Raw genomic sequence first — 890010 nt, 5'->3', positions numbered from 1 at the left:
CCAGGGCCGCCTCACCCTCCGCCAGACGAACACCCTCTCGGGAAAGACCCTTACCTGGCGCTTCACCTGGGACGCCGAAGACCGGCTCACCCACGCCGAGACCCCCACCGGCCGGTGGCGCTACCTCTACGACGCCCTCGGCCGCCGACTCGCCAAACAGCGACTGGACACCGATGGCCAATTCACCGAGGCCACCTCCTACTGCTGGGACGGCGCGCAGTTGGCCGAGCAGTACACCGACAGCACCACCCTGGTGTGGGACTACGCAGGGTTGCGCCCGCTCGCACAGCGTGAGATCAAGACCGACACCGCCCAGGAAGAGATCGATCGGCGGTTCTTCGCCATCGTCACCGACCTGTCCGGCAGTCCCAGTGAACTCGTCGACCCGGACGGAGCCCTCGCCTGGCGCGCCCGCTCTAACCGCCTGGGGCATCACCCAGTGGAACCGCGACAGTACCGCCTACACCCCGCTGCGCTATCCGGGCCAGTACTTCGACCCCGAAACCGGACTCCACTACAACGTCAACCGCTACTACGACCCCGACCTCGGCCGCTACATCACCCCCGATCCCCTCGGCCTTGCCCCGGCCATCAACCACTACGCCTACGTCCCCAACCCCTTCACCCTGGCCGACCCGCTGGGCCTGGCGGGCTGCGACGCCGACCCCACCTGGGGACGGCGGGTCACCTTCACCCGCGACGAGCACGGCCGCCCCTACGAGATGAATGCGATCATCACCCGGGACATGCTCGACGAAGGCACTCATGCCAGGAACTCGCTGGAGCCGCCAGGCTTCCTTGGCGGCGACTACAACCAAGCGCGCGGGCACATGCTGGCCAGAATGCTGGGCGGATCCGGCGACACGTTGGACAACCTGTTCACCATCACCCAGAACCCGACGAACAGCCCTGACATGCGGGACTGGGAGCAGGATATCTACAACGCCGTTGCGGACGGCGAGATCATCACCTACAACGTCTACCTCGAGTACACCGACGATGAAAAGGACTCCGTACCGAAGTACATTCAGCTCGAAGCCACCGGAAACCGCGGCTTCAGCCTGGACGTCCCGATGACCAACCCCGCCCACGAACAGCAACAGCGACACCGCCGAGGACTCCTGTGACCAGCTTCAACGACCTCACCCGGCTCAGCCCGCCCCCCGCCGGCCCGCCCCCGTGGACTGGGACACAGTCGAGAACACCCTCGGCATGCGACTGCCCGACGACTACAAGCAGATGGCGACCACCTACGGTCCGGGCGCCTTCTGCGGATTCATCAACATCTACCACCCGCACGGGGCGACTGAGTGGGTCAACCTCACCGGCCCGATGCCCGCCACCATCCGCGCCCAGCTCGAGCAGGGACACGACCGCGGCACCTACCCAGTCCCCTACGACCCGGCAGACCTCTTCGCCATTGGCGTGACCGACAACGGTGAATACCTGTTCTGGATCACCGACCCGGCAACGGAGCCTGACGCTTGGGGTATCGCCGTCAACGAAGCCCGCGGTCCCGGCTGGTACACCTTCGACGGCACTCTCACACACTTCCTCGCCTCAGTCCTCAGCGGCGAGACGAAAGTGCCCTTGTTCCCCAGTGACCTCCTCGACCAGGGAGCCTTCTTCACCCCCTCAACGGCAGCCCGCCGCGACCCCGAGCCCGCACCTCCCTCGGCAGGCCGGGCCATCGACGGCAAAGCCGTCCGGGCCTGGGCCCGCGCCAATGGCTACCAGGTACCCGACCGCGGACGCATCCCCGCCGACGTCCTCACCGCCTGGGAGCAGGCGACCAGCAGCGGCGCTTGATCACCGGTTGCTCGCCCTTCCGGGCCAGTGCTGACCGCAGCGAACCGCGGCTGCCGACCCCCTTGGGAGACAAGACGTGCGGAGTCCCAGGAGGCTTGAAGGCTCCGCCCGCTCGGGCGGGGCCATCGGTCGCTGACAGAGGCGAGACCGCGGAAACTCCGCCACCCCCGTGCCGATCCGCCCGCGCCATCCACCAGCGATCACGACACGCCTTGGCGGCACGAAGCCTCCAACGACGGCTCCCAACATTGACCTTCATCCCCGTCGCCGCGTCGTGGAAGTCGTCTCAATGGCGATACTGCGACGGGTGCTGCCAGCCAGCGGTGCTGCTCCATGATCCATTCGCCCATCGTGCCTGAGCCGACGCCCCATGTGGGTCATCGGGGGCCGTGTCGTTCACGGCCTGGCCCGGCCTACGGTGAGCTGGAGATCGAAGGGAAAACTCCGTGGAGTGGAAGCATCGCTCAACTGGGCGAAGGTTGCCGTCGCGACGCTGGGCGGCCCGGAGCGGCACGCATCGCTGCGCACGTGCGTGAGCTGCACACCTGCAACGGCCCCGTCCGAGGGGAGGCATCCGCGCCAACAGCCTGCCGCACTGCGGCAGCTTCCGCCTCTGCAGAGCGAGAGCTGGCATGGCAGTGACTTCCGTGTCGTTGTGGGCCGCCTCCGGCTGGGCGAAAGAACCCCTTCCCTGACGTGGAGTCCGTTAGGGCGCGTATCGAGTCGTGATCAATTGGTGGTCCGGGCGAGGTCCTTCACCCAGATCATTGAGGCGCGCAGGTGGAGGCCGGCGAGGTAGCTGTCCGGTGTCTTGTCGTATCGGGTGGCGATCCCTCGCCAGGCCTTGAGCTTGTTGATCAGGCGCTCGACGGTGTTCCTCTCCTTGTAGAGATCGGCGTCGTGGCTGACAGGCCGACCGCCCGCGGAGCCCTTCTTCTTCCGGTTGGCGGTCTGGTCCCTCTTCTCCGGGATCACTGCCTTGATACCGCGTCTGCGCAGGTGGGCCCGGTTGCCGCGGGAGGAGTAGGCCTTGTCCCCGGCGACCGCGTCCGGCCGGGTGCGGGGGCGGCCGACGGGGCCGCGGACCCGTATCTTCCCCAGCACGGGGATGAACTGTGGGCTGTCGGCAGCCTGGCCTGCGGTCAGCACGAACGCCAGCGGGCGGCACTTGCGGTCGGCGGCCAGGTGAACCTTGCTGGTCTGCCCGCCCGGGAGCGTCCCAGGAGGGCGGTCTTCAGCCGGAGTTTTCGCCGGCGCCGGATGCGTCGTCGCTCCTCCCGCTCGGGATCGATCTCGACCTCCTGTCCGTCTTGTTCTTCGAGACTGCCCCTTTTGACCTGGCCTTCTCCGCCTCGGCGGCAGCCTTCTCCAGTGCGCCGAGGACGTCCTCGCCCAGGTGCATCCCGGCCGCGTCGTGGTGAGCACGCGCGGTGGTGGAGTCGATGCTGACCAGGGACAGGTCCACCTCACCCCGCTTCGCCGCTTCCGCGATCAGACTCTCCAGCAGGGCCTCGAAGACGCCGGCGTCACGCCATTGCCGGAAGCGGTTGTGGACGGTCGACCAGGCACCAAACTCCTCCGGCATCTCCCGCCACTGTCCGCCGGTCCTGAACCGCCAGATCACACCCTCGAACTGCTGCCGTAACCGCTCGGGATACGGGCCGTACTCGCCGATCGGCAGGTACGGCCCGATGAACTCCCACTCCGCGTCCGTCAGTTGCACTCGCGTCACGGAAGAAGATCTACCGGTCCAGGCCTCACCACGAGGGCGAATCGACAGATTGATCACGACCCGATACGCGCCCTAGGGCCAACGGGTCCAACCGGAAGCGACCTGCCCAGTCAGCGCCGGATGCGCCAGGTGCCGTACAGCCCGGCGACTGCCCCGGTGATCACGGAGAAGCCGGCGTTCCCGACCGCGCGGTACACCCCCGCGCACACGCCCAGCAGGGCAACGAGGACCACCATGTCAAGTACCTGGTGCCGCGTCGGCTCAGGCGGCAGCGCCGGCTCCCGGGAGGCGGGGGGCAGTTCGGGCTCGGGCGTCTGGGAGGTTGTGTCGATGTCAGCCATGCCTCCAGCAGACCGCCGCACACCCCCGGGCACCTAGTGATCCGTACGGCCCCGCATAGACCTGGACGTCGCAGGTCACCGGGCTATGCGAACCGGCGCAACGCTGAACGGCCCAAGGCGTTCAGGAACGTTCGGCGGAATCCGTGGACGTTCAGACACTGGGCCCTCTAGTACTCCAGTTGTGCTTCTCCATTTGTCCTGGTCAGCGTGCCTGTTTCGAGTCTAGTGGGCTGACGCTGCATCAGAGCGGTGGTGGTTCGTGACCCACCCGATCGGGGGTGCGTTGAGCCTGCCATGGAGCCGGATATCGAAGCAGGGCTGACCACTGCTTGGCGTGGTGGCGGTGGCCGAGGCGGAGAGCCCGACGCGCAAGCGGCGCCTCGACCCGAACCTGCCCGGTGCGAGCGTCGGACACGTGAAGGTCTCGGCCGGACCCTCGGCTGCGTCGTCTTCGACAAGATGGACGGCACGCCCTACGTCCTGAGCAACTGGCATGTTCTGCACGGGCCCGACGGCGAGCTGGGCGACGACGTCGTGGAGCCCGGCCCGCATGACGACAACCGGATTGCGCAGAATCGCCTGGGCACCCTGAAGCGTTCCCACCTCGGCATGGCTGGTGATTGCTCACGGGCTCGCGTTCAGGTCTGACCTGGTTCTTGTCACGCAACATCAGCCACGATGGGGCCCATGAGTCAACCTGACACCTTCGGTGGACCACAGAAGGCGGCACTCGTGGCGGCCGGTTGGGTCATCGAAAGCACCTCGTACGGCATGGCACCCCACTTCTTCGGGCGCCCCGGCGATCTTCGTTGGGCTGCGGAGATAGTGGCGTATCGAGAAGACCCACAAGGTGGGGTCCATCGACGGTTGCGCCTCGTTGGATGGGCTGCCGACGGACCTGTCGCCCACGAGTACTGGGCAGTGGGCAGGGCGTCTGCGCCGATCACACCCGGGGGCGCCACAGCCGTGAAGCAGGCTCTCTTAGTCATGAACGATGGCCCCGGGCTGGCAGCCGAGGTGGATGTCCACATCGAGACGTCGCACGACGTGCGGATGGACGTGATGTCGCTGGTCCTGGGAAACCCCGTGGCCACGATCTCGGTGTTCACCCTCGCCGGTGCGTTCCTGTCGTCCATGGCGGGGAAGGCAGCCGAAGACGCCTATCAAATCTTGAAGCGCGCACTATCCCGGGCTACACCGGTAGTTCGTGATGGCTCCGCTCAAGACACAACCTGGGCGGTGATCCACGACGTTGAGAACAACTGTGTCATCGAATGTCCGAAGGAGATTCCCGCCGAAGCTGCGGCCCAGCTGGCGCAACTTGCTCGAGAGGGCCTGTCTCAACGCCACATTCGTTGGGACCCCGAGAACCGCAGGTGGCAAGCGGTCGGTTCGATCAGTGGAGAACCGCCTCAGCCCCCGCCAGACGAAAACCCGCCTTCTGAGCCGCCTCGGCCGCCCGACGAGTGACCTCGTGTCAGTTCTTCTGCCGCCAGCCGCGAGACCTGACGGGATTTCCAGGTCGCCCTTCCCCCCTACCAGAATCAGCGGCCAGACCTCAGCGGGGTGTGGGCGGTGCCAGCGTGACGTGTCAGCCGCACGCCGTAGTAAGTAGCCGGAGTCAGGCGTATCCATCACGCAAGCGCGGTCACAACCCACAGGCTGGCCAGATGGAGCGCCGGCTGAAACGCTCGGTCCCAGCACCGCTTTGAAAGGCCACCAGACAGCCGGGAATCTCCGCACTCAACACGGGACCCCCACACCAAGAACAGGGAGAAAGTCTCGACGAAGTTAGTCCGACTAGCGGTGGTTTGTTAGGCCGGGAGGTAGAGGTTAAGAGGTCTGCCGGTGCCGACAGCGTTGATCAGGGCCTGGAGCTCGGTGGGCGGGGGCTTGGCTGTCCACGCTCGCCAGTAGCGTTGCAGCGTGGCCCAGGGCGTCAGCCAGCCACGGACGGCCCGGAGGGCTTGGGGCCAGCAGGCCTGCTGGGTCTGGTGGGACGGCGCAATACCCCCTCTCTGGCCGGCTGGGCACCGGCTCCTCCTCATCCGTGGCAGGCGGGGGCGGGGCAAACCAGGTGTCCCAGCAGAAGCTGAACGCGCAGGTGACGAGGGTCTGGTGGCGGCGGATGGCGGTGTCGGAGCGGACCTGGAAGTCTGCCCAGCCGAGTTCGTCCTTGACCTGCTTGTAGCTCTGCTCGATCCAGTGCCGGATGCCGTAGATTCGCACAATTTCGGCCAGGTCGGCAGCTGGGGCCGGGCTGTCCGCCTCCCGTGGTCCGCCGGGCCGGGGCAGGTCGGTGGCCAGGTACCAGGTGGACTGCGCGGGCAGGGTGGCCGGGTCGGTGGTGGCCACCACCAGGCGCGTGGTGCCATCCGGTCCCCACCAGCCCAGCTGTGCGTCGGCGGCCCACCAGGTAGCGGTGTGCCCGTCACGGAAGGTTCGTGTGACCGTGGTCCAGTTCCCGGGGGCCTCAGGGCCGCCCCAGATAAGGTTGCGGGCGGCATCCACGGGCGTGTACGCCTCGTCACCGTATGACCAGGCTCCCCGGCGGGGCTTGAGTGCCATCACGAACGGCAGTCCTGCGGCGTCCAGTTGCCTGCGGAAGGCGTCCTGGTCGCCGTAAGCGCAGTCGGCGGCGACCGCCCGCAAGGACACCCCCGCCCGGGGGGCATCACGGGCCAGGGCGGCCCCGATCTGCAGTTTCGTGCGGAAGCCGGCGTCGTTCTTCCCTTTCGGGAAGTGGTGGGCGGGGGTGTAGGGGACGGCGTGCAGCGGGTAGTAGACGCGCTCGTCGGCCCAGCAGGTGGTCACCGCGACGACGCCGCGGTCGATCTTCCCGACCGAGCCCAGGTACTGCTTGCCCACGTGGGCGGTGGCAGTGCCGTCCTTGCGGTCTCCGGAATCGTCGATCACCAGCACCCCGCCCGCGTGCGGGGCCGTGGCCGGGTCCGCAAGCAGCAGTTCCACACGCCGGGCGTTGACCTTCTCCAGGTCCCACGTCGACTCGGACAGGAAGAACTGCAGCCGCTGCACCGCCGCATGCTGGGCACCGGCCACAGGCTCCGTCCCGGCCAGGCAGGTCAGCGTCTTGTTGCGGTCCCTCGGCAGCAGTAACCCGGCGAGATACTCGCGGAACCCCCGGCGCTGTGCCAGCGTGGAGAAGAGGTCATCGAAACGCGCGGCATAGGCTTCCAGTGGGCCCGGAGCGGGCGGACACGGCACACGCTTGGTCATCACAGCCCCCGAAGAGTGAGCAAAGCTCCCACTGTCCGGCCTAAAACCACCGCTAGGTCAGCGGTCTGCCAACGACTAACTTCGTTGAGACAGGACAGTCCTTCTTGCCCTCTGACACTGAACCTGGACCGTTTGCCACCGAAGTCGGACAGCCAGAGGGACAACGAGCGTGACGTAGAGTCGTCATACCGCTGGTAGCAGCTGGATTCGTGACAGCTGGACGTAACCCTGTCTGCCTCGCGTGACGTGCTGCACGGCCGATCGAAGGACACGGCCTGTAACCCTCTGACACACTCCCGGTACGGTGCCAGGAGGGGGACTTGCATGGTCATCGTGGGTTTGCTGATCATCGCAGTCGTCGTCTTCGTCGCCCTGGCCTTCGTCTTCCGGTCCCATGACCGGGACTCCGCGGCCACGCTCGTCCAGGGGATCGCCGCGGTCGTCGTTCCCGCCGCCAGCGGGGCGTTATTTCTGACGAACCGCAGGCCCCGGACGGCACACACCGAACTGGCACTGCGTGACTTCGCGGACGAGCTGGCTGAGCGAGTGAAGGCGCAGTGGAGCGCCGCGGCGAGCGAACGGCGGCTGATACATCCGAGCCCCGTGCCGGTGCGCTGGAGGTGGTCGAGTCTCCCCGTATCGGGTCCGGCGACCGATGCGGTGGGCATCGGGACCGGCTCATCGCGGTTTGGGCCCCTGCTGGGGCTGGACCCGATCACCCCGGCGGATCTGGAGTCGGGCGGCGTTCGGGACTTGTTCCGCCTCTATGGTGCGTTGGACTCCGGGCGGATGGTGATCGTCGGAGCAGGCGGTGCGGGCAAGAGCGGCGCCGTCATTAGGTTGCTGCTCGACGCCCTCGCGCATCGCGAGGCGCTCGAAGCCGGCGCGCGCGCGAGAGTTCCCGTACCAGTGCTGCTGACGCTGAGCGGATGGGACCCGCGGAAGCAGCGGCTGCATGACTGGCTCGCCACTCGACTGGCCACGGACTACATGTTCAGGAAGTCCGAAGAACACGCGGGCGGTGTTGTCTCCAGACTCATCGGCGCGGGTCGGGTCGCCGTCTTTCTGGACGGGCTGGACGAGATACCCGAAGCCGTACGCCCCGTGGCTCTGCGGGCGCTGGACGAGCAGGCGAACTTCCGCCTGGTCCTGTTGAGCCGGGTCGGGGAGCTTCTGACGGCCGTTGCCGCGGCGGGACCCCTGTCAGGCTCCGCCGGCCTCGAACTGCTTCCGGTCAGCGCCGAGGACGCGGCGGAGTACCTGACGCGCTGCCAGGCGCAGCCGCCCCCGGACGCCTGGCGCGGTCTGGTGCAGCACATCCGTATGAACCCTTTGGGCGCAGTGGCTCAGGCACTGGACACACCCCTGATGCTCACGCTGATGCGTGACACCTACCGCGCGGATCAGCGCTTCGACCTCGAGCGCTTCGCGGACCGGGCGGCGGTGGAGGACCACCTTCTCGATCGAGTCCTGCCCGCCGCCTATGACGACGACCGGCTGGGTCAGCCGCGCAGTCGCTACAGTCTCGGCCAGGCCGAGCGCTGGCTCGGCGTCATCGCGCACCGGATGAACAGCGAGGGAAGCCGCGACCTCGCCTGGTGGCAGGTCCCCCGGTGGCGGTCGGCCTGGCCGAGAACGGCGGCCAGTTGCCTCTGCCTGGGAGTTCTCGCCGGGGCGGCGGGCTTCTTCTGGGCGGGGCCGGCCGCCGGCCTGATAGCCGGTGCGGTGGTGGGACTTTCCGTGACGATGTCACTCACGTACGGGCGTGCCGGGGACTCCCCCCAGCTGCTGGGCCGTCTGCAGTGGAGGGACTTCGTCGTCCGCGAGAACTTCCTGTTCGGGATCGCCGGCGGTGGAGCGCTTGGACTGGCGTTAGGCGTCGCCCTGCTCCTCGCCCATGGCCGCGTCGTCATGCTTTTCGGCGGCCTGGTGTTCGGCCTCCTCGCCGGTGTGGTGGGCGGATTCGTCACGGGTCTCAGCAACCGCAGCGCCGACAGCCGGACTCCCATCGATCCCGTCTCGTGCTGGAGACAGGACCGCCAGTACACGCTGACGGCCGGAATCGCCGGCGGCCTCGCCGGCAGTCTCATCGGAGGATCATGCCTGGGTCTGCTCGCCGAACTGACGGACCATCGCATCTTCGGACTCATCGACGGATTCCTGTCCGGGATCGCACTGGTGACGGTGGGCGGCCTCCTGCTCAGCCTGGCGCTGAGCCTGGTCGGATCGGTGACCTGGCGCGCGTTCCTCGCGAGCCTCCAGCTGCGCCGGAGGAACGAGGCTCCGGTCCGCCTGGTCAAGTTTCTCTCGGATGCTCGCGAGCGTCACGTCCTGCGCACGGTGGGGCCCGTCTTCCAGTTCCGTCACGCCCGGCTGCAGGATCGTGTGGAGGAGGCGTTCACGGCCGGCAACCGGCCTGGAGCTGACGGTTAGCCCGTCCCGTCCGGGCCGGACGACAAGCGGGCAGCAACGGCCTCAGCGGCGCCAGTCCGTGAGCTTGTTCTTTATCTTCGAGACGCGTGGAGTTCGGCGAGGGTCTCGGCGCGTTTGACGGTCTTGCCGACGTCGTAGCGGGGTGCCCGGTGTTTGTTCTTGGCTCCGGGTGGCCGACCGGGGCCGGTGCCGTTGGGTTTGGGAACACGGGCCGGGCAGAGGATGTGAGCGCGGATGTTCCTGAACCCCCGGCGGACCCGGGCCGGGGTCAGCTGGTTGGGCAAGGCTGGTTTCTCCCAGGGGCGGCGGAGGTCCTGGGCGAGAGGGCGGGCTAGCCTCAGCTGGGCAAGAGCTGCGACAAGGATCCAGATCCAGCGGTCCGCTGCCTCGGGAATGCGGACCTTCGGGGTGGTCCAGCCGAGGGTCTGCTTTACGAAGCGAAATGTGTGCTCCAGATCGAAGCGGCGCAGGAACACCTGCCAGCAACGGTCGACGTCAGCGAGGCTGGCACCGGTCTTCGAGGACCACAGCCACACCGGCGGCGCCTCGCGCTCCTTCGAGAGGTGCTCGACCTTCAGTCGGATCAATGTGCCCTCGACCAGGGGTAGTTCGCCCTGGTGGTCGAGCCAGGCCGAGCGATGAGTCAGGCGCGGGTGGACCCGGTCCCAGGCCTGTGTCTGGGCCTTGCCGTAGTTCGTGGTGTCCGTGATCGTCGTGATCGTAGGCTCCGGCCAGGTGTCCGGCTTGGCGAAGCGGAACTCCTTGCCGTGCTTGGGCGGACGCCCGCCCTTGGGGTCGTAGACCCGCGGCGGCTTCGGCAGCCGCATGACCCGGTCGGAACGGATCGGGCCGACCACCTCGACGGGCAGGTCGCGAAGGACCCAGGCCAGGCGCGTGATGTCGTATCCGGCATCACCGACGATCACAATGTCCGGCTGGCCCGGCGTCCACTGGCCGGCAGCGACGAGCCGCTCGACCACGGCCCGCAGCTGGGCGGCGGTCACGGCGGTGGCGTCGTCGACGGGTCCGAGCCGGACGACGTCCAGGACGGTGGTCCAGGAGGTGCGGCCGGGCTCCAGCACGGCCACGAAGGAGTACGGCCAACCCGGGATGAACTGCGACGCGCTCTTCGCGCGGCCGTAGACGTGGCAGAACAGCCGATCCTTCGAGCATGGCGCATCCGAGCGCAACCATGGCGACACATCGACGGCCAGGACGAGCCGACCGTCCGGGAAACGCGGCAGCGGCAGTCCCGCGAGCACCGCCCGCAGCCGTCCGACATCGATCCGGCCGCGGTTGAGCCCGCCGTACAACGCCCCGTGCCCACGCCGGTGTTCGGGCAGGAGCGTCAGGTCGACGGGCGACTTCACCGGGCCGTCGGCACACAGCACCGCGTCGGTGAGCTCAAACAGTTCATCGCGCCGAGCGGTCAGACACGCATAGAACTTGCCCCTGAAGCGTGACGCTTGCGCGAACGCCTCCCGCCGGGGCCCGGATAAGAGCAGACTCATGTCCACGGCCTTCGTGCTGATCAGATGCCTTACTCAACACGGCACACGATCGCGCGAAGGCCGCTCACATAGCCGGTGAACTGCGAAAACCTGCCTCAAGTTCGAAGCCCGTTCGAGGCTCGAAGATAAAGAACAAGCTCAGCTTGTTCTTTATCCTCCGGCCCGGGAGCGTTCCTTGATGCCCTCGGGCCGTTTGACGGTTTTGCCGACGTCGTGACGGGGTGCCGGGTGCCGGTTCTTCGAGCCGGGAGGACGGCCAGGTCCCGGCCGGGATGGTTTCGGCGCTCGGGCGGGACAGGTCAAGTGTGGGCGGAGGTTCCTGAACCCGCGGCGGACTCTGGCGGGGGTGAGGCGGCCGGGCTCGGCGGGTCGCTCCCAGGGGCGGCGGAGGTCGGCGGCGGCCTCGCGGACGAGACGGAGTTGGGTGTGCGCCGCGATGATCAGCCAGGTCCAGCGGTCCGCGGCCTCGGGGGTGCGGAGCTTCGGGCGGGTCCAGCCGAGGGTCTGTTTGATCATGCGGAAGGTATGTTCCAGGTCGAAGCGTCGCAGGAACGCCTGCCAGCGGATCTCGACTTCGGCGGCGGTCAGGCCGGTGGCCGAAGACCACAGCCAGAGCGGCAGCGGGTCGTTGCCGCCGGGCAGGCGGTCGACCTGGAGGCGGATCAACGTGCCCTCGATGACGGGGAGTTCACCGGTGTGGTCGATCCACGCCGATCGGGTGGTCAGCCGGGGGTGGATGCGGTCCCAGGCCATCGCGCGGGCGGTGCCGTACCGGTCGGTGACCTGCGTGGTGGCCGCGTCCGGCTCGCCCCAGGTCTCCGGTTTGGCGAAGCGGAACTCCTTGCCGTGCTTGGGCGGACGGCCGCCCTGCGGTGGCGAGATCCACGGGACCGGGACCGGCCTGCGCATCACCCGGTCCGTGCGCATCCGCCCGAGGACCTCCACCGGCAGCCCGTGCAGGAGGTGGGCCATGCGCGGGGCGTCGTATCCAGCGTCGAAGACGATCAGGATGTCGCGGTCGCCGATGCGCCACCGGCCCATGTCGATGAGGTCCTCGACCACCCTGCGGACCTGCGTGGCAGTAGCCTCGGCGACGTCGTCGGCAGGGCCGGGACGGACGGCGTCCAGGAGCTGGCACCATGACGTCCGGCCCGATTCCAGGGCGGCGACGAAGGAGTAGGGCCAGCCGGGCACGAACTGGTCGGAGGACCGGCCGCTGCGGCCGTAGACGTGGCAGAACAAGCGATCCGGACTGGTGGGTGCGTCCGGGCGGAGCCAGTTCGTGACGTCCACGGCCAGCACCAGGCGCCCGTCGGCGGCCTCGGGTTGCGGCAAGCCGGCCAGCACCTGCCGCAACCGCGGCACGTCCACGCTCCCGCAGTTCAGCGCGTCGTACATCGCGCCGTGTCCACGCCGGTGCCCGGCCACCAGCGTCAGGTCTACCGGCGCGGTCACCGGCCCGTCCGCACACAGCAGCGCGCCCGCCAGTTCGAACAACTCGTCCCCGCGCCCGGTCAGGCAGTCGAAGAAATCGTCCCGGAAGCGTGACGCCACCGTGAACGGATCCCGCCCGACATCGTGATGCAGCAAACTCATCCCCCCACGGCCTTCGTTGCTGGTCAAGTGCCTCTTTGGTCGGAGCACAGGATCAGACGAAGGCCGTGTTCACGTCCCCGGAATCCTCGTACGAGCGATCACGTTCGGGACGTCGTTCGAGGTCAGACCATAAAGAACAAGCTTAGAAGCTGTGTCTGAACCTCTTTCTGCTGGTCATGGGCTTGCCGCTGTGAGGGATTGCCGGGTTTCCGTTCGGATGGGCGTCCAGGCGGCGGTGAAGCGATCGGCAGGGCAGGACCGGAGTGGCGGCGCGGGTGGTGCGGGCCGTGACACCGTGCGGCGGAGGCGCTGCTGTCCCGGACCGTCCGGGGCAACGCCGTCCTGGGCATCGGCCCGGTGCCGCTGCAGCGCCACCCCGGAAGCGGTGCGACCGCTCTATGAAAGTCACTTGAGGTGCCCTGCATGCGCTGGCAAGGTGGCCCCTTGTGCCTGCAACAGATGCGCCCGAAAATCGAGATCCTGAACCACCTGAAAGTGACGCATTACCGGTATCCAGTACCGGTCTCGCGTCCGGGCAGCCTCTCCGCTCCGCTGCCTTCCGGTGGTTCCTAGCCGGCCAGTCGATTTCCATGGCTGGCAGTGCCATGTCGCCTGTCGCCCTGGCCTTCGGCGTCTTGGAGGTCACTGACAGCGCGGCCTGGCTGTCCGCGGTCACCACTGCGGCCCTGGTCCCGATGGTCGCGACGCTCCTCCTCGGCGGCGGTATCGCCGACCGCTACCGGCGCGACACCGTGCTGCGCCTCACCAGCCTGGGCGCCGGCCTCACCCAGGTCGGCGTCGCGTTCCTCCTCCTGGCCCACCAGCACCCGGCGTTCCTGCTGCCGCTGGCTGCCCTCAACGGCATCTTCCAGGGACTGACCAAGCCCGCGTTGCGCGGCATCGTCTCGAATCTGGCGGCGGGACGCGGCCTCCAGCAGGCCAGTTCCCTGCTGGCGTCCGTCAGGAACGCCACTCGGATCCTTGGCCCGACCGCAGCCGGCCTGCTGACCGCTTCCGTCGGAGGCGGCTGGGCGATCGCCGCCGACGCCGCGTCCTTCCTCCTGGCGGCCGCGTTCTTCGCTCGGATGTCGCTGCCCGACCTGCCACCGCGCACCGAGGGCGGCCCGACGATGCTCGGCGAACTGCGGGAAGGCTGGAGCTACTTCAGCTCCAAACCGTGGATCTGGACGGTGACGTTGGCCTTCGCCGTCTTCAACGCCGTCAACATGGGTGTCTGGCAGATCCTGGGCCCGGTGATCGCGAACGACACGATCGGCGCCGAGGGCTGGGGACTGGTGCTGAGCGCCCGCGGCGTCGGGGCACTGCTGGCCAGCGTGGTGATGGTGAAGCTGACGGTGCGGCGGCCGATGGTGCCGGCGCTGTCCTCGATGACGCTGGCCGCCGTCCCGCTGATCCTGCTCGGCACCGGCGCGAACACGGTCTGGCTGGCCGCGGCGGCGTTCGTGTCGGGAGTGGCCTCCGAGTTCTTCACCGTCGTGTGGGAGACCGTTAATTACACCCACGTCCCGGAGCGGCTGCTCTCCCGGGTCGGCGCCCACGACGAATTCTGGTCCTTCGTGCCCATCCCCATTGGCCAGCTGTCCGCGCCGGTCCTCGCCGCGGCGTTCGGAACGGCGGCGGTCGCCGTCACCGGCGGCGGGGTGGCGGCGGTGGCGATGCTCGTGCCGTTGCTCGTGCCGTCGCTTCGGCGGATCGAGATCAACCGGGACGGCGACTGAACGGTCCGAGCCAAGTTCGGGTGTACTGCGTGATGACCGGCTCGGCCAGCGGGTAAAGCGGTGTCGTTGCTCCGAACGGCAGCGGCAACGCGCTGGTGTTCAGGCGGCTGCGAGGGTGTCCGACGACGCCTCGGTCTGGCGGCGGGGGCGGGCCATGCGGCGGGACATGAGGGTGATGAACGCCCACTGGATGTGGGCTTCGGCGTGGGACATGAGCCGTTCGTAGTCCCTTGCGTTGCGTCGGGCCCGCATCGTCCACGAGTTGCTCCGTTCCACCACCCACCTCTTGGGCAGCAGGACGAAGCCCTTGGTGTCCTTGGGGCGGGGGACGACCTTGATCGTGATGCCCAGGGTGTCCTGGGCCCAGGTGCTGAACTCCTCGCCTCCGTAGCCGTTGTCCGTCCAGACCAGGACGATTTCGGGGTGTTCGGCGTGGAGGCGGGTGAGCAGGATGCGGGCCGCGTCGCGGTCCTGGACGTCGGCGGGGGTGACGAGCAGGTCGACGAGCAGGCCGTCCTGATCAACCAGGAGATGCCGCTTCCGCCCATTTATATGCTTGTTTGCGTCTTATCCTCGCGTCGCGTTCGACACCGTCTCCGCACCTTTGACGGACTGGGAGTCCACGATCACCCGGACCGGCCAGGCACAGCGCCGACGGCGCAGCCGCAACCGTCGGCGGAGCTGGTCAAGGATCCTCTTGAGCACGTCGGCCTTTGCCCAGCGGGCGAAGTATCCGAACACGGTGCGCCACGGGATGCCGAAGTCGGCGGGCAGCGCCCTCCACTTCGCACCGTTGTCGGTGATGTACCTGATGGCGTCGACCACGCGGCGCCGGGGCCATTTCTCCGGGGCGCCGCCCTTGGGTTTCTGGCAGGCGGGAGTCGGGAGGAGTGCCTTGAGCAGAGCCCATTCGACGTCGCTGGTGTCGGAGGGGTAGCGGTAGCGGGGCAGCAGCATGACGGTGCCTGGCCGCGACCGGTGGATGGGGCCAACTGCGGGGCGGTCGCGGCCCGTTGCCTCTCGTGTTCCGGTTCACTCCAGGCTGGCCAGCAGCTGAAGGGTGGACTCGATCGCACCCATCTGCGCCATGACCGTGCGGATGTAGGGGTCGTTCGGGGTCTTCTTCTGGTGCGGGAGGAGGGTCCCGGCGATGAAGTTCTCCACCCGGTGGTGGACGGTCTCGAAGAACGCCCGTTCGTAGCCGATCCACACCTCCGGGGCATCGTCCAGCATGCGGTATCCCCATCGTTTGTCCCAGGTCACGGGCGGAAGACCCTTCGCCGCCGCGACCTTGCGCAGATGCGCGAGCCCGGTGTGGACCTGGGCGCGCGTGCGTTCGGTGGCGGCCATCAGCTGGACGATGGTCAGGCGGGACGGGCTTCCAGCAGGGCGCTGAGGACCGCTTCGGCGTGGACGTGAGCGGGGACTCCCCGCCCCATCGCCTACTCACCCGAACCCTTCAGCAGCTTCTCCAGCTGCTCGTCCAGGTCGACCTCGCCGCGGGTAACGGCATTCTCGATCCAGTCGGCCGCGGCGCGTACCCGCGAAAGCCCCCGCCCGATCGTCTCGCGCTCGCCGTCGTCGTAGTGCTCGCCGCGAAGATTCGGCACGATCCTTCCCGGCCGTCGCGACGAACTGCGCGCATGCCGCGACCAGGTCCATGAACTGGGCGCTGTGCTCCATGCGCTGCAACTGTGGGGCGGCTTCCTCGTGCCCGAACTGGGCCTGCTGGCGGAACCGGTCGAACTGCGCCTCATTAACGGCGTGCCGGGCGGTGTCATCGGCCATGGCCTTGTTGGCGACTGCCGGACGGCGCAGGAAGTCGGTGCACGGGCCCGGCGCGTGAAGCGGCCCTGCCATAACGGAGCGCGCGGTCTCACACCCCTCCCGGCTGCGTGCGCCGCCGGTGCCAAGACCGTTTGCGACAACGGGGAGAGCAGTACCGTGCCGAGGCGGGATGCTCCACCCCGACCGTCCAACTCGCGCCGCACTCCGGACAGTTCGCCGTCCGGGCGGCCTGGACCGCCTCGGTCCTCGCCCTCGTGCGCCGCAGCCGACGCCAGTGCCGCGAACGGCAGGCCGACGAACAGAACGCCGCCGTCGCCTTCACCGACGGCATCAACGGCCCACCGCACCCACGGCATAACCGTGGACCGGGGTCGTCGTCAGTGACCACGACCAGCCTCAGCCGGGGGACGCAGTCCCTGCCCATGCACTCACCGTACGACCGGCATCAGCTTCCGCCCAGTCGTCGCTTCGGGCGGATCCGCCCGAAGCGACAAGCCCCTGAGCTGCACTGAATTACGGCTCACCTTGTCATGCAGCCCTCAGACACAGTTCTTAGCCAGAGCACAACGACCGGTCATCGGGTGTAGAAGCGGTGGCGGCGGGCGCGGCTTCCCCAGGCGCTGATCCAGAAGGCGAGCGCGGCAATCACTCCCATTTTCAGCCACTCGAGACCGAAGTCTCCTGTGGAGGAGAAGCCTCCTGGAAGCAAGCGAGCGGGTCCGGAGGCGTCATTCCCGAAGAACGGTCCGGGGCCGAATCCCAGAACCCAAGGAATGTAGTTGAGGAAGTTGTTTACAGCCTTCTCGTGGCGGAATCCGATACAGAAACCGAAGGCGGCACCGAAGAGAGAGAATGTGACGAGCATGAGTGTTGCTGTGACTATGTGTGAGAACGTGTCGGGCCCACCCCATATGCCGATAAGAATGATAAATACGAGATAGGGAACCGCGCACTCGACTGCGGCGATCAGCAGGCGAGTGGGCCACATCATCGAGGGCTTCTGGAGATACCTTTCGCCGACGCCGGACAGTAGCTCCATCTCCCAGGAACCCACGGCTGCGGTCATGGCCAGCAGGGGGATGAAGTAGGTGTACTGCTGTGACAGCATCGCCAGGTCGAAGGAGCTGCCCGAGGCTGTGGTGAAGAGCGCGGACAGCAGCACGACATTGAGCAGGGCGAGTATGGTGATTCTGGAACAGAATTGGCCGGGGCCTTCACGGCGAATTTTGTTGCGCAGAACAAGTCGTGACATCAGCCATGCGTTTGACATCTTCTCGGCTGGGGCTGGGAGGCGACTTTCAGGGCTTGCGGTACCTTCCATCATGTCGCTTCCGCCCCATCGGTCATATTCTTCTCCACGACCTTCATGGACCGTGCACCGAAGGCCTTCCAGATGCCCCCGGTCCAGGTAAGGGTGACCAGCAGGAATGCTGCCAGGAAGAGCAGTGCTTGTTCAGTGCTTCCTGCCTCGGCGAATCGCAGCATCCAGCCGGTGGGCAGGAGCAGGGAGACGGCTTCCGATCCTTCGAACGGGATGACCGACAAACCGAGGAAGAGCAGCACCATTCTTATCCAGGGGACCATGGAGGCCGCGTTTCTGAACTGGCACAGAACGAGGGTCGCTTGGTAGCAGAGTGATCCCAGGAATATGTACACCATGGCGACCAGCAGGACGGTTCGCGGGGTGAGCATGTCGGGGAATCGGGCTACCGCTCCGATGAACGGCACAACGATGGCGGGTGAAGCGACGATCGCGGCCGAGGCGGAGCGTACGGCGAGGAGCCGGGAGAACGGCACCTTGCCCAGGAGTACGCGTTCTATGGTTCCGTAGCGGAATTCGTTCTGGATGTTGGACATGGCGGAGAGCAGGACGATCGATGTGCATGTCAGCAGTGATGCCCGGGTGGCGAACACCATGACGGTCTGCTGGTTTTCCGCGGCGTGATAGAGGGCCAGCGTGAGGAGGGCTGTCTGGACGGTGATGCCGATCAGGAATGAGGAGGTGGCGAGGCGGTCGATCCACTGGACCCTGATCAGGAAAATGAAGAATCGTGACACTTCAGCCCCCCTCCTTCGATCACGATCCGGCGGGTGGTCATTCTGTCGATGAAATCGGCATCGTGACTGACGATGATGCGTGTCTTGTTGGTCGATCTTGACAGGATGGACTCCAGCATCTCGACGCCTTCGGCGTCGAGGCCGGTGGTGGGCTCATCCAGAATCCACAGGCTGGCGGGCTCGATGAGGAGACAGGCTATGTGCAGGCGCTGGCGCATCCCGAGCGAGAACTTCGAGTAAACGGTGTCCGCGTTGTTCTTCAGCCCTACGGTTTCCAGCAAGACTTCGGCTTCTTCACGTGTGAACATACGGCCTTTCATGCCGGAGAAGAAGCGAAGGTTCTCGCCGCCGGTGAGCCGTGGATAGAATCCCTGGGGCGCGCCGGCGCAGTAGTTCAGGGATGCACGGAAAGCCTGGTCGTTCACCTTCAGCCGGCGCCCCTGGTAGAGAATCTCACCGGAGGTCGGCCGCAGGAGGTTGGCGAGCACTTTGAGCAGGGTGCTCTTGCCCGAGCCGTTGGGTCCGACAAGGCCCACGGCTTCCCCGTCGGGGATGTCGACGGTGGCCTCGCGGATCACGTAGTCGGACTTGCTGGCGCGCGGGTAGCGGTACGAGACGTCTTTGAGCTGCAGCCCTGGTGTCGTCACAGGATCCCCTGCTGTTCGAGCCAGGTGCTGCGCCGGCGCAGTGCCAGGGGTACGTGGTCCTGGTACCGGCCCTGGTGGGGATCCGTCTCGCCCGGGCGGGGCAGGAACAGGGGGACGTCTGCCGAAGGCAGTTTGATCATGTTGTTGGGGTGTTCGTAGTCCCGCATGAGGATCCGGCGGGTACGGGTGAGAGACGAGACCCATTCGGGATCGGACCGGACCCTGTCACTGGTGACGATCCACGAGGGGCCGTACTCGAAGAAGGCGTTGAGGCGCGTGATCTCGCTTCGGTTCTCGGCGACCCTGTGCTGCAAGCCGCCCCACATGAGCGTCATGGCCCCTGGCCGCACGTGGAGTTGCTGTTCATCCGGGTGCGGTTCATGCGTGTGGTACTGGTCCACGACCGCTCGGCGATGGCTGCCGGGTATGTACACGAGGTTGCCCATGTCCTCGTGTGTCAGGGCGGTCAGCCAGTAGCCCACCTTGATCCGCAGGGGGGCTGCGGATCCGAAGACGTCGAACGGCAGCACTCGCGGTCCGTCGAAGTGCCAGAGGTTACGGATCTCCTGACCGGGCTCTCGCTTGAAGAACTCGCTGCGCAGCAGCTTCAGCATGTCGCCGTAGACGTCGTACACGTAACCGATGTGGGCCGGAGCGTCGATCATCTCGGCAAGGCGCGGGTCGGATTCGACGATGTTCCAGCCGGTCGGCCGCGGCTGTTCCTCAAGGGCTTCGGTCAGGCTCTGGACCTGGTCGGGTTTGAGGGCGTCCTCGACGACGAGGATGCCGTCCCGAGCGAACCTGGCCCACGATTCCTGGTCGAATCCCTGGGGCGCGGGAATGAGGTCATCGTCAGGCATGTCAGGGCTCCTACTTGGTCAGGGCGACGGCGTAGATGCCGTCGTAGGGACTTTCGCCGAGTCCGAGGTAGTTGGCGGTCTCGAAGATCCCGATCGCGTCCATCGGCAGGCGCGCCCCGGCCTCGGCGACGAACAGGGCGGGCAGCACCTGCTTGCGTTCTGCCGCCCCGGGTTCGCCGGGCTTGCGGATGTGCTTGTGCGTGTGGATGAGGACGGGCATGAACCCTCCGCCCAGGAAGGCGCCCTGCTGCAGGACCGCGCCGCCGACGCAGTCGATCGTGCAGCCCTTGCCCAGCACGACGTCGCGTCCCATGTAGAAGTACGACGGGTTCGCGTCGGCGCCGTGCTCGACATAGAAGACTCCCGAGCCCAGCCCGACGATCGACCGTCCGCTGATCCGCAAAACGGAACGGTAGAAGGCGACGAGTACCGGCCGCACCGTCGTGTCGGGAAGCTTGAACTCGGGGGCGAGGAGCACGATGCGGAGCAGCTCCGCCAGCGTCAGTCCGTCGTCGGCGCCGCCGGCGGAAGCCAGGATCTGATCCCAGGGGACGAGATAGTCCGTGGCCGAGACCATGGACGTTCCGACGTCCTGGCGGATCAACTGCTCTGCCGTGTCCGACGCGTAGTTGCTCACACGCCCCGATTCCTCGGCCTGGCCGCTTTTGCCGCTGCGTTCCAGGACGCGAAGAGCGAGGAGTTTACGGCTCTCACGGCACTTGATGGCGCTGGCTTCCTTGAGCAGATCCAGGCGCCCCTCGATGTCAAGCGGTATATCGAACAGGTGGTCTATTCCATCGGTGCGGACGTCGAGCTTCATCTCCAGAGTGCGTTCGGGGATGCCGTCGGTGGGCGCCAGGACACGGCGCAGCGCGTCCTCGGTCTCACCAAGGCCGATCTCCACGAGGCGTTCCGCGGCGAGGGCCCGGTAGTCGTAGGGGATGGTGGTTGATGTGGACATGAGTACGTCCGCGAGAAGTGCGCGGTACTGGGTCGCGTCGAGGGCCTCGGCGGCCAGGTCGAGGGACAGGTAGGGGCTGTCCTTTCCGGCCTCGTGTACCCAGCTTTCACCGAACGGGGTTTCGAAGCAGCACGCGCGGTGAAAACTGTGCCGGGCGTCGGGGTCGGTCCGCAGGGCTTGGACCACCGTGTCGTGGAGTTCTTCAGTGGACGTGCTGTTGGCAGTGACGGCTGTCAGTAGGTCGGGAACGAGCCTGATGAGCTTCTCGAAGTCCTTGATGATGTTCTCGATCACGCGCTGACCTCACTTCGGAATCGTGCGAACTTTGCACCTTCTGGTGCGAAGGTGTGTTCTTCCCAGGCGATCTCAACCGCCACGGGCATACCTGCCGAGATGGCGTTTTGGATCCGCGTGTAGATCACCGGCCGACTGGACGGGGCGACGTCGTCCGCTAGTTCGATCCTGAGCAGGAATGACCGGGTGTCGCGCTGTGTGAGCTGGTACTCCCGGAGTTCAGGATGTTCCTTGAACAAGTCCATGTAGCGCGTCGGCGACAGGACATGACCCCCGCCTAGGTCGAAGACGAGCGTGGTGCGGCCCTGGAGCTCGTCGAGCACAGGGCCGGGGGCCCCGCACGCGCAGGTGTTACGCGACATCGTGGCGAGGTCACCGACCCTGTACCTCACCAGTGGCATGCACAGGTTGCTCAGGGAGGTGACGGCGAGCTCGCCCGAGTCGCCTGCGCTGGGTTCGGTGTCCGCCGCCCCTTCGGCCGGCAGGATCTCGAACCTCTCGTGCAGCGATTCGTCGAGGTGGATCTTCTGACGTTCACACTCCGACCCCAGGTAGCCGGCCTCGCTGATGGCGTAGGCGCTGATCACGGGGCAGCCGAAGTAGTCAGCCATCTGCTGCCTCAACGCATCAGGGAGCATGGCGCCGCCGGAGACGGCGAACCGCGGGCCGCACGGTGGTTCCGGGCTCTCGGTTTCCCAGTGGTCGAGGAGCATCTGGAGCAGGTTCGGCTTGGACGAGAGCACCTCCGGGTCGAACTCTCGGAGGAACGTCGTCAGGCGTGCGATCGACTGGGGATCACTGGGGTCCACGTACCAGATGAGCCGCAGGCCCACCAGGTCGAGGGGGTCAGGGATGATGACCCCTGCCCCGAGTGACGGGTTGTCGGTGATGGTGACCGCGAAGACCTGTCGCCCGCCGAGGTCTCGGATGCCAGCGCGGATCGCAACCTTGAACATGTTGAGATGCAGGTACTGAGACATGAACCGGGGGCTGTAGACGACCGTCAGAGGTGCTCCGGATGTCCCGGATGTCTGGTCCCCGTACGCGGTGGTGGTGCCGGATGCCTCGTAATCGAACGGTTCGCGCAGTTTGCGCAGTTCCGACCTGCTGAGGGTCGGGAGCGTTCCAAACTCGTCGACGGAGTATGCAGGGCGCCGATAGACCGGGTGCCGAGATACCTGTCTGCGCACGTCAGCCGTCCACGTGAAATTCCCTCCTTCCTTCCCGGATACGTACTCAGTGAAATGAAGAAGGCACGCCTCGAGATGCGGCGTATCTTTCTTGTCGTCTGCCGCCCGTGCGGTATCGAACGAGAGCTCCGGATGTCTCTCCATAAATTCGTCGAGCGACATCCTCCCACCCGGGCCAGGGCGCACGAAGAATGAATCATACATGTACAAACTCCCTCCTGTCGCTCGAGTTGGAAAGGGCGGCCGAAGTACGCACCCAGCGCGCCAGCATAGCCATGTAGAAATGCTCTGCTTCGCGTAGATCAGTTTGCGCACCTGCCCCCATCAACCTGTCTATCTGAGCGATCACCGCATGCTTGAAGTGGTTGGTGGACACTCGGATGTAGCGATGTTCGGGGAAGCCGCGGCCGCGTATCACATGGACATTCTTGTAGTCTTCGGAGTACTTGTACTCAGGCTCGAATACGAGCGTCTTTGAGGCTCCTGACCGCATCAGAACATGTACTATTCGATATCGCAGCTCGGATCCATACGGTATGTGGCCGGATTGGACGATCCGGCGGGCTTCCGGCGAGGAGAAAGTTGATCCCGCGATCTGCCCGAAGGCGATCTGTCCGCGAACGGACGCATAGAGGTCAATTTCCACCAGATTCTTGCCGTCGAGCACTACGCGGGTTCGTATCTCAGGCGTGACGACGCCCGGGGAGACCTTCAGGTAAGCCTCGAACTGTGGGCGGGGAAGAAGCCGCCCCAGGAGGCTGAGCATGTGAAACCACTCGTATCCTGCGTCCCCGTACTCGGTGTCCACGAAGCGCCCGTTGGCCACGTCCTGCTGACGGTTCTTCGTGAACTCAATAATTATCTTGGAAATAGGGTCGTTCGACTGGACGGGTTCCAGCTCGTCAATGAACGATCTGACCGCTGGGCTTAGCCCGTATACATCGTTGACAATCACACGAGACCCCGGATGCTGACGCAAGCAATCAGCAAGCTCGGAAAGATCTTCGTGATGACAGGCCGGCTTCTCAAGGAGAATGCGAGCCTCCGGCGCGACGGAGAGTATCTCGCGGACGACGCCGAGATGACTGGCGGTTGGTGTAGCTACAACCCAGGCATCAACACTCGCCGCTTCGCCTACATCGGAAACGCGCCCCCCGTCAGCCGCCCCACTGACATCCACAGTGAATACATCGTGCCCAGCATCTCGAAGGTGACGAGCGTGCTGCGAGCCAATCGACCCGACCCCGACGACTACATTTCTCACAATTCTCTCCACCAGAAAAGGTGAGCGGCGCTGCAACTGGACGGCGCGATAGGTGGGGCGGGGTGGAGTCTTTTTGAGTACTCCACCCCGGCATCTCACCTACGTCGCGTTCACGCGGGGAAGTCGCGGAGAATCTTCTTGATCTGCATGAGTGCCTCCCTTCGTTCTCGTTACCTGCGAGGACGAGGAAAACTTATTAATGGGATATCCGTGTGTCAACAGTCTCTCCAAATGGAGTGATCGGAACGCCACCCTCCGATCATGTGACTGTGCGGAGTAATCCCAGGCTGCGAAGCTGTGGATGGCCGATCCACGGGAGTTGCAGCAGTCACCTTTGAGCCACTCGGGGTCGTGGGACGGCGAAAAGTAATCTCCTTGTGTTCGTTGTGTTCGTTGAGTTCATTGCGGCCGTTTTATGTGACACATAGACCCCCCATAGGGAACAATTTCCGCAACTCAGCGTGGCGGACCAAAGCCTTTTGGGGCAATCGCTCCATTGTGGCCACTGAAAGCGCCGCACATTGGAATCCATCCCGGGCCTTCGGTAATGCAGGAGGCGGCCGCCTCGTAGAGGCAGGCCGCGGCCATGTCTCTGAGCCGCAGGTGCTGGCTCACGCGCTGGGCGATCAGGTGCAGCCGCTGCCACTGGCTGACCTCCGGCGCTGGCTGGCCGGCCCATGCCGGGAGACAGGACGAGCAGTCTCACAAGCATGGATGTGACACCGCAGGTCGACGGTCAGAGCGTGATCACGTTCCTGCAGGTCGCCCTGTGTCAGAAGCTGGTCCTACGTTTTAGGCGCGGGGCCCCGGAGAAGTGGCCTAGGCGCCGCGTGGTCGACGCCATCCGCTACATCACCGACAACGGTGCGAAGTGGAGGGCGCTGCCCGCCGACTTCGGCATCCCGTGGCGCACCGTGTTCGGATACTTCGCCCGCTGGGCAAAGGCCGACGTGCTCAAGAGGATCCTTGACCAGCTCCGCCGACGGTTGCGGCTGCGCCGTCGGCGCTGTCCCTGGCCGGTCCGGGTGATCGTGGACTCCCAGTCCGTCAAAGGTGCGGAGACCGTGTCGAACGCGACGCGAGGATAAGACGCAAACAAGCATATAAATGGGCGGAAGCGGCATCTCCTCGTTGACCAGGACGGCCTGCTCGTCGACCTGCTCGTCACCCCCGCCGACGTCCAGGACCGCGACGCGGCCCGCATCCTGCTCACCCGCCTCCACGCCGAACACCCCGAAATCGTCCTGGTCTGGACGGACAACGGCTACGGAGGCGAGGAGTTCAGCACCTGGGCCCAGGACACCCTGGGCATCACGATCAAGGTCGTCCCCCGCCCCAAGGACACCAAGGGCTTCGTCCTGCTGCCCAAGAGGTGGGTGGTGGAACGGAGCAACTCGTGGACGATGCGGGCCCGACGCAACGCAAGGGACTACGAACGGCTCATGTCCCACGCCGAAGCCCACATCCAGTGGGCGTTCATCACCCTCATGTCCCGCCCCCGCCGCCAGACCGAGGCGTCGTCGGACACCCTCGCAGCCGCCTGAACACCAGCGCGTTGCCGCTGCCGTTCGGAACAACGACCATCGACGCCCAACCGAACGGCAAACGGGATCACCACCGTCCTTCATACCGCCGTGACCTGCGGAAAGGAGATGTGACACAGCTTCTCATGGTGGTCGCTGCCGCTGGTGCGGCGGCGTCGGAGCAGTTGGTCATAGGGGGTCACCGACGGCAGCGGTCTGGTGTCCGGCGGGAGGTGCGCGAGGCGCCACTCGTGCAGCGAGGTGACGGTGGCCGGCGTCTCGCCGGTGAGCCCCGGGGCTGAGGCGGCGATGGTTGGCTCGTCCTCCGTCTGGGCGGCTTTGCGGGCTTCCAGCGCGACGGCGTCGGCAGTCAGGGCGCCGACCCGCAGTGCGGTGGCCAGGCCCGCGACCACGTGCTCGTGGGCGAGGTGCCGGTTCAGCAGCAGGACCTCGATCAACGCCCGGGTGCCGTCCCGCTCGCCGTGGACCTTGCGGGCCTGGGCCCACCAGGCGTCGTGGACCGGGGTGAACTTGCCTGCGGACCGGGCCTGTTCCAGGGCCGTGGCACCGGGGAAGGCGCCGGGCTTGCGGATGAGGGCTTCGAGATAGTGGTCCAGGTCCAGGCGGCAGCTGCCCTTCGCAATCAGCCTCTCGTGCCGGGCCACCTCGACGTTCCTGTCGTAAACCACCAGGTGAGAGGCGTGCAGGACAACCCGCACCCGCTTGCCGATCAGGCGGGTCGGGACGGAGTAGCGGTTGGTGCGGACGGCGATCTGGCTGTATCGGTCAACCCGCGGAGTGAACAGCCGGCCCGTCTCGAACGGCTCTTCCGGCAGCGGCATCAGCAGTGGCTGTTCGACGGCGAAGTACTCGTTGACGGTTCGCGGCCGTGAACCGATCCTCCGGTGCCCGTCGTGCAGGTCCCACTGGTCGACCCTCTCGTTCAGCTCGGCGAGGGAGTCGACTTCCGGGAGCGGGGTGAAGTGGTTGCGGCGGAAGTAGCCGATCATCCCTTCGACGCCGCCCTTCTCGTGGGCGCCTTCGATTCCGGGGCGGCAGTAGAAGCTCTCGATGTTGAAGTGCGAGCGGAAGGCGATCCACCGGTCGGTCTCCACCCGGGCCCTGTTCAGGCCCAGCACCTGGGCGACGGCCGACTTCAGGTTGTCGTAGCGGATCTTGCTTCGCGGGACACCGCCCAGCGTGCGGAGCGCGTGCACGTGCCCTTCGAAGAAGGCTTCCTGGCCGCAGGAGGCGAAGACGCTTCTCTGCACTAACGGCACGAGCCGACGGCGCTCGTTTCTATGCGGTGGATGTGGTCGTAGGTCGATGAACCTCAAGGACAACCGCCGCACCTGCCACGGATCGGTCCTCGTGCATAGTGATCACTTGGCCGGGCTGAAGGTGCTGCCACTGCGAGGGGTCAAGAGGAGCAAGTCGTACCGAGGCTTGCCCACCGGGCTCCAGCAAGGGCGTGAACTCCACCCAGAGTTGGGCGATGTTGAGGGCCGGTTCGCCGGTCGGGGTTCGGTTTCCGATGTTCCACATCGGTCGCAGGACGCCAGCACCGGAGATGGGCGTTTGCCGTTTTGCTTCGGTGGCCGGGCGGAGGGTGAGACCGGCTCGGATGATGCCGTTGCGAGTCTCGTAGCAGCGCCAATGGCACCAGGCCGCACTCTTGTCCAGTCGCATCTGTTTGGCTGCGGTGGCCAGGGTTTGCCAGAAGCTGAGTGGCAGCGGTTGGACGTCACCGAGTTCTTCCAGCAGCCCGAGGGCCACTTCCCACTCGTCCCGAGTGAGGTACTCCCAGACATCGTTCACCGTGATGTCGTTCTCGGTGGCGGTCTCCTCAGGAACCAGTAGGGAAGCGGCTTCCAGCAGCTTAGGGACGTCCATGCCCTGATTCTGGACCACGGTCTCCTGCCGACGGCAGGAGCTGCCCGATGACCCCATCGAGCAGTCGCGACGTTCGGCGCGGTGTATCAGACTTCGATACGAAGCCAGGAGTCGCCGGCGCGAAGCCAAAGAAAGCCATCACGTCCTTGACCGCAGCGCATGACAACCCGCCCGGGCACTCGTATCTTGCGCCGCTCGGTCACGTTCCAGCTTTCGCCGACCAGCTCAGCTCGGACCACTTCGGTTGCCCGCTGGTTGTGGACGCGCTTGGTCAGGACTGCTCGATGGCCGCGTACGGCGAATCCGTCCGGATCCCGTACCGGGCTGGGCCAGCTGGTCACCTCACCCGTGGAGGGGGTGATCCGCGTCAGGAACGTGCCGCCGCGCTGGCTGCCGGAGTACCAGATCAGCCATACCCGGTCGCCCTCGGTGGCGGCGGTGCAGCCCTCCAACGGCGCGTCAGGAAGGCGACCTTCTGGGGTCCAGGTTGCTTCCCCTTCGGCACTCCAGCCGGCAAGCCCGGCTGCCGACTGCGGATGCCCTCCGTAGATGCCTTCATCCCCGTAGGCCGTCCAGATCGATCCGCCGTGATCGGTCACCAACGCAGGGATGTCGTCGCCGATGCAGAAGGTGTCCTCCTGCTCGCCGCTCTTCAGGGAGAGCACCACGGCGTTCGGCTTCCACGAGCCCGTGTCCTCCTTGCGTGTACGACCGCTTGCTACGAGGAGTCGGGAGTCCGGGAGGAGGGCGATGTGGCTGGGCCGGAACTGTACGTCCTTGATCAGCCGGCGTTGAACTGATCCGTCAGCCTGGCGAATCACCAGCACCCCGTCGAACGGGACCGTCGGGCCCCATCCCACCCAGCCCTTGATGTAGCGGCTTCGGCGTAGGTACTTCCGATGGACGAGCAGAACAGCAAGTTCTCCTGTCGGGCCAACAGTCCACCACAGAGGGCGTTGCCCTGCCCAGAGATTCGTAGTAGGCGGCCTCCAGACCCTCTGTATCTCAACGACCGCCGACACCGAATCTCCTCGTTTATGACCGCAGCACCCGAACGTATGCGCTAATGAGAGGAGTGTATCGATGCCAGAACCGAGGGCCGGGACACCAAAGTCTCAGAGGAACACCCGGGCTGGAGCCTGGTGGAGGTAAGGGGAACCCACCCCGGACCGAGTCGCAGGATCGAAGGACTCCACGAAGATCTCCAGCCATAGATCCGATCGGGCAAGATGGCGGGATGCCTGTTGATGAATCATGGGAGCAACTGCGAAATCGACTACGGATCGGCGAATGCTTGACCGGGATTGTCGTACGCGTTCTCAAGCCCGGTGCCATCGGCATTTTCATTGATCTGGGGTTCTCTGCAGGCGGCTTCGTCGATGTACTCCTCCTCCCGCGTGACCCAGCCCGATGGCCGGCCGAGGGGACCGTGACCGACTTCGAGATTTGGTGGATGGACGAGCGCCCACAGATTCGGCTCAAGCCGGTCGAGTCGGCATACCTGCTGGAGGACTTCGACTGCTGGGTCGCCCAGCAGAACAGCGTCGCAACCCGGAAATGGCTGCAAAGGGCTGGCGAGAGGCACCGGGACGTGTAATCACCCGAGCGCATTCTCTCCAGCTTCCCCGTGGTCACTTTGCTCTCGTAGTCGTTCGACCTGCTGTTTCTTGGTGGCGATGTGCCGCAGGCTCTCCTGCAGTCCGGCGACTTCGCCGAGCCACTGCATCCGCTGGGCTTCCCCGAGACGTTTGCGGGTGTTGGTCTCGATCTCCAGAAGTCGGGGTTCCTGAGCCAGGTCAAGACGGAGCATGGGACATCTGACGCAGGCGTTTTCATGCTGGCAAGGGGTTCCGTAGGGGCGGTCGCAGGTGCCGAGGGCGACCTTGCGCAGGCTGAAGTGGTCGCGGAACTCCTGCCATTCGGTGTCACTCGGTTCGCGGTACTCCTCGCTGGGGCGGTGGGTCCGGCGCTGGTCGACGAACTGCCGATAGTGGCGAATGACCTCCTCGGGATAGACCGCGACGTATGCCTGGGTCGTGTTGAGATCGAGGTGGCCGAGTAGCTTCGCGGCGATGTGGATCGGCAGGCCGCCGTTGACGGTCTCCGTGGAGAAGATTCTGCGGAAGTCGTGGGGCGTGAATCTCAGCGGTGTCCCATCGACATCGACGATGCCAGCCCGCAGGGCGAGATCGGTGAGGAGTTCGCGAATGCGGTTGGCGGAGATGACCTGCAGCCGGTGCTGGGAGGGGCACTGGAACAGGTGCGGCAGCGGCGGGCCGAAGACCCGCTCGTAGCCGTCGTACCGGTTCAGCAGGGGGACCCGCTCGGCGGGGCCTTTGATGCGGCGGATGATTCTGGCGAGCACCGCGACCAGGTCCGGGTCGGCGGGGATGACGCGTTCGCGGTCGGTCTTGGACGGGCTGATCTGCAGCAGCGGCACCGTCTCGCCGGTGGGCGCCTGGTACTGGCGCAGGCTCAGGTGGGTGAGCTCAAGTAGTTCCTCGATCCTGGTGCCGGTGCGTCGCAGGACCTCGATGCCGGCCCAGGTCCAGAAGGCATTGTTCTCCTCGCATTCGGCGTCGAACCGCGGGCCGGGCTCGTCGGCCTGGGTAATGAACAGCGCGGTGGGCCGCCAATTGCTGCATTTTCGGCCGGTGCGTCGATACCGCCGGTCCTCGATGGTGAATTCCTCGCCCAGCTTCGCGGATCGGGCCGCGTCCAGGAGGAGGGTTGCGCGGTGCAGCCGGTCCTCGGCGGCGCGGACGAGCTGCGGGAGGACGGGGACCAGGGTGCGGGTGCGTTGCTGCATCCGCGCTTGTCGGTGCCGGGTCTCCTTGAGGTAGCCGCGGATGTCGGCTTCGCTGATCGGGCAGGGTGCGGCCCATTGGGCCCAGCGGGCCGGGTCTTCCATCGACCACTGCAGCAGGTCCAGGTAGAAGGAGCGCACGGCCAGGAACACGCCGTGGTAGGTGCGGCGCGGTCGTCCGTCGGGGAGCACGCGGACGCGTTGCTTCCATTCCTGGGCCACCGTGTCGGGCAGGTTCAGCGAGGCGATGCCGGGGTGGTGGCGTTCCAGGTCGCCCCAGAACAGGTCGGCCAGCATCTGGGCCTGGTTGACCAGGGAGCCGTAATCCAGGGCGCCGGACCTTTCGGCGATGTAGTGCACGAGAACGTCCCGGACCGCGCGGTCGGTGATGGGGTGGCGGTCGACCAGTTCGGCCGGGGTGAGCTGACCGCGGGCCTGGGCCTGCCGCAGTGTCGGTGGCGAGTCCTTCAAGCCGCCGACGGCGTGCAGGATCTCGTAGGCGAACGGCAGCGACGCCACCGTGCGGCCCGTCGCCCGACGGGCCTGGGCGTAGTCGGTGAGGTCCTCCAGCTCGAAGTCCAGCAGGTCCTTGCCGGTGACGATGCTCATGCGGGTCAGCAGGTTCAGGGCGTCGGTCGCGTGCTCGTCGCAACCCTCGCGTCCGTCGGCACGCTCCCGAAGCTCGGAAAACAGGGCTGCCTGGTTGTGGCGCCGGTAGGCGTCGTAGACACCCAGCAGCCGGCTGCCGAACAGCCACCCGTAGGAGGGCCGGACCACCTGAAGGACGATCAGGATGCCCAGGCCCGTGGTGAATCGCGAGCGCGTTCCGGCGCTCAGGCCCTGCGGCCCCCAGGCCGAGCCCTGGTCGTCGGAACCGCTCAGCAGCCAGCGGTCCTGCCAGGTGTCGGCGGGGAACTCCTCCAGCCAGTCGAGCACCCGGGTCAGCGACAGCTGCTGACGCCACAGATTGCGGTCGGTCGGCTCGCTGAGCAGGCATTTGGCCAGCAGTGCGAGCTCGTCCCGCGGCGTAGCCGCCCGCTCGTTGTTGATGCCGGTGGACGGTCTCGGCCCGGGTATCCGGGCGTCGGCGAGCAGGGCGGGGTCACGGGGGCTGACCGGTGTGCGCGTGGTGCGGCCGTGCCGGGCCATCAGTTGCTGCCGAACACGTCGGCGAGGTCGTCCGGGTCGTAGGTCCAGCCGGTCAGCGGCTGCGGTGGCGAGTTGGGGCGCGTGTAGTGCTCGTGGACTTTGGAAATGACCTCGTCGATCCTCGGCCGCAGGTAGGTACTGGTCGTGGTGATCCGCCGGTGACGCATCACCTGCTGGGCGTCGACCAGCGTGATGCCCGGGTCCTGGATCAGGCGCAGACACAGGGTGTGTCGCAGGTCGTGCAGCGTGATGTTCGCCCCGATCCGGGCGTTGATCCGGTTCAGCACGGCCCGCAGCGCGGTGTAAGTCAACGGACGCGTCGGGCCGCGCAGCGTCCACCACACCGGCTCGTCGGCGGCTGGCCGATGGCCATCCTGAGCCAGTTCGCCGAGGTAGAGCGCCAGCCACGCGAAGGCTTCCGGAGAGGCGGGGCACGCCTCCTTGGCTCCGCCCAGGCCCTTGGTCTGCACGTAGATACGGCCCTCGCCCGGGTGGACGTCGCTGATCGTCATACCCAGCATCTCGGCGGCCCGCGCGCCGCTGGACAAGAACATGGAGAACAGTGCCCGGTTCCGGTGGCAGCCCAGCGAGTGGAACAGGTCCTCGACGACATCGTCGGGGACCGCGCGGGGCTCACGGTCGGCCTGCTTTTGCCGGTAGGCGCCCCGGCGGTGCAGCCGGAATGGCTCCAGCGGGTTGTGATGCGCCTGCAGCCGGCGCCCGTCACGCGACTGCGGCGGCACTGGCGAGACCAGCGGCCCCTGCCCGGTCTGGAGATGATGGTCGTAGAACGCCGCCAGCACCGATACCGCGTGGTTGATCGTCGCCGGGGAATAGCCGGTTTTCAGGTACGGCTTGCCGGTGCGCGCGTTCAGCGATCCCGGCGCTGGCGCGTCCGGGCGCCGCCGGTCCCGCGCCGGGTTGTGGCACGTTCGAAGCCACAGGACGAAGTCGCGCACGTCCACGCGCTTGGCCCGGCTCCAGTCGATGTCCACCGCGGCCAGGAAACGGAACCAGCGCAGCAGGTCATAAGCATAGGAGCGGCAGGATGCCGCGGTGTTGCCGCAGGCCAGCAGTTCCCGAAGGAAGTCGCTGACAGGGGCGATCGGCCGCCCCGCACCATCGAGCACCACCCATGGCAACGTCGCGGCAGTGCTCGCCTCCACACTGCCGACCCGCGCCACCACCAGGCCGGACACGTCGACCTCGGATATTGGAGCATCGTGATCCATCGCATCTCCGTCTCATCGGGCACATCCCGAACGGAGACTCCTCGCCCTCACCACGCCAACACGCAGGACACGCCGATAGTGCGGTCAACGGGTCGGTGGACGGCTTTGCCTGAGTAGGACAGGCGGAGCGAGAACAAATAGCAGGTCACCAGCTCACCGGCCAAGCGCACGGTCACATCGCCGAAGTCGACCTCGGCCTCGTGACCGGGCAGGTGGGTCTGCGGCACGAACGCTTCCACCGGGGCCTTGCCCGAGGCCGCGAGGATCTCCGGCTTCCGCTCGGAGACGTAGCGCCGGACCATCTGGTACGAGATATCGGCGCCGTGCTCCTGGATGAGCCGGTGGAAGATCCGCGTGATCGTGTGCCGCTGCTTGCGCGGAGCGTCGAGGGCCGTCCGCAGCATCTCATCGATCACCGGCTTGTACAGATCCAGGGCAGTCGGCCGCAGCGGCAGCTTCTTCCGCGGCTCCGGCCAGACCGAGTCCACGGCCTTCTTCACGGTCCGCCACGAGACGTTGTACTTGCGCTCAAGCTCGCGCATCTTCGTGCCCGCACGGTGATCACGCCGGATCGCCGCGTACAGCTCGACCTTGGACATCTGCGGCATGACCAGGACCTTTCACCAGGAGCACCCCGATGCTGTCCTGGCAAGTACCCCAGCGCTGTCAAAACTCGGGTTCTGGCACAGCTTCCGTGCCGCGTAACGCTCCGTCATGGCTCGATGTCGAAGAGAGCGATGGAAGGTGGCGGCGGGGCAAGTACTGCGCGAAGGCAGTTGAGCATCACAGTCACGTCCACCGACAACACCGTGACGTCCGCGACCGACGGGAACAACAGCTCCTTCAGCCGGAGCACAACCTCTTCCACGGACCGGACTTTGAGCCCAACTGCCTCTACGACGGCTCATTTTCGGGCGCCTTCGGTGCCGCCCTGCGAGGCTCAACCGTCACTCAGAGTGGCCGCTACACGGAAGCTGTGCCAGAACCGCTACTCGTGAATAAAGCCACATCATGGAGAGCATGGGGAAGAAGAAGCCTCGGCCTCGCCGTTCGTTCACGCCGGAGTTCAAGGCCGAGATCGTCGAGCTGTGCCGTCGCGGTGACCGCTCGGTCGGCCAGATCGCCAAGGACTTCGACCTGACCGAGACCGCGGTACGGCTGTGGGTCAGCCAAGCCGAGGTCGACGCGGGCGAGCGCGACGGCCTGACCAGCAGTGAACGCGAGGAGCTGGCCGCGTTGCGGCGGGAGAACCGCCGACTGCGCGAGGACGTCGACATCCTCAAGCGGGCCACGGCTTTCTTCGCGAAGGAGATCCGGTGAACGTCTACCCGTTCATCGAGGCGGAAATGCATGGCAGTCACAACGTCAAGCGTGCGTGTGAACTGCTGCAGGTCTCCCGGACCGCCTTCTACGCCCGCCGCAGTGGCAAGCCCGGTCCGCGGGCGGTCCGCGATGCCGAGTTGACTGAGAAGATCGCCGAAGTCCACGAGCGGTCCCGCGGAACCTACGGGGCGCCGCGGGTCCACGCCGTCCTGCAACGACAGGGCGAGGACTGCGGCCGCCGCCGCATCGCCAGACTGATGCGCAACGCCGGACTGCAGGGCCGGCACCGCAGACGACGGCACCTGACGACAATCCCCGACCCACGGGCCGCCGCCCGACCCGACCTCGTCGTCCGGGACTTCGCCCCCCGACCAGGACGGCCTCACCCGCTGGTGCGGCGACATCACCTACGTCCCCACCGAAGAGGGCTGGCTCTATCTGGCCACTGTCATCGACATCGCCTCCCGCCGCGTGGTCGGCTGGTCCACCGCCGACCACCTGCGGACCGAACTGGTCGCCGACGCTCTCAGGTCCGCCTGCCGCCGGCGTCGCCCCACCCGACCGGTGATCTTTCACTCGGATCGCGGCTGTCAGTACACCCGTCAGCAATTCGCCACCCTGGCAACGGAGTCCGGCGTCCGCCTGTCCGTCGGTCGCACCGGGCAGTGCTGGGACAACGCGCTCGCCGAGTCGTTCTTCGCCACCATCAAACGGGAGTTGCTCGACACAAGCCCCTGGCCCAGCCGTGCCGCCGCCCGCACCGCGATCTTCGACTTCATCGAGGGCTGGTACAACTTGCACCGACTGCACAGCAGCCTCGGCTACCGCAGTCCCGCCGAATACGAGAACGCACTCGCAGCCTGACCACCACACCGATGGTGTCCGTCAAAGCGGAACAAGCTCAAGTGCGGACACATGCCGACTCCGCTGTGGGTGCGCTTCGGCACCGGCGGCATCGAGAAGGGCGACGGCACTCGCCCGGCTTCGCGGGCTTCGGCAGGGTCAGACCGAAGCCCCCGGAGGAGGCCGCCTGCGTCTCCTTCTTTGCGACGATCTACGCCACTCACAAGACCGAGGCGATCAAGAAATGGCTGCTGGCGCACCCACGGTTCCAACTGCACTTCACGCCCACCACCTCGTCCTGGCTCAACATGGTCGAGCGGTGGTTCGCCGAGCTGACAAACAAGAAGCTCCGCCGCAGCGACTAGCGGAACTGCCAGTCGCCCGCATGGAGCGTGTCGGGGCCGTCGTCGCCGACGTCGTACTGGACGATCTGGGCGCCATTCAGCAGGCTCTCCGAAGCGATGGTCAGGCCCTTGCCGCTGTGCCGGGCCACGATGAACGGGTAGCCGGACACTCCGCTCGGCAGATGGGTGAACTGCTGGTGATAGCCGCTGCCGCAGGGGTTCTGCTGGGCCTTGTAGCCGTTGGCCTGGCTCGCGCTCGCGATCTCCACGCACTTACCGCTGCTGGCGACGACGAGCTGAAAGTACCCGCCGCTGGTGGGGCGCTTGTTCCACTGCTGGGCGACCGTGCCGTTGCAGGAGTACTGCTGCACCCTGGCGCCGTTGGCCTGACTGCCCCCCGCCACCTCCAGGCACTTGCCGCTGTGGTAGTTGATCACCTGCTCGTAAATGATCGGCAGGGGCGGAGGGACAGCGGCGGCAGCCGGTGACCCTCCGGCCAGGCTCAGGCCGCACAGAGTGGCGGCAGCCGTCAGCCCTGAGAACGTCTTTCGCGTACGCATCGGCTTCATCGTCCCGATTCCCCCTCCGACGGAAGACTGTCAGTAGGCAGCGTGGCCCGCCGGGAGCGGTCTGTCGCGGCGATTTGCGGCCAATGAACGGGGCCAGTGGATCCACCGGTGGGCGTTGTTCCAAGGCCCGTTCTGGCCCCGCTCCGGGTGGAGTGGGGCCAGTCTTGTGTTCATGCAGGGTGAGTGGGCTGGGCTGGACGCAGTCTCGCCGTGACCGCGGGCAAGGTCCGCGGTCTGACCGTCGATGAGGACGTACGCGGCCAGGGCTGGGGAAGCGCCCTGCTGCGGCGCGGGATGCAGGTCTACGACCAGCTCGGCTTCGTGACGCTGTACAGCTGAACCTCGCTGATTACACCCGTCGTCGCAGTGGGTACGACGACAATCACCTCATGCGGTTGGATCGCCGCGATGAGGGTGGGGGAAGCAGTGACTGCACTTCAATGGTGTCTCTTCGTGGCCGGCTGCTTGCTGGCGACATGCGTGTTCTTCAGTGCCGTGACCGTGTTCCTAGTAGTAACCGAGCCCGAGGACGTAAAAACAGGGCTCTTGACCCGACTTATGTGGTTCGTAATTTTGGAGTTGTCAGTCGGCTCGGTGGGCTATGGAACCTACGCAGTTGTGACTGGGGGGCCTCTGAGCACCGTCGAGGCAACCCAGTTCGTAGTGGCAATGGTCTTTGCGGCAGCCACCCTAATGATTGGCGCTCCAGGCGGTGTCCTGGTACTTCTCTCGTACCGTGGCGGCATGACCGCCTCCGCCCCCGGTGTGGGTCAAGCTGCCGGACGGCCAGGAGTTCTCTGGGGCAACCAGGTGTGGCGCGAGGCGGAGTCGACGACTCGGTGCAGCTCAGCGCCAGTGCCGTTGACGATATCGGGTGCAACAGGTGTGGCGCCATCGCTGGATCGAGCGATGGCAGCGCAGGCCAGGGCGACAAGGTCCCCGAGCGCCTTCGGTGCGCTCTGGGGGCAGGGGCCAACAGCAGGGTCCGGAACCGGCCTTCTCATCCCACACCGCAAACGACGCAGCCAGACGCATCTCAGCCCTCAGCAGGAGGCGGAGAACACCGTCGGCTCGGGCCCGTGTGGAACACGCCCTGTCCCGGCTGAAGAACTTGAAGATCCTGCCGGACTGCCGTCTCAAGGGGCACGGCGTTCACCAGGCCATGCTCGGCATCGCCCGGCTATACAACCTGGCTCTCAACGGATAACCCACGCCCCCTACGGGACAACCTCTAGGATCGGAGGGCCCTATAGAGCACCTCGAAATGCGATCGCTCTTCGTTAAGTGTGGTAATGCGGGCTAGGATCGGGCGCCTGTCTTCTTGGAGTTCCCGGATGGCGGTCTTGCGCAAGACCCAGCGGGGGCCGCAAGACCCTGCGGCATTACCACTCCGGGTGGGTGTATCACGATGGGTGACCGGCCGGACTGAAGCTTGCTCTCCTGCCGGTTCATCCGGGCCAGGACCGCCCTACCAGTGTCGCCTTTCAGCTCGTCGTATCGCTCAAAATGAGTTTTCGCCTTCTCGGCCCATTTAGCCGCTGCCTGCATGCCGGCGTCGTGGTTGATGAGCGCAATGATGGCTGCAACAAGAGTCGCTTTGCGGTGCGCTTCAGCTCTTCGATCTGTGTGGGGGAGTAGCTTCTTCTCAAGTGCTGTTATCTCACTCTCGGCGGCCTGGAACACCACGCCAAGGTGCCCCTGCGCGAGCATGCGATGACGTTTCTTGCCCTTCTCGGTGGGTTCGTTGTTGGCGTCATCAAGCTCCACAGACGCAGCCCTGAGGCTCACATCGCCAAGCGTGCGGAGGGCGTCAGCGAGCGCGGTATCGAGCAGCTGCCCTACGAGGATATCGACGGCCGCTCCTGCTGCGTGCTTGCTCGCCACGAAGCTGATGTACTTAAGCGAGGCTGATGCCTTTGGCTGCTTGTCCTTGGCGTCGAGGATGCTGTAGAATCTGGCGAAGGCCGCACTGGTGGCAGTATTGACTCCCCTTTTGCCCGGCTTGGGCATAGCGAACAGAAATGCTCCAGAGCTCTGATCTCGATAGAGGCCGATCAGATGGCTTTCAGGATTGGAGAATGCGTTGCTATTTACCATGCATACCCCCCTCGTAATTACGACCGTTAGGGGGTAAATCGATCGCCTCGGGTCATCCCTCGCGCGCCAACCCCACAAGCGGTTCGTAAAGAAACAGCGTCGTGATCATGGACGGCACTCTGACGCCCACCCGCGATCACTCGATCGCCACCCAGTTCAACCAGTCACCCCGACGCTCAGCATGCCCCGAGAACATAAGGGACAACCCTTAAGGTCAGTGACAGGGGATGGGGCAGTAGGCGCTGGAGGCGCAGACAGTCAGGTCGTCGCAGCCTGCCTCGACGGTGGCGGCGACGCCAGTGCGGATGGTGGCCAGTTTCGGGATTTTCGCGTCGACCTCGGCCAGTTTGACGCGGCCCTCTCCTGGAGCTCTGGGACGGGGCGCCGCGCCGGTGGCGGCCGGCCTCCAGAAGTTCGGCGACCTCCGCCAGCGTGGACCCAGCCGTTGGGCGGCCTTGATCATCGTCGTGACCGCTTCCTCGCCGTAGAGGCGGGGTCGCCGGGGCTGCGCTCGGGTTCCGCGAGTAGGCCGCGCCGCTCGTAGTAGCGCCAGGGTCTGGATGTTCACCTTGGCCGCAGCTGCATCATGACAAGGAGGTCCTGCGCGTTAGTGGCCAGGGGCCACAAGGGCTGATTGCCGCCCTTCCGGGACGCCACCTTGTTCAAGGTCGCGTACGCCTATGGCCCTGGACGGTACTCATGCGTCGCGACGCAGTTTCCGGATCTGGCCTTGAATTTCAGTCGCACTCTCCTTGAAATGCGCCAATGATGCATCTGTCGGGGTTTTCGTGTGTAATTCGAAGACTGATGAGATATACGTGCCGATAGCGTTGGCTTCGGCGCGAAGCCTTTCCACGCTGTCGCCGACAATAATCCAGCGCTCGCCTCCCCGCTTCTTGGCCAGCTCTACGCCGATCTTAATAGCCGATCCTCGCGACGCCACATCGAACTGGTCGCACACAGCTACGAGCTCTTCGTCGACCTTCCGAAGTGCCGTCCGTCGACGACTTGAGGATGCTCCTTGGCAGAGAAGGAGTACTTCCAATGCGTCCGCAGCTCTGGTGCAACAGGCCGTACAGCCGCTCGCCCTGCCCGCTCCTCCCTTTCCCGCTCCTCCCGGTCTCGTGCTCTTCGCTCCTGCTCCTCCTGCTGCCGCTCCTCCGCTCACAGGCGGGGATGCCTGGTTACAACTGCCGCACGGCGCCCTCAGCGCTCATCAGCCTCTTACGCACCTCACTCTGCGGTAATTCATCCCGGGGTCGGTGTTCGTTGCCACGACCGCAGGGCCGTACTGATACTGGCAAGCTTCGTCCCACGACAGGGCCCCGTTGATTGTGATTGGTTCCGAGTTTCCGTCCTCGCGTACGCACGTCCAATCTCCTACGGTTCGAAGCCCTGGGTCTTGCTCTGGGCGTGAAGTGGCGAATCCCTTGTACCTGCAGTACGCGTAGACGTTGAGAGGGAGGCCAGCCTCTGCTGTCGATGGCTGTGTCGTTGGCCCTGGCGGTGTCGGTTCGTCGCTCGGTGGCTGTGTCGGTGACGACGTTGGTCCATCTCCCTCCCAAAACCTGAACTGGACACCGAGAGCGCCAAGATCAGCCACCATGCCGATGATCGCGGCCACCAGCAGTACCCCAGCGACCACTACGCCAAGTTTTGCCTTGCGGTTGTTCGGCTGCTGGGGACTTCCGTGTCCGGGTGAGTTCGCCAACTGCTGGGACCTTCCGTGTCCAGGAAGCGCGGTGGGGATCTGCACGCTAGCCACGCGGGAGCAAGGTAGGACGGTGGCGCGCCCGAGGAGACTTCGGGGTCGGCATCGGTCGCCGCTACATCGTCTCGGTGAGAATGTGGAGGGCGAACCATCCGGAGAATCCGAACCAGCCCACGGCGAAGATGGCTCTGCCGACTCTGCTGGTGCGGGTGCGGAACAGGCGGCGGACGTTCTCGGAGAGGGTGTCGTCGTCCTTCTTGTTCGCCAGGGCGATGCCCTCCGCGACGGCGAAAGCCAGGCTCCAAGCAACCCAGATCGTGGCCCACATGATGGTTACTCCTTCGGTTCGGGGACGGGTCGGAGACCTCTGCCGTCGTAAGGGGCGGCGTGGCCGGCTTCGAGGAGGTCGCTGTTCAGGCATGCGCCGTCGGCGGCCGTGATGGTGGCGAGCCAGCGGCCGTACTTCTCCTTGCGGTGGGTCTCCACCACCAGCTCGGGGGCGTGCTGGTTGAGCCAGTCGGTGGCCCAGGCGTTGGCGGCCTTGCCCGCGGGGGTGTTCTTCTCCGGGGTGTTCAAGCCCAGGAGGCGGACGCGCTCCCGAACGCGGATGCCAAAGCCCACGTCGATGTCGAGGTCGAGAGTGTCGGCGTCGACCAGGTGCTTGAGCGTGGCGGGGTAGGTGTTCACGTCAGCTCACCTCCTCGTCGGTGGCGTAGTGGAGGCGGCATCGGCAGTTGATCGTGAGGGCGATCGGCGCGAAGGGGTCGCCGGGGTACCGGAGTTGGAAGCTGTCGACCGTGAACGGGGTGCCGACCGGCAGGGTCGTGCCCTGCAGGGACTTGTGCGCGGGCCGTACGCGGGCGTCCTGGCGTGTGATCCAGGTCCGTACGACTCCGGGCCCGGTGTTCTCGGCCGCGGCGTCCGCGGCCCCGTTGATCGTCGAGACGGCGCACGTCTCGGCGACCTGGGCGACGAGGGCGGGCACGGCCGAGCGGTAGAAGCCGCCCACGGCGTGCACGAGGGCCTCGAGGTCGAGATTCGGCGTGTTGTCCTGGGCGTCCCGCAGCGCGTCGGCCAGTTCACTGAGGAACGCGGTGACGGCCTCGCCGGCGTACGCCGCGGTGACGAGCGCGGCGGCGGCCGCGGCCGGGGGCACGGTGTCGGTCCCGGTGAGGGCCTGGCCCAGCTTGCGGGCGGTGACGGTGGCGGCTTGCTGCAGGATGGGGGCGAGGGTGCTGGTGGTCTCCTCCGCCCAGCGGGCGGCACTGACGACGCGATCCTGATTGATGTTCGCGTCGCCGCTGCGGGTGTCGTTCTCGTTCTCTGGCTCCCAGAACCGCGTGTGCTTGCGGATCTTCGGGGCGCGGAGCCGGGCGACGATAACGCCTTCCTGACGTGCCAGAAGTGCGGCGAGAGCCGCCTCCACGGCCATGGAGAGGGCGTCGAAGTCGTCGTCGGTGACCTCGAATCCCTGCTCCGGAAGGGTCTTGGTCTCGAGCTGCCCATCACGGTCAGGTTGGCCTCGCTCACGTCCTCGGGCTGGTGGTTGAGGTGGGCGGTGGTCAGGACGACTTTCGTGCCGGTGCCGTACGCGGCCTGGCCGTGCCGGTTGGGGCAGCGGCCCTGATGGGTGCCGCGGCCGCACTGCCCCGTGCAGGCGCAGCGCCATTGCGCGGCTTGTTTCGCAGCCAGGGAGATCGCCGGCCAGTCGGCGGGGTATCGGTCCTTGTTCTCCGGCCGGATCGGCATGGTCATTCCTCCTTCGCGGCGACGGCGACCAGGCGGCCGATCCGGGCGGCGGTGTGGCCGGCGTATCCGGTCGGCCACTTCCTGCTGACGAGCTCGATGTGGTACTCGGGTGTCATCTCCCAGGTGGCGACCGGGAGATCGACCGAACCGGGCGGCGGGTTGATCCGCGTGTTGTGGCCGATGCGGACCAGGTCGACGGCCAGCCGCACGCGGTAGTCGGCCGCACTGTCGGCCTTGAGCTGCTCGTCCAGGGCGGCGGCCCACCGCATCAGCGGCCGCTTCTCGCTGGCCTGCGGCCCTTGACCCGTCCCGTACCGGTGAGCGGCTGGCCGCCTTCCGCGCCGACGGGTAAGACGGCCATCGGTTACCCGGCCTGGCGTTGGGCGGGGACGGTCACCGTTTTGCTGTTCCGGTTGTTCCAGGCGTCCATGACGTCCTTGGAGATGGAGCCGACCTGGGAGACGGCCATCCCCTGGGCGCGTGCCCAAGCCCGGATCTCATCACGCTGGCGCTTGTCGTCCATCGACTGGCCGCCTGCAGGGGTTGTGGCCGGCTTCGTTGCCTTGCCGCCGTTCTTCAGGTGCCGCAGTTTGGCCTGTGCCTTGGTCAGGGTCTGGGTCGCCGCGGCGACTTCCTGTTCGGCCGCCTCGATCGCGGAGGCGTCGCGCTGCAGCTGCTGCAGCTCGGTCAGGCCGGCGCGGGTGCGGGCCGCCAGATTGCGGATGCGGGCGGTGTGGCTGTTCTCGCCCCAGGCCAGGGCGGCCAGTGCGCGCGCCAGCTGTGGGTCGATGTCCGAGATCGGGGAGGCTCCGGCCTTGGTGTGGGCCTTGGTCAGTCCCTCGGTCTCGGCGATGGCGGCGATCTCGCCCACGGACACGTCGGGCAGTTCGGCGTGGATGCTGGCGGCGCTGCAGCCACGCTTGAGGCGGTCAACGATGGTGGCGCGGTCGGCGTCGTTCACTTCGGCTCCTCCGGGGCGGTGGTGGTGAATTCGCGGCGCAGTTTGAAGCACCGGTTGCGGGTGGTGGCGGCCCAGATGGCGTCGCCGGCGTCGGTCGGGTGGTCGATGGCCCAGGCCAGGCAGGCCTCGCGGTTCGGGCAGCGCAGGCAGGCCAGTTGGGCAGCGGCTCGGTCATTCGTGTCGTCGCTGGTCCACCAGTCGGGGTCGGTGTCCGGGGCCTGGCAGGGCTCGGCGCCGGTGAACTGCAGGAACGGGGCGAGGCGGGCGCTCACGACGTCGCTCCGCTCGGGCGGACCACGTGCATGTCGCCGTTGCGGTCGGCGTAGGTGTGGGCGTCGCCGCCGAGCTCGCCGGCGCTCTGGTCGGCGATGAGGGTGTTGTCGTGCCTGCTGGCGGAGAAGGTCTCCAGCACGGTGGCCGGGCGGCCGGCGCACCGGCGGCAGGAGGTGACGGCAGTACGGGGCGGTGCGGTGTTCACGACTTCCGCTCCCCCTCGTTGTCGAGGGCGCCGACAGTGGGCAGCAGGAACTCGAAGGGCTCCCAGTCCTCGAGCTCGTACAGCTCCAGCAGGTCCACGCCGAACTCGGCGCCTTCTGAGTGGTCGTTGAGCTCCAGGTCCTTGTCGGGGAGAGCGCAGGCGTAACCGTCGTCCTCGGAGTCGGCGGCTGCGTCGATGTCGACGTACGCGACGAAGACGCCGGTGTCGGTGCGCTCCAGGACGTACAGCCGCCGGACGGGGGCTTCTTCGGGGTCGACGTCCGCGCGGCGTACCCAGGTCTGGCGGGTGGCAGCAATGACGGCCGGGTCGCCGGCGTCGGCCAGCTCGGTGATCCGCTGGTAGGCCTCGGCGCGGGTGATCTGCTCGCGCTCGGTGAGGTCGTTGACGGCGGCGGTGAGGTGGTCACCCAGCGCCTGGCCACCGATCTGCTCTTCGAGGAAGGCGAGCATGCTCATGCTGCGGCCGCCTTCCGGTGGCCCGCGGAACGGACGGCGCCGGAGTCGACAACGGCCAGGAGCCGCTGGAGGGCGGAGCCGCGCCGGTTGCTGCGAAGGGTGGCGGGCATGCCGCAGTTCCAGCAGTCGGCTTCTTCGCCGGCCCATGCGACGAAGCACTCCTCGCGCTCGCAGACGGGCTCAGGGGTGGTGTGCAGGTGGGGGCTGCGGCGGGCGATGGCGCGCATGATGGCGGCGGCGGTGCGCTGCTGCGGCTTCGGCCGGGCGGTCAGGGCGTGCATGGGCGGCCGGCGGTTTCTCAGGCCTTGTGCGGCCGCCCCGGGGCGTAGTCAAAGGACGATCTGCTTCTTCTCGGCGCGGTCCCACAGCAGCTCCCAGTCGGGCCGCAGTCCGCGGGCGGACCAGTCGACGCGGCTGGTGCCGGCGGGGATCGGCTGGCCGGAGATGGCGTGCAGCTGGGCGATCTCGCAGGCGCGCACGGCGGCGGCGATGGCGTCGCTGCCGTTCTCGGCGAGGCCGGTGAAGACATGCACGCCCTGGCGGGCGGCGTCTTCGCGGTGCTTCATGGGGACGTCGATCTCCCACACGGTGAGGTACCGCATCACTCTTCGGCCTCCGGTTCGTACGCGGAGGTGACGGTGACGGGTACGACGACGTAGCCGGTGGCGTCCTCGTCGTCCTCGCCGGGTCCGAACACCGACAGCTCTTCAACCGAGAAGGGGTCGCCGTCGTCGGGGATCCAGCAGGGGGTGAGGCCGGCCTGCTTGTTGTCGTGCGCGGCCATGGCCTCGCCGTGGGCGCGGGCGGCGCCGCGGTTGGTGTAGAGGCCGAGGGGCTCCATGTCCTCGCTGTGCTCGGCGCGGTAGACGGTGACCTTCACCGGCTGGCCGGGGACCAGGTGCGTGATGCCGGGCAGCGCAGCCTCGGCGTACTCCAGGCGCTGCTGGAACTGGTCGATATGCGCGAGCAGGCGCGGCACGTCCCGGTCGCGGGCGTTCACCAGGCCGCGGATGTCGGAGCAGCGCTGGTCGTCCAGCGGGTCCTCGCCCGGGTCCCAGGTGTCCAGGCTGATCTCGATGACGTGGTCGGTGACCTTGTAGCTGGGCGGGGTGGACCAGCCGGTGATCTCGCCTTGGTCGTTGCGGATGACGTGGGTGAGGGCGGACTGGCGCCAGATGGACAGGTCGCCCTCGCAGTCGGTGACGTGGAGCGGGTCGTCGGTGGCGGTCTGGGCGCGGCCGCGGATGTCGGCGAGCCAGTCGGGCTCCGCCGGCGCGGCGGCCGCGTTGGTCGTCGTGGTGGTGGAAGAGGTCACGGATGACTCCGTCTCTCGTCGGGGTGGGGTGCCGGGCTGTCCGGTCCCCCGCGTCGTCCGGGCCGGTGGGCTGCGGACCGGACGTCACGGCCGGGTGGGCAGATCAGCGGTGGCCCTTTCCGCCTGTCAGGCGGGGAGGCGGGAGGCGAGGGATTCGGCGTGGCGCGCTTGGTCCTCGCGGCGCTCGATGAGGGCTTCGATCTGCCTGACCTCGCGGCGGCGCAGCTTGGCGACTCCGAACTCGTGCCGCATGTACGCGAGCTGCTGCTCGCGGGAGTCCGGGTCGCCGAGCTGGTGGCCATGGGTGAGCTCGTGGACAAGGACCTCGTTCACTTCCTTCATGGTGGCCGCCTTGGTGAGATTGACGACGACCAGGACGCCGGGCTCGGTCAACACGGTCACGCCGTACACGCCGCGGGCGTTGCGGCGGGCCTTGCGCATACCGAGCACCTTGGTGAGGGCCGGCACTCCGGGGACCAGGTCGAGCTCAGCCTGCGAGGCGACCTTCGCCAAGTGGTTGGAGTCGCCGGTCAACACGACCTCGACCGGGGGCAGGTGGCCGAAGCGGGAGCAGACCAGCCGCTCGGCGTCGGCCGCGACGGTGCGGGCGTGCTTGGCCAGGGCGCGCTGGCGCAATGCGCCGCGCTCTTCGGTGATGGTGACCACGGCGGACGTCCTTCCTGAACGGTGTCGGCGGTCAGCGGGCGGTGAGGGCGCGGGCCGCGGCGGCCAGGAGCACGTCGTGGACCTGGGCTTCGGTGCGGGCGAGCCGGTCGTTCCAGCGGGGCACCGAGCGGGCGCCGGTGACGGCGAGCAGGTGGCTGTTGGCTTCGGCGACGGTGGTGCGGGTGCCGATGCAGCAGCGGATGAGGGACAGCTGGGCGCCGAGCATGCACACGCCGCAGCGCTGGGACTCCATGACGTGCTGCGTCCAGCCGCGGGTCTTGATGTGGTCGGACGTGGCCTCAAGGAAGTCAGCGGGGTGACGGCCAGGCCGGTGCGGGCGCCGGCTGAGGGGCGGGCTCGGGACTGGTGGGTGTGCTGGGGGTGGCGGCGAAGTGCCAGAGGCGGATGAGCTCAGGCGGCCCGGAGGGTGAAGACCGAGGCCTTCGTGAGGAGTTGGTCGCCGCCCGAGGGCTCTCGGGGGTCGGGCGGGCAGGGACCGGTGGCGATGGCGGCCTGGCGGATGAGGGTCTCGGCGTCCGGCAGGACGATCGACGGCCGGTCAGGGGCAGGATCGGCGAGGGCGGCGGCCAGTTCTTCGGCGAAGGCTGCGTCGACCGCGGCGGCGAGGGCCGCTTCGGACCGGAAGGTCCGCGGGGCGGTCATGGTCGCGGATGCGGGCATGGCAGGGCCTACCTGTCTGCGATGTGGGCGAGTTGGAAGCCCCGGGGCGGCCGGCTGAGTGGTTGGCGACCTGGCGGCCGGCCCGGGGGTGGTGGAGGTCTAGCTGTGCTTCTTGACCTGCTTCAAGACGGCGTCGCGGGTGAGGCCGAGTGCCTCGGCGATGTCGGTCTTGGCGCCGTGGTAGGCGTTGCCGAGCTTGCCGATGGTCTGCCAGAGCTTCTTCTCGGCCGCGGCTACGGTCTCGTCGCGCTCCTTCTTCGCGGCGAGTACGGCGGCCTTGAGCTTGTCGACGGTCTCGGCGTCGGGTCGGGGGGTCATGTCGGGCTCCTCGCGGGGATGAGGGACGATGGTTCCGGGCCCCCTGCTCCGGTTGGAGCGGGTTGGGAGGCCCGGGGGCGGTGGCTGAGTTTGGCGACCTGGCGCCGCCCCCGGGGCGTAGCTACTGCGGGTGGGGACGGCAGGTGCCGCCGGCCTCCAGTGCGTCCAGCGCATTGTGGTAGCCGATGGTCTGGTCGGCGGTGCGGAGGTATTGCTCGGCCGTGCGCAGCTTCCAGCTCTCTTCCTGGTCGCCGCGTGCGGCGTATCGGTCGGTGAGGGCGCTGGTGGTGGCCGCGAGTTCGGGGATCAGACCGCTGGATCGGAGACTGTCCAGGACGTCGTCGATGTCGGCGCCTAGGTCGATGTCGGCGCGCAGTTGGGCGAGGTCCTTGGCCATCTCGTATGCCACGTCGCCGTCCCAGCGGTCCGGGTCAATCAGGTCGTTGGATGTTTCGGTGATGTTGTTGACGATGTGGTTGGCGCCGTACAGGAGGACTCCGTACGCCAGGAGGGTCCACTCGTTGGCGCTGGTGAGCCATCCGGGGCCGGTGCGGAAGGCCCACAGGATGGGCATGGCCAGGGCGGCCGCGCTGAAGGGGTAGTCGCTGAACTGCACGAGGCGGTCAGGACGCGGACGGTGGTGCGCCGGAGCGCGGCCGAGCGCCTGGTGCCGATGCCGGGAAGGTACTGCTCGGCCGGGGCGAGGATCTGGGCCACGTGGTGCTCCTCAACGTGTGGTGGGCGGTGCAGGGTTGGAAGGCCCGGGGCGGCCGGCTGAGTTGGTGACCTGGCGGCCACCCCGGGGCGGCTCAGGCCGGGCGGGGAAGGGCGCGGCAGCCTTCGGCGTGTCCCTGGGCCCACGTCTGCGCGGAGGTGAGGGCGCGGTGCGGCTCGTAGCCGGTGTGTCCTCGCCGGGGATCTGGAGGCGGTACGTCTGTTCCGCGGCGGGGCATCCGTTGCACGCGGGTCCCGTCGCGGTGAATGTTGATGGTGGCGCCAGCGAGGTTGGCGTATCGGGCGGTGACGCCTTCGGGCCAGGTGGTCGTGGTGTCGTTCTGCTGGTTTGTCATGACCTGTGTCACTGCTGCTCCTCTGGTGTCTCAGTGGGTGCAGGTGGGGCGTGCTCCTGCAACATTCCATAATGCGGAATTGAATTATGCATTTTAAGAGTATACATAAATGGAGTGCGGATTCTTTGTTGTCGCAGGTGAGGGTCAGTCACCTACCGTCCTGGGTTGGCACTGGCCCCGCGGCCCGGGTCTGGTGCGGCGCGCAGGCCGTGCCGCTGCGGGCACGTTCGGCCTTCCGTTCGGCTGCGGCCGACGCGGCCGCGGCGGGTCCAGCGCATTCGGTCCAGCGGATGCTGACGCCCGGTGCGGTAATGCGGCCCGAGTCCTCGCACACCAGGCAGCGCGGGCCGCGCTTCGGCGCCGGGATCCCGTGTACACCTGGCGGTACTTGGCGTACGAGGGGATCTCCATCCCCGGCCCGGCCTTCGCGCGCCTCCCCATGCCTTTCGCAGCCGCCTCGGGCACGCCGCCGGACTGAAGAACCCACGCCACCCGGATCACGGCCGCGACCGGCGTAAAGGCAATGCTCAGTGCCTTCCTCTTCGCCTTGCGGACCGGTGAGCGCACCGCCCGCTTGATCCGGGCCTTGGCCCTGCGTTTGGCGTACGTGGCGGTGTACTTGGCAGAGGGCCTGGACGGTGTCGTCGGCGGCCGGGTCACAGGCGAGGGTAAGCCGATGTCGGTGGCGCACATTGGGCAGGCGACGGGGAGTTTCTGCCAAACGATTCGAAGGGTGTGCGCGGGATCCTGCGCGAGGTAGATGAAGGGGCAGTTCGCCCGAGCGTCGGGCCGCCGCGCTCAAGGCGGCGATCAAGGCCGTGCTCGCCCCCGCCGACAATTCTTGGACGACCGACAACTACCTGCCGCGTCTACGACGAAGTGGGCCTGCCCGTCGGTCCGATGTGAGCTCTTCCGTGGAGACGGCGCCTGCACTACTGCGGGCTGAGGGTCCATCGCCCACATCGACGAAGCCCGCCGTGACGTGCGCCGTTTCGGCCTCAAATGGCGGGTGACGGACGTCCCGAGGGGCACTGCCCGCGCCGGACAGGACCGCGTCGGCGGCTGGAACAGGAGGGATGGAAGCTCACCAGCGAGAACATCGCCGACATGGGTTTCCGGTTCGAGCACCCGGACACCGGCGACATGCTGGACATGGACTGGTACGAGCCCACCGGCACCCTCGCCGTCAGCATCTACGCCCCGTGCGGGAAGCTGCCGGACACCTTCGACCCGTACGAGTGGCCGGCCTCCGCCTGGAGGGCGAAATGACCGCCCTAAAGCCGAAGCGGCACCTGCTCGCTGCTCCTGGGCGTGCCCGCCGTGGCCAGTGGCCAACAGGAGCGGTTCAGGTATGGGCTAGAGCCGGGTGATGGAAGCAGCGGGGTCCTCCGGTTCGCGCTTCATGCTCTTGACGGGCCGTGCTTGTTGACCGTGATGCCCTGATCCGCAGCCGCCGGGCCGTGCCAATGCAGGCTCACCTCCGCTCGCGCGGAGAGGACGCTTGAGGATGTAGTCGCGCGTCACGCCGAGGACGGTTCACCTCCGCTTGCGCGGAGAAGACAGCGTCGCGGTCCAGACCGGGGCGTACGCGTCCGGCTCACCTCCGCTCGCGGAGGAGACTGGCCGACGCGGGCACTGGGCTACTCGCTCTCTTCGCTGACGGACACAAGGCCCCCTCTCGCGCTGCGTGCGCGGGAGGGGGCTCCCAGCAGCAGCGAGCCGTCGGCCTGGCGGAGGCCGCGCTGCCTCCGCTCGCGCGGAGAGGACAGACTTGGCCGCCGCGGTGCGTTCCTACTGTGCGCTCGGGCGGAGAGGACCAGTCATTGGCCGCGGTGCTGCCGCCGTCGAGCGGTTCACCTCCGCTCGCGCGGAGAGGACTTCAGGCGGACCCCGGGCAGGATCCGGAACGACGGCTCACCTCCGCTCGCGCGGAGAGGACTCTTGCTGACCTGCGACGTCAGAGGGGGTTTTCTAGTCCTTTACATGCCACCGCAAGCAGAGTCGGCCCTCCCCGCTGTACTCCTCTACCGAGCTGAAGTGTATGACTCCCCCTCACGCTCCTGGACGCTGCTCGGCGTTCAGACCGGGTTGTCCCCGCAGGACGACACGCTGTTGCACCTTGCCGTCCTCGGCGTAGGTGCCCGTTTCCGAGCCTTTCGATCTGATCAAGCGGGTGGTCAGGGTCGTGGCTTTGCGATGATTTTCGGCAGCGGTTGAGGAGGGGCTGGCGTGAGCACTGGCGCAATTGGCGCCCTGTCGCGGGGAAAGAGCCATCTTTAGGCTCCTCTGTATGGCCAAGTCACGGGGCAGGAAGCAACGCAAGTCGCAACAGCGGGTCATTCGACGCACGCCGGAATCGGCGCCCCGCTCCTCATCGTTCACCGGTCCTCACGCTGGCCAGTACACGATGCGGGGGGTGCCCCTATGGGTTTGGTCAAGCTGATGGGGCGGGCTGGGGTTCGTAGAAGGTGCCGTCGCGGAGCATCGCGAAGAGCACGTCGGCTCTGCGACGTGCGAGGCAGAGGAGGGCTTGGGTGTGGTGCTTGCCCTGGCTGATCTTCTTGTCGTAGTAGGTCCTTGAGGTCGGGTCGGCCAGGGCCGCGAATGCGGACAGGAAGAAGGCGCGTTTGAGCTGCTTGTTTCCGCGGCGGGATGGTTGTTCACCGCGGATCGATGAACCCGAACTCCGGGTCGCCGGGGCGAGGCCCGCGTAGGCGGCGAGGTGGGCGGCGGAAGGGAAACTGCTGCCGTCGCCGACGTCGATGAGGATCCTCGCTCCGGTCCTGACGCCGATCCCCGGCATCGAGGTCAGAACCTTCGAAAGAGGGTGGGCCTCCAGTAGTTCCTCGATCCGTCCGGCCAGCACTTTGCGCTGGTCAAGGACGGCGGTCAGCGAACCAGCGAGGCTCGGGACGATCAACGCTGCTGCGTCCGTGCCGGGAACGACCACGGTCTGTTCGTCGAGCGCGGTGAAGATGTCTTCGACCAGGCGCTCGGCCATCCGCGGTGCCTTTGGCCGCATCAAGCTGATCAGTTGTCGCCGCCCGGCCTTGCGGATCTGGGCCGGCGAGCCGAACCGCTCCAGCAGCGTGAGCACGGCCGGGTGCTGGATGCGCGGGCCGAGGACACGCTCCAGGTGCGGATGGATCTGCGTGAGCAGGCCTCGCAGGCGGTTGGAGACGCGGGTGGCTTCACCGGCCAGGTCGTCGTCGAACCCGACGATCATCTCCAGCTCGGCGACGGTTTCGTCTTCGAGCTCGACCGAACGGAGCGTGTGAGGCATGACGCGGGCCGCGTCCGCGATGACGAAGGCGTCACGGGCATCGGTCTTGGCCTCACCGGGATAGAGATCGGCGATCCGCCGCATCGACAAGCCCGGCAGATACGCGACCGGGCAGCCCATGTCCCTTGCTACCGCCAGCGGCAGGGCCCCGATGGAGGCCGGCTGGTCGACCACGACGAGCACGGTCCCGTGCTTGGCCTGCAGCTTGCCGAAGACCTCACGGAGCTTGGGTTCGCTGTTGGGTAACCGCTTGTCGAACGCCTTCTTCCCGGCCGGAGTGATGGCGGTGGCGTGGTGTTCGCCCTTACCGACGTCCAAGCCGAGGAAGGCGCCGATATCGCTGACGTCGATCACGTGCGTCCTCTGATCGTTCCCGCCCGGCCATCCCATGGCACCGATCGCCACATCCACATTACGAAGAGCCTCCCGACCTGCGAAGAAGCCGGTGGTCATGCCCCTAATCAGCGGTCTGTCGATGCCTCCGGAGCCGGTGACACCACCCCCCAGGCCATACGTTCAACAGGGGGACAAAGTCATGCCAACTACGGAGGCCGGGCGCCCCATTGCAGGGCCACCAAGAAGGTAATGGGGACATGACGATGACCGCCCGCGTCATGGAACACGCATCCCCCGACGCTCTCGTGGAACTGCTGCTGCCGAACCTCTGGGCAGGGATAGCGGACGAGGTTGGAGCTCCGGCCAACATCTGCGTAGATAGTTGCCTTACCTTGAAGTACGCCTACGGGCAGTTCGGGATCCGCTCTGAACTCGCGCTGGCCGACTTGGTCGTCCGCGAAGCCAACGGCAACAGCGTGCTGCACGGCACTCCGGAACCGTCTTGGAACGACGACGGCACCGTCTTCGACGGCCACTGCATCCTGCTGCTGCCCGACTCCGGCCGCCACGTCGACGCCACGGTGGAGCAGTTCGAAAAGGTCCGTGAGCAGGGCGGGGGCCCGCTGGTCGGGCGCTCCGTCGCCTCCACCGAAGAATTCCGGCCAGGACAGCTCCTGCCGCCCGGGACTCGGCTGGCGGTGCAGCGCGGCGAGATCATGATGCTGTATACGCTCTCGCATCTCAGCGTGGCCGATGTCATCGACGGCCAGCCCTGGATCATCCAGAACGCTCACCGGCACTACCGCGCCGGCGTCAATCTCGCCTCGCTCATGCTCCAGGCGCTGCGCATACCCGAAGTCATTGGCCGTGCCCGCCAGGCACCCTATCCACGGCCGCGGGCATTGCTGCGGGCTGTCGGTGACGCACCGCAGGAAGTGGACGACGATCGCGATCTCCGCTTCCTCCTACCGACCTCGGACGGCCAGCAGCACCTCCGCCTGGACGAGATCCCGCTACCCGCGACCACTCCGGCCGCCTACCCGCGCCCCCTACCGACGGAAGTCACCGGCACCGCCAGTCCCTGAAGCCTCCACCGCCAATGTTCAAGAACACCGAGATCCGTCCATCGCCTCCGCTGCCCAGCAGGAGGACCTGACCTGTCTCGTACAGCCGGACGTTGGCGCATCCGGCGCTGACTGCGGAGGCGACCCACAACGGCGCGGAAGTCACCGCCAGCTCCCGCTCTGCAGGGCGGAGCTCCCGCAGTGCGGCAGACAGTTGGCGCGGGGCGAAACCGGGCACGTTCCCGGGGCCACGAGCTCGCGGCCGCGCCGCACGCCGCCCCGTAGGGGATCCTTGAGCTGCTTGCCCGCGCCGAGCCCGCGACCTGGCTGAACCAACGACATACCGAGGCGCTCTCCGCGGACGAGAAGACCTCCGTCCAGGCGCGCTGCCGCTGCCACCCGACCCGGCACCCGGGCGGGCTCCGGGCGATGCGCGTCAACCACGAATACAACCGCGGCGGCGCGTTGGCCTACCTGGCCGCCTACGACGTCCATCGCGCCCGTGTCTTCGGCCGCTGCGAACCCAAGACCGGCATCGTCCCCTTCATGAACTTGGTCACCCAGGACATGACCACCGAGCCCTACGCCAGTGCCAAATGCGTCTTCTGGATGTCGACAACGGCTCCTCCCACCGAGGGAAGAAGGCCATAGATCGCCTCACCAGGGCGTTTCCGAACGCTGCCATGGTCCACACCCCCGTGCACGTTCTCGATCGTCCAACACAAGGTCGTCTCGCCCAACGACTTCACGGACCTCAGCGAGGTCCGGGATCGGCCGAGCATTCGAAGACCGCTACAACGCCACGGCACAGCCGTTCAGTGGAAGGTCACCATCTCCGACCTGGACGATCTGCTGGCCAGACTCGACCGGCACACCACCGATCACCAGGAAGAATCCTCCGCCGCGCCAGCCAGATGATCAACCCTCGAAGAACTTCCAACCTCGACCACTTAGTCACACCGTTCGGCTGGTGGGCCGCGTGTAGTCGATCTTCACAGGCTCCCCCTATTTATAGTTTCTGCCCAGAGTTCATATGGTTTGGGTGTCGGGCGTTGTGGAGGTCTGCCATGGCGGAGGGCAAGGATGCCGAACGCCTGGTAGCGGGGCGGTACCGGCTGCTGCGCAGGCTCGGGGCCGGAGGGATGGGGCGGGTATGGCTCGCCTACGACCAGAAACTCGAGTGCGAAGTGGCGCTCAAGGAGCTCACTCTTCCCGTCGGGGTTCCAGAGGAGGAGTTGAGTGCCCGGATCGCCCGTGCTCGGGTCGAGGCCCGGCATGCTGCCCGACTGCGCAGCCATCCACACGTCGCCACTGTTCACGATGTTGTCGAGGAGAGTGGCCTGCCCTGGATCGTGATGGGGTTCGTGCCCGGGGCTAGGGATCTCGCCGAGGTGGTGCGCGAGCACGGGCCGCTGTCACCCGCGGAGACGGCGCGTACCGGTCTGGCCGTGCTTGACGCGTTGATGGCGGGCCATCGAGCCGGGATCCTGCACCGGGACGTCAAGCCGGCCAACATCCTCCTCACCGAGCCTGGCCCACAGATCTCAGGCGGCGGAGAGGGCGGGCAGGTGTTGCTCGCCGACTATGGCATCTCGCTGCAGCCGGAGTCCGGCGAGACACGGCTGACCGGGTCGTCCGGGATTGTCGGAACCCCGGGGTTTCTGGCGCCGGAGCGTGCCCGCGGGGTGCCGCCGAGTCCGGCTTCTGACCTGTTTTCGCTCGGAGCAACTTTGTACTACGCGGTGGAGGGGAGCGGGCCCTTCGACCGGCCCACGCCCTTTGAAACGCTGACGGCATTGCTCTTCGAGGAGCCCCCGCGGCCGACCCGGCCGGAGACCTGGAATCGATCCTGGCCGGCCTGATGGCCAAGGACCCCGCCCAGCGGATGGGCGGCGACGAGGCGATGCACCAGCTTGCCGAGCTCGCCGCCGGGCCACGTGCGGCGCGCCAGAGGGAAGGGTCAGCTGTCCCGGCAGGGGAGACAACGCCGTTGCAGCCGGAAGAGCCCTCGGCCTCGCGGCCGCCTCTCGCCGTATCGCCGCCCGGACAAGGTGCCCCAGCCGCGAAGACTGGGCCGCAACCGCGGCAACCCTGGCGATCCAAGATTCTTTCAGCCCGGGTTCTGGCAGTTATTGCCGCCGTGCTGGTGCTCATCGGCGGTGGCATCTGGGCGGGGGCCACACTGCTCAGCGGTCCGGACACCAGGGCTCCGAGGGCCAGCCCGGCCTTGCCGTACGGGGACGAGGTCGGGCTGATGCGCGAGCTCCGACCTGGCGACTGTGTCCATGCTTCCTGGCCTGCGGGAAGGTTCAAAGATCTGCCCACACTGAAAGTCGTGGACTGCAAGACGAACCCGGATGGCCAGGTCCTGGATGTGAACGCAACCACGTCTCTGGACGACGCGAGGACTAACGGCCAGGGCATCTGCAGGGGGCTGCTGCGGGACACGGTGCGCAAGATGGTCGACGTCCAGTCCTTCGCACTGGTCCCCAGCGCAGCCGGCTGGGACAACGGTGCGCGGAACACCGCCTGCCTGATCTTCGGCAAGACCGTCAGCTTCCGCGGCCCGGTAACTGACTACCGGAAGATCGGCGACCCGATCTCCGTCGAGACCAGCTCAATCGGCGACTGCGTCGACATTAAAAAACGGGCAGAGCACGACTATGCCTTCACGCTTGTGGACTGCAACAAACCGCATGAGCTGCAGGGCCTGGGCTACGTCAGGGCGCCCGACAGTGTGAAGTTCGATCCTGGGAATGCGGTTTATCACGACCTGTGTGCGAGGCGGTATGGGTCCTACAAGAGCTCTACTCGTGACCTATTTGCGTGGATCGATGCCGAGGAGACCTGGAACCAAGGGTTCCGATTTGTGATGTGCCTGCTCGCAATGCCCGAGGAAGGCCAGAAGCTACCGCCCGGCTCAGCTGTGCGCACACCGGGTGACTGAGCTAGTGCTGCTCCGCGCAAGTTCGTGGAGGGGCGTTGATCAGGCTGCCTTGAGCGGGGTGCCCTCGTAGGTCCAGCGGTAGGGCTTGGCTGTGTCGTTGTGCTTGATCACGTAGCTCTCCAGCTTGTTGATCAGGTCGTCGCGACTGGCGAAGTCGCCATGCCGCAGGACCCGGCGGGTCAGGGCGGAGAAGAACAGCTCGGCCTGGTTGAGCCAGGAGGCGTGCGGTGGGGTCCAGTGGACGTGCCAGCGCGGGTGCGCGGCCAGCCATGCCTTGGTGTGCTTGGCGGTGTGGGAGGAGCCGTTGTCGAACACCACGTGGATCTCCTTGTCGGGGGCGATGGTCCGGTCCAACTGGTCCAGGAACGCGGTGAAGGTCGCCGCGTCGTTGCGAGTGATCACCTCGGTGAGCACTTCGCCGGCGGTCACCTCCAGGGCGGCAACGAGGGAAGCGGTGCCGTGGCGCCGGTACTCGAACTCCTGGCGGGCGGACTTGCCAGGAGCGGCGGGTCGCCCGGGATACCGGCGCGAGCGAGGTGCCCGCAACCTGCGCGGCGATGGTCCGGTGCGACCAGGTCGCCTCCGGATGCGGCGGCGCGCTGGTGCCCGTGGCCACGATCGCCACCCGCACGTGAGGCCCGTAGATCCTGGGCCTCCCGACCGCTCGGCGTCCCGCAGCCCGTCCAGGCCGCCGGCGGCGAACCGGCCCCGCCACTTGCGCACCGTGTTCACACTGACCCCCAACTCCAGGGCTATCGCACCGTTGGCCCGCCTGTCCGCCGCCGCGAGCACGATCCGGGCCCGCAGCACCGATGGAGTGGTTGGGTGCGCTGCGTGCTCCGGTGGTGCTGCTGTCGGCGGTGCTCGGGCCGGAGGTCCGCGAGCGGCGCGCTGCTGCTGATCGACTCGCCCGGGACGGGCCAGCCGACCCGTCCGGCCGTGTTCGAGTGGGTCGGCGAGGTGTCGGAGGAGCTGCGCGTACGGGTGGGTGCGGCTGTCGGTCGCAGTCGGCGTAGCCCTTGGACCAATCGGTCACCGCCGAAATGTGCCGGGCCCAGCTCGACCTCAGCCGCGTGCTCGGTCGATGGAGGGCGGTGTCGTACGCATGCTCTAGTGTCCTCCTGACCTGGGGAGGGATGCTGGTGAAACAGCTTGGAAAGCGGCTGCTGTCCGTGATGGTGATCGGTGCGGTCGCATGGACGTCGGCGGGGTGCGGTGCACGAAGCGCACCGACAGTGGCCGCCTACGCCGGCCTGGAGGAGCTGCCCGAAAAGCTCGGCGTGGATGGCACCACCATCACAGTGGGAGATCCTGACGCGCCGATGACGGTGCGGCTTTACGAGGATCCGCGATGCCCGGCGTGCGAGGAGTTCGAGCTGACCGGTGCCGGTCCGGAAGTGCGCTCCATGACGGTGCGCCGCGAGGCGAAGACCGAGTATGTCTTGGCCTCCTTCCTCGACGACCGGCTGGGCGGCAGTGGCTCGAAGAAGGCCGTCAACGCTCTGCGGGCCGCGCTGGATGCGGGCATGTTCGCCGAGTTTCACGCGGTGCTGTACAAGAACCAGCCGGAAGAGGCGGTCGATGGCTACACGGATGCCTTCCTGCTGGAGCTGGCTGGCAAGGTGAATGGTCTTCGGAGCGCTTCATTCGACTCCGCTGTGAAGACCATGAAGTACCGCAGCTTTGTGGCGGCGTCCGAGGAGGCCTACGAGGGGGCCCGCGTGCCTGGCACACCTGCCGCGGTGATCAATGGAACGCAGGTGTCCGAGGAGTTTTACGGAGTCCTGTTCGACAGGTCGCTGTTCCGTATGCTGATCAAGGAGATCCGCCGCGATCCGTTGCGTTGGTCGCGAGCTTTCTGATTCTGTCTCCAGCCTTCACCGCAGCCGGGCCGCCCTTGCGATGCAGCTGGGAGACCGCGCGTTCGCCAACCACTTCATCGCTCTTCGTCAGGCTCACGAGGCGGATGGGCTAGGCGATCGCGTCGGGCTCGCGGACGGGCCGGTACGGGCGCATACGTCAGCCGGGGCGTGGGTTTCGGAATCAGTGGGCGTCTGCGAGGCGCTGGGTGTTGGAGAACTACTGCCAGTGGGGGCAGGGTCTTCCGAGGGTGTGGCCGTGGTCGGTGTGGACCAGGTCGTCGTGGACCAGTCGGGGGAGGGCCAGCCCGACCAAGACGGGCCGGGAAAGATCATCTGCGGTTCGTGGGCTACTGCCACCTGTTGCGTGCTCCCGCCGGGCTGGAGGGAGGCCTCAGGGATGACCGGCGCGGCAGTGTGAGCGCGGGTGGGCCGGCAGGAGCTGGAAAGCTGCCCGGTGATGGAATCCGCAGCCAGCGTGAGGGCCAGCCCCACCCCGGTGACCGCTACCACCGCGACCAGAGGGCGCCACGCTCGTCGAGGAGATATAGGGCCGACGCCCCACCGCGACGACGTCCTGTCAGTGTCTGTGCGGGCGGAGGCGCGCAGCTCCTCGGCGTCCTGCAGTGCCTGTAACTGCAGCTGCTCGGCCTCCGCCTGCGCACGCTGCAGCAGCTGATCGGCATCGTGCTGGGCCGTGGTGCGCAGGCGCTCGGCCTCTGCTTCCGCGCCGGCGCGCAGGCGGGCGGCTTGCTCGTGGGCAGTTGCGCGGACGTCCTCGGCTTCCCCAAGGGCCTGGTCGAGTGTGTCCTGCACGGTGGCGCGCAGGCGCTTCCACGGGGCGTGGGCCTGCCGCTGCAGGAACTTGACGTGCTGCCACCGGCTGCGCCATTGGTCCGCGAGCTCCGGGCGGGCCCGGGAGGTGGCCGGGGTATCCGGCAGGGGAGGCTGCGGGTTGCTGACCACCCGGACGAATTCAAGCAGCGCCTCCAGGGAGGGGAATCGCTTGCCGGACAGTACCTCGTTGAGGCCGGCCTTGGTCAGCCTCGGCCGCACGGATGCCTTGGCGAGGGTGGCGTAGGACGGCGCGCCGTACGCGATGTGGAGCCGGTTCAGCTCCATGGTGAACTCGCGCAGCGCTTCCTCGTACGCGGCAATGGCGGCAGCGTCCTCCGGCTCCACCTGGGGATTGCTGTATGTCACCGGATCACACTCCCTGTTGCGAAATGCCACGCTAGAGGACCCGGTCTCTGAACGTCCCCGGAATGCGCCGAACGTTCCTGAACTCCCTGCGCCGTTCAGCGATGCGCCGCTTCGTGTAGGCCGGTGACCTGCGGCGTCCGGGTCCATGCGGGGCCGTACAGATCACTAGGTGCCCGGCGGTGTGCGGCGGTCTGCTGGAGGCATGGCTGACATCGACACAACCTCCCCCAGGCCCGAGCCCGAACTGCCCCCCGCCTCCCGGGAGTCGGCGCTGCCGCCGGAACCGACGCGGCACCAGGTACTTGACGTGGTGGTCCTGGTTGCCCTGCTGGCCGTGTGCGCAGGCGTGTACCGCGCGGTCGGGGACGCCGGCTTCTCCGTGATCATCGGGGCAGTCGCCGGGCTCTACGGCACCTGGCGCATGCGGCGCTGACTGCGGAGGCGAACCACAACGGCGCGGAAGTCACCGCCAGCTCCCGCTCTGCAGGGGCGGAGGTCCCGCAGCGCGGCAGACAGTTGGCGCGGGCGCGAAACCGGGCACGTTCCCGGGGGACTCGAGCTCGCGGCCGCGCCGCACGCCGCCCCGTAGGGGAACCTTGAGCTGCTGGCCCGCGCCGTGCCTACGAACTGACTGAACCAACGGCACGCCGAGGCGCTCTCCTCGTACAGACATGTCTGTCGAACAGGGGAGAATCATGAATGCACTCATCCGGAGTACGTGCATCCTGGCTGTGGGAGCGCCCCTTTGGGCCGACTGCGCCGTCGTCGGAGAGGTCTCCCTCACCGCGAGTCACCGAGCCGACGCATGTGATCGCCTGCCGGGCCGGCTATGCGGCGGGCAAGGCCGTGTACGACACGTCCGGAAAGGGTGCCGCGGTGCGCGAGAGCGTGTGGGGCGGCTACACCCGCCGGGCGCTGGAGGCTGGTGCCAGAGCCGAGGCGGACCGCGGCGCCTGGGTGCAGGGATGCCTCGACGGCGTCGCAGCAAAACCCCAGGACCTCCCAACCGCCACGGTGACCCAGCGAGCAGAGAACAACGAACTTCTGCAGAGCTTCCGTGCATGGGCACGGAGCAACGGTGCGCAAGAGGAGGCCAAGCACGCGAGCCAGCGGCCCGACCAGGTGGCATCGCTACGGCATGGCCGGTCCGGGCCTGTTTGGCCAGCACGTTCGCTCTCGGCCACGTCCAGTGCCGGCGCGCGCGGCGGGGTACGTACCGCTGTGGTCAAGTCCTCACCAGCCAGGTGGCAAACTGCACGGGATGCCTGGCGGTGCCCGTCTCCACGAAGCCGATGCCGCTCTCGCGCATCCTTGAGTAGTTGGTGGTCCGGGGGTGAGCTGCTGCCTGCCGAACGGGTGAGGATGCGGCAAGCTCCACCCCGCCTGTGCCGACCATGAAGTCATGAGCGCCGACTACGTGCGCGGGCACGTCCAGGTTCAGGAGTCGCACGCCGTCCCCTCCCGAGGGAGCACGGAGGTGGCAGTCGACCGGGCCGTACGCACACGTAAGGCCGTCGCGGCCGCCGTGGCATGCCGCCTGTGTCCCCACATCGCCCCAGAGCGCGGCATTGAGCTGCTCACTGCGGAGTTCTCCTTCTCCGACTGGCGTTCCTGGTTTACCGGAACCGCCTCAGCCCAGGGGCGCGCGAGTCAGCTGGTGAGCGATCCCGCCTGGCGGGAGCCGGCGCTCGCGTGGGTGGACGCCTACAACCGCAACCACGGCCACGGTCCGACGTGGGGGGAGTTCCGCCGCGAGGAGTCCATCTGGACACCGCCGTGGGACGCGGTGACCACCACGGTGCGCCGCATCACCCTGCCGCTGATGAGCCGCGCCGGCCATCTGGACGGCATGAAGACACCATTCGGTATGCGCCGCGCCATCGCACCCGGCGAGAGCCGAGATGGCGGTGTCGCATGGGTGTGACGGCCTCCGCGACAAACACGTACACGAGCTGGACCGAGGTGAAGCCGAAGCACGGCGGCGCGTGGCAACGCTACGACCTGATCGTCCCCGACTCCGAATGTAGCGGCGAGATCACCATCTACGACTGGTTCGACACTCCTCTTGCCTTCGCCTCCGATCAGCTGCGCAACTACCTGCCGATCGTGCTCTGGATCGAAAAGTCGCGCAGGACGCTTATCCCGACGAGGGTGACCTTCCTGAACTTCTGGTTCGAGTACGGGTCTGGCCGGACGAGGACACCAGCGGCGACCCCGTTGCCCTGGTGCAGGCCAGTGAAGATGAGATGGAGCAGGCCAAACTGGCCAATGCCTGCTGGGCCATCTGCCGGGCCGAGTCCGCGGTCCAGTCCGCGGTCCAGTCCGCGCACCGAGACCTGCATGGGCAGATCCTGCGCTCCCAGGACGCCGGCCTCGGCCCGGATTCCATCGCGAACGCAGTCAGCGGGCGACTCGACGCCGATGCCGTTCAGCGGATGCTTGACGCCTATGCCTTGGTCAAGCGGGTGCGCAGCCGGCTGACGGGGCTGGGCGAAGGCCGCGCGCACGCGGTCATTTCCGATTTCGAGGCAGGCAAGGTGTGTGTCGTGCTCAATGGCTCAGAAGCCGAGGGGGATTGGGCCGACGACATGTTCATGAGCCAGGGGTACGTCGACGTGAAGGACTCCGAGGAGGCCGCAGCATTCCACGCTGCGGCGCTCCGGGACGCTCAGGTTCTGCTCCACGCACTCGCTCCCCGCTACGACGTCCTCGCCCCGGGAGGTGAGCCGACCACGTCGGCCTTCCTGGCGCCCGAGCCGCTCGCCTATATCTCGGCTGTGATCCACGACCGGATGCCCAGCCCATTCGGTGGCGCCCGCTCGCCTTCGTCCGAATCCGCCCCGTAGCTCGCGCCCCTTTCAGGCCGCCCTGACGCTTTCCAGTCATGCCCGCGTGTTGGCGCCCGGCGCGGCCCCGGTCCCTCCCGGCCTCCCCACGGGAGGCCGACACCTGCCCGGGTGCCGCGCCGGTGCCCCAACGTGCACGACTCGGCCTGGCTGTTCGCTTGTTGGAGCAGTTGCGCCGTCATCCCGGCTTGGATTCCGGTGTGCACTCGAGCGCCCTCACGTGCTGCCCGTAGACCACGGATGTACTGCTCACGGTGCACTGAGAGGGCTCCCCCGACGGCAAGGCGAGGAGTTCGGCCGCACCGGCCTCTCCCCATCCTTCCTGCGCGTGCTCCTGGGGCGGTGGTCCGAGCGCAGCCAGCGGCCAGGTCCGGTGAGCTCAGGATGGCTTTGTAGGTGAGTTTTGAGGCCAGCGGTGGGTGGGTTTTGACTCCAGTGGTGTCGGTTCAGCACTCCGGAATGGCCCCGGCGTGGAACGCCGCGTTGCCGTCTACGTACGCCCCGTACGTCCATCCGGTGACGAATAGTTCCTGCCCGGTGCTGGCGGTGTAACGCTCTGACAACGTGTGGTACCAGACGTTTCCGCGGCCGATGTTGTCGCCGCGGTCCCAGCAGTTGGCGACGATCGCGTCTCCGAGTCCCATGTCCGGGACTCCGACCTTGCCGCTGGCCGTGTGGGGGGCGTTGTAGACGCCCAACCCGGTGTTCGAGGTGACGTGGATCAACGCGGCCGCGGCGGATGCGCTGCCGGTGGCCACCACCAGCCCACCGACGCTCAGGGCCGCGACTGTTGCCACTATGACGCCACGTCGCCGTAACTTGCTTCTCATTTCATGCCTCCTGGTCGCTGCCGTCAGTGCATTGCTCTGCAGAGCCTGCAGGGGAGGGCCCGCCGTGTCATGCAGGGGTCCGCTCAGCGGAACGCCAACGCGGTCCTGTCATGGCGGGACGGACCCTGGCTACGCAACTGAGGTGTCCAGGCCGTGCGGGCAGGGAGGTAGCGCAGCATGCGGGGGTCCTCGAAGGCGCCGCGCCCGAGCCGCGCGCGGCGACCCGGATGCCAATTAGATCCTCGACAAGATCAAGCGTAAATAGACTTCAAGCACGCGACACTAGCGCCCTCAAGCCCCTGACCGGACACGGGCTCAACCGCCACAGCGGGGCCACCATGTGGAGTCATTTCTCACCAACAAAATCGGGTCCCCCACGCACCGGGTGGAGTCAGAACTGACCTACAAGTGGAGTCCACCGTCACCTACGAAGCCAGCTCAGGGGGTTCCCGACGCACGACGGGTCCGCTGGTCTACTTTCTCTGAGTAGATGTCAGATAGAACTGGACAGAGAGGAGTGCCATCCCCCATGCTCTACTTACATCTACTCGACATCAGTTCTCAGAGGCTGTGAATGCGGATCATCATCGAAGACCCCGACGAGGCGTTCCGGGACAAGCTGCTCGCACTGATCACCGCCCACAGCGACACCCTCACCCTGGTCACCGATACGGAGTGGACCGAGGAACGGGCCGCCACCCTGCTGCGGAATCTGCCGGCGCGCGCCGCCCGCGTCATCCGCGCCGCGGTCGACGGCGACGGCTACGTCGCGGCCGAGGAGCTGCGCGAGGAGGGCAAAGCGATGCGCGGTCACACCGGCCCCATCACTCAGGCCCTCAAACGCGGTGTGCGGAACGGCTGGTGGCCCGAGGGGATGCCCCGGCCTATCGAAGCTGAGTACAACGCCGACGTTGCCGGCTATCAGCGCGCGGTCGGCTTCCGCATGACGGAGGAGCTGCTGCTGGCGTTTCGGGAGGCCTCGGCTCGGGTCGACGACATGGAGTTCGGCACGACGCAGTTGAGCATCCTGACCAAGGCCGTCAGAAGCGGATGCGGCACCTGGGGCCCCGACCGGGCCGTGGCGGCGCTGGCGGCGGCCGGGATCGAGGTCAGTGTGAAGCGGGCCCGTGAGCTCCTGCGTCGGATCGCCGACACCGGGCTCCTCGTTAAGACCGACGCCGACCGTGCCGTGTACCGGACCGAACAGCCCGCGCCGAAGGGGTAGTTGATGGACGCCAAAGACTTCACCGAAGGCCTCGCTGAGCTCCGAAAGGTACGGGACGCGATCAAGCCGCTGGAGCGGCAGTTGGCGAAACTGCATGCCGAACGCGACAAGAAGGTCCGGACGCTGGGCGCGTACGAGAAGGCGAAGGCCGACCGGCTCGCGACGTCGGCCGGCGTTTCTGTGATCGACGTGGTCGCCCTGGTGCCCTCTCTGGGCCCCCAGGTGCCCGCCAGCGCGCCCGTGGAGCCGTCGACGACCGATTCCGCCGCCGAAGATCGTACAGAGGCGCAGTCGCGTGCAGAGGCGATCAAGGTACCGGCTGGTGCCCTGGCGCCGGACCTTCGTCCGTCTGGCCAGCCCGAGTCGACCGTTGGCGTGGTCGAGCCTCAGGCGGGCCGGGACGACGACGAGCGCCAAGAGCTGCGGGCCGACGACGAGGTCACCGCCGAGGCGGCGGCCCCCTCCCCCGCGCCGGTCGCCCCGGTTCCGGCGCCCGTTCCGGACGGGGCGCAGGAGCGGGAGCTGCCGTCGATCCCGGAGGGCGAGGCGGGCGACCGCTGGTTTAGGGCCGAGCCGAACCTGGCGTCGACCCGGCCCAACTTCAAGCAGGCCGCCCGGCAGATGGCGTTCCTGGATACCGCGACCGGCGTGCTGGTGTGGCAGGGCGGAGCGGTGACGCTGGACCTGGAGGGCGCGAGCGTCGCGGAGATCCTCACTGCGGTGTACGCGACGGTCCCGGCGGATGTGGAGCGTATCTACGTCACCGCCGGTGACCCGTGGCACCGGGAGGCCGAGCGGCACCAGTTCTTGAAGGATGCGGTCTCCGAGTGGCTGAACGGTCCGCTTCCGCAGGGCTGGACGGTGGAGTCCTCGCGCGGTAAGGACCGGCAGGCCGGGCACTTGGTCCACCCGCGCAACCCGGTGGGCCGCTGGCAGCGCGGCAAGGACCAGCACACCGAAATCCGCAGCGTGGGCGAGTGGTTCGATGCGGCCGGCGCCGACCCGGCCACTGTCCGCGAGGCGTTCGTGCTGCTGTGGAAGGCCCTGAAGCGGCACTGGGACGATGTGGTGCTGATGGGCTCCCCGTCGCAGACGGGCCGGGACCTGTGGTCTCGGACCATTCCCGCGAAGGCCGGCGCCCGTTGGGCGGACGGATTCCCCGTCATGAGCCAGGAGATCCGCGGCCTGCTGCACGCCACCGCCGGGCAGGGCCGCACCGAGCTGATCACCCCGCCGCGCGTGCCGGAGCGGGTGCCCGGCTGGTACGAGGTCGACCGGACGTTCGCCTACGCCAAGCACACCTGGTCCTCCGGTGTCGGTGTGCCGCAGCGGGTGACGGCGGCCGCGTTCGCCGCTATGAGCGAGAAGGAGCAGACCGACGCGCTGTTCGCCCCCTCGCACTGGCAGGTGCGGGTGACCATCCCGAAGGACTGGGACCATGTGGGCCTGTTGCCCGCGCCGGCACCTGGGGAGCGGGCCTGGCACTACCCGTACGAGGGCGGCCGGACTTTCGTGACGTGGGCGGGTGGCGCCGAGGTCAACCTGGCGCTGCGCAACCCGCTCCAGCCGTGGCGCATCGAGATCCTGGACGGTCTGGTCTGGGAGAAGGGTGACCCCCTCAAGGGCTGGGCGAACAAGCTGAAGGACGCGTGGCAGTCGCTGCGAGCGCAGGCCGAAGTCCATGGCGACGAGCGGCAGCGCCAGGCAGCGCGGCTCGCCTCGCGCGCGGTGCGGTCGATCCTGCTGTACGGCATCGGCACGTTCGCGCAGCGGCCCCGCATCACCACCGGTTCGCTCGAGCTGGGCGCGGGTGGCGCGGTTCCTGAGATCCCGGATGGTGCGCGGCTGACCGGCATCTCGGACACGCATGTCACCTGGGAGCGCAACGGGGGCTTCGCCCGGGACCCGTTCGCGCACCCGGAGTGGGCGGCCGGTGTCTGGTCGGCGGCCCGGGCCGCGCTGCTGTCGGCCAGCACCGGCACCAAGGACCCGGAGACGGGTAAGCCGGTGAAGGCCGGTGCGCTGCACCTGCCGGCCGGGGCGATCCTCGCCTTCCGGACCGACGCCATTTACAGCTCGGTCCGTCCCGACTGGCCGTACCGGGGCGAGCCCGGCGACTACCTCCTGAAGGGCGCCATGGCCTGGGAGCAGACCACCCCCACCACCGATGAGGAGTTCTACGTCCTTCAGGACCTCGGCAGGCAGGCCCTGGAGGCGGACGAGCTGTGAGCGCGGACGTGGCATGGGGCGGGACGTGGGAGCACGCGGCATGCGGCGCGTCCGGCGAAGCGCAGTGGGACGACGAGGACACCGCCTCCTCGGATCACGACTGCGGCCGCGAGGGCGACGTCACCTGGAGCGCCGAATGGCACTGCCACGACTGCGGCGCCTCGGGTGACGACCAGTTCGACGACGACACCAGGACGTACTCCGATCACGAGTGCGCCGACGACGAAGATCGGGAGGCAGCCGCATGACGCCGCGCAGAAGGCGGGCAACCGGCCGCGGTCGACGGGCCCAGCGGCGCAACGAGGCGGCCCGGCTGACCGAGCAGTTGATGGCGGAAGGGTTCTCGAAGAAGCAGGTCGGCGAGATCCTCGGCCGCAACCCCTCCCTGGTCAGCCAGTTCTTCACCAGGAACAAGGGCGCAAGCTTCGTGGAGGCGCTGCGGGCCGTGGTGCAGGAGGTCCAGGCCGGCGGCCCGCGCGGCATCGACAGCCTCAAGGCCCTGGCCGCAGCCCACATCCAGCCGCGGCTGACCAGAGAAGGCAAGAGGGCGCGCGTGCGGAGCAGGGATGTCGTGCGTGCCGAGAAGACGGTGGGAAGGGGCGCAGAGCGGCACAAGGAGTGGACTTCGTCCCTGGCGCGGGCCGGTCGGCAGCACATCGCTTCCGGAGCGTCCCGGCTGTACCCGGTGGTGGAGGACGCGGCCCGCTACGGCGGGCGGGTTGCCTTTACGGTACGGGCCAAGAAGAAGGCGTTCAAGCACGATGCCGGCCGTCTGGCCGACTCCCCCGGCGTGCGGCGCAATGTCGTCAAGCGGCCGGACAGCACCGAGGAACGCTCCTACGGTCAGAATGTCGGCGGTCCCGGCTCGGGCGAGGAAGGCTTCGATGGCGTCCAGTTCAAGGCCATGGTGGACGCCGCCGGCGGGGACCTCGCCGCCGCGGTACACACATGGCTCACCGCCACCGGCCGTCTCGACCCTGACGCAGTCATCGTGGGCCTGGAGATCCGCGCCTGGAAGCCCAGGGAGGACTGAACTCGTCGAGTCTGCGACCGCTTGAATAGCCGTTGGCGGGGTGTCGTTCGCGACTATCAGGGCGAAAGCAGTCCGGGCCGTTCCGGAGCTCAGGCCCCGGCCACCCACGACGATCGCGGTCGGTACGCTGAGGCCGTCGCGGTCCCCCACCACCTCACTCGTACGGTGAAGTTGTTCCGTCGGCGTCGGGTTGGATCACAGGGTCGATCGGGATCAAGGTTGGTGCGCACGTGCTGGTGGCGGATCGGTACCGGTTGGAGTCACCCATCGGCCGCGGCGGAATGGGCGAGGTCTGGCGGGCCACAGACGAAGTGCTCGGGCGGCCCGTGGCCGTCAAGCTGCTTCTCGGTGATGAGCCCGACTCCGAAGCGGCTGCTCGTTTCCGGCTGGAGGGGCAGACGGCGGCCCGTCTGAATCACCCCCATGTCGTGGGGGTGTTCGATTTCGGGGCGTGGGACGGTCGCTTTTACCTGGTGATGGAACTTGTAGAAGGCCGGAGCCTGGCCCAGGAGCTGGCCGCCGAGGGGGCACTTCCGTCGGGGCGAGTTGCCCTTGTCGCCGCCCAGACGGCCGCCGGGCTGGCCTCCGCGCACCGCCAGGGAATCGTCCACCGGGACATCAAACCCGGCAACTTGATGTCCGACGCCGACGGGACGGTCAAACTCGGGGACTTCGGGATTGCCAGGTTCGTCGACGATCCGGCCGCCGCACTGACCACCGCCGGGCAGATCCTCGGCACCAGTCTCTATCTGGCCCCCGAGCGCGCCCTGGGGCAGCCCGCGGGCCCGGCCTCCGACATGTACTCCCTCGGATGCGTGCTCTATCAACTGCTGACGGGCTGCCCGCCGTTCCAGGCCGACACAGCCACGGCCACTCTCTACCAGCACATCGATGCCGCTCCGGTTCCTCCCCTTCAGCGGGGCGCCGACCTTCCACCCGCATTCGAGAACTATCTGCTGGGGCTGCTCGCGAAACAGCCCGAGGACCGGCCCACCGCGCAGCAAGTAGCCAACTGGTTCGGTTCGGGTGCCTGGCAAGGCGCCCGGGAACCCCTGCCCGCGCCGGAGACGCCCCCGCCCGCACAGGTTTTGGGAGCCGGCCCGGCGCATGCGTCGGAGACGGGGCTCGCGACCACATACATGCTGCCGCCGACTGACGCGCAGCCGGGCCAAGGACGCCGGTCTGTCCCCACGCAGCGGCATGGCGCCCGCGAGTTCGTCAGGCGCCGGCCGAGGGTGGCGAGTGCCGTCGCCGGTGCCGCTGCCTTCCTCATCGCCGTGCTGATCGGCGTGGCTTGGTTCTCACCCGACAAAAGCTCGGCGAACACTCCCCGCGGCGAAACGTCCGCCCCAGCGCATCCAGACCTGGTGCCGACACCAACGCCCGATCCTGCTATGGCCCCCACCGTCTCGCCCGCACCCGACGACGCCTCCGTCAGCCGGCCGAGCGAGAACGAAGAGGAAGACGATCAGGAGAAAAAGCACAAGGGCGAGGACGCGGAGGGACGTCATGGCGAAGAGGACTAGACCGGCGCCGTCGCGCCGTAACACATTCAGCACCGGCATCGCCGATCCATCAGCCGTCTCGGCAAGGTAGTCGCGACTGCAGGCGTTGGCGGCCGAGGACAGCAGCCGCAGCCGTCGCCGACCACGCTCCTCGCCAAAGGTGACCAGGTTCGGCAGTGGCGCCCTCGCCACGACCGCGAAGTCGACGTACGGGGCGAGTGTGCCGCGGCACCGTCGAGCGATCGAGCAACGCAGTGCACCACGGGCACGATCCATCCTCGCAGCGCAACTGAGCCGCGCGGCCGCGAAGCCCCGTCCCTCCGAGGCTCCTAGCAGCCACAGACACCGCCGGGCCGCACCGCGTGCCGATGGACGTGGCCCGATCAGGGACACGGCGATCACCGGAGGGTCTGCTGCACGATCGGGTGACATCTGAACTGGCTTGCCCTGTGGGGCGGGTGGGAAGGATGTCGCTGTGCCCAAGCCTTATCCGGAAGAGTTCCGCGAGGATGTCGTACGGGTCGCGAGGAACCGCGGCCCGGGCGTGACGGTCGAGCAGGTGGCCGCCGACTTCGGAGTCCACGCGATGACCCTGTGGAAGTGGATGCGCCGGGCGGACATCGACGACGGGGCAAAGCCCGGAACGACCAGCCAGGAGAGCAGGGAACTACGGGAAGCACGTCGGCGGATCAAGCTGCTGGAGCAGGAGAATGAGGTCCTGCGCCGGGCCGCGGCCTACCTCTCGCAAGCGAACCTGCCGGGAAAAGGATCTACCCGCTCGTGAAAGAGCTCGCTGTGGACGGGGTTCCCGTCACGGTCACGTGCCGGGTCCTGAAGCTCGCCAGACAGCCCTACTATCGCTGGCTCGACGAGCCGGTGGCCGACGCCGCGTTAAAGGAGGCGTATCGCGCGAACGCGTTGTTCGACGCCCACCGTGAGGACCCGGAGTTCGGCTACCGCTTCCTGGCCGACGAAGCGCGAAGCGCGGGAGCTGGCATGGCTGACCGGACCGCGTGGCGGATCTGCCGGGACAACCGCTGGTGGAGCGTGTTCGGCAAGAATCGCAGCAGGACCAAGAAGGCCGGCCCGCCGGTGCACGACGACCTCGTCCGCCGCGACTTCACCGCGGATGGCCCGAACATGCTGTGGCTCACCGACATCACCGAACATCCCACAGCGGAAGGGAAGTTGTATCTGTGCGCGGTCAAGGACGTCTTCAGCAAAAGGATCGTGGGCTACTCGATCGACGCGCGAATGAAGTCCCGCCTGGCCGTCGCAGCGCTGGACAACGCTGTTGCCCGGCGTGAGAACGTCGCCGGGTGTGTCCTGCACAGCGATCGCGGGTCACAGTTTCGGTCCCGGAAGTTTGTCCGGGCGCTCGGCCGGCACCAGATCGCCGGCTCGATAGGCAGGGTCGGGGCGGCAGGCGACAACGCCGCCATGGAGTCCTTCTTCAGCCTGCTGCAGAAGAATGTCCTCGACCGCCGAAAGTGGGCCACCCGCCAGGAACTGCGGATCGCGATCGTGACCTGGATCGAGCGGACCTACCACCGACGCCGCAGACAACCCTCACTCGGCCGGCTGACTCCCGTCGAATACGAAACCGTCATGACCACTCCGGCCCTCCTGGCCGCGTGACCGAACCTGTCACCCAACCTTGCAGCAGACCCGGACTGTGGCTGTCGTTCGTGGGCAGCCGGCTGGCTTGGAGTCCACATTCGAGGCTTGATGAAGTTCTCTCTGGGGTGCGATGAGGCTTCTCCGCGGCTGGCCCTTGCACTCGTTCAGCGCGTCGGGCGAGCCAGATGCTGGAACGTGACGGGGCGGATCGCCACCTGGGGTCGGCGCTGGCACCGCGGCAGGGGTGCGGCCCCCTCGCGTGGTGATGATCGCACTCTGGCAGGATTGTGCGTCAGATCGAGGTTCCGGTCGCGCGGGCGAGCTGCCCCGGCCGGACAACGGGGAATTCAACGGGGAAAGTGAGATGAGATGCGTACGTGGACTCGTGCCATACCGGCGGCGGCGGGTGTACTCGCCCTGGGCTTGGCACTGACCGGCTGCAACGACTCAGGGTCGGGCAAGAGTCGGGCCGGCTCCGGCTCCCACGCGTCCGACTCCGGTTCGGACGCATCGGACGGTAAGAAGACCTTCCGTCTGGGTGAGGCCAGCCCGGAGAAGGAAAGCGACATGCAGGCGTCGTCGGGTGCCAAGTACACGGTCACACCGACCAAGGTGCAGACCGGCACGAAGGCTGACATGGACAACTCCGGGCTGAAGAAGGACAAGGAGGATGGCCCTCAGATTCCCGTCTACGTTTGGTCGACGCTCACTCACACGAGCGGCAAGGCCATGGAGGTCGGCGACATGGACGACGACCTTGTTGTCAAGACGGTCAACGGCCAGCGCACCCGTGCCCTCATCGTCCTGATGGGCGAGGCGAAGTGGCCCAACTGCCCAGCGCCGGACACTGACAAGCAGCTGAGCGTGGGCCAGTCGGAGAAGATCTGTACCGCCTTCCTCATCCCGGAGGGTCAGAAGGCTGCCGCTGTAGAGCTGACCCAGGGCTTCTACAAGGAACCGCTGGAGTGGCCGGTCACCAACTGACCGGCCCGCTTGTAGACGCGAGCGACAGCGCGGCCCCGCCACATGGGCGGGGCCGCGCTGTCGCTCGCTGCGTCAGGCCGGCCTGACGCAGCGAGCGCCTACCTCGCCGAGCGCGGCAACCTCCAAGTCCCGCAGAAGTTCGTCGATCGTGATGGCTACCGACTCGGCGCCTGGATCAACAATCAGCACCGGCGGCGCGCCCGCCTCAGCCCCGAGCGAATGAGAGCCCTCAACGCCATCCAAATGACCTCGTAACCCGCAAGGACGAGCGCCCTGCGAGGCGGCGGCGGGGATACCACCTCAGATAAACCGTCCATCTCGTGTCACCGTCAACGCATGGAGACCACCACCCAGCGGCTGTACCGCCGTTCCGAGCGCACCACCATCCCCTCGCGTCCCTGCCCGGACTGCAAAGAAGCCGGTGACACCCACCTGGACGGAGGCCCCCCTCGCCTTCGAGCTCGAAGTGGACCCTGAGGGCGTCGCTGGGTGGCGTTGCCGCAATGTCGCCTGCTGGCGGGCACTCAGCCACCGAGGGGCCGAGGCTCGCTGCCGCTGCCGCCCGTTCGGCTCGCAGGGTACCGGGGACGGAATGCGCTTCCTTATGGTCTGAATGCATCTCGACGACATGCGTGTCCAGGTTGTCGAGATAGGTCACCTGTGAGGCATTGTTGACGTTCTTTCTGTTCTTCTGTGTGAGTTGCGCAACGGCTTCAGCGTCGCGATGCCGAATGGGGGCTCCAACAGGACTTACGGGGAACCTCTCACCAGACAATAAAACTGCAGACCCAAGCGAGCATCACGCCAACTCCGCCCGCCCCGGGCCGATTCGGCAGTAGCCAAGTGATCGATTCACAGGTAAAGTGCACCTGTGCCCGGCGCCCAGAACAACAGGTGCCGAGTCGCCCTCCTTGACCACGAGGGCGCGACACAGTAATCGGGGGAATGAAGTCCGGGGGGACCTGTCGGTTTTCCACGCCTGTCCAGGTGGCCCACAAGGGCTTCCTCCCCCTTGCGACGACGCAAGGGAATTAAGTGAATCGCAACACTCTGCGTATGGCGGCCGTTTCGGCCGTCGCCGCCATCGCCCTCGGCGGAACTGCTGGCCTGGCCCAGGCCTCCCAGGCCCCGGCCGCTGCACCTCAGGCGGTTTCGGCCACACAGCAGACCGAGGCTCAGCAGGCCGCACGCACCCTGCTTTCGAGCCCGCTGGCGGCGAACCTCTCGGCCGCCGAGCGGACCGAGATGAACAAGATCGCCAGTGGCGAGCTCGCAGCCGCCAGCAAGTGGAGCGCCATCAGGGCTGCCTTCAGCAAGGTGGGCGGCTTCGCCAGGGCCATCGGCGGCAAGTTCAGCACCTTCAAGAAGTGGTACGACGAACTGTCCTGGTGGCAGAAGGCCCCGCTGAGGGCCATCACTCCCGGCCTGACGCTCCTGGACATCTATAACGCCCTCCACTGATGACGGCTCGGGGGCCGCAGTGCACGCGGCCCCCTGCCTGAGTGGTGTTGGCAGGGGCCGCCCGGGCGGCCCCAGCCAACACTCGGTGCCTTGAAGACATGCGACACGGAGCGTTCCGAATGACTGACACCAAGACCACCCGCACCGCGACCGAAGGCACTTGGGCCTTGCCGCTGGTGGTGCTGGCTCCACTGGCGCTTGTCAGACTGCTCACCGAGCCGTCCACACTGTGGCTTGCCCTGTCCTGGATCCTTTGGACGGTGTCCGCGCTACTCATCGCCGCCGGATGGACAACCGTGCTGCGGAACGGGACGCGAGGCAATGCCGCATGGGGGATGTGCGTTTTGGTTCACGCCGTGCTGGCCTGGCAGTTGATTGCCCTTGTGGGGGAATAGACACATGACCCGCGCATTTCACGCCGAAGGTCAGGAGAAGGTAATCGGGGGAAGAAGTCCGTGCGGCACCTTCGGTTTCCACGCCTGTTCAGGTGACCCCGAAGACTTCCTCCCCCTTGCGATAACGCAAGAGAACCCTACATGAATCAAAGCTATCCGAGTACGTCAGACGAAATGCTCACCGATAGGGCCGCCCAGCAACCCGGCGTCCCGCCCACTGCTGAACGGCGCCCTGTTGTGAACAAAGGCGACGTACTCGTCGAAGCCCGGGATCTGGCCCACTCCTTCGGCTCCAAGCGGGTCCTGGACAACGTCTCCCTCGAGTTGCGCGCCGGTGACGTGACCGGCTTCGTCGGAGCTAACGGCGCAGGCAAGACCACAACCATCCAGCTGTTGCTGGGCCTGCTGCGAGGAGAAGGCCAGACCCGCTTCCTCGGTCGGCCGCTACATGCCTGGGGCGCTCCCGGAACAGTGGTCGGCGCGGTACTGGGCGGCGTAGCAGGCCATCCCCAGCACCGCGTACGCGCCCATCTGCGCATGGTGGCGGCCGGATCCGCAGTAGCAGACAAACGGGTCGACGAACTCCTGGACACGGTCGGACTGGGCGAGGCCGCCCGGCTTCGACTGACCGAACTGTCGCTCGGCATGGCGCAGCGCGTCGGCATCGCGCAGGCGCTGCTGGGCGACCCGCCCGTGCTCATCCTGGATGAGCCCGCGAACGGACTGGATCCCCATTCCATACGCTGGCTGCGGCACTTCCTCCGAGCGCAGGCAGACCAGGGCCGAGCCGTCCTGGTGTCGAGCCATCTCCTGGGCGAGATGGAGCAACTCGCCGACCGTGTCATCGTGCTCACCCGCGGCCGCGTCGTCGCAGCGGCCCCCATGACGGAACTGCTGGAACGCGCCGCCGGCATTCGGGCTGTGAGGCTGGAGGCACCGGACCTGCCGACCCTGGCCCGCCTTGTTGCCGAACTTGGCGGACGCCTCACACCCGCCACCGGACAAGAGGCCACCGTCACAGGCCTGGACCGCGTACAGATCGGCACCCTCGCACTCAAGGCCTGCGTGCCGTTGTACGGGCTATGTGAGGAAGCACCCTCACTCGAGGACTTCTACCTGGGCATTGCGGAAGAGGAGTTCAAGATCTCGTGACATCTGCCGCGATGACGGCCCCGCGAGCCGTCGCACCCGCCGACGCATTTGGCCGGGCATGCCGCTATGAGTGGCGGCACCTGACCGCATTGCGCTCGACATGGATCCTCCTCGGCGTGGTCGCAGCCCTGAGCATGCTGACGGGCATTACCGTGCTCCTGGACGCCGACAAGCAACATGTGGTCAGCTCTGCGGTAGTGGCGGACGCGATCGCCTGGACCCCCCTGGCGACGCAGATCCCCGCCCTGTGCTTCTTCGTCCTGGTCCTGGGCACCGGTCCGGTCTCCACCGATCTGGTAGCCGGCGCCGCCCGGACGACCTGGCTTGCAGTAAATGGACGCGCCACTGCCTACGCAGCCAAGTGCGCCGTGGGCCTCCTCGTCGGAGCAGGCGTCGCCGCCACCAGCGCGCTGCTCGGCACCCTCTCGTGCGCCGTGATGCTGGGCGCAACCGGCAACCGACAGCCGGCCTGGGGAGAAGTCCTCGCTCCATCTGCACGCTTCACCGGGTGGATGGGCTGCTGGGCGCTGCTGTGCCTGGCCGTCGTTGCCCTGCTGCGCAGCCGTGTCCTCGCCGTCCTGCTCCTGGTCCTGTGGCCGCTGCTCGGCGAGCGCATCGCAGGCGCCCTGCTCGGCTACCTGCCGGGCCTGGACGGTGTGAATGACTGGCTGCCGTTCGCTGCGGGTCGGGCGATGCTCACCGATGTCACCGCCTATTCCGGCGAAGACCAGTCATTCGCCCAAGCGCTCGTCGGCTCCCATCTGTCCACGCCGATCGCGACAACGGTGTTCGTGCTCTGGACATCCCTCATCACCGCGGCAGGACTGTGGTCCTACTGCCGACGGGACTCTAAGAACTGCTAACGAAATGATCTTCGAGGTGGTTGGATCGCTCCGGGACTGTTGACCCGGAGACGGGTAAGCCGGTGCGCTGCACCTGCCGGCCGGGGCGATCCTCGCCTTCCGGACCGACGCCATTTACAGCTCGGTCCGTCCCGACTGGCCGTACCGGGGTGAGCCCGGCGACTACCTCCTGAAGGGCGCCATGGCCTGGGAGCAGACCACCCCCACCACCGATGAGGAGTTCTACGTCCTTCAGGACCTCGGCAGGCAGGCCCTGGAGGCGGACGAGCTGTGAGCGCAGAGGTGGCATGGGGCGGGACGTGGGAGCACGCGGCATGCGGCGCGTCCGGCGAAGCGCAGTGGGACGACGAGGACACCGCCTCCTCGGATCACGACTGCGGCCGCGAGGGCGACGTCACCTGGAGCGCCGAATGGCACTGCCACGACTGCGGCGCCTCGGGTGACGACCAGTTCGACGACGACACCACGACGTACTCGACTGCGCAGAGGGCGAAGATCGGGAGGTAGCCGCATGACGCCGCGCAGAAGGCGTGTGGCTTCGTTCACGTTCAGCAGCAGCGTTTGTCGACGAGTTTCAACAGCAGTTAGCGATCAGCGCGCTCGCAGATGTTCACGGGAAATGACGGCACTGCCGTCAGTGAGCGTTGTCCATCCTCAGTCTGAGCTGGCCAGCCGAGCACGGTGCTGCGCTCGGGGCGCGATATGGGCGGTCAGCGCGTGGTGCCGCTACTGGCGGTCGATCCTCTCCGCCTTCACCTCGATGGCTGTCGCTGGGAAGGTGCGGCGGACCTCCGCGAAGAGGTGGAAGCAGTCGGTGTCATGGGTGACCGCCGCGGCGAGGAGGGCGTCAAGCGCCGCCTTGAGGGGGTCGGGAGCGGCAGCATCGAAAAGAGCGGCGAAGGCGGCGGCCTGGGGCAAGCCGGGGGTTCCGTCGTGCGACCTTGGAACGCGTGCGTCGGACAACGCGGCGTCCCGCAACCGTCGCGAGTCGTCCAGCGGCGGCGAGAAGGGCTCACCCCGGTCGAGCTCCGCCAGGCCGCGCGCTACCCAGTTGATTTCGCTGAGCCCTGCTGCCGCACAGGCTCGGTGCGCTGCCCAGCGGGCGAGCGCGCGCTGATCATCGGGACCTGTGGCGTCGATCGCGTGCACGCGTGCGGCATCAAGGCCCACGAGTCCCTTCGGATAGCCCTTGAACCTCCGGAGTTTGTCCCGGACATCCCGCAACCGGTCGCTGGGCAGGCGCCCGCCCCACGCGTCCATCTCCTGTTGCAGCTCAGCGTGTTCCTTCCCCTCGCGGGCCTGGCGCTCGGCCTCGGCTTGCTCCTCGGGAGTGGGGCCGGGGGGCTGCTCCCGCGCGAACTCGTGCCAATAGGCGGCGGCTTGGCTGGTCTCCTTGACCACACAGTCCGGGGCCGGCGGGCTCGGCCAGAATCGCAGCAGATACTCATCCACCACGGGCTCACCCACGTCGCGTACGGCGTTGTGCGCCTCGTCCATGCCCTGGCAGTAGTACCGGACCCGGTACGAGATCTCGGAGAGAGGAAGCGGATACAAGCCGCCTCCCCACTCGGCGAGCACAACCTCGTCCGATACGGGCCGGAACGACACCTCCACGATGTCCTCCCAGACGTCGGCGTCCACGGACGGCTCCGTCTCGTGCAGCTCAACGGTGATCGGGACGCAGCCGGTGTGCATTCCAGTCAGAAGAAAGAGATGGCCGGGCACCGCCCCACCGCAAAGCCCGGTCCGCTGCCCGGCGAAGGAGTTTTCGAGGTAGTGGCTTTCGTCGCTGCAGACGTAGAGCTGACCGTAGCCCACATGCACTTCGCCGCTGAAGAGTGTTCGCATAGACCAAGCGTGGCGCGTGGGTCTGACAACGAGCGGTTTCCAACAACGGCCGCACCTACACCCAGCGCGCAGCCGGATTCAGCGTCCGGACCGCCACCGCCACCGCCCACCCCATCGACCGTATCGCCACCGCCCAGCCCTTCTACTCCGGCAAACACCAGAGACACGGCATGACCAGCACCTTTCACCAAGGGCATCCCGACGCTCCCCTGGCAAGAACGGCAGTGCTGTCAAAACTCGTGAACACCACCCGACCGTGGATCGGGGTGCCTCCCAAACCCATGAACAACCGCTGTCGTTACCCGTGAACAAAGCCAGGCGTGCGACCGGCCGCGGTCGACGGGTCCAGCGCAACGAGGCGGCGAGGCTCACCGACGAACTGCTGGCCGAGCGGCACAAGGAGTGGACTTCGTCCCTGGCCCGGGCGGGGAAGCAGCACATCGCTTCCGGAGCGTCCCGGCTGTATCCGGTGGTGGAAGACGCGGCCCGCTACGGCGGGCGGGTTGCCTTTACGGTACGGGCCAAGAAGAAGGCGTTCAAGCACGATGCCGGCCGTCTGGCCGACTCCCCCGGCGTGCGGCGCAATGTCGTCAAGCGGCCCGACAGCACCGAGGAACGCTCCTACGGTCAGAACGTCGGCGGTCCCGGCTCGGGCGAGGAAGGCTTCGACGGCGTCCAGTTCAAAGCCATGGTCGACGCCGCCGGCGGGGACGTCGCCGCCGCAGTACACACATGGCTCACCGCCACCGGACGTCTCGACGGACGCTGTCATCGTGGGCCTGGAGATCCGCGCCTGGAAGCCCCGAGAATACTGAAGATGGGCGGCCAAGTTCGCGGTCAGCTATCCGCCCAGTCGAGTGAGCGCCGCCGGGTGGACGACTGGGCGATGCCGTTAGGGGGCGCTGGTGCGGGGCACCCATGGGGTTCCAGGGGCTTGTCCGCTTCAGCGGCGTGGCCCGCACCCGTAGGTGTGGAAGAAGGAGTGCTGCCGGATGACGACCGCCCGAGAGATCATGACGGCGGGCGCCGAGTGCATCGGCGCCCAGGAGACGGTGCTTGAGGCCGCGAAGAAGATGACCGAGATGGGGGTGGGTGCGCTGCCGATCTGCGGCACGGACGAGAGGCTCAAGGGCATGCTCACCGACCGCGACATTGTGGTGAAGGTCTTGGGCGCGGGCAAGGACCCTGCCGAGGTGAAGGCCGGTGACCTCGCCCAGGGCGAGGCGGTCACCATCGGCGCCGACGATGATGCCGAGGAGATCCTGCGCACCATGAGTGAGCACAAGGTCCGGCGTCTGCCCGTCATCGACGGGCACATTCTGGTCGGCATGGTCGCCCAGGCCGACGTCGCCCGTGCCCTGCCGGACCCGAAGGTCGGTGATCTCCTCCAGGCGTTGTCCACCGACTGATCGGCCCCGTGTGCGCGAGAGGGGCGGGCGAGGCGCCTCGGTAGCACGGGATGCAGGGGGACTCCCTCCTGCGGATGGAGTGCCCTGCACCGGAGTTCGCTCCTGCTACATGTGCGGCTGGCCGTAGTAGCGGCCGAACTGCTCCAGGTAGGTGGGCTCGCCGGCGTACTTGGCCTCGTCGAATTCGGGAGCGTCTTTGATCTGGTCTTTGGTCCGGTTGACGTAGACCGTTTCTGCGGCCGTGTCGATGCGCTCGATAACGCCGGCGGGCAGCAGTACGCGTTTGCCGAAGATCCAGACTCCGGTGTCGACGACCAGGTGGGAGGAGCCGACGTCTTCGGAATGCTTGTCGATCTTGCCGATGTGGCCGTCGCTGGCTTCGACCCTGTAACCGACGAGGTCGATCCCCTGCTGATATCCCGCAGTCGGTCGATAGCCCCAGATGTCTTCGCTCACAGCAGTGCCTCTCGGTGCATGACAGATACGAGAATCCGCCGCTCGTCGCCGAACATATGTCCGCAGTACCGGATCTGCCACTCGGCCAGTGCGCAGCCGTCGGCCCTCCCGTGGGGAGGCCGGGAGGGACGGGCGCGGCCCCGCCCAGTGACAGCACACAGGCGGGGCCAGGGGTGGTGGTGGGGCCTCCGCCCGGGGGCTGGAGGATCACCGCCGTCACAGCATTGCACTGGATTCAGTCACACAACAGGGTCGTGACTTGAATTAGTCGCGGGGGTCCCGGGTTGATGCCTGGAGTGCAGCTGCCTGCTCAGAGGCCGATGAGCTTGTGCAGGACCGGCGCACTGACGCCCATGCCTGTCACGCCTGCGAGCAGGGCGCCGGAATTGTTGTCAGCGCTCAAATAGGAGATTCGACCGCTGCGCTCGTGTCCAAGGGCCGGAGTGATCACGCAGGCGCGGGCGGATCCGTGGCCAGTTCGTCCGCGTACTTGCCCGTGACCAGGTAGACCACGCGGCGGGCCACCGAGACGGCATGGTCGGCGAAACGCTCGTAATAGCGGCCGGCCAACGTGACGTCCACGGCCGTTTCCACACCATGCTGCCACCGGTCGTCCATCAGGTGCTCGAAGATCATGCGGTGCAGCTCGTCCATACGGTCGTCGTCCTTCTCCAGCTGCAGCGCAGCGTCGACGTCCGGGGTGATGAGCACTTCGGCGGCCTTCGCCATCAGACTCTGCGCAAGCTGGCCCATCTCCAAAATGGTGCGCCGCAGATCGCCTGGCACCGCATGTTCGGGGTGGCGAAGCCGGGCCAGCTTGGCCACGTGCTGGGCAAGATCACCACAGCGCTCCAGATCCGCGCTCATGCGCAGCGAGGTGACCACGAGGCGCAGATCGGTGGCGACCGGCTGCTGCCGCGCCAGCAGCGCGATCGCCCGGTGCTCCAGATCCCGCTGCAGAGCATCGACCGTGACATCGGCCGCGATCACGCTCTCCGCGAGCTGTAGATCCGCATCGAGTAGAGCGCTGGTGGCCCGGCCCATGGCCGAACCGGCCAGGTGTGCCATTTCCACCAGACTGTCTCTGATCGAGGCTAGCTCCTCGTGATAGGCCGCCCGCATAGGTTCCTCACCTTCCAGTCCCTGCTCCGCCAGTCTCCACCGGGTGCCAGACGCACACACTTCGCGCAGCCTTCACGGCCTTTCCCACCCCGGCAGACTGCTGCCCAAGTGACGTCAAACTCATCGATGTTGATCTAGTGAACGCCCCCACGCCTCCCGAAGAAACAGACACAGCCACCATTGGCGGACTGCCTACGGCTCGAGGTAGCTCTCGGCCACGCTGTCGTCGATCTGGTATCTGATGCCCCTGGTCTGGCCGACGGGTGCTTCGGGGTCGACCAAGTCGACGGCACACGCAGTTGACCCGGATGGCCTGGGTCGCGGTGAGATCGTCACGAACTGGCCGGTTTCCACGGCATGCCCACCGGCACCGAAGCGGAGGTAGTTGACCGGCGTCTGCGGGTTCATCACCGAGGACACTGCACAGCGCTGCCGCCCGTCGCCGCCGAACGGAGGCCGTCGTCGGCGGCGACGGGCGGAGCGGACCATGGCTCCCCTGCTGGCCGGTGTCAGCCTTGGTGCAGGGCGGTGCGCAGGGTGGCGGTGGCCTGGTTGATGGCGGCTTCGGCGGCGTGGGTGTCGCGCAGGGCGTTGAGCATGACGAAGTCGTGGATGATGCCCTGGTAGCGAACCGCCGTGACGGGGACGCCGGCTTGGCGAAGCTTGTTGGCGTAGGCCTCGCCCTCGTCACGCAGGACGTCGGCCTCTGCGGTTATGACCAAGGCCGGGGGAAGTCCGGTGAGCTGGTCGGTGGTGGCACGCAGCGGGCTGGCGGTGATCTGGGCGCGTTCGGCTTCGTCGGTGGTGTACTGGTCCCAGAACCACTGCATGGCGTCGCGGCGCAGGAAGTAGCCCTCGGCGAACTGGTGGTAGGAGCCGGTGTCGAAGGCGGCGTCGGTGACGGGGTAGAACAGCACCTGTTGGACCAGTGGTACGTCTCCGCGCTCCTTCGCCATCAGGGTCAGAGCCGCAGCCATGTTGCCGCCGACGGAGTCTCCGGCCACGGCGATCCGGGAGGCGTCCAGGCCCTTGCCGGCCCCGTCGGCCACGATCCACCGGGCGACCGCGTAGTTCTGCTCGACGGCCACCGGGTAGCGGGCCTCGGGCGACAGGTCGTACTCGGGAAAGACCACTGCCGCACAGGCACCGATGGCGAGTTCGCGCACCAGCCGGTCGTGAGTGTGGGCGTTGCCGAACACCCAGCCTGCGCCGTGGATGTAAATGATGACCGGCAGGTCTCCGGTGGCACCGGCGGGCCTGACGATACGGACCTCGACAGTGCCGGTCGGGCCGCCCTGGACAGTGACCCACTCCTCGGCCACCTCGGGCTTGGCGATCGGGCCGGCCTGTACTTCGTCGACGGCCTTGCGGCCATCGGCCGGAGCGAGGTCGAACAGGAAGGGCGGGTTGGCGGTGGCACCAGCGAACTCGGCGGCGGCCGGTTCGAGCACGGGCCGGTCAACTGCAGCGATCGAATGAGACATGAGACTTCTCCTCGCGTTTGTCATTGACTCTGATGGAAGTGGATCTGCGGACCAGGGGACCGGCCGTTGAAGGACGGGGCGTCGAACTTGCGGCCGCGGCCGTCGCCGCAATGGCCAGCGTCAAGTCGGCGATGAACAGGGGTTCGAACATGGGTGTGGCCTCCTGGTCACGTGCGCTGTGTGGGCGTTCCTGGCCGCATCCGGGTCAGAGCGCGCTGTCGGGAACCCAGGAGCCGTGGATGCCGGCCGGGACCCGGCGGGGGAGGTGCACGGTGGCGACCGGCGTGCGAGCGGGATCGGTGGCGTCCAGTACGAGCAACTGGGAGGCGTCGGCACCGAGGTCGCTGACCACGGTCAGCAGGTAGCCGTCGTCCTCGGCGGTGGCCCCGGCTGCGGGCACGAAGACTGCCTCGCTCAGCAGGCGTCCCTCGCCCATCGGAAGGATCTGCCGACCGCCGGTGTCCCAGTCGTACTTCACGACGCCGTGCGCACCGCCACCACGGTCGTCGGGGAAGGAGATCGCGTACTGGTAGCGGTGTTGCCGCCCCAAACGCTCGTCATTGATGGTGGGGAACTCCACGACGAGATCGTCGATTTCCTGCTCACTGGCTATCCCGGCCACCAGATCGACGGTCCAGCGCCGGGTGGTGGAACCCGAGGTGAGCTCGGCGCCCCGGTCGGGCGCGCCCACCCACCAGTTCCAGGACAGCCGCCATCCGTCGCGATCCACCGACGGGCCCTCGATGACGAGCCGCCCGCGCTCGTCCTCGTAGGCGTTGGCGTAGTGCAGCGCGTAGCCGGGATCGACGTCGAACCAGCGGATCTGCGCCCCGCCGCCCACGCCGCGCGGCATCACCCCGATGCGCGCCCGCTGCGTGTCGCTCCAGCTGTAGGGGATGCCGGAGGTCTCGGTGTGGTCGAAGGTGACGGACCCCTCCAGGAACACCACGTGGTTCTCGGTGATGGCGAAGTCGTGCTTCAGCGCGGCCGAGGCGTCCGCGACCTCCTCGCTGAACAGGATCTCGCCCCGCTCCGAGGCCAGGTGGTAGGTGAGGTACGGGGGAAAGGGCGAGGAGCCGAAGAAATGCAGCTCGCCGGTGTCCGGATCCTGCTTGGGGTGTGCGGTCATCATGGTCTTCAGCGCTCCGCCGAAGTCGTAGGCGCCGACGGTTTCCAGTTCCCGGGTCAGCTCGAAGGGATAGTTGGCCTCGCACAGCGCCAGCAGCCGCCCGGCATGCTCGATCACATGGGTGCCTGCGACGCTGGCGGTCAGATCGGGGCCGTGCTCGGTCATGTACGGCGCGCCGTCCAGGGCCGGGGTGCGCACCCAGCGGTTGCGGTACCACTCGGCCCGCCCTTCCCGCAGCCGGATGCCGTGGACCATGCCGCTGCCCTTGAACCAGTGTGTTGGCGTGACCCCTGGCTCGGGATTGTGGCTGTTGCGAATGAGCCGGCCGGTGAGCTCCGGGGGCAAGGCGCCCTCTACGGTGAGCTCACGGGAGGTGAGCTCGTCGACGACCGGGGTGAAATGCCCTGTCAGGTACGGCTTGTTCACGGCAGGATGCCTTTCATGAGGTGGTGGCCCGCTGCACGCGAGCGCTCGAGATGGCGGTGAGCCCTGCGGCGAGCACCGTGACGAATGCAGCCGCGAGGAAGGCGTAGCGGTAGCCGGTTTGCGAGGGCCCCTGGTGTGTCCCCTGCTGTGGCGAGGGCGGCGACGGCGGTGAACAGGGCCAGCCCCAGGGCGCCCCCGACCTGGCGGGTGGTGTTGATCAGCCCGCTGGCCACGCCTGCTCTTCCGACGGACACCCCGGTCACGCCGAGCGCGGTCAGCGGCACGAACGCCAGCCCCAGCCCGCTGCCGATGAGGAGCGAGGGGCCCAGCAGATCGCGCACGAACGTACCGTCGAGGGGGACGCGGGCCAGCCAGGTGAGTCCGGCCGCCAGCACGAGCAGCCCCGGAACGAGCGTGCCACCGACTCTGCCGGCCACCACGGGGGCGGCCATGAGGGCGAGCGCCAGCGGAAGTTGGGTGAGCCCTGCGGCCAGGGGGGAGTAACCCAGGACGCGCTGCTGGTACAGCGGCAGGAAGAAGAAGGTGCCGACCCACACCATGCCCAGCAGCAGCATGATGAGGTTGCCCTTGCCGACGGAGGCCGTACGCAGCAGGCCCGGCGGGACCAGAGGGTCGGCCACCTGCCGCTCGATCAGTACGAACGCGGCGAGCAGCGCCGCCCCCGCCAGGAGCGGCACGAGGGTCTGCGAGGAGGCCCATCCGTTCCTTCCCGCGCCGCTGAGGCCGTAGACGAGCGCGAGCAGGCCGAACGTGGCCGTGACCGTCCCCGGCAGGTCCAGCCTGCCGCCCCGCCCCAGCCCGTCGGCGGGGACCAGGAGCGGCGCGGCGACCAGGGCGAGCAGGCCGACGGGGACGCTCACCGCGAAGACCGACCACCAGCCCAGCGCCTCGGTGAGCGTCCCGCCCAGCAGGACACCGGCCGCGCCGCCGGCGGCCGACACCGCGCCCCAGACGCCCAGCGCCCTGGCCCTTTCCGGCCCGGACGGATAGAGGGCCAGCGTGATCGCCAGGGCCGCCGGTGAGAGCGTCGCGGCCCCCACTCCCTGGACGGCACGCGCCGCGATCAGCAGCCCGGCGCCGGAGGCGACGACGGCCAGCAAGGAACCGGTGGTGAACAGCACCAGCCCGGTGACGAGAGTGCGGCGGCGGCCGTAGAGGTCCGCCAGCCGGCCGCCGGCCAGCAGCAGCGCGCCGAACGCCACCAGGTAGGCGTTGACGATCCAAGCCGGCCCCGAGGACGAGAGAGCGAGATCGTCACTGATGGCGGGGAGCGCCACGTTGACGATCGAGGTGTTCAGCACGACGAGGAACTGCGAGGCCGCCAGGAGGCCGAGCGCGGCGCCGCGTGCTCCGTACCGGGGGGTGACGCCGTGGGTGCCGGGCACGTGATCCTCCTTGAGATAGCCGTTCGAACGGTTCTGAGCCTGAGGGGCCAAGTCCTGGCACCCGTTGGAGCGGACGCCAAGGCGACCCAGTGCCGGGGGCGCCTGGACATGCCGGCTCGGATGATGCCTGGTTCTCGGGGTGGGAGAAGCACAGCTTCTCGGTTACGGAGTAGCGTCGCGACTGCTCGGCCTCGGCCTTCCGAAATGGCTCGGCGAACTGTTCCTGTACGGGCGTAGGTCGCCGTTCCCGGCGGTTTCGTGCCGTACAAGCGCCCGGTGCTCCTCACCTGGCGGACCATGCGCCGAATCGGCGATTTCGGTTGGTGACTCTTGCGATGCGGAACGGATGACTACGCTACGAGCGCTGACTGGGCCCAATTGACCAGGAGTGCACAGCCAGTACGCTCGCAGTGCACTGTTCAGGTCTCCCGGCCGACGCCTTCCGACTCGTCCACCCGGAAGAGAGCGACTGTGCGGAGCGGTCAGTGCCCGAGCCTTTCCCCCGAGGCAGCACCGGCCCCGTGCACCGGGCCCGCTCCCTCTCGGCGGGCGTCCGGGAGACCGTGAAGATCCTCAGCGGTGGCGCGCACGCCTCGGCTGGGTCTGCCCTGGCTCCGATCAATTCCATCCACCGCATGCGGCTCACCGGTGCCGAGTATCCTGAGTCTCACTGAGATCGCGAGCCATCTCACCCACTTTCCAGACAAAGACGGGGGCAGCTGCTTCCGGGTTTCGGTGTACCTCTTGGATGCACGGTTCTCTGCAGCCCGGTTTCCTCTGCCAGTTCACGCTGCGCGCACGCGGCCAGCGACTCGTCCGATTCGGGATAGCCGCCGGGCAACACCCAATCACCGGCGGGCGCTTCGATGTCCCGGCTGCTGAGTGCCATCGACGGCCGGGAGTCACCGGTCCCCGGCATCCAACCCGGGCACGGAACTGGAAGCCGCCCGTCATGAGATGGCCATACTCAGATGCCTTGCCAATGACATTTGAGGTAATAGTATGAGCCTGATGATCAATGGTGTGGTATCGACTAACACACTGCCGGTGGATGAGCAGCTCGACTACTGGCATGACGTCGTCTGCGCCACTTTCGTCCGGCTGAACGTCTCAGCCCGCGCTACCGGCCCGTTCTCCGGATCCCTCGCGACTCACCAGTTGGGATGCTTGCGGTTTTCCGTCGTCGACGCGGATCCCCAGTGCGTGACGCGGACTACTCGTCTGATCGCCACCGGCGAGGAGTACGTACATGTCGGGCTGCAGTGCAAGGGCGAGGCCGTGGTGGAGCAGGACGGACGGCAGGCGCTGCTGCGACCTGGTGACCTCGCTTTTTACGACACGACCCGCCCCTACCTGCTCGGCTTCCGCGAGCGCTTCGAGATGAAGGTCTTCATGCTGCCGCGTCAACTGCTCGGCCTGCCGGAGGCCGACCTTCGGAACGTGAGCGCCGTGGCCGTACGGGGCGACGAGGGGCTGGGACGTCTGGTTGCCCCGTTCCTCGACCGTCTCGCCGGGCAGAGCGGATCATACGGAGAGGCGGATGGCTCACGGGTGGCCGCCAGCGCCGTGTGTCTTCTGGAGGCCGTGGCTGCGGAGCGGTGCGCGCCGGATGAGCGGCTCGCGGAGACCGCCCAGCGGTCGCTGCCCCTGCGCATCCGCGCCTTCATCAACCAGCACCTGCCCGATCCGGACCTCTCTCCGGAGTCGATCGCCCGCGCTCATCACATCTCGGTGCGGTACCTCCACAAGCTCTTCGAGTGCGAAGGGACGACCGTGCACCGGTGGATCCAGGTGCGCCGGCTGGAGGAGGCCCGGCACGAACTAGGCAGGCCGGGCCGGGCGGCCGCCACGATCGCGTCTATTGGGCACCGCTGGGGATTCGCCGACCCCGCCCACTTCAGCCGCTCGTTCCGCGCGGTGTATGGCATGACCCCGCGCGAATGGCGGGAACTCAGCAGAGCGGGACACGAGGGTGGAAATTCCGGCTGACCGTGACGCGTAGGCGCCGGGCGTGCATGTTTGCACCGCACCGGATGATCACGCCGTCGCAGCGGCACCCGCCGCCGTCGTCAGTCGTCGGCAGCCAGCGCCTCCGGCCGGGCAGGACCCGGACACGGAGGTGATGGCTCTCTGTATCGCGAGGTGCACAGTCCGGCAGGTGACATGCCGGTTCGTGATCCTCAATCTCGGCGATCTCCATGTCGCAGGCGCCATCGGCCACCCGACCGCACTGACCGCTCACCACAAGGTGCTGATCTTCCGTGCCCCGGCCGAGGCCGCCTTAACCGCGGCCCTGTCACCACCAGAGCCTTCCCGCCTGGAGCGCGGTGCACCGACACAGGCGGGCGGGGACGAGCTTGCTGTGGGAGCGCGCCGCATGACCACGCCGTACTTCGCCGACGACGCGGCCACGCTCTGCACCGGAGACGCAGTGGAGGTCCTCAGCGAACTCCCTGACGGCGGCGCCGACTTGGTGGTCATCTCGCCCCGTACTGGGGACTGCGCGACTACGGCACCGCCCGGTGGCGTGGTGGCGACCCCGCGTGCGTACATTCGACCGGGCGGGACACCGTCAGCCTCGCCGGGTCGAACCGCCGTCAGGAATCGGTCGTGTCGTCGGGGAGTGTGCTCTCAAGCGCTCGCAGTGTCTTCTCCAGGTGTCCGTTGGAGACACTGACCGCCAGTTCCGTGTCGCGCGCCTCGAAGGCTTCCAGGAGCTGGGTGTGCTCGGCGTTGCTCTCCGCCCTGCTGCGCGCTCCCTGTTTGAGTCCGAGCGCGATCTGAGCCGTCGCGGAATCGGCAAGGCTGCTGATGATGGAGAGAAGGCGGGGTGATCGGGCCGCGCGGTACAGCACCAGGTGGAACTCGCGGTTGAGACGGATCCAGTCGCCCACTTCCGGCGTCTCTTCCATGGATTGTGCCAACGACCGTGCCTGTCGCAGCTCTTCGGCGGTGATGCCGGGCACCGCCTTGCGGGTGGCGAGCGGATTCAGCGTGGAGAGCAGCTCGTACACCTCCCGGATCTCCTCCAGAGACGGAGCGAGAACCACCGCGCCGCGATAGGAGTCGAATCGGATCAGCCCCTCCGTCGCGAGTTGGCGCATCGCCTCACGTACGGGCGTGATGCTGACCCCGAGACGCGCAGCCAGATCGGTCTGGACGAGACGGGCTCCGCCCGCCAGGTCGCCGCTCAGAATGGCGCTGCGGAGAGCTTCCGCCACCGACTCATGGGCGGTCTTCTGGCCCACATTGCTCAAGGCTGCGTGCCGAAGAGCGTCAGCGGGGGCGTCGGAAGCAGTCATGCCCTGGATCCTACATTGTGCAGACTCTCGGAAAGCCGACGTCTCCCGCCTTCGCGCGATACGGGAATCCGCCGCCGTGGCCGACCCGGGCCACGGAAACGGCACCGCGCCGCAGTACATACTGCGGCGCGGTGCCGTGCCATTGGCAGAGGCAGGCGGTCTCAGACTGAGACGCGGGGAGCGGCCACCTCGGTGTCCGCGGGTGTGGCTTCCACAGCCCGGGGGCGCCGCAGGGTGAGGGCGATGCCGACGCCGAGCAGGGTGAGGGCCGCGGCGGCGAACCCGGCGACCCGGAGACCGGGGACGAGCGCCGGACCGGTGGAGACCTCGACGCCTGCGTTGGCTACGGCGACCAGGATGGCGAGGCCGACAGCTCCACCGATCTGCTGCGTCGTCGATGCCATGGCGGAGGCGATGCCCTGATGCGATGCGTCGACTCCGCTGGCGGCCGCGGCGAACATCGCGGTCCAGGCGATGCCCTGGCCGAGGCTGATCAGGACGACGCCGGGCAGCAGCACCGCGTAGCCGCCGGTGGGTGACATGGCGAGGGCCAGCAGAATCATGCCCCCGGTTCCGAGAAGCAGACCGGTCACGATCGTCGTGCGGACACCGGACCGGCCGAGCAGCTTCTCGCTCACCTTGGTGCCGACCATGCCCATGACGGCGGAGGGCAGGAAGGCCATGCCGGTGGGCATGGCGCTGTAGCCATGCACGTTCTGGAGGTAGACGGTGAAGAAGTAGTACTGGGCGCCGAAGGTGCCCATGAAGATGAAGGTGATGCCCATGGCGGCGACCAGGCTGCGGTTGCGGAACAACCTGAGCGGCATCAGCGGGTGGGCCGTGCGGGACTCGATGAGCAGGAAGATCCCGATGAGAAGCACACCGGCGATGAGCGCGATCAACGTCTGAGGAGTGCTCCATCCTGCCTCGGGGCCCTGGACGATGCCGAAGACCAGAGCGGTAAATCCCACGGTGGCGGTCAGCGCGCCGGCCAGGTCGAAGCTGCGGCCGCGCTCACGCTGGGCGTCCTTGGCGATGATGGCGAACGATGCGGCCGCGGCGCCGAGAGCCAGCGGAACGTTGACGTAGAAGACGGATTCCCAGCCGAGGTAGTTGGTCAGCACGCCGCCGAGAAGGGATCCGAGGGCCAGGCCAACGGCGCCGGCGCCGCCCCAGATCGCCAGGGCCTTGTTGCGCGAGGCGCCCTCTTCGAAGGTCGTGTTGATGAGGGAGAGCGTCGCGGGGAGCAGAAGGGCTCCGCCCAGGCCCTGGACGGCGCGGGCGGCCACGAGCAGACCGGGCTCGGTCGCGAGGCCGCCGACCAGTGAGGACGCCGCGTAAAGGGACAGGGCCGTGGCGAACATGCGGCGCTGGCCGAGCAGGTCGGCCGCTCGTCCGCCCAGCAGGAGGAAGCCGCCGAAGGCGACGGCGTAGGCGCTGATTACCCACTGGAGGCTGTGGGCATCGAAGCCGACCTCGCGACCGATCTCCGGGAGCGCGACGTAGACGATGTTGTAGTCGATGGCACTGATGAACTGCGCGAATGCGAGGAGGCCCAGCAGGAGCCCTGTTCCGCGTCGAGAAGTCATGGGAGCGACACTTTCTGAATGTAAGCGGTTGACCGCTTACTATGAGGTTGAAAGAAGGGGCCGCCAGAGCGGCCCGGGGGAACGACTTCGCTAGGAGCGCAGGGTGCGCGCCCAGGGAGCGTCGACGGTGTCGGCGCCGACGGCGAAGACGACGTTGCTGAGCAGCGCATCCGCGAAGTGGCGTCGCAGTTGTTCGTCAGAGGCGCCGGATGCCGCTCTGACGTATTCGATCTGCTTGGCGTAGCAGGTGCGAACGGCTTCACCGATGGCCGGCTCGCTCGCGCTGCAGTTGCCGTGCATGAGGATCATGAGAACGTCCCGGTCCGCGATGACGTCGTTGTACGCAGCCGCGAGAGCCTTGAGGATCACCTCGGGATCGGTGCTCTCGACCGATGCGACTGTGGTGGCGGCGGCCTCCCGCAGGCGCATCGAGCAGTAACCGATCAGGGCCGCGAACAGCGCTTCCTTGTCCGGGAACAAGCGGTACAGGTAACCCTGTGAGATGCCCGCGGCCTTGGCCACGTCCATCGTCGAGGTTCCGTAGTACCCGCGTTCCGCGAAAGCTCTGATCGCGGTACGCATCACCGTGTCCCGGCGTTCCTCGGCGGTTGAGCGCTGCCGTGTTCTCGTACTCATGGAAGTAATTAACCACTTTCATCTGAAGGTGTCAAGCGGTGGTGCCCACCCCCGCCGGAGAGCGAGTTCCAGCCCCCATGAGGGCGTACGAGGCCGTCCAGCCTCCATCGATCAGCAGACTCGTACCAGTGATGTAGCTGGCGGCGTCGGAGACCAGGAACACTGCGGCCGGGGTGATGTCTTCCACCACGCCGATGCGGCCCAGTGGCGTGCGGTCGATCATCTCCCGCTCGTAGCCGGGATCGGCGAGCACGTCCTCGTTCATCGCCGTGCGGATGTTCCCCGGAGCGATGGCGTTGACCCGGATACCGTGCGGGGCGGCATCCAGGGCCAGGGCGCGCACCGCGTTCTCCACGGCGCCCTTCGTCGTGCTGTACGCGCTCGCGCCGGCGAAGCCGACCACTCCTGCGATCGAGCTCATGAACAGTACAGCTCCGCCCGGGCGCGCGGCGGGCTCTGCCCCCCGCCCGGCCATGCCGGCTGCGTCCCCGTAGACCCGCTCCGCGCTGGCCAATCCGGGCGTGGGCCTCGCAGGTCTCCGTCGCCCGCGCGGACTGAGTTACGGCGATGGTGGCCAAATCCTGCGGGCCGATCCCGAGGTCGCGTAGAGCAGTGGAGATGAGTGGCGCCGACAGCGCCGGACCGGTTTCCACCAGACAGGGGCGTCCGCTCAGGATCAGGTAGGCGCCGGTGATGCCCTCGTAGCCGTACATCCGGGTGTCTATGAGGTGTACGTCGCCGCCCAGCGGGGTGCTGGTCAGCGAACTTCCCATACAGCGTGCGGCACCGGGCAGCGTACGAATGGGTGTCCGACTCGGTGCCCTCCCGCAGGGCATCCAGGATGCGTACGAGGTTATGGCCGGAGAGCATGATCTCCTGCATGCCGTCCTGCGTCTTCGTGATCCTGCCAACGGGGAGGTTGGGGTTCGGCCTGATCTTCTCGTACACGTACGGCCAGGGGCCGGGTGTACTGGAGTTCGCCGGCATCGTCTCGCTGGTGACCCAGTCCGCCTGCCAGAAGCCGAACGCGGCTACTGCGATGAACGTCCAAGCGTCTTCGTGGCACTCCAAGGTGAGGTAGGAGATGCCAGCGGCGGTGCGCATGACCTCGTTGTGCTCGTCCGTGGCGACTGAGTTGGCTTCCCGGGCCTTGACCTCGGCTGCCCGGTCTTCCTCCCGCCACTGCTTCTCCTGCTCCCACTGCTCAGCCTTGATCTTGCGCTTCAGTTCCCGGTCCGCCCGGAACTGCTCGCGCCAGGTGTCGAACATCGGCCTCTCCCCTCGGCTCGGCGACCAGCGTCTGATCACGTTCGGCGAAAGGAGTATCCCGCTGCGTGAACAGCCTGAGTAGCGCGCCTAGTTGGCGTCGCGCAGCGCGAACCCCTAACACTCGAATGTATTCCCTTACTGTGCATACTTAAATTATGCATAATGGAGACATGCGGAACGGTCCCGCATAGAACCTCGCAAAGGAGGGCCCGTGGCCATCAGCACCCGGACCGAGCTTGACGAGCTGGACCCGAACAAGCACGTGGTCCTTCCCGCCGCCGACGGCACCGACGTCCTCGGCGTCGTCTTCGACGAACAGGGCGCCATCCCCACCCGCGGCCGCTTCGCCGCCTGGTCGCCGAAGGCCGGCACCCGCAAGAACATCGTCGGCTTCTTCGACACCCTGACCGAGGCCACAGACGCGATCGGCGAGCTGTACGAAGCCCCGGCCGATCCGGCCGCGGAGACCGAGCCGGCCGCCGGGCCCAAGTGGCAGACACTCAAGGGCGTCACGGCTCCCTTCGAGGTCTACGTGGAGCAGCCCGACGGCCGTATCTGGCCCGCGGGGGACCGACGGACGCCGACCGGCGAGCCCGTCAAGGTCGTTCGGCTGGAGATGCGCTCCGGCCTCCGCTACGGCTACACGGCCGACGAGCGCGAGATCCGCTTCTCCGGTGCCGCCACCAAGTGCTGGGTCGTCGCCGAGTCCGCCACCTGATCTCTCTGGTGGGCGGCCCCCGCGGGCCGCCCACCCCGGAACCAGTGAGGAGATGCAGTCCCTTCGCTGGCAGCCCAGGCAGACCGCGGCCGCTGTGCCGCTGCTCGCCGACGAGGGATTCACCGATATCCGCACGGTGGGCGGCGACCGCCGCTGACCTGGCCGTCGCTCCCCGCCCCGTACGCGCCGCTGCACCCGAAGCCTTGGGGTGAGCTGGACGGCGGCCGCCCCCACCTGGAAGCCTCATCCAACGCTCAGAGAGTGAGAGACACAGATGCTGAAGCCCTTGCGGGAGCACCAGGCCGAGGCGGTCGTCGCCACGGTGCGCGAGCTCGAACTGCCGGCAGGCGCGCCGCTGCCGCCGGCGGGCCTGCGCACCCAGGTCATCATGGCAACCGGCAGCGGCAAGACTCTGGTGGCCGTGCACACGTCCGAAGAGCTCACCGCCGACCGGGTCCTGGTCCTGGTTCCCTCGCTCGATCTTCTGGAGCAGACCGCCCGGGCCTGGCGCGACGGCGGCCGCCCCGGCCCCTTCTTCGGTGTCTCCTCCCTCAGGTCGGACGAGGTCGGCTTCCCCAACACCACCGATGCCGACGAGCTGGTGCAGCTCACCCGCGGCCCGGGCCGCATCACCGTTTTCGCGACGTACGCCTCGCTCGGCCTGGGGTTCCTGGAGGCCGCCCATACCGCGGGCATGCAGCCATGGAACTTGATCATCGTGGACGAGGCGCACCGAGTTTCCGGCCGGATCGGTAAGCCCTGGGCCGTCGTCCACGACAACACCCGTATCCCCGCCGAACGCCGTCTCTACATGACTGCAACTCCGCGTGTGTGGCAGGCCGGAGAGGCCGACGAGGACGAGCCCGGGGGCCGCCGCGGGCCGGGCGAGCTGGTCGCCTCGATGCTGGACGATCCGGACGGACTCTTCGGCAGCGTCGCCTATCACCTCCCGCTGGAGGAGGCGATCGAGCGGGGCATCGTCGCCCCGTACCAGGTGCTGGTGGGTCGACGTGCAGGACCCGGCGCTGAACACGGCGCTGCGCACCGCTGGCGACGGCAGCGAAGAGGTCCGCGGCAAGCGGCTGGGTGCGCTGCAGGCCGCGACGCTGAAGGTGTCGGCGAAGGAAGAGCTCAAGCGGGTGCTCTCCTTCCACCAGCGGGTTGCCGAGGCCGAGGCCTTTGCCCTGGGCCTGCCCGGGAAGGCGGGCGAGCTGCACGCTGAGGACGCCGCCCTGTACCCCGCAGAGAGCGAGGTGTGGGCCGAGTGGCTGCACGGTGAGCACAAGCCGGCCCACCGGCGGCGCGTGCTCGGCCAGTTCGCCGCCTGCGCGACCGACATCGGCACGGAGGCCGCGCTGTCGCTGGTCGCCTCGGTGAAGGTGCTCGGCGAGGGAGTCGACACCCGCGAATGCGACGCCGTCGTCTTCGCTGATGTCCGCGGCTCGATGCCCGACCTGGTCCAGGCCGTCGGCCGGGCGCTGCGCATGCACCCGGGCGAAGGCAAGATCGCCACCCTGGTGGTGCCAGCCTTCCTCGCCCCCGGCGAGGCACCGGACGCCATGCTCACCTCCCCCGCGTACAACGGGCTGGCCAAGCTGCTGTCCGCGCTGCGCGCACACGACGCCCGCATCGAGAAGCTGACCGAGCCCAGCACCTCGCGCACCCGCGCTCCCGAGCCCCGCGACGAATCCCACGGCTGGGACGAGGACCTGGACCAGGAAGCCGACGGTGAGGAAGCGCGGACGGTCAGCCGGCCTGCGAAGGACCTGCTGCGGTTCTCCGCCCCGCGCGACGCGCGCCAGCTGGCCGCGTTCATCGAGCTGCGGGTCGTCCACCCCGAGCGGGTGCACTGGCGGCGCGGCATCCAGGCCGACCAGCGCTACACCAAGGAGCACCAGGACCTGCGCGTGCCGTACAGCTACCGCACCCCGACCGACTGGTCCCCCGCCGACTTCCCACTGGGTGTGTGGGTCACCGACTGCCGCCGGCACTACAACGCCGGCCGCCTGGACACCGAGCGCACCGCCCAGCTCCAGGCCCTCGGCATGGTCTGGTTGCACTTCGACGCCGGCTTCGAAGAGGGCCTGGCCGCGGCCGCCGCCTGGGCCGCCGAGCATCAAGTCGGCCTGGCCGCACCGGTGGACGCCGTCCACGGCGAGTACCCGGTGGGCCGCTGGCTGAAGAACCAGCGGGCAGCTGCACGACGGGCGGCCGAGCTCGAACGCTGCCGCGCCGAAGGCCTGCCCGAGCCGCAGGGCGGCACTGCTCCCCTGTCCGACGAGCGCAGGCAGGCGCTGGAGGACATCGACCCCGGCTGGTGCCCGACGTGGAGCATCGACTGGCAGCGCGCCTTCCGCCTCGCCTGGCTCCACACCAAGGCCGGCGGCACGCTGCCCGACAAGGCAGGTGTGGCCATCGCGGACGGAGAAGACCTCGGCAAGTGGGCCGCCGCCCAGCGCGCAGCCTACGCCAAGCTGACCTCGACCCAGCAGTGGATGCTCACCAGCATGCTCGGCATCACGGCCACGCCGGCCAAGCGCACCCGGGCTCAGATGTGGGCCCAGAACCTGGCCGCCGCCCGCCAGTACCACGAGCGCGAAGGGCACCTGGAGGTCCCGCGCAGCCACACCGAGCACTTCGGCGGAGAGACCGTGCGACTGGGCGCCTGGATCAGCCAGCAACGCGTCAAGGCCGCCAAGCTGTTGCCCGAGCGGGTGGCAGACCTGTCGGCCCTGGGGATGCGCTGGGCGTGAAGGCAAGGGCACCAACTCCCAGGGCGTCCGAGCTTTCTGCTTGCGCAGATCCCGCTACCGCGGCCTCGAATTGACCCAGGTACCTGCGGAAGCCTGAGCACGCTCGAATCCCAGCTGCGACACCGGAGGACCGGCGTGGTCCGTAGCCGGGTGTGCGTAGTTGAGGTAGAGGAAGTCCCGCTGAAGATAGATTGACCGTAGAAGATGCCTGGCGAGACGCCCAGCAGCCTCGCGATCGAGGTGAGCAGCCGGGTCGGGCCGGAGGTCGCGGGCATGCGCGGATGATCTCTTCGGTTGCGGCGGTGCGGCGCCCGTCGATCCTGCCGGGGCGCGGGCTGCGGCCAGGCCCTCGTTGGTGCCGATGACGATCAGCTCGCGGATGAACTCGGCCTGGGCGGCGATGATGTGGAAGACGACCCCCGGCCCGACAGCGGCCCCGGACAGGAGAATCAACCCATGACCGGCACCGACGAAACACAGGCCCGGCAGATCGCCGACACCTGGCAGCGCATCGAGACCTGGCTACGTGACCACGCCCCCGCCACCCACGCCGCACTCAGGCCCGGCGCAACCGAGAACGAGATCGCGGCCGTCCAGGACGCCACCGACGCCCGCATCCCCCACGAACTGAAGACGCTGTGGCGCCTAACCGCAGGCGACAACGGCATCAACGGAGCCGGATTCCTGCTGGGAAACCAGGCCCTGATGACCCTGGACGCCGTCACCGCCTTCCACCGCCAGCAGATGAATGCCCAACGGCACGAAGAAACCCTCAACGCCAACCGCCAGACACCAGGCGACGACCGGATCACGATATGGAAGACGTCTTGGATACCGGTGTGCTCCTTCGGCGTCACCGACCGCACCTCCGGCCTCTACCTCGACACCGAGACCGGCTACCTGGGCCACTGGAGCCGGTACAACGAAGACCGGGGCGACGAAGACGAACGCGACACACTGACCACCTACCTGGAAGAAATCGCCGACAGCCTCGAAACGCCCTCCCTGGCCACACGCGACAAGCCGGGACTGATCAACGGAGCCCTCGTATGGGGCAGCATGATCAACCCCGACCAGGAAGACCAGTGGGTCCCCTTCGAAGGATGAAACACGCGAAACGGGGGACCGGCCGCGGCCGGTCCCCCATCAGCGCATCGTCAGGAAGCCTCAGCCGACCTTGCGCCAGGCGCAGGTAGTGTTGGCGTTCGCGCAGTGCTCGAACCCGGGGTTGGAGACGAAGAATCCGTCATCGTCCAGCATGCGCCACGAAGGAGCCGGGAAGCTCTTGAAGGCTTGCTGGTTCTGCGTGCTCGCAATAGCCGCACGGCCGCACCGCTCCGTGCCGGCGGGCCCGTCCACAGCCTTTCGTGTGTCGGCGAGGAGACCGAAGTTGGCCGAGCCGTCGCCCATCTTGTCGGTGAAGAGCTGCGCACACTGGTCCCCGTTGGTGACCTGGTTGACGCCGCCGGGGAAGCCTCCGCTCTCGTGGGTGGAGGCCATGGCGTACTCGTCGCAGTCCACCGAGCCCACGGAAGCGTCGGAAGGATGCGCGGTCCAGTTGCCGCACACCTTGTTACGGCTGTTGTCCGAGGTCCACGGCTTGCCAGTGCTGGGGTTGGTGACCTTGGTGTCCGGGCCGAGGTAGTGCAGCAGAGAGTCCCACCTCACCGAGCCGGCGTGGTCGGGCATCTTCTCCTGCATCAGCCAGTAGTACGCACCGGCAGCGGGATAGAGGTTGGTGTCAACGGTGTAGGTCGGCTTGAAGAACGGCAGCACGCAACCGGGCGCGCTGCTCTTGAGGATGTCGTCGCAGCGGGGTGCGAGTTCGCGGACGCGCACATCACCGCTGGTGCCGAAGTTCGCTGATGCGGGGTTTCCGCCGGCGTTCACGGTGGCGGTGATGGACCATCCGAGGTCGATGGTCTCCTTGCCCCTGCCGGACCAGGTGGTCTGGATGGTGCCCCATCGGCCGCCGTACCGGCCGTCCATCTCGATGGGCCAGTATGCATCAACACCCGCGGGGTTGTTCTGGTCGTCCGCCCACCTGATGTTCGACGTCACACAGGACTTGCACGTCGACCCGACGTTCCACTTCATGTGGACGCCTTTGAGTTCGGGGTCGATGTGCGTCGGCACCAGCATGATCTGCTGGTCGAACTCGGCGAAGTCAGAGCCGCTTCCTCCCTTGCTCGGGTAGGTCTTGATGCGCTGCTCGATGTTGAAGGTGGCGGTGCCCAGTGCGGGCTTCTCAGGATCGGTGTCGGTGAAGATCAGTGTGCCGCTGCCGATGGTCTTCAGGCAGGCTTCGGTGCGGGACATGTAGTCCTTGCCGGACGGCTTGCCGTAGCACCAGTCGACCAGCTCGACGCCCGGGCTGGGTGCCCGGAGGGCGTTCTTGGCCTTCTTGGACGGCGGGTTCAGCTCGATACACAGCTTGTGCCCCTGTGCGTCCGGCTTGCCGCACGTGCGCTTCTGGGTGGGGGCCTTGAGGGTCGTGCCGTCCTTGCGCAGGGTCGGCAGCGCCAGGCCCGGGTCGGTGCGCGTGAACTCGGTGATCTTCTGCGCGACCGGGTCGATCGTCGAGGATGCCTGCGGCGCAGGGAACTTCACGTAGGGCTCGATGCGGAAGTTGGCCCAGGGGGACCAGGTTGTCTCGTACAGGCTGCCGTCAAAGGCGTTGGTGTGGAACGTGTAGGTCACCCCTGGCTTCAGCTTCCCGTACGGGACGGGGACGGACGCGGGCTTGCCCGACGCCACATAGCTCGATACCAGAACGCCGTACGGGTTGGCGTCTGTCAGCTTGACCTGGGTCTTGGGCTCGCCGTTGGCGTCAGTCGTCCACACCTCGAAGGTCAGGGTGCTCTTGTCGCCGTCTGCGTCGGTGACTGTGTTGCGTAACACGGTCTCGGGTGTGATGACGCGCCAGGTGCTGCCGCTCTTCTTGAACTGCGGCCCGGCTGAGGGGTTCTTGCCCGATACGGGGCGCGATCCTGCGGCTGCCGCGTCTTCCTGCCCGGCTGCTGGACGCGATGCCGGAGGAGCGGAAGGGTTGGGACTCGGCGTGAAGCCGGTGGCTGACGCCGTTCCCACTCCCGCGAGTGAGCGAGGACGGCGGCTGCGGTCACGTGCCGCAGGGCCGAGAGGGTGCGTGTGCGTCTCAACTTCGAATCCTCCTTGAGGGTACGTATGTTCGACGCAAGCTCATCAGACGCACCCTCGAGGCCATATGGCCAAGGACATGGTTTACCCCGCACCGAGAAAGTCCAGCCATTAGCAGGTGACGTCAACGAACGTGTCACCAGCCACAAGTGATGGCGGCCGATCACCCAGCCCACGTCAGCCGAGTCAGTGCTGGGGACGGCGATCGAGCCTGATTTCGTGAGCTCGCTATGGCCCGTCTTCAAAGCCGCCTATGATCTCGGTTTCTGCTCTGCCAAGCCGATGGGCCCGCTGTCACCTGCTGTCTCGCGCCTTCTCGAAAGTGGCCAGTTCCTCTGCAGTGCCGATGAAGGCCGGGCCGCAGTGTGGCGGCAGGCGATCGATGACCATCGCTACGGCGGCCTGTGCACTGTCCGTCTCGGCGATTCGCGGGCTGCTCCGGCTCGGTCCTTGGACGTAGTACCGGCGGTCTCTCAGCGTGCCGATGTAGGGGATGTCCCAGGTGTGGCGGATCTCCGTGCACCTGCTGAAGTGCAGCTCCCACATGCCGGTCCACGGGTAGAGCTGACGTAGCAGCGGCTCGGCATGCGCCACCCGTACCAGCTCGGCAAACGGTTCCAGGAGCGGTGATCCCTCCGGCCGGGAAGGTTCGCCGGCAGTGGTCAGGAGCTTGTGCCAGGCTGCTTCGACAGTGTTGGTCATTCCGTGATTGTGCGGGTCCTGCGGTCCTGCCAGCAAAGATCGCCCGCTGGCGGATCATGGTCGGATACACAGACATGAACTCACCGACCAGGAGTGGGATTTACTCGCTCCGCTCATACCCCGGGCCGTGACTGGACGGCCGAGGCGGACGACCGGCAGGTCGTCAAGGGATGATTTACAAGATCCGCACAGGCGTACCGGACGACGACCGTGGCGCGCCCGGCTGGAGTTCGCAGGGAAGTGGTCCCCGCGGAGGGGGCTGGGAGGCACCGAACGCCATGCTCACCTCCCCCGCGTACAACGGACTGGCCAAGCTGCTGTCCGCGCTGCGCGCACACGACGCCCGCATCGAGAAGCTGACCGAGCCCAGCACCTCGCGCACCCGCACTCCCGAGCCCCGCGACGAAAACCGCGACTGGGACGAGGACCGGGACAAGGACGCCGACCGCGAACAAACGCCGACGGTCAGCCGGCCCGCGAAGGACCTGCTGCGATTCTCCGCCCCGCGCGACGCGCGCCAGCTGGCCGCGTTCATCGAGCTGCGGTCCTCAACCCCGAGCGGGTGCACTGGCGGCGCGGCATCCAGGCCGCCCAGCGCTACGCCACGGAGCACCAGGACCTGCGCGTGCCGTACAGCTACCGCACCCCCGCCGACTGGTCCCCCCATTGCCTACGGCGCCGTCCAGTGATCACCTCTTGACGCGGCCGCGGATGGCGAGAGCGGCGAGGGCGAGCAGTACGGGTTCGGCCAGGCGGGAGGCCATCTCGGTGTAGGTACCGGTGGTAGTGAGGTCATGGCCGGAGGAACGGAAGACGACCGAGTTCACCACGATCCGCAAAGACTTCTCCCACCGCTCGGAGGTGAGCCGGGGTCGGAGCGGTCCGGACGGGTTCACCGGCTCGGGCTTGTCGGTGGTCAGCAAGATGTCCTGCCCGGCCAGTCGCCCCGTGGTGGCGAGCCTGGGATCGTCCTTGGGCAAACCCCACAGCATCATCACCAGCACGGTGACGGCCATGGCTCCGAGCAGCCAGCCCAGCGCGCGGGAGGCCCGGAGCCCGTAGCCGGAGACCGCCCAGTACAGGGCGAGCAGCGCGCGCTCGGCAGAGGGGTGCTGCCGGTCGTGACGGCGCATCTCCATCTCGCCGTAGTAGAAGTCCGCCGCGTCCGGTTCGTTTTTGCTGTCCTCGAATGATTTCCGCAGCTGCCGGTACACCGGCGCAAGCCCCGCTGGCCCTACCACTTCGCCTCTGACCGGTGGTGGCGTCCACCCTTTCCATCCTTGGGAAGCGCGCCAGTGATGCTCCTCGCTCAGTGTCCGCCGCGCGGTCCACCGCACCGGCAGCAGGCCGCGGCGTCTCAGACCCGTCGGGGGAATAGGCAAGGAGCATTCGCCCTCCAGGCGCAGCTGGTCGAGGTGCAGAGTGCCGGACAGCAGACAGGATGTGAGGGCGATGTTGTGGAGCACCAGGTGCGCAGCGTCCGCACCGCGTAGCGATGCCATGCGCACCCCCGGACGACGGCCCTCGAGTTCGGTCTCCGCCACGACATCTCCGGCCCGATCGGTGAAGGGAGTGGTCTGAGCGGTGATGCTCAGCGGATATTCGAAGACCGCATCGCTCACATCCACCGTGGCGTAGCGCAGCCGCAGGGCAGCGGTAGAAGCCCATCGGGTCCGCCGACATTTCAACCCACTCGATGCGGCCCTGATCGTGACCGGGCAAGCAAACACCGCCTCGGACAGATCAACATCTCCGGCGCACGTCAGCGGCCCCAGCTCTGTTGCCGTCTCGAACGTTACTCCCTCGAAGTGGGCGTCGCCGGAAAACCTCGCCCTCTCGAACTGGGCGTCGCCGGAGAACCTCGCTAACTGGAACCGAGCATCGGCGGTGAACGTTGCGCCCCAGAAGCGCGCGTGGCGGGCGAACAGCACGCCTTCGAACTGGGCGTGGCTGGCAAACCTCGCTTCCTCGAACCAAGCGCCGCCGGTGAACGTCGCCTCGTCGAATTGGGTGCTGCAGGTGAATGTGGCCATGCGGAACTGGGCGTGGCCGGCGAACTGCGCCTTCTCGAACCAAGCGTCGCCGGTGAACGTTGCCCCCCTGAAGCGTGCGTGGCCAGCGAACGTCGCGCTCTCGAACTGCGCAGTTTCGACGAATGTCACTTCCTCGAACTGCGCATCTCCGGAGAACGACGCCTTCTCGAACCAAGCGCTTCCCGTGAACATTGCCCTCCGGAAGCGTGCGTGGTCGGCGAACGTCGCGTTCTCGAACTGGGCAGTGCTGGTGAACGTCACTTCCTCGAACGGAGCGTCGGCGGTGAAAGCGGCACCCTTGAACAGCGCAGTGCCGAGGTGGGGTCGCTCGGTTGCCGGGTCGCGCAGCGCGTTGAGCAGCCCGCGCAGCAGATCTCTGGAGAATGCCGTGCCGCGGTGGTCGATGTCGCTACCTGCGGTCAGATGACTCAGGTACGTCGCACGGTCGGCGGGGGTGAGGTGGGCCAGGCACGCGTGGTAGCCGTCGACGGTGCGACCCCGGCAGCCGATCGGGTTGTCCGGGTTCGCGTCGCGGGCGCAGTGCGGCCAGGGCGGCGCTGCTGAGGACGGAAGAGTCGGGGGCGTCATGGTGGAAGGGACGGGGCGTGATCCAGCACGGTTGCCCGGCTGTCATATCACTCGGATATGAGGCCATGTCTAAGTAGCTGTTGTCGTTCCGATCTTGAGGGGTGCGCGTCGAACGGGAGTCTCGATCGGGTGGTTGCCGCCGGCTGCGGGCATGAAGGCAGGGCCTCTTGGTAGCTCGGGGTTGCGAAGCCAACCGAGATCCAGGAGACCCTGTTGCCGCAGTTGTACGTGCTCGCGCCGGTGGAGTTCAACTCGGTTGCACCGTCGTGTGATTGTGCCGCTCACCGGTTCGGGAATGCGGCCGATCACCCGGAACGTGTTCGGCGGTATCCCTCGGACATGACGGACGCGGAGTGGGCGGCGGTCCGGCCGCTGCTGCCGGTGCCGGGCTGGTTGCGCGGCCGGGGCGGGCAGCCGGAGGCGTACTGCCACCGGGCGATGCTGGACGCGATCCACTACCTGGTGGACAACGGCATCAAGTGGCGGGCGATGCCCGGGGACTTCCCGCCGTGGGACCGGGTTTATGCGTTCTTCCGTCGCTGGCGCGATCAGGTGCTGGTCAGGGAGTTCCACGACCGGCTGCGCGCGAGGATCCGCGAGAGGCTGGGGCGGGATGCGGAGCCGTCGGCCGGTGTGATCGACTCGCAGTCGGTCAAGGCGGACGCCGTCGTCGGCTCCGACAGCCGTGGCTTCGACGGCGGCAAGCTGATCAATGGCCGCAAGCGGCACGTCGTGGTCGACACCCTCGGTCTGCTGCTGGGCGTGATGGTCACCGCCGCGGATGTCGGCGACCGCACCGCCGCCCACGTGCTTCTGCGGCAAGTCGCCGACGCACACCACCAGTTGGAGCTGGTCTGGGCCGACGGCGGCTACACCGGCAGCCTCGTCGCCTACTGCCTCACCGTGCTCGCCCTGGTCCTGGCGATCGTCAAACGCAGCGACGACATGCGCGGCTTCGTGGTCCTGCCCAAGCGGTGGATCGTCGAGCGCCTCTTCGCCCACCTGATGCGCACCCGCCGCCTGGCACGCGACTACGAACGCCGCACCACCAGCGCCGAAGCGATGATCTACTGGTCGATGATCCTGCTCATGACCCGCCGCCTGGCCCGGCCACACCCTGCGCGAGCGTGAACCGGCCCGGCTGCTGCTCGGCCAGCCAGCCCCGCGCGACCAGGCGCTTCGCCTTCGACCGCAATGCCTCCACCCGCGCCGGCACCACGTCCAGGCCAAACAAGACGGCCATCTCCTGGCAGGTCAGCGGCCCTTGATGGAGCCGGAGACGGTCCGCGAGCGCCTGCACAATGCGCTGGTAATCCACCGACAGCACCGACCAGGCCAGCCCCTCACGCCACACCGGCACCTGCGACTTCGACTTCGCCGCGGTCGGCGCTGACGATGCCTCCTCGGCCTGTCCCATGGCCGGCGCTGTCCCATCGGCCTGGGCGTGGCCTTGCCCGGGCTCCTCCACGGGGGCCAGCACCTCGCCGACCCGCGAGCGGGCGATGGTCCACTCCCGCCATTCCAGCTCGGCCACGGCCAACTCGGCCTGGATGCGGTCGGCCTCCTCCCGCAGCCCATCCACGCGACGGCGGGCGGCGACCTCGCGCTGTTCCAGCAGCCCCACGACCGACGGCATCCACGACCTCCACCGGAGCGACGACACGACACGCCACCACTCCCACGGGAACGCCCGCCCCATGCCCGACCAGCGAAAACGCAGTCCTCAAGTTCGGAAAGACAACAGCTTCTAACTTTCGGGACGCGATCGCCTGACTTCGTACGCGCTCATGGGTATCTCGATGAGGCCCAACTCCCGCCGGACTGCTGTAAAGAATGCATGCTGGACCGACCACAGCTTTTCGAAGTCCTCCGGCGGAAGAGCTGCCTCGGAATGAGTTGCTCGCGCGGCAGCGATCTGGCGGACGCTCCGGACTACATCCCCGGTGGCACTAACGGTCTCGGCGGACTCCGACACGAGACGAACAGCCATCGAGGTTGCCTCCAGCCTTTCTTTGTAGGGCCGTCCGGTTTCGTCAAAGAACGGCATGAGGCTGCCAGGAATCCTGGGATGCGGGACGGCAGTGATGTTGGCGGTCGGCTCAAGCGTGTACGCCATGTACTCACGGTAGGCAGCCACGAAGTCTTTGCAGGCAGCGAGGCGGATGTCCCTCCATTGGCGCGCGTGGTCACGCTGCCACAACCGGTCTTGATTGCGAATGGACAACCACCCGCCCAGAACCACGCCAAGCAGTGCAACCACCGCCGTGATCGATGTGCCCACAACGTCCATCGGTTCTCCCCCCGGCCTTGGTGGACCAAGCCCAGTTTTCAGCCCTGCGTGTTCAAGACACGGCAACGACGGCGTCTCGCCTTCCACCCCGCTACCGCGTCGAGCCGTGACCCAAGTTAGTGCAGTCAACTGACCAAGTGCCGCCGTCTGCGGTGCCGGCCCTGCAGTCCGGCGGCCCTCATCAGCCGGGCGACGCGGCGACGGCCACATCCGGCGCCCTCCCGCTTGAGCACGGCATGCACTCGTGGGGCACCGTAGGTGCCGCGCGACCGCTCATGGACTGCAGTGATCTGTTCGCTCAGCTCGGCATCGCGGACCGCCCGCGGACCGGGCTTGCCGGTGCGACGGGCGTAGAAGGCGGTTCGGGAGACCTCCAGCAGTTCACATGCGCGCTTGACGTTGTGACCGTCTCGCTTCTCCGCCTCGATGAACGGGTGCACGTTCACCGGGTCTCCTTCGCGAAGAAAGCCGTAGCACGCTTGAGGACCTCCACGTCCTCGCGCAGACGGCGGTTCTCCCGCCGTAGCGCAGCCAGTTCCTCGCGTTCACTGCTGGTCAGGCCGTCGCGCTCGCCTGCGTCGACCTCGGCCTGGCTGACCCACAGCCGTACTGCGGTCTCGGCCAGATCGAAGTCCCTGGCGATCTGACCGACCGAGCGGTCACCCCGCCGGCACAGCTCGACGATCTCGGCCTTGAACTCCGGCGTGAACGAACGGCGAGGCCGAGCCTTCTTCTTCACCATGCTCTCCATGATGGATATCCTCCCGGGGCAGAACCCATGATCTCGGATGTCCGTCAAAGCGGATCAAGCCCAGTACCGTACGCGGCGTGCGGCCGGTGCTGACTCCTCTGACTTGGTCAGTCTCACGGTGGTGTCGTAAATGACATCCGTACGGCATCGGCCGTGAGATCACGACACGGGGCGTGAGATCCCACATCAGTCCGACGGAACGAAGGTCACGTGCGTCAGGCCACGCTGGTATCCGTGGTGTGCCTCAGTGACGAGCTGGACGTGGGTGAGCTGTCCGGTGCGAGGGTCCAGGAGAGGGCGGGGCATGTCGTTGACGTGGATGTCGCCGTGCTCACGAAGCCAGCGCGGCGCCTCCCGGTACGCCGCACGCAGCTCCGGCCGGTTGATGATCTCCAGCTCCAGGCAGCGTAGTTGTGGGTTCTCCGGGGATTGATGAAGGACGCCGGCGAAGTTGGCCAGGGCCGGCATCAGCCAGGCGGAATGAAATGCATCAGGGTCCCCGGCGCCCAGCAAGTCGGGCGCATCCGGGTGGAAGAGGATGTAGCGCAGTCCGTTGCGGAGCGGCGAGTCCGGCCCCCGTCCGGGAACGCGGCCGAATAGGTCGTTGTAGGCGGCGTTCATGATGACCACGTCCCACCTGGCGTCATACACCTGGGACGGATGGGGGATGCTGTCGATGACCTTCTGATACAGGTCCATCGCCGGTGTGTGCCGCATCTCGCTCGGTCTTCGTTGGCGGCAGGTGTCCCGCCAGTCGGTACATGCGGGCGCGATCAGCGTCGTCGATTCCCAGGACGCTCGCGAATTTGCCCAGCAAGTCGGCGTCCAGCTTGGTAGGTTCCACCATCCAGTAGCGCCAGATCCTGTCGCTGCGCAGCCCGACTTCTTTCGCCAGGTCCTTCTGGTTGAAGCCACGCGCCTTCCGCCACCCGTCCAGCAGCCTCCTCAACTGGTCATCCGCGTCATCGTCCTGCGCACCCTCGGCAACGGAGACCACGCCGTCGGGAAATTGGTTCTCACCCGGCCCAGCAGCTGGCGGCAAGAACATGCCAGACTCCGGCTCCCCGAAGGACTGAGCATGGATCAGCCCGTTCATCGGAACAGCGACAGCTGGGCGGCGGCAGCATCGTCACCGTCGTCAGAGGACGGGAAAACAAATACGGCCAGCTGGATCACCTGTGCCTGCCATCCCGGGTGTGCGGTCGTGATGCAGTGGACCTGCGTCTGCTTCCCGGACCGGGGATCGAGCATGGGGCGCGGGCTGGAGTTGACGTGCATGTCGCCGGTCTTCGCGAGCCAGCGCGGCGCGTCCCGGTAGGCGTTGCGGACGTCCCTGCGTGCGTTGATCTCCTTCTCGATGCTCCGCAACCGTGGGTCGTTCGGACGCTGACCCAGGACGGACGAGAAGTTGGCTACGCACGGCATGAGCCAGCCCGCATGGAAGGAGTCACGGTCGCCGCCAAGGATCTTGTAGGCGTCCGGATGGAAAAGGACGAATCGTTTCGTATTGACGAGCGGTGAATCCGTCGGATGCCAGCGGGCCACACCGAAAAGATCCCGGAAGGGCCGGTTTGTCAGCACCACATCCCAGGCGTAGCCGTACACGACGCAGGGGTGGTCGATGCCGTCGATCATTCGCTGATAGACGACCAGTTCTGCGGTGGGCACCTCGCTGGCGGGCTGAAGGGGGGCTAGGTATCCCGTCAGCTGGTACTGGTTGACGCGGTTGGGCTCGCTCAGCTCCAGGGCGTCGGCCAGCAGTTCGACCTGACTGGCGCTCAGCTCGGAGAGATTGGCCATCCAATTGCGAAAGGTCCGGTCACTCTTACCAAGCCTCTTGGACACTTGCTCCTGGTTGAGCCCTAGCTCCTCTTGCCGGTCCTCCACGATCTGCCTGGCCAGAGCATCCGCGTCGCGCGGGATGTCCTGCCCCTCGTAGTGAGTCAAGATCGCCCCTCCCCTCTCCGAACGGCGCGGGAACCTCCCGGAACGACCGGATGGCCCACTCGAACACATGTCGTGATCGTGTCTCCCCCCGTCTCAGTCCACCATTGGCCGGGGTTCGCCGCCGACGCGGTGGCGCCTGCCCCTTGATCGAGGCCCGCTCCTGTCCCCCGCCCTCGCACCTCGGAGTTTCCATGTCATCCATGCTCGGCGGCGCATCAGAGAAGCGGTCTCCGGCCGGCTCTTTGGCTGGCCCTGGCGGTAAGGACGACGCGATGGTCCTGGAGAAGACTCTGGGCGAACTGGGGCGGCGGACCGACGAGTACATCGGCCAGATCGGCGATGAGGTCATCGACTTCTTCGCCCCGGCAGGCCGCGGTGACCTCATGCTGCGGTTCGCGCGCGAGGTACCGTTCCTGGTCATGCAAGGGCTGCTCGGCATGGACGAGCGCTACGCCGCCGGCGTGGGGCAGACCGTCCCCGAAGTGCTCGGGCACACGCAGTACGCCGAGAAGGCCTCGAGAAGTCTGGACAAGCTCCTGCTGCAGCTGGCGGAGGAAAAGCAGCAGACATCGGGACCCGACGTCGTCTCGTGGATGGTTCACCACGGGCCCAACCTGTCACCTCACACCATCGCCCAGCAGACCCGCCCACTGCTGCTGATCGGCGTGGCCAGCAGCACGACTCTGCTCAGCCACAGCCTCTACACACAACTGTCCGGCCCGGGCCCTCGCGTTGCGATGGCAGATCCTGCTGATCAGCCGCAACTGCTCTGGGGCGCAGGCGAGTACCGTATCCTGCATCGGCTCGGCGCCTGACGGCGCTGATCGTCAAGACGTCCCTGGAACGGCTCTACTCACGCCTTCCGGATCTTCGTCTGGGAATGCCGTCGCGCGAGCTGCTGTGGGCTCCGTCCGCGGCATACGGTGTCCCGAATCGATACCGGTGCGGTTCACCCCGGCGAGGATGGACGCCGCGGCGGATGCGATCGAGGCTGACACCGGCGACGCGCGCTGGCCGCCGCAGCCCATCTTCACCGCCACTCCGCCGACAGCGCAGGCTGTCGAAACCGATGAATCCCGAGCCAGCCGCTGGCGCTCACTTCTGCCACCGCTGCGACGGAAGTAGCCCCCGCACGCCGGAATGCCGGCGAGCGCCCTGACACCAAGGACCATGGGACCGCATGCAGTCCGGCCGATCACCCTCGCCCATTGGAGGTGTCGGCCGGAAAGCGCCCGGCGGTAATTCGAACCGTGGGTCAGGCGTCCCGGGGCAGGACTTCCATGGGGACGTGGTCGGGGTGGGCCATCGATGCTGCCGATTCCCGGGGAGCCTTCTCGCCGGGCACGGGGCGCAGCTTCCAGCGCCCGAGGATGGTGGCAAGCGCGATGGTGGCCTCGGTCCAGGCGAAGGAGTCCCCGATGCACTTCCGGTTGCCCGCACCGAAGGGCATGACGGCCTCCCGCGGGAGGCTGGCGCGCCGCTCCGGCAGCCACCGGTCAGGATCGAAGCGGTCCGGCTCGGGGTAGAGCGTCGGATCGCGGTGCATGGCGTAGAGACTGAAGGCGACCTCGACGCCGGCGGGGATGTGGAATCCGCCGAGCTCGACCGGCTCGATGGTGCGGCGCATCAGCAGCACCACCCCGTGCAGACGGATGACCTCATCCAGCACGCGCTGGATACTGGCCAGTCGGGGCACATCGTCGAAGGCGATGGGGCGGTCGCCCACCACCTCGTCGATCTCGGCCATCAGTTGCTTTTCGACCTCAGGATGCTCGGCGAGATGGTGGAAGGCCCAGCTGAGCGTGGAGGCCGTGGTCTCCGTACCGGCGAACAGGATCGTGACCAGCTCGTCCCTGACCTCTGCGTCGGTGAGCGCCTCACCGGTGTCCGCGTCCCGCGCGGCGAGCAGTACGGACAGCAGGTCCGCCCGGTCGGTCTGCCCTGACTCGCGTGTGGTGGCGACCACCTGGTCGATGACCTGGCGCATGCTCGCGACGGCCCGGTCGAACGATCGCCAGATCGGCAGCCTGTCGAGAATCTTCGGCGATGCCGCCCGCACCAGCATGTTCTTCAGAATGATCGGCAGATCCCGGCGCACCGCCTCCACGGCCGGCCGCCCGATGTCCGCGGAGAAGAGGGTCGCCGCCAGCGTCTCGATGGCGAACTCGCCCATGACCTGGTCCACGGCGATGCGCTGCCCGGCCGTCCAGGAGTCGGCCAGCGCGCGGGCCCGCTCGCTCATCACCTCGGCGTATCCGGCGATGCGCACCTTGTGGAACATGGGCTGTATCAGGCGGCGATGGCGGCGGTGGACTTCGCCGCCGGCCGTCGCGAGTCCGTTGCCGACCAGCGGGCGGACGCGGTCGAAGAGCCGCCCCTTCTCGAAGTGCCGGCCTTGCGTCACCATGACGTCGTTGATCAGGGAGGCGCTGGTGGCCAGGTAGATCGGCATCGTGCCGATGTCGACCCGGACCAGCTCGCCCGTCTCCCGAAGGGAGCGGACGAAGGAGAGCGGGTCGCTCTGAAGCTTCAAGACGTGCCCGAGGAGCGGTATGCCGCCCGGGGCGCGGGGTATCGCCGCCAACTCAGCTGACACGGGAGTCCTTTCGCGAGGCGGTGCTCTGCGCCAGGCCCCGCGTGGAGGGGGATCCGGCCTGCATCGAGTGGTCTGCGAAGTGGTGCTGTGGTCGGGGAGGACTGCCCGACTGATCAACTACGGCGCATCGTACCCACGGCTCACCCGCGTTCCAATGAGCAACTGCCCAGCACGGCAGCGCGAAGGGCCGTCCGCACCTGGGAGAACCGGGTCTCCTCGGAGCGGACGGCCCTCTATCGGCCTCACCAGAAACGCCCCGGCGAAAACCGTGCCGGGTGACGCCGTTCTGTCACAGCTGGCTCGGAACCCGCAGCACCGCGCACAAGGACGCTTCCACGCGGGATGACGGCACCTGAGACGTCGACCTGCTACCGGGACTAATCGCAGTGCATAGCCCGGTGGTGAACCGATTCTGAGAACTGCTCTGACCCGCGCTTCAGAGCGGACGATTCTGCCGCTCGATGTACCGACGGACTATCGACAGCGGAGCCCCGCCGACCGAACCGGCGAAGTACGAGCCCGACCACAGACGCTGGGCGCTCCAGTAGTGCCGTACGAGGTCCGGGAACTCCTGGCGCATCCGGCGCGAAGAGACGCCCTTGAGGGAGTTGACCAGCTTGGACAGGGCCACCTTCGGTGGGAAGTTCACCAAGAGGTGCACGTGGTTCTTCTCCCCGTTGAACTCGACCAGCTCACACTCGAAGTCCTCGCAGACCGAGCGCATGATCTCCTCCATGCGCGTCAGGTGCGCGTCCTTGAAGACTTTGTGCCGGTACTTCGTCACGAAAACCAAATGCGCGTGAAGGACGAAAGCGCAGTGCCGGCCAGTGCGAATGTTCTGATGCTCAGCCATAAGCCAACTGCAGTACGGTGATCGACATGCAGTTGAGGTACAGCTTCCGCCTGTACCCGAACGGGCCTCAGCGTTCCGCGCTGGCAAGGGCGTTCGGGTGTGCGCGGGTGGTCTACAACGACGCGCTCCGCGCCCGTGAGACCGCACGCGCAGGCGGCGAGGCGTTCCCGAAGACCGGGGACCTGTCCAAGCTGCTGATCACCGAGGCGAAGAAGACCGAGGAACGCGCCTGGCTCGGCGAAGTGTCCGCTGTGGTGTTGCAGCAGTCTCTCCGGGACCTGGACACCGCCTACCGGAACTTCTTCGACGGACTCAAGGGCAAGCGCCCCCGCATGGGCGCACCCCGGTTCAAGAGCCGCAAGGACAACCGGCAGGCTGTACGGTTCACCGCCAACGCCCGCTGGAAGGTCACGACCGGTGCTGACCTGTCCCTGCCGAAGATCGGCAACGTACGGGTCAAGTGGTCCCGCAATCTCCCCTCGGCCCCGTCTACGGTGACCGTGATCAAGGACGCGGCCGGTAGGTACTTCGCCTCATTCGTCGTCGAGACCGACCCTGAGACGCTGCCGGAGACCGGACAGGTCGTCGGTATCGGCCTCGGCTTGGGGCACTTCGCGGTCCTCTCGGACGGTACGAAGATCGACGCTCCGCGCTTCCTGCGCCGGGCGGAGAAGAAGCTCAAGCGCACACAGCAAGCCCTCAGCCGCAAGGCCGAGGGATCGAGAAACAGGGGCACGGCCAGGGTCAAGGTCGCCTGTGCTCACGCACAGGTGGCCGACGCGCGGCGCGAGTTCCACCACCAGCTCTCCACCAAGCTGATCCGCGACAACCAAGCGGTCGCGGTGGAGGGCCTGGCGGTGAAGGGACTCGCCCGCACGCGCCTGGCCAAGTCCGTGCACGACGCCGGATGGTCAGCGTTCGTCGCGATGCTGGAATACAAGGCCGCCAAGTTCGGCCGCACCTTCCACCGCATCGGACGCTTCGAGCCGACCTCTCAGGTCTGCTCGGCCTGCGGCGTCAAGGACGGCCCCAAGCCCCTGCACGTCCGCATCTGGACGTGTGAGGCGTGCGGGGCCGTCCTCGACCGGGACATCAACGCGGCGGTCAACGTCGCCAAGGCCGCCGGACTGGCGGTGTCAGCCTGTCGAGCGCAGGTAAGACCGGTACTCGTACCGGCACAGCGCGTTGAAGCAGGAACCCACCGAGACGGTCAGCCGACCGTGGTAGGAATCCCTGCCCTCTAGGGCGGGGAGCGGGAGTCAACGCCAGAAAACCCACGAACTCCACCAGCGGCGGTCCGCTGCGGCGGGTAGCGGGGCAGGCTCCGCGATCGGGGTGGAAACGGGAGCTGTGTCAGGCAGCGGCTGCGACTTCGGCGGTGCGTCCGCTGCGACACGCTGCCCGGTGCCGCTCGACGACTGCGGCTTGAACCGCACGGGCAGGGAGTACACACGCTCGGACAGCCAGGCGGCGCTCGTCTTCAACTCGGAGGCTGGTACCGCGAGTTCGAGGCCGGGGAGCAGCGTCAGCAGAGTGTCGATGCCCGTGTCCGCAATGGCGCGGCCGATGTCCTGGCCGGGGCACTCGTGTGGGCCAGAGCTGAAGGAGAGGTGGGACCGGTTGCCGTGTACGGGGGCCGACAGGTCGGGCCGGATGTCGGGGTCGACGTTGCCGGCGGCCAATCCGAGGAGCAGCATGTCGCCGGCCCTGATCTGTTTACCAGCCAGCTTGGTGTCGCCCGTGGCCCACCGGCCCGGGATCACCGAGAGGGGCGGGGCGTCCCACAGCACCTGCTCCAGTGCGTCGGGCAGCGTCATCTGGCCGCCGGAAAGACTCGCTCGGAAGCGACGGTCGGTCAGCAAGAGGCGAAGGGTATTGGCGATCAGGTTGACCGTGGTCTCATTCGCGGCGACAAGGATCAGCCGCAGATGTTCGACGACCTCGTCCTCGTCGAGGTCGGACTCATGGCCTAGCAGCTGGGATGTCAGGTCGCGCCCGGGCTTCTTCGACTTGCGCTTCACGTGCTTGCGTAGCGTCTCGGTGACGTATTCGTTGCTGGCCAGGGCCGTTTCGGTGCCCTTCATCAGGTCCAGGGTGGCCTCGACCAGACGCGGGCCGCCCTCCTCAGGCATTCCCATGAGCTGGGTCATCACCAGCATCGGCAGCCGCTCGGCGTAGTCCCGGATCAGGTCGGCTTGCCCGGTCGCCTCGAAGGCCGCGACCAACTGCTTGGTGTAGCGGGTTACATAGCGGCGCACGCCCTGGCGATTGAACTGCCCAAGGCTTTCGGTGACCGCGGCGCGGAGACGGGCGTGCTCGTCACCGTCGGCGAAGACGCACAGCGGCTGCCATCCCACCATGGGGATCAACGGGGAGTCGGCCGCCACCTTCTCCTGCACAAACGGCGTCCAGCGGCGCGAGTCGCGGGAGAACAGCGACGGGGTCCGCATGACCTCGAGGTTCTCCCGGTGTCCGAGGACCAGCCACGCGGGGTGGTCACCATGCAGCAGTACCGGCGCGACGGCACCGTGCTGCTGACGCAGCTGCTCGTACAGCCCCCGGGGGTTGGCCTCCGCCTCGGGCCCGTACAGCCGGCGTATCCCCTCGGGACTCATGCCGTGCGCGGGACAGCCAGGGGGCGGTGCCACTGCGGAGTCGTCGGGAGAAACTGCTGGGCGCGGGGTGGTCACGAAGCCTCCGAAGCCGTGGTCAAGGAGGAGCGGCCACCGTCGTGGAGGAGACTCCCGGCAGGGCGCTCACAAACGTCTCTACTCGCGCCGGACCACGGGCCGCAGACCCTGCAGCGGTCACACAAGATCCGGAGCCGAACGCAGCATATCCCCGCCTCGCCTCCACCCGACAAGCCGTCAGGCCAGCAGCGGCGAGATGTGAACTCAGCGGTCTGCACGCCAAGTTGCGTCAGCCCACTCGTCACCGGGACCTCCCGTGGCCCTCGCCAAGGGCGTGCGCCAGAATCTGAGGGTCGTACGCGGGATCGGGCACGGGAAGCGGTGCCGCTCCTGGTGTACTGACAGAAGTCAGCGTTCTGCTCGAGACCCTGCGCTCATCGGAGGAGCATGATCCCCCTCATCATCGGCATCGCAGTCCTCGCCGTCCTAGTGCCGCATCACGCAACGTTTGCCCTGTCCGTCGTCTGGGACGATGGGCCACATGGACGAGGAAGTCATTCCAATTCTTCACGTCGAGGACGCTGCTGCGGCGGTCGCGTGGTACGGCCGTCTGGGCTTCACCCAGCAGTGGGAACATCGCTTTGAGCCGGGGCTTCCCGCGTTCGTGGAGGTGGCCCGTGGCAGGGTCAGGTTGTTCTTGTCAGAGCACAAAGGCGACGCCCGTCCCGACACGTTGATCTACCTCCGCGTCCGTGAAGTCGATGCCATCGCGGGGGAGTTCGGTGTCCGAGCGAAGGACGCTCCATGGGCACGCGAGATTGAGCTGCGTGATCCTGACGGCAACCGCCTACGGGTGGGCACTCCTGCGGAATAAGCACTGCCGGTAGTGCGAGGCAGAGAAACTGTGCTGGTGGCAGAACGAGTACGTGTCCGTGAGATCGATGATGACGAGGGCAGGCGGCTGCTGCGGATCATCCGCCGCGGTACCGGTTCGGTGGTGACCTGGCGGCGGGCGCAGATGGTGCTGCTGTCCGCGCAGGGCATGACCGTGGCGAAGATTGCCGAAGTGACGTTCACCAGCACCGACCGGGTCCGGGACGTCATCCATAACTTCAACACTGACGGCTTCGGCTCCCTCTACCCGAAGTACAAAGGCGGCCGGCCGAAGACCTTCAGCCTTACCGAACGCCGCGAGGTCAAGAAGATCGCCAAGTCCCAGCCGGCTGAACACGGCCTGCCGTTCTCGACCTGGAGCCTGACCAAGCTGGCGGACTTCCTGGTCGCAGAGGGGGTGGTCGACGACATCAGCCACGAGGGCCTGCGCATCCTGCTCCGCGAGGAAGGCGTCTCCTTTCAACGCGTGAAGACCTGGAAGACCTCCCGCGACCCGGACTACGCGGCCAAGAAGGCGCGCGTCGAACATCTCTACGCGATCGCCGACGGCGAGGTCATACCTGAAGAAGGCGAGCCGGAGGTGGTCTTATGCCTGGACGAGTTCGGGCCGCTGAACCTCCAGCCACATCCGGGCCGTCAGTGGGCCGAACGCGGCGGCAAACACAAGGACCGAGACCGTGAACCCCGGCCCCGCCGACGGGCGACCTACACCCGCCCGCACGGGGTGCGGCATCTGTTCGCCGCCTACGACCTCGCCAAGGACAAGCTCTACGGACACATCAAGAAGACCAAGACCCGGTCGAAGTTCCTGGAGTTCTGCCGCTACCTGCGGACCCTCTACCCGCCGACGGTCCGCCTGGCGATCGTGTGCGACAACTACTCCCCGCACCTGACCACCAAGCGGTGCCGCCGCGTGGCGGACTGGGCCCAGGCCAACAACGTCGAGATCGCCTACACCCCGACGAACTCCTCGTGGCTGAATCGCATCGAGGCCCAGTTCACCGCCCTGCGCTACTTCACCCTCGATGGCACCGACCACGCCAGTCACAAGGAGCAGGGCAGCATGATCCGCCGCTACCTCATCTGGCGAAACCGTCATGCTGACGATCAGCGGCTACGAGCCGTGGTCGACGGGGCGAACGTTGCCTGATGCGGCACTAGTCGTTGCCGTTAAGAAGGTCGTAGTGCCCCTGATGGTCCCCTGGGTACTGCTTCGGATGCAGACGCCCCGGCACAACCCGCCGACACGCTAGACGCAGTCCGACTGCGTCCGGGCGTATCGCCCAGCCGTCTTCAGTCCCGCGACCCCAACCAGCTGGGGTCGTTCTGGGCGTCTGTCCCCCAGCGTCCCTGCATCACGCGGTCGAACCGGTTTGGCCGGCCTAGGTGAGGTCCTGGACCTTTGCATCAGGTGGTGTCAGGTCGACCGGCTGGTTGTGCGTGGACATCTCGGTCGAGTTCGGGCTGCCGCCTTTCGTCAGCTTGAGCAGGTAGGGGGCGCCATCCGCGGCGATGTACCAGGTGTCGAGCCTGCCCTGGCGAGGGACGGTGACCGTCAGCACTTGCTGGTCGTTGAGCGTGGTCGGCTTGCCCTTGCGGGCCAGAGGGGTGCTGGTGAACCCGGCAAGGAGGTTCTTCATGTTGCACAGTCGTCCCATGCCCTCTGCGCTGGGGTCGCTCGTCCTGACCTTGGACCACCGGCCGGCGAGCTTCGCGACAACGGAGTCGCTTCCTTGGGAGGTAGGCCCTTTGCCCACTGACGTCGGACGAAGGCCTCATTGGGCTTGAAGAACATGAGGTCGGTGGTCCGGATGTGGCTGATGGTGCCGTCTGCCAGGCTCATGGAGCCTCGGCACTGCCCTTTCCTGTCGACGGTGATGTCTATGTCGACGCCGCCCTCGGCTTCGTGGACCCGCAACCGCAGCGAGGTTGCGTCGCGGGTCGCGGCCAGTGCCTTGTCCTGCAGCTGCCCACCGCTCAAGTCGGCTAGCGGCGTTGCCTCCTGCGTCGGCTGAGCGGAAGCCGTCGCTTGGCCATCGGCCTTTCCCCGCGCGGATTCGGCTCCCGCAGGCCCGGAGGCCGTCAGGAGGGTGAGCGAAAGGATGACGGTGGCCGAAGCCAAAGATGTGGTAGGCGTGGAACCCACAGAGCCCCCCGGGCATCGACGTGCAAAGTCCGCTGAGAGTAGCCGGTCGATCGGACAGTGATCGACTGGGGAGCCCGATGAGTGACCGGACGCGTTCCCGGTCTGGGCTTGATCCGCTTTGACGGACATCTGAGATCAGGGGTTCTGCCCCGGAAGGATGTCCATCATGGAGAGCATGGGGAAGAAGAAGCCTCGGCCTCGCCGTTCGTTCACGCCGGAGTTCAAGGCCGAGATCGTTGAACTGTGCCGGCGTGGTGACCGTTCGGTCGGTCAGATCGCCAAGGACTTCGACCTGACGGAGACCGCGGTGCGGCTGTGGGCCAGCCAGGCTGAGGTCGACGCGGGCGAGAAGGACGGCCTGACCAGCAGCGAGCGTGAGGAGTTGGCCGCGTTGCGGCGGGAGAACCGTCGCCTGCGCGAGGACGTCGACATCCTCAAGCGTGCAACGGCTTTCTTCGCGAAGGAGACCCGGTGAGCGTGCACCCGTTCATCGAGGCGGAGAAGCAGGACGGTCACAACGTCAAGCGCGCATGTGAACTGCTCAAGGTCTCCCGCACCGCCTTCTATGCCCGCCGCGGCGGCAAGCCCGGACCGCGGGCGGTCCGCGATGCCGAGCTGACCGGGAGGATCACCGAAGTCCACGAGTGGTCGCGGGGCACCTACGGCTCTCCGCGCATCCACGCTGCCCTGCAACAGGCAGGCCAGGATTGCGGCCGGCGCCGGATCGCCAGACTGATGCGCAATGCCGGGCTGCAGGGCCGTCATCGCAGACGCCGACAACTGACCACGATCCCAGACCCGCGAGCCGCCACCCGCCCCGACCTGGTCCTGCGTGATTTCGCTCCTGATCCCATGGCGATCGACACCCGCTGGTGCGGTGACATCACCTACGTTCCGACCGAGGAAGGCTGGCTCTATCTGGCGACTGTCATCGACATCGCATCGCGCCGGGTGGTCGGCTGGGCAACCGCTGATCACCTGCGGACCGAGCTGGTTGCTGATGCCCTGCGATCTGCCTGTCGACAGCGTCGCCCAAGCCGGTCGGTGATCTTTCACTCGGACCGCGGCTGCCAATACACCAGCACCGAATTCGCCGCCCTCAGCAGTGAGTTCGGCATCCGGCTCTCGGTCGGCCGCACCGGCCAATGCTGGGACAACGCGCTCGCCGAGTCGTTCTTCGCCACCATCAAGCGCGAGTTGCTCGGCACCACCGCCTGGCCCAGCCGGGCCGCCGCCCGCACCGCGATCTTCGACTTCATCGAAGGCTGGTACAACTTGCACCGATTGCACAGCAGCCTCGGCTACCGGAGTCCCGCCGACTACGAGACCGCACTCGCGGCCTGACCACCACACCGACGGTGTCCGTCAAAGCGGAACAAGCTCAGTCAAAGCACTTGCGCGCGACTGCCGGGACGAGGGGTGAGGCGGTGTCGAAGGTCCCGGCATGATGTGTCGTATGACCGTCAGCACCACACCCGTCACCCCCTCCCTGCCTGCCGGTACGAAGGACAAGCTCGAGGCATTGAGGCCGCTGTTCACAGCTGAGCGGAGGCGGGCCAAGTCACTGAGGAGCACACCCCGGTGGAGCGCTGATGGCCTCCCGAGCCGGGAGGCCGCCGTACGGCGGGCTCAGTGGCAGATGTACAAGGCGAGCCTGCAGGAGTGCGGGAATCTGGTCGACACTCGCGATGTGGTGGTCACGTACGGGGTGCGGCAGGAGTTGAAAAGGCGGGGATGGAGCCGGAAATGGCCGCCTCTGCCGCAGCAGGCGCTGATCGGCGGGCGCTGGCCCGGCTCACGGGACGTCGACTGCCCGGAACAGATCACGGTGCGGCTGCCCGCCGACCTGGTGCTGCAGGTGCGCTGCGCGTGCTGGCACTCGTCAGCGAAAGCAATCGGCCTCCTGAGGGACTGGCGTGACGAACACCCCGACGCCCTCCCATGCGAGGCGTACCGGTCCGCGGAGGAGGACCAGGCAATGCGGGAATACGAGGACCTGGCCTCTGAGGTGACCACGGCCGGGGAGATCAGGCGGGCGGGTCTCCTACTCGGGATGGCTCACGCCTCGGCCATGCCCGTTTTCGAATGACTGACGAGCTGGCCGAGTTGCGGCGGAACGAGGTTGGCGTACTGCCGCAGATCGAGCCGGGCGTGTTCTTCGAGGAGGGCAATGACCTGGCGCGCTGGGTGGAGCGGCAGGCGAACGAACCACCCCGCTGACTCGCGCAGCAACGCCCGGGGTGACGAGCTCGCCGCTGGAGGAAGGCGGTCGTACCGCACTTCGCCCACAGGCAGCCGAACATCCGGTGCAGCGTTAGGCGCTGTTCGCGGTAACGGCCGCGCGGAACTCCTGAGTCATCAAGGCGACCGAGCCGCGCTGGACAGGGGCCGCGGCCTGCTCGCCCCACCGCCTGTGCAGCGCGGCGCGGATCCGCTCGTTCATGGAGTCGTTGACCGCGGCCGCTTACTGCTTGGGCACCTCGCGTACGTCCTGGACCCCGACCTGGTTCCGTGCTGGGTTCCGTTCCCTGGGGGACCACGGCAGCGGCGATGGCTTCCCAGGCGCCATGGCCGGTATGAGGGATTCTGCCTGGCGGCGGGCGGGTGGGGCCGGGCGGGGTTGATCACAGCAGCCGGTGCAGACGTCTGCGACGCGGACCCCGGCTTCACGGTGGCGGTGACCGCAGGCCTGCGCCGCATGACCGAGGTCTGGCGCGGCGATCTGAGCTGGTCCGACGCTCTGCGCACGCGCGCGCTTGAGGTGCAAGGCCCCGAGGCGATGCGGCGGGCGGTGCCGAGATGGTTCACGCTACCTGCGTACGCAGCGGCGCCCCGTCCCCCTCAGTCCGCGGCCGGTCAGCCCGCGCCCCCTGGAGTGACCAAACCCGTCTCGTACGCCACCACCACGGCCTGCGCCCTGCTGCCCAGGTCCAGTTTGGTCATCGTGCGATTGAGGTGCGTCTTGACAGTCGCCTCGCTGATGAACAGCTCGCCGGCGATCTCCAGGTTGGACAGACCTCTGGCGGTCAGCCTCAGCACCTCCACCTCGCGCGCGGTCAACGCCCCCAGATCGGGCGGCGGTTCGTCCGTTCTCCCGGCGTTTCCGGCCCGTTGGGCGAACGCCTCGACCAGGCGGCGCGTGACGCTGGGCGCGAAGAGCGCGTCTCCCCCGCCGACCGCCGCCACCGCGGCGAGCAGCCGCTCGGGCCCCGAGTCCTTGAGCAGAAAGCCGCAGGCACCGGCACGCAAGGCACCGTAGACATACTCGTCCAGGTCGAAGGTGGTCAGGACGAGGACCCGGGGCAACGGGTCCGGCGCGTCGGCGAGGATCTTCTCGGTGGCCGCGACGCCGCTCATGCCGGGCATCCGGATGTCCATCAGGATCACGTCGGGACGGGTCTGTGCGGCCAGGGCGACGGCCTCCTCGCCGTCGCCCGCCTCGCCGACCACCTCGATGCCGGGTGCCGCGCGCAGCAGCCCCACCAGTCCGGCGCGGATCAGGAACTGGTCGTCGACGACGAGCACCCTGGTCATCCCGACGTGTCTTCTCCCTCGCGTACGGCCTGCGTGGAGGTGGGCAGAGTCAGACGCACCGCGAAACCCCCCTCGCTCCGCGGGCCGATGTCGACCCGCCCGCCGTAAAGCTTGGCCCGCTCACGCATGCCGATCAACCCATGCCCGCTGCCCGGCCGAACCTTGTCCGGAATCACCCCCTGTCCGTCGTCCGCGACGGTCACCTCCAACTGGCCTGGCTCATAGCGCAGTTCCACGCTCGCGATGGCTCCGGGCGCATGCTTCAGTACGTTGGTCAGCGCCTCCTGCACGACGCGGTACGCGCACAGGTCGACGCCGGGCGCGAGCGGGCGGGCCATGCCCTCGATCCGCAGGTCGACCCACACGCCCCCGGACCGTACGCGCTCGACCATCTCCCCCAGACGCGCGAGGCCCGGCATGGGCGTGGCCGGAACACCGTCCTCGTCCGAGGCCCGCAACACCCAAAGCATGCGGCGGAGTTCATCGAGGGCCTCCGCGCTGGTGCCGGAGATCGTGGAGAGCGCGGTACGCGCCGTGTCGCGGTCCGAGTCGAAGACGAATCCGGCCAGGCCCGCCTGCACCGATATAACCGACATGTGGTGAGCCACCACATCGTGCAGCTCGCGCGCGATCCTGCCGCGCTCCTCGGCCACTTCTCGGCGGGCCCGTTCGGCCTGCTCCTCACGGAGCCTGCGGGCAAGTTCGGCGGCACGGCGGGCGGTGACGCCAAAGCGCCACAGCACGGCGGGGAAGACGAGGGCCTGGCCGACGACGGACGGCATGGAGTCGCTGTGGCTGACCACTCCCGCGTAGATCCAGATCCCGGCCATCGCGGCGGCGCAGGTGACGGATGTGCGTACGGGACGCAGCGACGCCACCGTATAGACGGCGAGCATCGGGCCGAAGGTGTTCACGACGGGCCAGTAGCCGGCGGTGACGTAGCAGAACCACACGAGGTGGACGAAGGCGCAGACGGCGACCGGCGCCCTGCTGCGCAGCGCGAGCGGCAGATTGACCAGCCCGACGAGCGCGTACGCGGGCGCGTCGAGCGCGGACCAACCCTGGCTCGCGGCCTCCTGCCCGAGGAGCACGGCCACGCTGGTGAGCGCCGCGGCAATCAGCGCGTCGGCTGCCGGGCCAACACGGCCTGAGGGGCGGATCCGCATCGCCGCAGCGTAGCCGTGGTGCGGGCGGCGGGTAGTCAAACTGCGGCGGTACCGCGAAAGGTGCAGGAACCGTGTGCCTACTGCCGCGGGTCTGCCGGGAGTTCAACCCGTCGCCGGACGCGGCCCGGTACGGGCCGCCCGTAGCTTCTTGGACCAGCACGAGGCGCCGCGGCCGACCACCGGGCGCCACGCGGACACGGTCGACACGGGTGCCCAACGGGGGAACCCGGCCGGTGGTCCGGGAAAGGATTCGACACGATGACAGCACGAAAGAGCCTCGCCCTGGCGACGGCCACGGTGGCGCTGGGCACCGGGCTCGCGATAGCCGCTCCGGCCGCCCAGGCAGCGCCGGCGGCGCAGAGCGCACCGGGCACCGCCGCTTCGCGGACCGAAACTTCCGCCGCGAAGGCGGGCTGGCACCTGATCTGGGGCCCGAAGAGCCACAAGCCCACCAAGTACTGGGCCACGCCCGACTTCGTCCCGCGCAGCGGCACGCTCGGCGTCAACGCACGCTGCTGGAACGGCGGTGACGGCACCAAGTACAAGATCGACGTGGTGCGGACCCGCGACAAGAAGGTCGTCAAGAAGGGCGGCTGGGGCTACTGCAACGGCGGCTGGATGACGGTGAAGGCGAACGCGTCGTCCGGCACCTCGTACTACATGCGCATCTACCTGAAGGGCAAGGCGCACACGATCGAGGCGAAAGCCTACTACTACCGCTGAGACGGGGGAGGTCGTCGCCGACGAACCGCGTGGCGCGACCGCAGAGCGGCCCGGTCCTCCCTTAGCGGGAGGGCCGGGGCGCTTTAGAACGGCGCGCGCGTACGTGAGGAAATCTCACCTCCGCAGGCGACCCGGATGACGAGCGCCTGCGTTGCCTACGAAAAGGGGCCTGGCTGATCTCGAGAATCAGCCAGGCCCCTTCTCATGGCGGTCAGTTATGACCAGCGGATACCGAGCTCGTCGAGCGCGCTGACCCGGTCGGACGCGAGCCTGTCGCGTCGGGCCCGGGTATTGGCGACGAAGATCCCCAGCTTGACGACCTGGCCCTCAACGGTTTCGTTGTGCCTGCGAGGCACGTCCAAGTGCCCTTCACGCCGCCGGTACTGGAGGGCTGCCGTGAGATTGAGTGCCCACTTGTCGGCGTGGCTCTGGCGGGCCTTGGCTTCTGGCCGGTCGGTGGGGGCGGCGGGGCCGATGCCCAGGACCTTGCGCAGCAACCACTGCTGGCCGGTGCTGAGCGTGTCCCAGGTGGTCTGCTGAGTGGTGATCCAGCGGCCGATGTCCTCGCCGTGTGCACGACCAGGCGCCGGGGCGGGTGCCCGGTCAGGGTGTGCCCGGCCTGGGCGAGAGGCCGGGCGAGATGGAAGGCACGCTGCCAGTCCACCGGCCAGGCGGGACACCAGGACGCGTCGATCTCCTCCAGTGCTTCCCGACGGCGGTCGGCCTGGGCTGCGGCGTCGCGTTCCTTGTCGCTCGCGGTGACCGACAACCGCTGGGCTCATCCGCGGTGCGGACCGCGGCGCGCTGGTTCTTCAGCCACCGGCCGAGGGGGAAGCCGGTGTCAGGGTCTACGGCGTCGATGGGCGGGAGCAGATGTCCGTGGGCGGCGAACCAGTTCCTGCAGGCGGTCAGTCCTTCTTCGAAGGCCGCGTCGAACGGCGACCACACTATGCCGAGGGTGTCCAGCTTCGCGCTCCGCTCAGCGCTGAGCCTGCCGGCGCGGCGCTCTCGGCGCTGAAGGACGATCCATGTCCCCAGTGGGAAGCCGTCGTCCGGTGCGCTGTCAGGTGCCACGGGTGAGCGGTAGTCGTAGGGCACTCGAAGGTTGCCGTGGGCCCGGTGGTAGGCGAGGGCGGCTTCCAAGCCGCGGAGCCAGGCGTACCTCTCGGGCTGCAGGACCCGCAGGGAGATGAACCGGCTGAGCAGTCCGGGGAGGCGGGGCGTGCTGAACTGCAGCAGTTCCTCTCCCCCGCCCGTGTCATCGTTGCTGGCGTTCGCTTCGATGTCGTCGATGGTGTCCGGTACGGACGGCTCGCCCAGCACGTCCGTGGCGGTGGCCGCGGCGACGTCGATCGGCTGCGGACGGTGCTGGCCGGGCTGTCGCGGCCGCGTTTCGACGGCGGGCGCTTGGTCTTGGCGGTCGATGTGTCGCCGTGGCTTCGTTCGGACGCGCCGTGCTCAGCGGAGCGGCTGTTCTGCCACGTCTACGGCCGCGCGAAGACGGCGTCGCAGTTCATTCCGGGCTGGCCGTACTCCTTCGTCGCCGTGCTGGAGCCGGGCGCCACGTCATGGACCGCGATCCTGGACACGGTCCGGCTCGGCCCGGCGGACGACGCGACCGCGATCACCGCCGGCCAGCTCCGAGGAGTCGTTGAACGGCTCATCACCGCGGGCCAGTGGCGGGCCGGGGACCCGGACATCGTGATCGTCAGCGACGCCGGCTATGACGTCACCCGCCTGGCCTGGGTCCTGCGAGACCTGCCCGTCGAGATGGTCGGCCGTGTCCGCTCCGACCGCGTCATGCGGCTGCCGAAACCGCCGAGGATGCACGGTATCAATGGCCGCCCGCCCAAGCACGGACCGGAGTTCCGCTTCACCAAGCCGGAGACCTGGCCCGAGCCCGCGATCACCACGGTCACCGACACCGGCAATTACGGCAAGGCCGAAACCCAGGCATGGGACCGGGGCCACCCTCGTCTCACCCACCGCTCGGCCTGGCTCAACCACGAGGGTGAACTTCCCTTGGTAGAGGGAACATTGATCCGGCTGAAGGTCGAGCACCTGTCGAAGGAACGGGATGCTCCGCCGGTGTGGTTGTGGTTCTCGAAGACCGGTGCCGCCCCCGACGATGTGGACCGTTGCTGGCGGGCATTTCTCCGCCGCTTCGATCTGGAGCACACCTTCCGCTTCGCGAAGCAGACCCTCGGCTGGACCACCCCGAAACTCCGCACCCCCGAGGCCGCGGACCGCTGGACCTGGATCCTGATCGTCGCCCACACCCAGCTCCGACTCGCCCGGCCGCTCGCCGAGGACCTCCACCGACCCTGGGAGAAACCCACCGCCTCCGACCGCCTCACCCCGGCCCGGGTCCGCCGAGGGTTCAGGAACATCCGCGCTCATCTCGCCTGCCCGACCCGTGTTCCCAAACCCACAGGCACCGGACCCGGACGGCCACCCGGCGCCAAGAACAAACGCAGGGCACCCCGCTACGACGTCGGCAAGACCGTCAAACGCCCCGAGACCCTCAAGGCCATCGGCAAGCCTGGAAGATCCTGGTAGATAAAGAACAAGTTTCGAGCGTGTCTCTCAGACAGGGCTGCAGCGCAGGCGTGTGGAACCAAGTCGCACGGGCTAGGCAGGGAGGCGTGGTCCATGACAATTCGAAGGTGATTCTGCTGGACCGCTGGCGGACCACCGAGCCGCCATGGCGCGCGAGCGCGAATGAGATCATGGTCGGGTGTCCATAATCTTGCGTCGCACCGCCGCTGTCATCGTCCTGCTCGCCGGGATCGCCCTCGGTTTCTGGGTCGTGTTCGGTTCGCCCCACGACTGGTTGGGCGGCATGCGGCTGCTCAAGTTCGCCCTAGGGCTGACGTCCATGTGCATGATCACCGCCAGCGCCTGGCTGATGTTCCCCGGCTCCCCCGACGATGACGACGAGGACGACACGTCGGCCGCTCCGATGACGGGCCCGCTGGACGCCCTGTAGGCCGCGCGGGCGCTACGCCACCGGCAGCCTGGCGACCTCGCGCCGTGATCACCCGAGCCTTCGGCACCAGCCCCGCCGAGCAGCACGCCCGGCCCGGCGACGCCGAACGCGTGCCTGGGCCGGCCAGCTCGTGACCTGGGCGAAGGAGGAACTCCGGCTCACGCTGGAGATCGTCAGGCGCAGTGACGAGGCCACCGGCTTCGTCGTACTGCCCCGCCGTTGGGTGGGCCGGCAGCCACCGGTTCGGCGGCAGCTGTGCTGCTCGCCGGGGCGATGGATCCGACCGGCAGCACTCGGACCGTACGGACCGCTTCCGAGCCCGCCACATCGTTGGCCGCGCGGACGATCCGGGACGTGATCAGGCGCAGCTGCGTGGCGTACGCGGGCGAGTCCGGGCGCAGGTCCAGGCGTCCTTTCTCCGCGTGGAAGGCGACGGCCTGGGCGTGCTTGGGCAGTTGCGGCGAGACGGGGGCCGCGATGGCGGGCCACTGGTCCAGGACGCTTTCGAACGGGTGACGTTCGGGAAGGTCATCGGGGGCAGACCGGCGCGTTGGGGCCAGGACCCCGAGCTGTTCTTCCCCATCGGCAGCACCGGCCCGGCCCTGCTCCAGATCGAGGAAGCGAAGCCGTGTGCAGGCCTCTCTTGGTGTGAGGGTGTGACGCAAGGCGAGTGGCGACTTTGAGCATCGGTGGAGTGGTTGCCTTTCTCGTCCTGAGGCTTCTCTTGGGTGCGAACGGGGCAGACACCGGCCTGCGCTGCTGAACTTGGCGAGGGGGCTGACCTCTCCTGGGGTCAGGTGCGCTCGGGGCGGCCGAAGAGGAGGTCGTAGCCCGGGGGAAGCTGGAGCAGGACGCGGCGGGTGAGTTCCTCACCCGCCGCGTCGGCGGTCACGCTCAGCACGGCGCTGACGTCCCAGGTCGCGGTCTTTTCGGTGGCCCCCTCGATCCAGGCCGCGGTGGCCCGCACGAACCGGTCCGCAGCGAGGGGCTCGGCGGCCTGCAACGGGTTGAGGAGGATCATGGCGAAGGTGTCCGGGAGCCGGGCGGCCAGCTCGGCCCGGACCTCACCCACCAGATGTGCGCCCAGCAGCGCCACAACGGTGCGTGCTGCCCGTTCGGCTTCCTGGTGTGTGTCGTACTCGCCGCGTTCCTGCACCTGGTCGAGGAACGCTTCCCATCGCATGGCCACCACTGCCCCCTTCGGCTGGTGCTGGTACGCAGCGCGGAGGACGGGTCTGGAGAGGGAGATCACTTCCCGTCCGCCGCCGCTGGCTCGGGTGAGTGTGGCTCAGCCGCTGATCTGCTTGTGCGCGGACTCCCCGCCGATGGCGATCTTGCGGGGCTTGGCGCGCTCGGCGATCGGAATCCGCAGGGTCAGGACCCCGGCGTCATATTCGGCACTGATGCGCTCAGTGTCCAAGGTATCGGCCAGAACCAGCTGGCGGGAGAAGACGCCTAGGGGCCGCTCGGAGAGCTCCATCTGCACATCATCGGCCTTCGCAACCGGTCGGCGCTCGGCCTTGACGGTAAGCATGTTCCGCTCGACGTCGATATCGATCGCATCCTTCGCGACACCGGGCAGATCGAAGGCGATCACGTACTCCTCGCCCTCGCGGTAGGCGTCCATCGGCATCGCCGAGGGCCTGGACCACGTGCCGGTTGCCCCCGTCAGTTGCTGGGCGAGCCGGTCGAGTTCGCGGAACGGGTCGGTGCGCATCAACATCGCGAAACACCTCCAACGGTTCAGGCAGGAACTGCCAATGCGCTTCACCTAACACCGTTGTAACATGTCATCCAAACGATGACAAGCATGATGTCGTCAGGAGGGTGACACCTACGAAAGGGACTCCATGACCGCAGCCGACCAGCCCAGCAACCCCACGTCCTTCTTCGCCGCCGCGGCAGCGCTGAGCACGATCAACGAGGCCGTACGTACCGCGCAGAGGCCACAGACCGGACCGCATCCCGAACCCGGGCAGGCCAGCTCAGAGCAGGCCCTGGCTACTCTGGTTCTGCTGCGCGAGCTGCGCGAGCAGCTCGCCGGATGGGAGCCGGGGCTGATCGAAGCAGCCCGAACGGCGGGCGCCAGCTGGGCCGACCTCGCCCACCCCCTCGGGGTCGCCAGCAGGCAGGCCGCCGAACGCCGATACCTGCGTGTACGTCCCGGAACTCCCGGCACCACCGCCGAACAGCGCGTACAAGCGACCCGCGGCCGCCGCGCCGCCGACCGCAACGTCACCGCCTGGGCCCGCGACAACGCCGCCGACCTACGCCAGATCGCCGGCCAGATCACCGCCCTCACCAACCTCCCCACCGGTGCCCGCGCCTCCCTCGCCAGGCTCACCGAAGCCCTCGCCGACAACGACGCCGCCAACCTCGTCGGCCCACTGACCGACACCCACACCTACCTGAAGGCCCACCATCCAGATCTCGCGTCCCGGATAGACACCATCACCCGGCATACCGATCAGCTCCGCCAAGACGGCGGCGACCACCGCTGAAAGGCGTCGTACACCAACCACTACCGGCGCGGGCTGATCAAGCTGCTGGGCGTGCTGGAGTTCCGCTCTTCCAACCACGCGGGTCTGTACGCTCACCGGTGTAATTGATGATCATGGAAGAGACATCAAGTGACTGACACCGTGACCGGGTTCATGGACGCCGATGACCAGGCGGATCCCTCGCCGGAGGCCGCGACGGTCGAGCAGAAACTGATCGACCAGCTCGTCGAGCAGGCCCGCAGCAAGGGGCTGCAGCTGACCGGCGAGGGCGGGCTGCTGCAGCAGCTGACCAAGACGGTTCTGGAGTCCGCCCTGGAGGGCGAGATCACCGACCATCTCGGCTATGGCAAGCACGACCCGGCGGGCAAGGACGGCGGCAACTCCCGTAACGGCACCCGGTCCAAGACGGTGCTGACGGACATCGGGCCGGTCGAGATCGACGTGCCCCGCGACCGGGAGGGCTCCTTCGAGCCGGCCATCGTCAAGAAGCGGCAGCGCCGGCTGACCGGCGTGGACGAGATGGTGCTCTGGCTGTCCGCGAAGGGCCTCACGCACGGGGAGATCTCCGCGCACCTGGCCGAGGTCTACGGGGCGGAGGTGTCCAAGCAGACCATCTCCACGATCACTGACAGTGATAGTGGTATCCGGGTCCCCGGTGGTCGTGGCTCTATCACTGACTGACGCCCTGCTGGGCTGTCGTTACCTTGGTCTGTCCGGCTGCCGGGGTCCCTTTCCCGAGGCTCCGGCCGGGTGAATCATGACCTAATAGGAGCCTGGCCAGAGGCCCCCTCACTGTTCTGTCTGCCCCATCCGGCCGGAGTCACCTCCGGTGAGGAAGGCATCCCCAGCATGACAGGAACAGACACTGCGGACGCTGTTGAGGAGATAGTGGTCGGCGGGGTGGACTCGCACGCCGACACTATTCACGTCGGTGTGGTCACCGGCCGCGGCGGGCATCTCGCCGACGCCGAGTTTCCCACAACGGCCGCCGGCTACAAGGCTGCGATCGCTTTCCTGACCGCACACGGCACCGTTGCCGCAGTAGGGGTGGAGGGCACGCTGGTCTGACCGTGGTCGAGGTCAACCGGCCAGACAAGGCCGAGCGCCGCAGGATCGGCAAGTCCGACCCCATCGACGCCTACGCCGCTGCCCGCGCGGTCGTTTCCGGCCGGGCGGGCAGCGCCCCCAAGGGCGATGCCATCAACGGAATCCGGTCTCTGCACAACGCCGCACGATCTGCGATCAAGGCCCGTACGGCAACGCTGAACCAGATCGGGCACATCCTGATCAGCGCGCCCGACGACATCCGGGTGAAGTACGAGGTGCTGCAAGGCAACAAGCGCATCGAAGCGCTCACCCGCCTCCGTCTGGGCGACGACCCCGTCCGGGTCCCGATCCTGACCGCTCTGCGAACGCTCGCCCGACGCGTCAAGAACCTGACCGAGGAGCACGACACCCTCACCGCGGCGGTGGATGCCCTGGTCACCCATCTCAACCCGGGATTACGCGCCGCCTACGGAGTCGGTCCTGACACCGCGACACAACTGCTGATCACGGCCGGCGATAACCCCAACCGCCTGCGCACCGAGGCTTCTTTCGCGGCCTTGTGCGGCGCCGCCCCGGTCCCTGCCTCCAGCGGCAAGACCAACCGTCACCGGCTCTCCCGCGGTGGGGACCGCGCCGCCAACGGGGCCCTTTACCTGATCGCACTCGTCCGGATGGCCCGTGACCGGCACACCCGCGACTACGTCGAGCGGCAAACCAAGGCTGGGCGGACGAAGAAGGAGATCATTCGCCTCCTCAACGCGCCATCGCGCGGGAGATCTTCCGCTACCTCACCACGACGGTCGCGGTTCCCGAGATCGCTGACCTCAGGCCGGCCCGCCAAGCCAAGAACATCACGCTCACCGCCGCCGCGAACCACTTCGGGGTCTGGCCTGCCGTCATCTCCAACATCGAGCGAGGCCATCGCCGCGACGATGCCTTCGCCGCCTCCTACCGCGACTGGCTCACCGCCGCTTGACCAACGATAGGAGCATCAAGGTGATGGAGGGAATGGCCGAATGGCAGAACCGGCCGCTCGACCGCGTCTACCCGGTCGTCTTCATTGACGCTATCAACGTCAAAATTCGCGATGGCCAAGTAGCGAACAGGCCGATCTGCGTGGCCCTGGCGGTCACCGCCGAGGGACACCGCGACATCCTCGGCCTGTGGGCCGGCGACGGCGGCGAAGGCGCGAAACACTGGCTTCGAGTGCTCTCCGAGCTCAAGAACAGGGGCGTCGAAGACGTCCTCATGCTGGTCTGCGACGGGTTGAAGAGGCTGCCCGACGCGGTCGGCGAGGTCTGGCCCCGAACTGTGGTGCAAACGTGCGTGGTTCACCTGCTGCGGGCGTCATTTCGATACGCGGCCCGGCAGGACTGGGACAAGATCGCCAAGGCGCTCAAGCCCATCTACACCGCGCCGACCGAGGACGCGGCCACGACACGGTTCCTGGAATTCGCCGAGACCTGGGGCAAGAAGTACCCGGCGATCGTCCGCCTCTGGGAGTCTAGCTGGCCCGAGTTCACGCCTTTCCTCCAGTTTGATGCGGAAATACGCCGCATCGTATGCACAACGAACAGCATCGAGAGCGTCAACGCCCGTATCCGCAAGGCCGTCCACTCCCGCGGGCACTTCCCCACGGAACAGGCCGCCCTCAAGTGCGTCTACATGGCCGTCATGAGCCTCGACCCGACCGGTGCCGGCCACAAACGCTGGACCATGCGCTGGAAGGGCGCCATGAACGCCTTCGACCTGGCCTTCGACGGCCGCCTCACCGCAGGCCAACTCTAGCCACACCAACCCCAGTTACACCGCCCGCTTTACAGACCCGTCGGACCCGGGTGGATCAGCGGTTGGCGAGCAGTGCGAGTTTGCTCAGCCGGTGATGCGGCTCCCGTCGGGCGCGGCCCAAGTACTCCTCGACGCTGGCGGGGTGGTGACATGCTGTGCCGTTTGGTGGGACGCTCGAATGCCGACTTGCAGCGCGTGATCGACCGGATGGTGGGATTCGATGGCATCGTGCGGGCCTCGACGGCGATCGTGATGGAATCCGGTGCCGCTCCGGATCGTTCCACTGGTGCGCCAGGCGTCGCGGCAGGCGCCGTATGGACCGCTGACCGCTGGAGGACCGGCCTTGAGGGAGGGACCGAGAAGTGAGCTTCTGGGAGTACCTGGGCACCCGCTACCAGCAGCTGCTGGTGGACGCCTATCAGCACGCCAGCGCCGTCTTCCAGTGCATGGTCGTCGCCACGGTGCTCGGGGTCCTGATCGGCGTCCTCACCTACCGCACCGAGTGGGCGGGAAACCTCGCGATCACCACGACCGCAAGCATCCTCACCGTCCCCTCCCTGGCTCTCCTCGGCCTGCTCGTCCCGATCGTCGGCCTCGGCGTCGCGCCGACCGTCATCGCGCTGACGCTGTACGGACTGCTGCCCGTGGTCCGTAACGCGGTCGTCGGGTTGCGCGGAGTCGACCCTGCCCTCGTCGAGGCCGCCAAGGGCATGGGGATGTCACGGTTCGCCCAGCTGCTCAGGGTCGAACTGCCCCTCGCCTGGCCACCGATCCTCACAGGTGTCCGGGTGTCGACCCAGATGCTGATGGGCATCGCGGCGATCGCGGCCTTCGCCTCGGGGCCCGGGCTCGGCAACCAGATCTTCCGCGGGATCTCCAGCCTGGGCAGTGCGAACGCGCTCAACGAAGTACTGTCGGGGACGCTCGGAATCGTCGTCCTGGCCCTGCTGTTCGACGCCGGGTACGTGCTGATCGGACGGCTCACCATCTCACGGGGGATCCGTGGCTGACTCTGCCGAAATCGTCGAAGCAACCTCCCCGACGTCGGGCGTCGCAGGCCCCGGCGGATCCGCCCGATCCGCCCCATCCGCCGGGCCCGACCGGCCGGCCGCCGCCGGCGCGAGTATCCGGCTGGACAACCTCACCAAGCGCTATCCGGACAGCCAAGCCCCGGCCGTGGAGGACGTGACCCTGGACGTCGCGGCCGGCGAAACCGTGATCCTCGTGGGGCCCTCGGGCTGCGGCAAGAGCACCACCCTCAAGATGATCAACCGGCTGATCGAGCCGACCTCGGGGCGGATCACCATCGGCGGCGAAGACGTCACCGGCATCAACCCCGTGGCGCTCCGCCGCACCATCGGCTACGCCATCCAGGCCACGGGCCTCTTCCCGCACATGACCGTCGCCGAGAACATCGCGCTCGTACCGAAGATGGCCGGCTGGCCCCGCGCGAAGGTGCGGGACCGGGTCGAGGAGATGCTCGAACTGGTCGGGCTGGATCCCGGGGAGTTCCGCGGCCGCTATCCGCGCCGGCTCTCCGGCGGCCAGCAGCAGCGGGTCGGGGTGGCGCGGGCGCTGGCGGCCGACCCGCCCGTGCTGCTGATGGACGAGCCGTTCGGGGCCGTCGACCCCATCACCCGCGAGCGCCTGCAGGACCAACTCATCCGGTTGCAGCGCGAGTTGCGCAAGACGATCGTCTTCGTCACGCACGACTTCGACGAGGCCATCAAGGTCGGCGACCGGATCGCGGTGCTGCGCGACCGGTCGCACATCGCCCAGTTCGACACTCCGGAAACGATCCTGGCCAGTCCGGCGGACGACTTCGTCGCCGGTTTCGTGGGCGCGGGAGCCGGGGTGAAGCGGCTGCACCTCAAGCGCGTACGGGAGGTGGAGCTCGCCGACGTCCCGACCGCCACCGTCGACGACCCGCTCGAGACCGCCCTGCACCTGCTGGACGCGGGCTCCGCCTCCGCCGACCACCTGCTGCTACTGGACCGGGAGCGGCGCCCGCACTCCTGGCTGCGACGCGAGGACCTGACGCGCGCCCGGAGTGCGCAACCCGCCGGAGAGCCGCTGCCGTTGTCGGCGGGCACCCCCGTACGGAGCCGGATCGGGGTGGACATGACGCTGCGGGACGCGCTGGAGGCGCTGCTGGCCGACGGTGCGGGCCGCGTCGCGGTCACGGGACAGGACGGCGCGTACGCCGGCGTGGTGGACATGTCGACACTGCTGAACGCGATGCACGGGGCGCCGGGCGAGCGGGGAGCCAAGGAGGCTCGGCCGACCGGCCGGGGTGAGCCCGCGTGAGCCGGAGCGAGGTCGGTGTCGGGGCCGGTGGTGGAGCCGCTCCCGAGGCCGGTTACGGGTCCCCGGGGCCGGCTCCAGGGCCGGGGCATGACGAGCCCGTGACCCGGCTCGCCGCACTGGACCGGGTCCCGCCCCGTATCACCTGGCAGAAGCTGGTGACGCTGCCGGCCTTCGTCGCGGTCGTCCTCGGCGCCACCGCGCTGTATCTCCGCACCACCGAGCTGGACTCGATCGCCAGGAACGCCCTCGCAGACGGCGCCGTGCGCACCGCACTCCTCCAGCAGACCGAACTCGTCGCGATCTCCACCTTCTTCGTGCTCATCATCGCGATCCCGCTGGGCATCGCGCTGACGCGCGGGGTCCTGCGCCGGGCCGCACCGCCGTTCGTCGCGGCGGCCAACATCGGCCAGGCGACCCCGGCCCTGGGCCTGCTGGCGCTGCTGGTGATCTGGCTCGGCATCGGCCAACGAGCCGCCCTGGTCGGCATCGTGGCATTCGCGGTGCTGCCGGTGCTGAGCAACACCGTGGCCGGCCTGAGGGCCACCGACCCGGCACTCGTGGAGGCGGCGCGCGGCATCGGGATGTCGCCGCTGCTGGTGCTGTTCCGGGTCGAACTGCCCCTGGCCGTACCGCTGATCCTGGCGGGCGTACGGACCGCGCTCGTGCTGAACGTCGGCACCGCGACGCTGGCCACCTTCGGCGGCGGAGGAGGACTCGGGGACCTGATCTCCTCCGGCATCACCAACCAGCGCATGCCGGTGCTGGTGCTCGGCTCCGTACTGACGGTCGCCATGGCGCTGATCGTGGACTGGCTGGGGATGCTCGTCGAGTTGCTGCTGCGCCCACGCGGCCTGGAGGTGGACTGATGCGCCTGACCCGGGTACGGACGGCCGTCGCGGGCGCGGGCTCCCTGCTGCTCGCCGCCGCAGGGCTGAGCGGCTGCGGACTGACCAGCGGCAGCCCGCTGGCCGACTCGGTGCAGCCCGGCTCCATCGGGAAGGGGCGACCGCTGGAGGGCGCCCAACTGACCGTGACCTCCAAGGAGTTCACCGAGCAGATCATCCTGGGCCAGATCATGGGGCTGGTCTTCAAAGCGGCCGGCGCGGAAGTCCTGGACCGGACGAACATCCAGGGCTCGATCGGTGCCCGCGAGGCGGTCAAGTCCGGTGCGGCGGACGGGATGTACGAGTACACGGGCACGGCCTGGATCACCTACCTCGGTCACACCAAGCCGGTCGTCGACCCGTACGAGCAGTGGGAGGCCGTACGCGAGGAGGACCGCCGCAACGGCATCACCTGGCTGCCCGCCGCCCCGCTCAACAACACCTACGCGCTGGTCGCGAACCGGGCGAATGCGCAGAAGTACCGGCTGCGCACCCTCTCCGACGTGGCACGTCTGACGAAGAAGGACCCGGGCGCGGCGACGATCTGCGGCGGAAGCGAGTTCTCGGTGCGCGAGGACGGCCTGCCGGGCGTGGCGAAGACGTACGGATTCGCCCTCCGGCGCGGGAACTTCAAAAAGATGGACGACGGCGTCGTCTACACCCAGGTCGCCAAGGGCGCGGCCTGCACCCTCGGCGTGGCGGCCACCACCGACGGCCGCATTCCGGAACTCGAGCTGAAGGTGCTGGAGGACGACCGGCACTTCTTCCCCAACTACAACGCGGCACCCGAGATGAACAGCGCCACGATGAGGAAGTACCCCGCCATCGCCGACGTCCTCGCCCCGATCACCAAGCGGCTGACGGGGGCGGAGGCCCAGCGGCTTAACGCGCGGGTGGACGTGGCCGGGGAGGACCCGCACGAGGTGGCGAAGGACTGGCTGGTGCGGGAGGGCTTCATCCGGGAGGGCTGACAGACGGCTTCGCCCCAGGCTTGAGCTCCATCACAACCGGCTCACCGCCCCCGAAGAGATCACGGCACGACGGTGCACGTCGGCCGGTCGTCCGGCAGCCACTTGGTGACGATGCCGGTGAGCATCTGCCCAGTCCCGGGATACCGTCTCGGCCGACGAGGTCGCGCACGGCAAGCCCGCGCCGGACATCTTCCTGGAGGCGGCGCGCCGCCTGGGAGTGTCCGCGGCGCTCTGCCGCGGGGCGGAGAGCGCGCCCGCGGCGGCCAGCTTGGGCTCGATTCGCGGCAGTGTCACCATGCTCGAAGACCTCGCCGTCACCGGTGGTCCTCACACGCCGACGAGGTCCCTCCCCGCCTATTGCCCGCAGTGGCGCGCGGCCTTTCCCGGCCCAGGTGAGTTCGTAGACGCCGGGCGCGCAGCGGAGGCGCTTGATCGGTGACCCGGCCCGGAACTTGCAGCCGAATCTGTGCCCTACAACGGCCGGTCGAGAGTCTCAAACGTCTCTATTGGAACCGGCCCGAGAATCACGAACGACACGGTGACGTGTACCCCATACTCCGTCCCGCCGTCGAGCGCGCCGTCACGCACCGGCCCGAGCGGAGCAAGCCGCAGGGCGACGCCCTGAACCGCGGTGTCACTCACTCTGCCCGCCTGACGCAGCAAATCGTTGAGACGGATCTTGTCGCTGCCCTTCATCACGTGGTCCGCGAGCTTCCGTTCGTTCACGATGTTCATATGCGGGAGCAGCACCACTGCATACACATCGCCCGGTACGCACGAGTCCCACGTCATGGACTTGAGGACGTCGACCTTCACCAGCTTTTCTATCTGGTTCAGATGGCCCTGGGCGTGAGCTTCATAGGAGTGCACAGCCTTGAACTCGATTACACCTTGTGGCAGTTCCGCGTAGCGGCTGCGGCGCCTGGGACGCTCAACCACCGCCAGGTCAACCTTCCGCGCGGAAGGCTCGCCGCCGCTGCCTTCGGTGTACATCCCCGTCCACTCTCGGCCGACGTCCAGCCGCGTCCCCTCGAACCGCCGGTGAAGTGGTAGGCCACCCCGTCCCGGACTGGATTCTCTATCTGCGAGGTCAGCGCCAGATACGCCAACTCCCCCTCCTCTAAGGATTGGCCCGCACTCTGCAGGCAGGAGTCCAGCAGATCCGCCGTGAGCCTCGTCGGCAGCTGATCCGCACTCTTCCCACCAGAGCGCCGGCCACGAGCGCCGGTGATCTCCGCGTTGGTCACGGTCCCGAACTTACTTGTCCGGTACGACAATCCGGCCCAGGACGTACGACGCAACCCGTCGCTCGCAGGTCGAGGTACGGCTGCGACACCGAGATAGCCAGGACCCTCAACCCAGCACCGGCATGCCCATGGCGACATCGGGATACAGGAAGGCGCCGATCCCTGTTTGACTCACTTGAAACAGAGAACGGGCCGAAAGCAGCCGGTGATTCCTGGGGCGATGGCGACAGCCTGGGCCTGGATCCCCATCTGCCGGTCGAGTTCGGCGCGGCGTTCCTCCGAAGGAAGTCCCCAAGCCCAACCGCTCCCTGCTCAACGCGCTCGACTTCCTGGCCAAGCAGCAGGTCGAGCAGGGCCCCGAGCCTCTCCTATACGCGGCGACCAGCCCCAACGCCGTGGCCTGCGGCTGCTACGGGGCTGCCGGACGATTCGGCCTCGTCGGCCCCACCGGCGATGCCCGGATCACTCGTCGCGCCCTCGACGCGACCACCAACACCCACCTGTGTCGCGCGGCGACTGACTGGTCGAGCCGCAGGTCGTCCTTCTGACGTATTCATCATGGAGGCACGGTCATAGCCCTTCAGCTGGCCAGTGGAACCTGGAGCCGCCTCTGTGTCAGGGGCTTAGACTGAGCTTGTTCCGCTTTGACGGACACCGTCGGTGTGGTGGTCAGGCCGCGAGTGCGGTCTCGTAGTCGGCGGGACTCCGGTAGCCGAGGCTGCTGTGCAATCGGTGCAAGTTGTACCAGCCTTCGATGAAGTCGAAGATCGCGGTGCGGGCGGCGGCCCGGCTGGGCCAGGCGGTGGTGCCGAGCAACTCGCGCTTGATGGTGGCGAAGAACGACTCGGCGAGCGCGTTGTCCCAGCATTGGCCGGTGCGGCCGACCGAGAGCCGGATGCCGAACTCACTGCTGAGGGCGGCGAATTCGGTGCTGGTGTATTGGCAGCCGCGGTCCGAGTGAAAGATCACCGACCGGCTTGGGCGACGCTGTCGACAGGCAGATCGCAGGGCATCAGCAACCAGCTCGGTCCGCAGGTGATCAGCGGTTGCCCAGCCGACCACCCGGCGCGATGCGATGTCGATGACAGTCGCCAGATAGAGCCAGCCTTCCTCGGTCGGAACGTAGGTGATGTCACCGCACCAGCGGGTGTCGATCGCCATGGGATCAGGAGCGAAATCACGCAGGACCAGGTCGGGGCGGGTGGCGGCTCGCGGGTCTGGGATCGTGGTCAGTTGTCGGCGTCTGCGATGACGGCCCTGCAGCCCGGCATTGCGCATCAGTCTGGCGATCCGGCGCCGGCCGCAATCCTGGCCTGCCTGTTGCAGGGCAGCGTGGATGCGCGGAGAGCCGTAGGTGCCCCGCGACCACTCGTGGACTTCGGTGATCCTCCCGGTCAGCTCGGCATCGCGGACCGCCCGCGGTCCGGGCTTGCCGCCGCGGCGGGCATAGAAGGCGGTGCGGGAGACCTTGAGCAGTTCACATGCGCGCTTGACGTTGTGACCGTCCTGCTTCTCCGCCTCGATGAACGGGTGCACGCTCACCGGGTCTCCTTCGCGAAGAAAGCCGTTGCACGCTTGAGGATGTCGACGTCCTCGCGCAGGCGACGGTTCTCCCGCCGCAACGCGGCCAACTCCTCACGCTCGCTGCTGGTCAGGCCGTCCTTCTCGCCCGCGTCGACCTCAGCCTGGCTGGCCCACAGCCGCACCGCGGTCTCCGTCAGGTCGAAGTCCTTGGCGATCTGACCGACCGAACGGTCACCACGCCGGCACAGTTCAACGATCTCGGCCTTGAACTCCGGCGTGAACGAACGGCGAGGCCGAGGCTTCTTCTTCCCCATGCTCTCCATGATGGACATCCTTCCGGGGCAGAACCCCTGATCTCAGATGTCCGTCAAAGCGGATCAAGCCCAAGACATGATGCCAATGTGGTGAAGAGGCCTAAGACCGATCACGCCGGGGCCACAGCGGAACTCAACGAAGCCGGTTGCCAACCGCTGGAACCCTACCCGGGGCGCACATCGTTACCGTGGCTGGTCCAGTGCCTCAACAAGCGTTGCCCCGGCAACGAGACCCCGTTCAAGGTGTACCTCAGCTACATCCGTAACCCGGTGTACGGGGGTGCTGGGTGTGGGCATTGCCGCAAGAGGCGACGAGCGGAGGAACGCCGTGCGGAAATGATCACTCGTGGTCGCATCCTGCCAATGGAGATCGTCCACGACGTGAAGCAGTCCGTGCGTGCGTGGTGCCTCCGCTGCTGGAACGTCAGCTCCCCCCCGCCTGGACAACATCCGTTCGGGACAAGGTAGTTGCGAGAGCTGCGGTGGCAAGGCCCGGTTTCCCGACGAAAGGGCACGTCAGATAGCCCGCGCCTGGGGCTACGAGCCTGATCCTGGGGTGCCCTACAGGAACGATACGCAGAGGTGGCCGGGCCGATGTCTTGCCAAGGGTCACTTCTGCGACCCGTCCCTGAATGCTCGCTTCAGTGGTGGCCCATGTGCAGGGGTTTTGAAGTCGCGGAGCTTTTCCCGGTAGGCAGTGACTGCCCGTCGCCCGGCACCGACTGGCGTGTTCAGCTGCATGATGCGGACGTAGAGGTCCGACATGAGCTCGATCTCGCGGCGCTTGCGGAGCCCGCGGACGACTTGGAAGGCCGTGAAGATACAGATGTCCGTCTTGTCATCGGGCGTGATCGGGCGCCCCCAGGTCATGGCCGACGTCACGCGATGCAGCGCGCTCGAAGCTCTGCCCTCGACCCTCTGCAATACCTGCTCCATGCGCCCATCCGGCTCACCGTGAATGTTCTGGAACGTGTAGAAGTCCCGGATGGCCAGATCGGTTTCTTTGCGCAACCCAGGCGTGGGGGACCTACGGTCACGGACCCAGAGTTGGTTCTGGGAGTTGGCGAACCGGCGGAGATAGAAGGCGGGCACCGTGTGGTGCCGGGCTCCTACCTGTTGGCTCGGATCGGCGTTCTCCAGGTCCCACTCGTCCATGCCACGAGCCTTGCACGAGGCACTGACATTCGGCGAAGGAGCCAGGGGCGGCGGTAGATCCGTCAAGCCAGCGTGGCAGGGCGTGGAGCGCCGTGGAAGACCTGACTGGTGTGCCAGACGCGATGGGCTGCTGCGATACGGCGGGTGCCCGGCTGGGGGCCGATGAGGGGGCGTCCCGCGAGAGATATGACGTGTTCGCGTGCAGCGGTGCTGCTGCCCACGAAGCGCTGCGAGACCAAGATGCGGTGCCCGTCGCCGACGCCGAGGACACCCTTGTCGAAGAGCTTGTGGTGCAGCGAGCACAGGCACAGCCCGTTGTCGACGTCGTCCGGGCCGTCGAATGCCCACCAGCGTACGTGTGCGCCCTCCAGTCCGACCGGCACCCCGCCGATCCTGCCGTCGTAGCCGCAGAAGGCGCATTGATATTCGTAGGCCGTCAGTACCAGCTCTCGCATGTGCCGGTCCCGTTGCCTTCGTGCGGCCGAGAGCCGTTCGGTCTCGCCCGGTTGCGGCTCCAGGCCGACGGCTTCACACAGCTCGCCGTGGAGCGAGGGTGGAAAGTGCAGATCGAGCAGCAACCTGGCAATCCGACCGAGCAGTTGCGGTTCGCGTCGTAGCGCTGATCTCAGTTCTGGTGCAAGCCGCCCGGCGGCACCCCATTCCCGAAGTTCTCGTACTCCGCTTCCGGGGCTGCCGGGCCCGCGGTCGGTACGCACTTCCCATACGCCGTCGCTGACCAAGTGGTGGAACGGGTAAGCCGGCGTCGTTTTGTTGGGAGGGCCGTACTCAGTGAGCAGACGCTGCAGGTCCTCCTCCACTGCGCTGTACCGCAGCTCGGCCTCGGCGTCTTCCTGGAACCGACCGAGGGCATAGAGGAGCAGCAGCGGCTTGTGAGGAGCGCGCGTCCCGCTTCGGGTCCACTGCCTCAGCTTCGCGGTGCGCTCGAGCCAGTCCATGGCCAGTGATCGTAGTGGGGCCTCTCCGGTCGCGGGCGGGCTGGGCGACCGGGGCCGGAAACCGCTCGGGCAACGGAGCGTGAACCGAGCGGAGCTCACGGGCGGCGCGGACGGCGCGGGAGTGGGCCCGCTTTGGGCGTCGTGCTGCGGTGCGGGAGCACCGGCGGGATGGGTCAGCAGGGGAACTTGTCGGCCAGGAGTCGTGCGATGGCCCAGTCCTGCATGGCGACGCCCACCATCTTGAACACCGTGCGCTTGCCGTGGTCGGCGGGGGCGGAGGTCAGGGCGGTGCCCAGCTCGGTGAGGTCATCCTGGGTGTGGCGCCGGCCTGAAGGGCGTGAATGATCTCGCCGGATTCTTCGAGGATGGTCGTCCAGTTCGTCGATGATCACGGTGCGGCCAGCAGTTCGTCCGGCAGTTCGCGCATGGTGGGGCGGAAGGCGCCGATGGCGTTGACGTGCACCTGGGCGGGCTGGGCGGATTCGGGGAAGAGCGGGCTGGTCGCGGGCGTAGCGCAGCACACGATGTGGGCGTCGCTGACGGCGGAGGCCGGGTCGGTGGCGGTGCGCCGTCGAGGTAGAGCGCCCGTCAGCTGCCCGGACCGCTGCCTGGGTCACGCGGTCCGTCGGGGCCGAGCCGGATCCGCAGCGAGTGCTCCTCGTCCGGCGATAGCTCGGCGACAAACCGGCTCAGCACGGCCTGCCGGTCACTCTCCCCATCCAGCAGCCGGTGCATCCGCAGCGCGGCCAGTCCCGCCTCGTCGACGACGGCAACTCCACACCTACGAGCGGCCCAAGCGGTGACGGACCACGGCCCCCATCATCTTCTACGGCGTTGTAGATTCTTGACTCCGCCGTCACTGAACCAGGGGCCCGGGCAGGACACAGGCGCCAACATCTTCCGCAGATTCTCCTTCGGCCCCGGCTGCCGAGGCCGTGGTACCCGGACTGTGTGGACACACACCCGCGCCTACGACCGACCAGAGCCTGGCTCACGCGCGTCCCCGTGGCGGATGCGGGCGACAAGGGGGACGTAGTGGGTCAGACTTTCTGCAGAGGGAGCTTCCGTTTCCCGCCCCCGCCCGTGTGAGGGGTCTCCCGGTGCTCGATGTCCCGCTCTGGCTGTGGACGGCGTTCGCCGTCACCGTGCTCGTGTCACTGGCCGTGGACCTGCTGGCCCACCGGGAGGCGCATGTCATCGGGTTCAAGGAAGCCGCCGCCTGGAGCGGAGTGTGGGTCAGCCTCGCCCTCATCTTCGGCGCGGTCGTCTTCGTCGTCCTGGGCACGACACCGGGGGTTGAATATACAACCGCGTGGCTGCTGGAGAAGAGCCTCTCGGTCGACAACCTGTTCGTCTTCGCGCTGATCTTCGCCTACTTCAGAGTGCCGCGCGCCTACCAGCACCGCGTGCTGTTCTTCGGCGTCATGGGCGCTCTGGTATTCCGAGGGATCTTCCTTGCCGCCGGTGTCGCCGTGGTCAGCCGCTTCACCGCGGTGCTGTTCGCCTTCGCGGCGGTCCTGTTCTACAGCACCTACAAGATCCTCAAGGGGGAAGAGGAGAGCTTCGACCCGGGCAAGAGCTTCGCCGTGCGGCTGCTGCGCAAGGTCATGCCAGTCCGGGACGAATACGCCGGGATGAGGTTCTTCGTCAAGGAGGCCGGCAAACGGGTCGCCACCCCGCTGCTCGCCGTCGTCGCCGCGATCGAGGCAGCGGACCTCATCTTCGCCGTGGACAGCGTGCCGGCCGTGCTGGCGGTCAGCGACGACGCCTTCATTGTCTACACCAGCAACGCGTTCGCCATCCTCGGTCTGCGGGCGCTGTACTTCCTGCTCGCGGGCCTGCTGGACCGATTCCACTACCTGAGCAAGGGCATCGCACTGATCCTCGCCTTCATCGGCGTGAAGCTGATCCTCCAGGCAACCCACAAGACGATCAACAGCAGCATCCCGGAGATCCCGTCACCGGTTAGCCTGGCGATCATCGTCACAGTCCTGGCCGTGTCCGTCGCACTGAGCATCAGGCGCCCCATCCAGCCTGCCGCGGAAGGCACTGCCCCGGCCGGACGGAACGGGAACGGCGTCGCCCCCGTCTCGGCTGACGAGCACCTTCCGGCGGATGGACGGGAGTCGGGGGCCGGGGCGGACGAGAACCGGCGGCCGGGCGACCCGCCGCAGGGCAGCTGACCCAGTCACCTCCCCCTGCAGTCGCCCTTGACTCGGCTTGCCCGACGTTCTCCATTGCCATCACCGGATCAGCCGACACTCCGGGCAGTCGCGACTTCACCGCGCCCCACTCTCGGCGTCTGCGCCACAAAGCCACTACAAAATTTGTACCAATTTATTGCAATTTGCTTATCCTGGATATATGCGCAGCAACGAGCGTGACACCGGGCCGCAGGCAGGACACGTCTGCCCCGCCTGCAAACACCCCGTGACCACGGTGATCAAGCGACACAAGACGCTTGGGACCTTCGTCCCCCTCTGGGCTCCGGGCCCCTGCCACAACCCCGACTGTCCGGAGTTCGAGCCGGAGTGGGTGCGCAAGGAGCCGGAACGCGACGGACCGGAACGGCAGGAGCCCGGACAGCGGGAGACAGAGCCTTCGTGACGCGGCTCGGCCCGGCGGCTCTGTGGCCGTATGGGGCGCGGCGGCCGATCAGCCAGCCGCAGCAGTTGATGGGTTCCAGGCGATCAGTACGGTCGCGACAGGCGCCGGCACCGCCGCGACCGTACTGCCCGCGCCCACCAGGAACTGCTTGAGCCGGGCGCTGAGGACCGCTGAGCTCTGTGTCCACGTCCACCGCTCGCGATGCCGGAACGGGCGGTGAGTAGAACATTGAATTCGGTGCCGGTCCAGCCGCGTGCTTCTCCCGCTGGTGCTCGGGGGACAGAAACTGGCGGCGTTCCTCCGGCTGGCAGCGATCGGGCCGGTGATGGCAGGGAGCTGACTGGTGTCCACAGCCTCACCGCCGAGGCAGCGCACCGCGCGGGTCACCCAACCTTCCGCCAGTTACCGGCGGGCCGCCGGAGAGGCGGTCAGAGGTCGGAGCGCACCACAGTGACCGGGCAGTGGGCGTGATGGAGGGCGGCCCGGCTGACCGATCCCAGGAGCCGGCCGGTAAATCCGCCGTGCCCGCGTGCGCCAACCACCAGCAGTTGGGCGTCCGCGCTCGCTTCGATCAGTGCCGGGCGGGTGCGCCCGCGGACCAGACGGGGCTGTACGGTTACGCCCGGGTACAGGTCGCGGTGTCCTGAGAGGGCCTCGGCCAGCACTCGCTCTTCCTCCTGCCGGAGCCGGTCCACGTCGCCCACCAGCTCCGTCAGGTCCACCGGGTGGCCCAGGGCGTGCTCGCCGTGACCGGTCCAGGTGCTCCAGACGTGGAGCGCGACCAGGTCTGTGCCCCGCAGGACGGCCTCAAAGAAGGCGAAGGCAATGGCGGGCTGCCCTCGTGGGGAGCCGTCGACAGCCACCAGCACCGGACCGGCCGGGTCCGGGCGTCCTCGAACGACCATCACCGGGCAGCGGCCGTGCGCGCTCAGATGTACGGCGGTGGAACCCAGGAGCAGCTCGGCGAAGCCCTCGGAGCCTCGGTGGCCGACCACAATGAGCTGCGCCGTGCGCGACTGTGCTTGCAGGACCGTCGATGCCTCACCCGCGATCACGGCGTGGCTGACGTGCAGGCCCGCGGCCTGGCTCCGCGCGCGTTCCACGGCGTCGGCCACGATCCGTTCGACCGTTTCGTGCAGGGCGCCGGTGGCAGGTCCCAGCGGCGACGAACCGGGCGGTGCGTGCATGGCGGGCCACAGAAAGGCATGCACCACGCGCAGTCCCACACCTCGCAGCGACGCCTCTTGGGCTGCCGCGTCTACCGCTGCCAGGGCCGAGGGCGAACCATCCACTCCCACTACCACCGGCCCGTTCATTGCCTGCTTCTCCCCCACGAGGCGCCCGTAGTCAGGCGCACGCCACCCCGGGGCACCGTCGCACAGGAGCCCGGTGCACATGGGGCGCTCGCCTGCCGTGCTGTCTTCTTCCCCAGCTTCCCCCGGGCCCTGGCCCGGGGCCACAGGGCGCCCATTGGCCCGCGGTACGCCCCCGTGCGCCGCGGGCCTGTCCTGCCGGTGCGCCGCTCGGGGCGCACGAGGGAGAGGACCTTTCGGTAGGCAGCACGGACAAGGGGGGCCGGAAACTGCCGTGCCACCGTCACGCCGACACGTCGGTCAGTGGCACGCCCTCCGAGACCCCGGCACCGGGCGACGCCCAGGCTCAGAACGCCCGTGGGGACATCACCGTCTCCGCCCCGTCGATCACGGCGGTACAGCGGGGCGTGCCGGGCCGGGCGTGATGCGTACGCTCACGGGCAGCGGAGGATCGGTGGGCAGTTCGCCGGTGAGGATCAGGGGCCGGTTCCCATGGGCCTCGGCGCAACCGGTTTCCTTGCCGTCGACCAGCAGCTTGACCGCCCCACGATGGCCGCCATCGATGTTGACGGTCACCGAGTGCCCCCTGGCGTCAAGGTGAAAAATGGTGACTCCGCCCCATCACAAGTCTCCCTGAGGGATCCGCAGTCTCTACCCGAAGCATGCCCCCGCTCGCTCGTCCCCGACCCTCCAGAAGGGCGAGGCCGGTGGAGCCCGACTTGCTCCGCCCGCGTCCACGTGGCCCTGGTTGTCGCCCAGTGCAGTGAAATGCCGCAGACTCCCGTGCAGGGGCCCGCGTATCGGCGTGGGCCGCGGAGAAGGTGACCGGAGTGCTTGAGGTCCCGCTCTGGCTGTGGGGGCGTTCGCCGCGACGGTGGTGGTGTCGCTGGCGGTAGACCTGCTGGCCCACCGCACCGCGCATGTCATGGCTTCAAGGAGGCCGCCCTGGAACGCCCTGTGGGTGAGCCTCGCTCTGATCTTTGCCACCGCCAACTTCCTCGTCCTCGGCGCGACAGCCGGCACCGAATACACCACCGCGTGGCTGCTGGAGAAGAGCCTGTAGGTGTACAACCTGTTCGTCTTTGACGTGATCTTCGCCTACTTCAGGGTGCCCCGCGCCTACCAGCACCGGTTCCTGTTCTTCGGCGTGATCGGCGCCCTCGTCTTCCGCGGGATCTTCCTCTCCCTCGGCGTGACCGTCGTCAGCCGCTTCACCGCGGTGCTCTTCGCCTTCGCCGCCATTCTCTTCTACAGCACCTTCAAGCTCCTCAAGGACAAGGACTGGGAGCCACAGTGACAGAGCATCCGGTGATCGGCTACCTCGTCTGGACCCTGCTTTTCGGCGCCCTCTTCGCCTGGGAAGGCATCGGCCTGCTGCGGCCGCACGACGGCTTTCCCACCCTCAGCGACGCAACCAGGGCCGTCATGAGCTACCCCGTCGGCCGCTGGGCCCTGTTCGCCCTGTGGCTGTGGTTCGGCTGGCACACCTTCGTCCGCGGCTGGCACTTCCTTCTCCAAGACCCCTCCTGAAAGCGATCACGACCAGGAGCCGGCCATGCTGCCCGTGTCCCTCAACATCACGCTCATGCTGACCGGTTATCTCCTGGTCATGGGCTTTCTCGGCCTCGGCCTGCTCATCATGCGACGCCACCCGACCAGACCCTGGCCCCTTGCGCGACGGCTCGCGGCAGAACCGGCCGGGCGCGGCTGGCCCGCACTGGTCCGCCAAGTCGCGGGCACCGCGCTCGGCGGATACATGATGCTTGTGGCCGTGGCGGTCGGCTACTACCACGGCGTCGCTCACCTGGGAGGCCGATTCCTCTCGAGCGCGGTCACGGGCCCCGCGCTGCTGGTCGGCATCACCCTGCCCGCGTTCTTCCTCACCTCATGGGTCGCCACACGCCGGCGCAGATAAGACCCGGCCACCGGCGTGCAGTGGTAAATCCGCGGCCGCTGTCCCACGCCCCCTGCATCGATGACCTCATCGGCTCCGCTCCAGCGTCGGGCGTGAGCTTGTGGTGGGCTCGCCCCAGCGATCCAGAGCGCCGCGTGCGAGCGAGCCCGGCCGCGGCAGTCGGGGAAGGCGACTCACACCTTCTCGAAGACCATACGAACGACGGTGAAGCGGCCCTCGCGCATGAACCGGAGTGCGGTCTTCTGCTCCCTGATGATGTCGGACACCGCGCTCTCACCGATGAGTTCCGCGCCGCGTCTCCGGTTGGCCTCAGCCCGCTCCAACCAGCTCTCCACCGTGGACACGCCGTCGCTCGGATCGTTTCGCGTCTCCACCATGCGGAACAGGCCCCGGCCGGCTTCGGTCAGTTCGTCCCGGGTCGGCAGGAAGCACTCCGGGAACACCTTGCGCGACGCGTGAAGACCTTCGCGTACGTTCTTGACACCGCCGTAGACGCCCTTGAGGCCAAGGCGTTCCCTGGCGACATGACTCCCGCCGCGCGGGGCCAGTTGCTGGGGAGGAAGCACCAGGGAAGCAAGCCAGCCGCGGTCATTCCAGGCGTTGGCCTGCAACGACAGACGCCCGGCCGGCCGCAGCCAGGAATGGCAGCGCTGAAAGAACTCGCGGTATCGGGCGACACGCTTCGACCGCCACATGGTATTCCCGGCGAAATGCTCGATTGCCTCGATGGCGATGATGGCGTCATAGGACCCGCCTGGTTCATGATCGAACCAGTTCTCGAGCCGGACCTCACAGCCCGGCCAGTGCTGGTCACGGGCCCACGCGGCCTGGGCGGGACTCATCGTGATCCCTACCGCGCGCTTGACGTGGTGGGTCTCCACCAGTCGGTGCAGGAGGCTGCCGTAGCCGCAGCCGACGTCGAGCACCCGTTCCGCGCCCACGGCATGCGCCGCCTCGGCGTGGTAGTCGAGCTTGCGCAGCTGGGCCGATTCCAGTGTGTCGCCCTCCTCCCACATGCCGTAGGAGAAGACGAGCTCGGGGCCCAGCGTCAGCCGGTAGAAGTCGCCCAGGAAATCGTACTGATGAAGGATCGCCTTCGACGACGTCCCCTTATAAGAGGATCCCTTCTTGGCTCCGTGCGTCACGCTACCCACCAGTCCCTTTTCGGCGATGCAGGCCGGAAGGCCAGCGCAGGTCACCCGTTCCACATAACCGTGTTCCAGGACCAAACCGGGGTCACACACCCGGCCTCGGACCTCAACCCGCCCGATCGGACGCAAGTCTGACCAGGGGCGGCGGGACGGTGAACCGCTCCTTGCGGTCCCCGGGGTACTCAGGGCCCATGGGGATGGTCTCCCGGAATCGCACGGCTTCGTCCCCGGCCCCCGGGGCCTGTCCCATCGTCAGCGTGGCCTTGAACTTCCCCACCCAGCCTGTGCCCTCATACGAACGGCAGGAGCCAAGCGCCTGCTTGAGCTGTGCGAAGACCTGCTGGGCCTTCCCGTCCTCATAGGCGACAAGCGTCGAGCCGCCACCCCAGATGTCACCCTTCCAGTTGAAAACCTGCAAGACGACGGTGGATGCGCCCCTGGCGGTCGCGGAGGATCGCGTAGAGGACGTTCACCTTGCGCCGGGCCAGCGCGATGAGCGCATGGTGGGCCGACGACTTCCCTGACCCACCGGCCCACAGTGGTGCGGTGTATCCCGTTGCCGCCGGCCAGATCGCCCGGCCGCTGGTCACAGCGCAGCACCGCCAGCACGAGGTCGGCAATCTTCCCCGCGGGCAGGGCCCGCCACCGTGAGTCGATCTTCTTCAGGTGGCCGCGGATCAGGTCGGCGAGCCAGTTCAGGTGGCACTCGACAGCCGACTGGTTACGTCCTATCGGTGCCCGCCTCCGGCGCCGCTACTGGCGTACGGTGAACCGCCCGTCGAGGCGTTTGTGCAGCCAGCCGCGGTCGGCGAGTTTGGTCATCTTGGCGCGCAGCGGTTCCACCTTGCCGCGCACCGTCACCTCCGTGCCCAGCTGTTCGCCGACGCCCCTGACCTGGACCGGACCGTCGGCGGCCCGCACGATCGCCAGGATCTTGCGGTAGTCAGCGGGCATGGCGGCCTCGTCGGGAGTCTCGCTGCGGTGCGGGATCAGCAGTACCGCTCGCCCTGCCACCCGGGCGGGAGTTGGGGCAACGGTCGCGGCGGCCTCCTCCGCGGCCCGGTTCTGCTCAGCCAGCCGGTTCCGGACCCGCTCGGCGATCACCAACTCCTCCCGCTCGGCCTGGACCTCCTGCAGCTGCTTGACCAACTCCTCGGCGAGCGTGTCAAGTTCACTCCGGTGAGCTGGGATCCGCTCCAGCTCCTGCATCCCCACGCCCTCCCACGCTCTCCTGGCGTACCGGCCCGGTGGCGGGTCGTAAGAGCGTCACGCCAGTCGGCGCAGCAGAACCCGACAACGCCTCCGGCCGACGAGCCGGAAGATCTCCACCACGGGCAACGGCTGGCGACCAGCGTGAGTATCCCGCCCGCCCCTCACACCAGACCCGCGACCTGAAGACTTCATGTTGCACAGTGCCCGCGGTGCTGGCTTCAGCTGTCGTGCCCGGCGGTTCGGCGCCGCTTGGCGCGGTGGGCGAGCGCATCGACGATGCGTTGCCATGCCGGTGATGCCTCGGAGATCCGGGAAGAGACCAGCTTCAGGTAGCCTGCCCGGTTGCTGTCTCGTTCGTGTTTGATCTCCCATGCGTCCAGGTCGTCGATGAGCCGGTCCAGGCGTGGATCGTACGGATCCCAGTCGACTGATTGATCACAGGCGAGATACAGGCGTGTCGTCTCGGGGTCGTCGAAGCCGGCGTTCTTGTCCCGTATCCGCTGCGGCATGACGTGCGGGTCCAGTGCCTGCATCAGGATCCACGAGTCGCGCTCGAGTCGTACCCTCCGTTCGCTGACCCCGAGACTGCGCATCCGGTTCAGGATGGCGACCACCTCGGGCGGCAGGACAAGCCCTTCGCCGCTGTCCAGTTCGGCGATCCGGCGGCGATATTCGGTGAGCTGGTCGATCTTGCGCTGCAATTCCGCGTCGATGTCGGTGACGGCCGCGGCGAATTCGGTCGGCTGCGCGTGCAGCAGCGCGTCGATACGGGCCAGTGGCACCCCCGCATCGGCGAGGGTCCTGATCCGGATGAGATCCACCGCCGCTTGCGCGCCGTAGCGGCGGTAGCCGGAGGCATCGCGCGCGGGCTCGGGCAACAGGCCGACGTGGTGGTAGTGGCGAACGGTGCGCACGGTCACGCCGGCGGTTGCCGCGAGCTGGCTGATCGTGAGCACCGTCCGCCTCGGGTCTTCGTGCAACGTGGTCGTGCCGAGTCTAGGGGCGAGCTCGGTCGACGACGTCGCGGATCGCCTGGACCACGGCATCGGGGCGGTCGAAGCTGAGGCGGTGGTGGACGGTGTCGGAGAGGATGCGTTGTTCCCCGTGCGAGACCGCGCTCACCAGGGCCGCGTCCATTCTCGTGTGGCCGTCATGCATCTCTTGCAACGTCCGCTCCGACGTCAGCGCCTGCTGGGCGGGGTCGGTGCCGACCACGGTGAGAGCAACCACCGGGACGTCGGGAATGTTCGGCCCGGTCCGCAGTTCGGTGGCGAGTTCGGCCAACTTGGTGCGCTCGGCGATGCCGACGTGGGTCCATTCGTCACTCACCTTGGCATCGACCAGCGCCTGCCGCACGTGCTCCGGGTAGTCCGCGAGCAACTCGGCGTACATCTCGCGCCGGGCCGGGCGCATCTGTTCCAGCTGCTCCCAATCAGGTGCCATCTGCTCGACCGCGGCCAGACCCGCCGCGGGAGGCATGAAGTCGTCCCAGTCGCGATGGAAGGCGTCCAACCAGACCAGCCCGGCCACGTCCTGCGGGTACAGCTGCGCGAACCGATGCGCGTAGAAGCCGCCGAGGGAGTGCGGCACCAGAACGTATGGGGCGGCGATGTTCTGGGCGCGCAGCAGCTCGCGCAGTTCCGTGGCGACCGCGGCGGCGGTGCGCGGCAGCGGAAGGGGATCGCTGTAGCCCGTGCCGCCGCGGTCGTACACAACGGCGGTGGTGAACTGCGAAACCCCCTGCTGGACACCGAAATAGTCCAGGCCGACCGCGCTGGCGCCCGGCAGGAACACCACGGCCGGTCCGCCGCTGCCCGACCGATTCACGAAAATGCGGCGGCCTTCGATCTCCTGGAACCCTCCGATCGGCGGGGCGAGCCGAGCCGAGGAAGTGCTGTTGTTCGTCATGCGACCAGGCTCCGACCCTGACGCAGGGGCAGGGTCAACCCCTTCCACCGCCGCACCCGAAACATGCGCAGCCGTTCAACGCGCTGCCGTGCGGCTGATCGGAAGTTCATCGCGAGGCACGTTCATGCCGCTGACCGCGTGACATGGCGCGCTGCCCGGCTCACCCTCGTGGGTGGGCGCGGCCGCTGCGGTTTCAACGTCCCCGCTGCCAATGAGCGAGACTGATGCCGGTCCCGCCCCGGGCCGCACGGGGCCTCCAGCCAGCCGAATACCGGTCCAGCGTATGCGTCCTCGCTGGGTACGGGCGCTGACGCCGCCTTCCCGTGGGGAATGCGTGATGGCCGATGATCTTGTCATTGGCCTCCTGCCCATAACCAGGGAGCGTCTGCCGACACCCACGCACGCCAGACCCGTGACCTGCAACTTCAGGATGCACACTGCCCATTGCGCCGCGCGGCAGCATTCCACAAACGTCACTCGCCGAGCGATGGCGGCAGAGCATCGAAGCCTCAGGGCAGGAGGGGAGCTGACATGCCAATCTTCCGGAACCAGTACGCCAAAGTCTGGGTAGCTGCCATGATCTACGACCCCGAAGCGTGTGGTGGCGAAGGCAAGGACTTTCAAACCATGGGCTGGTACAGCCTGGTACCCAACGAAGCGAAGTACCTGCAGGCCGGCTACCGACAGCACTTCTACTGGTATGCCGAAGCCGACGACGGACGCACATGGCCTGGCCCTTTCGGTCCGGTATGCACCCTGATCACCGCATTCAGCGGATGCTTGGGCATGTCGGCCAGGCGCTGATCGTGCCGCAGCACAGCCAAGACGATCACCGCGATCCTCCCGGGCGGCAGCGCCCGCCACCTCGACCGTATCGCTTTGAGATGGCGTCGCAGCAGGTCGGTGAGGTAGTGCAGGGTGTGCGTGGACAGCGGCAGGCGGCACTGGTAGACCAGGGACACGGTGTCTCCGGCGTGCTCTTTGGTTTTCGTCAGCCACCCCCGGCCCACGGTCCGGGACCAGCCGCACCGCCCGACCTGCCACCTGGACCACCGGCGACCCGGCCTCCGTGCGCTCGTCGGCGAGCCGCTCGCTCATCCGCTGCCACACCCGCTCGGCCACGGCCAGCTCATCGCGCTCAGCTCGTACCTCCGACAGCTGTTTGACCAGCTGCTCTTCGAGTCCGTCCAGCTCCGCACGCCGCGCGGCGATCCGCTCCAACACCGCGGGATCCACCGTGGGCCCGGAGGGTAGGAGCGGCACCCGCGACGACGGACGGGAATCCACAAACCCACTCCTGCCAGACGATCTACACCCCAGACTGCCGCCCACGACCAGCACGAGCACCCCGAAACGACATCACACCCAGCACCCTGACCAGCCACTTCAAGATGGCGCAGCTTCACTGTGCCGCCCCGCGGCACCGGGGCGGTCGCCCTCCGGGGCGGCCGAGGATCACAACCCCCGGCCCCTGCTGCACCGTGAGAGGGTCCACAGTGGCGGTCACTTCCGGGTGCGACCGCTGAGGGTAAGCGGCCGGTGGATCGCCGTGTACCTGGACTGAGCCCGCGTCTACCACCACGTCAGGGGGTTGCCATTCGACCGCAGCCCATACCCTTGCTGCCGGTAGCTGCCCCCTCGGCTCAAGCGGCACGCCCAACGCGCAGCGCGGCCCGGGCTCGGGCAGCTCCCGCCGCGTACGGGTGCGGCTCCCAGTCGTTGTCGAAGGGCGCCGGTTCGACGGGCCGCGTGGCGAGCAGCGTTGCGATACGGGTGGCCAGCAGGTGCCTGGCGGTGCGCTGCCGGGCCTGCTCGGACGCCTCTTCAGCGGCCTTCTTCGCGGCGGCGCGGGTGACGTACCGGTGCCAGCTGCGCATCCTCGCTGGGACAGCCAACTGCCGGAGTCGCGTCTCGCCTGATAGCTACAGGGTGCTGGTACGTCAGAGGCCGGGCTGGTCATGGAGTGCAAGTACGACGCCCGCCACCAGCGGAGCGCCCAACACGCCCAGGCCCCACCATAGGCTCGGTCGAGTGCGAGGGTCCACGAAAGCAGCCACCAGCAGCATCACCGCCGCCGGGATGAACAGGAACATCCCCAGGATGAAACCCACTACCGCCCAGGTCAGCAGGCCGGTCCCGATGATGACGCAGGCCCGGACGAAGCGCTGTGGCTCACGCCGCAAGAAGAGCGGTATGGCCGTCGGCATGGCGGTCAGGAAGAAGAGCTCACCGAGCCCGCTGGGCAATCCGATGGCCAGCGCGGGTATCACCGCCACCACAGCAGTCACAGTGAGCGCCGACTGACCCGTACGGACCCGCGGACCTTCCATATTCGCCCCCAAGATTGAACGCGTTCAACTGAACGCGTTCAAGATAGCTGATACCTGCGGACATCTGCGCCAGGGGGATTGGCCCCCGCCCAAACCATGAGCCCGGCCTCGGCCCTATACGGCGGGCTGAGCTCATCCGCGAGTGCCACGCGCGAGATCCAGCTGGTAGCTCTCAGGCACCGATCGCTCAGTAGGCCCGGAGCGCGCGCTCGTTGAGCCGTTCTGGCAAGCTCCTTCTGTGACTGGAGATGGTGCACCTGCAGACGCGACCGAGGCTGAGTGGGAGACGCTGCCTGGCTCGCAAGGAGGGCAGCCGGAATACGCCGGAAACGTGCCTTAGCCCCAGCAGAACGGTGAGGCGGCCCTGGTCAGTTCGAACGCTGGGCGATGAGTAGGCCCAAGCCGTCCAGGATGCGTTGCAGGCCGAACTCCAGTGCCTGGTCCTGCCCGCCGTGCTGGGTCGCCGAGGCCAGCGCGGCGGTGAGGGCTGGGTAGTGCTCGCCGTGCGCCTGCATCAGCTCCCCGAGCGTGACGCTGAGCTGCGCTTCGGGGTTGCCCGCCGGACCCGCCGCGCGGGCCTGTTGGGCGATCCCGCGCACGTGGCCGGCCAGCAGGACGACCGCGTCCATCCGCTCGGCACCCGAGAAGCCGGTGCCGTCCAGTGCGGCGAGGGCCTGCTCCATCCAGGCAAGCTCCCTGGGCCCATGACCCTCGGGCCGACGGTTGCGTCCAGCAGCCATGGGTGCCGGTGGAAGACGGTGACCAGCTGGCGGGCCCAGTCGCCGAGTTGCTCCCGCCAGTCGCGGCGCGGCCCGTTAGGCAGTGAGGCCTCGCCGATTGTGGTCTCCACCATCAACGCGACCAGCTCGGCCTTTCCGGGCACGTACCGGTAGAGCGACGATGGCGGTGTAGCGGGTGGTGCGCTCGACGAGCGTGGCGACCGCCGAGGGCCGTGTGCCCATGACGAGGTCGCCCTCCCAGTGGCCGGGCACCTTACGGTCCTCGACCTCGGCGGGGCGGGTGCTGATGGACACCATGCCGCGGATGACGCCCCGCCCGATGGGCTGGATCAAGTCGAGGACGTCATCGTGGCGACCTTGGAGGCGCAGTCTTGGGGGGAGGGCTGCAGGAACGTATGTATGGTCGGGGCCATGGGCAGCGATGACGACGCTCTTCTAGCGGATCAGATGGCCTACTACAGGGCCGGCGCGGCCGAGTACGACCGGCCCTATGCAGAACGCGAGGACCTGCAGGAGTTGCTGTCTGCGGCCGACGGCCTCCCGATTGCCGGGGATGTGCTGGAGTTGGCCTGCGGAACCGGACAGTGGACCGCGATGCTCGCCGCGCGGGCGCATTCGGTGACGGCTATCGACGCGGCAGACGAAGTGTTGGCCATCGCTCGTGCGCGCACCGCATCCTCCAGCGTCCAGTTCATTCAGGCTGACCTGTTCGAGTGGCAGCCGCCGCGAAGGTACGACACTGTGTTCTTCGCCTTCTGGCTTTCCCATGTCCCGCCGGCGCGGTTGCCCGACTTTTGGAACACCGTCGCCGCCGCGGTCGCGCCGGGCGGCAGAGCGATCTTCATCGACGACGGCCCCTCCGTGGCCGCGGAGGAGGAGGTCCTCGCGGATCAGCCCGTCCCTGCGGCGCTGCGTCGGCTCGATGACGGCAGCCAGTACCGCATCGTGAAGGTGTTCCACGATGTCCAGACCCTCACGGACGACCTCACAGCTCTGGGGTGGTCGGTCCGTATCCGGCCCGTGGCCGGGAACTTCATCGGCATTGCAGAACCGCCGGCCACCATTGGCTAAGTGGGGTCGACGCTCGAAGTCCTTCGGGGGGTTGACATAAGAGTCCGAACCATGCCGTAAGGTGCTCAGCGATCTGGGGTCGTGCGGTTAGGGTCGGTGCTGCCGTGCTACGTCAGGGACGTCTGCTCTCCCCGTCAGTCGGCGCGTGTCTGGTCACGCCGACATGGCCTGCTCGCCGCCTTCGGCGTCTTCCGCGCAGGCGGCGGCCAGGTCATCGAGTGACAGGTGCAGGGCGTGGGCCAAGGCTGCCACGGTGAAGAAGGCCGGGGTCGGGGCTCGGCCGGTCTCGATCTTGCGGAGGGTTTCAGCGGACACCCCGGCGGCTGCTGCCACGTCGACCATGCTGCGGTCACCGCGGGCCTGGCGAAGCAGGATCCCGAAGCGCTCTCCGCGTTGCCGCTCTTGCGGACTCAAAGGAACTCTCACCATGCCCGTGATACTAATACCGGTATAAGTATTGGGTAGCGTCGCATCGCAGGGAGTCACGACACATGGTGGAGATCAAGACCGACACGGCACTGGAGACGATGCGAGAAGCTGGACGCGTCGTGGCCCACGCACTTGCGACTGCCCGCGCAGCGGCAGCTGTGGGAGTTCGCCTGCGGGAGCTCGACGAAGCCGCCCGCGCCGTTCTCACCAAGGCCGGAGCACGTTCTCCGTTCCTGGGCTACCAGCCCTCCTTCGCCCCCATCCCCTTCCCCGCCGTGATCTGCGCGTCCGTCAACGACGCCGTCGCGCACGGCATCCCCGACAACTACCGCCTGCGCGACGGTGACCTGGTCAGCATCGACTGCGGAGCCGAACTCGACGGCTGGACCGGCGACGCCGCGATCAGCTTCCGTCGGCACCCCTCGCCCCGCCGACCTCGAACTCATCGCCGCCACCCAGCAGGCCCTGGACGCCGGCATCGCCTCCGCCACCGTCGGCCACCGGATCGGAGACATCTCCCATGCCATCAGCACGGTCGCCCGCAAGGCCGACTGCGGCATGCCAGCCGACTTCGGCGGCCACGGCATCGGCCGCCAGATGCACGAAGACCCCCACGTCCCCAACCACGGACGACCCGGCCGCGGCTTCCCCCTGCGCCACGGCCTCGCCCTCGCCCTCGAACCCATGCTCATGGCCGGAGGACGCAACGACTACTACACCGACCCCGACGGATGGACCCTGCGCACGATCGACGGCAGCCGAGCCGCCCACATCGAACACACCATCGCCGTCACCGAGGACGGCCCCCGCATCCTCACCCTGCCCTGACCTCGGATCCGCTCACATCCGGCAGCCAGACGCATCGGCCACTCTCGGGAAGCACCGACCAGCGATCACGCTCTTACCGGCGCCGAGCTCTGGTTGGCAGTACAGGCAACCCTCGAACACGGAGCGGACGGCGCGTGGGCGCAGGGTGGTTAACCTCGCCGTTTCGGTAGCGACGGCCAGGGCCGCCTGCTGCTGTCCGGCCTGGTCCGCCCGGGCTGGATGCACGACCAGACCGCCGTGCGCACCGAGGGCATCGCCGAGCAGTTCCGCACCCGTTCCGGCGTGAAGGCGAAGGTCGATTCCGGCTACCTCGGGCTGGCCAAGGAGTTCCCCGGCCAGGTCAGCGCCCCGCCGAAGAAGCCCAAGGACGATGCGTGCGACGGTGACAAGCACGCCTGGCGCGAGACACGGCGGCGGCAGTCCTCGGCGAGGATCTGTGTGGAGCACACCAACGCCGAGCTCCGCCAGTGGGCACCCCTGCGGCGATTCACCGGACGCCGCGATACATACGCCGAGACCCATCTCGCGATCGCCTCACTCGTCTCCGACCGATCCGCGCAGCGGGCCACCCGCCGCCGGACGAGCACCGAACTCGTCCCCGTCCGCGACACCGCCCGCTGATCACCCACCAGCCGAGCCGCCAGGCCAGCACGCCCGAAGCTCAACTTCCCCCGAGACCGTAGTCGTCAGCTGTCAGGTGGGCGAGGTGATTTCGCTGCTTGGGCATGGCGGAGTCCCGGCGCGGTGGTCGGGTTCTCCAAGGCCTTTCGGGTCGTGGACGGTCAGGGGTTTGCTGGTCAGCCGGCGGGACGGGGCAGTGCGGCGAGGCGGTGGAAGGCCGTGGCCAGTTGGTGTCTCCAGGGCCAGGTCGCCGATATCCGCAGGCGCAGGCGTCGGCCGCCGCGGGTGAGGCGGGCGGCGACGTGCAGCAGCCGGTAGCGGAGCTTCTTCGGCTCGGCGGTGGCCAGCTCCCCGTCCAGGAGAAGAACGCGGGTCCAGGCCAGCAGATCGATCGCCGCGAGGCTGAGTTCGAGCCAGACGGCGTTGACGCCGAAGTCGCGGGAGGGGAAGCGGCCGAAGCCGGTGGTCTTGCCGCACCGGATGTGGTCCTCGACGGTGGCATGTCCGCGGTGACGGACTTCGAGGAACTGGGCGGAGCCGCCCCCGGAATACGGGGTGTCCGTGAGGAACACCTGATGGCGCAGGCCCTCGTCCTGGTCGAACAGGGATAGCTGGGCTCCGGGGTGCGGCCGCTCTCGGCGCACGATGATGCGGGTGCCGGCGGGATAGCCGGTCAGGTCGACCATGCCGGTCAGCTCGGCGACCTCGGCGCCATCACGCAGAGTCCCGTCCTGGTCCAGGGCGGGATGCCAGAGGCGGTCGGGCATGGCCCGGACAGCGCGGCGGACCGGCTCGGTGATGGCGTATCCGACCGAGAAGAATGCACGGATTCCTCGTTTCCGCACGTCGCGGACGTGTGCGAGGACGGCTTTCGCGGATCCGGCACTGTCGGTGCGGACGAGGATGTCGGTGCCGTGCCAGTGGGCGTCTGGGATCTGCGCGAGCGCCTGGTCGAGCACCGTGATGTGGTCGGTGGCGGTGTTGGCGCCGGCGTTCCCGGGCCGCAGCCGACCAGACAGTGCCTCGCCGGTGTTGGCGAGGAAGCACAGCAGCGGGTGGAAGCCGAAGCCGCCTTTTTAGGTGGGTGCGGCCTGCTCTTTCTCGGTGTGGCAGGTGACCAGCGTGGCGTCGAGGTCCAGGACCAGCCCGGGCAGAACGCGTCCCGCGGCCCGGGCTGCGGGAATGCCCTCGCCGTGCTCGGCGGCCTGCAGCCAGGCGACTTCCCGGGCCTGGGCACGGGCCGAGCGCAGAGAAGACAGTGCTCTCTCATCGGTGTCGGCGAGCAGCCGCCAGGCCGTCGGTGTCGAGGCGACCGAACCGAACACCCCTGCCTGGTCCCGCAGTACGGCCAGATCCGCAATGGCCTCGCCGCCGTCGGCGAGCATCACCGCCAGATCGGTGGCGATCCGTCCCGGATCATGTCCGGTCCCGCGCGGCCGAAGCGGCCCGAGCGCAGTGGAGTACGCGGCGGTCAGCCCGGTGGCGTCAGCGAGATCCGTCAGCAACCGTGCCCCGGCATGACCGACCACCCCTGAACCATCGGCACTGACCTGGACCTTGGGACGAAACCCGATAGCCTGCACCTGGAAAGTGCCCTCCGCCTGGACCGACAGAACCCCTCAGCAAGGTTCATCGTCCCAGGCCAGGAAGGCACTTTCGCGTTTTCGCCTCACCAGTCGCTGTACCCAAGCGAAACGGCGAGGCTAGTGCTTCCGGACTCCGGTGCGTACGAGGTGAAGGTGCGGCGGCGCGTCTCTGACGGACCGGAGCAGCACGACACCCGCGTGTGGCCGAACCCCCGGCCTGCCGAGCAGTCCGGCCGCGGACTGGATCACCAGGTCCAAGCTCCCCCACAATGACCTGGCAGTCACCGCACAGCACGTCACGAGAGGAAGCACCGTCGCATGGCCGGCAACACAGACATGGTGACCTTCATCGAGGCGCGGCTCACCGAGGAGGAGCAAGTCGCGTGGGACGCCGGCGGCGCGAGCTGGAGGTGCCCGGCCGATGTGCCTGGAGAGGTCCACGACAGAAGGTCCGGTATCGCGTTCACGGTGAGGGGAGCCGGCTACGACCGGCACATCGCGCTCCAGGACCCGGCTCGCACTCTGGCCCGCATCGAAACCAGCCGCGTCCTGCTCAGCGAGTACACCGAAGTAGCCGACCGCGACACCGACCGCCCGACCGACGACTACACCTCCGGCCGTGCCGTCGGACTCGGCTTCGCAGTACGCCAACTGGCCGCCGAATACGCCTGGCACCCCGACTACAAAGCGAAATGGCTCCCCCGATTCATCCGATAACGCCCACACAGGTATGAAGAGCCGAACGGTGATGATGCTCCACCAACATCCCCGCTCCTCGGAGCCTCACCGCCCTGCCAACTCATTCTGGACGCGTCGAGCACAGAGGGCCGGTTCTGCCACAGGCCGGTGAAGAGCTCATCGGGGCTCGCGGCGTCGGCGAGGCGTTTGACAGCGCGGTGGGTCATGCCCAGTTGGCGACCCGCGTCGGCTGTGGCCCGCCTCCAGCAGCGCATGGACAGTGGCGTGCAGGGCCCCGGGTCCGGTCGGCGAACCGGTGCCCGGTCGGAACACCGCGCGTTGCAGCCGGACTTCCGCTCGGTCGCCCTTGTCCGGTGACTGGTGAACACTTCCCCGAGGACGAGGGATACGGCGTGTATCGCACCCGACGGCCCGCGGTGCGTACCCGCGTGCGGCCCAGGGCACACGAAGAGTGTGATGACACCTGCCTCCGATAGCGAAGGAAAGCGAGCTCACCGCGCGGGCGGAGAAGAACACCACGTCCATGCTGGAGAGTCTGCTGCACTCCCTCGGATTCCGGCAGGTGACCGTCGTGTACGGATGACGGCGGGCGCCGTCCCAGCGGCCCGGTGCCCACTGGCCGCCCGGGGCTTGGCGTCACGAACGGTGGCCGCGACGGTGGTTGGACGCCTCATGGCCCTAAGCCGTCAAGAGGAGGCCGTGATGTCCCTGTAGCGTGGCTGGCTGTTCGATTACGGATACAAGGGGAGTTTCAGTGGACGTGGTGCGCGTCATGGAGTCGCTGGCCGAGCAGGGGGTCACGGTGCTGTTCAAGGCTGACGCCGAACGCATGCGCGAGGGCGTGAAGCCGTGGACATTCGTCGCGAGCGGAGCCCCGTTCCACGAGGACCTCCTGGTGCGCACGGACGCTGTCTCCGTGGAGGCCTGCCTGGACGTCTGCTTGCCCCGGTTGCGCGAGTTCGGCGTGGCCATACCGGAATGACTCTGGGGCTACCCCTGGCATCTATGCGTCCGTCGCCCAAGCGCTTCCGGCAGGGACGGGAAGGCCAGTGCCTCCTCGTAGCGATGGCCGTGCTGGAGGCAGTGGTAGAGCTGGCCGAGCATCCGATTGAAGAGATTGCGCAGGGCAGCCGCGTGCCAGCCTCCGTGCTGGTCGCGGCGTCGGCGGTAGTGGGCCCTGGCTCCCGGGGAGCCGTTCGGGCGGGCGAAGGCCCACAGGTAGCCAGCGTGGTTGATTCCGCTTGATCTGGCGGTCGCGACGGGCAGGCCCCCTGAGCCAGAAGGCCCGTAATGACCGTACAGATGACCACTCACGCAGCGCTGATCTTGGTAGTCGCCTGCATCGTGGGAGTTCTCGTTTGCCAGCACTCTTCCCGCACTCACGGCGGAATACGGATCCGGGGCGACCTCGGGTCCTTGATCACGGCAGCGGCTGCCGTGGCGGGGGACTCGGGTGCGTCATGCCTGAAGGACGTTCCGGCACGGCCGACAGTTGCCGCAACCGGCCTCTGTGGGCGCGTGCACTGAAATCTTCGGTGCCCCACTGACAGATGCACTGAAAAGGATCGTGCGCTACTGAAACCTGCCGTCCGTGCCGACAGCCATGCCGGCGACCTTATCCAACTGACGAGTCGATGCCTCTCCCGGCCGCCGAGCACCCTGCTCCTGGCCTTCGGCAGTGGATACGACAGGCCCGCCTGCCTCCTCCTCCCGGCAGGGTGCTGTGGGCCGGTTATCCGTGGCGGCGCAGGTCGTGGAAGAAGTCCTCGATGACGTGGAGCTGCCCGGAGCGTGCTGTCTCGTCGTAGACGTACTTACCGACGGCGAGGTCGAGTACTCCGAGGCCGAAGGGTGAGAACACCAGTGGCCGGTCCGTGGGGGGTGTCACTCGTCCGGTCATGACGTCGTCGAGTGTGCCGTTCAGGAAGTCGCGGTTGCCGGTGAGCTGTTCGGCCAGGTGCGGGGAGGTGTTGGCTTTAAGGCAGTGTTCGACGTCGTCGACGATGTTGGTCGAGACGAGGATGATCTCGGGTGCGAGGTCGCGCAGGGACACGTGCAGGACCAGAGGGTTGTGGTCGAACCATGCCGGGTCGCTGATGTGCGGCTCGCCGGCGATTGTGGCGAAGACGACGAGGTCGCTGGAGCGGATGAGTTCCTCGGGGCTGTCGTGCACGGTGATCTGTCCGGTGGTGCCTGTCTGTTGGAGGTAGTCGCGGAAGCCGGCGGCGCTGTGGGCGGACAGGTCGTGGACGCCGGTCTCGTCGAAGGTCCAGCCGGTGCCGGTCAGGAAGGCGTGGATGTAGCGGGCGATCAGGCCCGTGCCGAAGAACCCGATGCGGGTGGGGCGTTGCCGGTTGCGGGTGAGGTGGTCGGCGGCGAGGGCGGCCGATGCGGCGGTTCTGGTGGCGCTGATGATGGAGCTTTCCAGGCAGGCGAAGGGATAGCCGGTGTCGTGGTCGTTGAGGATGAGCACGGCCGAGGCGCGCGGGATGCCTGCTTCGACGTTGTCGGGGAAACTGGAGATCCATTTGAGGCCGTCGACGCGCACCTGGCCGCCGATCGAGGCGGGCAGCGCGATGATCCGGGAGGAGGGGCGGTCGGGGAAGCGCAGGAAGTAGGAGGGCGGGTTGACCGACTCACCGGCGGCGTGCAGCTGGTAGGTGGCCTCGATGAGATCCACGATCTGCCTTTCCCGGTCCCCCAGGGCCTGCTGGACCTGGGCGCCGGAGATCACGGCGAACGGGGGCACGGTGGGCGGCTGAGACATGGGGGGCTGCGTGGCGGGCGGGCGCTGGGCGGTCATCGGGGGCTCACCTCGGCGTTCGGCGTGCGGTCGGCCAGGCGCAGGGGCTCGGCCATGGCGACGAGTACCTCGCGTGGTCCCTCGTAGGCCTCTCTGCTGTGTGCGGTGCGCAGGTTGTCGACGAGCATCAGATCGCCGCTCTGCCACGGTTCGCGGATGGTGTGGGCGGTGTAGGTGTCGCCCAGGAGCTGGATGATGTCCTCGCCGATCGGGTCGCCGCTGCCGAAGCGGGTGTTGAATGGCAGTTGGTCGGCGCCGTAGACGTCGATGAGGTAGTCGCGGATTTCGGGTTCGATCGTCCATTCGTTGAGGAACGCGATCTGGTTGAACCAGCAGCGGCGGCCGGTGACGGGGTGGGCCGTCACGGCGGCGCGGTGCTGGCGGGTGCGCAGGCTGCCGTCGGGCTGCCAGGCGAAGTCGATGGCGTGGGTGCGGCAGTAGTTCTCAATGGCGGTGCGGTTGTCGGTGCCGAAGGCCTGGGCGTAGGGGGCGCCGATCTCGTCGTTGTAGGTGCGGGTGAGCAGCCAGCCTTCCTGTTCGAAGCGGTGGACCAGCTCGGTGGGCAGTGCCTTAAGGACGGTGGGGGCGTCGGCGATGGCGGTGGCTCCGCCGGTGGTGGGTGCGGTCAGGCAGGCGAACAGCATCAGGCCGGGGGGCCTGTGGGTGTAGCTGAGTTCGTGGTGCATGCACATCGGCTGGTTCGGCGGCCATGTCGAGGAGGAGTACACGCCCGGGGTGTAGGTCCGGCGGGGCGCGAAGGCTTCCTTGTCGGTCATCAGGGCCGGGGCGAGTTCGTGGAAGACGGCGCCGGCCTCGTCCGCGTCGCGCAGGTGCAGGCCGCGGATGAGGAGTGCGCCGTGTTCGGTGACGAGGGTGCGCAGTGCGTGGTGGTGTTCGGCCGCCCAGGCCGGCGCGTGGTCGGGGGTGTCGGTGTGCAGGATCGAGGGTTTGCCGGGGTGCAGGTCCGCCTCGAGCAGGGACGCCGGGATCGGGTTCGGCATGGTGCTTTTTCCTTTCGATGTGGTTGAGGAGGGGGTCAGTGGTTCGGTTGTGTGGCGTTGGGGTTTGTTGTCGACCAGGGCGGCGAGGTCGGTGAGGACCGGGTGTGCGGTGACGTCCTTGAGGGACACGGCGCGGTCCAGGGCGATGGCGAGCTTCACCGCCGAGAGGGAGGTGCCGCCGCGGTCGAAGAAATGGTCGCGGCGTCCGATCCGGTCCTGTGGGACGCCAAGGACCTGTCCCCAGGCGGCCGCCAGCCGCTGCTCGGTCGGTGTGGCCAGCGGCTCGTGGTCGTCCTCGGTGGTGCCGAGTTGTGCGGCGAGCGCCACCAGCGTCTTCTTGTCGATCTTGCTGTTGGCCGTCAGCGGCAGACTTTCCCGCCAGTGGAAGGCGGAAGGGACCATGTACTCGGGCAGCGAGGCACCCAGCCGGTCGGTAAGAGTCCCGGTATCGAGGGGCCCCGGGCCGGAGTAGAAGGCGACCAGGTGCTTGCTCTGGTCGGCGCGTTCGGCCACCACCACCGCGCCGTCGCGGACACCGGGTATCCGCAGCAGGGTGTTCTCGATCTCGCCGATCTCGATCCGGAACCCGCGGATCTTGACCTGGGTATCGCGGCGGCCGAGGAACTCCAGCTTGCCTTCAGGCTGCCAGCGGCCGTAGTCGCCGCCGAGGTAGAGCCGCATGCCTTCGCGGTGCGGATCCGCCAGGTAAGCCGCCTGGGTGCGTTCGGAGTCGTTGATGTAGCCGCGGCCGACACAGACCCCGGAGAAAGCGATCACACCCGGGGCACCCAGCGGCACCGGTGCTAGGTGTTCGTCGACGACGTAGACATGCACATTGTTGACCGCGCGGCCGAGCAGGATTCGGTCCGGCACCCGGTCCATGACCTCGTGGTTGGTGTCGTCCGAGGTCTCGGTCAGCCCGTAAGCGTTGACCAGCTTGATCTCCGGCTCGGCCGCGAACCAGCGCTCGGCGAGCTCCTTCTTCAGCGCCTCACCGGTCACCGACACGCAGCGCAGATCGGGCAGCGTGCGGGGGCGCTGTTCGAGCTCGGCCAGGACGGCTTCGAGGTAGGAGGGCACGACCTGCAGGACGGTGACCTTGCCGTCGGTGAGGGTGTCGAGGAAGCGGGGGACGTCGAGGATGACGTCCTGCTCGACCAGCAGGGTCCGCCCGCCGGCCAGCAGCGCGGAGAGAAGTTGCCACAGGGAGATGTCGAAGCACTGAGGTGCGGTCTGGGCCACCACCTGCCCCTCGCCGACCTTCAGGTCGTCGATCTTGGCGTAGAGGTGGTTGAGCATGCCCGCGTGCTCGCACATCGCACCCTTGGGCTCACCTGTGGAGCCGGAGGTGAAGTAGATGTAGGCAAGCTGGCCGGGCGTGACGTGGATGCCGAGATCATCGTCGGCATGGTCTTCTTCGTAGGCCGCCTCGACGAAGAGCCTCTGGACTCCGGGCAGGGAGTCGAGTGCCTGGTCGAGGGTGGTGGTGCTGCCGGATTCAGTCAGCACCAGGGTGCATTCGGCGCGGGAGAGGGTGGCAGCGATGCGTTCGGCCGGGAAGTGCGGCTCGATGGGCAGGTAGACGCCACCGGCCTTGAAGACAGCGAGGACGGCGGCCATCCAGTCCAGGTTGCGCTCGGTCACCACCGCGACGACACCTTCGCGGGCAAGCCCGCGGTCCACAAGGGCGCGGGCCAGCCGGTTTGCCCGGGCGTTGAGCTCCCCATAGGTCCACTGCCGGCCGGCGTGCACGGCTGCGAGCGCATCCGGATGCATCCGCACACGGTCCTCGAACAGCTCATGCACCCGCCTATCGGGCAACTCCCGGACCGGTCCGGCCAGTTCCTCGAGCTGGAACCGCAGCTCTTGGTCGGACAGCAGGCTCTGGCGTGCGTGTTCGGCATCGGGGTCGTCGGTGATCATCGCGAGCGCGGCCAGGTGATAGCCCGCGATACGGGCGGCACCATCGGCGTCGAGCATCTCGGTGCGGTAGCGCAGCCGCAGTACGAGCCGGCCGTCGTGGTGAGCGATGCCCACCCGCAGCACGGTGTCCCCGGTGAGGTCTTCATCGACCGCGGTGGGATCGAGAACGGTCTCGAACAACTGCCCGGTCAGGCCCAGTTCGCGCCTTTGAGCGTCAATGTCCTCGGCCGGGACGTGCTGGTGTGCCTGCAGTTCGGCTGCGACCTGATGGGTGTTGTGCAGCAGTTGGCGCCATGAAGCGGGTGCGGTGGTCAGCCGGCACGGCAGCAGGCTGCCGCCCTCGGCGACGTAGCCGGTGGTGATCTCCCGCTCGCCTGACAGTGCCGCGAGCACCTTGGCGTGCGCGGCCAGCAGGATGGAACTGAGGGGCACCGCCAGCTCGCCCGCCAGCCGGCGCAGCCCGGTCACAGTGTCGTCGGGGGCCGGTGTCTCGTACTGGCCCACGCCGGTCACCGGGTGGAGGGTCCAGCGCGGGGCCGGGGTGAAACCGCCGGCTGTCAGTACGCCGCGCCAGTACTCACGGCCGGTCTGGGTGCGACTCACATGCGTTGCCATTGGGTCTCTTCCTCTGCTTGTTGCCGGTGTCGCGGTGTCAGTGGCGGTCAGTTGCCACGTGCCGGGGCGGCATGGGTGACGGTCTGTTCTTGGCGGGCCTCGAGGTGGCTTTTGCTGTCCGGCATGTCCCGGGCCGGGTTACCTCCCCACTGGGCGTGCGAGGGGATTTCCTCGCCCTTCATGAGGAAGGAGTCGGGGGCGAGCATGGCGCCGTCGCCGATCGTCACTCCGTAGTGGACGAAGGCGGCGACCCCGAGGGTGCAGCCGCTGCCGAGGGCGCTGCGGCCGGACTTGAAGGCGCCGTCCTCCTGCGAATGGCACTGGATCACGGTCCGTGCGTTCAGCGTGCTGTCGTCGCCGACGGTGACGAGGGTGCGCTCCGGGAAGGAGCAGCCGTCGTCGAAGACCCGCTTGCCGATCCGGGCCCCCATCAGCCGCCAGATCATGCTCTTGAAGGGGGTGCCGTTGAAGACCTGGATGTAGTCGGTCGAGGCCATCTTCCAGAAGCGTTCATGGCGCCAGAAGGAGGGCTCGTAGATCGAGCAGTACAGCGGCTTCTGGGGCTTGAATCCCGTGGCGGCCCGTTCGATCAGCGCGAAGTAGACGACGGTGAACGCGAGGGTGAGGACGCTGGCCAGTGCGATCGCCGGTGCGCCGATCGAGGGGTAGAGGTGCACGGCGCCCATGGTGATGAGGGTGATCACGAAGAAGTGGATCCACCGCACCAGCAGATACAGGCCGGCGGTTGCGGCATTGTGCTTGTTCTTTGAGGCCAGGCGGCGGCGCAGCTCGTCGCCGGTCTGAAGGTGGTTGAACTTGTTGTCACGCATCACCGTGCGCGGGATCTCGAAGCTGGGTGAGCCCAGCAGGCCCATCCCCTCGCGCACCGGTCCGTCGATGGGGACCATGACCTTTGTCGCGAGCAGGCAGTTGTCGCCGGTCTTGCCCTGTGAGGGGTAGGCGATGCGGTTTCCGAGGAAGTTGCGGGGCCCGATCGACGTGCGGGACACACGGAAGGACGTGCTCGAGAAGTCGGCGTTCATGATGGACAGTCCGTCGGCGACCATGGTGCCGGTGCCGACAGAGCTCAGGTACGGGTTCTCGTGCCGCACTTGGGTGCCGAAGTTCGACCCGGTCTGCTCGATGCGGGACAGGTCGTATCCGAGGTAGCGCAGGTAGTGGACGATGCCGGAGCTGTCGCCGAAGAGCGTGGCGAAGAACTTCCTGTTGGTCATCAGCGCGATCGCCCGCTGGATGCCGTAGTGGAAGCCGTACAGCGGATAGACCTTGCCGGGCTTGATGGCCCGGTTGAGCACACGCGGCACGGTGCCCACGACAAGGAGGCCGGCGAGCATGGAGCCGAAGAAGACGACCAGGGAAGTGGTCAGGGCATCGGCGTAGAGGGCCGGGCTGGTGAAGGCCACCGGCTGCGGGTTCAGGAGCGCATGAAGCTGCGGGACTTCGGCGAGCAGGATGCTCACGCCGCCTATCGCCAGCGGCAGATACATCACCAGCAGATTCAGCAGCTGCACAACGCAGTAGACGGTCCTTTTGGCGGTGGGGCAGTCGGCGGGGCCGACCGTGCGGTAGTCCACCTCGGTCGGCTGCGCCGGCGAGCCGTGCCAGCGTTCGCCGTCGGGCACCCGCTGTCCGGTGTGCAGGCAGGAGGCGTGCCCCAGCTGGGCACCGTCGCCCATCGAGGTCTCGATGTCGAGGACCGTGTGCTCGCTGACGAGGACGTTGCTGCCGAGCGTCACCGGGCCGGTCTGGATCAGGCCGGCGTGGGCGCGGTAGCAGGACAGGAGCACGTCCTTGCGGATGACCGTGCCCTCCTTGATGGTGAGCAGGTCGGTGCAGACCGGGATCGCGTGGGAGAGGATCGTGACGCCTTTGCCGACCCGCGCGCCGAGCGCCCTCAGGTACAGCACGTAGAGCGGTGAACCGGCGAACAGGCGCAGGGGGCTGGTGCGGATCAGGGTCTTGACGACCCAGAAACGCAGATACGCCATGCCCCACAGGGGGAACTCGCCGGCTTTCCAGCGGCCGATGAGCGTCCACTTCGCCAGGACGGGGAGGGTGCACAGGCCCAGGAAGCCCGCGCCGGCGAACAGGACCGACCGCAGGTAGAGGTCGATCGGGCTGGAGCCGGCGGAGATCCACTCGTAGCCTTCGGCGGCGACGAGGGCGGCGAGGCAGGAATAGCCGAGGAAGATCAGGAGCTGCAGCATTCCGCAGACGATGTAGCGCCGCGTGCCGGCCGGTGCCGGTGCCGGCACCTCGACCGTGGCCGGCACCTGGGCCGTGGCCGGGTCCGTGCCGGGGGTGGGTGACGGAGCGGGCGTGGGTGACGGGGCGGGGGTGGGTGCGGCGTCGGTGAGCGCGGTGGCCAGGCTCCGGATGGTGGGGTGCCGGTAGATGTCCTTCATCGACACCGCCGGCAGGTCCGCCCGCTTCCTGACCCGGGCACAGAACTGCGCCATCACCAGGGAATCGGCGCCCCAGATCGTTGAAGAAGTGACTGTCGAGGGGCACCTGCTCGACGCGTACGACGCCGGCCAGCACCTCGGCCAGGAGCCCCTCGGTACCGGTCGCCGGGCGGGGGTCCCCGCCGTCCTGGAGGGTCGAGATGTCAGCCGGATCGGCCGTCAAGACCTCGACAGATTTCCCTGGCACGTGAGCTCCTTAAACGTTTCTATCAGCGTCGGTCGGTGGGGGGCGGATTCTTGATGCCCGCCTCTCCAGTAGGCCGGGTCAGGGAGTTCCTGTCCTGCCCCTGGATTTCGGGGCTTGACGCAACACCACCGGTCTTGATAGCCCGACCGCCCTGCCGGTCTTCGCCCGTGTTCCCTTGCCGCGTATCACAGGCAAACGCCCAATCCGCACGGAAGCCGCCCGGACATTTGCTGCTGACCGCCCCTGTGGCCCATCGATTTCCGAGCCCCAAGGCGGACGGGCAGGACAGGCCCCATTACGGGCCGGACACGGCTGTGGCCAGGGCAGGAAGCCGCGGATGACCCGGTGCCGGCGTTCAGCCCCGCCCCCCCGGGGCGGGCACGGACAGGGCCGCCTATTCGCGAACGGGGTGTATGTCAAGTCCCGAATTTCGGTGGCATGACAAGGCTGCTCCGATTCGGGCCTAGTGGAGGTGTTCCGGCGAGCCGCAATCCCGCGGCCGAATTTCTCCCCGAGCCGCGCCGAGACGGATGAGCGGCCGGGGCCCGCTCCGCCGCAGCTGAGGAGGCAACCATGCCCGTCATATCCGTTCCCCAGGCCTTCAACGAGGACGAGCTCTACGTCGACCTTGAGGGAATCTTCGGGCAGTCATTGTTCCTCAAATGCGAGGGCTTCAATTTCGCCGGCTCGATCAAACTCAAAGCCGCCACCGAAATGATCGAGGCCGCCGAACGCGACGGCCTGCTGACTGAAGACTCGGTCCTGGTCGAGTCGTCCTCGGGCAACCTGGGCGTGGCCCTGAGCATGATCGCAGCCAGCAAGGGCTACCGGTTCCTGTGCGTGACCGACTCCCGCTGCAACCTGTCGACCAGGATGATGATCGAGGCCCTGGGCAGCCAGGTCCACATCATCACCGAGCCCGACCCCGTCAGCGGCTTCCTCGGCGCGCGCATCGACCACGTCCGCGCTCTGTGCGCATCCGACGACCGCTATGTGTGGCTCAACCAGTACACCAACCCCAGCAACGGCATGGCCCACTACCGCAGGACCGCCCCGGCCATCGCCCGGCAGTTCCCGGACCTGGATGTGCTGTTCGTCGGGGCCGGCACCACCGGGACCCTCATGGGCTGCGCGCGCTACTTCCGCCAGTGGCACCGGCCGGTGCGCATCGTGGCCGTCGACAGCGTGGGCTCGGTGACCTTCGGGGGCGCGCCGGGCCGGCGGATGATTCCCGGCCTGGGCACCAGCAGGCGCCCGCCGCTGCTGGACGAGTCCTATGTCGACGATGTGGTGTGCGTGGCGGAGCCCGACACCATCCGGGCCTGTCACCGGCTGGCCAGGCGCGGGTTTGTGTTCGGGGGTTCCACCGGCACAGTGGTCAGCGGCGCGATGGACTGGCTGGCGCGGCAGGAGGGACGGGAACTGACCGCGGTGGCCATCGCCCCGGATCTGGGTGAGCGGTATCTGGAGACCATCTACCAGACCAACTGGGTGCAGGACCTGTACGGTGAGGACGTCCTCGGCTCCCAGGAGCTGACCACCGCATCCCAGGCAGCCTGACCCCGCACACGGTAAAGCCCCCGCACATCGCAAAGACCCAGCGGCACAGACCCATCTGACGACGCGCCGGTTGTCCCTCGCGCGGGACGTGAGGGTCCTGGTCCTCAGGCGAATCGGCCTTCCCAACGACGACCGCGGCCGCGGTGAAGGCCGCATAGACCTCAGTCCTGGGGAGATCGGGACTGCACACGGCGGCTGGGCTCCCCTGCACGAGCAGCGACCAACGTCCTCTCTCCGGCCGCTTCATAGGCCAGTTTCGGGAGCTGGAGCACGGCCGGCCTGACGACCCCTCGCTGCGTGCTGCCATACGTGACAGCGCACGCCAGGACGAGCGGACGTGGCCGTCGCAGTCACGCGCGATGTCCTGCGCCGTCCGGCATTCGCCGCCCGGCTGATGGATGACACCGCCACCCGGCAGGCGGTCACCGAGGCCCAGAAGCCCGAGCACCACGCGGAGACGCCTCCCCCCCCCCGTAGCGGGCCTTCGCTTCGGAGGGGCGCGGTCGGCATCAGCCGAAGCCCCGGGAAACGCAGCACTGACCACATGTGAGGACGCCCGGCCGGCTCGTACTCACTGGTCGATTCGGGCGGCCGACTCGGGATGGCGGCTTCGGTATCAGGCGCTGATGGATGCGCGCCGGATCGCGTCGAGCGCGCGCGCCACGTCGTCGTCGGTCGTCGACCAGTTGCTCACCGAGATCCGCATGACGCGCCGGCCGTGCCAGGTGGAGCCGCTGATCCACGCCGTGCCATCGTCGAGCAGCCGGGTGAGTACCTGTTCCGTGCGTTCGTCGTTGCCGAACTCGGCGCAGACCTGGGTGAATACCACTTCGTTGAGGACTGTCGCGCCGTCGATCTCGGCGATGCCGGTGGCGAACGCGGAGGCGTGTCGGCACAGCCGCTCGACGAGGTCGGCCACACCTGATCGGCCGAGGGACCTGAGTGCGGCCCACACGGTGAAGGCTCTGCCGCGCCGGGAGAGCTCGGGGACCTTGTCGATGGGGTCGCCATGTTCGTCCTGGATGAGGTAGTCGCCCTGCAGGCCCATCGCTGCCCGGACCGCGAACGGGTCGCGCACGATGGCGAGGCCGCAGTCGTAGGGGACGTTCAGGGTCTTGTGGGCATCCGTCGCCCAGGAGTCGGCGTATGTGCAGCCCGCCGTCAGGTGTGCGTAAATCGGGGAGGCGGCCGCCCACAGTCCGAAGGCGCCGTCGATGTGCACCCACGCGTCTGCCTCGCGAGCGGCACGGATCGTCTCGACGAAGGGATCGAAGGCGCCGGAGTGGATGTCTCCGGCCTGGAGGATCACGATCGTGGGGCTCTCCCTGCCGGCCGCCAGGGTGTGCCGCAGGGCCTCGGGCTCGATGCGTCCTTGATCGTCCGCCTTCACCAGTTCGGGTTTGCCGAGCCCTAGGTAGCGCAGAGCCAGGTCAATGGCCATGTGGCGGTCCTCGCCGACGATGACGTGTACAGCTGGCCCACCTGCGAGTCCGTCGCGGGCGACGTTCCAGCCGGTGCGCCGTAGCACCGCGTCGCGCCCGGCGGCGAGGCAGGTGAAGTTCGCCATCGTGGCACCTGTGGTGAAGCCGACGGCGCTGTCGCTCGGCAGGCCGAGCAGATTGAGCAACCACGCGCCGGCGATGTCTTCCGCCGCCGTGTACGCGGGCGAGACGGCGCGCATCACGCAGTTCTGGTCCCAGGCACTGACCAGCCAGTCCGCGGCCAGCGCGGCCGGTTCGGTGCCACCGACCACGAACCCGTAGAAGCGGCCACTGGGAAACGCGGTGAGCCCCGGCTCACAGGCCGTGGCCAGCAGGTCGACGACGTCGGCGGGCGTGCTCGGACCGTCGGGCAGTTCGACACCGAGCGCGCGCACGATCTCGTCGACCGAAGCGCGGGCGGGAACCCGGCGATCGGGCAGGCTCGCCAGCCAGCGGACGGCATGGCCGTATGCCTGTCGGAGCGCCGTCTCGCGCGCGTCCATACCTCGGACTATGAGACAGTCGCTGCAGCCACGCAAGCCACAACTCGCATGGTCACTCCCACGCCTTGATCACCGTGCAGCGGAAAGAATGAGTCACGGATCTAGCGTCGGCTCCTGCGTGGCTTCCGAACTCGTCGACACCGGATCCGCCGCGGTGAAGGCGATTCCCAAAGCCGTCGACAAATGACGCCGCAACGCAACTGCCGTATATAGCCAAGGGGCAGGCTCTCAGCGCTGTAGTTGGCGAAGCCCGCCAACTACAGCGCTCAGTCACAAAACCCCCGGACGGGCGAAGCCCGGGTAAGCGGTGTTGACGCAACCGGGCATCATTCCGCTGCCGGCTGGTCCGGGTCGACGGAGGGCCGTTCCGCGCCACAGCGGGACGTCATCGGGGGTGAGGTCGATACGGAGAGCTGGTACCGCGCATGCTTCGTTCCTGGCGGTATTCCCCGGTGGGCGGTCGCGGCGTGTCGGGCGCCGATAGTGGCTCGAGTCAGGCGGGTCGAGGCTGCGGAGCCTCGGGTAGCTCGGTGCTGGGGCGTGTGCGCGACGCCGCTTGGCGGGCGTCGATGAGTTCTTCCAGGTGCGTTTCTGCCCAGGCACGTGCAGCTACTAGGCCGACCTGCTGATGAGCTCGTCGGTGACCCACCGTGCGACGCCGGCGGGGTAGGGCGCCGACAGTCCAAGGACGATGTGCCGGAAGTCGGCGTCGATCGTGTCGCCGATCGCGTCCTGCGTGACGCTGGGCTGGTCGTAGGAGACGGGCAGGTGGATCGAGCGGGTGACCGAGGCGGGGTCGCGGCCCATCTCGGTGCAGTAGCGGTCCAGCAGTGCGCTGCGGCGGACGGCGTTGTCGATATCGCCGCCCGGGATGTTCCACAGGTCGGCGTGCTCGGCGACCACGCGCAGCGTCGCGGACGAGCGTCCGCCGATGAGGATCGGCGGGTGGGGCGCTGGACGGGTTTGGGGTTGCCGAACGCTCCGGTGAGGTGGAGGTAGGTGCCGTGGACGTCGAACGGTTCCTCCTCGGTCCACAACCGTCGGATCACCATGCAGGCTTCGGCGAGGCTTCCCACGGCGTGCGCGGAGTCGTTGCAGGGCAGGCCGTGTGCTTCGTATTCACGCCGGGCCAGGGGATTGCTGGGGCGTGAGCCGGCTCCGATGCCGAACTCGAGCCGTCCGCCGGAGACGATGTCGACGGTCGCGGCGATCTTGGCCAGCATCGCGGGCGGTCGGAACCGGTTACTGGTCACCAGCACTCCGAGCCGCAGTCGTCAGGTGTGGGCGGCAAGGCCGAGAGCAGCGTCCAGCTTTCGTAGGCCGGGCCGTCCGGGTCTCCGCCGATCGGCATGAGGTGATCGAACAACCACGCATGCTCGATCTCCGGGATCGTGTCCGCCTCGCGCCAGACCCGCAGGACGTCGTGGTAGTCAACCTGCGAGGGTGCGGTCATGATCCCGAAACGAGGCCGGGGTGTGTGGCATGGAGCCGTTGGTCCTTTCGACACCGGCAGCGCGCCGACTGGGGCGCGCGCTACCGAGGTTCAAGCGGAACGTGCTTCCGGAAGGATGCGGGACTTGATTCGCTTGGTCGATTGCAGCGAAGACGTAGCGTTCACCCGCGACGAGCTGCGGCACGTCCATCTCGGTGAACGCCGGCGAGCTGGAGGAAGAACAGCTTCCCGCCGGGCACATCCTCTCCCGCGGACTCGGGAACTGCGGGAGAGGATGTGGAGACTGTCCCTCGGACGATCAGCGGCGCCGTAGTGACGGGTCAAGCAGCGCGGGCGGAGTGTCGTACTTCTCGTGCGCGGCCAGGTCGGTGCCGGGGGCGACGATGGCGTCGATCGCGTCGAGCACGTCGGCGGAGAGCACAGTGTCAGCAACGGCGAGTTGCGAGTGCAGGTGGTCCAGCGTGCGGGGGCCGATGAGCGCGCTGGTCACGGCGGGATGCGCGGTCACGAATCCGAGCGCGAGCTGGATCATGGTCAGGCCGGCCTCGTCGGCGACCTTGGCCAGCTGCTCGACGGCGTCGAGCCTGGCCCGGTTGGAGGGGATGGTGGTGTCGAAGCGTTCCGGCATGAACGTTGAGCGGCTGGTGGTGATTTCCTGGCCCTCGCGGATCGCGCCCGACAGCCAGCCCGAAGCCAACGGGCTCCACACCAGCACACCGAGCCCGTACTGCTCGGTCACGGGCAGCACGTGGGTCTCGATCCCGCGCTGCAGGATCGAGTAGCTGGGCTGTTCGGTGACGTAACGGCTCAGGTGATACTCGCGGGCGGCCCACTGGGCTTGCACGATGCGGTATGCGGGGAAGGTCGAGGAGCCGAAGTAGCGAATCTTTCCCGCGCGCTGCAGGTCGGTCAACGCCGACAGGGTCTCCTCGTCGCTGGTGCTCGGGTCCCACCGGTGGATCTGGTAGAGATCAACGTGGTCGACACCGAGACGGCGCAGGCTGTTGTCCAGCTCGGAGACCAACCAGCGGCGCGAAGTGCCCTGATGGTTGCGCTCGTCGCCCATGGGCATGCTCGCCTTCGTGGCCAGCACGATGTCGTCGCGTCGGCCGGCGATGGCTTTGCCGACCATCTCTTCCGACTCGCCGCCGCTGTACATGTCGGCGGTGTCGATGACGTTGATCCCGGCCTCGAGAGCGGCATCGACGATAGCGGTGGCCTCGTCCTGGGTGGTGCGCCCGATCTCGCCGAAGTTCATCGCGCCGAGCGCGAGGGAGCTGACCTGGACACCGGTGCGGCCCAAGGTGCGGTACTGCATGACCGTGTTTCCTCCATTGCGGATGAAGCGTGGTGGCAATGCGTGGCTTGGCTGTCGGCACCCTGCTCTGACATCATGAGCAAACGGAACCTTGTCCCGTTTGACGATACGGAACATTGTCCCGTTTAGCAAACTCGGTAACGGAAGGAACAGCGCGGTGAACGACAGCGACCAGAGCGCAGGGCAGGCAGCCCGGCCCAAACGGGCGGACGCCCGGCGCAACAAGGAGACCCTGCTCGACGCGGCCGCCGCGATCTTCGTCACGTCAGGCGTGGAAGCGCCGATCCGCGACATCGCGGCCAAGGCCGGCGTCGGCACGGCCACGATCTACCGCCACTTCCCGACGCGAGCGGATCTCATCATCGCCGTCTACCGCCACCAGGTCGAAGCCTGCGCCGAGGCCGGTCCAGCCCTCCTGGCAACCAGCCCAACTCCTCACGCCGCACTAGGGCGATGGATCAACCTCTTCGTTGATTTCCTGGTCACCAAGCACGGACTCGCCGCCGTGCTGCAGTCCGACAACGCCGGCTTCGACACCCTGCACGCCTACTTCCTCGACCGCCTCGTGCCCGTGTGCACCCAACTGCTCGACGCCGCAGCCGCCTCCGGCGAGATCCGATCCGACCTGCAGGCCTACGAACTCATGCGGGGCGTCGGGAACCTCTGCATCGGCGCGGACAGCGATCCCCACTACGACCCACGCCGACTGGTCGAACTCCTCATCGCAGGACTACGCCGACCGCACTGACTACCGGCCAGACAGCTGGCGCAGGCCGACCACCCCGGCCGCGATCAGCGCGAAGCGCGGACCCTCGGCAGCGCCGCTAGAGCGCTCGGGTCTGCTGCAAGGTTGGGTGACAGGTTCGGTCACGCGGCCAGGAGGGCCGGAGTGGTCATGACGGTTTCGTATTCGACGGGAGTCAGCCGGCCGAGTGAGGGTTGTCTGCGGCGTCGGTGGTAGGTCCGCTCGATCCAGGTCACGATCGCGATCCGCAGTTCCTGGCGGGTGGCCCACTTTCGGCGGTCGAGGACATTCTTCTGCAGCAGGCTGAAGAAGGACTCCATGGCGGCGTTGTCGCCTGCCGCCCCGACCCTGCCTATCGAGCCGGCGATCTGGTGCCGGCCGAGCGCCCGGACAAACTTCCGGGACCGAAACTGTGACCCGCGATCGCTGTGCAGGACACACCCGGCGACGTTCTCACGCCGGGCAACAGCGTTGTCCAGCGCTGCGACGGCCAGGCGGGACTTCATTCGCGCGTCGATCGAGTAGCCCACGATCCTCTTGCTGAAGACGTCCTTGACCGCGCACAGATACAACTTCCCTTCCGCTGTGGGATGTTCGGTGATGTCGGTGAGCCACAGCATGTTCGGGCCATCCGCGGTGAAGTCGCGGCGGACGAGGTCGTCGTGCACCGGCGGGCCGGCCTTCTTGGTCCTGCTGCGATTCTTGCCGAACACGCTCCACCAGCGGTTGTCCCGGCAGATCCGCCACGCGGTCCGGTCAGCCATGCCAGCTCCCGCGCTTCGCGCTTCGTCGGCCAGGAAGCGGTAGCCGAACTCCGGGTCCTCACGGTGGGCGTCGAACAACGCGTTCGCGCGATACGCCTCCTTTAACGCGGCGTCGGCCACCGGCTCGTCGAACCAGCGATAGTAGGGCTGTCTGGCGAGCTTCAGGACCCGGCACGTGACCGTGACGGGAACCCCGTCCACAGCGAGCTCTTTCACGAGCGGGTAGATCCTTTTCCCGGCAGGTTCGCTTGCGAGAGGTAGGCCGCGGCCCGGCGCAGGACCTCATTCTCCTGCTCCAGCAGCTTGATCCGCCGACGTGCTTCCCGTAGTTCCCTGCTCTCCTGGCTGGTCGTTCCGGGCTTTGCCCCGTCGTCGATGTCCGCCCGGCGCATCCACTTCCACAGGGTCATCGCGTGGACTCCGAAGTCGGCGGCCACCTGCTCGACCGTCACGCCCGGGCCGCGGTTCCTCGCGACCCGTACGACATCCTCGCGGAACTCTTCCGGATAAGGCTTGGGCACAGCGACATCCTTCCCACCCGCCCCACAGGGCAAGCCAGTTCAGATGTCACCCGATCGTGCAGCAGACCCCTCTTTCGGATCACCGGATGGTGCTGACGTGCAACCCGCACAAGGCTCTGCCAGGGGGCACAGAGAGCACAGAGAGCACATCAAAGGCGCGCAGAGCTGGAGGCCGAGGGACCGGACGCTGCCGACGCGGCTCTGGCGTGGGCTCGGTCGGCAGGCTTCGGACACGCCACGGAGTGGGCCGCGGTCGAGGAGGTGCTGCGCTCCCGTGAGGTCTTCGTGGAGGACCTGTTCGATCTGCTGCTGGACAGGCTGGGCTTTCCCCGGCGGTCGAACCGGGTGGTGACGGCTGACCTTCGCCTCGCGACGCGAAGAGCCCGCCGCCCCGGGTCCGGTTCCGCGCCGCGACGACACCGAAGAGCCACTGCCCAACTTCTCCGACAGGGGTTCTCGGCTGCGGTGGACGTGTGCAGATGTGGTCGGACCGAGGGCGTGGCCTACGGCGCGAGCCACTCCGCCTGGAGCTGGGGAGCCACGTTGGTCTCTCCTGTGAACAGCCAGGTCGAGGTGGCGACACTTCCGGTGGTCTGGAAGGCCCTGAGGGAGATCACGTCACCGACATTCAGCTGAACAATCGTTGACACGTCCTGCGAGGTGCCCATGCCGACCGGGGCGTCCGCGGTGTCCTGCCCGTCAAAGGCGACGACACTGCCGTTGACGGAGATACGAAGTTGACGCTGCCCCTCGTCATTCGCAGTGAAGTCCCAGAGAATCCTTCCCTTGAGGAGGTAGCGCCCCGCGGTGTTGACCTCCAGCGTCGAGTTCGTCGAGTCGAACATCGTGTCCGTGTCGTAGGCGGCGCCACTGAAAGTGATCTGGGTCTCGGCGTTGGTCGGGATGGTCTGAGATTCGTCGGCGAAGATGCTCGCACCGACATTGACCGTGGGCCCGGCAGGCCCCGTAGCCCCGGTCGATCCCGTCGGGCCGGTCGGCCCCGTCGCACCCGGGTCACCCGGCCCGCCCTGCGCGCCCGTCGCACCCGGGTCACCCGGCCCGCCCTGCGCGCCCGTCGGCCCCGTCGCACCCGGCCCGCCCGTCGGCCCCATCGGCCCCATCGGCCCCGTCGGCCCCGTCGCACCCGTCGCACCCGTCGCACCCGTCGGCCCCGTCGCACCGGTTGCGCCCTTCGGGCCCCTCTTGCACTTGTCCTTGCCGCCGCGGTCCGACCCGTCCCTGCACTTGTCGTCTCCGCCGCCCGGACCGCTCGACACGCTCACGCGTTCGCCCATGCTCTGAGCCGCGACCCCGACCGGACTGACGAGCCCTGCCGCCAGGACCAGCGCGAGTGAGGCGATCGCGCCGCCCGCGGTCCAGTTGGCTCGACGAGACAGCGGTCCCAGTCGGGACCCTGTCCTGTTGGCTGGACTCATGCACGCGCTCCTCGACCGGTTCGGGACTCCACGTCCGATCCCAAGGGCGAGCTTGACCCGCGCGCAGCCGATCGATCGTCACACCCGGTCGGCACGCGCCGATAATCAATAACTCGGAGTAATCGGCAGATCCAGGTGGGGTGCCTATCCTCCGCTGACACGCACTCGGGGCGCGCGGCCGAGCGGGCACCGTTCCGGCAGGTCCGGATCGACGCTCACGCTCCGGCTCACGCCTTCGGGGTCACCAGAGCGCCGGCCGCGGCCGCGCCACGCCATGCGTCTGGTCGTGGCACGAAGTAGACAGCGACGCAGGCCTGTTGGCCCTCAGCCCCGGCAGGCCCTTCGGACAGCAGCGAGTCATGATGGTACGCGCAGGAGGGCGACACTGCCGCTCACCTCCTCCACATGGCACAGCACTGCCAGCCGGTGCTTGGCACGTCTTGAGAGCTCAAGTTCGGTCATGCAGGTCTCCTAATTACGAGAGACCCAACTGTCAATAACGCCCGTCAGTTTTAGAACTAGCGTACGCAGTTGGGCCATGACGCGGGCGCGGACCACGCCCGCAGGCTGCGGCCGGCTCATGACGGATCAGGCTGGCGGATGGTGCTGCGTCGCACGGGTGGCGGTGGCGGCGCTGCGCCTTCCGCAGCCCTTGCAGACTTGGGCGTTGGCGATCTGCACGTCGATCAGCTCGTTGGGGGTACATCCGAGGCTGTGGCGGGCGAGGCCCGGCTCGCCGTTCCCCTCAGTCTGGTCCACGCCTGGGAGTGGCAGCCACGGTCCCCGCAGCGGTCCCGGCACAGGAGAGCCAGCACAACTGGGTGCGGCGCATCCCAGGCGAGGCGGAGCACGCCGTCAGCGGCAGGTTACCCCGCACTGGCGCCGCTGAGCCCGCGGGATCCGATCACCAGCAACTCGGCCTGCTCGGCATGGACGTCCTCCCGGGGCAGAACCCCCCGATCTCGAATGTCCGTCAAAGCGGATCAAGCCCACATGGAGGGTGACACGCTTTGTGCATACTGGCCGCCCAGCAAGACGGCGGCGTAGTTGTTGCCGAGTTGGCCAGCGAGGCTGCCCATGTGGAGGCCCGGCTCGAACCGGTGCCCGGTCTCTGCTACAGCGGGATGTGGATGTCGAGGACGGGCCCTGTCGCGCGAGTGGGCGGCGCGTCCAGACTCTCCAGGACGTGGAGCATTGGTGTATTGACCGCGACGACCGACGCGGTCAGGGTGTGGTGGCCGGCCCGGCGGGCCACATCGGCCGCGTGTGAGGCCAGCGCAGTGCCCAGGCCCTTGGACTGCCAGGCGTCCTCGATCAGCACGGCAAGTTCGCCGACCCCTTGCTGATCGGTGCGCATGACGTTGGTCATGGCGATAATGCGGTCCGTGTTCCGGGCGGTGGTGGTGACCAAGGTGGTGCCGCGCTCCGGGTCGGACAGCATCTTCCATCCGGCCCGAGACAGCTCGGGTTTGCCCGCGTGATAGCGCAGGGCGCGACTGCCCGGCGAGCAACGGTGGTGCAGCGCCTGGATGGGTCCGAGGTCAGCGTGGGTCAGCTCCCGGGTCCGGGTGGCAGTGCCGTCGGTCAGCGTGATCGCGTGTGTAGTGCTGCGAGGCCCGGCGTCTGGCATCGGCGGTCTCCTCAGATTGCGAGCCTGACTGATGTGCGCGCCCCCCTTCGAGGCGCGTGGCCGTCTCTGGCACAGGAGAAGTCTTTTGCCGCTCGCCGGCCGACTCAAGGAGGGTTCAGGCCATATTGATCACGTTATGCGCATTACTGGTCACGGAACGGAGTCGAGTAGAGCCCTCCGCAGCAACTGGTACCGCCTCTCGACGGGGTTGGTGTCCTGGGCTTGGTCGAGGGGGAGGAGGTCGGCGTCAGTCTTCGGGTCGGTGTGGGACCAGTTCTTCAGGTAGTGGTCGTGGTCGAAGCGGGCCACGCCGTGGTCGGGGTGCTGGAGGTCGGCCCTCTGCTTTGCGGGCGAACGGCGGGACGACCTGGGTGAGTTGGGTGTGCAGGTCTTGGTCGTCGAGGTCGTGCAGGCGCGGGACGTGGCCTGGGGTGATGGTGCGGTCGGCGGTGTGGCAGGAGCGGGTCAGCGTGTTCTGCACGGCGTGGGACGGGGCGTTGTGGGTAACGTCGCGTTCGCCGATGCGGAAGCTCTTGGTGATGCCGAGGGCCATGCCGGTCGTCCGGTCGGCGGGTGCTGGGGGTGTGCACGGGCGCCGGATCGCGTTCGTGGCGGGTTTCCGCTCGGGTGGCCGGGCGTCACAGTCCCAGGGAGATGGCCAGTCGGGTGAGTTCGGCGGTGCTGTTGATGTTGAGCTTGGCCCGGATACGGCGGAGGTAGGCGTCGACCGTGTGCTTGGAGAGCCCCATGTGGCGGGCCGTCTGCAGGTAGGTGCGCCCTGCGGCGATATGCCGCAGTGTCTCCTGCTCACGCGGGGCCAGCGCAGGTGCGGGGGCCTGGGCGTACGGCGTGGTGAGGGTGAGGCTCATGGGATTTCCTCCGACGGATCGGCTCGGTCAGCGCTGCTCACACCCTCGGAAGCAGGGGACAAATGCCCGAATGCTGCAATTTGTCCTCTTTTGAAGAGCCTGCCCGGGCGACTTCATGACGGTGTCCGCCGACTGTCACAGGCCTGTCACAGGGCACGTTCCGCAGGCACGCCACAGCGCGACCACAGAGAAGCCGCATGGCTGCGGAGATGACCTGCCCCCCGGTCGACTTCTGGGGCGGGGCCCCTGGTGACAGCGCCGGGTTGGTGCTCCGTGCTCCTGAGGATCATGCTTGTCAGGAGGGCCCCGGCCGTGCAGGTTCCCGAACGGCGAGATGAGCGGCGATGGAGCGACTTCCCACCCCTGCCGGTGAGCGGCCGGACGAGTCGGACGCCTGTCCCGGGGCGGCATACACGGCCACGGCCACCGTCAATGAGCAGGGCATCGTGACGGGGTGGAGCGAGGGTGCCCGGCGGCTGCTCGGCTACCCGCCCTCGGAGGTCGTGGGACAGGCCGCCGCCCGGCTGCTCGCCGATGACGTCGACGAGACGGCCCGGCGGGAAGCCGCCCGGCGGGATACGGCCGGGCGGGAGAGGTGGAGCGGCACCGTGGCGCTGCTCCACCGGGACGGCCACCGGCTTCAGCGGCCACTGCTCGCACACCGCCGGACACCGGACAGCGGTATCGCCGAGTGGCTGGTGGTGTCCGCCGTGGCGGGCAGGCCCCGCACGCCCGGGAGCGAAGCGCTGAGGGAATGGACCTTCACCCAGTCCCCCGACATCCTGGCCATCTTCGATGCGGACCTGCGGCTGGTGCGGGCGAACACCGCCATGGAGCGTGCGCTGTCCCTCACCGAGGACCAGATGCGCGGGCTGCGCCTGCCGGAAATCGCCCCGTACCCGGTGAGCGAGGAGGCCCAGAGCAAGATGCGGCTGGCGCTGGAGAGCGGCGAGCCGCAGCAGGTGGAGGCCTACATCCGCCCCACAGGTGTCAGCCCGGAGCGCGGCTGGCCGACCTCGCTGGCCCCGCTGAAAGACCCCGACGGCCGGGTGCGCGCCGTGTGCCTGACGGCGCACTCCGGCTCCGGGGAGTACCTCGCCCCCCGCCCCTACACCCGGGAGCGCACCACGACCATGACACTGCAGCGCAGCCTGCTCCCGCATACGCTGCCCGATCAGGCGGCACTGGAGATCGCCTCCCGCTACCTGCCCGCCGGTACCCAGGCCGGGGTGGGCGGCGACTGGTTCGACGTGATCCCGCTGTCCGGCGCGCGCGTCGCCCTGGTCGTGGGCGATGTGGTCGGCCACGGCATCCGCGCCTCGGCCACCATGGGCCGGCTGCGCACCGCGGTACGCACCCTGGCCGACGTCGAACTGCCACCCGACGAACTGCTCACCCACCTCGACGACCTCGTCATCCACCTGTCCGCCGACGAGAGCGGCACCCAAGGCGCCGCCGAAACCGCCGGAGGCATCGGCACCACCTGCCTGTACGCGGTCTACGACCCCGTCTCCCGCCACTGCACCCTGGCCCGGGCCGGCCACCCCCCGCCCGCCGTGGTCACCCCCGACGGCGCCGTCTACTTCCTCGACGTCCCCGCCGGCCCACCCCTGGGCCTGGGCGGCCTGCCCTTCGAAACCATGGAAACCCAACTGCCCGAAGGCAGCCTCATCGCCCTCTACACCGACGGCCTGCTCGAACCCCGCCACCACGACATCGACGAAGCCCTGGACAAAATGTTCCAAGCCCTCGCCCACCCCGCCCCCACCCTGGACACCGTCTGCGACAGAGTCCTCACCACCCTGCTGACCCACCGCCCCGACGACGACATCGCCCTCCTCATCGCCCGCACCCGGGCCCTGCACGCCGACAAGGTCGCCACCTGGCACCTGCCCTGCGACCCCGCCATCGTCGCCCAAGCCCGCAAAAACGCCACCGACCAACTCACCGCCTGGGGACTGGACGACGCCACCTTCATCACCGAACTGACCGTCAGCGAACTGGTCACCAACGCCATCCGCTACGGCAAGCCACCCATCCAACTCCGCCTCATCCACGCCGACACCACCCTCATCTGCGAGGTCTACGACTCCAGCAACACCGCCCCCCACCAGCGCCGCGCCCGCACCTACGACGAAGGAGGACGCGGCCTCCTCCTCGTCGCCCAACTCGCCCACCGCTGGGGCACCCGCAACACCCCCATCGGCAAAACCATCTGGGCCGAACAAACCCTCACCACAGACTGAACAAGCACCCAGACCAAACCATCCAACGAACCATCGCCACACGGCCCACACCCCTCAGTGAGTGCTTGGCAACCTCGAAGGCCAAGATCAAAAGTGTCAGTGAACCGTTCCGGGTTCGGTAGGGACTCGATCGTTTGAGAGGATCGAGTCATGGCACGTCCTTCCCCTTACCCCCTTGAGCTGCGCAAGCGCGCGGTCCGCATGGTCGCCGAGGTGCGGCCGGAGTACGACACCGAGTGGTCCGCGATGAAGGCGGTCGCCGCCAAGCTGGGGATCGGGACGACCGAGACTTTGCGCAAGTGGGTCCGCCAGGACCAGATCGACAACGGGGCCCGGCCTGGCGTCACGACCGATGAGTCTGCCCAGGTCAAAGCGTTGAAGAAGGAAGTCGCCGAGCTCAAGCGGGCGAATGAGATCCTCAAGGCCGCTTCGGCTTTCTTCGCGGCCGAGCTCGACCGGCCACATCTGCGCTCGTGACCTTCGTCGACGAGAACCGGGACCGCTTCGGCGGCGTCGAGCCGATCTGCACCGTTCTCAACGAGCACGGTGTCGGTATCTCCCCCTCCACCTACTACGCAGCCAAGGCCCGGCCTCCGTCGCTTCGGGCGACCCGGGACGCGGAACTGAAGGCACTGATCCAGCAGGTGTTCGACGCCAACTACCGCGTCTACGGGGCCCGGAAGATCTGGCGCGAGCTGAACCGACAAGGTCATGCGGTGGCCCGGTGCACCGTCGAGCGCCTGATGCGCGAGCTCGGCCTCGCCGGCGCCGTCCGCGGCAAGAAGGTCATCACTACGGTCACCGACCCGGCCGCCGGCCGGGCCCCCGACCTGGTCGACCGGGACTTCGTCGCCCAGGCGCCGAACCGCTGCTGGGTCGCGGACTTCACCCACATCGCCACCTGGGCCGGGGTCGTCTACATCGCGTTCGTCGTGGACACCTTCTCCCGCCGCATCGTCGGCTGGTCGGCGGCCACGACCAAACACACCGAACTGGTCCTGGCCGCACTGGAGATGGGCCTATGGCAGCGCGATCGGGAAGGCAGTCCGCACCAACCCGGGCAGCTGATCCATCACAGCGACGCGGGCAGTCAGTACACCTCGTTCAAGCTGGCCACCCATCTCCAAGGCGAGGGCATAGCGGCGTCCATCGGATCAGTCGGCGACGCCTACGACAATGCCCTGATGGAGTCCACGATCGGTCTTTTCAAGACCGAGTTGATCAAGCCTCAGCGGCCCTGGAAGACGCTGTCCGAGGTCGAGTTGGCCACCGCCGAATGGATCGACTGGTACAACCACCGCCGACTTCACGGTGAGATCGGCCACGTCCCACCCGCCGAATACGAAGCCCACCACTACCTGACAGCCACAAAACACCAGGTCACAGTCACGCCATAGAGTCTCGATCAAACCCGGAACGGTTCAGACTGCCGCCTTGCGATCGACGTCGGGAGCTTCGTCACCTGTGGGGTTGAGACCGACCTCTGTCATCACGGCGTTCAGCTCGTCGGGAGTACTGCCGGTCCGGTCCGCCGGCCACTCGAAGGCGGTCCGCAACTCCCCGTTCTCATACCAGTGGAAGAAGTGCATAGGCTTCCCCCCGTTGCTCGAATGCGAGACAGCACGCGTCCCGGCGGAGAGGGCCTCCATGAAGCATGGCCGCGTCCCCAGATCGCCACCGAATTCCAAGGCGAGGGCCCAGTCCCCTCCCTCGCCCCGCACGGTGAACGCTCCCGCGAGGAAGGACACGGGCCAGTCGTCGTACCCATGCAAGAGCACCTCGTGCTGCTCGATCAGTTCGTTGAGCCCCTCACACGCACCACGCGGCTCGGCCCCCACCAGTCCGAGCAAGTCCGCAGGCGAGACACCCCGCACCAGCGTCAGGGTGTACCCGACCTCCAGCGCGTATCCGAACAGTGAGGACGAGGAACGTAACCAGCCGTAATCGGCTGCGGTGGATGAGGTCATGCAACGCATCCTGCCAGCGACCACTGACACACGGTGTCGTTTCTCCGGGCTGCTCAGGAGCGCTGTACTGGTAGCTGGAGCCGCTTGGATGAAGACGGGTCCCACCGTGATCATCGACCTATCGGCAGTCCCCCCATAGCGGTCCCCCCGAGCCGTCGCGGACTTCCGTCACCGTGACGCTTCCCCGACACGTCAACTCCCTTCGCACATGCGCCATAACACCTGTGACTTGCGATTTCTGGGGATCTCAAACACTCCCCCATCGCCACGGGAACGAGTCTTGCCCCGCCGCAGATGCGGCGGGGCAAGAACCCACAATCCTCACGAGCCTTCCAGCCAGGCGACGTCCGGCAACATCACCACACCCGCAACTGGGCGAGGAGACCGTCCCGGGGCCACGTCCGCAGGACGGCGCCATCCACCTTCGGCGTGTTCCCCCGCGCGGTCACTTGACGATGACGTCGTCGGCCGGAGCATGCGGCGCCGGCTCAGGAACAGAGGCGCTGCCGGTCTCCTCCTTGGGCGGAGCCTGCGGAGCCGGCTCCGGAACAGAGGCGCTGCCGGTCTCGTCCTTGGGGGGATCCTGCGGGGCCGGCGTGTCAGGAGTGGAGGGGCTGCCGGTGTCGTCCTTGGGCGGCGCGTGCGGGGCCGGTGTGTCAGGACAGGGGCCGCCGCCGTTGCCGTTGGTGCCCGTACCATTGCGGCCGTTGCCATCGCGGCCACCGCAGCTGCCCCTGCCGCCGCGGCCGGTGCCGCCCGTGCCGGTGCCCCCCGGAGCCTGGCAGACGGGGCCGTTGCTGCCCGTCCCGTTGCCGCCGGTGCCATCCCCGCCCGTGCCGCTGCGGCAGTAGTCCTCGTGACCGCCACGCTTCTTATGACTGCCGTGCTTTCCGTGGCCGCCACGCTTCTTGTGCTTGTGACTGTCGCTCTTCTTGTGACCGTCACGCTTCTCGTGGTCGCCGCTGGCTGCCGACACCGCCTGGCTCTGCTGCGTCGGTGCCGCAAACGCCGCGCTCGCCGGGATCAGTACACCGCCGGCAGCCAGGAGGACGGAGGCGGTGGCTACGGCCAGACTGCTCTTCCGGATACTACGCTTCATGAGAATTCTCGTTCCTCTTCCGCATGCTCTCGAGAAGGTGAGAACGAGCGAAAAATTCTTATTCTTTCGAGACGGGTCTTTACCCGATGCCGGGGTGGGCGCATTCGCCCCACGGTGCAGGGCCGCCTGAAGCAGCCGCACTTCCGCTTACCTGCGGACATTCGGCGGTCTGGCTGGGTGGCGTAGCCGCCGGCCTTTGCCACCCAGCCAGACCGCGAACTCACTCGACGCTGTCCGCGCCAGTCAGCTCCTAGCCCGTGGCGTCACCACCCTGAGCATTACCACCGGTATTGGTACCGACGCCAGAAGCGTCACCGCCCTGAGCATTACCACCAGTGTTAGTACCGACGCCGGAAGCATTACCGCCCTGAGCATTACCACCAGTGTTAGTACCGACGCCAGAAGCATTACCGCCCTGAGCATTACCACCAGTGTTAGTACCGACGCCAGAAGCATTACCGCCCTGAGCATTACCACCAGTGTTAGTGCCTACACCGGAAGCATTACCGCCCTGAGCATTACCACCGGTGTTGGTACCGACGCCGGAAGCGTCACCACCCTTGGCGTCACCACCCTTATTGGTGCCCACCCCCGAAGCATTACCACCCTGAGCATTACCACCGGTGTTAGTGCCAACGCCGGAAGCATTACCGCCCTGAGCATTACCACCGGTGTTGGTGCCAGTACCGGAAGCGTTACCGCCCTTGGCGTCACCGCCCTTATTGGTGCCAACCCCGGAAGCGTTACCACCCTTGGCGTCACCGCCCTTATTCTTGTTCTTGCCCTTTCCCTTACCCTTACTCTTGCTCTTTCCCTTGCCGTGATGCTTGTCGTGATGCTTGTCAGGGTGCTTGTGGGAGTCGGCGAGGCTCACGACCGACGAGGCGGGCATCGGGGCCGCCGTCGCGGCAGTTGCCGGAAGGATGACACCTCCGCCGATCACAGCGGCCGAGGCGACAACCGTCGCAAGGCGAAGGCCCCGACGCTTGGGACGGTCGTCATTGTGGGTGTGAACAGTGCGGTTCATGAGTTTCTCCTACTGATAAAGAGGGACTATTTGAAGGGAGAATCCTCGGCGAGGATTTCCGCCTTACCGTGCTGCCCCGTTCCCTTTCGGGTGGGGCCGCACTTCAAGTAGGCCCGACCGGCAGCACACGGTCACGTTCCGAGGACTCGGGACTTGACGCACCCAGACACATCGCGTAAAACCCCGCGGAAGCGCCGCCCGACAGCCCCCGACCGTCCCGGAACCAGACACCGCCGCCCAGGGGCGTCGTGGGTGAGGAAGTCTTCGAGGAAGGTGTGGCCGCTGCCGGCGACGTGGCGAGGAGCATGGCGGCAAGCGGGCCCCGGATAGCACCCCCGTGCACGTCGCAGGTGGCGGGACAGGCGGCGGCCAACACGTTCTCCCAGGCTGCGAGCTGTCATGGGCCGGGTGTGGCGACGACCTCGGTGCTGAAACCGTGGCGGTGGGCATCGAAGGACGTGCGGGGGCAGCTGCTTGCCACAGCCGAGCAGCTCGGCATCGCCGGCAGCGATCTGGCCGGTCTGGTCGAGGTGTACGACGGTGGGGACTGTGCGGCGGTGCAGGCCCGCATGGCCCAGCTGGTGACGGCGCGGCTGACCGCGGCCGAGTCCCGGATCGTTGAGCTGGTGGAGCAGGCCGCCCGGGTGCAGAGCCGCACACCCGGGGACCGGCCCGGTCCGCCCGAAGATGTGGCGCGGTACTGCTACCCCCACCGCTTCCGGTGCCGCGCGATGGACGAGATTGCATCCGGTACCTAGGTACAGGTTTACCGTCGAAGTCAAGCCGCTTCACCGGACGGGCGGCGATCACGAAAGCGGGGATGCGCGATGACGTCATGGGCCCCTGATGCCTGCACGCTGCCCACAGAGGAGCGGCCGCTGCGGGAGGCGGAGTTCGACGCGCTGTTCGCGGACGCCCTCCAGCGCGTGGAGCGGGTGGAGGACGGCCGGGTGCGGCTGGTGCTGGACGGGGCGGCGGAGGAGCAAGCGCGCGGTCTGGCTCAGCGGGAGACCGGCTGCTGCTGGTTCTTCACCTTCACCTTCTGGCACGAGGGCAACAACGCGCTGGTTATGGAGGTGGCGGCGCCGAGCGAGCACGCCGCAGTCGTCGAGGCCATGGCCGCGCAAGCCGAGACAGCAGGGAGCGCGTCATGAGCACCGATGTGCTTGCGTAGCGGCAGGTCGCCGGAGCGGCCGGGGTAGAACATCCAGACCCTGCGCTACTACGGGCGACGCGGCCTGCTCCCCGAGCCGGAACGCAGCGCTGGCGGCCACCGTCTCTAGGAGGTGAGGCGGTGATGGTCCTACGGGTGATCGCGGCGCAGCGGCTGGGGCTTCTCCCTGGATGAGGTCGCCGAGCTGCTGGCGACCGGCCGACACCGCCACGGCCGCCCGGTAACCGGGCTGCACGAGCGCGCGGCCGCGAAGCTCGCCGAGGTCGATGCGAAGATCGCGGACTTGACCACCATCCGCGCCGCCCTGATCGCGGCCGTGGGCGGGCTGCGACGACCTGACCGTGTGCGCCGAAAGTGCCTGCTGTCCCATCCCTTCACGAACCGCCGACGCGTCCGAACGCTCGGCTCGCGTCAGCCGCCGCCTCGGCTCAGGACCGCTCTGGCCGCGGCGTCGTGCAGGCTGTCCATGGTTGCCATCTGATTCGTGGCCCGGTCCATGAGTCCTTGGAGCCGTGATGTGTCCAAGTGGTCCGACTCCGAGGCTACGTGCATCAGTGCCCGCCACAGTTGGTGTTTGCCCTGGATGCCCAACCGCAGGGTTTCCAGCTCGATGAGAGTACTCAGTCCCGAGCGGCGGACGACGCGGCCGTTGGGCTTGAGCCGTGCGACTTTCTCCGCGGCCCAGCCCCCGTAGATCTTGTACCGACGAGGGGTGACCTCGAGCGAATCCATCACTTCGAGGAGGGTCTGGCGGTCCTGGGCGATGTCCTCGGCCACGCGCCGCATCTCTCCGGCGCGGGCCGACGAGTGGTGCGCCCGTGCGATCCGCCGGGAAAGTTCCACTCCTGACGTGGCGCCGGCAAGGTGGTCGTTCAGGTAGATGCTCAGAGCTTTGCGGTGCACGGGGGCCTTCTCTCGGGTGTCGCAGCGCAACCCAGGGCTTGCCTCAAGGTTTTCGCTTTGATCATTCCGTCAACCCGGGCCCAAATCACTTCGTACGCGGTCCGTCCCTCTTCCAGAGGAATAGGGCCAGGGTTGACTCCGAGCTGGAGACTGTGGGCCTGGACTGGCATCACTGATCGGCCGTACTCCCGTCCCGCTTCCGTCCGAGGAGCGGATGCCGGGCCGCCGGACCCGAGAACGTGCCGGTCCTCGGCCCGCCCGGGCGTCGGCGCACCGCCCTGCGGGAGACGCCACGCCGAGGTTCCGGGCCGCGCGTCCACCGGCAACCCGGCGCGTTCTTGCGACCGCGGGGTGCGCCCCGCGTCGCGGCACACCCCGCCCGGAAACGTGCTCCGCGATGGTTCTCCCGGGTGGTCATGGGAGCGGGATCGCCCGGGGTGGGTAGTCAGCACCTCTGTGCCGCGCGTCCTTTCCCGTGCTCGCCCCTCGCCCCTCCACGGAGCCGTCGTGAAATTCGGAGTCTCGACCTTCATCACCGACCAGGGCATCAGCCCGACATCGCTCGGAACCGCACTGGAGGATCGTGCGTTCGACTCGTTGTTCATCGCCGAGCACACCCACATCCCGGCAGACCGCCAGACGCCCTACCCGGGCGGTGGTGAGCTGCCGGAGATGTACTACCGCACCCTTGCCCCCTTCGTCGCCCTCACCGCGATCGGTGTGGTGACCGAGCGGATGCTGCTGGGCACCGGCATCGCGCTCATCCCGCAGCGCGACCCGATCATGACGGCGAAGGAGGTGGCCTCCCTCGATCTGATCTCGGGCGGCCGCGTGATCTTCGGCGTCGGTGTCGGCTGGAACCGTGAGGAGATGAGGAACCACGGCACCGACCCCTCCACCCGCGGCCGGCTCACCGACGAGCGGCTGCGCGCCATCAGAGAGCTGTGGACCGCGGAAAAGGCCGAGTTCCACGGCGAGTTCGTGAACTTCGATCCGGTCTACGCCTGGCCCAAGCCCGTGCAGCGCCCCATCCGCCGATCTACGTCGGCGGCGGCGAGGGCGCGTTCCACCGGGTGGCGCAGCTCGGAGACGCGTGGCTGGCCAACAGCCTGCCGCCGCAGGAGCTCGGTCCGAAGATCGAGCGGCTGCGCGCCCTTGCCGATCGAGAGGTGCCGGTGACGGTGTACGCGGTTCCCGACGATCCCGAGCAGATCGAGGGCTACAGCCGACTGAGGGTTGAGCGGCTGCTGTTCTACGTCCCGAGGATCCCCGAACGGGAGTCGCTGGAGTACCTGGACCGGCTGGCCCAAGTCGCTGCCCGGTACCGCTGAGACGCCGGAGACCGCTGCGCCCCGGAATGTGGGACCGATCCGAAAAATCCGTAACGGCCATAACCGCAGTGACTGCCGAAAGGAGTGCGATGCCCGCTCTGACGAGCGCTGAGGCACGGGAGCGGTTCGCCGCGGCGCGCATCGCCCGCCTCGCCACGGCGGACACGACGGCCCGCCCGCACCTGGTGCCGGTGGTGTTCGCCCTGGACGGCGACACGGTAATGCTGGCCGTGGACCACAAACCGAAGCGGACGACGCGACTCAAACGCCTCGCCAACATCGCCGCCAACCCGTCAGTCTGCCTGCTCACCGACCACTACGAGGAGGACTGGGACCGCCTGTGGTGGGCCCGGGCCGAAGGCGAAGCCCGAGTACTCCCGTCACCGGACCAGTCCCCCGAGGCCGCCCGCTGCATCCGGCTGCTCACGGCGAAATACCAGCAGTATGCCGACCGGCCACCCGGCGGACCGGTGGTCGAAGTCTCGGTCCTGCGCTGGAGCGGCTGGCGCGCGTCGTGAGCCGCGTGCAGGCCCGCGCCGGTTCATGAGCGCCGCCGGCGCGGTTGAAGCCGGGGCGAGGTGGGCTACCGTGCCGCGCCGCCGTCCTTCCCGGTGGTACCAGGCCCGCCTTCGTGCCGGCGCCGGATGCGGCCGGTACTACGCGCGCTCCAACTGCGTGTCGGACCCGAGGGGGAGGAACCGCACTGGATGATCTATTGCACGGGGTTTAGCGTTCGCCCATGGGCAGGAAGGCGAGCGCCTCCTGGATGTTGTGCTCGACGATTCCCCTCATGAAGTCGCGGTCGGGGAAGTCGCCGTCGAGGAGCCGCAGTGGTCCGGCGACGAGAGACAGGCGCATCGCCAGCGTGTAGAACGTCAGACGCTGTTCATCGAGGTCACTGTGGTCCAGCCACCGGTAGTGCTCGCCGAAGCGCAGTCGCAGGAACGCGTGCTCCCACTCGACATCGAAGAACATCAGTCCCTCGATGTCGATGAGGACCGGCTGCCCACGCCGGTCGACCAGCACGTGATCCGGCCCGAGCTCGCCGTGGATGAGCCCGTACTGCGAGCGTGGGCGCACAGCCGCAGCCAGTTTGCGAACTACAGTCTCCAGCTGGTCGCGGGAACGCGTGATCCCCGTGTCGCGAGACGCTGCTTCGGTGAGGTCGTCGAGCGCGCGGTCCAGGACGACCTGCTCACATGAGCTGCCCTCAGAGGCGCCATCCTTGTCGATCAGGGCGACTTTGCCGAAGCGTGGACCCTGGTGCCGCTGCATCGCACCGAGTGCCTCGGCGAGTCGCGCCATGGTCGGTCCCACGCTGCGCGGCTCCTGGCGGAGCAGTGCTTCCAAGTTGTCGCCGGGCACGTCCTCGACCACGGCGACGTCCGCCGGGTAGTGGCTCTTGCTTCGGTCTGTCAGCCGGATCCGGGGCGTGCGGATTCCGAGGGTGTCCAGATGCCGGTGGGCGGCCTCGAAGAGTTCGATGCCAGAGGCGGGCGAGAACGGATCCGCGTGGTTGTCGGCGTCGTCGGCCTGCATGGTGGGCCAATAGTTCTCGGCGTCGTCCCAGATGTAGACGATCGCGGTGGATTCATCGTCCAAAGTGAGGCGGTACACGCCCTTCTTACTTCCACCCCGGAGTCGCGATACGCCCACGAGGCGATGTTCGGTGCCCAGAGCTGCACGCGCGACGCCTTCCAGATCATCCCGTGTGACAACCCTGCGTACCGCGTCCACGACTTGCCTCCCCCATGCATCGACAGTGCGGTCCCCGCTGCTCGAGAAGGCGCTGTCGCTCAGGGACGCCACCGCATAAGCGACCGATCCTAAGTGATACCTGCGCGCATAGACCGGGCCACAGCCGAGCACATAAGGTCATTGCCGACCGTTCGCGCCTCCCACCTGCGGTTGCACTGGCAACAGTCGAGGGGCCCAGGGGGCCGACAGCAGTCCAAAACTGACAGGCCTTCACGACACGCTTTCCCCACGCTCGGCTGCCTCCAGGCGGTCCAATGCCGTCTTGGCCGATTCCCGACTGCGGATCAGCTTCCACGTCTCGACCCCGCACCCCACTACTGCCCCGATGCCGGCGAGGATGGCCATCACGCGCCATGGCAGCCACCACCGCTCACGAGCGAACGCGTATCCCGTCATGAGCACACCCGTTCATGAGCACACCCGTCAGCAGAAACCCACAGGCCTTACGCAGCCACAACTCGGCCCCGTCCCACATCACCCCACCCCCTTCCCCTGGCCCGGCGCCGATGCGGGGCCGGAGGGCGAGCATACGAGGCGCGGCAAGGCCGCGTTGCGCGGGTGAGCCTGCGTCTACGGTTGGCCGCGGAGGCTGCTCGCACTCGTCCGCTACATCGGCGCTCGGCGATGGCGGTCGCCATCGGCAGCCCCCGGTCGCCCAGTCCGATGAACCCGACGGTGGGCAAGGTGGTTCCGGCGCTCACGAGGTGATCCCGTTCAGCTCGGCCAGCTCCTTCTGGGGAAGGGGCAGCGCAGCAGCGGCAATGTTGTCGCGCAGGTGTGCCACCGAGGAGGTGCCGGGGATCAGCAGGATGTTCGGGGAACGCTGCAGCAGCCATGCCAGGGCGACGGCGGTCGGAGTGGTCTCCATACGGGTGGCGACCGAGTGCAGAGTGTCCGACTGCAGCGGGGAGAAGCCGCCGAGCGGGAAGTAGGGCACGTAGGCGATGCCCTGCTCGGCCAGGGAGTCGATCAGCTCGTCGTCGGCGCGGTGCGCGAGGTTGTAAAAGTTCTGCACGCACACGATCGGCGCGATGGACTGAGCCTCCTTGATCTGCTCGGCGGAGACAGTGCTGACACCGAGATGCTTGATCAGGCCCTCCTGCCGCATCTCCGCGAGCGCGGTGAACGGTTCGGCGATCGAACCCGGCTCGGGGGTGTCGAACCCACCGATCCGGAGGTTGACGACGTCGAGTGCGTCGAGGCCGAGGTTCTCAAGGTTGGCGTGGACGGCCTGGCGCAGCTCCTCGCGGGACAGCGCCTTGGGCCAGCCTCCCTCAGCGTCCCGCAGGGCTCCGACCTTGGTCACGATGCGCAGGTCGCCCGCGTAAGGGTGCAGGGCTTCCTTGATGATCTGATTGGTGATGTGCGGGCCGTAGAAGTCGGCGGTGTCGATGTGCGTGATCCCCCGCTCGATCGCCCCGCGCAGGACGGCCAGGGCGGCGTCGCGGTCGGCCGGCGGCCCGAACACGCGCGGGCCGGCCAGCTGCATCGCGCCGTATCCCATGCGGGAGACCGTCAGGTCCTCAGCCATGGTGAACGTTCCGCCGGGAAGTGACTGCACTGCCATGTCAATGCTCCTGATTCTTTGGCGGGTCGAGGGTTCTACGCCCAGCCCGTCGATGCCGGCGGGGTGGGCGTGGACCCTTGCATCTGATGGCGCCCGTTCGGATTACCAGGAAAGGGCGCCTTCGGTGTCGAAGTAGCCTCCGGTGGGGCCATCGGGGCCCACCTGCGCCATGGGCGCGATGATCTCGACGCCCTGCTCGACGGTCTGGACGCCGGTGTTGCCGTTGAGGTCGGTCTTGGTGAAGCCGGGTTCCACCGCGTTGATCCGCATGTTCGGGAACGCCTTCGCGTACTGCACGATGATCATGTTGACCGCGGTCTTCGACGCCGGGTAGGCGACACCCGGGTAGGCGTACGTCGGGGTGTCCGCGTCGCTGACCCGGGTCAGCGAGGCAAGGCCGCTGCTGAGATTGACCACAACCGGGGCGGCGGAGCGCTAAAGCATCGGGAGAAACGCGCGAGTGACGCGCACCGTGCCGAAGACGTTCGTCTCGAACGTGTGCCGCATCGTGTCGGCGATCACTTCCGCGGCGCCCATCAAGTTGTTGTCGGCGTCCCGTCCCTCGACGCCCGCGTTATTGATCAGTACGTCCAGCCCTCCCCCGGCCTCGATGGCCTTCGCCGCGGCCTCCGCCGAAACATCGTCGGTGACATCGAGCTGGACTGCCCGCGCGCCCAGCCGCACGGCGGCCCGGCGGCCGCGTTCGGCGTCCCGGCTTCCGACGTAGACGGTGTGGCCCGCGGCAATGAGTCGGCGAGCGGTCTCGAAGCCGAGCATCTAACCGGGCGGACGGCCAAAGACCGGCCGGGCCCAGACAGGCGGATCCGGGGCCGGCCCGGGGTGCCGCGCGGCTGCCACAACCCCGGGGTCCACCTGTGTCGCCGGATGCGAACCCTTGCCGACACCGCTCGCAGTGGCACGCAGAGCCGCCACGAACTCCAGGCAGGAGCCGTAACGGTCCGCGGGAACCTTCGCCAGGGCCTTTGCCAGAACGCCGTCCGCCGCCGCCGCGAGCCCCGGCCGTCTCTCGCTCAGGGCAGGCGGCTGATCGTACTGATGCGCCCACAGCAGCGCCATGTCCTCATCCCGCTCGAAAGGCGGCCCACCCGCGAGGGTTTCGTAGACGACGCAGGCAAGGCTGTACAGATCGCACCTGCCATCCACTGGGCGGCCCGAAATCTGCTCCGGTGCCACATAGTCGAGCGTGCCGACGAACTCGCCCACCTCAGTGAACCCGGTCAGCGACAGCGACTTCTTAGTCAGCCCGAAATCCGTGAGATAGACATGCTCAGGGTGATCACTGTCAGTGCCCCGGGCAACCAGAATATTGCCGGGCTTGACATCCCGGTGCACCAAGTCATGTTCATGGGCCGCATCAAGTGCCGACGCCACCTGAGCGGCGATACGCAGCGCAGTCGCAACCGGCAACGGACCGTCCCGGTCGAGCAAAGCCCGCAGATCCAGCCCCGAGACATAACGCATGGCGATATACAAGACACCATCCATCTCACCGGCCTCAAAGATCGGCACAATATGAGGATGGTCGATCGCAGCAGCCACACGCGACTCGTGTGTGAAACGGCGACGGAAGGTGTCATTGCGGGCCAGCTCCGGGGCAAGCAGCTTCAGCGCAACCGTACGGTCCAGACGCAAATCCCTTGCACAGTACACAACGGCCATACCCCCGCGACCGATCTCACGCTCCACCCGGTAACCCGCAATCTGCGCCCCGATCAGACCTGAAGCCCGACCCGAATACAGATCCATCCCATCCGACGCCGTACCCATCACACGCCACCATCACCCATCCGTGCGACAGCCACGCGACAGACACACGGCCCACCAACCGGGCCACCGAAGCAGACGACCCTCCCCGGCCCGACACCCCACACACCCACCCCGCGGTGTCCACTCGAACCCATCGCGACGCAACCCGAACCGGCCCCGAAGACACACCCCGGCGCAGCCGAACCGACAGGCCACTCACCCACACCCAAATTCTATCCACTGACCCACACAACTGCTTGATCAAAACCAACCCCGACCCCACAGCCGGCCACCCACCACTCACGTCCCGTCACCGTCCCCGGGCCGCAGCCGAGGCACCGGCACCGCGACTGCCTCCCTCCAGGAAGCCCACCGACACCGACACCAACCACCGACGCCCGGCGACGGGCGCTCGAGGTGAACGTCCTGGGCCGCCGACGGGTCCCCTACGAGCCGACCGGCCTCTGGGTACGCCTGCCTGAGGGGTAGCCGGAAATGGGCTGGATCCACCGCACCGGTGCCTCCCAGCCGTTCACCGAGACGACTAGCGGCACATCCCCGGCGTCGTCGAGCCACGCGGCAGCCGTGCCGAACATGGGAAGAACTTGCCCGCGCTCCCGACGCACTGCCGCAGCACAGCGCGACCGGCACCGGCAGCCCCCCGCGAGCAAACTCCGGCAGCAAGAGCTCGCGCCGCGGCCGACGTGGCCGGTCGACAACCCGGCGCTACAGATCTCCAGCCCCTCCCTGAGGAGGACAGTCGACGCCGTCGGCTCATACGTAGACGTAGTCGGAGCCGAGTTGCCGAGGAACTGCTCCAGCGCGGGCACGAAATCGCCGATGGCAGGCCGTGTCGCGGCTGGTGATAACCGTTGCGGACTACCAAACGGCGACCCAGCTCGTCCCGCTCGTCCGCCAACCCGGCGATGTAGGCGAACAGGCCGTGTGCGGGCAGATCGGCCCGTACATACCTCTGCAGCCGCTCTCCCGAGAATCCTGCGCGCCTCCAACGCCCTTGCGGTGGCGAGGAGGTGACGGTCCGGCAGGGCTTCCAGCCCCTGGGACAGAGCCGGGCAAAGTGGAACGCTGAGCAGGCCGCGCGAGCGCTGAAACGGCATGCCTGATCAACGTATCGGCGGTCCCGGGGGCCTCCCGGCAGTGCAACCACAAAAGCAGCCCAGTGCCGTTCTTGGGACGGACCTCGTACGAGACATCCGGCATCGCCAGGTATGGGACTCGGCATGCCGGCCGCCGGGCGCATTGCCGACCTGCGCAGCAGCGGCCTTTCCCCTGCGCAGCGCATCCTGGCCGCAACTGCGCCACTGCGACGGTGAGATGCGTACACGCTGCCCGCGCTGCGTGATCATCGCATTGACCGGCGTGAGCGGATCCGCGGCCATCGTCTTGGCCAGCAGTACGCCGGCCACCAGCGGGAGCAGGGCCGAGGCCAAGGCCCAGCCGGTGGTGGTGACGTGCTGCAAGCGGATCTTCCGCGGTGCCTCAGGAATCATGGTGCTCATTCGATCAGCAGCGGCGCGGGCGCGAATCGAACGATGTACTCAGCTTGCTCGTCCTGACGTACTCATATTCGGCCGAGCCTGATCGTCAGCAAGGTCCTGAGTCACCCCGAGCACACCGAGCCAGGGAAACCACTGGCTGTTCATACTCATGGTTCGGGGCCGCGGTACATCGGTCTGAAGGGCAACCCTGACGCCATTCGTTGTAGAGCGACGTGTGCAGGGTGATCTCGGCCTCCCGATTGGCAGGAAGCGGCAGGTCCAGGCGCGCCGCGCCGCTTCTTGGTAGCCAGAAGAGCGCCATCAACGAGCTGCGGAACGTCGGGATTCGTCAGCCGCAGCAGTCGCATCCAGATGGGCAGCCGCAGGTGTCGTGCTCCTGCTCCGTGCGCTGGGCGGGAACGCCTGCGGCCGGGGTCGCGCAGCAGCCCTTTCCCTGCCAGGCGTCGCGGCCTTCCTTGACCGCGATGGCGGCGATGACCAGAGCTGCGATCGGGTCGGCCCACGACCAGCCGAGCGCGGCGTTGACGACCAGGCCGACCAGCAGGACCGCTGATAGGTAGGTGCACAGCAGAGTCTGCTTGGAGTCAGCGACTGCGGAGGCAGAGCCAAGTTCACGGCCGGCCCGGCGCTGGGCAGCCGACAGGATCGGCATCACGGCTAGCGACAGGGCGGCGATGACGATGCCGGGGATCGAGCGTTCTGCTTCTCCGGTGACGGCCAGGGCGCGTATGGCATCGACGCTCACATACGTCGCCAGGGCGAAGAAGGAGACGGCGATGATCCGCAGCGTGGTCTTCTCCCTTGCCTCGCGTACGGCGTGGTCACGGGCGGAGAACTGCCAGGCGACCGCCGCAGCGGATGAGACCTCGATGACCGAATCCAGACCGAAGCCGATCAGCGCGGTGGAGGAAGCGATCGTGCCTGCCGTGATCGCGACGATCGCCTCAATGACGTTGTAGGTGATGGTCGCGGCAACCAGCAGCCGTACCCGGCGGGCCAGCACGTCGCGCCGGGCCGGGGCCCCGCCTATGGATATCTCGGCGGTCATCAGCAGCAGTCCTTGTCATCCGCGTCTGTGCAGGTGCGGTCCGCCTCGACGGCGACAATGGCGGTGCGCAGGTCGTCCAGCGCGTGTCCCAGCCGTTGGTCGGCCAGCTCATAGCGGGTACGGCGCCCGACTGGGACAGCGACGACGAGGCCGCAGTCCCGCAGACAGGCCAGGTGGTTCGACAGCCTGGTTCGGGAGATCCCCAGGGCATCGGCAAGGTCGGAGGGATGGGCCGGGGCCTCACCCAGGGCGAGCAGCAGCCGGCAGCGGATCGGGTCAGCGAGCGCGCGGCCGAATCGGGCCAGCACCTCGATGTCGGAGGCGAGAGTCAGCATACTCCGACAGTACAGAAGATCCTGAATTCAGGAAACTATGAACCGCATCGTGCTCTGAGAGTCAACTGTCGTAGTCAGTCGCCAACCGGGCGACCAGTCACACGAGAACCTTCACTGTCCACCCCGGCCACGTCACCGGGTTCCTCGGCCCCAACGGCCCGGAAAGAGCACCACAGCCCACCACCGAGTTGCGGGAGTGGTCAATCCCGTCTGTCACTCGATGAGGCGGCATCTGCGCCGACTTGTTCGCCGACTTCTTCGTCGAGTCGGTCAAGGAGGATCATCGCCACATCGTCCGCCAGCCACCCCTCGGTGTGGCGGATCAATCCCTGGTGCAGTTGCTCCAGGAACTCCAGCGGGTTGCGGGCGTACACCGCTTCCATGGCCTCAGGCAGGGCGAAGAAGTCGTTGTCGCGGTTGCGGGCTTCGATGACGCCGTCGGTGTGCAGCAACAGCCGGTCGCCGGGTACGAACGGATAGCTCTCCGGCTTGGCGGGAGGGCCGGTGATGAAGTCTTCCAGTCCGAGGGGCGGCAGTGGTGAGGTGGGTATCAGGGCCTGCACCTTGCCCTGGCGCAGCACGAGTGGAGGCGGATGGCCGCGGTTGACCAGCTGGACCACGGATCCGTCCGGCACCTGAGCCACAACCGCGGTGACGAAACATTCCGCCTGCTGATCGACCGCCCCCGGCACGGCGCACTCCCGTCGGAAGGCAGCCGCGCAGTGGTTCATCACCTCCGCCAGATCATCCTCATAGTGCACGGCCTCCCGGAAGGCGCCCAGCACGGCTGCGGCCGAGCGCACAGCAGGCAGCCCCTTGCCCCGGACGTCCCCCATGATCATCCGGACGCCGTACCGGGTCTGCACAGCCTCGTACAGGTCACCGCCGATCTGCGCCCCAGTCTCAGCTGCGAGGTACATGCTCGCCGCCCGCATCGGGCCCAGCCGGGCGGCCACAGGCCGTAGCAGGACCTCCTGTGCTGCCACGGCGATCCGGCGGACCTGGTCGAGCTCGCCCTGCCTGCGAGTACGTATGGCACTACTCGTCGTGACGCTGGCCGCGGATACCAGGAGGATGGCCAGGAAGTTGGTGTAGACCTGCTGATTGCCCCACGCCTGGTTGTAGGTCGCGGTGGTCACGCTCACGGCCAGAGCGAAAGCCGCTGCCCAGATGGTGCCTTTGGGTCCCATCGTCACCGCGGCCAGCGCGGGCGTCGCGGTGAGCAGGGGGCCGGTATACAGAAAGTGCGCCGGCGACAGCTCGATACCCACCACGAGCAGTGCGATGGCGAACGGCAGGCACTGCGCAAGTGTGAAGAGGACCCTGCTATGACCGCCCACTCCTGGTCGAGGAGCTGGGCGGAGGAGCGACCGCATGGGTACAGCCTGCCTCGCTGAAGCGCGGTGTTCCACTCATCACTCTCCTGGCCCTCCGCTGACATTCAGTGACCCGTACCACTGGGCATCCATGATCGCGGCTCCTGTAGATCCCGGTTCGGCCGTCCTCGCGAGGCTGTACCCCAGCAGTGCTGCCGGAACCTACTTCGCGGTCGGCGAGAAGAGCGTCTCGGCGAAGACCAGCCCGGCCAACGCCTGGGGGCCGTCCGCGCGTACCACCGAACAGTGCCCGAAGGGCTTCTTCCAGGTCGGTGCGCCCGAGCCGCTTCTGTCCTGTGCCAGCGAACAGTGAGTGCGTGACAACAGAGTTTGAGCGAGCGACGCCACGCCATCAGGCGCGATCAGCCTTGAGTCTCCTGCGGTTTCACCTCGACCTGGTGCAGGCTCTGGTCCTTCAGCTCGGTGCGTGCTTCTGTGCGATGGCCACGGGCGATGTAGTCACGCACCACCGCCGCGATGGCGTCCTGGCTGAGCCGACCTCGGCAACATTCAATGCGCCGAGAGCGGTGACTGCGCCACTGACGCTGTACTGGTCAGACGCTTCAGGGTGATCCTGCAGTTCCCGATGTGGTGGTTCTCCGTGCCCGCGATACTCAAGGGCTGGATCGACCGGGTGTTCACCAACGGGTTCGCTCACGGCCCGGCAGTCCCCCCGCCCTACAGCGAGGGCGCCCTGGCGGGTCGGCGTGCGCTGGTGTCGGTCACGATCGGCGCCCGGGAGTCGGCGTTCTCCGACCGGGGCATCCATGGGCGGCTGGCGGCCGTCCTCCACCCGGTGCAGCACGGCCTGTTCTGGTTCACCAGCATGACACCGCTCGAGCTGTTCGCGGTGTACGGCACAGTCGACCTGCCAAAGGAGCGATTCGCGGCGGCGAAGCGGGAGTACGGGGGCGGCTCGACGGGCTCTTCACGGACGAGCCGGTCCCGTTCCGGTCGCTCGTCGGCGGCGACTACGACCGCGACATGCGGCTGCTGCCGGGGGTGAGGCGGCGGGGACGAGCGGACTCGACATCCACGTCCGCCAGCGCGGCTGAGCTTGTTCTTTATCTTCGAGCCTCGAACGGGCTTCGAACTTGAGGCAGGTTTTCGCAGTTCACCGGCTATGTGAGCGGCCTTCGCGCGATCGTGTGCCGTGTTGAGTAAGGCATCTGATCAGCACGAAGGCCGTGGACATGAGTCTGCTCTTATCCGGGCCCCGGCGGGAGGCGTTCGCGCAAGCGTCACGCTTCAGGGGCAAGTTCTATGCGTGTCTGACCGCTCGGCGCGATGAACTGTTTGAGCTCACCGACGCGGTGCTGTGTGCCGACGGCCCGGTGAAGTCGCCCAACTCCTCTCCGCCGTAGCCGTTGTCTGCCCAGACCAGGACGATTTCGGGGTGTTCGGCGTGGAGGCGGGTGAGCAGGATGCGGGCCGCGTCGCGGTCCTGGACGTCGGCGGGGGTGACGAGCAGGTCGACGAGCAGGCCGTCCTGGTCAACGAGGAGATGCCGCTTCCGCCCATTTATATGCTTGTTCGCATCGTATCCGCGCGTCGCGTTCGACACGGTCTCCGCACCTTTGACGGACTGGGAGTCCACGATCACCCGGACCGGCCAGGCACAGCGCCGACGGCGCAGCCGCAGCCGGCGGCGGAGCTGGTCGAGGATCCGCTTGAGTGCGCCGGCCTTCGCCCAGCGGGCGAAGTATCCGAACACGGTGCGCCACGGGATGCCGAAGTCGGCGGGCAGCGCCCTCCACTTCGCCCCGTTGTCGGTGATGTACCTGATGGCGTCGACCACGCGGCGCCGGGGCCATTTCTCCGGGGCGCCGCCCTTGGGTTTCTGGCAGGCGGGAGTCGGGAGGAGTGCCTTGAGCAGAGCCCATTCGACGTCGCTGGTGTCGGAGGGGTAGCGGTAGCGGGGCAGCAGCATGACGGTGCCTGGCCGCGACCGGAGAATGAGGCCAACTGCGGGACGGTCGCGGCCGGTTACCTCTCGCGCTTCGGTTCACTCCAGGTTGGCCAGCAGCTGAAGGGTGGACTCGATCGCACCCATCTGCGCCATGACCGTGCGGATGTAGGGGTCGTTCGGGGTCTTCTTCTGGTGCGGGAGGAGGGTTCCCGCGATGAAGTTCTCCACCCGGAGGCGGACGGTCTCGAAGAACGCCCGTTCGTAGCCGATCCACACCTCCGGCGCGTCGTCCAGCATGCGGTATCCCCATCGTTTGTCCCAGGTCACGGGCGGCAGGCCCTTCGCGGCCGAGACCTTCCGGAGATGCGCGAGTCCGGTGTGGACCTGCGCGCGAGTGCGTTCGGTGGCGGACATCAGCTGGACGATGGCCAGGCCGGCGGGACGGGCTTCCAGCAAGGCGCTCAGGATCGCTTCGGCGTGGACGTGAGCGGGGACCCCCCGCCCCATCGCCTACTCACCCGAACCCTTCAGCAGCTTCTCCAGCTGCTCGTCCAGGTCGACCTCGCCGCGGGTCACAGCGTTCTCGATCCAGTCGGCCGCGGCGCGTACCCGCGAAAGTCCCCGCCCGATCGTCTCCCGCTCGCCGTCGTCGTAGTGCTCGCCGCGCAGGTTCGGCACGATCCGTCCCGCCGTCGCGACGAACTGCGCGCAGGCCGCGACCAGGTCCATGAACTGCGCGCTGTGCTCCGTTCGCTGCAGCTGCGGGGCGGCCTCCTGGTGCACGAACTGGGCCTGCTGGCGGAACCGGTCGAACTGGGCTTCGTTAACGGCGTGCCGGGCGGTGTCGTCGGCCATGGCCTTCGAGGCGACCGCCGGGCGGCGCAGGAAGTCGGTGGTCACCACCGAGGCGACCGCGTCGTCGGCGGCCAGGTCGTGAATCGCCTCCACCTTCTCCTGGACGCTCTCCGGGGAATCGACCTTCCAGCCCACCACCCGCTTCGCGCTGTCGTGCGTCCACCTCGCAGGCCCTCCGCGGGGGTTGGGCGGGGGGTGGTTGACCGCCTCGAAACGCTCTTGCTCATCGGGGATGCTGGCCAGGACTTTGTGGATGGTGTGCGAGACGTCCGCCCGCCGGCGTTCCTTCGGCCAGCGCGAGGACACCCACCGGTAGCTGCGGACCGTCGTATAGGCCAGTCCCACGTCCTCGGCGAACATCCGGATGGCCTCGCTGACGGTGAACAGGTCGTCCTTCCCGGACGGATTCGCACCCCCTACGAGCGCATCGGCTCGATCTCCACGGCCGCGTCCCCGAGACGCCACTGGACGCTGCTCATCGTGGCCACCCAGTCCCGCCCCAGCTTGACCAGCTCGTCGTACCGGTCCCGGGTCACACTGCCGACCATCGCGGACATCCAAACTCACCTCCGGCGGGCCCGGGTGCGGCACCCTTCCACGCCGTCAACTCGCCCTGGCAGACCGTCACTTCGCACCATCTGGCGGCCTAAGGCCGTCGGAAAGGGCGTGCGGCCCCGGCGCATGAAGCGGCCCCATGCCCGCCGGATGCGCGGGCTCACACCCCGCGCCATTCCGTGCGCCGCCTGTGCCAGGCCCGTTTGCGGCAGCGGGGAGAGCAGTACGTTGCCGAGGCAGGACGTTCGACCCCGACCGTCCACGATGTGCTGCACTCCGGGCAACTGGACGTCGCGCCGGCCTGGACCGCCTCGGTTCTCGCCCTCGCCCGCCGCATCCGGCGCCAGTGCCGTGACCGGCACGCGGACGAACAGAACACCGCCGTCGCCTTCGCCGAGGGCATCAGCCCGCCGCACCCACGGCACAGTCGCGGCCCGGTGTCGTCGTCCGTGACCACGACCAGCCTCAGCCGGGGCACTCCGTCCCTGCCCATACGGGCACCATACGAAGCGAAAATGGCCGTCGGCAGTCCCCCACCGCGAGGCTAGGAGCGAGGGTCAGTAATGGGCACCCCGCCTGCGGTTCGTGATCTTTCGTGCGGAATAATGTTGGTATGGATGGTGGGGATGGGCTGTTCGAGGTCGAGCTGGTAGAGAGCAAGCAGCCGCGGGGGCGTACGGCAGCGGTGGACAAGCGGTTCCGTACGTTCGATCCGCATCAGGTCCTGCTACTGCCACCATCGCTGGATGACTGGCTGCCCGAGGGACACCTGGCCCGGTTCGTCGCCGACCTGGTCGACGAGGTGCTGGACCTCGGGCCGATCCTGGCGGACTACACCGAAAAGCGCGGCTACCCGCCCTACGATCCCCGATTGATGGTGCGGCTGCTGATCTACGGCTACACCACCGGGTCCGCTCTTCGCGGGCGATCGAGCGCCGTTGCGCCGACGACGTCGCCTTCCGGTTCCTGTCCGCCGACCAGGCCCCCGGCTTCCGCTCGATCGCCCGGTTCCGCCGCCGCCACCTGGACGCGCTCGCCGGTCTATTCGTCCAGTCGCTGCACCTCGCGCAGAAGCTGGGCATGGTCAAGATGGGCCGGTCGCCCTGGACGGCACCAAGCTGGAAGCGAACGCGTCCAAGCACGAGGCGATGAGCTACGGACGGCTGGTCGACAAGGAAGAGCGGATCAAGGCCGAGGTCGCCGAACTGGAGGCGAGAACCGCTGCCCTGCTGGCCGACGCGGAGGCCACCGACGCCGCCGAGGACCAGCAGTACGGCGTGGACGGCAAGGATGCGGACCTGCCCGCCGAACTCGACCGGCGGGAGAAGCGCCTGGCCAAGCTGCAGGCCGCCCGCGCCCAGATCGAAGCCGTGGCCGCCGACAAGGCCCGCCGCCACGCACAGGACAAGGAACGCCGACGCCAGGAACGTGCGGGGACCAGCGACGAACAGGCCGACGCCGGGGAAGCGGCCGCCGCAAAGGCGCGTCCCAAGCCCAAGGCCCAGGCGAACTTCACCGATCCGGAATCACGGATCATGGAGAACAGCGATCGGCGCCTACATCCAGGGCGCCAACTGGCCTGCGGTACAGACACGTTCATGGCCACCGGTCGTCTCGCCCACGACGAACAGGTCCCGCCCGCACCACGCGGACGCATCCCCAAAAACGCCACACTCAAGGAGCGCATGGCCCGCACACTGCGGACCAAACCCGGCAAAGCCGCCTACGCCCGCCGCAAAGCCATCGTGGAACCCGTCTTCGGCCAGATCATGACCTGCCACAACGGCCGCCAGCTCCTCCTGCGTGGCCAGGAGGGAGCCCGCGGCGAGTGGCGCCTGCTCGCCGCCTGCCACAACCTCCGCAAGATCTTCCGACACGCGGGAACCGCCGGTCTTGCCGCGGCGATCGGCTGACAAGTCCGGCCCACCTGCCGCAGCGGGCCGAAATCCCGGCCCGACCGACCCGCACATCGGCCCCACACCGATCCCACCGATCACGACCTCCGGACCAGTTGCCGGTTACCGAGACACGCTCCTAGCTTCCAGCGCAGGGCATGGACGGCTCATCGCCGCCACTGTGTGTGGGCGACGGAATCGGGCACGTGGCATCCAGGCCGTGATCAGGCCGTCTCGTCGGGGTGCAGGCGTCCCAGCAGCTCGTAGAGGCTGCGGCGGCCCTCGTCGTCGAGGCGGGCGAAGGCCGCCGACGTGGCCCGCATATCGGCGCGGATCCGCCGGACGGCCTCCCTGCCCTCCTCCGTGGCGACCACGTTCTTGACCCGCCTGTCGGCCGGGTCGAGCTGCCGGGAGACCAGTCCATGGGCCTCCAGCCGGTCGACGAGCCCCGTGATGTTGGAGGCGTCACAGGAGAGCAGCCCGGCGAGGGCACGCATGGGCGTGGGTTGTCGCAGCTGGATGAGCATCTTGGCCTGCGTCATGGTGAGCCCCTGTACCGCGGCCGCCGCGGTGAGGTCCCGGTAGTAGCCGGCGGCGGCGCGTGCCAGGCGCTCCAGGAGCTCGACGTAGGTGGGGTCGCTGCCCTGCGGGGCTTGAGTCGCGGAAGCCGGGTGCGCGGCGGGGGTGCGGGACATGGCTCCAGTCTAGGTGAGAACTCAAAGTTTGACATCCTCAACCATTGACCTCTACGGTCGTTTCTCATTGCTTGGGTGCATCAAGCATCTACTTGTTCGAGCTGAGTCCCTCCACCGGTCCGGCCCCTCGCCCCGCCCCGAAGAGAGCGCCCGTGTCCCAAACCCTTGCCCCGCCGCCCGGCCGACGCCGACGTGAGATCGCAGTCGTCCTCGTCCTGAGCCTCGCCGCCATGGTCGTGTCGATGATGCAGACACTGGTGATTCCGATCCTCGGCCTGATCGGGAGCAGCCTCGACAGCAGTGCGGCCGAGGTCAGTTGGGTCACCACCGCGACCCTGCTCTCCGCAGCCGTCTTCACCCCCCTGCTCGGCCGCTTCGGCGACCAGCACGGGAAGAAGCCGACCCTGATCGGCGTCCTGGTGGTGATGATCGCCGGGTCGGTCCTGGCCGCCACCACCGACTCGCTCCTCTGGCTGATCGTCGGCCGCGTTCTCCAGGGCGCCGCCACAGCGATCTTCCCGCTCGCGCTGTCGGTACTCCGCGAGGAGGTCCCCGCCCACCGTCTGCCCGGAGCGATGTCACTGGTCAGCGGCACCCTGGCGTTCGGCAGCGGCTTCGCCCTGGTCGCCACCGGCCTGCTGACCCGCGGCGACAACGCCGACTACCACCCCGTCTTCTGGCTGGCCGCCGGGCTGGCCCTGGTCACGCTCCTCGCCGTCGTCCTCCTCGTACCGGCAAGCCGCACCAAGACCGGCGGGCGCACCGACCTCCTCGGCGCGTTCACCCTCGCGCTCTTCCTGGTCCTGCTTCTGCTGCCAATCTCCCAGGGCCACGAGTGGGGCTGGACGTCTGCCCGCACCCTGGGCAGCTTCACCGGAGCGGTCGTCATGGCCGGTGTCTGGGCCTTCACCGAGAGCCGCGTGCGCGAACCCATGGTCGACATGAAGATGTTCCTCCACCGCCCGGTCCTCTTCAGCAACCTCGCGGGCCTCTTCGTCGGATTCGGGATGTTCGCCCAGTTCCTCGGGATCTCCTACCTGGCGCAGGTACCACAGGACATCGCAGGCTACGGCTTCGGCGCCTCCGTGCTCCGCGCCTCCGTCGAGTACCTGCTGCCCAGTACGATCGCCTCCCTCGTCGCCGCCCAGTTCGGCGGCCTGCTGATCCGCAGGATCGGCCCCCGTCTCACTCTCGCCCTGAGCGCGGTGACCGGCATCGCCGGCTTCGCGTGGCTGGCCGCCGCACACTCCTCGACCCCCTCGGTCATCGGCGCCGGAATGGCTGTCGGAACGGCCATCAGCCTCGGCTACGCCGCGATGCCCGCACTGATCGTCGCGGGAGTGCCGCCGCACCAGACCGGCGTCGCCAACGGCATCAACTCCATCTCCCGCTCGGTCGGAAGCTCGATCGGCAGTGCGCTGATCACGACGCTGCTCGCCTCCCGGACCATCGAGCACCTTCCGGCCGGAGTGCCCCCGCTGCCCGCCGAGAGCCAGTTCACCCTGAGCTTCACCATCGCCGGTGTCGCCTTCGCCTTCGTCCTGGCCATCGCACTGGTCGGCCTGAAGCGGCAGCGGCAGGCGCCCCGTGCGAAACACCTGCCCGCCGCCGAGACGGCCCCCGAGCCGGCTGCCGCCACCGCGGCTGCCTGACGACCCACCCGATCTGCACCACTGCGATCTGCACGACCGCACCACCGCACCCACCGCACCCACCGCACCCACCGCACCAAGGAGCACCACCATGAAGGCCATCACCTACCACACCTACGGCGGCCCGGACGTCCTGGAATACGGCGACGTCCCCAACCCGAAGCTCGGCCCGGACACCGTACTGATCCGTGTGAAGGCCGCCTCCGTCAACCCGGTCGACTGGAAGATCCAGGCCGGATACCTGGACGGCGTCATGGACACCGTCTTCCCCGTCATCCCCGGCTGGGACGTGGCGGGCGTCGTCGAGGAGACCGGCGTCGGGGTCACCGAGTTCGCCCCGGGCGACGAAGTGATCGGCTACGTCCGTGAGGACTTCGTCTCCCGCGGCACCTTCGCCGAATACGTCGCCGCCCCGATCCGTACGCTCGCCCGCAAGCCCGCCAACCTCTCCTTCGAGGATGCCGCCGGCATCCCGCTGGCAGGTCTCACCGCCTACCAGTCGCTGACCCGCGCCCTGAACGTGGGCAGCGGCGACACCGTGCTGGTGCACGCCGCGGCGGGTGGTGTCGGCTCCCTGGCCGTACAGATCGCCCGAGCGCTCGGCGCCCGCGTCATCGGCACCGCCGGCCAGCACAACCACGACTACCTGCGCGGGCTCGGCGCCGAGCCGGTCGCCTACGGCGAGGGCCTCACCGACCGCGTCAACGCCCTGGCGCCGCAGGGTGTCGACGCCGTCCTCGACCTCATCGGCGGCGAAGCCCTGAAGATCTCCCCCGGGCTGCTCGCCGAGGGCGGCCGACTGGCCTCCGTCGCGGATGGCGCCGTCCTCGGCCTCGGAGGCCGGTACGTCTTCGTCCGCCCCGACAGCCAGGACCTCGAGGCGCTCACCGTCCTCGCGGAGCGCGGGCAGCTGAGCGTGGAAGTGGCCGCCACCTTCCCGCTCGAGCAGGCCGCCGACGCACAGCGGCTCAACCAGGAGGGCCACACCCGCGGAAAGGTGATCGTCACCGTCGCCTGAGCCACCCACCGCCCGCACGCCACCACCGGCACACCCCCTGCCGGACGAGAAGACACCCCCACCACCGCGCGACCCATACGCACCTTTTGAAGGAGACAGTTGTGACCACAGTTCTGTTCGTCGTCACCGGCGCCGACCACTGGACGCTCGCCGACGGCACCCTGCACCCCACCGGCTACTGGGCTGAGGAACTCGCCACACCACACCGGCTGTTCCGCAAAGCCGGGTTCGACGTCACCATCGCCACACCCGGCGGCGTGGCTCCGACCGTCGACGCCGTCAGCCTCGCCGCCGAGTCCACCGGCGGCAAGGAGCAGGCCGACACCATCGCCGCGTACCTGGCTTCCATCCGCGCCGACCTGGAGAACCCGGTCAGGCTCGAAGAGATCGACCTCGACGCGTACGCCGCCGTCCTCTACCCCGGTGGCCACGGCCCCATGGAGGACCTCGCCGCCGACGCCACCTCCGGCCGCCTCCTCACCGCGGCGCTGGACTCCGGCAAGCCGCTCGCGGTGCTGTGCCACTCCCCCGCAGCCCTGCTCGCCGCCCGGCGCGAGGACAGCAGCTGGCCGTTCGCCGGTTACCGCATGACCGGCTTCACCAACGCCGAGGAGACCGTGGCCGGCTTCGCCGACAAGGCCACGTGGCTGCTCCAGGACCGCCTGGTGGAACTCGGTGCCGACTTCGACGCCGCCGCCCCCTTCACCGCCCACGTCGTGGCGGACCGCAATCTGCACACCGGCCAGAACCCCGCCTCCTCCGAGCAGCTCGCCCGGAACATCATCGAGATCCTCAACCGCGGCTGATCCCCTTGCCCGACGCCGGCGCCCGGGCCTGCCCCGTGGCGCCGGCGACAGCGCCCCCCGTCCACGTATCGACCTGTGAGGGAACCATGAACAAGCCTGCGCCCGAGCAGCCCGCCGAGCTCGTCGCCCGGCTGCGCGCCACCTTCCGCACCGGCACCACCAAGCCCGTGGCCTGGCGTACCGGGCAACTGCACCGGATGCGTGCCCTGCTCACCGAGCACGGTGAGGAGCTCGCGGCGGCCCTCCGCGCCGACCTGGGGAAGAGCGCCACCGAGGCTTACCGCACGGAGATCGACTTCGTCATACGGGAGATCGACCACACCCTGGAGCATCTCGACGGCTGGCTGCGGCCCGAGCAGGCCCCCGTCCCCGCGTTCCTGGGGGAAGCGAGTGCCTGGACGCAGTACGACCCGCTGGGCGTCGTGCTGGTCATCGCCCCCTGGAACTACCCGGCGCAGCTGCTGCTGGCCCCTGTGGCCGGTGCCCTGGCCGCGGGCAATGCCGTGGTCGCCAAGCCCAGCGAACTGGCCCCGGCCACCTCCGCCGCCCTCGCCCGCCTCGTACCGCAGTACCTCGACACCGACGCGGTCGCCGTGGTCGAAGGCGGGGTCCCCGAGACCACCGCCCTGCTCGAGCAGCGCTTCGACCACATCCTCTACACCGGCAACGGCACGGTCGGGCGCATCGTGATGGCCGCGGCCGCCCGGCACCTCACTCCCGTCACCCTCGAACTAGGGGGCAAGTCCCCGGCGTTCGTGGACCGCGGCACCGACCTGGACACCGTCGCCGCCCGCCTCGCGGCCGGGAAGTTCCTCAACGCCGGACAGACCTGCGTCGCCCCCGACTACGTCCTCACCGACCGTGAGACCGCACGCGCCCTGGAGGGAGCGCTGGCCAAGGCCGTGGAGAAGCTGTACGGACCGGACGCGTCCGGCTCCCCGGAGTACGGCCGTATCGTCAACGAGCGCCACTTCGACCGGCTGACTGCCCTCCTCGATTCCGGCCGCCAGGTCACCGGCGGCGCGTACGACCGGGGCTCCAAGTACATCGCGCCGACCGTCCTGGCCGAGGTGTCACCGGACGCGCCCGTCATGCAGGAGGAGATCTTCGGCCCGATCCTCCCGATCGTCGAGGTGGCCGGGCTCGACGAGGCCATCGACTTCATCAACGACCGCGAAAAGCCGCTGGCCCTGTACGCGTTCACCGGCTCCGACACCACCCGGGAGCGGCTCGCCGCCGAAACCTCCTCGGGAGGCCTCGGGTTCGGCCTGCCGCTGGCCCATCTCACCATCTCCGACCTGCCGTTCGGGGGCGTCGGCGAAAGCGGCATGGGCAGCTACCACGGCCACTACTCCCTCGAGACCTTCAGCCACCGCAAAGCCGTCCTCGCCAAGCCCCTCAGCTGATCCCCCTTCAGCCGTGTGTGAGCACGGAGAAATGAGACATCCGCATCATGAACACCCTTCCCACCACCAGCCGTGAATGGCACCTGGTCGCCCGCCCGAACGGTGTGCCCCGGCCCCAGGACTTCGCCCTGCGCGAGGCGCCTCTCGCAGCGCCCGTCTCCGGTCAGATCCTCGTACGCAACCTGCACCTGTCGGTCGACCCGTACATGCGCGGCCGGATGAACGACGTGAAGTCCTACGTTCCTCCCTTCCGGTTGGACCAGCCGATGGACGGGGGTGCGGTCGGCGTCGTCGTCGCCGTGGGCGATGGCTCCCCCGCCGGGACCGTCGCAGTGGGTGATCACGTCCTGCATGGGCTCGGCTGGCGGGAGTACGCGCTCCTCGACGCGGCGGACGCCGTGAAGGTCGACGCCGGGAACGCTCCGCTGAGCACGTACCTCGGTGTCCTCGGCATGCCCGGACTGACCGCCTATGCGGGCCTGCTGCGCGTGGCGGAGTTCCACGAGGGCGACACCGTCTTCGTCTCCGGCGCGGCCGGCGCGGTCGGCAGCCAGGTCGGGCAGATCGCCCGGCTCAAGGGCGCCAAGCGGGTCATCGGCAGTGCGGGCTCGGACGAGAAGGTCGAACTGCTCCTCGAGAAGTACGGCTTCGACGCCGCCTTCAACTACAAGAAGGCGCCGGTCGCCGAGCAACTCGGGGCCGCGGCCCCGGACGGCATCGACGTCTACTTCGACAACGTCGGCGGCAACCACCTCGAGGCGGCGATCGGCGCCCTCAACGTGCACGGCCGCGCAGCGCTGTGCGGGGCCATCGCCCAGTACAACGCGACGGCGCCGACCCCCGGCCCGCGCAACCTCGCGCTCGCCATCGGCAAGCGCCTCACCCTGCGCGGCCTTCTCGTCTCGGACCACAACGACCTGCAACAGCAGTTCGTACAGGAGGTCGGCGGCTGGATCCGCGACGTGCAGCTCCACTACGAGGAGACCGTCGTGGAAGGCATCGAGAACATCGTCGAGGCATTCCTCGGCATGCTCCGCGGCGACAACACCGGCAAGATGATCGTCACCCTTCCGGCACAGGCCGCAGTCGGCAACTGACGATCGTGGGCGGACCACACGCCGCAGTCCGCACTCCGCTCAGCCCCGTGGGCCCGGCATCCTGCTGCCGGGCCCATGGTGACCTCTGCCCGGGGGTCACGAAACGGACGCCGAGCGCCTGATCCCGCCCGGATCCGACGGTGCACGCGAAGCCGTGCGCTTCATACTGCCCATCCCACACGGAGGGGTGCCCGCCTCCACTGCCGCGATCAACCAGGTATCGGGGCCCTGATTGTTACTCACCTACGCCACCGTACGACCGGCAGCAACCCCCGCCCAGCCCCGTCGCTTCTGACGGATCCGCCAGAAGCGACAAGCCCCCGAGCTGCACTGAGAACACCTTCACCTTGTCATGAAGGCCTCAGACACAGCTTCTGAGCTTGTTCTTTATCCTCCGGCCCGGGAGCGTTCCTTGATGCTCTCGGGCCGTTTGACGGTTTTGCCGACGTCGTGACGGGGTGCCGGGTGCCGGTTCTTCGAGCCGGGAGGACGGCCAGGTCCCGGCCGGGATGGTTTCGGCGCTCGGGCGGGACAGGTCAAGTGTGGGCGGAGGTTCCTGAACCCGCGGCGGACTCTGGCGGGGGTGAGGCGGCCGGGCTCGGCGGGTCGCTCCCAGGGGCGGCGGAGGTCGGCGGCGGCCTCGCGGACGAGACGGAGTTGGGTGTGCGCCGCGATGATCAGCCAGGTCCAGCGGTCCGCGGCCTCGGGGGTGCGGAGCTTCGGGCGGGTCCAGCCGAGGGTCTGTTTGATCATGCGGAAGGTATGTTCCAGGTCGAAGCGTCGCAGGAACGCCTGCCAGCGGATCTCGACTTCGGCGGCGGTCAGGCCGGTGGCCGAAGACCACAGCCAGAGCGGCAGCGGGTCGTTGCCGCCGGGCAGGCGGTCGACCTGGAGGCGGATCAACGTGCCCTCGATGACGGGGAGTTCACCGGTGTGGTCGATCCACGCCGATCGGGTGGTCAGCCGGGGGTGGATGCGGTCCCAGGCCATCGCGCGGGCGGTGCCGTACCGGTCGGTGACCTGCGTGGTGGCCGCGTCCGGCTCGCCCCAGGTCTCCGGTTTGGCGAAGCGGAACTCCTTGCCGTGCTTGGGCGGACGGCCGCCCTGCGGTGGCGAGATCCACGGGACCGGGACCGGCCTGCGCATCACCCGGTCCGTGCGCATCCGCCCGAGGACCTCCACCGGCAGCCCGTGCAGGAGGTGGGCCATGCGCGGGGCGTCGTATCCAGCGTCGAAGACGATCAGGATGTCGCGGTCGCCGATGCGCCACCGGCCCATGTCGATGAGGTCCTCGACCACCCTGCGGACCTGCGTGGCAGTAGCCTCGGCGACGTCGTCGGCAGGCCGAGACGGACGGCGTCCAGGAGCTGGCACCATGACGTCCGGCCCGATTCCAGGGCGGCGACGAAGGAGTAGGGCCAGCCGGGCACGAACTGGTCGGAGGACCGGCCGCTGCGGCCGTAGACGTGGCAGAACAAGCGATCCGGACTGGTGGGTGCGTCCGGGCGGAGCCAGTTCGTGACGTCCACGGCCAGCACCAGGCGCCCGTCGGCGGCCTCGGGTTGCGGCAAGCCGGCCAGCACCTGCCGCAACCGCGGCACGTCCACGCTCCCGCAGTTCAGCGCGTCGTGTCCACGCCGGTGCCCGGCCACCAGCGTCAGGTCTACCGGCGCGGTCACCGGCCCGTCCGCACACAGCAGCGCGCCCGCCAGTTCGAACAACTCGTCCCCGCGCCCGGTCAGGCAGTCGAAGAAATCGTCCCGGAAGCGTGACGCCACCGTGAACGGATCCCGCCCGACATCGTGATGCAGCAAACTCATCCCCCCACGGCCTTCGTTGCTGGTCAAGTGCCTCTTTGGTCGGAGCACAGGATCAGACGAAGGCCGTGTTCACGTCCCCGGAATCCTCGTACGAGCGATCACGTTCGGGACGTCGTTCGAGGTCAGACCATAAAGAACAAGCTGAGCGACCGGGCCACTTGCGCGACTCCGCCTTCTCCATCTCAGCGGCCAAATGCCGGAGCCTGGCAGACGGTCGAGCCGGCGGTCGACTACACCTCCATCGCTCTGCCGGCATTCGCCCTCACCGCCGACTGACGCCGACACCAGGCCGATGGCATGGCTTCACAGACCCCTCGGACAGAGCTGCACACAGGGTGCGCCACATGTTCATCGAATCTCTGGTGCCCGTGGACGGCGCGCTGCCCGGGGCGGTGCTCACCGAGATCACCGAGCTGTACCGCTCCAACCGGGACTTCCTCGCGCTCAGCGGCTACTTCCCCGACCCCGATGACGTACGCATCGAGCAGGTCGCCACGGAACTCGCCCGCAAACTGGCCACTCCGGACGCCGAGGTGCTGCTGGCCCGGGGCGGTGGGCGGCTCGTCGCACTCGCGGACACGCTGGCTCGCCACCCCGGACCCCACCGACCCCGACCCCTGGATCGGGCTGCTGATGGTGGACGGCCGCGAGCAACGCTCCGGATACGGACGCCAGTTGGCGCAACTCGTCGAGGAACGGTTCCGGGCCGCGGGCCGTACCGGCGCCAAGCTCGCCGTGTCGAGAACAACCCGCGGGCCCTCGCCTTCTGGACTGCGCTCGGCTACCTGGTGATCGGTCACCGCGAAGACCGCCAACTCGGCCGCCCCTGCGCGGTGTTGTACAAGTCTCTGAAATCCGCCGGATAACGGCAGCAGGTTCACCGCCCGAGGGTTCCCGCGCGACCTCTGTCCATGGCTCGCGATCATTCACGACCAAGATCCACTCTCGACTCGCTCACGAGAAGCCGAGGAAAGTGTCAGGCTCGTGTTCGTAGCGCCGACTCGTTCGACTCCTGCCTCTCCGTCGCAAATCCACGGCCGGGAGCGTCCGGGCACCCTGCCCCGGCGCCCGAGCGAGTGTGCCCGGCACTTGCGTTCGGGGCAAACAGCGGAGAGACTCCGACTTTCTCGGAAATCGAACCCGGGCCTTCGGGAAAGCAGAATACGCCGGTGGAGTTCGGGCGCACGTTATGCCGTTATCAGTGCTTCGAGCGCCGTGGCATCGACCGATCAGCAACTGCCCGTCAGGCCCTAAGGTAAGGACAGTCCTTACAGAGCGAAACTGTAGTCGGTTTTGTTCAGACTGTCGGCGGTCGGCAGGTACACCCGGCCTTCATCTCGCCGTGAAAAGGCGCCAGTTGTTCGAGCCGGGTCTCGGCTGCGAGCCGGGCCGCTCACCGGTGCGTCCGGCATTCCGGGTCCTGACCCGACCCAGTCCATGGCAGTGGTGTGGCGCTTCGCCATGCCGTCCAGCGTGCGGAGGTGTGACATGAGCGGTCGAGCTATGACAACTCGAGCAAGTGCGGGCGCGAGTGCGCGGGATGTCGTGGTTACCGGCATGGGGTTCTGCCTGCCGGGTGAGGGCCGGCCCGTTTTCACCGCGGAGGAAGTCTGGGACATCGCCTCGCACGGACGTTCATGTCTCTTACGTGACGGTGTCTATCACGGCCCGGTGCACCTTTCCGACGCCATGTTCGAGGAACGTCTGCCCGAATTCCCGGGGGTTTTCTCCGCTCACTTCACCGCCGCGCATCGGTTCGGCCTGGTCTCACTGGCAGAGGCGTGCATGGATGCCGAGTTGAACCCGTACGCGGGAGATCTGACAGCCGCGGCAATTCTGGCCGGGCGGGGCGGGGTGGATGCCCAAGTGGGCAGCTACCAGGCGGTCCTCCGGGCCGACCCTGAAACGATCAGCGCCCTGGAGGCGATGGATCTCTTCATCGGCACCGAACTGGCCGTTTCTCCATCCGATGTCGCCCTGGTGCAGGGAGCGGTGACCCGCTCCACCGGTCCTTGCTACACGGTGTCCTGCGGTTGTGCGTCGTCCGCCGTCCAGCTCGGAAATGCCCGCCACATGATTGCCGATGGCGTGGTGGACATTGCGGTGGTGACCGGCGTCGACGTTTTCAACGTCGGTCTGGTCCGCAACGCACAGCGCCTGTTACGTGTGGCTCAGCAAGCGAACACGTCCATCCGGTCGGCCGGCAAACCCGCGCTCCTTCCGTCGTTCGACCGCCTTATGCGGCCGTACGACCGGCGTGCGGACTGCGTGAACTACGGCGAGGGTTCAGTGACATTGGTCCTGGAAAGCCGGGACCACGCACATCGACGTGGCGCTCACGCGTACGGCCAGATTCTCGCACAGGCCACTACTCGCGACGGGCTCGCCAACCCGCTAGCGAGCGACGAGAGTGGAATGGGGCTCGTGGCCGCCGTCCGTGCATGCCTCGGGGACCGATGGTCCATCGAGCAGGTGCCCTACATTCACGGCGGCAGCGACGGTGACGCCGTCGTCACCGCCTTTGAAGTCAATGCGGTCAGACACCTGTACGGCTCGGCCGCGGCCGGGCTGCTCATGACGTCCCAGGAAGGCTGTTTCGGCCACAACGGAGCCCCGGCGGGATGCCTCGGAGTGGCGCTGACCCTCCTCATGATGGAGCGGGGCGAGGTATGTCCTACGGCGAATTGTGAGCAGCCGGCCGACGGTCTCGTATTCGATCCGGTCCCTGGTGTGCGCACCCGTTCTCTCGACTTCCATCATGCGCTGAATTTCACCTACCAGATCGGCGGTGTGAAGAGCGCGGTCCTGCTGGGAAGCCCGGACGCCGCTCAGCAGCGCTGAGAAAACCCGACCCGTGCACGGCCATTCCACAGTGTGTTTCGATCCGGACCCGTCTGACGGACGGGAGGGGGAGGTTTCCCATGGTCCAGCGTGATCACCCTGAGAGCGCAGAGCACAAGCGCATCGCCGTTGTCGGACTGGGGTGCCGGCTCCCCGGCGATGTCGATTCGCCAGCCGCACTGTGGCGACTGCTGGCCGACGGACGGGATGCGGTAGGGAACCCTCCTGCCGGTCGTACCGGGTCCGGGGCATCAGGCGCTCATCACGGCAGCGTCAGGTCCGGGAACGGGAATCCGATGGCGCGACAGGGCGGCTACCTGCGGGACGTGTCCGGCTTCGACGCGGACTTCTTCGGCGTCTCCGGTCGCGAGGCGGACGTGCTCGACCCGCAGCACCGGCTGCTTCTGGAGGTGGCCTGGGAGGCACTGGAACACGCGGGCCTGCCGCCCGACCGGCTGACCGGGAGTTCCACAGGGATGTACCTGGGCATCAGCTACAACGACTTCTACGAGGGTCTCGCCGGGCACCCGCTGGAGCTGGAGGGCTCGCTCCTGACGAACGGTCACTGCGTCGCCGCGGGACGGATCTCCTATCTCCTGGGGCTGCACGGTCCCTGTGTCGCGCTGGACACGGCATGCTCCTCATCGCTCGTGGCACTCCACCTGGCATGCCGGGCGCTGGGGTCCGGTGAGTGCGACCTCGCCCTGGCCGGCGGCGTCACGCTCATCCTCGGATCCAGGACGATGAGGTCCTTCGCGCGGATGGGAATGCTGTCGCCGACGGGACGCTGCCATACGTTCGACGCCGCCGCGGACGGCTTCGTGCGCGGTGAGGGGTGCGGTGTCGTCGTACTCAAACGCCTGGCCGACGCTCTGCGGGACGGTGACCGTGTACTCGCCGTGATACGCGGCTCGGCCGTGAACCAGGACGGCCGGTCCGACGGGCTGGCCGCCCCCTCGGCGGCCGCCCAGCAGGCCCTGTTCCGGGAAGCACTGGAACGTGCTGGGACCGACCAAAAGGACGTAGGGCTGATCGAGACGCACGGTACGGGCACGCCGATCGGGGATCCGATCGAGTTCTCGAGCCTGGCACAGGTCTACGGCGTGGGCCCGGACCGGTGCGCGCTCGGATCGGTCAAGACGAACCTCGGACATCTCGAACCCGCCTCCGGAATCACCGGCCTGATCAAGGCCGTGCTGTGCCTGCAGCGCGGACTCGTCCCGCCCAATCTGCACTTCACAAAGTGGAACCCGGCCATCGCGGCCGAAGGAACCCGCTTCTTCGTGCCCACCCGGCTGACCGAGTGGCCCACCCGCTCGAGCCCCCGGCTCGCGGCGGTCTCATCCTTCGGATATTCCGGCACCAATGCCCACGTCGTACTCGAGCAGGCACCGGCCGCCGCCTCCAGCCATCGGCCTGTCACACCTTCGGAGGGCACGACGCCCGAGGTCTTTCTCGTACCCGCGGGGTCCGCCAGGGTGCTCCCGTTGGCGGCGGAACGGCTCGCCGACTGGCTCGAGGGAGACGGATCGAGCGTGCCGCTGCGCGACGTCGCCCACACACTCGCGCTGAGGCGCTCGGCGGGCCGCGGCCGCCTCGGTGCGGTGGCAGCCTCCCGCCATGACCTCGTCCGCGCCCTGAGGTCCTTCGCGGCCGGACAGGCTCACCCGGGCCTGGTGTCCGGCGCAGTGGCCGCCGGAGTCTCCCGGCGCCCGGTGTGGGTGTTCTCCGGGCAGGGCTCGCAATGGGCCGGCATGGGACGCACTCTGCTGGAGTACGAACCGGTCTTCGCCGCGGCCCTGACCGAAGCCGACGCGCTGATCGGGGCCGAGGCCGGCTTCTCCGTACTCGACATGGTGTCCAGGGGAGATCCGGTGACCGAATGCTCACGGGTGCAGCCTCTGCTGTTCGCCGTACAGATCGCGCTGGCCGCCCTCTGGCGGGCGCATGGCGTCGAACCGGCTGCCGTCGTGGGCCACTCCATGGGTGAGGTCGCGGCCGCGGTCGTGGCCGGAGCGCTGACGCTCGCCGACGGCGTCCGGGTCATCTGCCGACGGTCCTCGCTGCTGACCCGGATCGCGGGTGCCGGCGCCATGGCGACCGTGAGCCTGGACCGGGCGGCGGTGGAAGCTGAACTCGACACCGCCTGCGCCTCCGGAGCTGTCTCGGTCGCAGTCCTCGCCGCCCCCGGCTCAACCGTCGTCGCCGGTGAGACCCGAGAGGTGGAACGGCTGGTTTCCGCCTGGGAGTCGCGGGCCATCCCCGCGCATCTGATCGCCGTGGACGTCGCCTCACACTCTCCCCAGGTGGATCCGCTGCTCTCCGATCTCCGCACGGCCCTGGCGGACTTGGCACCTGAGCAGCCCCGAGTGCCGTTCTACTCGACAGTTCTGAGTGACCCACGCCGGATTCCCGACTTCGACGCCGCCTACTGGTGCGCGAACCTGCGCCACCCCGTCCGGTTCGCCTCCGCGATCGCCGCAGCTGCCGCGGACCGGCACCACGTCTACGTCGAAGTCTCTCCCCACCCGGTCGTCACCCGCTCCGTCACGGACAGCCTGCCCCGTCTCGTCGAGAACGCGGTGGTTCTGCCCACACTGCGCCGCGAGGAGGAGGAACTGACCACGTTCCGCACCCAGTTGGCAGCTCTGCACTGCGCGGGCGTCGATGTCGACTGGTCCAAGCTCTACCTGGACGCGGAGCTCTCCGACGTACCATTCCTCACGTTCGACCGGCAACGTCACTGGGCGGATGTCGCCCCGTTCGCGGACGCTCCCGCGGGAACTGGCGGCGGCCTGCCCGGCACACACGCCGAGGTCCCTGGTGAACAGGTCCGTCACTACTGGCGGGGAGACGCGGGGACCGCGGCGGTGCCATGGCTGGCCGACCACCGGGTGCACGCGGATCCGGTGTTTCCCGGTGCCGGCTATTGCGCCGTCGCCCTGACAGTGGCCTGTGAGGTGTTCGGTGCGCCCGAACAGGAAATTGAGGTCACCGACGTCCGGTTCCTGGAGTTGCTGCAGTTGTCCGCACACACCGAGGTGGTCACCAGCGTGACCGTGACCGCGCCGGACCGCGCCGAGTGCGAGATCTTCGGCCGAGGTGAAGACGGAGGCTGGGTACGACAGGCGACCGCCGAGCTGCACCACGTCGGCGTACCGCCGCTGCCGCCGACGGCGAAGCTGACGGCGAAGCTGACGGCGCTGCCGGCGCAGCACCCGGTCGCCCTCGACCCGGCCTCGCTCTACGCGGGCATGCGCGCCCGCGGCATCGAACACGGCCCGGCCTTCACCGGCATCATGAGCCTGCGGGTCTCACGCGACGGGGAGAGTGTGTGGGCCCGCGTCGAGTTACCGGCGGCGGCCACACCGGCGCCGGACGTTCTGCGTATCCACCCGGTCCTTGTCGATTGCTGCGCGCAAGCGCTGGTGGCGGGGCTGATCCGGGAGCACGGCCAGGGCCTGGTCCTTCCGGTCGGGGTCAAGGCAGTACGCATCCTCGGCGACCCCACGACAGCCGTGTACTGTCACGCCCGCGTCGTGGAGGAGAAGACCGACGGCGTCACCGGACACGTCCGTCTGCTGGACGAGGCGGGCAAGCCCGTGCTCAGTATTGACAGCCTGCAGCTGGTACGCCATGGCGCGCCCGGTGCAGCCGGTGTCGACGGCTGGTTCCTCGAGACTCGCTGGCAACGTGCTGCGCTCCCGGAGACGAAAGGGACGACCCCGCAGGGAAGCTGGCTCGTCATCGGTGAGGCAGACGGTTCCGCCCAGGCGCTGGCCGTCATGCTGCACATGGCAGGGGCGACCACCGACGTGCTCGACACCCCCGTGGGCGACCACCCGCTCGGGCTGCTCAAAGACGCACTCGTCGACCGCTGGGCCGACCACCCCAGCCCCCCGGACGCCGTGGTGCTGCTCTGCGCGCCACCCGCCGACGGCGGGGATCCGGCAGCGCGCGCACTACGACGCACCCGACGGCTGCTCGACACCGTGCAAGCCGCCGTCTCCGGCTGCCCCGAACCTCCTCGTCTGTTCGTGGTCACCCGTGGCGCCCAGACCGTCGACCCCGCAGAGCCGGCCGACCCCGGCCAGAGCGCACTGCGCGGAGTGGTACGCGTCCTCGCCTACGAACACCCCGAAGTCCGCGCCACCCATCTGGACGCCGACCCGGCCGACGCGGCACTGCACGACGTGGCGGCCGAACTGCTGAATGCTGGTCCCGAGGACGAGGTCGCCCTGCGCGGCGGCATCCGCCACATCGCCCGGCTGGACTACGCCCCGCTGACGGAGACCGAGCGCCACACGGCCACCACACGTCCCGTGCGCTACGGCACGGACCGCTTCCGGCTCCGAGTCGGCCGCTTCGGCGATCTGGGCTCCCTCCAACTCGCCGTCACCGACAGGCCCGCCCCGGGGCCGGGGGAAGTCGAACTCCGCGTGCGTGCCGCAGCGGTGAACTTCCGGGACGTGCTGACAGCCATGGGCCTTCTCTCCGCAGACGAGGACGCGAGGTACCGCATCGGCTTCGAGTGCGCGGGGACGGTCACGGCGGTAGGGCCGGACGTCACGGCCGTCCGCGTGGGTGACCCGGTGCTGGCCGTCGACCTGCGGGGCGGGGCGTTCGGGTCGTTCGTCACCGTGCCCGTCCATGCCGTCGCGCCCGTACCGGCCGGAATCGACGCCACCGCAGCGGCAGGGCTCCCCGCCGCGTACGTCACCGCGTGGTACGCCTTGCGCCACGTGGCGCGACTCACCGCCCGTGAACGCGTTCTGATCCACTCCGCGACCGGCGGGACCGGGCTTGCCGCCATCGGCGTCGCCCGGATGCTGGGGGCCGAGGTACTGGCCACAGCCGGCAATGCGGAGAAGCGCGCCTACCTGCGCGGTATGGGAATCGAGCACGTCATGGATTCCCGGTCCTTGCACTTCACCGAGCAGACCCGCGCCGCCACCGGGGGCGAGGGCGTCGATGTCGTCCTCAACTCCTTGTCCGGCGCGGCGATCCGCTCCGGGCTCGAAACTCTGCGCCCCTTCGGCCGTTTCGTCGAACTGGGGGTGCGCGACATCCTCTCCGACACGTCCGTCGGGTTGTCGCCGTTCCGGCACAACATCACCCTCAGCACAGTCGACCTCATCGAGGTCCAGCACAAGCGGTCAGAGGTGTTCACCGCCGTGCTCCGCGAGGTGCTCAGCGCGGTCGCCTCGGGACGTCTGAAGCCGCTGCCCCACCGAAGTTTCCCACTGGCCGAGGTCACCGAGGCGTTCCGCTTCATGGCGGGTGCGAGTCACATCGGCAAACTGATCCTGACCGTCCCCGACCGGGGCGACACGACCGCCGTGATCCCTGAAGGACCCTCTGTCGTGCACCCGGACAGCGCCTACATCGTCACTGGCGGACTGCGGGGTGTCGGCCTCGCGACAGCCCGCTGGCTCGCCGAACAGGGCGCCGGTCACATCGTCCTCAATGGCCGCTCGCCCGGCTCGGAGTCCACCGAACGGACCCTGGAGGAGCTGCGCGCCCACGGGACCCGGATCACAGTCGCGCTCGGCGACATCGCCGAGCCGGGCACCGCCGAACGCCTCGTGACCGCCGCCACCGCGAACGGCCTGCCCCTGCGCGGCCTCATACACGCGGCCATGGTCCTCGACGACGCCGCGGTCACCAACATTTCCGAGGACCAGCTCCTACGAGTGTGGCATCCCAAGGCAACCGGCGCGTGGCGGCTGCACCAAGCCACCGCCACTCACGCCCCCGACTGGTTCGTCGTGTTCTCGTCCATGGCCTCCCTGCTGGGCAATCCCGGCCAAGGTGCCTACGCCGCCGCCAACTCCTGGCTCGATGGATTCGCCACCTGGCGGACGGGCCGCGGCATGCCGACACTCTCCGTGAACTGGGGCGCGTGGGGTGAGACAGGGGCCGCCGTCGACTTCGCCGAACGGGGGTACCAGACCATCCCCACGAAAAAGGGGCTCCAGGCGCTGAACGCCCTCCTCGTACACCAGCGCACACGCACCGCCGTGATCCCCGGGAAACCGGACACCTGGATCCTCCCGGCGGTCCGGCATTCGTCCCTGTTCAGCCTCCTCGCAGAGGAACCGTCCGGAAACACCGAGCAGGACGACAGCATCGACATTCGCACCGAGCTGAGCTCCATACCGGCGGGTCTTGCCCGACGCACCGCCCTCGAGGCCTACATCGCCGACCACATCCGCGCGGTGCTCCGGCTGGGAAACACCGCCCTCGAACCGCAGACTCCGCTGAAGTCACTGGGGTTCGACTCGCTGCTGTCCCTGGAACTGCGAACCCGCCTGGAAACCGGTCTCGGCATCAAAGTCGCCGCCAACTTCGTCTATCAGCACCCGACCCTGGCGGCACTCGCCACAGGTCTCGCCGACCACATGGGCCTCACGCTCCAGGACCCTGCCGGTTCATAAGCCCGCAGGCGAGCCGCGCTGACGGCTCGTCCGCCCGGCTCGCCCTTCAACGCTGATCCACTCCGTCTCGTCCCAGGCTGCTGGAGGCATGAGCCATGCACCAATCGAATCTAGTGCTTCTTCAAGGAGGCCCGGACGACCTTCCTCAAGTCTGGGTGTTGCCACCCGGAGGATGCGGAGAGCCGGTCAAGATATTGCGCCACAACGCCTACGAGCACTTCGAGTTCACGCACGAGTACCGCACTCTGCACGGTGAAACAATGCCTGTTTACCGTTGGACCTACCGCACCTACATCGCCGAGTGACGCGGATGCACCGAACGGTCCCAGACGGCCGCAGATGGTGACTTGGTGACTTGGTGACTTGGTGACTCACAGCGGGCACATCACCGCAGTTCAACGCACCCTTCCTCGCGGTTTCAGCGCCACCGGCGTATGTGAAATCACTCCTTTCCGATCCACTCGACGCCGGAAAGCAGGGTGACTTGCGGGACTCCGGTCAGAGGGTGCTCGGCCACCGCGGCGTCGACGCGGTAGACCTCGGCCAGCAGCGCGGGCGTGAGGACGTGCGCGGGAGTACCGGTGGCAACCACACGGCCGCCGTCCATCACGCAGATCCGGTCGCAGAAGGATGCAGCGAGGTTGAGGTCATGGAGGGTGACGACGGCGGTGACTCCCAGCCTGCGGACGAGCCGCAGCGCGTCGAGCTGGTGGCGCAGATCCAGATGGTTGGTCGGCTCGTCCAGCACCATCGTCCCCGTGCGCTGCGCAAGTGCGCGGGCGATCAGCACGCGCTGCTTCTCCCCGACCGAGAGCCGGTCGAACGGTGCCTTCGCCAGGGCGCCGACGTCAAACTCCTCCAGCGACCCCATGATGATGTCGCGGTCGTCGGCGTCGTCACCCGCGAAGGCCCGCTTGTGCGGGGTGCGTCCCATGGCCACCACGTCGTACACAGTGAGCTCGAACTCCCCGGCGGTCTCCTGCAGTACGGCGGCAAGCCGCCGCGCCAGGCGCTTGCCGGGCATCCGCCAGACGTCCTGGCCGTCCGGCAGCACCCTCCCTGATGTGGGTCGCAGCGCCCGGTAGAACGTGCGCAGCAAGGTGGACTTACCGGCGCCGTTGGGGCCGTCCTGTCCGTTCTGTTCCGGCGGGCCGCCCCCTTTTGCCGGGCTCGTTCCTGTTCGGCGGCGGCTTCCTCAAGGGCGTCCATGACCTCCTTGCCGATGCACATCCCGGCGGCGTCGTGGTGGGCGCGGGCGGTGGTGGAGTCCACGCTGACCAGGGACAGGTCCGTCTTCCCCTGGCGGGCTGCCTCGGCGATCACGCCTTCCAGCAGTGCGGTGAAGACCCCGGCGTCCCTCCAGACCCGGAAACGGCCGTAGACCGTCGGCCACGGGCCGAACTCGCCCGGCATTTCCCGCCACTGACTGCTGGTGCGGAACCGCCAGATCACCCCCTCGAACTGCTCACGCAGCCGCTCGGGGTACGGGCCGTACTCGCCTATCGGCAGAAACGGCTCGATCAACTTCCACTGCTTGTCGGTGAGTTACCTGCGCGTCACGATCGTCTTCCTACCGGATCCGCCTTCCAGGCGGATCCGGATCGGCAAGATTGATCACGACGTCACACAGGCCCTAGTGCTTCGCTGAGGCGGGCAGCGACGGATACCGCTTCGGCGTACCCGGAGTAGACCGGCGCTGCCAGCCAGCACGACACTTCAGTCGCCGCGCTCGGCCCGCGCCGCTCGTACGCTCTCCTCCAGGGCGGCCATCAGATCCACTGCCGGCATCGTCTGCGCTGGCGACTCGGCCAGCTCGCCACCGCTGACCTTTGCCGCGATCAGCTGCTCAAGCGCGTGTCCGTACTCGTCATGCAGCTCGCGCTTCTCGACACCCGTCAGCTCCCTGATCAGCACCTCGGCCAGCGCCAGCTCCCGGTCCGTGACCGGCGCCGACGGAGCCAGATCACCGGGTTCACGCAACTCGTCTTCCCAGAGCAGGGGCTGAACGACCAGCACGCCACGGCGCGGGCGCAGCAGTGCCAGGCGCTCCCGGCTTCTGATGGCGAGCTTGGCCACGCCAACCATTCCGGTGCGGGCGAGGGCCTCCACGGGTCTCTCGCCAGCGGCCCCGAAGACTCAAGACGTCTCGGGGCCGCTATGAAGGTCAGGCGCCCTGCCAACGAGCCGGTCCGCCAGCCGTAACGACGGGTGGGCTATTCATGTGAACGGCGCAAATGATGCCTGGCTACCTACTTCTCGGCAGTCCCGCCCCTGCGCAGAGTGAGAGCTCTGGCCAATGCCCCAAATAACCGCTGCAAACCGGTCGGTGGCTGCGCCAAGGCAGCTCGGCGCACCTTGGTGAAATACGATTCGCTTGACTCAGCACCGGCCATCCAGCGCGGTCCGAGTTCCGTGATCACGCTTTGTCGGTCAGGCATGCCAGCCCCCTAGGATCCGTTCACCGGCAGTGCTGCGCTCCGCGAGATTACTACCCATCGTCGGCGCCCGTTGCACTTGTCTCAGAATCGCTTGGGGGCGCGGGGTGCGGAACGATGCTCCCGGCTCCGCCCCCGTTGCGTGGCCGGATCACTTGTGAGACCCCGACTAAATGTGCGATGACCAGCAGAGAAGAAAGGTCATCTTCAGACAGGTCGCCGCAATCCGGGGCCTCCACAATCAGCAGTCCTTGCGTTATTTCGCCGGCCCGCGCTCGCATGATCCGGGCAGTCCGGAAGCCGTCTGACAAGGAGATGCGGTAGGCGTCCGGATCCTTGGCCAGATCATCGATATACCGATCACGCGAGCCCAGCGCCACGCCGAGGAGGAAGTCACTGCGCTCGTCCCCACTAGCGAAGGTCTGCGGAACGTGGCCGTTCGTTCCCGAGGACGCCCGCCGCACGAGGCGGCTCCGGTCTTGCAAGGCGTAGAAAGTGCTCCGAGCCCGCGGGTGGGCCAACTCAGAAGCGGTCTCAACCAGCCGGTCATTGATTGAGCCCAGTAGTTCCTGGTGCTCAGTGGGGCTAACAGACAGGCGCCCCATGTACTCAGCCACCGGACCCATGGCCGCCTCTAAAACAGCTGCCCGCTCGCGTTCCTTCTGGATTCGCTCAGTGTCACCTTGCACTTTCAACGCGGCGAAGCCTGCTGCCGCCGACAGCAGTGCGCCACCAGTGACGCACAAAGGCCCCCAGGCACCACTTGCACCTGTGGCAATACTTCCCAACGCCAACGAGCCACCAGAAAAGATGCCAACCGCTCCGGGCAGGGAATACCGGCGTAGTGCCGCCTTCCAGTTCATGTTCGCTGTGTCACCCCCTGACTCAATTTCTTCGAATGGTGACAATGACATCAGATGTCGACCGATGGTTCCCTCACATACGGTCACATCACTCATTGGTGGAGGGGGTGCACCGAAGTGAAGTGGGCGCGCTCATGCTACGAGCGCGCCCCAGCAATGAGACCAGCGCATCGCGGTCTACCGCACGCAGTCAGAGGAGTTTCGTTTTTTCAGAAGGACCATCGGGCTCTACGCGTGTGGCCAAGCCACGCGCCAGGATCGAGCGGCGCGCGACCCCCTGGCTCCGCACGAGCACCCCCGACGACCTTGTGCAGACGCAGAGCGACTGGATCCGCACGTACGAGGAGCTCGCCCGCCGCTCCCCCGCGGCCAGCACGACGGCGCTCCGACGCCGCCTGATCCATCTGTCGTGCCATCTGGCCGGTCACCCGTTCTGGACCGAGGCGGACCGATCGCCGACGGCCCGGGCGGAGCTGCGACACCACGCCCACGCGTCCGGCTGGACGGAGGTGGCATGAACGAGATCACCGAGACACAGCACCGGATCCTGATCTGCGTCCGTGAGTGGATCGCCGAGCACGGCGAGGGGCCGACGATCCGGGAGATCGGTCAGCAGGTCGGTCTGTCCAGCACGAGTTCGACGGCGTACCAGCTCGGGAAGCTGGAGCAGCACGAGATGATCAGCCGCAATGCCCGGAGCTGGCGCTCCATCCGCCTCTGCTAGCTGAGCTTGCGCCAGTGCAGCTTGACGCGGCCGGGCTCGATCTCCCGTACCCCGCGGTCCCTCGCTGAGAAGACCTCCACCTTCTCCAGCAGCAACATCGCGAGAGCGCGCTTGGACCCGAATGGCGCATGGTTCCACCACCGCACCAGATCCTTCACCCCACCGAGAGAGAAGGAAGCCATCTGCTCGGCGTACCGCAGGCGCGACCGTAGAGCCTTCACCTGCCCGGTGATCTCCTGATCGGCAGCCTTGAAAGCATCAAGACGGATCTCGCCCCTGGCATACGGGCCGGCGAGATCCGTCCGCCGCTTCTCCAACCCCTGGATCTCCTCCCGGAACTCCTCGGCCTGCTTGGCCACACGACGACCCGCACGCTCGATCTGGGCTCGAACGCCAGGCTTCGACAACTGCGGCACGACGTACTCGGCCACATGCGTCTCCAGCAACAGGGCATCGATACGGACCGTGCCACACCCGCCCCGCCCGTCCTTCTCCTTCGGACGGCACCGGTACCCGGGGTTGCCCGCGTTCGTGCGAGCCCCTGACAGCTCCTGCTCACAGTTGCCGCATTTGCTCAGGCCTCCAGAGAGCAGGTAGTCATAGGCGGGAGTCTTGTCTGCCGTCTTGCTCTCGGCCAGCGACTTCTGGAGTTCGACGAACTCTTCCCGTTCAATCGCGCCCGGATGCCCCGCGTCGACCAGATGGCCGCTGTCGTCGTACGCGCAGCCTGCGATGGCCGGGCGGCCGAACTCGACGCGCTCGATGCGGGCACTTTCGCCACGCATCGACCCGACCAGCACACCGAAGCACGAGTAGGGGAAGCCCGGCCTGATCGCTTCATAGACACGAACAGCGGCGTCGAGGAACGTGGAGCAAGGGGCACTCTCCAGGAAGACATGCACACTGTCCGCGTGTTCATTGGGACCACTACCGTTCATCACAATCAGCGCTCCCCACGTATGACAGGAACTGACGTGAAACCGCGTAGCCGCCCGAACCGCTGACAAGGGGGCTGTGCCGGCGCGAGATCCGGAAGACGGTGCCGTAGCCGCCGCAGCAGCATCGACATCTCCAGGTACACCAGTTCGGCGCCCAGGCAGTAGTGCGCACCTCCGCCGAAGCTCAGGTGACGTGAGCCGTCGCGCCCCGGCCTGAACTCATCCGGCTGTGAGAACACTCCGGGATCCCGGTTGGCGGCACCCAGCACCGGCCAGACCTGTGCCCCCGCCGGTATCGTCACTCCGCTGAGGACCACCGCTTTCGTGGGGATTCGGGGGGCGGGGGTGAACTGTACGGGCGCGTCGTAGCGGAGCACCTCGTCGACGAACAGCCGGGCGCGGACGGGGTCGTCCAGGAAGACCGCCCGGTCCGGGTGGCGCATCATCAGAACGACCCCGGTCTCGATCCCCGCAGCTATCTGCGGGTACCCGGCGACCATGAGTCCGGTGAGAACACTGATCAGTTCGTCATGAGGCAGAGCCTCAGGGCAGTCGGTGTGCGCACGGACGAGTTCGGACATCAGATCATCGCCAGGTGCGCGGCGCCGGCGAACCACTTCCCCCTGAAGGTAGTCGGTGAGCCGCCGCATCGCCGCAGCACCAGCACGGTCCTGGCCGGGCAAGGGCCCGGAAGTGGGAAAGATGTCGGCGACGAGCATCGACACGAGGTCTCGATCACCCGGGAACAACCCGAGCAAGTGCATGATCGTGTCGCGGGGAAATGCCTCGGCGAGTGCGGTCATGTCGGCCGCCCCGTTACGGAGGGTCTGGACCACAGGTTCGAGCAGTTGGTCGCAGAGCTTGCTGAGCCACGGCTGCTGACGTCGCACATGCTCGACAAATCGCCTGGCCACCGCGGTACGCATTCTGGTGTGCCGGGGTGGGTTCTGTGAGCTCATGACACGCGACAGAACAGGCGTCGGACGGTGCACTGTCCGGCCGGAGGGCCCGTCGCCGCCCGGCGCCCGAAAGCACTCCCGTTCGACCAGAACACGCTGACAGTCCGCGTAACGGGTCAGCAGGTAGGAGCCGGTCCGGGACAGGTACACCGGTTCCGTCTCACGCAGTCGTTCATAGACGGGATACGGGTCGCCGGCGTGAACATCTGCAAGGGCGTCTGTGGAGCCGATGGTTCCCATGGCATCAACCCCTCGCGGTGACGGTGGTTGTGGCCCGTCCAGTCCTTTCCTTGTCTCCTTTCCTTGTCCATGGGGCGGCGGTGGCCCTTGCGGGGTGGAACGGAGATCTCGCTTCAGCTCACCACCATTGACCACTCCGATCGGGTGATGTGCGACTTGGAGCACAACCGGATTGCTCCGAACGGGTGAGTCGTCTCTCTTCGGCAATGGACTGGCGCTCCACCGTGACGTCGTCGGCTCAGCGCACCCAGCCGCGCAGTTTCAGTGGCGTCGCGGGCATCGGCCGGACAGCGAAGCAGCGCATGGGCGATAATCCCAGGTCAACGTACTCGTCCCCGCGGTTTCAGGGGCACCGGCGGGAGTTCGAGAGCGGCAGCGGTGCGCCGTCGTACCCCTTCACCTGGCCGAGGCGGGAGCCGGTCATCCAGTCCGAGCGGGCCTGCTCGATCTCCTCATGCGAACGGCCCCTGAAATTCCACATGCGAACAGCCCACGAAATTCCATCACATCTCAGACAGTGTCCGTTATTCCGCAGATAAGACGCTTTGATCCGCCTTGGAGGTCACCATCGGCCCCTTAAGGTTCCCTCGGAACCTTAAGCGTCACAGCGCACCTCTGCCCACGTCCAGGAGCCTGTGGCGGCAGCAGCAAGGAGCGGGAAGTCGACCACCCGATGTATGCAGATGAATACCCCGGCCGTCTATTCGGTACCTGGGACTTTTTATGCCGAAGCAGGAACTCCAGCTTGCGGGCCGGTCCCTGCCGCGTGATGCTGGCAGCGCGGCCATGTCGCAGCCGCAGAACTCCACCATGCAACTGACTGACGATCACAGAGGGTCCTGGTCCGCGTTGAGCTGAGCCTGTTCCCGCGGTCGCGAGTCGGAGGGAGTCGGTCGTGGTCGATCCCGTACAGATCCTGTGGTCACCCGCCGGTGCCACGATGCCGTCGCTGGGCTCCCGCGCGCTGGCAGACGTGCACGACGGCGACACCCCGAACATTCGGATGCCGATCCGTATGCTCTCCGTCGACACCCCTGAGGTGACGGCGGGCTCGGCGGAACGGGCGGCGCTGATCGACGCGGAGTTCTCGCAACTCGCCGAGTGGATCCGCCAGGGCGACGCCCCGATCTCTCCTGGGCTCGCGGACTTTCTCCTCCCGAAGCTGGAAACGGGCCGCGCGGGCAGCCTGCACTTCCAGCAGGGCACGGAGGCGTCCGACTTCTCGAAGGAGAACATCGCCAGACGACTGGCCCGCCCCAACGGCCGCCCGCGGAACCTGTTCATCCACACGGCGGAGGCTCCGTTCGATGACAACCACCGTCTGCTGGCGTACATAGCCCCCAACTTCTCGGCGCAGGAACGCAAGACGATGCCGAGGGAGGAACGCTCGACCTTCAACCTCGACCTGATCGCGGCGGGTTGGGCGGCGCCCTTCATCATCTACCCGTCGATCCCTGGCGAGCTGGACCTTCCGCTGCTGCTGGCCGCGGGCGACAAGGCGGTGGCGGAGGGGCAGGGCATCTGGGCGTCGGACGAGACGCTGCTGGCGTACGAGTACCGCGCCGTCGAAAAGCTCCACGACATCACCAAGAAGAAGATCGAAGGACGGTCCTTGACTCCGCGCGAGCTGTTCGCGTGGCGGAGCCGGTACTGCGTGGACATGCGCGACCGGGTGCTGCACGGGCCGGAGAACTACTTCGAGGTGCCGCCGGTCTATCGGCTGTGGCTGTGGCCGCAGGATGTACAGGAGGCGGTGGCAAGGCTGAATCTGCGGCCATCTCCGAGGCTGGTGGGCGCCGACTAGAGTGCTTTGCGAGAGCGCTGGCCGCCGGCCGCTGGTCCGGCGCCGCGACTCTCGCGCCCACGAGCAGACCGTAGGAGGCTGGCGGTGCCGCCAGTACCGGTCAGCGCAGATCAGGAATGCATCGGCACTGAAGGCGGGGCCGCGGCGACCTCGGAATCGGGCTCCCTGCCGAAGCCGATCAGCTCGGCGGCGGCCTGCTCGCAGATCCTTTTCAGGTGGCCTGCGTCTTCAGCCAATGCAGAGCCCAGCCGCTCAGCCATCTCGTCCGGATCCATGGCATCCCCCTGCGTAGCGGCAACTCCCCGTTGCCATCACGGCCGAACAGCACGCGCCACGCCCAGCGCCGCCGTCCCCGGCCGGGCCGGGTGGGGCAGTAACTCGATCAGTGCGTTGGAGCTTCAGAAGGAGGATGCCCTCCTCGGCGAACTGCGGAGGCATGACAGGCCGTGCCCAGGTCGCCATGTCCTCCGAGCTCAAGACGTGCGGAGCACCCCGCCGTACTCGTAGACGCGTTGGTTCACCTTGGTGGCGCCGAGGTAGGGGGTCAGGGCCGGGTGCACCGGGGCAAGCGGCGGCTGGTCGGTGTCAGGGCGCCAGTCCGCCAAGTTCACCAATCCCGGCTCTATCGGCTCCAGCCCGTCCAGGAAGCCGTCGAGTTCGGCGGGGGTGCGAGTCTGCCAGGGGATGCCGCGCCCAGAGATGTGCGCGGTCATTTCCGAGCACGTGGCCGGGTCGTCGGAGACTACCTGCGACAGTCCCAAGTAGCTGCCCGGTGCTGCCTGGTCGATGATCGTCCGAAGGACCCGGCGGGGAGTGTCGGCATCGCTGAGGTGGTGCACCACCGATAGGAACAGCACAGCCACCGGCTCACTGAAGTCGATCAGCCGGTCCACGTCGGGATGGTCGAGGATGGCCTGCTGGTCGCGCATATCGCCGGTGATCACCGCGGTGGTGGCATCGTCGGCCAGCAGCGCCTGGCCGTGCGCCAGCACGATCGGGTCGATGTCGACATAGACGACGCGGGCGTCCGGCGCGAAGTGCTGGGCGACCTGGTGCACATTGTCGTCAGTGGGCAACCCGCACCCCATGTCGATGAATTGGCGTATCCCCGCCTCCCGCGCCAGGTAGCGCACTGCCCGGTACAGGAACTGGCGGTTCTGTCTGGCAATGTCCACACACTCGGGGAAGTCCGGCAGGGTGGAGAGGAGGAACTCCCGGTCGATGTCGTAGTTGTCCTTGCCCCCCAGCATCCAGCCATAAGCCCGCGCCGAGGTCGGCACGTCGAAGGGTATCGAGGTCGCCTCGGACCGATTGTCACTGACCACAGCGCGCACTCCGCTTCTCCCACAAGGGCACAAGGACCTGCCTCCGTCGTGGCGAGGCTACCCTCTGGTCCACAATCCCGATGGAGTGATTGCCGATCGACCAACGGGTAGGCGTGTAAGGGACGTTGGCGGGACGAAGGCCACCGCGGTTGGACGCCCGCCTGCCCGGCGTAGCCAGGAGCAGGCGGGCGAGCCGGGAAGAGACCAATGGTTCCAAGCCGGGAGTACTCGACTTGTTCGTCACATCCACGAGGAGCGACCTCTGATCCTGCTTCGCGGACTGGGGATGATCCGCTGCCGTCCTTCGATCGACTCACGCCCCCGCACGTGCCGCACGCCGCGCGGACCTTACCGAACAGGAACGGCTCAACATCGGTACACGGCAACGGATCCGGGCTTGATCGCAGGAGCCCGGCATCGGCCGGAACCCCCTGGGGTCGTCACTCCCCACGCAGGTACCGAGCTGCAGCACCACCCGCCGCGCCGACGGCCCCAATGCTCTCCCCCAGCATGCTTCCGAGCTGGATCGGCCTTGACTTCGAGCGCTCTCCAAGCCCTATCGTCCAATCGCAGCCAGCAACGGACTAATCACCAGGACGCCCTGCCCGCCGAACAAGCCGGAACAAGGAGTGCCCATGTCGGCCGAGACCAGGCAAGACCGCTTCGAGCACGGTATGAAGGTGCTTGCCGCTGTCGACGGCGAAGCGGGCCAACGTGTCATCGACTCGCTGGCCGATGTCTCGCCCGAACTGGGCCATCAGGTCGTCGCCTGGGCATTCGGCGACATCTACGACCGCCCGGGGCTCGCGCCCCGCGACCGCCAGCTGGTCACGCTCGGCATTCTCACCGCCCTCGGTGGCTGCGAGCCCCAGCTGGAGGTCCACGTCAACGCCGCACTCAACGTCGGCCTGACACCCAACGAGATCGTTGAGGCCCTGCTGCACTCCGCCGTCTACTGCGGCATGCCCAAGGTTCTCAACGCCACCTCCGTCGCCAAGAAGGTCTTTGCCGAACGCGGGTTGCTGCCGGTTACGGAGTGAGCTTGTTCTTTATCCTCCGGCCCGGGAGCGTTCCTTGATGCTCTCGGGCCGTTTGACGGTTTTGCCGACGTCGTGACGGGGTGCCGGGTGCCGGTTCTTCGAGCCGGGAGGACGGCCAGGTCCCGGCCGGGATGGTTTCGGCGCTCGGGCGGGACAGGTCAAGTGTGGGCGGAGGTTCCTGAACCCGCGGCGGACTCTGGCGGGGGTGAGGCGGCCGGGCTTGGCGGGTCGCTCCCAGGGGCGGCGGAGGTCGGCGGCGGCCTCGCGGACGAGACGGAGTTGGGTGTGCGCCGCGATGATCAGCCAGGTCCAGCGGTCCGCGGCCTCGGGGGTGCGGAGCTTCGGGCGGGTCCAGCCGAGGGTCTGTTTGATCATGCGGAAGGTGTGTTCCAGGTCGAAGCGTCGCAGGAACGCCTGCCAGCGGATGTCGACTTCGGCGGCGGTCAGGCCGGTGGCCGAAGACCACAGCCAGAGCGGCAGCGGGTCGTTGCCGCCGGGCAGGCGGTCGACCTGGAGGCGGATCAACGTGCCCTCGATGACGGGGAGTTCACCGGTGTGGTCGATCCACGCCGATCGGGTGGTCAGCCGGGGGTGGATGCGGTCCCAGGCCATCGCGCGGGCGGTGCCGTACCGGTCGGTGACCTGCGTGGTGGCCGCGTCCGGCTCGCCCCAGGTCTCCGGTTTGGCGAAGCGGAACTCCTTGCCGTGCTTGGGCGGACGGCCGCCCTGCGGTGGCGAGATCCACGGGACCGGGACCGGCCTGCGCATCACCCGGTCCGTGCGCATCCGCCCGAGGACCTCCACCGGCAGCCCGTGCAGGAGGTGGGCCATGCGCGGGGCGTCGTATCCAGCGTCGAAGACGATCAGGATGTCGCGGTCGCCGATGCGCCACCGGCCCATGTCGATGAGGTCCTCGACCACCCTGCGGACCTGCGTGGCAGTAGCCTCGGCGACGTCGTCGGCAGGCCGAGACGGACGGCGTCCAGGAGCTGGCACCATGACGTCCGGCCCGATTCCAGGGCGGCGACGAAGGAGTAGGGCCAGCCGGGCACGAACTGGTCGGAGGACCGGCCGCTGCGGCCGTAGACGTGGCAGAACAAGCGATCCGGACTGGTGGGTGCGTCCGGGCGGAGCCAGTTCGTGACGTCCACGGCCAGCACCAGGCGCCCGTCGGCGGCCTCGGGTTGCGGCAAGCCGGCCAGCACCTGCCGCAACCGCGGCACGTCCACGCTCCCGCAGTTCAGCGCGTCGTACATCGCGCCGTGTCCACGCCGGTGCCCGGCCACCAGCGTCAGGTCTACCGGCGCGGTCACCGGCCCGTCCGCACACAGCAGCGCGCCCGCCAGTTCGAACAACTCGTCCCCGCGCCCGGTCAGGCAGTCGAAGAAATCGTCCCGGAAGCGTGACGCCACCGTGAACGGATCCCGCCCGACATCGTGATGCAGCAAACTCATCCCCCCACGGCCTTCGTTGCTGGTCAAGTGCCTCTTTGGTCGGAGCACAGGATCAGACGAAGGCCGTGTTCACGTCCCCGGAATCCTCGTACGAGCGATCACGTTCGGGACGTCGTTCGAGGTCAGACCATAAAGAACAAGGTGAGAGCCTGTCTCTGAACCCCCGAAACAGCAGCTCAAGCCGCAGCCACCCGAAAAGTGAGGATTGGGAAAGCGTTCGCGGAACGGTCACAGTGACCGTTCCGCGAACGAAAACCGTCGGGGCGCCTCAGGCATGAGGGCCGGAAGTGGAAGTCACCGCAGTGGTTTGCCCTAGGGCCGGCCAAGTTGAGTGGAGCGCCGTAGTTCCTTGATCGATCTCAAGTTGGTGGCCGCCGTCTTGGCCCACGGGCCACCTGACACCAGGCAACCGAGCCCGCCCGCTCCGGGGGGCCAGAAACAGACACTCACCATCGCTTGTGCCAGTACAGGGCGTTCATGGTTGCTCGCAGGGGTGCGGCGCCGCGCACCTGGGATCCCCAGGCACCACCGTTGTTGGTGTACCGGAGTGGGTATACGCCTGCTGCCCTTTTCGTGCGCAGGTGGCTGTGGCCAAGGCCCGCTCGCTCCGAGTAGCGCACCAGATGCTGCGCCCCAACGTCAGTGGGGGCACCGTTCCCAGCGCTGACAGAGAAGTCAGCATTCGAGCTGATAAGGGTCCAGTCCGTTCCCCCCTGTGCCTGGTGGAGCTTCGGTCCAAGCCAGCGCCGGAAGGCGCCATTCGGGTAGTACATCTCCCGGCACTGAAGGTTGGGGAGGCAGGCAGCGCCCAGCCAAGCGGCCTTTTGTGGGGTGCCCAGATTGACGACATCTTCCACGAACAGCTCGTCCGGCCAGGTCGGGTCGCCCTGTGCGTATCCAGCCAGTGCAGCACGGACGATGAGCCCACCCATGGAATGGGCGACGACGTCGACGGTCTGCCCCTTGGACGAATACATGTCGTGGATCTTCCATGCCAGCCCGCGTCCCAGATCCTTCAGGGACGTGTCAACCGTGCCCTTCCCCTTGGGGTCAATCCGCACATCGCACCCCGGGTCGTCTGTTTCGAGGTAGCCGACACGGTGTAACTTCCCCTTCCACTTCTTGAACAGCTTGGCAGCGGAGTCCCACTTACTGCCGCATTCGTCACCGGGCGCGTATCCCTTGATGAAGAAGACGGGACGCTGTGTGCTGTCCTTCCGTGGAGGCGCTGAGGCCCCAAGCTCAATCTGGCCGGTCGTGGTCGCATGGGAGGGGGCGGAAGCGCTTGCTGTGGTGGTCGCCGTGAGCAGGAGAACGGCGCTCACCGTGAACGTCGCGAGGGACGAACGGAGTCTCATTTGAACTCCTGTTGATTGTGGACTCGGACAGCCGCCAACTGTTCCGCAGAGGCTGCGCCCAGACCAGGCTTTCCCTGTCCGGGACAGCTCAGATCTGTCCCGGACAGCCCAGAATGCAGAAGCAGTTCGCGGAACGGGCACTGTGACCGTTCCACTTTTCGGGTGGCTGTGGCTCGACCTGCTGTTTCGGGGTTCAGTGTCTGTTTCCGAACACTCCCCTTGGGAGGCCAGCTGGCCAGGCGTGGAAGGGTGACCGTCGTCCGCATGGGCGGCACTATCCAGTTCGGATTCGGTTGACGTCGAGGTTACTCAGTCAAGGACCGCGAGGTGGTCGGCGGCGCCGCCGTGCCACTCGATCATGAAGAGGGTGGCGTCGTCGCTGGTGCGCCCGCCCCGTTCGCTCTTCAGCGTGTGGGAGAGCCGGCGCAGATCCGCCCGCATCCCCTGTGACGGCTCCTGCCCCGGGCGGTTGACGCACTGGATGAGGCGTTCCTCGCCGAACGGCTCCCCGCCGACGACGTGCTCCTCGATGATGCCGTCGGTGTAGCACAGCACCCGGTCGCCTGGCTGGAGCATGTGCTGTCTGATCCGTGGCTCCTCACCGCCGAAGCCGACGGGCAGCGTCGTCGCGCTCTCCAGCTGCCGTACGACCCGGCCATGGCGGATCAGCAGCCGACGCCGGAGCTCGAACGCTCGGTACGGCAGGGGCTGGCGTCGGCGATCTCGCCCAACGAGCGGCTGCAGCGGATGTTCCATCCGTGGACCAGCTATGTGATCGTGCCGCTGTTCGCGCTGGCCAACACAGGCATCCCCATCGGCTCCCGTGTCGAAGGACGAGTTGTAGGTTCTCACTGATCTTGGCATCCGACGCAGCTCTCACCGGCGGTGTCTCACCACGGCCGTCTCCCGAAGGGCCGCCCAGTCTCACGCGGCTGACACTGCCTCGGGCACCCGCCGCCTCAGACCCACTGGGCACGATGACCGGGTCCAAACCGAGCGCGTGCCTGGCTCACACTTTGGTGCGTGAGGTGTTGTAGAGGTTGGCGGTCAGCTCCGCCAGCTCCGGCAGGGCCACGGCCGCAGCGACCACCGCCACACCGACCACGATCAAGCTCGTTCTCTTCTGCAGTGCCAACCATGAGATGGAATCCCCCTTGTGGCTGCCCATGTCGTATGAGGGCTGAGGGCGCTCGGGGGCGTTGCTGAGGACTGCCTGCGGCGGCTTGTTCTACGTCTGCTCCTTCGGTTCGTCGTCCGGCCCCGCGGTCGCGAGGACCTCGCGTCGGGCTGCACCGGCCGCATGGCTCCATCGAGGACGGTTACCGATCCCCTGCCCCGGCGACATGAGGTCGTGGGCAAGGAGAAGCAGGGGCGGCGGGGATGGCGTCACGGCGCCAATCGCTGCTCTTTGGCGACCGCCACCGCCCCCGCTCGGGTCTCCACCCCGAGCTTGCCGTAGATCCGTCCCAGGTGGGTCTTGACCGTGGCCTCGCTGATGAACAGGGCTCGGGCGATCTCCCGGTTGCCCAGGCCGCGCGCCAACTGCTGGAGGATGTCGCGCTCGCGCTCGGACAGGGCGCGTCGCGGACTGCGCATCTGGGCCAACACCCGGTCGGCGACTGGAGCCGACAGTGCGGTGCGGCCGGACGCCGCGTTGCGGATCGCCGCGAACAACTCCTCCGGCCCTTCGGCCTTGAGCAGGTAGCCGGCAGCGCCCGCTTCGATGGCGCGGGTGATGTCGGCTTGTCGGTCATGCACGCGACCATCAGAGGGGCGCTCCGCGTCTCGGGGGTTCTCGCCGCGCTGGCCGCTTTGGCGACCGGGTGCAGCAAGGGCTCCCACACCGACTCTGCCGGCAAGTCCTCGGCCAAGCCCACTTCCCCGTCTTCGTCACACCGCGGGCTGGGCGACATCCTCGTCGGGGGGAAGGCCGTCACGGGTTCGAAGCCCACGGGCGACACGAAGGTTCCCTACCAGCGCACCTATTCCGACGGCACCCTCTACGTGTCAGTCACGGGCTACCGGTCGATGATGTACGGCAACACAGGACTGGAAGCCCTGTACGACGATGTCCTGGCTGCCGGGGCGTCCGGCGCCGCGTCAGGTGACGTCGTGACGACGATCGACCCCCCGGCCCAGAAAGCCGCGTTCGATGCGCTGGGTGACCGGCAGGGCGCGGCAGTGGCACTCGACGCGGAGTCCGGGAAGCTCCTGGCCGTGGTCAGCACGCCCTCGTACGACCCAGCGGCATTCAGCGGCAGACGGCCCGAGGACGCGAAGGCGTGGAAGGCGGCCAACACCGACGCGCGTTCGCCCATGCTCAATCGGGCTCTGCGTCGGGCCGGCGCCCCGGGCGCGACATTCAGTGTCGTCGTTGCAGCCGCTGCCTCGGAGCAGGGGCTCTACACGACAGTGGACGGCGCCACCAGCAGCCCCCTCGCCTACGTGCTCCCCGCCACGCAGACGCGCGTGACCGGCGCGTCCCCACAGTGCGAGAACGCTTCAATCAGGCTGGCTCTGCGCTACTCCTGCGACAACGTGTTCACCAAGATGGCCGCCGAGCTCGGTCCGGCCCAACTCAGTTCAATGGCAGTGAAGTTCGGCTTCAACGACGGCACGTTGAGGGTGCCCCTACAGGTCTCTGAGAGCAGCTACCCCGGGGCTGGCCTGTCGCCTTCCCAGGCGGCTCTGACGGGGATCGGGGGCGGAGATGTCCGGGCAACTCCGCTGGAGATGGCAAGGGTCGCGGCGGCGATCGCCAACGAGGGACGGCTGGTGACCCCGCAGTTGGTGGAGCGAGTGACGAAGGCCGACGGGAGCACCCAACAGCCCAAGGCCTCTGGCGGTCGTGCCGAGCAAGTGATCTCCCGCCGCACGGCCGATGTGCTGCAGTCGGCACTCAAGACCGCGGCGAGCGACGTGGTGTCCCAGGGCTCAGGGAGACAGAGTCCAAGATCAGCGGAAAGACGGGATGGGTCACGGACACTCAGGGCGACTCTGCCACCTCGTGGTACACCGGGTACGCGGATCGGACCGACGGACGACGAATCGCCGTAGCTGTCTGTGTCGAGGGCATTCCATCGCCCGCAGGAGGCGCGAGGGGCAGCGAGCAAGCGGTCCAGGTCGCCCAAGAGATCCTCGCAAGCGTCTCCTGACAGCCGCGAACCTGAGGTATAAGGCTGCTGCGCTGCCGGTTCTGGGTCCTGGCGGGGATGCATGGGAATGCGGCTCAAGGGGTGTCCTGGGGGTGTACGTGAGTGGTTACTCGACGGCGGTTCTGGCGATGACGTGCACCTCCAGCGCACTGTCCGGCTCTAGTTTTCAAGATCAGAGGTCGGGCTCGCGGCGCGGCAGGAGCTGCCAGATGGCCGGCCGCCCCAAGGCCCCCGCGCTTGCGAGGGTGAGCGCGTCCCGCGAGTGGTGGGAGGTGCCAGGGCGCGGTTTGCACGCACCTCAACTGGCCTGGAGCAATCTTGCCGGTCTCCCGGGGCCGGCCGTCCGCCCATCAGGGGTTGAGCTCCGCCCAGCAGGTGGATCCGCCTGCGTGTGTGATCGTGCCGTACCGAACCGCCATGGCGGCAACGATGAGCATGCCGCGGCCGTGTTCCTCATGCTGGTCAGTTTTCGGCGGTGGATTGGGGTGCGGACCGCCGTCGGTGACTTCGATCCGCAGGACATGGTGCTGGATGCAGCGCACTCGCAGCGCGGCCGGCGGCAGGGCGTGAAGTACCGCGTTGGTGACGAGTTCGGAGATGATGAGCAGAGCATCGTCACGCGCCGTAGGCGACAATTTCAGTCCTGTTAGGAATTCCTTCGCAAGGCGCCGTATCCGGCTGACGTCTCTGGCATCGGCACTCACCAGGGCGAGGTGTCGGTCACGCGCATCGTCTGCTGCGGGCCCCCGGCTTTCGCGCGGGAGCTGGTCGGCCCTCGTGGCCCGGCGGCTTGTGTTCGGTGCGAGCAGTTCGACCGACGCAGCCGATCCAGGGGGTGCTTGAGCAGTCATCACAACCTCGGGTTTCCGCGGATGCGACGAGCGGTCGTCGCGGCCGCCGAGCGATAGCCCCTAAACTGGTCATTACCAGATACGTCCAGTTTGCGCACCGGGAGATGAGGTTGTCAATTTCGATATCGAGAAGATGCACTCGAAATCTTTGCGAATTCAGTGGTGAATCGGGCCCATCCACGCCGATCCAGTCGCCTCGGTCCAGCGGCGTGCAGAGGCGGCTCGAGTCGCACTTTTCTGCGAGAAGGCGACAGCATCATTGCCGTGATGCCTGACGGGAACACTCGGCGCTTCTCGACTACACAGGGTCACCGTGGCCGCTGACTCCTGGCTCGAAATGCCCGAGAGTGCCACTCCCGGACCTGTTCCAGTGGGTCGCCGTCCAGTTCCCAGGGCCAGGAGGTGGCGACCGCCGCGGTTGCCTCGAAGACCGGCCACGCGTCCTGCAGGCGTGCGGCTTTCGTCAGCACGTAGGCGAGGAGGTTCAGGTCGGCGAGTGCTGCTGCGTGCCCGAGGAAGCCAGGCTGGGCCCAGGTCGCGAGAGCGTTGTCGACGAGGGCGCGTTCGTGGGGCTGGTCCCAGTGCCGACGCGCGGTCAGCGCCGTGATTCCTCCGGCTGCCAGAGCCCTCCGGTACCGGTTGAGGCTGGCAGCAAGGCTCAGGGCCGCTACGGCGGAACCCGAGGGCTCGGAGACGACGACCGAGTCGGTGAACTGGACGGTCAGGACGTTGGACCCACATTCCTCCGGGGAGACGTAGTGCAGCATCTGCCAGTGGGCCTCGCGATTCCACGGATCACGCCTCTTCACGGCCGTCCATATGGGGTGTACTTGAGCCCAGGGTGCCCGCAGCAGTCGGTAGCAGCTCAGCAGCGCGACCCATGGGGCAGGGTCCGCCGGCGCCAGCTCAGCGGCATCCCGGCACAGGGAGACCGTTGCGCCTAGATCGCTGCCGACTTCGCCCGCTCGGGCCCGGGCGATGTCGGCAAAGGCCTGAAGAAGCATGGCATCGGCACTGACGGGATTCCAGGCACGCCAGTGGCCGGCCAGGACGTGCGCATCGGGAAGGGTGCTGAACACGAGCAGACGGTGCATCCGCCGGTCCCAGTCCTCTCCCGGATCGCGCAGTGCCTGCTCTATCGGATAGTTGAGGGCGCCGCGGTCGTTGCACTCGGCCAAGTTGTTGCCCTGGGCCGCGATCTGCGCTTCCAGATGCGTCAGGGCGCGGACCAGCGGCCCGTCATCGAGCTCGGGCTGCAGCCGCCGGGGAGGTCTCTGACTTCGTTTTCGGGGCCACACAGTGACCTGCTCCTTTCATACGCTGTCCACGTACCGGTGGCGCAAAGGCCGTCGCTGCCAGACAGAGGACGATTACCTCGGCGTGTACTGTCCCGGCGCGGTAGCTTCAGCGCGTCCATTGCAGGAGTGCGGGGGCACTGAGGCGTCTGTCGCCCGCAAGGCCGCTCCAAGGAGTCCCGCATCCGCGCCCAGTGGCGAAATGTTGACCTCGGGGGCACCACGCCAGGTGAGTCCGTCCTGCAGGGCGTGTCGGACGGGGTCGGTGAGCGCTTCTCCGGCAGCGGCCACGCCGCCGGCCAGGACGATGCGCTGCGGGTCCAGCAGGACAGTCGTGGTGACGAGCGCCCTCCCGAGGGCATCGGTTCCCTCGGCCCACAGGCGAGCGGCATCCGGGTCGGTGGCCAGCCGTGCGGTGACGTCGGCGGCGTTCTCCGCGATGCCTCCGGTGCGGCGGTAGCGGCGCACCAGGGCACTGCCTGACACGTAGGCTTCCAGGCACCCGCGCTGGCCGCAGGCGCAGAGCTCACCGTCGGCATGTACGGGGATGTGGCCGAACTCGCCGGCGAAGCCCTTGTCACCTCGCACGAGCCGGCCATGGCTGACGATCCCTGCAGCCACACCGGTGCCCAGCACGACGACGAACAGGTCCTCTACGCCGGCACCGAGTCCGAGCCGCTGCTCGGCCAGGCACGCGGCCCGGACGTCATGCTCGAGCGTGACGGGGAGGCAGAGCCTGTCTGCCACGGCCGCGGCGAGAGGTGTGTCGCGCAGTCCGAGATTCGAGGCGTACCGGACGACACCGGCGGCGTCGTCGATCAGTCCCGGGGCGCACAGGCCGACGGCTGCGATACCCGGCCGGACGAGGGCAGTGGCGGCCCGCACGACTTCAGCGACAACTGCTTCGGGCCCTTCGGACGAGGGGGTGGCCAGCCGCAGGGTCTCCTCGACCGCTCCCTGCGCGTTGAACCGCGCGGCCTTGACGGTGGTGCCGCCAAGGTCGACGGCAACGACATTGACAGGGCGGGCCATCAGTACCCCTGAGCAGCAGGCTTGTGCCTTGCGATGTCACGGTAGTAAGGCTTCTGTTCCAGTCGGGCTGCGGCGAGCTCGTCCACCACAACCGTGACATGCGGATGCAGTTGAAGAATGGAAGCGGGACACTGCGCGCTGACGGGTCCTTCGACGGCGGCGGCCATGGCGCGGGCCTTGTGCGGACCGGTGGCGATCAGTACGAGATGGGATGCCGCGCCGATCGTGGCCAGTCCTTGGGTAATGACATGCCGGGGCACCCCCTCGATCCCGCCGAAGAAGCGTGCGTTGTCGCGGCGGGTGTCGTCGGTGAGGGTTTTGAGCCGGGTGCGTGAAGCGAGGGACGAGCCCGGCTCGTTGAAGCCGATGTGGCCGTTGACGCCGATCCCGAGGATCTGCACGCCGACCGGTCCCGCCGCGGTGAGGGTGCGGTCGAAACGGCGAGCCTCTTGCTGGGGGTCGGACGCCGTGCCGTCGGGGGCGTGTACCCGGGCGGGGTCGAGATCGACATGGTCGACCAGCTCGCGGCGAATCACCTGGGCGTAGGACTGCAGATGGGAGGGTGGGAGCCCGACATATTCGTCGAGCAGGAAGGCGTCGACGCCGGCGAAACTGAGGCCCTCCTGCCGATGGCGGCGGACCAGGTCCGCGTAGACGCCCAGAGGCGAGGAGCCCGTGGCCAGCCCCAGAATCCTCGTACCTTCGACGATCGCCTGGTGGATGATGCCGGCGACGGTGCGGCCGGCGTCTTCGGCATCGGGGCGGATCACCACCTCCATGTCATGCCTCCTGCCGTTCGCTCGACGCGGCGAGGAAGGCGTCACTCTTCCGCTGTGCGGTGGTGCGTGCTGTGTGCGTTTCCCTGGCGTAGAGCGGGCTCGCGGCGAGGTGCCTGCACTGCTGCAAGGCGAGTTGGACAAGTGCGTCACGGACCGGGGCTCCTTCGCGCCTGGGATTGTCGCCGGGGGTTCCGTAGGGGTCGGTGATGGCCGGCGGCGTCATGCGGACCAGTGGTGCGCACGCCAACCCCGGGCTGACGCTGCAGCCGGTCATGGTGGTGGAGGAGGCGCTCATGCGTCGAGCTCCTTGCTCAGCAGGGTTGCCAGCTCTTCCAGGACGGCCTCCGCCCGGTCTCCCTCTGCGGTCAGGGTGACCTGGTCGCCGTAGCCGGCGCCGAGCGTCATGACGCCCAGCAGGCTGCCGGCGGGGACCGGGGACTTGCCGTCGACGGCGATGGTCACGGGGACCGGTGCCTGGGCGGCGGCCTGGACGAAGGTGGCGGCGGGGCGGGCGTGCAGGCCGCTGCGTGAGCCGATGGAGACGACGCGCTGCGCCATGGGCAGTTCCTTTCGACGGTTTATTCAGGGACGTGGCTGTTAGACCGCGGGTTCGGGCTGGCGTTCCTGGGCGGCATCCGGGTTCTCCTCCTCACGGCCGGGGGTGCGCAGGTTCCAGCGGCGGATGACGAAGCGGAACAGCACGTAGTAGAGGGCGGCGTAGCCCAGGCCGATGGGGATCAGCAGCAGGGGTTGGGTGGCCTTGCCCCAGTTGAGTACGTAGTCGATGAGGCCGGAGGAGAAGGTGAATCCGTGGTGGATGCCGAGGGCGTTGACCAGGGCGAGGGACGTGCCGGTCAGCACGGCGTGTATGAGGTACAGGGGCCAGGCGACGAAGAGGAAGGAGAACTCGATCGGCTCGGTGATGCCGGTGAGGAAGCTGGTGAGTCCGGCGGTGAGCATGATGCCCCCGACGGCCTTGCGGTGCTCGGGGCGGGCTTCGCGCCAAATGGCCAGAGCTGCGGCGGGGAGGGCGAACATCATGATCGGGTAGAAGCCGGTCATGAAGATGCCGGCTTCGGGGTCGCCTGCGAAGAACCGGTTCAGGTCGCCGTGGGCGCCGTTGTAGTCGCCGAGGATGAACCACACCACGGAGTTGAGAATGTGGTGCAGGCCGAGGGGGATCAGCAGCTTGTTCGCGGTTCCGTAGATTCCGCCGCCGACGACGCTGTTCGCGTCGACGGCCTCGCCGACCGAGGTGAGGCCGTTGTTGAACAGGGGGTAGACCAGGCTCATCAGGACCCCGAGGACAAGAGCGGCCACTGCCGTGAGGATGGGGACCAGTCGGCGTCCGCTGAAGAATCCCAGATAGGGCGGGAGCGTGGTGCGGTAGAAGCGCTGCCACAGCATCGCGGCCAGCAGTCCTATGACGATGCCGCCCAGGACCCCGAAGTTGACCACGGCCTGCGCCCCTTCAAGGTCCTTTTGGCCCTTGAGGACGATGGGCGACATAGCCGTGAAGACGCCGTCCAGGACGAGGTACCCCACCACGGCGGCGAGAGCGGTGGAACCGTCCGCCTTCTTCGCGAACCCGATGGCGATGCCGACAGCAAAGATCAGCGGCAGATGTGTGAACAGCGCCCCGCCGGCGGCCGAGATGACGTGTGCGGTGTCCTCGAGCCCGGAAAACCGGCCCAGGACATCATCCTGCCCCAGCCGCAGCAGGAGACCTGCAGCGGGGAGCGTGGCGATCGGCAGCATCAGACTGCGGCCGAGTTTCTGCAGGCCTGCCAGGCCCGGGCGGCGGCCGGCGGCCGGGGATGTACTGGTGCTCATGACGACCTCAAAAGTGTGCAGGAGGGGCGGGAGCGCAAAAGAAGCCGGGCGGGGATCCGGCCCGGGACGGCCTGAAACAGCCACTGGACGGTACAGGTAACACCTGGTCATGACCAGCGGCTTCAGAATGACCTCGCCGCCACACGGGTGTCAATGCTTACGGCCGTCCGACATAGGAGAAAACAACGGCCACCATCCGCGAGGCCTGTCGAAGCCTCCAGCCGGAGAGCGCAGGCTCACCGCCGACGACCGAGCGGTAAGGTAGATGCGTGATGCATACTGGTAATAACCAGTAGGGGAGGCATGGCGCCTCTCCGGGACCGAGAGTGGGGTCGCAATGGCTGCACAGCAGATTGTCGCCAAGGGCATGGTGCCCAAGCACGCACAGCTCCGCGCGATCCTGGTCGACATGTGCACCAATCAACTGTCACCCGGCGACGCACTGCCCAGTGAGCGCCAGCTGTGCCTCGACCACGGGGTCAGCCGCGTAACGGTGCGCGAAGCGCTCGGCCAGCTCGTGACTGACGGCCTGGCCGTCCGCGTTCACGGGCGCGGGACCTTCGTGGCCGAGCGGGCGTACCGTTCAGAACTGCGTCTGGCCTCGTTCCATGAGGACATGCGCCGCCTCGGCCTGGAGCCGGGCACTGTCGTCCTGTCCATCAGCCAGGACACCCCCTCCCCCGCCTCCGCCACGGCGCTACAGATGAGCGAGAAGCAGAAGGCATGGCACGTCCGCCGCCTCCGGCTGGCCGACGGGACGCCCATCTCCATCGACGACGCGTGGTACAGCGCCGATCTCTTGCCGGAGCTGGACCGCGTGGACTTCACGAGCTCGATCTACGAAACCCTGGCCACACGCTTCGGATTTCCCGTCGACCGCGCGGAGCAGACAGTCGGGGCCGGGCCGGCCTCATCAGAGACGGCCGCACTGCTGGGCATTCGCAAAGACGCTTCCGTCATGACCTTCGACCGGATCGCCTACAGCGGCGGCCAGCCCATTGAGCACGCGTACTCGTGGTTCCGCGCCGACCGGTACCAGCTGCACATGACGCTCACTGACCGATGATTTAGCAGTCTCGGGTACTCCCCCGAGGCGAGAGCACCCCTCACCCTCCCCACTTTGGCATGGCCATGACCTTCCTCTGCTCAATTTCCGGCATTGCGCGGGGACGCCACAGGGAGGTACCGTCTGGACAATACTGGTTACTACCAGTATTGATGAGCGCCATGAAGCGCTGCCTTCACACGTGATCCATTTGGAGGGGGACTTGTGTCCAAAGCGCGGCTGATCGTCGAGGGGCTCGGCGGGGCCGACAACATCGCCGACATCGAGGCCTGCATCCCCATGCTCCGCACCGAGGTGAACGAAACGGACGCCGTCGACGTCAATGCCCTCACAGGCGTTCTGGTGCACGCGGGCGTCGGCACCGTGCGACTGAACGGGGAAGGCTTTCGCACGCGTGCAGGGAACGGAGAGCAGGTCGAGGTCGGCCAGGCCGTGATCACCTTCGACCCTGCTGCGGTTCGAGCACACGGCCTGCCCGCGATACGCCCTGTCGTCGTGCTCGGCTCCCGGCCCGGACCCGCGCAACCGCCGGTTGTTACCGGCCTGATCCAGGCCGGAGCGCTCATGTTCAGCTGGGCCGCGTCGTGACGGCCGCCGACTTCGGCCTCGGACGGAGGTCCGGCCCGGCGTGCGAGGCGGTCCTCATGGACCTGGACGGCACCCTGGTGTTCAGCGAGGACGTGCACCGGCGTGCCTGGCAGGCATTCTTCGAAACGTGGGGGGTGGCCGTAACCGACGCCGACTACGAGCAGCACTACATGGGACGACGCCCCAGCGACGTCATCGCGGGCGTGCCGGGGCCCTGGACGGGGACAGACGCGGCCGCCGCTGTCGCCACCATGACCGCCTTCACACTGGAACATGCCGGCAGCGTGAAGGTCGTGCCCGGCGCCGCCGCTCTCATCCGACAGCTGCGTGTGAAGTACCCCATATCCGTCGTCACCAGCGCCGGAGCCCAGTGGGCCCAGTACCTGCTCAAAGACGTCCTCGACGTGCGCGACCTGGTCGATGTGGTCATCGCCTCGGAGGAGATCACCTGCGGCAAGCCGTCGCCCGAGGGCTACTTGAGAGCCTGCGCAGCGCTGCGGGCGCGGCCTGAACAGTGCCTCGCCTTCGAGGATTCGCCGTCGGGAATCCGCGCTCTCGTCGCTGCCGGTGTGCGGGACATCGTCGGCGTCACGACGACCACCACCGCAGCTGATCTCACCCGCGCCGGAGCGCGCTGGACGGTTCCCGATCTCACCCCCCGGCGCCTACAGCACATACGCACCTCCATCAGCGCGAAGACGGCGGCCCGGGGGAGCAACGACCAGGAGGTTGACGGATGAGAAGACTCGACGTGGCCATGATCGGTGCCGGTTTCATCGCGCGGACCCACTTGCCGGTTTGGATCGCCCTCGGGGCACGAGTGCGCGTCTTTTCGACCGATGGCCAGGCCGCGCGTATTGCCGCAGAGTTCGGGATCACCGAGGCCGCCACCCTCGAAGAGGCGCTGGAGTGGGCCACGGTCGTTGACATCTGCACACCCACCCCCACCCATCGCGACATCGCTCTGGCCGCCTTCGCGGCGGGGGCGGACGTGCTGTGCGAGAAACCGCTCGCGCTCACCCCGGCTGCTGCTCTGGAGATGACGTACGCCGCAGAGAAGGCAGGTCGTCAGCTGTACCCCGGACACGTCGTACGGTTCTTCCCCGCCTACGTCCGGCTCCGCGAGGCCATCAACTCCGGCGCGCTCGGCCGCGTTGCGGTGGCCCGCTTCACCCGCACCGGCCGCTATCCGACATGGAGTGCCTGGTTCGCGGACACCGCGCTCTCCGGCGGCATCGTGACCGACCAGATGCTCCACGACATGGACATCGCCAGGTGGCTCTTCGGGGAAGTCGTCACCATCCACGCCACCCAGCGCGGCCACCTCACCGCCCCCGCACCCGAGGGGGCCGTGGCCACCGGCAGCGCAACCCTCACCCACGCTTCCGGCGTCATCTCCCAGGTCCTGGGCGTCTGGGCGCCACCGGACACGCCGTTCCGCTACACCTTCCATGTCGCCGGCTCCAACGGCACCCTCACCCACGACTCCCTCGCCCACCCGTCGCTGCGCCTGATCGGCAAAGCCGGCGCCGAAGCCGACGGCGTTCCCAGCGGCGACTTCGGTGAGGACCCGTTCGCCACTCAGATCCGCGAGTTCGCGGCCGCGTTCCAGGGCGGCCCCGCCCCCCGTGTCAGCGCCTTGGATGGTGTGGCAGCCGTTCGTATCGCCGCTGCCGCTCGCCAGTCCGCAGCGACCGGCCGGGGCGTTGCGGTCGAAGAAACGTCTTGGCAGCAGCTCATGGAAGGAAACCACCGATGAAGGTCGCCGTCCTGTCCTTCGCCCATGTTCACGCAGCAACGTACATAGAGCTGCTGCGCGACCGTCGCGACATCGAGCTCATCACTACCGACCCCGACGCCCCGCCCGGCGACCCGACGCGAGGCAAGGCCCTTGCCGACCAACTCGGCATCACCTACATGGCCGGCTACGAGGAGGTCTTCGCCGAGCGCCCCCGAGCCGTCATCGTCACCACCGAAAACACCCGGCACCGGCAGCTCGTCGAACAAGCCGCCGCAGCAGGCGCACACATCCTGTGCGAGAAACCACTGGCCACCACCGAACACGACGCACGCGCCATGATCGAAGCCTGTGAGCAGGCAGGGGTCAGCCTCATGACCGCATACCCCGTTCGCTTCCACCCGGCATTCACGGCACTGCGCCACGCCCTCGCCGACGGCTCGCTCGGATCCCTCATCAGCGTCCACGGCGTCAACAACTCCCGTCCTCCCGGCCCGGCACGCCCCTGGTTCGCCGATCCCGCCCTCGCAGGAGGCGGCGCCATCATGGACCACACCCTGCACATCGCAGACCTTCTGGACGTCCTCCTCGACGGCGAGCAGCCCACACAGGTCTACGCCATCGCCAACACCCTTCTCACGCCGAACGACGAAGACGAACCGAAGGTGGAATCCGCCGGCCTCCTCACCCTCACCTACGCCCGCGGGCTCGTCGCCACCATCGACTGCAGCTGGAGCCACCCGTCCTCCCACCCCACCTGGGGCGGCCTCACTCTCACCTGCGTCGGACAGCGCGCCCTCGCCGAGTTCGACGCCTTCCCGCCACTCCTCGACGGCTACGACACCACCCAAGCCACCACCCGCTGGGAGCCCGCCGCCATCGACCTCGACGCCGCCATGCTCGACAGCTTCCTCACCGCCGCCCGCACCACCCAACGCGCCCACCCCGACGGCGAGACCGGACTGCGCACCCTCCAAACTGTCCTGGCCGCCTACGAATCCCTGGGTACGAGCCAGCCCGTGCTTGTGGCCGGTGCAGCCTGATGACCAGCCTTCCCCCCGGCCCTCCCAGTTCCCTGCCGCCATCGCCCCCGCCCCCGGACCACCCGCCCGTGTTCGGACCTCCGCCTCCGGCGGAGCCCCTGCGCGCCGTGGCCATGGCGCTTCTCAACCTCAGCGGCCTGGGCCTGGGGTACGTACTGCTGCGCAGATGGATTCCGGCCGTTCTGTGCTGGATCGCGACGGCCGTGCTGCTGCTGATCGCCCTGCCCGCGGACCCGGACGGCATCCCCGGCGGCCTGTTCGTCGGATACGTACTGTTCCTGCTCCTCGCCGCGGCCGACGGTGCACGCAGCGGTCTGCGCGGGCCCGCCGCAGCGGTGGCACCGGCGGCCGGTACGCCCGCCGGTCCAGCCCTGCTGCGCCCCTCGCTGATCATCGCCCTCGGCGTGGTGCTGCTGGCCGTTCCCGCCGGCGGCGCTGTCGCCTATGACGCGGCCGTCGAGCAGATGCTGCTCGACCGGCTGGCCGACGCCGACGAACTGGTCGAGAAGGCCTCCGCCAGCACCTTCACCACCTCGGCGGAACAGTACAAGGAGGCGCTGACCCGCTACCGCGAACTCGCCGAGGAACATGAGGGATCGAGGGCCGCGAAGCTCGTCCCCGACCGGCTGGAGAGCTATTACGAGACCGTCGCTGCCCCGTACGAGAAGGGTGACCACTGCAATGCCGTGCTGCCGTTGACGTATCTGCGGACCGTCCCCGACACGGTGGACGAGGATCTGCTGGGCGACGATCTCGCCAAGTGGCCGGACGAGCGGCTGGCCACCTCGCTCTACGAGTGCGGCGTCAGCAGACTGGGTCTGGTGGGAGCGGGATCGGACGGAGGCGAACTCGGCGAACTGATGCGTACGTTCCCCGACTCCCCGCAGGCGGAGAAGGTGGAGCCCGCCTTCCGCGCCAGGATCAAGGAGCTGGACGGACAGCTGTCCGACGGCTATCACGACCCGTGCGACGTCACCCAGGATCTGGAACGGCTCGGCGAAACGGCCTCCAGACTGCCGGGCGAGAGCGCCACCACGCTGGCCAGGGCGACCGACGGCCCGGTCGAGTCAGGAACCTACGCGTGCGGCGTCGACCAGTTCAAGGAGGGTGAGTTCGCCGAGGCGCGCGGCACACTCACCGACTTTGCCGACACCTACCCGAACAGCAAACGCCGGGGACAGGCCCAGAACATCGCCATAGCGGCCGAGATCGCGGAAGAGGACGCCGCGGCCGGCAAACGCGTACCGTCGGGCCGCAAGCCCGGCGGCTCCGGACTCGAACTCGTCATCAGCAACGACGCCCCGGACGACGTGGAGATCCTCTTCACGGGACCGGTCACCGGAAAAATCACCCTGAAGGGGTGCAGCGGCTGCACGACATACGCCAGCGAGTCGAGCGGCAGGTCCCTGGCCTGCCAGGACAGCAGCCGCAACTATCCGAAGAAGCGGCTGCTCCTGCCCACCGGCAACTACCACTTCCTCTACAAGCGGTCCGACACGACCGTGTCCAACGCCAAAGACACGTCCAAGACCAAGATCGAATCCGGTTACAGCTACACAGACTGCACCTATATAGTCAAGAGCGACAGCCTCTGGGACATTCCTCCGCCGAACCTCCCGGAAGTGAACGAGTTGTCCACCTCCGGCTGAGAGTTGTCCCGCACGAGCCTGCGAGCCGGGAAACCGGCCGCCGGCCGTGCCGGTCGTCGCCACAGGCCGGTCGGCATCTGCCCGTAGAAGCTTAGTGGCAGTCAAAGCGGTGTGCGTAGGGCAGGGCACTGCCGGCAGAGCAACATGTAGATGCCTTCTCCGTCGCACATGTCCATGTCCGGGCCGATGGCGTCCAGCACCGCGCTGTCCGCCGGCGACTGCCTCAAAGCCTGCATGGCGCCCGGGCGATGCTCGTCCAAAGAGAGCCAACGGCCGTAACCTGGCTCCCCGATGACGCTGAGGAGACGATCCATGCGGTGGCGGCGGGCGCAGCGTGTGGCGACGAGGGGTGCCGGTAAGGGCCGTGTCGCCAGCTGCAATGAGCCTTTTCCAACTTCAGCTTGAGGCGTGGTGAAGGGCGAGGACGGCCTTCACGATGTCGGTGATGCGGTTGGTGCTGCATCGGAGCTTTCGGAGCAGTCGCCAGCCCTTCAGGGTGGCCATGGCCTGCTCGCCGAGGCAACGGATCTTGGCGTGGCTGCTGTTGTGACGGCGCTTCCATCGCTTGAGACGGCGGCCCCGGAACGGTACCCGAACGGTCCCGCCGGCTCCTTGGTACGCCTTGTCCGCCCAGCACTTGAGCCCCGCATCAGCGAGGTTCTCGATGATCCCGTGCTGCCGGGCAGCGGTCAGATCGTGAGTCGAGCCGGGCAGCGCCGGGCAGGCCCACAGCAGGCGTCCGAAAGGATCGGCCAGGACCTGGACGTTCATGCCGTGTCGCTTGTGCTTCCTCGAGTAGTACGGGGTGTCGGCGGCGATGCGGTGGATCGGCAGCAGGGTGCCGTCGAGGATGACGAATGCCTTCGCCCGGATCGTCTTCATGACCTCGGCCAGGGTCGGGGCGAGGGCGGCCAGCACCTCGACGGCCTCGCGGATGTAGCGGTACACGGTCGCGACTCCGATGCCGAACCCGGCGGCGAGCTGGGCGTATGTGTCGCCGCACCGCAGGTGGGCCAAGGCCAGCAGGGCCTGACGCCCGGCCGACAAGCGCCGCCACCGCGTCCCGATCTCCCCTCGCCGGATGGCCAGTTGTCCGGTCAGGAATCGCAGGGTGCGGCTGGACAGATCAATCGAGGACGGGTAGACAAGCACGCGAAGCTCCTGGCAGGCACAGGTGATCTTGGTCGAGAACCCGTCTACCAGGAGCTTCGTCGTTGCGCAGAAGCGTCCAACTCGCGGTCAGCACCGCGAGGTTGGAAAAGGCTCACTGCCGAGCAGCCTATGCCTGAACCTAAAACAGCGGCATTGGGCTTAGGCGCCGCTGCAGCAAGGGCCCGCCGTGATACAGCGGGAGCTCACCGAGCCAGTCCGGGGCTCGCCCAGCACTGACTTGGGCCGACAGTGCCAGGGCTGACGGCATGACAAATGTCAGGGAAAGCAGGGACATTGCGCACTGCCGAGGGCCGGGTTCCCGGCTGACGCTGGGGCCATGAGGACAACCACAGCTCAGGGTACTTTCCCGGGGATCAGCCGGAGGGCGATGGTGCTGTTCGGGGCCACGCTCGTGCCGGTTCTGGCGGCCGGCCCGGCCACCGCCAAGGCCGCCCCCACCGCCGCTCCAGTGCGGCTCACGCTGCCCGGCCCGGGCGGGCCGTACCGGCGGCGGATCGGCACACGTTCGCTTCACCTGGTCGACCGGTCCCGGCCGGACCCCTGGGGGTCCGGCCGCCGCTACCGGGAGATCATGGTCCAACTCTGGTACCCGGCCCGGGACACCGAGGGGCGACCGAGGGCACCATGGATGTCGCCCGGGGCCGCCGCGCACTACCGGAAGGCCACCGGGATCCCCGAGGACGCGGTGCGGCTCCCGGTGACCCACGGACATCCGGGCGCCCCGCCAGACACCTGCCGCGGGCCCCTGCCGGTCGTGGTGTACTCGCCCGGCTTCGGGCAGGACCGCACCTCCAGCACCGCCCTGGTGGAGGAGCTGGCAAGCCACGGTTACGCGGTGGTCACCATCGACCACACCTATGACGCATCCGAGGTGGAGTTCCCGGACGGCCGAGTGGAGACCGGCAACATCCCCCTGGCCGGGAACGAGATTGACGACCCGGTGATCGTCAAGGCACTGGAGGTACGGGTGGCCGACACCCGGTTCGTACTGGACCGGCTGGCCGGGATCGGACGGGGAGCGTTCGATCTGTCGCGGGCCGGGATATTCGGGCATTCCCTGGGCGGGGCGACCGCCGTGGCACTGATGGGGCGCGACCGCCGCATCCGGGCGGGGGTCAACATGGACGGCTCGGTCACCGGATCCGTCAGCGCCGCCGGGGTGGACCTGCCCTTCCTGCTGATGGGCGCGGCCCAGGAGGACGACGGCACCTGGGAAGCGCTCTGGCCCCACCTCCGCGGCTGGCGGCGGGAGCTACGGCTGACCGGCTCCCGGCACGCCTCCTTCACCGACCTGTCGGTGCTGCTGCCGCAGGCGGCGCCCGCGCTGGGGATCAGCCCGGAGCAGGTCACCGCGGTGCTCGGGCCGCTCGACGGGCAGCGGGCCATTACCGTGGAGCGCGCCTATCTGCGGGCCTTCTTCGATCTGCACCTGCGCGACGCCCGGCCCGCCATCCTGACCGGACCCTGCGCCCGCTATCCGGAGATGCGGTTCATTCGCCCGTAGGACATGCGAAGCGTTCGGCGAATGCGTCGCGGTGGGCGTTGTTCTCGTTGCTCCTGCCGGATGCGGTAGCGCAGCTCCTGGCACGCGTTGGCGTACTTATCCAGGAGTCGGCGGCGGATGTCGCCGGCGATGGCAGTGAGCCTTTTCCAACCTCGCGGTGCTGACCGCGAGTTGGACGCTTCTGCGCAACGACGAAGCTCCTGGTAGACGGGTTCTCGACCAAGATCACCTGTGCCTGCCAGGAGCTTCGCGTGCTTGTCTACCCGTCCTCGATTGATCTGTCCAGCCGCACCCTGCGATTCCTGACCGGACAACTGGCCATCCGGCGAGGGGAGATCGGGACGCGGTGGCGGCGCTTGTCGGCCGGGCGTCAGGCCCTGCTGGCCTTGGCCCACCTGCGGTGCGGCGACACATACGCCCAGCTCGCCGCCGGGTTCGGCATCGGAGTCGCGACCGTGTACCGCTACATCCGCGAGGCCGTCGAGGTGCTGGCCGCCCTCGCCCCGACCCTGGCCGAGGTCATGAAGACGATCCGGGCGAAGGCATTCGTCATCCTCGACGGCACCCTGCTGCCGATCCACCGCATCGCCGCCGACACCCCGTACTACTCGAGGAAGCACAAGCGACACGGCATGAACGTCCAGGTCCTGGCCGATCCTTTCGGACGCCTGCTGTGGGCCTGCCCGGCGCTGCCCGGCTCGACTCACGATCTGACCGCTGCCCGGCAGCACGGGATCATCGAGAACCTCGCTGATGCGGGGCTCAAGTGCTGGGCGGACAAGGCGTACCAAGGAGCCGACGGGACCGTTCGGGTACCGTTCCGGGGCCGCCGTCTCAAGCGATGGAAGCGCCGTCACAACAGCAGCCACGCCAAGATCCGTTGCCTCGGCGAGCAGGCCATGGCCACCCTGAAGGGCTGGCGACTGCTCCGAAAGCTCCGATGCAGCACCAACCGCATCACCGACATCGTGAAGGCCGTCCTCGCCCTTCACCACGCCTCAAGCTGAAGTTGGAAAAGGCTCAGTTATTGCGGCGACGCACATACGATTAGCCGCCACGACATCGGCGTGTTGGTCATGCCCACCGGGTGCGTGTGGGGCGGTGATCCGCTGACGGCAGCTGCCTACCGAACGAGGCCGTTCGCTATGGGCGTCAACCCTGGTCGCTACAGAGTCATCGCCATCATGGCGGACAATGCTGTTCGTGGCCCATCGTGGCAGATGCCCGATGCACTTCAACTCGTGGTCTGTGACGAAGCGGTGGCTAGCTGGAAACCCGCGCAGTGGTCGGGCCTCAAGCCCCCTGGGATTGAGGAGGTGCTCAACGGCTACCCGGTCGAGAGTTGGTCAGGCGCTTTGCTGCGACGAACCGGAGGAGATGAGCCGAACAAGCTGCTCGTGGGTGACCTCGGCAGAGGTGCCCTGCCAGACGGTTCGTCCTTGCCGTAGGACGTGGAAGCGGTCGCCGAGCGCGTACAACTCTTCCAAGTCGTCCGAGACGACGAGGACGGCGGCGCCGGCGTCGGCGCGCTCCCGTAGCAGACGGTGGATCTGTGCCTTTGTGCCGATGTCGACGCCAGCGGTGGGCTGGTCGATGACGAGCACGTCGGGATGGGCGGCGAACGTCTTGCCGAGGACGACCTTCTGCTGGTTGCCGCCGCTGAGTGTCGCGGCGTGGGCGTCGATGTCGCCTGGGGAGATTTCCAGTTCCTCGACGAGGCGGGTGCTCAGGCGCCGGACCGTGCCGCGTGGTACGACGCCCCAGCGGCCCAGCCGGCGGTGCATGGCCATGAGGCACAGGTTCCATGTCAGGGGTGCGGACAGGCTCAGTCCTTGGTGTTTGCGGTCCTCCGGTATGAGTGCCACGCCGTGGGCGATGGCCTTGCGCGGAGTTGTGAAGGTCACCTCCTTGCCGCGGAGGCGAAGGCGTCCGCTGGTGGGCTTTTCGGCACCGCTGAGCAATCGGCAGAGCCTGGTCCGGCCGGAGCCGACGAGACCGGCCACGCCCATGATCTCGCCCGCCCGCAGGCTTATCGTGACGTTGCGAAGGCGGGGTCCGCAGCTGACCGAATCCGCTTCCAGGAGGACCGGCTGCTGGTCGTCGGCGTGGTGGGAGGCGACCTCCTCGTCCAAGGTCTGTTTGAACTTCTCCCCCAGCATCAGCTCGGCCATCTGGACCACCGACAGCGACTTTGTCGGCTCCGACGCGATGGCCTTGCCGTTGCGCATCACTGTGAGCCAGTCGGTCGCCTCCCGGACCTCCTCGAGGAAGTGGGAGATGAACACCAGCCCCACGCCGCGGTCGGCCAGTTCGCGTACGACGCGGAACAGGGACTGCCGTTCGGCCTCGGACAGGCGGGCGGTCGGCTCGTCCATGACGAGCACCTTCACATCGTCCGCGAGGGCTTTCACAATCTCGATGCGCTGCCGGATGGCCGGGCTGAGTGTGCCGACGCTCGCGTCGAGGCTCTCGCCGATTTCGATGCCGACCTTCTCGACCAGGGCCTCGGCCCGGCTGTGGACTGCCCGTCGGCTGTAGCGCCACCGTCCGGGCTCCTGGCCGAGGAGTATGTTTTCGGCGATGGTCATCTCGGACACCAGGCTGAACTCCTGGTGGATGACAGCGATTCCCTCCGCCCTGGACTGGCGCGGGCTGCCAAGCGTCGCGCGCTTGCCGTCGACGGTGATCACGCCTCCGTGGTCCGGGTACAGACCAGCCAGTGTCTTGACCAGGGTCGACTTTCCCGCACCGTTCTGTCCGATGAGTCCGTGGACCTGTCCGGCGCGCACCTGGAAGTCGACGTGATCGAGCACCATGACAGGTCCGAACCGTTTGGTTACGCCCGAGAGCTGAAGCCTGATGTCACTGGGCATGGTCACTCATTCCTCTGTATATGCGTGGGCACGTCTGAAGTGGCGGAGATACCGGGGGTGGGCCGGTGGAGAAGGGCGGCCCGCCCTGCGCGCCGGCGGTACGCGGTGTCAGGCGCGCAGGGCAATCAGGTCAGCCGCTCCACTCAGCGGGGTTGGTGTCCACGTTCTCCTTGGTGATCGGTGGCAGCGGGATGTAGTAGTTAGGCCGCTTGACCTTGTCCTTCTGGCCGGTCAGCCAGTAATTGGCGTACTGGGCACCGAGCTTGCCTTCCAGGACGGGGCTCTGGTTTACGGTGCCGTAGAGGACGCCGGACTTGATGGCGGCCTCTACCTGCTTGGAGTAGTCGCCGGCGATGAAGCGGATCTCGTTGCGTCCGATCTTGCGTGCGTACTGGGCTCCGACGTACATCTGGGGGCCTTGGGCGACGATCGCGTCCAGCTTGCCCTTGGGGTACTTCGAGAGGAGGTCCTGGGTCACGGAGAGGTTTTCGCTGTTCTTGAAGTTGTCGACCGGGGTGGCGACGATCTTGATGTTGGGGTGGCTCTTCAGGACGTCCTTGATGCCCTTGAGTCGCTCGACCTGCGGGGTGGAGCCGAGCGTTCCGAGCGTGATTGCGATCTTCCCGCCCTTGGGAAGCGCCTGGACGATGAGCTTGCCCTCACCTTGTCCAAACTGGCGGTCCGAGGCACCGATGTACGTCACCAGGTCGGCGCCGGGGCTGAGCTGGGCGTTGAGTGCCATCACCGGGATGCCGGCGCGGTTGGCCTGCTTGATGGCGGGGATGACGGCGGTCGGGCTGGAGGAGCAGACCAGGATCAGGTCCACCTTGCGGGCCACCAGGGTCTGCACGTTGGCGGCCTGCTTGGCGTTGTCGAGGCCGCCGTTGAGGGTGACCGTCTTCATGCCGAGCCGCTTCGCCTCGGCCTCGAAGGCGGAGTTCATGGAGGCGAGGAAGGGGATCGTGGTGTCGGCGTTGGCGAGACCGATGGTGAAGGTCTTGCCCTTGCCGTCGGCGGCGGTGCTACTGCTGCCGGTGTCGCCGCAGGCGGCCGTGAGCACGGTCAGCGACACGATGGCGGTCGCGGCGGCCAGGCCACGTCTGAATGTGCGGCGGGCGGGGATGGATGCGGACATGGTGCTCCCTTGGGGCGTTGTCGTGCGGAAGTCCGCGGAGGACTTGGTGGTGTGCGGATTTGTGCGTGTCCTCAGCGCGTGCGCCGCGCAGGGGACGTACCAGTCGGCGGTCAGGTCGAGGCCGACGGGGTCAGTGGGGTGGTGGTGGGCGCGCCGGGCGCGGCAGAGGTCGGGGAGTTCCTGCTGCCGCGCCCGGCGCCGTTGTGGAGCCTGCTGTAGCGGTCGATGACGACGGCCATGAGGATCACCAGTCCGGTGACGGCAGGCTTCCAGTAGGGCGAGACGTTGAGCTGGTTGAGGCCGTTGGAGATGACGCCGAGGAGGAGGGTCGCGGCGAGGACGTCCTCGATGCGCCCGACGCCGCCGGTCAAGGCGATGCCACCAACCACGCAGATGGCGATGGCCTCCAGGGGCCAGTCGGCCGCGGCCGAGGGCTGCCCGACCATCGTCTGGCCGAGGAGCAGCAGGCCCGCGCCTGCGGCCAGCAGGCCGCCCATGGCGAAGGCGAAGATCTGCACGCGCTGTACGGGGACGCCCGACAGGTGGCTGGCCTCGGCGTTGCCGCCGACGCTGTAGATGTAGTGCCCGTACTTGGTGCGGGTCAGCAGGAACCACACCGCAAGCAGGCAACACATGAAGACGGCGAAGATCACCGGGATGCCGGCGACCCGTGCGTTGGCGGCGCTTTCCAGCAGGGGTGTCACGCCCTGCTTGGACTCGGCGCCGGTGGCGACGAACAGCAGGCCGGAGACGATACTGGCCATGGCGAAGGTGGCGACGAAGGCGTTGATACGGATCTTCGCGATCAGGATGCCGTTGGCGACACCGACTGCGATGCCCGCGACGAGCCCGGCGCCGATGGTCACGAGGGCGCCGTGGCCGCGACTGGCGACGACTGCCCCTACGACCGACGTGGTGGCTCCGACGGCTCCGACGGACAGGTCAAAGCCGCCGGAGATCATCATGACAGCCATGCCGCAGGCGACGATGCCGATAACGGCGTTCTGCTCCAGGATGTTTTCCAGGTTGACCGAGGAGCGGAACGTCGGGGACACGGCCATCAGGACGCTGGTGACGAGTGCGAACACCAGCCAGAGACCGAAGCGCCTCAGGAGACCACTTCTGTTTGCACTGCTCTTCATGCCGACCTGTCCTCCTGGTCCGTAATGTCGACGACTGTTCCGTACTGGGCAGATGTCAGGGCGGCGAGCGCGACCTGGGTGGCCTTCCAGCCGTCGTCCATCGGGACGGGTGGTGCCGAGCCAAGCCGGATCGCGGTGAGCCAGTCGTCAAGAAGCTCTGCGTCCATGCTTCGGCCGTACGGCAGGTGGGTGACGGCGCCGTCCTCGTCGACGAGCGAGGCATGGCGTGCGAAGGCGTCGATCGAGAGCCGGCCGTTCTCGAACCACAGGGTCATCACCAGGTCGTTGGCCCCGGGCATGCCGACCGGACGTGACCAGCTCGGGTCGATGCTCGCCCAGGCGCCGTCAGTTGTTGTGACGACGACCTGCCCCGCGTCCTCCACGTCACCGACCCGGCTGAATCTGCCGGCCTCCGCATAGACGGTCCGGTACTCACACCCGGTCAGCCAGCGCAGAGCGTCGGCCAGATGCACCACGTGGTCGATGAGGGCGCCGCCGCCCGACTCGCTGCGGGTGCCGAAGAATCCACCGGGGAAGGCGGCGTGATTGGTTCCGCTCATGGCGACGAGGGCACCGAGCGATCCGTTCTCGATCGCCGCCTTCGCCTGCCGTACGGGCGGGGCGTAGCGCACCGGAAAAGCCACCGAAAGCCAGGCGCCCGAACTCAGGATGGCCTTGGCGGCCTCGGCCGAAGTGCCGAGGGGCTTCTCACAGAGCACGGGGACATCGGCGGTGGCGGCCACGGCCACGTATTCGGGGTAGGTCACATGCTCGCCGGTGATGATGACCGCGTCGACCATGGCGCACAGGCCCTCGGGGGTCGGGGCGACGGTCAGATCGTGGGCGGCGGCGAAGGCGTCCGCGCGGGCACGGTCGTGGTCGAAGACGGCGACGGGGCGTCCCTGTTGAGAAAGGCGCAGCTCTTGGCAGTAGGTGGCAGCATGCACATGCGCGCAGCCGAGGAATCCGATCTTGATCACGCCAGGGCTCCTTCCAGGGCGATGGGGCGACCGGTGTCGATGCTGCGCTGGGCAGCCTCGATGACCTCGACGGCGTCGCACGCGTCGGCGACGGTGGCGCGCGGCGGCGGCCCACCGCGGAACCAGTCGATCGCCGCCCGCAGTTCCATCACATAGGGATCGTCGCTCGCCGACGCCGGGGGGAGATACGTCCGCGCATCGCCGCGTGCGGACGCAAATCCTGCGCTTCCGGAACCGTCCGCGCGGTAGAGGCCTTGTGTGCCGGCCACCTCGAGGCGGGTGGTGAAGGATTCCTCCCGCCAGCTCGCGTCGATGTACGAGATGGTGCCAGCTGCATGACGGATGGTCAGGGCGATGACGGGGCCGTCCGGGCCACCTGCTGATACCGCGTACACACGGGCGGCCGGACCGAAAGTCCACAGGCACCAGTCGACGTCGTGGATCGCCATGTCGAGCAGGACACCGCCGCTCCTGGCCACGTCGCCGTACCACTTGCCGACACCTGCCGGAGCTGTGTTCAACCGGGCCAGACGGGCCACGGACGGGGTGCCCAACTCGCCATCCCGGACCAGGTCCCGAGCCACGGCGTACTCGGGGAAGTACCGCACGACGTGCCCTACAGCCAGCTTCACACCCTGGGCGGCGGCACGGTCGCGGACCATGCGCGCCTCGGCAGGCGTCCTCGCAAGCGGCTTCTCGACGAACACCGGCAGTCCGGCGTTGATCGCAAGGAGCGCGTAGTAGGCGTGCGTGTCCGTCGGCGTCGCGATGATGACCGCGTCGACATGCTCCGGGTCGAGGACTTCCTCAACACCCACTTCGTCGGCGCCTGTGGAGCGGACAGCATCCAGAGCGGCGGGCGAGACCTGCTCCGAAGCGACAGCCAGCAACCGGCAGTCCGGCACCGATGCAAGGTTCACCGCGTGGAGGGCGCCCAGAGCGCCCGCGCCGATGAGACCTACTCGCATTTCCAACACTCGTGCCTTTCTCAGATCTTCGGGGACTGCCCAGCGGCATTGAGCGGCGAGGCCGTTGCGGCAAGGGCCCCACCGCGCCGTCCCGAGCGGTATGGCCCGGTCGAGCTTTTCGCGGCTGGTAGTGTCTGGTCATGACCAGTTGAGAGAGAGCATGAGTCAAGGGGCAGGGGATGTCAACCGCCTGACCAAGAGAAAAAATCAAACAGCGCCGAGCCGATCACGTCACGCCAGAAGAGCCTCAAAAACTTGGGACGAGTTGGGGCAGAAGCCCGCAGTGACGGTGCCGAGCTCCGGGGAGCGCAGGCACTACAGGCCCGCTGACGCGAACCCCGAGCACGCGAACGCGCCGACTCGGCGTATTCGACTCAGCCGCGCTACGACCTCAGCAGCGCGGTCCGGTCATCCTCCTCTCGCACGGTCAGAGCTACTCGAACAACCTCTCCTCGCTGAACGGCTACGCCCCCCTCGCCAACTTCTGGGCGGCGCACGGCTTTGTCGTGATCCAGCCCACCCATCTGAGCTCGAGGACGCTGAGCCTGGATCCCGATACCCCCGGGGCGCCTCTGTACTGGCGATCACGGGCCGAGGACATGAAGCGCATCCTCGACCAGCTCGACGTGATCGAGGCCGCCGTCCCGCAGCTCCTCGGGCGCCTGGACCGAAGCAAGGTCGCCGTAGCCGGGCACTCGATGGGCGGGCACACCGCGAGCCTGCTGCTGGGCGCCCGGCTCATCGATCCGCTCGACGGAACGGAAGTGAACCTGGTCGAGTCCCGGATCAAGGCGGGTGTACTGCTTGCCGCGCCCGGCAGAGGCGGCGATGCCCTCAGCGAATTCGCGGCCGAGAATCTTTCTTTCTTCTTGACCACGGACTTCTCCGAGATGACGACGCCCGCGCTCGTGGTCGCCGGCGATAAGGACGACTCTGCCCACCTGACGGTTCGTGGCCCGGACTGGCACGCCGATCCGTACTTCCTCTCCCCGGGCCCCAAGTCCCTGTTCACCCTGTTTGACGCAGAGCACGGGCTCGGCGGGGTCTCTGGATATGACGTCGCCGAGACTACGGACGAGAACCCCGAGCGAGTGTCTGCGGTCCAGTGGCTCACCTGGGCCTACCTCCGCACCGAGCTCTACCCCGGGGATTCCGCTTGGCAGGCGGCGCGTGACGCGCTGACGGCCGGACCCAATCCGCTCGGACGGGTCGAATCCAAGTAAGCCCAAAGAGGCACCACCTCTGTAGCGGACCAACAGCACGAGATGGTCGCCCTCGACGATGAGATAGTCGCCGCACCGGCCCGCGCCTTTCTGGAACGAAAAGCGCTACGCCAGCGCGGACGACCACCTCATCGTCGAGCTGGATCGGCAGCTCCTCCGTAAAGGGCACGGCCGGCCCTCCGCGGACTTCTTCCAAGACCCGTAACCCGACTGCGGCCTCGCCCAGGGCCTGGGTCAGGTCGGCGACCCCCGCCTCGTGCTTCTGCTCCCTAGTCGAGGGACGCGAGCGGCCCGCAGCCAGCGCCGTCTTGCCCGCCTCAGGAAAGCTGGCCTTCCGGTGGCCGACGGACTGCCCTGCCAGGAAGCTTGAGGCGCGACACGCACACCCGCTCAGGTGCGGGTGTCGCCGAACGCCGTCTCCGGTCACATCGCGTTTTAATGTCGCAAAGGTTCCCTGACGCGGCACTAGTAGCCAATTCGCGGGCTGGGCTGGTCTGGTCTGGTCTGTCGGGGTGGATGAAACGTTCAGCAGCGGGCGAGGAGGTCTCGGATGGCCTTGACGACGTCGGCGGGGGCTTCCTCGGCCATGAAGTGGCCGCAGGCGACGGTGGTGTGCTGCAGGTCGGGTGCCCAGGCGTTCCACAGTGCGGTGGCGTCGAAGCCCAGGGCCGCGCCCCAGTCCTGCTGGAGAACGGTCACCGGCATCCGCAGCTGGTTCCCGGCGTCGCGGTCGGCCCGGTCGTGTTCGACGTCGATGCCGGCGGAGGCCCGGTAGTCGGCGACGATGGAGGGGACGGCGGCGCGAGACTCTGCCAGGTAGGTGGCGCGTAGCTCGGCCGGGATCGCCTGTGGGTTGTGCGTCCAGATGTCGAGGAAGTGGCCGAAGAAGGCGTCCGCTGTGGCGTGGATCATCTGCTCGGGCAGGCCGGGCGGCTGGGCCATCAGGTAGAGGTGGAAGCCGACGGCCGCGCCGGTGCCGCGCATGACGTCCCACATGTCGAGCGTGGGCAGCACGTCGAGGGAGGCGAGGTGGGTGATTGCTTCGGGGTGGTCGAGGCCGGCGCGGATAGCGACCAGGGCACCCCGGTCGTGCCCCGCCAGAGCGAAACGCTCGTGGCCCAGCGCATGGGCGAGCGCGATGATATCCGCGGCCATGGTGCGCTTGGAGTAGATGGTCCCGTCGGTGTCGGCCGTATCGGCGGGCTTGTCGCTGGCGCCGTAGCCTCGCAGGTCGGGGCAGATGACCGTATGGTCGGCCGCGAGGTCGACAGCCACGTGCCGCCACATCAGGTGGGTCTGCGGGAAACCGTGCAGCAGCACGATCGGGCTGCCGGATCCTGCGACGGCAACGTTGAGCGCGACATCGTCGGCGACGGGGACCCGCCGGTAGTCGAAGCCGGGGATGGTCGGTGTCATGGTTCGCCCTTTCGGACGGCGGAAGGTGACGGACACCTTGAGCCTGCCGGGCGCGAATCAGCAGGTAATCAGCGCGTACCGTGGCGGCAGGAGGTCCGGAGAGGTGGGTATGGAGCCGGTCGCATTCGGTGTGCTCGGGCCCGTGGTCGCCGAGAGCAGCGGTGGCACGCTCGCATTGAAGGGGCCGCGGCACCGGGCAGTGCTGGCGCGGCTGATCGTGGCCCGCCGACGTGTCGTCCCTGTCGCCCACCTGGTCGAGGACCTGTGGACAGTTCCCCCGCCGGGCGCCGTGGGCGCCGTACAGACCTTTGTCGCCGCGCTTCGCCGAGCCCTCGAACCGGACCGTCCGCCCCGGGCCCCTGCCCACCTGCTGGTCACCGAAGGACCGGGGTACGCGCTGCGCCCGGAGCCGGACGCCGTGGATGCCTGGCGCTTCGAGGCAGCCGTCGGCGCCGCCGCGAATCTGCCGGCCGCGGATGCGCTGCCGCGGCTGGAGGAAGCACTGGGGCTGTGGCGAGGTCCCGCCTACGCCGAGTTCACGCAGGAGGACTGGGCCCGCGGCGAGCGTTCCCGCCTCGCCGAGCTGCGGCTACAGGCGGTGGAGCGGCGAGCCGGGACGCAACTGGCCCTCGGCCGGGCCGCCGAGGTGGTGCCCGACCTGGACGTTCACCTTGCCGATCATCCCTGGCGCGAGGACGCCTGGCGGCTGCTGGCGCTGGCACTGTACCGGCAGGGCCGTCAGGGGGATGCTCTTGGCGTGCTGCGCAGGGCCCGGGCGGTCCTGGCCGACCAGCTGGGCGTGGACCCCGGCCCGCAGCTGCGCCGCTTGCAGGCGGACATCCTCAACCAGGAGCCGTGCCTTGATCTTCCGGCTGAGCCGACGGCGACGGCGGGCCGACTGTGGACGCGGGCGGCGGCAGCCTACGACCGCACGGTCGCCACCGGTGCCCGCGCCCGCCTCGAGACGACGGTGAGCCTGATCCGGAACCTCGCAGTGACCGGGGGCGGTGGCCTGGAGGCGGCCCGACAGCACCGCGTGGAGGCCATCACGGCAGCGGAGGAGTTCGGCGACCCGGAACTGACCGCCCGGGTGATCGGTGCCTACGACGTCCCCGCGATCTGGACCCGTAGCGACGATCCGGAGCTGGCCCAGCGGATTGTCGCGGCCGCCGAGAGCGCCCTCATCGCCCTGCCGGGCCACTCGCACGAGGCGGCGCGCTGCCGCCTGCTGGCCACGATCGCACTGGAGATGCGCGGCACCCGGACACAACGCGGCCCCCAAGCCGCCCACGAGGCGGAAGAGATCGCCCGTCGTCTCGACGATCCCGCGCTGCTGGCGTTCACCCTGAACGGGGCGTTCATGCAGTCCTTCATCCGGGCGGGCCTCGCCCCGCGACGGGATGAGATCGGCGCGGAGTTGATCGCGCTGGCCTCCCGGCACGGACTGGTGACCTACGAGGTACTCGGCCACCTCATCCGGCTTCAGGCACGCAGCGCGCTCGGCGACTTCCCGGCGGCGGACGGGCATGCCGCCGCCGCGGACCGCCTGGCCGGGCGCCACGAACTGCCGTTGGCGGGCGTGTTCACCCAGTGGTACGGGGCGCTGCGGCAGGCCGCGTCCGGGCGGCTGTCGCAGGCTGAGGCCGCCTACCGGAGTGCCGCCGCACGGCTGGACGGTGCTGGTATGCCGGGCCTGGAGCGCGGCATTCTGCCGTTCGCGCTGCTGTGCCTGCGACTGGCGCACAAGATGCCGTCCGGGCTGGAGTCGGTCGAGGTGGACCTACAGGCGGACTGGGGCCCTTTCCGTCCCTGGGCCGAGCCGTTCGCCATGGTGGCAGCCGGTCGCCATACCGAGGCGCGGGCGGCATTGCGCGCGCTGCCGGAGCCGCCACGGGACTTGCTGTACGAGGCGTGCTGCTGTCTGGAGGCCACTGTCGCACTGGAAATCGGTGACCAGGTCGTGCTGGAGCGGGTCTACACCCGCCTGCTGCCGGCCGCCGACGAGCTCGCGGGTGCGGGCAGCGGCCTGGTCACCCTCGGCCCTGTCGAGCACTACCTCGCCGACATCGCCACCGCGCTGCGTGCTCCGGTACGGCCGACCGACGGCGACTGACAGCTGCGTCCTGCGCGGCAGGTGCGCCGACCGAGCGACGCCAGCATCTGACTGTGAGGATGCCGATGGCGCCGCCCGAGGCGGCCTGACCCGCCATCTGACCGACGCATGCTGTCCTGTTGAGATTTGTCGGCCGTCGCGGGCGGTGCCGCTCTCCGGCGTGGCGAACAGACCCAGACGGTCTCCCGTGTCGCAGCCCCGTCGGGTCGCTGATGCGCACGGCCTGCCTATCGGTGCCGAGGTATACGCGCGCGCTCGCCTGGTGAAGGAGGGCGGGGCGACCAGCCCACGCGCACTCTGACCGGCTACTACAAGGAGCAGCTCTTTGCCCGCGTCCCCACGGCGGAGGAGGCGAAGCTCCTTCAACTGACCCCGCGAGAGTGGGTCGTCGAGCTGCACCGCACCACGTTCACGGCTGACGGCTGACGGCTGACGGCTGACGGCTGACGGCTGACGGCTGACGGCTGACGGCTGACGGCTGACGGCTGACGGCTGACGGCTGACGGCACGGTAGTTGAGTTCGCCATCGGACTCCACGCGGCCTCACGCTTCGCGTGGTAGTACGACTTCAAGGTGCCCGACTCGGCGCAAGACCAGAGGCGACGCGGCCGTGATCTCGGAGCAGTCGTGGGAGGACGCCCAACTCCTTTGGGATTACCACCAGATGCACCACGAATCGCGGCCGTGCGCAGTCGCGATCGGCCTCGGCAGCCATGATCTCGGCGTCGCGGACACCGCGGTGGATCTCCACAAGCGCGGCCTCGATCTCGATGATCCGGCCTCGGACACGATGAAGATCGTGACCGAGATGTGCATGGAGGCCGTGGCCCGGGACCGATGCGACTCCATCGTGCTCGGCTGCGCGGGCATGGCACCGCTGGGCCCAGCGCTCTCCCGGCAGGTCGGAGCGCAGGTGATCGATGGCGTTACTGCTGCCGTGAAGCACGTCGAGTCTCTGGTGTCCCTGGGCCCGCGGACCAACAAACAAGGGGAGTACGCCGCCCCGCACCCCAAGAAGTACTCCGGCCTGCTGAGCGAGTTCACGATCTGAGTCACGGCGGGGTTCGCCTGATCATGGATCCCCTCATCGCGCAGATCTGGAAGGCCGACATAGCTCTCGGGCTGCGTAGATAGCGGTGGGTGACCGTTCGAGATGCGCGGTCGTGGGGGCGCTGGTTCGCTGGTGTGGCCCGCTCTCCCCGTCACACTAAGGAGTGATCATGAGCGTTGCAGGCGAGTCTGGCGGTCGTGCCCAGCAGATGCGTCAGAAGGCGCAGGAGATGGAGCAGGCCGCGGAGCGTGTCACAGACCCGGAAGAGCGTCAGCGGCTGAAGGAGAAGGCCCGTCGTCTCAAGGAGCAAAGCGAGCAGGAACGCGGCATGGGCGCCGGCGACATCGACCCCATGCTGTAACAGCCCGGCGCATGACCGGCCGGTGGCTGCCCCCGCGACCCTCCAGGCGCGAGAGGCCACCGGCCGGTCATTTGCATCTGTAGCAAGGCCTGGTCGGCGCAGTTGGTGGACAATGCCTGCAGCAGGTCGCCGACCTGCGGGTTGGGCAGCGCGCGGGCGACGTCCGGCTGGGCCTCGCCCGCCTTCGTGGCGGCCGGCTCCTTGCCCGCGTGCCGTGCGCGACGGAAGAACACGAGCATGGCGATGCCGGCTCCAGTTGCCCTCCGAATGCCGTTGGAGTACCAGCTGTCCGGGCGACTTGGGCGGTGCGTTCAGTGACGGAAGCCGGCTCGCGGTGGCAAGGTTCAGGAGCCGTAGCCGCGACGGGCTACGGGGCACGGCCAAGGCCGTGCCGCGTCATGGGACAAGGGATTTGGACTGATGGCAACAGGCACTGTGAAGTGGTTCAACGCCGACAAGGGCTTCGGCTTCATCCAGCAGGACGACGGCGGCCCGGACGTGTTCGTCCACTTCTCCGCCATCCAGACCACCGGCTTCAAAGAGCTGCAGGAGGGTGACAAGGTCGAATACGACGTCACCCAGGGGCCCAAGGGACCACAGGCAGAGCAAGTCCACCGCAGGTAGGGCCGCGTTGGCTAGCCGGTCAGCTGGTCGCCGAGCGGACTGCGGCGGTACAGCACGCCCCGCCCGTCGCGGGCCCGGGCCACGAGACCCGTCGCGTAGAGCACTTGCAGATGCTGCGAGACGGCGCTCGGGGTCACTTTGAGGCGACGGGCGATCTCGACCGTGGACAGCGAGTCGCCGAGCATGCCGAGCAGCCTCGCCCGGGGCGCGCCGAGAAGCGACGTGAGAGCCGTCGCGTCAACCACCGGCGCCTCTGCCCAAAGAGTCGCAATTCCTCGGCTGGGGTAGGCCAGCATCGGCGGTTCCTCCGGGCTGAGCGGGGGGACGGGCTTGTAGGCAAACAGGGACGGGACCAGCAGCAGTCCCCGTCCGGACGCAGCCACACGGTGCCTGCCGATCATCTTGTCGATGTGCAGCACCCCGTCCTGCCATTGCAGATTCGGGTGCATGTCGGAGAAGAGCAGGCGTGCACCTCCCGTGGCCAACTGCCGTGCGCGGTAGGTGATGTCGGCTTCCAGCACGAGCCGCATCTGCGGCCACATCGACCTGAAGGCCAGGTCCCAGTAGCGCTGCAGAAGCTCACAGACCGCGTCCAGCAGCCTGCGGACAGGCGTGTCACCGGGAGCGGTGACCTCATGGAGGACCTCAGGAAGTTGGCCTCTTTGTGTATGCGTCGCCAGCATGTCGCGGCGTACGAGATCCAGGGGCGTTTCGCGTACGACGGCCAGCTGTTCTTCAACGGTCGGAGCGAAGGCCGTCGGCCGCGGTGTCAGGAAGTCGGGGAGCGCACGGCTCTCCCCCACCAGCGACAGCAGCAGGCTACTCGGCCTCACCGGGGTAGCACTGCTCGCCGCGAGCGCCGCACCGGCGCTTTCGCACCTCATCGGCGCGAGCGCCCTCGTCGGCGTGGCGGCTGTGGTCGCCCCCCTCATCAGCCCGACGGCGGTCGGCCTGGTGGCCCACAACCGCCGCCCGCCGCCGCGCCAGCCTGCGCCGTCACGCCCGCGACCGCCCGTTTCTCCACCGTTTCCAGCCGGACCGCTCTGATCGCGCAGTCGTAGGATTTACGCAGAGGTGCCGAGACGAGGCGCGCGGCTATGAGGGCAGTGGGCAGGCACACGGTCAGGGAAGGCCGCTTCTGGCATCGCCGGGCCGAGCTGGTCTACGACGACGCAGGTGAGGGTCCTGTCGCTGTGTACGCGCACGGCGGGTTCGTCAGTCAGGCCACCGAGGACAGGATGGGCCTGTTCGACTGGGCGCCGGTCCTGGACGCGGGGCAGCGCCTGGTCCGCTATGACGCCCGGGCGCACGGCCGATCCACCGGCGACCCCGTGGACACGGACTACACCTATCCCTCGCTCGCCGACGATCTGCTGGCCCTGCTCGATCGACTGGGCGCTGCCGAGCCCCTCGTCGCCGTGGGCGCGTCGATGGGATGCGGCACCGTGCTGCACGCCGCCATCCAGGCGCCCGACCGGTTCTCCCGACTGGCCCTGCTCATCCCACCCACGGCTTGGACGACGCGGAAAGCGCATTCGCGGGACAACCGGGAATCCGCCGACACCATCGAACGAGAGGGAGTGGACGCTTGGCTCGCCGCCAAGGGGAAACAGCCTCGCCCCGCAGTCGTAGCCGACGTTCCCGAGTTCCCGCCGACGCCCGCCGAGCGGGTACTGCCGTCCGTCCTGCGCGGCCTGGCGCTGTCCGACCTGCCCTCCCCCACGGCAATCGCCGCGCTGCGCCAGCCGAGCTTGATCCTGGCCTGGGTGGATGACCCGGGCCACCCCCTGTCGACCGCGGAAACGTTGGCCCAGCTGCTGCCGCACGCCGACCTGCATGTGTCCCGAACGCGCGCCGACATCCGTACATGGGGGGACCGCATTGCGGAGTACCTGACCCGGACCCGGCCATGATCGGCAGCAGGTCAGCACCCCTATGGCCTTGGGAACGATTGATCACGTTCAGCAGGACGGTGGCAACCGACGCGCCGCTACCCAGTCGCACAGGCGCCCTACACTCCGCTCCATGAAGATCGTAACTGCCGCCGTCACCAAGGATCTGGCGCCGAATGACGCGCTGCGGGCCTCAATCAATCTGGGTAATCCGGTACTGGCCCAGGGCACGCCGACGGCACCGACCGGCGTTACGGTCGACATTGCGCGTGAGGTCGGTGCGCGGCTGAACGTGCCCGTGGAACTCGTCTGCTTCGACGCGGCGCGAAAGTCGTACGAGGCGATGACGGCAGGCCAGGCCGACATGTGCTTCCTGGCCGTCGAACCCGTACGTGAGGCTGAGGTTGCCTTCACGGCACCGTACGTCGTGATCGAGGGTGTGTTCGTCGTACCCCACGACTCAGCCTTCACCACCGCCGCTGACGTCGACCATGCAGGCGTGCGTATTGGCGTGAAGCGTGGGTCTGCCTACGACCTTTTCCTCTCCCGCACCCTTCAGCACGCGCGCGTCGTGCGCGGAGAGGAAGGAGTCGACGAATTCCGCGCTCAGGGCCTGGAGGTTGCGGCCGGCATCAGGCAGCCCATGACCGAGTTCGCCGCGACGTATCCCGAAGTCCGGCTGATCGAGGGTCGGTTCATGCAGATACAGCAGGCGGTGGGCACGACCAAGACCCGGCGGCCCGAGACCGTCCAGTTCCTACGGGACCTCGTCGAGGAGCTCAAAGCCAGCGGATTCGTTGCCGACGCCCTTCGGCGCGCGAATCAATCCGACACCTTGGTCGCCCCACTCGGGTAGGCGCCCTCGGGTGCGGGTGGGCGGCGCGGGAGCGTGTATCCCGGACGTGTTCTGACCCAGCCGGGTGCAGCACGGCGGATGCGGGGCGCACCCACCACCGACGACGGCTCGCTGTAACCCCCCGTACACCGGCGTTCGCCGAGGTGTTGCTGTCCCGGTTCTGAGCCGGGCTGCTGGCCGTGGGCGTAGTGTGCGGCGCGGCTGGCTGCTACGCCGGGGTGCTGTTCTCGGTCATGGCCTGGGGGCCGATGACGTCGAGGAGCCTCAGCCGGTCGGAGGCGTCGCTGCCGGGGGCGGCGGTGTAGGCGACGATGCGTAGATCGCTGCCGGGAACCATGAGGACGTCACAGGTGAGGGTTAGTATTCCGACATCGGGGTGGTGGATGGTCTTGGTGTCCGTCTCGTGGACACCCACGATTCCCGTCTCCCACAGGCGTGCGAAGTCGGTGCTGACGCCCCGCAGGTCCTTGATCAGGGAGCGCAGCCCGGCATCGGTGGGGTAGCGGGCGGTCGCCGCTCTGAGATCTGCGACCACGGCCGCCTCGAACCGGGCCTCCTGCTCGGGGGTGTGGCTGACCCGGCTGGGCAGGCCGGCGAAGTGGCGCCACACGATGTTGCGCTCGCGTCCGCGCAGCGCAGACGCGTCCCCGAACAGGGCGGCCCACCGCGGGTTCCACAGGATCAGGTTCCAGGCCGCATCGTGCACGCTGAGCGGTGCGCCGTCCAACTGGTCGAGCAGCCTTCGAACCCCGGGCGGGATGTGAGCCAACAGCTGCCCGGGGCCCGGTGCCGCTTGGCCCGCGAGCAGATACAGGTGCTCGCGCTCGGCCGCCGACAGCCGCAGAGCGCGGGCCAGCGCGGACAGAACCTGCGGGGACGGGGAGGTGGCCCGGCCCTGTTCCAGGCGGACGATGTAGTCCACCGACAGGCCGGCGAGCTGGGCCAGTTCTTCGCGCCGCAGTCCGGCGGCGCGCCGTACTCCGCCGGCGGGCAGTCCGACCTCGGCGGGTGCCATGCGGTCGCGCCAGCCGCGCAGTGCCCTGCCCAGCTCCTTGGATTCGCTCACGCCCCCAGTATCCGGCCGTCGCGCCCGGACAGCCTGGTACTGCCAGTCCACAGGCAAGGGCGGGTACTGCCTGTTCGTCCGCGGTGCGACAAGGGTGGAGGCATCACCAACCCACCGATCACCGGAGTGAACGCATGACCACCACACTGATCACCGGAGCGAACAAGGGCCTCGGCTTCGAGACGGCCCGCCGCCTGATCGAGGCCGGACACACCGTCTACCTCGGGGCACGCGATGCCCGGCGCGGGCGGGAGGCGGCCGCCAAGCTCGGCACCCGCTTCGTCCAGATCGACGTCACCGACGAGGACTCCGTCAAAGCCGCCGCCGAATTCATCCGCGAGGACGCCGGCCACCTCGACGTCCTGGTCAACAACGCCGGGATCGTCGGCGCGGGCAAGCCGGTCGGCGAAGTCACCGGATCCGACATGCAGACCACCTACGACACCAATGTCTTCGGCGTCGTGCGCGTCACGCACGCCTTCCTGCCGCTCCTGCAGGCCAGCGACGCCCCGGTCGTCGTCAACGTCAGCAGCGGCCTGGGCTCGCTGGCGGCGACCGGCGACCCGGGCCGCGTTGAGTTCCATGTGGCGCTGCTGGACTACAACTCCTCCAAGACGGCGCTGGTCATGGTCACCTCGCAGTACGCCAAGGCGTACCCCGCCATCCGGTTCAACGCCGTCGACCCCGGCTACACCGCCACCGACCTCAACGGCCACCAGGGCACCAACAGCGTCGAAGAGGGCGCGGAGATCATCGTCCGCATGGCCGCCATCGGAGCCGACGGCCCGACCGGCGGCTTCTTCGACAAGGCCGGCCCGGTCGTCTGGTAACCCAGACCAACTCCACCCAGGAAGAAGGAAATCGTGGCGCGGATTGCGCGGTGGCCGCAGGCCAGATCATGGACCCTGCCCGTTGGCGGGCGATGTTCGACCAGGCCATGGCCCGGATCGCGGGCCGGTTCCGGCGGGTAGAGCCCCGGGCCACCGCCCGTGCGTATCTGCTCGGGCTGCTGTCCGGCGTCGAACGGAAGAACTGCTGGCAGCTGGCCGAACAGGCAGGACACGCTCGCCCCGGGCCGATGCACCGCCTGCTGCGCGGCTCCCACTGGGACGCGGACGCTGTCCGCGACGAGGCCCGCGCGTACATCCTCGACCACCTCGGCACCGCCAGGCGGATCGAGAACAGCCAGGTCGGGGTGTTCCTCGCCTACGCTTCCAGTAGAGCACCGGCGTTGATCGACCGTCGGCTCTACCTGCCCGAGCACTCCTGGTGCTCCGACGCCGAGCGCCGCAGCGCGGCAGGAATCCCCGACGACGTGGCGTTCGCGACCAAGCCTCGCCTGTCCTGGCAGACGATCGCCGCCGCACTGGACACCGGAGTCACCCTCCGCCTGGGTGACCGGCGCCGAAGCCTACGGCCAGGACCCGCAGCTTCGTACCGCTCTGGAGGCCCGCGGGACGGGCTACGTCCTGGCCGTCGGCTGCACCACCCGGGTGCTGATCAACCACGGCCGCACCCTCCGCCGGGCGGACGCTCTCGCAGGCCGCCTGCCCGACGCGGCCTGGCACCGGCAAAGCGCCGGAGCAGGGGCGCAGGGCCCGCGCTTTCTACGACTGGGCCTGGATCCAGTCCGGCACCGGCGACCACCGTCACCTGCTGATCCGCCGCAACCCCGCCACCGGCGAACTCACCTTCACCCGTTGGTGCGTCGAAAAATGCTTCCAGGCCGCCCAGGGCCAGGTCGGTCTGGACCAGGACTACTGGGCCTCCCCCGAGTCCTGGGCCTCGCCGATCTTACGAATGACCGGCTCAGGCTCACGCCAGAAACGTAGGACAAGTTCACTCGCCGACCGGCTGGTGGTGGCTGGTTACGCCATGGCGGCGACCATGGTGCGGGTGTCCGCGATGGTCTCGAAGGCGACCGGCACACCGTGCTCAAAGCGCCACACGTGGACGAAGCGTGCCGTCATCGCCTTACCGGTCTCACGGCGTCGCCCCTGATAGTTGCCGAGCGCGATCACCACGTCCTCAACGGCAAAGAGCTCAGCTGGAGCAACCGCGAAGTCCTCCCACTCGGTGTCGAACCGGGCGAAAACGTTGGCCAGCACCGCGTCACGGCCGCGGTAGGTTCCGCCGTACGGCAATCCCGCGGTGACGACCCACTCGATCAGCCAAATGATCGCCAAGGCTCGGTGTGGCGGCATCGGTCAACCGACCTATCAGCGAGACGGGACTCGATGCGCCGCGTCTGGCGTCGTGTCTCGGCGCCGTCCCTGGACACGCCGGAGAAACCAGCGGTGACGGTGCCCGATCGACGATCCTGGCATCATCATGCGGATCTTCCTGGCCGTCGCCGTTCTCGTAGTCGTCAACGCGCTTAACAACCGGCTCGCACCCGAGTTGTACGTCCCCGTCTGCCTCGCCGCGGCCGCGGTGCTGATTCTGATTGCTCGCTGGGACGGCATCACTTGGGGCGGCCTCGGACTCGGCGAGGCGACGCTCGGCCGCGGACTGCGGTGGGGGCTGATCCTGGCCGGGGCGGTGCTGTTCAGCTATCTGATGGCGTTGGCCGTTCCGATCACCCGCCCATTGTTCCTGGATGAGCGTGCCGACGACTTGTCCGTGGGCCAGCTGCTGTTCCGGGTGCTGATCCGCGTGCCGTTCGGCACCGTACTGCTCGAGGAAGTCGCGTTCCGGGGCGTCTTGTGGGCCATGGTCGAGCGGCGATGGGGCGTCACCTGGGCAACATCGGTCTCCTCGATCCTGTTCGGCTTCTGGCATGTGCTTCCCTCGCTGGGCATCACCAGAGCCAACAGTGCGGTCGGGGCCGTCTTCGGCCACAGCACGCTCGGCGTCGCGCTGTCTGTTGCCGCGGCCATCGTCGGCACAGCGGCCGCGGGCGTGGTCTTCTGCGAACTGCGTCGCAGATCCGGCAGCCTGCTGACATCCGCGGCGCTGCACTGGGCCCTGAACGGGGAGGGGTACATCCTCGCCTGGGGGGCAGACCGGTGGTGGGGCGCCAGTTGAAGCGCGCCACCCTTACCTTGAGACTTCAATGCAGCGGACGTGCAAAGCCCCGGCCGTGTGCCAGTGCATCACGGCGTAGCTGAGCGAGAGTGAGCGCTCGTACTCACCGCGCGTCATGAGAGTGGCCGTGTTCACTGCAGGCCGCGACAGTTGCTGCGGGTATCCACAATCCGGTGTCTGGACGAGTACCAGCCGTGAACCGCGGGGGGTCAACCGGAAGCGTGTCATCCGGAGGACGGCTGTGATCACTGACGGGTGGATGTTGGGTGGATCAGGGCAGCAGTCGATGCTCCATGGCGAACACCGCCACACCGGCCCGGCTGCGTCGGCCGGTCTTGTCGTAGATATGAACCAGGTGGTGCCCCACAGTCCGGTTCGAGATCGACAACCGTTCGCCGATCTGTCGGTTGCTCAGACCTCGGGCCGCCAGGCGGAGCACCTCCACCTCCCGCTCGGTCAGGCCCGCGGCAGCACTCGGCGGGGCCGCGGCAGACCCGCCGCCTCGATCACGACCGCGCACGGGTCCCGGTCCACTCCTCCGGTGTCGGCCTCACGCACCAGCAGATCGGCCGCAGCATCCACGGTGAACGCCTCGCGGTACGCCCGCGGCTCGGTGAGTGCGGCGAAAACGTCTGCCGCGGCCAGGATCCGGGCGGCGAAGGGGAGGCTCCTGGAGGGATCTCCACGGTGGTAACCACGCCGTCGACCCGCTCATGATGCGCGGACGCGGTCGGGGCCAGCGCCGCCAGCGCGGGCACCCGCTCCAGGATCCGCTGGGTCCAGTAGGTGTGCATCCGGACCCTTTCCACCTCGACCATCCCCAGCTGACCGGGCCGGTCCCAGACACTGGCCGAAACCCCGACCCGCCCCAGGTCGTGCAGGAGTGCGGCACAACGCAAGTCGGTGACCGCGGCCGGATCCAGGTCCGCGAGTGCACCGGCGTCTCGGCCAGTGTGGCGACATGCTCACTGTGCCCGAGCAGCCACCGGCTCTTCAGATCCACCACCTGGGCGAGTACCGCGCACAGCTGCGGCAGCGAAGCGAACGGAACGGTGACGTGCGGCACCGGCTCGAGATCGAGCACCGCGGCGAGAGCATTCGGCTGCTCCAGAGGCGCGATTGCGGCCGACGCGCCGGCGACGAAAGCCCGCGCCAGGTCGGGGTCGAGGTGGCCCCCGCAACGCCGACGAACCTCGGTCACCGCGGCCGGTGCACCGCCCAGGGCATGCGCGAGAACCGCCTGCTCCGCAACCTGCACGATCCGCGCGGCCAGCGACAGTTGCGACCCGCGGCGGCCATCGGGGATGCCGCGTCCGTCCCACCGCTCGTACACGTCATCCAGAGCCGCAACTGACTCCGGCAACAGACCCAACCCGGCACCAAGCGCGCGGCTGGTCTCGCAACCACTGCGCATCGCCTCCACCCCCATCGTGGGGAAGACGTCGACGAAAGTCTGAGCCAGGCGCGGACCCTCATCGCCGGCCCAGTCGCCGAAGGTACGCAACTGGGCTGCGAACACCGCCTCGTCGCCTTGGTCAAGTCGCTTCAAGCGGCCTGGAACGCAACATCGTTACCGAAGACCTCGGCCAGTTCCGGCGCGAAAGAGGTGCATCCGACCGAACGCAGCAAGGCCGTCTCAAAGACCACCCGGCGGGTCACCGAGTCCACACCGAGCACAGCATCGGCGAACGTCGTGGCGACCGCGCACATGCGCAGACCCTTCTCGAACGACATCCCCGCGGCGAGATCGGTAGTAAGGGACAGCGCCGCCAGGACCTCAGCCACTCGGATCTTCTGCACCACCGAATCGTAACGAGCGTCAGGCCTGGCCCCGTCTGGGCACCGGCCAAGTCCCCTTGACCAGGCGAGCTGCAAGCATGTCAACACCCGTGCAGCTGAGGCCCGTCGGTGTTCATGGCGTTCTCCGAGCGTCGTACTCGTAGTCAACGTGGGAGTGCACTACGAACGCCTCCTCGCCTGAAGGGCCAAGGTAGAGGCACCAGATGACGCAATCCTGCTGACCTCGGAGGAACCGGATAAGGAAGGCGCCAGGCTCAACCGGGCTGGGCAGCGGCTCCGAGATGTCGGTCCAGCAACCGGTCACCGAGACCTTGTCCAGCGAGAGGTACAGGTTCGCGCTGGTCTGGAACGTGAGGGTGGAACATCCGCGGTCGGCGCGGTACTGCTCGCCGCGCTGCCGCACCCGGGCAGGGCGGGCGAGGCAGGCGTCGCGGAACGGCGTCTCGGTGACGCCGTAGCCGAACGGCACCAAATCGGAGTATCAGGGGCACCGTGGCCATTCCGGATGGTGGTGTTCGGTGTCCTCCCGGGGCTGCCTGCCCCCCACCGGGTGTCTGGCGTTTCGCACGGCCGAAGGAAGATACCCGTTGATGCCTCAAGCGCTCCATTCGCGCTCTGCCGGGGCGTTCGGGTGCCCGTCACGCTGGCGGTGACCCGGGCCGGACTGGCGGCGATCGTCTTCGTGGCCACCACGGGCTGCACCTGGCGGCAACTGCCGTCGGTCTTCGGCCCATCCGGGCCGACCGCGTACCGCCGGTTCACCGAATGGAGCCACGCCCGGGTATGGGGCAAGCTCCATCGCCTGGTCCTGGACGAGCTCGGCACCCGTGGGGAGCTGGACTGGTCGCTGTGCGCGATCGGCTCAGTGAACATGTGGGCCCTGAAAGGGGGACCCGACAGGTCCGAATCTCCAGGCGCTTCGGCACCAAACGAGACGACCTCTTAGGTGAGTTCGGTGCCGCGGGTTTCGGGTAGGCCGAGGAGGGCGACGAGGGCGACGGCGTAGCCCATGACGCCGTAGATGAGAGCGCCGCCGACGCCCGCGCTGCCTGCCGCGAAGCCCACTGAGGTCGGGAAGAAGGCTCCGATGGCGCGTCCGACGTTGTAGGTGAAGCTCTGGCCCGTGCCCCGGACCGCGTTGGGGTAGAGCTCGGCCAGGTAGGAGCCGAATCCGGAGAAGATGGCGGAGGCGCAGAAGCCCAGGGGGAAGCCGAGGACCAGCAGGAGGCTGTTGGCGCCCTGGGGGATGTTGATGTAGGCCAGCAGCAGGCCTCCGCTGAGAACCGCGAACAAGGCGAAGGACTTCTTGCGTCCCAGGAGGTCGACGACGTAGCCGGCGGTGAGGTAGCCGCAGAAGGCGCCGGTGATGAGCACGGACAGGTAGCCCCCAGTGCCGACAACGGTCAGACCACGCTCGGTCTTGAGGTAGGTCGGCAGCCACGTGGCAATGGTGTAGTAGCCGCCCTGCACGCCGGTGGCCAGCAGAGTCGCGAAGAACGTCTTGCGCACCAGGGCGCCCCGGAAGATCGATGACAGCGGGACGCGCGCGTCCTTCTCCGCGAGCCGCTTGGTCACCTCCGGGGCATCCCGGACCTTGCGGCGCACGTAGACCACCAGCACTGCCGGCAGGGCGCCGGTCCAGAACATCACGCGCCAGGCGATGGCGGGGTCAAGATTGTCCATCACCACGGTGCTCACGATGACCGCCAGTCCCCAGCCGACGGCCCAGGAGCTCTGGATGAAGGCCAGCGCCCGGCCGCGGTAGCGGCTCCTGGCGTACTCGGCGACCAGGACGGCACCGGCCGCCCACTCACCACCGAAACCAATGCCCTGAAGAGCGCGGCTCACCAGCAGCATCGGAAAGCTCGTGGCGAAGCCGCACACCACGGTGAACAGGGCGTAGGTGCCCACGGTGATCATGAGGGTCTTGGCCCGGCCGACCCGGTCGATCAGTACCCCGGCGAGGATGCCGCCGATCGCGGACATCACCAGCGTGACCGTGGTCAGCAGCCCTGCCTGCGCCTGGGTGAGGCTGAAGTAGGCTGCGATGGCGACCATGCTCAGCGGCAGCACCTGGAAATCGTAGGAATCAAGAGCGAATCCGCCGAACGCCCCCTTGAAGGCCCGGCGCCCCTGCGGGGTGAACGACCGGTACCAGGAGAACGGGCCAGCCACCTCCTCGCCGACTGCCCGGGGGCCGGTTGGAGTAGATGCCACGGTGCACCTCACAACGAAGACGGGGAAGAAGCGTCGGGGAGTTTCCCGAACCGCCGGCGCGGACCTTGCCCGTGCATCCCGTGACTCCAGCCTCCACGAGAACCCCAGCGACACGCATCTCTGCGGCCCCGATGTCGCATCAACGTTTTGCCGCGGACGGCTCCCGTGATAACCACATCTCCTCGCCCACGCACTCCGGTACGGATCCTGCGGGCCGTGGCGAGGTACAGGGCCGGGGTCAGCCCAGCTGAGTCGCCGGGGACGCCGGAGCGACGACGTACTGGCGCAGGCAGAGGTCGCGGAAGGTGACGGGGCGGCGCGGACCCGGTGCCCGGTCGGCCAGCGCAGCGCCGGCTTTGCTTTCAACACCCCACCCATACAAGGGAAATGCATAGTTCACAGCCCGCTGCAACACGCTTCAGTGACGGCGGCGGTCCGGCACGAACCTGACCTGAAGGCCCGGCACCGCTTGGGCGGCCGTGGGCAGCCGGTTCTCGGGTACGACACCGATCACGGGATAGCCACCGGTTGTGGGGCAGTCAGCAAGGAAGACGACAGGTTTCCCATCGGGCGGCACCTGGACCGCCCCCACCACCATGCCTTCGCTTGGCATTTCACGGTGCACAGCCCGCTCGAGAGTGGGCCCGTCCATCCGCAGCGCGATGCGGTTGCTGTTGGGAGAGACACGGAAGCGGGCTGTGGCGAGCGTGTTGACCGCGGTGGTGGTGAACCAGTCGTCCCGCGGGCCCAGCAGTACAGGAAGCACCAGTTCCTGAGGGGGCCCTTGCCACACCACCGTATCGGCATGGAGCGGTGAACCCACTACCTCGCCCAGGGGCAAGGTCTCCCCGCCCCTGAGTGGGGCCGGGCCCAGGCCGGAGAGCAGGTCGGTGGAGCGGCTTCCGAGGACGGGAGGTACCGCGACGCCTCCGCTGATGGCGACATAGCTGCGCAAGCCGCTGGTGACTGTACCTACCTCGAGCACGGCGCCGGCCGGCAGGTGTACCGCACTTGCCCACGCCGCCGGCCGGCCGTTGACCCGCACCGGTGCGGGAGCCCCGGTCACCGCAACGATCGCGGCGTGGGTGGTGCGCACGGCCACCCCGGTCAGGGTGGTCTCCAGTGTTGCCGCATCGGCGGGGTTGCCCACCAGTCGGTTCGCCAGTCGGTGTGCCGGCTGGTCGAGTGCCCCGGAGCGCGGCACACCCAGACTGGCGTGACCGAACCGGCCCAGGTCCTGGATGGTGGTGAGCGCGCCGGCCCGTACGACTTCCAGCTTGCCGCCGCTCATGCGATGCGCCTTTCGGCATTCGTTCCCGCTGCAGATCCGTCAGTGCTCTCGAACCCGGGCTCCCGGGGGACGAACCGCACTCGCATGCCGGGGGTCAGCAACGCTGCGGGCTCGCGCTCCATGTCCCACAGGCGCACGTGGGTCGTTCCGATCAGTTGCCAGCCGCCGGGGGAGGCACGCGGATAGACGCCGGTGTAAGGGCCTGCAAGCGCTACCGAGCCGGCGGGTACCGAGGTGCGCGGTGCGGCACGGCGCGGCACGTGGTACTTCTCGCCGAGCCCGATCATGTACGCGAATCCTGGGGCGAATCCGCAGAAGGCCACTCGGTGTTCGATGCCGCTGTGGATCCGGACCACCTCGGCTTCGGCGACCCCCCACAGTTCGGCGACCGCACCGAGATCTGCCCCGTTGTAGTGCACGGGGATTTCCAGGAGGGGTCCGCTGTCGGCCGCAAGCGTGGGCACGGACCAGTGGCGCAACTCCGCCTCCAAGGCGTCGACATCGGACACCCCGTACAGGAGAACGGTCTTCTCTCCGGGCACGATTTCGCGCACCGGCGCCAGTGTTCCTGCGCTGCGGCGGCTCAGGAACTGGGCGTGCCAGGCCTGGGCCTCTTCAGGCGTGTCCAGGTCAACAAGGAGGGAGTCCTCTCCAACCGGCCTCAGTCTCATGCGAACGCCTCCACCCTGACTCCGGCCCCCTCCAGCGCCGTGCGTACCTGCTTGGCCAGTTCGACCGCTCCGGGGGTGTCCCCGTGCACGCACAGGGAGCGCGCTCGTATGGACACGGATTCGCCGTCCAGCGTAGTGACGCAGCGTTCTCGCGCGAAGGCGACGGCCCTGCGGGCAACCTGCCGGGGATCGGAGATCACCGCACCGGGGATGGACCGGGGGACAAGCGTCCCCGTCGCCGTGTAAGCACGGTCGACGAATGCCTCGTTGATCACGGGGAGGCCGGCACGCTGGGCCTGCACGTGCATGGCGGAGTCGGGCAGGCACAGCACTGGCAGTGTGGAGTCGGCGAGCCGGGTGCCCGCAGCCACGGCGGATGCCTGTTCGTGGTCGGACACCACGCGGTTGTACAACGCGCCATGTGGCTTGACGTAGGCCACCGGCGCTCCGGCGGCCCGGGCGAACACCTGGAGTGCGCCGATCTGGTAACTGACCTTGTCAGCCAGTTCGTTCGGGGGCACATCCATGGACCGGCGTCCGAAGCCGGCCAAGTCCTGGTAGGACACGTGTGCACCGATCTTCACACCGTGTTTGGCCGCGAGATCACAGACTCGGTGCATGATGCTGGGATCGCCCGCGTGGAAGCCACAGGCAATGTTGGCGCTGGTGACCACAGACAGCATGGCCTCGTCGTCGGTGAGGATCCACCGCCCGAAGCTCTCCCCGAGGTCTGCGTTGAGGTCGATCACGATGTCTGTCATCGCTGCCTGGTCTCCTTGGAACAGTCCGTTCGGCACGAGGTACCACCGCGCCGTCATGCGAGGCGGTAGTCGGTGTCTCGGGCGTCGGTGATCAGCATGTATCCGGGTGCCTGAGTGATCGCGAATGGCGGACGCGAGGCCATCAGAGCGGCCTGCGGCGTGACGCCGCACGCCCAGAACACGGGCACATCGCCCGGCTCGGCATCCACCGGGTCACCGAAGTCCGGACACGCAAGGTCCTCGATGCCCAGAGCGCCGGGTTCCCCGATGTGTACTGGACCTCCATGCACTGAGGGCATCAGCCCGCTCACGCGGGTCGCGGTGCCGACGAGGTCGACCGGGATCTGCCGCATGGACACCACCATGTGGCCGTGCAGCCGGCCGGCCGGGCGGCACTCGCGGGTCGTTTGGTACATCGCTACGTTGCGCCCCTGGTCGACGTGGCGCATCGGTACGCCTGCGTCGGTCAACGCGGCCTCGAAGGTGAAACTGCATCCAATGAGGAAGGTGACCAGGTCGGTACCCCAGGCATCGATGACGTCGGAGGGTTCGTCGACCACTCGGCCGTCCTCCCAGACGCGGTAGCGGGGGACGTCGGTGCGCAGGTCGGCGCCGGCGGCCAGTGTCGTGGACCAGGACCCCGGGTCGGTGACATCCAGGACGGGACAGGGCTTGGGGTTGCGCTGGCAGAACAGGAGGACGTCATACGCCCAGTCGGCGGGGACCGCGATGAGATTGACTTGGGTGTAAGTGGCGCACCACCCTGCGGTGGAAAAGCTCGCGCCGTCCCGGAACATCGCTCGCGCCTCGCCGGGGGTCAGGGCCTGCGGATCGGCGACTGTCGTCATCAGCTTTCCTCTCGTCGCACTGCCCACTGGAATTATTGCCGCGCCTGTGCAGTAGGGCGTTCGGCACCGGTGGCCCGTGAACGACGTTCTGCGTTTACCCGTGTCCTGACCTGTGATGTCTGTGGATCTTGGGGCGCGACTGTTCACGGCCACACAGGCAAATATAGAGGATCGTTGAACGATCCGACAAGGCCTCTGTTGTTTCGTCCGCGGGTTTCCGGTTGACTAGACAACACAGGGAACCGCCCCTGGGAGACCGTCGGACGCAGGACGCACCGTCGGCCGTGTGAGAAGGATGGAAGCCATGACAGCCGAGGTCGACCAAGCCGCGCTCGTCAATGACCGCGCGTTGCTCGGGCGCTCCAGCACCGCCGACCGGGTCGCTGACATTTTGCGTACGCGCATCGCCGAGGGCTACCTGCCCCCGGGGAGCAAGCTCTCCGAAGACACCATCGGCAACGCCCTGGGGATCTCCCGCAACACTCTCCGAGAGGCGTTTCGTCTACTCACCCACGAGAGGCTGCTGGTCCACCAACTCAACCGCGGCGTATTCGTCCGTATGCTCACCGTGCAGGATGTCACCGACATCTACCAGGTACGCAGACTCATCGAGTGCGCAGCCGTACGCAATCTCGGGGTGCCGCCCTACGACCTGAGCCCGGCCGAGGCGGCGGTAGCCGAAGGGGAAAAGGCCGCCAAGGAAGGCGCCTGGCGCGAGCTGGGCACCGCCAACATCCACTTCCACCACGCCGTCGTGGCCCTCGCCCACAGCAAACGTCTGGACGAGTTGATGCGCGGTGTCCTGGCCGAACTGCGCCTTGTCTTTCACGCCATGGACAATCCGCGCAGCTTCCATGAGCCGTACCTGGCGCGCAACCGGGAGATCCTCGCCGCCCTCAAGGCAGCGGACAGGGTCAAGGCCGAGCTGCTACTGGCCGCTTACCTCGACGACGCCGAGAAACAGCTCGTCCAGAAGTACTCCGAGCGCATCGCCGAAGGTGGCTCACACCTGTAGAACGGGCCTGCCCATCACGGCCCCCGCAACACGAGACCCGAGAGGTTCCTCTTATCGTCCGTCGGCGTCGGCCATGGGCCATTGCAGCTGTGCGTTGGCAACATCGAAGGGATAGACGAGGCGGTACCGCCCGTTCTGGATCTGCTCAACGATGCCCCGGGCTCCGATGTTCTGATGGTTGTCGTCGAACTTCACGCCGTCCCACGGCATGATCGTGTCCCGCCCTGGAACATCGATGTTCACCAGTGCTGAGCGGATATCGGCCGGCGTACGGGACCGGGCATCGTTGATCGCCTGTGCGAGGCTCATGACGGCTGTGAACGCACGGGCGGCGTCGTCGTTCATGGGGGCGTGGTAGGTCTGCTCGTAGAGATCTGCGACAGCCCTGGCCGTGGGGTTGTGCTGGGCCAGGTCGGCAGACCAGGCGAAGCGGCTGCAGACGCCCTCCGCGGCCCGCTTGTCCTTCTGGATGAAAGCCGGATCCGCATAGCCCCCTCCGAAGGCTATGAGCGCAGGTGGCCGGTAGGCGAGACGGTCGAAGGAGGCTCTCAGCGCCAGAGCCTGGGGTGTGTACAGCAGGGTCAGGACGACATCGGGATCCGATCCGCTCGCCGTTTGCGCGTGGGAGGACAGGTCGGTGGACTGGGCGCTGACCTTGATGTCGGCGACGACTTTGCCGTCGATGTGGGAGGCAAGGCGTTTGATCATGGCGGATCCGTCATTGCCGTATTGATCGTCGGTGTGGACGACCGTGATGCGTTTGACGGAAGTTCCCTTGCTCTGGCGCTCTTTGAGCAGGGAGAAGACCACGCGGCCGTAGCTCAGGTCGGAGGGGCCGGTGCGGAAGAACCAGTCCAGTCCCCGCTCGGTCAGCGATGACGCCGAGGAACCTCCGTTCACGAAGGGGATCTTCAGTCGCTCGGAGCGTGCGCTGGCGGCTTCGGTGACGGCTGATTCGTATCCCCCGGCCATGGCGACCACATGCTTGGTACCCACCAGCCGCGCCACTTGGGTGGCGCCACGCGAGGGAGGGCCTGCGGTGTCGGCGGCCTGAAGCTTGATCTTGGCGTTGTGCAGGCGGGGAAGACCTGCTCCTGGCCCAAGCGGCAGGGGGATCGAGGGGTGATGGCCGTTGATGATGTCCACAGCCAGTTCGGCGCCCCGCTTGGTCTCGGCGCCCGCTGAGGCTGCGGGACCGGACAGCGGCGCGAGGAAGCCGATGTTCACGGTGGCGTCGGATGGCGGTACGGCCGGCTCGCTTGTGCAGGCGGAGGTGAGGAAGAGGGCGGTGCACAGCAGTAGGGCGGTGCCGGTGGCCGGTCTTGACATCAGGTTTGCCCCTCTGCGGTCGGCAGGTTGCCGCGGGTGTCGCTGCTGGTGGGGCTGTGGTTGGGCTGGCTGGGGAGCGAGGCGGATGACGGCCTTCCACTGGCGTGCAGGCCTTCGGCGAAGCGGCGGTGGTCCAGCCATTCCTGTGGGGAGCCGAAGGCCGGTTCGGCGTCGGTGGTCCGGTGTCCGCCGTGGGCAGGAGCAGCTTCGCCCTCGAGGGGCAATGCGGGCACCGCCGGCGAAGCCGCCGCCGCGACTGGGCTGGGGTGGGCCGGGGCCTCGCCCGCCGCGGCGGAGTCGGCCAGGGACGGCCGGGTGGCATGTCCGTGACCGGGAGTGTGGTCAGGGCGGGGGCGGGCCAGCAGTTCCCGGGGAATCCGTACCAGAGCCGTGGTCCCCTGGCGCGGGGAGGGAATCAGGTGTACGCCGATGCCGTGCTTGGCCGCGAGGCGGCCGACGACGAACAGGCCCATGCTCTGCCCCGCTCCAGGGTCGAGGGACAAGGTTGAGGCCAGGCGGTGGTTCACCGTCGCCAGGTACTCGGCCGTCATTCCGCTGCCTTGGTCCTCGATGGAGATCACGAGGTCGGTGTGATGGCCGCGAGCCAGCCGGCACGTCACGGTGACGCGCGAGCCGGCGCCGGAGAAGACCGTGGCGTTCTCCATCAACTCGGCGAGCAGGTGCACCAGGTCGGTGACGGCGTCCGCCGCGATGGCGACTTCGCCCGCAGGCCGGCAGTCGATGCGGGTGTACTGCTCTACCTCGGCGCTGGCGGCCAGCAGAATCTCCGGCAGGGGCATCGGCTGCTGCCATCTGCGCCCGGTGTCGGAGCCGGCGAGCACCAGGAGGCTTTCGTCCGTGCGCAGCATCTGAGTGGCCAGGTGATCCAGCCGGAAGAGCCGGGCCAGGTGATCGGGGTTCGCCTCGTGTTGCTCCATGTCTCCGATCTCGGTGAGCAGTTTGCTCACCAGGTGCTGATTGCGGCTGGAGAGGTGGATGAACATGCCGTTGATGTGGGCGCGCAGTGCGGCCTGGTCCTTCACCAGAGCGACAGCGGCGTTCTGCACGGCGTCGAAGGCCTCGGCGACCTCCCCGATCTCGTCATTGGACGCCACGGCGGTCGGTGTGGCCCGGTAGTCGCCCAGGTCATCGATGTCGGCCTGCCGCAGCCGTGTGAGCGCCGCGGGCAGGTGCTGGTTGGCGACCTGAAGCGCCGAGATGCGCAGGGTCTTCAGCGGGCGGGTCATGGACCGTACGACGACGGTGACCACCCAGCCGGTCGCCAGGAATACGGCGAGCAAGCCTGCCGCTCCGGACAGCGCCGCGCTCTGCCGGGAAGCGTGCGCCTGGCCGCTGAGGGTGATGAGGTGGTCGAGGATCTGTGATTCCACCTCGCGCATAAGCGTGATTTTGTGGGTGGACACCTTCCTCCATGTCGCCGGGTCGACGTCGACGCCGGGGGCCTGTGCCTGCTCGGCGGCGCGTTCCTGGATGGCTTGAGTGGCACTGACCGATACGCCCTTGACGGTGTCGGCGTACAGGGTCTGCTGTGCCCCGTTGGCCGTGGCCAGGAAGTCGTCGACGGACTCCTGTTGGCGTGCGACCGCGCCCGCGAAGTCCGGGAACTGGCCGACGAGGAAGGTGCCGGTGGTCAGGACGCTGTTGAGGTCGGCTCGCAATCGGCTGGTGTGCTCCACCGCGCGAGAGAGAGCGTTGAGAGCCCGCGCCTGCCTGGCGGCCTTGCTGCCGCCGTTGTGTGCGGCCAGGGCCGGTCCGAGGTCCATGAGCCTGTTGATGGCGGTGGTGTAGTAGGCGAGGATCGAGCTCTGCGTCAAGTTGGCATCATCCACGGACGTGCGCAGCGCCGGAAGGCTGCGAAGTTCCTCCGCGGCGGCGCGAAGGGCTGCATACAGCTGGAGATCGTGGGAGGTGTCGATGTCGTCGGCGGCCTGGCGGTAGAGGGCGGCGGCGGTGTCGACTCCCGCGCGCTGCCGCCGGGGGTTGGCCTCGGCGCCCTTGCGCCGGCCGGCGATGAATCCGGCTGTGACGTCGCGTTCGTCTTGGAGGGCGTGGACCAGGCGGAGGGCCGGTTGCTGAAGACGGGCGAGGGCGGAGAACTGTCCATAGTCGTCTACGTCGTTGATGGTGCGGGAGAGGCTGACGGCCGCAAGGACGCCGGCCAGGAGCCCGGGGATCAGCACGACTGCTGTCAGCTTGTTCCGTACTCGCCAGTTCTTCGGCTGAGTGAGGTGGCGCACCGCTGTGAGGTCGGGCCGGAAACGGCGCCGGGGCCGTGCTCTTGGGGATCGGCGGGCTCTCGCGCGCAAGGGATGGAACCTTTCATGTGATGCTGCCGACCTGCCTGCCGGAGGCGCACGAGGAGCATGCGGGTCGTCGGATCGTCGCCGACGGGCCGCCTGTGCCGAACGTCGTGACCGCGCCTGTGCTGTCGCGCAGCACGGTGTCGGAATGGGGGACGCCGGCCATGTCGGTGGTGGCTGGTTGCTTCATCGCCAGCCACCACCGATCAGTTGGTGAGATGTGCGCCCCGGTAACAGGCGCTGATTCAGGTGAGCTCGGATCCGCGCGTCTCGGGCAGTCCCAGAAGGGCGATGAGGGCGAGTCCATAGCCGATGGCACCGTAGATCAGCGCACCGCCGACACCCGCGGAGGAGAAGCCCACAGCGGTCGGGAAGATCGCCCCGAGCGCGCGTCCGACGTTGTAGGTGAAGCTCTGGCCGGTGCCTCGCACCACGCTTGGGTAGAGCTCGGCCAGGTAGGAGCCGAATCCGGAGAAGATGGCGGAGGCGCTGAAGCCGAGGGGGAATCCGAGGTAGAGCAGCAGGGTGTTCGAGCCCGGAGGGATGTTGACGTACGCCACCAGAAGTCCTGCGCTGAGGAACGCGAAGAGCGCGAAGGCTACCTTGCGTCCCATGCGGTCGACGAGGTGACCGGCGGTGACGTAGCCGCAGAAGGCGCCGGTGATGAGTACGAAGAGGTAGCCGCCGGTGCCGACGACCGTCAGGCCGCGCTCGGTCTTGAGGTAGGCGGGCAGCCAGGTGGCGAAGGTGTAGTACCCGCCCATCACGCCGGTGGACAGCAGGGTGGCGAAGAACGTCTTGCGGGCGAGGCCGCCCTTGAAGATGGAGGACAGCGGAACGCGCGCGTCCTTCTTCGCGAGCCGCTCGGTCACCTCCGGGGCGTCCTCGACGTTGCGCCGCACGTACACCAGCAGCAGCGCCGGCAGGGCTCCCGTCCAGAACAGCACACGCCAGGCGAGGTCCGGGTCGACATTGTTCATGAGCGTGGTGCCCACAATGACCGCCAACGCCCAGCCGACCGCCCAGGAACTCTGGACCCAGGCCAGGACCCGGCCGCGGTAGCGCGGCTTGGCGTACTCGGCGACCAGGATGGCTCCGGCCGCCCATTCACCGCCGAAGCCGATTCCCTGGAATGTCCGGAAGCCCAGCAGCATCGGATAGCTCGTGGCGAAGCCGCACAGCACGGTGAACAGGGCGTAGGTGGCCACGGTGATCATGAGGGTCTTGACCCGGCCGACTCTGTCGATCAGGACACCGGCGAGGATGCCCCCGATCGCGGACGCCAGCAGGGTGACCGTGGTCAGGAGCCCGGTCTGTGCCGTGGTGAGGCCGAAGTAGGCCGTGATGGCGACCATGGCCATCGGGAGCACGAGGAAGTCGTAGGAGTCGAGGGCGTATCCGCCGAATGCGCCCTTGAAGGCTCGACGGCCCTGTGGGGACATCGACCGGAACCAGGCGAAGGGGCCGGTGGTCTCGCCCCCCACTGTTGTCGGAGGGCTGGTCGGAGTGGATGTCACGGTGACCTCACGGGGGGAGAAAGAAGGGGGAACTGGCGTCAAGACGTTCTTCAGCGCTGCCGTTCGTGCTTCTAGCCTCTTCACGAGATCCCGACTACAGGCACATGCGGCTCGACGTGGGACCAACGTAGAGATCGTTGAACGATCCTTCAAGAGGGACGGAAGTTTTTTCTACAACTCGGCTTCATCTCGGTGAACCCGAAGGACGAAGTCGTTCGCCGCCCGGGAGTCGACAAGCTCGGCATCAATCGGCAGCACGGCCCACACCACATGGCCGTGCGGCAGGCGCCAGGCACCCCAGCTCGAGGACAGGGCCTCGACCAGGTACAGACCCCGCCCATCGCAGTGGATGTCGTCGCCCGCCTCACGAGGAGCCGGAACACGACTCCACCCACGGCCGTAATCACCGACCTCGAGACGAACCGCTTCCCCGGCCGGGGTGCGGATTCGCCGCACGGTGTGCCAGACCGGATCATGCTCCGAGCCGTGGCAGATCGCATTGGTGAGGAGCTCAGAGACGATCAACTCCGCATCATCGACCAGATGCGGCAGGCCCCATGCCTGCAGCCGGTCCCCAATCTGCCGGCGGGCGGACTGAGCGGATGCGGCCATCGAAGGCAGGACCCAGGTCTCCCAGTCGGCAGTGTCGGCAGCGTCAGCAGTGTCGGCACCCGGGATGACCGGCTGCGCCTGAATGGAGGTGAAAGGAGGCATTGCGCGCTCACTGGGAATGTGCACGGACTACGCCGCGCGGCGGTCCGCCTGCGAGGAGGCTCGAAGCGGCTGGATGATGGTTGATGCCGCGGCATCGGCCGGATCGCGGGACGGGAAGCTGATCCCGATCGCGAGTCGCGACCTCCGCCTTTTCAGTGCGTAGGATCGTTCTACGATCCTTTTTCTGGATTATCAGTCAATCCGGCACCTGTCAACCCTTTTGCCAGCCGGCAACGGAGTTACGCAGTGCACCTCCACGGCTTCTCCGGTGGCTGCCGGGCTGTGGGCATGCCAACGACCGGGGACGGCCTCGCCACCCTCAACTCGCCGCTCCACCCCCGCCCACCTGCAACAATTCCACACAGAGGGGCCATCGCGACCAGCATGCCCCACTCCGGGATCGGGGCCGATGGCCGCTCACCCCGGCCCTCAAGGCCCACCTACATCCATTGCGCCCCCAAGCTGTTGAAGAATCGTTCAACGATTCTCTACTATGGTGGGCGGTGGCACGCCGCTGCCAGTTCTAGCGTCCACCGGCCGGCCTCGTGGGCCGGCTCAGCAGCCGGAGCGAGGCGTCGACAGGGCCCATCCCATGTTTTCACCACTACATGCAAGGACGGGGAGACTCCCGATGGCCGCAGTGGAGAGCGATAACCCCACCGCAGGACAGATCAACGCTCTGCTGCGACGGATCGACGAGGCCGTGCACGTCGTGGAAGGGCAGCACGCCAAAGACAGCGTGAGTGCCCGCGAGCGCGTGGAGGAGCTGCTCGACGAGAACTCCTTCGTCGAGCTGGACGAGATCGCCGGGCACCGCCTGAGCAACGCGCGGCTGGAGAGGATTCGCCCGTACGGGGACGGCGTGGTCACCGGCTACGGCACGGTCGGCGCCCGGCCGGTGGCCGTCTTCGCCCTGGACTGCTCGGTCTTCGGCGGCGTTCTTGGCGAAGCCGCGGGCCGGAAGATCGTCAAGGTGATGGACTTCGCGCTGAAGACGGGCTGCCCGCTCATCGGCATCAACGACGCCGGCCGGGCCCGCATCCAGGACGGCGGCAGCGCCCTGGGCGTCTACGGCGAGATCTTCCGCCGCCATGTGCACTCCTCCGGGGTGATCCCACAGATCTCGCTCATCATGGGATCGTGCGCGGGCGGTGCGGTCTACTCCCCTGCCCTGACCGACTTCACCGTGATGGCCGAACGGACCTCGCACATGGTCACCAGGCCGGATCTCATCAAAACCGTCACCGGCGAAGACGTCGACCGTCGGGAGCTGGGTGGCGCCCGCCGGCACACCACCACCACCGGCGTCGCGCACTACATGGCGGGCGACCAGCAGGACGCCATCGAGTACGTCAAGTCACTGCTGTCCTACCTGCCCTCCAACAACCTCGAGGAACCACCGGCCTACCCGGAGCAGGCCGAACTGGCAACCTGTGCCGAGGACTTGGAACTGGACGCTGTCATCCCGGACTCCCCCAACCAGCCCTACGACATACATCACGTCATTGGGAATGTCCTCGACGACCACGAATTCCTCGAGACACAGCCGCTGTTCGCGCCGAACATCGTCACCGGCTTCGGCCGCGTCGAGGGCCATCCGGTGGGCATCGTGGCCAGCCAGCCGATGCAGTTCGGCGGCTGCCTGGACATCGACGCCTGTGAGAAGGCCGCCCGCTTCGTGCGGACCTGCGACGCCTTCAACGTCCCTGTACTGACCTTCGTGGACGTCCCCGGCTTCCTGCCCGGCACCGACCAGGAGTACAACGGCATCATCCGGCGCGGCGCCAAGCTGATCTACGCATACGCCGAGGCGACCGTCCCGCTCATCACCGTCATCACCCGCAAGGCATACGGCGGCGCCTACGACGTCATGGGCTCCACGCACCTGGGCGCCGACCTCAACCTGGCCTGGCCCACCGCACAGATCGCGGTGATGGGCGGCCAGAGCGCCGTCGACGTCCTCCATCCCGAAGCGCAGATCGGGCCTGGAGCCCCGGACCCAGTCTCCCTGGAGGAGAAGCGCGCGGAGGCGATGGCCGAGTACGAGGAGGCGCTCCTCAACCCCTACATCGCCGCCGAGCGAGGCGACATCGACGCCGTGATCACGCCGTCGCAGACGCGGCAGCACATCATCCGCGGCCTGCGGGCGCTGCGAACCAAGCGAGAGACGCTGCCCCCGAAGAAGCACGGCAACATCCCGCTCTAGACCAACAGCCGTCGCCGGACGTTGCCTACGTCCCCGCCTTCTCCCATCCAGGAGCACACCATGCCCCCCATCAAGGTGCTGTACGGGCAGCCCACCCCCGAAGAACTGGCCGCCGTCATCGCTGTGGTCCAAGCCCGCGCCGCCACCGCGGCAGCCCCCGAACCACCCCGCAGCCCCCCGGTCTCCGCTTGGACCGATCGCGCCGCCGCCATCGCCCTACGTCGACGGACGCTCCCCCGCCTGATCAGTCTCACCACCCCAACACCCGCCGAACCGACCCGCTGAACCGCCGAGCACCATTCACCCGCGTCCTCGCGCTCTCACTGATGTACGTCCCGACCGCGGACCCATCCTGATCGAAAGCAGCACCCGTCCCGAAGGCTCACACGACCCGGCAGACGCCGACAGATGCTTGGCCGTCCCGCCGGTGTCACTTCGCGGCGCCGTCCGGGATCAACCGAAGTCCGAGCTCGTCGGCATGACTACGATGTCGCGCACGCAAATGCGCTGCGGTAGCTTCCAGCAGGACAAGATGATTTCGGCTAACTCGTCGGCGCCGATGAAGTCTGGATGGCCGAGCCGCTCGCAGTACTCCTCGAAGCTGATTCCCATCTCGGCATGGATGTTGGTCTTGACGAAGCCTGGTGCGACGTTCACGACACGGATGTTGTTCTCGGCCTGGCCCTTCTGCAGGGAGCCCGCCAGCGAATGCAGCGCGGCCTTGCAGGCGTGATAGACCTCGCCGCCCGAGCCCGGCACGCGGTCACCGATCGAGCTCACATTGATGATCGTGCCGCTGTTGCGCGCCTTCATGTTTCCAAGAACCACGCGGATCCCGTTGAGCACTCCCTTGAAAAGCACGTCGACCTCGTAGGACATATCTGTCGGGTCCCGGGTCTCCAGCGCGCCGATCTTGAGGAAGCCCGCACAGTTGACGAGGCATTCGGTCGGCCCATGCCGGGCTTCCGCCGTGTGGACTGCTGCTTCGAGCGCGGCGTAGTCGGAGACGTCGACCGCTGCCGACATGATCTGTTCAGAAGGCAGCCCGTCGAGCGGTACGGGGTGCCGCGACACCAGCAGCAAGGGATGCTGCTCCGCTGCGAAGGCCGCCGCCACAGCCCGACCGATGCCGTGGCTCGCCCCGGTTACCACGATGAGTGGTTTCGACATGAAGCCCTCCGAGCGATTCAGCGCCACTGCGCAGTCTCACACCACCCCGATACCGGCGCCGCGCCACACGCCGCGTCAGGCATCAGCTATGCCATGGCGTTGCCCAGGTACTCGAAAGACAGCAGCGCCTTACCGCCCGCCACGGTCATGCCGTCCGGGCGGCTGCTGATCCGGGCACTCCCCCGAAGGCGGCCCGTGGATCGACGGTTGCCTGAGCGGCGTCAGTCCACGGAGAAAATGCAGGTGCGTGTGACCTCTTGCACTGGCACGCTGCGCCGGTGAACCGTGAACAGATATCCAGGCTCGCCCATGCCGATCACCCGATAAAGTCCCCGCTCGACGACGACTCGGTGCGCCAACTGCTGGAACGTGCCCTCCCCAGCGGCCACGAGCGCGTGCTCGACCTTGGCTGCGGCGGTGGGGAATGGCTTCTGCGCGCCCTGGCCACGCGCCCGCGCCTGCACGCCGATGGCGTCGACATCTCTGAGGACGCCCTGGCGTACGCCCGTGAGGCCGCGAGCAACCTCGGAGTTCAAGAGCGCCTCGTTCTCCACCGCCAGGAGGCCGCCGACTTCGCCTCCTCGGACTCGTTCGACCTGGTACTCAGTGTCGGGGCCACACATGCGTTCGGCGGCCTGCTTCCCACCCTCGCGTCGGCACGCAAGCACCTGGCTCCCGGCGGACGCGTCCTTATCGGTGAGGGATTCTGGGACCGCGACCCCTCCCACGAGGCCGTCGAGATGCTCGGGGACTTCACCGACCTGGCGACCACCGTGGACCACGTCGTCGCCGACGGGTGGACACCCGTCTACGGGCACGTCAGCACGCGCCAAGAGCTGGACGACTACGAATGGACCCTGTGGGGGACGCTGGCCTCGTGGGCACTGGATCACCCTGCCGATCCGGACAGCTCCCAGGCGCTCGCGCTGGCCACGACCCGCCGCGCCGAATGGCTGCGCGTCTACCGCGACACCTGGGGCTTCGTCTGCATGGTCCTGCGTCAGACGTCCGACTGACCCTGGACAAGCCCCGCGACCGCAGCCGCGCCCCGGACACGCCGGGGCCGGGGAGGCCGTCCCGTGCTTCGGCCCTGGCGCTCAGGCCACCGCGCCGGATCGCTCGACGAGGCGTCCGGCCTCGAAGCGGGATCCGGCGCGGACGAAGGCGACCAGCGGCTGTCGCGCCGCTGAGAGTGCCGACACCGCCCGCGCGGGCGAGATCATCAGCGGAGCGGACACCCGGCGCGATGGCAATGGCGCAATCAGCCGACGCACAGGACAAGTACGCAGACCTGCCCCGGTGACGTGGCTGTCGGCGCAGGGCTCGCAGTCGACGTGTCCCCCGCGGAGTTGTCGTCGGAGGCAGCCGGGGGCTTGGTCGTGTGCGGGGCCGCCGGGTTGGCGTGGGGGCCGGACACTCCGCCGGCTGCGGCCGCCACGGGTGGGGTGTGGGGCTGCGGGCTCGTCGTCGCGGTGGGGTGGGCGGTGAGGGTGGTGTTCTGCGGCAGGCGCCTCGTCGGAGTAGTTGCCACGGTGCCCGTGGCATTCCGCGGTGGGCTGGTGGTCTTGGGCGGTTTGGTACTGGTGCCGTGATCCCGCGAAACACGGGCGTCAGGCTCCGCTGCCGACGAGCCGGTGGTGTGCGTCCGGGGTGTGGCCGAGGTTTCCGGCTCCGGCGCCGAGGCTGCCTGTGCGGGGTCGGTCGAAGGTCCGTCCGGCAGCCCAGCGACAGTCAGTCCCCCGCCGACGAGCGCGACCGCCGACACGACTGCGGCCCGACGCCGCTTCTTCTTCCAGATCGCCATTTGCCGACGCCGGGCCGCGCGGCCCTGCACCGCGGGGGCCGCGTGCTGGGAATCGCTGGAGGGCCCGGCGTCCGATGCGTCCGCCATCGCGTCCTCGGACGCTTCAGACACCTCGGTACCGATCGGTGCGGCATTGGAGAAGCGAGGGCCGTGGTAGGACTCCGAGGCCGGGAACTCCTCCGTGCGCCACGCCTCCCACGTCGTTGCGGTCTTTGCAGCCGCGTCACCGAGGTGAGGGACAGCCGGGGCGATGTCCGGGGCGTATGCGCCGCACCCGGGACAAACCAGGGCCCCATTGAGGGTCCGACGGCATGAGGAGCAGTAGTCCATCCGTGATCTTTCTGTGCTGACTGCGCCGCATGGACGCCGGCGACCTATTTCAAGTTCGCACGCGGGATCGAGCGGACAGTAACGCTAACGGCACCTGTCGAAGGCTGTGCGTAGCTCTTGTGGCGCTTTTGCGAAGGCTGCTTACTGGTGAGTTTGGGTTGCACGTTCGGCGGGTCGGCGCGCGGGCCGCAAGGGAGGCGAGGGCGGCGAGGGGCTCATCCCGCCCGCCGCCGCTGGTCATGCATGGCAGGGCTGAGCAACCGTTCGGCGGGGCCGACGCGCGACTCGGCCCTGTCCCGTCGAACGCAGCCGTGTGCTCTGCCCAACTGCCGCACTGCGCCCTACGCTTGTGAAGCAGGGCACGGCGAAATCGGTGAGGTGAGGCAGATGGGGTGGAGGGACGCTCTCAACGGTGCTCTCGATGTCCTCGCTCCCGGCTCACCCTCGGCAACCACGGAAGTCGAGGCGGACGGTGACTTCTTCACTCGCCTGGACCGGCACTGGCGCAACGCCTACGCGGAGCTGGGCACGCCTCCCAGAGATGTAGAGACCGGCTACACGAGCCGCGCTCACTCCCACGGTCTGGAACTCATCCGCAGGGGACGTGCTGTGGAGGCGGAGCGCGTGCTGCGCGCACTCAGTGACAGCGGAAACGCGGGAGCCCGTACGGATCTGGGCGTACTTCACTTCCGAGCGGGTGTGTTGAACCTTGCCGAACAGGAGTGGCAACAAGCTGCAGGCCAAGGCGACATACGGGCTGCGCACTATCTGGGCGTGCTCCTGGTGCAGCGGGGGCGGCGCACCGAAGCTGAGCAGTGGTTACGCCGGGCCTTTGAAGCAGGGAGGCCACAGGCTGCCGTCGATCTCGGACTGGTGTTGAAAAGGTCCGGGAGGCTGCAGACAGTCGAGACGTGGCTGAAGCGAGCAGCGGACAGCGGTGTCGCCGATGCGGGTGTTCTGCTGGGCCTCATCGATTACGACCGCGGGAATCTCAACGGCGCCGAAGCATCGTGGCGGCAAGCCGCCGAGCGGAGTAGCCCGGATGCCGCTCATAACCTCGGGCTGTTGCTGGCCACGAAGGGGCAGTACGCCGAGGCGCGGGAATGGATACATCGGGCCGAGGATGCAGGACATAGTTTGACGACCCGCGCCTGGTCGTTGATTCACGGTAGCGAGCGCCGCGCGGCTGGACCGGTTGTCGGGCCGGAAGCTCCATCTCACGGCCAGGACGAACCCGACGCCGTGAAGCATCGGGACCGCTGATGGCCGCCCGGCGCGAACAGCGCGATGAAGGCCCAGGCCCACGCTGGGACGCAAGCGTGGCCAAGGAGTGGGAGGCAGTCAAGCCAGGACTCGCAGCCGAGATCTGGGCGGAATTCCGTACGGATGAGCGCCACCGTCGACGGCTGGCGTGGGCAGCCGTGGGCCAGCGGGCTGTCGGCCAGCTGTTCGCACTCGTCTCCGTCGGCGGCATGCTGGTCTTCGCCAAATACAGCCTGGACGCGGGGGAACCTCTCGTCGCCGCATTCGCGGTCGGTGCCCCGTCCATATCTCTCGCCGTGATCTTCGGCCTGTCGCGTATGCCAGGACGGACCTTGGAGAACGCTCTGACCCGACCGGTCCGCCGCGTAACGGCAGTGACAGCCGGCGCCCAGCAACCCCCCGCCGAGCCCACAACTCCGACCGGCCCGCCACCGGGGACCCTCTAGGGCCTGCGGCAAGCCGCGATCCGCGGCATGTCGGCGAGGCGGTGTGCCTCTGGGGGCGCTGTGTCGCAACGGGTTGGCCGGCGCCTCGTGAGGCGCTCAGTCGAACAGTGAACGGGCCCGATCCCTCGTACGCTGACGGCAGGAACTGCCGTGCTGGCCAGCTGGGTTACCAGTCGCGGGAACGCCAACGCCGCACGGCTGCAGGCCGAGGCCGCAACCGAGTCACAGCGACTCGCCCGGCAGCGCCAAGCCAGGCGAGCCGCCTATGCGGCTGTCATCGACAAGGCCGTCGCCATCGGCGAGTTGTACTGGAAGATCCCCGAGGCCACCGCCGCCAGGATGCCGATCCGTACAGGTCTCAACCGGTATTTCACGCGGCAGCAACTCGACGTCCATGCCCCCACAACCCCGACAAGCGTCGGACCCGCGCTCTGTTCACCACCGGGCTGCTGGTGGCCGGTGAAGCGGACTCCACCTGGCCCGTCTGGCTCGTGTGCACCGCTGTGGTGGCGGCGGCAATTGTCTCGGGGACCAGCTCGGATACACCCTCGGTCGGGCAGCCGGCCCCGCCCTGTTTCGTCGCCCCGACTCCAGATTCTTCACCGCAGATACCTTGGACAGAGCCCGTGGGTTCTTGACGAAGTACGGCCCCGTCTCGATCGTGCTGGCCCGTTTCGTCGCCGTTGTGCGGACGTTCGTCCCTTTCGTTGCCGGGGCAAGCCGCATGGTTGACGGGGAGCAGGTAGCCAGCCAGATTCTTGGAGACGAAGCGGCCAAGATTCGTGTCGATCTCGGAGCTCTCCAGCAGTGCCTGGCCCAGCCCTCAGCACATGCCGCCGAGCATCTGACTGTTTCGCCGTCAGGGAGTTGATGACCTGGCCGACGCTGTAGACGCCCACCATGCGAGTCACTCTTGGGATGCAGAGGTCCTGGTCTTCCTTTTCGGTTCGGACATCGTCTGCCAAGTGGATCCTTTCGTCAGGGTCGTTGACGCCGGTGCGAAGCGGGAAAGAAAACGACAACGGCCGGTGAAAGTAATGGCAAGCTCAGCAAAGGCGGGGACAGGAAAAGACGACCGGAAAGGATCGCGCGCCCCCGCGGTCGAGATAAACCCCCCGGACCGTACGGCGATGGTGCCGCGCACCGTCGGCCCGGGGGCTATGCCGTCAGCTGCGCAGCGGGCCTTCGCAGGTGTAGTCGGCAGTGCCGGCGCGGCCGCTCGTCCAGAGGTCGACCCTGCCGAAGTGGCAGTTCATGTCGGTCAGATTGGTGGACGCGGGGCGAGCCCGGTCCAGGATGAAGTAGTCGACCGTCTCGGACATGTCCTTGAAGATGCGGTCAGGGCTCGATGAGTCGGTGAGGTTCGCGGTGATCCGGCCGGTGCAGATGAAACGGCGCATCCTCGGATCCGGGGCGGTCGCGCAGGTGGGACTGAGCTGGGTGGCGGTCGCGAAGGAGACGCGAACCGCTTCGGCCGAGGAGTCCCGCAGCCGGTCGTTCGGATTGAACGTGGTGTTCGGCACGAAGAGGTCGTCGACCCGGGCGATCTGTGCGTCCAGGAAGCTGTCGTACGCGCGCTGCAGCGCGGCGTCCCCGCCGAGGCGGTTGCGCCAGGCGTCGAAGGCGGCAGGGTCGTCGGCGCGCAGGTACCCGTACATCTCGCGGATCAGCGAGGGGCGCTCGGTCCAAAGGAACTCGAAGAAGGTGCCGGCATAGTCGTAGAAACGGAAGCCGTCGCCGTCGTAGGTGGCGTGCAGCAACTGGTTCACGCTCATGCGCGGCCCGCCGCCCGCCGTGTCATCGATGACGCCCTGCACCAGCGACTTGCGCACGGCGATGCCGTCGTCGCGGGTAGCGCCGTCGAAGAACTCGGCCGTGCCCTCGTCCATCGCGGTAGTGCGGTCCCCCTGGTACCACGGACCCTCACCGAAGTAACCGGGCACCGCCCAGCGGCCGTTGAGGTAGTGCGTGTACTCGTGGCGGAAGAGCTCCTCCAGGGTCAGCGAGGAGTCCTGCGGAACGCGCCGCTGGTAGGTGTAGAAGGTCGCGCCGCGTTCGATGTAGACGCCGCCGTTGTTGGTGTCCATCCCGGTGAGCAGCGGGTGGTACGTCTCGTAGTCGGCGCGCGAGGCGTAGAGCACGATGTTCAGCGAGGTGTTGGTGTCACCCGTCAGCGGCGCATCGGTGCCCAGGACGCGGTGGAACTGCGCCTTGACCTGCTTGCTCGCGTAGTAGAGCTGGTCGACGGTGGCCCGGTCCAGCCCGGTGCGGACCTTCATGGCGCCGTTGTCGTAGAGGTAGGTGTACGGGAAGATGCGGCGCTCGATGTCGTCCTTGCACACCCCGTACGGCTTGCATGCCTCGTAGAAGTTGAGCCAGCTCGCCACCTTGGCCCAAGGCTGGCTGCCTTCGCCGAAGTTGCGCGTGGTGATGGGCAGCAGCGCGCCCAGGCCGGAGACGGTCTCGGACTTCACTGCCTCGATCTGGCCGAAGCGGCCGTACTCGCCGAGCGCATCCCGTACCACCCACTCGTTCGCCGTGCCCTTGAGGTGGGTGTAAGCAGCGAACTTCCTGAAGACGTTGCGGTAGGTCGTGTTCCGGGCGGCCAGTGCGCGGAAGGAGGTGTCGTTGTTGCCCGGGTAGATCCCCAGGTAGTTGACGGAGAGCCCGGCAAGCGCGGCGCCGCCCCACGCGGGGTCCTTGTAGGTGGTGGGGTGGTACTGGTCCAGCATGGCCAGCACCTTCTGGATCAGTCCGAGCTGGGAGTGGCGCAGCCCCGGGCCGCTGCCGGCATAGAGGGCTTCGCGCAGGGAGTCGGCGTTGGTGCGTGTCACGGTGAAGGAGCGGGCCGCTGTCCCGAAGGCGTTGATGGCGCGGCGCATGGCCTCGGTGGTGGGTGCGTCGGTGACGTCGATCTCGCTGCGTGAGAAGTCGTGGTAGACCACGGCGTGGAGGTAGGTGAGCATCTCCAGCAGATGGTTGCCGTTCTTCCCGTCATGGGCCGGGGAGAGCGTGGATATCCGGCGGGAGACGGCCTGGACGTGGGCGTCGGACATGACGGGGGCCAGGCGGGCGTCCCAGGTCCAGATGACGTCGCGCAGACAACCGTCAGCGGTGACGGCCGGATCGGCGAGGAAGTCGGCGAACTGCTCCGGGCCCAGAGGGGTGATGCCGTCCAGCGTGCAGGGAACCGCGGGAGCGCCGGCTGCCGTCGTGGCCCTGCCTGCCGTATGGGCGCCGGGGGTACGGCCCTGCGGCAGCCCGCCGGGAGCGGGCGCGGTGCGGGCCGTGAACTTGGGTGCTGCGGCGAGGCGTTCCACTTCGTCGTGCGGGTTGTGGCGGTCGACGGGCCCGGCGGGAGCGGCGGCCGGCGTCGGCCCCCCGGGCGCCGCGGAGGCCTGGACGAGTGGTGCGAGGGAGGCCAGCAACGCTGCGGCCGCTGTCACTGCGGCCAGCAGAGGTCTGGGTGCGTATCCGTCTCGAGACACCGATGTCTCCTGAGTGGGGGTTCGGAGGATGAAGTGCCGTGGCCACAGACGGATGTTGGTGGCATGTCATCATCAGCTCCGCCATGTGATGCGTAACGTAGTAATGTGACATTGCACTGACAACCCCTGTGCACACCCCACTTCGCGGAACCCTGTTCGAAGGGGACGACTCCGGTGACCAAACCGGCGCCCGGCGAACTCCTCCTGCCCGCTGCCCCGTTCACCCTGTCCCGCCGCCCCGGCTCCCCCCCTCACGCCCGGCTGTTCGCCCGCCAGCTGATGTCCGGCGCGCTGTCGCGAACACCCCAACCCTGGATGGGCGAACTCCTCGACGGCTGACCGAGGGCGAGCACGGCTCCGTCAGGCCGCCTGCGCTCCACCCACCGACCGCCGGCGAACTGGGCCGCACGGACCTGGAGTTCCACTCCACGCCCCCACCGCACCCTCACCACCTGCGAAAGCAACGTGACATTGTACTCTGGTGAACCGCGGCGGCACGGAAGGAACACCATGGGGCACCTGAAGCAGCGCAACCTTGTCACCGCCCGGGAGCCGCTGCGCGACCAGGTGGCTCATGCTCTGCGCGCCGCGCTCATCTCCGGCGAACTCCGCCCGGGCGAGGTCTACTCGGCGCCAGGGCTCGCGGAGGACTTCGGCGTCTCCGCCACCCCCGTGCGTGAGGCGATGCTCGACCTGGCCCGCGAGGGTCTCGTTGAACCGGTGCGGAACAAGGGATTCAGAGTCACCGAAGTCAATGAACGCGATCTCGACCAGTACACCGAGATCCGCACCCTGATCGAGGTCCCGATGATCGGCCGGATCACCCTCAGCGCCTCCCCCGAAGACCTGGAGGCACTGCGGCCGGTGGCCGAGGAGATCGTCCGCGCCGCCCGCGAACACGACCTCATCGGCTATCTGGAGGCCGACCGCCAGTTCCATCTCACCCTGCTCGCCCTCACGGGCAACGAGCGTCTCGTCGAGACAGTCGGCGACCTGCGCAAGCGCTCCCGCCTCTATGGACTGACGGCACTGGACGAACGCAACCAGCTGCTGCCGTCCGCCGAGGAGCACCTGGAGCTCCTCGATCTGATGCTGGCCGGTGACGCACAGGCCGCCGAGGCCTGCATGACCCGGCACCTGGGCCATGTGCGCTCCCTGTGGGCGAAGGGCCTCAAGGACGCCGAGATCCCAGCAGCGCGCCGGCCCAGGCGGAAGCCCGCCACCACCGGCTGACAGTCGGCCCCGGCGCCCCCGCCATCTCACCGGCCGCATCGAGCTCGTGCAAGACGCGCTGCGCCATCCCGCTATCGGTTCAGACCCCCGAACAACGCCACACAGACGCCGACAGCCCGCCGCCTCGCCGAAGGGCCCGGCTCAGCCGCGGAGCCAGCGCGCGAAGGCCACCGTAAGGCCCGCGACGCCCGGGACCGGTCCGGAGGCCCGGGCGCCGCTGCCGAGACGATTCACCCAGCCCCGGACGTCACGCGGCGGACGCCGCGCAAACGGGATCAGTCCTCGACGACGCCCGACTTGGCGATCGTGACCTTCGCCTTGGGGGCACCGCTGCGCGAGCCCAGGCCCTCGATCTTCTTCACAAGGTCCATGCCCTCGACGACCTCGCCGAAGACGACGTGCTTGTTGTCCAGCCAGTCGGTGACGATGGTGGTGATGAAGAACTGCGAGCCGTTGGTGTTCGGGCCCGCGTTGGCCATGGAGAGCTGGCCCGGCTTGGTGTGCTTGAGCTGGAAGTTCTCGTCGGCGAACTTCTGGCCGTAGATGCTCTTGCCGCCCGTGCCGTTACCGGCGGTGAAGTCGCCGCCCTGGAGCATGAAATCGGGGATGACACGGTGGAAGGAAGAGCCCTCGTAGCCATAGCCGTGCACGCCCGTGGCAAGCTCGCGGAAGTTCCTGGCGGTCTTGGGGACTACGTCATCGAACAGCTGGAAGACGATCCGGCCGGCGGGCTCGTCGTTAATGGTGATATCGAAGAACACGTTACTCATGGCCCCATCCTGACACCCGAAGCCACCGGAACGCACACCAGACCCACCCTGACGCCGAAAAACACCCGCTCCGCCGCGCGGCCCGCGGGGGCCGGAGGCCATGAGCGACGCACTCAGCGCCGTTGAAAACGGGGCTTCTCCGCGGGGGCGTTGAACGGCATCGCGCAGGACTAGATCCTGAGGCTTAGCCCAGAGCAGAGGTTGCGCCTGGACGAGCCTGCAGTCGCGCTGGACGTCGAGACGGCGGAGATTCTCGGGGGCGGTTCGTAGCCGAGCGGGTCCGGGCACCCATCTGACGGCAGACGACAGGGGGCACCGTGGACGTGGACAGCGAGCAGAAGAACGCCGCGGCGTGGACCGCCTACGGAACGCACCCTCTGCAGCGCAGAACCCTCGTCCCGGATCCCGAACGGCTCGACTTTGGGTTCTGGGGTACAGGCCCGGACTTTGAGGTTCTTGGCGACACGGACCGGAGGGTGCTGGATCTGGGGTGCGGGATGGGGAAGTTCGGCGCTCGTCGCCCGCGAACGCGGTGCGCTGATCGATGCCGTGGACTCCTCCCCCACCCAGCATGAGCGGGCCGTCACACGCTACGGCGGCCAGCGCGGGGTGCGCTTCGTGCTGGCCGATGCCGTGACGCACCTGCGCCGCGCCAAGCCGTACGACCTGATCTACTCCGTCCACGGTCTTGGCTACATCGATCCCGACCGGCCCCTCCCCGCCCTCGCTCAGGCCCTCAAGCGGGCGGCCGCCTGCTGTTCTCCGTCCTGCACACCAACTCCGCCGGAACGCCGCCCTCCAGCCCGATTACGCCGCGCCCCGAGATCCTGCCGCTGGCCGGCGGCGGCCGACCCACAGTCCACATGTAGGTCCTCACCCCTGACCTCTGGGAGTCCCTTCCCTGCTCACATGCCACGGTCTCGTCGTTGAACGGATCGACGTCCTTGACGCTCCCGAGCCCGCCAACCCCGTCTCCCGCCGACTCTTCCACGTACGCCGCCCGGAGAGTCTGGGAAGCTGCTCTCGTGACGGATGATGAGGTTGTCGAGGCTGTCCGCTGTTGTGCCGGGGCTCGCAGCTTGCCGGCACCAGCGACGCCGGAGGCGGTCACGGAGGCGGAGAAGGTCATCGGTTTCCCTCTTCCGCCGCTGCTGCGGCGCCTCTATCTGGAGGTGGCGAACGGAGGCTTCGGCCCCGCCGAGGGCATACTGGGCGTTCGCGGAGGGGCTTCCCAGGGCGACTGGAGCGACCTCGCAGAGATCTATCAAGGGGGGCCGGATCCTTCCGGTCGGATCCCTGCCGGCCTGGTACCGGTCTACGACTGGGGCTGCACCATTTGGTCCCTGGTGGACTTCCGCGATCCGGCCGGGCCAATGTGGTGTACCCACGAGGGCGAGCACTGGCATCAGGGTATGAACTTGGCGGACTGGCTGAGTGCAACTATGGCGGGCGCACTGACCGTTGACAGCTTGCTCGACAGCCAATCTGCACATTGAGAGGGGACAATCGCGCATACGTCCGCTGACTTCTCGGGCGATTGGTCAAGTCGGGTTCTCTCCTCACGGCCGGTTACGGAGCGCCGGTGAGGCAGGCACGAGGCTGTCGCTCACCTCATGCTCAGCGGTGGTCAAGAGCGCGCTCTGGCCATGTGCCAAGCTCAGCCCTGGGCGTGCTGTTGCGAGAGGGGTCAGTGCAGGAGATAGAGGGCGAGGGCGCCGCCCGACTCAGCGATGCGGGCGACGCGGGCGTAGCCGCGGACAGTGGCGTACGCACCGGTGCCGCCGGTGACGGCGATGTCGAAGTCGCTGGGCGGGGTGCCAATGGGGCTGGTCTTCAGGTGTTGCCATGACACCTGCCCACGGGGAAGGCTGAAGGTGCCCGAGCAGTGGGTGGTTTCTGCTGCCACTCGAGTGCACACCGCCCCCTCGGTGCCATAGCCGGCACCGTTGCGGAAGAGATTCGCGGTGATGATGATCTGATCGCCGATCCCCGGTCCGGATGTACCGTTGTCGACCACTGTGGTTCCCGTGCTCGTCGACGTCAGTCGGATGACCTCTGTGCGCCCTCTGCCCATGCCCCTGTCCAGGGAGTACGGATCATGGGATGCAGAGGCAGAACCCGCGAGAGCTGCCAGCGAGACCGCCGTTGCCGCCACCACACCCCACTTTGAAACGGAAAGCATTCTTCCTCCCCTTATACAAGTGGCTTTTTGGGTGCGCTTCAGAATTGCCATTGTCTGATCTAGCGTCAATTACCAAACGCATCCAAAATGCCTGGTTCATCCATTCGGCCGCCTCTCGCCGCATCGCCAGGACGATGGCCTCGTTCGGCCGCTCCTAACCCGGCGGCAGCGGTGCGGTGAGGGGGCGGGGCAGGGCTCCCCGGGAACGTGGCCGCCGATGTGTCGGCGGCCACGTCGGCTTCGCCTCTACGGCGCCAACTCGTACGCCCCGGAAAGCGCCCGAGCTGTCGGCCGCGTCCTCGCGGATTCCTCCATCGTCTGGGAGGACTGCGGTAACTGAACGACGGACGGCCCGGCGGTGCTCATGAGAGCCCAGTGAGCCGCTGCCGCTCGGGGCGGGCAGGCCGCCCGCGCAGAGGTGGGAGCCCTGCGGGAGGCAGTCAATGCGGCCTGTCACGTGAGGAGGTGGCAGCTGCGCCGATCTGCTTGCCGACTTCTTGATCGGCCCGGTCAACGAGGATCATCGCCACATCGTCCGCCAAGGGACCCTCAGTGTGGCGGATCAATGCCTGGTGCGGTTCTTCCAGGGACTCCGGCGGGGTGGCGCGCCGGCGCGTATCCCCTCCATGGTCTCCGGCAGGGCGAAGAAGTCGTTGTCGCGATTGCGGGCTTCGATCACGCCGTCGGTGTACAGCAGCAGACGGTCGCCGGGTACGAACGGATAGCTCTCGGGCTTGGCGGGAGGGCCGTTGAAGAGGTCTTCCAGGCCGAGAGGCGGCAGTGGCGAGGCGGGCATCAGGGCCTGACCCCTGCCCTGGTGCAGCACCAGCGGAGGCGGATGGCCACGGTTGACCAGGCACCACGGGTTCGTCCGGCACCTGGGCCACGAGCGCGGTGGTGAACCCCTCCATCAGGACTTCCTGAGCGTACGCACCCGGGACGGCGATCTCCCGTCGCGGCGCGGCCGCGCAGGGTTCATGACCTCCACCAGGTCATCCTCGCAGTGCGCGGCCTCGCGAAACGCGCCCAGCGCCACCGCGACCGCGCGCATGACAGACAGCCCCTTGCCCCGGACATCCCCCACGATCATCCGGCCGCCGTACCGCGTCTCCACGGCCTCGTACAGATCACCGCCGACCTGTGCCCCCGTCCCAGCTGCGGGGCACAGGCTGGCCGCCCGGACCGGGCCCAGCCGCGCGGGTACAGCCCGCAGTACGACCCCCTGGGCCGCCACGGGGGATCCGGCGAACCTGGTCGAGCTCGCTCTGCCTCGCGTCTGCACGGCGCTGCTCATGATGTATCCGGCCACGGACACCAGGGCCAGAGCCAGGAAGTTGGTATAGACCTGAAGGATGCCCCAGGCCTGGTTGTAGGTGGCGGTGGTCACGCTGATCGCTAGTTCGCGGCGCTCGTCGCCCGCGAACGCAGTGCGCTGATCGATGCCGTGGACTCCCTCCCCCACCCAGCATAAGCGGGCCGTCACACGCTACGGCGGCCAGCGCGAGGTGCGCTTCGTGCTGGCCGATGCCGTGACGCACCTGCGCCGCGCCAAGCCGTACGGCCTGATCTACTCCGTCCACCGTCTTGGCTACATCGAACCCGACCTCCTCCCCGCCCTCGCTCAGGCCCTCAAGCGGGCGGCCGCCTGCTGTTCTCCGTCCTGCACACCAACTCCGCCGGAACGCCGCCCTCCAGCCCGATTACGCCGCGCCCCGAGATCCTGCCGCTGGCCGGCGGCGGCCGACCCACAGTCCACATGTGGGTCCTCACACCTGACCTCTGGGAGTCCCTTCCCTGCTCACATGCCACGGTCTCGTCGTTGAACGGATCGACGTCCTTGACGCTCCCGAGCCCGCCAACCCCGTCTCCCGCCGACTCTTCCACGTACGCCGCCCGGAGGGGTGAGGTGCGCCAACACCCGTCCTTGTAGGATCTGTTATGCCCGACCGAACCCGCCAGGGCAGAAGGCCTGGGACATCCGATGGACGTCCTGGAGTCGACACGCCGGCTCGGCGCCGGACTGCTGCCGCTCCCGGGCCGCGTCGCCGCCTGAATCTCCGCAGCGCGGCTGGACGCGGATACGTCGGGCAGCCGCACGTACGTCCCCTCTCCGGACCTTAGGCACTAATCGGCGTCGATTTGTGGGCCGTTCGGCGATCCCCGGCTCGGCTCAGCGCTCCGCCGGGCAATTGGCGCAGCTCGGCTGTGCTCCACCGGGGGGAAATTCTGGGGACTCGCCAGCAGGCTCACTCCGCTGGGCTCCCCTCCGCCTACGTTTCCGATGGCAGGTATGTTCCATTCCGACCAGGGAGAGCCGATGGCTGAACGCACTGTGCATCGACGCGGTTATCGAGAAGGCCTCGGCGGTGAGATGGTTGCCGAGTTCCTGGGAACGTTCGTCCTGCTTCTGCTGGGCATCGGGTCGGTGGCCGTCGCAGTCGTCGGTCTGCCCGGCTCAGGCCGACAAACCGCGGACTTCGGGGCCGACAACTGGCTCATCATCTCGTGGGGCTGGGGCCTCGCCGTGGTATTCGGCGTATACGTGGCCGGCGGCATCAGCGGCGCCCACCTCAACCCCGCGGTGACCCTCGCCTTCGCGGTTCGAAGGGATTTCCCCTGGCGGAAGGTCCTGCCCTACTGGCTGGCGCAGGTCGTGGGCGCCTTCGTCGCCGCCGCGCTCGTCTACGCGTCCTACAGGTGGGCGATCGACGCGGCCAACGCCAAGGCGGGAGTCCCGCGGGACAAATCTCTCGGCACATATTCGATCTTCGCCACATTCCCCGCCGAATACTTCGGAGCTTCATGGTGGGGACCCCTGCTCGACCAGATCGTGGGGACCGGAATCCTGCTTCTGCTGATCTGTGCACTCATCGACACCCGCAATACGGCTCCGATGTCCAATCTCGGCCCGTTCCTCATCGGCCTGGTGGTCGTCGCGATCGGTTTGACCTTCGGCACCAACGCCGGGTACGCGATCAATCCCGCACGGGACTTCGGCCCCCGATTGTTCACATTCTTCGAAGGCTGGGGATCTATTGCCCTCCCCGGGAGTTTCGAATGGTTCAGCGGCTACTGGTGGATTCCCATTGTCGGTCCACTCATCGGCGGAGTCATCGGTATCGTCGTGTACGACCTGCTCATCACTCCGCTGATCAAGGCCAGGAACGGCTTGACCGAAGAAGGACCCGCCACCGAAGAGCCCTAGATGTATTGCCCAGTAGGGGGCAACACGGAACCGCCGCGAGCGCGTTCCACCGGGGGAAAGCCACATCAGGCGCCGGTCTGCAGCGGCATGATCCAGTTCGTGAAGCCGGCGACACGCGGTGCGCCGTAGGTTCCACGCGATCCCATGTGGACGTTGGTGATCTGCTCCGTCAGCTCAGCGTCGCGGAGCGCGCGGGGACCAGGCTTGCCGGTGATGCGGGCGAGAAGGCGGTCCGGGAGACCTTCAGCAGCATCACGGTGCCGTGCATCGTGAACGCCTGATTGAACTGCTCGTTCGACAAAAACTGCATGCCCGAGCAGGCGCGCTGACAGGCATCGGCTGATCGCACGAGGGCCGACTTGCCCACCGCGCCGGACCCAACGCCGGTTTGCATATTTATGCGCCTTATGTCATAGTTTTGCCATGCATAGCCCTCTACCCGAGGAAAACGACCTGATGCCCACTGGAGCCCACCCCAACGCTCCCGCCCCCCGAGCGAACATCGCCCTAGCTCGCGACTGCGACGAGTGCCGCGGCTGGGGGAGCGTGGTGAACGATGGCCGCCACGAGATCTGCCCCGTCTGCCAGACCCCGAGTGCCTGACCGACGAGGTGTCCCGGTCCGGCGGCACGTGCTGCGCCCGGGCCAGGAGTCGGTGCCGATCTCGAGGCGCCAAGCCGCCACGGCGGCCACGCCGGACCGCCGCATACAGTTTCGCCTTCGACATGGCGTGGTGAGCACTTTCACCAAGCGCATCAGGTGCTGGGCCGACACGAGCCGGTTTCACGGCTCCTAACTGCGGTTTCCCGCTGACGGGCGCCCTAAAGGTCGGCTGACGGCTGTGGTCAGGGTTCGAACCGGAGATGCCGCTCGGCATCGCCCCGTGGGCTCCCCGCGCCGCTCTCTCCCTCCCCCGCGACGACGCGGGCGTCGGTCTCCGAGCCGGTCGAGTGCGGGACCACGCCGCCTCGCATGCGGCCGACTCTTGATCGTCATACGATGACGTCTTGGGGGACTCGGGCAAGCGACGGCCGGTCCTGAGCCGGCAGGAAGCGGGCTCCCATGGCTGAGCGTCTTAGAAGATCAGGGCTGGTCGGCGAGCTTTCAGCCGAATTCGCCGACACTCTGATTCTCATCCTCCCCGGGCGGCCTCGAAATCACGACAGCGTCGGGATCCGTGGGTGCTCCGCCGGCGGCCACTTGAGCCACCACACCGCAACCGAAGATGGTAGGCATCGGCATGGGCCGGGGCACCGACGCGGGATACGCAATCAACCCGGCTCGTGACTTCGGTCCCCGGCTGGCCAGCTTCTTCACCGGGTACGGCGGAGCGTGGCGAGATCAGTGCGGAAGCTTCTACTTCTGGGTGCCGATCATCGGTCCGCTGATCGGCGGCCCTGCTCGGAGCGTTCCTGTACAAGTTCCTCATCAGCCGGTTCCTGCCGACCGCGGAGCCGGAGCCCTCGGACGCGTCCCGACCCCCGAGGGCTGACCGGCCCTGCGTGAGGCCGCAACCAGTCCATCCCACAAGAGAGGCGGCATTGCCATGGCGGACTTCGTCGGCGCAGTGGACCAGGGAACCACCAGCACCCGTTTCATGATCTTCGACCATGACGGCAACGAAGTGGCGAAGCACCAGCTGGAGCACGCCCAGATACTCCCGCGCTCGGGGTGGGTCGAGCACGACCCGGTGGAGATCTGGGAACGCACCAATTCGGTGATCCAGAACGCCCTCCGGCACGGGAACCTGTCCCCGTCCGACCTGGCGGCGATCGGCATCACCAACCAGCGGGAGACAACCGTCGTCTGGGACCCCCGCAACGGCCGTCCCTACTACAACGCCATCGTCTGGCAAGACACCCGCACCGACTCCATTGCGGCCGCCCTGGAACGCTCGGGCCAGGGCGACGTCATCCGCCGCAAGGCGGGACTGCCGCCGGCCACCTACTTCTCCGGCGGCAAGATCAAGTGGATTCTGGAGAACGTCGACGGCGTCCGCGAGGCGGCCGAGCAGGGCCATGCCCTCTTCGGCAACACGGACTGCTGGGTGCTGTGGAACCTCACCGGGGGCCCCGACGGCGGAATCCACGCCACCGACGTGACCAACGCCAGCCGCACCATGCTGATGAACCTGGAAACCCTCGACTGGGACGACGAGTTGCTGGGCTTCTTCGACATCCCCCGGGCGATGCTGCCCACCATCAGCCCGTCCTCCCACCGGGAGGCGTTCGGGGAGACCCGCACCTCCCGGCCGCTGCGCGCCGCCATCCCCATCACCGGGGTGCTCGGCGACCAGCAGGCGGCCACCGTCGGGCAGGTCTGCTACGCGCCCGGCGAAGCCAAGAACACCTACGGCACCGGCAACTTCCTGGTGCTGAACACCGGCACCGAACTGGTCCGCTCGCAGCACGGTCTTCTCACCACCGTGGCGTACCAGTTCGGCGACAGCCCGGCGATCTACGCCCTGGAGGGGTCCATCGCGGTCACCGGGTCCGCGGTGCAGTGGCTGCGCGACCAGTTGAAGATCATCAAGACCGCCGCCGAGAGCGAGACGCTGGCCCGCACGGTCGAGGACAACGGCGGCATGTACTTCGTCCCCGCCTTTTCGGGCCTGTTCGCCCCGTACTGGCGCTCCGACGCCCGCGGCGCGATCGTCGGCCTCGCCCGGTACAACGACAACGGCCACCTGGCGCGCGCCGCCCTGGAAGCCATCTGCTATCAGAGCCGCGACGTGGTGGAGGCCATGGAGCAGGACTCCGGCGTCCATCTGGACGTGCTCAAGGTCGACGGCGGCGTGACGGCCAACGACCTGTGCATGCAGATCCAGGCCAATGTCCTCGGCGTACCGGTCAGCCGCCCGGTCGTCGCCGAGACCACCGCGCTCGGTGCCGCCTACGCGGCCGGTCTGGCCACCGGCTTCTGGGGGGACACCGACGAGCTGCGCACCCATTGGCAGGAGTCCAAGCGCTGGGAGCCCGAGTGGTCCGAGGAGCAGCGCGCGGAAGGATACGCGGGCTGGAAGAAGGCGGTGGAGCGCACGCTCGACTGGGCCAAGGTCGAATAGGCCCAGGCCCGCGGCGCCCGCGGGATGCCCCCGGCCACGGGCGCAGCGCACGAGGCAGCACGAGTAGGCGTCCGATAGGAGTCCGATAGGAGTCCGATGGTGAATCCGGTGGCTCTCTCGCCCGAGGCACGCGCGGACGCCCTCGTCAGGTTGGGGGAAGGTGAGCTGGACGTCCTGGTCGTCGGTGGCGGTGTCGTGGGCGCCGGAGCAGCCCTCGACGCCGCTACCCGGGGCCTGCGAGTCGGCCTCGTCGAAGCCCGGGACTGGGCCTCGGGCACTTCCAGCCGCTCCAGCAAGCTGATTCACGGCGGCCTGCGCTACCTCGAGATGCTGGACTTCCGGCTGGTCGCCGAAGCGCTCAAGGAGCGGGGGCTGCTGCTCCAGCTCCTGGCCCCGCATCTGGTGCGGCCGGTGCCCTTCCTCTACCCGCTTCAACACCGGGTCTGGGAGCGCCCTTACGTAGGCCTCGGCGTGCTGCTCTACGACACCATGGCCGCCGCCTCGGGCACCTCCAGCGGCCTGCCGCGCCACCGCCACCTGCTCAAGCGCCAGGCCCTGCGCGAGGCGCCCGCGCTGCGCTCCGACGCCCTGGCCGGCGCGATCCAGTACTGGGACGCCCAGGTCGACGATGCCCGGCACACCATGTTCCTCGCCCGTACGGCAGCCGCCTACGGGGCACTGGCCGCCAATCGCACACGCGTCAGCCGCTTCCTGCGCCAGGGCGAGCGGGTGGTGGGCGCCGCGGTCACGGACCTGGAGACGGGCAACGAGACCGAGGTGCTCGCCAAGCAGGTCATCAACGCGACCGGCGTGTGGACCGACGACACCCAGACCATGGCCGGCACCCGCGGCCAGTTCCACGTCCGCGCCTCCAAGGGCGTGCATCTGCTGGTCCCGCGTGACCGGATCATCTCCCACACCGGGCTGATCCTGCGCACCGAGAAGAGCGTGCTGTTCGTCATTCCCTGGGGGCGGCACTGGATCATCGGGACGACCGACACCGACTGGACACTGGACAAGGCCCATCCCGCGCTGAGTTCCAAGGACGTCAGCTACCTGCTGGAACACGTCAACCGCGTTCTGGTCACGCCGCTGGCCGCGGAGGACGTCGAGGGCGTGTACGCCGGTCTGCGCCCGCTCCTGTCCGGCGAGGCCGCGGAGACCAGCAAGCTCTCCCGGGAGCACCTGGTCGCGCATCCGGTCCCCGGGCTCGTCGTGGTGGCCGGCGGCAAGTACACGACTTACCGGGTGATGGCCAAGGACGCGGTCGACGAGGCGGCCCGCGGCCTGGACGAGAAAGTGGCCGACTGCGTCACACAGCGCGTTCCGCTGCTCGGCGCCGACGGCTATCCGGCCCTGTGGAACTCCCGGCACAGCCTCGCCGAACGCTCCGGGCTGCATGTCGCCCGCATCGAGCACCTGCTGAACCGCTATGGCTCCCTGGTGCACGAACTGCTCAACATGGTCGGGGCCGACCCCTCACTCGGCGAGCCGTTGCCGAGCTCCGACGATTATCTGCGCGTCGAGGCCGTGTACGCGGTGACCCATGAGGGAGCCCGCCATCTGGACGATGTGCTCGCCCGGCGTACCCGGATTTCCATCGAGTCCTGGGACCGCGGCGTGGACGCGGCGCGCACCGTCGCCGAACTGATGGCACCTCACCTCGGGTGGGACCGGGCGCAGCAGGACCGCGAAGTCGACCACTACCTGAAGCGGGTGGCGGCCGAACGCGAGGCCCAGCAACAGCCGGACGACCAGACCGCCGACGCGGTACGACTCGGCGCCCCCGACATCATCCCGGTGCGCTGAGCGGGGGCGAAAGCCAAGAGCGGACCTGCCAGGACCTGTCCGGCCGCTCACGAGCGGAGCCAAACGCTTCGGGGCAGTCGGGAGCCCTCCGCCGGACGCCTCGGGAAAACGCGCGCTGGTCGCACAACGCCGCAAAGCCGCTTCTTCTTGCCACGCCCTCGCCCATGCACTGTCGTCGGTGCGGTCCGTATTGCCCGTGCACGGATGATCTGCTGTCCCGAATGGGTTGCAGGACCTGTACGGCGCTGTTGGACAGAGAGGGAACAGACGTGGAGACGATGATGAAGGCGGCCGTTGTCGAGCGGCCGGGACCGCCCGAGGTGCTGAGGGTGCGGACCGTCCCGCGGCCCGCGGCGCGGCCCGGCTGGACGCTGGTGCAGGTCAAGGCGTTCGGGCTCAATCGTTCGGAGCTGATGACCCGGCAGGGCCACTCACCGAGCGTCCGCTTCCCCCGGGTGCTGGGCATCGAGTGTGTCGGCGTGGTCGCCGAGTCGTCCGACTCCGGGCTGCCGCCCGGGACCACGGTGGCCGCTGTAATGGGCGAGATGGGCCGCGCCTTCGACGGCGGCTATGCCGAGTACGCGCTGCTGCCCGACGAGTTGCTCATGCCGGTGTCCACCACGTTGGACTGGGCCACCTTCGGCGCGCTGCCCGAGACCTACCTCACCGCATACGGTTCGCTCGCCGCCCTGAACATCGTCGGCGGCGGCACACTGCTGGTGCGCGGCGGCACCTCGTCGGTCGGCATGGCCGCGCTGTCGCTGGCCGCCGACCAGGGGCTGGAGACCATTGCCACCACCCGCAGTCCGGCCAAGGCGGAGCTGCTGGCTGCCCGTGGCGCCGACCACGTCGTGGTGGACACCGGCGCGATCGCCGACCAGGTACGTGCCATCCGCCCGGGCGGCCCGGACTACGTCCTCGACCTCGTGGGCGCCCCCACCCTCGTGGACTCCCTCCACCTGGCAGCCCGCGGCGGCACGGTGTGCGTCACCGGCATGCTCAGCGGCGTATGGGCCATCCCCGACTTCGAACCTGTCGCCATGATCCCCTCCGGCACCAAGCTCACCGCCTTCCACAGCCAGGACCTCCAGGGCTCCGCCGGCACCGAGGCCCTCCAGCACATCGTCGACGCCGTGTCCGAGGGCACTTACCACGCCAACCTGGACCGCGTCTTCACGCTGGAGGAAATCGCCGCCGCGCACCAGTACATGGAGACCAATCAGGCCACCGGCAAGGTCGTCGTACGTATCCCGTAACGAACAGGCACGGGGCCACGGCAGCCGACCCAACTCGCGGGTCAGGGCCTTGGCCATGTAGTCGTAGAAGGTACTCGACCCGTCATTCTTCAGTGCCCCGTAAATGGTTGGCCCGCATCTTGATTTGGCGGGATGATCCGCGATGTCAGGCCGGGAGCGTCTTTGATCACGCCCGACCTGCCCAGAGAGGGAGCTGTGATGACCGTTGCCCCGTCCGAGTCGTCCGGGCCCCAGCCCGAAGTCCGCGCGGCAGCAGGGGCACTGCGCGGAAGCCGCGAGGCGGGCCTGGCGGTCTTCCGCGGCATCCCGTTCGCTGAGCCGCCGGTCGGCGCGCTCCGTTTCGCCGCACCGCGGCCGGTTCGGGGCTGGGACGGCGTGCGGGCGGCCGTGTCGTACGGCCCCCCGCCCCCGCAGGCCGGTGCGTTCGGCATGGACGCGCTGTCGCAGGACGCGGCGGGCGATGACTGGCTGACGGTCAACGTCTGGTCGCCCGAGCCGGACCCGGGTGCGGGGCTTCCGGTGATGGTGTGGATCTACGGCGGCGCCTACGTGATCGGCATGTCCAGCCTCCCCGAATACGACGGCGGCCGCCTGGCGCGGGACGGCGGCGTCGTCGTCGTGACTTTCAACTACCGTGTGGGCATCGAGGGCTTCGCGCAGATCGAGGGGGCGCCCGCCAACCGGGGCCTACTCGACCAGGTCGCCGCATTGGAGTGGGTGCGCGACAACATCCGGGCCTTCGGCGGCGACCCGGACCGGGTCACGGTCTTCGGCCAGTCGGCTGGCGCCGGATCGGTCGCCGGGCTGCTGGCGATGCCGCGTGCGGCCGGGCTCTTTCGTCGGGCCGTCGCGCAGAGCGTGCCGGGCACGTTCTTCTCAGCGGCACTCGCCGCCGACATCGCCGCCGCCTGCGCCTCCGAGCTGGGGCTGCGGCCCACGGTGGCTGACTTGTCCACCGTGGCCCCGGCCCTGCTGCCCGCCGCCGGTGATGCGGTCGCCGCCAAGATGGCCCAGTGGGTGGAGCGCTGGGGCCAGGTCGCGCACAGGTCGATCCCGTTCTCTCCCGTCGTCGACGGCGATGTTCTGCCGGTCACTCCTTGGCAGGCCCTGGCCGACGGCGCCGGCCGGGACGTCGAACTCGTCGTCGGCCACACTCGCGACGAGCACCGGCTGTTCACCGCGCTCGATGGCCTGCTCGGCCAGGTGACCCAGGAGCATGCGGCGACCGCCCTACGAGTCTTCGCCCCCGGCCCGGACGGCGCACGCAGGTACCGCGACGGCTTCCCGGCCGCAGAACCGGACGAGCTGTACGAACTGGTCAACTCGGACTGGCTGTTCCGCATGCCGACCCTCCACCTCGCCCAGGTGCAGACCGCCGTCGGCGGCCGTGCGCACGTCTACGAGCTGACCTGGCCCGCCCCAGGTATGGGTGGTGCCCTCGGCGCCTGCCACGGCCTCGACGTGCCGCTCGTTTTCGGCAACTTGAGCAGCGGGCAAGCCGCCATGCTGATCGGCGAAAACCCCTCCCCGGAGGCAGAGGCGCTGTCCGCGCACATCCGCGCCGCGTGGACGGCGTTCGCCGCCCACGGCGACCCCGGCTGGCCCGCGTACGACGCCGAGCAACGCCTCGTGCAGGTCTTCGACACCCGACCGGCACTCACCGCCTACCCGGAGGAGACCTCCCGTCTGCTCTGGCAGGACCACGCCTTTCCGGTGGTGCCGCTGATCGACCGGTAGCGGCCTGCCCCACACATAACGTGTGTCGGGCCCACTCGGCTGCTCCGGGGGCTGCGTCAGCGGGTGCGCCGTACGCAACCGGCTGCATCTGCCGACCACGGCCCGCGAGATGCTCGCCGAGCAGGACGCGGACAGACTGACCATGGACGCGCTCGCCGAACGGGCAGGCCTGGGCAAAGGGACGGTGTTCCGCCGCTTCGGCACCCGCGCGGGGATCTTCCAGGCACTGCTGGACGACGACGAGCGGGCCTTCCAGGAGCAGGTACTGTCCGGGCCGCCACCCCTGGGCCCCGGCGCCGCGCCGCTGGACCGCCTGATCGCTTACGGCCGGGCCCGGATCGGCTTCCTGATCGGGCACCGCGAGATCGCCCGCGCCGCCCTGGACGGCAGCCAGCCCATACCGGCCGGACCAGAAACAAGCCTCTCCCGGATCCACATCCGCATGCTGCTGGGCCGGATCGACCTCGGCGCCGCCGACCTCGACGTCCTGGCCGTCCAGCTCACCGCCGCCCTGGACGGCCCCCTCCTGCTCCACCTGTCGGCATCCGACCTCACCGAAACCGCCCACCAGACCGAGGAGCGGCTCTCACAGGGCTGGCAGGACCTCGTACAACGCGTCTGCCGACCTTGACCAACGAGAACCTCGCCCCGGTGCTCACGCAGGCGCGAGAACCAGGCCTACGACGTGCGCTTGTTCGACGGCGCCGGGGGTACGCCTGGGCCTTCTTGTGTTCCGCGAGCCGCCCGGTAGAGCTGGGAGGTGGATGATCAGGCGGCACGTGCCACGTCACCGGGTGCTGAGCACCATCCGGAAGCGGGCGGCGGGTACGAGAGCCCCCCAACCAGCAAACCAGCTCCGGCAGAGCGCCCAGTCACACGGCAAACATCTCAGGGCGACGCCGCCGACGATACGAGCGCTTCGAGTTTGTCGAGCCCCTGGGCCCAGCCTTCCTCGTGAAGAGCGCGGCGCCGCTCCGTAGCGAAGTCACCCTGAGTGAGCACCAGCTCCGACGACGTAGCGCCGAGTTCGCGAAGCGACAGGGTCACCACCGTCTCCTGGTCCTCAGGGTCTGGATCCTCCCACCGGAACGTGTAGGACAGACGTTCTGGAGGGGCGACCTCGCGGAATTCCCCTGCCAGATAGAACAGTTCACCCTCCGGAGGCTGCATCGCGATCCGATAGCCACCCCCTGGCCGGAGCTCGCTCTCCACACTCGGGATGGTGAACCCATCAGGGCCCCACCACTTCGACAGTTCCTGCGGTTCGGTCAACGCACGGAATACGACCGAGAGCGGTGCGCCGATGAGGACACGCCGCATACGCAGTCTCAGGCCGCCCTCCCGCGTCATCACGAACCTCCTGGACCAAGGTGTTGGCATACACATGGTAGGAGTGGCGGGGGCTTGGGGCCCGAAACCGCGCCGACGACCAGCGGCGGAGCCTGGGACGGGGGTCCGCCTGCCGCTGGTCGGTGCGCGGCGATCTGCCCGCGTCCCCGCTGCATGATCCGCCGTATCGGCCTACCGTCGGGACATGAGCGAGATCTTCGTGATGTATGAGCTCGATCAGCCGCCTGCAGCGCGATCCTCCACCGGCATTTCACCGGTTGAGGAGCGACCCGTTCGCCGCGTGCACGCGGCGAACGCCGCTCCCGGCTCCTCCACCACTCCAGGGCCGCGCACCCTGTGCGGTAAGGACACCTTCGCCATGGAAGCGGCATCCTGGAAGCCCTCGGAGCAACCCGGTTCATCGTGGTACACACCGAAGTACGCGCCGCTCGTCTGTGCCCAGTGCGATGCCGTGATGGAGGTCTGACAGGGCTTCAAATCGGCTGTGCTTCCACGGCTCCGGCGGCACGCCGATCCCACCCCTTCGCCGGCCTGCACAGGACCTGAGTGCGCATCACGCAGTGGCCCGCGCCATTTGGCGTGCATACGCGAGGAGTTCGTGTCCGCCGCCGTGTCCGAGACGCGCGGTCGCTGCCGCGTCCATGCAGAGGTCGTTTCCCGTATGGTCTGGGCAGCCGAGTGCACGTTGCTCAAGGTCTTCGTCCAGAGCGGCCGCTCCCCCGCCGTCGACGGTCGGCCCGGCGAGGTGACAGGGCCCTGGAGTGAGTAGATCGAGTCCCCGCCGTGCGCACGCCGGCGCCCAGCGGGCCGGGTGGCCCGCGGGCGGGATCGGGGCCGCTCTTCGCGACGTACACTCCACCCATGGGTTGCACACACGCGATGAGGGAGTGCCTGCGAGGGGCCCCGCGCGCGCTGTGCCCCACTACGCCCAGGACGACTCGCTGCCGCGCGCTGCACGGCCACGGCTAGCCACTTCCTGACCAACCGGGTCCGATCCTCTTCTCCCGCCCCGCCCGCGGAGCCTTCCGGCACCACTCGCGGCCGCCTTCTTGGTGATTTCCGATTTCTGCGGTTCTTCCGGTTTCCGGGGACACCCAGCCACTGCCTGTCCCCCGCCACCCCGCATCCCTGCACCATTCCCGCGGCTGCTCGACGTGCCGTCGCCACTACCGGCGACGGCAGACATCCAGCCCGTCCGCACCCCCCGAGAGGACCCCCTGTGAAGTTGAGCGAATTGCTGGCCGGGCACGACCACGAGGTCCTTCTGGGCGATCCGGAGACGCACATCACCGCGGGAACATGCTTCGACGCCCATCGCGTCTCGCCCGGGTCCCTGTTCATCGCGGTGCCCGGTCACCGCGAAGGCGGTCCCGAAGCCGTCGGCCCCGCCCTGGCGCGCGGCGCCGTGGCGGTACTCGTCGACGCCTCGGTGTCCGATCTCCCGGCGGCGGTGCAGGCCACGGGAGCCGGAGTGTGCGTCGTACGGGTCCCCGACACGCGTATGGCGGCCGCGGTCGTCACCTCCCGCTACTACGGCGAGCCCGGGCGCGAGATGGACATGGTCGCCGTCACCGGCACCAACGGGAAGACATCGGTGTCGTACATGGTCGAGTCCGTGCTGCGCATCGCCGAACGCGCGCGGGTGGGCGTGATCGGGACGGCCGGCAGCCGGATCGGCGATGAACTGATCCCCATGCCGAGATCTGTGCTGACCACACCGGAGTCACCTGACTTCCAGTACCTGCTGGGACACATGCGCGACCGTGAGGTGAGCACCGTAGTCCTGGAGGCCACGTCGATGGGTCTGCTGACCCACCGGGTGGACCACGCCTTCATCGACGTCGGCATCTTCACCAACCTCACCCAGGACCACCTGGACGACCACGGCACCATGGAGAACTACCGGGATGCCAAGCTGCGCCTGTTCCAAGGACTGTGCCGGCGCGCAGTAGTCAACGCGGACGACCCTGTGGGAGCGGGAATCGGCGCGATGATGCCGGGGGCGGTCACGACCTACGCCATCGACGCCGAGGCCGACTACCGGGCGAGCGACCTGACCATGGACGCCTTCGGCACGCGCTTCACCCTCCAGCACGCCGGATACAAGTACCCGGCGGCAATCCCCGTACCGGGACGGTTCTCGGTGGCGAACGCGCTGGCCACCGTGGCGGCCTGCCACCTTCTGGGACACGACCTGGCCGGACTGGTCGCCGCGCTCGACCGGATGCCACCGGTCCCTGGACGGTTCGAACGATTCCAGACCACCGGCGGCACGTCCGTCATCGTGGACTACGCCCACTCCCCCGACTCGCTGGAGAAAGTCCTCACCGCCATCCGGGAATTCGCTACCGGAGAGGTCATCACCGTCTTCGGCTGCGGCGGCGACAGGGACACCACCAAGCGCGCACGGATGGGTGAAATCGCCGGGACCCTCTCCGACCTTGTTGTCCTCACCTCCGACAACCCGCGCTACGAAGACCCCGAGGCGATCCTGGATCAGATCACGCCCGGCCTGCTGGCGACCGGCACCCGCTTCGAGCGGTGCGCGGACCGCCGCCAGGCCATCGACTTCGCCCTGTCCAGCGCCGGACCTGACGACATCGTCCTTGTCGCCGGGAAGGGGAGTGAGCCGTACCAGATCGTCGGCGAACAGCTGCTGTCGTTCAGCGACATGGCTACGGTGCGTGAACTCACCGCGCAGTAGCAGTAGTTACGTACCTCATGCCGCCGCCTCACGACAGCGGCAGGCTGGATTATTCGGCCGCCGGCTCTTCCGCGGCGACACCTGGACACCGAGCGCATCGACGCGGCTCGCGTGACCTGGCGGTACGCCCGCGGGGCGGCGGGCCCGCAGCCGGGAGCTCGTCGCGACGCGGTGGCCCCGGCTCCCCCTGAGCTGCGGCAGTGCGAAGCTATTTTCTCTCCTTGACCAGGAAAATCTGCCGTGTCAAAGGTAGAAATTACGCTCTCGCATGGTTAGAGTTTCTTCCGTAGCCTACGAAGTCAGCGATACGCGACAGAGACGAACTGGCGCGAGCAGTACACGGCACGGCAATGGAGTCCTGGGGTCAGGAAGTGCAAGAAGATCCCAGGTCTGATGGCCGGGCCGGGCGGCCCCCGGGGTCGCCGTGCAGCACCGCATGTCCAGAGCAGTTACGACCCGAAGAATCAGAGAGGAGCAGACGCCATCAGGATCGCCCGGGCGAGGATCCCGTTCGCCCGGGTACCGCAGGCCCCGATTGGAAGGTGGTCCCCGGTCACGCATCCGCGATCCCCGCGCTTCCGGCCTCAAGGACGGACCCGCGGAATACGAAAGCCAGCGCACAGCGCCGGCAGATGGTGTTGATACCCCTCGGGGCCCCGGTGCGTACGCACCGGGGCCCCTCGACGCGTTCCAGAAAGAGGTGCAAGTGCCCCCAGAGATCCCGCCGCACACCACCGATCGATTCGATGACGACGACTACCCCGCCTACACCATGGGTCGCGCCGCCGAAATGATCGGCGCCACACCCGGCTTCCTCCGGGCGATCGGCGAAGCCCGGCTGATCACCCCGCTGCGGTCCGAAGGCGGCCATCGCCGCTACTCCCGCTACCAACTGCGCATCGCCGCTCGCGCGCGCGAACTGGTCGACGGCGGCACGCCGATCGACGCAGCCTGCCGCATCGTCATTCTGGAAGACCAGCTCGAGGAAGCCCTGCGAATCAACGAGGAACTGCGCCGGCCCACGGCAGACTCGGGCGGAGCTGCCGGCTCCTGACTGACATCCGACTGACGCCCGACTGACGAGCATCGGCGAAGCCTCGCCCCGAGTCACGGGACACCGGACAGGCCTGGCGTCAGCCGGCCTGGCGAAGGGGTCGCGTTCGCATACCCGGCGCCGCGTCGGCAGCGCAGTCCGTTCCGCTCGGATGACCTGGTTGAGCTCCGCACACCCGAATATCTATTGCCGCAGGCGCAGATATTCGAGCGATGCCCGATGAGGGTTTATAGCGCAGCGGGCGGAGTGATATCACTCGCCGCGCCCATCCGCTTGCGTCGTGCTACCGTTGTTCTCAGTTGCAGTTGTGGTTCCCAGAGACTTCAAGTGCCCGTGCCGACGTTATTGTCGGAGCGTGCACTTCTGTATTTCCGGATTCTTTTTCCGGACGGGGCAATCATCGCGGCGACGCGGAGCTCGCACAGTGCGGGCTCCGGGCACTGCCCCGAAGGAGATATGACATGGCTACTGGCACCGTCAAGTGGTTCAACGCGGAAAAGGGTTTCGGCTTCATCGAGCAGGACGGCGGCGGCGCTGACGTCTTCGCCCACTACTCGAACATCGCCGCCCAGGGCTTCCGCGAGCTGCAGGAGGGCCAGAAGGTAAACTTCGACGTCACGCAGGGCCAGAAGGGCCCGCAGGCGGAGAACATCGTTCCCGCCTGACGCTGACGCGCACGACGTAGCTGGGGCCCGCACCTTGGGGTGCGGGCCCCAGCTCGTTGCATTCTCCGGGCCGGCCGGGCCGCAGCGACTTCACACACGGCGAGACGCAACACTTTTCCTCACCGTACGGCGGACGATTCGCTCACGACTCCTGCAGGACACAAGGTCCGCCCGTTCCCCATGATTTTGCATCCAGCCACTGCGGTGCATGTCAGTCATTTTGACGTGTCCGCCCCCCGCCTTTTTCCGTCGGCGGCGGCCGGACTTCGTCTTCGTTTTCACTTCGGCTCGTTCTTGCAATTCTCTATGCCGCTCATGCTGCCGAGAATTCCTGGATGCGTGCCGCATCGAGGAAGGTTTTGCATGAACCGCGCAGCTCGCACGAACGACCGCTACTCCCGCACCCGCAAGGGCGGCACCGCCGGCTCCGGCAGGGGCGGCGGCTTCCGTTCGCAGTCGCAGGGGCGCCAGGGCAATCCGGGCCGCTCGGGTGCCCCCAGCCGCTCCGGCGGCTACGGACGCCGTCCCGCCGCACTGCAGGGGGAGTTCGCGCTCCCGGTCACCATCACCCCGGCCCTGCCCGCTGTCGAGGCGTTCGCCGAACTGGATATGCCCGCGCCCCTGCTGGCGGCGCTCCGCACCGAGGGCGTGACCGTGCCGTTCCCGATCCAGGCTGCAACCCTGCCGAACACGCTGGCCGGCCGCGACGTTCTGGGCCGCGGCCGCACCGGCTCGGGCAAGACGCTCGCCTTCGGCCTGGCCCTGCTGGCTCGGACCGAGGGCAAACGCGCCGAGCCCCGGCAGCCGCTGGCGCTGGTCCTGGTTCCCACCCGGGAGCTGGCGCAACAGGTCACCGACGCGCTCACCCCGTACGCCCGTTCCCTGAAGCTGCGGCTGGCCACCGTCGTGGGCGGCATGTCGATCGGCCGCCAGGCCGGCGCGCTGCGCGGCGGGGCCGAGGTCGTTGTCGCGACCCCGGGACGGCTCAAGGACCTCATCGAGCGCGGTGACTGCCGCCTGGACCGTGTCGGTATCACCGTCCTGGACGAAGCCGACCAGATGGCCGACATGGGCTTCATGCCCCAAGTCACCGAACTGCTCGACCAGGTAGGCCCCGGGGGTCAGCGGATGCTGTTCTCCGCCACCCTGGACCGCAACGTCGACCTCCTGGTCCGCCGCTACCTGAACGACCCCGTGGTCCACTCCGTCGACCCCTCGGCAGCCACGGTCACCACGATGGAGCACCACGTACTGCACGTCCACGGCGCCGACAAGTACGCCACCACCACCGAGATCGCGGCCCGCGACGGCCGGGTGATCATGTTCCTGGACACCAAGCATGCCGTGGACCAGCTCACCAAGCACCTGCTGCACAGTGGCGTACGCGCCGCCGCGCTGCACGGCGGCAAGTCCCAGCCCCAGCGCACCCGCACCCTCGCCCAGTTCAAGACCGGCCACGTCACAGTGCTGGTGGCCACCAACGTCGCGGCCCGTGGCATTCACGTCGACAACCTCGACCTCGTCGTCAACGTCGACCCGCCCAGCGACCACAAGGACTACCTCCACCGCGGAGGGCGCACCGCCCGCGCCGGCGAGTCCGGCAGCGTCGTCACCCTGGTACTGCCCAACCAGCGCCGCGACATGACGCGCCTGATGGCCGCCGCCGGCATCACCCCGCAGACCGCGCAGGTCCGCTCCGGCGAGGCCGAACTGAGCCGCATCACCGGCGCCCAGGCCCCCTCCGGCGTCCCAGTCACCATTACCGCACCGGCTGTGGAGCGCCCCAAGCGCAGCGCCTCCTCCACCGGTGGCCGACGCAGCCGCAGCGCCCAGGCCCGCCGCTCCCCCGCTTCGTCCCAGGGGCGGGCAGGCACCTCGCAGCGCCCGGCCTCGTACACAAGCGCCGCATGAAATCGCAGCCCCGGCGGTCGCCGTGGTCCATTGATCCACCGAACACAGAAGGTGTCCATTGACGCTGATCCTCACGCAACCGCGGCAGACGGACCGGATCGGGCTGACCGCCGCCGACGCCATGACCTCACCGGGACCGCAAGTGAGCGATGACATGATCGTCGATGTCGCCCTGTCCGTCCTCATCGGCGCCGGCGTGGGGCACCTGATCGTTCGCGGTGAGGACGACCGCTGCGCCGGTCTGGTCTCCCGGGCCCAGCTCACCGCGTACCGCAGTGGCTCCTGGTACGCCGAGGACACGCGGTTGCGGGACATCGTCCACGACCGGGGGCCGTTCACCCTGTCCGAAACGTCGCTACTCGAAGCGGATTACGCCATGCGGGCCCGAAAGCTCGGTGCCTCGCCTGTGGTCGACGAGGACGGGTACATCCTCGGCGTCCTCACCCTCACACGCTGATCTCCCCCGGGCCGGCATTCCGTGTCCGCCCTTCCCTCCAACCCTGTTGAGGCACTATGCGCTGCGTCATCGCCCGCTTCCCCTTCGACCTGGTCAAGAGTGATGTTCAGCAATCGATGACGGGCATCAAGCCTGAACCCGTCACCGGTGACTCCGTGACCATCGGCCGCCGCACCTTCCCCGTCAAGCAGGTGGGCGAAGTGATCACCGGACAGGATCGCCGCGACTTCACCGCCGGCGAAGTGACCAGGGCGCTGACACGTCTCGGTTTCACCTGCCACACCGCCCCGGCGGTCGTCCGCGCACCGGTCCCCACCCCGCTCGAGACGGCGTCAGCACAGCTCGGAACAGCGGCGCGCATGTGACCGGGACCGGCGACGACTACTGACCTGGGCCGACGGCCGGCTGTGCCGCCCGCCCGCACAGTGGTGGACCCGGCAGCGACGTGACATTCGTCGTGCCGGGTCCCGGCGTCAACCGCACCTACGGCCGCTGTTGATGCAGCTCACTGCGTTCCTCATCAGCGACGAGGACATCACGTTGATGAAGTCGCCATGGTCCGTCACCGGCTTGTGCAACTGCTCGGGGAAGCTGTCGACGGCGAACACCGACCCGGGCGAAATCTTGTACGTGATCCGCTGGACCAGCTGCGGGATGGCCCGGAACCCCTTGGGGCACGAGCCGTTGGCCTGGGCGAAGGCCACATGCGTACGATGGTTCGCACTGTCAGTGTTCTGACCGTCCCAGCAGCTCTGGAACTTGAACGTACGCACCACATTGCTGCCCCGCGGGCACAGCGGGTACTTGTCCTTCAGCTGTCGGTTCTCGAAGCCGGTGCAGCTCCACGAGGCGTTCGCGTTGGCTGTTCCGTTGGTGAACGCCTTGGCGTCGCCGGTGATGATGCGCAGGAACGTGGGCATCGCCGTGACTTTGCCGACGGGGCTGCCGCGGAAGGTGAGTTGCACTGAAGCGGGCTGGAGAATGCGCCCGACGTTGCCGTCCTGTCCTCCGCCGGGGAGGTTTACGTCACCCTCGTTCTTTCCGTTGCGCAGTCGCAGGACCGGCCAGTAGTGGGTGGAGCGGTCTCCGTTGGTGCATGTCGTCCCGGCGGTGGCGAGGTCGTCATTGCTGGAGAAGGCGTCGGTCTCGAGATTGCCGACGTAGTCGTGCATGTGGTGGGCGCCGTTGCTGACGCCTGGGGCGACGATCACGTTGTCGGGGTTGAAGTGCTTGTTCTCGTTGCGCCCGCAGCGCGACTTGAACGTTCCGCGGGAGGCATTGGACTGTAGACGGGGGTTGGCGACATTGGGCCGTACCTTGCGGATGTCCACGAAATCCGACCTTCGGGGACCGGTCTGCGCCTGACCGCCTACGGCCGGAGCGGAGGCACCCGGAGCAGGAGCGCTCGTAGCAGGGGCGCTCGTAGCGGGGGCACCGGGAGCTGCAGCGTCGGACGCGGAAGCGGGGGCCACGTCGTCCCGCTTGACCGTGCAGGACGCCAGCGAGTCCAAGCCCTCCGGGCTGGTCGAGACCCGGTCGATTTCGGCCGCAATACGGTCCAGTGTGCTGCGGCGCTGGGACGACAGCGGATCCAACACCCGCGTGCGCACCCAATTCTGGTCGGCTTTCGCGCCACCCGCGGCGAGTTGCCCATAGGCATCCGCGACCTGGGTGTCCAGCTGCGCCAGTTCATTGTCCACAGTCGGCCGCGCCTCCTGCGGCACACTCGACAAACGGACTGCGACATCAGGGCAGTTGATGGTCATCGGCGCCTGCGCCGCTGCCAGCTTGCGCGCGGATTTCGCGGATTCCCGGCTGGCCGAGGCGTTGTTGTCGGTCATCAGGAGAGCTCCGCCCCCCACGGCCATTGCTGCCACTCCCGCGACTGTCATGCCGATCCATCTGGACCGCTTGTGTCTCTGTCTGTAGCTCACAAGTCCGCCCCTCCTTGGTTGCCTTCGCACACCGGGGACTTCATGCCCTCGGCCGAGTCGGACCGTGCCCTCACCCGCTCGGGCGGAGGCACAGCACAACACCGAGAGATACGGAGACGAGGACTGTTCTGCTCAGCAAGAACTGAAGGTTGTTGAAAATCCGTGCGCCGGGCGGGCGTCGAAGGGCCCCGCTGCCCCTCAGGCGCCATCTGCAGGGCCCTCAGCGGGAGGCAACAGCGGAAGAGGTACGCCGCCGGCGAGCAGACGGTCCAGCAAGTCGCCGAGCAGGTCGCGCTGGTGGGGGGTGAGCGGGGCGAAGGAGTCGGCGAGGATGCGGTCCACGATCTCGGCGCCCGCCTGGCGTACCTGGCGGCCGTGGCCGGTGAGGCGGTGGCGTACGGCGCGGCCGGGTCCCGGTACGCGTTCGATGAGGCCTCGCTCGATCATGCGCTTGGCCAGTGTGCCGAATGCCTGGTCGGTCTGGAAGGTCAGCTGTGCCAGGTCGTGCAGGGACGCTTCGGGGCTCTGGTCGAGGTGGCGCAGGGCGTCCCACGGCACCAGGCTCACCCCGATCGTCTGGAGGCCTGCGTTCAGGGCGTTGTGGTGGCGGTTCGCAGGCGCTTCACGGCCCGCCCGTTGATTTGGCGTCCCGGTATGAGTCCCCTGAGTGCTGCCACCCCGCCTGCCGCCGAGGCGCATACCGCCACCGTCCAAGACCTCCCCTTCGCGGACCTCGCCGCCCCTGGGACCGCCGACCCAACCGTCGGCACCGTTGGCGGCAGGACGAAGGCCGCCTCTACCTGCTGCTGCACGGAGGAGCCGGCCCCCAGTCCGTCGCCGCCTTCGCCGGGCTTATGGCAACCGACTTGCCCGGCCAGGTGATCACCCCGGCACACCCCGGTTTCGGCGGTACGCCACGTCCGGACCGGCTCGACAGCATCGCCAGACTCGCCGTCCTCTACCGCAATCTGCTCGACCGGCTCGGCCTTGACGACGTCACCGTCGTCGGCAACTCCATCGGCGGCTGGATCGCCGCCGAACTCGCACTGCTGCACAGCCCGCGCGTCAGCCGCATCATCCTGGTCAACGCCGTCGGCATCCACGTCGAGGACGCTCCCGTCACCGACATCTCCGGGCTGACACCGGACGAACTGTCCCGGCTCAGCTTCCACGACCCGGCCCCGTTCCGCGTCGACTCCGCCTCGCTCACCGAACAGCAACTGGCCGCCAACCGGAAGGCGCTGGCCGTCTACGGCGGACAGCCGCCCATGACCGACCCGTCACTGCGCGACCGGCTCGGCGGCATCACCACACCCGCCCTCGTCCTCTGGGGTGAGAGCGACGAGGTTGTGACCCCCGCCTACGGACGCGCCTAAGTTCCGCCTGCTCCCCGGCACCGGCCACGTCCCGCAGATCGAAACTCCTCAGCAACTGCTCACCCACATACCGTCCTTCCCGGAAACCCACCCGGTGCGGCGAGCCAACGGCCCGGCATAGCCACCGGGCACCCCACGCCCACCTCGGCTCCAAGAGCCGCCATCATCACGCGACGGGGGCCCGGAACAGCCCACTCAAGTCACGTTCGTAGCAGATCCCTGGGCGGCCGCCCAGCAGGGTCTCGCCGGTGGGTACGAATCCCGTACGGGCCAGCACGGCTCGCGAGCCGGCGTTGTCGAGCGTCGTCACGGCCCGCAGCGTGGTCAGACCGTACTCCGTAGCAGCCAGCGCGCATGTCTGGAGGACGGCGGTCGTGGCCAGGCCTTGACGGGCGGCCCGCTCGGCGATCCGGTACCCGAGTTCGGCGGAACCGTCCACCACATCGATCAGGTTGACCCGCCCCAGCACCTCACCACCGCCGCCCACCAGCACATGGAAGAAGTGCAGCCCGGCGGCCTGCTCGGCGAGCAGGTCACGGTGCCGTGCGTCGAAATGGGCGAAGTAGTCGTCGCCGCGGTCTGGAATCGACGCGGCGAAGTAGGCCCGGTTCTCCTGCTCGAACGCGAGCAGGGCCGGGGCATGGTCGAGGCGAAGGCGCTGGAGTTCGGGCATGGGAGGACGCTACGCATCCTCGCACTCGGGCGAGTGTGGAGGGGGCGGTGAGTCGGCCGGCCCGCTCCGTGGATCGACATAGGTGCGCCCGGCGCGCAGCCCAGGTCCATGACGGATATGTCCGGCCGTAGCCGGACCGTGATGCTCAAGTTCTGCTCAGATGTAATGACGCCGAGAGGATCGAGTCCTTACTGTCCTCCCTACGCAGCTCGCGCGCGACGCGACAACGGTGATCGTCGGCACGCACGAGATGGGCTTTGCACGGTCCGCCGTGAAGCGGGTCGTGCTCGTGGCCGACGGCAGGATCGTCGAAGAGGCCTCGCCGGATGAGTTCTGCAACAACCCGCGCAGCGACCGGGCCAAGGACTTATTGTCCAAGATCCTGCACCCTTGACGCGCGACGTCCTGCGGCGACGCCCTTGTCCCCAACCGCCGAGCCTGCCGCAGCTGTTGATACGAAGGATGTTTCACGATGAAGCCCTGCAAGTCCGCCGCACTCGCGACGATCGCCGTGCTTGCGGTCGCCCTCACGGCAACCGCCTGTGACAGCGAGTCCGGCAGTGCCGGTGACGGGCCCACCGGTAGCTCGGACAGCGGGAACCAGCCGACGCTGCCCACGTACGCGGTCGCCAAGGACGTCAAGATCGACTCTCCGATCCTGCGGAAGGCCCAGAAGGCCGGCAAGCTCGTCATCGGCGCCAAGAACGACCAGCCGTTCCTCGGCTTCGAGGACGCGGGCGGCAAGCGGTCCGGCTTCGACATCGAGATCGCCAAGATGATCGCCGCCGACCTCGGGTTCTCGCCGGACATGATCGAATTCAAAACGATCGACACCCGCAACCGCGAGGCCTCCATCTCCAAGGGCGAGGTCGACCTGTACGTCGGCACGTACACGATCAACGACGAGCGCAAGAAGACGGTGGGATTCGCCGGCCCGTACTACACGGCGGGCGCCGACCTCCTGGTCCGCAAGAACGACGGGACGATCAGCGGTCCGTACTCTCTGCAGGGCAAGACGGTCTGCTCGGTCAAGGGCTCAACCGCGATCAAGGAGATCAAGAAGCCCGACTACAACACCACGACCATCGAAACGTCCAAGTACAACGAGTGCGTTCAGAAATTGCTCAACGACGAGGTCGATGCCGTCACCACGGACGATGCCATCCTCATGGGCTACGCAGCCCAGCGCCCCGAGAAGCTGAAGGTCGTCGGGAGCCCGTTCACCGAGGAGCCCTACGGCATCGGCATGAACAAGGATGACAAGGCGCTGCGTGACGCGGTTTCGGACGCCATCGAGGCGCACGACAAGAGCGGCGATCACAAGAGGGCATACGACGCGACGCTTGGCCTTTCCGGCTCCAGATACGGCGGGGCATCGATGGTCGAGCGCTACTGACGGCGCCGACACTGCCCATCTCCACCTCGGCGGCGCGGCGCCCCTCCGAGGCGCGTGGGGCACGCGCAAGCCGTAGCCCCAGCGCGGCTTTGGCCCCCGGACCTCAGCTGTTCGCGCTCCGCGTTCCACTGCGCCGCTGAACCAGCAAGCCCCCCAGAGCAGTGCGCTGGTGCAGGACCACCCGTCCGGCGCGGGCCGTGGTGATCAGGCCCGCGCCGCGCAGCGCGGCGGTGTGGGCGAAAACAGTGGCATTTGCTGCACCCGCCGGCGGCAGCTCTCGGTACCTACGGCGGGCAGCTACGTACTCATGGCCGGGTTCTGGCCAACCGCCGACACCGGCCCCTCAAGTAGCCGGCCCCTGGTGGAGTTTGCCGGTATCTGGCGGGACATGCCCAAGATCGTGTTCTCCAGGACCCTGGAGCGGGCCGACTGGAACACCACCATCGTGCGGGACGTCGTCGTCGAGGAGATCATGGCGCTCAAGGCGCAGCCGGGCGGAGACATGGCGCTCGGGGGGGCCGACCTCACCGCGGCCTTCATGCAGCACGACTTGATCGACGAGTACCGCCTCTACATCCATCCGGTCCTCATTGGACGGGGCAAACCCCTGTTCCCGGCATCGGACGCCAAGACCGATCTCCGGCTCGCCGAGACCCGGACCTTCGGCAACGGGGTCGTCCTCCTCCGTTACCAGCGCACTGAGGCTTCCTCGCCGAAATGACCTTCGCGAAGCGGCGCCGCGTCCCTGCCGGTGTGTCAGGTACGCCTGAGCCACAATCGATCGCATCCGGCGCAAGGCGTACGTTTTGCACCGCAGTTGCCGCACGGCGGCTCACCTGCTCATGCGGCAAGGCGGGACTGAGGCGATGCCTCAGCCGAGTCCAAGGCGGGTGCTTCCATGGCATGGCAAGCAGCGGTGAGACTGTCCGCTGTGAACACTGACTGGAACGCTCTTGCCACCACGGGCAGTGCCGTGCTGACTACGTTGCTCGGCGTTGTCGCAGGCTCGTACGTCAGCAGCCGGACGCAGCGGGTGCAGCGGTCCTGGGATCAGCAGACGGACGCGTGTGCGCAGGTTCTGCGGGAGTCTGCCGCAATCCTCGTAGCTCTCGCCCGGGTTGCCAAAGAGAGGTCACGCTCGCCGGGGGCCGTCTCGGATGTCGACTGGCGTCCGTGGAACGACGCCTTGGCCATGGTGAGTCTGGTTGCGGAGCACGACATCGCCCAGGCGGCTCACGCGATCGACGAGCAGATCTGGCGGTCTCATATAGCCCTGGTACGGGAAGTATCAACACCGGATCGGTGGTTTGCGTTGCGTGATGCCGTGGACGATCGGCGCCAGGTGTTCACCGAAATCGCACGCCGTCGGCTGGCTGTTCCGGGGCCGGTGCCCCGTCGACTCCATGGCCGACCGGACACGGATGATCCAGTATGGGAGCGTCCGGAACCACCATCGCCCACGGGGTGACATCAGCCCGCTCGAGGGGCCGACGCGAGCAGGTCTGGCGAACGAGGTGAGCGGGGGTGGTGATTTCGGCGAACCCCAACACGGTGCGGTTATTGACGTGCCGCACCTGGCCGTATTTCTCGCAGACGGCCTCCTCATCCGTCACGACGACGTACTCGGGCTCTCCCCCGCCTCAGGCGGCAGAAAGGCGTGCAGCCATCTCTCCGTGTGAGCGACATGGGTCGCCGCCGCACTGGCGGCGGCGACAGGGTCCCGGTTGGCGATCGCGGTGGCAATCGCCCGGTGCTCCTCATCGCTTGCACGCTTGATCTCAGCGCTCTCGGGAAGCGTGAACACCTGGTAGGCGCGAGAACGCGCGCGGAACACGCCGAGCAGGGACTCCAAAGTCGGGTTGCCTCCGATCCGCGCGATCGCCGTGTGGAAGCGGTGGTCGATCTCGGAGATCTTGGATGGGTCCTCCATCGCCTCCATGGCCTCCATCGCCTCGATGTGCCCGAAGATCGTCTTCAGCGCTTCGGGCGTCACACGAGCAGCCGCCTGGGCAGCGACGTGGGATTCCAGAACGCGCCGGAGCTCGTACACCTCGAGCAGCCCGCTCAGCGGCAGGAGGTCGACTGTCAACGACAGGCTGCCGATGATGTCTTCCGGCCGCAGCTGGGACACGTAGGTCCCCGAGCCATGACGCGGCTCGACGATACGCAGCGCCACGAGCATCCGCACCGCTTCACGGAGGGGCCCCCGGGACACGCCAAGCTCCTCGCACAACTCGTTCTCGGGCGGAATACGCTCCCCCGCGCCGAGACGACCTGTGGCGATCATGTGCCTGAGGCCGTGAAATGCCTTGTCGACTGCGGACATCGCTTCCTCCCCGGATGGCCTGGCAGCATCGCCCGACCTCCGAACAGTCTACCGAGTCATCAGACAGCGCATGCGGGTCACCAGTAAGTCATTAGATGACTTGGTGGGCAGACCATGCGTGGATGACTTCGCGGCCCGATCGTGACCTGAGGCTGCGACGGCAGACGAACAGCCGCATACCCCGCATCCTGGCTGCCCTAGAGCGGGCATCAGGCTGGTGCATCACCCATAGTGAGCGCAAGGCTATTGCCCTCGCCCGGGCAGCGTGTCAGGATGCCGCCCCAAGTCGTCATATCTCTTTTGAGAATCATCTGATGTCACACGCGATCTGGAAGATCACGGGAGATCGGGAGTCACGTGAGCGAGAGCCACCTCACCCCAGCACCACGCCCGCTGCTCCTCCCTGACGGGCGGGCCGCCGCGGAAGCGTGGTCGCTGGACCCCGGGCACAAACATCTCAACCACGGATCGTTCGGGGCGGTTCCGGTCGTCGCGCAGGACGAACAGAACCGGTTGCGCAAGGAGATGGAACGGTCCCCACTGGTGTGGTTCCCGGAGCTCCCCAAGCGGGTCGCGACCGCCAGGGCTGACATCGCCGCGTTCCTGCGCGTCGCCGTGGAAGACCTCGCTCTCGTACCGAATGCGAGTGGCGGCGCGAGCGTCGTCTACGCGAACCTGCCGGTCAGACGCGGCGGCGAGATCATCGTGACGGACCATGGCTACGGAGCCGTCACCATGGGGGCCGAGCGCCTCGCGAGGCGCTGCGGCGGCACCGTCCGCACGGTGAGGGTTCCCCTCGGCGCCGACGAGAAGCACGCCTACGAAGCGATCGCCGCCGAGCTCAGCGACGCGACGGAACTGATCGTCGTGGACCACATCACCTCGGCCACCGCGCGCCGGATGCCCGTGGAGCGGATCGGTGCGGAGGCGCGGAGGCGCGGCATCCCGCTCCTCGTGGACGGGGCGCACGTTCCCGGTCTGATCGACGATCCTCTCTCCGGTCTGGAGTGCGACTTCTGGATCGGCAACCTTCACAAGTTCGGCTGCGCCCCCCGTGGCACATCGGCTCTGGTCGCCCGCGGCGCGCTGCGCGACGGCCTCTATCCGCTGATCGACTCCTGGGGCGCCGCCGATCCGTTCCCCGAGCGCTTCGACACCCAGGGAACGGTGGACGTCACCAGCTATCTGGCGGCGCCGACCTCTCTCGACTTCATCGAGCGCACCTGGGGCTGGAAGACGGCACGCAGCTACATGCAGGACCTGGCCGACTATGCGGAGCGGATCGTCGGCGACGCCTTCGCCGAACTCACCGGTACAAGCAGCGCAGTTGACGTCGGTATGCCGGTCAATGCCTTGCGGCTGGTGCGTCTCCCCGCAGGCCTGGCCACCAGCCATGCCGCCGCCGACGCGCTGCGCGATCGGGTGGCACAGGAGCTGGACGTCGCAGCGGCGTTCACCAGCTTCGACGGCGTCGGCTACATCCGCCTGTCCACGCACGTGTACAACACGGCCGCCGACTTCGAGTACTTCGCCGAGCGCTGCGTCCCGGTGCTCGGCGAGTGGGCCCGCACTGCGGACGCCGCACCGTAGAGACGCGAGGCACGTTCCCACCCGACGCTGCTTTGCGGAATCACACCTATGGAGGAGGACAGTTGAGAAGAAGGAAGGCAATAGCCGCCCTCGGCATCGCTGCCGCGATGGTACTGACGGGCTGCTCCACGAGTGCGAGTGACGGGACCGTCACCCTTCAGATGGTGGAGAGCCTGACGAACCCCGCCCGCACAGAGCTCCTGAAGAAACTCATCGCGGATTTCCAGAAGGAGAATCCGAAGATCAAGGTCAATCTGATCTCGCCGCCGACCGACCAGGCAGATCAGAAGATCCAGCAGATGCTCCAGTCCGGCAGCGGCGTCGACACCCTGGAAGTGCGGGACATCACCGCCGGCCCATGGTCGACCAACGGCTGGCTCTACGACATGGGCAAGGACCTTGAGGGGTGGGCCGGCTGGAAGGACATGACCGAGAACGCCACCAAGGCCTCCAAGAACGCCAAGGGCAACACGTACTTCGTCCCGTACGGCTTCTACGGGCTGAGCCTCTTCTACCGCACCGACCTGATCAAGGAAGCCGGATCCAGCAGTCCGCCCACGAACTGGGATGAGCTGCTGGAGCAGGCCACCGCGATCCAGGACAAGGGCAAGCGCCAGTACGGCTATGCGTTCCGGGGCGGAACCAACGCCAACGGCAATGTGACCGCGGCCATCGAGGCCTATGTCGCCGACAAGGTCGACCGCGAGAACGGATACAAGCTCACCGACGGCAGCACGATCTTCTCCGCGCCGGAAGCCCTCGACGCGCTGAACACCTACTTCAAGCTGTTCAAGCAGGCGTCGCCGCCGTCGTCGGTCGCGTGGGGATACCCGGAGATGGTCGAGGGCTTCTCGAACGGCTCCACTGCGTTCCTGCTGCAGGACCCCGAAGTGATCGCGACGGTGGGGCAGTCGAAGGCGATCAAGAAGGACCAGTGGACCACCGCTCCCCTGCTCGCCGGTCCCGGCGGTAAGGCCGTTCAGCCGCTGGCGACCGCCGGCTGGGGAATCGCCAAAGGCAGCAAGCACAAGGCGGAATCGATCAAGCTGATCAAGTTCCTCTCGCAGGGCGAGGCGTCGACCACCTTCAGCAAGGAGAACAGCCTGGTCCCGATCCTCAAAGCGGCGAGCGAGGACGAGTTCTACAAGACCGGTCCGTGGGCCAGCTACGTGACGATGACCCAGAACCCGGACAAGTACATCACCGTCACCCAGCCCCGTGACGCGCCCTGGTGGACCGAGTGGTCCCAGAAGGCCGACGCGGAGATCCAGAGGGTGCTGCTCGGCAAGATGACTCCGAAGCAGCTGCTCGACAGCTGGGACAAGTACTGGACCGAGAAGTGGAAGAGCAAGGGCTGAGGGGAAGGCGGGACGTGACCCGATCGACCTACGAGCAGGTGGAGCGCCCCTCCCTCAAGGGGGGCGCTCGGCCCGCACCGACAACGGCAAGTCAGCGTCCGCGCAGGCCGGCCTTCACCGCACGCCGCGGCCTGGTCATCGCCGCGTACATGGCCCCGGCCGTGCTCTTCGTAGCTGTCTTCATCTACTACCCCATGCTCCGGGGCAGTCAGATGGCCTTCCGCCACTGGAACCTGACGGACCTCACCGACACCTCGTGGGTGGGCTTCGAGAACTTCCAGGCGATCTTCACGGACCCGGCATGGAGCACCGTCCTCAGCAATACCGCGCTGTGGGTGTTCGCTTCCATCGTTCCCCAGTTCGTGATCGGTTTCGCCATCGCACTGTGGTTGCGCCGGCGTTTCCGCTTCCGCGGGCTGTATCAAGCACTGGTCTTCTTCCCCTGGGCCATATCCGGGTTCCTCATCGGCATCCTGTTCCGCTGGATGTTCAACAGCGAGTTCGGAGTCGTGAACGACCTCCTGGAGAAGGCAGGACTGATCGATGAGCCGATCGCCTGGCTTGCCGATCCCAAGACGGCGATGATCGCCGTCATCGTCGCCAATATCTGGTACGGCGTCACATTCTTCTCCATTATGATCCTCGCCGCCCTGCAGTCGATCCCCAACGACCTGTACGAGGCAGCCGAACTCGACGGCGCCGGCAAGGTCCGCACACTGTTCCAGGTCACCATTCCCTACATCCGGATGACACTGGCGCTGACCGTGCTGCTGCGGGTGATCTGGATCTTCAACTTCCCCGACATCATCTTCGGAATGACCGGCGGCGGCCCGAACAACGAGACGCACATCGTGACCACGTGGATGATCACGATCACGCAGCAGGGTGACTACGGGAAGGCGTCCGCGCTCGGTCTCATCGTCGTCGCGGTGCTGCTGGTCTTCTCGGTCTTCTACCTCATGGCCACGCGCGAGAAGAAGGGAGCAAGTTCGTGATCAACAAGGAGTCCCTTCCGGGACGCGTCACCAGAGTCACCTTCCTCGCGCTCTGGCTGGTCGTCACGGTCTTCCCGCTGTACTGGATCACCATCACGTCGCTGAAGAGCCCAGGCGACATCTTCACGTTCCCGATCGCCTACTGGCCGGAGCACTTCTCACTGGAGAACTACGCCGGGCTGTTCAGCAATGCGCAGTTCGGCGTCTATCTCACCAACAGCCTGATCGTCGCGACGGTCGCGGGGGCGGTGGCAACCGCGATCTCGATGCTGTCGGCTTATGTGCTGGCCCGCTTCGAGTTCCGGAGCAAGAGCGCGCTGCTGATGGCGGCTCTGATCACGCAGATGATCCCCACATTCATCGCGCTGGGCCCGCTGTACCTGATGATGACCGAACTGAAACTGGTCGACAACCGGCTCGGGCTCATCCTGGTATACGTCGGGGTTTGCATCCCCTTCTGCACGGTGATGCTCCGCGGATTCTTCGCGAACATCCCGGACGCACTGGAGGAAGCCGCCATGATCGACGGCCTCTCGCGGTTCGGGGCCCTCTTCCGGGTGCTCCTGCCGGTGATGAAGCCGGGCATCATCGCCGCGTTCATCTTCAACTTCGTGAACTGCTGGAACGAGCTGTTCCTTTCGGTCACGCTCATGAACAGCGACGACAACAAGACGATCCCCACGGCGCTGAACGGCTTCATCTCCAGCTTCAACATCGACTGGGGTTCGATGTCTGCGGCGGCCGTGCTCACGATTCTCCCGACCATGGTGCTCTTCGCCTTCGCCAGCCGCCATATCGTCCAGGGCCTCACCTCGGGTGCGGTCAAGGGCTAGTGGCCACGGCGCCACCCCCCGCCCCGCGGACCGGGTACGCGCAGTCGGGCCTGCCCATCGCCCGCTGGTGGTGGTCGCCTGGTGGTGACCCCTTCGCGGTGCGACTCTGGATGTACTGCCAACCGCGACGGGTGAGTACGAAGATCGGCGGGTGATGTCATGCCCGAGCTGCCCGATGTCGAGGGGTTCCGCGAGGTCCTCGCCTCCTGCGCACAGGGCAAGCGGATCAAGCGGGTCGAGGTGAACGACGCGGGCGTCCTGCACGGGGTGAGCGCCGGCCGGCTGAGCCGCGACCTGGAAGGCCGCCGGTTCGGCGAACCGGAGCGGCACGGCAAGTGGCTGCTCGCCCGCACCGACGGTCCCACTGTGATGCTGCATTTCGGGATGACCGGGCAGCTGGTCTGCTGTCGCGAGACGGACCCGCCCCATCCGCACGACCGCGTCGTGTTCACCGTGGGCCGGGACCACCTGAGCTACCGCGACCAGCGCAAGCTGCAGGGCCTCTGGCTCGCCGACGATGCCGATGTCGCGCGGATCCTGCACGACCAGGGGCCTGACGCGATGTCGGTGGACCGGGCCGAGTTCGACGAGCTGCTGTCCCGTCGGCGCAGCCGCATCAAGTCGGCCCTCACTGACCAGTCCGTGCTCGCCGGGCTCGGCAATCTGCTCGCCGACGAGATCCTGTGGCGCGCCCGCCTGCATTCGGAACGCCCGGCCGACGAGCTGACCGACGACGAGCGCCGCCGGCTGCATACAGAAATGCGCCGCACCCTGCGCTCGTCGGTGCGCGCCGGGCGCGTTCCCACACGGAAGTCCTGGCTGACCGGCCGCCGTGACGACCCCAACCCGACGTGCCCGCGCTGCGACGGGCCGCTGAACCGCAAGCGTGTCGGCGGGCGCGGCACTGTGTGGTGCCCCCGGTGCCAGCCGGCCAGGTCATGAGCTCGCACCCGACCTCCATCAGGGGTCCAGTGTCGAGAATGATCGATTTTGACCGGATGGAGGTTGCATCTTATCGGTCTGCGAGTTGATTCGGAAAACATTCATTCGCTTAAGGGGCTGGGCGGGACCCTGCGCGGATGAGCCGATACGCTCGCTCAACTCCAGGAGCCCTCGGGGGGAAAGGCCATTGATGAGCGTCACCAGAAAGTGCACCGGGTACAGCCGTTCCCGCGAACTGAAAAAGAGCGGACTTTACCCTTTCTACCTCAACTTCAGCGAGCGGGACCGGGGCGCGGCTCGGCTTCCAGACAGTCGTGAGATCATCATGTGCGGTTCCAACGACTACTTAGGACTGAGCACCGATCCACGGGTATGTTGCGCCGCCGCAGAAGCATCGCGCCGATATGGCGCAGGCTGCACGGGTTCTCGGCTCCTGAATGGCAACCTCGACCTCCACGACCACTTGGAGAGGAAGCTCGCCGAGTTCTTCGGCAAACCAGCCGCCTTATTGCTGACCACGGGCTATCAGACCAACCTGGCTGCTGTCACCGGTCTCTGCGGTCCGGGCGATCACATTCTCATCGACAAGCAGGCGCACGCTTCCCTCGTCGACGCCGCTCGGCTCAGTCGGGCCAGGGTCCAGTGGTTCGCGCACAACGACACACGGGATCTGACCCGCAAACTCGATCAGCTTCCCGAAAAGGCCGGCCGGATGGTTGTGGTGGACGGCGTCTACAGCATGGAGGGCGACCTTTGTCCGCTGCCTGAATTAGTACGGGTGTGCCGACAGTACGGAGCCACTCTCCTTGTCGACGACGCGCATGGTGCCGGCGTGTTGGCCGAGGGCAGGGGAACGTGCGCCCACTACGGCCTCATGGAGGAGGTACCACTCGTCACGCTCACCTTCTCCAAGGCTTTCGGATCAACTGGCGGAGCAATCCTCGGCGATGAGGAGGTAATTGACTACCTCCGCCACAACGCACGCAGCCTGTTGTTCTCCGCGAGCTTGAGCCCGGCCAACACGGCAGCAGCCCTGGAGTCGCTGCGCATACTTCAGGAGGAGCCGTGGCGCTCCAAAGAAGTGATTTCAAAGGCGGATTTCATGCGAAGGGAACTGACGGCGCTCGGCTATCCAACCGGCGCCGCCAGCCAAGCACCTATAGTCCCCATCGATATGGTGAACGAAAAACGCACTCTCATGGCGTGGAATCTCCTGATCGAGCAAGGTGTATATGTCAACGCGGTGCTCCCTCCCGCCGCGTCGCCCCGCCTGAGGAGCAGCTACATGACGGTACACACCGATGAGCAACTCGCGCGAGCACTAGAGGGATTCGCAGCAGTCCGCGACCAACTACTCCATGACGACCTTATCCACTGAAACTGGAACTGACACGGAGTCACAGCGTCACCCAACTTGGCTGCTGATTGCTGTGCGTCTGCGACCGATACATCTGAATGCGTCGCTTTCCTGCAGCCTTGGCGCCGTACATCGCCAGGTCGGCATTGCGCATCAATTCGTCGGGGGTGATTCCCGGGGTGGCCACCGCGAGCCCGATCGAAGCCGCGACCACGGCCTCGGTACCGGCGAGGCGGTAGGGCTGCGTCAAGGCGAACAGCAGCCGCTCCGCCACCTCCCGCGTCCGGGACTCGGACGCTCCGGCCTCCCCCTCCAGCAGTGCGCCGAACTCATCCCCGCCGAGGCGGGCAACGGTGTCTTCCGCTCGTACCGCTGCCTGCAGCCGCCGCCCAGCCTGGATGAGCAGTTCATCGCCCGCCGCATGCCCGGCCGAATCGTTGACCTGCTTGAAGCCGTCCAGGTCGAGGAAGAGCACTGCGGGCGGTGCACTGTCGGCCGACCGCTTGGCCAGGGCGTGCTTGATCCGATCGGTGAACAAAGCACGATTGGGCAGGCCGGTCAGCGCATCGTGGAACGCCAAATGCTCCAACTTTGCCTGTAGCGCGACCCGTTCGCTCACATCCCGGCTGTTGGCGATCAACCCGTCGTCGTGAAGGCTGATCGTTGACTCGATGTGGCGCCATTGCCCGTCGGCCGACCGCATCCGGCAGGAGACACGACGGCTCAGGCCGTGACTGCTGAGCTCGTCTTCCTCCCTCAGCTTCCCGATGGTCTGTTTCAACGGCGGCAAGTCGTCGGGGTGAATGAGCAGCGGCAAGCGGATGCCAAGAAGATCCTCGGGCCGGTACCCGAAAACCTGTTGCACAGCCGGACTGATGTAGAGCAGGACACAGTCCTCGCCGGCGATAGCGATCACGTCACTCGAACCCTGGACGAGCGTACGGAAGTGATCCTCGCGGGTGGCGACCTCTCTCGTGAGGCAGAGACTGTCAGCATGCACCACGCCTTGACGCACACTCAGTGCGAGCAACACGGTGCCTCCGACGACCAGCATGACCACATCGAGGCGGTAGCCGGACAAGGTGTGCACCACCACGGCCACCGCACAAACGACTACGGGGAGAAACGCCGCCACCACTCCCGCCACGGGCAACTCCCTCCGGTCCACGTCCAGGACGCTGTCGCCGCCGGGCAGCCACGGCGCTGCGGCGATGAGGAACATACCGGTCATCGAGCATGTCTCGGTGACCGGAATCGTGGTTGAGACGACCGGCTCTGCCGAAAAAATGCGGAGCATGTCGCTTACCGCGAAGACCGCGAGACCGAATGCCGCAACGGTGACGGACGCACGCTGCCCGCGTGGCATGGCGAAGCGCAGAACCAGCAGCAGTCCCAGGACGAGGATGTCCGCGACCACTCGGCCGAGATCGGACAGCGCTGCCAGGATGTCACCGCCCAGATCTGCCCGATGCAAGAGGAGTACCCAGCCAAGGGTGAACAACGATCCAGCAATCATCCACCCGTCCAAGAGCCGTCGCAGCCAGGTCAGCCGCGTGCCACTGTCGCCGGCCGCGACCACCAGCCCGGCCACGCCCAGACCGAGCGCGACGGCGATGCCGGCCACGGCAAGCAGTTCGACCGCCGAGTAGAGCATCCCGGTGGGCGACCGAAGCAATGCCGTCAACTGGCGCAGCACAAGCTCATGCATGCCGGCGGCACCCGTCGACAGGCCGAGCAACAGCAGGCGCAGTCGCACTCGCCCCGTGGCCGATCGCGCCCGCGCGAGGATGGAGAGGACGGCCACGCCGTGGGCAGCGGGCACTCCGACATCGGCCACCGGCAGCCCCAGCTGGGCGAACCGCCCGCCCACCCCTGCGGCGACCGCGGAGCCGATGCACACGGCCTGCCCCACCCCCGCCACGTACAGCCACCTGCTGCGCAGTTCGGCCTGTGGCGACCCTCCCCCGTCAGCACGCTCAAGCACCATACGCAACACGAACTCCCCGAGATTGTGCCCGGCTCAGAAGCCTCGCCCCAGAACTCCACGATGGAGTAGGGACGGCAGGAAGCTAGAGGAACCCTGTCTCTAATCGGGACGTATGATTCGGAGTTCACCTGAATTAACGACAGATCCAGGCATCGTCGAGGCTGATAAGACCACTGCGTGGTAAAAGGGGTCGCGGCGGTTACGACACCGCCAGTCAGGCTCGTGGCCGACGGTGGCTGGGATCGGGTTCGGCACCCGTGTCGACGGGCCCGCTGCGTGCGAGCGCGCAGTTCGGCGGCCTCTTGGTCCACGAATCCGGCCAGCAGCGGTACGGCAGCGTCATGGCGGAGGAGCGGGACAGTGGATTGGCGCGTCCACTCATGAGGATGTACATGCTCCACCGTTCTCTCGCTGACGGTTAGTCGGGAGATACGCTGGGTGAAGAGCGAGATCGCCGACGGGCATGCTCACCGTGCCGGGAGGAGAACGGTGGTCACGGACCGGTCGGACACGCAGCGAGCCGAAGGCCGAGCACCGGACGAGGAGCAGCGCGAGCGGGACGATCGTTCCCAGAACCCTTGAGCGAGACGCCGAACTGGTCGTCGTCAAAGCGGCGTCGGACGCCGTGAGCGGCCTTTCGACGACGGGTGCGGTGATCCCCTCCGCACGCCGCGGTGGGTTGCTGGCCTTGACCAGACCGGCCGGGGCAGGCAAGACGTCTTGGAAGTGATGCGTCGCCTTGCGGCCGAGCGGGACTGCACAGGGCTCTTCGCGAAGGGCGGCGAGCAGGAGCAGAGTCTGGCCTTCCATGTGGTGCGGCAGTTACTCCAGCCGCTGTTGGCCTCGTACTCCGAGAGCGAGCGCCGGGAGGTGCTGGGCGACTGGTTCGGCATCGTCGGTCCCCGTGTCGGCTTGAGTCCCGCCGCGGAGCGCGCTGTGCCGGATCCGCAGGGGGTGCGGGACGGTCTGGATTGGGTGACGAACGGGCCCGAGGGGATTGCTTTGTTGCAGCGTGCCGTCACCACGCTGGAGTTGTCGCCCTCCTCGTATCAACTCGCGGGCGCTCTGGTCGAGCTCGGCACCGCGCTGCGCCGTGCCGGACTCCTCTCGCAAGCGGCCAGCCCCTGCACCGTGGTGTGGACCTGGCCGGCCAGTGCGGGGCCGGGGGTGTTGCGGCGCGGGCGCGCGACGAGCTGGTCGCAGCGGGGCTGAGGTCGCGCAGCTTGGAGACGGTGCGGCACTAGCCGCTTAGCGGAGCACCAACCGCGTAGTCAACGGCGCACGGTAGGCCGTGCGCGCCGTGCCGTGCACCACATGGTGGGGAATGGTGCGCCAGGGACGGGAGCATGGTGGTTTCCCCCGCGGTGGAGAGGTGAAGCATCAAGGGCGAACGAACGGGGAGTACATGTCTCCGCACAGATTTACTCGCTCTTGCTTCCTCGTCTCGCTCCCTCGGAGGGGGCCATGCGCGTTGCCGTAGCAGGTGCGGGGGACCACACCATGATGGCCCTCAATGATGCCGTGCTGGACATGGTGGAGATCCGGCAAGCGGTCGACTCGGTGCTTGCGGAGTTTCTGGCAGCGAAGATCCGTTCAGCTCCTCCTCAACTCATGGAACCCATCGAGACGTTACGCAGATTCCTCTTCGTGGGCGGCAAACGAATACGACCAGTGATGTGCGTGTGCGGCTGGTGCGCCGCACATGGTCGCGGAGACCCGGAGCCAGTGCTGCGGGCGGCGGCGTCTTTGGAGCTGTTCCACACCTTCGCCCTCATTCATGACGACGTCATGGACGACAGCGACACGCGCAGAGGGCATCGAAGCGTCCACGCGTCCCTGGCCGACAGTCACCGCAGCCGCCAAGGCGCCGGGGACGCCGACCAGTTCGGTGCAAACGCCGCCATCCTGCTCGGCGACCTCGCACTGACCTGGTCCGACGAGTTGCTCCACTCGACGGGCCTCGCGCCCGTGCCCATGCGTGCGGCCCTTGGCGTGGTGAACGCCATGCGTACCGAGGTCATGTACGGCCAGTATCTCGACCTGCTCGGCACTGGCAGGCCGACCGGCAATATCGCTTATGCCCTGACGGTGAGCCGCTTCAAGACCGCCAAGTACACCGTGGAGCGACCGCTGCATCTCGGTGGCGCCCTGGCCGGATGCAGCACCGCCGTCATGGAAGCCTGCACCGCCTACGCCCTTCCCATCGGAGAGGCGTTCCAACTCCGGGACGACCTCCTGGGAGGATTCGGCGATCCCGCGGCGACCGGCAAACCCACCACTGACGACTTCCGCCACGGCAAGTGCACCGTGCTGATGGCCCTGGCCGTCGCAAGAGCCACTCCTGCGCAACTCCGCCTTCTGCGTGCTCTGGTGGGCCGCCCCGATCTGACCGAGGAGCAGGCCGACTCCGTGCGGGCCGTTCTGGAATCCACCGGTGCCCGCCTCGCGGTGGAGCGGATGATCGCCCGTCGCCGCCGACGAGCCATGAATGCCCTTGACCACGCCCCCTTCCCGGAGGCTGCCGTCGAAACCCTGCGCCAATTTGCCCACGCCGCTTCCGTGAGGACGTCATGACCGAATTTTTCCCGCCCGAGCTGCCTCGGCTGCTGCCGGTGGCCTACCATCCCAAGGCGGCGCAGATCGAGTTCCGGTCGACGCGCACCTACGACAAGGGCGGCCCGCTGTTCGACAAGGTCCGCCCCCTCGTGGGCAATGGCCTGTTCACCTCGGCCTGGGCGGAGCACCGGGAGCGCCGACTGGTGCAGCCCGCCTTTCACTCCAGCCGGACGGCGTCGTACGCCGCCGTGATGTGCGAAGAGATCGACGCCGTGCTCGGTTCGTGGCAGGAAGGCCGTGCCATCGACCTCGGCGCCACGCTGCATGCGCTGACGGTCCGGGTCACCACGCGAACATTGTTCTCCACCACGATCGGTGGTCGGGCCGTTGCCGACGTACAGCAGTGTCTCCCATCATCCTTCGGGGCATCTACCGGCGGATGACCGCGCCGGTCGGTCTCCTTGAGCGAGTGCCCACTCCGGAGAACAGGCGCTTCGAGCAAGCACGCACGAGGCTTCGCGCAGTCATCGACGAGACGGTCCAGGGCTGCCAGCTCTCGGGGGCGGACAACGGGGACCTGTTGTCGATCCTGGTCGGGGCCCAGGACGAGGAAAGCGGTGAGCGCTTCACCGATGAAGACATCCGCGACCAGGTCATGACCCTGCTGATCGCCGGCACCGAGACCACCGCGAGCGTCCTGGCGTGGACTTCCACCTCCTGAGCCGACACCCCGAGGACATCTTCGGCCTGGCCGAGGCGATCCTGGCTCTCGCCGCCGTCAGCACACGGTGTCAGTTGCGGCCCGTGCCCGGGACGACGATCCCGGCCGAAGCCGGAAGCGGCCCTGGGCACCGGTCCCCTCCGCATGCTCCCCGAGCCGCGTCGCTTCGGGGCAGGCTCGGGAGGTACGAATCCCTGACACCGGACCCACCGGTCTGCCGAGCGGCGACGCTCATCCGGCGGCCGGCTCAGTCGGTCACCGCTCGCCCTCGGGGGAGCGCTCGCCCCCGCCTGCCGCGCGGTCGTGTTCGAAGACCCAGACAGCCACCTGGGCACGGGAGGTGAAGCCGAGTTTGCTCAGTATGTGCTCGATATGGCCCTCCGCCGTGCGCTGGGCGATCACCAGCGTGGCCGCGATCTCCTTGTTGCTCAGCCCCTGCGCGACCAGGTGGGCGATCTCGGTCTCCCGGCGGGTGAGCGGGGAAGGCCGCTCGTCCTCTCCGCCCGGCTCCACCGCTGCCAGGTGCTCCTCAAGCGCGTAGCTGAGCGCCTCTTCGTAGGAGAGCCGGCAGCCCTTCTTGACGGCGGCACGGAAGGCCGTCGTGCCGAGGGCCCCGCTCGTGCGGGACTCGCATTCGTCGTGGTACTTGACGAGATGCCCGTACCCGGACAGCGGCGCGCCGATTGCCTGCCAGACGGTCTGCAGGATGCCCAGGAGCTGGGCGGCTCGCTCGTAGTTCTCCTCCGTGGCGGCGATCCAGGCCAGCGCCTCGAGGTTGACGCCGACCCCCAGCGGATCGTCGAGCGAACGGTTGAAGCCCAGGCTCGCCTTCTCGAGCTCGGCGGCGCGACGGGTGTCGCCCTGGCGCCAGACCTCGATTCCCAGCGCCATCATCGTGTAGGCCCGGTGCCAGCCCTCTCCGTAGGCGTCACACACCCTCAGGGACTCCTCGCCGATGGAGATGGCGCGCGGCGAGTCACCGAGGAACGAGTGGAGAAGGGAAAGCCGGATCAGTGACAGCGCGAGTCCCACGGGATCGTTGGTGGCCTGGTGCCGGGCCACCGCCTCCTCGTAGAGCCCGATCGCGGATTCGGCGTCCCCCCGGTACATGGCGATCATGCCGGAGTACAGCGCGGTGTAGGCGAGTACGGACTCGTCCGCGAGCCGTTCCCCGAGCCTCCGGCTCTCCTCGAGCATGGCCGCCGCGGCGGCGGTCTCGGACTGGATGACGGCCAGCCAGCTGTTGGTCCACAGCGCTCGGGCCCGGGCCTGGCTCGGTTCGGTACAGATGGCGAGCCCCTCGTCCAGCCAGCGCCGTCCCTCGCCGATGTAGTAACTGGTGATCCAGTGGTAGAGCAGGTCGGAGGCCATGCCCAGGCCGATCTCGGCCTCCCCGGGTTCGGCGAAGCTGTACTCCAGGGCTGTGCGCAGGTTGGTGTGCTCCAGATGGAGCCGGGTGAACCAGGCCACCTGGGACGGACCGAACAGCTCGGCTCGCGCTTCGCCCGCCAGCCGCCGGTAGTAGTCGCGGTGGCGCCGTTGCCAGGGCGCCGTCTGCCCGGCGGCGACGAGCTGCTCCCGGCCGTACTGGCGCAGTGTGTCCAGCAGCCGGTAGCGCACTGTCGAATGGGGCTCCTCTCTGAGGAGGACGGACTTGTCGACCAGTCCGGTCACCACGTCGAGGACCTCTTCGCGGGTGATGCCGTCGCCGGAGCAGACCTCCTCGGCCGCCTCCAGGTCGAAGCCGCCGGTGAATACCGAGGCGCGAGCCCAGAGCAGCTGCTCCTGGTCGGTGCACAGAACGTAACTCCAGTCGATCAGCGCGCGCAGTGTCTGGTGGCGCGGGAGCACCACCCGTGAACCGGCGGTGAGCAGCTGGAACCGGTCGTCCAGCCGCTCCAGCAGCTGTTGTACGGAAAGGGCCCGCAGCCGGACGACGGCAAGCTCGATTCCCAGGGGGATGCCGTCCAGCTGCCGGCAGATCCGTTCCACTGCTTCGCGGTTGGCCTCGGTGACGGAGAAGCCGGGCAGGACGGCGCCCGCCCTCTCGATGAACAGCCGTACGGCGTCGCACCGGGTCAGCGACTTGGTGGACAGCCGGGGGTTCTCGGTGCTCGGCAGGTCCAGCGTCGGCACGGCCAGGGTGTGTTCGTATGTCAGGCCCAGCACCTGCCGACTGGTGGCCAGGATCTTCAGGTCGGCGGTGGAGCGCAGCAGGGAATCGGCCAGCACCGCGCACTGCGGCAGCAGGTGCTCGCAGTTGTCCAGGATCACCAGCGTGCGCTTGTCCCGCAGGTGGTCGGTGAGGACGTCCAGTGGCGGCCGGGATGAGTGGTCCCGGATCTCCAGCGCTTCGGCGACGGTCTGGGCGAGCAGCTCGGAATTCTCCAGGCCCGCGAGTTCGACCAGCCACACGCCGTCCGGAAACGCCGACCGGACCTCGGCTGCGACACGTGACGCCAGCCGCGTCTTGCCGACTCCCCCCACGCCCGTGAGCGTCACCAGGCGCGATCCGGACAGCCCGCGGCGGACCTCGGCCACCTCGTTCCGACGTCCCACGAAGCTCGTCACCTCGGCAGGCAGCTTGCCCTCTTGCCGACGTGTCGAGACGCTTGATGCCACGACAGCCATCGATTCCTCGGATCGGTCCCGATCCATGGCCCACGTGCCGTTTGTGAACCGGGCCGACGCAAACCAGCCTATTCCTCCGCGGCTCCGGCCGTCCCCGCCCGGCGGGGGCCGAAGAGGAATCCAGCTCTGCCTCCCGCAGGGTGCAACCATGGTGTTATGTCCGCCCACGGTGCCAATGGCACTCGTCCCCATCTCCGGCGGGGCACTTCCTTCGGCGACGAGTCCTCGCTGATCGGCCGCCGAGGGCAGCTGGCCGAGGCCAAACGGATGCTGCGGCATTCTCGCCTGGTGACCCTCACCGGTGTGGGGGGCGTGGGCAAGACCAAGCTGGCAACGGGAGTTGCCGACGAGGCGCGAAGGGCGTTCCCGGACGGCGTATGGCTGGTCGAGCTCGGCTCGCTGGAGGACGAAGGGCTGCTCCCGCAGACCGTCGCGACCGCGCTCGGGCTGCGGGACCAGTCGGCCAGACACCCGACGGACCTGCTCTGCGACCATCTGCGTGACGCGCGGTCCCTGATGATCCTGGACAACTGCGAGCACATCCTGGACGGCTGCGCGGCGCTCACCGACCGGCTGCTGCGTGCGGCTCCCCGGCTGTGCGTGCTGGCCACCAGCCGCCAGCCCCTGGGGGTGTACGGCGAGTCAGTCCTCTCGGTGCCCGCACTTGCCGTGCCGGACCTGCATCGAACGCTCAGCCCCGCGGCGGCCGGCCACTACGCGTCGGTCAGGCTGTTCCAGCGGCGGGCGGCGGAGGCGTCGCCGGATTTCACCCTCGGCGCCGAGAACCTGGAGACGGTCGTCCGGCTCTGCCGGCGCCTGGACGGCATCCCGCTCGCCATCGAACTGGCGGCGGCGCAACTGAGGACGCTCACGCCCCAAGAACTCCTCCGACGGCTGGACGAGCGTCTCGATCTCTCCCCCGCGCAGACCACGGCGGACCTGCCCCGGCACGAGACCCTGCGCTCGTCGATCGACTGGAGCTTCGAGCTGTGCTCCCCCGGTGAGCAGCGGTTGTGGGCGCGCCTGTCGGTCTTCGCCGGGAGCTGCGGGCTCGAGGCGGTCGAAGCGGTCTGCTCGGGTGACGGCATACCCGAGGAGCGCATCTTCGACCTGGTGGCGGGGCTGGTCGACAAGTCGGTCCTGATCCGGGAGGAGCAGGGCACCCAGGTGCGCTACCACCTGCTGGAAACGATCCGGCAGTACGGCGCGGAGCGCTTGGCCGAGGCCGGGGAGAAGCCGGCCATGCAGCGCCGCCACCGGGACTGGTACCTCCAGCTGGTGGGCCGCGCGGAGGCGGAGTGGCTGAGCCCGCGCCAGGAGACCTGGCTCGCCCGGCTGCAGAGCGAGCACGCCAACTTCCGCACCGCTCTGGAGTTCTGCCTAAGCGAGCCCGGCCAGAGACAGGCGGGGCTGGAGATCGCCGCGTCGCTGTGGTTCCACTGGCTGTGCAGCGGACTGATCAGCGAGGGCCGCCACTGGCTCGGCAGGGCGCTGGCGCTCGCACCGCAGGACACGGTGGCCCGTGGCAAGGCACTGTGGGTGGACGGCTGGCTGTCGGTGCTCCGGGGCGACACGACCTCTGCGCTGCCGCGGCTGGAGGAGTGCCGGGCCCTCGGTCTTCGGCTTCACGATGCCTCGACCCTGGTCCACGCCACTCAGTACCTGGGCGGACGCGCGCTTTACGAAGGCGAATTCCGCCAGGCGATCGGCCTTCTGGGAGAAGCCGTGAAAGGCCACCGCGCGGCCGGCGACCGCAACGGCTTGATGACCGCCCTGTATCAGCTCACCTTGGCATGCGCCATGTCCGGCGATCCTCGTGCCTCGGATGTCGGGAAGGAGTGCCTGGACCTGTGCAACGAGGCGCACGCGCCCTGGTCCCGCTCCTACGCCCTGTGGGCGCTCGGCCTGCACCTCTGGCGCCAGGGCGAGCCGAGCCGTGCGGCAGAACTCCTCCGCGACGCCCTGAACGCCCGCCGGGTTGTAGGGGACGGGTGGGGAATCGCCCTGTGCATGGAGGCGCTGGCCTGGACTGCCGCCTCAGCCGGAGAGGCGGAACGCGGTGCCAGGCTGCTGGGCGCGGCGGAGGTCGTGTGGCGTTCCATAGGGATCTCGCAGTCCGGGTTCCGGCACCTGGCCGCCGGACACGAGGGGACTGAGATCCGACTCCGCACCGATCTCGGCGAGCGCAGATATGCCGCGGCAGTCCGGCGCGGAGCGAAGATGGGACTCGACCGGGCCGCGGACTGGGCCTTGTACGGCTCCTCGGCCTCGACTCCGTGGGCTCCTCGGGAGGCGGCGGCCGGCCAGTGACGGGGGCGGGAATGCGGGATTCCGCAGCGGTGCCGCACGCGGAGCGATGACGGCGTCACCCTGCGAAACACATCGCGGGCCCACTGCGGGTGGTTTCAGGTACTAATGCGGGTGGTTTCAGGTACTAAACCGGGGATTTATCCCCTCCCCGTCACTTTTGCTGTCGGCACATGATGGTCGCGTCATACGAGATCCACCCCAGCCGGGCGGAGAATCGAAGGTCCGACCAAAATGTGCCAGCACCAGCCATCCTGCCCCACCTCAACCGCGCCCGACCATGACGCCGCCCGCCTCGTGGCCTACCACCCCGAGCAGGGGTGGGGCCTCCTCTGCAACGGCGTGACGGTGTTCGAGGACATGGGTGAGCTCCTGCCCGACGGCACATCCGCTCCGACTGTTCAGGCCATGGAGGGCAGGGCGGCATGAAACCGTTCACCGCGCCCATGCGCGAGACTGCGGCTATTGCGCCGTGGCATGCCGGGCTCGGCGCTACCCCGGCCCAGCCCGCCCGTAGAAGGTCCTGGCTCCTGCCCAGCGACCCGTCCTCGGTGCGTGAAGCACGGCGACTCACCCGTGCCCAGCTGGCCGATTGGGCGCTCGACGACCAGATCGACGACACAGTGCTGCTCGTCAGCGAGCTGGTCACCAACGCCCTGCGCCACGCGTGGGGGCCGATCCGCCTCACCTTCTGTCTGCCCTCCCCGCACGGCGGGCTGCGTTGCGAGATCGAGGACGCGAATCCGGCCGGACCTTTGAGGCGCCATGTCGAAGAGCACGACGAGGAGGGGCGGGGGCCTGCACATGCTGAACCGGCTGTCCCGCCGCTGGGGCAGCCGCCGGACACACGCCGGGAAGGTGGTGTGGTTCGAGCTGCATGCCTGCGCCGGCCCCGTATAGAGGGCTGCGCCTGACGGCGGAAGGAGGAACTATCGACGGCACAGAGACACGCGAACAACATGACAGCCATCGAAATGGGCCCAGGGTCCGGGAGACGAGTTCCATCGAGCCTCCCGCCCCTGGGCCTCCCCATCACCCTCCACGCCTTGAAACAGCTCCCATGAGCCCATCGGGCACGGGATGCTCAGTTCGCCCTTGCCAGCGCCTCGGATAGGCTGATGTGTTAGCAAACGCGTCCGAAAAAGCTGCGCCCAAAGTCGCCGTACCCGAAGCCGCTGCATCGACTATGCGTCGGCAGGGCTCGCCGGGAAGATCGCCAGGGAGTGGTCGGCAAGCAGAGGCCCCCACACCCCGGGGTGAGGTCATTGCGTGGACACACACGAGTCGACGAGCGATGTGCCGGGTCACCCCCTGTCGGCGATCGGGTACGCGGGTGTGCTCCGCGACCTGCTTCCGATCGCGCTGTGGAGAGTCAATGCCCAGGGGCGCGTCGTGGAGTGGTCGCTCGCCGCCCAGGACCTGCTCGGCTACGTGCCGGAGGAACTGCTCGGCCGGTACGGGATCCCGATACTGGTCCCCGAGCCCAACTGGGAATCGGCCGAGCAGCTCGCGCAGAAGGTCATGGCAGGTGAGACGGTTGTCGGAACCCTCCCGCTGCGGCACCACGACGGGCACCTCGTGCCGATGGAGATGTGGCTCTGCCCGTCTGTGGACCCGCAGGGAAGAGCGGGCCTCCTGGCCATCGCCGTGGAGACCTCTGCGGTGCTGAGAATGCGGGATTCGCTGGCTGCCCTGGAAGGTCTGTTCACCCAGTCCCCGATCGGTCTGGCCACGCTCAGCCACGATCTGCGCTTTCTGCGGGTCAACGACGCGCTGGCGCGGATGAACGGCGTCTCCGCGGCCGAGCACCTCGACAAGCGGCTGACCGAGGTCGCGCCAGGGGTCAACGCCGCGGCGCTGGAAACGGTGATGCAGCAGGTCCTGGACAGCGGTAGAGCGGTGGTCGACGTGCGCCGCACCGGGCGCACCCCGGCCGATCCCGATCACGACCGGACCTGGTCCTGCTCCTACGCCCCGCTGCTCGGCAGCGCCGGCCGGCCACTGGGAGTGATCGCTTCCCTGATCGACATCACCGAGGGGCAGCGGGCTCAGGCCGAGGCCGAGCAGGCACGGCAGCGCTTCGTCCTGCTGGCCGAGGCCGGCGCGCGGATAGGGACTACTTTGGACCTGCGGCAGACCGCCGAAGAAGTGGTGCAGGTGCTGGTGCCCCAGCTGGCCGACTCAGCCGACGTACAACTGCTGGAACAGGTACTCGACCCCGATGAGGCGGCCGCATCCACCCACGGCGTGGTGCGTCGTATGGCGGCCGCCTTCACCGATCCGTTGGCCCCTGCCGAGAAGCTGGCAGCGGGCCTGACCTTCCAGGTTCCGCTCGGCTCGGTGTACGAGCAGGTCATCGCCGATGGCCACCCCATGAATCTCTACCTGTCCGACATCCCGGCGCTGATCAACGATCCGCGCGCCGAGGGACTGCGGACGTACCTGGCTGCCCGTGTGGGCTCCGCCCGACTGGTCCCGCTGGTCGCCCGCGGCAAGGTACTCGGCGCCGTGGTGGTGACGCGTAGCCGCAGCCGCGAGCCGCTCGGCGAGCAGGACTGCCTGCTCATCGACGAGCTGGTCGCCCGAGCTGCGCTGAACATCGACAACGCGCGCATGTACACGAGGCAGCGAAAGGCGGCCCTCACTCTGCAGCGCAGCCTGACGAACAGCACGCTGCCGGAAGTGACCGGCCTGGAACTGACCGGGCGCTACCTCCCCGCCAGCGACCACGAGGTCGGCGGCGACTGGTTCGACGTCATCGCTCTGCCTGACGGCAGGACCGGGCTGGTCATCGGGGACGTCATGGGGCACGGAATCCACGCGGCGGCCGTCATGGGACAGCTGCGCACAGCGGTGCGAACGCTGGCACGCCACGACATCTCCCCGGGGCAGATCCTCAGCTCCCTGGACGCCGCCGTGGCCGACCTGGGGGAGAACGAAATGGCGACGTGCGTCTACGCAGTCCACGACCCTGCTGCCGGCGGCTGCCTGATCGCCAGGGCCGGCCATCCACCTCCGGCCGTGGCCGACCCCCAGGGGACGATCGCGTTCCTCGACGGCCCCCCGGGTACGCCCTTGGGAGCGGGCGGACAGGACTTCCAGACCGAGCAGGTGCCGCTGCCCCCCGGCAGTCTGCTGGTGCTGTACACCGACGGACTCATCGAGGCTCGCGACAGAGATCTCGACCAGGGCATGCAACAGCTCGCCCAGGCGCTGCGACACCTAGACCATCCGTTGGAGGAGATCTGCGATGGCATCCTCGACCGCTTGCTGCCCTCCGCGGCCCAGGACGATGTGGCGGTGCTCCTCGCCAGAACGCTGCGTCCGCCAGACTCGGTGAGAAGTCACCCTGAGCGGCACGGCTTGGGCGGTCCCGCCCGGAAGGTGCAAGGGTGGTAGGGATGGACACTCCGGTGACAACGTTCAGCGAAGGCCCGGAAGACCCGTTTGCGGTGCGGCGCGCGGCCTTGGCGGTGCTGGACGACCGCGGGAGGGTCGTCGGCTGGAGCGAGCGGGCCGAGGCGCTGCTCGGCTACCCGCCCGAGAAGGCGCTGGGGCGGCCGACGGTCGACTTTCTGGTCGACCCGCGCGACCAGGACGTCGTCATGGACGCGGTGGCGGCATGCGTACGCGACCGGGGGTGGTTCGGGGTCGTGCCCGTCCGGCATCGCGACGGCCATCGTGTGGAGTTGGGGTGCCGGGCCCGGATGACCGTGAGAGGCGACTCCCCCCGCGAATGGGTCATCGTCGGTGCGCCCGCCGAGGAGGTTGTCCAGTGGGAGACGGACCGGTCGGTCCTGGACGGGCTGTTCCGCCGGTCCCCGATCGGCCTGTCCGTCCATGGCCCGGACCTGAGCATCCTGCGTGTGAACCGGGCGATCTCCAAGTTCACTCAGATACCGGTCGAGCAGCATCGCGGGCTCCGCACCAGCGACTTCCTGATCCAGCAGGACACCGACACGGTGGAGAGGCAGATACGGGAGGTACTTGAGACCGGCCGGTCCGCGATCTCCACCGAGCAGCCCTGCCGTCTGCGGCGGGATCTCGGCCGTGAACTGGTCGTATCGGTATCGGCCTTCCGGATGGAGGACCCCTCCGGACGGATCCTCGGGGTCACGCAGACAGTCGAGGACGTGACCGAACGCTATCGGGCCCGCCGTCGGCTGGCTCTGCTCAACGAGGCCAGCACACGCATCGGGACCACGCTGGACCTGGCGGAGACAGCGCGTGAGCTGGCCGAGGTGGCGGTCCCCGACCTCGCCGACTGCGTCTCCGTGGACCTGCTGGAGCCGGTGACCCGCGGTGAAGAGCCCACCCAGGAGACGTTCGGACCCGTGCGCCGAACGGCGATCCGCAGCATCCTGCCGAACACGGCGGAGGTGATGTATCCGGTGGGCCGCACTATTCAGATACCGCCGGGAACTGTGCAAGCGCGGTGCCTGGCCGAGCGTCGTCCGATCCTCCAAGCGCAGCTGGAAGGCCCTACCGGGTGGCTCCCCCTGGACCCCGAGCGGGCTGAGCGCGCCCTCAGTTTGGGCGTCCACTCGCTGATGGTGGTGCCGCTGGTCGCGCGGGGGCTCGTGCTCGGCCTGCTCAGTCTGTGGCGGTCGCGACGGGTCGAGCCATTCGAGGAGGACGACCTCACACTCGCCGAGGAGTTCGCCGCCCGCGCCGCCGTCTGCATCGACAACGCACGCCGCTACACACAGCAGCACGAGGCCGCCCTCACCCTGCAGCACAGCCTGCTCCCGCACGAGGTGCCCAGGCACCCGGCTGTCGAAGTCGCCCACCGCTACCTGCCGGCCGACGCGACGACCGGCGTCGGCGGTGACTGGTTCGATGTCATCCCGCTCTCCGGACTCCGCGTCGCCCTCGTCGTCGGCGACGTGGTCGGCCGCGGCATCCACGCGGCGGCCACCATGGGCCGGCTGCGCACCGCCGTACACACCCTTGCCAACCTCGACCTCACTCCTGACGAGGTCCTCTCCCACCTCGATGACCTCGTGGACCGTCTGGCGGCCGAGCAGGAGCCGACCGACGAACGTTCCCCTCAAGTCATTGGCGCAACCTGCCTGTACGCCGTCTACGACCCGGTCTCGCGGCACTGCGTTCTGGCCCGCGCCGGCCACCCGCCGCCCGCGGTGGTGACGCCTGCCGGACAGGTACACCTCCTCGAACTGCCTGCAGGCCCGCCGCTGGGCCTGGGCGGGCTGCCGTTCGAGGCCACCGAGCTGGAACTGGACGAAGGCAGCCTCCTTACCCTGTACACCGACGGCCTCGTCCAGGGCCTCAAGCGAGACGTCGACGAGAGTCTGGCCGATCTGTGCGGGGCACTGACCCCGCCGACCCGCTCGTTGGAAGAGACATGCCGGGCGGTGGAGGGCGCGTTGCTGCGCGACCGGCCCACCGACGACGTGGCCGATGACGTGGCTCTGCTCATCGCCCGTACCCGCGTCCTGGCAGCGGAGAAGGTGGCCACGTGGGAGCTGCCCGTGGAGGCAACCGCCGCTGCTCAGGCCCGGATGCTTACGGCATCCCAGCTGGCCGAGTGGGGGCTGGAGGAGATGGTCTTCACCACCGAACTGATCGTCAGCGAACTGGTCACCAACGCCTACCGGTACGGCAGCGGGCCGATCGCCCTACGGCTCATCCGTGACGACCACCTCATCTGCGAGGTGTCCGACACCGGCAGCACCTCACCGCACCTCCGCCGGGCCCGCACCACGGACGAGGGCGGCCGCGGACTCTTCCTGGTGGCCCAGCTCACCGAGCGGTGGGGCACCCGGTACACGCGCGACGGCAAGACGATCTGGACCGAACAGCCGCTTCTCAACGGCGCTCCAGCGAACCTCGAATGAAGGCTGCCTGGCCGGCGTGCTGCAGGTCGTCGGCCAGGACGCTGATCAGACGGACGCCCAGAGTGACCGGCGGGGACCAGGACTCGTCGACGACGCGGTCCAGCGCCGCGTCGTCGAGCCCCCGGACGAACCGCATGGTCTGCTCGTGGACGGCGTCGTAGTAGCCGAGCAGCAGCTCGGCCGACTGGACCTGTACCGCGGCGACCTGCCTGCTGGAGTGGCCGAACCCGGTCGCTCCCTTGGGAAAGGGCAGCTCGAAGCGGGCCGCCCAGTCCTGGGAGAACCACACCTGCTCCACTTCACTCGCATCAGCCACGTGATCGTCCTGGATACGCGACAGATGCCATACGAGCCAGGCGACCGAATTCGCGTCGGCGTCCAGCCGGGCGTTGAGGTCGTCCGGTGAAAGCCCCTCGACCGCGCCGTGTACTGCCTCCCGGACGCGCTCGAACGCATCTGCCAGCAAGTCTGCGCTGTTCATTCACTGATCCTTGGTCCTGGGCGGCCCCGGCGAGAAGTTGTGTCTCCGAAACCACCATGGACCGTCGCCGGCCCCAGCGATGTGGTCGACACGCGCACTTCGCCCGCGCCCCCGGCCACCGCCTATGCCGGGCCGGGCCGGGCTCAACGCTGCCCGCGGGGGACGGCCAGGTCTGTGAGCAGCGCGGCGCCCGGTGCGAGAGCGGACCACGTGCCACGCCAGGTCAGCACGGCGATGGCGGACGTCGGGAACTTCGTCTGTGCGCGCTGCATTGTGCCGCCGAGTGCCTCGCCGGCGAGCAGCAGGATCAGGTCCTGGAGGCCGGGGTTGTGTCCGATCAGCAGCAACGTCCCGACATCGGCGGGCACTTCGCGTACGACATCGAGAATGGTCTGGTCGTCCGCCGCGTAGAGGCTGGGCTCGTATCGCACCGGCGGGGTGCTGCCCAGCTCCGCGGCGGCCAGCTCCCAGGTCTGGCGGGTGCGGCGGGCGGTGGAGCACAGGACGAGGTCGGGCAGGCAGTCGGCCTCCGCCAGCCAGCGGCCGGCGGCGGGGGCGTCCCGCATCCCGCGAGGGGCGAGGGGGCGCTCATGGTCGGGAACGCCCTCGGGCCGTGCGGACTTGGCGTGCCGCAGGACGACCAGCCGCCGCAGCGGGCTCATGCCGACGCTCCGGCTGGGTGCGGGCGGCCGGTCTCTCGGGCGAGTTCCAGCCCGAGGACGCGGTCCAGATGGGCGAAGGTCTCGAACTTCGCTCCGGCCGGCACGTCCGTGGCCGTCTCCAGTTCCCGCAGCATGTCGAGTACGGCGGGGGTGCCCAGCGTGTCCTCCAGCGCGGCACGGGCCGGGCGCACGCGGTCGGCGGGCATCGGCTTCGACGGCTGCTCTGCCCAATCGGCTACGGCACGCCGCCATCGAGCCAACGTGCGGCGGGCCTCGTCGAAGCCTTCGGCACGGAGCGCGACCGGCTCATGATGGGCGTGGGAGAGCAGGAGCAGGCGTACGGCGAGCGGATCCTGCTCCTCAAGTCCCGCCAGGGACATGGACGTATGCGCCTCTGCCACCTGGAGGGAGGCGCCGCTTCCGCCCTCGTACGCGCGGTCGGTGAGGTGTACGCCGGGTGGGCCACCGAGCATGTCGGCGATGTGGTCCGGGGTCCCGTGGGCGTCGGCCGGCCGGATACCGACAGCGGCGGCCGACGGGACGCTCGGGCCCGTCCGCCCCAGCAGGACCTGTCTGCCGCGCAGCTCGACGACGCGCGCAAGCACATCCGCGACCAGCAGCACGCGCAGACCGGTCAGTCCGCCCGGCCCACCGGGCGGCGGCACGTGGGCGCAGATCCGCAGCGGCCCAGGGCCTGCCAGTTCGTCGACGATGCGCAGCACACAGCCGAGCCTAGGCGCCCGGGCCCCGACTCCGCACCAGGAACGACCGGTGGGAGTGACTGCGAGCCTGTCGCGGCGGGCCTTCCGTGACCCCAGACCTAGGTCGCCGTGTCCGACCAGCTGTACGGCGGCCCGGCGCGCCCGCTCGCCGTTCCGGCGCCCGCGGCCTCCAGTTCAGCGTCGGCCGCCCTCATCAGCTGCACCGCGAGGTCTCTCATCGCACGGCTCGCCGAGAGTTCGTCGCCGATCGTGGGGATGTCCACGTCCTGAGGGTTGCAGCGGGCGACCCCATGACCGGTGAGGGTAGCGGTACCGGTGTCCAGTACCGCGCGGGTTTTCGTCGTGCCGTCCTCCTCCGACAGATGGAGGCGGACGCTCCACTCCAGCGTCCGAGTCATCGCACACCTCCTCGCCCGCGTCCGGCCCGAGTGCGACACCACGACGCGGTCCTGACTCCAGGATCCACCCACGGCCGATATCGGTGCGATGACCCGCACGGGCCGAAGTCGCCAAGACGGTGCCGCACTTCGGCGTGGTTCACTCCGCAACGGGTTCCCTCTTCTGCCTGCTGGAGTAGGGTGACGATTGTAAGTCCATTTTTCAAACTCATTGAGGGACGGTGCGGCGGCATGAGCATGACGGCTGCGAGCACAACGGTCAGCGTCGGTCGTTCGTGGTGGTCGTGGGCCGGCGTTCACGGCGGCTATCTGGCGGCGCAGGGGTTGGCCGGAATGCGCGGCCTGCTCGGCGAGGCACCCGTCGTACGGACGCTCACCACGCACTTCCTGGCACCGGTCGACGACCATCCCCTCCGGATCGAGGCCGTGGTCGAGCGTGCCGGGCGCGGCACGTCGTTCGCGTCGTTCGTCGCCGAGCAGGGTGGCGCCGTAGTACTACGGGGCTCGGCGGTGTTCGGCACTGCGCACCCCGGCCCCGGCTACGACGGCAGCCAGGCACCCGCCGTGCCCGGAGCGGACGACTGCGAGGCGCTGGAGCTGCCGGAGCGTCTGGCCGCGTTCGCGCGGCACCTCGAGATACGTCCCGCGACCCCGGCACGGCCACTCGGCGGAGGCGACCGCGCCGAATTGACGGCCTGGGTGCGCTTCGCCGACGGGCGCGGACTGGATGCCGAGGCGGTTGTCATCCTGGCGGATGCCCTGCCCCCTGCGCTCTTTGCGCGCTGGACGGCACCGAGGCCCGTTCCCTCGGCCGAACTGACCGTCCACTACGGCGACGCCCTGGACCGTGGGCCCGTCGACGGCTGGGCGCTGGTCCGTATCCGCACCGAACACGCGGGAAGCGGCTGGGCGGTCGACGACAGCACGGTATGGACGGCGGACGGCCGACTGCTCGGCTCGGGACGGCAGGCCCGGCGCATCCTGGCCCCGCTGACTTGATCTCCGGTCGCCGTCTGCGCCCGGCAGGCGGTCAATACCCGTGCCGCGAAGAAGCCGGTCACTGCAACCCGCCCTCAACGCAGAGTGCGATGACCTTCGACGGTCAGTGCGGCCTCTGCTCTCGCGAGCGTCGCCGGGTGGCCGAAGAGGCCGGGCAGGCCGCCCGAGTGCAGGAAGACCGTGCGCTGCCCGGGGACGACGTCGCCGTCCTGGATCGCTGCGATCAGACCGGCCATCGCGCGGCCGGTGTAGATCGGGTCGAGCACGATGCCCTCGGTGCGGGCGGTCAGGGTCAGGGCTGCCATCACCTGCTCGGTCAGTACGCCATAGCCGTCGCCGACCTGGTCGAGTCGCAGCCTCAGCGTCTTCGGCTCGCAGTGCGTGCCGGACAGGCCGGAGATCAGCTCGGACACGGTCCCGGCCGGATCGGTGACTGCGCCGCAATGGACGCCGAGCACTCGCGCGGCGCCGAGCTCGCCGACGAGGCCCGCCATGGTGCCACCGGAGCCGAGGGCGACGACCACAGTCGCCAAGTCCGGGGCCTGGGTGAGGAGTTCGCGCCCACACTCGGCGTAACCGCGCGCGCCGATGACGCTGGTACCGCCGAAGGGGATCAGCGCCGGGACAGCGCCCCGCCCTCGGAGCTGTTCGGCCACCTGCTCGGCGGTGGAGGCGAGCGACCCGCGGTCGGCATCACCGGCCCATACGACCGTGGCGCCGAAGAGACCGTCGAGTGCGAGGTTCCCGGAGGCCGACGATCCGGGGCCGCCGGCGAGTACGAGTACGACGTCGAGCCCCAGCCGGGCGCCGGCGGCGGCGGTCAGACGTGCGTGGTTGCTCTGGGGCGCACCCGTGGTCACCAGGACAGTGGCGCCGTCGGCGAGCGCCGCGCCGCAGGTCCACTCGAGCTTGCGCACCTTGTTCCCACCGCCACCCAGGCCGGTGAGGTCGTCACGCTTGACCCACAGGTCGTCCGTGCCGAGCCCGAGCGCACGGGCCAGCCGTGGCACGGGCTCGAGCGGGGTCGGCCATGTGCCGAGCACTGCCCGTTGCGGAGTGTCGCTGTCCGGGGTCATCGTCACCACCCTTGTCTGCGGCGCCTTGGTCGAGGTTCGCGGATCATCATGCCCGTAGGACAGCCGGCCAGCCCGAATGCCGGTGAGGCCGCGGGTTCCGATCCGCTGCTGCGGGCGCAATTGCGCCACATGTAAGCAGCAGGGAATCCTAACGAGTTCTTGATGCCGCTCCCCCCGTCGGAGTCGCGCTGCTGAGCGGGTGGGGCGACATACGCTCGCGCCGTGCTGAACGTGACCGGGATACTCAAGCGGCTGGTGATCGGCCGGGCCATGCGAAGCGAGCAGCTGGGCGAGACGCTGCTGCCCAAGCGTGGCCGGACTGCTGCTGTGGGCGTTCAAGGCCAACGTCACCAACCTCATCCACCTCTACATCCTGGGCGTGTTCACCTCCTTCACGCTCTCCCAGACGGGCATGGTCCGGCACTGGAACCGCGAGCTACGCACCGAGACAAACCCGATCCTGCGCCGCCGCCACCAGATGGCGCGTGTCGTGAACGGGGTGGGCGCGGTCATCACGGGACTTGTCCTGGTCATCGTGCTGGCCACCAAGTTCACCCAGGGCGCCTGGCTGGCCGTGCTCGCCGCGATCGTGCTGTGGGTGATGATGCGCGGCATCCGCCGTCACTACGACGCCACCGCGGCCGAACTTTCGGTCACCGACCCGCGCAGCGAAATGGTGCCGCCCTCCCGCGTGCTGGCCATCGTGCTGGTCTCCACCATCCACAAACCGACCCTGCGGGCGCTGGCCTACGCCCGCGCCTTCCGGCCGGACCACCTGGAAGCCCTCACCGTCGCGGTCGACCGCGATGCGGCCAACGCGCTCCAGCGCCAGTGGGAGGACTACAGGATTCAGGTACCGCTCAAGGTCCTCGACTCCCCCTACCGCGAGATCACCGGCTCCGTTCTCGAGTACGTCCGCTCCATCAGGCGCGACAGCCCGCAGGACGTGGTCGCGGTCTTCATCCCCGAGTACGTCGTCGGCCACTGGTGGGAAAACCTGCTGCACAACCAGTCCGCGCTATGGCTCAAGAGCCGCCTGCTCTTCACCCCGGGCGTCATGGTGATCAGCGTCCCCTGGCAGCTCAGCTCCTCCGCCCACGCCGACCACCCGGCCGCCCGCGCCCCCGGCTCGGTCCGCCGCGGAGAACCCGTCACGACACACAAGAGCGACGACGTCAGCACGCACCGGTAAGGATCCTCGATGGAGTACCTCGCGGCCGGACCCGAGTGGGAGGACCCTGGAGACAGGACCACGCGGCGGTGCCCCGACTGCGGACACATGTGCGCGAGGAGGTAGGCCATGAAACGGACGCTGGAATGGAAGGTCGGACTGTACCTGTCCGAAGAGGACGGAACGACGAAGGCGCGGGCGGTGCTGGACACCGGCTCCTCGACGCTCACGGGGCAGGGGACCGCACGGTGCAGCGCAGAGGACGCGGACGTCCCCGAGATCGGTGACGAGCTCGCGGCGAGCCGCGCGCTCAAAGACCTCGCGGGTCATTTGATGCGGGTCGCCGACCGCGACATGGAGAGGGTGGGCGCCGGGGCGGAAGCGCCCCTCGGTCCGCCGTACAGCTGGACAGTGGGGGCGTAGGCCGGGCTCATGCCTGATGCCCGGCGGTTGTTGTGCCGTCCTGGCCCGTGGACTGCTCCTGGGGCAGGGTGAGAATGCACGATTCCCCGGGCGCCACGGAGACCGTGCGGTCCGGCAGGGCGATGTCGATCGGTGACCGGTCGGAGTCGGGCACGGTGATCTGCAGCTGTCCCGCGCTCATCCGGAGCCGTACACCCCAGTGCCCCTGGTAGCGGATCGCGAAACCGTACTCCGACAGCTCCGGCAGCGGCACGGGGTCGAGCCGCAGCGCGCCGCCCCGTGTCTCCAGGCCGGTCAGTCCTCGCTGCACGAGATCGAGGGTGCCGGCCATCGCGCCGAGGTGAATTCCCTCCCCCGTGGTGCCGCCCTGCAGATCGGCGATGTCCCCGGCCAGCGCCTCCTGGCAGAACGCCCAGGCCTCCGCGCGCCGCACCCTCGCCAGCACCCAGCCGTGCACGAGGCTGCTGAGCGTCGAGCCGTGGCTGGTGCGGCGCAGATAGTGGTCCACGGTGCGCTGCCAGGCGGTGTCGTCCAGCTCGTACCCGAGCCGGTGGAAGAGGCCCTGGAGTTCGGTCGGTGAGAAGAGGTAGCCGAGCATCAGCACGTCGGCCTGCTTGGACGCCTGATAGTTGTTGGCCGTGTCCCCTTCGGCCTCCAGGATCCGGTCGAGGCGCCGGATGTCGCCGTAGCGGTCCCGATAGGCGTCCCAGTCGAGTTCCGTAAGTTCGCCGTAGCCCTCGAACTGGCTGACCACACCGGCGTGGAAGGGCACATGCAGTTTGTGGGAGACCTCCTGCCACGCGTCGAGTTCGCCGTCGACGAGTCCGGTGCGTTCGACGAGGTCCCTGCGGCGTGGCTCCGGGAGACAGTGCAGTACGTCGAGGGCGCGGGCGAGCACCCAGGCAGCGGTGACGTTGGTGTACGCGTTGTCGTCGAGGCCCGCCTCCTTCGCGCCGGGGTAGGCGTCGTGGTACTCGTCGGGACCCACGACTCCACGGATCCGGTAGCGGCCGAGGGTCTTGTCGTACGTCGTCGCGTCCGCCCAGAACCGGGCGATCTGCAGCAGCATTTCGGCGCCCTTGGTGTGCAGGAACTCCATGTCGCCGCTCGCCTCGCAGTACTGCCACACGTTGTACGCGATCGCCGAGCCGACGTGGTGCTGAAGCCGGGAGTGGTCGGGCAGCCAGCGCCCCGAGAGCGGGTTGAGGTGCAGCTGCTGGGTCTCCTCGCGGCCGGTGCTGCCGCTCTGCCAGGGGTACATGGCCCCGGCTCGTCCGGCGTCGCGAGCGGCGGAGCAGGCCCGCTCCAGGCGCCGGTGGCGGTAGCTGAGCAGGGCCCGGGAGACCTCGGGGAACTGCAGGTTCAGACAGGGCAGGACGAACAGTTCGTCCCAGAAGACATGGCCGCGGTAGGCCTCGCCGTGCAGGCCGCGGGCGGGGACGCCGGCGTCGAGTTCGGCGGTGTGCGGGGAGAGCGTCTGCAAGACATGGAAGAGGTGGAGCCGCAGGATCGGGCCCGCGCTGTTCGGCACGTCGAGTTCGGCGGTGCGCCACAGCTGGCGCCAGGCCGTGCGGTGCGAGGCCAGCAGGGCGTCGAAGTCCGGGGCGCGGTTCACCCGGTCCACGGCGGCGTGCAGCGGGTCGCTGATCGCCGGGTCCCGGGAGGTGTGCAGGGCGATCGTCTTGTCGACGGTGACGGTCCGGCCCGGGGTGAGGGGAAGGCGCAGGAGCTGAGAGACCCGCAGGTTCTCACGGCGAGTGGTCGCCTCGGCCGAGGCCGGGACGTGGGCCACATCGGCCACGTGGGCCACGGTGCGGGCCGCCAGGCCGATCCTGATGTCGGAGGTACTGGTGCGGCAGCGCAGCCACATGGTGTCCGGGGCCGACGTCCCGGTGTGGACATGGGTGAGGTGACGGCCGGCCAGCTGCCGGTAGCGCTCAACGCCGCTGTTGGTGACCGTTCCGTCGAGCGCCGACTCGACCTCGATCTCCCCGGACCAGTCTTCGGCGGTGAACTCGGTGCGCAGCAAGGCCAGATGGGGGGAGGCCATGTGCACCAGGCGAAGCTGCCTCACCGCGAGGCGCCGGCCGCTCTCGTCCTCGTAGCCCAGGGTGCGCTCCAGCGTGCCGGCGCGCAGGTCCAGCGTCTGCTGGTGACCCAGGATCTTGTGGGTGTCCGGGGAGAGCCAGTTCCCGGAGTCGGTACGGAATCGCAGCGGCAGCCAGTTGGGGAGGTTGACCATGTCCTCGTTCTCGACCTGCCGTCCCGCCACGTCCGAGATCAGCCGGTTGTAGCAGCCCGCCGCGTACGTACCCGGATAGTGGACCCGGTCGGCCGTGCACTCGGGGGCCGCGCCGCGAGTCGCGAAGTAGCCGTTGCCGAGGGTGCACAGGGACTCGCGCAGCCGCTCCTGTTCCGGGTCGTAGCCTTCATACTCCCAGGTCCAGTCGCGCATCGTCAGTCCTCCGGGGCAAGAAGTTCCGCGAGGTCACGGACCACGATGTCCGCGCCGTGCTTCAGCAGTTCAGCACGGGTCTCGTCGGTACGGGCCCGGTCCACGCCGATGACCAGGCCGAAGCCGCCGCGCAGCCCGGCCTCCACTCCCGCCAGGGCGTCCTCGACGACGGCGGTGCGGGAGGCGGGGATGCCGAGCCGGCGGGCCGCCTCCAGGAACAGCGCGGGGTCGGGTTTGCCGGGCAGTTGCAGGCGTGCCGCCTCGCCGCCGTCCACCAGGGCGTCGAAGAGGTTCAGCACTCCCGCGTGCTCAAGGAGTTCACGGGCGTGCCGGGAGGCGGAGGCGGCGGCCAGGGGTACGCCGGCGGAGCGCAGGGTGTGCAGCAGTTGGACCGTGCCGGGGAAGGCATCCACGCCGTGCTCGCGCAGCCGCGCGGTGAACAGCCGTTCCTTGTCCGCGGCGACGGCCTGCACGTCCGCGTCGGTCAGCGGCAGCCCCCGGGACTCCAGGAAGGCCGCCGCCCCGTCGAGACGCGACTTGCCGTCCACGTACCGCAGATAGTCCTCCACTACGTGGAAGGGGCGCCGCTGGGCGGGATCGGCGGGAGGGTGGTCGCGCAGGAAGGCGTCGAAGGCCGTCTCCCAGGCGGCGGCGTGCACCCGCGCGGAGTCGGTGATCACTCCGTCGGTGTCGAGGACCATGGCCGCCGTGCCCCGTAGTACCCGGGGCAGGCCGGCCGTGCCGTTCTGCGTCGGGTTCACCTCATTTCGTCGATACGGGGACGGGTTTCAGCCGGTCCAGGTCCAGTCGGCGACCTCGGGCAGATCGGTGCCGTGTACGCGGATCCAGGCGTGGTGGCGGGTGCGGGCGTCGGCCATGTGCTGGCGTACGGCGGCGGCGCGCACGCCGAGGCCGGGGACGCGGTCGATGACGTCCATGACCAGCCGGAAGCGGTCCAGGTCGTTGCGTACGACCATGTCGAACGGCGTCGTGGTGGTGCCCATTTCCTTGTAGCCACGGACATGGACATTGACGTGGCCCGCGCGGCGGTAGGCGAGCCGGTGGATGAGCCAGGGGTAGCCGTGGTAGGCGAAGATCACCGGCTTGTCGCGGGTGAACAGTCCGTCGTACTCGAAGTCGGCCATCCCGTGCGGGTGTTCCTCACGCGGCATCAGCCGGGTCATGTCGACGACGTTGACGACCCGCACGGCGAGGTGGGGCAGGTGCCGGCGCAGCAGCTGCGCGGCGGCCAGCACCTCCTGAGTGGGGACGTCGCCCGCGCAGGCGAGCACGACGTCCGGCTCGCGCTCGCCGTGCGCCGTTCCGGCCCACTCCCAGATGCCGGCGCCGCGGGCGCAGTGGACGCGGGCCTGGTCCATCGACAGCCAGTCGAAGCAGGGCTGTTTGCCGGCGACAATCACATTGACGTAGTCGCGGCTGCGCAGGGCGTGGTCGGCCACGGAGAGCAGGGTGTTGGCATCCGGCGGCAGGTAGACGCGTACGACCTCGGGGCTCTTGTTGAGTACGTGATCGACGAAACCGGGATCCTGGTGCGAGAAGCCATTGTGGTCCTGCCGCCAGACATGAGAGGTCAGCAGGTAGTTGAGGGAGGCGACGGGGGCCCGCCAGGTCAGTGCGCGGGACGTCTTCAGCCACTTGATGTGCTGGTTGACCATCGAGTCGACGATGTGGACGAAGGCTTCGTAGCAGGAGAACAGTCCGTGCCGGCCGGTGAGGAGATAGCCCTCCAGCCAGCCCTGGCAGAGGTGTTCGGAGAGGACCTCCATGACCCGGCCCTGCCGGGAGAGGTGTTCGTCGGTCGGGGCGGTCTGCGCCTGCCAGGCCTTGCCGGTGGCGCCGAAGACGGCGCCCAGCCGGTTGGAGTCGGTCTCGTCGGGCCCTACGAGCCGGAAGTCCCGGCGCCCGGACGTGGCCTCCATGAGCTGTTCGAGGAGACCGCCGAGGACCCGGGTGGGCTCGTGCAGCGTCGATCCCGGCTTGTCGACGGGCACGGCGAAGCGGTCAAGATCGGGGATCGGCAGGTCGCGTAGGAGCAGGCCGCCGTTGGCGTGCCGGGTGGCGCCGAGGCGCCGGGCACCCTCGGGGACGCAGGCGAGGACGTCGGCGGTGGGGCGGCCCAGCGTGTCGAAGAGCTCCTCCGGCCGGTAGGAGCGCAGCCATGCCTCCAACTGCCGCAGGTGCTCCGGGTTTTCCCGTACACCGGACAGTGGGACCTGGTGCGAGCGCCAGGTGCCTTCGACCGGCACCCCGTCGACCTCGGCAGGTCCGGTCCAGCCCTTGGGCGTGCGCAGGACGATGACGGGCCAGTGCGGCCGCTCGGTGACGCCGTCCTCACGCGCGGTGCGCTGCAGGATGGCGATGCGCTGCAGGGCGCGGTCGAGGGCGGCGGCCATGGCACGGTGGACCTGGAGGGGGTCGTCGCCGGTGACGTGGATCGGATCGTGTCCGTATCCCCGCAGCAGGTCGTCGAGTTCGGGCTCGGGGATGCGGGACAGGACCGTCGGGTTGGCGATCTTGTAGCCGTTGAGGTGGAGGATGGGCAGCACCGCCCCGTCGTGGACGGGGTCGAGGAACTTGTTGGAGTGCCAGGAGGCGGCGAGCGGGCCTGTCTCAGCCTCGCCGTCTCCGATCACGCAGGCGACGAGCAGATCCGGGTTGTCGAGCGCGGCGCCGTACGCGTGGGCCAGTGCGTAGCCGAGTTCACCGCCCTCGTGGATCGAGCCGGGGGTCTCCGGGGCGACATGGCTGGGCACCCCGCCGGGGAAGGAGAACTGCCGGAACAGCCTCTCCATGCCGACCTCGTCCCGGCTGACGTTCGGGTAGATCTCGCTGTAACTGCCCTCGAGCCAGGAGTTGGCCAGGACCGACGGGCCGCCGTGTCCGGGGCCCCAGATACAAAGGGCGTCGAGTCCGCGGGCCTTGATGACGCGGTTGAGATGGGTGTGGACGAGGTTGAGCCCCGGGGACGTGCCCCAGTGGCCGAGCAGCCTCGGTTTGATGTGTACGGGTTCCAGAGGTTCCCTCAGCAGCGGGTTGGCCATCAGATAGATCTGCCCGGCGGCCAGATAGTTCGCGGCACGCCAGTGGGCGTCCAGAGTGCGCAGCTCCTCCTCGGTCAGTACGGTGCTGTCCTGGTGCTTGACCTTGGGCATGAGTGACTCCGTTACGTCATCGAGCGTGGGAGGCGGTATGGCCGACAAGAAGGCGCGGCCCGAAGCGCTGCCGCGTGCGCTGTACGAGCGGGAGCTCCTGAGGCTGCAGACGGAGCTGGTGAAGGTCCAGGAATGGGTGCGCGCGGAAGGCGCGCGACTCGTGGTGGTGTTCGAGGGGCGGGACGCGGCGGGCAAGGGCGGCACCATCAAGCGGGTCGCGGAGCATCTCAACCCCCGGGTCGCACGGATCGTGGCTCTGCCCACGCCCACCGAGCGTGAGCGCACGCAGTGGTACTTCCAGCGTTACATCGCGCACCTGCCCGCGGCGGGCGAAATCGCACTGTTTGACCGAAGTTGGTACAATCGGGCGGGCGTCGAGCATGTGATGGGCTTCTGCACGAAGGAGGAGCACCAGCGGTTCCTCCACCAGTGCCCGATCTTCGAGCGGATGCTCGTCGAGGACGGGGTCCTGCTGCGCAAGTACTGGTTCTCGGTGAGCGACGCCGTACAGGAGCAGCGGTTCAGGCGTCGGCTCGATGACCCCACGCGCCGGTGGAAGCTCTCGTCGATGGACCTGGAGTCCATCACCCACTGGGAGGCGTACTCCCGGGCCAAGGACGAGATGCTGGTGCACACGGACATCGCGGAGGCGCCGTGGTTCGTCGTGGAGAGCGACAACAAGCGCAGAGCACGCATCAACATGATCGCCCATCTGCTCGCGTCCCTCCCCTACCACGAAGTGCCCCCGCCGGCGCTCGAACTGCCGCCCCGGCCGCCGTCCACGGGCTATGTGCGCCCGCCGCGTGATCTGCAGACGTACGTCCCCGACCACGCGGCCGGTCTGACCGGCTGAGCCGCCCTTGGCGCTCACGGGCAATCACGCCCGCTGCGGTACGACTGCAACGGGGCAGGCGGAGTGGTGCAGCACCGTGTGCGCGACCCGGCCGAGCTGGAGCCCGAAGTGACCGTGCCGCCGCTGGGCGCCGACGATCAGCAGATCGGCCGCTGCCGACGCGTTCATGAGCACCTTGCGGGCGGGGCCTTCGGCCGTCGCCCGGTGCAGCTCGACGGCGGGGTGGTCCGCCGCGGCTTCTCGCAGCGCCTCTTCGAGGGTCTCCGCGGCCTGGCTCTCGTGGTAGTGGGCCGCGTCTGACGCGAGCAGAGGCTGATCGGCCGTCTGGTGCGCGGGACAGCGCCAGGCCCGGACGGCGTGCAGGGCAGCCCGGCGAGCCTGCGCCTCCTGGAACGCGAAGCGAACGGCGGCCAAGCCCTGTGGGGGTTTGTCGACACCAAGGACGATCCGCCGGTGCGTAATGCTCTGGGCGGCGTGGCTGCCGCGGATGACGAACACCGGGCAGTCGGCACGGGCGGCGACCGCCAGGCTGACCGAGCCGAGCAGCATCTCGGCGAGGCCGCTGCGGCCTCGCGAGCCGGTGACCAGGGCGGAGGCGTTGCGGCCCTCACTCAGCAGGGCGGTCACCGTGTCATCGGGCAGGATGTCCGTCAGGATCTTCAGCTCCGGGTCGCGGCGGCGAGCGCGCTCCGCGGCGGAGCCGACGATGTTCTCGGCCATCACCCGCTCCGAGGGGCGGTCCACTCCCTCGTCGACTGCGGCCCCTTCGTAGCGCTCCCACAACGACGCGTTCACCAGCCGCAGCGGCACCCCGTGCAGGGCTGCCTCGTCAGCCGCCCAGTCCACGGCCCGCAGGCTGGACTCGGATCCGTCCACGCCGACGACGAGGGGCAGCTCCATTGTCCCCACCTTCTTCCTTCCCCCTCAGACCGGACTTCTCTGAGAACTCGAAGGCGATGCGGGCGTCGAGCGAGACGCTTTCAACGGTAGTCGAATCCTGGTGTCAAGCCGAGATCGGAACCGGTCAGGCGCCGGAAGCGGCTGCCGCAGGCACGGCTCCCCGCGAACGCTCGCTCCTCACCTCAGCCCGAAGGCGTCCGCGAGCATGTCGAGTTGGGCATTCAGCAGGGTCATCCGGGCCTGGCTTCCCATGGCTGCGTACTGGCCGGACACCTCCAGGCCGACGGTGCCGTGCAGCTGTGACCAGGCCAGCACCGTCCCGGCGAGCGCGGTCCCGGCGCGTGCGTCGTCCGCGGTCAGGCCCGTGTACGCGTGCAGCCACTCGGCGGCCGCCGGGTCCGTGCGTACCCACCCCGCCATCTCGGCGACCACCGGCCGCACCGCCTCGGTGGCCTCGCCCTGGGCGAAGACCTTCGCGAACGGTCCCACGGCCGCCCTCGCCCGCTGCACGATGTCCGGCGGGGCCGCGTAACCGGGCACCGGACCGCCCTGGATCAGCAGGTAGCGGTGCGGCTGCGCCACCGCCCAGTCGAGATAGGCGCCACCGAGCGCGCGCAGAGCGAGCCTCGGGCCGGCCGGCGCGTCGGCGCCGACCCGGCCGACCGCCGCGGCGACGTCGTCGTAGGCGTCCCGGACCAGGTCGTTGAGCAAGTCGTCGCGGCCGGCGAAATACCTGTACAGGGCCGGGCCGGACAGCCCCACCTCGCTGGCGATGCGGGTGAGCGCCACCCCCTGCGCGCCGCCCTCGGCCAACTGCCGAAGGGCGATCTCCTTGATCTCGGCGCGGGTCTGCTCGCGGTAGCGGGCCCGCGGGCTCCGTGCCTCAGCGGCCATGGCGTCCTCCCACACATCGAATCGTCGTCACGGAACGTACGCCACATCTCGACTGCAATAATAAATCGTGTGAGTTATGCCCCCTAACGAAAGGGAGGCAATCACACTCATGCCCAGTACAGACATACTGGTGCCCTTCCGCACATTGAAGAGGAGAAGATCCTGGACGGCGACGAACGTCGGCGTGCCATTCTCACGGTCGCGCGACTCAACGGATCGGTGGACGTCGCTGCCCTCGCGGTGGAGTTGGCGGTGTCCCTGGAGACCGTGCGCCGAGATCTGCGGATGCTGGAGGAGAGCGGCCTGGTCCGGCGCAAGCACGGAGGGGCCTATCCCGTCGAGAGCGCCGGATTCGAGACGACACTCGCCGCCCGCACCACCCGGCACGTACCGCAGAAGGCCCGAATCGCCGCGGCAGCCGTCGAGTTGCTCGGGGAGGCGGAGACCGTCTTCATCGACGAGGGTTACACCCCACAACTGATCGCCGAGGCACTGCCCCAGGACCGGCGGCTGACCGTCGTCACCGCATCCATCACCACCGCGGGCGTGCTGGCCGGGCGGGACAACACACAAGTACTCCTGCTGGGCGGTCGGGTGCGGGGCAACACGATGGCCACTGTGGATCACTGGGTGACCGACATGCTGGCCGGCCTGGTCATCGATCTGGCGTACGTCGGGGCCAACGGCATCTCCTGTGAGTACGGGCTGACCACCCCCGATCCGGCCGTCGGCCATGTCAAGGCACAGGCAATGAAGTCGGCCAGGCGCCGGATCTTCTCGGGAATCCACACCAAATTCGGCGCCGTGAGTTTCTGCCGGTTCGCCGAGGTGGCGGAGTTCGAGGCCATCATCACCGATACCTCGCTCACCGCTGCGGAGGCCCAGCGCTATGCGCTGCTGGGCCCCCAGGTCCACCGGGTGTGAGCAGTCCCCTCAGCGAGCGGTACCCACCGGGCGGGGTGGCAGGTCCTGCGGCAGCAGCGTACTCGTACTGGGCGGCGGGCTCCTGCACCTCGGCGACCTGAGCCGGGAGATCGCCGAGGAGCTGCCGCCGGCGGCCGCGGCGGGATACCTGGCCCAGCCGTGGCTGGAGGGAACCCTGGCTTCCTGCCGGGTCGAGTCCCTGCTGCACGCGGCGGATCCCGAACTGCCGCTGGTGCACGGCCTGGTGGACGGGTCAGCGGCCCTCGCCTACTGGGAGGCCGTGGAACGTGCCGGGGTGACGGCGGGCCCGCTGCACATGCTGGGCCACACCGTCCGGGCCGGATGAGCTGGCGGGAGTGCGGACCGTTTCCTGAGGCGTGGTAGTGCGGGGCGGACTGTGTGTCGGTGCGCCCCGCCCCGAACGTGCGCCAGGAGGCGCGTGCGTCAGAGACACACGCGCCTCAGGTCGTACCGGCCTGCTGGATGCTGTCGCCGCTGTTGCCGATGGCGACATGGGTGGCGATGCGCCGGAAGTCGTTCATCACGCCGAACATGCTCTTGTTGGACGGCAGGAGGGCCTGAAGGGCCTGGAGCGCAGTGGCTCCCGCCAACTGGGCCTGGAACAAGTCTTTGTAGGCGTTGTAGACCCGCGCCGTGTAGTTGGGCTCCTTCGCCGCGTTCGTCCGGTGGTCGTTGGTGAGGGCGATTGAGGCCAGGTCCATCAGATAGCAGTCGATCAGGTCGGTGACGTCCTGAGCCTTGGCACCCTCCTCGCCGGCCTGCGCGTCCTCCGCCAGGATCTTGGCCATTCCCAGGACGATGTCGCGGTAGATCCGGTGCCTTGTGCTGCTGGGGAAGGCGGCCATGATGTGGTCGGCCTGACCAGCGCCCTCGGTGTTCATGGTGCGCGGTGTGCTGAGGTCGGCCAGCCCCGGCACGGTCAGCGGGACTCCCTGGAACATCTCCTCCTCGTCGGGGATGTTCGTGTTGCGGGAGGCGAGCGGGTGCAGGCCGATCTCGTGGGCCAGCATGCCCATGATGTAGCCGATGTCGTACTTCTCGAAGTAATAGCTGGCGAGGTTGATGTCCACGCCGTCATCGTCACGGTCCCTCACGTCGGCCGGGGGCTCCGTCGTCCGCAGGTGCAGGGTGATGCGGCAGGGGCGGGTGCCGATGTACTCCCTGATGGTGTCGTGCTTCCGCAGCAGATCGATGATGCGGATCGCCTTGTCGCGGTACCTCTCGTTCGTGTGCGCCAGGTTCGTGAACTCGAAGTTCCCCGACGAGAACGGCACGTATGCCCTTGCTGGGGCGGTGGGGGTCGCGTTCGGGTCCTGCGGCATACGGGCCGGGACCTCGGTGACTTCGGTGACTGCCGCGCCGCTGTCGGACGGTCGGGGCAGGGAGACCGGGTCCACCCAGACGGACTCGCGGAGGACCGGCTCGGTAGCGGTGCGGGCGGCGTCCCAGCTCTGCTCGGTGTGCCGCTCGGTGCCCTGCTCGCTGTCCTGCTTGCTCTGAGGTTGCGGGTCGACGTCACCGATCAGCGCACTGAGCAGCGCCAGGTGCCGACCACGCAGACCGGCGACGGCGAGCGAAGAGTCCTCGGGGCCCGCGTTCAGGTCGCCAAGGAGACTGCCCGGGATGTGCGGGCGGTGCGGGGAGTCGGCGTCACGGTATTCGTCCCGCAGACCGAGCTGGTGGGTCAACTCATGGACCATCTGCACCGGATCGGCGTCCGCCCACCACGTGCTTTGATCCATCGCGCGGTCCCGGCCCACCAGGTCCACAGTCAGGTGCGGAGAGTCAGAGGGGGCGACGTGCTCGACGGTGACGTGGAGGCGGTCGCCGTTCGGCAACCGGTAAGCGGGGTTGTTGAGGAACTCCCGCACACCTGAGTCGAGTTGATCGGCCACGAGCGTGGTCTGACCCTCCGGGCCCCGTATCGCGAGCCGGACGGTGAGGTCCGTGACCTGCTCGCCCTGGTAGGAGAAGCGGCGCGCGTCGAAGCCCGACCGCACCACGAAGCGGGGGCGGCTGTCGCGCGGACCCCTCAACTGCGGTGTTGCGGGCGGGGCTTGCTGGACGCTCTCCTCGGTCTGCTGACTGTTGTCGGTTGCTTGCGGGAGTCGGGGGCGGGCCTCGTCGGTCGGCGTGGGCGGCTGGATGCTGTCGCCGCGGTTGTTGGTGGCGACGCTCGCGGCCAGTGTGGTGAAGTCCCGCACCACGCCGAACATCCCCTTGTCGGCGGGCAGCAGAGCACGGGCGGGGCTGTCCTCGGCCATACGCGCAGCAAACAGCGCCTTGTACGCGTTGTAGACCTTCGCGGTGTTACCAGGCTCCTTGGCCGCGTTCACCCGATAGTCACTGGTGATCGCGATAGACGCCAGATCCATCAGATAGCAGTCGATCAGGTCCGTGACGTCCTGGAGCTTGGCTCCCGGCACATGCGCCTGCGCGAACTCGGCCAGCATCTCCGCCATCTTCAGCACGATGTCGCGGTAGATCCCGTGCCTGGTGCTGCTGGGGAATGCGGCCATGATGTGGTCGGCCTGACCCGCGTTGTCGGTGTTCATCGTGCGCGGCGTCTTCAGGTCGGCCAGCCCCGGAACCGGCAGCGGAATACCCTGGAACATCTCCTCCTCATCGGGGATGTCCCGGTTCCGGGAGGCAAGCGGGTGCAGGCCTATCTCGTGGGCCAGCATCCCCATGATGTAACCGATGTCGTACTTCTCGAAGTAGTAGCTCGCGAGGTTGATCTGGACCCCGTCGTCACCCAGGTCACGCACGTCGGCCGGGGTCTCGGTCGTGCGCACATGCAGAGTGATCCGGACAGGGCGGCCGCCGACGTACGCCTTGATAGTCGGGTGATCCCTGAGCACATCGACGATCCGCACCGCCTTCGCGCGGTACCGCTCATTCGAACGCTTCAGATTCGTGAACTCGAAGTTCTCCATCACGAAGGGACCCGAATCGGGCTCCGCAGCGGTAGCAGGCGTCGCGTTCGGACCCTGCGGCATACGGGCCGGGACCCCAGTGACTTCGGCGACTTCGGCGACTTCGGCGACTGCCGCGCGGTCGGAGGACAGCCGGGGCAGGGAGACCGGATCCACCCAGATCGCCTCGCGAAGGACCGGGTCGGTGCCGGTGCATACCGCGTCCCAGGTCTGCTCGGTGTCCTCCTTCGCGCTTTGCTGCGGCTGAGGAGTCACGTCCCCGATCAGCGCACTGAGCAGCGCCAGGTGCCGGCCACGCAGACCTGCGACGGCGAGCGAAGGGTCTTTGGGGTCCGCGTTCAGGTCACCGAGCAGGCTCCCCGGAATGTGTGGACGGTGCGGGGAGTTGGCGTCGCGGTACTCGTCCCGCAGGCCGAGCTGGTGCGTCAGCTCATGCACCATCTGCACCGGATCGGCATCCGCCCACCAGGTGTTCTGATCCATGGTCTGATCCCGGTTGGCCAGGTCCACGGTCAGGTGCGGCGAGCCCGAAGGCGTAACCAGCTCGACGGACACGTGCAGCAGGTCACCGTTCGGCAGCCGGTAACCAGGAACGTTGAGGAACTCGCTGACACCTGACTTGAGCTGGTCGAACACGCGCGAGGCCTGCCCGTCCGTGCCCCGTATCGCGATGCGGACGGTGAGGTCGGTGACCGGATCGCCGTCGTAGGTGAACCGCCGCGCGTCGAAGCCCGACCGGACCACGAAGCGGCGGCGGCTGTCACGCGGTCCCCTTGGCTGCGATGTGCCGGGGAGTTGCGTCTGGAGCGCGGTGTCGGTGCTCCCCTGCGGAAGCCGGGGACGGGCTTCGCCGGTGTCGCTGTCGGCCTGTGCCGAGGTGCCGGCCTGCACCGGAGAAGCGGTCTGGATGCTGTCGCCCTGGTTGTTGAAGGCGACGCTGCTACCCAGGCCCAGGAAGTTGCTCGTGACGTTGTACCAGCTCTTGTCGGCCGGCAGCAGGCTCCGTACGGGACTGTCCTGCGCCAACTGCGCTGCGAACTGCGCCTTGTAGGCGTTGTAGACCTTGGCCGTGTACCGCGGTTCCCACGCCGCGTCCTTACGCCGGTCGTTGGTGAGCGCGATCGTGGCCAGGTCCATGAGGTAGGTGTCGATCAGGTCCGTGACGTCCGCGGGCTTGGCGCCCTCTTCGCCGCCCTGCGCGTCCTCTGCCAGGTCCTTGGCCATGTCGAGCACGATGTCCCGGTAGATGCGGTGCCTGGTACTGCTGGGGAAGGCGGCCATGATGTGGTCGGCCTGGCCCGCGCCCTCGGTGTTCATCATCCGCGGTGTCTTCAGGTCGGCCAGCCCCGGAACGGTCAACGGCATCCCTGCGAACATGCCTTCCTCGTCAGGGATGTTCGTGTTGCGGGACGCGAGCGGGTGCAGGCCGATCTCATGGGCCAGCATCCCCATGATGTAACCGATGTCGTACTTCTCGAAGTAGTAGCTCGCGAGGTTGATGTCGACACCGGCATCACCACGGTCTGTCACGTCGGCCGGGGTCTCCGTCGTCCGCACGTGCAGGGTGATGCGGCAGGGGCGGGTGCCGATGTACTCGCGGATGGTGTCGTGCTTCCGCAGCAGATCGATGATCCGGACGGCCTTGTCCCGGTACTTCTCCTTCGTGTGCTTCAGGTTGGTGAACTCGAAGTTCCCCGACTTGAAGGGCGTAAGGGTCGGTTCAGCGGCGGCGTTGGCTGGTGTCGCGTTCGGGTCCTGGGGCATGCGAGCCAGGACCTCGATGACTGCCGTGCCGTCGTCAGCCGACCGCGGCAGAGAAACCGGGTCCACCCACACCGACTTCCGGAGGACCGGGTCGGTGGCTGTGCGAGCCGCATCCCAACTCTGCTCGCTGTCCTGTCCGCTTGGCTCAGGCTGCGGGGTCACGTCCCCGATCAGCGCACCCAGCAGGGCCAGATGCCGACCCCGAAGACCCGAGGAAACGAGCGAGAAGTCCTCGGGGTCCGCGTTCGGGTCGCCGAGGAGACTGCCCGGGATGTGCGGACGGTGCGGAGAGTCGGCGTCACGGTACTCGTCCCGTAGACCGAGCTGGTGCGTCAGCTCATGCACCATCTGCACCGGGTCGGCGTCCGCCCACCAGGTGTTCTGGTCCATGGTTCGGTCCCGGCCCGCCAGGTCCACGGTCAGGTGCGGGGAGTCCGAGGGATCGACGTGCTCGACAGTGATATGGAGGCGGTCGCCGTTCGGCAACCGGTAAGCAGGACTGTTGAGGAAATCCCGTACACCTGCGTCGAGTTGACCGGCCACATGCGTGGTCTGACCCTCGGGGCCGCGTATCGCGAGCCGGACGGTGAGGTCGGTGACCGGTTCGCCGTCGTGGGTGAACCGCCGCGCGTCGAAGCCCGACCGCACCACGAAACGAGGTCGGCTGTCGCGCGGACCCCTCAACTGGGGCGTGCCGAGCAGGGCTTGCTGGATACTCTCCTCGGTCCCCTGAACGCTGTCGGTTCCTTGCGGGAGCCGGGGGCGGGCCTCGTCCGTCGACATGGGCTGCTGGATGCTGTCGCCGCGGTTGTTGGTGGCGAGACTGGCGGCGAGTTGGGTGAAGTCCCGCACCACGCCGAACATCCCCTTGTCGGCGGGCAGCAGAGCACGGGCGGGGCTGTCCTCGGCCATACGCGCAGCAAACAGCGCCTTGTACGCGTTGTAGACCTTGCCGGTGTTACCGGGCTCCTTGGCCGCGTTCATCCGGTAGTCACTGGTGATCGCGATGGACGCGAGGTCCATCAAGTAGCAGTCGATGAGGTCGGTGACGTCCTTGGCGTTGGCTCCCTCCACGCCGGCCTGCGCGGCCTCGGCCAGCATGTCGGCCATCTTCAGGACGATGTCGCGGTAGATGCCGTGCCGGATGGTAGGGGGGTAGGCGGCCATGATGTGGTCGGCCTGGCCCGCCCCCTCGGTGTTCATGGTGCGCGGCGTCCTCAGGTCCGTCAGTCCCGGCACCGGCAGGGGCATACCCCGGTACGCCTCCTCCTGCTCCGGAATCTCCGTGTTGCGCGAGGCGAGGGGGTGCAGGCCGATCTCGTGGGCCAGCATCCCCATGATGTAGCCGATGTCGTACTTCTCGAAGTAGTAACTGGCGAGGTTGATGTCGACACCGGCATCCCCGCGGTCCCTCACGTCCGCCGGAGTCTCCGTCGTCCGCAGGTGCAGGGTGATGCGGCAAGGACGGTTGCCGATGTACTCGTTGATCGTCGGGTGATCCCGCAGCAGTTCGATGATGCGGACGGCCTTGTCCCGGTACCTCTGGTTCGTGTGCTTCAGATTGGTGAACTCGAAGTTCCCCGACTTGAAGGGAACGAGGCTCGGTTCGGCGGCAGCGGTGGGGGTCGCGTTCGGGTCCTGCGGCATACGGACCGGGACCTCGGTGACCGCCGTGCCGTCGGTGGACGGTCGGGGCAGGGAGACCGGGTCGACCCAGACAGATTCGCGGAGGACCGGGTCGGTGCCGGTACGCACCGCGTCCCAGGTCTGCTCGGTGTCCTCCTCCGCGCTTCCCTCCGGCTGCGGGGTTACGTCCCCGATCAGCGCACCCAGCAGAGCCAGGTGCCGCCCCCTCAGTCCGGCGACGGCGAGTGAGGAGTCCTCGGGGTCCGCGTTGAGGTCGCCGAGGAGACTGCCCGGGACGTGGGGTCGGTGCGGGGAGTCGGCGTCGCGGTACTCGTCCCGCAACCCGAGCTGGTGCGTCAGCTCATGCACCATCTGCACCGGATCGGCATCCGCCCACCAGGTGTTCTGATCCATGGTCTGATCCCGGTTGGCCAGGTCCACGGTCAGGTGCGGCGAGCCCGAAGGCGTAACCAGCTCGACGGACACGTGCAGCAGGTCACCGTTGGGCAGCCGGTAACCGGCAACGTTGAGGAACTCGCTGACACCTGACTTGAGCTGGTCGAACACCCGCGAGGCCTGTCCGTCCGTGCCGCGCATCGCAACACGGACGGTCAGGTCGGTGACCGGATCACCGTCGTAAGTGAACCGCCGCGCATCGAAGCCCGACCGGACCACGAACCGCGGCCGGCTGTCACGCGGCCCCCTCGGCCGCGATGTGTCGGACGGCCCGCTCTGAAGCCCGGTGTCGGTGCTGCCCTGCGGAAGCCGCGGGCGGGCCTCGCCTGTGTCGCTGCCGCTCGGCGTCGGCGTGCTGGTCTGGATGCTGTCGCCCTGGTTGTTGAACGCGACGCTGCTGCCCAGGCCCAGGAAGTTGCTCGTGACGTTGTACCAGCTCTTGTCGGCCGGCAGCAGGCTCCGTACGGGACTGCCCTGCGCCAACTGCGCTGCGAACTGCGCCTTGTAGGCGTTGTAGACCTTGGCCGTGTACCGCGGTTCCCACGCCGCGTCCTTACGCTTGTCGTTGGTGAGCGCGATCGTGGCCAGATCCATGAGGTAGGTGTCGATCAGGTCCGTGACGTCCTTGGCCTTGGCGCCCTCCTCCCCTGTTCGCGCATCCTCCGCCAGGACACCGGCCATTTTCAGCACGATGTCGCGGTAGATCCGGTGCCTGGTGCTGCTGGGGAAGGCGGCCATGATGTGGTCGGCCTGACCGGCACCCTCGGTGTTCATCGTGCGCGGGGTCTTCAGGTCCGTCAGCCCCGGAACCGTCAGCGGAACCCCCGCGAACATCCCCTCCTCGTCGGGGATGTTCGTGTCCCGCGAGGCCAAGGGGTGCAGGCCGATCTCATGGGCCAGCATCCCCATGATGTAACCGATGTCGTACTTCTCGAAGTAGTAACTGGCGAGGTTGATGTCCACACCGGCATCACCACGGTCCGTCACATCGGCCGGAGTCTCCGTCGTACGGAGGTGCAGGGTGATACGGACAGGGCGGTCGCCGACGTAGTCACGGATCGTGTCGTGCTTCCGGAGCAGCTCGATGATGCGGACCGCCTTGTCGCGGTACCCCTCGTTCGTGTGCTTCAGGTTGGTGAACTCGAAGTTCCCCGACTTGAAGGGCGTCAGGGTCGGTTCAGCGGCGGTGGGGGTCGCGTTCGGGTCCTGCGGCATACGGGCCGGGACGCCGGTGGTCGCCGTGCGGTCGGTGCCGGTGTCGGTGTCGGTCTGGGGCAGTCTGGGGCGTGCCTCGCCGGTGTTGCCGCCGGTCCGGTCCGGAGCAACGGGTTGCTGGATGCTGTCGCCGCGGTTGTTGGTTCCGACGCTGGTGGCGAGCTGGGCGAAGTCTCCGAGGACGCCGAACCTTCCCTTGTCGGCGGGCAGCAAGGGGCGGACGGGACTGTCCTGGGCGATGTGCTCGGCCAGCTGGGCTTTGTAGGTGTTGTAGACCCTTGCCGTGTAGTTGGGGTCCCTGATCGCCCTCGCCCGGTGGTCGTTGGTGACCGCGATGGAGGCGAGGTCCATCAGGTAGGTGTCGATCAGGTCGGTGACGTCCTTTGCCTTGGCGCCCGTCACGCCGACCCGTGCGTGCTGCGCGAGCACCCCGGCCATTTCCAGGACGATGTCGCGGTAGATGCCGTGCCGGATGGTGTGGGGGAAGGCGGCCATGACGTGGTCTTCCTGGCCGGCGCCTTCGGTGTTCATGAAGCGCGGCGTCTTCAGGGTCTCCAGTCCCGGTACCAGCAGGGGCATGCCCCGGTACAGCTCCTCCTCCTCGGGGATCTTCGTGTTGCGGGAGGCGAGGGGGTGCAGGCCGATCTCGTGGGCCAGCATCCCCATGATGTAGCCGATGTCGTACTTCTCGAAGTAATAGCTGGCGAGGTTGATCTGGACGCCGTCGTCGCCCAGGTCACGCACGTCGGCCGGGGTCTCGGTCGTGCGCACATGCAGGGTGATCCGGACAGGGCGGCCGCCGACGTAGTTCTTGATGGTGCTGTGCTCGTCGAGCAGCTCGACGATCCGGACCGCCTTGTCGACGTACCTCTCCGTCTGGTTCAGGTTGGTGAACTCGAAGTTCCCCAACTTGAAGGGAGGCAGGACCGGCTCCGGTGCGGCGGGCACCGTGTCCGAGTCCTGCTGCATGTGAGCCGGAACCTCGGTGACTGCCGGGCCGTCGGCGGGTCGGGGCAGGGAGACCGGGTCGACCCAGATGGACTCGCGGGTTTCCGCAGCGGCGGCGCTCCGGGCCGCCGCCCAGCTCTGGTCGGCCTGGTCGCCGTTCTGCTGAGGCACTGGGGTCACGTCGCCGATGAGCGCTCCGAGCAGGGCCATGTGCCGGTCGCGCAGGCCGGCGGGGGGGAGGGAGACGTCTTCGGTAGCTCCGTCGAGGTCGCCCAGCAGGCTGCCGAGGATGTGCGGGCGGTGCGGGGAGTCGGCGTCCCGGTACTCGTCGCGCAGGCCGAGCTGGTGGGTGAGCTCGTGCACCATCTGCACCGGGGCGGCGTCGGACCACCAGGTGGTCTGGTTCATCGCCTGGTCCCGGCCCGCCAGGTTCACGGTCAGGTGCGGCGCATCGGTGGGATCGACGTGCTCGACGGTCACGTGCAGCCGGTCGCCGTTGGGCAGGCGGTGGTCCGGGTCGTTCAGGAACTCGCTCACGCCCGCGTTGAGCTGGTCGAACACGCGCGAGGCCTGGCCGTCCGCGCCCCGTATCGCAATGCGGACGGTGAGGTCGGTGACCGGCTTGCCCTGGTACGAGAACCGCCGGGCGTCGAAGCCTGAACGCACCACGAACCGGGGTCGGCTGTCGCGCGGGCCGCGCGTCGGCGAGGTGGCGGACGGCGCGGTCTGCGGCGCGGGGCCGGTGCCCGCCTCGGGAAGTCTGGGGCGTGCCTCGCCGGTGTTGCCTCCGGCCTGGTCCGGAGCAACGGGCTGTTGGATGCTGTCGCCGCGGTTGTTGGTCGCGATGCTGGTGGCGAGCTGGGTGAAGGACCGTGCGACGCCGAACAGGCTCTTGTTCGACGGCAGGAGGTCCCGAAGAGCGGTGTTCTCCGCCAACTGGGCGCGGAGCATCTCCTTGTAGGCGTTGTAGACCCTTGCCGTGTAGTTGGGCTCCTTGACCGCGTTCATCCGGTAGTCGCTGGTGACCGCGATGGAGGCGAGGTCCATCAGGTAGGTGTCGAAGAGGTCGGTGACGTCCTGGGACTTGGCGCCCGTCACGCCGACCCGCGCGTGCTGCGCGAGCACCTTGGCCATCTCTATGACGATGTCGCGGTAGATGCCGTGCCGGATGGTACGGGGGTAGGCGGCCATGATGTGGTCGGCCTGGCCCGCCCCCTCGGTGTTCATGGTGCGCGGCGTCCTCAGGTCCGTCAGTCCCGGCACCGGCAGGGGCATACCCCGGTACGCCTCCTCCTGCTCCGGAATCTCCGTGTTGCGCGAGGCGAGGGGGTGCAGGCCGATCTCGTGGGCCAGCATCCCCATGATGTAGCCGATGTCGTACTTCTCGAAGTAGTAGCTGGCGAGGTTGATCTGGACGCCGTCGTCGCCCAGGTCGCGCACGTCGGCCGGGGTCTCGGTCGTGCGCACATGCAGGGTGATCCGGACAGGGCGGCCGCCGACGTAGTTCTTGATGGTGCTGTGCTCGTCGAGCAGCTCGATGATCCGGACCGCCTTGTCGACGTACCTCTCCGTCTGGTTCAGGTTGGTGAACTCGAAGTTCCCCAACTTGAAGGGACGGAGGACCGGCTCCGGTGCGGCGGGCACCGTGTCCGAGTCCGTGGGGGCGTCGGAGCCCGCGTCGGTGCCGGACAGCGTGCTCAGCTCGTACGCCTCCTCCTCCAGGAGACCCGGGAGGTCGCTGCCCGTCGGTGACGGGGGCAGCGGAAGGGTGGCCGCGTCCTGGAGGAGCGCGTCCTGCGGGGTCGGGTCTTGCAGGGTCGAGTCCTGCTGCAGGGCCGGGTCCCGCAAAGCCGGGTCCTGCGAGGCCGGGTCCTGCGAGGCCGGATCCGGCACGGGCGGGACCGGCGTAGCAGTGTCGACGGACGTCGTGACCTGTGCCTCGGGCCCCTTCAGCTCGGGCCCCTTCAGCTCGGAACCCTCCAGCTCGGAACCCTCCAGCACCGGGGCCTTCTGCTCCGGGCCCTTCGGCTCCGGCGCCTTCAAGCCCTTCGGTTCCGGTGCCTTCGACTCCGTGTCCTTGGGCGCGGGAGCCTTCGGCGTGGGTGCAGGCGTGTGCAGGCTCAAGGGGACGATGTCCCCGCCCCGGCGGCGGAGCCGAAGGTGCGGACCGCTGTCGCCGGACGGGCCGGGGTAGGTGTGGGCGGTTCCGTTCTCCTCGATCAGGGTGACGGTGGTGCCGGTCGCGGCGGCGGCCCACCGGGCCACCGCACGGTCGGCCCCGGGACCCCACGGGGCCTCGGCGAGGTGGCGGCGCAGATGCCCCTCGCGGGCGTCCTGGCTCGGCGCGGGCTCGCCGGGGTGGGTCCGCAGGGGTGGGGGTGTGAAGAGCGCGTCGCGTTCCGCCGGGTCGGCGGGCAGACCGTTCAGACGCATCAGCTGGGCGGGCGACGCCCCGGCGCGCATGCGCAGCCGTGCCGCCTCCTGGCGGTCCAGTCCGGGCTGCTCCGCTGCGTGTCGCAAGGCCGTGGAGAGCGCGCCGAAAAAGCCGTTGCCGCGGCCGGCGGGGGCGACCTGGGTGTAGGTGGCGCCGTCGGGTGCGGTGAGGACGCCGTCGCGGTCGAGGCGGTAGCGCGGGCCGCTGCTGTCGGCGGGCGGCAGCCAGGGCGGGGTGGCGTGGCTGCGGTGCGCGGGCGGCTGCGCGGACCGCTGCTCCGACCCGGGGCTCGTCGTGGTGTCGGTACCCGAGGTCCCCATGGCCGATGTCCCGGTGTTCGCACCGGTACCGGTCGCGGTCGTCGCGGTCGTCGCAGTTGCCGCGGTCGTACCGGTCGTCACCGTCGCCGGGGCCGGCAACGGGGTGGCGACCGGCGGCGAGGTCCCGGGCGGAAGCGCGGCGTGGAAGAAGCCGTCGGTGGTGAAGAGGACCGGATCGGTGGCCGGGTCGACGGCGGCCGGATCGGTGCCGTGCGGGAGGAAGAGCTGGTCGCGGCCCTCACCGGTCACCACGGTGAGCGGGGTGCCCAGGACGCGGGCGGCGAGGGCGGGCAGCAGGTCGGCTCCGCCGTGATCCCCGGCGCGGCGCTCGGGCCGGGCGGGTTCGCCGTCCGGGCGCTCCGTGCCGCCGTCCTGCAGCGGCTCGCTCGCGAACGGGCGGGACAGGGCCGCGGTGGCCAGCGCCACCCGCTGCGCGGGGGTCGGCCAGTAGGTCTGCGGGAGTCGGCCGAAGGCATCGAACTCGGTCTGCTGCGCCGGGGTCAACTGCACACCCGCGGCGTCGAGTTCGTCCTGCGTGAAGGTGTCCTCGGCGTCCAGGGCGAGGGCGTCGAGCAGGTCCTCGTTGCCGTCCTCGCCCAGCTCCCAGGCGAGGCGGTCGCGGGCGGTGCCGATGGCCTCCGCGGTGACCGCCGGGTCGCCGGAGGCGCCCGTGAACCGGTCGGCGAGGTCGGTGCCGAGCAGGTGGGGCAGGCGGCCTCGGGCCTCGGCGGCAGCGAGCAGCGCGTGGAAGAACGAGGCGCCGTCGTGCGGCATGTCGTGCACCTCGCGCACCGTGGCGCCGTCCGGCGAGGTGAGGGTGCGTGGGGCGGAGTCCGTCCCGTCGGTGATGACGTACGGCTCGGGTGCCTCGGAGCGCCAGCCCGGCTCGGCGTACTCCTGCGGCCGGTCCGGCACCGGGACGGAGGCCGAACCCTGGTGGTGCGCGGTGAGGCGGGAGGCGGCCAGGTGCAGCCGGTGGTGGTCCCGGGCGGTGGCGTCGGTGTGCTGCTCCCACCGGTGGACCTCCTGGCGGGCGGCCTGCCAGGCGACGACGGCTGGGGACCAGACCATGTCCTGCGGCAGATCGGTCGGCGGACCGGAGTTGTCGTCGCCGAGCGCGGCCTGTTCCGCCGGGCTCAGGTCGAGCCACGTCTCCCGGGCCCGCGCCCGTGCGTCGTAGTAACCCTTCTCGGCAGCGGCGAGGTCGCCCGCCGCCTTGGACAGGTCGTCCCAGGCCGCGAGGACCTCGTCGGGGAACGTGGTGTCGTCCAGGAGGCCGTAGTCGCGGGCGATGTCCTCGCGCAGCCAGACCAGGGCGGTGGTCTCGGCCTCGGCGGCGCGCGGCCCGCGCTTGGCCTTGCCGAGCGCGTGCAGCGGGCGGCTGTCGGTGATGCGGTGGTCCGCCTCGGCCACGGACAGCCAGCTCACCGGCAGCGCGAAGAGCATGCTCCGGTCGGTGACGACCTTGAGGTGGGTGCCGAGGGTGGTGTCCGCGGTGCCCTTGAGCACGGTGCCGTCGTTCGAGCCACCGATCGGGACCGTGGCGCCCGGGTTGGTCACACCCGCGTTGCTGTTGCCCGCCATCGGCGCGGTGCCCACGGCGCCCTCGACGTTGTCGGTGATGCCGGCCTCCAGCGCGTCGGAGGTCTTCGCCCGTTGCATGGCCTCCATGCGCGGCTTGTTCTCCACAGCGAGCAGGCGGGCGCCGCGGCGGTGCATCTTCGCGTAGAGGCGGGAGTCCGCGGTGTGGTACTGCCCGAAGAGGCGCGCGGAGGCCTGGGCGGGCAGCGGTGAGCCGTTCGCGCCGAGCGCCTCGCGGAAACCGGCGGTCAGACCGCCCTGCGCGGTGGCCTCCTGCTGGGCCTGGGCGGGGGCGGTGCCGAGGCCGGTGAGCGGGGTCTGGCGGGCCATGCGCACCCGTGAGTCGAGGACCTTGCCTGTGTGCCGTTTGCCGAGGTCGCTGTCGCCGAGGCCGTCGGCGCGCGCGGTGGCGAGGGTCAGGGCGTCCTGCACGTTGGCGGCGCCGCGGATGTCCACGGCGAGGATGCCGGAGCCGATCCGGTCGTCGAAGGGCAGGATGTCCGGGTCGGCGCCACCGGTGCCGTCCCCGGCGGCGGAGGTGCGCCAGGCGGCGATGCCCTCCGGGCGGGCCTGGGCGGCGGCCAGCATCTTCACCGCGCGTTCGGGTTCCGGCACGTCCTGCTCGGTGAGCGCGCCGTCGGCGCCGTCGCCGTCCGGGGTCAGCAGGTTCGCCGGGAGGATCTCATTGAGGCTTCCGACCGGGGTGTTGACGCCCGGGGTGAGCGGATCACCGGTCGCGTCCGTCATGGTGACGGTCAGGACGTAGCTGGTGACGATCTCGGCGTGCGCCTGGGTGGTGGCGATGTTCGGCATCGCGGTGGTGCCGGCGGTCCGGGTCCGGGTGCTCGACCGCTGCTTGGCCGCGGTGCCCTGGAGCGAGGGGTTGGCGACGAGAATGCCGCTCTCCGCCGCGCGCTGACCGGCGCTGAGCGTCACGTCGGCGCCCCGGTCCTGGGAGGTGCCGTCGGCGTCGTCGCGGGCGATGGTGCGGTAGTCCTCCAGCTCGTAGCCGGTACGCAGCCTGTCCACGGTGGTGGTGACCGGAGTCAGCTTGAATTGGACCTGTCCGGGGCTGCCGCCGACCGGCAGGTGATGCGGGCTGGACCAGGCGCGGTAGCGGACCGGCAGGTTCATCCCGTCGGTCGTCAGCTCGTGCAGGTGGCCGCGGAGGAAGTCCGGGGAGAGCCGCTGGAGGACCTGCTCCCGGTCGTGCGAGGGCACCCCGATCTTCTCCAGCTGCCCCATCAGCTGCTGTGCCGCAGGGCCGGCGTCGAGTTGGCCGCTGGGGTGGGTGGGGAAGCGGCGGTTGCGCAGGTAGGGAGGCACCCGGTAGCCGCCGCCGAGGTTGTGCGGGGTGGTGATGCCCAGGCCGTCCCGGGCGAGCCCGGCCTCGATGACGTCCTGCATCGGGAGGTGGAACATCACCGCGTCACGGATGCGCTGGAGCGCGGCGGCGGCCCGGCGTGGGGCGAGACTGTCGCCGAGGCGCTCGGAGAGCCGACCGGCCGCGGAGCTGATACGGGCGCCGGCGCGGGTGCCCACCGTGCCCATCGCGGCCGTCCAGCGGTCCCGTACCGCGACGGTCTCGGCGGCGTCGGCGACCACCAGGTACATGCGCCCGGCGAAGGCGAGGGTGGTGTTGCGTCCCCGGGTGAGGGTCTGCGAGACGCTGCGGCCCTTGCCCCAGGCGTACTGCAGGGCGGTCGAGTAGGAGCCGACCACCGCCGACTGGCCCGGGGCCTGCTGCAGCGGCATGTCGGCACCCTGGAGGCCGACGGTGGTACGGGAGACGGTGCTCGTGCTGCCGGCAACGCGGTGCTCGTTGCCGATGGTGGCCTCGAGGCTGGCCGGCTTCGGGTCGCTCTTGACCCGGAAGTTGCCCAGTTCGCCGCGGACCGCCGCCTTGAGGTAATGGGTACGGAACGGTCCGGCGCCGTTGAGTCCGGCGACGCGGGAACCGAACGGGCCCAGATACTGGCCGAGTTGCCCGGCCACGCTGAGGTTGGCCATCGCCCGGCGCAGCGCGGTGCGCACCGGGGCGCCGGGTGCGCTGACGTGCCAGGAAGTGCCCGAGGCACGGTCGGCGGTGTCCTGCATGAGCTGCTGGCGCTGCGGGCCGCCCTCGGTGCTCAGCACCACGTGCGGAACGCTCAGCAGCTTCTTGGTGAGCTGCCGGTCGGGCGAGTCCGTCCTGGGCAGCGGGCGGGTGCCGTCGAGGAGTTGGTCCGCCTCGGTGGAGGAGAGCTGCTGCGGTACGGCCGTGGTCGCCGGTGCCGGCCCGGTGGGCGGCGGGTCGGCGGGGGCGTGGCGGTCGGAGCCGTGCGCGGCGGGCACGGCCAGCTCCACCCGGCCCACGGTCTCGTTGCCCCGGGTGAACAGTGGCCGCTCCTCGACCTTGCTGACGAAGACGCCCGCGCCGAGCAGGCCGACCGAGGCGAGCCGGGCCCAGCCGCGCGGGCGGCGGTGGCCCTCGAAGGAGGCACCCAGCTCCACCTGGTAGCTGTAGAGGTCGGCGCCGGTCTGGAACGTCAGCTGGTCGTGGGCCACCGCGACCGTGTTCCTGGTGGCCTTCTGGTCGGTCTTGGCGTGACGGACCCCGACAGTCACGTTGCCGGCCTGACGGGGCAGCCCGACGTCGGGCACCTTGTTGTGGTCGCGGGGCGAGACGCCCAGCTCGACACCTCCGGAGAGGGTGAGGGACGCCTGCTGCCCCTGGCCCGAGACCTCGGTGCCGATCACCGCGTTGCGCAGCGAGCGCTCGCTCATGGTGGTCTCGAACTGCCGGTCGGTGAGGCGTGCCCGGAGGATGAGCGTGTGGTGGCCGCGGCGCACCTTGCCGTCCTCGGTGAGGGTGACCGGCACCCCGGTGGTGGTCAGGTCGTCCAGGCTCTGCGCCAGGCTGGGCCGGTTCAGCGCCTCGCGCACCTGGCGGTCGTTGTGCAGCGCGGTCCGCATCCGCCCGTCGCCGTACCAGAACTTGGCGAGCCGCGGGTGCCGCAGCATCAGCGGCGGGACGAACAGCGACGGGTAGGAGCGGTGCAGCGTGTCCAGGACGGCGTCCGCGAAGGCCCGCATGGGGTCCTGGGGGACGGGCTGCTGAGCCGGCGGCTGCTGCTGACTCTGGCTTTGCCCCTGCGGCTGGCTCTGAGTCTGGGGCTGGGTCTGAGTCTGGGGCTGGGTCTGTACCTGAGATTGGGTCTGGGGCTGGGTCTGCCCCAGGGGCTGCGGCTGTACCTGGACCTGTGTCTGCACCTGGGGCTGCGACTGCACCTGGGTCTGCGGGCGGACGGGGCGGAAGCCCTCGGCGCGGACCTGACCGCTCAGGTGGACCGGGTCCTCTCGGGTGAGGTACCACGGCACCGGCGGCTCGGCGTCCGGGTTGGGGCCCGCCTGGCCGGGCGTGCGGCTGTCCCAGCCCGCGAGGCGTCGGGCGTCCTGGGTGGAGATCCAGTCCAGGCTGACCACCCGGACCGGGCGGGCGGCCGACGGCGGTTCGCCGGGCTTGCGCACCATCAGGGTGCGCTCCACCCGGTACAGGGCGATCGGGTGGTTGCGGACCCGGCCGGTGGTCTTCCGGGCCGCGTCGACGCCGAGGTAGTGGCCGCGCCCGGCGCTGAGGTCCGCGCGGACCAACGGGCCGCCCTGGAGGCGCACATCGGTCTCCGCGCCGACGAGGGTGTAGTTCGGCCCCGCGGTGACCTGGATGCCCAGGCGGGTGTCACGGACGTGGCCGCGCTCGTTTTGGTAGGTGGTCTGGGTGAGGTCGCGCAACTCCGCCTTGACCGACTCGGTGACCAGCGTGGCCCGGTGCGGCACCGAGCGCTCCACGATCAGGTGCCCCAGCGGGTGCTGTCCGCTGCCCCGGGTCAGCTCGGGCCCGGTGACCGGCCCGGAGAACCGGCCGAACAGGGCGAGCAGCCGCCCCGGACGAACGTACGAGACCAGGGTGCGGTGCGCCGAACTCCCTGGCCGCGCCCCGGAGATGGCCAGCGCCATGTCCTCCGGCGCATCCGTCAGGTGCAGCCCGGTGGTGTCGGTGATCCGCGGCTCGATCCCGTCCGGGAAGGTGAGCGTCTTCGGTGCCCGCTGCGGTCCCTTGTAGGGCACGGTGAGGTCGTCCGGCAGCCGCCAGCTCAGCCCGTCGCGCATCGCGAACTCCGCGGAGTGCACTTGCGTACGCTGCCAATGGGGTTTCGGCAGCGGCGAGTTGGGCTGGTTGCCCGGGGTACTGCCCCGGCCGGACGAATTGTCGGGGCCGGTGGTCTTCGGTGCCTCGGTGACGCGGTCCACCCGCACCCGGTAGTGGACGTCGTCCAGGTGCAGGTGCGAGCCCTCGTGGGCGCGCCACTCGGACTGGTTGTACGCCTGGGTGCCCTGGGCGTAGTCGGTCCTGCGGGTCCAGCCCAGCGAAACACCGATCTTCAGCAGCCAGTTGAGCGGCGGGCCCATGCTCAGCCCTCCGGCGATCCGGCGCCCGAAGCCGACGCTGCGCCCGCCGCCCGTACCGGCCTGGCCGCGTCGCATGGTGTCCAGCCGGACGGTGCCGCCGTTCACGTCGGAGAAGCGCTCCCAGCGGTGGTACGGGATGGCCTCGACCGTCATCTCGTGGCCGACGCCGGACTTCTCCCGGCCCACGAAGCGCGCGCCGCGCGGGGCGGTGAAGGCGCCGGGCTGCTCGGTCAGCAGGCGCAGCAGCTCCGCCTCGTCGAACTGGGCGCGCAGCTTCTTCGGCAGCTTGCTCAGGATCTCCTCGGCCACCTGCTCGGGCGAGCGCAGGGTCGTCTTGCCGGGGCCGGTGAAGAGTCCGGTGGGGCGACCGCGCGGGGTGCCGTCCGGCCGACCGGCCGGGGTGCCGTCACCCGGGTCGGCGTCCGGATGGATCAGAATCGTGGGCAGCCGGCTGCCGTCCTCGAAGGTGACGGTGGTCGGTACCGGGCCCGGCGGCCGGGCGTCCTGGCCGGTCAGCAGCCGGGCCGGGCGATGCCGTTCGAGCTGGGTCTCCAGCGGTACCGGGTCACCCCGGTCGGGGGCCTCGGTGTCGGGCCCGCCGAGGTCGGTGACCCCGCCCATGCTGCGCAGCCACTCCCCGAAGGGGTCGGAGCCGTCCGGGTCCGGGGTGGCCGGGTCAGGAATGGCCGGGTCCTGAGTGGTGGCCGGATCCTGTGTGGTGGTCGTGTTCGGGTCCGGGGTGGTGTTCGGGTCCGGTACGGGGGTGAGCGGCGCCGAGGCCGGGACCAGGGCGTCGTAGTGGTCGGTGCCGTTGTAGGCCAGGTGCAGGGCGCCGCCCTGGCCGCCCGGGTTGAGGGTGTTGACGAAGGTGCTCCCCGGCGACCGCGGGTCGGGCTGGACGAGCCGCAGATCGAGGTCGAGGGTGTGTGCCAGTGCTTCCGGGAGCTGGTCGGCGAAGGGAGAAGCCCACAGTGCCGGGAGCTCGGCCGCCGCGCCGACGAGTTCCTTGGCGCCGAGCCGCCACGCGTCGGCGGGGGTGGGCGCCACGTCTGCGAGGTGCGGGTAGTCGCTCTCCCGGAGGATCCGCTGCCATTCGCCGGCGTCGCCGTCGGTGACGACATCCTGCGCGATCCGGTTCCAGAGCTGGGTGATCCGGCTCCGCTCGGCCGGGTCCTGCGCCCCGGCGACGGCACGCATCCGCAGGTCGTCCACCACGGAGAACACCGGGTCCGGGATCGCCAGGGCCACGGCGTCGCCCAGTTCGGACTCGGTGATCCGGTCGCTCAGCAGACGGCGCAGGCCGGCGACGTTCCGTGCGGCCCACGCGGGTGGTACGGCCTGGCTGCGCGCACTGTCGAGCGCCGCCCGGAAGAGGCAGTTTCCGCCGCCCGGGGTGTCCAGGCGCCGGAAGGACAGGCCGTCCGCGTTCACGGTGTCCGCCGTGCCGGGCGTGGCCTTGCTGAGGAGGGTCATGTCCTCGGCGAGGCTCTCCGGGCGGCTCGACGCGGGCGCCAGGTCGGGCCTGCGGCGGGCGAGTTCGGCGGTGTCCTCGGAGCTCAGGCCCAGTTCGGACAGTGGCAGCGGGGTGCTGGAGAGCGACCAGGTGATCTGCGCGGAGGGCGCGTAGGAGAGACCGCGCACGTCCTCCGGCGACACGAGGGTGCTTGGCGGGAGCACGGGCGGCGGCGGGGGCAGCAGGGCGTCGAGCGTGGTGTCGGGCCTTGCGGTGGAACGCAACTCGGCTGCGGCGCGCAGGAATTCGGTGTACTGCTCGACCGTGGGATCGGCGCCCGGATCGGTGGTGGTGCCGCTCTTCGCACCGCCCCGGTCGACGACCATCCGGCGCAGCAGGTCCGGGGTCATCCGGCCGTCGCCGTAGCGGGCCGCGGTGTCCGGGCTGAGCCAGCGCAGGTTGTCCACGAAGGCGAGTCCGGCGAGCAACTCCCTGTTCTCCGGCCGCTGTTCGGCATCCGGGCCGAGGGCCTCGCGCAGCGTGCGGATCTGCTGGAGGGTACGGGCCCGGGCGAAGGCGTCGGCCGGTTCGGGGCCCGCGTGCAGGCCGGCGTCGCGCGCCAGATCGTCCAGGTCAACACCGCTGGGCTCAGGGGTGAAGAGCCGCCACCCTCCCGGCCCGTCCGAGCCCTCGGTGAGCACCGCGCGTACGGTGCCGTCCCTGTCCCGGGCGGTGCCCACCTCGGTGGTCGGCGCGTACACCTGCCGCCCGGTCCGGTTCGCCACGTGCTGTGCCACCGGCAGGCCCGCCACCTGCGGCTGCCGCCCGGTCTCGCAGGAGAACAGCACCAGTGGCCGTTCCTGATCGCCGTCCTGCGCCCAGGACTTGAGCACCTCGCCGAGCTGTACGCCGCTGACCTTCACGGTGGGTCGCGCCGCGTCCTCGGTACCGAGAGTGACGGTACGGGAGGTGCCGTGCCCCGCGAAGTAGTCGGCGCCGCGCTCGGTGCCCGACCCGGGGAGCGCGGTCGGCGGACCGGTGAACACGGTACGGCGGGCGGGCGGGTCCGCGACGGTCCCCGGGGCCGATTGAGCGGAAGTGGTGCGCACGCCGCGGAAGGTGTCCTGGCCCAGCAGCGCGCGACGCCCCGCGCTGTGCGCCGTGCCGTCCTCGGCCGGGCCCTGCGAGATGGTCAACGTCTGTACGGCGCGCCCCGGTTCAGGCTTGGCGGTCGCGTTCGGCACCCAGCGCCGCAGCTGCGCGACGGGCACCGTGTGGCCGTCCAGGGTGGTGACGAGCGGCTCGCCCGAGGGCCGTGCAGGACCGTTTCCGTTGTCGGCGGTAGCGCCGCTGTTCGCGGGCCGCACGACGATCCGCCCCGTGGGCGGGGGCGCCACGGGGAGCGCCACAGGGGGTGGCGCCGGGGAGTTGTCCGACGTGGTGGGCGGCGGCGGGGGCGGGGTGCCGCCGTTCCCTCGCCCGCGACCGCCGCCGGGGCCGTGTCCGCCGACTCCGTTGTTGTTGCTGTCGCCGTTGCTGTTGCTGTTGCCCGACTCCAGGTACAGGTCGGTGGCCGTGTCGGTCCAAGGCCGGGACAGGGTGGCCAGCTTGGCCGCGGCGGGCAGGCTGGTGGCCGTGGAGTCCGGGCCGGCTCCATTGCCATCCACGAAAGACGTCGCGTCCGAGACCACCTTCGGGCGCGTAGCCGGGGCGATGACCGGGTCGCTGTCGGTGGTCGCGGTGCTCTGCGTGGCGGGGCCGGATGTGGTGGCAGGGGCCGGTCCGAGGGCGTCGGCGAGCGGCAGCAGCACGTCCGCGCCGGGGAACGCGGCGTCCGAGGTGTCGGGAGTGCCGTCCGGCATCACGGCAGTCGGGGGGCCGGTGAGCGGGCGGACCCGGACCGGGGCACCCGGGCCCTCGCGGGTCAGCTCGACGGCGGCGCGTACCGGACGCCCCGCTCCGTCCGGCGTGACCGACGGCCCGAGCACGACGGCCCGGTCGACCCCGGCCCCGTCCAACAGCTCGGCCGCTTCCGGCGTCCCCTCCCCCGGCGGCGGCACCTCCGAGACGACGATCGTCAACGGCGGTGACTGGCTGGGCGAGAGGCCCCCGGCCGGGGCAGGACCGGCCTTCACGTCGCTCAGGCCGCCGACGTCACGTGCATCGCCGACATCGCGTACGTCGCCCGTGTCGGCGTACGAGCCGGTGGTGCCCACCTTCGGCGGGGCGGTGGTGATGTCGGGGGCCGGGGTGGGGTCGCTTTCGGTGGAGCCCGAAGTGCTGTTGCTCTCGCCCGAGTTGACGGCCTCCGGCGAGGATGTGGTCGCCGGTGGCGTGCTGATCTCCGGCGGCGGGCTGATCTCCGAAGGAGAGGAGGTCTCCGAGGAGGAGGTCTCCGAAGAAGTACCAGTCTCCGGCGACTGCGAGATCTGCGAGGCGTCGTCGGTCGTGGTCCGGGAGCCGTCCGCCGGGGCCGTGCCGTCCGGGTCACGGGTGCCCTGCGTGCCCTGGGGCTGCGCGGCGGAAGGGGTCTGGGTGCCTCCGGCGGCGGGTACGCCACCCGGTCGGGCGCCCGTGCCTGAGCCGGTGTTCGAGCCCGTGCCTGAGCCGGTGCTCGTGCCCGTGCCTGAGCCGGTGCTCGTGCCCGTGCCCGGCGCGGCGGAGGTGGTGGGGCTGTTGGAGGCGACGGGACCGCCCCCCTGCCCCGGCACCGGAGCCGTACGGTCGTCCTGCGAGACCACCTCGTCCGGAGAGTTCTGGACGGTGCTCTCCGGGGAACCCACGACCGAGTTGTCCGGCGATGCCTCGGACGCGACACCGTCCCGGTCGCCGGTGACGACGGTGTTGTCGGCGCTGTTGGTGTTGTCGACCTGCACGTCCGTTTCGAGGTCCACCACCGGGTCGGCGTTGTTCCCGGCGGGACCGGGAGCGGAGTTGCCCGTGGAGCCGTTGCCGAACGTGCCCGTGGTGATCGGGGAGTCCACCGTGACCGGCGTGCCGAAGCTGTCGAGGGCGCGGCGGATCTCGTCAGTGTCGACCTGCGCGGCGGGGCTGTTCCCGGCGGGCACGACCCGGACCTCGGGCACCTGCGACAGGTTGCTGTGCAGGCTGCCGCGGACGCCGATCTCGGTGCTGCCGGGCGGCTGGGAGCCGCGCAGGGCGGCGAGGTCGCGCAGCGCCTGCTCGCGGACCTCGGCGGGACCGTTGTGGACCTGCTGCCACAGCTCGTTCTCGGCGGCGGTCACGGGCAGCGGGCCCGGGGAGTACGGCGGCGGGTCCAGGGTGGTGTACGGCTGCGGGGCCTCGGTGGAGTAGGGCGGAGGCGACTGGCTGCCGGTGAAGTCCCCCTGGCCGGTGTTCTGTTGCGTGACGCGCGGAGGCGAGTTGCGCGTGGAGCCGGCGCCGCCCGAGGAGTCCGTACGCGGGGGACCGTCGGTACCGCCGGTACGGTCGGAGCCGTCGCCGTCGCGAGAACGTGTGGACCCGTCGGAGTCCCGCGTGTCGGAGTCGCTGTTGCCTCCGGAGACGGTGGGCGGCGGCTGCATGCGCAACTTGTCAATGGCGTGGCGCAGTTCGGCGCCGCTGTTCAGGGCGGTGTCGGTGAGCGTGGCCTCCACCTGGCTGCTGATGCCCGCGCCGACGAAGGTGGACCAGCTGGTGGACCAGTCGCCGTCGAAGGCACCCTTGATCAGGATTTCGGCGAGCGCCTCGCCGGAGCCGGCGGCGAGGAAGTCGGCCGTCCCCTTGAGCCCGTAGTGCCCGGCCAGCGCGCCCGGCCGGTCGGCGTTGTTGCGCAGGATCTGGTTGTTGCGCCACAGGTTGGTGTTGTTCCGGAAGGAGAGCGGGTTGTTCCGGAAGGTGGTCGGCGTGTTGTTCGTGAGGTTGGGGCCGTTCCCGTACGGGCTGGGCTCCGGGCGGTCCTTCGGGGTGTTGTCGCGGGGGTTCGGGGTGGGGTCGGGGTTCGGCTTGGGGTTCGGGCCGTTGTTCTTGAAGTCGAGGTTCGGGGGGTTCTTGAGGTTGGGGTTGTTCTTGAAGTTGAGGTCCGGGCCGTTCTTGAGGAAGTTGTTGTCGTAGCTCTTGACGATGTTCTTCGCGAAGTCGTCGAAAATGCTGGTGAGGAAGCCTGCGGCGGCGCCGAACGCGGCCGACTTGAGGATGTCGTTCCAGTCGAAGCCGTCGGGGCGGCGGCCGTTGGGGGCGAAGTTCATCATCGCCAGCCGCACCGCGAAGGTGGTGAACGCCTCGGCGAACGCCTCGGTCAGCGAGGGCGCGATGTGCAGCCGCTGGAGCAGGTGGCTGAGGGTGGTGAGGATCATGAACCGGCTGCGCAGCTTGGCCATCATGATCTGGCTGGCCGAGGCGCCACCGGTGAAGAAGGACATCGCCAGGTAGATGGCGATCTCGATGAGCAGCCGGATGACCTCGGCGATGACCTGCCACTTGGACTCCATGATGTCCATGGAGGTCTTGCGCCGGCCTTCGGCGATCTTGTCGAGTTGCTCGGCGAAATCGCGCAGGTAGTTCTTGCCGCCGTCGTCGATGAGCATGCCCATCGCCTTGGCGTACGACTTGGAGAGGTCGTCGGGCATGACCTCGGCGATGTCGTGGATGGACTTCTCGATCAGCGACGACATCCTGTCGAGCTTGCGGCCCAGACCGGAGTACGGCCGGCGGCTCTCGTAGGCGAGGTCCTCGTCCGCGTCGATGAGCCTCTCCCCGGTGAGGATGAAGATCATCGCGTTGACCTCGGGCGATGCCATCATGCTCATCGAGGGCCGCCCCGCAGGCCGCTCGGGCGGGACGGAGCGGCCGCTCCCGGCATGGTGCGGGAGCGGCCGACGGCGCGGAGGTCAGCGGCGGCCATGCCCGCCCGGGCCGCCGTCGAGCCCATGGGTGTCGATCTCTCTGTTGTTCTGCTCGATGTCCTCGATGTTGGCGTCACGGGTGTTCTTCATCAGCCGGACCTGGCTGACCGTGGCGTCGGTGATCCCCACCAGCGCGTCACGGATGGACATCATGGTGTCCTTGGTGGTCTGCCGCTCCTTCTGCTCCTGCGGCTTGGCCTTCTCGGCGAACTCGCCCTCCGTACCGGGCCATCTGACCGTCGGAGCCAGCTCGTCGAGGAACTCCTCGGTCATGCTTCTGGCCAGGGTGCCGATCTCTTCCAGCTGTCCCGCCAGAGCCTCGATGCGCTGCGGGTCGACGTAGTACCGCTGTCCCATCGTCAGTCCTCCCCGTCCTCGCCGAGCGCGTCCCGCCAGGCGGGGGCGGCCTGGCCGCCGCGCTCCTTGTCCTCGTCGTCGTCGCGCAGGACCTCGGGGCCGAAGATCCGCTCCCAGTCCAGCTCGAAGCCTTTCAGCTCCGGCACGTTGCTGCTGGGCTCGGCGAAGGGCGCCATCGCCTTCATCACATGCCGGTTCATCTTCACGCGTGCCGCGTTCGCCGCCTCCAGGACGCTGGCGGCCAGCTCCTGGGGGGACATGTCGCGGTACTTGTTCTCCAGGAACTCGATCCCGGTCAGCTCACCCTGCGGGCCCACGCTGGCGCGGACCGCGCGGTCGGAGGAGAGCACCGCGAACGACGCCTGACGCAGCTCGCGCTCGGTGCGCGCGACCGCCTCCTGGGCCGCCTGGAGTTCGGCCATCGCCTTCTCCAGACGCTTCTCCAGCGGTTCCGTCACGCCCGCTCCGCCCTTCTCCGTCGGTCTCTCCGTAGATCCGTCAACTTCCCCGCTGATCTTGCCTGGTGAGCGCTCGGTTGGGGAAGCCGGGGCCGGGTGGGATTCGTCTCTCCCCGGTGGTCACGCCGGACCAGCACCCTGGTCACCGCCCGATGACGGCCGGGGTGCCGCCCTCCTCAGTGCCCCACACGTCCTCGTCCTCCTCCAGATAGTCGGCGGAACTGGTGGACCTGCGGCCCGGCTGCGCCTCCTCCTCGGGGGAGTCGCCGCCACCGGTGGTCGTCACCCGGGCGGCCGGGGTCAGGAAGGTGTCACTGTCCTCCTGACGGTTCCACGGACTGCGCCGACGGCGGTTGCGGCGCTCACTCTCCTCCGCCGCGTCGACCAGGACGGCACGCACCCGCTCGCCGTTGCCCTTGTCGCCGCCCGCGCCCATGCCGCCCATGCCGCCGCCCATCGGCATGCCGGGGCTGCCGGGCATTCCGGGGGCGCCAGGGGTGCCGGCCGCGGCGGCCGCGGTGGCGGCCGGACTGAGTGGGGTGGCCGTGCTGTCCGAGAGGGGTGCGACTCCCGCCGCGCTGAAACCGTCCGAGGACGACAGGGAGTCCGCCCCGGAGAGGCCGCCGCCGGATGCCCCGGTACTCACGCCGCCGCTGAGGCCCAGTTCGGAAAGGGGCACGTCGCGGGAGGTGGTGCCGTCGCCGCCGCCGATCCCGTTGAGGTCCCCGAGGCGGTCGAGGATGCTCGAACTGTCGTTGCCGCCCGAAGAGTTGAGGTCGTGCAGGTCGACCGTCTCGGTGTTGCCCTGCGCGTCGGTGATGGTGGCGATACCGGTGTCCGGGTCGATGACCTGGGTGCTGCCGTCCGGGAAGGTGGTAGTCAACTGGCCGTTGTCCAGGATGGTGCTGGAGCCGTCCGAGTTGGTCACCTTCGCCCCGTGGGTGAGGTCGGTGGTCGTGGTCGTGCCGTCCGCGTCGGTGGTGGTGAGCAACCCGCTGTCCGGATCGAACGTGGATTTGCTGCCGTCCGCGAACGTGGTGGTGAAGTCGCCGCTGTCGTCGAGCTCGGTGCTCCCGCCGGTTGGGGTCTCCAGGCCGGAACGGTCGCTGTTGAGGTCGCCCAGGTCGCCGATCGTCTCGGTGGTGATGTCGGAGTTGATGTCGCCCAGATCACCCAGATCGTTCAGGTCGTTCAGGTCACCGAGCCTGTTCTGGCCGTTGAGATTGCCCAGGTCGCCGAGGTTCTCGGTGGTGGTGGTGCCGTCCGGATCGGTGGTGATCGCCTGGCCGGTCGAGGGGTCGACGGTCTGGGTGGTGCCGTCCGGAAAGGTCGTGGTCAGCTTGCCGTCGTCACCGAGGGACGTCACCGAGCCGTCCGAGTTCGTCACCTTGAGGCCGTCGCCCAGGTCCTGCGTGGTGACGGTGCCGTCCGGCGAGGTGCTGGTGAGCAGCCCGCTGTCTGGGTCGAAGGACGTGCTGCTGCCGTCCAGGAAGTCGGTGGTCAGGTCACCCGCGTTGTTCAGCTGGGTGCTGGCACCGGTCGGGCCGTCGAGCACGCCGTCGCCGTTCAGGCTGCCGTTGAGATCGGTGAGGCTGCCCAGGTCGGTCGTCGTGGTGGTGCCGTCCGGGTTGGTGGTGATCGCCTGGCCGGTCGAGGGGTCGACGGTCTGGGTGGTGCCGTCCGGGAAGGTGGTGGTCAGCTTGCCGTCGTCACCGAGGGACGTCACCGAGCCGTCCGGGTTCGTCACCTGAAGGCCGTTGCCCAGGTCCTGCGTGGTGACGGTGCCGTCCGGGGAGGTCGTGGTGAGCAGCCCGCTGTCCGGATCGAAGGACGTGCTGCTGCCGTCCAGGAAGTCGGTGGTGAGCTTGCCGCCGTCGGCCTGGGTGGTCCCACCGGTCGGGGTCTTGAGCGGGCCGCCGCCCCCGGCGTTCAACCCGCCGAGGTTGCCAAGGGGCGTGGTGATCGGCGTGTCGGTCTGGACCCCCTGGCCGTCACCGAGCTGGCTGTTCACGTCGCCGATGTCGCCCGGGCTCTCGGTGACCGGGTTGTTCTGGTTCAGCAGGTCGTCGAGGCTGCCGAGGTTCTGTGTAGTGACCGCGTTGGGATCGTTGAGGCCGCCGAGGCTCTCCTGCATGGCCTTGGCCTGCTCCTCGGCCTCGCGCTTGGCCTCCTCCTGCTCGCGCTTCTGCTCCTCGCGCAGTTCGTCCTGGTACTTCTTGTCCTCGTCGCGCTGCTGGTTCTGCTCGTTCCGCAGGTCGTCCTGGAGGCGCTTGGCCTCCTCCTGCTCCTTCTCCTGCTCCGCGCGCAGTTCGTCCTGGTACTTCTTGTCCTCCTCGCGCTGCCGGTTCTGCTCATCGCGCAACTCGTCCTGATACTTCTTGTCCTCCTCCCGCTGCCGGTTCTGCTCCTCGCGGAGTTCCTCCTGGTACTTGCGGTTCTCCTCGTTCTGCCTGTTGATCTCCTCCTGCTCCTCCTTGAGCTTCTTCTCCTCGTACTCCTCAGAGGCCGTGCTGGTGGACTTCGGCTTGGGTACGTTCTCCGAGAAGTCCTTGCCGAGGTCGATGAAGTGGTTGTTCAGGTCCGACTGCACCTGGGCGGCGGGCTTGCCCAGGTACTCGTCGACGCCCTGGCTCCAGATCTTGACGGCCTTGTCGCCGACCTTCGCCCAGTTGGCGATGTCGGTCAGGTCGCCGTACTCCGGATGCACCTGCGAGAAGCCGCCCTGCGGACTGTGCCTGACGGTCGTGGTGTAGCGGGTGGTGGTCGACGTGATGTCCGTCTTGGCGACGTTGTTCGAGTCCACCCACTGGGCGAGGTCGTCCAGAACGTAGCGCAGCACCTGGTGCGGGTCGTAGTACGAGGACTTCGCCCAGGTCAGCCACGCGTCGAGCAGCTTCGTGGCGGAGTCCTCCAGGTACTTGCGGCCCAGCGAGAGGGCGCGTGAGTACACCGTGTTGCCGGTGCCCGTCTCGTCGCCGGTGCCGACCGAGGAGTCGAAGGTCTCGACGTAGTTGTCGTAGTTCTCGCGGATCTTCTTGATCAGGCTGCGGAAGACCTCCGCCGCTTCGCCCTTCCAGCTCGCGTCGTCCCGGCCGAAACGGTCCTCCCAGTCCTTCAGCACCGTCGCGTGGTCCCTGAAGAACTTGGCGGCGAAGTCGAAGGAGTCCCCGGTGGTGTTGAAGGAGTTCAGGTCCACCGAGTCGCCCCCAGCCACGCCCAGGTTGCTGAACCGGGCGTCCTGGCTGCTGCCTCGCAGCAGGGCGAGGAGCGCCGCCCGCGGCCCGTTCATGTACCGGGCGAGCGGGATGGTGCTCATCTTGTCCTTGTTGTAGTCCGTGAACTCGTTGCCCTCACGGACCTGGGCGTCGTGGACGTTGTCGGAACCCGGGCCGGCGAAGATGATCTCCTCGCCGGCCTTCACGCGGCCCTCGAAGACGATCCGGGCCTGCATGATCGACCGCTTCTTGCCGCTGTCGAAGAACCAGATGTCGTAGTCCTCGCCCTTGTTCGTCAGGAAGCCGGAGTCCTTGACGAGCAGGCTGAGGCTGCGCTCCTTGATGTCCATCCGGAAGAGCTTGCCGCCGTGATCGGATCGGAGCGTGTCGAAGACGGTGTTCCTGTCCGGCACCGGATAGCCGGTGATGTGGGTGACCAGGGTGGCCCAGGTGTCGCTCGACGGGTCGCCGGCGTTGTCGAACTTGTCGAGATTGGCGACGGAGTTGGGATCGTACCGATCGGCCACCGGGCGCCCTTTCTGGTCGGTTGTCGTCCGTGCCCGCGCACCGCGTCTTCGTACGGATGGGCAGGCGTGTGTCTCTCACAGGGGCGCGCCGAGCGGCCGTGGCCTCTGCCGGCGCGCGAGGCTCTGACTCAGTCGTCTTCCGGTTCGCCGGTGGTGCCGGCGGTGAGCGTGTCGACCTCTTCGAAGGTCTGCAGCAGCGTCTGCGCGTCGATCGCCCCGAGGTTCTTGTCCTTGGTCTTGTTCGCCTCCTCGATGGTGTCCGTGAGCGCCTCCTTCAGTTCCTTGAAGAGCTCCATCTGGTCACCGAGCAGCTTGTCGATGGACTCGGCCGCGGCGCGCACGCCCTCGATCAGCTTCGGTCCCGAGACCAGGGGCTCGGTGACCATCTTGCCGATGCGCAGGAGCTGTTTGTCCTGGTCGAGGTTCTCCGCGGTGGTGTGCCCGTCGACGAGCTGGCCGAGTGGGCGGATGGTGGACCCGTCGCCGTCCTCGCGGTGCTTCTTCGCGGCGGTGTAGACCGGCTGTACCTCGTTGTCCCGGAAGTTCTCCATCTGCTTGAGGTCGAAATGCTTGACGTCGGCCTTCTCACCGGCCATGGGACGATCTCCTGCTGCTTGGTTGCCGGACGGGGATACGGGATGACCCGGTGGGCATGTGGCGTACGGACGAGGGACGGATCGGCGGGCCTGCGTGCGGGGTCGGCCCACCGGGTCTCTGTCGGGAAACTCTCGCCTGCTCGGCGGCGTCCGGCACGTTCTTCCCGGAGTCCTGGAGCAGGGGCGCGGCCTGTTGCCTCAACTTGCCGCAACCGTCCGCATGGGGCTGCCATGCGGACGGTTCGGCGCCTTCGACCTCACGCACGCGACGCCGGGTCCCGCCCCTCGGGACGGACGAGGGGAAAGCCCCGGCCGGGCCCGGGGGCCCAGGCCCTAACGGGCCCGCACATTGCCCCAGTTGTCGGCGCTCTTGCGCTCGTCACGGGAGTGGTTGTCGTGGATGGTCCGGATCAGCTCGCCGTTGTCGCCGAGCAGTCGCGCCATGTTCTTGGTGGCGTTGTCCCACTCCGCCTGGACCTCACGGTACTTCTCCTGGTCCGCGCCCTCCCAGGAGGTGACGAGCGGCTTCAGCTCGTCCTCCAGGTTGTTGAGGGTCGTGATGATCCCCTGGGTCTGTTCCATCAACTCCTCGATGGCCTGCTGAACCTTGGGGTATTGCACGTCGATGATGCCGTCGGCCATGACGTCTCCTCTCGAAGGCCGGGCGCCGGGCCCGGGAAGCTCACGAAGTCCGGCCCTGTCGAAGAGGGCCGGTACCGCGGGTGGTTCAGCGCAGTGCTTCGAAGACGCCCTGGCTGGTCTTGCTGTTGAGGACCTCGGTCAGGTCCTGGTTCTCCTTCGCCAGGCGGTTGGCGGAGGTCACGTTCTCCTGGAGCGCGTCGATCATCGTGCTGATCTGGACGACGACCTTCTGTGCCTCGGTGTTCCAGCTACGGAAGAGCTTCAGCAGGGCCTGGCCCTCGTCGCCACCGACGCCCGAACGCGCGGCGATCTGGGCAACGTTGTCCTGGATCTTCTCGACCTGGTTCCGGGCCGACTCCAGAGAGGAGACGCCCCCCAAGCCCTTGGCATAATCCGCTTTCCTCGCGGCACTGTCCGCCATGTCACGCTCCCTTCGTTCAGGCGCGTCTCGTCGCACCGTTGCCCGCTGAGGCTAAAGAGAAAACAGGGTTCCGCGCAACGCGTGCAGGGAAGATGTGAGCAACGGCCGGTTCTGAAGAATTCGCCTGTATGGCAACGGAGTTGTGCGAACATTGCAGCAGGATGAACAGGTACGCCCGACCGACGGGCACACAGGACGTGACCGTCCGCAGGTCGACCCCCGAACGGGCGAGAAACGGGCACACGAAGAGACCGAACGGTCATCGGGAAGGACCGCACCCGGCAATGCGCGCGTACCCGCGGAGTTCCCCGGGTACCGCCGGGCCGAATTACTTGAGCTTCTCCTGAGGTTTCGCCTTCGTATGCGGCACCGCGACAACTCGACAACTCCTCCGACTCGGCGACTTCGCGCCATGTGCGCCGAGTTTGGCCTGACGTTTCCCTCCGCGCGTCCTTTTCTTTTCTTTCCCTCGGCGCCGCATGTGTTCCTTGCCGGAATCGGTGCGTGGTGTCAGCTCTGTGAAGCGGCGCCCGCTGCGTCCATCTTGCCTGCCTCGTCCGCCTCATCCACCTCGTCCGCCTTGTTCGCCTTGTCCGCTTCTTCGGTCTTCCCGGGCTGCTCCGACCGATCGGCGGCGCCGCACTCGGGAGCCGTCACCTTGGGTTCGGCGGCGCCGGCCGCGGCGGTCGCGTCGAGGTCCGCGCCGGTGGGGAAGGCCGCCAGCAGCGGTGCCGGGACCGAGCCGATGTCCGCGGCCTCGTACCCGAGTGCTGCCAGCGATTCCTTGGCGGAGACGCGGTACTTCACGCCGTTCTCCGCCACCAGATAGGTGGTTCCGGCGTGCGCGGCACCGCTCGCGTGCAGGGCCCGGACCAGAGCGCCGTGCCCCGGCCGTACCACCGTGGCGTCCGTCGGGACACAGGCCGGCTTCAGCGGCTGGGCCGTGCCCTCCGACACCGCGACCGGGGCGAGCTGGGTCAGCGGGACCAGCACCGACCTGATCCGCACGCCGCCGTTGTCGCCGTCCACCTGCGCGCAGAGCGCGGTGCCGCGCTCCGCGGACTGCGGGAGCGGCGGCGCGTCCGGCAGCTCCGCGGATCCGGCGGAGCCCGCATCCTTCGCCCGGTGCTCGCGCAGCGCGTCCGCGCCGACCGTGCGCACCTCGGGCGACTGCCCCTGGTAGGCGTCCTTCTGGGTGGCCGGGTCGCCCAGCACCAGGGCGGCGCCGAGCCGGGTCAGCGGCACCAGGCCGTCCTTGCGCAGCAGGTGGTAGGTACTGCCGCCGCCGGGCACGCTGACCTTGAACAGCTGGCCGATCCGGCTGGCCTCACCACCGAGTTCGGGGCCCTCCTCGCCGCGCCCCGCCACCGCGGGCGGCTTCAGGGCGGGGCCGGGTGCCAGCGCGTCGAGGAAGGCCGCCGAGACCCGCATCGGCTGCTGGGAGCCGTAACCGAGGGCGTTGCGGGCGTCGGAGGCACGGTCCAGCGGCAGCCTACTGCCCCGCCACACCAGGTACTCGGTGTCGTCCGGGCCGCGTACCAGCACACCGCGGTCGCGGCCGATGCCGCGGGAGTCCAGGGGCATCCCGGCCGCCACGGTGGTGGCGCCCGGCTTGTCCACCCCGCTGGTCGTCACGACGCCGGAGGTGTTGGGCAGCGCCCCGTCAGGACCGGTGACGCACATGTGCCAGGCGCCGTCGTCGAGTTGGCCGGCCCCGGGCACGACGTCCGGGGCGCCGGGGATACCGACCGGGGCGCCCACCGGGACGCCCTGCAGCGAGGGCGTACGGACGTCCGCGGTCGCCAGGTCGGAGCCGCCGATCAGCTTCGCCGAGGCGTAGTTGCGCACGGGGTGCAGTACGCCGTCGGTGCCGGTCCACAGATATCGGGCGCCGGTGTCACGGTTGACCACCAGGTGCTTGCCGTCGCGCCAGCCGTCGTTCCCGCCGGGGCGCAGCAGGCCGTAGACGGTGGCGCCCGCGCCGATCAGGACGGTGACCAGTACGCCGAAGACCACGCCCCGGGTGGTGCGCCCGAGCGGGCTCTCCGGGGCGTCCGGGTCGGCCATCAGCAGGCTCGAGCTGAGCCTGCCCATCATGAACGTGTGGGCGTGTACCTGGTCTCGTTTGGACTGCACGGCCTCTCCTCAACTCCTTCTCCATGCCGCGGCGTAGGGGTGTGCTCAGCCGAACAGGCCGCGCAGCCAGCCGAAGAGCCCCGCCGCCCAGAGGGCGAGCGGCAGCAGCGCCACCGCGAAGCCGGTGTGCGCCAGTTCCGCCGCGCGGCCCCAGTACGGCAGCACCCGGCGGCCGGGCACCGTCCAGGCGGCGATCACGAGTGCGGCCGCGGCGGCGAGCAGCACCGCGAAGACCAGTACGCGTCCGTCGCCGTGGTCGTCCACCGCCCAGGAGCGGGCGAGCAGCAGCAGCCCCCAGACGCCGGGTACGGCCAGGGTCAGCCGCTGCCCGATGTGCACCAGGCCGCGGCAGTGCAGGAGCAGCAGCAGGCTCAGCCCGACGGAGGTCAGCACCTCGGGCAGGTTCGGGTGGTCGGTGAGGACGACCAGGGCGGCCGCGGCGATGATGCCGGTGGCGGCGAAGAGCGCGGTGACCCAGCGCCCGGCCAGTTCGGTGCGCTCGGCGACCTCGTCGCCCGCGTAGGGCTCGATGCCCTCCTGGAGCTGGCTTGCGGAGGACGGCAGCGCGGGCAGGCGCATCCCGGCCAGTTTGAAGGCGAACGGTGCCACCGCTCCGGCGGCGAGGGCGACCACGGTCGCCACCAGCGCCACCGAGGCCGGTACGTCCAGGCCGGTGTAGCCCATCAGGGCCCCGGCGATCGCGGTCGCCACCGAGACCAGCGCGGTGGCGAAGAGGGCCGGGGCGCCGACCGCGGTGGCGGCGAGCGCCAGGACCGCGCCGCCCGCTCCGGCCGCGCCTGCCGCGAGGAGCCGTGCGCCCGCGACCTGTGCCGCGTCGGGGCCGGTCAGGTCTCCGCCCGGCAGCAGCCAGCCGGCCAGCGCCAGGCAGGGCGCGACGAGCAGGGCGAGCGCGGTCGCGGAGAGGCGGTCGCCGACCGCGCGGCTGGCCGAGCCCGCGCCCGCGAGCAGCAGCAGCCCGGTCACGGCCGCGAAGGCGACCTGAGTGGATTCGGAGCCGGTCGCCCCGGGCCAGAGCACCAGCGCGAGGGCGGCCGCCACGGTCGCCACCGCGGTGCCCACCAGGAGTCCGCGGGCCGCTTCGGGGTGCCAGGTGTGCAGCTTCCGGCCCGCGGTGTCGGCTATCCCGTCCACCAGGTCGTCAAGCCGGGCCTCGGGCAGCGCCTCGGTGTGCGGGCGCAGGTAGAGCACGGCGCCGTCGGCGAACCCGGCGTGGGCGAGGGTGGTCTCCTCGTCGAGCGGGGCGCCGCCGAGTTGCTGGAGCACCCAGCCGGCATGGTCGAGACCGGCCTCCTCGACTTCCTCGCCCACATAACGGAGCAGCGTCGGCAGGAGATCGGCGACCGGCACGTCGGCGGGCACGGCCAGATCGACGGAGACGCTCGGCGCACGTACGGTCAGGCGGCACAGCTCGGCCACCGCACTGTCGGTCATCAGCTGAACTCTCGTCTTCCGTGGGGGCTTTGACAGGAGGACTTCCCCCGGAGAGGGGACCTGCGAAGAGTACGGAAGGCCGGCGCGGCCAGGAACGGGGGTACCGGGCTGGGGAATTGTGTCCGCGCGGCCCGCGACCGCCTCTCCCACGTGGACAGGTCGCGTTCCGTGAATGCAGACTACTGCCTACGCCCGCCGGATCGTGCTGCGGACCGGACTCATTGTCCGGTATGGAGTTGTCCTTCACGGGAGTTGACCGTCCCCGCTGTCCGCTCGAAACATTCACCCCGGCGTTCACCGCGTCATGCGGCACCCGGAGAATCAGCTCGGTGCGGTCTTTCCCGCTACCGGGCGTGCCGGTATTCGGTGCGGGCCACAAAGGCAGTGAAACCGGAGGTTCTGTTCCTTGAGTGTGGTGCTGTTTCGCCGGCCGGCCCGCAGACGCGGACCGGAGATGCCCGAGGGTCAATTGACCCTTCAGGAGCCACCGGTCCTCGCCGAGACCGTGCCCGACACCTCGGCGATATGGACCTATTTGCCGATGGCGCTGATGTCGGTGTCCATGATGCTGATGTTCCTGCGCCCCGGCGGCGGGAACGGCGTCTTCATGTATCTGGCGATGGGCGTCATGGCGCTCTCCGCCGGTGCCATGCTGCTGGGGCAGCTGATGCGCCGCTCCAGCGAGCGCAAGCAGCGCCTGAAGGGCGAACGCCGCGACTACCTCCGCTATCTGGCGCAGACCCGCAAGCGGGTCCGTGCCACGATCGTAGAGCAGCAGCGTGCGCTCGCCTGGCGCCACCCGGACCCCGCCTCGCTGCGCTCGCTGGCCCGCACCTCGCGGCTGTGGGAGCGCCGTCCGACCGACGAGGACTTCGGCGAGGCCCGACTCGCGGTCGGCGAGCAGCAGCTCGCGCTCACCCTGCAACCGGTCTCCACCCGACCGGTGGAGGACCTCGAACCGCTCTGCGCCCACGCCCTGCGCCGCTTCATCCGCGCCTACTCCACCGTCCCCGAACAGCCCCTCGGCCTCTATCTGCGCTCCTCGGCCCGGATCCTGCTGCGCCCCGAGGAGACTCCGGGCCGGGCGACCGCCGAGCCGGTCGTCCCGCCGGCCGGGGAGCCCGGCGGGGCCCGGGCCGAGGGCGGCGCCCCGGTGGAGGACCCGACCGACGCCGTACGCGCTCTCGTGCGCGCCGCGCTCGGCCAGCTCGCGGTGTTCCACGCGCCCGAGGAGCTGTGGATCGCGGTCTGTGTCAGTGACGAGCGGCGGCCCGACTGGGAGTGGGTCAAGTGGCTGCCGCACGCGCTGCACCCGCACGAGGAGGACGGCGCGGGTCAGGTCCGCCGGATCACCGCCGACCTCACCGAGCTGGACGACCTGCTCGGCGCCGAGTTCGCCGAGCGTCCCGGCTTCGACGCGGATGCCCGCCCCGGTCGTGACGAGCCCTACACCGTCGTCGTCCTGGACGGCGTCACCGTCCCCGAGGGCCATCGCTGGGAGGGGCACGGCTACCGCAACGCCGTGGTCCTCGACGTCTCCGGGGCGCTGCGCTGGCGGCCCGGCCGCAACACGCTGCGGCTGACCGTCGGTCCCGACCGGGTGAGCCTGGTGCGCACCGACCGCAGCCGCAAGGAGCGTTCCGTGCCGCTCGGCCGCCCGGACCGGCTCGGCCCGCTCGCCGCGGAGTCGCTGGCCCGGCTGCTCACCTCCCGCCGGATCAGTCTGGGCACCGACATCGCGCAGCCGCTGGACAGCGACGTCGAACTGACCACCCTGCTCGGCATCCCCGACCTGCACCGGCACGACCCGGCCACGCTCTTCGCCCGGCACACCGGCGCCGCGCGGCTGCGGGTTCCGGTCGCGGTCGGTGTGGACGGCCGCCCGGTGGAACTCGACATCAAGGAGTCCGCGCAGGGCGGCATGGGCCCCCACGGCATGCTCATCGGCGCCACCGGTTCCGGCAAGAGCGAGCTCCTGCGCACCCTCGTCCTCGGCCTCGCGCTGACCAACTCCTCCGAGACCCTCAACTTCGTCCTGGTCGACTTCAAGGGCGGCGCCACCTTCCTGGGTCTGGAGGAACTCCCGCACACCTCCGCCGTCATCACCAACCTGGCCGACGAAGTGGCGCTGGTGGAGCGCATGCAGGATGCCCTGCACGGCGAACTCATGCGTCGCCAGGAGCTGTTGCGCTCGGCCGGCAACTACACCTCCGCCCTGGAGTACGAGCGGGCCCGCGCCGCGGGGGCCGACCTCATTCCGCTGCCGAGCCTGTTCGTGGTGGTCGACGAGTTCAGCGAGCTCCTCTCCACGCACCGGGAGTTCATGGACCTGTTCGTGATGATCGGCCGCCTCGGCCGCTCCCTCGGGGTGCACCTGCTGCTCGCCTCGCAGCGCCTGGACGAGGGCCGCATGCACCACTTGGAGAGCCACCTGTCGTACCGGGTCGGCCTGCGCACCTTCTCCGCCATGGAGAGCCGCGGCGTGCTCGGTGTGCCGGACGCCTATGAGCTCCCGGCCCAGCCCGGCAGCGGCTATCTGAAGTCCGGTGTGGAGTCACTGACCCGCTTCCGGGCGGCCTACTCCTCCGGCACCTACCGGCGTCGCACCGGCGCGGTGGTGCAGGCACGGGTGGCCAGCCAGGTGGTGCCGTGGACCAGCGGCTGGGTGGTGCCGCGCACGCTGGAGGCGGCGCCCGAACCGGAGCCGGAGACCGAGGAGAGCGAGGAGGACGAGGAGACGCTGCTCGCCGTGGCCCTCGACCGGCTGCGCGACTCGGGCCCCGCCGCCCACCAGGTGTGGCTGCCTCCGCTGGACGAGCCGTCCCCGCTGGACGCCCTGCTGCCCGGCATCGCTCCGGACCCCGAGCGCGGCCTCACCGCTACCGGCTGGTCCGGCACCGGCAAGTTGCGGGTTCCGGTCGGCCTGGTGGACAAGCCCTTCGAGCAGCGCCGCGACCCGCTGATCGTGGACCTGTCCGGGGCAGGCGGCCACGTCGCCATCGCGGGCGGTTCGCAGAGCGGCAAGTCCACGCTCACCCGCACCCTGATCGGCGCCCTCGCCCTCACCCACACCCCCGCCGAGATCCAGTTCTACTGCCTGGACTTCGGCGGCGGCGGCCTCTCGCAGCTCGCCGCGCTGCCGCACGTGGGCGGCGTCGCGGCGCGGCTCAACCCGGAGCGGGTGCACCGGGCGGTCGCCGAGGTGATGACGCTGCTCGCCCGGCGCGAGCAGTTCTTCGTGGACCACACCATCGACTCCATGCAGTCCTACCGCCGCCGCAGGGCAGCCGGGGAGTTCCCCGACGAGCCGTTCGGTGATGTGTTCATGGTGGTCGACGGCTGGTCGACGGTCCGCCAGGACTACGACGACCTGATCCCGAAGTTCAACGAACTGGCCGCCCGCGGCCTCAACTACGGCATCCACCTGCTCATCACCACGACCCGCTGGGTGGAGCTGTCCGCGCAGGTGCGCGACCAGTCCGCCACCCGCCTGGAACTGCGGATGGGTGACCCGATGGACTCCGAGATCGACACCCGCAAGGCCCGCTCGGTGCCGCGCAGCGGCGGTCGCGGCATCACCGCCGACAGCAAGATGCACTTCCTCGCCGGCCTGCCCCGGCTGGACGGCAGCGGTTCCCTCGAGGACCTCGGCGAGGGCGTCGCCCACCTGGTCACCGAGGTCGCCCGGCACTGGTCCGGCGCACCGGCCCCGCAGGTGCGGATGCTGCCGCACCGGCTCCCGCTCGCCGAACTCCCCGCGCCCGAGTCCACCGAGGGCGGCGGCATGCGCCTGCCTCTCGGTATCGACCAGGACGCCCTGGAACCGGTCTGGCACGACTTCAGCCGCACCCCGCACCTGATCGTGGTCGGCGACACCGAGAGCGGCAAGACCAACCTGCTGCGCGGCATCACCGCGGGCATCACCGCCCGCTACTCCCCCGCCGAGGCGAAGATCATCGTGGTGGACTACCGCCGCACCCTGGTGGACACCGTCCCCGAGGAGTACCGCATCGGGCACGTGATCTCCCTGGACAACCTCAAGGAGACCATCGAGGGCGCGGCCAGGGCGATGAAGACCCGCGTCCCCGGCGCCGACATCGCCCCCAGCCGCATGCGCAAGTGCGACTGGTGGACCGGCCCGCGTCTGTTCATCCTGATCGACGACTACGACATGGTCTCCGGCAGCTCGTTCCAGAGCCCCATGGAGCCGCTCTTCGAGTACCTGACGCTCGGCTTCGAGATGGGCCTGCACCTGGTGGTCGCCCGCAGTGCCATGGGCGCCGGCCGCGGCCTCAGCGACGGACTCATCCGCCGCCTCGACGAGGCCAACAACCCCGCCGTCCTCCTCTCCTGCCCGCCCACGGAGGGCCGTCTCTTCGGCAACGCGAAGCCCCGGAACCTCCCTCCGGGCCGAGCGCTGCACATCGCCCGTCGCCGGGCGAAGCTGATGCAGACGGCACTGGTGGAGGAGCCCCAGGGCCAGGCGGACTGAGGGACCACGAGCGCGAAGGGTACGTACGGAACCGGTAGCGGGGGCCACTTGAGGTGGCCCCCGCTACCGGTTCCGGCCGGTTGTACGGCCTGGTGGACGGCCGCGACCGATGGGTGACCGGCGAGTTCTCGAGCCGGCGTTTCGGCGTCGGCAACTGGTCGGGAACAACGTACGGCCGGCACCGGCGAGTTGCCGGGGCCGGCCGTACGGGCCTGCGGGTGGGGCGCCAAGGGGCACCCCACCCGCAGCTCCGTTCAGTCCTTGTCCGTGCCGCCCGCTCCCGCCGGACGCCAGCCCCGGGCGCGGGCCCTGGGGAGGGCGAAGGCCGCCCACAGGATGGCGAGGACGCCTGCGGTGCCGAGGAGGACGAAATGCGTGGCTCGGTCGGTGGCGCGGTCGGCGGCCGAGGTGTCGCGGACGGCCACGGGGTCCGCGGCGCGCTCGGCACCGGCAGCCGTACCCGAGTCGCCGAGGACCGTGGTGACGGCGGCGTACGGGTCCAGCTGGGGGATGTCGGCGGGGTAGGCGGTGGCGGTGAGACGGCGCGCGACGGCGTCGGGCGAGTCGTCGGGCCGGACGGCACGGACTGCCGCGGCGGCCCCTGCGGCGTAGGCGGTGGCCACCGAGGCTCCGGCGCCGAGGTAGTGGCCGTCGCCGCGCGGGCCGCCGGAGACCACCCCGGCGCCGGGGGCGGCCAGATCGATGCCGCTGGTGGCCAGGGAGTTGTCCGGGCGGACACCGCCGGGAAGCATGTCGGCGACCGAGAGGACCCCGGGTTCACCGGCCGGCCAGTAGGTGCGCGACGGGATTTCGTCGGTGCCGCCCCGGGGCGGGTCCGGGGTGGCCGCGGCGACCACCAGCGCGCCCTCACGGCGGGCGTCGGCGACCGCACGGGTCAGTTCCGCGTCACGACGCGGCAGGGCCGCCGCGACGGCGATGACGTCGGCTCCGGCCTCGGTCGCCTCGCGCAGCGCCTGCGTGACGAGGTCGGCGCTCGCCTGACCGCGCTGGTCGGTACCGCGCAGGGCCAGGATCTTCGCGCCCGGGGCGACACCGGTCAGAAGCGAGCCGCCGTCGCCGGTCCCGGCGATCAGCCCGGCCATGAAGGTTCCGTGACCGACGCAGTCGTCGGCGGCCGTGCCCTCGGCGGTGACCCTGCCGCTGAGCCCGGCGGCGCCCGGGACGACACCGGTGTCGATCAGGGCGACGGTCACGCCCGCGCCGGTGCTGTACTGGTGCAGCCGGTCCAGGTCGAGGCGCTGGCGCGACCAGTCCTGCTTCTTCGCCTTCTCGCGGGACGCGGGGGTGCAGGTGACCGCATCCGCGTCCGGATCGAGCGCGGAGGGCATGCCGGGCAGTTCCTGGCCCTTCTTCCCGTCGGCCGCCGGCAGGCGCGACGGGGGTGCCGCCTGGGCCGGGACGGCCGTGGGCAGCAGCAGCGCGGCGGCGAGTCCGGTGCCGGACAGCAGGCGGGCCACCCCGCGGGCGGGCATCGTCATCGGGGAGCCGCCTTCGGTGCCGCGGACACGACGTCCTCGGGGAGCAGGATGCGCAGGTCGTCCAGAGTGGGTGTGGCCAGTGAACTGAGCCGCCCCGCCTGGCGGGTGACCATCGACTCGACCACCTGACGGGCCAGGCGGGCGTTGCCGAAGGAGCGGTCCCGGGACAGCGAGTCGAAGTACTCCTTGAGCAGCGGGCCGGTGCCGGCTCCGCACTCGTAGCCCATGCTCGAGGCCTGGGCCCGCACGATGGTGACCAGTTCCTCTGAGGAGTAGTCCGCGAAGGAGATCCGGCGCGGGAAGCGGGAGGACAGGCCCGGGTTGGAGGCGAGGAAGCGCTCCATCTCGTCCGTGTAGCCGGCGACGATGACGACCACCTCGTCGCGGTGGTCCTCCATCAGCTTCAGCAGGGTGTCCACGGCCTCCTGGCCGAAGTCGGCGCCGCCGCCGCGCGGGGTGAGGGTGTACGCCTCGTCGATGAACAGCACGCCGCCGCGGGCCCGTTCGAAGACCTCGCGGGTCAGCTGGGCGGTGTGGCCGATGTAGCGGCCGACCAGGTCGGCGCGGGCCGCCTCGATCAGCTGGCCCCGGTCGAGGATGCCGAGCTGGGTCAGGATCTCCCCGTAGAGGCGGGCGACGGTGGTCTTGCCCGTACCGGGCGGGCCGGTGAAGACCAGGTGGTTGCTGAGGGAGGGCACCGGCAGCCCGGCGGCGGCACGGTGGCGGGCGGTGGTGATGAGGTTGACCAGGTCCGCGACCTCGCGCTTCACCTCGGCCAGGCCGATCATGTCGCCGAGGCGGGTCAGCGGGTCGTCGGCCGGGGCCGCGGTCTCGGCGGCCTTCGTGGCGGCGGTGGCGGAGACGTCCTCCGGCAGCAGCAGCCGCAGGTCGTGCTCACCGACCTGCTGCAGGGTGGCGAGCCGGACCGCCTGTCTGTCCACCATCTCCTCGAACACCCCGCGTGCGGCACGGCCGTTGCCGAAGCCGCTGTCCCGAGGCATCGCCTCGAAGTGCGCGGCCAGCGCCGCCGCGGTGCCCTCGCCCAGCTCGTACTGGTGCTGGGCGCACATGTTCTCCATGATCGCGACCAGTTCGGGCACCGAGTAGTTCTCGAACTCGACGGTCCGCGAAAAGCGGGAAGCCAAGCCGGGGTTGGAGCCGAGGAAGGACTCCATCTCGCGGGAGTAGCCGGCCGCGACCACCACCACGTCGTCGCGGTGGTCCTCCATCAGCTTCAGCAGGGTGTCCACCGCCTCACGGCCGAAGTCGGCGCCGCCATTGCCGCTGTCCGAGGCGAGCGTGTACGCCTCGTCGATGAACAGCACACCGCCGAGCGCCCGTTGGAAGGTCTCGGTGGTCTTGATCGCGGTACCGCCGACGACCTGCGCGACCAGGTCGGCTCGGGAGACCTCCACCAGGTGCCCGCTGCGCAGCGAACCCAGTTCGGCGAGGATCGCCCCGTACAGGCGGGCGACGGTGGTCTTACCGGTGCCGGGCGGACCGGCGAAGATCAGGTGCCGGCTCATCGGCGGGGCCGACATGCCGAGTTGTTCGCGGCGCTGGGCGAGCTGCGTCAGGTTGACCAGGGTGCGCACCTGCTGCTTGACGTTCTCCAGGCCGATCAGCGCGTTCAGGGCGCCGAGCGGGCCGTCCGCGCGGTCCGGCGGGGGCGCGTCCGCGGCGCCGGAGCCGGCCGGGTCGGTGTTCTCGGCGCTGCCGCTGCCCCACGCGTCCCGCTTGCCGTTGCCGGTGCTGTTCAGGCCCTCAACGGCCAGCCGGTCGCCGGGCTCGGTCTGCACCAGGCCGCCGCCCTCGTTCTCCCGGGCGAGGCAGTTCACGAGGGACACCGGCGCGGTGGACTCCACCCGAAAGCCGTCCTGGGCGCCGCCGGAGACCTCGCAGCCGCTGAGCGAGGCGAGCGCGCCCTCGCGGAGGAGGAAACCGTGGCCCTTGGGGGCGTGCACCGCGGTGCGGTTGGCGGTCAGCTCGCCGCCCGTGGCGACGACCACACCCTCCTCGCCGGATATCTCGACGCGGAAGTCGCGGACGGTGACGTTGCCGCCGTCCTCCACGACCAGACCGCTGGTGGCCGTGTCGGAGACCCCGCCACCGGCCAGGTAGAGGGTGCTGCCGGAGGCGACGCGTACACCCGCGCCCTTCGGCCGGACGATCTCGCAGTCCTCTACGCGGCCGCGGGCGTCCTTGGCGGTTGAGATGCCGTCACCGGAGGGTTCCACCAGCCGGGCCCGTCGCAGCAGCGGGTTGGCACCGCCGCGCACCGCGATCGCGGGCGAGCCGCCGATCACCTCGAGGTGGTCCAGCTCCGGCGCCGAGTCCTCCTCCAGGAGCAGCCCGGTCTGGTCGCAGTCGCGGACCGTCAGGCCGGTCAGGGCCGGGGAGGCGGCTCCCGCGACCCGCAGCGCCGCGCCCTGCGCGCCGTCCACCCAGCAGTCCTCGAAGGTGCCGCGCGCCCGGTCGGTGACGAGCACGCCGTGGCCGCGCGTACGCGAGACGCGGCAGCGGCGCAGTACCGGGTCGGTGCCCTGGGCCAGTGTGATGCCGTTCCCGGACGCTCCGGTGACGCGGACGTCCTCCAGCGTCGTACGGCCCCCGCTGCTCAGGTGCACGCCGGTGCTGGTGTCGTGCACCACGGTGCGGACCACCGAGAGGGAGCAGTTCTGCTCCAGGGCGATGGAGGGTTTGTCGGTGGAGGAGATGTCGCAGTCCTCGACGGTGCCGCGGGCCTCGCCGTTGGCGAGCAGGCCGTTGCCGCGGGCGTCGCGGACCGTGCAACCGCGGATGCGTGCCTCGCCCTGCTCCGCGATGACCAGGCCGCTGGTGCCCAGGTGTTCGAAGGTGCAGGACTCCACGGTGGTTGGCGTGGTCGAGGTGACCACGATGCCCGCGCCCTGCGGGTTGCTCACCCGGCACTCCCGCAGCGCGAGTGAACCCGTTCCGCCGGCCAGCATCGCGGTCCAGGCGGCGCCGACGACCTCACAGCCGTCGAGGGCGGCCTGCCCGCGCCGCACGTCCACGGCCGGCAGTTCGGCGTCGCCGCCGCGCAGAGTCAGTTCGGAGAGCATCACGGCGTCGGCGCGCAGCGCGATCACGCTGCCCGAGCGCGGGCGGATCTCCACCGTCCCCCGCCCTTCGGCGGCGGTGAGGGTGACCCTGGTGTTGATCACCAGGTTCTCCGCGTATGTCCCGGGCCGGACGCTGATGAGTGCGCCGGTACGGGCGGCCGCGAGTGCCTCACCGATCGTCCGGTAGCGGTCCCGGTCCCCCGGACCGACGGTCAGTACCTGGCGCGACACGCACCAACCTCCTTGCCACGGGGGCGTCTGCAGTGGGCGCCCCCTCGTCCGGGGGCGCGTGTCGGCTAGCCGACGGTGCCATCATGCCTCGCCCTGGGGGCGGGCGAGTGCCGAGAGCGGTGTTCTCGGTCTGCGGGCGTCCTGTCAGACGCTCCACTTCTGGTTGTCGGTCCCCGCGCAGCTCCACAGCTGCAGCCAGGCCCCGCTGCCCCGGTTGTTGTCCTTGATGTCGACGCACTTGCCGACAACGGTGTTGACCAGGTCGTGGCTGGCGTTCAGGACGAACTTCTGGGCGGCGTTGCCACTGCACCAGGCGATCTGGATGGGGGTGCCGTCGTTGTAGTTCGCGTTGGCCACGTCCAGGCACTTGCCGTTGATGCGGACGGTGCCGTCGGAGGCGAACTGCCACTTCTGTGCGGGGCCGTTGTTGCAGTCCCACACGAACAGCTGCTTGCCGTCGCTGAAGTCGCCGCCCGGTACGTCGATGCAACGGCCCGAGAGGTGACTGCGCAGGGAGACGGGGGCACTGAGAGTCACGCCCGAACCGGCCTTCGCGGGCTGGTCCTTGCGGCCGTCGGACTGCTTCCCGCCGCTCTGTTTCTCCGGCTGGTCCTTCTCACCGGCGTCCTTCGGCCGGTCCTCGCCCTTGTCCCCGCCCTTCACCGGGGCGGACGCGGAAGCCTCTTTCACCGGCTCCTTCTGCTTGCCCTGCTGGTCGGGGTCCTTCTTGCCGTCGCCGGAGGAACCGGTGTCGGGCGTGGTCGCAGCGAACTCGCCCGGTGCGTCCTGCGCGTTCCCGCCGAGCACTGTTCCCTCCGACGCCGGCCCCCTGCGGTCCTTGTCGTCGTTCCCGCCGAGCATCATGAACGGCACCGACACGAGCAGCGCCCCCGCGACCGCGGCCCCGGCCAGCACCGCCCTACCCGGCCGCCCCACCGGTCCGGCCTGCTGCTGCGGCCGGTCGATCGCGGTCACAGTCATGGTCCGTACGAACGCTGGCAGCCGGCTCTTGGCGGCCGCGGCGGCACCGGGGTCGCCTTCGGCTTCGGACTGACTGCCGGAGGCCGCCCCGCTCTCGGAGCTGGTGCCGGTCTCGGAGCCGGCTCGGCTCTCGGAGTTGGTGCCGGTCTCAGAGTTGGTGCCGGTCTCGGAGCTGGCGCCGGTCTCAGAGTTGGTGCCGGTCTCGGAGCTGGCGCCGCCTTCGGGCTCGGTGGTGCTGCCCTGTGCGGCCGTCTCCTCGGCCGCGGCAAGTTTCGTACCGGCCTCGGCTCCGCTCTTCGCCTCCGCGGGCTCAGAGTTGGGCTCGGTCTTGGGTGCGGGCTCGGCGACGGCTCCGGTCGCGGCCGTCTCCTCGCCGTCGGAACCGGGCTCGGCACTCGGGGATGTGGGGGGTTGTGGGGCCGATGGTGTCACGTGGTCCTCCCTGTGGTGTGGGGCCAGGGTTCAGGAGAGCTGTCGGTCCGGGCCGCGGCCGCAGGGCCGGTACGGTCCGCCGAGCCGGAGAGGCCGCCGGAGCTCTCCACCGTCACGGCCTCTGCTGCGGGCGCCCCCTCGGCACCCGGCACACGTACGGGATCGAGAAGACTGTCCGCCGGGACGAGCAAGGGGGCCGCGGCTCCGGCGTTCGCCAGCAACCGGGTGCCCGAATCACTCAGTGAACGGGCCAACTCGCGTGCGGGAAGCGTGTCATGTCGAAGTGCCGCGGACATGAACTCGTGTACCGGCGAGGTGAACAACAGCACCACCGGTGCCCCGTCCAGGCCGGTGGCCGTGAGCGGCCCGCCGTCCGGCCCGCGCACCACTGTGATCTCCGCCTCCGCGAGCGCCGCGAGCGCCTCGTCCACCGAGCCGTAACCGGTGGCGGCACGCTGCGCCGCCGCGTCCACCGGGTCGCTGGGCTCCGGCCAGCCGAGCACCCGGGCCGAGGGCCGGTACGCCGGGTTGGCGCGGTAGTCCCCCACGCCCCCGTCCTCGTCCGACTGCCACTCCCCCAGCACCGCCCACTCCGGCGGCGTCCGCTCCTCGGTCCACTCCGGGTCGACGACGCCGATCCAGTGCCCCGGCGCCCGGCGGGCGGCGGCCCGCACGGCCTCGGGTATCTCGGGCGTGTCCGCGAATTTGGTGGTCTCGGTGATGTCGGCAACGACTGGCTCGGAAGCGGCGGTCGGGCCGGAGCCGTCAGGCGCCACGGACAAGGCATCATGCCTGCCCTCTTGCCGTTCTCCGGGCCGCATTTTCACCTGAACTCTTCGGTCCGTACGAATTCTTGGGTGCCGCGCGCCATGCGCGCACCTCGACGTTGATCAGATCGGGGAGCCAACAGGATGCCACACGCGCCCCGCCCGTGGGCGACCGGGTCATGTCCGTATCAGGGGCCCGCGTGCCCGTTTGCTGCCCGGTGGTGAACTTTTGGGGACCAGTGAGGCGTGGGTGGACAAAGCGGTGGGTCGGTTGGGGCTGGGGGTGCTGCTGTCGCCCCTGTGACAGGCTAAGTTGGGTGTGCCATCGGACCCCGTCGACGTACACATGCCTTCCGCCCGGACGTCCAAGCCAGCTCTGTACGGGAGGACTTCGCGGCTCGGAAGGTTCGCAGCCCGGAAAGGCTCGGACCGGTCCGCGGCCGCCGCCGCGGAGGGTCACGCGGAACTCGACGACCAGGACCGAGAGCCGAACCGGCTCACTCGACGCGGCACTTGCCCAAAGCCCGCCGCGCCGACCGGCGTTCGTCCGGCCCGGCCGCTGTGCGGGCCCGTGCCCACCACCGACAGCTCCGCCACCGAGGAGGAGTACCGCATGTCCCCCCAGCACCACACCCCCGGCGCGAACGCGGAGGCGGCCGCCGCCCGCGCAGAGGAGGCCGGGTCGCCACCCCCGTCCTCGGCACCGGACGAGCAGGCCCCGAGCCCCGCCGCGGCCCCCAAGGCGGAGTCAGGCACTGCCCCGAGCGGGGAGACCGCTGCCGCGACCGCCACCGCCGCCGCCCCGCCCCCGGCCGCCGAGGAGCCCGAGGAGGGCGTCGCCGTGGCGGCGGCCGTCGGAACGGCGCCGCCGGACGTCAAGGCCGACACCGGTACCGACACAGGACGCCCCCGCAAGCCGATCCTGGCGGGGGCCGCGATCGCCGGCGCCGTCCTGGTCGCCATACCCCTGCTGCTGGCGGGGAGCGCGAACGACGAGCGACCCGACTCCGCCAAGGGGCTGGCCGTGGACTCCGACACCGTCCTGAACGCGAGCTCCGCCCCCGCCGTGCTCGACGACTACGTGGCCGAGAAGCCCAGTTCGTCCCCGAGCAAGGCGAAGCCGAAGAAGAGCGAGGCTCCGAAGGTCGCCGTCGTCCAGCCTGCCGCGCCCTCGCCGAGCCCCAAGGCGAGCAGCTCGCCCGAGAAGAAGGCCAAGGCGAAGCCCAAGCCCAAGGCGACCCCGAAGCCGAACTGGGGCACCAAGACTGTCTACGCGACCAGTGTCCTGCAGGTCGGACAGGCCTGGTCCACCAACCGCATCCGCATGGTCATGCAGAGCGACGGCAACCTCGTCGTCTACAACGAGAAGGGCAAGCCCATCTGGGCGGCCATGACGTTCGGAGCCAACCACCGGGCAATCTTCCAGCAGGACGGCAACCTCGTCATCCACAACGCCGACGACCGCCCCATCTGGGCCTCCAAGAGCCACGGCCACGAGAACGCCCAGCTGGTCCTGCGGGCGGACGGCAAGGTCGTCATTCTTCACAACGGCGGAGTCATCTGGTCCACCTGACACCGCGGCGGGTCGGAAAGGCCCGCCGGCTGTCGGACCTCGCCGCTATGTGACGGGCCGTGATCGCACAACGGCGCCACGGCCCGTCAACGCTGCCCATTCCGCCGCTCGCCGCGCGGACCTCAGCCGAGGAACGACAACCGAACCCGCCTGTCCGGGTTGTCGCGGTTCGTGTCCACCAAACTCCGTCACGGCGCCCCAGCCGGTCATGGTGACCGTGTCGAACCTGGTGACCAACGGCGCCGAGCACATGCGGGAGGACACCCGGCCTACCTCTCCACCCGAACCTTCGGGTTCTGCAGGAAGCACGGCTGCAAGCTGGACGGGACGGAGATGAGCAGCGGCTTCGTCGCCCGGGCGGTCTGCCGGGTGGTCGGCGACCGCACCACCAACGGCCAGGGCGGCAACGCGATCGACGACGGCAATCCGGGCCAGTAAGTGATGTATTTCCGAGGAGGAACGGGCGGCAACCGGGCACCGGACCGGGCGATCCGGGTCCTGGAGACGGGCGTCAATTTCCGGTCGGCGGGCGGCAGTCGGCTGCCGTCAGAGTGTCTCGGTCAACGAATCCGCCAGTCGGCGGCGCGCGGTCCTGGTCGCCGGTACCGCCGCGGCTGCGACAGCACCCAGCACTGCGCCGGCCACGACCGAAGCCAGCAACAGCGCGGGCGGGACATGGGCAATACCGGCGCCCATACCGCTGGAGCGGCCCTGTGTGTCCACCAGCCAGCTGCCGGACAGCACCCCCAGCCCCGTGCCGATCCCGGCGGCCAGGAGTGCCGTGAAGCCGGCGGCCGCCACGATCGCCGAGCTGATCTGGCGAGGTGTCAGTCCGATCGCCTTGAGCGCGAGCAGATCACGGCCGCGGTCGCGGACGCCGGTGCCGATGACGGTCAGCAGCTCGGTGAGCCCGATCAGGGCCAGCACTCCGACAAGGGCCGCGATCACGCCCCGCGCCGGTTCCAGCCGGTCCGCCGGGTTGGGTGTCTCTCGGATCTCCAGGGCGCCTCCGGCTGCCTCGGCGAGAGCGCTGCTCACCGCACGGGGTTCCGCGCCGGGCCGCAGGACGAGATGGTAGAAGTCCGGCCTCAGTGCCGGGTCGCGTTCTTCAAGCGTGTCGATCGTCGTCGAGATGACCCGGCCGCCGGCTTCCGGTTCGATGCTGCGTCCGACGATGTGCAGGATCTGCGGCCGCCCCTCAACCGTCATCCGGACCCAGTCTCCGACCCGTACGTCCAGCAGATCGAGCAGGCCTTGGCCGGCGACCGCCTCGTCAGGGCCGTCGGCGGGGCGCCCCTCGACAACGGTGAAGGGGTAGGGAGCGCGGGCGGTGCCGAGCCCTCGCAGTGTGATGGTGCCGGTCTGCCCCGGCACCAGCGCCGCGACCTCCACGCCCGGATGGACGGCGGCGACGTCCGGGGGGGCGGTCAGCGCGCGCTGGAGATCCTGGCCGGTGAGGCTGCCGGGCTGCTCGGCCCGTACGGTCAGCGCTGCGGGCACTCCCACGTCCGCGGGGCGGCTGCGGAACATGTCCAGCGTGGACCAGGTGACGAGCGCAACGGTGATCATGAGGAGCGGCAGCGCGAGCCGGGCCACGGTGATCAGGGTGCGCGGCCGCCGGGGGAACGCCGCCCGCCACCCCAGTACCAGCGCGGGCGGCACCCGCATGCCGAGCGCCCGGCGGCCCAGCCCGGTCATCGGTGCCACTGAGGGAAGTGCCGCCCGGGCGACCGGCACCGGCGGGACCCGGCCGGCTCGCCAGGCGGCGAGTGAGGTGGCTGTCGCGATCAGCAGCACCGCGCCGCTGGGGACGCCGATCATCAGGGCGGTGTGCCCGGGCAGGTCCTGCCACACCCCGGCCGCCTCCCCGATCGGGCCGGGTATCCGGGCACCCAGGAGGGCGATCGCCGCAGTGCCCAGGGTGACCCCGAGCAGCGCGAAGGCGAGGTGCTGGACAAGGAAGCCGCGTACCACCTGGCCCGGCGTGAACCCGATCGCCTTGAGGATCGAGATGTCCCTCAGCTGTCCGCGGATACGGGCGCTGATCGCCCCCGATGCGGCGAGCGCGGCTGCCAGCAGGGCGCCCAGCCCGAACACCGCGAAGAGCTGCCCGAGCAGCCGCTCGTCGCCTCCGGCCTCGGCGCGCGCCTGCTGCCATTTGGTCACCTGGGCGACGCGGTCGGCGCCGAGCAGAGTGACGGCCTGCTGGACGGTGAAGTCGGTGTCGTCCGGTTCGTCCAGCCGCAGTCCCACGCTGTGGCTGGTGCTGTGCGGTGCGATGCGGTCGAGTGTGCCGGGCAGCACCCATCCGATACCGGGCTCGCCGCCCGGCCGGTAGCGGGGTTCCGCGGCTTCGGCTACACCGGCCACCCGGAGGGTGCGCGCGGTGCCGTCCGATCCCGCGACGGTCAGGGTGTCACCCGGCTCCGCCCAGAGCACCCGCGCGAGGGAGCTCTCCAGCACGACGCCCTCTGCCTGCGTATCGAGCCAGCTCCCCTCGGTGACCAGTGGCCGGGCGATCTCCGGCGGCCGGGTGCCCGCCGCGCGCAGGGCCACGCTCGCTCTCACCCCACGGGATTCAAGGGTGGCCTGACCGGTGCGGTACGGCCCCGAGACACCGGCGACACCGTCCAGTTCGGACAGCGTCCCCATGTCCGCGGCGACCCGGGTGTGGAGCCAGACATGGGCGCCCTGGGACTGGGTGAAGATCCGCTGCCAGGGGTTGGCGGCATAGCTGAACAGGGCCACGGCCAGCAGCAGGGAAGCGATGATGCCGGCGCTGGCCAGGACGACGAACACGGATTGTCCGCGGTGTGCCCGGAGATCGGCGTGCGCCCAGCGCAGAGTGGCCCGCACGGTCACTCCTTCAGTTCGAGTACGCCGGAGACGCCGCGGCCCGTGGTGCGGTGCCCCGCACCGAGTGCCGCGTCGTCGGCTATTCGCCCGTCGAAGAAGCTGATGACCCGGTCGGCCGCGCTGGCCATCCGTGCGTCATGGGTGACCAGCAGGATCGTCTGGCCGCGTTGATGGAACCGGGAGAGCAGCCGGAGCACTTCCCGGGTGCCCTTGCTGTCCAGGCTGCCGGCCGGTTCGTCGGCGAGCAGCAGCGCGGGATGGTTCACCAGGGCCCTGGCCAGAGCGACGCGCTGCTGCTCGCCGCCGGAGAGTTCGCCCGGCATGGACCGTTCCCTGCCTTCGAGGCCGAGTTCGGCGAGCAGTTCCGCCCGGCTGTCCCTGGCTGCCTTGGGCGAGGCGCCCGCCAGCAGCGCGGGCAGTTCGACGTTGTCGGCGACGGTGAGGTCGGAGACCAGGTTGAAGAACTGGAAGACGATGCCAATGCTCCGGCGGCGCAGCACCGCCCAGCGGGCCTCGCGATACTCGTCCACCCGGCGGCCGTCGAGCCAGAGGCGGCCGCTGTCGGGTCGCTGGAGCCCGCCGATGAGGTGGAGCAGCGTGGACTTGCCGGCGCCGGAGGGGCCGGTGACAGCAACGAATTCCCCGGGCTGAACGGTCAGATCCACTCCGCGTACGGCGTGAACCGGTGCGCCTTCGCCGTGATGGGTCTTGGTCAGACCCTCGGCGCGTACGATCGGTACATTGTCCCCCTGACCAGGCGTGGCACCGGATGCGCCCAGCGCGGCAGGAGCGGTGTCCTCGCTCATTCCAGCTCCTCCTGACAGCGTTCCAGCCAGTCGAGGTCGGCTTGCAGATGCAGCATCGCGCCCTCGATCAGCAGCTGGGAGACCCTGTTGTCCCGGTCCTCGGCCGCGGCCAGCTTCGACAGGTCACGCATGGTGTTCAGGTACTGACGCCGCTGTTTGTTGATCAGCGTGATCGGGTCGGCAAGACCGGATTGGGGCGCGAGGGCGACCTTCATGAAGAACTCGTCCCTGACCCGCGGCTCGTCCGTGGTCTCTTCGAACCAGGCGAGTACGGCCTCCCGCCCGGCGTCGGTGAGCCGATACGTACGCTTGTTGGGCCTGCCGGACTGCTCGACGTCCTCGCCTGCGATCAGACCGGCCTTTTCCAGCCGCCCAAGAGTGACGTAGATTTGGCCGACATTCGGCTGAGGGTACGCGGCACCCAGGAGCTTCTCAAGGTCCTGCTTGAGCTCGTAACCGTGCGCCGGACCACGGGTGAGAAGTGCCAGGAGCGGCAGCCGCACGCGCTCCCTCCCTCCCGCTCCATAGTTTCCTGTTGGCTCGGATACGGGGTGTGGTTCGCGCCACCCGCCTTCTCCGCCTGGACGTCTAGTATCGCCCATGCCTAACAGGTATACATAGGCCACATGGGACGGCGGCGCGGCCGGATCGGTGCACTGGGAGGAACCTATGCGGTGGATGCATGCCGCGGGTAGGGGGCTCCTCGTTGTCGCCGTAATCCTCGCGGGTTACGCGGGCTTCGGCGCCCAGTCGGAGAGTGCGGCTCCCAAGGGCCGCGGACCCATGACGCTGGTGACGGCGGGCGATCTCACCGAGTATCTCGGGCCGCTGCTGGACGACTGGAACCGCAGCCACGCGAAGGAACAGGTCACGCTCGTCGAGCTGCCCGACTCCGCGGACGAGACCCGGGCCCAGATGATCAGCGAGCTGCGGTCCGGCAGTGACCGGTTCGACGTACTGAACATCGATGTGGCCTGGACCTCCGAGTTCGCGGCTGCAGGATGGATCTCCCCCTTGCAGCGGGACCGGTTCCCGCTGAACACCTTCCTGGCGCCCGTGGTGGACACAGCCACCTTCGACGGCCGCCTCTACGCCGTCCCCTATGTCACCAACGCCGGGCTGCTGTACTACCGCAAGGACATTCTGGAGCGGGCGGGCGAACGGCCACCGCGCACATGGGCGGAGCTGGCCCGGCAGGCCCGGGAACTGGCCCCCGAGTACGGCATGGACGGCTATGCCGGCCAGTTCCTGCCGTACGAGGGACTGACGGTCAACGCCACCGAGGCCGTTCATTCGGCGGGCGGCTCGATCCTTCGGGACGACGGCGCCCGGGTGACGGTGGACTCGGCCGCGGCCCGGGCCGGACTGGAGTTCCTGGCGGGCGGAGTACGGGACGGCTGGATCTCCTCCAAAGCCCGCGGCTACAAGGAGGAGGAGTCCCGGCAGGCCTTCCAGGACGGCCGGCTGCTCTTTCTGCGGAACTGGCCCTACGTGTACTCGGTGGCCAACGCGCCGGGTTCGAAGGTGGCCGGCGCATTCGGTGCGGTGCCGCTGCCCGGACCGTCGGGACCGGGCACGAGTGTGCTCGGCGGCTCCAATCTCGCGGTCAGCAGCCACTCCCGGCATCCGGAGTCGGCCGCCGACCTGATCGCCTATCTCACCAGCGAGCGCGTCCAGCGGCAGGTGCTCACCGAGGGCTCGCTGCCACCGGTACGCGCCGCGCTGTACGAGGATCCCGCTCTGATCCGGGCCTACCCGTATCTGCCCACGCTGCGGCAGAGCGTACTGGCGGCCGAGCCGCGCCCCAAGAGCCCTCGGTACGACCAGGTGAGCCTCGCCGTGCAGGCCGTCGTCCAGGACGTCATGGCGCTGCGGCAGACGCCGCAGCAGGCCGTCGCACGGCTGTCCCGCGAGCTGGGAACGATCTCCCGCAAGGGCTGAATCTGCCGGCCGCCCCCTCGGCTCATTATTTACTTGTTAAGTAGTAGCTCACTCTGGCATACCCACAAATATCCGGGCATACCTGGGCTGTTTCTCACAGCATCGTTGACACGCTGCCGTCACCCCTACTTAACATGCATGCATAACAGCGCACCCGCTCTGGGGCGCTCTCGCATCCTTCAGGAACGGGTCAACGCGAGATGCTCACAGCTCTTCCGGCCGTCCTCGGCCACTCCCCCCGCACGGCCACCTCCTGGTGGCGCGACGCGGTGATCTACCAGGTGTACGTACGCAGCTTCCTCGACAGCACGGGGGACGGCATCGGCGACCTGGCCGGCGTTCGGGCCGGGCTGCCGTACCTCAGGAAGCTCGGTGTCGACGGCATCTGGCTCAGCCCGTTCTATCCGTCGCCGCAGCACGACCACGGTTACGACGTCGCCGACTACTGCGACGTCGACCCGGTCTACGGCGACCTGGCCGAGTTCGACCTGCTGATGGCCGACGCCCGCCGGCTCGGACTCAAGCTGCTGCTCGACATCGTCCCCAACCACTGCTCCAGCGAGCACCCGTGGTTCCGCGAAGCGCTCGCCGCCGACCCCGGCAGCGCCGCCCGCGCCCGCTTCCACTTCGCCGACGGCCGCGGGCCGGACGGCGCGGAGCCCCCCAACAACTGGCGGGCCATGTTCGGCGGGCCCGCCTGGAGCCGGATCACGGAATCCGACGGCACCCCGGGACAGTGGTATCTCCACCTGTTCACCCCGGAGCAGCCCGACCTGAACTGGCGCAACCCCGAGATCGGCGACTCCTTCGAGCGCGTACTGCGCTTCTGGCTGGACCGGGGTGTCGACGGTTTCCGCATCGATGTCGCCGCCGGCCTCTTCAAGCACCCCGAGCTGCCCGACTCCGACGACCCCGCCGCCGACGAGCGGTCCCGGGACTCGGTGAACCCGCTGGCCTGGAACCAGCCCGAGGTCCACCAGGTGTGGCGCCGCTGGCGGTCCGTGTGCGAGGAGTACGCGGACCGGGACGGCCACGAGCGGCTGCTCGTCGGCGAGGTCTCCGTACCGACGGCGCGCGAACACGCCGAGTACGTACGGCCCGACGAGCTGCACCAGGCGTTCTTCTTCGACCTGCTCAGCGCCCCGTGGGACGCCGAAGCCTTCCGGACAACCATCACGGAGGCGATACGCGACATCGCAGGGACGGGATCCACCGTCACCTGGGTGCTCAACAACCACGACCAGGTACGCACGGTCACCCGCTACGCGGGCGAGCCCGGCGTGGAGGCCAGCGGGCTCGGTGCGGCACGTGCCCGCGCCGCCGCTCTGCTGATGCTGGCGCTGCCCGGCGCCGCCTACGTCTACCAGGGCGAGGAGCTCGGCCTCCCGGAAGTCCTCGACCTTCCCGACGAGGTGCTCACCGACCCGATCTTCCACCGCACCGGCAGCCGCGCGCGCATCCGGGACGGCTGCCGGGTGCCGCTGCCCTGGTCGGGTCACGCGTCACCGTTCGGCTTCAGCCAGGGTGCGGCCGGCGCGCGGCCCTGGCTGCCACAGCCCGAGTGGTTCGCCGAGCACGCCACCGACCGGGCGCTGGCCGACACCCGCTCCTTCTGGCACCTCTACCGCGAAGGACTTCAACTGCGGCGCAGCCTGCCGCAGTTGGGCGAGGGCAGCCTGCGCTGGCTGGAGGCGCCCCCGCAGGTCCTGGCCATGACCCGCGGTGACGGACTCATCTGCGCGATCAACTTCGGAACCGAGCCCGTGCCCGCGCCGGTAGCGGGCACTCCACTCCTCTCCAGCGGTCCCTGCCCGGACGGTGTGCTCCCCGGAGCGACCGCCGCGTGGTGGACGGGCGACTGCCCCACCCCCTGAACCACCCACCATTCCCACCCCTCGGAAGGACTGTCACCATGCGACGACTCACGACGACCCGGCGGACCACGGCGGCCGCATCGGCGGTACTCACCCTCGCCCTCGGCGCGACGGCCTGCGGCGGCTCACCGGGCCCGGCGAGCGGCGGTAAGGAACTCAACGGCCAGACCGTGACCGTGGCCGGAGTCTGGACCGGCAGCGAGCAGAAGAACTTCCGGAAGGTGCTGGACGCCTTCACCAAGGAGACCGGCGCCAAGACCGTCTTCGTGCCGACCGGTGACAACGTCTCCACCTTCGTAGGCAGCAAGATCGAGGGCGGCAACGCCCCGGACGTGGCGATGGTGCCTCAGGTCGGCGTACTCCAGCAGTTCGCCAAGGAGGGCTGGCTCGAGCCCCTCTCACAGAAGACCGCGACGACCGCCGGCGCGAACCTCGCCACGGTGTGGAAGAACTACGGCACCGTCGACAAGACGTACTACGGCCTCTACTTCAAGGCGGCCCACAAGTCGACCGTCTGGTACAGCCCGAGCGCGTTCGAGCAGGCCGGAGTGGCGGAGCCCAAGAGCTACACGGACATGCTCAAGGCGGGCCGCACGCTCGCCGACTCCGGACTGCCCGCCTTCGCCGTCGCCGGTGAGGACGGCTGGACCCTCACCGACTGGTTCGAGAACATCTACCTCTCCCAGGCGGGACCGGAGAAGTACGACCAGCTGGCCGCCCACACCCTGCCCTGGACCGACGCCAGCGTGGTCAAGGCGCTCACCACCCTGGGCGAGGTGTTCAAGGACAAGCAGCTCGTGGCCGGCGGCTCGGCCGGCGCGCTGCGCACCGACTTCCCGGGCTCGATCGAGCAGGTCTTCGGTCCCGAGCCGAAGGCCGGCATGGTCTACGAGGGCGACTTCGTGGGCGGTATGGCCAAGGACGACTTCGGCAAGAAGCTCGGCGAGGACGCCAAGTTCTTCCCGTTCCCCGGCGTCGACAGCGGCAAGGCACCGGTGGTGAGCGGCGGTGACGCGGCCGTGGTGCTCAAGGACGGCAAGAACAAGAAGGCGGCGCAACGGCTGCTGGAGTTCCTGGCCACCCCCGAAGCGGCTTCGGTATGGGCCGGCGCGGGAGGCTTCCTCTCCCCCAACAAGGACGTGGACCTCGCCTCGTACGCCGACGACACCACCCGGTCCACGGCCAAGTCACTGGTGGATGCCGGTGACTCGGTGCGCTTCGACATGTCCGACCAGGCCCCGGCCGCGTTCGGCGGAACCAAGGGCGCGGGCGAGTGGAAGCTCCTCCAGGACTTCCTGCGCGACCCCTCGGACCCGAAGGGCACCGCGGCCAAGCTCGAAGCCGCGGCCGCCAAGGCATACAAGAGCTGAGGCCTCGCACCATGGCTGCACTCACCACATCCGCCCCCGCCGCGAATCCGCGGCGGCGGGCGCACCGCAGGAGGCGGAACATCGCGGTGGTGTTCGTCCTGCCCGCCCTGCTGCTGCTCGGCGCGCTGGTCGTCTACCCCGTCCTGTTCTCCGCCGGACGAAGCCTCTTCGACGCGAGCGGCGACCGCTTCGTCGGCGGCGAGAACTACGCCGAGATATTCAGCGATCCCGCGACGCTCAAGGCGATCCGCAACAGCACCATCTGGGTTGTCGTCGCTCCGGTCCTGCTGACCGGTCTCGGCCTGGTGCTCGCCGTACTCACCGAGAAGGTGCGCTGGGCAACTGCCTTCAAGCTGGTGCTCTTCCTGCCCATGGCGGTGTCGTTCCTGGCCGCCGGCATCATCTTCCGGCTCGCGTACGAGGAGGACCCGAACCGGGGTGTGCTCAACGCCGTGGCCGTGGGCGTCCACGACGCCTTCGACGACCGTTCCGCGTACCCCACCGCCAGGGCCCGTCAGGGCCAGGGACTGACCGGGGATCCGGGCGGTGCCTACCGTACGACCGACGCGGTCAGCCCCGGAAAGTCCGTCAGCCTCGGCTTCGTCGGAGTGGCACCGGACAAGATGCCGTCCGACGCCCGGCCCGCACATGCCGCGTCCTCTGCCGCGCCCGCAGCGGACGAGGTGAGGGGCGTGGTCTACCTGGACTTCACTCCTGGCGGAGGCGGCAGGCCGGGCAAGGTCGACCCGGCCGAGAAGGGTCTGCCGGGGATGTCGGTCGAGGCGGTACGGGACGGAAAGGTGGCCGCGAAAGCCACCACCGCCGCGGACGGCTCGTTCAACTTCCCCGGCCTGGACGCCGGTTCGTACACCGTCCGGCTCCCGGCGGAGAACTTCGCAGCCCCCTACCAGGGCATTTCCTGGCTCGGCCCCGCTCTGGTCACCCCGGCGATCATCGGTGCCTATCTGTGGATCTGGACCGGCTTCTCGATGGTGCTGATCGGGGCAGGACTGGCTGCCATCCCCCGGGACGCGCTGGAGGCGGCCCGGATGGACGGCGCCAATGAGTGGCAGATCTTCCGGAAGATCACGGTGCCGCTGCTCGCTCCGGTGCTGACGGTGGTCTTCGTGACCCTGGTGATCAACGTGATGAAGGTCTTCGACCTCGTCTGGATCATCGCGCCAGGGCCGGTCCAGGAAGAGGCCAATGTCCTGGCGACCCGGATGTGGCTGGTGTCCTTCGGCGGCGGCAACAACCAGGGACTCGGCAGCGCCCTCAGCGTGCTGCTCCTGCTTCTGGTCGTACCCGCCATGATCTTCAACGTCCGGCGCTTCCGAAGGAGCGGAGCATGAGCGGTCACAGCACCATCGAGCGCAATCCGTCCCAGCCGGTCGCCAAGGCCTCCGCCCGCGTCCCTGTCCACTCACACCGGCCGCGCCCGCGGCCCCTGGGCGTACTGTCCAAGTGGCTCGGCAACGGACTGGTCCAGGCAGTCCTGCTCGTCGTCGCACTCATCTGGATCACCCCGCTGGCCGGGCTGTTCCTGTCCTCGATGCGCTCCGAGCAGGACAACGCGGCCGAGGGCTGGTGGACGGCGCTGACCGATCCCGGGCAGCTGTCCCTGGACAACTACACCGCCCTGTTCCAGGACTCCGGCATCACCCAGGCCTTCTGGAACACCGTCCTGATCTCGGTGCCCACCACGGCGCTCGTCGTCGGTATCGCGGCGCTGGCCGGATACGCCTTCGCCTGGCTGGAGTTCCCCGGCCGCAATGCGATCTTCCTGGTGGTCGTGGGTCTGCTCGTGGTGCCCGTACAGATCGGGCTGCTGCCCGTGGCCAAACTGTTCGGCGCCGTCGGGCTGTTCGGCACGATCCCCGGCGTGATCCTCTTCCATGTCGCCTACGGGCTGCCATTCGCGATTTTCCTGCTCCGCAACTACTTCGCCGAGATCCCGCGCGAAATGCTGGAGGCCGCCCGGATGGACGGCGGCGGGGAGTGGCGGATCTTCTCCCGGCTGATCCTGCCACTGGGCCGGCCGGCCCTGGCCAGCCTGGCCATCTTCCAGTTCCTCTGGGTATGGAACGACATGCTGGTCGCGCTGCTCTTCGCCGACAGCGAGTCCCAGCCGCTCACCGTCGCCCTCCAGTCCGAGATGCGGCAGTTCGGCAGCAACATCGGAGTACTGGCGCCGGGTGCCTTCCTCTCCCTGGTGGTGCCGCTGATCGTCTTCTTCGCCTTCCAACGGCACTTCGTCCAGGGGGTGATGGCGGGCTCCGTCAAATAGCCCGGCGCATGGTCGCGGCCGAAGCCGCAGCCGCGACCGGCACCGTCGCCGACGTCAAGCACGTGATCGCCCGGACCGCTGTGCGGTCCGGGCCTTCATCGTGGCGGGTGCGAGCTGCTGCGGGCGCGAGATTCAGCTTCCTCGCCCAGAATGAGGGTGTGGCCCCCCGAACCGGCAGTCGCCCGGTCCGCGGCGCATCGCCGCCCGGGCGAATTCACGATCCGAACACGGCCGCATCACCTGGATGACGGCTCGGCGCCGCCCTTTGGCCGGATGCTCCCTGACGGACCATCGGCATGTCCCCGACATTAAGGAAGCGCCAGTGAGACTGCACCGCTCCCCTCGACCGGCGGCAGCCGCCGCTCTCGGCGCCGCGCTTGTCGCCCTCCTCACCCCGGCCCCCGCGCAGGCCGGTTCCTCCGCTCTGCCCACGATCACCCCCACCGCGGAGACCCCGGCCCTCTACGACGACGAGGCGGGCGGCAACGCCAACGCCGACGACCCCGCGATCTGGCGTAACGCCGCCGATCCGGCCCGCAGTCTGGTCGTCGCCACGGCGAAGGAGGGCGGCCTGCGGGTCTACGACCTCGATGCCAGGCAGGTGCAGTCGATTCCCGCGCCCGCGCCGCCCGGTGAGGGGGACGCGCCCGGCCGGTTCAACAACGTCGACCTCGTCTCCGGACTGCGGACGTCGGTCGGCCGCGCAGACGTCGCGGTGGTGAGCGACCGCGGCAATGACCGGCTGCGCATCTACCGCATCGACCCGTCGCGGCCGGGACGCCCGCTGACCGACGTCACGGATCCGGCGGCCGCGCCGGTGTTCTCCGCGAGCCAGTCCGAGATCAACGAGCAGCGCACCGCCTACGGCCTGGCGACCTGGACGGACAAGAGCACCGGGCGAACGTACGCCCTGGTCAGCCGGCGCAACAGTACGGCAGTCGCGCTCCTGGAGCTGAAGCCGACGGCGGCAGGCACAGTCGGCTACCGCAAGATCCGTACGCTCGAACTGCCGTCGTCCTTCCGCCTTCCCACTGGCGCGAGTTGGAGCCCGTGCGCTGAGCCCGGTGAACTGCCGCAGGTCGAGGGCATGGTCGTGGACCCGGCCAACGGGATGCTCTACGCCGGTCAGGAGGACGTCGGCATCTGGCGGATGCGCGCCGACCTCACCGCTGAGCCCGTACTGGTCGACAAGGTCAGGGAGTACGGCGTCCCCGGCGTCTACGACGAAGAGACCGAGGAGTGCACGCTGGGCGCCGATCCCGGGTACGGCGGCAAGCGACTGGCGGCGGACGTCGAGGGCCTGACGCTGTTTCAGGAGCGTGACGGCGACGGCTACCTGATGGCCTCCAGCCAGGGTGATGACACGTTCGCGCTGTACGACCGGGAGATCTCCGAGCGCAACGAGTACGAGGGCGGCTTCCGGATCGGTGCCGCCTCGGACACACTCGACGGCAGCGAGGAGTGCGATGGCGCGGCTGTGCTCAACCAGCCGCTGGGCGCGCGCTATCCGCGCGGCCTTCTGGTCGTCCAGGACGGGCATGAGACGCCCGCGGTGCCGGACGGTGCGGGCGGCGACAGGGAAGCGACCGATTTCAAGTTCGTCGATCTCGGCGCGGTGGTCGACGCCGCCGACATGTGACGCACAGGACTTGAGGTGACGGCCCGCGGCAGCACGGGGGATGCCGGCTGCTGCGGGCCGGAACCTCCACCGGGCGGCTGGGCGCCGCCGTCTACTTGCCGTTGTCCGCGCGGGCGGCGAGGTAGCGCTCGGCGTCCAGAGCCGCGGCGCAGCCCGAGCCGGCGGCGGTGATCGCCTGACGGTAGGTGTGGTCCACGACGTCACCCGCGCCGAAGACGCCCGGGATGTTCGTACGGGTGGAGGGCGAGGCGACTTTGAGGTGGCCGTCCTCTTCCAACTCCAGCTGGCCCTTGACCAGTTCGGTGCGCGGGTCGTTGCCGATGGCCACGAACAGGCCGGTGGCCGCGAGTTCGGACGTCTCGCCGGTCACGGTGCTGCGCAGGGTGAGGCCGGCCAGCCTGCCGTCCCTCTCGTGGATCGCGGCGACTTCGCTGTCCCAGACGAACGAGATCTTCGGGTCGGCGAAGGCACGCTCCTGCATGGCCTTGGAGGCACGCAGCGTGTCGCGGCGGTGGACGACGGTGACGGAGCTGGCGAACCGGGAGAGGAAGGTCGCCTCCTCCATCGCTGTGTCGCCGCCGCCGACGACCACGATGTCGTGCTCTCGGAAGAAGAATCCGTCGCAGGTCGCGCAGTACGAGACACCGCGGCCCGAGAGCGCGTCCTCGCCCTCCAGGTTCAGCTTGCGGTGCTGCGAGCCGGTCGCGACGATCACGGCCTTGGCGCGGTGGGCTGTGCCTGCGGTGTCCGTGGCGGTCTTGGTCTCGCCGGTGAGGTCGAGGGTGACGATGTCGTCGGGGATCAGTTCGGCGCCGAACCGCTCGGCCTGGGCGCGCATGTTCTGCATGAGGTCCGGGCCCATGATGCCGTCGCGGAAGCCGGGGAAGTTCTCCACCTCGGTCGTCTGGGCCAGCGCACCGCCCGCGGTCACCGAGCCCTCGAACACCAGCGGCCCCAGGGAGGCGCGAGCCGTGTAGAGGGCAGCGGTGTAGCCGGCCGGCCCGGAGCCGACGACGATGACGTTGCGGATCTCGTTCCCGGTGGTCACTTCGCGGTCTCCGGCGCGGCTTCGGCGATGAGGCCCTCGACCAGAGTCCTGATCTCGTCCCGGATGGGCCGGACAGCCTCGACGCCCTGGCCCGCCGGGTCTTCCAGAGCCCAGTCGAGGTACTTCTTGCCGGGGAAGATCGGGCAGGCGTCCCCGCAGCCCATGGTGATGACGTAGTCCGACGCCTGAACGGCCTCGGTCGTCAGCACCTTCGGCCGCTGGCCGGAGATGTCGATGCCGACCTCCTTCATCGCCTCGACCGCGGCCGGGTTGACCTGGTCGGCGGGCAGCGAACCGGCGGAACGGACCTCGATCCGGTCGCCCGCGAGGTGGGTGAGGAATCCGGCGGCCATCTGCGAGCGCCCCGCATTGTGGACGCAGACGAAGAGCACGGAGGCGAGCGGGCTGGAGGACATCGGTTCTTCCTTTGCGGAGTATGCGGAGTTGTTCAGCGCGGGTGTACGGAAAGAGTGGTTCAGCTGGGCAAGGAGTCGAGCAGCGGCAGGGGCCCTTCACTCAGTCCGGACTGGTATCAGCTCCAGATGATGTGACAGTATCAGCCCATGATGACGTCAGTCGACACTGACCTGATCCGGGTGCTGGCCGACCCGCTCAGGCTCCGGATCGTGACCCTGCTCGCCCACGAGACCCTGTGCACCACCCACCTGGTCGAGGAGACCGGCGCCCGGCAGACCAACCTCTCCAACCATCTGCGCGTACTGCGCGAGGCCGGAGTGGTGGAGACCGAGCCGTGCGGGCGCTTCACCTACTACAAGCTGCGACCCGAGGTCATCGAGACGCTCGCCGGTTCGTTCGGGGATCTCGCCACCACCGCTCGTACGACCGTCGAGACCGACCGAAAGCGAGCCTGCTGATGACCGCGACCGAACCCGGCACCGCGTCGCCGCCACAGAGCGGCGAGGATGCCTCGATCGTCGCCAGGCTCTCCACACTCGACCGGTTCCTTGCGGTGTGGATCCTGATCGCGATGGGACTCGGCCTGGGCCTCGGCCGGCTGATCCCGGGCCTGAACGACGCGCTCGCCGAGGTCGAGATCGGCGGCATCTCGCTGCCCATCGCGGTCGGCCTGCTGATCATGATGTACCCGGTGCTGGCCAAGGTCCGCTACGACAAGCTCGACGCCGTCACCGGCGACCGCAGGCTCATGATCTCGTCGCTGGTCATCAACTGGATCGCCGGCCCGGCCGTGATGTTCGCGCTGGCCTGGATCTTCCTCGCCGACCTACCCGAGTACCGCACCGGCCTGATCATCGTCGGCCTCGCCCGCTGCATCGCGATGGTCATCATCTGGAACGACCTGGCCTGCGGCGACCGCGAGGCGGCAGCCGTCCTCGTCGCGCTGAACTCCGTCTTCCAGGTGCTGGCATTCGGCGTGCTGGGCTGGTTCTACCTCGACCTGTTGCCCGGCTGGCTCGGCCTGGGCGAGGGCGAGCACCTCGACATCTCCATGTGGAAGATCGCACTGAACGTCGTCATCTTCCTCGGCGTCCCGCTGCTGGCCGGCTTCCTCACCCGCCGCATCGGCGAGAAGAAGCTGGGACGGGAGAGCTACGAGACCACCTTCCTGCCGAAGATCGGCCCGTGGGCGCTGTACGGGCTGCTTTTCACGATCGTCATCCTCTTCGCCCTCCAGGGGAAGACGATCACCTCCCAGCCGCTGGACGTCGCCCGGATCGCGCTGCCGCTGCTGGTGTACTTCGGACTGATGTGGTTCGGCACCTTCCTGCTCGGCAAGGTGATCGGCCTGGCCTACGACCGCACCGCGACGCTCGCCTTCACCGCGGCCGGCAACAACTTCGAACTCGCCATCGCGGTCGCCATCGCCACCTTCGGCGTCACCAGCGGGCAGGCCCTGTCGGGCGTCGTCGGCCCGCTGATCGAAGTGCCGGTGCTGATCGCGCTCGTGTACGTATCGCTGGCCTGGCGCAACAAGTTCACTGCCGCAGGCTGATCCCACGGCAAGCACGGTGAGCACTTCGGCGGCACACTGCTGCCATGGCTGCGAGTCAATCTCTTGATGTACTGGTGGTGGGTGCCGGGCCGACCGGGTTGGCTCTTGCGGCGCAGTTGCATGCGTACGGGGCGCGCTTCCGGATCATCGACCGGCACCTCGACCGGGCCCGGGAATCACGAGCGCTGGCCATCCAGCCCCGGACCCTGGAAGCCCTCGCCCCGTTCGGCGTGACGGACGAGCTGGTCGCGCGCGGGAACCCGGGCGTGCAGCTGCGGATGCATCTTCCGGGTCGTACGGTGCGGCTGCCGCTGTTCGACATCGGCGTCGCCGACACCCCGTACCCCTTCCTGCTCTTCCTGTCCCAGGCCGAGACGGAGAGCGTGCTCGGCGCTCATCTCGCCGCGGCCGGTACGACGGTCGAGCGGGGCACCGAGCTGCTTGATATGGATCCGACGGCCGAAAAGGCCCATGCGGCCTGCCGGTTGAGGCATCAGGGCGGGAGCGAGGAGGAGGTGACCGCCCGCTACGTCGTCGGCTGCGACGGTGCGCACAGCACGGTCCGCGAGCAGGCCGGTATCGGCTTCGAGGGCTACGCCTACCCGCAGGCGTTCGTGCTCGCGGACCTGGAGGTGGACGGTCTGGAGAAGGGCGCTGCGCACGGGTACATGACCGAGGCCGGGATTGTGCTCTTCTTCCCGCTGGTCTCGCCGGCGAGCTGGCGGATGATCGCGATGCGGCCGCCGGGAGACACTGAGGCCGAAAGCCCGGTGGATATCGGGCAGTTGGAGGCGATCGTCGACGGCTACGTCAGCGGCCGGCTGCACCTGCGGGACCCCGTATGGATGACCGATTTCAGGCTCTACAACCGCGGAGCCAAGAACTACCGCGCCGGCCGCGCCTTCCTCGCCGGTGACGCCGCCCACATCCACAGCCCCGCCGGTGCCCAGGGCATGAACACGGGTATCCAGGATTCGCTCAATCTCGGCTGGAAGCTCGCCCTTGTCTGCCGTGGCGCCGCACCGGACGCCCTGTTGGACACGTACGAGAGTGAACGCGCCCCCGTCGGCCGGAACGTGCTGCGCTTCACGGACCGCGCGTTCACCATCGCCACCAGCCGCAATCCACTGCTCAAGCTGGCCCGCGCCCACGTCGCACCCCGCCTCGCACCGCTGGCCCTACGCCTTCCCTTCCTGCGCGCCGCGGCCTTCCGTACGGTCTCGCAGCTGGCCATCCACTACCGGCGCAGCCTCGCCACGACCGAGGGCCCGCATTCGCCCAGGCACGGCCCGCGGGCAGGTGACCGGCTCCCCGGCTCCCCCGGCGACCTGCAGGCGATGACGGCCGCTCCCGGGTACCACCTGCTCCTGTGCGGGCGCCACGAGGTGTGGGACACCGACGGGATCGCGGCCGCCACCGGCGGTCGGGACCACCTGCTCCACGTCCACACGCTCGGTACGAGCGGGCCTTGGCGGGGCATCACCCACTGCCTGGTCCGGCCGGACGCCTACATCGGATACCGCGCCGGAGGCACGGACCTGACCGGTCTCCTCAGATACCTCGACCGGTGGCTGCCACGGGCCGATGAGGCGGCGCACAGCGACCGCGTCACCGAATCTCGCTCTCGGCGAAGTCGCGGAAGCCGCGGGCCGGGCGGCCGGTGATGCGTTCGACGGTGTCGGTGACGCGGTCTTCCGCTCCGGCGCGAATGTCGTCGTCGAGCGCGGCGAGCAGCGCGGCGAAATCCGCCGGGACGCCATGTCCGGTGAAGTGCCGGGCGAGTTCGTCGGCGGTGACCGACCGGTGGCGCACCGGGGTGCCTGTCCGCTGAGCGACGATCGCGGCGGCATCGGCGTAACTCAGCGCCTCGGGGCCGGTCAGGATGTGCGCGGCGTTGTGCGGGATCTCGTCGATCAGCGCGTGCACGGCGACGGCGGCGATGTCCGTCGCGTCGATGAAAGCCACCTTGCCGTCCCCGGTCGCGGTGACGATCTCGCCGCCCCGCACGCCTTGCGCGACGAAGTGCTCACGGGTGAAGTTCTGCATGAACCACGACGGCCGCAGCACCGCCCACTCGGGCATGGTCGCGCGTACGAGACTGTGCAGCGCGCCGAGGCCCGGCGCGCCCTCCGGCACCGCGGACGAGCTGAGCTGCACGACGCGTCGCACGCCCTGGCGGACGGCCTCCTCGAGGAACGGCTCCACCAACGGGACGGGATCGGTCACTCCGACAGGAGCGACGAGATAGACAGCGGAGACCCGATGCAGTGCGGGCGCGTGGGTTTCCCGGTCCGCCCAGTCGAACCGCACCTGCGCGGCGGAATCCGGCTTCCGTGTAGCCGGCCGGGCCACGATGCCGCGCTCCCCCAGAAAGGCGGCGACCCGGGAACCCGTCGTGCCGGTCGCGCCGAGGACGAGGATGTCAGCCACGGGGACCACCCGCGAACCCGGCCATCAACTCGTCCACGCCGCCCATCGCCTCGGCCACGGCAAGCGGACTCCAGTAGTCGCGGTAGTGCTGGATCTCACCGTCCCGCGCGGTGATCACCGCGATGTAGCGCAGACGATAGGGCGCTCCCGTGGCGACCACGACCCCGGCGGCCTCGAACTCGACGATCACCACTTCGGGGTCGACGCTCTGGTGCACAGCCTGCTCGGTGATCTCGCGCACGTCGACGATCTCGGGATAGCCGCGCAGATACTCCTGGACCGCGGCGCGGCCTTCCAGCCGTTGCGGGTAGCCGGGTGGCGCGAAGGGGAACTCCAGCACACCGGTCTTCGCCCACAGCCCGGCGAAGGCGGACATGTCCTTGGCGATCAGGAGCTTCAAGGCGTGTTCTACGAGTTCACGGGGGTTCATCGGGTTCTCCCAACGTTTGGACAGTACAGTTCTGTCCCGTCCAGACTACGCGGGACGGGGCTGTACCGTCCACTTGTTAGACTCGTCCACATGGCACCTCGCACGCCCACCGGCGCAGCCGTCCTGCAACCAGGAATCACCAAGGCCATCACCGAAGCCGTGCTCGACGAGCTGGCCGAGCAGGGGTATGCGCGGCTGTCGATGGAAGCCGTCGCCAAACGGGCGAGAGTCAGCAGGAGCGCGCTCTATCGCCGCTGGCCGTCCAAGCAGGAGATGGCGCTCTCGGTCATCTCCGAGTTCAGCGTGGCGCTGGCCGTGGTCCCGGACACCGGCTCACTGCGGGGCGACCTGCGCGCGAGCCTTGACGCGCTGATGGAATGGCTGACCCATCCCCGGTTCGCGCGGATCCTGCCCGACCTGGTGGCCGAGACGGCCCGCAACCCGGAGCTGGGCGAGTTCAGCAAGGCCATGATCGGCGTACCGAGGCGCGAGCTTGCGACGGTGATGTTCCAGCGGGCGATCGAGCGCGGCGAACTTCCGGCGGACACCGATCTGGAACTCGCGCTCGATCTGGTTGCCGCGCCGGTCTATTGGCGGCTCATCGTTCGCGCCGAGGAGGCGGGACCGGACTACCTGGACAGACTTGCCGATACGGTCCTCAGGGCGATTGGCGCCTAGCCGCGATCTTGCGTGGCGCTGTGGGTACAGACGTGGCGCGGCCCGGAGGGTTGGATGGCCTCATGACCGAAGCGGCAAAGCAGTTCGATCCGTCCCTGCGGCAGATGATGGAGGCCAACGAGGCCAACTGGGACGCGCGCACGCCCGTCCATCTCGCCAGCCAGTTCTACGACGTGGGACAGGCCGCCGACCCGGCCCGTTGGTTCGCCGCCTTCGAGTGGGAAGACCTCGGGGACCTCACTGGTAGCGACGTCCTTCACCTGCAGTGCCACCTGGGCACCGAGACGATCGCGTTCGCTCAACGCGGGGCACGCACCGCCGGTCTCGACATCTCGGGTGCGTCGGTGGCCGCGGCCAAAGACCTCGCCGCGGCCGCGGGTCTGGACATCGACTACGTCCAGGCCAACGTCTATGACGCGTCAGCCGCCTTGGGCGGGCGGAGGTTCGACCTGATCTATACGGGTAAGGGCGCCCTGTGCTATCTGCCGGACCTCGACAGCTGGGCCGAAACGATCTCACGGCTGCTGCGTCCGGGCGGACGGCTGTACATCGTCGAGTTCCACCCCCTCCTCAACGCCCTCGGCCCCAAGCCGGCCCCCGGCGACGGCCCGGAACTTCTGCTGCGCCATGACTACCTCGGCAATCGCGGCGCCGTCCGCCGGGACTCGACGTACACCTACACCGACGGGGAGGCCGTGCAGGGCGCAACCGAAAGCTTCGAATGGATGCACGGCCTGGACGAGGTGATCAACGCCCTGATCTCGGCCGGCCTGCGGATCGCGAAGCTGCGCGAAAGCGACGAGCTCCCCTGGCCCCGCTGGCCAGGGATGACCCCCACCCCCGGCGGATGGTGGCGGCTGCCCGACACCGCCCCGCGGATCCCCTTGCTCTACGCGCTTCTCGCGGGCCACTGAGCGAGGAGGGCAGGGTGGGGCCAACCGTGTCAAAGGCGTCTGCGATGCTGGGCGCCGTGTCGCTCACACCGCTCGCCCTGGAACCGATAACTGCCGACCCGCCCAGCACCACCGAGAACCCGCTGCTCACCCAGTCGTGGCTTGACTTGGCCTTCCTGCACTGGGCCGCCGACCCCGCGGACGTGGCTCCCCTCCTGCCGGCTGGAACCGTCCCCGACACACTGGACGGGGTCACCTATGTCGGCCTCGTAGCCTTCCGCATGCACCGCGTCGGCTGGTTCCGCCTCCCCGGCGTCCCCTATCTGGGAACCTTCCCCGAGACCAACGTCCGCCTCTACTCGGTGGACACCCACGGACGGCGCGGCGTCGTCTTCCGCTCGCTCGACGCCTCCCGCCTCATACCGGTAGCGGTTGCACGAACGGCGTTCCGGCTGCCGTACCTGTGGTCCCGGATGACGATCCGCCACAGCGACGACACCATCACCTACACAAGCACCAGGCGCTGGCCGGGGCCGCGCGGCGCGCACAGCCGGATCACCATACGCATCAGGGAAAGCGTCCAGGATCCCACCGACCTCGAGCACTTCCTGACGGCCCGCTGGGGCATGCACAACACCTTCCTCGGACGGCAGATGTACCTGCCGAACACCCACCCACGCTGGCCCCTGCACCGAGCGGACCTGGTCGAGTGCGAAGAGGACCTCATCACGGCCGCGGGACTCCCCGAGCCGGTCGGCGACCCGGTGAGCGTGCTGTACTCGCCCGGCGTCCCCGTACGCTTCGGACGCCCGGCCCGCCCCGGTGGCATCCCAACGCCCTGACGGTGTGCCTCGTCCGTGGCCACGCCTGCGTTCAGTGTGCCCGTGCTCCGGCAGCGCCCCGTCAGCACATGTCAGCGGCCCGTCAGCAGGCGTCAGCGGCTCAGCACCCGGTCCGCGTTGGCCAGCTGGATGCGGATGTCCCGCTTGACTGCGGCGAGTTCCTCCGACTTCTCCGCCATCGCCCGCCGCTGGTAGGCAGCGTCGACCGAGGACCAGACGCCGATGACGTTCGCCTCCCGTTTGCAGGCCACGTCCGTGCCGGCCAGGGCGATCTCTGCCCGGCCTGCCGTCGGACCGGTGAACCTCGGGTCCTTGCCGGGCGCGCGGGTGGGGTCGGCGTAGTCATAGCCGTGCCGCCGCATACACAGCGACCACGCGCGGAAGACCTCGACCACGCGAGGATCGGTCTGTGAATCACGGTAACCGCCGATGTTGATCGCGCCGACGAGCTCCCGGTTCCCGATCTTCTGTGGGTCACCCGACAGGGCGGCTGTGGCCTCGCCCTGGCATCCGCCCGGGGGGAGGGGGCGCCCGCGCTCGTCCGCACGTGCCGGTGTGCCGTCGTCGTTGAGCCCTGTCAGAACGAGCTGGACGACCGGTCAGCGACCAGCGCTGTCCAACGCTGTCCGCGCCGCTGTGGCCGCGTCCCGAGCCCGGGTCGCGGCCTCGAGGTCGCCGGCCAGAGTGTGTGCCTTGGCCAGGGTCTCGAGGCCGACGGCCAGCCAGGTTCGGGAGCCGATCTGCCGCCACAGCCTGACGGCGGCTTCAGCTCGTCGGCGGGCCGGCACCGGACGGCCGGCTACGAGTTGCGCCTCCGCGAGCGCGTACAGCGTCGCCGCCTCGCCCCAGAGGTTGCCGAATTCCCTGTAGCTCCAAAGGCTCCGGGCCAGCAATCGGCGCCCCTCCCAATGCGCACCCTGTCGCACCAGGACGTCCCCGAGCCAGCAGGTCGCGTGTGTGGCGCCGAGCAGGTCGCCGAGGTCCTCACTGATCGAGGCGGCCTGCCGGAAGCAGTCGGCGGCGGCCGGGTAGGCGCCGAGTGCGCGGTGGCTCTGTCCCAGGCATCGCAAGGCCTGAGCCTCACCTGGCCGGTAGCCCGCGAGTCGGCTCGCCTGAAGACACTCCGTGAACCGCTCCGTGGCCGCCTCGACACGCCCCTGCTCGAGGTCGATGACGCCAATGCCGTTGGTTGCGTAGACGAGACAGTTGACGTTTCCCGCCGATCGGGCCAGCTCGGCGGCCTGCCCGAAATGACACACGGCTGAGGTGTACTGGCCGAGCAGTCGGTGCACGTACGCCAGCCCGGCGGTGGCACTGGCCCGGTAAGCCGGGCCCTGCCCCTCGGCGAGCAGCAGGGCCTGCTCGAAGTGCTCCAGCGCCTCCGGATACCGGTCGAGGATGGTGGTGAGTTCGCCGAGGCACCGGTGGAGTTTGGTGGCGCTTCGCTTGTCGCCGACGTGCAGCGCTGCTTTGAGTGCCCGGCCCTGGAGCCGCTCCCAGTCGTCGAAGTGGCTGCCGACCTGGAAGAGTGTCGTCAGCGCGGTGGCCAGCCCGGCGGCCGGCGCGACTTCTGTTCTGTCAAGCGCCTGCTCTACCACGTCGATGAGGAACTGACGCTCGTCGTTGAACCAGGCCAGCGGGTCGGCGAGCAGCTGGTCGGTGTCCGTCGGGGACAGCCGCCAGGATGCCAGGTCGGTCTGTGAGATCCCTTGGAAGTCAACGCTGAGGGTGTCTGCGGCGAGGTCGGCGAGGTGCAGGCTCGCGCCGAGCAACCGGGTGAGCGCGGCCGTGCGATCCTGTCGCGAGACCTCCTGCTCCGCCCGCTCCCGGCCGAGCAGCCGCACCAGGTCGTGCAGCTGGTAGCGGAATCCGGTGGCGCCGACGGACCCGATCTCCACAAGGTGTACCTCGACCAGGTCGTCGAGCACGGTCTCCGCGTGGGACAGGCCTACGTCGAGTAGCGCGGCCAGGGCCCAGGCAGCGAAGTTCGGTCCAGGTAGCAGGGCGAGCATCCGCAGGGCGTGCTTTGTTGTCGACGCCATCCCTTGGTAGGTCAGTTCGAGGCTGGCCCGTACGGCAATGTGGCCGACGGCCAACTCGTCGAGCTTGCGCTGCTCGTCGGTGAGCGCGCGGGCCACTTTGGCCAATGGCCAATGCGGTCGTGCGGCCAGTCGTGCCCCGGCGACCCATACTGCGAGGGGAAGGCCACCGCAAGTTTCCACGATGGACCGGGCCGAGTCGGACTCTGCGGCGGTCCGGTCCGGGCCCAGCATCGTGCGCAGCAGGGCAAGCCCTGCTGCGGAGTCCAGGACCCTCAGAGGGATTCGGCGACCGCCCAGGTCTGCCAACGTGGTTCGGCTGGTGACGATGGCGGCGCAGCGTGGGCCGTTGGGCAGGAGGTCGCTCACCTGCAGTGCATCGGCCGCGTTGTCCAGGACGACGAGCATCTGCCGCTGCGCCAGCAGGGTGCGGTAGAGATGGATCCGGCTGGTCAGATCCGGGGGCACCGCACCGCCGCGTACGCCGAGCACGCGCAGGAAGGCGCCCAAGACCATGAACGGCTCGGCCGGCTCGTCACCGAAGCCCCGCAGGTCCACGTAGAGCTGACCGTCCGGGAACCGGGAAGCGAGCAGATGTCCCGTGCGCACCGCGAAGGCGGTCTTGCCAACACCGGCAGGGCCGGTGACCAATAAGGTCACCGGCCCGGGTTTTTCCTGGTCGAGCAGCCGACAGGCTTCGGTCACCTCACCTTCCCGGCCGACGAACAGGGGCAGGTCCGGCGGGAGCAGACAAGGGACGAGCTGCCGTTCCTTCGCCCCGTTCCGGTCCTCGTGATCGCCCCCGGTGGTGTCTTTCGGCCGGTCCGGAGCCGCCCCGGGCGGGTCTGCCACTGGTGCGGAACCTTCTCGCAACGCCAGTGCGCGGCGCGCCTCGACCCATTCCGCCACGGTCGGCAGGTCACCGCCGCACGCCCGGACCAGTGCCACCACCATTTCCTCACTCGGCAGCGAGACCCGGTTGAGTGCGCTCGCAACAGTGCTCACCGGCAGATAGTCGCCGACCCTTCGGGCCTTGCGCTCCAAAGCCCGGTAGGAGAGACCGGACTGGGTTTTCACGGCGCGCAGCAGGGCAACGAACTCAGCGGCTGTCCGGACCGTTCCGGGCCTGGGTAACGGCGTCGTCACAAGGCCAATGCTATCGAGACGCCCAATGTGCGGCGGCTACAGGACAAGCCATCTTTCGGGACGCCGGTGCCGTCTGCGGCAACTGCTGGTGATCAATCGGCCGACGGCGGGCGTCAGTACTCAGTCGTCAGCGCTTCGAATTCCGCCGCTTGCGGGTAACCGCGAAGAGACCAGCGCCCGCGAGCACCGTGGCCACTGCGACACCGCCGACGGCTGTGAGGTCCCGGGTCCTGGAGCCTGTCTCGGCCAGGGTCGGCTTCGCGGGCGACTGGGCACCGGCGGCGTTGAGGATGAGATCGGTGACGGCGTCGGGGTGCGAGATCATTGCGACGCGGGAGGAGTTGACCTCCACGGGGTGTGAGCGGGCGCGTTTGGCCTCGAATCGCTCCACGTCGGGGGCGATGGCCTTGTTCACGAACGCAGCGGCACTGATCCCGGGGACTTCGCCCTTGTCCGGCATGAACGCGGATATGTAGACCAGCGACTGCGCCTGTGGGTTGCCGGCGGCGGCGCTGCTGATCACCGCACCGCCGTGCACCAGCACCAGGGTGGGCTTGGATCCGGCACGGCCGTCACCGCCACCAGGGCTGGTGGGCGTTGCGTCGGCCGCGGCGGGCCTGGCGGCGGCGAACGCCGTCGCTGTGAGCACCACTGCGATCGCATACCCGTGACGCGAACGTATCCACGGGCCAAGGACGGACGACATGGCCATGCTGTTCCCATTTCTGGAGGAGAGGCGGCTGGACCTCAGCGTTTCCGAGCACGGCCGACATGGCGCGACCCGAGAAGCATGCGAGTGAAAACGGCCGACCATCCGAGTGACGATGGCTCGCCCAGTACTGCCGAGCCGGCGTACAGGCGCCAAGGCTCTGCGACGACCGCCACGGCGCCCTCCCGAGTGGTGGGCAAGCCGGCCGCGCCCCCAACGACTGCAACGCCGTCATCGACCGCACCGACGACGGCGCGGCCGCCGCGGCGGCGGCAAGGTCGAGAACAGGCCTTGCCGCCACGGCGGGCATGATCAGCCCCCAACGTGCCTGCCAGAGGCCGGAATTCACCAAAACGGTGCTCCGAAACTCGTCCTGGCCCGGCTCCCTCACCACCCCTACCCTGTAGCGGGAAAGCCGCAGCACCGGGCAACGACTGGGCCCGGGACCGACTGCTGCTGAGCGCCCACGGCGGCCACCGGGTCGTCGCCTGGCGTGACGCGGAGAGCTGGAACAACGACCGCGGGCACGCGGCACGGGGCATGGAACACCCGCGGATCTTCGTCGGGTACGGCAGCCACTCGATGTACAACAACCAAGGCGGCAGGAAAGACGTCATCTCCGCGTACACCGACGAGCACCGCCATGCCGACTACCCGGTCTGGGCCGACCAGGGCGGCGGGCTCGTGGAGGTTGTGAAGGACGGTCCACTGCACCAGAAGTTCGAGGCGAACGCGGCCGCTTGGGGGAGCGCCGACAGCAACCCCGGCAAGGTGGCGAGGGAGTCCTGCTCTCACTGAACCGCCGACAGTCCCCGGTCTACAACCGCAGCAGCCGTTCCGTCACCTCGCGGTACGCGCGCAGGGCGACACGCAGCTCCTCCGTGTCCGCCTCCGCCGAGCTGCCCTCGCTCGCGCTCTGCCAGTCGGCGCGGAGGGAGTGACGCCGTTCTGTGAGGGCGGCCGTGACGCGCTTGGCGGTTTCGTCCAGTAACGCCGCCGCCTCCTCAACCGCGTGCCGCGGTCCGTCGACAAAGCCGGTGAGAGACTGCTGCAGGCGCAGGGCCAGCTTGTCGCGCTCGTCCGGCGGGATGAGCTGCACCGCCGGGCGCCGGTCCTGCGGCCGCGAGGGCTCGGGGCGCCCGGGCGACTCGGTCCGCTCCGTTTCGTACGCCATCAGGCGCCACTCCCCTTCGGCTTCAGCAGATGTACGCGCCGACCGAGCCCCGCCTCACCTGCACTGTGCCCGCGGGTGTCCTCGGGACGGGCTGTGACCAGGGCCTCGAACAGAGCGCGGCCGTCGACCATCGCCTCGCGCAGTTCCTCCGTGCTCGCCTGCCCGTGTGCCGCGCGGTGCACGCGGCGGTAGCCTCCGACCAGTTCCGCGTGGTGGACGGACAGGGCGGCGAGCTGCTCCTCGTACCGCGCGGCCTCGGGGAAGCCCCGCTCCCCCGCGAGCCGGGCCAGCAGTTGGTCCGCCGCGGCGACCGCCCCGTCCGGGGAGTCGACGAAGCGCTCCTGGAGAACGGTCCATTGGGCGACGTACAGCTCACGCGTCTCGTTCGACAGCGGGTGCTCCTTCAGAGAGCCGTGACGCTTGACGCGCTCGTTCAGTTCGCGCTCCGCGGCCTTGGTGTCGCCGTCGTGGCCGGCGACGGCCCGGTCGTACTCGGGCCCGAACCGCCGCTTGAGCCCCCGTCGGCCACCTCCCTTACCCGGTCCGAGGTAGAGCACCGCGGCGGCGACGATCACGAGCACCGCGACCAGAGCGACGATGATCAGGACTGTGGACATGACTGCCTTCCCGGTTCACGATGGGGCATTTCTCAAGGCGAGTTGCCAGTAATTCGCCGGCCAAACGGACCGCCACTACGGCGCAGCATGCGGGGTCTTGACGAGAGGCGGTGGTCTGCCTACCCACCCGCGTGCTGCCCTTCGTTACGCTCCCTGGGGAGTCCTGGGGGTAGCGATGCTCACGACCGAAGCGCACACCGTGCCGTATGTCCTCGCCGACCGGACGGCGAGTCGGCTCCTCGATGTGTACCGACCTGCTCGGCACCAGACGTCCGCGCCCTGCGTACTGCTCTGGCACGGTGTCGGGCCCGACGAGCGAGACGTCCTGGCCACATTGGCCCAGGAGACGGCCTCGTACGGCAGGACGGTCTTCGTTCCGGACTGGCGCTCGGACGCTGCCGACGGGGGCCGGTCACACCTCATCGCGTCGCTTCGCTACGTACGGGACAACGCATCGGTCCACGGGGCGGATCCGGAGCACATCGTCCTGGCGGGCTGGTCGGCCGGAGCGGGCTCCGCGATTGCCATCGCACTGCGTCCCGACCTGACCGAGGGCTGGCGCCCTGCCGCGGTGGTCGGCATCGCCGGTGACTACGACCGGCCCGCCCGCAGCACCGCCTCCGTACCCCTGCACGATCTTGCCGAGACCTCCGCTTCGCCCGTGCCTGTCCGGCTCGTTCACGGCTCGGCCGATTCGGCGGTCAGCATCCACCGCTCCCGCGCGCTCCACACCGAGCTGCAAGCACGGCACTGGCCGGTGCAGTTGGCGGAGCTGGACACGGATCACGCCGGAGTCATCGCGACCGAGTACGACCCCGCGCTCGGCCGCTGCCGGGCCACGACCGACCCGCGCGCTCTCGACGCGGGGGCGGACGTGGCTCGCGTCATCGCCACCGCTGCAAAGGCGCGCGCCCCGCGGAATCGGCCGTCACGGTGAGAGGGTCCGCTCGCCCACGTCGGCGGCCGTGTCCGCGCGACGCGTGGACTCCGCCGTCCCGCGGCGTCTGCTGATCCGCAGGTAGACCAGCGCCGCTCCTGTCACCACCAGGGGCCAGACCAGGTATCTGCCGCTCATCGCAAGCAGGGCCACGACCGCGACAAGTGCCGCCAGGGCGGCGGCGCGCCCCTTGCTGCGTCGCGGCAGCAGGCGAACGGCCGCGGCGACCCCGATCGCGTACACCGCCACGAACGAACCATTGGCCAGCAGCACCAGCGGCTCCACTCCGGCATCCGTCGTGACCACGGCCAGCAGCACCACGAACGCCAGTCCGGAGACGACGCCCAGGCTGCGCCGGGGCGCCTCGCCGACCATGCTGCCGCGGGTCAGCCAAGACGGCAGCGCACCGTCACGGCCGAGGGCGGCACCGAGCTTCGCCGCGCCGGCGTAGTACGCGTTCATGGTGCCCAGCGTCAGCAGCACGGCGGCCGCGGCGGCCAGCAGCCGGGCGTTGCCGCCGAGCCCCTTGGCCATGAGGTCGCCCAGCGGCGCGTCCGTGTCCGCCGCGGCGGAGCCGAGAACGGCGACTACGGCGAACGCCACCGCGAGGTACAGCACGCCCACGACCACGACCGCCGCCCCCGCGGCCCGCGGCAGGTCCCGGGTCGGGCGCCGGAACTCCGCCGCCAGGTGCGTGATGGCCTCCCACCCGGCGAAGCTCCATACCAGCAGCACCGACGCCGATCCGATCGCAGTCCAGCCGTGCGGCGCGAACGGCTGGAGGTTGTCCATCCGTGCGTGCGGCAGGGAAAGCCCGACCGCCACGAGCAGCAACAGGACGAGCAGCGCCGCGAGCGCGAGTTGCACCCGCCCCGTCATCTGCAGGCCCACGGCGTTGAAGGCGGTGACGACCGCCATCAGCGCCATGGCAGTCACGGCGGTGGTCGTCCTGCCGCCGCCGAGGGCCGAAGAGACGTACGCGCCGCCGAACAGCGCAGCGGCGCTCGCGCCCGGCGGCACCGCACAGTAGAAGCACCAGCCGACCACCGCCGCAGTCCGCTCACCGAACGCCAGCCGCGCATAGGTCGACACCCCGCCGGCGTCCGGATAGCGGGCGCCGAGCGCGGCGAAGGTCGCGGCGAGCGGCACGGACAGGATGACCAGTCCGAGCCATGCCAGCAGCGAGGCGGGGCCTGCGGCCTCGGCCGCGAGCGCGGGAAAGGTGATGACGCCGGTCCCCAGCACTGCGCCGATATACAGTGCCGCGCCCTGGGGTGCGCTGAGCAGGCCACGTGCGGGCCGGATGTTCGTATGGCTCATAGCTGCACCCTGGCTGACCTGGCCTGCTGTGAACCATCGGCAGAATTGCCATGATGCGATAAATTTCTGCCATGAGCCGACACATCGTGGCTGTCGCCGTCACGGACGGGAGCCCCGCCTTCGAATTGGCCATCCCGTGCGAGGTTTTCGGCCTCGACCGCAGCGACATCGTGGCGCCCTGGTACGAGCTGCGGATGTGCGCCGCGGAGCCCGGACCTGTGCGCAGCGCGACCGGGCTGACGGTCGACGCCCCGTACGGCATGGACGACCTGATCGAGGCGGACACGGTCATCGTGGCCGCGTGCGCCCGCCCCGTGCAGCTCGCCCCGCCGCAGCCCCTTGTCGACGCGGTGCGCAAGGCGCACGAGATGGGCCGCCGGATCGTCTCGCTGTGCAGCGGCGCGTACGTCCTCGCCCACGCCGGGCTGCTGACGGGCCGGCCGGCGACGACGCACTGGATGAACATCGGCGATTTCGCGCACCGGTTCCCGGACGTCGGCTTCACCCCGTCCGCGCTCTACACCGAGGACGGCAACATCCTGACGTCGGCCGGCAGTGGGGCCGCCATCGACCTGTGCCTGCACCTCGTACGCCGGGACCACGGCTCCGCGGTCGCCAACGAGGTGGCCCGCCGTATGGTCGTGCCGCCGCACCGTGAGGGCGGCCAGACTCAGTACGTCACGCCCCTGGTGCGGCCGGAGGAGGACGACGGTCTCGAGCCGGTGCTGCGGTGGGCCCGTGAGAACCTCCACGAGGCGCTCACCGTCCCGCAACTGGCCCGCGTGGCGCGGCTGAGCGAGCGCACTTTCGCCCGCCGGTTCCGCGACACCCTGGGGACGACTCCGCTGCAATGGCTCCTCCAGCAACGAGTGCGGCTGGCACAGGAATTGCTGGAGACCACCGACGAGCCGGTGGAGCTCATCGCCGGGCGTACGGGCTTCGGCACTGCGGCCAATCTGCGGCACCACTTCCGGCGGATCACGACGGTGTCCCCGCAGACGTACCGCCATGTCTTCCGCCATCGCGCGGGCCGGCGAGTCGCCGGGCAGGCCTCACCGTTGCGCTGAGGGCGAGCTGCGCGCGGGGGCGGGCTGGGGACAGGGGCGGGCTACGGGCTCGGCGGCCGCCGGTCGACCGGGCGCAGGATGCCCAGGAGCAACTGCACGAGTTCGTCGACGACCTGATCGAGCGTCGCGTCCACCCAGCCGGCCCTCCAGTCGTGCAGGAGACCGTTCACGCTTCCGATGAAGGCCGCCGCGGCGACGCGATAGTCACGAGGCGCCGCCTCACCTCGCTCGACCGCCGCTGCCGCCTCGGCGCGGATGAGGTCCACCCAGCGGGAGCGCCGGGCCAGGCGCTGCTCCTCCAGGCGCGGACTGACACCGATGATCTCGACGAACGTGATGCGGATACGACGCGGGTCGCCGGCGACGTTGGCGGCGTAGGCGCGGAAGGCCGCCGTGGCGCGTTCCGCGATCGGCAGACCGTCGGCGCCTGCGAGCGCGGTCAGGGCGGCTTCCTCTGCCCAGTCGTTGACCTGTAGGTGCAGCGCGGCCAGGACGTCTTCAAGGGTGCGGAACTCCTCGTAGAACTGACGGGTCGACAGTCCCGCGGCCTCGCTCAACGCCGCCACGGTCGTGGCACGGTAACCGGGGCTGTCGCCGAAGAGCTGGAGCCCGGCGTCGAGGAACCGCTGACGCCGGTCGGCCTGCCGCTCCTCGGCGGATCTGCCCGCGTAGCGGCCGGTGGGTTGTCTGAGCCTGCCCGCCACTGGCCCTCCCTCCCTCGTCGGTCCTGGCATTTTCTCGTGTCGTGAGTCTTGTGGAGTGTCTCGCCTCTGGCTACTTTCCAGTAGCCCCAATCTGAACGCACGCGTTTTCAGATTGGGCTGCTGGCACCGCTCTTCGCACAAGCCGCACCCGACTCCCCCACGGAAGGGACGACGATGTCCTTGCCCACAAGCCGGCGTTCACGGCGGATCGTGTCCGTGCGTGTTCCCCAGCGCCGCGCGTCCCTGCGCGTACTCAGCGCTTTCGCCGCAGCGTTCACCATGGCGGGCGCGGGTTCCGCGACGGCGGCAGCCCCGCGTGACGGCGCCTCGGGCCTCAAGGAGGTGATGTTCGTGGGCAACAACTGGGACGGCACCGCCGACGTCATCGCGCCCAAAGGGGACTTCTCCAAGATCGGCCGCATCAACGTCATTCCGGACAAGGACCAACGGCTCGCGGAGATCTACCTCAACCCGGTCAAGCTCATCTACTTCCTCGGCATCCGCAACGGCCCCGGCGAGGGGCACGACCAGTTCGTCGACGACATGTACTCCACACCCGACGGCTCGGCCATGGTCGTCTCCCGCCCGAGCTTCGCCGACGTCGTGTCGATCGACCTCGCCACGGGCCGGATCAACTGGCGCTTCCCCGTGTCCGGTTACCGCTCCGACCATATGGCGGTCTCCCCCGACGGCACACGCGTGGCCGTCTCGGCCTCGACGTCCAACACCGTGCATGTGCTGGACATCCGGACCGGCAAACAGGCCGGATCCTTCAAGACCGGGGACAAACCGCACGAGAACGTTTTCACCAACGGCGGCAAGTACCTCTGGAACATGTCGATCGGCGAGGTCAACACCGCGTTGGACGACCCCGCGCTGGACTGGACGAAGGGGGACCGCCGCATCACCGTCGTCGACGCCACGACCTTCAAAGAAGTCAAGGTCATCGACATGCGCGGGCGCCTCGACGCCTTCGGCCGCAAGGACCTGTCCGACGCGATCCGGCCCGTCGCCTTCACACCGGACGAGTCGAAGCTGTACTTCCAGGTCTCCTTCTTCAACGGCTTCGTCGAGTACGACGTCGCCTCCGACCGGATCACCCGGGTGAAGACGCTGCCGAAGAACCCCGCGACCAGCGAGGACCGCACCACCTGGGTCAACGACTCCCGCCACCACGGCATGTCGATGAACCCGGCGGGCGACAAGCTGTGCATCGCCGGGACGATGGACGACTACGCGACGATCGTCGACCGGGCAACGCTCCAGGAGGGCCCGCTGGTGTCGGCCTCGAAGCCGTACTGGGCGACCGTGAGCGGCGACGGCACATCCTGCGTCATCTCGGAGAGCGGCGCGGACCGCGTCACCGCGATCGACTTCGCCACCGGCAAGAAGGTCGCGTCCGTGGCGGTGGGCGACCATCCGCAGCGCGTACGCATCGCCCATGTGGCGGCCGACTGGACCCGCCCCGGCGCGGGCTGATTCCGAGGAGCGGCTGCTCACAACCCCGAGTTGACGTCGTCGAGTCGTCTCTCGAACCAGTGGTGGGCATACGGCTCGTCGTTGAAGGGGGCGACCTCCACGTAGCCGGCGGAACGGTAGAGGTGAATGGCCTCGCCCAGCGTCTTGTTCGTCTCGAGCCGCACAAGGTGCGCGCCCCGTCGGCGGGCGTGCTGTTCCAGCTCTTCGAGGAGCCGTCGGCCGACGCCGAGACCTCGGGCCGCCGTCGAGACCCACATACGTTTGATCTCGGCGGGCCTTGTGCCATGGAGCTTGAGGGCCCCACAGCCGATGGGCTCGTCCCGGAGGCGGGCGACCAGGAGCAGGCCCGCGGGTTCGGTGAGTTCTGCGGTCTGAGCCGGAATACTCAGGCTCGGATCGAAGCCGGCGGCAAAGCGGGTGTCGAGTTCTGCGAAGTACGACCGGAGGCAGGTCTGGGCCGCCTCAGTGGCCGGGTCCTCGACGACGATCTCGACCAGGCTCGCGGTCAGCAGCCGCTCCACGACCCCCATCGCCTCCACCAGTTGGGCACGCTGCGTGGTGCTCAGCGGGGCCAGCAGGGATCGGGCCAGATCGTCGCTGCGCTCGTTCAGCACCGCGTGTTCGGCCCGGCCTCGCTCGGTGAGGCGGATCATCCTGACCCTCCTGTCCGAAGGGTCCGACTCCGTCGCCACGAGACCGTCCCTTTCCAGGGACCGGAGCAGACGGCTCAGGTAACCGGAGTCCAGTCCCAGACGGAAACGCAGAGACCTGACTTCGGCGCCGTCGTTGCCGATCTCCCACAGCACGCGGGACGCACCGAGCGGCCGGTCCCGGGCGAGGTACTTGTCGTAGAGCGCGCCGATCCGCTGGGTCACGGTGCGGTTGAACGACCGAACCTGCTGGGTCGCTGTTTCACTCATATCTCTGACTCTAGTCAGAGATCCCGTGCCTCGCTACGCCGTGGGCGGACACCCTTCCTTCCATCGCCGCAGCTGCCTAATCTTGATTACATGATTACAACCGAGGAACAGGTGCTGCGCGGCTGGTTCGCCGGGCGGATACCTGAAGGACTCTTCAGTGAGCTCCTGGACGTGACCGTGGATCGTGAGGAGATCACCGTCGTCGGCCGGATCCCGGAGCCTGACCTCGGCGCCGAGGCGGCCGAGGCGGAACGCGACGCGTCCCTGGAGGGACGTATGTCGGAGTTCCGGGAACGTACACGCGAAGAGCGCATCGAGGTGGCGCGTGAAGCTGAGCGGCGGTTCAGGCGCAAGGTCTCGTGGGGTGTGGAGTGCGGTGACAAGCGGGCCATGTACACCACCGTCTCCGCACCGGTGATGACGCGCCTTCGCCAGCCCGAGCGCCAGGTGCTCGACACCCTGATCGCCGGCGGAGTCGCCCGAAGCCGCAGCGACGCACTGGCGTGGTGCGTCCGCTTGGTGCAGCGCAATGCGGACACCTGGCTGAGCGACCTGCGTGACTCCCTCCAGCACGTCCAGGAGGTGCGAGCACAGGGGCCTGACACCGAGTAGGACACACACACCCTGGGGCAGGCGACCCCTGAGCAAGGCCGTGTTTCCAACCGGCCGAGCAGGTAAGGTATCTGACGGTGCGACAGCTGCGCTCACTGGCGTGAAAAACCTCGTGCGACATGACGACCGCTGACGTAGCGTCGGCACCCATGACGCCTCCCCGCACTCGCCCTCCCTACGTAGCCGACGAACGGACGCAGCTAGTCGGCTGGCTCGACATGCAGCGCGCGATCATCCAATGGAAGTGCGAAGGGCTGTCCGACGCGGATGCCCACCGATCCGTCCTGCCGACCTCGCCCCGGATGACGATGGCCGGTGTCATCTCCCACATGCGATGGGTGGAGAACGCCTGGTTCGAGGTCCTCTTCCTGGGCCGACCCGCCAAGGGGCCCCAATTCGAGGACGGGCCCGAGGACGCCGACATGATGGTCGAAGGCATCCCCCTCGCGCAGCTCCTCGATGAGTACGACCGGCAATGCGCGGTGTCGAACGAGATCATTGCGGCCCATTCCCTGGATGACGTGGGCCGCCACCCCGACTTCGACTCCGCTGCCGCGACCCTGCGGTGGATGTTGATCCACATGGTCGAGGAGACCGCCCGGCACGCGGGTCACGTGGATACAATCCGGGAGCTTCTGGACGGTGAAAAGGGCTACTACTAAGAACTCCTAACGAAATGATCTTCGAAGTGGTTGGGTCGCTCCGGGACCGATGATCCGGGGGTGCGGGGTGACTCGGCCGAAGCCGTGGGAAGTCGATGACGAGTTGTGGGCGCGCGGATCGTTCAGGACAACATCGCCGCGCAGATGGTGTTCTTGTTCTCGTCCGCGCAGGACGTCGCCGACGCCCTGAAGGCAAGGAAGACCTGCCGTCCAAGGAGATCCTGGCCCAGCTGGGCGGGGGTGCTGCGGCCAGCACGGCAGCCTTCACCAAGACGGCTGCGGCGGGAGCGGGTACCGCGTCCGGGTGCCCCGTCCTGCACCCGTAGACGGCGCGGCCGATATCGCAAAAAGAGAGGCAGGTGCCACGCCCCGGGGGTTGGGCGTGGCACCTGCCTCCCTGTTATTGAACGTACTGCCGGACGGGACGGTCAGCCACCGCCGAGCCCGTCCTGACGGGCAGTCACCGGTGCGCGGGCGCGGCGGAGTTCGGGCGAGGTTGGGATTGTTGGCTGAACTTTCTCGATGCGGGGCAAACCATGACCCCGGCCATATGGCCTTGAGGGTGCGTCTGATGAGCTTGCTCGAACATACGTACCCTCAAGGAGGATTCGAAGTTGAGACGCATACGCACCCTGTCGGCACTGCGGCACGTGGCCGCAGGCGCCGTCCTCGCTCTGCTCGCGGGAGTGGGAACGGCGTCAGCCGCCGGCTTCACGCCGAGTCCCACCCCTTCCGCTGCTCCGGCGTCGCGTCCAGCAGCCGGGCCGGAAGAGGCGGCAGCCGCCGGCTCGCGCCCCGTATCGGGCAAGTCCCCGTCGGCCGGCCCGCAGTTCAAGAAGAACGGCAGCACCTGGCGCGTCATCGCACCCGAGACCGTGTTACGTAACACGGTCACCGACGCCGACGGCGACAAGAGCAACCTGACCTTCGAGGTGTGGACGACTGACGCCAACGGCAAGCCCAAGACCCAGGTCAAGCTGACAGACGCCAACCCGTACGGGACTTTGGTGTCGGGCTATGTGGCGTCGGGCAAGACCGCATCCGTCACCGTCCCGTACGGGAAGCTGAAGCCGGGCGTGACGTACACGTTCCACACCAGCGCCTATGACGGCAGCCTGTACGAGACCAGCTGGTCCCCGTGGGCGAACTTCCGTATCGAGCCTTACGTGACGTTCCCTGCGCCGCAGGCTTCGTCGTCGATCGATCCGATCGCGCAGAAGGTGATCGAGGTGACGCGTACCGATCCGGGCCCGGCGCCGCCCACGCTGCGCAAGGACGGCACGACCCTTAAGGCCGGACAGAAGCGGACGTGCGGCAAGGCCGACGTGCAGGGCCGCAAGCTGTGCATCGAGATCAGCCCGAAGTCCAACAAGGTCAAGCGGTCCTTGGCAGCCGCGCCTGCCGTCGAGCTGGTCGACTGGTGTTACGACAAGCCGGTGGGCAAGGACTACATGAACCGGACCGAAGCCTGCCTGAAGAGCATCGGCAGCGCGACGCTGATCTTTGTCGACACCGACCCGGAGCAGCCCGCGCTGGGCACGGCGACGTTCGACATCGAGCAGCGGATCAAGACGTATCCGAAGAAGGGCGACAGCGGATCCGACTTCGGTGAGTTCGATCAGCAGATCGTGCTGGTGCCGGATCACATCGACGCCGCGCTCAAGGGCGTGACCCTGAAGTGGAACGTGGGCACGGCGTGCAGCTCCTGCGTGACGTCGTCCACCAAGTGGGCGGACAACCAGAACAACACGTCTGACGCGCACTGGATCGCCTCGGAAGCGGGCCCGTACAGCGGGCGCTGGGGCACCGTGCAGACGACCTGGTCCGGTACGGGCAAGGAGATCATCGATCTGGGCTGGTCGATCACCGGCAGCGTCGATGCCAGCGCCACCGCGCGTGCGACTGCTGACTTCGGGTCCAGTGGTGACGTGCGCGTCAGGGAACTCGCCCCGCGCTGCGACGACATTCTCAAGGGCGTGGCGCCCGGCTGTGTGCTGCCGTTCTTCAAGCCGACGTACACCGTCGACACCAACCTGTACCCCGCGGCCGGGGCGTACTACTGGCTGATGCAGGAGAAGATGCCCGACCACGCCGGCTCGGTGAAGTGGGACTCCCTGCTGCACTACCTCGGCCCGGACACCACCGTGACCCGGCCCGACGGCAAGCCGTGGACCTCGGATGACAGCCGTGGCAAGGTCTGCCCGAGCAGCTGGACGACGCACCTGGCCGACACCTCCGTGGGCACGATGGACTGCGACGAGTACGCCATGGCCTCCACCCACGAGAGCGGCGGCTTCCCCGGCGGCGTCAACCAGGTGTCCTCCGGGGACCAGTGTGCCCAGCTCTTCACGGACAAGCTGGGTGACGGCAGCGCCAACTTCGGCCTCCTCGCCGACACCCGGGCGGCCACGAACGGGCCCACCTGGAAGGAGCGGTGCGGACGGGCCGGAATCGAGTCAACCCAGAACCGGAAGGCATTCAGCAAGCTCAACCCCACCCTCTGGCGTCTACTGGACAATGACGGATTCTTCGTCAGCAACCCCGGCTTCGAGCACTGCGCGAATGCCGACACCACCTGCGCCTGGCGCAAGGTCGGCTGACACAACCTGACATGAGTGAGGTGGACCGGCACCGGCGGGTCCCCCTCACTCATGTCATCCGTTCCACGGCCGCCACAACGCCTCTTCGTTCGCATCACCTGGTGGCCCCCACACAAGTCTGCCGTTCAGTAGTCCGGGCTTAGGCCATGTGACAAGAGAGGGCACCTCAAGAGCATCCGCCATCCCCTCCAGAAAGGCCGTCAGCGACTCGAACTCGGTAAGACGGTCGATCGACTCAGACCAGCGGCAGACCTCTCCACTCTCGGAATCGAGGTAGAGACCAGAGGTGTAGTCGTCCGTGCCCCACGAGCAGAAGGGCAACCAGGAGGGCTTCCACAGGTAGGGCTCGTCACTTCCCCAGTCCCGCTGGAGTTCCATGCGCTCCCGGTAGACCAGGACCACCGCGTCGAGATCCATCAGCGCCCAGTTGTACTCCGTGAGGAATCCGGCCCCGGGCGCGTGGCGGAGACCTGCGCGAAGCCGCCACAGTGCCCTCAAGGACGCCGGTGCGCGCACGCCGATTGCTTCTTCCAGCGCGGCTATCTCACCCTCCGAGGCGCCCGGCTTGAGCAGATCGAATGAGGCGGAAGCATGCTCACACAGCCACGCCTCGATGCGCCGCCAGGCGTCCGTCACCTGCCGCGCTTCGATCTCCTCCTGATGTGGGTCTGGAGCCGCGACGGCCTCCTCTTTCGGCTCGACGGCAGCCGGATGGGTCTCTTCGATGCCCTTGATCTGTACTTGTCCCTCCTCCAGCAGGGGAGGGCCGTAGGCGTAGTGCACGTTCAGTTCCGGGCAGTCTTCGAAGGTTTCGCCGTCGATCTGTGCGATGTAGAGGGACGGGACCCCCAGGGGACTGCCCAGCAGGGGGTTGTCCTCAAGCTGCCTGCACAGCACCTTCAGGGCGTATCCAACGCCCTTCCCCAGCTCTTTGCAGCGCTCCTGTATGTCCGCCGGTACTTCAACAGCCACAGCCTGCTCCTCGTCAGTAGCCGGATACCCAAGACTCTCAGACCCCGGAGCGGAGGCGGCCGGTTGGCCTGTACCGGAGCCCGGCCGGACGGGGCCGGGCTGCTATACGGGTCAGCCGCCCGCCTGCTGGGTCTTGAGACGGGGCGGGGTGGCGCAGCAGCGCGGGGGCGGGGTCAGCCGCCCGTTCAGGTCCGGATGCCGCTCATCCTGTGGCTGACCGCGCATCCCCCGCTTTCCGTCGAAGAAGTGCGCAGGCTCATCGACTCCGGGGAGATCGATACCGTAGTCCCGGCCTTCACGGATATGCAGGGAAGGCGGCGGAGGTGCACGGAATCAGAGTTGGAGCTCGGTGCAGTCCAGGCGTGTGGACGATGCCTCTCAGTCCCCGTACCTGCGTTGGGTGCGGTGGTCGGCAGGGGTTCCGCGGCGTATGGCGACAGCCGCCAGCAGGGTGGTGCCCGCCAGGACACCCACAGCAGTCCCGGACCGACCTCGAGTAGCCCAGTGAGCGCCGCCGGCGCCATGGACCGGGCGATGCCGGTCGACAGCTGCCAGCGGGCGAGTGCCCGTCCCAGCACGCGGCGATGTCCTCGGCCAGCTCGGCGTAGTCGAGCAGGCCGTCGGGCCAGAGCCGGAGGGTTTCGCGGGCCGCTTCCATGATCTTCTCGGCGCGGTCTTCGCGCCACTGCCCGCGGCTGTGCCGGATGAGCAGTGCCGCCAGCCGTTTGGGGCCCAGGCGGCGAAGAGCATGGGGGTCGGCGCCGGTGCGCTGAAGGACCGCGAGGGCGGCCTTGCAGTAGGCGCCGGAGCCGAGGGCGTCGCCCCAGCCGGGCCCCATCAGTTCCAGCAGCGCATCGAGCCGGTAGAACGATGCGGTGCGGCGTTCGACCAGCGAGCTGCGTCGGCGGACAGCGCGGCGCAGGGGGTGGGCGGGGCCGGTGTCGGACAGCGGGCGCAGGCCCTCGGGGTGCAGCAGCGACAGCCGGGCCAGGACGCGGGAGTCCAGGCGGTCATTCTTGGTGTGCTTGTTGTAGTGGTCGCGCAGGTCGGAGGACTGTTCGGGAGGTACCAGCACGACCGTGGCGCCTTGGTTCTGGAACCAGGCGGCCAACGGGACCCAGGCGTTGCGGGTGGGTTCCATGATCACGATGACGTCGTCGGTGGCGGGCAGGGCGGCCCATAACCGTTCGAGGTCGTCGGCGGTGGTGGTGAAACGCCGTGCGGAGATGAGGACTTCTCCGGTGGCGTCGGTGCAGGTGGCACGATGCGAGGCCCGGCAGGCCACGTCGATGCCCAGGTGGATTCTCAACGGCCGCGTCCCGTCTGTGCGTAGTGCTGTTGCCGCCCGGGACATCCGTCATGGCCCTTGAGCGCGTGTTCCGCAGGGCTGTGCTGACCGGACATTCGGTAGCGGTGGTCCACGCCGGGCGCGGCCACGGGTTCCCAACAGGGACGCACGTGCGTCGGGCGGTTCGACCAGCTGAACAATCAACGTGGAGAAGTCGCCTGTGAGCAGACGCTTCGGTCAGTGATCCAGCCATGCCGGAGGAACCGGACCCGACGCACCCTACGCAGCCCCCGAAGATCCCGGGAAGCCACCGTCAACGCTAAATGTCAGTGCCGTGCGAGATGCTTGACGGTCCGACACCTTCCAAAGGAGGCAACCGAGATGACCGATCCCGAGCTCGCCGCGGCACAGGCGTACGTACGGCTGCTGGAGACCACCCAGGCTGTCCTCGGCGACCCGCGACAGGCCCCGCTCGCCCTTCCGCTGCTGACTGTCCCGATCGCAGAGGCCGACGAGGCGTTGCGCGCCATCGGTCTGGCCGGGAACGAGGCCTCCTTCTTCGGTCTGGTAGCCCGGCTTCGGACCGTCCCGCCCGAGGACAGAGGGCAGGACAGCCGGGCGGCTTGATGCGCGGTCCGGGTTCGAACGTGCTCGCTTAAGGCGCTTCCGTACTCTTCCGTGTCTCGTCGGGCGCGACCACGGACTGTGTCAGCGGGATCCGGGAGAGTACGACGGCGCCCAAGGCGATCAATGCGAGGCCGAGCAGTTGCGGCATCAGCCACAAGCCGGAGCGGACGTGTTCCTCGTAGAGGGTGACGCCGAGGGCCAGACTCACCAGCGCGTCGCCCAGAGTGATGGCGGGCTGGGAGGCGACCAGCGGGCCGGCCTGCATCGCGTTCTCCAGGAGGAAGAGTGCGGCCACGCCGGCCAGCGCGAAGGCATAGGTCTGCCAGGCGGCGAAGAAGGCTGCGGTCCCCTGATCGTCCAGGATGTGCATCGACGCCTTCATCAGTGCCGCGGTCAGCGCGTAGCTGATGGCGGTGGCCGTGCCCAGACAGGCCGCGCGGGCCCGGCCTTCGCTGCGACTCAGCGCAGTGACGGCGAGAACGACGACCGCGCACACACAGACCGCGAGGGCAGGGCCCCAGCGGTCCAGCGGTACATGCGTGCGGTTGCCCGTGGGCGACGCGGCGGCGAGGGCGACACCAAGACCCGTCACGACGAAGGCCACCGCCGCCCAGCCGACGCGCGGGAGCCGTCGGCGCAGCAGGAGTGAAGCGACAATCAGCGTGAGGGGAAGTTCGAGGACGAACAGGGGCTGTACGACCGTCAGTGGTCCGGTCGCCAGAGCCAGCGCCTGGCAGACGGCCGCGGCGATGACGGCGAGGATTCCGGCCAGCCAGACGGGGCGCCGCAGCAGATCGAGCATCAGGCCCGCGCGCAGGCCGTCGGAACGCGGCACGCTCAGGGCGGCCTTGCGTCGCAGCACGGTGGCGACGCTGTTGCTGAGCGCCGCGCGGAGCGCGAAGAGGACCGGCAGCAGGGTATGCACCGTGGACGGCCTCCAGGGCTCAGCGGTCGCGGGGATTCAGGCCGGACGCGGGCCGGGAGAACAGCTGTCGGGCGTGCTCGTCGAGGGCGGCGAATCCCTCGACCAGTTGGGCCGCCACCCTCCAGTGGTCCTCCGGCTCATCACCTGATCGCCCATCACCTGGTCGCCCGTCACCCGACGCGTCGCTCGTAGTTGTCCTCGTCCTCGCGGCCGGGCCGGTACAGCTTGACCTTGTTGATCTGCTTGATGCGCGGCAGCAGGTCGTAGCCCAGGAGCCGGGTCAGTCCGAACCCGATTTCCGACTGGCCATGCGAATCGACGTAGTTGCCCTCGGCCTGCATGGTGGTGGCGTGCCGAATCATGACCGCCGTCGGGCTGAAGGCCGTCGGCGTCGAGATAGCGAATGCCACCTTCGCGGCCCGTCGTCGCCGCCAGGGCGGGCCGGGCCGTCCGCGGGCAGCTGACCTCGGCGGGAGAGCGCTGAGTTCGGGGCAGTTACCGTTCCCGGACGGTGTAGGTCAGGTGCGTCACCCTTGGGGAGGGCTCCGCGCGGACCGGCTCCAGGGCCACGCGGCCCGCGTCCACGCCCTCGAACAGGCGGATTCCGGAGCCGAACAGCACGGGTGACAGCGCGATCGAGAACTCGTCGATCAGGCCCGCGTTCACGTACTCCAAGATCGTCGCGCCGCCGCCCGCGATGCGGACGTCCCGGTCGCGGGCGGCCTCGCGGGCCTGGTCGAGCGCGGGCTCGATGCCGTCGTTGACGAAATGGAAGGTGGTTCCACCCGGCCGCTCCCAGGGGTCACGCTTCTCGTGCGTCACGACGAAGACCGGCGTGTGGAACGGCGCCTCCTCCGGCCACGCCTGCTCGCCGGCGTCGAACATGCGCTTGCCCATCACGCTCGCGCCGGTGCGCTCGAACGTCTCCCGCACGATGTCGTTGTCGCGCCCTTCCTCGCCGCCCTCGCCAAGCTTCAGGTTCTCCCGGAGGAACCGCTGCGGGAATATCCACTGCTGCAGTTCCATCCACTGCTGCCCCATCAAGTCCTCGAGGGACTCGGGCGCGATGAACCCGTCCAGCGACATCGTCACGCTGAAGAACACCTTTCCGGCCATCAGCCTTCCGCTCCCTTCCGAACGATCTCGGTGACGTAGGCCGCCAGGTTGCTCAGGGTCTGCCGGCCGCCCTCGATCGCGTGGTACTTCTCGACCGCCTCGTCGCGCAGCTCCTTGGTGGGGAACACCGTGCGCATCTCGATCCGGGTCGCCGCGCCGTCGGGCGCGAACGTGAGGACCGACTCGAAGGCGTTCGGGTCGCCGCGGGACTCACCGTGGAGCAACGCGATCCGCTCCGGCGGGGCGATCTCGGTCCAGGAGATCCACTCCTGGTAGTCCGTCCCGTCCGGTCCGTGCATCACGAAGTCCCACTCCCCGCCTACGCGGAACTCGAACGCCCGCGTGGTGGTGGTGAACCCCTCCGGTCCCCACCACCGCGACAGGTGCCGCACCTCGGTGAACGCCTCGAACACCAGCTCCCGTGGGGCACTGATGACCCGGGAGATAACGATCTCGCGGTCGGCCGTCGCTGACTGCGCCGGCGCGTCCCGTCCTGTCGCTGCCATCGGTCACTCCTCCTGCCTTGCCTGCTTGAGGTCCTGCACGTACTCGTCCAGCCGGTCGAAGCTCTCGTTCCAGAACCGCTCGAACCCGCCGGTCCACTCGTGGACCGGTCGCAGCCCGCGGGCGTCAAGGCCGTACAGGCGCTGCTTGCCTGCCTTGCGGTCCCGCACCAGCCCGACCTCCCGGAGCACCCGCAGGTGTTTGGACGCCCCCGGCTGGGTCATCCCCAACTCCTGGGCCAACTCGGTCACCGGCCGCTCACCCGCCCGCAGCAGCAGCAGGATCTCCCGGCGCTGCGGCTCGGCGATCGCGTTGAAGACGTCCGACGTCGTCGCTGCTCGTGCCATGGGTTCCATCATATTCCGATATCGGCATGCGTCAAGCCGGAGGAATCAGGCGGGTCTTGTCAGATGACGATCGTGACCCTTGTCAGCGGCTGCGGAAACCGAGCGATGACAGGTCCCGGTGATCGGCGCGACTGACCTAGTCCAGGCGGAAACCGTCACGCTTCGTGTTCGCAGAAATGAGTAGTTCTGAGGGATCGCGGACCCCGGCGAACCGTGTCCGGTTTGCCCCGCGACATGCCAGAGCTCGCCGAACCGGCCGCCATCGTCGAACAGTTCGACTGCCCCACCTGTGAAGTGCCCGCCGGAAGCACCTGCCGCACCCGCGGCGGCAAGGTCGCCCCGAAGTACCACACCCCGCGCTTCATGCTGGTGCCCCAGCTCCGCGCCGAGCTTTAGGTGAAGACCCCCTCCGACCGCGGCCCCGGCCGCGCGTGGGAGAGGGGCCTGGCCGTCGATGCCGCAGTGCCGGAGGCCGCGACGAAGCCCACGAGAGTGGGGTACGCGAGGTGCAGTACTGCCCAGCAAGAGCTCCAGAGCCAGCTCGGCGCCCTCGCCGACGCCGGGTGCGATCCGGTCTTCTCGGAGAAGATCAGCACCCGGATCAAGGTCGGGCCGGAGTTCGTCAAGGCGATGGACTTCGCCCGCACCATCAAGAAGGCCGTCCCTCATCAGCGGGTGATTTTCACGGTGCTGAGATGAAGCGGCTGGGCCGCGGCGCCGCCGAGTTCCTGGCCATCGCGGAGGACCTGCGTCACCACGACATCGAGCTCGAACTCCTCACCGGCCCCCTCCAGGGGGTCTACGACCCGTCCGGGCACGGCGCCGCCCTGTTCGCGTTCTTCGCCGGCATGGCCGAGTCCGAGCGCGAGTACATCCGGGAAAAGTCCCTGGAAGGCCAGGCGTCCGCCCGCGAGCGCGGCCGTCACGGAGGGCACCCCAAGGTCGTCGACGACGATATGGCCGACTACGCCCGCGCCCTGCGCACCCAGGGCGTCACTGTCCCGCAGATCGCCCGCAAGCTCGTCATCCCCTCGGGCAAGAACAAGGGCGAGCACCCCTCAGTCGCCACCGTCTACCGCCTCCTCGCCGAAGCCAAAGCGTCCGACGACACCGACGAGTGAGCAGGGCGCCTTCGATCCGAAAGCTACTGGCGGGTTACTTGTCACCTGGTTCGCCGCTCGTTAACGGCACCCCTGGCGGCCCCGGCCCGCGGTACCCCGCGATCCGGACCGACCCGCGCGGAGGGCCACAGTCCGGGCTGCGGGCCGTCGGTCGCGCGCCGACAATGGACGAGGACGCACGCCCGACAGCTCCGCTACGGCGGGCAACGGCTGAGAGGAATGTGCCCTTGCCGGATACGCGAAAGCCGGAGCGTACGGAGATCGTGCACCGGGCGATCCGGGTCACCGTCGCCGCGTCCGCCGGGTTCTATCCGCTCGTGTACGGGCTGCACCAGCCCCATATGGCGATCTACGCCCTGTTCGGACCGGTGGCGCTCGGAATGCTGTCGCCGATTCCCGGGTCCGGGCGGCAGCGGGCCGCCGTCATGCTGCGGGCGCTGCCGGTCGGCCTGGTGCTGGTCGCCCTGGGGACGGCGCTGGCCGTACGGACCTGGGCGGCGGTTCTCGGGATGCTGGTCGTCGGATTCGCGCTCGCCTTTGCGGCGGTGGCGGGTCCCCGCCCGGCCGGGGCGGCACCCGGCCTGCAACTCTTCTACATCCTGGCCTGCTTCCCGCCCTACGCCCCGGAAACCCTGGGGGCCAGGCTGACGGGCCTCGCCCTGGGCGTGCTGCTGCTCGCGGCCTGCGAAGTGTTCCTGTTGCCTGCCCCGCCGACCGTCTCGTACAGGGAGAGCCTGGCGGATGCCGTCGAGGCCGCGGGCCGGGCCGCCACCGGCGCTGCGGCGTTTTCAGCGGGCACCGCGGCGCCGGACGCCGGCCCTCGAGACGGCACGCCCGCCGGCCCGGTCGACAGCTCGGCCGACCGGTTGCGCGCGATCGGGCACCAACTGCGCTTCTCGCGTCTTCCGCCCGCCGAGCGGCCCGCCGGGGCCGGGCGCATGGACCGTGCCATGGCGCAGGCCGGTGTCGCGGCCCGCACACTTCTGGACCAGTTGGCACGGCTGAGCGACAACCAGCCGACCGCCACGGCCCGCCGAGGCACGGACGCGGCCGCCGCTTCGGCCGATCTCCTCAGCCGTATCGCGGCGCTCTGCGCCGCCACTGCGGCAGCCCTGCGCACGGGACGGCCAAACGCGCTGCCTGGGTCCATGGAACAGGCGATACGGGACTTTCAGGCACTGCGCATCCGGCAGGCGACCGGCCCACCGGAAGCCGTGCCGTCCGTTCCGGAGCTACGTCGCCAGGCCGCGGTCCTGGGCATGGCCGAGTCGGCCAGGATGCTGGAGACCGCCGTACGCGTCGGGCTCGACGGCCGGCGCACCCGGCCGCTCCCTCCGCGGGAGCTCTTCTGGTACGCCGACACCGGCACCGCCCGCCTGTGGTGGCGGCGCCTCGTCGGCAATATGACGCTGCACTCGGTCCAGTTCCAGAACGCCGCCCGTACGGCGCTGGGCCTGGGCGCTGCCCGGCTGGTGGCCGGTTCCCTGGACCTCTCCCACGGCTTCTGGGTCCTCCTCGCCGTACTGACGCTGGGCCGCACCACCGCGGGGGAAACCTGGGCGGCAGTGCGTTCGGCGCTGGTCGGCACGCTCGCGGGCGCGGTGGCGGCGGGCACGCTGCTGCTCGTCCTGGGGCAGCACACCGACGCCTATGCGGCCGTGCTCGCGCCCGGCATGCTGGCCGCTTTCGCGCTCGGGCCGCTGCTCGGGATCGCCTGGGCACAGGCGCTGTTCACCCTGGTGGTGTCCGCCGCGTTCGCCCAACTCGCCCCCGCCTCCTGGCAGCTCGCCGAGGCCAGAATCGTGGATGTGGTCACAGGCAGCGCGATCGGCCTGTTGTGCGGGCTGCTCGCCTGGCCGGCCGGTGCCCGGCGGGAGGTGCGAAGAACCGTGGCCGGCCTACTGGACTCCTACGGGCCTCTGATCACCGGCACCGTCGGCGCGCTGCTGGCCAACCCGCCGGGAGCGGCGCCCCTGCCGTCCACATACCCCACGCTGCACAGACTGCGCCTCGCGGAGACCGCGTACGCGCAGTACCGGAGCGAACCGGGCGATCACTCGGTCGCGCATGCCGACTGGCAAGCCGTGCTCATCACCGCGAACCACATCCTGGTCGGTTCCCGCTGGCTCCCCCGCTTCGATCTGCCCCCGGCCACCGTCACCCCTGACGCCGCCGCCTGGGCCCGTACGAACGCGGACCGGCTCGCTCTGACCACGGCTCGTCTCGCCGCCCTCTGCGCGGGCAACGGACCGCCGTCGGACCCTTCTCCCCCACCGGCGCCCCACACGCCCGCCGAGGTACCGGGCAGCCCGCCGCTGCCCATGCTGATCGACCTCGAACAGTGGCTGAGCAGCCTCACCGCGGAACTCGGCCATATCGAGCGATCGGTGCCACCGCTCAGGAGCGGCGCACCCGGAAAGTCCCGCTGGTAGAACGCGCGACCGTCCGCGAGCAGCGGAGGCGCACCCAGGGGTGCCGCCTTACGCTCATGGTCATGACCATCGACCGGCGCATGCTGCTGCGCGGCATGGGCAGGGCGGCCACGGCAGGCCTGATCGGTGCCGCACTGGCCGCGGGTGACGCGGGCAGGCGGGCTACGACGGCCCGCCAGGCCCGTCCCACCCACCTGCGGGCCGAGCCCGCCGCCCCGTGGGCCGCGGCTCGACCGGCCGTCGTACCGCGCACGGTCTGGCAGGCCGCCCCGGTGGGTCGCAGGAAGCCTGATCTCACCGCGAGCGCGGTCAAGGCGGTCTTCATCCATCACACCAATAGCGGTAACGACTACACCCGACGAGAGGTCCCCGATCTCATCCGGTACCTCTCCGGCGACCACACCGAGAACCGTGACTGGGACGATGTGGGCTACAACTTCTTCGTCGACCGGACCGGCACCATCTACGAAGGGCGTGCCGGGGGCATCGCCAACCCTGTCGTCGGCGCGCACACCATGGGCTTCAACGTCGGCACCGTCGGCATCGCGGCGATTGGGAGTTTCGGCGCAGGCTCGACCGTGCCGGCGCCCATGCTGGAGGCGATAGCCCAACTCTCCGCGTGGAAGCTCGGCTTGTACGGGGTCGATCCACGCGGCAGCACGGTCCTGGTCTCCACCAACGACGCCAGCAAGTATCCGGAGGGAAGCCGGGTCGTGTTCCATACGATCTCCGGGCACCGCGACGGGTACTGGACGCGGTGTCCCGGCGCCGCGCTCTACACGCTCCTCCCCCAGATCCGCGACCGCGCCGCCCGCCTCCAGTCGCGACCCGTCGGCCCGGCATCGACCCCCTGACGCGCAGAACCGGACACTGAGCCTCCGTGTACGAACGGTGGCGATTGACGCATAGCGCTGCGCGTCGCGGCCCGCCGCAGTCAGGTGGTGCTGGTGGGGTGGCCGTCGCCTTGTGTGCCTTCACGTCGCGAGGCGGGACCGCAGCGGACGCTGGCCATCCGCCCGACGGTCAAGTCCCGGAGGCGCGCGTGTGCAGGAGCCACCACGGCGGTACGGAGTCCGCCACGGCGCCCGCCGAAGCGAACCAAGGCAAGTGCCGCGCCCGTTCAGGGATCCCTCCCGTCGGGCTCGTCGACTCTGAGCAGCGGAAAGGGTGAGGGCCATTCCGGGTACCGGAATGAGAGCCACGGTGCATACCTCTCCCCATCGCCTGACTCATGAGTCAGTTGACAGCGCGTCAGCAAACGACTGAGGGTTTGCCGCGTTCCCAAAGCACTCACCCGCACCGGCACCCACGCCACCGCAGCCTCCGCACACCCTGACCGGCAGGGCGAACCTCGCGCCGCCATCCGGCAGTTGCCACCGATGGACGCGCGTAGAGCGGCCGAAAGGCGCTCTTGCCGCCGATGCAACCGGAGCACAGGATTCCTACCGGGCGCAGGTTGTCAGGATCATGACCGAGACCAATGGTCATGTCCCGGCTTCCGCGCGCCGACGGGTCCGCCCACCCAGCGGACCCCGGATTCCCCCACCGGAGGATGTAGTGAAATTCAAGCGCTTCTCCCCCCTCGGCGGCGTCGCGAGACGTGCGCGGCTGATCGCCGTCGCATCAACTCTGCTGACCGTCTCCGCGCTTGCCGCCCCGGCCGCCGTGGCCGAATCGGACGACGGCGTACGGGCCACCACCGCCCAGCTCGCGCAGGCGAGCGACGCCGTACTCGACACGGACGTGGCCGGCACCGCCTGGTACACGGACACCGCTTCGGGCAAGGTCGTCGTCACCGCGGACGACACTGTCTCGGCCGCCGAGATAGCCAAGATCAAGAAGGCCGCGGGCGCGCGGGCCGGCGCCCTTGAGATCAAGCGCACGCCCGGTACGTTCGACAAGCTCATCGCGGGCGGCCAGGCCATCTACACGGGCGGCGGACGCTGCTCGCTCGGCTTCAACGTCCGCAGCGGTAGCACGTACTACGCCCTCACCGCGGGCCACTGCACCAACATCGGCAGCACCTGGTACACCAATTCGGCCCAGACGACGGTGCTGGGGTCCACCGCCGGCTCCAGCTTCCCCGGCAACGACTACGGCATCATCCGGCACTCCAACGCCTCGGCCGCGGACGGCCGGGTCTACCTCTACAACGGCTCCTATCGTGACATCACGGCTGCCGGCAACGCCTCGGTCGGTCAGTCCGTACAGCGCAGTGGCAGCACCACCGGCCTCCACGGCGGCACCGTCACCGGACTCAACGCGACCGTCAACTACGGCGGCGGGGACGTCGTCTACGGCCTGATCCAGACCAACGTCTGCGCCGAGCCCGGCGACAGCGGCGGCTCCCTGTTCTCCGGCAGCACCGCGCTAGGTCTGACCTCGGGCGGCAGCGGCAACTGCTCCTCCGGCGGCACCACGTTCTTCCAGCCCGTCACTGAGGCGCTGAGCGCCTACGGGGTGAGCATCTTCTGACGCCCCGACGCACTGACGCACTGACGCACTGAACGGAGCCGGCGGACCCCCTTCGGGCGGTCCGCCGGCTTCATCCCGCTGCACTTGGGGCACGCCGCCGTCAGCCGTTCGGGCCAATCCGCAGCTCGTGCTCCTCCTCGCCGGAGCCGACGTCGCGGTGACCCTCGTCGGTCACGTCGAAGTACATCTGAAGACCGCGGATGAGGCGCTGGATGTCGTCCGGGCGGCCGTAGACACGCGCGCGGACAACTTCGGGCAGCGGGACGAGAGTGCTCACAGGGCGGCTGGTCCGCACGTCGAAGGACCTGGTCGACACCACCGGGCGCCCGTCCGGAGGGGACACAATGGCGCCGGTCCCAGGCAGCGCAGGGGTGAAGATCGCGGCAAGCGTCTCGTACACGACTGAGGCCGCTGTGCTCCCGTCCATGTGCACCCCGACCGTTCCCGGCTGGCGGCTGCCCACAGATATCTCACCGCTCACTCGATGGCGCATTCCTTCAGCATCGGGGCAGCCGCGTGCATCCGCTCGGGGAGCGCGCCCGATTCAGAGCACCTTCCAGCGAACCAGCGCCCCCAGCACCAGGGCCCCGGGAAGCAGCGGCAGCCACACCGTGATGATCCGGAAGCCGAGTACCGTGGCCGTGGCCACAGTGAGCGGCACGCCTGACGCCACGAGCGTCAGGACCAGGGCCGCGTCGACGGAGCCGATACCTCCCGGGGTGGGCACCATCCCTGCCGCGATGCTCGCCGCCAGGTACGCGATGGCGACGTGGAGCCAGGGCAGCGGCACCTCGAGAGCCACCGCCACCGACGCCAGAACACAGCCCTGCAGCGCGGGAAACGCCAGCGCGCCGCCCCACAGTGCCAGCACCCGGGAGGGCCGGGTGTGCAGGGCGCGGGCGTCGGTCAGTGCTGTGCGCAGGAAGCCGCGGACGGTGCGGCGCAGCGGGCGTATGGCGAACAGAGCCAGTGCCAGCACGGCGAGGACCGCGGCCACCACCAGGAGCAGGACCAGCAGCGTGCGTCCATCCGGGGTTATCTCGTCCAGTGGGAGGGCGCCGGGGACGGCAGCCAGCAGGGCGAACAGCAGCACGACGCGGGCGATCGGCTCGACCAGGGAGTACAGGGCGAGTGAGGCCGTGCCCCGGGACAGTGGAATGCCGCAGTTACGTAGGAAACGCAGCGTCACCGCATGCGCGCCGAGGCCGGCGGGCAGCACATGGTTGGCGGCGCCCGCGGCGAACTGCGAGGCAAGCAGCCGCCCGGCGGGCAGCCGCTCGAGGATCGCTCCCTGCCGTACGCAGGAAGCCGCCACCCAGCACAATCCCGTCACCGCCACCGCGATCAGGAGCCAGACGGGATCCGCACCGCGCAACTTCCCCGCCCCCTCGGCGATCACCGACCAGTGCGTCACCACCCAGAGGGTGATCAGCACCAGAGGGATCAGGCACGCGATCTGACGCAGCGGCACCCTCCACAAGACCGGCGTCCCGGACAAAGCCACAGCCAGCCGTCCTTCCACATTCACAGGCCGCGCGACGGCGAGGCGCCGGGCACGTAAGGACACTGCCCGCCGTGTGCAACGCACCGGTGTCCAGCAGCCGACGAAAGGGCAAGGCACACATGACTGAAACGGCGCCCGGGCCGGAGGTCGATGTGGGCAGGCTCCCGGCTAAGGTGACCCGCCATGACGAACCTTGATCACGCCGCCGCTCCGGATCCGGCTCCCGCGTCCTTCGCCGTGCACATTCCCGACGCCGAACTGGAGCCGGAGCCCCTCGACCCGGCCCAGGTCATCTCCGGCGAACCCGTCGTGACCGGGAAAGTGCTGTGGGAGTCCGCCGACGGCAAGCAGCTGCGCGGGATCTGGCAGATCACTCCGGGAGTGGTCACCGACACCGAGGCAAACGAGCTGTTCGTCGTGGTCAGCGGGCGCGCCACGATCGACGTCGAGGGCGGTGACACCCTCGACGTCGGGCCCGGGACTGCGTGCGTGCTGCGAGAGGGCGACCGTACGACCTGGACGGTGCACGAGACGCTGCGCAAGGCGTACCACATCAGCCTCTGAAGCCCGTACGGCGCTCTCCCGGCGGCCCTCCAGCAGCTCACCGTGTGCTGGAGCACCTCCAGCAGCTCACCGCCGCGGGCTCAGGTGATCACGGCCGGGGACACGGCAGACTTCAAGAGCATCCGTGGTGTGCCTCCCCCGACCGCAGGCACGGACCAGAGATCGGATCCGAAGTCACCGGGCAGCGCGTACAGGAGCGTGCGGCCGTCCAGCCACAGGGCCTGGTCGTCGACGCTTCTGCGCTCGGAAACCGCCGTGTCCCGGCCCGTGCGCAGGTCCAGGACGTGCAGCCGCCAAGGGGTGGCGGCCGAGGCGCCGGGGACGCGCTTCTTGAAGGCGACGCGGGTGCCGTCCGGGGACAGGGAGGGGCACTCGACGTTGCTGTGCAGGGTCCGCAGCGTGCGCCGGGTCAGGTCACCTTCGACGAGATGGGTACGGCCGCCGGTGGCGAGGGTCGCGTAGAAGCGGTTGTCGTCGGCGGCGAAGGTGACGCCCCAGAGGTTGTCGTCGGCGGCCCGGTGGCGGCGTCCGTCCTTGAGGACGGTGAACTTCTCGAGGTTGGGCCGCAGGATGCCGGTGCGGGTGTCGTAGATGGCGGTACGGGTGGAGAAGGCGCCGCCCGCGTACGAGTCTCCGCTGACGAACACCGTCCACGCCACCAGCCGTCCGCTCGGCGACACCCGGGCACGCGTGGGAATTCCGGGCACCGGGAATGTACGGACGGGCCGCAGCCGAGCATCCAGCAGCACGGCTTCGTGGCCCGGGACCACCCCGCCCGTGGACCGGAGGCAGATGCCTGTGCCGGCGGCCGCGTAAAAGCGCAGACAGTCGCGGGGCGCGGAGGTGCGGGGCCCGGCCGGAGTCGTCAGTGGGACGGATGAGACGTGATCGCGTTGCGGTCCCCAGGCGAGGTTGCGGAAGAGGAGTGTGCCCTGCTGACGCAGCGTCACCGGACCGGCTCGGGCGACCGGTTCGCCGGGCCTGGCCCGCTCGCGTTCGGTAGCACGGTCGGCGGCGCGCAGAGTGACGACTGCGGCAATCCCGGCCAGCAGCGCGGTGGTGAGCACGAGTACGAGCAGCCTGGCCCGGAATGTTGAGCCGGCAGGTGTCATGCGCGCCTGCCCCGGTGGAGGGTGGCGACTGCGGCAAGGGCGACGACCAGACCGGCGGCGGCCACGGTCAGAGCGCCGTGGGGGCCGAAATACATCCAGCCCGCGCCGAAGAGCAGCGAGCCGCCGAATCGGGCGAAGGCTTGCGCCGACTGCACCAGCGCAAGGCCACTCGCCTTCAGATGCGGCGGCAGCAGCGGACCCGCGGCGGCCATCAGTACGCCGTCGGTGGCCGCGTAGAACGCGCCGAGCAGCACGAGTACGCACCCGGCAGCCACCAGCCCGCCGCCCCATGGCGCGAGAAGCAGCAGGTAGGCGCTGAGCAGCGCCCCGTGACCCGCGAGGAAGACCTGCCGGCGGCCGATCCGGTCGGCGATCCGTCCCAGCGGCACGGCAAGCAGCAGGAATCCGGCGGCGGCGCCGACGGGCAGCAGCGGGAAGTAGGGGGCGGGCAGGTCGATGCGGCGCTGGAGCAGCAGATAGAGGAACGAGTCGCTCACCGTGACCACGCCGAGCAGCGCGGCGATCAGACACAGCCGCGGCAGACCGCGGGTGCGGGCGAGAGTGCGAAGTGCCCTGCGGGGATGGCGTGTTCGGCTCGCTGCCGCGCGCTCGGCCTTTCCCACGGAGGTGTCTCGTACGAACAGCACGAGCAGCAGCACCAGCAGGCTGTTGTTGGCCTTGGCCCACTGGGCGTAGGCATCGAGATTGTTCCTGAGCCAGGTGTCGCCCGTGGCGACCGCGCACGAGTGCATGTCGTTGCACTGGTTCGGAACGACGAACGACAGGTGCGGCAGCGCGGTGAAGTCGCCCTTCGGGAACTGCGCCCAGGTCTTTCCGGTGGTGAGAGGCACGTTCTTGAAGGCGAACCAGGGGTTGTGCTTCTGCGCGTACTGCCCGCTGGTGCAGGCGGTGGATCCCTCCCTCGTTGCTCTCACTCCTCGCGGCGGGCCGCGCCCGCCACGGTGATGTTCACGAAGCGCGGCACGCGCCGTCCGCTCGTGCGGAACTCCTCGGCCACCGTGGTACGGACATGGGTCACCCGGTCCTGCGGCAGCAGCACCAGGGCGCTGCGCTCCGGCCGCAGTCCGGGCCACCAGGCGGCCGTCGCACCCGCACGCCGCGCGCTCTCCACAGCGCGCTGGATGTCGCCTGCGCCATGGCCTTCCTTGCCGGAGCCTTCCTTGCCGGAGCCTTCCTTGCGGGTCACCAGCAGCGTCAGCCGCGCGCCGTGCTCGGCCGGGTCGAAGCGGATGCGGCGCCTGCTGTGGCCGCCGAGCAGCAGGGCCCGGCCGGGGCGGGCGAACAGCACGGCCTCGCGCAGCGCTTCGTCGCCGTCGGGCGCAGCGGCCCGCGCAAAGCCGGCCAGCCTGTCGCGCGGCGGGCGCGGCCTTGTGCGTCCGGCGTGCACGTCGGCGACCGCGAGCGCCACGGCACACTCCAGCGGTTCGGCGCTCGAAAGACCGGCCGCGGCGGTCAGCGTGGAGTGGATGTGCAGGTCGATGCCGCCGCGGCAGTATCCGACGTCGGCCATGGTGCGCAGCAGGGCGTAGGTGCGGGCCGCCCAGTCGGGGTGGGGCGGTGGCGGGCCGGTGAGCGGGAGTTCGCAGCTCTGTGCCGGGTGGGCGAGCGAACTCAGTCGTACGAGACCGTCGTCGCGGGGTGCGGCGGCCGCGGCCACCGGCCAGCCGGCGGCGGCGACGAGGCGCGTCGAGCCGATGTGGAAGGCGTGCGGAGCGCTCCACACCGTGGCCGGGGGCCGGTCGTGTGCCGATTCGAGAGCGTAGGCGACCAGCCGGAAGAGCGGGTCGGCCGTATGGCGGCGGGCGATGTCCAGGGTGCTCACTCCGTCACCTCGCTCCAGGGGCCGGTGGCGACTTGCGGGCGAGTAGGCGGTAGGCGTTGCCGCCATCGGTGGCGCGGGCCACTGCCGCGCGCGCTGTGTCCAGGGCCGCGGCGGCTGCGTAGCACGGCAGCGCCGCGGTCTGTACGGCTGTGCGGAACGCCCGCCGGGCCACGGAGGCGCCGCCCGGTCCCCAGGGGGCGTACGGATTGGGGGCGAGCCGGTTCGCGGTGAGGAGGACGGCGCCGATGAAGTCACAGGACTGGTGGGCGGCGCCGTGTTCCTCGGCCAGGACCGTGAACCCGCGTTCGGCCAGCGCCTGGCGGAGATTGGCGACCGGGATGAAGTGCTGGTGCTGGGGCTGGAACCAGGGCAGCCAGTGTGCGCCCAGCAGTCGGCCGAGCCGGGACTCGGGGTCGGGCAGCTCGATGAGCAGATGCCCGCCGGCAGGCAGCACCTCGGCGGCCGCGTCGAGCTCGGCGAGCGGGTCCCGGGTGTGTTCCAGGTAGTGGTACATGCTGACGGTGTCGTAGCGGTCGACGAGCCCGGCGGCGAGCTCGGGGAACTGACCGCAGTGGGCGGTGCCGATCCAGCCGCGGGCCTCCGCCTCGCGCACCGTGGCGGCCATGTCCAGGCCGTCGAAGCGGGTGTCTGGCCAGATGTCGCGGGCGCTGTCGCAGAAGTGGCCGTGCCCGGTGCCCACGTCCAGCCAGGCGGCGGGCTTGCCGAAGGGCTTGAGCATGGCCGCGCGGCCGCGGTACGAGGGGCCCATCGTGCCGAAGACATGGGCGGCGCCGCCGACGCCGAGGCCGTCGTAGAAGTCGCGGTAGTAGAAGTCGAGGCCGACGAGGGAGAGGCGGGGGTTCTGGAAGGTGTGCCCGCAGCCCCCGCACTGTTCGAGGGTGAAGTGGCCCGGCTTGCCCTGGAACAGGTCGGGCATGTGGGCGCGTACGGTCAGCTCGGTGGAGCCGCACCAGGGGCAGTCGGGGCGGCGGGGCTCGAGGAACCTGTCGGTGCCCTCCTTGAGGTCGGCGGCGTAGCCGGGCCGCAGCGCTTCCAGCTCGGACAGCGTGCCTGCCAATCCGGGGTCGTCGCCCGCGGCGGTACGCAGGGCGGTGCCGACACAGTGCAGCGGCCGGGCGACGGCGACGCGCGTCAGGTCTGCCGGGCGCAGCGGGCTGCTGCCCCGGCGGCCGAGGACCAGGGCGGGCTGCAGCCAGTAGAGGGCGAGTGCCGCTGCACCCCAGCGGCGGTCCGTGGCGGCCGCACGGACGAGCAGTGCCAGGCCTGCCAGTTGAACGGCGGCCACCAGGCGCGGGGGCAGTCCCTGGGCGCGCAGCTCCGCGGCCCTCCCGGCGAGGTCGGGCGCCGGGGCGGTTACTCCGGGGGCGATCGCGATACCGGTCGCGGCGGTGGCGTACTCCTTCAAACGGCCGAGCAGGGTGTGCAGTTCCACGGTGTCGAGGTCGGTCTCCACCTCGGCCCCCGACCGGTCCCGGACGTGGTCGGCCACCAGCAGGGCGTGTCCTGCGCCGCGCACCTTGCCCGTGCGGGCGAAGCGGGAGTCCTTGAGGTCGAGATCACGGAGCATGCCCAGTGCGTGTTCTGTGTCGAGTTGGCCCGGGACCAGGTCGAGGAGTTGCAGACCGGTCCGTTCCGCGTAGGCGACCGCTGCGGCCAGGGTGGCTTTGTCGACCTCGACGCCGCGGGCGGTGATCAGTTGCCAGCCGTCGGCGGGCACACTGTCCGCAGGGGCGTCCGTGTCCAGCACGGGTACGGCCGCCAGTCGGCGGCGGGCGCGCACCGTGCCTGCGGTGAGCCCGGCCAGGGCGGCGACCGCCACCCAGGGGACGCGAGTACGAGACTGTGTCATAGCAGCTTCTCCAACCTGTCGGCCGCGGCCGCGGCACCGCCGGCCGCGGCGAAGGACGTCTGGATGCGGCGAGCGGCCCGGCGGTGGTGCGGGGCGTCGAGGACAGCGCTCATGGCGGCGTGGATCTCGTCCGCGCGAGGACGGCCGAAGCGCACCCGGATCCCTGCCCCGGCCGCCGCGACCTGCTGGGCGACGATCGGCTGGTCGTCGCGGACCGGCGCGACGACGAGGGGCAGGCCGTGGGCCAGTGCCTCGCAGACGGTGTTGTGCCCGCCGTGGCAGACCACGGCGTCGAGATGCGGCAGCAACGGGAGTTGCGGGACATACTCCTGAAGCAGGACATGGTCCTCCCATACCTCTCCGACCAAGTCGGCGGGTGCGGCCACAATGAGTTGCACATGGTCGGCCAGACGCTTCGCGGCCCGCAGGACCGCGGTGTAGAAGCGGCCGCCCGCCTCGCGGTTGAGCGTGCCGAGCGAGACCAGCACCCGGCTGCGTACGGGATCCAGTCGCCGCCACGGGAAGGGCGAGGCGTCGGCCGGGCGGGAGCCGAGCGCGGGTCCGACGAAGGCGTGGTGATCGGGACCGGCCTCGCCCTCGCCGAGGAGTTCGGGGGTGGAGAAGACCAGAACCAGACGGTCCGAGAAGCGCGGGTCCCAGCCGGCGGGTGCGCCGTATGCGGCGAGGAATCCGGCGATCTTGTCCGCCACCCACTCCCCCACCTTGGGGAAACCGGCGAAGGGCCTGGTGAACTCGGCCGTTGTCGTCGCGGATGTCACCCACGGCAGTCCGCGCCGCTGGGCGATCACGGCTCCGGCGATGGCCTGTTGGTCGGCGACCAGCACGTCGGGGCCGTATGCGTCGACCGCTGCCTCGACTCCGGGCATCATCCCGTGGGCGAGCGGGATGAGCGCCTCCTCCCACAGGAAGCGCAGAGCGGCGACGCCGCGCAGATCGCGCCAGCGGCCGTGCAGCGCGCCGTAGCCTCCAGGCCCGGTGCGGTCGCCGGACGGGAGGAGGGCGGCACGTGCGGGGAGCAGACCGGAGAGCACTTCGGCCGGCCCGGTCCAGGCGACCTGGTGTCCGCGCGCGGCCAGTTCGGCGGCGACGGCGACCGTGGGGTTGACGTGCCCGGCGAGCGGCGGGACGACGAACAGCACCTTCACACCGTCACCGCCTCGGGCTGCCGGCGCGCGGCCCCGGCCAGTCGGTCGAGGACTGCCCGGCGCAGCTCGCCGGTGCCGCCCTGGAGCACGTCGTGGCCGAGACCCGGCAGGACGCGGACGGTGCACTGGGGGGCGTAACGGGCCAATTGCCGGGCGCCGGGAGCGAGTTCGGAGTGCTCCCCGCAGACGGCCAGCACCGGACAGCGCACCCGGGCGAAGTCCTCGGCCGTGAACGGCCGCGCTGTCGTGATGTCGTCGATCAGGGTGGTGCGGTTGAGGAGTTCGTCGGCGGTGGCGGTCAGCCGGGCGGCCTTACGCGCGCCGAGCGAGGCGAGTTCCTGCGGCACTTGGCTGCCTTCGAGGCCGAGGGCGGCGACGGAGAGCGTGTCGAGCATGTTCTCGATCCAGGGGCCGCTCAGCGGGGGCTCGATCAGGATGAGCCCGGCGACGAGGTCGGGGCGCGCAAGCGCGGTGTGCAGGGCGAGCGTGCCGCCGTAGCTGTTGCCGACGAGATGGACGGGGCGTTCCTCGAGACCCAGGGCGGCGAGCAGGGCGGTCAGGTCACGTACTGACGTGTCGATGTCGTAGCCGGTGGGCGGGCGTTCGGTGCGGCCGTGGCCGCGCTGGTCGTACAGGACGACATCGTGCCCGGCCTGGGCGGCAGGGACGGCGAGGGTGCAGTAGAAGCTGGAGAGGTTGTCGACGACCAGACCGTGCAGGAAGACTGCGGTCGCGCCCGCGCCACTGCCCGAGTCGGCGGCGGGCAGCCGGTGGACGTGGAAGCGGAGGGAGTTGGCGAGAATCTCGGCCATGGCCGGGCTCAGCCGGCCGGGGCGGTGGCGACAACGCCGGCCGGAGCGGGCGGGCCGGCGATATGGGACACGAGATCGCCGACCGTCATCGCCAGGATCTCCTCCATGTCCTTCTCGGCCAGGAAGGCGATCAGGTCCACGGCTGACCCGTACCGCTGCTGGAGCAGTTCCGCGAGTGCGACGAACTCGATGCTCTCCAGCGCCAGGTCCTCGTTGAAGGTCGTCGCCAGGGTCACCTCGTCGGCGAGCAGGAACTCGTCGCCGACTGTCTCGACGAGCATGGCGGTGATCTCGGCGAGTATCTGTTCGGCGGTGGGGTCAGATGCCATGGCTGGCCTCCATGGGGTTCGGGGTGGGGGGTTGGGTCCAGGCGACGACATGGGCGGTGGGCCGAGCGTCAGGGCCGGGCAGATCGTGGACGGTGCTGATCCGTACGGTGTGGGTGCGGCCCTGCGGAGAGAACACGCGGAGCCCGGTGGGGCCCTCGGTGACGGTCCACTGCTTCAGGTGGCCGCCCAGACCGGTGCCCTCGGCCTTGGCGGCGGCTTCCTTGGCGGACCAGATTGCGGTCAGTGCCTGGGCCCGGTCGAACCCCTCACGCGCGGCGAGTTGGCCGGCCAGCCGCCGCTCGTCTGCGGTGAGCGCGATACGGCTCAGCGCCGCGGGGTCCTCGGTGACGGCCTCGACGTCGATGCCGACCGCGTGGCTGGGGTGGGCGTACGCCACGGCCAGCGGGTCCTTGTGGGCGAGTGAGAGCCGCAGTCCGGCGGCGAGCGGGCCCTGCGCATTGGGGCGGCCCTCGTCGTCGTTGCCGACCGGGACCTCGGCGGGGAAGAGCGGCCCCGCGCCCCCGTCCCACAGCAGTTGGCGTACGGCGTCCTTCGCGGCGATCCGCCCGAGCAGCCAAGCCGTGCGGGCCCGCGGCGGGCGCTGCTCGTACGCCGCCCGCTCGGCGGCCCCCAGATAGCGCCGCATCACCAGCTCCTGCGAGGCGGGGTCGGTCCAGCGGCGCCGGGCCAGGCACCAGCCGCCGGGCTGCGGCTCGCCGATGCCGCAGACCTCGGGGGTGAACTTCATCGGCCACACCCGCTCGTCGGCCGCGAAACGCCGGTACGTCCAGCCTTCCAGGCGGGCCCACACGGTGCCGTCGTCGGCGACGAGTTCCACGTCGCCGTGTACGGAGCCCGGCCGTACGGCGCGAATGCGGGCGGTGGCGTGCAGCAGCGCGCCGTCACGTGGGGCGGGCCCGTACAGGATGACCCGGTCCAGGGACGCGGGGAAGACCAGCCGGTCGGCGGGCAGGCGCAACTGCATCCAGTGGCCCAGGAGTTGCCCGGCGGCGTCCAGCAGCGCACCCGGCGCGGGCAGGGCGCGCAGCACCCCGCGAATGCCGTCGTCGGCGACGGCGGTCACCTCGTGGACGCCGGCGAACTGAGGACCGTGGAACATCCACCGGTCGCGGTAGAGGGCCTCGGCGCTGACGGGAGGCGGTCCTTCCCGGGTCAGCGCCGAGAGATCGGGCGCGGGACGTACGGGGTGGCGGTCGGCAAGGATGACAGTGACGCTCGCGCACCCGCCGATCTCCACGCGTACCTGGCCGCCGGTGGGGGCGGGGGTCACGTTGAACTCCGCGTCGACGGGCGGGGCGACGGGCAGCCAGCGCAATGCCCGTACGTCGCCGAAACCGGTCACCACTCCTCCGGGCACCGCGCGGCGCGCGGCGTCCGCTGCGAGCTCCAGCAGCGTGGTCATGGGGACGACGGGGAAGCGGTCCGAGTCCTCGGGCCAGCTGTCGGGCTGGAGATAGACGCAGTGGTCGCGGACGTACGGCATGGTCTCGAGGGAGAGCCGCCGCCGGGCGCGGTCGGCGGGTGGCGTTTCGTCCGGGGCGTTGGGGACGGGTCGCCTCGGCGACTGCGGGGCGGGTGCCGCGCGCCAGGCTTCCGCGACGGCGCGCGCCGCGTCTTCCGTCTCGTCGAGTACTGCGTCGAGGGCCGAGAGCAGTACGGGGGGTTGGTCAGTGGCGACTGTCCGGGCCTTCCCGGACGGACGAGCCAGGCGGAGCGGGGAAGCGGCGCCACCCAGGCTCACCAGCGGAGATCCGAGATCGAGCCGCACCAGGCTCGGTTCGGGGGCAGCGGGCGCGGCCGTTGCGACAGGCGCCGCCGATTCGACGGGCGGTGTGGCGTTCGACCCCGGACCGAGCCGCGCAACGCCCTGCCCCAGCACCGAAGACGCGCGCTCCGTCAACCGGTCCCAGCGGGGGTTCAGCCCCTCCGTCCACAACGCCGCCGCCAGCCGGCGCAGTTGGTCCAGCCCGCTGCCGCCCCGGGCCGCGCCCGCGGAGACCGTGAGGTGGTCCCGGCCGTGCAGAGTGTCCGACACGAAACCCGGGAGGCTGCCCGGGCCCATCTGTACGAAGGCCCTCACGCCCTCGGCGTACAACCGTGTCGTCAACTCCCGGAAGCGCACCGGCTCCAGCAGATGGCGCAGCACCACGTCCCGTACGTCCTGCTCCGTACCCGGATACGCGGCGACCGTGGTCGCCGACCAGACAGGGACGGTCGGCGGCCGGAGCGGCAGCCGGGCGAAGGCGGCGCGCACTTGGTCGAGGTAGGGCGCCCACATGGGTGTGTGGAAGCCCGACCGGAAGGGCAGCTCCTGGGTGAGTACGCCCTGGTCGGCGAGCCGGGTCAGCGCTGCGGCCACGGGGCCGGGTTCGCCGCACAGGACCGACTGGTGGGGGCAGTTGTCGTGGCTCACCGCGACGCGGTCAAGTCCGTGCAGCGCGTCGGTGGCCTGCTCCGCCCCGCAGCCGAGTGCCGCGTAGACCAGATCGGGAACGTCGAGATCGCCCGGCCGCAGCGAGTCGAGAAAGGTGTCGACGGCGTGCTGCGGGTACATCCCGGCGACGACCATCGCAGTCCACTCGCCCAGGCTGTGCCCCGCCAACAAGCCTGGCCGGATGCCCAGTTCGGGAAGTACGCGGGCGAAGAGGCGGCCGACAGCGATGGCGTCCACCGCCCGTTCCACCAGCGTGGCGCCGCCGGTCAGGGCGGGCCGCGGTAGCCCGAAGCGGTCGGCGACATCGTCGACCTGCGGCGCGAAGTCGGGCTCGAGGCCGGGGAAGAGGAAGGCCGGTCGGGCATCGTGCGCGAGCAGCGTGCGCGGTGTGAACCACACGCCGCCGCGCCCCCGCCACGGCCGTCCCCGGGCAACGACCGCCGCGGCCAGAGCCCGGCGCTTCGGGGTAAGGCCGAGCACGGCGAGGCGGCAGGGACCGTCGGAGGTGGGCGACTGCGCGGCGCGCTCCGCAATACGCAACTCCTCTACCAGACGGCCGAGTTCGCCGGGAGTCCTGGCGGCCAGCAGCGTCACCGCGGGATCGTCGGTCGGCGCTGAGGCGCGCGCTGCCGCTGCCGGTCGGCCCGGCCCCGGCCGGTGGCCCGAGGCGAAGGCCCGCGGTGCCTCCTCCAGCACCACATGCGCGTTGATCCCGCCGAAGCCGAAGGCGTTCACGCCCGCCCGTCGCGGCGCGCTCCCGCGGTCCCAGGGTTCCGCCACCGTCACCGGGCGCATACGCGTCCTGGCGAAGCCCTCGTGGGGCTCTTCGAGATGGAGCGTCGGCGGCAGCGTCCCGTCGTGCACCGCGAGTACGGCCTTGATCAGCCCGGCCATCCCGGAAGCCTGCATGGTGTGACCGAGCATCGACTTCACGGAGCCCATCGCGACCGGCTCGGCGCCCGCCGTGCGCGGACCGAAGACGCGGGCCAAGGTGGTGAGTTCGGCCTCGTCACCGACCGGCGTTCCGGTGCCGTGCGCCTCCAGCAGACCGAGCGCGCCAGGCGCTGCCGGGTCCAGGCAGGCCTGCGCCCAGGCCTGCTGCAGGGCGCGTACCTGGCCGTCCACCAGGGGGCTCATCAGGCTCGCGGCCCGGCCGTCGCCGGCCACGCCGACGCCTCGTACGACGGCGTAGACGCGGTCGCCGTCGCGTTCGGCGTCGGCGAGGCGCTTGAGGAGGACGACACCCGTGCCTTCGGAGAGCAGGGTTCCGTCGGCGCGGCGGTCGAAGGGGCGGATCTGCTGGCTCGGGCTGAGCGCCCGCAGCTGGGTGAAGACGCTCCAGAGTGTGGCGATATGGCAGTGGTGGACAGCTCCGGCGACCATCAGGTCGCAGCTGCCGGACGCCAGCAGGCCGGCCGCCTGCTCGACGGCGAGCAGCGAGGAGGCACAGGCGGCGTCGAGGGTGTAGGCGGGGCCGCGGAAGTCGAGGCGGTTGGCGGCCCTGGCGGCGGTGAAGCTGGGTACGAGGCCGATCGATGCCTCCGGCCGTTCCGGACCGAGTCCCGCCTGGAAGGCTTCGCGGACCTCCTTGATCCGCTCCTCGCCCAGTTCGGGGGCGAGTTCGCGCAGGGTCGCGGACAGCTGGTGGGCGGTGCGTACGCGCTGGTCGAGGCGGGCGGTGGCAACGCCCATGAATCCGCCACGGCCGAGGATGACGCCGATCCGGGAGCGGTCTGCGGGCAGCCGCTCCTCGCCTCCGGCATCGGCCACGGCCTCGGCGATGACCCGCAGGGCGAGCAGTTGGTCGGGCTCCGCACCGGCCACGGCCGCGGGCATGATGCCGAAGCGGGTCGGATCGAAAGCGGCGAGGTCGTCGATGAAACCGCCGCGCCGGCAGTAGAAGTGGTCGCTACGGGCAGGTCCTTCGGTGCGGTTCGCGTCGTAGTAGACCTGGGGGTCCCAGCGGCCGGGTGGTACTTCGCTGATGGCGTCCGTGCCCGCGAAGAGGTTGCGACGGTACGCGGCCAGGCCGGCTGCTCCGGGGAAGACGGCGCCCATGCCGATGATGGCGGCGTCGGCCGGGCGGGGGCCGCGGTCAGGCATGGGAGCTCGCCCCCGAAGCCTCTTCCGCGAGGAGTACGACCTGGCCGGTGGTGCCGTGCGCCAGCTCCGCGAGGAACGCGGCCGTGCCCGCGGCCGGATCGAGGAGCGGGATGCCGCGGCTCGCGTACATCCGCTCCAGCTCCGGGGTGACCATGCCGCCTGCCTCGGCCGCCCACGGGCCCCAGTCGACGGCGAGGACCCGGCCGGGGAAGCGGCGCGACCAGGCGGGGGTGGCCGCGAGGGTGTCCAGGGCGTCGTTGGCTGCCGCGTAGTCGGCCTGGCCGCGGTTGCCGAGGACGCCTGCGACGCTGCCGAAGAGGACGAGGAAGGTGGGGGCGGGGCCGTCACCGTGGTCCGCGGCGGCGTCGGCGAGGTGGCGGGCGCCGTCGACCTTGGTGGTGAACACCCGCGCGAAGGACGCCGGATCCTTGTCACGCAACAGCCTGTCCTCGATGGTTCCGGCGCCGTGCACGATGCCGTCGAGCCGACCGTGGCGCGTGCGTACGTCACGGATGAGAGCGCGTACGGCATCGGCGTCGGTGACGTCCGCCGCGTGATAGCGCACTGAGGCGGCGGTGGAGGTGAGGACGGCTAGGGTGGTGCGGATCTCGCGCGCGGCGAGGATGCGGGTCGCGGCCGTCTCGATCTCTGCGGGGGTGCGCAGGCCTTGCCGCACGAGGGCCGCACGCAGGGCGACCCGGTCATGGGCGTGGGCGACGGCCGGGTCCTCGGCGTCGTCGGGGGGTGGGGTGCGGCCGATGAGTTCGATGTGGCAGCCGGTGGCTTCGGCGATGGCGATGGCCGTACGAGCCGTGATGCCGCGAGCCCCGCCGGTGAGCAGCACCACCGCGTCGCGGCCGATCGCAAGCGGTGGCGCCGCTTCGGTGACGGGAAGGGGCACGGCGGCGGTGCGCAGAGTGTTGCGGGTGCCGTTGGTGTAGCCGATGACCACTGGCTCCTCGGGGGCGCACAGTTCGGCGATCAGATGGGCGGCGATCCGCTCGGGGCGGTCCTTGGGGTCGATGTCCACGGCGCGTACGACGGTGCCGGGGTGTTCGATCGCCGCGGTACGGGCGAAGCCGTACAGTCCCGCGCCGGGGATCGGGTCGGCGGGGAACGGCGATTCGTGTGACGGCGCGGTCCGGCCGAACGCTCCGCCGCGTCCGGTGACGAGCAGCAGTCGGCGTGTGCCCGCCGTCAAGGTCGCGCGCAATGCGCCGAAGGCCCCCGGAAGCACGGGGTCCGGGGCGGGGCGCAGGGCGCTGAGGTCCACGACGCCGTCGGCCCCGGCGGCGTCCGCCAGGCGGTCCGGGTGGAGGGTGCGCACCTCGGCGCCGTGCGACTCCAGCGCGGCGGCGAGGGCGAGGGCGACCCCTAGGCCGTCGTCGACGACGGCGAACCGCAGGCCGGGTAGCACATCGGCCGGGGCCCGGGTGGTGGGCGGCCCCACAGGAGCGACCTCGACCAGAAGTCGCGCGGGCAGCGTCGGGCGAGGCGCGTCCTCGTGCTTGGGCGCCTCTGCGGCCGGGGGCGCTTCCGGCTCGGTGACAGCTCCTCGCGCGACAATCCAGTCGACGATGCCGCTGATGGTCTTCAGCCGGGAGAGTTCCTCGACGGCCGATTCCGCCGGACCGTCCTGACCGCGCGGCAGCCCGATGCGGTCGGCCAGCGCACCGATGATCTCCACCCGCTTGATGGAGTCCACCGAGAGGTCGGCTTCCAGGTCGAGCGCGGGATCGAGCATCTCCCTCGGGTAACCGGTGCGGACATGGACGATCTCCAGTACGGCGTCCATGAGCTGATCGTGCGTCAGGGGACCGGCTTGGGCGTCGTCGGCGGCCGGTTGGGGCGCCAGGGGTTCTGGCTCCCACACGGGTGCGGCCGACGCTTGCGGCACGCGGTCGGCCCCCAAGTAGCCCAGCAGGACATCCCGTTGCGCGGCGACCAGCTCCCGGGCTCCGCGCAGGTACTCCAGTACGGCGTCCTCCCGCCGGTCCGCGGCCGCCGGGGCAGGGGCCGCCGCCACTCGCCGGGCCGGGCGCAGTCCGCCCGCCACGGGTTCGCCGTCCGCCGTCCGCACGAGATGGCCGTCCACCAGCCAGCCGGCGCGTCGGGGTGTCTCGGCGGGCAGCGCCGCGGTACGGCCCCTGAACAGAGGCTCCGGGTCGAACGGGACGCCCGCCGCGGCGAGTTCGGCCAGCATGGTCACCAGGCGGCTCAGCCCGTGTTCGCCCGGGACGTCGAGCGGGACAGCGGTGTGCGGCCGGTCGCCCAGGATGCGGCCGACGAGCCCGGTGAGCACCCGGCCAGGCCCGGCCTCCAGGAAGGTCCGTACCCCGGAGGCGTACATGGCCTCGATCTGCTCGGCGAAGCGCACGGGTTCGGCAAGCTGGCGGGCCAGCAACTCCCGTACGGCCACCGCGTCGGCCGGGTAGGGGCGAGCGGTGGTGGTCGACCAGACCGGGACCGCGGGCTCGGCCACGGCCGAACCGGCCAGTTCCGTGGCCAGCGCGTCGGCGGCGCCCGCGACGACGCCGCTGTGGAAGGCGCAGGCGACCGGGATGCGTTCGGCGTCGATGCCCGCGTCGCGCAGTGCGCCGATGGCGGCGTCGACCGCGGGGGTCGGTCCCGAGATGACGCACTGCGTCGGTGCGTTGTGGTTGGCGACGACGCATCCGGGCGGCAGTTCCGGCAGGTCCTCGGGCGCCGAGGGCACCGCGGCCATCGCTCCGGGGTCGTCACCGGCGGCGGCGAGGATCGCGTCGGCCCTGCGGTCGCTGAGCCGGAGGAGGGTCGCGGTGTCATAGACACCGGCGGCCCAGAGGGCGACCAGTTCGCCGTAGGAGTGGCCGGCCGTGCAGTCGGGACGTATGCCGAGCGTCGTGAGCAGGAGGTGCGCGGCGGCGCCGGTGAGGCCGAGGGCGGGCTGGGCGACCCGGGTGTCGGTCACGGCTGCGCGCTGGGCGGCTCGCTCCGCGGGCGTGAAGGCTGCGGGCGGGAACATCGTCGCTGCCTGGTGCCGGTCCGCGTCGTGCAGCAGTGTCCGCAGCCGGGGGAAGGCGATGAAGAGGTCGCCGAGCATGCCCGGGCGCTGGCTGCCCTGCCCCGGGAAGAGGAAGGCGACCCGCCCAGGATCTCTCTCGTCGCGTACATACACGCCGTCGCCGGGGCCCGCGCCCAACTTCCGGGCCCGGTCCAGCTTGGCGGCCAGGTCGTCGAGGCCGGTGGCGACGACCGCGACCTGGATCTCGCCCTCACCGGCCGAGGTCTCACTGGCCGAGGTCTCACCGGCCGAGGTCTCGGCGGCGAGGTCGCGCAGCGGCCATGGGCGTCCCGCCACGTCGTTCTGCTCCAGCCTGGCGGCGAGGCGGTCGATCGCACGGAGTGCGGCCACGCGGTCGGCGCCCCGGAAGCAGAACAGCTCGGCGGGCCAGGCATCCAGCCCGTGTGCGGGCTCGCCCGCATCCCCGTAACCGGCGAGGACCGCGTGGTAGTTGGTGCCGCCGAAGCCGAAGGCGCTGACCGCGGCGAGCCGTTGCCCGGCGGGCGCGGCCCACGGCCTGGCCTCGGTGTCGAAGCAGAAGGGGCTGGTATCCGGCTGCCAGGCGGGGTTGGGGCTGGTCAGGTGCAGGGTCGGCGGCCGTACGCCGGAGTGCACGGCCCGAGCCGCCTTGACGAGCCCGGCCAGGCCCGCCGCGCATTTCGTATGGCCGAGCTGCGACTTGACCGAGCCGAGCGAGCAGGAGCCCGTGTCACCCTCTGCGAACACCTCGGTGAGAACGGCCAGTTCGGTGCTGTCGCCGACGACGGTGCCCGTGCCGTGTGCCTCCACGAGGCCGATCTCGGCGGGCGTGACTCCGGCTCGCCGGTAGGCGCGTTCCAGTGCGCGACGCTGGCCTTCGGGGCGGGGTGCGGTGAGGCCGAGGGAGCGTCCGTCGCTGGAGGCGCCGACGGCCTTGACGACGGCGTAGATGCGGTCGCCGTCGCGTTCGGCGTCCGCCAGTCGTTTGAGTACGAGGCAGGCGACGCCTTCGCCGAGGGCGATGCCGTCGGCGGCGGCGTCGAAGGGGCGGCAGCGGCCGGTGGGCGACAGGGCGCGTACGGATGCGAACATCAAGTAGTCGTTGATGCCGTTGTGCACATCGGCGCCGCCGCACAGCACCATGTCGCTGTCCCGGTCGCGCAGTTGCCTGCAGGCCAGGTCGAGGGCGGCGAGCGAGGATGCGCAGGCGGCGTCGATCGTGCAGTTGGCGCCGCCGAGGTCGAGGCGGTTGGCGACCCGGCCCGCGATGACGTTCGCGAGGACGCCGGGGAAGGAGTCCTCGGTCAGCCGGGGCAGTTGGGCGTCCAGCTCCGGCGGCAGCTCACCGAGGTAGCCGGGGTGCAGGGCGCGGAAGCCGTAGGCGCCGGCGAGATCGGTGCCCGCCTCGGCGCCGAAGACGACCGAGGTGCGGGAGCGGTCGAAGTGCCGCTCCCCCGCGTAACCGGCGTCGGCGAGGGCGCGGGCGGCGATGTCGAGTGCGAGCAGCTGCACCGGTTCGATGCTGCCGAGCGAGGCCGGGGCGATGCCGTGGGCGAGCGCGTCGAACGGCGCGGGCGGCAGGAAGCCGCCCCACCGGGACGGGGTCCGCTCTCCGGCCCGCGCCGGGTCGGGATCGTGGTAGGCGGCGGTGTCCCAGCGGCCGGCGGGCACTTCGGTGACGGAGTCGGTCCCGGCGACGACGTTCGACCAGTACCCCGCGAGGTCGTCCGCGCCGGGGTAGCGGCAGGCCATGCCGACGACGGCGATGTCGAGCGGGGCCTCATCGTGCCGGTCGTCCATGGCCGGCAGACCGCGGAGCTGCTCCGCCCGCTGGGCGAGCAGGGCCGTCGCTCCCTCGGTCACCTGGGCGTGCAAGGCCGCGACCGTGGTGGTGGCGGTGCGGGCGGTGGCGATCTGGCCGAGCATGTAGAGGCCCTCGCGGCGCTGCTCCCTCTCGTCCACCGGGACGGGGCCCGCGACGGTGTGGCGCAGGCCCTTGCTGGCGATCCGCAGCCGCCCGAGGTTGAGTTTCTCCAGCTCCTCCCAGACTTCATGAGGGCTCGCGCCGTCCTGCCGAAGCCGCTGGGCGGTGGCGGTGAAGGCATCGGCGTACGGCGTTGCCGCGCAGCGTGTGGCGTGGCCTGGGGCGGTGCGCAGCAGCGCGGTTGCCTCGCACTCGATCGCCGTCCGCTGGAAGCCGGGCAGCACGGCTCCGGCGGCGACGGCCTCCTCGGTGAACAGATAGGCGGTGCCCATGAGGACGCCGGTCCGGGCCCCGCGCTCGGCGAGCGGACCGGCGGCGGCCATCGCCATCGCCGCGGATCGCTCGTCGTGGATGCCACCGGCGAAGAGCACGTCGAGTTCGGCGGCGTACGGGCACGCGAGCAGCCGCTCGATCTGCTCCTCCCAGAGCGGGAAGGCGGCGCGCGGGCCGATGTGGCCGCCGCATTCGAGCCCTTCGAAGACGAACCTGCGCGCTCCCTCGGCGAGAAACTGCTCCAGCAGACCCGGGGAGGGTACGTGCAGATATGTCCGGGTCCCGGCGGCTTCGAGTGGGGCGGCCTGCGCGGGCCGGCCGCCGGCGATGATCGCGTACGGGGGCCGTGTCTCAGCGACGGCGGCCAGCTGTTCGCGGCGCAGTTCGTCGGGGGCGAAGCCGAGCAGTCCGACGCCCCAGTCCCGGCCGGCCAGGCGCTCGGCGGTCTCGCCGAGCAGCTCGCGCACGTCATGGCCGTCCATCACGGCCAGGGCCAGAAAGGGCAGCCCGCCTGCTTCGGCCACGGCGGAGGCGAAGGCGGGCCGGTCGCTGACGCGGGTCATGGGCCCTTGGACCACGGGCAGGTGGCGTTCGCCGGGGCGCGGCTGGAGGGGGCGGGCTCGTACGGCCGCTTCGAGGTGGTCGGTGATGGCCGCCCTGACGGCCTGTACGACGGAGCCGGTGGTGCGGTGGCGCGAGGCAAGCCGGGCGGCGATCGGCCCGTCCTGTCCGATGGGCAGTGGCTGCGTGTGCAGGCCGCGGGCGCCGAGGAGTTCGGCGATGTTCCCCTGCGGCGGTGCCAGGTCGGGACGGGTGTACACACGGTGGCCCGCGACGACGGCGGTTTCGCTGCCGTCCATGGCCCGGATCGCGGCCTCGACCGCGGCGGGAAGTTGGGCCGCGCCTTCGGTGGTCAGCGCGAGCTGCGTGTCGAGTACGACGCCGGCGGCTCCGCCCGCGACGGCCGCGGCCGCCGTGTGCAGGCCGATGCCTCCTGCCGCCAGGACCGGCACCGTCAACTCGGGGTCGGCCAGGAGCCGTTGCAGCAGTACGGAAGTGGTCAGTTCGCCGACCCGGCCGCCGGCCTCGTGTCCCTTGGCGACGAGGCCGGCCGCGCCGGCGGCGACGGCGGCCGCGGCCTCGGCGGGGCTGATGACCTCGGCCCATACCTGGCGCCTGCCACCGGCCGCCCAGACCTCCGTGCCGGTGCGCCACCAGGGCTCGGTGAGCAGCACGGTGTCCACGGCGGCGGGCAGTTCGTCCGGGGTGAGCGGGCATCCGGCCGGTAGGCGGACGCCGTAGCGGCCCCTCAGCTCGGCCATCGCGGTGCGTGCCCGGTCACGATCCCTGCCGAGGTCGAGCAGGCCCAGCGCGCCGGCCCGTCCGGCGGCCGCGACCATCGGGGCGTTGGGCTCCTCGAACGGGCTGACCACGACGACGAGGTCCCGGCCTGCTTGCCGGGCGGGCTGAGAGATCACGGGCTCTCCTTGGGTTCCGGGGTTCCCAGCGGGGCCGGGCGAGGGAGCGAGGGAGCGGTGTTCAGGCCGTGCGACGGTCGGATCGCGGCAGGCAGAGGACGTGTACGGACACCCGGCGAGAAGTAACCGGCGGGTAACGTGTCATGCCGCGTTGCATCCTGCGGCGAGGGGGCCGCACTGTCAACGCACATCCGCCATCCATGCCGCAGCGGTATGGATGGCAACCTGACTTGATATCAACTTCCTTGCAGAGCTGGGCACTTGATAGCACCGTGCCCCTTACACCCCGCACTGCCCGGCGGCTAACGTCCGCCCATGACCCCCACACTGCAACAGCTGCGCTACCTCGTCGCCGTCGCGGACTGCCGCTCCATCACAGCCGCGGCGAGCTCCGTCTACGTCGCCCAGCCCGCCCTCTCCCGCTCCATCCAGGCCCTGGAACGCGAAGTGGGCGTGGAGCTCCTGGACCGCGGGGGCCGGGGGGCGACCCTCACACCCGAGGGCGCGCGTGTCGTACGCCTGGCTCGCACAGTCCTCGACGCCGTGGCGGCGATCGAGGACATCGGCCCGGCACACGGCGGCAGAGCGCACGCCAAACTGATCGTGGCCGCCACACCCACCCTCTCCCTCGACCTCGCCGCCGACCTGGTGCCTTCCTTCGCCGAACGCCACCCCGGCATCGAAGTACGCCTGCTCCCGCACGACAGCCGCGAGGCACTCGTGCGCGCCCTGACCGACGGTGTGGCGGAACTGGGCCTGGTCGATCTGCCGGTCGGCAAGGAGTTGTCCACGCACCATCTCCAGGACCGCGAGGTCGTCCTGATCTCGCCACGGGGCTCCGGACTGCCCGACCCGCTGCCGTTCCGGATGCTGGGCGGCCTGCGGATGGTGCTGCCCACTCCCGGCACGGGCCGGCGCACTGAGCTCGAGGCGATGTTCGGCCGGCTCGGGGTGCGTCCTGTGGCGGTGGTGGAGGCGGACGAGCGGCTGGCCTGGGTGACGAGCGTCCTTGACGGGCGTGGCTCGCTGATCTGGTACCGGGACATGGTGTTACGGGCCTTCGGCCACCGCGTCGAAGTCCGCTCCTTCACCCCGCCGCTGCTGCGCGCCGTCGGCATCGTGCACCCGCGCGGCCCGCTCAGCCGCACCGCCCGTGCCTTCCTGTCGCACGCCAGGCACAACGCACCCGTACGGGAACCCGCCGGCTGAAGCCGGGCCGGCGGGGTCAGCGGTGTTCGGGGTTGGGATAGTCCTCGCGGCAGCCGGCGTCCCATTCGGAGCGCTGGTTGCCGTGGGCCGGGATGCCGCCCGCCTGCTTCAGCATTGCGCCGAGATGCATGAGGTTCCACGTCATGAAGGTCGTGTTGCGATTGGTGAAGTCGTTCTCCGGGCCGCCCGAACCCGGGTCCAGGTAGGACGGGCCCGGACCGGCTTCGCCGATCCAGCCGGCGTCGGCCTGCGGCGGAATCGTGTAGCCGAGGTGCTGGAGGCTGTAGAGGACGTTCATTGCGCAGTGTTTGACGCCGTCCTCGTTGCCGGTGATCAGACAGCCGCCGACTCGGCCGTAATACGCGTACTGCCCACGGTCGTTGAGGATGCTGGAGCAGGCGTAGAGGCGCTCGACGACCTGCTTCATCACGGAACTGTTGTCGCCGAGCCAGATGGGCCCGCAGAGGATGAGCATGTCAGCGGCCATGACCTTTTCGTACAGCTGTGGCCAGGAGTCACTCTCCCAGCCGTGCTCGGTCATATCGGGCCAGACACCGGTCGCGATGTCGTGGTCCACAGCGCGGATCACCTCGGTCGCGACGCCGTTCTGGTCCAGGACGGCGCGGCTCTTTTCGATCAGGCCCTCGGTGTTGCTGGTCTCCGGGGAGCGCTTGAGCGTGCAGTTGACGAACAGGGCGCGCAGCCCGTCGTAGCGGTACGTCGTCGCGGGCATCGGCCGTCTCCTCGTAGGGGTGGGACACCAGCACCAGCCTGCTGCCCTCGGGGTACGAGCGCACGCAGGCGCGCGCCAGGTGCTCACGGCGGTACGCCAGGTGACGGCGTCGTCTTCCGGCAATCGGCGCGCCCCCCGCCGGTCGGCCGTACGGCACCTGCGCGTCGCACACCGTGGGCAGCCTGGTGACGCGACGTTGTCCTGGCGGTGTGTGCGGAGCGGAGACGAACCGAGGCCATGGCCACCCCCCGTGCAAACCCCCTTCGGGGACTGCCACTGCGACAGATCGCCTGCATGGTGCCGATCGCTGCCGTCGGCCTCTGGGCGGCCCAGCACTGGCCTCTCATCGCGGCCGGCGGCAGCGAACTCCTCTCGGCCAACCAGCGCTGGCTGCTGGTGGCCGCCGCACTCACCGTGCTCGGCTGGGTCGCCGTCTCCTTCACACGGCAGGGAGCGACCCTCGAACCGCTCCCCGCGGTGCGGCTCTTCGTGACGCAGTTCGCCGCCGGAGCCGCCAACCATCTCCTCCCGGCGGGCCTCGGCGCGGGCACGGTCAATCTGCGTTTTCTCCAGCGCTGCGGGCTCTCGCTGTCGCGGTCCTCAGCCGCTCTGGCCCTGCACATGCTGGCGGCGGGCACTGGCCGCATCGCTCTGCTGCTCGTGCTGCTCGCCGCCTCTCCGAACGCGCTGCGACTGGAGGGCCTCATGCCGGACGCGGCAGGCCCGCTGCTGCTCGTGGCGGGATGCCTGGTCTGCGCGGTGGCGGTGACGCTTGGGACGGTACGGCCGCTGCGCAGGGCCGTCCGCGCGTTCGTCGGCACCGCGCTGAGCGACGCGCGCTCGGTGCACAGCAGGCCCACGAGAGTGCTGGCCCTGTGGGGCGGTGCGCTGGCCTATCCCACCATTCAGGCTGCGGGACTGGTCGCCGTGGCGATGGCACTGGACGTGTCCGTGCCGATGGTCCACATCGGGATCGCCTACCTTGCCGGAAGCACCCTGGCCGCTGTCGTACCGACGCCTGGCGGCATCGGCTCGGTGGACGCGGGGCTCGTCATCGCCCTTGTCACCACCGGGGTTTCGATCGCGGTGGCCACGTCCGTGGTCCTCGGGTACCGGATCATCACGGTGTGGCTGCCACTGGTTCCCGGCGCCCTGGTGCTCGGTGTCCTGGTCCGCTCGAAGGTGATCTGAGACCGGCCCCCGCCGTGATCGGTTCATATCTGAGACCGGCCCCCGCCATGATCGGTTCATAAATGCGCCAACAGATCACAAACACGAATCGCGAGCCCTCCGACGGTGGTTGGGTTCACCGCATGATTCTGAACCGACACCAGCCCGTTCCTGCCGGTACGGGACGCCGCGCTCTGCTCCGTGCCGCCCTCGCGGGAACCGCCACTGTCGGAGCGGGCCTCACACTCGGCACCAGACCCGCCACGGCGGGACCCCGAATACCGGCCGCGCGCGCACAGCAACTCACCCCGGACGAGGCGCTGCGCGCGTTGTCCGCCGGCAACGGGCGGTGGCGCAGATTCCACCAGCAGCACCCTCACGAGTCCCCGTCCGTGCGCCAGACGCTCGTGTCGGGTCAGCACCCCTTCGCGGTCATCCTGGGGTGCATCGACTCGCGCGTACCGCCGGAGCTGGTCTTCGACCAGGGACTCGGCGACCTGCTGACGGTGCGGTCCGCCGGCGAGGTCCTGGACGAAGCCGTTCTGGGCTCCATCGCCTATGGCGTACTGGAACTGGACATCCCGTTGATCCTGGTCCTCGGGCACCAGTCGTGCGGCGCGGTGTCCGCGGCCGTCCACGCGGACGAGACCGGAGAACAGCTTCCCGCACACATCCAGTACCTGGCCGAGCAGATACGCCCGGCCATAGACCACAGCCAGCACGGCGACGCCCGCGTCGACTCCACCGTCACGCGCAACGTCGGCCTGGTCCGCTCACGCCTCGCCGCCGAGCCCGACCTCGCCGACAAGGTGGCGGCAGGGGACCTGGCCATCGTCGGAGCCCGCTACGAGCTGCGTTCACAACTCGTCCACGCGGTCCGCTGACCGTCGCCCCACGCCAGTGCCGCTCCCTCCGCCTCCCCCTCCGCCCTCGCCCTCTCGGGAACCAGTCGTGACGGAAGTGTGTCTGTCATGGGGAGAGCCGGTGGGCTATTCTGCCGCGGTGCCTAGGGGGGCGAGATGAACGCATGGTCGGTGCCCGGGTACACGGAGTCCCGGGAGTTGGGTTCCGGTGGCAGCGGACGGGTCGTGCTGGCAGTCCATGACGCCACCGGCGTGCCCGTGGCCGTCAAATACCTCAGCGAGAGGCTGCGGACGGACTCCGCCTTCGTCCAGGAGTTCCGGGCAGAGGCGCGTCTGCTCGGTGGCCTGGATTCGCCGTATGTGGTGGGGCTGTACGAATACGTAGAGGCGCCGCAGGGCGCCGCCATCGTGATGGAGCTGGTCGACGGCATCGCCCTGCGCGCTCTGTTGCTGCGGGAAGGCGCCACCGGCCCCGAGGCAGCCCTGGTGGTGCTCAAGGGCTCGCTGCTGGGGCTGGCCGCAGCCCACCGCATGGGTGTCGTCCACCGCGACTACAAGCCGGAGAACGTCCTGGTCGCGGCGGACGGCTCCTCCAAGCTCGTCGACTTCGGCATCGCCGCAGGCCGCGGCAGCACGCCGGGCGTGGCCGGCACTCCCGCGTACATGGCCCCGGAACAGTGGAACGGGGAGCCCGCCTCCCCTGCGGCCGACGTCTATGCCGCGACCGCGACGTTCTACGAATGCCTCACCGGCCACAAACCGTTCTCCGGCGAGAACTTCGCCGAGCTGGCGCTGCAGCACATCGGCACACCGGTTCCCGAGGAGGAGACCCCGGAGCCCGTGCGCCCTCTGATCAGGCGCGGGATGGCGAAGGAGCCGCAGGAGCGGCCCGAGAACGCGGCGGCGTTTGTAGCGGAGCTGGAAGAGATCGCCGGGGCCGCCTACGGCCCGGACTGGGAGGAGCGGGGCCAGCGCAGACTCGCCGCGCTCGCCGCCCTCCTGCCGTTGCTCTTTCCCTCGGCCTCGGGCCAGGCCGCGGGAACCACCGAGCTGGCGACGACGGCAGTGGGCGGCGGCTGGGGCGGCAGCTGGAAACCGGGCCTGCGGGGAGTGCTGACGGGCGTCGCCGCGCTGGTGGTGGCGGTGATGGTCGCCATTGCCGCGGGAGCGAGGGGGGACGATCCCCGGCAGACGACTGCCCAGTCCCTCGCCACCACCAGCGCGGTACCGGGCAGTGCCACCACCTTGCCCGCCGACGGGCCCACTTCCGCAAGCCCGTCGCCGACCGGCAGTGCCTCCCCCGACAGCTCCCCCTCTCCTTCTTCCGCTTCTCCCTCCGCCAGCGCGACCACCGGGCCGCCGTCACCCCCTCCGTCGTCGACCGCGGCTTCCCCGACGCCGACGTCCGCGCCGCCCACCGAAACCAGCCCGTCCGCTCCCACCACTCCTCCCGTGCGCGTGAAGTCGGTATCCGTGTCGAGCCTTCGGAAGACGAGTACGAGCGTTGCCTCCGCGTCCATCGACGTCGCGACGGACGGGACCGGCCCGGTGACCATCGTCATCGCCTGGTTCACCAGCGACGCCAAGGGCGAACTGGGCGCGCAGGACGGCTCGCAGGCCTTCGAGCGCAGCGGCGCCACGCAGTACACCATCACCCTGGATCACACCTTCCAGGGAAAGGGCTGCTACTGGGGTGTACGGGCCACGACGAACCCGGCCGCCGCGAACAGCAGTTCCTCGCAGCAGATCCAGGCCCGGCGGTGCCCCATCCAATGAAAGATCCACGGATTCCGTACGACGGCCCCGCTCGCGACGAGGCCGAGAGCGACGGGTACAGCGCGACCGCGCTGGGCAGTCACTGGTTCGAACGGCCCGCCCCGGAGCCCGTGACGGAGGTCGCCACTCTGGTCCAGGGCAGGCAGCCGTCGAGCGTCGCCCCCGACCGCGTGGAGGGCGAGGTCCTCCGCTTCGGCCCCGGAGTGACCGCGGCCGTCCACCGGCACCACCTCAACAACACCACCGCCGAGCTCTGGCACGGCACACTGCCCGGCCGGCCTGCCGGGCCGCAGCCAACCGATCGCCGCCGCTCAGGGCTGCGCCGGTACGCACTGGCCGGGACCGTGCTGCTGGCCGTGCTGGCCTTCCTCGCCTGGCAGCGTTACGGGCCCGCCCTGGCCGTGGGCGACGTGACGGTCCGCACCGCGGCGGAGGGACCCGGGTGTGACGGCACGGCGGACGTCGTGGGCGTCGTGAAGACCAACGGACGGTCCGGCACCCTCACGTATCGCTGGGTACGCAGCGACGGCACCGCCTCGGAGCTGCTGCGGGAGAAGATGACGCGCGGCCAGAAGCAGGCACGGCTGCATCTGCTGTGGACGTTCCACGGCCGGGGCGAGTACCGCGCCGCCGCGGAACTGAGGATCATCTCGCCGACCCGGCACACCGCCTCCACGCACTTCATGTACCGCTGCGCCTGATTCTTGGCGGCACGAGACCGATGAGTCCGGTCGGCCGAAACGGTCCTCACTGACAGACCAGTGCCGACTGTGGAGGCCCCGACATGAGAGACCTGATCGTCACCGAGAACATCACGCTCGACGGCGTCATCGACGCGACGGAGGGCTGGTTCAGTCCGGCCGGCGACGATGCGGAAGCCGATCAGTCCGACCTCGAGGCGGTACTGGGTGCGCATATGGCGGCAGCCGACGCCTTCCTCGTCGGCCGGGTGACATTCGAGGAGATGCACGGCTACTGGCCGAAACAGACCGACGACACGACGGGCGTCACCGACTATCTCAATGCCGTGTCGAAGTACGTCGTCTCCAGCACGCTGCGCGACCCCGACTGGCAGCACACGACCGTGCTGCGAGGACCACTCCACGATGAGGTTCAGGCCCTCAAATCCACGCCGGGCAAGGACATCGTCACGACGGGCAGCATCAGCCTCGTGCAGGCTGTCATCGCGGCCGGGCTCGTCGACGAGTACCGGCTGTTCGTCCACCCGGTCGTCCTCGGGCACGGCCGGCGGCTGTTCGCGGACGCCACCGAGGTCCATAGGCTGCGACTGGTGGAGACCCGGCCGTTCAACTCGGGCATCGTGCTGCTGCGCTACCGGACGGCGCTCGATAACTGTGGGTAAGTGATCAGTCTCACTCCGCCCAGCCACTGGCGAACGACGCCTATCGCAAGGCGGCTGCCGCGGCCAACGAAGCCTCCACGGACGGCCCGTACGCGGTCGCTGCCGATGGCCTGTTCAGCGTGGACAGCGCCGTCCTCGCCCCTCCACCGTCTGGAACACCCCGGTCGCCGACCCGGCGCTCGCGCTGCGCACACGGGCCTGCCCGGAGCTGAGCCCGACTCCGGCGCAGTGCCTGACGGCGGCCGTCGCCCATCCGGACATCGACGGCGCCCGGCAGTACGCCGACTCGTTCCTCCTCAACCCCAGCGTCCGCGAGTGGTTCAAGCTGCCGCCCGCGGGCCCCGGGCGCTGCTGGGCGTCCCGAAGGACGCGCCTGTCGGCAGTGCGGTGCGGCTGACCGTGACAGTGGACGGGAGGCAGCCCGCCGCCGGCTACCGCTACCGCTGGCACTTCGGTGACGGCACACAGCAGGAGACGAGCGAGTCGAGCGTCACTCACGCCTACGGCCGGGAAGGTCCGTATCTGCCACGGCTGGTGGTGACCGCCGAGGACGGCCGGCCGGTGCTGACCGAGGCCGCGCACACCGTCACCGTGAGCTGACGGCTTCCGCCCGAGGGGCGGCTCGCACCTTCGGGCCGCACTCTCGGCCCGGCAGACCCGGCGCCTTTCGTCGTATTGACGATAAGCCTCTCCTTCTATATCGTCGATACGACGAAAAGGGGAGGCTGTCATGGCCGACATCATCAGGCGCTTCGGATGGCGTCATCTTCGCTCCACGCCCACCGCCCATGTCCGCCACCACAAGCGCGGACAGCTCGTCCACGACGGCCCCGGACTGAGCTTCTGGTTCCGCGCCCTGACCGCCGCGCTGTGCGAAGTGCCGGTCGACGACCGGGAACTGGCCATGGCTTTCCACGCCCGTACGTCCGACTTCCAGGACGTCACCGTGCAGGCGACGGTCACGTACCGGATCAGCGATCCGGCCACCGCCGCCGCCCGCCTCGACTTCTCCATCGACCCTGACACCGGCGTCTGGCGCGGCGCCCCGCTGGAGCAGATCTCAACCCTCCTCACCGAAACCGCCCAGCAGCACGCTCTCGACGTGCTGGCCCGCACGCCGCTGGCGGCAGCACTGGTGGACGGCGTCGCATCGGTACGGGACCGGATCGGCCAGGGGCTGGCCGCCGAGCCCCGGCTGGACGCCACCGGAATCGCCGTCGTCGCCGTACGCGTCGTCGCCCTGCGGCCCGAGCCCGAGGTCGAGCGGGCGCTGCGCACCCCGGCACGGGAGCAGATACAGCAGGAGGCGGACCGGGCGACGTACGAGCGGCGCGCCGTGGCCGTGGAGCGCGAGCGCGCCATCGCCGAGAACGAACTCGCCAGCAAGATCGAACTGGCCCGCCGGGAGGAGCAGTTGGTCGACCAGCGCGGCACCAACGCGCGCCGCGAGGCCGAGGAGAGCGCCGCGGCCGACGGCGTACGGGCGGAGGCGGAGGCCGCGCGTACGGTCCGGCTGGCCAGGGCCGAGGCCGAAGCGGCACGCGAGGTCGGCGAGGCACGGGCCCAGGCCCAGGCCGCCTGGCTGCGGGTGCACGCCGACGTGGACGCCGCCACCCTGCACGCCCTGACCGGCACACTGCTGGCCGAGAACCTGCCCCGCATCGACAGCCTCACCGTCTCCCCCGACGTCCTCACCGGCCTGCTGGCCAAGCTCGGCCGCCCCCACGGGGAGCAGGCGTGAGCCTCGCGCCGCGCGCGGTGCTTGTGCATCGCACCACCGAGTACGAGGAGTTGCTCGCCCGGCACGGCACGCACGGCCAGGCGGGCTTCTTCCTCTCCTCGCGCGGCCGCGGCATCGAGGAGGTTGCCGAGCGCCACCACCGTGCGCGGCGGGTGCTCGCGCAGGTGGCGGCGGCGGTTCCGCTGCAGTGGCGCCAAGCCCGGGTGGAACGAGCGGACCTCGACCGTTTCCTGTTCGCCCCCGAGGACGTGGTGGTCGTGGTGGGTCAGGACGGGCTGGTCGCCAACGCGGCCAAGTACCTGTCCGGCCAGCCGGTGATCGGGATCGACACCGACCCCGGCCGCAATCCGGGCGTCCTGGTGCGCCACCACATGGCCGACGCGGCCATGTTGCTCCCCGCGGCAGCCTCCCGCCGGGGCACGACGGAAGAACTCACGATGGTGGAGGCCGTCGCAGACGACACCCAGCGCCTCCTGGCCCTCAACGAGATCTACCTCGGCGCGCCGGGGCACCAGACCGCCCGCTACCGCATCGGACACGACGACGAGGCAGCGCCGCCCGAGGCGCAGGCCTCATCCGGCGTCCTGGTCGGCACCGGGACCGGTTCCACCGGCTGGCTGCGCTCCCTGTGGCAGGAGCGCGGCAGTACGCTGACGCTCCCGGGCCCCGCCGATCCGCGGCTCGTCTGGTTCGTACGCGAGGCCTGGCCCTCCCCCGCCACCGGCACCTCACTGGTCGAGGGCACCTTGCAACGCACCGATCAGCTGCGGCTCGTCGTCGAGTCCGACCGGCTGGTCGCCTTCGGCGACGGGATCGAGAGCGACGCACTGGAACTCACCTGGGGCCAGACGGTCCGGCTGGGCATCGCGGACACCACGCTGCGCCTCCTGCTCTGACAGCGCAGGCGACGCAGCGCAGCGAGGGATCCCGCGGCTCCCGCCGGGAAACAGGAGCCGCGGGACGTCTTAGCCGCGGGCCTGCGCCAGCTGCGGGTAGAGCGCGGCAGGGCCGGCCGCGAGCCCGGCCCTGACCTGCCCGCTGATCTCGTCGGCGAGGACTTCGTACTCGCCCGCCTCGATGCCGTCGAGCGCCAGGTGGGCGACCTTGGCCGGATCGCTCTTGGGGGCGTCGACCTTCGCGGCCATGTCCGTGTCCATGTATCCCACGTGCAAGGACGTCACCAGGGTCTGCTGCTCGGCCAGCTGCACCCGCAGCGAGTTGGTGACGGACCACTCGGCCGACTTGGCCGCGCAGTAGGCGGCGCTGGTGGGGAACGCGATCCAGGACAGGGCTGAAAGGACATTGAGGAGCGCGCCGCCGCCGTTGCGGGCGAGAGCGGGAGCAAAGGCCCTGCTCATCGCGAGCGTGCCGAAGACGTGGGTGTCCATCTCCCGCCGGAAGGCGTCCAGCTCACCGTCGAGCACACCGGACCCGGTGGAGATGCCCGCGTTGTTGATCAGGAGCGTGACGTCCTGGGCCTGCTCGGCCGCGGCGCGGACCGAGTCGGGGTCCGTGATGTCGAGTGCGAGCGGCACGGCTCCCGGTGTCCTGACCGAGTCCGGATTGCGTGCTGCCGCGTAGACCTTGGCCGCCCCGCGCTCCAGGAGCGCCTTGACGATCTGCTCCCCGAGCCCGCGATTGCCGCCCGTCACCAGAGCCACTGCGCCTTCGATCTGCATGGTCATGTCTCCTCACCCCGCTCGCGCGAGTGGTCTTCCCCGACCATCGGAAACCGATCGGTTTCCTCGATGGTAAACCGATCGTTTTCCAATGCCAAGCCCCGGCGGTAACCTCGACGTATGACCACGACAGCGACGACGTCCACCCGGGAGCGACTGCTCGACGCCGCGGCCGAGCTCTTCTACCGCGAAGGTGTCGGCATCGGCGTCGAGGCGCTGTGCCGGGAGGCCGGGGTCTCGAAGCGCTCGATGTACCAGCTGTTCGACAGCAAGGACGCGGTCCTCGCCGCCTCTCTGCAGCGGCGCGCTCCGCAGTACCAGACGCTGCTCATCCCCCCGAAGGACGATCCGCGCCCGCCCCGCGCGCGGATCCTGCACGTCTTCGAACGGCTGGAGGAGGCCTCCACGACTCCCGGGTTCCGGGGCTGCCCGTTTCTCGCCGTGGAGGTCGAGCTCAAGAACCCCGAGCACCCGGCGAGCCGGGTCGCCCGCAAGGTCAAGCAGGCCCTCACCGACTTCTTCCGCACCGAGGCCGAACGCGGCGGCGCGGCCGATCCCGGGCTGCTGGCACGGCAGTTGACCCTGGTCTTCGACGGGGCGAGCGCCCGCGCCGGGGTCGGGGCGGAGACCCTCGACGGGCTCGCGGTCACCACCGCGGGCGCTCTCCTCGACGTCGCCGGACTGACCTCTTAGAGCCCTCGGCTCAGGTCGCCTCCCGGCCCAGCAGGGTCCCGGCGGTCCCGGCCCGGTCCGGCAGCGCGTTGAGGGCCGCGACGAGCCGCTTCTCCTCGTAGACGAAATGCGACTCCAGCAGGGCGGCCAGGCTGTCCAGCTCCGTCCGTACGCGCTGTGCGTCCACGGGCTCCGTGTCCGGACCGGGCCGGCCGAGCAGCTCTTCCAGCCCGCGCAGGATCCCGGCCACAACGTGATGGTCGCGCCCCAACTCCTCGAGCACCGGCCGCAGTTCGGGGTGAAGCTCGCCGAGAGCGGGGAAGGCCCCGTCGTCCTCGCCGGTGTGATGCCGGTTCACTGCCGAGCAGAAGGCCAGGCAGTGCGCCCGCAGTTCGCGCGGCCGCTCTGCCCGGCCGTCGAGCCAGGCTTCGGCGTCCTCGCGAAGCCTGGCGAGCCCCTCGCGGAGCGAAAGGTGGATGTCGATCAGCTGGTTGCCGAGGGCCGCGATGCGGCCGTCCGGCTTGATGGGTGTGTCCATGGCTGTCCCATGATGCGGCGCCTCCATGCCCACGGCGGTCTCTTTGCCGGGTGCACCGCGACGCTGACGTGGGATCGCATCATCATTCGGACGGACCGTCAACCGGCTTACGGACATCCGGCCCGGCGTCCTCGACCGGGGCATCGGCCGCGGCCGGGTCCAGGATGCGCATCAGGAAGTTCCTGGTCCGCTCGTGCTGCGGATCACCCACGACCTGCGCTGCCGGGCCCTGCTCGACGATGACGCCACCATCCATGAACACGACGCGGTCGGCGACCTCCCGGGCGAAGCTCATCTCGTGGGTGACGACCATCATCGTCATGCCCTCGGCGGCCAGCTGCCGCATCACGGAAAGCACCTCGCCCACCAGCTCGGGGTCGAGCGCGGAGGTCGGCTCGTCGAAGAGCATCACCTCGGGGCCCATCACCAGCGCCCGCGCGATCGCCACCCGCTGCTGCTGCCCGCCGGACAACTGCGCCGGATAGGCGTCCGCCTTGTCGGCGAGGCCGACGCGTTCCAGGTTCTCCCGGGCGACGACCGCGGCGCTCGCCTTGTTCCGGCCCAGAACCCGGCGCTGGGGCAGCGTGAGGTTCTCGGTCACGTTCAGGTGCGGGAACAGGTTGAACTGCTGGAAGACCATGCCGATACGGCGGCGTACCGCATCGATGTCCACGTCGAGGTCGGTGACTTCCGTACCGCCGACGAAGACCAGGCCCGATGTCGGCTCCTCCAGCAGGTTCACGCAGCGGAGCAGTGTCGACTTGCCCGAACCCGAAGGGCCGATGACGCACACCACCTCGCCTCGGGCAATGTCCAGGTCGATGCCGCGCAGCACCTCGTTGTCCCCGAACGACTTGTGCAGCCCCCGGATCTCGATCTCCGGGCCGTCCGTGCCCATGCTGTCCACCGTCTCCGTCTTCTGTGACATCTCGTCCTCACCTGGCCTTGTCGGCGCGGGCCTCGAGGCGGCGCACCACGAAGCTCAGCGGCACGGTCACGAGGAGGTAGCAGAGCCCGGCGACCAGGATCGGGGTGGAGTTGGCGGTCTGACTGGCCAGGTCCCTGCCGAACTTGGTCAGCTCCCGCTCCTCGAGGGTGACGCCGAGGAACAGCACCAGCGATGAGTCCTTGAAGAGCAGGACGAGCTCGTTGGTGAGCGGCGGGATCACGATGCGGAACGCCTGCGGGATGATCACCGACACCATGGCCCGGGCGTGCGAGAAGCCCAGTGAACGGGCCGCCTCCATCTGCCCCTTGGGCACCGCCTGGATGCCCGCCCTGATCGTCTCCGCCATATAGGCGGCGGCGACCAGACCGAGACCGAGGGCGACCTTGCCGTACGTACCGCCGGGAATCTGCGTGCCGGGGAACGCCAGCGGCACCGCCACACCCACGAAGATGAAGATCAGCAGGGCGGGCAGGCCACGGAAGAACTCGATGTAGACGCTCGCGACCCATCGGTAGGGGGCGACGGACGACAGCCGCATCAGCGCGATGATCAGGCCGAGCACCAGGCCGAAGAGGAACCCGGAGAGCGTGTAGATCACCGTGTTGCGCAGGGCGGTGGTGATGATCGCCGGGAAGAGCTCCTTGGCGAGGTCCTTCTGCGCGAACTGGTTCTGCAGCCGACCCCAGTCGGCCAGGAAGCCGATCACGATCAGCGCCGCGACGAATACCGCGTACTGGATGCCCTGCGAGACGCGGCGCCGCTGGCGCTTGGTCAGCCGAGAGGTCACGACTTGCCCTGGGGCAGCGGGCCGATCCACTGCTCGTACAGCTTCTTGTACGTGCCGTCCGCGCGCGCGTCGTTGATCACCTTGTTGATCGCGGCGAGGAGCTTCTTGTTGTCCTTCTTCACAGAGAAGCCGTACTGCTCACCGGTCTCGATGTTCTGCCCGAGCGTGAACTCGGCGGCGTTCGCCTTGTCCTTGAGCCAGCCCTGGACGACCGGGTAGTCGATGACGACGGCGTCGACCTGGCCCGTACGCAGCCCGTTGAGCACCGCGTCCGAGCTCTCGAACGCGACCGGGTCGAAGCCCTGCGACTTGGCGTAGCTCTCGCCGGTGGTCTCCGCCTGCGCGCCGAGCTTCTTCTTCTTGGCCTTGATGTCCGCCAGGGACGTCACGCCGCTCTTCTTCGTCGCCAGCAGCGCCTGTGTGGCGTCGAAGTACGGGACGGAGAAGTCCACGTTCTTCTTGCGCTCGTCCGTGATCGTCATGCCGGCGGCGGCGAGATCGCACTCGCCGGAGTTGAGGAAGGCGCCGGTCTTGAAGGTCTCGAACGGCGTGTCCAGGATCTTCTGCTCGACCTTGAGTTTCTTCGCCACCAGGTCGATCAGGGCCACGTCGAAGCCGACGACCTTGCCGTTCTGCTCGAACTGGAACGGCGGGTAGGGCAGGTGTGTGCAGGTGGTCAGCTTGCCCTTGTGGACCACGGGCACGCCGCCGGCCGCCTCACCGGGTCCGTCGTCGCCGGAGGAACAGCCCACGGCAAGGAACATCCCCGCCGCAACGGCACCGGCAGTGGCGCGGGCCCGGATGCTGGTGCGGTGACTGCGATGTCCGCTGGCCGTCCTGAACACGGTTGACCTCCATGATTGTGCGCTTCGGGCGGTCGGCTCGACGCGACCGTCCGTCGGAGATCGTAAGCCACTCGGGGTGCGGCGTGAGGGAGCTGTCCACGATGCGTGCACTGTCTGACCGGCGGCGGGTGCGGTACGGGCCCCGTGTTCTTGTCGCCGCACCGGCCGAAGCCGGCCCGCTCCCGCGCTACGGGATCGGGATGACCAGTTCGGGGCGGTCCCACATCACAGCGGGCGGATTCGCGCTCACCGTGCCGATCCGCTTCGCGCCCACGCTGCGGTAGAAGCCCTCGGCCGGCGGGTGGGAGACGATGCGCACGGCGGTGAGCCCGGCGTCGCTCGCCTCATCGATCATGTGTTCGAAAAGCTGGCGGCCGATGCCGCGGCCCTGGGCGGCGTCGGCGACGAACATCAGGTCCAGCTCAGGCGGGGAGAGGATCAGGGCGTAGAAGCCGAGCACCCTGTCGTTCTCGCCGACGGCCAGGAAGACGTGGTGGGTCTCGATGTAGTCGGGGCCCACCCGGTATCCGGCGATCACCGAGGCGTACTGGCCTTCGTAGGCGCGGGACTTGCGTACGAGTGCGGTGAGCCGCTTCGCGTCACGGGCGGTGGCTCGTCTGATCCGTACAGCCTCCCCCCGCGCGCCGCCGCCTGCGCCCGTCATATGCGAAGTCATGTGGAGAGTATTACCTGCCGGTCACCCCTCCACGAAAGGGCAGAAGGCAGCGGCCGGCCGTCCCTGCCGCGGGAGCGCCCCCCTTCTCACATGGGGCGTGCGTGGCGGGAGTTGCGGTCTGGCGCCGGGCGGCTCGCACGCGGTGGAATGTGCGCGCGCTCCCGCGTGATCGTCACTTCCCCGCTCTGGAGACACGATGGCGAGACCCACCGTTGTACGTACGGCACGGCGGCTGGGCGTCGCCGCCGTCGCAGCTTCCTTATTGGCGGCGCTGCCCGCCCCCGCCGCGCAGGCGGACGACCCGGCGCTGAAGATCGTCGGCAATGAGACCCAGCCCGCCTTCTCCCGCGCCGACGCGATCTCGCAGCAGGTGGACGTCGAGACGGAGACGGACAGCGATGGCGACGGGCGACTCGACACCGTACGCATGCGGATCCTGCGGCCGAAGGAGACCGACGCCGGGCTGAAGGTCGCCACGATCATCGAGGCCAGTCCGTACTGGGGCGGCGGCAACGATGTGCCGTTCCACGAGGTGGATCTGGACGAGGACGGCCTGCCGGCCGGCAGGCGGCTCTCCGGCGAGGAGCGGGTGCCCGGCCTCGTCGGTCCCTCCGTCCCCTTCCCCGGCTATACGGACAACTATTTTCTGCCGCGCGGCTATGCGGTGGCGCAGGTCGACAGCGTCGGCACGGGCGGCTCGACCGGGTGCCCCACCTCCGGCGGCCGCAACGAGACGCTCGGCGCGAAGGCGGCAGTGGACTGGCTGAACGGCCGGGCCAAGGGGTGGGACCTGGACGGCAGGCCGGTCGGCGCGGCCTGGTCGACAGGCAATGCCGCCATGATGGGGATCTCGTACAACGGGACGCTGCCGACTGCCGTGGCCACGACGGGAGTCGAGGGCCTGAAGGCGATCGTGCCGATCTCGGGAATTTCTTCCTGGTACGACTACTACCGGGCGAACGGCGGGGTCGTGGCCCCGGGCGGCTACCAGGGCGAGGACACCGACATCCTCGCCAAGTACGTCTACAGCCGCACCGACCGGGAGATCTGCAAGGGCGTACTGAACCGGCTGACGGCGGAACAGGACCGTACGACCGGCGACTGGAGCCGGTTCTGGGCGGAGCGCGACTACCTCAAGGACGTACGGAAGATCAGGGCCGGGGTCTTCGCCGTGCACGGCGGCAACGACTGGAATGTGAAGACCCAGCACTTCGGGCAGTTGTGGGACGCCCTGAAGAAGTACGACGTGCCGCGCAAGCTGTGGCTGCATCAGGCGGGTCACATCAATCCGATGCCGCTTCGGATGGAGGAGTGGCTCGGGCAGCTGCACCGGTGGTTCGACTACTGGCTGTACGACTTGGACAACGGCGCCCTCGACGCGCCTCCGGTCGATGTCGAGCAGGCGGACTTCACCTGGCGTCAGCAGTCCGACTGGCCGGCGCGCGGCACACGCGATCTGACGCTGCGGCTGAACGCGGACGGCCTCGCGCCGCTGCCCGGTCTGCCGGTGAAGCAGTCGCTGTCGGACGCCGGGCGCACGGTCAAGGCGGAAGCGCTGGTGACCGGCCCGGACGCGGCAAACCCGAACCGGCTCGCGTACACGACCGGCCCGCTGTCCCGGGATCTGCGGGTCAACGGCGTGCCGGACATGTCGGTGCGGGCTTCACTGGACGGGAGGTCGCCGTATGTGACGGCGCTGCTGGTCGACTACGGCACGGAGACGCGAGCGACGGCGGGCACGGTGGCGGACACCTCGAAGCTGATCTGCTACGGCGAGGGCATCCCGTCCGACACGGGCTGCACCTACCGGACGACGCACCGCACCGAGACCGCGGACTTCAAGATTGTCTCGCGCGGCTGGCTCGATGCCCGCAACCGCAACTCGATCGCGCGGCAGGAACGGGTCGTGGAAGGGCGTGAGTACCGGCTGGAGTGGGAGATGCAGCCGCAGGACTATGTGTTCAAGAAGGGACACCGGCTGGGTGTGGTGCTGATCTCGACGGACTACGACCACACGCTTCGCTATCCGGCGGGGACGCGGTTGACGGTGCGGAGCGGGGTCAGCAGCGTCACGTTGCCGGTCGCGCGGTAGCGAACTGGTCCTGCCCGGCGGGCCTCAGCCGTGCACCGGGTACGAGGCCTGGAAGTCCAGGCGCGCCTCGGCATCCTCGCCGATGCGCGCCAGGACTTCGTCGAACTCCATGAACTCCTCCCAGACCGGCCGCCCGCTCGCCTCCGCCAGCCGTTTCACCAGCAGATCCTCGAGGTCCGGGACGCGCTTGTTCTTCCAGATCTTGTCGGCGACGCTCACCAGCAGGCCCTCGATGCCAATGCCGGGGCCGGACCAGGAGGCGTGGGTGGCGGCGAACCGGGCCAGCTTCGCGCTGATGCCGTGGGCGAGCAGGAGTTCACGACCGGCCTCCTCGTGCTGCGAGCCGGGGCCGGTCAGTTCGGCGACGTACCGCGTCTTGCCCACGTCGTGGGTGGCCGCGCCGAAGAGCGCGGCCTCCCGGTCGAACGGCAGAGTCGGGTGCCGCAGCTCCACCCAGTCGACGAGCTGATGCGCGACATCGTGAACAGCGCGCAGATGGGCCGCGAGGCGTGGCGGAGCGTCCAGGGCGCGCAGAAGCGCGGCCACGCTCTTCGGCAGTGGGCGCAAGGGCGGCTCGTCGCTGTGGTGCAGAGCGCGCAGCAGCAGATCGGCATTCGTCACCGCGTCAGGGTACTGAGCCCTCCCCGGCCGGAATTGATTCCCGAACATCCGCCCCCTAAGTTAGGTCAGCCTAACCTAAGAGAGTCGGAGGGCAGTGTGAGCACAAAGATCTACCGGGACGCCTGGGGGATCCCGCATTTGCGGGCCGGCAGTCCGGACGAACTCGCCTACATCCAGGGGCGAAACGTCGCGGCGGACCGGGCCTGGCAGATCGAGGTCGAACGGCACCGGTCGCAGGGCACCACTGCCGCCTTTTTCGGCGCGGAGGCCGTCGGCTGGGACCGCTTCGCTCGCCAGGCGCGCCTTGACGACACCGCGCGGCGCTGCTTCCGCGGCCTCGACGCCGACACCGCCTCATGGGTCAGGAGGTACGTCGACGGGGTCAACGCAGGCCTCGCCGACGGGGCCCGTCGGGCGCCGGAGTTCGCGGCGGCCGGGCTCACCCCCGGCCGGTGGGAGCCGTGGACGCCGCTCGGGATCTGGCTCGCGGCGCACATCCTGTTCGCGGGGTTCCCCACCAAGCTGTGGCGCGAGGAAGTCGCCCACGTCCTCGGCGACGACGCGATCGAGCTGTTCGCCACCGACGGGAACCGCACCTCGGGGAGCAACGGCTGGCTCGTCACCGGCGAGCGCACGGTCGGTGGCGCGCCGCTCATCGCGGGCGACCCGCACCGGTTCATCGAAGACCCGGGCGTCTACCAGCAGATTCATCTGGCCTGCCCGGAGTTCGACGTGGTGGGACTGGCCGTGCCGGGCGTCCCCGGAATCGCGCATTTCGGGCACACCGGGACGGTGGCCTGGGCGATCACGAATGCCATGGCCGACTACCAGGACCTCTACCGGGAACGGCTCCGAAGACGAGGCACGGAGGTGGAGGCGCTCAGCCCGGAGGGCTGGCGGCCTGCCTCCGTGCATACCGAGACCATTGAGGTGGCGGGCGCCGACCCGGTCGAGATCGAGGTGATCGAGACCGCGCGCGGGCCGGTCGTCATCGGCGGCCCCGACGACGCGGTGGCGATCAGCCTCCGCGTTCCCCCGCGGGCGAGCGGGAACCTCGGCTTCGGCGCGCTGCCCGCGCTGCTGCGGGCGCGGACCGTCGCCGATGTGGACCGGGCTTTCGACGGGTGGGCCGAGCCCGTCAATGTCGTCCAGGCAGCGGACACCGAGGGCGGACTGCTGCACCGTGTCGCGGGCCGGGTTCCGCTGCGGCACAGGGAGAACCAGTTGCGTGTCGTGCCGGCCTGGGATGCGGCGTACGAGTGGCGCGGCCGGCACGAAACGCTGCCCCGCGAGCCGGTCGACGGTATCGCCGTGATGGCTAACCAGCGAGGGCTTGCCGCTCCCCTCGGCGTCGAGTTCGCACCCCCGCACCGGGCCGAACGCATACGGACCCTGCTGAACGCGTCGGGCGCCTGGTCCGCCGAGGACATGGCGGCCGTCCATATGGACACTCAACTGGCTTCCGCCAAGCCCCTGTTGGAGCTGCTCGGCGCACTCGACGGGCTGAGCGCGGACGCCGCAGGGCTCCAGCACCGGCTGGTGAGCTGGGACCGGCGGATGGACGCGGCGAGCACGGACGCGACCGCGTACGCCGAACTGCGGTCGGCGGTGGTGCGCCGGATCGCGGCTCATCCGGCGCTGGAGGCGCTTTCGGAACGGGTCGAGTCCGCGCCGTATCCGCAGCTGTTCCGGCCGTGGCTGGCCCTCGTCCCGCGGGTCGCCTTCGCATTGGAGGGGCTGCTCGAGTCCGGGGCGCTGCCCGGCGTGGACCGCGCGGAGGTGGTCCGGGCCGCCGTCGAGGACGTGGCCACCGCGGTCCGTACGCCGACGGCCTGGGGTGAGCGGCACCGGCTCGCGCCGTGGCAGGCGCTGCCGGGCACGACGGACGAGGTGTGGCCCGGGCTGTCCGGCGACCACGACTGCGTGCTGTCGACGTCGAGCGTGCCGGGCGTCACCGACCACAGCATGCGGGGCCCGGCGGCGCGCTATGTGTGGGACCTGGCGCGGCGCGAGGACAGCCTCTGGGTGGTCCCGTTCGGCGCGTCCGGGGTGCCCGGCGACACCCACCACCGTGACCAGCTGCCGCTGTGGCTGCGCGGCGAACTCGCCCCCGTCATCACCGACTGGAACCGACTCACCGAAGAGAGCCATGCCTTCTGAATCCCCCGCCCGCCCGCGCGAGGCCGTGTACGAGCAGACCATCGACGGCTTCGGGACGGTCAGCATCGTCCCGCTGGACCCCGCCGCGGACCTCGATCTGATCCACGGCTGGGTCACCGAGGAGCGCGCCCGGTTCTGGGGCATGCTCGACCACAGCCGCGAGCAGGTCCTGGAGATATACGAGTATCTGGACTCGCTGACCACCCACCACGCCTATCTGGTCCAGCGGGACGGGGAGCCGGCCGCGCTCTTCCAGACGTACGAACCGGCCGCCGATCCGGTCGGCGAGTGCTACGAGGTGCAGCCCGGCGACTTCGGTGTCCATCTGCTGATCGGCCCCGCGGACGGCGCCCCCGAGCGTGGCTTCACCGGCGGACTCCTCAGCGTCTTCATCGCCTACGCGCTGGCCGACCCGGAGCACCGGCGGATCATCGTCGAGCCGGACGCCCGCAACACGAAGGCCATCGAGCGCATGGTACGGGCCGGTTTCCAGCTCGGGCCCGAGATCGACAAGCCGGAGAAGCGGGCACGGCTGGCCTTCTTCAGCCGCGACACGGTCGAACGCCGCGGCTGAGGAAGCGCGCAGCGGAGCCCGACGCGTGCCGCCGGCCCGGTCAGCCGTTCTGGTCGAGGAGGTCGGCGACCAGCTCGGCGAACTCGTCCGGGGTGACGAGCCGGGTGCCCAGCTGCTCGGCCTTTTCCCGCTTGGATCCGGCGTTCTCACCCGCCACGAGGAGCGAGGTGCGCTTGGAGACGCTGGAGGAGGACTTGCCTCCGGCCCGCTCAACGAGTTCGTTCATCTGGTTGCGGGAGAGCTTCTCCAGCGCTCCGGTCATGGCGCCGGTGACGACGACGGTCATCCCGTCCAGCGGGCCCGCGTCCGCGGCGGGATCGTCGTTGCCGTCTCCTCCTTCGGCCGGCGGGGTCGCGCCGGGCTCGGTCATACTGACGCCCGCCGCGATGAGCCGGTCGATGAGCGGACCCAGTTCGGCGAGCTCGGCGACCACCAGTGCGGCCTTCTCCACGCCAATGCCGTCGACCTGCTGCAGGGCTTCGGCATCTGCGGCGCGTATGTGCTCCATCGTCGCGAAGTGGCGGGCTATACGACGCGACATGGAGCGGCCGGTGCCACGTACGCCGAGCGCGCAGAACACCCGGGACAGCGGCCGCCTCTTCGCCCCCTCGATGGCCGCCAGAAGGTTGTCGGTGCTGGTCTCCCCCATCCGCTCCAGCTCGAGGAGCCGGCTCCGGCTGAGCGTGAACAGGTCGGCGAGGTCGGTGACCAGGCCCGCCTCGACGAGCTGGACGACGCGGGTCACCCCGAGGCCCTCGATGTCGAGCTGGTCGCGCCCGGCGGCGTACGAGAGGGAGGCCACCAGTCGGCAGTCGCGTCCCCGCACACACCGCCAGCGCTGCTCGGAGGTGTCGATGTCGGAGCCGCACTGCGGGCACACCTCGGGGAAGACGATCGGCTGCTCGTCGCCGGTGCGCAGATGGGCCACCGGCGCCTCGATGCGGGGGATGATGTCGCCCGCCTTGTAGACCATCACCCGGTCGCCGATGCGCAGGTCGCGGCGGGTGATGTCGGCGGGGTTGTGCAGCGTTGCGTAGCTGACGGTCGATCCGTCGATCTCGACCGGTTCCAGGACGGCGCGGGGTGCGATGGCGCCGGTGCGCCCCACGTTCCACTCCACGCCGAGCAGGGTGGTGACCTTCTCCACGGCGGGCAGTTTGTACGCGATCGCCCAGCGCGGGGCCCGCGATCCGGACCCGGCCGCGGCCTGGTCGGCGGCGAGGTCCGCCTTGATGACGATGCCGTCGATGCCGAACGGCAGCTCCGGGCGCAGCGCCCCTATCTCCTCGACGCGCGCCTGGATATCGTCGACCTCCGTCAGGGTGCGGGGCGCGACGGCGGTGGTCTCGGCGGTGTGCACGCCCAGGCCCGCGACGTACGCCATGAGCCTGCTGTGCGGCCACTCCCCCAGCTGCTCGGCGAGCGCCTCGCCGGTGGCGGGCAGCGGCAGCGCGCCGTAGCCGAAGAAGGTCATCTCGACGGTGTACTCACGGTCCTTGGCGCGCAGCGTGCCCGCCGCTCCGTTGCGCGGATTGGCGAACGGAGCGCCGCCGTGCGCCGTGCGCACCGTGTTGGCCTGCTCGAACTGCTCGTTGGTCATGAGCACTTCGCCGCGCACCTCCAGAGTGACCGGCTGGGTGAGGCGGTTCGGCAGACCGGTGACTGTGCCGATTGCGTGCGAGACGTCCTCGCCCGCGCTCCCGTCCCCACGGGTGACCAGCCGGGCGAGCCGGCCGTGCTCATAGCGGGCGGCTATGGCGAGGCCGTCCAGCTTCGGCTCCACGCTCCACTGCTCGACGGGCCGGCCGATCCGGCGCTCCACCGAGGCGGCCCACGACTGCAGCTGCTCGGCGGAGAAGACGTTGTCGAGCGACAGCATCGGCACGGTGTGCGGCACGTCCCCGACGGCTGTCCCACCGGCGACCTTGCCGGTCGGCGAGGCGGCCGACATCTCGCCGGGATGCGCCTGTTCGTACGCGGCGATGCCGCGCACCAGGCGGTCGTACGCATCGTCGTCGAGGGTGCTCTCGCCCGTCGCGTAGTACGCGGCGGCGGCCTGCGTCGCGGTGTCGACCGCCTCGGCATACGCGGCGGAGTCGGCGAGGGCAGCGGCGGCGGCATGAGCGGCAGTCGAAGTCGTCATGGCTCTCATACTGCCGCCCACCACTGACAACGGCCCCGGCCCGAGCACTCGCCCACCAGGGTCGGCGGCCCGCGGCTCTCCGGGCGCTACTCCGTGCTGATCAGCGTCCCCTGGTGGAAGTACATCCGCCAGCCTTCCGCCGTTCTGCGCCACAGGGAGCTCCGCCGGGCCAGGCGACCGCTCTCGTCCGACACGTATGTCACCTGGACGAGGCCGGGAGCGAGCAGCTTCCCGGACAGCTCGCTGACGCCGGTGGCGTTCACCCGCTCAGTGGGCGAGGGAGCGATGGCGGACAGGATCGTCGTACGGTCGTAGCGCGCGCCCGATGCCCCGAACTCGAAGAACTCCGGGTCCAGCAGCTCGGAGACCAGGTGGGGCAAGGCGCGGACCGCGGGATCCAGGAGCCGCAGTTCCCCCTCGACGGCGGCATCGACCGACTGCTCCTCCTCGGCGTTCATGGCGGGAGCCTATGCCTCTCGGCGGCCTGCCGCCCGTCAGCCCAGTGCCCGCGGGACGAGGGTCCGCGCGACGTAAGACTTTCGTCATCAGGATCGGCGATGCCGAACGGCTCGCCCTGCCGTTGAATTGAGACCAGGTCGGACCCCGGGACACGCCCGGTCTACGGCCGGTGGACGTCAGGAGACGACGGTGGGGCGCGTACGGAAGTGGCTGGGCAGGCCGTGGGGTGTGGCGGCACTGGTCGTCGGGCTGGCGGTGGCCTGCGTGGGGCTGTACTGGTTCCAGCCGTGGAAGCTGTGGGTGGACGAGACCGTGCGGGACGCCCTCCCCGCAGCGACCGCGACCCCAGATGCCGCCGAGCCCGCGGCCGGGGCGAAAACGCCCATTCCGTCAGGGCCCCGGACGCTGGCTTCCGGCGAGCTGATCAGCCATGAGCACCGGACGAGCGGCTCGGTGAAGGTCCTGCAGCTGGCGGACGGGACGCGCACCCTCCGGCTGGAGGGCCTCGATACGAGCAACGGCCCCGATCTGCGCGTATGGATCACCGATGCCCCGGTGAAGGAGGGCACGGCGGGCTGGCGCGTCTTCGACGACGGAAAGTACGTCAGCCTGGGCAAGCTCAAGGGGAACAAGGGCGACCAGAACTACACGCTGCCCGCCGGTCTCGATCTGAATCGGTACACCAGCGTCAGCATCTGGTGCGACCGTTTCGACGTCTCCTTCGGCGCCGCGTCGCTCGCCCGCGCCTGACCCCCGCCCGCCCGCAACGATTGTCGCGGCGCGCAAACGCCCCGTCAGAACGGAAGGGGCCGGCCCGACGGCGTCCGCAGGTCCAGGTCGCGGGCGGGCTTCTGTCGCACGGGCTTGCGGATACGTATCTGAGGAGCCTTGGCCATCGCACTCACCTCTCAAGCCGCACTCGAAGAGTGTGCGCACCATTGCACAGCAGGCTCCAGCCTTGCTCGATGACGGCCTGTGGCATATACCAGCGGCACCACCGTATCGAGTGTTGCCAAATCCCTTACGGGCCGTCGCAGCCTGTGCAACAGTCATTACTGGTCCTTGGTAGAGACTTGGCCGTGGCCGCGCCTGTATCGGAGTACGACATGCCGTCCCATGTGTTCGCGGACAGTCCCACCCCGCAGCCGCCCGAGCGCGGCACCGTCGACGCACTGATCACCCGCACGCGTCGGCTGCGCGGCGACGTGGACGCCGTGCGCCGGGACGCGATGCCGGACGAGTACGACCCGCAGGGGCGATGGCAGCGAGCGCTCTGTGACCTGGCGGTCCATCATCTCGACGATCTCGGCGCGCACTTGGACCAGCTCAAGGAAGGTCTGCCGGAAGAGACCGCCGGCGTCTACGAGGACGAGCTCGCCGAGTACGAGGCGGACAGCGCCCAGAGCACGGGATCGCTGCTCAGCAGGGTCGGCAGCGCGGAGTGGAATCTCCTCACCGACGAGGTGAGCTGGTCCGACGAGCTCTACCAGATCCTCGGGCGCTCCGCGCAGAGCGGCCCCATGTCCCTGGACGAACTGCCCTCCATCGTGTTCGAGGAGGACCAGGCGCTGCTCACCGAGCTGGTCACGGACTGTCTGGTCGACGGACGTCCCATCGACGGCGAGTTCCGCATGGTGCGGGCCGACGGCCGGGTCCGTACGGTCCACATGATGGGCGAGCCGGTGCTCGACTCCGACGGATCCACCGCCTCCATGTGGGCGGTCCTGCGGGACGTCAGTGAACTGCGCCGCACCCAGCGAGCGGTACGTAAGACCCGTGACTCGCTGGAGCGCAGGCAGCACTTCGCAGAGACGGAGCGCCGGGTCGCGGTCGAGTTGCAGGAAGCCGTCCTTCCGCCGTGGCGGGGCTCCTTGCAGTTCCCGCTCGACGGACCCGCCGTGCTGGATGTCGCCGCGCACTATCTGCCGTCCACGAACAGCGCACTGATCGGCGGCGATTGGTACGACGCGCTCCAACTCCCCGACGGCGACTCGCTTTTGAGCGTCGGAGACCTCACCGGGCATGGAGTGACGGCGACATCGGCGATGGCGATGCTGCTGGGTGCGCTGCGCGGGATGGCCGTGGCCGGGATCAGCCCGGGACAGCTCATGGCGCATCTCAACGAGCTGCTGGAGACCTCGATGCAGCCCGCGCTCGGCAGTGCGGTGTGCTGCCGCTACAACCCGGCGAGCCGGACCCTGACCTGGGCGGGGGCGGGACACCCCGCCCCGCTGCTGTTCCGCAACGGGACGGGGCGTGCGCTGACGCAGCCCGACGGCGTGCTGCTCGGTGCGACGTCCGGCGCCGCCTATGAGCAAGCTGAGTTGCAGCTACTCCCCGGCGATCTGCTTGTCCTGCACACCGACGGGCTGACGCGAACGAGCGCCGCCGAGGTGGGCAACACGGACCGCCTGCTCGGGCTGGCGCCGCGATTCGCCGAGGCCCGCAGCGCGCAGGAGTGCGTGCGGACGGTCGTCGAGGAATGCGGTGAGGACGACCGCGAGGACGACGCCTGTGTGATGGTCGCGAGGATCCGTTCGTAGAGCCTCGTAAGCCTGGACCCTCGTAAGCCTGGGCCGTGCTGAATCCCGGGAACCCGGGCTAGATCTCGGTGCTCCTCGACCTCCTCGAGGGGCTGTTGGGCAGGGCCAGCTGGATTTCCTCGCGCAGATCCTGGATCTTTGCGTATTCCGCGTAGTGCCCGGTCAGCCGGTACATCTCGCGGAGCCTGTCCCACGTCCGGTGCGAGGAGGTCTCCCCCATCGAGACGAGTGCCAGCCTGGCGTAGCGGTCGGCCTGTTCGGGGTCGTCGGCGATGAAGCACGCCGATGCCAGTGAGATGTAATCGAAGATCTTCGAGCGTTGCCGGCCGCCCTCGCGCAGCTCCAGCGCCTGTTTGGCGTGGTTCTGCGCGGTGGCGGCTGCCCCCGGATCGTGTTCGGCGAGGGTGCGGTACGCCAGTGCCTCCATGCCGTGCAGATCCGCCTCGTCGAACATCTGCATCCAGCTCGGCGGGGGCACATCGCCCTTGTCGGAGACGAAGAGGTCCTCGGCCTCACCTAGGGTGCGGCGCATGGCCTGGCCGCGCCCCATGGATGCCTGGGCCCAGGCCTCGATGGTGTACAGCATCGCCTGGGTGCGCGGCAGGGTCCGTTCACCCGAGCCGGACTTGGCGAGCTTCATCAGGTCCAGGGCGTCGTCGGGACGGCCCAGGTGGACCATCTGCCGGGCGGCGCGGGAGAGCGCTTCGCCGGCGCGCGGGCGGTCGCCGCCCTCGCGTGCCGCGTGGGCGGCGATGACGAAGTACTTCTGGGCGGTGGGTTCGAGGCCGACGTCGTGGGACATCCAGCCGGCGAGTACGGCGAGGTTGGCGGCGACGCCCCAAAGGCGGCGCTGGAGATGGTCGGGGTGGCGGTAGGCGAGCATGCCGCCCACTTCGTTGAGCTGCCCCACAACGGCCTTGCGCTGGAGCCCGCCGCCGCGGGCGGCGTCCCAGGCGCGGAACACTTCGACGGAACGCTCCAGTGCCTCGATCTCCTGCGACCCGATGGGGGCGGCCTCATACCGGTCGAACCCAGCGGGGTCGGCGTGCAGGGGATTTTCGAAACGGGGGGCGTCGTGGGCGAGTGCGGGGTCGGTGTGCAGCCAGTCGTGCATGGCGCTGCTGAGTGCGGAGCCTGCGGCGAGCGCGGCGCCCGCGCCCACCAAGCCGCGTCGGTTGAGCATGAGGTCCATTCCCGTGAATTCGGTGAGGACCGCTGCCGTCCGTTCGGGCGCCCACGGAAGGCCGTCAGGATTGTCTGCTCCCTGGACGTCCCGCCGCTTCCCCGCTCGCCCGATCCGTACGAACCCGAGGTCCTCGATGGTCACGACACGACCGAGTCGCTCGGTGAACAGAGCTGCCAGCACTCGGGGCACGGGATCGCGCGGGGTCTCCCCCATGTCGATCCAACGCCGCACCCGCGAGGTGTCGGTCGCCAGCTGTGGGTGGCCCATGGCCGCCGCCTGCCGGTTCACGAGTCTCGCGAGTTCTCCCTTGGACCAGCCGGCAAGGCCGAACAGGTCGCAGAGGCGGGTGTTGGGTTCTCCGGTCACGTCAAGCCCCCAGGTTCTCGGCTGAGTTGACAGTAACCCCCTGTCAGATGCGTGGCGACTATTCGCCAGGGTTCGCCAGGGTGCGCCAGATGGTGTGCCACCCGCGGCCGGGTGTGACGTAGGAACGCGCCACCTCGGCCCGGCAGCCGGACGCATTCCCCAGGGTGTTGACCGGCTGCCGGGGCGGGGCCGCGTATGCAACTTGTCGGCACACGAAGGGATCTGTCGCCCCCATGTACACAGCATCGTCCTCCGTGTCCGCCCCGCGCCGGCCGCAGCGCTCCGCCGCCCCGGCCGGCGCCGGACCGTATCTCGACCCCACTCACGCCGGTCGGGCTCGGCGGCCGGCGGGGACGGTCGGCCAACCCCTCAGCGGGAGAATCGACTTGTCCGGCCCTCAGGGCGCGCAGCTGCGCATGGCCGTCGCTTCGGTGCACCGCATCTGTCCGGAGTTCAATCCGGTGCAGGTGCTGCGCCGCAGCGGACGCTCCGTACTGCTCGTCGGCACAACAGGACGTACGACAGCGGTCGCCAAGTGCTTACTGGACCACTCGCCCGCATGGGCCGAGCGGCTCCGCCACGAAATAGCTGCCTACCGCGCCTTCGTCCGGCACCGCCCACCAGTGCGGGTGCCACGGCTGATCGCCGCGGATCCCGAAAACTGCACGCTGGTGATCGAGCGGATGCCGGGCCGGGCGGCGGCCCTTGCACGGCACCCGGTCGAGGCTCCGCCCCGTGCCGATATCCGGGCCGCCCTCGGCGCGATCGCCCGGCTCAACTCCTGGCGACCGCCGGCCGGGATGTTCGACGCGCCACTGGACTATGCCTCGCGGATCTCCCGCTATCACGAGCTGGGTCTGTTCACCGACCGTGACCTCGGGGATCTGCAGAAGCTGCTGCACGGTCTGGCGCACGCGGGCGGCAGGCAGGGCATGGGGCAGTTCTGTCACGGCGATGCGCTGCTCTCCAACATCCTGTTGTCGCCGACCGGTCCTGTGCTGGTCGACTGGGAGCACGCGGGCTGGTATCTGCCGGGCTATGACCTGGCGACGCTGTGGGCGGTGCTGGGGGACGCGCCGGTGGCGCGCCGGCAGATCAGCCAGCTGGCGCAGCAGGCGGGAACGGCGGCGCGGGACGCGTTCCTGGTGAATCTGATGCTGGTGCTGACCCGGGAGATCCGTACCTACGAGACGGCTGTGCAGCGGACGATCCGGGAGGCGCCCCCTGCGGGCAGCAGCCAGGCTGCGTCCGGCGGTCTGTCGGCCGGTGAGGAACAGCGGCTGCTGCTGAGGCGGCTGCACGACGACTGCGCACTGGCCCGGCGGGCAGTGCGTGCGGCGGTCGGCACTCGCTGACCGCCCGCGACAGAGGGGGAAGCGCGCTGCGCGCCCAGTGCCGACACACTGGGCGCGCAGCGCACTGTTGTGCTCCGGCGGGTTATGGGCTGTGGAACTCCACGGCGTCCACGTCGAAGGAGTTGTTCTGCGGGGACGTGAAGACGAGATAGAGCTTGTGGGTTCCGGCGAGTGCTTCGACCGGGACGGTCGGCGTGGCCTGGTAGTTGTCCCAGCCTCCGGTATTGGGGACGGGTGTGGTGGCCAGCAGTTTGCCGTCGGGGGCAGCAGCGCGCAGTTCGACCGCGCCGACGCCGTACGGGGACGACAGCTTGTAGCTGACATTGGCGATGCCTTCGACGCTCATCGGCTCGAAGGCCACCCAGTCGCCGTTGCTGACGTCGCCGATGCGCTTGCCGTTCTCGGCGCCTTCCTGGGCGACGACGCGAGTGCCCGACTGGGCGTCGTAGTACTCGGCCTGCTTGTGCTTGGGGTGAAGGACGGCGCGTCCGAAGCCGGTGAGGGCGCCGGCGCCTTCGCCACCCTTGTCGGTGTACTTCGCGTTGAGTACGTAGGTCAGGTCGGCGCCCTCCGGGTGCCCGCCGAGATCACCGGTGTCCACGGTGCCTTCACAGCCGGGGATGTCGGTGGTCGGGTGCTCGTGATCGTCGTGGCCGAGGGCCGGGTTGACGGTGACCTTGGTGCAGTCGACGGGGCCGTCCTCCGGGTCGGTGACGGTGACCTTGTACGGGATCTTGTCGCCGAAGGTGATGAGCTTGCCGTTCACGGGGAAGTCGATGGTCACCTTGGGGGCGGTGTTGCCCGCGGTGATGGGGATGTTGGCGTAGCCGGACTTTCCGGTGGTGTCGGTGACCTTCAGCTGGGCGGTGAAGTCTCCCTTTGCCGTGTAGGTGTGGGTGGGGTTGGCCTCGGTCGAGTCGTAAGTGCCGTTGCCGTCGAAGTCCCAGGCGAAGGTGAGGGGGTCGCCGTCGGGGTCGTTGCTCCCGGCGCTGGAGAAGTCGACCTTGAGCGGGGTAGGTCCGTTGGTGGCCGACGCGGCGGCCTTGGCGACGGGGATGCGCTTGCCCTGCGCGTAGTCGATCCGGTAGAGGCCTGAGTCGTTGTTGCCGCCGCCGAAGGAGCTGCCCCATTCGAGTACGTACAGCGATCCGTCGGGCCCGAAGGTCATGTCCATCGGCTTGTTGAACTTCTGCGACGAGAGGAAGTCATTGATCTTGAGGAGCTTGTTCTCCTTGTCGAAGCGCATCTCCTTGACGTAGTTGCGCGACCACTCGTAGAAGAAGCTCGCGCCCTCGAAGTAGGCGGGGAACTTTGTGGTGGAGGGGTTCTTGGCGTCGAAGTGGTAGACCGGGCCGCTCATCGGGGCCGAGCCGCCGGTCCGCATCTCGGGGAATTCCTTGGAGGCGCCGTAGCCGTACCAGACCTCGGGCTGCTGGAGCGGCGGGAGGTCCTTCAGCCCGGTGTTGTTGGGCGAGGGATTGACGGGCACCGCGCAGTCGAACTTCGGCCCGACGACCTTGGTGTCAGGGTCGTAGGGCGCGTACGCCTGGTTGTTGCCGTGGCAGAACGGCCAGCCGAAGTTGCCGGGCTTCTTGATGACGTTGTACTCGACCAGGCCCTCGGGTCCGCGGTCGGTGGTGGGCAGACCGCGGTCGGGTCCGTAGTCGGCGACATGGACGTAACCGGTCTTCTGGTCGACGGTGAAGCGGAAGGGGTTACGGAAGCCCATCGCGTAGATCTCGGGGCGGGTCTTGTTGGTGCCGGGGCGGAAGAGGTTGCCCTTGGGGATGGTGTAGCCGCCGCGGTCGCTCGGCTTGATGCGCAGAATCTTGCCGCGCAGGTCGTTGGTGCTCCCCGCGGTACGTGCGGCGTCCAGCATCTGCTTGCCCGGGCGCCAGTCGAGCGGTGCGTAGCCCTGCCAGTTGGGGTCGAGGTTGGGCGGCACGTCGTCGCCGACGCCGAGGTAGAGGGTGCGGTCGGGGCCGAACTCGACGGCGCCGCCGGTGTGTCCGGGTTCGGGGAAGGTGCGGTCGCGGTAGGCGGGGACGTCGATGAGCTTCTTCTCGCTCTTCAGGTCCAGGGTGTTGCCCTTGACGGTGAACCGGGAGAGGCGGTTGACGTCGTCCTTCGCGGCGGCGGGCGCGTAGTAGAGGTAGATCCATCCGTTCTGCTTGAAGGCGGGGTCGAGTTCCATGCCGACCAGGCCGTCCTCGCCGCCCGCATAGACATCGAGCTTGCCGGCGCTGACGGTGGAGTGCGAGGCGGGATCGAAGATCTTCACTTCGCCACCCCGCTGCGCGTAGAACACGCGGCCGTCGTGGGCGACGTCGAGCTCCATCGGGTCGGCGGTGTTGTCGTCGAGGGTGACCTTTTCGTAGCCGCTCCAGACGGTGCCGCCGCAGTCGCCGGTCTTGTTGCCCGCGGCCCACTGGACGCCGCCGATGACATGGTCGCGGAAGGCGGGTTCGCTGTACGCGGGGGTGTCGTGCCCCATGGCGGTGGCCCAGATGCGGCCGCCCTCGGTGTTGCGGCACCAGGAGATGGGGTGGTCGGCGCCCATGGCGGAGCCACCGGGGTTGTACGTCGTCTCGTCGGCGGTGACCAGCACATGGACGTCGCCGCGGGGGTTCTTGTCGAAGTTGTACCACTCCTCGGGGCGCTCCCAGCGCTCGGGAAGTCCGCTGGTGGAGGGGTGGACACGGTCGGCGACCTTGGCGGTGCCCTGGAGCACGCCGGGTGAGTGGGCGGGCATGTGGGCGCCGCCGTTGATGGCGTCGTCCCACCAGGGGAACTGTTCCTCGACGCCCATGTCGAGGGTGTTGTGGATGGCGACGACGCCGCCTCCGCCGCGTACGTACTTCTGCATCGCCTCGCGCTGGGCGTCGGTGTCCCAGACCATGCCGGAGTTCTGCAGCATGACGATGACGTCGAATTCCTTCAGCTTCGCGTCGTCGAAGACGGTGGGGTCGGCACTCTGGACGACTTCGAAGTTGTTCTCGGCGGCCTCCTCCTTGAACATCTGGATCCCCGCGGGGATGGAGGCATGGACATAGCCGACGGCCCGGGTGAAGAGCAGGGCGCGGAAGGCGGGTGCCTGTTCGGCTGCGGCGGTGGCGGGCAGGGCGGTCACCGCGAGGAGTAGGGCTCCGAGGACGGCGACGACGGCTCTGTAAATGTCACGGACGCGAATGTCGCGAGCATGACAGCTCATGAGCTGTTCCTCTCTACGGATTCTGCGGGTGGGTTGAGCGCGGCTTTGAGGAAGGCGAGGCCGTCCGTGGCGATGGCGTCCTGCGTCGCGGCGAGGGGACGCCACACGGAGGCCGCGACGGCGATGGCGTCGTTGTGGGCGGTGAACGACTCGATACAGAGCGGGCCCCGGTAGCCGTGAGCGGTGAGCGCGCCGAGGAAGCCGGGCCAGTCGAGGGGGTCGGCGCCGGGGGTGCCGCGGTCGTTCGCGCACACCTGGACATGGACGATGCGGCCCGCGGCCTGCTCCACGGCGCCCGGCAGGGAGCGTTCTTCGATGTTCTGGTGGTACGTGTCGAGAGCAAGGCCGATGGTCTGCGGATCGAGGCCGTCGAGCGCTTCGAGGCACTGGGCGACGGTGTTGAGCAGGCTGGTCTCATAGCGGTTGAGCGGCTCGACCCCGATGCGTACGCCGGCGGCTCGGGCATGGTCGACGACGGGGGCGAGGTTCTGCCGCAACTCCTCATAGGCGGCGTTCCGTTCGCAGGGGTCCATCCGCCAGGTGCGCCCGACGGCCGTGTAGACCGGGCCCGCCACGACAGGCGCGCGCACCGCGCTCGCCGCGTCGACGCAGCGCCGCAGATAGTCCTGGGTGGCGCGGACCGTGGCCGGGTCGGTACGTACGAGATCGCGGTCCGGGGGCATGACGGCGATGACGGCGGCGGGGCTCAGACCGGTCGCGCCGAGCAGCTTGACCACGGCCGCCGGATCCCAGTCCCCGGCCTGCTCCAGCGGGAGTTCGACACAGTCGAAGCCCCAGGTGGCCAGCCGGGGAAGGACGTCGGCGAGCGCCTCGTGGGACACGGGCGAGTGCCAGATCCAGGGGTTCGCGCCGATCGCGCGGGGCGTCACTTCTTGCCGCCCCAGGTTTCGGGGAATCCGGGCAGCTTCTCGCAGCCGCACATCGCGTAGTGCAGTGGCGGCATGCCGGGCTTGAGATAACTCTCGAGGGTGTCCTGGGTGACGGTGGGCTGCGGGAGCTTCCACTCCTTGGGGACCTGCTGTCCGCTGAGGATCTTCAGCGCGGCGATCACGGGCGTACGCCACTGGAAGGTCGGATACGTCGGGGCGATCGCGGTGAGCTTCTTCTCCTTCCACGCCTGGAGGAAGTCCTGCTGGTCCTCGCCGGTGATGGGCGGCACGTCCTGGCCCGCGTCCTCGAAGGCCTCGACGGCGGCCACTGCGGTGGCGCCGGAGTCCATCCACACGCCGTCGATGTTCCGGTGGCGGGTGAGGGCGTCGGTGACGATCGACTTGGTCTTGGCAGGGTCGCCGTCGGTGAACTTCACGTCCACGACATCGAGTTCGCTCTTGTCGAACGCGACCTTCGCGGCCGACCAGCGGGTTTCCAGCACATCGACGCCGGGCGAGATGCGCAGGGCGAGGATCTTGCCCTTCGGCTTGACCTTCTCGACCAGGAAGTCGGCGGCGACCGCTCCGTATCCGTATCCGCCGATGGGGTTGATGAAGGTGACGGCACAGTCGGTCTCCACACCGCGGTCGAAGACGATGACGGGAAGCTTGGCGCAGGCCTGCTTGACCGCGGGGGTGAGGGTGGCGGTGGTGTTCGGGGAGACGATCAGGGCGTCGCAGTCCCGGCCCGCGAGCTCCTGGATGTCGGAGATCTGCTTGTCGTCCTTGCCCTGGGCGTCCAGGACCGTGAACCTGCTGATCTCCTTGTGCAGGCCCACTTCGGCCTTCATGTTCTTCAGGCCGACCTGGCGCCAGGGGTTGAAGACACCCGCGTTGGAGAAGCAGAGGTGAATGCCCTGGCCCTGCTTCCTGTACTTCGCCGTGTCGGTCAGCTGCGGGCTCAGCATCTGCTCCCAGGGCCTGTCGGCCGGGCCCTCGGGGGTCTGCTTGACGAGGGCCAATTGACGGTCGTACTCCGCCTGTTGGAAGAACTTCGACTGCGCGCCGTTGCCGGAGTCGGTCGCGGTGGCACCTGCCTGCCCTGCGGGTTCGTCCGGTGGCGCGTCGCTGGTGCAGGAGGCGATGAGCGCCGTGGTGAGCAGGGCGGCGGCCGATGCGACGGCGCGCCGGTGGATCGTACGGATGGCGGTCATGAGGGTTCCCCTCCCGAGGGGTGCGTACGGCGGCGGCGCAGCCGGGACCAGTCGGCGGCTCCGAGGCCCACGGCGGCGATGACGATGAGCCCTTGGACGGTGGATTCGAGGGCGCCGGACACGCCCTGGAGGTTGAGCAGGGTGAACAAGGCCTGGAGGGAGAAGGCCCCTGCCATGGCGGCGACGACGGAGCCGCGGCCGCCGCCGAGGACCACTCCGCCGAGTACGACGGCGGTGATGGCCTCGAATTCGTAGCCGCGGCCGGCCTGCGCGGAGACCCCGGAGAACCCTCCGACGAGGACGGCGGCGAGGGCGGCGGCGGCGCCGGAGAGGATGAAGGCGATGGTGCGGGCGCGGGCGACGCGTACGCCGGCCAGAGCCGCCGCGCGTTCACTGTCGCCGGTGGCGACGAGGGTGCGGCCGAAGTCGGAGCGCATCAGATACACGGCAGCGGCTCCGGCGGCCAGGCAGGCGAGGACCGCCCAGGGCAGCCAGCCGAACGCGGTGCCGCGGCCGAGCTGGCGGAAGGCGGTGGGCAGCGCGCCGTGCGGGGAGCCGCCGGTCCAGAAGAAGACGGCTCCTTCGAGGATGAGCATCATGCCGAGGGTGGTGATGAAGGACGGCACGCGCAGCACAGTTGTGATCAGCCCGTTGAGCAGGCCGGTGAGCGCTCCGGCTGCCAGCAGCACCGCGGTGACCAGCAGCCAGGGCGCGGCGGGGAAGGACCCGTAGAGCTCGGCTGCGACCACTACGCCTGCGGTGACGATCGCACCGACGGAGAGGTCGAACTCGCCGCAGACGATGACCAGATACTGGCCGGCGGCGAGGATCACGAGGGGCGCGGCGCGTTTGACGAAGGCGAGGAAGCGGTCGGGCTCGTAGAAACCCGGATCGGTCAGGGCGAGCGCCGCGAACAGCACGGCGAGGAGTACGTACACGGGCGCGCCGGTGCCAAGCGCGCCAAGAACTCGCTTGGCCTGCGGGGCTGTTGCCGTCGTCATGCGGGCCTCCTTGCCGAACGCCGCGCGTACAGTGCGACGGCCGCGATGATGACGACGCCGCGTACGACGTTCTTGAAGAACGGGTCGACGGAGAGCTGGTTGAAGACGCTGTCGAGCACGGCAAGGACAAGGACGCCGCCGAGGGTGCCGGCCACTCCCCCGCGACCGCCCGCGAGCGCGGTGCCGCCGAGGACGACAGCGGCGATCGACTCGAGGTCGTAGCGCGCTTCGGTGCCCGCCCAGGGCGCTCCGGCGCCGAGCCTTGCGGCGAGGAAGAGGGCGGCCGCGCCGACGCACAGCGAACACAGGATGTGCGCGACGACAACGGTGCGGCGGGTGCGTACGCCGGAGAGGCGCGCGGCGTGTTCGTCGCCCCCTGTGGCGTACATATGGTGGCCGAGGCGGGTGCGGCGGGTGATCAGCCACATGGCGACGGCCACGGCGGCGAGCAGGAAGAGGGAGACAGGGACGGGGCCGATGCGGTCGTAGCCGAGGTGCTGGAAGGAGGCGGGGACCTTGCCGGCCGGTCCTGTGTAGTTGTCCTCGATCCAGCCGCGCAGGATGAAGGCGACGCCGAGGGTGGTGATGAAGGCGTTGACCTTCAGTCCGGTGACGATGAGGCCGTTGGCGAGCCCGACGCCCGCGCTGAGCGCGAGGACGGCGAGCACGGCGGTGACGATGCCGCCTCGCTGCATCGTCTCGGCGGCGACGAGCGTGCCGAGGCTGATCAGGTAGGCGACGGACAGGTCGAGGGAGCCGGTGAGAATGACGGCGGACTGACCGACAGCCACCAGGCCGAGTGCGACGCAGTTCTGCAGGATCGCGACGATGTTGGTGAGGGTGAGGAAGTCCCCGCCGTCGGCGGCGACGACGATCCAGCCGAGGAGAGTGACGGCGAGCGCGGCGAGCCACACACCGACGACGGGGTCGGTGAGCCGGGCCCGCGCGGGGGCACGGGGGGCCGACTTCGGCGCGGCGACGGCCGTACTGAGCGAGTTCACTCGGTCTCCCTCGCGGTGTGGGGGCGGCCGGGCGTGGGCGGAGCGCCGGCGGAGTCGGGGGGCGAGCCGCCGGTGGCGAGGCGCATGATCTCCTCCTCGGGCGCGCTCGCGGGGAGTTCGCCGGCGAGGTGGCCTTCGGACATGACGAGAATGCGGTCGCTCATGCCGATCAGCTCCGGCAGCTCGGAGGAGATGATGAGTACGGCGAGGCCTTCGCGGGCGAGTTCGCGTACCAGCGTGTGGATGGCGGCCTTGGCGCCGACGTCGACCCCGCGGGTGGGTTCGTCGAAGAGCAGCACCTGGGGGCGGGCGGCGAGCCATTTGGCGATGACGACCTTCTGCTGGTTGCCGCCGGAGAGGTACTGGGCCTGCTGGTCCTCTCCGCGGGCCTGGAGGCGTACGCGCTCCAGGAGCGCGGTGACTTCGCGTCCGGCGTGGGGTCTGCCGCGGATGGGGACGGCGCGAGTGACGAGCAGCGCGTTGTCGCGCACCGACTGGCGCAACGCGAGGCCCTCGGTCTTGCGGTCCTCGGTGACCAGGGCGACGCCGGCGCGGATCGCCTCGCGTGGGCGGGCGGGCCGCAGCTGCCTGCCGCCGACGGTCATGGTGCCCGCGGTGAAGGGAGCCGCGCCGAAGAGGGCGCGGACGAGCGAGGTGCGTCCTGAGCCCTGGAGGCCTGCGACGCCGACGACTTCGCCCGCCCGCAGGGTCAGGTCGATGCCGCTGATGCGCGCGTTCGAGCCGCCGGTGACGGTGAGCCGCCCGGGGCCGATCTCCTCGGGGCGGGCGCGCGGTGGGTAGTACGCGGTCAGTTCCCGGCCGACCATGGCGCGTACGACGCTGTCCGCGTCGGTGTCCCGCGTACGGAGTGTGGTGACGCGGCGGCCGTCCTTGAGGACGGTGATGCGCTGCGCCAGGTCGAAGACCTCGCGCAGCCGGTGCGAGATGTAGAGGATGCCGAGGCCGCGGCGGGTGAGCCGGCGTACGAGAGCGGACAGCAGCTCGACCTCGTGGTCGGCGAGCGGCGCGGTGGGCTCGTCCATGACCAGGACGCGCACGGAGGTGGGGGCATCCCCAGCGGTAGCCGGGGGAGCGAGGGCCTTGACGATCTCGACGGTCTGCCGGCGGGCGACGGAGAGGTCACGGACGAGGGTGCGCGGGGTGATGCCGGTCTCGTCGAGTTCGGCGAGGAGTTCGGCGGTGCGGGCTTCCATCGCCTTGCGGTCGACGAGTCCGCGACGGGCGGGCTCGCGGCCGAGGAAGACGTTCTCGGCGACGGTGCGGTGCGCGAGGAGCGCGAACTCCTGGTGGATGATGCCGATTCCGGCGGCCTGCGCCTGCGAGGGGTGGGTGAAGGCGTGGTCTGTGCCGTCGATGGTGATCGTTCCGGAGTCGGGTACGTACTCGCCGGCCAGGATTTTCATCAGAGTGGACTTCCCGGCGCCGTTCTCGCCCACGAGGGCGTGCACTTCACCGGCTTCGAGGTCGAGCCCCACATCGTGGAGCACACGCACCCCGAGAAAGCTCTTGGACACGCCGTGCATCGTCAGCATCGCCAGGCTCCTTGGGCAGGGCAGCGGTCTGCAGAGCAATGTCCTGACCCCCCTTTCGCCTGTCAAGAGTCCAAGCATCCTTCGTCACAAGCGAATTGACGGAGACTTATGCCGATGACCGAACAACGCCAGCCTTGTGAGCAGCGGAAGTCGTCCCTATGGTTGCTGGCATGTCTTCGCCGCCAACTCCCAGCGTTTCCACCGCCGTCCACTCCCCCGGCGAGGTGCTCGCGCTGATCAGTTCGGGGGCCGCGGCAACGCGTGCGGATGTCGCGCGGATCACCGGGCTCGCCCGCTCCACCGCCTCCCAGCGGGTGGACGCCCTCATCGCGCACGGCTTCGTCGACGAGACGGCGGCCGAGGCCGGCGCTTCGACCGGCGGCCGTCCTCCGCGGCGGCTCCAACTGCGCACCCGTGAGCACGCCGTCGCCGGTGTGGACCTCGGCGCGTCGCACTGCCGGGTGGCGCTGATGGACATCGGCGGTGCAACGCTGGCGACGAAGGAGGACCCGCTGTCGATCGCGGACGGCCCGGAGTCCGTACTGCGCCATGTGGAGCGCACGCTGCACGTGCTGCTCAAGGAGACCGGCCGGGAGCCGGGGACGCTGCGCTCCATCGGTGTGGGGGTGCCGGGCCCCGTGGAGTTCTCCACCGGCCGCCCGGTCGATCCGCCGATCATGCCGGGCTGGCACCAGTACCCGATCCCGGAGTTCTTCGCCTCGCGATTCTCGGTGCGGGCCCTGGTCGACAACGATGTGAATGTGATGGCGCTGGCCGAGCAGCGCCGCGCCTTCCCGGACACTCGCTATCTGCTGTACATCAAGGTCGGTACGGGCATCGGCTGCGGCATCGTCGCGGACGGCCGGCTGCACCGGGGCGCGCAGGGCTGCGCCGGCGACATCGGCCATATCCGGGTCGGGGACCAGGAGGAGCCGTGCCGCTGCGGCAACTCCGGCTGTCTGGAGGCGGTCGCGGGCGGCGCGGCGCTCGCGGCACGCCTTGCCCAGCTGGGTCTGGACGCGGCGTCGGGCAGCGATGTCGTACGCCTGGTGAAGTCGGGCAACCGGGATGCGGTGCGCATGGTGCGCGAGGCGGGGCGCGCGGTCGGCGAGGTGCTGGCGAGCCTGGTGAACTTCTTCAACCCGGACACGGTGGTGCTCGGCGGCGCGCTGGCCGCCGTGCACGACCAGCTGCTCGCGGGCGTACGGGAAGCGGTCTACCGGCGTTCGCATCCGCTGGCCACCCATGTGCTGCAGATCGAGCCGAGCCGCACGGGCGAGGACGCGGCGGCGCTCGGCGCCGGGATCCTGGCGATCGAGCACGCCCTGTCCCCCGCCCAGGTGGACCGGCAGCTGGCGCGGGCGGCGTCATAGGCCATCGGTCCACTCAGATGGCCCGACCGGATGCCGAGACGCCCGTCAACCGGCGTCAGCATCCGTTACGTATACGTTTATTGGTCCATGCCACTGACGCGCCGCAGGCCCGCGCCCCCTCACCACGAAACTCCGCCACACCCTGGCTGACGTGCGAAATCCTTGCCGCTGACGCTGATTGACGGATTGTCCGGGAGCCGATACCCCTGTAGTCGTGTCCCACCCCGCGGACCCCGTCGCACACCACCCGTCCCTGGAGGCTGCCTTGCAAGGATCCGCCCCCGTACGACCGAAAAGCGCCCGTCGGCGCATGGTGAGGGCAGGGGGCGCGGTGGCGTCGGCCGCTCTGCTGCTGCCACTGGTCTCGGCCGGTCCGTCGGCCACCGCCGAACAGCGCTCGTCCGGCGCACTGCAGCGTGACTTCGCCGCTGCCGCGGCCCAGTACGGAGTACCGCAGAGCGTGCTGCTCGGCGTCTCCTATCTGCAGTCTCGCTGGGACACGCACGGGGGCGCGGCGAGCGTCACTGGCGGCTACGGGCCGATGCATCTCACCGACGCCAGGACCGCACTCGCCGAGGCGCCGCACCATTCGCACGGCATCGAGGACGCACGCGGCGACGACTCGCGTCCGGCGCGGAACACCGCCGAGGCCGAGGTGCCCGAACCGTCCGAACTCCCCGAACGGCTGCGAACGCTGGACCGGGCGGCCGAGCTGTCCGGCTACACCGCCGAGCAGCTGCGCGACAACCCGGCCGCGAATGTGCGCGGCGGCGCCGCCCTGCTCGCCGGCGCGCAGCAGGAGCTGGGCCGGCCGCTGAGCGAGGATCCGGCCGACTGGTACGGCGCGGTGGCGCGTTTCTCCGGGGCCGACGACACGGCGACCGCGACGACGTACGCCAATGATGTCTTCGACGTGATCCGCACGGGTGAATCACGCATCACGGAAAGCGGTCAGCGAGTCGCGCTCGCGGGTGACCCGGCCGTGGCACCCGACCCGGCGCAGGTGGCGCTGCTCGGGCTGCGGACGGCCGACGCGGGGAAGACGGAGTGCCCGCGGACGGTGGCCTGCGAGTGGATCCCCGCGCCGTACGAGGAGTTCGGCGAGGGCGACTACGGCAACCACGACCTGGCGGACCGTCCCGCGTCCCAGTCGGTGAAGTACATCATCGTCCATGACACCGAGGGTTCCTGGGACACCACCCTGAAGCTGGTGCAGGACCCGACGTATGTGTCGTGGCAGTACACCCTGCGCTCCTCGGACGGGCACATCGCCCAGCACGTTCCCCTCAAGGACGTGGCCTGGCACGCCGGCAACTGGTACGTGAACGCCAAGTCGGTGGGCCTTGAGCACGAGGGCTTCCTGGTCTCGCCGGATGCCTGGTACACGGAGGCGATGTACCGCACCTCCGCCCGCTTGGTGAGGTATCTGGCGAAGCGCTACAACATCCCGCTGGACCGCCAGCACATTCTCGGACACGACAATGTGCCGGGCACGACCGCCGCGACGATCCGCGGGATGCACACCGACCCGGGCCCGTACTGGGACTGGGCGCACTACTTCCAGCTGATCGGCAGGCCGTTCACACCGACCGCGGGCCCGGGCAGCGGTGTGGTGACGATCCGCCCCGACTACGGGCAGAACCAGCCTCTCTACACGGGCTGTGTGAAGCCCGGTCAGGCATGCGTGCCGCACGGCTCGGCCGCGGTCCGGCTGCATACCGCGCCCGCCGAGGACGCGCCCCTGGTCAAGGACATCGGGCTGCGTCCGGGCGGCGAGGACTCCACGACCGTCGTCAACGACACCGGTGCGCGTGCCTCGACCGGCCAGCAGTACGCGGTCGCCGGGCGCGAGGGCGACTGGACGGCGATCTGGTACCTGGGGCAGAAGGCGTGGTTCCACAACCCGCGCAAGCAGCCGACGGCGGTGGGTGCCCGGGGCTTGGTGCTCACTCCGAAGGACGGCGCTACGGAGATCCCGGTGTACGGGCGGGCCTACCCGGAGGCGGCGGCATACCCCGCCGGCGTCCCGGTGCAGGCGATCTCGCCGCTGCCGTACAAGCTGCTCGCCGGCCAGAAGTACGTGGTCGGCGACCGGACGCCGGGCGAGTACCTGTACGCGACGACGTTCGACACGGCAGGACATCGGGTGGTGCGCGGCAAGGAGGCTTACTACGAGATCCAGTTCGGGCACCGGGTCGCCTTTGTGAAGGCGTCCGACGTGCGCGTACTGAAGTAGCCGGGCAGTCGCGGTGCGCCCCGTTCGTGGGGTCCGGTGGCGCACCGCGGCTACCCTTGTCCGCTTGTGTGACTAATGGGCCGTAAAGCGTGGGCCGTACGGGCGACGGGTAGGGCTGGCCCGTCCACGCCCTGTCCGCGCCCCCGAGCGCGGATGCTCACCGAAAGGCCCTGGCGCACATGGCACAGCCCTTCGTACTGCCTGACTTCTACGTCCCGTATCCGGCGCGGCTCAATCCGCACGTCGAGCAGGCGCGGCGGCACACCAAGGAGTGGGCACGCCGGATGGGGATGCTGGAGGGCTCCGGCATCTGGGAGGAGAGCGACCTCGACGCGCACGACTACGCCCTGCTGTGCGCCTGCACCCACCCGGACTGCGACGCCGACACTCTCGGTCTCGTCACCGACTGGTATGTGTGGGTCTTCTTCTTCGACGACCACTTCCTGGAGATCTTCAAGCGCTCCCAGGACCGCGAGGGCGGCAAGGCGTATCTGGACCGGCTCCCGGCCTTCATGCCGATGGACCTGGCGCAGGGCACGCCAGAGCCCACCAATCCGGTCGAGGCGGGACTGGCCGATCTGTGGGCGCGGACCGTGCCGAGCATGTCCGACGCCTGGCGGGTGCGGTTCGCCGAGGCCACGAAGAATCTCCTGAACGAGTCCCTCTGGGAGCTTTCCAACATCAACGAGGGGCGTATCGCCAACCCCGTCGAGTACATCGAGATGCGCCGCAAGGTCGGCGGTGCGCCGTGGTCGGCGGGGCTGGTGGAGTACGCGGCCAGAGCCGAGGTCCCTCAGTCCGTGGCCGGTTCGCGCCCGCTGCGGGTGCTCACCGACGCCTTCTCCGACGGTGTCCATCTGCGCAACGACCTCTTCTCCTACCAGCGGGAGGTCGAGGACGAGGGTGAGCTCAGCAACGGTGTGCTGGTGCTGGAGACCTTCCTGGGCTGTACGACCCAGGAGGCGGCCGATGCCGTCAACGATCTGCTGACCTCCCGGGTCCAGCAGTTCGAGACCACCGCGCTCACCGAAGTTCCCGCGCTCTGCGTCGAGAAGGGTCTCAGCCCGGCGGAGTGTGCGGCAGTAGCGGCGTACGCCAAGGGACTTCAGGACTGGCAGTCCGGCGGCCATGAGTGGCACATGCGCTCCAGCCGCTATATGAACGAAGGGGTGGACACCGGTCGGTCGTCGCCGTTCGGCGGGGTACTCGGCACCTCGGCGCTGGACATCAGGACACTCTTCGGCCGCCCGGCCACCGCACGGCTGCGCAGCCTCACCCATGTGCCGCAGCCGGTGGGGCCGTCACTGCTGCCGGAGTTCGACCTGCCGTTCCCCGTGTCGATCAGCCCGCACCACGAGGACGCCAAGAAGAAGTCCGTCGAGTGGGCGGGCCGGATGGGGCTGCTGAACGATATCTGGGACGAACCGGCGCTGACCGGTTTCGACTTCGCGCTCTGCTCGGCCGGGATCGACCCGGACGCCACCCCGGAGGAGCTGGAGCTCAGCGCGGAGTGGCTGACCTGGGGGACGTACGCCGACGACTACTACCCCCTCGTCTTCGGGCGGTCGCGCAACCTCGAAGGGGCGAAACTCTGCGACGAACGCTTCAGGGCTTGCATGCCGGTGGACGAACCGGCTGTCGGGGCGGCGGTCGCGGTGTCCCCGATGGAGCGGGGGCTCGCCGACCTGTGGGCGCGCACCGCCGGACCGATGACTCCCGAGGCGCGGCAGGCTTTTCGCAGGGCGGTCGACGTCATGCTCGAGAGCTGGCTGTGGGAGCTCCACAACCAGGCGCAGCACCGCATTCCCGACCCGGTCGACTACATCGAGATGCGGCGGCTGACCTTCGGCTCCGAGCTCACCATGAGTCTGTCCCGGCTGCGCCACGCCGACCGGCTCCCGCCGGAGATCTACCGGAGCGGACCGGTGCGCAGTCTGGAGAACTCCGCCATGGACTACGCCACGCTGATGAATGACCTCTTCTCATACCAGAAGGAGATCGAGTTCGAGGGCGAGCTGCACAACGGCGTGCTGGTCGTGCAGTCCTTCTTCGACTGCGACTACCCCACCGGCGTCACGATCATCGACGATCTCATGCGGGGGCGGCTGCGCCAGTTCCTGTATGTGAAGGAGCACGAACTCCCCTTGCTCTGCGAGGAATTCGAACTCGACATGGACGGCAGGGCCGCACTCGACACCTATGTGCGCGAGCTGGAGGACTGGATCGCCGCAATCCTGAACTGGCACCGGTGCATCCGCCGGTACCGGGAGGAGGATCTGCGCGGCGTACCGGCACCCCCGTGGCAGCGATGCGGGCCCACGGGTCTTGGCACTTCGGCGGCCCGCATCGTGAATCTGTTCGCTCAGCCCTCCCCCGTCAGCACATAGCGCCTGCCGGAGGGTGAGTTGATGACAGGTGCGGCCCACCGCGAGGACGCGGCGGGCCGTGCGGGTCAGCCCTGCTGGAAGAGTTCCGCGGGCAGCGGCTTGAGCAGCGCGTACAGATCGTCGGTGATCGGCCGGTCCCAGCTGGCGATGGTCACCAGGACATTGTCGCTGCGGTCGAACTGCACGCAGGAGATACGGCTTTCGGAGAGCTTGAGGCGGCGCACGATCAGCAGGTTGTCGCCCTGCATCACCGGCGTGTCCTCGACGTCCACGACCTCGACCGGCTCGTCGTTCTCCAGCGCCAGCAGCAGCTGGGCCACCTCGAAGGGGACCTGTCCGTCCTCGAGCTCGCGGGCCGGCGAGCCCTCCGGCAGATTGCCGATGATCATCGCCGGGCCGCGGCCGCCGAACAGGTCGTACCGCAGGAAGACGCCCTGGCAGGTACCGTCCGGGGCGGGCAGCAGACCGGCGCCGAGGTTGCCGGGCCAGTCGCCCGGGTCCATGGCCAGGACATCGAAGTCCGGGCCCGCGGGTGTGGCGGCGCTACGGCGGCGGAGGAACGACATACCGCCATGGTACGTGTCCGGACGAGCCCGGCCGAGCCGGGGCCCGGAGCCTCCTGGACGCCGCCGGTCACCGTCCACGACCGCCGCCCCGGGCCTCGGCCAGGACCTCGGGCACGGCCTCCGCCAAGCCCGCCTCGTCGGTGCCCGCCTTTCGGTAGACGGCGGAGAGCAACCTGGTCACGGCCTGTTCGTCGAGGTGGAGGGCGGCAGCGACGGCGGCCCTGTCACGCCCCTGGGCGGTCAGCACGGCCGCGGCCCGTTCGCGGGCGGTGAGGGCGTCGGTCTCGATGGCCCGCAGCCGGCGCGGGCGCAGCCCGGCGGCCGCGAGTTCGTCGCGGGCGGCGTCCGCGAGCCCGTCGGCGCCGCACTGCCCGGCGACCTCCAGACCGCGGTAGAGATACTCGGCGGCCTCCTTCGGGTGGCCGGTGCGGCGCAGATGGGTGCCGAGGTCGACGAGGGCGCGGGCGAGTTCGTACGCGGCGGGTGAGCGCTCGAGATGGGCGACGGCCTCTTCGAGGAAGGCCGTGCGTTCGGTGCCGCCGGACACCTCGGCGGCCACCCGCAGGGCCTGGCCGATCGCCGATGCCGCCCCGAAGCGGCGGGCGCGGTGCACCGCTTCGAGAGCGGTCCCGCGGGCCCGGTCCGGTGCGTCGTGCGCCTCGGCGAGTGCGAGGTGGAGCTGCCAGGGGCACCAGGCGGGGTTACGCATGCCGCGTGGGTCTAGCCGCCTGCCCGCGGCGGCCAGTTCGACGGCCGCTTCCTTGGGGCGGCCGCGGGCGAGCAGCAGTTCGCCGTACACGGTCTGGGAGTCGGGGAAGGTCACGGCCGCGGGGAAGGGTTCGCCGAAGGCGTGGTCCTCCGCGATCCGCACCGCCTCATCGGTGCGCCCGCGGGCGAGCAGGACCTCGACGAGGGTGCCCAGTGCGTACCACTCGACGGGCGTACGGGGCCCGACCCGTTCGGCCAGGCGCAGCCCGGCCCGTACGAAGTCCTCGGCCTCCGCCAGCCGTCCGCGCCGGTAGCGGATGTAGGCGAGGAGGGTGTACGCGAAGGAGAGATGTGCGCCGCGCCACCCCTGGCGCTCGAACTCCGCGGTCCCGGCGGCGAACAGCTCCTCGGCACGGCCCGGCCGGTCACCGTAGAGAAAGGTGAGGGCGACCAGGACGGGGACTTCGAAACCCCGGTCCTCCACGGCCCAGCTCAGTGAGCCCTCCAGGGCGCGCTCGGCGTGGCCGAGTGCGACGGCGGCGGGTTCGGCGCGCAGCATCGCGTCCCAGCCGCGCAGCCCGATGATGTACCGCTCGGTGAGGTCGCGTCCGGTGAGCCGGTCGGCGAGCCGGGCCAGCCGCCGCGATCGGGCCGGCGAGTCGGGCTCGTCGGCGCGGAAGGCGTCCCACATGAACTTCTCGGCCTGCATACGCAGCCGGGTGCGCGGGTCGGCGCTGAGGCGGGCCTCGCGGGCGAGGGTGTCGGATGCTTCGCCGAGCCGGTCGGAGTGGGCGAGGACCTGGGAGAGGCGGTAGACGATGCCCTGGCGCAGGGCCGGGTCGGCGATGGGTTCTTCGAGGGCGGCGCGCAGATGGTTGACGGTGGTGGCGGGTTCGGTGAGGAGAGAGGCGCAGCCCAGTTCGTACAGGACGGCGGCCCGGTCCCCGAAGGGCGGCGGTTCGCGCAGGGCGCGGGCGAGGTGGCGACGGGCCGCGTCGGGGGCTCCGGCGCGGAGCGTCTCCCGTGCGGCCCGGCGCAGATGCTGGACGACCCACGGGTCGCCCTCGGGATGGGTCTCCATCAGGTGGCGGGCGGCGGCCGTGGAGCCGAATCCGGCGTCGATGACGGACCAGGCGGCCTGGCCGTGCAGGGCGACCCGTACGGCGTCGGGGATGGCCCGGTAGACCGCGGTGGCGATCAGCGGGTGGACGAATTCGAGGGTGCCCGATCCGGTGAGAATGCGGGCGTCGCGCAGTCGGTCGGCGGCGCGGGCGGCCTCCTCGCTGCCGAGGCCCGCGACGGTCGCGGCGAGAGCGGGCGGGATCTCGGTGCCGAGCACGGCGCCCGCCCAGGCGAGCCGAACAGTCGAGGCGCCGAGGCTTTCGAGGCGTGAGATGAGCCCGCTGCCCTTGACGTCGGCGGCGAGGTCGCGCAGGAGGTGGGCGCCGACCTCGTTTGGTTCGAGCCCCCGGTCGTGGACCTTGGCGGTGAGTTCTACGGCCTCGAAGGGGTTACCCGCGGTGACGGCCCAGCATTCGCGGCAGAACGCGTCGTCGGCGTCATCTCCGAGCTGCTCGCGTACGAGTCGTCCGACGGCCGGGGCCGTGAGGGGTTCAAGGTCGATCGGGCGGTGTCCGGCGCGGCCGGGGAGCCCGCGGAACTGCCGTGCGTGGTCGGGGAGTTCCTCGGGCCGGTAGGCGACCACGAGCAGCATCGGGAGCTCTTCGGCGCGAGGCGCGAAGGCTGCGAGCCAGCTCAGCGACTCCGGGTCGGCCCAGTGGGCGTCGTCGAGGACGAGGACGAGCGGGGCGCGCTGGACGGCAATATGGGTGAGGACCCAGTCGAGGCCGTCGCGCAGGCCCTGCGGGTCGGGCGGTGCGCCCCCCTCGGCGGTGCACAGGCCCAGCGCGGGGCCGACGATGGCGTACCAACTCCCCAGCTGCAGCCGGAGCGCCGCGTCGGACGAGCCTGCGAGCTGGGGCTGGATCAGCTGCCGGGCCACGTGGAAGGCGACCCGTTGCTCCTGGTCGCCGCCGCGCGCGGAGAGCACCGTGCAGCCCTTGGCGGCCGCTCGCCGGCGTACTTCGGCAAGCAGCGTCGTCTTGCCGAGGCCCGCGTGTCCGGCGAAGGCGAGGAGGGCGCCACGCGGGCGCTCCGGTGGCTCGACGTCGTCCGACCGCAGACCGACCAGATCGCTCAACGCCTCGTCGGCGGCGGCCAGTTCGGCCTCGCGCTCGAAGAGACGACGCCTGGTCCTGCCGGCGCGTCGCGTCATGGTGCACCCCCACGGCCAGGGCGTACGCCCGGCACGGTGAAGGAGTTGCCGGACGGACGTCCTCGAGGCACCTCAGGGTACGCCCGGTTGGCCGCGCGGGGGCCCCTCCGGCGAAAGGGGGTTGTAGTGGGTTGTTTCCGGATCGGTCAGCGGGAGCGGTTGTCCCCGCTCCCGCTCGTCACGCCGATGTCTGGGTCGTGCCGAGCCCGGGGGCCGACCCGTTGATCTTCTCTATGGCCTGCCGGGCATGCTCACCCGGAGTGCGGGCAGTCAGGGACGACACGGACGAGGGCACACCCTGCTGGCTCCGGTCAGGTGCGGGCCTCGCGTGGCCGGCGGTCCGCGTGCGCAGCCGGTGGCTCGCGGCCTCGTCGAGGGTCACCGGGCGCTGCATCTGGGCGGCCAGCCGGCCCGCCTCCTGCCCCAGCGCGGCGATGTCCTCCCACTGCAGACGGAGCACCAGACGGAGTTCGGCCTCCCCGTCCGGGAGGGCCTGGAGAGGAGGATTGACGGGGTCATTCATGGCTGATCCTCACGGTCTCGGAACGGAATCTCGCGGGAACGCTGCGCACCCGTGTTGCCGGGGTGCGCAGAGTGATACGGGAAACTGCCCCGGCGTGTTCAACGATGTCCGCGACGCCGAGCCTCTCAGCCGGAGGGCAGGGTCGAGTACTAGAGGATGTGCGGGCCGCGGGTTCCAGGCACTGCCGACCACGCCCACTGCCTTGCAGTGCGCGGGACACCCGCGACCCCTGAGGCCGCTTCGGCGGTCAGGTGAGGTCGAACTCCCCGTCGCGGGCGTTCAGGACGAAGGCGCGCCACTCGGCCGGGGTGAAGATCAGCGACGGACTCTCCGGCCGTCCGCCGTTGCGCATCGCGATGAAACCCTCGACGAAGGCGATCTGAACGTCTCCCGTTCCCTGACTGCTGGACTGCCAGTCGGCGTTGCTGAGGTCGAGTTCCGGCTTGTCCCAGCCCGAAAACCTTTGCCTGGTGGTCGTGCTCTCGGCCACGTCCGTGCTCCTCCCGCATCGTCTCCGGGGCTCAGACTAGCGATCGTCTCCGGTTGCGGACAGGCCGCGGAACGAGGACCGCGGCCTGTCCGCCGCCACATGCCGTACGGCGGACGGTCAGGTGGTGGGCGGCTCGGCGCCGACCAGCCACATGGAGAAGAACTGCGACCCGCCGCCGTAGGCGTGACCCAGTGCTTTGCGGGCCCCTTCCACCTGGTGTTCGCCCGCCAGCCCGCGGACCTGGAGGGCGGCCTCGGCGAACCGGATCATGCCGGAGGCACCGATGGGATTGGTGGACAGCACGCCGCCCGACGGGTTCACGGGCAGATCGCCGTCGAGTTCGGTAACGCCGGACTCGGTGAGCTTCCAGCCCTCCCCCTCGGCGGCGAAGCCCAGGTTCTCCAGCCACATCGGCTCGTACCAGGAGAACGGGACGTACATCTCCACCGCGTCGATCTCCCGGCGCGGATCGGCGATGCCGGCCTGCCGGTAGACGTCGGCGGCGCAGTCCTTGCCGGCCTGGGGCGAGACGAAGTCCTTGCCCGCGAACATCGTGGGCTCGCTGCGCATCGCGCCGCCGTGCATCCAGGCGGGCGGTCGCGGCGCACGGGCCGCGCCCGCGCGGTCGGTGAGGATCATCGCGCACGCGCCGTCGGAGGAGGGGCAGGTCTCGGAGTAGCGGATCGGGTCCCACAGCATCGGGGACGCCTGGACCTTCTCCAGCGTGATGTCGTGCTCGTGGAGGTGGGCGTACGGATTCTTCAGGGCGTTGCGGCGGTCCTTGTACGCGACGACGGAGCCGACCGTGTTGGGCGCGCCGGTGCGGCGCTTGTACGCCCGTATGTGCGGGGCGAAGAAGCCGCCCGCGCCCGCGAGGAGGGGCTGCTGGAAGGGGATCGGCAGGGACAGGCCCCACATGGCGTTGGACTCGGACTGCTTCTCGAACGCGAGGGTGAGGACGGTGCTGTGCACGCGGGCAGCGACCAGGTTGGAGGCGACGAGCGCGGTGGAGCCGCCGACCGAGCCGGCGGTGTGGACGCGCAGCATCGGCTTGCCGACGGCGCCCAGCGCGTCGGCGAGGTAGAGCTCCGGCATCATCAGGCCCTCGAAGAAGTCGGGTGCTTTGCCGATGACGACGGCATCGATGTCCGACCAGGTCAGGTCCGCGTCCTGAAGAGCGCGCCGGGCGGCCTCACGCACCATGCCCGCGATGGAGACGTCCCGACGGGCGGCGACATGCTTGGTCTGGCCGATGCCGACGACAGCCACGCACTCTTTGGATGTCGCAGCCTTGCTCATGACTCTCCCTCGAGGACGGCGACCAGGTTCTGCTGGAGGCAGGGGCCGGAGGTGGCGTGGGCGAGCGCCCGGTCGGACTCGCCTCGGTGGATGCGGGCGGCGGCCTCGCCGAGGCGGATCAGGCCCGCAGCCATGACCGGGTTGGCGGCGAGCGCTCCGCCGGACGGGTTGACCCTCACCCTGTCGTCGAGCTTGAGGGCTGCGCGCAGGACCACTTCCTGGGAGCTGAAGGGGGCGTGCAGCTCGGCGGTGTCGACGGGCCTGTCGAAGGCTCCGGCGCGTTCGGCGGCGAGCCGGGTGGAGGGCGAGTCGGTGAGGTCGCGGACGCCGAGGCTGTGCGGTTCGATGCGGTGGTCCATGCCGCGGATCCAGGCGGGGCGGTCGCACAGTTCGCGGGCCCTGTCCCCGGCCGCGAGGATCACGGCGGCCGCGCCGTCGCCGATCGGCGGGCAGTCCCCGGTCCGCAGCGGCTGGACGAGGTAATCGCCCGGCGGAACCGAACCCTTCAGTTGAGCGTGCGGGTTGTCCGATGCTGCCGCGCGGCTGCGAGCGGCGATCCCGGCGAGGGCCGGTTCGTCGGTGGCTCCCGCGTCGATCAGCGCCTGCGCCTGGAGTGCGGCGAGCGCGATGGAGTCGGGCCAGAGCGGGGCCACGTAGTACGGGTCGAGCTGGCGGGTCAGTACGTCGCGCAGCTCGCCGGGCGAGGACTTTCCGTAGGCGTAGACGAGGGCGGTGTCGGCATCGCCGGTGAGGATCTTGACCCAGGCCTCGTACAGCGCCCAGGCGCCGTCCATCTCGACATGGGACTCGGAGATCGGCGGCCAGGCGCCGACGCCGTCGAGGGCCATGGTGAAAGAGAAGGCACGTCCGGCGAGATAGTCGGCGGATCCCGAGCAGGTGAAGCCGATGTCACTGGTCTGCAGTCCGGTCCGGCGCAGCACCTCGTGCAGGACCGGCATCAGCATCTCGACTTCGGAGAGCTCGTCGGTGCGCCGCAGATGGTCGCTCTGCGCGAAGGCGACGATCGCCACGTCTCGGGTCACAGCAGCTCCTTGTACGTGTCGTAGTCGGCGTCGGGCTCGCCGGTGGGCCGGTAGTGGTCGGGGTGGCGGCCGTCTTCGGCCCAGACCGGTTCGACGCGCAGGCCCATCCGCACCTGGTCGTACGGGATGCCGCCGATGCGGGCGTGCAGGGCGAGGTCGGCGCCGTCGAGGGCGATGTGCGCGTAGACGTACGGCACTTCGATGTCGAGATTCGCCGTATGCGCAGCCTTGATGTTGACGATGCAGTACGTGGTGACGGTGCCGCGCGGGCCGACCTCGACCTGTTCGTCGGTGGCGACGCCGCAGGTGGGGCAGGCGCCGCGGGGAGGCACGTACACCTTGCGGCAGGACGGGCAGCGCTCGCCGACGGTCCTGCGGTCGGCGAGGGCGTTGATGTAGCCGGACTGGGCGCGGCCGGGCGAGTAGGTGTAGTCGAGCCGGGCGGGGGTGACGATGCCGGTCACGGCGTCGGCGAACTCGCCGCTGTGGCCGGTGACGTGGGCGGTCGGCTCACTGTCGTACGGCTCGAAGCAGGCGATGTCGGTGATCGCGCCGGTCCGCTCCTCGGCCCAGCGGATACGGACGCGCATGCCGCTGCGTACGGCGTCGGGCCCCGGCGCGTCGAGGACGTGCAGGAGGGAAGTGTCGGCCCCGTCGAGCCTGACCAGCACCCACGCGAAGGGGGTGGCGAGTGGCTGGTCACGCCGCGGGGCGGGGTTCCAGGCCCAGGTGGTGACGGTTCCGGTGACGCCGACCTCGACGAGGTCGCGGATCTCCTCTGCGGTGGCCGGGTCGTACTCGACGGGCGGCACGAGCACTCTGCCGTCACTGCCCTTCACACCGAGGACTGCGCGCTCGCGCAGGCCGGTGAGAAAGGCGGACTGGACGGGCCCGAGGGAGCGGGTGAAGGGGAACTCGACGACGAGCGGGGCGCGCAGGGTCTGGGGTGCGGGGGTGGCGGCGGCTGTCACGGGCGGGGCCCTTTCTTGTGGGGGTCGGCGAGGGCGCGGGCGGCGGTCCCGCCGCGCGGGGCGGGGAAAGTTCAGGCTCGGCGGTACACCGGGCGGCGTTTCTCCGCGAACGCCCGCGCCCCCTCCTTCGCGTCGGCCGTGTCAAAGACCGGCCAGCCGCGCTTGAGCTCCGCGGCCAAGCCCTCCGTCTCGGTCAGCTCCGCCGTCTCGTACACCGACGCCTTCACCGCCTCGACCGCGAGCGGCCCGCAGGCGTTGATCTGCTCGGCGATGGCGAGCGCCTTCTCCAGCGCGGTTCCGTCGGGCACGACGTGGCCGATGAGCCCGATCCGTTCAGCCTCTTCCGCGCTGTACGGCCGGCCGGTCAGCAGCATCTCCAGGGCGTGCGTACGCGGGATCTGGCGCTGCAGCCGCACCGTCGAGCCGCCTATCGGGAAGAGTCCGCGCCTGACCTCGAACAGGCCGAACGTGGCGCTCTCGCCCGCGACCCGGATGTCGGTGCCTTGCAGGATCTCGGTACCGCCGGCCACGCAGTACCCCTCGACCGCGACGATCACCGGCTTGCGGGGCCGGTGGTGGCGCAGCATCGCCTTCCAGTGGAGGTCGGGGTCGGCTTTCAGCCGGTCCCGGTACTGCTCGCCCTCCATGCCCTTGCCCGCCAGGGCCTTGAGGTCCATGCCGGCGCAGAAGCCGCCGCCCGCTCCGGTCAGCACGACCGAGCGGATCGCATCGTCCTCGTCGGCCTCGATCCAGCCGTCGTACAGGCCGACCAGCATCGGCAGCGAGAGCGCGTTCTTGGCCTCCGGCCTGTTCAAAGTGAGTACCAGTGTGGCGCCTTCGCGCTGCACGGTGAGGTGTTCCGTCCCACCCATTGCCGTCCTCCCGTCTCAAGACCTAGAACAGGTTGCAGTAGGCGGGAGTCCAGTTCAATAGTTTTCTGACAGGCAGTCAGATTTCTTCGCCGTCACCCCTTCCCACTTGTGCCCGGCGGCGCTCTAATGACCGCCGAGCCGAAGTTCGCCGGGGTCAGGAGGAGCGGTGGAGTACAACCTTGCCGACCTGTTCGAGTCGGTCGTCGACGTGGTCCCCGCCCGCGAGGCGCTTGTGTACATCGACCATCCCGGCACGGGCGCCGAGCGCCGGCTCACCTACGCGGAACTGGACGCCGCGGCCAACCGCGTCGCGCACCACCTCATCGACGCCGGCATCCGCCCGGGCGACCATCTCGGCCTGCACCTCTACAACGGCATCGAGTACCTCCAGACCGTCCTCGGCTGCCTCAAGGCCCGCGTCGTGCCCGTCAACGTCAACTACCGCTATGTGGAGGAGGAACTGGTCTACCTCTACCGCGACGCGGACCTCGTGGCCCTCGTATTCGACGCGGAGTTCACGGAGCGCGTCGCGGCCGCGCTGCCGAAGACCGAGAAGCTGCGCCATCTGGTGCGTGTGGGCATGCCCCCGGACAGCGCGCCGCAGCTCGCCGCCGTCCCCTTCGCGCAGGCCGAGGCGGCCGCGTCGCCGGAGCGGGGCTTCGGGGCGCGCTCCGCCGACGACCAGTTCATCATCTACACCGGCGGCACCACCGGAATGCCCAAGGGCGTGATGTGGCGGCAGGAGGACCTGTTCTTCTCCGGGCTCGGCGGCGGCGCGCCGACCGGAGAGCCGGTCGGTTCGCCCGAGGAGCTCGCCGAGCGGGTGGCCGCGGGCGGCGAAGGCATCACCTTCTTCCCCACTCCCCCGCTGATGCACGGCACATCGACGCTGACCGCGTTCATCGGGTTCAACTTCGGCCAGCGGATCGTCATCCACCGCAAGTTCGTGCCGGAAGAGGTGCTCCGTACGATCGAGAAGGAGAAGGTCACCAGCGTGTCGCTGGTCGGCGACGCGATGCTGCGCCCGCTCATCGACGCGCTGTCCGGGCCGATGAAGGGGACCGACTGCTCCTCGATGTTCAGCGTCTCCAGCTCCGGCGCGATCATGTCGGAGACGGTGCGCGCCCAGTTCGCGGCGCTGGTGCCGAATGTGATGCTGCTGAACAACTTCGGCTCGTCGGAGTCCGGTTTCAACGGCACGGCGACCGACGACTCCGGCCCGGAGAAGGGCTTCAGGCTGCGGGTCAACGCCCGTACGGCGGTGGTCGACCCGCTGACGTACGAGCCGGTGAAGACTGGCGAGCCAGGCCGGATCGCCCAGCGCGGGCACGTGCCCCTCGGCTACTACAACGACCCGAAGAAGACCGCCGAGACCTTCTTCCGGCGCGGCGACGAGCGGTGGGTACTGCTCGGCGACATGGCCAAGGTCGACGAGGAGGGCATCGTCACCGTCCTCGGACGCGGCTCGCAGTGCATCAACACCGGCGGCGAGAAGGTGTATCCGGAGGAGGTCGAGCAGGCGCTCAAGTCCCATCCGGATGTGTACGACGCGCTGGTCGCCGGTGTGCCGGACAGTAAATGGGGCAACCATGTGGCGGCCGTGGTGCAGCTGCGCGAGGGCGCGCCCACACCGACGCTGGACGACATCCAGTCGCACTGTCGCACCCGGCTGGCCGGCTACAAGATCCCGCGGCAGCTGGTGATCGCGCCGGAGATCCAGCGCTCGCCGAGCGGCAAGGCGGACTACCGCTGGGCCCGGACGGTCGCGGTGGAGTCGGCCGCGCAATGACCTTCCGGCCCGCCTCGCGCGCCCGGGCTCCCGGACGCACGAAGCCCGGGTCAGTCGCCGCAGACGGACCGCAGCGAGCGGGCCAACGCCACCGTGTGGAGCGCGTCGAGCTGCCGCTCGTGCCGTAGGTGTGCTGCCGAGGCGATCAGCAGGCCGTCGCAGTACGGAGCCGGTCGGGCCGAGGCGGAATCGGCGATGCCTTGGACGAGAGCGGCATTGATCCGGTTGATCTCCTTGCGTACCTCCGCGAGGTCGGGCCGTTCTGTCGGCGCCCGCGAAGGGGCCGCGTCCCAGCTGCGGAACAGGGCGCGCTGGACGAGCTTGCTGGCCTCGATCTGGTCACGGAAGATCCGTACCGTCGCTTCGGGATCCGCACCCAGATCACGGGCCTGCCGCGCCACGCTGTCGAGGACCTGCTTCTCCCGGGCCGGGTCATCGATGGGACTGTCTGTGCCGTATTTGGCCGCGGCGACCAGGTCGGCGGTGGCCACCCGCCGGGCGGAGAGATCGGCAATGATGTGGACGCCGGAGTACGGGCCGCTCCGCACGTCGGCCGCGGCGACGGCAGCCGCCTGCGGTACGGCCGGGCCGGCGGAGGCGGTGCCCGCTCCGGTGAACAGGAGTGTCGCGGCGGCGCCTGTGGTCAGCAAACGCCTTACGGATGAGCCCAGTTGCACGAGTTCCCCTTCTCGGGCCGACGGATCGACGTTGATCGTACGAGGCGCGGGGCCGGCAGTCGAAGCGGTAGCAGGCCCTGATCAGGCACTGGCCTCAGCCGTTGGCCTCAGTCCTCGCCGTCGGTCCGGCTGACGATGCTCTCGCCGTCGAAGATGCCGAGCTGCTCCCGGTACAGCTCCAGCGGCACGCCGTTGGGGTCGCGGATGTACAGGCTGTCCTCGACACCCCGGTCCGGTCCGAGATAGTCGGTGCCCGCCTCGTCCAGCGCCTTGCGGGCCGCGTCGAACTCCGCCGCCCCCACCGACAGCGCGAGGTGCTGCACCCCGCCGATCGTTTCGGTGATGGGCGGGTGTTCGTGGCCGGGGAAGTCGAAGAAGCCCAGCAGATTGCCGTGGCCGATGTCGAAGAAGAAGTGGGTCGAGCCGCGGTAGTCGCGGTTCTCCACGATCTCGACCAGCGGGAAGCCCAGGAACTCCTGGTAGAAGCGAATGGTCTCCTCGACGTCACGGCAGATGAAGGCCACATGGTGGATGCCCCGGGCGGTGGTCGGGGGGCGGTCGGACATCGGGCGCAGATAGCGCTGGCGCAGCTCCTCCCTGCGGGCGAGGACGGCGTCGAGTTCGGCTCCCTCGGGCTGAGGCATCGCGGACTCCTTCTCGGAGGTTGTTTGCGGGTTTCAACTACTATCCCGCATCCCCTCCCCTCACCAGCGGCTCACCGCGCCAGGAACCCGATAACCGTCCGTACGCACCAGTCCGGATCGTCGAGCCAGGGGAAGTGACCGCCATCCGGCTGCACGACGACCTCGCCGTCCGGGAACAGCGCGGCCGGCTCACCGGCCCGCTCCGGTGTCGGTACGCCGTCGAGCTCGCCCGCCATGACCAGCACCGCCGCGTCCAGCTCGGTCAGCGCGGCGCGGGTGGCGGGCGGGTCGAAAGCGCCCTCCGAGCCGTAGCGGGCGGCCGCTTCGGGGGTTGAACTGCCCATCGCCCGACGCGGCATGCGCCTGAGCCGCCTCGCACCACCGCCCGTAGAAGAACGGCTCGAAGGAGCCGTTCGGCTTGCCTCCGCCGAGCGCGGCGTCGAAGGCGGCGTACGCCTCTTCAAACCACGGCTCGTCGCGGCGCAGCAGTGCCGCCGCACGGCGCTGCTCCGGCGTCGCCTGGATCCCCACCGCCCGGGCATTGGCGTGAGCAGCGCCAGCCGGCCGATCCGCTCGGGGTACTGGGCCGCGTACAGCAGCGCCAGGTTTCCACCGGCCGAGAGCGCCAGCACGTCCATGCGCGCGAGGCCGAGGTGCTCGCTCAGCGCCTCGACGTCGGCGACCTGCCGGTCGCAGCGGTACGTCGCGGGGTCGGCCGGCACCGCGGAGTCCCCGGTGCCGCGCAGATCCAGCAGCACCAGCTGCCGGTGCGCGCTCAGTCCGCCCAGGTCGCCGAGGTAGGCCGAGGCGCGCATCGCGCCGCCCGGCAGCACGATCAGCGGCTCGCCCTCCCCCGTCAGGTGATAGGAGAGCACTGTCCCATCGTGCGCAGAGAACCTCGGCATGCGGCGATCTTCACCGGGGCCCGGCATTCGCAGCAATGGACTTACGCCCAGAGCGCACGTGAACGGATGGGAGCAGTTTCTGGGAATCAACCCCTTGCCAGGAGACGGGACGGGCTGGATTACTGATCCCGGAACAGCACGACCGAATGATCGGTCGTCCGGTTTGGGACGGGAGTTTCCGTATGACGGGCCTGCTGGACGCGGCGGAGCGGCTCAGCCGCGAGGAGCTCGAGGCGCTGCAGCTGGAGCGACTGCGGGCGAGCTTGCGCCACGCGTACGAGAATGTCGGCTTCTACCGGCAGTCGTTCGACAGGGCGGGTCTGCGCCCCGAGTACTGCCGCACGCTCGCCGATCTCGGCCGCTTCCCCTTCACCGCCAAGGCCGATCTGCGGGACAACTATCCGTTCGGGATGTTCGCGGTGGAGCAGTCCGAGGTGCGGCGGATCCATGCCTCCAGCGGGACCACGGGCCGTCCCACCGTCGTCGGCTACACCGAACGCGATCTGGACACCTGGGCGGACGTGGTGGCCCGTTCGATCCGCGCCGCGGGCGGCCGGCCCGGCCACAAGGTCCATGTGGCGTACGGATACGGGCTGTTCACCGGCGGCCTCGGCGCCCACTACGGCGCGGAACGGCTGGGCTGCACGGTCATCCCCGCCTCCGGCGGCATGACCGCCCGCCAGGTGCAGCTCATCCAGGACTTCCGCCCCGAGATCATCATGGTGACCCCCTCGTACATGCTCACGCTGCTCGACGAGTTCGAACGGCAGGGGGTCGATCCCCGTGCCACCTCCCTCAAGGTCGGCATCTTCGGCGCGGAGCCGTGGACCGAGGAGATGCGGCGCGAGATCGAGGAGCGGTTCGCGATCGACGCCGTCGACATATACGGGCTGTCCGAAGTCATCGGCCCCGGCGTGGCGCAGGAGTTTGTGGAGACCAAGGATGGGCTGCACATCTGGGAGGACCACTTCTATCCGGAGGTCGTCGATCCGTTCACCGGCGAGGTGCTGCCGGACGGCGAGCACGGCGAGCTGGTCTTCACCTCGCTCACCAAGGAGGCCATGCCCGTGATCCGTTACCGGACACGGGACTTGACGCGGCTGCTGCCGGGCACGGCCCGGGTTTTCCGGCGGATGGAGAAGGTGACCGGGCGCAGCGACGACATGGTGATCCTGCGCGGGGTGAATCTCTTCCCGACCCAGATCGAGGAGATCGTGCTGCGTACGCCGCATGTCGCCCCGCACTTCCAGCTGCGGCTGACCCGCGAGGGCCGTCTCGACGCGCTCACCGTACGGGCGGAGGCGCGCGCGGAGGCGACGTCCGAGCAGCGGGAAGCCGCCGCCCGGGCGATCGCGACGGCGGTGAAGGAGGGCATCGGGGTGTCCGTCACGGTCGAGGTGGTGGACCCCGAGACGCTGGAGCGCTCGGTGGGCAAGATCAAACGGATCGTGGACCTCAGGACGAAGTGAAGCGGTCCCTCAGCTCACGCTTGAGGATCTTTCCGCTGGCGTTGCGCGGCAGCTCGTCCACGAACAGGACCCGCTTGGGGGCCTTGAAGCGGGCGAGTTTCTCGCGCGCGTGGTCGATCAGCTCGGCTTCCGTCACCTCACCTCGCGGGACGACGACGGCGGTGACGGCCTCGATCCAGCGGTCGTCCGGCAGGCCGATGACGGCGGTCTCGGCGACGGCGGGATGGAGGTAGAGGGCGTCCTCGACCTGTCGTGAAGCGACCAGCACACCCCCGGAGTTGATGACGTCCTTCACCCGGTCGACGACGGTGAAGTACCCCTCCGCGTCGCGGACGGCGAGGTCGCCGGAGCGGAACCAGCCGTCGCGGAAGGCCTCTTTCGTCTCGGCCGCCTTGTGCCAGTAGCCCTCGCACAACTGCGGTGAGCGGTAGACGACTTCGCCCGCCGTTCCGTCCGGGACCTCGTCACCGTTCTCGTTGACGACCTTCGCCTCCACGAAGAGCACGGGTCGGCCACAGGAGTCCATCCGTCCCTCGTGCTCGTCCGGACCGAGGACGGTAGCCAGCGGACCGATCTCGCTCTGCCCGAAGCAGTTGTAGAAGGCCAGGCCGGGCAGCCGGGCACGCAGTCGCTCCAGTACCGGTACGGGCATGATCGACGCCCCGTAATACGCCTTGCGCAGTCCCCCCAGCTCTCGGGTGGCGAAGTCGGGATGGTTGGACAGCCCGATCCAGACCGTGGGCGGCGCGAAGAGACTGTCCGCCTCCCCCGCCTCCACCAGATCGAAGATCCTCGCCGCGTCCGGCCCGTCGATGATGATGTTCTCCGCGCCGACCGCGAGATAGGGCAGCAGGAACACATGCATCTGCGCCGAGTGGTACAGCGGCAGCGAGTGGATGGGCCGGTCGGACTCGTCGAGATCCAGCGCGGTGATGGCGCTGACGTACTCATGGACGAGGGCTCGATGCGTCATCATCGCGCCTTTGGGCAGTGCGGTGGTGCCGGACGTATAGAGAAACTGCACCACTTCCCGCGCGTCCCGGTCCGGATCGAACGGGCGCGGGGTGCCCAGCGCGGCGAGCAGCGAGTCGTCCGCCTCGCGCAGCGGGCGCACGGTGAAGCCCTCGGGGACCCGGCCCGCGAGATCGGGATCGGCGAGCACCAGCGCGCTGGCCGAGTCCTGAAGGATGTACGCGAGGTCGTCACCGGTGAGGTTCTGATTGACCGGCACATGGACCAGCCCGGCACGCGCGCAGGCGAGGAATGCGATCAGATACACGTCCGAGTTGTGGCCGTAGGTCGCCACCCGGTCGCCGTGCTCCAGGCCGTTCCCGATGAGCTCGGCGGCCGCGGTGGAGACGGCGGAGTCCAGCTCGGCGTAGGTCCAGGCCCGGTCCGCGTACCGTACGGCGGTGCGCTCCGGGGTGCGCCGAGCGCTGCGCCGCACGATTCCGTCGACTGTGCTGCTGCGTACACCTGTCATGGCGCGATCCTGTGCGGCGCCGACCCGACGGTCAAGACCTCGGATACCGAACGGGATGTTGACACCGTCAGCCCCGGCTGACTGCATGGACCAACCAGCTTTCACCGCAGTCCCGTTGGGGGGCACCTTGCTCTTCCGCACCCGCCTGAGACACCTTGCGCTGACCGGCGCGGCGCTCGCCACCGTCGTGGCCGCGCTGCCGCCCGCCGCAGCGGCTGACAGCCGCGACCGTCATCCGTCCGGCGGCAGTCTGTCCGCCGTCATCCGCTACACCGAACATGGAATCCCGCACATCGTCGCCGGCAACTACGCGAGTCTCGGCTTCGGCACCGGCTGGGCGCAGGCCGCCGACCAGGTGTGTGTTCTCGCCGACGGGTTCGTCACGGTGCGCGGCGAGCGCTCGCGCCACTTCGGCCCCGACGCCGCCCCGGACGGATCGCTGTCGTCGGCCACGAAGAACCTGTCCAGCGATCTGTACTTCCGGGGCGTACGCGACGCGGGCACCGTCGAGAAGCTGCTCGCCACCCCCGAACCGGCCGGTCCCGGCCACCGGGTCAAGGAGCTGATGCGCGGCTGGGCGGCCGGCTACAACGCCTGGCTGAAGCAGAACCGCATCACCGATCCTGCCTGCAGGAACGCCGACTGGGTGGGCCCGGTGACCACGGTGGACGTGGCCAGGCGCGGCTTCGCCGTCTCGGTCCTCGGCGGCCAGGGGCGCGGCATCGACGGCATCACCGCGGCGAAACCGCCGGGCACGGCCCCGGTGGGCGCAGCCGACACGGCCGCGACGGCGAAGGCCGCTGGGGAACTGTTCGCATCCGAGAGCGCCGATATGGGCTCCAACGCCGTGGCATTCAGCGGCTCTGCGACCGCGAACGGCCGCGGCCTGCTGCTCGGCAATCCGCACTACCCCTGGCAGGGCGGCCGCCGCTTCTGGCAGTCGCAGCAGACCATACCCGGCGAGCTGAACGTCTCGGGCAGCTCACTGCTCGGCACCGCCGTCGTCAACATCGGCTTCAACGACAAGGTCGCGTGGAGCCACACCGTCGCCACCGGCGTCACGCTCAATCTGCACCAGCTGACGCTGGATCCGGCCGACCCGACCGCGTATCTGGTGGACGGGAAGCCGGAGCGGATGACGAAGCGGACGGTCACCGTGCCGGTCAAGGACGGCGCGCCCGTGACCCGTACACAGTGGTGGACGAGGTACGGCCCGGTCGTCACCGCGCTGGGCCCCACGCTGCCCCTGCCCTGGTCGGCCACGACGGCGTACGCGCTGAACGACCCCAACGCGAGCAATCTGCGCAGCGCCGACACGGCACTCGCCTTCGGCAAGTCCCGCTCCACTCACGACATGCTGCGAGGGCTGCGGCGCACCCAGGGCCTGCCCTGGGTGAACACGATCGCCGCCGACTCGAACGGCCACACGCTCTTCTCCCAGTCGCAGGTGCTGCCGCGGATCACCGACGAGCTGGCACAGCGCTGTTCGCCCCCGCTCGGCAAGGTGATGTATCCGGCGTCGGGTGTCGCCGTGCTCGACGGTTCGCGTGGGGACTGCGCGCTCGGCTCGGACGAGGACGCGGTGCAGCCGGGCATCTTCGGCCCGTCGAAGATGCCGACGCTGAGGGACGCTCCGTATGCGGAGAACTCCAACGACAGCGCCTGGCTGACCAACGCGGACCGGCCGATCACCGGCTACGAGCGGGTCTTCGGCTCCATCGGCACGCCCCGCTCGCTGCGCACCCGCGGCGGCATCGAGGATGTGGCAGCGATGGCGGACGAGGGCCGGCTGACCGTCGCCGATCTGCAGAAGCAGCAGTTCGCGAACCGGGTGCCTGCCGGGGATCTGGCCGCGGCCGACACTGCGAAGGCGTGCGCGGCGCTGCCCGCCAAGAGCGCCGACCTCGCGCAGGCCTGCGACGTACTCGCGAAGTGGGACCGCACCATGAACACCGGCAGTCGCGGCGCCCTGCTTTTCGACCGGTTCTGGCGGGGGCTCACCTCGTCGGTGCCTGCGGCCGAGCTGTGGAAGGTGCCGTTCTCGGCGGCCGATCCGGTGCGCACGCCGAACACGCTCAACACCGCGTCGCCCGGCTTCGCCCGCGCGCTGACGAACGCCGTCGCCGAACTGCGCGCGGCCGGGACCCCGCTGGACGCGCCGCTGGGTGAGCACCAGTTCGTCGTACGGAACGGAAAACGCATCCCCGTCCACGGCGGCACGGAGGCCCTGGGCGTCTGGAACAAGATCGAGCCGGTGTGGAGTCCGGCGGGCGGCTATACGGAGGTGGTGACCGGTTCGAGCCACATCCAGGCGGTCGGCTGGGACGGCGGGCGCTGCCCTGTGGCGCGCACCCTGCTCACATACTCCCAGTCGTCGAACCCCCGCTCCCCGCACTACAGCGACCAGACCGAGCTGTTCTCGGACGAGCGCTGGGTGACGTCGCGGTTCTGCGAGCGGGACATCCTGCGCTCGCCCGAACTGAAGGTGGTGTGGGTCAGGGGCTGAACGAGAGGAAGACGAAAGCGGCGAACAGCGCCAGGTGCACGCCGCTCTGAAGAAGCGTGGCTCGTCCGGGCACCACGGTCAGCGCGCTCACCACGGCGGTGAGCGCGAGCAGCACCATATGAGTGGAGTCCTCCCCCAGGACCAGGGGCCCGGGCAGCCAGACCGAGGAGAGCGCGATGGCCGGGATGGTCAGCCCGATGCTCGCGATGGCGGAGCCGTAGGCCAGGTTGAGGCTGGTCCTGCCGCTCAAGGACCCCCTTCCGGGTCAGGTCGCTCACCATCAGGCTCACGGTGGTCGGGGCGACCTTGAGGCGCTCGGCCAGTTCATTGACGCCCATCGGCCCGTCGAAGAGCAGGTGGGCCAGCAGCGACAGATGCCGGGGCGCGAGCGCCGGCGACTGGGGCTCCTCGGAAATCCGGATCCGCTTCACCCGCCCGACCATGCGCGGCATGAGCAGCAGAGGAGCAGCTGCTGCCCGCGCTGCTCCACTCGGGGGCTCACAGGGCTCGCTCGCGCCCCTCCCAGTAGGGCGCGCGCAGCCGGCGCTTGTAGAGCTTGCCGTTCGGGTCGCGCGGCATGACCTCGATGAAGTCCACCGTCTTGGGGCACTTGTAGCCCGCCAGTCGGCGCTCACAGTGGGCGAGGATCTCGGCCGCCAGCGCAGCCCCCGGCTCTTGGCCTTCAGCCGGCTCGACGACCGCCTTGACCTCCTCGCCCCAGTCCGCGTGCGGAATGCCGAAGGCCGCCGCGTCGGCGACGGCCGGATGGGTGAGCAGGGCCGACTCGATCTCGGCGGGGTAGATGTTGACGCCGCCCGAGATGATCATGTCGATCTTTCGGTCGCGGAGGAAGAGATAGCCGTCCTCGTCGAGGATCCCGAGGTCGCCGACGGTGAAGAAGTCTCCGATGCGGTTCTTCTTCGTCTTGGACTCGTCCTTGTGGTAGCTGAAGCCACCGGTGCTCATCTTCATATAGACGGTGCCCAGTTCGCCGGGCGGGAGCCTGTTGCCGTCGTCGTCGAAGACAGCGAGTTCGCTGATCGGCCAGGCCTTGCCGACGGTGCCGGGCTTCTTCAGCCAGTCCTCCGCGGTCGCGAATGCGCCGCCGCCCTCACTCGCCGCGTAGTACTCCTCGACGCAGCTCCCCCACCAGTCGATCATCGCCCGCTTCACATGGTCGGGGCAGGGGGCAGCGCCATGGATGGCATGTCGCATGGATGAGACGTCGTACCGCTCCTTCACCTCGTCGGGCAGCGCGAGCAGCCGGTGGAACTGCGTCGGCACCATATGCGTGTGTGTGCAGGCGTACGCGTCGATGAGGCGCAGCATCTCCCCCGGCGTCCACTTGTCCATCAGGACCAGCGGGTGCCCGATGTGCAGGGCGGCGCCCGCGAATTGGAGTACGGCGGTGTGGTAGAGCGGCGAGCACACCAGATGGACATTGTCGTCGAACGGCTTGATACCGAAGATGCCGAGGAAGCCGCCGAGGTGGGCCTCCTCGGGGAGCTTGCCGGTCAGCGGGCGGCGGATGCCGCGCGGCCGGCCGGTGGTGCCCGAGGTGTAGTTCATGACCCAGCCGAGCGACCGGTCTGCGGGCACCGACTCAGGCTGTCCGTCGAGGAGTTCGGCATACGGGCGGAAGCCCGGGAGACTGCCCACGGCATAGCGGTGGCCGGCGGGCAGCTGGGCCTCGTCGGCGGCCGCGGTCGCCGCTTCGGCGAACCGTTCGTGCGCGATGAGCACCTTGGCGCCCGAGTCGGCGACGATCCACGCGATCTCGGGGCCGACGAAGTGGTGGTTGACGGGGACGAGATAGAAGCCGGCCTGGGAGGCGGCGAGGTAGGCGGTGAAGAACTCGACGCCGTTGGGCAGGACGACGGCGAACGAGTCGCCCTTCTCGAGACCGGCCGCGCGCAGGCCGTGAACGAGCCTGTTCACGGCCGCGTGCAGCCGTCCGGCAGTCCACTCCTCGCCCTCCGGCGCGATCAGGATCGTACGGTCCGGGTCCGCGGCCGCCTGCGCCCAGAACCCTCCCCCGGAGTCCGTCCGGGGGGACCCCCACGGCCGTTCGGTCATGACTGGCTCCTTCCGGCGATGCGGTTGATACGGTCCACGGCGCGCTCGAAACCGCGGGTCAGCTCGTCGAAGGCGTCCTGCACGCTGCGCTCGGAGTTCATCCGGCCGACGATCTGGCCGACGGGTGTGCCGAGCAGCGGGCCCACTTCGTACTTCTGGATCCGGGAGACGGCGTCGGCGACGAGCAGTCCCTGGAGCGGCATGGGAAGGGTGCCGGGTCCGTTCGGGTCGTCCCAGGCGTCGGTCCACTCGGTACGCAGCTGGCGGGCGGGTTTGCCGGTCAGGGCGCGGGAGCGGACGGTGTCGCCGGAGCCGGCGGCGAGGAGTTTGGCGGTGAGCGCGCGGGAGTGGAGGTCGGCCTCGTGGGTGGTGAGCCAGAGGGATCCGAGCCAGGCGCCCTGCGCGCCGAGGGCGAGTGCGGCGGCGATCTGTTCGCCGCTGCCGATGCCGCCGGCGGCGAGTACGGGCAGGGGGTTCACGGCATCGACGACTTCTGGGGTGAGCACCATGGAGGCGATCTCACCGGTGTGGCCGCCCGCTTCGTAGCCCTGCGCGACGACGATGTCGATGCCGGCTTCGGCGTGGCGCTTGGCGTGTTTGGCGCTTCCGGCCAGGGCCGCGACGAGGACGCCGTGGGCGTGGGCGCGCTGGACGACGTCCGCGGGCGGGGAGCCGAGGGCGTTGGCGAGCAGTCTGATCGGATAGTCGAAGGCGACATCGAGCTGGTTGCGGGCGACCTGCTCCATCCAGCCGGTGATGCGCCAGCCGGAGGCCTCGCCCTCGGGGAGGTCGGGAACGCCGTGCTTGGCGAGTGTGTCCCTGGCGAACTGCCGGTGCCCTTCGGGGATCATCGCCTCGACGTCGGCCTCGGTCACGCCCTCGACCTTCTTGGCGGGCATGACGACATCGAGGCCGTACGCCTTGCCTCCGGTGTGCTCCTGCATCCAGTCCAGGTCACGTTTGAGGTCGTCGGGCGCGGTGTAACGGACCGCGCCGAGCACCCCGAATCCGCCGGCCCGGGTGATGGCGGCGGCCACCGCCGGGAACGGCGTGAAGCCGAAGATGGCGTGCTCGATCCCCAGTCTCTTGCTCAGCTCCGTCTCCATGGGCGGCAGGATGCCGCAGCCCGGCGGACGAGGGAAGAGATTTTCTGATGCAGTGTCAGATTCTTGGGTGGTTGACAGCACCCGGGCACGGCAAGAAAGTTTCACTGCGGTGTCAGATCCCGAAAGATACTTTCAGGAGAGGGTTCCGGATGACAGAGGACGCAGCGGGCAGTGGGATCAGCCGCCGGAGGCTGGGCAGCGGAGTACTGGCGCTGGGCGGTGCGCTCGCGCTGGCGCCCATCCCCTTCGCGGAGGCGGCGTCGGGCTCGGGCTCGGGCTCGGGCTCGGGTTCGGGTTCGGCTTCGGCTTCGGGGTCGGGCAGCGCCTCGGGGGCCGGCAGCGGATCCGGGCGGCCGACTCTGCGGCGCGGCTCCGCCGAGCGAGCCGGGCTGATCCCCGGCCATCTGGACCAACTCGTCACCGACGCGAAGAGGTTCCTCGCACCCTCCCCCAAACACCCGTGGTACGCGGGAGCTGTGCTGCTCGCGGGGCGCGGCGGCACCGTGGCGCTGCACCGACCCATCGGCAAGGCCGTGCGCTACGCGGCGTACGACGAGAAGACGGACACCGGCGTGGAGTTCCCGGCCTACCGGCAGATCTCGATGGCCGAGGACACCGTCTTCGATCTGGCGTCGGTCTCCAAGCTGTTCACCTCGATCCTCGCCGTGCAGCAGATCGAGCGGGGCACGCTGGAGCTTCAGGCCACCGTAGCCTCCTACCTCCCGGACTTCGGGGGCGCGGGCAAGCAGGACATCACCGTGCGCCAGCTGCTGACCCACACTTCCGGGTTCCGCGCCTGGATTCCGCTGTACAAGGAGCCGACGCGGGAGGGGAAGCTCCGGCTGCTGTGGAACGAGGCCCCGGCCAGCACTCCCGGCACCAAGTACCTCTACTCCGACCTCAATCTGATCTCGCTGCAGCTGATCCTGGAGGAGATCACCGGTCGCTCTCTGGATGTGCTGCTCCGGAGCGAGATCACTGCTCCGCTCGGGATGCACCGCACTCTCTTCAACCCGCCCGCCTCCTGGAAGCCGACGATCGCCGCCACCGAGGACGCCCGGCTGCCCTGGTCGGGCCTGGACCGCGGACTGGTCTGGGGCGAGGTGCACGACGAGAACGCGTACAGTTTCGGCGGCGTCGCGGGCCACGCCGGTGTCTTCTCCTGTGCCTGGGACCTCGCGATCCTCGCCCGTACCCTCCTCAACGGCGGTGTCTACGGACAGTCCCGCATCCTGCGCCCGGCGTCCGTGGAGCAGATGTTCACCGACTTCAACACCGCCTTCCCCGGCGACGAACACGGCCTCGGCTTCGAGCTCTACCAGCACTGGTACATGGGGGCGATGGCCACACCCCGCACCGCGGGCCACACCGGCTTCACCGGCACCAGCCTGGTCCTCGACCCGAGCACCGACTCCTTCCTGATCGTGCTCGGCAACTCCGTCCACCCGGTGCGCAGTTGGCGCTCCGGAAGCGCCCCGCGCGTCGCCGCCGCCAACAACATGGCCCGCGCGGTCCCCGTCCGGCCCGCGCACGGACGGACTGCCTGGTTCTCCGGCATGGCCGGCTCCACATCCGCCACGCTCACCCTGCCCGCGCTCGCGCTCGCCTCGCAGCAGGCGCGGCTGCGGTGCCGGCTGTGGTGGGACACCGAGCCGGGTTCGGACGCCCTGTTCCTGGAGGCGTCGGCGGACGACGGGACGACCTGGAGGGCGGTGCCGTTCACCACCGTACGGGGGCCGGCTGAGCCGCAGCCGCACCCGGCGGGGTCGGTGACCGGCTGGTCGGGGCGTGTCTGGCAGCTGCTGACCGCCGATCTCTCGGCGTGGTGCGGCGCGAAGGTGCAACTGCGCTGGCGGTATGCGACCGACCAGCTCTATGTGGGCCGCGGGGTGTATGTGGACGGCCTGCGGGTCGAGGACCGCGGACGTCCGGTCTTCGACGAGGCCAGCCCCGGGGACGCCGCCCTGATCGAGGTCAACGGCTGGACGGCGTCCCGGGACTGACTCCCCGTCAGTGACAGCTCACCGGCCGAGCGCCGCCATCGCGGCGTTGTGTCCCGGCACCCCGCTGACCCCGCCGCCGCGGACGGCGCCCGCCCCGCACAGCAGCACATTGGCGTGCGCCGTCTCGACGCCCCACCGGCCCGTGGACTCGGCTGCGTAAGGGAAGGCGAGATCGCGGTGGAAGATATGGCCGCCCGGCAGCCGCAGCTCCCGTTCGAGATCGAGCGGCGTCTTTGCCTCGATGCAGGGCTCGTCGTGCTCGTCGAGCGCGAGGCAGTCGGCGATCGGCTCGTCCAGATGGGCGTCCAGCTCGGCGAGGGTGGCGGCCAGGAGTTCGGTGCGCGCCGCGTCGTTGTCGGCGGCGAAGAGGCGGGCCGGGGTGTGCAGTCCGAAGAGGGTCAGCGTCTGGTAGCCCTGCGCCGCCAGCTCCGGACCGAGGATCGACGGGTCGGTCAGCGAGTGGCAGTAGATCTCGGACGGCGGCGCGCTGGGCAGCTTCCCCTCGACTGCCTCCCGGTACGCGGTCGCCAACTGCCCGTATCCCTCGGAGACATGGAACGTCCCGGAGAACGCGTCGCGCGGGTCGACGGCGCGGTCGCGCAGCCGCGGCAGCCGGCGCAGCAGCATATTGACCTTGAGCTGGGCGCCCTCCGCGGGAGCGGGGGGCTCCTCGCCGAACAGTGCGGCCAGTTCCTGGGGCGAGGCGTTCACCAGCACCTGACGGGCCGCGACTGTGCCCTCCGCGCCCTCCGAGCGGAAGGTGACCTCGGACCGCTCGCCGTCGGTCTCGATCCGGGTCGCCTCGTGCAGCACCAAGATCTCCGCGCCCGCGTCCCGCGCAGCCGCCGCCAGTGCGTCGGTCAGCGCGCCCATGCCGCCCACCGGCACGTCCCAGTCCCCCGTGCCGCCGCCGATCACGTGGTACAGGAAGCACCGGTTCTGGATCAGCGACGGGTCATGGGCGTCGGCGAAGGTGCCGATCAGGGCGTCGGTCAGCACCACGCCGCGTACGAGATCGTCGGCGAACCGCTTCTCGATCGCCACGCCGATCGGCTCTTCGAAGAGCGTCCGCCACGCCGTCTCGTCGTCGATGCGCGCGCGCAGCGCCTCGCGGGTCGGCAGCGGCTCGGTGAGCGTCGGGAAGACCCGCTCGGCGACCCGGCCCGTCATCCCGTAGAACTCCTGCCAGGACGCGTACTCCCGGTCCCCGCCGGTGAGACGGGCGAACGACTCCCGGGTGCCGTTGCCGCCGACGAGGAGGCCGCCGGCGCCCTTGGGGGTGTAGGAGGAGACGGTGCGTTTGCGGACGGCGAAGTTCAGGCCGAGGTCGCGCACGATCTTGTCCGGGAGCAGCGACACGAGATACGAGTAGCGGGAGAGCCGGGCGTCGACCCCGTCGAAGGGGCGGGTGGAGACGGCGGCTCCCCCGGTGTTTCCACGGCGCTCCAGGACGAGGACGGAACGTCCGGCACGGGCGAGGTAGGCGGCGGCGACCAGGCCGTTGTGGCCGCCGCCGACGATCACGACGTCGTACGAAGTGGATGCGGGCATGGCTCTTCGTAGCACGAGGTGATCGCGTAGGCCAGGGCGGCACTGCGTCCGGGGCGGCTGCCGCCGGTCAGGGGTCGGGGTGCGCCCCGAGGACGTCGGCGAGGTCCCGTCGGCTCACCGTGTGGTCGGGCGGCGGGGCCGCGCCGTAGCGCAGGTCTCCCCGCGCCGTGGGTTCCCAGGCGGGCAGGGTGCGCGTGGCGTCGCGGGCGATGACCTCGGCGACCTCGAGCATCTGGTGCTCGTGCCCGTGCTGGAGCCGGTAGTCGATCGTGAGGGAAACGGACCCGCCGCGGACCAGGACCCCGGCGTCCACAAGACGTCGTCGAACTCCCCTGCGAGGTCGAGGGGTTCGCCGTGCGCCGGGTCGGTGTATGGCGGTGCCCGCGATGGTGACCCAGTGGTCGAAGAGCTCGGCGTCGGTGACGCGCCAGCGTAAGAAGGCGCCGGGCGGCGGCTCGGGACGGGGCGGAGAGAAGGCGTCGGGCTGCCCGTGCGGGCCGGGCGGGGCGAAGGCGGCGGGCTTCCCTTCGCTGCCCGGCTCGATGAAGGCACCGGGTCTCTCCTCGGGACCGGCCTCGTCCATGTCCTTCACCCCCCGTCCGCCGCCTCGTCAGCTTCTGTGCGCGACCCGCTGCTGCCGCAGCGCCGCCACCCGCCGGTACAGCTCCACCGCCTCGGCGTGCCTGCCGAGCTGCTCCAGGCAGTGCGCTTCGTCGTTGCGGCTGGCCAGCGCGTCGGGGTGGTCCATGCCGAGCACGCGCTCACGGGCCTCGGCGACCTGGCCGTAGACGGCCAGCGCGTCCGCCCAGCGGCCCAGCCAGCCGAGGCCCACGGCCACTTCCCGGCGGCTGACGAGGGTGTCGGGATGGTCGGCGCCGAGCACCCGCTCGCGCAGGGCGCACACGTCGCGCGCCTCGGCGAGGGCCTCCTCCCAGCGGGCGAGCCGGCCGAGATTCACCCCGAGGCCGTGGCGGGCGCGCAGCGTCTCGGGGTCGTCGGGCCCGTGGACGCGGGTGCGGTCGTCGACCAGGTCGCGGTACAGCTCCAGGGCCTCCGCGCTGCGGCCGAGCCGGCCGAGGCTGATGCCGACCTCGTAGCGGGCGGCGAGGGTGTCGGGGTGGTCTGCGCCCAGTGCCCGGGCGCGGGCGACGGCCACTTCCCGGTAGGTCTGCAGCGCCTCGGTCCAGCGCCCCAACTGGCCGAGCGCGTAGGCGACTTCGTACCGCGACACCAGGGTGTCGGGGTGCTCGGCGCCGAGCACCCGGGCGCGCGCGGCCACGACGTCGTACGCCATCCGGTAGGAGTCCTCGAGCCGTCCCAGTCTGCTGAGGTTGAAGGCGAGGTTGTGCCGGCAGCGCAGGGTGTCGGGGTGGTCATGGCCCACGGTGCGCTCGCGGGAGTCCAGGACCGCGGCATACACCTCGTGGGCCTCGAAGTGCCGTCCGAGCTGGCCGAGGACGTACGCCATCTCCTGGCGGGCGGCGAGCGTCTCGGGGTGGTCGGCGCCCATGGTCCGCTCGCGCCCGTCCGCGACCCGGCCGAACTCCCGCAGGGCGTCGGCGGCGCGCCCGGTCCTGCTCAGCGTGAAGCCGACCTCGTAGCGGCTGGCGAGGGTGTCCGGGTGGTCGGGGCCCAGGGCGTGCTCGCGCTCGGCGGCGACCGCGCGGTGCACTTCGCCCGCCTCCTCCCAGCGGCCGAGCCGGCCGAGGCTGAGGCCCGCGTTGTGACGGCTGGCGAGGACGGCGAGCAGCTCGGGCGGCGGCGTGGGGCGCTCGGGCCTGGCCCGGGGCGGCGGGAGCGGGCCGCCGCGCGGATCGGTATGCGTGGTCCACTCGCCGGTCAGCCCCGCGGTGTGGTCGGGCAGGGCGGGCCTCAGCAGGGAGGTGCCGGTCGCCTTGTGGCCGGTGGTCATGCCGCGGGTCCAGGACGGCAGCCGCGGCTCGCGCGAGGGCGGCTGCTCGGGGCGGGGCCCGGGCGCGATGGAGTGCGCCGGGCGCGCGGCGGCGCCCATCCGGCGGCGCAGCTCCTTGGCGTCGGTGGGCCGTGCCTCGGGGGTCTTGGCGAGCAGGTCGAGGACGACCTGCTGGAAGTACTCGGGGATCTCGGACCGGTGGGTGCGAAGCGGCTGCGGCGCGGTGTCCCGGTGGCCGACGAGCACCGCCCAGGCGTCGTCGTGGTCGAAGGGCGGGACGCCGGTGGCGATCTCGTACAGCACACAGCCCAGTGAGTACAGATCGCTGCGATGGTCGACATGGCTGCCGCTGATCTGCTCGGGCGACATGTAGTGCGGGGTGCCCATGGCGATTCCGGTGCCGGTGAGCCGGGAGGTGAAGCCGATGTCCGCGCCGAGGCGGGCGATGCCGAAGTCGCAGATCTTCACCGCGCCGTCGGTGAGCCGCATGATGTTGGCGGGCTTCAAGTCGCGGTGGACGATGCCCTGTTCATGGGTGTAGGCGAGGGCGTCGGCGATCTGCTCGGCGATGTCGACGACATCGGGCACCGGCAGCGGATGGTGTTTGTTCTCCTCCAGCAGCTGGCTGAGATTGCGGCCCTCCAGCAGCTCCATGACGAGGTAGAGCACGCCCTCGTACTCGCCGAAGTCGTGGACGACTGTCACCCCGCGGTGCTGGAGTGCCGCGGCGACCCGCGCCTCTCGTCTGAAACGCTCCCGCAGCACCCGGGTGAAGTTCTGGTCGTGCTGGGGTCCCAGCGGCTTGAGGCACTTGACCGCGACGCGCCGTCCGAGGGACTCGTCGCGAGCCTGCCACACCTCGCCCATGCCCCCGCGCCCTATGACGTCGAGCAGCCGGTAGCGGCCTTGGATCAGCCTGGATTCCGCCATCGCGTGCTGTCGCCCCCGTCGCTAAGCTGCGCCCTCCCCGGCCCGTCCAGTATGGCCTCCTGTCTGCGCAGTTTGTACGGCGCCGGGCGGGCGCCGGGGCCTAGTCGCGCCATCGCTTTCAAGATGTGACCTGGCGGCAGTTGCCAGCGCAGACGGGAGGGAATGCAGCGCAGCAGGTTGCCTGTGGCGATGAGCTGATGCGTGACACGTTCAGGGGCGGGGGCGGGTCTGCCGTACAACTCATGGGCGTAAGGGGGCAGTGCGTCGTACGCGAGTGCGGCCACGCGCCGCCACAGCAGTTCGCGCGCCGGGACGAGCAGAGGGTTGATCGGCGGCCGCTGCAGAAAGTCGTCGACGTCGTGTGCCTCGGGGCCGGCGGCGAGCTCGGGACGCACCTGCTCGAAGTAGGCGGCGAGCTCCCCGGCGGATCCGGGTACCTCGGCCGGGTCGAGGCCGACCAGGCGTGCGCCTTCGCGCTGCTCGTCGAGGTAGCGGTCGGCCTGGGCGTCGGTGAGCGGGATACCGGAGCGGCGTGCGACGTCGAGGTACGAGCCGACCTCGGCGCAGTGGACCCACAGCAGCAGCTCCGGCTCGTCGACGCCGTAGCGTTCGCCCGTTGCGGGGTCGGTGACCCCGAGGTGGGTGTGGATGCGGCGGACCCGGGCGCCCGCCCGCTCGGCAGCCGCGGCGGTGCCGTAGGTGATGGTGCCGACGAAGTTCGCGGTGCGCATGAGCCGGCCCCAGGCATCCTTCCGGAAGTCGCTGTTCTGCATGACGCCGCGGACGGCGCGGGGGTGCAGCGCCTGGAGGTACAGCGCGCGCACCCCGGCGACCCACATCATCGGATCTCCGTGCATCTGCCAGGTCACTGAGTCCGGCCCGAAGAGCCCCGGGTCCGGGTCCAGGCCGCTCATGCCCGGCACGTGCGACTCCTTGCGATACATGTCACCTGCCCAAAGCCCTGACCTGCACTGGTGTCAGTTCAGTTTCGCCCATCGGCGAGCCCGCTTGCAGAGCTTTGTCGTCACTTGGGCACACGATCACGGGCGCGGGAGACACACGCCCGAGGAGGCGACCGGCGCCAGGGCCCTCGTCGGCTTGACGGACCCCAAGACGACCGGTCATTATGAATCGATAAGACGACCGGTCACTTTGCCTCAACGAAGGAGCGCCATGTCCACATACCGAGCGTTCGAAGTCACAGGGTCACGAAATTTCGAGCTGGTGGAGCGCGCGACGCCGGAGCCACCGCCGGGGCATGTACGCCTGCGGGTCGAGACCTGCGGCGTCTGCCACTCCGACGTCCTGGCCGTCGAGGGGATGCGGCCCGACCCGTCCTCGTCGGTGGTCCCCGGGCACGAGGTCGTCGGCGTGATCGACGCGGTCGGCCCCGGGGTGACGACATGGCGGGTCGGCGAGCGCGTGGGCGTAGGTTTCCTGAACGGCCACTGCGGAGTGTGCGACTTCTGCCGACGTGGTGACTTCGTCAACTGCGAGGACCAGCCGCAGACGGGAAGCGACGTCGACGGCGGCTACGCGGAGATAGTGGTCGCCAGGGCCAGCGGCCTCGTACGGATCCCGGAGGGGATGAGCCCCGTCGACGCGGCGCCGCTCCTGTGCGCAGGACTGACGGTGTTCAGCGCGCTCCAGCAGATCGACAGCGCCCCCGGCGCGCTGGTGGCCGTGCAGGGGATCGGCGGCCTCGGGCATCTGGGCGTGCAGTACGCGAACAGGCTCGGGTTCCGCGTCGCGGCGATCGCCCGGGGCACCGGGAAGGCGGAGCCGGCCAAGCGGCTCGGCGCCGACCACTACATCGACAGCTCCGCAGAGAACGCCGGCGAGGCGCTGCAAAAGCTCGGCGGCGCGGCCGCGGTCGTCGCGACCGCCGCGAGCGGTGCCTCGATGTCGCCGCTGGTTTCCGGACTGGCGCCGCGCGGCCGAATGGTGGTCGTCGGTGCCGCCTTCGACCCGATCGAGGTGCAGACCACCGACCTGATCTTCGGCACCCGTACGGTCAGCGGAAGTCTGACCGGCAGCTCCATCGACAACGAGGACAACCTCCGGTTCGCCGAGGCCCGGGATGTCCGTCCCATGACCGAAGTCATGCCGCTCGCCCAGGCCCCCCAGGCCTACGAGCGCATGATGTCCGGCGAGGCCCGTTTCCGTATCGTTCTGAATGTGGCGGTCTGACAATGAATGAGAACAGCACCCTCAAGGGTCTGACCATCGCCGCGCACGGCGGCCTCGACCGATGGAACGAGTACACGTCCCTCACCGCACACCTCCGCAACGGCGGTCCGCTGTGGGGGCTCAAGGGCCAGGACGGTGTCCTCACCGATGCCCATCTCCGCGTCGACCTGCACCGTCAGTTCGCCAGCCACTTCCCGGTCAAGGAGGAGGGGCGGCGTACGGCCCTCACCCCGAAGCGCGTCGCCATCGAGACCGACTCGGGTGAGGTCCTGGCCGAACGGGACAACCCGCGGGACTCCTTCGCGGGGCACGTCCTCGAAACCCCGTGGGACGAGCTGCAGTTGGCGTACTTCGCCGGATACGCGATGTGGACGTATCTGACCGCCCCCTTCTCGTTCACCATGCCCGGCTTCGAGACCGAGGAGCTGACGCCCTGGGAGGAGGACGGGCAGACCTGGCGGCGGCTGAAGGTGACGTTCCCCGATGACATCGCGACCCACTCCAAGGAGCAGACCTTCTACGTCGGCAGCGACGGTCTCTTCGAGCGGCACGACTACAACGCCGAGGTTGTCGCGGGCGGCCCGGCCGCGCACTACCCCTCGGAGTACCGGGAGTTCGACGGGATCATGATCCCGACGAAGCGACGGGTCTACGCCCTCAACGAGGACGGAACGGCCAACCGGGATCTGCTGCTTGTCACCATCGACCTCGACGGGATCACGTTCGAGTGACGTGCGGTGCCACCACCGAGCCTCCGGCCGCCTGCGGCCGGGGGCTCGGTCGTCGAAACCGTAGAACCGTGAATTCGCCAAGAGGCGTCAGGGGAGTAGCGTGCCGAACACCGTGTCGAAGAACACCTCGTAGGAGTCCTCCGAATGCTCGGACCGGGCGGAGATGAGCGTGCCCTCCCAGGCGTTCAGAATGAACCGGGCGAGCGTCTTCGCGTCCGTGGTCGCCGTCACCTGGCCCGACTCCTGCGCCTGGGCGATCGGAGCCGCGAGCGCCTGCGCCCAGCTCTCCAAGCTGAGTCGTACCGCCTCGCGGATCATGTCGCTGTGGTCGGCCATCTCCGTGCCGAAGCCGCCGATGAGGCAGCCGCGGGTGAAGTCCCTGGTGGTGTTCTCGTCGCGGAGGAACTCGAAGTGCTGCCGCAGCCGCAGCACTGGATCGACGGACGCGTCGGTGAGCTCCCGGAGCCGGCGGCTCTCGCCGTACCGCTCCAAGGCCACCACGGCCAGCGCTTCCTTGCTCTCAAAGTGGTTGTAGAACGACCCCTTCGGGACCCCCGCGCTGTTGGTGATGTCTTTGACGCCCGCCGCGTTGAACCCGCGCGCATGGAACTGCTCGACCGCCGCCTCGACGATCTCCTCGCGCATGCTCCTTCTGGCCACCGGGAGTACCCCCTCGCAGCAATATGACCAATCATCTTAAGCCACAAAAACCTTACCATGCAGCGTCCTCCGCCTCCGGGACCGGAGCGTTGCATGACGGGGCGGACCCGCAGTCCGTCTCGTTGGCCTACCGCAGGGGGCCGTTTGAATGATCAAAGTGGCGGGGGGTTAGCATCTGAGCACCGCCTAGCTCGAAAGATAAACCTGTGACTGTCAATGACGACTCGTTCACCAACTGGAAGAACCGCGAGGAGATCGCGGAGTCGATGATCCCAATCATCGGGAAGCTACACCGGGAGCGGGACGTCACGGTCCTGCTTCACAGCCGCTCCTTGGTGAACAAGTCGGTGGTCAGCATCCTCAAGACCCACCGATTCGCCCGGCAGATCGCCGGTGAAGAACTCTCGGTCACCGAGACGCTGCCGTTCCTGCAGGCTCTGACCACGCTCGATCTCGGGCCTTCCCAGATCGACATCGGCATGCTCGCCGCGGTGTACAAGACCGACGACCGCGGGCTCTCGGTGGAGGAGTTCACCGCGGAGGCCGTCACCGGCGCCATGGGTGCCAACAAGACCGAGCGCCGCGAGGGGCGTGACGTCGTCCTCTACGGCTTCGGCCGCATCGGCCGGCTCGTCGCCCGCCTGCTCATCGAGAAGGCCGGCTCCGGCAACGGCCTGCGACTGCGCGCCATCGTCGTCCGGCAGGGCGGCGACCAGGACATCGTCAAGCGCGCCTCTCTGTTGCGCCGCGACTCCATCCACGGCCAGTTCCAGGGCACGATCTCCGTCGACGAGGCGAACAGCACGATCATCGCCAACGGCAACGAGATCAAGGTGATCTACGCCAACGACCCGTCGGAGGTCGACTACACGGCGTACGGCATCAAGGACGCCATCCTCATCGACAACACCGGCAAGTGGCGCGACCGCGAGGGCCTGTCGAAGCACCTGCGCCCCGGCGTCGACAAGGTCGTCCTGACCGCGCCGGGCAAGGGCGATGTTCCCAACATCGTGCACGGCGTCAACCACGACACGATCAAGCCGGACGAGCAGATCCTGTCCTGCGCGTCCTGCACCACCAACGCGATCGTCCCGCCGCTGAAGGCGATGGCGGACGAGTACGGCGTCCTGCGCGGCCACGTGGAGACCGTCCACTCGTTCACCAACGACCAGAACCTGCTGGACAACTACCACAGCTCCGACCGCCGCGGCCGCTCCGCGCCGCTCAACATGGTCATCACCGAGACCGGTGCCGCCTCCGCGGTCGCCAAAGCGCTCCCCGGCCTCAAGGCGCCGATCACCGGCAGCTCGATCCGCGTCCCGGTGCCCGACGTCTCGATCGCGATCCTCAGCCTGCGGCTCGGGCGTGAGACCACCCGCGAGGAGGTCCTCGACTACCTCCGCAACGTGTCGCTGACCTCGCCGCTCAAGCGCCAGATCGACTTCACCACCGCCCCCGACGCGGTCTCGAGCGACTTCATCGGCTCGCGTCACGCCTCGATCGTCGACGCAGGCGCCACCAAGGTGGACGGCGATAACGCGATCCTCTACCTGTGGTACGACAACGAGTTCGGCTACTCCTGCCAGGTCATCCGCGTCGTCCAACACGTCTCCGGGGTGGAGTACCCGACCTACCCCGCCCCGGTGGTCTGATCTCGGCGGACTGTCCGATCCGGTGTCCGGGGCGGCACCACGGCTACGAGAGCCGCGAGGAGGAGCTCTTGCTCCTCCTCGCGGACTTCGCCGGGCGAACTCGCCGAGGTGCCGGCTCAGCCGTTCCGCCTGCGATTCTGGGCCGATCATGGTCGTGTCGAGCACACGCCGGACTTCCTCGGCGCCGAGGTACCCGGCGTAGTCGGCGGCAGCGGCGTTGACGTCCTCCTGCCGCGTTTCGTACTCCCGCTCCAGTCCGGGCAGGTGTTCATTTGCTCAGGCCGTCGGCACCGACTGGTATTCGTTGAGCCGGCTGTAAATCCGTTCCGGAGTCAGGGGCAGCGCGCGGTAGCGGACGCCCGTGGCGTCGTGGAGCGCATTCGCCAACGCGGGGGCCACCGGGTTGATACAGCATTCCGCCATCCCCTTCGACCGCATGGGCCCAACGGAATCCGCCGAGTCCGCCAGGAGCACGTCGGTGCGGGGCACTGGTGCGGACGTTCAGACGACCGTTCTCCATCCAGGCAATCGAGCCGTGGGTCTCCAGATGCGCGTGTTGCACTCGCGGTGAGGAGTACGTGCCTTCGTGGATCACGTCGGCTTCGGCGAACCCTGCGTCGATATCGCCGATGTGCGAATGGATCTCGAGCAAGATGTTGTGGACGGGATCGCGGACGAATGGACTGTCCGCGCCGTGTAGCTGTGGCGCCCCCTCGGCCATTGCCTCTTCGGGGTCGAATACTGCCGGCATTACCTCGTATTCGACGACGACCCTCCGGCAGCCCTCTTCTGCCGCCCGACCGTGTCGGCCAGGACCGCAACGACGCGTTGGCCGACGAAGCGGACCGTGTTGTCGAGGATGAAGGTGTCGTCCGGGTCAGCGTGAAGCGGCGGTGCGCGGTGCGTTTCCTCAGGGCGCGCGCCGGGATGTTGATGCGCCGCAGAATTTCCCCCGGAGTGAGAATGTTCCGATTGTTGCCGGTCACGAAGTCCAGGGAATCGACGTTGCGCGCGGACCCGTCAGGAGCCCACAGCTCGTACTTTGCTTCGAGTGCGACCGTCAGCGTGATCATTGGGCCAGCAGGCAAGGACATGCAGATATGCCGCCGACGGTCGCCGAGTTCCAGTCTTTGAACGAGGACAAGAACGCCTCGCAGCTCTTCGCGAAAAGGGTGCCCGCGATCCAATCACCTTGCGGCGCAAGGACATACAGGTCACGGATGGTGCACGTTGCGCCGATTTCGAGACCCGCGTCGCTCGGGTCGTTGTGAGTCACACGGACGCTAACGCCGTACTCGCGGCATCCCGAGCCCGATCCAGGAGATGATCTCCCGCTGGATCTCGTTGTTGCCGCCGCCGAAGGTGAAGATCACGGCGGAGCGGTAGCCGCGCTCCAGCTCGCCGTGGAGGACGGCGCCGGCCGAGCCCTCCTTGAGGGAGCCTGCCGAGCCGACGACTTCCATCAGCCAGGCGTACGCGTCACGGCGCGCTTCGGAGCCGTAGACCTTGACGGCGGATGCGTCCTGCGGGGTGAGCGTGCCTGCCTGGACGGCTCCCACCATCTGCCAGTTGAGCAGCTTCATGGCGTCGAGCTTGGTGTGGGTCTGTGCGAGGCGACCGCGCACCCAGCCGAGGTCGATGACGCGGCGGCCGTCTGCGAGTTTGGTGTCCATGGCCCACCGCTGCACATCGTGCAGGGCTCGGATCGCCATGGTGCCGTGCGCGGCGAGGGTGACTCGCTCGTGGTTGAGCTGGTTGGTGATCAGCCGCCAGCCCTTGTTCTCCTGGCCGACGCGGCGGGAGGCGGGCACCTTGATGTTCTCGTAGTAGCTGGCGGTGGTGTCGTGCGAGGCGAGGGTGTTGATGATGGTGCAGGAGTAGCCGGGGTCGGAGGTCGGCACCAGCAGCATGGTGATGCCCTTGTGGGGCGGGGCTTCGGGGTCGGTGCGCACGGCGAGCCAGACCCAGTCGGCGGTGTCGCCGTTGGTGGTCCAGATCTTCTGTCCGTTGACGGTGTACGTGCCGGTTTCCTCGTAGCCTTCCCGGACCGCACGGGTCTTGAGGGCGGCGAGGTCGGTGCCCGCGTCGGGCTCGCTGTAGCCGATGGCGAAGTCGATCTCGCCGGAGAGGATCTTCGGCAGGAAGTAGGCCTTCTGCTCCTCCGTGCCGAACTGCATGATTGTCGGGCCGACGGTGTTGAGGGCCATCAGTGGCAGCGGTACTCCGGCCTGGGCGGCCTCGTCGAAGAAGATGAACTGCTCCATGGGGCTGAGGCCGCGGCCGCCGTACTCCTTGGGCCAGCCGACGCCGAGCCAGCCGTCGGTGCCGAGGCGGCGCACGGTCTCGCGGTAGAAGCGCTTCTGCTCGATCGGGTCGGCGTACCGGGCGTAGACGTTGTCCGGCACGAGTTCGGCGAAGTACGTGCGCAGCTCGGCGCGCAACTGCTGCTGCTCAGGCGTGTATTCGAGGTGCACGGCCCCTCCAGGAGTCTCGCGATCCGTCCCATGCGCGGCGGCGCACACAGTAGAACGTGTTGCAAGAATCTGGAAGGGCCGTCGGCCGATTCGGGATCCGTCTAGGCAGGCAGCTGAACCGCCTCGTACAAGGCATCGACCAGCGCCATCTTCCGTGGATCGTCGGCGATGTTGGGGCCCATGCGATTCATGACATAGCCGAGGCTGATGCCCGCCTCCGGGTCGGCCAGGCCGCAGGAGCCGCCGAAGCCGTCGTGTCCGAAGGCGCGGGGGTTGGGTCCGTACGAACCGTTCTCGCCGCTCAGCCAGAGGCCGAGCCCGACCTCCGTCTCGTTCTCGAACCCTGCACCGAGCACCAGGTCCCGGCAACTGCCCTGGCCTTCGCGGACGCGTTCGGCCGCTTCGGGGGACAGCAGGCGCCGGCCCGCGAACTCGCCGCGGCCCGCGAAGATCCCGTAGAGCGCGGCGACCGACCGGGCGGTGCCATGGCCGTTGGCGGCGGGGATGTGGGCAGCGCGCCAGGCGGGCGTGTTGGCGTCCGCCGCTCCGACGATGGGGTTGACCAGGGCCGCCAGGGCGGCAGGCTGCAACTGGGCGAAGATTGCCGCCTGTTCGCTGCTCGACGCGGCCGGCGGATGCACCAGCTCGGCGACGCGTCCCGCCTCCTTCTCCGGCAGACCGATGGTGAAGTCGATACCGAGCGGCCCGGTGACCTCCTGGTGCAGAAACTCTCCCGGGAGCTGCCCGGTGATGCGCCGGATAACTTCGCCGACCAGGAACCCGTATGTCATCGCGTGATACCCGGACTGCGTGCCCGGCTCCCACCAGGGCTCGGTGGCGGCGAGGCGAGCGCAGGTCAGCTCCCAGTCGTAGAGCTGGTCGATGCTGTGCGGCTCGCGCAGCCCGGCCAGGCCCGCGCGGTGCGAGAGCAGATGACGTACGGGAATAGCCTCTTTGCCGGCCGCGGCGAACTCCGGCCAGTAGGTGGCGACGGGGGCGTCCAGATCGAGCAGCCCCCGGTCGGCGAGCAGATGCGCGCACAGGGCGGTGGGGCCCTTGGTCGTCGACCACACATTGACCAGCGTCTCCCGCTCCCACGGGCGGGTGCGCGCCTCGTCGGCCCAGCCGCCCCACAGGTCGACGACGCTCTCTCCGTCGAGGAACACGGTCACGGCCGCGCCGAGTTCGCCGCGGGCACGGAAGTTCTCCTCGAAGGCGGTGCGCACCGCCTCGAAGCGTTCGTCGCAGTGGCCTGCGATCTGTGGTGCGTGCTCTGACATGGGGGCCTCCGTCGCCTCGGACCGGTTGTCCGGCCTGCCGGTATCCGGCTCACCCAGGAACGTACCGACTGGTCGGACTGGCGGGAAGAGCCCGAACGCAAGGCGCGCCCGACGGAGCCGTCGCCGCGTGAGCGAGGATGGACCGAGGAGATCCACACCCCGGAAGGAACACCGATGGCCCTCGACGACTCCGTACTGCTGCGCACCGAGGGCCGCGCGGGGTACATCACTCTCAACCGTCCCCGTGCTCTCAACGCCCTCACCCACCCGATGGTCCGCACCATCGACGCGGCGCTCGTACAGTGGGAGCAGGACGAAGCCGTCGCGGTCGTGGTGGTCTCCGGAGCCGGTGAACGGGGGCTCTGCGCGGGCGGCGACATCCGCGCCATTCACGCGGACGCGCTGGCGGGCGGGAACACGTCGTTCGACTTCTGGCGGGACGAGTACCGCCTCAACGCCCGTATCGCCCGCTACTCCAAGCCCTATGTCGCCCTCATGGACGGCATCGTCATGGGCGGCGGCGTCGGCGTCTCCGCGCACGGCGACGTACGCGTCGTCACCGAGCGCTCCGCCGTCGCCATGCCGGAGACGGGCATCGGCTTCGTGCCGGACGTTGGTGGTACGCATCTGCTCGCACAGGCTCCCGGGGAGCTCGGCACTCATCTCGCGCTCACCGGCACGGCGGTGGGCGCGGCCGACGCACTGCTGTGCCGGCTCGCCGATCACTTCATACCGTCGAGCCGGCTGGCGGAGCTCACCGCGTCGCTCGCCGGGCTGGATGTGGCCGAGGCGGTGCGGCTGTGCGCGCAGGCCGCGCCCGAAGGTGAACTGGCCCGGCACCGCGAGTGGATCGACGACTGTTACGCCGCCGAATCCGTGGAGGAGATCCTCGACCGGCTGCTCGACTGCGGCGACCCGGCGGCGAAAGAGGCCGCCGAGACGATCCTCACCCGGTCCCCCACCTCGCTGAAGGTGACGCTCGCCGCGCTGCGCCGGGCCCGGCAGCTGGGAGTGCTGGAGCCGGTGCTCGACCAGGAGTACCGCGTTTCGTGTGCCGCTTTCTCGTCGCCCGATCTGGTGGAGGGCGTACGGGCACAGGTCATCGACAAGGACCGCAGGCCGCGTTGGTCGCCCGCGGAGCTGTCGGAGGTGACGGACGCGGATGTGGCCCGGTTCTTCGCGCCCCTCGGGGACGGCGAACTGCGGCTCTCCAGCTCGACCAGGTGAACGTGTGCGATCGCTCCCGATCACGCCTGATCGTGCGGCCCCGCTCTGCTCAGACTTCCGGGCGGAGCAGCAACAGCGCCGTGTCGTCGCTGCGTTGACGGCTGCGCGTCGCGTGGCGGATCAGGCTGTCGGCCAGCGCTTCGAGCGGCTGGTCGGCGGTGCTTGCCAGTAGTGCGGCCAGGTCCGCCAGGGCGTCGTCGATGTCGACGCCGGGCACCTCGATCAGACCGTCCGTGTACAGGACCAGTACGGATCCCGGGGGCAGCGGCACCACCGTGGTGGGGTAGGCGGCCAACCGGTCGACGCCGAGCAGCGGGCCGCCTGCCAGATCCAGGACGTGGACCCGGCCGTCCGGATCGCGGAGCAGCGGCTGGGGGTGTCCGGCTCGGGCCAGCAGGCCGCGGCCGGCCAGCCGGTCGAGATGGAGATAGACGCAGCTGGCCAGCAGATCCGCGTCTAGGTCGATCAGCAGCCGGTTGGTGCTCTCCATGACCTGGCCGGGCGGCTGGCCGACCGCCGTATAGGCGCGGACGGCGGTGCGGACCTGGCCCATCAGCCCGGCGGCGGTGACGTTGTGGCCTTGCACATCTCCGATGACCGCGTCGCCGGTACGCATCAGGTCGTAGAAGTCGCCGCCGATGTCCATGCCCTGGGTGCCGGGCAGATAGCGCGCGGCGACCTCCAGGCCGGGCAGGGTGGGCAGGGAGTGCGGCAGCAGGGCGGACTGGAGACCGTGGGCCAGCCGGTGTTTGGTGTCGTAGAGCCGGGCCCGTTCAAGTGCCTGGGCGATGAGGCCGCCGAGACTGGTGAGGACGGCGCGCTCGTCGGTGGAGAAGTGGTGCGGCTCCGAGTAGCTGAGTACGCAGGTGCCTACGGGCCGTCCGGAGGCGATCAGCGGCAGATAGGCCCAGGCGGCCATGCCGTCACGGGTCGCGTAGCGCGCGGGATAGATGTGCTCCAGCTGTTCGCGCGACTCGAAGAAGGACGGCACTCCGGTCGCGAGCGCCTGCGCGCCGGGCGTCTGGGCGGCCAGGGGCATGCCGTCGAACCGGTCGACGGTCTCCGGGTTCTGGTAGCCGCGCTGGCCCAGGACGCGCAGCCGCCCGGCGTCGGACGCGAGCATGACCAGCGCGCGGCTCCCGACGGCCGGCATGATCTCGTCCGCGACCAGCTCGATCACGTCGGACACGCCGACGGCCTCGGTCAGCGCGCTGGCCAGGTTGAGGATGTGGGATATCGCCACCAGGCCCGCGGGTTGCTGCGACGGTGCGTCGTAGGGCATCTCCTGGACGGTTCCGCGGGCCGGGGTGATGTGCACGCTGATGCCGCTTCTGCTGGGGTGGAAGCGGAACATCAGCCAGTCCTGCGGCGGGCGCAGCGCCACGAAGGACGTGGCGTGCTGGCTGATCAGAGCCGCCCGGTAGCGGTCTTCGTACACCGGGTCGTTCAGCCATGGCAGGGCTGACCACAGCAGGTTGCCCAGCAGCCCCGACGAGGGGAGGCCGAGCAGTTCGCCGGCCGCGGGGTTGGCGTAGGTCACGTGTCCGTTCACGTCCAGGGAGCACATGCCGTCCGGCACCCGCGCCAGCATGTGCACGGCCTCTACCGCGCCGCTCGTCCCGGTCATGGCGGCGGGCCCCAGGAAGTCTGCCTCGGGGACGACGGGGCGGCCCTGCTGCGCGGCGCGCGCCAGCCGCAGGGCGAGGCGGTCGCAGGCGGCGGTGAGACGGCCGACCTCACTGGCGGATATCTCGGGCGGATGGGAGCCGGGCCAGGTGACGAAGACGGCGCCGTACGTGGTGTCGGCGGTAGCGATGGGCAGGGCGGCGAGGGCGAACGGATAGGGCAGGACCACCGCGATGCGTGGATAGCGGCGGGCCATGTCCTCCTCGCCGGAGACCCAGATCAGCTTCCGCTCGCGCGTCGCCTCGGCGACGGGGATGGGCGAGCCGATCGAGACGCGTTCCCAGGGCGCGGCGAAGGCGCGGGGCAGCCCGGCCATGACGGCCATCTCGAGGACCTGCTCGTCGTGCGCGAGCAGGTAGACGGCTCCGGAGTGGGCCTGGACATCGTCCATCATCCCGGCGAGCGCGAGCGACAGGAGAGGGTGGGAGCCCTCGCCCCCGCCGTCCGGTTCTACGGCTTCTGCGGCCCGTGAGGCGAGCGGATCGGACAAGGGGAACCACCTCCTCCGGAACGCTCACGACCAAGGCTGCCCGCTGCGGGGGCTTCCCGCACGGCGAGCGGGGGCACCCGGTCCGCCCCTGTACGGCCATGCCTCGCCGTGTCTCCGGAGCGGGGCACAGTGGGGGCCGCGTAGCCGGCCCCCACCGGGTGCGCAGCCGGCCCCTCCGGGTGCGAGGCCGGCCCCGCACCCTCTCCGGATGCGAGGCCGACTCCGCGCAAGCAGGTGTGTCTAGGCCGCCCGGCCCACCCCCGCTCCCTCCGCCGCTATGCGGACCTCCGTACGTTGCGTCACGCCGGCCACCGTCACCGCCAGCGTGACCGTCCCCGGCCGCAGGGCCGTCAGCCGGCCCGTCGTCGGGTCGAACGCCGCCGCGTGCCGGTGGCGGGCGTCCTCCGGGGCACCGATGTACAGATTCGGCGAGCCCGTCCAGTCCGCGCTCAGCGGGAAAGCCACCGGAACCCTGCGCGCACCCTGAGTGACCGTCGCGCCGGCATCCTCGCTGTCGCCGGGGCGCAGTGCCGCGGGCGCGTCCAGGGTGAGGCCGTCAACGTGCGCGCGGGTCTGGACGGAGACCCAGTCCGGGCCGCCCTCCCACGGCCTGGCACGGCCCGCCGACTGCTCGCCCCGCGAGACCTTGTCGACGCCGAGCAGCGACCAGCCGGTGAAGCCGCCCTCGTCCGCCGGGCCCGCCGGACTCTTGCCCGAGTTGCCGTTGACCAGATACGGCACGCCGTCCACGTGCTCGGCGTGGAAGACGCCGACATGGCTGCCGACGAGCCCCGCGCCCTTGCCCGTCGTACGGCGGAACTCCGCGAGCCACTGCTCGATCAGCGCCGCCTCCTTGCGGTCGCTCAGCTGGCTGCCCTTCTGGACGTTCGGGTCGCGCGGCGGCACATGCTCGACGACCATCACCGAGCCGACGTCCGGGTCCTTCGCCGCCGCGTCGAGCTGCGCCCGCACCTCCTTGATCTGGTCGAAGCCGCCGCCGCGCAGGGTCAGGCTCGACGTGTCCAGCGTCAGAAAGCGCGTGCCGCGATGGTCGAACGTACGGTGCGCGGGGCCGAATTCGGTGATGAAGTTGTCGATCTTCCCGCCCATCACCTCATGGTTGCCGGGCACGTAGTACCAGGGCACCTCGTCCCCCAGCTCCTCGGTCAGCACACGCCGCGCGAACGCGAGGTCCGCGGGCGAACCCTCGTCGACCAGGTCGCCGTTGACGACGACGAAGTCGGGCCGTGTGGCCTTGATCTCCCGCAGAGTCCGCCGCGCCTGCGCCACGATCGCACTGTCGGGGTCACGGGCGACGAACTGCGCGTCGGACATGACCGCGAACTGCCAGTCCCTGCCCTCGGTTTCGGCCGCGGGATCGATCAGCGGATCGGCCGTACGCGGCTGTTCGGGCAGGTCGACGGTCGGCGGCAGCTGCGCGGCGAGACCGTCGATCACGATCTTGCCGGTGTACTGCTTGGCGGCAGCGGTCTCGGCCAGATAGAAGCGGTGAACCGACAGCGGCATCGCGGCCCCGGGCGGGACGGCGAAGGCTACCTGCCGCCAGCCGGTCCAGGTGACGTACGGGCCGCGCAGCAGCTGGTCGGATCCGGCCGCGTCCTTGAGGTGCAGCGTCGGCCACGCGCCCTTCCCGTCGCCCTTGATCCAGAGCGTGAAGGACTGCGACTGGCCCGGGACGGCGATCTGCCGCGGCGGGTTGGCGTACGCGGCGCGGGTCGCGGTCGACTGCGTGAAGTCGTAGCTGAGCTCCAGGCCGGTGCCGCTCTGCCCGTCGGGCGTCGCCGCGACCGAACCGCTCGCGCGCGCCTGGCTGAAGGTCCACGACGCCGCGTCGTCGAAGGCCGACACCGGCTGCTCGGCGAGGCCGACGCTGACGGCGAGGACGGTGGTGACGCCGGCGACGGTCGCCGTGATCCGCCCGGCGCCGCCGCCCGTACGGGAGGTGACGGCGAAGGAGCCCCGGCCGTCGTCGCGTATGTCGAATTGCGTGTGGTCGTAGGCGAGTTGCACATCGCCGGGTTCCACGGGCGCGCTGTTGCCCTGCGCGTCGAGGCCGAGGATGCCGAACGCGCCGGTGGCGCTCGCGTCCGCGAGGCCGACACGCCGGGTGGTCGGCTCGATCCGGGCAAGGTCGTCGAGGACGGTCAGCTCGGTGCTGCCGTGGGCGCCGGCGCGTTCGGCACGGATCTCGGTGGTGCCGCTGTGCCGCGCCCGGAACAAGCCGTGGCCGTCGACCCGGCCCACCGAGGGCCGTACGGCACGCCAGTGCGGCGTTCCCGCAGCAGGTCCGTACGTCTCGTCGTATCCGGCGGCGGTGAGCCGACGGGTCAGTCCGGGGAACACCCGCTCGGGGTGGCCGCCCTTGACCGGGTCGGCGGTGGGGGCGCTACCGGCGGGGGTGCGGGTCTCGACCCAGAAACCGCGTAGCCGTCCGCTGCCGTCGGGCGCGGTGAGCGCGAGACCGTTGGGTACCGTGCGCTCGCTGCCGTCGGAGGGGCTGTTCTCCACCTGGAGGGCGTCGCTGCCGGGCTCGCGCGCGAGCAGCGTCGACGATCCGCCGCCGTCGAGGTTGAGCGCGCTTTGCGCGCCGGCCTGTTTCATCATCAGGCCGAGCTCGGTGAGGGTGACGCCGCCGCTGTCGGCCTGCCTGCCGTCGACGGTGATGACCTGCATCGCGCTGCCGTCCTTGGAGAAGCCGACGGCGGTGCGGGGGGCGGCGGTGTTGTTTCCCTCGCCCTCGTGGTTCTGGGGTACGCCGTCGACGACGAGGAGTTCACGGCCGCCGACCGCGGTGCGCGGGACGGGTCCGCTGTCGGTGCGCGGACGGTACTCCAGGGACACCGGGTCGCCGGGGCGCAGCGCGGCGAGGAGTCCGGCGCCGGCCTCCCGTCCGACCAGAACGGTGGTGTCCGGGGCGATCGGCCCGGTGCCGGGCCTGCCCGTGACCGCGACGACTTTGCCGTCCCGTACGAGCGCTTCGGCGACGGGAGTTGCGGCGTCCACGGTCAGGGCACGGTCGGCGGTTCCCCAGGCCACGGTGTACGCGCCGATACCGCCGGCCGGGACGTTCGCGGCGTTGTACGCGGTCAGCTGGTGCGTTCCCGAGGGCAGCGTCAGGGTGCCGTCGAAGTAGAGCTGCAGGACGCGTCCCGCGCTCCCGGGGCCGATGCCGACGGCCCGGTTGGCGCCGGTGGCCGGCGAGTGGGTGACCTTGCCGTCCTTGATGCCGGGGCCCTGCGGAGCGCCGGTCTGGTTGATGTCGAAGAAGTCGGCGTTGATGGCGGCGACGGTGCGCCGGCCGGGTCCGGCGTCGTGACCGGCGGCGAGTTCGGAGACGGTACGGCGCTCGGCGACCTTGCCCGAGGAGAGGTAGTCGGCCTGTGCGCCGCTGCCGGCGAGATCGACGGAGAGTGCGTCGACCCGCAGCCACTTGTTGGATTCGAGCCGGTCGTACGAGGTGAGGCGGATACCCGGGGCGATCGGCCGGGAGCTGCGCGCGGTCTCGATACCGTCGCCGTCGGCAGTGGCTCTGGGACGTCCGGCCGGGGCGCTCGCAGGCGGCGGGGCGAGGGGGCGCAGTACTTCGGCCGCGTCACGGGGACGGGGGTCGGGGGTGGAATCGGCGACGGCGGGGGACAGCGCCCCCGCCGTCAGTGCGGACACCGTCGCGACCAGCACGACGGAGCGTCTTGCTCTGCCAAGGCCCACAACTACTCCTGGAATACGGCTTGTTGAGCACGTAGTAAGCGCTGTCGGCGCACAGCATCGCGGCGCTCGAGGGAACGTACCAGGGGCCGCGGGAACACGGGGAAGAACAGCGGCCGTCAGGACCGTGGACACTCCGCGGCCGTGACAGCCGTCCGACAGTCCACATTCGCGAAAGAAAGCCGTAACAATTCACGATGCGAGACGATTTCCGAAAGGCATTGACGTGACCGGAAATCGCTGCCACTCTCACCGTTGTGAGTCAAGCTGACATTCTCGTATCGCGCCTGCACGTCGATCTTCGACGGCACGCCAGCGCACTCTGTGCCGCCGGCCGCTGAAACACGCGCAGCTGACTTCTTCATCCGCGTCCGGCCCCTGCTCCAGGGGCTTCTGACGGGCTGAGCACCTCGCTCCCCGGCCCTCCCGCGGTAATTACTTGGGCAGGAATTCCCCCATTCTCCTGCCAATGCGTTCCCACCCCTACCTGAATTCATCGCGCCTTTCCCGGTGAATTTCCAGGCATCTTCGCGTACCCCGAAACGGAATGACTGATGACCTCCACCAGACGCACCTTCCTTGTGCTCTCAGGACTCTCCGCGCTGGCGGCTGCGGGCTGCGGCACAGCGAGCGGCAGCGGCGTCCGCAACACCAGGACGCTCCGCTACCAGGGTTCGGCCGGCGCGGTGAACCCGGCCGAACTCGCCGCGGCCCTCGGCTATTTGGAGGACCTGAAGCTCGACTGGGTCGGCAACACCATCAGCGGCCCGCAGGACATCCAGTCCGCCGCCTCCGGTCAGATCGACTTCGGGGGCGCATTCAACGGCGCAGTGGTCAAGCTCGCCTCCCGCAAGGCTCGCATCAAGGCCGTCATCAGCTACTACGGCTCCGACAAGTACGCCTACAGCGGCTTCTACGTCGCCGAGAAGAGCGCCATCCGCCGGCCCCGCGACCTCATCGGCAAGAAGGTCGGCATGAACACCCTCGGCGCCCACGCCGAGGCGATGCTCGACATCTACCTCAAGAAGAACGGCCTGAGCAGGGCAGAAGCCGAGCAGGTCGAGCGGATCGTCGTACCGCCAGTCAACACCGAACAGTCGCTGCGCCAGCGGCAGATCGACGTGGCCGTCCTCGGCGGCATCCTGCGCGACAAGGCGCTGCAGACCGGCGGCATACGCAAGATCTTCAGCGACTTCGAGCTGCGCGGGGGCTTCAGCGCAGGCACCTATGTGCTGACAGAGCGCTTCATCGAACAGAACCCGGAGACGGTGCGGACCTTCGTCACCGGCGTGGGCAAGGCCCTGGACTGGTCCCGTACGACACCGCACGAAGAGGTCGTCGCCAAGATGACCGAGATCCTCACCAAGCGGAAGCGCAACGAGAGCGCCGACGCGCTCAAGTACTGGCGCTCCTACGGTGTCTCCGCGCCCGGCGGCCGGATCGACGAGCAGGAGATTTCCGTCTGGGCCGACTGGCTCACCGAGCGGGGAGACCTCAAGTCCGGCCAGGTGAAGGTCCCCGACCTGTACACCAACAAGTTCAACAAGGGCGCCACGAAGGCGGGGAGTTGACCCCATGACCACGGCGAAGATCAGCTTTCAGGGCATCGGCAAAACCTTCCCCGTACGCGGAAAGCGACAGCCCGTCACCGCGCTGGACGGTATCGATCTCGACATCGCCGCCGGGGAGTTCGTGGTTGTCGTCGGCCCCAGCGGCTGCGGGAAATCCACCCTGCTCGACCTGCTGGGCGGGCTCTCCGAGCCCACCTCGGGCCGGATCCTGCTGGACGGCGAACCCATCTCGGGCCCGGGTCTGGACCGCGGCATCGTCTTCCAGCAGTACGCCCTGCTCCCCTGGCGCACCGCCCAGGGCAATGTCGAGTTCGGGCTTGAAGCCACCCGGGTGCCGCGCCGCGAACGGGCCGAGCGGGCCCGGGAGTATCTGGCGCTCGTCGGGCTCACCGGCTTCGAGGACCGCCATCCGCACGAGCTCTCCGGAGGTATGCGCCAGCGTGTCGCCATCGCCCGCAGCCTCGCCTACGACCCCGATGTGCTGCTGATGGACGAGCCGTTCGCCGCGCTCGACGCGCAGACCCGGGAGTCGCTCCAGGACGAGCTGCTGCGGATCTGGCAGCGCACCGGCAAGACGATCGTGTTCATCACGCACGGCATCGACGAGGCGGTCCGTCTGGGGCAGCGGGTCGCCGTGCTTACCTCCCGGCCCGGCCGGATCAAAGAGATCGTGCCGATCGACCTGGGTGAGAGAGGCGCCGACGCCGATCCGCGGTCCAGCCCCGAGTTTGCGCACCACCGACATCAGATCTGGAGCCTGCTGCGCGATGAGGTCAGCCGGGCCCAGAAGGAGGAGCTGGAGGCCGTAACGCCATGAGCATCACCACCGAGAAGGCGTCGGCAACCGCCGTCGATGTGAGCGGCGCGGCGCGGCACACCGATCCGGCGCTCGCGCCCCCCGCCCGCACCGGCGCACTGCGGGCTCCCCTGCGGAGCGCCGGCCGGGCCCTGCTTGCGGTGTTCACCCGGACCGTCGCGATCGCGGCGCTGCTCGCGCTGTGGGAGACCGCGCCCCGCCTCGGCCTCGTCGACCGTACTTTTCTGCCGCCGTTCTCCGAAGTCGTCATCGCCTGGTGGCAGCTGCTGCTCGACGGGCAGCTCGTCGAGCACACGCAGGCCAGCCTCGGGCGATCGCTCACCGGCTTCGGGTTCGCGGTCGTCGTCGCCGTACCGCTCGGCCTGCTGATCGGCTGGTACAAGCCGCTCGCGGATCTTCTCGGGCCACTCCTCGAGGTCTTCCGCAACACCGCGGCACTGGCGCTGCTGCCGGTCTTCGTGCTGCTGCTCGGCATCGGCGAGACCTCGAAGATCTCCATCGTCCTCTATGCGTGCACCTGGCCGATCCTGCTGAACACCATCAGCGCCGTACGCAGCGTCGATCCGACCCTGCTGAGGCTCGCCAGGTCAATGGATCTGCCCGCACCGCGGATCTTCCAGAAAGTGATCCTGCCCGCCTCGGTACCGACGGTATTCACCGGCATCCGGCTGGCCGGCGGGTTCGCGATCCTCGTCCTCGTCGCCGCCGAGATGGTGGGCGCCAAGGCCGGGCTCGGCTACCTCGTCAACGCCTCGCAGTTCAACTTCGCGATACCCGAGATGTATGCCGGGATCATCACCATCTCCGCCATCGGCGTGATCTTCAACCAGCTGCTCGTAGCCCTGGAACGCCGCTTCACGTCCTGGCGCACCCCGACCGGAAACTGAGGATTCACCCATGCCCGCCGACATCCCACGCCAGTTCCATCTCAACGCGTTCCTGATGAACGCCGGTCATCACGATGCCGCCTGGCGCCATCCGCGCACCCAGCCCGAGCGGATCACCGATCTCTCGTACTTCCAGGAGCTGGCCCGTACCGCCGAACGCGGCAGGCTCGACTCGCTGTTCCTCGCGGACGGCGTCGCGCTGTGGGGCAACGCCCGCTACAACGCGGTCGGCGGGTTCGAGCCGCTGACACTGCTGTCCGCGCTGGCTGTCGCCACCGAGCACATCGGGCTGATCGCGACCGTCTCGACCACCTTCAACGAACCCTTCCATGTGGCGCGCAAGTTCGCCTCGCTGGACCACATCAGCGGCGGCCGGGCCGGCTGGAACATCGTCACCTCCGGAAATGTCGCCGAGGCCAGGAACTTCGGCCTCGAAGAGCATCTGGAGCACGCTCTGCGCTACGAGCGCGCCGCCGAGTTCCTCGACGTGACCAAGAAGCTGTGGGACAGCTGGCTGGACGACTCGCCGGTGATCGACCGCGAGCGCGGCGTCTACTCGGAGGAGGGCGCCGTACGGGCGATCGAGCACCGCGGCACCCACTTCCGGGTCGACGGGCCGCTCAACGTACAGCGCTCGCCTCAGGGACATCCTCTGCTGGTGCAGGCCGGGTCGTCGGAGGACGGCAAGGAGTTCGCGGCCCGGTACGCGGAGGCGGTGTTCACCGCCCAGCAGACTCTCGCCGACGGCCAGACCTTCTACAAAGACCTCAAGTCGCGGCTCGCGAAGTACGGCCGCACACCGGAACAGTTGAAGATCCTGCCCGGCATCTGCCCGATCATCGGCGGCACCGAGGCCGAGGCGCTGGCGCTGGAGGACGAGCTCACAGGGCTGCAGGTCCCGGAGTACGGGCTCCAGCAGCTGTCCGGGATGCTCGGCACGGACCTGAGCGGACTGCCGCTGGACGGACCGCTGCCCGAGCTCCCCGAGGAGCAGGACATCAACGGCAACAAGTCCCGCTTCACGCTGGTCGCGGACCTCGCCAGGCGCGAGCAGCTCACCATCCGGCAGCTCATCGCCCGGCTCGGCGGCGGCCGCGGCCACCGGGTCTTCGCCGGTACGCCCGAGCAGATCGCGGACCAGCTGGAGCAGTGGTTCACCGAGGGCGCGGCAGACGGCTTCAACATCATGCCGCCGTATCTGCCCGGCGGACTCGACGACTTCGTCGACCAGGTCGTCCCCCTGCTGCAGGACCGGGGGCTGTTCCGCACCGAGTACGGCGGCCGCACCCTGCGCGACCACTACGGCCTGGAGCGCCCGGCAGGCCGGCCGGGCCCTGCCCACTGAACCCCGTTCATTCACCGCCAGAGAAAGGCAGTTCCGCATGACCAGCACCGGTTTCGACATTCGCCGGATCGGCGGCCGTATCGGCGCCGAGATCCTCGGCGTCGACATCTCCACCGACCTCGACCCCGCCGTCGTCACCGAGATCAACGCGGCGCTCGTCGAGCACAAGGCGCTCTTCTTCCGCGACCAACAGCTCGACGACGACGCTCAGCTACGGTTCGCCTCGCTGTTCGGCGAGCTCACCACCGCGCACCCCACAGTGCCGTCCGTCGAGGGCCAGCCGCACATCCTGCCGGTCGACGGCGACGAGGGCATCCGCGCCAACCAGTGGCACACCGACGTCACGTTCCTGCGCACCCCGCCCAAGGCGTCCACGCTGCGCAGCCTCGTGTTGCCGCCGTACGGCGGCAACACCCTGATCGCCAACTCGGCGGCCGCCTACCGGGATCTGCCCGAGGCGCTGCGCGAGCTGGCCGACCGGCTGTGGGCCGTCCACACCAACGCGTACGACTATGCAGAGCCGAAGACCGAGAAGGCCGCCGAGCACCGCAGGCAGTTCGTCTCGAGGAAGTACCGCACCGAACACCCGGTGGTGCGCGTCCACCCCGAGTCGGGCGAGCGCGGCCTGTTCGTCGGTGGCTTCGCGCAGTCTCTGGTGGGCCTGTCCCAGTCCGAGTCCCGTGACATCCTGCGGATCCTCCAGTCGTACGTGACCCGCCCGGAGAACGTCGTCCGCTGGACCTGGGCGCCGGGCGACCTGGTCCTCTTCGACAACCGCAGCACGCAGCACTACGCGCCCGACGACTACGGCGATTTTGCGCGTCTGCTGCACCGGGTGACGGTCGCGGGCGATGTCCCTGTCGGCGTCGACGGTGGGCTCAGCCGGGTCGTCGAGGGCGACGAGGCGGCGCACTACACGCCGGCCGCGGCCTGACAACGAAGCGGGGCGGGTGGGCCGTCTCTCGACGGCCCACCCGCCCCGCTTCGGCGACGCGCCGCGGTTCGTCCCGCGGCAGCGCGCCGGGGTCAGTGCTGGGCGCTACGCCGCTTGCGCGCGGCCCACATGACGCCGCCACCCGCGACGATGATCGCGGCGGCAGCGCCGGCGATCAGCGGAGTTGAGCTGGAGGAACCCGTCTCGGCCAGGTCACCCGAGGGGGAGCTCGGCTTGGCCGACGGCGGCACCTCGGCGGAGCTGGTGGAACTGCTCGGCGTGGGAGTGGCCGTGGTGGGCGTGTCCGAGGGAGTCGGCGTGGCCGACGGGGTCGGGGTGGCCGGCGGAGTCGGGGTGGCCGGCGGAGTCGGGGTGGCCGGCGGAGTCGGGGTGCTGTCCTCGCAGACCGGCGCCTTCTTGGTCTCGTCGCGCGAGAAGTTGTCGCCGTCGCCGGCCTTCACCACCAGGCGGACGGAGAGCTCGCTGCTGTGCTTGGGCAGCTCGAGCTTCTTGTGGAACTCCGCCTTGAACGTCTCGGTGGGCAGCAGGTCCTTGCCGTCCACGGTGACGGTCACGGTGTTGTCGGCCTGGGAGTTGTAGCGGGTCAGGTCTATCTGGACCTCGGTGCAGGTCACCGACCACACCGGGGTGTGCGCCTGCGCCGGGCCGGCGGCCAGGCCGACGCCGAAGACGCCGGCCGTCGCCACCGCTACCAGGGCCCCCGAACGGCGCCACGATCTCTTGATTGCTGTCATTAAGTCCTCCACGGTTGCCGCGCCACCACCCATATGGCGGTGCGCGCACAGTACCGCCACACTCCCAGGGGCCTGCACCCACCCCACCCCTCTCATTTGTCCCGCAACGCGTCAGGCGTTCGACGGAGTTGAACCGCGCCCCGTCAGCTGTCGGTCCGATGAGTGGCGCGGGCCCACACCGGAAGCACCAGCCAGCACAGGACGAACCACACGACCATCCCCACCACCAGCCAGATGGCCAGAGTGTCGTCGACGACCACGCGCAGGATGAGGAGCAGGGCCGACGCCATCGTGCACAGCAGGAGGAACAGCCCGACCACCGTGAGGCGAGAGGCCCAGATGACCGTCTGGGGCTTCAGCTGCTGGCCGGTGAGAAGCCTGTGGAAGGACACCGGGCCGATCAGAGCGCCGGTCGTGGCCGCCCCCAGCAGCACCGTGACCGTATAGATCGTCTGGTTGGTGTCGGAGAGAGAGGCGAAGCGCGGCTGGAAGACCACGGTGAGCAGAAAACCGAAGAGGATCTGCACACCGGTCTGGGCGACCCGCAATTCCTGAAGGAGTTCGGTCCAGCGCCGGTCCGCCCTTTCCTCCGGTGTTTCGTCCCGACCACGATCACGCTCTTCGTCAGCTTTCCCCATCTCCGGACACCTCCATATTGTGAACCGTACTTGCGCCGAGTCAGCTCCTTATATCGCACTCTCTGGGCCGCATGCCCGCGGTCGCTCTCGTCAAACGCGCGTCAAACCCGGTGGCTGAACCGACGTGTAAGCAGAAGGATTTCGGGCACCCGTTCGCATGGAGGTGCAGAAAATGGTTCCCATCCTGCTCGTTCTGCTTCTGGCACTCATTCTCTTCGGAGCCGGATTCGCCGTAAAGGTGCTCTGGTGGATTGCACTCATTGTGCTTGCCATCTGGCTCCTGGGATTCCTGATGCGGAGCACCACGTCGACAGGCACGAGGTCCCGCTGGTACCGGTGGTAGACAGCGAATTGAACGAGAATTCAATACGGCCGCCCGGTACAGGGCGGCGAACCGGCGGCCGACGGGGCCACGTTCCCGTCGGCCGCCGGCTGTGTTGGCTCGCTCAGCGCACGCCGGCTGTGTTGGCTCGCTCAGCGCACCACCGCTTGTTCCACCAGCAGCCGCACTCCCGCCGCGATCGACGGGGCGTCGATCCCGGCCATGTGCAGCTGCTCCTCCGGCGTGGCCGACCCCGGCATGTTCCGCACGCCCAGCCGCACCAGACGGGGCATCGGGCGGCCGTCCGTGAAAGCTTCCGCCACCGCGTCCCCGATGCCGCCTTCCGGACGGTGGTCTTCCACCGTCAGCAGGCACCCCGTCGCATCCGCCGCCTCCTGGAGCGTCACCGCGTCCACCGGCTTGACCGAATAGAGGTCGACGATGCGCACGTCGATGTCTTCCTGCCCGAGCAGTTCGGCTGCCCGTACCGCCTCATGGACGGTCACTCCCGCGGCGACGACCGTCACCCGGTCCCGGTCCGAGGACCGCAGCACCCTGGAGCCGCCCACCGGGAACTCCTCGTCCGGACCGTAGATGACCGGCGTGTCGCCCCTGCTGGTGCGCAGATAGCTCACACCCGGCAGCTCGGCCATGGCCGCGACCAGCCGGGCCGTCTGGTTCGCGTCGCACGGATAGAGCACGGTGCTGCCGTGCACCGCGCGGAACATCGCCAGATCCTCGAGTCCCATCTGCGAGGGGCCGTCCTGGCCGATCGCGGCGCCCGCGTGCGAGCCGACGAGATTGATCGCGGAGCGGCTGACGGCTGCCATCCGTATGAAGTCGTGGGCGCGCGTCAGGAATGCCGCGAAGGTCGATGCGTACGGGACGTAGCCGCGGGCGTGCAGCCCCACTGCTGCCGCGACCAGTTCCTGTTCGGCGATGTAGCACTCGAAGTAGCGGCTCGGGTGGGCCTTGGCGAAGTACTCGGTGCGTGTCGAGTCGCCGACCTCCCCGTCGAGGGCCACGACGTCGCCCCGCGCCGAGCCCAGCGCGGCGAGGGCCTTGCCGTACGCGGTACGGGTGGCGACCGAGTCGCCGACATCGAACGTCGGCAGGGAGAGTGGCCCGCCGAGAGTGGTGTGCAAAACCCGTGCCGCGGGGGGCTTGCGGACGTCGACCCGGATGAACCGCGGCCCGCCCAGCTCCTCGATGGCCGCATCCGCGTCGGGCAGTGGCTTGCCGTGCAGGCCTTCCCGGTCCTCGACGTCGGCGACCCCGCGCCCCTTGCGGGTGCGGGCGATGATCGCGCTGGGCTGTCCGATCGTGGCGCCGGCCTCCGCGAGCGCGGCGTCCACGGCGCCGACGTCATGCCCGTCGATCTCGATGGTGTGCCAGCCGAACGCGCCCAGCCGGCGGGCGTATGCCTCCAGGTCCCACCCATGTCGGGTGGGCCCGCGCTGGCCGAGCCTGTTGACGTCGATGATCAGGGTCAGATTGTCGAGATGTTCGTACGCCGCGTGCTCCACGGCCTCCCAGACGGAGCCCTCGGCCATCTCGCTGTCGCCCGCCAGCACCCACACCCGGTAGGGAATCTGGTCGAGCCGCTTGCCCGCCAGTGCCATGCCCACACCGACGGGCAGCCCCTGGCCAAGTGATCCGGTGGCCACGTCCACCCACGGCAGTCGCGGAGTCGGATGCCCTTCGAGGCGGCTGTCGAGGCGGCGGAAGGTCAGGAGTTCCTCGTCGTCGATGGCGCCGGCCATCCGGTAAAGGGCGTACAGGAGCGGCGAGGCATGCCCCTTGGAGAAGATCAGCCGGTCGTTGCCCGGATGGTCGGGCCGGTCGAAGTCGTAGCGCAAATGGTTGGCCAGCAGTACGGCGGCCAGGTCCGCGGCCGACATGGAGGACGTCGGATGCCCGGAGCCCGCCGCGTCGGCGGCGCGAATCGCGTCCACTCGCAACTGCTGTCCCAGTTCCGCCAGTTGGTCGTTTCGCATGTCACTCCTCCTTGTCGGGCCCGCCCGGCACGCGGGCCAGTTCGGGCGAGGCTGTGTCGAGCGGGACCGACCAGGAGCGGACGAGACCCAACTGGACGGCCTGGCGCGGCAGCAGGGCGTCCAGCAGCCAGTCGGCGGCGACGCGCACCCGGTTTCCCGGCATGGCGGCCAGGTGGTAGCCACGGGTCACGGCTCCCGCGAGCGGCCCGGACAGCGGAACGCCCAGGGGGTTCGCGGCGGCCTGCACCCCGCCGAGATCGACTGCGAAACCCAGATCGTGGTGTTCGTAATTGCGCTGCTCGCCGCGGCCGAGGGAGGCGGCGACGTTGAGTCCGGCCACCTTGCCCTGGCGTGAGGCGTGCTGAGCGGTCATCGGGGTGTAGTCCCCCGGCGTGGTCAGGTCTGGCACGGCGGCCGCGTCACCGCAGGCGAAGACCTCGGGGTGACCGGGCACGGTCAGCTTGGGGTCGACGAGGAGCCGGCCGCGTTCCACGGCCAGTCCGACTTCGGAGACCAGCGGGTCCGGACGTACGCCCACGCACCAGACCATCGTCCTGGTGTCGATGAACTCTCCGTCGTCCAGCAGGACCCCGTCGCGGGTCGCCTCCTTGACCGAGGTCCCGGTCCGCACGTCGACGCCGCGCCTGCGCAGCACCCGGTCGGCTGCCGATGACAGCCTGGGGTCGAGCCCCGGCAGGATGCGGTCGGCGACGTCCAGCAGCACCCAGCGCGGGCGCGGGCACGGGCCCTTGCCCTTACCCGTGCCTCGCTGCTTGCGGGCCAGGGCGTCGGTGAACAGCTGGCCCTGGGCGGCGACTTCGGTGCCGGTGTAGCCCGCGCCGACGACCACGAAGGTGCGGCGGGCGGCACGGGCCTCGGCGGGGGCGCCGGTGGCTGCCAGTTCTATCTGGCGGGTGATGTGGTCACGCAGATAGAGCGCTTCGGGGATCCCGCGGAAGCCGTGCGCGTGCTCGGCGATGCCGGGTATGGGAAGCAATTTGTTGACGCTGCCGACGGCGAGGACGAGGCGGTCGTACCCCAGCTCACCGGGAGCGCCCTCCGGGTCTGTGTAGTGCACACGACGTTCGTCCAGGTCGACCGTTCCGGCCTCGCCGAGCACCAGGCGTACTCGCGGCAGGGTGTCGGGGAGCGAGACGGTCACCCGGCGGGGTTCCAGGATGCCCGCCGCAACCTGAGGCAGCAGTGGCAGATACAGGAAGTAGTCGGTGGGGTTGAGCAGCACGACCTCGGCTTCGTCCCGGACTGTCCGGGAGAGCGTACGGGCGGCATGGAAACCGGCGAATCCGGCTCCGACGACAACGACACGCGAACGACTCACGACGGCCTCCGGCGCGGCGAGGATGTGGATCGGCGGACGGGCTGCCGGGTGCCCCTGCGCCGCCAGGCCAAACCCGGTGCAGGCCGCGCCGAAGCTCACTCGTAGCGGCGGCGGTCCCGCTCTTCGTCGACCAGCGGGGTCGACGGCGGCATGATCACGCGCCTGCGCTTGGCGATGCTGGTGAAGGTGGCGACGCCGATGATGCCCACGGCCATCAGGATCAGACCGATGACGTCGAGGTTGGCGCCCTTCACCTGCCAGTCGGTGGCGAATGTGAGGATCGCCCCGACCGCGATCAGGATGATGCATCCTCCCAAGCCCATAACGTCTCACCTTCCCTGCCGTACTGAACAGTGACCGCGTCCGGGTACCCCCGTCCGGACCGGCCATGCCTGCGGGGCCGACCTGCCTGCGGGCGGCAGGGGCCCGGCCCGCGACCGGGCCGTCACACGGCCCCTCCAGGTTGTTCTCGGCGAGTACCTCGTCCTTTCACACCGGCGTCACCACCCCTTCCCTTCCGCTCGCTCCTCTTGGACACTCCGCTCACTCCTGTTTCCTCACGCAAAAGAGGACTCCACACTCATGTCTGAACTCAATCGGCGCCGGTTCCTTCAGATCGCAGGCGCGACCGCGGGATTCGCGGCCCTGTCGAGCAGCATCGACCGCGCCGCCGCCATCCCCGCCAGTCGCCGCTCCGGCACCATCAAGGACGTCGAGCACATCGTCGTGCTGATGCAGGAGAACCGCTCCTTCGACCACTACTTCGGCGCGCTGAAGGGCGTACGCGGATTCGGCGACCCGCGCCCGGTGACTCTGGCCAGTGGGAAGTCGGTCTGGCACCAGCCGGACGGCGGCAAGGACGTGCTGCCCTACCACCCGGACGCCGAGGACCTCGGCATGCAGTTCATCGCGGGCCTCAACCACGACTGGGCCGGCGGCCACAAGGCCTTCAATCAGGGCAAGTACGACCAGTGGATTCCCGCCAAGACCGCGGGGACGATGGCATACCTGACCCGCGAGGACATTCCGTTCCATTACGCGCTCGCCGACGCGTTCACCGTGTGCGACGCCTACCACTGCTCGTTCATCGGAGCGACCGACCCCAACCGCTACTACATGTGGTCGGGCCACACGGGCAACGACGGCCAGGGCCGCGGGCCAGTCCTCGGCAACGAGGAGGCCGGGTACGACTGGACGACCTACCCCGAGCGCCTTCAGCAGGCGGGGGTCTCCTGGAAGATCTACCAGGACATCGGCGACGGTCTGGACGCGGCAGGGCACTGGGGCTGGATCGAGGACGCGTACCGCGGCAACTACGGCGACAACTCGCTGCTCTACTTCGACAAGTACCGCAACGCCAAGCCGGGCGATCCGCTCTACGACAAGGCACGCACCGGGACCAACGCGAAGGCCGGCGACGGCTTCTTCGACATCCTCAAGGCCGATGTGAAGGCGGGGAAGCTGCCGCAGATCTCCTGGATCGCCGCCCCCGAGGCCTTCTCCGAGCACCCCAACTTCCCCGCGAACTACGGCGCCTGGTACATCTCCCAGGTGCTGGACGCGCTCACGTCCAACCCGGAGGTGTGGAGCAAGACCGCGCTCTTCATCACCTACGACGAAAACGACGGCTACTTCGACCACGTCGTTCCGCCGTATCCGCCGTCCTCAGCCGCCCAGGGCCTGTCCACCGTGGACACCGCGCTCGACTACTTCGGCGGCAACAGCAACTACGCCGCCGGAACATACGGTCTGGGGCAGCGCGTGCCCATGCTCGTCGTCTCCCCCTGGAGCACCGGCGGCTTCGTCTGCTCGGAGGTCTTCGACCACACCTCGATCGTCCGGTTCATGGAGAACCGCTTCGGCGTGGGCGAGCCGAACATCTCGCCGTGGCGGCGCGCCATCTGCGGCGACCTGACATCCGCCTTCGACTTCGGCCTCAAGAACACCACCCCGGCCGCGCTCCCGGACACCGACGGGTACGAGCCGCCGGACAACGAGCGGCACCCCAGCTATGTGCCCAAGCCCCCGGCCAACCCCGTGCTGCCCAAGCAGGAGAGGGGGTCGCGGCCGGCCCGCCCGCTGCGTTACGCACCCCTGGTGGACGGGGCCGGGACGCCCTCGACCGGGCGCTTCACGCTCACCTTCAGCGGTGGCACGACCGCGGGAGCGCACTTCCTGGTCACGTCGGCGAACCGTACGGACGGGCCGTGGACGTACACCGCCGCAGCCGGCAAGAGCCTCTCCGATACCTGGAACACGGCCTACTCCAAGGGCGTGTACGACCTGTCGGTATACGGCCCGAACGGCTTCCTGCGCACCTTCAAGGGCCCGGGCACGACCGCGGGCCCCGAGGTGACAGCCCGCCACATGGCTTCGAGCGGCCGCGTCGAGCTGACCATGACGAATGGAGGCAGCACCGACTGTCACCTCACGCTGACGAATGCGTACGGCGGGCAGAAGCAGACGTTCACGGTGCGCGCGGGCGGACGCGTCGTGCACACGGTGGATCTGTGCGGCAGCAAGCGCTGGTACGACCTGAGCATGGTGTCCGACACGAACAGGACATTCCTGCGCCGGTTCGCCGGGCATGTCGAGAACGGTCAGCCCGGTGTGAGCGACCCGGCGATCATCACCGGCTGAGCAACTGACCGGCCGCCGTCCGAAGGGGCCGCCCGCACTGCTGCGGGCGGCCCCGCGCCTGCTCCGAATGGCGCCCCGAAGGCCGCCGATCGACCGACATCTGATCGGGGATTCGCCGCCAAATACACGCCCGGGCACTCATTCCGTGATTCCGTCGGACAGTTGAAATCCGACATCGGAGGAGTGCTCTGTGCGCAGTGTCACTGTCACGGCTGTTCTCATCGCCTCGCTCGCCGCCTCGGGCGGGTCCCTCTGGGCGGCCGACAGGTCCGCTTCCCGCTCAGCTGTCGCCGGTGAGGCCAACGGCACCAATGTCCTCGTCGTCGGAATCGACAGTCGAACGGGCCTGTCAGCCGAAGACAAGGAGCGCCTGCACGTCGGTGGCAAAGGGTGCGATTGCACGGACGTGATGATGGTCGTGCACATCGCCGAGGACGGTCGGCGGATGAGTGTGGTATCCATTCCCCGGGATTCCTATGTGGGAGTTCGCCGATCACGCACATCCACGGCACCTCGGAAAAATCAATGGCGCCTTTGCGCACGGGGGCGGAGATCTCACGGTACGCACGGTGGAGAAAGCGACCGGACTGCGCATCGATCACTATCTCGAGACGGACTTCACCGGCTTCACGGACACCGTGGACCGCCTCGGCGGAGCGAAGGTGTGTACGGACAAGCCCCTGCAAGACCTGGGTTCCGGGCTGAACCTGACTGCGGGGACACACCAGCTGGACGGTATCGGCGCCCTGCGTTACGTCCGCGCCCGGCACGTCTCACCACCCGGTGACCTGGGCCGGATGCGCCGTCAACAGCGTCTGCTCATCGAGATGCTGTCCCGGCTGAGAACTGAGAAAGCCTTCGCCGACCCGGCCGCCGCGGCCCGCACGGCCCTCAGGCTGCGCGCCTCCGTGCGCACGGACCCGGACACCAGCCTCGTGGACCTGATGGAACTGGGCTCGCACTTGCATCGGCTGGAAGCGGACCGGACGGAGTTCGCGACCGTGCCCATCTCGGATTTCGATCACCGCGTACCGCAGTGGGGCTCCACACTGATCTGGGACAAGGACCGCTCCGCCGCCCTGTGGGCCGCCCTTCGTGCGGACCGGCCGATCGTCGGTGACTCCCGGATCCGGCCCAGCATGGACGTCCCGGTCGAGATTCCGCCGGCCTGGCTGAACCTTCGGGTCACGGATCAGGAGGTCGCGAGCGCGCTGCGGGCGAACGGCTTCGTCGTGGAGTACGTCCCGCGCAAGCCCGACGAGCCACGCCCAAAGGGCCCGACCACCATCACCTACGACCCGGTCTGGGCTCGCCACGCGACCACGATCGCAGCAGCGCTTCCCGGCGCAAGCCTGCACGCCGTCGCCGGGCACGGCCAGGTCTTCGACGTCGCGGTCGGGTCCGAGGCAGGCGCCGTCGTCAAGGTCGTCCACGACCGAAGCAGCGTGGAGGGGGCGCCTGTCCACGGCGACGAGCTGCGGTGCGCGACACCGTCGGACGCGCCTGCCGGGTGACCGGGCGGCCGGGCGGGCTGCCACCCGGCGGCCGGTCTTCTCCGGGCCACTTCGGTCAACCTCGCCCGTGCTCCTCCCGGAAGGCTCAGCTCTTGTCCTTGGGCTCGGCGCCGTGCCACACCGTGGTCACGTTGCAGAATTCACGGATGCCGTGGCCCGACAGCTCCCTGCCGTATCCGGAGCGCTTGACGCCGCCGAAGGGCAGGGCGGGGTGGGAGGCCGTCATTCCGTTGAAGAAGACGCCGCCCGCCTCAATGTCGCGGGCGAACCGCTCGGCCTCTTCGTCGTCGCGCGTCCACACATTGGAACTGAGCCCGAAGGGCGTGTCGTTGGCGAGGGCCACCGCCTCGTCGACGTCGGCCGCCCGGTAGACGGTGGCGACGGGGCCGAAGGCCTCCTCATGGTGGATGCGCATGTCGGCGGTGACGTCGACGATGACGGTGGGCTCGTAGTACCAGCCCTGGGCCGGCTTCTGGGGGCGCCTGCCTCCGCACCGTGCCGTCGCGCCGCGGCTCAGGGCGTCGTCGACGAGCTCCTCGATGTCCGCGCGGCCCTGTTCGCTGGCGAGCGGGCCGATATCGGTGGACTCCTGCATCGGGTCGCCGATGGTCAGCTCCCTCATCCCCGCGGTGAAGCGCTCGCAGAAGTCGTCGTAGACGTCGGCGTGGGCGATGAACCGCTTGGCGGCGATGCAGGACTGGCCGTTGTTCTGCACCCGGGCGGTCACCGCCGTCCTGGCCGCCCGTCCGATGTCGGCGGACGGCATCACGACGAAGGGGTCGCTCCCGCCGAGCTCCAGTACGGTCTTCTTCACTTCGTCGCCCGCGATGGCGGCGACGGAACGGCCGGCCGGCTCACTGCCGGTCAGGGTCGCAGCGGCAACCCTGCGGTCACGCAGGATGTTCTCGACCGCGCCCGATCCCACGAGCAGCGTCTGGAAACAGCCCTCCTCGAACCCGGCGCGCCGGAAGAGCTCCTCCAGATAGAGAGCGGTCTGCGGCACGTTCGATGCGTGCTTGAGCAGGCCGACGTTGCCGGCCATCAGGGCCGGGGCGGCGAAGCGTACGACCTGCCACAGCGGGAAATTCCACGGCATCACGGCAAGGACGACGCCTAGCGGGCGGTAGCGGACGATCGCCCGGGAGGCACCGGAGTCCTTCAGATCGGCGGCGGAAGGGTGCTCGTCGGCGAGGAGGCCCTCGGCGTGTCCCGCGTACCAGCGCATCGCCTTGGCGCACTTCGCCGCCTCCGCACGGGCGGCGGTGATCGGCTTGCCCATCTCGGTCGTCATGGTCCTCGCGATGTCCTGCTGGTCCTCGTCCAGCAGCTGTGCCGCGCGGTTCAGCAGGTCCGCCCGCCGGCCGAAATCCGTGGTGCGGTGGCGGGCGAAGGCGGTCACCGCGAGCGCGAGTCGCCGGTCGATCTCCTCGGCTCCCAGCGCATCGAAGGTCTTGAGCGTCTCACCGGTTGCCGGATTCACGGTGGCGATGGGCATGGGACTGTCCTCCTCGAACTGGGTCCTTCGACATTTGCGCGGTACGGAGGGTCCCGCAACGCGGAACGGGGCCGGAGTCCGGCCCGGCTACCGCTCCCCCTACCGGCCTCCGCTCTCCAGCCGCAGCTGGACGTCCTTCTCCTGATCGCCGGCGGCCATGCCCTCTTCGGTCACCTCGAACGCGGCGGCGAGTGCGTCCCTCGTCCGGTCCACCGCCCAGTAGCCGCCCTGGATTCCGACCTGGAGGGCAGCGCTGAGCCGCGGGGGCTTGTCCGGATCGGTCGCCGGCCTGTCCGGAGCGTGTGTGGGCGCCACGTCGAAGGTCGCGGTCCATACGCTCAGATGCGGGTGGGGCGTGTACTGCGGGGCGTCATCGTCAGCCCGGTCCGAGGCGAATGAGTGCCCCAGTACGCGAAAGACGGTGTCGGCGTCCTCCTTCGAGCAACCGCTGAGCGTCACCACGACCGGCGTCGTGGGCTGCTGTGTGCTGTTCACCGTGGTTCCTGCCTCTCCGAACGCTGTTCAAGGGCCGCCCGCTGGGGGCCGACGGTGTACCGGGGGTCCTCGGCGGAGGCGATGCCTGCGGCGAAGACCCCGAAACGTGTGCAGGCCGAGCCCGCGAGTAGCGCGAGGCCGCTCGCGACGGCGGCCGGCCGGCTGCGATGTCCGAGGAGCACGGCGCCCACCGCGCCGGCCGCGGTGAGCAGCCGGGCGGAGCGCAGCAGTGTGCCGGCGCGTCCCTCGCGCCAGGTTTCGGCGACCATGCCGAGCCGCCGCTCGGCGGCCCTGGCGACCGTCGCCTCGGCCACGGCGGCCAGAGCGGCCGCGCACCGGGCCGGCGCCGTCTCGTGCCGGGGGCCCAGCACCAGGGCCATCCCGGAGGCCGCCGCGGTCGCCGACGCGGCGAAGACGTAGGGCAGTTCGCGGTGCACGCCGTGCCAGGCCGGTACGGCGGTGTCGGCGGCGAGGACTGCGGTGTAGGCGGCGAGCGCCGGTCCCAGCACCGCCGCGCCCGCGGTGGCCGTGGCGCCGATCCGCGGCAGCCGTCCGGTTACCGCGCTGGTGGCGGCCGCCCCGGCAGCGGGTCCGTATACCGTCAGAAGCCAGGAGCCGACGCTCATGGGTGAGGTCGGCTTGAAGACACGCAGCATGTGGGCGAATCGGCCGGGCCTGCCGAGGTCGTTGACGAGTGCGGCCGCGGACAGGGAGACGGCGGCCAGTGAAGAGACCTTCATCGCGGTCGCGGTGCAGGTGCGGCCCGTCAGGTGCGCGCCCGCCGCCAGGACCGAGCCGGCCCCGGCGAGGCCGCCGAGGAAGAAGTATCCGGCGATGTCGCGCGCTGCCCAGGCCGGCGTCTTGATGACGGGCTTTCCGTAGTACGAGTCGAACTCGGCCCGTGGCACCATCAGTTGCTCGCCGCGGCGCTTCATCGGCGTACCTTCCGTCCGGTCATCGCGGGGAGCGCGAACGACAGCGCGAAGCTGCCTGCCAGGGCGAGCGCCGCGGCGCCCGCGTGCTTCCACATCGTGGGGAGGTCGCGCGTGGTGACCACCGGGTCCGGTGGCAGTCCGTAGACCTCCGGCTCGTCCAGCAGGAGGAAGAACGCACCGTCGCCTCCGACGCCGTCCTGCGGATCGTGCCCGTACAGCCGGGCGTCGCTCACTCCGCTCGCCTGCAGCTGGTCGACCCGCAGCGCGGCTCGTTCGCGCAGTTCGTCCAGGGGGCCGAACTGGATCGACTCGGTCGGGCATGCCTTGGCGCAGGCCGGCTCCTGGCCGGCGCCGAGGCGGTCGTAGCACATGGTGCATTTGAAGGCCCGGCCGTCTGCGGGCCGTTGCTCGATCACGCCGTAGGGGCAGGCCGGAACGCAGTAGCCACAGCCGTTGCAGATGTCCTCCTGGACGACGACAGTGCCGAACTCGGTCCGGAAGAGCGAACCGGTCGGGCACACGTCCAGACAGGCGGCGTGCGTGCAGTGTTTGCAGACGTCCGAGGACATCAGCCAGCGGAACTCGCCCTCGGCGGGCGGGCGTTCGGCCTGGTCGCCGCCGTCGGCGAGTGGGAGTTCGGTGCGCCCGTCAGGCGCCGGCTGCTCGATGAACGCCACATGCCGCCAGGTGGAGGCCCCGAGCCCCCCGGTGTTGTCGTACGACATCCCGGTCAGCGACAGCCCGTCCTCCGGAATGGCGTTCCACTCCTTGCACGCGACCTCGCACGCCTTGCACCCGATACAGACGGAGGTGTCCGTGAAGAAGCCCATGCGCTCCTGCTCGGCGGTCACTTCCCGGCCTCCGTTCCGGTCGTCTCGGTGATGCCTGCCATGCGGCGGTATTCGGCGACGAGCTTCGGCAGATCCGGTCCGCGCGGCCGCCGTCCGGGGCGGATGTCGGCGGTGAGCGCCTTGTCTTCCTGGATGTGGGCGTTGGGGTCAAGGGCGATGGCGACGAGTTCGTTGGCCGCGTCGCCGGTGGCGACTCCGTTGGGTCCCCAGTGGAAGGGCAGGCCGATCTGGTGGACCGTACGGCCATGCACGGTCAGGGGTTTGATCCGCTCGGTCACCAGCACGCGCGCTTCGACGGCGTTGCGGGCGGTGATGATCGTGGCCCAGCCGCCGTGCTCCAGACCGCGCTCGGCGGCGAGCTGCGGGGACAGTTCGCAGAAGAACTCGGGCTGCAGTTCGGAGAGGTACGGCGACCAGCGGCTCATGCCGCCCGCGGTGAAGTGCTCGGTCAGCCGGTGGGTGGTGACGACATACGGATAGACGTCGGAGCCCGGTTCGTCCCCGCTGGGGTGGTAGCGGTTGCCCTCCCTCGGGTGCAACTGCCGTACCGGAGAACGGGAGACCGACGGGTACAGGGCGTTGGTGAAGGGCGAGTCCTGCGGCTCGTAGTGCGTGGGCAGCGGGCCGTCCTCGAGGCCGGCGGGTGCGTACAGCCAGCCCTTGCCGTCGGCCTGCATGATGAACGGGTCGTCGCCGCGCAGCGCGTCCGCTCCTCTGGCTTCCTTGGGCGGTACGTAGTCGGGGGCGCGGTCAGGTACGAAGTCGGGGATGTCGTGCCCGGTCCACTTCGCGTCGGCCTCGTCCCACCAGACGAGCGCCTTGCGTGCACTCCATGGTGTGCCGTCCGGGGCCGCGGACGCCCGGTTGTAGAGGATGCGGCGGTTGGCGGGCCAGGACCAGGCCCATTCGGCGGCGATCCAGTCCTGTTCGGTGTGCGGCTTGCGGCGGGCGGCCTGGTTGACGCCGTCCGCGTACACGCCGCAGTAGATCCAGCAGCCGCACCGGGTCGAGCCGTCGTCTTTGAGTTCCGTGTATCCCGAGAGCGGCGCGCCGTCGGGCCCATGACCGTTGATTTCGGCCAGGACGGCGGCCGCGATGGGTTCATCCAGCGGCCCGTCCACCGGATAGTCCCAGGTCAGATCCTGTACGGGCCGGTCCATCGGGTCTGTGGACGCGGCGAGTTTCGCCTTGATGCGACGGCCCAGGTGGTACATGAACCACAGGTCGCTGCGTGCGTCGCCCTCGGGCTCGACGGCGGCGTGGTGCCACTGGAGCCAGCGATTGGTGTTGGTGAACGAGCCGGACTTCTCGGTGTGCGAGGCAGCCGGGAAGAAGAACACCTCGGTACCGATGTCCTCGGTGCGCATCTCGCCGGTCTCGGTCTCCGGCCCGTCCTGCCACCATGTCGCGGACTCGATCAGCGAGAAGTCCCGTACGACCAGCCACTCCAACTGCGCCATGCCGAGCCGCTGGAGCCGGGTGTTGGCCGAGCCGACGGCCGGGTTCTCGCCCATGAGGAAGTAGCCCTTGCACACTCCGTCGAGCTGGGCCATGACGGTCTCGTACGTGCTGTGGGATCCGGTCAGCCGCGGCAGGTGCTCGAAGCAGTAGTCGTTCTCCTCGGTGGCCGCGTCGCCGAAGTAGGCCTTGAGCAGGCTGACTGTGTAGGCCCGCATGTGGCCCCAGAAACCCTTCTCAGTGCGGCTCGCCTCGACGTAGGCGTCCAGGTCCTCGTGGGCGTGCGCGTGCGGCATCGGCAGATAGCCGGGCAGCAGGTTGAAGAGGGTGGGGATGTCGCTGGAGCCCTGGATGGAGGCGTGGCCGCGCAGCGCCTGGATGCCGCCGCCGGGGCGGCCGATGTTGCCGAGGAGGAGCTGGAGCACGCTGGCGGCCCGGATGTACTGAGCTCCCACCGTGTGCTGGGTCCAGCCCACCGCGTAGACGAAGGCGCTGGTGCGTTCGCGGCCGGAGTTGGAGGTGAGGGCTTCGCAGACGTCGAGGAAGGTGTCGCGGGGGACGCCGCAGGTCTGCTCCACCAACTCCGGGGTGTAGCGGGCATAGTGGCGCTTGAGGATCTGGTAAACGCAGCGCGGGTGCTGGAGGGTTTCGTCGCGTGGCGCCCGGTGGCCCGCCTGTGCACCGCCCGAGCCGTGTGTCTCGGCTGCGCCGGCGGCGTGCAGCCGGTCGTGGGCGTCGGGATCCCGCACGCGCTGCTCGTACTGCTCGTCGACCTCGCCGGCGGGCGCCTGGACGTCGGCTCCCTCGTACTGCCAGCTCAGCGGGTCGTAGTGGTGCCTGTCCTCGTCCAGCCCGGAGAAGACACCGTCGAGGTCCTCGGTGTCGCGGAAGTCCTCACCGACCAGCGTGGCGGCGTTGGTGTACGCGAGGACGTACTCCCGGAAGTCCTTCTCCTCGGTGAGGACATGGTTGATGATCCCGCCGAGGAAGGCGATGTCGCTGCCTGCCCGGATCGGCACATGCAGGTCGGCAAGGGCGCTGGTGCGCGTGTAGCGGGGGTCGACATGGATGATGCGGGCCCCGCGTGCCTTGGCCTCCATGACCCACTGGAAGCCGACCGGGTGCGCCTCGGCGTAGTTGGACCCCTGGATGACGATGCAGTCGGAGTGCTGGAGGTCCTGCATGAAGGTGGTCGCGCCGCCTCGGCCGAACGAGGTGCCCAGGCCGGCGACGGTCGAGCTGTGGCAGACCCGGGCCTGGTTCTCCACCTGGATCACGCCGAGGCCGGTCAGCAACTTCTTGATCAGGTAGTTCTCCTCGTTGTCGAGGGTGGCGCCGCCCAGGCTCGCGATCCCGAGCGTGCGCGCGGTGCGCAGCCCCTCGCACTCCCACTCCCAGGTCCGCCGTCTGGTCTCGACGACCCGGTCGGCGACCATGTCCATGGCCGTCTCCAGGTCGAGCTGTGTCCAGTCGGTCGCGTACGGAGCCCGGTACAGCACCTGGTGACGGCGGGCGGAGCCGGTGGTGAGCTGGAGTGTCGCGGATCCCTTGGGGCACAGGCGTCCCCGGCTGACCGGCGAGTCCGGGTCTCCCTCGATCTGTACGACACGGTCGTCCTTCACGTACACCTGCTGGCCGCAGCCGACGGCGCAGTAGGGGCAGACGGACCGCACGACCCGGTCGGCGGTCCCGGTGCGCGGGCGGAGCCGCTCCGTGCGGGCCGACGTGACGGCCCGGCCTCGGCCCAGCGGGTCGGAGCCGGTGAGCTGCCGGTAGACAGGCCAGTGGCGGATCGGTTCGAGCACACCCATTCGCTTCCTCCAGCAGTCTGCGGTCTTGGGTCTCGCAGGGGTGTCACCACAAGGCTCCCCCAGTGATCGTCGGTGTGCGACTGGGCTTCAGCCGGAGGGTTCGTCCGGGATCGGCTGTTCGGGGTGTACGCCGCCGCTGCGGGGCGCACCGCGGCGGCCGGCCCCTGTCTCGTCCATGTCGGGGATGCTCTGGTCGGGCTCGTTCTTCTGCTCGTCGGATTCGTCGAGCTCGTCGGGGCGGGGTGCGTCGAGCGGATCGTCGCCGTCCTGCGGCTGCTGCTGATCGGGCGGGTCCCGCGGCACCGGGGTGCCGGTATTCGTAGGGTCTTTCTGGTCTTTCGGCCGGTGGCCAGTCATGGCGTCCTCCCATCCGTGCGGAGGAGACGAGTGCCCTACTTGGCGGGAATCAACCGGACGCCGAGGTGGGCAGCGACCGGCAGCGAAGGCCTGGGCGAGCACCGGAGCGGACCCGGGCCTGATCACATGGATGAACGGAAATGACTAATCAGGGCGATGGGGGTACGCGATGAGTACGCGGAACGAGGCGGACCTACCGAGGAGGACCTGATGTGGACAACTCTGTACGTCGTCGGGATCGGGCTGGTCGTGGCATTGATCTGGCTGGTCTGGTGGGACAGTCGCAGGAAGCGCGACCAGCCGCCGCATCTGGAGGAGCAGCCCCGGCACCCCAAGCACCGTGCGCACATCGAGGAAGCACGCGAGCCCGACGATTTCGGGGCGGAGGGCGACCGTCTCGGCCCGCACGAACTCCATGGCTACGGAAACATGGGTTCCCGGCCCGCCCGCGAGAAGCGGCCGTCGCACGATGACGACAGCGGTGGAGCCCTCGGCAGCGGCGGACACGAGAGCTGACGCCCCGGCACCGCATGGTTTCGGCCCGGTCCATCGACTGACCCGCCTGTCGGTTAGCTTTCACTTATGACGCAGACGGATGAGTTTGGTGAGGACCTTGCGGATTTCGCCAAACGCGTGGGGGAGCTGAGGGCGGCGCGGGGTCTGCCGTTGCAGGAGCAGCACACTCTTCTTGATGCGGCTCTCTTCGAACTGCAGCATGTCGCCGAGAATCTCTGGCCGAGGTACGAGCGGCTGGCAGCGCAAGGCCCTGGCAAAGCCTCCGCGGACCGGGCGGAGGAGCAGCTGCTCAAGGCCGTATTCCAGCTGCTGCCCGTGCCCGTGGCCCTGACCGGCGGTGACACGGTGGTGAGGCGCATGAACGCGGCCGCGACAGAACTGACCGGTGTCCGCGCGGGCCATGCGGCAGGCAGGCCGCTGGCGGGCCTGCTGCGCCCGGGCGAACGGGCGGCCCTGCGGTCGCAGGCGGCTGCGGTGGCACGCGGAGAGGGCGACCGCAGCCTGCGGGTGCACCTGCAGCAGCGGCCCAGCGAGCCACTGCTGGCCACCCTCACCGCCCTTCGTACGCCGAACGAACCGCACCCGGCCGTCCTGGTGGTGCTCCAGAGCGACGCCGTCCGCACCGGGCTGACAGCCCGCTCCGTTGCCGGAGCGCGCCCACAGTTGCCCGACCTGGCCGAGGCCACCAGGCATGCCGAGCTGATGGACCTCCTCGACAGCATGACAACCGCTCTGCTGAGCGGCCCGGTCGCGGACCCGGAGGGGATCCTTGCCACGGCCGCCCCGGTGCTGGACGGCCGGTTCGCGGACTGGGTGATCGCCGACCTGTTCGCTGACGGCCCGCTCAGACGCACGACGGTGCTCGGCCCCGCCGGAGCAGGGGCAGAGGCGCTGCTGACGACGATCACGGACCAGGACCCGGCGGCCTGCCCTCTTGTGGTGGAGACCGCGCGCAGCGGATCGGCGGCACTCCAGGTACGGCCGGACGACCTGGAATGCTTCGGCGGCGACGACACCGGCGCATCGGTCCTCCTCCAGGCAGAGGTGACGTCCCTGCTCTGCGTGCCGCTGCGGGGCCCGCAGAACGGCGGCCCCGTACTCGGCGTACTGACGCTCTTCCGGACCGGCACGAGACTCGCCTTCTCTCTGGCCGAGGCCCGCGTCATCGACGTAATCTCCCACCACATCGCCCTGGCGATGCGACGACCCGTATGACCCCGGGATCCGCATGGGCTCGCGGGCATCGCTGCCCAGGGGGAGGATGGCGCTGGGGGTGAGGCAGAGCGTGTCGGGCGTTTCTGCCCCGTGATGCTCTCCTTCGATCGGGACACTGATTGTGATGGACAAGAAATCAGCGGCGGCAACGTCCGCAGGTGTGACATCAAGCCATGAGGTGTTCGGTGCCCCGTGCTGGATCACCCTGATGGCACGCAACATGCAGGACGCGCAGAATTTCTACGGCGCGGTCCTCGGGTGGCGGTTCCGGCGAGCGAAACTCGGCGCCGAGTTCAGCCTCGCCCTGTCAGACGGCGCGCCGGTCGCCGGTATCGGCGTACTCGACGCCGCCCTGCAGGCCCCGGGCGGCTGGACTCCGTACTTCGCGGTCGCCAATGCGGATGAGACAGCGGCGCGTATCCGGGAGCGCAGCGCCACCGTCGCGGTGGGGCCACTCAGCCTGTCCGTGGGACGTGGCGCGCTGGCGGCGGACCGGGACGGCGCCGTCTTCGGCATCTGGGAGGGAGAGCTCATCCCCGACTGGCTGACCTGGCGCAAGAATGCACCCGCCTGGGTGCACCTGCGGACCCGGAACGCCTTCGACGCCGCGATCTTCTACGGAGAGGTCTTCGACTGGGCGTCAGACAAGGCCGGCTGCTGCCAGGTCGACTACGAGCAGGAGGAGGTCGTGCTGCGCCACGAAGGGCTCGTGGTCGCACGTCTGAGCTCCGGCGCGGCGGAAGCGGCCCCGGACCCCATGATCCGGCCCCGCTGGCACGTCTACTTCCCCGTTGCCGACGTGGAAGCAACCGTCCAGGCGGCACGGCACAACGGCGGCGAGGTGCTGGCCCGCAGCTCCACGGACCATGGCTCGGAGGCGACGCTGCGCGACGCCGAGGGCGCGATGTTCACCATCACTTCCAGGGCGTAGTCACGTCACATCGTCCAGCGCTGTGCCATTACCGCCATCGGGCCCGCTATCGGTGCCTGGCCACGGCGCTGACGACCTCATGAGCAGTCCGGTACGTCCCTTGCGCCGGCAGCTCGCTGACGAGCTCGATGAGTCGGTCGGGGGCGTGGTGCCGCTCCAGGGCCTGAGCCAGTTCCCGGGGCGTGGCGGGGAAGGCCGTACGGCCCAGGTGCCGGGCCAGCTCGAACCGCATCGCGTCCTCGGGCCCGAGTGAGCCGAGCGAGGGCACCGGACCCGATGCGATGTCCGGGTCGTCGTCCGCGGCGGGCTCGGGGTCGTGCCACTCCTCTACCCGGGTGGGGTGTCCTGACCGGAGCAGCCCCTGCAGTTCATGCTTCATCTCGTCGTCCCTGCGGGCGCTGAGACGGTCACTGCCTCGCTGCATGTTTCCCTCCTAGAGGCTGGGCACTGGTCCGCGTACCCGATCTGCCACCCGTAACACGAGCTGAGCGAGCATTTCGAGCCAGTGCGACCACGCACGTTTCCGTGCCATGCAGGCGGGCAGATGCGTCGTGTGCTTCGGACAGGAGGCACGCCCGTGGGAGCGAAGGCTCCGGGTGTGTCCTGCCCGCTCGGTCTCCCACGGTGAGAGCAAGCCCCCACCGGCGACAGAAATCTCTCAGGGAGCTCCGAGCATCATGCGCACCAACGCACACTCCAAGCACCCGCACTCCGATGCCCCCGACACCGCGAACGCCTTCCGCAGGATGTCCGCTCTGCCCGACGGGCCCGAGCGTGACCAAGTCCGCCAGGAAATCATCTGTGCCTGGCTGCCCATGGCGGACCGGCTCGCTGGCCGCTTCCGCAACCGGGGAGAGAACATCGAAGACCTCAAGCAGGTCGCGGCTCTCGGCCTGGTCAAGGCCGTCGACGGTTACGACCCCGCCCGCGGCAACGCCTTCGAGAGCTACGCCGTGCCGACCGTGGTGGGCGAGGTCAAGCGCCACTTCCGGGACCATATGTGGACCCTCCATGTGCCGCGCCGGGTCCAGGACCTGCGAAACCGGGTCCGGTTCGCCCGCCAGGACCTCGCCCAGACGATCCCCGGCCGCGCCCCCACCAATGCCGAGATCGCGGAGCACGCCGGTATGACGGAGGAGGAGGTGCGCGCCGGGCTCGACGCGCTCGACAGCTTCACCGCTCTCTCCCTCGACGCCGAGCTGCCCGGCTCGGACGACGGCTACGCGCTGCGCGACACCCTCGGCACCGCCGACCCGGCGCTCGACGTGGTCGTCGACCGGGAAGCGGTCAAGCCGGGGCTGAGCCGACTGCCCGAACGCGAGCAGCAGATCCTCTACCTGCGGTTCTTCCGCGACATGACGCAGAGCAACATCGCCGAGAGCCTCGGCATATCGCAGATGCACGTGTCGCGGCTGATCAGCCGCTGCTGCAACCACCTGCGGGAACAAGTCATGCAGGACGCCGCGTAGCCGGGGCGGGGTTTCCCGGCAAACAGGACGGGCAACCGCATCCCGGAAGGAGGAACTACGCCATGCCGCCCGCACCGGAATTCACAGCCGACCCCGCCTCAACAGCCCGTGAGCTGTCGAAATTCACCGAGCAGGCGATGCAATGCGCGAACGCGTGCTGCGGAGCCGTAGCCACCGTCGCGAACGGCAGTTCCGACCGTCGCTCGACGGCCACGCATCCCGATCTGACGGCGCTGCTCTCGGTGGAGCTGGCGTCGGGCGAGGGGCCTACGCCGAGCGCACTGGACGCGGGCGAGCCCGTGAGTGCTCAAGACCTGCTGACCGAGGACCGGTGGCCCGACTATCGCGCCGTCGCCCTCGATTCAGGCATCAGGTCCAGCGTGACGATGCCATTCAGCCGGACCGAGCTCGAAGTGACGCTCAGCCTGTACAGCTTCCAGCCCGGCGCGTTCACCCAGGTCTCCCACCAGCCCGTGTACATCCTCGGCGAACACTTCGCGGAGGGGCTGGTGCGCGACCACTACTACCGGGCCGCTCTGGCCGAGGTGGACCAGCTGGAGAGCGCGCTGCGCTCACGCCCGGTCATCGACCAGGCGAGCGGCATTCTGATGCATGTCATGGGATGCGGCCCCGCGGAGGCCTTCGGGATGCTCCGTCGTCTCTCACAGCGCAGCAACCGCAAGCTGGCGGAGGTTGCCGAAGCCGTCGTACGCAACATGGGGAACGGCCTCGAGAAGGAACTGCCCGGACTGGCCCCGCCCCCGTAGACTCAGTCGGCGGCCCTGCGACGGCGCTTCCCCAGTATCCATTTACGGATCGCTGCCAGCCGGGGATACCGTTCATGCTGCTCACGGGTGACACGGTCCAGCTCCTCCATGAGGCGCCGGGAGCGATGTTCCGTATCCAGCTCGTCCAGGATCCGGTCGATCTCGGTGAGCAGCGCGCCTTGCAGCTGCCACTGGCTGGGGTGCCGCTGAATGTCCCGGAGCAGCATCTGCGCCACCTCCTCGCGTTTGACGGCCGCTGCGGCGAGCTCCCCGGCCAGCCGGGTTTCCGCTGCTTCGGCGCTCTCGCTCACCTGCGTGGTGACCAGGACCGCGAAGCTGACGAGGGTGTCCGCCACATGGGCGAGCAGTTCCTCGATGGCGACTGCCACCTCCTGCGGGAACAGGGCTTCCTCTTCGCGTTTCTTGGCGAGGTCGGTGAATGTCCTGGCCAGTACGCGCAGGACGACCGCGCAGATCTCGAGGGTGTCGAGCCCGGTGCGCAGGACGACGCGGTGCAGCAGTCCTTCCTTGACCCGGGGGTTGAGCCGGAGGCTGTCCTCCGCCTGACGGAGCGCCGCGTCGACGTCGGCGATGTCGTTGTCGAGACGTCGCGCTTCGTGCAGATGGGCGGCGGCGCGCTCCACCGGGGTGGGGCTGCGCAGTTGCTCGCCGATGCTCAGCAGCAGTCGGCGCATACGGCGGGCCAGATCCTGGATGGAATCGCCGGCCGTGCCGACCCATACCGGGGGCACGAACAGGACGTTGAACAACAGGCCGACCACGGCGCCGATCAGCGTCTCCAGGACCCGGTCCCAGGCGGTGTCCCCCACCCGCGTCACTCCGAGGACGAGCATGGCGCTGATCGCGACCTCTGGAACGAACTCGCTCACGCGGACGATCCGGCCCACGATCAGGGAAGCCAGGATGATCAGGCCGAGGCTCCACCAGGTGAGTCCGACGAGCGCGCTGAAGCCGATGGCGAGCAGCACACCGGCGACGACGGAGTTCACCCGCCGGACGCCTGTGGTGAGCGTGGCGTAGAGGGTGACCTGGACGACGAGCAGGGCGGTCAAGGGGGCGGTGAGGGGCGCCGGTTCGCTGCTCAGCTGCAGGGCGACGACGTAGGAAATGGTCGCGGCCGCGGTGGAACGAACCGTCTGGCCGACGGCGGGCTCCCTGGCGAGCTGGGCCAGCCGCGCTCTTACTGAATCACGGACATCTCGCACCCGTTGGTCCTTCCCGCTCGTCAGCAGGGCAGACCTGCCTGGCTGTGAGCGCGCCCGGGTCAGCGCCGCCTGGAGGTGCCGGTGGGGCTCCCGGCGGGCCGCGGGGTCGGCCGTACGCGACCGAGGTAGCGTTCCGCCGCAAGCATCGCTGCACGGGCCGTACGCTCGCCCATCAGCACACACAACGTATAGGCGGTGTCCTCGAAGCGCCTTCGGGCGATCGGGTCGTGCGGGGCGGCCAGAACGAGGCGTTCCTGGGCCCGGTAGCGGGCCATCACCCTTGCGATCACATCTGCGTCAGGCATCAACATCAGTGCCCTCCCGGAATGAGACCACCAGCAGGTAGTCGGGCCGGCACTCATTCTGATCCGCGGCGGTCACGTCCGCCATCCGTATGATTACGTTCAGTGACGAGGGCTTGGGCCGACCGTCAAATGGTGAGGCCAGTCGTCGGCTGACTGCCCCGGCCGACGCCGGCGGGTGTCGGACCGCGTCGTGTTCGAGCACATCATGCCGGCACTGGTCCACGGCTCAGGGTACGAGCGGATTGCCGGCCCGGGGTGCTCCGACCGAACGATCCGACGCCGTGTCAAACAGTGGGCGCCGGCGAGGGGGGCGGCAGGGGCCCCGTTCCTCCCCAAACGTCTGTTGGACGGCGGAGACCGGAACGGTTGTGCCGGGCAACCGGGATCAGGGCGTGACGTCGGCCTGTGCCCGAGGCGGGCGTGATCGACCTGACGGGGCATCCCCATCAGCCGAAAAAGCAGCCAATATCCGACAATAAGGATATGGCCAAGGTTTTCGACCGATCCGGGGCTCCGCCCGTCCGCCTCGGTATGTACGGACTCGAGCCCGTGGGCGTGAGCGGCCTGGCCGACCGCCGGCTTCCGGTCGGACTCGGAGCGGCGGCCGCCGCGCTCGCCCTGGCCACCGCCGTGACGGCGCTGCTGCGCAAACGGCTGCGGCGCCAGACCCACGGTCCAGATCCGGCCGAGACGGCCCGAACGTACGAGCACGCCGTGCTCCACTCCGTCCGCGAAGGTGTGCTGGTCACCGACGGGGACCGGCGGCTGATACTCACCAATGAAGAGGCCCGCCGACTGCTCCAGCTGCCGCCCGACGCGGAGGGACGTCACGTCAGCGAACTCGGCCTCGCCCCGACGCTGGCCGCTCTGCTCGCCTCGGAGCGCGAGGCCATCGACGAGGTGCACTCGGGCCATGACCGACTGCTGGCCGTCAACCACCGGCCGATCGACTGGGCCGGCAGCCCGCCCGGTGGCGTCGCGACATTGCGCGACGCCACCGAGCTGCGTGCCCTCTCGGGCAAGGCCGAGCTGGCGCGCAAACGCCTGAAGCTGCTGTACGACGCCGGGGCGGTGATCGGCACGACGCTCGACGTGCGGCGTACGGCGGAGGAGCTGGCGGAGTACGTCGCCCCAGGGTTCGCGGATTTCGTCACCGTCGACCTGTTCGAGAACGTGCTGCGGGGTGAGGATCCGCCGGCCGGCGTGGGCGAGATGCTCCGCACCGCACTCAGCGGAGTCGCCGAGGACCATCCCCTCCTCAAGGTGGGCGACCTCGTCCCGTACGGGCCGCCCGGGATGCCCTGGGATCTCCTGTCCGGGGAGCCGGTCGTCATCCCCGACCTGAGCGGCCCGGCTTGGGCACTGTGGCGAAAACCGCATCCCGAGCGTGCCGCGAGGATGATCGACTACGGCCTCCACTCGACGATCTCCGTTCCGCTGCGTGCCCGGAACGTCGTGCTGGGTACGACCAACTTCTACCGCTTGACGGGGAGGGAATCGTTCGTGCCCGACGACATGTCGTTCGCCAGGGAGCTGGTCGCCCGCGCGGCGGTGTCCATCGACAACGCCCGCCGCTACACCCGCGAGCACACGATGGCCGTGACACTGCAGCGCAGTCTGCTGCCCCGCGGCCTGCCCGAGCAGAACGCCGTCGACGCCGCCTACCGCTATCTGCCCGCGCAGGCGGGGGTGCGCGGCGACTGGTTCGACGTCATTCCGCTGCCGGGCACGCGCGTTGCGCTGATCGTGGGCGATGTCGTCGGGCACGGGCTGCACGCGGCCGCCACGATGGGGCGGCTGCGTACGGCGGTGCACAACTTCTCCTCGCTGGACCTGCCGCCTGACGAACTCCTCTCACACCTCGACGAACTGGTCGCCCGGATAGACCAGGACGAGGCGGCGGCCGACATCGGCGGCGCCGAGCACGGTGGCGAGCAAGGCGCCGCCGACGGCGGCGTCCTGGGCGCCACCTGCCTATACGCGATCTACGACCCGGTCTCCCGCCGCTGCACCGTGGCCAGTGCCGGACATCCGCTGCCCGCGCTCGTCCATCCGGACGGCACCGTGGAATTCCCCGAACTGCCCGTCGGCCCACTTCTCGGCCTGGGAGGCCTGCCCTTCGAGGCGGCGGAGCTGGAGCTGCCCGAGGGCAGCCAGTTGGTCCTCTACACCAACGGGCTCATCGAGAGCCGCAACCGGGACCACGACGTCGGACTGGAGCTGCTGCGCAGTGCCCTCGCCAGTGCGGAGCGGCCGCCGGAGGAGACCTGCCGGGTGGTGCTCGACGTCCTGCTGCCCCCGCGTGCCGCCGACGACATCGCCCTGCTTGTCGCCCGTACGCGCGGGCTGAGCCCTGATCAGGTGGCCGACTGGGACGTGCCGTCGGATCCCGCGGCGGTGGCGGGCATGCGCGCCGAGGCCACACGCAAGCTGGAGGAATGGGGCCTGGAGGAGGTGGAATTCACGGCCGAGCTGATCCTCAGCGAGCTGATCACCAACGCCATCAGGCACGCCACGGGCCCCATCCGGGTGCGGATGCTGCGCGACCGGACGCTGATCTGCGAGGTCTCCGACACCAGTAGCACGTCACCGCACCTGGGCTACGCCGCCGTCACGGACGAGGGCGGCCGCGGGCTCTTCCTCGTCGCCCAGCTGGCCGAACGCTGGGGCACACGGTACACCGCCGAGGGCAAGGTGATCTGGGCGGAGCTGGCCTTGCCGACGCGTGAACCCGAACGGCTGGTGCCGCAGTTCGCTCGACCGACGCGCGGGACCTGACAGCCCAGCGGGAGACCATGCTGGGCCTCGGCGTTCCGGAGGAACGGATCTACCTCCTCCATCTCGCCGCCACACTCGTCACGCCCCGTATGCTCATCCGCCGCGCGACCAAGCGCCACCGCTGGGGCGACCGCCCCGCCACCCGGCGCCTCAAGTGATCCATTTTCCGGTCGGTCTTAACCGGCCCTGGGGAGCAGCGGTCCCAGCGGCCCGAGATCGATGTTGAGGTCCCCCGGCTCCAGCCCGAATGTGTCCCGCAGTACGTCCATGCGGTCTTCGAGCAGCATCAGGGTCAGTCCGATCCGCTCCTCCTGGTCCTCGCTCAGGTCGCCTTCGTCGACCCGGCGCAGCGCCTGGCGCTCCATGAGCTGGCGGAGCAGTTCCACCACGGTCAGGACCAGCTTGGCGAGGTCGCGTTCGACGGTGTCGGGGTCCAGGTCCAGCCTGCGCGGGGCGCTCACGGGGACTCCTCCCACAGGGACGGGACCCGGGCGCTGACGGAGCTGATCAGGGCGTTGAGGTCGATCCGTACGAGATCGACGTCCGCTATCCGCAGGGTGAGGTTCCCCGTGATCACCACGCCACCGGCGAGCAGCCGGTCGAGCAGATCGACCAGCGCGATGTCGCGCTGCGCAAGAGGTGTCGGGCCGGTGACCGTCATCGGTCGTCCTCCTCGCCCGCGAAGGAGTACGGGGCCCAGGGGCCGGTCAGTTCGACCCGCAGGCCCGGCCCGTCGGGACGGAGCCGGTCCAGGCACTCGACGAAGGCTGTGCTGTCCTCGCGCGGGACGAGATAGGCGGCGTTGAGGACGTTGTGGCCGGGGGCGTTGGAGAGTTGGGCCTGCTGCGGCCGGTGCAGCATTCCGGCCTCGGCCCGCTGGGAGAGTTCCTCGTGCAGGCGCCGCGACACCGCGTCGGCCAGCTCCCAGGTTCCTTCGCGGGAGCGGCGCTCATTCAGGCGCCGGCGCAGATATTCGCGGCCGGTGGGCGCGGCGTCCGCCGGGGTGTCCGCCTCGCGCGCGGGTGTCTCCGCGTACACCTTCACGCCCCACTCGACGCGCCCGTCGAGCCGCTCCAGCGTGCGTACGAACCGGTCACGCCCCGCGTCGAGCAGCCGGCGCACCCCGCTGTCGTCCCGGCAGACGGTGGCGAGCCGGAGCGGCAGCGGGCAGGTGACCGAGGTGAGGGCCCCGACCACGGCCTGGTGGGCGCGAGCGGTCCCGGTCAGCCAGTCGAGGTCCTCGAGCCGGGCACGGAGCGGGATCTCGTCGAAGTCGTCGGCGGACACCGAGGACACGACCGCGACGAGGTCGCCGTGGGACAGCAGGCGCGGTGGCTCGCCGGCGATGCCGCGGAGGTCTTCGGGCAGCGCCCCGTCGAAGTGGCGGGTGACGGCGTAGACGTAGCGCAATTCGTTCATGCGGGATCCCTGCGTTCGCTCCTGGTCTCGGGGACCGATTCCAGTTCGGCAATGCGGCGCTGCAATCGCTCGTTCTCCTCGGCCAGTTCACTGCGGCGGGCGCCACAGGAGAGGGCGGGATCGTCCTCCCACCAGTCGATTCCCATCTCCTTGGCCTTGTCCACGGAAGCGACGACGAGGCGGAGTTTGATCGTCAGGAGTTCGATGTCCAGGAGGTTGATGCGAATGTCGCCGGCGATGACGATGCCCTTGTCGAGCACGCGCTCAAGAATGTCGGCGAGATTCGCACCGTCAGAGGAGCGGTACGCACTGGGCAGGCCGCCGGCGACCCCTTCGAGTTGCCGGTTGTTCATCGTGTCTGCCTTCTGTTCTGAATGGTCTCCAGCCGGTCGAGGAGTTCGTCCTCGCGGCGGTCGAATTCGTCGTCGTCGATCTCCCCCGCCTCGAACCGCTCGGCGAGACGCGCGAGTTCGGCCTGGACGACCGACGGGTCGTAGTACTGCCGCTCCGCCTCCTCAACCACCTGGCGCAGCACCCACGCGGTGCCGCGCACAGGGGCTGTGGGCAGGAGCAGCAGCTCTCCCAGCAGGCCCATGGGTCACTCCACAAAGCTGTACGGAGGAAGGGGCCCGGTCACGGTCAGTACGAGGTGCGGCTGTTCCTGCCGTACGGCTTCGACGGCGGCCACGAACTCCGCGATGTGTTCGCCGTCCACGAGGAAGGAGAGGTTCGTCAGCCAGCCGGTGCTCTGTGGACCGGCGCTGACCTCCTCGGCAGCCACTTCCAGCATCGCCCTGAGCAGATCGGCGTCCTGGGCCTCGCGCAACCGCACTGCGGACGCGATCCGTTCGCCGAGCTGGAGCTTCCCCTCGTACGAATCGTCGCCGTCGGACCGGCCCGCCTCGGCCATGGCCCGCAGCTCGGGGTCGTCCGCGAGCACCCGGCGCAGGACGGACTGCTCGTCGTGGGAGGCCTTCACGTTGTATTCGGACTTGCCGTCGAGGGCCCCAAGCCGCTCCAGATAGTGGTCCTCGCGCTCGGCGAGGACGGCTGCCAGTGTCTCGTCGTCGGGCGAGAGGCCGCCGAAGCGCAGGGGAAGGACCGTGCCCTCCGCCCCCGCCGCCCGAAGGACGTGCTGATGCGCGAGCAGGTCGCGCCGTTTGGGCCGCAGGCTCTCGGGCGCATCGCTAACCAGGGCCATGAGCCGGCCCTGCCGCAGGACGCGCACGGGCTGCGGCGGATCCCCGACGCCACCCACCTGCTCCGGAGGGCTCGGGTGCGTACTCCTGGCGATGCCGTAGACGTACGTACTCACTCCGACTCCTCCTTCCTGCTGCGGGACGAGGTGCGCCTGCCGCGCGGCTTGGATTCGGTCTCCTCGTCATGGTCCTTCGAGAAGGCTTCCGAGATGGTCTGTGCCGCGCCGGACAGCGCGCCCTTGGACTTGCCGCGGGCGCCGGACTCGGTGATCTCCCCCACCAGGTCGGGCAGGCCGGGGTCCTTGCGGGGCCCCGCCTCCAGGTCGAGGCGGTTGCACGCCTCGGCGAACCGGAGATAGGTGTCGACGCTGGCCACCACTACCCGAACGTCGATCTTGAGAATCTCGATGCCTACGAGCGACACGCGCACGAACGCGTCGATCACTATTCCTCGGTCGAGTACGAGTTCCAGGACGTCGTACAGACCGCTGCTTCCGCCTGATCCTCCGGCCTGCTGTGCCGGTACAACCGTCATCGTTGGCTGCCTCCTTGTCATGTGGGTCGCGGGCGGGACGGGCCTGCGGAGTCCGCCCTCCCCCGTACGTAGCGACGGATCCTGCGGTAACCGGTCAGCTCGGCCTGGAAGTCGAGAGTCACCTCGTAACTCGCAAGCAGGCTCGTCGTGTCGGGGATCCGGCTCAGTTCCAGCACTTCGATCTCCAACGACCAGCCGTCGTCGGTCTCCGTGAACGAGGAGACCGCGTCGGCCTCCATCCCGGTGAGCTCCGCCAGCTGTGCGCGCGCTCGTCGCGCCACCTCCAGCAGGCTCAGCTTCTCCGCCGCGCTCTGGTTCTTCTTCCCTGTGTTCTCCGATGAATTGGCCATGTCACCTCGACACTGCGAGTAACACGGTTGAGCCGCACCAAACCCCAACTCATGACTCGGCGTGCCGATGGGCGCCCGGCAGGGGAGAGTGGAAGGGACTGCCGTCAACGGTGCGGAGGGATGAGATGCGCCCCGTCGCTGCTCTGGAACGGATCGCGTTTTTGCTGGAGCGCGCCGGTGCGGAGAGCTATCGGGCGCGTGCCTTCCGCAGCGCGGCCGCGGCCCTTGCGCAGATGGACGACGACGAGATCGCCCGGCGTGCGGCGGAGGGCTCGCTGGAGGCCGTCAAAGGCATCGGCCCGAAGACGGCGCAAGTCGTACGGGAGGCGCTGGCCGGTGATGTGCCGCAGTACCTTCAGCGGCTGGAAGGCGAGGCGCCCCCTGTGCCGACGGAGGGCGGACAGCTGCGTCAGCTGCTGCGCGGTGACTGTCATCTGCATTCTGACTGGTCCGACGGCGGCAGCTCCATCGAGGCGATGGGGCTCGCGGCGGCCGCGCTGGGGCACGAGTGGGCGGTGCTCACCGACCACTCGCCCCGGCTGACCGTCGCACGCGGTCTGTCCGCCGAGCGGCTGCGCGAGCAGTTGGACGTCGTGGCGGAGCTGAACCGGCGGTGGGCGCCGTTCCGGCTGCTGACCGGCATCGAGTGCGACATTCTGGCGGACGGTTCGCTCGACCAGGAACCGGAGCTGCTCGACGAGCTGGATCTGGTTGTCGCCTCGGTCCACTCCGAACTGCGGATGAAATCAGCCGACATGACGCGGCGCCTGGTCAAGGCCGTACAGAATCCGCTGGCCGATGTGCTGGGGCACTGTACGGGGCGGCTGGTCACCGGCAAGGGGCGGCCCGAGTCGCAGTTCGACGCGGAAGCGGTCTTCGCGGCCTGCACCGCTCACGGCACCGCGGTGGAGATCAACAGCCGGCCCGAGCGGCTGGATCCTCCGCTGCGGCTGCTTCGCCTCGCGGTGGCGACCGGGGTCTTCTTCGCGATCGATACGGACGCCCACGCGCCGGGACAGCTCGAGTGGCAGATCTTCGGCTGCGCCCGGGCGGAGGCCTGCGAGGTGCCCCCTGAGCGGGTGATCAACACCTGGAGTGCAACGGACTTGCTCGCCTGGACGCAATCGCGCGACCGCCCGTACGTCTGACGGGCCACCGCCCGTACGTCTGACGGGCCACCCTGCCGCGCCCGATATGCGAGGGTAGAATCCGGTTCGCGATTGCACGGCCTCCCCGAGCTGGAGCAGTCATGATCATGCCTGAACAGGCGCCGCCCCCCGGGCCCCCGGCGGGGACTGAAGACCTCTGTGCCGCGGTCGCGGAACTGACCGCCGAGGTCGCGGCCCTGCGAGGCGATCTCGCCCGCCGCCATCTGCTGGATCTGGCCGCCGGAATCCTGGTGGCCCAGCTCTCCACGCCGCCTCCGGACGCGGCAGAGCACCTGGCCCGGCTCGCCGACTCCACGGGGATCGGCCCCGAGGACCTCGCGGCCGACATCGTGAACGCCGCATCCGGCACCGTGGTGGCCCACACCCCGGACGAAACGGAATCACCTGCGGATACACGGCGCAGGCGCAGAGCGGAGACGGCGGCGGAGTCCTTCGACACCATCGACGAGGTCACCGAGGCACTGCTGGAAAGCGGCCTGCGCCCGTTCGGCGCAGCGGCCCTGTTCCTGTGGCGCCGCACGACGACCGACTGCCTCCAGCTGGTCGGGCGCGCGGGCGTCTCCGCGCTGGAGGCGTCCCACTGGCGGTGGATCCCCCCGGAGGCCAAGGGCGCGCTGCACCGCGTCCTGGCGCAGGGTTCGCCCGACTGGCTACCTGCAGGTCCGCCGCCGGTCGAGCGGCTTCCGGGGCCCGCTCCGGACGCTGCCAGAGCCGTCCTGCCGCTCTGGAACCATGGATCGGTCACGGGTCTTGCCCTGATCGTCTGGCCCGGGCCCGCCGACCTCGACGACCCTGTGCGCCGTACGCTCACGGGCCTGATGGACACGGCCGCCCGGATGCTCGACGTGGGTCCCCAGGAGGCCGTCGCCGAGCCGCCGCTGCTCGGCCCGCTGCTCGACCTGCTGACCCATCCGGCCATGACTCTGCGCGCGGACCCCGGCACGGCCGCGCTGCGCGTCGAGCACCTCAACCCGGCGGCGCTGCAGTCCTCCGGGGGAGTTCACGGACCGGTGGGGCGGCCGCTGGCCCAGGTGTTCCCGGCCGCCCACGCCGACCTCGTACATCTGGTGCAGAGCGCGCGGTCGGGCGCGACCCCGCAGCGTGCGGCGCGAATTCCCGCGGAGCTGCGACCCGGCGGACCCGACCCGCTGCTCGACGTCCGTGTACTGCCGGTCGGGCCGGACCGCAGCATTGTGCTCTGGCACGGGGCAACGGATCCCGGCCTGGCTGTGGTGCGGGTCCTCGATCACCTCGAGAATCTGGGGTCCTTCGAGGACGACCTGGTCAGCGGTGAGTCCCGCTGGACGGACGAGACGTACACGATCTTCGGGCTGCCGCCGGGCACCGCGCCGATCCCCTTGCGGCTGCTGGGGCCGAGACTCCATCCCGAGGAGGCGGACGCTCTCGATGACCTGCTCGTCGCTCTGACCGAGCGTCGGGTGGGCGCGCAGACCGTCGTGCGGACGGTCCGGGACGACGGTGGGCTGCGTCATGTGCGCATCGCCGCCGAGCCGTTGCTGACGGGTGGTGTCCTCACCGGCATCACTGGCATCTATCAGGACGTCTCCGCGCAGTACCGCACCGAGCTCGCGCTCACCGCCGCGTTCGACCAGCTGACCGCCGCCCAGGCGCAGGCCGCGCTCCGCCACCAGGTCGTACTCCAGCTCCAGCGCGCGATTGTCCCGGAGGGGCCCGCGCTGGAGGGCCTGCCCGGTCTCCAGGTCGCGGCCCGCTACCGGCCGGCGGCCCAGGAGTACCGCGTCGGCGGCGACTGGTACGACGTACTGCCGCTGCCCGACGGCCGGATCCTGCTGGCGGTGGGCGACATCGCCGGCCATGGCATCGAGTCCGCCACCGGCATGGTCTCGCTGCGCAACGCGCTGCACGGCCTGGCCTTCACGGGCAACTCCCCCGGCCGGCTCATGGAATGGCTGAACGACCTCGCGCTGCACATGGACGGCAGTCCCACCGCGACTGCGGTGTGCGGCATCTACGAACCGGCGGACCGGTCCCTGTGCTGGGTGAGCGCCGGCCATCTGCCGCCGCTGCTGCTGCGCGACGGGCGCGCCCAACTGCTCGACGCCCCGCACAACATCCTGCTGGGAGCTCTGCCGCGCGCCATCTACACGCAGACCATGACGCGACTGCTTCCCGGGGACACGCTGCTGCTCTACACCGACGGGCTCGTCGAGCGCCGGCACGCGGGGCTGGACGAGAGTCTGGCCGTACTGCGGCGCGCAGCCGAGCGATTGGCGCCCGGTGGCGTCGACGAGCAGGCGGACCGGCTGCTGAGTGTCGTCACCGGCGATACGGACGACGACACCAGCCTGGTCGTCCTGCGCGTGTCCTGAAGGCTCCCGGGTGTCCTGAAGGCTCCCTGCGCGCGTCAGTCGCCCAGCCATTTGTGGATTCTGGCGATCAGCTCGTCCGCGTCGACGGGCTTGGTGAGGTAGTCGTTGGCTCCGACGGCCAGCGTCCTGGCCCGGTCGCCGGGCATCGCCTTGGCGGTCACGGCGATGATCGGGACCTCGGCGAAGCGTGGCATCTCCCTGATCGCGGCGGTGGCGGTGAGCCCGTCCATGCCGGGCATCATCACGTCCATCAGGATCAGCTCCACGTCACCGTGCGCGGCGAGGAGCTCGATGCCGGCTCGGCCGTTGTCCGCGCGCAGGACGCGCATGCCCTCGCGCTCCAGGATCGCGGTGAGCGCGAAGACGTTCCGCTCGTCGTCGTCCACGATCAGCGCCACGCGCCCGGTCAGCGTCGGTTCCTGCGGACGGGGGCCGTCCTCCTGCGGCCGCCCACTGGCGCTCGGGGCCTGCTCCTTCGGCCGGCCGACGCCGCCGACCGGCAGGTAGAGCGTGAAGCTGCTCCCCTCACCGATCCTGCTCCTCACCCCTATCTCGCCGCCGAGGAGTTGGGCCACTTCACGGCTGATGGACAGCCCCAGTCCCGTACCGCCGTAGCGCCGTCCTGTGGCCAGGTCCCCCTGCTGGAACGCTCCGAAGATCGTCTCCAAGTGCTGTTCGGCGATGCCGATTCCGGTGTCGGAGACTCTGAACGCGAGTGCGGGGTGGCCGCGCATGGAATGCGCCAGCTCATCGTCGTCGGCGTACTCGACGCGCAGCTCGACCCGTCCGTGCTCGGTGAACTTCATGGCGTTGGAGAGCAGGTTGCGCAGCACCTGCCGCAGTCGCGCCTCGTCGGTGACGACGGCTTCCGGCATGTTGGGCGCCTTGACCACCTGGAACTGCAGGTCGCGTTCGCTCGCCAGGGGCCGGAAGGTGATCTCGACGTAGTCCAGCAGCCGGGACAAGGTGACAGGTTCCGTATGGACGTCCATCTTGCCCGCCTCGACCTTCGACAGGTCGAGGATCTCATTGATCAGCTGAAGCAGGTCGGAACCCGCGGAGTGGATGACTTCGGCGTAGTCGACCTGTTTCTCCGTCAGGTTGCCCTCCGCGTTCTGGGCGAGGAGCTGGGCGAGGATCAGCAGGCTGTTGAGCGGTGTGCGCAGCTCGTGGCTCATGTTGGCCAGGAACTCCGACTTGTACATCGACGTACGCGAGAGCTGGAGTGCGCGGGCCTCAAGCTCCTGGCGGGCGGCCTCGATCTCCAGGTTCTTGCCTTCGATATCCCGGTTGCGCTCCACCAACAGCGCTGCCTTCTCCTCCAGTTCGGCGTTGGAACGCTGCAAATCCTCCTGGCGCGACTGGAGTTCCTGGGACCGGGTGCTCAGTTCGCTCGTCAGGCGCTGGGACTGCTCGAGCAGCTCGTCCGTACGGGCGCTGGCGATCAGCGATTTGACGATGACGCCGACCGTTTCGCTGAACCGGTCGAGGAAGTCCCGGTGGATGCCGGTGAAGGGCCGCAGCGCGGCGAGTTCCATGACTCCGAGCACCTGGCCTTCGACGACGATCGGCAGCACGATCAGGGTCGTGGGCTCGGCCGAGCCGATACCGGAGGACATCGTCGCGTATCCGGGCGGCAGACCGTCGACGGTGAGCGTGCGCCTGCTGCGCGCCGCCTGGCCTACCAGCGATTGCCCGAGCCGGAAGCGGCGCGGAGGCTTGTCCGGGCCGTCGGGCCCGCCGTACGAAGCCATCATGACGAGCTCGGTGTCGCGCCCGTCGGGCGTCTCCTGGGCCAGGAAGAAAGCGGCGTAGGGCGCGTAGACCAGCCGCGGCACCTCGTCCATGATCAGCTCAGCGACCGCGGGGAGGTTGCGGCTGTCCTGCATCGACGAGGAGAGACGAGCCAGATTGGTCTTGAGCCAGTCCTGCTCCTCATTGGCGCGGGTGGTCGCGCGCAGTGACTCGACCATGGCGTTGATGTTGTCCTTGAGGTCACCGACCTCGCCCGGCGCCTCCACCGTGATGGAGCGGGTCAGGTCACCCTCGGCGACGGCGCTGGTCACCTCGGCGATGGCACGCACCTGCCGGGTCAGGTTTCCGGCCAGCTCGTTCACATTCTCGGTGAGCCGCTTCCAGGTGCCGGAGACACCCTCCACCTCGGCCTGACCGCCCAGCCGGCCCTCGCTGCCGACCTCGCGGGCCACCCTGGTGACCTCGGCGGCGAACGACGACAGCTGGTCGACCATCGTATTGATGGTGGTCTTCAGCGTGAGAATCTCGCCCCGCGCGTCGACATCGATCTTGCGGGTCAGATCACCCTCCGCGACGGCCGTGGTGACCTGGGCGATATTACGTACCTGATTGGTCAGGTTGTTCGCCATGGAGTTGACGTTGTCCGTGAGGTCCTTCCAGGTACCCGAGACGCCCCGTACCGTCGCCTGACCGCCGAGGTTTCCTTCCGTGCCGACCTCGCGGGCGACGCGGGTGACCTCCTCCGCCATGGTGGACAGCCGCTCCACCATCGTGTTGATGGTCTCCTTCAGCTCCAGGATCTCCCCGCGCGCGTCGACGCGGATCTTCTGGTCGAGATCGCCCCGCGCGACCGCGGACGCGACCTGGGATATCGAGCGGACCTGCGAGGTGAGGTTGTCGGCCATCGTGTTGACGCCGGTGGTGAGCTCCAGCCATACACCGCTGACCTGGGGGACGCGCGCGTGGCCGCCGAGCCGCCCTTCGCCGCCGACTTCGCTGGCGACCCGGGTGACCTGGGACGTGACCAGGGACAATTGGTCGACCATCCCGTTGTAGACAGCCGCGATCTCGCCGAGGAGCTCCGCCTCGTCGTCCGGCAGCCGGTGCGAGAAGTCGCCGTCACGTACTGCTGTGAGCCCCGCGAGCAGTTTCCGGAGCCCTTCTTCGCTCAATTCCGCCGATGGGCGACCGAGCCGTTCACCGGAGGTGTGCGCAGAATCCATCGCTGACCTCGCCTGCTACGACCGACGACACGTCCACTCTCGCACGTCAGGGTGTGACGGACACCCCGGAGCCAGCCGCTCCCTATAGGGGGCGTAAGGCATCAAAACGTGCCATTCGGGTAAATATTCGACAGGTGCTCATACGACGATCCCCCAGCACGTCGAAGGAGCCTCATGGCCAGCCTCTCGCGCACCCGCGATTCCACTGTCTCCGCCGCGCCCGCAACACGCCCGCCGGCGCTTCTCGACCTCCCGGAGATCCCGGATCCACGGACGATCGGCACCATGGACGCGCGGGCACTCTCCGTATCGCTGTTCCAGCGGCTCGCATCACTGGAGGAGGGAACACCGGAGTACGCGTATGTGCGCAACACCCTGGTCGAGCTCAACCTCAGCCTCGTCAAGTTCGCCGCGACCCGGTTCTCGCACCGCAGCGAGTCGATGGAGGACATCCTCCAGGTCGGGACGATCGGTCTTATCAAGGCCATCAACCGCTTCGACGTCGAGCGTGAGGTCGGGTTCGTCTCCTTCGCGCTCCCGACCATCGAGGGCGAGATCAAGCGCTTCTTCCGGGATGCCAGCTGGGCTGTGCGGGTGCCGCGGCGGTTGCAGGAGCTGCGCATCGGCATCGCCAGGGCGTCGGACACACTCGAGCAGCGGCTGGGGCACCCGCCGACGGATGCCGAGCTCGCCGTCCACCTGGGCGTCGACGAGGCAGAGGTGCGGGAGGGCCGGCAGGCGGCGAACGGCTACAGCGCCCATTCGCTGGACGCGCCGCTCGAGGACGACCAAGCCCCGGGCCCGGCGCAACGGTGCCTCGGCCAGGACGAGCACGCCTTCGACACGGTGGAATGCATCGCGGCACTGAAGCCGGTGGTCGCCACCCTTTCCGAGCGGGACCGGCTGATTCTGTCCCTGCGGTTCGTCGAGGACCTGACGCAGCGTGAGATCGGTGAGCGGCTGGGCATCTCGCAGATGCATGTCTCGCGGCTGCTGGCCCGCGTCCTGACACTGATGCGCGAGGCCCTGCTGCTGGACGACGGTGACGGTTGAGACGGTCAGGTGGCGGTTGAGACCGTCAAGGGGCGGTTGAGACGGTCAAGGGGACAGCGCTACTGCTGACGAGTCCCCTGCGAACGGGCGGGCGCAGCCACCTCCACCCACACCGCTTTCCCGGTCCCCCGAGGTACGGAGCCCCAGCTCCGGGCGAGCCTGTCCAGGACCACCAGACCATGACCGCCGGGCACAGCCGCGGCGAACGGGCGCGGCCGCGGGTGAACCGGACTGTCGTCGGTGACCTCGATCCTCAGCCGGTCCGGTGAGCAGTGCAGCATGAGTTCCTGAGGTCCGTGGGCGTGCAGGCAGGCGTTGGTGACGACCTCGGACACCAGCAGAAGCACATCCTCGACGACCGCCTGGCCGTCCTCGTCCGCGGCGGGGATCCACTCCCAGGCGGTCAAGGCGTCCCGGCTGAAGTCTCGGCAGCGCCCTACGACACCCTCGGTGCCGTACAGGGCGAGCCGGCGGGTCTGCCCCCGCGACGGGAGGACGACACTCACGACCTCCTCCTCTACCTCTGTGAACGGTCCTACCTCTGTGAACGGTCCTACCTCTGTGAACTCTCCGCCAAAGCCTCGTCGAGACTCGCGTACATACGGAAGACGGCGCCCGCGCCAGTGATCTCAAACATGCGGGCAACCGGCGGTTGCAGGGCGACAAGTTCCAGTCGAACGCCCGCCTCGCGTCCGGCGAGTCGACTGCGCAGCAGAGCATTCAGCCCGGTCGAGTCGCAGAACCGCAGGGCCGAGCAGTCGGCCAGAATCCGGCCCGCCCCGGACGCCAAGCCGTCGGCAAGGGCTTCGCGCAGCGCCTCGACCGAATCATGGTCGAGCTCACCCGCGAGTGTCAGCACAAAAGCATCCTGAGCCGACATCTGCCGGACGGCGATCATGAGACGCCTCTTGGCAGCGTCGGCACGTCCAGCCACGACGCACCACCTCTCGTTCCGCGCCTGTTCCCCTGGCGGCAGGGCTGTGCAATGGCCCTCTGCGGGGACGGGTGCCCGGAATACGCCGTTCTATTCCGTGGCCGCCATGGGCGGCAGTCTGTCGAGGAAGCGCTGCCCAGCGCCGTAATGCGACGTCCGGATCCCGCCGGCAGCCGCTGTCGCGACCCGTCTTCCCGTTGCAGATCGTCATCGGCCTCGACGAGGCAGGCGTCGACTACACCGGCGGCGAGTTCCTGCTCATGGAACAGCGCCCGCGCGCCCAGTCCCGTGGGACGGCGACCACGCTGCGGCAGGGCCACGGCCTGATCTTCACCACCCGGGACGCCGGGTGCGCTCCAGGCGCGGGGCTGGTCCGCCTCTCCGGTCCGGCACGGCGTCAGCGCGGTCCGCTCGGGCCACCGGCACACCCTGGGCCTGGTCTTCCACGACGCCACCTGAAGAGCCGAGCCGCTGCCGCGGCGCAGTTCGCAAGCCGGTCCTCCACCGACAGCCCGGGACCGAACGTGATCCACATCACTTCTTGCTGTGACCCGTGATGTTTTGGCGGCGGGGCGCGCTGGGTATCGCAGGTCGCCCACGTGACGGGCGTGCCGCAAGTGAACTTTTCGGAGAGGTGGGGCACTTGAGCCCGCGTACGTCGCATGCGTACAGACCGCTGAGCATGAAGCGCCGAGTCTGGCTGACCGTGGGCGCTGTCGTCCTCGGCGGGGCGGGGGTGGTCACCATAGCCACCGCCAACCCGTCCGATGCGCCAAAGAAGCCGCACCAGGAGGAGCGGTCAGCCAAGGTGCGCACGCTCGAGCTCGCCAAGGGCGGAGCCACGAAGAGGGAGTTGCCGAACACCGACACCGAGCCGTTCTCCCTCGTCGGCATCGGCTGGGACAGCCCGGCCGCCGAGGTCGAGGGCACGGCCCGGGTGCGTACGCGCAGCGCCGAGACGGGCAAGTGGTCCGGCTGGCAGGCACTGGACCTGGAGGCACACCGGCCCGAGGGAGCCGAGGGCGCCGACCGCGGAGCGTCCGAGCCGCTGTGGGTCGGGCCGTCCACCGCCGTGCAGGTACGCGTCGACTCGGGCAAGGCGCTGCCCAAGAACCTGAAGCTGCACATGGTCGACCCGGGCGTCAGCAAGGCCGAGGCCAAGAACCCGGCCGCGCCGCTCATGGACAACGCCGCGTTCGCGGAGGAGACCCCGTCCGCCTCCCCGACCGATCCGGTCACCCCGACGGACCCGGCGTCGCCGACCGACCCCGTGACTCCGACGGACTCGTCGACCCCGACCGAGACGGCCTCGCCGACGAGCATCCCGAGTGAGACGGCCGGCCCCACAGTCACACCGACCGAGACGCCGGCCCCGACGCCCACCAAGCCGACCGCGCCGCCCTCGACCGTGAAGCAGCCGCCGATCGTCAACCGCGCCCAGTGGGGCGCCGACGAGTCGATGGTCGACGACCCCGCCGAGTACATCGACAAGGTGCAGGCGGTCTTCATCCACCACACCGTCGGCTCGAACAACTACAGCTGCGCCGAGTCGGCCGCACTGGTCCGCGGCATCATGACGTACCACGTCAAGACCGAGGGCTGGAACGACCTCGGCTACAACTTCCTGGTCGACAAGTGCGGCCAGATCTTCGAGGGCCGCGGCGGCGGCGTCGACCTGCCGGTCAAGGGCGCGCACACCTACGGCTTCAACAGCTACTCCACCGGCATCGCCCTGCTCGGTGACTTCGAGGGCGACGCCGCGACGAGCAAGCCGGCCGGGAAGCCGACCCCCGCCGCGCTGCAGTCGGCAGCCCGCGTCGCCGCCTGGAAGCTCGGCCAGTACGGCGGCAACCCCAAGGGCACAGTGACGCTGACGGCCCAGGGCAACACCGGGAAGTACACCGAGGGCCAGCAGGCCACGCTGAACACCGTCTCCGGTCACCGCGACGGCTTCGCCACCGCATGCCCCGGCAAGAACCTGTACGCCAAGCTCTCCTCGATCCGTGACTTCGCGGCCGGCCCCGGCCGCAACTCCGCCATCCCGACCACCGACTTCAACCGGGACGGCATCACCGATCTGGTCGCCGGCCTGCCGCGGGTCGCGAGCGGCGACGGCTCGGTCACGGTCCTGCCCGGCACCGTCGACGGCCCGACCGACGCCGGGAAGCGCACTCTCAACCAGGAGAGCGCGGGCGTTCCCGGCCGTTCCGAGAGCGGTGACGCCTTCGGCGCCTCCTCTGCGTACGCAGACGTCAACGGTGACGGCTACGCCGACCTGGTCATCGGCGTCCCGGGCGAGAACGAGCTGGCGTCTCAGGTCGACACCGGCTCCGTCAGCGTCCTGTACGGCCCGGCACTCAACAGCGGCAAGGCGTACTGGACGGATGCCGCCGTCCGTACCAACGGCGAGAAGCTGGGCACCACGGTCGCCGCTGGTGACTTCAACGCCGACGGCAAGGCGGACGTCTTCTCCGTCGCTCCGGGTGTGCCGGGCCGCTGGTGGGCGTACGACTCCGCGACCGGCGCATCCAAGTCCGGCCTGCTGAACACCGCCGCGTACACCGGGGCCGTTTCCTACGCCTCGGCCGCCACCGGTGACTTCAACAAGGACGGCTACGCCGACGTCGCGGTCAACTTCCGTGACCCGGCCGGGATTTCCCGGCTGCTGTGGCTGAAGGGCTCCGCGTCCGGCCTGCAGCGGGTCGGAATCCTAGAAGCGCGGGGCGGCCGTGCCCTCGCGGCCGGCGACATCAACGGCGACGGATACACCGACCTCGCCGTCGGACAGCCCTCGGCCACCGAGTCCGGCACGACGGCCAAGGGCGGTGCGGTGACGGTGGTCCTCGGCTCGGCCACCGGCCTGACCTCCACCGGCCGGATCACCCTCCACCAGGACTCCGCCAGTGTCCCGGAGACGGGCGAGACCGGTGACGACATGGGTGCCGCCGTCTCCGTGGGTGATCTCAACCTCGACGGGTACGCGGACATCCTGACCGGTGTGCCGGGCGAGGACATCACGCGCAATGGGGCCAGTCGCGCGGACGCGGGCATGGTGATCCTGCTGCGCGGCTCGGCCGCAGGCCCGACCGGCACCGGCTCGTTCGCCTATACGCAGGACACCACCGGGATCCCCGGTGACGCCGAGGCCGGCGACCGCCTCGGCTCATCCGTCTCGCTGACCGATCTGTCCGGCTACACACGGGCGGACCTGGCCATCGGCGCGGACGGCGAGGACGCGAACAACGGCACGATCCTTCAGATCGACAACAGCAGCACGTCCGGCGTGATCCCTTCGTCGGGTGTGTACTACGGCACCGCGGCGCTGGGCGCGCCCGCGGGCGTCCGCATCGGCCAGGTGCTGACGCCGTAACCGACCGACGCCGGCCGACTGCGTGGACAAGGCCCCCAGGGGCCCGGTCCGCGCGGCCGGCCGGCTCTTCGCGCTCAAGGACTGCGCGCTCAAGGGACTGGATGAGGCGACCCGCGATGAATGAACGTGAACTGCTGGCTGCAGTAGACCACTTGACCCATCGGGACACAGGGAAGCTGGAATGCGGTGAGCCCGGGCATGCGGCGGGCCATGTGTGTCTGAACGCTTCCGGCGGACCACGTCTGCCCGGCCTTCTCGACGCGGTGAGCGAGCGGTACGGCCGGCCGCGCCCGCTCGTCAGGCGCGGGCACAGTGCGCAGACGCCCACCGAGAGAACCGGGCTGCCGCTCCTTGCCCCCTTCGGGGAGCACGTGAGAGAGATGTACGCATGGGCGTACGGCAGCCGGTGGATCGGTTGCGGCATGGTTGCCGCCGACAACGGCGTACGGCCCGTGGTTGTCGTCGCGCATCGGGCCGCCCCGGCACTTGAGGAGCTTCCGGAGGACGCCACCTGGGTCGACCGCGTCGTCTTCGTCACGGGCCAGGACCGGGAACTGACGCACACGGTCGGCTGGGAGACGACCGAGGCGTGGCTCGGTACCGGTCTGCCCGGCGACTACAAGCAACTGGTTCAGATCTTCGGGTGCGGCTCATTCGACGGCTGTCTCGACATGTTCCTCCCCAATGGTCCGTCCGGCTGCCTCGACATCGTCGAGCATGCCCTGTCGATGGCCTCGTGGGACAACGAGGACGGCAACAGTTTGTGGGCGCCGCACCGGTTGTTCCCTGCCCCGGGCGGGCTCCTGCAGTGGGCGGGAAGCGAGCGGGAGGACTCGTTCTACTGGCTGACGGAGGGGGCGGACCCCGATCGCTGGCCCATCCTGGTGACGAAGGAGGGCCACTGCGACTGGATCCGGTTCGACGGCTCGACCGCGGAGTTCGTCTTCCGCATGCTCACCGATCGGCGGCACCCGTGCTCGACCGCCCGGTACTTCGGCGCACACTGGTTCATGAGCTATGGGCAGTGAGGGACACCGCCTACTGCTTGCCCGGCGGCTTCTTCGTCTGGGCGACTCCACTGTCCGATCCGCCCTGCTGCCCCGCGGGCGGCGTGTCTTTCCTGCCGCCTTCGCCCTTGGGCGGGCGTGCCTGCGGCGACGCCTTGACAGGTTGCTCGCTCAACAGCCGCGCACAGTACGCCGCCACCGCGTCCGGGCCGCCCGCCGCATCCTCGAGCCGCTGCCAGGCGGTGCCGTCCAACGCCCCGCCCCGCCCCTCCTTCGACTCGTAGACGCGGCAATGCGCCAGATCATCCTTCGCCGTCGGCGGTCGCTCACCGGGGGTGCGAGCGCCGGGTCGGGTCATCGACGGGGGCTCCGGCTCCCCCGGATGCTCCGAATGGCGTGACGAGGCACCCGGCGTCGGCCCCGGCTTGAGCGGCGGCTCGCCGAACGGCGTCGGGATCGCGCCCGCTGCCATCGCCACCCCGCCCAGCATGGCTCCCGCGACGAGAGCGCCGATGCCGACCTTGATCCACCGAGTTCCTGCGCCCGGACTCTTCTGCCGCCAGTCCTCCTCGGGTCGCGTGAGCGCGGCCGACGCGCCCTCGTCACGCGCAGCCCGGAACGCGGCCACAGCCCGCACCTCGGCTTCCGCCGAGGAGGGCATGGGACGCGCGGCGGCAGCCAGCAGGTCCTCGAGCGTCGGCGTCTGCTGCTCGGGGTTCATGGCACCTCGGGGTCGGTTTTCGGTCATCTCCCCTCTCCCAGCGCACGAGAGTCCGAATCTGTCACACGCATGGGCTGAAGCGCAGCGAGGTGTTTCTCCAGCCGCTTCAGCCCGCGGTGCGTGGCGGAGCGTACCGCTCCCGGCCGCTTGCCCAGCACCCGCGCGGCCGACGCCCCGTCGAGGCCGATGACCGTCTGCAGGAGCACCGCTTCCGCCTGCTGCCGGGGCAGCTTCGCGATCAATGCGAGGGCCTGCTCGGTGGTGATGGATTCGAATGCCTCGCCGGCCGTGTCCTGCTTGGCCGGCAGCTCGGCCAGTTCGCTCTCGAAGAGCGTGGCCCGAGGGCGGCTCTTCAGCCGGCGCAGATGGTCGATGGCACGGTTGCGCGCGATGCTCGCGGTCCACGCACGGAACCCCGCTCCATCTCCGCAAAACCGCCCCAGATCACGGGCGATCTCGAGCCATGCCTCGGACGCCACGTCCTCGGCGTCGTCCCCGACCAGACCACGCAAAAAGCCGAGGAGAGGGGGATGCACCAGCCGGTAGGCGGCGGCAAAGGCACCCTCGTCCCCCTCCTGCGCCCGCTCGACCGCATCACCCAGCTCTCCGTCGTACGCCTGTGCACGGCGGCCGCCCCCAAGCTTGCCCACTCGTTCCTCTTCATCGTGCTGACACGGCACGCCTGTGCCGCGTTCCCCATTGATCACTGCGTCAGGACTCACGGAAGTGTCACAGCTGTTCAGAGCGATGCCGCGGAAGGACCGGGTGCCGCTGCCCCCCCAACGAAGCCTGATCGATCTACCCTCTTTATAGAAGGCGGGCGGAAAGGCCCGCCTGTCGACCACCGCCGCCCTCTACCGAGAGGAGGCGGACATGCAGGCGTCGATACGACGGTCCGCGATCTTCACAAACGCGGCCGCGCTCACCAGGAGGTACTCATGAGGATGCTCATCAATGTGCCGGAGACCGTCGTCGCCGACGCCCTGCGAGGTATGGCCGCCGCGCACCCAGAGTTGTCCGTCGATGTGGAGAACCGGGTGATCGTACGGCGTGACGCACCCGTCGCCGGCAAGGTGGGGCTCGTCTCCGGGGGCGGGTCCGGGCACGAGCCGCTGCACGGCGGCTTCGTCGGGCCCGGGATGCTTTCCGCGGCGTGTCCGGGAGAGGTCTTCACGAGCCCGGTGCCGGACCAGATGGCGCGGGCGGCCGCCGCTGTCGACAGTGGCGAGGGGGTGCTGTTCATCGTCAAGAACTACACGGGCGACGTCCTCAACTTCGACATGGCCGCCGAACTCGCCGAGGACGAGGGCGTCCGTCTCGCCAAGGTGCTCGTCAATGATGACGTCGCGGTGACCGACAGCCTCTATACGGCGGGTCGGCGCGGCACCGGCGCGACCCTCTTCGTCGAGAAGATCGCCGGTGCGGCCGCCGAGGAGGGTGCGCCGCTGGAGCGGGTCGAGGCGATTGGCCGGCAGGTGAACGAGAGCTCCCGGAGCTTCGGTGTCGCGCTGAGCGCCAGCACGACGCCCGCGAAGGGCAGTCCGACCTTCGATCTTCCGTCGGGTGAGCTGGAGTTGGGCATCGGCATCCATGGTGAGCCCGGCCGTGAGCGGCGCCCGATGATGACGTCGCGGGAGATCGCGGACTTCTCCGTGAACGCCGTACTGGAGGATCTGGAGCCGTCGGGCCCGGTGCTCGCGCTCGTCAACGGCATGGGGGCGACGCCGCTGCTGGAGCTCTACGGCTTCAACGCCGAGGTGCAGCGGGTGCTCGCCGAGCGCCAGGTGCCCGTCGCCCGTACGCTCGTCGGGAACTATGTGACCTCACTCGACATGGCAGGCTGCTCGGTGACGCTCTGTCAGGTCGACGAGGAGCTGCTGCGGCTGTGGGACGCTCCGGTGCAGACCCCCGCGCTCCGCTGGGGCCGCTGACCGTCCAGGACCTGCGCACGGCCCCCGCGGACTCGCCAACCACCCACTCACCACAGGGAGTTCATGTGCTCGACGCCGACTTCTTCCGCCGCTGGCTGACGGCCGCCGCGGCTTCCGTGGACCGTGAGGCGGACCGCCTCACCGAGCTGGACTCGGCGATCGGCGACGCCGACCACGGCAACAACCTCCAGCGCGGTTTCACGGCGGTGACGGCGGTCTTGGAGAAGGAGGCGCCGCAGACGCCCGGGGCCGTACTGACCCTGGCGGGACGGCAGTTGATCTCGACGGTGGGCGGTGCCTCCGGTCCGCTGTACGGGACGCTGCTGCGGCATACGGGAAAGGCGCTCGGTGACGACGCCGAGGTGACGCCCGCGCAACTGGCCGATGCGCTGCGCGCGGGCGTGGCCGCGGTGGCGCAGCTCGGCGGGGCCAAGGCCGGGGACAAGACGATGCTGGACGCACTCAATCCGGCGGTCGAGGCGCTCGGCGACTCCACCGCGTCGTTCGCGGCCGCACGCGAGGCGGCCGAGCAGGGCGCGCTGGCGACCGTGCCGATGCAGGCGCGCAAGGGCAGGGCGAGCTATCTGGGCGAGCGCAGCATCGGGCACCAGGACCCGGGGGCGACCTCCTCCGCCCTGCTGATCGCGGCGCTGGCGGAGGTGGCGGGATGAGCACCGACAAGCCGGTCGGGATCGTGCTGGTCTCGCACAGCGCCGAAGTGGCCGCGACGGTCGCCGAGCTGGCCAAGGGGCTCGCGGGCGGCGCGACCGCGCCCGTCGCCCCGGCGGGCGGCACTGCGGACGGTGGCCTCGGGACCAGCTCGGAGCTGATCACGGCGGCCGCGGCCTCTGTCGACGGGGGCGCGGGGGTGGCCGTCCTCGTCGATCTGGGCAGCGCCGTGCTGACGGTGAAGGCACTGCTGGCCGAGGGCGACGAACTCCCGGACGGGACACGGCTGGTGGACGCGCCTTTCGTGGAGGGGGCGGTGGCAGCCGTGGTGACCGCTTCGGCGGGCGGCGACCTGGACGCGGTGCAGGCGGCAGCATCGGAGGCGTACGACTACCGCAAGGTGTGAGCCCGGCCGGGGGCCGACGTACGCCGCCCGAGCCCAATTGTTAACGGGAACCATTTTCATGTAGCGGGCCCGGGCGCGAGCTCGTCACCGGTCTGTGGCCGCAGGCCGGTGCCGTCGCCCGCTTCGAGCCTTCGGGCATGCACGAGGCGGAGAGCGGTCAGGGCCAGGAGCTGGTCTTCATCGGCACCGGACTGCGCGCAGAGGCGCTGCGCGGCGCGCTCGACGGCTGCCTCGTCGGCGCGGACGAGACGGGACCGTGGCACGATCCCTTCCCCGCGTGGGACGTTCACTGCACCGAGGATCACCGCACGCCGTCCGTGACGCTCCGTTAGGGCCTGGGGTCGCCGGCCGGACCCGGTGGCTCGCTCCCGCAGAGCCACCGGGTGACGCGGTCACTCGATCGGACTCGCGTAGGCCGCGGATCGGCCGGGCTCCCGGCCGTACCGCGTGACCTGGCAGGACCGTCGCGGCCACTGCGACGGACGGGTGGTGACAGGCCGAGGCCGGCCGTCCTCGCCGCATGCGGCGCCCCGGTCGGCCTCCTAGCGTCTTTCCCAACGAGGGGCACTTCTTCTCCTGCGCGGAAGTCGTCCGCAATGGCCCTCGGGAACACGGAGAACTGACCATGCGTGCGATACGTGTCGCCTCCCTCGCCCTGATCGGCACCGCCGCGCTGGCCGTCGGCGCGCCAACCGCCCTGGCCGCCGACGAGGGCGACGTCACCCCTGCCGGTTTCACGGTCACCCCCTCGACCGTCGCGCCCGGCGGCACCGTGACTCTGAACGCCACCGAGTGTGAAGTCCCGACCGTGACCGTGTCATCCGGAGTCTTCGAAACCGTCACGCTCGATGAAGGCCACCCCGGCACGGTGAAGATCGACGCGACGGCCAAGCCGGGCGCCGAGGACGAGGTCACCTTCGACTGCAACGGCGAGAAGGTCACCACGGCCCTCGCCATCAGCAGCGGCTCCGGCTCGCTCACCGCGACCGGGACGGATACGGGGGACTCGCCCACCGGGACCGAGGCCGAGACCGGCGACTCGCACACCGGGACCGAGGCCGAGACCGGGGACGCGCTCACGGCGACCGAACCCGGCGACGCACTCACTGAGACCGAGACCAAGGCCGAAACCGGCGACTTGCACACCGAGACCGAGACCAAGGGCGAAACCGGCCAGGCACCCACCAAGACCGAAGCCGAGACCGGCGACTCGCACACCAAGGCCGAAGACGAGACCGGCGACTCGCGCACCGACTCGCACACAGGCACGGGAACCTCGCACACCGGTTCCGACATGAGGAAGCCCGGCGCGGGCGTCGATGCCGGCGCCGGCGGCAGCTTCGCCGATCTGAGCCCCGCGCAGATCGCCGTCGGCTCCGCCCTCGTCGCGGGAGGTGTGCTCGGCGGCGGTGTCCTGCTGCTGCGCCGCAGGTCAGGAGAAGGCGTCTGACGCCGACACAGCGGCTCCGCCGCCCCGGGCCCCGAGGTCCTGGGCGGCGGAGCGCCACCCGAGACACAAACGGGACCGAGGAAGAGCGCCCATGCACACGTTCAAGCACCGCAGCTCGTGGTTCACGGTCGCCTCTGTCCTGCTGCTCGGGCTGTTCCTCCTGCGCAACGGATCCACCGAGGCGGCCGGCGGCCCGCCCCAGCCCGGCTCCGCCGTCGGGGCCCGCCACAGCGCGGCCGACCCGCTGCCACCCGCGCCCGATGCGCTCCCCCACTCCCCGCCACGGCGGATCGCCATTCCGTCCGTCCGGCTCGACGCCCCGCTCACCGAGGTCGGCCTCGACGGCGACGGCCGGATCGATGCGCCGCCGCTGGAGAAGAGCAATCTCGCCGGCTGGTACAAAGGCGCGGCCGGCCCCGGCGAGCGGGGCACGTCCGTCATCGTCGGCCATGTCGACAACAAGGCGGGCCCGGCCGTCTTCTACTCACTCGGCGCACTGGAGCAGGGCAGTCGCATCGAGATCCTGCGCGGGGACGGCCGTACGGCAGTGTTCGCCGTGTACGGCATCGAGACTTACGCCAAGAAGAATTTCCCGGCCGCCCTCGTCTACCAGGACACCCGGGAGCCCGAGTTGCGCCTGATCACCTGCGGCGGCGGCTACACGAAGAAGACCGGTTACGACGGGAACGTCGTGGCGTTCGCCCGCCTTGTCGAGGTGCGGTGACGAGGTGGAGCAGTTGTCGGTCTGCTCACCGGCTCCGATCAGTCGCATGGGGCGCCGGCTCGGCAACGAGGCCCGTCCAGCCGGCTGGCAGACTGGGGGCATGTCCGCTCCCCGCCGCCGTTGTCCGGTCTGCCGTCGCGAAATCGCCGTCGTCGCCGGACGGTTCGCCCGCCATGACCCGGTTGGCTCGCGTACCGCGGCCGAGTTGGTCTCCTGCCCCGGGTCCCGGCAGCACGCGCAGCTCGATCCGGCCCTGCAGCCCGATCTCGACGGAGCTTTCGTGCCGGACTTCCCCGGTCAACTTCCTCTGTTCTGACAAGCAGGCGCGTCCTCAGGTCGCGCTGCGCTCGCTCGCCAGTTGCAGCTCGTCCTCGACAACGCGTCCGGCCCGCAGCAGCTCCCGCCAGCGCTCCGTACTCCAGTCGGCGGGGCGGGTCGTCTCGATGAAGTCCTCGACCAGCGCCAGAAAGCGCGCCGGATCGGCGTGGAAGGGAAAGTGGCCCGCGCCCTCGAAGATCTCCAATCGGCTTCCGGGCATTGCCGCATGCGCGCCGTGCGCGTGCTCAACCGGCACCACGCTGTCGCGCGATCCCCACAGCAGCATCGTCGGCATCCCCTGCGCCAGATAGCAGCGGTCGAGCATGGTCACCACCTGGCCCCGCCAGTCGACGACGGCCCGCAGTGTGCGTATGAAGGCGCTGCGCGAGGTAGCGTCCGGCAGTGCGTCCACGAGGTTGAGCAGCTCGGGCGCGTCCTGCCCGAGGTCGGTGTCCAGCATCCTGATCAGCTCGGCGAACAGGCCGGTCCCCTGCCGCATCCCCGGCAGGTTCAGCGCCGAGAGCAGCAGGTCGGCGCCCGGCAGGGAGACCGCCCTGAGGACGGGATTGACCTCGCGGCCGACGCCGCCCGCGCTGACGAGGACCAGTCGTTCGGTGCGCTCGGGGAACTGGTACGCGAACTGCATGGCCACTCCCCCGCCGAGCGAATGGCCGACGAGGGTGGCCCGGTCGATGCCCAGCACTCCGAGCAGGTCCCGCATGCCGTTCGCGTAGGCCGCAACCGAGTAGTCCGCACGCGGCTTGTCCGAGGCGCCGTGGCCCAGGAGGTCGGGTGCGATGACGGTGTAGCGACGGGCCAGCCCGGGGATCAGGTCCACCCAGGTGGCGGAGGAGTCTCCTATGCCGTGGACGAGGAGGACGGCCGGACCTTCGCCGGCGATCCGGTATGCGCGCCGGTAGCCGTGCACCACATAGTGGCGCAGCTGCACATCGTCTTCGCTGACGGACCGCAGCCTGCTGCGGTCCGATGTCTGCGGTCCGAGGCCGGTGACCATCCGCTCACCTCCTACGCGGTTCCTCATCCGCTCTTTCGAATCTGCTCCTTCGAGCGTATAGCCGCCACCGCACGGGGGATTTCCACCAGGTTTCACCCCGGGTACGGCCTGCTGTGGGGCGGGCGGAACGCCCAGCCGGGCCGGATATCCCGCACGCGACAGCACCCCTGCCTACCAGGTAGATTGGTCTACACCACTCGTGCCTCAAGAGACAGGGATCTTTCGTGGAAGTTGTCATCGTCCCGGACTCCGCCACGGGCGGCGAGCTCATCGCCGAAGCCATGGCCGACCTGCTGCTACGCAAGCCCGACGCCCTCCTCGGCGTCGCCACCGGTTCGACCCCGCTGCCCGTCTACGAAGCCCTCTCGGCAAAAGTGCGCGCCTCGGAAGTGGACGCTTCCCGTGCCCGGATCTGCCAGCTCGACGAGTACGTCGGACTGCCCTCCGGCCACCCCGAGTCGTATCGCTCCGTGGTCCTGCGCGAGGTCGTCGAACCCCTCGGGCTCACCGACGCGTCCTTCATCGGCCCCGACGGGACCGCTGACGACGTCGCGGCCGCCTGCCTCGCCTACGACCGCGCGCTGGCCGAGTCCGGCGGCGTCGACCTCCAGCTGCTCGGCATCGGCACCGACGGGCACATCGGCTTCAACGAGCCCTGTTCGTCGCTCGCCTCCCGCACCCGGATCAAGACGCTGACCGAGCAGACCCGGCAGGACAACGCCCGGTTCTTCGACGGCATCGACGAGGTCCCCCACCATGTGATCACCCAGGGCATCGGCACCATCCTGGAGGCCCGCCATCTGGTCCTGCTGGCCACCGGCGAGGCGAAGGCCGACGCCGTGGCGCTCGCCGTCGAAGGCCCGCTTTCCGCGCTGGTGCCCGCATCCGCCCTACAGCTCCACCCGCACGCCACGATCGTGGTCGACGAGGCGGCGGCCTCCAGCCTCAAGCTCGCCGACTACTTCCGCGCCACCTACGCCGCCAAGCCCGCCTGGCAGGGCCTGTAGCAGCGGTCCGTTGTCCCGCCCGGAAGGGGAATGTTCCAGTCGAGAAGTAAGTGATGCCACAACGACTCGGATTCGCCTACGAGTTGATACGGTTCAGCTCGCTCAGCACTGTGACGCGCGTTCAACTATCGCGCAACCGTGCAGCCCCGGGGGAATCCATGAACGACGACGACATAGATCTGGTCAGAGCGAGCCTGGAACGCGTCAGACGGCGTGCAAGTCATGTGGTGCGTTACTTCTACGCCCACCTGTTCACCCACCATCCAGAGCTGCGGAAGCTGTTTCCGGCCGCGATGGACGATCAGTACGAGCGGCTGTTCGCCGCCCTGGTGCAGGTCGTGGACCATCTCGGCCACCCCGGGCTCCCCGCCCATCTGGCTCAACTCGGCCGGGATCACCGCAAGTTCGGGATAAGCGACGACGACTACGCGGCGGTGGGCGAGAGTCTCGTCGCCGCGGTCCGCTACCACAGCACCCAGTCGTGGAACGCGCGGAGCGAAACGGCCTGGCTGCGGGTGTACGCAACCACAGCCGAGGCCATGACCGGCGGGGCGCACAGTTCTGTCGCCGCGGACGAGCCCGCGTCGTGGGAGGCCACTGTCGTCTCGCACCGGCTGCACGGCGGGCACACGGCCGTCATCCGCGCCGTTCCGTCCGCCCGCTATCCATGGCGCCCCGGCCAGTACGCCACGATCGAGCATCCGGATCTGCCGGGTGTGTGGCGGCCATACTCCCTGGCCGGCCGCCCCGACCGTGACGGTGTGCTCGAATTCCATATCGGCCGGGTTGCCCATGGACTGCTCAGCAATGTGTTGTGCGACCACACAGAGCCCGGCCACATACTGCGCCTGGGCGCCGCCTCGGGATCCGCGCTCGCCCCGCCGCCCGGCACTCCGGCCGTCACTCTGATAGCCGCCGGCTCGGGCTGGGCCCCGGTCAAGGCGGTCCTGGACGAGTTACTCGCCCGCAAGCCCACACCTCGAATCCGTATCGATGTCGTGGCCCGTGGCGAGGCCGACTTCTACGACGGGGGCTCCCTCGTCGGCCTCCTGCGGGCCCACCCCTATCTGAGCGCCTACTGGTGGTACGAGGAGCGGGCCGAGGGCCGGACGCGGGCCGCGGAACGGCTGCACAGCAATCTGCGCGCGCGCCGGCAGTGGACCGGCGAGACCGTCTATCTGTGTGGTCCCGTGATGTTCGTGCAGGAGACGGCCGAGTTGCTCTACGAGTGCGGGCTGCCCGCAGAATCGCTTATCCGGGATCCATTGCCCTCGTCGGTGCAACAGCGCGGACACGTCTCACACGCGGAACAGTTCCTCGATCCGCGCCCGGTGAACTGGATCGATCCCGACGCCCGTACGCGCCCGCTCGACCTCCAGGCACCCGAGTCCCACTCCGAGCCTCAGCCGGAAGCACAGTCTGAGCCCGCACCGCCGGACAGCGGCAGCTGGTTCGAGCCGCACCGCGCGGCAGGACGGGTCTGACCTCACTCCCGCCGCTTCACTCCCGCCGCTTGGCGAACTCGCTCACCCAATGCTTCGTACGGTCGAGACAGGCCCTCTCCGCCGCGGCGCCGGCCTTCCCGTACGCACCGGAGAAGGTGAAGAAGGTTCGGGATACCGCCGTGCCGCACGAGTGTCAACGGGTCATGTCGCAACCGTCGACGGAAGGCAGACGGGAGACCGGAGAAGTACAGCCTTCGTCCTGATTTTCACTGCACCCGAAGGCATCGCCCCAGGCGCAGCCGGGTCGTGGCGCAGGACCGGCCAAACGACCGGATTCCCGCCTCGACCAGGGAGCCTTCCCGCCAACGCCGCCCCGCCGAAGGGGAGTTGGAGTTGGTCATTTCTCACGAACTGGACACAAGGCGGCGCGCCGGGGTCAGTTGCATTCGGCTTGTTTCCCACCCCTGATGGCATTTTCCTGTGAAGCGATCGTGAATACCTCTCCATATTCGACCGGCGATATCCCTCTGACCACGCCAAATCGCCGCCGATCACCGCACAGCCAATGATCACCGGATGACTGAATCGGTCTCTTGACCGACCCTTCAGCGGCGAACCAGACTCCCCAGAGGCACTCATGCATCAGGAGCCACAAGCACAGGCACATGCCGATGGCCCTGCGAGACCGATATCGCACGGGGTGTGTGACGGGGGAATGCAGTGATGAGCGCGTATGCCTGCTGGACGCATACGCGTGGTTTCTTCACCTCCCTCCTCATCTCTTGGTGCGCGAAGGGAATGGAGGGGGAATGCCGACGCACATGGGCTATCCCGGCGTATACATCGAAGAACTTCCCAGCAGCATCCGGACCATCGCCTCGGTCACCACGTCGGTGACCGCGTTCGTGGGGCACACCCGCCGGGGTCCGCTCAACCAACCAGTGCGGGTCACCAGCTTCGCGGACTTCGAGCGGCGCTTCGGCGGACTCACCTCGCAGAGCGCGGTCAGTTACGCGGTGCACCAGTTCTTCGGCAACGGCGGTACGGTCGCGGTGATCGTCCGTGTCGCCAAGGCCGGCACCGGCGAGGAAGCGTGCGTCACGCTCCACTCCACCGAGGGGCACAGCGAGTGCCCGGTGCTGGAGGTGCACGCCAAGGAGCCCGGCGTCTGGGGCTCGGGCCTGCGGGTGGCCGTCGACCACGACACCCCCACCCCGGACAAGACGTTCAACCTGCATATCCTCGACGCCCGTGGCGGCGCCCGTGAGTCCTTCACCGGACTCTCGATGCACTCCGGCCACGGCCGCTTCGTGGAGACGGTCGTCAATGCCGGCTCCTCCCTCGTCCGGGTCAAGGCACTCGACGAGGACCGGCCCGACCCCTCCGGTACCGTCTCCAAGCCGTTCTCGGCCGAACTGCCGGACCTCAATGTCGAGTTGAAGGTCAAGATCGGAGACGTGGAGCGGGAGTTCACGCTCTACGAGCCCGACCACGACGGCGAGCCGCCGCGCACTGTCACCGAGCTCGCCCTGCTTCTTGAGCGCAAGCTGCGCGCGCTGCCCGACGCCCCCGGCAAGCACGCCTTCGCCGGAGCCGAGGTCACCGCCTTCGGCCGCCGCCTCCAGGTCGTGGCCGGGTCCGTCGACCCCGACGACGTGGTCCGCTTCATCGGCGAGTGCGCCAACGACCTGGGCCTGGAGGCCTCGGTCAACCCGCCCGTCTTCCCGCTCCAGGGCGGCAAGGACGGCGACCCGCCCGGGCCGCGCGACCTCATCGGCAGCGAGGCGCGCAAGACCGGCGTACAGGCGCTGCGCGACGTGGACGACGTCAACCTGCTGGCTCTGCCGGAGCTTTCGGCGTACGAGTCCACCGAGGACATGGTCACCGTGCTGTCCGCCGCCGAGCAGCTGTGCCGGGAGCGGCGGATCTTCCTGCTCGTCGACTCGCCGTCGACCTGGGGCAGCGTGGACGCGGCGCGGGCCGGGATCGGCGCGTTCGAGCCCGTGCGCAGCAGTCACGCGGGGCTGTACTTCCCGCATCTGCAGCTCACCGACCCGCTGACGGGGCGGCTTCGTTCCTTCCCGCCCTCGGGCGCGATCGCGGGCGTCATCGCCAGGACCGACGGCGAGCGCGGCGTATGGAAGGCGCCGGCCGGGACAGAGGCGCGGCTGGCCGGTGTGCGGTCGCTGACGGTCAAGCTCACCGACCGGGAGAACGGGCTGCTCAACCCGCTGGGCATCAACTGCCTGCGCACCTTCCCGGTGGTGGGTCCGCTGGTGTGGGGCGCGCGCACGCTCGAGGGCGCGGACGCGCTGAGTAGCGAGTGGAAGTACGTGCCGGTGCGCCGGCTCGCGCTGCATGTCGAGGAGAGCCTGCACCGCGGTCTGCAGTGGGTCGTCTTCGAGCCGAACAACGAGCAGTTGTGGCAGCAGATCCGGCTGAAGGCGTCGGCGTACCTCAACGACCTGTTCCGGCAGGGCGCGTTCAAGGGCGGCACGCCGCGCGAGGCGTACTTCGTCAAGTGCGACAAGGACACCACCACCGACGCCGACATCGACGCCGGAGTGGTCAATGTCGTGATCGGCATCGCGCCGGTCAAGCCGGCGGAGTTCGTGATCGTCAAGATCCAGCAGATGGCCGGACAGTTCGACCTCTCGTAACCCAAGGAAAAGGAACACGAAGGAAACCGATGGCTGAGTTCCAGATAAACGCCCATCGCTTCGACCCGTACAAGAATTTCAAGTTCCTGGTCCTCTGGGACGGTCGAACGGTCGCGGGCATCAGCAAGATCAGTCCTCTGAAGCGCACCACCGAAGTGGTCAAGCACCGCCACGGCGGTGACCCGAGCTCACCGCGCAAGTCTCCGGGCCGCTCCGAGTTCGAGGGCGTCACGCTCGAACGCGGCGTCACCCACGACCCGGAGTTCGACCGCTGGGCCAACAAGGTCTGGCAGGTCGGCGCCGGGCTCGGCTCGGAGGTCTCGCTGCGGGACTTCCGCAAGGACATCATCATCCAGGTCCTCAACGAAGCCGGGCAGGTGGCCGTCTCGCACAAGCTGTACCGCGCCTGGGTGAGCGAGTACCAGGTGCTCGGCGAGCTGGACGCCAACGCCAACGCCGTCGCCATCCAGAGCGTCAAGCTCGAATGCGAGGGCTGGGAGCGGGACTACGAGGTGGAGGAGCCGGTCGAGCCCTCGTTCACCCATCCGGCCTGAGCACGGCCTGTCGCACCGGAGGAATGAGGGATGACGCCGACGGGGCCGGCCGAGCTGCTCGCCACCTGGGAAGCCGGTCTTGCGCAGCACGACTCGGGTCGCTCCCTGCTGCTGCACCGGGCCGCCCGCCCGGGGGCCGGCGCCGACGAGTTGCTGTCGATGCCGGTCGGCGAGCGGGAGGCGGATCTGTTCGCGCTGCGCCGGGCGTTGTTCGGCGAGCGCATGCAGGTCCGTGTCGAGTGTGCGTCGTGCGGCGAGGCGATGGAGTTCGACCTCGACGCAACGCGGCTCGGCACCCGGACGCGGACGCCGGACGGGCCGCTGCGAGTGGAGGAGGGCGAATGGGCGGTCGAGTTCCGGCTGCCCACCGTCGCCGACCTCGCGGCGGCCGGCGCGGTGCGGGATCCGGCTCAGGCGCGCCAGGTGCTCGTGGCGCGCTGCACGGTTTCGGCCGTACGGGACGGGGAGGCGGTTCCGCCGGAGCGGCTGGCCTCGCTGCTGCCGGAGCACGTGCAGCAACGGCTCGCCGCGACCGCGGCCGAGGCGGATCCGACGGCCGATGTGACGCTGAACATCGCCTGTCCCCAGTGCGGTGAGGCCACCCCGGCCGAGCTGGACATCACCTCCTATCTATGGACCGAACTGGACACCTGGGCACGGGACTTGATGCTCGACGTCCATCTGCTCGCCACCGCCTACGGGTGGAGCGAGCCGGAGATTCTGGCGCTCAGCCCGCTGCGGCGTCGTTACTACCTGGAGCTGTGCGCAGATGCCTGACTACTTCGACCGGCTGCTCGCCCGGTACACGCCGGTGCCGGCGGCCGGTGGCGCTGCGGCGCGGGTCCGGCCGCGGCTGCCCGGCCCGTTCGAGCGGGTCGAGGCGCTGCGGAGCGGGCCGCCGGAGCCGGATGCGCCGGCGGCGCTGATTCCGGCCGCGCCCGGGCCCGCCTTCGGTCCTGCCGAGCTGGTCCGGCACGAGCGGGAAGTGCGGACCGACCACCACACCGTCGTACGGACCGAGGCGGCCCGTGCCGGGGAGCCCGAGCTGCCCGCGGCTCAGGCGGCGCAGAGTGCCGGGCCGCTGCTGCGGCCCGCCGCGGCAGCTTCTCCGACGGCGCGTCCGGCCGCAGACGTTCCGCGCTCGGCGCGGCGGGCCGGGGTGCCTGCGGTGACCGATGCGCCGCGAACGCCGTCGGCTCCCGCGCCCCGTGAGCCCGCTCCCCCGGTGGCCGCCACCGCTCCGGCCCGGCCGCGCGGCGCCGACACCGCCGCCGCTCGTGGCGCGGCCCTGAGCGGGGTGGGACGGCGTGCGCCGCGGCCGGCCGAGCGCGTCGTACACGTACAGATCGGCCGACTCGAAGTGAGCGCGGCACCACCGCCCGGCGCGAGCCGCCCCGCGGGCGGCCGCCCCGACCACTCCGGCCGGCGCGCACCCGCGCTGACCCTGGACGACTATCTGTCGCGCGGCGAGAAGAGGGACTGACGTCATGAGCAACGCACTCGCCATCGCGAATGTCACCCAGGCGCTGGCCCTGCTGATCGAGAACAATCTGGGACCCGAGATGGACATCGCGGTCAAGGTGGACACCCGTAAGCCACCGGCCGAGCCGCCGGCCGACCCGACCATCAATGTCTTCCTGTACCAGGTCACGCCGAACCCCTCGATGCGCCACACCGACCTGCCGACGCGCGCCTCGGACGGCACGCTGCTCAAGCGCCCTGCCGCGGCGCTGGATCTGCACTATCTGATCAGCGCGTACGGGGAGGAGGCGGAGCTGGTCGGGCAGCGACTGATCGGGTGCGTGGTGCGGACGCTGCACGAAATGCCGGTCCTGCCGAAGGAATTGATCGAGCTGGCGGCCGAGCGTCCGTATCTGGCAGGCAGCGATCTCGCCGAGTCGCCACAGAGGGTGCGGTTCACGCCGACGGTGATGGACATCGACGAGACGTCGAAGCTGTGGGGGATGCTGCACCAGACCCCGTACACCTTGTCGGTGGCCTACCAGGCGTCGCTGGTCCTGATCGAGGGCCGCGAGCGACCGGTCCCGGCGAAGCCGGTGGAGCGAAGGACGGTGCGGGTGCTGCCGTTCGGGGCGCCGGGCGCGCCGGTGCCGCCGAGGCCGTCGGGCGCGGCGGGGGCGGCGGTTGAGGTGGACGGTTCGGAGCCGTCGCCGGAACCGCAGCGTGATCCGGAGCCTGCGCCTGAGGCGGCGTCCAAGGCGGCCGTTCCCGCGAGGAGGCGCACCGCGAAGACCACCGCGAAACGTGCCGCGCCCTCTCGGCCCCGCAAGGGAACAGGCGCGGACGCGGATACGGACGGTAAGGAGAGCTGAGGCAGGTGCGCAACACGGGGGCGGGTGAGTGTATGGGGACGTACGAGTCGACTGGTGCGTCGGCGAACGCCGGTGCGGACGGGCGGGCGCTGTTCGCGGCCGTACGATCCGTGCTCGCCCGCGTGGACGCCCATGCGGCTCGGCCGCAGGGACGGCCTGTACCCGGGCGGGGCGACACGGATCAGCGGCACGCTACCCAGGGGCCCGCGCGGCAGGACGGCGATGCGAGCGCCGCGGCGCCCCTGCGGCGGAGCGACCTCGCTGCCTCAGGCAACACCCCCACCGCGGCAGACGGCGGCGAACCGGCATCCCAGGACCGCCTCGCAGCCGCCCCAGGGACCCCCGAGCTCACCGCCGTCCGCGGGCCGGCCACCCTTGACGCGCTCGTCGCCTGCTTCGGGCTGAGTCCCTTCGAGCGTGACGTGATCCTGCTCGCCGCAGGCGCTGAGCTCGACCCAACCACCGGCGGCCGGTGCGCAGCAGCCTGCGGAGACCCGGAGCGTGCGTACCCGACCTTCTCGCTCGCCCTCGCCGCGCTCGGCGGACCGCACTGGAGCGCTCTCACGCCCGTCGCCCCGCTGCGCCGCTGGCGGCTCGTCGAGCTGGACGACGAGACCCGGCTGACCACCTCCCGGCTGCGGCTCGACGAGCGCATCCTGCACTTCCTGGTCGGTTCGCCCTACCTGGACTCCCGGTTGCACGGGCTGTTGCGCCGTACGCCCGTACCGGAGTCCCTGCCCGCCTCGTACGACCTCGCCGCGAGCCGGGTGGCCGCGAGCTGGGCCGGAGCGGGCCCGCACGCCCCGCTGCGTGTCGAGCTGGTCGGCGGCGATCTGCGGACCCGTGCCGACATCGCCGCCGCGGCCGCCCGCCGCTCCGGACTCGGCCTGTACGCGATGGCCGCCGACGACATGCCCACCGACCCCGTGGAGCGCGACCGGCTCGCCCGTCTGTGGCAGCGAGAGGCGATCCTGCTGCCCGCCGCCCTGCTCGTGGAGGTCGGCGAACTCGACCGCGAACAGGCCGCGGCCACCGACGCGTTCATCGAGAGCGCGGCCGTCCCGCTCGTCGTCTCCAGCCCCGATCCGCGGCAGACCGCCCGCCCGCGCGGCGAGCGCGTGACCGTGCCCGCGCTGGACACCGAGGAGCAGCTGGGGGTGTGGGCGGACGCGTTCGAGGCCGTACCGGAGGTGTCACAGGAGGACTTGAAGGATCTCGTCGAGCAGTTCTCGCTGCCGCCGCATCTGATCCGGTCCGCCGGCGCGGCCGTCGTACGGGATCTGCCCGATGAGGACGAGCTGGACGCCACCGGGCTCGCCTGGCGGGCCGGACTCACCGAGGCCCGGATGGGCATGGACGAGCTGGGCCGGCGCATCGAGCCGCAGGCGGCGTGGGGCGATCTGGTGCTGGCGGAGCGGCAGTTGCGGATTCTGCGCGAGATCGTCGCGCATGTGCGTCAGCGCTCGACCGTCTACCAGGAGTGGGGCTTCGCCGCGACGCTGCGCCGCGGCCTCGGCGTCACCGCGCTGTTCGCGGGCGGCTCCGGCACCGGAAAGACCCTCGCCGCCGAGGTGATGGCGAAGGAGCTGGGTCTCGATCTCTTCATCATCGATCTCTCGCAAGTCGTCAGCAAATACATCGGCGAGACCGAGAAGAACCTCCGCAAGGTCTTCGACGCTGCCGAACGCGGCGGCGCGCTGCTGCTGTTCGACGAGGCGGACGCCCTCTTCGGCAAGCGCAGCGAGGTCAAGGACAGTCATGACAGGTACGCCAACCTCGAGGTCAGCTATCTGCTGATGCGGATGGAGGCGTACCGGGGCCTCGCGATCCTGACGACCAATATGAAGCAGGCGCTGGACACCGCGTTCATGCGCCGTATCCGCTTCGTCGTCGACTTCCCCTTCCCCGGCGAGAGCGAACGCGCCGAGATCTGGCGACGGGTGCTGCCCGCGCGGGCCCCGATGAAGGGCGTCGATCCGGAGCTGCTGGCCCGGCTGACGGTGGCGGGCGGCTCCATCCGCAATATCGCGCTGTCGGGCGCCTTCCTCGCGGCGGAGGAGGGCGACCGGCTCCAGATGCGTCACATGCTGGAGGCGGCGCGTACCGAATACCTCAAGCTGGACCGCTCCTTGACGCCCTCGGAGGTCCACGGATGGGTCTGAAAAACGATCTGAACGAGGCTCCACGGACGGTTCGTGTGGACATCGGCGAGCTGGTGCTCGACGGTTTCGAGCGGCTTGACCCCGACCGGGTGTCGGCCGCCTTCGAGGCCGAGCTGGCCCGGCTGGTACGGGAGCGGGGCGTGCCGCTGGCCGCGGACGGCGGGCGGGCCCTGGACGCGCTGTCCGGGCTGCCGCCGCTGCCCGCCACCACCTCGCCGGGGCGGCTCGGCGAGGCGCTGGCACGTGCGGTGCACGCGGGTCTTTCGGGTCGGGGTGAGCCGCGATGAGTACGTCCCATGCCCAGGACACCCAGGCGGCACAGGCCGAACGGCGGCGCAAGCGCAAGGAGCGGGCCAAGTCCCGTACCCCGGAGCCGAAGAACATCGTCAGCGGCGCCGGACAGCCGCTGGATCTGAGCGTACGGCGGGAGCTGGAGGAGCAGCTCGGCCACGACTTCAGCCGAGTGCGGCTGCACACGGACCGGGACGCGGGCGCGCTCACGGAGATGCTGGGCGCGGACGCGGTGGCGGTCGGCCAGGACATCTTCTTCCGCGAGGGAACCTACCGGCCGGGCACTGCGGACGGGCAGCGGCTGCTCGCCCATGAGCTGCTGCACACGGTGCAGAACCCGGACGGGCTCGGCGCGTTGCGTGCGGGCCGCGATCTGGGTGCGGTGAGCCTGCCGCAACAGGCGATGGAGCGCGAGGCGGAGTCGGCGGCCCAGGCCCTCGTACGGGACGAGGAGCAGGCCCCCGAGGTGGAGCCGGACCAGGCCACCCCCGGCTGGCTCCGCTACGCAACGGTCGACGCCGACCGCAACCGTATGGAGCAGCTGGACCCGGCAACGCTGGTGGACCGGCTGGCGAACGGTGTCCTGCGCTCACTGCGCGGCGATCCGGCGGACCTGTCGGGCCGCGTACGCCTCCAACTCGCCCGGATGTCACCACAGTTGCAGGACTCGGTGCTCGACCGGCTGGAAGTGCGACTGCTCTCGAACGAGTACGACCGCCTGCTGGACCTCGCCGAGGAGTCCGAAGCCAAGCCGGTAGACCTCCAGCCGGCCGAGGTGCCCGAGCCGGAGACGGACCTCTTCGAACTGCTGGGTGTCGAGCGCACCCAGTGGAAGCGCAAGGAAGAGGGCGGGCGCGAGGCCAAGGGAAAGAGGGGCGAGGACGCCCTCGAGGAGCAGAAGGACGCCAAGGCGCGCGACGAAACGCGCGGCGGCGACCGGAGCAGGGCTCAGTCGGACGCCGCGGCCGAGGAGGCGGAAGCCGCCCGGCGCACGGAGCAGGAGGACGAGCGCGCCCAGGCCCGGCAGCAGGCCGCGCAGGAGCAGCAGCAGGAAGAGGAGAAGCAGGGCCAGGACCGTCAGCGGGTGGACGAGGCCGCCGACAAGCGGGCGCAGGGGCAGCAGGAGGACGCCGAGCAGGCGAAGGAGGAGCGCAAGGAGCAGCGGGACCGGGAGGAGCAGGACCCCGAGCAGGCCAACGCCCCGGGTGCCGACAAGCGCAAGCGCAAGGACGACGCGAACAAGCCCGCGGACGGGTCGAAGCAGGAGAACGTCGACCCGAAGGCCAAGGGGCAGCCCGGGCCTGTGCGCCCGGAGAAGGTGGACGAGCGGGCGGAGCAGCGGGACAGCGCGCTGTCCGAGCACGGCCTGCACGAGAAGGACGAGGACGAGGGCGACCCGCGCGAGGAAGAGAAACCGCTTGGGCTCGAGGCGGGCGCGGACAAGGAGATCGGCGGCGAGGAGGGCGACCGGGCCAAGGGCGGTGGCGCGGGCGAGGCCGAGCTGAAGCCCGAGGACTATCTGCCGGACACCGACCTCGATGTCTCGTCCGTTCCGACTGCGGACAACCCCACGGCCACGGTGCCCACCTTCCCCACTCCCCCGCCGACGAAAGCCGAACAGGTCCAGGAACAGCGGGAGAACGATGCCGAGGAAGAAGAGGACGAGGACGCCCCGGAGGCGGAGGCCAAGCCGCCCGGTGCGGAGATGGGCCCGGTCGAGGGTGAGGCGCCGCAGCCCGAAGGCGGCCCGGCGGCCGAGGCAGGGGACCGCAGCGAGAAGGACCTCCAGCCTGAGAAGCCGGTGGACCAGGAGGTCGGCCCCGACCCGGAGACGGACGGCAGGCAGGAGCCGGAGCCCGAGGCGGAGAAGCAGGATCCGGAACAGCAGCGGGCCGCGGACGAGAAGGACTCGGACTCCGGCGACGGCGACGGCGAGGAGCAGCCGGACGCCAAGAGCGCCGAGGACCAGCAGGAGGAACGCAAAGAGCAGGCGGAACAGGACGCCAAGCCCCGGCCGGGGGCTGCCGGTTCCTCGACGGGTGCGCCGGACGCGGGCGTTGCCACCAGTACGGCGGCGTCCGCGACCCCGCCGGCGGGCGCACACACGGAACGGACCTCGGTAGAAGACCGCAGGCCCTCCCCCGCCGCGCGCCGGGTCGCGGACTCCGCGAAGGGCGACCACGAGGCGTCGGCGCCCAAGAGCTCGGTGCCCAAGGAGAGCGGTCCGGGAGCGGCGCCGAGCGGTGTGATCGGCGGCAGCAGTACGGCGGGGCCGAGCGCCGCGGCCGGACCTGGCGGCGCACCGTCGGTCGCGCAGGCCGCCGTGAGCCCCGCGGCTGAACAGGCGGAAAGCCCCGGGAAGTTCGGCGCTCCCGCGCCGGAGGGGGCAAAGGCCCAGCCGGAGGCGTCGCTGGAGAAGGACGGGGGCGGCTGCGCCCCGCCGGAGCCCGCGGCGGAGAAGGACGAGGGCGGCGGCAGCTGCGGCGGCGGAGGCGGTGGGGCAGCTCCCGAGGAGAAGCAGCAGGAGCCGCCGGACGTCTCGGGCCAGGACCCGAAGGCCGCCATCGGTACGGTCAGCAAGCTGGCGCCGGACCAGGCGGCGGCCGCAATGCCCGGTGTGGACGCCGCGGCGGACAAGAAGGTCGGCGAGGAGCAGCGGCGCCTGGCCGCCAACCCGCCTACGCGGGAACGCCCCTCGGGCGCGCCCCAGACCCAGTCGGCTCCGCCACAGGCGGCTGCGCCCGCCGCCCAGGTGACGGGCAAGGTCGAGAAACTGGGCCCCGAGGAGCAGGCCGAGAAGCAGAAGGCCAAGGGCAGCGAGAAGGCGGAGGGCGCGAAGCCCACCGACAACACTCCCCCGCCGCCTGCGCCGGTGGCTGCCGAGCTGACCGCTGAAGAGGCGAAGAACGTCGAAGCCGCGGCCGACGCGGTCCCGACCGTCGACCCGGAACTGCAGAACAAGACGGTCGGCCCCGCTCCCAAGATCAGGCTGGAGGGCGAGAGCGACCCGAAGCGCACGGACGACCAGGCCAAGGCGCTCAAGGAGAAGCAGTCCGACATCCAGAGCACGGGTCGTGAGGACGCGGCCAAGCCGATGGGCGAGGACCAGATCTTCCCCAACGCGCCCCAGGAGCAGTTGGTCGGCAAGGCCACGGGTGGCGGAAAGCGGGGCGGCGGGGGCGGTCTCGAGGCCGGGTCCGCGCCCAAGGCCGGTGTCGGCGCGGTCGCCAAGCAGGAACGCGGCTCGGAGATCCAGGGGGCCGCGGGCCAGGCCCAGGGCGATCTGGTCGCCAAGGAGAAGGAACAGAAGCAGGGCGAGCAGCAGGCCAAGCAGGAGAAGCAGACCGAGATCGACCGCGAGGTCACTCAGAACACGGAGAAGCAGACGGCCGAGCGGGGCCGGGCCGCGGATGAAGCTCAGCGGGAGCGCGAGAACTGGCGCGCCGAGCAGGACACGAAGATCGAGGACGCGGACACCAAGTCCGAGAAGGAACACACCAGCAAGAACAAGGAGATCGTCAAAGCCCGCGACGACAAGGACAAGGAAGTAGGTGAGCGGAAGGACAAGGACAACAAGCAGATCGACACGGAGCGCGAGAACGCAGAGAAGGAGGCCGAGAAGAAGAAGGAAGAGGAGAAGCCGTCGGGCGGCTTCTTCGGCTGGATCGCCGACAAGGTGAAGGGATTCTTCACCGCGCTCCTGGAAGCGGTCACGAAAGTCTTCGATGCCGCGCGCAAGGCGGTCAACGGCATCATCGACACGTTCAAGGAGTGGGCCAACAAGGCCATCGACTTCGTACGCGACCTCGCGATCAAGGCGATCAACGTGCTGGCGGACGCGCTGATCGCCATCGGAGACGTGCTGCTCGCGGCCTTCCCGGAGCTACGTGACAAGTTCCGCAAGGCGATCGAGGGCTTGCGCGACAAGGCGATCGCGAAGGTCAACGAGCTGGCGGACGGCCTGAAGAAGGCCGTGAACGCCCTGCTCGATGCCCTTGCCGCGGGCCTGAACAAACTCCTCGACGTGCTCGAGGCGGGCATCAAGGCCATCATCAAGCTCTACCAGGCCGTCATCCTGGGCGCGATCAAGTTCGCCCAGGCGGCGATCGAGGCGCTCGGCAAGTTCGCGGCACTGGTCGCGGACATCGCCCCGGACCCGGGCGGCTGGCTGAGCAAGGCGGGCAGCTCGGCGAAGTCCGGTATTCAGGACCACCTTTGGGGCGCGATCAAGACGGGCGTCAAGCGGTGGTTCGACACCAAGGTCGAGGGCATCCTCGGGCTCGGCAAGGCCGTGATCAACGTCCTGGTGAAGGGCTGCGTCTCGATCAAGCAGATCGGGAAGATGGCGTGGGACGCGATCATCGCGTCGCTGCCGATGATGATCGCGTCGATCGTGATCGAGAAGGTCGTCTCGATGCTGGTGCCGGCGGCGGGCGCGATCCTGACGATCGTGCAGGGCCTGATGGCGGCGTGGCAGAGCCTGAGCTCGATCCTGAACGCCTTCAGCAAGTTCTGGGCGTACTTGAAGGCGGTGAAGGCGGGCCCGGCGGCCTGCCTGTTCGCGGAGGCGGTCGCGGCGGGGATCGTGGCGCTGCTGGACTTCATCGCCAACTTCTTGATGATCCGTCTGGCGGGTGCGACGAAGGGCGTGGGCAAGCGCCTCAAGGCGATGGCCGAGAAGATCATGAAGGGCCTGAAAAAGACAGGCAAGGGCGCGAAGCAGGCGGCGGGCGACGCGGTGAACAAGGCCCGGGGCGCGGTGCGTAGTGCCCAGGAGGCGCTGAGGAAGCCGACGGGCCCGGCAAAGCCGAAGGGCCCGAGGGTCCCGAAGAACCGCTCGACGTCGACGGACCGGGGGCCGGGGGCGAACCGCAGCCCACAGACCACGAGCCATGACAGGCCGACGAGCAAGACTCCGGACAAGGAGCGAGACCGGAGCCGGGACGAGTCCCAGGACAAGCTGCACAAGGACAAGGAGTCGGCGAAGAGCCAACAGGAAGGCGGCCGCGACTCCACACCCACCAAGCATCGAACACCAGACCAGAAGCCTGACCTGACCAAGGACAAGACGCCCGACGCGCCAAAGAAGAAGAAAGAAACCGAGGCCCCGAAGCGGACGAAGCCACGCAAGTCGAAGTCTCCGCTGGGCAAGGCGCTTCAGAAGATCAAGGGCAAGGTCAAGTCAGCACTGAAGAAGGTACGCAACGCGGGCAAGTCCCTTGGCAAGAAGCTCCGCAAGAGCAAGGTCGGCCAGGCGCTCAAGAACAGCGCAAAGAAGGTGCGCGACTTCTTCAAGAAGAAGCGCGACCGCATGCGCGACGAGAAGAAAAGGCGTACGAACCACAAGAAGCAAAGCCGCGACCAGCGCAGGAAGAAGGAGAACTCTCCGGAAGCGAAGCAGGCACGCCTGGCGAGGGCTGTTGCCAGGATCCGTCCCATTGAGGAACGCAAACTGCGGCCGGGCATGCATCGCATGACGCACCTCGGACTCCTTGCTGGACTGCGCCGCTGGTTCCGACTCACCGACCTGTCAAGGCTGAATCCGCCGCACTTCCAAGTGATGGCCAAACTCAACCCGACACTGCCGGTCATTCCGGGCGAGTTCGACCAGGGAGACGGCGTCGACTACCTCGACACGGAACAGCCGGACAAGAAGCTCCCGCCGGTCAAGGCTCCGAACTTCAGGGACAACAGACTGATCTCCAGCTTCACAGCGGAGTACCTCAACAAGGAGTTCGGCCGGAAAGGCCAGGAGGCTAGGCAGCGCACTCCCGATGCCATTGGATTCCGGTACATCAACGACCACATCGACAACACGGGCAACGACAACGAGCGATGGAGTCGTACGCATCTTCTGCCGCGCGAACTGGGCGGAACCATCGAGAACGAGAACCTCGTACCCGCCAGGCAGTACAAGAACATGGCACTCCGGCCGGTCGAGGCCCCTGCGGCCGCGGAGATCAGCAGCGGCAAGGACATCGCCTGGTACTCGATAAACATCCAGTACTGGAGCGAGAAGGCCGGAGACAGCCGCTACCCCGGAGACACGCGTCCGCCCGGATTCCCGAGCTCGATCGAGGCGAGTTGGGGCCGCTACAAGCCCAAGCCCGGGAAGCGCGGCGACAGCCGCAGCGACTGGAACAAGATCGACACACCGGTGAACACCGTTTCGATCGGCCCTCTGGAGGAGCCACCCATCCCCGACGAGGTGTCGGAGATCGACATCAACAGCGAGACCGACCTCTACCGTATGCGGCTTGTCCTGCAGGTGGACGAGCCCTACGTCAACGCCATCGTCGCGCTGCGCGATGAGGCGGACTTCACCGACATCAGCAGCGTGATCAACAGGCTGAAGGCATCACGCCGAGGAAGGCCTGGCCGGCCGTTCGCCAATCTCGAAAGACTCCGCAAGCGGCTGGAGCAGTTGAAACGAGAGGGCCGACTGGAGTTCTAGTTTGCAGTGGAAGCGACGGCCCGACATCTGGAAAGAGAACGCACGTGAAGCCATTGACACCGAACGAGGAACGGCACCAGGAGTCCCTCGACGAGCTACGCCACAGCGAAGCATTCGATGTGCTGTTCGACGAGCAGCAGAAGCTGTGGTTCGCACTGGACGAGTTTCTTCCGCTGTCCGATACAAAGGCAGAGTGGGCGGACCTGACACTGGGTCCGGAGCTGCTGAGCTGCTCTCTGCGCTTCAAGCGCATCTCCGGCCAATGGCGACTTGTCGGGTCCCGTCACGAGCTCGCGGGAGAATTCAGCCTCCCGCACTTCTACAAGGCCCTGATCGGCGCCTCCCCACGCCCCACATCCGACGCCTCGGAGAGCGACCGCCAGCTGTTCTCGGAGCTGCGGATCATCGATTCCACGCCGCGCGACGCAACCGGCCAGGCGGCCTTTGTGCGCATTCAGCCTGGCAAGGACCCCTTGGAGATCTGGTATCAGGACAGGGATCTGTACGATGCCATTGCCAACCCGCAGGCGTGCGTGAGGACCAGTCTCAACTACTGCGATTACCTGGACGCACTGCGGCTGACCAAAGGTACCTTCGGCTGGCAACTCCTGTTCGCCGACGTAACTCTCCGGGACACACTTCAGCACCGCGCGGAAAAGCTCACCGAAATGCTCGAGACCTTTCCCACCGCGTTTCCCGCCCATGACTACACAGCGCTCACTCAGCGTTTGGAGGCCCGGCTGTGACCCGCTACGCAGACATACCCAAGCCCATCCGCTCCGGCATCGTCGTCGTCGACCCCGAACGCGGAACCCCCCAACGCATCATCGTCCTCCAGTTCAACCCCGACACCCTCGAACGCTCCCTCGCCCCCCAAGCCGCCGGCGGAGGCGGTGACAGCGGCGGAGGGGGCAGCGGAGGAGACCGGAACGAGGCCCTACGCCTCAAGGGGCCCGCCGAGGAGAGCTGGAAGTTCACCGCCGAGATCGACGCCACCGATCAGTTCGAGGTCGCCGCGCCCGACGGGATCCATCCCCAACTCGCCACGCTCGAGATGCTGGTGCATCCCACCTCCGCTCAGCTCCGCGAGGCCTCCCGCCTGACCAAGAAGGGCACCATCGAGATCAGCCCGATCGAGATGCCGCTGACCCTTTTCACATGGGGGAGCAAGCGCGTCATGCCCGTGCGGCTCACCGAACTGTCGATCAACGAGTCGGCGTTCGACGTCAACCTCAATCCCATACGGGCAAGCCTCGGAATCGGCATGAAGGTCCTCAGCGTGAGCGACCTGCCGGCCGGGCATCGGGGGGCCGACCTGTATCTCGCGCATCTGGCGCAGAAGGAGCGGCTGGCCAGAGCCGCAAGAGGCGGGCGGCTGGCGGAACTTGGGCTGGGACGGGGGCTGTAGGACGTGATTGATCCTTATGAGAGTGCGCTGGACGCGATACCCGGGGCCCACCCCTACCCTCGCACCAGCCGGTACCACGACGCCGAGATCGGAGTGCACCGCCTGCCCGACGGCACCGAAGTGCGCTATACGAAGCGGCGGTTGCTGCCCCCGCTCGGCGAGGCCGCCGACGAGACCGCGCCGCACACCGTGAACAGCGGTGAGCGGGTCGACCACCTCGGGCAGCGCTATTTCGGCGACCCCGGCCAGTGGTGGCAGATCGCGGACGCCAACCCCGTCCTCGACCCGGGCGAGCTGACCGCCGAGCCGGGGCGGGAGATCGATATTCCTCTGCCGGGTGGGTTCCATGGCTGATGAGCCCATCGGGAGCGGGCCCGTACATCTCAACCTGCGCATGGGGCCCAAGCTCACCCGCCCCGTGCCGGCCGAGGTGACCGAGGCGCTGCTGTCCGCGCAGATCACCATGACCGCCGGGGAACGGAGCGGGTTCCAGCTCGCCTTCGACCTGACCAAGAGGGGGCTGATCACACAGCGGCTGCTGCCCGAGGGGTTCTTCGACCCGAAGACCCGGGTCATCGTCCTCACCTCGATCAAGGGGACCCCCACGGTCATCCTGGACGGGCTGATCGTGCGGCAGGAGGTGGGGGCGAGCAATATCCCGGGGCAGACCACCCTCACCGTCACCGGCGAAGACCTGACCCTGCTCATGGACCTGGAGGAGCGCACCGATCGGTATCCGAATCTGGCTCCTTCGAAGCGCGTCGAGCGGATTCTCCAGAAGTACGCCGACTACGGGATCGACCCCCGGATCGTCCGCGAGCAAGTGCACCAGCCACCCCACGAGTTGCTGCGCGTCGACTACCAGACCGGCACCGATCTGCAGTACGTGAACGAGCTGGCCAGGGCGAACGGTTACACCTTCTACCTCGATCCCGGACCCCGCCCCGGCCGGTCCACGGCTTTCTGGGGACCTGAGCAGCGCCTCGGCGAGCGTCAGCACGCGCTCAACGTCAACATGGACGTCAACTCCACCGTCGACCAGCTGACTTTCGCGTACGACGGGACAGCGCGCGAAGAGCCGCAGGCGCGCTGGCAGGACCCCCGGACGCGGGACGCGCAGCTCCTCCCCCAGCCCGACATCAGCCCGCTGCGCCCGCCGCTGGGCCGCCGCGCCTCGCCCGCCCTCAAGCGGAAGACGCTCTCCGGGACCGCGAAGAAGGCCCTGGAGCAGGCCCAGGCCGAGATGCTGGGCCGCGCCGCGACCTCCGCCGACGCGATCTCCGGTTCCGGGCAGCTCGACGTCAACCGGCACGGATACGTGCTGCGGCCGCGCGAGCTGGTCGGAGTGCGCGGGGCCGGGGTGACATACGACGGCGACTACTACGTCAAGTCCGTCACCCACAATCTGCGCCCCGGCTCGTACCAGCAGAACTTCACGCTCTCCCGCGAGGGCCTCATCGCCCGTAGCAACACAGTGCGTCCGTAAAGACGTAAGGACCAGGAGAACTTCGCATGGCTGCAGGACCGAACAACCGGTTTCTCGGCAAGTTCCGGGGGCGGGTGATCGACAACAAGGACCCGCTCAAGCTCGGCCGGATCACGGCCCAGGTCCCGGACGTGCTGGGCGACGAGGCCTCCACCTGGGCGCTGCCCTGCCTGCCGTTCACCGGGCGACAGGCGGGCCAGTACGTCGTCCCGCAGATCGGTGCGGGCGTGTGGATGGAGTTCGAGCAGGGGGATCCCAGCTTCCCCATCTGGACCGGGAGTTGGTACGGGGACGCCTCCGAGCTGCCGCCACGCGTGGCCGCGGAGCTGCCCGGCTCGCAGCCGGTGGTGATCCAGACGCCGGGCGATCACAAGCTGGTGATGTCGGACGTGCCCGGCGGCACGGGGATTCTGCTCGAGGCCAAGGGCGGGGCGTATATCCAGATCGACGAAAAGGGCGTGACCATCGGCAACGGCAAGGGCGCGTCCATCGTGCTGATCGGCGACGAGGTCAACATCAACGAGGGCCGGCTGATCGTGCCGAGGAAGCGATGAGCACAAGGACCAATGAAACGGGGAGAATCGTGTTGTCCGGGAATCTCGTGAGCGGCGGGTCCGCGATCAGCTGCCCGCACGGCGGCCGGGTCGTGCCCGCCTCCGCCCCGTCGTCCGGCGTCCGGATCGACGGCCATCAAGTGCCCACCGCCGCCGACGTCTTCATCGTCAGCGGCTGCCGCCACAGGATCGACGGCGTGCCGCATCCGTGCGCCACCGTCCGCTGGACGCCACACCGCGACAGCGTGCTCATCGACGGCTCGCCCGTGCTGCTGGACAGCACGTCCGCCCTCTGCTTCAGCGCCGCGCTGGTGCCGCAGGGCCCGGCGGTCGTCGCCTCGTCGTCGACACGGGGGGTGACCTCCCGATGAGGACGACGAGGACGAGGAGCGACATCGCCTTTCCCTTCCGCACCGACCGGCGGGGACGCACCGCCCACGCGGCGTACGACGAGCATGTGCGGGATCTGATCGAGCAGTTGCTCTTCACCAGCCCCGGCGAGCGCGTGATGCGCCCCGACTTCGGCTGCGGGCTCCTCGATCTGGTCTTCACGCCCAACAGCCCCGAGCTGGCCTCCGCGCTGGAGCTTTCGGTGCAGGCCTCGTTGCAGCGCTGGCTGGGCGAACTGATCGAGGTGGAAGCCCTGGACGTGGTGAGCGAGGAGAACGTGGTCCGGGTGTATCTGCGCTACGTGGTGCGCTCCACCGCGAGCCGGCGCGACGAGGTGTTCGAGGGGAGCGGCCCGGCATGAGCGGTACGAGCAAGGAGTTGGTCTGCCGTACGGACGGCAGGCGCACGAAGGTACGGGCGGCGCAGCTCGGCGGTGTGGACGCGGTCGAGGTCGGTGACGACGGGCTGACCCTCACCGTCACCTTCCTGGGCAAGGCGCCCCACGGCCTGTGCCCTGAGAACATACGCATCGACGGCGGCCGCCGGATCACGGACATCGAGGCCGTGGAGCTGTCCGTCGAACGCGAGGAGGACCCAGAGCTCGACGACCGGCTGTACGTCACGCTGGACCGGACCGGGGACACCTCCCGCTACCGGCTCTCGGTCGTGGACACGGATCCGTACGGACGGCCGGGCAGTGAGCCCTTCCCCGGCTTCGACCAGCGGTACTTCTCGGCCGAGTTCGAGTTCCGGCTCGACCGCCCCACCCCCTTCGACTGCAAGGACGAGCAGCCGGACTGCCCGCCCGCCTACGCTCCCGCGCCGGTCATCGACTACACCGCGCGCGACTACGACACGATCCGCCGCCTCATCCTGGACCGGCTGGCGCTGACGACCCCGGACTGGGTCGAACGCAATGCCGCCGACCTCGCCACGACGCTGGTCGAACTGCTGGCCCACACCGCGGACCGGATCAGCTATCAGCAGGACGCGGTCGCGACCGAGGCGTATCTCGACACGGCACGCCGCCGGGTCTCGGTGCGCCGTCACGTACGGCTCATCGACTATCCGATGCACGACGGCGTCAACGCGCGCGCGTTCGTCGCGGTCGAGACCGTACGGGCGCTGACGCTGGCGCCCGGCACCTTCCGCTTCGCCGCGGTCGACGTCCGTACGCTCGGGCCGCGCGACCGGCCCGAGATCGGCACCGTCGTCGACGACCGGGATCTGGCCGTGCTCGACGAGCGTGGTTCGGTGGAGGTGTTCGAGCCCGTCGTCGGCGACGAGCCGCTGGTGCTGCGCCCCGAGCACAACACGATCCGCTTCTGGACCTGGGGCGACGAGGTGTGCTCGCTGCCCAAGGGGGCCACCGCGGCGACGCTGCGGGACGAGTGGACCGATGAGGAGTGCGCCGCCAGAGCGCTGGATCTCTCCCCCGGCGACCTGCTGCTGTTCGAGGAGGTCCGCGGGGCGCGGTCCGGTACGCCGGGCGACGCCGACCCGGCCCACCGTCAGGCCGTACGCCTCACCTCCGTCACCCCGGCCGTGGACCGGCTGGCCGACCAGCCGGTCCTGGAGGTCACCTGGGCGCCGGAGGACGCGCTCGCCTTCCCCGTCTGTCTGTCGACGCGTGGCGGCCCGGACTGCGGGCCCGTGGAGGATGTGAGCGTGGCGCGCGGCAATGTCGCGCTCGTCGACCACGGCCGGTCGCTGACGTTCTGTGGCTCCGCGCCGGAGACGGTCACCGTGCCGCCCGCGCCGGCCGTCCTCGGGTCCTGCGATCCGTCCGGCTTCGGCTGCTGGGACCGTGATGAAGGCAACCCGACGGCGGATCTGATCAACTCCCGCCTGGAGCAGACCCGTTGTGGGGGCCTGCTGACCGCCGATCAGGTGCGGGAGCTGTTCACCGTCGTCGGCGAGGACGCGACCGGACGCGCCGGTCTCGGTCTGGAACTCGCGGGCCGGCGACGCGAAAAGGTCGTGCCGGGCACCGCGTACGCCCAGGCCGACGCGCTTGAGACGCTGCTGGCGCAGGTCGTCTACCCGGGCATCCCGCCGCGCTTCCGGCCGGTGCTGCAGCGCTCCCCCGTGGTCCAGTCCGTGCCGTTCCCCGAGCCGCGCCATGTGTCGGCCGGGCAGGCCGTGCGGCTTGCGGCGATTCCGGGCCGGGTCAGGCAGCGGCTGGTGGAGCTGTGGCGCAGCGCCCGCGACTGCGACGGTCTCACCGATGCGGAGATCGCCGAGCTGACCGTGCTGTTCGGGCTGCGGGTGCTGGAGCGTCTTGAGCTGCGCCGCCATCCGGTGCGTGCGCTGCGGGAGTTGCTGCATCGCAGCGGACGGCTGCTGGCGGCCAAGCTGCGCCGGATCGAGGTGCTGAGTGCCCGGGCGCGGGCCGGCGCGGTGCTCGATGACGGCGTCGCGTGGGAGATCACGCACACCTGGGGCCCTCAGTACGCGGCCGGGCTCGACCCGGACGAGCCGGTGCTGCGGGGGCCTGCCGCCGCCCTCGTACAGGATCCGCGGGCAGCGCTGCCCGCGGTGACGATCGCGGACGGCGACGAGCCGTGGACGCCGAAGCGGGATCTGCTCGACTCCGGCACGCGCGAGCGGCACTTCGTAGGCGAGCTGGAGGACGACGGCCGGATCGCGCTGCGGTTCGGGGACGGCCGGCACGGCGCCCGTCCGCAGCCGGGCGCCCGGCTTGAGCTGCACTACCGGCTCGGCGGCGGCACGGCCGGCAACGTGGGCGCGGAGGCCATCAACCACCTCGTCCTGTGCCGTGATCCGGAGGCTTCGGAGGCCGGGGACCCGCTGCCCGTCGCCGGTGTGCGCAATCCGCTGCCGGCCGTCGGCGGCACCGAGCCCGAACCGATCGAGCAGGTACGCCAGTTGGCCCCGCTCGACCTCAAGCGCACCCGGCTGCGGGCCGTCACCGCCGACGACTACGCGGCGCTGGCGTCGAAGCTGCCGGGGGTGCAGCGGGCGGCCGCCGAGATCCGCTGGACAGGCAGTGTGCAGGAGGCGCATGTCGCCATCGACGCGCAGGGCACGGGGGATCCCTCCCCGGAGCTGCTCGACTCGGTGTCGTACGCGCTGGAGAGCTACCGCCGGATCGGCCACGACCTGGTGGTCGGACCGGCCAGATCGGTGCCGCTGGACATCGCACTCACGGTGTGTGCCGCGCCCGGCCATCAGCACGGCCAGATCCTGGCCGAGCTGTACCGGCTGCTGGGCAGCCGTCGGCTGTCCGGCGGACGGATAGGCTTCTTCCACCCCGACGCGCTGAGCTTCGGCGAACCGGTACGGCTCAGCCGTCTGGTGGCCGTGGCTGCGGCCGTCCAGGGCGTGGAGAGCGTGACGGTGACCCGGCTTCGCCGGCTGTTCCGGGACAGCACCCTCGCGGCCCCTGACTACACAGACGACACAGACGACACCGCACTGGAGGCAGGCGTGCTGCGGCTCGGCCCGCTGGAGATCGCGCGTTGCGACAACGACCCCGACCGGCCGGAGCTCGGCCGGCTGTCGATCGAGCTCGGCGGAGGTGCCCGATGAGCGGCTCCTGCGGATGCGGCTGCGGTGGACACGACGAACGCCACGCGCCAGATGCCCTGTACAACCCGCCGGGCCGTACCTCCCTGGACTACCGGGTGGGAGAGTACGGCTCGTTCCTGGCTGCCATGCTCGACCGGCTCGCATCCCCCGCCTATCCGGCGCTGCGGGGGCTGACGGTCCGTACCCCGGACGATCCGGCGATCGGGCTGCTCGACTCCTGGGCGGTGGTCGGCGACCTGCTCACCTTCCACTCCGAGCGCATAGCCGACGAGGGCTATCTGCGCACCGCCAACGAGCACCGCTCGCTGGCCCTGCTCGGGCGTCTTGTGGGGCACAGGCCGCGGCCCGGAATCGCCGCCGACACGCATCTCGCGTACACGCTCGACCGGGATCCGCGGGCCGAGGACGTACCGGTGCTGATCCCGCGCGGCGCGCGCAGCAACAGCGTGCCCACCACCTCCGACGAGGAGTCGCAGGCCTTCGAGACCAGCGAGGACCTCGTCGCCCGCTGGGCCTGGAACGAGCTGGCGGTCCGCCGGCGCCGGCCGGCGCTGCTCACCCCGGACGATCTGCGCAAGCAGTCCGAGATCTTCGTCTCCGGGACCGGTACGTCCCTGCAGACCGGGGACAAGCTGCTCTTCGTCTTCGGCGCGGACAAGGACGCGGCCGGACAGCGGCTGCTGCTGCCCGTGGCGCGCGTCCGGATCGACCGGGACGACGATGTGACAGCGATCGGACTGCCGCAGTCCGCGCCGCCGTCGCTGACCGAGCTGGTGACGGAGCTGCGCGAGTGGATCACCGAGGACGAGCGGGAAGTCGAGGAGGGCGAGCCCACCCCCGACAACCCCAATCCGCGTCCTGTCAGCCGGATCATCGAGGCCTTCGACACGCAGGGGCTTGCGCCGCTGCGCGCCGATCTGGACGGAATCAAGACGCCCGCGCAGTTCGCCAGGCGGCTCGTAGATCCGCATGAGCGGCTCGCCGAGGCGCAGGCGATCGCCGCCCCGTACGAGGAAGTCGCCGCCTGGTTCGAGCAGTTGGAGGCCGTGGTCGGCGAGCTGATGGAACGCGCGGCCGATCTGGAGCCCTCCCGCCTCGAGCCTCCGGGCCCGGTGGCCGACGCCGCCTCTCCTGCCATGCGGGCGCTCGGCGCCGTACTTCCGGCGCTGCGCACCCGCGTGGTTCGGCCCCCGTCGGGCGCGCGCACGCTGTCGCACGATCCGGGCCGCAACTTCGCACCGGGCTCCGATCTGGGCGCGCAGCTGCTGTCCGCGCTCGATCCGCGGGTCGCGGACGGGATGTACACGGCGTGGCGGCAGGCGGCCCCAGCCGTGCCCGCGCTGCTGCGCGAGTTGCAGGCGATGCGGGTGACCGCCGCTCCCTTCGGGGCGACGGCGCCGCTCAAACCCGTACAGGACGACCGCGGGCGGGTCGTCCGGCAGACGGACTGGCCGCTCTCCGGATCGGCGCTGACGACCATGCGGGTCGTGTACGACACGGCGGGCCGCGTTCCGGTACGCGCCGAGTTCCAGCACATCGAGACCGGGTCCTCGGTGCAGCGGTCGGAGAACCTGCCCGCCGAGACGAGCTTCGGCCTGGGGCCCGGACGGGTCGTGCTGCAGACCCGCGTGGGCCAGGACCACGATCTGAGCTGGCTGACCAGGCGTCCTGCGGACTCTCAGGAGCCCGGTGTCACCGCACAGTTCACGTCCGGGCTGCCCGAGCGCATCGTGTTCGTGTCCCGGCCCGCCGAGGACGGTCGGGTGCATGTGGCCGTGCACAACGGCGAGCCGCTCAACTGGCTGCTGTCTCCCGGCGACCACAAGCAGGTCACGCACGGCGGGTTCGAGGTGACCGTGCGGTACACGGTCGGCAGCGAGCCGGCGAATGTCGAGGTCGGCATCACCACCGTGCCGGAGCAGGCGAACCGTCATGTCCTGTCGCTGGACTCCGTACAGGACGGGATCACCGTCGGCAGCTGGGTCGCGATCGAGCGTCCCCGTAAGGGTGCCGAGGGTCCGGACGGAATTCCCGGCGACAAGAAGCTCGCGCTTGTGACCACCCGTGTCACCGCCGTACGCACCGCCGCCTACACCAACTTCGGGATCACGGGCCGCGGCACCGAGCTCATCCTCGCCGACCCTTGGCTGGACGAGCACGACGTGCTGCTCTCGACGATCCGGGACGCCACCGTGCATGCGGGCGGGGAGGCGCTGCGACTGGCCGACGAGCCGCTCGGCGAGGACGTACACGGCAATGAGCTCGAACTGGCCGAGCTGTACGGCGGGTTGCGGCCGGGCCGTCATCTGGTGGTGTCGGGTGAGCGCACCGACATCCCGAACACGGCCGGAGTGCGCGGCACCGAACTGGCCGTGATCGCCGCCGTGGAGCAGCAGCTCGACCCGCGGCTGCCCGGCGACCATGTCCATACGAAGCTGACGCTCACGACGGATCTGGCCTACCGCTACCGCCGTGACACGGTCCGCATCCAGGGCAATGTGGTCCCGGCGACGCACGGCGAGAGCCGCGACGAACCGATCGGCAGCGGTGACGCCGACCGGACCAACCAGACGTTCGCGCTCTGGCAGTCGCCGCTGACCTGGCTGCCCGCCGACAATCCCCTGGGCGCGACGCCCACATTGGAGGTGCGCGTCGACGGGCTGCTGTGGCACGAGGTGGACAGTCTGGCCGGGCGCGGTCCGCGCGAGCGAAGCGAGATGGGGGTCCCCCCGGCCGAAGGCTGGGGGAGGGTCTATGTGTCCGGGACGGCCGGGGACGGGCGTACGACCGTTACCTTCGGCGACGGGGTGCACGGCGCGAGGCTGCCCACCGGGCAGGAGAACGTCCGGGCCCGGTACCGCTTCGGCACGGGCAAGGCCGCCAACGTGCGCGCCGACCGCATCACCCAGGCGATCACCCGGCCGCTGGGCGTCACCGCCGTCACCAATCCGCAGCCCGCGACGGGCGGCGCGGACGCCGACGGTCCGGGTCTCACCCGGCGCACGATCCCGCTCGCGGTCTCCGCGCTCGACCGGCTCGTGTCCGTCACGGACTACGAGGACTTCGCCCGCTCGCGGGCCGGCATAGGCCGGGCGGCGGCGCGCGAGATCTTCGACGGCCGGCGGCGGGTGCTGCATGTGACGGTCGCCGGGGTGGACGACATCGCCATCGCGGACGACTCCGAGGTGCTGCGCGCGCTGCGTTCCTCGCTGGCCGAGTACGGCGACTCGCGGCTGACGGTCCGCGTCGACGTGCGCGAGCTGGTGCTGCTGCTGCTCGCGGCAAAGGTGAAGGTCGCCCGCGACCACACCTGGACCGTGGTCGAGCCACGGCTGCGGCAGGCGCTACTGCGTGAATTCGGCAGCGGGCGGCGCGAGTTGGGCCGTCCGGCGCGGCTGTCCGAGGTGCTGGCGACCGCCCACAAGGTGCCCGGCGTCGACTACGTGGACGTCGACGTCTTCACCGGAGTTCCGGCGTCCGTCACGCCCGACGAGCTGACGCACCTCGCTCAGCAGCTCGCCGAGCCCCGTACCGCGGTCGGGGCCAGGCTCGCGGAGTACGACGAGGACGTGCACCGTGTCACCGCCGATGACGGTCAGACGCTCACCCACATCGCCGCCCGGTACGGCATTCCGCTCGCCGAACTGCTGCGGCTGAACCCGGACATCGCCGATACCCGGCGGCTCGAGAAGGGCCGGGCGGTGTTCGTCTTCCGCGGCATCCGGCCCGCGCAGCTCACCCTGCTCTCCCCGCATGTCGCGGACACGCTGATTCTGACGGAGGTCACCGCATGACGAGGGAACCTGACGGGCTCGCGGAGCTGCTCCCGCAGTGGCACCGCCTGCGGGACGCCGAGGGCGGGGAGCCACTGCGCGCCCTGCTCGCGGTGATCGCCGAGCAGGTCGACCGGGTGCGGGACGGGGTCGAGCAGAGTTACGAGGACTGGTTCGTGGAGACCGCGGCTGACTGGGTGCTGCCGTATCTCGGCGATCTGGTCGGCTACACCCCGCTGCCGGGCTACGAACGGGTGCAGGCGAAGGGCCTTGAGGGCGCGGACGGGGACGATTCGCGCAGCCGCCTCGCCGAGGCCCTGGCACCGCGCCGCGATGTGGCCGCCACCGTCGCCAACCGGCGGCGCAAGGGGTCCCTCGCCCTGTTGGAGGAGCTGGCCGAGGACGTCGCGGGATGGCCTTCGCGGGCCGTGGAGTTCTCCAGGCTCGTCTCCCACCAGCAGCCGGTGAAGCTGTACGGATCGGGCACTGAGGCAGCCAACGCGCGCCGGCGGGACCGGGGCAGGCTCGTGGACGTACGGGAGGGGGCGGCGCTCGATCTGGCGGGCGGGCCGTTCGGCTCGGTCGCGCAGTCGGTGAATGTGCGGCGGGCGGGCTCGGCGCGCACGCAGGGCGGCTACTCCCCGGCGGGGGTGGGGCTGTTCGTCTGGCGACTGAAGCCGTACCACGTGACAGAGGCGCCCGCGTACTGCATCGACCGGGCCCGTAACCTCTACACCTTCTCGATTCTGGGCAATGACACGCCCCTGGTGACCAAGCCGGTGCCGGAGCCGTCCGCCACTCATGTCGCGACGATCGACAATGTGCCCGCGTACATCAGGCGCAGGCAGCTCGCCGACCGGCTCGCGGACTACTACGGGCCGGGCAAGAGCTTCACGATCTGGCGCGACGGGCAGGACGAGCCGGTGCCGCTGTCCGACATCGTGGTGGCGGATCTGACGGACTGGCGCTACCGCCCGAGGCGCGGGCAGGTGGCCGTCGACCCGGCGCTCGGCCGGATCGCCTTCGGGTCGCGGTCGGCGCCGCGGCAGGGCGTGTGGGTCACCTACCACTACGCGTTCGCGGACGACACGGGCGGCGGCGAGTACCCCCGCGAGCGTGGGACGCCGACGGCCGCGACGGTCTTCCGGGTCGGCCCCGGCCAGACGTACCAGCGGATCATGGACGCGTACAACGACTGGCGGGGCGAGAGGCGGTCGGGGCGCTGCGGCCCCGACGGCATCATCGAGATCACGCACAGCGGCGCCTACCAGGAGCAGCTGGACTTCGATCTGGACCCGGGCGACCGCCTTGAGCTGCGCGCGGCCGAGGGGACCCGGCCGGTGATCCGGCTGCTCGACTGGTACAGCAACCGGCCCGACGCGCTCAACATCCGTGCCCAGGAGGAGAGTGAGGGCGATGCCCCGCGGATCGTGCTCGACGGTCTGCTGATCACCGGTCGCGGGCTCAATGTCACCGGCCCTGTGGGCGCGGTCGTGCTGCGGCACTGCACGCTCGTGCCGGGGTGGTCGCTGGAGCCCGAGTGCGATCCGCACTCACCGGAGGAGCCGAGTCTGGTCCTGGACCGGACCACCGCGTGCGTGTCTGTCGACCGCAGCATCCTCGGCACCATCGAGGTGATCGGCGACGAGGTGAACCACGACCCGCTGGCCATCCACATCCGGGACAGCATCCTGGACGCCACCGGCCACGATCGGGCGGCGCTGTCCGCCCCCGACTGCCGCCACGCCCACGCCGTACTGCACGCGCACCGTACGACCGTCATCGGCGAAGTCCACACGCACGCCGTGGAGATCGCCGAGAACAGCATCTTCACCGGCCGGCTGCACGTGGCCCGGCGGGGCATCGGCTGTGTGCGCTTCTCGTACGTGCCTGCCGGCTCGCGCACTCCGCGCCGCCACCGCTGCCAGCCGGACCTGGTGGGCAAGGAGAACGCGCAGCTGGTCCGGCCGCTGTTCACCAGCGAGCGGTACGGCACGCCCGCGTACGGGCAACTGGCCGCGGGCTGCGCGGAAGAGATCCGGCGCGGCGCCGAGGACGCCGCCGAGATGGGCGCCTTCCACGACCTCTATCAGCCGCAGCGCGAGGACAGCCTGCGGGCCCGGCTCGCCGAGTACACCCCGGCCGGTACCGACGCCGGGATCATCGCCGTCACCTGATCCCGGTCACCCGACACGACTTTTTCACCGACTGCCGAACTTCCGAGGGGGACCCCTTCCCATGCACGCTGACATCTCCCGCATCACCTTCCGGCCGGACCGGCACTACTCGGCGGTGATCGCACAGCAGGGCCGTGTCCAGCTCGACGCCGACGCCAATGAGCAGACCGCTATCCAGCTGGTGCAGGCCCGTACCACCGCCGCCGATCTGATCGGGCAGCACGGCGGGCCGCGCGGCGCGACCGGCTTCGAACTGCACTTCCTGGGCGGCAGCCGGGAGTTGGACGATCTCTCCATCGGCGGCGGCCGCTACTACGTGGACGGCATCCTGCTGGACGCCACACGCCCGCAGGCGGGCGTCCCGGTGGTGGACGACGGGCATATGGCCGAGGAGGGCGAGAAGGACGCGCCCGCCGATGCGCAGCCGCCGGCCACCTGGACGTACTGGGACCAGCCGGACGGCCACCGGGACCCGGAGCGCCCCGGCGACCGGCTGCCTTCCCAATTCCCGTATCTGGCCTATCTGAAGGTGTGGGAGCGCTCGGTCACCGCGGCCGAGGACCCGCTGCTGCGCGAGGTGGCGCTGGGCTCCGCGATGCCCGACACCGCGGCCCGGCTGAAGGTCGTCTGGCAGGTGCTGCCGCTGCCCGGCTCGCAGCTGGAGCTGGAGGACGGCGCTACGAAGGACCAGGTCCGCGCGGCGTTCGCGAAGTGGGCGGCGGCGCAGGCGCCGAGCGCGCGGATGGCGGCGCGCAGCGAGCGACCCGAGCATGCGGACGAGGACCCGTGCCTGGTGAAGCCGGATGCCCGCTACCGGGGCCAGGAGAACCAGCTGTACCGGGTGGAGATCCACGAGGGCGGCGCGGCCAAGGACGCGACCTTCAAGTGGTCGCGGGAGAACGGGTCGGTGACCTTCCCGGTCGACGAACTCGACGGCACCTGGGTGGAGTTGGCGTCGCTGGGCAGCGACGACAAGCTCGATCTGAACGTCGGTGACTGGGTCGAGTTCGTGGACACCGCCTACATCAGCCGCGGCGAGCCGCTGCCGCTGCTGCGGGTCGAGGAGGTCGATCTGCCGGGCCGCCGGGTGCGGCTGTCGGGCGAGCCGGACCCGTCGGTCGGGCGGCGTCCCGAGCTGCACCCGTTCCTGCGGCGCTGGGACCACCGGTCGGGGTCGCGGAGCGGTTCGAGCCGTACGAAGCAGGGTGCCGCGAAGCTGCGGGGCGGGGCGCTGCGGATCGAGGAGGGTGGCTGGCTGCCGCTGGAGGACGGCGTGTTCGTTTACTTCGAGCCGGGCAGGACGTACCGTCCTGGCGACTTCTGGACGGTTGTGGCGCGTACGGCGACGGGCAATGTCGAGTGGCCGACGGACGCGGCGCGCCGGCCGCTGTTGCAGGCCCCGGCCGGGAATCAGGTGCACTACGCGCCGCTGGCCTGGGTGCTGGGCGAGGGCTCGGTGGCGGATCTGCGGCTGGCGTTCGGGCCACTGGCGACCGCCATCCCGGCCGCCGACGCACAGGCGCTGGAGGCGGAGGCCACATTCGAGGCGGAGGCCGCGGCCGCCGAGAGCGCGGCGCCGGACGATTCCGGCTCGCAGCCGACGGGGCAGGACGTCGAACGACAGCCCGAGAACTGACGTACCACCTGGGAGACGTACCACCTGGGAAGGGAGCACCACGATGGCAACGCCTTTGTCCGCCTCCAGACTGCTCAAGGTCCTGCGTGACGAAGGGCTGCAGGTCGTCGAGCACCGGAGCTGGCGCACGCACAACCGCAATCACAAGGGCCCCTGGGGGCCCATGCACGGGGTGATGATCCATCACACCGTGACCTCCGGCACCCAGAACTCCGTGGACATCTGCTACAACGGCCACTCCAGCCTGCCGGGCCCGCTGTGCCACGGGGTGATCGCCAAGGACGGCACGGTCCACATGGTCGGCAACGGCCGGGCCAACCACGCCGGACTCGGCGACGACGACGTCCTGCGCGCAGTGATCAACGAGACGGCGCTGCCCGCCGACAACGAGGCCAACACCGACGGCAACCGGTATTTCTACGGCTTCGAGTGCGTCAACCTCGGCAATGGCAAGGACCCGTGGCCGGCGGCTCAGCTGGAGGCGATCGAGAAGGCCTCGGCGGCGATCTGCCGGGCGCACGGCTGGTCGTATCGCTCGGTGATCGGCCACAAGGAGTGGCAGCCGGGGAAGGTCGACCCGCGCGGGTTCACGATGGACTCGATGCGCGCCCGGATCAAGGCCCGGCTCGGAGGCAGGCCGGACGGCCCGGCCACGCCGCCCGCGCCCAAGCCCCCGGCGAAGTACGAGCCGTTCCCCGGCGCCGCGTTCTTCGCGCCGGGCCGGCGCAGCCCGATCATCACGGCGATGGGAAAGCGGCTCGTGGCCGAGGGCTGCGGCCGGTACGAAGTGGGGCCGAGCCCGGACTGGTCGGAGGCCGACCGCAAGTCGTACGCCGCATGGCAGCGCAAACTGGGCTTCACGGGCAGCGACGCCGACGGCATTCCGGGAAAGTCGAGCTGGGACAGACTCAGGGTGCCCAACGTCTGACGTGCTCGGTGTGTCGCCGGCCGGGCGGCCCTGTCCGTGGACGAGGGGCCGCCCGGCCGGTGCGTGCCCTGTAGCGTTTCACTCACAGGGCGCTGGAGGGCAGATGAGCAAGGGTGCGACAACGGTCATCGGGGCCGACGAGGTACGCGAGGCTCTCCCCATGGCTGCCGCGATCGCCGCGCTCCAGGACGCACTGTGCGAGGGACTCGACCCCGAGACCGACCCGGCCCGCTCCGTGGTCCCGGTCAGCCACGGGCAGTTACTGCTGATGCCCTCGCACTCCCGCCGCTACGCGGGCGTCAAGATCGCCACGGTGGCGCCGGGCAACCCTGCGCTCGGACTCCCCCGCATTCAGGGCACCTACCTGCTGCTGGACGCCAAGACGCTCAGCCCGCTGGCCGTGCTGGACGGTGTCGCGCTGACCGCCATCCGTACCGCCGCGGTCTCGGCGGCCGCGGCGGACCTGCTCGCCGTGCCGGGGGCCGAGCGCCTGGTCGTCTTCGGCACCGGCCCTCAGGCGCACAGCCATGTCGAGGCGCTGCGGGCCGTTCGCCCGATCCGGCACATCACGGTCGTCGGCCGCGACCTCGACCGTCTCGCCGCCTTCCTTCAGCAGTACGGGGATTCGGGGCAGGATTCGGCACCGGTGGTCGAGACGGGTACGGCGGACGCGGTGGCGCAGGCCGATCTGGTGGCCTGCTGTACCACGGCCCGTACTCCCCTCTTCGACGGATCGACGCTGCCCGCGCATGCGACGGTCGTCGCCGTCGGCTCCCACGAGCCGCAGGCGCGCGAGGTCGACGACGAGACGGTGCGCCGCTCGACGGTGGTGGTCGAGGCGCGCGCCGCGGCGCTGCGCGAGGCCGGTGACATCATCCTCGCGGTCCAGTCGGGTGCTCTGGATCGCGAGTCCCTCGTGGGTCTCGCGGACTTGGCCCGCGGCACGGCGGAGGCCGACGTCTCGCGGCCCCGGCTGTTCAAGAGCGTCGGCATGGCCTGGGAGGACCTGGTCGTCGCGGGGGTCGCGTACGAGGCCCGCTAGGCCTCGGGCAGTTCACTCACTGCGTGGCGCCATGCATTCACCGCAGGAGACCTGACATGAGCAGCCGTCCGACCATGCGCGCGATCACCCAGGACGCCCTTGGCGGCCCCGAAGTGCTGCGGCTCGCACAGGTGCCGCGGCCCGAGCCGTTGCCCACTGAGGTACTGGTGCGGGTGCATTCCGCCGGTGTGAACCCGGTGGACTGGAAGACCCGTGAGGGCGGCGGCATGGCCGGTGCTCTGGGAGAGCCGCCGTTCATCCTGGGCTGGGACGTCTCCGGCGTTGTGGAGGAGGTCGGCTTCGGCGTCCACACGCTCGAGGTCGGCGACGAGGTGTACGGCATGCCGTGGTTCCCGCGTCAGGCCGGTGCGTACGCGGAGTTTGTGACCGCGCCTTCGCGCCAGTTCGCCCGCAAGCCCACCGGGCTCGACCACGACCGGGCCGCCGCGATGCCGCTTGCCGCGCTCACCGCCTGGCAGTCGCTCGTCGACGCCGCGCACGTCGAGGCCGGACAGCGGGTGCTGATCCACGCGGCGGCGGGCGGTGTGGGGCACTTCGCCGTGCAGTTCGCCAAGCACCTCGGCGCGCATGTCATCGGCACGGCGCGCGCGGCGAAGCACGACTGGCTACGCTCGCTCGGCGCCGACGAGCTGGTCGACTACACGGCCGTCCGTTTCGAGGACGCGGTGCGCGACGTCGACGTCGTCATCGATCTGGTCGGTGACGGGCAGGACACCACGAGCACCCGGTCGCTCAAGACGCTGCGCCCCGGCGGCACGATCATCGCCGTGCCGTCCGGCGTCTCCCCCGAGCTCCTGGAGACGGCCCGCTCCCAGGGGCTGCGAGCGAGCGCCTTCCTGGTGGAGCCGGACGGTGCGTCGCTCGCCCGGATCGCCGGGCTGGTCGACACGGGCGCGGTGAGCGTCGAGGTGGAGGCCGTACTGCCACTGGCGGAGGCCGCGGATGCCCATCGCCGGGGCCAGGAAGGCCGCACCCGCGGGAAGCTCGTGCTGCGGGTGACCGGCTGAGCGAACGAGGCGAGGCGGACTCAGAGCAGCAGAGAGAGCTTCCCGACGAGTTTGCTCACCTGGTTGCGCGGGCCGACGAGGCTCACCGCGTGGTACGTCAGGTCCTCGTGTTTCGTGCCGGCGAGGCGGTCGAGGTACTCGTCGTAGACCCGGGAGCTCTGGGCGGGTTCGGGCATGTCGACGATGAAGATCCCGGCCTTTGCCGCGGCCTTCTCCCGAAGGGCGTGGACGGTGGCGGCGTCGGCGGCCAGCACCGAGCAGCCCGCCCAGGGCAGCCCCGGGTGAACATGGCCCGACGCGTCGTGGCCGTGGCCGCCGAGCAGGTCCGGGAGGGCCTTGCCGACGGCCGCGGCCATGCAGGCAGCCGCGTTCACCGCACGCCCGGCGGGCAGTTGCTCGTCGACGACGATGACCCACTTCAGCCTGGCCTCGCGGGTGGACAGATCGGTGCGTACTTCTTCCTGGGACAGCTGCGGCACAGCCGCGTCATTCTGTGCGGTCATGCCTCAGGACGCTAGGCAATAGTGCGTACGATGTGGAGCTCCGACGAACTTCATCAGGCTGAGGATCGATTTCATGAAACTTGATGCGCTCGACTGGGCTCTACTGCGGGAGCTGCAGAACGATGCACGGCAGACCAACCGCGATCTGGCGGCCAAGACCGAGGTCTCTCCCTCCACCTCGCTGGAGCGCGTCAAGGCGCTGCGCGAGCGCGGCGTCATCAGCGGCTTTCACGCCGCCCTGGACCTGGAGGCGGTCGGCCGCCCGGTGCAGGCGCTGATCTCGGTGCGGATCAGGCCGCCGTCGCGCCCGGTCATCGAGGGCTTCCGCGAGTGGGCGGCTCAACTCCCGGAGACCATCGGCCTGTTCGTCACATCGGGACCGTACGACTTCCTCATCCATGTCGCGGTCCCGGACGTCAACGGGCTGTACGCCTTCGTCATCGACCGACTCACCGAACGCCGCGAGGTCGCGGACGTGCAGTCGACGATGGTCTACGAGCATGCGCAGTCCCGGTCCATCACGGCGCCGGCCGACCAGCGACGGGGCACGGCGCGCCGCGGCCGTTGACCACGCAACCGGCGCCGCCTCCGGAACGGCCCACGGGCCCCGCCCTGGCAGCCGTACGGACGCGGCAGCGTCGGCACGGCGGCACAGGAACAGGGCCCGTGCATGCTCTTCCGGCCTGCCGGACTACCGTCCGGACTTCTTGATCCGATCGCCGGCCTTCTCCGCGGCCTCCTGGGCCTTGCCCATCGCCTGCTCACCGCGGCCTTCAGCCTGCATGCGCTTGTCGTCCATGGCGTCGCCCGCGGTCTCCTTGAGCTTGCCCTTCATCTGCTTGGCCTTGGCCTTGCTCTTGCTCATGACGGTTCCTTTCACCGTGGAGTTTGACTGACTCATCCACATTGCGCCCGTCACTCAATGTTCGCAATCGGGCACTTTATGTGACGTTCGCCCGGGAACGCCGACCTCGCACGCTGCGGCGTTCCGACGGCTCCATGCCGCCCCACACGCCGGTCCCTTGTCCGGTCCTCAGCGCCCAGTCGAGGCACCGGTCCGCGACCGGGCAGCGGCGGCACACCTTCTTGGCCCGCTCGACCTGATCGGCTCCCGAGCCGGTGGTGCTGACAGGGAAGAACAGATCCGGGTCTTCGTCCACGCAGGCGGCTTCCCATAGCCATTCCATGGGTTCGCGGCCGGGGTTGTCCGGGGCTTGGTCCGTGGGGGCCCAGGCCATGGGCTCAGTCCTCGCCACGGACGACATTGCTCTCCAGTTCCGGGGCGTTGTTCCCTTCGTCGCCGCCACGCAGTTCCGCACGGGCCGGGATGTACGTGCGTATCCGGCCCTTCTTCGTCCTGTCTTCCATCACCAGGCGCACGCCGGCGCTGCCGCCGGGTTCCATCGGAATGCCTCCTCGGTCCGGTATGCGGAATTGTCCTGGGCTTCGGGTACCCCTACGACAGTTGTCAAACCGGCACAGGAATACAGGAATAAGGGTGGGGCGAAGAAGCGTTCACACTGCACGTAATTGGCGGCCGCCGCTGTCCGCCGGATCCGTTTCCGACGCTCTCCCCAGCTGTCTGCCCCGGAGGCCGCACGCATGCCGCAGACCACAGCCGAACAGCCCTCCGGGGCACTTCCGGACGTGCGGGAGCGCAGAACCAGGGGCATCGTCCCCGTCCTCGTCTTCACCGGCATCACCGTCGCGGTGATGCAGACCCTTCTCGTACCGGTCATCAAGGACCTGCCGGAGCTCCTCAACACCACGCTCGCTAACGCGACATGGGTCCTGACGGCCACCCTGCTCGCGGGCGCCGTCGCCACGCCCATCATGGGCCGGCTCGGCGATCTGTACGGCAAGCGGCGGATGCTGCTCTCCAGCCTCGCGGTCATGGTCGTCGGGTCGGTCCTCTGCGGATTCACCGACGACCTGGTGACCATGATCGTCGGCCGGGCGCTTCAGGGCTTCGCCATGGGCGCCATCCCGCTCGGTATCGGCATCATGCGTGACGAACTGCCGCGCGAGCGGCTCGGCTCGGCGATGGCCCTGATGAGCTCCTCGATCGGTGTCGGCGGCGGGCTCGCCCTCCCCGCCGCTGCCCTGGTCGCCCAGCACGCCGACTGGCACACGCTGTTCTTCGCCGCCGCGGGGCTTGGCGTGCTGTCGATGCTGCTGACCGTTCTCCTCGTGCCCGAGACTTCGCTCCGTGCCAGGGGCGGCTTCGATGTGCTCGGCGCGATCGGGCTGAGCGCGGGTCTGGTCTGTCTGCTGCTGCCGGTCACCGAGGGCCGCGACTGGGGCTGGGGTTCGTCCACCACGCTGGGCCTGTTCGCAGCGGCGGCCGCCATCCTCGGGCTCTGGGGGGTGTGGGAGCTCAGGAGCGCCGCGCCGCTGGTGGACCTGCGTACCACCGCACGACGCAAGGTGCTGCTCACCAACCTCGCCTCGATCATGATCGGGGTCGCGTTCTACGCCGCTTCGCTGGTCCTCCCCCAGCTTCTGCAACTGCCGCGGTCCACGGGCTACGGCCTCGGCCAGTCGATGGTGGTCGGGGGCCTGTGTGTGGCGCCGCTCGGTCTGACAATGATGCTCGTCGCCCCGCTCTACGCACGGATCTCCGCCCAGCGCGGCCCCAAGGTCTCCCTGCTGCTCGGCATGCTGATCATCGCGATCGGTTACGGGGCGGGGCTCGGCCTGATGAGCGCGGCCTGGCAGACCGTCATCATCTCGGTCGTCCTGGGAGCGGGCATCGGGCTGGCGCAGCAGGGGCAGAGCGATCACGGCCCACGCCATGGTGGCCGGGCCCGAGCCGCCGCCCGACCGCCACACGACGGACTCGATGATCTGGTGGGCCCCGAGGAGCAGCGGCAGCGAGGCGAGCGGCAGATCACGGGCCCGGTGCGCCTGCGCGACGCAGGCCACGCCGATCGCGGAGATGCAGGTGCCGGCCACCGGGTCGGCAGTCGCACTCCAGCACATGGCGTCATCCAGGGACGGGAAAATGGGGGCCGGACAAGCTATGTCCCAGCAAGGCGTACGGATTCGTGAACGGAATGGGTCCCACGCCAGGACCGGGAGGAAACGCAGCCGTAGCGGTCGCCGCGGAGTCAGCCGCTCTTCGGAGGCTCGTGCAGGCCGAAGGGCGAGCCCTGGTCGTCGTGACAGAGCTTGAAGCGGCCGAAGCGGGCGATCGTCTCGTCGTCGCCCATGTCGAAGTCGTCGACCGTGCCGCCGAGTTCACGGACCCGGTCGAGCGCGGCCGTCATGTCGTCGACCTTGAAGAAGAGGTACGGGCTCGCGCCCGGGTCGCCGCCGTGCACTCCGCCGGGGACGTTCGGCGTCTGGATCGCATAGCCGCCGCCCTCGGTCGGGCCCTGCTCGAAGGTCCAGCCGAACAGGCCGCCGTAGAAGGTGCGGGCCGCTTCGAAGTCGCCCACGCCCAGTTCGAAGAAGGAGATCTCACCGGCCATCGCGGGTTCCCGCCTTCCGTACGGAGAGTGTCCGGCCCAGGGCTGACGATGCCCAGGGCTGACGATCCCACCGTACGGCCGCCCCGGCATCGCGGCACCCGAATAGGCCATCACGCCGTAGGGATCAAGAGCCGCCCGGAGAGTGCAAGGTCACAGCCCTCTCCCCTCCTGCACCTTTGTGGGCTTGACCTAGCATCTGAGCATGACGGTCCTCCCCGATGACGGGTTTTCCCTGGCCGCCGAATTCCCGGATGCGACCCACGAGCAGTGGCAGCGGCTGGTGGCCGGCGTGCTGCGCAAGGCAGGCAAGGACGCCCCGGACACGGCGGCCGATGATCTGCTGTCCACGTCCCTCGAGGACGGGCTCACCACCCGCCCTCTGTACACCGTGGACACCGCAGGCAACGGCGCGGACAGCGCCGGATATCCGGGCTTCGCGCCCTTCACCAGGGGCGGCAGGCCTGAAGGCGGCGCTGTCTCCGGCTGGGACGTACGCCAGCGCCACGACCGGCCGGATCCGGTACGTACGAACGAAGCCGTGCTCGCGGACCTGGAGAACGGGGTCACCTCGCTCTGGCTGTCCGTCGGCGCGGCCGGGGTTCCCGTCTCCGGACTCGCCAAGGCACTGGAGGGCGTCTATCTCGACCTCGCGCCCGTCGCCATCGACGCGGGGGCCGAATTCGAAGTCGCCGCACGGGAGTTGCTGCGGCTCTACGAGGAGAGGGGCGTGCCCAGGCAGTCGGCACGCGGAAACCTCGGCGCCGATCCGCTGGGGTACGAGGCCCGGACCGGCGAGGCCCTCGACACCTCCGGCGCCGTCGCGATGGCTGCGCTGTGCGCACGCGAGTGGCCGGCGCTGCGGGCGCTGACCGTCGACGCGCTGCCGTACCACGAGGCCGGCGGGGTCGGCGGCCCAGGAGCTGGGCTGCTCGCTGGCGACCGGGGTCGCCTATCTGCGGGCGCTCGGCGAAGGCGGGCTGAGCATCGAAGAGGCGTGCGGCCAGCTGGAGTTCCGGTACGCGGCCACCGCCGACCAGTTCCTGACGATCGCGAAACTGCGCGCCGCCCGACGGGTGTGGGCGCGCGTCGCCGAGGCATGCGGTGCGGATCCCGCCGCCGGAGCACAGCAACAGCACGCCGTGACCTCCCCGGTGATGATGACGCGGCGCGACCCCTGGGTGAACATGCTGCGCACCACGGTCGCCTCGCTCGCCGCGGGCGTCGGCGGCGCCGATGCCGTGACCGTGCTGCCCTTCGACCACGCCCTCGGTCTGCCGGACGGCTTCGCCCGCCGCATCGCCCGTAACACCTCCACGATCCTGGTCGAAGAGTCACATGTGGGCCGGGTCATCGACCCGGCGGGCGGCTCCTGGTACGTGGAGCAGCTCACCGACGAGCTCGCGCACGCGGCCTGGGCCTGGTTCCAGGAGATCGAGCGCGCCGGGGGCCAGGAGGCCGCCCTGCGCGGCGGACTGATCTCCGAGCGGCTCGGCGCCACCTGGGACAGCCGCAGCAAGAACCTGGCCAAACGACGCGAACCGGTCACCGGCGTCAGCGAGTTCCCGCTGCTCGCCCAGGCTCCGGTCGAGCGCGACCCCGCGCCCGCCCCGCCCTCCGGCGGACTGCCGAAGGTGCGCCGCGACGAGGCCTTCGAAGCCCTGCGGGCCCGCTCGGACGCGCATCTGGTCACAACCGGCGCCCGGCCGCGCGTCTTTCTCGCGGCCCTCGGCCCGGCGGCCGCGCACACCGCACGCGCCTCCTTCGCTACCAACCTCTTCCAGGCAGGCGGCATCGAGGCGGTCCACGAACCGGTCACCGTCGACGCGACCTCGGTCGCCGAGGCGTTCACCGGCAGCGGGGCGACGGTGGCGTGCATCTGCTCCAGCGACGCCCTCTACGCCGAGCAGGCCGCGCCGGTGGCCGAGGCGCTCAAGGCGGCCGGCGCACTGCGGGTGTTCCTCGCGGGCCGTCCCGGCGAGCAGCGTGAGACGTATGTACAGGCCGGAGTCGACGAATTCGTCGTCGCGGGCGGCGACGCGGTCGCCGTCCTCACTTCCGCCCTCGACCGGATCGGAGTGGCGTGATGCGGATCCCGGACTTCTCAGGAATCGAGCTCGGGCCCGGCGACACGTCCGGGGTCGTTGAGGACCAGTGGCGCACGGCCGTCAAGGAGAGCACCGGCAAGGACGACGGCGATCTGGTGTGGGACACGCCCGAGGGCATTCCCGTCAAGCCGCTGTACACCGGGCAGGATCTGGAAGGCCTCGACTTCCTCGGCACTTATCCGGGCATCGCGCCCTATCTGCGCGGCCCGTACCCGACGATGTACGTCAACCAGCCCTGGACGATCAGGCAGTACGCCGGGTTCTCCACGGCCGAGGAGTCCAACGCCTTCTACCGGCGCAACCTCGCCGCCGGGCAGAAGGGTCTGTCGGTCGCCTTCGATCTGCCGACCCACCGCGGCTACGACAGCGACCATCCGCGGGTGACGGGCGACGTCGGCATGGCCGGTGTGGCCATCGACTCGATCTACGACATGCGGCAGCTCTTCGACGGCATTCCGCTGGACCGGATGAGTGTGTCGATGACGATGAACGGAGCCGTGCTGCCCGTTCTCGCGCTGTACATCGTGGCCGCCGAGGAGCAGGGCGTACCGCCCGAGAAGCTGGCCGGGACCATCCAGAACGACATCCTCAAGGAGTTCATGGTCCGCAACACCTATATCTATCCGCCCGGACCCTCGATGCGGATCATCTCGGACATCTTCGCGTACACCTCGCAGAAGATGCCCCGCTACAACTCCATCTCCATCTCCGGCTATCACATCCAGGAGGCCGGGGCCACGGCCGATCTCGAGCTGGCCTACACCCTCGCCGACGGCATGGAGTACCTGCGGGCGGGCCTGGGCGCCGGGCTCGACGTGGATGCCTTCGCACCGCGCCTTTCGTTCTTCTGGGCCATCGGCATGAACTTCTTCATGGAGATCGCCAAGCTCCGGGCCGCGCGGCTGCTGTGGGCGAAGCTGGTGAAGAAGTTCGACCCACAGAACCCCAAGTCGCTTTCGCTGCGCACCCATTGCCAGACCTCGGGCTGGTCGCTGACCGCACAGGACGTCTTCAACAACGTCACCCGCACCTGCGTGGAGGCGATGGCCGCCACCCAGGGACACACGCAGTCGCTGCACACCAACGCCCTGGACGAGGCGCTGGCCCTGCCCACCGACTTCTCGGCGCGCATCGCCCGCAACACCCAGCTGCTGCTCCAGCAGGAGTCAGGGACCTGCCGGGTCATCGACCCCTGGGGCGGCAGCGCATACGTCGAGAAGCTCACATACGACCTCGCGCGGCGCGCCTGGCAGCACATCGAGGAGGTCGAGGCGGCGGGCGGCATGGCGCAGGCCATCGACGCCGGCATCCCGAAGCTGCGCGTCGAGGAGGCCGCGGCCCGTACGCAGGCCCGCATCGACTCCGGCCGTCAGCCCGTCATCGGCGTGAACAAGTACCGCGTCGAGACCGACGAGCAGATCGATGTGCTCAAGGTCGACAACTCATCGGTGCGCACTCAGCAGATCGAGAAGCTGCGGCGGCTGCGGGCGGAGCGCGACGAGAACGCCTGCCGGGACGCGCTGCGCGCACTGACCGCCGCCGCGGAGGCGGGCCCGGGCGGCGCCGGCCTGGAGGGCAATCTGCTGGCGCTCGCGGTGAACGCGGCGCGCGCGATGGCGACCGTCGGCGAGATCTCCGACGCCCTGGAGAAGGTGTACGGGCGGCACTCGGGGCAGATCCGTACGATCTCCGGTGTGTACCGAAACGAGGCCGGCACGTCGCCGGCGGTGGAGCGGACCCGCGCGCTGGTCGAGGAGTTCGAGCAGGCCGAGGGCCGCCGTCCGCGCATCCTGGTCGCCAAGATGGGCCAGGACGGTCATGACCGCGGCCAGAAGGTGATCGCCACCGCCTTCGCCGACCTGGGCTTCGACGTGGATGTCGGCCCGCTGTTCCAGACGCCGGCCGAGGTGGCCCGCCAGGCGGTGGAGGCGGACGTCCACATCGTCGGCGTCTCCTCACTGGCCGCCGGGCACCTGACGCTCGTACCGGCGCTGAAGGAGCAACTGGCCGCCGAGGGACGGGAAGACATCATGATCGTGGTGGGCGGGGTGATCCCGCCCCAGGACGTCGAGACGCTGCGCGAGGCCGGGGCCGCCGCGGTCTTCCCGCCCGGCACAGTGATCCCGGACGCCGCCCAGGACCTGGTGAAGACGCTGGGTGCCTCGCTCGGCCACGAGTTGTAGGACTGCGCCCCGGATGCATCCCACGATCGACATCGACAGCTATGTCAAGGGCGTGCGTGAAGGATCGCGGGCCTACATCGCCCGCGCCGTCACGCTCGTCGAGTCCACCCGCGCCGACCATCGCGCGCTCGCCCAGCAGCTGCTGACCGAGCTGCTGCCGTACTCCGGAGCGGCACGGCGATTGGGCGTCAGCGGTGTGCCCGGCGTCGGCAAGTCGACGTTCATCGACGCGCTCGGCACGATGCTCACCGGCCTCGGCCACCGGGTGGCGGTGCTGGCCGTCGACCCGTCGTCGACCCGGACGGGCGGCTCCATCCTGGGTGACAAGACCCGGATGGAACGGCTCGCGGTGGACCCCGCGGCGTTCGTGCGGCCCTCCCCCACCTCCGGCACGCTGGGTGGGGTGGCCAAGGCGACGCGCGAGACCATCATCGTGATGGAGGCCGCCGGCTACGACGTCGTGCTCGTCGAGACGGTCGGCGTCGGCCAGTCGGAGACCACTGTGGCCAACATGGTGGACTCCTTCCTGCTGCTGAGCCTGGCCCGTACCGGTGACCAGCTCCAGGGCATCAAGAAGGGTGTACTGGAGCTGGCCGACGTCATCGCCGTCAACAAGGCGGACGGCCCGCACGAGCGCGACGCCCGCTCGGCGGCCCGTGAACTGGCCGGTGCGCTGCGGCTGATGCACCCCGCCGACGCGGCGTGGACTCCCCCGGTCCTGTCCTGCAGTGCCCGCGAGGGCACCGGCCTCGACACCCTCTGGGAGCGTCTTGAGCAGCACCGGGCGCTCCTCGACTCGACGGGCCGGCTCGCCGCCAAGCGCCGGGACCAGCAGATCGACTGGGCGTGGGCGATGGTCCACGACGAGCTGCGGGACCGGCTGCACGGCCATCCCGAGGTACGGGCGCTCGCGCCCGGTCTCGAACAGCAGGTGCGGGACGGGGAGTTGACGGCGACGCTGGCCGCGGAGCGCATCCTGGAGGCATTCCAGCGGCGGTAGCGGGTCCGGGGCGGGCGCGAGTCCCGCAACTGGGGGCTCCGCCCCGGACCCCGCGCCTCAATCTCCCCCAGACTTCGTCCGGGGGGACCCCCACGGGGCTCTAAAGGGGCAGCCCGGACCGGACCTCGCGGGCCGCGGCGACCAAGTGCTCCAGTGACGTACGCACCTCTGGCCAGCCGCGGGTCTTCAGACCGCAGTCGGGGTTGACCCACAGCCGCTCAGCGGGAATCGCGTCAAGTCCCTTGCGCAGCAGTGCGGTTGCCTCCTCGGTGCTGGGCACCCGCGGCGAGTGGATGTCGTAGACGCCGGGGCCGACCTCGCGCGGATAGCTGGTCCTCGCGAGTTCGTCGGCGACCTGCATATGGGAGCGGGCGGCCTCCAGGCTGATGACATCCGCGTCGAGGTCGTCGATGGCCCGGAGGATGTCCCCGAACTCCGCGTAGCACATATGCGTATGGATCTGGGTATCGGGACGGACGCCGCCGGTGGTGAGGCGGAACGCCTGTGTCGCCCAGGCCAGATAGGCCTCGTGGCCGGCCCTCCGCAGCGGTAGCGTCTCGCGCAGCGCCGGTTCGTCCACCTGGATGACCGAGGAGCCCGCGGCCTCCAGGTCGATCACCTCGTCGCGCAGCGCGAGGGCGACCTGTCGTGCGGTGTCGGCGAGCGGCTGGTCGTCGCGGACGAAGGACCAGGCGAGCATGGTGACGGGCCCGGTGAGCATGCCCTTGACGGGACGGCTGGTCAGCGACTGGGCGTACCGGGTCCAGCGGACGGTCATCGGGTCGGGCCGGGAGATGTCGCCGGCCAGGATCGGCGGCCGGACATAGCGGGTGCCGTACGACTGGACCCAGCCGTGCCTGGTGGCGAGGTAGCCGCTCAGCTGCTCGGCGAAGTACTGCACCATGTCATTGCGTTCGGGCTCGCCGTGTACGAGGACGTCGATGCCGGTCTTCTCCTGGAAGGAGATGACCTCGCGGATCTCGGCCTCGATCCGCTTCTCGTACCCCTCGGCGTCGATGCGTCCGGACCTCAGGTCTGCCCGCGCGGTGCGCAACTCGCTGGTCTGCGGGAACGAACCGATCGTGGTCGTGGGAAGGAGGGGCAGGCCCAGGCGCGAGCGCTGGGCGACCGCACGCTCGGTGTACCGGAGGCTGCGCCGGGCGTCGGCCTCGGAGACGGCCGCGCAGCGGGCCCGTACGGCGGGATCGTGGGTGAGCGCGGAGGTGGCGCGGGAGTGCAGGTCGGCCCGGTTGGCGGCGAGTTGGGCGGCGATGCTGCCGGCCCCCTCGGTCAGTCCGCGGGCCAGGGTGACCACCTCGGCCGTCTTCTGGCGAGCGAAGGCCAGCCAGCGCGCGACCTGCGTGTCCACGTCCCGTTCCGCGGCAGCGTCGAGGGGCACGTGCAGCAGGGAGCAGGACGCCGCCACATCCACCCGGTCGGCGAACCCCAGCAGGGTGGCGAGTGTGGCGGTCGACTTCCCGAGGTCGTTGATCCATACGTTGCGGCCGTCGACGACTCCGGCGACGAGCCGCTTGCCGGGCAGGCCGCCCACTGCAGCGAGGTCGCCGAGGTTGGCGGCGGCAGGCCCGGTGAAGTCGAGGGCGAGTCCGTCGATCGGCGCCATGGCCAGCACGGGGAGGGCGTCGCCGAGCCGCTCGAAGTAGGAGGCGACCAGGAGTTGGGGCCGGTCGGTGAGCCTGCCCAGCTCCCGGTAGGCGCGGGCCGCGGCATTCAGCACGGACCGTGGCTGGTCCTGGACCAGGGCCGGCTCGTCGAGCTGCACCCACTGCGCGCCCGCGGCCCGCAGGTCGAAGAGCACTTCGGCGTACACCGGAAGCAGCCGATCGAGGAGGGTGAGCGGTTCGAAGTCTGCGAGGACGCCCGGCGCGGGCTTGGCGAGCAGCAGATAGGTGATGGGTCCGACGAGCACCGGACGGGCGGTGAGACCGAGCGCGAGCGCCTCCTTCAGCTCGGCGACCTGCTTGGCGGAGTCGGCGGTGAAGGCGGTGTCGGGGCCGAGTTCGGGCACGAGGTAGTGGTAGTTGGTGTCGAACCACTTGGTCATTTCCAGAGGCGCGACGTCCTGGGTCCCGCGGGCCATGGCGAAGTAGCCGTCGAGCGTGTCGGCCTCGACGGCCGCACGGTGGCGCGCGGGAATGGCGCCGACCATGACGCTGGTGTCCAGGACATGGTCGTAGTACGAGAAGTCGCCGGTGGGCACTTCATGGATGCCGGCGTCGGCGAGCTGCTGCCAGTTGCCGCGGCGCAGTTGAGCGGCTGTCTCCCGGAGGGCGTCGGCTCCGACACGGCCCTTCCAGTAGCCCTCGATGGCCTTCTTCAGTTCCCGGTCGGGGCCCTGGCGCGGATAGCCGTAGACAGTGGCCCTGGCTCCGGCGGCTGAGGATGTGCTGGTCACGGAACTCTCCTTCGCGAGTACTCGTCAGACGACCCCGGAGCGGATCGTGGAACGCGAAGGAACGGCAACCGGAGCAGCGACCGGCACGCTTGTGCCTGTGCTGCCCGTACCGCCGACCCGCCCACGAGGTCACCGAGATCTCCGCGCACGTCGGTCGCGCACGGGCAGTGGCAGGTCTTCGGACTTGTGGGCACGCCTTCCTCGTACGTGTCGTACGAAGGCACCTACTGGCCGTCGCTTCCCGGATCCGGTTCCGGATCCAGTGCGTATGACGGCGGTCGTTCCCACTTACCGCTGCGGGGCAGTTCCGGATTTCCACCGGATTCCCTCTTGCGACGCGCCTGCCTGGAGGGCAGGGCGAACCAACTGCGAGACCCAGCCTAGGCGCTGCCCCTCGCGGGGAACACCCCCGCCCCCGGCGGGGGCGTGGGTGTCAGCTTCCGGTCCTGCTCACTTCCTCGGTCCCGTTCACTTGCCCGTTCGCGCGGCGTCCCCGACGCGCAGGCCGGATCCGGCCACGCGCGCCTTGATGCCGTCGCGCTCCACGGTGATGTCCCGCAGCCGCAGCTCACTGAGCGAGTCGGGCAGCTCGAAGGAGAGGGAGAGCCGCTCCGAGAGCTCCGGCGGCCTGACCGCGAGCAGTCCCTTGACCAGCGCGGGGTCGATGCCCGCTTTCTCCAGCAGTTGTGGATGCGCGATCACCACATCGACGAGGTTGACCTTCATCAGACGTTCGGCGAACTTCGGCGCTCCGGTGAGCCGGTGGAGTTCCTCCTCGCTCCGCAGCGCCCGGCGCACCTGCTCCTTGGGCACTCCGAGCCGGTCCACGATGGCGGGCACCGCCAGCAGTGCCTTCGCGCGGGCTGCTTCGCGGCTGATCCGCTCGGCCGTCTCGCGGTGCAGCCGCAGTCCCGAATGGTCTGCGTCCTTGCCGGGCCGATAGGTGGCGACACCGGGAATGTCGAGCTGCATGTTGTCGAGGGTGGTGGTGAGGGCCCGGCTGTTGTCGCGCCGGATGTGCGCACGGGCACGTACGCGCAGTTCCTGTCCGGCGATGGCGAGTTCGCCGTTCACGCGCACCCCGTCGGCGCCGCTGCCGGTGAACCGGAGCTGTGAGGCGCCCAGTTCGCGGTTGAGGTCGTCGAAGGAGAGCAGCACCTCGCCGTCGAGGTTGCCGATGACGGCGCCCTTGATGGAGGTCGGGGCGTCGCCGACGATGCGTACGTCCTTGGCGGTGGCCCGCACTTCGGCGAGCGAGACACGGTCGGCTGAGACATCCGGCACCGTGACGTCGACCTGGTCGATCCGCTCGTCGATGAGCTGGGTGAGGAAGGGGAAGCCGTGGATGTCCACGTCGGGCCTGGTGGCGAGTGAGAGCGACTGCTGGAGCTTGTCCGCCGCCTTGATCTGCGCGTACGCCTCCGCGAGCCGGTCGGCGAGCAGCAGACAGACGGTGCACAGGAGCGCCGCGACGGTCAGCTTCACCACCGCGGGCAGAGCCGCGAGACGGCTCTGCCCGCGGTGGTTGGGCGGTGACCAGTCGTCCTCGTCGTCGAGGTCCGAGGTGAGCCCGAGCTCCAGCGGGTCCCGCGGGACGTAGTTGGCGTAATCGGGTTCCGGGTCTGCCAGTTGAGCGAGTTCTTCGTACGGATTTCGTGAATGCGCTGATATGCGTGTGGGGGGTCGCATCGGCTCATCCCACCATGCGAGCCACCCTCGAACGCAAGTCCTACCGTGCGTACGTGATGGTTTGAGCCAAAATTTCGGCGATCCGCCGCCTGCCGGGCCCGCGCAGCGCCTGGGGCGTGTTTCACAAAGTGCTGGTCCAGGACGACTCAATGTGGTCCAGGTCGGCCTGGGACAGCCGCAGCGCCGACGGCGATGTTCCGACGGACAACACCTGCCGCTCGGGCACGTTTCATGGCGGCGCTCTCGACGATGTCCGAGCCGGCCTTGCTGAAGAGGGTGCGAACTTCTCGTTCCGCGGCTGCATGTAGGCCCATGGGAGATCCTCCTGGGCCGACGAAACCGCCGTACGTGGCGCGTCGCCGCCTCGCGAAGGGCTTGTCCGTCCACAGCGGGCGAAATAGGCAAAGGAGAGTACCCACCCCTTGCCACTCTCAACTTATAGCGCACCGGGGGGCTTGCGGCAAGACCCGGGTCGTGCCGCAGAATCGCTGGCCGAGGGCCAGAACCTGCGGAAATGGGAGATTCACGAAGTGCATTTGTTGTTGTCGGTTTATGGGTCGTGCGGTGACGTCGAGCCGGTGGTGGGATTCGCGCTGCGGTTGCGGGCACTCGGCGCCGAGGTGCGGGTGTGCGCGCCGCCGGACTTCGCGGGCGCGACCTCGGATCGGAGCTGATGGCATGAATCCCCTGACCACCAGCGCGTTCGACCTTCCCGACCACCTCTCCCTCAAAGCAGACCCGATGCTGGTCGCCGACGACGAGCAGCACTTCGCGGCCATCGCGGAGAGCCTCGAGCAGGCGATCGCCGAACTGTCCGACCGCCTCGATGCCGAGCGCAAGGCGCCCGGCGGCATTGGCCGGGAGGCCATGGAGCGGGACATGGAGATTCACCGGCTGACCGGTCGTCTGCGCGCCTTGCGTCGCTTCGGTTTGGACCTGTGCCTCGGACACATCGTCGGCGCGGACAACCCCGAGCCCATGTACATCGGACGACTTGGCCTCACCGACAGCGCGGGTCGTCGGCTGCTGCTCGACTGGCGCTCCCCCGCGGCTGAGCCGTTCTTCGCGGCGACCCACGCCAACCCGATGGGCCTGGCAAGCCGCCGCAGGTATCGCTGGATCCGCGGCCGGATCAGCGACTACTGGGACGAAGTGTTCACCGCTGACGGGCTTGAACGGCACGCCGCGCTCGACGACCAGTCTGCCTTCATCGCCAGCCTGGGCAGCAACCGGTCGGCCCGGATGAGAGACGTGCTCGCCACCATCCAGGCCGACCAGGACGCCATCATCCGGGCGGGATCCCGCGGCGCTCTCGTCGTCGACGGCGGTCCGGGTACGGGGAAGACCGTCGTCGCTCTGCACCGCTCCGCCTACCTCCTGTACTCCGACCCTCGCCTCGGTCACCGTCGGGGAGGCGTGCTGTTCGTCGGTCCGCACCAGCCCTACCTGGCCTACGTCGCCGACGTCCTCCCCAGCCTCGGAGAGGAGGGCGTGCAGACCTGCACCCTTCGGGACCTCGTCGCCGAGGGAGCCGGAGCAGCGATCGAGACCGACCCGGACGTGGCCCTCCTGAAGTCGTCCGCGAACATGGTGACGGCGATCGAGACTGCCGTCAGGTTCTACGAATCGCCTCCCACCGAGGGGATGACGGTCACGACCTCCTGGTCCGACATCTGGCTGAGCGCCGACGATTGGGCCGAGGCGTTCGAAACACCAGGACCAAGTACTCCGCACAACGAGGCGCGCGACCAGATCTGGGAGGAGCTGGTCACGATCCTGATGGACAAGCACGACGGCGACGTCTCGCCCGACCTGTTCCGGAAGTCGCTGCTGCAGGACAAAGAGCTGGTCACGACACTCAACCGCGCGTGGCCGCTGCTCGAAGCGGCTGACCTCGTCGGAGACCTGTGGTCGGTACCCGCCTACCTGCGGATGTGCGCTCCCTGGCTCAGCCCCGACGACGTTCGGAAGCTGCAACGCGCGGATGTCCAGGCCTGGACGGTGTCCGACCTGCCGCTCCTGGACGCCGCACGGCAGCGGCTCGGCGACCCGGAGGCGTCACTGCGCAGGCGTCGGCACGACGCCTCTGTCGCCGCCGAACGCGAGCGCATGGCCGGCGTCATCGACAACGTGCTCGCGGCCGATGACGACGGTGAAGGTGCGGTGACGATGCTGCGCGGACAGGACCTGCAGGACAGCCTGATCGACGAGACCGCACTGCCCGGCACCGACCCGGAACCTCTCGACGGCCCGTTCGCGCACATCGTCGTGGACGAGGCTCAGGAACTGACCGACGCAGAGTGGCAGATGCTGCTGCTCCGCTGCCCGTCCCGGAGCTTCACCATCGTCGGGGACCGCGCCCAGGCCAGGCACGGGTTCACAGAGTCGTGGCAGGAACGGCTCGAGCGGATCGGGCTCGACCGGATCAACGTGGCCTCCCTGAGCATCAACTACCGGACGCCGGAAGAGGTCATGGCGGAAGCCGAGCCGGTCATCCGGGCCGTGCTCCCGGACGCCAATGTGCCGACCTCCATCCGCAGCAGCGACGTCCCCGTCGTACACGGATCTGTTTCGGATCTGGACTCGATCCTCGACACCTGGCTCGTTGCGCATGCCGACGGGATCGCCTGCGTCATCGGCGATCCCACGTTCCGGGCGACGTCCCGCGTCCGCTCGCTGACCCCGGAGCTGTCGAAGGGGCTCGAGTTCGACCTGGTCGTCCTCATCGACCCAGAGGCGTTCGGCAAGGGCATCGAAGGAGCGGTCGACCGCTATGTCGCGATGACCCGAGCGACCCAGCAACTCGTCATCCTCACGAGCTCCTGACGTCGGCCAAGACAATGTGATCGCCGCCCGCCGATCATGAGGACCGCCACCGAAGGAGTCTGCCTGTGCTTCGCGGTCCGCGCCGGGCCGAGTCGGGCGCCGAGGACGATCCGGCCTGGTTCGCCTCTGTTGCTGTCCTGGACACGGTCGGTTACGAGATCGTCCTGCGGGATACCCACCCGCCGCGAGCACGAGGTCGTCACAGAGACGAGTATCGTCGCATCGCCAAGGGGCTGACCATCTGGATGGCGGGTCGCGACAATCTCGGCCAACCAACCAGACGGCTCAGCGACTTCTACAACACGACCTAGCCCAGGACCTTGAGGATCTCGGCGGCGAGCGGGGCGGACGAAGCGGGGTTCTGGCCGGTGACCAGATTGCGGTCCACGACCACCTTCGGGGCCCACGGCTCGCCCTCCTGGAAGTCCGCGCCGAGTTCGACGAGCCGGCTCTGGAGCAGCCACTTCGCCTTGTCCGCCAAGCCGGCCTGCGTCTCCTCCGCGTTGGTGAAACCGGTCAGCCGGTAGCCGGTGAAGGGCCAGGAGCCGTCCTCGCGCTCCGCGGCGAGCAGCGCGGCCGGCCCGTGGCAGACCACGCCGAGCGGCTTGCCGGAGTCCAGGGCGGCGGTGAGCAGCTTGCCGGAGTCGGCGTTGACGGCCAGGTCCTCCATCGGGCCGTGGCCACCGGGGTAGAAGACCGCGTCGTAGTCGGCCAGGTCGGCCTCCTCCAGCTTCAGCGGTCGCTGGAGGGCGGCGATCGAGGCCAGCTCGGTGGCGATCACGTCGGCGTTCTCCTTACCTCCGTTCACCTCGGGCGCGAGGCTCGCCCTGTCCACGGTGGGTACGACACCACCTGGCGTGGCAACGGCGATGTCGTGCCCCGCATCGGTGAAGGCCCGGTAGGGAGCCACGAGCTCTTCCGCCCAGAAGCCGGAGGGGTGCCGGGTGCCGTCGGCCAGGGTCCAGTGGTCCGCGCCGGTCACCACAAAAAGGATCTTCGCCATCTCACATCTCTCCGTCGAAAGGTCGCTGATGTTCTCGAACGTAGACCGAAGAGCCATTGGGATCCAATAGGCTCCACACCATGAGGCATAGGGAATCCAATGGATTGTCGGGAATACAGGGGCAGGCCCCGAACGGCCCGCTCGATCTGACACTTCTGCGGACGTTCCTCGCCGTGCACCGCACCGGCTCGTTTACCGCGGCTGCGCGTCTGCTCGGTCTGTCACAGCCGACCGTCACCACACAGATCCGCTCCCTCGAGCGGCAGCTCGGACGCGAACTCTTCGGACGGCTCCCTCGTGGAGTCGCCCCCACCCCGGTCGCCGACGACCTCGCAGCCCAGATCGCCGACCCGCTGGACGCCCTCGTCGCCGTCGCCGTCCGTGGTCAGACCGGCGAGAGCGGCCCCGTCGATCCGGTCCATCTGGCAGGTCCCGCCGAGCTCCTCTGCACGCGCGCGCTGCCCGCTCTCGCGCCCCTAGTCGAGCAGGGCGTACGCCTTCGGGTCACCACCGGCCTCACCGACGAACTCCTCGACGGCCTGCGCGCCGGCCACAGCGATCTGGTGATCGCCACCATCCGCCCGCGCGGCCGCGCCCTGACCGCCGTACCACTGACGGACGAGGAGTTCGTCCTGGTTGCTTCACCGCAGTGGGCGGAACGGACCGGCCAGGACCGGATCGCGACGGAGGGCCCCGCCGCACTGCGCGGCGTCCCCCTCGTGGCGTACGCCGAGGATCTGCCCATCGCCCGCCGATACTGGCGCCATGTCTTCGGCACCCGGCTGACCGGCCAGGCCGCTGTGACCGTCCCCGATCTGCGCGGAGTGCTCTCGGCAGTCGTCGCCGGGGCCGGGATCACGGTGCTTCCCCGCTATCTCTGCCAGCACGAGCTGGCCGCCGGCACACTGGTGCAGCTGCTCACGCCCGACGACCCGCCCATCAACACCAGTTTTCTCGTCCAGCGCCCTGGCGCATCGGACAACCCCCACTTGGCCCTGGTCCGCGACCGTCTGCTGCGCGAGGCTCCCACCTGGTGAGTACTCCGGCTCGTTAGGGTGAGGCATGGTCACTTCTCACGTCATCACCTGGGAAGTCACGGAGAGCCAGGGATACGAGACCTCCTGGATCGAGCTCCGCGGCACGACCCTGCTGGCCCGTGGGCGCGCGGTCGGAACCGTGCCCAATCCGCACTGGATCTCGTACGAGCTCGAAACCGGCGACCACTACGTCACCCGTGAGCTGCGGGTCCACGCCGCGACCGCCATGGGTTCGCACGAACTCCATCTGCGGCACGACGGTCACGGCCGGTGGACCGCCGACGGGGAGCCGCTGCCGGAAGCCGAGGGCGCGCTCGACTGCGACCTCGCTCTGTGCCCACTCACCAACACCATGCCGGTGCGACGGCACGCACTGCATCTGGCACCCGGTGAGCGGACCTTCCTGATGGCCTGGGTCTCGGTGCCGGACCTGACCGTGCACGCGTCACCGCAGACCTACACCCATCTGCGGCGTACCGAACACGGCGGGCGCGTCCGGTTCGCTTCGGGCGACTACCGCAGCGATGTGGAGTTCGACGCGGACGGGCTCGTCATCGACTACCCGGGCTTGGCTCGCCGGCTTTCGTGGAGTGCGGGACGGCCGCGGCCATAGCGCCGGTCAGAACACCTCGTGGAGCTTTTCGAAGAAGAACTCGTGCTTGAGGAAGGAGGTGTCGTACTCGTGGCCGGACTGGGGCGGGATCAGCTGGGAGGCCTGGAACAGCCGCCAGCCGTCTTCGAGCGCGGCCACGCCGGAGCCGTACGGAGGCTCGTCGCCGTCCCCCGTGGTCGGCTTGGTGGAGCCGGTGCCGTCGTAGCGGGACCAGCCGACCACCTCCGAGTCGAGCGCCGAGGTCGCCAGATACAGGACGAGGACCTGCTGTCTCATGCATTGCTCCCGAGGGTCGGGCGGTTGGACACGCGGGTCGCCCAGTAGTCGATGTCGAACGAGTCGTCGCCGGTCAGGGCGCGCCAGAGGCGGACCCGGTTGTAGATCTCCAGCCGGCCGGTGGCGTGCTCGTACCACGGGAAGGAGGTACGCAGCTCGGCCTCGACGGCCGGATCGTCGAGGTCGCGGGTGTCCCAGAGGCGTACCTGGGGCACGGTCGGGTTGAAGCGGATCTTGAACATATAGCGGGGGCTGTCGCTGTCGTTGCGGCGCCCGCCGTGCCACAGGCCGTGGTGCAGAAGCACCACGGTGCCGGCCGGACAGGTCAGCCGGGTCTGGCCGCGCAGGTTCTGGTAGCGGCCGGTGTCGCTCTCGTTGGTGCGGCGCAGGTGGCTGCCGGGCACGCTGAGGGTGCCGCCCATGTCGGCGGTCACCTCGTGCGGGTAGTACATGAGCTGGACGTCGAAGGCGTCGGGGCGTACGTCGATGATGGCGTCACCGTGCAGCGGCTGGGCGTTGCCCTCGTGGGGTTGGCGGATGTGCACGGCATGGTGGTCGACGGTCGGCGCGGGGCCGACCAGACTGCGCAACGCCCCTGCCACCGGCGGGAGTTCAACGAGGCGACGCGCGAACGACCCTTCGGGGAAAGCCTCGTCGAGCGGTGCGCCATAGGGCACGTCGGGGACTCCGGCGGACAGAACCTCGATCGCCCGGTCGTTCATCTCCTGCGGTACGACCGCGTCCATCCGCAGGGAGCCGTGCGCGACGAACCGCGCCATCCGGACCGAGGTCAGGAGCTCCGTTCTGGTGCTTGTGCTGGTGCTTGTAGACATACGGCAACCGTAGAAACGAACTCCACGCCTGTCGTGGGCTGCAATCACCGACTACTGGTAATTTCTCACCATGGACCGTGTGGAGATCCGGCTGGACGAGCCCCCGCGCGTGGCAAACATCGGAGTGGGGGTGCACGGGGTCAACGGGCCGCACGACATCTTCCGGCTGACCGGTCTGTGGCAGCTGCATCTGTACGGCTACGAGGGCGAGCTCATTCTCGGCGGCACGGTCCACCGCATCCGACCCGGCCGGGTGAGTCTGATCCCGCCTGGCGAAGAGGTGCACTTTCACTACCGCGGCCGGTCCGAGCACCTGTACGCACACCTTCAGCTCTCCGGTTCGGGCGCGCGGCACACCGTTCCGGTGATGCAGGACGCCGGCGCCGACGGGCCATTGCTCTCCGCCCTGCTGCGGCGCGGCATCGCGGCGATGCCCGGTACGCCGTCGAAGGCCGCCGCCACCGCATGGGCGGCACTCTGGCAGGTGGTGGAGCTGAGCGCGTCCGAACGGCCGGGCGGGGGTCCTCCCGCCATCGCCGCCGCCATGGCCCATATCGAGGCGCACCTCGCCGAACCGCTGACCGTGCCGGACATCGCCCAGGTGGCCGGGGTCTCGCACAACCACCTCACCCGGCTCTTCCGCGCCGAGACCGGTACCACCGTGGTCGCCTACATCCGCCGCCGACGACTGGAACGGGCACGCCATCTGCTGCGCGCCTCGACGCTCGCCATCCCGGCCGTGGCGGCGGCGGTGGGCATTCCCGACCTGCAGGCCTTCAACAAGGCGTGCCACCGCGAACTGGGCGGCTCCCCCCGCGCCGTCCGCACCTCGGCCTCGCCGGTCTACCGGCGACAGAGCGTCCAGGACCAGCGGTAGGTCCCCGCCCCGAACAGATAGGGCGGTAGCGTGTCAGGCCCGCAGGAGGCCGTGCCGAGTCCGCGGTGTGCGGCGTCGATGTGGACCACCGGGCAGGCGCGCGGGGTGAGTTCGTCATGGTGCGCCGCTGTGTCCAGATCGTGGGCGCGGTGGCGTACGACAGAGACCTGGCGAGGGCTGTCGAGCCGGACCGTCAGACCCGGTCCACCCCCTGAAGAACTGAGCGAGAAGCTGCGTACGCCGTGCCGTCCGCCGCTTTCCTGCGGACGCAGATACGGGGTGAACAGCGCGTCCACGGAGGCACGGTGGTGCCCCACGGCCGCACCCGCGCTGCGGTCCGGATACGACTCCCAGGGCCCCTGCCCGTACCACTCGATCAGATCGAGTCCGCTCACCGTCTCGAAGACGGATCCGACCCGCGCGACATCGGACACGCCCTCGGGCAGCACAGCGGTCTCCTCGACGAGAAGGCCGTCCCGCACCGGGGTGAAGAACTGCTCGTGCAGGACCGTGCCTGCCCTGGTGCCGTACGCGGAGCGCACCGACACCTGTTTTCCGTCGCGGGTCACCGACACCAGCTTGCGTACGAGGGTGTCGAGACCCAGCGTGCGCCAGTGGTCCGCGGGGCCACCCAGCAGGTCGTTGTCGGTCGGCGCGCGCCACAGACTCAGCACAGGTGGTGAGGTGAGGAGCGGGTGGACGAGCAGTCCGTCGCCGTCCACCTCGACGCTCCCCGCGCAGGGGGCGGCCGCGAACGGGGCCCGCTCGCGCAGTCGTATCCGCGGAGTGCACACTTCGGTGCCGCGCGGGGCCCATGTCTCGTCATGCGCCGTGGTCACGCGAAGGGTCAGCCAGGCCTCTCCGCCGTCCTCCGGCAGCATGGCCAGGAGGCCCTGAAGCGGCGGGAGTTCGGCAGAGCCGCCGGGAGGTACGGCGGGGAGGGCGGCCGGGGCGGTGATGGTTCCCGCGTCCTCGGCCGACAGATGCCACTCGGCGGTCAGCCACGACAGATCGCGGAAGTGCTGGTGGTTGTGGACCAGCAGCGTCCCGTCTTCCTCCGAGAGCCATGACAGCCGTACGGGAGCGGCCAGTTCACGGTGCTCGTACATCGCGGGTTTCGGTGTGCGGTCGGGGAAGAGCAGCCCGTCCGCGCAGAACGCGCCGTCGTTCGGGGTGTCGCCGAAGTCGCCGCCGTATGCCCACCGGTAACCCTCGGCGGCCACACCGTTCGCATACGCTCCGGCGGCCGCCCGCCCCGCCGGCCGCCCGTCGCTCAGCCGCTGGAGGATGCCGTGGTCCCACAGCTCCCAGATGAACCCGCCCTGCAGACCCGGGGTGGACTCGAACGCCTGCCAGTGGTCGGCGAGGGTGCCGTTGCTGTTTCCCATGGCGTGCGAGTACTCGCACAGGATGAGCGGTTTGGTCTGGGTGCCCGAGCGGGCGTGCGCGACGATCTCGTCGAGGGACGCGTACATCGGGCAGACGATGTCGCTCGCGATGTCCGTCGCGGACCAGTCGGTCTTGGCGGCGCCCTCGTACTGGAGTGGGCGGGTGGGGTCGTGGCGGCGCAGCCAGCCGGCCGCGGCGTCGTGGTTGGCGCCGTAGTCGCTCTCGTTGCCCAGCGACCAGATGATGACGCTGGGGTGGTTCTTGTCGCGCAGCACCATCCGCGAAACCCGGTCCACGAAGGCGGGGAGATAGCGCGGGTCGTCGGCGATCTCATGGGCGTGGTCGTGGCTCTCGATGTCCGCCTCGTCCACGAGGTACAGGCCCAGCTCGTCGGCGAGGTCCAGCAGCGCCGGGTCGCCCGGGTAGTGCGAGGTGCGAATGGCGTTGAAGCCGAAGCGCTTGACCGTCTCCAGGTCGGCGCGGATCTCGTCAGCTCCGAGCGTGCGTCCGGTGAGCGGATGGAAGTCGTGCCGATTGACGCCGCGGATGTACACGCGCTCCCCGTTGACCAGCAGGTCCCGGCCGCGGATCTCGATGTCGCGGAATCCGATGCGGTGGTACGAGGTGTCGGCGACTGTGCCGTCCGCGTGGTGCAGCCGCACGGTGAGGCCATAGAGCACGGGTGTCTCGGCCGACCATGGGTGTACGCCGCTGAGCGTGGCGCTCAGCCGGGCCTCCCCCAGGAAGTCGGAGACCCGCTCCTCGGCCCGGTTCGCCGCTTCGTAAGCGGCATCCTGGACGAGGTCGCCGAACTCCTCCAGCTCCCCGCTGATCGACCAGCCCTCGGGCAGGGGGCCTTCGGTCCCAGATCCGCGCACCTGGCAGTCGACCCTCAGGGTGCCGTCCTGCCCGGCCCGTACGGTCACATCGGCGAGATACAGCGGGTCGGTGGCGTACAGCAGCACCGAGCGGGTGATGCCGCCGTGCCACCACTGGTCCTGGTCCTCGATGTGAGTGGCGTCGGACCACTTGACCACCGTGAGGCGTACGGTGCTTCGCTCCCCCGGGCGTACCACTTCGGTCAGGTCGAACTCGCTCGCCAGATGGGAGTCCTTGCCGACACCGACGGCCTGTCCGTCGACCTCCACGATCAGCACGCTCTCCGCAGCGCCGACCTGGAGCACGATGCGGCGGCCCGCCCAGTCGGCGGGGATGTCCACCTCGCGCTCATGGACGCCGGTGGGGTTGGCGGCCGGTGATGCGGGCGGGTGGTGCGCCCACGGCATCGTCACATTGGTGTAGTGCGGCAGGTCGGGCGCGCCGGCGTCCTGCATGGTCCAGGCGCCGGGCACCTCCAGCCGCGACCAGCTGTCCGTGAGCGGGGCGTCCGGTGCGGGCAGCAGCTGGAAGCGCCACTCGCCGTCGAGACTCAGACTCCCTGGGCGGCGGTCCACGGCGTGCATCGGCAGCCGCCGCCAGGAGTTGATCTCGGGCGCTTCCCAAGGACGTACCGGCAGCATCAGCGAATGGCTCCCTTGGCCAGATCGGCGATCATCTGACGGGCGCCGATCGCGAAGACGATGAGCAGGGGGATCAGTGCGAGCAGGGCGCCGGTCATCACCATGCCGTAGTCGGTCGTGCCGTGGACGCCGTTGAGCTGCGACAGCGCGACCTGGAGCGTCACATGGTCGGGGTTGACCAGGGCGATCAGCGGCCAGGCGTAGTCGTTCCACTGGCCCATGAAGGTGAAGATGCCGAGGAAGGCGAGGCCGGGGCGGACGACCGGAAGGGCCACATGCCAGTACTGGCGCAGGAAGCCGCAGCCGTCGAGCCGGGATGCGTCCATCAGCTCGTCGTGGATCGCGCCCTTCATGTACTGGCGCATCCAGAAGATGCCGAAGGCGTTGGCCGCGGCCGGCACTACGAGGGCGGTAAGCGAGCCGATCCAGCCGATCCGCGCCATGATCACGAATTGCGGGATCGCCTGGAGCTGGGCGGGAACCATGAAGATGGCCATCATGATCACGAACAGCGCCCGGCGGCCGGGGAAATGGAACTTCGCGAAGACGAAGGCGGCCAGCGAGTCGAAGAAGAGCACGAGGAACGTCACTGAGCCCGCGACGATCAGGGAGTTGAGCATCGACCCGAAGAAGTCGACGTTGTCGAGGAGAGCGCTGACGTTCTCGTCGAAGTGCGAGCCGGGCAGCAGCTTCGGCGGAAACTGGAAGATCTCGCTCGTCGTGTGTGTCGACATGACGACGGTCCAGTAGAACGGGAACAGCGAGAGGACGACGCCGACGATCAGCGAGAGGTGCAGGACGAGCCCTCGGGGCCGTGCGCCCTTCATGGCCTTCGTTCCTTTCATGATGGTCATGACGGTCTCCCCTCTACTTGTCCCGGCGCTGGACAAGGCGCCAGTTGATGATCGAGAAGACGGCGACGATCAGGAAGATGCCCCACGCGATCGCGGCGCCGTAGCCGAAATCGTTGTTGTCGAAGGTCTGCTGGAAGAAGTAGAGGACCATCGTCTGGCCGGCGTTGTCCGGACCGCCCGCGAAGGTCGAGGTGTTGGCGGTGGTCTGGAGCAGCACCTGCGGCTCGGAGAAGCTCTGCAGACCGGTGACCGTCGACACCACGAGCGTGAAGAGGATGACCGGCCGCATGAGCGGCACGGTGACCCGGAAGAAGGTCTGCACGGGCCCGGCGCCGTCGACGCGCGCGGCCTCGTACAGCTCGCTCGGGATGGTCTGCAGACCGGCGAGGAAGATGATCGCGTTGTAGCCGGTCCACTGCCAGGTCATCAGCGAGGCGATCGCGACCTTGATGCCCCAGGGCGTGTTCAGCCAGGCGATCTGGTCCAGGCCGAGACCCTGGAGTACGGCGTTGACCAGGCCGAAGTTGGTGCTGAAGACCGACCCGAAGATGATCGCGATCGCGACGACCGAGGTGACGTTCGGGAGGAAGTACGCGAAGCGGTAGAAGCTCTTGAAGCGCACCGCGGAGTTGAGCATCACCGCGGTCACCAGCGCGATGAAGAGCATGGGGAGGGTCGAGATGGCCCAGATGATCAGGGTGTTGCCGATGGCGTGCCAGAACTGGGTGTCGCTCAGCAGATAGCTGTACTGCGACAGGCCCGCGTACTCCATCGACCCCAGGCCGTCCCAGCGGTGGAACGACAGAAAGAGCGAGAAGCCCACCGGGATCAGACCGAAGCACAGGAAAAGCAGGTAGAAGGGCGAGATCGCGAGGTAGAGGCGCCAGTATCCGAATATGGAACGGGACTTTGGGGGCGCGACCTGCGGAGCCGAGACGGCCACGGGGCTTTCGACGACGGGTGCGGGGGGCGCGGTGGGCATGTCAGCTCACCCCCAGGTGGTCCGCGATGCGCCGGCACTTGCTCATGGCGTCCTTCCAGGCCTGGCCCGGGTCCTTGCCCAGGGTGTGCACTTTGGTGAGCTCGTCGTAGACCGGCTGCTGCAGGGCGAAGTCGTACGGGCTGTTGTAGGCGACCGGGATCTTTTCGGCGGCCGGGCCGAAGACGTCGATGGTGATCTGCCCGCCGAAGAACGGGTCCGGGTCGCGCATGGCTTTTTGCTCGTACGAGGCCGGGGTTGACGGGAAGAGCGAGGCATCGACGAAGCCGCGGGTCTGGTTGTCGGCGTTCAGCAGCCAGGTGATGATCGCGAATGCCTGCTCGGGCTCCCGGCAGGCCTTGGTTATGGCCAGGAAGGAGCCGCCGTTGTTGGCGGCACCGCCGGGCATCCGGGCCACCCGCCACTTGCCCTCTGTCATGGGCACGGCCAGCTTGAGGTCGCCGGCCGCCCACGAGGCGTTGAGCTGGCTGGGGAGCCGGCCCTGCTCCATGGCCGCGTTGCTGTCCGGGGTGCCGCTGACCACGCTCGAGATCAAGCCGCGGCGGCGCGCCTCGATGGCCAGGTCCCAGGCGTCGGTCACATGCTTCTGGCCGCCGATGAAGTGCCGGTCCTCGTCCACGAACCGCTTGGTGCCCTGGTTGATCGCGTTCGAGAGGACGGTGAGGGGGTCGATGAGCAGATACGCGCCCGGGATTTTCTTCTTCAACTGCTCACCGGCCGCGAAGTACTTCTCCCAGGTGCTCATCTGCGCTGCGACCTCGGCCGGTTCGGCGGGCAGACCGGCCCGGTCGAAGACATCGGCGCGGTAGTACTGCACGACGGGCCCGGTGTCGATCGGAAACCCGACCATGCGTCCGTCGGGGGCGATGCCCTGCTCCCACTTCCACGGCAGATACTGGTCCTTGAACCGGTCGGCGCCGAGTGTGCGCAGGTCCACGAACTGATCGGCGTTGGGGAGGTACGAGGCCATGTCCTCGCCCTTGAGTCCGGTGATGTCCGGCACGGACGCGCGGCCCGCCATGGTGGTCAGCAGCTTGGACCTGAAGTAGCCGCCGATCTGCACGGGCTTGAGCTCGACGCCCGTGAAGCGGTTCCTGGCCGTGGCCACGACCTTTTCACTCAGACCGCCGGTCCAGTACCACAGGGTCATGTTGCGGCCGGTGGAGCCGCGAGGAACCGCGCAGCCTGCCGCAGCGGGGCCGAGCGCCGCGGCGGCCGTGGTGGCCATACCTGCGCGCAGCAGCCCTCTTCGGGAGAGGTGCACTGCTCCCACCGCCTTTCGGTGTGTTTCGGACGGGTGTTCAGCGGGGGGTGACGGTTGCGTGGTGCGGGGCCGGCCCGGGGTCGGCGGGGATGCGGTCGGCCAGGAAGCCGTAGGCGCACGACAGTTCGGGGTCGCGTGAGCCTGTCGTACGCCACCACTGATCGATGCCGTACCAGCCGGGGGCGGCGAGCGCCCCGGTGTGGTGCTTTACGGACAGTCCGGCGGCGAGGGAGGCGAAGCGCAGCCGCTCGGCGAGCGGCCAGCCGCCCAGGGTGGCGGCGACAAAGCTCGCGCCGAAGACGTCTCCGGCGCCGGTCGCATCCATGGCATCGATGTCAAGGGCCGCGACCTGAGCGTGCTCTCCGGTTGTCTGGTCGACGGCGAGGGCGCCGGAGCGCCCGCAGGTGATCACGGCGACGGGTGTCAGTTCGGCGAGCCTGTCGAGTGCGGCAGCCGGGCTGTCGGTGCGCGTGTAGCCCATGGCCTCGGTGTCGTTGGGCAGGAAGGCGTGGCAGAGGGACAGCTGGTTCAGCACCTCGCCGGACCACTGTTCGGTGGGGTCCCAGCCGATGTCGGCGAAGATCAAGGTGCCGGCGGCCGCGGCCTTGCCGAGCCACTCCTGCGGTTCGGCTCCGATGTGCACGAGCGCGGTGCGCGCGGGCGGCGGATCGTGGAGCAGTTGGTCCTGGGAGTGGGCGGGTGGCCCACCGTGGGTGATGAGGGCGCGGTCGTGGTCATGGGCGAGGGAGACCGTAACCGGGGTGTTCCAGTCCTTCGCCGTGCGGGACAGAGAGAGGTCGACGCCCTCCTGTCCGGCGAGGATCTGCCGGCAGTGCGCGCCGTAGTAGTCGTCGCCGAAGACCGTGGCCAGAGAGGTGTCCAGGCCGTAGCGGGCCGCCGCCACGGCGAGGTTGGCGATCCCGCCGGGGCCGCAGCCCATTCCCCGGGTCCAGATCTCCTCGCCCGGCGTCGGCGGCTTGCCGAGTCCGGTGAGGACGAGGTCGTAGAAGAGCAGCCCGGTCAGCAGGACATCGGGCCTGGGCTCCTCGTCCACGTGCGCATCCTCTCGCCAAAGATCTGTCGATGACCTTCAAGGTGTGCACAGGATCGTGCGCCCGGCGCGCAGAATTGGCAAGAGTTGAGCGCGAATCTGCATAGAAATGCTTGAGATTGACGAGTAGCGTTCGTGACGTGCTGGCTGAGCGACGACATCAACTCATCCTGCGGGCTCTGCGATCAGGCGGCCCCGCAGCCGTAACCGACCTGTCCGAGCAGCTCGACGTGAGCCCCGCGACCATCCGGCGCGACCTGGTCAAGCTGGAGGAAGAGGGCCTGCTCACGCGGGTCCACGGGGGAGCCGCGGTCGAGGAGGGCGATCAACCCTTCGCGGAGGTCGCCGAGATCAGGGTCCCGGAGAAGGACGCGATAGCGGTCCGGGCCGCGGCCATGGTCGAGGAGGGGCAGTCCGTCCTCCTCGACATCGGCACCACCGCCTACCGCCTGGCCCGGCAGCTGCACGGTCGCAGACTGACCGTGATCACCAGCAATCTGGTGGTGTACGAGGAGCTGGCGGACGACACCGGGATCGAGCTGATACTGCTCGGCGGGATGGTCCGGCGGGAGTACCGCTCCCTGGTCGGCTTCCTCACCGAGGACAACCTCCGCCAGCTGCACGCGGACTGGCTGTTCCTGGGCACGAGCGGCATCCGCCCCGACGGCCAGGTCATGGACACCACGGTGATCGAGGTCCCGGTCAAGCGGGCGATGATCGCGGCCGCGGACTCAGTGGTGCTCCTCGCAGACGCGGGCAAGTTCCCCGGCACCGGCATGGCGAAGGTGTGCGGCCCCGCGGCCCTCGACACAGTGGTGACCAACGCGCCCGCGGACCCGGCGACCAGCGCGGCGTTCGACGAGGCAGGAGTGAAGGTGGTTGAGGTATGAGGCTCACGATCCTCGGCGGCGGGGGCTTCAGACTGCCGCTGGTGTACGGCGCCCTGCTCGGCGATCACGCCAAGGGCCGTATCACCCACGTAACCCTTCACGACCTGGACGCCGGCCGGCTGGCCGCGATCGCGCGCGTCCTCGCCGACCAGGCGGAAGGCGTGCCGGACGCCCCGCCGGTCACCGTCACCACCGACCTCGACGAGGCGCTGCGCGGCGCCGACTTCGTGTTCTCCGCGATCCGCGTCGGCGGCCTCGAGGGCCGCGCGGCAGACGAACGCATCGCCCTCGCCGAGGACGTGCTGGGCCAGGAGACCGTCGGCGCGGGCGGCATCGCTTACGGACTGCGCACCGTCCCGGTCGCCGTCGACATCGCGCGCCGGGTCGCCCGGCTCGCCCCCGACGCCTGGGTCATCAACTTCACCAACCCGGCCGGCCTGGTCACCGAGGCCATGGCCCGACACCTCGGCGACCGCGTCATCGGTATCTGCGACTCGCCGGTGGGCCTCGGCCGCCGGGTCGCCCGCGCGCTGGGCGCGGACCCCGACACCGCGTGGATCGACTATGTGGGCCTCAACCACCTCGGCTGGCTGCGCGGCCTGCGCATCGAGGGCCGCGACGAACTGCCCCGGCTGCTCGCCGACCCCGAGCTGCTCGGCTCCTTCGAGGAGGGCAAGCTCTTCGGCCCCGACTGGCTCCGCTCTCTCGGCGCGATCCCCAACGAATATCTGCACTACTACTACTTCAACCGCGAGGCGGTACGCGCCTACCAGGAGGCCAAGCAGACCCGCGGGGCCTTCCTCCATGAGCAACAGGCCAGGTTCTACGCGGAGATGGAGCGGCCCGACGCCCCGGCGCTGGCGACCTGGGACCGTACCCGAGCAGAGCGCGAGGCGACCTACATGGCGCACAACCGCGAAGCCGCGGGGGCCGGCGAGCGCGACGCCTGCGACCTGGAGTCCGGTGGATACGAGCAGGTCGCCCTCGCCCTGATGCGGGCCATCGCGCACAACCAGCGCACGACGCTCATTCTCAACGTCCGCAACCGCACGACGCTTTCCGTGCTGGACGAGGAAGCGGTCGTCGAAGTGCCCTGCTTCGTCGACGCGAACGGCGCGCACCCCATCTCCGTGTCCCCGCTGCCGCTGCACGCCACCGGACTGGTCTACGCCGTCAAGGCCGTCGAGCGCGAGGTCCTGGCGGCGGCCGACAGCGGCTCGCGTGCGACGGCGGTGAAGGCCTTCGCCCTGCATCCCCTCGTCGATTCAGTGACCGTCGCCCGCCGTCTCGTCGACGGCTACACCAGCGTCCACCCCGCGCTCGCGTATCTGAGGTAGGAGACCGCACATGCACGACGAACGCCGCCGCATCGAGGAGCGCGTCGAGCGCATTCTCCAGCAGCGCATCCAGCCCGCCGTCCACGCCGTCTCGCTCCCCCTCGACGTCACGGCATGGGAGGCTCCGGACGAGCCGGTGCCCTTCGCCGAGGCCGCGTCCCAGACGTACGAACCGTTCGCGATGGGGACGCCATGGGGTCCACCCTGGGGCACGACCTGGTTCAGGGTCCGCGGCGAAGTCCCCGCCCACTGGGCCGGCCGTCGCGTCGAGGCCGTCTTCGACCTCGGCTTCGTCGGCGACTGGCCGGGCAACCAGGCCGAGGCCCTCGTCCACACCCTGGACGGCAGCCCCCTCAAGGCGGTCAACCCGCAGAACCAGTACGTGCCGGTCGCATCCCCCGCGGCGGGCGGCGAGCGGATCGACTATCTCGTCGAGGCCGCGTCCAACCCCGACATCCTCGCGGGCGACTTCCGCGGCCCGACCCCGCTCGGCGACAAGGCCACCGCGGGCCGGAGGCCCCTCTACACCTTCGCCCGCGCCGACCTCGCCGTACTCGACGAGGACGTCTGGCACCTCTCGCTCGATATGCAGGTGCTGCGCGAGCTGATGCTGGAGCTCGGCGAGCACGAGCCGCGCAGGCACGAGATCATGCACGCGCTGGACCACGCGCTCGACGCGCTGGACCTGGACGACATCTCCGGCACGGCGGCGGACGTACGGGAGCTGCTGCGGCCGGTCCTGACGCGTCCCGCGCACGCCAGCGCTCACACCATGTCGGCGGTCGGCCATGCGCACATCGACAGCGCCTGGCTGTGGCCGATCCGCGAGACCAAGCGCAAGACGTCCCGCACCTTCTCCAATGTGACCGCGCTGGCCGAGGAGTACGAGGAGTTCGTCTTCGCCTGCTCGCAGGCCCAGCAGTACGAGTGGGTCCGCGACAACTACCCGCGGGTGTGGGAGCGCATCAAGAAGGCCGTCGCCGACGGCCAGTGGGCGCCGGTCGGCGGCATGTGGGTGGAGTCCGACGGCAATCTGCCGGGCGGCGAGGCCATCGCCCGCCAGTTCGTCCACGGCAAGCGCTTCTTCATCGAGCACTTCGGCATCGAGACCAAGGGCGTCTGGCTGCCGGACTCCTTCGGCTACAACGCGGCCTATCCGCAGCTGGCGAAGCTGGCCGGCAACGAGTGGTTCCTCACCCAGAAGCTGTCCTGGAACCAGACCAACAAACTGCCCCACCACACCTTCTGGTGGGAGGGCATCGACGGCTCGCGGATCTTCACGCACTTCCCGCCGGTGGACACCTACAACGTGGAGTTCTCCGGCAAGGAGATGGCGCACGCGGTCCGCAACTACCAGGACAAGGGCCGCGGTACCCGCTCGCTGGCGCCGTTCGGGCACGGCGACGGCGGTGGCGGACCCACCCGGGAAATGATGGAGCGCGCACGGCGCCTTGCCGACCTCGAAGGCTCCGCGAAGGTCAAGGTCGAGCACCCGGACGCGTTCTTCGAGGCGGCGCGCGCGGAGTACGCGGACGCACCCGTCTGGTCCGGCGAGCTCTATCTGGAGCTGCACCGCGCCACCTACACCTCGCAGGCCCGCACAAAGCAGGGCAACCGCCGCAGCGAACACCGGTTGCGCGAGGCCGAGTTGTGGGCGACGGCGGCCGCGGTGCACGCGCCGGGCTACGACTACCCGTACGAGAAGCTCGACCGGCTGTGGAAGACGGTCCTGCTGCACCAGTTCCACGACATTCTGCCGGGCTCGTCGATCGCCTGGGTGCACCGCGAGGCGGAGGCGGAGTACGCGCGGGTGGCAAAGGAGTTGGAGGAGATCACCTCGGCCGCAGTGTCCGCGCTGGGCGCGGGCACATGGTCCGTGTTCAATACGAGCCCCCGCGCGCGTGCCGAGGTCGTCACCGTCCCGGCCGAAGTGGCCGAGGCCCTCGGCCACGTGCCGGGCACGGCCCTCGACCCCGGTCTGCCGCAGCCGGCCGACGGTTCGTCGACCGTCTTTGTCGAGGTTCCGGCCTCCGGCAGCACGCCGATCACAGCGGCGGTCCCGACGCGGAAGCCCGTCACCGTCACGGACCGTGTCCTCGACAACGGCCTGGTCCGCGTGGAGTTCGCCGAGGACGGCACCCTCGCCTCCGTACGCGACCTGGCCGCCGACCGCGAAGTCCTCGCCGCCCCCGGCAACCTCCTCCGGCTGCACAGCGACCTGCCCAACTACTGGGATGCCTGGGACATCGACAAGCACTATCAGAACCGCTTCACCGACCTGCTCGACGCAGAGTCGGTCACCGTCACCGCTGCGGGGCCGCTGCTCGGCGCGGTGCGGGTCGAGCGCGCCTTCGGCAAGGGCTCGCGCATCGTGCAGACCGTCACGGTCCGGGCGGGCAGCCGCCGTATCGACGTAGAGACCGAGATCGACTGGCACGAGGCAGAGAAGATCCTCAAGGCGGCCTTCCCGATCGACGTCCGGGCCGACCGGTCCACGGCGGAGATCCAGTTCGGCCATGTCCACCGGCCCACGCACACCAACACCAGCTGGGAAGCGGCCCGTTTCGAGGTCTACGGCCACCGGTGGGTGCATGTCGGGGAGCCCGGCTACGGCGTCGCGGTCATCAATGACTCGACGTACGGACACGATGTCACCCGCACCACTCGCGACGACGGCGGTACGACCACCACGGTCCGCCTCAGCCTGGTCCGCGCACCCCGCGTCCCGGACCCCGAGGCCGACCAGGGCACCCACCGCTTCACCTACGCGCTGCTGCCGGGCGCGACCGTGGAGGACGCGATCGCCGAAGGGTACGCGCTCAACCTGCCGCTGCGGGTGGGGGAGACGGCCCGGAACATCGAGCCTCTGGTGAGCGTCGACAACCCCGCCGTGACGGTCGAGGCGGTGAAACTCGCGGACGACCGCTCGGGCGATGTGGTCGTACGGCTCTACGAGTGCCTCGGCGGCCGGGCGAAGGCGACCCTGCGCACGGGCTTCGCACTGGCCGGGGCGCAGGTCACGGACCTGCTGGAGCGTCCACTGCCGGACGAGCCGGTGACCGTCGTGGACGGCGGGGTGTCGCTGACGCTGCGGCCCTTCCAGATCCTGACGCTGCGTCTTTCGCGAGCGTAGTACAGCCCTGCTCCCGGCAGCCGAACGGTCGGAGCACGGGTAGCAGTTGGCGAGAGGCCGTAGAGGTACTGAGTCGGTCGCGCCCTCGATGCGGGCGAGGTCCGGGGTTATGCGCGCATGATGTGGGTGAAGCCGAGGGAGGTTAGTCCTTCGGACTGGCACAGCCTGTCGGAGGGGCCGCCGACCTCGGTCTGGAGGAGCTGGTAGGCGGCGCCGTGGGACTGGCCCCAGTGCATCGCGGCCCGCCACAGGACGCGGCCCATGCCCTGCCCTCGGGCCTCGGGCAGGACGGCGAAGTACTGGGGCAGGAGCTGGGGGCGTCCGATCGCGTCGGGGCGTACTTCCATGGGGCCGATCGCGCCCACGATGCGGTCCTCGACGGCGGCGGCGAGGACCGGGCCGCACCGGCCGGCCTGCATCTGAGTGTGGAGGAAGGCCAAGCCGTCGGCGGACATGGCCGTGGCGAACGGGGCGAAGGTCTCCTGTACGGCGGCGGGCCAGTCGGTGACGGGGCGGACCAGACCGCCGGGGTCGGGGCAGGGGCGGGCGGTGAAGTCCTTTAGCTGGATGCGGGTGCCGCGTGGGGAGCTGGTCTCGGGGCCGAGTGGGTGCACGACGCGGGCGTTGACCGCGTCGTGCACGGAGGCGAGCTTCGCGGCCAGTTCGGCTGCTTCATCCAAGACGCTGCCGTGGTGCCCATAGGCGAAGACCTTGACGGTGCCGCGTCCACGCCGGTTCAGGGTGGGGATGAGGGTGTGGTCAGGCTGGTGCACCACATTGCCGCGGAGGACCGTCTCGTCCTTCTCGCCGCCCCAGCGCCGGTCCTTGTCGTAGGGGAGGAAGTCCCCGGTGACGGCCGTTCGCAGGGTGTCCTCGAAGATGTCGACGGTCAGGGCGTTGGGATGGACGGGACCGAGAGTCGGCACGATCGGCGCGGTCAATACGGGCCGGAGCCAGTCCCAACGGAAGAGCATGAGCGGCACCCTAACGGTCGGCCGGTCAGGGCTCAGGCCCCGACGCGAATGCGCCAGGGCCTGAACGGAACCGACCGGATCTGTCGGTCAGTGGGGGTTGTCGTCACCGGCGTCGCAGGAGCACTCCGCGCTCTCCACGACGTCGTCCAGGTCCAGGACGGCGGTCACCGAGAGGGCGGCGACGGGCGGTGCCGCGCGGCGTGCCGAGGCCGGCGGGCCGGGCAGAAGGGTCACCAGTACGGGCGGGGTCATGATGCGTTCTCCTTGTCTCCGTGTTGGCAGTAGCTGTGCAGCGGCGCCTTCGCTTCCTGGTAGTGCTTGGCCAGGGGGCGGCAGACCCGGCAGGTGCCGGACAGGGCGCAGCCCTCGCACCCACCGGTGCGAAGCATGAGTCGGTCCGCGATGGCGCCGAGCCGGGTGAGGCCCTCGATGCCTTCGGCCATGAGGTCGATCTGGTCGTCCCGGCCGACCTTGCAGATCGAGACCTTGGCGTGGGGGTCGGTGTGGAAGAAGGTGTGTCCCGCGTTGCAGCCGGCGAACGGCTTGCGCTGCCGCAGGTGGGCGGCAGACTGGGCGAGGAGCGGCTCACCGCCGCCGTAGATCGTGGGCGTCATGTTCGTGTACGCGTGGTTCTCGACGTTCCACTCCTCGGCGAGGGCGCCCATCTCGTCGGCCTCGGAGGCGTTGTCCTCGGTCACCACGACGTTGATACGCAGAGGCAGGCCCGCCTCGCGTGCGGCGTCAATGCCGCGACGGAACGCCTTCCACGCGCCACGGCGCTGGGTGAGCGTGTCGAAGGACTCCTCACTCGCCCCGTACATGCTGACGACCAGCCGGTAGGGCGGGCAGTCCCGGAAGAGCTTGAGGAGGTCCGGCCGCCAAAGCAGCGAGCCGTTGGTGGAGATGGTGAGCATCATCCCGGCCTGCCAGGCGTACCGGTAGGAACCCTGGAAGTGAGGGTCCATGGTGGGTTCGCCACCGGTGATCTGGAGCCAGAGGACACCGGCCTCGCGCATGATGTCCAGCAGCCGCACCTTGTCCTCCCAGCCGAGACCGGAGAAGGGCCGCTCGCCGAGGTAGCAGTGCTTGCAGCCGAAGTTGCAGCCGAGGTTGATCTCCCAGGAGGCGCGGCAGTAGCCGTACGGGGACGGCTCGCGCAGCAGCACCGTGCCCTGCGCGGGTCGGCCGCCCAGGTCGATGCCCCATACGTCGGCGGCGGTCTGTACCGCCCAGGCAGGCAGAGCCTCACCGTCGGCGGCGGCCTGCCGGATGTCCTCGTAGTGGTCGGCCGGGATGCGGGCCCCGGCCCTTGCTCCGGGCTTAAGGAGCAGGTGCCCGTCGAGGAACGGGGAGGCGATCAGAGCGTGGGCCATCGGTGGCCCTCCTTCCGGATCATGGAACGCGACGGCACGCGTGCGCCCTGAAGGCTGGCGAGACAGTGGATCTCGCCGAGGCCGTTGCAGGTGCCGCAGGTCTTGCCGGACGAGTCGGCGCCGCTGCCGCCGCAGTCCCCGCAGCTCTCGTTGCAAGGAGGGCGAAAGCGCCGGGTCTGCATTCCGCCGTAAGAGTCAGGGCGGGTGATAAGGAATGTGCGGTTGCGTGGGCTCGTGATCAGTTGGGGCACGAGGCCTCCTTCAGGGCGTCTTCCCAGGTGTGCTGCTCGGTGTGGCCGGCGAACAGACAGCAGCCCTCACCGTCGAGCCCCGGGGCGAGCACCGGGCAGTCCGGCAGCACGACTAGGTCCACCTCGGTCCCCTCCTGCCAGCGGAGCCACGGCGCGGTCCCGTACTCGCCGAGGTCGTCGAGGAGGCCGTAGTGCTCACCGTCGTCGTGAGCGCACAACTGGCACTGCACGGCCCTGTCCACGCACTCCGCGGCTGACCTCTCCCGCGCTTCCCGCGCCAGGTCCAGGGGCACCCAGCGCCAGTGCGTGCACCGCATCACGACACCAGCCGCAGAGAGCCCACGGAGTTCCGCTCCGCGCACCGGCGGCACGCGCACGGCGGGAAGCCACCGGGGTCGTCCGGGAGCACAGGGTTGGCGCCCACGCGCACCTCGGTGAGAGGCCCCCACGTTCGGCCGGAGTCACGCGAGAGCCGAAGCGTCATTCGTACGTCGTCCTGTCCGTTCGCCATGGTCAGGAGCATCGCGATCCGCAGGCTTGACCAGAAAGGCCAAGCGGATTACCCAACTTGGGTAACATCACCCTCGGTTGACCAAGAGCAGCGATCCGTAGTCCTCACGCCGGAGCGTGCCCGATGCCCGAGTCACCCCGCTCGAAGGAACTCCCCGTCAGCCTGCTCACGGACCCGGTGATGATCGAGGCATGCCAGGCCAGAGACTTCGGCCGCATCTTTCAGCTGGTCAAAGCGCGAGCAGGCATCTACCCGTCGATGATCGCGCGACGCTGCGATCTCACCCCCAGCCGCGTCGGTGAGGTGATCGCGGGGCGGCGGCAGCTGCTGCACATGGACGTGATCGAGCGGATCTCTGACGGACTGCGCATCCCCGGCCACATGCTCGGCCTGGCACGGCGCTCGTGGGAGACACCGCGGAACCTGACCGTCACTCCACGAGAAACCCCAGAGGAACCAACCCCCGTCGACGCGCAGTTGGCCGCAAGTCTGCCGGGGGCGGACGTGGACAGCATCCTCGCCCTGGCGGCCGAAAGAGACCTCAGCCCATCGACGCTGGACGCGCTGCACTCGTCGATCGCTGACTACTGGCGCCGGGACGACGAACACGGCGGCGAGACCTTACGGCCGGCGGTCGTCGGCCAGCTCCGCTACGTCGTCGATCTCCTCAAGGAACAGCGCCCCGCGCCCATGCGGGACGGCCTGCACAGCATCGCGGCCGAACTCGCCCGCCTCACCGGTTGGACCTACTTCGACGCCCGCCAGTACAACCAAGCACGCGCCTACTTCACCGAATCCCTCGGACTGGCCAGGGCCATCGATGACCGCCAGTTCATGGCCAATGTCCTCGCCTGCATGAGCCTTCAGGCCACCTATCAAGACAAGCCTGGGGATGCCCTCGCACTGGTCACAGCGGCCCAGGACCAGGCACGAGCCGCCGTGGGGACAACGCCTCGCGTGCTGGCCATGCTCGCGATGCGAGAAGCCTTCGCCCACGCCACCCTTGGGAACCACAGCGCCACCCACGGCGCGATCACGGAAGCCCACACCTACTTTGGCCGGATCAGCTCGGGCGATCCGGACCCGGCGTGGGTGGCGTACTTCGACGAGCCGAAGCTGATCGTGGACACCGGCATCGCACACGGCCGACTCGGCGAGGCCGCCCTCGCCGAACCACTGATCGCGGATGCCCTACGGCGCGAACACGAATCGAATCACCGAGGCCGCGCCTTCCATACCTTCTGGCTCGCTCGCACCCAGCTCCAGCGCGGCAAGCTCGACGAGGCGTGTCACACGGCCATGGCTGCCCTCGCCCCGGCGGCGGCCGTCAGCTCGCAACGGGTTGCCAGCCACCTCCGGGAGTTCTACGAGCAGCTGGAGCCCTTCCGCCGGGAACCGGCCGCGGTGGCGTTCGAGTCCCGGCTCCGGGAAGTGCTGCCCCGCCAGATCAGCGGATCGCCTCGTCCATGAGCACGTAAAGCAGCCCCACGAGAGAGCCGCTGCTGACGATCTCGCGGCGGTCGATCATGCCCCGTACATCAGTAAGCGGGATCCACTCGATCCGGTCCGATTCGTTCTTCTCGGTCGGCGGTCCCTCGTACTTGGCTCCGTCGGCCCGGAAGACGTGGTGCTGGGAGTCGGTGATGCCGTTCGCCGGCTCGGCGTACATCAGCGACTTGACCGGACCGGGCCGCCAGCCGGTCTCCTCCAGCACCTCACGGGCCGCCGCGTCGGCTGGCGTCTCGCCCTCCTCCACCAAGCCCATGGGTAGCTCCCACGCCCAGGCGTTCGTGATGAAACGGTGCCGCCACATCATCAGAACTTCGCGCCGCTCGTTGACGACGGCGGCCACGGCCAGGTGCCGAAGCTTGACGACGTGGTGCTCCCAGCGGTTCCCGTCCGGCGTCTCGACGTCGGTGAGCCACAGGTTCACCCAGGTGTTCTCGTAGATCGGACGTTCCCCGTGGATCTTCCACTGCATCGCTGCGGCCCCTCTCGATCGGTCTCCAGGATCTCAGAGCAGCCAGAAGGCCGACGCGCGTTCCTTGGTTTTGCGTCATTCCGACGAGATGAGGCACTGACGAGGTCTGCTATGAGCCCCATGAGCGCAGCTCTGGCGTTGGCAGGTCGACCAGCTCGGTGCCGTTGTGGCTACGAACCATGCCGACCGGAGGGCGCCCGGGGTAGCGGCTGAACCGGCGATCACCAGACCTCTCCACCTTGCGCCGATTCCGGTACTTCCGCTCCCCACGCTGATCGCGTTTGGGCTCCACAACCCCGGGTTTCTCCGCCGCGGTGTCTGGCCGGTGAGCCCGCTCGTCCACCCCCGCATCGTGCGGTTCATGGAACAGCTTCCACACGAGTTCAAGCGCGGTAAGGCCCTGTTCCGTGAGCGCCTACGGCGTGCCGGACTCGCCGAGTCGGTCGTCGCGCCGGCCGAACCGGAGAACTTCCTGGGAGTCATGGAGGCCGGATTGCGCTCGTACGGGCTGCCCGTCCTGAATAGGATGATTCGGGAATCACTACTGGTGGATCTCGGCTACGTTGACCCCAAAGCGCTTGCCCAGGCCCGAGAGGACGCCGAGCAACGCGCCTACGGTGCCCGATCTCTTGTGCGACGTGCTCGCCCTGGAAATCGGACTGCGGAGCCTCATGTGACCAGCCCCGACGTGGAACCGAGCGCATGGAAGCAACGAACCTCTTCTATCGGGACCCCGCGCTGTACGACGCGATCCAGTCGGACAGCGGCAGCGCCGAGATGTGCCAAGCCCTGATCGAACGCCACAGGCCGGATACGAACACGCTTATGGACTTCGGCTGCGGCACCGGGCGAGATCTCGAAATCCTGGCCAAGCGCTTCGAGTGCGTCGGCGTGGACCTCCAGGCCGGCATGGTCGACTACGCACACCGAGTACGGCCTGGACTTGACATCCGCATTGGCGACATGCGAACCGTCCGGCTCCGGCGACGCATGGACGCCGTGACCTGCCTCGGCAACTCGCTGGCCTATGTGCACGACAACGACGACATCACCAGAGTGTTCGCCACCTTTGCCGCCCATGCACGGCCCGGCGGACTCTTGGTGCTCTTCTCCCCTGTGTCGCCCGTCATTCGCCCCGAGCCGACGAGCGCCGTCGTCGACACTCCAGACGGGCCGGCGCGGGTGACCATCAGTTATGGATGGGACCTGCGGACACAGATCAACACCATGCACCGGCATTGGGTTCTCGCCTCAGGCGACGAGGCCCAGGACGAGATCCGGCGGCGCGTGCTGTTTCCCCGTGAACTGGAAGGTTACGCATCGGCCGCGGGTTTCGAGATCGTCGAAGTAGTGGATGAGTCTCGGAACGGACTCACCGGGCCGACCGGATACACAGTGGCGCAGCACGTCCGCTGATGCGGATGCGGCGTAGTCGACTCACGAGGTCGCCGGTCGAAGACGTCTTCACCGCGCTGGACGAGCAGACCGTCGTCGTTCCGGGCACCGGGCACCGCAGCGATGACGGCAACGGCGGCACACTGGGGCCGTTGATCGCTAACCTCAGCGGGCTGAGCAGGAGGCCGCCGGGGCCCTCGCAGGGCGGTGCCCGATCCATAGAGTCAGAGGGTCGTCAGCTCGTAGAACCCCCTGCCGAAAGTGGCGGCGACCAGGCGGTGGTGCCCGGCGTCGTACTCGATGTCGTCGACCGGGACCTGTGGCATGCCGCGGCCGAGGCGGTGCCAGCGCCCGCCGCCGGGCAGCGAGGCGAACACGCCCTGGTCCGTGCCGATGTACAGGATGTTGCCCCGGCCGATGATCAGGTCGTTGACGGGCGCGGCCGGAAGGTTGCCCGACAGGTCCTTCCAGTGCTTGCCGCCGTCGGTGCTGCCGTAGACGTGAGCCAGTGCCGAGCCCGCCCGGTAGCCGGAGTGCGTGGTGTAGACGCGGTCGGGGTTCTTCGGGTCGACGACGACCCGGGTCACCCACGGCCGGCCCTCGGCCAGTTTCGTCCAGGTCGCGCCCAGGTCCTTGGTGACCCAGACACGGCCGTCGTCGGTACCGGCGTATACGGTGCGCCCGTCGCCCGCCGGGGCGACGGTCGTGATCGTGCCGTAGTTCGTGTAGATCGGGTCGGGGCCGGGACCGCCGCTGAGGTCGGGGCTGATGGCGTTCCAGGTCACGCCGCCGTCCGTGGAGCGGTTGAGCACTTCGGAGCCGTAGTAGAGGACCTTCGGGTCGCGCGGGTCGAAGACGACTGGGGTGAACCAGTTGCGCCGCTTGAAGACCGTCTTGTCGGCGAAGTACGTCAGGTTGTCGCCGCCGTCGGTGGAGCGGAAGCAATTGCCGTACTGGTAGCAGGCGTACACATTGTTCACGTCGGTCGGGTTGATGAGGTTCTCCTCGCCGTCCCCGCCGAGATACTCGTTGAAGCCGTCCCCGCCCCAGGACCGTAGCGAGCCGTTGTCCTGCGCGCCGCCGGAGATCCGGCTGGTGTCCTGTGGGCTGATGGCCACGCTGTAGAGCTGGGTGTACGGCTCGTGGCGGGCCTTGACCCAGCCGCCGTCCCCGTCGGCGTCGGAGCGGTAGACGCCGCCGTCGTTGCCCAGATAGACCCGGCCAGGGCGGCGCGGATCCCAGACCATCGCGTGGTGGTCGACATGGATGCTGCTGTCGTCGTACGTCCAGGAGTCGCCGCCGTCCTTCGAGGTCAGCAGCGCCACCCCGGCCACATGCAGATGTCTGGCGTCCTTGGGGTCGGCCCAGATCTTGCCAAACCACCAGCCGAAGCTGGACTGCGAGTTGGCAAGGTCTTTGCTCTCCGGTGTCCGGCTCCAGGTGTCGCCGCCGTCCCTCGAGGCGTAGAAGCCCTCGAAGGGGCCGCTGGTCTTGTTGACGATGGCGTAGACGTTCTCTCCCGCGACGGCGAGGCCGATCCGCCCGACTTCGGGGCTCTGGGCGGGCAGACCGCCGCCGAGCCGCTGCCAGGACTTCCCGTCGTCGTCGCTGCGGAAGACACCCGAGCCGACGCCGCCGTATGTGCGCAGATCGGGCCGGCGGCGGTGGTCCCACAGCACGGCGTACAGCCTCTTGCCCTGGACGACCACCTCGGTGGCGCCGGTGAACTCGTTGGCCCCGGTGAGAATTCGCTGCCAGCTCGACCCGCCGTCGTCCGAGCGGTAGACACCGCGGTCGCCACCGCCGTTGTAGAGCGATCCGGCCGCGGCGACGTATAACCGGCGGGGGTTGGCCGGGTCCACCGTGATCGCGCTGATCGCGCCGGAGTCGCGCAGCCCGATGGGTCGCCAGTGGGCGCCGCCGTCGGTGCTGCGATAGAGGCCCGTGCCCTCGTAAGTGATGCTGCCGCCACCGGGGTTGGGCTCGCCGGTCCCGGCGTAGAGAGTGCCGTCGGGGCCGGTCGCGACCGCGCCCATCGCCTGCGTCCAGTCGTCCGGCCAGGCGGACGTGAAGGTCTGCCCGGCGTCGGTGCTGCGCCAGATCCCGCCGCTGGCCGCGGCGGCGTACACGGTGTCGGCGCGCTTGGGGTCGAGGGCGAGCGAGACGATGCGCCCGCCGATATTGGTCGGTCCGACCGGCTTCCAGCGCCCGCCGACGGTGGGCAGTTGACGTGCTTGCGCCGCGGCGGTGTCGTGAGCATGGCGCGGAATCGACTCCCCCGGCAGGGTCTTCTGCAGATACCGGTACTCGGCCGGCGCGGCGGGCCCGCGCACGGGCCGGTACACATCCGGCGGACCGGGCGGCGCCGCCACCGCGGGCGCCGCGAGAGTCGCGGCGCCCACGAGCGAGATGAGGACCAGCTGAAGCAGACGTCTGTGCATGAACACCCTCTTCATCGTCATGACCACTTCAAGACCTGATGACGTTACGAGAGGGGGCCAGTGCAACAGAAGGGCGCGCGTTGGACTTTGTGAGCGGGGAGACAGGAAGAGCACGTCGGCAACCACTCGGCTGGGCTACCGGTCCAGCGGCTCCCCATCCGGGCCGTCCGGGGCGTCCCGGCCGTCCCGGCCGTCCGGGGAAGGCTCTCGGCCTTCGTCGAATGACGCCAAATACGTGGCCGCCATGTCGCGTTCGCCCAGGCCCTGGCGCTCCACTCGCTCGAAGCGCGCCACTCCCGCCCGCGCGACATCCAGCCGTAGTCCGGACCGCTCCCCCGCGTCGACGATCAGCCGTGTGTCCTTGAGCGCGTTCTTGACCGAAAAGCTCGGCGTGTAGTCGCCACTGAGGATTACCGCGGACTTGGTCCGCAAGTACCCGCTGTCCAGCGGTCCGCCGGACACGCTGTCGAGGAAGGCCTGCGGATCGACGCCGAGGCCCCGCGCCAAGGCGATCGCCTCACCCGTGGCATGCGTCAGAGCGCCGACCCAGCTGTTGAGAACAAGCTTGAGCCTGCTGGCGGCCCCGGTGGAGCCGTCGTCGTCAACCCATATGGTGCGCTGGCCCACGGCGTCGAAGACCGGCGTAAGAGTGGCGCGGGCACTCTTCGGGCCCGCGGCCAGTACCAGCAACTGCCCGGCTTCCGCGGGCTCCTTCGTACCGAGAACGGGTGCGTCGACAAAGGTGAGGCCGTGCTGCCGCGCGAAGTCGGCCAGCTCGGCCGTGGCGGCGTCCCCGACGGTGGTCGACTGCGCCCACACCGCTCCGGGGGCGAGAGCCTCGCTCGCCTCTCGCATGGTTGCGAGCACGCGCGGTCCGTCGTAGAGCATGGTCAGAACCACGTCCGCGCCGGTGACCGCATCGGCCGGCGATCCGGCACAGTACGCCCCGTCGGCTACGAGCGCTTCCGCTTTGGCCCGCGTACGGTTCCAGGCGCGGACGGCCAGGCCGCTGCGGAACAGGTTGCGTGCCATCGCGGCGCCCATGATGCCGGTGCCGAGCACCGCCACCGTGGGACGGTCCGCCCTTTCGCTCTGTTCGGTGGATGAGGTCACTCGAATCGCCTCTCGCCGTCGTGGCTGGCTGTCGCTGGGCCAGCCAATCAGCCCGCCCTGTCTCCCGCGGACCGTGACATGCGGACCGTGACATGCGGCATCCGGCCAGGAACACGACGGCGCGGCCGCCCATCGTGGGCGGCCGCGCCTGGCTGGTCGACCGGGTCAGCTCCGGGCCGGTGCGGCGGTGCCGTAGCGGCGCTCGAAGCGCTCCACACGGCCGGCCGTGTCCAGCACCCGGGAGGTTCCGGTGTAGAAGGGGTGGCTCGCCGAGGAGATCTCGACGTCGAACACCGGGTAGGTGTTGCCGTCCTCCCACTCCACACGCTGCGCGGACTGCGCGGTCGAGTGGATCAGGAAGGCGGCGTCAGCGGCGCGGTCACGGAAGACGACCGGGCGCGAGACGGGGTGTATACGAGGCTTCATGCGGATTTCTTCCTCGATGCAGAGGCGGCTGGTGTCCGGTGGCAGGTCAGCGTTCCTCGCGGAACAGAACGTGCTCGCCGAGAACGGGGTCGAACTTGCGCAGCAGCAGCCGGTCGGGGTTGTTCAGGCGGCTCTTGCGCGTCACGTACGTCTGGCCGGTCCCGGCGGACGACCGCAGGGTTATGACGGGACGGGTATTACTGCGTGCCATGCGTTCCTCCCGGCGCCTCACAAGCCCACCGGAGGTGGGAGTGAATGTCGCGTTCACGTCAGCGCCTGGTGATGTAACCGCACGGATCCCGGCGGCATTCCCGCCGTCCTCCCGCCCTGTGCCCGGCGGCATCCCCGCCGTCGTCCCGGCCCATGCCCGCAGCCACTCCAGGCGGTCGCACTGTGCGACAGCTGGCCTACTGTCGCCGGGCGCGGCGCCGGACCAGCGCGGATGCGGCCACCGCGAACAGCCCGAGCAGCGCGGCCACCCCGCCGACCAGGACGGCCTGCTTGTCCTCAGTGCGCTCAGCGGATGCCGCGGCCTGCCGCTCGGCGGGCTCGCCGCCTGGCTGCGGCGGCTCTGCCGAGTCGCCTGTCAGCACCAGGTCGGAGCAGGAGTAGTAGGTGTCCGGGGTATCCGAGTTCCGCCAGACCGTATAGAGCACATGGCGGCCTGTCAGTCCCCCCGGGAGCCGCCCGGAGATCCGGTACGCACCGTCCACGAGCCGGGGGTCGGTGGCCGTGGCGATGGGTTGCGGGGTCAGATCGTCCCAGCGCAGTGGCACGGTCGGATCGTGGCCCGCCTTGGTGAGGTACAGGTGGAACGTTCCCTTGTGCGGGATGGTCGACAGATAGGTGAGAGTGAACCGGGCGCCGGCCGTCAGGGTCGTCGCCGGCCAGTCCTCGCGGGCGATGTCCAGGCCCTTGTACGCATCGAGGCCCGCGCTGCACAGCTGTCCGTCCGGTATGAGCTCCCGGTCTCTGCCCCGGACATCGGCCACCCGCAGGTTGTCCCACTCGTCGAACGCCACTCCCCCGTTCGCGGCGACGGCGGCCCGGCAGACCGCGGAATCGCGCTGCACCCCCTCGGGACCGCAGGCGACGACCCGGCTGACGGGGTCGGTCGGCGCGCCGTGGGCCTGCGCGGTCCCGGCGGCCGCGACCGTGAGCGCGACGGCAACGGCAGCGGTGGCGGTGGCGGTGGCGGCAATGCGATGGGCAGTCATCCGCGGCAGACCTCCTTGGCGGGCTCGGCAGCCTGCCGTGTATTACGATTTCGCACGGCGGAGTGTTCACCGCGCGCGGCAGGTCGCTCACGAGAGGCCTGTCCCCGGTCGCCCCGGCACGGATCACACGTGGCCGGTTCCACACCCGCGCCCTACCGGCCCGCGGCGCCGCTCCGCTAGAGCTAGACAGGCGTAGACCTGTCCCCGGCCAGCGGAGGTACGCACCATGACCCGAGGTCTGACCAGTGCCACCACACCAGGCAAAAGCCGGTTCGACGACATCTACAACGAGCCCGACCCCCGCGTCTACTTCCGCCGGCTCGCCCCGCTGGAGTACGAGATCCCGCACCACGCGCAGGACGTCTTCCGCCGAACCCGCGCCGACCGGGCCGCCGCCCACGGGGCCGCGGACGGCCCCGTCACCGTCCTCGACCTGTGCTGCTCGTACGGGATCAACGCCGCGCTGCTCAACCACCACCTCACGCTCGCCGAGCTGTACGCGCACTACACCAGCCCCGAGACGGAAGCCCTCACGACCGAGGAACTCATCGGCGTCGACAAGGAGTTCTACGCTTCACGGCGCCGCGCCGACGCGACCCCGGTCATCGGTCTCGACGCCGCCGACCGGGCCGTCAGCTACGCCCTGGCAGTCGGACTGCTCGACGACGCCTACGCCGAGAACCTGGAGCGCCACTCGCCAGGACCGCAGCTGCGGCGCGCCGTCGCGGGCGCCGGACTGATCACGGTCACCGGAGGCATCGGCTACATCACCCACCGCACCTTCGAGGCCCTTCTGGAGTGTGCCCGGGTCCCGGTCTGGGTGACCGCGTTTGTGCTGCGCACAGTCCCGTACCAATCGGTGATCACCAGCCTTGCCGACTACGGCCTGGTCACCCGGACGGACTACTCGCGGACCTATCCGCAGCGGCTGTTCACCGGCCCGGCGGAACAGCGCAGCGCCGTCGAACAGACCCTTGGCACGGGTTACGACCCCACCGGGCTTGAGACGGAAGGCCGCTACCACACCCAGCTGTACCAGTCCCGCCCCCGGCCCCGCCCGGCATGAGCGGGCACGGCCCAGCGGGCGCAGGTCGGGCACAGATACGGCCAAATCGCTAGAATCCGACCATGGGAGAGCGGCCTGTCGCGCCGACTGCGCCCGAGCTCGTCCTCGAAACCGATGCGGGCTCCATGGTGATGAGCCCGAGCCGGGACTATCACGTCGGGCGCGACCCCTTGAGCGACATCGTCATCGACGACGCCCGGGTGTCCTGGCACCACGCGGTGCTGCGGCCCGGGGCCGACCACTGGACGATCGAGGACGAGGACAGCACGAACGGCACGTACGCCGATGGCAGGAGGATCCACGAATGGGGGGTCGTCCCCGGCACCGTCATCCGGTTCGGCAATCCGGACGACGGCCCGCGTGCCGTTCTCGTCGACCGGAACCCGCCGCCCGCCGCGCAGGCGCCTGGCCGTCCGTCGGCCGTCTCCATGCCGTCGGCGACCGGCACCTTCCGGCAGCCGACCAACGTACGTCCGCTGTCGGCCCGCACCGTACGCATCGGGCGCGGACCCGACAACGACCTGGTCATCGACGAACTCGTCGTCTCGCGGCAGCACGCGGAGCTGCGAGCGCTCCCGGACGACACCTACGAGATCGTCGACCTCGGCTCTCACAACGGCACCTTCCTCAACGGCCGGCCGGTCGACCAGGCCCTCGTCTCCCCCGGCGACATCGTCGGTATCGGCCACTCGGCGTTCTGTCTCGTCGGCGACCAGCTCCAGGAGTACGTCGACACCGGCGATGTCGCGCTCGACGTCCAGGACCTGGCTGTCGCGGTGGACCGCGGCCGTAAGACCCTGCTCGACCATGTCTCGTTCCCCGTCGGGGAGAAGTGTCTGCTCGCCGTGGTGGGGCCCAGCGGCGCCGGCAAGTCCACGCTCCTCAACGCGCTGACCGGGCTGCACCCCGCCGACCAGGGCACCGTCCTCTACGACGGCCGCGACCTCTACCACGACTACGCGGAGCTGCGCCAGCGCATCGGCCTCGTACCGCAGGACGACATCCTGCACTCGCAGCTGACTGTGCGCCGGGCCCTTGGATACGCGGCCGAGCTGCGCTTTCCGCAGGACACCGCGAAGACCGAACGCCACGACCGGGTGGCCGAAGTGGTGCGTGAACTCGGCCTCGAGCAGCGGGCCACCCAGCCCATCCACAGCCTGTCGGGCGGCCAGCGCAAGCGGGTCAGCGTGGCCCTGGAACTGCTGACGAAACCGTCGCTCCTCTTCCTCGACGAGCCGACCTCCGGGCTCGACCCCGGCATGGACCGCTCGGTCATGCATATGCTCCGCGGCCTCGCCGACGACGGCCGTACGGTCATCGTCGTCACGCACAGCGTGCTCAGCCTCGATGTGTGCGACCGGCTGCTGGTGCTCGCGCCGGGCGGCAGGATCGCGTACTACGGGCCGCCGGACGACGCCCTCGCCTTCTTCGGCTTCGAGCAGTGGCCGGAGGCGTTCGAGGCCTTCGAGAACGACCGGGGCCGGGACTGGGCGGGGACGTACCGCGAGTCCCCCTTCCACCGGCAGTACATCGCGAACTCCACCGCTCAGCCGCGCCTGCCGCAAGCCGCGGCGGACGGTTTCATCGCGCCGCCGCCGAAGGCGCAGAGCTGGGGGGCGCAGCTGCGGACGCTGGTCCGGCGGTATGCGGCCGCGCTGAGCGCCGACCGGACCTTCCTGGTCATCATGATCGCACTGCCGTTCGTGATGGGCGCGATGGCCCGCGCCCTGGCCGGCAGCCGGCTCACCCAGGAGACGGCGATGAACGCCCTGCTCATCCTGTGTGTGGGCGGCGTCCTGACAGGCGCCGCCAACGCCGTGCGCGAGCTGGTCAAGGAGCGGGTGATCTACCGGCGGGAGCGGGCTGTCGGGCTGTCCCGGTCCGCGTATCTGATGTCCAAGGTCGTGGTGCTCGGCACGATCACGGTGCTGCAGGCGGTCGTGCTGACCCTCGTCGGGCTCGTCGGCGTCGACCTGAACGCCCCGGACGGTGAAGGCGTGCTGATGCCGCCGCTGGTGGAGATCACCCTGGCTGTGGCGGTGCTGTCGTTCACGGGGATGATGCTCGGCCTGCTGGTGTCCGCGCTGGTGCGCAAGGAGGAGGTCACCATGCCGCTGCTGGTACTCCTCGCCATCATCCAGGTCGTGTTCTGCGGGGCGCTGTTGAAGCTGGACGGCGTTCCCGGCGTCGAGCAGCTGGCGTGGCTGATCCCGTCCCGGTGGGCGCTGGGAGCGATGGCTGGGACGATCGGGCTGGCCAGGATCGTACCGGGCAAACTGACGGCGGACCCGCTCTTCGAGCACTCGGCGGGCGTGTGGCTGCTCAACATGGGAATGCTTGTGGTCCTCTGCGTCGTCTTCGGGTATGCGGTCGCGAAGCTCCTGCGCCGCCATGAACCCGCCATCATGCGGAAGTAGGGACGGGACCGCCGATGACGATCGAGGACTTCCACCCGACACATGTCGTCCCTCAGGACGGGCTGCCCGCCTGGGAGGCACCGGACGTGTCCCGGCCGACCGAACCACTCGACCCGCTGCTTCCGGTCCAGCTGGTCGACCGGCGCGGGGACTGGGCCCGAATCGTCTGCGCGAACGGCTGGTCGGCGTGGGTCGACAGCCGCCTGCTGGTCTCCGTACCGCAGGAGCCCCCGGCGGCCGGACAGCCACTGTCCCGCACGGCGGACCCGCGCCCGCTGCTGGCCCGCGCCGAGGAGTCGCTGGACCAGTACCGCCGCGCGGCGGAGGACCTGGCGGCCGGCCGGGCGGACGGCGAGGCGTTCCGCCGCAGTACGCAGGGGCTGCGGGTGGGGATGGTCGTGGACGGCGAGTCGGTGTGGCTGTACGACGCGGAGCACGAGCGGTGGGTGTACTGCGACGGGACGCACCTGAGCACGTACGCGGCGCCGCCGGGCCCGGCCGGGACCGGGCCGCCGGAACCGAATGGGGTGGCCGGGGAAGAAGTACCCGGCACGGAGGGGCCGGGGACGGACCCGCCGGAGCCTGGCGGAACAGCGGGCGCGGGGGCGACGAGGGTCGTCGACCCGGACCGGGCGGCCGGTGCGGACCGGCCCGGCAGTGACGTCTGATGGTCCGCGTTCCGCGCGATACCAGCCTGCCCGCCGGGAGGCCGTCCGAACTGCTCGGGAAGCAGATCGCGGGCTACCTCGTCGAGAGCGAGATCGGCCGCGGTGGCATGGCCGTCGTCTACCGCACCAAGGACCTCCGCCTGGACCGCACCGTCGCCCTCAAGCTGCTCGCCCCCGAGCTCGCCCGCAACGACACCTTCCGCAAGCGGTTCACCCACGAGTCCCGGGTCGCCGCCGCCATCGACCACCCCCACATCGTGCCGGTGTTCGAGGCGGGCGAGACCGACGGCATCCTCTACATCGCGATGCGCTTCGTCGCCGGTCAGGACCTCCGCGCCCTGCTCGACCGCGAGGGCCCCCTCTCGGTACGCGTCACGGGCCGGATCGCCTCGCAGGTCGCGTCCGCGCTCGACGCCGCCCACGACCACGACCTGGTGCACCGGGACGTCAAACCCGGCAACATCCTCATCGCGGCCGGCACCGACAGCGAACACCCGGAGCACGTCTACCTCACGGACTTCGGCCTGACGAAGAAGTCGCTGTCGTTGACCGGGTTCACCACGGCCGGCCAGTTCGTCGGCACCCTCGACTACGTCGCCCCGGAGCAGATTTCGGGCCGCCCGGTGGACGGCCGGTGCGACGTCTACAGTCTCGGCTGCGTCGTGTTCGAGAGCATGGCCGGGACTCCGCCCTTCCAACGCGACGACGACATGGCGCTGTTGTGGGCACACCAGTACGATCCGCCGCCGCCCCTGACCGAGCAGCGCCCCGACATTCCGGCCTCAGTCGACGACGTACTGGCGAAGGCGCTCGCCAAGTCGCCCGACGACCGGTACGACAGCTGCCTGGAGTTCGTCGCCGCGCTGCGTGTCGCGTGCGCCGGGCGCGAGGCGGGCGATCATCCGCCGACGCAGGTGGACATGCGTGTCGCCAAGTCGGCAGGGGCACCGCTGCCGCCCCGCTGGGCGCGGCCGGCGTTCCCCGGCCTCGGCCCGGATGAGTGATCCGCGGTTCAGACCTCGCCCCGGCGACGTACGCGGGACGCGAGCAGACTGCCGAGGAAGCCGGTGACCAGCCCCCACACCACCGCCAGGCCGAGCGCCGGCCACAGGTGCGGCCGCAGCGTCACCTCTCCCGCCAGGTCGCCGCCGAGGTCGCCGATGCCCAGCAGGGACAGGCCGAGATGCGCCGAGATGCGGGCGACGAGGCAGATGGCCAGGACCGTGAGCGTGAGCGCCACCGCCATGTGTACGGCGTGCTGCCAGGGCCGCATCCTGGCAGGTGAGCGGACCGCCATGACAAACGCGGCGCCCAGCAGCAGCACCGCCGCGATGACGACGAGCAGCCACCAGGCCCGGCCGTCGTGGTCGGACAGCGAGCTGACGTTGAGGGTGGAGTCCTCGGGAGCGCGCAGCACCGAGTCCAGGACCTGCGGCATGGGCAGCCCAAACGGACCGTCCACCCTTCCCTCCCAGGAGGCGCCCAGACCGAGCGTCAGCCCGAGCCAGGCGAGGTTCGGCATCCCGAGCAGGATCACGGCGAAGGTCTCCGCGGCATTGCCGCGGGTCGCCGCGACGACGAGTGCGATGACCACTCCCACGACGACGTAGGCGAGAAGCAGCACGACCATGGCGAACGCGGCCGGGCGCACCGACTCCTGGAAGCGAACGAGGCGCGCGGGGAGCGGAGCCTTGCGCGATACGAGCAGCGCGAGGAACAGCAGGCCCACCAGCCACAACAGGCCGAAGACGAGGGTGATCGGGATGTCGGCGCGGAACCCGATCTTGGGGGAGGCGTCCAGCAGGTCCCCGATGTCGGCGATCGTCCCCTGCCCGAGCGGGATGTCGAAGCTGTGGCGGGCCAGGACCGAGAGGCCGATGAGAGCCAGCACCCACAGCACGGCCAACCGGGCGGCCCAGCCGGCGAGTTCGCGGCCTCCGGCGACGGCTCGGTGCCGTAGTGGACGGAGAAAGCCGGGGGCGATGACCAGGGCTCCGGCGAGGGTGACGGAGAGCGGCAGCACGTTGAGGTCCGCGTTGGTGCCGGTGATCAGTCCGGCGTCTCCGGAGAGTTCCACGGAGCCGCCGACCGCCATGACGACGACGGCCGCGACGACGCGCGGGAACGCGCCCCCGGGCAGATCGGCCGCGCCCGCCGCCCACAGGCCGAGGGCGGCCGTGACGACCATGGCGACCAGCCCGGCGAGCACCGCGACGAGGGCCTCGCCCCAGCCGTGGGAGACGCGCGTCGCGCGTCCCTGGTCGCTGGTCTGCTGCTGGCCCACTCTTGCCACGCTAAGCAGGGGTCCGGCGCTCCGCCCGCTGGGAGAGCCGACCGCGTCGGCTTGCGGGCCGTACGGGTACGGGGCACACAATAGGTTCAGTATGCGTGGACTGCGGATCTTTTTCGCTTTCATCCGCATTCACTGACATTCCTGTGCCCGAGTTTCCTGCGCTGAAATCGTTCCTACGCTGGGAAGAAGAGCCCGTGAGTGCCCAACCGCCGCCGTCCGAACGCCCCACAGGACCTCCGTCAGGCCCGCTCTCGGGCCCGTCGCAGGATCGTCCTACGCAGGGCACGCCGCCGCCCGGCACCCCGCCGGGGCCGCCGAGCGGCGGAGGACCGGGCGGCCCGGGCGGGCCCGGCGGGGGCGGACCGGCGAAGGGCTCCGGCGAAGGCCCCGACCACCCCTGGTGGCGGTCCGTCCCCAGAATCGCGACGATCGCCGTCGCGATTGTCGCCGCCGTGGTTCTGACCATCGTCGTCACCCGCCCCGGGTTCCGCGGCGGCGAGGCCGCGGCCGCGGAGATCGTCAGGGACCCCGTCAACTCGTCGGGCGAGGATCCGTTCACGCCCCCGTCGACGGCCGAGGAGGCCCCCTCCAAGGAACCGCCCGCCCCGCCGGCGACGAACCTGAACGGTTCGGATGCCGGCGTGTACGGCGGGACGCAGCAGACAGCCAGCTGCGACGTCGAGAAACAGATCAGATATCTCTCCGAGGACCCGGCCAAGAACAGCGCGTTCGCCTCTGTCGTGGGCCGTAGCCCCTCCCAGGTGCCCGGGTATCTGCGGTCGCTGACTCCCCTACGGCTGAGCTATGACACCCGGGTCACCAACCACAGCTACAAGAACGGCGCCCCCACCAAGTATCAGTCGGTGCTGCAGGCCGGTACCGCCGTCCTCGTCGACGACCACGGCGTCCCGCGAGTGCGCTGCGCATGCGGCAATCCGCTGCAACCGCCGGTCAAGGTGGAGGGCAACGTCCGGCTGAAGGGCCCCACGTGGTCCGGATTCCAGCCGACGAAGGTTGTACAGGTGCATCGCTCCGTCAAGGTGATCAACGTCTTCGTCGTCTACGACCCGGACCACGAGGACTGGTTTGCGCGGGAGCATGGTGACCATCACGGCCGCTACGACAAGAAGGTCCCGCCGCCGCCCCGCCCCAGGCCGTCACACTCCCACTCCCCGCACACCTCCTCTCCGTCCAAGTCGCCGTCGTCGAAGCACCCGTCGTCGAAGCACCCGTCGTCGAAATCCCCGTCGTCGAAGCACCCGTCGTCGAAATCCCCGTCGTCGAAGCACCCGTCCTCGAAGTCCCCGTCCTCGAAGCACCCGTCCTCGAAGCACCCGTCCTCGAAATCCCCGTCGTCGAAGCACCCGTCGTCGAAATCCCCGTCCTCGAAGCACCCGTCCTCGAAGTCCCCGTCCTCGAAATCCCCGTCGTCCGAGCCGCCGACCTCCGGGACCCCGTCCTCGAAGTCGGCCTCACCCGAGCCACCGACGCCGTCGGACTCGGCGCCGGCGCCGCCACCGGCCGATTCACCCGCCTCGGAGTCCATCGCCTCCAGCGAGCCGAGCCTGCCCGAGGCCCCCGACGCCTCTCCGGACTCGTCCTCGTAGCCTCCCGCCTCACCGGAGTACTGGAGACGGGCCGCGGCGGGGTGTCTCAGCCGAGTTCGAGTGTGGTGACGCCGTAGGTGCGCTTGGCCCGGACCTCGGGGAACGGGCCGGCATACATGCGCACGGTGTGCGAGCGCGCTTCGAGACCACGGGCCGTGGCCAAGGCCCCTGCGGCGTGCTGAGGTTCGGGGATGTCGATGAAGACCTCGTCCTCCGGACCGACGTGGGCGGTGAGGGCGTCGAAGAGGGCTTCGGCGTCCTCGGGGGTGTCGGCGAACAGGGGCCCGATGCGGTGGCCGTCGAGTGCCGGGCGGATCACGCCGTAGCCGGTGACGCTTCCCTCCCGCAGGCGGGCGTACGCGATGTGGCCGGCAGCGGTCAGCCAGCGGCTGACGAAGGCCGGCCGCTCGGCGGGGAAGCACTCCCGGTCGTACGCCGCGGTTGCGTCGATGTGCTCCGGGGCCACGGGCACGACCCCCGCCGCCGGAGTGCCGGACCGCTCCGGGCGCCCGCCGTAACGAATCGTGTCGTTGGCCGACTTGAACCCGGCGCGTCCGTAGGTGGCTTGCTGCGCGGGCACGGCGTCCAGGCCGATGGTGCGGGTTCCGCCGTGCGGGAAGGCCGCGCGCCAGGTCGCCAGGCCGAAGCCCTGCCCGCGGTGGTCGGGATGGACCAGGTAGTAGCCGAGGAACGCGTACTGCTCGGAGTACGTGACGATCGAGACGGCCGAGATCGGCCGGGCGCCCAGGCGGCCGATGAAGAAGCCCGCGGGGTCTGTGGGGTGGAAGCAGGCCACATCGCCGCGGCCTGGATTCCATCCCTCCTCGGCGGCCCACTCAGCCACTTGGTGCCATTGCTCCAACGAGGCGCCGGTGACGGTGAGTCCGCCGGCGCCGCCGGGAGGACTCCCGGCCGCGCGCTCGCTGGTGGAGTGTGACTGGGGGGCTTCGCCGAGGGGGTTCATACCTTCTGTCCGTCCCTTCAGATGGTGGCGGGAGTGGCCGCGCCAAGCGGCCTGATGGTGGTTGCCGCGCCGGTCAGATCAGATCCATGGCGGCGACTTCGTCGGGGCTGCCGTAGCTGACCGGCCCCTGGAAGCGGCGGCGGGCGGTGGCGAACCACCACACCGTGGCGATGAGCAGTACCACTCCAAGTGCGATCGGCGCGTAGTTGAACGTGGCGGAGGTGATCGGAGAGACCTGGGGCAGCATGAACAGCACACTACTGATCAAGATCCAGGTCACCGCGACACCCGCGACCAGCTTGCCGTAACGCCCCAGGTTCCATGGACCGGGCTCGAAGTCGTTCAGCCGCAGACGCAGGAAAATAGGCACACCGTAGGCGAGGTAGAGCCCGACGACATTGACGCTCACAATCGCGGTGAAGGCGGTGTGAGACCACCAGGCCGGAATGATCAGCACCAGTGGGCAGGCCGCCGCGAGCCATACCGCCTTGACGGGCGTACGGGTGCGCAGGGACACGGAATGCCACCAACGGGAGCCGGGCATCGCCCCGTCGCGGGAGAAGGCGAAGATCTGGCGGGTATTGCTCGTCATGTTGGCGAGGCCGCAGAACAGCATGGCGCCGATCACGACCAGCAGGAGCAGCTTTGCGGTGCCCATGCCAAGTCCATCGATGAGAATCTGCACCGGCGGCGCCGCCGAGCTCGCGGTGGCGGCGTAATCCCGGATCGCGTACACCAGAGCGAGCATGAGGATCAGACCGGCGCCCGCGGAGTACGCGATGGCCCGCATGATGCCCTTCGGCGTGTTGACGGTCGCCTTCACAGTTTCCTCGGACATGTGGAAGCTGCCGTCGAAGCCGGTGAAAGTCCAGCTGGTGACGAGCAGGCCCAGCATTGCGGCGTAAATGCCGTTGCTGAACCCGGTGTTGTTCACGAAGTGGGTCATGAACGACGCCGGCTGGTGATGGTCGGGCACCACGGTCAGGGCGACGACGATCACCACCATGCCGATCAGCAGCCACCAGACGGAGATCCGGTTCACCAGGGCGACCAACTGCACGGTGTACGTGTTGGCCAGCGCCTGGACCAGCAGGATCACCGCCGTGATGAGGACGGTGCGCTGCGCCGTCACCTCATAGCCTGGCCACTGCATCGCGATGAAAGCCTGGATGAAGGTGGCGGCGGCGTAGCCGGTGGCGGCCGTTCCGCCCACCTGGCCGACGAAGTTCAGCCAGCCCGTGTACCAGGACCAGGCGCCGCGATGCCGCTTGGCGAGCTTGCCCGCGGAGAAGTACAGCGCGCCGCTGGTCGGGTAGGCGGAGGCGATCTCGCCCATCGCGGCGCCGACGAACAGCACCATCACCGATACGCCTATCCAGCCGAAAACGAGGATCAGCGGTCCGCCGGCTCCCATTCCGAAGCCGAATGCCGAGAAGATTCCGGAAATGATGTTGATGATAGTGAAGGAGATGGCGAAATTATCGAACGCGCGGAACCGCCGGGTGAGTTTCCGCGGGTATCCCATGGCATGCAGTGTCGCGTCATCGTCGAGGGTGACAGGATCTGCATGGCGACCTGTTTTCGAGCGAGTGAGAGACGTGCGCTCGGACACAACCGCAACCTTTCTGATGGGGCGTGGGGACGGTGGGTGAAAGGGGACATCGATGGAGAATCAGGCGGCGCTGGGGATCGGGAGTCCGCACGACCGTCTCGCTTTGGTCAACTGCTCCTCCGGGGCGCCGAACGCACTCCAGGGCATTCGGGAGGCATACGGCCCCATTGCCGTGAATACTTCCCGCGCCTCGAATTCGCGCTTCGCCATGTACAGCGCGTGCGCCAGATACGACAGGTCGAGGACGGGGGTGAAGCGATAACCGGCCACCTCGGGAAACCAGTTGTTGTAGCTGCCAATGGCCGTTGTCAGCCACTGGGACTGCTCCCAGGTGCGGTCGGCAAGCAGAGCGGAGGAGTCGTAGTCCTCGACAAGGGCGACCAGCGGCAGCAGCCGCAGCGGCGAGGTGGCCGGCGCCCGGTGGCTCAGGAACGAGGCGACGTCCCATCGCGCGCTCGCCGTCCCGCCGTGACGGGTGAAGAAGAAAGCCAGAAACCGGTGGTGCGCCTCGCGGTGCCAGGGGTCGAGCCGGAGGATGTGGGCGAACAGCTGCCAGGGGCCCGGCGGCGCGGTCAACAACCCCTGCGGCGCGGGGTCCCGGGGCCGCTTGAGCCGGGACAGCGCCAATTGGGCCACCCATGGAGTGGGGTCACCGGGCAGCAGCTGCGCCGCCCGCTCGCACGCCGCCTGTGCGATGCCTACGAGAGTGCCTGCCCGCCGGTCATGAGCGTCGGCCATCCGCAATGCCCGGAGCATCGCCACCCGAGCCCAGAGCAGGGCCGCCTCGGGGCTCGGCTCCTCGGCCAGCCAGCGCTCGGCCAGATCGGAGTCCGCCGCTTCCGAGGCCAGTACCAGCGACCGATGGGCTCGAACCTCGAAATCCTTGCGGGCGTCCTTGAGTGCTTCGTGTGCGCTGAGGTACCGACCCGCCTTCACGTCGATACAGGCTCGGGCCAACTGGCGGTCATCGGCAGCCGGATGCCACACATACTGCCCCTCGAACGAGCCAGCAGCCACGAACACCTCCCGTTCCCGCAGTCGACACGACCCATGCACTCATTCCGGCCAGGCGGAATTCAGCCGGATCCCATCCATAGATCCACCAGCAGCGAGCACACCCTACTCACCATCAAGTGGTAGCGAAAACAGTGGTCCGGAATATCTGGTTCCCACTCATGTAGGCGCGCGGACCGACTTCCGACAGTGAGGCTTTTCCCTGCCGCATGTCGGCAAGACGTGTTTGGCATATGCCTTTCTTCGCGGGACATCGACGTGGATTCCAGGGATGGTTGAATGATGGAAGATTGACCGCCGCCCAGGCGGGGCTTCTCCGTCTGCATCACCGCCACCCTCGCGACGGGACTGGCCCCCAGTAGTGTGCAATTCGCCCGCGGCGCCATCGCGATCGACCCCTCGTGACCTGCGCACTCGGCGAGTTCACGCCCAGCCCCTTGACAACGATGTCAGCCAGTGGTCCAGTCCTGTCTCAACGAGGTTTGGCGAGGAGGTGGACGGCGATGGGACCAACATCCGTGGCACTCCGGCCCAGTTGGCGCTCTCGCAGCTCCCCGCCGGTGTTTCCGAAGCCCCGCTCGGTGAAGAGCCGCCCTGAAGAGCTGCGCATCCCCTCGGCCGTGACGCTCGTGAAAGGCACGTCGACCGATGCCTACGCGCTCGCCCTGGTCCGGGGTGCGCTGCGCGAGGCGGGGGTGCGCACCGTCCGACTGGTCGACGAACACACTCCCGTACACGAGGACCGGCTCATCGTCCATGTCGGCGGGCACAAGGAGAACTCCGCGACCGCGGGCGCGTTACGCGCGATGGGCGTCCAGGGCGCCGAGACCATGGCCGCCGAAGGGTACGTCCTCGCGGCCGGCGAGGGCCGGGACGGCCGCGACCGGATCGTGCTGAGTGGCGCGGACGGCGCCGGTACGTACTACGCCGCGCAGACGCTGCGTCAACTGGTGCACGGCTCCCGGCTGCACCGCTCCCGGCTGCATGGCCCCCGGTTGCATGGCCCCCGGCTGCACGGCGTAGTGATCCGCGACTGGCCGTCGCTGCGGTGGCGAGGAGTGGTCGAGGGCTCCTACGGGCCGCCGTGGTCGCATCAGCAGCGCCTCGCCGATCTCGACTGGTTCGGCAGGCACAAGCTGAACTCCTATGTGTACACACCGAAGGACGACCCGTATCTGCGGGCGGAGTGGCGGTGCCCCTGCCCGGCGGACGAACTCGGCCGGATCGGTGAGCTGGCGCGGCGGGCCCGGGCGAACCATGTCCAGTTCGGCTATGTCCTCTCCCCCGGCCTGTCGGTCTGCTACTCGAAGCCGTCCGAGGCCGGTGCGCTGACAGCCAGGTTCGAGTCGCTGTGGAAGCAGGGCGTACGCAGCTTCGTCATCGCCTTCGACGACATCGACTACCAGCGGTGGAACTGCGACGAGGACCGGGCGGAGTTCGGCACGGGACCGGCGGCCGCCGCCCGCGCCCAGGCGCAGCTGACCAACGCCGTGCAGGCGGCGTTCATCGACACGCATCCGGAGGCCGAGCCGCTGCAGATGGTGCCGACCGAGTACTGGGGAACCGCCCGGACCGACTACACCCGCAGCCTCGCCCAGGAGCTCCGTCCCGGGGTCGTCGTCCAGTGGACCGGCGCGGACGTCATCGCACCGAGGATCACTCGTGCCGATGTTGCCGCCGCCCGCGAGGCGTTCGGCCATCCCGTGCTGCTGCGGGACAACTACCCGGTCAACGGCTATGTGCAGGGCCGGCTGCTGCTCGGTCCGTTCACGGGGCGCGAGTCCGGGCTCGGCAAGTCGGCGCTCGGGCTGACCGCCAGTCCGATGCCGCAGGCCCAGGCGTCCAAGATCTCGCTGTTCGGCGTCGCCGACTACGCCTGGAACGACACCGTGTACGACCCCGAACGGTCCTGGTCGGCGGGGCTCGACGAGCTGGCGGGCGGGGATGCTCGTACCGCCGATGCGCTGCACACGTTCGCCGGCGTGCAGCGTTCCTCCCGGATCGACCCACGGCCCGCGCCCGAACTCGCCGCGCAGATCGCGGAGTTCCGGAGCACCGGCAGGGCAGGACCGCTGCACCGCGCCCTGAGCGACATGCACGAAGCGCCGGGAGTGCTCCGTGACCGGCTTGCCGACCCCGTGTTCCTCGCCGAGACCGGGCCGTGGCTGGCTGCCACCGAAGCCTGGGGGCGGGCAGCGCTCGTCGCGCTCGACATGCTGACCGCCCAGCGCGCTGGCCGCGGCGCCGAAGCCTGGGCGGCGCGTCAACAGCTGCCGGGGCTCGTCGAGCGCGCGAAGTCGTTCACCTGGACGGGGTTCGACCCGAACCGCAAGGTGCCGGTCGAACTGGACCCCGTCCTGGAGGAGTTCGTCCGGCAGGCGCTGGAGGAGAACGCCCGCCGGCTCGGTCTCGCGCAGCCTTCCCCAGTCAGGTTCGAGGTCCATCCGGTCGCGGGGAGTGGCTCGTGACCGGGCCGTTGACAGGCTTTGCACGGCCATGACACCTTTCCCGAGCCCGGTCAGACAACGTTGTCAACAAGAGGTGCGCACATGCGACGGACAGCCGGTTGGATACGTACGAGAGCGGCACGGCTGGTGGTCGTCGCCCTGTTGGCCGGCAGTCTGACCGGCCCGGCCGCCGGGGCCGCCGGCGCCGCGCCCGCGGCCGACGCGACCGACCTGGTCAACCCCTTTGTCGGCACACAGAACTTCGGCAACACCTTCCCCGGCGCGAGTGCCCCCTTCGGCATGGTCCAGGTCAGTCCCGACACCGGCGGCCAGGGCGGCTACGACTATCAGCAGAACAAGATCCACGGCTTCAGCCAGACCCACCTCTCCGGCGTCGGCTGCGGCGTCGCGGGTGAGCTGCCGATGATGCCGACCACCGGCGCGGTCGACCGGGTGAACCCCGACGACTACCGCTCGGAGTACTCGCACGACGACGAGAAGGCCGAACCCGGCTACTACCGGGTGGGCCTGAAGACGTACGGCATCGACGCGGAGCTCACCGCGACGCAGCGCACCGGCTGGCAGCGCTACACCTTCCCGTCCACCGGCGCCGCCAACGTCCTGTTCAACACGGGCAAGGCCAACCAGAAGGTCCACGACTCCGAGGTGCACGTCGTCGGCGATCGCACCGTCGAGGGCCGGGTGCACGCGGGCAACTTCTGCGCCGGCAAGGACGACCACACCGTCTACTTCACGGCCACCTTCGACCGGCCCTTCAAGTCCCATGGCACATGGCGCGGTTCAACCCCCGAGCCCGGCAGCCGCGACGCCAAGGGCGAGGGCGGCAACGGCGCCTGGGTGACCTTCGACGCCGGCACCGACAAGGACGTCGTGGTGAAGGTCGGCCTGTCCTACACCGGTGTGGAGGGGGCCCGGAAGAACCTGGCGGCGGAGACGAAGGATTCGTACGACTTCGACGCCACCCGTGCGGCCCTGCACCGCACGTGGCAGGAGCAGCTCGGCTCGATCAGGATCGGCGGCGGTTCGCGGGACCGGCAGAGCGCCTTCTACACCGCGCTCTACCACGCGCAGCTGCACCCGAACCTGGCAGGCGACGTGGAGGGCCGCTACGTCGGCTTCGACCGCAAGCCCCATACTGCCGAGGGCTTCACGCCGTACCAGAACCTCTCCCTGTGGGACACCTACCGGCCGCAGAACCAGCTCCTGGAACTCCTGGAGCCCGGCGTCGCCCGCGATGTCGCTCTGTCCGTCGTCGCCATCGGCAGGGACGGCGGCTGGCTGCCCCGCTGGGCGCTCGCCAACAGCGAGACCAACATCATGACCGGTGACCCGGTGACTCCGTTCCTCGTCGAGGCCTGGTCGAAGGGTCTGCTCGCCGGGCACGAGGAAGAGGCGTACGCGCTGCTGAGGAAGAACGCCACCAGCACCCCGCCCGCAGACTCCCCGTACAACGGCCGCTCGGGCGTGGACTTCTACAGCGAGCGCGGCTACATCCCCTCGGGTCTCGGCCTCGGCGAGGACTGCGCCGACAAGGGCGGCGACAACGACTGCAACCACCCGGCGTCGGCCACCCTGGAGTACGCGGCCGCCGATGCCTCGCTTGCCCTGATGGCCGAGGGGCTCGGTCATCGGGCGGACGCCAGGATGCTTGCCGCGCGCGGCCAGTGGTACCGCAATCTGTGGGACTCCTCGATCGGCCAGTTCCGCCCCCGTACGACGCAGGGCACCTGGGTGACGCCGTACGACCCGGTCGAGGCGGGCCACCAGTTCCACGAGGGCGGCGCCCACCAGTACCAGTGGCTGGTGCCCCAGGACCCGGCCGGTCTTGTCGGTCTGATGGGTGGCAGGAAGGCCGCCGAGAAGCGGCTCGATTCCTTCTTCGTCCACGACAAGCTGCTCACGGACCCCGCGGGCACCGCGCGCAAGGACTGGATCTCCCAGCCGTACGACTACTACGGCAAGCCCACCTACAACCCCAACAACGAGCCGGATCTGCACGCCCCGTACATGTATCTGTGGGCGGGCGCGCCCGCGAAGACCGCGACCGTCACCCGCGCGGCGATGACGCTCTTCACCAACGGCCCGGACGGCATGACCGGCAACGACGATCTGGGCACGATGTCGGCCTGGTACGTCTTCTCGTCGCTCGGTCTGTATCCGACGATGAGCGGCGCGGACTTCCTGGCCCTGTCCAGCCCGCAGTTCGAGTCGGCGACCATCCGGATCGGGCAGTACGGCCGCAAGCAGGGCGGCACGCTGGACATCACCGCCCCCGGGGCGAGCGACGACCGGCGCTATGTCCAGTCGGTGGCCCTCAACGGCAAGGACGTAAGCGCCACTTGGCTGGACTGGGACGCGATCGCGCACGGCGGGCGGCTGGCCCACCGGCTCGGGACCGAACCGTCCGCGTGGGGCACGGGCAAGGGCGCCGAGCCGCCGTCCGTCAACGCGGCGGCCGGAGCCGACCGGCGCCGGCACCTCGACGCGTCGCTGCGCACCGCCTCGGACGCCGTGCCGACGGGCGACGCCGCACAGACCGCGCATCTCGCCGTGGACGTGCTGGCCCAGTCGCCGGGCGATGTGCGGGTGTCCGTCGCGGCGAAGGCTCCCGCCCGGTGGGCCGTTAAGGCACGCTCGTCCGTCACGCTCAAGTCCCGTCGGCTGCCGGTGCAGACGACGGTCCCGCTCGCGGTGACGGTGCCGGCGGGCACCGCGGTCGGCTCGTACCCGGTCCGGGTGACGGTCGCGGCCGAGGGCATCCCCGCGGTCGTCCGTACGGCCACGGTGGAGGTGAGGGCCGCGGCGAGCTGCGCGGGCAGCGGGAAGGACGAGTGTGCCGTGGACCTGGCGGGTGCCCTGAACCATGACGGCACCGCCACGAAGGACCGGTCCAGGGAAGGCGACTTCGACGGTCAGGGCTGGAGTTACGACGCCGGTCTGCTGCCGAAGGCCGGGGCTGTCACCTGGAACGGCGTCACGTACGACGTGCCGGACCCGGCGGGGACGGCACCGAACTTCATCGAGGCCCGCGGCCAAGCGCTGCTTCTCCCCGCGGCCGCCCGCTCCACCCTGCATCTGGTAGCCGCCTCCCACAACGGGCCGGTGGCCACCACGCTGACCGTCCGCTACACGGACGGCAGCAGCGCGGACGTGCCGCTCACGATCGGCGACTGGGCAGGCCCGACGCCGTCCGGCAGCAGTGTCGTCCTGGACATGCCGCACCGCATCAAGGACGGGCAGGGCATCGACGGCCCCCCGGTACGGCTGTTCGGTGACACGGCGCAGCTCGACGGGGCGAAGACAGTGCGCTCTTTGACGCTGCCGGCCGACCCGCGGGTCGAGGTGTACGCGATCACACTGAGGTGAGGCGCCGCTCCACCGCCCCGCCACATCCGGAGCAACCGACCGACACTTCGAGGTGCATCACATGAGCAGCAGGGCAGCGGGGACGGGGACGAGTTCGGCCGGCGGCACCGGCCGCCGCCGGTTCATCGGCGCGGTCGCGGCGGCTGTGGCGAGCGCCGCGGTGCCCGCGACCGCACAGGCTCGCCCCCGTGGACAGCGCCCCTTGTTCCTGGGCACCTACACCTCGGTCGCCGGTGGTGGCAGCGGAATCGGTCTCGCCACGTACGACGAGGTGACGGGCCGCATCACCGCCACCGGTACCGTCCCGGGCGTCGGCGACCCGTCCTACCTCGCGCTTCACCCGTCCGCCCGCACTCTGTACGCCGTGCACGAGCAGCAGCAGGGCGGGGTGACCGCCGTCAGACTGTCCCCGGACGGTCACCACAGTGTGCTGGGCACCCGCGACACCGGGGGCGTGGGCCCCTGCCATCTGTCCGTACACCCCAGTGGGCGCTGGCTGCTCAGCGCCAACTACCTCTCGGGCAGCGTCGCCGTGCACCCCATCGCCGCGTCGGGCGCGCTGGGAGCACGCACGGCACTCGTCACCCACTCCGCGCCGCCGCCCGGCCCCGGCCAGGAAGGCCCTCACGCCCACCAGATCGTCACCAGCCCGGACGGCGGGCACGTACTCGCCGTCGATCTCGGCAACGACACCGTCTACACCTACCGGCTCGACACGTCGAGCGGAACCCTCGCCCGGATCTCGTACGCGACGGTCCGGCCGGGCGCGGGACCCCGGCATCTCACCTTCCACCCGTCGGGCCGATTCGCCTACCTGGCCAACGAGGTCGACAACACCGTCGTCGTGTGCGCCTACGATCCCGTCACCGGAAGGCTGACACCGGGCGCCCCGCAGTCGACCGGCACAGGGCCCGCCACGAGCTATCCGGCTCAGCTGGTCGTGACCCGCGGCGGCGGGCACGCCTTCCTCGCCAATCGCGGCCACAACAGCCTGACCCGGTACGCGATCGAGGACGGCGGGTCCCGGCTGCGGCTGCTGGGGACCGTGCCGGTCGGCGGCGACTTCCCACGGCACCTCGCCTTCTCCCCGGGCCAGAATCTGCTCTTCGCGGCGAACCAGCGGTCGAGCTCGGTGACGGTCTTCCACATCGATCACGCCAGTGGTGAACTCAGGCCCGCGGGAAGCCCGTTCAGCTCACCTGTGGCCGTCTGCGCGCTGCCGCTGTGATCAGCCGCTGTCGGCTGCGAATTCGATCGAGTCGCCCGCCGTGATCTCCGCTCCCATATTGCGCTGCATCATCCGCAGCGCGGCGTCCGCCAGATCGGCGTGGATATGCGCGACGGAATCCTGGGCCACGGTCACGTGCAGATGGCGGATGTGCGCGTCCAGGGCGGAGTACAGCACGCACTGCTCGGTCACCTGCCCGCACAGAATCACATGGTCGATTTCCAGTTGACTGAGCAGATACGACAGGGGCGTCTCGAAGAAGATCGAATGCCGCGCCTTGACCACGAAGAGCGATTCTTCATCGGGCCGGACCGGCTCGACCAGATCGGCGTGGGGACCCGAAAGCGCGGTCTCGAGGAGCTCTCCGTGATGGGATCTCCATTCGCCGAAATTGTCGTTCACATAGATCACTGGAACCCCGTGCGCGCGGGCACGTTCCAGCAACTGGACGATCGCGGGCACGATCTTGGAGACCGAAGGAAGAAGCAGTTCGGCGTCGGCGTGCTCATATGTGTTGATCATGTCGATGACAATGAGTGCGCTCTTCCTCATATGCACCATCGTCGCACTCCGGCAGGCCGGTCACAGCTCGGCAGGACTTCGGGTGCTAGGGGGTGCCCTGGTCGCCGGGGCCCGGTACCTCACGAGGCTCCAGGGGGCGGGTGGCCGGGCCGTGCAGAACCGATCCGTCCGTGCCGAAGCGGGAGCCGTGGCAGGGGCACTCCCAGACCCGCTCGGCATCGTTGAACTGCACCAGGCAGCCGAGGTGCGTGCAGCGTGCGGAGAGCACACTGGTGTATCCCGCCTCGTCGCGGTAGACGGCGCACCGCCGTCCCTCCAGCCGCACGACGGCTCCGCTGCCGGGCGGAATGTCGGTCACCGAGTCGACATGGCTGGTGTGCAGGCGGTCACCGACGAAGTGTTTGGCGACAGCGGTCTGGAACCGGGCGAGTTGGGCTGTCTCTCGCACTTGGGGCAGCCTTCGCGGGTCGTAGAGGTCGGTCCACGCCGGCCGGCCGCCGCCCGCGATATGGGCAGTGAGCAACCGGCCTGCCATCACGCCGTTGCTCATACCCCAGCCGCCGAAGCCCGTGGCCACATAGACGTGTTGTGTCCCCGGATGGGCGTGTCCGACGTACGGCAGATGGTCGCTCGAGTCGTTGTCCTGCGCCGCCCACCGATACGTCATGTCCGCGTCGGCGAAGCCCGGCAGCCGCTGCCGCGCCCAGGCGTCGAGGCGCGTGAACCGTTCCCTCACTTCGCCGGCTCCAGGCTCGAACGACTCCCCGGTGACGATCAGCAGCCGCCGCGCCTCGTCGTAGGGCGCGCTGCGCACGGACCGCACCGTGTCCTCCGGGCTGAAGTACATGCCGGTGGGGGCGGCTTCGGTCGGCACCGGTGCCGCGACCACCAGTTCGCGTCGGGGCTTGAGCCGGGTGAAGAGCATCGTGCGGTCGAAGACTGGATAGTGCGTCGCGATGACCGCGTCGCGCGCCTCGACCGATGCCCCGTTCTCGGTGGTCAAGCGGCAGCGGCTGCCGTCATGGAGCCCGGTGACGCGGGTGCGCTCATGGATGCGGCCTCCCGCGTCCGTGATCCGCTCGGCCAGCGCCAGCAGGAACTTCCGCGGGTGGAACTGGAGTTGGCCTTCGACGCGGACGGCGGCGGCCACCGGGAAGGACAGTTCCGTCTCGGTCACGTACGACGCGTCGAGTCCCGCCCGCCGGGCGGCCTCCGCCTCGGCCTTGATCTCGTCCGCTCGCCGCGGATCCTCCACGTACGTGTGGGCGGGGGCGCGCTCCAGGTCGGCGTCGATGTCGAGTTCGGCGCAGAGGACGGCTGTCCGGTCGAGCGCGTCCTGCTGCGAGAGCGCGTACAGCGCGGCGGCGTCGGCGCCGTGCTTCGCCTCCAGCCGCGCATAGCCCAGACCGTGCAGAGCGGTGAGCTTGGCCGTGGTGTAGCCGGTCACGCCTGCGGCGATCCGGTCGGCCTCCAGGACGACGACGTCCAGGCCTGCCCGGACCAGGTCCCAGGCTGTGCACAGGCCGGCGATGCCCGCTCCGACGACGGCCACGTCCGCGGTCGCGTCCACGCCGATGGGCGGATAGCCCGTGCTCGGCGTCGTGGTCATCCAGTACGACTCGTCAACAGTCGGGCGCTGTTCAGCCATGGCTCCTCGCCATCCGGGGGTGTCGTCCCCTGTCGTCGTACGGTTGGCGCAGCAGCGCCCCCAAGCCGCCGACCGGGACGTCGTCGTGTCCCTGCGACGGCACCCGGAGTGCCTCCGCGCCGGTCACCGCCGCACAGCGGAGCAGCGCGTCGTCCGCGCGCGCCGACGAGGGGTGCGGTTCGCCCAGGTACTGGAGGTCCGTACGGCGTACCGCCAGCTGCTCGGGCTCGATTCCCACCCAGACTTCGTGGTGCGCGTCCGGCCCCTCGGGCCGTATGAACAGCTCGGCGATCCGGTGCTCGCGCGCCGCGTCGACCAGGGCCGGTATGCCCTCGGCCGTTGCGGCGGGGGCGGCCCGGAAGCGGTCAAGCTCCTCCTCGGCGCGCCGGTTCAGATGGTCCTGGCGGGACTGCTCCACATCCTCGTCGAGCAGCCGGGTGGCCGGGCCGTCGGCGCGGCCGCCGTGGTCCGTTTCGACGACACGTGGGCGAAGTGCGATGGGCAGGCGGTTGTGGACGGCGCGCCGCTCGCGCAGTCCCCCGGCCAGAACGACCAGGTCGGCACGGCAGTCCTCCTGGTTCGCCGCGATCGCCGCAGCGATCTCGCCGGCGTTGTGGTCCCAGGTGTTCCAGGTGTTCTCCACGCTGCGCGGGTGGTGGCTCGCGGACCAGTGGGAGCCCGTGGTGCGGTGGATGGACCACTGCTTGCCCTGGGCCTGTCCGACGGCCCGGCTGCCCAGTGGGCTGCGCAGCTCCAGGTCCGCGCCCGTGCGATCGATGTACGCGACGAGGCAGACCGGTTCCTGCACGGCGAGGTCCAGCAGCGGGGCGACGTGGGGAAGCGCCGACCAGGAGACGTCGGAGGCGGCCGACGGGCGATGGGCGAGCGGTGGGTCGAGGACGACCTCGCCGCCCGTGGCGAAGACGGCCCGGCCGGACTCTCCCGGGTAGTGCGGCCGGGTGGTGAGCGCCTCGTACATCGCGCGGCCGGTGGCCTCATCCGCACCTTGTAGGGCCAGCTTCCGGCATGCCTCTGTCACCTGGAGCTGCCGGCGGGAAGGAGTGGACTCGTCGGTCCAGGTGGTGTCGAGGTGAACGCTGGCCCAGGGACCGGGACGCTCATAGAGAGGCGCGAGAAATGCGAGTTGCATGGATTCCTCCCGGAGTGGCCGGGTACTGCGTCCCTGCGGGTACCCAGAAGGTCATGAGTCACACAGCGCATCCGCCGGAACGGAAAGAGGACAGCCCCATGTCAGAGTTTGAAAACCCGGGTCAAGGAATCGACCCGACCCGTCTCGACGATCATGATTTGCTGCGCGAGCTCGAAACCATCCACCGGAGTCGGCACGACACGTTGCTGCACGGTTCGCCCGCCGCGCTCAATGCCCACAACATCCGGATGGCCCAGTTGGAGGGCGAGTATCTGCGCCGTCATCCGGAGCGTCCGGTGTCGCCGGGCAGGACGCGGGCCGGTGCCCGCGCCCGGGAGGAGTGAAGGGGCGGGGGCCCGTCAGACGTATTCCGTCGGACGTATCCCGTCGGACGTAACCCGTCCGACGTATCCCGTCTACCGGAGTCAGCCGGTTGCCGAGCCGTCAGCTCTTCGCGAACTCCGCCGTGAACGCCGCGGAGAACGCCTTGAGGTCGGCCGGCTTCCGACTGGTGATCAGAACGTTCGGACCGGCATCGCAGACCCTCACCTGCTCGTCGACCCACTCGCCTCCCGCGTTGCGGATGTCGGTACGCAGGCTGGGCCACGAGGTCAGCGTCCGGCCACGCACCACATCCGCTTCGACGAGCGTCCACGGAGCATGGCAGATCGCCGCCACCGGCTTGCCCGAGTCGAAGAAGGCCCGCACGAACGCCACCGCCCGCTCGTCCATGCGCAGCGCGTCGGGGTTCGCCACGCCGCCGGGCAGCACGAGGCCGCCGTACTCGTCCACGTTGGCGTCGGCGACGGTCAGGTCGACCGGGAAGGTGTCCGCCTTGTCGAGGTGGTTGAAGGCCTGCACCCGGCCGGGCTTGGTAGAGATCAGCCGGGGCGTGTCTCCGGTGTCGGTGACCGCCTCCCACGGATCGGTGAGTTCAATCTGCTCCACGCCTTCGGGTGCGGTCAGAAATGCGACCAACATGCGATCACCCCTCACTGTTCGGGTTTGCCAGGCTGATCTCGGCGAGCGCCGAGTCCGGGTTCTCGGAGACAGCGAGGTCTCCGATGCTGACCACGCCGACCGGACGGCCGTCCTCCACCACAGGCAGCCGGCGTACCGCACGGCTGCGCATCAGTCTGGCCGCGGCCGCGATCCCGTCGTCGGGGCTCACGCACACCGGGTCGCGCGTGCACACCGAGCCGGCGCTGACGGTCAGCGGATCGTTGCCGTCCGCGATCACCCGCACCGCGATGTCACGGTCGGTTATGACTCCGACCAGCCGGTCGCCGTCGGCGACCAGTACGTCTCCGATGTCCTGGGCGCGCATCAGCCGGGCCGCTTCGACCAGCGAAGCGTCGGGCCGTACCGCCACCACTCCGAACGTCATGACTTCCCTCACGAACTGTGCCATGGCTGCTCGCCCGCTCTCCCTGACTTCTCGGCGCTCTTCGGTCGGAGACTGTGAGACCCCGCCTGAAGTACCCCGGGCACGCCGCTCCATGCCTCCGAAAACGACAGAAGGTCTGACGCTCCGGGTCTGAAGGCTCCAGGTTTGAAGGCTCCGGGGCAGGGGACTCGATGAACCGGCCGAGCGGCCATGGGATGAAGTACAGAGCTTCGGGCGCGGACGGCGGTCCGCGCCCGAGGCGTATGCGTCAGCTTCAGGCCCCGATCGGGTGGGCCGGCTATCTGCTCTCCGCCGATTTCTGGAGCCGAACGCTGCAGAACTGGCAGTCCGCGCGGTGCGCCGGGCGGTCCGTTTCCGTCGACGGCTGCGGGGCACCCGCCAGGTCCGGAGGGCGCACGACACAACACGACACAAGGAGAAGAGCGGCATGACTGTTATCAAGAGCACCCTTCCCGAACCTGCACTTCAGGTCACCGGGGACGCGCTGCAGGGCACGCTCGTCGACCTGCTGGGGCTCTCGCTCATGGCCAAGCAGGCGCACTGGAACATCGTGGGCCCGCGCTTCCGCAGCATCCACCTCCAGCTCGACGAGGTGGTCGCCGCGGCACGCTCCTATGCGGACACCGTCGCGGAGCGCGCGGCGGCACTGGGCATCTCCCCGGACGGGCGCGTCGCGACGGTCGCCGAGACCGGCTCGGTGGCCGATCCCAAGGAGGGCTGGCTGCAGGACACCGCAGTCGTGTCCCTGCTGGTCGAGGCGTTGGAGGAAACGGTCGTACGGCTGCGAGACCGGATCGCCGCGACGGAGGAGTCCGACCTGGTGACCCAGGACCTGCTGATTCAGATCACGGCCTCGCTGGAGAAGCAGCGCTGGATGTTCCAGGCGGAGAACTCGCCGCTCTGACGAAGGGCAGCAGCGGCAATCGGGACCGGCGTGGATCAGAGCGAAAGGGGATCTCGCCACCGTACGGACCGACACGAGGGAATTGCTCTCGACAGCACCCTGTCCTCAGCCCTTGAGGAAGGCGATCAGGTCGTTGGTGAATGCCTGCTCGTAGTCGCCGGTCAGACCGTGCGGTGCGCCCGGGTAGACCTTGAGAGTGGCGTCCTTGACCAGCTGTGCTGACTTGTGGGCGGAGGCGCCGATGGGGACGATCTGGTCGTCGTCGCCGTGCGCGATGAGGGTGGGGACGTCGATGCGCTTCAGGTCCTCGGTGAAGTCGGTCTCCGAGAACTGCTTGATGCAGTCGTACGCGGCCTTCGACCCGGCCTGCATGCTCATCAGCCAGAACGCGTCCCGGGTGCCTTGCGAGACGGTGGAACCGGGCCGGTTGGCACCGAAGAAGGCCTCGCTCAACTCCTGGTAGAACTGCGACCGGTCGGCCGCCACCCCGGCCCTGATCCCGTCGAAGACGTCGATGGGGAGCCCGTCGGGATTGGCGTCGGTCTTCAGCATCTGCGGCGGTACGGCGCCGAGGAGTACGGCCTTGGCGACGCGGCCGGTGCCGTGCCGGCCGATGTAGCGGGCCACCTCGCCGCCGCCGGTCGAATGCCCGACCAGTACGACCTCGTTGAGGCCCAGGTGTTCGATCAGCTGGGCAAGGTCGTCGGCGTAGGTGTCCATGTCGTTGCCCTGCCACGGCTGGCCGGAGCGGCCGTGCCCACGCCGGTCGTGGGCGATGGTGCGAAAGCCGTTCTCCGCGACTACGCGCAGCTGGTTGTCCCAGGCGTCGGCGTTCAGCGGCCAGCCGTGGCTGAAGACGACGGGCTGTCCGCTGCCCCAGTCCTTGTAGTGGATGTCGGTACCGTCGGTGGTGGTGAAGCTGCCCATGAGTCCTGTTCCTCTCGACTGCAATCCGGTCGGGTTCGGTCATTGGACGGAGCGTTGCGCTGCTGCTTCTTGCACGAGGCGTTTGGCGATCGCTCACAGCACGGTGTGGTCCTTCTCGCCGCCGACAGGCCACGGCCCAACGAGGATCTGCGCATTCGCCTCGGCGACCGTCTCCGGGTCGTAGGGCCAGGACAGGGAGACCACATCGTTGGAAGACATGCTATGTCTCACCTCAGGCTCTTGCGTCCCATCCGGCACTATTCGCCCGCGTGCGCGATACTTGCGCCGGCAGCGTCCGAGAGACGTGCTTCACGCGCACGCATCTGACGGAGCCCGACCCCACTCCCGCGCGCATCGCGCACGCACGTGCGGGTGGCCTCTGAGTCGTCAGGGTCCACCCGCATCGAGCGCTGTTTCAGTGGTCGTCCCAGTGCCCTTCGTGGTCGGCGTGCCGGTGACCGTCGTGTACATAGTCGATGTGGTCCCCATGGGGCACAGCCACGTGTCCACATCCCTCGCCGTGCTGGTGCGCGTGGTCGCCGTGAGTGGTGTGCCCGCCGGTCTCGCACTCGTCGACATGGTCGTCGTGGACCCGGTGGAGGTGTCCGTCGTGGGCGTAGTCCACGTGGTCCCCGTGCGGGAACGCGACATGGCCGCAGCCCTCATTGTGCTGGTGCACGTGGTTGGGATGGGGGGCGTGTGCAGTAGTCATGAGATTCCCCGGTTGCCTTTCGGAGCACAGCAGCGATCGTACGTTTTGCGCCACTGGCTCAATTCTCCTCTCCAGCGAGGCGTACCGCAGCGGCTAACACGCCAGGGATCATCCGGTCGTATGTTCGCTTCTCAACGTGCCCAGCCTGGAACGATCTGCTGCTTATCGTGATGCTCTGTCACGTAACCGGAGCAGACATGCACAATACGGAAGAACTGAGGGACCGGCCGCAGAGCGAACTGGTCGTCGCCCCGATCCGCCACCACGCACATCACCGCCTTGGACCCTCTGCTGTCGTCGTCGGCGCGCTCTGCCTGCTTCTTCCTGTCGCGTTCGGCCGACTGTTCGGCGCGGACCAGTGGCTGACACACCCCGGCTTCCGGGCGTGGCAGACGATCTGCGTGGCCATCGCCGTGCAGGCTCTGCCGTTCCTCTTGCTGGGCACTGTGATCTCCGGCGCCGTCAACGCGTTCGTACCGGCTCATGCGTTCAGTCGGATGCTGCCGCGCAACCCTGCGCTCGCGGTGCCGGTGGCGAGCGCGGCCGGTGTCGTGCTGCCCGGCTGCGAATGCGCGTCGGTGCCGGTCGCGGGAAGCCTGATCCGACGCGGTGTCACGCCGGCTGCCGCCTTCGCGTTCCTCCTCTCGGCGCCCGCCGTCAATCCGATCGTGCTGGCGTCAACGGCCGTGGCGTTCCCCGGCAGCCCTGAGATGGTCGCCGCCCGGCTGATCGCCTCGTTGGCCACGTCCGCCGCCATGGGCTGGCTGTGGCTGAAGCTCGGGCGCTCGGACTGGCTGCGGATGCCGGCCCGGCATACCGGCCACAAGGACGGGCACAGCCGATGGGAGGAGTTCCGGCTGGGCTTCCAGCATGACTTCCTGCACGCCGGCGGGTTCCTGGTGCTCGGCGCCATGGCGGCTGCGACGTTCAACGTCGCCGTGCCGCGCTCGGTACTGGAGACCTTCTCCGGGTCGGCGTGGCTGTCCGTGCTCTTCCTCGCCGGCCTGGCCGTCGTCCTGGCCGTCTGCTCGGAGGCGGACGCCTTCGTCGCCGCCTCGCTGACCGGCTTCTCCCCCACCGCCCGACTGGCGTTCATGGTGGTGGGCCCCATGGTCGACCTCAAGTTGATCGCTCTGCAGGCGGGAACTTTCGGCCGGGCCTTCGCCGTACGGTTCTCAACGGCCACGGCGGTGACGGCAGTCGTGTGCAGCGCACTCACCGGGTGGTGGCTGCTGTGAAGCGAACCGTCCAGGCAGCGCTGCTCCTGCTCACGGGGGCCGGGGTGCTGCGCGTCTCCCTGTTCAGCGACATCTGTCTGCGCTACGTCAAGGAGGGCCTGCAGCCCTTCCTCGTCGTCTCCGGCATCGCACTGGTGAGTCTCGGCCTGATCGGTGCAGTACGCGACGGACTCCCCTTCGCCGGGAGGCGCCGCTCGGTCGGCGCACACCTCGGCGATGCCACGCTCGTACATGACGGGCGCGAGCACGGACACGGACACGATCACAGCCACGGTCCGCGCATCGCCTGGCTGTTGCTCCTGCCCATGCTCGCCCTGCTGTTCTTCGCACCGCCGGCACTGGGCTCGTACACCGCCGCGCGCGACAACGCCAAGGTCGTCGAGGACTATTCACGCTTCGAACCTCTGCCGTCGCGCGGTCCGGCGCCGCTCTCGCTGACGGAGTTCATCGCCCGGGCGCAGCAGGACGACAAGCAGAGCCTCAAGGGGCGCAGTGTGCTTCTGGCGGGGTTCGTCACCCCGGGCAAGAACGGCACATGGGATCTGACCCGGCTGCTGGTGGCCTGTTGCGCCGCGGACTCCCAGTCCCTGACGGTCACTGTGCACGGTGTGAAGGCGCCTCCCGCCGACACCTGGGTGAAGGTGACCGGCACCTGGCACCCGGACGGCACGCTGGGCACGGCCTCCGCGGGCCTCGCCCTCGACGCGACCTCTCTTCACCGGACCCCGCAGCCTCCCAGCCCTTACCTGGACCGGGCTCCGGCTTCCGGCACGGCCCCGCCGCACTGACGGCGTCACCCGCTGAGCCACTGGATGAGGTCGTAACGGACGTGCGCGTCGAACGAACGCCACTGGCACCCGCCTGACGGCCGTTGATCCCCGTTGCCCCCGCCCCGGGGGCAACGGGGATCAGGTCATGACCCGGCGCGCGCCAGGCGCAGTGTCACCAGCTCGAAGGGCCGCAGCGTCAACTTCACCGCGCCGCCCTCCAGTTCCGGCTCCGGTGCGTCGGCGAGCGGCCTCTCGAGCAGGTCGGTCGCAGTCACGTCAGCAATCTCGAAGCCGATGTTCAGCAGGGCCCGTGCCCGGCCGCCCTCCGACTCGTAGAGGCGTACGACGACATCGCCGCTCGCGTCGTCCGCGAGCTTCACCGCGCTGACGACAACCGCGTCGTTGTCGACCGCCACCAGCGGCGCCACCCCCGCGTCACCGCCAACCCTGCGCTCCGGCAGATTGATCCGGAAGCCCTCACGGACCGCGTCGCCGATCACCGCGCCCGGCACCAGGGCATGGCGGAATCGGTGCACGCCCTGGTCGGTCTCCGGGTCGGGGAAGCGCGGGGCCCGCAGCAGCGAGACGCGGAGCGTGGTCGTCGTACCGGAGTCCGACGCCCGGACGGTTCGGGTGACGTCATGGCCGTACGTCGAGTCATTGACCAGCGCCACGCCCCAGCCGGGCTCCTCCATGTGCACGAAGCGGTGGTTGCATGCCTCGAACTTGGCGGCCTCCCAACTGGTGTTGGTGTGGGTGGACCGGTGGAAGTGGCCGAACTGGGTCTCCGACGCGTACCGCTCGGCGTGGATGTCGAACGGGAAGGCCGCCTTGAGGAACTTCTCGGTCTCGTGCCAGTCGACCTCGGTGTCGATGTCGAGACGCTTGGCGCCTGCGTCCAGGGTCAGCAGCTGGGTGACCTTCGAGTCGCCGAAACTGCGGACGACGCGCACGGAGGCCGAGCCTCCGACCGCGGTGACCTCGTCGGCATCGGTCAGATCGGTGACGGTGTTCCGGTAGAACTCGTCCACGTCCCATGCGTCCCACATGTTCGGGAAGTCGGGGTGGATCTGCAGCAGGTTCGCCGCCTGCCCGGGGGCTACCGTCTCGCGCTCCGCGCCGATGTCGTACGCGGAAACCACCAGGCCGCGTGCGTCGATCTCGACCTGGAGGAGGCCGTTGTCGAGGACGAAACCGCCGCCCTCCCGCGGCGACAGCTGGGCCTTGCCGCCGACGGTGGCGACCGCGGCGCCGCCCGCCGCGACGCCGTGCCGCTCGTGCGGGGCGGCGTTGAAGACAAGCTGCTTGCCGGCCGCCGCATCACCCGCGAGACCACGCTGCGCGGCGTCGATGATGCCGGTCAGCTCGTCGGCGACGGCCGCGTACGTCTTCGCCGCCTCCCGGTGCACCCAGGCGATGGACGAGCCGGGCAGGATGTCGTGGAACTGGTGCAGCAGCACCGTCTTCCAGATCCGGTCCAACTGCTCGTACGGGTAAGGGAACCCGGCCCGTACGGCGGCGGTCGCGGCCCACAGCTCGGCCTCGCGCAGCAGGGACTCGCTCCTGCGGTTGCCCTGCTTGGTCTTCGCCTGGCTGGTGAGGGTCGCGCGGTGCAGCTCCAGGTAGAGCTCGCCGACCCAGACCGGCGGGTTCGCGTACTCCGCCTCTGCCTTGGTGAAGAAGTCGGCGGGCTTCTCCCATTCGACGGTCGCCGATCCGTCGAGGCTGCGCAGCCGGGCAGCCTTGGCGACCATCTCGCGCGTGGTGCCGCCGCCCCCGTCGCCCCAGCCGGTGGGGGCAAGAGAGTGCTTGGCGACGCCCTTGTCCTTGAAGTTCTTCGCCGCGTGGGCGATCTCGCTCCCCTTCATCGAGCAGTTGTAGGTGTCGACGGGCGGGAAGTGGGTGAAGATGCGGGTTCCGTCGATGCCTTCCCACTGGAAGGTGTGGTGCGGGAACGTATTGGTCCGGCTCCAGGAGATCTTCTGTGTGAGCAGCCACTTGGAGCCCGCGGCCTTGATGATCTGCGGCAGCCCGGCGGCGAAGCCGAAGGTGTCGGGCAGCCATGCCTCGTCGTTCTCGATGCCGAACTCGTCGAGGAAGAAACGCTTGCCGTGCACGAACTGCCGGGCCATCGCCTCCGAGCCCGGCATATTGGTGTCGGACTCGACCCACATGCCACCGGCGGGCACGAACCGCCCTTCCGCCACCGCCTTCTTGACCTTCGCGTAGACCTCGGGCCGGTGCTCCTTGATCCAGGCGAACTGCTGCGCCTGCGACATGGTGTAGATGAAGTCCGGCTCGTCCTCCAGCAGGGCGGTCATGTTGGACGTCGTACGGGCGACTTTGCGCACCGTCTCGCGCAGCGGCCACAGCCAGGCGGAGTCGATATGGGCATGGCCCACCGCGCTGATGCGGTGCGCGGTCGGTGCGGCGGGCGTCGCCAGGACGCCGGAGAGCTGCTCGCGGGCGGCGGCAGCGGTGCCGTTCACATCCTGCAGATCGATCGCGTCGAGCGCGTGTCCGACGGCGCGCAGGACGTCCCAGCGGCGGGCGCCGTCCACGGGCAGTTCATGCATCAGCTCGCCCAGCACCTCCAGGTCGAGCACCAGTTGCCACACGGTCTCGTCGAAGACGGCGAGATCCATGCGGGTCAGCCGGTACTGCGGGTCCGTGCCCGCCGTCTCCTTGTCGCCGAGCTGTGTCGGCAGGAAGGGGTGGTAGTCGAGGATGACCGGGTTCGATGCCGCCTCGATGTGCAGCCGCACCTCCTCGCCGCCCTCTACGGGCGCGCCGATGCGCACCCACTGGTTGCGCGGGTTGAGCCCCTTCACCGGGGAGCCGTCGGGGCGGTGGACGAGGCCCTCGCACTGGAAGCCGGGCATGTTCTCGTCGAAGCCGAGGTCAAGGATGGCTTCCACGGTCTTCCCGGCCCACTTTGCCGGTACGGTCCCGGTGACCCGGAACCAGCTGGTGCCCCACGGAGCGCCCCACATGTCGCCGACCGCGATCGGCCCGGGCGAGGCGGCTAGGCCTTCGGCGACCGGGACGGGCTCGCCCGGCGCGTTCCAGACGGCCACCTCCAGCGGTACGGATTCGGGGTACACGGCAGGGCGGATGCGCTCGTCGAGAACACGCGTGAGGCGGGCTTCGACCAGGGTGCGGTCGTCATGCATGCGGGGCTGCTCCGTGGGTTTCGGTGGTGGTTACCAGGGGTGGACGGCGGTCGCGGGGGTGGATGCGGTGTAGAGCTCCCCTACTGCGCGCAGTTCGAACCGCGCCGACTTCTCGCCCTGTTCGGGCTTCAGGCCGGGAACGAAGAAGGCTCGCTGGCAGGTTGCGCCGAGGAAGCGCCGTGTCCCGTTCGGCTGGAGCCGGTGCAGTGTGTAGTGCCGTACGGCCCCGGGGGCACCCTGCCAGGTGAACCGCAGGTCGCCGCCCGTGGCGGCGGTGATCCGCAGCTCGGCAGGGGCGGCGGGGCTCTGGGCGGCCTTGTCGCTTACGGCCAGGGCGCCGAGCCGCCATTTCACGGGTCCGCTGCTCGCCGTGAGACGGACGCCGAGCGCGCGCACGGTCCCGGACAGGCCGGTCAGCCGCACGGTCGAGGTGGTCCAGCCACTGCCCGGGCCCAGGGTGCCCACCGAGAGATAGGTGTACGGCGGCGGCACGCCCGGCCCCGAGGGCTCGGCCACGGCGACGGCCAGTTCGACGTTGACCCGGCCGGCGTCGGCGCGGTGGGTGAGCTCGACGACCGTGTCAGCGGTGAGCGGCAGCCTGGTCGCGTACAGGTCCAGTGTGGTGGGCGCGTTGAGCGAGCCGTCGACGAGAAGGCTGCTGCCGCCGTGCCATGCATCGGCGAAGTCATAGGCGACCGAGGGGCGCCGGCCGTTGGTGCGTACGACCCACTGGCGGGACGGCAGGCGGTCCTGGAGACCGAGATGGTTCCACTGCGCGTCCGACGTCACCTTGCCGCCCTCGTACCAGCGCAGTCCGTGGCCGGTGTTGAAGACGGTCGCGAACGGCACGGTGTCCACGGTCGAGCGGTCGGCGACGGCGAGTGCCGGGGCCCGCCAGGTGTCGCCGGGGGTGGGCCGCGACGGGTCGAGCGACTGCCCGCTCCAGAACCGGTCGTCGGCGGCGTGGAACCGGGCCGGTGTGCGGTCGGCGGCAGGCAGGTGGTTGCGGGTCCACTCGGGCCGGTAGAAGCCCAGCGAGACGATGTCCGCCGTGTTCTCGGGAATGATGGCGTCCCAGTCGACGGACCTGTTCCAGCCGCTCGCCTCGACGTCGACCCCGGCCCACAACTCATAGCGGCTTCGGCCGAGTTGCTGAGCGACCCGCCCCGACGAGGCCAGGCTGGACCGCGACCAGCGGAAGTCGACGAACATGGAGTCGGCGGCCTGGAAGAACGCCTTGTTCCGGTCGTTCAGCGCGCCCTGCCAGCTCACCGAGCCGTTCACGGTCATCGAGTCGTACCAGCAGACGCGCAGCCCCTTCGGCGTGCTCAGCGACTTCAGCTCCTTCACGAAGCCGAGCATGTCGGCCGCGAGCGCGCTGTTGCCGCCCCCGGTCTCCGCGTTGATGAACCAGCCGTCGAAGCCGTACGCCGCAGCGAGTGCGACGAGCCGTTCGGCAAGCGGGAATCTGCCGAAGGGGTCCTTCTGGACAAGATCGCGGGTCCAGCGCAGATCGCCGCCATAGGCGACGGGCGGCAGGAAGACATTGCCGACTACGGGCACACCGTGGCGGTGCGCGGCGTCCACGATCGGCGCGTTGGGTGCGAGGATCAGGCCCTCCCCGGCCGAACCGCCCCAGAAGACCAGCTCATCGAGGTACGACCAGTGGGTCAGGGCGTAGTAGTCGGCGGTGGCCGCGCCCTGGGAGGGGTTGCTGGAGGTGGGCCCGAAGGAGACGAGGGACTGGATCCGGGCCTGACCGCCGCGGGCTGTGGTGTTGACCGGCGTCGGCGTGAACCGCTTGGCGAGCGGCACGGCCGACCTGTTGAACGCCAGGTCCGTGTCGTCCTCGGCCCTCCAGGTCTTGAGGCTGCGCCAGGTGATGCCCGGGCCCGGCGTACCGGAGGGGAACGTGTCGGGGTACCAGTAGGAGGCGTACGGCGCGCCGGTGGCCGCCTTTGTCGCGGCGGACGCGGTGCCCTGCGGGAGGGCCGGGGTCACGGCTGCCGCCGCGGATGCGGTGAGGAAGGCGCGTCGGCTGAGGTGGGGCGTCATGGTGTGCTCCGTTTCTTGACTGGGGCTCCGCCCCAGACCCCGCGCCTCAATCTCCCCCAGACTTCGTCCGGGGGGACGGGGCTGGAGTTTCCGCCGGACGGGCGGGATTCAAGCCCGTCCGGCGATTGAGGACAACGCCCGAAGGGCGTGCTGGGGGTCCCCCCACGCCCGCAGGGCGTAGGGGGCGGGTCTGGGGGCTTGCCCCCGGTTCGGGAAGGGGCGGGTAGGGGAAAGGTCATGCGCCGACCTGCCCCGGGGTGACCACTTCGGTGATGCCTCGTGCAGCAAGGTGCTCCTTGTCCTCGGCGCGGCTCGCTAGGACCGCGGTGGGCCGGACACCCTCCGCCGTGAGCCGGGCGAAGGCCTCGAAGAAGGCGCCACCGGGTGCGCAGGTGGCTCGCTGGGGCGCCGTCTCGTCGTCACCGGTGTCGACGACGAGCGCGGTGGTGCGTGGCGCGGGACGGTGTTCCTTCCCCCGCCACTCCTCAGCGATGCGCGCGATCGAGCGGCCGGCCGGTTTCACCTGCCGGTCGTTGGTCAACAGGCCGAGGCTGTACTCGAGTTCGGGGAAGTCGGCGAGCGAGCGCGACACGTCGTGGGAGCACCACCAGGTGACGCCCCACACGTCCGGGCAGTCCAGCGCGGTCGCCACGGTCGCCTCGGTGAAGGCGGCGGCGTGCTCGGCGGGGACGAGTGGCGCGGGCGCGCCGACCTCCTGCAACCACACCGGCCGGTGCGGGTCGAGCGCCCACGCCTTGGAGAGCTCGATCAGATACGCCGCGTGGTGCTCGGTCGCAACTCCCCCGCGCCCGTGGAGCTGGGCGGTGCCGTTGAAGACCCAGGAGTGCACGGCCGTCGCCGCACCGATGCGTGCCGAGTGGGCGGGCGTGAAGGGCTGGTCGTCCTGGTACCAGGCTGCGTCGTACTCGGCGTGCAGATGGAGCCTGCCGGGTGCGCCCTCCTCACAGGCGTCGAGCAGCCGCCGCAGCCAACTGCCCGCCTGCTCCGGGGTGATGCGGTCCGGGTCGGGGTGGGGGCCGCTCGCGAACTGGTTTACCTCGTTGCCGATGGTCATTCCGATGAAGTTCGGCCGGTCGGCGAGAGCGGCCGCGAGCGTACGCAGATACTCCACCTGCCCCTCGACGACATCCGGGTCGGTGAAGATATTGCGCCGGTGCCAGGTCTGCGTCCAGGCCGGCAGGAAGTCGAAGCTCGACAAGTGTCCTTGCAGACCGTCCACATTGACGTCGAGGCCGCGCTCGGCTGCCGCGTCGGCGAGCTGCACGAGCTGTTCGACGGCGCGCGGGCGGATCAGAGTGCGGTTGGGCTGGAAGAGCGGCCAGAGCGGGAAGACCCGGATGTGGTCCAGGCCGAGGCCGGCGATCGAGTCCAGGTCGGCGCGTACGGCGTCGATGTCGAAGTCCAGCCAGTGGTGGAACCAGCCCTGGCTGGGCGTGTAGTTGGCGCCGAAGCGCGGACCGGAAGAGCTCATACGGAAGGGGTGTCCTGGTTCTCTGGAGCGGTGAAGTGCGAGGGGGCGGTGGGGTGCGGGGCGGGTCAGCCCTTGACCGCGCCCTCGCCGACGCCGCGGAAGAAGAAACGCTGCAGGCAGGCGAAGAGGATGATCAGCGGGAGTACGGCGATGATCGTGCCGGCGGCGACGAGGCGTTCGTCGTTGGCGAAGGTGCCGTGCAGATAGTTGAGGCCGATGGTCAGCGTGAAGCTCTCGGGGTCGCTCAGCACGATCAGGGGCCACAGGAAGTCGTCCCAGGCGCCCATGAAGGCGAAGATCGCGACCACGGCGAGGGTGCCTTTGACCGAGGGCAGGGCGATCCTGACGAACCGCTGCCAGGCATTGGCACCGTCGACGAAGGCCGCCTCCTCCACCTCGTAGGGGAGGTTGAGGAAGGCGTTGCGCATCAGCAGTACGTTCATCGCGGCTATGCAGCCGGGCAGCAGCACGGCGATCAGAGTGTTGTTCAGGCCGAGGTCCCGCATAGTCGTGAACTGGGCGATGATGATGCCCTCCACCGGTACGAGCATCGCGAGGATGAACGCCAGGGTGGCGGCCCGGCGGCCGCGGTAGCGCATCCGGGCCAGTGCATAGCCGGCCAGCGAGGCGCCGACGCAATTGGTCAGCACATTGGCGGAGGCGACCTTGAGGGAGTTCAGCGCGTAGTCCCAGACCGGGATGGTGTGGGCGACGCGTGTGTAATTGCCGAGTGTCGGATCGCTCGGCAGGAACTTCGGCGGCGAGCTGAAGATGTCCTCGTGCGGGCCCTTGAGCGAGGTGGACAGCTGCCACAGGAAGGGCCCGACGGTCAGCGCCAGAACGGCGAGCAGAAGTACGTATCGCAGTACGAGCTGCCAGCCGGGGATACGCCTGCCGTCGCCGTCGTTGATCGTGACGGTCTTCACGCGTCCTCCTTGCGGTCGGCGCGGAGCACCAGCAGCATCAGCGCGACGGTGACGACGAAGACGACGACCGAGATGGCTGAGGCGTATCCGACGCGGCCGGTCAGTCCGGTGCCGACGCGCTGGACGAGCATCACGAGCGTGGTGTCCTGGCCCGCCGGGCCGCCGCTGGGTCCCGCCATCAGATAGACCTCGGAGAACACCTTGAAGGCGGCGACCGAGGAGAGCGCCCCGACGAGGACCATGGTGGAGCGGACGGCGGGGACGGTGACGGTGAAGAAGCGGCGTACGGGGCCGGCTCCGTCGACCGCGGCGGCCTCGTGCAGCTCGCGCGGGACATTGGCCAGCGCGGCCAGATAAATGATCATGTAGTAGCCGAGGCCCTTCCAGACCGTGACCGCCATCGCGCTGCACAGCAGCAGCCACTGGTCGCTGAGGAAGCCGACCTTGCCGACACCCACCGCGTCCAGCAGCGAGTTGATCAACCCTCGGTCGTCGAGCATCCACACCCAGATCAGGCCGACCACGACGATGGAGGCCACGACCGGGGTGTAGAAGGCCGAGCGGAAGAAGGTGATGCCGGGGATGTGGCGCTGGACGAGCAGCGCGAGCAGCAGCGGCAGGATCACCAGGGCGGGGACGACACCGAGGACGTACAAAGTGCTGTTGCGCAGCCCGATCCAGAACATTTCGTCGTGGATCAGTTCCTCGAAGTTGGCGAAGCCCACGTACTCGCCGGGGACCAGGGTCCGCCGGTCCGTGAAGGCGTTGACCAAGGTGCTGAAGAACGGATAAAGGCTGAAGGCGCCGACGATCAGGATGCCGGGCGCGGCGAACAGCCAGGGGCTGGACGGCAGATGGCGCCTGATCCCGCGGGCGAGCCGGCGGCCGTCGGAGCCGAGGCTCGAGGCCGACTGACCCGCCGTGGTGATCTCCGACGAGATCGCCGTGGAGGCGGTGGGCGTCGTGGGGGTCTTCATCGCGGACTCGGCTCAGCTCTGCTGCAGCAGCCGGTCACAGGCCTTGACAGCGTTGTCAAGCGCTTCCTTTGGGCTCTCCTTGCCCTGCAGCGCCTTGGCCACCTCATTGCGCAGTTCGGTCTTCATCTGGTCGCTGAACAGCACGGGCGTGTAATTGACCGCGGTCTTCAGCGACTTGGCGGCTGCGATACGGACACGCGTCTCGTCGGTACCGTCCTCCTTGGTGAAGTACGGGTCGTCGAGGGAGCCCGCGGTGCTCGGGAAGATGGCGACCTTCTTCGCGAACTCCATCTGGCGGGTCGCGTCGGTCACGAAGTGGGCGAAGGCGACGGCGGCGGGCTTCTGCTTGGACCGGGAGTTCACCATCACGCCCATGACGTACATATTGGCCTTGCCGGTGCTGCTGATCTGGTCCGTGATGCCGATGTTCTTGTAGAGGCTCGGCGCCTGCTTCTTGAAGTTGCCGAGGTCCAGCGCGCTGCCCGGGTTCATCGCGACGGCCTCGGTGAGGAACTTCTTGCCGGCGGACTCGGGGGTCGCGGTCAGCGCCTGCCCGTCGAGCGCCTTGGCGTCGTACAACTCCTTGTAGCGGGTGAGGAGTTCGACGCCCTTGGCATCGTTGAAGGCGAAGCCGGTGCCTTCCTTGTTCGTCAGCTGGACACCGTAGCGGCCGAAGTCCTCGATGGTGGGCACGTTCGCCAGGGTCGCGATCTTGCCCTTGCTCTTCTCGGCGAGCTTCAGCCCGGAGTCGAAGACTTCGTCGTACGTCGCCGGGGGCTTCTCCGCGTCGAGCCCGGCCTCCTTGAAGAGCCGCTTGTTGTAGAAGAGCGGGCCGGTGTTGAGGTACCAGGGGAAGGCGTATGTGCCCTCCATGCCAGGTATCTGATGGCTCGCCCACGCACCTGGCAGATACTCCTTCTTGTACTGCGCCGCCGCTTTGTCGAGGTCGAGCGCGAGTCCGGCCTTGGCGAGCGGCGCCACCAGGTCCGGGGAGACGTTGACCACGTCGGGCAGGGTGCCGCCCGCGGCATCGGCGCTGATCTTGTCGGCGTAGCCCTCGGCCGGCCGGTCGACCCACTTGACGTCGGTGCCCGGGTACTTCTTCTCGAAGTCCGCGATCAAGCCGTTGAAGTAGTCCTTGAAGTTGGCCTGCAGATTCCACGTCTGGAAGGTGATCTTCCCTTCGACCTTGCCGGAGGCGTCGGACGAGCCGGCTTCCGATCCGCCGCCGCAGGCGCTGAGCGGCAGGGCGGTGGCGACGACGACGGCAGCGGCGAGTGCCCTTCGGGGGATGCGCACGGTGATCGGCTCCTTTGCTCGGACCTGGTTACGCCAGCAGACCTTGCAAGCGAACCGCCGGGGAAGTCAAGACATTCGCGTCAACTAATGCGCAGCCATGAGTATTAGCGCAGGTCAGAGCATTATCGACAGTCGCTTGCCGTGATCAGCTAATGCGCTTTAGAGTGCAGGTGCTCAAGCGCATTAGTACGCAGCGAAAAGGGGCACGGGTGGCAGCGAATACCCCCTCCGGCAAGGACACCTCGCCGGCCAGGCGCGCCCCGGTGCGCCGCCCGACGATGAAGGACATCGCCCAGCGCGCCGGTGTGTCGGAGAGCGCCGTGTCCTTCGCGCTCAACGACCGCCCGGGCGTCTCGGAGATCACCCGCGACCGGATCCGCCGGGTCGCCGAGCAACTGGGCTGGCGGCCGAGCACGGCCGCCCGCGCGCTGTCCGGCGAAGGCGCGGCGACCGTCGGCCTGGTGGTGGCGCGGCCGGCCACCACCCTGGGTGTGGACTCGTTCTTCCTGCAGCTGATCTCGGGCATCCAGGAAGTCCTGGCGGAGCGTCAACTGGGTCTGCTCTTCCAGGTGGTGGACGATGTGGCGGCCGAATGCGCCGTCTACCGGCGCTGGTGGGCCGAGCACCGGGTCGACGGAGTCCTGGTGGTGGACCCCCGCACCGACGACCCACGCCCTGAGCTCCTGGAGGAACTGGGGCTCCCCGGCGTCGTCATCGGCGGGCTGCCGGACGAGCATCCCAATCTCTCTCAGGTGCGCGCCGACGACACCGGGGCGATGGCCTCCATCGTCGGCCGGCTCTACGACCTGGGCCACCGGCGCATCGTGCACATCGCCGGTCTGCCCTCACTCGCCCACACCGACCGGCGCATCCGCTCCCTGCGCGCCGAGGCCGGCCGGCGCGGACTGACCGAGGTCCACTCGGTCACCACGGACTACTCCGACACGGAGGGCGCCGCGGTCACCCGCCGGGTGCTGGCGGGTGACTCGGCGCCCACGGCGCTCATCTACGACAACGATGTGATGGCCGCGGCCGGAGCGACCGTGACGGCGGGCCTCGGCCTGTCCGTCCCCGGCGATGTGTCGATCGTCTCGTGGGAGGACTCGGTCCTGTGCCGGATGGTCCACCCCTGGCTGACCGCGCTCTCCCGGGACACGATCGCCTTCGGGCGGATCGCCGCGCAGGAGCTGACCGCGCTGCTCGACGGCGGCGCGGCCCGGGCCGTCCAGGTACCTCTCCCCCAGCTCATCGAGCGCGAGAGCACAGCGCCGACGGGTAGCGACTAACCTGCCGGGGCCTCCCGGGGCACGATGCCACGTGCGATGCCCAGCTCCACGAGGTCCTGCGGGCGCAGGCGAAGCTGGTCGGCCGTCGCGCGAGTCGCATCGGGCCCGCGTTTGAGGATCGCTGCGGCCAGCTCCGGGGCGATGACGGAGAAGTAACTGTCCGGCGTGACCCAGGTGTTGCGGGGTGCGGCGAGCGCGAGTGCGCCGCCGGAGCCGCCCTCGCCGATCAGCAGGCTGGTGACCGGCACGCGGGCGGTGGCCACGGCGCCGAACAGGTCCGCGATGGAGGCGCCCGCTCCCGCGCGTTCCGCGTCGGCGTCATTGGCGGCGCCCGGTGTGTCGATCAGGGTGAGCACCGGGACGGACAGCCGGTCGGCCAGGCGGATCAACCGGGCCGCGGTGCGGTAGCCGGCCGGGAGTGTGGGGGTGCCGCACTGGGCGGCGTACGCGATGGTCCGGCCCTCGCGCAGGCCGAAGCCGCAGAGCATCCCGGGGTCGACACCTCCGCAGCGGTCGCCGTTGATCGACTCGCGGCTCTCGAAGTACGCGTCGAGATAGGCGGCGGCGCGGGGCCGGCCGGGGGAACGGGCCTGGAGCACCGCGTCCCAGCCGGTGGCGGGGAGCCCGGCACGGCCCAGGGCCCGGGGCGGCGGCGCGGGTTGGAGGAAGTGGCTGGACTCGGCGGCCTGGCCTGCGGCCGGCGGGCGCCCGGCGGCATCGGACGCGGCGGGCAGCGGCGTTGAGGAACCGCCTGTCATCGGCGTCGAGGAACCGTCGGTCAGCAGCCTCAGCCACCGTTCCAGCGTCACGGGCAGCTCCTCCTGCCGCACCACCGCGTCGACATGGCCCGCCGCCCATTGCGCCTCCGCGGTGTACGCGTGCGGATCCGCCTCCGTCGGGCGTACGCGCGAGCCGGCGAAGCCGATCTGGGCGCCGGGCAGCGCCAGGATCACGTCCGCGCCCGCGCCCGGTGTCGCCCAGCCGCCGCCCGTCGTCGGGTCGCGCACCACCGCGACCTGCGCCAGCCCGGCGGCGCGGGTCAGTGCGGACTGCCGTGCCACGCGCTGGAGTTGGGCCAGGGCGCGCATCCCCTCCTGCATCCGGCTGCCGCCGGTAGCGATCAGCGAGACGACGGGCAGCCGTCGCTCTCGCGCATGTATCTGCGCCGCCTCCAGCCCGTCGCCGGTCCGCTCGCCCAGGGACCCGCCCAGGAAGCCGAACTCGAAGGAGATCAGCACCGCTTCGGTGGCTCCGACCAGGCCGGTGCCGCAGACGACCGACTCCTGTTCGCCGGTGCGTTTCGCGGCGCGGGCGCGCTGCTCGTCGTATCCCTGCCAGGCGATGGGGCCGTCGGGGGCGGACATGCCCTCGGGGACGGGCAGTTCGGTGAAGGCGGATGTCACCCGGGCGACGGCATCACGGGCCGTGAGGTGGTCAGCCATGGAGGGCCCGCTTCATGACCTTGCCCATGTCGTTGCGCGGCAGGGCGTCGAGAAAGCGCACGTCACGAGGGCGTTTGTGCGGGGCGAGCTGCGCTGCGACATGCGCGGACAGCTCCTCGGGCGCGGGTGGCTCGGACGGGTCGGCGGGCACGATCCAGGCGACGATCCGCTCGCCCAGGTCCGCGTCCGGCTCCCCGGTCACCGCCGCCTCCAGTACGCCGGGGTGGTCGAGCAGGGCGTTCTCGATCTCGCCCGCGCCGATCTTGTAGCCGCCGCTCTTGATGAGGTCGGTGGCCTTGCGGCCGACGATCCGGACATACCCGTCCGCGTCGAGGCTCGCCATGTCCCCCGTACGGAACCAGCCGCCGTCGAAGGCCGCCGCGGTCGCGTCGGGCCGGTTCAGATACTCCGTGAAGAGGTTCGGCCCGCGCACCTGGATCTCTCCGATGCCGTCGCTCTCGTCGACCAGCCGCAGCTCAACTCCCTTGAGGGGCAGGCCGACCGTGCCGGGACGCGGTTCGCCGTCGGCGCGCACCGAGGTGTTCATGAGCGTCTCGGTCATGCCGTACCGCTCGATGACCCTGCGGCCGGTCGCCGCCGCGATCCGCTCGTGGTCGTGCACGGGCAGCGCGGCCGAGCCGGAGACCAGCAGCCGGGCTCCGGCCAGGGCCTTCGCGAGCCGCGGATCGCCGGGAAGTGCCTCAGCGATCCGGTGATACATCGTCGGCACGCCGAACAGCATCGTCGCGCCCGACTCCAGCTCGCGCGCCACGCCGTCCGTGCTGAACCGTCCCAGATGCCGCACCGAGCCGCCGCGGCGCAGCGGGCCGAGGATGCCGAGGATCAGCCCATGGACGTGGAAGAGCGGAAGGCCGTGGACGAGGACGTCGTCGGAGGTCCACTGCCAGGCGTCCTCAAGGGCGTCCAGGGTGGAGGTGATCGCGCGGCGCGGCAGCACGGCGCCCTTGGGCGGCCCCGTGGTGCCCGAGGTGTAGACGATGAGGGCGGGCGCATCGGCGGACGGCTCGGGCGGCAGCGGCGCTCGCGCCGCGGTGGTCTCGATGTCCGTACGCGGCAAGGCGCGGAGCGCCGGGGGCAGTTCGGCGCCCGGCTCCGCCAGTACGAGTGACGGCGCGCTGTCCGAGACGATGTGGGCCAGCTCGCGCTCGCCTGTCTTCGGGTTGAGGGGTACGGCGGGCACACCCGCCAGCAGCGCGGCCACGACGCCCACCGCCGTCTCCAGGGTGGGCGTCGCCCAGACCGCGACCCTGCGCGCATCGCTGATCCGGGCGGCCAGCGAGCCTGCCGCCGCGGCCAGTTCGGCGTGGGTCAGGGACCGGTCGCCGAACCGGAGGGCGGGCAGCGGCGACCGGGCGGCGAGGGCAGGGAAGAGAGGGGACACGCGTCGTGCTCCTTGCTGTCGTCGAGTCTGACCGGTCGTCCGAAGCCCGGCATCACGATGATCCCTCCGCACGCCGTCCGCTGGGTGAAAACCGGCTACGAAGCCCGGTCGCCGGGTGCGTACCGGACGAGCATGTTGTCGGTGCCGTCCCAGGTGTGCGTGGACAGCAGCCGTAGCGGGGGCACCGGTCCGGCACCGAAGGCCGGCGTCCCGCCGCCGACGACGACCGGCCCGATCATCAGGTGGAGTTCGTCGACGAGGCCGGCGGCGAGCAGATCGTTCCACAGGGTGCGGCTGCCGAAGACCAGGATGTCGCGGCCAGGGCCTTTTTTGAGCTCGGCGATCTGCTGGTGGGCGTCCACGCGCCGGACGATGCGCGTGGTGTCGTGCCACGGCTTGGTCCGGCTGTCGGTGAGGGTGTCGGCCGTGTCGCTCCGCGGCGGGCCGTGGTCGGGCGAGAGGATCCGCCGGGGGCGGCGGGCGGCAAGCCGCAGGCAGGCGTTGGTGCTGATGCGGTAGAGCCACGTACCCAGCGAACTGCGGCCCTCGAAGCCGGACAGGCCACGCCAGGCCGCGAGCAGCGACTCCTGCAACCCGTCCTCGGCGTCCTGCACCGAGCCGAGCATCCGGTAGCAGTGGGCGTACAGCTCGCGCCTGTGGCTGTCGACCAGCTCCTCGAAGGCCGCCGGGTCACCCCGGCGGGCCGCGGCCGGCAGTTCCGGCTCCGGGAGCACATCCACGTCATCCATCGCGACCATCATCACGGTGGGGTGCGGTATCCGCACCCCACCGCGTCTCAGCCGGTGATCCGGAACGAATCGATGTGATCAGTGCCTTCCGTGCGTGCGCGTCAGCGCATCGGGGCGACGCCCGTGTCGCCGCGGGAGCCTGCGCGGGCTCGCAGGCGAGCGGGTGCGCGGACGTCCATGGCGGCCATGGCCAGGCCGAGCAGCAGGGCCACAGCGCCGACGATGATGTTGTTGACGATGGTCCGAGTCGTGTCGACGTTACCGACGACGACCCACGGAGAGATGATCGTCCATGCTCCGATGACTATCGCGCACCAGGCCATGGCGTGTGTCCGCTCGTATGCCGAGCCGAACCCGCCCATGCACAGGACATAGGCGGCGCCGGTGATCAGGTTGCACACTGCCAGCGTGGTGAGGCCGTTGAACCCGGCTATCCACGGCGATGCGGCCAGGTACAGGCCGGTCAGCAGGGCGAGTGTCTCGATCGCCTGGGCACGGGGAGTTGTGGTCGCCCGTTCGAACCGGGAGCGCATCTCGGCCAGATCGGGGTGTTGCTCGATGCTCGGATGGGTGGTCATTGCGGGCCGCCTCCATTCAGAAGCCTTTATCTGCCCTTTAACTCCGATATAACGCTTGCTCGGGCATTCCAGTCAACCGGTGGGACCAAGCACCTTTGGCCGGTACTTCTCCGGCCGCTCCACGGGGTGCCCGGACCTGGCGAGAAGAGCACCATGGGGTCATGGAGGGACGCATCGGTGACATCAGCGCACCAGGGCGCGTCGCCGCGCCCGACGAGGGCATCGGTTTGGACGAACTGGCCCTCGCGGCCCGCAATCACGGGCTTCCGCTGGAGGCCATGCGCTACGACCTCACCCCGGCCGGACTGCACTATGTCCTGGTCCACTACGACATCCCCGCGGCCGACGCCGATGGGTGGGAGCTGACCGTCAGCGGCCGGGTGCGCACTCCGCTGACGCTGGACATGGCGACGCTGCGGTCGTTCCCGGCAGCCACCCAGCGCGTGACGATGGAGTGCGCGGGCAACGGCCGGGCCCGGCTCTCGCCGCGCCCGGTGAGCCAGCCCTGGCTGGTCGAGGCGGTCGGAACCGCCGAGTGGACCGGGGTGCCGCTGCGCACGCTGCTCGCCGAGGCCGGGGCGGATGCGGATGCCGTCGAGGCCGTCTTCACCGGAGCCGACCATGGCGTCGAGCGCGGTGTCGAGCAGGACTACCGGCGCAGTCTGCCGTTGCCCCTGGCCATGGGCGACGATCCGCAGGTGCTGGTGGCGTACGCGATGAACTGGCGGCCCCTGCCGCCGCAGCACGGCAGTCCGCTACGGCTGATCGTCCCCGGCTGGTACGGCATGGCGCACGTGAAGTGGCTGCGCGACATCGCCCTCACCGACACCCCGTTCACCGGCTTCCAGCAGACGGTTGCCTACCGCTACCGGCAGCAGGCCGACGACCCCGGCGAACCGGTCACCCTGATCGCGCCACGAGCCTTGATGATCCCGCCCGGGTTCCCCGACTTCATGTCCCGGGCCCGTGTCGTACGCGCCGGTGAGGTGCCACTGGAGGGCCGGGCCTGGTCCGGGCACGCCCCGGTGACGAGGGTGGAGGTGAGCACCGACGGCACCAGCTCCTGGCGCGAGGCCGAACTCGCCCCGGCGGACGGCCACCGGTGGGCCTGGCGGCGCTGGCAGTCCTCCTGGGCCGCCACGCCGGGCAGCCATGTGCTCAGCGCCCGCGCCACCGACGCCGAAGGCCACACTCAGCCCCTCACCCAGCCATGGAACCGCGGCGGCTTCGCCAACAACCTGGTCCAGCGGATCTCCGTGCTGTGTCTGGAGAACTAGATCTTCACGACGGCAGCGCCTGCTCGGCCCAGATCGTCTTGCCCGCGGATGTGTGCCTCGTGCCCCACCGCAGGGTCATCTGCGCGACGAGGAAGAGACCCCGGCCGCCTTCGTCGTCGCTGCCGGCGTGGCGCAGATGGGGTGAGGTGTGTCCGGTGTCGGAGACCTCGCAGATCAGCGTCTGCTCGCGGATGAGCCGCAGCTGAATCGGGCCGGAGGCGTACCGCATGGCATTGGTGACGAGCTCGCTCACCACCAGCTCGGTGGTGAAGACGAGGTCGTCAAGGCCCCACTCGCCGACCTGCTCGGCGACCGCGGCCCGGGCCCGGCCGACCTCCTCCGGATCGGCCTCCAGCTCCCATGCGGCCACCTGGTGGCGGTCCAGCGTGCGCGTGCGTACGAGCAGCAGGGCGGCGTCGTCGTCCACGGAACCGGGCTGCAGCGGCCCCACCGCCTGGTCGCACAGTTCCTCCAACGGGCGTCGGTGCTCGGTGAGGACGGCGCGGAGCCGGTCGAATTCGGCGTCGACGTCCCGGCCCCGGCCCCGGACGAGGCCGTCGGTGAACATGGCGACGAGGCTGCCTTCCGGCAGTATCAGTTCCGCGCTCTCGAAGGGCAGGCCTCCCAGACCGAGGGGCGGGCCCGCAGGCAGGTCGGGGAAGGTGACCGAGCCGCTTGCCGGGTCGACGACGCCAGGGAGGATATGGCCGGCGCGCGACATTCTGCAGAGTCCGGACACCGGGTCGTACACGGCGTACAGGCACGTCACCCCAAGCCCGTCATGGTCCGTCCCGCTGTCGCTCTCAGTGAAGGCTGCGTCGTGCTCGTCGGCGGTCTGGCCGATCAGGTCGTCCAGGCGCGCGAGGAGCTCGTCCGGCGCGAGGTCGAGCCGGGCGAGCACACGTACGCTCGTGCGCAGCCGACCCATGGTGGCTGCGGCGCGCAGACCGTGGCCGACCACATCGCCCACGACCAGACCGACCCGCGCGCCCGACAGGGGGATGACATCGAACCAGTCGCCGCCGACTCCGGCCCTGCTGTCCGCGGGCAGATAGCGGTACGCCATCTCGACGGCGGTGAGCCGCGGCAGAGTCTGCGGAAGCAGACTGCGCTGAAGCATGAGGGCGGCGGCGTGCTCGCGGGTGAAGCGGCGGGCGTTGTCGATGCATACGGCGGCCCGGGCGACCAGCTCGTCGGCGACCGCCACCTCACCGGCGTCGAACGGGTCGGGGTGGCTGTCCCGCGCAAAGGTGACCACTCCCAGCGTGGCGCCCTCGGCACGCAGGGGCACGACCAGCCGCGAGCTCCCGGGCACTCGCCCGTCACTGCCGGGCGTGACCAGCCGGCGTTCCAGTACGGACCGCCCCGAGGAGAGGCTGCGGGCCTGGGGCGAGTCCGGCGGGAAGTCGATCCGCTGGGCGGGCCGGGCTTCGTTCGGGCCCGGCGCCTCCTGTCCCGGCGCTCCCCACACCCGGACCACGCTACTCGTCGGCTCGCTGCCCGGCGTGGGCTGCTCGCCGCCCAGGACTTCCTCCAGGAGGTCGACAGTGACCGCGTCGGCGAACTGCGGGACGATGACAGCGGAGAGCTCCTGCGCAGTGCGGGCCATGTCCAAGGTGGTGCCCACCTGTCCCCCCGCTCGGACCAGAAGGTCCAGTCGCTGCTGCGCGAGATAGCGGGCGGTGATGTCCACCGTCTCCTCGCACACGCCCAGCGAGGAGGACCCGGCGTCCTGCAGCCGGTAGTAGGAGCACGACCAGACATGGTCGTGGTCCGGGTCCACGGGCGGGCGGCCTCGGTAGTGGAGCTCGATGACGGGCTCGCCGGTGACCAGCACCCTCCGCATGACCTCCTCCAGAGTCGCCGGATACCGCGAAGAGAGGACCTCGCCATGGGTCACCATGTCGTCCGGGCCCATGCCCGCGTACTGGGAATTGCCCATCTCCTGGACCAGGGCGAAGTTCGTCCACACCACCCGCAACTGCGTGTCGTAGATGGCCAGGCCGACCGGTGATTGCGTGGCCAGGCCGCGGAGCATCGCCTGCAGGGCCTCCCACTGTTCCGTCTCGTCCGCGTCGGCCAGGCTCAGCACCCGGGCGGGCCCGGCTCCCGCGTGGGACAGCGGAAGCACCGCGGTGGCCACGCGGAGGGTACGGCCGTCCCGGTGCCGCATGGGCAGCACCTGTCGGCGCGAGAACGGGGCGCCCGACGGCAGGTCCGCGGCCGTGCGATGCCCGCCCGCGGGGTGCACCACCAGGGCGCCGATCGGGTGCCCGAGCACTTCGTGCGACGGGTAGCCCAGCAGCTCCTGGGCCGTGGGGCTCCAGCCGACGACGGTGCCGTGGGTGTCCAGTACGGCCGTGGCCGCTCTCGTGACGTCGAGGGGACCGCGGAAGCCGCGATTCTCGGCTGCGTTCAGCGTGCTCATGGCGCTCGCCTCGCTCCGGCCCCGGCCCCGTGCGCCGACGAGGCCTCGGTCCAGCGGGCGGCGAGCAGCAGTGCGATGTCGTCGGGCCGGTCGGTGGCGTGCCGAGCCTCGCGGATGAGGCGGTCGGCCGTCTCGGCGAGAGGGGACGAGCCGGCTTCGGCGAGTGTGCTGCGCAGCTGGTCGATGCCGAGGTCGATGTCGCTTCCCGGCTGCTCCACCAGCCCGTCGGTGAACAGCGCCAGGACCTCGCCCCGCTCGAGCTGCAGTTCGGTGACGGGGTACGACGCGTCGACGTCGACGCCGAGCACGACGCCGCCGGGAAGGTCCAGGACCTCGGTGCGACCGTCGACGTGTCGCAGCAGGGGCTGCGGGTGCCCGGCCCGCACGGCCTGCGTCGCGCCCGTCGACGGGTCGAGGACGATGTAGCAGCAGCTGGCGAACTGGCCGGGATCGAGGTCGATGAGCATCCGGTTGGTGCCGGCCACCACCTGCTGCGGATCGTGCACGTTGAGGGCGAAGGCGCGTACGGCGCTGCGCAGTTGGCCCATGGTGGCGGCGGCGGCGACGCCGTGTCCCTGTACGTCGCCGATGACCAGGGCAACACCCCGGTCGGTCTCGATGACGTCGTACCAGTCGCCTCCGACCTCCATGCCCTGGGTGCCCGGGAGGTACCGCCCGACAGTGTCGACGTGTTCCAGTACGGGCAGCCGGTGCGGCAGCAGAGCGGCCTGCAGGCCGCGAGCGAGGGCGGCCTCGGTGTCGTAGCGCTGGGCTCGCTGGAGGGCCTGTGCGATGAGTCCGGCCAGCGCGGTGAGAACTGTGCGCTCTTCGGGGCTGAAGCCGCGCGGCTGGTCGAAGCCGAGGATGCAGGAGCCGACGGGACGCCCGGAGGCGATCAGCGGCAGGAAGGCCCTGGCGCCCACGTTGGCGTCCATGGGTATGCCGGGGTAGGCGACGGCCAGGCGTTCCATGGACTCGAAGAACATGGGGCGGCCGGTGGTGAGGGTCTCCACGCCGGGCAGCCGGGCGTCGAGCCCGACGCCGTCGAATCGGTCCAGGAAGCCCTGAGGAAAACCGGTCTCCCAGGCGAGGTAGAGATGTCGCTCGTTCAGGAGGTAGATCGCCAGCTGCCGGCCGCCGAAGGCGGGCAGCAGTTCCTCCGTGACCACGGCGGACACCTGACGGGCGGTGACGGCCTCGGTCAGCGCGATGGCCAGGGCGACCGGGCGGTACAGCGCGGAGGCGCGGTCCGCGGAGGAGCCGAGTCCCGTGCCCGGCAGGGTGACGGACTCGGGCGAGTACGCGGGTTGGTCCTCAGCGGCGGCAGTGAGGGTCACTCCGTCGTGGCCGGGGTAGAGCCAGACGGACATCCACTCCTTGGAGGCACTCTGGGCCATGAAGTGGACGGGCTCGTGGGAGATCAGTGCGGCCCGGAAGTGGTCCTCGTAGCCAGGGTGCCCCAACCACGGCAGTGCCTCCCACAGGACGCGCCCGGCCAGCTCGGACCGGGCGTGGCCGAGCAAGGTCTCCGCGCTGTGGTTGATGTGGGTGATCCGGCCGAGGCGGTCGAGCGAGAAGATGCATCGCGGGAGCCGGTCGGTGGCTTCGGCGGCGATCGGCCCGACGCCGAGGTCCACGAGGAAGCCGGTCAGATGACTGCCGAGGCCGTCGCCCGGCGAGAGCGCGCGGCCCGAGATTTCCAGCAGGTGAGGTCGGCCGTCGGGTCCCCGTAGCCGCATCCTGCGCGCCACCGGCCGGCCCGACTCCACCGCCTGTCGGGCGATCGTCCACAGTCCGTACACGTCCTCCGGCGCCAGCCGCGCCGCAAGCGCCTCGACGGTGCCGGGGAAGGCCGCGGGGTCGCTGCCGAGGATCGCGCACAGCTCCTCGTCGGCGGATATGGAGCCACTGTCGAGGTCCCAGTCGAAGCGACCGATCCGCACCGGCGGCGTGGTGGCCGCGGGCAGTTGGACGGAGACCGGTTCACCGTCCCACTCGACGAGCGTTCCGTCCGCGCCCAGCTCCGCGAGGGCGCCGCTGAGGCGCCTTGCGGCGACATTCAGCCGTCGGCGGTCGCTCTGGCTGACCGCGTTTCCGGGGGTGGCCCGGCGCAGCACCACGAGCACCCCGTACTTCTCGCGGCCGCTGACGACCGGTTCGTACAGGGAGCCGAAGGGGTACGGCATGCCCGCCATCAGCTGCGGGAAGCGGCGCATGGCTTCCTCGGCGTCGGCGAGATGGACGGCCTGGCCGGATCGGTGGGCCTCGGCCACCGGGAACGGCCGGTTCACATGCATGCGCCACCAGGGGCGGAAGAGCCGGGCCGGCAACCCGGCGAGCACGGCGAGGCGGAGCAGCCCCTGCGTCCGGGAGCGCAGATAGATGCCGCCTGCGTATCCGCCGACCGATTCGATTCCGCTGACGGCGGCCTGTGCGAGCACCATGGCCAGTTCGTCCGGAACCCGGCCGGTGGTGTTCGGTTTCCCGGGCGGCGACCCGCTCTCGCTCAGCGGTGCGTGCCCGGCCGCCCCGTACCAGTTCACACAGCCAGCATGCTCCCCGGCGGCAGTGCGGCGCATCTCATTGCCCCGCCCGCACCGACGGCCACTGGGCTGCCGAATGGAACATTTCACCCATCGGCCGAGTAAAATTACACACAGGAAGTTGTCCCTTCAAATTCCTGCGCGCGAGCCTGGAGGCAACAGTGGATGTCCTCGTGCTCATCGGTCGCATTCTCTTCTGCGTCCTGTTCCTCAACTCGGCGGTGGGCCACCTCACCAAGACGAAGGCCATGGCTGGTTACGCCGCCTCGCGTGGCGTCCCCGCCCCCGTGCCGGCGACCGCGGCCAGCGGAGTCCTTCTCCTGGCCGGCGGGCTGATGGTGGTGTTCGGGGTCTGGGCGGACCTGGGCGCGCTGCTGCTGGTCGTCTTCCTCGTCCCGACGGCGCTCCTGATGCACCCCTTCTGGAAAGAGACCGACGAACAGGCCAAGACGGTGGAGATGGCCTCCTTCTTCAAGGACCTGTCGCTGACCGGTGCGGCGCTGATGCTGCTGGCCTTCTTCGCGTACGCGGGCCACGATCTCGGGCTCACGCTCACGGGTCCGCTCTTCGACATCAGCTGACGCCCCCCTTCTACGTGGGAGGTTTGAACGGGTCCGCGTCGTACGTCGTCAGCCAGGCGCTCAGCTCCTGCGAGGTCATGTTGACACCACACGTGGAACTCCGCCCAGAGCGCGTCGAGTTCAAGGGTGTCGATGTCGGCCATGAGTCCTCCCGAGTGTTTGCGTGGCCTCCTCGGACCTGGTCTCAGACCGTGGAGGAGAGGCTGCGCAGGGTGTCGAGCACCTCTCGGTCGGAGACCTGGCCGAAGTCCGCGTACCACTGCCCCACCGAGTGGAAGTTGTTCGGCTGGTGCAAGCACATGAGGTCGTCGGCCTCCTCCTTCAGTTCCACGGCGCTGCGGGGAGCGCAGACCGGTACGGCCAGCACCAGCCGTCCGGGGTTCTGGCGGCGCAGATGGCGCAGCGCAGCGCGTGCGGTGATGCCCGTGGCGAGGCCGTCGTCGACCAGGATGACGCTTCGGCCCTGCACCTGAGGTTCGGGCCGCCCGCCACGGTAGAGGTCGTCGCGACGGTGCAGTTCGAGCCGTTCCATGGCCACCTCCGCCGCGAACTCCGACTCGTCCAGGCCCAGGACTTCCAGCGCCAGGCGGTCGAAGACGGGCGGATCCTCGCCGACGATCGCCCCGATGCCGACTTCCGGTGCGCCCGGGGCACCGATTTTGCGGACCACGAGGACGTCCATGGGTACGTGCAGGGCCCGGGCGACCTCCGCGGCGACGGGCACGCCGCCACGAGGCAGAGCGAGCACGACGACGTCAGTGAGGTCACCGTCCGCCGCCCAGTCCAGGAACCTGACGCCGAGCTCCTGGCCTGCGTGCCGACGACTGTCGAATCGCATGGCGTCCCTCCTAACGGCCGGCGTCCGAGGTGCGTGAACCCGGTTCCGCCATCCTCCGGTGCGCAACCGCCTTCACGCTGTCAGGGAGCACCCTGCTGGCGAGCCCCTGGACCTTGGTCCTGGCAGAACCCGCGACGAGCTTCTTCCTCCCGGCCATGAGCGCCTCGAAACCCTGCCGCGCCACCAGCTCGGGATCGTCCTTCGGCTGCCGGCCGACCTTTGTGTTCTCCATCCCTGCCCGGTGGAAGAACTCCGTGTCGGTCGGCCCCGGCATGAGTGAAGTGATCGTCACACCCGTGTCCTTGAGCTCGTTCTGCAAGGCCTGCGCGAACGACTGGATGAAGGACTTCGAGGCGTTGTACACGGCCTGGTAGGAGCCCGGCACGGTCGAGGCTATGGAGGAGGTGAAGAGCAGTCTGCCCTCGCCCCGGGCGACCATGTCCGGCAGCAGACGCTTCGCCAGCTGCACGGTCGAGGTGATGTTGAGGTCGATGATGCGGAGCTCGTCCGCGAGGTCCGTCTCGACGAACGCGCCGCCCTGGCCGACACCCGCGTTGAGCGCGGCGGCCGCGACCGGCCGGCCCGTGGCCGAGACGACCCGGTACAGCTGCTCCACGCCGCCCTGGGTGGCCAGATCGGCGTGGACCGCCTCAACCGCCACGCCTGCTCCGCTCGCCCGGACCTCGTCCGCCGCGAGGTGCAGTTCGCCGTCCTCCGCCGTCAGTACGAGGTCGAATCCGTGCTCCGCGAATTGCTTGGCCAATTCGAAACCGATGCCGCTCGATGCACCTGTGACGACGGCCAGTGGCTTGGTCTCGTTCATGCACCCCGGGTACCCGTCACGGCGTACGCAAACGTGCTCCGGCCGGCTCGCCGCCCGCGCGGGTCAGGTGCGTTCCAGCTGGGCGAGCAGGCTGCTGTCGAGGTGCGAGAGCAGATCCGCGGGGTCACGGTAGACGGCTGCCGCTCCGGCGCCCTCCAGGTCGGCGCGCGCGATTCCTCCCGAGAGCAGGGCTACGGCGCGGACGCCAGCGTTCGCCGCCGCCTCCATGTCCCACACCGTGTCGCCGACGAACACCGCTTCACCCGCAGAGGCTCCGGCAAGCTCCAGGGCGCGCTGCACCGGATCGGGCGCCGGTTTGCCCTCGGAGACGTCGTCCGCGCTCGCCGTGCCCTCGATGACGTCGTCCGCGTCGACAGCGCGGCGCAGAGCGGCCAGTTCACGCCCTCCCGCGGAGGTGGCGAGGACGATCCGCCAGCCGCGGTTCGCCAAGGTGTGCAGCAGGTCGCGCGCCCCGTCCAGCGGCGCCAGGCGCTCGGCGTACGTGCCGTAGAGAGCCTTGTGCGTGGCGCTGATCTGCGCGTCCTGGTCACGGTCCCTGCCGTCGCCCAGCAGATGCGCGATCAGATGGTCGGAGCCGAGGCCGATCGCCCGGTGGATGGCGTGGGTCGATACCCGGTGCCCGGCCTGGCGGAACGCCTCCCACCAGGTCGTCACATGCAGATGGTTCGTGTCGACGAGGGTGCCGTCGACGTCGAACAGTGCCGCGCGCGCCATGTCGTCCTCGCTCTCCGTGCGCCCTATGGCTTCAGCAGTGTCTTGATCATGCCGTCCCGCTTCTCCTGGAACATCTCGTACGCCTTCGGTCCGTCCTCGAGCGGCATCCTGTGCGTCGCGAAGCCCTCCACGCCGAGCACGTCCTTGTCGTCGAGCAGCGGCAGGATGTCGTCCACCCAGCGCTTGACGTTGGCCTGGCCCATCCGGAGCTGGATCTGCTTGTCGAAAAGGGTCAGCAGCGGCAGCGGGTCGGCCGCGCCGCCGTACACGCCGGACAGCGAAATCGTGCCGCCGCGCCGTACGACGTCGATTGCCGTGTAGAGCGCGCTCAGGCGGTCCACACCGGCGTGTTCCATGACCCGTTCGGCGACGGCGTCCGGAAGCAGGCCGGTGATCCACTGGGCGGCCTTCACGACGGGCGCGCCGTGCGCCTCCATCCCGACGGCGTCGATCACGGCGTCGGTCCCCCGTCCGTCGGTCAGATCGCGGATGGCGTCGCCGAGCCCCTTTCCGTACCTGCGCAGGTCCATCGTCGTGACCCCATGGTGTGCGGCCCTGGCCAGCCGGGTCGGCACCAGGTCGACGCCCAGGACCAGGCGGGCGCCGCGGTGCAGGGCGACGCGGGCGGCCATCTCCCCGATCGGTCCGAGGCCCAGTACGGTGACCGACCCGCCGGGCGGGATGTCGGCGTACTCGACCGCCTGCCACGCGGTGGGCAGCACGTCGGACAGATATACGAAACGCTCGTCGGGAGGCCCGTCCGGCACCTTGATCGGAAGGCTGTTCCCGAAGGGAACCCTCATGTACTCGGCCTGCCCGCCCGGCACCTGGCCGTACAGCTTGCTGTAGCCGAACAGCGCGGCCCCCGTGCCCCGCTCGCGGACCTGCGTGGTCTCGCACTGCGACTGCAGGCCCTGCTCGCACATGAAGCAGTGCCCGCACGAAATATTGAAGGGGATGACGACCCGGTCGCCGGGGGCGAGGGAGGTCACCTCCGGACCTGCCTCCTCGACGATGCCCATGGGTTCGTGCCCGAGGATGTCTCCGGGGTCCAGATACGGGCCCATCACCTCGTACAGATGCAGGTCCGATCCGCAGATGCCGGTGGATGTGACCCGCACGATGATGTCTCCCGGATCCTTGATGTGAGGGTCGGGCACGGTGTCCACCCGCACGTCCCGCTTTCCCTGCCATGTCAGCGCGCGCATGCCGTCCTCCTGTCACGGTGATGGTTCCGGCGTACTTCGGGTCCCCCGCGGGCGTCTCGTTACACGTGGGCTGGGCAGCACGACGACGTGCCGGTCCCCGTTTCATCCCTGCGGATCTGGACACCCGAACGCTCCGAGCACTGGATCAAGGTCACGGAGTACGCCATGAACCCGAACACAGAACTGCGGGTGGTGGTCACCGGGGCCACCGGCAATGTCGGCACCAGCGTGGTGCGGGCCCTGGCGGCTCATCCGCAGGTCGGCTCCGTCCTGGGCCTCGCCCGCAGGATCCCCGAGCTGAGTGTCCCGAAGACCGAATGGGCCACCGTGAATCTGGCCCGGCTGGAGGACACACCTCTGCTCGGGCAGCACTTCGCCGGGGCGGACGCCGTCATCCATCTCGCCTGGCGGTTCCAGCCCACCCACGACCCGGTGGTCACCTGGGAGACGAACGTCCTCGGCTCGCTCGAGGTGTTCAACGCGGTCGCGTCCGCCGGTGCGCCCGCGCTGATCCACGCGTCATCGGTCGGCGCGTACTCACCAGGGCCGAAGGAGGGCCGGGGCGTCGACGAGTCGTGGCCCACCCATGGCTGGCCGGACGCCGCGTACTGCCGCGAAAAGGCCTACCTCGAACGAGTTCTGGACACCTACGAGCGGGACCATCCCGAGGTCCGCGTCGTGCGGATGCGGCCCTGCTTCCTGTTCAAGGAAGGCGCGGCGAGCGAACAGCGCCGCATCTTCGCCGGCCGCTTCCTTCCCGGACCGCTGTTGCGACCCGAACTACTGCCGTACGTACCGGACTTGAAAGGCCTGCGCTTCCAGGCGCTGCACACCGACGACGCCGCGGAAGCCTACCGCCGGGCTGTGCTGCGCGATGTGCGCGGAGCGTTCAATCTGGCCGCCGGACCAGTGGTCGACGCGCGGTCGTTGGGCGAACTCCTCGACGCGCGTGTGGTGCCCGTACCGCGGCAAGCGGTACGGGCCGTGCTGGCCGCTGCCTGGGGGCTGCATGTGGCCCCGGCGTCACCGCACCTGTTCGACGCGGTGCTGCGGCTGCCCCTCCTCGACCCCTCTCGTGCGCATGACGAGCTGGGCTGGAAGCCGTCACACACGTCGCTCGAGGCAATCGCGGAATTCCTGCGTGGAGTTCGCCAGGGCAGTGGCGAACCCACGGCTCCGCTCGTGGGCCACAAGGCGCATTGAACCGGATCTCAAAGGTCGCTCGTTCGCCGGTGTCGAGCAGACCCGGCTCGGCCATGATGCGACCTCCTCACCTCCCACCATTAGTTCAATCTTTAATTATATGGAGAACCGCCCGCACGAGAACCCGCCGACACCCTCGGACGCATTGACGTGCGGGGTCACCCCGGCCATCGCAGGATGGTGCTGTCCAGGGCGTACTGACGCAGGCGGAGCCACCGGCTCCTGACGAGGGAGAACCGCAATGCGCCACTACCCGCCCATCGCAGACCACGGGATGATCGGGGACCTGCAGACCGTCGCCCTGGTGGCGTCCGACGGAGCGATCGACTGGTTCTGCGCCCCGCGATTCGACTCGCCCAGCATCTTCGCCGCCCTTCTCGACCACGAGCGCGGCGGCAGCTTCAGGATCACCGCCGACCACCCGGACGCCCGCGTCACCCAGTTGTACCTCCCCGACACCGCGGTCCTCGTCACCCGCTTCCTCACCGCCGAGGGGGTGGGCGAGGTCGTGGACTTCATGCCGCTGGACACCCCCGAAACCGCGACGGACCGGCACCGGATGTTCCGGGTGATGCGCGTCGTACGCGGCAGCGTGCGCTTCACCGTGGAGTGCAGCCCTCGCTTCGACTACGGCCGCGCCACGCACGCGCTCAAGCTGACCGAGGCGGGCGACAGCGCCCTATTCAGCGGCCCCGGCATCGACCTGCACCTGCAGAGCAGCGCACCGCTGTGGACCGACAACGGCAACGACGTCCAGAGCACCGTCACGCTCCAGGCGGGAGAGACCGCCGCGGTCGTGCTGACCACCTGCGCCAGCGGCGGGGAGCCACCCGAGCCGCTCGGCCGCGCAGTGGCGGAGGCCACCTGGCGGTCGACCGTACAGTTCTGGCACGGGTGGCTGCGTACCTCCCGGTACCGCGGCCGCTGGCGGCAGACCGTGAACCGCTCAGCCATCACGCTCAAGCTGCTCACCTACGCCCCCACGGGTGCCCCGGTCGCCGCCGCCACCGCCGGACTGCCCGAGCAGGTCGGGGGCGAGCGAAACTGGGACTACCGCTACACGTGGATCCGGGACGCCTCGCTGTCCGTAGGGGCGCTGATCGACCTGGGTTTCACCGAGGAGGCGGACGCCTTCCGCCTCTGGCTCGGCGGGCGGCTGGCCGCGGGCGCGACCGGCTCCGGCGAGCCGCTGCAGATCATGTACCGGGTGGACGGGGACCCACACCTCGGCGAGGAGGTCCTCGACCATCTGGAGGGCTACCTCAAATCCTCCCCCGTGCGCATCGGGAACGGCGCGGCCGATCAGCTCCAGCTCGACATCTACGGCGAGGCGGCATTCGCCCTGATGCAGTCCGGCGGCATCGCGGAAACCGGCGGCTTCGAGGGCTGGCAGGCCATCGCCCGCGTCCTGGACTGGCTGGCAGACAACTGGGACCAGCCCGACGAGGGCATCTGGGAGACCCGCGGCGGCCGCAAGGACTTCACCTACAGCCGGCTGATGTCCTGGGTGGCCTTCGACCGCGGCGTCCGTCTGGCCCGGGAGTACGCGCGCCCCGCCGACCTGGAGCGCTGGACCGCCACCCGCGACGCGATCTTCCTCCAGGTGATGGAGCGCGGCTGGAGCGAGAAGCGCCGGGCATTCGTCCAGCACTACGACGCCGACGTCCTGGACGCCTCGCTGCTGCTCATGCCCCACGTCGGGTTCGTCGCGCCGAAGGATCCGCGCTGGCTCGCCACTCTCGAAGCCATGGACCGCGAGCTGGTCTCCGACAGCCTCGTCTACCGCTACGACCCGTCCGCGTCCCCCGACGGGCTGCGGGGCTCCGAGGGCACGTTCACCCTGTGCACCTTCCACTACGTACATGCGCTCGCCCGTGCGGGCCGGGTCGACGAGGCCCGCTACGCCTTCGAGAAAATGGTCACCTACGCCAACCATGTGGGCCTCTTCGCCGAGGAGATCGGCCCGACGGGAGAGCAACTGGGCAACTTCCCCCAGGCGTTCACCCACCTTTCGCTCATCACGGCGGCGATGGCGCTGGACGACGCACTCGACAAGGCCGAAGCCCGGGAGCCGTAGCCGACTCGTGAGCTATGTTTCACGAGTGGGACGAGAAGGAGGCACACCGGTGCCATCAGGGCAGCAGGCACGAGCGCAGGCGGCTGCGATCACGCCGGGACAGCAGTCTCCGGACACCGAGGCGGCCCCCACGGACAGGGTCCTCGCACTGTTCGGCGGCCACCGGCTGTCGCCCGCCCAGCGGCGCATCGCCCAGTACCTGGTCGACCACCTCACCGAAGCGGCGTTCCTGTCGATCACGGAGCTCGCGGAGCGCGTGGGTGTGAGCCAGCCGTCGGTGACCCGCTTCGCCTCGTCCTTGGGTTTCAGCGGGTTCCCCGCGCTCCGCGAGGCGCTCCAGCCCATCGCGCTCCAGCGCGGTCGCCCGTCACCCGGACACGCGCGAAGAGATCCGCCGCAATGAGCTGCAGGCCGCCGTCGACGCCGAGATCGAGAACCTGGAGAGCCTGCGGCGCCTGCTCGCCGACCCCAACCAGATCCTCGGCGTCGGCCGCGAACTTGCCCGGTCGACGCCGCTGACGATTCTGGGCCTGCGGATCTCGGTGTCCCTGGCGGAGTACTTCGCCTACGCGGCGAGGCGGATCCACCCCGATGTGCGCCTGGTGACCCGCGGGGGGAGCGTCGCCTACGACGCGCTGCTCCAGTCGCGGGAGGCGGGCGGGACATGGGTGCTCGCCTTCGCGATGCCGAGGCACGCGAATGAGACCCTGGCTGCGATGCGGGCCGCCCGCAGGACGGGGCTGCGCGTCGCGCTGATCACCGACCTGACGCTCGGGCCGCTGGTGGACGAAGCCGATGTGGCGCTCACCGCGGGCACCGGATCCCGGCTCGTCTTCGACTCGTATTCGGCGCCGGGTGTGCTGTCCGCAGCCGTCCTGCAGGCCATGGCCGACGCGGATCCGGGGCGTACGCAGGTGCGGCTCGAGGGGTATGAGCAGGCCGCGGAACAGCACAACTTCTTCCTCGAGGACTGACGCGGACCGCGTGCAACGGTTCGGCCACGGCATCACAACCCGTGCATGAAATTTTTCATACCCTTGCTTACTCAACGGTATATATATTTACTGCACCTGGTGACCGCCGGTGTGCCCCGAAGTCGCGAGCCAGTCTCAGCCCTTCCCGAAGGAAATTCCGCAGGCCACATGACCGAACACCCAGGGACGACGCTCCCTCCTCACGTCGCCCCATGGTGTTCCACCCGGGCGCTCCGCTTCCCGCGGACACCCGTGGCGGCCCCGGTCAACCCCTGGGCCGGGGCCGCCAAAAAGCTCCACCCTCAGAGCCCGCACGCATCGCATCCGGAAGGGACGACGATGTCCTCCCAGATCTACACACCGCTCAGCCCGGACTGGCCTTGTCAGGTCAAGGCCCCCGGCAGCCACGACTGGGAGCGCACTGCGGCACGCTGGCTGCGAGACCTCCTGCCGGCCCGCTACGCCGGTTACTCGACGCTCACCCGCCACCACATCCTTCTCGCCCGCCATGCGCAGCTCCAGTTGCAGCACGAGATCCGGGCCGTGCGGGTCGCGCTGCAGACCAGCAGGGCGGAGCTGCCCACCCTCGGAGTGTCCGACGCGATCATCGAGAGCACCATCAGGCTGTACGCCATCGAGCTGGAGCAGCTCAACCGGCTGGCCCGCGGCGTCCGGCTCATCACCGATGCCCTCCTGGCGGGCACGGATGTCCAGCGCAGGCGGTCTCACGCCTAGCGTTCGGCGCAGGCGGTCACACGCCTATGAGCGCGTCAACCTCCACTCCCCTGCCTCACCCCGGCAACCTGCGGCTCCACGGGGGTTCACCGCGCGCGGCTCACGCGGGTCGGCTACCTTCATTACGGCCGACGGCCTGCCGGGCGCGGATCGTACTTCTTCGACGCCCCAGGGTCAGGCAAATCGGCTGATTTGAGCGCTACCAACGGCGCCCCCGTCCACCATGCTGGGCGGGGGCGCCGTTCCGGGCTGTGAGCCGCTGGCAACGGGAGGCAACGGGTGTCAGGTTTGGTGCAAGCCCCCGACCGCGACGGGAAGCTGGCATACGAGGAGTGGGGGGACCCCAAGGGGTACCCGGTAATCCTGCTGCACGGCACGCCCGGCAGTCGGCTCGGGCCCCGGCCCCGGACCTTTGACCTGCACAAGCTCGGGATCCGCCTGATCGCCTACGACCGCCCGGGGTACGGGGATTCGGACCGCCACCCCGGCCGGAGAGTCGCCCACGGCGCGAAGGATGTCGCTGCCATCGCCGACGCGCTGGATCTCGAGCAGTATTCGGTGGTGGGCCGCTCCGGCGGGGGGCCGCACGCACTGGCGTGTGCGGCACTCAACCCCGACCGGGTGGCGAGCGCCGCCGCGGTGGTCACGGTGGCGCCGCCGGACGCCGAAGGCCTGGACTGGCTGGTCGGCATGGCCGATTCCAATGTGATGACGTACAGCATGATGGCCCAGCACTCGCCGGATCTCACCCAGGTGGGCGCACTTCTCGCGCGCAACGCCGACGCCATCCGAAGAAACCCGTCCTCCCTCCTCAGCTCTCTGACGGGGGAGATGCCCGATGTGGACCGTCTGGTCGTCGAGGATGCCGGGATCCGTGACCTGCTTCTGCTCAACTACCTTTCCGCCGTCGGCGAGTTGACCGGACGAGAAGCGGAGCTGGAGGATCCTCCGGAGCCGGCGGGCTGGGTGGACGATCTTGTGTCCTTCCGCGAGCCGTGGGGCTTCGGACCCGAGGACATCGAAGGTGTACCGGTCCTGCTCTGGCACGGCGAGCAGGACGTCTTCTCCCCCGTCAGCCACTTCCGCTGGCTGGCGGACCGGATTCCCGGAGCGACCGCCGTACTGCAGCCCTCGGCCGCCCACTTCGCGGCGCTGCCGGCGCTGCCGCGGATCCTCGCCTGGGTCCGCGACAGCGCCGTGTGACAGCTGCGCTCAGATCGGGTGCGGCTCCAGTTCCAGACCACTGCGCTGCCAAGACCGAAGAGCCACCGTCTTCGGATGGTCGGCGCCGAGCCGTTTGATCATCTCGGCCAGGGCCTCGTCGCGCCTCGCCTCGGCCGCACTCTGCTCACCGAGTTCCCGCAGCAGTACGGCGAGGTTGCCCGCGCACACCAGCCCGGCGGGGTGGCTGGACTGCAGGACTTCTCGCAGCTGGTCGAAGACCGCTTCGTACGTCCTGCGGGCCTCCTTGCGACTCCCTTGCTCCGCCTGCGCGTTGGCGAGGTTGACCCGGCAGACGAGCACGTGCGGGTGGTTCTCCCCGAGGAGTTCGGCGAACGCGGCCACCGCCTGCTCCGCGAGAGCCTGGGCTTCGGCGGCCATACCGGCGCCCAGCAGGTGCACCGCGTAATTCGCTGAGCAGGCGACGGTGTGCGGGTGGTCCTCGCCGAGGCTGCGCCGGAGGTCGTCCAGCACCGCGCGCCCCAGCTCCAGGGCCTCGGCCGTCCGGTCCAGCGCCATGAAATCGCTCGCCAGGTTCATCTTCAGCAGCAGCCGCTCCGGGGAATCGCCGCCCTCGCCATCCGGCGTGTACTTCAGGACGTTGCGGGTGAGCTGCTCCGCCTCGCCCGGCCGTCCCGCACGGCGCAGCGAACCGGCCAGCCCCTTGACCGTGTTGAGGACGGTCGGCGCGCCCTCGGTGAGTTCGAGGTTGCGCAGGCAGCGGTCATGAGCCTGCTTGAGCAGGCTGACGGAGCCCGCATAGTCGCCGCACTCCCGCAGATCACGCCCCAGGTTGACGGCCGACTCGATGGTCAGGGGATGGTCGGGGAGGAGGATCTCCTCACGGGTCTCGAAGGTCTTGCGGTCCAGATCGCGTGCCGCGTAGTAGTCGCCGGAAACCGACAGGGAGACCGCGAGGTTGTTGGCCGCGGTCAGCGTGCGCGGGTGGTCATCGCCGTAGACGGCGCTGTATCTCTGATGGGTCTCCCGGTCGTACGCCAGCGCTTCGTCGAAGCGGCCGAGACCACGCAGATCGGCGGCGATGCTACTGGTCGTCATGAGGACGTGCTGGTCGTCCTTGTCGCCGAGGACGGCGAGCTGCCGCTCCAGAACTTCCTCGTCCAGGGCCAGCGACTCGTCGTACTTGCCCTGTGCCCGCAGGATGTTGCCGATCTGGAACTTCATGTGCAGCATCCAGCGCTCGTCGGTGTCTCCCGCCGCGCTCCACTTGGCCACGCACTTCTGGCAGCGCTCCATGGCCTGTGCGAATTCCCCGCGGCGGCGCAGCTGGCGGACCCGGTCGACGAGAAGCTCTCGGACACCGTCGTCGGGCGTGGTCATTGCCCAGGGCGTGCCCAGGTGCGGCCAGAGGATCCGGTACTGGTCCCAGGTGTTGGGGTCCTCCGGGTCGTCCTTCCCCGGCCGGGCCGCGACCAGCGCGCGGTAGACCGTTTCACGTGCTTCCCGCTGCTCCTGTTCGGTCATGCTGTTACGCATGGAGAGCTGGACCAGCCGGTGTACCTGGACGCTTCTGGCCTTGCGGTCGACGCGGATGAGGGCGAAACGGCTCAGCTCCTGGTAGGCGCGGGACACAGTCCGGCTGCCGCCCAGGGTCCGGGCGATCTCGACGCCTTCCAGCAGGTCCATGGAGATGGGCTCGGGGCTGAAATACGAGCACAGTTGGAGCAGCCGTACCGCGGGTGGGTAGTTCTCCCTCAGTCGCCCGATGGCGAAGTCCCAGGTGCCGCCGGTCGCGTTGGTGAGATCGGCGATCTGGTCTCCGTGGCCGCGGTCTTCGGCGCCGGCCGTCGGCACCTGGAGCAGCCTGATGTACTCGCGGGCGCTCAGGCCGGTCTGCTTGATGCCGGCCGCGGCCTGCTCGACGGCGATGGGCAGGTCGCCCAGGGCTTCGGCGACCAGGTTGGCCTCCTCCGGGCCCCAGTCCGGGAGCCTGCGGCGCAGGTGGCTGACGCTCTCGGGGCGGCTGAAGACGCCGATCTCGACGGTCTCGGCGTAGCGGCCCCAGCCTTCGGAGCGCTGGCTGGTGATCAGGACGTGTCCCGAACGCCCGCTCTTGAGGATGTCGGGCAGGTTCCCCGCCTCGTCCGCGTTGTCGAGGATCAGCAGCCAACGGTGGTACGGCTCCCCCAGGTCGAGGGCTTCCCGTACCGCTCGCGCCGTCTCGGTGAGATTCTTCCGCTCAGGCAGGCGGAGCGACCGGGCCATCGCCGCGTACTGCTCGACGGCGAGGTTGGGCTGCTCGGCCTGAATGTGCCACACGACGTCGTAGTCACCCTTGTAACGGTGTGCGAATTCCTGCGCGAGGAGCGTCTTTCCGACTCCGCCCATGCCTCTGAGGAGGATGGCTTGATTCCCTGTCCGCAGCCGCTCTCTGATGGTCTCAAGGAGTTCGGTGCGGCCGGTGAAGGAGGTTGTGCGCAACGGAACCGACCAGACGGGCGGCTCGGCGCCCGGATAGCGCGGAGCCAGCCGGTCCGGGCCGGTGAAGTGGGCGCGGGGCTGCGGCAGGGGAGCTGCGTCGAAGGCCCGCAGCAGGATCTCCCTGGCGGCCTCCTCGGTGTCGCAGCGGGTGAGGTCGGCGAGTCGCTCGGTGAAGGGTGCGCTCACCGGCACATCCTCGATCCGTACGGGCACCAGGTGCCGGCGGTTGCCGAGCTTGTCCGGCGAGAAGACCGTCTCCCATGTCGTCCTGAAGCGGGAGGAGCGGAGATAGGCGCCGGACAGCACGGCGAGAGTGTGGGAGGTGGACTCCACGCCGCGTTCGGTCTCGGTCTTGAGCCGGGCGCCCTCGTCGGTGCCCTCCTGGGCCAAGTGCACCCGGAATTCGGCGGCTTCGAGCACGGCACGGATCCAGTCGGCCCAGGTGCGGTCCTGCGGGACGTAGCTGATGTACACGTCGGACACGTCGAGGGGCCGGCGGCGGGTGTACTGGTCGAGATAGCGCTGGCGCAGCCCCTCCTCCATACGCGGCATCGAGGTCACCTCGCCGTCGGAGACGACCGCGGTGAGCCGTTCGTAGGCGGCGAGCAGCGAGGAGGGATTGCCGGGGGTGTCGCGGAAGGGGGCCAGCAGTTCCTCGTACGAGTACGAGGGCCGGTAGGGGATCTCGACCTTGCCCCAGTAGTCGTGCGGGGCGATGGTGCTGTGCCGGCCGAGGATCCTGCCGAATCGCAGCCGGATCTGGCCACGGGCGGCGTCGAGCCGGTCGGCCTGGCCGTTGGTGTCCTCGACCCGCATCGGTACGGGCAGGATGCGGATGCTCCGGAAGCTGTACATCGCGTCGATGCGCTCGGCGACCGCGGCCGCTCCGTCGATGCTCTGGCTGCTGGGGGTGAAGCAGGTGACCAGCGTGTGCGGCAGATTGACGGTGCAGATGTCGGAGATATCGCTCAGGCCGGTCCGGCTGTCGATGAGAACGTAGTCGTAGTTCTGGACGAACTCACACTTGAGGGACTCGATGAATTCCGTCGCCAGCGGGCCGTCCATGAACGGCTTCCAGTCGAACTGCGAGAAAGCGCTCAGATAGCCCTTGTTCTTGGTGCCGGCCGGGAGGTAATCGAGCCTGCCGTTCTCGGGGAATGCCCAAATGACCGGAATGACACAGTGGTTGAAGCGGGCACGTTCGGCGACCCATGCCTCGTCGACGACCGTGCCCCGCTCGTGGGTGTCCCAGCCCGGGTACTGCACCTCGGCGAGCCGCTGCTGCTCCAGCAGCGCCTGACTGAAACGGCTGACGAGGTCGAGCACACCGGGTGTGGTGAGGAGCTTGTCCTGGTCGAGGAAGGGATGCAGGAAACGGTCGAGGCCAGGGGCGTCGAGGTCCCAGTCGACCACCAGCACCCGTTTCCCGGACGACGCGAGGATCCAGGCGGTGTTGGCGAGTGCCATCGTCCGTCCCGTACCGCCCTTGTACGAGTAGAACGTGATGATCCTGCCCGCGTCCTCGCCGGTCATGGCCTGGCCTCCGCGCCGCCCTCGTCGGTGCCGAGTCCGTCGGCACCGACCCCCGGCAGTCTCCCCGCCGTTGCGCTCCGCGGGGACGATTGCGGCTGAATGTACCTCAGATAACGCATGTAGGCGGACTCCGCCAACTCACCGAACCACAAGGCAAATGCGTCGGCCGTGACAAGGCCTCGCACAGCGAACTGCTGTCCCATTCTTCCCTCCCTCAAATAGCGGGGGAAAGCGGATTCCAGAAGTCCGCGTAGCCGTTCGGAATGTTCCTTGGTCTGCGGGTCGTCGTCCGCGAGTGCGGTCAGCACGGCTGTCCACGGCCGGTGGGCCTCGTCGAACGCACGGGCCTGGCGGGCGATCTTGGCATCGTGCAGCGCCCAGGGGTCCACAACGAGGATCCAGGGCGCGGCCGGTGTGTCCGTGCTCCGCAGTTCCACGAGGGTCTTGTCGAACGACACCACCTCGGGGTCGAAGCCCAGATTGCGGGCCAGCTCCGTGACCTGCTCAGCGACCGGACCGCCCGCCACCGGGCCGTACGGCCGCCAGTCGAGCGGACGCGGGCCGTAGCGCGCGGCCTCACGGCCGAGCGGCAGCCGCTCCTCGGACGGGGCCAGCACGGTGATCCGCAGCGGTGGGCTGGGCGGCGTCGCCGCGAACGCGTCCGGCAGCCGGGCCAGTCCGGCCGGATCGAGGGGGCCCGGCGCCCAGGTGCCGGGCGCCGCGGCGGTGGCGATGCGCTGCGCGAGCCACTCGGTGACCTGGAGGGCCCGGCCCTCCTCCAGGTCCAGCAACTGGTGAAGCCCCATGGCCGCGTAGGCCTCCTCCGCGTCGCCTGTTCCTTCCGGGACCGCGGGGGTGTCCTGGACCGCCGTCGGCACCGAGGCGGCCGGATAGGGCGTCCACAGCACGGGCACGATCCGGGGAGCGGTCCCCGGCGCGGTCCGGTTCGTGACAGCGGTCCACTGACGGCCGCACAGCGAGTCGGTGAAGTACCGCTTCGAGTACAGCGGGACGAACACCCGACAGCCGGTCAGCGCCCGTACGGACTCTTCCCCCGGGGTGCCTGGCTGCTCGACGAAACCGGCCTTCGCCTTCGGCACCCCGGCGTGCGCCGCGACTCTGTCCCGCAGCTTCTCGTAGAAGTCGAAGACAAGCCTGTCGGGGTCGTGCCCGGTGCGCCGGTCCCCCGGGATCCGTGCGTAACTCAAGAAGAAGAGCGGCATCCTACGGTCCCTCCTCGAATACGTTCCGGAGGTCGTCGAACAGCCCTATGTCGCACGGCTCGAGGCGCGCCTGCTGGGCGACTTTGACGATCGTCTGGGCGATTCCCCAGACGGCCCTGCGGTACTGCAGCGAGTACCCCGCCTCGCGCAGCCCGTAGAGGCCCATCTTCAGGTAGGGCGGTCCGAGGTCCGGGTGCGTGTACTGGACCGCCTCGGCGACCGGGGGCAGATCCAGGTGTGCGGGACTCAGCCAGAGAACAGGGACGATCGCATTGACCGTGTAGGGCCGGGCCCGGTGCTGCTCCGCCTGCCGCCGTGCGAAGGCGTCCCACTCCTTGCCGCACCATTCCCGGGAGAAGTACCTCTTGGTGTAGACGGGTACGAAGACCTGACAGGTCGCCAGCGCCTGCTTGAGGTTCTTCTCCCAGTCGGCGCCGATGCCCATCCGCCGGTCCAGGAAGCCGGGCGGCTGGGTGCCGTCGTGGTCGGTCAGTTGCATGACGTGGCGGCACAGCTCCCGGTGGAAGTCGACCAGATCCTGGTCCGGGTGCTCTCCACGCCGTTCTTCCTCGGTCGAGGGGACACGCGCGTAGCTGAGAAAGAAGTACGGGTCCTGTCCCATGGGGCTTGTGGAGCTCGCGAACGGCGGCGAGGAGGAGAACGGATGGCTCATGGCCTCGCCTCCCCCGTGATCACTGCCGACCGCCCGCCGACAGGGTGCCCCCGGCGGCGCGGCCGGTGCCCGAGCATCCATTGGAGCGCGAAGTCCCCTGCCGGTACTAGGGGTTGAGGGCAACAGATCATTGCGCCGACCGGTCGATTGCCTGTGTCGTCGCCCGCATGCCCGCCAAGAGACGCTCGCCCACACCGGTGGCCGCCCCGGCGTCGGCCAGCGTGTCCAGCGCGGCCAGCACCGCGTCACGCCAGTACGACGCCCGCCGGGCGGCGGCGTCGGTGCCTGATCCGGGCGCTGATCCGGGCTCTGACACGGGCGCGGTGCGCCGGGCGCGGATCCGCCAGACGTCGGCCACCGCGAGATGGGCGTAGACACCCTGAAGCACGGCGTCGGGCGGCCGAAGGTCCGCGCGCCAGGCGACCCGGTGCAGGCCGCGCTCCACGTCGACCAGGTCGTACATGTCCTGCAGCGCACCGAGCTTGACGTGCTGGAACTCGTGGATCAACAGGAGGGCGAGGTCATCGGCGGAAGGCGGCAGTACGATGCCGACAGCGCCGAACGCATGCCGGGACGTCTCGCTCACGGCCGGGGCCCCGAGCGGGGTCACCACGCGCAGTCCGGCGGCGAGCCCGTCGGCGTAGCGGGGGTATTCGGCCAGGATGATCTGCCATGCGCTGCCGAACGCCTCCTGCCAGCTGTGGAATTCGGCGGCGGTGAGCCGGGGCAGGACCGCGGACTGGTAGCAGGTCCGGTAGGGATCGGTGTCCTCCAGCGCCACCCGCGCCCCGTCCGCCTCCAGGAATCGCAGTGGCTCCCAGACAAGGGTGTCCGGCAGGGCGGTCAGCGGACGGCCCTCGACCGTGATCCCGCCGTGCTCTGCGGAGACCGTCAGCTCATGAGCACCACTGTTCACCAAAAGCCGCCCCAGTCCCGGAAGTTGTATGCCCCCTTCGCGCAGTGGCACCGTCAGACTCAGCCGCTCCCCCGTCCGGACAGCGGCGGCCAGGGCGATCTCGGCCGGCCGCCCCGGGTCGGGATCCGCCCCCTCACAGACCTCCAGCGCCCAGACCCGCAGATAGGGGTCGGCCAGCACCGCGTCCAGGGCGGCGGGAGACAGTGCAAAGATCGACTCCCAGGCCGCCGACGGGTGCGGAGCCGCCCGGTGAGCGGCCGCGAGAAGCACCCGTCGCAGGCTGCTCTGCGCCTGGGCCAACTCTCCGACGGCTGCGGCTGAGCCATGGCCGCCGGCCAGCTCGTCGAAGTGCGTCCGGCACAGGCCGTGCGAAGGAACGCTGTCATCGGCGCGTTCCACGTACTGGATCAGTTTCAGCAGATCGGTGCAGTACACCGAGGGGTTGTCGAAAGCGCCGGCCGTTGTCGAGGCCGGGGTCCGGAAGCGGTGGCCGTACAGTCCACCGCCGCACACCGCCACCACCGGGCACGCCCGGCACTGGGCCGACAGTCCATCCAGGCCCTGTCGCTGGGCCCGGATGCCGGGGTGGGCGGCAGCTTCGTCGAAGCGGTCGCGCGCCACATGGAAGCCTGTTTCCGGAGCGCCGTGGGCGACGGTCTTCAGCCAGTCCGCCTGTTCGATGGCGCCGTCGGCCTCCACGACGAGCAGGTCCGAACTGCCCAGACCCAGCGCCTCGGTAAGGCTGAGGCCGCCCTTGGCGAGCCGGGTGATCGACTCGAACATCCGGATCCGTACGGGCTTCCCGTCGGCCCTCCACCTCTCATGGACAGCGATCAGCCAGTCCGCGTAGTCCGTCTCTCCCCGCGGGCGCGGCGGCGGCCGGTCCCAAGTGGCATGCGGCAGCAGGAAGTCGATGCCCGGCGGGTCGAGTTCGACCAGGGCCCGGTACACCGCGACCGGATCGTTCTCCACATCGACCGTGCACAGCAGCCCGCCGAAGGCTCGCCGGTGGGCGGGCGCTCCAAGTCTGCGGACGGCTCGCACCACGTCGTCGTAGCTGCCGGCCCCATCGGCCCTGATCCGGTGCCGGTCGTTGGAGATACGGTCGCCGTCGAGCGAAATGCCGGTGACAATGCCCTCGTCGGCCAGCATGGCGCAAAACTCGTCGTCGAGCCGCAGCCCGTTGGTCTGCATGCGCAGGTCGAGACCGCTCACCCCGCGTAGCGCGCCGCGCAGTTCGCGGGCGAAGCCGCGCAGCCGCTCACGGCCGGCCAGCAGCGGCTCACCGCCGTGGAGCACCACATGCACGCGGGACAGGCCGTGCACGGCAGCGTGTTCGGCGATCCGGCCGGCGGTGAGCCGGAAGATCTCATCCGGCATGGTGACCGGGCGGCCGCGCCAACTCTGGTCCGCGTGTTGGTAGACGTAGCAGTGGTCGCAGGCCAGGTCGCACCTGCTGTGCACTTTGACCACAAACTGACGGAATGGCCGCGTCCCCGCCGTCACCTGAGCGTTCCCCCTGTCCGTCGATCAAGGCGAGGGCTGGGCGGACCCGGAGGACTGGAATGCGGACGCCGTCTCTCCGCGCGCCGAGCCCACCCGCGCCAGCACGGCGTTCTGAGCCGCCTCCGGCACCTGTCCCAGCGGGGTGCCGCTGTGGTCCTCGAGGGCGCCGAAGACAATCGCGGGCGGCTGCTCGTCGCTGGCCATAGGGGGGTCTCCTCGGGTGTGCGGCTCCGGGCGGCCTTCTTATCGTCACGCCGTGATTACGCAACGACAAGGCACCCACCGGCCAACTCGGGCGGAGCGCCTGCGCCGCGCCTCGTCCGTCTCCAGGAACTCGACGACCTCCTCGCCGAGCCTGTCACCGTTTTCTGCGGATGAGGATGACCGTCAGGGCGGCTAGTGCGGCCACCACAAGAACTACCGCCGCGCGCTTGGCGACCGGGACACCCGCAGTGCGCAGGAGGTCGATCGGCTCGGCCTCGTACCAGCCGGTGCGGCCGAACACGGCAGGCTCGGCACTGCCGGCCTCGGCACGGTCGGGGCGGGTGGCTGCGCCCTCCCCGGCGCCGGCGGGCGCGCTCGCAGACGGCTCGCCGCTCGCCAACTGCCGTGACACACAGTCGGCGAACTGGCCGACGAGTTTGTCGCCCACATCGGCCATGACCCCGCGGCCGAACTGGGCGGGCCGTCCGGTGATCGTCAGATCGGTGACGACCGTGACCGCCGTACCACCGTCGCCTTCGGCCAGTGTTCCGGTGACGGTGGCTCGCGCGGTGCCTTGCCCGCGAACTTCCTTGCCGTGCGCGGTCAGGACGATCCGGTGCGCCGACTCGTTCATCTCCTCGAAGGTGGCGGTGCCGAGGTAGGTCACGGTGATCGGGCCGACCTTCACCTTCACCCTGCCCATGATGTGCTCGCCGTCGAAGCCTTCCACGGTGGCGCCCGGCATGCAGGGGGCGATCCGCTCGATGTCGAGCAGCACCCGCCACGCCTCGCCGAGCGGGACAGGGACGGTGAACTGGTGTTGCAGCTCCATGGTCTTCTCCTCACACCGGCTTCAGAGGGGCCCGGTGGATCGCTCCGGCTGTTTGTGCCAGCGGGCTGCCACTGCCGCCCCAGCGCAGCGCGACGATCTCCGCCGCGATCGAGACCGCCACCTCCTCGGGAGTACGGGCGCCGAGGTCGAGGCCGATGGGCGAGCGCAGCCGCTCCAGCTCGGCTGCGTCGACTCCGTTCGCCCGCAGGCGCGCCAACCGGTCCTCGTGCGTACGGCGGCTGCCCATCACACCGATGTACGCGGCCGGGGTGCTCAGGGCCACTTCGAGCAGCGGGACGTCGAACTTCGGGTCGTGGGTGAGCACGCAGATCGCGGTCTTGTCGTCGACTTCGGTGCCCCCCAGATACCGGTGCGGCCAGTCGACCACCACCTCGATCCCGTCCGGGAAGCGGCGGGGGTCGGCGAAGACCGGGCGCGCGTCGCACACGGTGACCCGGTAGCCGAGGAACGCGCCGATCCGGACCACCGCGGCGGCGAAGTCGATCGCGCCGAACACAAGCATCCGCGGCGGCGGGGCGAAGGACTGGAGGAACACGGTGACGTCGTCCTCGCGCCGTTCGCCGTGCGGGCCGTAGTGACGCCGGCCTGTCGCCCCCTGCGCCAGCTCGCCGCGCGCGTCGGCGGTGACCGCGGCGTCGAGGCCGGCCGATCCGAGCGAGCCGGAAACCGCGTCCGGCCAGACGGCGAGTACGGCGCCGAGCGGGGCGGGGCCGTCGATCACGGTCGCCACCACGACCGGGCGGTGCTCGGCTACCGACGCCGCGACCTCGCCGAACGAGCCGTCGGCCACGGCCGAGACGGAGCGTACGAGGACGGTGATCTCGCCGCCGCAGGTGAGCCCGACGGCGAACGCGTCCTCGTCGCTGTAGCCGAAGGTCTGCAACTGCGCCCGACCGGTCTCGACGACGTCCTTGGCGAGGTCGAACACCGCGCCCTCCACGCAGCCGCCGGAGACGCTGCCCACGACCTGGTCGTCCGGGCCCACCGCCATCGCCGCACCGGGGCCGCGCGGCGCACTGCGGCTGACCGCGACGACGGTGGCGAGCCCGAACGGGCTTCCGGAGGCGTACCAGCGGCTCAGCGCCGGGAGGATCTCACGCATCGGCCGCACCTCTCACCACTGCCGCCAGGCGCTCCAGTGCGCCCAGGCTGTGCCCCTCGACGAACGCGTCCACGTGGGGCAGCGCCGCGGCCATTCCGGCCGCCAGCGGCTCGTATCCGGGGCGCGCCTTGCGCGGGTTGGCCCACACCACCCGGTGGGCCAGTCGGTGCAGCCGCCGCATCTGGGCCGCGAGCAGCGCCGGGTCCGAGCGCTCCCACCCGTCGGACAGCACGACGACCACCGCTCCGCGGGCGGTGCCCCGCTGCCCCCACCGGTCGAGGAATCCGCGGAGCATCTCGCCGAGCCGGGTGCCTCCGCTCCAGTCGGGCACCGCCGACGCGACAGCGGCCAGCGCCGCGTCCGGATCGCGGTGCGCCATTTCGCGGGTCACGCAGGTCAGCCGGGTGCCGATGGTGAACACCTCGGTGCGCGTACGGGCAGAGCTACCGGACGGCGAGCCGTGCGCCGCGGCATGCGCGAAGCGCAGCAGGGCGTCCGCGTACGGGTCCATCGAGCCGCTCACGTCCAGCAGCAGCACGACGCGGCGCGGCTTGGTGGCGGGGGCGCGGTGGCGCAGCCGCGCGGGCTCTCCGCCGCGGCGCAGCAACTCCCTTACGGTGCGCCGCGGATCGACGCCGCCGCGCCGGGCCGGTCGCAGCCGGGGAGTGCGGCGCGGCTCACCGCTCAGCGAGAACGCCGCGAGCAGCCGGCGCAGATGCGCGCGCTCGGCCGCGGACAACTCGGCCATGTCGCGGTGGCGCAGGACTTCCGCGGAGCTCGCAAGGGCGGCCGCGGGCGGCCCCCCGGCCCTTTCTTCCCCTGCTTCGAGAGGCGGGCGGGCCTCGGCGACCGGCACGCGGAGCACAGGCCCCGGGGCCGGGACGCGGCGCGCCCGGTCGGGGGGCCGCTGTTGCTGCGCGAAGTACGCCGCGAACACGCGCTCGTACCGCTCCAAGTCGTCCTGACTGCCGCACAGGGTGAGCCGGCCCGTCCAGTAGACGTCGGAGCGGCGCTCGGCCCCGAGGATGTCGAGCGCGCGCAGGAAGGTCTGCACGCGGTCAGGGCCCGTGGGGAGGCCGGCCTCGCGCAGTGCCCGGGCGAATCCGACGAGGACCGCCGTCGCGTCCACCGCTGGTGCCGCGGGCATGGCGTCACGCTCCCCGGGCGGCGAGGACCGCGGTCAGGTCGAGAGACCGGGCCCGTTCCGCGTCCTCGCGGTATTTGAGCACCGAGCCGAGCGTCGCGACGGCCAGCTCCGCGTCGAGTTCTGTCGCGCCGAGCGCGTCGAGGGCCTCGGCCCAGTCGATGGTCTCGGCCACACCGGGCGGCTTGAGCAGGTCCTGCGTGCGCAGTGTCTGCACGACGGCGGTCACCTGTGCGGCGAGCCGTTCGGTCACCTGGGGCTGGCGCCTGCGGACGATCGCGAGTTCGCGTTCGAAGCCCGGGTGGTCGAACCAGTGGTACAGGCAGCGCCGCTTCAGTGCGTCGTGGACCTCGCGGGTGCGGTTGGAGGTGAGTACGACGACGGGCGGCGACTGGGCCCGCAGGGTGCCCAGCTCGGGGACGGTGACGGTGTACTCGGAGAGCAGCTCGAGCAGAAAGGCCTCGAACTCGTCGTCGGCGCGGTCGACTTCGTCGACGAGCAGCACCGACGGCTGGGTCTCCAGCGCCTGCAGCAGCGGCCGCGCGATGAGGAACCGTCTGCTGTACAGCTCGCTCTCCAGCCGGTCCGCGTCGGTGATCCCGGCCGCTTCGGCGGCCCGCAGATGCAGCAGCTGGCGCGGGAAGTCCCAGTCGTACAGGGCCTGGGAGGCGTCGATGCCCTCGTAGCACTGGAGGCGGATCAGGGGTGCGTCGAGAACCTGCGCGAGAGCGGAGGCGAGCGCCGTCTTGCCCACGCCCGCATCACCCTCGCAGAAGATCGGCCGGTGCAGTTTCAGGGCCAGGAAGCAGGCGATGGCGAGACCGTCGTCGACGAGATAGCCGGTCTTCTCCAGTCTTGCTCGCAACTCGTCCGGCCCGTCCGTCACACCTGTCACTCCATCCCGGCCGCGGCCAGTACCGCTCGCCGGGTGAGCACCCGAGCGAGGTGTTCGCGGTACTCGCGCGACGCCGACAGGTCGGACGCCGGACGGGTGCCTTCCGCTGCCGCTTCGGCGGCCCGTGCCACCGCCGCCGGGTCGGCGTCGGCCCCGGCGAGCGCCTCTTCGGTGGCACTCGCCCGCAGGGGGGTCGTGCCCATGTTGGTCAGGCCGATACGGGACTCGGCGAGGTGGCCGTCGTCGCGCCGCACCAGCGCCGCCACGCCGACGACCGCCCAGGCCTGGGCGGACAGGTTGAACTTCTCGTAGTGGAATCCCCAGTTCTCCGTCTTCGGTACGCGGACCTCGACCAGCAGTTCGTCCGGCCGCAGCGCGGTCTGGAGGTAGTCGGTGAAGAACTCGGCAGCCGGGATGGTGCGCCGGCCCTGCGGCCCGGCGGCCACCAGCTCGCCGTCGAGGGCGAGCAGCACCGCCGGCAGATCACCTGCCGGGTCGGCGTGCGAGAGGGAGCCGCCGAGCGTGCCGCGGTGCCGTACGGCGGGGTCGGCGACCGTCTCGGCCGCCGCGGCCAGCAGCCCTGCGTGGCGGCGCACCAGCGGGTCGTGGATGACGTCGTGATGTGTGGTCATGGCCCCGATCACGAGCGAACCGGCGGCGGCGTCCTCGCGCACCCCGCGCAGTTCGGGGATCCGGCCGACGTCGACCAGCAGTTCGGGGAAGGCGAGCCGCAGACGCAGGATGGGGATCAGGCTCTGACCGCCGGCCAGGACCTTCGCCTCGTCGCCGCCGTCCGCCAGCGCAAGTACCGCCTCGTCGACCGTCTGCGGCCGCGCGTAGTCGAATGCAGCGGGAATCATGCCGTCGCCTCCTCGGCCCTGGCCTTTTTGACGGCCTGCCAGATCCGCTCCGGCGTGCACGGCATGGCCACGTCGCTCACGCCGAGCGGCCGCAGTGCGTCCACGACCGCGTTGACCACGGCCGGGGTTGACGCGATGGTCCCGGCCTCGCCGACGCCTTTGACACCCAGGGGGTTGGACGTCGCCGGGGTCTCGGTGCGGTCGGTGACAAAGCTGGGCAGGTCGGGTGCGGAGGGCACCAGGTAGTCCGCCATGGTGCCGGAGACCAGGTTGCCCTCGGTGTCGTACACCGCCTCCTCGAAGAGCGCCTGGGCGATGCCCTGGGCCAGGCCGCCGTGGATCTGGCCCTGGACGATCAACGGGTTGATCACCTTGCCGACGTCGTCGACGCAGACGTAACTGCGGATGCGGGCCCGGCCTGTCTCGGTGTCGACCTCGACGGCGCACAGGTGAGTGCCGTGCGGATACGAGAAGTTGTCCGGGTCGACCAGGTGCTCGGCGTTGATCGTCGGTTCCATGCCGTCGGGCAGGTCGTGCGACGAGAACGTCTCGAAGGCCACTTCCTGGATGGTCTTCGTCGCCTCGGGCGAACCCTTCACCGAGAAGGTGCCGCCGGAGAATTCCAGGTCGGCCTCGTTCGCCTCCAGCAGGTGCGCGGCGACCTTGCGGGCCTTGGCGACCACCTTCTGCGCGGCCTGGTGGACGGCGACCCCGCCGACCACGAGCGAACGGGAGCCGTATGTGTCCATGCCCTGCGGAACCGCCTTGGTGTCGCCGTGCACCACCTCGACATCGTCGAAAGGCACGCCGAGCTCGTCGGCCGCGATCTGGCTCCAGCAGGTGGCGTGCCCCTGCCCGTGCGGGCTGGTGCCGGTGACTACTTCGACCTTGCCGGTTGGCAGCATGCGGATAGTGGCCGCCTCCCAGCCACCGGCGACATAGCGTAGGTCGCGCAGAATCCGGCTCGGCGCTATGCCGCACATCTCGGTGTAGGTGGAGATGCCGATGCCGAGCCGCACCGGGTCGTTCCGCTCGTTCCGCACGCGCTGCTCGGCCCGCAGATCGTGGTAGCCGAAGAGGGCGAGCGCCCGGTCGGTGGCGGCTTCGTAGTTGCCGCTGTCGTAGGTGAGACCGGAGATCGAGGTGTACGGGAACTCGTCGTGGCCGATCCAGTTGCGCTGGCGCAGCTCCATCGGGTCGAGGCCGAGCTCCGCGGCCAGCTCGTCCATGGTCCGCTCGATCGCGAACGTCGCCTCCGGACGGCCCGCGCCCCGGTAGGCGTCGGTGGGGGTCTTGGTGGTGAAGACGCCGGTGCAGTTGAACGTGTACGCGTTCATCTTGTAGATCCCCGGGTACATGAACGCGCCCAGGATCGGGATGCCGGGTGTGATCAGCATCAGGTAGGCGCCCATGTCGGCGAGCAGGTCGACGCGCAGGCCGAGCAGCTTGCCGTCCCGGGTCGCCGCGAGCTCGATGTCCTGCAGCTGGCCGCGGCCATGGTGAGTGGCCTGATAGCCCTCCGACCGGGACTCGGTCCACTTGACCGGCCGGCCGAGCCGCCTGGCCAGAACGAGGGCGAGGGCTTCCTCGCCGTACACCTGGAGCTTGGAGCCGAAGCCACCGCCGACGTCCGGGGCTATTACCCGCAGCTGGTGCTCAGGGATTTTGGTCACCATCGACAGCGTCACCCGTGCGACGTGCGGGACCTGCGTCGATGAGTACAGGGTGTATTCGTTGGACGCTGTGGGCGGCGTGGCGACCACGGCCCTCGGCTCCATCGCGTTCGGGATGAGGCGCTGCTGGGTGTAGCGGCGGTGAACCACGACGTCGGCCCGGGCCTTCTCCGCTTCGTAGTCACCCGCGGCGAGCGGCCACGTGTAGCAGCGGTTGGTGCCCTTGTCGCCGTGCACCAGCGGGGCACCGTCGGCCAGCGCGTCCTCCAGGTCGAGCACGGGCGGCAGCGGCGTGTAGTCGACGTCCACGGCCTCCAGCGCGTCGGCCGCGGCATATCGGTCGCGGGCGATCACGACGGCCACCGGGTCGCCGACGTACCGGACCTCGTCGACCGCCACCGCCGGATGGTCGGGCATGATGATGTCCTCGGTCACCGGCCATACGCAGGGCATGGAGCCCATTTCGCCGGCCAGGTCGCGGCCGCTGAAGGCGGCGATCACCCCTGGCCGCTCCAGCGCGGGCGTCACGTCGACGTGGCCGATTGTGGCGTGTGCCATGGGGCTGCGAAGGATCGCCATGTGCAGCAGACCCGGGAGGGCGATGTTGTCCGTCCAGGTGGTCCGGCCGGTGACGAGCCGGGCGTCTTCCTTACGCGTACGGGAACGGCCGACCTCGCGTTCGGCGAGCTGCTCGGTCATGTCGGCGCCTCCTGCCCGGCTGTCGCCGGAGCCTTGAGCGGGTCCGGCGCGGTCGTCGTGACGGCTCCGGGCGAGGGGGCGCGACGGCGCCGCTCCTCGGCGGCGGCCGCGAGGACGGCGCGCACGATGTTCTCGTAGCCGGTGCACCGGCAGAGGTTGCCTTCGAGGCCGTGGCGGATCTCGTCGGGCGTGGGGTCGGGGTTCTCCTTGAGCAGGTCCCGGGCGGCCATGATCATGCCTGGCGTGCAGTAGCCGCACTGAAGGGCGTGCTGCTGATGGAACGCCGTCTGCAACGGATGCCAATCGCTGTCGGAGGCCAGGCCCTGGATGGTCGTCACCTCGCCCCCGTCGGCCTGGACGGCCAGCACCGTGCAGCTCTTGACGCTCTCACCGTCCAGATCGACGGTGCAGGTCCCGCAGTTGGACGTGTCGCATCCCACAGGGGTGCCGGTGAGGCCCAGCCGGTCGCGCAGATAGTGGACGAGCAGCAGGCGGGGTTCCACCTCGTCCTCGTACGCCGTGCCGTCCACCTTGAGCGAGATGCGGGTCATATGCCCTCCCAGATGCACGAACGAGATCAATACGGCGTTCTGATCCGATATGTGCAACTGTAAGTGGCCGCCATGGGACGCGCTAGCGCTCGGTCGGGCCTGGCGCGGGTGCCTCCGGGCCCATCTGGATGGACGCTGGAGGCATGTCGGGACGCCCGCCGATCGTCGTCCACCGGATCTCCGCCTCCGGTGGCCGCCGGGTCACGGTCCGGGACCAAATCATGGGCCTCGCCCATTCCGATGCGCATCTGCTGGAGTTCCTCCGCCAGGCCGGACTGCCGGACGCCGCAGACCTTCTCGACGACCCCACCTGGACCGAGTGGGTCGGCGACCGGCCTCACCAGTACGATCCGCTGGAGATCATGCCGTGACGAGCGCCGTTCCGCTTCAGCGGCGGCGCAGGGACGTGTCGGCAAGCGCAGGCGGTGTGTAGTAGGAGTCACCCCGGTTCACGTCCGTGCCCGGAGGCACGATCTCGTCGATCCGGTCCAGCACGTCCTCGCTCAGCTCGACGCCCACGCCTTCCAGCAGGTCCTCGAGGTGGGCGGGCGTCCGCGGGCCGATGATCACCGAAGTGACGGCCGGATGGGTCCGTACGAACGCGATCGCCAGGTGCGCAAGCTTCAGGCCCGCCTCGTCGGCGAGATTCCTCAGCTCGCCGACGGCCTCCAGCTTGCGGGCGTTGCCCGGCACCGACGGGTCGAACTTGTGCTGCTCGAGCGCGGCTCGCCCGCTGCCCGCCGTCAGGTCGACGTCCGACCGCTTCCCGTACTTGCCGGAGAGCCAGCCCGCGCTGAGCGGGCCCCAGGTCAGCACGCCCATGCCGTAGCGCTGGGCGGCCGGCAGCACCGCGGCCTCGACGCCCCGGGCCAGGATCGAGTACGGCGGCTGCTCGGTCCTGAAGCGGATGTGGCCGCGCCGCTCGGCCGCCCACTGGGCCTCGACGATCTGTTCCGCCGGGAAAGTGGAGTGGCCGATGGCGCGCACCTTGCCCGCGCGTACGAGGTCGGAGAGGGCGGACAGGGTCTCGTCGATGTCGGTGGCATGGTCGGGGCGGTGGACCTGGTAGAGGTCGATGTGGTCGGTGCCCAGGCGCCGCAGGCTGTTCTCGACGGCGCGGGTGAGCCAGCGCCGTGAGTTTCCCCTTTCGTTGGGATCCTCGCCCATCGGGCTGCTGCCCTTCGTGGCGAGCACGACGCCCTCCCGGCGGCCCTTGAGCGCCTTGCCGACGATCTCCTCCGATTCGCCCTGGCTGTAGATGTCGGCGGTGTCCACGAAGTTGATGCCCGCGTCCAGGGCCCGGTGGATCATACGGACCGACTCGTCGTGGTCGCCGTTGCCCCAGGCGCCGAACATCATCGCGCCGAGCGCGTATTCGCTGACCGAGATGCCGGTGCCACCGAGGGTCCTGCGCTTCATGAGGGCTGTGCCTTTCGTAGGTCGGGGGTGAGTGGTGCGCATTCGTGACGTCACGTCACATCCGCTATGGGATCCCGATGACGACCTTGCCCCGGATGTGCTTCCCGGCGAAGTCGACGACAACCTGTACGGCGTCGTCCAAGGAGTAGCGTGCGCCGATCTCGACCCGCAGGCGCCCGTCCGCCGCCCGGGCCGCCAGGTCTTCCAGATCACCGGGCTCGGCCTGGAACGAGCCGATGTAGACCGCGGAGACGTCGCCGCCCAGGTCATCGGGCCCGTAGAGCGGGGACACCAGCCGACCGCCCGGCCGGGCCACACGCGCCGTGCCCATGAGCCCGTCGCCCGAGTTGACCAGGTCGACGACGACATCGACGCCGTCGGGCACCAGGCGCAGGGTCTCCTCCACCACGTCGGCGGGCCCCGATCACGAGCACGCTCTCGCCCGCCGCGAGCCGGACGGCGCGCAGCAGGCAGACCGCGGTCAGGCCCGATTCGGGAATGCACGCTGCGTGCAGGCTTTCCAGGCCCGGAGGCCGCCGGGCCAGCAGAGGGCCGGGCGACGCCACCGTGTACTGGGCAACGGCACCCACGAATCCGGCGAAGGCGAGCACAGGATCACCCGGCGCGTAGCCGGAAACGCCCTCCCCCACCTCGGCCACGGTGCCTGCCGCGTCCATGCCGATCACCAGCGGGTGGTCGACCGGGTAGATGTCCTTCATGGCGCCGGTGATCAGCGCCAGGTCGAGCGGGTTGAGCGCTGCGGCCTCGACCTTGATCAGCACCTGGCCCGGTTCCGGGGTGGGTGTGGGGTGGTCGGTGACCGTGATCCGGTCCAGCGGCACGTAGTCGGTGGCGACGAGGGCTTTCACAGAGGACTCCCTGACGTGACGTGAGTAGGGGCTCGAGGGCACCCGGCGTGAGCCCACGCCTCTCTTCTACGCGGTCGGACCTGCCCAAGCGAGGAGCCCGACCGTACGAGCCGCCGAACGGGGACCGGGCCTGAACGGGGCTTCTGAGCGGTCATCGATGGGCGTGGATCACTGTGCGGCGGAAGTTACGGAGCACCGCCCCGGCGTCATCGGCACGGTGGGCCAGGTGGAAGTGGAGACCCGGCGTGGCCGGTGCCAGCGGAAGCAGAGTGACGCCCACATGCCGGAACCTGTGCATCTCCGCCGGCCCCAGGCCGACGCCAAGGCCGCAGGCGACGAGCCCGAGCAGAGTGTGAAGGTTGTCGGCCTCGTGGGCGATGTCCGGCTCGAAGCCCGCGGTGCGGCACACGGCGAAGGCGGCGTCGAAGGCCGCCGTCTCGTTCCGGCGTGAGGACAGGGGCCAGCGGATGGCCGGCCGGCAGCGCCGCGACCGGCGAGATCATTGCGGACAGCGGCCACTTCCTCCCTGAGGAACAGCCCGGCCAACTGGCGGCACACCTACTGGACTTCATGGCCGGAAGGCTCGTACCAGGCCGCTGGTGAGATGGCTCCCCGCATGCCTGCAGGCCAGTGGGCGACGCCGGCTGACTCCCCAGAACGCCACAGCCTGCAAGCGTGCGGCGGAAGCGATGACCCGGGGGCCGAGGCGGCCGGCACTGCGGTTATGACGACGACGACCAGTTCGAGGCTCTTCATGCGGTCAAGCCTGGACCGCGCCGAGCCGGGGATTAAGGCGTGTTCTTCCTGGGTGCGCGACGGCTACGGTGCTTCGCTGCCGACGGCAGCCGGTGCTCGTCCATACTGCTTCACGGTTGCCGCCAACCAGGAGGAGACCCATGGCCATCCCTGTGATCCTCGACTGCGACCCCGGGCACGACGACGCGTTCAACATCATGCTGGCCGCCGCACATCCGGCGATCGAGCTGCTCGCGATCACCACGGTCGCCGGCAACCAGACGCTGGAGAAGACCACGCTGAACGCCCGGCGGGTGTGCACCGTCGCCGGTGTCGAGGGGGTGCCGATCGGGGCCGGACGGGACCGGCCTCTGCACGGGGCGGTGTCGGTGGCCGCCGGCATCCATGGGGAGTCGGGCCTGGACGGACCCGGGTTCGGGGAACCCACCGTGCCGCTGGATCCGCGGGACGGGGTCACCCTGATCCGGGACACCCTGCTCGCGCATCCGGTGCCGGTGACGCTCGTGCCGACCGGACCGCTGACCAACGTGGCGGCGCTGCTGCTCGGCCATCCCCGGCTGGCCGAGCGCATCGAGCGCATTGTGCTGATGGGCGGTTCGACCGGCCGGGGCAACACCACGCCCGCCGCCGAGTTCAACATCGTCTGTGACCCGGAGGCCGCCGACATCGTGTTCGCCAGCGGTCTGCCGGTCACCATGATGGGGCTGAACGCCAGTCACCAGGTGCTGGCCACGGCTGATGTGATCGCGCGGATCGACGCGCTCGGCACCCCTCTCAGCCGGCTCTGCACCGAGCTGCTGACCTTCTTCGCCGCCAGATACCGGGAGGTCTTCGGCTTCGCGGCGCCGCCGCTGCACGACCCGCTGACCGTGGCGCACATCATCGATCCGCAGCTGGTCAGCCTGGTCTCCGCGTCGGTCGCCGTCGAACTGACCGGCACCCACACACGCGGTGCCACCGTGGTCGACCTGGACGGCGTCACCGGCCGCCCCGCGAACACGCATGTGGGGATGGACGTGAACGTCCCCGCCTTCTGGGACCTGATCGTCGACGCGGTACGCACCTTGGGCGGCCGCGGTCGTTCATGATCGGGCAGCGGGCTCGGCGCGGGTGAAGGTGCCCAGGCCGTTCTGATCGAGGTATTCGACGCGCACCTTTGACGCGGTGTCGCGGTCGCCGACGGTGAAGGTGACGCCGGTGAGACCGACCGCGTTCTCCCCCGTGGTGGCAAAACTGAACGTGTCGCCGTTGTAGTGGGTGAGGCGGAACCGCATGGGTTTCGGCCCGAGTTGGAGGGTGAGTTCGTCCCGGCCCGCCTGGCCCGCCGTGACCACAAGCTTTCCGTAGTAGGCGCTTTCGTACGTACCGGTGTACGCGCTGTCGGCGCGGGCCGCCTTGGGGTTCGCGGGCGGACCGGCGTAGTCGGTGGGGGACTTGGCGGCCTGCTCCTGCTGCTCGTAGATCCCGGCGACCAGCGGCAGCCAGTCGGCGGTGGGCTTGCCGTTCTGGGCGATGTCGAAGAATTCGAGGGCGACGGAGTCGGCCATGCCGACCGGTTGGCCGTTGGTGAGGACGACGATGCCGAGCTTCTCGCCGGGCAGCATCGTCACATTGGTGTTGGCGCCGAGCGCGAAGGCGCCGGAGTGGCTGAGGCGGAGCCTGCCGTGGTCGTCGAAACTGACGTTCCAGCCCAGGCCGTAGAAGCCGGTGCGGCCGGCCGGGGCCGCCGGCGGCTGGGAGAGCGTCTCGGGCAGGTGGGTATGTTCCAGGCTTTCGGCGTCGATGATCTGCCGGCCGTCGAGCTTCCCGTTCGCCAGCTGGAGCCGCAGCCACCGGGTCATGTCGCCGGCGGTGGAGCTGACGCCGCCGGCCGGCGACTGCGCGTCCGCGTCCCGTACGAACTTCGCCTGCCAGCTGCCGTCTTCGGTCTTCACGTGGGTGACGGCCTTGTCCGACGCCTTCTCGTAGTCGGCGAAGAGGGCGCTGGTGGAGTCCATTCCGGCCGGCTCGAACAGGGTGTCGTCGCTGAGTTTCTCCCAGCTGACGCCCTTGGCGCGGGCGACGGCCTCCGCGGCCGCGGTGACGCCGAAGTTGGTGTACGCGTAGCTCGCGCGGAATGCCTCGAGCGGCTCGTACTTCAGATGGCTCAAGATGTACGTACGGTCGTAGCCGAGGTCCTCCAGCAGATCGCCGGCGTGGTCGGGCAGCCCGCTGCGGTGCGAGAACAGATCCGCGATGGTGACATGGCTGGTCACCCAGGGGTCCTTGAGGGCGAAGCCGGGGAGGTGGCCGGCCACCGGTTCGTCCCAGCTGACGACCTTTTGCCCGACGGCCCCGGCGACGACGGTGGATGCGAGCGGCTTCGACAGCGACGCCAGCTGGAACACGGTGTCGGGCCCAACCTGCGCGGACTGGCCGATCTTTCGCTCGCCGAAGCCCTTGAGGTAGACCACCCGGTCCCCGTATACGACGCCGACGGCCGCGCCGGGCACGCCGGTTCGCTTCATCGCGTTCTCTACCACACCGTCGAGCTTGCCGATGGCGCCATCCACATCGGCCTTGGTGAGCTGGGGCGGGGGCTGGGGTGGGGGTGCCTGCGGAGCGGACGGCGAGGGAGAGGGCGAGGGTGACGGGCTCGGCGCGGCGGCGCCGGATGTAAGGGCTGTCGCCGCGGTCAGCAGCACGGCCAGGCCCGATAGGGCGAGCGAACGGCTTCTGCGTAGTCGTACGCCCTTCGCAGCATGCATACATTCCATTGAACGCCCGCCGTGGGACGTTGTCGCCCGCAGGCGTTCGGGTGCTTCAGGGCACGCGGACGATGAGCAGCTGGCCGTGCGCGGTGAGGGGCTGGGCGTCGGCCATGCTGCGCACCCAGCTGACGATCGCGTACCGCCCCGACCGCATCGGCATCCGCAGCATCACCTCCCGGCCCGACGAGAGCGGCGGGGTGCCGAGTTGTCCCGCGAAGTCGAAGGGTGCGGACTGCGTCTCGCCCTTGAAGTAGGCCACGATGTCGGCCTCGGTGACCGAGTCGTCGACGATGGGATACAGGCGGGCCTCGTCGACCTGGTCCCGCATGGCGTTCACATAACGAAGGGGCTGGTCAGAAAGGATCCGGCCGCTCAACGTGAAGCGCGGGACGCCGCCAGCGGCGTCGACGGCCGTCAGCGTGGCACAGGGACGCGGTGGGCTGCTGCCCGAATTGGGAGTTGTGACGGTGAGGGGACGCACGTACTCCGCTCCCGGCGGCGGATTGCGGCCGAGCGCGCCCGCGAAGTCCAGGTACTCCAGGACCAGATAGGCGCCGGGCTTCAGCCGGAGGGTGAACGTGGAGTCCGTGCCGGGATGGGGCGCGGCGCCGCCGAACTGCTCGGCGGTGGCCATCAGTTCCCGGGAGGCCCGGATGACCGCCGCCGGCTCCTCCGCGGCGAACACCTGCCTCATGCGGGTACGGAACTGGTCCTCGGTCGCTCCGTTGCGCAGCTGCGCGATACCGACGGTTCCGGTGCGCCAACTGGTGGTGCGCACCCGGAAGGTCACAGCCCCGGCCGGGGCGGTCGCCGGGGAGACGAATCCGTCCTCGCCGGTGACGATCTCCAGGGGTCCGGTCCGCTTCGGCAGCGCGGCCCCGGTGAGCGCCGTAACGCACGCAGCCGCCCCGGCGGCCAACACGCCGCGTCTGTTCCACATCTCCACCGCTGCTCCTCCGGTAGGTACTGCGCGCCTGATCGGGCATCCAGTGAAGCCGGGTTCGGCGGGGCAAGAAAGGTGGCATCAGCGCGCTCCTCGCGCGCCTGCGGCGTGCGCCTGCGAGGCACCGATACGGTCGCCACAAACCACCGCCTGGAGACATCACTTCGCGGAGACACCGATGCACATCGACCCGACCGACCCTGAGACGTTCGAAGCGGAGCCGGACGCCGACATCGCCCCTCATCACGACGATCGCCTCTTCGATTCCGATCCGGACTCGGCGAATGAAGCCGACCGCGCGGAGCAGGCCCGTGTCGTCGAGCTGCACGACGACGAGTACAGATAGCGCTACGAGTCGGTGCGCAGCGACGACGTGTCGCTGCGCCAGGCGGCGAGGAGACAGTCGGCGAGACGGCTCTCGAGGTGCTCCGTCGCATCGATGCCGAATGCGATGTCGGCCTCCAGCTGCGGCTCCTCTTCCAGGAGGCCCGCGATGACCTCGCGCCGCACAACCTGTTCGTGCACCGCGTCGGCTTCGACGTGCTCGTTGTAGAAGAGCTCCGCGGCGGGCCCGGCCCCGGTGCGGTTCATGGCCGCGGCCAGTCGCCTCGATCCGGGAGAGGAGGTGATTTCAACGGCGGCGAAGTGTCCCACCAGGGAGCCGCGCAGGGCCCGGTGCAGACCGAACAGCGACATGAGGTTCACGGTGGCAAGCGCCTGTGCTGAACCGGAATTCAGGTAGTGGCCGTATGTCGTGTCGAGGCCGAGACCGGTCATGAGGTCCGCAAAGAGTTGGGCGTGGACCCGCTCCGCCCGCCCTCCGCCGAATTCGTCGAACTCCACGGCGGCCATGCCGGCCTTGGCGCGCCCCCACAGCCGCGGCAGCACCCAGGCGTGCGGATCGGCCTCCTTGAGGTGATAGAGCGACCGTTGCGCCGCGTATTCGCGCACCTGCCACAGCTCTCCCTCGTCCTGGAGGAAATGCGAGACGCCGGTGCCGTTGACCGGCTCCACCAGAAGTTCCGCCAATGCGTCGTCCACGGTTTCATGGCGGGTGGCGTCGGCGCGCAGTGCGTCAAGGAATCGGCCCTCGAGCAGGGAACGCACGCCCAGGAGCGCCGGGTCCCATTCGAGTGCTGCATCGACGCCCGCAAAGCCGCGGTAATGGAGCTCGTAGGTCATATAGAGAGCGAGCTGCAGATCGTCCCCGTAAGGGTCCGCCTTTTGCACGGTCTGGCTTCCTGGCAGCGTTGTTTCACCGCCGAGGTAGCGGATGATGGCCGCCGAGAGTTCACCACGCTCCCGCGGCAGCTCAGGTCCCTGCTGTTCTGTGGCCATATCCCCCCGGTACCCCGTGATCGTCCCTTTATCGGGCGGATGCTCCACGCAGGTGGGTTCCTCCGCCCGAGCTGTCGCACACCCGCGCAACGAGTCACGATGTGAAACGTGGAGCACCGCGAGCCGTGGATCATCTACGCCAATTTCCAGTCCGAGGTGGCCGTCGATCTGGCGTCCCACGAGGTGCTGGAGCAGTGGGCGGCACAGGCACCGCGCAAGATCTGGCTGGCGCGCCCCAGTGACGTGCTGGTCTCCCCCGTGCCGCTCAGCCGGGACTTCCGGCGTTACGCGGGAGAGCTGCTGGGCGTGCCGTACGACTCCGTGGCCGTGGTGACCGTACCGGCGACGCCGGGTGTGCCGATGGCGGAGGCGGTACGCCGGGCCGGGCTCATGGACGAGCTCCGGGCGCTGATCGCCGGGCGGGAGGGGGTCAAATTGCTGCCCACCGCACTGGACGTCCCTTCGGTCGCACTCGCCGCGGAGCTGGAGGTGCCGGTAGTCCCCTATGGGCCCGGCGGAGTGGGCACGAGTGCGCTGGACGTGACGTCCCGGCTCAATACGAAGTCCGGCTTCCGCGCAGTCGCTCGTGACCTGGGGATGCGGCTGCCGCCCGGGCAGGTCTGCCGACGCGATCGACTGACGCGGACGGTGGCTGAACTGCTGGCGCGGTACGAGCGGGTGGTGGTCAAGCCCGACCGCTCCGCCGGTGGTCACGGGGTGCGGTTCGTCTCTCGTACTGAGCACGCCGACGCGTCCTGGGAGCGGGACTGGCCGGCCGGCCTCGTCGGTGCCGACGGGGACTGGGTGGTCGAGCAGTGTCTCGACGTGGCCCGGTCGGTCAGCGTCCAGCTGGAGGCGTGCCGCAGCAGGCCCCGGCCGATGTTCAGCGGCGAGATGCGCACGTCCGGCGGGTCCTTCACCGGCTACGTATCACCCCTCGAAGACATGGCGGAGGACTCCGCGAAGGAGCTGGAGCAGTGGGGCATGGCGCTGGGGCGCTACTTGGCTCGGCAGGGGTACGCCGGCCCGTACGGACTGGACGCGGTCCTCGCTTCGGACGGCAGGCTGTACGCCACGGAGAGCAACGTCCGCCGGACGGCCACCACCACCCCGCACGTCATGGTCGGCCGCCTCGGCCGCGCTGCTGGGCTGAGCTCCCCCGCATGGCTGATCGCGAATGGGCGGTCCAGAGCCGCGTACGGATTCGCCGACGCCGTGAAACTCCTGCGGGCGGCAGGGCTGGGCTGGAATCCGGCCCGCGGGGAGGGGGTGATCCTGTACGCGGACGCTCCCGCGGACGGCGTGTCCTGGCGGTACGCGGTGATCGGTGCCGATCCGGCCAGGACGGCGGAGATCGAGGCGCGGCTGACGCGGGAGATGGAGCTGCTCCCCTAGCGCAGGGCTGTTCATCGAGTTCGAGTTCGAGTTCGTCGAGTTCGAGTTCATCGAGTTCATCGAGTTCATCGACAACCCTTGTCCCGACGTCGGTGGCTGGTGTCGCACCAGGGGTACGACCGGCTGCGCCGGCATGCGCACAGCGCCACGGTGAAGCGGTCCGACGTCACGCTGCTCCCGTCCTCGAGGAGCACCTCGACGGGGCCTTCCACGAGCACCGGGCCGTCCTTCGTCACGGTGACGCGACGCGGCCGTTCACTGGGGTCGGCAGGCACGGATGATCACCAGCTCTTCCTTCTCCTGGCCGGGAGCGATCAGCCCCTGGTCCTCCAGCCACTGCGCCCGCGAGCGCATGACGGGCCCGAACGGTATCCAGCGCCGGTCGGTCACCGCTGTTCCGAGGCCGCCCAGCGCGAGGCGCTCCAGCGTGGAATCCACACCGCACACGGCGGAGTGCACCAGCAGCAGCGCTCCGCCCGGCCGCAGCAGGGCGGCGGCACCGGCGCATATCCGGTCCACCAGGGCCCGGCCGTCGCGGCCCGCGTCCCAGGCGCGTGCCGGTCCGCCGCGCGGCGGCTGGCCCCCGGGGGAGGGCACGTAGGGCGGGTTCGTCACGATGAGGTCGAATCGGCGGCCCGCGGCGGGAGTGAGCAGATCGCCGTGGAGCACTTCGACGTCGAGGCGGGCGAGGGCCGCGTTGAGCCTGGTGGCCAGCACGGCCCGCCATGCCGTGTCGACGGCGGTCACCCGGGCCCCGCGGCGCGCGGCGGCAAGGGCGAGCGCTCCGCCGCCCGTCCCGACGTCGAGTACGTCTGCGCCGGGTCTGAGCGGTTCCCGGTCCAGGGCTTCGGCCAGCAGAAAGGTGTCTTCCTGCGGCGGGTACACACCAGGCGGCACTACCAGCGGGCCGCCCGCGTCGCCTGTGTCACGAGACAGAGTCGTCATGGACCCCGGGTGCCCCATGAGCCGGGAAGATCACAGGGTGGGGAGCATTTCTTTACTAATGCCGCGTACATACACCTATGCCGCGTGCCGATGACCTGCCCTCGGTGTGAGGGCAGGCCATCGGCAGGACAGGCCAGTTACGCAGGAGGGAACTCGTCCCGGTCGCCGCCCGCGTCCTGCTGCCGGCTCTGTTCCTGCAGTCGCCGAGCCTTCTCCTGAAGCCTCTGTCGCTCCTGCGGGTCGCTCGCGCGCTCCGCGGCCTCGGACAGTTGCTTGGCCTTGTCGCGCATCTGCTGCGCTCGGCCGCCAGATTCGCCTGCGACGCTCATGGGTGACTCCTTGTTCGAAGGGAAAGCGGGCAGATACAGCGAAACAGGGACCCGCCACGCTCGCATGTCGAGCCGTCACCGTGCGTTATGCCAAGCCCCCACCTTGCGCGCGGTCCGACCCCTCTGGCCACCCTGAGCCCTTGACGGCAAAATGTGTGAGTGGTTAAGTACTCACATGCAATCCGAACGCCGCCGTCAACTGTCCACCGCCGAAGAGCGCCGCGACACGGTGCTGCGCACCGCCATCGGAGCCTTCGCGTCGAAGGGGTACTACGGCACGACGACCTCCGAAGTCGCCAGGGCCGCGGGCATCTCCCAGGCGTACGTCTACCGGCTCTTCCCCAGCAAGGAGTCACTGTTCGTCGCGGTCGTCGAGCACTGCTTCGTCCGGGTGCGGGAAAGCCTGGAGGTCGGCGCCGCCGGCGCCAAGGGCGGTTCGCCAGACGCCGTCCTCTCCGCGATGGGCGATGCCTACGCCCGGCTGATCAGCGACAACGACCTCCTGCTTGTGCAGATGCACGCCCAGGCGGCCGCGGTCTCCGAGGCGGCGGTCCGGGACGCCGTGCGGGCGGGGTACGCCCGCCTGGTGGAGTACGTCCGCGGAGCCTCCGGGGGCGAGGACCGGCAGATCCAGGAGTTCTTCGCCACCGGCATGCTGTGCCACCTGCTGGTGTCGATGGACGCGGAGAAGGTGGACGCCCCCTGGACGCGCACGCTCACGGCGGGCATCCGGCACTTCTGACAGCACAACCCGGCAGGGCGTCGGCCCGCACCGCGCACGGACCGACGCCTGGCCTTTTTTCTGAACTAATGTATGAGTGGTCAACCACACATAGGAGTGTTCCGCATGCCCAGCACACCGAACGGCGCCGCCGACGGGTCCGGTGCGCCGCCCTCGTCCGTCGCATCCGATGGCCTCCCCGCAGGCCGGCCCGGGGCCACCCTTGCCGTTCTGGCCGCTGCGCAGTTCGCGGTCGTGCTCAGCACCTCCATCGTCAACGTCGCCCTTCCCTCGGTCCGCGACAGCGTCGGTCTGTCCGACGCAGGCCTGTCCTGGGTCGTCAACTCCTACGGGCTCGCCTTCGGAGCGCTGCTGCTCCTGGGCGGGCGGGCCGCCGACCTCGTAGGCGGGCGCCGGGTCCTCCTCGCGGGCCTCGCGCTCTTCGCCGCCGCGTCGCTCGGGGCGGGGCTGTCCACCGCCCCGTGGACGCTGATCACCGCCCGCGCCGCGCAGGGCATAGGTGCCGCCGCCGTCGCGCCCGCCGCGCTCTCCCTCGTCATGCGGCACTTCGCGCCCGGCCCGCGGCGCGGCAGGGCGCTTGGGGTGTGGGGCGCGGTCTCCGGCGCGGGCGGCGCCGCCGGAGTCCTGCTGGGCGGCGTGCTCACCGAGAGGCTGGGCTGGCCCTGGGTCTTCCACGCATCCGCACTCGCTGCGGCCGTGGTCCTCGCCGCCACCGTGGTGCTCGTGCCCGCCGACCCGGTTCCCGGCCCCGGCCCCCGGCGCCTCGACCTCACCGGAGCGGTGACCGTCACGACCGGTCTCGTCGCCCTCGTCTACGGCCTCACGACCGCCGGCCGCTCCGGCTGGACCGACCCCTGGGTCCTGGGCAGCGTGGCGGCCGCCGCCGTCCTGCTCGCGCTCTTCGTCCTGGTCGAGCGGCGCCACCCCGCGCCCCTGCTGCCGCCGCGCCTGCTCACGACGGGCTCGGTCGGTCCCGCCAATCTCGCCATGGCACTCCTGGGCGCCGTCTGGGTCGGACTGTTCTTCTTTCTTCCCCTTTACCAGCAACAGGTGCTCGGCCACGGGCCGCTGCAGGCGGGGCTTTCGCAACTACCGCTGGCGGCGGCGAACATGGTCGGGTCGTCCCTGGCACCACGGCTCGCCCGCCGACTGGGACCGGCCGTCACCCTCGCCGCGGGCCTGCTGGCCCAGGTCGCCGGACTGCTGTGGCTGGCCCGTATCTCCGCGACCGGAACCTTCGCCGCCGATGTGCTCGGTCCCATCATCGCCATCGGCCTCGGCCTCGGCATTGCCTTCGTACAGCTCACCGGTGCCGCCGTCACCGGCGTCCAGCCCGCCGACACGGGCCTCGCCGGCGGCCTGATAAACACCACCCGGCAGGTCGGCGGAGCCCTGGGGCTGGCCGTGCTCGGCACCCTCGCCGCATCCCGTACGGCCGCATTCGAGCACCACTACTCCCACGCGGCGGCCCTCACCGAGGGCTACCGGGCCGCGTTCCTCGCCTCGGCGGCCGTCGTCGCCGCCGGGGCCGCCCTGGCTCCCCTCCTGGCGCGCCGCCACCCGGCGCCGCCGTCCACCGAGCCGCCTCCGGCTCCGGCTCCCGACCCCGGTCCACCGGGCAACACCGCCGCGCGGACCACACCCACCACCACCCGCTGAACCAGCCAGGAATTCCCGAAGGAGACCTCGACATGAACACCGACATCACCGTCGACGAGTGCGCCCCCGTAGTCGTACGGCTCTCGACCACCGTCAACGCCCCGCTCGCCACCGTCTGGGCGGTGCACACGGACATCGACTCCTGGGCCGGCTGGAACCCGGACATCGAGCGGGCCGAGCTCGACGGCCCACTCGCCCCCGGCGCCAGTTTCCGGTGGCTCACCCACGGCCTCGACATCACCTCCACGGTCCGCCAGATCGTGCCCGGCCGGCGCATCGTCTGGGGAGGCCCGTCGCAGGGCATCGACGGTGTCCACGTATGGACCTTCAAGGAGACGGACGGCGTGGTGACCGTCCACACCGAGGAGTCCTGGAGCGGAGCTCCGGTCGACGCCCAGCCCGAGCAGCTCCGGCAGGCGCTCGAACAGTCCCTTGAGGCGTGGCTGAGCCACCTGAAGACGGAGGCCGAGCGCCGCTAGCGGCGTCGCGGCGGCGGGGAGCCGTCCCGCTCCCCGCCGCCCTCCGCGAGAGGTCACCACCACCACTACCCACTCACTCGAGTCAGTCCCCCGCACAACCCGTAGGAGAGGTCACCACCATGAGCACGAACAAGCCCTACCTGACCGGCCACTACGCCCCCGTCGCCGACGAGATCACCGCGACACAACTCACCGTCGAGGGCAGCCTGCCGCCCGAGCTGACCGGCCGGCTGATCCGTAACAGCCACAACCCGAAGCCCGGCATCACCCCCACCCACTGGTTCAAGGGCAGCGGCATGGTGCACGGCATCCGGCTGCGTGAGGGCCGCGCCGGGTGGTACCGCAACCGCTGGGTGCACACCCCCGCCCTTCAGGGCGCGCCGTATATGACGGACCGGGGCCCCGACCTGACCGCCAGCACCGCGGGCACGCATGTCATCGAGCACGGCGGCCGACTGCTCGCGCTGTGCGAGTCGGCGCTCCCCTTCGAGCTGACTGCCGATCTGGAGACCGTGGGCGCATTCGACTTCGGCGGGAAGCTGACCACGGCGATGACCGCGCACCCCAAGGAGGACCCGGTCACCGGTGAGCTGCACTTCTTCGCGTCCTCGCCGTTCCCGCCGTTCCTGGTCCACCACGTGGCCTCCCCGAAGGGTGACGTCCTGCAGAGCCAGGAGGTCCCGGGGGCAAGCGCCGCGCTGAAGCACGACTTCGCAATCACCGAGCACTACGTCGTGTTCCTGGAGGGGTCGGTGACCTTCGACCCGGCCGAGCACTCGGGCATCCCGTACCGCTGGAGCGACGAGCAGCGGTCGCGCATCGGCATCATGCCGCGGGGCTTCGGCGGGGCGAGCAGGATCCGCTGGTTCGAGATCGGTCAGGGGTACGGGATGCACTTCGCCAACGCCTACGAGGACGCGTACGGGCGGATCGTCGTCGAGGGCCCGTGCGTGGGCCGTACCGGCTGGCAGCGCTCCTGGAACTGGTGGGTGGGCGCCCCGGACCGCGGCGCCGAGCCCAACTCAGGCTCCCGTCAGCGGCGTTGGACAGTGGACCTGGCGGCGGGCAACGTCAAGGAGGAGGCGACCGACGACCTGACAGTCGAATTCCCGACCATCAACGACGATCTCCTCGGCCAAGAGCACCGATACCAGTACGCGCTCTCCTTCCCGGACGACCTGGGTATCGGCAACCACGCCCTCGTCAAGTACGACCGGTCGACCGGAGCCCGCCAACTGCTGCCCGTGGGAACGGGACAGCTCCCCAGCGAGGCCGTGTTCGTCCCGGCCACGGACGCCACCGACGAGGACGCCGGCTATCTGCTGACCATCGTCAGCGACCTGAACCAGGACGCCTCCAGGATGCTCGTCCTGGACGCATCCGATCTGTCCGTCCCGCCGATCGCCACCATCCACCTGCCGCGTCGGGTGCCGGCCATGATCCACGGCTCCTGGATCCCGGACGCCGCCGACGCCCCCGACGCCGAGGCCGCCGCGGCTTGACAGGAACCGGAACCGGAACCGGAACCGGGGCCGGGTGCCTGGGCACACTGCCTGGCGCCCGGGTCGAGAGGCTGTACCGGATTTCCCCGGTACAGCCTCTCGCCTGCAAGTCGCGTCAGCCGAACCGGGGTGCCGCGGCGCCGCCTCGGCCGATCGAGTGTTCTGCCGACCGGAGCGGTGCCTTCCGTGCCCTTCCGGGTACAGCGGCGCACATGACCCGAATCGAGCTCACAAGCACGGCGTTCAGCGACCACGAGGCGATCCCCCGCCGCTACAGCGGGGAAGGGGACGATGTCTCGCCTCCCTTGACCTGGTCCGGAGTGCCGGACGGAACTGCCGAGCTGGTCCTGCTCTGCGAGGACCCCGACGCCCCGAGTGGGACGTTCCTGCACTGGCTGGTCACCGGTATCGCCCCCGAGAGTTCGGGGGTGGAGGAGGGCGGGACACCTCCCGGCGGCCGCGAGTGGCCCAACGGCTTCGGACGAGTGGGCTGGGGCGGGCCGATGCCTCCACCGGGTCACGGGGCGCACCGCTACTTCTTCCGGCTGTTTGCCGTGTCCGAGGCGCCGCCCCTGCACGGCCATGTGTCGTCCCACTCCGTGCACCAGGCCCTGAACGGACGGGAGTTGGCCGCCGGCACACTGGTGGGCACGTATCAGCGCTGACGCGTCCACGCTGATACGCGGCGGCTTCCTCGTTCAGACAGGCGCAGAGGTGTTTGCCTTGGCGATGAGCATGTCGAGGAGCGACAGCAGGGCGTCACGGGCGTCCTGACGGGAGCGGGCGTCGAGCATGAGGATGGGTGTGTTCGGGTCACGCAGGTGCAGCGCCGCCCCGATCTCCTCGGCGGTGTACGGCTGCTCGCCGTTGAAGCAGTTCGCGCCGACCACGAACGGAAGCCCGCGGTTCTCGAAGAAGTCGACGGCCGGGAAGCTGCGGTCCAGGCGCCGGGTGTCGACCAGCACGATCGCTCCGAGAGCCCCGTTCAGCAGGTCGTCCCACATGAACCAGAAGCGCTCCTGGCCCGGCGTACCGAACAGATAGAGGACGACTCCGGCGTCGGTGAGGATGATACGGCCGAAGTCCATCGCGACGGTGGTCACCGTCTTGGACTCGATGCCGTCGAGGTCGTCGACGCCGACCCCCGCGGCCGTCAGCCGCTCCTCCGTTCGCAGCGGCTCGATCTCGGAGACCGTCTCGACCAGCGTCGTCTTGCCGACGCCGAATCCCCCGGCGATCAGGATCTTGACGGGGGCCGCTTCCTGGGCAGGGGAGTCATATCCGGGCAAGGCTGTCCCTGATTCTCATGAGCAGGTGGACATTGGTGGTCTCGGCCTCCGCCAGGGGCGGCCGGTGGTGGATAAGCCCGCGGTCCGCGAGTTCGCCGAGAAGGACCGTCATCGGAGTGAGGCGCATGTGCATCCGGGCCGCGATCTCGGCGACCGCCCGCCCGTCCGGCGCCGGGCACATGGAGAGGATGGCCTGCCACTCGGTGGGCAGGCCGCCGTGGGCGTCCGCGCCGACCACCGCCGTGATCGTGGTGTCCATGGTCAGGACGGTGTGCGGAGCGGCTGTACGGCCATCGGTCATGGCGTACAGCCGCGTCCGGCGGCGGCCTCCGTGCTGCGGATCGTCCGCCATTACGACGTGGGCGCCTGGGTGCGCTCAGGTGTGCCCAGCCACTCACCGAGCGCCTGCGCGGTCCGCACCGCCTCGCCGCCCAACTCCCCGAGCCGTGCCTTGCGGGAGGTCACGACGATGAGCGTGCTGCCCTCCCCGCATCCGACGATGCAGAGATACCGGTCGTCCATCTCGACCAGCTGGCGGATCACCCGGCCGCCGCCGACCTCCCTGGATATCGCCTTCATCGTGGCCGCGATTCCGGAGGACGCCGCGGCGATGCGCTCCGCCTGCGGCCGTTCCAGCAGGTAGGCGCTGAGCTTGATCCCGTCGTTGGACAGGAGCACGGCTCCCTGGACGCCGGCGATCCTGCTCAGATTGTTGTCCAGGATGCTGTAGATCATGTCGTTCGATGTCGTCGTCATGGCTGATCCTGTCGGAGCTCTGCTTCTACTGTCTGGGTTCCGTGTTCGTAGTCCGCCCAGGCGTCGGCCACCTCTTCAGGTGTCGCCGCGTTCTGACCGACCACTGGTTCCGGTTCGCGTGGCTCGCGGAGTTGCTCGGCGATATGGGTCTGCGGAACGCGCTCGGGCAGGGCGGGCCGCGAGTCGCCGTCCGGCGCCACGGGCCGAACCGGCTGCGTGCTCTCCTGCGACCGCTCATGCGTCCGGCGGCTCGGCAGCCCGGACCGCGAATGCAGGACCAGTTCGGGCTTACGTTCATCGATGCGGCGCGGTGCGGGGAGAGGCTTGGCGGGGACAGGCTGAGGGGGGACGGGCGGCGCAAGCTTGCGTGGCTGTTCCCGCTCGGTCGGCACGAGTAGCTCCTTGGGAATGATCACTATGGCCGACGTCCCGCCGTATACCGACCTGCGCAGCGTGACCGTGGCCCGGAGTTGCTCGGCGAGATGGCCGACCACGAAGAGACCCAGCCTGTGTGCGTTCTCCGCCAGGACGGCGTACGGCGGGGCCGAGTGCAGCCGCCCGTTCATCTCCTCGTAGCTCGCGGGGGTCACTCGCGGACCGCGGTCCTCGATCTCGACCGACAGACCGTCAGCCACCAAGTCGGCGCGGATGACGACCTTCGACCTCGGCGGGGAGAACCTGGTGGCGTTGTCCAGCAGCTCGGCCAGGAGGTGGCTGATCTGGCTGATCACGCGCGGTTCCACGCTGATCTCGTCCAGGGCCTGCCGCTCGATCCGCCGGAAGTCCTCGACTTCCGCGGCGGCCTCGCGCAGCAGGTCGGCGACGCGCATGGGCTCGGTGTGCGGGTCAGGGATCTCACCGCCCGCCAGGATGAGCAGGTTCTCGATCTGCCGCCGCATGCCCACCGTCAACTGGTCGGACCTCATCAACTGGGCAAGGAGCGCTTCGTCGTGGCCGAAGGTGTCCTGGAGGTCTTCGGTGAGGCTCAACTGGCGGCTGACCAGGTTTCCGGTGCGTGAGGCGATGCCCGCGGCGAACATACCGAAGCCGTGACGCTCGTCCGCGAGCTGCCTGTGCCCGTCGACGGAAACGGCAACGACCCGGGCGAACGCATCGCTGATACGTCCGACCTCGTCTTGATCCCCCCTCGGCCTGGGCAGCCTGTCGGCATCGACGGGCTGACCATGCTGCAGACGGGCCACGACGTCCGGCAGTGTCTCCTCGGCGATGGTCACCGTGCGTTCGTGCAGACCGCGCAGGCGGCGGAGCACCGTACGCGTGGTGAACACGACGACGCCTGCGACGATCAGCAGTGCCCCGCCGCTCCCCGCGACCATCCAGGCGACCTCCGTCTCGAGCTCTGCCGCCTTGGCGTCGGCGTGTGCGAGCAGTCCCCGCGCCCGGTCGGCGTTCAGCGTGCCCCACTGCGCCGCCCACTTCTCATGCGCGGCCGGCCAGCCCCTGATCTCTCCGGGCAGCTTCACACGGAGGCCGACGTCCGTGTGCTCGGACACGACCGCCTGCTCGATGCGGCTCTTGGTCTGCCACGCGTCCGAGCCGTTGATCTGCGCGTAGAGCTCGCTCCCGTCGCCGGACAGATAGGGCACGATCCATATGTCGTACAGGTAGCTGTGGGCTCCGACGGCGTTGACGAAGTCGGCGAACCTGGAGGTGCTGAGCTCCCTGGACGGCCCGGCCTGCGCGAGGATCGTGTCCTCCTGCGCCAGGATCTCCGACGCCGAGAACATGGCGACGACCACACGGCTCTCCTGGGCGAGCTCGCCGTCTTCGACATGGCTGAACTCGTCCTGGTAGAAGCGGATCATCTGGGTGATCACGCTGGTGTAGTAGGCGATCGAACTGTCGGCGATACCGCTGCGGGCGTCCACGCGTTCGCGGTAGGCGCCCAGGTCGTCGAGACCTTTCCTCACCTCCAGGAGGCGACGGTCCGCCTGCTCGGATCCCGTCGCAGCGGTGGCGGACGACCGGCGGAATTCGGCCGCGGCCTGGTCCGTTGCCGTGCGCCGGTTCCGCAGGTCCTTCTCGGATACGGAGGAACCCGCCCACCGCGCAGCCGTCATCGCCCGCTCGGCCTGCATCTCGACCATGAGCTTGTACAGGGGTATGCCGATCCGCTCACCGGCCGCCACATCGGCGCGCAGGTGCTTCGACTGCTCCAGCAATCGGTCGGCGGTCACGACGACTTGGACACCCATCGCCACGGTGGGGACCACCGCCAGCCAGATGAGCAAGGTACGCAGGCGCAGGGTACGCCGCCGACGAATTCTCGACAGGTTTCGTTGGCCTTCCGGCGCTATGGGTGACATCAGTCCTCGGGGCGGGGAGAGCGGGGACGCGAGGGATGCAGATCATAACCAGCCACACCGAGAAAAAGAGAGGTTGCCGCAGTGATCAATACGTGGTATCGGCGTCAGAGGTGTTGCAGACCAGAGGCCGTATCGAAGTTCAACCGATACGGCCTCGACAACGATCCTGCGCCTGCGCGGGGTTGTCACCGGTCGCCGTTTGCGTCCGCGGCTCCCCGGAAACCGCCGTTTCGCGGTGGACTGTCCAGCCCTTTGTGCGGCTCCGTTCGCCGCCGGCCACTCGCCGTTGCAGCGCAAAGCGCGCGCCACACGTCGTGTCGCGCCCCAACTGCGGCCCCAATGCGCCCACGGAATGCGCGCCTCCCGTACCCACGGTTCGACCCCGGGCGTAACGTCCGGCGGAGTACCGGTCCGCCACGAAGGGCAACCCGGACTCGAGCCTGAGCAGCGGAAGCACAAGGGGAGAACTGCGTCCAGGGGGCGGCTATGGTCTCTGTCGGCACACCAGGCGACCCGCCTCGACATGTGGGATCGCAACATTCAGCTACTACAGCCACGCCGCCGTCGGTCTCGCTTCCCGCACTCGGCCCGCTCGGCGACCGCGCGGACGACACTCTCGGGACTCTGTTCTTCCCTGAGCAACTGACCCAGATCGACCGCGTGCTGCTCCCGTGCCGCTATCGGACCGTCGAGGGGTGAACCCGTTCCAGGCGATTCTCCGAATGAAGGCGAGCGAGTGTCCGATGTCTATTCGGAGACGCGGACGACGGGTGGCGGCAGGAGGGCGGCGACGGACACGATCAGGGGATCCAGCTCACTGTTGCCTGTCTCGGCGTCGGCTATGAGCCGGGCGCGCATCCGTGGATCCCAGAACGCCCGGATGTGCGCGGCGATCTCCTCGGCCGCCGTGGCCGGATCGCGGTGCCGGAACTGTACGGCGATTTCGTTGGCCAGTCGTACATGGGCGGATATCGGTGCATGGGTCATGGCTCACTCCACGACTGCGGGGACGGTGACGGGAGCGGAAGGCGCCGAGGCGAGCTGCTTCAGCGTCACCTGAACCGCCGTCACCTTGTACTCCGGGCAGTTGGTCGCCCAGTCCGAGTGCTCGGTCGTCACCACATTGGCTCCGGTCGTGGGGTGGTGGAAGGTCGTATAGACGACACCGACCGGCATCCGGTCGTCGATCCTCGCCCGCAGACTGGTCTCGCCCACCCGGCTGGCCAGCGCCACCATGTCCCCGTTCCGGATTCCGCGCACCTCGGCGTCGTGCGGGTGCAGTTCCAGAACATCCTCCGGATGCCAGACCACATTGCCGGTGCGCCGGGTCTGGGCGCCGACGTTGTACTGGGACAGGATGCGGCCCGTGGTGAGGATCAGCGGGTACTTCCGGGTGCTGCGCTCCTCGGTCGGCACGTACACGGTGTCCACGAACCGGCCCTTGCCCCGGACAAATCCGTCCACGTGCATGATCGGCGTACCCTCGGGCGCCGCGTCGTTGCACGGCCACTGCACGCTGCCGACCCGGTCGAGCTTCTCGAACGACACCCCGGCGAAGGTCGGTGTGGTCATCGCGATCTCGTCCATGATCTGCGCGGCGTTGTCGTACTTCATCGGGTACCCCATCGCCTGCGCGATCTCGCAGACGATCTGCCACTCGTGCTTGCCGGTCTTCGGCGCCATCACCGGCCGCACCCGGTTGATCCGGCGTTCGGCGTTGGTGAACGTGCCGTCCTTCTCCAGGAAGGACGTGCCCGGCAGGAAGACATGGGCGAACTTCGAGGTCTCGTTCAGGAACAGGTCCTGCACGACGACCAGTTCCAGCGCCGACAGCGCGGCCGTGACGTGCTTGGTGTTCGGGTCCGACTGGGCGATGTCCTCGCCGTGCACGAACAGCGCGCGGAAGGAGCCGTCGATCGCCGAGTCGAACATGTTGGGGATGCGCAGGCCCGGCTCCGACTGGAGGGTCCTCCCCCACAGCGTCTCGAAGACCGTACGCACCGCGTCGTCCGACACATGCCGGTAGCCCGGCAGTTCGTGCGGGAAGGAGCCCATGTCGCACGAGCCCTGTACGTTGTTCTGCCCGCGCAGCGGGTTCACGCCGACGCCGTCGCGGCCGATGTTGCCGGTGACCATGGCGAGGTTGGCCATGCCCATCACCATCGTCGAGCCCTGGCTGTGTTCGGTGACCCCGAGGCCGTAGTAGATGGCAGCGTTGGGGGCGGCGGCGTACAGCCGGGCCGCGGCTCGCAGCTCGTCGGCGGGCACGCCGGTGATGTCGGTGACCGCCTCGGGGCTGTGCTCCGGGCGGGCGATGAACCGCTCCCACAGCTCGAAGTCCTCGCAGCGCTCCCCGACGAACTCGCGGTCCACCAGGCCCTCGGTGACCACGACATGCGCGAGAGCGTTGACCAGCGCCACATTGGTGCCCGGCGCCAGCTGCAGATGGTGCGCCGCCTCGATGTGCGGGGAGCGCACCAGGTCGATCCGGCGCGGGTCGGCGACGATGAGCTGGGCGCCCTGCCGCAGCCTGCGCTTCATCCGCGACGCGAATACCGGGTGCCCGTCGGTCGGGTTGGCGCCGATGACCAGGATGACGTCCGCCTTGGCAACGGACTTGAAGTCCTGGGTGCCGGCCGAGGTGCCGTAGGTCTGCTTGAGGCCGTAGCCGGTCGGCGAGTGGCAGACCCGCGCGCAGGTGTCCACGTTGTTGTTGCCGAAGGCGGCGCGGACCATCTTCTGGACGGCGTAGACCTCCTCGTTGGTGCACCGGGATGAGGTGATGCCGCCGATCGCGCCCGCGCCGTGCCGGGCCTGGATGTCGAGCATGCGCCGGGCCACATGGCCGACGGCCTCCTCCCACTCCACCTCCCGCCAGGGGTCGGTGATCCGCTCGCGCACCATGGGCTTCAGCCGGCGGTCGGGGTGGGAGGCGTAGCCGAAGGCGAACCGGCCCTTGACGCACGAGTGGCCCTCGTTGGCCCCGCCGTCCTTGTACGGGACCATCCGTACGACCTCGTCGCCGCGCAGCTCGGCCTTGAAGGAGCAGCCCACACCGCAGTACGCGCAGGTGGTGATCACGCTGCGGGTCGGCATGCCCAGCTCGACCACGGAACGCTCCTGGAGCGTGGAGGTCGGGCAGGCCTGCACACACGCGCCGCAGGACACGCAGTCGGACTCCATGAAGCTGCCGCCCGCGCCCGCCGCGACCTTGGAGGCGAAACCCCGGCCCTCGATGGTCAGGGCGAAGGTGCCCTGCACCTCACCACAGGCCCGTACGCAGCGGGAGCAGGAGATGCACTTGCTCGCGTCGAAGTCGAAGTACGGGTTGGAGCTGTCGGTGGGCTCGTCGAGGTGGTTCTCCCCGTCGAAGCCGTAGCGGACCTTGCGCAGACCGACGACCCCGGCCATGTCCTGCAGTTCGCAGTCCCCGTTGGCGGGACACGTCAGGCAGTCCAGGGGGTGGTCGGAGATGTACAACTCCATGACGCCGCGGCGCAGTTCGGTTACCTTCGGCGTCTGGGTGCGTACCTTCATGCCCGGCGCGACCGGCGTGGTGCACGACGCCGGGGTGCCTTTGCGTCCGTCGATGTCCACCAGGCACAGGCGGCAGGAACCGAAGGGTTCGAGGCTGTCGGTGGCGCACAGTTTGGGGATGTCGATACCGGCCTCGGCGGCGGCGCGCATCACCGAGGTGCCCTCCGGGACCAGCACCTCCTTGCCGTCGATCTCCACCGCCACGGCCGCCTCGCCCGGCCGTGCGGGAGTACCGTGATCCGGCTCCTTGATCAGGCTCATCGCCTTGCCTCCGTCGTCGCTGCGAAGTCTGCGGGGAAGTGCTCCAGGGCGCTTTTCACCGGCATCGGGGTCAGCCCGCCCATCGCGCACAGCGAGCCCTCGGTCATCAAGTCGCAGAGGTCGCCCAGGAGTACGAGGTTGGCCGACCGGTTCTCGCCCGCGACGATCTTGTCGATGACCTCGACGCCGCGGACCGCTCCGACCCGGCAGGGGGTGCACTTGCCGCACGACTCGGCGGCGCAGAACTCCATGGCGAACCGGGCCTGCCCCGCCATGTCCACGGTCTCGTCGAAGACCACCACACCGCCGTGTCCGACCATCGCGCCCGCTGCTGCGAACGCCTCGTAGTCCATGGCCAGTTCGAACCGCGACGTGGGCAGGTACGCCCCGAGCGGCCCGCCGACCTGGACCGCGCGCACCGGCCGCCCCGACCGGGTCCCGCCGCCGTACCCCTCGACCAGCTCGCCGAGCGTGACACCGAAGGCGGTCTCGACAATGCCGCCCCGGGCGATGTTGCCGCCGAGCTGGAAGACCTGCGTGCCCCGGGAGCGGCCGGTGCCGAGGTCCGCGAAGGCTTTCGCGCCGTCGGCCAGGATCATCGGTACGGAACCGAGCGTGAGGACGTTGTTGACCACGGTCGGCTTGCCGAACAGGCCTTCCAGCGCCGGGATCGGCGGCTTGGCGCGGACCGTGCCGCGTTTGCCCTCCAGGCTCTCCAGCATGGAGGTCTCCTCGCCGCAGATGTACGCGCCCGCGCCGACCCGGACGAACAGGTCGAAGCGGAGATCCGAGCCGATGATGTTGCTGCCGAGCCAGCCGTGCTCGTACGCCGTCGCGATCGCCGCGCGCAGGGTGGCCACCGCGTCCGGGTACTCGGAGCGCACGTAGATGTAGCCCTCACTGGCACCGACGGCGTGGGCGGCGATGGTCATGCCCTCGATGAGGGTGAAGGGGTCGCCCTCCATCAGCATGCGGTCGGCGAACGTACCGCTGTCGCCCTCGTCGGCGTTGCAGCAGACGAACTTCAGCTCGGACTCCGCCTGTTGGACCGTCTTCCACTTGATGCCGGCCGGGAAGCCGGCGCCGCCGCGGCCACGCAGCCCGGACTCGGTGACCTCGGTGACGATCTCGTCCGGGGTGAGCTCCAGGGCGCGCCGCAGGCCTGCGAGGCCGCCGTGCGCGGTGAAGTCGTCGGCGGAGAGCGGATCGATGACGCCGACGCGGGCGAAGGTGACCCGTGTCTGGTCGCGGAGCCAGCCGATGTCCTCGGTAGGGCCCAGGCACAGCGCATGCCCGGCTCCGTCGAGCATCCCGGCGGCGACCAGGCCGTCGACGTCCTCGGGTGCCAGGGGGCCGTACGCGATCCGGCCGGCCGGGGTCGCCACTTCCACCAGCGGCTCCAGCCACAGCATCCCGCGGGAGCCGTTGCGGATCAGACGCACCGTACGGCCCGCCGATGTGGCAGCCTCGGCGATCCGGTCGGCGACCTCGTCGGCGCCCACCGAGCGGGCCGCGGAGTCGCGGGGCACATAGACCGTCACAGGGGTGCTCATGCGTCCACCTCCAGCAGAGCGTCCAGCCGCTCGGGGCCGACCCGGCCGTACAGCCGACCGTCGATCTGGACCGCCGGGCCGGTGGCGCAGTTGCCGAAGCAGAAGACCTGCTCCAGGGTGACCTCCCCGTCGGGGGTGGTCTCGCCGAAGGAGATCCCCAGCCGTTCGCGGGCGCGGTCGGCCACCGTCACCGCGCCCACCGCCTGGCACGCCTCGGCGCGGCAGATCCGTACGGTCCTGCGGCTCGGCGGGGTCTGACGGAAGTCCTCGTAGAAGGTGACGACGCCGTACACGTCGGCCCTCGACAGGTTCAGTTCGGTGGCCAGGACCGGGATCACCGCCGGATCGACGTACCCCAGTTCTTCCCTGACGGTGTGGAGGATGGGCAACAGCGCACCGCGGTCGCCGCGGTGCTCCGCGACGATCGAACGCACCCGATGCTCCAAGGACTGCTCCGGCAACGGCGCCATGACCCGCCCCTTCGATCGCGCGACATGTACAGCGGCATGTACAGGGGCACTGTCCTGCGGTTTTCCGGGGGCGTCCAAACGTTCTTGGCTATGGCCTGTTAGCCGCCGTCTATCAACGGTGTACAGGCGGGTGCAGATGCCTGCGCAGGATGTCGTCCAGGGCGGTGCCCATGTCCACCCGGTGGGCCACGTCCACCAGCGCCCGCACCAGGCTGAGCCCCGGATCGCGGTCGGCCAGCACCAGACCGATGTGGTGGTTGCGGGCGGGCCGCTCCATGGGCACCAGCCGCATCCCCTCGGGCACGCCGAACAGGCCGAGCCACGCGTGGGCGATGACGCTGGACCACCGCTTGGTCCCGAGGTGGGAGTAAAGGGCCGACACGGTGTCCGTCTCCACGGAGGGGCTGACGCTCACTCCGGCGTCGGCGAAGTTACGGTCCAGGATCCGGCGGTTCTGCATTACCGGGGAGAGCAGGCACAGCGGGACGCCGGCCACCTCGGCCCAGCCGACCCGCTCCCGGTCCGCCAGTTCGCAGTCCTTCGGTGTCAGCAGCAGATAGCGCTCGCGGTACAGCGGAACCGTGCGTACGTTGCCGAGCGGCTCCCCGTCCACGTAACTCATCCCCACGTCGAGGTCGAACTCGGCCAGCCGGTGCACCATTTCCCTCGACGACACCGATTCCAGCGAGATCCTGACCTGGCGGTGCTGGTCGAAGAACGGCGTGGTCAGCAGCTGTGCGGCGGTCAGCGCCGTCGGGATCGCTCCCACCCGCAGCACGCCGGTCAGCCCGCCGTCCATCGCCGCGAGGTCGTCGCGCAGGGCGTCGCGCTCCGCCAGAATCCTGCGGGCCCACATCACCACCCGCTCGCCCTCGGGGGTGAAGCCCTCGAAGCGCCTTCCCCGTCGCACGATCATGACCTTGAGCTCGCGCTCCAGCGTCCGGATACCCGCGGAGAGCGACGGCTGGGACACATGACAGGCCTCGGCGGCCCGCGCGAAGTGGCGTTCGCGCGCCAGCGCGGTCAGATACTCGAGTTGTCTCAGCAGCACGGCAGACTCCTACCCCGGCAAGACGATCCGGTGCTCGCCTGTGTACACGTTCATGGACGTGCCGCGCGCGATTGCGTCGCACCGAGGGACTCGGCGGGGTTGCGCAGCTCTTCGGCGGCGTCCGCGACGCGCCGCATCAGCTTGAGGAAGAGCGCCTGCTCCTCCGGGGCGAGCGGGGCGAGGAAGACCTGGTTCATCCTGGCCGTACGCAGCGAGACCTTACGGTGCGTACGGACCCCCTCGTCCGTGACGCGGAGCAGAAAGCGCCGGCCGTCCTGGGGGTCTCGCACCTTGTACAGCAGGCCGCGCCGGTCCAGCCTGCTGATCACCTCGGCGATGGTCGAGCGGTCCAGGCCGACCCGCTCCCCCACCGTGCGCTGGTCCAGGCCCGGGTCGGCGACCAGGGCGTTGAGGACGGCGAACTGGGGCGAGGTGGTCTCCTCGGAGACCATCGTGTTCCACAGCAGATGGTGGGCCTGCTGGAGGCGCCGTGCCAGGTGTCCTGGATGGCTGCTCAGGTCGACCGCAGACACGGCACCGTCCTCTCGTGCGTACTGCTCTCTCATCTATTCCCGGTCTCTTCGACTGCCCAGTGTACTGAGGGTATTGACCAGCCAGGTGCAGGACAGCTAGCTTCTCACCCACAAACCAATACTCAGTACACTGACTAATCATCCGAACGGAAAGGTCGCCGATGACCTCCGAGCCCCTGCCCGACGGCCTGAGCCAGCGGGACATCGACGACGAGATCGCCAAGGTGCCGGCCGCCGTGGCCGGCGGGCACCACCCGCCGCGCGACTACCCGCCGTACCGCAGCAGCCACTTGCGCCATCCGCACCGGCCGCTGATACCCATGCGCGACCCCGAGGCCGTCGAGCTGTCCGGGCCCGCCTTCGGCGTCACCGACGTCACCGACCTGGACCGCGATCTGACCCGGCAGCACCTGGGCGAGCCCCTCGGAGAGCGGATCACCGTCACCGGCCGCATCCTCGACCGCGCCGGCCGGCCGGTACGCGGCCAGCTCGTCGAGCTGTGGCAGGCCAACGCCTCCGGCAGGTACGCGCATCAGCTCGACCAGCACCCCGCGCCGCTCGACCCGAACTTCACCGGCTCCGGGCGCTGCCTCACCGACGACGAGGGCCGCTACAGCTTTACGACGATCAAGCCCGGCGCGTACCCGTGGCGCAACCACGTGAACGCATGGCGCCCGGCCCACATCCACTTCTCGCTCTTCGGGACCGCGTTCACCCAGCGTCTGGTCACGCAGATGTACTTTCCGGGCGACCCGCTCTTCGCGTATGACCCGGTGCTGCAGTCCGTCACCGACAGCGGTGCCCGCGAGCGTCTCGTGGCCGCCTATGACCACGATCTGTCCGTCCCCGAGTGGTCACTCGGATACCGCTGGGACATCGTCCTGGACGGCCCGTCAGCCACCTGGACCGAGGAAGGCCACTGATGTCCACGCCGCCCACGCCTTCGCAGACCGTCGGCCCGTTCTACGGATACGCCCTGCCGTTCACCGGCGGCGGCGAGGTCGCCCCAGCAGGCCACCCCGACACCATCACCCTGCACGGCCATGTGTACGACGGTGCCGGAAACCCCGTACCGGACGCGCTCGTCGAGACCTGGCAGCCCGCTCCGGACGGCTCCCGCACGGGACGGCCGGGATCGCTGCGCCACGACCCCGTCACCGGCAGGGTCGTCGGCCGCGACGGCGTGGACTTCACCGGTTTCGGCCGGGTGCCGACCGATGCCGACGGTCGCTGGGCCGTCCGTACGCTTCCGCCCGGCGGAGTCCCGTACATCTGCGTCGCCGTTTTCGCCCGCGGTTTGCTGCACCACCTGTACACACGCGCCTATCTGGAGGACACGCCCGGGGACGCACTCCTCGACACACTCGAACCGGCCCGGCGGGCAACACTGATCGCCCACTCCGGACCGCACGGCACGTACCGCTTCGACGTCCGCCTGCAGGGCGACGGCGAAACGGTCTTCCTGGAGTTCTGATTCCGATGACGTACGAGAGCGACGACGGACTGCTGGCCCCCGGGCGGGCGGGCTCCCCCGCCGAGTCCGCCACCTCCGACGCCGCGTTCCTCCAGGCGATGCTCGATGCCGAGGCGGCGCTCACTCGCGCGCAGGCAGCGTGCGGGCTCGCGCCCGAGGAAGCGGCCCGGGCGGTGACTTCAGCGGCGGACGCGGCCCACTTCGACGTACGCGACGTGGCTCTGCGCGCCCGCTCCGGCGGCAATCCGGTGATCCCGCTGGTCGGGGACCTGACCGCCGCGGTGCCGCATGAGGCGGCCGAGTATGTCCACCGGGGAGCCACCAGTCAGGACATCCTCGACACGGCGGCGATGCTGGTCGCCTCGCGGACGCTGTCCCTCATCCTCGACGACCTCGGACGGACCTCCGGCGCGCTGGAGCGGCTGGCCCGGGAGCACCGCGACACGGTGATGCCGGGCCGCACACTCACCCAGCACGCCGTGCCGACCACGTTCGGGCTGAAGGCGGCCGGCTGGCGGTCACTGGTGCTGGACGCCCGCGACCGCCTCGCTGCTGTACGGGAGTCCCTGCCTGCCCAACTCGGCGGCGCGGCAGGCACTTTGGCGGCCTTCAGCGCCTGGGCGGACACCGGCGAGGTGGTGGGACCACGACTGGTGGCCGCGTACGCGCAGGAGACCGGGCTCAGGGAGCCGCCGCTGCCCTGGCACACCCTGCGCACTCCGGTCGCCGACCTCGCGGGCGCCCTCGCTTTCACGGCGGGGGCACTGGGCAAGGCGGCCGTCGATGTGCTCACCCTCTCCCGCACCGAGATCGGTGAGGTGCGCGAGGGCCGCGGCGGTGGCTCATCCGCAATGCCACACAAGGCCAACCCGGTACGCGCCACGCTCGTCGCTGCGGCCGCGCGACGGGCTCCCGCCCTCGCCTCCGTGCTGTACGCCTCGATGGCGGCCGAGGACGAGCGGCCGGCCGGCGCCTGGCACGCCGAGTGGGAGCCACTGCGCGACCTGCTGCGGCTCGTCGGGGGCGCCGCCCGGGATGCCGCCGAACTCACCGAAGGCCTGCGGGTCCATCCGGATCTGATGCGCGAACACCTCGATCTCACCGACGGGTTGATCGTCTCGGAGCGCCTGGCCGCGGTCCTCGGCGCTCGTCTGGGCCGGGCCCGCGCGAAGGGGCTCCTGGCCACCGCCGCCGAACGGGCCCGTGCGAAAGGCGAAAGCCTCACGGATGTCCTCGGCGAAGTCCCGGGCCTGGTCGGGCTCCTGCCGGCCGAACTCACCGACCCCGCCCGCTACACCGGATCCGCCGGTACCCTCACCGACCGCGCATTGGAACGCCGATGAACGACAGGCTGCTGCACCATCGTTGCGAAGGCCCCGCCACCGCTCCCCCGCTCCTGCTCGGCCCGTCCCTCGGCACCTCCACGGCCCTGTGGGACGGCGTCGCGCCCGAGCTCTCGACCGGACACCGGGTCGTACGGTGGGACCTGCCCGGCCACGGCGGCTCCCCCGCGGACCAGATCGGCCCCGGAGCGACAGTCGCCGACCTCTCCGGACTCGTACTCGGGCTCGCCGACTCGCTGGGCGTCGACCGCTTCTCGTACGCCGGAGTCTCACTCGGCGGAGCCGTCGGCCTGTGGCTCGCCGCACACCACCCCGAGCGGATCGACCGACTCGCCGTGGTCTGCTCCTCGGCGCACTTCGGCGACGCCGCGCCGTGGCGCGAGCGGGCAGCGCTGGTACGTCGCGAAGGCACGGGCCCGATCGCCCGGACGGCTGCCTCACGCTGGTTCACTCCCGGCTTCACGGTGCCTGGCCTGTTGGACGACCTTCGGCACACCGACGCGGGGGCGTACGCAGCCTGTTGCGATGCCGTGGCCACGTACGACGTGCGCGATGTGCTGCCGTCGATCACCGCCCCTACGCTGGTGATCGCGGGCCGGGACGACCCTGCCACCCCGCCCGTTCATGCCCGGGAGATCACCGACGCCGTCCCCGGCGCCACACTCACCGAACTCGCGCACGCCTCCCACCTCGCCCCCGCCGAGCGCCCGGATGCCGTACTCGCCGCCCTGCGCGCCCACTTCACGGTCACGGGACCGAGCCCATGCTCCCCCGCCGTGAACGGAGCTTGATCCACCGCTCTCGTGAAAACGGCCGCCACCGCATCACCCTGGTCGCCAAGGCGGCGTATGCGATGCCGACGAGGAGTGAGGCGATCATCGACACCACCGCGAACTGGTCGTCCAGTCGCGGGAAGACCTGCCAGTGCGTCACGTAGATGTAGAGAGAGCTGCCGGCCAGTACGCCTGCCACTCGGTTGACGGAGGCCAGACTCGGCAGATTCCGCACCCACACCAGGAGTGCGAGGCCGGCGATGATGACCGCCTCGCGGGCCGGCTGCCCGAAGAAGCCCGGAACTGTCGCCATGGCTGCGACCGTCACCAGCAGCCGCTGCCGCACAGTGACCGCCTTCGCGGCGGCCCACCCCATGGCGAAGAGCCAGAAGACGGTGACCGCCAGCGGAATGTGGCCGCGGGCGTCGAGGCCGAAGAGGTCGTAGCGCCCGATCAGCCCGAGCGTCATCAGGGCCGCGGGAACGGCGAAGGGGAAGCGCCTCTCGGTGCGGTCCACGAGCGGTACGGCGAGCACGGCGGCGACGGCCGCCAGGATGTAGACCAGGGCCTCGATGAACCAGAAGCCGGTGTGCGGTCCGAGGAGGCTGGTGAGCAGCAGGACGTCGGTGAGCCGATAGTCGTCGGTGACCAGCAGCATCAGCGCCAGCCAGGCCACGCTCGGCGCGGCGATCCGTGTGATGCTCCGCCCGAGGTTCCGCAGGCGCTCGCGGCGGTCGGCCGAAGTGAGGTGGAAGCGGGCGAAGTTGTACCCGGCGACTCCCAGCAGCACATGGGCGCCGCCCTTGACCATGAAGAGATGGATGTGCGAGCCGACGATCAGCACGATGGCGACGGCGCGCAGGGCGACCCCGGTCTCCAGGGTGCGGCGGCGGGTTTTCGGCCGGTCCTCGGCCGGCTGCCCCGACGGCTTCCTGAGCTCACGGATCGGGAGCGTGTGCCAGTTGTCGGGCAGATGGCCGAGCGCCTCCTCGAGGTTCAGTGACATCTCGACGTGCGACAGCGAGTCGCCGCCCAGGCTGACGAAGCTGCTGTCCTCTGTGACCTGGTCCCGGTCGAGAATCTCCGCGTACAGCCGGCACAGGTCAACGGGTCCGGCGGGCGTCGTCCGCCGGGCCGGTACGGTTTTCGCCGCCTCTGCGGACGCCTCGGGCCGGGTCAGTTCGCGTATGGCCCGGTAGTCGGCCTTTCCCGTGGCGAGCCGGGGCAGTTCGGCGAGGACACGGACACGCACGGCGCGGGCCGGCAGGCCGCATTCGCCGGTCACCATCCGCCGCACGCGCACCGCGTCGACAGCGTCCGGATCGCCCGAGACGGCCACTACCAACTCGTCGTCGTCACCGGTGCAGCAGGAGGTGATGCCGTGCTTCTCGAGCATCGCCTCGACCTGTTGCGGATCGATCCGCAGGCCGAGGATCTTCACGAACCGGCTTCGCCGCCCGAGCAGTTCGTAGAGCCCGTCGGGGGTGCGCCGGGCGATGTCACCGGTGTGCAGCTCGTCGATGGACCGGCCCAGCCCGAGGTCGTCAGGGCTTTCGGCGTAGCCGAGCATGACGTTGGGGCCCGCGTACACCAGCTCGCCGGTGTCCTGGCCGGGCCAGTCCGGCAGCGGCTGCAACCGGAAGGAGCCGCCGGGGATCGCGACACCGGCCGCCTCGGGATGGGCGTGAGCGAGGTCCGGTGGCAGGTACGCCATGCGGGCCGTCGCCTCGGTCTGGCCGTACATGACGAACAGGTCCCAGCCTGCGGCCCGGCCCAGGGCCGCGTAGTGCGCAACCCGGTCGGGCGCCAGCCGCCCGCCCGCCTGGGTGACGTAACGCAGATGCGGCAGCTCCATCGTGGCGAAGCCGACCCGGTCGAGCAGGTCGAAGGTGTAGGGAACCCCGGCCAGCGTCGAACCTCGGCCGGTCCGGAACAGCTCCCAGAAGGAGGCGTCGGCGACCGACAGGTCGGTGAGGATCAGGCCGGCGCCGCGCAGCAGATGGCTGTGGATGACGGAGAGGCCGTAGCAGTAGTGCATGGGCAGGGTCGTGGCCGCGCGGTCGCTGTCACGGATGCCCAGGTATTCCGCGATGGATTCCGCGTTGGCCTGCAGGTTCTCGTGCGACAGGCGGACGAGTTTGGGTGATCCCGTGGAGCCTGAGGTGCTGAGCAGCAGCGCGAGGTCCGGGTGCAGGGTGTGCGCTGAGACCGCGCGTCGCTCGTCGAGCACCCATGCGCCGCCGTCGGGGCGTGCCACGACGTCCGGGTTGTAGGCGTCGGTCAGCGACTGCACGGCTTCGGCATGGTCGCCCGGCGCCAGCAGGACGGGGTGCCCCGCGGCCAGCGCCGCCAGGTGGACAACAAGAGCGTCGACCGTGTTGGCGCCGACGAGGAGGACAAGGCGCCGTTCCGGGCCGAGGCGGCGTGCGGTCTCGGTCACCCGTGCGGCGAGCTCACGGTAGGACACCGCGCCGTCGGCGGTGATGACCGCCGTGCGGTCGCCGTGGGCCGCGAGACTGCGGGCGAACGGGACGGTCTTGGTGCCTGGGAGCAGGCCGGAAGGCGCTATCACGAGCGCATCTTAGGAAAGCCTTACTTTATTTGATAGTCACAGCACAGTCACGGCCGATCCACTGAAGATCCACAGAACAGCCGCCGGTAGGGTCGGCTTCGCCGCCCGGTCGCCCACCGCGGACCTGTTGTGTACGTCACCCTTGACGATTAGGTTAGCTTTACCTTATTCATAGGGCGTTCAAAGGTTCCTCCGCGGCACCGCTACGCCGCTCGCTCCCTGACGACGCGACGTGCGGCGACGGAAGTGAGCCACGCAGGAAGGCTTCTCTCATGCGACGCCCCTTGGTCCGACGTCTGACCGCGCTCGTCGCGGCAGCCCTGCTTCTGCCCGCGCTCGCGGGCTGCGGCAACGACGAAGACGACGCCGGGCTCGTCATCTACTCCGGCCGCAACGAGAAGCTGGTCAAACCGCTGCTGGACGAGCTGGAGAAGGCTGTCGGCACCAAGGTCGCTGTCCGCTACGGCGACAGCGCCGAGCTGGCTGCCCAGATCCTGGAGGAGGGCGACAAGACCAAGGCCGGGCTGTTCTTCTCCCAGGACGCCGGAGCCCTTGGAGCCCTCTCCAGGAAGGGCCGTCTGCAGAAGCTGCCGCAGACGTCGCTGGACCAGGTCGACGCGGCGTTCCGCGGCGGCGCGGGCGACTGGGTGGGCACCTCCGGGCGCGTGCGCGTCCTCGCGTACAACCCTGGCAAGGTCACCAAAGTGCCGGACAGCGTCCACGAGCTGACCAAGCCGGAGTGGAAGGGCAAGATCGGATACGTCCCGACCAACGCCTCCTTCCAGGCCTTCGTCACGGGCATGCGCGTCCTGGAGGGCGACGAAGCCACCCGCACCTGGCTGAAGGGCCTGAAGGCCAACGATCCGAAGGTGTACGAGAACAACCTCAAGGTGCTGGACGCGGTCGGGGAGGGCGAGGTCTCCCTCGGCCTGGTCAACCACTACTACTGGTACGAGCAGGTCGCCGAGAAGGGCGAGGACAAGGTGGGCGCAAAGATCCACTTCCTGCCGGGCGGCGACCCTGGCGCCCTCGTGAACGCAGCCGGAGTCGGCATCCTCAAGGGCAGCGACCAGGCCCCCGTGGCCCAGAAGGCCGTCGACTTCCTGCTCTCGAAGAAGGCGCAGACCTACTTCGCCGAGGACACCAAGGAATACCCGCTGGCCGCCGGCGTCACCAGCACGGTCAAGGACCTGCCGCCGCTGGACTCCCTCGACGCCCCCAAGATCGACCTCGGCAAGCTCGAATCGCTTCAGGAGACCCTGAAGATGCTGCAGGATGCCGGGATGGTCTGAGCCGTCATGCACGCCAAGGATCCCGTCGTCCGGACGGATCCCGCTGCCCGCCCGGCCGGCACTCCCGCGCCGGCCGGGCGGCTGAGTGCTGGGCGCCGACCGCCGGCCGTCCTGCTGGTGCCGGCCACTGTCGCCGCGCTGTTCGCGCTGCTGCCGCTCGGCTATCTCGCGGTGCGCTCCCTGGAACGCGGCCCCGGCTTCGCCTGGAACGTCGTCGCCAATGAGCGCACCGCCCAGCTGCTCGGCCGCAGTCTCGGGCTCGCCGCCGTCGTTGTGACGGCCTGCCTGCTCCTGGGTGTCTCGCTGGCCTGGCTGACCGTGCGGACCTCGCTGCCCGGCGCCCGCGTCTGGTCGGTGCTGGTCACCCTGCCGCTGGCCGTGCCGAGCTATGTCGCGGCCTTCGCCTGGCTCTCCGCCTTCCCGGAACTGGCGGGCTTCTCGGGAGCCGCGCTGGCGCTGACGCTGGTCAGCTTCCCGTACGTCTACCTGCCGGTCACTGCGGCGCTGCGCGGCACCGATCCGGCACAGGAAGAAGTGTCCCGCTCGCTCGGCCTCGGGCCGCTGCGGACCTTCCTGCGTGTCACGCTGCCCCAGATTCGCCCCGCGGCGGCGGGAGGCGCGGTGCTGGTCGCGCTGTATGTGCTGTCCGACTTCGGCGCGGTCTCCCTGATGCGCTACGACACCTTCACCCGCGGCATCTACACGTCCTACCGGTCAAGTTTCGACCGCACCCCGGCCGCCGCGCTGAGCGTCGTGCTGGTGGTGATGACAGTGGCACTGGTCGCCCTTGAGGCGCGTACGCGGGGACGCGCGGGGCACGCCAGGACCGGTACCGGCACAGCACGCCGCGCCGTGCCCGCACCGCTGGGCCGGTGGCGGGTGCCCGCGCTGGCCTGGTGCGCGGCGGTCACGGCCGTCGCCGTGGTCACTCCGCTGGCCACGCTCGGATACTGGCTGGCCGTCGGCAACTCCGCGACCTGGGACCCGGCCGGACTTCTCGACATCGCGGCCACGACGCTCGGCATCGCCGCCGCGGGCGCCGCACTCACCACGCTGCTCGCCCTGCCCGTCGGGGTGATCGCCGCCCGCCACCGGGGCCGGACCGCGCATCTGCTGGAACAGTCCGCCTACGCGGGCCACGCCCTGCCGGGCATCACCGTCGCGCTGTCCCTGGTCTTCTTCGCCGTCCGCTACGCCGAACCGCTCTACCAGGAACTCCCGTTGCTGGTCTGCGCGTACGCCGTGCTCTTCCTGCCCGTGGCGGTGGCCGCCACCCGCACCGCCGTGCTCCAGGCCCCACCTGTCCTGGAGGACGTCGCACGCTCACTCGGCCGCAGCCCGCTGCGCGTCCTGCGTGAGATCACCGTGCCGCTGGCCGCACCCGGCGTCGCCGCCGGGGCCGCCCTGACCTTCGTGGTCTGCATGAAGGAACTGCCCGCCACCCTGCTGCTGCGCCCCACCGGTATGGACACCCTCGCCACCCGCCTGTGGACGGAGACCGGAACAGGATCGTTCGCCGCCGCCGCCCCGTACGCCGCCATCCTGATCCTGCTGGCCGCCGTCCCCTCCTACCTCCTCGGGAGGCACCGCACATGACCGCTCTGCAGATCACCGGAGTGTCCAAGGCCTACGGCCCGGACGCGGCCGTCCTCAAGGGGGTGGACCTCACCGTCCCCGGCGGCGCGCTCGCTGCCGTGCTCGGTCCGTCCGGCTGCGGCAAGACCACCCTGCTCCGCATCATCGCCGGCTTCCTGCGCGCCGACTCGGGCACCATCACGGTCGCAGGACGCACCCTGACCGCCCCAGGGCTGAACCTGCCACCGGAGAGCCGGAGCATCGGCATCGTCCCGCAGGAAGGCGCGCTCTTCCCGCACTTGAGCGTCGCTCGCAACGTCGCCTTCGGCCTGACCGGCACCGATCGCGGCAAGCGCCGCAGCCGGTCGGAAGAGATGCTCGAACTCGTCGGCCTGGGCGGATACGGCAACCGGATGCCCCATGAACTCTCCGGCGGTCAGCAGCAACGCGTCGCCCTGGCCCGAGCCCTGGCACCAAAACCCGCGCTGGTCCTGCTCGATGAGCCGTTCAACGCCCTCGACAGCTCCCTGCGCGCGGGAGTCCGGGCAGATGTCCGCGCCGCCCTGCACGCCACCGGCGCCACCGCCGTTCTGGTCACCCACGACCAACAGGAAGCCCTCTCCACGGCCGACCTCGTCGCGGTCGTACGAAACGGGAAGGTCGCCCAGTGCGACACGCCCCAGGAGGTCTACCAGCACCCCGCCGACCCCTGGGTGGCCCGTTTCGTCGGCGACGCCGTACTTCTGCCGGCAACCGCCGCCAACGGCACAGCCACCACCGCGCTGGGCCGGTTGCCCCTCGCACCGACCGCCGGGGACAGCCGCACCGGGACCGTTCTCCTGCGGCCCGAGCAACTGCAACTCACCGAAACCGCAACGGCAGTCCAGGGCACCGTGACCGAGGTGAGCTTCTACGGCCACGACGCCATGGTCACCGTCGACGTCGACGGGCTGACGAGTCCGGTGGACATCCGAGTCGCCGGTCCCGTTGCCGTACGCCCCGGCCAGCGCACCGGCATCCACGTCACGGGCGAGGCGACCCTGCACTCCTGAGCATGCTGGTCGTTGAACGACGGCGCCGCGCCCCGGACCGCTCAGTCCGCGCGCCCCCGGACCGCTCAGTCTGTGTCCTTCGGCGTCGGGGCCGGGCCTGTGTCGCGCTCCCGCCAGCCTCCTCAACCCGGTCCCAGCGCGGGTTCCGCCGTTCGCGCGGTATCCTCCGCCTCCCTGCGGGTGAGTCCTCGATGACGTACGGGCTCCTGCTCGGCCCGGCCGAAGGCCTCGTCCCACGCGGCGTTCGCCGCGCGGCTGGCGAGCAGCGCCCGCCGTACGTCCGCGGGGCGTGGATGACGCCGATGGCGATGAGGAAGGTCACCACGATCAGCACCCGCGCTCCGGTGTCGGCCTCGAACTCCGGCGATTCGCTCAACTTCATCCGCACGACGAGGCCGACGGCGATCAGCAAGGCGCCGGCCAGGAACGGCAGCCGCCAGGCCCAGTCGCTGTTCGGTCAGCGGCTTGTTGACGATCAGCTGGGCTCGGAATAGCTGCACGTGAGATAGAGCGCCTTCCCGATCAGGGCGAGGTTCTCCTTCGAGAAGTTCTCGCACGCATAGCAGAGCGATATCGGAAAGTTTCCGTACAGGCTCATGGCGAAGCACAGGGCCGCAATATCTTCGCCCCGTTCGCCGAATTCATCAGCGTCTATCGCTTCATTGACGCGCTGAATGTCCAGACCGACCCAGAGCTCGCCATTCTCGTCCAGGCCACCGTCCGCATCTTCCGCAGCCGCGGGTCGCTGAGCCAAGTACCGTGCTGCTCGCTCGCGGAGCTCGAGGCGCTGACTACAACGGCTGACCGGGTACCTGCCAGGGGACTCTGCCGGTGGCTTGACGCGGGAGCACTGGCCGGGCGGGCTCGTACATTGCGATCTCGGCGCCAGGTCGCCCGCAACGCCGGCATCGCAAGACGGCGCCGGCCGGGAGCCGCAACTCGCTGCTGCCGACGCCACCGGCCTGATTACCGCACTCGCACCGCTGACTTCAGCGCGGATTGCGCCAATGACACAGCTCTCCGGAGATTTCGTATCACTCGTGTAACAGCAGGCGGCATTAGCGCTGGGATCGGCCGGTATGGCCCCAACGGGCCTGAGTCCTAAGGGAGTTGAGGGATTGCGCCCCCTTGTCACTCCGGCCGCTTGTTCCACATAATCGCAGGGCGCTTTGCGGACTCATCCCCCACTGGGTTCGGACGCCTTGCGGCGTGCTGCCGTTTTTCAACGCACTTCATTCGGTGGCGACTTCCGGTTCCGTGGGTTGGCATGAGCTCGCCATTGAGGCGTACCCCCCACGAGAGGAAGTCCGTTGAAGAGCTACCTGAAGCACCTCAGGACGACCACCGCGATCGGTGCCGTCGCCCTCGCCGCCTTCAGCCTCCAGCCCGGCGCGGCCAACGCCGCGTCCACACCGACCCCACGCGGTGACGTAGGCACGAAGGTCGTCGGCGGGACCAAGGCCGATCAGGGTGAATTTGCGTTCATGGTCCGCCTGTCCATGGGCTGTGGCGGCGCGCTGTACGCCAAGGACATCGTTCTGACCGCCGCCCACTGCGTCGACGGCAGCGGCCCGAACACCGGCATCACCGCGACGGCGGGCGTCGTCGACCTGGAGGACTCCAACGCGATAAGCGTGAAGTCCACCGAGGTCCTCCAGGCGCCCGGGTACAACGGCAAGGGCAAGGACTGGGCGCTGATCAAGCTCGAGAAGCCGATCGATCTGCCGACCCTGCCGATCGCCGGCGACGACAAGTTCAACACCGGTGACTTCGACATCGCCGGCTGGGGCGCGGACAAGGAAGGCGGCAGCCAGCAGCGCTATCTGCTCAAGGCCAAGGTCCCGTCCATCGACGACGCCACCTGTCAGAAGGCGTACGGCGACCAGCTGACCCCCGGCGAAGAGCTCTGCGCCGGGATTCTGGACACCGGCGGCGTCGACACCTGCCAGGGCGACTCCGGCGGCCCCATGTTCCGCAAGGACGACGCGGGCGCCTGGATCCAGGTCGGCATCGTCAGCTGGGGCGAGGGCTGCGCGCGCCCGGGCAAGCCCGGCGTCTACACCGAGGTGAGCACCTTCGCGGCGGACATCAAGCAGGCCGCCGACGGGCTGGGCGGCTGACGCCGGTCAGTAAGTGTTGAGCAGTTGAGCACCACCGCGTCCCGGCGCCGGGCCTCTGGCCGCACGGCACCGGGACGCGGCTCGGTCGGGGGCCTCTGACCGGTCGGGCTCCGGTCGGCGAAATTCGCACGCGGCCGTGCCTGAGGTGCGGAGCGAGGCCGTAACAGTCTGACCGAACGGCCTGATACTGGCTCGCCATGCGAGTTCGGGCGCCCCCGTAGTACCCGGCCCAAACGGCGCGGGGCGGCCGGCGGATTGCCCCGCCGGCCGCCCCGCTTCAGCGAATCAGCTCCTGCCGAGCATCTTGTTCATCTGCTCGATCTCGGCCGTCTGAGCCTTGATCACATCGTCGGCCAGATTCTTGGCGGGGTCGTACTTGCCCTCCGCCTTCTCGGTCTTGGCCATTTCGATGGCGCCCTCGTGATGCTTGATCATCATCTCGGCGAACGCCTTGTCGAACTCGGCGCCCTTCGCCTTCTTCAGCTCGTCCATGTCGTCCGTGCTCATCATGCCGGGCATGGACGGCGACATGTCGTGGCCCGTGCCGGTCATGTCGGCGGGGACCTCCTCGCCCCACGAGGTGAGCCAGCCGGACAAGGTCTTGATCTCGGGGTCCTGGGCGCCCTTGATCTTCGTGGCCAGGTCCTTGGTCTCGGTGGACGAGGCGCGCGTGGCAGCCAGTTCGGCCATCTCCACCGCCTGGCGGTGGTGCTGGATCATCTCCATGGAAAAGGAGACATCCGCCGCGCTGTGGTCCCCTGCCTTCGCCGGTGCCGTGGTGGCGGACGACGAGGAGCCGGGCTTCATGGACCCCATGTCGTGCCCGCCACCGCCACAGGCGGCCAAGACCAGGGCAGCCACTCCGGTGGCGGCGACGAGGGCGGTACGACGGATCAGCTTGTGGTGCGCGTTCATGCGGGAAACTCCTGGGATTTGTCTGTGAAAGAGCATGGCGAATCGCGGCGCCGCGCCCAGTACGGACAGATAGCGGCGTCGCGTGGCCTGCCCTTAAATCCGCAGGAGTTGCAATTCTGAGAGAGAGGGAGGCGCCCTGCCTCCGTCGGGACCGCTACCAGTGGCGGTGATCGGCCCCTCGGCACCCTCGGCATGACCGATCGCTGCCGGGGCGAGGGCGGGAAGCACGGGAGACCCGGCCACGCCGCTTGAGGCACACGTCGCATCGGCGTGATCCGCGTGCCCGCTACGCCCGTGACCGTCGTGGCCGCACTCGTCCGGCGCGTCCATGACGGCGGCGACCTGCTGGGGCTCAGCAGTACGCACATGCCCCGTCATATGTGCCGCGGCCGGTGCGGACCCGAGGCCGTGCATACCAAGCAGCCCTATGAGCAGCCCGAACACGAGAAGCCCGGTGAGCCGCAACAGTGGTTGCGGCTCACCGGGCTTCTCATTGCGTGACATCGCCCCCATCGTAAACACAGGCCACGCGGACCGCGTTCACACTCCCGCCTACTATGTCCTTACGTACAACAGGCGCGAAGGGAAAGGGAATCGGGGCCATGCGTCGGCTGGGGGAACTCGAGGCGGAGATTATGGACCGCCTCTGGAGATGGAACCGCCCCGCCACGGTGCGGGAAATCGTCGACGACATCAATGAACAGCGACCCCTCGCGTACACGACCGTGATGACCGTCACCAACATCCTGTTCCACAAGGGCTGGCTGCTGCGCGGCAAGCAGGGGCGGGCCTGGTTGTACACGCCAGTACGCAGCCGCGAGGCATAGTCGGCGGCTCTGATGGAGGACGCACTCGGGGCGAGCGAGGACCGGTCGGCCGCTCTTGTCCAGTTCGTAGAGAAGATGCCCGACGACGAGGTTGCGGCCCTGCGCGAGGCCCTGCGAAACGTGGGCCGACGGACCGAACCGTGAACGCGGCCCCGGCCCTGCTCGGCCATGCGGTCGCCGTCGGCTGTGCCGCGCCGCGGATCTTGCTGCGCAGTGCCTGGCCGCACCGGGCCCCTGTCCTCGCCGCGGCCGTGTGGCACGCGCTGGCTGCCTCATTCTCCATCTCCGCCGCTCTCGCGGCGTTCCATCTCGCGGCGCCGGCCGAACAGTGGGCTTGGTGGGCGCCCCGCAATCGAGCTCATGTTCGACAATGATCGATGACCTGCTGCTTGCGACTGGACACTACTCGTGACCATGGGGGCGCCCGTCAAGCTCTCCACCGACCGGAACTGCCTTGGTTCCGCATAATGAACAGGAGAGCGGCGGTGGAAGGGGACGTCTCGTGCCATCTGATCGGCCAGGGGGCGAGAAGGCTCATGGCCCGTTCTGGTCCGAGCCAGGGGCGCTGCTGGAGCACGTGCCTGTGGCTGTCTTCGGTATCGACGACGACAACCTGGTCTGTTACTGGGGGCCTGGCGCTCGCGACCTTTTCGGGTACGACTCCGCCGCGGTCCTGTCTAAGCCTGGTGCCGTTCTCTTCCCCGACGCCCCCCAAGGCGCCTCCGATTCGTGCACCCTTTTGGTGGAGCGGGGCCGGACTCTGGGGTACTGGCGTGGCCGGCTGGCGGCACGGCATCGTGACGGCACGGTCTTCGACTGCGGCTTCCGGGTCTTTCCCATGACCGGTGCCGGGAAAAGTTCGGTGGTCATGGGCTTGGCGAGCCGCAGCGACGAGCTCGATCGGGTCAAGACCAACCTGGCCTTCCTCGACGCGCTCTTCGAGACCTGCCCCATCGGTCTGGTCATGCTCGACCAGGACCTCCGGTACGTCCACCTCAACCAGGCGCTCGCCGACATGGACGGGCTCCCCATCGAGGAGCACCTCGGGCGGCCCATGGACGAGATCATGATCACGTCCGACGGCGGCGAGTACCAGCGCATGCTCCGCTCCGTTGCCGCGGGAGGCCTGCCCGTCGTGGGAACGCTGGTGGGTATGCGCACACGGGGTCGTCGGGACCGTGACCAGGTGCGATCGGTGAGCTTCTTCCCCCTGAGCCAGGCGGTCGGCACGCCGCCCGGCGTGGGCGGGCTGCTGGTGGACGTGACCGACCGGGAGCAGGCCATGCTGGAAGCCACGGCCGGCCGTCAGCGGCTGGCTCTGCTGGACCGGGCCGCTGCCCGGATCGGCACCACCCTGGACATGAACCTCACGGCCCAGGAGCTGGTCGAAACAGCGGTTCCGGACTTCTCCGACGGCGCTGTCGTAGAGGTCGTGGAGTGGATGGACGAGGCCGAGGTATTCGACCCGGCTCTGCCGCTGTTCACCCGCCGGATCGCCTCCGGGACCATCCTGCCGCCTCCCGCCAACGAGCTCGTGAGCGGCGTGGAGAGCGTGAGTTATCCGCCCGGCTCCGTGATCCACGACATGCTGCGAACGGGCCGTCCGATCTCCGCCGTGGTGAACGAGGACTTTGTGGCCCGCACCGTCCTCATCGAGGCGCGCGCACGCCTGCTGGCCGAAAGCGGCCTGGCCTTCATCCTCGTCGCCCCGCTCATCGCCAGGGGCACCGTTCAGGGACTCGCGATGTTCGGCCGGTCCGCGGCCCGGCCGGCGTTCACCGAGGAGGATCTCAGCCTCGCCGGTGAGCTCGCCTCGCGCGCCGCGCTCTGCCTGGACAACGCACGTCTGTACAGCCGAGTACAGGACATCGCGCTCACGCTCCAACGCGCTCTGCTGCCCAGCGCACTGGCGACCAGCCCGTACGTACAGATTGCCCACCGGTATGTACCAGGCAGCCACATCACCGAAGTCGGCGGCGACTGGTACGACGTGATCAGCCTGCCCGGCGACCGGGTCGTCCTGGTGGTGGGCGACGTGATGGGGCATGGGGTGCCGGCCGCCGCCGCCATGGGCAGGCTCCGGATCACCGCCAAGGCTCTGGCCAGGCACGATCACGAACCGGACGACCTGCTCGCCGAGCTCGACGAGTGCGCCCAGGAGGCAGGCATCGAGCTGGCGACGTGCCTCTACATCGTGTACGACCCGACGACCGGCCGCGCCCGGATCGCCAGCGCCGGCCACCCCCCGCCCCTGGTACTCCACCAGGACGGCAGCGTCGAGACCATCGACGACGTTCTGGGAGTCCCTCTCGGCATCGGCGGCTACCCCTTCGGCACGACCGAGATTGAACTCCCGGAGAACGCAATCCTCGCCCTGTACACCGACGGCCTCATCGAGGCACGCAGCCGGGACATCGAGACCGGCCTGGACGCTTTGCGCGCCGAACTGGGCCGAGCGTCGGGGCCGTTGGAGGCGATGGCGGACCGCATCCTCACGAGCCTGCTGCCTGACCCACCGGCCGACGACACGGTTCTCGTCCTCGCCCGCGTCCACCGCGTCCGTCAAGGCGACCGGGCCACACTCCAATGAGCCTGTGCCGCCTCTTGAGCACGGCCACTGCCTGTTCGTTGCGTGGCCCGGTCAGGTGAGTGCCGCCGCCAGAAGTGCGGCGGCCTCGGCGACGAGCGCGTTGTCCGCCGCCGCGTCGGGTTCGTGTTTGGTCGTGAGGACGGCCATCACGATCGGTTGCCGGTCGGGAGGCCAGGTGATGCCCACGTCGTTGTTGGTTCCGTACTTCCCCCCGCCGGTCTTGTCCGCGAGGGTCCAGTCCGCAGGAAGTCCGGCCCGGAAGCGCTCGCCGCTGGTCGTGTTGGCCAGCAGCCACCCGGTCAGCCGTTCCCGGTCGTGGTGTGTGAGCGCGTCGCCGAGAGTGAGGCGCGCATAGGTCTGTCCGATGGCACGGGGGCTGGTGGTGTCAGTCACGCGCCACGGTTCCGCCGAGTTCAGCTCCGGCTCCCACCGGTCGAGCCGGGTTGTACCGTCCCCGATCGAGCGGCAGAAACGGGTGATGGCGGTCGGGCCTCCCAGCTCGCGGAGCAGGAGGTTTCCTGCGGCGTTGTCGCTGTAGCAGATGGTGGCGGCGCACAGTTCCGCGACGGTCATGCCGCCCGCGAGATGCTCGGGAGTACCCGTGATCGGGGCGTATCCCGAGTCCGTGACGTCCTTTTCGGTGTACCGGATGCGCCTGGCCAGGAACTCACCGTTGTGGTCGAGGTCCCGCAGGACGGCTGCGGTGGCGAGCGTCTTGAACACCGAGCAGATGGGGAAGCGTTCGTCCGGGCGGTACAGCACTCTTCTTCCCGTGGCCGTGTTGCGGGCGAACACACCCAGGCGAACGGAATGCTCCTGCTCAAGCTCCCTCAGCTGCCTGGAGATCTCGTCTCCGCCGGGCGCTGAAGCGTATGCCCTCCCGCCGGTGGACATGACGGCGGCCAGTGTCGTCCCGGCACCTATGGCCAGTATCGCGCGGCGGGTCGGGCGTGCCCCTAAGGACTCCAAGATCGAATTCTCCTCTTTCTGTGGCGGCCGGGAGGTTCACCCGGCCCCAGGGAACAGTGGAACAGCCGCTGGCGCGGCAGTTCGCGGACCAGTCAACTATGCGTAGTCATCCCGCTGTTGCGTGGGACCACCACCGCGGCGGACGGCGGGCAGAGGCTGAACAGATCGGCCAAGGGTCGTCAGCGTCTGCGGGCGACGCCCGCACTGTCCGCCGCGGACTGGAGCGAACGCACCGCGAGCAGCAGAAAGCCGATGTCGTCCAGGAGGACCGGGTCGGGCAGCAGGTCAACCGGACTCGCCAGGTAGATCAGGGCACCCCAGAAGATCATCTTGTTCTCGACGGGAATTCCCGCGTCCCGCAGCAGCCGCCGTGCCCTCACGAGTCTGACCAGGAGCATGCCGGCCAGCACCACGGTGGTGACGATCAGGGCAGCGGCGACCGCCACCACCACCCACAGTTCGGTACGCATGACTTCTCCCGTCTCCCAGGACAAGGAGTACCCCACTGCGGCGAAGTCGCTCACCCAGGTGCCGTCAGACGGGTGGCGCGGATGCCGCGCGACATGAGCGATGTGGCAGCCGCAGACGACTTCAGCACGCGATACAACCTGGCGCAGAAGCCGGGAGCATGGGCTCGGGGCGGTCCGCACAGGGGGCCTCTCGGTGGGAGATACCAGTGGTGCACACCGATGTACTGATCGTGGGCGCCGGCCCCGTCGGGCTGACCGCGGCCACGGAACTCCGATGTCGCGGCGTCGACTGCCGCCGGAACAGGGGCCGGCGAGCACCGACGCCCCGGGCGCCGTCGGGCAGGCCGAAACGCTGCTCGCAGCGCTGTCCGACCACCCTGGCAGATCCGACAAGGAATGAACGCCTGCCGCTCCAGGCCGCGCACCGGCGCAGCAGACAACCGACCCAAACCCACTCAGGTCAAAACGCAACAAAGTGGGCGTATCCTGTCCAGAACGCCGTAATGCACCGCGGATGGCGACGGAGGCGGCGCATGACCGACCCCCACGGCTTCCTCAAGACCCCCCGTCGGCCCAGTGTGGCGCGCCCCGTCGAGGAACGCCTGAGCGACTGGAACGAGGTCCACACAGGACAGACGCTGCTGCCGCTCGTCTCCGAGCAGGCAGGGCGCTGCATGGACTGCGGCATACCGTTCTGCCACAGCGGCTGCCCGCTGGGGAATCTCATCCCCGAGTGGAACGCGTACGCGGCGCGGGGCGACTGGCGGGCCGCGGCCGAGCGGCTGCACGCGACCAACAACTTCCCTGAGTTCACCGGGCGACTCTGCCCGGCGCCGTGTGAGGATGCCTGTGTACTGGCCATCAATGCCGATCCAGTCACGATCAAGAACGTCGAGCAGGCCATCGCCGACCAGATCTGGGAGCGCGGGTACGCGCCACCGCAGCCGCCGCAGCGGCTGAGCGGGAAGACGGTCGCTGTCATCGGCTCCGGACCCGCGGGACTGGCGGCGGCGCAACAGCTCACCCGAATCGGCCACACCGTCGCCGTCTACGAGCGCGCCGACCGCATCGGCGGGCTGCTGCGCTACGGCATCCCCGAGTTCAAGATGGAGAAGCGGCACCTGGACCGCCGTATCGAGCAGATGCGTGCAGAGGGCACGAAGTTCCGCACCGGTGTGAAGGTCGGCAGCGATCTGGACGCCACCGAGCTCAGGAGGCGCCACGACGCGGTGGTCGTAGCTGTCGGGGCCACGGAGCGGCGGGAAATCTCCGTACCCGGCCGCGAGCTGTGCGGCATCCATCAGGCAATGGACTACCTGACCCTCGCCAACCGGGTCACGGAGGGCGACTATGCAGCGCCCCCCGTCACCGCCGAGGGCAAGCACGTGGTGATCATCGGCGGCGGGGACACGGGATCGGACTGCCTGGGCACCGTGCTGCGCCAGGGCGCGGCCTCCGTGGTGCAGCTGGACATAAACCCCGAGCCGGGTGGCGCCCGGCCGGACAGCGAGCCCTGGCCCACCGTCCATCCGAAGGTCTACCGGATCTCCCATGCCCATGAAGAGGCCCGGGGGCGGGAGGGTACGGATCCGAGGCTCTTCTCCTGCGCCACCTTCCGCTTCGAGGGGAACCGGGCCGGCCACGTGCGCGCGGTGCACCTGACGGAAGTGGAGCCTGAGGCCAGAAGGCCGCGGCAGGGCACCGAGCGGATGATCCCGGCCGAGCTGGTGCTGCTCGCCCTCGGCTTCTCCGGTCCCGAGCGGGGCAGCGGCGTGATGGAGCAGCTCGGGCTTACGCTGGATGGGCGGGGAAACTTCGCGCGGGACGCCGGCTTCGCGGCCGTAGCAGCGCAGGCGAAGCAGACAGATCGCGTCAAGGCGGAGGGCGTGTTCGTCGCGGGCGACTCGGGACGCGGCCAATCGCTGGTGGTGTGGGCCATCGCGGAGGGACGGGCCGCAGCGGCGGCCACCGACCTCTATCTCACCGGCTCCACCGTGCTCCCGGCCCCGATCGCCCCGACGGACCGGCCCATGGCGGTGTGACCCGCCGGCCGATTCTTTCCGTTGCGGGATGCCGACAGGGGTACATCGAGCCTGACCGTCCCTCAACTCTCTGTACTCAGAGGTGCTTGACCGGTAATCGGCCCAGTTCGGCGCCCAGTGACCGAAAATCTATTTCGCTCCACAGGTCTTGGTAGCGGGTACCCAATCGAGTTCGAGTGGCAACCCGACGATGGACGGTGAAGACTACAGGTGACGGTTTTGTGACCGGATGAGAGCTCACGAGCTCGTGGCTTCCGGATTGCTCGCTCCCGCCATCGAGGGAGCGCGAGGGCTCCGGATGCCGGCCGCATTGGCCCATCGTGTTCGAAATTTCCTCAAGGAGAAATTTCTTCAAGGGGCTGACATGGAAGATGAATCTGTCGAGGTTTTGACGCCCGGGCCGGATGAATCTGCTATCACCAAGCGCAGGTACACCGGCCCGAAGACCGGCGTCGAGAAAAACCTCGAGGATATGCTGGCCGAGGTGCTGGCCGACGTCGTGGGCGTCGAGCGGGTGTCGGTCGACAGCCACTATTTCGATGACCTCGGCGCCAATTCGTTGGTGCTGGCCCATTTCTGTGCACGGGTGAGGAAGCAGGCGGACCTGCCATCGGTGTCGATGAAGGACGTCTACCAAAACCCAACAATCCGAAGCCTGGTGGCGGCGCTCGCGGACACAGCACCCACCCCTGCCGAGTCGTCGGTCCCGGCGTCGACCAAGGTGGTGACACCGGCCAGCACGCTGCAGTACGTCCTATGCGGAACGCTTCAGTTCCTGATTTTCCTCGGGTATTGCTTCCTCGCCGGAAATGTCACCGCCCGGGGCTACGAGTGGGTCTCCGCCGGCTCAGGTTTGAGCGACATCTACCTGCGGTCGGTCCTCTTCGGCGGCGCCGGCTTCGTTGGCCTGTGCACGTTCCCGATCGTGGCCAAATGGATCCTCATCGGCCGCTGGGAACCCCGCGAGTTCCCAGTCTGGGGTCTGACATATCTGCGCTTCTGGACAGTCAAGGCGCTGGTCCACGCCAACCCGATGATCTTGTTCGTCGGCAATCCGCTGTACGTGCTGTACCTGCGGGCCCTCGGCGCGCGGATCGGGAAGGGTGTCACCATCCATTCCCGCACCATTCCGGTCTGCACCGACCTGCTCACGATCGGCGCCGGCACCGTGATCCGTAAGGAAGCGTTCTTCCTCTGCTACCGGGCGCACAGTGGGCGCATTCAGACCGGCCCCGTCACCCTCGGCCGGGACGTGTTCATCGGCGAGAAGACCGTGCTCGACATCGACACGTCGATGGGCGACAGGGCGCAGCTCGGCCACACCTCCGCGCTTCAAAGCGGCCAGGTGGTCCCGGACGGCCAGCGGTGGCACGGATCCCCGGCACAGCGCACGGAACTCGACTACGTGAGGGTCGCGCCGGCGCGCTGCGGCACGCTGCGCCGGGCCGGCTACGGCCTCCTCACCCTGCTCCAGGTGATCTTCCTGTACGTGCCGCTGACCGTCGGGGGCGCGTACATGCTGCTGACCGAGGTCCCGGCGCTGAGCAACGTACTGGGCACGGGCACGGTGGGGATCACGTCGCCGGAGCTCTTCATCGACGCGCTGGTCCTTTCCCTCGTGCTCTTCTTCGGCTTCGCCGTCGTGGGTTTCGCCGCATTGCTCACCATTCCGCGCCTGTTGAACCTATTCATCAAGCCGGACAAGGTCTATCCGCTGTACGGCTTCCATTACTCCGCGCACCGGGCGATCGCGCGCATGACGAACATAAAGTTCTACAAATGGCTCTTCGGTGACAGCTCCTACATCGTTCACTATTTGCGCGGCCTCGGATACGACTTGTCTCATGTCGAGCAGACCGGGTCGAACTTCGGCACGGAAGTGCAGCACGAGACGCCGTACCTGAGCTCTGTCGGCAGCGGAACGATGATCGCCGACGGGCTCTCCATCATCAATGCCGACTTCTCGAGCACATCCTTCCTCGTGTCCCGAGCGTCGATCGGGCCGCATAACTTCCTGGGGAACAACATCGCCTATCCCTCAGGGGGCAGGACGGGCGACAACTGCCTCCTCGCAACGAAGGTGATGATTCCGCTCGACGGCGAGGTCCGCGAGGGAGTGGGCCTGCTCGGCTCGCCGTGCTTCGAGATTCCCCGGTCGGTGGAGCGCGACAGCCGGTTCGACCATCTCCGGACCGGGGACGAGTTGCGCCGCAACCTCGCGGAAAAGAACCGCTACAACATCCGCACGATGGGCTTGTTCCTGTTCGTGCGCTGGCTGCACTTCTTCGTTCTCACGCTGCTCGGCCTTGCGACCGTCGATTATTACGGTGCTTTCGGGCAGGTAGTGATCGCTGCGTCCCTGGCGCTCGTCCTTGGGTTCACCGCTGTCTACTTCGTACTGGTGGAGCGTGGCATCACGGCATTCCGCGCGCTGCGACCGCAGTTGTGCTCCATCTATGACGCGAACTTCTGGTTGCACGAGCGTCTCTGGAAGGTGCCTGTCGAGTACTTCAATGTCTTCAATGGCACCCCCTTCAAGAACGTGATCTGGCGCCTGCTGGGTGTTCGGCTCGGCTGCCGGCTCTTCGACGACGGCTGCATGTTGACGGAACGGACGCTCGTCACCATCGGGGACGACTGCACGCTCAACGCGGGAAGCAAAATCCAGTGCCACTCGCAGGAGGACGGCACCTTCAAGTCCGACCACAACACGATCGGTGCCGGCTGCACCCTCAGTGTCGGTGCCCACATCCACTACGGCGTGACCATAGGCGACGGCGCAGTGCTCGCCGCCGACTCCTTCCTCATGAAAGGCGAGGAGATCCCCCAGCACGCACGGTGGGGAGGAAACCCAGCCGCGGAGATGCGGGATCACTATCAGCCGACGACGACTGCGGCGCCGCCCTGTTCGGCGGCCCCCAACACCGTGGCGACCGTGAGGGGAGGGGGATGACGATGGGAGCGCAAGTGGAAGCCGAGCGGGAGTTCTGGCGCGGCGTGCTCGTCGCCGGTGGATTCACCACGATTCCGCGATGGACGCTCAATCCGCTGACGGGCGTTGACGAGCACGAGGCGACGATCCCGGGCGACGTCGTGGGAGCGTTGTGCCGACTGGCGGAGGACCTGGCGGTTCCGCTCAACTCGGTGCTGCTGGCCGCGCATGCCAAGGTGCTCGCTGCGCTGTCCGGCGAGCACGAGGTCGTGACCGGCTACGTCGCCGTGGAGGGCGGCCAACCGTTGCCCTGCCGGCTGACGACCGAACCCGACTCGTGGCGGACGCTGCTGCTGAACACCCATCAAGTCGAGTCAGAACTGCTGTCGCACAAGGGCTTTGCGGTCGATGGTCTTAAGGCAGAGCTGGGCCTGACCGAACCGTCGCTCGAGACCGTGTTCGATCCGGCCGACGTCGGCGGCGATCTCGCCGAAGGCACGGCGCTGTGGGTGGGGTTCGCGCAGCACGCGGGCCAACTCCTGCTGCGGTTGCGGTATCGGACCGACGTGCTCGACGCGGACTGTGCCGCCAGGATCGCCGGCTATCACCTCACCGCACTCGCACTGATCGCCGCCGATCTGGATGCCGAGCACGGGCGGCAGAGCCTGCTCTCCGCCGAGGAACTCCAGTTCCAGCTCGAAGGGTTCGCCGGACCGCGCCGGGACCTGCCGGACCGCCGGTTCCACGAACTGTTCGAGCAGCGGGCGAGGGCACACCCGGACGCCGTCGCAGCCGTGCACGGCGACCGGCAGTGGACCTATGGGGAGCTCAACAGCCGTGCCAACCGGCTGGGGCGAGCCCTGTTGGCGCGGGGGCTGCGCCGCGAAGGTGTCGTCGCGGTGGTGACCGAGCGCAACCTGGACTGGATGGCCGCCGTCCTCGCTGTCTTCAAGGCCGGTGGCGTCTACCTGCCCATCGAGCCGCACTTCCCGGCCGAACGCATCAGGGCCACGCTCTCCCGTGCCGAATGCACCCTGGTGCTGACCGAATCCGGCAGCACCACCACCCTCGATCAGGCACTCGACTCCCTGCCCGGAGTCCAGAGGCTCTTCGTCGAGGCGGCCTACGAAGAGGACCATGCCGACGATGATCTCGGCGTCGGCGTCGCGCCGGACCAACTCGCCTACATCTACTTCACCTCCGGCTCCACAGGTGAGCCCAAGGGTGCGATGTGCGAGCACGCGGGCATGCTCAACCACCTCTACGCCAAGATCGACGACCTGGAGATCGGCGAGGGGCAGGTGGTCGCCCAGACCGCACCTCAGTGCTTCGACATCTCCCTGTGGCAACTGGTTTCCGCGCTCCTGGTCGGTGGGCGGACCCTGCTGGTCGAGCAGGAAGTGATCCTGGACGTCCAACAGTTCGTCGACAAGATCATTGACGGCCGGGTCGCGGTGCTCCAGGTCGTACCCTCCTACCTGGAAGTCGTCGTGTCCTGTCTGGAGCAGCACCCCCGCGAGCTGCCGGACCTGCGGTACGTGTCGGTGACCGGTGAGGCGCTGAAGAAGGAGCTCGCCGAGCGCTGGTTCGCGGCCGAGCCGGAGATCAAGCTGGTCAACGCTTACGGGCTGACCGAGACCTCGGACGACACCAACCACGAGGTCATGGACCGGGTGCCGGACCGAATCCTGCTCGGCCGCGCGGTCAACAATGTGCATGTCTACGTCGTCGACGAACACCTCGCACCGGTGCCGCTGGGTGCCCCGGGTGTGATCGCTTTCTCCGGGGTCTGTGTCGGCCGCGGCTACATCAACGACCCCGAACGCACCCAGGCGGCTTACCTGGCGGATCCGCACCGCGAAGGCATGCGGCTCTACCTCGGCGGCGACTACGGCCGCTGGCAGCCTGAAGGCAAGCTGGAGTTCCTCGGCCGCCGCGATACCCAGGTCAAGATCCGCGGGTTCCGGATCGAGATCGGCGAGATCGAGAACACCCTGCTGCGGATACCCGGCGTCCGCGACGGCGCGGTGGTGGTGGCCGAACGCGCCGACCAGAGCAAGCACCTGGTGGCCTTCTACTCCGGCCGGCAGCCACTCGAGGCCGACGTCCTGTTGCACCGGCTCGGTGCTTCACTGCCCGAGTACATGGTCCCGTCTGCCTTCCACTGGCGGGAAAGTCTGCCGCTGACGGCCAACAGCAAGATCGACAAGAAGACGCTGGTGGCGCTCGCCGGAGAGCTCGACGTCGTCGAGGACGACTACCGCGCGCCGAGTACGCCCACCGAAGAGCGGCTGGCGGTCGCATGGGCGAAGGTACTTGGCATTCCGGAGAACCAGATCGGACGGCGGGACCACTTCTTCGACCGGGGCGGCACGTCGCTGTCGGCAGTGAAGCTGGCGATTACCCTGGACCGTGCGGTGACCCTCAAGGACGTCACCCGTCACCCGATCCTCGCTGATCTGGCCGAGCTGGTCGACGGCAGGTCCGAGCGGCGCTCCGGGCTGCTGCAGCCACTGTCGGAATCGGACCGCGCGCAGGCCGCTGCCCTGGTGTGCTTCCCCTACGCCGGCGGCAACGCGGTGAACTTCCAGCCGATGGCCAGGGCACTGCCGGCCGATGGCCTGGCGGTCTACGCCGTCGAGCTGCCCGGTCACGACGTGGCCGCCGAGAGCGAGCCGTTCGCGCCGATCGCACAGGTGGTCGAACAGGTCATCGCCGAGATCACCCGGCGTGGCCTGACCAGGGTCCTGCTGTGGGGCCACTCCTCGGGCGCCGCGTTGGCTGTGGAGACAGCCAGGCAGTTGCAAGAGCGCGGGGTGGACGTCCAGCGGGTGTTCCTTGGCGCGCAGTTGCTCGGTGACGCCACCGACCGGCGCGCCGCCATCACCGAGCTGACCGGGCGGAGCAACGCCGAGATCGCCGCGGGGCTGGGCGCGGACAGCGGCTACACCGAGCTCGGTGAGCTGGATGCGCAGCACGCCGAGCATATCGGTGCCGCCTACCGGCACGACTGCGTCGCCGCACACCGTTATTTCGCCGACACCCTGGACGCCCCGCCGACGGTGAAGCTGTCCGCGCCGGTCACCGTGGTCGTTGCCACCGACGACCCGCACACGGCCGAGTTCCCACGCCGCCACCGCGACTGGCAGCTCCTGGCCGAGCGCGTCGACCTGCACGAACTCGCCGACGGCGGCCACTACTTCCTGCGCACCCGTCCGACCGAGGCGGCCAAGGCCGTGCTGCGCGCCGCCGAATTGCTGACTTCTTCCTGAGCCGCGACCGAAAGGAAAACGAGATGTCGTCCTCATCCCAGGCGTCACTGCTCGACCTGGAGCTGCAACCCGGCAAACCTCCGATGCTGCGGGTCGAGACCACCGGCGACGCGCTGAGCTGGGCGGCCGAGCACCGGGACGCGCTGCGCGCCGTCGTCGCCGAGCACGGTTCGGTCCTGGCGCGCGGCCTCGGGCTGCGCGACGCGGCCGAGACCGGTGCCGTCTTCTCGAGGCTGACCACCGGGCTGATGACCGAGAAGGAGGCCTTCGCGCCTCGGCGGGCCTACGCCGACGGCGTGTACTCCTCATCGCAGTGGCCGCCGAACCAGCCGATGTGCATGCACCACGAACTGAGCTACCGGCTCGAGTTCCCCGGCCTGATGCTGTTCGCGTGCCTCAGTGCGCCCACCGAGGGCGGGGCTACCGCGGTGGCCGACTCACAGACCGTGCTCGACGCACTGCCCACCGAGTTGACCCAGCGGTTCGAGCGGGAGGGCTGGCTGCTCACCCGCAGCTACAACGACGAGATCGGGGCGTCCGTGGCCGAGGCGTTCGGCACCGAGGACCGGGGCGCCGTCGAGAGCTACTGCCGTGCCAACGCGATCGAGTTCGAGTGGCAGCCCGACGGTGGACTGCGCACCAGGCAGCGCCGCAGCGCCGTGGTGCGACACCCGGTCACCGGCCGGCGCTGCTGGTTCAACCAGATCGCGTTCCTCAACGAGTGGACGATAGCCCCCGAGGTGCGCGAGTACCTGGTGGACGTCTACGGCGCCGACGGACTGCCGTTCAATACCCGCTTCGGCGAAGGCGACCCGATCGGCGAGGACGTCGTGCAGCTGCTCAACCAGGTCTACGAGGACAACACCGCACGCGAGCCGTGGCAGGCCGGCGACCTGATGCTCGTCGACAACGTCCGCACCTCGCACAGCAGGGAGCCCTTCGAGGGACCGCGCGAAGTGCTCGTCGCGATGGCCGACGCGGTGCGCCTGGCCGACTGCTCGCCGACCGTCGAGGTGACCGCAGGATGACCCCCATCCGTCCCACCGCCACGGAGTCCGCAATGTCCGAGCCGATCACTGTGCCACCGTTCGCGGTGATCTCCGGTGCCCAGGTTCAGCGCGTGCTGCAGGGGCGCGAGAAGGAGATCGTGGAGTTGGTCGAGGCCACCTACCGGCTGCACAGCGCCGGTCATTCGGTGAACCCGCCGTCCTACTTCCTGCGTTTCCCCGACCGCCCCTCCTCCCGGATCATCGCGTTGCCCGCCTCGATCGGCGGGGAGGTGCGGGTGGACGGCCTGAAGTGGATCTCCAGCTTCCCGGAGAACGTGACGGCAGGCATCCCGCGGGCCTCGGCCGTGCTGATCCTCAACGACCATGACACCGGCTACCCGTTCGCCTGTCTGGAAAGCTCGATCATCAGCGCCAGCAGGACGGCCGCTTCGGCGGCGTCGGCGGCCGAATGCCTCAGCCACGGCCGGCCGCGGCCGACGCGCGTCGGGTTCATCGGGACGGGCCTGATCGCCCGCTACGTCCACACCTTCCTGGCCGGCACCGGCTGGTCGTTCGACGAGATCGGCGTGCACGACCTGTCCGCCGACAGCGCGTCCGGCTTCCGGTGCTACCTGGAGCAGTCGGGCACCGCCGGTCGGATCACCGTGCACGACAGCGCCGAGAAGTTGATCCGCCTCAGCGACCTGGTGATCTTCGCCACCGTCGCCGGTGAGCCGCACGTCAGGGACGTGTCGACGTTCGCACACAATCCGCTGGTGCTGCACCTGTCGCTGCGCGACCTCGCGCCGGAGATCGTGCTCGCCTCGACCAACATCGTCGATGACGTCGAGCACTGTCTGAAGGCCAACACGTCGCCGCATCTGGCCGAGCAGCTCACGGGCAACCGGGAGTTCCTGCACGGCACGTTGGACGACGTGATGGCCGGGCGGGTGACGCTGCCGGCAGACCGGCCGGTGGTGTTCTCGCCCTTCGGCCTCGGGGTGCTCGACCTCGCCGTCGGCAAGTACGTCTACGACGAGGTGGTCCGCTCCGGAGAGTTGCACGTAGTCGACGACTTCTTCCACGAACTGAGCCGGTACGGATGAGCCGGCCGAGAGCCCAGGAGGCCTATGCAGGAGTAATCCCAGGAGAGATCGCCGGTCAAGTCGCCGCAGATCAGGGCGTACTGGACCGCGGCCGCTGACGCAGGGCTCCCCCATGCTCTGCTGCAGGTGAGGAGACCATCGTGCCCGTCATATCTGTTCCTTACGCCTTCAATGAAGAAGAGCTCTATGTCGACCTTCGGTCGATCTTCGGGCACTCGCTATTCCTGAAGTGTGAGGGCTTCAACTTCGCCGGCTCCATCAAGCTGAAGGCCGCGACCGAGATGGTGGAGACCGCTGAGCGGGATGGAGTCCTGACGCCGGATTCGATCCTGGTCGAGTCCTCGTCCGGAAACCTCGGCGTGGCGCTGAGCATGATCGCGGCGAGCAAGGGCTACCGCTTCCTGTGCGTGACGGACTCCCGCTGCAACCTGTCGACCCGGTTGATGATGGAGGCGTTGGGCAGCCAGGTGCACATCGTCGCCGGACAGGAGGCCTACGGCGGCTTCCTGGGCGCGCGGCTCGACTACGTCCGCGCACTGTGCGCCTCCGACGACCGCTACGTGTGGCTCAGCCAGTACACCAATCCGAGCAACTGGAAGGCGCACTACGGCAAGACAGGGCCGGAGATCGCCCGCCAGTTCCCGGGGCTGGACGTGCTGTTCATCGGAGCCGGCACTACCGGGACCCTGATGGGCTGCGCGCGCTACTTCCGTGAGTGGCACCGGCCGGTGCGGATCATCGCACTGGACAGCGTCGGTTCGGTGGCCTTCGGTGGTGCGCCAGGCCGCCGGATGATTCCCGGCCTGGGCATGAGCATCCGTCCGCCGCTGCTCGACGAGTCCTATGTGGACGAGGTGATACGCGTCGAGGAGGCGGACACCATCCGTACGTGCCATCGTCTGGCCAGGCACGGATTCCTGTTCGGCGGCTCCACCGGCACGGTGGTCAGCGGCGCGATGGGCTGGCTGACGCAGCATGACGCGCGTGAAATCACCGCGGTGGCCATCGCCCCGGACCTGGGCGATCGCTACCTCGACACCATTTACCAGGCCAATTGGCTGCAGGATCTGTACGGCGAGGCCGTGCTCAACTCCGACGAGGTGTCCGCCGGTTCATGGGCGCCCTCCCCCGCGCCACCGACGCGACCGGGCCGACTGCCGGACCTGCAGACCGGCGACCGGCGCCATCAGCTCCAGGGTCGTAAGACCTAGGCGTGACACCCAGCGTGCGGTCGCGGCCGTCAAAGCGTACAACTACGCCCACATCCCTCTGCTTCTGGGCGTGGTCACGTTCGCTGCGGGAGTGAAGAAGTCGGCGGCTCACCCTTTGGATCACGCGACGGTTCCGGGCGCGCTTTTTGTTGCGTGGGGTGTAGCCGTCTACCTGTGCGGACACGCTTGGTTCCGACACTGCCCAAGTCCGGCGGGAAGCCTGATCCGACTGGGCCATCCGTGGCGCCGTGCCCGTCCGTCAGACTCAGACGTACTCCGACGCGGCATCCAACAGCCAGTCCGCCATATACCCGGCGAAGGACGAACGGACCAGCAGCCAGAACCCGGCCCGGGCCTCGTCGCGTGCAACCAGCACGACCTGCGCGCGGGCCAGGGTGGTCTGGGCACAGCGGCCAGGCCCGAAGGAACGCGGGTGCAGGTCCAGCGGGCAGCCGTGGGCCAGCAGGTCGCGGGCGCGAGGGCCCGCGACGAGCAGGGTGGTGCGCTGGGCCGAGACGTCCGTGACCGCTGCCGGCTCGTCGCCGGCAGCAGCCCGGATCTGGTGCTCCAGGCCCGCCTGACTGCCGGGCGGGCCGACGACGAGCCATTCGTCGGGGCCGAGCCAGAGGGCAGAGCGGTCACCGGCGTGTACGACGGTGTTGGGTTCGAGGGGCAGTTGGAGACCTAGGGCAAGCCCGACGGCGTCGGCAGCCGGCCCCTTGGGGTCGAGCCGGACGTTGACCTGGGCGAGGAAAGGCAGTTCGGCCAGGCGCACGTCGCCGCCCGAGGCGCGGGTGGCCGCGGCGAAGCGGCCGGCGGCGTGCGCCAGGGGGCTGTGGCGGGTAGCGGTGTCAGCCATCGCGGCGGGCTCCCTCGGGGTCGTAGAGGACGGGACTTGCGACGGTCACTGGGACCAGACGGTCGCCCACAGGTGCAAACAGCCGCTCGCCGATGCGGTCCCGGCCGCCCTTGATCAAGGCGAGTGCGAACGTCCGGCCGAGCGCCGCGCTGTGGTAGCTCGATGTGACATGACCGAGCATCGGCACCGGTGGCTCGGGTAGCACGCTGTCGGCGACCAGGTGGGTGCCCTCGGGGAGGAACGAGTCCGGGTCTTCCGGGAGCAGGCCGACGAGGTGCTTGCGGTCGCCACGCGTGGTGTCGGCGCGTGCGTGGGATCGCTTGCCGACGAAATCGGGCTTCTTCTTGGACACCGCCCAGCTCATCCCGAGGTCCTGCGGGGTGACGGTGCCGTCGGTGTCCTGGCCGATGATCGGATAGCCCTTCTCGGCGCGCAGGACGTGCATGGTCTCGGTGCCGTACGGGGTGATGCCGAACGGGCTCCCCGCCTCGTAGAGCGCCTCCCACAGCGCGCGGGCTTCCCACGGCGACACGTTGATCTCGTAGGCCAGTTCGCCGGAGAAGCTGATCCGGCAGACACGGGCCGGGATTCCGGCGACGGCCGACTCGCGCCATGCCATGAACGGGAAGCTGTCGTTGTCCACGGCGAGGTCCGGTGCGAGGGCGCCCAGTACGTCGCGGGAGCGGGGGCCGACGAGGGCGACGGTGGCCCACTGCTCGGTCACGGAGGTGCAGTGGACGCGCAGTTCGGGCCACTCGGTCTGCAGCCACTCCTCCATCCAGTCCAGGACGGCGGCCGCGTTGCCGGTCGTGGTGGTGACCAGGAAACGGTCCTGGGCGAGGCGGATGACGGTGCCGTCGTCGAAGATCATGCCGTCGAGTCGGCACATGACGCCGTAGCGGATCATGCCGACTTTGAGGGTGCTCATCATGTTCGTGTAGAGCCGGTCGAGCAGGACGGCGGCGTCCGGCCCCTGCACATCGATCTTGCCGAGGGTCGAGGCGTCCATGAAGGCGACGCCCTCTCGGGCAGCGCGGCACTCACGGAGCACGGCGGCATTCATGTCCTCGCCGTCCTGCGGGTAGTACCAGGGCCGCTTCCACTGACCGACGTTCTCGAAGAGCGCGCCATGCTCAACGTGCCAGTCGTGCAGGGCGGTCACGCGTGCAGGGTCATGGAGCGCGCCGCGGTCGCGGCCCGCGAGGGTGGCAAAGGAAACGGGGGTGTAGGGAGGGCGGAACGTCGTCGTACCGAGGGCGGAGATGTCCACGCCAAGGAGCTGAGCGACGGTGCCGCTGGCGAGGACACCGGAGGTCTTGCCCTGGTCATTGGCGGTGCCCGCGGTGGTGTAGCGCTTGGTGTGCTCGACCGAGCGCATACCGGCGCCGGTCGCGCGGGCGAGGTCGTCGACGGTGACATCACGCTGAAGGTCGATGAAGCGGGGCGCGCCTGCGGCGCCGGGGACGACGAAGACCTGCATGGACGGGGTCTGCGATTCGCCGGCCGCGACCGGGAGCTCGGGTACGCCGGCCACATAGCCCTCGGCCTCGACCGCTCGGGTGCCCGCCGCGGCGCCCTGAGCGAGGACGCCGGGCAGATCGAAGACACCGGAGACGGAGCCTGCGGCCTCGACCGCCTGACCGCAGGTGTCCGGGACGAACGTGCCGAGCGTCTCGTCGTAGCGCAGCTTTCCGCCCGCCTGGCTGAACAGATGCGCGACGGGGTTCCATCCACCGGAGACCAGCAGCAGGTCGACGGCGAACTCGCGGTTCCCTGCGGACTCTCCGTACGGGGCGACAGTCACCGCCGTGAGGCGCGCACCGCCCTCGGTGCCCGTGACGGCATGCCCGGCGAGCACCTCGATCCCGGCGTCCTGGGCGCGGCGCGCCCACTCCCCCGGTTCGAGGCGGGTGTCGACGACCGCCGCGATCTCCACGCCCGCCGCCGCCAGGTCGAGCGCGGCCGGGTAGGCGCTGTCGTTGGTGGTGAAGACGACGGCGCGACGGCCGGGCAGGACGCCGTAGCGATTGGCGTACGTACGGGCGGATGCCGCCAGCATGACGCCGGGGCGGTCGTTGTCGGCGAAGGCGAGCGACCGCTCGTGCGCTCCGGTGGCCAGGACGACGCGGCGGGCGCGGATGCGCCAGACGCGCTCGCGGGAGACGTACTCGGGGGCTTCGCCGCCGAGGTGGTTGGTGCGGCGCTCGACGGCGAGGACGTGATTGTCGTCGTAGTAGCCGAAGGCGGTGGTGCGGCGCAGCACGCGCACCTCGGGCTCGGCAGCGAGCCGCTCGCCCAACTCGCCTGCCCAGTCGATGAGTTGGCCTGTCCCGAGGAGGCTTCCGCCCAGCTCTGGCTGGTCGTCGGCGAGGATGACGCGCGCGCCGCTGCCGGCGGCGGCGGACGCGGCCGCGAGTCCGGCCGGTCCTGCGCCGACGACGAGCAGGTCGCAGTGGGCGTGGACGGCGTCGTAGCGCGCGGGGTCGGGTTCGGTGGCGAGCCGCCCTTGGCCGGGGAGGCTGCTCGCGACGAGCCCGTCGTACAGCTCCACGGCCGTGGCGGGCAGCATGGGCTCGGGGAACGGCTCCTCGATCTGGACGACGGCGTTGGGCTCCTCGACTCCGGCGGAGAAGATGCCGCGCGGGCGGCCGAGCTTGATGCTGGTCCCGGCCTGGATGATGCCGTTGGCGAGGAGGGCGGAGGCGAGGGTGTCTCCGCGGAAGCCTTCGTACGTCGTGCCGTCGAAGGTGAACGTGAGCCGTTCGTCCCGGGCTACGCGACCGCCCGTGGTGAGGCGGAGGGGCTGAGTGCCGGTGCCAGTGCCCGTGCCTGCGGCCTCGAGTGCCTGAGGTTTCGTCGCCGGGTGCGCGCCGGTGGCCAGGGAGTTCTCCCCCACCCCGCCCCTTCCCGTAACCGGGGCTCCGCCCCGGACCCCGCTCCTCAAACGCCGGAGGGGCTCAAATTCCGCCGGACGGGCTGGATTCGGCTTCGGCTCGCCCGCTCGGTACACCGTCAGGATCTCGTTCGTCGCCGTATTGCGCACAGCGTTGAACCAACGACGGCATCCGGCCGCATGGCTCCAGCGCTCAGCGAACGGGCCCTTGGGGTTGTCGCGGAAGAAGAGGTAGCGCGCCCACTCCTGGTCGGTCAGGGCAGCGCTGTCCTCGGGATACGGCACGTGTGCCTGACCGCCGTAGTGGAATTCGGCTTCGTCACGGGGCCCGCACCAGGGGCATGGGATGAGCAGCATCGATTCGGCTCCTCAGTGGGCCACCGCGGCCGCGCCGTGCTCGTCGACGAGCGCGCCGGTGGTGAATCGGTCGAGCGAGAAGGGGGCGTTGAGGTGGTGGGGGGTGTCGTGGGCGATGGTGTGGGCGTAGACCCAGCCGACGCCCGGGGTGGCCTTGAACCCGCCGGTCCCCCAGCCGCAGTTGAGGTAGAGGTTGTCGACCGGGCTGAGTCCGATGATCGGCGAGGCGTCGGGGCTGACATCGACGATGCCGCCCCAGGTACGCAGCACATGGGCACGGGCGAAGACCGGGAAGAGTTCCAGGGCGGCCGACATCTGGTGCTCGATGATGTGGAAGGCGCCGCGCTGTGTGTAGGCGTTGTACGCGTCGATGCCCGCGCCCATCACCAGTTCGCCCTTGTGGGCCTGGCTGACGTACACATGCACCGCGTTGGACATCACGACCGTGGGGTGCACGGGCTCAAGCAGCTCGGAGACCAGCGCCTGGAGCGGGTGGCTCTGCAGCGGCAGCTCGAAGCCCGCCATGGCGGCCAGCACCGAGGTGTGACCGGCTGAGCAGAGCGCCACCTTTCCGGCGGCGATGGGACCGAGCGTGGTCTGTACGCCGACGACCCGACCGCCGGCGATGTCGATGCCGGTGACTTCGCAGTTCTGGATGATGTCGATGCCGGCGGCATCGGCGGAACGCGCCAGCCCCCAGGCGACGTGATCGTGCTTGGCGATGCCGGCCCGCGGCTGGTAGGTGCCGCCCATCACCGGATACCGCACGTCGGGCGAGATGTTGACGATGGGGCAGACGTCCTTGACCTGCCGCGGGTCCAGCCATTCGGCGTCGACACCGTTGAGCCGGTTGGCCTCGACTCGGCGCACGCTGTCGCGGACATCCTGCAGGCTGTGGGCGAGGTTCAGCACACCGCGCTGGGAGAAGAGGATCGGGTAGTCGAGTTCGTCCGCCAGCCCCTCCCACAGCTTGAGGGCGTGCTCGTAGATTCCGGCGCTCTCGTCCCACAGATAGTTGGAACGGATGATGGTGGTGTTGCGGGCCATGTTGCCGCCCGCGAGCCAGCCCTTCTCCAGCACGGCCACATTGGTGATGCCGTGGTTCTTCGCCAGATAGTGGGCGGTCGCGAGACCGTGTCCGCCGCCGCCCACGATCACCACGTCGTACGACGGCTTCGGCTCGGGCGTGCGCCACAGCCAGTCGGGGTGCTCGGGGAGGTCGGCACCCGGGGTGCGGGGGCTCATCGGGCGTCTCCTGAAAGGTGCGGGTACAGCGGGTGTTTGGCGGCCAGCGCCTGCGTACGGGCGCGGAGCGCGGCGACGTCCGGGGCGGGCTGGAGCGCGAGCGCGATCACATCGGCGACTTCGGCGAAGTCCTCTTCGGTGAAGCCGCGCGTGGCCAGCGCGGGGGTGCCGATGCGCAGCCCTGAAGTGACCATGGGCGGGCGGGGATCGAAGGGGACGGCGTTGCGGTTGACGGTGATGCCGATGCCGTGCAGCAGGTCTTCCGCCTGCTTCCCGTCCAGTTCCGACTCCCTGAGGTCGACCAGGACCAGATGGACGTCAGTGCCGCCGGTGAGGACGCTCACTCCGGCCGCGGTCGCGTCGGGCTGAGTAAGCCGTTCGGCGAGAATGCGGGACCCGGCGAGCGTGCGGGCCTGCCGCTCGGCGAACTCCGGCGACGCGGCGAGCCTGAACGAGACCGCCTTCGCGGCGATGACATGCTCCAGCGGTCCACCCTGCATACCGGGGAACACCGCCGAGTTGATCTTTTTGGCGAGGTCGGCCTCATTGGTGAGGATGACGCCGCCACGCGGGCCGCCGAGCGTCTTGTGGGTGGTCGTGGTGGTGACATGGGCGTGCGGTACGGGATTGGGGTGCAGCCCGGCGGCCACGAGGCCCGCGAAGTGGGCCATGTCGACCATCAGATACGCGCCCACCTCGTCGGCGATCCGCCGGAAGGCCGCGAAGTCCAGCTGCCGGGGATACGCCGACCAGCCCGCGATGATCATCTTGGGGCTGTGCTCCTTGGCGAGCCGCTCCACCTCGTCCATGTCGACCAGGTTGTCGGTTTCGTCCACGTGATAGGGCACGACACTGAGCATCTTGCCGCTGTAGTTGATGCGCATGCCGTGGGTGAGGTGCCCGCCGTGCGCGAGGTCGAGGCCGAGGACGGTGTCACCGGGCTTGAGCAGAGCGAAGAAGACGGCGGTGTTCGCCTGGGCGCCGGAGTGCGGCTGCACATTGGCGAACCCGGCGCCGAAGAGGGACTTGATCCGCTCGATGGCCAGCCGCTCGGTCACGTCGACGTGTTCACAGCCGCCGTAGTAGCGGCGGCCCGGGTAGCCCTCGGCGTACTTGTTCGTCAGGACCGAGCCCTGGGCCTCCATGACCGCCGAGGGGGCGAAGTTCTCCGACGCGATCATTTCGAGGGTGGACTGCTGGCGGTCCAGCTCCGCGGCGACGGCGGCGTGGACCTCCGGGTCCAGCTCGGCGAGTGGCGCGTTCAGCGTGTTCATGCGGCGTTCCTCTCGGCGGCCTCAACGACATTGGCGAGCAGCATGGCCCGCGTCATGGGTCCTACGCCGCCGGGCATGGGCGCGACCCATCCGGCGACCGTGGCGGCGTCGGGGTGGACGTCGCCGATCAGCCCTTCGTCGGTGCGGGTGATTCCGACGTCGAGGACGACGGCACCGGGCCGGAGCATCTCGGGGGTGATCAGTCCGGGCGATCCGGCGGCCGCGATGACGATGTCCGCCTCGCGTACGTGCCAGGCCAAACCCTTGGTCCCGGTGTGGCACAGGGTCACGGTGGCGTTCTCGGACCTGCGGGTGAGCAGCATCCCGATCGGCCGGCCGACGGTGATGCCTCGCCCGATGACGCACACCCGCGCTCCGGCGAGGGGGACATCGTGGCGGCGCAGCAGTTCCACGATGCCGCGCGGGGTGCAGGGCAGCGGGGCCTCGACGCCGAGCGCGAGGCGGCCGAGGCTCACGGGGTGCAGGCCGTCGGCGTCCTTGGCCGGGTCCATACGCTCCAGTACTGCGTTGGCGTCGAGGCCCCGCGGCAGCGGCAGTTGGACGATGTAGCCGGTGCAGGCGGGGTCGGCGTTGAGCTCGTCGATGACGGCCTCCACCTGCTCCTGCGTCGCGTCTGCGGGCAGTTCGCGCCGGATGGAGGCGATCCCGGCCTGTTCGCAGTCGCGGTGCTTACCTGCGACGTACGCGTGGCTGCCGGGATCGTCGCCCACCAGCACGGTGCCGAGGCCTGGCGTGATTCCCCGCGCGGCCAGCTTGGCGACGCGCTCGGCGAGTTCCGTGCGGATCGCAGCCGCGGTCCGCTTGCCGTCCAGGATCCGTGCGTTCACATCGCTCCTCTTCATACGGGTGGGGGCTCAGCCGCGCAGGCGGGACATGGACGGGTCGAACAGCGGCTCATCGGCGACGACCGCTTCGACGCGCTGGTCGAAGTAGCCGATGTGCACGGCGGTGCCGGTAGTGGCGAGCTCGGCGGGCAGCCACGCGTAGGCGATGCCCTTGCCGATCGTGTAGCCGTACGCGGCACTGGTGACGTAGCCGACGGGGCGGTCGCCGTCGTACACCGGCTCCTTGCCCATGACCACGGCCTGTGGGTCGTCGATGGTCAGACAGGTAAGGCGGCGCCGCACGTCGGCCTTGCGCCGTTCAAGCGCCGCCTTGCCGATGAAGTCGTCCTTGTCGAGCTTGACGGCGAAGCCGACACCCGCCTCGTAGGGGTCGTGCTCATAGGTCATGTCGGTGCCGAAGGAGCGGTAACCCTTTTCCAGACGGAGGCTGTTGAAGGCGCCGCGGCCGGCGGCGATGCCGCCGAGGGGCTGGGCGGCCTGCCACAGGGTGTCCCACAGTTTCACGCCCATGTCCGCGGTGGTGTACAGCTCCCAGCCGCGTTCGCCGACGTACGACAGGCGCATCGCGGTGACGGGGACGGAGCCGATGTGGGCGCGCTTGGCGCGGAAGTACTTCAGACCGTCGTTGGAGAAGTCCGAGTCGGCGAGCGGCTGGAGGACCTCGCGGGCCAGCGGGCCCCACAGGCCGATGCAGCAGGTGCCGGCGGTGATGTCGCGTACCTGGACCGACCCGTCCGCCGGCAGGTGCCGGCCGAACCAGTCGAGGTCCAGGTTGCCGTTGGCGCCGACCTGGAAGTGGTCGCGGCCGAGGCGGGCGACGGTGATGTCGCTGCGGATGCCGCCGTCTTCGTCGAGGAGCAGGGTGTACGTCACCGAGCCGACCGACTTGTCGACGTTGCCGGTGGACAGCCGCTGGAGGAAGGCGGCGGCGCCGCGGCCGGTGACTTCCAGACGCTTGAGTGCCGTCATGTCGTACATCGCGACGGTCTCGCGGGTGGTCTGGGCCTCGGCGCCGACGATGGGCGACCAGTAGCGCGCCGCCCAGTCGTTGGGAGTGGGAATGGAACGCCCGGCCGTCAGGTGCTCGTTCGCTTCGTACCACTGGGGCCGCTCCCAGCCGGTGGCCTCCAGGAAGAAGGCGCCGAGTTCCTGCTGGCGGGCGTGGAAGGGGCTGGTGCGCAGGGGTCGTGGCGCGCCGGCCGGCTGGAGGGGGTGGAGGATGTCGTAGACCTCGACGAAGTTCTGGCAGTCGCGGGCCAGGACGTACTCGGGCGAGAGCTGGTGCGGCTCGAAGCGGTTGACGTCGCACTCGTGCAGATCGAAGGACGAACAGTGGCCGTCCACGAGCCATTCGGCCACCGCGCGGGCGACGCCGGCGGAGTGGGTGACCCACACGGCCTCGGCGACCCAGAAGCCCTTAACGTCCGGTGATTCGCCCAGCAGCGGCAGGCCGTCGGTGGTGAAGGAGAAGAGGCCGTTGATGCCCTCTTCGATCTTGGCGTCGCGCGTCGCCGGCAGCAGGGCCCGAGTCTCGGCCCAGGCGTCGGCGAAGTCGTCCTCGGTGAACTTCAGGACCGAGGGCATCAGCTCGGCGTCGTCCACCGAGGCGATGTCCTCCGCGTCGACGGGCATGGGCCGGTGGCCGTAGTAGCCGATGCCGATGCGGTCGAAGCGGTCGCGGTAGTACAGGTCCGCGTCCTGGTGGCGGAGGATCGGCCGGACGGCCTCCTCGGCCTGGCCTTCCAGGGCGGGGACGGGGCCGGTCCAGGCGAGCTGGTGGGCGAGCGGGGTCAGCGGCAGGTTCATGCCGACCATGCGGGCGATCTTCGGGCCCCAGATGCCGGCACAGCACACGACGATGTCGGCGGGGATCTCTCCCTGGTCGGTGACGACCGCGCTGACCTTGCCCTCGTCCTGGACGACGTCGAGCACTTCGTGGCGGGCGAGGAAGCGTACGCCGCGCTCGGTGGCCCGACGGATCTGGGCCTCGACGGCGAGCACCGCCTTGGCCAGGCCGTCGGTGGGGACCAGGAGGCCGCCGAGGACGCACCCGCCGTCCACCAGCGGGTGCAGTTCGATGCACTCCTCGGGGCTCAGCAGCCGGGACTCGATGCCCCAGGCGGTGACCCAGCCGTGGCGGCGGTGCAGCTCGGTCAGGCGTTCGGGGGTGGTGGCCACCTCGAGGCCCCCGACCTGCAGGAAGCAGGGCTGTCCGTCGACGTCGAGGCTGCAGAACTTCTCGACGGTGTAGCGGGCGAGCTCGGTCATGGTCTTCGAGGAGTTCGCCTGGAAGACCAGCCCCGGAGCATGGGACGAGGACCCGCCGGTGGCGGGGAGGGGCCCCTGGTCGACGACCGTGATGTCACTCCAGCCTGCGGAGGACAGTTCGTCGGCAAGCGCCGCTCCCACGACGCCCGCTCCGATGATGACCACTCGGGGTCCCGCCATCGCCGCACCTCCGCCTTTTAAAGCAGTCCAGTTGCTGTCAGCGCAACATGCTTCAGGTTGCGCAACTCACGATGCCGGTCACCGAGGGTGGGTGTCAAGGGGCCTTCACGGCCGTAACCGGGGCAAAAAAGAGCCGTGCCCGGCGGGCTGTCACGGCAGCCCGCCGGGCACGGCTGTGCGTCCCGGTCCCGCTTGTGGATCAGCTCGTGTCGAGCCGGTGGATCAGCCCTTCTTGAGCCAGGCGTCGACCTTGTCGCGGTTGGCGTCCACCCACTTCTTGGCCGCCGCCTCCGGCGTCATCTTGTCCTCGGCGATGTACTTCGCCACGAGGTTCTGGTCGTCGTTGGTCCAGGTGAAGTTCTTCACGAGGTCATAGGCAGGGCTGCCCGATTCGGCGAACTTCCTGCTGACGATCTTGTCCAGCTGATACTCGGGGTAGTCGCAGGCGATCTTCTCCGCATCGGCGTCACAGCCGGGCGCGTACTTCGGCAGATTCACCTTCACCAGGTCGACCTCCGACAGGAACCACTGCGGCTCGTAGAAGTACCCGATCACCCAGGTCTTCTTCGCCTCGGCCTGTCGGAACGCCTGGATGAGCGCAGCCTCGCTGCCGCCGTAGACAACCTTGTAGTCAAGCTTGAGATTCTTCACCAGTGCGGCGTCGTTCGTGACGAACGACGGGTCGCCGTCGAGGAACTGGCCCTTGGCGCCCGACTCCGACGTCTTGAAGTTGGCGGCGTACTTGTTGAGGTTCTTCCAGTCGATGATGTCCGGGTGCTCCTTGGCCAGCCACGGCGGCACGAACCAGCCGATGACGCCCTTGTTGCCGGTCGTACCGGCCTGAATGGCGGTCCTCTGGTCGGTGATGTACTTCTTCTTCAGGTCGTCGTGGCCCCAGTTCTCGACGACCGCGTCCACCTCGCCGGTGCCGAAGCCCTGCCAGGCGACCTCTTCCTTGAGGTCCTTCTTGGTGACCTGACACTTGAGGTCCTGCTCGGCGACATACGCGATGACCGCCGCGTTTGCCTCGTATCCGACCCAGGGGTTGATCGCGAGGTTGAACGTGCCGCACTTGCCGGAGTCGCCCCCCGCCTTGTCCGATCCCGACTCGCCGACCTTGGCGCCGCCGCAACCGGTGAGCGCGGCCAGGCCCAGCGCCAGCCCGGCCGCCACGGCCCGCCGTCTCGCGGGCCGCGACTGCGTGATGAAGTTCCCTGACATGTGCTGCCTCCTGTGCTTCGTTCCTGTGGCCGCTGGGTTGTGGCCGGCTTAGCGGGCGCCGGGCGTTCGCGTCGTGCGCCGTGCCGCTGCCTGGGTTATCCGGTCGAACATGACCCCGAGCAGAACGATGGCGAGTCCTGCCGCGAGGCCCTTGCCGTACAACTGGCCCTGGGAGAAACCGGCTACGACGTCGTAGCCCAGGGCGCCCGCACCGACCAGACCGCCCACGACCACCATGGACAGGACGTAGATCAGTCCCTGGTTGGTCGCGAGTGTCAGGGCGCTGCGTGACATGGGGAGCTGGACCTTGGTGATGATCTGCCAGGTGCTGGAGCCGGCTGCCGTGGCGGCCTCCACCGTGGTCTGTGGCACCGCTCGCACACCGTCCGCGATGATCTTGATCGTCACGGGGGCCGCGAAGACGACCGCGGCGATGATCGCCGTGAAGCGCGTCGCACCGAACAGCGCCAGGAACGGCACCAGATACACGAACGAGGGCATGGTCTGGCCCGCGTCGAGGCTGGGTCTGATCAGCCGGTCGACCAGCGGACTGCGACCCATCCAGACACCGGCCACGACGCCGAGCAACATGACGATCAGGGTGGCCACCGCCGTGGAGGCCAGCGTCGTCATGCTGTCCGACCACACCCCGGTCCCGACGAGCAGGGCCACACAGACCGCCGCCGTGACACCCGCGCGCCACCCGCCGAGCACTGAGCCGACGGCGACGAGGACGACGCCGACCAGCCACCAGGGTGACTCGGTGAGCAGCGTCTCGAAGGGGTTGAGCAGCGCTGTGGTGATCAGGTCCCTGGTTCCGTTGGTCAGTCCGCCGAAGGTGTCCTGCGTCCACAGCGTGACCGAGTCCGCCGTGCGCGCGATCGCGCCGCCGACTCCGGCGTCGCCGGGGAACTGGGCTGCCCATACATAGGTGTGGGACAGCCACACGCACACCGCGGCCGCCGCGCCGCCGGCCAGCAGCAGAGGACGGCGCCACTTCGTGAAGCGGCCGGCGCCACGCTTCCTGGCGGCCTCTACGCGGTCACCTGCCGCGGTCGTCACCCGGTCCAGCACGATGGCCATGACGACGATGGCGAGGCCGGCGTTGAAGGCGACGCCGACGTCGAGGGTCTGCAGCGCCTTGACGACGGTCTTGCCCAGACCGGGAGCGTCGATCAGAGCGGCGATGGTGACCATGGACAGCGCGGCCATGATGGTCTGGTTCACGCCCATCACGACGGTCCGCTTGGACATGGGCAGCAGAACCTTGGTGAGCGTCTGCTGCCGGGTGGATCCCAGCGACTCGGCGGCCTCGACCGTGGTGGCGGGCACCGAGCGGATGGCGTGCGCGGTGATGCGGATCGCGGGAGGCGCCGCGTAGATGAGCGTGGCGATCGTGGCGGATGCCGGGCCGATGAGGAAGAACAGGGTGAGCGGGGCCAGATAGACGAAGGTCGGCATCGTCTGCATGAAGTCCAGGAACGGCGTGATGGCGCGGTTCACCCGGTCGGAGAGCCCGGCCCAGATGCCGAGCGGGATCCCGATGAGCAGAGAGACGAAGACCGCCGACAGGGTCAGGGCCAGCGTGTCCATGCTTTCCTGCCACAGCCCCTGCAGCCCGAAGAAGACGAACCCGGCCACGGCCAGGGCCGCGACGCGGATGTTCCCGAACGCCCAGGAGACATAGCCGGCGAGGGCGACGACGCCCAGCCAGCCGATGACGGGGACCGGACGCCCGCTCTGCGGCTGGGAGATCAGCGACTGGACGAAGGTGACGAGACTGTCGATGACCAGCCGGATCTCGTTGAAGAAGTAGAGGAAGAGCGGGTTGCTGTTGCGGTCCGCCCCGATGCTGTCGTTGACCGAGTTGAACCAACGGTGCAGGTCCGTCAGGTCGGCCGCCGCCAGCGCCAGGGTCTGCCGCCCGCGCAGGGCGGCGAACAGCACCAGCCAGGCGACCACGATCGCGGCCACCACGACGCGGCGGCTGACTCGGCGTACGGAGGCGACAGGCGCGGCTGTTTTGACGACGACAGCCATCACGCGCCGCCTTCCTGCCCGGCGACGACCGCGAGGATCTCCTCGTCGCCGACGATGCCCAGCAGCCGCCCGCCCTCGACGACCTTGACCGGCCTGTCGGCGGCGAGCACCGCCCGCGTCGCCTCGCGCACCACGACGTCCGGGCCCAGCTCCGGGCCGTCGAGGGCGTCGCCGGGCTCTGGGTCGCGCATGATCCAGCGCAGGGTAAGGACTTCGGCGCGGGACACGTCCTTGACGAACTCGCGGACATAGTCGTCGGCGGGAGCGCCGACCAGTTCGTCACCCGTGCCGCACTGGACCATCTTGCCGTCGCGCATGATGAGGATGCGATCGCCGAGCTTGAGCGCCTCGGACAGGTCGTGGGTGATGAACACCATGGTCTTGCCGACCTCGTGGTGCAGGCGGATGACCTCGTTCTGCATGTCGCGGCGGATCAGCGGGTCGAGCGCGGAGAACGGCTCGTCGAAGAAGAGCACGTCCGGGTCGCCGGCGAGCGCCCGGGCGAGACCGACGCGTTGCTGCATTCCGCCGGAGAGCTGGTCGGGATAGGAGTTCTCGTACCCGGCCAGGCCGACCAGTTCGACGACCTCCATGGCCCGCTTGGCGCGCTCGGCCTTGCCCATGCCGCGTATCTCCAGGCCGTACGAGACGTTGTCGACGACCCGGCGGTGCGGCAGCAGCCCGAAGTGCTGGAAGACCATGGAGAACTTGCGGCGCCGCAGCTCGCGCAGCCGTTTGGCGTCCGCGCCACGGATGTCCTCGCCCTCGAAGTTGACTTCGCCCGCGGTGGGTTCGATCAGCCGGGTGAGACATCGCACCAATGTGGACTTGCCGGAGCCGGACAGGCCCATCACGACGAAGACCTCGCCGGGCGACACGTCGAAGTTCACATCCCGTACGGCGGCCGTGCATCCCGTGCGGTCCATGAGCTCGCGGCGCGTGAGCCGGCACAGCTCCTCGGAATCCGGCACCTGGTCGGCCTTGGGTCCGAACACCTTCCACAGCCCGCGCACGGAGATGACCGGTGGCCGGTCCTGGTCCTTGGACATGCCGCGCCGCTGCGGCAGTTCAGTCTGCGTTGGGGTCACGATCGACCTCTCTTCGGCGTTCAGCCGCGGAACCAGTGCTGCGGCCGGGGTTGGATGTTCTGCCAGATGTGCTTGGGCTCGCGGTATTCGTCCAGGCCCGTCGGCCCCAGTTCCCGGCCCACGCCCGAGTGCCCGAAGCCACCCCATTCCGCCTGCGGTACATAGGGGTGGTAATCGTTGATCCACACGGTGCCGTGGCGCAGCCGTCGCGCGACCCGCTGGGCCTTGCCGGCGTCCTGCGTCCATACGGCTCCGGCGAGTCCGTACTCGGTGTCATTGGCGATGCGTACGGCGTCGTCCTCGCCGCTGAAGCGCTCGACGGTCAGCACGGGTCCGAAGGACTCCTCATGCACCACGCGCATGTCCTGGCGGCATTCGTCGAGCACGGTCGGCGGGTAGTAGTAGCCGTTCCCGAGCGCCGGGTCCTCGGGGCGAGTGCCGCCGCAGCGCAGTACGGCGCCCTCGGCCAGGCCCGCCGCGACATAGGCCTCGACCTTCTCCCGGTGCTGTGCGGAGACCAGCGGTCCCGTATCGGCCTCGGGATCGAAGGGGCCGCCCAGACGGATGCGCCCGGCGCGGCGCACGACCTCGTCGACGAAGGCGTCGTGGAGGGAGTCCTCGACGATCAGGCGGGCGCCGGCCGAGCAGACCTGCCCGGAGTGCAGGAAGACGGCCGTGAGAGCGAAGTCCACCGCGGTCTCGAAATCGGCGTCGGCGAAGACGACGTTGGGGTTCTTGCCGCCCAGTTCGAGGGCGACCTTCTTCACGGTCGCGGCGGCCGTGGCCATGATCCTTCGGCCGGTGTCCAGGCCCCCGGTGAAGGAGATCATGTCGACGGCAGGATCTTCGGACAGCGGTGCGCCCACCTCGGGACCGGAGCCCAGCACGAGGTTGGCGGCACCGGCCGGGAGACCGGCCTCGTCAAGTGCCCGCATCAGCAGGATGGTTGTGGAGGGGGTGAGCTCGCTCGGCTTCACGACGATCGTGTTGCCGGCCAGAAGAGCGGGGGCGACCTTCCACGACGCCTGGAGCAGCGGGTAGTTCCACGGGGTGATCAATCCGCACACGCCCACCGGTTCATATGTGACGCGGCTGACGGCGTCGTCGCGTCCGGTGTCGACCACCCGGCCGGAGCTGGTGCCCGCGATCCCGCCGTAGTAGCGGAAGCAGGAGACCACATCGGCGATGTCGTACTCGCTCTCCACCAGCCGCTTACCGGTGTCCAGCGATTCGGCGCGGGCGAACTCCTTGGCGTCGCGCTCGATCAGATCGGCGGTGCGCAGCAGCAGCGCGCCGCGCTCCCGCTCGGGGGTTCGCGGCCAGGGGCCTTCGTCGAAAGCCCGGCGGGCCGCTGCGATCGCGGCCTCGCTGTCGGCCCGCGTCCCTTCGGACACGACCGCCGCAAGCGTGCCATCTGCGGGGCAGAGGATCTCCCGGAGGCCTCCGGCCACCGGATTGCGCCATTCTCCGTCCAGATACAGATCTGCCACGAGCGGAGCCCTTCGACCGAAGTTCGTTGCGCATCATGCACCGCATTGCTTGTGGTGGAACACCATGGCCGAACGCGTGACCCGCGTCAAGAGGACGAGACGGGCCGATTCCTCCCCGAGACCCAGTTGTCCCGACTCTCTTGACCACGGCCCACGAGGGGCTGACCATGTTGCGTATCACTCACCGTGTTGTGCAATACGCACCAACGGAGGCCATGTATGTCCCCTCGACCGCAACCTGGCCGCGAATACGTCCTCACGCTCTCGTGCCCGGACCAGCCCGGACTGGTGCACGCCGTGAGCGGCTACCTGGTCAGGAACTCCGGCAACATCCTGGAGAGCCAGCAGTTCGACGACCGGCTTCAGGACCGCTTCTTCATGAGGGTCCACTTCGATGTGTCCGACCCCGACACCGACGTGAAACACCTGCGTGACCGATTCGGCCCCGTCGCCGAGGCCTACCGGATCTCGTGGACCCTGCGGGACGCCTCGACCCCGACCCGCACGCTCATCATGGTGTCGAAATTCGGCCACTGCCTGAACGACCTGCTCTTCCGCCGGCGCACCGGCGCGCTCAACATCGAAATCCCGGCCATCGTCTCCAATCACGAGGAGTTCGAGGAGCTGGCCGGGACCTACGGCATCCCCTTCCACCACATCCCGGTGACCAGGGACACCAAGGCCGACGCCGAGGCACGTCTTCTGGAGCTGGTGCGTGAACTGGACATCGACCTGGTGGTGCTCGCCCGCTACATGCAGATCCTCTCCGACGACCTGTGCAAGCAGCTCGAGGGCCGGGCCATCAACATCCACCATTCCTTCCTGCCGAGCTTCAAGGGCGCACGCCCGTACGGGCAGGCATACGACCGCGGCGTGAAGCTCGTAGGGGCCACGGCGCACTATGTGACCTCGGACCTGGACGAGGGGCAGATCATCGAGCAGGACGTGGTCCGCGTGGATCACTCGCTCGACCCGGACGAGCTGGTCACGGTGGGGCGGGACGTGGAGGCGCAGGTGCTGGCGCACGCGGTGAAGTGGCACAGCGAGAGCCGCGTCATGGTCGACGGGAACCGTACGGTGGTTTTCCGCTGAGCCGGTGTCCGGGGGCTCCGCCCCCGGACACCCGCGCCTCAATCCCGCAGACTTCGTCCGGGGGGACCCCCACGAGGCTTGATTGCCGGCGTTTGAGGACAACGCCCGAAGGGCGTACTGGGGGTCCCCCCACGCCCGCAGGGCGTAGGGGGCGGGTCTGGGGGCTTGCCCCCCACGCGGCGGAGCCGCAAATCGATACAGCGGGAAGCGGCGGGGCGGGGGCTAACAACCGTCAAGGCGGTCCAGCATGGCCTGTCGCCAGCGCTCCGTCTCGGCGATCTGGTTGAACGTGAACAGGTGCAGGCCCGCCACCCCCGCAGAAGGCGCGGTCAGCACGGGGGCACTGCGCCGCAGCAGCCGCTCCGGCGCGTAGCCGCCCGGCACGGCGAAGCGCACGAACCAGGAGGCGTGCCGGGCCAGGAAGCGCGCCGACTCCCCCACACCGATCTTCGCCGCCATCGCCAGCAGCTTCGTACGCTCGACGGGCCCGGCCACGCCCACGTGCACCGGGAGCGTGACATCGCGCCGCCGCACCCGCGTCACCCACTCCCCCAGCACGCGCGAGTCGAAGCACAGGTTGCTGACTATGTACGTCGCATGGGCGTGCTTGTCCCACATCGCCTGGATGGTCACGTCGTCGTCGATGAGCGGATGACTCTCCGGGTAGCCGGTGATGCCGACCCTGGCGAAGGGGCTGCCCAGCTCGGCGAGGTGCCGTAGCACGGGCAGCGCGCCCTCGTACGGGCCTGCGGGCGGATCGGCGTCCCCGGCAGGTACGAAGACGTCGTCCACGCCTGCCTCGCGCAGCCGGTGGACCACCTCCGCCACGTGGGTGCCGTCCCGCAGCAGCCGCGCGGGCACGTGCGGCACGACGCGGTAGCCGTGCGCCGCCAGCCGGGTGGCGAGGTCAAGGGTCGGCTCAAGACCCTTGGCCGGCGACGCGGTGACCGTGACCACCACGTCGCGCGGCACATGGGCGAGCACCTTGTCCTGTGTGGACTTCGCCGGCAGGACCTCGTAGCGGACGCTCTTCAGCAGTGTTCTCACCGTGGGTCGCGGTGCCGGTAGTACCGGGCCTTGGAGGGCGGAAGCGGCTTCTTGCCGAGGATGAGGTCGGCGGCCTTCTCCGCGATCATCATCACGGGTGCGTAGATGTTCCCGTTGGTGACGTACGGCATCACGGAGGCGTCCACGACGCGCAGCCCCTCCACGCCGCGCACCCGCATGCTCTCCGGGTCGACCACGGCCATCTCGTCGGTGCCCATCTTGCAGGTGCAGGACGGGTGCAGAGCCGTCTCGCCCTCCTTCGCGACCCAGGCAAGGATCTCCTCGTCGCTCTCCACGGACGGCCCGGGTGAGATCTCTCCGTCGTTGTACGGGGCGAGCGCGGGCTGGTTGAGGAGCTTGCGGGTCACCCGGATCGCCTCGACCCACTCGCGGCGGTCCTGTTCCGTGGACAGGTAGTTGAAGCGCAGGGCCGGGTGCTCGCGCGGGTCCTTGCTCTTGATCTTCACGGAGCCGAGGGCGTCGGAGTACATGGGTCCGACATGCACCTGGTAGCCGTGCCCGCCCGAGGGCGAGGAGCCGTCGTAGCGGACCGCGATGGGCAGGAAGTGGAACATCAGGTTGGGGTAGTCCACGTCCTCGTTGCTGCGGGCGAAGCCGCCGGCCTCGAAGTGGTTGGTCGCGGCCGGGCCCTTGCGGAAGAGCCACTGGAGGCCGATGAACGGGGCGCGCCACTTCGCCATGTACGGCTGCATGGAGACCGGCTGCTTGCAGGCGTACTGGACGTACACCTCCAGGTGATCCTGCATGTTCTCGCCGACGCCCGGGAGGTCATGGACGACGTCGATGCCGAGCGCGCTCAGCTCCTTGGCGTTGCCGACGCCGGAGAGCTGCAGCAGCTGCGGGGAGTTGATCGCGCCGCCGCAGAGGATGACCTCGCGGGCGCGGACCTGCTGGGGCTTGCCGCGGCCGCGCCGGTACTCGACGCCGACGGCGCGCTTGCCCTCGAAGAGCACGCGGGTGACCAGGGCACGGGTCTTGACGTCAAGATTCGGCCGCCTCTTCACGGGCTTGAGGTAGGCCTTCGATGCCGACAGGCGGCGTCCGCGGTGGACGTTGCGGTCGAAGGGGGCGAAGCCTTCCTGCCGGTAGCCGTTGACGTCGTCGGTGCGGGGGTAGCCGGCTTCCTGGACGGCCTCGAGGAAGGCGGGGAAGAGCGGGCTGGAGGCCGGGCCGCGTTCGAGGACGAGGGGGCCGTCGTGGCCGCGGAACTCGTCGTCGGGGTCGGCCGCCAGGCAGTTCTCCATGCGCTGGAAGTACGGCAGGCAGTGGGCGTAGTCCCAGGTCTCCATGCCCGGGTCGGCCGCCCACCGCTCGTAGTCCATGGGGTTGCCGCGCTGGAAGATCATGCCGTTGATGCTGCTGGAGCCGCCGAGCACCTTGCCACGGGCGTGGTAGACGCGCCGGCCGCCCATGTTGGGCTCGGGCTCGGATTCGTACTTCCAGTCGTAGAAGCGGCTGCCGATGGGGTAGGTCAGCGCCGCCGGCATGTGGATGAACACGTCCCACGGATAGTCGGACCGGCCGGCCTCCAGGACCAGCACGCGGTTGCCCGGATCAGCGGAGAGCCGGTTCGCCAGTGCGCTGCCGGCCGATCCGCCGCCGACGATGACGAAGTCGTACTGCAGGGGAGCCATGGCTGCCTCGTCTCGCTCGCGCCGTTCGATACGCCCGGCATGCTAGTACGAGTAGCGCTATACGCACCAGGTTGCGAGCCACGCAACTTACCGGGACGTGCGTACCTCTGCGCAGCTGTTGTTTACTGCGCGTATAGTTTCGTTGTGAGCAACTACAGTCCAGATACCGAAACGACCGGATCGCAGCCCGGCGGAGTCCAGTCCGTCGACCGTGCCATCAGTGTGCTGGAAATCCTTGCCCAACACGGTGAAGCGGGCGTCAGTGACGTGGCAGCCGAGATCGACGTCCATAAATCCACCGCATTCCGCCTGCTCGGCGCACTTGAGGCGCGCGGTCTGGTGGAGCAGGCGGGCGAGCGCGGCAAGTACCGCCTCGGCTTCGGCATCGTGCGCCTGGCCGGCGCGGTCACGGGCCGCATCGACATCACGCAGCAGGGCCGCCCGGTCTGCGAGCGCCTCGCCGAGGAGATCGGCGAGACCGTGAACGTCGCCGTCATGCAGGAGCACTACGCGATCAATCTCTTTCAGGTGCGCGGCCCTGCGGCGGTGGGGGCGCACAACTGGGTCGGCCAGCTGACCCCGCTGCACGCCACCTCCAGCGGCAAGATCCTGCTGGCCCACCTGCCCGCCAAGGAGCGTGCCGAGCTCCTGGCGCAGACAGGCCTCAAGAAGATGACCCCGCGCACCGTGACCGCGAAGACAAAGCTCGAGAAGAACCTCGCCGAGGCCAGAGAACACGGCTACTCCTGGACCCTTGGGGAACTGGAGCTCGGACTGCACGCCATGGCCGCGCCGGTCCGCTCCCGGGACGGAGAGGTCATCGCGGCGCTCAGCGCGTCAGGGCCCTCGTACCGCTTTACCGAGGAGCGCATGCGCGAGGTCGCCCCGCTGCTGATCAAGGGGGCCGAGGAGATCAGTCACCGAATGGGCTACCTGGGCTGACCCCGGCGCGGTAGAGCCGGATCCGCAGGTAGGACGTGGGTCACCGCGGGGATTCCCGGCGGCCCAGGTCTTGCCGCACTACTCCGCCTGCCGGGTGCCCAGGCGCTCGTGGATCCAGTCGTGGAACGCGCCGATGTGGTGCTCGCTGGGTACGAGTACCCCGCCCTTGGCGTACAGGCGGGAGCTCATCGCGGGCTGGCAGCGCTCGCAGGCGTCGAAGTCCTGCCGGTTGACCCGGTCGAAGAGCTCCACGGACCGGGTGACATCCCTGCCGCTGTCCACCACGTCCTTGAGGTAGAGCCAGTCGCACTCGACGATCGTGCGGTCGACGGCGACCGGGTACATCCGGTGGAAGATCACGTGGTCGGGGACGAGGTTGATGAACACCTGCGGCGGGACGGTGATCGCGTAGTAGCGGCGGTCCTGGTCCTCGGAGACCCCGGGGATGCGGTCCAGGCCTTCGGAGCCGTCCACGGTGAAGCCCTGTATCTCCGCGCCGAATTCGGCGCCGTGGCCGACGTAGTACTGCGCGGCATAGCCGTCGGCGAACTCCGGCAGAACCTCCGTGAGCTCCGGGTGGATCGTGGCGCAGTGGTAGCACTCCATGAAGTTCTCGATGATGAGCTTCCAGTTCGCCTTCACGTCGTAGACGATCCGCCTGCCGACTTCGAGGCTTTCCATGTCGTAGCGCTCGATCGACTCCACATCGCCGAGCCGTGCGACGACCTCACCGATGACCTGTTCCTCGAAGGAGGGCGGGTTCTCCGCCAGACAGACCCAGACATAGCCCAGCCATTCGCGAGAGGCCACATTCGCCAGGCCGTACTCGACACGGCCGACGTCGGGCATCTTCGTGAGGTTGGGCGCCGCGACGAGCTTGCCCGTCAGGTCGTACGTCCAAGCGTGGTACGGGCACTGGAAGGCGCGCTTGACCTCGCCGGTCTCCTCCGTGCAGAGCTTGGCGCCGCGGTGCCGGCAGACATTGAAGAAGGCTCGGACGGAGTTGTCCCGGGCCCGGGTGACGAGGATGCTCTCGCGGCCCACGTCGACGGTCCGGAAGGCGCCGGGCCTGGCCAGGTCGGAGGAGCGCGCGACGCAGAACCACATCGCCTCGAAGATGCGCTCCTGCTCCTGCGCGAAGATCCCGGGATCGGTGTAATAGGAGCCGGGGAGCGTGGCGATCAGGCTGTCCGGCAGGCTGGTCGAGGTCACAATGCACTCCTCGCGGGGTGACGTCGTCGGTCGGTCGTCGCGCCGGGGACGAGGTAGTCCGAACGGCGGGTGCGATATGCAATACATGGCGTGATGAGCAACAGCAGGTGACACCGCACGAGTGGCGTCAGAGCGTGGCGGCAGCGAGCTGCTTGCGCCAGAGGGTGAACAGGCGCGGCTGGTTCATCCCGAGGACCGCGACCGGATGCCCCGACCGCCTGTAGACCGCCAGGAAGCTGCGGTCGTCCGGGAGCCCCTCCTCGACGGTCACACTGTCGGCCCCGGCGGAATGCCCGGCGAACTGGATCCGTACGCCGTACTGGTCCGACCAGAAGTACGGCGGCTTGGGCACCGCCGGCGTCGCCGCACCGCCGGAAAGCAGCGCGGCCACGGCCGCGACGGGCCGTTCCCGCGCGCCGGTCCAGTGCTCGACGCGACGGTGGACCCCGGCGACCGGGTCGTACCAGGAGGCACAGTCGCCGACCGCGACCACACCGGACACGCTTGTGCGGCCGTCCGCGCCGCACTTGACGCCGTCGTCCAGTACGACGCCGGATCCCTCCAGCCACTCGACGCACGGGCGGGCGCCCACGCCTACGACGACCGTGTCGGCCGGGATGCTGCGGCCGTCCTCGAGCAGGACCGCCTCGACGCGAGCCGCCCCGCTCAGCCCTTTGACGCCGACGCCGCACAGCAGGCGTACGCCGTGGTCCGCATGGAGCGTGGAGACGATGCCGCCCATTGCCTCGCCGAGCGGTCCGGCCAGCGGAGTCGGCGCCGCCTCGATGACCGTCACGTCAAGTCCCAGGCCGTACGCGGTCGAGGCGACCTCGGCGCCGATGAACCCGCCGCCGATCACCACCAGCCGCCCGCCCCGGGCGAGGTCGGCCCGCAGGGCACGGGCTTCGTCCAGGGTGCGCAGCGTATGCACTCCGGCGAGGCCCTCGCCGCCCGGAAGCGTGCGCGCGGTCGCACCCGTGGCGACGACGACCCCGTCGGCCCGGACGGACCGGCCGTCCGCAAGCCGGACGGCGTGGTCACCGGGGTCGAATCCTGCGGCCCGCACGCCGAGCAGCCACTCCGCCTGCAGGTCCTCGCCGTCCGCCTCCAGCGCGAGATCCGCTTCACGGATCGTGCCGGCGAGGAACTCCTTGGACAGCGGCGGCCTGTCGTACGGGCGGTGCGGCTCGTCACCGATCACGACGAGCCGTCCGTCGTAGCCCTGCTTGCGCAGGGAACGCGCGGCCGACAGTCCGGCGAGCGAGGCGCCCACCACGGCCACGGTCCTCACGCGAGACCTCCGGCGAGCCGTGCCGCGATGCAGGGCGGAAGATTCGGAGCCGCCGTGGACGGCTGGACGTAGATCATGCCGTCCTCGATCAGGACCTGATGGGTGCGGACGGGGAGCTTGGCAGGCGGTGAGTCGACGGCCCCCGTCCGGAGGTCGAACTTCGAGGCATGCAGCGGGCATTCGACCTCGCGGCCCTCCAGCCAGCCGTCGGCGAGCGACGCATCCTGGTGGGTGCAAGTGTCGTCGATGGCGAAGACCTCGCCGTCATCGGTGTGGAACACCGAGACGGGCGGATCGATGTCGAGCCGGTAGGCCTCGCCTCGCGGCAGATCCGCGAGACGGCACGCGGGAATCATCATGACACCTCGGGTGACTCGGGTGCATATAGCGAAACGGATTGCGGTTAGCGCAACGCCAGTTTGAAGTCCCCCAAAGCCCGTGTCAAGGCATCCTCCGGGCGGGCCGACCCCTTGTTCCATGTTTCTTTTTACGCAACGCTGTGCGCACTACACAACTTCGGACTCGGAGGGTACGACGTGTCGATCAGCGTCTTCGACCTGTTCAAAGTGGGTATCGGGCCCTCCAGCTCGCACACGGTGGGGCCGATGAAGGCCGCCCGCCTCTTCGTCACCGCACTGGACGAGGACGGTCTGCTGTCCCGCGCCGTCTCGGTGCGGGGAGAGCTCTTCGGATCCCTCGGCGCCACCGGCCACGGTCACGGCAGCGACAAGGCGGTCCTCCTGGGCCTGGAGGGCGAGGACCCCGAAACCGTCGACACCGACACCGTGGACGACCGCGTGCACCGGATCCGCGAGACGGGCCGGCTGCGACTCCTGGGCGTCAAGGAGGTGCACTTCAGCGAGCCCGAGCACCTGGTGGTGCACCGCCGTCGCACCCTTCCCTTCCACCCCAACGGCATGCGGTTCCAGGCCCTGGACCACGAGGGCGGCGAGCTGAGGACGCGTACGTACTACTCGGTGGGCGGGGGCTTCGTCGTCGATGAGAGCGCGACAGGAGCCGACCGGATCAAACCCGACGACACGCCCGTACGCCTCCCCTTCCGCTCCGCGTCCGAACTGCTACTGCGCGCCTACGAGTCCGGTCTGCCCCTCAGCGGAGTAATGCTCGTCAACGAACTGTCCTGGCGGAGCGAGAGCGAGGTCCGAGCCGGCCTGCTGCGGATCTGGACCGTGATGCGGGAGTGCGTCGACCGCGGCTGCTCACGAACGGAGACCACCCTGCCCGGTGGGCTGAAGGTGCCACGTCGCGCTCCCCAGCTGCTGCGCACCCTCGACGAGGACGCACAGTCCGCGGACCCGCTGAAGGTCATGGACTGGGTCAATCTCTTCGCCCTGGCCGTGAACGAGGAGAACGCCTCGGGCGGCCGCATAGTGACGGCGCCCACCAACGGCGCCGCCGGGATCGTGCCTGCGGTGCTCCACTACTACACCCGCTTCGTTCCCGGGGCCGACGAAGACGGAGTCGTCCGCTTTCTGCTCGCCGCCGGCGCGGTGGGAGCACTGTTCAAGGAGAACGCCTCGATCTCCGGGGCGGAGGTGGGCTGCCAGGGCGAGGTCGGGTCGGCCTGCTCAATGGCTGCCGCCGGTCTTGCCGAAGCACTCGGCGGCACGCCGGAACAGGTCGAGAACGCGGCCGAGATCGGCATGGAGCACAACCTCGGACTGACCTGCGACCCGGTCGGGGGCCTGGTCCAGATCCCCTGCATCGAGCGGAACGCCATCGCTTCGGTCAAGGCGATCAATGCGGCGCGGATGGCGCTGCGCGGCGACGGCACTCATGTGGTCTCGCTCGACAAGGTCATCAAGACCATGCGCGAGACCGGCGCCGACATGAAGGTGAAGTACAAGGAGACCTCGCGCGGAGGCCTCGCGGTCAACGTCATCGAGTGCTGACCCGAGGAAATGCTGACCCGAGGCCGCCGCGAGGCGGTCAGAACCCGCAGTTCAGAACCCGCAGTCGGAACCCACGGTCAGAACCCGCGGTCGATCCACTCCTGAAGATGCGGGGCCTCCGCGGCGATGGTGGTCGTATCCCCATGGCCGGTGTGCACGACAGTGTCGCCCGGCAACGCCAGCAGCCGGTCCCGGATCGACTCGATGATGGTGCCGAAGTGGCTGTACGACCGACCCGTCGCCCCCGGCCCGCCCGCGAAGAGCGTGTCACCGCTGAAAAGGGCGTTCAGAGCCGGCGCGTACAGGCAGACCGCTCCGGGGGCGTGCCCGGGGGTGTGCAGCACCGTCAGATCGACACCCGCCACTGTCAGGACCTGCCCGTCGGCCAGTTCGGCGTCGGGCAGCCGCTCGGAGTGGGTCTGCTTCCACAACGGAAGGTCGTCCGGGTGCAGCAGAATCGGAGCGCCGGTCCGGTCGGCGAGCGCCGGGGCGGCGTCGATGTGGTCGTTGTGGGCGTGTGTGCAGACGATCGCGCGAAGCGTCCGGCCCCCGAGCGCGGCAGCGATGGCGTCCGCGTCGTGCGCGGCGTCGATGACGACCGCTTCCCGGTCGTCGCCGACGATCCACACGTTGTTGTCGACGTCCCAGGTGCCGCCGTCCAGGGAGAAGGTGCCGGAGGTGCCCAGTCGGTCGATGCCTGCGGTCATCAGAAGACCACCACCGAGCGCAGCACGTCACCGTGATGCATCCGCTCGAAGGCCTTCTCGACATCGTCGAGCGCGATCGTCTCTGTCACGAACGCATCCAGATCCAGGCGCCCCTGCAGATGGAGGTCGATCAGCATCGGGAAGTCGCGGCTCGGGAGGCAGTCCCCGTACCAGGACGACTTGAGCGATCCGCCGCGTCCGAAGACGTCCAGCAGCGGAAGCTCGAGCTTCATCTCCGGAGTCGGGACGCCGACGAGGACGACGGTCCCGGCGAGGTCGCGGGCGTAGAAGGCCTGCTTGTACGTCTCCGGGCGGCCGACGGCCTCGATGACGACGTCCGCACCGAAGCCGCCGGTCAGTTCGCGGACCGCCTCGACCGGATCGGTCTCCTTGGAGTTGACCGTGTGGGTTGCGCCGATCTTCTTCGCGGTGGCCAGCTTCCGCTCGTCGATGTCCACCGCGATGATCTTCGCCGCGCCCGCGAGCCGGGACCCGGCGATCGCCGCGTCGCCCACGCCGCCACAGCCGATGACGGCGACGGAATCACCACGCCCGACGGCGCCGGTGTTGATGGCGGCGCCGATGCCCGCCATCACACCGCAGCCCAGGAGCCCTGCGACCGCGGCCGACGCCCGCTCGTCGACCTTCGTACACTGCCCGGCCGCCACCAGCGTCTTCTCGGCGAATGCGCCGATGCCCAGGGCCGGGGACAGCTCGGTGCCGTCGGCGAGGGTCATCTTCTGCTTGGCGTTGTGGGTGTTGAAGCAGTACCAGGGGCGCCCTCGCAGACAGGCCCGGCACTGGCCGCAGACCGCACGCCAGTTCAGGATGACAAAGTCGCCCGGCGCGACCTCGGTGACACCCTCGCCGACCGCCTCGACCCGACCCGCGGCCTCATGGCCGAGCAGGAAGGGGAAGTCGTCGCTGATGCCGCCCTCGCGATAGTGCAGATCGGTGTGGCAAACCCCGCAGGCCTCGATGTTCACCAGCGCCTCACCCGGGCCGGGGTCAGGCACGATGATTGTTTCCAGGCTGACGGGGGCGCCTTTCCCTCGCGCGACGACAGCACGGACCTGGTGAGTCATGGCCACTCCTCGACTGATACGCACCCATGGGAATTGCGTTGCTTATTACGGCACGCATCTCACGTGTCGCAACAACAGCATCGTGGAGGCGCGATCCACGGTCAAGGACCCTACGCATTGGGCATGGGCTGATGCGTTACGTTCCGGTGCCGCTTGCCGGGAAGGCGGCTTGACGCGCACGAGGAGTAACGAACGGCTCGACGATATGGGCTGCCGCGAGCGGGCGGTCGACCGCGGCGGCTTCCGGGGGCCGGGGCGGCGCAATCCCCCTCTGGGGTGACGAGTCCCCCTCCAGGGTGAATCGAACGCCGCATCACGGCGGCTTTCGGAAGCGCCCGCGCCGGTATCGGGCCGGGCACGACAGGAAGCGACCGATACCATGACGGACGCACCAGCGGTGCTCCATGTGCCCACTGCCATGGGCGCCCGCGGCAGGGGACCCGTGCGCGACTTCTACCGCCGCTGGTTCATCGGCCGCAATCCACGGGACTTCACGCTTGAGACCCTGACCCGGACCACCGGCGACGACCGCATCGTCGAGGAGATGCTGGCCTCGTTCACCCATGACATTGAAGTCCCCTGGATCCTCCCCGGCGTGGCCCCGACAGGGAAGGCGATAAGCATCGCGGTCATAGCGGTCGTGTCGTGCGACGGCATCCTGATCGCGAGCGAGCACATCTACTGGGATCAGGCATCGGTCCTGGGGCAGGCGGGGCTGATCGAGCCCTCCACCATGGCACGGCTGCCGGTGGCGATCGATCAGCGCGCCACGCTGACCGACGGCCCTCTCAATGAACTGGCGGGCGTCGGCCGGCGTCCCCTGCCGGGGTGATATCGGTCGAGCGGCTGACAGAGCTTGATCCTCGCGGCAGGCCGTATTCATGCGTCCAGGAAACCGGGGGCAGAGGCTGGCTCAACAGCGACGATCCCACCGTGTCTGCCGGACCATGGGGCGATGACGGTCGGCAGGGCATACGACGCCGTGTCGTGCCCGGCACCACGCCTACCTCAGACGTCGGCCGCGTACCGCCAGAAGTCCCGCATCAGCTCAGGGAAGCTGGGGCCGCCCATCTGCAGCTGGCTGAGCACGATGGTGACCGCGCCGGTGGACGGTGTGACGTGCGCGGCCGTACGGGTGCCGCCGACCCAGCCGTAGCGTCCCGGCACGCTCCACGGTTCGACGGCCTCGACATCGACCGCGCCGCCGAAACCCCAGCCCATCCCCTCGAGGAACAACCCGGCAGACTCACGCTCGGACGGGGTCAGGTGATTGGTGGTCATCTGCCGCACCGACTCGGGCGACAGCAGCCGGCGGCCACCGGCCGTCCCTCCGGCGAGCAGCATCCGGCCGAAGGCGAGCCAGTCGTCGACGGTCGAGACCAGCCCGCCGGCGCCGGACGGGAACGCCGGTGGGCTGCTCCACTGCCCGTCGGCGGCGTCGACCAGCTCGAGTGCACCCTCGGAATCGGTCCGGTAGTAGCTGGTGAACCGGTCGAGCTTGGCGGCCGGTACCGCGAATGCGGTATCGGCCATCCCGAGCGGCTCGAACAGCCGCTCGGCCAGGAACTCGGGCAGCGGTTGGCCCGTGACCCTTGCGATCAGCACGCCCTGAAGGTCGGAGCTGATGTTGTAAAGCCATCCGTCGCCCGGCTGGTGCAGCAGCGGAATGCGGGACAGCCTCGCCATCCACTGGTCCGGCGGGGGGACGGTCTGCGGCTGCGGCGGTCCCTGCTTCAGCTCGCTGAACAGCGGCGCGACCGCGGGCAGTGAGAAGTCGGAGGGGAAGCCGTACCCGGCACGGGAGCTGAGCAGATGGAAGACGGTGATCGGCCGGACCGCCGGGACCACGTCGTCCACCGGCGCGGCCGGCGTACGGACGACGCTCGGTGAGGCCAGCTCCGGCAGCCACTGCCCGACCGGGTCGTCCAGCGCGATCCGGCCGTCCTCGACCAGCATCATGACGGCCGCGGCGACGATGGGTTTGGTGATCGATGCGATGCGGAAGATCGAATCCCTGACCATCGGGACGGTGGCCTCGACGTCGACGTACCCCACGGCCTCCGCCTCGACCCGGTCACCGCGGGCCACCAGGCCAACCGCTCCCGGCACCGAGCCCTTTCTGACGTGCGTCTCCAGCGTGTCGCGCAGATCGGCCATGGGTCCACCCTCTCAAGTGTGCGGTCGAATACAGGACTCCCGCCGCGACGCAGAATCATCGGGCCGGTGCCGTCGAACCAAACCCGATCACCCCGCTCACCTCAGCGCGGACGACCCTGCACCCTCGCCGGGAGCGTCAGGCCAGGGCTGGCGGAGTGAGGGCGTCCCGTGAGTCGAGCAGATCGCTGAAGAACGCCTCCGGTCGGGCCGCCGGCGAATCGGCGCGTTCCGCCTCACTGATCGGCACGACGTTGACCACCCGTATTCGTTCGGCTCGTGTCTCGAGGAAGGCTGGCTGCCCGGCCATCCACGGCCCCGCCAGGAACACACTGCGGCAGCCGGGGAACGTCGGAATGGCGTCCGTGAAGGCGAGTCCGGCGGATCTGTCGAGTCATCAGGTCAACCGTCCCGGACTATTGACTCCGAGTGTGATAGTCGCGATTCTCGTCGCACTGCTTGCACGGGCCATGACAATCCATCCCCAGGACGGACATGGCCCCGAACGGTATCGGCTCCTCACCCCCCACCATCCGCTCACCGAAGGCATGAGTGATGCCCATGACTCGACACTCGCACCGCAAACGCAGGCCCATCGCGATTCTGTCGCTGCTCCTCACGGTGGTGGCCATGGTCCTCGGCACAGCGCCCAGTTCCTCGGCCGAGTCCGGCTGGTGGACCCCGGCCGCCCGGCCCGCGCCCGACTCCCAGATCAATGTCACGGGCGAGCCCTTCAAAGGGACCGACTCCCAGGGACAGGTACGGGGCTTCGTCGACGCACACAACCACCTGATGTCCAACGAGGCCTTCGGCGGTCGGCTCATCTGCGGCAAGCCGTTCTCCGAACTGGGGATCGCCGACGCGCTCAAGGACTGCCCCGAGCACTACCCCGACGGCTCACTCGCCATCTTCGACTTCATCACCAAAGGCGGCGACGGCAAGCACGACCCCAACGGATGGCCGACCTTCAAGGACTGGCCCGCCCATGACTCGCTGACCCACCAGCAGAACTACTACGCCTGGGTCGAACGGGCCTGGCGCGGCGGTCAGCGGGTGCTCGTCAACGACCTCGTCACCAACGGCGTGATCTGCTCGGTCTACTTCTTCAAGGACCGCAGCTGCGACGAGATGACCTCCATCCGCCTGCAGGCGCAGAAGACGTACGACATGCAGGCCTTCATCGACAAGATGTACGGCGGCCCGGGCAAGGGCTGGTTCAGGATCGTCACCGACAGCGCACAGGCCCGCGAGGTCATCCAGCAGGGCAAGCTGGCCGTCATTCTGGGGGTCGAGACCTCCGAGCCGTTCGGCTGCAAGCAGATCCTGGACGTCGCGCAGTGCGGCAAGGACGACATCGACCGCGGTCTGGACGAGCTGCACAAACTGGGCGTACGCAGCATGTTCCTGTGCCACAAGTTCGACAACGCCCTGTGCGGGGTCCGTTTCGACGAGGGCACCCTCGGCACGGCGATCAACGTCGGCCAGTTCCTGTCGACCGGCACCTTCTGGAAGACGGAGAAGTGCACGGGCCCGCAGCACGACAACCCCATCGGCCTCGCGTCGGCGCCCAATGCGGAGAAGGAACTTCCGCCGGGCGTGAAGGTCCCCTCGTACGCCGCTGACGCACAGTGCAACACCCGAGGTCTCACCGAACTCGGCGAGTACGCCGTGCGCGGCATGATGAAACGCAAGATGATGCTGGAGATCGACCATATGAGCGTCAAGGCCGCGGGCCGGGCCTTCGACATCTTCGAGTCCGAGTCGTACCCCGGTGTGATCTCCTCGCACAGCTGGATGGACCTCAACTGGACCGAGCGGGTCTACCGTCTCGGCGGCTTCATCGCCCAGTACATGCACGGCGCCGAGGCGTTCAGCGCGGAGGCGAAGCGCACGGACGCGCTGCGCGACAAGTACAACGTCGGCTATGGCTACGGCACCGACATGAACGGCGTCGGCGGCTGGCCGGGCCCCCGCGGCGCGGACACCCCGAACCCGGTGCGGTACCCCTTCCGCAGCGCCGACGGCAGCGCCGTCATCGACAGGCAGACCACCGGCGAGCGCACCTGGGACATCAACACCGACGGCGCCGCGCACTACGGTCTGGTCCCGGACTGGCTGGAGGACATACGGATCGTCGGCGGCAAGGATGTGGTGGACGACCTCTTCCGGGGCGCCGAGTCCTACCTCGACACCTGGAAGGCCTCCGAGAACCACAAGGCCGGGGTGAACCTTGCCGCAGGCTCGTCCGCCTCGGCCAGTTCGTCGGAGTGGAGCCTGTTCACGAGTTACGCACCCGACAGGGCCGTGGACGGCAACGCGGGCACCCGCTGGGCGAGCGACTGGAGCGACGACCAGTGGCTCCGGATCGACCTCGGGGCACCGAGCCTGATCAAGCGCGTCACCCTCAACTGGGAGCGCGCCTATGGGAAGGCATACCGCATCGAAGTCTCCACCGACGGTGCGGACTGGCAGTCCGTATGGTCCACGACCGCCGGTGACGGCGGCCTGGACACGGCGCAGTTCACCGGAACGTCAGCCCGCTACGTACGCGTCCACGGGCTGGAGCGCGGCACCGGCTGGGGCTACTCCCTCAACGAAGTCGGCGTCTACGGCAGCTGACGCCACCGATGGAGTGCCCAAGGGCCGGGGTCGGCCGGATCAGCTCTCCTGATTCGGCCGGCCCCGGCCGCATGCCTCGGCGCGGTACAAGACCGAAGGGAACCACATGGCACGGATGCCGTCGGCCGAGCGGCGCCGACAGCTGATCGAGGCAGCGATCCGCGCGATGACCCGCGACGGTGTCTCCAGGACGACGACCCGGACCATCGCCGCCGAGGCCGGCGTCTCGCTGAGCGTCTTCCACTACTGCTTCGACTCCAAGCAGGCCCTGCTCGAGTCCGTCATCGCGGCGATCACCGATCACTACGTCACGGTGGTGAAGGAGGCGATCCGGCCGAAGGCCACCCTTCGGGAGACCATCCGGGCGGGATTCCATGCCTACTGGGAGCATGTGTCCGCCAACCCCGGGGAGCACATGCTCACTTACGAACTCACCCAGTACGCCCTGCGCCAGCCGGGATTCGAACATCTGGCACGACGGCAGTATGAGCTGTACTCCGACACCTACACCCAGCTCATCGAACAGCTCCGTAACAGCATGGAGTTCGAACTCCGCGTCCCTGTCCCCGTGTTGGCCCGCTATCTGGCCGCCATGACCGACGGGCTGACTCTGAACTTCCTCGTTCTCGGCGATGACACAGCCGCGGCGGACATCCTCGACATGATCGCCGACCAGGTCGTCAACCTCGTCGGCGACGAAGTCCGACCGGCCGCCCGCAACATGCTCGCAACGGGGTATCAGGGGCCGTCAGCCCCGAGGGAACCTTGATGGCCACCGTCAGCAACGACCGCACCCCCGGCCGGTAGTTCCAGGCGAAGTTCGTAGCCGCCGTCGGCCGTCGGGCCGGAGGTGACAGTGCCACCGAGGAGCGCGGCGCGCTGACGCAGGCCGACCAGGCCGTAGTGCGCACTGGGCAGGGGTAGAGCGGGCCGGCTCGGTGCGGTATTGGCTACCGTGACACGGACGGCGCCGTTCTCGTGGCAGATGCGGACCGTCGCGGTGGCGCCGGGGGCGTGCTTGCGTACGTTGGTCAGCGCTTCCTGGACGGTGCGGTAGATGGCGCGCTGGACGGTCGGCGGAAGGCCGTCAGGCAGGTCCGTCTGCAGCTCGGCCTCGATGCCGCTGCTCTCGACCAGCCGCTCGAGGTCGGCCAGGGACGGCTGCGGGGTCAGCTCCGTGGGGCGGCCCCCGGAAGCACGCAGGACACTGACCATGTGCCGCAGTTCGTCCAGGGTCTGTACGCTCAGCCGCCTGATCGTGGCTGCGGCTTCCTTGACTTCGGCGTCCCGGGCACCGACCTGGAGCGCTCCGGCCCGCACCGCAATCAGGCTGACCTGGTGAGAGACCACGTCATGCATCTCCCGGGCGAGCTGCGCGCGCTCCTTGGCCAGCACGGTCTGGTCGGTCAGGAGCCGCTCGTGATCACGCGCCGCGGAGATCTCGGCGAGTCGCAAGGACAGATCACGCCGGGCCTGGACGAGCTGTCCGAGGAAGACAGGAGCGACCGCCGTCGCCGCGGTGTAGCCCAGAGTGATCAAGGTCGCGGTCTCCGACAGGTCGAACGTCGGTGACGGCCACGAGGACATACTGCTGAACGTGAACGCCGCGGCGCAGACGGCCAGCAGGGTGCGGCGGCGGGTGAGTGAGGCGAGGGTGTACAGCGCGGCCAGCGCGGCGAGGATCGCGTCGGAGAACAGGACGGCGGGCAGGGTGAGCAGGAAGGTCAGCAGCGGCAGGCGACGGCGCAGCACAAGAGCGAAAGCAGCGGCCACGGCGCACGCCATGCGCAGCGGCTCCTCCGTGTCGAAATGGACCCAGACGTCGAGCAGCGCGACCGCGACGAGGGCGGCGTCCAGCAGCGGTGCGGGCAGGCCGCGGGGGGTCATCGCTCCTCCTCGTCCCGCGGCGGCTTGAGGAGGCCGGCGCGTTCGGCGAGCAGGGCGGCCTGGACGCGGCCGCCCACCTCCAGCTTGGTGAGGATGGCGCTCACATGGTCCTTGACCGTGCCGGTACTCAGGTGCATCCGTGTGGCGATGTCGGTGTTGGACAGTCCCTCGGCGATGAGGGCGAGTACGGCGCGCTCGCGGTCGGTCAGCCGGTCGAGGCTGCGGGCGGCGGGTTCCTGGGAGCCGGCGTTCAGGTAGCCGTCCACTACCGTCCGGGTGACCTTGGACGACAGCACGGTGCCGCCGTCGGCCAGGGTCCGCACCAGGAACGGCAGTCCCTCGGGGTCGGTGTCCTTGAGCAGGAAGCCGGCGGCGCCCGAGCGAAGTGCCGTTGCCACGTACTCGTCCATGTCGAACGTCGTGAGCATGGCAACCACAGGAGGGTGCGGCAGCCGACGGAGGCCGGCCAGGACGGTGAGTCCGTCCACGTCCGGCATCCGGATGTCCAGCAGCACGACGTCGGGACGTGTCTGCTGCGCAGTCTGGACCGCCTGGCCGCCGGTAACCGCCGCCACGACCTCGATATCGTCCGCCGCGTCGAGGATGTGCTGAAAGCCCGTACGGATCAGGGCCTCATCGTCGACCACCAATACCCGGATCACACGTGCTCCACTCGCCATCGGACCACTGTCCGATTCGTACCACGCCGAGGGAGGCCCTGCGGGTGCCCGACACCGAATACCGCCAGGCGACGGGGCTGCGCCAGCCAGTCGGCGGGGGCGGTTCCGGACACCTGCCGGATGGTTGTAACTGGCAGCTTTCCCCAACCCTTGAGCTATGACGCACGACGTATCGCAGGCCGTGCCGTCCGAGGCAGCACCCGAGGCCGCGGCGGGCCGCTCTCCCTGCCGTACGACGTCAACAGGGCGGCTGATCGGCATCGACCTGGCCCGCGGCCTGGCGGTCCTGGGCATGTACGCGGCCCACGTCGGTCCCGAGCCGTCCGTGGGCGGCCCGCTGGGCTGGGCGATGGAGCTGGCACGCGGCCGGTCCGCTGCCTTGTTCGCTCTGCTTGCCGGGTTCTCCCTGGTCCTGCTCACCGGCAGGCCGCAGCCGCGGACCGGGCGCGCGGGGCGGCAGGCCGTGGGCAGGGTACTGATCCGCTCCGCCGTCCTGATCGTCCTGGGATACGCCTTGGCCGCCCTGGACACTCCGGTCGACGTGATCCTTGCCTGCTACGGACTGCTCTTCGTCCTCGCCCTTCCTCTGTACCGGCTGCGCGCGGTCACCCTGGCCCTCATCGCCGCAGCGACCGCGCTCGTACTGCCCCAGGTCCTGTATTTGCTGCGGGCTGCGGTCGAGGGCGGAAGCTGGGCCGATACCGTCATCGCCCACGATCCGCTGGGGCGCATCACCGATTCGGACGGGCTCGTCGAGCTGTTCATCACCGGCGCGTACCCGGTGCTGACCTGGCTGCCTTTCATCATCGCCGGAATGGCGGTGGCCCGGCTCGACCTCACCCGGCCCGGTGCACCGGCCAGGGTCGCCCTGACCGGCGGCGCGCTGGCCGTGCTCGGCTACGGGGGCTCATGGCTGGCCCTGCATCTGGTCCCGGGCGCACCGGCCGCTGTGAACGCGGCCACGGACACCGGGGCGGCATCATCGGCCTGGTGGTCCGACGCCGTCGGCGAGGACCCGACCGCGGGCATTCCCGCCTGGCTGCTGGTGGCCGCGCCGCACAGCCAGACGACATGGTCCATCCTGGGCAGCACCGGCGTCGCCCTCGTGGTCCTGGCCGCCTGCTTCATCGCCACGGACCGGTCGGCCCGCCTGCGGTGGCTGGCCACGCCCGTCATCGCGGTCGGCTCAATCGCCCTGACCGCCTACGTCGGCCACATCATCGCCATCAAGGCCCTGGGCATCGACGACCTGCCGGACTCCGTGGCCCTACTGGTCCTCCTCGGCTTCGCCGCAGCTGCCATGCTGCTGGCACTCGCCTGGACCCGGGCCTTCCGGCGCGGACCGCTGGAGTACATGCTGCATGCCGCCACCACACCCGCCCGTCTCAGGGACACAGAATGATTCGCCAGAACTGGGAGGTTTCTCCATGACTGGCTGCGACCCGTACGCCCCCAAGGAGTTGCAGACCGCGCAGACTCTCCAGACGCGGTCCCTCGAGAGGCTGACTCTGCTGGAAGCCGCAGACTTCCTCCGCGCCAAAAGCCAAGGCGAGATGTTCACCATGCCGTACATGGCAGTCGAGGCGCTCTTCGCCCACGACGGGATGGTCGGAGGCGACGAGTCCATCGAAAGCCACCTGGAACTGCCCAGGGCACTCGGCCTGCACGCGCCGTTCTGGGCACGCATCACCGACTACCGGGAAGGCGCGAACGTCATCTACATGACCGAAAAGAGGGAAGCGCTGCACGGGGTTCTGGGCATCGTGCTCTACCCGGATGGCGACGCCCCCGGCGAAGGCCACAAGTACTGGCGCGCCTTTCACGCCCAGTCCGGCACCGACACCACCGAGCGGAACTACCTGTACTACTCATTGAGCTGGAAGCAGACCCATGGCGGCTACCAGGTGGGGTGCCCACATCTCCGGCCGCAGCAAACACGGTGGGCTGGGACGTCCTGCACCCGCCGACGGTCACAAACGCTGATCGGCCGGTACACAAACCGCTTCACCGATCCCTCTTCGTGACCAGGTGAGCCGGTCGGCCGGTCAGCCGGTGCGCACCGCCGTGACGGTGAAGCGTTCAACCTCGGCGACGTGCCCGCCGGTGGATGCGACAACCGTGAGCACCGGGTCGCGGGCTCCGGAGAAGGACACCGACTGTTTCCAGGGCTGGTCGTTGCCGCCCGCCGAGGTGCAGCACGAGGTTCCCAGCAGCGCCCCGGACGATGGCTGGCGCACCTGCACGCGGATGCCCTCGTCCACGCCGGTGATCCGCCCGCCGGCCACCATCGGGGAACGCACGAGCGACCCGTATCCGGGCGTGGTCAGGGAGAACGTCGTGTCGTCGGTGCCCACGACCTCCCACGGGGCGTCCGGGCCGGTGCCGTATCGCATGAGGTGGACAATCGCCGCGGTGCCGCCTTCGGGCCCGCTCGGTGCGACGCCGATGCGGGCGTGCGGACCGCTGACGGTGTGTGAGGAGATCCGGCCGATCTCCCGGAAGCCGAGGTAGTTCCGGGTGAAGGACAGTGCGGTCTGGTCCGGGTCGAGATGCCAGGGCGCGTGTCCGCCGGAGCGATAGTCACGTTCCCACGCCTGGGCTTCGGCGAGCGTGGCGAACGGCCACAACGGCTGGAAACGCCCGGAGCCGAGCACTGGCAGGCTGCCGCCGGGGGCGGGCGAGGTCGGCCCTTGCGTGCCCGGCGGTGTCGTCGCCGCCGGGGCCGAGGGAACGGGTGTCGCGGGCGACTGCGACGGTGAGGACGTTCCCGGTGCGGCGGACGGCGATCCCGACGCGGTCGGGGACCCGCCAGAACCCCCGCAGGCGGTGAGCATCAGGCCGGTCACGGCCGTTGCGGCGAAGAGCCGGAATGGGAGCCAGATGTTCATGAGTGCCCCACAGGGTTGTACCGACCGCCGATTCGGTCCGTTCAGCCATCGTCCCACCACTCCGGTTCACGTCACAGACCCCGGCCCGGCCGCGTTCCCCGTGGGCAGCGCGCCGCCTCGTGCCTGGCGGCGGCGGCGAGGGGGCGCTCGTAGGGTGACGTGCGTGATCGTTCGCAAGGGCGCAGTGAACGCAGGCGGTGCTTGGCGACCGGGCTATCCGGCTGCGGCAGTGGTGTTCGCCATCGGGATGGCCGGGACCACCCTGCCCACACCGTTGTACGGGCTCTACCAGGAACAGATCGGGTTCTCCGAGCTGATGGTGACCGTTGTCTTCGCCGTGTATGCCGTCGCGGTCATCACCGTGCTGCTCGTGGCGGGAAACTACTCCGACGAGGTCGGCCGCCGACCAGTGCTCCTGATCGCCATGGCCTTGTCGGCCGCGAGCGCGGGATGCTTCCTCCTGCAGAGCGGTCTGCCTCTGCTCTTCGCGGGGCGGCTGCTGTCCGGCTGCGCGGCCGGTCTGCTGAGCGGCGCGGCCACACCGGCCGTCATCGAGCTGGCCGGTCCTGGGCAGAAGGCGCGGGCCGGGTTCGCCGCCACCGCAGCGAACATGGGTGGTCTGGGCTGCGGGCCACTGCTCTCCGGCCTTCTCGCGCAGTACACGCCCTGGCCGCTGTTGCTGCCGTTCTGGGTCCACCTGGGGCTGGTGGCTGTGGCCTGTGGGATCACCTGGTTCCTGCCGGAGACCGTGACGGAGCCGAAGCGATGGCCACCTCTGAAGCCGCAGGGAGTCACGGTGCCTCCGGAGGTGAAGGGTGTGTTCACACCCGCCGCGCTGGCGGCGTTCGCCGGCTTCGCGCTTCTCGGGCTGTTCACGGCGGTCGCGCCGAGCTTTGCCTCGCAGACGCTGGGTTTGCACAACCTGGCTGTCTCGGGCGCGGTGGTGTTCTCCGTGTTCCTCGCTTCGACCGTCGGACAGACCTTGACACAACGGATCGGCGCGCGCCTCGCGCTCCCCGTGGGGTGCGGCATCCTCATCGTGGGCCTGCTGTTGGTGGCATCATCGCTGCTCGCCGAATCCATGCTCCTACTCGTCCTCGGCGCCCTCTGCGGCGGCACCGGCCAGGGCCTGGCCTTTCGCGCGGCGCTCACCGTGGTCAGCGGCGCGGCCCCGGCACAGCATCGAGGCGGCACCATTTCGGCGTTCTTCGTCGTCGCCTACGCCGGAATCTCGGTGCCGGTGGTCGGTGTCGGCGCCATGGCCACATGGCTCGGGCTACGCCAGGCCGGGCTGATTTTCACGGGCTGCGTGATGCTGCTGGCGGCGGGCGCGGGAACGTACGCTGCGCGCAGGCCGCCGGCGGGGGCGTAACCGGGCGCACATGAGGGCCGCGCTTCTTGCCAGTCTGGGCCGTCGGCAGCGAAGCGCCTCGGCCGCGGTACGGCCCGCCCCTTCTCGCCGCACTGACCCTGGTCGCCGGCCAGGACGTCGAACCGGCCGACGGCAGCGACGGCCGTGACTCGGGGCGAGTGGCCGTCATTCGGCGCCCGGGGACAGGGATGAATCGGAACCGAACGCATGGAATTCGATGCACGGCTCGGCGGTCGTCGGGCAATGCGCGGTGACATGGACACGGTGCACGCCGTCGACGGGGATGATCGGCACCGAGATGTCGTGCACGGAACCGTCGGCGGTTGGCGTGATCCGCGCCAGCGTTAATCGGGCAGGGGAATCGAGCACGAGCTCTATCCACGCACCGCCGCCCGGCGGCCCCGCGAGTCTGGCGTGGGCGAGCGCGTCCCCGGTGGAGAAAACGACACGGTCGTAGCGCAGGAAGGATGAGCTTCCCAGGACACGGGTGCCCCGGCCGGAGCCGGCAGTCGTCCCGCGCTGGAATGTGTACGCATCAGCAGGGACGCGGTCTCTGGCCCGGAACGTAGGGGGAGTCGGTGCTTCCGGCGACGGAGAGTCGTCCGGCGCGGGCGAGGACCGGGACGCAGACGGCGGGTGCCCCTGGGCCCCGCGCTGCTGATCGCAAGCGGCCAGCGCGACCATGCCCACGCCAACGCCGGCCAGGAAGCCGATGACCACGAGAGCGGCCCGCGAGCGGCGAAGGACCCGCGGGGACGCCGCCCACATTGTTCCCCGGTGACGCGGGGCGGTGGCCGCCGTGGCCCGGGCCCGGCGTACGCGCGAGCGCTGTGCGGGAGCATCGACCCGGGCTTGCACCATCAGCCTCGTCAGGAACGGCGGATCGTCCAGGGGCACGGGGATGGCGGCCTTCGCCCGCAGGTAATCCTGACCGGTCCACCACCCCAACAGTCGTACGGGCAGCTGCGCTTCCAGCTGCCCGTCGAGCCGGGACACGTCTTTGTAGACACCCATGCATGCCGGACAGACACGGAGATGGTCCGCGACCTCCTCGGTCGGCGACGCCTCGGCCCGCAGGGCCAGCCGCTTGATCACCTCCCGGCAGTCCTGACGCTCCAGCCGCTCGAGATACAGGTCCGTACGGGCCTGGCGCAGCGCGCTTCTGGCCTGGTCGCACCAGTCCTTGACCGCATTGAGGGCCAGCCCCGTGATGCGGGCCGTCGACGCGGGATCGTCCCGGTCCACCACCGAGTGCCACAGCAGACACTGGGTGGTGACGGGGAGGCGCTGGAACGCGAGAGCCAGCTGGCCGTCCTCGCCCCAGGGCCACCGGCCTCCCGCGGCGACCCAGGCCCGGAAGTCCGGCGACAGCGCTTCGCGCTCCCGATGCCATCTCGTGATCGCCGCGGTGCGAACATTGCCCAGTAACTGAGGTCGCAGGCAGCCCGGATGACGTTGTCCGACGAAGCCCTCCCCGGACACCATCCGTTGCAGCAGTTGCGCGAAGACTTGTGATGTCACCTCGTGCGCATGCAGTGGACCCGGCAGGCATTGGGAGGCGTACGCCTTCACGGCGGCGTAGTGGCGGCGATATAGATGCCGAAAGAGTTCGACTCGTCCTTTACGCACTGCGTGAATCAGAGCAGCATCCGAAAGGGGCTGCCGTGGCGGCCGCGAACCCAGGACCAAATGCATCGAGAAACCTTCCACTCAAGTCCGGTGGCGGCCGGCCACGGGTGAAGGCCCGCATGGCGTCACCGGCCTGCCGGCCGACGCCTTGCTGCGAGCCGGCAAAGTATTCCGGGGAGAGTCAGCTGAAGGTGAATTCGGTGATGCTGACGCAGGAATTGCCCGCGGCGCAGCACGCCGTGAGATGCACCGTGTGGACACCGGCGGTTGGCCGCATGGGCGCGTGCGGCCAACGTGCCGAACCCGGCAAGCTGCCGTCGGTGAGGGTACGAGCCGCACCCTCCGCGTCCGGGGTGTCGCCCCACGCCTTCGGCGCGCGGTTCCACTCGCGCAGCGCCGGCGTGCGCGCGGTGGTCAATAGGTGCACCCGAAGCGAGCCTGCGAGTGGGCGTCCGCCCACCGTCGCGTCGTAGAGGTCGCTGAAGACCTGTTCGGTGCCCCTCAGGACAGCTGCCCGGTCCTTGAAGCAGGTGTGGAGACAGGCGACGACGGCGGGCCGGTGACGCACCACGAGGGTCTGAAAGGCCGCTGTTCTGCCGTGTCGTACGAGCTGTCCGGTCTCCGCATCGCTGAAGCGCTGATGAAGGTGGTGCGCGAGGACACTTCGGACCATCGGGGTCCCCCGGGATGTGTGTCGTATGTACAGACGGTCACAAGGAGGACTGCTCCCGGCGGAGTTCATCCCGCCGCTTTGCTAACGCTTTGCCCAATGGGCCCATGCGGCCGGGTGGCGTCGCACGGGCCCTGGCCAGTCAGTCACTTGACGTCGATGTGGAAGCGGAGCCGTGGGGCGTTGTAGTAGTTGTACGTGAGCACGACGGGGGCGTCCTTCTCAGGCGGCGGGTCGTTCCCTTCCCACCAGTCCAGCATGCCGAGTTGCATCTCGTCCCAGGGCTTGCCGTCCTCGAGTTCGGCGCGCACCAGGTAACTGCCGCCGTCACTCTCGCCCCACCACGGGTCGAAGCGGAACAGCTGTCCGTCGCCGGCCGCGCGGCAGGGTCCCATCCTGATCCGTACGTTGGCAGCGTTGTCGTATACCTCCTGGGTGCCTCCGCGGTAGTCGATGCACTCGCCTGTGGCGGCATTGCGCAGCCAGGTGTAGTCCTTGTTCTCCTTGAACGAAAAGGTCTCCCAGACCTGGTCCTTACCGTCGTCACACGCGTTCTGGACGACACTCGTACCGGCGGGCTCGACGCACATGACGCTGACTCCCGCGTTGCGGAGGCTGCCTGACCACTTGACGGCCCCGAGGTCGGCCAAGGTGGGCGATGGCTGCGCCGACTCTCCGGATGCCGGAGCTGACGCTGTGGCGGAGTGCCCGGCCCGGCGCGCCGCGGCGGTCTGGGAGGGCGTGGCTGTGAGCCTGACGGGCGGCGGATGCCCGGAAACCGAAATGGGCGGCTGCGCCACCCGTGCGTGCGGCGAGCTCTCCGACCCGTTCCCGTCGTCGCCGAAAGGCATCGGCGCGACGAGGACTGCGATCCCGATGGCGGCGACTACGGAACCGGCGACCGCGCCCGAGGACAGCGGGGCGTCCTTGGCCTTGGCCCACCACCCCGTACCGCCGTCCAGGGGGACGGAGCCGTCCGGTGCGCCGGGTGCGATGGCCATACCACCGGCACTCGCGCCCGCTTCCGCCAGCCGTGCCGCCATATACGCCGAGCCTCCCCACAGCAGCACTCCGGCCGGCAGCACCGAGCCCAACCGCTCGTTGAGTTCGGTGAGTTCGATGAGCGCCGCGCGGCAGCGCTCACACTCCGCAAGGTGCCGGTCAAGGTCCTTGTTCGTACGCCGGCCGGTGCGACGCACGGCGGCGCCGAGCAGGGAGCTGTAGCGGCGGCATTCGTCGGTGCCGGAGGCGTTCTCTCCGTACACCGCCAGGTATGCCTCGCGCAGACCTTCCCGGGCGCGGGACGCCAGCGAGCTGACACCGCTCGCGCCCAGGCCGAGCAGGGGGCCGACATTCGCGGCCGGTTCCTCCTCGACGGCGGTGTGCCAGAGGACGGCCTGCCAGCGCTCGGGCAACGAGCGGAACGCCCGTAGGACAAGGCTGTTCTCCTCCAGGCGGAGCATCCGCTCCTCGCCGCTCTCCGCCTCGGGGGTGTCGGACACGTTGGCGAGCCACTGCTCGAAGTCGGCTGACAGCTCGGTGCGGCGAGCCGTGCCCGCCCAGTCGGCGGCGGTGCGGCGGACGACGGTGAGGAGGTACGGGCGCCAGGCGGCCTCCGGACCGCTGCCGGACCGTACGGCTTGGAGTGTGCGGACGAAGGCTTCCGAGGTGAGGTCTTCGGCGGTGTGCCGGTCGCGGCAGCAGGCGAGTGCGTAGCAGAAAACGGCGGACCGGTGGCGGCGGTATAACTCGTCCACTGGGGCGTCGGACTGCAACTCTCTGATTGCGGCGGTGAGTTCGGCGTCGGACAGGGGTATTTCTTGCTCATTGGGCATTGTTACCCATGCTTTCGGTGTGCGACATGAGGGAAGCGGCATTCTGGTCGATGTTCGAATACCGACGGAAGCATCTGGGGTGGACCACCATCGAGTGGTACGACAACTCATCCGTCCAGGGCTGTGGTGTCGGCCCGGACGCACGCCGCGCGTTACCTCCTCACCCGTAAGGGTCAGCCGTTCCAGTCCCAATCGTGTCGACCGAACCCGAGGGGCGTGCTCGCGGCCCGGGGGAACGCCGAACCCCCGGATCAGACGTGGACGCGGCCAGCCATCTGCCCGACCCGGTGCGGCAAGCCCCGGACCTGGAGCGCCCGCATCGCCCGCATCGCCCGAGAGACTGCTTCAGGATCATCGGCCCAGGTCAACAGACTCGACCCCGGGTTTCCGGAGCGCCGCAGGCCAAGGTCGGCGTCGGACCCGCGGGCTGGGCGGGATCACTCTGCCACCGCGCCGGGTCTGCCGCGATGTCCGGCCGTCACTGTTTTATGTTTTCTCATACATTGGGGGTTATGTCGGTTCGGCCCCAGACGGTGCACAGCCTCAGGAGACGTGGCAGGAAAATGCCTCGGACGAAGAACTGTCCGGGTCGTGCTGTCGTCGCCGTGACAGCGGCGTGGACGCTCGCCGCTCTCGCCGCCTGCGGGGTGGTCGGCGAGGCAGGCGAGGACGCGGGCGGGAGAACCTCCGGCAGGGGCGGCTTCACGATCGGACTGCTGCTCCCGGACACTCACACCGCTCGCTGGGCGACCGCCGACAAGCCCCTGATCGTGGAGAAGGTCAAGGCACTGTGCCCCGACTGCAGGGTTACCCACGCCTACGCCTCAGCGGACGTGGCCACCCAGCAGCAGCAGATCGAATCCATGATCGCGGACGGTGCCAAGGTCCTGATCCTGGATCCCGTCGACGACAAGGCGCTCCGCTCCTCGGTCACCAGGGCCCGCGACGCGGACGTCCCGGTGGTCTCCTACGACCGCCTCGCCGAGGGCCCCATCTCGGCCTACTCCAGCTACGACTCGGAGGAGATCGGCAGGATCCAGGCCGAGGAGCTCCTCAAAGCGATGGGCCCCAAGGCGCGCGGCGGCCAGATCGTGATGATGAACGGTGACTCCACCGACCCGAACACGAGAGACCTGATGAGGGGCGCGCTCTCCGTACTCAAGGGCAAGACGAAGATCGGCAGGTCGTACTACACCGCCGAGTGGATTCCGGAGAACGCGTTCAGGAACATGTCGGCCGCCATCGCCGAGCTGGGCGCGGACAGGATCGACGGCGTCCTGTCGGCCAACGACGGGCTCGCGGGTGGCGTGATCACCGCGCTCAAGGCCGCCGGTATCAGGCCGCTGCCGCCCGTCACCGGTCAGGATGCCGACCTCTCGGCCGTGCGGCGGATCCTCAAGGGCGAGCAGTACGTCACCATCTACAAGTCCTTCGAAGCAGAGGCCAACGCCGCCGCCGAGATGGCCGTCGCCCTGGGCCGTGGCGAGAAGCTCGACACCATCGCAACGGACCGTGTCAGCAATGGCACAAGCAAGGAGATTCCGGCCGTCCTGGGGCCCCTCGTCCCCGTAACCGTCGGCACGATCAAGGACACGGTCGTCAAAAGCGGCCTTTACACGGTCAGCCAGATCTGCACCCCGGCGGTCGAAGCCGCCTGCCGGAAAGCCGGGCTCACCGAATAGGTAGCCCGACGCCGCACCTCCCGCACGTCGTGCGGCATCACCGGCCCGGAGAGACGGGACGGGCAAAGGAGGTGGTTCACGTGCCGAGCACGCCCCTGCTGGCGCTGCGCGGAGTCTGCAAACGGTTCGGCGCTGTCTGGGCACTCACGGACGTCGAGCTGGAGATCCATGCCGGAGAAGTCGTCGCCCTGGTGGGCGACAACGGCGCGGGCAAGTCCACCCTCGTCAAGGTGATCACCGGCGTCGCCCCTGCCGACGAGGGTGTCATCAAGTGGAACGGCCGTCCCGTCCGGATCACTCGCCCCCGCGATGCCCAGGGCCTGGGCATCGCCAGCGTCTACCAGGACCTCGCGTTGTGCGAGACCCTCGATGTCGTCGGCAACCTCTTCCTCGGCCACGAGATCGGCAGGACCGGAATCCTCGACGAAGTGTCCATGGAGCGCCGGGCCGGGGAACTGGACCTGCTGGACACCCTCTCCATACATATCCCCAGCGTCGGCGTCCCCGTCGCCTCCCTCTCCGCGGGCCAACGCCAGGCGGTCGCGATCGCGCGCGCTCTTCTCAGCGAACCCAGGATGCTCATCCTCGATGAACCTACCGCTGGGCTGGGCGTCAGGCAGACCATCCATTTCCTCGACCTGATCGACCGGCTTAGGGAACGCGGGGTCGGCGTTCTCCTCGTCAGCCACAACCTGGGTGACGTCAAGGCCGTCGCGGACCGGGTCGCGGTGCTGCACCTCGGTCGCAACAATGGTTTCTTCAGCGTGCCGACCACGTCCCAGGAGCAGATCGTCTCCTCCATCACAGGCGCCACCGACAACGCCGTAACCCATCGCGAGACCTGGGCGTCGGAGGGAGCGATGTGAACAGGACACGGGCATCCGAGAATCTCGGTCCCACCAGGGCGGGCAGCGATTCGGCCGGCGCCGTGCCCACCGCCGTCGACCAGCGCCGGGCAGCGGGCGGCGAGGGCGGTTTCAGGAGCTACGTCGGCGACTTCACCCGCAAGCTGCGCAGCGGCGAACTCGGATCGCTGCCCGGCATCATCGGCGTCGTCGTGCTCTGGACCGTTTTCCAGAGCCTTCACCAGCAGTTCCTGTCGCCCCGCAACCTGTCCAACCTCAGCGTGGACATCGTCGGCACGGGCATGATCGCCCTCGGCATCGCCTTCGTGCTGCTGCTCGGCGAGGTGGACCTGTCGGTCGCCTCCATCAGCGGGCTCACGGCGGCGGTGTTCGCGGTGCTGAACGTGAGCAACGGCCTGCCGGAGTGGCTGGCGATCGTCGCCGCCATGCTCGTCGGGGCGGCGATCGGAGCCGTTCAGGGGTTCTTCTCGGCCAAGATCGGCGTACCGGCGTTCGTCGTCACCCTGGCGGGGCTGCTGGCCTGGAACGGCCTGATGCTCTATGTCCTGGGCGCGAGCGGCACCATCAACCTCCACGAGCAGGGCCTGATCCACGCGCTGACCAGTTACTACTTCCACGACGCGGCAGTCGCGTACGGGCTGGCGGCGTTCAGCGTGGCCGTGTTCTTCCTCGCGTCCTACCGGGACGCACGCCGCCGCAGGGCCGCCGGCGTGCGGTCCCGGCCGCTCAGTGTCATCGCCGTGCGCATGGGCGCGGTGGCACTGGTCGCGTTCGCCGCCGCTTATATCCTGAACCGCTTCCAGGGCCTGCCGCTCGCTCTTCTGATCTTCCTGGCCTTCGTCGTCGGCCTCGACTTCGTCCTTCGCCGCACGTTCTACGGGCGGAAGATCTTCTCCATCGGCGGGGGTGCCGAGGCGGCCCGCCGCGCCGGCATCAATGTGGTGTGGTTGCGGATCTCGGCGTTCATGGTGTCCGGGACCCTGGCCGCTGTCGGCGGGCTCTTCCTGGCCTCACGCGTCGCCGCGGTGGGCCAGACCTCGGGCTCCAGCATCCTGCTGATCAACGCCGTCGCCGCAGCCGTCATCGGCGGCGTCAGCCTGTTCGGCGGCCGCGGTACAACCTGGTCTGTCCTGCTCGGCATACTCGTCATCCAGTCGATCGCGTCGGGAATGGTTCTCCTGGGCATCCCGACGCCGATGCAATCCGTGATCACCGGTGGCGTGCTTCTCGCCGCCGTGGCCCTCGACTCGCTGTCGCACCACTCGCAGAAGGCACATGGCAGGGCTTGACCACGCAGGCGCCGGGACCTGGGCCATGAACCCGTCGGCCACAGTCGGCGAAGCGTTCGCCCATCAGCCGTTCTCTGCCGTTCTCTGCCGTCTGCCTGCCCACGGGGAAGGACCGGGCGGCCTCACCCGAGGCGGGTGAGCGGACGGGGCGCGGAACTCAGACGGTCCCGGCGGAGCCGCGTGGCCCCGCGGTGCTTGACCTGCGGAGTGCGGCTCGCCATGCGAAGGCCACCGCCACCTCGACCAGGCCGAGCAGGACGAGCCACAGACCCAGCAGCCAGGTCAGCGCGCGGGCCGACTCGGCCGGCAGGGCCAGCACCACGATCCCCGCGACGATGCCGATCACCGCGGCGCCGAAGACGAACCCGCGGTGGGGCAGGTCCTTGGTGGCGATGGCCGTGTAGAGGGTGAGGATGCCGGACACCAGCCAGACGATCCCGACGATCAGCGAGAGCGCGGCGATGGTCTGCAGCGGGTTCCTCAGACACAGCACCCCGGCCAGGACGTACAGCACTGCGAGGAGCAGCCCGTGCAGCCTTTCGCCGTGCTCTTCCCTTGCGAAGGCCGCAACGAACCGGAACGCCCCGGTCACGAGCAGGTACAGGCCGATGAGGACCGCCACGACGTGCAGGGTCCCGTCCGGCCAGACCAGTACCAAAACGCCCGGCACGAGCGTGGCGACAGCCGAACCCAGGATCCACGTCCATGAGCGTCCGAGTTGCGCCAGCACTTCCGCGGGGTCGCCCGCTAGTCCGGGCGCCACCCCGTCGGGCATGTGTTCCGGTCCGGTACGCGGTGTCGGACCACGCGACACGGTCATGGCTCCTCCTCGCGCGATCGAGCGGGGCACTCCTGGACCGCCGACGGGGCGGTGCGCAGGGATCTCACCTGGCCAGCATCCCGCCCGCCGTCGGCCACCGGGTCACCCACGGCGGGTGATCCGTACGCACCGCCGGGGCTTTGAGGTGAGTGCCGAAAGGAATGCGCCGGCGTGCGGCGGAACGGACGAAGAGACACGAGCTGAACGATCCAGTGGCTGCCCGGACGGGGCCCGCCCGGTCCGGGCAGGCGACGTATCGGAGACGACCGGGTCCCGCTACGGCGACCCCCTCGCCGTCGCCGCCTGCCTGGGAGGGAGCGACCGCTTCGACCGCGCGCTCAGCCGGTTCGCCCAGGCCTATGCCGAACAGGACGAGCGGGACCAAGGACGAGCGGGACTTCGAGGCGTTGGGCGCCGCCGCCCGCTCCGGCAGGATCCACGCCGAGAGCCTCTGAGGTCACCCGCCCCACCCCCACGGCGCTCCGTTGCGCGAAAGCGCCGCTCGTGGCATCGCTCGTCGTAAGGCCGCGTCACTCCGGCAGCTGGCGCATCTCCAGGACCCGTAGTCCCAGCGACTGGCAGCGGGCCAACAGCCCGTACAGGTGCGCCTCGTCGACGACGCAGCCGAACAGGACTGTCTGGCCGGACATCACCACGTGGTCCAGCTCCGGGAAGGCTCTGGTCAGCGTCTCCGACATGTGTCCGTCGACGCGGATCTCGTAGCGCATGAGCTGCTCTCTCCCCCTGATGGCCTGGGACAGGCGGGCTGCGCCCTTTCCCTACAATCGTCCGCCTCGGCGCACCGCCCGGCCTCACCCCGTAGAGGTGATACGTCGCCCGGCACGCGCTCCACCTGCATCAATGCTTCAGGATGACCTTGAACGCGATAATCAGCAGACCGAGCAGCAAATTCACCGAGGCGGTGGCGGCCACCAGGCGCCACGAGGCGCCGGCACGTCGTGCCGCGGCCGCCGACCAGCCCGCCTGGCCTGCCACGGCAACCGAGAGCGCCAGCCAGAGGGCACCCTGTACGTCGAGGCCCAGGAGGGGACTGACGGCCACGGCGGCGGCCGGCGGGACGGCGGCCTTGACGATCGGCCACTCGTCGCGGCACACGTGCAGCACGATCCGGCGATCCAGGCTCTGCTGTGCCAGGCGCGCCCCGAACAGCTGGGCGTGCACATGCGCGATCCAGAACACCACGCCGGTGAGCAACAGCAGCAGCACCAGCTCCAGGTGCGGGAACGAGCCCAGGGTGCCGGCGCCGACGACCACCGAGGCGGCGAGCATGGATCCGTAGACGCCACCGGTGTAGTCGGCATGGGCCCGGCGCTCGACGGTGCGCGCTCGGGCCGTGCCGTGCTCGGCGTTGGACATCGCGGCCTCCTCGAAGTCAGCGACTCGAGCCGTTCGCGTCGGCCCCGAGCGCCGGTGTCGGGTTGCTTCGGACGGCCGGCCCTCCGAGTCGGCAGATGCGGCTTGACCAGGACTGGCGAGCGTGATTCCCCCGGTGGCGAGGACCGCCGGAGCGGCCCGGCACATGCCCTGCCGCCACCCCCATCGCAGCCGAAGAACTCACCCTGTGCCTCACCCACCACGGGCGAGCCGGACGAGCCGCGAAGACCCCTGCCCGCGGGGGTGCCGGCGGCGGTGCGCCATGGAGCCGGCCCCTTCACGGCCAGGTGGTCACAGCAGCCGCAGCTCGCGCGCGCGGCGCACCGCGTCGTGGCGCCGGTTCACGGCCAGCTTCCGGTAGACGCTCTTGAGGTGGGTCTTGACCGTGTTCACCGACACATACAGATCGGCGGCGATCTCTTCCGTCGACATCATCTGGGCCAGCCGTTGCAGCACATCGCGCTCGCGTTCACTCAGTTCCTCCACGACCGGCGCCGGCGGCTGGTCTTCGGGCCGAGGCGACCCGCCGTGCGGCGGCGGACCGGGTGTGAGCCAGCCCGCGGCCAGCCCTCGCAGCGGCACCATGCCCAGCAAAGGCCGGATCCACGGTCCGGCTTCGAGGAAGGGGCGCCGCAGCCGCTCGCGCCGTGCCTCGTGGAGAGCCTGGGCGACGAGCCTGCGCGAGGTGGCGCAGTCCCCCGCCTCGTCCGCGGCCTGCGCCCTCACCAGCGAAGCCCGGACGGTCACCGCGGGGCCGGTGCGGCCCTCGGGGTGCACTCTGTCGAGCAGGTCGATCGCCGCGAAGGGCTTCCCCGCGGCGAGTTGGGCCCGCGCGGCCCCTACGGCACACGCCACCTGGTCGTCGGGCACCGCTCGCAGCAGCTCGGCGGCCGTCTCCGGCCGGCCTTCGGCCAGGTGTGCGGTGGATGCCACCAGCGCCGTGTGCCCCTCCGCCCATGGGGAGACCACGTCGGCGGCGACGGCCGGTTCCGCCTCTTCGAGCGCGGCTTGCGTGTTGCCGCGGGCCAGTAGCAGGCGCGCGGTGGCGATGGCCCGCCCCGCTTCCATCACCGGGTCCCGCATCGCGCGGTGCGAGTCCGCAGCGGCGTCGAGGAGGGCCTGGGCCTGACCCAGTTCGTTGCGTTCGACGGCCACGGCGGCCAGGACCAGCAGCCCGATGCCGGAGCCGGACGCCTGGGGCAGGCTGAACCGCTCGGTCTCGGTCATCGCCGCCAGGGCCTTGCGCTCCGCCCTGCCTAGCCAGCCGTTCAGGTAGTCGATCAGGGCCAGGTGGCCCAGGGACTCCTCGCGCGGGAGCGCCGTCGAAGCCCCCCCGGAGCAGCCGGCCACCGTGGTCAGGGCGGCGCGTGCGTCCGCGAAGCGCCCGGCCCACAGCCGCGTCGAGCCAAGATGGGTCAGCAGGAGGGCGTTGAGTTCGGGATGCTCGTCCAGGAGGTGGGTGGGCACCTCCTCCTGGAGTTTCTCGGCCGCCTCCGCGGCCATCTCCGCCCTTCCCGGCGAACCGGTCAGCCGGGCCGCCAGGGCTTCCAGCAGGGCACAGCTCAGCCGGGCCGCCGCCAGGCCGGGTGATTCGTCCCCCGCCGGCGTCTGCTCCCCCGCCAGGCTCTGCTCGGCCTGCCGCAGGTGGGTCAGGCCACGGTCGAGGTCGCACCGGGACAGCTCACGGGCCGCGCGGACGAGGTCCGTGGCCGGGCTCGTGGTCTCGGGCCCCATCCGTGAGAACAGCCCGGCCAGGTCGTCGGAACGGAGGCCGGTGAAGAGCTGACCGATGGCGAGGCCGTCGACGAGGGCATCGGCGGTGAACTCCCAGTCGCCCGCAGCCGCACCGTGGCCGAGCGACTCCGCGAGGGATCCGGAGCGCCGCAGCCATTCCGCGGCCTGCCGGTGCAGTTCGGGCTCCAGGCCGGGAGACCGCACCCGCAGATGGGCATGGAGGATCTCCCTGAACAGCGGGTGGAGGCGGTACCAGGCGTGCCCGAGGTACTCGACGAACGCGTTCTCGCGGTGCAGCCCGGCCAGGATGGACTCGGCATCGGTGCGCTCCGTCAGCGCGTTCGCCAGCTCGGGACAGAAGCGCTCGAGGACGCTGACCCGCAGCAGGAGGTCCTGCGTCTCGGCGCTCTGCCGCTTGAGCACCTCCGCCAGCAGGAAGTCGGCGACTGTGGTGCGGTCGGCCTCGAACTCCTTCAGATACATCTCCGGATCCGGGCTCTCCTGCGCGGCCAGGGCGCACAGGCGTAGCCCGGCGGCCCATCCCCGGGTGCGCTCCACGAGCCCGCGCGCAGCGTGCACCGGAAGGCGCAGCCCGTGCAGCTCCAGCAGCGCGGCCGCTTCCTCGGGAGCGAAGGCCAGCTCCGCGTCCCTGATCTCCGTCATGTCGCCGGCCGCCCGGTAACGGTGCAGCGGCAGCAGCGGTTCGGTGCGGGTGACGAGGATCAGGCGCATGCCCCGTCCTGCGTGGTGCAGGACGAACTCCAGCTGCTCCGCGATCTCCGGTTCGGTCACACGGTCGTATTCATCGAGCACTACGATCACGGGCCGGTCCCGAGCGCTCAGACCGGCGGCGAGTCGCGCCAGCAGCGTGTGGTCCACGCGGCTCGCGTCCGCGGGGAAGCCGACCTCCGCGGGCAGCGGCACACCGGAGGCGCGCAGGGCCTGGAGCAGGTACGCCCAGAACACTCCACACCCCTGGTCCGCCGTGTCGGCGGTGAGCCAGGCGACGGACCGGTCCAGCCCCGCGGCCCAGTCGGCGACCAGCAGGGTCTTGCCCGCGCCCGCGGCTCCGTTGACCATCGTCAACGGAGTCAGAAGAGCCTGGTCGAGGTGCTTGACCAACCGCTCCCGCCGCAGGAACGTCGCAGGGCGCGTCGGTACGGCGAACCGCGTGCGCAGAAACGGGTCTCCCTGGGGATCGGCGCGCGGTGTGGCCGGTTCCGGACCGTTCTCCTCCACCCCAGCCATGACGCTCACCGCCACTGTTCGTCAGGTCATGGGCAACGCTCTCCCCCCTCAGCATCCCAGTGTTCCTACGCATATGCGCGCCGCGCAGGGCGGCCGGGCGCTCTGCGGGTGCGGTCGTGCCGACCGCTGAGCACGCTGGAAGCACGCCCGGATACGGGGCAGCCGTGCGCCCTCTGTCGGCACCGGCAGTGCTCCGCGCGAGCCATCGCAAGGGGGGCGCTGCACGACTGCGCCTCGGTCACAATTCGTAATGGTTTGCCCGTCAAGGGCGGTTCGACGGTTTGATCCACCCCAGCGATCGCTCGACGGCACGCTGCCAGTTGTCGTATTCCGATTCGCGCCGTGCGGAGTCCATGTCGGGCAGCCATTGGGCCGCCCGGTGCCAGTTGCTGCGCAGGACTTCCAGGTCCGACCAGTAGCCGACGGCCAGCCCGGCGGCGTAGGCGGCGCCCAGCGAGACGGTCTCGGCGACCATGGGCCGCACCACGGGCACGTCGAGGACGTCGGCCAGGATCTGCATGAGCAGGTTGTCGGATGTCATGCCGCCGTCGACCTTGAGCTCATTCAGGGTCAGCGAGGAGTCGGCGTTCATGGCGTCGACGACCTCACGCGTCTGCCAGCCGGTGGCTTCCAGCGCAGCTCGGGCCAGGTGCCCCTTGGTGATGTACGAGGTGAGGCCGACGATGACACCGCGTGCGTCGCTGCGCCAGTGGGGCGCGAAGAGACCGGAGAACGCCGGGACGATGTAGCAGCCGCCGTTGTCCTCGACGGTGCGCGCGAGGGTCTCGATCTCCGGCGCGCTGCTGATCAGTCCCAGACGGTCACGGAACCACTGGACCAGCGAGCCTGTGACGGCGATCGGGCCTTCCAGCGCGTAGACCGCGGGCTGATCGGCGATCTTGTACGCAACGGTGGTGAGAAGTCCGTTCCGCGACCGCACGACGTTGTTGCCGGTGTTGAGCAGCAGGAAGCTGCCGGTCCCGTAGGTGCACTTCGCCTCGCCCGGGGAGAAGCAGGTCTGCCCGAAGAGTGCAGCCTGCTGATCGCCGAGCGCGCTCGCGATGCGGATGCCCGGGAGGACCGAGCGGTCCTCACCGTAGATTTCCGCCGAGGACCGGATCTCGGGCAGCATGGCGCGGGGAACCCCGAAGAACCCCAGCAGTTCCTCGTCCCAGGTGAGCGTGCGCATGTTCATGAGCATCGTGCGACTGGCGTTGGTGACGTCGGTGATGTGCTGACCGCCGGCCGTCCCGCCGGTGAGGTTCCAGATCAGCCAGGTCTCCATCGTGCCGAACAGCACCTCGCCGTCCTGAGCTCGCTGTTCCAGCCCCGCGACATGGTCGAACAGCCAGCGGATCCGTGGCGCGGAGAAATAGGTGGAGGGCGGCAGGCAGCAGCGGTCCAGGAAGAAGTCGTCGCCGGGGTGGTTTCTCAGATCCTCGACGAGCGGAGCGGTGCGGGTGTCCTGCCAGACGATCGCTCTCCCCAGCGGGGTGCCTGTCCGCCGGTCCCAGAGCACCGTGGTCTCGCGCTGGTTCGCGATGCCCAGGGCGGAGACCTCTCCGCCGGCGGCGCCGACGCCGGACAGGGCCTCGGGCACGACGCGCCGCAGATTGCGCCAGATCTCGAGGGCGTCGTGTTCGACCCAGCCGGGTCTCGGGAAATACTGCTCGTGCTCGCGCTGGGCTACCGACACCAAACGCCCACGGTGGTCGAACAGGATGCAACGGGTGGAGGTGGTGCCCTGGTCAATGGACATCACATACCGTTCAACCATGATCCGGACCGCCTTCCGATGCGTCGAGGATGCGGTGGTGGGACCTACCAGCGGGCCGCCCCCAGGTCTCTGGAGATCGCCCGTGCGGCCTCACGGAGCAGGGTGATCAGGGCCGGCTGAGGCTGGCCCTTGGCATCACAGACCCGCTCGACCGGGCCGGACACGCCGATGGAGCCCACCACGAGGCCCCCGTGCCCCCGGATGGGCGCGGCGACGCCGGCCTCACCCATGCTCATCTCCTGAACCTCGGCCGCCCAACCGACCTCCCGGATCTCGGCGAGTGCTCGGGTGAGCTCTTCCGGGACAACCAGGGTGTGCCGGGTGTACGCATCCAGACCGGCGTCGAGCGCCGACTCCACGGTCGCGGTGCCGAAGGCCAGCAGGACCTTGCCGAGCGAGGAGGCGTGCAGCGGCAGCAGCGCGCCCACGTCCAGGGTCTGGAGCGTGTCGTCCGGCCGGAAGACGTGGTGGACGATGAGCACCCTGTCCTCCAGGGGGGTGCCCAGGCGGACTGCCTCCCCGCTGCGGGCGGCCAGAGCGTCGGCCCAGTTGATGGAGCGCGACCGCAGCTCGTTGACATCGAGGTAACTGGTGCCGAGGTGGAGCAGCGCCGCCCCGAGCTGGTATTTTCCCGTCGCCGCGTCCTGCTCCACGAAATCCACGTGCTGCAAGGTGCGCAGAATGCCGTGGGCGGTGCCCTTCGCCAGCCCCAGCGACGCGGCCACCTCTCCCAGTCCGAGCCGACGAGGGCCGCCGGCGAGCAGGCGCAGAATTGCCGCCGCTCGTTCGATGGACTGGACCGGACCGGCCATACAGCAATTCTAGGCTCGCCTTTGCCGGTCTGCGGTGGCCCATGATGGGGTGATTCTTCAGGATCCAGGTAGTCCATTCGGTAATGCCGACCGCTGTTCATTGACCGGCCTCGCATCGCTCCCTAGCGTGCGTCGAGACCGGCGTCCTGCCGGCAG

At 69.2% G+C, this 890010-nt stretch carries 757 protein-coding genes, 69 pseudogenes and 1 riboswitch; of the genes and pseudogenes, 374 read left to right on the top strand and 452 right to left on the bottom strand.

Translation table 11 applies throughout. The annotated features are described in order from the left end of the window. Together QFZ67_RS38760 and QFZ67_RS38755 are read left to right on the top strand one after the other, a co-directional pair. A pseudogene (locus tag QFZ67_RS38760) lies at window positions 1–1127 on the top strand (RHS repeat-associated core domain-containing protein); the annotation flags it as partial. A 52-nt stretch (window positions 1128–1179) separates the two neighbouring features. Further along, the gene (locus QFZ67_RS38755; RefSeq protein ID WP_307665686.1) at window positions 1180–1809 is read left to right on the top strand and encodes a histone-like nucleoid-structuring protein Lsr2; all 630 of its coding nucleotides are present in this window, start codon (window positions 1180–1182) and stop codon (window positions 1807–1809) included. Between the two features lie 729 nt (window positions 1810–2538). Here the strand turns inward: QFZ67_RS38755 and QFZ67_RS38750 are convergent. Next, a pseudogene (locus QFZ67_RS38750) lies at window positions 2539–3541 on the bottom strand (IS5 family transposase). 110 nt (window positions 3542–3651) lie between these two features. Continuing rightward, window positions 3652–3882: a hypothetical protein gene (locus tag QFZ67_RS38745; RefSeq protein ID WP_307659047.1), complete on the bottom strand. Its 231-nt coding sequence runs from the start codon at window positions 3880–3882 to the stop codon at window positions 3652–3654. A 294-nt stretch (window positions 3883–4176) separates the two neighbouring features. On the opposite strand from QFZ67_RS38745, the gene QFZ67_RS38740 reads away from it, so the two are divergent. Both QFZ67_RS38740 and QFZ67_RS38735 read left to right on the top strand, forming a co-directional pair. Next, the gene (locus tag QFZ67_RS38740) at window positions 4177–4530 is read left to right on the top strand and encodes a hypothetical protein (RefSeq protein ID WP_307659048.1); all 354 of its coding nucleotides are present in this window, start codon (window positions 4177–4179) and stop codon (window positions 4528–4530) included. A gap of 318 nt (window positions 4531–4848) precedes the next feature. Beyond that, window positions 4849–5352 carry a hypothetical protein gene (locus QFZ67_RS38735; RefSeq protein ID WP_307659049.1) on the top strand — a complete coding sequence of 168 codons (504 nt, stop codon included), beginning with the start codon at window positions 4849–4851 and terminating at the stop codon, window positions 5350–5352. 363 nt (window positions 5353–5715) lie between these two features. Here QFZ67_RS38735 and QFZ67_RS38730 read toward each other — a convergent pair whose 3' ends face one another. Continuing rightward, on the bottom strand, window positions 5716–7119 hold the full coding sequence (locus tag QFZ67_RS38730; protein ID WP_307659050.1) for an IS701 family transposase: 1404 nt from the start codon (window positions 7117–7119) through the stop codon (window positions 5716–5718). Window positions 7120–7443: 324 nt separating this feature from the next. Between QFZ67_RS38730 and QFZ67_RS38725 the strand changes: the two genes are divergently transcribed. After that, entirely contained in the window at window positions 7444–9552 is a 2109-nt protein-coding gene (locus QFZ67_RS38725) for a hypothetical protein (RefSeq protein ID WP_307659051.1), read from the top strand. A 71-nt stretch (window positions 9553–9623) separates the two neighbouring features. Here QFZ67_RS38725 and QFZ67_RS38720 read toward each other — a convergent pair whose 3' ends face one another. Both QFZ67_RS38720 and QFZ67_RS38715 read right to left on the bottom strand, forming a co-directional pair. Beyond that, window positions 9624–11063: an NF041680 family putative transposase gene (locus QFZ67_RS38720; RefSeq protein ID WP_307659052.1), complete on the bottom strand. Its 1440-nt coding sequence runs from the start codon at window positions 11061–11063 to the stop codon at window positions 9624–9626. Between the two features lie 150 nt (window positions 11064–11213). Further along, the gene (locus QFZ67_RS38715) at window positions 11214–12659 is read right to left on the bottom strand and encodes an NF041680 family putative transposase (RefSeq protein ID WP_307659053.1); all 1446 of its coding nucleotides are present in this window, start codon (window positions 12657–12659) and stop codon (window positions 11214–11216) included. A 446-nt stretch (window positions 12660–13105) separates the two neighbouring features. Here QFZ67_RS38715 and QFZ67_RS38710 point away from each other — a divergent pair, with 446 nt between their 5' ends. Beyond that, a complete protein-coding gene (locus tag QFZ67_RS38710) occupies window positions 13106–14398 on the top strand; it encodes an MFS transporter (protein WP_307665685.1) in 1293 nt (430 codons plus the stop codon). 99 nt (window positions 14399–14497) lie between these two features. Here the strand turns inward: QFZ67_RS38710 and QFZ67_RS38705 are convergent. The 12 genes and pseudogenes from QFZ67_RS38705 to QFZ67_RS38655 all read right to left on the bottom strand — a co-directional run. Then, window positions 14498–14953: pseudogene (locus tag QFZ67_RS38705) on the bottom strand (transposase); the annotation flags it as partial. Between the two features lie 12 nt (window positions 14954–14965). Then, window positions 14966–15355, bottom strand: coding sequence for a transposase (locus QFZ67_RS38700; protein WP_307665684.1), 390 nt, complete (start codon window positions 15353–15355; stop codon window positions 14966–14968). Between the two features lie 75 nt (window positions 15356–15430). Beyond that, window positions 15431–15748, bottom strand: a complete 318-nt coding sequence (locus QFZ67_RS38695; RefSeq protein ID WP_307665683.1) for a hypothetical protein — start codon at window positions 15746–15748, stop codon at window positions 15431–15433. Window positions 15749–15840: 92 nt separating this feature from the next. Next, window positions 15841–16008, bottom strand: coding sequence for a DUF6192 family protein (locus QFZ67_RS38690; protein WP_307665682.1), 168 nt, complete (start codon window positions 16006–16008; stop codon window positions 15841–15843). A 22-nt stretch (window positions 16009–16030) separates the two neighbouring features. After that, a pseudogene (locus QFZ67_RS39290) lies at window positions 16031–16258 on the bottom strand (DUF6192 family protein); the annotation flags it as partial. A 502-nt stretch (window positions 16259–16760) separates the two neighbouring features. Then, window positions 16761–17456 (bottom strand): hypothetical protein, encoded by a 696-nt coding sequence (locus QFZ67_RS38685; RefSeq protein ID WP_307665681.1) that lies wholly within the window; start codon window positions 17454–17456, stop codon window positions 16761–16763. A 50-nt stretch (window positions 17457–17506) separates the two neighbouring features. Next, on the bottom strand, window positions 17507–18244 hold the full coding sequence (locus QFZ67_RS38680; RefSeq protein WP_307665680.1) for a hypothetical protein: 738 nt from the start codon (window positions 18242–18244) through the stop codon (window positions 17507–17509). Next, entirely contained in the window at window positions 18220–18891 is a 672-nt protein-coding gene (locus QFZ67_RS38675; protein WP_307665679.1) for an ABC transporter ATP-binding protein, read from the bottom strand. Before QFZ67_RS38675 ends, QFZ67_RS38680 begins: the two co-directional genes overlap by 25 nt. Continuing rightward, the gene (locus QFZ67_RS38670; RefSeq protein ID WP_307665678.1) at window positions 18888–19751 is read right to left on the bottom strand and encodes a phytanoyl-CoA dioxygenase family protein; all 864 of its coding nucleotides are present in this window, start codon (window positions 19749–19751) and stop codon (window positions 18888–18890) included. Before QFZ67_RS38670 ends, QFZ67_RS38675 begins: the two co-directional genes overlap by 4 nt. 10 nt (window positions 19752–19761) lie before the next feature. Beyond that, window positions 19762–21006, bottom strand: coding sequence for a hypothetical protein (locus QFZ67_RS38665; RefSeq protein WP_307665677.1), 1245 nt, complete (start codon window positions 21004–21006; stop codon window positions 19762–19764). Further along, a complete protein-coding gene (locus QFZ67_RS38660; protein WP_307665676.1) occupies window positions 21003–22358 on the bottom strand; it encodes a phenylacetate--CoA ligase family protein in 1356 nt (451 codons plus the stop codon). The genes QFZ67_RS38665 and QFZ67_RS38660 overlap by 4 nt, the downstream gene beginning before the upstream one ends. A gap of 34 nt (window positions 22359–22392) precedes the next feature. Continuing rightward, complete coding sequence (locus tag QFZ67_RS38655; RefSeq protein ID WP_307665675.1) at window positions 22393–23472, bottom strand: hypothetical protein; 1080 nt, start codon at window positions 23470–23472, stop codon at window positions 22393–22395. Between the two features lie 698 nt (window positions 23473–24170). Between QFZ67_RS38655 and QFZ67_RS38650 the strand changes: the two genes are divergently transcribed. Both QFZ67_RS38650 and QFZ67_RS38645 read left to right on the top strand, forming a co-directional pair. Next, window positions 24171–24548: a transposase gene (locus QFZ67_RS38650; protein ID WP_307665674.1), complete on the top strand. Its 378-nt coding sequence runs from the start codon at window positions 24171–24173 to the stop codon at window positions 24546–24548. A 12-nt stretch (window positions 24549–24560) separates the two neighbouring features. Beyond that, window positions 24561–25004, top strand: a pseudogene (locus QFZ67_RS38645) (transposase); the annotation flags it as partial. Between the two features lie 80 nt (window positions 25005–25084). Here the strand turns inward: QFZ67_RS38645 and QFZ67_RS38640 are convergent. From QFZ67_RS38640 to QFZ67_RS38630, 3 genes are all read right to left on the bottom strand, one after another. Continuing rightward, on the bottom strand, window positions 25085–26263 hold the full coding sequence (locus tag QFZ67_RS38640; RefSeq protein ID WP_307665673.1) for a hypothetical protein: 1179 nt from the start codon (window positions 26261–26263) through the stop codon (window positions 25085–25087). 19 nt (window positions 26264–26282) lie between these two features. Beyond that, window positions 26283–26876, bottom strand: coding sequence for a hypothetical protein (locus QFZ67_RS38635; RefSeq protein ID WP_307665672.1), 594 nt, complete (start codon window positions 26874–26876; stop codon window positions 26283–26285). An 86-nt stretch (window positions 26877–26962) separates the two neighbouring features. Further along, the gene (locus QFZ67_RS38630) at window positions 26963–27736 is read right to left on the bottom strand and encodes a hypothetical protein (RefSeq protein WP_307665671.1); all 774 of its coding nucleotides are present in this window, start codon (window positions 27734–27736) and stop codon (window positions 26963–26965) included. Window positions 27737–28170: 434 nt separating this feature from the next. Here QFZ67_RS38630 and QFZ67_RS38625 point away from each other — a divergent pair, with 434 nt between their 5' ends. Next, a complete protein-coding gene (locus QFZ67_RS38625) occupies window positions 28171–28473 on the top strand; it encodes a hypothetical protein (RefSeq protein ID WP_307665670.1) in 303 nt (100 codons plus the stop codon). Here the strand turns inward: QFZ67_RS38625 and QFZ67_RS38620 are convergent, their stop codons facing one another. The 4 genes from QFZ67_RS38620 to QFZ67_RS38605 form a co-directional block, all read right to left on the bottom strand. Continuing rightward, entirely contained in the window at window positions 28474–30831 is a 2358-nt protein-coding gene (locus tag QFZ67_RS38620) for a tyrosine-type recombinase/integrase (RefSeq protein WP_307665669.1), read from the bottom strand. It lies immediately after the preceding gene. Continuing rightward, window positions 30831–32063: a site-specific integrase gene (locus QFZ67_RS38615; RefSeq protein ID WP_307665668.1), complete on the bottom strand. Its 1233-nt coding sequence runs from the start codon at window positions 32061–32063 to the stop codon at window positions 30831–30833. Before QFZ67_RS38615 ends, QFZ67_RS38620 begins: the two co-directional genes overlap by 1 nt. A 47-nt stretch (window positions 32064–32110) precedes the next feature. Beyond that, a complete protein-coding gene (locus tag QFZ67_RS38610; protein WP_307665667.1) occupies window positions 32111–32671 on the bottom strand; it encodes a hypothetical protein in 561 nt (186 codons plus the stop codon). Between the two features lie 104 nt (window positions 32672–32775). Beyond that, window positions 32776–32931, bottom strand: coding sequence for a hypothetical protein (locus QFZ67_RS38605; protein WP_307665666.1), 156 nt, complete (start codon window positions 32929–32931; stop codon window positions 32776–32778). A 152-nt stretch (window positions 32932–33083) separates the two neighbouring features. Between QFZ67_RS38605 and QFZ67_RS38600 the strand changes: the two genes are divergently transcribed. The 4 genes and pseudogenes from QFZ67_RS38600 to QFZ67_RS38590 all read left to right on the top strand — a co-directional run. Continuing rightward, window positions 33084–33383, top strand: a complete 300-nt coding sequence (locus tag QFZ67_RS38600; protein ID WP_373430186.1) for a transposase — start codon at window positions 33084–33086, stop codon at window positions 33381–33383. Window positions 33384–33409: 26 nt separating this feature from the next. Beyond that, window positions 33410–33673, top strand: a pseudogene (locus tag QFZ67_RS39285) (IS3 family transposase); the annotation flags it as partial. A gap of 109 nt (window positions 33674–33782) precedes the next feature. Beyond that, window positions 33783–34250: pseudogene (locus QFZ67_RS38595) on the top strand (IS3 family transposase); the annotation flags it as partial. A 191-nt stretch (window positions 34251–34441) separates the two neighbouring features. Then, window positions 34442–34585, top strand: a pseudogene (locus QFZ67_RS38590) (transposase); the annotation flags it as partial. A 5-nt stretch (window positions 34586–34590) separates the two neighbouring features. On the opposite strand, the gene QFZ67_RS38585 reads toward QFZ67_RS38590, so the two are convergent. After that, a complete protein-coding gene (locus QFZ67_RS38585) occupies window positions 34591–35133 on the bottom strand; it encodes an RICIN domain-containing protein (protein ID WP_307665665.1) in 543 nt (180 codons plus the stop codon). Between the two features lie 219 nt (window positions 35134–35352). Here QFZ67_RS38585 and QFZ67_RS38580 point away from each other — a divergent pair, with 219 nt between their 5' ends. Both QFZ67_RS38580 and QFZ67_RS38575 read left to right on the top strand, forming a co-directional pair. After that, a complete protein-coding gene (locus tag QFZ67_RS38580) occupies window positions 35353–35481 on the top strand; it encodes a GNAT family N-acetyltransferase (protein ID WP_307665664.1) in 129 nt (42 codons plus the stop codon). 648 nt (window positions 35482–36129) lie between these two features. Next, window positions 36130–36349, top strand: a pseudogene (locus QFZ67_RS38575) (transposase); the annotation flags it as partial. 92 nt (window positions 36350–36441) lie between these two features. Here QFZ67_RS38575 and QFZ67_RS38570 read toward each other — a convergent pair. The 19 genes from QFZ67_RS38570 to QFZ67_RS38480 form a co-directional block, all read right to left on the bottom strand. Beyond that, entirely contained in the window at window positions 36442–37239 is a 798-nt protein-coding gene (locus QFZ67_RS38570; protein WP_307665663.1) for a hypothetical protein, read from the bottom strand. Between the two features lie 697 nt (window positions 37240–37936). Then, a complete protein-coding gene (locus tag QFZ67_RS38565) occupies window positions 37937–38200 on the bottom strand; it encodes a hypothetical protein (RefSeq protein ID WP_307665662.1) in 264 nt (87 codons plus the stop codon). Window positions 38201–39065: 865 nt separating this feature from the next. Next, window positions 39066–39278 carry a hypothetical protein gene (locus tag QFZ67_RS38560; protein ID WP_307665661.1) on the bottom strand — a complete coding sequence of 71 codons (213 nt, stop codon included), beginning with the start codon at window positions 39276–39278 and terminating at the stop codon, window positions 39066–39068. 5 nt (window positions 39279–39283) lie between these two features. Further along, window positions 39284–39637 (bottom strand): thermonuclease family protein, encoded by a 354-nt coding sequence (locus QFZ67_RS38555; RefSeq protein ID WP_307665660.1) that lies wholly within the window; start codon window positions 39635–39637, stop codon window positions 39284–39286. A 1-nt stretch (window position 39638) separates the two neighbouring features. Further along, a complete protein-coding gene (locus QFZ67_RS38550) occupies window positions 39639–40382 on the bottom strand; it encodes a hypothetical protein (protein WP_307665659.1) in 744 nt (247 codons plus the stop codon). A 319-nt stretch (window positions 40383–40701) separates the two neighbouring features. Next, window positions 40702–40968 carry a hypothetical protein gene (locus QFZ67_RS38545; protein ID WP_307665658.1) on the bottom strand — a complete coding sequence of 89 codons (267 nt, stop codon included), beginning with the start codon at window positions 40966–40968 and terminating at the stop codon, window positions 40702–40704. A 95-nt stretch (window positions 40969–41063) separates the two neighbouring features. Next, window positions 41064–41660: a histone-like nucleoid-structuring protein Lsr2 gene (locus QFZ67_RS38540; RefSeq protein WP_307665657.1), complete on the bottom strand. Its 597-nt coding sequence runs from the start codon at window positions 41658–41660 to the stop codon at window positions 41064–41066. After that, complete coding sequence (locus QFZ67_RS38535; RefSeq protein ID WP_307665656.1) at window positions 41657–41932, bottom strand: WhiB family transcriptional regulator; 276 nt, start codon at window positions 41930–41932, stop codon at window positions 41657–41659. The genes QFZ67_RS38540 and QFZ67_RS38535 overlap by 4 nt, the downstream gene beginning before the upstream one ends. Then, window positions 41929–42138 (bottom strand): hypothetical protein, encoded by a 210-nt coding sequence (locus QFZ67_RS38530; RefSeq protein WP_307665655.1) that lies wholly within the window; start codon window positions 42136–42138, stop codon window positions 41929–41931. Before QFZ67_RS38530 ends, QFZ67_RS38535 begins: the two co-directional genes overlap by 4 nt. Then, entirely contained in the window at window positions 42135–42614 is a 480-nt protein-coding gene (locus tag QFZ67_RS38525; protein WP_307665654.1) for a hypothetical protein, read from the bottom strand. Before QFZ67_RS38525 ends, QFZ67_RS38530 begins: the two co-directional genes overlap by 4 nt. Then, on the bottom strand, window positions 42611–42895 hold the full coding sequence (locus QFZ67_RS38520) for a hypothetical protein (RefSeq protein WP_307665653.1): 285 nt from the start codon (window positions 42893–42895) through the stop codon (window positions 42611–42613). Before QFZ67_RS38520 ends, QFZ67_RS38525 begins: the two co-directional genes overlap by 4 nt. 48 nt (window positions 42896–42943) lie before the next feature. Continuing rightward, entirely contained in the window at window positions 42944–43216 is a 273-nt protein-coding gene (locus QFZ67_RS38515; protein WP_307665652.1) for a hypothetical protein, read from the bottom strand. After that, complete coding sequence (locus QFZ67_RS38510) at window positions 43216–43929, bottom strand: hypothetical protein (RefSeq protein ID WP_307665651.1); 714 nt, start codon at window positions 43927–43929, stop codon at window positions 43216–43218. Before QFZ67_RS38510 ends, QFZ67_RS38515 begins: the two co-directional genes overlap by 1 nt. A gap of 126 nt (window positions 43930–44055) precedes the next feature. Further along, complete coding sequence (locus QFZ67_RS38505) at window positions 44056–44595, bottom strand: hypothetical protein (RefSeq protein ID WP_307665650.1); 540 nt, start codon at window positions 44593–44595, stop codon at window positions 44056–44058. Window positions 44596–44626: 31 nt separating this feature from the next. Continuing rightward, entirely contained in the window at window positions 44627–44848 is a 222-nt protein-coding gene (locus QFZ67_RS38500) for a hypothetical protein (protein ID WP_307665649.1), read from the bottom strand. Window positions 44849–45006: 158 nt separating this feature from the next. Then, the gene (locus tag QFZ67_RS38495; RefSeq protein ID WP_307665648.1) at window positions 45007–45276 is read right to left on the bottom strand and encodes a hypothetical protein; all 270 of its coding nucleotides are present in this window, start codon (window positions 45274–45276) and stop codon (window positions 45007–45009) included. 99 nt (window positions 45277–45375) lie between these two features. Then, the gene (locus QFZ67_RS38490) at window positions 45376–45594 is read right to left on the bottom strand and encodes a hypothetical protein (RefSeq protein ID WP_307665647.1); all 219 of its coding nucleotides are present in this window, start codon (window positions 45592–45594) and stop codon (window positions 45376–45378) included. A gap of 121 nt (window positions 45595–45715) precedes the next feature. Next, window positions 45716–46210, bottom strand: coding sequence for a hypothetical protein (locus QFZ67_RS38485; protein WP_307665646.1), 495 nt, complete (start codon window positions 46208–46210; stop codon window positions 45716–45718). 193 nt (window positions 46211–46403) lie between these two features. Then, window positions 46404–46676, bottom strand: coding sequence for a hypothetical protein (locus QFZ67_RS38480; RefSeq protein ID WP_307665645.1), 273 nt, complete (start codon window positions 46674–46676; stop codon window positions 46404–46406). Window positions 46677–47666: 990 nt separating this feature from the next. Between QFZ67_RS38480 and QFZ67_RS38475 the strand changes: the two genes are divergently transcribed. After that, window positions 47667–47933, top strand: coding sequence for a hypothetical protein (locus tag QFZ67_RS38475; protein WP_307665644.1), 267 nt, complete (start codon window positions 47667–47669; stop codon window positions 47931–47933). Between the two features lie 1165 nt (window positions 47934–49098). Here the strand turns inward: QFZ67_RS38475 and QFZ67_RS38470 are convergent. Beyond that, entirely contained in the window at window positions 49099–50337 is a 1239-nt protein-coding gene (locus QFZ67_RS38470) for an IS110 family transposase (RefSeq protein ID WP_373430264.1), read from the bottom strand. A 203-nt stretch (window positions 50338–50540) separates the two neighbouring features. On the opposite strand from QFZ67_RS38470, the gene QFZ67_RS38465 reads away from it, so the two are divergent. The 4 genes from QFZ67_RS38465 to QFZ67_RS38450 all read left to right on the top strand — a co-directional run bounded on the left by QFZ67_RS38465 (window position 50541) and on the right by QFZ67_RS38450 (window position 54294). Continuing rightward, complete coding sequence (locus QFZ67_RS38465) at window positions 50541–51368, top strand: hypothetical protein (protein ID WP_307665642.1); 828 nt, start codon at window positions 50541–50543, stop codon at window positions 51366–51368. A gap of 408 nt (window positions 51369–51776) precedes the next feature. Next, entirely contained in the window at window positions 51777–51998 is a 222-nt protein-coding gene (locus QFZ67_RS38460) for a hypothetical protein (RefSeq protein ID WP_307665641.1), read from the top strand. Between the two features lie 416 nt (window positions 51999–52414). After that, entirely contained in the window at window positions 52415–53209 is a 795-nt protein-coding gene (locus tag QFZ67_RS38455) for a serine/threonine-protein kinase (protein WP_307665640.1), read from the top strand. Further along, a complete protein-coding gene (locus QFZ67_RS38450; RefSeq protein WP_307665639.1) occupies window positions 53209–54294 on the top strand; it encodes a septum formation family protein in 1086 nt (361 codons plus the stop codon). Before QFZ67_RS38455 ends, QFZ67_RS38450 begins: the two co-directional genes overlap by 1 nt. A 39-nt stretch (window positions 54295–54333) precedes the next feature. Here QFZ67_RS38450 and QFZ67_RS38445 read toward each other — a convergent pair whose 3' ends face one another. Together QFZ67_RS38445 and QFZ67_RS38440 are read right to left on the bottom strand one after the other, a co-directional pair. Beyond that, on the bottom strand, window positions 54334–54840 hold the full coding sequence (locus tag QFZ67_RS38445) for an IS630 family transposase (protein ID WP_307666119.1): 507 nt from the start codon (window positions 54838–54840) through the stop codon (window positions 54334–54336). A gap of 114 nt (window positions 54841–54954) precedes the next feature. Beyond that, window positions 54955–55104: pseudogene (locus QFZ67_RS38440) on the bottom strand (helix-turn-helix domain-containing protein); the annotation flags it as partial. Between the two features lie 332 nt (window positions 55105–55436). Between QFZ67_RS38440 and QFZ67_RS38435 the strand changes: the two are divergent. Next, a complete protein-coding gene (locus tag QFZ67_RS38435; RefSeq protein WP_373430185.1) occupies window positions 55437–56156 on the top strand; it encodes a DsbA family protein in 720 nt (239 codons plus the stop codon). Window positions 56157–56249: 93 nt separating this feature from the next. Here QFZ67_RS38435 and QFZ67_RS38430 read toward each other — a convergent pair whose 3' ends face one another. Then, window positions 56250–57356: a hypothetical protein gene (locus tag QFZ67_RS38430; protein ID WP_307665638.1), complete on the bottom strand. Its 1107-nt coding sequence runs from the start codon at window positions 57354–57356 to the stop codon at window positions 56250–56252. 202 nt (window positions 57357–57558) lie between these two features. On the opposite strand from QFZ67_RS38430, the gene QFZ67_RS38425 reads away from it, so the two are divergent. From QFZ67_RS38425 to QFZ67_RS38415, 3 genes are all read left to right on the top strand, one after another. Then, a complete protein-coding gene (locus QFZ67_RS38425; RefSeq protein WP_307665637.1) occupies window positions 57559–57789 on the top strand; it encodes a hypothetical protein in 231 nt (76 codons plus the stop codon). Between the two features lie 969 nt (window positions 57790–58758). Then, entirely contained in the window at window positions 58759–59280 is a 522-nt protein-coding gene (locus QFZ67_RS38420) for a hypothetical protein (protein WP_307665636.1), read from the top strand. Window positions 59281–59581: 301 nt separating this feature from the next. Further along, window positions 59582–60202, top strand: coding sequence for a hypothetical protein (locus QFZ67_RS38415; RefSeq protein ID WP_307665635.1), 621 nt, complete (start codon window positions 59582–59584; stop codon window positions 60200–60202). 446 nt (window positions 60203–60648) lie between these two features. Here QFZ67_RS38415 and QFZ67_RS38410 read toward each other — a convergent pair whose 3' ends face one another. Then, window positions 60649–61032 carry a hypothetical protein gene (locus tag QFZ67_RS38410; RefSeq protein WP_307665634.1) on the bottom strand — a complete coding sequence of 128 codons (384 nt, stop codon included), beginning with the start codon at window positions 61030–61032 and terminating at the stop codon, window positions 60649–60651. A 574-nt stretch (window positions 61033–61606) separates the two neighbouring features. Between QFZ67_RS38410 and QFZ67_RS38405 the strand changes: the two genes are divergently transcribed. The 13 genes from QFZ67_RS38405 (at window position 61607) to QFZ67_RS38350 (ending at window position 74006) form a co-directional block, all read left to right on the top strand. Beyond that, on the top strand, window positions 61607–62257 hold the full coding sequence (locus QFZ67_RS38405) for a hypothetical protein (RefSeq protein ID WP_307665633.1): 651 nt from the start codon (window positions 61607–61609) through the stop codon (window positions 62255–62257). Window positions 62258–62260: 3 nt separating this feature from the next. Then, window positions 62261–64486, top strand: a complete 2226-nt coding sequence (locus tag QFZ67_RS38400; protein ID WP_307665632.1) for a Mucin-19 — start codon at window positions 62261–62263, stop codon at window positions 64484–64486. Continuing rightward, entirely contained in the window at window positions 64483–64734 is a 252-nt protein-coding gene (locus QFZ67_RS38395) for a hypothetical protein (protein WP_307665631.1), read from the top strand. Before QFZ67_RS38400 ends, QFZ67_RS38395 begins: the two co-directional genes overlap by 4 nt. Beyond that, the gene (locus QFZ67_RS38390) at window positions 64731–65519 is read left to right on the top strand and encodes a hypothetical protein (protein WP_307665630.1); all 789 of its coding nucleotides are present in this window, start codon (window positions 64731–64733) and stop codon (window positions 65517–65519) included. The genes QFZ67_RS38395 and QFZ67_RS38390 overlap by 4 nt, the downstream gene beginning before the upstream one ends. A 230-nt stretch (window positions 65520–65749) precedes the next feature. Continuing rightward, on the top strand, window positions 65750–67045 hold the full coding sequence (locus QFZ67_RS38385) for a serine/threonine-protein kinase (RefSeq protein WP_307665629.1): 1296 nt from the start codon (window positions 65750–65752) through the stop codon (window positions 67043–67045). A 454-nt stretch (window positions 67046–67499) separates the two neighbouring features. Further along, window positions 67500–68662, top strand: a protein-coding gene (locus tag QFZ67_RS38380) for an IS3 family transposase (RefSeq protein WP_307665628.1) whose coding sequence is annotated in 2 segments (ribosomal slippage) — window positions 67500–67784 and window positions 67787–68662 — 1161 coding nt in all. Because the reading frame shifts where the segments join, the coding sequence is not laid out codon by codon here. A 351-nt stretch (window positions 68663–69013) separates the two neighbouring features. Further along, entirely contained in the window at window positions 69014–69628 is a 615-nt protein-coding gene (locus QFZ67_RS38375) for a hypothetical protein (RefSeq protein ID WP_307665627.1), read from the top strand. A gap of 42 nt (window positions 69629–69670) precedes the next feature. Further along, a complete protein-coding gene (locus QFZ67_RS39280; protein WP_373430184.1) occupies window positions 69671–69883 on the top strand; it encodes a helicase associated domain-containing protein in 213 nt (70 codons plus the stop codon). Between the two features lie 801 nt (window positions 69884–70684). After that, on the top strand, window positions 70685–71089 hold the full coding sequence (locus tag QFZ67_RS38370; protein WP_307665626.1) for a hypothetical protein: 405 nt from the start codon (window positions 70685–70687) through the stop codon (window positions 71087–71089). 119 nt (window positions 71090–71208) lie between these two features. Beyond that, a complete protein-coding gene (locus QFZ67_RS38365; protein ID WP_307665625.1) occupies window positions 71209–71484 on the top strand; it encodes a hypothetical protein in 276 nt (91 codons plus the stop codon). A 237-nt stretch (window positions 71485–71721) separates the two neighbouring features. Beyond that, window positions 71722–72636, top strand: coding sequence for an ABC transporter ATP-binding protein (locus QFZ67_RS38360; protein ID WP_307665624.1), 915 nt, complete (start codon window positions 71722–71724; stop codon window positions 72634–72636). Next, window positions 72633–73499, top strand: coding sequence for a hypothetical protein (locus QFZ67_RS38355; RefSeq protein ID WP_307665623.1), 867 nt, complete (start codon window positions 72633–72635; stop codon window positions 73497–73499). Before QFZ67_RS38360 ends, QFZ67_RS38355 begins: the two co-directional genes overlap by 4 nt. A gap of 270 nt (window positions 73500–73769) precedes the next feature. Next, entirely contained in the window at window positions 73770–74006 is a 237-nt protein-coding gene (locus QFZ67_RS38350; protein WP_307665622.1) for a hypothetical protein, read from the top strand. A 219-nt stretch (window positions 74007–74225) separates the two neighbouring features. On the opposite strand, the gene QFZ67_RS38345 is transcribed toward QFZ67_RS38350, so the two are convergent. Then, the gene (locus QFZ67_RS38345; RefSeq protein ID WP_307665621.1) at window positions 74226–75347 is read right to left on the bottom strand and encodes a hypothetical protein; all 1122 of its coding nucleotides are present in this window, start codon (window positions 75345–75347) and stop codon (window positions 74226–74228) included. Between the two features lie 298 nt (window positions 75348–75645). Beyond that, window positions 75646–76119: a hypothetical protein gene (locus tag QFZ67_RS38340; protein ID WP_307665620.1), complete on the bottom strand. Its 474-nt coding sequence runs from the start codon at window positions 76117–76119 to the stop codon at window positions 75646–75648. 220 nt (window positions 76120–76339) lie between these two features. Here QFZ67_RS38340 and QFZ67_RS38335 point away from each other — a divergent pair, with 220 nt between their 5' ends. After that, on the top strand, window positions 76340–76756 hold the full coding sequence (locus QFZ67_RS38335; RefSeq protein ID WP_307665619.1) for a CBS domain-containing protein: 417 nt from the start codon (window positions 76340–76342) through the stop codon (window positions 76754–76756). A 105-nt stretch (window positions 76757–76861) separates the two neighbouring features. Here QFZ67_RS38335 and QFZ67_RS38330 read toward each other — a convergent pair whose 3' ends face one another. The 7 genes from QFZ67_RS38330 to QFZ67_RS38300 all read right to left on the bottom strand — a co-directional run bounded on the left by QFZ67_RS38330 (window position 76862) and on the right by QFZ67_RS38300 (window position 83668). Next, window positions 76862–77212 (bottom strand): PRC-barrel domain containing protein, encoded by a 351-nt coding sequence (locus QFZ67_RS38330; protein ID WP_307665618.1) that lies wholly within the window; start codon window positions 77210–77212, stop codon window positions 76862–76864. 447 nt (window positions 77213–77659) lie between these two features. Continuing rightward, the gene (gene phoU, locus QFZ67_RS38325) at window positions 77660–78334 is read right to left on the bottom strand and encodes a phosphate signaling complex protein PhoU (RefSeq protein ID WP_307665617.1); all 675 of its coding nucleotides are present in this window, start codon (window positions 78332–78334) and stop codon (window positions 77660–77662) included. A 192-nt stretch (window positions 78335–78526) separates the two neighbouring features. Next, window positions 78527–78823, bottom strand: coding sequence for a hypothetical protein (locus QFZ67_RS38320; RefSeq protein ID WP_307665616.1), 297 nt, complete (start codon window positions 78821–78823; stop codon window positions 78527–78529). A gap of 20 nt (window positions 78824–78843) precedes the next feature. Further along, entirely contained in the window at window positions 78844–79818 is a 975-nt protein-coding gene (locus tag QFZ67_RS38315; RefSeq protein ID WP_307665615.1) for an alpha/beta hydrolase, read from the bottom strand. Window positions 79819–80023: 205 nt separating this feature from the next. Continuing rightward, the gene (locus QFZ67_RS38310) at window positions 80024–81373 is read right to left on the bottom strand and encodes a carotenoid oxygenase family protein (RefSeq protein WP_307665614.1); all 1350 of its coding nucleotides are present in this window, start codon (window positions 81371–81373) and stop codon (window positions 80024–80026) included. Next, window positions 81370–82779 carry an MFS transporter gene (locus QFZ67_RS38305; protein WP_307665612.1) on the bottom strand — a complete coding sequence of 470 codons (1410 nt, stop codon included), beginning with the start codon at window positions 82777–82779 and terminating at the stop codon, window positions 81370–81372. The genes QFZ67_RS38310 and QFZ67_RS38305 overlap by 4 nt, the downstream gene beginning before the upstream one ends. Before the next feature lie 688 nt (window positions 82780–83467). Beyond that, the gene (locus QFZ67_RS38300) at window positions 83468–83668 is read right to left on the bottom strand and encodes an NUDIX hydrolase (RefSeq protein WP_307665611.1); all 201 of its coding nucleotides are present in this window, start codon (window positions 83666–83668) and stop codon (window positions 83468–83470) included. 113 nt (window positions 83669–83781) lie between these two features. Between QFZ67_RS38300 and QFZ67_RS38295 the strand changes: the two genes are divergently transcribed. Next, on the top strand, window positions 83782–84768 hold the full coding sequence (locus QFZ67_RS38295; protein WP_307665610.1) for a helix-turn-helix domain-containing protein: 987 nt from the start codon (window positions 83782–83784) through the stop codon (window positions 84766–84768). Window positions 84769–85376: 608 nt separating this feature from the next. Here QFZ67_RS38295 and QFZ67_RS38290 read toward each other — a convergent pair. The 4 genes from QFZ67_RS38290 to QFZ67_RS38275 form a co-directional block, all read right to left on the bottom strand. Continuing rightward, window positions 85377–86081: a GntR family transcriptional regulator gene (locus tag QFZ67_RS38290; RefSeq protein ID WP_307665609.1), complete on the bottom strand. Its 705-nt coding sequence runs from the start codon at window positions 86079–86081 to the stop codon at window positions 85377–85379. Between the two features lie 161 nt (window positions 86082–86242). Next, window positions 86243–87670 carry an MFS transporter gene (locus QFZ67_RS38285; RefSeq protein ID WP_307665608.1) on the bottom strand — a complete coding sequence of 476 codons (1428 nt, stop codon included), beginning with the start codon at window positions 87668–87670 and terminating at the stop codon, window positions 86243–86245. Between the two features lie 90 nt (window positions 87671–87760). Further along, a complete protein-coding gene (locus QFZ67_RS38280; RefSeq protein ID WP_307665607.1) occupies window positions 87761–88306 on the bottom strand; it encodes a TetR/AcrR family transcriptional regulator in 546 nt (181 codons plus the stop codon). 31 nt (window positions 88307–88337) lie between these two features. Continuing rightward, entirely contained in the window at window positions 88338–88781 is a 444-nt protein-coding gene (locus tag QFZ67_RS38275; protein WP_307665606.1) for an SDR family NAD(P)-dependent oxidoreductase, read from the bottom strand. Window positions 88782–89186: 405 nt separating this feature from the next. Between QFZ67_RS38275 and QFZ67_RS38270 the strand changes: the two genes are divergently transcribed. From QFZ67_RS38270 to QFZ67_RS38260, 3 genes and pseudogenes are all read left to right on the top strand, one after another. Beyond that, entirely contained in the window at window positions 89187–89387 is a 201-nt protein-coding gene (locus tag QFZ67_RS38270; RefSeq protein WP_307665605.1) for a hypothetical protein, read from the top strand. 399 nt (window positions 89388–89786) lie between these two features. Next, the gene (locus tag QFZ67_RS38265) at window positions 89787–90293 is read left to right on the top strand and encodes a hypothetical protein (protein WP_307665604.1); all 507 of its coding nucleotides are present in this window, start codon (window positions 89787–89789) and stop codon (window positions 90291–90293) included. A 274-nt stretch (window positions 90294–90567) separates the two neighbouring features. Beyond that, a pseudogene (locus QFZ67_RS38260) lies at window positions 90568–93046 on the top strand (Helicase associated domain protein). Between the two features lie 54 nt (window positions 93047–93100). Here QFZ67_RS38260 and QFZ67_RS38255 read toward each other — a convergent pair. Then, window positions 93101–93499, bottom strand: a complete 399-nt coding sequence (locus QFZ67_RS38255) for a hypothetical protein (RefSeq protein ID WP_307665603.1) — start codon at window positions 93497–93499, stop codon at window positions 93101–93103. A 3-nt stretch (window positions 93500–93502) separates the two neighbouring features. On the opposite strand from QFZ67_RS38255, the gene QFZ67_RS38250 reads away from it, so the two are divergent. Further along, window positions 93503–94153 (top strand): SMI1/KNR4 family protein, encoded by a 651-nt coding sequence (locus QFZ67_RS38250; protein WP_307665602.1) that lies wholly within the window; start codon window positions 93503–93505, stop codon window positions 94151–94153. 60 nt (window positions 94154–94213) lie between these two features. Here QFZ67_RS38250 and QFZ67_RS38245 read toward each other — a convergent pair whose 3' ends face one another. Next, the gene (locus QFZ67_RS38245) at window positions 94214–95947 is read right to left on the bottom strand and encodes a hypothetical protein (protein WP_307665601.1); all 1734 of its coding nucleotides are present in this window, start codon (window positions 95945–95947) and stop codon (window positions 94214–94216) included. Between the two features lie 552 nt (window positions 95948–96499). Further along, on the bottom strand, window positions 96500–96907 hold the full coding sequence (locus QFZ67_RS38240) for a DUF6193 family natural product biosynthesis protein (protein WP_307665600.1): 408 nt from the start codon (window positions 96905–96907) through the stop codon (window positions 96500–96502). 272 nt (window positions 96908–97179) lie between these two features. Between QFZ67_RS38240 and QFZ67_RS38235 the strand changes: the two are divergent. After that, a pseudogene (locus QFZ67_RS38235) lies at window positions 97180–97556 on the top strand (helicase); the annotation flags it as partial. Window positions 97557–97596: 40 nt separating this feature from the next. Here QFZ67_RS38235 and QFZ67_RS38230 read toward each other — a convergent pair. Beyond that, window positions 97597–99528 carry a pentapeptide repeat-containing protein gene (locus QFZ67_RS38230; RefSeq protein ID WP_307665598.1) on the bottom strand — a complete coding sequence of 644 codons (1932 nt, stop codon included), beginning with the start codon at window positions 99526–99528 and terminating at the stop codon, window positions 97597–97599. Between the two features lie 339 nt (window positions 99529–99867). Here QFZ67_RS38230 and QFZ67_RS38225 point away from each other — a divergent pair, with 339 nt between their 5' ends. Continuing rightward, complete coding sequence (locus QFZ67_RS38225) at window positions 99868–100659, top strand: IS5 family transposase (protein WP_307665597.1); 792 nt, start codon at window positions 99868–99870, stop codon at window positions 100657–100659. Here the strand turns inward: QFZ67_RS38225 and QFZ67_RS38220 are convergent. From QFZ67_RS38220 to QFZ67_RS38190, 7 genes are all read right to left on the bottom strand, one after another. After that, window positions 100616–101164: a hypothetical protein gene (locus QFZ67_RS38220; protein ID WP_307665596.1), complete on the bottom strand. Its 549-nt coding sequence runs from the start codon at window positions 101162–101164 to the stop codon at window positions 100616–100618. The two genes, QFZ67_RS38225 and QFZ67_RS38220, sit on opposite strands and share 44 nt — an antisense overlap. Window positions 101165–101275: 111 nt before the next feature. Then, the gene (locus tag QFZ67_RS38215) at window positions 101276–101818 is read right to left on the bottom strand and encodes a hypothetical protein (protein WP_307665595.1); all 543 of its coding nucleotides are present in this window, start codon (window positions 101816–101818) and stop codon (window positions 101276–101278) included. Between the two features lie 125 nt (window positions 101819–101943). Then, window positions 101944–102264: an IS3 family transposase gene (locus QFZ67_RS38210; protein ID WP_307665594.1), complete on the bottom strand. Its 321-nt coding sequence runs from the start codon at window positions 102262–102264 to the stop codon at window positions 101944–101946. Continuing rightward, entirely contained in the window at window positions 102261–102569 is a 309-nt protein-coding gene (locus QFZ67_RS38205; protein ID WP_373430183.1) for a transposase, read from the bottom strand. Before QFZ67_RS38205 ends, QFZ67_RS38210 begins: the two co-directional genes overlap by 4 nt. Before the next feature lie 186 nt (window positions 102570–102755). Next, the gene (locus QFZ67_RS38200) at window positions 102756–103268 is read right to left on the bottom strand and encodes a hypothetical protein (protein ID WP_307665593.1); all 513 of its coding nucleotides are present in this window, start codon (window positions 103266–103268) and stop codon (window positions 102756–102758) included. Next, on the bottom strand, window positions 103213–103665 hold the full coding sequence (locus tag QFZ67_RS38195) for a helix-turn-helix transcriptional regulator (protein WP_307665592.1): 453 nt from the start codon (window positions 103663–103665) through the stop codon (window positions 103213–103215). Before QFZ67_RS38195 ends, QFZ67_RS38200 begins: the two co-directional genes overlap by 56 nt. Continuing rightward, window positions 103662–104516: a helix-turn-helix domain-containing protein gene (locus QFZ67_RS38190; protein WP_307665591.1), complete on the bottom strand. Its 855-nt coding sequence runs from the start codon at window positions 104514–104516 to the stop codon at window positions 103662–103664. Before QFZ67_RS38190 ends, QFZ67_RS38195 begins: the two co-directional genes overlap by 4 nt. Before the next feature lie 200 nt (window positions 104517–104716). On the opposite strand from QFZ67_RS38190, the gene QFZ67_RS38185 reads away from it, so the two are divergent. Beyond that, complete coding sequence (locus QFZ67_RS38185; protein WP_307665590.1) at window positions 104717–105331, top strand: hypothetical protein; 615 nt, start codon at window positions 104717–104719, stop codon at window positions 105329–105331. 440 nt (window positions 105332–105771) lie between these two features. On the opposite strand, the gene QFZ67_RS38180 is transcribed toward QFZ67_RS38185, so the two are convergent. Then, window positions 105772–107112 (bottom strand): cytochrome P450, encoded by a 1341-nt coding sequence (locus tag QFZ67_RS38180; protein ID WP_307665589.1) that lies wholly within the window; start codon window positions 107110–107112, stop codon window positions 105772–105774. A gap of 436 nt (window positions 107113–107548) precedes the next feature. Then, entirely contained in the window at window positions 107549–107965 is a 417-nt protein-coding gene (gene tnpA / locus QFZ67_RS38175) for an IS200/IS605 family transposase (RefSeq protein ID WP_307665588.1), read from the bottom strand. Between the two features lie 26 nt (window positions 107966–107991). Between tnpA and QFZ67_RS38170 the strand changes: the two genes are divergently transcribed. Further along, entirely contained in the window at window positions 107992–109209 is a 1218-nt protein-coding gene (locus QFZ67_RS38170) for an RNA-guided endonuclease TnpB family protein (RefSeq protein WP_307665587.1), read from the top strand. A 15-nt stretch (window positions 109210–109224) separates the two neighbouring features. Here QFZ67_RS38170 and QFZ67_RS38165 read toward each other — a convergent pair whose 3' ends face one another. Beyond that, entirely contained in the window at window positions 109225–110580 is a 1356-nt protein-coding gene (locus QFZ67_RS38165) for a cytochrome P450 (protein WP_307665586.1), read from the bottom strand. A gap of 556 nt (window positions 110581–111136) precedes the next feature. On the opposite strand from QFZ67_RS38165, the gene QFZ67_RS38160 reads away from it, so the two are divergent. Together QFZ67_RS38160 and QFZ67_RS38155 are read left to right on the top strand one after the other, a co-directional pair. Further along, on the top strand, window positions 111137–111469 hold the full coding sequence (locus QFZ67_RS38160; protein WP_307665585.1) for a glyoxalase superfamily protein: 333 nt from the start codon (window positions 111137–111139) through the stop codon (window positions 111467–111469). A gap of 36 nt (window positions 111470–111505) precedes the next feature. Continuing rightward, complete coding sequence (locus QFZ67_RS38155) at window positions 111506–112639, top strand: IS630 family transposase (RefSeq protein WP_307665584.1); 1134 nt, start codon at window positions 111506–111508, stop codon at window positions 112637–112639. 232 nt (window positions 112640–112871) lie between these two features. Here the strand turns inward: QFZ67_RS38155 and QFZ67_RS38150 are convergent, their stop codons facing one another. Next, window positions 112872–113147 (bottom strand): hypothetical protein, encoded by a 276-nt coding sequence (locus QFZ67_RS38150; protein WP_307665583.1) that lies wholly within the window; start codon window positions 113145–113147, stop codon window positions 112872–112874. Window positions 113148–113801: 654 nt separating this feature from the next. Here QFZ67_RS38150 and QFZ67_RS38145 point away from each other — a divergent pair. From QFZ67_RS38145 to QFZ67_RS38130, 4 genes are all read left to right on the top strand, one after another. Beyond that, a complete protein-coding gene (locus tag QFZ67_RS38145) occupies window positions 113802–114110 on the top strand; it encodes a transposase (protein ID WP_307659177.1) in 309 nt (102 codons plus the stop codon). Beyond that, complete coding sequence (locus QFZ67_RS38140; protein WP_307659178.1) at window positions 114107–114979, top strand: IS3 family transposase; 873 nt, start codon at window positions 114107–114109, stop codon at window positions 114977–114979. Before QFZ67_RS38145 ends, QFZ67_RS38140 begins: the two co-directional genes overlap by 4 nt. 112 nt (window positions 114980–115091) lie before the next feature. After that, the gene (locus QFZ67_RS38135) at window positions 115092–115724 is read left to right on the top strand and encodes a hypothetical protein (protein WP_307665582.1); all 633 of its coding nucleotides are present in this window, start codon (window positions 115092–115094) and stop codon (window positions 115722–115724) included. Further along, window positions 115721–115855, top strand: a complete 135-nt coding sequence (locus QFZ67_RS38130; RefSeq protein ID WP_307665581.1) for a hypothetical protein — start codon at window positions 115721–115723, stop codon at window positions 115853–115855. The genes QFZ67_RS38135 and QFZ67_RS38130 overlap by 4 nt, the downstream gene beginning before the upstream one ends. A gap of 94 nt (window positions 115856–115949) precedes the next feature. Here QFZ67_RS38130 and QFZ67_RS38125 read toward each other — a convergent pair whose 3' ends face one another. The 3 genes from QFZ67_RS38125 to QFZ67_RS38115 form a co-directional block, all read right to left on the bottom strand. Beyond that, window positions 115950–116078 (bottom strand): hypothetical protein, encoded by a 129-nt coding sequence (locus QFZ67_RS38125; protein WP_307665580.1) that lies wholly within the window; start codon window positions 116076–116078, stop codon window positions 115950–115952. Between the two features lie 413 nt (window positions 116079–116491). Beyond that, complete coding sequence (locus QFZ67_RS38120; protein WP_307665579.1) at window positions 116492–117169, bottom strand: response regulator transcription factor; 678 nt, start codon at window positions 117167–117169, stop codon at window positions 116492–116494. Beyond that, on the bottom strand, window positions 117166–118335 hold the full coding sequence (locus QFZ67_RS38115; RefSeq protein ID WP_307665578.1) for a sensor histidine kinase: 1170 nt from the start codon (window positions 118333–118335) through the stop codon (window positions 117166–117168). The genes QFZ67_RS38120 and QFZ67_RS38115 overlap by 4 nt, the downstream gene beginning before the upstream one ends. 258 nt (window positions 118336–118593) lie before the next feature. Here QFZ67_RS38115 and QFZ67_RS38110 point away from each other — a divergent pair, with 258 nt between their 5' ends. Then, window positions 118594–119058 (top strand): hypothetical protein, encoded by a 465-nt coding sequence (locus tag QFZ67_RS38110; RefSeq protein ID WP_307665577.1) that lies wholly within the window; start codon window positions 118594–118596, stop codon window positions 119056–119058. Window positions 119059–119273: 215 nt separating this feature from the next. Here QFZ67_RS38110 and QFZ67_RS38105 read toward each other — a convergent pair whose 3' ends face one another. Both QFZ67_RS38105 and QFZ67_RS38100 read right to left on the bottom strand, forming a co-directional pair. Then, the gene (locus QFZ67_RS38105) at window positions 119274–119555 is read right to left on the bottom strand and encodes a helicase associated domain-containing protein (RefSeq protein WP_307665576.1); all 282 of its coding nucleotides are present in this window, start codon (window positions 119553–119555) and stop codon (window positions 119274–119276) included. A gap of 106 nt (window positions 119556–119661) precedes the next feature. Beyond that, window positions 119662–120381 carry a helicase associated domain-containing protein gene (locus QFZ67_RS38100; RefSeq protein ID WP_307665575.1) on the bottom strand — a complete coding sequence of 240 codons (720 nt, stop codon included), beginning with the start codon at window positions 120379–120381 and terminating at the stop codon, window positions 119662–119664. Between QFZ67_RS38100 and QFZ67_RS38095 the strand changes: the two are divergent. From QFZ67_RS38095 to QFZ67_RS38085, 3 genes and pseudogenes are all read left to right on the top strand, one after another. Next, window positions 120352–121617, top strand: a pseudogene (locus tag QFZ67_RS38095) (NF041680 family putative transposase); the annotation flags it as partial. The gene QFZ67_RS38100 and the pseudogene QFZ67_RS38095 sit on opposite strands and share 30 nt — an antisense overlap. A 178-nt stretch (window positions 121618–121795) precedes the next feature. After that, window positions 121796–122047 (top strand): hypothetical protein, encoded by a 252-nt coding sequence (locus QFZ67_RS38090; protein ID WP_307665574.1) that lies wholly within the window; start codon window positions 121796–121798, stop codon window positions 122045–122047. 139 nt (window positions 122048–122186) lie between these two features. Further along, window positions 122187–122273, top strand: a pseudogene (locus QFZ67_RS38085) (IS5/IS1182 family transposase); the annotation flags it as partial. A 76-nt stretch (window positions 122274–122349) separates the two neighbouring features. Here QFZ67_RS38085 and QFZ67_RS39275 read toward each other — a convergent pair. Beyond that, window positions 122350–122544, bottom strand: a pseudogene (locus tag QFZ67_RS39275) (DciA family protein); the annotation flags it as partial. Between the two features lie 33 nt (window positions 122545–122577). Here QFZ67_RS39275 and QFZ67_RS38075 point away from each other — a divergent pair. Then, window positions 122578–122673: pseudogene (locus QFZ67_RS38075) on the top strand (WhiB family transcriptional regulator); the annotation flags it as partial. A 167-nt stretch (window positions 122674–122840) separates the two neighbouring features. On the opposite strand, the gene QFZ67_RS38070 reads toward QFZ67_RS38075, so the two are convergent. Together QFZ67_RS38070 and QFZ67_RS38065 are read right to left on the bottom strand one after the other, a co-directional pair. Continuing rightward, window positions 122841–123230, bottom strand: coding sequence for a DUF2267 domain-containing protein (locus tag QFZ67_RS38070; RefSeq protein WP_307666116.1), 390 nt, complete (start codon window positions 123228–123230; stop codon window positions 122841–122843). Between the two features lie 105 nt (window positions 123231–123335). Next, window positions 123336–123770, bottom strand: a complete 435-nt coding sequence (locus tag QFZ67_RS38065) for an Hsp20/alpha crystallin family protein (RefSeq protein ID WP_307665573.1) — start codon at window positions 123768–123770, stop codon at window positions 123336–123338. 127 nt (window positions 123771–123897) lie between these two features. Here QFZ67_RS38065 and QFZ67_RS38060 point away from each other — a divergent pair, with 127 nt between their 5' ends. The 11 genes and pseudogenes from QFZ67_RS38060 to QFZ67_RS38010 all read left to right on the top strand — a co-directional run. Then, a complete protein-coding gene (locus tag QFZ67_RS38060; RefSeq protein WP_307665572.1) occupies window positions 123898–124548 on the top strand; it encodes a type III effector protein in 651 nt (216 codons plus the stop codon). 153 nt (window positions 124549–124701) lie between these two features. Next, window positions 124702–125178: pseudogene (locus QFZ67_RS38055) on the top strand (transposase); the annotation flags it as partial. 219 nt (window positions 125179–125397) lie between these two features. Then, the gene (locus QFZ67_RS38050) at window positions 125398–125616 is read left to right on the top strand and encodes a hypothetical protein (protein WP_307665571.1); all 219 of its coding nucleotides are present in this window, start codon (window positions 125398–125400) and stop codon (window positions 125614–125616) included. A gap of 2 nt (window positions 125617–125618) precedes the next feature. Further along, a complete protein-coding gene (locus QFZ67_RS38045; protein WP_307665570.1) occupies window positions 125619–126581 on the top strand; it encodes a transposase in 963 nt (320 codons plus the stop codon). A gap of 7 nt (window positions 126582–126588) precedes the next feature. Next, window positions 126589–127383, top strand: a pseudogene (locus tag QFZ67_RS38040) (IS256 family transposase); the annotation flags it as partial. Window positions 127384–127527: 144 nt separating this feature from the next. Further along, window positions 127528–127687: pseudogene (locus QFZ67_RS38035) on the top strand (Lrp/AsnC family transcriptional regulator); the annotation flags it as partial. A 58-nt stretch (window positions 127688–127745) separates the two neighbouring features. Beyond that, window positions 127746–128393 (top strand): ABC transporter permease, encoded by a 648-nt coding sequence (locus QFZ67_RS38030; RefSeq protein WP_307665569.1) that lies wholly within the window; start codon window positions 127746–127748, stop codon window positions 128391–128393. After that, window positions 128386–129690 (top strand): betaine/proline/choline family ABC transporter ATP-binding protein, encoded by a 1305-nt coding sequence (locus QFZ67_RS38025; RefSeq protein WP_373430182.1) that lies wholly within the window; start codon window positions 128386–128388, stop codon window positions 129688–129690. Before QFZ67_RS38030 ends, QFZ67_RS38025 begins: the two co-directional genes overlap by 8 nt. Continuing rightward, on the top strand, window positions 129687–130556 hold the full coding sequence (locus tag QFZ67_RS38020; protein ID WP_373430181.1) for an ABC transporter permease: 870 nt from the start codon (window positions 129687–129689) through the stop codon (window positions 130554–130556). The genes QFZ67_RS38025 and QFZ67_RS38020 overlap by 4 nt, the downstream gene beginning before the upstream one ends. Continuing rightward, window positions 130556–131545 carry a glycine betaine ABC transporter substrate-binding protein gene (locus QFZ67_RS38015; RefSeq protein WP_307665568.1) on the top strand — a complete coding sequence of 330 codons (990 nt, stop codon included), beginning with the start codon at window positions 130556–130558 and terminating at the stop codon, window positions 131543–131545. Before QFZ67_RS38020 ends, QFZ67_RS38015 begins: the two co-directional genes overlap by 1 nt. A gap of 136 nt (window positions 131546–131681) precedes the next feature. Beyond that, window positions 131682–131775: pseudogene (locus QFZ67_RS38010) on the top strand (HAD family phosphatase); the annotation flags it as partial. A 241-nt stretch (window positions 131776–132016) separates the two neighbouring features. Here QFZ67_RS38010 and QFZ67_RS38005 read toward each other — a convergent pair. The 8 genes and pseudogenes from QFZ67_RS38005 to QFZ67_RS37970 form a co-directional block, all read right to left on the bottom strand. Next, on the bottom strand, window positions 132017–132538 hold the full coding sequence (locus QFZ67_RS38005) for a hypothetical protein (RefSeq protein ID WP_307665567.1): 522 nt from the start codon (window positions 132536–132538) through the stop codon (window positions 132017–132019). Between the two features lie 923 nt (window positions 132539–133461). Next, window positions 133462–134334, bottom strand: coding sequence for an IS3 family transposase (locus QFZ67_RS38000; protein ID WP_307659178.1), 873 nt, complete (start codon window positions 134332–134334; stop codon window positions 133462–133464). Continuing rightward, window positions 134331–134639, bottom strand: coding sequence for a transposase (locus QFZ67_RS37995; protein WP_307659177.1), 309 nt, complete (start codon window positions 134637–134639; stop codon window positions 134331–134333). Before QFZ67_RS37995 ends, QFZ67_RS38000 begins: the two co-directional genes overlap by 4 nt. Before the next feature lie 600 nt (window positions 134640–135239). Further along, the gene (locus QFZ67_RS37990) at window positions 135240–135785 is read right to left on the bottom strand and encodes a DUF4238 domain-containing protein (RefSeq protein WP_307665566.1); all 546 of its coding nucleotides are present in this window, start codon (window positions 135783–135785) and stop codon (window positions 135240–135242) included. A gap of 62 nt (window positions 135786–135847) precedes the next feature. Next, entirely contained in the window at window positions 135848–136741 is an 894-nt protein-coding gene (locus QFZ67_RS37985; RefSeq protein WP_307665565.1) for a phosphorothioated DNA-binding restriction endonuclease, read from the bottom strand. A 173-nt stretch (window positions 136742–136914) separates the two neighbouring features. Continuing rightward, complete coding sequence (locus QFZ67_RS37980) at window positions 136915–137133, bottom strand: hypothetical protein (RefSeq protein WP_307665564.1); 219 nt, start codon at window positions 137131–137133, stop codon at window positions 136915–136917. Then, window positions 137130–137264, bottom strand: coding sequence for a hypothetical protein (locus QFZ67_RS37975; RefSeq protein ID WP_307665563.1), 135 nt, complete (start codon window positions 137262–137264; stop codon window positions 137130–137132). The genes QFZ67_RS37980 and QFZ67_RS37975 overlap by 4 nt, the downstream gene beginning before the upstream one ends. Window positions 137265–137329: 65 nt before the next feature. Then, window positions 137330–137509: pseudogene (locus tag QFZ67_RS37970) on the bottom strand (BlaI/MecI/CopY family transcriptional regulator); the annotation flags it as partial. Between the two features lie 332 nt (window positions 137510–137841). Between QFZ67_RS37970 and QFZ67_RS37965 the strand changes: the two are divergent. After that, complete coding sequence (locus QFZ67_RS37965) at window positions 137842–138924, top strand: TerC family protein (RefSeq protein ID WP_307665562.1); 1083 nt, start codon at window positions 137842–137844, stop codon at window positions 138922–138924. A 181-nt stretch (window positions 138925–139105) separates the two neighbouring features. Then, the gene (locus QFZ67_RS37960; RefSeq protein WP_307665561.1) at window positions 139106–139348 is read left to right on the top strand and encodes a hypothetical protein; all 243 of its coding nucleotides are present in this window, start codon (window positions 139106–139108) and stop codon (window positions 139346–139348) included. Window positions 139349–139776: 428 nt separating this feature from the next. Here the strand turns inward: QFZ67_RS37960 and QFZ67_RS37955 are convergent, their stop codons facing one another. Together QFZ67_RS37955 and QFZ67_RS37950 are read right to left on the bottom strand one after the other, a co-directional pair. Further along, on the bottom strand, window positions 139777–140664 hold the full coding sequence (locus QFZ67_RS37955; RefSeq protein ID WP_307665560.1) for a universal stress protein: 888 nt from the start codon (window positions 140662–140664) through the stop codon (window positions 139777–139779). A gap of 384 nt (window positions 140665–141048) precedes the next feature. Further along, a complete protein-coding gene (locus QFZ67_RS37950; protein ID WP_307665559.1) occupies window positions 141049–141237 on the bottom strand; it encodes a hypothetical protein in 189 nt (62 codons plus the stop codon). A gap of 254 nt (window positions 141238–141491) precedes the next feature. Between QFZ67_RS37950 and QFZ67_RS37945 the strand changes: the two are divergent. The 3 genes and pseudogenes from QFZ67_RS37945 to QFZ67_RS37935 form a co-directional block, all read left to right on the top strand. Continuing rightward, window positions 141492–141943 (top strand): annotated as a pseudogene (locus QFZ67_RS37945) (TerC family protein); the annotation flags it as partial. An 11-nt stretch (window positions 141944–141954) separates the two neighbouring features. Beyond that, a complete protein-coding gene (locus QFZ67_RS37940; RefSeq protein WP_307665558.1) occupies window positions 141955–142191 on the top strand; it encodes a DUF6186 family protein in 237 nt (78 codons plus the stop codon). Window positions 142192–142216: 25 nt separating this feature from the next. After that, window positions 142217–142576: a DUF6256 family protein gene (locus QFZ67_RS37935; protein WP_307665557.1), complete on the top strand. Its 360-nt coding sequence runs from the start codon at window positions 142217–142219 to the stop codon at window positions 142574–142576. Window positions 142577–142749: 173 nt separating this feature from the next. Here QFZ67_RS37935 and QFZ67_RS37930 read toward each other — a convergent pair whose 3' ends face one another. The 5 genes from QFZ67_RS37930 to QFZ67_RS37910 form a co-directional block, all read right to left on the bottom strand. Beyond that, window positions 142750–143784 carry a cyclopropane-fatty-acyl-phospholipid synthase family protein gene (locus tag QFZ67_RS37930; protein WP_307665556.1) on the bottom strand — a complete coding sequence of 345 codons (1035 nt, stop codon included), beginning with the start codon at window positions 143782–143784 and terminating at the stop codon, window positions 142750–142752. Window positions 143785–143833: 49 nt separating this feature from the next. Further along, window positions 143834–144145: a hypothetical protein gene (locus QFZ67_RS37925; protein ID WP_307665555.1), complete on the bottom strand. Its 312-nt coding sequence runs from the start codon at window positions 144143–144145 to the stop codon at window positions 143834–143836. 335 nt (window positions 144146–144480) lie between these two features. Further along, window positions 144481–144936, bottom strand: a complete 456-nt coding sequence (locus tag QFZ67_RS37920) for a hypothetical protein (protein WP_307666113.1) — start codon at window positions 144934–144936, stop codon at window positions 144481–144483. Between the two features lie 221 nt (window positions 144937–145157). Next, window positions 145158–145895 (bottom strand): MerR family transcriptional regulator, encoded by a 738-nt coding sequence (locus QFZ67_RS37915; protein ID WP_307665554.1) that lies wholly within the window; start codon window positions 145893–145895, stop codon window positions 145158–145160. Between the two features lie 40 nt (window positions 145896–145935). Next, complete coding sequence (locus tag QFZ67_RS37910; protein WP_307665553.1) at window positions 145936–146847, bottom strand: alpha/beta fold hydrolase; 912 nt, start codon at window positions 146845–146847, stop codon at window positions 145936–145938. Between the two features lie 531 nt (window positions 146848–147378). Between QFZ67_RS37910 and QFZ67_RS37905 the strand changes: the two genes are divergently transcribed. Next, on the top strand, window positions 147379–147651 hold the full coding sequence (locus tag QFZ67_RS37905; RefSeq protein WP_307665552.1) for a DUF1036 domain-containing protein: 273 nt from the start codon (window positions 147379–147381) through the stop codon (window positions 147649–147651). A gap of 839 nt (window positions 147652–148490) precedes the next feature. Here the strand turns inward: QFZ67_RS37905 and QFZ67_RS37900 are convergent. The 4 genes and pseudogenes from QFZ67_RS37900 to QFZ67_RS37885 form a co-directional block, all read right to left on the bottom strand. Next, complete coding sequence (locus QFZ67_RS37900; protein ID WP_307665551.1) at window positions 148491–148724, bottom strand: hypothetical protein; 234 nt, start codon at window positions 148722–148724, stop codon at window positions 148491–148493. 63 nt (window positions 148725–148787) lie between these two features. After that, window positions 148788–149177 (bottom strand): hypothetical protein, encoded by a 390-nt coding sequence (locus tag QFZ67_RS37895; protein ID WP_307665550.1) that lies wholly within the window; start codon window positions 149175–149177, stop codon window positions 148788–148790. Window positions 149178–149545: 368 nt separating this feature from the next. Continuing rightward, window positions 149546–149860, bottom strand: a complete 315-nt coding sequence (locus tag QFZ67_RS37890) for a TetR/AcrR family transcriptional regulator C-terminal domain-containing protein (protein ID WP_307665549.1) — start codon at window positions 149858–149860, stop codon at window positions 149546–149548. 204 nt (window positions 149861–150064) lie between these two features. Continuing rightward, a pseudogene (locus QFZ67_RS37885) lies at window positions 150065–150214 on the bottom strand (IS30 family transposase); the annotation flags it as partial. Window positions 150215–150328: 114 nt separating this feature from the next. Between QFZ67_RS37885 and QFZ67_RS37880 the strand changes: the two are divergent. Next, entirely contained in the window at window positions 150329–150988 is a 660-nt protein-coding gene (locus QFZ67_RS37880; protein ID WP_307665548.1) for a bifunctional 2-polyprenyl-6-hydroxyphenol methylase/3-demethylubiquinol 3-O-methyltransferase UbiG, read from the top strand. Window positions 150989–151141: 153 nt separating this feature from the next. On the opposite strand, the gene QFZ67_RS37875 is transcribed toward QFZ67_RS37880, so the two are convergent. Continuing rightward, window positions 151142–151417 carry a helix-turn-helix domain-containing protein gene (locus QFZ67_RS37875; protein WP_301890701.1) on the bottom strand — a complete coding sequence of 92 codons (276 nt, stop codon included), beginning with the start codon at window positions 151415–151417 and terminating at the stop codon, window positions 151142–151144. Between the two features lie 62 nt (window positions 151418–151479). Here QFZ67_RS37875 and map point away from each other — a divergent pair. Continuing rightward, window positions 151480–152245 (top strand): annotated as a pseudogene (map, locus tag QFZ67_RS37870) (type I methionyl aminopeptidase). Between the two features lie 180 nt (window positions 152246–152425). After that, window positions 152426–152866: pseudogene (locus QFZ67_RS37865) on the top strand (transposase family protein); the annotation flags it as partial. Window positions 152867–153042: 176 nt separating this feature from the next. Here QFZ67_RS37865 and QFZ67_RS37860 read toward each other — a convergent pair. Beyond that, window positions 153043–154449, bottom strand: a pseudogene (locus QFZ67_RS37860) (IS1380 family transposase). Between the two features lie 321 nt (window positions 154450–154770). Between QFZ67_RS37860 and QFZ67_RS37855 the strand changes: the two are divergent. Both QFZ67_RS37855 and QFZ67_RS37850 read left to right on the top strand, forming a co-directional pair. Further along, entirely contained in the window at window positions 154771–155169 is a 399-nt protein-coding gene (locus QFZ67_RS37855; RefSeq protein WP_307665547.1) for a DUF6221 family protein, read from the top strand. Window positions 155170–155905: 736 nt separating this feature from the next. Then, window positions 155906–156133: a hypothetical protein gene (locus QFZ67_RS37850; RefSeq protein ID WP_307665546.1), complete on the top strand. Its 228-nt coding sequence runs from the start codon at window positions 155906–155908 to the stop codon at window positions 156131–156133. 8 nt (window positions 156134–156141) lie between these two features. On the opposite strand, the pseudogene QFZ67_RS37845 reads toward QFZ67_RS37850, so the two are convergent. The 4 genes and pseudogenes from QFZ67_RS37845 to QFZ67_RS37830 form a co-directional block, all read right to left on the bottom strand. Further along, window positions 156142–156378, bottom strand: a pseudogene (locus QFZ67_RS37845) (IS110 family transposase); the annotation flags it as partial. A gap of 505 nt (window positions 156379–156883) precedes the next feature. After that, window positions 156884–157954, bottom strand: coding sequence for a 2,3-diaminopropionate biosynthesis protein SbnB (sbnB, locus tag QFZ67_RS37840; protein WP_307665545.1), 1071 nt, complete (start codon window positions 157952–157954; stop codon window positions 156884–156886). Then, a complete protein-coding gene (locus tag QFZ67_RS37835; RefSeq protein ID WP_307665544.1) occupies window positions 157951–161493 on the bottom strand; it encodes an amino acid adenylation domain-containing protein in 3543 nt (1180 codons plus the stop codon). Before QFZ67_RS37835 ends, sbnB (QFZ67_RS37840) begins: the two co-directional genes overlap by 4 nt. Before the next feature lie 47 nt (window positions 161494–161540). Then, a pseudogene (locus QFZ67_RS37830) lies at window positions 161541–164166 on the bottom strand (Pls/PosA family non-ribosomal peptide synthetase). A 573-nt stretch (window positions 164167–164739) separates the two neighbouring features. Here QFZ67_RS37830 and sbnA (QFZ67_RS37825) point away from each other — a divergent pair. Then, window positions 164740–165726, top strand: coding sequence for a 2,3-diaminopropionate biosynthesis protein SbnA (sbnA, locus tag QFZ67_RS37825; RefSeq protein ID WP_307665543.1), 987 nt, complete (start codon window positions 164740–164742; stop codon window positions 165724–165726). A 337-nt stretch (window positions 165727–166063) separates the two neighbouring features. Continuing rightward, a complete protein-coding gene (locus QFZ67_RS39270; RefSeq protein WP_373430180.1) occupies window positions 166064–166276 on the top strand; it encodes a hypothetical protein in 213 nt (70 codons plus the stop codon). Between the two features lie 66 nt (window positions 166277–166342). Here the strand turns inward: QFZ67_RS39270 and QFZ67_RS37820 are convergent, their stop codons facing one another. The 3 genes and pseudogenes from QFZ67_RS37820 to QFZ67_RS37810 form a co-directional block, all read right to left on the bottom strand. Further along, entirely contained in the window at window positions 166343–167710 is a 1368-nt protein-coding gene (locus QFZ67_RS37820) for a pyridoxal-dependent decarboxylase (RefSeq protein ID WP_307665542.1), read from the bottom strand. Window positions 167711–168322: 612 nt separating this feature from the next. Continuing rightward, window positions 168323–169163: pseudogene (locus tag QFZ67_RS37815) on the bottom strand (LLM class flavin-dependent oxidoreductase). A gap of 298 nt (window positions 169164–169461) precedes the next feature. Beyond that, window positions 169462–170481 (bottom strand): aldo/keto reductase, encoded by a 1020-nt coding sequence (locus tag QFZ67_RS37810; RefSeq protein ID WP_307666112.1) that lies wholly within the window; start codon window positions 170479–170481, stop codon window positions 169462–169464. Between the two features lie 157 nt (window positions 170482–170638). Here QFZ67_RS37810 and QFZ67_RS37805 point away from each other — a divergent pair, with 157 nt between their 5' ends. Then, a complete protein-coding gene (locus QFZ67_RS37805; RefSeq protein ID WP_307665541.1) occupies window positions 170639–171229 on the top strand; it encodes a TetR/AcrR family transcriptional regulator in 591 nt (196 codons plus the stop codon). A gap of 119 nt (window positions 171230–171348) precedes the next feature. Here QFZ67_RS37805 and QFZ67_RS37800 read toward each other — a convergent pair. From QFZ67_RS37800 to QFZ67_RS37775, 6 genes are all read right to left on the bottom strand, one after another. Beyond that, a protein-coding gene (locus QFZ67_RS37800) for an IS3 family transposase (protein WP_307665540.1) occupies window positions 171349–172511 on the bottom strand; the annotation gives its coding sequence in 2 pieces (ribosomal slippage) (window positions 171349–172224 and window positions 172227–172511; 1161 coding nt in all). 503 nt (window positions 172512–173014) lie between these two features. Continuing rightward, the gene (locus tag QFZ67_RS37795) at window positions 173015–173947 is read right to left on the bottom strand and encodes a collagen-like protein (protein ID WP_307665539.1); all 933 of its coding nucleotides are present in this window, start codon (window positions 173945–173947) and stop codon (window positions 173015–173017) included. 588 nt (window positions 173948–174535) lie between these two features. Beyond that, window positions 174536–174706 (bottom strand): hypothetical protein, encoded by a 171-nt coding sequence (locus tag QFZ67_RS37790; protein WP_307665538.1) that lies wholly within the window; start codon window positions 174704–174706, stop codon window positions 174536–174538. A 355-nt stretch (window positions 174707–175061) separates the two neighbouring features. After that, on the bottom strand, window positions 175062–175577 hold the full coding sequence (locus tag QFZ67_RS37785; RefSeq protein ID WP_307665537.1) for a GNAT family N-acetyltransferase: 516 nt from the start codon (window positions 175575–175577) through the stop codon (window positions 175062–175064). A 150-nt stretch (window positions 175578–175727) separates the two neighbouring features. Then, window positions 175728–175886: a hypothetical protein gene (locus QFZ67_RS37780; RefSeq protein ID WP_307665536.1), complete on the bottom strand. Its 159-nt coding sequence runs from the start codon at window positions 175884–175886 to the stop codon at window positions 175728–175730. 329 nt (window positions 175887–176215) lie between these two features. Beyond that, complete coding sequence (locus tag QFZ67_RS37775; RefSeq protein ID WP_307659326.1) at window positions 176216–176446, bottom strand: response regulator transcription factor; 231 nt, start codon at window positions 176444–176446, stop codon at window positions 176216–176218. Between the two features lie 344 nt (window positions 176447–176790). Here QFZ67_RS37775 and QFZ67_RS37770 point away from each other — a divergent pair, with 344 nt between their 5' ends. Both QFZ67_RS37770 and QFZ67_RS37765 read left to right on the top strand, forming a co-directional pair. After that, the gene (locus QFZ67_RS37770) at window positions 176791–178692 is read left to right on the top strand and encodes a SpoIIE family protein phosphatase (protein WP_307665535.1); all 1902 of its coding nucleotides are present in this window, start codon (window positions 176791–176793) and stop codon (window positions 178690–178692) included. 150 nt (window positions 178693–178842) lie between these two features. After that, window positions 178843–180089 (top strand): IS3 family transposase gene (locus QFZ67_RS37765; RefSeq protein ID WP_307659156.1). Its coding sequence is split into 2 segments (ribosomal slippage): window positions 178843–179125 and window positions 179125–180089, totalling 1248 coding nucleotides; the frame shifts between segments, so codons are not numbered across the junction. A 24-nt stretch (window positions 180090–180113) separates the two neighbouring features. Here the strand turns inward: QFZ67_RS37765 and QFZ67_RS37760 are convergent. The 3 genes from QFZ67_RS37760 to QFZ67_RS37750 all read right to left on the bottom strand — a co-directional run bounded on the left by QFZ67_RS37760 (window position 180114) and on the right by QFZ67_RS37750 (window position 182785). Beyond that, the gene (locus QFZ67_RS37760; RefSeq protein WP_307665534.1) at window positions 180114–180659 is read right to left on the bottom strand and encodes a DUF6461 domain-containing protein; all 546 of its coding nucleotides are present in this window, start codon (window positions 180657–180659) and stop codon (window positions 180114–180116) included. 445 nt (window positions 180660–181104) lie between these two features. Beyond that, window positions 181105–181758 carry a hypothetical protein gene (locus QFZ67_RS37755; RefSeq protein ID WP_307665533.1) on the bottom strand — a complete coding sequence of 218 codons (654 nt, stop codon included), beginning with the start codon at window positions 181756–181758 and terminating at the stop codon, window positions 181105–181107. A 250-nt stretch (window positions 181759–182008) separates the two neighbouring features. Beyond that, the gene (locus QFZ67_RS37750; protein ID WP_307665532.1) at window positions 182009–182785 is read right to left on the bottom strand and encodes a hypothetical protein; all 777 of its coding nucleotides are present in this window, start codon (window positions 182783–182785) and stop codon (window positions 182009–182011) included. A 410-nt stretch (window positions 182786–183195) separates the two neighbouring features. Between QFZ67_RS37750 and QFZ67_RS37745 the strand changes: the two genes are divergently transcribed. From QFZ67_RS37745 to QFZ67_RS37735, 4 genes are all read left to right on the top strand, one after another. Further along, the gene (locus tag QFZ67_RS37745; RefSeq protein WP_307665531.1) at window positions 183196–183543 is read left to right on the top strand and encodes a hypothetical protein; all 348 of its coding nucleotides are present in this window, start codon (window positions 183196–183198) and stop codon (window positions 183541–183543) included. 69 nt (window positions 183544–183612) lie between these two features. Continuing rightward, complete coding sequence (locus QFZ67_RS37740; RefSeq protein WP_307665530.1) at window positions 183613–183939, top strand: hypothetical protein; 327 nt, start codon at window positions 183613–183615, stop codon at window positions 183937–183939. A 51-nt stretch (window positions 183940–183990) separates the two neighbouring features. Further along, window positions 183991–184068 (top strand): MerR family DNA-binding transcriptional regulator, encoded by a 78-nt coding sequence (locus QFZ67_RS39265; RefSeq protein ID WP_373430263.1) that lies wholly within the window; start codon window positions 183991–183993, stop codon window positions 184066–184068. Window positions 184069–184125: 57 nt separating this feature from the next. Further along, window positions 184126–184440 (top strand): MerR family DNA-binding protein, encoded by a 315-nt coding sequence (locus QFZ67_RS37735; protein ID WP_307666111.1) that lies wholly within the window; start codon window positions 184126–184128, stop codon window positions 184438–184440. Here the strand turns inward: QFZ67_RS37735 and QFZ67_RS37730 are convergent. Continuing rightward, window positions 184371–184862, bottom strand: coding sequence for a hypothetical protein (locus QFZ67_RS37730; RefSeq protein ID WP_307665529.1), 492 nt, complete (start codon window positions 184860–184862; stop codon window positions 184371–184373). The two genes, QFZ67_RS37735 and QFZ67_RS37730, sit on opposite strands and share 70 nt — an antisense overlap. Before the next feature lie 507 nt (window positions 184863–185369). On the opposite strand from QFZ67_RS37730, the pseudogene QFZ67_RS37725 reads away from it, so the two are divergent. Then, window positions 185370–186193, top strand: a pseudogene (locus QFZ67_RS37725) (LLM class F420-dependent oxidoreductase). Between the two features lie 89 nt (window positions 186194–186282). Continuing rightward, complete coding sequence (locus QFZ67_RS37720; RefSeq protein WP_307665528.1) at window positions 186283–186711, top strand: TIGR03668 family PPOX class F420-dependent oxidoreductase; 429 nt, start codon at window positions 186283–186285, stop codon at window positions 186709–186711. Window positions 186712–186919: 208 nt separating this feature from the next. On the opposite strand, the gene QFZ67_RS37715 is transcribed toward QFZ67_RS37720, so the two are convergent. The 7 genes and pseudogenes from QFZ67_RS37715 to QFZ67_RS37685 all read right to left on the bottom strand — a co-directional run bounded on the left by QFZ67_RS37715 (window position 186920) and on the right by QFZ67_RS37685 (window position 194188). After that, entirely contained in the window at window positions 186920–187930 is a 1011-nt protein-coding gene (locus tag QFZ67_RS37715) for a phosphotransferase family protein (protein WP_307665527.1), read from the bottom strand. Between the two features lie 718 nt (window positions 187931–188648). Continuing rightward, a complete protein-coding gene (locus QFZ67_RS37710) occupies window positions 188649–189518 on the bottom strand; it encodes an aldo/keto reductase family oxidoreductase (protein WP_307665526.1) in 870 nt (289 codons plus the stop codon). Window positions 189519–189620: 102 nt separating this feature from the next. Continuing rightward, window positions 189621–190295, bottom strand: a pseudogene (locus QFZ67_RS37705) (SDR family NAD(P)-dependent oxidoreductase). Then, on the bottom strand, window positions 190296–191306 hold the full coding sequence (locus tag QFZ67_RS37700) for a serine/threonine-protein kinase (protein ID WP_307665525.1): 1011 nt from the start codon (window positions 191304–191306) through the stop codon (window positions 190296–190298). A 425-nt stretch (window positions 191307–191731) separates the two neighbouring features. Further along, complete coding sequence (locus QFZ67_RS37695) at window positions 191732–191881, bottom strand: hypothetical protein (protein WP_307665524.1); 150 nt, start codon at window positions 191879–191881, stop codon at window positions 191732–191734. Between the two features lie 1252 nt (window positions 191882–193133). Beyond that, window positions 193134–193853, bottom strand: a complete 720-nt coding sequence (locus tag QFZ67_RS37690) for a cation transporter (RefSeq protein ID WP_307665523.1) — start codon at window positions 193851–193853, stop codon at window positions 193134–193136. Further along, complete coding sequence (locus QFZ67_RS37685; RefSeq protein WP_307665522.1) at window positions 193853–194188, bottom strand: helix-turn-helix transcriptional regulator; 336 nt, start codon at window positions 194186–194188, stop codon at window positions 193853–193855. Before QFZ67_RS37685 ends, QFZ67_RS37690 begins: the two co-directional genes overlap by 1 nt. A 107-nt stretch (window positions 194189–194295) precedes the next feature. Between QFZ67_RS37685 and QFZ67_RS39260 the strand changes: the two are divergent. Further along, window positions 194296–194366, top strand: a pseudogene (locus QFZ67_RS39260) (ATP-binding cassette domain-containing protein); the annotation flags it as partial. Between the two features lie 22 nt (window positions 194367–194388). Here the strand turns inward: QFZ67_RS39260 and QFZ67_RS37680 are convergent. After that, a complete protein-coding gene (locus QFZ67_RS37680) occupies window positions 194389–195564 on the bottom strand; it encodes a PP2C family protein-serine/threonine phosphatase (protein WP_307665521.1) in 1176 nt (391 codons plus the stop codon). Between the two features lie 91 nt (window positions 195565–195655). On the opposite strand from QFZ67_RS37680, the gene QFZ67_RS37675 reads away from it, so the two are divergent. Further along, a complete protein-coding gene (locus QFZ67_RS37675) occupies window positions 195656–195877 on the top strand; it encodes a hypothetical protein (RefSeq protein WP_307665520.1) in 222 nt (73 codons plus the stop codon). Between the two features lie 49 nt (window positions 195878–195926). Here QFZ67_RS37675 and QFZ67_RS37670 read toward each other — a convergent pair. Next, window positions 195927–196052: pseudogene (locus tag QFZ67_RS37670) on the bottom strand (DUF2191 domain-containing protein); the annotation flags it as partial. 80 nt (window positions 196053–196132) lie between these two features. On the opposite strand from QFZ67_RS37670, the gene QFZ67_RS37665 reads away from it, so the two are divergent. Together QFZ67_RS37665 and QFZ67_RS37660 are read left to right on the top strand one after the other, a co-directional pair. Beyond that, a complete protein-coding gene (locus QFZ67_RS37665) occupies window positions 196133–196570 on the top strand; it encodes an NAD(P)H-dependent oxidoreductase (RefSeq protein WP_307665519.1) in 438 nt (145 codons plus the stop codon). A 187-nt stretch (window positions 196571–196757) separates the two neighbouring features. Then, window positions 196758–196910: pseudogene (locus QFZ67_RS37660) on the top strand (transposase); the annotation flags it as partial. Between the two features lie 44 nt (window positions 196911–196954). Here the strand turns inward: QFZ67_RS37660 and QFZ67_RS37655 are convergent. The 4 genes and pseudogenes from QFZ67_RS37655 to QFZ67_RS37640 form a co-directional block, all read right to left on the bottom strand. Next, a pseudogene (locus QFZ67_RS37655) lies at window positions 196955–197494 on the bottom strand (IS5 family transposase); the annotation flags it as partial. A gap of 75 nt (window positions 197495–197569) precedes the next feature. Then, window positions 197570–197929, bottom strand: a complete 360-nt coding sequence (locus QFZ67_RS37650; protein WP_307665518.1) for a RacP protein — start codon at window positions 197927–197929, stop codon at window positions 197570–197572. Between the two features lie 54 nt (window positions 197930–197983). Further along, a complete protein-coding gene (locus QFZ67_RS37645) occupies window positions 197984–198688 on the bottom strand; it encodes a DUF6192 family protein (RefSeq protein ID WP_307665517.1) in 705 nt (234 codons plus the stop codon). Window positions 198689–198744: 56 nt separating this feature from the next. Beyond that, window positions 198745–198885, bottom strand: a complete 141-nt coding sequence (locus QFZ67_RS37640) for a hypothetical protein (RefSeq protein ID WP_307665516.1) — start codon at window positions 198883–198885, stop codon at window positions 198745–198747. A gap of 264 nt (window positions 198886–199149) precedes the next feature. Here QFZ67_RS37640 and QFZ67_RS37635 point away from each other — a divergent pair, with 264 nt between their 5' ends. Further along, window positions 199150–199431, top strand: coding sequence for a hypothetical protein (locus QFZ67_RS37635; protein WP_307665515.1), 282 nt, complete (start codon window positions 199150–199152; stop codon window positions 199429–199431). 83 nt (window positions 199432–199514) lie between these two features. Continuing rightward, window positions 199515–200796 (top strand): annotated as a pseudogene (locus QFZ67_RS37630) (transposase). Window positions 200797–201002: 206 nt separating this feature from the next. Here the strand turns inward: QFZ67_RS37630 and QFZ67_RS37625 are convergent. Beyond that, window positions 201003–201473 (bottom strand): MarR family winged helix-turn-helix transcriptional regulator, encoded by a 471-nt coding sequence (locus tag QFZ67_RS37625; protein ID WP_307665514.1) that lies wholly within the window; start codon window positions 201471–201473, stop codon window positions 201003–201005. A 152-nt stretch (window positions 201474–201625) separates the two neighbouring features. Between QFZ67_RS37625 and QFZ67_RS37620 the strand changes: the two genes are divergently transcribed. The 5 genes from QFZ67_RS37620 to QFZ67_RS37600 all read left to right on the top strand — a co-directional run bounded on the left by QFZ67_RS37620 (window position 201626) and on the right by QFZ67_RS37600 (window position 207452). After that, entirely contained in the window at window positions 201626–203125 is a 1500-nt protein-coding gene (locus QFZ67_RS37620) for an MFS transporter (RefSeq protein ID WP_307665513.1), read from the top strand. A gap of 91 nt (window positions 203126–203216) precedes the next feature. Then, window positions 203217–204143 (top strand): NADP-dependent oxidoreductase, encoded by a 927-nt coding sequence (locus QFZ67_RS37615; RefSeq protein ID WP_307665512.1) that lies wholly within the window; start codon window positions 203217–203219, stop codon window positions 204141–204143. Window positions 204144–204244: 101 nt separating this feature from the next. Then, a complete protein-coding gene (locus QFZ67_RS37610) occupies window positions 204245–204949 on the top strand; it encodes a type 1 glutamine amidotransferase domain-containing protein (RefSeq protein ID WP_307665511.1) in 705 nt (234 codons plus the stop codon). Window positions 204950–205035: 86 nt separating this feature from the next. Continuing rightward, window positions 205036–206355: an aldehyde dehydrogenase family protein gene (locus tag QFZ67_RS37605; RefSeq protein WP_307665510.1), complete on the top strand. Its 1320-nt coding sequence runs from the start codon at window positions 205036–205038 to the stop codon at window positions 206353–206355. Window positions 206356–206402: 47 nt separating this feature from the next. Then, the gene (locus tag QFZ67_RS37600; RefSeq protein WP_373430179.1) at window positions 206403–207452 is read left to right on the top strand and encodes an NADP-dependent oxidoreductase; all 1050 of its coding nucleotides are present in this window, start codon (window positions 206403–206405) and stop codon (window positions 207450–207452) included. A 387-nt stretch (window positions 207453–207839) separates the two neighbouring features. Here the strand turns inward: QFZ67_RS37600 and QFZ67_RS37595 are convergent. Then, window positions 207840–209272, bottom strand: a pseudogene (locus tag QFZ67_RS37595) (NF041680 family putative transposase). Window positions 209273–209616: 344 nt separating this feature from the next. Between QFZ67_RS37595 and QFZ67_RS37590 the strand changes: the two are divergent. From QFZ67_RS37590 to QFZ67_RS37575, 4 genes are all read left to right on the top strand, one after another. After that, a complete protein-coding gene (locus QFZ67_RS37590; RefSeq protein WP_307665509.1) occupies window positions 209617–210138 on the top strand; it encodes a GNAT family N-acetyltransferase in 522 nt (173 codons plus the stop codon). A gap of 622 nt (window positions 210139–210760) precedes the next feature. Continuing rightward, window positions 210761–212113 (top strand): beta-ketoacyl synthase N-terminal-like domain-containing protein, encoded by a 1353-nt coding sequence (locus tag QFZ67_RS37585; RefSeq protein WP_373430178.1) that lies wholly within the window; start codon window positions 210761–210763, stop codon window positions 212111–212113. 80 nt (window positions 212114–212193) lie between these two features. Beyond that, entirely contained in the window at window positions 212194–218550 is a 6357-nt protein-coding gene (locus tag QFZ67_RS37580) for a type I polyketide synthase (protein ID WP_307665507.1), read from the top strand. 95 nt (window positions 218551–218645) lie between these two features. Continuing rightward, window positions 218646–218855, top strand: coding sequence for a DUF5988 family protein (locus QFZ67_RS37575; RefSeq protein ID WP_307665506.1), 210 nt, complete (start codon window positions 218646–218648; stop codon window positions 218853–218855). Window positions 218856–219022: 167 nt separating this feature from the next. Here the strand turns inward: QFZ67_RS37575 and QFZ67_RS39255 are convergent. From QFZ67_RS39255 to QFZ67_RS37555, 3 genes and pseudogenes are all read right to left on the bottom strand, one after another. Further along, a pseudogene (locus tag QFZ67_RS39255) lies at window positions 219023–220074 on the bottom strand (ATP-binding cassette domain-containing protein); the annotation flags it as partial. Window positions 220075–220266: 192 nt separating this feature from the next. After that, window positions 220267–220659: a Ku protein gene (locus QFZ67_RS37560; protein ID WP_307665505.1), complete on the bottom strand. Its 393-nt coding sequence runs from the start codon at window positions 220657–220659 to the stop codon at window positions 220267–220269. Between the two features lie 379 nt (window positions 220660–221038). Next, on the bottom strand, window positions 221039–221944 hold the full coding sequence (locus QFZ67_RS37555; RefSeq protein WP_307665504.1) for a hypothetical protein: 906 nt from the start codon (window positions 221942–221944) through the stop codon (window positions 221039–221041). A gap of 140 nt (window positions 221945–222084) precedes the next feature. On the opposite strand from QFZ67_RS37555, the gene QFZ67_RS37550 reads away from it, so the two are divergent. Continuing rightward, window positions 222085–222366 (top strand): hypothetical protein, encoded by a 282-nt coding sequence (locus QFZ67_RS37550; RefSeq protein ID WP_307665503.1) that lies wholly within the window; start codon window positions 222085–222087, stop codon window positions 222364–222366. Beyond that, on the top strand, window positions 222363–222572 hold the full coding sequence (locus QFZ67_RS37545; protein ID WP_307665502.1) for a LexA family transcriptional regulator: 210 nt from the start codon (window positions 222363–222365) through the stop codon (window positions 222570–222572). Before QFZ67_RS37550 ends, QFZ67_RS37545 begins: the two co-directional genes overlap by 4 nt. Here QFZ67_RS37545 and QFZ67_RS37540 read toward each other — a convergent pair. The 3 genes and pseudogenes from QFZ67_RS37540 to QFZ67_RS37530 form a co-directional block, all read right to left on the bottom strand. Then, complete coding sequence (locus QFZ67_RS37540) at window positions 222569–223510, bottom strand: zinc ribbon domain-containing protein (protein ID WP_307665501.1); 942 nt, start codon at window positions 223508–223510, stop codon at window positions 222569–222571. The genes QFZ67_RS37545 and QFZ67_RS37540 overlap by 4 nt on opposite strands. A gap of 5 nt (window positions 223511–223515) precedes the next feature. Continuing rightward, the gene (locus QFZ67_RS37535) at window positions 223516–224424 is read right to left on the bottom strand and encodes a cytochrome P450 (RefSeq protein ID WP_307665500.1); all 909 of its coding nucleotides are present in this window, start codon (window positions 224422–224424) and stop codon (window positions 223516–223518) included. 605 nt (window positions 224425–225029) lie between these two features. Next, window positions 225030–225187 (bottom strand): annotated as a pseudogene (locus QFZ67_RS37530) (pirin family protein); the annotation flags it as partial. A 417-nt stretch (window positions 225188–225604) separates the two neighbouring features. On the opposite strand from QFZ67_RS37530, the gene QFZ67_RS37525 reads away from it, so the two are divergent. Continuing rightward, entirely contained in the window at window positions 225605–226513 is a 909-nt protein-coding gene (locus QFZ67_RS37525) for a nuclease (RefSeq protein ID WP_307665499.1), read from the top strand. A 110-nt stretch (window positions 226514–226623) separates the two neighbouring features. Here the strand turns inward: QFZ67_RS37525 and QFZ67_RS37520 are convergent, their stop codons facing one another. Further along, complete coding sequence (locus tag QFZ67_RS37520) at window positions 226624–226788, bottom strand: hypothetical protein (RefSeq protein WP_307665498.1); 165 nt, start codon at window positions 226786–226788, stop codon at window positions 226624–226626. A 198-nt stretch (window positions 226789–226986) separates the two neighbouring features. Continuing rightward, window positions 226987–227838: an SAM-dependent methyltransferase gene (locus QFZ67_RS37515; protein ID WP_307665497.1), complete on the bottom strand. Its 852-nt coding sequence runs from the start codon at window positions 227836–227838 to the stop codon at window positions 226987–226989. Window positions 227839–228473: 635 nt separating this feature from the next. Here QFZ67_RS37515 and QFZ67_RS37510 point away from each other — a divergent pair. Continuing rightward, on the top strand, window positions 228474–228878 hold the full coding sequence (locus tag QFZ67_RS37510; RefSeq protein WP_307665496.1) for a carboxymuconolactone decarboxylase family protein: 405 nt from the start codon (window positions 228474–228476) through the stop codon (window positions 228876–228878). A 9-nt stretch (window positions 228879–228887) separates the two neighbouring features. On the opposite strand, the pseudogene QFZ67_RS37505 reads toward QFZ67_RS37510, so the two are convergent. The 3 genes and pseudogenes from QFZ67_RS37505 to QFZ67_RS37495 all read right to left on the bottom strand — a co-directional run. Beyond that, a pseudogene (locus QFZ67_RS37505) lies at window positions 228888–230332 on the bottom strand (NF041680 family putative transposase). 446 nt (window positions 230333–230778) lie between these two features. Further along, window positions 230779–231690 (bottom strand): triacylglycerol lipase, encoded by a 912-nt coding sequence (locus QFZ67_RS37500; RefSeq protein ID WP_307665495.1) that lies wholly within the window; start codon window positions 231688–231690, stop codon window positions 230779–230781. A gap of 309 nt (window positions 231691–231999) precedes the next feature. Beyond that, window positions 232000–232362, bottom strand: a pseudogene (locus QFZ67_RS37495) (PP2C family protein-serine/threonine phosphatase); the annotation flags it as partial. On the opposite strand from QFZ67_RS37495, the pseudogene QFZ67_RS37490 reads away from it, so the two are divergent. Continuing rightward, window positions 232357–232539 (top strand): annotated as a pseudogene (locus tag QFZ67_RS37490) (Na+/H+ antiporter NhaA); the annotation flags it as partial. The pseudogenes QFZ67_RS37495 and QFZ67_RS37490 sit on opposite strands and share 6 nt — an antisense overlap. Window positions 232540–232699: 160 nt before the next feature. Here QFZ67_RS37490 and QFZ67_RS37485 read toward each other — a convergent pair. Beyond that, a complete protein-coding gene (locus QFZ67_RS37485; RefSeq protein WP_307665494.1) occupies window positions 232700–232825 on the bottom strand; it encodes a hypothetical protein in 126 nt (41 codons plus the stop codon). Between the two features lie 251 nt (window positions 232826–233076). Further along, window positions 233077–233442, bottom strand: a pseudogene (locus tag QFZ67_RS37480) (LuxR C-terminal-related transcriptional regulator); the annotation flags it as partial. On the opposite strand from QFZ67_RS37480, the pseudogene QFZ67_RS37475 reads away from it, so the two are divergent. Then, window positions 233443–234845 (top strand): annotated as a pseudogene (locus tag QFZ67_RS37475) (penicillin-binding transpeptidase domain-containing protein). Between the two features lie 350 nt (window positions 234846–235195). Here the strand turns inward: QFZ67_RS37475 and QFZ67_RS37470 are convergent. From QFZ67_RS37470 to QFZ67_RS37440, 7 genes are all read right to left on the bottom strand, one after another. Beyond that, window positions 235196–235549, bottom strand: coding sequence for an ATP-binding protein (locus tag QFZ67_RS37470; protein ID WP_307665492.1), 354 nt, complete (start codon window positions 235547–235549; stop codon window positions 235196–235198). Between the two features lie 455 nt (window positions 235550–236004). After that, on the bottom strand, window positions 236005–236994 hold the full coding sequence (locus QFZ67_RS37465) for a hypothetical protein (RefSeq protein ID WP_307665491.1): 990 nt from the start codon (window positions 236992–236994) through the stop codon (window positions 236005–236007). Window positions 236995–237066: 72 nt separating this feature from the next. Then, window positions 237067–238023, bottom strand: a complete 957-nt coding sequence (locus QFZ67_RS37460) for an ROK family protein (protein ID WP_307665490.1) — start codon at window positions 238021–238023, stop codon at window positions 237067–237069. Continuing rightward, entirely contained in the window at window positions 238023–238802 is a 780-nt protein-coding gene (gene nagB, locus QFZ67_RS37455; protein ID WP_307665489.1) for a glucosamine-6-phosphate deaminase, read from the bottom strand. The genes QFZ67_RS37460 and nagB (QFZ67_RS37455) overlap by 1 nt, the downstream gene beginning before the upstream one ends. Before the next feature lies 1 nt (window position 238803). Then, window positions 238804–239097, bottom strand: coding sequence for a hypothetical protein (locus QFZ67_RS37450; RefSeq protein ID WP_307665488.1), 294 nt, complete (start codon window positions 239095–239097; stop codon window positions 238804–238806). Further along, on the bottom strand, window positions 239094–239360 hold the full coding sequence (locus QFZ67_RS37445; RefSeq protein WP_307665487.1) for an HPr family phosphocarrier protein: 267 nt from the start codon (window positions 239358–239360) through the stop codon (window positions 239094–239096). The genes QFZ67_RS37450 and QFZ67_RS37445 overlap by 4 nt, the downstream gene beginning before the upstream one ends. Before the next feature lie 39 nt (window positions 239361–239399). Next, the gene (locus QFZ67_RS37440; protein ID WP_307665486.1) at window positions 239400–240635 is read right to left on the bottom strand and encodes a PTS transporter subunit EIIC; all 1236 of its coding nucleotides are present in this window, start codon (window positions 240633–240635) and stop codon (window positions 239400–239402) included. 337 nt (window positions 240636–240972) lie between these two features. On the opposite strand from QFZ67_RS37440, the gene QFZ67_RS37435 reads away from it, so the two are divergent. The 6 genes from QFZ67_RS37435 to QFZ67_RS37405 all read left to right on the top strand — a co-directional run bounded on the left by QFZ67_RS37435 (window position 240973) and on the right by QFZ67_RS37405 (window position 246719). Next, window positions 240973–241701: a GntR family transcriptional regulator gene (locus QFZ67_RS37435; protein WP_307665485.1), complete on the top strand. Its 729-nt coding sequence runs from the start codon at window positions 240973–240975 to the stop codon at window positions 241699–241701. 204 nt (window positions 241702–241905) lie between these two features. Then, window positions 241906–242289, top strand: a complete 384-nt coding sequence (locus QFZ67_RS37425) for a PTS glucose transporter subunit IIA (RefSeq protein ID WP_373430177.1) — start codon at window positions 241906–241908, stop codon at window positions 242287–242289. After that, a complete protein-coding gene (locus QFZ67_RS37420; protein WP_307665484.1) occupies window positions 242286–243029 on the top strand; it encodes an HAD family phosphatase in 744 nt (247 codons plus the stop codon). The genes QFZ67_RS37425 and QFZ67_RS37420 overlap by 4 nt, the downstream gene beginning before the upstream one ends. After that, entirely contained in the window at window positions 243026–244048 is a 1023-nt protein-coding gene (locus QFZ67_RS37415; protein WP_307665483.1) for a Gfo/Idh/MocA family protein, read from the top strand. The genes QFZ67_RS37420 and QFZ67_RS37415 overlap by 4 nt, the downstream gene beginning before the upstream one ends. Then, complete coding sequence (locus QFZ67_RS37410; RefSeq protein WP_307665482.1) at window positions 244045–245070, top strand: Gfo/Idh/MocA family protein; 1026 nt, start codon at window positions 244045–244047, stop codon at window positions 245068–245070. Before QFZ67_RS37415 ends, QFZ67_RS37410 begins: the two co-directional genes overlap by 4 nt. 68 nt (window positions 245071–245138) lie before the next feature. Beyond that, window positions 245139–246719, top strand: coding sequence for a hypothetical protein (locus QFZ67_RS37405; protein ID WP_307665481.1), 1581 nt, complete (start codon window positions 245139–245141; stop codon window positions 246717–246719). Between the two features lie 396 nt (window positions 246720–247115). On the opposite strand, the gene QFZ67_RS37400 is transcribed toward QFZ67_RS37405, so the two are convergent. After that, window positions 247116–247871 carry a transposase family protein gene (locus QFZ67_RS37400; RefSeq protein WP_307665480.1) on the bottom strand — a complete coding sequence of 252 codons (756 nt, stop codon included), beginning with the start codon at window positions 247869–247871 and terminating at the stop codon, window positions 247116–247118. A 388-nt stretch (window positions 247872–248259) separates the two neighbouring features. On the opposite strand from QFZ67_RS37400, the gene QFZ67_RS37395 reads away from it, so the two are divergent. The 3 genes from QFZ67_RS37395 (at window position 248260) to QFZ67_RS39250 (ending at window position 250844) form a co-directional block, all read left to right on the top strand. Next, window positions 248260–249396 carry a lipase gene (locus QFZ67_RS37395; protein ID WP_307665479.1) on the top strand — a complete coding sequence of 379 codons (1137 nt, stop codon included), beginning with the start codon at window positions 248260–248262 and terminating at the stop codon, window positions 249394–249396. A 251-nt stretch (window positions 249397–249647) separates the two neighbouring features. Further along, on the top strand, window positions 249648–250403 hold the full coding sequence (locus QFZ67_RS37390; RefSeq protein WP_307665478.1) for a transposase family protein: 756 nt from the start codon (window positions 249648–249650) through the stop codon (window positions 250401–250403). 69 nt (window positions 250404–250472) lie between these two features. Beyond that, window positions 250473–250844, top strand: coding sequence for a DUF4241 domain-containing protein (locus QFZ67_RS39250; RefSeq protein ID WP_373430262.1), 372 nt, complete (start codon window positions 250473–250475; stop codon window positions 250842–250844). Here QFZ67_RS39250 and QFZ67_RS37385 read toward each other — a convergent pair. From QFZ67_RS37385 to QFZ67_RS37365, 5 genes are all read right to left on the bottom strand, one after another. Beyond that, on the bottom strand, window positions 250743–252269 hold the full coding sequence (locus QFZ67_RS37385; RefSeq protein WP_307665477.1) for a sugar ABC transporter ATP-binding protein: 1527 nt from the start codon (window positions 252267–252269) through the stop codon (window positions 250743–250745). The two genes, QFZ67_RS39250 and QFZ67_RS37385, sit on opposite strands and share 102 nt — an antisense overlap. A gap of 130 nt (window positions 252270–252399) precedes the next feature. Continuing rightward, window positions 252400–253404, bottom strand: a complete 1005-nt coding sequence (locus QFZ67_RS37380; protein WP_307665476.1) for a sugar ABC transporter substrate-binding protein — start codon at window positions 253402–253404, stop codon at window positions 252400–252402. Between the two features lie 110 nt (window positions 253405–253514). Further along, entirely contained in the window at window positions 253515–254546 is a 1032-nt protein-coding gene (locus QFZ67_RS37375; protein ID WP_307665475.1) for an ABC transporter permease, read from the bottom strand. Then, window positions 254543–255526: a Gfo/Idh/MocA family protein gene (locus QFZ67_RS37370; RefSeq protein WP_307665474.1), complete on the bottom strand. Its 984-nt coding sequence runs from the start codon at window positions 255524–255526 to the stop codon at window positions 254543–254545. Before QFZ67_RS37370 ends, QFZ67_RS37375 begins: the two co-directional genes overlap by 4 nt. Further along, on the bottom strand, window positions 255523–256494 hold the full coding sequence (locus QFZ67_RS37365; RefSeq protein WP_307665473.1) for a Gfo/Idh/MocA family protein: 972 nt from the start codon (window positions 256492–256494) through the stop codon (window positions 255523–255525). Before QFZ67_RS37365 ends, QFZ67_RS37370 begins: the two co-directional genes overlap by 4 nt. A 410-nt stretch (window positions 256495–256904) precedes the next feature. Here QFZ67_RS37365 and QFZ67_RS37360 point away from each other — a divergent pair, with 410 nt between their 5' ends. Next, a complete protein-coding gene (locus QFZ67_RS37360; RefSeq protein ID WP_307666108.1) occupies window positions 256905–257717 on the top strand; it encodes a chlorophyllase in 813 nt (270 codons plus the stop codon). Window positions 257718–258242: 525 nt separating this feature from the next. Here the strand turns inward: QFZ67_RS37360 and QFZ67_RS37355 are convergent. Then, on the bottom strand, window positions 258243–259133 hold the full coding sequence (locus QFZ67_RS37355; RefSeq protein ID WP_307665472.1) for an alpha/beta fold hydrolase: 891 nt from the start codon (window positions 259131–259133) through the stop codon (window positions 258243–258245). A gap of 109 nt (window positions 259134–259242) precedes the next feature. Between QFZ67_RS37355 and QFZ67_RS37350 the strand changes: the two genes are divergently transcribed. The 6 genes and pseudogenes from QFZ67_RS37350 to QFZ67_RS37330 all read left to right on the top strand — a co-directional run bounded on the left by QFZ67_RS37350 (window position 259243) and on the right by QFZ67_RS37330 (window position 263282). Further along, window positions 259243–261246, top strand: coding sequence for a BTAD domain-containing putative transcriptional regulator (locus QFZ67_RS37350; RefSeq protein WP_307665471.1), 2004 nt, complete (start codon window positions 259243–259245; stop codon window positions 261244–261246). 135 nt (window positions 261247–261381) lie between these two features. After that, window positions 261382–261807 (top strand): annotated as a pseudogene (locus QFZ67_RS37345) (hypothetical protein); the annotation flags it as partial. A gap of 49 nt (window positions 261808–261856) precedes the next feature. Then, window positions 261857–262009: pseudogene (locus QFZ67_RS39245) on the top strand (YdcF family protein); the annotation flags it as partial. Further along, window positions 261986–262297 (top strand): aspartate/glutamate racemase family protein, encoded by a 312-nt coding sequence (locus QFZ67_RS37340; RefSeq protein ID WP_373430261.1) that lies wholly within the window; start codon window positions 261986–261988, stop codon window positions 262295–262297. The pseudogene QFZ67_RS39245 and the gene QFZ67_RS37340, both read left to right, overlap by 24 nt. Window positions 262298–262466: 169 nt before the next feature. Continuing rightward, the gene (locus QFZ67_RS37335; RefSeq protein ID WP_307665469.1) at window positions 262467–262658 is read left to right on the top strand and encodes a DUF6381 family protein; all 192 of its coding nucleotides are present in this window, start codon (window positions 262467–262469) and stop codon (window positions 262656–262658) included. Between the two features lie 420 nt (window positions 262659–263078). Next, entirely contained in the window at window positions 263079–263282 is a 204-nt protein-coding gene (locus tag QFZ67_RS37330; protein ID WP_307665468.1) for a cold-shock protein, read from the top strand. An 11-nt stretch (window positions 263283–263293) separates the two neighbouring features. Here the strand turns inward: QFZ67_RS37330 and QFZ67_RS37325 are convergent, their stop codons facing one another. Beyond that, on the bottom strand, window positions 263294–264115 hold the full coding sequence (locus QFZ67_RS37325; protein ID WP_373430176.1) for an ArsR/SmtB family transcription factor: 822 nt from the start codon (window positions 264113–264115) through the stop codon (window positions 263294–263296). 264 nt (window positions 264116–264379) lie between these two features. Here QFZ67_RS37325 and QFZ67_RS37320 point away from each other — a divergent pair, with 264 nt between their 5' ends. Further along, window positions 264380–265195 (top strand): alpha/beta fold hydrolase, encoded by an 816-nt coding sequence (locus tag QFZ67_RS37320; protein ID WP_307665466.1) that lies wholly within the window; start codon window positions 264380–264382, stop codon window positions 265193–265195. 112 nt (window positions 265196–265307) lie between these two features. After that, window positions 265308–266030 carry a transporter substrate-binding domain-containing protein gene (locus QFZ67_RS37315; protein WP_307666107.1) on the top strand — a complete coding sequence of 241 codons (723 nt, stop codon included), beginning with the start codon at window positions 265308–265310 and terminating at the stop codon, window positions 266028–266030. Window positions 266031–266238: 208 nt separating this feature from the next. Here QFZ67_RS37315 and QFZ67_RS37310 read toward each other — a convergent pair whose 3' ends face one another. After that, window positions 266239–267045, bottom strand: a complete 807-nt coding sequence (locus QFZ67_RS37310) for a helix-turn-helix transcriptional regulator (protein ID WP_373430260.1) — start codon at window positions 267043–267045, stop codon at window positions 266239–266241. A gap of 185 nt (window positions 267046–267230) precedes the next feature. Between QFZ67_RS37310 and QFZ67_RS37305 the strand changes: the two genes are divergently transcribed. Together QFZ67_RS37305 and QFZ67_RS37300 are read left to right on the top strand one after the other, a co-directional pair. Next, window positions 267231–267926: an SDR family oxidoreductase gene (locus QFZ67_RS37305; protein ID WP_307665464.1), complete on the top strand. Its 696-nt coding sequence runs from the start codon at window positions 267231–267233 to the stop codon at window positions 267924–267926. 50 nt (window positions 267927–267976) lie between these two features. Then, window positions 267977–268756: a transposase gene (locus QFZ67_RS37300; RefSeq protein WP_307665463.1), complete on the top strand. Its 780-nt coding sequence runs from the start codon at window positions 267977–267979 to the stop codon at window positions 268754–268756. A gap of 208 nt (window positions 268757–268964) precedes the next feature. Here the strand turns inward: QFZ67_RS37300 and QFZ67_RS37295 are convergent, their stop codons facing one another. Beyond that, the gene (locus QFZ67_RS37295) at window positions 268965–269300 is read right to left on the bottom strand and encodes a nuclear transport factor 2 family protein (RefSeq protein ID WP_307665462.1); all 336 of its coding nucleotides are present in this window, start codon (window positions 269298–269300) and stop codon (window positions 268965–268967) included. A 127-nt stretch (window positions 269301–269427) separates the two neighbouring features. On the opposite strand from QFZ67_RS37295, the gene QFZ67_RS37290 reads away from it, so the two are divergent. After that, window positions 269428–270123 (top strand): CPBP family intramembrane glutamic endopeptidase, encoded by a 696-nt coding sequence (locus QFZ67_RS37290; RefSeq protein WP_307665461.1) that lies wholly within the window; start codon window positions 269428–269430, stop codon window positions 270121–270123. A gap of 271 nt (window positions 270124–270394) precedes the next feature. Here the strand turns inward: QFZ67_RS37290 and QFZ67_RS37285 are convergent, their stop codons facing one another. The 3 genes and pseudogenes from QFZ67_RS37285 to QFZ67_RS39235 all read right to left on the bottom strand — a co-directional run. After that, window positions 270395–270568: a response regulator transcription factor gene (locus QFZ67_RS37285; RefSeq protein ID WP_307665460.1), complete on the bottom strand. Its 174-nt coding sequence runs from the start codon at window positions 270566–270568 to the stop codon at window positions 270395–270397. An 11-nt stretch (window positions 270569–270579) separates the two neighbouring features. Then, window positions 270580–270807, bottom strand: a pseudogene (locus tag QFZ67_RS39240) (HD domain-containing phosphohydrolase); the annotation flags it as partial. A gap of 26 nt (window positions 270808–270833) precedes the next feature. Beyond that, window positions 270834–271058 (bottom strand): annotated as a pseudogene (locus QFZ67_RS39235) (HD domain-containing phosphohydrolase); the annotation flags it as partial. 26 nt (window positions 271059–271084) lie between these two features. Here QFZ67_RS39235 and QFZ67_RS37275 point away from each other — a divergent pair. Then, window positions 271085–271477: a hypothetical protein gene (locus QFZ67_RS37275; protein WP_307665458.1), complete on the top strand. Its 393-nt coding sequence runs from the start codon at window positions 271085–271087 to the stop codon at window positions 271475–271477. 191 nt (window positions 271478–271668) lie between these two features. Here the strand turns inward: QFZ67_RS37275 and QFZ67_RS37270 are convergent, their stop codons facing one another. Next, the gene (locus QFZ67_RS37270; protein WP_307665457.1) at window positions 271669–271923 is read right to left on the bottom strand and encodes a hypothetical protein; all 255 of its coding nucleotides are present in this window, start codon (window positions 271921–271923) and stop codon (window positions 271669–271671) included. Window positions 271924–272035: 112 nt separating this feature from the next. Next, window positions 272036–272392 carry a hypothetical protein gene (locus QFZ67_RS37265; RefSeq protein WP_307665456.1) on the bottom strand — a complete coding sequence of 119 codons (357 nt, stop codon included), beginning with the start codon at window positions 272390–272392 and terminating at the stop codon, window positions 272036–272038. A gap of 186 nt (window positions 272393–272578) precedes the next feature. Between QFZ67_RS37265 and QFZ67_RS37260 the strand changes: the two are divergent. Continuing rightward, window positions 272579–272830, top strand: a pseudogene (locus QFZ67_RS37260) (transposase); the annotation flags it as partial. Between the two features lie 35 nt (window positions 272831–272865). Here QFZ67_RS37260 and QFZ67_RS37255 read toward each other — a convergent pair. The 5 genes from QFZ67_RS37255 to QFZ67_RS37235 form a co-directional block, all read right to left on the bottom strand. Beyond that, window positions 272866–274140 (bottom strand): MFS transporter, encoded by a 1275-nt coding sequence (locus QFZ67_RS37255; protein WP_307665455.1) that lies wholly within the window; start codon window positions 274138–274140, stop codon window positions 272866–272868. 418 nt (window positions 274141–274558) lie between these two features. Next, window positions 274559–275431: a biotin-dependent carboxyltransferase family protein gene (locus tag QFZ67_RS37250; protein WP_307665454.1), complete on the bottom strand. Its 873-nt coding sequence runs from the start codon at window positions 275429–275431 to the stop codon at window positions 274559–274561. Further along, window positions 275428–276102 carry an allophanate hydrolase subunit 1 gene (locus QFZ67_RS37245; RefSeq protein ID WP_307665453.1) on the bottom strand — a complete coding sequence of 225 codons (675 nt, stop codon included), beginning with the start codon at window positions 276100–276102 and terminating at the stop codon, window positions 275428–275430. Before QFZ67_RS37245 ends, QFZ67_RS37250 begins: the two co-directional genes overlap by 4 nt. Continuing rightward, window positions 276099–276863: a LamB/YcsF family protein gene (locus tag QFZ67_RS37240; RefSeq protein WP_307665452.1), complete on the bottom strand. Its 765-nt coding sequence runs from the start codon at window positions 276861–276863 to the stop codon at window positions 276099–276101. Before QFZ67_RS37240 ends, QFZ67_RS37245 begins: the two co-directional genes overlap by 4 nt. Window positions 276864–276916: 53 nt before the next feature. Continuing rightward, window positions 276917–277711, bottom strand: a complete 795-nt coding sequence (locus QFZ67_RS37235) for a putative hydro-lyase (RefSeq protein ID WP_307665451.1) — start codon at window positions 277709–277711, stop codon at window positions 276917–276919. A gap of 304 nt (window positions 277712–278015) precedes the next feature. Here QFZ67_RS37235 and QFZ67_RS37230 point away from each other — a divergent pair, with 304 nt between their 5' ends. Next, on the top strand, window positions 278016–278726 hold the full coding sequence (locus QFZ67_RS37230; RefSeq protein ID WP_307665450.1) for a GntR family transcriptional regulator: 711 nt from the start codon (window positions 278016–278018) through the stop codon (window positions 278724–278726). A gap of 51 nt (window positions 278727–278777) precedes the next feature. Here the strand turns inward: QFZ67_RS37230 and QFZ67_RS37225 are convergent, their stop codons facing one another. From QFZ67_RS37225 to QFZ67_RS37205, 5 genes are all read right to left on the bottom strand, one after another. Further along, window positions 278778–280055 (bottom strand): ABC transporter substrate-binding protein, encoded by a 1278-nt coding sequence (locus tag QFZ67_RS37225; protein ID WP_307665449.1) that lies wholly within the window; start codon window positions 280053–280055, stop codon window positions 278778–278780. After that, window positions 280055–282313, bottom strand: a complete 2259-nt coding sequence (locus QFZ67_RS37220) for a sensor histidine kinase (RefSeq protein WP_307665448.1) — start codon at window positions 282311–282313, stop codon at window positions 280055–280057. Before QFZ67_RS37220 ends, QFZ67_RS37225 begins: the two co-directional genes overlap by 1 nt. 82 nt (window positions 282314–282395) lie before the next feature. Next, window positions 282396–282566, bottom strand: a complete 171-nt coding sequence (locus QFZ67_RS37215) for a hypothetical protein (RefSeq protein ID WP_307665447.1) — start codon at window positions 282564–282566, stop codon at window positions 282396–282398. A gap of 55 nt (window positions 282567–282621) precedes the next feature. After that, the gene (locus tag QFZ67_RS37210) at window positions 282622–283893 is read right to left on the bottom strand and encodes an MFS transporter (RefSeq protein ID WP_307665446.1); all 1272 of its coding nucleotides are present in this window, start codon (window positions 283891–283893) and stop codon (window positions 282622–282624) included. A gap of 171 nt (window positions 283894–284064) precedes the next feature. Beyond that, window positions 284065–284607: an ATP-binding protein gene (locus QFZ67_RS37205; RefSeq protein WP_307665445.1), complete on the bottom strand. Its 543-nt coding sequence runs from the start codon at window positions 284605–284607 to the stop codon at window positions 284065–284067. Between the two features lie 631 nt (window positions 284608–285238). Here QFZ67_RS37205 and QFZ67_RS37200 point away from each other — a divergent pair. Then, window positions 285239–286813, top strand: a complete 1575-nt coding sequence (locus QFZ67_RS37200; protein ID WP_307665444.1) for an acyl-CoA carboxylase subunit beta — start codon at window positions 285239–285241, stop codon at window positions 286811–286813. A gap of 60 nt (window positions 286814–286873) precedes the next feature. Continuing rightward, window positions 286874–287098, top strand: coding sequence for an acyl-CoA carboxylase epsilon subunit (locus tag QFZ67_RS37195; protein ID WP_307665443.1), 225 nt, complete (start codon window positions 286874–286876; stop codon window positions 287096–287098). A 168-nt stretch (window positions 287099–287266) separates the two neighbouring features. Here QFZ67_RS37195 and QFZ67_RS37190 read toward each other — a convergent pair whose 3' ends face one another. Next, window positions 287267–287983 (bottom strand): SDR family oxidoreductase, encoded by a 717-nt coding sequence (locus QFZ67_RS37190; RefSeq protein WP_307665442.1) that lies wholly within the window; start codon window positions 287981–287983, stop codon window positions 287267–287269. 278 nt (window positions 287984–288261) lie between these two features. On the opposite strand from QFZ67_RS37190, the gene QFZ67_RS37185 reads away from it, so the two are divergent. Then, on the top strand, window positions 288262–288999 hold the full coding sequence (locus QFZ67_RS37185; RefSeq protein ID WP_307665441.1) for a cyclopropane-fatty-acyl-phospholipid synthase family protein: 738 nt from the start codon (window positions 288262–288264) through the stop codon (window positions 288997–288999). 81 nt (window positions 289000–289080) lie between these two features. Here QFZ67_RS37185 and QFZ67_RS37180 read toward each other — a convergent pair whose 3' ends face one another. Further along, entirely contained in the window at window positions 289081–289221 is a 141-nt protein-coding gene (locus tag QFZ67_RS37180; protein ID WP_307665440.1) for a hypothetical protein, read from the bottom strand. Window positions 289222–289244: 23 nt separating this feature from the next. Beyond that, entirely contained in the window at window positions 289245–289898 is a 654-nt protein-coding gene (locus QFZ67_RS37175) for a hypothetical protein (protein ID WP_307665439.1), read from the bottom strand. 606 nt (window positions 289899–290504) lie between these two features. Here QFZ67_RS37175 and QFZ67_RS37170 point away from each other — a divergent pair. Both QFZ67_RS37170 and QFZ67_RS37165 read left to right on the top strand, forming a co-directional pair. Beyond that, complete coding sequence (locus tag QFZ67_RS37170; RefSeq protein ID WP_307665438.1) at window positions 290505–291380, top strand: lipopolysaccharide assembly protein LapB; 876 nt, start codon at window positions 290505–290507, stop codon at window positions 291378–291380. Between the two features lie 56 nt (window positions 291381–291436). Then, window positions 291437–291826, top strand: a complete 390-nt coding sequence (locus QFZ67_RS37165; RefSeq protein WP_307665437.1) for a hypothetical protein — start codon at window positions 291437–291439, stop codon at window positions 291824–291826. A gap of 222 nt (window positions 291827–292048) precedes the next feature. Here QFZ67_RS37165 and QFZ67_RS37160 read toward each other — a convergent pair whose 3' ends face one another. After that, window positions 292049–292222 (bottom strand): hypothetical protein, encoded by a 174-nt coding sequence (locus tag QFZ67_RS37160; protein WP_307665436.1) that lies wholly within the window; start codon window positions 292220–292222, stop codon window positions 292049–292051. Window positions 292223–292319: 97 nt separating this feature from the next. Between QFZ67_RS37160 and QFZ67_RS37155 the strand changes: the two genes are divergently transcribed. After that, window positions 292320–292697: a DedA family protein gene (locus QFZ67_RS37155; RefSeq protein WP_307665435.1), complete on the top strand. Its 378-nt coding sequence runs from the start codon at window positions 292320–292322 to the stop codon at window positions 292695–292697. 295 nt (window positions 292698–292992) lie between these two features. On the opposite strand, the gene QFZ67_RS37150 is transcribed toward QFZ67_RS37155, so the two are convergent. Next, entirely contained in the window at window positions 292993–295314 is a 2322-nt protein-coding gene (locus QFZ67_RS37150) for a collagenase (RefSeq protein ID WP_307665434.1), read from the bottom strand. Between the two features lie 174 nt (window positions 295315–295488). Between QFZ67_RS37150 and QFZ67_RS37145 the strand changes: the two genes are divergently transcribed. Both QFZ67_RS37145 and QFZ67_RS37140 read left to right on the top strand, forming a co-directional pair. Continuing rightward, entirely contained in the window at window positions 295489–295653 is a 165-nt protein-coding gene (locus QFZ67_RS37145; RefSeq protein WP_307665433.1) for a hypothetical protein, read from the top strand. A 171-nt stretch (window positions 295654–295824) separates the two neighbouring features. Continuing rightward, window positions 295825–296547 (top strand): GntR family transcriptional regulator, encoded by a 723-nt coding sequence (locus QFZ67_RS37140; protein ID WP_307665432.1) that lies wholly within the window; start codon window positions 295825–295827, stop codon window positions 296545–296547. 275 nt (window positions 296548–296822) lie between these two features. On the opposite strand, the gene QFZ67_RS37135 is transcribed toward QFZ67_RS37140, so the two are convergent. Then, window positions 296823–297317: a peptidylprolyl isomerase gene (locus QFZ67_RS37135; protein WP_307665431.1), complete on the bottom strand. Its 495-nt coding sequence runs from the start codon at window positions 297315–297317 to the stop codon at window positions 296823–296825. Between the two features lie 549 nt (window positions 297318–297866). Here QFZ67_RS37135 and QFZ67_RS37130 point away from each other — a divergent pair. Both QFZ67_RS37130 and QFZ67_RS37125 read left to right on the top strand, forming a co-directional pair. Then, on the top strand, window positions 297867–298247 hold the full coding sequence (locus tag QFZ67_RS37130; protein WP_307666106.1) for a class I SAM-dependent methyltransferase: 381 nt from the start codon (window positions 297867–297869) through the stop codon (window positions 298245–298247). Between the two features lie 95 nt (window positions 298248–298342). Then, window positions 298343–298813: an SMI1/KNR4 family protein gene (locus QFZ67_RS37125; protein ID WP_307665430.1), complete on the top strand. Its 471-nt coding sequence runs from the start codon at window positions 298343–298345 to the stop codon at window positions 298811–298813. A 191-nt stretch (window positions 298814–299004) separates the two neighbouring features. Here the strand turns inward: QFZ67_RS37125 and QFZ67_RS37120 are convergent, their stop codons facing one another. From QFZ67_RS37120 to QFZ67_RS37110, 3 genes are all read right to left on the bottom strand, one after another. Beyond that, the gene (locus QFZ67_RS37120; RefSeq protein ID WP_307665429.1) at window positions 299005–299334 is read right to left on the bottom strand and encodes a hypothetical protein; all 330 of its coding nucleotides are present in this window, start codon (window positions 299332–299334) and stop codon (window positions 299005–299007) included. Between the two features lie 727 nt (window positions 299335–300061). Next, complete coding sequence (locus tag QFZ67_RS37115; protein ID WP_373430175.1) at window positions 300062–300325, bottom strand: SpoIIE family protein phosphatase; 264 nt, start codon at window positions 300323–300325, stop codon at window positions 300062–300064. Window positions 300326–300409: 84 nt separating this feature from the next. Then, complete coding sequence (locus QFZ67_RS37110; protein WP_307665427.1) at window positions 300410–300961, bottom strand: hypothetical protein; 552 nt, start codon at window positions 300959–300961, stop codon at window positions 300410–300412. An 855-nt stretch (window positions 300962–301816) separates the two neighbouring features. Here QFZ67_RS37110 and QFZ67_RS37105 point away from each other — a divergent pair. After that, complete coding sequence (locus QFZ67_RS37105) at window positions 301817–302704, top strand: MIP/aquaporin family protein (RefSeq protein ID WP_307665426.1); 888 nt, start codon at window positions 301817–301819, stop codon at window positions 302702–302704. A 169-nt stretch (window positions 302705–302873) separates the two neighbouring features. Here QFZ67_RS37105 and QFZ67_RS37100 read toward each other — a convergent pair whose 3' ends face one another. Continuing rightward, the gene (locus tag QFZ67_RS37100; protein WP_307666137.1) at window positions 302874–303071 is read right to left on the bottom strand and encodes a hypothetical protein; all 198 of its coding nucleotides are present in this window, start codon (window positions 303069–303071) and stop codon (window positions 302874–302876) included. Window positions 303072–303929: 858 nt separating this feature from the next. On the opposite strand from QFZ67_RS37100, the pseudogene QFZ67_RS37095 reads away from it, so the two are divergent. The 6 genes and pseudogenes from QFZ67_RS37095 to QFZ67_RS37070 form a co-directional block, all read left to right on the top strand. Then, a pseudogene (locus QFZ67_RS37095) lies at window positions 303930–304196 on the top strand (aquaporin); the annotation flags it as partial. Window positions 304197–304250: 54 nt separating this feature from the next. After that, window positions 304251–305768: a glycerol kinase GlpK gene (gene glpK / locus QFZ67_RS37090; RefSeq protein WP_307665425.1), complete on the top strand. Its 1518-nt coding sequence runs from the start codon at window positions 304251–304253 to the stop codon at window positions 305766–305768. 96 nt (window positions 305769–305864) lie between these two features. Continuing rightward, on the top strand, window positions 305865–307577 hold the full coding sequence (locus QFZ67_RS37085; protein WP_307665424.1) for a glycerol-3-phosphate dehydrogenase/oxidase: 1713 nt from the start codon (window positions 305865–305867) through the stop codon (window positions 307575–307577). A 278-nt stretch (window positions 307578–307855) separates the two neighbouring features. Then, a complete protein-coding gene (locus QFZ67_RS37080; protein ID WP_307666105.1) occupies window positions 307856–308833 on the top strand; it encodes a zinc-binding dehydrogenase in 978 nt (325 codons plus the stop codon). A gap of 198 nt (window positions 308834–309031) precedes the next feature. Next, window positions 309032–310570, top strand: a complete 1539-nt coding sequence (locus tag QFZ67_RS37075) for a carboxylesterase/lipase family protein (RefSeq protein ID WP_307665423.1) — start codon at window positions 309032–309034, stop codon at window positions 310568–310570. Between the two features lie 22 nt (window positions 310571–310592). Beyond that, window positions 310593–311201, top strand: coding sequence for a TetR/AcrR family transcriptional regulator (locus QFZ67_RS37070; protein WP_307665422.1), 609 nt, complete (start codon window positions 310593–310595; stop codon window positions 311199–311201). 257 nt (window positions 311202–311458) lie between these two features. On the opposite strand, the gene QFZ67_RS37065 is transcribed toward QFZ67_RS37070, so the two are convergent. Then, a complete protein-coding gene (locus QFZ67_RS37065; RefSeq protein WP_307665421.1) occupies window positions 311459–311920 on the bottom strand; it encodes an SRPBCC domain-containing protein in 462 nt (153 codons plus the stop codon). A 184-nt stretch (window positions 311921–312104) separates the two neighbouring features. On the opposite strand from QFZ67_RS37065, the gene QFZ67_RS37060 reads away from it, so the two are divergent. The 7 genes from QFZ67_RS37060 (at window position 312105) to QFZ67_RS37030 (ending at window position 319076) form a co-directional block, all read left to right on the top strand. Beyond that, complete coding sequence (locus tag QFZ67_RS37060) at window positions 312105–312386, top strand: hypothetical protein (RefSeq protein WP_307665420.1); 282 nt, start codon at window positions 312105–312107, stop codon at window positions 312384–312386. A 753-nt stretch (window positions 312387–313139) separates the two neighbouring features. Next, window positions 313140–314624: a UDP-N-acetylmuramoyl-L-alanyl-D-glutamate--2,6-diaminopimelate ligase gene (locus QFZ67_RS37055; RefSeq protein WP_307665419.1), complete on the top strand. Its 1485-nt coding sequence runs from the start codon at window positions 313140–313142 to the stop codon at window positions 314622–314624. Window positions 314625–315330: 706 nt separating this feature from the next. Then, window positions 315331–315678, top strand: coding sequence for a MerR family transcriptional regulator (locus tag QFZ67_RS37050; RefSeq protein WP_307665418.1), 348 nt, complete (start codon window positions 315331–315333; stop codon window positions 315676–315678). 461 nt (window positions 315679–316139) lie between these two features. Continuing rightward, window positions 316140–316343, top strand: a complete 204-nt coding sequence (locus QFZ67_RS37045) for a cold-shock protein (RefSeq protein WP_069775160.1) — start codon at window positions 316140–316142, stop codon at window positions 316341–316343. Between the two features lie 363 nt (window positions 316344–316706). Further along, window positions 316707–318254: a DEAD/DEAH box helicase gene (locus QFZ67_RS37040; protein WP_307665417.1), complete on the top strand. Its 1548-nt coding sequence runs from the start codon at window positions 316707–316709 to the stop codon at window positions 318252–318254. A 58-nt stretch (window positions 318255–318312) separates the two neighbouring features. Further along, a complete protein-coding gene (locus QFZ67_RS37035; RefSeq protein ID WP_307665416.1) occupies window positions 318313–318711 on the top strand; it encodes a CBS domain-containing protein in 399 nt (132 codons plus the stop codon). Between the two features lie 56 nt (window positions 318712–318767). Then, the gene (locus QFZ67_RS37030; protein WP_307665415.1) at window positions 318768–319076 is read left to right on the top strand and encodes an SCO5918 family protein; all 309 of its coding nucleotides are present in this window, start codon (window positions 318768–318770) and stop codon (window positions 319074–319076) included. A 108-nt stretch (window positions 319077–319184) separates the two neighbouring features. Here the strand turns inward: QFZ67_RS37030 and QFZ67_RS37025 are convergent, their stop codons facing one another. Further along, a complete protein-coding gene (locus QFZ67_RS37025; RefSeq protein WP_373430174.1) occupies window positions 319185–320552 on the bottom strand; it encodes a DUF1996 domain-containing protein in 1368 nt (455 codons plus the stop codon). A 291-nt stretch (window positions 320553–320843) separates the two neighbouring features. Then, the gene (locus tag QFZ67_RS37020; RefSeq protein WP_307665413.1) at window positions 320844–321203 is read right to left on the bottom strand and encodes a MarR family winged helix-turn-helix transcriptional regulator; all 360 of its coding nucleotides are present in this window, start codon (window positions 321201–321203) and stop codon (window positions 320844–320846) included. 296 nt (window positions 321204–321499) lie between these two features. Here QFZ67_RS37020 and QFZ67_RS37015 point away from each other — a divergent pair, with 296 nt between their 5' ends. Further along, the gene (locus tag QFZ67_RS37015; RefSeq protein WP_307665412.1) at window positions 321500–322021 is read left to right on the top strand and encodes an alpha/beta fold hydrolase; all 522 of its coding nucleotides are present in this window, start codon (window positions 321500–321502) and stop codon (window positions 322019–322021) included. Window positions 322022–322187: 166 nt separating this feature from the next. On the opposite strand, the gene QFZ67_RS37010 is transcribed toward QFZ67_RS37015, so the two are convergent. Continuing rightward, entirely contained in the window at window positions 322188–322694 is a 507-nt protein-coding gene (locus QFZ67_RS37010) for a GNAT family N-acetyltransferase (RefSeq protein ID WP_307665411.1), read from the bottom strand. A 178-nt stretch (window positions 322695–322872) separates the two neighbouring features. Between QFZ67_RS37010 and QFZ67_RS37005 the strand changes: the two are divergent. The 3 genes and pseudogenes from QFZ67_RS37005 to QFZ67_RS36995 all read left to right on the top strand — a co-directional run. Further along, window positions 322873–323088, top strand: a pseudogene (locus QFZ67_RS37005) (amino acid ABC transporter ATP-binding protein); the annotation flags it as partial. 78 nt (window positions 323089–323166) lie between these two features. Continuing rightward, window positions 323167–324090, top strand: a complete 924-nt coding sequence (locus QFZ67_RS37000; protein ID WP_307665410.1) for a glutamate ABC transporter substrate-binding protein — start codon at window positions 323167–323169, stop codon at window positions 324088–324090. Between the two features lie 169 nt (window positions 324091–324259). After that, window positions 324260–324811 (top strand): dihydrofolate reductase family protein, encoded by a 552-nt coding sequence (locus QFZ67_RS36995; RefSeq protein WP_307665409.1) that lies wholly within the window; start codon window positions 324260–324262, stop codon window positions 324809–324811. An 888-nt stretch (window positions 324812–325699) separates the two neighbouring features. On the opposite strand, the gene QFZ67_RS36990 is transcribed toward QFZ67_RS36995, so the two are convergent. Continuing rightward, window positions 325700–326416, bottom strand: a complete 717-nt coding sequence (locus QFZ67_RS36990) for a FadR/GntR family transcriptional regulator (protein WP_307665408.1) — start codon at window positions 326414–326416, stop codon at window positions 325700–325702. A 357-nt stretch (window positions 326417–326773) separates the two neighbouring features. Here QFZ67_RS36990 and QFZ67_RS36985 point away from each other — a divergent pair, with 357 nt between their 5' ends. The 6 genes from QFZ67_RS36985 (at window position 326774) to QFZ67_RS36960 (ending at window position 333512) form a co-directional block, all read left to right on the top strand. Next, entirely contained in the window at window positions 326774–328006 is a 1233-nt protein-coding gene (locus QFZ67_RS36985; RefSeq protein ID WP_307665407.1) for an aminotransferase class V-fold PLP-dependent enzyme, read from the top strand. Window positions 328007–328068: 62 nt separating this feature from the next. After that, a complete protein-coding gene (locus QFZ67_RS36980; protein WP_307665406.1) occupies window positions 328069–329364 on the top strand; it encodes a sugar ABC transporter substrate-binding protein in 1296 nt (431 codons plus the stop codon). 14 nt (window positions 329365–329378) lie between these two features. Beyond that, window positions 329379–330359 carry a carbohydrate ABC transporter permease gene (locus QFZ67_RS36975; protein WP_307665405.1) on the top strand — a complete coding sequence of 327 codons (981 nt, stop codon included), beginning with the start codon at window positions 329379–329381 and terminating at the stop codon, window positions 330357–330359. Then, complete coding sequence (locus QFZ67_RS36970; RefSeq protein ID WP_307665404.1) at window positions 330356–331192, top strand: carbohydrate ABC transporter permease; 837 nt, start codon at window positions 330356–330358, stop codon at window positions 331190–331192. Before QFZ67_RS36975 ends, QFZ67_RS36970 begins: the two co-directional genes overlap by 4 nt. Before the next feature lie 159 nt (window positions 331193–331351). Further along, window positions 331352–332134: an Fpg/Nei family DNA glycosylase gene (locus tag QFZ67_RS36965; protein WP_307665403.1), complete on the top strand. Its 783-nt coding sequence runs from the start codon at window positions 331352–331354 to the stop codon at window positions 332132–332134. Window positions 332135–332324: 190 nt separating this feature from the next. Next, window positions 332325–333512 (top strand): pyridoxal phosphate-dependent aminotransferase family protein, encoded by a 1188-nt coding sequence (locus QFZ67_RS36960; RefSeq protein WP_307665402.1) that lies wholly within the window; start codon window positions 332325–332327, stop codon window positions 333510–333512. A gap of 19 nt (window positions 333513–333531) precedes the next feature. Here the strand turns inward: QFZ67_RS36960 and QFZ67_RS36955 are convergent, their stop codons facing one another. Next, a complete protein-coding gene (locus QFZ67_RS36955; protein WP_307665401.1) occupies window positions 333532–335478 on the bottom strand; it encodes a sensor domain-containing diguanylate cyclase in 1947 nt (648 codons plus the stop codon). 729 nt (window positions 335479–336207) lie between these two features. On the opposite strand from QFZ67_RS36955, the gene QFZ67_RS36950 reads away from it, so the two are divergent. From QFZ67_RS36950 to QFZ67_RS36935, 4 genes are all read left to right on the top strand, one after another. Then, window positions 336208–336690: a hypothetical protein gene (locus QFZ67_RS36950; protein WP_307665400.1), complete on the top strand. Its 483-nt coding sequence runs from the start codon at window positions 336208–336210 to the stop codon at window positions 336688–336690. A 252-nt stretch (window positions 336691–336942) separates the two neighbouring features. Beyond that, complete coding sequence (locus QFZ67_RS36945) at window positions 336943–338052, top strand: polyprenyl synthetase family protein (protein ID WP_307665399.1); 1110 nt, start codon at window positions 336943–336945, stop codon at window positions 338050–338052. Continuing rightward, the gene (locus QFZ67_RS36940; RefSeq protein ID WP_307665398.1) at window positions 338049–338477 is read left to right on the top strand and encodes a hypothetical protein; all 429 of its coding nucleotides are present in this window, start codon (window positions 338049–338051) and stop codon (window positions 338475–338477) included. Before QFZ67_RS36945 ends, QFZ67_RS36940 begins: the two co-directional genes overlap by 4 nt. After that, on the top strand, window positions 338474–338755 hold the full coding sequence (locus tag QFZ67_RS36935; RefSeq protein ID WP_307665397.1) for a cytochrome P450: 282 nt from the start codon (window positions 338474–338476) through the stop codon (window positions 338753–338755). Before QFZ67_RS36940 ends, QFZ67_RS36935 begins: the two co-directional genes overlap by 4 nt. 255 nt (window positions 338756–339010) lie before the next feature. Here the strand turns inward: QFZ67_RS36935 and QFZ67_RS36930 are convergent, their stop codons facing one another. Continuing rightward, window positions 339011–341314: a LuxR C-terminal-related transcriptional regulator gene (locus tag QFZ67_RS36930; RefSeq protein WP_307665396.1), complete on the bottom strand. Its 2304-nt coding sequence runs from the start codon at window positions 341312–341314 to the stop codon at window positions 339011–339013. 228 nt (window positions 341315–341542) lie between these two features. Between QFZ67_RS36930 and QFZ67_RS36925 the strand changes: the two genes are divergently transcribed. The 5 genes from QFZ67_RS36925 to QFZ67_RS36905 all read left to right on the top strand — a co-directional run bounded on the left by QFZ67_RS36925 (window position 341543) and on the right by QFZ67_RS36905 (window position 349551). Continuing rightward, entirely contained in the window at window positions 341543–343696 is a 2154-nt protein-coding gene (locus QFZ67_RS36925; RefSeq protein WP_307665395.1) for an NB-ARC domain-containing protein, read from the top strand. 231 nt (window positions 343697–343927) lie between these two features. Beyond that, a complete protein-coding gene (locus QFZ67_RS36920; protein WP_307665394.1) occupies window positions 343928–344122 on the top strand; it encodes a DUF5999 family protein in 195 nt (64 codons plus the stop codon). Next, the gene (locus QFZ67_RS36915) at window positions 344119–344607 is read left to right on the top strand and encodes an ATP-binding protein (protein ID WP_307665393.1); all 489 of its coding nucleotides are present in this window, start codon (window positions 344119–344121) and stop codon (window positions 344605–344607) included. Before QFZ67_RS36920 ends, QFZ67_RS36915 begins: the two co-directional genes overlap by 4 nt. Before the next feature lie 355 nt (window positions 344608–344962). Continuing rightward, on the top strand, window positions 344963–347092 hold the full coding sequence (locus QFZ67_RS36910; protein WP_307665392.1) for a SpoIIE family protein phosphatase: 2130 nt from the start codon (window positions 344963–344965) through the stop codon (window positions 347090–347092). Window positions 347093–347094: 2 nt separating this feature from the next. Next, window positions 347095–349551, top strand: coding sequence for a SpoIIE family protein phosphatase (locus QFZ67_RS36905; protein WP_307665391.1), 2457 nt, complete (start codon window positions 347095–347097; stop codon window positions 349549–349551). On the opposite strand, the gene QFZ67_RS36900 is transcribed toward QFZ67_RS36905, so the two are convergent. From QFZ67_RS36900 to QFZ67_RS36885, 4 genes are all read right to left on the bottom strand, one after another. Further along, the gene (locus tag QFZ67_RS36900) at window positions 349523–350032 is read right to left on the bottom strand and encodes a DUF664 domain-containing protein (protein ID WP_307665390.1); all 510 of its coding nucleotides are present in this window, start codon (window positions 350030–350032) and stop codon (window positions 349523–349525) included. The two genes, QFZ67_RS36905 and QFZ67_RS36900, sit on opposite strands and share 29 nt — an antisense overlap. Before the next feature lie 143 nt (window positions 350033–350175). After that, a complete protein-coding gene (locus tag QFZ67_RS36895; RefSeq protein ID WP_307665389.1) occupies window positions 350176–350694 on the bottom strand; it encodes a histidine phosphatase family protein in 519 nt (172 codons plus the stop codon). Beyond that, window positions 350691–351416, bottom strand: a complete 726-nt coding sequence (locus tag QFZ67_RS36890) for a hypothetical protein (RefSeq protein WP_307665387.1) — start codon at window positions 351414–351416, stop codon at window positions 350691–350693. Before QFZ67_RS36890 ends, QFZ67_RS36895 begins: the two co-directional genes overlap by 4 nt. A gap of 98 nt (window positions 351417–351514) precedes the next feature. Further along, entirely contained in the window at window positions 351515–351814 is a 300-nt protein-coding gene (locus QFZ67_RS36885; protein WP_307665386.1) for a DUF1876 domain-containing protein, read from the bottom strand. Between the two features lie 231 nt (window positions 351815–352045). Here QFZ67_RS36885 and QFZ67_RS36880 point away from each other — a divergent pair, with 231 nt between their 5' ends. After that, window positions 352046–352813: an acyl-CoA thioesterase II gene (locus QFZ67_RS36880; RefSeq protein WP_307665385.1), complete on the top strand. Its 768-nt coding sequence runs from the start codon at window positions 352046–352048 to the stop codon at window positions 352811–352813. Between the two features lie 74 nt (window positions 352814–352887). Here QFZ67_RS36880 and QFZ67_RS36875 read toward each other — a convergent pair whose 3' ends face one another. After that, window positions 352888–353889, bottom strand: a complete 1002-nt coding sequence (locus QFZ67_RS36875) for a D-cysteine desulfhydrase family protein (protein WP_307665384.1) — start codon at window positions 353887–353889, stop codon at window positions 352888–352890. Between the two features lie 310 nt (window positions 353890–354199). Here QFZ67_RS36875 and QFZ67_RS36870 point away from each other — a divergent pair. After that, a pseudogene (locus tag QFZ67_RS36870) lies at window positions 354200–355081 on the top strand (DNA-binding protein); the annotation flags it as partial. A gap of 108 nt (window positions 355082–355189) precedes the next feature. After that, complete coding sequence (locus tag QFZ67_RS36865) at window positions 355190–355483, top strand: DUF1876 domain-containing protein (protein ID WP_307665383.1); 294 nt, start codon at window positions 355190–355192, stop codon at window positions 355481–355483. Between the two features lie 7 nt (window positions 355484–355490). Here the strand turns inward: QFZ67_RS36865 and QFZ67_RS36860 are convergent, their stop codons facing one another. The 3 genes from QFZ67_RS36860 to QFZ67_RS36850 all read right to left on the bottom strand — a co-directional run bounded on the left by QFZ67_RS36860 (window position 355491) and on the right by QFZ67_RS36850 (window position 361111). Then, window positions 355491–357938 (bottom strand): glycoside hydrolase family 65 protein, encoded by a 2448-nt coding sequence (locus QFZ67_RS36860; protein ID WP_307665382.1) that lies wholly within the window; start codon window positions 357936–357938, stop codon window positions 355491–355493. Window positions 357939–357940: 2 nt separating this feature from the next. Continuing rightward, window positions 357941–358639: an HAD family phosphatase gene (locus QFZ67_RS36855; RefSeq protein ID WP_307666104.1), complete on the bottom strand. Its 699-nt coding sequence runs from the start codon at window positions 358637–358639 to the stop codon at window positions 357941–357943. 87 nt (window positions 358640–358726) lie between these two features. Continuing rightward, on the bottom strand, window positions 358727–361111 hold the full coding sequence (locus QFZ67_RS36850; protein ID WP_307665381.1) for a phosphoketolase: 2385 nt from the start codon (window positions 361109–361111) through the stop codon (window positions 358727–358729). Between the two features lie 37 nt (window positions 361112–361148). Between QFZ67_RS36850 and ppk2 the strand changes: the two genes are divergently transcribed. Further along, window positions 361149–361964 carry a polyphosphate kinase 2 gene (gene ppk2 / locus QFZ67_RS36845; RefSeq protein ID WP_307665380.1) on the top strand — a complete coding sequence of 272 codons (816 nt, stop codon included), beginning with the start codon at window positions 361149–361151 and terminating at the stop codon, window positions 361962–361964. A 24-nt stretch (window positions 361965–361988) separates the two neighbouring features. On the opposite strand, the gene QFZ67_RS36840 is transcribed toward ppk2, so the two are convergent. Together QFZ67_RS36840 and QFZ67_RS36835 are read right to left on the bottom strand one after the other, a co-directional pair. Next, on the bottom strand, window positions 361989–362864 hold the full coding sequence (locus tag QFZ67_RS36840; RefSeq protein WP_307665379.1) for a universal stress protein: 876 nt from the start codon (window positions 362862–362864) through the stop codon (window positions 361989–361991). 177 nt (window positions 362865–363041) lie between these two features. Then, the gene (locus QFZ67_RS36835) at window positions 363042–363758 is read right to left on the bottom strand and encodes a TetR/AcrR family transcriptional regulator (RefSeq protein ID WP_307665378.1); all 717 of its coding nucleotides are present in this window, start codon (window positions 363756–363758) and stop codon (window positions 363042–363044) included. Between the two features lie 162 nt (window positions 363759–363920). Here QFZ67_RS36835 and QFZ67_RS36830 point away from each other — a divergent pair, with 162 nt between their 5' ends. Together QFZ67_RS36830 and QFZ67_RS36825 are read left to right on the top strand one after the other, a co-directional pair. Further along, window positions 363921–364682, top strand: a complete 762-nt coding sequence (locus QFZ67_RS36830) for a DeoR/GlpR family DNA-binding transcription regulator (protein WP_307666103.1) — start codon at window positions 363921–363923, stop codon at window positions 364680–364682. Next, window positions 364648–365028: a hypothetical protein gene (locus tag QFZ67_RS36825; RefSeq protein WP_307665377.1), complete on the top strand. Its 381-nt coding sequence runs from the start codon at window positions 364648–364650 to the stop codon at window positions 365026–365028. The genes QFZ67_RS36830 and QFZ67_RS36825 overlap by 35 nt, the downstream gene beginning before the upstream one ends. A gap of 115 nt (window positions 365029–365143) precedes the next feature. Here QFZ67_RS36825 and QFZ67_RS36820 read toward each other — a convergent pair whose 3' ends face one another. The 9 genes from QFZ67_RS36820 to eccD all read right to left on the bottom strand — a co-directional run bounded on the left by QFZ67_RS36820 (window position 365144) and on the right by eccD (window position 398554). Next, entirely contained in the window at window positions 365144–388654 is a 23511-nt protein-coding gene (locus QFZ67_RS36820; RefSeq protein ID WP_307665376.1) for a hypothetical protein, read from the bottom strand. An 81-nt stretch (window positions 388655–388735) separates the two neighbouring features. Continuing rightward, window positions 388736–389107, bottom strand: a complete 372-nt coding sequence (locus QFZ67_RS36815) for a hypothetical protein (protein WP_108153179.1) — start codon at window positions 389105–389107, stop codon at window positions 388736–388738. A 2-nt stretch (window positions 389108–389109) separates the two neighbouring features. Then, complete coding sequence (locus tag QFZ67_RS36810) at window positions 389110–389565, bottom strand: YbaB/EbfC family nucleoid-associated protein (RefSeq protein ID WP_108153178.1); 456 nt, start codon at window positions 389563–389565, stop codon at window positions 389110–389112. A gap of 142 nt (window positions 389566–389707) precedes the next feature. After that, a complete protein-coding gene (locus QFZ67_RS36805; protein WP_307665375.1) occupies window positions 389708–393307 on the bottom strand; it encodes an AAWKG family protein in 3600 nt (1199 codons plus the stop codon). A gap of 128 nt (window positions 393308–393435) precedes the next feature. Further along, entirely contained in the window at window positions 393436–393903 is a 468-nt protein-coding gene (locus QFZ67_RS36800; RefSeq protein ID WP_215089262.1) for a type VII secretion system-associated protein, read from the bottom strand. A 333-nt stretch (window positions 393904–394236) separates the two neighbouring features. Beyond that, entirely contained in the window at window positions 394237–394545 is a 309-nt protein-coding gene (locus QFZ67_RS36795; protein WP_108153175.1) for a WXG100 family type VII secretion target, read from the bottom strand. 85 nt (window positions 394546–394630) lie between these two features. Next, entirely contained in the window at window positions 394631–394966 is a 336-nt protein-coding gene (locus QFZ67_RS36790) for a hypothetical protein (RefSeq protein WP_215089266.1), read from the bottom strand. A gap of 510 nt (window positions 394967–395476) precedes the next feature. Next, window positions 395477–397102, bottom strand: a complete 1626-nt coding sequence (gene eccB / locus QFZ67_RS36785; protein ID WP_307665374.1) for a type VII secretion protein EccB — start codon at window positions 397100–397102, stop codon at window positions 395477–395479. 45 nt (window positions 397103–397147) lie between these two features. Then, window positions 397148–398554, bottom strand: coding sequence for a type VII secretion integral membrane protein EccD (gene eccD, locus QFZ67_RS36780; protein WP_307665373.1), 1407 nt, complete (start codon window positions 398552–398554; stop codon window positions 397148–397150). A gap of 454 nt (window positions 398555–399008) precedes the next feature. On the opposite strand from eccD, the gene eccCa reads away from it, so the two are divergent. Continuing rightward, window positions 399009–403046, top strand: a complete 4038-nt coding sequence (gene eccCa, locus QFZ67_RS36775; protein WP_307665372.1) for a type VII secretion protein EccCa — start codon at window positions 399009–399011, stop codon at window positions 403044–403046. Between the two features lie 254 nt (window positions 403047–403300). Here eccCa and QFZ67_RS36770 read toward each other — a convergent pair whose 3' ends face one another. The 4 genes from QFZ67_RS36770 to QFZ67_RS36755 form a co-directional block, all read right to left on the bottom strand. Continuing rightward, complete coding sequence (locus QFZ67_RS36770) at window positions 403301–404545, bottom strand: S8 family serine peptidase (protein WP_307665371.1); 1245 nt, start codon at window positions 404543–404545, stop codon at window positions 403301–403303. Beyond that, the gene (locus QFZ67_RS36765) at window positions 404542–407859 is read right to left on the bottom strand and encodes a right-handed parallel beta-helix repeat-containing protein (protein ID WP_307665370.1); all 3318 of its coding nucleotides are present in this window, start codon (window positions 407857–407859) and stop codon (window positions 404542–404544) included. Before QFZ67_RS36765 ends, QFZ67_RS36770 begins: the two co-directional genes overlap by 4 nt. A gap of 144 nt (window positions 407860–408003) precedes the next feature. After that, the gene (locus tag QFZ67_RS36760) at window positions 408004–409272 is read right to left on the bottom strand and encodes a ricin-type beta-trefoil lectin domain protein (protein ID WP_307665369.1); all 1269 of its coding nucleotides are present in this window, start codon (window positions 409270–409272) and stop codon (window positions 408004–408006) included. Beyond that, window positions 409269–410093, bottom strand: coding sequence for a type VII secretion system-associated protein (locus QFZ67_RS36755; protein WP_307665368.1), 825 nt, complete (start codon window positions 410091–410093; stop codon window positions 409269–409271). Before QFZ67_RS36755 ends, QFZ67_RS36760 begins: the two co-directional genes overlap by 4 nt. Before the next feature lie 559 nt (window positions 410094–410652). On the opposite strand from QFZ67_RS36755, the gene QFZ67_RS36750 reads away from it, so the two are divergent. Further along, window positions 410653–411612, top strand: a complete 960-nt coding sequence (locus QFZ67_RS36750) for a mannose-binding protein (protein WP_307666102.1) — start codon at window positions 410653–410655, stop codon at window positions 411610–411612. A 546-nt stretch (window positions 411613–412158) separates the two neighbouring features. Here the strand turns inward: QFZ67_RS36750 and QFZ67_RS36745 are convergent. From QFZ67_RS36745 to QFZ67_RS36735, 3 genes are read right to left on the bottom strand one after another with little or no spacing between them, the layout of a single operon-like run. Continuing rightward, a complete protein-coding gene (locus QFZ67_RS36745) occupies window positions 412159–414468 on the bottom strand; it encodes an FtsX-like permease family protein (RefSeq protein WP_307665367.1) in 2310 nt (769 codons plus the stop codon). A gap of 2 nt (window positions 414469–414470) precedes the next feature. Next, window positions 414471–415274 carry an ABC transporter ATP-binding protein gene (locus QFZ67_RS36740; RefSeq protein WP_307665366.1) on the bottom strand — a complete coding sequence of 268 codons (804 nt, stop codon included), beginning with the start codon at window positions 415272–415274 and terminating at the stop codon, window positions 414471–414473. Then, entirely contained in the window at window positions 415271–415777 is a 507-nt protein-coding gene (locus QFZ67_RS36735; RefSeq protein ID WP_307665365.1) for a PadR family transcriptional regulator, read from the bottom strand. The genes QFZ67_RS36740 and QFZ67_RS36735 overlap by 4 nt, the downstream gene beginning before the upstream one ends. A 166-nt stretch (window positions 415778–415943) precedes the next feature. On the opposite strand from QFZ67_RS36735, the gene QFZ67_RS36730 reads away from it, so the two are divergent. The 6 genes from QFZ67_RS36730 (at window position 415944) to QFZ67_RS36705 (ending at window position 424385) form a co-directional block, all read left to right on the top strand. Beyond that, complete coding sequence (locus tag QFZ67_RS36730; RefSeq protein ID WP_307665364.1) at window positions 415944–417215, top strand: ABC transporter substrate-binding protein; 1272 nt, start codon at window positions 415944–415946, stop codon at window positions 417213–417215. A 200-nt stretch (window positions 417216–417415) separates the two neighbouring features. Further along, window positions 417416–419089, top strand: coding sequence for a glycoside hydrolase family 13 protein (locus QFZ67_RS36725; protein WP_307665363.1), 1674 nt, complete (start codon window positions 417416–417418; stop codon window positions 419087–419089). A 38-nt stretch (window positions 419090–419127) separates the two neighbouring features. Next, window positions 419128–420459: an ABC transporter substrate-binding protein gene (locus QFZ67_RS36720; protein ID WP_307665362.1), complete on the top strand. Its 1332-nt coding sequence runs from the start codon at window positions 419128–419130 to the stop codon at window positions 420457–420459. Between the two features lie 11 nt (window positions 420460–420470). Then, a complete protein-coding gene (locus QFZ67_RS36715; RefSeq protein WP_307665361.1) occupies window positions 420471–421811 on the top strand; it encodes a carbohydrate ABC transporter permease in 1341 nt (446 codons plus the stop codon). Continuing rightward, window positions 421808–422746, top strand: coding sequence for a carbohydrate ABC transporter permease (locus QFZ67_RS36710; RefSeq protein ID WP_373430173.1), 939 nt, complete (start codon window positions 421808–421810; stop codon window positions 422744–422746). Before QFZ67_RS36715 ends, QFZ67_RS36710 begins: the two co-directional genes overlap by 4 nt. A 322-nt stretch (window positions 422747–423068) precedes the next feature. Next, the gene (locus QFZ67_RS36705) at window positions 423069–424385 is read left to right on the top strand and encodes a phytase (protein WP_307665360.1); all 1317 of its coding nucleotides are present in this window, start codon (window positions 423069–423071) and stop codon (window positions 424383–424385) included. A 91-nt stretch (window positions 424386–424476) separates the two neighbouring features. Here QFZ67_RS36705 and trxB read toward each other — a convergent pair whose 3' ends face one another. Together trxB and QFZ67_RS36695 are read right to left on the bottom strand one after the other, a co-directional pair. Then, complete coding sequence (gene trxB, locus QFZ67_RS36700; RefSeq protein ID WP_307665359.1) at window positions 424477–425433, bottom strand: thioredoxin-disulfide reductase; 957 nt, start codon at window positions 425431–425433, stop codon at window positions 424477–424479. Then, window positions 425430–425849 carry an arsenate reductase ArsC gene (locus QFZ67_RS36695; RefSeq protein ID WP_307665358.1) on the bottom strand — a complete coding sequence of 140 codons (420 nt, stop codon included), beginning with the start codon at window positions 425847–425849 and terminating at the stop codon, window positions 425430–425432. Before QFZ67_RS36695 ends, trxB begins: the two co-directional genes overlap by 4 nt. A gap of 147 nt (window positions 425850–425996) precedes the next feature. On the opposite strand from QFZ67_RS36695, the gene QFZ67_RS36690 reads away from it, so the two are divergent. From QFZ67_RS36690 to QFZ67_RS36680, 3 genes are read left to right on the top strand one after another with little or no spacing between them, the layout of a single operon-like run. Next, the gene (locus QFZ67_RS36690) at window positions 425997–426308 is read left to right on the top strand and encodes a helix-turn-helix transcriptional regulator (RefSeq protein WP_307665357.1); all 312 of its coding nucleotides are present in this window, start codon (window positions 425997–425999) and stop codon (window positions 426306–426308) included. Then, entirely contained in the window at window positions 426308–427405 is a 1098-nt protein-coding gene (gene arsB, locus QFZ67_RS36685; protein ID WP_307665356.1) for an ACR3 family arsenite efflux transporter, read from the top strand. Before QFZ67_RS36690 ends, arsB begins: the two co-directional genes overlap by 1 nt. A gap of 44 nt (window positions 427406–427449) precedes the next feature. After that, window positions 427450–429069, top strand: a complete 1620-nt coding sequence (locus QFZ67_RS36680; RefSeq protein WP_307665355.1) for an FAD-dependent monooxygenase — start codon at window positions 427450–427452, stop codon at window positions 429067–429069. On the opposite strand, the gene QFZ67_RS36675 is transcribed toward QFZ67_RS36680, so the two are convergent. After that, window positions 429014–429835 (bottom strand): NAD(P)H-binding protein, encoded by an 822-nt coding sequence (locus tag QFZ67_RS36675; RefSeq protein ID WP_307665354.1) that lies wholly within the window; start codon window positions 429833–429835, stop codon window positions 429014–429016. The genes QFZ67_RS36680 and QFZ67_RS36675 overlap by 56 nt on opposite strands. After that, window positions 429828–430265 carry a nuclear transport factor 2 family protein gene (locus tag QFZ67_RS36670; RefSeq protein WP_307665353.1) on the bottom strand — a complete coding sequence of 146 codons (438 nt, stop codon included), beginning with the start codon at window positions 430263–430265 and terminating at the stop codon, window positions 429828–429830. Before QFZ67_RS36670 ends, QFZ67_RS36675 begins: the two co-directional genes overlap by 8 nt. A gap of 90 nt (window positions 430266–430355) precedes the next feature. Between QFZ67_RS36670 and QFZ67_RS36665 the strand changes: the two genes are divergently transcribed. The 3 genes from QFZ67_RS36665 to QFZ67_RS36655 all read left to right on the top strand — a co-directional run bounded on the left by QFZ67_RS36665 (window position 430356) and on the right by QFZ67_RS36655 (window position 432678). Then, window positions 430356–430943, top strand: coding sequence for a TetR/AcrR family transcriptional regulator (locus QFZ67_RS36665; RefSeq protein WP_307665352.1), 588 nt, complete (start codon window positions 430356–430358; stop codon window positions 430941–430943). A 62-nt stretch (window positions 430944–431005) separates the two neighbouring features. Beyond that, complete coding sequence (locus tag QFZ67_RS36660; protein WP_307665351.1) at window positions 431006–431857, top strand: class I SAM-dependent methyltransferase; 852 nt, start codon at window positions 431006–431008, stop codon at window positions 431855–431857. 44 nt (window positions 431858–431901) lie between these two features. Beyond that, entirely contained in the window at window positions 431902–432678 is a 777-nt protein-coding gene (locus QFZ67_RS36655; protein ID WP_307666100.1) for a YqjF family protein, read from the top strand. 92 nt (window positions 432679–432770) lie between these two features. On the opposite strand, the gene QFZ67_RS36650 is transcribed toward QFZ67_RS36655, so the two are convergent. The 3 genes from QFZ67_RS36650 to QFZ67_RS36640 form a co-directional block, all read right to left on the bottom strand. Next, a complete protein-coding gene (locus tag QFZ67_RS36650) occupies window positions 432771–433073 on the bottom strand; it encodes a hypothetical protein (protein WP_307665350.1) in 303 nt (100 codons plus the stop codon). 204 nt (window positions 433074–433277) lie between these two features. Beyond that, window positions 433278–435863 (bottom strand): tetratricopeptide repeat protein, encoded by a 2586-nt coding sequence (locus tag QFZ67_RS36645; RefSeq protein ID WP_307665349.1) that lies wholly within the window; start codon window positions 435861–435863, stop codon window positions 433278–433280. 127 nt (window positions 435864–435990) lie between these two features. Continuing rightward, the gene (locus tag QFZ67_RS36640; protein WP_307665348.1) at window positions 435991–436512 is read right to left on the bottom strand and encodes an LPXTG cell wall anchor domain-containing protein; all 522 of its coding nucleotides are present in this window, start codon (window positions 436510–436512) and stop codon (window positions 435991–435993) included. Window positions 436513–437112: 600 nt separating this feature from the next. Here QFZ67_RS36640 and QFZ67_RS36635 point away from each other — a divergent pair. Then, entirely contained in the window at window positions 437113–437370 is a 258-nt protein-coding gene (locus QFZ67_RS36635) for a hypothetical protein (RefSeq protein ID WP_307665347.1), read from the top strand. A gap of 19 nt (window positions 437371–437389) precedes the next feature. Here QFZ67_RS36635 and QFZ67_RS36630 read toward each other — a convergent pair whose 3' ends face one another. Together QFZ67_RS36630 and QFZ67_RS36625 are read right to left on the bottom strand one after the other, a co-directional pair. Beyond that, entirely contained in the window at window positions 437390–437746 is a 357-nt protein-coding gene (locus QFZ67_RS36630) for a hypothetical protein (RefSeq protein ID WP_307665346.1), read from the bottom strand. Then, on the bottom strand, window positions 437746–438363 hold the full coding sequence (locus QFZ67_RS36625; RefSeq protein ID WP_307665345.1) for a hypothetical protein: 618 nt from the start codon (window positions 438361–438363) through the stop codon (window positions 437746–437748). The genes QFZ67_RS36630 and QFZ67_RS36625 overlap by 1 nt, the downstream gene beginning before the upstream one ends. Before the next feature lie 175 nt (window positions 438364–438538). Here QFZ67_RS36625 and QFZ67_RS36620 point away from each other — a divergent pair, with 175 nt between their 5' ends. Further along, window positions 438539–439300: an alpha/beta hydrolase gene (locus QFZ67_RS36620; RefSeq protein WP_307665344.1), complete on the top strand. Its 762-nt coding sequence runs from the start codon at window positions 438539–438541 to the stop codon at window positions 439298–439300. Here the strand turns inward: QFZ67_RS36620 and QFZ67_RS36615 are convergent. Next, window positions 439292–440620, bottom strand: coding sequence for an APC family permease (locus QFZ67_RS36615; RefSeq protein WP_307665343.1), 1329 nt, complete (start codon window positions 440618–440620; stop codon window positions 439292–439294). The genes QFZ67_RS36620 and QFZ67_RS36615 overlap by 9 nt on opposite strands. A gap of 71 nt (window positions 440621–440691) precedes the next feature. Here QFZ67_RS36615 and QFZ67_RS36610 point away from each other — a divergent pair, with 71 nt between their 5' ends. Further along, window positions 440692–441687 carry a GlxA family transcriptional regulator gene (locus QFZ67_RS36610; RefSeq protein WP_307665342.1) on the top strand — a complete coding sequence of 332 codons (996 nt, stop codon included), beginning with the start codon at window positions 440692–440694 and terminating at the stop codon, window positions 441685–441687. A 41-nt stretch (window positions 441688–441728) separates the two neighbouring features. Here QFZ67_RS36610 and QFZ67_RS36605 read toward each other — a convergent pair whose 3' ends face one another. Further along, window positions 441729–442391, bottom strand: a complete 663-nt coding sequence (locus QFZ67_RS36605; RefSeq protein WP_307665341.1) for a TetR/AcrR family transcriptional regulator — start codon at window positions 442389–442391, stop codon at window positions 441729–441731. Window positions 442392–442670: 279 nt separating this feature from the next. Between QFZ67_RS36605 and QFZ67_RS36600 the strand changes: the two genes are divergently transcribed. Then, complete coding sequence (locus QFZ67_RS36600) at window positions 442671–443870, top strand: YncE family protein (protein WP_307666099.1); 1200 nt, start codon at window positions 442671–442673, stop codon at window positions 443868–443870. 17 nt (window positions 443871–443887) lie between these two features. Here the strand turns inward: QFZ67_RS36600 and QFZ67_RS36595 are convergent, their stop codons facing one another. Then, window positions 443888–444790: a helix-turn-helix domain-containing GNAT family N-acetyltransferase gene (locus QFZ67_RS36595; protein ID WP_307665339.1), complete on the bottom strand. Its 903-nt coding sequence runs from the start codon at window positions 444788–444790 to the stop codon at window positions 443888–443890. 90 nt (window positions 444791–444880) lie between these two features. Between QFZ67_RS36595 and QFZ67_RS36590 the strand changes: the two genes are divergently transcribed. The 3 genes from QFZ67_RS36590 (at window position 444881) to QFZ67_RS36580 (ending at window position 448664) form a co-directional block, all read left to right on the top strand. Continuing rightward, entirely contained in the window at window positions 444881–445402 is a 522-nt protein-coding gene (locus QFZ67_RS36590; RefSeq protein ID WP_307665337.1) for a hypothetical protein, read from the top strand. A gap of 149 nt (window positions 445403–445551) precedes the next feature. After that, a complete protein-coding gene (locus tag QFZ67_RS36585; RefSeq protein WP_307665336.1) occupies window positions 445552–446064 on the top strand; it encodes a DinB family protein in 513 nt (170 codons plus the stop codon). Between the two features lie 614 nt (window positions 446065–446678). After that, window positions 446679–448664 (top strand): hypothetical protein, encoded by a 1986-nt coding sequence (locus QFZ67_RS36580; protein ID WP_307665335.1) that lies wholly within the window; start codon window positions 446679–446681, stop codon window positions 448662–448664. A gap of 54 nt (window positions 448665–448718) precedes the next feature. Here the strand turns inward: QFZ67_RS36580 and QFZ67_RS36575 are convergent, their stop codons facing one another. Both QFZ67_RS36575 and QFZ67_RS36570 read right to left on the bottom strand, forming a co-directional pair. After that, window positions 448719–449636: an SMI1/KNR4 family protein gene (locus tag QFZ67_RS36575; RefSeq protein ID WP_307665334.1), complete on the bottom strand. Its 918-nt coding sequence runs from the start codon at window positions 449634–449636 to the stop codon at window positions 448719–448721. A 295-nt stretch (window positions 449637–449931) separates the two neighbouring features. Further along, entirely contained in the window at window positions 449932–450945 is a 1014-nt protein-coding gene (locus QFZ67_RS36570; RefSeq protein WP_373430172.1) for an IS110 family transposase, read from the bottom strand. A 360-nt stretch (window positions 450946–451305) separates the two neighbouring features. Between QFZ67_RS36570 and QFZ67_RS36565 the strand changes: the two genes are divergently transcribed. Continuing rightward, window positions 451306–451551 carry a hypothetical protein gene (locus QFZ67_RS36565; RefSeq protein ID WP_307665332.1) on the top strand — a complete coding sequence of 82 codons (246 nt, stop codon included), beginning with the start codon at window positions 451306–451308 and terminating at the stop codon, window positions 451549–451551. Window positions 451552–451579: 28 nt separating this feature from the next. Here the strand turns inward: QFZ67_RS36565 and QFZ67_RS36560 are convergent, their stop codons facing one another. Then, complete coding sequence (locus QFZ67_RS36560) at window positions 451580–452476, bottom strand: DMT family transporter (protein ID WP_307665331.1); 897 nt, start codon at window positions 452474–452476, stop codon at window positions 451580–451582. Window position 452477: 1 nt separating this feature from the next. Here QFZ67_RS36560 and QFZ67_RS36555 point away from each other — a divergent pair, with 1 nt between their 5' ends. Further along, window positions 452478–452624 (top strand): hypothetical protein, encoded by a 147-nt coding sequence (locus tag QFZ67_RS36555; RefSeq protein WP_307665330.1) that lies wholly within the window; start codon window positions 452478–452480, stop codon window positions 452622–452624. Between the two features lie 22 nt (window positions 452625–452646). Here QFZ67_RS36555 and QFZ67_RS36550 read toward each other — a convergent pair whose 3' ends face one another. The 4 genes from QFZ67_RS36550 to QFZ67_RS36535 form a co-directional block, all read right to left on the bottom strand. Then, a complete protein-coding gene (locus tag QFZ67_RS36550) occupies window positions 452647–452886 on the bottom strand; it encodes a Tn3 family transposase (protein WP_373430171.1) in 240 nt (79 codons plus the stop codon). Between the two features lie 85 nt (window positions 452887–452971). Continuing rightward, window positions 452972–453592 (bottom strand): dihydrofolate reductase family protein, encoded by a 621-nt coding sequence (locus QFZ67_RS36545; RefSeq protein WP_307665329.1) that lies wholly within the window; start codon window positions 453590–453592, stop codon window positions 452972–452974. Further along, entirely contained in the window at window positions 453592–454098 is a 507-nt protein-coding gene (locus QFZ67_RS36540; RefSeq protein ID WP_307665328.1) for an SRPBCC family protein, read from the bottom strand. Before QFZ67_RS36540 ends, QFZ67_RS36545 begins: the two co-directional genes overlap by 1 nt. 3 nt (window positions 454099–454101) lie before the next feature. Then, window positions 454102–454443 (bottom strand): helix-turn-helix transcriptional regulator, encoded by a 342-nt coding sequence (locus QFZ67_RS36535; RefSeq protein WP_307665327.1) that lies wholly within the window; start codon window positions 454441–454443, stop codon window positions 454102–454104. Between the two features lie 234 nt (window positions 454444–454677). Between QFZ67_RS36535 and QFZ67_RS36530 the strand changes: the two genes are divergently transcribed. From QFZ67_RS36530 to QFZ67_RS36505, 6 genes are all read left to right on the top strand, one after another. After that, window positions 454678–454839: a hypothetical protein gene (locus tag QFZ67_RS36530; RefSeq protein ID WP_307665326.1), complete on the top strand. Its 162-nt coding sequence runs from the start codon at window positions 454678–454680 to the stop codon at window positions 454837–454839. Further along, a complete protein-coding gene (locus QFZ67_RS36525) occupies window positions 454840–455142 on the top strand; it encodes a recombinase family protein (protein WP_307665325.1) in 303 nt (100 codons plus the stop codon). Further along, complete coding sequence (locus tag QFZ67_RS36520; RefSeq protein ID WP_307665324.1) at window positions 455139–455564, top strand: recombinase family protein; 426 nt, start codon at window positions 455139–455141, stop codon at window positions 455562–455564. The genes QFZ67_RS36525 and QFZ67_RS36520 overlap by 4 nt, the downstream gene beginning before the upstream one ends. A gap of 341 nt (window positions 455565–455905) precedes the next feature. Next, window positions 455906–457996 carry an FUSC family protein gene (locus tag QFZ67_RS36515; protein WP_307666098.1) on the top strand — a complete coding sequence of 697 codons (2091 nt, stop codon included), beginning with the start codon at window positions 455906–455908 and terminating at the stop codon, window positions 457994–457996. Between the two features lie 62 nt (window positions 457997–458058). Next, window positions 458059–458850, top strand: a complete 792-nt coding sequence (locus QFZ67_RS36510; protein WP_307665323.1) for a peptidoglycan recognition protein — start codon at window positions 458059–458061, stop codon at window positions 458848–458850. Between the two features lie 703 nt (window positions 458851–459553). After that, on the top strand, window positions 459554–460471 hold the full coding sequence (locus QFZ67_RS36505) for a S1 family peptidase (protein WP_307665322.1): 918 nt from the start codon (window positions 459554–459556) through the stop codon (window positions 460469–460471). Between the two features lie 100 nt (window positions 460472–460571). On the opposite strand, the gene QFZ67_RS36500 is transcribed toward QFZ67_RS36505, so the two are convergent. Both QFZ67_RS36500 and QFZ67_RS36495 read right to left on the bottom strand, forming a co-directional pair. Continuing rightward, window positions 460572–460952 (bottom strand): hypothetical protein, encoded by a 381-nt coding sequence (locus QFZ67_RS36500; protein WP_307665321.1) that lies wholly within the window; start codon window positions 460950–460952, stop codon window positions 460572–460574. Window positions 460953–461015: 63 nt separating this feature from the next. Then, entirely contained in the window at window positions 461016–461975 is a 960-nt protein-coding gene (locus QFZ67_RS36495; RefSeq protein WP_307665320.1) for a lysylphosphatidylglycerol synthase transmembrane domain-containing protein, read from the bottom strand. A gap of 183 nt (window positions 461976–462158) precedes the next feature. Here QFZ67_RS36495 and QFZ67_RS36490 point away from each other — a divergent pair, with 183 nt between their 5' ends. Continuing rightward, window positions 462159–462539 carry a cupin domain-containing protein gene (locus QFZ67_RS36490; RefSeq protein ID WP_307665319.1) on the top strand — a complete coding sequence of 127 codons (381 nt, stop codon included), beginning with the start codon at window positions 462159–462161 and terminating at the stop codon, window positions 462537–462539. Between the two features lie 80 nt (window positions 462540–462619). Here the strand turns inward: QFZ67_RS36490 and QFZ67_RS36485 are convergent, their stop codons facing one another. From QFZ67_RS36485 to QFZ67_RS36445, 10 genes and pseudogenes are all read right to left on the bottom strand, one after another. Then, the gene (locus tag QFZ67_RS36485) at window positions 462620–463651 is read right to left on the bottom strand and encodes a TolB-like translocation protein (RefSeq protein ID WP_307665318.1); all 1032 of its coding nucleotides are present in this window, start codon (window positions 463649–463651) and stop codon (window positions 462620–462622) included. Continuing rightward, entirely contained in the window at window positions 463648–464298 is a 651-nt protein-coding gene (locus QFZ67_RS36480; RefSeq protein ID WP_373430259.1) for an MFS transporter, read from the bottom strand. Before QFZ67_RS36480 ends, QFZ67_RS36485 begins: the two co-directional genes overlap by 4 nt. Window positions 464299–464304: 6 nt before the next feature. After that, window positions 464305–464571 (bottom strand): annotated as a pseudogene (locus QFZ67_RS39230) (alkaline phosphatase family protein); the annotation flags it as partial. Between the two features lie 11 nt (window positions 464572–464582). Continuing rightward, entirely contained in the window at window positions 464583–465494 is a 912-nt protein-coding gene (locus QFZ67_RS36475) for a galactokinase (RefSeq protein ID WP_307665317.1), read from the bottom strand. 4 nt (window positions 465495–465498) lie between these two features. Then, a complete protein-coding gene (locus QFZ67_RS36470) occupies window positions 465499–467364 on the bottom strand; it encodes a class I SAM-dependent methyltransferase (protein ID WP_307665316.1) in 1866 nt (621 codons plus the stop codon). Next, window positions 467361–468524, bottom strand: a complete 1164-nt coding sequence (locus QFZ67_RS36465; protein ID WP_307666097.1) for a glycosyltransferase — start codon at window positions 468522–468524, stop codon at window positions 467361–467363. The genes QFZ67_RS36470 and QFZ67_RS36465 overlap by 4 nt, the downstream gene beginning before the upstream one ends. A gap of 2 nt (window positions 468525–468526) precedes the next feature. Continuing rightward, a complete protein-coding gene (locus tag QFZ67_RS36460) occupies window positions 468527–469342 on the bottom strand; it encodes an alpha/beta fold hydrolase (RefSeq protein WP_307665315.1) in 816 nt (271 codons plus the stop codon). A gap of 8 nt (window positions 469343–469350) precedes the next feature. Next, the gene (locus tag QFZ67_RS36455) at window positions 469351–469671 is read right to left on the bottom strand and encodes a phosphopantetheine-binding protein (protein WP_307665314.1); all 321 of its coding nucleotides are present in this window, start codon (window positions 469669–469671) and stop codon (window positions 469351–469353) included. Then, the gene (locus tag QFZ67_RS36450; protein WP_307665313.1) at window positions 469661–474229 is read right to left on the bottom strand and encodes a polyketide synthase; all 4569 of its coding nucleotides are present in this window, start codon (window positions 474227–474229) and stop codon (window positions 469661–469663) included. Before QFZ67_RS36450 ends, QFZ67_RS36455 begins: the two co-directional genes overlap by 11 nt. Beyond that, a complete protein-coding gene (locus tag QFZ67_RS36445; RefSeq protein ID WP_373430170.1) occupies window positions 474222–480986 on the bottom strand; it encodes an SDR family NAD(P)-dependent oxidoreductase in 6765 nt (2254 codons plus the stop codon). Before QFZ67_RS36445 ends, QFZ67_RS36450 begins: the two co-directional genes overlap by 8 nt. Window positions 480987–481301: 315 nt before the next feature. Here QFZ67_RS36445 and QFZ67_RS36440 point away from each other — a divergent pair, with 315 nt between their 5' ends. Further along, on the top strand, window positions 481302–482195 hold the full coding sequence (locus tag QFZ67_RS36440; RefSeq protein WP_307665312.1) for a LysR family transcriptional regulator: 894 nt from the start codon (window positions 481302–481304) through the stop codon (window positions 482193–482195). Window positions 482196–482211: 16 nt separating this feature from the next. Here the strand turns inward: QFZ67_RS36440 and QFZ67_RS36435 are convergent, their stop codons facing one another. Continuing rightward, on the bottom strand, window positions 482212–482928 hold the full coding sequence (locus QFZ67_RS36435; RefSeq protein ID WP_307665311.1) for a flavodoxin family protein: 717 nt from the start codon (window positions 482926–482928) through the stop codon (window positions 482212–482214). A gap of 294 nt (window positions 482929–483222) precedes the next feature. On the opposite strand from QFZ67_RS36435, the gene QFZ67_RS36430 reads away from it, so the two are divergent. The 8 genes from QFZ67_RS36430 to QFZ67_RS36395 all read left to right on the top strand — a co-directional run bounded on the left by QFZ67_RS36430 (window position 483223) and on the right by QFZ67_RS36395 (window position 490737). Beyond that, on the top strand, window positions 483223–484119 hold the full coding sequence (locus QFZ67_RS36430) for a lysylphosphatidylglycerol synthase transmembrane domain-containing protein (RefSeq protein WP_307665310.1): 897 nt from the start codon (window positions 483223–483225) through the stop codon (window positions 484117–484119). Window positions 484120–484241: 122 nt separating this feature from the next. After that, complete coding sequence (locus tag QFZ67_RS36425; protein WP_307665309.1) at window positions 484242–484982, top strand: carbonic anhydrase; 741 nt, start codon at window positions 484242–484244, stop codon at window positions 484980–484982. 135 nt (window positions 484983–485117) lie between these two features. After that, window positions 485118–486737 carry a serine/threonine-protein kinase gene (locus QFZ67_RS36420; protein WP_307665308.1) on the top strand — a complete coding sequence of 540 codons (1620 nt, stop codon included), beginning with the start codon at window positions 485118–485120 and terminating at the stop codon, window positions 486735–486737. Continuing rightward, window positions 486734–487438: a hypothetical protein gene (locus tag QFZ67_RS36415; protein ID WP_307665307.1), complete on the top strand. Its 705-nt coding sequence runs from the start codon at window positions 486734–486736 to the stop codon at window positions 487436–487438. The genes QFZ67_RS36420 and QFZ67_RS36415 overlap by 4 nt, the downstream gene beginning before the upstream one ends. 83 nt (window positions 487439–487521) lie before the next feature. Next, window positions 487522–488100 (top strand): dihydrofolate reductase family protein, encoded by a 579-nt coding sequence (locus tag QFZ67_RS36410; RefSeq protein WP_307665306.1) that lies wholly within the window; start codon window positions 487522–487524, stop codon window positions 488098–488100. A gap of 315 nt (window positions 488101–488415) precedes the next feature. Further along, window positions 488416–488700, top strand: a complete 285-nt coding sequence (locus QFZ67_RS36405) for a PKD domain-containing protein (protein WP_307665305.1) — start codon at window positions 488416–488418, stop codon at window positions 488698–488700. Between the two features lie 130 nt (window positions 488701–488830). Continuing rightward, on the top strand, window positions 488831–489841 hold the full coding sequence (locus tag QFZ67_RS36400) for an SPFH domain-containing protein (RefSeq protein ID WP_307665304.1): 1011 nt from the start codon (window positions 488831–488833) through the stop codon (window positions 489839–489841). After that, window positions 489838–490737 (top strand): hypothetical protein, encoded by a 900-nt coding sequence (locus QFZ67_RS36395; protein WP_307665303.1) that lies wholly within the window; start codon window positions 489838–489840, stop codon window positions 490735–490737. The genes QFZ67_RS36400 and QFZ67_RS36395 overlap by 4 nt, the downstream gene beginning before the upstream one ends. Before the next feature lie 69 nt (window positions 490738–490806). On the opposite strand, the gene QFZ67_RS36390 is transcribed toward QFZ67_RS36395, so the two are convergent. Beyond that, window positions 490807–491520, bottom strand: a complete 714-nt coding sequence (locus tag QFZ67_RS36390) for an SDR family oxidoreductase (protein ID WP_373430258.1) — start codon at window positions 491518–491520, stop codon at window positions 490807–490809. Between the two features lie 120 nt (window positions 491521–491640). On the opposite strand from QFZ67_RS36390, the gene QFZ67_RS36385 reads away from it, so the two are divergent. Then, on the top strand, window positions 491641–492213 hold the full coding sequence (locus QFZ67_RS36385) for a TetR/AcrR family transcriptional regulator (protein ID WP_307665301.1): 573 nt from the start codon (window positions 491641–491643) through the stop codon (window positions 492211–492213). A 10-nt stretch (window positions 492214–492223) separates the two neighbouring features. Here QFZ67_RS36385 and QFZ67_RS36380 read toward each other — a convergent pair whose 3' ends face one another. From QFZ67_RS36380 to QFZ67_RS36360, 5 genes are all read right to left on the bottom strand, one after another. Next, the gene (locus tag QFZ67_RS36380) at window positions 492224–492730 is read right to left on the bottom strand and encodes a hemerythrin domain-containing protein (protein WP_307665300.1); all 507 of its coding nucleotides are present in this window, start codon (window positions 492728–492730) and stop codon (window positions 492224–492226) included. Window positions 492731–492812: 82 nt separating this feature from the next. Next, on the bottom strand, window positions 492813–493658 hold the full coding sequence (locus QFZ67_RS36375) for an amino acid ABC transporter ATP-binding protein (protein ID WP_307665298.1): 846 nt from the start codon (window positions 493656–493658) through the stop codon (window positions 492813–492815). A gap of 7 nt (window positions 493659–493665) precedes the next feature. Next, window positions 493666–494496 (bottom strand): amino acid ABC transporter permease, encoded by an 831-nt coding sequence (locus tag QFZ67_RS36370; protein WP_373430169.1) that lies wholly within the window; start codon window positions 494494–494496, stop codon window positions 493666–493668. Beyond that, window positions 494463–495230, bottom strand: a complete 768-nt coding sequence (locus QFZ67_RS36365; RefSeq protein ID WP_307666095.1) for an ABC transporter substrate-binding protein — start codon at window positions 495228–495230, stop codon at window positions 494463–494465. The genes QFZ67_RS36370 and QFZ67_RS36365 overlap by 34 nt, the downstream gene beginning before the upstream one ends. A gap of 268 nt (window positions 495231–495498) precedes the next feature. After that, window positions 495499–495987 carry a GNAT family N-acetyltransferase gene (locus tag QFZ67_RS36360; protein ID WP_307665295.1) on the bottom strand — a complete coding sequence of 163 codons (489 nt, stop codon included), beginning with the start codon at window positions 495985–495987 and terminating at the stop codon, window positions 495499–495501. Between the two features lie 196 nt (window positions 495988–496183). On the opposite strand from QFZ67_RS36360, the gene QFZ67_RS36355 reads away from it, so the two are divergent. Next, window positions 496184–498079 carry a Xaa-Pro dipeptidyl-peptidase gene (locus QFZ67_RS36355; RefSeq protein WP_307665294.1) on the top strand — a complete coding sequence of 632 codons (1896 nt, stop codon included), beginning with the start codon at window positions 496184–496186 and terminating at the stop codon, window positions 498077–498079. A gap of 24 nt (window positions 498080–498103) precedes the next feature. Here QFZ67_RS36355 and QFZ67_RS36350 read toward each other — a convergent pair whose 3' ends face one another. Beyond that, a complete protein-coding gene (locus QFZ67_RS36350; protein WP_307665293.1) occupies window positions 498104–498700 on the bottom strand; it encodes an HD domain-containing protein in 597 nt (198 codons plus the stop codon). Window positions 498701–498796: 96 nt separating this feature from the next. Between QFZ67_RS36350 and QFZ67_RS36345 the strand changes: the two genes are divergently transcribed. Further along, window positions 498797–500860 carry a penicillin acylase family protein gene (locus QFZ67_RS36345; protein WP_307665292.1) on the top strand — a complete coding sequence of 688 codons (2064 nt, stop codon included), beginning with the start codon at window positions 498797–498799 and terminating at the stop codon, window positions 500858–500860. Beyond that, window positions 500850–501434 carry a GNAT family N-acetyltransferase gene (locus QFZ67_RS36340; RefSeq protein WP_307665291.1) on the top strand — a complete coding sequence of 195 codons (585 nt, stop codon included), beginning with the start codon at window positions 500850–500852 and terminating at the stop codon, window positions 501432–501434. The genes QFZ67_RS36345 and QFZ67_RS36340 overlap by 11 nt, the downstream gene beginning before the upstream one ends. A 40-nt stretch (window positions 501435–501474) precedes the next feature. Here the strand turns inward: QFZ67_RS36340 and ligA are convergent, their stop codons facing one another. Both ligA and QFZ67_RS36330 read right to left on the bottom strand, forming a co-directional pair. Then, the gene (ligA, locus tag QFZ67_RS36335) at window positions 501475–503577 is read right to left on the bottom strand and encodes an NAD-dependent DNA ligase LigA (RefSeq protein WP_307665290.1); all 2103 of its coding nucleotides are present in this window, start codon (window positions 503575–503577) and stop codon (window positions 501475–501477) included. Window positions 503578–503663: 86 nt separating this feature from the next. Beyond that, complete coding sequence (locus tag QFZ67_RS36330) at window positions 503664–504035, bottom strand: DUF4440 domain-containing protein (protein WP_307665289.1); 372 nt, start codon at window positions 504033–504035, stop codon at window positions 503664–503666. 190 nt (window positions 504036–504225) lie between these two features. Between QFZ67_RS36330 and QFZ67_RS36325 the strand changes: the two genes are divergently transcribed. Together QFZ67_RS36325 and QFZ67_RS36320 are read left to right on the top strand one after the other, a co-directional pair. Continuing rightward, complete coding sequence (locus QFZ67_RS36325) at window positions 504226–504786, top strand: DM13 domain-containing protein (protein ID WP_307665288.1); 561 nt, start codon at window positions 504226–504228, stop codon at window positions 504784–504786. 356 nt (window positions 504787–505142) lie between these two features. Then, complete coding sequence (locus QFZ67_RS36320; RefSeq protein ID WP_307666094.1) at window positions 505143–506579, top strand: PP2C family protein-serine/threonine phosphatase; 1437 nt, start codon at window positions 505143–505145, stop codon at window positions 506577–506579. Between the two features lie 58 nt (window positions 506580–506637). On the opposite strand, the gene QFZ67_RS36315 is transcribed toward QFZ67_RS36320, so the two are convergent. Continuing rightward, on the bottom strand, window positions 506638–508131 hold the full coding sequence (locus QFZ67_RS36315; protein ID WP_307665287.1) for a hypothetical protein: 1494 nt from the start codon (window positions 508129–508131) through the stop codon (window positions 506638–506640). A gap of 233 nt (window positions 508132–508364) precedes the next feature. Between QFZ67_RS36315 and QFZ67_RS36310 the strand changes: the two genes are divergently transcribed. Then, window positions 508365–509486, top strand: coding sequence for an aminoglycoside phosphotransferase family protein (locus tag QFZ67_RS36310; RefSeq protein ID WP_307665286.1), 1122 nt, complete (start codon window positions 508365–508367; stop codon window positions 509484–509486). An 82-nt stretch (window positions 509487–509568) separates the two neighbouring features. On the opposite strand, the gene QFZ67_RS36305 is transcribed toward QFZ67_RS36310, so the two are convergent. From QFZ67_RS36305 to QFZ67_RS36280, 6 genes are read right to left on the bottom strand one after another with little or no spacing between them, the layout of a single operon-like run. Beyond that, window positions 509569–512697, bottom strand: coding sequence for a ThuA domain-containing protein (locus tag QFZ67_RS36305; protein ID WP_307665285.1), 3129 nt, complete (start codon window positions 512695–512697; stop codon window positions 509569–509571). After that, complete coding sequence (locus tag QFZ67_RS36300) at window positions 512694–513587, bottom strand: sugar phosphate isomerase/epimerase (protein WP_307665284.1); 894 nt, start codon at window positions 513585–513587, stop codon at window positions 512694–512696. The genes QFZ67_RS36305 and QFZ67_RS36300 overlap by 4 nt, the downstream gene beginning before the upstream one ends. Beyond that, window positions 513584–514801 carry an ABC transporter substrate-binding protein gene (locus QFZ67_RS36295; RefSeq protein ID WP_307665283.1) on the bottom strand — a complete coding sequence of 406 codons (1218 nt, stop codon included), beginning with the start codon at window positions 514799–514801 and terminating at the stop codon, window positions 513584–513586. Before QFZ67_RS36295 ends, QFZ67_RS36300 begins: the two co-directional genes overlap by 4 nt. Further along, window positions 514798–515802 (bottom strand): ABC transporter permease, encoded by a 1005-nt coding sequence (locus QFZ67_RS36290; protein ID WP_307665282.1) that lies wholly within the window; start codon window positions 515800–515802, stop codon window positions 514798–514800. The genes QFZ67_RS36295 and QFZ67_RS36290 overlap by 4 nt, the downstream gene beginning before the upstream one ends. After that, window positions 515799–516803, bottom strand: a complete 1005-nt coding sequence (locus tag QFZ67_RS36285; RefSeq protein ID WP_307665281.1) for an ABC transporter permease — start codon at window positions 516801–516803, stop codon at window positions 515799–515801. Before QFZ67_RS36285 ends, QFZ67_RS36290 begins: the two co-directional genes overlap by 4 nt. Beyond that, window positions 516800–518356 carry a sugar ABC transporter ATP-binding protein gene (locus QFZ67_RS36280; RefSeq protein ID WP_307665280.1) on the bottom strand — a complete coding sequence of 519 codons (1557 nt, stop codon included), beginning with the start codon at window positions 518354–518356 and terminating at the stop codon, window positions 516800–516802. Before QFZ67_RS36280 ends, QFZ67_RS36285 begins: the two co-directional genes overlap by 4 nt. A 170-nt stretch (window positions 518357–518526) precedes the next feature. On the opposite strand from QFZ67_RS36280, the gene QFZ67_RS36275 reads away from it, so the two are divergent. From QFZ67_RS36275 to QFZ67_RS36265, 3 genes are all read left to right on the top strand, one after another. After that, the gene (locus QFZ67_RS36275; RefSeq protein ID WP_307665279.1) at window positions 518527–519729 is read left to right on the top strand and encodes an ROK family transcriptional regulator; all 1203 of its coding nucleotides are present in this window, start codon (window positions 518527–518529) and stop codon (window positions 519727–519729) included. Between the two features lie 310 nt (window positions 519730–520039). Then, window positions 520040–521965: an N-acetylmuramoyl-L-alanine amidase gene (locus QFZ67_RS36270; protein WP_307665278.1), complete on the top strand. Its 1926-nt coding sequence runs from the start codon at window positions 520040–520042 to the stop codon at window positions 521963–521965. A 179-nt stretch (window positions 521966–522144) separates the two neighbouring features. Then, window positions 522145–524352 carry a germacradienol/geosmin synthase gene (locus tag QFZ67_RS36265; protein WP_307665277.1) on the top strand — a complete coding sequence of 736 codons (2208 nt, stop codon included), beginning with the start codon at window positions 522145–522147 and terminating at the stop codon, window positions 524350–524352. 65 nt (window positions 524353–524417) lie between these two features. Here QFZ67_RS36265 and QFZ67_RS36260 read toward each other — a convergent pair whose 3' ends face one another. The 8 genes from QFZ67_RS36260 to QFZ67_RS36225 form a co-directional block, all read right to left on the bottom strand. Then, a complete protein-coding gene (locus QFZ67_RS36260; protein ID WP_307665276.1) occupies window positions 524418–524918 on the bottom strand; it encodes a hypothetical protein in 501 nt (166 codons plus the stop codon). 67 nt (window positions 524919–524985) lie between these two features. Beyond that, a complete protein-coding gene (locus QFZ67_RS36255) occupies window positions 524986–527901 on the bottom strand; it encodes an AAA family ATPase (protein ID WP_307665275.1) in 2916 nt (971 codons plus the stop codon). 178 nt (window positions 527902–528079) lie between these two features. Further along, window positions 528080–528424: a hypothetical protein gene (locus tag QFZ67_RS36250; RefSeq protein WP_307665274.1), complete on the bottom strand. Its 345-nt coding sequence runs from the start codon at window positions 528422–528424 to the stop codon at window positions 528080–528082. Between the two features lie 247 nt (window positions 528425–528671). Next, on the bottom strand, window positions 528672–528914 hold the full coding sequence (locus QFZ67_RS36245) for a DUF397 domain-containing protein (RefSeq protein WP_307665273.1): 243 nt from the start codon (window positions 528912–528914) through the stop codon (window positions 528672–528674). 117 nt (window positions 528915–529031) lie between these two features. Beyond that, on the bottom strand, window positions 529032–530213 hold the full coding sequence (locus tag QFZ67_RS36240; protein ID WP_307665272.1) for a thiolase domain-containing protein: 1182 nt from the start codon (window positions 530211–530213) through the stop codon (window positions 529032–529034). Then, on the bottom strand, window positions 530210–531256 hold the full coding sequence (locus QFZ67_RS36235; protein WP_307665271.1) for a thiolase domain-containing protein: 1047 nt from the start codon (window positions 531254–531256) through the stop codon (window positions 530210–530212). The genes QFZ67_RS36240 and QFZ67_RS36235 overlap by 4 nt, the downstream gene beginning before the upstream one ends. Beyond that, window positions 531253–532227 carry a Zn-ribbon domain-containing OB-fold protein gene (locus QFZ67_RS36230; RefSeq protein ID WP_307665270.1) on the bottom strand — a complete coding sequence of 325 codons (975 nt, stop codon included), beginning with the start codon at window positions 532225–532227 and terminating at the stop codon, window positions 531253–531255. The genes QFZ67_RS36235 and QFZ67_RS36230 overlap by 4 nt, the downstream gene beginning before the upstream one ends. A gap of 71 nt (window positions 532228–532298) precedes the next feature. Beyond that, on the bottom strand, window positions 532299–533099 hold the full coding sequence (locus tag QFZ67_RS36225; protein WP_307665269.1) for a crotonase/enoyl-CoA hydratase family protein: 801 nt from the start codon (window positions 533097–533099) through the stop codon (window positions 532299–532301). 166 nt (window positions 533100–533265) lie between these two features. On the opposite strand from QFZ67_RS36225, the gene QFZ67_RS36220 reads away from it, so the two are divergent. Further along, on the top strand, window positions 533266–534888 hold the full coding sequence (locus QFZ67_RS36220) for an acyl-CoA synthetase (RefSeq protein WP_307665268.1): 1623 nt from the start codon (window positions 533266–533268) through the stop codon (window positions 534886–534888). A gap of 50 nt (window positions 534889–534938) precedes the next feature. On the opposite strand, the gene aroQ is transcribed toward QFZ67_RS36220, so the two are convergent. The 3 genes from aroQ to QFZ67_RS36205 form a co-directional block, all read right to left on the bottom strand. Then, window positions 534939–535538, bottom strand: a complete 600-nt coding sequence (gene aroQ / locus QFZ67_RS36215; protein ID WP_307665267.1) for a gamma subclass chorismate mutase AroQ — start codon at window positions 535536–535538, stop codon at window positions 534939–534941. A 134-nt stretch (window positions 535539–535672) separates the two neighbouring features. Continuing rightward, entirely contained in the window at window positions 535673–536209 is a 537-nt protein-coding gene (locus QFZ67_RS36210; RefSeq protein WP_307665266.1) for a VOC family protein, read from the bottom strand. Window positions 536210–536280: 71 nt separating this feature from the next. Then, window positions 536281–537084 (bottom strand): alpha/beta fold hydrolase, encoded by an 804-nt coding sequence (locus tag QFZ67_RS36205; protein WP_307665265.1) that lies wholly within the window; start codon window positions 537082–537084, stop codon window positions 536281–536283. A 212-nt stretch (window positions 537085–537296) separates the two neighbouring features. Here QFZ67_RS36205 and paaK point away from each other — a divergent pair, with 212 nt between their 5' ends. Continuing rightward, a complete protein-coding gene (gene paaK / locus QFZ67_RS36200) occupies window positions 537297–538583 on the top strand; it encodes a phenylacetate--CoA ligase PaaK (protein ID WP_307665264.1) in 1287 nt (428 codons plus the stop codon). Here the strand turns inward: paaK and QFZ67_RS36195 are convergent. Next, a complete protein-coding gene (locus QFZ67_RS36195; protein WP_307665263.1) occupies window positions 538570–540066 on the bottom strand; it encodes an acyl-CoA synthetase in 1497 nt (498 codons plus the stop codon). The two genes, paaK and QFZ67_RS36195, sit on opposite strands and share 14 nt — an antisense overlap. A gap of 85 nt (window positions 540067–540151) precedes the next feature. On the opposite strand from QFZ67_RS36195, the gene QFZ67_RS36190 reads away from it, so the two are divergent. Continuing rightward, on the top strand, window positions 540152–542572 hold the full coding sequence (locus QFZ67_RS36190) for a penicillin acylase family protein (protein WP_307665262.1): 2421 nt from the start codon (window positions 540152–540154) through the stop codon (window positions 542570–542572). Here the strand turns inward: QFZ67_RS36190 and QFZ67_RS36185 are convergent. The 4 genes and pseudogenes from QFZ67_RS36185 to QFZ67_RS36170 all read right to left on the bottom strand — a co-directional run. Next, window positions 542562–542813: pseudogene (locus QFZ67_RS36185) on the bottom strand (ionic transporter y4hA); the annotation flags it as partial. The gene QFZ67_RS36190 and the pseudogene QFZ67_RS36185 sit on opposite strands and share 11 nt — an antisense overlap. 49 nt (window positions 542814–542862) lie before the next feature. Next, window positions 542863–542910, bottom strand: a pseudogene (locus tag QFZ67_RS39225) (hypothetical protein); the annotation flags it as partial. 160 nt (window positions 542911–543070) lie between these two features. Continuing rightward, window positions 543071–544648 (bottom strand): acyl-CoA synthetase, encoded by a 1578-nt coding sequence (locus QFZ67_RS36175; protein WP_307665261.1) that lies wholly within the window; start codon window positions 544646–544648, stop codon window positions 543071–543073. Next, window positions 544645–545754 (bottom strand): nitronate monooxygenase, encoded by a 1110-nt coding sequence (locus QFZ67_RS36170; RefSeq protein WP_307665260.1) that lies wholly within the window; start codon window positions 545752–545754, stop codon window positions 544645–544647. Before QFZ67_RS36170 ends, QFZ67_RS36175 begins: the two co-directional genes overlap by 4 nt. A gap of 149 nt (window positions 545755–545903) precedes the next feature. On the opposite strand from QFZ67_RS36170, the gene QFZ67_RS36165 reads away from it, so the two are divergent. Continuing rightward, window positions 545904–547757, top strand: a complete 1854-nt coding sequence (locus QFZ67_RS36165; protein WP_307665259.1) for a serine hydrolase — start codon at window positions 545904–545906, stop codon at window positions 547755–547757. A gap of 18 nt (window positions 547758–547775) precedes the next feature. Here QFZ67_RS36165 and QFZ67_RS36160 read toward each other — a convergent pair whose 3' ends face one another. The 4 genes from QFZ67_RS36160 to QFZ67_RS36145 all read right to left on the bottom strand — a co-directional run bounded on the left by QFZ67_RS36160 (window position 547776) and on the right by QFZ67_RS36145 (window position 553064). Continuing rightward, the gene (locus QFZ67_RS36160) at window positions 547776–549308 is read right to left on the bottom strand and encodes an NAD(P)/FAD-dependent oxidoreductase (RefSeq protein WP_307665258.1); all 1533 of its coding nucleotides are present in this window, start codon (window positions 549306–549308) and stop codon (window positions 547776–547778) included. Window positions 549309–549375: 67 nt separating this feature from the next. Continuing rightward, window positions 549376–549891, bottom strand: coding sequence for a hypothetical protein (locus tag QFZ67_RS36155; protein ID WP_307665257.1), 516 nt, complete (start codon window positions 549889–549891; stop codon window positions 549376–549378). A gap of 27 nt (window positions 549892–549918) precedes the next feature. Then, window positions 549919–552150 (bottom strand): serine/threonine-protein kinase, encoded by a 2232-nt coding sequence (locus QFZ67_RS36150; RefSeq protein ID WP_307665256.1) that lies wholly within the window; start codon window positions 552148–552150, stop codon window positions 549919–549921. Next, window positions 552132–553064 carry an oxygenase MpaB family protein gene (locus QFZ67_RS36145; protein WP_307666093.1) on the bottom strand — a complete coding sequence of 311 codons (933 nt, stop codon included), beginning with the start codon at window positions 553062–553064 and terminating at the stop codon, window positions 552132–552134. The genes QFZ67_RS36150 and QFZ67_RS36145 overlap by 19 nt, the downstream gene beginning before the upstream one ends. 259 nt (window positions 553065–553323) lie before the next feature. On the opposite strand from QFZ67_RS36145, the gene QFZ67_RS36140 reads away from it, so the two are divergent. Then, window positions 553324–554340, top strand: coding sequence for an alcohol dehydrogenase catalytic domain-containing protein (locus tag QFZ67_RS36140; RefSeq protein WP_307665255.1), 1017 nt, complete (start codon window positions 553324–553326; stop codon window positions 554338–554340). Window positions 554341–554342: 2 nt separating this feature from the next. Then, window positions 554343–555071, top strand: coding sequence for a hypothetical protein (locus QFZ67_RS36135; protein WP_307665254.1), 729 nt, complete (start codon window positions 554343–554345; stop codon window positions 555069–555071). Window positions 555072–555158: 87 nt separating this feature from the next. On the opposite strand, the gene QFZ67_RS36130 is transcribed toward QFZ67_RS36135, so the two are convergent. Then, entirely contained in the window at window positions 555159–555716 is a 558-nt protein-coding gene (locus QFZ67_RS36130; RefSeq protein WP_307665253.1) for a TetR/AcrR family transcriptional regulator, read from the bottom strand. 221 nt (window positions 555717–555937) lie between these two features. Between QFZ67_RS36130 and QFZ67_RS36125 the strand changes: the two genes are divergently transcribed. Further along, complete coding sequence (locus QFZ67_RS36125; RefSeq protein WP_307665252.1) at window positions 555938–557383, top strand: glyceraldehyde-3-phosphate dehydrogenase; 1446 nt, start codon at window positions 555938–555940, stop codon at window positions 557381–557383. Between the two features lie 268 nt (window positions 557384–557651). Here the strand turns inward: QFZ67_RS36125 and QFZ67_RS39220 are convergent, their stop codons facing one another. The 3 genes from QFZ67_RS39220 to QFZ67_RS36110 all read right to left on the bottom strand — a co-directional run bounded on the left by QFZ67_RS39220 (window position 557652) and on the right by QFZ67_RS36110 (window position 561137). Next, window positions 557652–558005, bottom strand: coding sequence for a molybdopterin cofactor-binding domain-containing protein (locus QFZ67_RS39220; protein ID WP_373430257.1), 354 nt, complete (start codon window positions 558003–558005; stop codon window positions 557652–557654). 661 nt (window positions 558006–558666) lie between these two features. Further along, window positions 558667–559857 (bottom strand): acyl-CoA dehydrogenase family protein, encoded by a 1191-nt coding sequence (locus tag QFZ67_RS36115; protein WP_307665251.1) that lies wholly within the window; start codon window positions 559855–559857, stop codon window positions 558667–558669. Window positions 559858–559958: 101 nt separating this feature from the next. Continuing rightward, on the bottom strand, window positions 559959–561137 hold the full coding sequence (locus QFZ67_RS36110) for a serine hydrolase domain-containing protein (protein WP_307665250.1): 1179 nt from the start codon (window positions 561135–561137) through the stop codon (window positions 559959–559961). Between the two features lie 174 nt (window positions 561138–561311). Here QFZ67_RS36110 and QFZ67_RS36105 point away from each other — a divergent pair, with 174 nt between their 5' ends. Further along, window positions 561312–562364 (top strand): enoyl-CoA hydratase/isomerase family protein, encoded by a 1053-nt coding sequence (locus QFZ67_RS36105; protein ID WP_307665249.1) that lies wholly within the window; start codon window positions 561312–561314, stop codon window positions 562362–562364. A gap of 49 nt (window positions 562365–562413) precedes the next feature. Here the strand turns inward: QFZ67_RS36105 and QFZ67_RS36100 are convergent, their stop codons facing one another. Together QFZ67_RS36100 and QFZ67_RS36095 are read right to left on the bottom strand one after the other, a co-directional pair. Continuing rightward, on the bottom strand, window positions 562414–564540 hold the full coding sequence (locus QFZ67_RS36100) for a PP2C family protein-serine/threonine phosphatase (RefSeq protein ID WP_373430168.1): 2127 nt from the start codon (window positions 564538–564540) through the stop codon (window positions 562414–562416). A 240-nt stretch (window positions 564541–564780) separates the two neighbouring features. Continuing rightward, window positions 564781–568269, bottom strand: a complete 3489-nt coding sequence (locus QFZ67_RS36095) for a phosphodiester glycosidase family protein (RefSeq protein WP_307665248.1) — start codon at window positions 568267–568269, stop codon at window positions 564781–564783. A 254-nt stretch (window positions 568270–568523) separates the two neighbouring features. Between QFZ67_RS36095 and QFZ67_RS39215 the strand changes: the two genes are divergently transcribed. From QFZ67_RS39215 to QFZ67_RS36070, 6 genes are all read left to right on the top strand, one after another. Then, window positions 568524–568607, top strand: coding sequence for a putative leader peptide (locus QFZ67_RS39215; RefSeq protein ID WP_351446407.1), 84 nt, complete (start codon window positions 568524–568526; stop codon window positions 568605–568607). Between the two features lie 213 nt (window positions 568608–568820). Then, window positions 568821–569837 carry an ABC transporter substrate-binding protein gene (locus QFZ67_RS36090; RefSeq protein ID WP_307665247.1) on the top strand — a complete coding sequence of 339 codons (1017 nt, stop codon included), beginning with the start codon at window positions 568821–568823 and terminating at the stop codon, window positions 569835–569837. Window positions 569838–569841: 4 nt separating this feature from the next. Next, on the top strand, window positions 569842–570654 hold the full coding sequence (locus QFZ67_RS36085; protein WP_307665246.1) for an ABC transporter ATP-binding protein: 813 nt from the start codon (window positions 569842–569844) through the stop codon (window positions 570652–570654). Continuing rightward, on the top strand, window positions 570651–571541 hold the full coding sequence (locus QFZ67_RS36080; RefSeq protein ID WP_307665245.1) for an ABC transporter permease: 891 nt from the start codon (window positions 570651–570653) through the stop codon (window positions 571539–571541). Before QFZ67_RS36085 ends, QFZ67_RS36080 begins: the two co-directional genes overlap by 4 nt. A gap of 10 nt (window positions 571542–571551) precedes the next feature. After that, window positions 571552–572886 (top strand): LLM class flavin-dependent oxidoreductase, encoded by a 1335-nt coding sequence (locus QFZ67_RS36075; protein WP_307665244.1) that lies wholly within the window; start codon window positions 571552–571554, stop codon window positions 572884–572886. Between the two features lie 37 nt (window positions 572887–572923). After that, window positions 572924–573820 carry a TauD/TfdA family dioxygenase gene (locus tag QFZ67_RS36070; RefSeq protein ID WP_307665243.1) on the top strand — a complete coding sequence of 299 codons (897 nt, stop codon included), beginning with the start codon at window positions 572924–572926 and terminating at the stop codon, window positions 573818–573820. 92 nt (window positions 573821–573912) lie between these two features. Here the strand turns inward: QFZ67_RS36070 and QFZ67_RS36065 are convergent, their stop codons facing one another. Continuing rightward, window positions 573913–574575, bottom strand: a complete 663-nt coding sequence (locus QFZ67_RS36065) for an LAETG motif-containing sortase-dependent surface protein (RefSeq protein ID WP_307665242.1) — start codon at window positions 574573–574575, stop codon at window positions 573913–573915. A 143-nt stretch (window positions 574576–574718) separates the two neighbouring features. Continuing rightward, window positions 574719–575213: a DUF6328 family protein gene (locus tag QFZ67_RS36060; protein WP_307665241.1), complete on the bottom strand. Its 495-nt coding sequence runs from the start codon at window positions 575211–575213 to the stop codon at window positions 574719–574721. 172 nt (window positions 575214–575385) lie between these two features. On the opposite strand from QFZ67_RS36060, the gene QFZ67_RS36055 reads away from it, so the two are divergent. Beyond that, complete coding sequence (locus tag QFZ67_RS36055) at window positions 575386–575556, top strand: hydrophobic protein (protein WP_307665240.1); 171 nt, start codon at window positions 575386–575388, stop codon at window positions 575554–575556. A 131-nt stretch (window positions 575557–575687) separates the two neighbouring features. Here QFZ67_RS36055 and QFZ67_RS36050 read toward each other — a convergent pair whose 3' ends face one another. The 3 genes from QFZ67_RS36050 to QFZ67_RS36040 form a co-directional block, all read right to left on the bottom strand. Further along, a complete protein-coding gene (locus QFZ67_RS36050) occupies window positions 575688–577532 on the bottom strand; it encodes a transketolase (RefSeq protein ID WP_307665239.1) in 1845 nt (614 codons plus the stop codon). 1 nt (window position 577533) lies between these two features. Continuing rightward, on the bottom strand, window positions 577534–578871 hold the full coding sequence (locus QFZ67_RS36045) for an NAD(P)/FAD-dependent oxidoreductase (RefSeq protein WP_307665238.1): 1338 nt from the start codon (window positions 578869–578871) through the stop codon (window positions 577534–577536). Between the two features lie 95 nt (window positions 578872–578966). Beyond that, window positions 578967–579194: a DUF6458 family protein gene (locus tag QFZ67_RS36040; RefSeq protein WP_307665237.1), complete on the bottom strand. Its 228-nt coding sequence runs from the start codon at window positions 579192–579194 to the stop codon at window positions 578967–578969. A gap of 259 nt (window positions 579195–579453) precedes the next feature. On the opposite strand from QFZ67_RS36040, the gene QFZ67_RS36035 reads away from it, so the two are divergent. From QFZ67_RS36035 to QFZ67_RS36025, 3 genes and pseudogenes are all read left to right on the top strand, one after another. Beyond that, a complete protein-coding gene (locus QFZ67_RS36035; RefSeq protein ID WP_307665236.1) occupies window positions 579454–581511 on the top strand; it encodes a phosphocholine-specific phospholipase C in 2058 nt (685 codons plus the stop codon). A 409-nt stretch (window positions 581512–581920) separates the two neighbouring features. Then, window positions 581921–581977, top strand: a pseudogene (locus QFZ67_RS36030) (hypothetical protein); the annotation flags it as partial. A 103-nt stretch (window positions 581978–582080) separates the two neighbouring features. After that, the gene (locus QFZ67_RS36025; protein ID WP_307665235.1) at window positions 582081–583025 is read left to right on the top strand and encodes an LCP family protein; all 945 of its coding nucleotides are present in this window, start codon (window positions 582081–582083) and stop codon (window positions 583023–583025) included. A gap of 85 nt (window positions 583026–583110) precedes the next feature. Here QFZ67_RS36025 and QFZ67_RS36020 read toward each other — a convergent pair whose 3' ends face one another. The 6 genes from QFZ67_RS36020 to QFZ67_RS35995 all read right to left on the bottom strand — a co-directional run bounded on the left by QFZ67_RS36020 (window position 583111) and on the right by QFZ67_RS35995 (window position 590427). Next, window positions 583111–584520: an NADP-dependent succinic semialdehyde dehydrogenase gene (locus QFZ67_RS36020; protein ID WP_307665234.1), complete on the bottom strand. Its 1410-nt coding sequence runs from the start codon at window positions 584518–584520 to the stop codon at window positions 583111–583113. Between the two features lie 99 nt (window positions 584521–584619). Further along, entirely contained in the window at window positions 584620–585015 is a 396-nt protein-coding gene (locus tag QFZ67_RS36015; RefSeq protein WP_307665232.1) for a hypothetical protein, read from the bottom strand. Beyond that, window positions 585012–585950: an NrfD/PsrC family molybdoenzyme membrane anchor subunit gene (gene nrfD / locus QFZ67_RS36010; RefSeq protein WP_307665231.1), complete on the bottom strand. Its 939-nt coding sequence runs from the start codon at window positions 585948–585950 to the stop codon at window positions 585012–585014. Before nrfD ends, QFZ67_RS36015 begins: the two co-directional genes overlap by 4 nt. Then, the gene (locus tag QFZ67_RS36005; RefSeq protein WP_307666091.1) at window positions 585947–586780 is read right to left on the bottom strand and encodes a 4Fe-4S dicluster domain-containing protein; all 834 of its coding nucleotides are present in this window, start codon (window positions 586778–586780) and stop codon (window positions 585947–585949) included. The genes nrfD and QFZ67_RS36005 overlap by 4 nt, the downstream gene beginning before the upstream one ends. 17 nt (window positions 586781–586797) lie before the next feature. Further along, on the bottom strand, window positions 586798–590070 hold the full coding sequence (fdh, locus tag QFZ67_RS36000) for a formate dehydrogenase (RefSeq protein WP_307665230.1): 3273 nt from the start codon (window positions 590068–590070) through the stop codon (window positions 586798–586800). A gap of 87 nt (window positions 590071–590157) precedes the next feature. Next, window positions 590158–590427, bottom strand: a complete 270-nt coding sequence (locus tag QFZ67_RS35995) for a hypothetical protein (protein ID WP_307665229.1) — start codon at window positions 590425–590427, stop codon at window positions 590158–590160. Window positions 590428–590637: 210 nt separating this feature from the next. On the opposite strand from QFZ67_RS35995, the gene QFZ67_RS35990 reads away from it, so the two are divergent. From QFZ67_RS35990 to QFZ67_RS35980, 3 genes are all read left to right on the top strand, one after another. Beyond that, complete coding sequence (locus QFZ67_RS35990; RefSeq protein WP_307665228.1) at window positions 590638–590943, top strand: DUF6479 family protein; 306 nt, start codon at window positions 590638–590640, stop codon at window positions 590941–590943. 66 nt (window positions 590944–591009) lie between these two features. Continuing rightward, window positions 591010–592158, top strand: coding sequence for a PAS domain-containing protein (locus QFZ67_RS35985; protein WP_307665227.1), 1149 nt, complete (start codon window positions 591010–591012; stop codon window positions 592156–592158). 124 nt (window positions 592159–592282) lie between these two features. Then, window positions 592283–593089 (top strand): VOC family protein, encoded by an 807-nt coding sequence (locus tag QFZ67_RS35980; RefSeq protein WP_307665226.1) that lies wholly within the window; start codon window positions 592283–592285, stop codon window positions 593087–593089. 46 nt (window positions 593090–593135) lie between these two features. On the opposite strand, the gene QFZ67_RS35975 is transcribed toward QFZ67_RS35980, so the two are convergent. Further along, entirely contained in the window at window positions 593136–593513 is a 378-nt protein-coding gene (locus QFZ67_RS35975; protein WP_307665225.1) for a DUF2795 domain-containing protein, read from the bottom strand. A 253-nt stretch (window positions 593514–593766) separates the two neighbouring features. Here QFZ67_RS35975 and QFZ67_RS35970 point away from each other — a divergent pair, with 253 nt between their 5' ends. Beyond that, window positions 593767–594558, top strand: coding sequence for an RNA polymerase sigma factor SigF (locus QFZ67_RS35970; protein ID WP_307665224.1), 792 nt, complete (start codon window positions 593767–593769; stop codon window positions 594556–594558). A gap of 62 nt (window positions 594559–594620) precedes the next feature. Next, entirely contained in the window at window positions 594621–595325 is a 705-nt protein-coding gene (locus QFZ67_RS35965) for an ANTAR domain-containing response regulator (protein WP_307665223.1), read from the top strand. A gap of 2 nt (window positions 595326–595327) precedes the next feature. Here QFZ67_RS35965 and QFZ67_RS35960 read toward each other — a convergent pair whose 3' ends face one another. Together QFZ67_RS35960 and QFZ67_RS35955 are read right to left on the bottom strand one after the other, a co-directional pair. Beyond that, window positions 595328–596551, bottom strand: coding sequence for an aromatic acid exporter family protein (locus tag QFZ67_RS35960; protein WP_307665222.1), 1224 nt, complete (start codon window positions 596549–596551; stop codon window positions 595328–595330). Between the two features lie 59 nt (window positions 596552–596610). Continuing rightward, window positions 596611–596856 (bottom strand): DUF5133 domain-containing protein, encoded by a 246-nt coding sequence (locus tag QFZ67_RS35955; RefSeq protein ID WP_373430167.1) that lies wholly within the window; start codon window positions 596854–596856, stop codon window positions 596611–596613. A gap of 166 nt (window positions 596857–597022) precedes the next feature. Between QFZ67_RS35955 and QFZ67_RS35950 the strand changes: the two are divergent. The 3 genes and pseudogenes from QFZ67_RS35950 to QFZ67_RS35940 form a co-directional block, all read left to right on the top strand. Further along, window positions 597023–597154: pseudogene (locus QFZ67_RS35950) on the top strand (IS5/IS1182 family transposase); the annotation flags it as partial. A gap of 185 nt (window positions 597155–597339) precedes the next feature. Next, window positions 597340–599634, top strand: a complete 2295-nt coding sequence (locus QFZ67_RS35945) for a SpoIIE family protein phosphatase/ATP-binding protein (protein ID WP_307665220.1) — start codon at window positions 597340–597342, stop codon at window positions 599632–599634. A 17-nt stretch (window positions 599635–599651) separates the two neighbouring features. Next, window positions 599652–599792, top strand: a complete 141-nt coding sequence (locus tag QFZ67_RS35940) for a hypothetical protein (protein ID WP_373430166.1) — start codon at window positions 599652–599654, stop codon at window positions 599790–599792. A gap of 18 nt (window positions 599793–599810) precedes the next feature. Here the strand turns inward: QFZ67_RS35940 and QFZ67_RS35935 are convergent, their stop codons facing one another. The 8 genes from QFZ67_RS35935 to QFZ67_RS35900 are packed head-to-tail and all read right to left on the bottom strand — an operon-like array spanning window position 599811 to window position 603137. Next, entirely contained in the window at window positions 599811–600095 is a 285-nt protein-coding gene (locus QFZ67_RS35935; protein WP_307665219.1) for a gas vesicle protein K, read from the bottom strand. Then, a complete protein-coding gene (locus QFZ67_RS35930; RefSeq protein WP_307665218.1) occupies window positions 600092–600295 on the bottom strand; it encodes a gas vesicle protein in 204 nt (67 codons plus the stop codon). The genes QFZ67_RS35935 and QFZ67_RS35930 overlap by 4 nt, the downstream gene beginning before the upstream one ends. After that, window positions 600292–601053, bottom strand: coding sequence for a GvpL/GvpF family gas vesicle protein (locus QFZ67_RS35925; RefSeq protein ID WP_307665217.1), 762 nt, complete (start codon window positions 601051–601053; stop codon window positions 600292–600294). The genes QFZ67_RS35930 and QFZ67_RS35925 overlap by 4 nt, the downstream gene beginning before the upstream one ends. Further along, a complete protein-coding gene (locus QFZ67_RS35920; RefSeq protein WP_307665216.1) occupies window positions 601050–601406 on the bottom strand; it encodes a gas vesicle protein in 357 nt (118 codons plus the stop codon). Before QFZ67_RS35920 ends, QFZ67_RS35925 begins: the two co-directional genes overlap by 4 nt. Then, window positions 601403–601648 carry a gas vesicle protein GvpG gene (locus QFZ67_RS35915; RefSeq protein WP_307665215.1) on the bottom strand — a complete coding sequence of 82 codons (246 nt, stop codon included), beginning with the start codon at window positions 601646–601648 and terminating at the stop codon, window positions 601403–601405. The genes QFZ67_RS35920 and QFZ67_RS35915 overlap by 4 nt, the downstream gene beginning before the upstream one ends. A 3-nt stretch (window positions 601649–601651) precedes the next feature. Beyond that, complete coding sequence (locus QFZ67_RS35910) at window positions 601652–602368, bottom strand: GvpL/GvpF family gas vesicle protein (RefSeq protein ID WP_307665214.1); 717 nt, start codon at window positions 602366–602368, stop codon at window positions 601652–601654. Further along, the gene (locus tag QFZ67_RS35905; RefSeq protein ID WP_307665213.1) at window positions 602365–602787 is read right to left on the bottom strand and encodes a gas vesicle structural protein GvpA; all 423 of its coding nucleotides are present in this window, start codon (window positions 602785–602787) and stop codon (window positions 602365–602367) included. Before QFZ67_RS35905 ends, QFZ67_RS35910 begins: the two co-directional genes overlap by 4 nt. 17 nt (window positions 602788–602804) lie before the next feature. Then, entirely contained in the window at window positions 602805–603137 is a 333-nt protein-coding gene (locus QFZ67_RS35900; protein WP_307665212.1) for a gas vesicle protein, read from the bottom strand. 125 nt (window positions 603138–603262) lie between these two features. Here QFZ67_RS35900 and QFZ67_RS35895 point away from each other — a divergent pair, with 125 nt between their 5' ends. Both QFZ67_RS35895 and QFZ67_RS35890 read left to right on the top strand, forming a co-directional pair. Continuing rightward, the gene (locus tag QFZ67_RS35895) at window positions 603263–604285 is read left to right on the top strand and encodes a PHP domain-containing protein (protein WP_307665211.1); all 1023 of its coding nucleotides are present in this window, start codon (window positions 603263–603265) and stop codon (window positions 604283–604285) included. 101 nt (window positions 604286–604386) lie between these two features. Next, on the top strand, window positions 604387–606657 hold the full coding sequence (locus QFZ67_RS35890) for a SpoIIE family protein phosphatase (RefSeq protein ID WP_307665210.1): 2271 nt from the start codon (window positions 604387–604389) through the stop codon (window positions 606655–606657). A gap of 35 nt (window positions 606658–606692) precedes the next feature. Here the strand turns inward: QFZ67_RS35890 and QFZ67_RS35885 are convergent, their stop codons facing one another. Further along, window positions 606693–609635 carry a HAMP domain-containing protein gene (locus QFZ67_RS35885; protein ID WP_307665209.1) on the bottom strand — a complete coding sequence of 981 codons (2943 nt, stop codon included), beginning with the start codon at window positions 609633–609635 and terminating at the stop codon, window positions 606693–606695. A 174-nt stretch (window positions 609636–609809) separates the two neighbouring features. On the opposite strand from QFZ67_RS35885, the gene QFZ67_RS35880 reads away from it, so the two are divergent. Continuing rightward, on the top strand, window positions 609810–610688 hold the full coding sequence (locus QFZ67_RS35880) for a SigB/SigF/SigG family RNA polymerase sigma factor (protein WP_307665208.1): 879 nt from the start codon (window positions 609810–609812) through the stop codon (window positions 610686–610688). 59 nt (window positions 610689–610747) lie between these two features. On the opposite strand, the gene QFZ67_RS35875 is transcribed toward QFZ67_RS35880, so the two are convergent. Together QFZ67_RS35875 and QFZ67_RS35870 are read right to left on the bottom strand one after the other, a co-directional pair. Beyond that, entirely contained in the window at window positions 610748–611194 is a 447-nt protein-coding gene (locus QFZ67_RS35875) for an ATP-binding protein (RefSeq protein WP_307665207.1), read from the bottom strand. Between the two features lie 47 nt (window positions 611195–611241). Next, entirely contained in the window at window positions 611242–611586 is a 345-nt protein-coding gene (locus QFZ67_RS35870) for an STAS domain-containing protein (protein ID WP_307665206.1), read from the bottom strand. A gap of 221 nt (window positions 611587–611807) precedes the next feature. On the opposite strand from QFZ67_RS35870, the pseudogene QFZ67_RS35865 reads away from it, so the two are divergent. From QFZ67_RS35865 to QFZ67_RS35850, 3 genes and pseudogenes are all read left to right on the top strand, one after another. Further along, window positions 611808–612081 (top strand): annotated as a pseudogene (locus QFZ67_RS35865) (2OG-Fe(II) oxygenase); the annotation flags it as partial. Between the two features lie 223 nt (window positions 612082–612304). Continuing rightward, window positions 612305–614992 (top strand): FG-GAP-like repeat-containing protein, encoded by a 2688-nt coding sequence (locus tag QFZ67_RS35855; RefSeq protein WP_307665205.1) that lies wholly within the window; start codon window positions 612305–612307, stop codon window positions 614990–614992. A 116-nt stretch (window positions 614993–615108) separates the two neighbouring features. Further along, a complete protein-coding gene (locus tag QFZ67_RS35850) occupies window positions 615109–616020 on the top strand; it encodes a hypothetical protein (protein WP_307665204.1) in 912 nt (303 codons plus the stop codon). A 10-nt stretch (window positions 616021–616030) separates the two neighbouring features. Here the strand turns inward: QFZ67_RS35850 and QFZ67_RS35845 are convergent, their stop codons facing one another. After that, window positions 616031–616747: a hypothetical protein gene (locus QFZ67_RS35845; protein ID WP_307665203.1), complete on the bottom strand. Its 717-nt coding sequence runs from the start codon at window positions 616745–616747 to the stop codon at window positions 616031–616033. After that, the gene (locus QFZ67_RS35840) at window positions 616744–617370 is read right to left on the bottom strand and encodes an RNA polymerase sigma factor (RefSeq protein WP_307665202.1); all 627 of its coding nucleotides are present in this window, start codon (window positions 617368–617370) and stop codon (window positions 616744–616746) included. The genes QFZ67_RS35845 and QFZ67_RS35840 overlap by 4 nt, the downstream gene beginning before the upstream one ends. A 288-nt stretch (window positions 617371–617658) precedes the next feature. Here QFZ67_RS35840 and dhaK point away from each other — a divergent pair, with 288 nt between their 5' ends. The 7 genes from dhaK to QFZ67_RS35805 all read left to right on the top strand — a co-directional run bounded on the left by dhaK (window position 617659) and on the right by QFZ67_RS35805 (window position 622216). Then, window positions 617659–618651, top strand: a complete 993-nt coding sequence (dhaK, locus tag QFZ67_RS35835; RefSeq protein WP_307665201.1) for a dihydroxyacetone kinase subunit DhaK — start codon at window positions 617659–617661, stop codon at window positions 618649–618651. A gap of 65 nt (window positions 618652–618716) precedes the next feature. Next, the gene (gene dhaL, locus QFZ67_RS35830; RefSeq protein WP_307665200.1) at window positions 618717–619322 is read left to right on the top strand and encodes a dihydroxyacetone kinase subunit DhaL; all 606 of its coding nucleotides are present in this window, start codon (window positions 618717–618719) and stop codon (window positions 619320–619322) included. Next, a complete protein-coding gene (locus tag QFZ67_RS35825) occupies window positions 619319–619726 on the top strand; it encodes a PTS-dependent dihydroxyacetone kinase phosphotransferase subunit DhaM (RefSeq protein WP_307665199.1) in 408 nt (135 codons plus the stop codon). Before dhaL ends, QFZ67_RS35825 begins: the two co-directional genes overlap by 4 nt. A gap of 92 nt (window positions 619727–619818) precedes the next feature. Beyond that, complete coding sequence (locus tag QFZ67_RS35820; protein ID WP_373430256.1) at window positions 619819–620058, top strand: GTP-binding protein; 240 nt, start codon at window positions 619819–619821, stop codon at window positions 620056–620058. A gap of 293 nt (window positions 620059–620351) precedes the next feature. Continuing rightward, window positions 620352–621176: a hypothetical protein gene (locus QFZ67_RS35815; protein ID WP_307665198.1), complete on the top strand. Its 825-nt coding sequence runs from the start codon at window positions 620352–620354 to the stop codon at window positions 621174–621176. A gap of 91 nt (window positions 621177–621267) precedes the next feature. After that, complete coding sequence (locus tag QFZ67_RS35810; protein ID WP_307665197.1) at window positions 621268–621900, top strand: class F sortase; 633 nt, start codon at window positions 621268–621270, stop codon at window positions 621898–621900. A 100-nt stretch (window positions 621901–622000) separates the two neighbouring features. Then, window positions 622001–622216: a hypothetical protein gene (locus QFZ67_RS35805; protein WP_307665196.1), complete on the top strand. Its 216-nt coding sequence runs from the start codon at window positions 622001–622003 to the stop codon at window positions 622214–622216. Window positions 622217–622231: 15 nt separating this feature from the next. Here the strand turns inward: QFZ67_RS35805 and QFZ67_RS35800 are convergent, their stop codons facing one another. After that, window positions 622232–623233: an alpha/beta fold hydrolase gene (locus QFZ67_RS35800; RefSeq protein ID WP_307665195.1), complete on the bottom strand. Its 1002-nt coding sequence runs from the start codon at window positions 623231–623233 to the stop codon at window positions 622232–622234. Window positions 623234–623457: 224 nt separating this feature from the next. Here QFZ67_RS35800 and nagB (QFZ67_RS35795) point away from each other — a divergent pair, with 224 nt between their 5' ends. The 24 genes from nagB (QFZ67_RS35795) (at window position 623458) to QFZ67_RS35680 (ending at window position 658113) form a co-directional block, all read left to right on the top strand. Then, window positions 623458–624240 (top strand): glucosamine-6-phosphate deaminase, encoded by a 783-nt coding sequence (gene nagB / locus QFZ67_RS35795; RefSeq protein WP_307665194.1) that lies wholly within the window; start codon window positions 623458–623460, stop codon window positions 624238–624240. A 158-nt stretch (window positions 624241–624398) separates the two neighbouring features. Continuing rightward, window positions 624399–625724 (top strand): globin domain-containing protein, encoded by a 1326-nt coding sequence (locus tag QFZ67_RS35790; RefSeq protein ID WP_307665193.1) that lies wholly within the window; start codon window positions 624399–624401, stop codon window positions 625722–625724. 770 nt (window positions 625725–626494) lie between these two features. Beyond that, complete coding sequence (locus QFZ67_RS35785) at window positions 626495–628345, top strand: phage tail sheath C-terminal domain-containing protein (protein WP_307665192.1); 1851 nt, start codon at window positions 626495–626497, stop codon at window positions 628343–628345. Window positions 628346–628374: 29 nt separating this feature from the next. Then, on the top strand, window positions 628375–628899 hold the full coding sequence (locus tag QFZ67_RS35780; protein WP_030352235.1) for a phage tail protein: 525 nt from the start codon (window positions 628375–628377) through the stop codon (window positions 628897–628899). Between the two features lie 30 nt (window positions 628900–628929). Then, on the top strand, window positions 628930–629676 hold the full coding sequence (locus QFZ67_RS35775; RefSeq protein ID WP_307665191.1) for a hypothetical protein: 747 nt from the start codon (window positions 628930–628932) through the stop codon (window positions 629674–629676). After that, the gene (locus QFZ67_RS35770; protein WP_307665190.1) at window positions 629669–630382 is read left to right on the top strand and encodes a hypothetical protein; all 714 of its coding nucleotides are present in this window, start codon (window positions 629669–629671) and stop codon (window positions 630380–630382) included. Before QFZ67_RS35775 ends, QFZ67_RS35770 begins: the two co-directional genes overlap by 8 nt. 4 nt (window positions 630383–630386) lie before the next feature. Then, entirely contained in the window at window positions 630387–631232 is an 846-nt protein-coding gene (locus tag QFZ67_RS35765) for a DUF4255 domain-containing protein (protein ID WP_307665189.1), read from the top strand. A 32-nt stretch (window positions 631233–631264) separates the two neighbouring features. After that, a complete protein-coding gene (locus tag QFZ67_RS35760; RefSeq protein ID WP_307665188.1) occupies window positions 631265–633394 on the top strand; it encodes an ATP-binding protein in 2130 nt (709 codons plus the stop codon). A 35-nt stretch (window positions 633395–633429) separates the two neighbouring features. Then, window positions 633430–633681 (top strand): hypothetical protein, encoded by a 252-nt coding sequence (locus QFZ67_RS35755; protein WP_307665187.1) that lies wholly within the window; start codon window positions 633430–633432, stop codon window positions 633679–633681. Then, window positions 633678–640139 (top strand): DUF4157 domain-containing protein, encoded by a 6462-nt coding sequence (locus QFZ67_RS35750; RefSeq protein ID WP_307665186.1) that lies wholly within the window; start codon window positions 633678–633680, stop codon window positions 640137–640139. The genes QFZ67_RS35755 and QFZ67_RS35750 overlap by 4 nt, the downstream gene beginning before the upstream one ends. A gap of 44 nt (window positions 640140–640183) precedes the next feature. After that, window positions 640184–640885 (top strand): hypothetical protein, encoded by a 702-nt coding sequence (locus QFZ67_RS35745; protein WP_307665185.1) that lies wholly within the window; start codon window positions 640184–640186, stop codon window positions 640883–640885. Then, window positions 640882–641547, top strand: a complete 666-nt coding sequence (locus QFZ67_RS35740; RefSeq protein ID WP_307665184.1) for a hypothetical protein — start codon at window positions 640882–640884, stop codon at window positions 641545–641547. The genes QFZ67_RS35745 and QFZ67_RS35740 overlap by 4 nt, the downstream gene beginning before the upstream one ends. 3 nt (window positions 641548–641550) lie before the next feature. Further along, window positions 641551–641901 carry a hypothetical protein gene (locus QFZ67_RS35735; protein WP_307665183.1) on the top strand — a complete coding sequence of 117 codons (351 nt, stop codon included), beginning with the start codon at window positions 641551–641553 and terminating at the stop codon, window positions 641899–641901. Next, window positions 641894–643033, top strand: a complete 1140-nt coding sequence (locus QFZ67_RS35730; RefSeq protein WP_307665182.1) for a hypothetical protein — start codon at window positions 641894–641896, stop codon at window positions 643031–643033. Before QFZ67_RS35735 ends, QFZ67_RS35730 begins: the two co-directional genes overlap by 8 nt. A gap of 26 nt (window positions 643034–643059) precedes the next feature. After that, the gene (locus tag QFZ67_RS35725) at window positions 643060–643587 is read left to right on the top strand and encodes a phage baseplate assembly protein V (protein WP_307665181.1); all 528 of its coding nucleotides are present in this window, start codon (window positions 643060–643062) and stop codon (window positions 643585–643587) included. A gap of 29 nt (window positions 643588–643616) precedes the next feature. Continuing rightward, a complete protein-coding gene (locus QFZ67_RS35720) occupies window positions 643617–643958 on the top strand; it encodes a hypothetical protein (protein ID WP_307665180.1) in 342 nt (113 codons plus the stop codon). After that, window positions 643955–644338, top strand: a complete 384-nt coding sequence (locus tag QFZ67_RS35715) for a GPW/gp25 family protein (protein WP_307665179.1) — start codon at window positions 643955–643957, stop codon at window positions 644336–644338. Before QFZ67_RS35720 ends, QFZ67_RS35715 begins: the two co-directional genes overlap by 4 nt. Beyond that, window positions 644335–647529, top strand: coding sequence for a putative baseplate assembly protein (locus tag QFZ67_RS35710; protein WP_307665178.1), 3195 nt, complete (start codon window positions 644335–644337; stop codon window positions 647527–647529). Before QFZ67_RS35715 ends, QFZ67_RS35710 begins: the two co-directional genes overlap by 4 nt. Further along, entirely contained in the window at window positions 647526–651323 is a 3798-nt protein-coding gene (locus QFZ67_RS35705; RefSeq protein ID WP_307665177.1) for a putative baseplate assembly protein, read from the top strand. The genes QFZ67_RS35710 and QFZ67_RS35705 overlap by 4 nt, the downstream gene beginning before the upstream one ends. Further along, complete coding sequence (locus QFZ67_RS35700; protein WP_307665176.1) at window positions 651320–653479, top strand: hypothetical protein; 2160 nt, start codon at window positions 651320–651322, stop codon at window positions 653477–653479. Before QFZ67_RS35705 ends, QFZ67_RS35700 begins: the two co-directional genes overlap by 4 nt. A 61-nt stretch (window positions 653480–653540) precedes the next feature. Continuing rightward, window positions 653541–655115, top strand: coding sequence for a DUF6519 domain-containing protein (locus QFZ67_RS35695; protein WP_307665175.1), 1575 nt, complete (start codon window positions 653541–653543; stop codon window positions 655113–655115). Window positions 655116–655158: 43 nt separating this feature from the next. Continuing rightward, window positions 655159–656043 carry a peptidoglycan-binding protein gene (locus QFZ67_RS35690; RefSeq protein ID WP_307665174.1) on the top strand — a complete coding sequence of 295 codons (885 nt, stop codon included), beginning with the start codon at window positions 655159–655161 and terminating at the stop codon, window positions 656041–656043. Between the two features lie 103 nt (window positions 656044–656146). Further along, window positions 656147–657085 (top strand): ornithine cyclodeaminase family protein, encoded by a 939-nt coding sequence (locus QFZ67_RS35685; protein WP_307665173.1) that lies wholly within the window; start codon window positions 656147–656149, stop codon window positions 657083–657085. 56 nt (window positions 657086–657141) lie between these two features. Next, on the top strand, window positions 657142–658113 hold the full coding sequence (locus tag QFZ67_RS35680; protein WP_307665172.1) for an NADP-dependent oxidoreductase: 972 nt from the start codon (window positions 657142–657144) through the stop codon (window positions 658111–658113). 20 nt (window positions 658114–658133) lie between these two features. On the opposite strand, the gene QFZ67_RS35675 is transcribed toward QFZ67_RS35680, so the two are convergent. Next, a complete protein-coding gene (locus QFZ67_RS35675; RefSeq protein WP_307665171.1) occupies window positions 658134–658616 on the bottom strand; it encodes a DUF2000 domain-containing protein in 483 nt (160 codons plus the stop codon). A 73-nt stretch (window positions 658617–658689) separates the two neighbouring features. Between QFZ67_RS35675 and QFZ67_RS35670 the strand changes: the two genes are divergently transcribed. After that, on the top strand, window positions 658690–659184 hold the full coding sequence (locus QFZ67_RS35670) for an Lrp/AsnC family transcriptional regulator (RefSeq protein WP_307665170.1): 495 nt from the start codon (window positions 658690–658692) through the stop codon (window positions 659182–659184). 123 nt (window positions 659185–659307) lie between these two features. Here the strand turns inward: QFZ67_RS35670 and QFZ67_RS35665 are convergent, their stop codons facing one another. The 3 genes from QFZ67_RS35665 to QFZ67_RS35655 form a co-directional block, all read right to left on the bottom strand. Further along, a complete protein-coding gene (locus tag QFZ67_RS35665; RefSeq protein ID WP_307665169.1) occupies window positions 659308–659481 on the bottom strand; it encodes a CsbD family protein in 174 nt (57 codons plus the stop codon). Between the two features lie 76 nt (window positions 659482–659557). Next, window positions 659558–659854 (bottom strand): WhiB family transcriptional regulator, encoded by a 297-nt coding sequence (locus QFZ67_RS35660; RefSeq protein ID WP_373430165.1) that lies wholly within the window; start codon window positions 659852–659854, stop codon window positions 659558–659560. A 4-nt stretch (window positions 659855–659858) separates the two neighbouring features. Further along, the gene (locus QFZ67_RS35655) at window positions 659859–660020 is read right to left on the bottom strand and encodes a hypothetical protein (protein WP_307665168.1); all 162 of its coding nucleotides are present in this window, start codon (window positions 660018–660020) and stop codon (window positions 659859–659861) included. A 198-nt stretch (window positions 660021–660218) separates the two neighbouring features. On the opposite strand from QFZ67_RS35655, the pseudogene QFZ67_RS35650 reads away from it, so the two are divergent. Next, a pseudogene (locus QFZ67_RS35650) lies at window positions 660219–661379 on the top strand (MFS transporter); the annotation flags it as partial. On the opposite strand, the pseudogene QFZ67_RS35645 reads toward QFZ67_RS35650, so the two are convergent. Then, a pseudogene (locus QFZ67_RS35645) lies at window positions 661380–661598 on the bottom strand (DUF6629 family protein); the annotation flags it as partial. A gap of 128 nt (window positions 661599–661726) precedes the next feature. Beyond that, the gene (locus QFZ67_RS35640) at window positions 661727–662089 is read right to left on the bottom strand and encodes a VOC family protein (protein WP_307665167.1); all 363 of its coding nucleotides are present in this window, start codon (window positions 662087–662089) and stop codon (window positions 661727–661729) included. A gap of 202 nt (window positions 662090–662291) precedes the next feature. Between QFZ67_RS35640 and QFZ67_RS35635 the strand changes: the two are divergent. From QFZ67_RS35635 to meaB, 3 genes and pseudogenes are all read left to right on the top strand, one after another. Continuing rightward, a pseudogene (locus QFZ67_RS35635) lies at window positions 662292–664173 on the top strand (methylmalonyl-CoA mutase family protein). Next, window positions 664173–666377: a methylmalonyl-CoA mutase gene (gene scpA, locus QFZ67_RS35630; RefSeq protein WP_307665166.1), complete on the top strand. Its 2205-nt coding sequence runs from the start codon at window positions 664173–664175 to the stop codon at window positions 666375–666377. The pseudogene QFZ67_RS35635 and the gene scpA overlap by 1 nt, the downstream one beginning before the upstream one ends. A 13-nt stretch (window positions 666378–666390) precedes the next feature. After that, window positions 666391–667377, top strand: coding sequence for a methylmalonyl Co-A mutase-associated GTPase MeaB (gene meaB, locus QFZ67_RS35625; protein WP_307665165.1), 987 nt, complete (start codon window positions 666391–666393; stop codon window positions 667375–667377). Window positions 667378–667477: 100 nt separating this feature from the next. Here the strand turns inward: meaB and metE are convergent, their stop codons facing one another. After that, entirely contained in the window at window positions 667478–669793 is a 2316-nt protein-coding gene (gene metE, locus QFZ67_RS35620) for a 5-methyltetrahydropteroyltriglutamate--homocysteine S-methyltransferase (RefSeq protein WP_307665164.1), read from the bottom strand. Window positions 669794–669944: 151 nt separating this feature from the next. Further along, window positions 669945–670175: riboswitch (cobalamin riboswitch) on the bottom strand. Window positions 670176–670261: 86 nt separating this feature from the next. After that, a complete protein-coding gene (locus tag QFZ67_RS35615; protein WP_307665163.1) occupies window positions 670262–671482 on the bottom strand; it encodes a DUF2993 domain-containing protein in 1221 nt (406 codons plus the stop codon). A gap of 678 nt (window positions 671483–672160) precedes the next feature. Here QFZ67_RS35615 and helR point away from each other — a divergent pair. Then, window positions 672161–674308 carry an RNA polymerase recycling motor ATPase HelR gene (gene helR, locus QFZ67_RS35610; RefSeq protein ID WP_307665162.1) on the top strand — a complete coding sequence of 716 codons (2148 nt, stop codon included), beginning with the start codon at window positions 672161–672163 and terminating at the stop codon, window positions 674306–674308. A 101-nt stretch (window positions 674309–674409) separates the two neighbouring features. Beyond that, window positions 674410–674619: pseudogene (locus QFZ67_RS35605) on the top strand (hypothetical protein); the annotation flags it as partial. Here QFZ67_RS35605 and QFZ67_RS35600 read toward each other — a convergent pair. Further along, on the bottom strand, window positions 674616–675311 hold the full coding sequence (locus QFZ67_RS35600) for a type 1 glutamine amidotransferase domain-containing protein (protein ID WP_307665160.1): 696 nt from the start codon (window positions 675309–675311) through the stop codon (window positions 674616–674618). The pseudogene QFZ67_RS35605 and the gene QFZ67_RS35600 sit on opposite strands and share 4 nt — an antisense overlap. A gap of 80 nt (window positions 675312–675391) precedes the next feature. Between QFZ67_RS35600 and QFZ67_RS35595 the strand changes: the two genes are divergently transcribed. After that, window positions 675392–676348 (top strand): LysR family transcriptional regulator, encoded by a 957-nt coding sequence (locus QFZ67_RS35595; RefSeq protein ID WP_307665159.1) that lies wholly within the window; start codon window positions 675392–675394, stop codon window positions 676346–676348. A gap of 25 nt (window positions 676349–676373) precedes the next feature. Next, window positions 676374–676961 carry a putative glycolipid-binding domain-containing protein gene (locus QFZ67_RS35590; protein WP_307665158.1) on the top strand — a complete coding sequence of 196 codons (588 nt, stop codon included), beginning with the start codon at window positions 676374–676376 and terminating at the stop codon, window positions 676959–676961. A gap of 6 nt (window positions 676962–676967) precedes the next feature. Here the strand turns inward: QFZ67_RS35590 and QFZ67_RS35585 are convergent, their stop codons facing one another. Both QFZ67_RS35585 and QFZ67_RS35580 read right to left on the bottom strand, forming a co-directional pair. Beyond that, complete coding sequence (locus QFZ67_RS35585; protein ID WP_307665157.1) at window positions 676968–677237, bottom strand: hypothetical protein; 270 nt, start codon at window positions 677235–677237, stop codon at window positions 676968–676970. Beyond that, window positions 677234–678070 carry a phytanoyl-CoA dioxygenase family protein gene (locus QFZ67_RS35580; protein ID WP_307665156.1) on the bottom strand — a complete coding sequence of 279 codons (837 nt, stop codon included), beginning with the start codon at window positions 678068–678070 and terminating at the stop codon, window positions 677234–677236. The genes QFZ67_RS35585 and QFZ67_RS35580 overlap by 4 nt, the downstream gene beginning before the upstream one ends. A 70-nt stretch (window positions 678071–678140) precedes the next feature. On the opposite strand from QFZ67_RS35580, the gene QFZ67_RS35575 reads away from it, so the two are divergent. Next, on the top strand, window positions 678141–678947 hold the full coding sequence (locus QFZ67_RS35575; RefSeq protein WP_307665155.1) for an AraC family transcriptional regulator: 807 nt from the start codon (window positions 678141–678143) through the stop codon (window positions 678945–678947). On the opposite strand, the gene QFZ67_RS35570 is transcribed toward QFZ67_RS35575, so the two are convergent. The 5 genes from QFZ67_RS35570 to QFZ67_RS35550 are packed head-to-tail and all read right to left on the bottom strand — an operon-like array spanning window position 678914 to window position 686028. Continuing rightward, window positions 678914–681856, bottom strand: coding sequence for a glycoside hydrolase family 2 TIM barrel-domain containing protein (locus QFZ67_RS35570; protein ID WP_307665154.1), 2943 nt, complete (start codon window positions 681854–681856; stop codon window positions 678914–678916). The genes QFZ67_RS35575 and QFZ67_RS35570 overlap by 34 nt on opposite strands. Further along, window positions 681856–682710 (bottom strand): carbohydrate ABC transporter permease, encoded by an 855-nt coding sequence (locus tag QFZ67_RS35565; protein WP_307665153.1) that lies wholly within the window; start codon window positions 682708–682710, stop codon window positions 681856–681858. Before QFZ67_RS35565 ends, QFZ67_RS35570 begins: the two co-directional genes overlap by 1 nt. A gap of 13 nt (window positions 682711–682723) precedes the next feature. Continuing rightward, entirely contained in the window at window positions 682724–683692 is a 969-nt protein-coding gene (locus tag QFZ67_RS35560) for a carbohydrate ABC transporter permease (RefSeq protein ID WP_307665152.1), read from the bottom strand. A gap of 1 nt (window position 683693) precedes the next feature. Continuing rightward, window positions 683694–684974: an extracellular solute-binding protein gene (locus QFZ67_RS35555; RefSeq protein ID WP_307666088.1), complete on the bottom strand. Its 1281-nt coding sequence runs from the start codon at window positions 684972–684974 to the stop codon at window positions 683694–683696. A 37-nt stretch (window positions 684975–685011) separates the two neighbouring features. Beyond that, window positions 685012–686028 (bottom strand): PfkB family carbohydrate kinase, encoded by a 1017-nt coding sequence (locus QFZ67_RS35550; RefSeq protein WP_307665151.1) that lies wholly within the window; start codon window positions 686026–686028, stop codon window positions 685012–685014. A 137-nt stretch (window positions 686029–686165) separates the two neighbouring features. On the opposite strand from QFZ67_RS35550, the gene QFZ67_RS35545 reads away from it, so the two are divergent. The 3 genes from QFZ67_RS35545 to QFZ67_RS35535 are packed head-to-tail and all read left to right on the top strand — an operon-like array spanning window position 686166 to window position 691385. Further along, window positions 686166–686915 (top strand): DeoR/GlpR family DNA-binding transcription regulator, encoded by a 750-nt coding sequence (locus tag QFZ67_RS35545; protein ID WP_307665150.1) that lies wholly within the window; start codon window positions 686166–686168, stop codon window positions 686913–686915. Then, window positions 686912–688252, top strand: a complete 1341-nt coding sequence (locus QFZ67_RS35540) for a 6-phospho-beta-glucosidase (protein WP_307665149.1) — start codon at window positions 686912–686914, stop codon at window positions 688250–688252. The genes QFZ67_RS35545 and QFZ67_RS35540 overlap by 4 nt, the downstream gene beginning before the upstream one ends. 10 nt (window positions 688253–688262) lie before the next feature. Beyond that, window positions 688263–691385, top strand: a complete 3123-nt coding sequence (locus QFZ67_RS35535) for a glycoside hydrolase family 38 C-terminal domain-containing protein (protein WP_307665148.1) — start codon at window positions 688263–688265, stop codon at window positions 691383–691385. 107 nt (window positions 691386–691492) lie between these two features. Here QFZ67_RS35535 and QFZ67_RS35530 read toward each other — a convergent pair whose 3' ends face one another. From QFZ67_RS35530 to QFZ67_RS35515, 4 genes are all read right to left on the bottom strand, one after another. Beyond that, window positions 691493–692359 carry a GNAT family N-acetyltransferase gene (locus QFZ67_RS35530; protein WP_307665147.1) on the bottom strand — a complete coding sequence of 289 codons (867 nt, stop codon included), beginning with the start codon at window positions 692357–692359 and terminating at the stop codon, window positions 691493–691495. An 87-nt stretch (window positions 692360–692446) separates the two neighbouring features. Beyond that, window positions 692447–692611: a hypothetical protein gene (locus tag QFZ67_RS35525; RefSeq protein WP_307665146.1), complete on the bottom strand. Its 165-nt coding sequence runs from the start codon at window positions 692609–692611 to the stop codon at window positions 692447–692449. Next, on the bottom strand, window positions 692608–693732 hold the full coding sequence (locus tag QFZ67_RS35520; RefSeq protein ID WP_307665145.1) for a radical SAM protein: 1125 nt from the start codon (window positions 693730–693732) through the stop codon (window positions 692608–692610). Before QFZ67_RS35520 ends, QFZ67_RS35525 begins: the two co-directional genes overlap by 4 nt. A 238-nt stretch (window positions 693733–693970) precedes the next feature. Beyond that, window positions 693971–694300 carry a hypothetical protein gene (locus QFZ67_RS35515; protein ID WP_307665144.1) on the bottom strand — a complete coding sequence of 110 codons (330 nt, stop codon included), beginning with the start codon at window positions 694298–694300 and terminating at the stop codon, window positions 693971–693973. 317 nt (window positions 694301–694617) lie between these two features. On the opposite strand from QFZ67_RS35515, the gene QFZ67_RS35510 reads away from it, so the two are divergent. After that, on the top strand, window positions 694618–695964 hold the full coding sequence (locus QFZ67_RS35510; protein WP_307665143.1) for a hypothetical protein: 1347 nt from the start codon (window positions 694618–694620) through the stop codon (window positions 695962–695964). Here the strand turns inward: QFZ67_RS35510 and QFZ67_RS35505 are convergent. Beyond that, on the bottom strand, window positions 695942–696475 hold the full coding sequence (locus QFZ67_RS35505; protein WP_307665142.1) for an NUDIX hydrolase: 534 nt from the start codon (window positions 696473–696475) through the stop codon (window positions 695942–695944). The two genes, QFZ67_RS35510 and QFZ67_RS35505, sit on opposite strands and share 23 nt — an antisense overlap. 702 nt (window positions 696476–697177) lie before the next feature. Between QFZ67_RS35505 and QFZ67_RS35500 the strand changes: the two genes are divergently transcribed. Beyond that, entirely contained in the window at window positions 697178–697891 is a 714-nt protein-coding gene (locus QFZ67_RS35500; RefSeq protein ID WP_307665141.1) for a trans-aconitate 2-methyltransferase, read from the top strand. A gap of 203 nt (window positions 697892–698094) precedes the next feature. Here QFZ67_RS35500 and QFZ67_RS35495 read toward each other — a convergent pair whose 3' ends face one another. The 5 genes from QFZ67_RS35495 to QFZ67_RS35475 form a co-directional block, all read right to left on the bottom strand. Continuing rightward, window positions 698095–700311, bottom strand: a complete 2217-nt coding sequence (locus tag QFZ67_RS35495) for a glycosyl hydrolase (RefSeq protein WP_307665140.1) — start codon at window positions 700309–700311, stop codon at window positions 698095–698097. 135 nt (window positions 700312–700446) lie between these two features. Next, a complete protein-coding gene (locus QFZ67_RS35490; protein WP_307665139.1) occupies window positions 700447–701424 on the bottom strand; it encodes an NAD(P)-dependent oxidoreductase in 978 nt (325 codons plus the stop codon). 165 nt (window positions 701425–701589) lie between these two features. Continuing rightward, window positions 701590–701850 (bottom strand): type B 50S ribosomal protein L31, encoded by a 261-nt coding sequence (locus QFZ67_RS35485; RefSeq protein ID WP_307665138.1) that lies wholly within the window; start codon window positions 701848–701850, stop codon window positions 701590–701592. A 46-nt stretch (window positions 701851–701896) separates the two neighbouring features. Continuing rightward, window positions 701897–702061, bottom strand: coding sequence for a 50S ribosomal protein L33 (gene rpmG, locus QFZ67_RS35480; protein WP_307665137.1), 165 nt, complete (start codon window positions 702059–702061; stop codon window positions 701897–701899). Between the two features lie 196 nt (window positions 702062–702257). Beyond that, window positions 702258–703067 carry a lytic polysaccharide monooxygenase gene (locus tag QFZ67_RS35475; protein ID WP_307665136.1) on the bottom strand — a complete coding sequence of 270 codons (810 nt, stop codon included), beginning with the start codon at window positions 703065–703067 and terminating at the stop codon, window positions 702258–702260. Between the two features lie 226 nt (window positions 703068–703293). On the opposite strand from QFZ67_RS35475, the gene QFZ67_RS35470 reads away from it, so the two are divergent. From QFZ67_RS35470 to QFZ67_RS35455, 4 genes are all read left to right on the top strand, one after another. Further along, window positions 703294–704133 carry a hypothetical protein gene (locus QFZ67_RS35470; protein WP_307665135.1) on the top strand — a complete coding sequence of 280 codons (840 nt, stop codon included), beginning with the start codon at window positions 703294–703296 and terminating at the stop codon, window positions 704131–704133. A gap of 62 nt (window positions 704134–704195) precedes the next feature. Further along, entirely contained in the window at window positions 704196–706550 is a 2355-nt protein-coding gene (locus QFZ67_RS35465; protein WP_307665134.1) for an FHA domain-containing protein, read from the top strand. A 14-nt stretch (window positions 706551–706564) separates the two neighbouring features. Next, window positions 706565–707218, top strand: coding sequence for a hypothetical protein (locus QFZ67_RS35460; protein WP_307665133.1), 654 nt, complete (start codon window positions 706565–706567; stop codon window positions 707216–707218). Beyond that, window positions 707218–708222 carry a serine/threonine-protein kinase gene (locus tag QFZ67_RS35455; RefSeq protein WP_307665132.1) on the top strand — a complete coding sequence of 335 codons (1005 nt, stop codon included), beginning with the start codon at window positions 707218–707220 and terminating at the stop codon, window positions 708220–708222. The genes QFZ67_RS35460 and QFZ67_RS35455 overlap by 1 nt, the downstream gene beginning before the upstream one ends. A gap of 8 nt (window positions 708223–708230) precedes the next feature. Here QFZ67_RS35455 and QFZ67_RS35450 read toward each other — a convergent pair whose 3' ends face one another. After that, window positions 708231–709502 carry a streptophobe family protein gene (locus QFZ67_RS35450; RefSeq protein WP_307665131.1) on the bottom strand — a complete coding sequence of 424 codons (1272 nt, stop codon included), beginning with the start codon at window positions 709500–709502 and terminating at the stop codon, window positions 708231–708233. 104 nt (window positions 709503–709606) lie between these two features. On the opposite strand from QFZ67_RS35450, the pseudogene QFZ67_RS35445 reads away from it, so the two are divergent. Then, window positions 709607–710602: pseudogene (locus QFZ67_RS35445) on the top strand (DUF6777 domain-containing protein); the annotation flags it as partial. 26 nt (window positions 710603–710628) lie between these two features. Here the strand turns inward: QFZ67_RS35445 and QFZ67_RS35440 are convergent. The 4 genes from QFZ67_RS35440 to QFZ67_RS35425 all read right to left on the bottom strand — a co-directional run bounded on the left by QFZ67_RS35440 (window position 710629) and on the right by QFZ67_RS35425 (window position 714711). After that, a complete protein-coding gene (locus tag QFZ67_RS35440; protein WP_307666136.1) occupies window positions 710629–711057 on the bottom strand; it encodes a hypothetical protein in 429 nt (142 codons plus the stop codon). A gap of 107 nt (window positions 711058–711164) precedes the next feature. Beyond that, window positions 711165–712082 carry a GNAT family N-acetyltransferase gene (locus tag QFZ67_RS35435; protein WP_307665130.1) on the bottom strand — a complete coding sequence of 306 codons (918 nt, stop codon included), beginning with the start codon at window positions 712080–712082 and terminating at the stop codon, window positions 711165–711167. A gap of 73 nt (window positions 712083–712155) precedes the next feature. Further along, on the bottom strand, window positions 712156–713607 hold the full coding sequence (locus tag QFZ67_RS35430) for an amino acid permease (protein WP_307665129.1): 1452 nt from the start codon (window positions 713605–713607) through the stop codon (window positions 712156–712158). Between the two features lie 147 nt (window positions 713608–713754). Next, window positions 713755–714711 carry a hypothetical protein gene (locus QFZ67_RS35425; protein WP_307665128.1) on the bottom strand — a complete coding sequence of 319 codons (957 nt, stop codon included), beginning with the start codon at window positions 714709–714711 and terminating at the stop codon, window positions 713755–713757. Window positions 714712–715154: 443 nt separating this feature from the next. On the opposite strand from QFZ67_RS35425, the gene QFZ67_RS35420 reads away from it, so the two are divergent. The 3 genes from QFZ67_RS35420 (at window position 715155) to QFZ67_RS35410 (ending at window position 721770) form a co-directional block, all read left to right on the top strand. Then, window positions 715155–717176 carry a beta-N-acetylglucosaminidase domain-containing protein gene (locus QFZ67_RS35420; RefSeq protein WP_307665127.1) on the top strand — a complete coding sequence of 674 codons (2022 nt, stop codon included), beginning with the start codon at window positions 715155–715157 and terminating at the stop codon, window positions 717174–717176. A gap of 81 nt (window positions 717177–717257) precedes the next feature. Further along, entirely contained in the window at window positions 717258–720542 is a 3285-nt protein-coding gene (locus QFZ67_RS35415; RefSeq protein WP_307665126.1) for a GH92 family glycosyl hydrolase, read from the top strand. Between the two features lie 61 nt (window positions 720543–720603). Further along, window positions 720604–721770 (top strand): lactonase family protein, encoded by a 1167-nt coding sequence (locus QFZ67_RS35410; protein ID WP_307665125.1) that lies wholly within the window; start codon window positions 720604–720606, stop codon window positions 721768–721770. Here QFZ67_RS35410 and QFZ67_RS35405 read toward each other — a convergent pair whose 3' ends face one another. Genes QFZ67_RS35405 through QFZ67_RS35395 form a run of 3 tightly spaced genes read right to left on the bottom strand, consistent with a single transcriptional unit; the run spans window position 721771 to window position 725090 of the window. After that, window positions 721771–722322 carry a cysteine hydrolase family protein gene (locus QFZ67_RS35405; RefSeq protein ID WP_307665124.1) on the bottom strand — a complete coding sequence of 184 codons (552 nt, stop codon included), beginning with the start codon at window positions 722320–722322 and terminating at the stop codon, window positions 721771–721773. It abuts the gene before it with no gap. Between the two features lie 55 nt (window positions 722323–722377). Beyond that, window positions 722378–723940 (bottom strand): FAD-dependent oxidoreductase, encoded by a 1563-nt coding sequence (locus tag QFZ67_RS35400; protein WP_307665123.1) that lies wholly within the window; start codon window positions 723938–723940, stop codon window positions 722378–722380. Then, window positions 723933–725090, bottom strand: a complete 1158-nt coding sequence (locus QFZ67_RS35395; RefSeq protein ID WP_307665122.1) for a Vms1/Ankzf1 family peptidyl-tRNA hydrolase — start codon at window positions 725088–725090, stop codon at window positions 723933–723935. The genes QFZ67_RS35400 and QFZ67_RS35395 overlap by 8 nt, the downstream gene beginning before the upstream one ends. A 98-nt stretch (window positions 725091–725188) precedes the next feature. Between QFZ67_RS35395 and QFZ67_RS35390 the strand changes: the two genes are divergently transcribed. Beyond that, window positions 725189–725434 carry a DUF6158 family protein gene (locus QFZ67_RS35390; protein WP_307666087.1) on the top strand — a complete coding sequence of 82 codons (246 nt, stop codon included), beginning with the start codon at window positions 725189–725191 and terminating at the stop codon, window positions 725432–725434. Between the two features lie 100 nt (window positions 725435–725534). Here QFZ67_RS35390 and QFZ67_RS35385 read toward each other — a convergent pair whose 3' ends face one another. Both QFZ67_RS35385 and QFZ67_RS35380 read right to left on the bottom strand, forming a co-directional pair. After that, the gene (locus QFZ67_RS35385; RefSeq protein ID WP_307665121.1) at window positions 725535–726071 is read right to left on the bottom strand and encodes a type 1 glutamine amidotransferase domain-containing protein; all 537 of its coding nucleotides are present in this window, start codon (window positions 726069–726071) and stop codon (window positions 725535–725537) included. A gap of 4 nt (window positions 726072–726075) precedes the next feature. Beyond that, complete coding sequence (locus tag QFZ67_RS35380; protein WP_307665120.1) at window positions 726076–726501, bottom strand: CBS domain-containing protein; 426 nt, start codon at window positions 726499–726501, stop codon at window positions 726076–726078. A gap of 167 nt (window positions 726502–726668) precedes the next feature. Here QFZ67_RS35380 and QFZ67_RS35375 point away from each other — a divergent pair, with 167 nt between their 5' ends. Both QFZ67_RS35375 and QFZ67_RS35370 read left to right on the top strand, forming a co-directional pair. Beyond that, window positions 726669–726929, top strand: a complete 261-nt coding sequence (locus QFZ67_RS35375) for a DUF6766 family protein (protein WP_307665119.1) — start codon at window positions 726669–726671, stop codon at window positions 726927–726929. Next, complete coding sequence (locus QFZ67_RS35370) at window positions 726926–727402, top strand: Dps family protein (protein ID WP_307665118.1); 477 nt, start codon at window positions 726926–726928, stop codon at window positions 727400–727402. Before QFZ67_RS35375 ends, QFZ67_RS35370 begins: the two co-directional genes overlap by 4 nt. Before the next feature lie 105 nt (window positions 727403–727507). Here the strand turns inward: QFZ67_RS35370 and QFZ67_RS35365 are convergent, their stop codons facing one another. The 3 genes from QFZ67_RS35365 to QFZ67_RS35355 all read right to left on the bottom strand — a co-directional run bounded on the left by QFZ67_RS35365 (window position 727508) and on the right by QFZ67_RS35355 (window position 729041). Continuing rightward, window positions 727508–728329: an alpha/beta fold hydrolase gene (locus QFZ67_RS35365; RefSeq protein ID WP_307665117.1), complete on the bottom strand. Its 822-nt coding sequence runs from the start codon at window positions 728327–728329 to the stop codon at window positions 727508–727510. A gap of 93 nt (window positions 728330–728422) precedes the next feature. After that, the gene (locus QFZ67_RS35360) at window positions 728423–728548 is read right to left on the bottom strand and encodes a hypothetical protein (protein ID WP_307665116.1); all 126 of its coding nucleotides are present in this window, start codon (window positions 728546–728548) and stop codon (window positions 728423–728425) included. A 196-nt stretch (window positions 728549–728744) separates the two neighbouring features. Beyond that, entirely contained in the window at window positions 728745–729041 is a 297-nt protein-coding gene (locus QFZ67_RS35355; RefSeq protein WP_307665115.1) for a hypothetical protein, read from the bottom strand. A gap of 197 nt (window positions 729042–729238) precedes the next feature. Between QFZ67_RS35355 and QFZ67_RS35350 the strand changes: the two genes are divergently transcribed. After that, window positions 729239–730279, top strand: a complete 1041-nt coding sequence (locus tag QFZ67_RS35350; RefSeq protein WP_307665114.1) for a permease — start codon at window positions 729239–729241, stop codon at window positions 730277–730279. Then, window positions 730276–731067: a TIGR03943 family protein gene (locus QFZ67_RS35345; RefSeq protein ID WP_307665113.1), complete on the top strand. Its 792-nt coding sequence runs from the start codon at window positions 730276–730278 to the stop codon at window positions 731065–731067. The genes QFZ67_RS35350 and QFZ67_RS35345 overlap by 4 nt, the downstream gene beginning before the upstream one ends. Window positions 731068–731192: 125 nt before the next feature. Here the strand turns inward: QFZ67_RS35345 and QFZ67_RS35340 are convergent, their stop codons facing one another. The 6 genes from QFZ67_RS35340 to QFZ67_RS35315 form a co-directional block, all read right to left on the bottom strand. Continuing rightward, on the bottom strand, window positions 731193–734222 hold the full coding sequence (locus QFZ67_RS35340) for a glycoside hydrolase family 38 C-terminal domain-containing protein (protein WP_307665112.1): 3030 nt from the start codon (window positions 734220–734222) through the stop codon (window positions 731193–731195). A 30-nt stretch (window positions 734223–734252) separates the two neighbouring features. After that, complete coding sequence (locus tag QFZ67_RS35335) at window positions 734253–736277, bottom strand: endo-beta-N-acetylglucosaminidase (RefSeq protein ID WP_307665111.1); 2025 nt, start codon at window positions 736275–736277, stop codon at window positions 734253–734255. Window positions 736278–736512: 235 nt separating this feature from the next. Beyond that, entirely contained in the window at window positions 736513–737769 is a 1257-nt protein-coding gene (locus QFZ67_RS35330; protein WP_307665110.1) for a glycosyl hydrolase, read from the bottom strand. 65 nt (window positions 737770–737834) lie between these two features. Further along, window positions 737835–738695, bottom strand: a complete 861-nt coding sequence (locus tag QFZ67_RS35325; RefSeq protein WP_307665109.1) for a carbohydrate ABC transporter permease — start codon at window positions 738693–738695, stop codon at window positions 737835–737837. Further along, entirely contained in the window at window positions 738692–739672 is a 981-nt protein-coding gene (locus tag QFZ67_RS35320) for a carbohydrate ABC transporter permease (RefSeq protein ID WP_307665108.1), read from the bottom strand. Before QFZ67_RS35320 ends, QFZ67_RS35325 begins: the two co-directional genes overlap by 4 nt. Before the next feature lie 12 nt (window positions 739673–739684). Next, window positions 739685–740971, bottom strand: coding sequence for an ABC transporter substrate-binding protein (locus QFZ67_RS35315; RefSeq protein ID WP_307665107.1), 1287 nt, complete (start codon window positions 740969–740971; stop codon window positions 739685–739687). A gap of 278 nt (window positions 740972–741249) precedes the next feature. On the opposite strand from QFZ67_RS35315, the gene QFZ67_RS35310 reads away from it, so the two are divergent. After that, window positions 741250–742257: a LacI family DNA-binding transcriptional regulator gene (locus QFZ67_RS35310; protein ID WP_307666086.1), complete on the top strand. Its 1008-nt coding sequence runs from the start codon at window positions 741250–741252 to the stop codon at window positions 742255–742257. On the opposite strand, the gene QFZ67_RS35305 is transcribed toward QFZ67_RS35310, so the two are convergent. The 4 genes from QFZ67_RS35305 to QFZ67_RS35290 form a co-directional block, all read right to left on the bottom strand. After that, window positions 742254–743699: a carboxyl transferase domain-containing protein gene (locus QFZ67_RS35305; RefSeq protein ID WP_307665106.1), complete on the bottom strand. Its 1446-nt coding sequence runs from the start codon at window positions 743697–743699 to the stop codon at window positions 742254–742256. The genes QFZ67_RS35310 and QFZ67_RS35305 overlap by 4 nt on opposite strands. Next, on the bottom strand, window positions 743692–745101 hold the full coding sequence (locus QFZ67_RS35300; protein ID WP_307665105.1) for an acyl-CoA synthetase: 1410 nt from the start codon (window positions 745099–745101) through the stop codon (window positions 743692–743694). The genes QFZ67_RS35305 and QFZ67_RS35300 overlap by 8 nt, the downstream gene beginning before the upstream one ends. A gap of 95 nt (window positions 745102–745196) precedes the next feature. Then, window positions 745197–745850, bottom strand: a complete 654-nt coding sequence (locus QFZ67_RS35295) for a sigma-70 family RNA polymerase sigma factor (RefSeq protein WP_307665104.1) — start codon at window positions 745848–745850, stop codon at window positions 745197–745199. Window positions 745851–745951: 101 nt separating this feature from the next. Continuing rightward, window positions 745952–746428 (bottom strand): SPW repeat protein, encoded by a 477-nt coding sequence (locus QFZ67_RS35290; RefSeq protein ID WP_307665103.1) that lies wholly within the window; start codon window positions 746426–746428, stop codon window positions 745952–745954. 161 nt (window positions 746429–746589) lie between these two features. Here QFZ67_RS35290 and QFZ67_RS35285 point away from each other — a divergent pair, with 161 nt between their 5' ends. Next, on the top strand, window positions 746590–747705 hold the full coding sequence (locus QFZ67_RS35285; protein WP_307665102.1) for a sulfite oxidase: 1116 nt from the start codon (window positions 746590–746592) through the stop codon (window positions 747703–747705). Window positions 747706–747709: 4 nt separating this feature from the next. Here the strand turns inward: QFZ67_RS35285 and QFZ67_RS35280 are convergent, their stop codons facing one another. Together QFZ67_RS35280 and QFZ67_RS35275 are read right to left on the bottom strand one after the other, a co-directional pair. Further along, complete coding sequence (locus QFZ67_RS35280) at window positions 747710–750133, bottom strand: SpoIIE family protein phosphatase (protein WP_307665101.1); 2424 nt, start codon at window positions 750131–750133, stop codon at window positions 747710–747712. Beyond that, window positions 750130–752712: a SpoIIE family protein phosphatase gene (locus QFZ67_RS35275; RefSeq protein WP_307665100.1), complete on the bottom strand. Its 2583-nt coding sequence runs from the start codon at window positions 752710–752712 to the stop codon at window positions 750130–750132. The genes QFZ67_RS35280 and QFZ67_RS35275 overlap by 4 nt, the downstream gene beginning before the upstream one ends. A 125-nt stretch (window positions 752713–752837) precedes the next feature. Here QFZ67_RS35275 and QFZ67_RS35270 point away from each other — a divergent pair, with 125 nt between their 5' ends. Beyond that, window positions 752838–753257: a DoxX family protein gene (locus QFZ67_RS35270; RefSeq protein WP_307665099.1), complete on the top strand. Its 420-nt coding sequence runs from the start codon at window positions 752838–752840 to the stop codon at window positions 753255–753257. 184 nt (window positions 753258–753441) lie between these two features. On the opposite strand, the gene QFZ67_RS35265 is transcribed toward QFZ67_RS35270, so the two are convergent. The 4 genes from QFZ67_RS35265 to QFZ67_RS35250 form a co-directional block, all read right to left on the bottom strand. Further along, window positions 753442–754095: a phosphoribosyltransferase gene (locus tag QFZ67_RS35265; RefSeq protein WP_307665098.1), complete on the bottom strand. Its 654-nt coding sequence runs from the start codon at window positions 754093–754095 to the stop codon at window positions 753442–753444. A 10-nt stretch (window positions 754096–754105) separates the two neighbouring features. Continuing rightward, complete coding sequence (locus QFZ67_RS35260) at window positions 754106–754918, bottom strand: SDR family oxidoreductase (RefSeq protein ID WP_307665097.1); 813 nt, start codon at window positions 754916–754918, stop codon at window positions 754106–754108. Window positions 754919–754981: 63 nt separating this feature from the next. Beyond that, entirely contained in the window at window positions 754982–755653 is a 672-nt protein-coding gene (locus tag QFZ67_RS35255; protein ID WP_307665096.1) for an HAD family hydrolase, read from the bottom strand. 23 nt (window positions 755654–755676) lie between these two features. Further along, complete coding sequence (locus QFZ67_RS35250; protein ID WP_307665095.1) at window positions 755677–756861, bottom strand: zinc-dependent alcohol dehydrogenase; 1185 nt, start codon at window positions 756859–756861, stop codon at window positions 755677–755679. Window positions 756862–757026: 165 nt separating this feature from the next. Here QFZ67_RS35250 and QFZ67_RS35245 point away from each other — a divergent pair, with 165 nt between their 5' ends. The 5 genes and pseudogenes from QFZ67_RS35245 (at window position 757027) to QFZ67_RS35225 (ending at window position 763053) form a co-directional block, all read left to right on the top strand. Continuing rightward, window positions 757027–758064, top strand: coding sequence for an SDR family oxidoreductase (locus QFZ67_RS35245; protein WP_307666085.1), 1038 nt, complete (start codon window positions 757027–757029; stop codon window positions 758062–758064). Window positions 758065–758305: 241 nt separating this feature from the next. Then, window positions 758306–760141 (top strand): glycoside hydrolase family 15 protein, encoded by a 1836-nt coding sequence (locus tag QFZ67_RS35240; protein ID WP_307665093.1) that lies wholly within the window; start codon window positions 758306–758308, stop codon window positions 760139–760141. Between the two features lie 49 nt (window positions 760142–760190). Next, a pseudogene (locus tag QFZ67_RS35235) lies at window positions 760191–761115 on the top strand (MurR/RpiR family transcriptional regulator). A gap of 339 nt (window positions 761116–761454) precedes the next feature. Next, window positions 761455–761850, top strand: a complete 396-nt coding sequence (locus tag QFZ67_RS35230) for a hypothetical protein (RefSeq protein WP_307665092.1) — start codon at window positions 761455–761457, stop codon at window positions 761848–761850. Window positions 761851–762141: 291 nt separating this feature from the next. Further along, window positions 762142–763053, top strand: a complete 912-nt coding sequence (locus QFZ67_RS35225; RefSeq protein WP_307665091.1) for an alpha/beta fold hydrolase — start codon at window positions 762142–762144, stop codon at window positions 763051–763053. Between the two features lie 9 nt (window positions 763054–763062). On the opposite strand, the gene fxsT is transcribed toward QFZ67_RS35225, so the two are convergent. From fxsT to QFZ67_RS35165, 12 genes are all read right to left on the bottom strand, one after another. Further along, on the bottom strand, window positions 763063–767046 hold the full coding sequence (fxsT, locus tag QFZ67_RS35220) for an FxSxx-COOH system tetratricopeptide repeat protein (RefSeq protein ID WP_307665090.1): 3984 nt from the start codon (window positions 767044–767046) through the stop codon (window positions 763063–763065). Next, window positions 767043–768269 carry an FxsC protein gene (gene fsxC / locus QFZ67_RS35215; protein ID WP_307665089.1) on the bottom strand — a complete coding sequence of 409 codons (1227 nt, stop codon included), beginning with the start codon at window positions 768267–768269 and terminating at the stop codon, window positions 767043–767045. The genes fxsT and fsxC overlap by 4 nt, the downstream gene beginning before the upstream one ends. Before the next feature lies 1 nt (window position 768270). Further along, window positions 768271–768942: a TIR-like protein FxsC gene (locus QFZ67_RS35210; RefSeq protein WP_307665088.1), complete on the bottom strand. Its 672-nt coding sequence runs from the start codon at window positions 768940–768942 to the stop codon at window positions 768271–768273. A gap of 127 nt (window positions 768943–769069) precedes the next feature. Continuing rightward, window positions 769070–771331 (bottom strand): FxsB family cyclophane-forming radical SAM/SPASM peptide maturase, encoded by a 2262-nt coding sequence (locus QFZ67_RS35205; protein WP_307665087.1) that lies wholly within the window; start codon window positions 771329–771331, stop codon window positions 769070–769072. Window positions 771332–771388: 57 nt separating this feature from the next. Then, a complete protein-coding gene (locus QFZ67_RS35200; protein WP_307665086.1) occupies window positions 771389–771568 on the bottom strand; it encodes an FXSXX-COOH protein in 180 nt (59 codons plus the stop codon). A 154-nt stretch (window positions 771569–771722) separates the two neighbouring features. Next, complete coding sequence (locus QFZ67_RS35195) at window positions 771723–772400, bottom strand: SRPBCC family protein (RefSeq protein WP_307665085.1); 678 nt, start codon at window positions 772398–772400, stop codon at window positions 771723–771725. A 10-nt stretch (window positions 772401–772410) separates the two neighbouring features. Continuing rightward, window positions 772411–773523 (bottom strand): XdhC/CoxI family protein, encoded by a 1113-nt coding sequence (locus QFZ67_RS35190; RefSeq protein WP_307665084.1) that lies wholly within the window; start codon window positions 773521–773523, stop codon window positions 772411–772413. Next, window positions 773516–774670 carry a VWA domain-containing protein gene (locus tag QFZ67_RS35185; RefSeq protein WP_307665083.1) on the bottom strand — a complete coding sequence of 385 codons (1155 nt, stop codon included), beginning with the start codon at window positions 774668–774670 and terminating at the stop codon, window positions 773516–773518. The genes QFZ67_RS35190 and QFZ67_RS35185 overlap by 8 nt, the downstream gene beginning before the upstream one ends. A 4-nt stretch (window positions 774671–774674) precedes the next feature. After that, on the bottom strand, window positions 774675–775562 hold the full coding sequence (locus QFZ67_RS35180) for an AAA family ATPase (RefSeq protein WP_373430164.1): 888 nt from the start codon (window positions 775560–775562) through the stop codon (window positions 774675–774677). Further along, window positions 775559–776422, bottom strand: coding sequence for a xanthine dehydrogenase family protein subunit M (locus QFZ67_RS35175; RefSeq protein WP_307665081.1), 864 nt, complete (start codon window positions 776420–776422; stop codon window positions 775559–775561). Before QFZ67_RS35175 ends, QFZ67_RS35180 begins: the two co-directional genes overlap by 4 nt. Further along, window positions 776419–778794, bottom strand: coding sequence for a xanthine dehydrogenase family protein molybdopterin-binding subunit (locus QFZ67_RS35170; protein WP_307665080.1), 2376 nt, complete (start codon window positions 778792–778794; stop codon window positions 776419–776421). Before QFZ67_RS35170 ends, QFZ67_RS35175 begins: the two co-directional genes overlap by 4 nt. After that, the gene (locus QFZ67_RS35165; protein WP_307665079.1) at window positions 778791–779345 is read right to left on the bottom strand and encodes a (2Fe-2S)-binding protein; all 555 of its coding nucleotides are present in this window, start codon (window positions 779343–779345) and stop codon (window positions 778791–778793) included. The genes QFZ67_RS35170 and QFZ67_RS35165 overlap by 4 nt, the downstream gene beginning before the upstream one ends. Before the next feature lie 143 nt (window positions 779346–779488). Here QFZ67_RS35165 and QFZ67_RS35160 point away from each other — a divergent pair, with 143 nt between their 5' ends. After that, window positions 779489–779716 carry a hypothetical protein gene (locus QFZ67_RS35160; RefSeq protein ID WP_307665078.1) on the top strand — a complete coding sequence of 76 codons (228 nt, stop codon included), beginning with the start codon at window positions 779489–779491 and terminating at the stop codon, window positions 779714–779716. A 16-nt stretch (window positions 779717–779732) separates the two neighbouring features. Here QFZ67_RS35160 and QFZ67_RS35155 read toward each other — a convergent pair whose 3' ends face one another. From QFZ67_RS35155 to QFZ67_RS35140, 4 genes are all read right to left on the bottom strand, one after another. Beyond that, complete coding sequence (locus QFZ67_RS35155) at window positions 779733–780764, bottom strand: aldo/keto reductase (RefSeq protein ID WP_307665077.1); 1032 nt, start codon at window positions 780762–780764, stop codon at window positions 779733–779735. Window positions 780765–780828: 64 nt separating this feature from the next. Then, on the bottom strand, window positions 780829–781149 hold the full coding sequence (locus tag QFZ67_RS35150; RefSeq protein WP_307665076.1) for a zinc-binding dehydrogenase: 321 nt from the start codon (window positions 781147–781149) through the stop codon (window positions 780829–780831). Beyond that, a complete protein-coding gene (locus tag QFZ67_RS35145; RefSeq protein ID WP_307665075.1) occupies window positions 781031–781633 on the bottom strand; it encodes an alcohol dehydrogenase catalytic domain-containing protein in 603 nt (200 codons plus the stop codon). Before QFZ67_RS35145 ends, QFZ67_RS35150 begins: the two co-directional genes overlap by 119 nt. A 151-nt stretch (window positions 781634–781784) precedes the next feature. Beyond that, the gene (locus QFZ67_RS35140) at window positions 781785–782090 is read right to left on the bottom strand and encodes a LysR substrate-binding domain-containing protein (RefSeq protein ID WP_307666084.1); all 306 of its coding nucleotides are present in this window, start codon (window positions 782088–782090) and stop codon (window positions 781785–781787) included. A gap of 439 nt (window positions 782091–782529) precedes the next feature. Between QFZ67_RS35140 and QFZ67_RS35135 the strand changes: the two genes are divergently transcribed. After that, on the top strand, window positions 782530–783477 hold the full coding sequence (locus QFZ67_RS35135; protein ID WP_307665074.1) for a nucleoside hydrolase: 948 nt from the start codon (window positions 782530–782532) through the stop codon (window positions 783475–783477). Here QFZ67_RS35135 and QFZ67_RS35130 read toward each other — a convergent pair. Both QFZ67_RS35130 and QFZ67_RS35125 read right to left on the bottom strand, forming a co-directional pair. After that, complete coding sequence (locus tag QFZ67_RS35130) at window positions 783472–785145, bottom strand: serine hydrolase (RefSeq protein ID WP_373430163.1); 1674 nt, start codon at window positions 785143–785145, stop codon at window positions 783472–783474. The genes QFZ67_RS35135 and QFZ67_RS35130 overlap by 6 nt on opposite strands. A 46-nt stretch (window positions 785146–785191) precedes the next feature. After that, a complete protein-coding gene (locus QFZ67_RS35125) occupies window positions 785192–786079 on the bottom strand; it encodes a hypothetical protein (RefSeq protein ID WP_307665072.1) in 888 nt (295 codons plus the stop codon). Window positions 786080–786260: 181 nt separating this feature from the next. Between QFZ67_RS35125 and QFZ67_RS35120 the strand changes: the two genes are divergently transcribed. Beyond that, window positions 786261–786428, top strand: coding sequence for a hypothetical protein (locus QFZ67_RS35120; RefSeq protein WP_307665071.1), 168 nt, complete (start codon window positions 786261–786263; stop codon window positions 786426–786428). A gap of 2 nt (window positions 786429–786430) precedes the next feature. Here QFZ67_RS35120 and QFZ67_RS35115 read toward each other — a convergent pair whose 3' ends face one another. Then, window positions 786431–787420, bottom strand: a complete 990-nt coding sequence (locus QFZ67_RS35115) for an iron-containing redox enzyme family protein (protein ID WP_307666083.1) — start codon at window positions 787418–787420, stop codon at window positions 786431–786433. A 108-nt stretch (window positions 787421–787528) separates the two neighbouring features. On the opposite strand from QFZ67_RS35115, the gene QFZ67_RS35110 reads away from it, so the two are divergent. Beyond that, the gene (locus QFZ67_RS35110; protein ID WP_307665070.1) at window positions 787529–788815 is read left to right on the top strand and encodes a peptide ligase PGM1-related protein; all 1287 of its coding nucleotides are present in this window, start codon (window positions 787529–787531) and stop codon (window positions 788813–788815) included. A gap of 65 nt (window positions 788816–788880) precedes the next feature. On the opposite strand, the gene QFZ67_RS35105 is transcribed toward QFZ67_RS35110, so the two are convergent. From QFZ67_RS35105 to QFZ67_RS35095, 3 genes are all read right to left on the bottom strand, one after another. After that, on the bottom strand, window positions 788881–789090 hold the full coding sequence (locus QFZ67_RS35105) for a CDGSH iron-sulfur domain-containing protein (RefSeq protein WP_307665069.1): 210 nt from the start codon (window positions 789088–789090) through the stop codon (window positions 788881–788883). Beyond that, window positions 789071–789760, bottom strand: a complete 690-nt coding sequence (locus tag QFZ67_RS35100) for a HemK2/MTQ2 family protein methyltransferase (protein ID WP_307665068.1) — start codon at window positions 789758–789760, stop codon at window positions 789071–789073. The genes QFZ67_RS35105 and QFZ67_RS35100 overlap by 20 nt, the downstream gene beginning before the upstream one ends. 137 nt (window positions 789761–789897) lie before the next feature. Beyond that, complete coding sequence (locus QFZ67_RS35095) at window positions 789898–790089, bottom strand: DUF6381 family protein (protein ID WP_307665067.1); 192 nt, start codon at window positions 790087–790089, stop codon at window positions 789898–789900. A 175-nt stretch (window positions 790090–790264) separates the two neighbouring features. Between QFZ67_RS35095 and QFZ67_RS35090 the strand changes: the two genes are divergently transcribed. From QFZ67_RS35090 to QFZ67_RS35070, 5 genes are all read left to right on the top strand, one after another. Beyond that, complete coding sequence (locus QFZ67_RS35090) at window positions 790265–790831, top strand: TetR/AcrR family transcriptional regulator (RefSeq protein ID WP_307665066.1); 567 nt, start codon at window positions 790265–790267, stop codon at window positions 790829–790831. A 105-nt stretch (window positions 790832–790936) separates the two neighbouring features. Next, the gene (locus tag QFZ67_RS35085; RefSeq protein ID WP_307665065.1) at window positions 790937–792490 is read left to right on the top strand and encodes an MFS transporter; all 1554 of its coding nucleotides are present in this window, start codon (window positions 790937–790939) and stop codon (window positions 792488–792490) included. Between the two features lie 32 nt (window positions 792491–792522). Further along, window positions 792523–792969: an SRPBCC family protein gene (locus QFZ67_RS35080; protein WP_307665064.1), complete on the top strand. Its 447-nt coding sequence runs from the start codon at window positions 792523–792525 to the stop codon at window positions 792967–792969. Window positions 792970–793088: 119 nt separating this feature from the next. Further along, on the top strand, window positions 793089–794471 hold the full coding sequence (locus QFZ67_RS35075) for a carotenoid oxygenase family protein (RefSeq protein ID WP_307665063.1): 1383 nt from the start codon (window positions 793089–793091) through the stop codon (window positions 794469–794471). Between the two features lie 212 nt (window positions 794472–794683). After that, window positions 794684–795136, top strand: coding sequence for a YbhB/YbcL family Raf kinase inhibitor-like protein (locus QFZ67_RS35070; protein WP_307665062.1), 453 nt, complete (start codon window positions 794684–794686; stop codon window positions 795134–795136). 33 nt (window positions 795137–795169) lie between these two features. On the opposite strand, the gene QFZ67_RS35065 is transcribed toward QFZ67_RS35070, so the two are convergent. The 10 genes from QFZ67_RS35065 to QFZ67_RS35020 all read right to left on the bottom strand — a co-directional run bounded on the left by QFZ67_RS35065 (window position 795170) and on the right by QFZ67_RS35020 (window position 806248). Further along, a complete protein-coding gene (locus tag QFZ67_RS35065; protein WP_307665061.1) occupies window positions 795170–795760 on the bottom strand; it encodes an ATP/GTP-binding protein in 591 nt (196 codons plus the stop codon). Beyond that, a complete protein-coding gene (locus QFZ67_RS35060; protein ID WP_307666082.1) occupies window positions 795747–796061 on the bottom strand; it encodes a DUF742 domain-containing protein in 315 nt (104 codons plus the stop codon). Before QFZ67_RS35060 ends, QFZ67_RS35065 begins: the two co-directional genes overlap by 14 nt. A 50-nt stretch (window positions 796062–796111) precedes the next feature. Beyond that, window positions 796112–796516 (bottom strand): roadblock/LC7 domain-containing protein, encoded by a 405-nt coding sequence (locus tag QFZ67_RS35055; RefSeq protein WP_307665060.1) that lies wholly within the window; start codon window positions 796514–796516, stop codon window positions 796112–796114. Continuing rightward, complete coding sequence (locus QFZ67_RS35050) at window positions 796513–798768, bottom strand: sensor histidine kinase (protein WP_307665059.1); 2256 nt, start codon at window positions 798766–798768, stop codon at window positions 796513–796515. The genes QFZ67_RS35055 and QFZ67_RS35050 overlap by 4 nt, the downstream gene beginning before the upstream one ends. 822 nt (window positions 798769–799590) lie before the next feature. Continuing rightward, on the bottom strand, window positions 799591–799830 hold the full coding sequence (locus QFZ67_RS35045) for a formate dehydrogenase subunit delta (RefSeq protein WP_307665058.1): 240 nt from the start codon (window positions 799828–799830) through the stop codon (window positions 799591–799593). Between the two features lie 3 nt (window positions 799831–799833). Next, the gene (fdhF, locus tag QFZ67_RS35040; protein ID WP_307665057.1) at window positions 799834–802641 is read right to left on the bottom strand and encodes a formate dehydrogenase subunit alpha; all 2808 of its coding nucleotides are present in this window, start codon (window positions 802639–802641) and stop codon (window positions 799834–799836) included. Continuing rightward, window positions 802638–804194 (bottom strand): NADH-quinone oxidoreductase subunit NuoF, encoded by a 1557-nt coding sequence (locus QFZ67_RS35035; RefSeq protein WP_307665056.1) that lies wholly within the window; start codon window positions 804192–804194, stop codon window positions 802638–802640. The genes fdhF and QFZ67_RS35035 overlap by 4 nt, the downstream gene beginning before the upstream one ends. Beyond that, window positions 804191–804664, bottom strand: a complete 474-nt coding sequence (locus QFZ67_RS35030) for a formate dehydrogenase subunit gamma (RefSeq protein WP_307665055.1) — start codon at window positions 804662–804664, stop codon at window positions 804191–804193. Before QFZ67_RS35030 ends, QFZ67_RS35035 begins: the two co-directional genes overlap by 4 nt. 112 nt (window positions 804665–804776) lie before the next feature. Further along, entirely contained in the window at window positions 804777–805715 is a 939-nt protein-coding gene (locus QFZ67_RS35025) for a LysR family transcriptional regulator (protein WP_307665054.1), read from the bottom strand. 50 nt (window positions 805716–805765) lie between these two features. Then, entirely contained in the window at window positions 805766–806248 is a 483-nt protein-coding gene (locus QFZ67_RS35020) for a MarR family winged helix-turn-helix transcriptional regulator (protein WP_307665053.1), read from the bottom strand. A gap of 161 nt (window positions 806249–806409) precedes the next feature. Here QFZ67_RS35020 and pcaH point away from each other — a divergent pair, with 161 nt between their 5' ends. From pcaH to pcaD, 4 genes and pseudogenes are all read left to right on the top strand, one after another. Beyond that, window positions 806410–807171, top strand: coding sequence for a protocatechuate 3,4-dioxygenase subunit beta (gene pcaH, locus QFZ67_RS35015; RefSeq protein WP_307665052.1), 762 nt, complete (start codon window positions 806410–806412; stop codon window positions 807169–807171). After that, window positions 807171–807722: a protocatechuate 3,4-dioxygenase subunit alpha gene (gene pcaG / locus QFZ67_RS35010; RefSeq protein ID WP_307665051.1), complete on the top strand. Its 552-nt coding sequence runs from the start codon at window positions 807171–807173 to the stop codon at window positions 807720–807722. The genes pcaH and pcaG overlap by 1 nt, the downstream gene beginning before the upstream one ends. A 5-nt stretch (window positions 807723–807727) precedes the next feature. After that, the gene (gene pcaB / locus QFZ67_RS35005) at window positions 807728–809065 is read left to right on the top strand and encodes a 3-carboxy-cis,cis-muconate cycloisomerase (protein ID WP_307665050.1); all 1338 of its coding nucleotides are present in this window, start codon (window positions 807728–807730) and stop codon (window positions 809063–809065) included. Then, a pseudogene (gene pcaD, locus QFZ67_RS35000) lies at window positions 809062–809808 on the top strand (3-oxoadipate enol-lactonase); the annotation flags it as partial. The gene pcaB and the pseudogene pcaD, both read left to right, overlap by 4 nt. Before the next feature lie 4 nt (window positions 809809–809812). Here pcaD and QFZ67_RS34995 read toward each other — a convergent pair. Further along, the gene (locus QFZ67_RS34995; RefSeq protein WP_307665049.1) at window positions 809813–812410 is read right to left on the bottom strand and encodes an AMP-binding protein; all 2598 of its coding nucleotides are present in this window, start codon (window positions 812408–812410) and stop codon (window positions 809813–809815) included. 272 nt (window positions 812411–812682) lie between these two features. Between QFZ67_RS34995 and QFZ67_RS34990 the strand changes: the two genes are divergently transcribed. The 4 genes from QFZ67_RS34990 to QFZ67_RS34975 all read left to right on the top strand — a co-directional run bounded on the left by QFZ67_RS34990 (window position 812683) and on the right by QFZ67_RS34975 (window position 816823). Beyond that, entirely contained in the window at window positions 812683–813702 is a 1020-nt protein-coding gene (locus QFZ67_RS34990; RefSeq protein ID WP_307665048.1) for an iron ABC transporter substrate-binding protein, read from the top strand. A gap of 6 nt (window positions 813703–813708) precedes the next feature. Beyond that, window positions 813709–815298 (top strand): iron ABC transporter permease, encoded by a 1590-nt coding sequence (locus QFZ67_RS34985; RefSeq protein WP_307665047.1) that lies wholly within the window; start codon window positions 813709–813711, stop codon window positions 815296–815298. Beyond that, window positions 815295–816329, top strand: coding sequence for an ABC transporter ATP-binding protein (locus tag QFZ67_RS34980; protein ID WP_307665046.1), 1035 nt, complete (start codon window positions 815295–815297; stop codon window positions 816327–816329). The genes QFZ67_RS34985 and QFZ67_RS34980 overlap by 4 nt, the downstream gene beginning before the upstream one ends. Before the next feature lie 191 nt (window positions 816330–816520). Further along, window positions 816521–816823, top strand: coding sequence for a hypothetical protein (locus QFZ67_RS34975; protein WP_307666135.1), 303 nt, complete (start codon window positions 816521–816523; stop codon window positions 816821–816823). Here QFZ67_RS34975 and QFZ67_RS34970 read toward each other — a convergent pair. Then, window positions 816805–817083, bottom strand: coding sequence for a hypothetical protein (locus QFZ67_RS34970; RefSeq protein ID WP_307665045.1), 279 nt, complete (start codon window positions 817081–817083; stop codon window positions 816805–816807). The genes QFZ67_RS34975 and QFZ67_RS34970 overlap by 19 nt on opposite strands. Before the next feature lie 556 nt (window positions 817084–817639). Between QFZ67_RS34970 and QFZ67_RS34965 the strand changes: the two genes are divergently transcribed. Then, window positions 817640–818449, top strand: coding sequence for a trypsin-like serine protease (locus QFZ67_RS34965; protein WP_307665044.1), 810 nt, complete (start codon window positions 817640–817642; stop codon window positions 818447–818449). Between the two features lie 285 nt (window positions 818450–818734). Here the strand turns inward: QFZ67_RS34965 and QFZ67_RS34960 are convergent, their stop codons facing one another. Next, window positions 818735–819364, bottom strand: coding sequence for a DUF305 domain-containing protein (locus QFZ67_RS34960; protein ID WP_307665043.1), 630 nt, complete (start codon window positions 819362–819364; stop codon window positions 818735–818737). 93 nt (window positions 819365–819457) lie between these two features. Further along, a complete protein-coding gene (locus tag QFZ67_RS34955; RefSeq protein ID WP_307666081.1) occupies window positions 819458–819778 on the bottom strand; it encodes a DUF6153 family protein in 321 nt (106 codons plus the stop codon). A 188-nt stretch (window positions 819779–819966) separates the two neighbouring features. Between QFZ67_RS34955 and QFZ67_RS34950 the strand changes: the two are divergent. Continuing rightward, window positions 819967–820335: pseudogene (locus QFZ67_RS34950) on the top strand (BlaI/MecI/CopY family transcriptional regulator). A 358-nt stretch (window positions 820336–820693) separates the two neighbouring features. Further along, entirely contained in the window at window positions 820694–822781 is a 2088-nt protein-coding gene (locus QFZ67_RS34940; protein WP_307665042.1) for a SpoIIE family protein phosphatase, read from the top strand. Between the two features lie 51 nt (window positions 822782–822832). Here QFZ67_RS34940 and bla read toward each other — a convergent pair whose 3' ends face one another. Together bla and QFZ67_RS34930 are read right to left on the bottom strand one after the other, a co-directional pair. Then, entirely contained in the window at window positions 822833–823675 is an 843-nt protein-coding gene (bla, locus tag QFZ67_RS34935) for a class A beta-lactamase (RefSeq protein WP_307666080.1), read from the bottom strand. A gap of 254 nt (window positions 823676–823929) precedes the next feature. Then, complete coding sequence (locus QFZ67_RS34930; protein WP_307665041.1) at window positions 823930–824220, bottom strand: DUF1232 domain-containing protein; 291 nt, start codon at window positions 824218–824220, stop codon at window positions 823930–823932. Between the two features lie 158 nt (window positions 824221–824378). On the opposite strand from QFZ67_RS34930, the pseudogene QFZ67_RS39210 reads away from it, so the two are divergent. The 8 genes and pseudogenes from QFZ67_RS39210 to QFZ67_RS39205 form a co-directional block, all read left to right on the top strand. Continuing rightward, a pseudogene (locus QFZ67_RS39210) lies at window positions 824379–824504 on the top strand (FAD-dependent monooxygenase); the annotation flags it as partial. Between the two features lie 249 nt (window positions 824505–824753). Beyond that, entirely contained in the window at window positions 824754–826262 is a 1509-nt protein-coding gene (locus tag QFZ67_RS34925) for a glutamate synthase subunit beta (protein WP_307665040.1), read from the top strand. A gap of 364 nt (window positions 826263–826626) precedes the next feature. Continuing rightward, a complete protein-coding gene (locus tag QFZ67_RS34920) occupies window positions 826627–829215 on the top strand; it encodes a Pls/PosA family non-ribosomal peptide synthetase (protein WP_307665039.1) in 2589 nt (862 codons plus the stop codon). 2 nt (window positions 829216–829217) lie between these two features. Next, window positions 829218–832466, top strand: a complete 3249-nt coding sequence (locus QFZ67_RS34915) for an amino acid adenylation domain-containing protein (protein WP_307665037.1) — start codon at window positions 829218–829220, stop codon at window positions 832464–832466. A 23-nt stretch (window positions 832467–832489) separates the two neighbouring features. Then, window positions 832490–833494 carry a TauD/TfdA family dioxygenase gene (locus tag QFZ67_RS34910; RefSeq protein ID WP_307665036.1) on the top strand — a complete coding sequence of 335 codons (1005 nt, stop codon included), beginning with the start codon at window positions 832490–832492 and terminating at the stop codon, window positions 833492–833494. A 32-nt stretch (window positions 833495–833526) separates the two neighbouring features. After that, the gene (sbnB, locus tag QFZ67_RS34905; RefSeq protein WP_373430162.1) at window positions 833527–834561 is read left to right on the top strand and encodes a 2,3-diaminopropionate biosynthesis protein SbnB; all 1035 of its coding nucleotides are present in this window, start codon (window positions 833527–833529) and stop codon (window positions 834559–834561) included. Window positions 834562–834701: 140 nt separating this feature from the next. Beyond that, complete coding sequence (gene sbnA / locus QFZ67_RS34900) at window positions 834702–835772, top strand: 2,3-diaminopropionate biosynthesis protein SbnA (RefSeq protein WP_307665034.1); 1071 nt, start codon at window positions 834702–834704, stop codon at window positions 835770–835772. Beyond that, window positions 835747–835992, top strand: a pseudogene (locus tag QFZ67_RS39205) (low temperature requirement protein A); the annotation flags it as partial. The gene sbnA (QFZ67_RS34900) and the pseudogene QFZ67_RS39205, both read left to right, overlap by 26 nt. 45 nt (window positions 835993–836037) lie before the next feature. Here QFZ67_RS39205 and QFZ67_RS34895 read toward each other — a convergent pair. The 10 genes from QFZ67_RS34895 to QFZ67_RS34850 form a co-directional block, all read right to left on the bottom strand. After that, window positions 836038–836631: a sarcosine oxidase subunit gamma gene (locus QFZ67_RS34895; RefSeq protein ID WP_307665033.1), complete on the bottom strand. Its 594-nt coding sequence runs from the start codon at window positions 836629–836631 to the stop codon at window positions 836038–836040. Next, complete coding sequence (locus QFZ67_RS34890) at window positions 836624–839881, bottom strand: sarcosine oxidase subunit alpha family protein (protein WP_307665032.1); 3258 nt, start codon at window positions 839879–839881, stop codon at window positions 836624–836626. Before QFZ67_RS34890 ends, QFZ67_RS34895 begins: the two co-directional genes overlap by 8 nt. 12 nt (window positions 839882–839893) lie before the next feature. Further along, the gene (locus tag QFZ67_RS34885) at window positions 839894–841126 is read right to left on the bottom strand and encodes a sarcosine oxidase subunit beta family protein (protein ID WP_307665031.1); all 1233 of its coding nucleotides are present in this window, start codon (window positions 841124–841126) and stop codon (window positions 839894–839896) included. Beyond that, a complete protein-coding gene (glyA, locus tag QFZ67_RS34880; protein ID WP_307665030.1) occupies window positions 841123–842400 on the bottom strand; it encodes a serine hydroxymethyltransferase in 1278 nt (425 codons plus the stop codon). The genes QFZ67_RS34885 and glyA overlap by 4 nt, the downstream gene beginning before the upstream one ends. Beyond that, a complete protein-coding gene (locus tag QFZ67_RS34875; RefSeq protein WP_307665029.1) occupies window positions 842397–843248 on the bottom strand; it encodes a bifunctional methylenetetrahydrofolate dehydrogenase/methenyltetrahydrofolate cyclohydrolase in 852 nt (283 codons plus the stop codon). Before QFZ67_RS34875 ends, glyA begins: the two co-directional genes overlap by 4 nt. Before the next feature lie 27 nt (window positions 843249–843275). After that, window positions 843276–845714 (bottom strand): FAD-dependent oxidoreductase, encoded by a 2439-nt coding sequence (locus QFZ67_RS34870; RefSeq protein WP_307665028.1) that lies wholly within the window; start codon window positions 845712–845714, stop codon window positions 843276–843278. Window positions 845715–845936: 222 nt separating this feature from the next. After that, window positions 845937–846935 (bottom strand): ABC transporter substrate-binding protein, encoded by a 999-nt coding sequence (locus tag QFZ67_RS34865; protein ID WP_307665027.1) that lies wholly within the window; start codon window positions 846933–846935, stop codon window positions 845937–845939. A gap of 48 nt (window positions 846936–846983) precedes the next feature. Further along, a complete protein-coding gene (locus QFZ67_RS34860; RefSeq protein WP_307665026.1) occupies window positions 846984–848975 on the bottom strand; it encodes a proline/glycine betaine ABC transporter permease in 1992 nt (663 codons plus the stop codon). After that, the gene (locus QFZ67_RS34855; protein ID WP_307665025.1) at window positions 848975–850063 is read right to left on the bottom strand and encodes a glycine betaine/L-proline ABC transporter ATP-binding protein; all 1089 of its coding nucleotides are present in this window, start codon (window positions 850061–850063) and stop codon (window positions 848975–848977) included. Before QFZ67_RS34855 ends, QFZ67_RS34860 begins: the two co-directional genes overlap by 1 nt. A gap of 20 nt (window positions 850064–850083) precedes the next feature. After that, on the bottom strand, window positions 850084–851553 hold the full coding sequence (locus QFZ67_RS34850) for an aldehyde dehydrogenase family protein (RefSeq protein WP_307665024.1): 1470 nt from the start codon (window positions 851551–851553) through the stop codon (window positions 850084–850086). 219 nt (window positions 851554–851772) lie between these two features. Here QFZ67_RS34850 and purU point away from each other — a divergent pair, with 219 nt between their 5' ends. After that, window positions 851773–852645, top strand: coding sequence for a formyltetrahydrofolate deformylase (purU, locus tag QFZ67_RS34845; protein ID WP_307665023.1), 873 nt, complete (start codon window positions 851773–851775; stop codon window positions 852643–852645). A gap of 222 nt (window positions 852646–852867) precedes the next feature. Here purU and QFZ67_RS34840 read toward each other — a convergent pair whose 3' ends face one another. Continuing rightward, window positions 852868–853692, bottom strand: a complete 825-nt coding sequence (locus QFZ67_RS34840) for a 5,10-methylenetetrahydrofolate reductase (RefSeq protein WP_307665022.1) — start codon at window positions 853690–853692, stop codon at window positions 852868–852870. Then, window positions 853689–855347 (bottom strand): choline dehydrogenase, encoded by a 1659-nt coding sequence (gene betA, locus QFZ67_RS34835; RefSeq protein ID WP_307665021.1) that lies wholly within the window; start codon window positions 855345–855347, stop codon window positions 853689–853691. Before betA ends, QFZ67_RS34840 begins: the two co-directional genes overlap by 4 nt. Before the next feature lie 144 nt (window positions 855348–855491). Between betA and QFZ67_RS34830 the strand changes: the two genes are divergently transcribed. Next, window positions 855492–856289: an IclR family transcriptional regulator gene (locus QFZ67_RS34830; RefSeq protein ID WP_307665020.1), complete on the top strand. Its 798-nt coding sequence runs from the start codon at window positions 855492–855494 to the stop codon at window positions 856287–856289. Between the two features lie 78 nt (window positions 856290–856367). Here QFZ67_RS34830 and QFZ67_RS34825 read toward each other — a convergent pair whose 3' ends face one another. From QFZ67_RS34825 to QFZ67_RS34815, 3 genes are all read right to left on the bottom strand, one after another. Continuing rightward, window positions 856368–857501: an aromatic ring-hydroxylating dioxygenase subunit alpha gene (locus QFZ67_RS34825; protein ID WP_307665019.1), complete on the bottom strand. Its 1134-nt coding sequence runs from the start codon at window positions 857499–857501 to the stop codon at window positions 856368–856370. Window positions 857502–857628: 127 nt separating this feature from the next. Continuing rightward, window positions 857629–858792, bottom strand: a complete 1164-nt coding sequence (locus QFZ67_RS34820; protein WP_307665018.1) for an NAD(P)/FAD-dependent oxidoreductase — start codon at window positions 858790–858792, stop codon at window positions 857629–857631. Then, window positions 858789–859151 carry a bifunctional 3-phenylpropionate/cinnamic acid dioxygenase ferredoxin subunit gene (locus QFZ67_RS34815; protein WP_307665017.1) on the bottom strand — a complete coding sequence of 121 codons (363 nt, stop codon included), beginning with the start codon at window positions 859149–859151 and terminating at the stop codon, window positions 858789–858791. Before QFZ67_RS34815 ends, QFZ67_RS34820 begins: the two co-directional genes overlap by 4 nt. Window positions 859152–859328: 177 nt before the next feature. Here QFZ67_RS34815 and QFZ67_RS34810 point away from each other — a divergent pair, with 177 nt between their 5' ends. Then, window positions 859329–860705, top strand: coding sequence for an L-serine ammonia-lyase (locus QFZ67_RS34810; RefSeq protein ID WP_307665016.1), 1377 nt, complete (start codon window positions 859329–859331; stop codon window positions 860703–860705). A gap of 77 nt (window positions 860706–860782) precedes the next feature. Here QFZ67_RS34810 and QFZ67_RS34805 read toward each other — a convergent pair whose 3' ends face one another. Together QFZ67_RS34805 and QFZ67_RS34800 are read right to left on the bottom strand one after the other, a co-directional pair. Continuing rightward, a complete protein-coding gene (locus tag QFZ67_RS34805; protein ID WP_307665015.1) occupies window positions 860783–861412 on the bottom strand; it encodes an MBL fold metallo-hydrolase in 630 nt (209 codons plus the stop codon). Next, window positions 861412–862497: an S-(hydroxymethyl)mycothiol dehydrogenase gene (locus tag QFZ67_RS34800; RefSeq protein ID WP_307665014.1), complete on the bottom strand. Its 1086-nt coding sequence runs from the start codon at window positions 862495–862497 to the stop codon at window positions 861412–861414. The genes QFZ67_RS34805 and QFZ67_RS34800 overlap by 1 nt, the downstream gene beginning before the upstream one ends. A gap of 379 nt (window positions 862498–862876) precedes the next feature. Here QFZ67_RS34800 and QFZ67_RS34795 point away from each other — a divergent pair, with 379 nt between their 5' ends. Then, window positions 862877–863329: a nuclear transport factor 2 family protein gene (locus QFZ67_RS34795; protein WP_307665013.1), complete on the top strand. Its 453-nt coding sequence runs from the start codon at window positions 862877–862879 to the stop codon at window positions 863327–863329. Between the two features lie 176 nt (window positions 863330–863505). Here the strand turns inward: QFZ67_RS34795 and QFZ67_RS34790 are convergent, their stop codons facing one another. Further along, window positions 863506–864654 carry a serine hydrolase gene (locus QFZ67_RS34790; protein ID WP_307665012.1) on the bottom strand — a complete coding sequence of 383 codons (1149 nt, stop codon included), beginning with the start codon at window positions 864652–864654 and terminating at the stop codon, window positions 863506–863508. A gap of 136 nt (window positions 864655–864790) precedes the next feature. Then, window positions 864791–864961, bottom strand: coding sequence for a hypothetical protein (locus QFZ67_RS34785; RefSeq protein WP_307665011.1), 171 nt, complete (start codon window positions 864959–864961; stop codon window positions 864791–864793). A 245-nt stretch (window positions 864962–865206) separates the two neighbouring features. Between QFZ67_RS34785 and QFZ67_RS34780 the strand changes: the two genes are divergently transcribed. Then, the gene (locus QFZ67_RS34780; RefSeq protein WP_373430161.1) at window positions 865207–867270 is read left to right on the top strand and encodes a discoidin domain-containing protein; all 2064 of its coding nucleotides are present in this window, start codon (window positions 865207–865209) and stop codon (window positions 867268–867270) included. Window positions 867271–867376: 106 nt separating this feature from the next. Beyond that, window positions 867377–868039 carry a TetR/AcrR family transcriptional regulator gene (locus QFZ67_RS34775; RefSeq protein WP_307665009.1) on the top strand — a complete coding sequence of 221 codons (663 nt, stop codon included), beginning with the start codon at window positions 867377–867379 and terminating at the stop codon, window positions 868037–868039. Here the strand turns inward: QFZ67_RS34775 and QFZ67_RS34770 are convergent. Together QFZ67_RS34770 and QFZ67_RS34765 are read right to left on the bottom strand one after the other, a co-directional pair. Next, window positions 868009–869157 carry a sensor histidine kinase gene (locus tag QFZ67_RS34770; protein WP_307665008.1) on the bottom strand — a complete coding sequence of 383 codons (1149 nt, stop codon included), beginning with the start codon at window positions 869155–869157 and terminating at the stop codon, window positions 868009–868011. The two genes, QFZ67_RS34775 and QFZ67_RS34770, sit on opposite strands and share 31 nt — an antisense overlap. Further along, window positions 869154–869819: a response regulator transcription factor gene (locus QFZ67_RS34765; protein ID WP_307665007.1), complete on the bottom strand. Its 666-nt coding sequence runs from the start codon at window positions 869817–869819 to the stop codon at window positions 869154–869156. The genes QFZ67_RS34770 and QFZ67_RS34765 overlap by 4 nt, the downstream gene beginning before the upstream one ends. 175 nt (window positions 869820–869994) lie before the next feature. Here QFZ67_RS34765 and QFZ67_RS34760 point away from each other — a divergent pair, with 175 nt between their 5' ends. Further along, a complete protein-coding gene (locus tag QFZ67_RS34760; protein ID WP_307665006.1) occupies window positions 869995–871239 on the top strand; it encodes a DUF418 domain-containing protein in 1245 nt (414 codons plus the stop codon). Between the two features lie 25 nt (window positions 871240–871264). Further along, on the top strand, window positions 871265–871861 hold the full coding sequence (locus QFZ67_RS34755) for a hypothetical protein (RefSeq protein ID WP_307665005.1): 597 nt from the start codon (window positions 871265–871267) through the stop codon (window positions 871859–871861). A gap of 21 nt (window positions 871862–871882) precedes the next feature. On the opposite strand, the gene QFZ67_RS34750 is transcribed toward QFZ67_RS34755, so the two are convergent. Continuing rightward, window positions 871883–872725 carry a hypothetical protein gene (locus tag QFZ67_RS34750; RefSeq protein ID WP_307665004.1) on the bottom strand — a complete coding sequence of 281 codons (843 nt, stop codon included), beginning with the start codon at window positions 872723–872725 and terminating at the stop codon, window positions 871883–871885. Window positions 872726–872888: 163 nt separating this feature from the next. On the opposite strand from QFZ67_RS34750, the gene QFZ67_RS34745 reads away from it, so the two are divergent. Further along, complete coding sequence (locus QFZ67_RS34745) at window positions 872889–874097, top strand: MFS transporter (protein ID WP_373430160.1); 1209 nt, start codon at window positions 872889–872891, stop codon at window positions 874095–874097. Window positions 874098–874262: 165 nt separating this feature from the next. On the opposite strand, the gene QFZ67_RS34740 is transcribed toward QFZ67_RS34745, so the two are convergent. The 3 genes from QFZ67_RS34740 to QFZ67_RS34730 all read right to left on the bottom strand — a co-directional run bounded on the left by QFZ67_RS34740 (window position 874263) and on the right by QFZ67_RS34730 (window position 878231). Further along, window positions 874263–875618 carry a hypothetical protein gene (locus QFZ67_RS34740; protein WP_307665003.1) on the bottom strand — a complete coding sequence of 452 codons (1356 nt, stop codon included), beginning with the start codon at window positions 875616–875618 and terminating at the stop codon, window positions 874263–874265. 289 nt (window positions 875619–875907) lie between these two features. Beyond that, window positions 875908–876399, bottom strand: coding sequence for a hypothetical protein (locus tag QFZ67_RS34735; protein ID WP_307665002.1), 492 nt, complete (start codon window positions 876397–876399; stop codon window positions 875908–875910). A gap of 143 nt (window positions 876400–876542) precedes the next feature. Continuing rightward, window positions 876543–878231: a sigma-70 family RNA polymerase sigma factor gene (locus tag QFZ67_RS34730; RefSeq protein WP_307665001.1), complete on the bottom strand. Its 1689-nt coding sequence runs from the start codon at window positions 878229–878231 to the stop codon at window positions 876543–876545. 563 nt (window positions 878232–878794) lie between these two features. Between QFZ67_RS34730 and QFZ67_RS34725 the strand changes: the two genes are divergently transcribed. The 3 genes from QFZ67_RS34725 to QFZ67_RS34715 all read left to right on the top strand — a co-directional run bounded on the left by QFZ67_RS34725 (window position 878795) and on the right by QFZ67_RS34715 (window position 882068). Further along, window positions 878795–879913, top strand: a complete 1119-nt coding sequence (locus QFZ67_RS34725; protein ID WP_307665000.1) for a sugar ABC transporter substrate-binding protein — start codon at window positions 878795–878797, stop codon at window positions 879911–879913. Window positions 879914–879984: 71 nt separating this feature from the next. Further along, complete coding sequence (locus tag QFZ67_RS34720) at window positions 879985–880779, top strand: ATP-binding cassette domain-containing protein (protein ID WP_307664999.1); 795 nt, start codon at window positions 879985–879987, stop codon at window positions 880777–880779. Then, window positions 880776–882068 (top strand): sugar ABC transporter permease, encoded by a 1293-nt coding sequence (locus QFZ67_RS34715; RefSeq protein WP_307664998.1) that lies wholly within the window; start codon window positions 880776–880778, stop codon window positions 882066–882068. The genes QFZ67_RS34720 and QFZ67_RS34715 overlap by 4 nt, the downstream gene beginning before the upstream one ends. 157 nt (window positions 882069–882225) lie before the next feature. On the opposite strand, the gene QFZ67_RS34710 is transcribed toward QFZ67_RS34715, so the two are convergent. Further along, window positions 882226–882888, bottom strand: coding sequence for an HdeD family acid-resistance protein (locus tag QFZ67_RS34710; protein WP_307664997.1), 663 nt, complete (start codon window positions 882886–882888; stop codon window positions 882226–882228). A 271-nt stretch (window positions 882889–883159) separates the two neighbouring features. Here QFZ67_RS34710 and QFZ67_RS34705 point away from each other — a divergent pair. After that, window positions 883160–883343, top strand: a pseudogene (locus QFZ67_RS34705) (DUF2252 domain-containing protein); the annotation flags it as partial. A gap of 75 nt (window positions 883344–883418) precedes the next feature. Here QFZ67_RS34705 and QFZ67_RS34700 read toward each other — a convergent pair. From QFZ67_RS34700 to QFZ67_RS34680, 5 genes are all read right to left on the bottom strand, one after another. Then, window positions 883419–883616 (bottom strand): hypothetical protein, encoded by a 198-nt coding sequence (locus QFZ67_RS34700; protein ID WP_307664996.1) that lies wholly within the window; start codon window positions 883614–883616, stop codon window positions 883419–883421. Between the two features lie 130 nt (window positions 883617–883746). Beyond that, window positions 883747–884265: a hypothetical protein gene (locus tag QFZ67_RS34695; RefSeq protein WP_307664995.1), complete on the bottom strand. Its 519-nt coding sequence runs from the start codon at window positions 884263–884265 to the stop codon at window positions 883747–883749. Between the two features lie 309 nt (window positions 884266–884574). Then, a complete protein-coding gene (locus QFZ67_RS34690) occupies window positions 884575–887265 on the bottom strand; it encodes a LuxR C-terminal-related transcriptional regulator (protein WP_307664994.1) in 2691 nt (896 codons plus the stop codon). Between the two features lie 262 nt (window positions 887266–887527). After that, window positions 887528–889042, bottom strand: coding sequence for a glycerol kinase GlpK (gene glpK / locus QFZ67_RS34685; RefSeq protein WP_307664993.1), 1515 nt, complete (start codon window positions 889040–889042; stop codon window positions 887528–887530). A gap of 44 nt (window positions 889043–889086) precedes the next feature. Continuing rightward, on the bottom strand, window positions 889087–889854 hold the full coding sequence (locus tag QFZ67_RS34680; protein ID WP_307664992.1) for an IclR family transcriptional regulator: 768 nt from the start codon (window positions 889852–889854) through the stop codon (window positions 889087–889089). Between the last annotated feature and the right edge of the window lie 156 nt (window positions 889855–890010).

The sequence above is a fragment of the Streptomyces sp. V1I1 genome (assembly GCF_030817355.1).
Classification (GTDB): Bacteria; Actinomycetota; Actinomycetes; order Streptomycetales; family Streptomycetaceae; genus Streptomyces.
This window is presented reverse-complemented; position numbering and strand designations above follow the sequence as displayed.

Bases quoted from the DNA above. Each gene is read 5' to 3' on its own strand.
- QFZ67_RS36595 (WP_307665339.1), bottom strand. From the start codon at position 444,790: ATGAGTGAAACAGCGACCCAGCAGGTTCGGTCGTTCAACCGCACCGTG.
- betA (WP_307665021.1), bottom strand. From the start codon at position 855,347: ATGGCTCCCCTGCAGTACGACTTCGTCATCGTCGGCGGCGGATCGGCC.
- QFZ67_RS35775 (WP_307665191.1), top strand. From the start codon at position 628,930: ATGACGCCGACGGGGCCGGCCGAGCTGCTCGCCACCTGGGAAGCCGGT.
- QFZ67_RS36800 (WP_215089262.1), bottom strand. From the start codon at position 393,903: ATGGCCGGTGAGAAGGCCGACGTCAAGCATTTCGACCTCAAGCAGATG.
- QFZ67_RS38015 (WP_307665568.1), top strand. From the start codon at position 130,556: ATGCGCCTGACCCGGGTACGGACGGCCGTCGCGGGCGCGGGCTCCCTG.
- QFZ67_RS36070 (WP_307665243.1), top strand. From the start codon at position 572,924: ATGACCAGCACCGGTTTCGACATTCGCCGGATCGGCGGCCGTATCGGC.
- QFZ67_RS35170 (WP_307665080.1), bottom strand. From the start codon at position 778,794: ATGACCGAGCAGCTCGCCGAACGCGAGGTCGGCCGTTCCCGTACGCGT.
- QFZ67_RS36155 (WP_307665257.1), bottom strand. From the start codon at position 549,891: ATGGACGAGGCCGGTCCCGAGGAGAGACCCGGTGCCTTCATCGAGCCG.
- QFZ67_RS36940 (WP_307665398.1), top strand. From the start codon at position 338,049: ATGACCGAATTTTTCCCGCCCGAGCTGCCTCGGCTGCTGCCGGTGGCC.
- QFZ67_RS35085 (WP_307665065.1), top strand. From the start codon at position 790,937: ATGCCCAGCACACCGAACGGCGCCGCCGACGGGTCCGGTGCGCCGCCC.
- QFZ67_RS37855 (WP_307665547.1), top strand. From the start codon at position 154,771: ATGGCCGGCAACACAGACATGGTGACCTTCATCGAGGCGCGGCTCACC.
- QFZ67_RS37365 (WP_307665473.1), bottom strand. From the start codon at position 256,494: ATGCGAGTAGGTCTCATCGGCGCGGGCGCTCTGGGCGCCCTCCACGCG.
- QFZ67_RS37445 (WP_307665487.1), bottom strand. From the start codon at position 239,360: ATGGCGCAGCGCGTCGTCTCCATCGGCTCACGCAGCGGCCTGCACGCC.
- QFZ67_RS37880 (WP_307665548.1), top strand. From the start codon at position 150,329: ATGGGCAGCGATGACGACGCTCTTCTAGCGGATCAGATGGCCTACTAC.
- QFZ67_RS36310 (WP_307665286.1), top strand. From the start codon at position 508,365: ATGTACACAGCATCGTCCTCCGTGTCCGCCCCGCGCCGGCCGCAGCGC.
- QFZ67_RS34755 (WP_307665005.1), top strand. From the start codon at position 871,265: ATGACTGGCTGCGACCCGTACGCCCCCAAGGAGTTGCAGACCGCGCAG.
- QFZ67_RS36460 (WP_307665315.1), bottom strand. From the start codon at position 469,342: ATGGCCGAGATTCTCGCCAACTCCCTCCGCTTCCACGTCCACCGGCTG.
- QFZ67_RS36430 (WP_307665310.1), top strand. From the start codon at position 483,223: ATGGTGCCGATCGCTGCCGTCGGCCTCTGGGCGGCCCAGCACTGGCCT.
- QFZ67_RS37140 (WP_307665432.1), top strand. From the start codon at position 295,825: ATGGGGCACCTGAAGCAGCGCAACCTTGTCACCGCCCGGGAGCCGCTG.
- QFZ67_RS35940 (WP_373430166.1), top strand. From the start codon at position 599,652: ATGCTGGGCCTCGGCGTTCCGGAGGAACGGATCTACCTCCTCCATCTC.
- QFZ67_RS35410 (WP_307665125.1), top strand. From the start codon at position 720,604: ATGAGCAGCAGGGCAGCGGGGACGGGGACGAGTTCGGCCGGCGGCACC.
- QFZ67_RS38600 (WP_373430186.1), top strand. From the start codon at position 33,084: ATGGGGAAGAAGAAGCCTCGGCCTCGCCGTTCGTTCACGCCGGAGTTC.
- QFZ67_RS35115 (WP_307666083.1), bottom strand. From the start codon at position 787,420: ATGGCCACAGAACAGCAGGGACCTGAGCTGCCGCGGGAGCGTGGTGAA.
- QFZ67_RS35540 (WP_307665149.1), top strand. From the start codon at position 686,912: ATGAGGCTCACGATCCTCGGCGGCGGGGGCTTCAGACTGCCGCTGGTG.
- QFZ67_RS36750 (WP_307666102.1), top strand. From the start codon at position 410,653: ATGTCCCCCCAGCACCACACCCCCGGCGCGAACGCGGAGGCGGCCGCC.
- QFZ67_RS36790 (WP_215089266.1), bottom strand. From the start codon at position 394,966: ATGGCGGACAGTGCCGCGAGGAAAGCGGATTATGCCAAGGGCTTGGGG.
- QFZ67_RS37900 (WP_307665551.1), bottom strand. From the start codon at position 148,724: ATGCGCAGCTGGCACCGGTACGTCACCCGCGCCGCCGCGAAGAAGGCC.
- QFZ67_RS35780 (WP_030352235.1), top strand. From the start codon at position 628,375: ATGGCTGAGTTCCAGATAAACGCCCATCGCTTCGACCCGTACAAGAAT.
- QFZ67_RS36040 (WP_307665237.1), bottom strand. From the start codon at position 579,194: ATGGGCTTGGGAGGATGCATCATCCTGATCGCGGTCGGGGCGATCCTC.
- QFZ67_RS36020 (WP_307665234.1), bottom strand. From the start codon at position 584,520: ATGCCCATCGCCACCGTGAATCCGGCAACCGGTGAGACGCTCAAGACC.
- QFZ67_RS35975 (WP_307665225.1), bottom strand. From the start codon at position 593,513: ATGCAGCGAGGCAGTGACCGTCTCAGCGCCCGCAGGGACGACGAGATG.
- QFZ67_RS34885 (WP_307665031.1), bottom strand. From the start codon at position 841,126: ATGAGCCCCCGCACCCCGGGTGCCGACCTCCCCGAGCACCCCGACTGG.
- QFZ67_RS37065 (WP_307665421.1), bottom strand. From the start codon at position 311,920: ATGACGCGGGAGGGCGGCCTGAGACTGCGTATGCGGCGTGTCCTCATC.
- QFZ67_RS35430 (WP_307665129.1), bottom strand. From the start codon at position 713,607: ATGGGATACCCGCGGAAACTCACCCGGCGGTTCCGCGCGTTCGATAAT.
- QFZ67_RS38610 (WP_307665667.1), bottom strand. From the start codon at position 32,671: ATGCCGCAGATGTCCAAGGTCGAGCTGTACGCGGCGATCCGGCGTGAT.
- QFZ67_RS38345 (WP_307665621.1), bottom strand. From the start codon at position 75,347: ATGCGAACACTCTTCAGCGGCGAAGTGCATGTGGGCTACGGTCAGCTC.
- QFZ67_RS38300 (WP_307665611.1), bottom strand. From the start codon at position 83,668: ATGGCACTCAGCAGCCGGGACATCGAAGCGCCCGCCGGTGATTGGGTG.
- QFZ67_RS36795 (WP_108153175.1), bottom strand. From the start codon at position 394,545: ATGGCCGACGGCATCATCGACGTGCAATACCCCAAGGTTCAGCAGGCC.
- QFZ67_RS37440 (WP_307665486.1), bottom strand. From the start codon at position 240,635: ATGAGCACCAGTACATCCCCGGCCGCCGGCCGCCGCCCGGGCCTGGCA.
- QFZ67_RS38120 (WP_307665579.1), bottom strand. From the start codon at position 117,169: ATGACCAGGGTGCTCGTCGTCGACGACCAGTTCCTGATCCGCGCCGGA.
- QFZ67_RS38170 (WP_307665587.1), top strand. From the start codon at position 107,992: ATGCAGTTGAGGTACAGCTTCCGCCTGTACCCGAACGGGCCTCAGCGT.
- QFZ67_RS34865 (WP_307665027.1), bottom strand. From the start codon at position 846,935: ATGTCAGGGAACTTCATCACGCAGTCGCGGCCCGCGAGACGGCGGGCC.
- QFZ67_RS36035 (WP_307665236.1), top strand. From the start codon at position 579,454: ATGTCTGAACTCAATCGGCGCCGGTTCCTTCAGATCGCAGGCGCGACC.
- QFZ67_RS38200 (WP_307665593.1), bottom strand. From the start codon at position 103,268: ATGGACCTGTATCAGAAGGTCATCGACAGCATCCCCCATCCGTCCCAG.
- QFZ67_RS35965 (WP_307665223.1), top strand. From the start codon at position 594,621: ATGCCGCCCGCACCGGAATTCACAGCCGACCCCGCCTCAACAGCCCGT.
- QFZ67_RS35725 (WP_307665181.1), top strand. From the start codon at position 643,060: ATGGCTGCAGGACCGAACAACCGGTTTCTCGGCAAGTTCCGGGGGCGG.
- QFZ67_RS36630 (WP_307665346.1), bottom strand. From the start codon at position 437,746: ATGGCGTACGAAACGGAGCGGACCGAGTCGCCCGGGCGCCCCGAGCCC.
- QFZ67_RS36955 (WP_307665401.1), bottom strand. From the start codon at position 335,478: ATGGTGCTTGAGCGTGCTGACGGGGGAGGGTCGCCACAGGCCGAACTG.
- QFZ67_RS35895 (WP_307665211.1), top strand. From the start codon at position 603,263: ATGCGCCCCGTCGCTGCTCTGGAACGGATCGCGTTTTTGCTGGAGCGC.
- QFZ67_RS38420 (WP_307665636.1), top strand. From the start codon at position 58,759: ATGAGCGCCGACTACGTGCGCGGGCACGTCCAGGTTCAGGAGTCGCAC.
- QFZ67_RS36545 (WP_307665329.1), bottom strand. From the start codon at position 453,592: ATGGCCGGAAAGGTGTTCTTCAGCGTGACGATGTCGCTGGACGGGTTC.
- QFZ67_RS37015 (WP_307665412.1), top strand. From the start codon at position 321,500: ATGGCAACCGACTTGCCCGGCCAGGTGATCACCCCGGCACACCCCGGT.
- QFZ67_RS38455 (WP_307665640.1), top strand. From the start codon at position 52,415: ATGGCGGAGGGCAAGGATGCCGAACGCCTGGTAGCGGGGCGGTACCGG.
- QFZ67_RS36690 (WP_307665357.1), top strand. From the start codon at position 425,997: ATGATGACGTCAGTCGACACTGACCTGATCCGGGTGCTGGCCGACCCG.
- QFZ67_RS34695 (WP_307664995.1), bottom strand. From the start codon at position 884,265: ATGTCCAACGCCGAGCACGGCACGGCCCGAGCGCGCACCGTCGAGCGC.
- QFZ67_RS35570 (WP_307665154.1), bottom strand. From the start codon at position 681,856: ATGCTGCCGGTACGTCCTTGGGAAGCGCCCGAGATCAACTCCTGGCGG.
- QFZ67_RS35640 (WP_307665167.1), bottom strand. From the start codon at position 662,089: ATGGCCGGTGAGATCTCCTTCTTCGAACTGGGCGTGGGCGACTTCGAA.
- QFZ67_RS38135 (WP_307665582.1), top strand. From the start codon at position 115,092: ATGACCGTCAGCACCACACCCGTCACCCCCTCCCTGCCTGCCGGTACG.
- QFZ67_RS37250 (WP_307665454.1), bottom strand. From the start codon at position 275,431: ATGAGCGGCGGCAAGCTGGAAGTCGTACGGGCCGGCGCGCTCACCACC.
- QFZ67_RS35700 (WP_307665176.1), top strand. From the start codon at position 651,320: ATGACGAGGGAACCTGACGGGCTCGCGGAGCTGCTCCCGCAGTGGCAC.
- QFZ67_RS37190 (WP_307665442.1), bottom strand. From the start codon at position 287,983: ATGTCGAAACCACTCATCGTGGTAACCGGGGCGAGCCACGGCATCGGT.
- QFZ67_RS34930 (WP_307665041.1), bottom strand. From the start codon at position 824,220: ATGCGTACCGAACTGTGGGTGGTGGTGGCGGTCGCCGCTGCCCTGATC.
- eccD (WP_307665373.1), bottom strand. From the start codon at position 398,554: ATGACCGACAGTGCGGTGGCCGAGCTGTGCCGCCTGACCGTACGTGCG.
- QFZ67_RS37985 (WP_307665565.1), bottom strand. From the start codon at position 136,741: ATGGACTGGCTCGAGCGCACCGCGAAGCTGAGGCAGTGGACCCGAAGC.
- QFZ67_RS37060 (WP_307665420.1), top strand. From the start codon at position 312,105: ATGAGCGAGATCTTCGTGATGTATGAGCTCGATCAGCCGCCTGCAGCG.
- QFZ67_RS38145 (WP_307659177.1), top strand. From the start codon at position 113,802: ATGGAGAGCATGGGGAAGAAGAAGCCTCGGCCTCGCCGTTCGTTCACG.
- QFZ67_RS34895 (WP_307665033.1), bottom strand. From the start codon at position 836,631: ATGGCTGACACCGCTACCCGCCACAGCCCCCTGGCGCACGCCGCCGGC.
- QFZ67_RS35670 (WP_307665170.1), top strand. From the start codon at position 658,690: ATGAAACTTGATGCGCTCGACTGGGCTCTACTGCGGGAGCTGCAGAAC.
- QFZ67_RS36210 (WP_307665266.1), bottom strand. From the start codon at position 536,209: ATGCCTCAGCCCGAGGGAGCCGAACTCGACGCCGTCCTCGCCCGCAGG.
- QFZ67_RS35290 (WP_307665103.1), bottom strand. From the start codon at position 746,428: ATGACCACCCATCCGAGCATCGAGCAACACCCCGATCTGGCCGAGATG.
- QFZ67_RS38520 (WP_307665653.1), bottom strand. From the start codon at position 42,895: ATGCACGCCCTGACCGCCCGGCCGAAGCCGCAGCAGCGCACCGCCGCC.
- QFZ67_RS37225 (WP_307665449.1), bottom strand. From the start codon at position 280,055: ATGTCAAGACCGGCCACCGGCACCGCCCTACTGCTGTGCACCGCCCTC.
- QFZ67_RS36710 (WP_373430173.1), top strand. From the start codon at position 421,808: ATGAGCGGTCACAGCACCATCGAGCGCAATCCGTCCCAGCCGGTCGCC.
- QFZ67_RS36380 (WP_307665300.1), bottom strand. From the start codon at position 492,730: ATGGACACACCCATCAAGCCGGACGGCCGCATCGCGGCCCTCGGCAAC.
- QFZ67_RS35365 (WP_307665117.1), bottom strand. From the start codon at position 728,329: ATGGGCAGCTTCACCACCACCGACGGTACCGACATCCACTACAAGGAC.
- QFZ67_RS35655 (WP_307665168.1), bottom strand. From the start codon at position 660,020: ATGGAACCCGGCGGCAGCGCCGGCGTGCGCCTGGTGATGGAAGACAGG.
- QFZ67_RS36280 (WP_307665280.1), bottom strand. From the start codon at position 518,356: ATGCTGACGATGCACGGCGTGTCCAAGAGCTTTCTCGGGGTGCGTGTG.
- QFZ67_RS35815 (WP_307665198.1), top strand. From the start codon at position 620,352: ATGCGTGCGATACGTGTCGCCTCCCTCGCCCTGATCGGCACCGCCGCG.
- QFZ67_RS36900 (WP_307665390.1), bottom strand. From the start codon at position 350,032: ATGAACAGCGCAGACTTGCTGGCAGATGCGTTCGAGCGCGTCCGGGAG.
- QFZ67_RS35310 (WP_307666086.1), top strand. From the start codon at position 741,250: ATGAAGGACATCGCCCAGCGCGCCGGTGTGTCGGAGAGCGCCGTGTCC.
- QFZ67_RS35505 (WP_307665142.1), bottom strand. From the start codon at position 696,475: ATGCAGTGGAAGATCCACGGGGAACGTCCGATCTACGAGAACACCTGG.
- QFZ67_RS38650 (WP_307665674.1), top strand. From the start codon at position 24,171: ATGGATGTGACACCGCAGGTCGACGGTCAGAGCGTGATCACGTTCCTG.
- QFZ67_RS36600 (WP_307666099.1), top strand. From the start codon at position 442,671: ATGGCGGGCGCGGGTTCCGCGACGGCGGCAGCCCCGCGTGACGGCGCC.
- QFZ67_RS37795 (WP_307665539.1), bottom strand. From the start codon at position 173,947: ATGAGTCCAGCCAACAGGACAGGGTCCCGACTGGGACCGCTGTCTCGT.
- QFZ67_RS36880 (WP_307665385.1), top strand. From the start codon at position 352,046: ATGAGCATGACGGCTGCGAGCACAACGGTCAGCGTCGGTCGTTCGTGG.
- QFZ67_RS36860 (WP_307665382.1), bottom strand. From the start codon at position 357,938: ATGCGCGACTGGACCTGGGAGTATGAAGGCTACGACCCGGAACAGGAG.
- QFZ67_RS37545 (WP_307665502.1), top strand. From the start codon at position 222,363: ATGAACGAGATCACCGAGACACAGCACCGGATCCTGATCTGCGTCCGT.
- QFZ67_RS36485 (WP_307665318.1), bottom strand. From the start codon at position 463,651: ATGACACCTGCCGGCTCAACATTCCGGGCCAGGCTGCTCGTACTCGTG.
- QFZ67_RS35870 (WP_307665206.1), bottom strand. From the start codon at position 611,586: ATGATCGCCGTCCGGCAGATGTCGGCTCAGGATGCTTTTGTGCTGACA.
- QFZ67_RS36365 (WP_307666095.1), bottom strand. From the start codon at position 495,230: ATGTTCCTTGCCGTGGGCTGTTCCTCCGGCGACGACGGACCCGGTGAG.
- QFZ67_RS36375 (WP_307665298.1), bottom strand. From the start codon at position 493,658: ATGTCACAGAAGACGGAGACGGTGGACAGCATGGGCACGGACGGCCCG.
- QFZ67_RS37995 (WP_307659177.1), bottom strand. From the start codon at position 134,639: ATGGAGAGCATGGGGAAGAAGAAGCCTCGGCCTCGCCGTTCGTTCACG.
- QFZ67_RS37045 (WP_069775160.1), top strand. From the start codon at position 316,140: ATGGCTACTGGCACCGTCAAGTGGTTCAACGCGGAAAAGGGTTTCGGC.
- QFZ67_RS35970 (WP_307665224.1), top strand. From the start codon at position 593,767: ATGCGCACCAACGCACACTCCAAGCACCCGCACTCCGATGCCCCCGAC.
- QFZ67_RS37675 (WP_307665520.1), top strand. From the start codon at position 195,656: ATGATCGCGGCTCCTGTAGATCCCGGTTCGGCCGTCCTCGCGAGGCTG.
- QFZ67_RS37215 (WP_307665447.1), bottom strand. From the start codon at position 282,566: ATGAAGCAACCAGCCACCACCGACATGGCCGGCGTCCCCCATTCCGAC.
- arsB (WP_307665356.1), top strand. From the start codon at position 426,308: ATGACCGCGACCGAACCCGGCACCGCGTCGCCGCCACAGAGCGGCGAG.
- QFZ67_RS36915 (WP_307665393.1), top strand. From the start codon at position 344,119: ATGAAACCGTTCACCGCGCCCATGCGCGAGACTGCGGCTATTGCGCCG.
- QFZ67_RS36255 (WP_307665275.1), bottom strand. From the start codon at position 527,901: ATGACGCGACGCGCCGGCAGGACCAGGCGTCGTCTCTTCGAGCGCGAG.
- QFZ67_RS37170 (WP_307665438.1), top strand. From the start codon at position 290,505: ATGGGGTGGAGGGACGCTCTCAACGGTGCTCTCGATGTCCTCGCTCCC.
- QFZ67_RS34800 (WP_307665014.1), bottom strand. From the start codon at position 862,497: ATGACTCACCAGGTCCGTGCTGTCGTCGCGCGAGGGAAAGGCGCCCCC.
- QFZ67_RS36610 (WP_307665342.1), top strand. From the start codon at position 440,692: ATGAGCCGACACATCGTGGCTGTCGCCGTCACGGACGGGAGCCCCGCC.
- QFZ67_RS36440 (WP_307665312.1), top strand. From the start codon at position 481,302: ATGACCCCCACACTGCAACAGCTGCGCTACCTCGTCGCCGTCGCGGAC.
- QFZ67_RS38215 (WP_307665595.1), bottom strand. From the start codon at position 101,818: ATGGACGTTGTGGGCACATCGATCACGGCGGTGGTTGCACTGCTTGGC.
- QFZ67_RS35580 (WP_307665156.1), bottom strand. From the start codon at position 678,070: ATGTCTACAAGCACCAGCACAAGCACCAGAACGGAGCTCCTGACCTCG.
- QFZ67_RS37640 (WP_307665516.1), bottom strand. From the start codon at position 198,885: ATGTCCGCGATGGTCGGCAGTGTGACCCGGGACCGGTACGACGAGCTG.
- QFZ67_RS37580 (WP_307665507.1), top strand. From the start codon at position 212,194: ATGGTCCAGCGTGATCACCCTGAGAGCGCAGAGCACAAGCGCATCGCC.
- QFZ67_RS36410 (WP_307665306.1), top strand. From the start codon at position 487,522: ATGAGAGACCTGATCGTCACCGAGAACATCACGCTCGACGGCGTCATC.
- QFZ67_RS36330 (WP_307665289.1), bottom strand. From the start codon at position 504,035: ATGAACGCCGAGGAGGAGCAGTCGGTCGATGCCGCCGTCGAGGGGGAA.
- QFZ67_RS35100 (WP_307665068.1), bottom strand. From the start codon at position 789,760: ATGACGACTCTGTCTCGTGACACAGGCGACGCGGGCGGCCCGCTGGTA.
- rpmG (WP_307665137.1), bottom strand. From the start codon at position 702,061: ATGGCACGCAGTAATACCCGTCCCGTCATAACCCTGCGGTCGTCCGCC.
- QFZ67_RS36655 (WP_307666100.1), top strand. From the start codon at position 431,902: ATGCTGGGCGCCGTGTCGCTCACACCGCTCGCCCTGGAACCGATAACT.
- QFZ67_RS36535 (WP_307665327.1), bottom strand. From the start codon at position 454,443: ATGGCACGAGCAGCGACGACGTCGGACGTCTTCAACGCGATCGCCGAG.
- QFZ67_RS38240 (WP_307665600.1), bottom strand. From the start codon at position 96,907: ATGACCAACACTGTCGAAGCAGCCTGGCACAAGCTCCTGACCACTGCC.
- QFZ67_RS35230 (WP_307665092.1), top strand. From the start codon at position 761,455: ATGTCCTCCCAGATCTACACACCGCTCAGCCCGGACTGGCCTTGTCAG.
- QFZ67_RS35765 (WP_307665189.1), top strand. From the start codon at position 630,387: ATGAGCAACGCACTCGCCATCGCGAATGTCACCCAGGCGCTGGCCCTG.
- QFZ67_RS38725 (WP_307659051.1), top strand. From the start codon at position 7,444: ATGGTCATCGTGGGTTTGCTGATCATCGCAGTCGTCGTCTTCGTCGCC.
- QFZ67_RS36055 (WP_307665240.1), top strand. From the start codon at position 575,386: ATGGTTCCCATCCTGCTCGTTCTGCTTCTGGCACTCATTCTCTTCGGA.
- QFZ67_RS36895 (WP_307665389.1), bottom strand. From the start codon at position 350,694: ATGAGCCCGCTGCGGCGGCTGGTCGTCCTGCGGCACGCCAAGTCCGCA.
- QFZ67_RS36275 (WP_307665279.1), top strand. From the start codon at position 518,527: ATGTCTTCGCCGCCAACTCCCAGCGTTTCCACCGCCGTCCACTCCCCC.
- QFZ67_RS35090 (WP_307665066.1), top strand. From the start codon at position 790,265: ATGCAATCCGAACGCCGCCGTCAACTGTCCACCGCCGAAGAGCGCCGC.
- QFZ67_RS35275 (WP_307665100.1), bottom strand. From the start codon at position 752,712: ATGCGCCGCACTGCCGCCGGGGAGCATGCTGGCTGTGTGAACTGGTAC.
- QFZ67_RS37540 (WP_307665501.1), bottom strand. From the start codon at position 223,510: ATGAACGGTAGTGGTCCCAATGAACACGCGGACAGTGTGCATGTCTTC.
- QFZ67_RS38515 (WP_307665652.1), bottom strand. From the start codon at position 43,216: ATGCGGTACCTCACCGTGTGGGAGATCGACGTCCCCATGAAGCACCGC.
- QFZ67_RS38150 (WP_307665583.1), bottom strand. From the start codon at position 113,147: ATGGGACGACTGTGCAACATGAAGAACCTCCTTGCCGGGTTCACCAGC.
- QFZ67_RS35455 (WP_307665132.1), top strand. From the start codon at position 707,218: ATGGTCCGCGTTCCGCGCGATACCAGCCTGCCCGCCGGGAGGCCGTCC.
- QFZ67_RS37350 (WP_307665471.1), top strand. From the start codon at position 259,243: ATGGAGCCGGTCGCATTCGGTGTGCTCGGGCCCGTGGTCGCCGAGAGC.
- bla (WP_307666080.1), bottom strand. From the start codon at position 823,675: ATGTCCACCGGCGGGAGGGCATACGCTTCAGCGCCCGGCGGAGACGAG.
- QFZ67_RS38500 (WP_307665649.1), bottom strand. From the start codon at position 44,848: ATGGAGTCCCAGCGCTGCGGCGTGTGCATGCTCGGCGCCCAGCTGTCC.
- pcaH (WP_307665052.1), top strand. From the start codon at position 806,410: ATGACCTCCGAGCCCCTGCCCGACGGCCTGAGCCAGCGGGACATCGAC.
- QFZ67_RS35165 (WP_307665079.1), bottom strand. From the start codon at position 779,345: ATGACCCGCATCTCGCTCAAGGTGGACGGCACGGCGTACGAGGACGAG.
- QFZ67_RS37075 (WP_307665423.1), top strand. From the start codon at position 309,032: ATGACCGTTGCCCCGTCCGAGTCGTCCGGGCCCCAGCCCGAAGTCCGC.
- QFZ67_RS38275 (WP_307665606.1), bottom strand. From the start codon at position 88,781: ATGGCCGGGCGGGGGGCAGAGCCCGCCGCGCGCCCGGGCGGAGCTGTA.
- QFZ67_RS37305 (WP_307665464.1), top strand. From the start codon at position 267,231: ATGACCACCACACTGATCACCGGAGCGAACAAGGGCCTCGGCTTCGAG.
- QFZ67_RS38740 (WP_307659048.1), top strand. From the start codon at position 4,177: ATGGAGCCGGATATCGAAGCAGGGCTGACCACTGCTTGGCGTGGTGGC.
- QFZ67_RS35385 (WP_307665121.1), bottom strand. From the start codon at position 726,071: ATGTTGGTCGCATTTCTGACCGCACCCGAAGGCGTGGAGCAGATTGAA.
- QFZ67_RS37645 (WP_307665517.1), bottom strand. From the start codon at position 198,688: ATGTTCGCCGAGGACGTGGGACTGGCCTATACGACGGTCCGCAGCTAC.
- QFZ67_RS37695 (WP_307665524.1), bottom strand. From the start codon at position 191,881: ATGTTCGGCACGGCTGCCGCGTGGCTCGACGACGCCGGGGATGTGCCG.
- QFZ67_RS38660 (WP_307665676.1), bottom strand. From the start codon at position 22,358: ATGTCGCTCGACGAATTTATGGAGAGACATCCGGAGCTCTCGTTCGAT.
- QFZ67_RS36865 (WP_307665383.1), top strand. From the start codon at position 355,190: ATGAAACGGACGCTGGAATGGAAGGTCGGACTGTACCTGTCCGAAGAG.
- QFZ67_RS37160 (WP_307665436.1), bottom strand. From the start codon at position 292,222: ATGGACGTCGAGTTGCTGCCGCGTGAAATACCGGTTGAGACCTGTACG.
- QFZ67_RS35770 (WP_307665190.1), top strand. From the start codon at position 629,669: ATGCCTGACTACTTCGACCGGCTGCTCGCCCGGTACACGCCGGTGCCG.
- QFZ67_RS36725 (WP_307665363.1), top strand. From the start codon at position 417,416: ATGCTCACAGCTCTTCCGGCCGTCCTCGGCCACTCCCCCCGCACGGCC.
- QFZ67_RS36240 (WP_307665272.1), bottom strand. From the start codon at position 530,213: ATGAGCAAGGCTGCGACATCCAAAGAGTGCGTGGCTGTCGTCGGCATC.
- QFZ67_RS36360 (WP_307665295.1), bottom strand. From the start codon at position 495,987: ATGACTTCGCATATGACGGGCGCAGGCGGCGGCGCGCGGGGGGAGGCT.
- QFZ67_RS34915 (WP_307665037.1), top strand. From the start codon at position 829,218: ATGGGAGCGCAAGTGGAAGCCGAGCGGGAGTTCTGGCGCGGCGTGCTC.
- QFZ67_RS38225 (WP_307665597.1), top strand. From the start codon at position 99,868: ATGACGGACGCGGAGTGGGCGGCGGTCCGGCCGCTGCTGCCGGTGCCG.
- QFZ67_RS35330 (WP_307665110.1), bottom strand. From the start codon at position 737,769: ATGAGCTCTTCCGGTCCGCGCTTCGGCGCCAACTACACGCCCAGCCAG.
- QFZ67_RS34960 (WP_307665043.1), bottom strand. From the start codon at position 819,364: ATGAACGCGCACCACAAGCTGATCCGTCGTACCGCCCTCGTCGCCGCC.
- QFZ67_RS38115 (WP_307665578.1), bottom strand. From the start codon at position 118,335: ATGCGGATCCGCCCCTCAGGCCGTGTTGGCCCGGCAGCCGACGCGCTG.
- QFZ67_RS35825 (WP_307665199.1), top strand. From the start codon at position 619,319: ATGAGCACCGACAAGCCGGTCGGGATCGTGCTGGTCTCGCACAGCGCC.
- QFZ67_RS36270 (WP_307665278.1), top strand. From the start codon at position 520,040: ATGGTGAGGGCAGGGGGCGCGGTGGCGTCGGCCGCTCTGCTGCTGCCA.
- phoU (WP_307665617.1), bottom strand. From the start codon at position 78,334: ATGCGGGCGGCCTATCACGAGGAGCTAGCCTCGATCAGAGACAGTCTG.
- QFZ67_RS37330 (WP_307665468.1), top strand. From the start codon at position 263,079: ATGGCAACAGGCACTGTGAAGTGGTTCAACGCCGACAAGGGCTTCGGC.
- QFZ67_RS37615 (WP_307665512.1), top strand. From the start codon at position 203,217: ATGAAGGCCATCACCTACCACACCTACGGCGGCCCGGACGTCCTGGAA.
- QFZ67_RS35995 (WP_307665229.1), bottom strand. From the start codon at position 590,427: ATGACTGGCCACCGGCCGAAAGACCAGAAAGACCCTACGAATACCGGC.
- QFZ67_RS37710 (WP_307665526.1), bottom strand. From the start codon at position 189,518: ATGGCAGTGCAGTCACTTCCCGGCGGAACGTTCACCATGGCTGAGGAC.
- QFZ67_RS36080 (WP_307665245.1), top strand. From the start codon at position 570,651: ATGAGCATCACCACCGAGAAGGCGTCGGCAACCGCCGTCGATGTGAGC.
- QFZ67_RS35515 (WP_307665144.1), bottom strand. From the start codon at position 694,300: ATGCGGTGCACGCACTGGCGCTGGGTGCCCCTGGACCTGGCGCGGGAA.
- QFZ67_RS38425 (WP_307665637.1), top strand. From the start codon at position 57,559: ATGGCTGACATCGACACAACCTCCCCCAGGCCCGAGCCCGAACTGCCC.
- QFZ67_RS36490 (WP_307665319.1), top strand. From the start codon at position 462,159: ATGACGAACCTTGATCACGCCGCCGCTCCGGATCCGGCTCCCGCGTCC.
- QFZ67_RS37315 (WP_307666107.1), top strand. From the start codon at position 265,308: ATGAAGATCGTAACTGCCGCCGTCACCAAGGATCTGGCGCCGAATGAC.
- QFZ67_RS35750 (WP_307665186.1), top strand. From the start codon at position 633,678: ATGAGTACGTCCCATGCCCAGGACACCCAGGCGGCACAGGCCGAACGG.
- QFZ67_RS36150 (WP_307665256.1), bottom strand. From the start codon at position 552,150: ATGGCGGAATCCAGGCTGATCCAAGGCCGCTACCGGCTGCTCGACGTC.
- QFZ67_RS37085 (WP_307665424.1), top strand. From the start codon at position 305,865: ATGGTGAATCCGGTGGCTCTCTCGCCCGAGGCACGCGCGGACGCCCTC.
- QFZ67_RS35155 (WP_307665077.1), bottom strand. From the start codon at position 780,764: ATGAAGCGCAGGACCCTCGGTGGCACCGGCATCTCGGTCAGCGAATAC.
- QFZ67_RS35045 (WP_307665058.1), bottom strand. From the start codon at position 799,830: ATGACCCATGCACCGATATCCGCCCATGTACGACTGGCCAACGAAATC.
- QFZ67_RS35660 (WP_373430165.1), bottom strand. From the start codon at position 659,854: ATGGCCTGGGCCCCCACGGACCAAGCCCCGGACAACCCCGGCCGCGAA.
- QFZ67_RS37625 (WP_307665514.1), bottom strand. From the start codon at position 201,473: ATGTCCCGCACCCCCGCCGCGCACCCGGCTTCCGCGACTCAAGCCCCG.
- fdh (WP_307665230.1), bottom strand. From the start codon at position 590,070: ATGGGTGTGCTCGAACCGATCCGCCACTGGCCTGTCTACCGGCAGCTC.
- QFZ67_RS37750 (WP_307665532.1), bottom strand. From the start codon at position 182,785: ATGAACCGCACTGTTCACACCCACAATGACGACCGTCCCAAGCGTCGG.
- QFZ67_RS37960 (WP_307665561.1), top strand. From the start codon at position 139,106: ATGCGCAGCAACGAGCGTGACACCGGGCCGCAGGCAGGACACGTCTGC.
- dhaK (WP_307665201.1), top strand. From the start codon at position 617,659: ATGAGGATGCTCATCAATGTGCCGGAGACCGTCGTCGCCGACGCCCTG.
- QFZ67_RS34690 (WP_307664994.1), bottom strand. From the start codon at position 887,265: ATGGCTGGGGTGGAGGAGAACGGTCCGGAACCGGCCACACCGCGCGCC.
- QFZ67_RS37555 (WP_307665504.1), bottom strand. From the start codon at position 221,944: ATGAGTGATGTGACCGTATGTGAGGGAACCATCGGTCGACATCTGATG.
- QFZ67_RS35690 (WP_307665174.1), top strand. From the start codon at position 655,159: ATGGCAACGCCTTTGTCCGCCTCCAGACTGCTCAAGGTCCTGCGTGAC.
- QFZ67_RS35800 (WP_307665195.1), bottom strand. From the start codon at position 623,233: ATGGTCACCGGCCTCGGACCGCAGACATCGGACCGCAGCAGGCTGCGG.
- QFZ67_RS37205 (WP_307665445.1), bottom strand. From the start codon at position 284,607: ATGCCTCCTTTCACCTCCATTCAGGCGCAGCCGGTCATCCCGGGTGCC.
- QFZ67_RS36815 (WP_108153179.1), bottom strand. From the start codon at position 389,107: ATGGGACAGCGGTACTACGTCGACCCGCAGCGCATCGAGGCTCTGGCG.
- QFZ67_RS37510 (WP_307665496.1), top strand. From the start codon at position 228,474: ATGTCGGCCGAGACCAGGCAAGACCGCTTCGAGCACGGTATGAAGGTG.
- QFZ67_RS36455 (WP_307665314.1), bottom strand. From the start codon at position 469,671: ATGGCATCTGACCCCACCGCCGAACAGATACTCGCCGAGATCACCGCC.
- QFZ67_RS36615 (WP_307665343.1), bottom strand. From the start codon at position 440,620: ATGAGCCATACGAACATCCGGCCCGCACGTGGCCTGCTCAGCGCACCC.
- QFZ67_RS36515 (WP_307666098.1), top strand. From the start codon at position 455,906: ATGGCGATCTACGCCCTGTTCGGACCGGTGGCGCTCGGAATGCTGTCG.
- QFZ67_RS37755 (WP_307665533.1), bottom strand. From the start codon at position 181,758: ATGAAGCGTAGTATCCGGAAGAGCAGTCTGGCCGTAGCCACCGCCTCC.
- QFZ67_RS37700 (WP_307665525.1), bottom strand. From the start codon at position 191,306: ATGGGTACGGCGTCGGATGGGATGGATCTGTATTCGGGTCGGGCTTCA.
- QFZ67_RS35080 (WP_307665064.1), top strand. From the start codon at position 792,523: ATGAACACCGACATCACCGTCGACGAGTGCGCCCCCGTAGTCGTACGG.
- QFZ67_RS36770 (WP_307665371.1), bottom strand. From the start codon at position 404,545: ATGACGATGCCCGCCCGCGGGGTGGCCCGCCTGCTGTCCGGCACCGGA.
- QFZ67_RS35665 (WP_307665169.1), bottom strand. From the start codon at position 659,481: ATGAGCAAGAGCAAGGCCAAGGCCAAGCAGATGAAGGGCAAGCTCAAG.
- QFZ67_RS35460 (WP_307665133.1), top strand. From the start codon at position 706,565: ATGACGATCGAGGACTTCCACCCGACACATGTCGTCCCTCAGGACGGG.
- QFZ67_RS35255 (WP_307665096.1), bottom strand. From the start codon at position 755,653: ATGGCGCGCGCGGCACTGTTCGACGTCGACGGCACCCTCGTCGACACG.
- QFZ67_RS38405 (WP_307665633.1), top strand. From the start codon at position 61,607: ATGCGGATCATCATCGAAGACCCCGACGAGGCGTTCCGGGACAAGCTG.
- QFZ67_RS35285 (WP_307665102.1), top strand. From the start codon at position 746,590: ATGGAGGGACGCATCGGTGACATCAGCGCACCAGGGCGCGTCGCCGCG.
- QFZ67_RS34955 (WP_307666081.1), bottom strand. From the start codon at position 819,778: ATGCACGGCCTCGGGTCCGCACCGGCCGCGGCACATATGACGGGGCAT.
- QFZ67_RS38730 (WP_307659050.1), bottom strand. From the start codon at position 7,119: ATGACCAAGCGTGTGCCGTGTCCGCCCGCTCCGGGCCCACTGGAAGCC.
- QFZ67_RS35920 (WP_307665216.1), bottom strand. From the start codon at position 601,406: ATGAACAACCGGCAACTCGAAGGGGTCGCCGGCGGCCTGCCCAGTGCG.
- QFZ67_RS36565 (WP_307665332.1), top strand. From the start codon at position 451,306: ATGACCGATCCCGAGCTCGCCGCGGCACAGGCGTACGTACGGCTGCTG.
- QFZ67_RS38315 (WP_307665615.1), bottom strand. From the start codon at position 79,818: ATGTCTCATTCGATCGCTGCAGTTGACCGGCCCGTGCTCGAACCGGCC.
- QFZ67_RS35360 (WP_307665116.1), bottom strand. From the start codon at position 728,548: ATGTCTTCCAACGATGTGGTCTCCCTGTCCTGGCCCTACGACCCGGAG.
- QFZ67_RS36585 (WP_307665336.1), top strand. From the start codon at position 445,552: ATGACGCCTCCCCGCACTCGCCCTCCCTACGTAGCCGACGAACGGACG.
- QFZ67_RS38685 (WP_307665681.1), bottom strand. From the start codon at position 17,456: ATGTCAAACGCATGGCTGATGTCACGACTTGTTCTGCGCAACAAAATT.
- QFZ67_RS37835 (WP_307665544.1), bottom strand. From the start codon at position 161,493: ATGGCAACGCATGTGAGTCGCACCCAGACCGGCCGTGAGTACTGGCGC.
- QFZ67_RS34985 (WP_307665047.1), top strand. From the start codon at position 813,709: ATGCACGCCAAGGATCCCGTCGTCCGGACGGATCCCGCTGCCCGCCCG.
- QFZ67_RS38495 (WP_307665648.1), bottom strand. From the start codon at position 45,276: ATGCCCGCATCCGCGACCATGACCGCCCCGCGGACCTTCCGGTCCGAA.
- QFZ67_RS38475 (WP_307665644.1), top strand. From the start codon at position 47,667: ATGGCGGGTGACGGACGTCCCGAGGGGCACTGCCCGCGCCGGACAGGA.
- QFZ67_RS36925 (WP_307665395.1), top strand. From the start codon at position 341,543: ATGTCCGCCCACGGTGCCAATGGCACTCGTCCCCATCTCCGGCGGGGC.
- QFZ67_RS36060 (WP_307665241.1), bottom strand. From the start codon at position 575,213: ATGGGGAAAGCTGACGAAGAGCGTGATCGTGGTCGGGACGAAACACCG.
- QFZ67_RS37335 (WP_307665469.1), top strand. From the start codon at position 262,467: ATGAGCGTTGCAGGCGAGTCTGGCGGTCGTGCCCAGCAGATGCGTCAG.
- QFZ67_RS35335 (WP_307665111.1), bottom strand. From the start codon at position 736,277: ATGACGCCCCACCTCAGCCGACGCGCCTTCCTCACCGCATCCGCGGCG.
- QFZ67_RS35855 (WP_307665205.1), top strand. From the start codon at position 612,305: ATGAAGCGCCGAGTCTGGCTGACCGTGGGCGCTGTCGTCCTCGGCGGG.
- QFZ67_RS36295 (WP_307665283.1), bottom strand. From the start codon at position 514,801: ATGACCGCCATCCGTACGATCCACCGGCGCGCCGTCGCATCGGCCGCC.
- purU (WP_307665023.1), top strand. From the start codon at position 851,773: ATGTCCCCTCGACCGCAACCTGGCCGCGAATACGTCCTCACGCTCTCG.
- fsxC (WP_307665089.1), bottom strand. From the start codon at position 768,269: ATGCCGCTCTTCTTCTTGAGTTACGCACGGATCCCGGGGGACCGGCGC.
- QFZ67_RS35680 (WP_307665172.1), top strand. From the start codon at position 657,142: ATGAGCAGCCGTCCGACCATGCGCGCGATCACCCAGGACGCCCTTGGC.
- QFZ67_RS37605 (WP_307665510.1), top strand. From the start codon at position 205,036: ATGAACAAGCCTGCGCCCGAGCAGCCCGCCGAGCTCGTCGCCCGGCTG.
- QFZ67_RS37200 (WP_307665444.1), top strand. From the start codon at position 285,239: ATGGCCGCAGTGGAGAGCGATAACCCCACCGCAGGACAGATCAACGCT.
- QFZ67_RS36720 (WP_307665362.1), top strand. From the start codon at position 419,128: ATGCGACGACTCACGACGACCCGGCGGACCACGGCGGCCGCATCGGCG.
- QFZ67_RS34790 (WP_307665012.1), bottom strand. From the start codon at position 864,654: ATGGCCGATCTGCGCGACACGCTGGAGACGCACGTCAGAAAGGGCTCG.
- QFZ67_RS38365 (WP_307665625.1), top strand. From the start codon at position 71,209: ATGACTGACACCAAGACCACCCGCACCGCGACCGAAGGCACTTGGGCC.
- QFZ67_RS37025 (WP_373430174.1), bottom strand. From the start codon at position 320,552: ATGACCGACAACAACGCCTCGGCCAGCCGGGAATCCGCGAAATCCGCG.
- QFZ67_RS37080 (WP_307666105.1), top strand. From the start codon at position 307,856: ATGATGAAGGCGGCCGTTGTCGAGCGGCCGGGACCGCCCGAGGTGCTG.
- QFZ67_RS38410 (WP_307665634.1), bottom strand. From the start codon at position 61,032: ATGAGAAGCAAGTTACGGCGACGTGGCGTCATAGTGGCAACAGTCGCG.
- QFZ67_RS36680 (WP_307665355.1), top strand. From the start codon at position 427,450: ATGGCTGCGAGTCAATCTCTTGATGTACTGGTGGTGGGTGCCGGGCCG.
- QFZ67_RS35380 (WP_307665120.1), bottom strand. From the start codon at position 726,501: ATGGCACAGTTCGTGAGGGAAGTCATGACGTTCGGAGTGGTGGCGGTA.
- QFZ67_RS34870 (WP_307665028.1), bottom strand. From the start codon at position 845,714: ATGGCGGGACCCCGAGTGGTCATCATCGGAGCGGGCGTCGTGGGAGCG.
- QFZ67_RS35160 (WP_307665078.1), top strand. From the start codon at position 779,489: ATGTCGGGACGCCCGCCGATCGTCGTCCACCGGATCTCCGCCTCCGGT.
- QFZ67_RS35435 (WP_307665130.1), bottom strand. From the start codon at position 712,082: ATGAACCCCCTCGGCGAAGCCCCCCAGTCACACTCCACCAGCGAGCGC.
- QFZ67_RS35320 (WP_307665108.1), bottom strand. From the start codon at position 739,672: ATGAAGACCCCCACGACGCCCACCGCCTCCACGGCGATCTCGTCGGAG.
- QFZ67_RS35520 (WP_307665145.1), bottom strand. From the start codon at position 693,732: ATGGCCCACGCTCTGATCGCCTCCCCGTTCCTCGACGGGCACCTGCTC.
- QFZ67_RS38050 (WP_307665571.1), top strand. From the start codon at position 125,398: ATGACAGGAACAGACACTGCGGACGCTGTTGAGGAGATAGTGGTCGGC.
- QFZ67_RS35990 (WP_307665228.1), top strand. From the start codon at position 590,638: ATGTGGACAACTCTGTACGTCGTCGGGATCGGGCTGGTCGTGGCATTG.
- QFZ67_RS35265 (WP_307665098.1), bottom strand. From the start codon at position 754,095: ATGCGATTCGACAGTCGTCGGCACGCAGGCCAGGAGCTCGGCGTCAGG.
- QFZ67_RS37310 (WP_373430260.1), bottom strand. From the start codon at position 267,045: ATGGCACCCGCCGAGGTCGGACTGCCCGCCGGCGGAGTACGGCGCGCC.
- QFZ67_RS36050 (WP_307665239.1), bottom strand. From the start codon at position 577,532: ATGCGAAACGACCAACTGGCGGAACTGGGACAGCAGTTGCGAGTGGAC.
- QFZ67_RS35575 (WP_307665155.1), top strand. From the start codon at position 678,141: ATGGACCGTGTGGAGATCCGGCTGGACGAGCCCCCGCGCGTGGCAAAC.
- QFZ67_RS36450 (WP_307665313.1), bottom strand. From the start codon at position 474,229: ATGCCTGACCGCGGCCCCCGCCCGGCCGACGCCGCCATCATCGGCATG.
- QFZ67_RS37415 (WP_307665483.1), top strand. From the start codon at position 243,026: ATGAGAAGACTCGACGTGGCCATGATCGGTGCCGGTTTCATCGCGCGG.
- QFZ67_RS37385 (WP_307665477.1), bottom strand. From the start codon at position 252,269: ATGCCCAGTGACATCAGGCTTCAGCTCTCGGGCGTAACCAAACGGTTC.
- scpA (WP_307665166.1), top strand. From the start codon at position 664,173: ATGCGGATCCCGGACTTCTCAGGAATCGAGCTCGGGCCCGGCGACACG.
- QFZ67_RS35945 (WP_307665220.1), top strand. From the start codon at position 597,340: ATGGCCAAGGTTTTCGACCGATCCGGGGCTCCGCCCGTCCGCCTCGGT.
- QFZ67_RS37245 (WP_307665453.1), bottom strand. From the start codon at position 276,102: ATGAGACTGAGGCCGGTTGGAGAGGACTCCCTCCTTGTTGACCTGGAC.
- QFZ67_RS35400 (WP_307665123.1), bottom strand. From the start codon at position 723,940: ATGGCTGAACAGCGCCCGACTGTTGACGAGTCGTACTGGATGACCACG.
- QFZ67_RS37895 (WP_307665550.1), bottom strand. From the start codon at position 149,177: ATGGAAGGTCCGCGGGTCCGTACGGGTCAGTCGGCGCTCACTGTGACT.
- QFZ67_RS38560 (WP_307665661.1), bottom strand. From the start codon at position 39,278: ATGTGGGCCACGATCTGGGTTGCTTGGAGCCTGGCTTTCGCCGTCGCG.
- QFZ67_RS36960 (WP_307665402.1), top strand. From the start codon at position 332,325: ATGAGCGTCACCAGAAAGTGCACCGGGTACAGCCGTTCCCGCGAACTG.
- QFZ67_RS37740 (WP_307665530.1), top strand. From the start codon at position 183,613: ATGACGTCATGGGCCCCTGATGCCTGCACGCTGCCCACAGAGGAGCGG.
- QFZ67_RS37450 (WP_307665488.1), bottom strand. From the start codon at position 239,097: ATGAGCGCCTCCTCCACCACCATGACCGGCTGCAGCGTCAGCCCGGGG.
- QFZ67_RS35595 (WP_307665159.1), top strand. From the start codon at position 675,392: ATGAGGCATAGGGAATCCAATGGATTGTCGGGAATACAGGGGCAGGCC.
- QFZ67_RS35585 (WP_307665157.1), bottom strand. From the start codon at position 677,237: ATGAGACAGCAGGTCCTCGTCCTGTATCTGGCGACCTCGGCGCTCGAC.
- QFZ67_RS35730 (WP_307665182.1), top strand. From the start codon at position 641,894: ATGGCTGATGAGCCCATCGGGAGCGGGCCCGTACATCTCAACCTGCGC.
- QFZ67_RS37990 (WP_307665566.1), bottom strand. From the start codon at position 135,785: ATGGACGAGTGGGACCTGGAGAACGCCGATCCGAGCCAACAGGTAGGA.
- QFZ67_RS35525 (WP_307665146.1), bottom strand. From the start codon at position 692,611: ATGACCCCGCCCGTACTGGTGACCCTTCTGCCCGGCCCGCCGGCCTCG.
- meaB (WP_307665165.1), top strand. From the start codon at position 666,391: ATGCATCCCACGATCGACATCGACAGCTATGTCAAGGGCGTGCGTGAA.
- QFZ67_RS35120 (WP_307665071.1), top strand. From the start codon at position 786,261: ATGCACATCGACCCGACCGACCCTGAGACGTTCGAAGCGGAGCCGGAC.
- QFZ67_RS36075 (WP_307665244.1), top strand. From the start codon at position 571,552: ATGCCCGCCGACATCCCACGCCAGTTCCATCTCAACGCGTTCCTGATG.
- QFZ67_RS36590 (WP_307665337.1), top strand. From the start codon at position 444,881: ATGATTACAACCGAGGAACAGGTGCTGCGCGGCTGGTTCGCCGGGCGG.
- QFZ67_RS34700 (WP_307664996.1), bottom strand. From the start codon at position 883,616: ATGCGCTACGAGATCCGCGTCGACGGACACATGTCGGAGACGCTGACC.
- nagB (WP_307665489.1), bottom strand. From the start codon at position 238,802: ATGGAGGTGGTGATCCGCCCCGATGCCGAAGACGCCGGCCGCACCGTC.
- QFZ67_RS38285 (WP_307665608.1), bottom strand. From the start codon at position 87,670: ATGACTTCTCGACGCGGAACAGGGCTCCTGCTGGGCCTCCTCGCATTC.
- QFZ67_RS38205 (WP_373430183.1), bottom strand. From the start codon at position 102,569: ATGGAGAGCATGGTGAAGAAGAAGGCTCGGCCTCGCCGTTCGTTCACG.
- QFZ67_RS35930 (WP_307665218.1), bottom strand. From the start codon at position 600,295: ATGACGGTCACCGGCCCGACACCTCTTGCGCAGCGCGACATCGCGCTG.
- QFZ67_RS36110 (WP_307665250.1), bottom strand. From the start codon at position 561,137: ATGTCAGAGCACGCACCACAGATCGCAGGCCACTGCGACGAACGCTTC.
- QFZ67_RS36385 (WP_307665301.1), top strand. From the start codon at position 491,641: ATGACCACGACAGCGACGACGTCCACCCGGGAGCGACTGCTCGACGCC.
- ligA (WP_307665290.1), bottom strand. From the start codon at position 503,577: ATGACGACTTCGACTGCCGCTCATGCCGCCGCCGCTGCCCTCGCCGAC.
- QFZ67_RS38450 (WP_307665639.1), top strand. From the start codon at position 53,209: ATGGCCAAGGACCCCGCCCAGCGGATGGGCGGCGACGAGGCGATGCAC.
- QFZ67_RS35590 (WP_307665158.1), top strand. From the start codon at position 676,374: ATGGTCACTTCTCACGTCATCACCTGGGAAGTCACGGAGAGCCAGGGA.
- QFZ67_RS35060 (WP_307666082.1), bottom strand. From the start codon at position 796,061: ATGACCGATGGCCGTACAGCCGCTCCGCACACCGTCCTGACCATGGAC.
- QFZ67_RS35355 (WP_307665115.1), bottom strand. From the start codon at position 729,041: ATGACTACTGCACACGCCCCCCATCCCAACCACGTGCACCAGCACAAT.
- QFZ67_RS35405 (WP_307665124.1), bottom strand. From the start codon at position 722,322: ATGAGGAAGAGCGCACTCATTGTCATCGACATGATCAACACATATGAG.
- QFZ67_RS36950 (WP_307665400.1), top strand. From the start codon at position 336,208: ATGCGTCGCCTTGCGGCCGAGCGGGACTGCACAGGGCTCTTCGCGAAG.
- QFZ67_RS37320 (WP_307665466.1), top strand. From the start codon at position 264,380: ATGAGGGCAGTGGGCAGGCACACGGTCAGGGAAGGCCGCTTCTGGCAT.
- QFZ67_RS35530 (WP_307665147.1), bottom strand. From the start codon at position 692,359: ATGCTCTTCCGTTGGGACTGGCTCCGGCCCGTATTGACCGCGCCGATC.
- QFZ67_RS35785 (WP_307665192.1), top strand. From the start codon at position 626,495: ATGCCGACGCACATGGGCTATCCCGGCGTATACATCGAAGAACTTCCC.
- QFZ67_RS37380 (WP_307665476.1), bottom strand. From the start codon at position 253,404: ATGTCCGCATCCATCCCCGCCCGCCGCACATTCAGACGTGGCCTGGCC.
- QFZ67_RS35695 (WP_307665175.1), top strand. From the start codon at position 653,541: ATGCACGCTGACATCTCCCGCATCACCTTCCGGCCGGACCGGCACTAC.
- QFZ67_RS35195 (WP_307665085.1), bottom strand. From the start codon at position 772,400: ATGGAGCTGCAACACCAGTTCACCGTCCCTGTCCCGCTCGGCGAGGCG.
- pcaG (WP_307665051.1), top strand. From the start codon at position 807,171: ATGTCCACGCCGCCCACGCCTTCGCAGACCGTCGGCCCGTTCTACGGA.
- QFZ67_RS36425 (WP_307665309.1), top strand. From the start codon at position 484,242: ATGATTCTGAACCGACACCAGCCCGTTCCTGCCGGTACGGGACGCCGC.
- QFZ67_RS37295 (WP_307665462.1), bottom strand. From the start codon at position 269,300: ATGCCGCCACACCGAGCCTTGGCGATCATTTGGCTGATCGAGTGGGTC.
- QFZ67_RS38320 (WP_307665616.1), bottom strand. From the start codon at position 78,823: ATGGTCCGCTCCGCCCGTCGCCGCCGACGACGGCCTCCGTTCGGCGGC.
- glpK (WP_307665425.1), top strand. From the start codon at position 304,251: ATGGCGGACTTCGTCGGCGCAGTGGACCAGGGAACCACCAGCACCCGT.
- QFZ67_RS36730 (WP_307665364.1), top strand. From the start codon at position 415,944: ATGCGGTGGATGCATGCCGCGGGTAGGGGGCTCCTCGTTGTCGCCGTA.
- QFZ67_RS35280 (WP_307665101.1), bottom strand. From the start codon at position 750,133: ATGAGCACGCTGAACGCAGCCGAGAATCGCGGCTTCCGCGGTCCCCTC.
- QFZ67_RS39280 (WP_373430184.1), top strand. From the start codon at position 69,671: ATGGGCGGGGCCGCGCTGTCGCTCGCTGCGTCAGGCCGGCCTGACGCA.
- QFZ67_RS38585 (WP_307665665.1), bottom strand. From the start codon at position 35,133: ATGCGTACGCGAAAGACGTTCTCAGGGCTGACGGCTGCCGCCACTCTG.
- QFZ67_RS36090 (WP_307665247.1), top strand. From the start codon at position 568,821: ATGACCTCCACCAGACGCACCTTCCTTGTGCTCTCAGGACTCTCCGCG.
- QFZ67_RS38130 (WP_307665581.1), top strand. From the start codon at position 115,721: ATGACTGACGAGCTGGCCGAGTTGCGGCGGAACGAGGTTGGCGTACTG.
- QFZ67_RS36835 (WP_307665378.1), bottom strand. From the start codon at position 363,758: ATGGCCGCTGAGGCACGGAGCCCGCGGGCCCGCTACCGCGAGCAGACC.
- pcaB (WP_307665050.1), top strand. From the start codon at position 807,728: ATGACGTACGAGAGCGACGACGGACTGCTGGCCCCCGGGCGGGCGGGC.
- QFZ67_RS38070 (WP_307666116.1), bottom strand. From the start codon at position 123,230: ATGCGATGGGAAGCGTTCCTCGACCAGGTGCAGGAACGCGGCGAGTAC.
- QFZ67_RS38280 (WP_307665607.1), bottom strand. From the start codon at position 88,306: ATGAGTACGAGAACACGGCAGCGCTCAACCGCCGAGGAACGCCGGGAC.
- QFZ67_RS36195 (WP_307665263.1), bottom strand. From the start codon at position 540,066: ATGACAGGTGTACGCAGCAGCACAGTCGACGGAATCGTGCGGCGCAGC.
- QFZ67_RS35845 (WP_307665203.1), bottom strand. From the start codon at position 616,747: ATGACCGAAAACCGACCCCGAGGTGCCATGAACCCCGAGCAGCAGACG.
- QFZ67_RS35470 (WP_307665135.1), top strand. From the start codon at position 703,294: ATGACCCGAGGTCTGACCAGTGCCACCACACCAGGCAAAAGCCGGTTC.
- QFZ67_RS35810 (WP_307665197.1), top strand. From the start codon at position 621,268: ATGCACACGTTCAAGCACCGCAGCTCGTGGTTCACGGTCGCCTCTGTC.
- QFZ67_RS35240 (WP_307665093.1), top strand. From the start codon at position 758,306: ATGCGCCACTACCCGCCCATCGCAGACCACGGGATGATCGGGGACCTG.
- QFZ67_RS36190 (WP_307665262.1), top strand. From the start codon at position 540,152: ATGGACCAACCAGCTTTCACCGCAGTCCCGTTGGGGGGCACCTTGCTC.
- fdhF (WP_307665057.1), bottom strand. From the start codon at position 802,641: ATGAGCCTGATCAAGGAGCCGGATCACGGTACTCCCGCACGGCCGGGC.
- QFZ67_RS37240 (WP_307665452.1), bottom strand. From the start codon at position 276,863: ATGACAGACATCGTGATCGACCTCAACGCAGACCTCGGGGAGAGCTTC.
- QFZ67_RS35955 (WP_373430167.1), bottom strand. From the start codon at position 596,856: ATGCCTGACGCAGATGTGATCGCAAGGGTGATGGCCCGCTACCGGGCC.
- QFZ67_RS34860 (WP_307665026.1), bottom strand. From the start codon at position 848,975: ATGGCTGTCGTCGTCAAAACAGCCGCGCCTGTCGCCTCCGTACGCCGA.
- QFZ67_RS36520 (WP_307665324.1), top strand. From the start codon at position 455,139: ATGAAGCGGCTGGGCCGCGGCGCCGCCGAGTTCCTGGCCATCGCGGAG.
- QFZ67_RS35200 (WP_307665086.1), bottom strand. From the start codon at position 771,568: ATGGCCAGCGACGAGCAGCCGCCCGCGATTGTCTTCGGCGCCCTCGAG.
- QFZ67_RS36945 (WP_307665399.1), top strand. From the start codon at position 336,943: ATGCGCGTTGCCGTAGCAGGTGCGGGGGACCACACCATGATGGCCCTC.
- QFZ67_RS35130 (WP_373430163.1), bottom strand. From the start codon at position 785,145: ATGGAATGTATGCATGCTGCGAAGGGCGTACGACTACGCAGAAGCCGT.
- QFZ67_RS37105 (WP_307665426.1), top strand. From the start codon at position 301,817: ATGGCTGAACGCACTGTGCATCGACGCGGTTATCGAGAAGGCCTCGGC.
- QFZ67_RS35905 (WP_307665213.1), bottom strand. From the start codon at position 602,787: ATGACGGTTGTACCGGCACAGCAGGCCGGAGGATCAGGCGGAAGCAGC.
- QFZ67_RS37585 (WP_373430178.1), top strand. From the start codon at position 210,761: ATGAGCGGTCGAGCTATGACAACTCGAGCAAGTGCGGGCGCGAGTGCG.
- QFZ67_RS35715 (WP_307665179.1), top strand. From the start codon at position 643,955: ATGAGGACGACGAGGACGAGGAGCGACATCGCCTTTCCCTTCCGCACC.
- QFZ67_RS37500 (WP_307665495.1), bottom strand. From the start codon at position 231,690: ATGAGACTCCGTTCGTCCCTCGCGACGTTCACGGTGAGCGCCGTTCTC.
- QFZ67_RS38375 (WP_307665627.1), top strand. From the start codon at position 69,014: ATGCGTACGTGGACTCGTGCCATACCGGCGGCGGCGGGTGTACTCGCC.
- QFZ67_RS35980 (WP_307665226.1), top strand. From the start codon at position 592,283: ATGGACAAGAAATCAGCGGCGGCAACGTCCGCAGGTGTGACATCAAGC.
- QFZ67_RS36130 (WP_307665253.1), bottom strand. From the start codon at position 555,716: ATGCGCGAGGAGATCGTCGAGGCGGCGGTCGAGCAGTTCCATGCGCGC.
- QFZ67_RS36755 (WP_307665368.1), bottom strand. From the start codon at position 410,093: ATGCGGCCCGGAGAACGGCAAGAGGGCAGGCATGATGCCTTGTCCGTG.
- QFZ67_RS35390 (WP_307666087.1), top strand. From the start codon at position 725,189: ATGTCAGAGTTTGAAAACCCGGGTCAAGGAATCGACCCGACCCGTCTC.
- QFZ67_RS36885 (WP_307665386.1), bottom strand. From the start codon at position 351,814: ATGACTCGGACGCTGGAGTGGAGCGTCCGCCTCCATCTGTCGGAGGAG.
- QFZ67_RS35925 (WP_307665217.1), bottom strand. From the start codon at position 601,053: ATGAACGAATTGCGCTACGTCTACGCCGTCACCCGCCACTTCGACGGG.
- QFZ67_RS35885 (WP_307665209.1), bottom strand. From the start codon at position 609,635: ATGGATTCTGCGCACACCTCCGGTGAACGGCTCGGTCGCCCATCGGCG.
- helR (WP_307665162.1), top strand. From the start codon at position 672,161: ATGAATCCCCTGACCACCAGCGCGTTCGACCTTCCCGACCACCTCTCC.
- QFZ67_RS34785 (WP_307665011.1), bottom strand. From the start codon at position 864,961: ATGGCCGGGCAGCCAGCCTTCCTCGAGACACGAGCCGAACGAATACGG.
- QFZ67_RS34725 (WP_307665000.1), top strand. From the start codon at position 878,795: ATGCCTCGGACGAAGAACTGTCCGGGTCGTGCTGTCGTCGCCGTGACA.
- QFZ67_RS34780 (WP_373430161.1), top strand. From the start codon at position 865,207: ATGCCCATGACTCGACACTCGCACCGCAAACGCAGGCCCATCGCGATT.
- QFZ67_RS35075 (WP_307665063.1), top strand. From the start codon at position 793,089: ATGAGCACGAACAAGCCCTACCTGACCGGCCACTACGCCCCCGTCGCC.
- QFZ67_RS35415 (WP_307665126.1), top strand. From the start codon at position 717,258: ATGCGACGGACAGCCGGTTGGATACGTACGAGAGCGGCACGGCTGGTG.
- QFZ67_RS37935 (WP_307665557.1), top strand. From the start codon at position 142,217: ATGCTGCCCGTGTCCCTCAACATCACGCTCATGCTGACCGGTTATCTC.
- QFZ67_RS35890 (WP_307665210.1), top strand. From the start codon at position 604,387: ATGATCATGCCTGAACAGGCGCCGCCCCCCGGGCCCCCGGCGGGGACT.
- eccCa (WP_307665372.1), top strand. From the start codon at position 399,009: ATGCCCGAGGGTCAATTGACCCTTCAGGAGCCACCGGTCCTCGCCGAG.
- QFZ67_RS36415 (WP_307665307.1), top strand. From the start codon at position 486,734: ATGAAAGATCCACGGATTCCGTACGACGGCCCCGCTCGCGACGAGGCC.
- QFZ67_RS36965 (WP_307665403.1), top strand. From the start codon at position 331,352: ATGCCCGAGCTGCCCGATGTCGAGGGGTTCCGCGAGGTCCTCGCCTCC.
- QFZ67_RS35535 (WP_307665148.1), top strand. From the start codon at position 688,263: ATGCACGACGAACGCCGCCGCATCGAGGAGCGCGTCGAGCGCATTCTC.
- QFZ67_RS37720 (WP_307665528.1), top strand. From the start codon at position 186,283: ATGCCCGCTCTGACGAGCGCTGAGGCACGGGAGCGGTTCGCCGCGGCG.
- QFZ67_RS36085 (WP_307665246.1), top strand. From the start codon at position 569,842: ATGACCACGGCGAAGATCAGCTTTCAGGGCATCGGCAAAACCTTCCCC.
- QFZ67_RS36635 (WP_307665347.1), top strand. From the start codon at position 437,113: ATGGAACACCCGCGGATCTTCGTCGGGTACGGCAGCCACTCGATGTAC.
- QFZ67_RS37375 (WP_307665475.1), bottom strand. From the start codon at position 254,546: ATGAAGAGCAGTGCAAACAGAAGTGGTCTCCTGAGGCGCTTCGGTCTC.
- QFZ67_RS35510 (WP_307665143.1), top strand. From the start codon at position 694,618: ATGCCCGAGTCACCCCGCTCGAAGGAACTCCCCGTCAGCCTGCTCACG.
- QFZ67_RS36740 (WP_307665366.1), bottom strand. From the start codon at position 415,274: ATGAGCGAGGACACCGCTCCTGCCGCGCTGGGCGCATCCGGTGCCACG.
- QFZ67_RS36935 (WP_307665397.1), top strand. From the start codon at position 338,474: ATGACCGCGCCGGTCGGTCTCCTTGAGCGAGTGCCCACTCCGGAGAAC.
- QFZ67_RS35340 (WP_307665112.1), bottom strand. From the start codon at position 734,222: ATGCATGACGACCGCACCCTGGTCGAAGCCCGCCTCACGCGTGTTCTC.
- QFZ67_RS38370 (WP_307665626.1), top strand. From the start codon at position 70,685: ATGGCGGCCGTTTCGGCCGTCGCCGCCATCGCCCTCGGCGGAACTGCT.
- QFZ67_RS36065 (WP_307665242.1), bottom strand. From the start codon at position 574,575: ATGACAGCAATCAAGAGATCGTGGCGCCGTTCGGGGGCCCTGGTAGCG.
- QFZ67_RS38525 (WP_307665654.1), bottom strand. From the start codon at position 42,614: ATGAGCATGCTCGCCTTCCTCGAAGAGCAGATCGGTGGCCAGGCGCTG.
- QFZ67_RS38615 (WP_307665668.1), bottom strand. From the start codon at position 32,063: ATGGATCACGATGCTCCAATATCCGAGGTCGACGTGTCCGGCCTGGTG.
- QFZ67_RS37785 (WP_307665537.1), bottom strand. From the start codon at position 175,577: ATGCCAGACGCCGGGCCTCGCAGCACTACACACGCGATCACGCTGACC.
- QFZ67_RS36990 (WP_307665408.1), bottom strand. From the start codon at position 326,416: ATGTCCGCAGTCGACAAGGCATTTCACGGCCTCAGGCACATGATCGCC.
- QFZ67_RS38635 (WP_307665672.1), bottom strand. From the start codon at position 26,876: ATGGACGTCCCTAAGCTGCTGGAAGCCGCTTCCCTACTGGTTCCTGAG.
- QFZ67_RS38745 (WP_307659047.1), bottom strand. From the start codon at position 3,882: ATGGCTGACATCGACACAACCTCCCAGACGCCCGAGCCCGAACTGCCC.
- QFZ67_RS34770 (WP_307665008.1), bottom strand. From the start codon at position 869,157: ATGACCCCCCGCGGCCTGCCCGCACCGCTGCTGGACGCCGCCCTCGTC.
- QFZ67_RS38165 (WP_307665586.1), bottom strand. From the start codon at position 110,580: ATGAGTCCCGAGGGGATACGCCGGCTGTACGGGCCCGAGGCGGAGGCC.
- QFZ67_RS34910 (WP_307665036.1), top strand. From the start codon at position 832,490: ATGTCGTCCTCATCCCAGGCGTCACTGCTCGACCTGGAGCTGCAACCC.
- QFZ67_RS36470 (WP_307665316.1), bottom strand. From the start codon at position 467,364: ATGACACAGTCTCGTACTCGCGTCCCCTGGGTGGCGGTCGCCGCCCTG.
- glyA (WP_307665030.1), bottom strand. From the start codon at position 842,400: ATGAACACGCTGAACGCGCCACTCGCCGAGCTGGACCCGGAGGTCCAC.
- QFZ67_RS37435 (WP_307665485.1), top strand. From the start codon at position 240,973: ATGGCTGCACAGCAGATTGTCGCCAAGGGCATGGTGCCCAAGCACGCA.
- QFZ67_RS36400 (WP_307665304.1), top strand. From the start codon at position 488,831: ATGGCCGACATCATCAGGCGCTTCGGATGGCGTCATCTTCGCTCCACG.
- QFZ67_RS36530 (WP_307665326.1), top strand. From the start codon at position 454,678: ATGCCAGAGCTCGCCGAACCGGCCGCCATCGTCGAACAGTTCGACTGC.
- QFZ67_RS36855 (WP_307666104.1), bottom strand. From the start codon at position 358,639: ATGGTCCTCGACACCGACGGAGTGATCACCGACTCCGCGCGGGTGCAC.
- QFZ67_RS36420 (WP_307665308.1), top strand. From the start codon at position 485,118: ATGAACGCATGGTCGGTGCCCGGGTACACGGAGTCCCGGGAGTTGGGT.
- QFZ67_RS35185 (WP_307665083.1), bottom strand. From the start codon at position 774,670: ATGCCCGCGGCACCAGCGGTGGACGCGACGGCGGTCCTCGTCGGATTC.
- QFZ67_RS36005 (WP_307666091.1), bottom strand. From the start codon at position 586,780: ATGGGCTTCTTCACGGACACCTCCGTCTGTATCGGGTGCAAGGCGTGC.
- QFZ67_RS37575 (WP_307665506.1), top strand. From the start codon at position 218,646: ATGCACCAATCGAATCTAGTGCTTCTTCAAGGAGGCCCGGACGACCTT.
- QFZ67_RS37810 (WP_307666112.1), bottom strand. From the start codon at position 170,481: ATGCAGTACCGCACCTTGGGCCGCACCGGTGTCCAGGTCAGCTCCCTC.
- QFZ67_RS34680 (WP_307664992.1), bottom strand. From the start codon at position 889,854: ATGGCCGGTCCGGTCCAGTCCATCGAACGAGCGGCGGCAATTCTGCGC.
- ppk2 (WP_307665380.1), top strand. From the start codon at position 361,149: ATGGCCGACAAGAAGGCGCGGCCCGAAGCGCTGCCGCGTGCGCTGTAC.
- QFZ67_RS38160 (WP_307665585.1), top strand. From the start codon at position 111,137: ATGGACGAGGAAGTCATTCCAATTCTTCACGTCGAGGACGCTGCTGCG.
- QFZ67_RS37355 (WP_307665472.1), bottom strand. From the start codon at position 259,133: ATGACACCGACCATCCCCGGCTTCGACTACCGGCGGGTCCCCGTCGCC.
- QFZ67_RS35615 (WP_307665163.1), bottom strand. From the start codon at position 671,482: ATGCGACCCCCCACACGCATATCAGCGCATTCACGAAATCCGTACGAA.
- QFZ67_RS35095 (WP_307665067.1), bottom strand. From the start codon at position 790,089: ATGAGCGTCGCAGGCGAATCTGGCGGCCGAGCGCAGCAGATGCGCGAC.
- QFZ67_RS34925 (WP_307665040.1), top strand. From the start codon at position 824,754: ATGACCGACCCCCACGGCTTCCTCAAGACCCCCCGTCGGCCCAGTGTG.
- QFZ67_RS36670 (WP_307665353.1), bottom strand. From the start codon at position 430,265: ATGAACCCCCGTGAACTCGTAGAACACGCCTTGAAGCTCCTGATCGCC.
- QFZ67_RS38490 (WP_307665647.1), bottom strand. From the start codon at position 45,594: ATGACCCCCCGACCCGACGCCGAGACCGTCGACAAGCTCAAGGCCGCC.
- paaK (WP_307665264.1), top strand. From the start codon at position 537,297: ATGACGGGCCTGCTGGACGCGGCGGAGCGGCTCAGCCGCGAGGAGCTC.
- QFZ67_RS35500 (WP_307665141.1), top strand. From the start codon at position 697,178: ATGGAAGCAACGAACCTCTTCTATCGGGACCCCGCGCTGTACGACGCG.
- QFZ67_RS36250 (WP_307665274.1), bottom strand. From the start codon at position 528,424: ATGAATGACCCCGTCAATCCTCCTCTCCAGGCCCTCCCGGACGGGGAG.
- QFZ67_RS38290 (WP_307665609.1), bottom strand. From the start codon at position 86,081: ATGACTGCTTCCGACGCCCCCGCTGACGCTCTTCGGCACGCAGCCTTG.
- QFZ67_RS35900 (WP_307665212.1), bottom strand. From the start codon at position 603,137: ATGGCCAATTCATCGGAGAACACAGGGAAGAAGAACCAGAGCGCGGCG.
- QFZ67_RS38470 (WP_373430264.1), bottom strand. From the start codon at position 50,337: ATGGGATGGCCGGGCGGGAACGATCAGAGGACGCACGTGATCGACGTC.
- QFZ67_RS35880 (WP_307665208.1), top strand. From the start codon at position 609,810: ATGGCCAGCCTCTCGCGCACCCGCGATTCCACTGTCTCCGCCGCGCCC.
- QFZ67_RS35055 (WP_307665060.1), bottom strand. From the start codon at position 796,516: ATGACGACGACATCGAACGACATGATCTACAGCATCCTGGACAACAAT.
- QFZ67_RS34920 (WP_307665039.1), top strand. From the start codon at position 826,627: ATGGAAGATGAATCTGTCGAGGTTTTGACGCCCGGGCCGGATGAATCT.
- QFZ67_RS38400 (WP_307665632.1), top strand. From the start codon at position 62,261: ATGGACGCCAAAGACTTCACCGAAGGCCTCGCTGAGCTCCGAAAGGTA.
- QFZ67_RS37685 (WP_307665522.1), bottom strand. From the start codon at position 194,188: ATGCTGACTCTCGCCTCCGACATCGAGGTGCTGGCCCGATTCGGCCGC.
- QFZ67_RS37775 (WP_307659326.1), bottom strand. From the start codon at position 176,446: ATGAGCCTCACCCTCACCACGCCGTACGCCCAGGCCCCCGCACCTGCG.
- QFZ67_RS35440 (WP_307666136.1), bottom strand. From the start codon at position 711,057: ATGGACTCCGAGGCGGGTGAATCGGCCGGTGGCGGCGCCGGCGCCGAG.
- QFZ67_RS36170 (WP_307665260.1), bottom strand. From the start codon at position 545,754: ATGGAGACGGAGCTGAGCAAGAGACTGGGGATCGAGCACGCCATCTTC.
- QFZ67_RS36165 (WP_307665259.1), top strand. From the start codon at position 545,904: ATGACAGAGGACGCAGCGGGCAGTGGGATCAGCCGCCGGAGGCTGGGC.
- QFZ67_RS36390 (WP_373430258.1), bottom strand. From the start codon at position 491,520: ATGCAGATCGAAGGCGCAGTGGCTCTGGTGACGGGCGGCAATCGCGGG.
- QFZ67_RS38185 (WP_307665590.1), top strand. From the start codon at position 104,717: ATGCTCGGCGGCGCATCAGAGAAGCGGTCTCCGGCCGGCTCTTTGGCT.
- QFZ67_RS37590 (WP_307665509.1), top strand. From the start codon at position 209,617: ATGTTCATCGAATCTCTGGTGCCCGTGGACGGCGCGCTGCCCGGGGCG.
- QFZ67_RS34815 (WP_307665017.1), bottom strand. From the start codon at position 859,151: ATGATGATTCCCGCGTGCCGTCTCGCGGATCTGCCGCGAGGCGAGGCC.
- QFZ67_RS35190 (WP_307665084.1), bottom strand. From the start codon at position 773,523: ATGCGTGAGATCCTCCCGGCGCTGAGCCGCTGGTACGCCTCCGGAAGC.
- QFZ67_RS36145 (WP_307666093.1), bottom strand. From the start codon at position 553,064: ATGAGCGGCCTGGACCCGGACCCGGGGCTCTTCGGGCCGGACTCAGTG.
- QFZ67_RS38545 (WP_307665658.1), bottom strand. From the start codon at position 40,968: ATGCGGTGGGCCGCCGCCCTGGACGAGCAGCTCAAGGCCGACAGTGCG.
- QFZ67_RS37690 (WP_307665523.1), bottom strand. From the start codon at position 193,853: ATGACCGCCGAGATATCCATAGGCGGGGCCCCGGCCCGGCGCGACGTG.
- QFZ67_RS36850 (WP_307665381.1), bottom strand. From the start codon at position 361,111: ATGCCCAAGGTCAAGCACCAGGACAGCACCGTACTGACCGAGGAGGAG.
- QFZ67_RS38250 (WP_307665602.1), top strand. From the start codon at position 93,503: ATGACCGGCACCGACGAAACACAGGCCCGGCAGATCGCCGACACCTGG.
- QFZ67_RS34980 (WP_307665046.1), top strand. From the start codon at position 815,295: ATGACCGCTCTGCAGATCACCGGAGTGTCCAAGGCCTACGGCCCGGAC.
- QFZ67_RS35420 (WP_307665127.1), top strand. From the start codon at position 715,155: ATGTCAGCCAGTGGTCCAGTCCTGTCTCAACGAGGTTTGGCGAGGAGG.
- QFZ67_RS38220 (WP_307665596.1), bottom strand. From the start codon at position 101,164: ATGCCGTCGGTCGTGGGGCTGCTGGAACAGCGCGAGGTCGCCGCCCGC.
- QFZ67_RS37770 (WP_307665535.1), top strand. From the start codon at position 176,791: ATGGAGCGACTTCCCACCCCTGCCGGTGAGCGGCCGGACGAGTCGGAC.
- QFZ67_RS36665 (WP_307665352.1), top strand. From the start codon at position 430,356: ATGGCACCTCGCACGCCCACCGGCGCAGCCGTCCTGCAACCAGGAATC.
- QFZ67_RS38110 (WP_307665577.1), top strand. From the start codon at position 118,594: ATGACAGCACGAAAGAGCCTCGCCCTGGCGACGGCCACGGTGGCGCTG.
- QFZ67_RS37910 (WP_307665553.1), bottom strand. From the start codon at position 146,847: ATGACGAACAACAGCACTTCCTCGGCTCGGCTCGCCCCGCCGATCGGA.
- QFZ67_RS39250 (WP_373430262.1), top strand. From the start codon at position 250,473: ATGCCCACCGGGTGCGTGTGGGGCGGTGATCCGCTGACGGCAGCTGCC.
- QFZ67_RS37905 (WP_307665552.1), top strand. From the start codon at position 147,379: ATGCCAATCTTCCGGAACCAGTACGCCAAAGTCTGGGTAGCTGCCATG.
- QFZ67_RS35985 (WP_307665227.1), top strand. From the start codon at position 591,010: ATGACGCAGACGGATGAGTTTGGTGAGGACCTTGCGGATTTCGCCAAA.
- QFZ67_RS35350 (WP_307665114.1), top strand. From the start codon at position 729,239: ATGCACAATACGGAAGAACTGAGGGACCGGCCGCAGAGCGAACTGGTC.
- QFZ67_RS34760 (WP_307665006.1), top strand. From the start codon at position 869,995: ATGACGCACGACGTATCGCAGGCCGTGCCGTCCGAGGCAGCACCCGAG.
- QFZ67_RS37680 (WP_307665521.1), bottom strand. From the start codon at position 195,564: ATGCGGTCGCTCCTCCGCCCAGCTCCTCGACCAGGAGTGGGCGGTCAT.
- QFZ67_RS34710 (WP_307664997.1), bottom strand. From the start codon at position 882,888: ATGACCGTGTCGCGTGGTCCGACACCGCGTACCGGACCGGAACACATG.
- glpK (WP_307664993.1), bottom strand. From the start codon at position 889,042: ATGGTTGAACGGTATGTGATGTCCATTGACCAGGGCACCACCTCCACC.
- QFZ67_RS35710 (WP_307665178.1), top strand. From the start codon at position 644,335: ATGAGCGGTACGAGCAAGGAGTTGGTCTGCCGTACGGACGGCAGGCGC.
- QFZ67_RS36435 (WP_307665311.1), bottom strand. From the start codon at position 482,928: ATGCCCGCGACGACGTACCGCTACGACGGGCTGCGCGCCCTGTTCGTC.
- QFZ67_RS35030 (WP_307665055.1), bottom strand. From the start codon at position 804,664: ATGGCGCCGTTGCCGGAGCAGTCCTTGGAGCATCGGGTGCGTTCGATC.
- QFZ67_RS37890 (WP_307665549.1), bottom strand. From the start codon at position 149,860: ATGGAGCAGGCCCTCGCCGCACTGGACGGCACCGGCTTCTCGGGTGCC.
- QFZ67_RS36695 (WP_307665358.1), bottom strand. From the start codon at position 425,849: ATGTCCTCCAGCCCGCTCGCCTCCGTGCTCTTCGTCTGCGTCCACAAT.
- QFZ67_RS37135 (WP_307665431.1), bottom strand. From the start codon at position 297,317: ATGAGTAACGTGTTCTTCGATATCACCATTAACGACGAGCCCGCCGGC.
- QFZ67_RS36290 (WP_307665282.1), bottom strand. From the start codon at position 515,802: ATGACGACGGCAACAGCCCCGCAGGCCAAGCGAGTTCTTGGCGCGCTT.
- nrfD (WP_307665231.1), bottom strand. From the start codon at position 585,950: ATGAAGCGCCGCGGCGAGCAACTGATGGTGCCACGGGCCGAGTTCGAC.
- QFZ67_RS37875 (WP_301890701.1), bottom strand. From the start codon at position 151,417: ATGGTGAGAGTTCCTTTGAGTCCGCAAGAGCGGCAACGCGGAGAGCGC.
- QFZ67_RS35705 (WP_307665177.1), top strand. From the start codon at position 647,526: ATGAGCGGCTCCTGCGGATGCGGCTGCGGTGGACACGACGAACGCCAC.
- QFZ67_RS36840 (WP_307665379.1), bottom strand. From the start codon at position 362,864: ATGGAGCTGCCCCTCGTCGTCGGCGTGGACGGATCCGAGTCCAGCCTG.
- QFZ67_RS34795 (WP_307665013.1), top strand. From the start codon at position 862,877: ATGACGGACGCACCAGCGGTGCTCCATGTGCCCACTGCCATGGGCGCC.
- QFZ67_RS35245 (WP_307666085.1), top strand. From the start codon at position 757,027: ATGAACCCGAACACAGAACTGCGGGTGGTGGTCACCGGGGCCACCGGC.
- QFZ67_RS35805 (WP_307665196.1), top strand. From the start codon at position 622,001: ATGTCCGCTCCCCGCCGCCGTTGTCCGGTCTGCCGTCGCGAAATCGCC.
- QFZ67_RS38550 (WP_307665659.1), bottom strand. From the start codon at position 40,382: ATGGCCGTGGAGGCGGCTCTCGCCGCACTTCTGGCACGTCAGGAAGGC.
- QFZ67_RS38465 (WP_307665642.1), top strand. From the start codon at position 50,541: ATGACGATGACCGCCCGCGTCATGGAACACGCATCCCCCGACGCTCTC.
- QFZ67_RS36340 (WP_307665291.1), top strand. From the start codon at position 500,850: ATGCCTTCTGAATCCCCCGCCCGCCCGCGCGAGGCCGTGTACGAGCAG.
- QFZ67_RS34775 (WP_307665009.1), top strand. From the start codon at position 867,377: ATGGCACGGATGCCGTCGGCCGAGCGGCGCCGACAGCTGATCGAGGCA.
- QFZ67_RS36625 (WP_307665345.1), bottom strand. From the start codon at position 438,363: ATGTCCACAGTCCTGATCATCGTCGCTCTGGTCGCGGTGCTCGTGATC.
- QFZ67_RS35175 (WP_307665081.1), bottom strand. From the start codon at position 776,422: ATGATTCCCGCTGCATTCGACTACGCGCGGCCGCAGACGGTCGACGAG.
- QFZ67_RS36620 (WP_307665344.1), top strand. From the start codon at position 438,539: ATGCTCACGACCGAAGCGCACACCGTGCCGTATGTCCTCGCCGACCGG.
- QFZ67_RS37030 (WP_307665415.1), top strand. From the start codon at position 318,768: ATGCGCTGCGTCATCGCCCGCTTCCCCTTCGACCTGGTCAAGAGTGAT.
- sbnA (WP_307665543.1), top strand. From the start codon at position 164,740: ATGCCCGTCATATCCGTTCCCCAGGCCTTCAACGAGGACGAGCTCTAC.
- QFZ67_RS35070 (WP_307665062.1), top strand. From the start codon at position 794,684: ATGACCCGAATCGAGCTCACAAGCACGGCGTTCAGCGACCACGAGGCG.
- QFZ67_RS38700 (WP_307665684.1), bottom strand. From the start codon at position 15,355: ATGCTGCTGCCCCGCTACCGCTACCCCTCCGACACCAGCGACGTCGAA.
- QFZ67_RS37955 (WP_307665560.1), bottom strand. From the start codon at position 140,664: ATGAACGGGCCGGTGGTAGTGGGAGTGGATGGTTCGCCCTCGGCCCTG.
- QFZ67_RS34990 (WP_307665048.1), top strand. From the start codon at position 812,683: ATGCGACGCCCCTTGGTCCGACGTCTGACCGCGCTCGTCGCGGCAGCC.
- QFZ67_RS35210 (WP_307665088.1), bottom strand. From the start codon at position 768,942: ATGAGCCATCCGTTCTCCTCCTCGCCGCCGTTCGCGAGCTCCACAAGC.
- QFZ67_RS38460 (WP_307665641.1), top strand. From the start codon at position 51,777: ATGCGCGTCAACCACGAATACAACCGCGGCGGCGCGTTGGCCTACCTG.
- QFZ67_RS36140 (WP_307665255.1), top strand. From the start codon at position 553,324: ATGTCCACATACCGAGCGTTCGAAGTCACAGGGTCACGAAATTTCGAG.
- QFZ67_RS37000 (WP_307665410.1), top strand. From the start codon at position 323,167: ATGAAGCCCTGCAAGTCCGCCGCACTCGCGACGATCGCCGTGCTTGCG.
- QFZ67_RS38295 (WP_307665610.1), top strand. From the start codon at position 83,782: ATGAGCCTGATGATCAATGGTGTGGTATCGACTAACACACTGCCGGTG.
- QFZ67_RS35600 (WP_307665160.1), bottom strand. From the start codon at position 675,311: ATGGCGAAGATCCTTTTTGTGGTGACCGGCGCGGACCACTGGACCCTG.
- QFZ67_RS36160 (WP_307665258.1), bottom strand. From the start codon at position 549,308: ATGCCCGCATCCACTTCGTACGACGTCGTGATCGTCGGCGGCGGCCAC.
- QFZ67_RS36875 (WP_307665384.1), bottom strand. From the start codon at position 353,889: ATGACCCCGGACAGCGACACTCCGCAACGGGCAGTGCTCGGCACATGG.
- QFZ67_RS36225 (WP_307665269.1), bottom strand. From the start codon at position 533,099: ATGGGTGGGACGGAACACCTCACCGTGCAGCGCGAAGGCGCCACACTG.
- QFZ67_RS36135 (WP_307665254.1), top strand. From the start codon at position 554,343: ATGAATGAGAACAGCACCCTCAAGGGTCTGACCATCGCCGCGCACGGC.
- QFZ67_RS35035 (WP_307665056.1), bottom strand. From the start codon at position 804,194: ATGAGCACCCCTGTGACGGTCTATGTGCCCCGCGACTCCGCGGCCCGC.
- QFZ67_RS38620 (WP_307665669.1), bottom strand. From the start codon at position 30,831: ATGGCCCGGCACGGCCGCACCACGCGCACACCGGTCAGCCCCCGTGAC.
- QFZ67_RS35565 (WP_307665153.1), bottom strand. From the start codon at position 682,710: ATGACCATCATGAAAGGAACGAAGGCCATGAAGGGCGCACGGCCCCGA.
- QFZ67_RS37195 (WP_307665443.1), top strand. From the start codon at position 286,874: ATGCCCCCCATCAAGGTGCTGTACGGGCAGCCCACCCCCGAAGAACTG.
- QFZ67_RS38195 (WP_307665592.1), bottom strand. From the start codon at position 103,665: ATGAACGGGCTGATCCATGCTCAGTCCTTCGGGGAGCCGGAGTCTGGC.
- QFZ67_RS37290 (WP_307665461.1), top strand. From the start codon at position 269,428: ATGCGGATCTTCCTGGCCGTCGCCGTTCTCGTAGTCGTCAACGCGCTT.
- QFZ67_RS34730 (WP_307665001.1), bottom strand. From the start codon at position 878,231: ATGCCCAATGAGCAAGAAATACCCCTGTCCGACGCCGAACTCACCGCC.
- QFZ67_RS37410 (WP_307665482.1), top strand. From the start codon at position 244,045: ATGAAGGTCGCCGTCCTGTCCTTCGCCCATGTTCACGCAGCAACGTAC.
- QFZ67_RS37600 (WP_373430179.1), top strand. From the start codon at position 206,403: ATGAACACCCTTCCCACCACCAGCCGTGAATGGCACCTGGTCGCCCGC.
- QFZ67_RS37395 (WP_307665479.1), top strand. From the start codon at position 248,260: ATGGTGCTGTTCGGGGCCACGCTCGTGCCGGTTCTGGCGGCCGGCCCG.
- QFZ67_RS36320 (WP_307666094.1), top strand. From the start codon at position 505,143: ATGCCGTCCCATGTGTTCGCGGACAGTCCCACCCCGCAGCCGCCCGAG.
- QFZ67_RS35375 (WP_307665119.1), top strand. From the start codon at position 726,669: ATGAACCGGCCGAGCGGCCATGGGATGAAGTACAGAGCTTCGGGCGCG.
- QFZ67_RS36540 (WP_307665328.1), bottom strand. From the start codon at position 454,098: ATGGCAGCGACAGGACGGGACGCGCCGGCGCAGTCAGCGACGGCCGAC.
- QFZ67_RS37275 (WP_307665458.1), top strand. From the start codon at position 271,085: ATGCTCACTGTGCCCGAGCAGCCACCGGCTCTTCAGATCCACCACCTG.
- QFZ67_RS35260 (WP_307665097.1), bottom strand. From the start codon at position 754,918: ATGAACGAGACCAAGCCACTGGCCGTCGTCACAGGTGCATCGAGCGGC.
- QFZ67_RS38570 (WP_307665663.1), bottom strand. From the start codon at position 37,239: ATGGTAAATAGCAACGCATTCTCCAATCCTGAAAGCCATCTGATCGGC.
- QFZ67_RS38390 (WP_307665630.1), top strand. From the start codon at position 64,731: ATGACGCCGCGCAGAAGGCGGGCAACCGGCCGCGGTCGACGGGCCCAG.
- QFZ67_RS37010 (WP_307665411.1), bottom strand. From the start codon at position 322,694: ATGCCCGAACTCCAGCGCCTTCGCCTCGACCATGCCCCGGCCCTGCTC.
- QFZ67_RS35395 (WP_307665122.1), bottom strand. From the start codon at position 725,090: ATGCAACTCGCATTTCTCGCGCCTCTCTATGAGCGTCCCGGTCCCTGG.
- QFZ67_RS34735 (WP_307665002.1), bottom strand. From the start codon at position 876,399: ATGGTCCGAAGTGTCCTCGCGCACCACCTTCATCAGCGCTTCAGCGAT.
- QFZ67_RS37520 (WP_307665498.1), bottom strand. From the start codon at position 226,788: ATGGATCCGGACGAGATGGCTGAGCGGCTGGGCTCTGCATTGGCTGAA.
- QFZ67_RS36905 (WP_307665391.1), top strand. From the start codon at position 347,095: ATGGACACTCCGGTGACAACGTTCAGCGAAGGCCCGGAAGACCCGTTT.
- QFZ67_RS34890 (WP_307665032.1), bottom strand. From the start codon at position 839,881: ATGCTGCTCATCCCATGCCCCTGGTGCGGGCCCCGTGACGAAGCCGAA.
- QFZ67_RS35295 (WP_307665104.1), bottom strand. From the start codon at position 745,850: ATGGATGACGTGGATGTGCTCCCGGAGCCGGAACTGCCGGCCGCGGCC.
- QFZ67_RS36175 (WP_307665261.1), bottom strand. From the start codon at position 544,648: ATGACCGAACGGCCGTGGGGGTCCCCCCGGACGGACTCCGGGGGAGGG.
- QFZ67_RS36660 (WP_307665351.1), top strand. From the start codon at position 431,006: ATGACCGAAGCGGCAAAGCAGTTCGATCCGTCCCTGCGGCAGATGATG.
- QFZ67_RS37760 (WP_307665534.1), bottom strand. From the start codon at position 180,659: ATGACCTCATCCACCGCAGCCGATTACGGCTGGTTACGTTCCTCGTCC.
- QFZ67_RS38695 (WP_307665683.1), bottom strand. From the start codon at position 15,748: ATGGCCGCCACCGAACGCACGCGCGCCCAGGTCCACACCGGGCTCGCG.
- QFZ67_RS35125 (WP_307665072.1), bottom strand. From the start codon at position 786,079: ATGTGGAACAGACGCGGCGTGTTGGCCGCCGGGGCGGCTGCGTGCGTT.
- QFZ67_RS35495 (WP_307665140.1), bottom strand. From the start codon at position 700,311: ATGCACAGACGTCTGCTTCAGCTGGTCCTCATCTCGCTCGTGGGCGCC.
- QFZ67_RS35560 (WP_307665152.1), bottom strand. From the start codon at position 683,692: ATGCCCACCGCGCCCCCCGCACCCGTCGTCGAAAGCCCCGTGGCCGTC.
- QFZ67_RS38005 (WP_307665567.1), bottom strand. From the start codon at position 132,538: ATGTACACCGAAGGCAGCGGCGGCGAGCCTTCCGCGCGGAAGGTTGAC.
- QFZ67_RS35250 (WP_307665095.1), bottom strand. From the start codon at position 756,861: ATGCGCGCGCTGACATGGCAGGGAAAGCGGGACGTGCGGGTGGACACC.
- QFZ67_RS35675 (WP_307665171.1), bottom strand. From the start codon at position 658,616: ATGACCGCACAGAATGACGCGGCTGTGCCGCAGCTGTCCCAGGAAGAA.
- fxsT (WP_307665090.1), bottom strand. From the start codon at position 767,046: ATGACCGGCGAGGACGCGGGCAGGATCATCACGTTCTACTCGTACAAG.
- QFZ67_RS37040 (WP_307665417.1), top strand. From the start codon at position 316,707: ATGAACCGCGCAGCTCGCACGAACGACCGCTACTCCCGCACCCGCAAG.
- QFZ67_RS37460 (WP_307665490.1), bottom strand. From the start codon at position 238,023: ATGGCCCGCCCTGTCAATGTCGTTGCCGTCGACCTTGGCGGCACCACC.
- QFZ67_RS38670 (WP_307665678.1), bottom strand. From the start codon at position 19,751: ATGCCTGACGATGACCTCATTCCCGCGCCCCAGGGATTCGACCAGGAA.
- QFZ67_RS37235 (WP_307665451.1), bottom strand. From the start codon at position 277,711: ATGACGACAGTCGCCGATCCGCAGGCCCTGACCCCCGGCGAGGCGCGA.
- QFZ67_RS38270 (WP_307665605.1), top strand. From the start codon at position 89,187: ATGCCGTCCTGCGTCTTCGTGATCCTGCCAACGGGGAGGTTGGGGTTC.
- QFZ67_RS38060 (WP_307665572.1), top strand. From the start codon at position 123,898: ATGACCGCAGCCGACCAGCCCAGCAACCCCACGTCCTTCTTCGCCGCC.
- QFZ67_RS35850 (WP_307665204.1), top strand. From the start codon at position 615,109: ATGAATGAACGTGAACTGCTGGCTGCAGTAGACCACTTGACCCATCGG.
- QFZ67_RS35475 (WP_307665136.1), bottom strand. From the start codon at position 703,067: ATGACTGCCCATCGCATTGCCGCCACCGCCACCGCCACCGCTGCCGTT.
- QFZ67_RS36510 (WP_307665323.1), top strand. From the start codon at position 458,059: ATGACCATCGACCGGCGCATGCTGCTGCGCGGCATGGGCAGGGCGGCC.
- QFZ67_RS38715 (WP_307659053.1), bottom strand. From the start codon at position 12,659: ATGAGTTTGCTGCATCACGATGTCGGGCGGGATCCGTTCACGGTGGCG.
- QFZ67_RS36920 (WP_307665394.1), top strand. From the start codon at position 343,928: ATGTGCCAGCACCAGCCATCCTGCCCCACCTCAACCGCGCCCGACCAT.
- tnpA (WP_307665588.1), bottom strand. From the start codon at position 107,965: ATGGCTGAGCATCAGAACATTCGCACTGGCCGGCACTGCGCTTTCGTC.
- QFZ67_RS38125 (WP_307665580.1), bottom strand. From the start codon at position 116,078: ATGAACGAGCGGATCCGCGCCGCGCTGCACAGGCGGTGGGGCGAGCAG.
- QFZ67_RS35760 (WP_307665188.1), top strand. From the start codon at position 631,265: ATGGGGACGTACGAGTCGACTGGTGCGTCGGCGAACGCCGGTGCGGAC.
- QFZ67_RS38230 (WP_307665598.1), bottom strand. From the start codon at position 99,528: ATGACGCCCCCGACTCTTCCGTCCTCAGCAGCGCCGCCCTGGCCGCAC.
- QFZ67_RS36265 (WP_307665277.1), top strand. From the start codon at position 522,145: ATGGCACAGCCCTTCGTACTGCCTGACTTCTACGTCCCGTATCCGGCG.
- QFZ67_RS34750 (WP_307665004.1), bottom strand. From the start codon at position 872,725: ATGAACATCTGGCTCCCATTCCGGCTCTTCGCCGCAACGGCCGTGACC.
- QFZ67_RS35685 (WP_307665173.1), top strand. From the start codon at position 656,147: ATGAGCAAGGGTGCGACAACGGTCATCGGGGCCGACGAGGTACGCGAG.
- QFZ67_RS34805 (WP_307665015.1), bottom strand. From the start codon at position 861,412: ATGACCGCAGGCATCGACCGACTGGGCACCTCCGGCACCTTCTCCCTG.
- QFZ67_RS36260 (WP_307665276.1), bottom strand. From the start codon at position 524,918: ATGTCGTTCCTCCGCCGCCGTAGCGCCGCCACACCCGCGGGCCCGGAC.
- QFZ67_RS36305 (WP_307665285.1), bottom strand. From the start codon at position 512,697: ATGAGCTGTCATGCTCGCGACATTCGCGTCCGTGACATTTACAGAGCC.
- QFZ67_RS37920 (WP_307666113.1), bottom strand. From the start codon at position 144,936: ATGCAGGAGCTGGAGCGGATCCCAGCTCACCGGAGTGAACTTGACACG.
- QFZ67_RS37230 (WP_307665450.1), top strand. From the start codon at position 278,016: ATGACAGCCGAGGTCGACCAAGCCGCGCTCGTCAATGACCGCGCGTTG.
- QFZ67_RS35790 (WP_307665193.1), top strand. From the start codon at position 624,399: ATGAACGACGACGACATAGATCTGGTCAGAGCGAGCCTGGAACGCGTC.
- QFZ67_RS36105 (WP_307665249.1), top strand. From the start codon at position 561,312: ATGGCCCTCGACGACTCCGTACTGCTGCGCACCGAGGGCCGCGCGGGG.
- QFZ67_RS35135 (WP_307665074.1), top strand. From the start codon at position 782,530: ATGGCCATCCCTGTGATCCTCGACTGCGACCCCGGGCACGACGACGCG.
- QFZ67_RS38720 (WP_307659052.1), bottom strand. From the start codon at position 11,063: ATGAGTCTGCTCTTATCCGGGCCCCGGCGGGAGGCGTTCGCGCAAGCG.
- QFZ67_RS38065 (WP_307665573.1), bottom strand. From the start codon at position 123,770: ATGTTGATGCGCACCGACCCGTTCCGCGAACTCGACCGGCTCGCCCAG.
- QFZ67_RS38340 (WP_307665620.1), bottom strand. From the start codon at position 76,119: ATGACAGCGTCCGTCGAGACGTCCGGTGGCGGTGAGCCATGTGTGTAC.
- QFZ67_RS35305 (WP_307665106.1), bottom strand. From the start codon at position 743,699: ATGGCTGACCACCTCACGGCCCGTGATGCCGTCGCCCGGGTGACATCC.
- QFZ67_RS36715 (WP_307665361.1), top strand. From the start codon at position 420,471: ATGGCTGCACTCACCACATCCGCCCCCGCCGCGAATCCGCGGCGGCGG.
- QFZ67_RS36825 (WP_307665377.1), top strand. From the start codon at position 364,648: ATGCGCTGCTGGGCCCCCAGGTCCACCGGGTGTGAGCAGTCCCCTCAG.
- sbnB (WP_373430162.1), top strand. From the start codon at position 833,527: ATGTCCGAGCCGATCACTGTGCCACCGTTCGCGGTGATCTCCGGTGCC.
- QFZ67_RS34975 (WP_307666135.1), top strand. From the start codon at position 816,521: ATGACGTACGGGCTCCTGCTCGGCCCGGCCGAAGGCCTCGTCCCACGC.
- QFZ67_RS35370 (WP_307665118.1), top strand. From the start codon at position 726,926: ATGACTGTTATCAAGAGCACCCTTCCCGAACCTGCACTTCAGGTCACC.
- QFZ67_RS35915 (WP_307665215.1), bottom strand. From the start codon at position 601,648: ATGGGCCTGCTGGGAGAGCTGCTGCTCCTGCCCACAGCCCCTGTGCGC.
- QFZ67_RS36355 (WP_307665294.1), top strand. From the start codon at position 496,184: ATGGCGAGACCCACCGTTGTACGTACGGCACGGCGGCTGGGCGTCGCC.
- QFZ67_RS37820 (WP_307665542.1), bottom strand. From the start codon at position 167,710: ATGGACGCGCGCGAGACGGCGCTCCGACAGGCATACGGCCATGCCGTC.
- QFZ67_RS35485 (WP_307665138.1), bottom strand. From the start codon at position 701,850: ATGAAGCCTCGTATACACCCCGTCTCGCGCCCGGTCGTCTTCCGTGAC.
- QFZ67_RS38335 (WP_307665619.1), top strand. From the start codon at position 76,340: ATGACGACCGCCCGAGAGATCATGACGGCGGGCGCCGAGTGCATCGGC.
- sbnB (WP_307665545.1), bottom strand. From the start codon at position 157,954: ATGACCGCCCAGCGCCCGCCCGCCACGCAGCCCCCCATGTCTCAGCCG.
- QFZ67_RS35465 (WP_307665134.1), top strand. From the start codon at position 704,196: ATGGGAGAGCGGCCTGTCGCGCCGACTGCGCCCGAGCTCGTCCTCGAA.
- QFZ67_RS36820 (WP_307665376.1), bottom strand. From the start codon at position 388,654: ATGAGCATGATGGCATCGCCCGAGGTCAACGCGATGATCTTCATCCTC.